The organism is Prevotella sp. E13-27, from assembly GCF_023217965.1.
In the GTDB taxonomy this organism is placed as follows: domain Bacteria; phylum Bacteroidota; class Bacteroidia; order Bacteroidales; family Bacteroidaceae; genus Prevotella.
Window position 1 is genome coordinate 55,815 of record NZ_JALPSC010000002.1, and the last position, 922,746, is coordinate 978,560.

A 922,746-nucleotide genomic window follows, 5' to 3' on the forward strand; every position below is an offset into this window, starting at 1 on the left:
TTTACTCAACAAGATATAGACTACAGCATACCATTTAGCATAACAAGGCAGTTTGAACTTAATCAATGGTACACAATATGCACACCTTTCGCTTTCCAACCTCGTGACTGGTTTAATCCAGAGTGCGTTTTTGCTGAATTTGTAGGTGCAGAAGATGGAACTCTAACATTCCAGACAGTAAATAAGATAGAAGCAGGAAAACCGTATTTGATAAAGTTTACAAAAGAAAGGACAGATAATGGTGCTTTTGGTGGCATTATTACTAATTCAAACAAAACTCCAAAGGTGGTTTATGGTGGCGATTACAATTTTGTCGGTTGTTATAATCCAGTCCAGCCCGCAGATGGTTCCTATTACTTGTCAGCAAACAATACCATCAGACCTCTTGCATCAGGTGGAACAATTAAAGGTTTCCGTGCTTATTTCGAGCCAGCCAGTCCTAATGCAGCAAAGGCAAGGGCTTTTTGTATCGACGGCGTGACTACTGCTATTGAGGATATTGTAGGTGGTGAGGAACTGTTAGGCATACCCCAGAAAGTCTATACCGTCAATGGTCTGTATGCCGGGGATGACCTTGAAGATCTTCCCAAGGGTGTCTATATCGTCAACGGAAAGAAAATCATTAAATAAGGGACTTATGAAGAAAGAATATCAAAAGCCAACAGTGCAAGTAGTTCAGTTGCAGCATCAATGTCAAATATTGGCTGGCAGCGCACGGGAAATGAGAGTATCAGGATTAAGCGATGAGTTCAACTATGACAGCACTGAGGGCGATGGATCCGATGCGTGGTAGGGCTGCGCAAAACATAACCAGAACAACAAGAGGCGCATAAGCTAGAATTAAAAAGGTGAACCTGTCCTAATGTGGCTGGTAGGAGGGTGGGCTACTTCTCAACAGTAATCTCAGCTCACCCTCCATTTATTATGCGCAGTAGAAAGTCAGTAGTAGAGGAGTTTGCACTCCTCCTCCATTATATATTAGAATGAGAAAATCCACCAAAATTTAACGATAGTATTGTGTCAGAGAGTGTCATGGAGAGTGTCAACCATAACACGAATTATCATAAGTCCCTGATATTCAACGATTGTAAATATGTTATAGCGTGTCAGATTCGTGTCAAGCAGCCTATAATGACACGCCCGTTAGACCCGCTTAGACATTGTTTTGACACGGTTTTTTGAGGAAATGACACGCTCCTGACACACAAAAAACGCACAACCATTGAGTGATTGCGCGTTCTAATAGGAGTGATGAATATATGCGGACTACTTGCCATTAAGTCTCTTTTTGTACCTCTGGATTTGAGCCTTCACAGCATCCTCACTAATGTTAAGATCGTCTGCTATTTTATTCCATTTCGTTCCCGCTTTATTCTTCATTATGAGTTCTGCACATAGTTCATCCGTAAAAACTGGTTTGGAACTTGAAGAGGATGTTGGCTGCACACTTTCTGCTTTACGATTCCTCAGTATGGACTCTTTTAATTCATCTGAGAACTTCTTTAGGTATCGTTCAATCAAGTAGTCTGCTAGGTACAACGTCAATTTCACGACTTTATCCCTGTCCTCATTACCTTCTTTTGGCTCACCCCAGAGCATGTGAAGAATTATTGCGCAATGAAAGGCCATTTCTCCGAATCTTCTCGCCACAGCATTTCTTTCAGGTTCGTTCTTTTTCTCCTGTTTGGAAAGCCACCTACTCAAAGCCTCGTTTACATAAGACAAATCTATCATTTGTTCTGGAACTGCGATGTCATTACCTTCTTCATCAGTAGTGAAGCAGTATTTCCCCCTCCATAAGTCGATTTGGTCTCTGTAATTCTCTATAAGTTCATCTTCGGGCAACTCTGGAGTTTCCTGACTTATGCAAACCATATCCATCGGTATTACCCCCCAACATATTCTGCCAGCAGTACCATCCGCTACTTTACCTTTAATAAAGCGTTCTACGCCTTCTGCCGTTCCCGTAAAGGTGTAGTTAAGATACAGCTTGAATCTTGTCTCACCATTCTTTGTGGTTCGGATAACGTCATCATTGTCAAAGGCTGGAAGAAAGTATGAAGCTGGGATGCCCTTCCTTTGCTTCTGTAATTCAACAACACGGATAATCTCAGATTCCTGTATATAAAGGTGAACGCCTTGATTGTCATCCAACAACTCACATAGTGACGCAGTAGAAGTATCGATGCCTTTAGTGGAGATTATCTTCTGTTCCGAAGTTTTTTCCTTTTCAGCATCAGAATCTTTTGAAGATTTCTCCTTTTCTGCATCGGATTCCTTTATTCGTCCAAAATACAAGTCATATATTCGCTTGAACAGGCCCTTCCCGCCACCGCTAATACCTTCAATGATGACCTGCAAATTAGGAGCTTTAGCCACTCCGTCAAGGTATTTTGCTCGAACTCTTGAAAAGCACATGGCACCAAGCATGGAAAGCATGTTGAGAAGGACTGCAATTTCATATCCTTCAGGGCAACCAAGAATGAATTTTATGAATGACGGTAATTGAGGCATAGGATGCTTCTTGCGGTAGTCATCAAGCCAAAGTTTATCATTTGGAGAATTGTCTGAGCCGTTATCATTACTATCTGGAGTGAAGCCATCAGCAAGTTTTATTCTGGCCTTTTCTTTCTCATAGTCCAAATCTATCAGTCTCTCTTCTTTATGTTTTCGTACATCTGACTGGTTATTGGCATCATGTAGTTTTGCCTCTGCCTCACATTCTCTTTCATGGAGTTTAGCCTTTTCTTCGCACTTTACTCGTTCCAAATCTTCTTTGGCAGAGTTGTTAGCCTTATTGATAGTCCACGTACCAATCTTGTCAACTATGATTCTGATAATGATACATAGCGTAGTTATAGCAACAAGCCACATGCCAACTTTTATGGCCCCCGATTCCGTTCTATCAGCAGCCCGATTGAACATCTTTTCTCCTTCTGGTCCAGTTGCTGCCACCATTGCAGCGGCATTATAATTCACCTGCGGAATAGTCATATTTATACGCGATACATTATTAAACACTTTTATTTGTGAGAATGCCCATGAAGATTTCCTGCACGTTTCCGAACTTTGAGTAGATCGACAGCTAAATCTGCATCAACAACAATGGTATTCCCAACTTGACTGATGGCTGCATCTATCACGCCACTTCTTTTAATACGTGAAGCAGTTGCCGTGCTACATCCAAACAAATCACAAAGACCCTGTAGCCCGTACACATAATGTTTCTTTACCTTAACGCCTTCATTGGGTTCTGGCGCGAACAATGCCTCTGCAAAACACTCCTTCAATCTCTCGAAGAATTCATCTTGACTCATGTTAATTAAAAATTGCTGTTCCATATTATTGTGAGTTTTGTTTCGTTTAACGAGTGCAAAGGAACGGCAAACTTATGGACTATGCAAAGCTCAATAAACTCAGTAAACAGGAAGTTGACTCTCAATAAATCTTTTTCGATCTCAATAAAAACTCAGTAAAATCTCAATATAAAAAGCACCATACCGATTAGGTACAGTGCTTTATTATACTTGTGGGTTGGAGGGGAGGCTATGTCTTGATGTGATAACGCGCAATATCATCGCAGCCCAGCCTCACCTCTTCAATGATTTCACGGCATCGCTGCTCGTTCATCTTAATCTTGGTGCCAACGGCTATAAAGTCTTTCAGGGTAGGATGCCCCGTACCATTGACGGATGTAGCGTGTTCACCGTTATAGCCTTCAGTACAAAGGGTGAGGTCGTAGGCAGGGGCAAGATGCCACTTCCATGAGCCGTTTCTGCCTTTCAGAACGATGAAACTGAAATTCTTGCAGTGATCGTCTTTGTTGTCGGTCAGGTAGTTGAACACCATGCGACGGTACATTTCCTCAACGTCATGGGGATTCTGCGTCAAGTAACCTGTCAGTGCAAGTAGGTTGCTATAGTCGAGCACAGGATTAGAGAGCGATATGCAGAGTAAACCTCCAGCCGTTGCCGTATGGATTCTGTTGCCCTCTGCTTCAATGTCAAACCGTCGAGAAGCAAAGTATCGATCATTGAACAACTTGAAGTCAGGCACGTTTATGCCGCACTGTCTTGCCACTTCATTGTAGTGATACTCCTGCTGTCCCATGTCCTTCGGGTCGTAGGTGTGACGGAACTTGACCAACCAATGTCCTTCTTCATCCTCAAAGATGGCTTTTGGCCTTGCACCGCCGCTGTTACCGCTGTTATAGAGTAGAAGTCCGGCATCATCGTCCTGCTTTTCCTTCAACACCTCCAGGGCTTTCTCTTGCAACAAATCAAAGTCTGTTACATCCGTTCCCTGTTTGATCGAGGTTTCTGGTTCAAAGGTCAACGCTCCCATACCACCACTGCCTACTATGCTCAGACGGTCAAGCGCAGAGAGTTTAAAGTCGTCTATACCTTCCTTCTGCAACAGTTTGTGGAGCAGATAGCGGCCATAGCCATCGGGCAAGCTGTCTTCAAAGATGCCGAAATTACCAAAGAAAGGGGAGGGCTTTGCCAAGAACAGACCTGGACGTAGCGGTAGTTCCAATGGGGAAATGCTAAAGCCATCGGCCAGCCAAGAGTGTGCATACTCGAAAGCACACAACTTGTTGTCGGGGGTCAGTGATAGGGTTCCCACCAGTTGATCGTGGTATTTCACTTGGAGCAGTTCTATCTTCATCATACTCTATGCGCTTTTTTCTTGTTCTGGTTTCTGCGTATTTGTGTTAGTTCTTCCATTGTGGAATATTTAGGTTGGGTGAACAGGCTTTTTATCTCCGACGTGTAGCCCAGTGCAGTAGCAATACCAATGAGGTTTTTAAGAGAAATCAGCCCTTTCTGTTCAAACCTGACGATATTGCTTACGGCGACTCCTGACTGCTCGGCCACCTGCTCGCGTGTAAGATTCTTCTCTATGCGCCGTTTGCGGAAAGCATCAGCAATTTCTTTGGCTATATCATCAGAATTATTGAGAGTATAGCTATCAAGAACAGATAATATATTGTTTGTTTCTGTCATATTTTACAGGATAAGAATAATATCTTATCAGTTGCAAAGTTACAAAAGAATATTGAAACTACCAAGAGTAATACGGTTTTTATTGCCTGTAATGTGTTGTTTTTAACATAACTTATCCGGTTTTGACCAGTTTCTGCTGAATGTCTGCGAGCAGTGACTTCAAAAAAGCCTCGTCCACATCATCTAGCAGATTGATGATTTTACTTCTGTATTGGTTCTTGTTCCACTTCTCCATTTCGAGAGCTGCTGTTTCGGTAGCAGTCTCTATGTAGGGCTTCATGGTGTTGTAAGACTTGTGTCCCGTACACTTCATCACGGTCTCAGGAGGTATGCCCATTGCGAGACTACATGAAACGAAAGTCCGTCGTGCGTCGTGGTTTGATATGATGTCGCAGAATTTATTTGAATCTTCTCTGCGTTCCGTTCCTATATAATATACCTCGGTAATGATGCGGTCTAATCCAGCAGCCTTGGCAGCATCCTTAACGGCATCGTTAAGCTTTTGTGAACTTTGAATGTCGAACACCAGTCCATCTGGAGTTGCTTCATCCTTATACTTCTCCAGAATCCGACGTGCCTCTTCGGTAAGTGGGATGGTAAGATGCTCGCCTGTCTTTTTTGCAAACATATCAATGCGGCTGTCGCTTACATGAACAACCTTCAGACGTTTGAGGTCTGAAACACGCAGGGAAGTGAATGCCATGAAACACCAAAAGTCACGAGCGCGCTCCAATCTACCGCTTTGATCGTTCTCAAATTTGAAGTGTGCAAAATGGAGTAACTCGTCATAATGAAGGAATGTGACGGTCTTGGGTAGGACTTTGAGGTTGGTTTCAAAATTCAGGACAGTCGCAGGCACCTCATACCCCTCATTGGTGTTCAACCATTTCAGGAATCCTTTCAGCATCGTCACCTGCTTATTGATGGTACGGTTGCGGTATTCGTTCTGTATGTACCAGTCACGCAGTTTATACATGTGCTCAACCGTAATCTTGTCTGGACGAATGCGTGGGTTAGCCTTTGTGATATGCTGAAACGCTTGTGTGTACTTCTCCTTCGCCTGGTCATCCCAGTTCTTTTCTCGACCACATTCTTTCAAGAACAAGTCAATCATTTCCTTGAAGGATTTTTTCTTCTGTACTACAGCAGGTTGTGTTGCTTGTGCATCCACTCTCCCCAAGGCATAGTTGACCATTGTCTTCAACTCGTCGATAGTAGGAACAGTGTTTTTGAGTGCGCATTTGTCGAACACACTCTCAATCTCCTGGCGGTACTCTGCAATGGCCTCGTTGATTTCCAGATAGGTGAACTTCATGCCACGCACATAATGAGTGGTTCCTTTCTTGGCTCTAAGCAAATCAGAATCCCACTTGTCAGGCTCTGCCCATACGTTAGTAAAGAATGAAACCTCAGATTTACTTTGGTTCCATCTTACCTTGATGCCAACCTGACCTGTACTCCCTTTTATATAGGGCCTCATTGAAAATTTAATCTGAATCATTTGCGTATCTCGACTTTAATTGTTTCTTTGTCTCAGAAAACATTGGGTTCCGCTGAGGTTCCAACTGATTTCGGAGGCGAAGGTACACTAAAAAATCGAGACCACCAAGAGGTTCCGCCAAAGGGATTAAGGATGATGAAATTTGATAAAAAATGATTTGTGGAGTATTTGTAACTCCTTGATAATAAAAGCAATTCTCATCAATCTTCATTATGGGTTCTTATCCTGAATCTCCCTCTCTCTCCGCAAAAAGGCAGCAACTTTTTGGTTGCTGCTTTTTTCGTGTTACATCATCGTCATGCAGCTCTGTCTTTTTGTGGTTCTTCTTCAATTTAGTTGAAAAGCAGAGGCTCCAGAAGAAGTTTCCTTTTAAGCAGTTCCAGACCGTACATGCCATACATGTCCCATTTGACCTCAGTACGAAGTAAAAATTATAAAAAATGTAAACTGCAATTGCGATGTTGTAACTTTGCCAATGTGTTTGAGATGCATCAGAAAGATACACACGAGCATTTAGTAAGAACGCACGCAGCGTTTGGTAAGAACGCCACAAGCAATTAGTAAGAACGCAAAGAAACAACATTTGTTAATTTCGATGAGTAGATAAGAGGTGATTGGGTTTAAATTCGTATATTTGCGCCAATTTTTCACATAATAAGGATATAAAGCGATATGATACATTTAGAAAGTGATTACAACAATGGTGCACACGAGGCTGTGCTGCGGAATTTTTTAGAGACTAACGCAGAGCGTACACAGAGCTACGGCGACGACCGCTTCAGTGAACAGGCGAGGACACTGATTCGTGAGGCTTGCAAGGCCCCCGATGCCCAGATATGGTTTCTCGCTGGTGGCACGCAGACCAACGCTACTATCATTGACTGTGTGCTGCAGCCTTACGAGGGTGTGCTATGTGCAGAAACGGCTCACATCAACGTACACGAGGCGGGAGCCGTGGAGTTCACAGGACATAAGGTAATCACTCTGCCAGCTCACGAGGGAAAGCTCGCTGTCAGGGACTTGCAAGAGTGGCTCAAGGCTTACTTCGCCGACGAGACAGCTGAGCACATGGTGCGCCCAGGAATGGTCTATATTACGTTTCCCACTGAGCTTGGCACGCTCTATACGGCTGATGAACTGAAAGCGCTGCACGATGTATGCAGGCAATATGGGCTTCTGCTTTATGTGGATGGTGCGCGCCTGGCTTACGGATTGGCTGCGAGCAAGGATGTGACGTTGCCACTGCTGGCACAGATAGCAGACATCTTCTACATAGGCGGCACAAAATGTGGTGCGCTGTGTGGTGAGGCGGTGGTGTTTCCCCACGGCGATGCTCCAGGCCACATGCTCAGCCGCATAAAGCGCCACGGGGCGCTATTGGCGAAGAGTAGGGTAGTGGGTGTGCAGTTCGAGGCTCTGTTCACGAAAGATGAAGGCGAACCATTGTATATGAGCATTGGCACCAAAGCTGTGGTGTTGGCTATGCGCTTGCGCCGTCTCTTCGTCGAGCAATTGGGTTATAAGCCTTTTATCGACTCGCCTACGAACCAACAGTTCTATATCATCCCTAATGATGACCTGACGCGTCTGCACCAACACATAGGGTTCGAGGTTTGGTGTCCTGTGGATGAACGTCACACCGCCTGTCGATTCGTTACCAGCTGGGCAACTACCGATGACGAGATTGATACATTGGAACAAGTACTTTCGGTATGAGAATGATTATTTAAATACCTACTTTAGTAGGATTTTACAGGTGCGCAATGCTTAAAACACCGCGTTTTAGGTATTGCGCACCTGATTTGTTTGCCGTACCTTTGCCGTCGAAAAATTAATCAACAATGGCAATGACAACAGCAATTCCCACAGAGATTAAGGTACTGATGAACCACATCTACGAGCTGGATAAAGGTGTGCGTCACATGGTGCTGTTCACCTGTAAGAAGAGATACAGTGAACAGGCTATACAAAGACTGGAGAGTCAGGGTATTCCATACTTGTTGCAGCCTGCAGGACAGCAGAACCTGAACGTGTATTTCGGACGTCGCGAATGTCTGGAGGCCATACGGCTCATCGTCACTCGTCCACTGAACCAGCTCACGCCAGAAGAGGATTTTATTCTTGGCACCATGCTCGGCTACGATCTCTGCGCTCAGTGCGAACGCTACTGCAAACGAAAGAACGGATGCAAGGGCGAGTGTCAAGGGAAGTGCGATAACTGTATAAATAAGAATTAATCATTAGATAAACCAAGTAATGAACGCAACAATTGTAATCTATGGTTCCTCTACAGGAACCTGTGAGGCCATCGCAGAGAAGATTGCCTCGAAACTGGGCTGTGAGGCCCTGAACGTGCAGGACCTGACAGCCGACCTCGTGGCTGCTAACCAGAACCTGATTCTCGGCACCTCGACATGGGGCGCAGGAGAACTGCAGGATGACTGGTACGATGGTCTGAAGACACTCAAAGATGCTGATTTGAGCGGCAAGACCATAGCCCTCTTCGGCTGTGGCGACTGTTCATGTTATAGCGACACGTTCGTAGGCGGCATGGGCGAACTCTACAACGGTATTAAAAATATCGGTGCGAAGTTCATTGGCAGTGTAGAGACTGATGACTATACCTTCGATGCTTCTGAGGCCGTTATTGACGGCAAGTTCATTGGTCTGCCCCTCGATGACATCAACGAGGACGACAAGACCGACACTCGCATCGAGGCCTGGATAGCCGCCATCTCTCCAAGTCTATAATTACAGGTGAAAATTCATAAGTAAAAAAGTATTTGTTTAGTTGTGAGATGGCTGGCTGTGATAGTCAGCCATCGTTTTTTAAAGATTAGGATTATGGGACTATTAAAAGGTGGTTGACAGCGATTCTAAGTGGACAAGCGTTGTTGAGGGTATGACAGCCTATTCGCCGGAGGAATTGAAGACTATGCTTGATGAAGCAGGCTTCGTCCAAACAGAGATTCATCGTATGAAGCCATCAAATGCCACCATCATTGGCGTGAAAAGATAAATCTCATATTACCTCATATCCTCTTGTTTTTAAAAACTTGGCACAAAGTAATGAATTATTCTTTATTAATTCGTACCTTTGCCCTCCGAATTAATAAGATTTGTGATAATTTTCAATCAATACAATGAGCCAGATTACAGAAAAAGAGGGCATCACAGATGCCAGAAAATTAGGGCTACCCAAGTATGTTGTCTTGGGTGTTCAACACTTGTTTGCCATGTTTGGTGCTACTGTCCTTGTGCCAGTGCTAACAGGTCTTTCCGTGTCGTCCACACTGCTGTTTGCAGGTATTGGCACACTAGTCTTCCATCTTGTCAGCAAGTTGAAAGTGCCTGCCTTTCTGGGCTCTTCGTTTGCCTTCCTGGGCGGCTACATGTCGGTGAAGACACTGGGCGTTGAGCAGGGCATGAGCGAGACACTGGCGTTGGACTATGCCTGCATAGGTGTGTTCTTTGCCGGACTGTGCTATTTCGTTATGGCGGGTCTCATCAAGTCGTTTGGCATTGAGAAGATGCTGCGTTTCTTCCCGCCATTGGTAACAGGACCTATGATTATCGCCATTGGATTGGTGCTCTCGGGTAGTGCCATTCAGAACTGCGCCACCAACTGGACACTGGCTATCGTGGCTTTGGCAACAGTAATCTTTGCCAGTGTGTGGGGCAAGGGTATCATCAAGATTATTCCTATACTGCTGGGCGTGGTGGTTAGTTATATAACAGCTGTGGCAATGGGTGAGGTGGATTTCTCGTCGCTAGGCGAGGCTGCATGGATTGGACTGCCATTCAGCCGTGAGCAGACCGCGCTGGCTGTGTTTGACAATATGGACACCACATTCCTCATCTCTACCATCATTGCCATCATGCCTATCGCCATTGCCACCATCATGGAGCATATCGGCGATATGTGCGCCATCTCTTCTACTGTGGGTAAGGACTTCCTGAAGGAGCCAGGTCTGCATCGCACGTTGATGGGCGACGGACTGGCTACAGCGCTGGCATCGCTCTTTGGTGCGCCTGCCAACACCACGTATGGTGAGAACACAGGTGTGCTGAACCTTACTAAGGTGTTCGACCCTGCCGTGATTCGTCTGGCTGCCTGCTTCGCCATTCTGCTGTCGTTCTGTCCTAAGTTCGCTTGTCTGATAGGCCTGATGCCTGCTGCCACGATAGGCGGCGTGAGTCTGATTCTCTATGGCATGATTTCGGCTGTGGGTGTGCGTAACCTTATTGAGGACAGCGTCGATTTCAACTCTTCACGCAACGTGTTTGTGGCTGCCCTGATTCTGGTCATTGCCATCGGCGTGAAATATGGTGCTGACGACAACGTAAGCTTTGGTCCTATACATTTCTCGGGTCTGGCACTATCGGCCATTGTTGGTGTAACCCTCAACGCTGTGCTGCCTGGCAAGTTGGGCATGAAGGTGAAGAGCGTTCACGGCAAAGACAAAAAAGAATATCAGTAAGAATAAAAAAAGAGCGTCAGTAAGAAAAAAGAGCATCAATCCTGATGCTCTTTTTTATTGACCTTGTATTTTTTTTACATGTTCCACTTAACAGCCAGGGTGGGGTTAACGAAGAACGTCTTTGTGCTTGTAGGATCAGCGTTATATACGAAGTTGTTTGAGAACTCCCACTCTGTGCCTATGCTGAAGTGCTTGTTGAAGTTGTACCACAGCTGTGGCTCAGAGAGCACTACGAGGCATCCGTGGCCATTGACTTTCTCACCACGCCAGAAGTCGATGAATCCTGCGAAAGACAGCTTGTTGGCGAGAAAGTTCAGTCCCCATACACCTGTGAGCTGAGCGCTGGCATAGGAGTGTGTGTTGGCGTAGCTCTTGAAGAAATGCTTGTACAGCAGCTGTACAGACCATGTCTTTGAGAAGTCGGCTGTGTGTCCGTTGTAGGCAGCACCTATGAGTCCTGCCTGCTGGAAGCTGCCGCCCTTAGAGAGTCCGCCATCATACTCCACGTGGGCAGCGAAAGGTGACTCATTGCTCAGGTTGAACTCGCGTGAAATCTCAGTGTAGGCGCTCTCTGTGAAATGGCGCGACATGTCCACATCAACGAAGTAGTACCACGAGCCCCACTGGTCGGCCTTGAACTGCTCGAGGGTTACTGTTACCTTCTGGCGACCAGCTTCCTCGCCAGTGTAGATGTTACGACCGAAGTCATAGTGCAACTGAATGTTTTGTGCGTTTGCGCTGATGGCTGCTACAGCCATCAGCGCAATTGTCATTAGCTTTTTCATATTCTAATTATTGTAATATAAGTTTTGATTGTTATTGTCTCGACCACGAATTTCTCGAATTACACGAATTTTTCCTGTTACAGATATTTGATTATGAACGAATTACTCGAACCGATGGAATCGCTAGCGATTCCTTTTCGTAAAATTCGGCATTAGAATAATATCCATGCGCAGCCATAATTACTGCGAGCACTCGTGAGTCTTCGACAAGTTTCGTTTAATTCGTGAAATTTGTGGTCGTTATCATACTCCTTAACTCCTACAAGAACGCGTAGCGACAGATGAAGAGAACGGCCAATATGATGGTGCCCCAGTTGATGTTGTTGCGAGCGTCGCGATCCTTCATGGTGAACGACAGCATGTGGATGAGCACATATGATATGACACCCATGAGGATACCGTCTGATATGCTGTAGCTCAGCGGCATCAGCACTATGCACACGAAACAGGGGATGGCTGTCACGTAGTCGGAGAAATCGACCTTGCGGATGTCGTACATCATCATCACACCTACCAGTACGAGGGCCGATGCTGTAGCCTGACCAGGGATGGCGAGGAACAGCGGAGCGAAGAGCAGGGCAACTGCAAAGCAGATGGCTGTGACGAGGCTGGTAAGACCAGAGCGTCCACCGGCATTCACACCCGATGCACTCTCTACATAAGTGGTCACGGTAGAGGTACCCAGCATGGCACCCACGGTGGTACCCACGGCGTCGGCCATGAAAGCCTTGTTCAGGTTCTTCACGTTACCATCATCATCCACCATGCCGGCACGGTTTGACACGCCGATGAGGGTGCCTATGGTGTCGAACATATCGATGAACAGGAAGGTGAGCACCACGATAATCATATCCACGGTGAAGATGTCGTGCCACTCAAACTGCCAGAGGATGGGCTCGATAGAGGGAGGAGTGGACAGTATGCCGTTGTAGTGGGTAACGCCCAAGGGGATGCCCACGATGGTGGTCACCAAGATGCCAATGAGCAGCGAGCCAGTGACGTTCTTGACCAGCAAGGCAGCTGTGAGCAGGATGCCGAAGATGCCCAGCAACACGGAAGGGTCGTGAAGGTTGCCCATCGTAACGAACGTAGCATCAGAAGAGCCCACGATACCTGCACTCTTCAATCCTACGAAGGCAATGAAGAGTCCGATGCCAGGACTGATGGCGCGACGCAATATCAGCGGAATGGCGTTGACGATGTAGTTGCGCAGACCTGTGATGGTGAGCAGGATGAAGATGAGACCCTCTATGAACACGGCTGTCAGCGCAAACTGCCAGCTATAGCCCATCGTCAGTACCACGGTGAAGGCGAAGAAAGCGTTGAGACCCATGCCGGGAGCCAGTGCAAAGGGCAGCTTCGCATAGAGTGCCATCACGATGGTGCCCACAACGGCGGAGATACATGTAGTGGTAAACACGGCACCTTTGTCCATGCCGGTAGCAGAGAGGATGTCTGGATTCACGGCCAAGATGTAGGCCATTGTCAGAAACGTGGTGATGCCGCCTATGACTTCCTTGCGGATGGTCATTGTGGCGGCATCAAATCCGAGAAAACTTAAAACAGATTTCATTGTGTTTATTGTTGATGTGATAAAATTTAGAGGTGAGAGGTAAGAGGTGAGAGGTGAGAAGTGAGAAGTGAGAGGTTAGATACTTTTCAATAGTGCCTCACATCCCTCCAGCACGTCGTTCCATGTTGCCACGAAATCGCCTGTGTACCAAGGGTCGGCCACATCGCCAGGCCGTTTGGTATAGTCCATCAGCATTACAATCTTCCCTTCCGGGTCGCCACCGCAGATGTTCCGCATATTGCGAATGTTCCACGAGTCCATGCCAATCAGCAGGTCGTAGCGATCGTAGTCTGAACGTGTCATCTGCCGTGCCGTTTTGCCTGCACAGCCTATGCCGTGCTTCGCCAGCTCTCGTCGCGCAGGGGGATATACGCTGTTGCCAATCTCTTCTGTCGAGGTTGCCGCTGACTCAATGTGGAACTCGTCCTCGCGTCCTGCTTTCATGACCAGGTCCTTCATCACAAATTCTGCCATCGGACTTCTACAAATGTTCCCATGACAGACAAAAAGTATTCTATGTTTTACTTTGTTATCCATATCGGGGTGCAAAGGTACTAATAAGCCAGAATAATACCAAAAATAGACACATACTTTTCTCAGTTTCATAAACTATGCTAATAATTAGCGTAAAAGTATAGAAAAACCACGTTTTTATTTACCTTTGCCAAAGATTATACATAAAACTAAAATTCTAAGACAATGAAAGATTTTAATTTCTATGCACCTACCGAGGTGGTGTTTGGCGAACATTCTGAAGAGCAGGTTGCTCAGCTTGTGAAGAAATATGGTGGCACTAAGGTGCTGGTTCACTATGGAGGACAGAGCGCTGTGCGTTCAGGCCTGTTGGACAAGATATGTGGTCTGCTCTCTGAGGGCGGAATTGACTATGTGAAGCTTGGCGGCGTGGTGCCCAACCCACGCCTGTCGCTTGCCAAGGAAGGCATAGAACTGTGTCGAAAGGAGAATATTGACTTCATACTCGCCATTGGTGGCGGAAGCGTTATAGACTCCTCAAAGTGCATCGCTTATGGCGTGTGCCTCGATGGTGATGTGTGGGATGTATATATTGGCAAGGCTACTCCTGAGAAGATGCTCCCCGTTGCCTGCGTGCTTACCATTCCTGCTGCTGGCAGTGAGATGAGTGAGGCCAGCGTGATAACAAATGAAGATGGCGATGTGAAGCTCGGCTATTCCAACAACATCTCTCGTCCTAAGTTTGCCATCATGAATCCTAAACGTACCTATACCTTGCCTCCTTATCAAACGGCAGCAGGCGTGACAGACATCATGATGCATACCATGGAGCGCTATTTCAATACCGAATGCGACATGACTCTGCAGGATGAGATTGCTGAGGCTCTTATGCGCACCATGAAGGAGAGCGTCTTTGAAGTGCTGAAGAATCCTGAGGACTATCGCAGTCGTGCACAGATAATGTGGGGTGGCAGTCTTGCTCACAACGATGTTACTGGCAACCGTGGCATTGGCGACTGGTCAACCCATCAGCTGGAGCATGAGCTGAGTGGCATGTTCGATGTTACCCACGGTGCAGGTCTTGCTGCCATATGGCCCAGCTGGGCACGCTATGTTATGCACGAGAACCTCTCGCGTTTCGTTCGCTTTGCCGTGAACGTTATGGGCGTTCCTAACGACTTCACCGACCCAGAGGGCACCGCCTTGCGTGGCATAGAGGCTATGGAGCGTTTCTATCATGCCATCGGCATGCCTATAAACATCAAGGAACTCATCGGCCGTGACATTACTGACGACGAGATTACTGAGATGACACGCAAGTGCAGTCGCGACTATAAGCGCGTCTGTGGTCAGTTCAAGCCGCTTGCAGCTGCCGACATGGAGGCAATCTACAAGATGGCGAGAGGGTAAGATGAGCTGCACGATGTCACCCATATCTTCTCTTCATAAGACAACAAACGAAGCGTATCAATAATAAAACGGCAGGCTCCCACTTTTGAAAGCCTGCCGTTATTATATACAGTATCTGTCCCTGAATTCTCCTAGAACTCAACTATTTTTCTATGTGATACTATTCTCATTTCTGGGGCAAAGATAAGTAGATATTTTGAAAAGCGCAAATATTTTGCTGTTTATTATTGTTTTTCAAAATAATGTACGATCCCGATTTTAGTTATGGCGAATTCTACAACTTTAGAAACCCCATCGAATTCGAGGGGTAACTTAACCAGATTGCTATCCTGCAGATGCAGGTGTTGGATGGGAACAGCGGAAGAAATATGTTGAAATAGTAAACAAGGTCTTTCAATGAACAGTATCTGTCCTAGGTGTCTTGTCACGTACCTGTAACTAAACGTATCAACCGACTTTCTTGAATAATGGTTTGGTGATTAGAAAATAATTGACTATCTTTGCACAAATAACAAGTAATCTCAAGACTATCCTTGTGATTCAACAGGTAAAACTATGGATATACAGAAAATACAAGAATATAAATCTGCCTTCGACTTGATAGCAAAGAATATCAAAGATGAAGAAGGAAATACTATCGAAGTATGGTATGCACGTGAGTTGCAACAAGTGTTAGGTTATGCCCGATGGGAGAATTTCGTAGTAGCCGTAGGGCGTGCTATTGAATCGTGTAAGACGTTGGGAATCATCATTGATGATCATTTTCGTGAGGTCACGAAAATGATAGCCTTAGCCAAAGGTGCTCAGCGCGAAGTACAAGACTTCATGCTCACGCGGTATGCCTGCTATTTAATAGCGCAGAATGGTGACCCAAAGAAGGAGGAAGTGGCTTTTGCACAAAGTTACTTTGCAGTTCAAACCCGTAGGGCAGAACTCATTGAAGAACGATTGAACGAAGTAGCGCGTCTGAATACCCGTGAACGCTTACGAGCCTCTGAAAAGCAGTTAAGCCGTAATATCTATCAGCGCGGAGTTGATGACCGTGGTTTTGGCCGTATTCGTTCAAAAGGGGATTATGCCCTGTTTGGTGGTCTGTCAACTGACCAAATGAAGCGCAGACTTGGTATAAAGAGCGGTGCTTTGGCCGATTATTTGCCCACATTGACGATTGCAGCCAAGAATCTTGCTACGGAGATGACCAATTACAATGTAGAGCAAAAAGACCTTTATGGTGAAGCAAACATAACAGCCGAGCATGTACAGAACAATCGTAGTGTTCGTGGCATGTTGGGCCAACGCGGAATCAAACCTGAGGAACTCCCACCTGCAGAAGACATTAAAAAGGTAGAACGGCGCGTTGCAAAAGATGAAAAGGATATGCTTAACGAATCTAAAAAACTACCAAAAGTGAGCAAATAATGAACAACAAATGATCTAGCTACATTTACATACTGACCAACCCCAGCTTTCGCGAATCCTCGCTGAAAATTGGCATAGAATTGAGCCGTAAGCTGAATATCGATTCTGCTGTGGTGTTGGGAGTGTAAAAAAGTGATTAGCAGAGTCCAAGTAATTCTCAAATGATATTCACGCCACCTAGTGACAATGGACCTACGTCACGCATAAGTATAAAGCAGGCTGAAGCATGTTGACTTCAGCCTGCAAAGTTATATGTCAGAATGAAACAGGGAGAAAACAAAAAATTGTGTTTCTATTGGACTAAAAGCCCAATCTTTTGTTAAATAATCATAAATCTTGGTTTTTAGGTTGAGAAGCCTCCAACACGCGCCCCGTAATACAGTTGGGTACGTGCGCACGCGACCCAATTTTGGCGGTTTCTTTTTTTTCTTTATATTTGCAGCGCGATTGACTTTAGAACGCTATAATGCAACGTAGAACTAAAAACGAGAATAACATGGAACAGAATGAGAAAGAAAAGACCGTCATTATAAGAGACGTAAAGGAGAATGCCCCTCGCTTTCACTATGACGGTTGGCATGTGTTGGACGAGGGAAAAACGGTGGAGATATTCGTAACCACATCAGACAATCAACTTGAAAAGATTGTCTTACCGTGGGAGAAGATAGACCGCATACGTAAGTGCGGATTGGAACAGCAGGAGGATGTAGCCAAAGAGGTAATGAAGGGCAAGCGTGTGCATTGTCGTCATCTGAAAAGCTGGCATAGATTATTCCCTGCCTGCTGTCAGATAGGCAAGGATGCAGGTCCCCAATATATAAACTGTATCACATGCAAGTATATTGACGGGTATATCGAAGAATATGATACTGACAAAGAATATGAGAAGGTTGTTATAGTTTCACCAAAAATGACTGACTAAATCAAACAATAGCTTTTCATATAGAGTTGTCATCGATATTATTAAACAAGCTCCAAAGCTGTAATATGCAATGTGAATTTATATCTATAATCTTATTTTGGTGATAAAATTCCAAATACGATGCCAAAAAACTTATTATTGTTATGGAATTTAGAAAATATGTTATATTTTTGGTAAAATATTTGTTGGTTTCCCAAAATTGTATTATTTTTGTCCCTAAATTATCATAATTCATATGAAAGAGAATATTCATCTTAATGTTAAACTTATCACTTCTTTGGGAAGTGTTCTTCACATGTCTACCCCCATGATGATTGAGGCGTCATTATCTAAGCGAAGCACATGGTACAGAATTATGGAAAAACCAAGCATTATTACAGTACAGCAGTTGCTTACAATTGCCAACGGCTTACATATTCCTGTTCGGCACTTCTTTTCCACTGGCTGTGACAACATTATTAGTCATCGTGATTATTATATTAAGGAGCCATATTTGCCTTGTCACTACGATGCAAACGCGCTTCAGGAAATCGTTAGTAAACGTCCAGACATCACATGGCAGAAGGCCGCTGATGCCACAGGTGTTACCCGTGACAATTTGCGCAAATCTCTTCTCGGTGATAGCCGCACTCCTATCACACGCTTTCTTGCTGCTTGCAATGCCCTTGACGTGGACCCATTTGCCATTATTGTCGACCCTAACATGGAAGAATCAAAAGAGCCGAACAGTTGTACGGATTTATCAAAAACAAGTTTAACTACACTTTCTAAAGAGCTATTGGCTATGCGTAAGGAAATGACCCGCCTGAAAGCACAACTCTTCAATACCAACATTGAACTTACCAACCTTCGTAGAAACCAAAATACTGAGAATGTTATTAAGAATAAGATTTTAGCACCTGTTACTTGGTTCTATGGCATTCACTTCCTATATAGCTACAACGATATGAGCGAACCAGTGCGTGCATGGTTTCAAATGCTTGTGGCCAAAGAACATCCACACTACGCTTTCTTCTTTGCTAAAAATGGCAGTGAGTTTAAGTCTGTACGCTTCTATACAGATAAAGGCATCATCTTTTTTGAAGCAGAATGTGAGTCCGGCCTAGCAAATTATCTTTACAGCGAGAAGATAATGGTAGGAAAAATCCTAGCCAATACTTTGGAGGACAACTCTGATATGGTTGAGTTCAAAGCAGATTTAGTTGCAAATCTAAGAGAGGATAGAGAAGATATGGTTGAATTGGCTAAGTTCAGAAAAGAAATGATACAGAAATTCGGATGAAGAAAGTGTACAATAGGTGCAATAATAGAAAACGCTTTTTTTATTGGACATCAATAGATGGAAATACATTAATATAGCAAGAAACTAAACCGTTACCAAAGAAATATGGAATTGCATGAACAAAAACAAAATAATATTGTGAATCAGCCTCAGATAGACAAGGCCGATAATTCTGATTTGAATGTTTTAAGTACAGTCAATGCTGACATTGTGCAACATTGGTGGCTAACTATTGACATTGGTACATGGGACATCGCAAAAGCTAGTATTGGCGACAAAAAAACAATTTCCTTTTTACCCCCAAAATTAGAAAAAGATGAGGATTTCGGATTACTGAAATGGCTTTATTCATATTTTGTTGATAGGGAAGACAACCCTCATTATGGCCAACCTATTCCACCAGATGAAATGGCAATTTCACTACTCGACTTTGAGGGTGATGTTGTCAACAAGGAAAACATTGAGAAGGCGAAGAGGCGCATCAGCAAAAATCGAAAAAAATATCTAGGCAGAATGGGAATTATCATGGATCCAGAAATAGTGTTAGATAAGCCCAGCTACAAAAAACGTGGTGGCCGTCAGACATGCGCTTGGCTCACTGTGCTCGATGCCAACGGCAAGCCCTTGGAGAAGACCGTCAAGAACCAGTACCGCCATGTGGTATCTACCGATGAGCGCGTGCCCCGTGAACTGAGTCAGCATGTCTTTGTGCATTACTTCTATCGCCTCAATAGCATTCCCCAAAAACCGTTCACCGAGGGAAAGGAGTATGAAGAGGAATATGTTCAAGCGGCATCTAAAACAGACCCTGAAATAGATTATCCGAAAATCAAAGAGATTGATCCATTTTCGCATCTCCATGTCGGAGACAAAGTATTTGCATGTACTTCGCTCGCACTGGAAAAGAAGATTGTTGCTTTTTTAGAAATTACATCAGTTAGAGCCTGGTCAATAGATTTAAAAATATTGGATTTCTTTTGTAATCCATGTCCTATTTCTGCATTGAAGAGTGAACAATCTAATTTCTATAATGCAAATAATTCTGGTATTATCCGTCTCACAAATAAGCAGAACAAAGAAATTACAAGGGGAATAGAAACGTGGATTGAAAGAAAAATCAAAAAATCCCTCAAAACATACTCTATGGAGGAACTAATGAACGATAAGGACGTTTTTATAGACGAAGAAACCCTTCGTGACATTTTTAGTGTAATAAAAGACAAAAAGAATATTATTTTGCAAGGTGCGCCTGGCGTTGGAAAAACATATTTGGCGAAAAAGATAGCTTACGCTTTAGTGGGTAAGAAAGATGACTCCAAGATATGCACTATACAATTTCATCCTAATTACACCTACGAAGACTTCATTATAGGATATAAGCCTGTTCCTGGAAATGACTCTTCAAGGAAATCAAGAGAAATAGAATTCAAACCAGTGGACGGCATTTTCAAAGAATTCTGCGATAAGGCTTCATCTGATTTGAAGAAGAACAAAGATGAGAGTAACAAATACTTCTTTATTATAGATGAAATCAACAGAGGAAACATTAGCAAGATTTTTGGAGAAGCTTTCACGTTGATAGATAAAGGTTATAGAGATGAATCTGTAAAATTATCTTATCCGAAAAAAGTTCTTAATATTCCAAAGAATCTATACCTCATTGGTTTAATGAACACAGCGGATAGGAGTCTTGCCATGCTTGATTTTGCCCTTCAACGACGTTTTGCGTTTTTCTCACTATCACCAGCGTTCGAGACAGAATCATTTAAAGCGTATAAAGACAACCTAAAAAGCGACATCTTTAATACAGTGATAGATAAAATTATTAAACTCAACACAATAATATCACAAGATCCTGCTTTAGGCGAAGGCTTTTGTATTGGTCACAGCTATTTCTGTAATCAAGAAAGGATAGATGAAGTATGGCTGAAGAATGTAATCAATTATGAAATCATTCCGATGCTGAGAGGATATTGGTTTGATAATGATTCGAGGTTCAAAGAATATAAAAAAGAATTACTTGATGTTTTCCTATGACAATAGACAAAACCATACCTATACATAATATCTATTATATGTTGGCCTATGCGTTTCGCTATTTCAGGTTCAACATATACGAAGAGATAAAGGGTGAGAAGTTCGAGAACAATCACGATTTGTTCTCCGAAATTCTCATACGTGGCGTGTCATATCAAATTAAGCAAGGATTGTATAAGACATACGTAAATAAGGAGGGAAATCTGTCTGTAATACGAGGGCGAATTGACATATTGAAGACTTACACAATACAAAGAACCAATCCTTTTTATGCATATTGCAACTATGATGAACTTTCGGAAAACAACCCATACAATCAAATTGTTAAGACCACACTTCAATTCTTGTTAAAATGCACAAATGTAGATGAGAGTCGCAAAAACTCAATAAGGAATCTATTGCATTTCTTTGACACTATTGACTTGGTTAATTTGAAAACAATAAATTTTGAACGTTTCAGTTTCGACCGTAATAATCAGAACTATCGGATGCTCCTAAATATATGCCGCCTTATCTTTGAAAACATGTTAATGACAACAGAAGGTGGCAATTATAAACTACGCTCTTTGTCTGATTTTCAAATGTCAAAACTATTTGAAAAATTTGTACTGGAATATTATAGAATGCATCATCCAGAAGCCAAACCTCGAGCTTCTCAAATTAGTTGGAGTATTAAGAACGAGAATTCTGCTCTTGGTATTTTACCAAGAATGCAAACAGATGTTATGTTGACTATTGGTGACAGAACTCTTATCATTGACACGAAATACTATAGTCAAACCCTACAGAGCAATTTCGACAAACAGAAAATTCATTCCAATAACCTTTATCAAATATATACTTATGTAACAGAGCAAGACAAAGAAAGAGTAGGGCGAGTGGACGGTATGTTGCTTTATGCTAAAACACAAGAAGATATTGTTCCAGATAACCACGTTACCATGGAATCTGGTAATAAATTATTCTTTCGCACATTGGACTTGAATCAAGATTTTTACAACATCAGTCAGCAATTAGATAACATTGTGAATAGTATTCCTAACATTTTGTGATAACAACTAATTCTTATTTTATCGATTATGAGTGTAAATTTTAAAGCATTGGGCTGTTTGTTCACGTTCAGATACATCAACGATGTTGAAGACATGGATGAAGAAGTGCTGCAAAAGATGTATGCAGAGTTGGAATAGGAGTATAAGGAACTGAAAAGTGAACTGGACAAATTAAAAGAAGTCGTCGACAGGAAGAACCCTGAAGAAAAGAAAGAGAAGATAAAAAAAGAAACTAAAGACCGCCAAGGAAGTATTGGGTGTTGAGGATGTCCCTTATGAGGTAAGGGTGAAATATATCATCGACGCATACAGGAAGGATCAGGTGAAATGGGGTAAGCTGGCTGATTATGCAAAACACTTAGAGGGAGAGGTGATAAGGCTGAAAGAAATCCTTATCTCTAATGGCTATACAGATAGCGGGGTTGTAGGTGATTCTAAGCCTGCTAAGGTAATCAATGATCTCAAAACGGAAATAAATCAACTGAAGTTAGAGCTGAAAGAAAAGAAGAAAAACGCCACGAATAAGAAGATAGAGAGGATGAAGAGCCTCATAGAGGAGGAATATCCGCTAAGGAAATACAAATTGAGGAAACTAAAGGTAACCATCAAAAGTATGCAGGCCTACATTGAGGAGCTTTAGGGATTACTCGACCAAAACAATATTGTCTATGGGCCAATGGATCTAGCTGGCAAAGAAGTGGTTGACAATATAGATAATTTTGATGAGACTGCGATAAGATTAATGAATGATTTGGAAAATATATAATTCATGGTACACTAAAGATACCATCAGGAACAGTGCCCAATGACACCATGCAGAAGTTCTATCTTGATTTCGTCATTAGCAATTCTGTTGCTCTTTCTGATTTTGAACCATAGCCTATTGTCCCGGAAATGGTCGATATTATAAAACCTAAAAGCGAGCCACTGATATCAGTAGCTCGTTTTGCGTTCTTGTTCTGGCAGTTCTATAATATAGTTTTGACATCCATGTATTCTTGTTCTTAATATCTTGAAAACCAAAATCGACGACTTTGGTGACCAAACTCGTCGACTTTGGTCACCAAACTCGACGAGTTTGTAAAATGGTATAGTCAGGACTATATCGCAGTTTGGACAGTCATACATTACAATTCTGTCTAAACAATGCACTGATAAGTTCCGAACAGTTCTTTGGGTATGAGAATGGTTATCGAAGACAGCAGGGACAGATACCGTCTCGCCTAACAGATGATGGGAGAGGGGAGATGGAAGATGTCTGAGGGAAGAGGTAAGAAGGAATATGTCAAGGGACAGTCCCCTAATATGTCAAGGGACAGTCCCCTGACATATCAGAATCATAAATCCTAAACTATCCTAATTCTTGGAGCAGTTTACAGATATCCTCCAAATACTTGCGGTCTATGTCATCGAACGTTCCCAAGTGTTCGCTGTCAATGTCAAGAACAGCAATCACCTTACCATCGCTGCCAAATACAGGCACGACGATTTCAGATTTCGACTCGCTGCTACAGGCTATATGACCAGGGAACTGTTCTACGTCTGGAACAATAACCGTCTCTGCTCTTTGCCAAGACGTTCCACAAACGCCTTTGCCGTATGGGATGTGCATACAAGCGACTGGACCTTGGAATGGGCCAAGCACCAACTCGTTGCCGATGACTCTATAGAATCCTGTCCACCAAAATCCGAAAGACTGATGAATAGCCGCCGCCACATTGCTCATTACGGCTATCGTTTCCTTCTCGCCATCTATGAGTGCTTCTATCTGGCTGACCAGTAGTTTATATTGCTCTTCTTTCATTCGTAATATCTAATTTTATCGGTTGCTTGGATGGCTGAGTCGTGACGAGACTCAACTTTTGTTAAATCAGCTGCAAAGGTAGCAAATATTATTCATTTTTTCTTACCTTTGCCCTTCGATTTAATAAGAATTGTGATATGGACTACCTGCCGAAAGATCCTGCTATATTGGTTTCGAGCGTAAACATGCTCCTACGTGACGAGGAGTTTGACACGCTGGAATCGCTGTGCTATAATTTTGGCACGGAGCCGAAAGATATTAAGAACTACTTGTTTGTGTACGGATTCGTGTACAGCGAGAAACAGAAACAATTCCGCCCGATAGGGTATGATGAAGTAACAAGATGATAACAAAGGATAGTATCGAAACCGCCTACAGTTTCCTGCATCAGAAGCAGAGGATTTATGTCCATTCCACGCTCGACTGGCAAAAGGATGACATCGAGATGGCCATTTCTAACTATGCCAATGATATGAGTCAGGAGCTGTATGATGCTATCAGTGGTGGTAGGGCAGACTTCCTCTGTGACCATAGGCGATTTAAGGAGGATATCACCAAGGCTGTGGAGATACTAGAAAAGATGCTAAACAGATGAATTGATATGAAAGAGATTAATTACAAGGACATGAAGTTTAATCCGTTCAACCTGATATATAAGCCGTTATATAGACATTGAATATGAACACGCTCACAACAGTTCTGGCAATCTTGGCGGCCTTGAAAAATCTGTATTGTGGGTAATCTGTAGTTTAATTTAAGAATTACTGTTTAAAAACTATGATCAGAAGAGCTGAAATTAAAGATATACCAGGTATCATAGAATTGCTGCATCAGGTTAATATGGTGCATCATGTGCTACGTCCCGATTTGTTCAAACCTTATACCACCAAGTATAACGAACAGGAACTGGAGGCCCTGATAAGCGATGACAGCAAACCTATTTTTGTTTTTGAAGATGGAGCGGTATTAGGTCATGCTTTCTGCAAGATAACTGAAGTTAAGAACGACAAATTGTTGCAGGACATTAAAACGCTGTATATAGATGACATCTGCGTGGATGAAAATGCTCGCGGCCAGCACGTCGGCAAGGCTTTGTATGAATATGTCCGCAATTACGCCCAATCAATTGGCTGTAACAACATCACCCTGAACGTATGGGATGGCAACGATGCGGCATTAAGCTTCTACAGGAACATGGGCATGAAAGTCCAGAAAACAACTATGGAAATTGTGCTGTAATATGTGTCAGGGACTGGCAACCCGCTTAAACTCTAATAAATCATAAAATCCCAAGGCATAGCGCATTGCTTTGGGATTTTTTATTTATATTTGCAAAAATAATTAATAACCCAAACAAATACAATTATGGAAATCAAAGCTGTAAAATTCCGTAAGGACGGATTCTATACCCAGCCCTTCGTATTCGGAGGCGAGGAGGGAATGGAAAAGTTTGACAAGAACATTCGCTATCGTGGCAGTCTGCAGAACTATCTGATTGATACGGGCAGCGAGGTGATTTTGGTAGATACCGGCATTCCTGCAGGGACTCCCGAGGAAGTTCCAAACGAAGATTCGCTCATCTTCACCGGCAAGGACATCTGCAGTTATATGGATGCTTTCAAGGCCCTCGGCTACAAGCCTGAGCAAGTGACGAAAATTCTGGTTACCCATCGCCATGCCGACCACACTGGCGAACTGAAGAGTTTCCCCAACGCGAAGATCTATGTGAACAAGGAAGAGACAGATGCCGCTGAATTGCAGGGATTGACGAACATCGTTCCTGTCAGCTATACCGATGGAGCCTACTACAACTTCCCTGAAAGTCAGAAGATAGCCGACGGCATCTACCTCATCAAGGCTAAGGGCCACACCAAGGGCAACAGCATCATTATTGTGGAGATGGATGGCCTGTTCTACATGATTCACGGCGACATCACTTATGTGGACGAAGCACTTCACGAGGATAAGTTGTCTGTAGTATTCGACGATCTGCCAGCAGCCCGCGAGACGCAGAATCGCATCCGCGAGTTCATCCGCAATCATCCCACCGTCTATTGTGGTACTCATACCCCGCAGGGCTATGAGAACCTGGAGGCCAGGCGCGTGATGGATCTGGATCATCCTGTACCAACCATTTTGGCCGAAGTCGATTTCTCCAAACAGAAAGCTTCAGGTAAGTATGTCTGCTCAATCTGCGGCTATGTCTATGACCCCGCAGAGCACGATGGAGTCGCCTTCGAAGACCTGCCCGATGACTGGCGCTGTCCCCGTTGCAAACAGCCGAAGGAGAAGTTTAATAAAGCGTAATAGAGGAGGGCTTCGGCTCTCCTCTCAGCACCATTGGCTTTGCCATCGGTTTCGTGTTGATGATGGTGCTCGACGTGGTAATGGGGTAAATTAAGGCGTTGCAACGGTACAAATAAGTAGGCAAAAGACCAAATAAAATAATTAATATTAAATCCCAAGGCATAATTAAATGCTTTAGGATTTTTTTTCGTATTTTCGCGGCAGATTTAAGTAGTATTCTATGGATCGCAGTCAAGAAATCATTCGTACCATTTGGATAGGTATTATTGCTAACGTGTTGTTAGCAGGCTTCAAGGCCGTTAGTACCAGGTACACAGGTCGTTATCGTAGTGGACCACAATTACAGCGAGTAGATAATTATGTATTTTAAAACTATAGACAAACTAATCTATAAAATGATGAAAAAACTAACACTAATTTCCCTTTTACTCCTGTCTGCATCATTCAGCATGACAGCTCAAGAGGCGTTTAAGTTTGGCACCAATGTCAATCCTGATGGCGTGCGTTTTGAAGTTGATAGTCGTGGCTTCATCATTGGCGGACAGCATGTGCTGCCAGTGATGGGCGAGATACACTATAGCCGCGTGCCGCAGACTGAGTGGCGCCGAGAGATTCAGAAGATGCGAGCCGGTGGCGTAACCATTGTTGCTACCTATGTGTTCTGGAACCACCATGAGACGGAGGAAGGCCAATGGAACTGGAGTGGCAATCGCAACCTGCGCCGTTTTCTTGAAATCTGTCGCGACGAGCAGATGCCTGTGGTGTTGCGCATCGGTCCGTTCTGTCACGGCGAGGTGTGGCAGGGAGGCTTCCCCGACTGGTTAGTCGCAAAGTTGGCTACTGACGGAAAAAACTATAAGCTGCGCTCTACTGCCAAAGGTTTTATGAATGCTACACGCAGCCTCTATAACAACATTTTTGCTCAGGTTAACGGTCTGTTGTGGAAACAGGGTGGAACGGTGGTTGGCGTACAGATAGAGAACGAGTGTCGCGGCCCCTGGGCTTACTACGACGCTTTGAAGAAAGCTGCTGTTGAGGCCGGTTTCGATACTCCATTCTACACGCGTACAGGATGGCCTAAGTTGAATGGCAAGGAGGTCTTTGGCGAGATGCTGCCCCTCTATGGCGACTATGCCGATGGGTTCTGGGACCGCTCCCTGAAAGATATGCCTGGCGACTATCCCAAGGCGTTCATTATGAAAGACACCCGCCTCTCAGCAGTTATTGCTACTGAGGCTCTTGGTGCTAATCAGGATACCAAGATGGAAAGTAAGGACTTGTCTTATCCCTATCTGACATGCGAGCTGGGTGGTGGCATGATGCCTGCCTATCACCGCCGTATCAACATGAGTGGCCGCGAGGTGAAGCCCTTGGCCGTATGTAAGCTTGGCTCCGGTTCCAATCTGCCAGGCTATTACATGTATCATGGTGGCACGAACCCCTACAATCCACGTCATACGATGGCTGAGACACAGGCCAGCTCTGTGACCAACTACAATGATATGCCTCACATGAGTTATGACTTTCAGACCATCCTCGGCGAAATGGGACAGCCTAACGCCGTCAGTTGGAATGAGAGCCGACTGCTCCATGAATTCCTGAAGCAGTGGGGTGGGGAACTCAGTCAGATGGATGTCGATTCCCTCTCCGACCATTATGCACGCCGTGGTGCCTTCGAGTTCCGCAACGACTATGTGCGCATACTCAATGAAGGAGGTAAGGCCATCATCACACCTCGTGACTGGCACATCGCCGACGGCGTGACCATCCAGTGGGCAACAGCCGAGCCATACTGTAAGGCCGATGACACCTACTATTTTATTGCTATCGATGGTCAGAAACCACGTTTCTCCATCAATGGCAAGACATATAATGCCAAACCCGACAAACCTTTCACTGTTGCCGGTGTTACCTTCTGTGTGCTGTCGAAGGCCAGGGCCAACAGTTCCTACAAGATTAACGACAAACTCTATTTCTCGGATGGTCTGTTGTATCAAGACGGAAACCAAATCATAGAAGAAAAATGGCAGACGTTGCCCACACAAGTTGCTTGCACCAAGAAACAAGACAGTAAGGGCCTGCGCCACGTAGCGATGGGTAGCCAGAAGGTTGCCGCAGCCCCTGTTGATAAGGATTTTGAGAATGCTGCCGTTTGGGAAATCACGGACTTGAAATCGTTGCAATCCTCTTCCGACCTCTATCTCCAGATCAACTACTGTGGCGATGTTGCCCGCGTTTATGCTGATGGCCAGCTAGTTGAGGATAACTACTGGAACGGAAAGCCTATGCTCGTCCGCGTTAGCGACCTTATTGGCAAGCGTGTGGAACTGCGCATCCTGCCTCTTGGCAAGGACTTCCCCATCTATCTTCAGCGCGAGCAGCGTGCTCTGTTAGATGCAGCTCCAAATGGGCAGCTCATTTCACTTGACAGCATCAAAGTTATAGAACGCACCACACAAGTAATACAATAACAATACAAGCATGATTAGGGGTAGGACGCATTAGAATGTCAGGGGGTGACCCTTGACATATTGGAGGAGGTTAAGGGTCGTGCTGACCTCGTGTAAGCGCTTCGCGCAATGTAAGAATGCAAAAATTATAAAATGTAAAACGGCGTAGCCAATTATTACATTCTTTAATTGATACATTTTTAATTTGAAATAACCCCTGCAAGGCAGTGTGCTTTGCAGGGGTTATTGTGATATAAGAACTTTCTTTCGGATGAGGGATTCGTTTTCTGGGAACAGAATGATGTTTAAGGGACAACAATTTCGGCTTTCTTCCCACTTTTTAATGGCTTTTTGAGGAAATAGAGATAACTTTGTTGTCAAATTACGATTTATGACAGGAAGTGCGCTATTGATTACAGCTGTTTTTTTTGCCTTTCTGGTAGCTGGTGCTATCAGTATTTTGTTGACGTATAGACAGACCAACAGGGTGGTGCAGGAAAACAGTCAGCTGGCAGACGAGGTGGAAAGTCAGAAGAAAAAACAAGAGAAACTGCAGGAACAATATAGTTTGCAGGCAAAAACGCTTCACATGCTGAGAGAGGAGAGCGAGGAGCAGCAAAAGACGCTGACCGAACTGAAGGAACGGTTGATGGGCAATGACAAGGTGACAGAACTGAAAGAGAAGACAGAATCGCTGCGTGAGAACATCAACGACATCAAAACCATGACTGATGAGGAACTTTGGACATGGATGGACCTGCAGATGACTGAAAGCCATATCTTCACCGACCCTGACCTCAACCTGAAAGGCATGGCGCAGCGGTTAGGACTGACACAGAAGAAAATCAAGCAATTGCTGAAAGACTCCCAGCGTTACGATCGTCTCTACGACTATCTTACGGAGAAGCGCGTGCTCTATTCCTGTGAACTTATCAAGCAGAATCCGCAGTACTCGATGGAAGCCATCGGCAAAGAAGCCGGCTTCGTGTCGCGCTCTACGTTCCAGACGGAGTTCAAGAAGCGTATTGGTATTACCCCCGCCCAATACCGGCAAAACAGTTTCAACGACGTGGTACGGATTAAATAAGCATCTTGCGTATTGTCCAGGCCAGTGCTGTCTGCGTGACGATAGCCAGGGCATCGGTAAATATGTAGGGTATGAAGTCGATGAGCATGATGGGGAGGATAATCATCGTTACCATGAAAGCCACCATCAGTATGCCCACCCACTGCAGACGGCCGCGATAGAAGTAGCCGATGGAGATACCTAACGGCAGGTAGGCCAGCGGCTGTGCTACGGCCACTGCCAGGTTGATGATGGATTCGGGTAATATGTAGGTTAGGTCGCCAGCCACGTTGAGCACGATCAGCAGCCACCACATCCACGTATAGGGATGTCGCAGAGGCTTCATGCCACGCATCATCGCATAGTACAGGATGATGTCGCCCAGCAGGAAGACGATGGAGCGGGGAATCACCATGCCGTTCGTCTCTATCCAGTTGCTGATGTCATACGCGGTGCTGACGGCCTGGATTGCCATCATGACAAATCCCACCTCTATCAGCCAGCGGGGCATTCCGCTCTCCACCTTATTAATAATAAGTGACCTGCGAGGCTCTTTGCTGATTTTCTGATATTCCATTATTACATGCTTTGATTAAACTGGATGCAAAGGTACAAACATATTTCCTTTTTTTGCCATTTTAAGAAAAAATCACTAATACGCAGTCTGTGAAATCCAATTTTGGGAACACAATCCCCGCTTGGGGACAACGACTTTGTGTTAAACTGAGGAGTTTTGATGCAATTATAAAGAAAAAACCTAACTTTGGGGGCATAAACATTAACAAAACTTAATGAATATGATAAACAAATCGAAATGGGTGCTTGCCGCCGTCCTGCTTTGCAGTCACTTGATGATGAGTTGTTCCAGCGACGACAATCCATCGGCACCCGATGGTGAGACCTACCAGATAGACCAGAAGGTGACGGAACGCCGCGAGTGTCACGCATTGAAAACGATTGCGAATGATGTGCTGAACTTGAAGTTCCGTCAAATCGTGTTCGAATATACCAGTGTCGGTCCCGACATGAAGACACCTGTGCGACTGACAGGCGTCATTTCAATGAATCCCGCCGTATATAATAAAGATGTGGCTCCACGTGGTCTGATGCTCTACAATGAGTTTACATGTGCCAAGCATGGTGAGCGTACTTCTCAGAACGAGATTGACGACATCGGTCTATACATGAACAAATACCAGAATCTCATTATGGTTTCTGCCGACCTCTATGGTTGGACACTCACGGAGGACAAGCCACAGGCCTACTGCTGTCCGGAGATTACCAGCGTTGAGACCATCGATGCTTGGGATGCCGCCATGCAGATTCTGAAAGACGAGGGCTATGCCATTAGCGGTCTTCCCACCTTCAATGTGGGCTATAGCAGTGGCGGTTTCTCGGCACTCGCCGTTCAGCGCTACTGCGACGAGAAACGTCCTGATATCCATTGGAACCTGACCTCGGGAGGTGCTGCTCCCTTCGACTTGCATAGCGTTTATATCAGCAACATTACCAGCCCCACCTCTGGTTATGCTTGTTCTTTCCCACTCGTGGTGGTGGCTTACAAGGAGACTTACCACATGGACTTTGACTACAAGGACGTGTTTGTAGAGCCTCTTGCCAGCAACATCCAGAATTGGATACTCTCCAAGGACTACGGCACCTGGGACATCAATAAGCTCATTGCCGGTGGTGATGAAGCAAAGGCCAAGGACTGCCCTGTCAACCTCATTCTGACGCCCGATGCGCTCAATCCTCAGTCGACCGTCGGCAAGAAACTGGCCCAGAAGCTCCGCGAGAACTCCCTTTGCGGCGAGGGACAGACCTGGCAGCCCAGCACGAAGACCAAGTACTATATTATGCACTCTGCTGGCGACAAATACATGGATTGGCATGTGGGCGAGGAGATGGCCAACTACCTGAAGGGCCACGGCTGCAACGTCGAAACCGAGTTTGGCGACTGGGGCAACCACGTGGACTACGGCCTCTTCCAGCACATCGGCAAGACCATTCTTCTGATGGAGGACTGTATGCCCGACAAAGATGCGGTCAGGGACCAGGCTATAAAGGACGCCATCGATAAGGCTAAAGAATACATCAAGGATAAGGTTTATGATATGACGGGTATCCCCCTATAATCTGCCAATAATAATAAAAATAAAACTATATGATTATGAATCCAAGAAAAGTACTTCTTTTATCCATGGCGTTTACAGCTATGGGCACGTGGGCACAGAGTGCTCTTGGTAACTTGGCTGAGGTAGACCTCAGCCAGGTGGAGATTATATCTGTCAAGGAGGTTGTATTCGGCTGCCGCGACAGTATTGTGGTGGACTCTGTTACAGGGCAAGCCGATACCATATACATTGACGAGGGCATCAAGTCAATAACCCCCGTAGAGGATGAAATAGGTCCTGCACTTTCGCGTCGCCGTGCTCCTGGTACTGACGACTATAACCAGTATGGAGGACTAAATTCTGAAGGTTTTCAAGATATGATTTCTGGTGCCGCTCTCGTTTCCTACAAATATCCGTCAATAGATGCTGACGGCAACAAGGTCATCCTATCATCGATGATGGCTTTGCCCCGAAATTTTATTAATTTAAGAAAGCCCAGCAACCTGCTTATAGCCTGTCACGAGACCATCACGAGCAACTTTGAGGCTCCGACTAACTATAACCACGAAGGCGGTAGTTTCCAGACGGGTGTCGGCATGATGCTCATGTACGCTCGCTATGATGCTATCCGCCAGCCGTGCTGTCTGGTCATTATGCCCGACTACGAGGGCTATGGCATCACTGCCGACCGTGCCCACCCCTACCTTTATCAGGAACTGACCGCACGCCAAGTCGTTGATGCCGTGCGCTATGGTCTGGCACTTTATAATAGTAATAATTTACCGCCTTTCGAAAACGACTGGCAGAGTGTGTCACTGGGCTATTCACAGGGTGGCAGCGTGGCACTTGCTGTTCATAAGTTCATCGAAGAGAACGGCCTTGCCGATCAGTTGCACTATGCAGGCTCCGTCTGTGGTGACGGTCCCTACGATCCTGTGGCCCACCTGCGTTATTATATTACGGACAATGGTGAGAACTATAATTCTGCAGATCCCACATCGACTGCCCACGATGCAGGCACGGTGACTATGCCTATCGTGATGCCGCTCATTCTGAAAGGCATGTGCGACAGCAATCCGCTGATGCGCCAGCACACGGTAGATGAATACCTGTCTCAGAAATTCCTTTCTACGGGGTCGCTGGATATGATTGCAGCCAAAAAGAATCCTAATAGAGATGACCAGTTCAGCACCGAAGACGTCACCAAACGCTATCAGTGGCAAATGAAGTATGGTTTGAATAATAGGGTTCATCTTGACGACCCTTATCATACCGGGACTGGCTCGTTTAGAGTTTACTATGATCCCACTGAGGTATGTAAGATGTTCTACAAGTCGACAAAGCCCTTCCTCTTGTTTGGTGATTACACAGTATTTGGTAAACTCGAGGAGATGCTGACCCCTGCTTGTTACGCATACTTCACAACCGAATCGAATTTTGAGGTCGACGGCAAGCGCGTAATACCTACTGAGCGTGGATTTATGCAGGATCTACACCGTGCCTTAGAGAGCAACAACCTCACTGTGGGCTGGACACCCAAGCATCGCATTGCTTTCTACCACTCATCTTACGACACGGTGGTGCCTTTTGTCAACCTGTGCTCGTTTGTCAAGAACCATCCCGAACTGAAGTATTACATTAAGAGCCCTTCTGCACGCTTAAGTGCTGCCAACGCCCATCCAACAAACTCGCAGGTATTTGATGAGACAAAGGCAGATGTCTATATCAACGACACCAATAGTACTAAGGACCATATAGATGCTGGTAAGAACTTCTTCTTGACGGGTAATTTATTTGGCACCTCGCCTGACTACGAGTTGTACAAGTGGGTGCTTAATAAGCAGTAATATAGATATAAGCGCAAATAAAGAAAACAGTTATGATTAAAAAATATATATCCCTAATCATGGTCGCTCTGCTGCCGTCACTGGCATTTGCAGAGAAAGTGCTGGGAACGTTGACACTGGCAACTCCAGACACAAAGGCTATCTGTATCTATGACACCGAAGCCAAGACTGCCACTTTGGGCAATGGCTATACCTCCTGTATCAATCACTACGAGGATGGTGAACTCGTCATTCCTGGTTCGGTGACCTATCAGGGCGAGTCCTATAAAGTTGTTATCGGACAGTTTGCTTTCCGTCTGTGCAACAAACTGACAAGAGTAACCATCGGAGAAGGTGTTGAGCACATTGGCGACTATGCCTTTGTAGGTTGCTCCTCAGTGACAGAGATCAGGCTGCCAGCCACGTTGCAAACCATCGGAGCCGGCGCCTTCTGTAACCTCACCAGTCTGACGACTATGCGTTGCATGGGAACCACCGCCCCCACATGGCAGTGGAACGATGTCTTCTCTGTGCTTGGCACCAAGGAGAGCATGCGAGAGAAATCCTTAGTGCGCAACCTCTTCGTTCCTGCAGGTTATTTGAACAACTATAAAAATAGTAAGTTTGACGGCACTTCTTCAGGCACACAGACTCGTGCCAACGAGAAAGTGGGTTGGGAGGAAGCTTTCGCCCGTATCTACGAGCTCAGCAACGAGCCCTTGGCTATCACCTCGAAAGCAGAGTTTATTGCTTTCCGTGATGCTGTGAACAACGGTACGATTAACGCTACCAGTTTTAAGTTGATGGCAGACATTGACCTGAGTGGTGAAAAATGGACTCCTATAGGATTGTATGGACATGCTTTCGATGGCATTTTTGATGGTGGAGGCCACATCATCAAAAATCTTAATGTTAATCATCCTTCAACTAATTATCAGGGATTGTTTGGCTATGCCACTAACGCTACCATCTACAATATGCATCTGCTGAATCCCAAGGTAGTTGGTCATGACTATGTAGGCTCTGTAGTAGGATATGCATATAATAGCAGCCATATTACCGACGTGCTGGTGACCAGCAATTTCCCTTCCGGGGGTGATTATACCGTTAATGCAAACAGTGGCAGTGGTGGCGGCATTGTAGGCTATGCCCAGGATGCCACCATAGAGCGCTGCATGTTCCAAGGACGGGTGACTTGTTCTGGTTGGACTGGCGGCATTGTCGGCAATGTCTATAACAATGTGACTATCTCCGATTGCTCGGCTTCTAACTTTCTCCATAGCTTCAATTCTGACGTTATTGGTGGTATCGTTGGTGGCGCTGGCGCTGTCAATGTCAATCGCTGTTTTGCGAGAAGCAGCTATCTCTGGGGAAGCGTGGCCACCGATAATCTGGGTAAAATAGTCGGAAAAACCAACAAGTCTATAGAAAGTACCATTACGAACTGCGCTTATTGGATAGCTAATGTAGATAGATCTGTATTAGGACATCAAGAAGGTGGTGGTACATTAAGCGCATCTGGCAATGAGGGGTATAATGCAGAGTCAGACATGAACCAGGCTAAGACCCAGACCGTTCTGGGTACAGACAACTGGTACTACTTCACTGAAAACTACGTAGATTATCCTGTGCCTGCCACGCTGAAGGACATGTATATTAACAACTGCGTAGACGTAGTTTCTGGCGATTTCGTTTATCGTCCGGCTGGTGATGCAAGTTACGAAATCGTGAAATATACGGGCAGTGACGCATCGGTTACCATTCCCAATACCTTCAATGAGAAACCTGTTACAGGCATCGCTTCAGAAGTCTTCATGGATAACCAGACGATGACTTCAGTAACTATTGGCAGTAACATCACGTCTATTGGTGACAGAGCTTTCTACAATTGTGACACTTTGACTAGCGTAAGTTTGCCCAATGCTGTGACTTATGTTGGTGAGGAAGCCTTCGTGGGATGCGATGAACTCACCGATTTCCATATCGGTACAGGTTTCGCGGATCATAAGGGCAACTTCCTGGCCCACTGTCCTAAACTGACTACGATTACCGTGGCAGACGGGAATGCCAATGGCTACATCAGTGTGGACAACGTGCTGATACACAATACAAATTACGGCAGTTATATTGTGGTTTGTGCTTCAGGCAAGACGGGCGACTATACAATACCTGCTGAAAGCCTCACAGAAAACTGCGTTTGGATTATGAACAACTGTTTCAGTTCTTGCAATGGACTGACCAGCATCACGTTCCCATCGGAAAAGTGGTTCAAACTGGACGCTGCCATCTTTGATGAAGCCTACAATCTTCGCTATGTGGATATAACGGCCATTAAAGGATTCATCAATAACGATAAATATATTATCAACGTGACGGTTGACCGTAGTGACCCCGACAATCCGTTCTATGGCATGAGCGACTACACCATGATTTATCTGCCTACTGGAAACACGGCAAATACTGGTGAGTTCAACGTCGTCATCGGTAGCACAGCAGACCGACTGTCGTTGACAGAGAATTGGAATTTCAATCCTCGTGTAACACCTCTTACGGTATCACATGGTGTAAACTTCAACCGAAGCCTCGAGGCTAATCTCGTTGAGAAAGTAACAGATACCGACGAGGATATTGTGATTGATAGTCTAACTGTGAAAAAGCAAGAAGGTACATTCGAATATGTCGCTACGGGATATACCAGCTATCTGCCTTACACGCTGACACTCACCAACGAAAACGCCAAGGTGTACTATCCCACCAGTAGCGAGGTCGTTACAGGCGTCACCACTATCACCTTCACCGAGGTTGTGAACAAGGAAATGGCAGCCTTTACACCTTATTATATTGTTGTTAGCGGCGAGAACGATGTGGATCTTAGCACAGATGAGAATATTACGATCGTCAGCGACACCAACGGCTCATGGACGGTGGGAGGCTATGAACTGAAGGGCACTACGACAACCATCCCCAATAGCACACTCTACGACGCAGATAAACCCACCTACATCTTGCAAAGCGACGGCAAGTGGCACAAGGTGCCTGAGAACCAGCCCAAGGCATACATTGGTCCCTTCCGTGCTTACTTCCAAGCTACTACAAATAGTGGCGCCCGCGCTCTTAACATGGTCATAGACGACGGTGAGGTGACTGACATCCAGCAGATTCGCACCATCGATGCCGACGGCACGGAGCACTACTACGACATGAACGGCAGACTGCTCAGCGGAAAACCCCAGAAGGGCACGTATATCCACAACGGTAAAAAGTACATTAACAAATAGGAGGACACAGCAATGAAGAAAAAATATGAAAAACCCGCCACGAGCGTGGTAATACTAAAGTATAAGTCCTATTTACTAACAGGCAGCCCTGTGGAAAGTCAGTTTGTTGACGATGAAGATTACAAAGATTGGGATTATGACGGCGGTCAATAAAAATTCCCATCACACTTCGAAATATAAGCGTGCTGTGTCACTATTATAAGAGAGACAAAGGGCACAAATAAAAGGGCAGTGAATCACTGCCCTTTTATTTGTGTTCAGCACCATCAGAGGTTGACCACCATCTGGTTGCCCTTATAGTTAACCACAGGAACATTCTGGGTGACGCAGGGACAGTGATGTCTCGACTAACGTAGGATGGGAGAGGGGAGATAACTTATGCTAATATGTCAAGGGAGTCCCCTGACATACTATAATCCAAGCGAGCCACTGATATCAGTAGCTCGTTTTGCGTTCTTGTTCTGGCAGTTCTATAATATAGTTTTGACATCCATGTATTCTTGTTCTTAATATCTTGAAAACCAAAATCGTCGACTTTGGTCACCAAACTCGTCGACTTTGGTCACCAAACTCGACGAGTTTGTAAAATAGTATAGTTAGGACTATATCGCAGTTTGGACTGTCATACATTACAATTCTGTCTAAACAATGCGGCGGATTAGTTCCGAACAGTTCTTTCGGTATGAAAACGATTATCGAACATAGAAGGGACAGTACATTGACACGCGATAGGTAAGCGAGTCAGGGTGCTGTCCTAGAAGACAGCAGGGACAGACCGTCTCGCCCAACGTAGGATTGGAGAGGGGAGATGTCCCCTGGCATAAGGTATCGCAAGAGTGAGCCCCTCTTATTTGCTCTTTAGCTTTAGACTGGCGGTGGGCAATGGGCTCTTGATGGTTACGTTGACGGAGCCTCCCTTTTGTGTGCTGCGAACAACGAGTAGGGCACGACCCTTCCATGTCTTTACACGAGGCGAGGTGTAGGGCTCTGTATCCTTGAGGTCGGCAGAGGCAAAGGCTAACAGCTTACCAGCTCCTTTGACAGTAGCTTCGCAGGGGATGGCGGCTTCAGGTACTGGTGTGCCTTGTTTGTCAAGAACCTCGACGGTGACAAAGGTAAGTGACTGTCCATCGGCTGTCATCACGGTACGGTCTGGGGTTAGACGCAGACGAGCTGGGGCGCCAGCGGTCTGAAGAGTGGCCTCACCCCCAGCCCCTCTCCCAAAGAGAGGGGAGCTATCAGATGCTACAGCGCGTAGAGTGCCTGGTTCGTAGTTTACAGTGAAGACGGCCTTGAACTCTGTAGAGCGGTTGACCTTCTTCGTGCCAATGAGCTGGTCGTTGAGATAGAGCTTTACCTCTGGTGCTTTGGTATTTACCTCCACTTCTATGGGTTTACCTTCCCAACCAGGCCATGTCCACGATTCCCATGTGGGCCATACGCTCCACATAGTGGTGTGAATCTCACCGTGGTAACCGTTTGGCTCCTTGACGGCCATATATAGTTGAGAGTGTAGAGTGTAGAGTGTAGAGTTTGCTTCCGCTGTTCCTCTCGCGAAAGAATTGGAAGCGGTAGCAAACTCTACACTCTCAGTTCTACACTCTACACTATTCCACAGCATCTCGCGATAATGGCTGATGGGTTTGCGCCAGCCGGTGATATCTACATCGCCACAGGGAGCACCGTGCCATTCAGGCTGTCCACCCTTAATCCACGACTCGCCCTCGCGCTCACCTTTGTAATAGTTACGACCTATGCCGCTCTCGCCCAGATAGTCGAGACCTGTCCAAACTATGTCACCCACAACGTAGGGGAAGTCGTTAGCTACAGACCAGTTGCGGAAGGCATCGCGCGGATAGCTCTCCGTCTGCCAGATGACGCGCTTGGGGTCGCGCTCGTGGTCGGTGGCGTGCTTGAAGATCATGTAGTTATAGCCAGCCACGTCGAGCACCTCAGCATGTGGATCGTAGATTTCCCAGTCACGGTCCCAGGCACAGAGGGCCTCAGTAACGGGGCGTGTAGTGTCGAGTTCGTGGATGGCCTTCTTCATCTGTCGGGCGGTATAGACCACGCGGATGTCCTTACGCTCGATGACCTCGTTGCCAATGCTCCACGAAATGACGCTGGGATGGTTGCGATCGCGCAGCACCATGGCATGGATGTCCTCGCGATAGCAGGAGTCGATGACTGTGGAGTAGTCGTAGGGATTCTTCTGTGTGCGCCAGCCATCGAAGGCCTCGTCGATGACGAGCATACCTAAAGAGTCGCAGGCGTCGAGGAAGGCGCGCGTAGTGGGATTATGTGAGGTGCGGATGAGGTTGAAGCCTGCCTCCTTCATCTGGCGCACCTTGCGGATCTCTGCATCGTCGAAGGCCATAGCACCCAGCACACCGTCGTCATGGTGAACGCAGGCACCATTGATGAGCACCTTCTTACCGTTGAGAACGAAGCCATTCTCGGCATCGAACGAGAACGTACGGATGCCGAATTTGACAGACTCACCCCCAGCCCCTCTCTGAGCAGAGAGGGGAGTAGATAGACTTACTTTAGCTGTATAAAGGTATGGCGACTCTGGCGACCAGAGCTTGGGATTGTTGATGGTGTAGGTAAAGGTGACAGCCTTGCTCTCGCCGGCTTTCAGCGATACTTCTTGCTGCTGACCTTCCACCTCAACGATGCCCTGCCGGTCATTGTTGCCTTCGTTCTGCAGAGTTACCTCAACCTGCACCTTTGCCTTGCCTGCTGACACCTCCGGCGTTGTGACGAACACGCCATTCTCGGCAATGTGCAGGGTGGGCATGGTCTCCAACCATACGTGGCGATAGATACCAGAACCTGAATACCAGCGACAGTTTGGCTGCTCAGAGTTATCGACTTTTACGACAACCTCATTTTCTCGTTTGTCCTTATAAATATAAGGCGTTACATCAACTGTGAATGGTGTGTATCCATAGTGATGCTGTCCAGCATGCTGTCCGTTTACATAGACCTCAGCCTTCTGATAGACGCCATCGAAGTGAAGCTTGACAAGTTTATCTATAATATCTTCACTCTCCAATCTAAACTGTTTCCGGTACTCGCCCTTGCCAGCCTCGAACCATCCGCCACCAGTGCCTGTAGCACCCTTACCCGAATTAGGACCTTCGAAGATGTCCCAGTCGTGAGGCAAGTCCACGGTCTGCGTCGTTACATTCTTGGACGAGCCAAGCGGCGAAGCCGAGCGATGTGTGAACTGCCAGCCGAAATCAAAGAGCTGGCGTGTTTGTGCTGATGCTGAAATCATTGCGATGAGCAGCATGGTTGTCATAAAAATCTTCTTCATGTCCTTGTAACTTATCTATTGCTTATCACAAAACATATTAAATCTGGGTGTAAAGATATGAAAAATAAACGAATATTAGCTATCTTTGAGCCCAATTATTAACAAAAGTTGACGCTACTCGGCATAATAGATGGAGCATGGGGTAGAGGAGATATATGTCAAGCCTGCCAAAGCCATGGGCCTGAAGGTGTGGAGTGGCACTCTGCTGCCCACAAGCTCATACGCCGCATGCCTCGCTATGACCACGAGGAGAATTTTTGAGATAACTATTTACGCTTAAGCGTCCTGATTTTTCCGTTGAAGTTGATGGTCAGCTTGTCTTTGTCGCTGTCATAGTTGAAGGGAACTACATAGTCCTGACCGCCACGGCCTGTTTCTTCACCTACTTCGAACTGTAGTTTGCTGGCATCTATGCATTTCATGAAGTGATCAAAATGGCAGTTGAAGGCCTGCTGTCCTTTCGTGTTCTTTACCAATGCTATTTCATAAGTACCAGTAACGCCGGCACCAACTAGTTCTTCGCTTAGATAATAAGTATAGACACGTGTAATAGAATTCTGGGTTATCTGCCACTGCTCCTTTACATTGACACCATCGTCATAGTCATACTCCCAAGTGCCCAGTACCTTATTGATATATACGTCATGCTTGGTTATAGTGATGGCCTCTGTATCGTTAGTAAAGGTTATCGAGTTATCAGTAGTGGTCACTCTGTACTGTACAGTATATGGCTGTACGTTGCCATGACTGGTCCACTTCTCCTCGTTCCAGTTCCAGAACTCAAACTTCTTGTAGTTGAGCGTCAGCTGATTGTTCTCAAAAGTATAAGTGCCTGTTGTGCGAGTGAACTGTTCAGCGGGATTTTCTTTTTCATAAATGGTAACGGAAGAGGTAGAGGACTCAAAGGTCATATCGCTCTTGAACTCGTAGCTGTTGGTGACAACAGCGTAGTACTTGCCTTGTGTCTGATTTTCGCCACCAGGAATAACTGTGCTTTTCGACCATTTGCCGAGTAAAATGTTTGTTGGAGGCGTTGGTGTAGGCGTAGGATTGTTGGAATTGTCATCGTCATCATCACCACACGCCACAAAGGCCAAAGAGCCGAATACTAAGCCTATCAGAAGGCTCCAGAATTTTAGGTTTTTCATTGATTTCATAATAATAGTTTTATTGTTAATATTGTTCATGCATTTGCAAATGAAATATTTCGCAAAGTTAGTAGTTCTTATCGAAGTGTCGTTTACATATTCATAAAAAAAGCATTCAGATTCACAACTATCGCCAATTTTTCAAAAAAATAATAACGCATGAGGAGATTTTTTGATGCAAAAAATGAGTGTGCAAAATATGAAAAAATTTGACAAAAGTGTGCGCAGGAAATGGCATTAGCAGGTTTGTGTATATGTTTATTTTGATTCTCGTTGAATGATTATTCTTTTTGAATTTCATGGTAAAAGTAAGATTTTTTTTGGGAATATTCAAAAATAATTCGTACTTTTGCGCCAACAAAAGAGCATACTTATGAAAAACTTTATTGTCAGAACTATTACTGCCGTATTCTTTGTTGCGGCTATCGTGACATGTTTCCTTGATCCGAAGGCAATGGTGCTGTTGTTCGCCCTTGTCACGGGAATGACCATCTGGGAGTTTTCGGGACTCGTCAATGAAACCCGCAAGGCAGTGACCATTAACCGTTTCATCACCACCGTGGCAGGCGTGTTCCTCTTCTTCGCCATGGCAGGCTATAACAGTGGACTGGCACCTTCGTCAGTTTTCATCCCTTATCTTGTAAGCATTATCTACCTCATGGTGGCAGAGCTTTATCTCAAGGCTGAAGACCCTATACATGACTGGGCTTATACCATGATGTCGCAGCTTTACATAGCGTTGCCATTCTCATTGCTCAACGTATTGGCGTTTCGCAGCGACGGCACAGGCATCTGCTATACCTATCTCACACCGCTTTGTGTGTTTGTTTTCCTGTGGATCAACGATGCCGGCGCGTATATCTGCGGCTCGCTGCTTGGTCGTCACAAGCTGTTTCCACGCATCTCTCCAGGAAAGAGCTGGGAGGGCAGCATAGGCGGAGCCATCTTGGTCATGGCGGCGGCAGTGCTCCTGTGGCACATCACTGAGCAACATGGTGTCAACGAGCTGGGCCTTTCGGCAGTGGAGTGGGCTGGCCTGGGCCTCGTCATCGTTGTCTTCGGCACATGGGGCGACCTTATTGAGAGCCTCTTTAAGCGTACTATAGGTATTAAGGATTCTGGTAATATTCTCCCTGGTCACGGTGGAATGCTCGACCGATTCGACTCTACGTTGATGGCTGTTCCTGCTGCAGTGGTCTATCTATACACTCTTCAGCTGTTCTGAATCGTTCTGTTGGCTTTGTTCTTGACGCTGTCAAGATAGTCTTTTGGCCCCATGCCTGTAAGTGACTTGAAATTACGGTAGAACGATGTGCTACTGCTGAATCCCGACTTCATGGCGACCTCGGCAAGAGTCATTTCAGGATTGCGCTCAATGAGGTTCTTGGCATAGTCTATGCGCATGCCGTTTACATATTCAGTGAACGATATGCCCTTGCCGCGATTAATAGCCCGGTAGATATAGTTGCGATTAGTGTTCAGCTGCTTCACAAGGTCAACAATCTTCAGGTTCGGACTCAGGTAGAGCCGTTCCTGTACCATCAGCTGTTCTATTCTCGTCCTTAGCTCTGAGATGTTTGTTGACTCGTCAACAACTTCATCGGCCATCTGCTCGTCACTCTCTATGTCTCGCATTGAGAAACGCTGTCGGTAGCCAGCATAGCCCAGTGTGAACAGAAGCATTGAGAACAGCATTGACGGAATGCTTATGAGCCAGCTCGTCTCGTTGAAGTATGCTCGTCCAATGATGTTTGCTACAAATGACAGCAGCGATATGGCTACGAACATTATTAGCATGTGGTGAAGCATGCCGAGCGACTTATCTTCAAGGTCGGCATAGGTTGCGCGTAGCAGGGCCTCATAGCGGTTTATGCGTCGTAGGCCGTTAACAAGTATAGGTACCAGGATAAGTGCAAACAATACCTTGCATGTGTCGTGAATAAACACCTGAAACCCTACAAGTGGGGTGGTGCTCGTGCGCACATTGTTGTAAAGGTAGCCGTTAATGAACATAGCACTCTCTTCTTTTGTCATCATGGAGTATAGCACTCCTACTGACAGTCCTGCTACGATGGCTGGCACAATGAACAGCCAGTATGTGCGTAGGTTCTCCTTTCGTGTTGTCAGTTCACATATATATATGTAATATAGGGGATATACCGACAGGTTGGCTGCGCAGTAGAGCGTGTCGGAGACTGGTATAAGCTCTGTGTTATGATTAAAGAACACACAATGGCCGAAATAAAGTACTGATGCTGATAGCATGAAAATTAGAAGGCAGGTCCGCTGGCGGCTTCTACCTTCGGTCAACATGTCGAGTGTGAGCATCACGCTCCAGAACAGACACACGAACATGGGCATTGCTGTGAATATCATTGCTGTCACGTCTGCAAAATTAGTAATTTTGAATTGATTTCATCGTGTTTTACCCTAAAAATGCGATTTTGTAATTAATTTTTGTGAATATGAACGTGTGGATTGTGATTTTGCAATACTATTCTCTTGGTTTGTTAATGGATAATCAAAGAAATTTCCCGAAATTTGCAATGTTCATTAGAAATTTAAATGTGTGAGAAAGAAATAGATTATTTTAAAAACTAAAACCTTACAAAAATTATGAAGAAACTCAATCTTTTATTCTTTGGTCTTGCCATGGTATTTGGCATGACTTTCGTCTCTTGCAGCGATGATGACAACAAGGGAGAAAACAAACCACAAGAGCAGCCTACCCCGACTCCTAATCCTCCTGGTGATCCCGATAATATGGTGTTTGCCAAGATTTCAGGTGTCGTTACCTTTTCTGATCCTAGTTCATATATGAGACCATCTCCTTTGGCAAATGTGAAAGTCACTTCTGGTTCTAATATTGCTACTACCGATGGCAACGGCTTCTATAAGCTCGATGAGGTAAAGGTGGAAAATGGGTATGCCGTAGTGAAGTTCGAGGCAGAAAACTGTCTGAGCATCGTACGTTCTATACCAGTTGAAGGCAATTCTCGTCTCAACGTTGTGATGAAAGCAGTTGATAAGGAAACAACGTTCACTGCTACTGGTGGAACAACAATTACTATGCAGACTGACTACTGGGGCAGTAATAATATGGTTGTTGAAGTTCCTGGCGGCTTCGTAACTGAAAGCAAAACCCCATACACAGGTACGGTTAATGCGAAAGCTGCATATCTGAATCCTGATGATGGGGATTTCTCAGAGCAGATGCCTGGCGACCTTGCAACAAATCAAGGCGAGCAGTTGGTTAGCTATGGTATGGTAGGTGTTGAGTTCACTGGCACTAATGGCGAGAAGCTGCAGATGGCTGAAGGCAACGAGGCAACACTTCGTTTCCCTGTACCTAATAGATTTGCTACAGATACAGAGAATCCACTTCCTGAAAAGATTGATCTCTGGAGCTTCAACGAAGAGACTGGCCTTTGGGAGAAAGAGGGTGAAGCTGAATTCCAAGGCAATGAGTATGTTGGTAAGGTGAAGCACTTCTCATGGCACAACCTCGATGCTCCAAGCCTTAAGGCTACACTGAATATAACTGTTAAGGATACAAATGACAAGCCAATTGCTAATGTGCCTGTCGATATCGATGGTCAGCGTACATTCTATACAGATAAAGACGGCAAAATCAAGTGCGAGGTTCCAAGCGATGTGAAGTTCTATGTGAGAGTGGCATCTGAGGCTTACGGTAACTATGCTGGATATGATACTTCTAAGGAAAAGAAGGTTACTGTTAATAAGCTTAATGGAGGAGATACTAAGAGCATCGAATTCAAACTGCCTGCTGCTCCAGCAATCTCTGGCGTTGTAACAAATTCTGGTTCTGGCTCAAATGTGTGCATGGTCTATATAGTTTATAATGGATATGAGCTAACAGATAAGGTAATGACCGACCTCAATGGCGCATACCGCATCTTCGGACCTGTAGGCTATAATGGTCCAGCTACTATCTATGCACGCTTCTCTAACGGTGACATTGTTTCCAAAGAATTCACTCTTGATGGCAATGACCAGCGTATAGACCTTCAGGCAAACACAACAAGCGGTTCAGGTACAGGTAGGTTCAACGTAAAGAACAGTAAACTTGGACTGAACATGAATTATCCTCTCCCTGGTCCAAAGGCTGGTGGTCTGTGGACTGCTGATGTTTCAGGTGGTATGTTTAGTGTTTCTGGCGATATACATGGTGATGGCGATAATGACGGAAGAGTGAGCATGCATTTCGGAATTCAGGGCTATGATGCCAGCCAGACTACGTTCAACAGCGCTTACTTCAACTATATGGAAGAAAAAGGACCTCACTTCGGCCTTAATATCAGTTATCAGAAAGCAGAGGTTACACGTGATGGCGATGTCTATCATATAAAGATGACTGACGTTGATGGTACTTATTATGATCAGATGAATGGTTTTGAAAGTGTTGACGTTAAGGCAACCGTTGAGTTTGATGCTAAGGCTGCTAACTAATAAAGGAAAATTGGATGATATTTATAGATTTGCCTCGCAGCAATTCCTTCATGGAGGAAAAGCTGCGAGGCTTTTTTATGTGCGATGTGGTCGCGGTTATTACATGATGCGTGAAATCTCTTTCAGGTCGTCCACCTCTTTCAGGCTGTCCATGATTTGCTTCAAATCGGCGCAGTCATGAACACGCAGGTCTATTGAGCCGTCGAAGATTCCATCCTCGGTAGTGAAAAGAATGCGGCGTATGTCAACAGACAGTTGCTGGGAGATGACGTTTGTCACCTCATGAACAAGTCCGCGACGGTCAATGCCGCTGAGACGGATAGTAGCATCGAAGAACAGCTTCTTGTGCATGTCCCACTTTGCGTCGAGTATGCGGTTGCCATAGCTGGTCTTCAGCTTGTTGGCAACAGGACAGGCACGCTTGTGAATCTCAATCTGGTTCTTATTGTCTATATATCCGAGCACGTCGTCGCCAGGGATAGGGTGACAGCATGAAGGGAACTTATATTGACGGATATTGTCGTCGGTGATATAGATGGGCTTTTTGCGATTGAACTTCTCGGGAACGACAAACAGTTCGGATTCTGCTGGTTCCTCCTTCTTCTTTGCCTTGACAAACGGCACGTAGCGACGCCAGCCGCCACTGCTCTCGCTCTTCTTGTTCTTGCCTTTCAGCTCGTCAAGATCTTTGTCACCAAGGAGAATGGTCTTATCGCCAAGTGCCTGGAAGAACTCTTCGCGACGTTTTGTGTCATGGAACTCTGCCAGTTGGTCTATCATGGCTGGAGTAAGCTCTATGGAGTTCTTCTTTGCCCACTCGTTAAGTATATCCTCGCCATTCTTCTGCGACTCGCGATTGTCGTGACGTAGTATGGACTGTATCTTCGCTTTTGCTTTTGCGGTATTGACGAAATTAATCCATGCCGGTGACACATGCTGTGACTTTGAGGTAAGAATCTCTACTTGGTCACCGCTCTGAAGACGGTGGCTCATGGGCACCAGCTTGTGGTTTACCTTTGCACCTATACAGTGAGAGCCAAGGAAGGTGTGTATGGAGAACGCGAAGTCAAGAGCTGTGCAGTTGGAAGGCATGGTTTTTATCTCACCTTTAGGCGTGAAGATGAATATCTCGCTCGCAAAGAGGTTCAGCTTTATGGCATCGAGGAAGTCCATGGCATCGGGCTGTGGGTCGTCGAGAATCTCCTTGATAGTGTGGAGCCATTCGTTGAGCTCGTTCTCGTCTTCCGAATATTCGCCACCCTCCTTGTATTTCCAGTGGGCTGCCAATCCCTGCTCGGCAATCTCGTCCATACGGTCACTGCGTATCTGCACCTCTATCCAGAGACCTTCTTTCGACATCAGCGTCACGTGAAGCGCCTGGTAGCCGTTGGATTTCGGGTGGTTTACCCAGTCTCGCAGACGGTCGGGATGGCTCTTGTATAGCTTGCTCAGAGAAACGTAGATGTTGAAGCATTCTTCGTCTTCCTTCTCTCGAGATGTGGGCGTGAAGATTATTCTTACAGCCAATATGTCATAGATCTCGTCGAAAGTGACATGCTTGTTCTGCATCTTTGTCCAGATGGAGTAGGGAGTCTTCACACGCTCACGAATCTCGTACTTCAGTCCCATTTTCTTCAGTGCATCCTCTATGGGAGCCGTGAAGTTGTCGAACAACTGATGGCGCGATGCCTGTGTGGCACTTAACTTCGATGCTATGTCGGCATATTCCTCGGGGTGTTCAAAGCGGAAGCTGAGGTTCTCAAGCTCCGACTTTATCTTGTAGAGACCCAAGCGATGGGCGAGGGGAGCATAAAGATACTGCGTCTCGCCAGCAATCTTATATTGTTTGTTGGCTGGCTGCGAGTCGAGCGTGCGCATGTTGTGCAGACGGTCGGCAATCTTTATGAGAATCACACGTATGTCCTCGCTCATGGTGAGGAGCAGCTTCTTGAAGTTCTCTGCCTGGGCAGATGCCTGTTCACCGAAGATGCCACCGCTGATCTTTGTCAGTCCGTCAACGATTTGTGCAATCTTCGGACCGAACATGTTTGATATGTCCTCAACGGTATATTCGGTATCCTCCACAACGTCGTGGAGCAGTGCTGCGCAGATGCTCGTTGACCCCAGCCCTATCTCTGAGCATACTATTTGTGCTACAGCGATTGGGTGCATGATATAGGGCTCGCCGGAGAGTCGGCGGACACCTTTGTGTGCCTGCTTGGCAAAGTTGAATGCCTTAGTGATGAGATCAACCTTCTTTCTGTGACGCGAGTTAAGGTAGTCGTTAAGCAACACCTCAAATGCATCATTGATCATCTTCTCATCAGCCGCTTCGCGTAATTTCAAATCTTCCTCCATAGTCATTATCCTTCCTTTATTTCCCTCTTTACTTTACTCTCAGCTTCTTTCCCGCACGAATGTTGTTACCGCGTATGCCGTTCAGCTTGCGCAACTTCTCCACGGTGGTGCCGTTGCGCTTGGCAATAGCTCCGAGAGTGTCGCCACTGCGCACGGTGACAGACTTTGCTCCTCTGCTACTGCGTGAGTTGCGGCCGCGGGCATTGCTGCGTCCACCCTTCACGGTGACATTGTGTACTTCAACCTCGTCACGCTTCTTGTATATCTCTGAGGATGTGTAGTTGTAGATAGAGTCCTGCATGTCAATGAAGCGCACGACGTCGTTAGGCATCATGCGTATCGCCATGGGGCGAGTCTCGTTGCCAGGCACTATGTCGCGACGGTAGCTGGGATTAAGAGAGCGCAGCATCTCAATGTCTATGCCCAGCACTGCAGAGATCTGGTTGAGGTTGATGTCGCGTGTTACGACAACAGTGTCAGTCTTCACTGGAAGCTCACACTTCATCGGGCAGATGTTGTGCTCGCAGTAGTAGTTCATAACATAGTTGGCTGCTATGAATGCTGGCACATAACCACGTGTTTCCTTTGGTAGGTAGGGATAGATCTTCCAGAAGTCTTTCTCGCCTCCGGCACGATGTATGGCCTTGTTTATGTTTGCCGGTCCGCAGTTATATGCTGCTATTACTAGGTTCCAGTCACCGAAAATCTTGTAGAGGTCCTTAAGGTAGTGGGCTGCAGCGTAGGATGCACGCTGAGGGTCGCGACGCTCATCGACCAGAGTATTTATCTCGAGACCATATTCCTTGCCAGTCGTTGGCATGAACTGCCACAGTCCTGCAGCCCCGACACGCGATACGGCATTGGGTTTCAGTGCCGACTCAATGATAGGCAGGTATTTCAGTTCGAGAGGCAGCTGGTACATCTCAAGTGCCTCCTCGAAGAGTGGCATAAAGAAGTTTGACGCACCAAGCATGAAGCTGACAGAGTGGCGCATGCGACCGGTGTAACGGTCAATGAATGCTTGTACCACCTCATTGTATGGCATCTCCATCTCTGTAGGCATACGTTTCAGACGCTTCATATATACTTCTTTGCCGAAAGTAGGGTTAGAGCTTGACATCTCACAGTCTGCATCGACAGAGAGATAGGCTTTCGCATGGTACTCGTTGAGAAGATTGTCAATATCATCTTCTTCCATTGACTCAGGGAAGTCTATTTCTTCGTCGTCGGCAGCATCCTGTGCTGTCGCCTGACTGACATACAGTGATGAGTGAACGGTGAATAGACCAATCACCATCAACCATCGCAAATGAGTTGTAATATCTATATGGATATGCTTATTCATCTTTCTTTACTTAAAAGTTCAAACTACAGTTTACACCTACCGAGGTGTTGTAGAATGTGTTGTGGGCGGTGTTGGCACTGGTGCCGAACACTGTAGGGCGCACCTTCATGCTGAGGTCCTTGCTTATGTCGAAATCTGAGAGCTCGGCATCAACGTAGGCATCAATCACCGACAGTGCGTATATGCCCACCATTGAGAAGAAGCTGAGGTCGCGCCAACGGCGGTAGCGGTCTTTGCGGCTTTTGAATATGTCCTTGTATCGCTCAATGTTCGACGAGTCGATGGTGCGACCCAAGTGCAGGAACTTGTTGTAGCTCGCCGTGTTGGGGTCATCGTCCATGATGTCGAGATAAGCCTGCTGATAGTCTTTGTACATCATGCTGTTCCAGCTGAGAGCATAGATACAGCCGATAAATCCACCATAGACGATGGGCAGCTTCCAGTATTTGCGGTTGTAGATCTGGCCACCGCCAGGGATGACGAGCGCGAGCCACAGTGCTCGCTTCGGGTCGGGTCGCCATTGACTCCAGTCGCGTTGCTGCTTTACTATCACCTCGCTCTTCTTTGCGTCAACGTTCATTAGCGACTCTTGAATGGCGCTGTCGGCCTCGTTGATGAACATGCTGTCAGCGAGCATCTCGTTATATAGCGAGTCGAGGGCATCAACGACGGAGTCTTTTTCTGCTGTGATGACAGAATCCTCTACAACAGCGATAACGGAATCAGTGACAACAGGCTTGCTCACAGTGTCCTGAGCAAAACCACTTGTTGCTGCCATTCCAAGGAACAACAGCAACAGGCACCATCGTGCGCGCGCGTTATATATTAAGGTGATTATACTCAATTTCTAAGTCTGTCTAATGCATTCATAATGCGTTCCAGCTCTTCTTCGTCAGCAAACGGAATGCTGATCTTTCCTTTTCCCTGAGCTGAGCATGTCATCTGTACCTTTGTCTGGAACAGGTCGGAGAGACGCTTCTTGAGAGTGTTGAATTCTGGTGGCAGCTGTGTCTTGGAGGCAACCTTCTTGTTTGCTGCGTGCATGTCTTCACCATCCTTTATCATTCTAACCATGTCTTCCACCTTGCGCACGGAGTACTGATTTTTCTGTACCTCTCTGAACAGCTTCAGCTGCATGGACGGTGAGTCGATAGAGAGAAGGGCACGTGCGTGACCCATGTCTATCTCGTGGTTCTTAAGTGCCATCTGTATCTGTGCAGGGAGCTTCAGCAGGCGCATGTAGTTGGTGACGGCAGTGCGGCTCTTGCCAACTCGCTCGGAGATTTTCTCCTGCGTCATTCCTGTTGTCTCAGCAAGATGCTCATAAGCCAACGCAATCTCTATGGCGTTGAGGTCCTCACGCTGAATGTTCTCGACGAGTGCCAGCTCCATGACATTCTCGTCTTCAACAGTGCGTATGTAGGCTGGCAGGGTCTTCAAACCGGCCATCTGCGATGCACGCCAACGGCGCTCACCGGCAATAATCTGATAGTGGTCGGGAGCTACCTGACGCAGTGTTATAGGCGCTATGATGCCCATGTTCTGAATGCTTAGTGCCAACTCGTTAAGAGCCGTCGGGTCAAACTCATGACGCGGCTGGTCGGGATTGGGTTCTATCTGGTCAATGGGTATCTCGTTGAGGTTTGAAGAACCTTGGGTTCTCACGTCGCTGGTATCGATGAGCGCGTCAAGTCCGCGACCGTTTCCTATATCGTCGAGTCCGCGTCCGAGGGCAGCAGAACCCTTTGCAAATTTCTTATGTACAGCCATACTATCTGTTCTTGTTGATTATTTCCTTTGCCAGTGCCAAGTGGTTCTTAGAACCAGTAGAGTCTGCGTCATAAAGGATGACAGGCAGACCGTGGCTTGGACTCTCTGAGAGCTTCACGTTACGCTGGATGACAGTCTTGAACACAAGTTCCTGGAAATGACGCTTCACCTCGTCATAAATCTGGTTGGCAAGGCGAAGACGCGAGTCGTACATGGTGAGGAGGAATCCTTCAATCTCCAAGCGGGTGTTGAGCTTGGACTTGATAATTCTGATGGTGTTGAGGAGTTTTGATATACCCTCAAGGGCAAAGTATTCACACTGAACGGGGATGATGACGGAGTCTGCAGCTGTCAGCGCGTTGACCGTAATGAGTCCCAGTGATGGTGAACAGTCTATGAGGATATAGTCGTATTCAGAACGTATAGGGGCGAGAATATCTTTCAGCACCCTCTCGCGATTGTCGAGGTTCAGCATCTCTATCTCTGCTCCAACGAGGTCGATATGACTTGGAATAATGTCCAGACCGTCAATATCGGTTGTGTAGATGGCATCGCGTATGTCGGCTTTGTCGATGATGCACTCATAGAGAGAGCAGTCAACTTCCTTGATGTCAACACCAAGTCCGCTGGAGGCGTTGGCCTGCGGGTCGGCATCGACCACTAAGACGGATTTTTCGAGAGTGGCTAATGAAGCTGCCAGGTTAATGGTCGTTGTGGTCTTACCCACACCGCCTTTCTGATTGGCTAATGCAATGATTTTTCCCATTTTCAATCTCTTTCCTTATGTTTATGAACTGCAAAGATACATATTTTCCTATATACTTTTTGCTTGTTTGGCTTATTATTTAGGTTTTTTAGTATTACTATTGTCGAAAAATTGATTATCTTTGCATGCAGTAAGAGCATAATAGAATAACAAAAACTGACTTATGATAGAATACATTAAGGGTGAGGTGGCAGAACTGACACCTGCACTCGCAATAATTGAAGCTGCAGGAGTGGGCTATGCACTGAATATTTCGCTTTATACTTACAGTGCCCTGCAGAGTAAGAAAGAGGCAAAACTCTATGTCTATGAGGCTATACGTGAAGACGCTCATCTGCTCTATGGCTTCTACAACAAGAAGGAGCGTGAGATGTTTGAGTTGCTCATCACTGTGTCGGGCGTTGGTGCAAACACGGCGCGTATGATGCTTTCGTCGATGAGTGTGACAGAACTTTGCAATGCTATATCCACAGGCAACTCAAAGCTCGTGCAGAGCATTAAAGGTATTGGAAAGATGACAGCACAACGCATCATCGTTGACCTGAAAGACAAAATCGTGGCTCTCGGCATAGCTGAAGAGATTCCTGCTGGCGGATCAATAGCTGCTCCTGTGAACAATGCCGTTCGCGATGAAGCAGTGGCAGCGCTTACCATGCTTGGTTTTGCGCCTGCTCCTACACAGAAGGTCGTTGTGGCAATACTGCAGCAGGAACCGTCGTTGCCAGTGGAACAGGTTGTTAAATTAGCCCTAAAACAGATTAAGTAAGAAATGAGAAGACTCTTTTTCTTTTTATTGTCTATGTGCTGTGGCATGATGAGTGCTGTGGCACAGAGTGAACTTCTACTTAATGACAGCGTCTATGAAGATAGCATTATAGTACTGCCTTGGCCAGAGAATGTGCAGATGAAGCTCGACTCCATGGTGGCCAACGACGAGATGCTCCAAACATCGCAGTTAGGACTGATGGTTTATGACCTTACGGCTGACTCTGCTCTTTATACATTTAATCACAGACAGACAATGCGTCCGGCATCGACGATGAAGGTCGTCACGGCGATAACAGCCCTCGATCGGCTGGGTGGAAATCATGTCCTGCGTACATCGCTCGCTTACTCTGGAGATATAAGCGGTAGGACTCTGACGGGAAATATCTATCTTGGAGGCGGGATGGACCCCATGTTCAGCGAAGAAGATATGCGCGAGTTTGCCATGCGTGTTCAGAACCTTGGCATAGACACGCTGCGCGGAGCGATAATGCTAGACCGTTCTATGAAAGATACAGTGAAGTGGGGTGAGGGATGGTGCTGGGATGACAAGAATCCTGAGCTTACTCCGCTGCTTGTTGACAGGAAGCCATGTTTCGTGGAGAATTTCCTCATAGAACTGTCACAGCTGGGAATAGTTGTTGACAGCATTTCACTGTTTGAAGAGCCTGCGCCTGAGGATGCTATTCCCCTTTATGTATGTGAGCACAACATTGACCAGTTGCTCATGAAGATGATGAAGGACAGCGACAACCTCTATGCCGAGTGTCTTTACTATCATCTGGCGGCAAGTCTCGGAAGGCATCCGGCACGTGCCCAGTATGCACAGTCGTTGGAGCGCAGTCTGGTGGGAACACTCGGACTGGACAGCAGCAAGTACAGGTTTGCCGATGGTAGCGGACTGTCACTATATAACTATGTGTCACCGGAATTGCTCTCAAGGCTCCTTCAATATGCCTGGCGCACTCCGCGAATAAAGAGCCATTTGTTGCCTTCGCTGCCAGTGGCCGGCGTTGACGGAACGTTGAAGAAACGCATGAAGAACACCGTTGCTGAGGGTAATGTGAGGGCGAAGACAGGAACGCTGACGGGTGTTATCTCACTTGCAGGATACTGCACCGCTGCCAACGGACATGACCTCTGCTTCGTCATTATGAATCAGGGCGTCCTCAAATGGCGTGATACACGCGACTTCCAAGACCGGCTGTGCGTGATACTATGTGAAGAATGATAAATAAAAAAAGCGATGGCCTTATGACCATCGCTTTTTTTATTGTTGTATTATTAGAGTTTTGCCATCTCTAAGACTTTATCTACAGCTGCACTCAGACCGTCGGCATTCTTACCGCCAGCCTGTGCGAAATGAGGCTGACCGCCGCCACCGCCCTGTATGAGTTTGGCAGCCTCGCGAACCATCTGACCGGCGTTGAGTCCGTGCTCGCTGACCATGTCGTCACTCAGCATGATGGTGAGCTGAGGCTTCTGGTTCTCGTGTGAACCGATAACGCAGAGCAGTGAGCCGTCAACTGCAGCGCGAACCTTGAATGCCAGATCCTTGGCTGCGGCAGGTGCCATTGGAATAACTTTGCTGATAACTGTTATACCATTGACGGTGCGAGCTGTCTCGACAAGCTTCTTGGCAGCTGTCTCGATGGCTTGCGCTTGGAATGACTCTATCTCCTTCTTCATATGGTCGTGCTCCTCAATATATTTTTGGATGACGCCCTGAAGATCCTTGGCGTTGTTGAAGAATGACTTCACAGCTTTCAGCGTGTCCTCAAGGGTGTAGAGCAGTTCCTCACACTCCTTGCCGGTCTTGGCTTCAATACGGCGGATGCCTGCGGCAACAGAGCTTTCGGAGATGATCTTGAAGAAGCCGATGCGACCTGTTGATGTGGCATGGATACCGCCGCAGAGCTCGCATGAAGGACCAAAGCGCATGACGCGCACCTTGTCACCATATTTCTCACCGAAGAGTGCTATGGCACCGAGCTTCTTTGCCTCTTCCATAGGCATGTCACGATGCTCGTCGCGTGGAAGGTCCTGACGAATCATGTCGTTGACCATGCGTTCCACCTCGCGTAGCTGCTCGTCAGTGACCTTCTCGAAGTGAGAAAAGTCGAAGCGCAGAGTGTCGGGGCTAACAAATGAGCCTTTCTGCTCCACATGATCGCCAAGCACCTGCTTCAAGGCATAGTCGAGCAGGTGGGTTGCTGTGTGGTTGGCAGCAGAAGCATCGCGCTTGTCTGTATCGACACATGCCATGAATGGAGCCGATGGATCCTTTGGCATCTGCTTAACGATGTGAACGGTCTGGCCGTTCTCACGCTTAGAGTCGATGACGTCGATAGTCTCTGTCTCAGAAACAAGAACACCCTGGTCGCCTACCTGACCACCCATCTCTCCGTAGAAAGGAGTGGCAGACAGTACTACTTCGTAGAACTCGTTCTTCTTCTGGGTTACCTTGCGGTAGCGAAGAATCTCACATTCGTATTCGGTATAGTCATAACCGACGAACTGCTGCTCGCCAGCCTTAAGCTCTACCCAGTCGCTGTTTTCAACAGCTGCTGCGTTGCGGGCACGCTCCTTCTGCTTCTGCATCTCGACATCGAACTGTTTCTCGTTGACAGTGAAGCCGTTCTCGCGACAGATAAGCTCGGTGAGGTCGAGAGGGAAGCCATAGGTGTCGAACAGACGGAATGCCTGAACGCCGTCAAGCTCTGTCTTACCCTCAGCTTTAAGCTGCTCCATTGCCTTGTCAAGAAGGGCGATACCCTTGTCGAGAGTGCGCAGGAACGAGTCTTCCTCTTCCTTCATCACCTTGGCGATGAGCTGCTGCTGTGCCTTCAGCTCTGGGAAAGCGTCGCCCATCTCCTCAACGAGGGTAGGCAGGAGCTTGAAGAGGAATGCCTCTTTCTGTCCAAGGAATGTGTAGGCATAGCGGACAGCACGGCGCAGTATGCGGCGGATTACATAGCCTGCCTTTGCGTTAGATGGCAGCTGACCGTCGGCAATAGAGAATGCTACTGCACGCAGGTGGTCGGCACAAACGCGCATGGCAACGTTTATCTGCTCCTGGCTGGAGTTGCTAGTTTCACTAGTTGTACTAGTTTGACTAGCTTCCTCCTCGAAGGTGGTATATTTCAGTCCTGTTATCTGCTGCTCAGCCTTGATGATGGGCTGGAATACGTCGGTATCGTAGTTTGAGTGCTTGCCCTGCATCATGCGAACAAGGCGCTCGAAGCCCATGCCGGTATCTATGACGTTCATTGAGAGCTTCTCAAGAGAACCGTCAGCCTTACGGTTGAACTGCATGAAAACGAGGTTCCATATCTCGATGACCTGTGGGTCGTCCTGGTTCACTAACTCACGACCGGTCTTGCCAGAAGCTGCCTTCTGCTCAGGTGTGCGAGAGTCAACATGAATCTCTGAGCAGGGACCGCAGGGACCTGTGTCGCCCATCTCCCAGAAGTTGTCGTGCTTGTTGCCGTTGATGATATGGTCTTCAGGAACATGCTTTGCCCAGTACTTCGCTGCCTCATCGTCGCGAGGAATGTTCTCTTCGGGAGAACCTTCGAATACTGTGACGTAAAGATCTTCGGGGTTCAGCTTCAGCACGTCAACAAGATACTCCCATGCCATGTCGATGGCTCCCTCCTTGAAGTAGTCGCCAAACGACCAGTTGCCGAGCATCTCGAACATAGTGTGGTGGTATGTGTCGTGACCTACCTCTTCCAGATCATTGTGTTTACCACTTACACGCAGACACTTCTGGGTGTCGGCGCGGCGGCGTGGCTCTGGGTCACGAGTGCCGAGGATAATATCTTTCCATTGGTTCATGCCTGCGTTGGTGAACATCAGCGTAGGGTCATCCTTGATTACCATTGGTGCAGAAGGCACAATGGCATGTCCTTTCGACTCGAAAAATTTCTTGTAAGAGTCGCGGATTTCTTTTGCGGTCATCATCTTTTATTATATTTTTTGTAAAAAACGCTGCAAAGTTACGATATTTTATGCAAAAAAGAACGTTTTTTCTACCTATTATTATTAACTTTGCACAAAATTCTTGTTATATGGCACTTAATCTGAATAAAAATCTGAAACTCTACTATTCCATAAAGGAAGTGGCAGAGATGTTTGGCGTTAATGAGAGTACGTTGCGCTATTGGGAAACAGAGTTTCCTTATCTGAAGCCAAAGACAATGAGCAGCAACAAGGTGCGTCAGTATTCTGAGAAGGATATTGAGCAGATTAAGTTGATATATAACCTTGTAAAGGTGCGTGGCTTCAAGCTTGCAGCAGCCAAGAAGATGATTAATGCCAACCGCGACGGCGCAGAGAAACGCGCAGAGGTTCTTGACCGTCTTATTGACGTGCGTGACGATCTGCAAGCCCTCAAGCGCGAGATAGATAGTCTGCAGTAGTTGTCAGACAAGGTGGGCTATCCTTTCTTATAAGTTTTTCTTAAAGAACTCCAATACTCGCTGTTGAGCCTTCAGCGGACATGCGTGAGAAATGTCCCATAGCTCAGTTTCCAGTTTTTCGTCAGCACCCTGACTCTTCCATGTATCGTGCATTATCCGGAAGGCTTTTTCCACACCAGCTACAGGGAAGAGCTTGTCCTGGCTGCCATTGATGAAGAGCATAGGCTTTGGACATGCTATCGATGCCACATGAGGATAGTCCATCCATCGCCGTAAGCCTGGCAGGCAGTTGGCAAAGCCTCCATTCTCCGTGCGCTTATACTTAAATGACATCTGCTCGTCTGTTGTTACCATCCAGCAGACGGCAGCACCTGCCTTTATGCGGCTGCTGAGAGCAGAGAGCATCCATGAACGATAGGCACCCATGGAGAGTCCCATGCAGCCAACGCGTTTTTCATCTACCTCAGGCATCATGGCGAGGAAGTCAGTGCCAGTAATGTCATCGTAGGTCATATAAGCGCTGAGGTCTATGCCATACATCATCATGTTTCCTGCAATCATGTCGTATTTGTCGCGGCGCGGTCCCTCCTGCTGTCCACGCTCACCCCACATCGGTGCGTCGGCAGAGAACACTACATAACCGTTTTTTGCCAAGAAGTCACCAACGAACTGTCCGTCGTATAGCGCCTCCACCCATTCTTGTGCGTCCTTCTTGACAAGAGAGTCCTCACACTCCAACGGACGAATCATCTTTTCCTTTCCAATGAACAGGTGAGCGCCGTGGTCGTGTAACAGGTTTATTGCAGGAAACGGACCTTTGCCATCAGGTATGAGCACATAGGCAGGCACGGTATAGTATCGTGACAGTTGTATCTCAATCTTCCTTGCCTTGTAACCATCGCGCTGCTCTTCGCATAAAATCTTACTGCTCATGCCGCCTTCCGCTGGGGCAGGGGGAGGTGTGAGCATGCAGTCAAACACTTTTTGTCTTGCAGCCTCTTTCCAGGCATTGAACGGAAGAGTGCTGTTCTCCCATGCCAGAGGATAAGTGAGATCTTTCAGAAGAGAATCGGCATATACCGGCAGATTCCGCTTGAACTCATATTTCGCTCGCTGCTGTGCGCTGACAGACATGAAAATGCTGGTGGCAAACAGTGTGGTAATCAGTGCTATTGCTCGTGCAGTCATCGTGATGGGAGGTGATGTGGTGATAAGTATCTTTTCTTAAAAAGGTTTCCAGCCATCGTTGCGCTGGAAGACGTTCTCTATGGTTATTGCTTTGGCCTCTTTCTTTGATAGCTGACGGCTCCAAGTAACGCGCTTCGATGTGTCGGAACCATCGCCTGTGTTCTCAAACTCAAGATAACGGGCGGTCTGCTCGCGATGCTTCTCCCAGTTGTGCCAGCCTTCAGGACGAATCTGTGCAGGAAGAGTGCAGCGCATGAAGAGGGTATAGCCGTAGTCGCGCCATGGACGTCCTAAGTAAAGCTTCGAGACATTGTCGGCAGCAGTAACTGTGCATTCGTTGAACACATAACCAAAGGCAACATCCTGTGGCGTTGAGGCAGCGGTGATGTATGAGTTTATCTTACAGTGGATGGTGCATTTCTCAAACCATGCTGTAGAAGGACCGAAGATGAAGTCGGTGGTGCCTTCTATGTAACAATGGTCGAACAGAAGGCGTGTGTTTGCCAAACCTGTATAGACTGTATCCTGATTGCCAAGGAAACGGCAGTTGATGAACTTCAGACGGTCGCCTTGTGTGTGCAGTGCCACTGCCTGACCCAGTCGGGCGGCATTATTTTCTATGGTGATGTTTTTCAGGGTGATGTCGTTAGCATCGATTCTTAATGTGAATGAGCGGAATGTTCCCAGTTTCGGACGATTGCCCATGGCTTTGAGCTGCTGGTTAAGCTCTGCAGGCCAGTTGCTGTCGTTCATCACAATGTTTGCGTGGTCATCCCATGTTATGATGGTCTCGTTGCAGTCTTCGCCGCATATCTCAATGTTTTGCAGCCATTGAGGAATGATGAGCTTTTCCTTATATGTGCCTTTCTTTACAAAGATAACCTTGTGGTAGTCCATGAAGGCACGACACACCTCAATGGCTTCGCCTACGGTTCGGAACTGTCCTGTGCCGTCGCGTGAAACGACAATTGTGTCTGGATTGTCAAATGGCGATGCGGCTTGTATCCGTGATAGCGGGAGGAAGGTGAACAGCAGAATGAAATATAAAATCTTCTTCATTTTTTTTATTGTTTTTGTTAAAGTCAATTGTTGTTTATACTAAAGTTAAGGAGCGTTTAGGCTAAACACCAAGAGCGTTTTTACTAAACACTAGGAGCGTTTAGCCTAAACGCAACAAGTGTTTATACTAAAGGTTCTTTTTCGGGTAGAGAGCGTCCCACCATGATGAGTCGCCTTTGAGCCATTTCTGGAACCAGGCCATCTGTGTGGCGAGCCATTTCTCGCGTTTGCGGTAGTCGAGAATGTGATGGTTTTCACCTTTAACCTCAACAAGAGCTACCTCGCGTCCGAGAAGCTTCAGAGCTGTGAACATCTGCAGACTCTCAATGATTGGCACGTTTGTATCATCTGTTCCGTGGAGGAGCAGTAGGGGAGTGTGAATCTTGTCGGCATTGAAGAGGGGTGACTGTTCAACATACAGCTTGCGATGGCTCCAGGGATAGCTCTCGGCCATTGAAACCTCACTATAGTTATATCCCCAATAGCCTTCGCCCCAGTAGCTGGTGTGATTGGCAATGCCTGCATGAGAGACTGCAGCAGCGAAGATGTCTGTCTGTGTCTGTAGGTACTGCGTCATGAAACCACCGTAAGAAGCTCCCATGCATCCAATCTTTGACGCGTCAATGAACTGATGTTCCTTGCATATCTGCTTTGTGCCTTCGATGATGTCCTCAGCTGGTCCGTGGCCTGCGGTATTGACATGGCGTGAAGCCCACTCCTGTCCGAAGCCCGTGGCACCACTCGGCTGGAGGATATATGCCACATAGCCCAGCGAGTTCCAGTACTGAGGTGCATAAGGCGACTCGAAATAGCGGGAAACGGGTGAGCATCCACCATAATAATATACTATCATGGGGTATTTCTTCGTAGCATCGAAGTCTTTAGGCAGATACAGACGACCATAGACGGTGTCGCCGCGTGAGTTGGTGAAGTTCCAGTCCTTGCATGTGCCCAGTTCAGCATCGCCAAGGGCTGTATGTCCGTCGAAAAGCCTTATCTGCTTCATGGCGCTCTTTCCTTTTGCTGTGTATGCCAGGTATGCCGAAGCAGGCGCCATGGTCTCGTAGCTGAGATAACAAATCTGGTTGGAATTGTTAGCTACATCAAAGCGATAGGCGTAGTCGCCGGCAATTTCAAGCTGTGTTATCTTTCCGTTTGATGGGTTCAGTTGGTAGAGTCTGACATAGTCGCGGTCCTCTGCGGAGAAGAAAATCATGTTACTCTCATTTGCCCATGTCACATTAGTTATAGATGGGTTGAAATCCTTTGTCAATGGGGTGACCGCTTTTGTGGCTATGTCAAAGAGAAACAGCTCTTTCTCAATCATGTTTGGTATGACGCTGGCAGGTAGCTGGCATCCAATCCTGTTGAATGCTTCAGGCGTGCCTGTGACTAACAGTTGCTTTCCATCGGGCGAGAAGTGGAACGAACCAAGAAAACCTTCGCCCTTAATGATTGTGTCGGCCTTTAGAGTGGTGAGGTCGAGGATGGTTACATCTACAACCTCTGTGGGACGGCGCGACAGACGCGAATAAGACGAGCCAATGAGTAGCTTCTTTCCGTCGGCAGAGATGTCGTGTAGATATTGGCTGTGCGAGCCAAAGGTTAGACGCTGACAGAGTCCTGATGCGAGATCATATCGCTGAAGGAAACTACGCTTGCGCCATCCTGGCTGACGATCGTCCATCTCAAGAACCTCGAAAACTTCTTCGTCTTCCTTCGGGCCGTCTTCCTCACCAGTGATGATGAGATAGTCTTCGGTTGGGCTTAATGCATAGTAGCCACTTGGCAGATCATAGGCCAAACGCGTGCGCTCGCCACTCAGCGCGTCAACCTTGTAGAGAACTCGTTTGTCGCCTTCCCATACCTCTTCTATATATGCACAGCTTTTCGGCATCCATGTCACATTTTGTGTCAGAGTGCGCACGAGCTGACCTTTCTTCGTGTCACGCAGCTCATATTCCCAACGACTCTTTCCGCCACGCTCAGTTGTCTGAAATGATAATGTTACAAACGCGCCGTCGGCCGATATGTTGATGCCGCGGACGCGACGCCCGTCGGTAAGGTCGTGGACCATATAGGGATGACGCTTGTCGAGAGTGTAGTTGATGGCGCTTGGTGCGTCGATGGTTACTTTTATAGAATCAGTGTCGCTCGGCTCGGCGAGAAACTTTATTGCAATAGTGTGATGTTCTGGTGCCAACTTTAGTTCTCCAGAACTCTCTGTTCCGTCAATAAACAACTTGTATTTCTTAGCACCATTCACAGACAGTTTTCCTTTCAGGTAGCTTGTATTGTTGATGTAGAACGATAGTATGCCGACGCCCTTCTGCTCGGGTAATGATGGGAGAAGCGCACCATTATAGGTTGTTGTAGAAGCTGATGTGAGACGGAGTCCATTTAGAATGGAAGTGTCATCGAAATGCTTTCCGTTAAGGTCGGCGGTATCGGCGCAGACAGGGGCGCTGACTGCAAACGGACCAGTAAGGTTGAATTCTTTTACTTCCGTTTCATGTTGGGAAATAGCCAACAGAGGAAGCATGGATAAGCATAAAAAAGCTGCCTTTTTCATATTTGATAAATTTGTTTTAGTTTTTCAGAATGCAAAGATAAAGAAAATTTATTCAGTGTTAAAAGCTTTTCGTGATGGGGTGATTTTTTTTATAAATTTTTTACAAACAGATTATGCAGAATTGTAAATAATATTGTACCTTTGCAAGCGAATAAGTTTTCCGAATCGGGAAACTTTTTAAATGCGGTAAAATGAAAAGTTGTCCAAAACGGAAAACTTTTTCAATAAGACGATAACTGAAAGCAATACATAACAACATGGAAATCAAGAACTTTACCATCACGAAGCGAGACGGTTCGAAAGACAAGTTCTCGCTCGACAAGATTATGAATGCCATAATTAAGGCATTTGAAAGCGTTGAAGAACCATCTGACCTGTCCACAATCTCCAAGATTCTGAGTCATCTTGACATTCATGACGATATCAAGGTCGAGGATATTCAGAATCAGGTGGAGGAGGCTCTTATGCGTGAGGGCTTCTACAAGGTGGCAAAATCGTTTATGCTCTATCGTCAGCAGCACACCGAAGATCGTGAGACGCTGGAGAAGATGCTGTTCTTGTCGGAGTATATGGAATCAGTGAATGCCGCAACAGGCTCTAAGTATGACGCAAATGCCAATGTGGAGCATAAGAATATTGCAACACTGATTGGCGAGCTGCCAAAGTCGAACTTCATCCGTCTTAACCGTCGTCTTCTTACTGACCGTATTAAGAAGATGTATGGTAAGCAGTTGGCTGATGAGTATATCGACAAGCTCACACACCACTTTATATATAAGAACGATGAGACATCGCTTGCCAACTACTGTGCGTCTATAACAATGTATCCTTGGCTCATAGGCGGAACGACAGCTATTGGAGGTAACTCCACTGCTCCCACAAACCTGAAGTCCTTTGCAGGAGGTTTCGTGAACATGGTGTTCATGGTGAGCTCAATGCTTAGTGGCGCTTGCGCAACACCAGAATTCTTTATGTACATGAACTATTTCATTGGTAAGGAGTATGGCAAGGACTACTGGCAGCATCCTGAGCAGCAGGCTGACCTGTCGCTGAAGAAGCGTACCATTGACAAGATTATTACTGATTACTTCGAACAGATTGTTTATACTCTTAACCAGCCAACAGGTGCACGCAACTATCAGGCCGTGTTCTGGAATGTGGCTTACTACGACAAGTACTATTTCAAGAGTATCTTCGGCGAGTTCTACTTCCCCGATGGTTCACAGCCTGACTGGGACGGTCTAAGCTGGTTGCAGAAACGCTTTATGAAGTGGTTTAACAAGGAGCGCACGAAGACTCTGCTCACATTCCCCGTAGAGACGATGGCACTGCTCACCGACAAGGATGGCAACTGTCTTGATGAAGAGTGGGGCGACTTCACTGCTGAGATGTACAGCGAGGGCCATTCATTCTTTACCTATATGAGCGACAACGCCGACTCTCTGTCTTCATGCTGCCGTCTGCGTAACGAGATTACTGACAACGGCTTCTCTTATACACTTGGTGCTGGTGGCGTATCGACAGGCTCTAAGTCTGTGCTCACCATCAACCTGAACCGATGCATACAGTACGCGGTGAACCATAAGATGGATTATCTGGAGTATCTCGGAAGTATCATCGATCTCTGCCATAAGGTACAGCTGGCCTACAACGAGAACTTGAAAGACCTGCAGGCTCATGGCATGTTGCCTCTCTTCGATGCCGGCTATATAAACATTGGTCGCCAGTATCTGACTATCGGTATCAACGGTCTTGTTGAGGCTGCTGAGTTCATGGGACTGAAGATTACTCCTAACGATGACTACCAAAAATTCGTTCAGGGCATTCTTGGACTCATCGAGAAGTATAACAAGCAGTACCGTACAAAGGATGTGATGTTCAACTGCGAGATGATTCCGGCTGAGAATGTGGGTGTGAAGCATGCGAAGTGGGATCGCGAGGACGGCTACTTCGTACCACGCGACTGCTACAACAGCTACTTCTATGTTGTGGAAGACGACTCTCTGTCAATCATCGACAAGTTCAAGCTTCATGGAGCACCATATATTGAACACCTCACAGGCGGTTCGGCTCTACACATGAATCTTGAGGAACACCTGTCTAAGGACCAGTATAAGCACCTTCTGAAGGTTGCAGCACAGGAGGGATGTAACTACTTCACGTTCAACATTCCAAACACCGTATGTAACGACTGTGGTCACATTGACAAGCGATACCTTAAGGAGTGTCCTCACTGCCATTCAAAGAACGTGGACTACATGACACGTATCATTGGCTATCTGAAGCGCGTGTCGAACTTCTCGCAGCCACGACAGGAGGAAGCAGCACGCAGGTTCTATGCAAAGAAATAATTTCTCATTAGTAATATGAGATTATGCTCAAGTACGTAAACACAGGAATTGTTTTTCAGGAGATACCCGACGAAGTGACACTGGCAATTAACATTTCTAATTGCCCGTGTCGCTGTCCAGGCTGCCACAGCCATTATCTGTGGGAAGACATAGGACTGCCATTAGACACTGACGCTATCGATGATTTTATTAACAGCTATGGTCGTGATATAACTTGCATAGCGTTCATGGGTGGTGATGGTGACCCGAAAGGCGTCAACCTTCTTGCACAATACATCCATGAGGAGCATCAACAGTTCAAGGTGGCATGGTATAGTGGTCGTCTGCGCATACCTGCTGGCATAAACAAAAATGACTTCGACTTCATAAAGATAGGTCCATATATTCGACATCTCGGACCTCTAAATAAGTCAACCACAAACCAGCGACTGTATCAGCAGAAACCTGATGGTAGTTTCGAGGATATCACCTATAAGTTCTGGCGCAAACAAATTGCGCAATAGACTATAGTTTTTTTGACTATAGACTATAGAGGTTTGACTATAGACTACAGACGACAAGTCTTTTGACTATAGACTACAGACTGTAGGGGAGGTTTGGGAATATAATAAAAAGCAGCGGCACGAGAAATCGCGCCGCTGCTTTTTGATATCTGATATGTGATGTTAGTCTTCTGCTGCATCAATAGCCTTGATCTTCTCTTTGACGAGCTGCATGTCATCCTTTAACTTCTGTATCTTGCGGTTCATCTCTTCGATAAGGCTGTTTCCCTTCTTAGAGCTTGCTGTAAGGAAGCCAAGGTTGTTCTCATATGTCTGAACATCCTGTTTGATGGCATCGTACTGGCGCATCAGACGGGCGCGCTCGTTGTCGAGAGCCTGCTCGCCACGCTCAGCAACCTGCTTCAGGTTGTCCTTAAACTTATTGAGACGTCGCTTTGCGACATTGACGTTGAGCTCCTTGTAGAGCTTGTCAAGTACTTCATGATACTGTTTGTAAATCTTGTCCTTCTCGCGGAAAGGCACATGACCAATAGAGTTGTATTCCTCAACGAGCTTCTGTACCTTTGCCTGCAAGTCGTCGCCACCTTCTTCAGCTACAGCCTTCAGACGCTCAATGACGTCAAGCTTCTTCTCCATGTTCTGACGTTCTTCGTTGCGCTGGTCGGCACCCTGGGCATTGCGAGCCTCAAAGAATTTGTTACATGCAGCGAGGAACTCCTCCCACAGCTGATCACCCAATTTCTTTGGAACAACACCGATGGTCTTCCATTCTTTCTGTAGGGCGATGAGCTTATCGCTAGTTGAACGCCAGTCGGTAGAATCCTGCAGAGCCTTTGCCTTCTCGATGAGGGCACGCTTCTTGTCTGCATTCTCCTTGAAAGAGTCTTTCAGCTCACGGAAGTGTTCAGCCTTGCTCGCAAAGAAAGCGTCGCATGCAGCACGGAAGCGCTCGAAGATCTTGACGTTCATCTTCTGTGGTGCGAAGCCAATGGTCTTCCATTCTGTCTGGATGTCAATAATCTCCTTGGTATGCTTCTCCCAGTCTGCAGTATTCTTATTTTCTTCGTTGCAGATAGCCTCTACGCGCTCACAGAGTGCAGTCTTCTTTGCGAGGTTCTCCTCTTCACGAGCACGCAGGTCGTCGAAATGCTGCTGATGGCGCTTGTTGATGACTGTTGATGCAGCCTTGAAGCGCTGCCAAATCTCTTCACGCAGCTCTTTTGCTACAGGACCAATCTCGCGATACTCCTGATGAAGCTTCTGCAGCTGGTGGAAAGCACTTATAACATCCTCTTCGTCTGCAAGTTTCTCTGCAGCCTCACACAGATGGGTCTTTGCTTCCAAGTTCTTTTTGAAGTCCAGTTCACGTGCCTCGCTGTTCAATTTCAGCAGGTCATAGAACTGCTCCACATAGAGCTGATAGTTGCGCCACAGTTCGTTGGCACGCTCAGCAGGAACGTTCTTTATCTCACGCCACTCCTGCTGCAGAGCCTTGAACTCCTGATATGTCTTACTTGCCTCCTCAGGTGAGGTGACCATTGCCTTGAGCTTTTCTATTAAATCGAGCTTCTTCTTGAGGTTCTCTTCCTTCTCAGCCTCCTGCTCACGGAATTGTTGCTGACGACGTTCTTTGATTATGCCCATCTCTGCCTTGAACGATTCCTCGTCTTCATCGGGCATTACCTGATAGGCCTCTGGAGCACCGCCAGCCTCGAGATAGGCTTTCTGCTGTGCCTCACGTTCTGCTATATGTAGTTTGTAGAAAGCTGTCTTAAGATACTCCACCTCATCTTTCTGTGGAATTTCTTCTGCATGAGCAATCTCCTTTACGCGGTCAAGTACCTCTTTCTTTGTCTGGTACACTTTGCGCTCTACGGCTTCTGCTGCAGCTTCTGTTGATTCTTCTACTTGAGAGGTCTCGTCAGCTACAATAATTTCTTCTTGCTGAGCTACAGCCTCTTCTTTCACTTCTTTGTTCTCGCCCTGAGTGAGGGCATTCTCTTGAGAGTCCATCATTTAACTTTGTTTAGTTACTGATATGGTTAGATTCACACAAATTTTGCGTCAAAATTACGAAAAAGTTGGGAGTTTAGACAAGTTAGGTGTATACAATACTAAAAAATTAACGTTTTTTGTCATACAAGGTCTTTCCTGTGTAGTGTCCACCATGCCAGCGCGGAGACACCAACGGAGATGGCGAGTGCCAATGGGAAGCCTAGAGGGTGGTCTTCCATACCGTTTATGAGGTTCATACCAAACAGTGATGCAATGAGTGTTGGGAACATCATAAGAATAGATACTGTGGTCAACGTTTTCATCACCGTGTTCATGTTATTGTTGATGATGCTGCTGTAGGTATCCATTGTCGATTCCAGGATGTCGGAATAGATGCTCGTTGTTTCTCGTGCCTGTGTCATCTCAATGCTTACGTCCTCTATAAGGTCTGCATCGAGTTCGTCAATCTGTAGTTTGAACTTCAGTTTCGACAGCAGTGTCTCGTTGCCGCGGATGGATGTCTGGAAATAGGTGAGTGAGTCTTGCAGACGGCTCAGTCCGATAAGGCTCTCATTGTTTACATCGCGGTCAAGATTGCGCTTCGCCTTGTCTATAAGTGAGTTTATCTGCTTAAGTCGCTTCAGATACCATACGGCGCTGGAGTAGAACAAACGGAAGATCATATCTACATAGTCGGTGAAGCCTACACCACGCTTCTGCTGATAGGAAACGAAGTCAAGCATCATGTTTGTCTCATAATAACAAACGGTGATGGTGATATCGCGCTTATGTATGATGCCGAGGGGAACGGTGGTGTAGGGAGTACGTGAGCGCACCTCCTTTACGTATGGGATACGCAGGATAATGAGCATCCATCCGTCGTCGTACTCATAACGTGCTCTCTCATCGGTATCGCTGATGTCTGAGATGAAGTAGTCGGGTATGCCAAACTTCTCTTCCAGCTCGTGCTGGTCTTCCTCTGTTGGGCATGTCACTTGTATCCAGCAATTAGGCTGCCACTCACTGAGCTGGCTTAGCCCACCTGTTGTGTTCCAGAATGTTTTCATTGTTGCTAATCCTTTCTGTTCATAATATGCGATGCGCTCTTTGTGAGTGCATCAAAAAAAAGAAAAAACTCAGTGGCAAAGGGATTAGCAGCCTTGCCACTTTTCCCCTGGCCTAACGTTTATTAGTTTCCGCCGGGTAATCGTCCATAATTCTTATTTTTTAATTAGTTGTTGTTTTCAGCGTGCAAAGGTAATATAAAAAACGAAAACAGCAAAACAGATTACATTTTTTTTGTGTGTTGTTCTTGTTGTTTATATTGTCTTAAATAAAAATAGCTTGATTAAGTGGTTTTTGAAAACAATATAAACAACAAGAACAACAATATAGTACTATTACAAGGTGATGCCTGTAAGTATGTCATCATCCACGAGGTTGGGCATGGTGACCTTTAGCCCGGGTGTGCGCTCCATCTCTCGGCGTATGGCATCCATTGAGCCTTTGTTGCGTGCCCATGAACGGCGCGCTATACCATTGTTTACGTCCCAGAAGAGCATGCTCTTTATTCGGCGCTCAGCCTCTTCGCTGCCATCGATGACCATTCCGAAGCCTCCGTTGATAACTTCGCCCCAACCAACACCGCCTCCATTGTGGATGCTTACCCATGTAGCTCCGCGGAACGAGTCGCCAATGACATTCTGTACTGCCATGTCGGCACAGAACTGTGATCCGTCGTAGATATTTGATGTCTCGCGGAAAGGTGAGTCGGTGCCGCTGACGTCGTGATGGTCGCGACCAAGGACTACTGGGCGGCTTATCTCTCCGCGGCGTATGGCATCGTTGAATGCCAATGCAATCTTCGTACGTCCTTCGGCATCGGCATAGAGTATGCGTGCCTGTGAGCCAACCACGAGATTGTTCTTTCCTGCTTCGCGAATCCAGTGCAGGTTGTCGAGGAGCTGGCCTTTGATGTCATCGGTGACATGGTGGCTCATCTCTTCAAGCACCTCTGCCGCCAAGCGGTCTGTTGTCTCCAGATCCTTTGGATTGCCAGATGAGCATACCCAACGGAACGGACCGAAGCCGTAGTCGAAGAACAGTGGACCCATGATATCCTGCACGTAGCTCGGATAACGGAACTTCTTCCCTTGTCCCATCACATCAGCTCCAGCGCGGCTTGCCTCCAAGAGAAAGGCGTTGCCGTAATCAAAGAAGTACATACCGCGGTCTGCCAAGCGGTTTATGGCTGCCACCTGTCGGCGCAGTGATGCCCTGACTGCTTCCTTGAAACGTTCAGGCTCTTCTGCCATCATCTTTTGTGACTCTTCAAGTGTATAGCCAACTGGATAGTAGCCACCAGCCCATGGGTTGTGAAGTGATGTCTGGTCGCTTCCGAGGTCAACATGTATGTCTTCGTTGGCCAGACGCTCCCATAGGTCAACAACATTGCCGACGTATGCCATGGACACGACCTTTTTCTCTACAACTGCTTTCTTTATGGCGGGTATCAGTTCATCAAGACTTTCATGCAGTTCGTCCACCCATCCCTGTTCAAAACGCTTTCGGGCTGCCTTTGGGTTAATCTCTGCTGTTACGCTTACCACACCCGCGATGTTGCCAGCTTTTGGCTGGGCACCGCTCATGCCACCAAGACCTGCTGTGACGAAGAGTGGAATCTTTTTCGTGGCTGTATCACAGCTAAATACACGACGTGCTGCATTAAGGACTGTTATTGTAGTGCCGTGGACAATGCCTTGCGGACCGATGTACATGTATGATCCGGCTGTCATCTGACCATACTGGCTGACGCCAAGAGCATTGTCGCGTTCCCAGTCATCGGGCTTTGAATAGTTCGGTATCACCATGCCATTGGTGACCACCACGCGTGGTGCCTCCTTGTGTGAGGGAAATAGTCCGAGTGGATGACCGGAGTACATGACGAGCGTCTGCTCATCGGTAATCTCCGACAGATATTTCATCACCAACCGATATTGTGCCCAGTTCTGGAACACCGCACCGTTACCTCCGTAGGTTATCAGCTCATGAGGATGCTGTGCCACGCGCGGGTCCAGATTGTTCTGGATCATCATCATTATTGCAGCAGCCTGCTGGCTCTTGTGAGGATATTCATCTATTGAACGCGCATACATAGGGTAGGTGGGGCGCAGACGGTACATGTAGATGCGTCCGTATTTCTTCAGTTCCTCAGCGAACTCTGGTGCGAGTTGTGCATGAAGGTGTTGTGGGAAGTAACGCAATGCATTGCGAAGTGCCAAACGTTTCTCTTCTGGTGAGAGAATGTCTTTGCGTTTTGGGGCGTGGTTGATACTCGTGTCATATGGCGGCATTTCCGGCAATACCTTTGGAATGCCTAACTGTAGTTCTTCTTGGAATGTCATAGTGATTTGAGGCTTTAGATTGTGTTATAGTTTGGATTCCACGATTTTGATAATCTCCTGTTCGGCGGCATTGGCTTTTTTTATAAGGTCGTTAGCCTTGGATATGAGCTCATCGGCAGTCGTGCGGTCTTTCAGTGAACCGGCGTTGATCTTCACGTTAAGACCAGCGCCAATAACAGCGGCACGTGCAGCCAATGCTCCCACGCCGGCATCGCTGACACTTGCTGGGTTGCCCTCTTGTGCCATGGCACGGCATATGTCAAATGTCCTGAAGCTGGCTTCCATGGTGTGGAGAGGCACTTGTGCAGCATAGAGCGTTGCCTCTTGAATAGCTTTGGAACGTGCAACTTTCTCCTCTTCGGTCTTCTTCGGCATGCCGAAAGCCTCCATGATGTGGTTGAAGGCAACGGTGTCCTCTTCCACCAGCGCGAGAAGCTCGTTCATAAGAACCTGTCCCTTTTCTGCCCATAGGCTGAACTCATGCCAACGATCATCCCATCCGACCTTATGTGACGACAGGTTTGCCACCATAGTGCCAAGAGCTGCGCCAAGCGCTCCCATGTAGGCGGCAATGGTGCCACCGCCAGGGGCCGGACTTTCGCGTGATGTCTCTTCGGCAAAAGCCTTGACAGTAAGAGAGTTTAGGCCTTTTTCTTTACTATCTTCCATCATGAACTCAATGACCTTCTCTTTCGGATTGAACGGCTTCAGGTCGTCGAGTCCCATGGACTTGATGGCTATCTTAATGATGTCGTCTTCGGGTATGCCCACGGAACGGTGCTGCTTCTCAAGAAAGTACTTGCCTGCATCAATAAGTGCACGTTTTGGCACCAAACCAACAATCTCAGTACCTGTGACACGTATGCCACGGTTCTGCGCGCAGCGGCACACCTCGTCGAATGCCACATGAAGAGGTGTCACGTTGATGTTTGTCATGTTCATTGATACCTGTGCAATGCCATATTCATCGATGTACCAACCGATGGCTTTGGTGCATTTCAGTGTACCGGGAATCATCACTGGCTTTCCGCTTTCGTCAACGACAGGCTTTCCTGTTATTGGGTTGCCCTCACGTTTTGGGCGACCTTTTTCGCGTACATCGAAAGCAATTGCGTTAGCGCGTCGTGTAGAAGTAGTGTTAAGATTCCAGTTCACGGCGATAAGGAAGTCGCGTGCGCCAACAGCGGTGCAGCCGGTTCTAAGCAGAGACTCTGGCAATTGCGAATTCTCAATTCTCAATTCTCCATTCTCACCTATAGGCATGAAGTCTGGCTGTTTCTCTGGGTCGGTAAGCTTCTCTAGTAGAGCTTCGTACTCTCCTGCACGGCATACGGCAAGGTTCTTGCGCTCGGGCTTTAGTGCTGCTGCCTCGTAGGCATAGCAGGGTATGCCTGCCTCGTGAGCCATGCGCTCTGCCAGTTTGCGGGCGAGCACAGCGCACTCCTCAAGGGTGATGCCTGCAACGGGAATGAGTGGTAGTACATCGGTGGCACCCATGCGTGGATGAGCTCCGTGATGCTTGCGCATGTCGATGAGCTCACCTGCTTTCTTCGCTCCGCGAAAGGCGGCCTCTACCACAGCTTCCGGGGCCCCAACGAATGTCACTACCGTGCGATTGGTGGCTTCGCCAGGGTCTATGTCCAGCATACGAACCCCATCAACGCTTTCAATGGCATTCGTTATTTGCTTGATGATACTCATGTCGCGCCCTTCGCTGAAGTTGGGCACGCACTCAATAATTTGTTTTTCGTTAGTCATAATAATATTAGGTCTTAGTATTGCTGAATTCAAATAATCACTTCTCTATGAGCAAAGTTAAACATCTCTCTGAGCAAAGTTAAACATCTCTTCGAGTAAAGTTAAACTTCTCTTCGAGCAAAGTTAAACTTCTCTTCGAGTAAAGTTAAACATCTCTCAGAGTGAAGTATAAAGCAGGTTATCCAATATCTACAACTGTAATACCTGCTCCGCCGAACTGAACGTGCTCATCACGGAAATGAGTTACGTTGGGTATTGTGGCGAGGTATTGGCGTATGAGTTGTCGAAGGATTCCTGAACCAGTGCCGTGGAGAATGCGCACACGGCTCATGCCAACCAAGATGGCATCGTCAATGAAATAGGTGATAGCGTTGATGGCTTCGTCGCCGCGCATGCCACGTACGTCAATGTCTTGACGGAAGTTTAACTTGCGTGAGTCGATGGCAGCACGCGTGCTGCTCGACACCTGTCCGTAGCTTCCCATAATCTCCGTGTGGCGTTGATCTTTGGTGGTTGTCTCTTCTTTTTTAGGTGCCTTCGCCGACTCCAAACGATCGATGCGCATCTTCGTGCGCATTCCACCGAAGATTATAGTTGCCATATTTCCGTCGATATTCTCTATCTCTCCAACGGACGTGAGACCTTTTATACGGACAGTACTACCAACCTTTAACTGCTCTTGAGGCGAGGATGGTTTTGGGGACTCCTGTGCTTGTGACTGACTAGCTTCTCCTCCCTTGGGGAGCTGTTGAGTATTGGCTTTTCTTTTCTCTTCCTTCCTCTTCTTTCGCTCCTGTATCTGCCGCATCTTGCGTTCAATCATTTCGTCATTGGCTTTCGTGTCAATGTCGCTGACTTCCTGTTTGAATGCTTCGAGCTCTTCGCGAATACGCTTAGCAGCTTCTTTCTCCGCCTGCTGCTCACGAATCTCGCGGATGGCGTTCTCTATCTTACGGTTGCTTTCGCGAAGCAGTTCTTCTGCCTGCTCCTTGGCACGGCGAAGAATCTTCTTTCGCTCCTGTTCTATCTCCTCAATGTCTGCCTCCAGTCTCTCTCCCTTTGCTTCGAGGTTCTTTTCGTGTTGATGAATGGTCTGACGCTTACCTTCCCAATAGCGTTTGTCGCGCACTATGTCTTGCAGATACTTGTCGCTCTGTATATAGTCACGACCAACAATGTCTGATGCATCGCTGATGACTTCTTCAGGAAGACCTGTTTTGCGTGCAATCTCGATGGCAAAGCTGGAGCCAGGCTGACCGATGGAGAGTTGGAACAGCGCTTTCATCTCATGACGGTCATAGAGCATGGCACCGTTGACAACACCTTCGTGATCATCGGCAAAGTGCTTCAAGTTTTGATAGTGGGTTGTGATGACGCCGAATGCTTTCTTCTTCCAGAACTGCTTCAGCACAGCCTCGGCAATGGCGCCGCCGATGGTAGGCTCAGTACCACCACCGAACTCGTCGATGAGAAGTAAAGTGTGGTTGTCGCAGTAACGCATCATCATCTTCATGTTCATCAGATGTGATGAATATGTTGAGAGGTCGTCTTCTATGCTCTGCTCGTCGCCTATGTCAATCATGATGTTATGGAATACTCCGCATGTGGAGCGCTCGCTCATGGGAACAGAGAGGCCGCATTGTAACATGTATTGCAGCAGACCGACGGTCTTCAGACAGACAGACTTACCACCGGCATTGGGACCGGAGATAATGAGGATTGACCCTTCTCTTTGCCTTTCACTTGAAGGTGTGGGGATATCCTTTAGCATTATCTCTAGTGGCACTACTTTCCTTCCTTGCTTCTCTAAAGAGAGCATAAGCAGTGGGTGAATGGCGTTAATCCAGTCTACGTGCGGATGACTCTCCACTTTTGGTTCAATGGCTTTTATCGTTTCTGCCAGTTCTGCTTTGGCATGTATGAGGTCTATGCGTGCCATGAACTGATATGATTCGAGGATTTCTTTTACGTAAGGCCGAACCTCATCACTGAACACGGTGAGTATGCGGACAATCTCGCGACGCTCTTCTGCCTCAAGCTCACGTACACGGTTATTGGCTTCAACAACCTCAGTAGGTTCAATGAACACTGTCTTTCCTGTGGCACTTTCATCGTGTACTATTCCGTTGATACGGCGTTTTACGCTTGGTGATACAGGTATCATAAGTCGTCCGTCGCGCATTGTAGGAGCTGCATCCTTATCTACGAGTCCGTCGCGTTGTGCGGCGTGAAGAATGGTATAAAGTGTTCGCGAGATGCTACCTTCTGTCTTCTGCAGTTCATGACGTATGCTGGCGAGTGTCATCGTGGCACCGTCTTTTATTCGTCCGAACTTATCAATGATTGAGTCTATGCGGCGTATGATGGCGGGAAAAGTCTGTACGCCATCTGTCAGCCGTGAGAGGGCAGGGTAGGCGGGTGCCTCTTCTTCATCGTCTCGCTTCAGATAAGTCACCATCTTCTGTATGGTGTCGAGAGAACGACGCAGATCGAACAGCTCATTCTCTTCGAAGTGGGTGCCAACAAGGCGTATGCGAGTCACTGATTCGCGTACATCGAAGAAATATTCAAGTGGAAAATCGTCGGTTGTGTTCTTCAGTAGGCGGAACTCTGTTACCTGTTGCAGCCATTCTCTTATCTCATCAGCATCAGTGGAGAGAGTCATCTCATCGACTTTCTCGCTGCCCAGCGTGCTGAGACAGCGTGCCTTCAGCAGTGAGCGAATCTCGCCAAATCCAATCTTATGTTCGTAGTTGTTAGGGTAAATCATGTTGCAAAAGTAAGAAAAAAAAACGAATTTGTGTGCTTTGTTACATATTTTTGTTTATATTTGCACCTTGTAAGCAAACTTTAATAACACAAAACTATGGCAAATTACAAAATGATTCCCACTTTAGGGTTTAGTGAAGCAGTAGAAAAGGCTTCAAAGAGATTATTGGATTTTAATGGCAGAAGCCGTCGTTCTGAATTCTGGTGGTGGATGCTCATTGTCTTGATTCTTAACATCGTTATGAGCCAATTGTTGAAATCTAATGTTTGGGCAAACATGTTAACTTCTACTGCAGTGATGTTTCTTGGCTTAAGTGTGACGGCTCGCCGCTTGCAGGATACTGGAAAAAGTGCATGGTTCGTTTATGTTAGCTATGGATTGGGTATATTGACAACTTTGTATATTCCATATTCAGGATACAACGAAATTCTTCAGGAGGTAGCACAGAAAAGTAGTAGCGCTGGTGAAAAGCTCTTGGAACAGTATATGGATGTGTTTGCCGTAGTGGGAACATTGACAATACTATGGATGATTTCTTGCCTTGTTGTGGTAATCTTCTGCTGTATGGATGGAACAAAAGAGCCAAATAAATATGGTAAATCACCTAAATATATAATGGAAGAATCTGTCGCAGGCGATTTTGAGGAGGTAATGTAATATAAATAAATACATAAATAAAGACTGCTCGGCTTTCAAAGTCGAGCAGTCTTTATTTATGTCATACTATTCAATTACGACATTACTTCTATAATCTCTCCATATTTCGCATATTTCCGCCAAAAATATTTTTCCTGAATTTCGCGCGAGTTTTGGAGCTGTTCCCCAACTATCGCTGTTCAATAATTCTACTAAAAGGCGGTAAATTGTTAATGCTAAAATCAACCTGTGTGAAAACAGTAATATTACCTTTTAAACTATTTTTTTCCATTTTTTCTTTTAAAACTTTAAATAGTAAAAATATTTTTTGTAATTTTGCAAATGCATCTGCCTGTTGAGGCTATGAAGCACATAGTGACGTGTTGAGCTACGAGATGGAGCACTTCATATTGAAAGGCGTTACTGACGCTTTGTTTTTGGTCGTTCAAAACTTCCACAATGTTTGTTGGATTGTATCAGTTATGACATTCTATTCTAAACACCATTCCCTGTCTATCCCGAAAGGTTCGAACAGAACCCGCCGGAAGGCTTTGCTCGCGGTATGTATGCTGCTGTGCATACAGCCGGCGGCCACTGCCAAGGAAACCGCCGACAGCGTGGAAGCGGACGGGAAGATGTCAGGGGTCATCAAGCAGGTGCTCGACAGGTTTAACCGCCCCCCACGCTACCTCGACGACCGCTATGTGCGAAAGCCACCGACCAAGTTCATCATCACCCTGAGGGGCAGAGTGCAGCAGACCGGTGTGCGCATCAACGACTATTCGGAGTTGGATACCGACTGGGGGCTTGCCAACAGAACACAGACCGACTTGCGTATGCAAGAGCGCCTCCATTACAAGATAGGAGGCTATATCACCTATTCAGGCATCCGTGCCGGACTGGGCATGAGCGTAGGGCGCAAGAGCGCCGAGAAGAGCACCTCCTTGTACCTCAGCTGCATCAACTCATACTACGGGCTTACAGCCCAATATAACAATATCAAGGAGAAGGTGTCATCTGACGTGCATTCCACAGTGGACTATCATGGTGAGAACTACGAAAACGACTCCATGGAGGACGACACTTACATGGAGTCGGACTATCCTGCCGACATGCGCGAGATACAACTCGACGGCTACTATGCCTTCAACCGCCGCCGCTTCGCCTATACAGCCGTATATGGCGGCAGTGTCGTGCAGCGACGTTCTGCCGGCTCGTGGATGCTGGGAATGAAGTACCTCTATGGGCAGGTGAAGTTCGACTCCAGGGAATCCATTTTCCCCATCTACGTCGGCGGCATCACACGGTTTACCACCCAACAGTTGTCCGTAGGCGGAGGCTACAGTTACAACCTCGTACTCCTGAACCGTGACGAAAGCGGTCCACTCCTGCGCGGTCTCCGCAACCTCACTTTCAACGCCACCTTCATGCCGATGATCACCATGTTCAATCCGCTCACCATCTATTACGACAAAAACCTCGTGGAATGGTTCGGCTATGAAACCGACCATCGCACTCGCAAGTCACATCCGGAACTCAACTACACTGCCACGACGGGCATGGCACTGAGCATCGACCGCTTCAGTTTCGTCGTCAAAGTCCACTACGACAACTTCCGCTTCAACACAGGCTTACGGAATGAGAACCAGAACAAACTGGGCGATGAGTATGCCATGCAGAAGAACCGCATGAAAGGGCGCTTCTTCAACTGGGGCGTGAGGGCAGATTTTCAAATGAAGTTTTAACCAATGTAATAAAGACAATGAAAAGAATCATGCAATGGGTGCTCGCCGCCACCCTCATCAGCGGCGCAAGCGTATTCACATCGTGTTCGTCGGACAACGATGACAATTCTTCTCCTAAATCAGGAGCGAACAGCCAACTCGTAGGCCAATGGTATTCCGACGTATCGGGGGCTACATACGCCGCCTGGACATACGGCAAGGCATGGCAGCAGACGGAACTGAAGGCCGACGGCACAGGCGTCACCAACATCTATTACCTCAACAACGACGATGCCGTGGGCCGTGAGCGCTATTCGTTCACCTATACAGCCAGGGAGGGCGTGCTGACGATGGACATCGCGGAGAGGAACACCAAGACCACCGCCAGATATACCGTGAGCGACGGCAAGCTGACCTTGACGGAGGGTGACCACCAACTGGCCATGCAGAAGATGGACGAAGCGAAGGCTAAGGACTTTGATGCGTGGAGCCGCAAGGACAACCTGGTCAATGTACCGCAACCCGCCCGCTACACCGTCTTTGTCTATGGCAATGCGGGAGGCACCATGGATAAGATTATTGAGTATGGCTTCTGGGAGAAGATACAGCCGCTGCTCACGGATCACAACAACGTCCGTGTGGTCTGCTTCTACAAATATGGCAAGGAAAAGTCCGAGGATGGCAAAGACTTTACAGGTAAGTATGCCGACCCGGGTGACATCGTATGGTTCGATCTGAACGACACGACTAAACTGGAGAATATTCGTAACGGAGGACTTCGGGCGCTGGGGTATGAAAAGAAGGCCCAGGAACTGAAACTGTGCGACCCCACGACCGTCAGCGCGTTCATCCAGATCAGCAGTCTGGTGTGTCCTGCCGAGCAGTATGTGTTCAGCATCTGGGGACATGGCAGCGGACTAAGCCCCATGGCCGATGTCCCCGGCAAATACGAAGACCCCGCCGCTGCACCTGCTACCCGAGGGGTCATCGGCGATGAGTGGAATAAGGGTGAAGAACTGGATATGTATGAACTGAGTGCCGCCATCCGTTCCGCAGGCTTGAACCGGCTGAACACAATTTTCTTCCACAACTGCCTGATGGGCAACATGGAGACGCTGACCGAGCTGCGCGGCCTGTCCGACTACATCGTGGCCTCGGCTCACCTGCTTGTGAGCGAGGGCGAACTGCTCACGGAATACGTCCGAGGACTGCTGGAGAAGGGGAATACCGAGGATGCCATCGCACAGATGTTTGAGCGCGTGCATCCGAAATGGGAAAATTCATATCATGAGTCTGAAGAGCAGGAAAATGGGCAAATAGTGGAGTCCTGGAGAAATGGCGACTACAAGCTCATCCGTACTGCCAAGCTCGATGCCATCATCAGTGCCACCAAGCGCCTCGCCGACAGACTCGTCGCTCTCTACCCCACGCAAAGGGAAGCCATCGACAAAGCCACCAAGGAGGTGTATCGGTTCCATACCCTCATTCTAAATAACGTGTCCCCCGAGCAGCGTCACCTGTTAACCTACGTGAATCCCTTTGTCGATCTGGCAGACTATGCACATTGGTTGGCAAAAGAGACTGGCGACACAGAAATGGCTGCCATCTCTGCCGATCTGGACAAAGCCTTCAGCGAAGCCTTCGTCCACTATGCCGACGTCAACACGAACGAACAGCATCTGGACCACTACACACTGAGCATCTGCCTGACCAACAACAAATTCTACACGGCAGATGCCGCCAAATTGCCTCTTGTTGATTATTTTGTTCCTAATCATCTGTGCAATTTCGACCAAGGCTACGAGCAGACCACCTTCCACAAACTGACGGGATGGGGCAACTGGCTGCGCACCAACCAGCAACTGCTTTGGGGCAATCCCACAAGCGACGGCGGTGGCCCGCTCAAGTGAATAAAGAACAAGTATTAAATTCTCAAAAATATGAATCAAAGGAAACTGTGGGTGCTCGCCGCCATTCTCATCATTATATGCGGCGCATGTGTGATAACCTGCTGCGGCAGTGAGGACGACAATCCTGTGGTCAGCCCGACTGACGACAGCAGTCAGTTTGTAACCCTCAGCGAAGCCGTGCCCGATGTGATTCTGGAGATACGCTATTACGGCACGTACAACTTCGTAGGAACCCGCATTGACGGCTACGAGGAGCCGACAGCGCTACTCACACGCCAGGCTGCTGACAGTCTGAAGGCTGTAAACGAAGATGTGAAAGCACAGGGGTATAGACTGAAGATATACGATGCTTATCGTCCGCAGAAAGGCGTTGACCACTTCGTGCGCTGGGCAGAAGACATCAGCGACACGCTTATGAAGCCATACTTCTATCCCGACCTTGACAAGAAAGTGCTCTTTCCTCAGGAATACATCTGTCTGAAAAGTGGTCATACGCGGGGTAGCACTGTTGACCTGACTCTCTTCGATATGAAAACCGAAAAGGAACTTGACATGGGTGGCACTTTCGACTGGTTTGGTCCCGAGAGTCATCCCGACTTCTGTGGTAATCCTGAGACGGGAGAATATACAGGTGATAACAGCAAGAGTCCTGCCAATCCGAAACGTAGCATCACCCCAGAGCAGTTTAAGAACCGTATGATTCTGCGTCAGGCAATGCTTCGTCACGGTTTCAAGCCTTTCGACACAGAGTGGTGGCACTTCACACTCCGTGACGAACCCTTCCCCAATACCTATTTCACCTTCCCAGTCAAACAACTGAGCAACAGCTTAGCTGAATAGGCTCTGAGTGAATAATAAAATAAAGGGATGTATCGTCGGATACATCCCTTTATTGCAAATATAAATATGTTTATAAGTTGAATTTCAATAATTATTGAGACTTATTCAATGACAACTGTTGTCCAACCGTGCTTATCCTCGATCTCTCCATACTGAATGCCACGGAGAGTGTCGTAAAGTTTCTTTGATATAGGACCGGGCTTCTCACCGAATGAATAGCGCTTGCCAGTATCGAGGTCATCAATATATGAGATAGGTGAAATTACGGCTGCTGTACCGCATGCACCTGCCTCTTCGAATGTCTCGAGTTCTTCTTCAGGAATCTGACGACGCTCAACCTTCATGCCGAGATCCTCAGCTACCTGCATAAGGCTTTTGTTTGTAATAGAAGGCAGAATAGATGTTGATTTCGGAGTGATGTAGGTGTTGTTCTTAATGCCAAAGAAGTTGGCAGCACCACACTCGTCCATGTATTTCTTTTCTTTAGCATCGAGATAGAACTCGCAGGCATAACCTTTCTCGTGAGCCAGGTTGTTGGCGAAAAGAGAAGCTGCATAGTTGCCGCCCACCTTATACTTACCTGTGCCAAGAGGTGCCGAACGGTCGTAGTCACGAATGATTACATAGGGGTTGGTAGAGAAACCACCCTTGAAATATGGACCTACTGGTGTGACGAAGATGAGAAAGCAATATTCCTTTGATGGATGAACGCCTACCTGTGCGCTGGTGCCGATGAGCAGCGGACGGATATAGAGTGTTGCTCCGCTCTCATAAGTAGGAATCCACTCCTGGTTCAGGCGTACAACCTTCTTTACCATTTCCTCGAACAGCTCTGTCGGTACTTCCGGCATGAGAATTCCGCGGCATGTTGACTGAAGGCGCTCTGCATTGTCCTTAACACGGAATACACGCACTTTGCCGTCCTTGCAGCGATATGCCTTAAGGCCTTCGAAAGCCTCCTGACCATAGTGCAGACAGGTTGCAGCCATGTGAAGTTTCAAATACTCGTCGGACGAAACTTCAATCTCGCCCCACTTGCCATCGCGGTAGTAGCACCGCACATTGTAGTCTGTCTTCATGTATCCGAAAGACAGGCTTCCCCAATCTAAGTTCTTCATATTTTTGATGTTGGATGATAAATCATTTCCGCAAAGATAGACTATTTCGCCGAAACAAGCAAATTTTTAGCCTGTTTATTCGCTTTTATCCAGTATCTTCTTGATTTCGGCATCGGTATTAGTCAGTTTGTCGCGGCAGAATTTGATAAGTTCCTGCGCAGTCTTTAGCTGTTCAGTAAGCTCATCAATGCCGTATTCGCCAGCTTCCATCTTTTGTACGATGGCCTCCAGTTTCTGTATTGCTTCTTCGTATTTCATTTTACTGTTGATTTTATTGTTCCTTGTTCAAATTGGGTCTCTATCTCGTCGCCTTGTTTCAGTAAAGCTGCATCGTGTATGGCTTTGCCGTTTAGGGTTGTTATGCTGTAGCCTCGTTTGAGCATCAGCTGCGGGTCGAGTGATGTCGCTCGTTGTTGTAGCATCTCCAAACGGTGGTTGGCAGATGCTATGTTATGAGATGTTATAGGTGGTATGTGAGATGTCAACAGGGCTATTCGGTTCTGCTCTTTATCTATGATACGCCTGATGCTGTTGGCAAGCCTTTGGCTTGTCTGCTCCATACGAGCTTCATGTTGTGTCTTCACCAAAGAGAATAAGGCAGGGATACGAATGGCAAGAGTTGAGAGTTGGGAGTTGAGAGTTGAGAGCTTGGCCTCCGCTGTGTAACTAATCCTTTGCTCGCATTGCTCAATACGGTCAAGCACTCTTTGTGCATGCTCTATGAGAAAAGCTGCTGCTGCCGTGGGGGTCTTTACACGCAGATGTGACACCATGTCGAGTACACACTCGTCACGGTCATGTCCTATGCCTGTGATAATGGGCATGGGAAACTGTGCCACGTTTTCTGCAAGTGCTAAAGTGTCGAATCCGGACATGTCGGCAGTACCTCCACCACCACGGATTATTACGACACAGTCGAATGACGAATCTTCTCCTACTGCCAAGGAGTGGGCTTCATATATCTGGTTTAGCGCATTGATGATGCTCTGTTCCACTTGTTCACCTTGCATTATTGCTGGAAAAAGAGTGGTGTGGAAAGCAAAGCCGCTTTCACTGAGCTGTTGGCAGAAGTCACCATAGCCAGCAGCAGTGACACTGGAAATGACAGCGATGTTTAGACAGAAAGTGGGGAGCTGAAGGTCGCGTTGCATGTCGAAGATGCCTTCTTGTTTCAGCTTGAGTACTATCTCCTGACGTCGGCGCGCCATGTCGCCAAGTGTGTGGTTAGGATCGATATCGGTTATTATCCATGAAAAACCGAAAGCTTCGTGGAACTGTGCATAGACTTTCAGACGTACTTTCATTCCTGCGCATAGCCTTTGTCCTGTGATGCGTTCAAAGTGGGGCTGAATCATTGTCCATGACGAACGCCAGCACTTTGCCGAGGCACGTGCAATAGGGGTGTTAGAAAGCTCTTCCTTTTGGATAAGCTCCATATAACAATGGCCTCTTGACTCACGTACTTCTGAAAGTTCTGCCTCTACCCAGTACTCGTGTGACAGTTCTGCCTCTAGTGTCAAACGTACGAGCGAGTTCAGCTCAAATAATGATAGAGTTTCGTTCATGGCTTCTCGTTCAACAGCTTTCATTCCTCTCCCTTGGTCCTTCCAATCATGTATGCCTGCCAGAAATCTGGTATTCCGTATCCCAGAATATTGTCAGGCTCGTCAGCTTGTGAGCTGCATTGCCTTACAAGATCAATAATCTCTATGGCAGACAGCTTTGGTAATCCTTGCCATAAACATGCTACAAGGCCGCTGATAAGTGGCGTTGAGAACGATGTGCCCATGTCGCGAATAAGAGAGCCTCTGCCAGAGATAAGTGCTGTGCCGCTACCCATTGCTACTATGTCGGGCTTGATACGTCCGTCCTGCGTGGGACCAACGCTTGCGAAAGGTGCATTACGCATCTCGCTGTTCACGGCACCTACGGTGATGATATCTTCTGCATCGGCTGGTGCTGTGATCTTCTTCCAGTGTCCCATCCCTGAGTTGCCTGCTGAGTTGCAAAGTACTATTCCTTTATGGGAAAGCATCGAGGCAGTGTGGGAGATGAGGGCTTTGTGTCCGTCGAGATCTCTCAGGTGGTAGTTGCCTTCGTTGTTGTCAAACTCGTTGTAGCCAAGTGAAGAATTTATGATGTCAACGCCTACTGAGTCTGCAAACTCTGCAGCCATTGCCCAATAGTCTTCTTCAATGGGCATCTCCGTGAGAGGGTCTTCACAGCGCAGCAGCCAGTAATCAGCATCAGGTGCTGTGCCCATGATAACCTCAGGTGCTACGGCAGCCATAACGGAGAGGACTTTAGTGCCATGGTCTATGCCACCAAAGAAATCACCGTCATCGTAATCCTCCGCTACAGAAACGAAGTTGTGTGTACCCTTTAACTTCATCTGTGAGAAGCATCCCAGCCTGTCAACATTCTGGAAGCCTCCGTCGAGCACAGCTATAGTCATGCCTTTGCCGTATAGCTCTATCTCGTGGAGACGGTTGCCGCCAAGCATCTCTATCTGTGTACGTGATACACCGAGAGGATCGTTGCGAACGGAGTCCCAACGATTGAAATGATCTTGTATAATCCTCTTCTGTTGTGATAGCGGACCGTTGATACTGTCAGGTGACTGGAATACTTTACGCGCTTCTCTCACATTCGGCAATTGTGCCAGCAGGTTGAGTAGCGTTGTGTCGGCTGAACCAACGAGCACGGTGTTGTTCCATTTGCTTACGCCAAGTATACGAGCACCCTTTACACGGAAACGCATCAGTTGCGATTCGGGTATTGGCAAATCGGTAGAATCGACCTTTAATTTTTGCCTTTTGCGTCTTTCTATGCTCTTTTGCGAAAGATATTTTCCAGGACGGTCGAGTGTGTGCTTACCGCCTTTCTTGTCATTGAGATAGTAACGGTAAACAAACAACTTCGGGCCTGGATATTTCACCTTGCCTTCCATCGTTATTGGTGTTAGCAGAAGAGCAAATATAAAGAATAATATGCGATACGTCATCTTAGATTTTTGTACTAAGGGAAGACAAAGGTACGTTTTTTTTTCTTAACTACCAAATTTTGCTGTTTTTGATTGTCAATTGTTTGTTTTTTGCGCTACTTTTGGTGGTGTCAGAAAAAAAATGTACCTTTGCGCATGAATATGAACGATAACAAACAAGCTGCACTTGAGTTGGGATCGAAGCCAGTAGGGGCATTGCTGTGGCAATATGCTCTGCCTGCAATGGTGGCAATGGTGGCTTCGAGCTTATATAATATAATAGACCGCTCTGTCATAGGTCAGGTGGTCGGGCCTGAGGCTATTGCTGGTCTCGGTATCACTTTCCCGTTTATGAACCTTGGCGCTGCCTTTGGCGCAGCTGTTGGAGTAGGAGCTTCAACATGCATATCTGTGAAACTCGGACAGCGTGACTATGCCACGGCGCAGCATCTGTTGGGAAATACCGTTACCCTTAATCTTATAATAGGTCTCGCCTTCATGGCTGTCAGCCTGATTTTTCTTGACCCAATATTACGTTTTTTTGGTGCTTCAGATGCCACTCTGCCTTATGCTAGGGAGTTTATGGAGATAATACTTGCTGGTAACGTCGTTACCCATATGTATTTTGGCATGAATGCTGTGCTGAGGGCAGCGGGTAAGCCTCGACACGCAATGTATGCAACATTGTTTACAGTGGCATGTAATATAATCTTGGTAATAGCCTTCGTTTGGTGGTTCAGATGGGGTATACGTGGAGCTGCTTTGGCTACTGTTACGTCACAATCGTTGGCTCTCTGCTGGCAGATGAGGCTGTTTAGCAATAAGCATGAGCTGCTGCATCTGAAAAAAGGTATATATAAGCTGAAATCCGTTCTGGTAAGGAATATCGTATCAATAGGCATTTCGCCGTTCCTTATGCAGACAACATCTTGTGTCATCGTTATCTTCATGAACAATCAGTTTGTTCGATATGGTGGTGACATGGCTGTGGGCGCATATTCCATTGCAAACTCAATGGTAATGGTGTTCTTCATGTTCGTGATGGGTGTCACTCAGGGAATGCAGCCTATCGTGGGTTATAACTATGGCGCTCAGAAATTTGACAGGATGATGCGTTGCGTTTGGATGGCTATAGCAGTGGCAACGACTATACTGCTTGCAGGATGGGCTGTGTCAATGCTTTTTCCACGACAGATAGCAAGGATGTTTACCACGGATCCTACATTGCTTGAAATGTCGGCACGAGGTATCATGCTTGATATGCTGGTGTTCTTTGTTGTTGGCTCGCAGGCTGTGATAACGAACTACTTCCAGTGTATTGGCAAGGTGCGCATAAGCATATTTCTCTCGCTGACGCGACAGCTCATTCTTTTATTGCCTATGGCTTACGTGTTCCCATTCTTCTGGGGACTCGATGGCGTTTGGTATTCAATGCCTGTGAGCGACTTCCTCGCTTTTGCTTTCACAATACCCATATTTATGTTGCACATCAGAAAATTCAAGTCTTATGGACAAACGGGTAATAATTAACATTGGCAGACAACTGGGTTCTGGCGGACACGATATAGGACGCATGTTGGCATTGGACTTCAATGCTAAATATTATGATCGCGAACTGCTGAATCTTGCAGCAAAAGAGAGCGGATTCTCAGCAGAGTTCTTCGAACAGAACGATGAGAAGAAGGGCTTCTTGCGTTCATTCCTGCAGTTGCCGTTCAGCATAATACATAATGGAGCGAACTTCTATCAGAACAATTTTTCACAAGAAGGACTATTTAAGTTTCAGAGTGATGCTATCCGCAAGGCTGCCAGCGAGGGCTCATGTGTGTTCCTTGGGCGTTGTGCTGACTATGTGTTGCGCGATTTCCCTAATGTCGTCAATGTGTTCGTAACTGCTTCTATAGATTTTCGAATACGTCAGGTGATGGATAAGCAGAACGTTTCGAAGGAAGAGGCACAGAGGATTATTGAAGAAGGGGAGAGCGAACGTGCTGCATATTATGACTACTACACGGGAAAGAAGTGGGGACATGCAACATCCTATGACTTGTGTGTTGACTCAAGCATACTCGGACTTGTGGAGACAGAGAAGTTTATTGCTGAGTTTGTAAGAGCAAAACTAAATGTCAAATCAAATAATCATGTGCTTTGAAAAAGATAGGAATCATCAGCGATACGCATGGCTACTGGGACGAGAAGTACCTGCATTACTTCGAACCATGTGATGAGATTTGGCATGCAGGAGATATCGGCTCAGTAGAAGTGGCAGAGAAACTTGCTGCCTTCCGCCCTCTGCGTGCTGTCTGTGGCAACTGCGACGGTGGTGACCTTAGACTGATGTATCGTGAACTGAACCGATTCAAATGTGAGGATGTTGATGTGCTTATAAAACATATTGGTGGCTATCCTGGACGCTATGATCCGTCAGTACGTTCAACGCTCTTTGCTCGTCCGCCACAGCTGTTCATCGCAGGGCACTCCCACATACTTAAGGTTCAATATGATAAAACCCTCGGACTGCTGCATATCAACCCTGGTGCTGCAGGCATGCAGGGGTGGCATAAGGAACGAACATTAATAAGATTGACAATTGAAGGCAATAAATTTGCTGATTGTGAAGTTATAACATTAAGAGACTGATTATTTTTGCAGTTCTTATTACGGAGATAATGAAAATAATATCAAATAAAAACAAATAGTTATGAAGAATATTGTTATTACTGGTGGTGCAGGCTTTATTGGAAGTCATGTAGTGCGCCTTTTTGTGAACAAGTATCCTGAGTATCACATCATTAACCTCGACAAACTGACCTATGCTGGAAACCTCGCTAATCTGAAGGACATCGAGAACAAGCCCAACTATGAGTTTGTGAAGATGGACATCTGTGACTTCGACGCTTTCTACAAGCTCATGCAGGACAAAAAGGTTGATGGTATTATCCATCTGGCTGCTGAGAGCCATGTTGACCGTTCTATCAAGGATCCCTTTACATTCGCAAAGACCAACGTTATGGGTACACTTTCTCTGCTTCAGGCTGCCAAGCTCTATTGGGAGTCGCTGCCAGAGAAATATGAGGGTAAACGCTTCTATCATATCTCTACCGACGAGGTGTATGGAGCACTTGAGCTTACTCACCCAGAAGGCATAGAGCCTCCTTTCACCACGACAGCTTCTTCAGCTGAACACCATCTCGCTTATGGTGACAAGTTCTTCCTTGAGACAACAAAATATAATCCTCATTCGCCTTATTCGGCTTCGAAGGCTTCTTCAGACCACTTCGTGCGTGCTTTCCACGATACCTATGGAATGCCTGTTGTAGTAACAAACTGCTCAAACAACTATGGTCCTTACCAGTTCCCTGAGAAGCTTATACCTCTTTTTATTAATAATATACGTCATCGCAAGCCATTGCCAGTATATGGAAAGGGTGAGAACGTCCGCGACTGGCTCTTCGTTGAGGATCATGCTCGTGCCATTGACCTTATCTTTCATAAAGGAAAGATTGCCGATACATATAATATTGGTGGTTTCAACGAGTGGAAGAATATCGATATTATCAAGGTGGTGATTAAGACTGTTGATCGTCTCCTTGGTCGTAAGGAGGGCGAGGACATGGATCTCATTACCTATGTCACCGATCGTGCAGGTCATGATCTGCGCTATGCCATCGACTCGTCAAAGTTGCAGCGTGAACTCGGATGGGAGCCTTCTCTCCAGTTCGAGGAGGGCATTGAGCGTACCGTCCGCTGGTATCTCGATAACCAGGAGTGGCTCGACAATGTAACCTCTGGCGACTATCAGAAGTACTACGACAACATGTATCAGAATCGATAAAGTCGGTTGATAATAAAGCATTGTTTTTTAGTGGATGCGTTAAGTAAATCTTTTCATTCTTATCTCGTAAAGGTGGCCTATGAAGGTGCAACTCACGAGCGGGAACATCAGTTAGAACATCTGCTGGCTCTTCTCTATCCAGAGGATGAGCAGATGATAATTAGCTATTATGGACTATTTGGCGAGCCTCGTCTGTCCCTTGATGAGATTTCGGCTAAACGCAACGAGAGTTCTTACCAAACGCTCGAAGCGATTGATAAGAACATTCGTAAACTTGCTGTTACCCCAGAGTGGCAAATGATAGAAGAAAAGCTATGAAGAAAATATTACTGTTAGGCTCAGGCGAACTGGGCAAAGAGTTTGTTATTGCGGCAAAATGTGCAGGACAGTATGTTGTCGCTTGTGACCGTTATGATAACGCTCCTGCCATGCAGGTGGCTGACGAGCGCGAAGTGTTCTCTATGCTCGATGGTGATGCACTCGAAGCCGTGGTGAAGAAGCATCATCCTGATATCATCGTGCCAGAGATTGAGGCCATTCGCACAGAGCGTCTCTTTAAGTTCGAGGAAGAAGGCATACAGGTTGTTCCTTCGGCTCGCGCCGTGAACTATACTATGAATCGTCGTGCTATCCGCGACCTTGCTTCAAAGGAACTGGGGCTGCGTACGGCAAAGTATTTCTATGCCAAGACTTTCGACGAGTTTAAGAAAGCTGCTGACGAGATAGGCTTCCCCTGCGTGGTGAAGCCACTAATGTCGAGTAGTGGTCATGGTCAGAGCTATGTTCATAACGATGATGAACTGGAACAGGCTTTCCGTGAAGCAATGGAAGGCTCGCGTGGTGATGTGAAAGAAGTAATCATTGAGGAGTTCATTGATTTCGACTCAGAGTTCACTCTGCTCACAGTAACACAGCAGCATGGCTGGCCCACATTGTTCTGCCCACCAATTGGACATGTACAGAAGGGTGGTGACTACCGTGAATCATGGCAGCCATATAAGATAAGTGATGAGGCTCTGAAACAGGCACAGATAATGGCCGATAAAGTGACGAAGGCACTTACGGGTGCAGGCATCTGGGGCGTAGAGTTCTTCCTTACAAAGCAGGGAGAGGTAATCTTCAGCGAACTGTCGCCACGTCCACATGATACGGGTATGGTGACACTTGGACATACAACAAACCTGTCGGAGTTTGAGCTGCATTTCCGTGCTGTCATGGGCCTGCCTATTGCTGACATACGCCTTGAGCATGCAGGAGCTTCTGCTGTGATACTCTCACCATCGGATTGCTCTATAGATTCTCCTCTCAGCTATAATCTTGATGATGCACTGAAAGAGCCTTGCACACGTGTTCGTATTTTTGGAAAACACGATGCCCACCGTGGTCGTCGCATGGGAGTCACCCTTTGTTATGGCGACGTGAACGATGATGTCAATGTTCTGCGAGACAAAGCAAAGCGACTGGCTGCAACAGTGCTTGGTACTGACCCTTATATGAAGAAATGAAGATAACCCTGATTGACCTTCCTAAAATCACCGACCCTCGTGGCAACTTAACCGTTGCCGAGGGTTTGGATAAGGTTCCGTTTGACATCAAGCGAGCCTATTGGGTATATGATGTTCCTGCTGGCGAGAGCCGTGGAGGCCATGCACATAAGCGTCTTTATCAGCTAGTGGTAGCACTTAGTGGTTCGTTCACAGTTACACTTGACGATGGACATGAGCGACAGACGGTGCTCCTGAACCATCCGTGGCAGGGACTGCTCATAGAGACAAACACATGGCGTACGCTCGATGATTTCTCGAGTGGTGCCGTTTGTCTCGTCTTGGCATCGGAGCATTTCGAGGAGGAAGACTATATTTACGACTACGACGAATTTCTAAGATACGTGGGATGCTCGAAGTAAGACGATATACAGCAGAACAACAGGGGGAATGGAATAGTTTCATTGCCACAGCGAAGAATGGTACATTCCTGTTTGATAGGAATTATATGGACTATCATTCCGACCGTTTCAGCGACCACTCTCTGATGTTCTATCGTGACGATTCTCTTTATGCAGTGCTGCCTGCAAATGAGAAAGAGCATACACTCTACACACATCAGGGTCTCACATATGGAGGCTTGGTGATGGGAACTGACGCAACAACTGTTCATGTGATAGAGATTTTCAAAATGATGAATAGCTACTTGCGTGAACATTCCATACAGCGTGTGGTATATAAGGCTATACCGTGGATCTACCACATCGTTCCAGCTGAGGAACCACTTTATGCCATGCACCTCACATGTCGCTACCATCTGTTGGAGCGTGATGCCTCTTCTACGGTAGTGCTATCCAAACAGCTGAAATGGAAAAAGGATCGCAGACACGGACTGCGAGTGGCAAGAGACAACGGAGTACGAGTCGATTTTTCTGATGATTATACTTCGTTCTGGCCTATATTAATAGAGAATTTGCGCGTTAACCATAATGTGTCACCTGTTCATTCTCTGGACGAGATATTGTTGTTGAACCGCAGATTTCCGAAAAACATCCTTTTTGTGGGAGCATGGAAGGACGAAGAACTTCTTGGGGGATGTGTTGTCTATGTAACGCCACAGGTTGTTCATACACAATATATTGCTGCAACGCCAATGGGTAAGCAACTCGGTGTCGTGAATGCTATCATTGATAAGATCCTCTCATCGTTTCCTGAACATTTGTATATGGACTTCGGAAAATCTACCGAGGCTCATAGCGATATTCTCAATGAAAACCTCATTTATCAGAAAGAGGGCTTCGGGGCGAGAACCTTGTGTTACGATACTTACGAATGGACAATATGAAGGTAGACTATTTGCCATTGAAGAGAATCACGGCTATGCATGCTGATGAAATCCATGAAGCCATCGACCATGTCGTTGATGGAGGATGGTATCTGAAAGGTAACGCTACAGAGACTTTCGAACATGATTATGCCGAATATATTGGCACCCGTCATTGCATAGGAGTTGCCAATGGCTTGGATGCACTTACCCTTATACTGCGTGCTTATATAGAGGAGGGCATCATGAGAGAGGGCGACGAAGTGATAGTACCGGCAAATACATATATAGCATCAATCCTTTCGATAACTGAGAATAGGCTCGTTCCTGTGCTCGTGGAACCTCGTGTTGACACGTTCCTTATCGATGACTCTCTCATCGAACAGCACATAACGCCTCGCACACGTGCTATAATGATTGTCCATCTTTATGGACGTTGTGCATATACTGAAAAGATTAGTGAAATCTGTCGTCGCCACGTTCTGAAACTTATTGAGGACAACGCCCAAGCCCATGGCACCATGTGCTATGCGGTTACCCCGTATAGAAAGACGGGTTCTCTAGGAGATGCGGCAGCCCATAGCTTCTATCCAGGCAAGAATCTTGGAGCATTGGGCGATGCTGGTGCTGTTACTACCGATGATGACCATCTAGCTGCGACAATACGGTCAATAGCAAACTATGGATCTTCTCGCAAGTACGTCTTTGACTATGTAGGTCGTAACTCGCGTATTGATGAGCTACAGGCCGCAGTATTAAGCGTCAAACTAAGATATCTTGATGAAGATAATCTTCGCCGCAAGGAGATAGCAACTCGTTATATTGACAACATCATTAATCCGTTGATTCGTCTTCCGGAAAAGACTGAAAGTGTTTGGCATATCTTTCCTATTCTTTGCGAACAACGTGATCGGTTGCAACAATATCTTGCTGATAAAGGCATAGGTACAGTGATTCACTATCCCATACCTCCTCATAAACAGTCCTGTTATAGCGAATGGAATGAGCAGTCATATCCCATAACTGAAATAATACATTCTCAGGAACTTAGTATACCATGCCATCAGGCTATGAGTGACTCCGAAGTGGACTATGTCATACAGCAGATTAATAACTTCGCATAGCTCATGTCGTTTGTCTCAATAGCATTCCTGTTTTTTCTTCCAATAGTTTTTTCTTTCTATTGGCTCTTGCAGAGACAATTGCGATTGCAGAACCTCTGTGTGCTGCTTGCAAGCTACGTGTTCTATGGATGGTGGAATTGGCGTTTCCTCGTCCTTATAATAATAACATCTGCGTCGAGCTATGTCAGTGGATTGTTGTTAACAAAGGATTCTAAGCATCTGCCATTTTCATCAAGAGCGTTTCGCCGTTGGGTAGTCTTTGGCAATATATGCCTTAACATAGGTATATTGGGCTTCTTCAAGTATTACGGATTCTTTGCTGAAAACTTAGTGGCATTGTTCTCACTGGTCGACTGCTCGCTTGATGCTCCTACGCTTAACATCATATTGCCTGTCGGCATCAGCTTCTATACCTTCCAGTCATTAAGCTATACGTTCGATGTGTATCGTGAAAAGATACCTGCCACCCGCGATGTGATAGCCTTCTTCGCATTCATCGCTTTTTTCCCGCAGTTGGTTGCAGGACCTATTGAACGTGCAGCAAACCTTCTGCCACAGATGCTTCAGAAACGTGTCTTCGTATATTCAGATGCTGTTGATGGATTAAAACGTATATTGTGGGGCTTCTTCAAAAAGATGGTTGTAGCAGACAATTGCGCCATTGCCGTTAATGCTATATGGGCAGATTATACAGATGCCGGCGCTGCCACACTTCTTGTAGGTATGGTGCTTTTCACGTTCCAGATATATTGCGACTTTTCTGGCTATTCTGACATTGCCATCGGTACAGCAAAGCTCTTCGGCATAAGGCTTATGGAGAACTTCTGCCTTCCTTACTTTTCGCGTTCTATGGGAGAGTTTTGGCGAAGGTGGCACATCTCATTGATGACTTGGCTGCGTGACTATGTGTATATTCCTCTTGGTGGAAGCAGAGTGGGAAAGTGGCGTACCGCAGTGAATATCATAGTCGTTTTCCTGTTGAGCGGTCTGTGGCATGGCGCTAACTGGACTTTTGTGGCATGGGGCGGATATAATGCGTTGTTTCTTGTAGTAAGCAGGCTTCTGCTGTCTTCACGGAGCACAGATGTGAAGAATTGTGCCACTTGGCGTGATATTCCTTCAGTATTGATGACATTTATCCTTGTAGCATTAGGTTGGGTAGTGTTCCGTTCTGTAAGCATAACCGAAGCCTGTGACTATCTGTCGTGTATGTTTGTCGCGTTGGCTCAATTCAATATAGGTTCTCTGGCTGTGGGCAAAGTGGCTCTTTTCTATTGTGCTTTGCTTGTAACATTAGAGTGGATACAACGTCATGAGCCGTGTCCGCTATGTCTTGAAAAATATCGCTGGGGCAGGTACAGTCTGGCGAGATGGGTTGTATATTACGTTGTCTTTTTCCTGACATTCTTCTGTAGGGGTGAGGAGCAGACATTCATCTATTTCCAGTTTTAGAGCCTATGAGAAAGTTCCTCTTCCGATTGTGCCTCTTCGTCATACCGGCATTGATACTATTGATGGCTGCTGAACTGTTTATGCGTTCTCTTCCTAATACATATAAATATAAGGATGAGTGGATGAAAGCAAATGCCCATAGCGTGTCAACACTTCTTCTTGGTAACTCTCATGGCTATTTCGCGTTAAGACCTTCAATTATTGGAGACAGCACGTTCAGTTTGTGTAATGTGTCACAGAGATTAGAACATGACTTCTTCCTGTTGAAAAAATATTCAGCACTTTGTACAAACTTGAGGCGAGTGGTTGTCGTGGCAGACAATTCTAATCTTTTTGATGTGCCCATGGAAGAAGAGGAACCGTATAGAGTGACTTATTACCAGCTTTATATGGGATACGATGCCCATCCTCAGCTGTCAGAATATGCCTTTGAGTTGGCGAATACACCATCTGCTATTCAAAAAATAAAGTCCTTCATTGCTGATGGAGGCATCACCTGTGATAGTTTAGGGTGGGGGAGAAACTATAGGGCAGAAGGTCGCGATCCAAGAAACTTCCTTCCTGAAAATGTGCGAGAACATCGTTTTGTAAATTGGCAATATACCATGCGTAATCGTTGTTATATGGACTCTATCGCTCATTGGTGTCAGAAAAAAAACATTGATTTGTTCTTTATACAAACACCGGTTTCGTCTGCTTATACCCAAAAGGCTAATCCTCGTCAACTGCGTCTTGTTAATCATATGGTCGATAGTTGTTGTAATGCTTATGGCGCATGTCATTTTAACTTCTCGTGTGATGAGCGTTTCAGCGATTCTGACTTCTATGACACAGATCATCTGACGGACATTGGAGCAAGTAACTTTTCTAAACTTTTGAGGCAATCGATAGATTCATTATCACATTAGTACTATTATTTTTACCCTTTTGTTCGTTTTTTCTACTCCTTGTTCAACATAAAGGGCTTTATGTCCATATACTTATATGTAACGGGTTTTGTCCGTTGGTCGTTTGTTTGTAACTTTGCATGCAAATAAACCCGTTATGGAAAAAATAGGTGAACATATTAAAGAAGTACTTCTCTCACAGCATCATTCTGCTAAATGGCTTGCAGATCAAATACCCTGTGAACGCACAAATGTATATGACATTTTCAAAAGAACAGACATTAATGTGAATCTGTTGCAGAGATTGTGTGTAATTCTCGATTTCGACTTCTTTAAGGAACTATCTAAAGAAACATTTCCTAAGGGAAGATAGTAATTCAGTTCGTTTTTGTTTAAAAAAACTTATTTTTTTTGCAACATATATCCTTTTGTTCTTATCTTTGTAAAGTTTTTTATTTATAAAGATAATTATATTAATTATGGATTACGAAGAAATTAAGTATGGCGCTATGTCGCGCGAACAACAGCTGGAGTCATCATTGGCATTCCCTATACTAATGCGTAAGGTGTATCTTTGGATGACTTTCGCGCTCGTTATTACAGGCTTTACAGCCTATTATGTAGCAACAAATCCAGCTCTTACGGGGTTGGTCTTTGGAAATTCTGCAGTGATGTGGGGACTGCTTATTGCAGAAGTCCTGCTTGTCGTGGCTATCAGTGGAGCCATTAACAAACTGTCTCTTGTTACTGCTGCTTTATTGTTTGTGCTTTATTCTGTCATGATCGGAGCAACATTGTCTGCAATATTCTTCGTATATGAGCTGGGAACTATTGCGCAAGTGTTCTTTATTACGGCTGCCACTTTCGGGGCAATGGCTGCTTATGGCTATTTTACAAAGAAAGACCTGACTTCTATAGGTCGTTTGGCATTTATGGCGCTTTTGGGTATTATCATTGCTTCGATAGTAAATATCTTTGTCGGAATAACTGCACAAAATTTGATATTTAGCTACTTCGTCGTGCTCATTTTCGTGGGACTAACCGCGTATGATTCTCAGAAGATAAAGGAAATGATGCTTCGAGCTCCTGATGCAGGTGAGAAAATGCAAAAACTAGCTCTATTAGGTGCGCTCAGTCTCTATCTCGACTTCATAAATCTTTTTATTTATCTCCTTCGGATTTTTGGATCGAGTAGAGATTAATAAAACTATATGTTTGAAAAAAAGTCGGCAAGTTAAAAATGCCGACTTTTTTGCTTTTTGGGGATACTCTTTCTATATATAATAATGTGTAGTAGTTGTTGCGTGCCGCAAGACGAATTTTTCTTTGCTTTTTTGCGAAAAAAAGCTTGAATTGTTTTGGCGGTTCTGAAAAAGTGCTTACCTTTGCATCCGCTTTCGCTCAAAAACGAGTGACAAGCGCTAAAGAAAGAGTTCTTTGAAAGATTTACATAGACAGTGAAGTAGTACAAGAAGCGCGGTGCTTTTATTATTTTATAGTATAGCACCGTGGGTAATATGAAGTCAACCGTCAATGCTGTCCTTCGGGACGGTTTTTGAGAATGAGAAGCTTTACCAGAGATACTATTCGGATATGGCGTCCTTGAGTACAGAATAATCAGCATGGTTCGCTGCGTTTTTTTTTTGCAGTGTCCTTGCTATTAAAGAAATAACTTTTACAGTGAAGAGTTTGATCCTGGCTCAGGATGAACGCTAGCTACAGGCTTAACACATGCAAGTCGAGGGGCAGCATGATCTTAGCTTGCTAAGATTGATGGCGACCGGCGCACGGGTGAGTAACGCGTATCCAACCTTCCCCTTAGTAGGGCATAGCCCGGCGAAAGTCGAATTAATACCCTATGTTTTCCTTGGATGGCATCTGATGAGGAACAAAGATTTATCGCTAAGGGATGGGGATGCGTCTGATTAGGCAGTCGGCGGGGTAACGGCCCACCGAGCCAGCGATCAGTAGGGGTTCTGAGAGGAAGGTCCCCCACATTGGAACTGAGACACGGTCCAAACTCCTACGGGAGGCAGCAGTGAGGAATATTGGTCAATGGACGAGAGTCTGAACCAGCCAAGTAGCGTGCAGGATGACGGCCCTATGGGTTGTAAACTGCTTTTGTCGGGGAATAAAGTTCACTACGTGTAGTGTTTTGTATGTACCCGAAGAATAAGGACCGGCTAATTCCGTGCCAGCAGCCGCGGTAATACGGAAGGTCCGGGCGTTATCCGGATTTATTGGGTTTAAAGGGAGCGCAGGCTGTTTTTTAAGCGTGACGTGAAATGTAGGGGCTCAACCTGTGCAGTGCGTCGCGAACTGGAGAACTTGAGTGCACTCGAGGAAGGCGGAATTTGTGGTGTAGCGGTGAAATGCTTAGATATCACGAAGAACTCCGATTGCGAAGGCAGCCTTCCAGCGTGTAACTGACGCTAAAGCTCGAAAGTGCGGGTATCGAACAGGATTAGATACCCTGGTAGTCCGCACGGTAAACGATGGATGCCCGCTGTTGGCGATACAATGTCAGCGGCCAAGCGAAAGCGTTAAGCATCCCACCTGGGGAGTACGCCGGCAACGGTGAAACTCAAAGGAATTGACGGGGGCCCGCACAAGCGGAGGAACATGTGGTTTAATTCGATGATACGCGAGGAACCTTACCCGGGCTTGAACTGCAGGAGAACGATTCAGAGATGATGAGGTCCTTCGGGACTCCTGTGGAGGTGCTGCATGGTTGTCGTCAGCTCGTGCCGTGAGGTGTCGGCTTAAGTGCCATAACGAGCGCAACCCTTTCTGGTAGTTGCCATCAGGTAATGCTGGGCACTCTGCCAGTACTGCCACCGTAAGGTGTGAGGAAGGTGGGGATGACGTCAAATCAGCACGGCCCTTACGTCCGGGGCTACACACGTGTTACAATGGGTGGTACAGAGAGTTGGTTGCAGGCAATTGCGATCTAATCCTTAAAGCCATCCTCAGTTCGGATTGGGGTCTGCAACCCGACCCCATGAAGCTGGATTCGCTAGTAATCGCGCATCAGCCATGGCGCGGTGAATACGTTCCCGGGCCTTGTACACACCGCCCGTCAAGCCATGAAAGCCGGGGGCACCTGAAGTCCGTGACCGCAAGGGTCGGCCTAGGGTGAAACTGGTAATTGGGGCTAAGTCGTAACAAGGTAGCCGTACCGGAAGGTGCGGCTGGAACACCTCCTTTCTGGAGTGTGTGGACGAGACGCAAGTCAAGTCAACACGCTAATAAAGAGGACGCTGAATAGTAGGTAAGCAAGGTTGATTGTCAACCCTTCAGCTTTCTTGTATACTTCTTCTGTTTATCTAGAGAATAGTTGAGGCCGGGCAGGGGTACCCCCTCTGACCACTAAGAGTCCTATAGCTCAGTTGGTTAGAGCGCCACACTGATAATGTGGAGGTCGGCAGTTCAAGTCTGCCTGGGACTACGGTGTGAGTCGGTTCTTACCTCTCACCTCTTACCTCTCACCTCTTTCACGGGGGATTAGCTCAGCTGGCTAGAGCACCTGCTTTGCAAGCAGGGGGTCAACGGTTCGAATCCGTTATTCTCCACCAAGTGGTGCGAACAGGACAGACGCAGTCAATCCTAAGCCCGACACAAGGAGGGCGTTCGCGACACAGCGATCTTTGACATATTGAGACACAAGACTGTAAGTAAAGACTTTTTATTAAGTCAGACTGAAGATTAGATAATGAATCTCAACAATTTACAGCTGAAAGTATGAGCATTCTCTCTGTGGTAGCTATGGTTTATATAGTTACTATAGATTAAAAGAGAAGTTATGGCGAAAGAAAGTTAGGGCGTCTGGTGGATGCCTTGGCTCTCGGAGGCGATGAAGGACGTGATAAGCTGCGATAAGCCGCGTGTAGGTGCAAATGACCTTTGATGCGCGGATTTCCGAATGGGACAACCCAGCTGTCTGAAGGACAGTTATCACCATCTCTGATATGGTGAGGCGAACGCGGGGAACTGAAACATCTTAGTACCCGCAGGAAGAGAAAATAACAATGATTCCCCCAGTAGTGGCGAGCGACCGGGGAAGAGCCTAAACCGCCTGTGTAGCAATGCACAGCCGGGGTTGTAGGACCACGCCGTGGATTACTTGTTGTGAGGAGAACGTTCTGGAAAGAACGATCGTAGAAGGTGACAATCCTGTATCCGAAGCGACATTAGTCCTAGTGGTATCCTGAGTAACGCGGAGCACGAGTAATTCTGCGCGAATCCGCCGGGCCCATCCGGCAAGGCTAAATACTCCCGAGAGACCGATAGCGTACCAGTACCGTGAGGGAAAGGTGAAAAGCACCCCTAGGAGGGGAGTGAAATAGTACCTGAAACCAGTCGCCTACAAGCGGTCGGAGCTGCTTTTGCAGTGACGGCGTGCCTTTTGCATAATGAACCTACGAGTTACCATCACCGGCGAGGTTAAGTCACTCTGTGACGCAACCGCAGTGAAAGCGAGGCTGAAGAGGCCGTTTAGTCGGTGGGGGTAGACGCGAAACCGAGTGATCTACACATGTCCAGGATGAAGTCCCGGTAACACGGGATGGAGGTCCGCACTGATAAGCGTTGAAAAGCTTCCGGATGAGGTGTGTGTAGGAGTGAAAGGCCAATCAAACTCGGAGATAGCTCGTACTCCCCGAAAGGCATTTAGGTGCCGCGTGTGGTTATCAGCATGAGAGGTAGAGCGACCGATAGGTCAAGAGGGCTTCACCGCCTATCGAGACCTGACGAACTCCGAATGCTCATGCTCCGCAGCCATGCAGTAAGGGGGCGGGTGCTAAGGTCCGTCCCCGAGAGGAGAAGAATCCAGACCGCCGTCTAAGGTCCCGGAATCCTGTCTGAGTTAGTCTAACGAAGTCTGGCCTCGATGACAGCTAGGATGTTGGCTTGGAAGCAGCCATTCATTCAAAGAGTGCGTAACAGCTCACTAGTCGAGAGGCCGGGCGTGGATAATAATCGGGTATAAGACAGGTACCGAAGGCGCGGGATAGCAATTTTAAAAGTATCGGTAGGGGAGCATTCCAGTTGCCTTGAAGGCGTGTTGACGATGCACGCTGGAGCGTCTGGAAAAGCAAATGTAGGTATAAGTAACGATAAGAGGGGTGAGATTCCCCTCCGCCGTAAGACTAAGGTTTCCCGGGCTATGTCATTCAGCCCGGGGTTAGTCGGGTCCTAAGTCTCAGCCGAACGGCGATGGCGATGGCCGACACGGTTAATATTCCGTGACTTCCCTTTGGAGCGATTGTGGAGACGGAGGAGTGACACTGCCGCGCACCGACGGATGTGTGCGTTGACGGCATTAGGCAATGAGGCTGGCAGGCAAATCCACCAGTTGAGCTGAGTGCCTATAGTACGGCAGCCCTTTCGGGGGCAGCCGAGTGCAGGTAACCCTACTCCCTAGAAAATCCGCTAAGCTTATCCACTGGGAACCCGTACCGCAAACGGACACACGTAGTCGGGTAGAACATACTAAGGCGTTGAGAGAGTCGTGGCTAAGGAACTAGGCAAACTGACCCTGTAACTTCGGGATAAAGGGTCCTCACTTTAAGTGAGGCGCAGAGAATAGGTCCAGGCAACTGTTTAACAAAAACACAGGGCTGTGCAAACTCGCAAGATGAGGTATACAGCCTGACACCTGCCCGGTGCTGGAAGGTTAAGAGGAGAAGTCAACCATTTTGGCGAAGCTTTGAATTGAAGCCCCAGTAAACGGCGGCCGTAACTATAACGGTCCTAAGGTAGCGAAATTCCTTGTCGGGTAAGTTCCGACCTGCACGAATGGTGTAATGATCCGGACGCTGTCTCGGCCACGATCTCAGTGAAATTGTAGTATCGGTGAAGATGCCGATTACCCGCGATGGGACGAAAAGACCCCGTGAACCTTTACTACAGCTTAGCACTGACCTTGGTCATCGGATGTGTAGGATAGGCCGGAGGCTTTGAATCGGGTGCGCCAGCATTCGTGGAGCCATCCTTGAAATACGGCCCTTCTGCTGCCTGAGGTCTAACGGGTTGATATCCGGACACTGCTTGGTGGGTAGTTTGACTGGGGTGGTCGCCTCCAAAAGCGTAACGGAGGCTTCCAAAGGTGCCCTCGGGCCGATTGGTAACCGGCCTTACAGAGTGCAATGGCATAAGGGCGCTTGACTGGGAGGCAGACATGCCGAGCAGGCAGGAAACTGGGGCATAGTGATCCGGCGGAGCCGTGTGGAAGGTCCGTCGCTCAAAGGATAAAAGGTACTCCGGGGATAACAGGCTGATCCCCCCCAAGAGCTCATATCGACGGGGTGGTTTGGCACCTCGATGTCGGCTCGTCACATCCTGGGGCTGGAGAAGGTCCCAAGGGTTGGGCTGTTCGCCCATTAAAGTGGCACGCGAGCTGGGTTCAGAACGTCGTGAGACAGTTCGGTCTCTATCTATCGTGGGCGCAGGAGTCTTGAGTGGATCGGTCACTAGTACGAGAGGACCGTGATTGACCGACCTCCGGTCTGCCAGTTGTACCGCCAGGTGCACCGCTGGGTATCCGCGTCGGGTTCGGATAAGCGCTGAAAGCATCTAAGTGCGAAGCCGGCCACAAGATTAGGGCTCCATTGAGGGTCGTCGTAGACTACGACGTTGATAGGGTGCAGGTGTAAAGACAGTGATGTCAAAGCCGAGCACTACTAATTGCCCGATATCTTTCGCCTCTGGCGCATATTTTCTGCTGTAAGTCAGTCGCGCTTTCGCGCTGCTTATTGTTCTTGTGTTGATATGTCAACCCCTATTTTCAGGTGGTTATTGCGGCGGGGTCCCACCTCTTCCCATTCCGAACAGAGAAGTTAAGCCCGCTTGCGCCGATGGTACTGCAATGCAATGCGGGAGAGTAGGAAGCCGCCATCTTTTCATGAGAGACTATAGTCACAGCGACTGTAGTCTCTCTTTTTATTATTTCTACATATTTTTCTTCACATTAACTTTGCTTTTTACCCTCAAAATCATCTTAAGAAGGTGTAAATTCTTTTGATATAATGTTTCATTGAAGTACCTTTGTATTCATGAAACAATTCATTGTAATTATTATCTTGTTATTTTTTGATATGGCTTCATTTGCACAGTTGAAGGCTGTTGTAGCTAATATTGAGACATTAGTCCCTGTGCGTGACGCTGTTATATATTCTACTGATGGCATTGATACCGTAAGTTGTTGGGATGGTACCTTTTGTCTGAAGGATTCTTTCAAACAGTTTTCAGTATCTCATCCTCATTATATTACTCGCGTTATATTTATTGGAGAGTTTCATAATGGCGATACTATTCTGCTCATTCCGAAAGAAGGTTATATTTCTGAAGTTGAAGTCTGGGGAACAAGTAAAGGTAAGAATAAGCAATTCTTGCTTAAGAAAACCGATGCTCAATTGTTGAGTGCACGTTTGGATGGAGGCAATCTTTTGGGACTTTTTGGTTTGATAGGCAGCTTCTTTTCTAATAAGAAGGAATCAACAGAAAATAAACTTAAACGAATTCTTGAAGATTATTAACTTAAAAATCCCGTTCAGTCCGAAGACTTTCGCGGGATTCATAATGAAAGGAGGAGTGGTACCTCCAGGAATCCAAGTCGGATTAGTCTTCAACAATTTAAAGCCCCTGTGTGCCTACTTTGTGACTACTTTTGACGTTCTAAGAGAATCTTTATAGTACGTTCTTTTTCTGCCAGGAGTTCCTTTAGATGAAGGATCTCCTTTTCTTTGTCCGTAACATCTACTGGTTCCCAAAAGATGGCCGGTGATACATCCAAGGCTTTTGCTATGGCCTCCAGGGTGGCTGTGTTGGTTGAACCAGTATTGATCAAATTGTGTATGCTTCCATCTTTCATATCTACCATGTCAGCAAGCTTGCGAATAGATATTTTTTTCTTTTCGCACAAATCCCTTATAATCTGAAAGTTAGCCATAGCGGTAAAAGGTGTTTAATAATATTTAACTCGATTTATAATCGACATTATCGATTTTAATTGTATATTTGCAGCGTAAATTTAATAATTAAACTTAAATACACAAAATTTATGAAGACAAAAAACATTAAAAAGCAGGAAAATTTAGAAAACAGCGCAAAACTGCGTAATTATTTCCGAAGCCTTCCTATAGAGGAATCACAGCGGAAAGCTCAGGAAATGACTGAGGCCTGCAAGGTTCCACGTTCTACTTTCAATAACTGGAGGGCTGGCGCTTGCAGTATTCCTGAATTAGCAAAGGATAAGATAAACGAAGTATCAGGGCGAATCATATTCTAAACATAAATAAATCATGCTATGAACATAAAGATAGATGCACCAAACGGAATGGGGTGGATTCAGATCCAGGGAGAGAAGAGGCACTATAAACTCGAAACATCATTTGTCCCCTTTGGTAATATCTCCTTCATTGAGGAACTGGAGAAAAGAGTACACGTTCTTAAGGTTGAGAAAGCGAAACAGGGTACTGGCTTATATGAGATTCGAGTTGAGCCAGAGAATTATCCAAATGCAAAAGACCTGACACTGGCAGAACTGATAGAAGAAACCGCTATAGAAAGCGGAGTGTTTGGAAGTGAAGTATGAGCAGTAAGAGGAACACAGATCATGACACGGAAATTATCCAGATGTTCCATGATGGCAGAACCTATGAGGAAATAGGGATGGCTGTAGGATACGCTCCTGGCTGGGTATTTACTATCTGCAAGAGACACGGACTGTCAAGGAAAGGCCCACGATACTATCCTGGTACCGGACGCGTTGAGGAGGCACCTAACGGATCCAGGCGCATATCATGGAGCCGCCAGATGGTAGATGACTTACGCCGCCTTTTCCCTAAGACACTAAACAAGGAAATAGCAGAATATCTGGGTGTGTCTCTGCGTACCATGATCAGAAAGGCCCGCGAACTGGGACTACAGAAAGATCCGGACTGGCTTACTGGTGTATGGGAAGAAAGAAGACGACAGGCACACATCGTAGCACGTATTAAAGGATACCCTGGAGCTATCAAGCCTGGCGAGCATAGAAGCCCCGATACTGAGTTTAAGAAAAGAACGAACCTAATACAACAGCTAACATGAAGATAGAAGTACCACTTTATACAGTTACCGGTATCCGACATGGGGGGGGTAGAGAATCGTTAAGCCTGCCCTGCAGCAGATTAAAGGCTATAGAGCTGAGAGACTGGACCCGTAAGATGTTCGCTAACGTGACTGTGTACCACGATATCCAAATAAGAGAAGTGAAAAGACTATGAAAGAATGGAAAGAGTGCCTGAACCCGAAATGTAAGAAGGTATCAGAAGAAACGGAAAAAAGACTGGCAGCTGTTACAGGCAATGCCGACGAGATACAGCATAACCTATGGTTCCTGAAAGAGAGCCTGTATAAAGACTTCCTGATGGACTATGATGGCTACCTGCGCCTGCAGACGCTTTCAGCTTTAGCCAACAAAATACATAATGAAGTATGCGACCTGTATAACTTGATTTACGAAAAAGACCTGTTATGAGAGTATATATAAGTGGAAAAATAGGCGAGGAGGTTATCAGTGACGAAACCCGCCAGAAGTTTGCAAAAGCTCAGAAAATGCTGGAGGATCGACTATCTGATATGTCAACAGTCATAAACCCTGCCAGCGAGGAGTTCCAGGAAACCATGGAACAGGCCTTCAAGTGGAGAGAGATACCCATGAATTATGACGATATCCTACTCTATGATCTGCAATGGCTGAGAACGTGCAGCGCTATCTACATGCTGGAAGACTGGGGACGCTCACCAGGAGCAGCTACAGAGTTCGATTTTGCGGAAACTACGGGAAAGAAAATCTTTTTTCAGGACTATAGTCAGGCTCAGACATATATCCACAGGTGTTACGAAAAATGTCCGGAAGGATTCGAGTATAATGAGTGGTGCAATGATAAGGCCCGTGAAATCTGGATACCAATAGAGGAGGAAAGATGAAGACACCAATTACCTATTATGGAGGGAAACAGCAGATGGCTGGTATTATCCTGGGTATGCTGCCTAAGCATAAGATATACTGCGAGCCGTTCTTTGGTGGCGGTGCAGTGTTCTTTGCCAAGGGACCGTCGTTCCTGGAGGTGATCAATGACAAAAACGATTTGATCATCACCTTCTATAAGCAGTGTATGGTCAACTTTGAGGCGCTGCAGATGAAAATACATACCACCCTACACAGTGAGAGTGAATACAACAGGGCCAAGAGAATATACAACAATCCCAAACACCACAATAAGACCGATATCGCCTGGGCGGTATGGATGGTTACCAACCTGTCAGTAATGGCAACACCACGAGGAGGATGGAAACGCGACAACGGTACAGGTGGCAGCCATATCGGTATATCGATGGATGGGTATAGGAACAGCTTCACAAAAAAGATACATGAACGCCTGAGACATGTGCAGATATCATGCAGGGACGCACTGGATGTTATCCGTGAGAGGGATACAGAAGATACTGTTTTCTATCTGGATCCGCCTTACATCAACTGCGATCAGAAACACTATAAGGGCTACGAAAAGAAAGACTTCCGCGAGCTGCTGGAAATGCTTACGGAGATAAAGGGCCGATTTATATTGAGCTGCTTCTGGTCTGACCTGCTAGCTGACTATGTGGAAAGAATGGCCTGGAACTATCAGGTGTTCGACAAAAAGTGTATGATACCTGCTCTGAAAGGGAAACCACGACGTAAGCAGGAAGTTCTGGTGTATAACTTCGATATCGAGCCGAGCTTATTCCCGATAGAAAACCTATAAAACACGATAAATTATGAAAACAGAAAACACCTTTTACGTGTGCCACGCCGTAATCGTGGTGGCTTATATGGTACTGGTTGGTACTGTCGTTTTTGTTTCTGGAAATTATAGTTACCTTTGGCTCCTGGCTGCTATATTTGTATATCAGCCCTGGTACAAACTCACTGAGACTAAGAAGCCAGACGTGGGGGAGGTAAATGACAGCCAGATAAATTCGTAACTTTCATTTTTTTGTAACTATGGCACAACTTATAGAGGATCTGATGGCAGCCACTGACGGGGGCCTGCAGATAATTCTTGACTACTACCCGCAGGCGAAAGACTGTGCAGGGACTAATAAGAAATTCAAGCTGAGGAGTGACGAACGTACTGCCAGCGCGTCGATCCGCAAGAAAGGCGACCGGTGGAAGGTTACGGATTTTGGTGGCACAGGCCACGAAATGGACGCTATCGACATTTGTAAGTACGAGGAACATATAGAATACAATTCTGAGGCGATAGCGTTGCTCGCACAGCGATATGGAGTGGAATCCGAATTGAAGCCTGACATCAACAAGCCGGATTTCAAGACAAGACCAGCAAAACCGGATGAACAGGATGGTAAGACGTATCTGGAGATAGCCGAGAGTTTCACAGCTGATCAGCTGAGGGTGCTGGGGCCACTGGTGAAGGAAGAGCACTGCCAGGCGCTGCACTGGCATCCCGTCAAATTCATTCGCTACGTAAAGAACAGACAGGTGACAGAGATATGGGCAAACGATAAATACCCGATCTTTGCCCGTCAGTGTGCTTTCACGAAGGATGGCCAGGAAGACAGTTTCTATAAGGTGTACCAGCCTTACTATATCGGAGAGAATGGTGACAAGTCCAGGCGCTTCACTTATACGCCTGCAGGCAAGAAGCCACAGCGATATACAAACGGCCTGGCTGAACTGAAAAGAGCACACCATATCTATAATGAAGATGAACGTAAGGCATGGGAAAGCACACATGGTGAGGGACAGCCATACAAGGAGAAAAAACTTAAGGAGGCCTTCATCTGCAGTGGAGAACGTGACGCACTCTGTATCCGGTCCCTGGGATATTGCCCGATATGGTTCAACTCAGAGACGTACCAGATATCTGTCGAGGAATATAAGGAGATTATGAAATATGTTGAGACCCTCTATAACATTCCTGATCTGGATGCAACTGGTAAAAAGAAGGGAAAGGAACTGGCACTACGCTTCATTGACATACATACGATATGGCTACCGGAACGACTGTCAAATTTCAAGGATCATCGAGGCCATTCGCGTAAGGATTTCAGAGACTATATCGAGATATACAAGGATAAGGGAAATATCAGGGATCTTATGACACTGGCCATGCCTGCTAAGTTCTGGACTTCAAAGCCTAATAGCAAAGGAACTGGCTTTACACATGATATCGATACTGAGTGCCTGCATTATTTCCTGGGATTGAATGGATTCTGTACCCTTCACGATGAGAACAGCGCAACAGTCAGGTATATAAGAGTGGAAGGTAATGTCGTGAGGTCTGTCACTCCAAAGGATATAGCCGAGTTCCTGCGTCGATGGGGTAAGGAGAGAGCGCTTCCAAGGGAAATCCGTAACCTGATTCTGAACAGTCAGCGCCTGAGCACATCGAGCCTGGACCGTCTGCAGGAGGTTGATCTGGACTTCACTGACTACACAGCGTCAAAGCAGATCTTTTTCTTCCCAAACAGTTGCCTGGAAATAACAGGATCCGGAATCATAGAGCATAAGGGGACCAGCAGCGCCCTGGCTAACTACGTATGGGAGGAAAACGTAATCAAGTATCCTTATAAGAAACTCGATGATTTCTTCAAGATTACATTGGGACGCGATGATGAAGGGAATATGACTTACGACATCAAACTGCATGATGTGGAACGCTCACCTTTCTTCTGTTTCCTGATCAACACTTCACGCGTTCACTGGAGAAAGGAACTGGAGGATAACCTGGAGTTCCTGGAGGTGAAAGACCGTGAGCAGTATAAGGCTGAACACAAGTTCGATATTGCAGGCCCCGGACTGGAGCAGCAGGAAATAAAGGAACAGATGCAGAACCTCATTAACAAGATCTTTGTAGTAGGGTATATGATGCACAGGTATAAGTCACCATCACGCCCATGGGCACCTATGGCGATGGATAACAAGATCGGTGAGGACAACCAGTGTAACGGACGTTCGGGTAAGTCATTCATGTTCAAGGCACTTTCATATTTCCGTAAGACAGTGAAACTGTCTGGGCGAAATGTGGAACTGACAAAGAATCCACACTGGCTCGATCAGGTAAACAAGCATACCGATATGCTGATAGTGGACGATTGCGACAGATACCTGCAGCTAGGGCCGTTCTATGACATTATTACGTCGGATATGACCATCAACCCGAAGAATAACCAGAGTTTCACAATTCCATTCGAGGATAGCCCCAAACTGGTATTCACAACGAATTATGTACCGGACAACTTCGATCCTTCAACGGAAGCCCGTCTGTTATATACCATCAACTCTGACTATTACCATGAGAAGACGGAGGATAATGACTACAAGGAATCCAGGAGCATACGCGATGATTTCGGATTCGACCTCTTTAGCAAGACCTATGGCGATAGCAGGTGGAACGCTGACATCAACTTCATCCTGCAGGCCACACAGTTCTACCTGTCACTTTGCGGCCAGTCCGTCAAGATACAGCCGCCTATGGGTAATATCATCAAGCGTAAGTACTTGCAGGATATGGGCGGCCTGTTTGCAGAGTGGGCAGCGTCTTATTTCGCGCCAGAGAGCGATCATCTGGACCGGTTCCTTATCCGTGAGAAGGTATTCGAAGATTACAAGCGCTTCACTGGAGCCAATAAAGCGACAGTCCAGAGCTTTACCAGGAGGCTTAAGAGCTTCGCACTGTCTGCAGAGAATATAGAGTACAATCCCAAAGAGTTCCAGAACAAGCAGGGACGTATCATCCGTAAACCGGAAGAGGATTCTCCAATGTATCCGAAGACAAAATCCTTCGAAATGATTTACCTTCGCTATAATGGTAAAACAGCTAGTGAGAGCCAGGGGCCTGTTGAGGGCGATCTGGCCAGCCAGTCCGAAGAGTGGGAAGACGGTAGGCCGTTCTAGATATTAACTTTATAACTTTGTCGATATGAAGAAGATTATACTGTTTATAGGCGCTATAGCACCCCCACAGGATGATATCGTAATCATTTCAGCACCGGTACTATCGATGGAACCCTACAGAACTGTCGTAAAGAAAACGGTAGAAGTGATCCAGGATCTGCAGATAACCCACAACGAAATAGCCAGACACATGGCGGACGTATCTATCCAGCTTCAAGCTGTAAACTTAGCGGAACTAAAACGCGTATTTGAAGATCTGCAGCGGAAAGCTGAACTGGCCGCCATAGAGATAAAGGAAGCTATCGAGCAGTACACCCATCCGGAATACAGGCCCAACTACGACCAGCGCAGACAGCGCCTGATGGCCGGACACCCACATAAGACCTACTGGCACAGGATCCGTAGCAATCCTGGCTAAGACTATTCTTTTTTTTCGCACATAGTTATGAAGGGGCGCGACTGCTGGTACTAGCCAGTGGCCGCGCTTTATTATTGCGGAGCTACCGGCGACAGCCGGATAAAAAAGCCTGTATCTCGCAGAGAGATACAGACACCTATTTATTACACCACCGGCACCCATGGAGCGACAGGGATGGATCTTAACCGCTAAATTCTGTGTTTAACCAGGTATTCTATATACACAGCCGCGTATGGTAACTTTCCTCCTTTATCCCTTATTTTAAGGGGTAGAATACCCTAATTTAATTATATTGCAAAGGTACGAAAAAGTACTGAATCCTGCAAATTTTGGCGCAGTTTTCTTATGTCTTAAGACTAATTTTTTCTAGTGCCTCCCTGGGACTATCCAGAGGCCCCGGACACGCTGTTACAGAGATTGCTTTCCGCTTCCTCATACAATTACTTCGACTGCCTTACCGCTCGTTTCTGCATATTCATTCACGCCCGCTGCTTTTCGTTCCCCTTCCCCCTTTTATATTTTACCGAAAAATTTTGTAACTTTGTTACATGCCTTTATTTAAAGAACGAGAAAAGTTAAAAAACGTAGTAAATAAAAGGGTTTCGCTAAATCGCAGAAAGTTACAAAACATGGTTACAAAGTAGATACGAAAAATACAAGTTTGTTACAAAATCGAGGTTTTTGTATCCTTCTCAGGTGCCTGGCTTGGTGCTAGAAGCATCAGTTACAAAAGATACAATCTGTTTTTGAATGAACAGAGGTTTGTTACAGGTTTGTAGCGGATACAAAGTTACTGAGTTACAGAGTGTTAGTCTCTGATTTTGGCAAAGTTACGAAAATACAAATTTTTTCGGTCAAATTAAATCAGATGGAAGAGAGAAAACAGGAAGAGCAAAGAAAGACTGATGGTAAAACATACAGGAAAATGCATATTTTTTTGACAAAATGTAGTAAATATACAAGAAAATGAATATTTGTGCCTACAATTTTTTTTAAGCAGCTGATAATTAATATAATAAAATTTACTATCTTTGCACTGAATTTCAGATTTACTATATGATTACTACTAAGATTCTGGTCGATCCATACCTGGCGCAATGGCTTAACGCTAAGTATTATGACAGGACGGTAGGGGCTGTGAGGTTCCCGCCTCACACTGACTTGTACGAGAAGGTCTATGACGTAATGACTGTCAGGCCACTTCTCGTATCGCCTGTGGATGAGGGTAATCTTTGTATCGCACTTCCGGATAAACGGGACGGTAACTTCGCTTTCGGCAAGAATCCGGAGAAATACAACTATATATCGGCTCATGGTGCCAGGATCCTGAACAAGCGGTTTAAGTGTATGTTCTGGGCAGAGGTTCATGAACTGATGGATGAGAACAAGCACCTTCACGGCATCGACTATCAGGACACTGCATATCTTCTGGTAAAACGCTATGACCTGACGGGAATATCTGACGAGGGTTTGCTGAAAAACTACCAGCGATGGAAGGATAAAATGCGCAGATCCAAGAAACGTGACTATAAAAAGCGTAAATAAAGTTAAAATCGAGGATTTATTTTACCGACACACCCCATCGTTTTGTCGGTTATCTGAGGTAATTTTGTCGGAATGAGAATAAGGCTATGAAACAGAAAGTGGTATCGGTTGCACACAGTATCAAACTGTGGCCAGTGGAGAATGTATTGCAGTATGCCGTGGTATCTGCTAAGGCTGTGTTTCAGACTAAGGGGACACCGCATATCCTGGAACTGGTTCCGGGAAGTCTTAAGGTGACGGATGATCCAGATGCGGCTACTGGCGTGTATAACAAAAAATTGACATTCAAGGTTCAGCATCCGGATAATTCGCATACCTCTTTATTATATATGCTCACTTCTGGATGGTTCGTCGCTGAGTATGTCGATGAGAATGGAAATGGAAGAATCGCAGGATCGCCAGGTTATCCGCTTGCATTTTCGTTCAAGTATATTGGAGGCCTCTATGAGTGTACGATGCAGGGGAAAGGCCAGATCGCCGATCCTTATACCTTATAATATATAGGTCTTTCATTATAAGGATATAATTTGCTTTCTTTGCCTAAAATTTTAGGCAAGGTGGATAAGATTTATAATTTTCTGACTGAAAAGTGGCTGATAGCAGACGAGAGTTTTGCTCGTTTGCTGGCTACTGTGTTGCCTGCAATAAAAGCCGGTAACACGAACGACGTGGAGAAACGCCTTACAAACGAGATCACTGCATACGCCACCACACCATATCTGGCAGACAGATGGGAGCTGGATGATGGCAGCCTGCCTGCAAACAGCGTGGCTGTGATCAATCTGGAAGGCCCGCTCTACTCATGGGAGACGTTCCGACTGGAGAGACTGCTGATCCAGGCGCTCAATAACGACAAGATAGCCGGTGTAGTGCTGTGGATAAACGGACCTGGTGGCATGGCGCTTCATGTGGATATCGCTGCAGCACTTATCGAGAAGGCAGAGAAACCAATAGCGGCATATATCGCCGGTACGATGGCCAGTGCTCATTTCTGGATAGGTACGGCTGCAGCCAGGACGTTCATTGCTTCACCGCTCTGTACGGTAGGCAGCGTGGGAACGATGGGGACTTACATGAACTTCAAGGAGTTCTACAAGTTGAACGGGATAGACTATCGGGACATCTATCCGGATTCCTCGGATCTCAAAAACAGATGGTTCCGCGATATTGCTGAGAAGAACGACGAGACCAGGGTAAAAAAAGAACTGGAGGATCTTCATTCTCACTTCGCTAAGGACGTGGCAAAATACCTGGGTATCGAGTATAATCCGGAGGAACCTGTGTTCCGTGGAGAGATATTCAACGGTGATGAAGCCGTGAATGCCGGTTATGTGGACCAGTTCGGATCATTCCAGGATGCCGTGACATGGGTACTGGCTCAGGCTACTATCAGGGAAACAAGTTTAATTGTTCCATAATTTTCTAATTTTTAATAACTCACAGTTTATGAAGTTCAAGACTTTTACAGCAGCCATTCTGGCGATCCTGGGGATCACAGAGTGGACAAAATCGGAAGAGAAGAAGAATACTCTGACCGATGATCAGGCCGCTAAGCTCAAAGCTATGGGCTTTTCTGAACAGTTCCTTGCTGGCTTCAAAGAAGCGCTTGAGAATGATTTCAAGAACGAGGAGGGTGCAGGCGAACAGAACCGTGATGCCCGTGCCGCCGTCTTACAGGGACTGCTGCAGGATGCCACTACTAAGCTGGCAACGGCAACAGAGCAGCTGGAGACGATGAGAGCACAGGCTACGACCGATGCCAACACCATCAAGGCCAAGGAAAACCAGATCACCTCGCTTAACGAGAAGATCCAGGCACTCACCAAGGCTGCAGAGAATGATCCTGGCAAGGGTGCCGGTACCGGTGATAGCCAGGCTACGACATTCAACCTGCAGGATGAACAGCAGCTTGCAGGCATCGAGGGTGTCATGTATGCTATGGACCGCCCCTATAACGTGCGAGCACGTGCCGCCCTCATGGAGCGTCAGGGTATCACGATGCTGGCAGTCCCCAAGGCTGCAAGTATCGACTACACACGCCTGCAGGAAGACCTGGGCGCGTTCTATCGTGTGCGCTGGCAGGACCGTCTCCAGTCATTCCTCGTACAACTGCCTACCATCGAGAGCATCTTCCCGCTGGAATCGGGCTATCAGGATCTCGCTACTTTGGCCAATATCTGGCTGGGTGAGTTCTCTCAGGCCGACAACACGGAGAGCGACTTCGATAACGTGGTGAAGGGACAGTACGAGTTCGACGATGAGACCCTTCGCATGTTCGACGTGATGTTTGCACACCGCTTCAAGAACCTGAAACAGCTGGAGAAGACCTGGATCGGCTCACTGAACCTGGAAGGCTCGAACCCCATCAAGTGGTCGTTCATCGAGTATATCCTGGCAGAGACCGCCAAGAAACTCCACAACGAGCGCGAACAGCGCCGTATCAACGGTGTACGAAAGAACCCGAAGCTCAACGAGCCTGGTAAGGCTATGGCAGCAGCCGACGGCCTGTACGAGTTCCTGCGTAAGAAGATCGACGGCCATGTGGATATCAACAACGGTAAGACGGTGTACCAGATCAAGCCCTTCGTTCTGGGTGAGATCACTCCCGCCAATATCGGTGAGAAGTTCTACCTGGGTACATCGATGATTCCTTCTGAGATCCGCGACAGCGGCAGCCTCGCTCTGTACATCCCTTCGTACATGCTCGTATGGTATCACAAGTACAATGAGCTGCACTATGGTACGAACCAGGACTACAAGGCGAACATCCAGTACGTCAAGGAGTATCCTAGCGTGAAGATCATCACCATCCCCAACGCAGACAACCATGCCCGCGTGTTCTGGACGATGGAGGGTAATATCCATACCTATGAGCACCTGGCAGGAGAAATGTATAACTTCTCACTGGAGCAGGAAGACTGGAGCCTTAAGGTTTGGAGCAACTGGAAGGAATCAATCTGGGCAATTGCCGTGGGCTTCAAGTACACCAAGAAGAGTGATATGGACGGCAGCCGCCAGATGATCTGGGCCAACGAGTACGACCGTCCTGCTACCTACTTCGTGGACGCTGAGAAGGACAAGAACCCCGATGCTATCCTGCATACCTCTATCAAGACGGTGGCTAACACCTCGAAGCTCGCTATCACCGATATCGACAATGCCGAGGTGGGACAGGTGATCACTCTTAAGTGTGGCAGTACCGACCGTGGCGTGGAAATCGCCAAGTCTGGCAAATTCAGCCTGATTTCGGCAAAGTGGGAGCCTGCTGAGGGCGATACCATTAAGCTGATGAAGCGCTCTGACGGCAAGTTTATCGAGATCGCACGCGCTACTGCAGCTCTCGACGCGCTGGAGTTCACCGCTGATGATACCACACCTTCGGTGGCTGATGGTGAGGTGTTCGTAACCAATCAGAATACCGAGGCTACCGCCATCACCTCGCTCGATGATGCCGTAGCAGGTAAGATCTACACCATCTATGGTGCTGGCTCTACCTACGCTTCCACGATCGCCAACGCTGGCAGCTTCGTTCTGACGGCAGCCATGACGCTCAGTGAAGGTCACTTCATCAAGCTCGTGAAGGCCGAGGATAACAAGTTCTACGAGGTGGCTCGTGGCTGATCCTCTCATAGGGAAGGGCGCTGGCCCTTCCCTCTATCGCTAACAACAGTATAAAAATTTTAAATTCAAACTGAAAATGGGTGCTTATGTAAAAGCTAACGTGGGAAAGCCTGGTGGTATGCCTGGTAAGGGTATCACACCGAAGGATAAGATCGTCGTGATCGATGTCGATGATATCGACACCTTCCCTTCAAGAGACGAGGCAGGTGTGGTGATCGCTGAGGATATCACCATGAAGCAGGGCAAGTTCGGAGTGTCTGTCTATCTGACACCTGGAACGGCTGCACTGTCTTCAAACAGTGAGGGTGATCCTGATGCTCAGGGATTCCGTCCCTCTGTACAGTTCTCACATCCAGGCAACAAAAAGGAGGTCCGCGAGTTCAAGACGAACTGGCTGGGAAAGAACTGTATCGTGATTATCCAGTATTGTAACGGTGAGGATGCCGATATTATCGGTACACCCTGCAACCCCTGTCAGATGACTGTGGAGTACACTGGTAACAACGAATCCAATGCCAACAGCTTCACTTTCCAGCAGGTGGCAAAGGGCGAGGATATCGGTATCTACAAGGGTGCCGTGACACTCAACGACGGTGTAGGACAATAAGCGTACTACTATTTAATGTCTATATGATTTTTTCAAAGGAGCCTGCGCCTCATACGGGACGCGGGCTTTTTCGTGTCCTTCTTTCGGTAATTACTTTTGTCTTACTTTGTAGCGTCTTAAAATATTATATGGTATGAACATGAAGAAATCTGAGATCCTGAACTATCTCCAAGGACCGCGACGCTACATCGAGGGTGTGGAACTGTACGCAAAATATGGAGAGAACAAGAACCTGGTACAGACATTCAAGCGTATCGGTGTAACACAGTCGTCAAAGGCTATGCTCATGGAAGAGCTGAGAAAGACAGCCGGTATTTCGGAAAGTGAGTTCAAGGGCATACGCCAGAAGGCTGAAAAGCCGGTCATGGCGGTTACTGTCATTAAGGCTGAGACAAAAGCAAAGCCTGAGACTGAGAAGGTGCTGATGGAACTGGCAGAAATGTTCGGTGTGACGGTGGATGAGCTGGTGAAGCCTGAGAAACGACAGGAAATCATCGAGTATTACCGGAACGAGCGCGAAGACAGTGAGGTGACGGCTGAGAAACTGCAGGAACTGGAGCAGTATCTGGATGATCTGGGTATGGATGCCGAGGAACTGGCTGACGTGCTCGATGATAAGGACCGTACCATCCAGAAGCTCACAAAGGCACTGGAGGCAGCTGAGAAAAAATACCAGGATGCACCGGCTACGACGGTAAAGGTGATCCGGTTCCGTGAAAAGTTCACGTTCCTGAATGATGCCGACTGTCCGGATATTCTTAAGATCCTGGTGGCAGACATGTTCACGGCCTATGCGAAATATAAGGAGGCTCACGCACGGCTGGCCGCCATGCCTGATGATGCCGACACCATCGAGACGGCAAGGCTGAGTGAGGAGGTCGTGGAGAATTTCGTTACTGACCGTGAGATATGGGAGGAACTGGAATACTACCAGGAACACCATGAGATACTGGGTAAGTACGAGAAGGTGAAGGCGCTGCAGGCACGACAGGAACTGACGGCCATGAGCGACGTGGACCTGATGAAGAAGAGACAGAGCGCTTCCGCTCAGATCTCCAAACAGAAGAAGATCATTGATGATCCGAAGGCTGACAGGGAGAAAAAGGCCAACGCTGAGAAGGTCATGGAAGAGTGGACTGCGAAAAAGACGGCCATCGAGGATGAGATTGAGGCCAGGAAAAAAAAATAACTGAACAACTGACTGCCGACAGGGGGACGCTCAGGCGCTTCGAGAAAATGCTGACTGGTACGCGCCACCCCTGCGACAGGTCTGAGCTGGGACACCAAATCAGGGAGTGCCGGTATAGGACGGACCAGGCAGAGGAAAGGCTAAGGATACTGAAAAATGGCTACTGAGATTTCTATGGACCTGTTCTATGTGGACCTGGAACAGAGGGATGATGTGAAAAGGCTGGCTTCACTGGGATACAGGCCCGTGGAGATAGCCGTGTCGCTGGGACTGGACCAACAGAAGACTGATGCCTTTATCCGTGATGCCGACACGCCAGGGACAACGGTATCGACGCTGATACGGGAAGGTCTGCTGGTGACGAAGGCCGCACCGGAGGTGAAACTGCACGAGGCCGCAGAAGCTGGTAACGTGGATGCCATCAAGGAACTGAATATCGTGAATTTCAGACACGCATACGCACGGACACTGGAAGAAATGGACGAAGACGAATATAAGGGCTATGAATGAGATAACGAAACCTTCACGCATAGACTTCGATAATCTGGACCTGAACCAGATCCAGAAAATATATACGACAGGATCGCTGCAGGATCTGACGGCTGCTGAACAGGTGTACTACAGTCTGATGGAGAAAGTACGCGGACTGAGAGCCAGGATGAGGATCAACGGAAGACTGGTGACAAAGGCCGGTATCATCCGTAACTTGAAAGAGGCCGACGGCCTCACTGACTACCAGGCACGCCGCGTCTATGCCGATGCCGTGAATTTCTTCTATGACAACGAGGAGGTAAGGCCGAAGGCATGGGCGAACCTGTATGCCGAGAAATGCGAGAACTTTGGTAACATGCTTTTCTCCATGGGAAAGCCGAAAGAGGCCCTGAGATACCTGAAAATGGCCGCTGAACTGAGGGGATGCTTCCGCGATCAGGAGAACGAGATACCGAAGGAACTGCTTGACCAGACACCGACGGTCATTTACACTACTTCTGCGAAAGACCTGGGATCGCCTGACACCGACCGTAAGCGCGTGGAGGAGTTTATCGACAGCATACCTGAGATACCGGTGATCGTCAAGGAAAATGTGAAGGAAGATGCCCGTATCAACGGCTTCAACCTTAAGAAGCGAATGTTATACGACAAATCTGAGTTTACGGATGCTGAGGAAGTTGAATGACACGCTGAGCGACGTATCTGTAAGGTATGGCCATATTCTACAGGTGATATGTGACTGGGTGGATGCTACCGTCATGGTGATGGTGTGCGGACGCGGTACGGCAAAATCTACCGTCATTCAGGCCCGTAGGATATTCCGCTGTGTGATGGATATGCCTGGCGCTCCACTGGCTATAGTGGCAAATACATATTCCAACCTGGATAACAACATCATGCCTGCAGTCTATAAGGGCTGGCAGCTCATGGGATGGATAGAGGGTGTTCACTACATCAAGGGAAAACGACCGGCTGAGTCATGGAGACGGCGCTGTTCTATCATCGTAGATGAATATGAGCACGTCATATCGTTCTGGAACGGATCGGTGCTGTTCCTGGGATCGCTCGACAATCCTTCACTGCTGGCTGGTAAGTCGGTGTGTCACCTGTTCTTTGATGAAGCGAAATACGCAAAGGAGGCCAAGGCTAACAGGGCACTGCCTATCCTTCGAGGGGATGCTATCACCTACGGTCATAGCCACCTGTTCCTGGGGCTGACCATAACAACGGATATGCCGGATATCGACGAGAACGAAGACGACTGGTATTTCCGCTACTTTGCTGAAATGGATCCTGACCTGATAGAGTATATCGTGATGGCCGCCAGTATCCGAAACGACATACTGATTAAGCGGGAAAAGGAAAACAGGAGACAGAAGCCTAGTCCTAGGAAGATCAGAAGTCTGGAGAGACAGCTGGAATACTATGACCGTGGACTGCATAAGATGCGTAAGGGTGCTACCTTTGCCATCAACACATCGAGCCTGATCAACATCGACATACTGACACCTGAGTATATCGAGCGACTGTATAACGGTACGTTGGAACTTCATGAGTTCCTAAAGAGCGTGTTCGGTATGCGGCCCGGACTGAGGCGTGACCTGCGCTTCTATGTGGCATTCTCTGAGCAGCATAAGTATGTAGGCACTCTGTCCGGACTGCCTGCATTCTCCAGCAGGGAGCTGATATACCTGGATCATAATAAACTGATCGAGGCCGGTATGGACTTCGGTAACATGCTGTCAATGGTGATAGGACAGGAAGACGGTACTAAATACAGGATACACAAGAACTTCCATGAGTTGCCGCCTGGATGGATGCGCGAGCTGGCCGACCAGTTCCTGGCATTCTTCGAGCAGCATCAGGCAAAGGAACTGAACCTGTACTACGACCGTGCAGGTAACAACTACCAGAAGCAGGGACAGGACCAGGCCACTCAGATCAAGTATGCAATAGAACATGATGCAGCAGGAAGACGGACGGGATGGACGGTGAACCTGATGAGCCGTAAGCAGGCTACCATCAAGCAGAATGCAGAGTATAACTTCATGCAGGAGTTCATGGCCGGTAACGTGCCAGGACTTCCGGAACTGGCCATCGATGAGGTGAACTGCAAGGAACTGGTATCCTCTATCGAGAAGGCAAAGGCTGACATACGATATACAGGCAGTGTGAAGGTGGTGCATAAGGTTAAGAAGACAGAGAAGCTGGCACCGAAGAAACTGCCTATGCTGTCAACGAACTACAGTGATGCCTTCAAGTACCTGGCCATGCGCCGCGACTGGGTGAGACTGGTGCAGCGCAACAGCCGCAGTGTGGCTGACAGTGCAGTGGAGCAGTTCATGGAGGATAGGAAGAAGTAACCACATAATATGTCAATGATCGGGAGCGTCTGGGCCGTGAGGTTCGGGCGCTTTTTCGTGTGTCACGGAATCGGCAAAGTTACCGGCTGAATGTCATATTTCACCTTCCTGACCAACGGTAATGACCACACGAGTTCTGGGCGGCCCGACCTGCAGAGCGTGTCACGATGGCGCTTGCTTGTGTCTCTGTAACACAAAATGCTGGAAATCAGGTGTTTTTCTTTCGGATGCTCAAAATTTTGGCTTCAAAAGTGCAAGTTTTAGGCTGTTTTTTGCCGTTTTTCGCAAAATTACCATACAAAAAGTATCGATTTTAAATCGATATTCTGCTATTTTATGTACCTTTGCACCTGCATCTTATTGCGTTCAGCATGAAGCCCTGGGAATACAAGCCTCGCCCTGAATCCTCAATCTGTAACTGGATTGGGGATTCTTGTTAAATGATATTAATATTAATAACGTTTTTACCTAAATGTTTGGTGTTTGATATTAATTTTCGTATCTTTGCATCGTAATTAGTTTTCATATTAATAATGAAATACAATGAGTTAGAAAAGAAAATTAAAAAGGCCGGATGCTTCGACACAGGTAAACAGATGAGCGGCCACCCCATCTGGCACAGCCCGAAGACAGGCATGGACTTCAAGATGAGCAATCATGGAAGTGAGGAAGTGGCAACAGGAACACTAAACGCAATCCTAAAGGCAGCGGGTCTGAAATAACACCCGCCACCTTTCCCCTTATAATAATTGTCATAATAGTATCAGACTTAGAAAGCAGTATCAAGTTATGAAGAAAGTGAAGGCTATCATCGAGCGTGCCGGCGATGGTAATTACAGTGTGTATATGGATGCTGATAATATCAGCTATCTCATAACCGGCACAGGAACAACAGCAGCAGAAGCCATAGCATCCTTCAAGGATAATTATGAGGACATGAAACGCTACTACGCTGAGGAGGGTAAGGAGTTCGAGGAATTGGACTTCGATTACCAATACGACATGGCTTCATTCCTCTCTTATTTTTCGAAGGCATTCTCTTTGGCAGGTCTTTCAAGAATCACCGGTATCAATCAGGGACAGTTAAGTCACTATGTTACCGGCCATCGTGTACCGTCTGCCAGGACAAAGGAGAAAATCCAAAAGTCGATACATTCCTTTGCCTCTGATTTAAGTCAGGTGAGTTTTGTGTAAGTGAAGCACAAATAATATGGGGCGGGATCTGTAAAAGGATCCCGCTTTTTCTTGTTTACAAAGTTAAGAAAGATATTCGTAGATTTAATTTTCGTTATTAAATTTAATTAACTTTTTTTTTTGTTCGTTCACTTTATTTGCCGTACCTTTGCCGACGGTTACAAACGAACAAGAGTTCCGTAGGGGCTACGTTACAGCCTGGCCGACCCGCTGGGTTATTTTTGTGGAAAACAAGCTGTACAGTATAACGGCTGTGTCTCGTAAAGATAAATGTCCTATACGGAAATTGTTCTTTGTAACCAACGGGATGCAGCCGTTTCTGCATGAATATAAAGAGGTTACAAAGAACATGGAAGCAGTACAACTGAGAGCAGGCGCAACAACGCGCACACTGGAGGCCATCACAGCATGGCTGCAGGGAGAGAGCAGCACCGCCAGGACACTGATGGGCGGTGAGAGTGTTTCACGTATGCAGGTGATTCGCCTTTACCTGACATTCATCTTTATCATCATGGCAGCAGCGGCAGCCGACGTGCTGGCACTGTGCGGCATGTTCGTGGCACTGGCCGCATGGATGGGAAAGGCATTCGTGGAGAATACACCGGAGGGAAAGGAGGTGAGGAAATGAGACGATTGCTGACCGTACATTCCCACGGGAGCCGTAACAGGAAACATCAGGCACTCCTGGATATTGCCTGGAAGCAGTGGGATAAGATCATACTGGAGGATCCTACAACGGAAATGGCCTTCAAAGATCTTGTGAAGGCTACCTGTGACAGGCTTAACAGGGAGTATCCGCGTAGTAAGACGATAGGTGTATATAACTATCAGAAAGGTTCCTATATCTCTATAGCCGATATGCCTTATACCTCTGAGAACTGTGATATACTGTCTGTCAGTATCACACCTGCTGAAAAAGAATACGGATATCTGGATATTGTAAAGAAGGTGAAGGAGGCTGAACATGGAGAATAGGTATCTGATACATGCGCTGACTGAAAGGGACCTGGGCGATGAAGTGAAGATCTGCGTGGAGATCCAGGCTGTGGATGAAAACGGGAATACCGTAACGCTGACGGAGATAAATGCCGATATCGACAGCATATCACATGGGGGATGGCCCATCATCATAAGGGCTTCTGCCATTGCAAAGCTAAGGATCTCTCAGGAATGATACAGCACGTGCCTGAGATCTGCCAGGACTGCAAGGGCAGGAGGCGGACAGTGAACTACGACTGCTACTGTGTGCCGCGTAACACACCCGTATTCTCAGACCCTGGGGAATGCAGCGAAAAGACTACCGACGTGCAGAGGCAGGAACAAAATAGTAACATTTAATTCAAGACTAATCAGATGGATAGAATAGAAGTAAAGGGTGCCGTGATCAGCGAAAAGGTGGCCGACACCATAGCAAAACTACAGGAGAAAGGCGATACCATCATGGGAACATATCGCCGCGTGATAGACGAGCTGCTGGATGAAGCACTCCAGGGAGACAGACAGCTGGACTGGGAACATGCCGGTGCGCTGAACATGCTCAGGAAAGACCTGGAGGCGATAGCAACCGTGTAAGGCTCTACAGGTTCTACCACATATAGCCAGGGGACGGGACATTTATCTGTTGTGCTTTCTTCCCGTCTCCACACCGGCCCGCAGCCAGAAACAGGCAGCGGGCCTTTTTCGTGTCCTTTTCGCATACGCGCGAAGTGATTATCTTTGCCGTAGATAAATCATTTGAGAATATGGAAAAGAGTACAAAAGACTGGGTGAAATACTTGTCGGCAGTGGCATTGATCGCCTCGGCTATCGCGATGGGATTCCTGTCGTTCATCATCACACTGGATATCGGCCCCGGACCGTTGACCTATATCGGTGAGGCATTGTCGGCAGCGCTGGTTATATTCGGACTGGGCGTGTATGTGTCGGGAAAGGTAGATGATAAGTTCAACGACCTTAAGGCACAGATCCATAGGGAAGTTCAGAATGTAGTGGAAAAGAAAATGACAGATTCGGAAACAAATTGAGAAAAAAGACAATAAAATGAACGGAAGGCATGTTTTTGTGTGTTGTTTTTTGCTTTTCCTGCTTGCTGCTTGCAGGACTAGCCGTGTATCTGTTAAGACAACAGAAAAGACAAATGAAGAGTCTGTTATTGCAGATTCAGGGAGTACGAAGCGAACTTACGTCTATGATGGAGAGCGACAGTCTCAGTCTTTCTGCGATGAATGGGAGAATATGGAGCTTACACAGGTCCACGAACGAGATTCTGCAGGAAATGAGAAGACTACAACGGCCATCAGCATCAACAGGAACAGAAGGCAAGGCGCAGCGGCCAGCAAAAAAGAAAGCACCGCTCAACAGACCGACAGTAGCGCAGTCCGCAAGGAAGAGACATCCAGGAACCGGCAGGCCGACAGCGACAGGAACGAGGTGAAGGAACCTCCACCGGCTGTGTCGGGATACGGATTCTGGATAAAGTGCCTGACGGCGCTTTTTATCATCATAGGTATATTCACCATCATCTGGCCTGAGCCTGTCAGACAACTGGGACGGCTCGTGTGGAAGATGATTAAGACAGTTCTGAACGTATGGCTAAGACAATAGACCTGTACCAGGCCGTCGCTGAAATGAAGGCGATATCGGTAGCAGGCGGTACGTTCTCAATGAAGTTCAGGAAATGGAACCGCCAGACGAACGACGGCGGGGACCTGGCATATATCAAGGCTGCAAGAGTAAGGCCGAAGCCAAGTGACCGTACTGTGAGTAACGCCTCGTACAAGGTGTTCTTCCTGGATGTGGAGACAGGACGGGAACTGAACTGCTGGGAATGCCTGATAGTGGAGTTTAACGGAATGAAAACTATTTTAGTATAACAATATGGATATAAGACGATCGGGAAATTTCGGTTTCATAGATACCGGTGAGGGACTGTACTCATTCACCATGGGAGCCAAGGGCAAGGGCTGGGAGCCTACCAGTGTGATGCTTACGCCTAACCACTGGACCACACGCCGCAAGATGGCTGTAAACGGAAAGTTCATCATTCCGAAAGGTGAACATAACGACCTGCCACAGCAGGTGGCACGGCTGCTGGACCGCTTCTATGCCGGTGAGGGAATCATGGGAAAGATTGCAGGCCTGCAGTGGGGCGAAGGGCCTAGGCTCTATGAGGATGCAGTAGATGAAAGCTCAAACAGGTTCTACCGTCACTGGGTGGTCGATGATCAGGTGCTGAAAGAACTGGAGGCATGGGACTGGCTTAAGTTCATGCACAGATGCCTGGTAGATCTCACACACATGCAGGGATTCTTCGTGAAGTTCATTCGTAACAGGGGGCCAAGGGTGGGCGCACCTGGCCAGATCGTGCGACTGGAGCATGTGCCGTATCACCGTGCCTGCCTGTGCTACCCGCCAGACGGCGAGGATGAGCCGCAGGAGATCATGGTGGGGGACTTTCCGTATCCGGATCCGAAGTACACCTACACCTATCCGGTGTTCGATCCTACGGACCCGTTCCGCTACAAGGTGTCGATGCGATACTATAACATCTATTCCTTCTGTAAGGACTTCATGAGCGCACCGCGTTTTCTGGGAGCCTTCGAGTGGCTGGAGCTGGCAGGAAACCTCGCACCGCTGCTTAAGACTTACAACGAGAACGCCAGTGCCATAAGCCTGCATATCGAGAGCCCTCAGAAATACTGGGACGATGCAGAGGCAAGGATCAAGTCTATCTGTGAACGGACAGGAGAGACATACAGCCCGAAGATGCTGGAGGAGTTCAAGGATGCCGCCATGGAGAAATTCGCCGGTAATATAGCTGGCCGCGAGAACGTGGGCAAGTACATGCACACCACCAAATACTGGAACGAGGAGGCAAACCAGTTCGAGGGATGGAAGGTGGAACCGGTTGACAAGAAAGTGAAGGACTATATCGAGGCGCAGATCAAGATAAGCAACAAGGCTGATGCCGCCGCTACGTCTGGATTCGGACTGGATCCTGTACTGTCGAACCTGATCATCGAGAACAAGCTGTCGAGCGGATCGGAGAAACTGTACAGCCTAAAGGTGTATAACGCCTCAGAGACGGCCATTCCTGACATGATACTGTGCAGCCCGCTACAGCAGTACCTGGCCGCGAACCATCCTGGGACACGCCTGAAAGTGGGAATGTACCGTAACATCGTGGAAGCTGAGAGCAGTGTGTCACCTTCTAAGAGAGTAGAGGCAAATGCGTAGTCTGTTCGGAACACAGCCAGAGGAAAGCAGCCAGGAACCTAAGCCTGAGCAGGCGCAGAAGACGGAACCGCCACAGGAGGGGGTGAATCCTGCTGATTTAGTCACAAAGAAGGTGAAGGCTTCAAGGACAAAAGGCCGCCACTTCACGAAGCGCATACTGTCGGAAATGAACCTGGAGCAGGTACTTCCCTGGCACTTCGAGAAGGGAGCGGCCTACCACTGTATAAGCTGGGGAGACGTGGACAGCCTGACATACCTTCGCGTGATCGTGAAACAGCAGCGTCTGGAATATGTCATACTCTCTACATGGTGCATGGCCATCACGGACGTGAAGGAAATAGAGAAATGGCTGGAACGCGGGGACGTGGGACGCATGGACTTCTATGTGGGCGAGATCTTCCAGGCTTCTTTCTTCGAGGTGTACCTGGCACTGAAAGAACTGGCTGACAGATACGGCGCTCGTGTATGCGTGTTCAAGAACCACGCGAAGGTGATGGCAGGATTCGGTGAGGACTTCGACTTCGTGATAGAGGGATCGGCAAATGTGAACACGAATCCGAGAACGGAACAGACCTGTATAACGGTGGATACCTCACTGGCCTACTTCTACAAGGATTTCTTCGATGATATTAATAACTTTACCAAGGACTTCGACAACTGGAAGCCCTACATACTAAAAAGAGACGAACAACATGCAACTGTTTAACAAGAACAATCAGGGAGCCGACGAGCTTGTGAACGTACTGGGACTGATAGACAAGGACCTTACTTTCGACAAATGGGCTCCTATCGTGCCGCTGGGTGTAAGAGACCTTAAGGCCGTGATAGGTGAGGAGGTGGTGAACGCACTGGATAGTTTCTATCAGGAAGACGGCGTGACAGAAGAGGAACCGGAACCCGTGGAGACTGAACCAGGAAATCAGGAAGAGCCTGCAGAACCGGAACCTGTGCAGGAACCTGAGCAGGATCCAGAGAGCCAGGAAACACAGAATGATACGGAGGCTATGCGTGAGGCCGTCAGGCTGGCACAGCAGGCTGCCGGTATGTTCACATGGCTAAAGGTGATACCTACACTGGAGGCACAGCACGGAAACTCAGGACGCGGCAAGCGTCTGGGTGAGAATGAACACGGGCTGACCGGCGCACAGGAGTTCAAGGATGAAGAGAACATCCGGAACATGGCATACGAGGCCATCGATGCCCTGGTGGAGATCATGGATGCCAACAGCTTTGACTTCTGGGTGAACAGCCCGAAGAAAAAGGCAATGGCACGGCTGCTGATCCAGGATAAGGAGACCTTCGACGAATACTATACTACCGGAAGCCACCGCCTGTTTCTCTCACTGGTACCGATGATACGTGAGGCACAGGAAGACCAGATTATTCCCATCTTGACTAGGAAGAGATATGAGGATCTGCTGGAAGGGACAGACAAGGCACTGGCAGATAAGCTGATGGATGCAGTACGAAGACCGCTTGCACTGCTGGCCATCAAGAAGGCAGTGGAGAGACTGCCTATCGAGGTGCTGCCTACTGGTATTGTGCAGGTTCAGCAGACGGCGACGGTACGCGATAAGGTAAGGGCAGAGAAAGAGGCACGGGAGGCCGTAGCCGCCTCACTCAGGAGCGATGCCGCCGCCATGCTTGACAGACTGGTAGATCTGGTGGCTGAACTGGACGCTCAGGAAACGGAACCTGACTATTATGTGCCAGGGCCTACCGTACAATCCAAAGGAATGACATTCTGATATGATGGAGTTTACTTTCAAGGGAGAGAAAAAACAGATACCGGCTATGCTGGAGGAACTGGATACGAAGCAGTATATCGAGTTCCTGAAACTCTCATCGATCATGTCAAAGGGGTATCTGACTCCTGGCGTATTCCGCGTGAAATGGATATCGGTACTGCTGGGGCTGAAAACGGACTACACACAGTACGTGCCGGAGATCGTGGCAGAGGTGGACGCTCAGCTGGATAAGCTGGACGGATTCTTCGACTATGAGCCTATGCCTGATGGGGACGGAAGGGTGGTGACACCAAGACTTAAAACTGGCAGGCAGATGATGAAGGAATATGCCGGATGGGTGGGGCCTGGTGATATGCTTGACGGTATGACCTTCGGGAACTTTACTGACTGCCTGACCATCATGACCATGATTAAGACGGCGATAGACGAGGGAGAGGAGGAAGAGACAATCGCTGAAATGTACCAGGAAATGACAAGGAAGATCTACAGACCTGCAGTGCCTGTTCCTGAGACCGAGAAACTGGTACCGCCGCCGCTGCTCGTGCTCCATGCCGTGAACCTGTTTTCTTCGGTGTGGATGCAGATAGTCAGTGAGCCGGTGTATATCAACGGACAGACAGTCAATTTCTCTATATTGTTTTCCGGAATGCAGAACAATGGACGCGCTGGCCTCGATGATAAGACGGGATGGCAGGGCATTACGTTTGAGGTGGCTGGTTCGGGCGTGTTCGGAAGAGTGCAGGATGTAAACGCTACTCCATTCTGGGACGTGCTGCTGTATCTGTATAAATGCAAGTTCGAATATATGCACAACTTGAACACTGCTTCAAGGAAATCACATTAAAGCGTTACTTTAACAAGAATCGTAACAATCTGAAAACGTGTAATATATATGGTTGATATTAAAGACTATCGGGAATACTGGGAACAGTATAAGGAGAGGATCCAGGGAATCTCTGATGTCGTGCCTCTGACTGTTGATCAGGATATCAGCAAGACGGTGCAGAATATCAGGAAGGATAAGATGGTGCTCTTCATGCTCGTGCCAGAGACGAAAGGATCAGGCGTGAACGTGGATGCCTACGAGGAGAAAAATGAGGGCGTGGTATTCCTGGGAAAGAAGTATGATCCTCAGAGAGGTGGAGCCTATGCCTGTATAGAGAGTGTGCAGCCGGTGATCAGTGAGATACGCGATATGATGATGGAGGATATGGCCTCTGGATGTCCGGTACTGGGTACACTGGATATAGACAGTATCAGGATCGTACCGGTGTCTGCCTGGTATAACGTGCTGGCAGGATGGATGATTGACTTCACGTTCACAATATAAAATATAGGGTATGTCTGAACTGGGTGAACTGATGCGCCAGCAAATGACAAGGGGCGCGGAAAAGGTGTTCAGGACACAGGCCGCCATCGCTCAGGAAAAACCGCTGAGGAAGACGGGACGGCTGATAGAGGCCCTGACCACTCCATCGTTCATGGTGAACATGGAGGGGCAGAGCGTCGTGACTACAGCCGACATTCCTCTGTATATCCGTTTCCTGGATATGAAGTCGAAAGGGAACAACAAAATCTATAACCGTGTAGTGTTCGGTGTGATGGGAGAGGCAAGGCGAAGGATAGAATACGGATACACCGACGAGATAGCGGCACAGGTAAGGAAAGAACTGATAGATGCCGGTGCTACCTTAAAATAATTGCCGAAATATTTGGATATGTCGGAAATTATATGTATATTTGCAGTGTAATAATAAACATCACAGATATGGCAGACGTTTTGTTTCTTATAGGATTCGTCGTAACGCTGATATGGTTCTGGAAGTCGAAATATACACCGGTAACCATGTGGGGATTGGCCGTGTTTGTCGTTTCCAGTATGATATTCACGCCAGTCATAACGATTCCCGTACAGTGGGCGTATGCCAAATACATAAGGTAACAACCCTTTTAGAATAGAGGCCCGTAGCGATTCTACGGGCTTTTTCATGTCCTTTCCTGTTACCGGAATAGGCTTTATCTTTGCCGTAAAAACAAAGTTTTTATATTATGGCAAAGTTAAAATCAGACTATATTTCCTGGACCCTTACGCTGAAAGCAGAGGGCGTACAGAAGGAAATACACAACATCACTGAGGCAAACCAGGAACTGAAAGAGTCGAACCAGGCCCTGAGAAAGGAAATGAGGAACCTGGAGAAACAGGGAAAGGTGGGTACGGCTGAATATAAGAACCTGAACGCTCAGGTGAAGAAAAACTCCGACCTCATGAAGGAGAACACCGAGAAGGTGAAACTCCTGGAATCACGTCTGGATAAGACGAACATGAGCGCCGCCCAACTGGAGAAAATGGCGAAACGCCTGCGTACCGAACTAAGGAACACGGCAAAGAGCCTGGAACCTGAGAAATACAGACAGCTCCAGAAGGAACTGAACGAGGTGGAGAAAGCCATGGGAAAAGCCTCGAAGGGCAGTACCGGATTCGGTGCTTCGCTGAGATCCCTGGATAAGATAACGGAGATTATCAGGGGAACACTTTGGAGCCTGGGACTGATCATCACAGGCAAGATCGTGGATACCTTCCGGAATGCTATACAGGTGATCATCGACTTCGAGGCTGAGAACTCGAAACTGGCCGCTATCCTGGGAACGACGAAAGACGGTGTGAAGGAACTCACAGACCAGGCACGGCAGCTGGGAGCAACAACATCGTACACAGCCAGTGAGGTAACGAAACTACAGATAGAACTGGCTAAGCTGGGATTCGCGAAAGAACAGATCATGGCAATGACACCGGAGGTGCTGAAATTCGCGAAAGCCGTAGATGCTGACCTGGGGAGTGCTGCAGCTCTCACGGGTGCAGCGCTTCGTATGTTCGGACTGGAGGCTGAGGATGCAGGACGGGTGGTATCGACATTGGCCGTGGGTACTACAAAATCGGCATTGTCATTTTCCTATCTGGAAAGCGCACTGTCAACAGTAGGACCGGTGGCAAAGTCTTTCGGATTCACTATCGAGGAGACAACGGCACTGCTGGGTGCTCTGGCTAACAGCGGATTCGATGCCTCTTCTGCGGCAACGGCTACCCGAAACATTATGCTGAATATGGCTGACGGTTCAGGAAAACTGGCTATCGCACTAGGCAAGCCGGTGAAAAGCCTGGATGATCTGGTGGACGGACTGGAGAAACTGCAGGCCGAGGGCGTGGACCTGAATAAGGCACTGGAACTGACTGACAAGAGAAGTGTGGCAGCCTTCCAGACATTCCTGAGTGGAGCACAGAGCCTGAGAGAGCTGAAAGATGGCGTGACCGACAGCACGGAGGCCTTCGATGCCATGGTGGAAGAAATGGGGGATAACGTGAAGGGAGCACTGACCATACTATCCTCTACACTGGAAGGCCTGGTACTGAGATTCTATGAATCACGTGGAATCATGAAACTGCTGATACAGACGGTAACGCTTCTGCTGGAAGGTATAGGATGGTGTATCGATAAGTTCAATGAATATTCGGTAGTCACCTATACGATAACTACTTATGTGGTGGCATACACGGCAGCAGTAAAACTGAACATCGCTGAACGGTTGAAATCACTGGCATTGTTGGTCAAGGAGAAAGCAGCCAAGATTGCACAGACGGCAGTCACACTGTCACAGACGGCAGCGACAGGGGGGCTGACTGCTGCATCGAAGGCCTTACGCGTGGAACTGCTTAAGAATCCGTACATGGCGATTGCTGCAGCTGTACTGGCACTGGCCGTCGCTATCTGGCAGCTGACACAGAGAACAAAGGAACTGACCATCGCTGAGAAGACGGAACGGGAACTGAGCAAGACAATTCAGGAACGGGAGAACGAGAGGCTGAACAGTATAAGGATGCATACGAAGGCCATCAATGACCAGAATACTTCCATCAAGGAAAAGAACCGTCTGCTGGCGATCCTGAAAAAGGAGACTGGCGATAACAACCTGGCACTGGATAAAAATAACCGCCTGACAAAAGATAGCGTGGAACGAATCAACAAACGATGCCAGGCCATACGAAAGGAAATAGCCATCGAAGCATACAGGGAGAAACTGCTGGATCTGCAGAAGAAACAGATTGAGGCTGAGGAACAGAAGGAAAAGGCAAAGAAAGAGGCAAACAGTGCAAGTAATATGGCAGCCGCCAATGCCACTAACTCGTCTTCGGCTGGATGGGCGCTTGTCACATGGTTTAAAGGCAACAGTGCCAAAAGTGCAACAAAAGAGATTCAGGACTATTCGGCTGAGATCGATAAGATAGAGCGGAAGATCATCGCATTTGAAAATGATTTGGCTGACCTGGGTAGTGCCAGTGGTGACGCTCAGAGCTCTTCACTGATCAAGAAACTGGAGGCTGAGAAAGCTCAGGTGGAACAGTGGGATGAATCAACGGAGGATGCCATCGCCAAGAAAAACAAAGAGATACAACGTATCGAGGAAGAGATAAAGCGTCTGAAGAAACTGGGCCGTACAGACGGAAAACCGGAGGCTGGAGAATATGGCAAGGACGGCGAGACGGCCAAGGTGCTGAAACCACTCGAAAATGAGCATAAGGAGAGAATGCTGCAGATAGAGAAAAACGGACGTGAAGAGGGGAAACGGGAAATAGACATAGCCATCGAGCAGACGAATGAACTCATGGCATATTACCAGAAGCGTATCGATGCACTGGCAGCACTGGAGGCAAAGACACCTGCCAACAAAAAGAAACTGCTGGATGAGATTCACAGCCTTACCATCGAGGCACAGACAAAACTGTATGCGGCCAGTGACACGCTGAGCCAGGCACAGGTGACAAAGGAACAGCAGGACCGGGATAAGCGTATCGAGATAGAGAATGCCTACTACCAGCAGCAGAAGAACAGCATGGAAAAGGCTTATCAGGAGGGTAAGATCACTAAGGGTGCATACGATGCCTATATGATGGAGGTGGAACAGGCTCACTGCATGGAGATGGAAGAGATTGCCAGAACATACCAGGAAAGGATAACCGCCCTGGAAATTGCCAACAGTGAGACAAAGGAAAAAGTCGTCAAGGAGGCAAACGATGCCGTGAAAGCCTCTGAGATGGATACGCTCAGGGCAAGGGCCGCCATTGCTCAGAAGATGAAGGAACTGGGAGCCTCTAACCCCGTAGGACTGGCTGGGATGCAGTCTCAACGGGATCGTATGATAGCTGATACGGAAGCGACCTATAATGCCATCATTCAGATTGCTAAGAATGCGGGACTGTCAACAGTGGAACTGGAAAGGCAGAAGCAGGCTGAGATCAACCAGATAAACTATGAATATGAACAAGGACAGTACCAGCTGCAGCAGGAACTGGGCGTTACCTGGGCACAGGAATACAATAATGAACTGGATAAATATAAGCACCTCCTGGATCAGGAGCTTATCAGCGAAAAGCAGTTCCAGAAAAAGAAACTACAGCTGCAGGTACAGAACGCCAAGAAGTATTTCGACTACTATAGCGGCCTGAGCTCTTCAATGATCGACAATATGCAGCAGTACGAAATGGATGCCGTCGATGCAAAATACGATGTACTGATCCGTGAGGCTGAGAACAATGGCGAGGATACGGCAGAACTGGAAGAGAAGAAAGAAAATGAGAAACTGGAAATCCAGAAGAAATATGCGGACGTGAACTTCGCCATCAAATGCTCACAGATCATCGCAGATACAGCAGTGTCTATCATGATGGCATACTCACAGCTGGGACCTATCGCCGGATCTATTGCCGCCGCTCTGATGACAGTGACGGGAGCTATGCAGCTGGCCAGCGCCAAGGCTGAACGTGACAAGATCAAGAACATGAAGCCTGGAAAGACATCTGGAAGCAAGGGAGAATCGGCCGTTACAGCTGAGCGTGTGGTGAACGGATATGCGGAAGGTGGTTATACAGGTGACGGTGGCCGCTATGAGGTGGCCGGATATGTGCATAAAGGTGAGTATGTAGTACCACAGCCTATCATGGATGATCCGCGTGTCATTGATGCGGTAGGAACAATCGAGGCCATCAGGAGACATCAGGATAAGACGGGAACAATGCCAGGATATGCGGAGGGTGGACCGGTGGCAGGTTCAGCACCTTCTGGTACGTCGAAGGAAGATCCGTCTATTATCAGAGAGGCCGCCAGGGATATCAGGGAGGCCGCTGAAAGCATCAGGAAAGTGAAGGCATATATCGTCTATCAGGATCTGGAAAAGGCTAAGGATACCATAGACAATGCCAGGGGACATTTCAAACGCAATAACGGATAAGAAGATATGAAGATACTTACAGAGAAGGGAGCACTCGATCTGACTGAGGATTTCAGCATCCAGATCGACAACAAAAGCCCGATCAGTAACGATCTGGCATCACAGAGCGTGCCAGTGACAGTACCGGCTACGCCGAATAATGCGAAGATAACGGGATTCCCGTTCAGGCCTGACCTGGCAGATGAACCTATGGGAGGGGATGCACCGTGTGTCGTACAGGATGGATCATACAGAAGGACGGGACAGATGCATGTGGTATCCGCTTCAAGGAAAGAAGGTATCACCATAAACATAGGATTCGACAACGCGGAGGCATATGCGAAGTGGAAGAACTCATACATGCAGGATCTTCCGAACCTGCCTGTTATCGACTATGGCATGGCGAGCAGTGCCGCTGCTACACTGGAGAGGCTGATGGCTGATCCTGGAAGTTCTCAGGATATGGCCGTATTCCCCGTACAGGTGTCGGAAAAGAGCAAGGATAACGTGTATTATCGGGAGTTCTTGAATCAGATAGAAGAGAATAACGGAAGCTATCACCTGGTATATCAGTCGAGAACGGTAAGTGTGCTCTATAACGATACGCCGGTGAACACTACACTGCCAGTGGGATACGGATGTACGGCTTTCCTGTTCGTCGGCAGGGTGTTGGAGGTTCTGTTTGAGAACCTGGGATACCAGATCTCTAAGAATCCGTTCAGGGACGATCCTGAACTGGCACGCATAGTGGTGCTAAACAACACGGCTGATGCCATCGTGACAGGGAAACTGCATTATGCCGACATGCTGCCTTCTATCTCTGTAGAGGAGTTCCTGAATGCTCTGTATGTAAGGTTCGGCATGATATACCAGCTGGATAATGATACGAAAACAGTGAGGATAGACCTGATACGCGACATACTAAACTCAGAGCCTCAGATAAATATATCGGACTTTAAGACGGCATTCCCTATGGTGACATTCACTGAGAAAAAGCAGATAAAGCTGACACAGGGTAATACCTTTGCTAGTGATGTTAAGGCAGAGAGATATGAGGATTTTAGGAAAGGCCAGGGAACGCTGAACTCATGCAAGGTAAACGACAACTCCTTTATACCTACCTCCATGTTTATTGAGCTGAGAACGGGAAGGATAAGCAAATGGGATGCTGATAATCAATTCTATAACGGACAGTCTGCCAGCTTTTTCCGGTGGGACCGCCAGACGAAAGGTGTGACGGCTGAGGATCTGGTAAGCGTGGATGAAGCAGTGGAAATGAGGGTGTGGGACGGCGCACCGATGCCGAAATATATGGCTGGATATGCACACAGGCATACGTATATCAGATCGTCAAACGACAGTGTGAAGGATAAGGAGGATACGGATACACCCCTGGTATTCCTGCTTGCACTGCCTGTAACCAGCAGGCAGATGGCCGTAGCCAATGGCAGTGTGCCGGTACTGGCTGGAACGATCATGCCATACGATGCTTCTGGAAACAGAATACAGATAAACGGTAAGGACTTTTCTTTCACACTGCTGATGACTTTTGCTGACGGCATCTTTGCCACATTCTGGCAGAAATATGACGCGATACTGAGACATTCGGCAAACGAGATCGAGACTGAGGTAAGAATGCCCGCCCATAGGCTCATGAACATAAACATGCTGGATCCGTTCATGTATGAAGGACAGAGACTGCTACCTGATACTGTGTCATTCTCATTGCCAGGTAAAGGGGATATAAAGGCCGATGTGAAGATGCGGACAATGAACCTGGTGGGACAGTTCAACCTGGGAGAGGAACAGGGACTGATCAGTGCTGAGGACGGTGGCGGCGGTGGCGAGGTTATACCGGAAACGTCATACGCATGGCGACAGGTAAGCAGCGATCTCTATGAGCAGTATGCTGCACTCATTGATGATTACCAGAGCCTTTATCCTAGACAGTGGAAGATGGGAAAGGACAGATTCGGAAATGATTGTTGGATAAAGTATGATGTCGAGGTACAGCACCAAGGAATAGATACGTACAATTATGAGAATCCGAGTACGGATGTATGGCTAAAAGATAACCCGCCTACATCCCTGGAACAGCAACATCTCTTTGTACCATATGATGCAGGGTGCTATTTCGGCTTTTATGGAAAGAGATATAAGAGCTATAACTTGATGGTCGAGCCTCCTTCTTCAGACTATGGATTAGAATATGATGATGTGACAGACAGCTATTGGGACGAAATCCACTATACAGTGGAATTTGAGCCGGTGGAGGTGTAGTGTCTTTTGAGAAGTTGTATAAATTGACGATTTTTGTAGTATGAAACAGAATAATGTGATCATAGCACCGCAGATAGCGGATACTGCTACGCTGTTCGCGGCATGGGCTGAGGAGAACTTCGGTACGGAAGAGCGCTTCTACGAGTTCATGACAACGCCAAGCGCAGAGAGAACGGCTTTTCTTGCAAAACACAGTGTGGACCTGTCGCATGATGGGAACTTCGTAACTCAAAACTATTCGGTATGAGCCTGATAACAAACATATATCCGCAAGACTACGCTTTTACGAGGAATCCCATCCTCGTATCTGTGTCGGCACCGACGCTGGCGACATACAAGGTGTATGCGAATAACAGCCTGGTATTCACAGGGAAAGGTTCGGGAAACTTCACGGTGAATATCTCTGAGATACTGGAGACAGTATTCGGGGAGACAAACCCGCCGGTAGGAAACGGGATGCTGCTGATGTTCGTACAGTTCAATAACTATGTATATGCTACCTTCGAGGTGACTACGGACGGTGAGGATACGGAGACGGTGAGTGTCATGGCATGGAAGGGCGGTATCAACAAGAATGATTACAGAAGCCTTCGAAATCAGGGACTGAGCATCTTCGGGGTGAAGTTCAGGAACTATTCCGGTAACTTCTTCTTTACAACACGTACCTACGGATGGACTGTCAGCATGAAGGAAACGGAACTGGAACCACTGGCATTTATCATGCCCGTTATACCTGGAGAGGAAAACGGATACATCAGAATCAGGGAGACGGTGACGGCCAGATGGATACAGGTGAGTGGAGCTGCTGGCGCGTTGGTAGCCCTGAACATGGAGGCAGTGAGAAAAGAGTTCTTTACGCGCTATGGCATACTGGCAAATCTGTTCGATGTCATGGATCCTTACCATTCGGGAAGAGTGGCCTGCAGGATTGCCATCGAGGAGGCAGACAATGCTGCTGAGAGGTGTGCAGTGAGGTTCCTGAACTCTTTCGGGGTCTATGAGCGTATAGACCTGGTGGGAAAGACTACGGTAAGCACCATTCAGGATGATGATGAGGATGGTACTTTCAAGAAATACGACGAAGTGACGGACAGCTTCGTGAAGAGCAGGACAAGGACGGCCATAGGACAGGTATATAAGGTGAAGACCGGCCCAAAGAGAACGGAAGAACTGAACTTCATCATGGACATGCTGGCTTCTGACAGCGTATATCTCGTTTTGCCTGACAGTGAGATAAAGGTGATACCGTCGGTAGAGAGCAATACTCACGCCTACAGACAGACGGAGCCTGAGAGTATGGAGATCACCTTCACACCGGTAGAGGAGGAAAGTAACTTCTCAGCAGCGGCAACGAAGTTCGGAAGCACACGCCCAAGAATCTTCACAAGTAAATTCAGCGAACAATTTAATTAATTATATTATGTCAGATACTAGAAACTTTATTGTCGGGCTCGTGTCGCAGATAAACACGGCCACGGAACCGGAGAGCGTCACTAACCAGATGGTGGCCAGGGTGATGCAGTATTTCCTTGATGAACTGGCAAAGCAGATTCAGGGATCGCAGATCGCGAACTCTTCTATCAACACGAATCATCTTGTCCCAAGCTCAGTAGATGAGACGATAATCGCTGACGGAAGTATCCTTACAGGGAAAATCGGAGATAGGCAGGTAACAGCCTCCAAGATTGCCGTGGATGCTGTTTCTGGTGATCATATACAGGACGGTGCTGTCGATACTGTTCACATAGCTGATAATGCTATAGTTGCAGAAAAAATCCTTAATGGTGCAGTAGCGTGGGATAAGCTGGATCAGGCAGTGAAGACCAGGATAACGAACATCGAGAGGAATATCACTTCTCTTCTGGGAGATGGAGCTTCTGAGGCGATAGAGAACTTCAATGAGATACTGGAATTTCTGTCAGGAGTTACGGATGAACAGCACCTGGCCGAACTCCTGGATAGTTTGGGACAGAGGATAACGGCTTTGGAAAATGGTACTCCTTCACTGGATAACGATGGAAAGATATTACCGGAATATCTGCCTGATGATGTCTATGATGTGGTGATGTGTGACCAGTGGGATGAGAATGTTTCACTGGGTAATACTTCACCTAATACGGCAGAAGAAACCTCGTATGGATACAATCCGCATACGGATAGACTGTATAAGACACAAAGAGAGTGGGTGAATGCACCGAGAGGAGGGTACTGGATTTCTGTCTATTCAGAAGAGGTTGACCTAAGCCATGGGAAAATTTATATCGATAGGACAAAGAATATTCCGTACAGATGGGATTTAAGAATGATACCGCTGGCACCTGAAAACGTACCGGCCTCTATCTTCAATGCCACGGTGGAAGTTCCTGTGAACGGATACTATACACTCGTGGATCCGAACAACGTGGTATTGAGCGCAGTACATGCGGTGTGGAATGCTGGGAAGGCGGTGTCTGGCCTGATCCTTTCCTTCGAGATTTCAGCAGGTATCTGGAAGACATACCAGTATATCGGCAGGACGGTGACGGAACAGAACTGGCTCAACGCTGATAACTGGAAGGACTTCGGTAGCCTGGCTGCAGGATCGGAGCCGTATATCATCATAGACAGTCTGATAGGCCGCCCGTCTGTGGGTGAGTACTATACGCTGGAGACAGCCGTGCAGGAACTGCTGAGATACCAGCAGTCAAGCGGCGTGACATACGCGAAGGTGGGACTGATAATCTCTTATTCGACAGGGGAGAATACCATGGAATCGAAACAGTTCCAGGGTACGACGGTGAACGACTTCGGAGAGACCGGACTGTGGAAGGACTTCGGAGGCGGTGGCTCTTCTCAGGTAGAGACAAAGGATGAGCCGGAAGAGAACGGTACCGACGCACTGAGTACGGGAGGCGCTTACGAATGTATCCCTACCGGCATACACCTGGATACAGAGACGGCTGGCGTGGTGAAGATGCAGCTGGTGAACGCCAAGGGTGAGGGCGTAGGCGATGAACAGCAGTTCCCTGTAGGAACGGGAACAGGGGGCAGCGCTACGATCTTGGCTATAGTGTGCGAGAAATCACCTCTGTATGTGGCAGCTGGAGGAACAGTGGAGCTTAAGGCGGCCATCAAGTCAACTACATCACAGGGAGGAACGGAGACACTGAACGATATCGAGACGGTGGAGATATGGGACCGAGACACGAACCAGGTACTGGAGACACTGGCCATGAACAGGGCTTCATCTGCTGACCTGGAGACCTTCGACTTCATCTTCAATATTACTTCGTACTTCACAACGGCAGGAACGAAACGCCTGAAACTGGTGGCTTATGACAATGCCGGAAACTCAGGACAGAGAACGGTCAACGTGATTGCAGTGGATGTGACGGTGACATCGGCACAGACAACGCTGAACTACACAGCGGCAACGGCACTGAGCGTCGGAGGGGCACAGAAATCTCTGCCTATGTATAAGTTCGCGAACAATGCCAGCGACAAGGGTATCTTCGTGACCACGGAGATATTCATAGGCAACGCCTGGAGAACACTGGGAACGGCAACGGTGATGGATACCTATAGCCACAGCATCACCATCAATCCAGCCGATTGTCTGGGATATACCCTGACACATGGGGCATACCCGATCCGCATACACGGTGAGGACGTGGGCAGCCGTAGGAACGATATCGCCGGTACCGGTGTGCAGGGTAACTACCTTCATACGGCTGTCATGGTAATCGATGAGGGGGAAACGACACCGATAATCATTTCACGCTGGTATAGCGAACAGGAAACGGCCAGGGTGAAACTGTATGAGACGATATCCGTTGATTTTGCTGTCTATGATCCTGCTTCAACAGCACCGACGGCAGCTATCCTGGTAAACGACGTGCAGCAGACAACAAGAACGGCATACCGTTCACAGACATATACATACCTTCACAGGGTGCAGGATGTGGAGACGGACGGCAGCGTGACACTCAATGTCATGGTGGCATCGGGAACGGCTTCAAGCCAGGCAGCACCGTTCATAGTATCTGGAACGATGCTGAATATCGAAGAGGTAAGGACACAGCTGCAGTTCGACATGGATTTCTCTACCAGGTCGAACAGCGAGGCTGACCACACAATCAGCAATAACGGTGTGACACTGGAACTGCAGGGCGTGAACTGGGATACCACTGGATTCGTCAGGGATTCATTCGGTACGGACCAGTTCGGAACGGAACAGGATACTGGCGTGACGGCACTGAGAATAGCAGAGGATGTGACAGGTGTACTGAACTACAAGCCGTTTGATGATGATGCCATAGAACAGAACGGCCTGGCTATACAGTTCGCATTCAGGAAGAAGAATATCGCGGATGATTCGGCTCGTATGCTGTCATGTATAGCCAACGGATTCGGATTCTACGTCGATGGAAAGAATGTGGTGTTTACAAGCGACAACGGCGAGACGGTGGCTAAGACGATCACGGCTGCAGTACAGAACGATGAGCCGGTACATGTGGCTATCGTCATAGAACCGGTGGCAGTGGCTCCCTATGGTGGCATCGGCGTGGTGAAGATGTTCTTTGATGGTGAAGAGATTGGAGCATGTGAATATTCGGCTGGATCACTGACCAGACACGACACGCCCGTTTCGTTCAATGGCACAGAAGGAGATTTCTACCTCTATAGCATAAAGGCATGGAAGACGTACTATTCGTTTGAACAGGCCTTCGATAACTACCTGCTGAAAATGTACGACACGGATAAGATGGTGACGGAATATCAGTTCAATGATGTGATGGCCTCAGTGACAGCTGAGAACACGACAAAGAACAGACCGCAAGCTATGGCACTCTATAATATGGGAATGCCTTACTTCGTGGTGTGTAAGCATCCTGAGACGGCTGACAACGACGCGAAGGATAACTATCCGGAATACCTGGAGACACTGGATGGCGATAAGAAGACGAAGAGACTGCTCGTGTGGTATGCCTACTTCCCTGATCGCCCATGGCAGGACTGTAAGCTGGTGATGCAGACAACGAACCAGGGAACGACATCGGCAAAGCGACCGATCAAGAATATCAAGGGTAAGATACAGAGCGTGGAGCTGCTGCATCAGGCAAGTGAGTTCACAGGCGCAGACCTGGAGAAATACAACGCTTGTCTGGCAAATGCCAATGCAGGACGAATACAGATAAAGGCGGATTCACTGCCTACGAAGATCGTAACGGTGAAGGTGGACTATTCGGAATCCGGAGGATCGAATAACGGTGGATCGACGCAGCTGTTCAACGACCTGCAGAGAGCACTGGGTGACCGGTATGTGACACCGGCACAGAAAGTATACAACAGGGCAGGCCATCCCTATGTCCTGAACACGTCTATAGCATCAATGCCTATAGCTTTCTTCCGGACAGACCGTTTCAGTCCGGATGCCACAAGTCCGTCATACGGATATTTTCACGCGAAAGGCAACTGGAACGAGGATAAGGGTGATGCCAAGGTGTTCGGATTCGAAGACGTAGAAGGGTATAACAGGGGATGCCTGAACTATGGGGATTTCGTAGAACTGGTGGCAGACCGCAACGAGACACTGGACGCATTCGCGCAGCGCGTGGATAAGTCACAGTGGGTGGCAGATAACATTTATGTGCTGTCTGAGTTCTGCGGACCGCTGCATAAGGTGTACAGATACCGGAATAACGCATGGACTGATACAACAGGAAACATGACATTCACTAATGGGCACTGGGTGATTACAGGTGATGTGGTGAATCCGGTAGAGAACTATGAACTGCGAAAGTATGACGGATTCTGCTGGTTCCAGGGTGTTGACAGCCCCGACGATCTGCTGACACTAGACAGCGAGGGCAAACCGATATGGCTGCAGTATTATGAAAGCCGCTATCCGGACAATGACGATTTGAATGACCTGTATGAGAGTGGACGGAAACTGCCTTACCAGCTGTACAGATGGCTGAGATTCTGCCAGGAGTGTAACCAGAACCTGAACGAGGATGACGGACGTATCACCATCAATGGCGCATCGGTGAACGGTACGGTGGCACGAAGACTGGAGAAATGGCAGAAGGAACTGCATCTGTATGCTAACGTGTATTCAATACTGTGCTACCATGTGTTTACGGACTATATCGCTGCTGTGGACCAGCGAGCCAAGAACATGATGGTGGGATTCTACCTGGATGAGGATGGCGTGGTGAGAATGTACCTGAACCACCTCTATGACGGTGATACGATCCTGGGCAGTGATAATGACTGTGGACTGACCATACCGGCACTGCTGGATCCGAACAATGATCCTGGAGGTGTGTACCAGGGACACGACAGCGTTCTTTTTACACAGAATGCAGCCTTGCAGAATAACGGTATCTGGCTCGATAACCAGGGAACGGAAACAGTGACGGTAAGACAGGTGGCACAGGCCATGAGAGACGTGACGCTGGCTGATGGACTGCACCCGTTCAGCTATGCGGGACTGGTGAAGTATTTCGTGACTGACCGACTGCAGAAATGGCCGAAACTGGTGAGTTCGTTCGACGGTGAGCGTAAGTATATCGAGCACTCGAAGGCTACGGCGAACTACTTCTATGCACTCCACGGACTGAGCATCCAGAGACTGAAAGACTTCATACATACGCGATTCTTGTACCGTGACGGATTCTATCAGACGGGTGATATGTTCGCGTCAAAGGTGTCACTGAGAGCAACTGGCACGAATATCACCATCGGGATAAAGGCTGCAAAGACTGGCTATTTCGGTATCGGAGTGGACCGTCTGAACGTGGCTACAGACAGCTGCTATCTGGAAGCCGGTGAGAGCTATACGCTGAGAACAGGCGTGACGAACACTGGCTCTGGAACGGCACTCTATGTGTTCGGAGCGGAGAACCTGGCAGAACTGGACCTGTCAGACTGCACACCGTCACCCTTCTCATGGGATATATCGGAACTGGTATTAATCAAGAAACTGATACTGGGCGGTCCGGACTACTCCAAGGCGAACAATAACGAGGGCTATCTTACTACGCTGAACCTGGGTAACCTGCCGTTCCTGGAGGAACTGGAGATAAGGAAGACGGAGGTGACAACAGTGAACGCCCGCTACTGTCCGAGACTAAAGACAGTAAGGGCTGCAGGATCGAAGCTGCAGCGTATCGACGTGGCACCGGCCTCGAAGATAGAATATCTGCAGATACCGACGACATACAAGACGCTGATACTTCGACACCTGCCTGTGCTTACCATCAACGGTATAGTGTTTGAGAACGCTGCGGCAACGCCCATCGAGAGGGTGGTGGTGGAAAGCTGTGCTAATATCGACGGTCTGGAACTGCTGAGTACTATAGTGACAAACAACAGTAACGGACTGAGATATGTGAGGGTGACACCGATCAATGCCAGGGGTAGAGGTGAGATCCTGGAGACACTGAGTAACATCACTGGGCTGCAGGGTGTGGACGCTACATTGGCAGACGGTGGCGCACCGGCGCTTGTCGGTACTTACCGGCTGACAAAATATACAGAGGATGAGTATCTGGATAAGTGGAGAAACACCTTCCCTGAGCTGACCATCAAGCAGCAGGCATATACGGCTTTCAAGGAGAATGACCTGGAGACGGATTCTGAGAATATTACCAACCTGGATAACCAGACGGGATATGACTATGGATCGACATTCGTACCGTCAGGACATATCCTTAAGATCAGGCAGAAATGCCTGCCTGTTGCAGGTACGTATGACCAGAACCAGGGTGGTATGCACATGGATCTGCTGAGTAAGCACGACTACACGAAGTACTACGATGGCAGTGCCTTTGATAATACGGATCAGCTGGGACGTGGCACGGATTCATTCATCAGGGTACCAAAACACTGGTATAAGGGCATCAACGACTTCAAGAACCAGGAGAAATATACGCTGGTATCCTATAATAGCGAAATGCCTGAAAACACCTGGACGCGGAGAAATGTCGCTACACTGGCAGAAGCTATGTTCCGCGAGAGTGTGGGCCTGGCTATGGGCAGTGTGGTGGAAGGTGAGGCCTTCAATATCGACACGGCAACAAACATGCTGTCTTCATGCTCTGTGTACCGTCTCGATGTGGAGGGAATGAAGCAGGTACGGTACGTGGGTATGAATAATGCCACATACGGTGCAGTGTTCGTGGACGCAGACGGTGATGTAATCAGTAAGGTGGCACTGTCTATCGCTGGTACTACAGACAGCCCACTGGACTTCTCGAATGAACAGGGTGACTATATTTTCAGAGACGTACCGACAGGGGCTAAATACCTGTACTTCACTGCATTGAAGGTGGTGCCTCAGACTACGGAGGTGTTCGCAGTGGATAGTGAAGACATCGAGGCCATCGAACCAGGATGGGAACTGTTCCCTGCAGGACTGCTGGCTGTCTATGCGGCAACAATCGACGATCTGGGACTGCTGAGGTCTATAGCTGGCAGAACAACGAAGAGAGGTAACGGAACGGCTGTTACATCTTCTGAATGGGTATATGATGCAGAAGGCACACCAACAGCCATGCCCGTAAGCACGATGAACTACACATACCAGGATTTCCTGAACCTCTGTGCATTCCGAGGAGAGGGGTACATGGGAACACCTTACGAGGCAAGTAAGCAGATCGCCTTGATATCCAGGTTTATCTGTGGAAACAGGGATGATCAGCGTGTATATGGATTCGGACAGCAGTCGGAATACAGGACGGGTGTACGTGACAGCATCGGTGCAGGCAGTACAGTGTACGGAGTACATTCAGGAGTGACAAAGGTGCTGGGACTGGAAGGATTCGTAGGCTGTATCTGGGAGGTGATGGACTGCGTAGGCGTGAACATATCTGACTTCCGGACATGGAGAAAGAACCACAGGCCGGATTCTGGTACGGCTAACGGGAAATGGCACATAGTCGATCCTGTTACGAAGACTGAGCGCGTGGTGCAGGGCCTCACTTCTGGCAGTGGTAATAATATCGCACGCCTGAAACATGGCCGACACTGTGATTACATACCGGCTGCAGTATCTTCGGATACGTCACAGTATAGCAAGAGTTACGGAGCTGGATGGTGGATCAATAATACAGGCGGGCGCTGCGTGGGCCGGTCGAATAACAGCGCGAACGCGAGCGGCGGTCTCGTGTGTGCGAGCGCGTACTACGCTGCGTCGTACTCGAGCGCGAGCAACGCGGTGCGCCTCGCCTTCTTTGGAAGGCTGCTGAACGAGAGCGAGATCGATGCGCTCGACGATCTGACGAACGAACAGCTCCCGGACACGGGAGTATAACGAGAACGAGGGCGGCGGCCTGATGAGGGCCGTCCCCTTCCAAAGGTAGACGATCTCAACGGGCGCTGCGTGGGCCGGTCGAATAACAACGCGAACGCGAACGGCGGTCTCGTGTATGCGAACGCGAACAACGCTTCGTCGAACTCGAACACGAACAACGCGGTGCGCCTCGCCAACTAGAACCCCTTCAAAGAATCGTCTCTACGGCACTCTGTACGTGTACGGAAAAGCAGTGGGCGAGAGATCGGAGCCTCGGCAACAGCAGCCGGTAACGGCTGGAAAGCGGAAAAATCACAGGGTGGGGACTATAACTGGCAAGTAGACGGAATAACGGCTGAAAGTCACAACGTCCCCGGAATCAAAGAAGAAAGATGGGAAGCAACAGACTTCATCATGTTATCCCTGAGATTATCGAGCGTGATAATATGAAGCAGTCTTTCAGGGAAGTGACAGAAGACCTGGAGGATGAAATCAGGGAAAGATACGAGCGAAAGAAGGAAAGCATAGTCAGGAGCCTGCAGAAGAAAATCGGTAACGGGACATTCAGAGTGACCAGGTATCACGAGTTCTGGACTAAGGACGGACCGAAGATGAGAAAGATACAGGCACCGCCAGTCATACAGAGGATAGGGTGTAATGCTATCATGCGAGTGGTGGAAAGACACCTGTATCCAACGGTGATAAGAACTTCGGCTGCAAGCATCAAGGGAAGAGGGATGCACAGGCTCTACAGAAAGGTAAGAACGGACATAAGGCATGACAGGGAAGGAACGGCCTTCTTCTATATGTGCGATATCAGGAAGTTCTACGAGAGCATAGACCAGGACAGGATGTTTGAATATATCTGTACCAGGATAAAGGACCCGCTACTGCTGCCAATGCTGGAGAACTTTATAAGGCTGATGGCAAAGGGACTGTCTATAGGACTGAGATCATCACAGTTCTTTGGGAATATTCTTCTTTCAAGACTGGACCACAGGCTTAAGGAGGTCGAAAGGGTACGGTATTATTACAGGTACTGCGACGATTTCAGAGTGCTGGCAGGGAACAAAAGGTATCTGTGGAGAATACGGGACATCATACACGAAGAGGTGGAAAGCCTGGGACTGGCGATAAAGACAAACGAGGCAGTGAAACCTATCGGTGAAGGAAATGACTTCCTGGGATTCGTGGATGATGGGGAACACTCCAGGATACGGAAGAGAACGAAACAGAACGCCGCAAGGAAACTGCACAAGGTGAAAAGCAGGAAAAGGAGGCAGAAGATTATTGGATCCTTTAAAGGTATGGCCAAGTGGGGAGACTGCGGACATTTATACAAGACTTTAACAGGAAAGAATATGGAAGATCTGGGGGAGGTCAATATCAGAATGGCCTACAAGGATGGAAAGAAACACTTCAAGGGAAAGGATGTGGGACCGCGTGAACTTGAACGACGGCCCTTCGTGGTCGTTGACTTTGAGAGGGACGTGACTCCAAGACGCGAACGGGTGGAATATGAGAGGAACATCGAGGAGGCAAAAGCTCAGGGAAAAGATCCTGGTATGGTAAGGGAACCGGTGAAGAAATGGGTAATAAGCCTGCTGTTCGATGGAAAGCCACGGAAGATGTGGACTGGAATACAGGAAAACAAGATTATCCTGGAACAGATGGAGAAAGCTGGAAAAATTCCGTTCTTTGCTTCTATAGTGGCTGACTACGAGAGCGGAAAGTATCCGTTCTATACGCTGACATCGGCAACGGCACTGGGATTCAGTAAGCCGGACGATAAGGAGGTGGAAAGACTGATTAAACAATTTAATATGAGCACTAGTGTCCGGTTAAATTTTTCCGAACGTTAATTAAATGTTTAAATTTCAATGAGATACAGCGATTTAAAAATTTTCCGATTTGATTTTTTATCTTTGTACTGTCTCATATATAAGATAGCACAGGATATGAATGCCGGAAATACTGTATTCTCGCAACTGATGTCTCTCATCCCTGACTACGAGCTCAGGAAATGTATTGACAGATATAGAGGGGATTTTCATGCAAGACGATTCACTTGCCGTGACCAGTTCCTTGTCATGAGTTATGCTCAGCTGACCAGCAGCGCAAGCCTTCGTAGCATAGAGGCTCAGTTGACTGCTTTCAACTCCAAGTTGTATCATGCCGGTCTGAAGGTGATGCCCAAGTCCACTCTCGCCGACATGAACGAGAAGAAGGACTGGCGTATCTATCAGGACTACGCAATGGTACTTGTCGAGAGGGCTAAAGTCCTGTATAAAGATGAATACTATCGGTTGGGAATTGACAATATGGTGTATGCCTTTGACAGCAGTACCATCAACCTGTGTCTGCATCTCTGTCCATGGGCGAAGTTCCATCATGACAAAGGTGCTTTCAAGATGCACACTTTGATTGATGTAAAGAACAACATACCCAACTTCATCATGCTTACTCCTGGCAATGTGCATGATACTCAGGCTATGGACAGCTTGCCTGTAGAAGCAGGGGCTTACTATCTGATGGATAAAGGCTATGTGGACTTTGACCGTCTGTTCCGTCTCTTCCAACAGCAGAAGGCTTACTTTGTAACCAGAGCAAAGGACAACATGAAATATTCCGTATTCGAGGCAAGAGAGGTTGACAGGCAGACTGGCGTCATCTCTGACGAGTCCATCAGTCTTACTGGTCTCTTTACAGCCAAGAAGTACCCTGATTTGTTGCGTCTGGTCGTCTATGAGGACTTTGCGCAGAACGTAGTGTATCGATTCCTGACGAATGACTTCACCCTTGAAGCAATTACCATTGCGGAACTGTACCGAGAGCGCTGGACTATCGAAACGTTCTTCAAATGGATCAAGCAGCACCTGCACATCAAGACGTTCTATGGGACGTCCCAAAACGCAGTCTTCACACAGATATGGATTGCCATCTGTGACTACCTGCTGCTTATTATTGCTCTGAAGATGTATCATATCGAACAAAATCTTTACATATTCTCTAATGTCATCGGCCAAGTTCTCTTTGAGAGGACTCCGCTGAATGAACTTTTTGACAAACCAATTATTAATCAAAATCCGGAAGATGACCGCCAACTTTCGCTTTGGTGAAATTTAACCGGACAGTAGTGTAATATGAGGTAACTATGGAAAAAATCTATGGCGCTAAAGGCGAACAGAACGGCCTCTATCGTATAGGCCGCTTCAAATGGGAGGTTATCTACGGCTTCGGCAAGGATAACGAGAATGATGAGACTGGCTATAACTATCGCCTGCAGTATTCATACAGGCCACGCCTGGAGAATATCAAGAAGGATATCATCGAGACAGTGAACGAGATCGTCAGGGACAGGATCCTGCAGGGAATGAGGTTCAGGGGACACCTGGTGTGGCTCAATGCTGAGAACCAGCGGAACTATGCAGATTGGTATGGCCTGGCGGTAATTAGCGACAGTAACCTGCCTGTCACGGTGAAGCTGGGACAGGATGAGGAACCGGTAGAGGTGACTTTCAACACTCTGGAAGAGATTACCGAGTTCTACGAGGCTGTAGCTAACCATATCCGTGAAACTGTGACCACTGGCTGGCAAATGAAGAAAAATATCAACTGGGAGGAATACGAGCATGAGAAAGATTAAGAGAATATTCGTTCACTGTACGGCTAGCTGGCAGAAAACGACTACGGAGGCCTCACTGAGGGCTGAGTTCAAAAAAAACGGATGGAAGAATCCTGGATACCATTATGTGATAATGCCTGATGGCAGCGTGATCAACATGCTCGATGAAAGCCTGGTGGCTAATGGAGTGAAAGGCTATAATGCTACCAGTGTTCATGTGGCATGGGTAGGAGGTATCGACAAGCAGCACCCTAACGGTATCGACAATAGGACACAGGAACAGAAACAGACGCTGATAGGGATACTGACGGTGCTGAGGAAAAGGTATCCGGATGCTCAGATCATGGGACATCGTGATATTTCGCCGGACAAGAACGGGAACGGTATCGTGGATCCATGGGAAAGGATCAAGGAATGTCCGTGCTTTGACGCAATGATCGAGTATGCTGATCTATAGGAAACTGTCAAAGGCATGAACGCCTTCTGAACGTACTTCATCGACTACATGGGCGTAGATAAGCGTCATGCGTAACGAGGAATGACCGAGAATATTCTGCAATGTCAGGATATCTCGGTTTTTCTGGTAAAAAAGGGTGGCAAAGGTATGGCGGCCAGCCTTGCAGCTTATAGGCTTGTCAATCTTGGCATCGGTACAGATGGATCTGATCTTCCTGTTTATGGTCTGGCTCTTCGCAAAACGCTCTATCAGGAGACCTTTTGACCGGCCTCCTTTATAATACTCTACAAGTTTCAATGCAGGAGCGGAAAGGGGTACACAGACATTCAGACGTGTCTTCCCGCGCGTATAGTGGATCTCGTTGTTACGGATGTCGTCAATCTTCAAGCGTAGGGCATCACCTATATGAAGGGAGGTGAAACACATGAAAAGGAAAAACCTGAGACATTGGAGATCCAGTCCGGAATATTGATTCGAGTTGTACAGGTCGATAAGGCGTTTAAGCTCTGGTTCTGTCAGGTAAATGATCTTGCTCTTCGGGTGGCGGATCTTGATGGACTTGAAAGGATTGTCCTGGATATAACCGGCACGATCGGCAGCGTTCACATACGTCTTAAGACATGAGATATTCTTCCATACGGTTGCTTCCTGATTACCGATCTTACGGAGCCAGGAGGCAAAGCCATGTATCATTTGTGGCGTGATCTCATGGAAGGCAAGACCGGCACGGTAGGAACGGAGCTTCGCTAGGACGGCAGAATGCTGACGGCAGGTATTCAGGGCTAGTGTACGGCTCTCGATCTTCTGTAGGGCTTCTATGAAGTCATAGAAATCTTTGTAGTCCCTGGGACTGTTGTACTGCCTGAAAAAACTTTCTTTCGTGAGTTTCTGATGCCTGAGCCTTGCAGTAACCAGAACATCACTTATACGTGCGCGCGTGTCTTCTATTATTAAATTACGGTCTTTAACGTCCTGACTACGGCCACGGATCTTCTCTGACTGAGGATCCCACTCTGAGGAACTGACACTGAGTTTGATGGGGACACGGACCTTTTCACGGCTGCAATAGAAAACAGCATATAAGGGTGACTTACCATTCTTACCTTCCTCTGGACGCTTGATGATTCGAATAACTGCCATATCTTGTGCCTATTTTGTGACGATTTTAACTTCCAAGAATTGCCTTGTGCCTACAAAAATTACAAAATCTTATTGAGAAGGCAAACAGGCGAAAATTCTCAGAACCCCCTAAAACAGGAAAATCCCGCTCGGTCCGAAGACTTTCGCGGGATTCATAATGAAAGGAGGAGTGGTACCTCCAGGAATCGAACCGGGGACACACGGATTTTCAGTCCGATGCTCTACCAACTGAGCTAAGGCACCATTATTTTCAATACAATCCTTTCGTTTGCGGGTGCAAAGGTACTAATAAAAAAATAATCAGCCAAATTTTTGACTGATTATTTTGTTTTACAATTAAAAATATGTTATGCTATTTGACATTATACGATATCTTTTTATCGTGTACTGTATTCTTGGTATGACGATGTCCAAATTCTTGTGACGGTGTTTGTACCGCATGTAACGTTCAAGTAGTTTGAATGGATGGGACTGCCTCCACCACGAGGGTAGATTACAAACCATCGGCTGTAGCTTGACATTAGATGACTCCAAAAATTGAAGTTGTATGAATAGCTGTACTCTCTGTCGCTTGGATGCCATGCATTCAGACTGGATAGATTCCATGCACTAATGGAAGAATCATGAACTACTTTTTCCATCCAGAAACTGCCATTTACGTCTTCATCGAATGTAACTTTGGCGTTGTACTGTGTATGTGTTTCCTGTTCGTTATTATCGTTTGTTACCGTCTCCGTCTTGTTGACCTTTACATTCTCTACTCGTGGGTTACTGATTGTAACTGATGGTGGGGTGTCATAGCGAATGGTATATTTGGCAGATTCTCCATAGAATAATTCTAATTCATTTGTTTTTTTGTTGCGTTTCTTTGCATACAATCCAATTGTGGCATCGAGTTCGGCAACAAAGTTATTATAGTCCTTCCTCATTGCAGCCTCACTGCTCCTCAAATAATATGTTGCATTCTGGGGAGTAGTGTTGATGCTATTGAATTTCCCGATTATATCAATATAACCATCAGCCAATACTCTGAATAGTCCCCATTCCTCGATGTCCTCTGTATTGTTAAGTTTTGCTTTAATACCGATGTACATGCGGTTTGGTTCTTGTGGATAGCTGTCATTTGTGACGTATTTTGCACCGTTACTAGTAACGCTCTGTAACAGGGCTGGACAGTAGCCCAGTGGAATGGCTGGCGTAGCACGCATGGTAACACCGGCTATTTTGACAATGGGATAGGCTGTCAGTTGCTGGGACTTTGGTATATTGCTGAATGTATATTCAAAAGTGCTGTTTGCCTTGTTGTGCTCACCAGTATAGTCTGCAGTCTGTATTATGTTGTCATCGGAGTCATAGAGTGCCATGCCGATGATAGGTGAAAACAGCGTATTGCGCTCTACATTTAGTGTCACCTTCATGTCTGTGAAAAGATCTTTCTGGCTACCTGGTTGGAACGTAGGTAGTAAATAATCCTTTCTGATGGACGTTTTAAAACGTTTGGGAGTAGTTGAACCTTTAGCATTCTTGCCAAGCAGGCTGAGTTTTGCAAAGGTGGAAACTTCGCTTGTACGGAATGTCTCTGCCTGTGTGTCTTTGATAGCATCGTAAATGCCCGTGTCAAACAAACTGATAGCGTCAAAACTAAATGTGGCTTCCTCCCTTACACCGAATACTGGTGTGATTCCGATGCCTGTTGACGAACCGTTCACCGATAGCATCACTTCAGGCACAAGCCCTACTTCCACAGCTCCCTCCAATGAAAGTGAGGCTAAGTTAAGTTCGGCATCGCTTGAATGTGTCGGTACAAGGCGTAAGCTTTCGTTCTCATAGACAATGGCAAGTCTGTCGGTACGCTCATAGCTGGCATTAAAGCCAAATCCTACCTTGCCCTCAGCTTCGGCATAGCCGTAGAGCGTTAACTGCGGCTCGAACCATAGTATCTTGCTCAATATGGGATTGGGGAACGATAATTTCCCTATTTTTACAGTGTGTCCTATCTGGCGTCGTCCTGTGCTCACCTCTTTTTCCACTTCTGCCTGAAAGGATAGTTCAGCTTCCGTGTTCATTCTGAACTCTAGTTTCAAATAGATGGGGTCTTTCCATGAAGTCTTGCGTATGGTTGCTTGTAGATGTGCATTGTTCTTTACAGAGGCACTAGCTTTCAACTTGCCCTTTTCCCATTCTCCTTCCAGTTTTTTGTCCCAAAGCTCTTTGTTGATGTTTGCTTCAGCGCGTCTAATTGCATTTGTGTTGTTTGGTATTGAAGTTTCATCACCATTGACTGTGCCATAGTAGAGTATTTGATCGAAAATTTCGTCCAGAGTAGCACCCTCGCACTCATACTGTATTCCGTTGCTGTTGGCAGTAATGGCTGTCACGCGTGCCATGATTCCATTGGCAAATGCTGTACATTCAGGCGTGGCGACTACTACATTGCCTTTTTGGGGGCGTAGGCTTTCTGGTGTTGATAGCAGCATGGTGAAGTGCAGCGTGTCAGCTTTCATTATATAAGGCAAATGCTCTTCAGTGAGCATGAAGACATCTTTGTTGATGATTGTTTCGAGAGCAGTAAATCCGACACTGTCCACAGCTTCGATGGGGATACGGTATACACTGTCTTGAGTCCAGATGAGTTGTGCTACGATGTGGTCGCAAAAGACACTATCTTGTCCGACAACTTTCACGTCGGTATAGGTTATGCTGTCAACGTCGTGGAAATGAAATGCATTGAAGTCGCCGTCATTGCGATAGATGAAAAATGCGTCTTGTTGTCCTTGGGCGACAACGTTCGTCACTGTGCTGAGCAAAGCAACAAACATAAGAATAAAATGCCTTGCTTTCATCGTTTCGCTATTTTGTGGGTGATACCATTTACAGTGACAAGATATACTCCTATGGGGAGACTACCCAAGTTGAAAGCGTATTCACCGTCGGTGGCTATCTGACGAATCAGAACAGGTGTGCTGTTAGCGGTGTGTAGTTCTACGATGCTTCCAGCATGGAGTTTTGGGAACATCAGTACATTACCGTCGAATTGAAAGTTGACTTCTTTTTTTGAACTGTCGGTGCTAATGTCGAATATACTGTTGACTTCCTGTATTTCATGGGTAAGACGTAGGATGTCGGAACGCTTGTATGATACTTGAAGCGTTGCCGTTGTTACCAATAGCTCAGTGTCGTTGAATTGCAGACGCGGTTTCTCAGCCAAGGCATAAGCCACTTTAGTACCGTCTTTTGCTTGAATAACAAGACACATCATTTGTTTTGCTGTAGATGGTATGGCCACCAAGCAAAGCAACGATAGAAAAATTAGGATTCTTCGTTTCATTGTCATAGGTTTTTATTGATTGTTTTATACAACAATATACTAATGGAGCGGCTCCGTATCAATGTCAATAATCTAAACCGCATTTGTAAAACAGACTGGGCAGACGCCCAGCCTGTTTATAGTGGATTCCAACCTTGAGCCTTTAACTCAAACTCATGATTATCACGACTTACAAGAATGTGACCGAACTTCTGTTCGGTGATATGTCCTATTAGATGTACATCTTCTAGCTGTTCAATTTTCTCATGATCGCCAATGGGAACTGTGAATACCAGCTCGTAGTCTTCGCCACCGTTGAGAGCACATGTCGTAACATTCATGTTCATCTCTTCAGCCATTACTGCAGTCTGGTAGTCAATGGGAAGGTTTTTCTCAAAGATGCGGCAACCAACTCCGGACTGTTTGCATATATGCATGAGCTCAGATGAGAGACCGTCGCTGATGTCCATCATTGCAGTGGGGTGAATGCCGACTTCGCGAAGTTTGCGGATAATGTCACCGCGTGCTTCTGTCTGCAGCTGTCGTTGCAACAAGTACTCCTTTCCTGAGAAGTCTGGCTGGGATAGAGTTGAGAGTTGAGAGTTGAGAGTTGAGAGTTTTGCACTATCACCGGCAGCGCTGGCTTCCTTCATTTTCTTTTGTAGGTCTTCCACCTGAGAATAATAAACGCTTTTCTCGCGTTCCAGGAGCTGTAGTCCCATGTAGGCAGCACCAAGATCTCCGCTGACGCAGATAAGATCTGTGTCGTGTGCTCCATTGCGATAGACGATATCTTCTTTACGAGCCTCACCTATGCACGTGATTGATATTGCCAAACCCGTATATGATGATGTTGTGTCACCACCAACGATATCCACATTCCACTTTTCACAAGCGAGACGTACACCTTCATAGAAAAGCTCAATGTCCTCCACTTTGAAACGTTTACTAATGGCGAGTGATATGGTTATCTGACGTGGCGTGCCATTCATGGCAAAGATATCACTAATGTTGACCATTGCCGACTTATAACCGAGATGCTTCAGGTCTATGTAGGTGAGGTCGAAATGTACACCCTCCATTAGCATATCGGTGGTGACGAGTACTTCTGTATCAGGATAGCTGAGTACGGCGCAGTCATCGCCTACGCCGTACTTCGTTGATTCGTTTTTCTTTTCTAAGTCTTTTGTTAGTCTGTCAATCAGACCAAATTCTCCTAATTCTTTTATTTCCATTATTATATTAAAGAGGTGAGGGGACAAAATCTACTTTTTCCAGTTCTCTGTTGGGTGACTGGTGTCAAACTTTTCTTTTTTGTCGCTATTTACTTTTTCAGAGCGGATAATCATCTCGCGCATGATTTCTGTCATGATGGGTTGTGCCTTGTCAGCAGATTCCTGTACCTCTTCGTGGCTTACCTCGACAGGATTGTCGAAGCCACCAAGATCTGTTACAACAGAAATGCCGAATGTGCGAATGCCGCAATGGTGTGCAACGATTACCTCAGGAACTGTTGACATGCCTACTGTGTCGCCTCCGAGAGTGCGATACATGCGGTATTCGGCAGGAGTCTCAAAGGTAGGTCCCTGTACACCCATATATACACCGTATTGCAGGCGAATCTTCTTTTCGCGTGCAATCTGACTTGCTAACTTGATGAGTGATGTGTCGTAGGTCTCGTGCATGTCAGGAAAACGTGGACCTGTTGGGAAGTTCTTTCCGCGCAGAGGATGCTCTGGGAAGAAGTTGATGTGATCGGTGATAACCATTAGGTCACCAATCTTAAAGCCAGGGTTCATGCCACCGGCAGCATTGCTGACAAAGAGTGTCTTGATGCCCAGCTCATACATTACTCGAACAGGAAATGTCACTTCCTTCATTGAGTAACCCTCATAGTAGTGGAAGCGTCCTTTCATGGCCATTATGTCTATACCGCCTAACTTTCCAAAGATGAGCATTCCGCTATGACCTTCAACTGTAGATACAGGGAAGTTCGGAATTTCTGCATATGGAATTTCTAATTTGTCGGTTATCTCAGAAGCTAATTGTCCGAGACCCGTTCCCAGAATTATGGCTGTCTTTGGATTTGTCGTCATCCTTTGTTTTAGCCAGGATGCTGTTTCTTGAATTTTTTCGTACATAGCTGATAATCTTTTCGTTAAACACTTCTTCTTGCTCCAGCAAGAACTTTATTTTCACAGGTAAAGAGTATATGTTGTCTTTTATCTCTTTGCTCAATCCCTTGGTATCGTTTATTCTGACAGCATCTTTTTCCGTCGTTATAACAATCTTTGGGGATGGCATGTTTGCAAAAGTTTCATTGATGAGCTGAACGTCATCGTCATTGAACTCATGATGATCAGGGAACCTGAGTGGCGTTAAGTTTTTAACGTATGGCTTCAGGTCTTCCCTCAATTGCCGTGGTGATGCTATTCCTGTCAGCAGTAAGACGTGTTCGTCGCTGCCAATGCTGTTAAGTTCGCGTGTGCTACCATTATATAAGTGCTTAAGGTCATCGTATGCAAGCTTTGTGAAAAAGAGGTCCTGATAGGGGAAAAGGTCCATTGCTTTCGTTACCACTCTGAACTCCATAGGGCGCAGAGCGTCAGGACACTTTGTGATGATGACTATGTCTGCACGGTTCTTGCCGCTCAGTGGTTCGCGTAGACGACCGGCAGGCAATAGCTTGTCATAGATGATGAGACGATGATAGTCAACGAGTAGGATGTTTATGCCAGGCTTTACATAACGGTGCTGAAAGGCATCGTCGAGAAGAATGACATCTATCTTCTTATCGCTATCCATGAGTGTCTCAATACCATGAACCCTTTTCGCATCAACAGCAACTGTCACTTTGGGGAACTTTTGCTTCATTTGGAAAGGCTCGTCACCAATATCGGTCATGATGGTGTTCGCATCAGCAACAATATAGCCTTTTGTTCTACGTTTATAGCCACGACTGAGCACTGCCACATTAAATCTATCTTTCAGAAGACGTATGAGGTATTCCACATGAGGCGTTTTTCCTGTTCCTCCAACAGTAATGTTGCCTACTGAGATGACAGGTATGTCGAAGGCGCGACTTTTGAGAACTCCCACATCGAAAAGAAAGTTCCTAAAGCCTATAATACATCCATAGAGCCAGCTTAATGGCTTTAGCCATTCGTTGATCTTGATGAAATCGCCTTCCATTTTAGTTGCCTATTTCGAGTCGTTGTTATGATGAGGTAACAATACTATAGTTTATCGAATGGTTGTCGTAAATGGCAATCTTGCCTGCAGACGGTTGCGCTGTTGGTCGAGACGCATCTCCATGATTGGCTCGTAGAAGTCGCCAAGGATTGTGCGCAACTGGCTGTCAAGATAAGAGCCTTTTTCGTCTTTCTTGAAGAGGTTGTCCATCCAGTCTTCCTGACCAGGATAAGCAGTGGTGTAGTATTTCTCACTCTTTGCGAGTTCAGCAGCCTTCTTGATAGCGTCATCGAGTGAACCAAGCTGATCAACAAGCTTTATGTTGATGGCATCAGATGCCAGCCATACGCGACCTTGAGCAATAGTATGAACCTCATCGCGGCTCATCTTGCGTCCCTGTGCAACAATGCTGAGGAATTTTTCGTAGCCACGGTCCACATAATGTTGCATGTGGAGTAGCTCAGCCTCATTTTCCTTGCTGAAAACGAGATTGTCCTCATAGTCTGTGAAGCGGTTAGTCTTCACACCGTCGAAGGTTATTCCTAACTTGTCTGTTGCAAGTCCTGTGAGATTTGGAATAAGACCGAATATACCTATAGAGCCTGTAAGTGTGGTTGGCTCAGCTACGATGTAGTTAGCACCAGCACTAATCATGTAGCCACCAGAAGCAGCCAAACCGCCCATAGATACCACCACTGGCTTCTTCGCTTTAAGGAGTTCTATTGCATGCCATATCTGTTCAGATGCAATTGCACTTCCGCCAGGAGAATTGACTCTTAAAACAACTGCCTTGATGTCGTCATCGTCAGCAAGTTCTGCAATATCTTCAACGGTCTTGTTGCCAACGATAGAATGGCTTGGGAAAAGTCCGCCGGCATTAGAGTCTATTATTTCGCCGTAAGCATAATAGATGGCAATCTCATCACCTTTCTCTTTCTTTTTCGCATCAACGCCAGCCATGTCTGAAAGCAGCAACTGGTTAATATCGTCATCATCGTCAATACCAAGTTTAGCTTTCACTACAGTCTTTATTTCTTCTGGATACATGAGCTTGTCCACAAGGTGAGCCTTAATGTAGTCATTTGCATCAGCAAAGGCGATTATGCTGTCGCTGGCAAGCTGGTTTAGTTGCTCAGTGCTAACCTTACGACTGTCTGCTATGTCTTTCAGCATGTGTTTCCACACGCCCTGAAGGTAAGCTGTTCGCTGCTCGCGGTCATCGTCGCTCATGTCCTTACGTGTCACGCTCTCAATGGCACTCTTGTATTTTCCTACACGTGTTGCCTGCATTTTAATGCCAAGCTTTTCATATAGACCAGTCATATACTGACTTTTACCTCCAAGACCCTTGAAGTCAATCATGCCAGTAGTGTTGAGGAATACAGAGTCAGCTACAGATGCTACATAATAGCTCATTTGCATGTATTGGTCGGCATATGCAATAATCCATTTGCCACTCTTCTTGAACTCTACCAAGGCGTCACGAAGCTGCTGTGCTGACGCAGGAGCATCGAACGACAAGAGACCTCCTTCAAGATAGATACCTTTAATATCTTCATTGTCTTTTGCCTTGTTTATAGCGCAGATAAGTTCGTCAAGTCCCATCTGCTCTGTGTTATCGTTTCCTAATAATGAGGAGAAAGGATTGTTATCCTCTGAACGTTCCTGCAGAATGCCACTCAGTTTGATAACGAATACCGAGTTGTCTTTAACTTGAGTAGAAGCAGATTCACTAGCAATCATACCTACAATGGAAATCATAAACATGATTCCTGAAATCACCGATAGAAGAACGATACCACAGATTGTGGCAAGCGTGTATTTGAAAAATTCTTTCATGGGTTAATAATAATTGTGTTATTTCGTGGCAAAGTTAATATAAATATGTAATAAAAGCAAGAAAACAATCTATTTTATTGTGTTTTTTTACACTATACAACGAAAGAACAACAAAAGGAGCCGAACTTCTCAGCCCAGCTCATTTCTTTTTACCATAAAAAATTACTAACTAAAACTATTTCATTAAAACGCTTTCCATGTTACGTCATTGAACAATTCAAATTGAGTTATTTGTGAAAATGTGATGCAAAGGTAGGACGTTAGCTAAAGAAAAAGATTATAATGGTGTACATTTTGTTGTAAAATCGTACGGATTATGTCTTTTTTGAGATTTTTTTTCTACTTTTGTAGGCTGAAAACCTTGACGTCTTTCTTTCAAAGACGATAATGCTAATCGTAAACGAATATATAAATTTTGAATAAAACTAATGAACAAACGAATCATTTTGGGAGTCTTGGTAGCTATGATTGCTATTGTGACATTTGCTAAAGGAAAGAAAGTGCAACCTGAACTATGGCCAGATGGAACACCTATACCAGCATGGTTTAGTGATACCTCTCGTGTAGATGTATCTACTCTTGGCAAGAAATATGTAGTTACTAACTACGGAGTAAAGAATTATTCTGAGCAGGTGCAGACAGAAAAGCTACAGGCTGTTATTGACCTGGCTGCAAGTCAGGGTGGGGGAGTAATTGTCATCCCTCGCGGCTTTGTGGTAAGTGGCTCACTGTTCTTTAAAAAAGGTACACATCTTTTAATAGAAGAGAATGGCGAGTTGAGAGGTTCTGACCGTATACGTGATTTTAAGCTTGTTAAGACTCGTATGGAAGGACAGACGTTGAATTATTTTGCAGCATTGGTCAATGCAGATGATAATGATGGATTCACCATTACAGGTCCTGGCACCATAAATGGAAACGGACAGGCATATTGGGAGGAATTCTGGATTCGTAGGCAGTATAATAAAAACTGTACCAATCTCGAAGCAATGCGTCCTCGCAACGTGTATATCTCTAATAGTAAGAATGTCACCGTTCAGGATGTGCGTATAATAAACTCTCCTTTCTGGACAAACCATCTCTATAAGTGTGAGAACGTGCGCTATCTTGGTTGCTACATCTTCGCTCCTTTTGACAATGTGACACCTGTTGATCCGAAAAGAGGCGCTCCTTCGAGTGATGCAATTGATATTGATGTATGTAAGAATGTGCTAATTAGTGGTTGCTACATGAGTGTCAATGATGATGCTGTAGTACTGAAAGGAGGAAAAGGAACATGGGCTGATAAGGATCCAAACAATGGCCCATGTGAGAATATCATCGTGACAGACTGTACATATGGCAAAGTTCATGGATGTATGACCCTCGGATCGGAATCGCTTCATGACAAAAACGTTATCATGCGACGCTGTACAGTTAAGGATGCCACTCGTGTGTTGTGGCTGAAGATGCGTCCTGACACTCCCCAGCATTATGAGTATGTGAGGGTTGAGAATTTTAAGGGTAATTGTGGCTCGTTCCTCGTCGTGCGTCCATGGACTCAGTTCTTTAAGCCTGAAAATCGTGAAGATATGCCTTTGTCGCAATGTAACAACATTTATTTCCGTAACATCAATATGGACTGCAAAAATTTCTTTGATGTAGGCACTTCTGATAAGTATCGTCTGAAAGATTTTACTTTTGAGAATATCAATGTTACAGATCAAAAGAAAGCATTCAATCCTGAGATAATTGAAAACTGTACAGTCAAGAATGTTCAGATAAAATAGTAAAAATGTCATTCTGTTGAACGCTTTTACAAGAAAACGGACGATTAGTATTGTCCGTTTTCTTCTTGTCAGCTTACTTTTGCAAAAACAAAACAAACTACTATAATTATATGCGTAAGAACCTCATTTGTGTGTTGTTGATGCTGTTCGCAGTGGTGGCATCGGCAACGGAGAGAAAAAAGCTTAACTTTAACGCCGATTGGAAATTGAAGGTAGGTGATTTGTCAGAAGCAATTATGCCAGATTTCGATGACAGTCATTGGCAAAAGGTTACTTTACCCTATGCTTTCAATGGTGACGAGGCATTCCGTAAAGATATAGTTGACCATACTGATACTGTCTGCTGGTATCGCAAGTCTTTTTCTTTGTCAGATGAAGATCTTAAAGGAAAGGTGTTCATTGAGTTTGAAGGAGCACGTCAGGGAGCTGATGTGTGGTTGAATGGACAAAAGGTTGGCTTTAGCGATAATGGAGTTATGGCATTTGGCTTCGACCTAACTCCTTATGCACAGGTGGGACTTAACGTCATTGCTGTACGTTGCGACAATAGTTGGAACTATCGTGATCGCGTGCTTAACAGTCGTTATCAGTGGAACGATAAGAACTTTAACGCAAACTACGGTGGTCTTCCAAAAAATGTATTCCTGCATCTGACCGATCGCCTTTATCAGACACTTCCTCTTTATTCAAACCTTTCTACAACAGGAACATATATTTTTGCAACTGATTATGATATATCTGGTCGCAAGGCTGTTATACATGTTGAGTCTCAGGTAAAGAATGAAGCTTCTTCTGAGCGTTCTTTCACTCTGGAAACACGAATATTTGATGTTGAAGGAAAAGAAATAACACGTTTCTCAGGAAAGCGTGTGACATTACAGTCTGGCAAGCTCTGTACTGTGTCGGCATCCAAGGAGGTCGAAGGACTTCATTTCTGGTCATGGGGATATGGCTATCTCTACACAGTGAAGACTATGCTTAAGGCTGATGATGGCTCAGCGAGTGATTGCGTCGTTACACGTACTGGATTTCGCAAGACGGAGTTCAAAGATGGTAAGTTCTATCTCAATGATCGTGTTATGATGGTTCATGGCTATGCCCAGCGCACGAGTAACGAGTGGCCAGGTGTGGGCATTAGTGTTCCTGCATGGCTTAGTGACTACAGCAACGACCTTGTGGTTAAGTCTGGAGGAAATGTTGTGCGCTGGATGCATGTGTGTCCATGGAAGCAAGATATAGAGTCGTGTGACCGTGTTGGACTTATTCAGGCGATGCCTGCTGGTGATGCAGAGAAAGATGTTGAAGGCCCACGCTGGCAGCAGCGCACTCAGGTTATGCGTGATGCCATCATCTATAATCGTAATAATCCTTCGATTATCTTCTATGAGTGTGGCAATTTCCGTATCTCCCAAAAACACATGGAAGAGATGAAGAAGATACGTGATGATTTTGACCCAAAGGGTGGGCGAGCTATCGGTTCACGCGAGATGCTTGACAGACCCGAGGCTGAGTATGGAGGCGAGATGCTCTATATCAACAAGAGTGCTTCTAAACCTATGTGGTCAATGGAGTATTATCGTGATGAGGGCTTGCGGAAATATTGGGATGAATATAGCTATCCATATCATAAAGAAGGTGACGGCCCTCTATACAGAGGTGCACCTGCCCTTGACTATAACCACAATATGGATGCCCTGGCATGTGGCATGGTAGAGCGTTGGCATGAGTATTGGCTTGAGCGTCCAGGCACAGGAAAACGAGTAAATTCTGGTGGAGTGAAGATCGTGTTCTCTGACACAAATACTCATCATCGTGGAGAGTCTAACTATCGTACAAGTGGAGTCACTGACGCCATGCGTATACCTAAAGATGCATTCTTTGCCCATCAGGTTATGTGGGATGGATGGGTGTCACCAGAGAATGAACGTACATATATTATAGGTCATTGGAACTATGAAAGTACAAAGCAAGTTGTTAAGCCTGTCTATGTTGTTTCTACTGCCGATGAGGTAAAACTGTTCGTTAATGGTAAACTAGTAGAACGCGGTGAGCGTTCTTACCAATGGCTGTTTACGTTTAAGCCAATCGCATTTGAACCAGGAAAGATAGAGGCTGTTGGCTACACAAATGGTAAGGAGACATCTCGCCATGCCATAGAGACAGCAGGCAAACCATATCAGCTAAAGCTTACTGCCATCCAAAATCCAGAAGGATTCAAGGCTGATGGTGCTGATATGGCACTCGTTCAGGTTGAGGTTCTTGACAGACAAGGACGTCGTTGTCCACTTGATGACAGCATGATTCATTTCACTCTTTATGGTGAAGGACAGTGGATTGGAGGTATTGGTACACGAAACAACAACGAGTATCTGAAAGATAACGAGAAGAAGGATCCAAATCTTTTGGATTCTGCAAACAAGAAGAATCTGAGCGATAATTATGTAGGAGCAATGTCGTTGCCAGTAGAATGTGGCGTTAATCGCGTGCTCGTTCGCAGTACAGTCAACCCTGGTGAGATACACCTGTCTGTCACTGCCGATGGTCTTCGTCCTGCTTATCTCACTCTAAATACAACAAAGGCACCTGCTGCTGATGTGCTGCCATCGTTAACATTAGCTCCTGTTCTGGACCGTGGTGAAACGCCATCAACACCTTCTTATGATGATGTGTTCAAGAGTGTAGATATCGCTTCAGTGAAAGCTGGCTCAAATCAGGCCGATGTGGAAAAGGCGTTTGATGACAACGAATTGACGGAATGGAAGAGCGATGGCCAGCGCGAGAATGCGTGGCTTACATTTAAGCTTTCTCGCAAGGCTGCTATCAGCGAAATAACAATGAAGCTTACTGGTTGGCGCCAGAAGTGCTATCCGTTGGAGGTCTATGCTGGTAAGAAAAAAGTTTGGGAAGGTGTTACACCAGCATCATTGGGTTATGTCCATATGTCAATTGCTGAACCAGTTGATGCTAAAGAATTGACTATAAAGATGATAGCTCCGTCTCAAGATAGTAAAAAGTTCGGCCTTGTGAAAGAACTGGCAGGCGGTGTGGCTAACGAAATGGATCGCATGAAGTCATCAAAAGGAAAGACTGAATTGAGAATTGTAGAGGTTGATTTGCTTGAACGAGTAAAAAAATAATTACAGACAGTTCTTTTTTAAGAAAATATTCTTATCTTTGTCCCCATAAAACAAGATAAGAATATTTTTTTATTAACCAATGATTAAGCTTTTTGTTCCAGGACGTCTGTGCCTTTTCGGTGAGCATACCGACTGGGCAGGTCACTATCGTACAATGAATGCTGACATCGCCCCAGGTGCAGCCATTGTTACAGGTATAGAGCAGGGTATCTATGCCGAAGTTGAGAAATCGACACTTTTTGAGGTTCAGAGTATTGCTCCTACAATGCATGGACAGTGGCATGATTTCGCATGTCGTATGGATGAGCAGGAACTTAAACGTATAGCACGTTCTGGCGATTTCTTCTGTTATTGTGCAGGAGTGGCATCTTATATGCTCGAATGGTATAAGGTCGGTGGCGTACGCATAAAGATTACTGACATGACACTTCCCATGAAGAGCGGACTGAGCTCATCTGCTGCCATCTGTGTCCTCGTTGCGCGTGCATTTAACCTTATATATAATCTCAACCTTAATACAATGGGCGAGATGAACATCGCCTATGTGGGAGAGCTGCGAACGTCGAGCCGTTGTGGACGTCTTGACCAAGCCTGCGCCTTTGGTGTTAAGCCAAACCTTATGACCTTCGATGGCGATGAGGTTGAGGTGCAACAGTTGACTGTGAAGAAACAGTTGTATTGGGTTTTTGCAGACCTCTGTGGAGAAAAAGATACTATCAAGATTCTTGCTGACTTGAACAAAGCCTATCCTTTCGCTTCCAATGAGCAGGAGCGTTTGGAACATGATGCCTTGGGAAAGCAAAATCTTGAGTTTATTGAGAGAGCTGTGAAATACATGGCTGAAGGTAACCGTGAGGCGTTGGGAAAACTTATGACTGAGACAGAAGAGGTGTTCGACAGGCAAGTGGCACCTATGTGTCCTTCAGAGTTGACATCGCCGAAGCTTAAGTCTGTGCTTGCCGATGAACATATAAAAACTCTTACTTATGGAGGAAAGGGCGTGGGATCACATGGTGATGGTTCGGTACAGTTCCTTGCACGCGACGCGGAATCACAGCAGAAGTTGATTGACTATCTTATATCAAAGGGAATGCCGGCTTATCCGCTTACTATTAAGCCTGTTCATACTGTCCGTCGTGCTATCATACCTGTTGCTGGATTTGGTACGCGCCTTTACCCGGCAACGCGTGGACTGAAGAAAGATTTCTTCCCCATTCCATGTCCCGATGGCATGGTACGTCCTGTCATACTTATTCTTCTTGAAGAGCTAATTCATAGTGGCATCGAAGAGATTTGTCTTGTTCTTGGCAGCGAGGAAGAGCGTCAGATGTATTCAGACTTCTTTGAGCGTCCGCTATCACAGGAGCACATGCGGAAACTGAATACTGAGAGTCAGGAGTACGAGAACCGCATACTCAATATAGGAAAGCACTTGCATTATGTTTATCAGACAGAGAAACGCGGTTTTGGACATGCTGTTTATCAGGCAGCCCAGTTCGCACACGAAGAGCCGGTTCTTCTTATGCTTGGCGACACTCTTTATCGTTCCAATACGAATAAGCCTTGTGCATTGCAGCTGATAGAAGCCTACGAGAAATATAACACTCTCATGGCAGGACTTTATCCCGTACCTGTTAGTACGGTGAGCCATTTCGGAATAATGAGTGGTGTATGGGAAGACAAGCATTGCAACGTGCTTCATGTATCTGCTTTGAATGAGAAGCCAAAGGCAAGCTACGCTGAAGAATTCCTTGGCGTTCGTAACTCTGAAGGTGAAAAGGAGTATTGCTCTGTATTAGGACAGTACATTCTGACACCAGAAGTGTTCCATCAGCTTGAGGCTGACATCCGTTTAGCCGATGAGCAGGGTGACACCCAGCGTGAGATAGAACTTACTTCAGCTCTCGATGCAGTGCGTAAGCGCGAAGGCATGTATGGCATTCGTCTTAAAGGCGAGCGCTTTGATATGGGTAATCCTGCAGCTCTTGTTGACACAGTGTCAAAATTCAGTAAGGCGGAAGGGTGATTTCCAAGCCTTCACCATAGGTGCTTGTCGTTTTAGGACATATGCTTTTGGTGAAGGTTTAGGCTTCTCTTGATGATATTGTTTAATAGGAAAACTTTTGTTCCATTTTTTACGTATCAGTGTTAAAATTGAAAAAGTAACATCGCTATTTCTTAACTAATTTGTACCTTTGCATTACGTAAAAAAGGTAAAAAAAGAGCAAAGCGCTAATAATGCAATTCTTATCAATGCAGAGCGCAAGTAAATTTAATAATTGTTTTACTATGTCAAAGATTAAGACAATAGGTATTTTAACTTCCGGAGGAGACTCTCCAGGTATGAATGCTGCTATTCGTGCAGTGACTCGTGCAGGCATTTACAATGGTTTTAATATTAAAGGAATCTATCGCGGTTACGATGGACTTATAAATGATGAAGTTAAAACCTTTACTACAGAAGATGTTAGTGGTATCATAACCCGTGGTGGTACTATTCTTAAGACGGCACGTTCTAAGGAGTTTACTACCGAAGAGGGTAGAAACAAGGCTTATGAGACTTGTGTCAACGAAGGTATAGATGCTCTCGTTGTCATAGGTGGTAATGGCTCTCTTACCGGTGCTCGTGCTTTTGCTATGGAGCACGATTTCCCTGTTATCGGACTGCCTGGTACTATTGATAACGACCTCTATGGTACCGATGCAACAATAGGCTATGACACTACTATGAACACCATCATGGAGTGTGTTGACCGCATTCGCGATACTGCCAACTCACATGAGCGTATATTCTTCATTGAGGTGATGGGACGTGAAGCTGGCTATCTGGCTCAGAACTGTGCTATTGCCTGTGGTGCTGAGGCTGCTATTATTCCTGAAGATATGACCGATGTGGATCAGTTGGCTGAGTTTATGCACCGTGGTATTCGTAAGTCAAAGAAATCGTGCATCGTTATAGTGTCGGAAAGTCAGAAGTGCGGCGCTCTTTATTATGCCGACCGTGTGAAGAATGAGTTCCCAGGGTTCGACGTCCGTGTGTCTATACTTGGTCATCTGCAGCGTGGTGGAAGTCCGTCTGCTCGTGATCGTGTACTTGCAAGTTGTATGGGTGTCGGAGCTATTAAGGCAATATTGCAGGGACAGCGCAATGTCATGATAGGCTATCGCTTCAATGAAGTTGTATATGTTCCTTTCTCAGAGTGCATACGTACTGACAAACCTTTCGACAAACGACTGATAAAAGTACTTGATGAATTAAGTATATAACACAATGCAAAAAACTTAAAACTATCTACTATGAAAAGACTCCTTTCTTTGGCAGTTATCGTAATGATGACTACTTTTGGTGTTCTGGCACATGAGATAGATGAGAATGAGAAGTCAACTGTAACGAAAAGTAGTAATAAGTCCTCAAAAAGCTATGGCGCAAGCGTAGGGTTGGGGCTTATTACTATTTCCGATACGGTGAAAGGCATACAGATTTCGCCTGTGTCTATCCTTGGCTCAAATGTGACAGGTGTACAGATGTCTGTGTTTAGCAATGTGGCATACGATGGTATGACTGGAGTGCAGTTGTCGGGACTCAATAATATCGTTATTGGTGAAGCAAACGGACTTCAGCTTAGCGGTTTTACGAACCAGAATATCGGAACCCTGAAGGGTGTGCAGATGGCATTCCGTAATGGAACAGATACTCTGCGAGGCGTACAGTTTGGCATGTTTAATATTCTTCGTGAATACGAGAAAGGAGTGCAGATAGGTATTGTAAACTATTCCCACGATACAATCTCTAAGCGCTATGGACTCGTCAATGTCAATCCTAAGACTAAGATAGCCTTAATGGGTTTTGCAGGTACCAATTCTAAAATAAACTTTGCATTGCGCTTTCGCAATAGGAGTACTTATAACATCTTCGGTGCCGGTACCCATTATATGGGACTTAACGATAAATTCTCTGGTACCATATTCTATCGTATAGGACAGTACTTTAATCTTACTCCGCGGTTGTCGGTGAGTGGCGACTTGGGCTTTTTTCATATAGAGACATTCCAAGAACACTCTACTGAAGCTCCTGAGCGTCTATACTCTCTGGAAGCACGCTTGAACTTGGATTACCAGCTTAGCAAACACTGGGGCATATTTGGTTCTGTGGGCTATGGAGATACTCGTTACTATAATCATAACAAGAGTTTCAGACACCGTATGATTGGTGAGGTTGGTCTCACTTATCAATATGCTGGTTATAATAGTCAGAAATCACGTGAACTACATCTTCACTCTGAAGAAGATATGATGGAAGGCAATGATAATCGTTTTGCACTTCCTGAGAAACGCAATATGGTTCGCACCATTTCCATGATTACTGCATTGAACGCCTTTGTGAACCGATGGGACACATGGGTACTCAACGAGGAATTCTCTAGAATAAACTTTCATAGCATAGGTCACAACTTCGAACATGCTTTCGTGTGGGATAACGATAATTTCAACACGAACCTGTTCGCTCACCCATACCATGGAAATCTTTATTTTAACTCTGCTCGAACTAATGGCTATAACTTCTGGCAGTCATATCCTTGTGCACTTGGTGGCTCGTTGATGTGGGAGTTCTTTGGCGAGATTACACCGCCAGCCATCAATGACATGATTGCTACCTCTGTTGGTGGCTCGTGCATTGGTGAAATCACTTTCCGCATAAGTGATCTGTTCTACGATGATCGTGAAGTCGGCTTCAGCCGATTCTTGCGCGAGCTTGGAGGCGCTGCCGTTTCGCCAATGAAAGGCTTGAAACGAATACTGACAGGTCAGGCATGGAAGCGTAAGAGTCGCAACTACCTCTATCACGATTATAAACGTATTCCTGTGAAGTATAGCATCTCAGTAGGTTCGCGTTATTTGGCCGATGATCATGCACTGTTCCGTGGTGAACACAATCCTTACATGGAACTTGTAATGGTATATGGCGATGCATACAACAATGATGAGAATAAGCCATACGACTATTTCCGTTCCAGTGTCACTATGGGATTCTCAAGCAACCAGCCTCTCATAAACCGACTGAACTTGTTAGGACGTCTCTGGGGTACTCCTATTAGCGATACTGATAAGTTTGAGGCAGACCTTGGTATTTTCCAGCATTTTAACTTCTATAACTCTGAAGCAGTGAAAGATGGTACCGACCTCATTCCTTATCGTATCAGCGAAGCTGCCTCAGTAGGTCCTGGCCTCATCTATCGCTTCCCGCATCTTGAGCAGCGCATGGAACTTGAGCAGCGCATCTTCGTCAGCGGAATCTTACTTGGTGGTTCTCTCAGCGACTACCTTTACATTCAGGAGCGTGACTACAATATGGGAAGCGGCTTCTCAGCCAAGATCCAGACGCGAATGGATATCAAGAAGGTGGGCTATATGGATATTGATGCCAACTATTTCCACATCTTCACATGGAAAGGCTATGATCGTTCTCAATGGGTTGGCAAAACTGGATTTGATCTGGACTATACAAATGCACAGGGTGATCCAGGTAACACTCGTATGATGGCTTTCAATGCCAATTTCGGCGTGTATCTTAGTCGTCATATGTCACTAGATATCCGTACCAGCTATTTCTGGCGTCATGCTCATTATAAAGCTGCTGAATTTAAAAACGTTGATGCGAAAACCTTCGAACTACGTGCTGGTCTGACATATAAACTGTAATATGTTGACAGTGGGTTAGAAAAGTTTAACTTTACTCCGAGAGATGTTTAACTTTACTCCGAGAGATGTTTAACTTTACTCGAAGGGATGTTTATTTAGTTCATTCCTCGCATGGTAAGTGAGATGCGCTTGCGACGATAATCGACTTCTAAAACCTTGACCCTGACATGCTGGTGTAGCTTCACCACATCGTTAGGGTCTTTCACATATTTGTCTGCAAGCTGTGATATGTGTACAAGGCCGTCTTGATGGACACCTATATCAACAAACGCACCAAAATTAGTGATATTGGTAATAATGCCAGGTAGCTCCATGCCTACCGTTAGGTCGTCCATATTCTCAATCCCTTTTGCAAACTCAAACTCTTCAATCTGTTCACGCGGATCGCGACCTGGTTTTTCCAGTTCGTTCATTATGTCGTTGAGCGTTGGCAGACCGACCTCGGCGCTTACATACTTATTAATGTCAATTTTTTCTCGAAGCTCCTTCTTTGCGATGAGGTCGCTTATGCTACAACGTAAGTCCTTAGCCATTTGTTCCACGAGGGCATAGCGCTCTGGATGTACGGCACTGTTGTCAAGTGGGTTCTTAGCATTAGGTATGCGTAGGAAACCTGCACACTGTTCAAAGGCATTTGGCCCCAGTCGCGGAACTTTCTTCAGTTGGGCACGGCTGGTGAAGGCACCGTTTTCTTTCCTATATTCAATGATGTTCTTTGCAATAGTTGGACCAAGTCCGCTGACATATTGTAACAGATGGCTTGAGGCTGTGTTCAGGTTCACTCCTACTGAGTTAACGCAACTCTCTACTGTCAGGTCGAGCTGTCGCTTTAGCTTTGTCTGGTCAACATCATGCTGATATTGTCCAACTCCAATGCTTTTCGGGTCAATCTTTACAAGTTCAGCCAATGGATCCATGAGTCTTCTGCCTATTGATACTGCACCGCGAACGGTGACATCTTCGTCAGGAAACTCATCGCGTGCTGTTTTCGATGCAGAATAAACAGAAGCTCCGTCTTCGCTTACAATAAAAATCTTAACTTTCGACCCGTTCTCTGTTTGAGCTGATAGTTCATTTATGAGATCTTCCACGAAGGCTCGTGTCTCGCGACTCGCTGTACCGTTGCCAATTGCTATTGCTTCGATGTGATAGTCCTTTATCATCTGCTGCATGTGGACTGTAGCCTGCATTCTTCGATTTACAGGAGGGTGGGGGAATATAGCCTCGTGGTGAAGGAGGTTGCCTTGCTCGTCAAGACACACAACCTTGCATCCTGTGCGGAAACCTGGGTCAACTCCCATTACTCGCTTCTGACCGAGTGGCGCTGCAAGAAGCAACTGACGGAGGTTCTCAGCAAATACACGTATCGCCTCTTCGTCAGCTTTCTCTTTGCTGAGCGTGCTGAACTCTGTCTCTATTGATGGCTCCAGCAGGCGCTTATAGCCATCGGCAATGGCTTCCTCTACTAGACTGCCACATGCAGAACGTCCATGGACTATGTGCCTACATAAGTTGGAGATGCATGTCTCGTCGTCAATAGTAATGGATACTCGTAATATTCCTTCTTCTTCGCCACGTCGCATAGCTAACAGACGATGGCTTGAACAGCGCTTTAGTGGCTCTTGCCAGTCAAAATAGTCGCTGAACTTTGCTGCTTCATCGCTGTCGGCTTTGCTTTTTACCACTTTTGACGTGATGGTGGCTTCGCGGCGAAAAGATAAGCGAACTGACTGACGGTTACGCTCATCCTCGCTAATAATCTCTGCTACAATGTCCTGAGCACCTTTGATGGCTTGCTCTGTGTCTTTAACATCACCATGAACGTACTTCTCAGCAGCCTTCTTCGGATTTGGCTCACGCTGCATGAGCAAAAGCATAGCCAGTGGTTCGAGCCCCTGCTCTCTGGCAACTTGTGCGCGTGTGCGTCTCTTGGGCTTAAACGGAAGATACAGGTCTTCAAGTTCTGTCGCATCCCAACAGTCTGCTATACGCTTCTCCAATTCAGACGTCATCTTGTTCTGTTCATTGATGGTTTTTACGATAGTGCCTTTTCGCTTTGCTATCTCCTGCAATTTTTCGTATTGCTCGCTGATAGCAGCTATTTGCACTTCGTTAAGACCTCCTGTGCGCTCTTTTCTGTAGCGCGATATGAACGGTATCGTACACCCCTCATCAAGGAGTGTCAGCGTGTTTCCCACAGCGTCGGACTGAAGTGACAACGCTTTGGCAATGATGACGATGAATTTCTTCTTGTCCATGAAGCGTTTCAGTTGAGATTATTCTTCGTCGTCTTTTAAGGTCAGCTCAGCTATCGGCAACTGTCTGTCTATTGCTGAATGGAAAGATATGATACTCTCACTACGAGCAAGACCAAGGGGTTGAAGCTTGTCGTGAATGATGGTAAGAAGATGGTGGTTGTTTATTGCGTAAAGCTTAATGAACAAATCGTAGTCACCTGTAGTGTAGTGACATTCAACAACCTCAGGAATCTCTTTCAGTTTCTCTACTACCTCATCAAACGATTCGGGGTTCTTCAGGTTCAGACCAATGTAAGCACAAGTCTCAAATCCCATCCTTTCGGGATCAATAATAAATTGTGAACCACGTAATATTCCCATATTCGTCAGCTTCTGAATGCGCTGGTGAATAGCAGCACCACTTACATTACATGCTCTGGCTACTTCCAGAAATGGAATGCGGGCATCCTCCGATATCAGGCGAAGGATCTGCTTGTCTAATGTGTCAAGTTTCTGATTTGCCATAATTAATTATTAACTCTGTCTATTGTTAGAACATGCAAAGTTAATGATAATTTTTCTTATAAACAACAGATTGATAATAAAAAAGCCCAAAAAGTAACGAATTGTTATTTTTCAGTAGCAGAATAGTTGATTTTTAGCGAAGATGAAAGCTGAAGCTCTTTCTTGATGTCTGCTATGATACCCATTGGCACGTCCCTGTCAGCCTTAATGCTTACAGTCATACGTTGGCGGTCTTCGGCATTCATCTTCTCTCGCTCCTGCTCTATAAACTCCTTTATATCTGCAATGGTAGCAATCTCATTGTTTAGCTGTATGAAGAACTCACTATCTTCTTTGGCACTAATCTTCTTGCCTACATATATGTATATAATAGAACCTTTATGACCTTGCTTTTTAAGTTCGGTACCTTGGGGAACCTGATATCTGACTTTTAAGTCTACGTCCCTCATATGGGTGACAATCATAAAGAAAAACAGAACGGTGAAGATCAGATCGGGTAGGGACGAGGTGTTCAAGCCTGGCACCTCGTGTTCTCTGTGTCTAAAAAAAAGTCTCATTGCTCCCCTCCTTTCCCAGTCGTTGTAACAGATGTAGGCTCGTCTTCGCTTATGCGTTGAGGATATACCATTGCTATGGCATCTTTCTGATCCTTGTTGCATCTAGCAAGTGGTTTGCCAAACTTCTCTTCTGCCAGTTCATTTCTAAGCTGAGAGTATGCCCTGACTATTGCATCTTGAATCTGAAAATAAGCATCGTAGCTCGTCTCTCTGTCAACTCTTATATAGATGACATGACGGTCACTCACTTCGCAAAGACCGAAGTAGTTCACTTCTCTCTTGCTCTTTTCTGGCAGGGAAGAGTCATTAGTCTTGTTTGCAACGAACGTCTTTACGCGTTCCACTAAGTCATCGGTTATGATGGCTTCGTTATTACATGTTAGTTTGTCCTCTCCGTCAATGACAATCTCCAGTATGTTCCGCTGTTTTATCTTCTGCTCTACAACTTCTTCTTCATTTTGGATTGGGGGAAGCTGTCGCGGAAGGCCTTTATCGGTAGCCATTGATGAAGTCACCAAGAAGAATATCAACAGCATGAACGATATGTCTGCAGTTGAAGTGGTGTTTAATATGGGTACTCTACGTTTCGGACGTTCAAACATCTTCTTCTTTTTATTTTCGTCTGCCAGGAGCTGCCATACTTACAATGACGCATGCTGCTGCTATGAGAATCATAGCTATGGAGCTATTGATAAGCATGTCACTAATGCATAGCCATGTGCGGTCTTCAAATGCTTTGCCGTTGATGTTCAGTGGAGTACTGTCGGCAGAAAACCATGATATGCCAAGCGTCAGTATCAGGAGCACCATAACGCAAATAGAGATATATCGCGTTGCCTTGCTCTCATCTTTTTCTGTTCCGTGCTGACGTATGGAGTTAACCATCGACCACACTGCTAATGCTACAGTCGCAAACAGTAGCACATACATGGTGATGAGCAGTATGTCAACAAATAGCGGATATTCGTAGAAACTCATGACTGGCGCAGCTTGTGTTTCATTATTATGTCAAGAAGAGATATTGCAGACTCTTCCATCTGAGATGTCAGATGCTCTATCTTTGACAATATGTAGTTGTAGAATATTTGTAGAATGATTGCTACAACGATACCGAAGATAGTAGTGATGAGGGCTACTTTCATACCAGATGCTACAATCGTTGGGCTGATATCGCCTGCTTCTTGAATCTGGTCGAACGACATCACCATACCTATAACCGTTCCAAGAAATCCAAGTGATGGAGCTATAGCAATGAATAGCGTTATCCATGAGCAGCCTTTTTCCAGCTTAGCTGACTGTACGGATCCATAACTGACGATAGAACGCTCCACTACATCCATGGCTTCTTCTATATGCATCAAACCCTGATAACAGATGGATGCAACAGGGCCTCGAGTGTCACGGCACAGAGTCTTTGCTCCCTCAATATCGTTCGCCTCCACTTTCTTCTCTATGTCAACAAGCAGTTTCTTCGCGTTTATCTCTGAGAGAGTGAGATATATGATTCTTTCAATACAGAAAGCGAGACCGAGAATAAGCGTTATTGCGACAAGTGACATAAAGCCTACTGATCCTTCTACAAACTTCGTCTTCAGTTGTGAGTGGAAACCATCGCTCTGAGCCACTTCTTCCATTGTAGAGTTGATCAGTGAATCAACTTGTGCCAATGTAGGTAGAATAAACAGCGCAAGCAGAATGCTGGTTAAGACAAATATCTTCGTCTTCATAAATATCTCCTATATTATTAAATATGTGTTTGCTATTTGGTGCACAAAGTTACTAAGAAGCGACTATCTACTCCGCTTTTTTTGTGTTAAATTACTTGAATTGTTTGGTAAAACGCAATTATTTTCTGAAATTTGTAGAATAATAACTGAAACCGAGGAAAAAGATGGCATTACAAATGACTCTTTCGTGTGCATCGTCATCTGTAGCAGATGGAACGAGCTATTTCTGGGATGCGCCACAGCTGCCCGCAGGCACTGACCTTTATCCATATTATCTTAACGAAGATAATGAGGAACAGCCATTGCAGTTTATCTGTCAACTGAACCTTGCTAAGTTGCCGAAAAGCGAGTTGCCATCAAAAGGCATGCTCTATTTCTTTGGGCTGATAGACTACTATCTTGGTTATGACGTACCATATGAGTTTGGAACTGGTTGGTGGGGCGAAGGCAGCGTAAGAGCTGTATATGTGGAGAATACTGATGTGCCACTTGAGCGTCAGAACCCTTACACAGAGGATGATATGATTCCACCACATCTTATCACTTTTCAAGAAACACTGCAGAGAAGTGACGGCATGCGTCTTCTTGGCGAGCCCTTTGAGGATGAGGTCCGTATGGAGATTCCTGATGGATGGACTCTGCTTCTTCAACTTGATTCCGATGAGAATGAACACTTCTCGCTGATGTTCCACGACATGGGACTCCTATATATAATTATTGAGGAGGAACGGCTGAAGAAAGGTGACTTCTCCAACCTGCGTGCCTATATGACATCTATGTAAGAAACAACTTTACTAAACCTTTTAATTTTTCAAAACCATTATGGAAGAACAATTGTATTATTTGATTGGAGCAGGCGTAGTCCTGGTCGCAGTGATTCTTTTCATTTCCTATGTCAAGGCACCGCCTTCATTCGCGTTTATCATTTCAGGTCTGTCTAAGCAACCACGTGTGCTCATTGGTAAGGGCGGATTCCGCATCCCTTTCTTTGAGCGACTAGACCGTGTATATCTCGGTCAGATTACCGTAGATATCAAGACGGAGGAGAGCGTTCCTACCAACGACTTCATCAATGTCGATGTTGATGCCGTTGCGAAGATTCGTGTTACTCCCGACAGCGAGGGTACCCGCCTTGCAGCGAAGAACTTCCTGAACATGACTCCCGATGAGATTGCTGCTCAGTTGCAGGATTCACTTCAGGGTAACATGCGTGAAATCATTGGTACTCTCGACCTGCGTTCACTTAACACCGATCGTGATGGATTCTCTGATCAGGTGATGGCAAAGGCTTCTCCCGATATGGCTAAGTTGGGTATTGACATTATATCTTGTAATATTCAGAACGTTACCGACCGTGAAGGACTTATCAAGGACCTCGGTGCTGATAACACTGCTAAGATTAAGAAAGATGCCGCAATCAACCGTGCCGTTGCTGAGCGTGACGTAAAGATTGAGGTTTCAAAGGCTGACAAGGAGTCTAACGATGCACGTGTAGATGCTGATACAGCTATCGCAATCAAGAACAATGAGCTGGCTCTTAAGCGTGCTGCGCTGAAGAAAGAGGCTGATACTGCTCAGGCTGATGCCGATGCCGCATATGCTATCCAGCAGCAGGAGCAGCAGAAGACCATCAATATTAAGACTGTTGAGGCTGAGATCGAGAAGACTAAGCGTGAGCAAGTGCTTTCTCGTGAGCAGATTGAAATCAAGCAGAACCAGCTGGCGGCAGAAGTGGAGAAAAAGGCTGATGCTGATAAGTATAAGGTGGAGATTGATGCTCAGGCTGATCTCGAGCAGCGCAAGCGTGTTGCTGAGGCTCAGAAGTATGAGGCAGAGCAGAAGGCTCTCGCTCAGAATGCAGAGTCTGATGCTACTCGTTATCGCTTAGAGCAGGAAGCAGCAGGTATAAAGGCTAAGGGTGAGGCTGAGGCTTACGCCATCCAGAAGAAGGGTGAGGCTGAGGCTCTTGCCATGGATAAGAAGGCCGAGGCTTATAAGAAGTATAACAATGCTGCTGTGATTCAGATGATGATTGAGGTTCTGCCTCAGGTCGTTGAAAACGTTGCTAAGCCAATATCTTCTATCAAGGATGTCCATGTTTACAGTGGCGGTCAGGATTCAGGTGCCGGTGTTGCTTCAATGAGCGGTGGAGTGCCTGTTGCTATAAAGCAGGCTTTCGATGTGTTGAAGACTGCTACTGGTGTTGATATGGCTGACATCATGCGTGCTGGTACTCTTGAGGCGAAGACAACTCGTAACATCAACCTCAACGACGAAGCTGCTGATGCTGTCAATAACATCATCGGAAAAGATAAGAAGTAAGAATGAAATGATTATTTGGCTAAATCATGGTAGAGCGATAACAGTTGTTCTGCCGTGTGACGCCAAGAGAATAATTGAGCGCGCTGTAGTCCTACGGCGCGTTTTTCGTTGTAGAAGACCTCATCAGTCTCTAAGCGTAACAGCATCTCTGCTATCTCGTCTGACTTTTCCGGATTAATGAGTATGGCATCTTTACCGCCAATCTCTGGCATCGATGATGTGTTGCTCGTGATAACAGGAGTGCCGCATGCCATGCCTTCCAAAAGGGGAATGCCGAAACTTTCACGTAGCGAAGTGTATAAAAACGCAAAGGCGTCATTATAGATGTATGGCAGGTCGCTGTTGGGAATATATCCTGGCAGATGAAGGTATTCGCGAATAATCTCTATGTCGTTGCGCTTGATGATGTCCTCTAGGAACTGGCGGTCAAGGTCTGCCATGAGTAATGGGCGCTTCACCTTTGACTGTTTCAGATATTTGGCGTATGCCACGAGTGTGCGCTCAGTGTTCTTCTTCGGGTCTGTATTGCCTAAGAAGAATATGAAGCCTTTCTCCTTGATATATTTTTTGTAGATGTCCTTCGTGTCTTCAATAGGGCGGAACCATTCGTTATAGCCATTATAGATCATCGCCATGCGGCTTTCCGGTATCTGTAGCTTGTCAACGATGTTCTTTAACTCGAAGTTCGAAACTGTAATTATACGTTGGCACTTATGCAGTATGCGTGGAACTACAAGGCGACGGTAGAGCCATCCCATGTTTTGATATAGTGACTTGTTGTTTTTATCACGTGGCTCAAGAAAAATAATGTCGTGAAGAGTGAGAACAAGTGGTATGTCGCACCATATTGGGGCTGTGTTACTCGTGCAATGGAGTAATTCTACTCCAGCTTTCTTCGCAGCTCTCGGTAGCGCCCACTGTTCCCAAAGGGGATAGCTGGGCGTGCTGAGTTCCACGATATGTACATTGGCAGAATCTTTCACACAGCGGTCGGGACCAGGCTTAACGAAGATGAAATACTCGTTCTCGCAATCAATCTGCTGCAGCTGTAGAATCTCCTGCAGCACCACATAATCCATTCCGTGTTTGTTTGCGCGGAATATACGCTGTGCTTCAATGCCAATTTTCATAGTATGGAGTCATTTAGTCTGCTGCCTCAAACTCACGCAGGAACTGTGTGTCGTTCTCTGAGAACAGGCGCAGGTCGTTAACCTTGTACTTTAGGTTAGTGATACGCTCCACACCCATACCGAAGGCATAACCGCTGTAGATGCTTGAATCAATGCCACACTGTTCGAGTACATTGGGATCGACCATGCCGCAACCCAAAATCTCAACCCATCCAGTATGCTTGCAGAAACCACAGCCTTCACCGCCACAGATGAAACATGAGATATCCATCTCTGCTGATGGTTCTGTGAATGGGAAGTAGCTTGGGCGAAGACGAATCTTCGTGTCAGCTCCAAACATCTCCTTTGCAAAGCTCAGAAGCACCTGCTTCAGGTCGGTGAACGACACGTTCTTGTCAATATAAAGGCCTTCCACCTGATGGAAGAAACAGTGAGCGCGAGCTGTAATGGCCTCGTTACGATACACACGTCCAGGGCAGATGACGCGGATGGGAGCTGTAAGTTTGCCGTCCTCGGTATGCATCTGCTCCATCACACGTGCCTGAACACTTGATGTGTGTGAACGGAGCAAAATGTTCTTTGTCACGTCGTTAGGATGCTGTGAAACAAAGAAGGTGTCCTGCATGTCGCGTGCTGGGTGATCAGCAGCAAAGTTCATCTTTGTAAAGATATGCAGGTCATCCTCTACCTCTGGGCCATCAGCCAGAACAAAGCCCATGCGAGAGAAGATGTCGATAATCTCGTTGGTGACGATTGTTAGCGGATGGCGTGTGCCCAACTGAATAGGGTAGGGCGTACGTGTAAGGTCTATTGCCTCTTCACCAGTGTCCTGTGTCTGTACGTCTTCGCGCAACTGGTTGATGCGTTCCGTTGCCAGTGTCTTAAGTTCGTTGATTTTCATGCCAACGGTTTTCTTCTCGTCGGCTGCTACGTTGCGGAAATCATTCATAAGGGCTGTTATCTCACCCTTCTTGCTGAGATACTTCAGGCGAAGCTGTTCCACATCCTCTGCATTTTTTGCACTCAGTGTTTCCACTTCTTTTAGAAGTTCGTCTATTTTGTCAAGTAATGCCATTGTACTTACTTTAAGTATATATAGTGTTTAATTTGCGTGCAAAGGTACTAATAAGCAATTAAAAAGCCAAAAGATTTTGGGCTTTTTCGAGTAAGAGTATCTTCGATAGTCCTTCAAATGTGAATAAAAAAAACGAAAACGGTGAAAAAGCCACCGTTTTCGTTTCTGTTCTGATAATTTATGCCTTTATTATTATCTCCACATTGGCTGATACTTTATGTATGCTCCGATAATGCCGTTGTTGGTGGCTGCGTTCATCCAACTAACCACATAGACACGTGCATAGCATACATAGTCGTTATAGTATTCGTGATCTTTGTACTCATACTTGATGACATAACCATTGCCTGGAACTACGATTGCCTTGTCACTCCAGCCAGACGTTGGTATTGAGTTAATATCAGAAAGCCTTTTCACACTGCCTACAGAGGCAATTTTTGCATTGTCGTTCCTGTCGAAATTGTATGACCAGCCTCTCAGAATAAAGTTGTTGCCTCGGTCCATGTCTAAGAGTATTTGTAATGAATACTCACCACCGTTTTTCTTGTAAGTGGCCTTTCCAAATGGGATTGTTGCATAAACATCGCCATCGTCATTTCTTATGCTACTTGCAACAGCTCCTGCAGGATCTTCTCCTGTCACAGATTTGTTTACATCTCTTTCATCATCATCGCTACAAGAAACGAAACTGATACTAACCATTGCTGTCAATATCAATGTCGTTAATGTGACTAATAGATTTTTCTTCATAGTTTTGCGTTGATATTAGGTGAATATTACTTTTTAAAATTATTGAATTATCAATTCGCTTGCAAAGATAAGTGATAATAATTGTTCTTCCAAATAAAACGTACAAATTTATTTCTTCTTTGCCAAATTATAGTTGTAGTACTTCGTGCTGCAGGTGATATCCTCCTTTACTTGGATGAATGGTGGAAATTTCACCGATTTGTGTTCGGTGATGCCCTTCGTCTCGAGGATGACAAGTCCGTCAAGTTGGTCTTTATAGAAGTCGAGCTCGAAATACTGTCCTTTCCAGATAAAACTCTTACGCAGTTTGTGGATAGGCATGCGCTCAGGGTCTGCAAGAGCGAGCATCATCTCATAGAGACTGTTGTTTATCTGACGTTCAGTGACAATTTCTTCAGTCTCTGATATGCGTTTGCGTGTTGTGTGTATGTTTACAACCTTGCCCTGCCAGATACGACGACGCAGACGAACCTCAGCACCAGACTCACCAACAAGATAGCATTGTGTGATTTCACTCGTAGCGCAGTCTTCGGGTATCTCGCCTATGACTTCAACGATGTATTTGCGTTCATCTACAATGGGTTGTGGCAGACTGAGCACGTCGGAGATCTCCTTCAGAACGCGTGTCATCTTCTTGTCAAAGTCCTCGTCATTGTTTATGACACGTAGGTGTGGGTGTCCTGTCCATGCTTTGATGACTTTCTTGTCAAGACCACGGGCAATGCGCAGGCCCTCCTCGTCGTTAGACTCATTGCGCGATGCATTGTTGGCAGTGGTGTAGAACTGCTCTGCACCATCGGCAGCCGATACAAGATGAAGGACGGCATCATAGCGCTGACGCAGTTCTGGGCTTGAGGTGCCAACGGCGCGTGTTATCTCTTCCCATGTCTCAGGTGTCATGTAAGCTGAGATATCCATCGTACCGCGGTCACAGATGATGAGACAATCCTCGGCACACTCTTGTGCCATGCGTGTGAACTTCTCTTCAAGTGCCAGCTGTATCTCAAGAGTGGCTTTCTCACCTTCATAGAAGAAACCTCGGTTTTTAGTCAGATAGTCCATGCCTGCCTGAGTGAAAATTGTGGGCACTTCAGGAATAGTGAAAACCTTGAATCCAAGGCTTGAGAAATGTTCAATAACGCGCACTAATGCCGATGTTTTGCCAGCGCAAGGACCGCCGGTAAGTACAATTTTTGTTATGTTACCCATGTCGTTTGGTTGTTGTCGGGTGCAAAATTAATAAAAAAACTCCAACGATTATGTTATGTCATGGAAAAAGTGTACCTTTGCGGCATTATTTTTAAAAGTGAACAATAGTGTTTGCGCAAGAAATGAAAAATTGCCTATTTTGTTCGTGCTTGTTGTGCATGATTCTTTTTTCGTGTGACAAGCAGAAAGGTGGTTCGGCTGTCGTGAGTGAGACAGCCATTGCTGACAGCGTATCAGCTGACAGCATAAAATCTGTGGCAGAAGAGGCCTCAATGCCTGTCGGTGCCGATGAACTGTTTGACGATTTCTTTTTTAATTTCGCTTCTAATCAGATGCAACAAAGGGAACGTGTGGTTTTTCCATTGCCTGTAGATGATGGTAAAAACACTCGTGTGATACAGCGTCGTCAATGGAAACTAGAGCCATTCTTCATGAATCAGGATTGCTACACGCTGTTCTTCGATTCGCCATCACAGATGGAACTTGTTCGTGACACTACTGTCTCTGATGTTGTGGTTGAGCGATTCTACTTTGACAAGAGTATCGTGGAGCAGTTTCTGTTCAGTCGCAAGAGTGGTCGCTGGATGCTACATAAAATAATTTGGCAGGCGATGGCACATAATGCTAATGCTCAGTTCATGAAGTTCTATCAGCAGTTTGTCAGCGATTCGTTGTTCCAGCACAAGAGCCTTGCAAGTCAGATAGAGTTCTCTGGTCCTGATCCCGAGGATGACTTCTCGACTATTGACGGTGTTATTACTCCTGATTTCTGGGATGCGTTCCGTCCTGATCTTCCTAAAGACAGATTATACAATATTGTATATGGTCATCAGAATCCTGGTTCAACTCAGAAAATCATTCTGCTTCGTGGCATTGCCAACGGACTGGAGGTGGAGATGACGTTCCGCCTACAGAAAGGACACTGGAAACTGACTAAACTGTTGACATAATAGTGAGCTATGAAAGAGATAGAGAACTATAGCCTTTTGGCCCATAACACTTTTGCCATTGATGCTAGTTGTAGCCGTTATGTAGAATACTCGTCAATAGAGGAAGCACGACAGGTGGCTATGCAACTTGTTGAGCCGTTCTTGATTATTGGTGGTGGCAGTAATCTGTTGCTGACTCGCGACTATGAAGGAACTGTAGTTCGTTCTGCTATAAAGGGTTGTGAGATTGTTAGTCAGACCGATAGCGAAGTTCTCGTTCGCGTGGGTAGCGGAGAAGAATGGGATGCTATTGTGGCAAAGTTTGTTGAACACGGTTGGCATGGTGCCGAGAACCTATCACTTATTCCAGGTGACGTGGGCGCTACTGCTGTACAGAACATCGGAGCGTATGGTGCCGAAGCATGTGATATCATAAAAGAGGTGGAGATGGTGCGCATCAGCACTGGCGAGGTCGTAACCGTCGCTGCTGCCGACTGCCATTACGGCTATCGTCAGAGCCGATTCAAGAAGGAATGGAAAAACAGCTTCTTAATCACTCATGTCACTTATTGCCTGCAGCGCTCTTTCCACCCTCAGCTTGATTACGGAAATATTCTCTCTGAGCTTCAGCGACGTGGCATCGCTCACCCCACGGCAGCACAGCTGCGCGAGGTGATAATTTCTATACGTCGCGAAAAACTTCCTGACCCAAAAGTTGAAGGCAACGCTGGCAGCTTCTTTATGAATCCTGTGGTTAGTCGCGAAAAGTTTGAGTCGTTGTTGGAACTATATCCTCAGATGCCTCATTATCATGTTGACGAACAGCATGAGAAGATTCCTGCCGGTTGGATGATTGACCAGTGTGGTTGGAAAGGTCGTACAGTAGGACGCGCAGGAGTACATGTTCGTCAGGCATTAGTCCTTGTTAACCGTGGCGGTGCCACAGGCCGTGAGATTGTTGACCTCTGTGATGCTATCCGTAAGGATGTCTTCGACCGCTTCGGCATTGATATCCAGCCCGAAGTAAACATCATATAATCACTTGATTTATGAAAATATCTTTTCTCGGAACCGGAACCTCTTGTGGAGTGCCAGTCATAGGCTGTCAGTGTAAGGTTTGTACGAGCCATGATCCACGTGATAGGCGTCTGCGCTGTTCCATTGTCGTAGAGACTGAGCAGACACGTCTGCTCGTTGATATAGGTCCCGATTTCCGCGAACAGATACTTCCCATGCCATTCCGCCGAATAGACGGCATCCTCATCACACATGCTCATTATGACCATGTGGGTGGCATGGACGATATACGTCCCTATTGTCAGTTTGGCGAGATAAATGTATATGGCGATGCATTGGCATGTAAGGGTATGCTTCAGATGCTACCATATTGTTTTGCTGAGCATCGCTACCCAGGAGTGCCTGCCATCGGCCTACATGAGATTACTCCTGGTGAGCCACTTCATTTTGGCGATATTCCCGTTATGCCTTTCGAGGTGATGCATGGCAAGCTGCCCATCCTTGGCTATCGTTTCGGCTGTAATTTCGCATATATCACCGACATGAAGACGATTGATGATAGTCAGATGCCTTTGCTTGAAGGTGTTGATACTCTTGTTGTCAACGCTTTACGTTTTGACAAGCCTCATCACTCCCACCAGCTTGTAGATGATGCCGTGTCATTTGCCAGAAGGGTAGGGGCACGTCGTACGCTGCTCACACACATGTGCCACGATGTCGGTCTTCATGAAGAAGTAAACCGTCTCCTTCCTGAAGGCGTTGAGCTCGCATACGACGGTCAGGTGTTAGAGGTTTGACTTTTGGCTTGAAATACACATAAGAATTGCTTGATGTGTAAAAAAATGTCATAATCGCTTCCGTTTTACAAGAAAAGTGGTATCTTTGCAAAACCTAATTTGCAATAACTGAAGATTTATGACAATCTATGTGTTGATTTTTGTTACCGTGGTGACTGTTGGCTTATTTGTCGTTATGTACTTTCAAGGACGAAAAAACGTTCGTGATGTACAGCAGATGCGTGCTATCATTGACCATCAAGATGACTATACCTTTCTTTTGGATGATGGCTTCCATGTGAAGCAGACAAACTATTATGCGCGTGGCAATGTTAAGGACGAAGGAGCACCAGATCTTTTGGGTAATGTGTTGCATTGTAAAAATGCTCATAAGGCAGGAAGGTGCGGCGAGTCTGAAGAGTGTCATAGCTGTCCAGTAAGGTTTGTTGTGGGGAAAGCATTTGAACGCCATAAGGGCTTTGATGGAATGGAGGCTTGTATGGAGATTATGGGCACTGAAGATCAAGCCGTTGACGTTGATGTGGAAGTGGCTGGACATTATGTAGAACTCGATAAGGAGAGCCACATGGTGATAAATGTAAGGGATATTACCATTGCAAAGGAACTGAAGCCAAAGATCCTCTTCGTATCGGATAGAATTGCTTTGTTAGATAAGGTGGCTCGTGCACTTGGCGACGACTATAGAGTCCTTGCAGCTGATAACCTGCATCAAGTTATGCTTCGATTAATGAATCTTGATACTTATCAGTTCAGCGCGCTAATTACTGACGATTCCTTCTATAATAAAAACGCTTCTGTGTTAAAAATGCTGGTAAAGGACGGACAGCTTCCTGTCTATGTCTTTACCAGCAATGATAGTGTTTCTGATGACGATTTTGCTCGCTATCTGCCAATGAATATAGGCATGGATGAGCTTATTCAGCGTGTCAGCGCTTTTTCTTCTTGCTCCGACTGAAAATTCTGGATAGGCCACCATATGTGTTCAGCAACTTGCGCACAAGCAGGAAAGCGTCAATGGCTGTAATGCTGTTGGTTATGAGTGAGGCTATGAATTCCCCTTTAGTTGGGTTCTCATTTGTCTTAAACAACTCACCCCACTTGTCGGCTATCAGGTCGCGGTCGTGCTCGATGGCTTCGCTCAGCTGATTGCGGCGCAACTGTATTTCTTCGAGCGTGTTATATGTTTCAGTATTAGTAGGCATGGTCGTTTTAACTCATAAGTATGTTGGCAAGGAACTTGACGAGCGGACGCTCTATCCAAGACTTGCGGAACACGAAAAACATTGTTAGTAGGAGCAGATGTGCTCCTGATACAGCAAAGAATGATGCTGTCAGACCGATAAAACCTGACAGCCAATATGCTGTTCCGAGCCAGAAGAACATTAACACAGCTACAATGAGGATGACGAACAATATGGCAAGGGCGAGTGCCGTCAGCAGACGTACCACCTTGTCTATTATCGTGAGCTTTCCGTATTCGGTTTGTAGCTCAAGAAAATGTCTCAGCACCTCAATGAGTTGTGCTATGTTCTCAACGTTCTTGTCGCTCGACAACATTTCTTCTCTCCTTTGATTTATTCTTCTGTTGCGTCTGCAATATCGTCAACCAAATCACCGACGTCCCTGCGGTTAAGCTTAATGTTGTGCTTACGCATGAAATCATCAATGGCATCGGTAATTTTTTCTCTTGTATCACTGCCCTTTTCAGGAGCCATCAATACACCAAGTGCAGCACCGGCGATAGCACCGCCCAAGAATGCGCCAATGTAACCTAGACTTTTCATAGCTAATTGTTGTTTTAAATTGAGTTATACTTATAAGATTTCTAAAAGATTGCGGGTAATTGTTGTCTTACCCTTTTCGATAGCAAATTTAATAAATAATCTCATATTTCAAAACATTTTGGCTGTCATTTTTTGTTAAAATGGTTGTATTTTCCCAAATTAACAAAGTTTATGCGCAATAATTGCCTGTTTTAGAGCGATTTTTCGTAATTTCGCCAGCAAATTGCGAAAGAATTATTTTTTATTAAACATAAAACATTGAATAAAAGAATGATTATGAAAAAGTACATGTTGTTGAGTGCAGGTCTTTGCCTTGCATTGGTTCTCACAGGTTGTAAGTCAAAGGAGAGTGCATATAAGCAGGCTTATGAGAAAGCCAAGGCTGCTGAGAGCGCTCAGGCTCATGAGGCTGCTATCGAGGAAACTCCTACAGTTGTTGCAACAGAGACTCCAGTGGTTACCCCTGTTCAGACACGTCCTGTTACTCAGACAAAGGTTGTGGATAACGCTGACAATGTTCGTGTTACAGAGGAGCGCGTTTCTGTAGTAAGTGGTAATGGACTGCGCAACTTCAGCGTTGTAGTAGGTTCTTTCTCTATCATCGCAAATGCCGAAGGTCTTCAGCAGAAACTTAAGAATCAGGGCTATGATGCACAGATTGTAAAGAACGAGCAGAAGAACATGTATCGTGTCGTTGCAACAACATTTGACGACAAGGCATCAGCAGCACAGAGCCGTGACGAGCTCATCGGTACCTATGCTGGCGCATGGTTGCTTTATAATGTAAAATAATAACAGCTTGGCCCGAATCCTTTCTATAGACTACGGACGTAAGCGTACAGGACTGGCAGTCACCGATCCGCTACAGATTATTGCTGGCGGATTGGCGACTGTTTCTACTTCTGAACTCTTTGATTGGCTGAAGGCATACGTTGCGAAAGAGACTGTTGAGCGTATCGTTATTGGCGAACCACGCCAGCTCGATGGCTCGCCCAGTGAGAATCTTGCTCGTGTGCAGCAGTTTGTGAACCGTTGGCGCAAGGCAATGCCTGAAGTACCCATTGAGTTCTACGACGAGAGATTTACATCGGCTTTGGCCCATCAGGCCATGCTCGATGGAGGGCTAAAAAAGAAAGCCCGACAGAACAAGGCGCTAGTTGATGAGATTAGTGCAACAATTATTCTTGAGGACTACATGCGTAGTCGAAAATAAATCGAAAAAGATGATATTACCTATTTATATATATGGACAGCCTGTCCTGAGAAAAGTAGCTGAAGATATTCCTGCCGACTATCCCGACTTGGCGAAGTTTCTTGACGATATGCGTGAGACACTTGCTGCATCGGAAGGTATAGGATTGGCAGCACCGCAGGTGGGACGCGATGTGCGCGTGGTCATCATTGACCTCGATGTTCTTAGCGATGACATGCCTGAATATAAAGGTTTCAAACGTGCTTTCATCAATCCTCATATCATTGAATATGATGAGACCAACATGGAGTCGATGGAAGAGGGATGTCTCTCTTTGCCGGCAATTCATGAGAAGGTGAAGCGCCCTACACGTATTCGTGTCCAGTGGCTTGATGAGGAGATGAATGCTCACGATGAGTGGATAGAAGGCTATCTGGCTCGAGTCATGCAACATGAGTTTGACCACCTCGATGGTAAGATGTTTATTGATCGTGTGTCGCCACTTCGCCGACAGCTCATCAGTAGCAAACTGAAGGCACTTGTCAATGGACGCTATCGTTGTGGCTATAAGACAAAGCCTGTAAGAAGGTAATTGAGAACACCCATACCAGGTCCCTCTCTTACGAAGGGAATTTTTCATAGTTTTGAGTTATGAGTTTTTTATTTGAATTTAATAACAGAAACTATTTTGTCGCCTCTCCCTTGGTGAGGGGATTGGTATGGGCTTCCCTTTTCCTTTTCCCATTGTTATGTGAAGCCCAGTACAATGTGGACCGCCTTATAACGATAGGACGCTCTGCTCTCTACTACGAGGACTATGTGCTGTCAATGCAGTATTTCAATCAGGCAATAGATGCCAAACCTTATCTTTATGAGCCGTGGTTCTTTCGTGGAGTGGCAAAATACAGCCTTGACGACTTTGCAGGCGCTGAGGCTGACTGCAGCGAAGCCATTCAGCGCAACCCCTATGTTGTTAGTGGATATGAGTTGCGAGGAATAGCACGCATACAGCAGAAGAAATACAAAGAGGCAATCGATGACTATAATGTTGCGCTGAAGTATGATCCTGAGAACAGGTCACTATGGCATAACCGTGTGTTGTGTCACATACGCCACGAGGATTATGATGCGGCTCTACTCGAGATAGACTCCATGCTCACACGATGGAGCCGTTATGCACCGGCATATATGATGAGGGCTGATGCCTACATGCAGCAGAAAGATACAGCATCGGCAATCGTGGCACTTGACAAAAGCCTTGAGATAGATCCTTACGATGGACAGATATGGGCGGCTCGCAGTATTATAAGCTTGTCAAGGGAAGAATGGAAGGAGTCGGAAGAATATCTTGACAAAGCCATTCATCTTCAGCCCAAACATGCGGGTAACTATATCAATCGTGCTATGGCGCGATACAACCGTAACAACCTGCGTGGAGCAATGGCAGATTATGATACTGCCCTTGACTTAGAACCCAACAACTTCCTTGGACACTATAACCGTGGATTGCTGCGCGCACAGGTGGGCGATGATAACCGCGCTATCACTGACTTTGACTTTGTGTTGCGCCTTGAGCCTGATAATATAATGGCTCTGTTTAATCGTGCTGTACTGCTTGACCGTACTGGTGATCTCCGAGGTGCAATTCGTGACTATTCAAAAGTTATCGATGAATATCCGAATTTCTGGACAGGACTTGAATTCCGCGCAAGTTGCTACAGACGTTTGGGCATGACTCGTCAGGCAGAACAGGATGAGTTTACGGTTTATAAGGCGCGGCTTGAGAAACATCTCTATGGAAAACAGCCTCGACTGAACAAACGCCAGATGCGTAAGCGAAGCGACGAAGATCCTGAAAAGTACAACCAGCTTGTCATGGAAGATGAGCAGGAAATGGAGCATGAGTATCAGAACGACTATCGTGGCAGGGTACAGAACCGTCGTGTAGAGATGGAGTTTCAGCCTATGTTTGCCCTCTCGTTTGTTCCCATGAAGAGTGATGTGAGGTCATACATGCCTTTCGACCGTCATGTTGATGCTATCAATCATAGAAAGTCTGTTCGCCATATATATATTAATAATGTGTTGCCATCATTCTCGGAAGAAGAGACACATGAGTATTTTGCTTACATAGATTCGCTCTCTTCCCAGATAGCACGTAGTCGTGTGACCAGCGAGACTATGGACTTGCTGCTTCTTAGGGCAGTGGCATTTGCCTCGCTGCAGAATTTTGAATCGGCTATCGATGACTTCTCTACCTACCTGCAGGAAGATTCTGTCTGTGTACCTGCTCTTTGGATGAGAGCCGTGTGTCAGGCTCGCATAAACCAGTTTATGTCGGCCACTGGTAACAATTCCGATAACAGCGCTTCACTTGGCTCGAATGCTGAGCTGAAGAATGCTAATGTGCTGGCAGACCTGAACCATGCCTTAGCGTTAGACCCACAGAACGCTTATATCTATTATAACCGTGCGACGCTCTATGCGCAGCGTCAGGACTACGGAAGGGCAATAGAAGACTATACCCGTGCCATTACCATTGACGCAAACATGGCTGAGGCTTATTTCAACCGAGGTCTCTGTGCAGTTTATCGCAAACAGCTTGAAGCTGGATTGTCAGATTTGAGTAAGGCTGGAGAACTGGGACTTTATTCAGCATATAGTATAATAAAAAAATACCGCAAATAACTATGAGTAGTGAGACATTAGTTTGGAACAAAATCCTGACAGCTGTTCTTAACATGCCAGGAGTAAAGGTTGACCGTGTGGCATTTCTGCGTAAGTCATTGAAGGACTATTGCAACGATCAGCGCCTTGATATGCTCGAGAATGTTCGCCCTTATACGATTACAACGGAAAAGGTCATTGACAGTATTGCTGCTTCATGCATCAATTTTCATACCGCTATGGCAACGACAGGCTCAACAATAGCCGGACTGCCAGGCGGACTGGCTATGGCGGCCACTATCCCAGGTGATATAACACAGTATTATTTTCATGTCGTCGTCTTGTCACAGAAACTGGCCTACCTCTATGGCTTCCCTGATTTCTGCGATGAGAATGGCGAACTGAGCGATGTGGCAAGTGACCTGCTGACAATCTTTATGGGGTCAATGATGGGCGTGAAGGTTGCCGACCAGGGCATAAATGAGTTTGCTGTTGGTTTGGCAAAGTCAGCAGTAGGACGTCTGCCACGCCTTGTCATTACCAAGACGGCCATCTATCCAATAGCTTTGCAGGTGGCTAAGCTCGTTGGCGCCAAACTTACTAAGGAAGGCTTTGCAAAGAGTATTGGTAAGTTGCTTCCAATAGCCGGTGGCGTGTTCTCTGGCACTCTTACCCTGCTCACCTTCAAACCAGGTGCCCGTCGTTTGCAGCGTCGTCTGCAAGCTCAGAGAGTTCATTTCAATGATGGCGATATCGATGCATTGGAGTTCAGTAACATTCGTGCGTCGTTCGTAAAGGCTGAGCAGTCACAGGATAATCCTCAGTCTTGTCAGCTCGCCATTGCGCAGGCAATGGTAAACATGGCAAATATCTCCGATAATATTTCTTCCGACGTTCAGGACCTCATTGAGGAACGCATTGCAAAGACAGAACTGCCAGACAAGGAGCAGATTGAACTGCTCGAATATCTTGGAACGCAGTATAGCTTTGAAGTTGATTACGACCTTCTCGCATGTGATCATGATGTTTCTCTCGAAGCTCTTCGTGGCATGTATGACGTGATGTGTGCTGCCGGTCGTAAGACAATGGCCGAGAAGATGTATCTGTCAATGGCAGCTAAAACTCTTGGTGTGTCGAAGGAAGAACTTGACGAGATAACTGAAATTTAAGTGTTTCTTTTGAAAATACTTTTGTTGTATAAAAAAAATATGTAACTTTGCAAACTGTTTTAAATAATAATGATAAAATGAAGAAGTCTTTCATTAAACAAATCAGCTTTTTTGCTCTGATTGTCACAACCGCTTTTTTGTTGGGTAGCTGCGGTAGCACAAAGAATGTAGCATATTTCCAGAATAGTGATACTGTTGACCTGTCTCAGTCTCAGTTCCTCTATGATGCGAAGATTATGCCTAAGGATCAGCTGACGATAACAGTTAGTACTACAAACGATGAGGCAGCAGTTCCATTCAACCTGACGGTACCCACTCCTCAGTCTGTAAATAGTCGTTCGTCTTATTCTCAGGCAATGCTGCAGACATATCTCGTTGACAATAGTGGAAATATCACTTACCCTATTATAGGCGAGATTCATGTTGGCGGACTGACAAAGTCGGAAGCCGAGAATATGATTCGTGAAAAGATAAAGGTCTATATGGCAGAGACTGAGAATCCTATCGTAACTGTGAGAATGACAGGTTATCAGATATCTGTTATTGGTGAAGTGGCGCGTCCTGGTACATTTACAGTAAGCAGAGAGAAGATTACCGTTCTCGAAGCGTTGGCACAGGCTGGCGACCTGACCATCTATGGCATGCGTAACAATGTGCAGCTTATACGTGAGGATGCTGATGGTAAGAAAGCCATATATTTCCTCAATCTCAACGATGCCAATCTGATTAATTCGCCATATTACTATTTGCAGCAGAATGATGTCATTTATGTGACACCTAATAAAGTGAAGGCCCAGAACTCAAGTGTTGGTAGCATGACATCATTGTGGTTCTCAGCAACATCAATATTAATCTCACTGACATCGCTGCTCTACAATATCTTGAGCAGATAAAAACAGGTGTTGTTATTGTCGGATTAAGTTAATTGATAATTATGAAACGATTATTCCCAATAGCAGCTGTCATTTGTCTGTTGGCTCTAGGCACTTGGTCGTGCAAGGAAAAGAAGAAGAGCGATGACATCATTGTGGCAAAGTATGTGCCTGATGGTCCTAAGGAGCCGATAAGGATGACCATTGACAAGCGCGTCACCCCTGTTGAGTGGCTTGGCAAGAACTATACCATCACCATTAATCGTGCGCCTGCAGACTCGCTGCCTATGTTGAAAGACGAGACTGGACAGGAGTATGTTGACAATAGCGTGTCTGTTGTTATTCAGCGTAGTGACAATACTATGTTCTTCCGTCGTCTGTTCACCAAGAACTCGTTCTCTTCTTATGTTGATGCCAGCTTCCGTAGCGAGGGCTGTCTGGAGAATATCGTCTTTCATGGTATAGAGGATGATAATCTGAAGTTCGGAGCAGTTGTAAGTCGTCCAGGCAATGAAGATGAGTTCGTGCCTATCGACGTTAAGATTGACCGTAATGGTAGCATTTCCATTAGTCAGGGCAAGCTCTTCGACCGCGATGAGGATGCTGATAGCTTAGGAGTTTAGAATTGTAAAGCACTCTTTCGGGTGTGTCAAAATAAAAAACGGCTGCGATTTCGTAGCCGTTTTTGTTTTGTTCTATTCCGTATGCTGCTGGTCCTTTGGTATCTGAAGTTCCAGGTCGTTGCGATGAGCGTAGATATGTGGCGACATAATCTCTACACCTGAAGTGTGGAACTTATCAAGGATATTCTGGCGCAACTCAGAATAGACTATTGACAGAGTCTCTGCCTTGTGGGTATAGGCGTTTATCTCGTATTCCACGTAGAAATCGTCCAACGCTGTTATCACTACAAATGGCTTTGGATTATGTACTATGCCGTGGGTAGCTTCTGCAGCTTCAATGAGCAGCTGTCTTATGAACTGCCAGTTCATGTCGTAGCCTATTGTAACCTTTGTGTGAACTATGATTCCGTAGTCGTGGGCAGCCACCGTGTAGTTAGATGTCTGCGATGTGAGCAGGTTCGAGTTGGGAATAGTTATCACGTCGTTCTTGCGTGTCCTTATGCGAGTCACGAGTACTGTCTTCTCTATGACAAATCCCTCCGTATCGCCGTATTTTATGAAGTCGCCTATGCGGAACGGGCGCATATAGGTCATTACCATTCCTGCCATCACGTTGCCAATGATTGAAGATGAGCCGAGCGACACGATGATACCTATGAATACCGACACTCCTTGGAACACCTCTGAGTTGGAACTGGGCAGCAAAGGCCATATCATCACAAACATGAACGAATAGCAGAGCACCCTGACAATGACAAAAGTTGGGTGGGCCCAGTCAGCATAGAAACCGTTTATCTTCAGCTTGCCGGCAGCAATCTCGTTGGTGAAATACTTTATGCCCTTTACCAGATAGTGGAAGCACACCACTATTATTATAATCTTGATGAGGTTGGGCAGGAAGCCTACTATGGCATCGAATATGTCTTTTATCGGGTCAACTATATAGCCGTAGATGGTGTAAGCGAAATCCTTTGTCTCTGGGAATGCAGAGAAGAGTAGGGGAATGCTGACCAGCAACTGGAGTATTATGATGAAGATGAAGATGATGCGGAACGTGACGAGCGATGCTACACCTATCTGATGCATGTTCAGGAATTCGTAGTCTTTTATGCTTATCGGCTTTGCTTTCTTAAGAAGCAGTCGTGTCAGCCTTAGTCGCCAGCGCATGTAGAGCCATTTTGTCAGTCGGTATGCGAACCACTGTCCTGCAAGGATGAGTACTATGAAAAGTATTCCGAGAATCTTCTGTTGCAATCCATAGTCTGCATGCAGCTCCTTTACTTTCGCTTCAATTATCTTGCAGTATTTGTTGGCTAACTCCTGGCGGGTGGTGTTTTCCCAAAGAGCATCCTCTAAGCTGATGCTTAGTATTACATCTTCGCCAATCATGATGTCGCTAAAGTACTCACCTTCAAACACATAGCAGCTGTCTGAGAAGAATGTGAGGCTCTTGCCGCGCTCGTTGATAATCTTCTCGGCGCTCTCTATGCGCAGGTCGGGCGTCATGCCGCCTTTCCTGGCATAGAGCTTCAGCAGCGTGTCGCCGTCGATAACAAGCGGAGCTCCAGCCGTTATGCTGCGCAGAGAGTCTATGCTTGCCTTTCGTCGCGCAAGTTGCAGCGAGTCGCGCCTGTTGTTAGCGTCTGTGCGCGACAGTTGCTCGCGCATCATTATCTCGCGCAACTGATGTTCATGTAACTGACTCTGCAGGTCTTTGATTATCGAATCGCTGTCAGCTCTCTCTTGTGCAGCCGAAGGGAGAAGCAGTAAAAAACAAAGGGTGAAAAGTAAGGTTAGTCTATGTTTCATGTCTGTTTTTAGTATAGATTGCTTTGCAAATTTACGTAATTGAATCTAAACGAGCAAGTTTTGAAGCGATTTTTAATCAGATTACTTTTATTATTTGGGAGGAAAGTTGTATCTTTGCACTCGAAACATGTTTTTATTGCGCATAATTATGAAAAAGATTCTATTACTCATATCCGTTTCTATACTGTCGCTCGTGGCTAATGGTCAGACCCGTGACCCAAACAACAAGTATCTGGTATGGACGAACAATATAGTCTTCTCGCAGGAAAAGGTTGATACCGTCAAGGAGGAAGTGCCTGAGGAAGAGAAAGCTAAGTCTTTCATCGAGAAGTATTTCCGTTATGAGAGCATGTGCGACTGGCGTGAAGGCATGCGCTTCATGGTCATTCCCGACAAGAAGGACATGGTCATTCGCACATTTGTTGACAGCATCACGGGCAGACTTGTCAGCAGCATGTCGCTGCGCCATAAGATTATGGTCTATAAAGGCCATTCTGGCGAAGGTGATCTTCACGAGAGGGTGAACTTCGTGTGCGAAGACGATGGCAAGGCCTACTATTACGAGTTGCCCACGGCAAGCTTCATGGACTATTGCTACACCAAGACTGGTGTGCCCACACTGGCTTACCTCGGCGATGTGGATACGGCTGTTGAGCAGCTTGTGGGAAAGCGCCTGGTAACAAAGTTTCCTAAATACAATGTCGATGTGAGTACCACAAGCTATGGCTACGAGAAAATCGATGTGCCAGTGGGCACTGAGGTTACTGTTGTGGCAGCCGGCGTGGGAACACGTAACTATCCTGTTAAGCTTATCGTTGCCGACGATACAGGCCGTGAGTTCTTCCAGACGGTAGCCATCAGCTTCACCAATAGTGGCATGCGCGACGATGAGTTCCTTGAGGAGGATAACCTCAAGCACACCTTCGACGGCTCTTTCGAACTGTTGGGCGATGTTGCCCATGATGAGCAGAAATATCAGAAGTTCGTTGGCAACAACGTTATGACGCTCTATGAGACCACAATGGATAAGGGTGGTCAGCGTGTTACCGTGCCTCGCATGACCAGCTTCACCATCAGCGCTATGCATATTGTACGTGGCACTGAGAATAAAGTTAAGGTCGTTCTTGAGGCTAATGGCGAGAAATATGCCAAGGTCGTTACCTTCGCACGCGAGAATGTTGCTGGCGACATAGCCGGCATGCGTGAAGACTATTATTATGATCTCTTTGCAAGCGGCAATGTGGGTAACATCAAAGGCGTGAGAAAAGAGAACCTCCCCGATATACGCCGTTCTATAATACGTGTGGGCTTCAACGAGGCCGAGGTTAAGCTGGCACTTGGTGAGCCTAACGGTAAGGGAAAGGCCAAGAAAGGCATGTACACCTGGGTGTATAACTCAAATATGAATAGAAAGAACTGTATCGTGTTCTTCAGCAGCAATACCAAGAAGGTTAAGTATGTGAGGAAGTAGCCTCATTCACCCCGTAGCCGAAGAGCGCAAAGTCACCTTTCAAAGGATCATCTGGGAAAATCTTAGCGAGTTCTGCTGTCAGTCTGATGGCAGAACTCATGCTTGTTGTACGGCTTTTGAGCAGTCCCATGCGCATCGACTGGTTCAGCACGTGGGTGTCCATAGGCATTATTATCGTGCGGCGGTCTATGAAGTCTGCCCATAGTCCGATGTCAACGGGCGAGTCGCTTCTCACCATCCATCTAAGGAACATGCACACCCGTTTGCATGCCGACTGCGTGTCCTTGGGCACAACCACGCTTATGCCTTGTTGTGCGAAATAGTCGCATATGGCCTTTACTACCGACAGCCCGTCAGAGGCATGCTGGCGAACATAGCTGCCCAGTGTGCCGTGTTCTTTAAGCAGATGCTGGTAGGCGGTGAGAAAACTGTTCATCGTGTCGTTGTTGTATAGCCGGTAGAAGCATCTCGTGTCGCCCTCCTTGAACTGTTGGGCGAAGGCGCCTTTTAGAACCCACTCGTGAACGTTGCCTTCCGACCACTGTCTTATCAGCTCAATCTTTTTCATGAACTGCTGTCGGCTGCCGTAGCTCAGACATGAAGCAATGAAAGCCATAGCCTCTTGGTTCTCAGCACCGTTTACCTGATGCATGAACCATGAAGGGTCGCCGTCAAGAAAGTCTTTCGTTTCGTAACGGTTGGCGTGGCTTATAAGCACTTCTCTGATGTTCTGTTCCATTTCTTCTGTGGCTTTTTTTATTCTTTCCTCACATTTACCGTGAGCCCTTCGCGGTCAAATTCTATTCCGCTGCGCTCAACAAACTGGCTTAGCACACCCTCTGCGGCAAGCTCTTTGGCGGTGCCCACGTTCAGCCCATCCTTGTGCATCAGCCAGATGGTGTCAGCCACCTGCAATGCCAGCTCCAGATCGTGGGTTGACATGAAGATGGTCTTCTCCATCTCTCGTGCCAGCCTGCGCAACAGCTGCATCACCTCCACCTTCGATGGGAAGTCGAGAAATGCCGTCGGCTCGTCTAAAAATATAATAGGTGTCTGCTGTGCCAGCGCCTTTGCTATCATCACCTTCTGGCGCTCGCCGTCGCTTAGCGTGTCAATATATCGGCTGCTAAGCTCGCTGATGCCCACCTTCTCTATGCTGTCATCCACTATAGCGTAGTCCTCTGCCGAGAGCGTGCCCCAGAAGCCTGTGTAGGGCGAGCGTCCCAGCCCCACGAGCTCTCTTACGGTCATGTTTCTCACGTCGGGCTTCTCCGTGAGCACCACGCCTATTGTCTGGCTCAGCTGTTTGTCGTTATAGCTGTCTATCGGCTTTCCTAAGATGTCTATCCTGCCTTCTATTCTGGGCTGGAAAGCCGACAGCGTGCGCAGAAGTGTCGATTTGCCTATACCGTTGCTGCCTAACAGACATGTCAGCTCACCCTGCATGATGCTCGCCGACAGGTTCCGCTGCACTATGCGGGTGTTGCGCTTCGTGTCGTAGCCTATTGACAGACCGTCAATTTTTATTGATGGAGTAGTCATGTTCCACATAGTTTGTCAGCTCCACGAACTGCTCTATTGTCAGCTGTTCAGGTCGCAGTGTGAGCATGTCCGCATGTTCTGTGAAGATGGCTGCGTCGGCAGGCAGCATCTGTTTCAGCGATACGCGTAGCATCTTCCTTCGCTGGTTGAACGTGGTCTTCACCACCTGTTTGAACAGCTGCTCGTTGCAGTCCAGCTTCTGCACCTTGTTGCGTGTCATGCGTATCACCGCGCTCTGCACCTTTGGCGGTGGATTGAACACGTCGGGTTCCACGGTGAAGAGATACTCCACGTCGTACCACGCCTGTATCAGTACCGACAGAATGCCATACTGCTTGTTGCCTGGCTTGCTCGCCATTCTCAGCGCCACCTCGCGTTGTATCATGCCCGTGCAGCAGGGAATGAGGTCGCGGTTGTCAAGCATCTTGAAGAATATCTGCGATGATATGTCGTATGGGTAGTTGCCTGTTAGAACGAACTGTCCTCCGTCGAACAGCGTGCGCAGATCCATTCGCAGGAAGTCGTCGCCTATGATATTGTCGCGCAGTCGTGGGAAGTTCTCGTTCAGATAGTCCACCGACTCGCGGTCTATCTCCACCACTCGCAGTGGTCGTGGCTTCTCCACCAGATATTGTGTCATCACGCCCATGCCTGGACCAACCTCCAGCACCGGTATGTCGGGGCAAGCGTCCACTGTGTCCGCTATTCTCTTCGCTATTGACAGGTCGGTCAGAAAGTGCTGACCGAGGTTCTTCTTTGGTCTAACTTGTTTCATGGGTACAAAGTTACATAAAAACGAGAGAAGAGCGAAAGAAAAGTTTATTTTTCTTTCCTATTCCGAGTGCTAAGTAACTTCGACGGAGTCAAAGTTACATAAAGTCGAGCGAATTACAAAAGGAAAGCGAGCTTTTCTTTTTATTTCCGAGACAAAGCACTTCTTGCGTCCCTTTGGTAGCAAGCATCACCCTTCTGGATGCCGAGCGCATCGGAGCTATGGGCACTGGAGAGCCTTATAGAGGAAGTGTGATTCATCGAATTATTCCAATTCCAATTATTCCAATTAAAAAAAGAGGGGCATGTATTCTGTGTTATATTATATAACTAATTGATATATAGATATTTATATATATAATAAAGAAAAAGCATACCCTCAAAATAAAACTGGAATAACTGGAATTGGAATAGATAGTAACATTAACAACATTATTATTTCATCTAAAAAGCTTATAATCAATGAGATACAACATAACAACAAACAAGGCACCCGAGATGCCTAACCTCGGAAAAGGTACAGAATGTATCAAATAATTGCTCTCACAGGCCTCAAAAGATATGTACGAACCCCTAGTTCTGATGTTTTTCCCTCATTTGTCGCACATAACTTCGACACAAAATTTCAGCATCATAACCTCATTCGGTAGGAAAAGTGCGCGATAATGGGTAATCTGATATTAAAAAGTGGAGATAACAAGGGTCAATTGACCGATTTGGCTAAGGCTATCTGTCATTATTACAGAAGCGTTTGGCTTAAACACTCGGAGCGTTCTTACCAAACGCTTCGGGAGATTGGTAAGAAGTGAGAGGTAAGAGAAAAGCCTGAAGTCAAAAAGTCTATAAAGAGTTTCAAAAAAATGGAAGATATTTGTGGGAAAGGGGATTTCTTCGTACCTTCGCGAAAAACTTGTTGGCAACGAAGAAGAATGACTGTTTCGAATATGATAAAAAGACTGGTGTTGCTGGTGTTGCTGGTGCTGGCCGTTAGCACTACTATGCAGGCGCAGACCGCCAGCGAGTGGCGCGACTCACTGGCAGAGCTTAACCGACAGATAAGGCAATGGCCTACGTCGGTTGACCTGCGACTGAAGAAGGCGGCGGTGAACATTGAGCTGGGGCAGTGGGAGTATGCCATCGATGAGTATAGCAAGGTGCTGGAAATGGACTCCCGCAATCTGGCGGCACTTTATTTCAGGGCTTATGCCAACAGTAACCTGAGGCATTATGACCTGTCGATGCGTGACTATGAGGCTTTCCTGGCTGTGGTGCCGAAGCATTTCGAGGCACAGCTGGGACTGGCAATGGTGAAGAGGAAGATGGGACGCAGGAACGACGCGCTCGACGAGCTGAACAGGCTGGTGCAGCTGTTTCCTGACTCTACTATGGCTTATGCCTCACGCGCCAGCTATGAGGCTGAACTGCAGCAATGGGAGGTGGCGCTGTATGACTGGGACGAGGCTATGAAGCGAGATCCGAAGAACGTGGACTTCCTGGTGTCGAAGGTTGACATACTGCTGCGACTGAAACGATATGACGAGGCATGGGCGTTGCTGCAGGACGCAATGAAGAGGGGAGTGCCACGATCGGCGCTGAAAGAATGGATTGACAGGTGTAAATGATAAAAACAGTCAAGGAGTTAGAGGAAGAGGAATAAAAAAGCATAAAAAAAGTTAATAGTGGGAGAAAACTACTGGCTTGCAGGTGCAAACTCACTTCTTTTTAGTACCTTTGCAGCCCGAAATGAGTCCGTGGAGGCTGGGTGAAGTGTGTACGGACGTACGCCGCCTTACGGAAAAAACCCTATTTACAAACAAAACAAACAATGTACGCAATTGTAGAAATTCAGGGTCAGCAGTTCAAGGCTGAAGAGGGCAAGAAGCTCTTCGTGCACCACATGAAAGACGTGGAGGCAGGCAAGACTGTTGAGTTTGACAAGGTGCTGCTCGTAGATGCCGACGGCGCTGTCAAGGTTGGCGCACCCACCGTAGCTGGTGCAAAAGTAGTAGTAGAAGTAGTGAACCCAATGGTTAAGGGCGACAAGGTCATCGTCTTCAAGATGAAGCGTCGTAAGGACTCACGCAAGCGCAATGGTCACCGTGAGCAGTTCACTCAGGTAGAAGTTAAACAGGTAATCGCTTAAAACGTAGGAGGAACAAGAAATGGCACATAAAAAAGGTGTAGGTAGTTCTAAGAACGGCCGCGAGAGTGCAGCTCAGCGACTCGGCGTGAAGATCTGGGGTGGACAGAAGGTACAGGCTGGTAACATTATCGTTCGTCAGCGCGGTACACATCACAATCCAGGCAACGGCGTAGGTATAGGTAAGGACGACACTCTGTTTGCCCTCATTGACGGCACAGTGAACTTCCATAAGGGAAAGTTCAATAAGAGCGTTGTTTCAGTAATTCCTGAAGCCGAAGCTTAAACTTACAAACAAACAACTTATTCCAAACAAACAACAGAAATAACCCTGACTTCTCAATGAGGAGTCAGGGCTTCTGCTTTTTTTGACTATAGAGGTTTTGACTATAGAGGTTTTGACTATAGACTTTAGACTTTATGCTTTTCTCTCACCTCTTACCTCTTACCTCTCACCTCTCACCTCTAACTAAGCAGTATTCCGAGGGTGACGGTGAGGCCGTAGATGAAGATGTTGCGGGCTGTGGCACCAAGGCACTCGTTGAGCTGACGACCCTTCCAGATGCGCTTCATCTTACGCCAGGTGAAGACATGAAGTACGAGGTAGAGTAGGGGAAGTACCGATGCCAGCCAGTGACCATAGGCGATAAAGATGGTGCCCATGAAACAGGGCACTATGCCCACGGCGAGATAGAGGCGGATGGTGGCCTTCTCGCCAATCTTAAGGACGAGTGTCTGCTTGCCTGCCACACGGTCTGTGTCGCGGTCGCGGAAGTTGTTGACCAGCAGCAGCGCATCGATGACAATGCCACAGGCTACTGACGCGATGAGCACCTCTGGCGTGAATGTGTGAAGCTGTACGTAGTAGGTGATGCTCACTGGCACTATGCCGAAGAATACTAACACGAGGACATCGCCCATGCCGATATAGGACAGATGGGTGGTGTAGAGAAAGCAGAACAGCACACAGAGAATGCCGATGAGTATCATCTCCAGTCCGCCATAGACGATGAGCGGCAGGCCGATGAAACACGACGCGCAGGTGGTGATGGCAATTGCATGCTTCATGGCGTTGGGCGTTACCCATCCCTGGGTGCAGGCTCGCTCAGGACCTAAGCGCGTCTCTCTGTCGTCGGTACCTTTTACGTAGTCGAAGAAATCGTTGATGAAGTTGGCATCAATCTGCATGGCCATGGCGAAAAGAAGACACAGACAGGCGGCTGTCCAGTCGAACGGAGCTCCGAAATAGTGCTGTGCATCGCGATAGGCAAGGGCCAGACCAATCATCACGGGAACGGCTGCGCCCGTGAGTGTCTTAGGGCGTGCTGCCAGTATCCATGCCTTTAGGGAGTTGAGCTTCACATCGCTGGTGGACGTGGAGCTGTTGTTGCTGTCGTTCATAGAAGAAAAGCTGATCTTTTGCTGTTACTCAATGACGGTCATGCGCATCTCGATATCGTCAAGGGGACGGTCGGCGCGTCCTGTGGCTGTGCCCTGAATCATCTCGACAACATCGAGACCTTCTTCCACTTCGCCAAAAACGGTATATTGGCCGTCGAGATGTGGAGTGCCGCCAACGGTGGAGTAGAGCTTTAGTTGAGCCTCGCTCATGCCGTCGTTGCCAGCCTGCTTCTCTGCCTCGGCTACAAGCTTGTCCTGAAGCTCCTGCAGACCGGCACGGTTGCGGTCGCGGCGCATCTGCATGATCTCGTCACGATGTTGGGCGGCCAGCTGATTGAATATGCCCTGGACACGCTGCATCCTAAGTTGCTTAGAGAACTGGCGCAGCTGACCTTCGTTATAGACCTGTCCCCAGACGATGTAGAACTGTGAGCCGCTGCTTCTGCGCTCAGGGTTCACCTCGTCGCCCTGGCGTGCTGCTGCCAAGGCGCCACGCTTGTGGTAAAGGCCGTCCTTAATCTCGGCCTCAAGGGTATAGTCTGGGCCGCCTACGCCAAGCATCTTGCCTGCTGGTGCTTCTTTTGAGTCGGGGTCGCCGCCCTGAATCATGAAGTCTTTTATAACACGGTGGAAGAGCGTGCCGTCGTAATAGCCTTCTTTTGCAAGTTTGAGGAAATTATCGCGATGGATGGGTGTCTCATCGTAGAGGCGCACAACGATGTCGCCAAGCATGGTTTGTATCTTTACTCTCATGTCTTATTATATTAATGTGTAAATGTTTGGTGCAAAAGTACTAATTATCGGGCAAATTCGTGTAGGATTATGTGTGGAATTGAAAATAATTAGTTAATTTTGCAGGCATAACCTCATAAATAATAGCCATTGCCATGCTACAGAATACCCCAAGCCTTGATTTAGTGGAGTTCATAGAGACCCAGATATTGCCACAGTATGCAAACTTTGATAAGGCGCACTCGCTGGAACACGTCACTCGTGTGATAAGACGCTCGCTTGAGCTGGTGCGCTCAACGGGCGTGGATGTCAACATGGCATATACCATTGCTGCTTATCACGACGTGGGAATGTCGGGTCCAAGGGCTGTTCATCACATCACGGGAGGTAAGATACTTGCTTCTGATGCACGTTTGAAGCGCTGGTTCTCGGCAGAGCAGATAAAGGTTATGAAGGAGGCTATAGAGGACCATCGCGCATCGGCATCGCATGCTCCAAGAACCATTTATGGCAAGGTGATAGCCGAAGCCGACAGAGACCTGTCGTCGGAAGTGGTGTTCCGTCGCGCCGTGCAGTATGGGCTCGACAAGTATCCGGAGCTTGACGAGGAGGGACAATGGAAGCGCTTCCGCGAACACATGGAGAGCAAATACTCTGAACGCGGTTATATCAAACTGTGGATACAGAACTCACCCAACGAACAGCGTCTGCGTGAGCTGCGCACCATCATCGCCAACGACACTCTTCTACGTCAGCACTTCAATAAGTTCTATGCTGAAGAGGTGAGAGGTTAGTCTAAATGGAAAAGCTCTGGTAGGGGAATGGTTACCGGCGAGTTGTCAGGATTGACCTCCATGATGTCGGCCATCATGTCCCACCAGCGTTGAGTTATTGGGTCAACATTCTCTGTGTCCTGTGAGTTGCCCTCCTTGGTGCATTCCTGATAGGCAAAAAGGATGTTGGTGTCACGGTCCCAATAGATGCTGTAGTTCTGTACTCCCTGCTCCTTGATCATCTGTTTCAACTCTGGCCAGATGGCGGCGTGGCGTTTCTCGTACTCTTCCTCAAAGCCTGGCTTCAGGAACATTTTAAATGCGAATCTACGTGTCATAATGTCTTAATACTTAGGTTTTTGTTGTTGTTTGTTAATGGTTTTTATAGTAAGTTAGATAGTAGCCCAGCTTGTAGAGTTTGAAGATGCTGAGGTTAGGGTGCTTTCCGCACAGGTTGCGTCGCTCAAGAGAGCCGAACGCCCAGTGCCATAGCTTAATGGCCCAACATGTTGCTCCGCTGTGAAGACCTTCGATGAAGGTCAGCAATCGCGAGTAGCCACGTAGCTCCTTACGGAAGGTGTATAACGTGCGCAGCCCTTCCTCGGTCTTGCTTACGAAGTGGGCGTTGTCCTCAAAGTCATAAAAGCCTGTGGGGTTATCCAAATGGATGATAGTTATACCCGCCTTGTGCAGTTGCTTGCCCCAAAGAACATCCTCGTAGCCATAATGGCGGAAACGCTCGTCTAATGGGTGAGACAACATGATGTCGCGGCGAATCATGAAGTTGCTGGTGTGGAAATTCTGGAATGGCCGTTTTCTGCGCTCCTCTGCCCGATGCATGGGCTCGCAGGTCTTCTCGTAGATGAAACGCAGGCAAGATGCCTCGCCAGGTCCGACACAGTAACCACCATAGGCCACTTCTTTTATGTCTGCATCCAGATAACTCTTGATGAAACAATTGCTTACTATCGTCATGTCTCCATCAAGAAACAATGCCCATTCATATTTCGATTCGCGACAGAGGAAATTTCTTATGGCGGCACGTCCTACGTTCTGTTCTCGACGGATGAACCGCACATTGGGGAGAGTGGATATCTGTGAATTGGTGATAATGTATGATTCGTCAGACCCATCGTCGGCCACGATAATCTCATATTTGAGTCCGTCAATAGCCTCAGCCTGACACGACAATGCTTTTACCATTTCGCGACAGTCATCATTGTAGATGGGGATCAATATCGACAGTTCATGTTTCATTTCGAGTCCAAAATTACACAAAAAAAACTAAAAACGCGGGTGCGGATGCAATTTTTTCATTTTTCACTTTTCACTTTTCACTTTTTTTCGTAATTTTGCACCCGCTTTCACGAGATGAGAGCATGAAATTAAAGTTTTAATAATAAAAATCAAAATTTAAACATGGCAACAAAAATCAGATTGCAGCGCGGTGGTCGTAAGGGCTATGCTTTCTATAGCATCGTAATCGCTGACGCTCGTGCACCACGTGATGGTCGTTTCACTGAGAAGATTGGTACTTACAACCCTAACACCAATCCCGCCACGGTAGACTTGAATTTCGACCGTGCATTGTACTGGATTGAGACAGGTGCTCAGCCCACAGACACAGTGCGTAACATTCTTAGCCGCGAGGGCGTTATGCTGATGAAGCACCTCCGTGGTGGCGTTAAGAAGGGCGCATTCGACGAGGCTACTGCTCAGAAGAAGTTCGATGCATGGAAGGCTGACAAGCAGAAGGGTCTTGAGAAGATTGCTGCTGAAGAGGCAAAGGCAAAGAAGGACGCTGCTGCTAAGGCTCTCGATGAGGAGAAGAAGGTAAATGAGGCTATTGCTAAGAAGGTAGCTGACAAAAAGGCTGCTGCCGCTGCCGAGGCTGCAGAAGCTGCTGCCGCTGAGGAGGCTCCCGCAGAGGAGACAGCTGCTGAGGCACCAGCTGAAGCATAAGCTTGGCTTTCGACTTACAAGTAAACTATTTTGTTTGAGGTTTGAAACGTTAGGTTCTTTAGAGCCTGTGGTTTCAAACCTCAAATTTATTTTTGTCTGCTTATTATCGGATAGATAAAAATGCTTCCTATTTCAGACGAGAATAGAACTTCATGTATTGCATAGCGACGTTCTGGTAGTCGTGATGACGGCTTACATAGGAAATGCTCTGATGTTTCAGGTCGTCGATAATCTCTGGGTGGAGTATAAGTTTTTCAAGTTCCTCATAAACACTTTCGTAGGTGGGCTGAACATTGATGATAGGGTGTAGCGTCTTTTCTCCTATTATTTCGTAGTTCTCTGGTTCGCCACCACCCACGCAGACTATGCCTTTCGACATGGCCAGAAGTGTGTTCATGGAAGGTGTATAGCTGTATAGCTGGTCAAGAAGGATGTCAGCATCGTTGATCATCTGCTCGTATTCTGAGAACGGTACTCCTTCAGCCTTCATCAGTTCTATCTTGTCGGGATATTTCTCCTGTAGCGCCTCTGCTGCACGAAGCATGATGTCGGTACCTTTATACTGGCTGCGTCCCTTGCTTATGCCGATGAAGACCTTCAGTGGAGTGCGATGGGGGGTGATGGTGGTCATGTCGCCTGCTGGCAGACTGTCAATAGGCAGGGGAATGTATGACGTCTTTTCAGCGAAGTTGTTGTGATAGCACACATAGTATTCGTAGAGTCCGGCAACAATGCCGTCGCAGTCGTTGGCAATATACTGGTTTAGATGCTGCTTGTCAGTTCCAATCCAGTCTTCGCGTTCTTTTAGTGCGCACTCGTCTTCACGAAGTTCATCGCCAATATTGAAATCGCTGTAGCGCAGGGGCTTGTTTGTGACACATTCGTTGACCCAGTAGTAGTCCATGCCCATGGCGCATAGCACAACATGCTTGTTGTGACGGCGCAGATATCTGTAGATGGGGAACAGGCGTTTGGCGCGAAGTTCAAGGAAAAGAGGGTTGATAATCTGAACGATGTCGAAGCCACGCCAGAATGGCAACTGACAGTAAACTCTTGACAGCAGCGAAGCACCACCTAGCGGTCCAGGAGTTCGTGAGAGGTCTATGTCGCGTGGATAGTCCTTCCAGAAGTCACCGTTGGAAGCTACGGTTACCTTTTGTCCGAAGCGTCTCAGACCATTGGCAAGAGTGTTGTGAACATTGCTGTATTCTCCAAGGAGTAGTATCTTCATTGTAGCTTACGTGTTTTTGTTGTCACTTCTTTTTCATTAGAGGTATGGCTCGCATAAGCATTGATAGTCCCATGTCGCTGTTCATCAAGCGGCGAAGCCATATATACTTCTTTGTGTAGTCGCGCTTGGGCAGGGGATAGAGTCCCGCCTTGCTGAGTACAGCCAGTTGACGGTCCAGGTAGTGGCGGCTGTGAGTAAGGTGTATGACGTTATAGATATAATCCATGGTGAGCTGATGGACTCTGCGTATGAGTGCCTTGCTTGACTCAGTAGGCATCGAGTCTGCCATAACGTTTAGCCGTAGGATTATCTCTTTCGCATCATTCAGGCGCTTTATAATGTGACGCACATTTTTAGATGTCATGATAGAGTTCTCACGAGTCCTGTAGTAGTAGGCTGTAGCGTTGGTGCTGATAATGACATCTGCCCGCAGGAACAGCAGTGGGGTGAACTCCTCGTCTTCATGGTAGATGCCTGGAGTGAATCGAAGCTCGCTGAGCGTCTTCCTTCTGAACAGGTATCCACATGCTGAACCTCGTAGATTGTTTGTTCTCATGAATGTGGGGCCGCTCATCTGGTCACTATCCTCAAAAACCGATGACTGTTCTTCTACTTTGTCTGAGAGTTGGAAGAAGACGATATCCGGTTGTTTATAGCGTACAAGGTCAAGGCAATGCTCATAGCCCTTGCGTATGAGGCTGTCATCGGCATCGATAAACTGAAGGTAAGTGCCTGTGCTTATCTGTATGCCAGTGTTGCGCGCCTTGCTCAGACCACCGTTGGCCTGACGTATATATATAATGTCGTCTATATACTGTTCAAGTCCTGCTAAGGGCGATTTCTGAGAACCGTCGTCAACAAGTATTATTTCACGCTCGTCGGCTCTTAGCGAGAGCGAAAGAATGCTTTCTATGCATCTGCACAGAAGATCCACAGGCAAATCGTAGTAGGTTATTATGAAGCTTACGATTGGCTGTTTATCGTTTTTTGATGACTTGAAACTATTTTGCATAATCTGTTTATTCCTAATATGCGGAGTGCTATTGCTTTAAGACGCTGGTTGATGGTTAGGTTGGGAGCAAGAGGGTTTGCCTTTACATAAGGTAATGTGGGCATTTCTCCTGTTTGCTTGCATACGTCTATCTGGATATTCAACACGTGGAGGTAGTAACGGGTGTCGTTGAGTAGAGTGGAATCTTTCATTATTGACAGATGACTGTCAAGCAGCATCTTCAGCTCCTTGCCCGTTGCCATCGCCGTTATGCCCTTCGGGTTTGAACTATAGTGGTATATTCCTTCCGTAGTCGTGGCAATGAGTTTTGTCTTACGCAATAAAAGAGGGTAGGTGGCAGCATCTTCAAACACCCGGCCCTCAGGAAATCTAATGTCTTTGAAGAGCTCACGGCGATAAATCTTGTTCCATGCGTAGGTGTGCTCATAGGCCTTACACGATAGCCAGTAGTCGTTAGTGTTGCTGAACAGTCGGCTTCCGAAACTCATTACTCGCTGTTTCTTACTTCCATAGTGCCAATATACTGGATATTCAAGTATGTCGATGTCGGGACGTACTGAGAGTTTGTGCATCAGTTGTTTGTATGTTTCGAAGCCAACGAAGTCGTCGGAATCGACAAAAGTTATGTATTCGCCTTTAGCGACATCTATTCCAGCATTTCTTGCATCGCTCAGCCCTCCGTTTGGCTTGTGTATCACTTTTATGCGGCTATCGCGTTTTGCCCAATCGTCACACATCTGCGGACACTTGTCGGGTGAGCCGTCGTCAACAAGAATGATGTCCAAGTCGGCATAGGTCTGACTGACTATGCTTTTTAGACATTTGTCGAGCGTTTGCTCAACCTTATATACTGGTATGACGACGCTTAATATCATGACTTTCTGTTTGTGAAACGGCTTACTAATGAGTGGAAGTCTATTCGTTTATTAAGTTCAATAAAGCAGAGCGTGAAGCATGTTATGCTTGAAAGTGCCATTATTGAGTATCGCATGTATGAAGACTCTATGAATGTTGCAATAAAGCAGATACATGTCAGCGACAGCATGATGATAAGTATGCGTAAGGATAATGAAGACAGGGTAAAGTTATAGCGTAGCCTTACAAGACTGAGGCTCACCACTACGTCAATTATCGATGATGTCAATACACCATAGCCCAGTCCTTTGAGACCATAGACGTAATAGAATGCTGCTATAACACTGAATGTCTTTATGTTGCTCCAAACGGTTTCAACCCAGAAAATGAATTGCTTGTCTCCCTTGGCATAGGCAATATAGTCCATGGGGAAGCATAGGGCTTTGAGAAGCCCTGAAAGTCCCATGAAATAGATGATGCTTCTTATGGGTTGGAACTCTTCAGTCAGGAGGATGGTTATCAGTAACGGGGCCGTTAGTATGGTCAAGATGACGAGGGGAGCCGTTATGAGCAAGACAATCTCTATCTGTTGGTTGACGAGCTGATGAGCTTCTTCTTCTTTCGATTGTATGAGGGCTGCCAGGCGTGGGTAATAATCGGTTGCCATTGCCGTGAATATCATGTTTATGTATTGCATGGCAACGAAATTAGCTGCCTGATACAAGCCTACGTCTGACACGGAGCCCGTGTTGCTTATGAATGCCATCAGCGCATAGGTTGTTATGGCACCTACTATTGTGCTGATGGTCATGACAACGCCAAGTCGCAGTATGCCCTGACCTTCATGCCAGATAGTGCGGAGTGGGAGGCTCCTTCTTTCTGCACTTCCATTATGTTCGTGGAAAGAATATTTGCGTATGACTATCCAATAAATGATGCCAGAAACAATCATTGCAGGCACTATGCCGTCATTACCCCAAAAATAATATATTGGAACACTGATGAGAAGTCCGCAAAGAGGTGGCACTATGGAGCATAGGGCTAACTTTCTGTAGCGCCGCAGTCCTTGCATGACAGCCATCTCGCCTGCTCCCATGATGTTGAAGAAAATATAAATGCTAAGCAGCAGGAAGAATGCTACATACTCGTAGGAACCAAATGAGAACTGAGACATCAGCGGAGATATGGCGAGCGTGAACAATAGTGCTGCACATGAAGCCATGAGCACCAAAGCGCGTACGATGCGTATGGTAGTAGAAAGAGCCTGTGCCTTAACAGCTTTTTCTTCAGCAGATGCCTCTTCTTGTTCACTATCGGCTTTTGATATGAAGCGAACTGCCGACACGTTTATTCCGAGAAGTGCGAACTGCTGAATGGTGTTGGCGGCATTCTGAAGCAGCGACATGATACCCATACCAGCAGAGTGAAGAATGACTGCCACTAGCTTGCCTCGTAAAATGTTCATGAGCACATTGACAAATTGAGCACTTCCAAGGACGGCTGTGCTTGATACTATTTTGCGGTAGCTATTTGTTGATGGCTCAATGTTCTTCATGAATGCTGTTACGGATGAAAGATTGTTAGGACATCCTTAGGATTTGTCTGACTTGCCGATGTTCATGAACGACAGTTTCGACGCTTGTTCAAATATGAAGTCTGCCATGATTTCGTTGCTTTGTGATGTGCCGTTTATTTGCTCAAACAGTCGGCAAAGTCCTAACTTCCCGCCTCCGTTTTTCAGAATATGTACGATACAGAGATTCTGAAGCGCTATACTGCTTGAAAGAATGTCTATGTCTGTAGAGCCTAACTGATAGAGTGCCAGCTGGTATGCGTCGTTCTCGTTATCGTTAATCATGTTCTCTACATCCCTGAGCGTTTTCATTCCAAGTGACTTAAGTACTGGGAGATAATGAATGAGGCTTGTGGCATGAATCTCGGCAGCTGTAATGGCGGCAATCTTCTTGTTTAGCTTGTCAAATGGGGCCAGTTCTAAGTAGGTCTTGAATGTCTCACCGTCAAGAAGCACATCTTCAAGTTTTCCACTTTTGACAAGCTTAGTGGCGTGACGGCGATAGTCGGCTATAGCAGTTCTGATGCGGCTGAACTCATTGTCAGCCAACTCAAGCACTCCTGCCAAACGGCTGAGGTTGCGGTGGTACTCGTCGGGTATCTCAATGTCCGTCTTGTAGCCGATGTCATGCTGAATGGCAGACCATACATGCTGAAGGGCAGTACGTATCTGCAGCTCAAAGTAGATGTTGTTAATCTCTGGGAATTTCTGATTGTAGAAACTGGTATGTGGAATCTTGCAAACGTAATGAAGCGAATTGTATCCGAAACTATTCACTTCGTGGCTCTTGCGTTTGTCAACAGAGTTTGCCCAGTCGATATCAAAAATCTTTTCTGCAATGGATGCTATGCGGTCAACATCTTCATTGTAGAAAGCTATTACACGTACCCCTAAAATGTCGGTAATGTCGTAAATAGAATGGTATTTGTCACCTTTCCTCTCTAATTTACCTATTAACGACTGTTCTTTTTTGATACGTGATTCTATGGCATTAACCTCAATAGAACTTGATTTGATGTGCTCCCTCAGCATGTCGTTTACGGCATATTCTAGCCTTTCATAGGCCGGCATCAGCTTATGGTATTCGTCAAGGAGCAATGAATTCATGGCGTTTATGAGTTTGTTATTTCAAAAAGATTAAAGAAGCCTGTCATCATGAAGACCTTCTTTATCTCGTCGTTGATGTTTGAAATAATGACCTTTCCGCCTTTCGATGCAGCCTCTTTTCTGAGAGTGAGGAACAGACGCAGACCGCTTGAACTGATATAATCAAGATTCTTGCAGTTCAGGGTAATGGTTTTGTCGGCATTCTCCAAAAGAGGGATAATCTCTTGCTGAGCTTTTATTGCTGCAGGGGTGTCAAGGCGTCCTTCGATTGTAGCAACCATTCCGTCGTTTTGCTCAGTAATGGTTATTTTCATAGAGTTCTTTTCCATATGATGCTTATTTAGGTTGTTTTTTATCAACTGCAAAGATAATAAGTTTTTCTTAAACGAAGAAAAATGGTTGAAAAAGAAATCGTATTATGAAGAAAAAAGCGTAATTTTGCAGTCAAATAATAACAAAACGATGAAGATATTTGTTGTAGGTACTGAAAATTATAATAGTTCAGTGGGTTCTGAGAAAGCGGGGCAAGTGACTCCGATAATCTATACTAAGGCTGATTCGGCATTGTTGAAAGACCGCAAACCGTTTTTCATTCCCGACGATATGGGACGTATTGGCTATACAGGTGAACTTGTTGTTCGTATTTGCCGGCTCGGCAAGGAGGTTCCTGAACGTTTTGCTCATCGCTATTATGACGCGTTTACTGTTGGGCTTAACTTCAAGGCATCTGACATGTTGCGTGATTGTTCTGCTAATGGCATGCCCTGGACTGTAGCAACAGGCTTTGATGGTAGTGCAATAATAGGTGATTGGATGCCTGTAGAAAATCTTTACGGTAACGTGGAGTTTGGTCTTGATAGCAATGGCTCTACTCTATATACAGCAAATGCTTCCAATATGATTATAGGTATTGACCGCCTAATAAGCTATATCTCCCACTATTTTACTCTTAAAACAGGAGACCTCCTCTTTACTGGTGCTGTCAGTAAAGAGGAGGAACCTCACGTTAATGACTTTTTGGAAGGATACATTAATGGTGTGAAAGTCTTGGAATGCCGTTGTAAGTAACTACTTTTTTAGCCAGCGGTCAAGCCAATTGAAGTATGTTCGCTGCCAAAGTATTCCGTTCTGTGGCTTAAGTACCCAGTGGTTCTCGTCAGGGAAAATAAGTAACTGTGCCTCAATGCCTCTCATACGTGCAGCATTGAAGGCCGACATGCCTTGAGTTGCATTTATGCGATAGTCCTTCTCGCCGTGTATACAGAGTATAGGCGTGTCCCATTTGTCAACAAAGCGGTGTGGTGAGTTTGCGTATGTCTTCTTCGCACGCTCCGTTTGGTCTTTGTTCCAATATGCATCGTCATATTCCCAGTTTGAGAACCAGTTCTCTTCTGTCTCAGTGTACATCGCCTCTAGGTTAAAGGCACCATCGTGTGCAATGAAGCATTTGAAACGCTTGTCGTGATGGCCTGCAAGATAATATACTGAGAAGCCTCCAAATGATGCGCCAACGGCTCCCATGTGTTCTTTGTCAACATATGGCAAGTTCGTTGCAGCATCGTCAATAGCTGACAGATAGTCCTTCATGCACTGTCCCGTCCAGTCGCCGCTAATCTCTTCAAGCCATTCCTGACCGAAACCAGGCAGACCACGACGGTTAGGTGCTACGATAACGTACCCCTGAGATGCCATGATGAAGAAGTTCCAACGATAGCTCCAGAACTGAGAGACTGGGCTTTGTGGACCGCCTTCGCAGAAGAGCAGGGTGGGGTACTTCTTTGTCTTGTCGAAGTTTGGTGGCAGGATTATCCATGTGAGCATTTCTTTACCGTCGGTTGTCTTGACCCAGCGCTGTTCAACAGATGGTTTTGCCAATTGGTCGAGAATGTCCTTGTTCTCATTGGTAATCTGCTCAACTTTGGTGTTTGCGATGCTGTCGCCAGGTGTGACGACGTACAGGTCGGCTGGTGCCAGATAGCTGTGACGCTCTGCAAGAATCTTATTGTCATCCAACATCTGTAGTGCGCCGAAGTCTGCCCAGTCGTTAGTCAGCTGTACCACTTCACCTGTCAGATTTGTACGATAAAGATTCTCTGTGGCATGCCAAACACCGATAAAATATATTGATCTCGAATCAGGTGTCCAACAGAAATCATCGACATTTGAATCGAATGACTCAGTTAGGAATGATTTCTCGCCTGTCTGCAAGTCGTAGCAGCACAGACGCTGACGATCTGCCTCATAGCCATCGCGTTTCATGGAGAGCCAAGCAACGTAGCGACCATCGGGAGAGAACTTCGGGTTAAGGTCGTAGCCCACAAAGTACTCCTTGAGGTTCACGTTGACAAATTGGTTCTTGAGTGATTTTGTGGGATCCATCATGTTGTCGCACTCGTAGGGAACGGTTCCATCCGACACCACGCCCCACTCGCAGCCTTTGCAGAGGTTCTTGGTCTTATTCATGTCACCACTCTCAACGTCATAGAGGAAGATGTCTGAGTCGGTCGAGATGCTGTAGGACAATCCTGTCTTGCAGCGGCAGGTGAAGGCAATGCTCTTTGAATCTGGGCTCCAAGCCAGCTGCTCCATGCCGCCAAAAGGTTCCATTGGACATTCGTATGGCTCTCCCTCAAGGATGTCCTTGCCTTCGGGGGCGATGACGAAATCATCGTCCACAGAGAAAACGAAGGGATGCTGTATGCTCTCCACGTAGTGATCCCAATGGCGATACATGAGGTCTGTTACTAATCGTCCGGTTGCCTTAGGAAGATCATCGGGATTCTTCAGTATGATTTCGTTGAAGTCAATGCTCTGAAGTATGATGACTTTCTTGTGGTCTGGCGAGAACATGAAGCCTTCCACTTTGCCTTCTGTATTTGAAAGCTGCTTGCGACTACTACCATCGAGGTTCATCTTCCATATCTCGCCCCCTTTGACAAATGCAATCGTATTGTCGTCAAGCCATTGCGCATCGGTCTCGTTGCTAGCTTCTGTTGTAAGCTCCTTTATTTCTGAACCATCAGAATTCATTGATCTGAGAACTTGGTGACTCTTGTTCTCTTTTACGCTGTAATAGCCCACCTGATAGACGATGTGTTTCCCGTCAGGAGAAACGCTATGACCGCCAATGCGAGCCATAGCCCAAAGAGCTTCGGGTGTCATTTGGTCTGATTCCAACTGAACGGTCTGCTTTTCAATTATCACTTGATCAGTATCTTTCTGTGTGCTGCAGGCTGTCATCATTAATGCTGCTGCGGCTATTGTCATTGCTTTGTTCATGTCTAATAGGCTTGTTTATTTCTTCTTTACGGGATCACAGGTCAGTCCGCATCCCAATTTATTGAATATCTTGCGGTCTACTTCAGACAGCATAACGGTAGAGTGCACCTGACAACCCTTGAGTTTCGGCAACTGCTCCAGCGCACGTCGACAGAGTTCGTCATCTTTTGACAGCACGCTGAGAGCCACCAGCACCTCATCGGTATGTAGTCGGGGGTTCTTGCCGCCCAAGTACTCAATTTTGGTCTTTTGTACAGGCTCTATGAGGCTCTGCGGAATCAGTTTGGTCTGATGGCCTATGCCTGCCAGATGCTTAGTAGCGTTAAGCAACAGAGCTGCCGAGCATCCCAATAAAGGTGACGACTTGGCAGTGATGATGGTGCCATCTTCCATTTCCATTGCGGCCGAGGTTTGCTCGGTGAGTTCCTGTTTGGCTTGAGCTGCAACGGTGACGCGGCGATAGGCCGTGGAGATCTTGGCCTGGTTAAACAGCATGAGAATCTTGTTTACCTCGCGCTCGTTGTCTACGCCTTCCGCCATCTTGTTCGTTGCTGAATAGTAGCGACGGATTATCTCGTCGCGGCTTGCCTGACAGCATACCTCGTCGTCGCTGATGCAGAAGCCTACCATGTTGACGCCCATGTCAGTGGGACTCTTATATGGATTCTCACCATATATGCCCTCGAAGAGAGCGTTGAGCACAGGGAATATCTCGATGTCGCGGTTGTAGTTTACTGCAATCTTATCATATGCTTCCAGATGGAATGGGTCAATCATGTTCACATCGTTAAGATCGGCAGTAGCAGCCTCATAAGCGATGTTCACAGGATGTTTCAGAGGCAGGTTCCATACAGGGAATGTCTCAAACTTTGCATATCCGGCTCTAACACCACGCTTGTTCTCGTTGTAGAGCTGAGAGAGACATACTGCCATCTTGCCACTTCCTGGACCAGGAGCTGTGACAATTACCAACTCACGTGAAGTCTCAACATAGTCGTTCTTGCCAAAGCCTTCGTCTGAAGCGATCAACTCCACGTTGTGTGGGTAACCGTCAATTAAATAATGTACATATGATTTGATTCCCATTCGTTCCAGTCGATGGCGGAATTGGTCGGCAGCCTTCTGGCCATTGTAGTGGGTTATCACTACTGAACCGACCATGAATTCACGGCTCATGAACTCATCGCGCAGACGAAGAACATCTTCGTCATATGTGATGCCAAGGTCGGCACGAACTTTGTTCTTCTCGATATCCTCCGCACTAACAACGATGACAATCTCCATCTGTTCGCGTAACTGTGCAAACATACGTAGCTTTGAATCAGGCTTGAAGCCTGGCAATACTCTTGATGCATGGTGGTCATCGAAAAGCTTTCCGCCAAGTTCAAGATACAATTTTCCGTTGAACTTAGCAATACGCTCCTTAATGTGCTCTGACTGAATCTTCAAATACTTCTCGTTATCAAAACCAATTTTCATCTTTAAAACTTTTTCTCTTTTTACCAATCAGAGCGCAAAATTACGAAGAAATGACGAAACTACAAAGGAAAAACAGTCAAAATTTGGATGTATAAGATGTATAAATAATAATGTATATCTTTGTCGCCATGAATAGCATTAAGTTTCAAAATGGTTGTGTTTTTTTTATACTGATAGTAGGATGTTTTCATATTTTTTTAGACTAGCAACATTTGTAATCTAAAGAAAAGGTGCATTTTTTGATTCTTGAAGTTGAAATTTGTTAGAAAATTTGGCTGTTTCGTAACAAATGGATACCTTTGCAGTCTGAAAACTATTAATTAGCTCTCTTGACGTGCTTTCGTGCAAGGCATGTTCGGACTCACAAGACGACGGCTCTCGTGTAGGGCTGGCAGGGTGTCGAAGAGAAATGTTAAACCCTTTTTAAACAATCGCTTTATGGCAGAAATGAATTTTGGCGGTGTTATGGAAACCGTCGTAACGAGTAAGGAATTTTCACTTGAGAAGGCACGTGAAGTATTGAAGAACGAGACTATCGCAGTCATCGGTTATGGTATTCAGGGACCTGGACAGGCTTGTAACCTGCGTGACAATGGCTTCAACGTGATAGTAGGCCAGCGTGAAGGAAAGACCTACGACAAGGCTGTGGCTGATGGCTGGGTGCCAGGCAAGACTCTCTTCTCTATTGAGGAGGCTGCACAGAAAGGTACCATCCTCTGCATGCTGCTGTCAGATGCTGGTCAGATTCAGGTATGGCCAACAATTAAGAAACATCTCACTCCTGGCAAGACTTTATACTATTCTCATGGTTTTGCAATCAACTGGAGCGACCGTACTGGTGTAGTTCCTCCAAAGGATGTTGACGTAATTCTTGTGGCTCCTAAGGGTTCAGGCACATCTCTTCGCACAATGTTCTGTGAGGGACGCGGATTGAACTGTTCTTATGCTGTTTATCAGGATGCTTCTGGTAAGGCAGAGGAGAAGACCATCGCCTTCGGCATTGGTATTGGTGCAGGATATCTTTTCAAGACAACATTTGAGCGCGAGGCAACTTCTGACCTTACAGGTGAGCGTGGTTCGCTGATGGGTGCTATTCAGGGCTTGTTGCTGGCTCAGTATGAGGTACTTCGTGAGCACGGACACTCTCCTTCGGAGGCTTTCAACGAGACTGTAGAGGAACTGACTCAGAGCCTAGGTCCGCTCTTTGGTGCGAAGGGTATGGACTGGATGTATGCAAACTGCTCTACTACAGCCCAGCGCGGTGCTCTTGATTGGGCTCCACGTTTCCACGATGCCATCAAGCCTGTTATGGAATGGCTCTACTATTCTGTGCTGACAGGTAATGAGGCTCAGATTTCTATTGATGCAAACTCTAAGCCTGACTACCGTGCTGGTCTTGAGAAGGAACTCGAGGCTATGCGTAATCAGGAGATGTGGCAGGCAGGTGCTGTCGTTCGCAAGTTGCGTCCTGAGAACAACGAGCTGTAAAAGCTCATAAGAAGATTATAGACGTTTATATATCATAGGTTGTCTAAGTTGTCTGCGTTGTCTTAATAACATATAATCATGCTTGATTAAAGGACACGACAAACAACTTAGACAATTTTTTTATCCCCTCTTTTCTTTTATTATTCCGTGGCGGTAGGCGTAGAGTAGCTGTTTCAAGTCGTTTATCTGACTGCGTAGTTCGGCACCCTTGTCTGTGTCTGCCACGAGCATTCGGTGAGCTGACATTTCCACAATCTGTGTGGTAGATTTAATGTCGGTGCCTCGGCTTATAGCATCCTCAGTACATGTAAACGGCTCGTGCTGAACGAGTTGGAAACCGCGGCTGTGATATACGAGTGTATAGCCGGCGATACCTGTCTCTGAGTGATAGGCTTCAGAGAATCCTCCGTCGATGACCATTAGGCGTCCGCCTGCCTTGATGGGGTTCTCGCCCTTTAGGACATGGACGGGCACGTGGCCATTAATGATATGGCGATTAGCACCTTCAATGCCGAAGGCATCGAGTATTCGGTCGCACACTTCCTCAGAGTTACGAAGCTGGAAATAATATCCTTTCTCCTCTTTGAAGATTGTTTTGTCCTTTAAGAAATAACGCTCAAACGTTGCCATCTTTGACTTGTCGAAGAGAGGCGAGTCTTTGCCACACCACAGATAGAGGAAGTAGTCCTTGGCATACTGCTTTAAGTCGGCAGGCGTGTCGTTCTGAAATGCTGCACGTACTAGTTGACCAATATATTCCATGAGGTTCTTGCCTGAACGCTTCTCACCTAATATCTCTACCTCCTTCAATGTTCCGTCGGCATTGAGAGGAATGGAAGCATGGAAGAGAAGGTTCTTATTACAGATGTTGTACATACATCCGTGGCTTAGGATGGTTCGTATGTGTTTACGCAGCTTCTCACTGATGCGGAACGAGTGGTGCAGACGTTCTACAAGTATACGTTCCTCTTTGGTGAGCTGCGAAGGATGGTTCGGATCTATCGTGGGGAATGAGCATGATAGCATGGGGTAGGCAACACCTTCGATGGTGCACGTCTTCGCGTCAAAGTCTATGTTCTCCAGCAGACAACGGTCTTCCATTTGCCATTCTGGATGGCGGTGGAAGATTTCAGCCTCGAGCTTGAATTGTATGACAGAGATGGCTTTGTGCATCTTACCCGTAAGCATCTGTGTCTTCTCGTCCATAGTGGCGCCTTTAAGTAGCTTAGGCATGAACTCTGTGCAGGGATCATCGCCATAGGTGTCGAGGGCGAATGTAGCCAATGGCACGAGGTTAATGCCGTAGCCCTCTTCCAGTGTTGCAAGGTTGGCATAGCGAAGTGATAGGCGCAACACGTTGGCTATGCATGCGTCGTTGCCGGCAGCGGCGCCCATCCATAGCATGTCGTGATTTCCCCATTGTATATCCCATGAGTGATATTGGCGTAGCGTGTCCATGATGATATGTGCACCTGGGCCACGGTCATAGATATCGCCAAGGATGTGAAGTTGGTCTATGGCGAGACGGTGGATGACATTACAGATAGCAATAATGAAATCATCGGCACGTCCTGTGCTGATAATGGTGTCAACAATCACAGCCACATAAGCAGCCTTGTCCTGATCATCTGTACGTTCGTGCAGTAGCTCCTCGATGATGTAGCTGAATTCTTCCGGCAGCGATTTGCGCACCTTCGAACGGGTGTATTTCGATGATACTTCACGGCACACCTTTACAAGCTGGTGTATGGTGATGTGGTACCAGTCGTCGATGTCTCGTTCTACAGCTTTAATCAGCTCCAGTTTCTGTTCAGGGTAGTATATTAGTGTGCATAGCTCTTTCTTCTCCGACTCGCGTATGCTATTGCCGAAGATCTCAGACACTTTGCGCTTGATGTTGCCTGAAGCGTTTTTCAGTATATGGATGAATGCCTCGTGCTCACCGTGTATGTCGGCAAGAAAATGCTCAGTTCCTTTCGGAAGGTTCAGAATGGCTTCCAAGTTTATTATCTCTCCTGCTGCATCGGCAATGGTCGGAAAGGTGTTTGAAAGCAGATTTAGGTAGCGTTCGTCTATTGTGTTCATTTCTTTCAATGAAATAAAGGTAATTATTAGTGTTGTTATACTTTCAATTGATGTTTGCTGTTAAATTTTCAGATGTTCTTCTATCTGAGAGCGCAGGCGGCGTGTGGTTGCATCTTCTGAAGGCTCACAGGGCATGAATCCCTCGTCAAAAGCAGTTTGTTCGGTGAGTATTGTCAGTAGCGATGCAAAGAAATCATTAAGTTTAGCTGCTGCTAACTGCTGCATAAGATACTCGTCGTCAACGTCGTTTCTGCGCAGAGCTATGTCAAGTTCAACTAATGGCAACAGCGAGAGATGCTGTTCTTCAGATAGTTCTCTGATGCTTGCCACGATGTCAATGACAGACTGTCCTGACAGAGATAATGGCTTTTCGTAGTCATCGGGTAGATAGCCTCTCGGGGTGTTGAGAGATAATGCGTTTGTGACGTCAGCAATCTCGTTAAGGGCTTTTTCAGCAGCATCCTTCAACGAGAATCTCATGGAGTGTATGCCCTTCTCAACATAGTGGAATACACCCTCGTAAATGGAATAAATCTTCAGCAGATGCCAGTCAACGTTATCTGCGTTGCTGATAGGTGTTGCCCAGCGCTCGTCTTCTGTTATACCCACCTTCAAAAGTTTGTGAAGCGCCTCTTTTGTCGCATCGTTCATGAGCTCAAGAGGGTTTGACTCCATCACGCACTGATATATTCGCTTATAGCTTGCGCGAAGATTCTCCTCGGAAGTAGTGCGGGTGACGAGAGGGTTGCTCACAATCTCAATACGCTTGTTTACTCCCATAGCCTTCAGCTCGTCGGCTTCCATAGTGCTGCGTGCCACGAGCGCATAGGCATGGGCAAGAACTTCTTTGGCCATGTGGGTATGAGCAACTGACGATGTAGCATCAAGGCGTCCGTGAGTTGTTATGATAGTGCGTATGCCTTGTCGCTGAGACTTTGACGTAAGTTTAACAAGCTCAGCGCTGTCGCATCCGTGCAGATGGACAATGTCTGGACGGCTTTTTTTGCACCGGCTTATGAACACATCGACATTATTAGTGATGAATGGCTCTTCATAGCTGGCAAACATCATGCTTACATACTGCATGAGCTCAAAGTCTGTAGAAGGACAAAGGTGTATGATGTTCATTGCTGTTGTTTCTTCTTCTTTAGTAAAAGATCTTTGATATGATAGAAGTCTCTTTTTACGATGATGCCTATACCCTGAGTGTTTAGTGCTGAACGTGTGAAGTATCTGTCGTTGGTCTGATTGTACACTTTTAGTGCAAGGTTGCCATTTGGTTGAAGCAGATAACGCAGGTCGAAGTCTCCAATGAACGATGGCGTAGCTTGTGTGGCATTGTCACGGTAGCCAAACTGTCCGTTGATGAGCAGACGGTTGTTGAGCATGCGTCCGCTTACAATTCCCTCGTATTCTGCATTATGCCAACCCTCGTTTCCTGTTGAGATGTTTGCACCAAAGTTCCAGTTGTCATCTTTTATCACCTGTGATATGACCTCATTTATCTGTGTTGACAGAGTTCCAGAGAGGAACGACTGCATGGCAAGCTCCGTCTGACCGTATTCTTCGGTAGCCGATGCGTTGTTTATCCCCTGAGTGTAGAAACGTCCTATGCCGAGAAGATATAGCACCTGCTGGTTCATTTCCTGCTCGTTGGTTATGACAGAGCGTATCATCTGTTTCTCCTCGCTGTTCACGGTAGGCATGTCGAGATCGAATTCCACTCGTGGCGAACCTGCCTGACCATAGATGTTCATAAGACAGTTCACACGGATGGTGTTGCTAGAGAATGAATTTCCTATGTTTAGATCGGATAGCGATACGCCATTGACCGTATACGTGGCTTGCAACTGTAGATTTGCATCCATTGGGTTACCACCGAATATTATTGTACCTCCTTCGTTGAAGAGAAAGTTCTTTTTTATGATGTTTTGAATGGTAATTCCATAGGTTCCGTGGTCAACAGTGTATGTGCCAAAGAGGTGGAAAGCACCGTGGTTGTGATAAGTGGCATGAAGCGAACCATTGCCGTAGAGGTTTATATAATCGTTGGTCTTCTCGTCCATCAACAGGCGCATGCTGGCTTCAGGAGTGACATTGATGATGAAGTTCATGAATATGTTAGTGGAAATGTCTTTCCCCGCTTCATTACTGTTGTCTTTGTTACTTCCGCTTGTTGATCCATCCGCAGATTGTTCTTTGTCCTTCCATGTGATGAATTCCTGTTTGCTCACATTGCCTGTAGAGGCTGCATTGTAGTAGAAAGTGGTGCCACGCAATGGGGTAGCGTTGCTATTAATGACAATCTCGGTCGGACGACCATGAATGTCGGCTGTACCTGAGGCATAGACAGTACCACAGAATATCTCGTCACCATAGTCCTTAAAGTCATAGACGAGTAACTTGTCAGTAGCAAAGTCAATGTCGAATGTTAGTGACGACAGGTGGTCGTGATGTATGCCTCCACTGGCAGTACCCTTGTTTCCGTAGCAGTCGGCGAAGGTGGCATTCTCTATCAGAATGTCGTTGGGCACGAGTTTCACTATGTCGTGATTCAGTGTGTATGTCGTTCCTAATGGAATAACTTTCGCCTGAGCATCTACTGCAAGAGTACCCAGCAGATCCATCTCGCCGAGAGGACCTACAAGCCTCACGTTTCCGTAGGCATGGCCTGTGACACCGCTGAGGAAACTCTTGGTGTATTTCTGCAGGAAATCAATATATGTACCCTGTCCCTCGATGTTCAGGGAAATGTCTTCTCTGATAGGTGAAACGTAGCCATTGATGATTGTTTTTACGTCTGGACCATCTTCTGCTACGGCATCAATGTCTATCTGCTCGTCAATTTGGTTCCATAAAGCTTTGGCATGCAGCGTGCCCATGCGGCCCTTCTCAAAGAGAAAGTCTTCAACTGTTATATCTGCCCATCCTACAGGGGTGTCAAACACGCTCGTGATATAAGCCTTGCCAGTTGCCTTTCCGTCGAAGTCTACAGGATGGAAGTTTACGAGGTCAAGGACGTATCTTACGTCCACTCCCATAAGGTCAACAGTCAGCGTATCGTTAATAGAATTAGAGACAGTACCATTGATGGTGAGGTGTTGCAGGGCATGTTCTACGGAGAAATGTTCAATTACGATGTTTTTATCACTGTAGAAAATGTCCGACGGTACAATATTCCATGTGGCACCACCGATTGTTGTGTGTGAAGGCTCGAAATGAACATGTGCTTCAGCCTTTCCTTCGTCGTCGGTGTAGAGTTGCGCTATAGCATTAAGTCGTCCTCTCAATGCTTCTGTCTCGTCAGCGTGGTTATCCCATGTGAAGCATGTCTGTAGCTGATTGTCGTAGGCGTTGACCATTGCAGCTATGTCCATGTTGGTGCCATCGTCCATCGCCTTCACTACACTGATATTGCACTTCACACTATCTTGAGGCGACTGCAAGTTAATGAGAGCATCACTGTAGCTGTTTCCGTTATACACAAAGGCAGCGACGCCTCCTTCGGCTTTCATTTCGTGGTTTATGTCATTGATGCTCGCCTTTACTACGAGAGGCTTGTCGAGTTCAATTGGGATATTGAAAAGGCGCTGAAGCCACTTACTGTCAACAATGTTGAGCGCAATGTCGAAGTCGTTGGTGACATTTCGCGACAATTTTGGCAGCCCTGGAAGGGTAGGGAGCTTGTCGCCAATGGCATTGATGAAGCTCTGTGGCAGCGTGTCCCAGTCAAACTGACCTGTGAGGGCTATGCTGCCCATGTCACCATTGATGTTGAGGAAATGCTTCCCATCTTCAAAGCCTGATTTCAGCTTTACGCTTTCAATACGATAGACATCGGAAGAGTCGGCCATTGCGAAGTCGTATAGGTCTATGCTACCCTGGGCATCGTTAATGTTACTGGCAGATATATCGGTGGCAAAGCGACCACTGAAAACAGCATCGCCCCATTTATTTGAAAGATTCAGCTTTGCAGGAGATATGGTTCCCACGTTGCAAACGAGCTTCATGGTGGTCTGCTTGTTCTTCTGTTTCCATTCTCCATCAGTATCTATCTTAATAAATTCATCGTCAATTTTCAGTTTGCCCATTGCTGTGAAGTTACTATTGTTGCCTCTCAGAATGTCTTCGGCAGTGTAAGAACCGTTTAGCTCTATGTTGTTGTAGCTGAAGCTGTTATAGTCGAATTGATCGATGATTCCACGAGCCTTGAGCATGCGTCGGCTTCCTGATACATCAACAGACATTGCTATCATGCCAAGCTGTTCATTGTCAAATAGTTTCTTAAGGTCTATTCCGCTGGACTTCAGATGTCCCTCGTAGATGTCGTTCTTTGAGATTTGAAAGTTCAGATGCAGAGAGCCTACACCGCTTGTTATGAGACTGTTCGTCTTTACGACAAGTTGCTCGTCGCCAGCGAATGTGCCCATTATTCTTATTCCATCGGTGTTTTTCAGGAATTCTGGTATGTCGCCTATCTCACGTTGTGCTTCTGTTAACGCTCTTGCTGAGATATTGAGGTTTTCCACTTCTGCATTCCATCTGACAGGTTCATTCTGATTTTGACGCTTTAATCCGCTAATCCGTCCATTACCTAGAATAACTACATCTTTATTAGTCGATACAACGTCAAACGTCTCAACTTCTATGTCGTTGAGAGAACCATGTGCTTTTGTCGCTATCTTTAGATTATCGTCATATTTAGCAAGTGCAGGAAGTAGGAACTTCATGTCTTGAAGGGCGATGTCGGCTTGAATGCCTGTCGTCTTGAATGCTATGTCTTCAGTTGCCCTACGCCTTGCAACAATGCTGTCAAACTTCAGCTCGCTTTTCGGCAGTTGCAAACTGAAATCATGAAGGTTGGCCCCCTCGTTACCGTAGTTGAGAAGAAAAGATAGATGTTTGACATTCAGACCACTCTGCTCCATGAATGCTATTCGTTTGACTATGAGGTTTAGAGAGTCTTCGCTGTAGTGCTTAAGCCGCACGTGGGCACTGATGTTGCTGAATTTCATGTGCCGTGTGTCAAGCTTGTTGCTTGTTGGTGCGTCAAGCTGATTGTAGGTTACGCTTGAATGTCTAATGATGAGTGAGTTAACCCTTAGGTCTATAGGAGATTGGTTTGTTGTGTCTTTTGACGCGAGTGAGTCTATGGCAAACTGCGCGTTGAGCGGGGAATCCGCATTCTCGCGATAAAGACTCATTTGCGCACCAAATAGCTGTGCCGAGGCAATGGAGATGCGCCCTTGAACAAGAGCTGACCACTCTATTTTTACAGACAGTCTGCCAATCTTTGCAAGTTCCTTTGACTTCTGGTCGTAGATAAGAACGTCGTCAATGATCAGCCTATTCAGAAAGCCAAGATTAACGCTTCCCACTTCGACCTTGGTACCAAGCTTTTCGCCCAGGACTGATGCAACGCTATCGCCAATCTTTGTCTGAATGAAAGGTATGTGCGTAAGGCATATGACAATGACATATAAAGTCACAAGACTCCATATGACCGTTCCTATGATATGCTTTAATGTCTTCAATATGGCAGATAGACTTTACAAATGTTTTTACATTTGATTCTTTTGTTTTGCAAAAGTACGACAAATTCTCGTGACTGACTTATTTTTCAATCAAAATTTGTGAGGTTTCTATCAAAAATTACTAATTTTGCAGCCGTTATAGTGAGTAATAACGTTTTTTCTAATTTTTATATGGCAAATTTGATTAAGTTGCGTAAAGGCCTGGACATTAATCTTCAGGGATGCGCCTCGGAAACAAAGATCCGATTGAAATCGAACGGCAAGTATGCTTTGATGCCCGATGATTTTGAAGGAATCGTACCGAAGGTCGTAGTCAAGGAGGGTGATCATGTCAAGGCTGGGGATGCGCTTTTTGTCAACAAGCAGTATCCCACGGTTAGTTTTGCTTCGCCTGTCAGTGGAAAGGTCACTTCCGTAGAGCGGGGCGAACGTCGTAAAGTGCTCTGCGTGAGGGTAGATGCCGATGCCCAGCAGGAGTATGTTGATTTTGGTAAGAAAGATGTAACAAAGTTGGATGGCAAAGCTGTCTGTGAAGCACTCTTGGAGGCTGGTATCTTTGGCTACATCAATCAGTTGCCTTATGCCGTATCCACTAATCCGGAGACGATGCCTAAGGCAATTTTCGTATCGGCACTTCGTGACAAACCGCTGGCTTGCAGCTTCGATTATGAAGTGAAGGGGCAGGAAGATGACTTCGCAACAGGACTTATAGCCCTTTCAAAGATTGCTAAGACCTATCTCGGTATAGGCATTCAGCCCGATCTTCAGGCTGAGTTGCAGAAGCGCCAGATTGAAAACTATGTGGAGCTGAATGTGTTTGAAGGAAAGTGTCCTGCAGGCAACGTAGGCGTTCAGGTGAACAATGTAGCCCCTGTGAATAAGGGCGAAGTGGTATGGACGATAGGCGATCCCACAGTGGTGCTTTTCATCGGGCGTCTTTTCAACACCGGCAAAGTGGATTTGAGACGCACCGTCGCCCTCTGCGGAAGTGAAGTGTTAAAGCCCCTGCATGTTGACATGCTGGTGGGTGAGGAGCTTTCCACGCTGCTCAGCAACAGCTATGATGCCAGTCATCACGTGCGTATCATCAATGGTAATGTGCTCACAGGTCGTAAGACTACGAAAGACGGATTCCTTGGAGCTCATTCTTCTGAGATAACCGTCATACCCGAGGGTGACAATGCCGACGAGATGCTTGGATGGATCATGCCTCGCTTCAATCAGTTCTCAGTGAATCGCAGCTATTTCTCCTGGTTGCAGAATTGTTGGTTCTGTGGCAAGAAGAAGGCTTATGTAGCCGATGCCCGTATCAAGGGTGGCGAGCGCCACATGATTATGAGTGGTGAGTATGACAAGGTGCTGCCTATGGATATCTATGGCGAATACCTCATCAAGGCAATCATCACGGGCGATATTGATCGTCAGGAACAGCTTGGCATCTACGAGATTTCTCCTGAAGATTTTGCTTTGGCAGAGTTCGTGGATAGCTCGAAGCTGGAGCTGCAACGTATTGTACGTGAGGGACTTAATATTTTACGCAAAGAAAACGCATAATAGATATGAGCGCATTAAGAAATTATTTGAACAAGATAAAGCCGAACTTCGAGGAAGGTGGTAAGCTTCATGCTTTCCGTTCTCTTTTCGACGGCTTTGAGACGTTCCTCTATGTGCCTAACGACACAGCGAAGACGGGCGTCCATATTCACGACTCCATCGACTCAAAGCGCATTATGAGTATGGTGGTTATCGCCTTGATGCCTGCCATGCTGTTTGGCATGTACAATGTGGGCTATCAGAACTATCTGGCTGCAGGAACGCTGGCTTCGGCTTCATTCCTTGACATGTTCATCTTTGGATTCTTGGCAGTACTGCCCAAGATTCTCGTTTCATACATTGTTGGTCTGGGCATCGAGTTCGCATGGGCACAGTGGAAGGGTGAAGAGATTCAGGAAGGATTCCTCGTTTCAGGTATCCTCATCCCACTGATTGTTCCTGTCAACTGTCCGTTGTGGATTCTTGCCATCGCCGTTGCCTTCGCCGTGATTATCGGCAAAGAGATTTTTGGTGGCACAGGCATGAACATCTTCAATCCCGCATTGCTCTGTCGTGCATTCCTGTTCTTTGCTTATCCCACTAAGATGAGTGGTGACCAGGTATGGGTGGCTAATGAGTCTATCTTCGGCTTTGGTAACACACTGCCCGATGGCTTCACAATGGCTACGCCTCTTGGACAGATTGGTGCAGGCAACGACGTTACGGCTTCGCTTAACGACATGATTCTTGGTTTCATCCCAGGTTCTATTGGTGAGACAAGTGTCATCGCTATTGCCCTTGGCGCTATCCTGCTGCTTTGGACAGGCATCGCTTCATGGAAGACCATGCTGAGCGTGTTTGTTGGTGGTGGTCTCACAGCTTGTCTGTTCGAGAGCCTCGGCATGACTCCTATCACCTGGTATGAGCACCTGGTATTGGGTGGCTTCTGCTTTGGTGCTGTGTTCATGGCTACCGATCCTGTTACTTCTTGCCGTACTGAGTGTGGCAAGTGGTTCTATGGCTTCATCATTGGTGCAATGGCTGTTATCATCCGTGTGATGAATCCAGGCTATCCCGAAGGTATGATGCTGGCTATCCTGCTCATGAACATGTTTGCTCCTACCATTGACCACTTCGTAGTGGAGCGTAATATCTCAAAACGTATGAAGAGAGGAGGCAACTCTTAATTGAAAATTGAAAATTGATAATTGAAAATTATGAGCAAGCTAAATACAAATTCGAATACGTACATTATTATATATAGTACGATTCTTGTCATTATCGTAGCCTTCCTGCTGGCTTTCGTCTTCAAGGCGCTGAAGCCCATGCAGGATGCCAATGTGGCTCTCGATGTGAAGAAGCAGATTCTCTATTCACTCAACATCCGTAACCTTGATGGTGCTGAGGCTGAGGCTAAGTATGCTGAGGTTGTGAAGAACGAAGGTGAGGTTGATGGTCAGAAGTACTACGCCTGTGAGATTGATGGTGAGGACATCCTCGTGGTCTCGCTGAAAGGCATGGGACTTTGGGGCGGCATCAGTGGCTACATCTCTATTCATGGTGATGAGGTGCCTGTTGTCTATGGTGCTTATTTCAACCACGAAGGCGAGACAGCAGGTCTGGGTGCTGAGATCAAGGATTCTCAGGCATGGCAGGAGAAGTTCATTGGTAAGAAGGTCTTCGTTGATCCTGCCGATGGCAGCGAGGTGGCCCTTGGCGTAGTGAAGAAGGTGGATGATCCTGAGACACAGGTTGACTGTGTGACAGGTGCCACACTGACCTCTAATGGTGTGAACGATATGATTAAGGCAGGTCTGAAGGATGCTGGCAAGCGCTATGTAGAGCTGTTCGTTAAGATGGAATGCTGCAAAGACGAGCCTACCGATTCAGCTGCTGTTGAAGAACCTAAAGTAGAGGAGGAATAAACTATGGCATTATTTAGTAAACAGAATAAAGAGGCATTCACCAATCCGTTGAACCTCGACCACCCGATACTCGTTCAGGTGTTGGGTATCTGCTCGGCACTTGCTGTGACTTCTCAGTTGAAGCCCGCCATCGTGATGGGCTTGGCAGTTACAGTCATCACGGCTTTTGCCAATGTGATTATCTCTATCATCCGCAACACCATCCCTAATCGCATCCGCATCGTGGTACAGCTGGTAGTTGTGGCTGCGCTTGTGACTATTGTAAGTCAGGTGCTCAAGGCCTACGTCTATGATGTCAGCGTCGAGCTGAGCGTATATGTGGGACTTATCATCACCAACTGTATTCTGATGGGACGTCTTGAGGCTTTCGCTATGCAGAACAACCCTTGGCCTTCATTCCTCGATGGTGTGGGCAATGGTCTTGGCTATGCCATGATTCTTGTCATTGTCGGTGGCGTTCGTGAGTTCTTGGGACGTGGCTCATTGCTGGGCTTCCAGATTATTCCTGACGGAGCCTATGAAGCAGGCTACATCAACAACGGTATGATGACGATGCCCGCTATGGCACTCATCCTCGTGGGTATTGTGATTTGGGTACATCGTGCATATTTTTATAAGGAGAAGTAATTATGGAACATGCAATAAGTCTATTCTTTAGGTCGATTTTCGTCGACAACATGATATTCGCCTTTTTCCTCGGCATGTGCTCTTATCTGGCAGTGTCGAAGACGGTGAAGACCTCATTGGGACTGGGTATGGCTGTGACCTTCGTGCTCACAGTGACAGTACCTGTAAACTATCTTTTGCAGACTAAGGTGCTGGGCGATGGCTGTCTGGTAGAAGGCGTTGACCTCAGCTACCTGTCATTCATCCTCTTCATCGGCGTTATTGCAGGCATGGTGCAGCTCGTTGAGATGACTGTAGAGAAATACTCACCCTCGCTCTATGCTGCTCTGGGCATCTTCCTGCCTTTGATTGCTGTTAACTGCGCCATCATGGGTGCTTCGCTCTTCATGCAGCAGCGCATTCTGATGGAGCCGACAAGCACTCAGGCTATAACCTCTGTGTGGGATGCCATTGTCTATGGCTTCGGCTCAGGCATAGGCTGGACGCTCGCCATTGTCTCTCTGGGTGCTATCCGTGAGAAGATGCAGTATGGCGACGTTCCCCGTCCGCTTCAGGGCCTTGGCATTACGTTTATTGTGGTAGGCCTCATGGCTATGGCTATGATGTGCTTTAGTGGACTAAATATCTAAAAACCCACCCCCAACCCCTCCCGAGGGGAGGGGAGCCTGTATAGACTTGGAGACGTCAAAAAGTCTAATGGGTTTGGTGGTAGAAATAGTAATTTAAGTTTACAAATGTATAACATTTAATAAAAGGAGACCCCAAAAGTAACTCATCACCCCTCCCCTTGGGAGGGGAAGGAGTTGGGTTAAAGGGGTGGGTTCTATGATACAATTTATTTCTTATAGCATTGGAGTATTCCTCATTGTAATACTTCTTTTGGTAACCATCCTGCTGGTGGCAAAGAAATATCTCAGCCCCAGTGGAAATGTGAATATTGAGATTAATGGCGAGAACACCATCAACGTGCCTCAGGGCAGCAGCCTCATGGCTACGCTCAACGAGAACGGCATCTTCCTGCCTTCAGCTTGTGGTGGTAAGGCATCATGCGGACAGTGTAAGGTTCAGGTTCTCGAAGGCGGTGGTGAGATTCTCGACTCTGAGCGTCCTCACTTCTCTCGTAAGGAGATAAAGGCTGGCTGGCGCTTAGGCTGTCAGTGCAAGGTGAAGGGCGATTTGAAGATTCATGTTGATGAGTCTATACTTGGCGTTAAGGAGTACGAGTGTACTGTTATCTCCAACAAGAACGTGGCTACGTTCATCAAGGAGTTCAAGGTACAGCTTCCTGCAGGCGCTCACATGGATTTCCTGCCAGGCTCTTACGCTCAGATAAAGATTCCTGCATTTGACTGCATCGACTATGACAAGGACTTCGACAAGTCACTCATTGGCGAAGAGTATCTGCCATCATGGGAGAAGTTCGGACTGTTCCCACTTAAGTGTAAGAACCCCGAGCCAACCATCCGTGCTTACTCTATGGCTAACTATCCTGCTGAGGGTGATGTGTTCATGCTCACCGTTCGTATTGCTACACCACCGTTCAAGCCCGATCGCAGTGGCTTCATGGAGGTTAACCCAGGTATCGCATCGTCATACATCTTCTCTCTGAAGCCAGGCGATAAGGTAATAATGAGTGGCCCTTATGGTGATTTCCACCCACACTTCGATTCGAAGAAGGAGATGATTTGGGTAGGCGGTGGCGCTGGTATGGCTCCTCTCCGCGCTCAGATCATGCACATGACGAAGACCTTGCACACCACCGATCGCGAGATGCACTACTTCTATGGTGCACGTGCGCTGAACGAGGTGTTCTATCTCGACGACTTCCTCGGACTGGAGAAGGAGTTTCCCAACTTCCACTTTCATCTGGCTCTCGACCGTCCCGATCCCGCAGCCGATGCCGCAGGCGTGAAATATACTCCAGGCTTCGTTCATCAGGTGATGCTGAACACCTACCTGAAGGACCACGAGGCTCCAGAGGATATTGAGTACTACATGTGCGGACCTGGCCCAATGTCAAAGGCTGTCGTCTCAATGCTCGATAGCCTTGGTGTAGAACCGGAGTCTATCATGTACGATAACTTCGGAGGATAATACATTCCTTTCGTAACACATATTTTCGCCGATGCAACCTTCAAATAGGATTGTTTCGGCGATTTTCTTTGTGAAATGTTCCTTGTCAGCGTTAATTTTTTCTGTATTTTTGCCACTATGTACCCATAATTAATAATTTTTACTTACATTTGCAATCAAATTATGCAACTGAATAGTAAAGACTATGATGAAAACGTTTAAATATGTAGTCTGTATAGCCATTTTGTTAGGCTTTGTAACATCGGCACAGGCACAGCAAGTCCATAAGGTAAAGAAGCAGGAAACCATCTACGGCATAAGCCGCGACTATAACATCACGATAGACGAGCTTATGTCGGCAAACCCTGAGATGAAGAATGCTGATTTCAAGCTCAAGAAGGGCATGAAGATAAACATACCTGCGAAGGCTAAGGAAGAGGCTGTAAAAGAGCAGAAACTCACTAATAGTTCTGTTAGTGCTGCTCCAAAGCAGGTGGGCGATGTTCGTAATCGTGCCATTCGTTTGGGAGTTATGCTTCCCCTTCACGATGAGAATGGCGATGGCAAGCGCATGACAGAGTACTATCGTGGCGTCCTCATGGCTTGCGACAGTCTTCGTGAGCTTGGCATCTCTACCGATGTCTATGCGTGGAACCTCGCAGAGTATAGTGATGTGAGTTCTGTTCTGAGTGATCCCAATGCAGCCCGTTGTGACATTATCATTGGCCCTCTCTATTCCAAGCAGGTGCCTGAGCTGTCTAAATTCGTTGAGAAAAACGATATCATGATGGTTATTCCATTTTCCATCAATGCCCCCGATGTTCACACTAACCACAAGATTTTCCAGGTCTATCAGAACCAGAACGAGCAGAACGAATCTACTGTTCGTCGTTTCTGTGAGTGGTTCCGTGACTATCATTCAGTAATTATTGACTGTGGAGACACTACAAGCACCAAGGGCTCGTTCACGTCAATGCTTCGTCGTACGCTTGAGCAGCATGGCATGAAGTATAGCATCACAAATCTGAAACAATCGTCAGACAAAGCATTCAAGGCCTCCTTCGACGTGAATAAGAAGAACATCGTTGTTCTTAACACAGGTCGCTCTCCAGAGCTGCTTGCCACCTTTGGACGTCTGAGCAGCATAGCTACCGAGAATCCTGACATTCACATCGCCTTGTTCGGCTATACTGAGTGGATGATGTATGTGCAGCATCAGTTGGAGAACTTCTATAAGTATAATGTCTATCTTCCAACACCTTTCTACACCAACCTGCTTTCTTCTGCCACAGAACGCATCATGCAGAAATATCGCTGGAACTTCCATCAGGACATGATGGTGTCGCTGCCCCGTTTCGCCATTACAGGCTTTGACCATGCATATTTCTTCCTTATGGGTCTTCATAAGTATGGCAAGAACTTCGATGGCGCTGCAGGTCGTTTCGGCTATCAGCCGGTGCAGACACCGCTGAAGTTTGAGCGCGTAGGCAATGGTGGCTATAAGAATAAGGCATACATGTTTGTCCACTATATGCCTGAGCATAAGATTGAGGCTGTTAACTATTGATTGTTCTTTGATGAAGCGCTTACTATTATTTTTCTTCATAGCATTAGCATCAGCACAGCAGCTCTTTGCCCAGATTGGTGAATATCGTAATGAGTTCGCTATTGGTGGTGGAGCCGGTGTGGTGTTAAGCAATGTCGGCTTCATGCCCGAGGTGCCTCAGAAGTGGCATGAGGGTAGGATAGGGGGACTATCGTTCCGTTACACCTCTGAGAAATATTTTAACAGCGTCTGTGCTGTCGTGGCAGAGCTGAACTACGCCCAAGTGGGTTGGAAAGAAAAGATCCTCACTCGCGATGATGTCCCAGTGATAAACACTGTCACAGGTCAGGCTGAGAAATTCCAGCGCACACTTAGCTATATCCAGCTGCCTGTCCTTGCACGCTTAGGGTGGGGACGTGAGCGCAGTGGCTTCCAAGCATTCATTAACTTGGGCCCTCAGTTCGGCTATTATCTCAACAGCAAGACCGAGATGAACTTTAACCTTGCCCAGCGCAACGCTACCGATCGCACTTCGAAGATTGTAGCTCAGGACACCATGGCTGTCCAGCGTCCTTTCGACTACGGTATCGCTGTCGGCTTAGGACTTGAATACTCCCATCCCAAGGTGGGCCACTTCCTCATTGAGGGACGCTATTACTATGGCCTTGGCGATATATATAAAAACTCAAAGCGCGATTATTTCGGACGTTCAAACCTTAATAATATTGTCATCAAGGTGTCCTATCTGTTCGATATCAAGAAAACTAATAACCCAAAAATAAAATAAAACATGTTCAAAAATCATCCTAAAGGCCTGTTACAGGCTGCACTGAGCAACATGGGTGAACGCTTCGGCTACTACATCATGAATGCAGTGCTTGTGTTGTTCCTATGCTCAAAGTTCGGACTGTCTGACGTAACGAGTGGTTACATCTATTCTGCTTTCTATGCAGGCATCTATGTACTGAGCTTGGTTGGTGGTATTATTGCTGACCGCACCCAGAATTACAAGGGTACCATCATGACAGGTCTTATCATCATGGCTTCGGGCTATGTAATCCTGTCTGTTCCCATCTTGGCAACATCAGGCAACATCGTCTGGCTTCTGCCTCTTACCTGTCTGGCTTTGTTCCTTATAGCTTTTGGCAATGGCTTGTTCAAAGGCAATCTTCAGGCCATCGTTGGTCAGATGTATGACAATTTCGAGGCTGAGGCTGCAAAGAAAGGCGAGGAAGAGTTGCGCATGGCAAAGGAAAAGCGTGACTCTGGCTTCCAGATTTTCTATGTGTTCATCAATATTGGCGGACTCATTGCTCCATTCGTGGCACCTTTGCTCCGCTCATGGTGGCTTCAGGTTAACAACCTTACCTATGACTCATCGCTTCCAGCCCTTTGCCATCAGTACATCAACGAAGGCGCAGCTATGTCGGCCGACGCATTGAGCAATCTTAACGAGCTTGCAGTGAAGGCAGGCGGCTCTACTGCCGACCTTGGCGCATTCTGCTCACAGTATCTCGATGTCTTCAACACCGGCATTCACTATTCGTTCATTGCCTCTGTAGTGGCAATGGCCATCTCGTTGACCATCTTTGTTCTCTCACGTGGCATGTTCCCCACACCAGGCAAGAAAGCAGCCGTGGTGTCTGAGTCTTACACTGAGGAGGAGAAGAAGGCTATGGCAACTGAGATCAAGCAGCGCATGTATGCCCTGTTCGCTGTATTGGGTATTGCTGTGTTCTTCTGGTGGTCATTCCATCAGAATGGTACTTCTATGTCGCTCTTCGCACGTGACTTCAGCAACACCTCTATTTTCCCGCCTGAGATATGGCAGGCTGTTAACCCATTCTTCGTTATCGTGCTTACTCCAATCATCATGTGGCTCTTCGGCACTATGGCACGCAATGGACAGGAGATTTCTACTCCACGTAAGATTGCCTATGGCATGGGTATCGCCGGTGTGGCCTATCTCTTCATGACGGTGTTCTGCTATGCACAGTCTTATCCTTCAGCAGAAGTGTTCACTTCTATGGATACCAATGTTGCTTCAGGCATGAAGGCTGGCGCATGGGTGCTCATAGTTTACTATTTCTTCATGACAGTTGCCGAGTTGTTCATCTCTCCGCTGGGTCTCTCTTTCGTTTCCAAGGTTGCTCCTAAGCATCTGCAGGGACTCTGTCAGGGTCTGTGGCTTGGTGCTACTGCTGTAGGCAATGGCCTGCTGTGGATAGGTCCTCTCATGTATAACAAATGGCCCATCTGGCAGTGCTGGGCAGTGTTCCTCGCTGTCTGCCTCATCTCTATGGGTGTCATGTTTGGCATGGTGAAGTGGCTTGAGCGTGTTACGAAGTAATTCTTTATTATGACAGACAACACTCTGAACATTTATCTTGACGAAATAGGACAGGTGTCGCTTCTCTCTGAAGACGAGGAGCGGCGCCTGTCTGCTCGTATAAAGGCTGGCGATGAGCGTTCACTTAACAAGCTTGTTGAGGCCAACCTGCGCTTTGTGGTTTCCATAGCCCGTCAGTATCAGGGTAAGGGCCTGACCATGGACGACCTCATCAGCGAGGGTAACATCGGACTGGTTAAAGCAGCTGGTAAGTTCGATGCCACCCGTGGCTTGCGCTTCGTAAACTATGCTGTGGTGTTCATCCGTGAGCAGATAGAGAAGGCCCTGAAGATGGAGAGCAAGGAGATGCGCCTTGAGAATGTGAAGGATGGTGAGACTCGTTCCATCGATGCTCCTCTTGGCGGACGCACGGAGATGAATCTTCTCTCCGTTCTTGTCAACCAGAACTCGCCCCTTGCCGACGAGCGCACCTATAGCAATGCTGTCGCAAGGAATATTGAGCGTGTGCTCATGCTTCTCAATGAACGTGAATACAAGGTTATCTCTGCATACTACGGTATAGAGCGTGACCACATGACAATGGCCGAGATAGCCTCAGAGCTTAATCTCAAGCGCGAACGTGTCCGTCAGATACGAGACCGTGCCGTTCGTCGCATGAAGAAGAATTTCAAGCAGCTCTAACCTCTCACCTCTAACCTCTTAAAACTCCACAATCACCTTTCCGTTAAGCTGTCTTCCTGTCAGGTAGTTAGGCACAGCCCACTGCATGTTGCTTACATCGGTCACCCAGTAATAGGAGTTTACGTTAGAAATTCCGAAGAGGTTAAGACAGTCCAGTCCCACCCACAGACGCTTGAATCCCCATCTGCTGTTTTGCGCTTTCTGACTATTGTCAGTCTCGCCAAGCAGCAGATAGTTTATTCCTATGTCTGCACGCTTATAGGCAGGCGCACGGAAGTTCTGTCCTTCCAGTCCGCGGTGAGGTGCTCCAAAGGGCAGTCCGTCGGCATAGGCCAGTCTTAGCGTCATCTTGCAGCGCTCTGTGCCAGGGAAATAGTCAGTGAAATGCAGGTTCACGGCATAGCGCTGGTCTGTAGGCATGGGCACCCACTGTCCGTTGAACTTCTGTTGTGTGCGCATGAGTGAGAATGTGAGCCACGAGTCGGTGCCAGGCACAAACTCGCCATAGAGCTTCATGTCCAGACCTGTGGCATAGCCTGATGTGAGGTTCTCGCCGTAGTATGTCACCTTCACGTTCTGCACGTTGTAGGGTATGAGGTTCGACAGCGCCTTGTAGTAAGCCTCGGCAGTGAACTTAAACGGACGGTTCAGCATCTTGAACCTGTAGTCGAAGGCAGCTATGAACTGTATCGAGCGCTGGCTCTTTATCTTCTCGTTGAGTGTTGCCACGGTTATGTTGTTCTGTAGCATCGTGGTGTCGCGAATCTCCTTGTAGAACGGTGCCTGGTAATATATGCCTGTGGCGAGGCGCAGCGTCACGTCGTTGTTCCATGAAGGCACCACTGCCAGCGACAGTCTTGGCGAAACTATCGTCTCACGGTTGAAGCTCCAGTTGGCGAAACGCACACCATAGGTCAGCGTGTAGAACGTCATCGCCGCCTCCTCGTCGCCAGTCTTCGTTGCATCTTCTGTCGTCCCTCCAGTGTTCCATTTGTATATGTCCTGCAGGTAGCCCTCCACTCGGCGTGACGACACCTCGTTCTTCGCTGCGAGGGTATATATCAGGTCCAATCTGTTTTCTTTGTGGGGCACAGAGTATCCGCTTGAGTCGCGCATCTCCCATTCGCGGTTCTGCTCGCTTATTTTCTCCCATTTCATAGTCAGCGCACCCTCAATGTCGTGGCGCTTCAGCTTCTTCTCCACCATCAGTTTCAGGCTCTGCACTCGCGCTGTGAGATAGTTGCGTGCATGCTCCATGTATGTTCCCACGCCGAGGTTCTCCGACGACTGCGACTCGTCCAGCCAGTACTGTCCTTGAATGTCGTAGCGCTCCTGCTCCTTGGTGTGGAATGCCGACCATAGCAGTCTCACGTTCGTTGAGTCACCTATGTGTCGTGTCAGGCTTGCTGCTCCGAAGAATGTGCGGAACACGTCCTTCTCCTGTCCGTCGAAATAAACCTTGAATGACTTCACGTCTCTCATCGTGCCAAACGATGTCTCTCTGTCCGAAGGCTTGAAGTTATAGTGGTTCTCCGAAATGTTGCCCAGCACGTCTAAGGTCCATCTCCTGTTAGGCTGATAAATGAAATAAGCCTGATAGTCCAGGAAGCTCGGACGATATTCGCCATGCTCGTCCAGCGAGCCCAGCAGGTATCTGTTGGTCTTGTAGCGCACACCCTGGCTCAGCGCCATCTTCTTGTTGCTCAGACCCACATAGGCGCTTGCTCCCAGCAGCGATGCCATTGCCGTGGCCTCAAACGCCTTCGGACGCTTATATGTTATGTCGAGTGCCGATGACATCTTGTCGCCATATTTCGCAGAATATCCGCCACTTGAGAAGCCCACCTTCTCCACCATGTCAGGGTTTATTACCGACAGGCCCTCCTGCTGTCCGCTGCGTATGAGCAACGGGCGATACACCTCCACATTGTTTATATATACCGAGTTCTCGTCAAACGAGCCTCCGCGCACGTTGTATTGCGATGACAGCTCGTTGTGCGTCGATACTCCTGCCTGCTGCTGTATCAGCTCCTCCACGGCGTTGCCACTTGCCGATGGCGCTGTCTTCATGTCTTTTATGTCTATCTGCTCCGTCTGCGATGTCTGGCGTCGCTTCTGTTCCACCACCACCTCGCTCAGGTCGTCTATGGGCATCATCGTTATGTTCAGCGTCTGTGTGGTGCGAGGCTTGCGCAGGGTGCGCGTGCGTGCCTTGTATCCCACCATTGAGAACTTCACCACCACCGAGTCTTCCGTGTGCAGCTTCATCGAGAACTCACCCTTCAGGTTCGTCATCGTCACCTTGCCCTGTGACAGACAGCTCACCGTGGCCAGCTCCAGCGCGTTGCCCTCGCTGTCGCTCACCTTGCCTTTCAGCGTGAACGTCTGTGCCACACAGCAAAAGCTCACCATTATCATGGCGAGTGTCATCAGTTGGCGTAAGACAATTGTTCTCATCTTCTTTACTAAACGCAGGAATCCTTCAATTATTATATTGATTATTTTGTTTTGTGTGCTTTTTCCACTACCTTTGCACCCAATTAAGAAAAAAAACACTATGGCACAGAACAAGAAACGCAGATGGCACTGCCTCCCTGGGCAGGAGCCAACAGAGATGGACAAGCAGATAATGTATTGGGAGAACAAGGGAAAGCTCGTTCCCACTCGCGACCTCATCAAAACGCCTGAACAGATAGAAGGCATCCGCAAGGCAGGCATCGTCAACACCGGCGTGCTCGACGAGGTGGCAAAGACCATCCATGCCGGCATGTCAACCCTCGAGATTGACCAGATATGCCGCAAATACTGTGAAGATCATGGCGCCATTCCAGCATGTCTCAACTACGAAGGCTTCCCCATGAGCGTCTGCACCAGCATCAACGAGGTTGTCTGTCACGGCATCCCCAAGGAGGAAGACATCCTTGAGGAGGGCGACATCATCAATGTTGACTTCACCACCATCCTCGATGGCTATTATGCCGATGCCTCACGCATGTTCATCATCGGCAAGACCACCCCTGAGAAGGAGCAGCTCGTCAAAGTTGCCAAGGAGTGTCTTGAGATAGGCATGGAGGCCGCCAAGCCCTACGGCTTCGTTGGCGACATTGGTCATGCCATCGAGAAGCACTGTAAGAAATACGGCTATGGCATCGTGCGCGACCTTGCCGGTCATGGCGTGGGCTTGAAGTTCCACGAGGAGCCTGATGTCGACCACTACGGTCATCGCGGCACAGGCATGCTGCTCGTTCCAGGCATGGTGTTCACCATTGAGCCAATGATCAACATGGGCACATGGAAGGTCTTCATCGATGCCGACGACCCTTACGGATGGGAGGTCATCACTGAAGACGAGCTTCCCTCCGCCCAGTGGGAGCACACCCTCGTCATGACAGACCACGGCGTAGAGGTGCTGACACACTAATCATTATTTATATATAGATAGCAAAAAACTTCCGATGATTACCCTTCTGGTAGTTATCGGAAGTTTTTCGTTTTATGGTAGAAATATCAACTTTTATCTTATAAAAATGGAAATAAAGGTAGATCTTTCTATCTTTGCACCATGTTTTGTGCATGACATGCATCATGTATTGTTATTGTATCGCCATCAATGGAATATGCGTAATACCAATTACCTGTATGTGCCATATGCCATTTCTGCCATCGCTCAATAATAGGTTTACGACGTGGAACGGATTGTTCAATACAATAGATAGCATCAACCGTTTGGTTGATATATCTCAGCATATCGTAATATGAATATATGTTTGGGTATTTAAGACAAACATTTCTGTAGAAAGACCTCACCTTTTTTACGGCAAGAGGTTTGATGTTGTAGTTATATTGCATCTTTAATACCGTATATAGAGTTGAGGTCGCTTATCAGCATTGCCCTAAGTTCCTCTGGTGTATAGCCTTCCTTCTCTTCAGGTAAAGCTATTGAATCATCCTCATAGAGTGATGGGTCTGAATAGTCTATATTCAGTTCTTTAGGAGTTTCATGCTGAATAAACAGTCCCGTAGCCAATAATGCTGCAAGTTTCTGGCTGGCCACGCTGTCATTCTCGTTATACGATAATGTTATAGTACACATCTTAGATGTAATTATGATATCGCTGCAAAGTTAGGAAGATTTTATGAAACTTCCAAGGAAAACTCGTTTCTTTTTCTAACTCACCCCCCTCCCTCGGGCGCTCGGCGTTTGCGAAGCTTCTAATTTAAACCCCTCCCCTCGGGAGGGAAGGGGTGGGTTCTACATACAACTCTGCACTCCGAGGCTTGTTGCTATCGCGGTGAGTATTGCCGCGAGTGTCTGCAAAATAAATTTCCACGTTTCGTTCTTCATAGCTTTTCTTTTTTTAACAACGGATTTCACGGATTTCACGGATTTTTTTCTCGCGTTCTTCTTTTTTAACAACGGATTTCACGGATTTCACGGATTTTTTTCTCGCGTTCTTTTCTAACTCATCCCCCTCCCCTCGGGAGGGGAAGGGGTGGGTTTTAGGTTTTAAGGCTCTTCCTCCACTGCCCCAGGGTTCGGCGTCTCATTGCCGTTGCCGCTTCCGCTTCCGTCGCCCAGATATCCGCCTTCGAGACCGATCTTTGTGGTGAGCGTGTTGCTCTGTCGCATCACCCTTGCGGTGTAGATGCTGTTCTTGCTCTGGTCGGCGAGGAACTTCACGCCTATGCGAGTGATGTTCTTCGAGATGTCGAAGTCTTCGGAGCTGTCCGCACCTGTGGAGCTGGCTCCCAGGTAGAGCGTGCCTATGCCGTCGAGCTTCACCTTGTAGCCCTCTGCCAGCTGCTCTGCTATGCAGTGCATCAGCTTGCGGGTCACGCCCAGCACCACGTCGTCGGTGTACACGGAGCCGTGCTTCATGATGTGGTTGGCCAGCTCATCGGTGCCCATTGTGCCGCGGTGGAGCACCTTGCCATACCACTTGCCGTAACACTTCGTCAGCTTCTCGTTTGTGTTCTGATACTTCTTAATTGTAATTGTTCCCATAGTTTTTAATAGTTTAACGGTTTAAGTTGTTTAAGTAGTTTAATGGTTTAAAAGTTTAAGTTGTTTAAGTAGTTTGAGTTCTCTCGTGAGCGTTCTTCCTGATTGCTGGCGGTGTTTTTTCTAAACGCCGCGTGCGTTCTTTCTAAACGCTCGTTGTGTGTCATTCGAATGATGTTGCAAAGGTACTAAGATTTTGACGCGCTCGCAAATTATCGCGCTAAAAACAGCCATTTTTGAGGGGTATTTTTCGCCCTTATTTTGCAAAAAAATTATGTGCGCTGTGAGACTCTTTAAACACAGTTAAAACGGACTTTCGGACTCGGACGTTCGGACGTTATGGTGTTTTCAAAAAACAAGGACGAAAAACCATATTAATATATAATTATATATTAATATGAATAAATTATTATATAATTATGGTTTTTGGCTATTCTTTCCCTTCTTATCCCTAAAATTTTAGCTAAACGTCCGAACGTCCGAGTCCGAAAGTCTGTTTTCTAATTTTGCTGTAGAAATATTTGGTAGAGCTAGATTTTATGTTTATCTTTGCATCACATAAACACTAAAGACCAAATATGAGGAATCTGAATATTATTCATAACGCATTGATACACAGGGAATTACCCCCCCCTATAACCTCATGTAGTGTAAAATCCTCAGCACATTTTCATACAATACATAACCTGCTGCATAGGGCTACTGCCTCGTGCGGCAGTCTTGCTGTGTGCCTGTCTTTCCTGCTGTTGGCTTCACCCTTACTGTTGACACAGCTTGGGCGGGCACCATTCATCTAACATATTGAGATTTTAGCGAAAATCTATATACATTTCCCCTTTTTGGGGAGTTATGTTTTTCAATGTTATATTACCCCTCGCGGTTCGCGAGAATAGCGAGGTTTTTAAAGAGAAAAAAGTGATTGGAGGTTAGCCCCCTGTCACTCTCGAGAAGATTTTTGTTCATAAACAATATTAATTGTTAAGGTTTAGCCCGCTGGGCTGTGAAGCTCGGCGGGATTTTTAAAGAAGAAAATACTATGTTCAATATAAACAACAAATATAAGCAACAGGACATCATAGCCATGAAGATAGCTCAGCGCTATGGTCTCACCAGCGAGTACAAGGCTGCTCGCAGTCATGGTCTGTCGCCCATCGAGGCGCTGGAAGACTGGGATATGATGACCCCTGAAGACTATAAGTTGTTTGAAGAATAAAACAAGATATATGGCAACAATAAATAAAGAAGATTTAAAGAGAGAACTGGGTAACCTAATATGGAAGATGGCTACCAACTTGGTGCATGGAGGCAAAGTGTCTTCTGTGCAGTTTATGGATTACACTTTGGGAACCCTGTTCTATCGTTTTATTAGCGAGAATATCACTGACTATTGTAATAAACTGATGACTGACGCAGGAGTGCCGAATGCCGACTATCTCCACATGGATGATGCGATGGCTGAGAATGCACGTGCTCAGATTGTCAAAGCAAAAGGATTTTTTATCCTGCCATCACAGCTATTCAAGCGTGTGGCTGATGGGGCAAAGAGTAATGATGAGTTGAATACCACTCTTGCCAATAACTTCAGGGCTATAGAAGAGAGTGCAATCGGCACGCCATCGGAAGATGATGTGAGAGGCCTATTCAATAACTTCAACACTAATGACCAAGGACTGGGGACCACCGTTGCAGAACGCAATGAACTTCTAACCACACTATTGGAGAGTGTCAGAGACCTTGATTTCTCTACCTATATAGAAAGTGGACTGGATGTGTTTGGCATCTGCTACGAACACCTTATCAAGATGTATGCGCTGAACAGCGGTACTAAGGGAGGCGAGTTCTATACTCCAGCAGAGGTGAGTTACCTGTTGGCGCAGATAGCAGCAGCAGGTCGAAAGACTGTCAACAAAGTTTATGACCCTGCTTGTGGTTCTGGTTCATTGTTGCTGAACTTCAATCTTGTGTTAGGCGCGAAGAATGTGCGAGAGGGATTCTTTGGACAGGAGATAAACCTAAAAACCTATAACCTCTGTCGAATGAACATGTTTCTGCACAACGTGAACTATGATCATTTCGACATCCAGCTTGGTGACACCTTGCTCGATCCCAAACACGAGATGGATGAGCCCTTCGATGCCATTGTGTCGAATCCACCTTACTCTGTGCCTTGGCCTGGCGATAGCGATATCACTTTGATTAACGATCCTCGCTATTCTCCTGCAGGTGTGTTGGCACCCAAGTCAAAGGCTGACTTTGCTTTTACGATGCACATGCTTTCGTGGCTATCCACAGAGGGTACGGCTGCCATCGTAGAGTTCCCTGGCATTCTCTATCGTGGAGGTGCAGAGCAGAAAATCAGAAAGTATCTGGTGCAGAACAACTATATTGACACCATAATCCAGCTACCCAGCAACCTTTTCTTTGGAGCCTCTATCGCTACTTGTATCATTGTGTTGAAGAAGAACAAGAGCGACAACCGAGTTTGCTTTATTGATGCCTCACAGGAGTTTGTTCACGAAGGCAATAAGAACAAACTTTCGCCAGCCAATCAAGAGCGAATCTATAAGGCTTGTATGGCGAAGGAAGAAGAAAAACACTTCTGTCATGTAGTGACAACAAAGGATATTGAGGCAGAGGATTACAATCTGAGTGTCAGCACCTATGTAGAGCAGGAAGATACTCGTGAGGCAGTTGACATTGAGAAACTGAATGCAGAGATAGCTGAAATTGTAGCTCGTCAAAGCACGCTACGCACTCAGCTGGATGCCATCATCAAGGAATTAGAGGAGGATGCAGCATGAGTGAGATAAAGAAACTTATCGAAAGACTTTGCCCAGATGGGGTTGAGTATAAGAAGTTGGGGGAAGTTTGCGTTATGCAACGCGGAACTTCAATGACTAAAAAGAATGCAGTTGAAGGCGATATTCCTGTTATATCAGGAGGAAAAGAACCTGCTTTCTATATTAATAAGTCTAATCGTGAAGGCGAAACAATAACAGTAGCAGGAAGTGGTGCAGGAGCAGGTTATGTGCAATACTGGAACAAACCAATATTTGTCAATGATGCATTTTCGGTTAAAGGTTCTGAAGAATTGCTTACAAAATATGTGTACTATTGCATGAAAAATATGCAAGAGCAGATTACTGGTACTCAAAAAGGTGGTGGTGTTCCTCATGTACACATTTCCAGCATTGATAACTTCGAAATCCCTGTACCTCCCATCGAGGTGCAGAGTAAAATTGTCGAGTATCTCGACAATTTTACGGAGCTAGAAGCGGAGCTAGAAATAAAGTTAGAAGCGGAGCTAGAAGCAAGGCGAAAGCAATACGAATATTACAGGAATCAACTCCTGACATTCGACAAAGATAAAGGGGCAAGATTTGATGTAAAGTGGATGAAGATGAGTGAGGTTGGAACATTTACAAGAGGAAAACGTTTTGTGAGGACTGATATCGTTGAAGATGGAGTTCCCTGCATCCACTATGGGGATATGTACACCTATTATGGCTTGAAAGCATACAAAGCGAAAACTCACCTTACACCTGAAAAAGCGCAGAAAATGCGTTTTGCAAAAAAGAATGATGTAGTAATTGTTGGAGCTGGTGAAAACAAAAATGATATAGGTGTAGGTGTCGCATGGTTGGGAGAAGAAGATGTTGCAGTGCATGATGCCTGTTATATTTTCTCAAGCGATTTATACCCACAATACGTATCACATTTCTTAAGAACAGAATCATATCATAAACAAATTTATCCTCTTGTTTCTGAGGGAAAGATTTGTTCTATCTCAGCGCAGAGTATAGGTAGGGCAATTATTCCTATCCCCCCATTGGAAGAGCAACAAAGAATCGTCTCCATCCTTGACCGCTTTGAGACACTGACTACCGACCTGCAGAGTGGTTTGCCAGCAGAGATTGAAGCAAGGCGCAAACAATACGAATATTATAGAGAGAAACTATTGACATTTAAGCGATATGGCAAATTACAATAGCTACCCTTATTCTCGCATGTTTTCTTTTATTGAGAGAAAATGCGATATACTTAATGACAAAAAGAATTACATTAAGTATATTCTTTCAATGGAGTATGCTAATTCATTAGATGAACTCATCAAAATATACAATAACAGTTATAAGATATTAGCTTATTTGTTTTTTGAAAACAAAAGACTTCCTAAGAATTGGTATGTGACTGAAACCTGGGGACATGACAATAACTGGCTTTTAGACGATTTAAACTTCTGCCTAAATGAAAATATTCTAAACTGGATAAGAAAGCAAAATATGCCAACGGAAAGTCAGGCTCTTGCCTGTCTTGCAAATTTGCACGATTCCAAAAATACAAATTATGTCCAAAATCAAATTCTTTCAATAGTTGCTCCGAAAGTATATAAGGGAATAGAACATTTATCAAGGGTCAGATCTAACTTAACAAATATTCGTAAGCTTATTGAGAAAGGCGCAAGAGACTTAAGGGTTAAATCTCAATACATATCAAATTGTCGATATATGTCTGGCAATGGGCGGATATTCGACATTGCGGAAATATCTGTTGGTAATGATATCGGAATTAATTTTGAAAATCTAAAAGAAGAATACGAAAATGAAATCATTAGAATTAAAAAAGAGGAGGAAGAAAAGCAGAGAATAGAAAAAGAAAAAGGAATAAAACTAAAAGAGATTGGTATTATACTATCTATCATTTATATCGTTATTATTGTTATCTGGTATATAAACAATCTTTCTATATTTGAGGATGGTTGGAAATATTATCTTTTTTTTGTTTTTGTAGGAATAATATGCTTATTAATGAGCTACGGAATTACACGAGAACGAAAAAGAAAGAAAAAATTATCAGAATTAGAACTTAAATCTGAAAGGGAATTTAAGAAAGCTGCTATTGTTTTATTTTCATTGCCATTATGGTTACCAATAATTGCTTTTATCAATTTTATAGCGCATGGCATTTTTAAGGCTATATTTTTTATACTGGTAATATTAGCACTTATATCATTACTATAAAAATCTTTTAGCAAACAATTGATTATATGAAAATAATATTTATTTTATTTATCGTAGTCTTAATTAGCGGGATTTCGAATGCCCAAAGTATGTTATGCATTTACAAGGGCGGCTATAGGCAAGGCGCAAACAATACGAATACTATAGAGAACAACTATTGACATTTAAGCGTAAGACAGCATAATGGCAGAAATATTAGATATCATTTCACAGAATACTCAGAGTACGGTTGTTGCTGAGTATGTGCGCGAGGAACGCGAGAGGGAAACAGGTTACCAAAGTGAGAGTGACTTGGAAAATGAACTGATTGCCCAGCTTCAGCGACAGGGATATGAGTATTTTCCTATCCACAACGAAACGGAGCTGATTGCCAATTTGCGCCATCAGCTGGAGGTGTTGAATGACCTCAAGTTTACGGATGGCGAGTGGCAACGTTTCTTTAAAGGCGAGATTGCCAACGAAAGTAAAGGCATCAAAGAAAAAGCCTTTACCATTCAGCGCGACTCAAAGAAGAGTTTTGTGCGTGATGATGGTTCTCAAATCAATATCAATCTGATAGACAAAAAAGACATTCACCATAACTCTACACAGGTAATAAATCAATATGCGGTGAAAAGTGGCAGTCAGGACAATCGCTATGATGTAACTATCTTGGTAAATGGCTTGCCATTGGTGCATATAGAACTGAAGCGCAGGGGCGTGTTGCTCAAAGAGGCTTTCAATCAGATAAACCGATATGGAAGAGAGTCGTTTTGGGCTGACAATGCTTTGTTTGAGTTTGTGCAGATATTTATAATAAGCAATGGTACCACAACAAAGTATTATAGCAACACTACTCGCGACAACCACATAAAAGAACAGACGAGCAAGGCAAAGGCAGGAAGACAAAGAACCTGCAATAGCTATGAATTCACTTCGTATTGGAGTGATGCAAAGAACAAGTTGCTGAATGATTTGGAGGACTTTACTGCCACCTTTCTGAGTCGTCACTCTTTGCTAAGCATCTTGACCCGATTCTGTGTGCTGACAGAGCAACAGGTTCTGATGGCGATGCGCCCCTATCAGATAGCAGCCACAGAACGAGTGCTGAACCGTATCGAGGTGGCGCACAATGCCAAAATCTATGGCACTGTGAAGGCTGGTGGCTATGTATGGCACACAACAGGAAGTGGCAAGACACTCACCTCGTTCAAGACAGCGCAGCTCGCTACACAACTGCCATATATAGAAAAGGTGTTCTTCGTGGTGGATAGAAAAGACTTGGACTATCAGACCATGCGCGAGTATGATCGATTCCAGAAGGGTGCTGCAAACGGAAATACCTCTACTAAAGTATTGGAGGGACAGATAGCCAGTGCTAAGAGCAAAATCATAATCACTACCATACAGAAACTGACAAGCTATATCAAGAAAAACCCTGACAGCGATGTGTACCAAAAAGAGGTTGTGATGATTTTCGACGAGTGTCATCGCTCGCAGTTTGGAGACATGCACCAACTAATAACTAAGCGTTTCAAGAAATATTATCTCTTTGGATTCACAGGTACACCTATCTTTATGGAGAACATGCCTACAGGTGTAGGTGTCATCAAGACAACGGAAGACGCTTTTGGCGAAAGACTGCATACATATACTATTGTCAATGCCATAAGTGACCACAACGTGTTGCCTTTCCGTGTGGAATATATCCGCACGATGAAGGAAAAGGAAGAGATGGAGAACAGCATGGTTTGGGACATTGAGCGCGAGAAAGCCCTAAGTGACCCACGTCGAATAGCCAACGTAACACAATATATTTTGGACCACTATGCCCAGCAGACCTTGCAGGGCAAGAACTATAAGATGAGCGTGGTGACCAACGTGGAGAAATTAGCTAAGGACAAGAAGAAAAGGGTAGAAGAGAAAAGGGGCAAGTCGTTGCTAAGTGGTTTCAATAGCATCCTTGCTGTACAGAACATCCCAATGGCGAAGCTGTATTATCTTGAACTGAAGCGCCAGTTGGAAGAGCTGCCTGTCAACAAGAGACTGAAGGTGGCAACCATTTTCAGCTATGGAGCGAATGAGGCAGACCCGAATGATGAGGACGATGAGTGTAATGACGATACTGAAGGGCTGGATACTTCAAGTCGTGAGTTTCTGGAGCAGGCCATCGAAGACTATAACGAGATGTTTGGCACAACTTATGATACCAGTGCCGACAAATTCCCCAACTACTACAAGGATGTGTCTCTGAGAATGAAGAACAGAGAAATAGATATTCTTCTGGTAGTAAATATGTTCCTCACAGGCTTTGATGCCACAACACTCAATACGCTATGGGTTGACAAGAACCTTAGATATCATGGGCTGTTGCAGTCATATAGTCGCACCAATCGTATTCTGAACAGCATAAAGACGTTTGGCAACATCATTTGTTTCCGCAATTTGGAGAATGCAACGAACAAGGCACTATCGCTGTTTGGCGACCCTGAAGCAAGAGGTGTGTCAATTCTCAGGCCTTTCGAAGACTATTTTAATGGATATGACGATAATGAGGGAAAGCATCAGAAGGGTTACAAAGAACTTGTCGAAGAACTTCTGAAAAGCTTGAAACCTGGTGAAATGCCTTTTGGAGAGAAAGCAGAAAAAGAGTTCATCAAATTGTTCGGTAATATACTGAAGATGAGAAACCTGCTCAGCGTGTTTGATCAGTTCGAAGCTGTTGACATGTTGAGTGAGCGAGACGTACAGGACTATACTAGTATTTATCTTGACCTGAGAGATAAAATCATCAATAGCCCCAAGGATAAGGAAGACATCTGTGATGATATTGTGTTTGAGATGGAACTGGTGAAGCAGGTTGAGGTTAATATTGATTTTATCCTATTCCTTGTGGAGCAGTATCGAAAGACTCATCAGCAAGATGGAGAGATAAGAGCAAAAATCAGTAAGGCAATAGATAGCAGCCCAGACTTGAGAGACAAGAAAGAGCTGATAGATAAGTTCATAGAGCAATTGACTCCTAATAGTGAAGTTGATGCCGAATGGCGTGTCTATGTGAATAAGGAAAAAATAAAGCAGTTTGAAACTATCGTGGAAGAAGAAAACCTTAAGCGAGAACAAGCTGTGGAGTTTATTGAGAATGCTTACGAGCGTGGTTATGTGCCAGAGGGTGGAATGGAACTGGATGGAATAATGCCAGCCATCAACCCATTCGACCCATCGGCTGATAGACAGGGTAAGATACAAAAAGTGGTAGAACGTCTGAAAGAATTCTTCAAACGTTTTGCCGGAATTAGTGATGGTGACTTCAGCAATGGAGATAGAATAAATATAAAAATAGAAGTTCACAACCATTTTGAAGGAGAAATCAACCAACTCACCATAAACGAAGAATAATTATAATAGATTTTTATTGGAATTTTGCAGAGAAGTTGTTACCTTTGCAATCCAAAAAATAAGAGCTTAGACAGCTTTCTCGTAGCTTCAAGAACCGCCTAAATTCTAGAAAGTCATAAACGAGTGGATTGTCTGCCTGCTCACGTCTTGGAGACGTGGGCATTCGGCAGTTTCAGCATTCGTTAATGACTTTAGGCGGTTAATGAAGCGATGTTGTTTCTAAAGGTGCCTGCTCTCCCTTTTTAGTGAACCTTTTTAACCACAATAATTAAAAACATGGAATTAGCAGACTTGCCCATAGGGCAGCATTTAGGTGGCATCTACAACTATTTTCAAGGTGCTACCATCCACAACATCGTAATAAATGGTAATATGTCGAAAAGTGGCGAGGAACACTACGACAAGAATAAAGAGAGTGACTTGCAGAGCAAGCAGAACTACACAGAAATTATAAGAAACACGCAACAGTATTTTTGGGGACAGGCTTCCTACGCAGTGTTGTACTGCGTGATGAGGGACTACTTCCAGTATTCAGGCAGTATGTCGCAGTTTGAAAGGGAAGTGGAAAACAGTACATACGACTTTGAGCGTAACTATCATTGTCCTGCAGGAACATTGAAAATGGCTTTCAAGAATAACAAGTACTACAATCTGCCTATAAACCGATGGAAAGAAAATGGAGCATTGGACAGAACGATGACTTTAGTAGATAAACTTAAAGAGAGCATAGAAGAGTTGTAATTGATAGGCAAATCTTTACCAAGACCTTTACAAAAACCTTTACTTCTTTACAAATACATTTACCGATGGCTGGAACTGTTTCAGCCATCTTTTTTTTGCCCATACCTTTGCACCGTCAACAAGGACAAGCGCCTTGATTGACGGTGCTTTTTTCGTTCTTTGAGGTTACACCTCGAAAACATTAGGCGCTCGGAAGAGCTCAAACAAGTTTGGTTCTTCACTCGCTGTTGCGGTCTTTGACTTATTGATACAGGTATAAATGTTATGCGAGTAAAAACTTTAACTAATTAAAGGTCGCATTAAAGGGTGCGATGTAAAACAAAAACATGTGATGAATAATAATGTTAGAACATTTGCGCAGGGTGTTTGCGATGTGAGCAACACCATGCGACTGGGCACAAGAAAAGGTGCTCAAACGGTGAAAGAGGCTGAAATTATGGCAAGCGCCATGATGGACCTGATCTACGAACAGGAGCCTGGCATCAACGCCTTAGTGGTGGCACAGGTGGCGCTGGCTATGGTGAGACGCTATGTGAGGTGTGGCACGCTATGGGCTGTAGGGTCAGAATGTCGTGAGTACATGAACAAGCTGGAAGAGCTGTTCGAGGGCGATGCCTGGATGCAGCCACGTCATGACCTGAGACTGATAAACATGATGCGCTTCGCAAGGAATATTGGTTAGGAAAGAAAACAAAACTTTTACATTACACATTATGGAAACAAAGATTTTAAGAGTTGTGCGCCAGGGCGAGGCCTTCAGCGTACAGAACAAGAACAGCGAGCAGGGAACCATTCAGAAGTGCAACATTGTGCTGAAGGAGATGGGCGGCTCAAGGTTTGAAAATGAGTATGTGTGCGCCATGCTGGGTAATCTGGCGGCGTGCAGGTTCTACGAGGGTGACATTGTTATTGCCACGCTTCGTTTCTCTACACACGAGTATCAGGGACAGACGTTCCAAGAAATTCTGGCTACTGATGTCGTGAAGATTAATCTTTAAGAAACGAATTGGAATAATTAAAATAATTTTATCCACGAATTATCCTAATTATCATTTAAAATTTAATTAATATAATTTGTGGACCAAATTAGATATAATTAGGAAAATTCGTTTCCAGAAAAAGAAACAAAACATTTGAGTTGAAGCCGAAGAGGATATTCTCGAGTAAATGGCCAAAGAATCTGAATGCTTCTTCTCGCTAAAACCAACTCAAAAAATGGAAGCAATAATTAAAATTAAAGTTGACGAGAGTGTTGTTGCCCGCATGCGTAAGGGCGAGTTTGTGCAGGGTTCGCTGCACTTTGATAAATGGACAGGCGAGAAATCGTTTACGGCCTATAGTAGGAAATCGAAGGAGCCAGGCTATGTGCCTACATACAAGACCATAGCCGAGCTGGACAATGGATGGTTGAAGGAGACGAAGACGCTCATCATTCGCCGCGAGGCATTCCAGAAGCGACTGGGTGCGGCTCGCATCATGGCACAGATGGACTGTGGCAACAAGCAGGCGAAAGATGCGATGATAGACCGAGAGTTTGACATGATAGAATTCCTCTAATTCAGAATTATGTTTTGCTATCAGGACAATCAATATTTTTCTCCCGCCGTGGTATGCTCGCGGGAGAAATTTCATGAGCTGCTGGATTCGGCAGTCGTGAAATGGAAGATAGAGACGATAAGGAGTGTCAGACAGCCAGGGGCTATAGAGAAATGGGGAAGTAATTCGGAATATCAGAAGTTCTGCCTGAAGGAGTCGGCAAAGAAAAAGGGCGGCGAGGCTTTTAAGGAGCTGAATGATGAGGAGAAACTTTGCCGATGGGCTAACTCGCTGAAGAATAATCTTCCCTGTCTGATATTCGGTGGCAGGGAGTTTGACGAGCTGCCTACGAGCAAGGACGCGAAAAAACTGATGCGACGCAGGGTGCTGGCTGGTGTTCACCTATCGGGTCTCTTCATGTTTGATGCCGACCATATAGATAATCCGCGAGAGGTGTATGAAAAGACGCTGGTGGATGGATTTCCGTGGCAGGTGGTGTTTGCTCATAATACTTCGTCGGGAAAGGGGCTGAGACTGGTGTGTAAGGCTCGACCGGAAATAGGCAATATAGCCGATAACCAGATAGAGCTGGCTCGGGCGCTGGGTGTTAAGGCAGATGCCAGTTGCATAGATGCTTCACGAATATCGTATGTGCCAAGGCGTGAGGACGTGTTTTTCCTCGATGAGGAAGAGCTGTTTAACTATAATGGTGAGGCCTTTGCTCAGAAATATGAAGAGGCCTACCGACAAGGACACACGGAGCCTACCGACCCAAGCCACAAGTTTGATGAACTAAACGAAAAACAAAATCAAGATGAAAAAAGTAACGAATCAGGGAAACCCCTCCCTTCGGGGGGGAAAGGTGGAGACCTTTATCATGGCGTCGAGTATTCAAAAATTTGCGAAGCGTGGCAGGCCGCACAAGGTGGAGCGCCCGCCTCTGGAGATCGCCATAGAACAATGCTGCAAATGGCTCTCGACCTCAGGTATATCTGCGACAACCAGCCGGAAATGGTCGATAGGGTGCTTAGAATGTGCGGATTTGTGCAGGACGTCATCCGCGAACGAGGCGACAAGGAAGTCACCGACATTGCTAATACGGCTTGTGAGCGAAAGCTTTACAAGGACATCCCGAAAAGGATGCAAGGGGTGCTTGAAAGTGTGGGTGTTCATGCCAGCAAGCCCTCAGGAGCTGCAAAGTCTGTGGGAGCAGTTGAAGTGCCTTACGAACAGTTCGCTGAAAGGCTGGAACCTCTGCTTTGCGCCCCTTATGCCGAAGCCTGCAGGGGAGTGAGCCGGCACAACTGGCTGGGGGCTGTGATGGCCTCAGGAGCTATGTACTGCACGCTGATGACACGCTGCTGGTATAAACACTTCAACGGTGCGCGACAGAGGATGAACCCACAGGTGCTGATAATCGGCGATCCTGCCAGCGGAAAGAGCTTTGCCAAGGACTTGGACGACCAGATAATGTGCTCGATGAGGGCGCAGGATGAAGAGGTGCGCGCTCAGGAGACACGCTACAAGCAGGAGCAGAAGAAACGCGGCACAAGCTCGAAAGCACAGAAGCAGGACGCGCTGGTGGAGCCAGAGGGCATGATTCGCTATCTGCCCACAAAGACCTCGAACAACATCTTCTTCCGAAGGCTGAAAAGGGCGAAAGAGGTGGTGGATGGAGAGGTGCTGCCAATGCATCTGTATATGTTTGACTCGGAGCTGGACTCTTCTATCTCGGCACAGAGTGGGGGATCGTGGATAGGCAAGCACGACCTGGAGCTGAAGGCTTTCCACAACGAGCTGAGTGGTGTGGACTATGCCAATGGCGACAGTATCAACGACATCCTGCCCGTGTATTGGAACAGCGTGACCACAGGCACGCAGATTTCGCTCTACAAGAAGTTTACACCAAGGAACATCAACGATGGATTGTGCTCTCGCGTGGCAATATTCCAGATGGAGGTGGCACGCTATCAGATGGTGAAGAAAAAGATGGTGGACTGGCAGGCCAACGAGGCTCTGAAGCAATGGGGCTTCAGGTTCGAGGAACTGCACGGAGAGCTGCCACTGGAGAGACTGACAGACCATGTCTATGACCTCTGCGAGCTAAGCGCACAGGAGGCAGAGGCTGCCGATGACCACGTGCTGGACTACCTGAGAAAGCGTGCTGTGTTCTATGCCACATGGCTCACGGTGCCGCGAATCATTGGGCGACAGTATGAGGAGTTTAAGAAGACAGGAAAGCTCGATATCAACGATGACGACCTGAAGTTTTCGACGCTCATATACGACAGCGTGATATACTTCCAAGACCATTTCTTCGGACAGATGCTGCAAGACTCGTGGGACAACGCCGCGCGTGAGTATGTGCCGCGTCGCAAGAACTCGAAGAATGCCGATGCCTATCGCGACCTGCCAGAGACCTTTACAGCCAAAGAGGTGATGGCGATACTTGGCATAGAAAGTGATGCATCGAATAAACAATGTCAGCGCTGGCTAAAGCATGGCTTTGTGGAGCGTGTGAAGCAAGGGAAGTACAGGAAAATTATTAAGGATATAATGTTATAAAAACCACCCCTAAAACCCACCCCTAAAACCCACCCTTCCCTCCCGAGGGGAGGGGGATGAGTTAGAAAGCGTCGCAAGCGCCGAGTGCCCGAGGGGAGGGGGTGGATTAGAAAGGCAATACAATGATTGCAAGAGGAATAAGAAATAACAATCCGCTGAACATTCGCAGAAGTAAGGATCAGTGGAAGGGAATGAGATTTTCGCAGACGGACGCATCGTTCTGCCAGTTTGAAACAATGGAGTATGGGTGGCGAGCAGCGTTCTACCTGCTAACACGAACCTATTACCACAAGTACAGGCTCTACACCATAAGGAGCATAGTGACGAAATGGGCGCCAGCTGTGGAGAACAACACAAAGGCGTATATAGAAAACGTGTCACGGCTCACAGGCATGCTGCCCGACGAGCCACTGGGCATACCCTCGGAACAGCCCTCACGCTGGATGATGCTCGGCGCAGCAATGGCGCTGCAGGAGTGCGGCTGGGAAGGCTTCGACCTCTTCGCCATGCTCAGAGGGCGGGAGATGTGCAGAAGTGAGAGGTGAAAGATAAGAACTGAAACGTTATTTTATCTGAAAAAAGTTGTAGAAAAGAAGTTTTATTGTATATTTGCAGACAAAATGTGTATTAACCAATAAAAAAGTTAGAATTATGGAAGTGCAAATTACAAGCGAGAATTTCCCAAAACTGTTGATTGGCGAACTGCCATTGGTCGTTGATTTCTGGGCACCTTGGTGCGGCCCCTGCCGACTGGTGGGACCAATAATGTCGGAACTGGCTGAGAAATATGATGGTAAACTCATAGTAGGCAAGTGCGACGTGGAGGAGAACGATGAGCTGGCTGCTGAATTCGGAATCCGCAACATTCCTACTGTGCTGTTCTTCAAGGACGGAAAGCAGGTGGACAAGCTCGTGGGAGCTGTGTCGAAGCAGACGTTCGAGGAGAAGTTCCAGTCAATAATCTAAGCTATGGCTACGCTGGAAGAGGAGCTCCGCATGGACGAAGAGGAGGGACGCCGCGAGATAGCGTTTATCCGCTCACAGCTGTCTTCAGAGCTGAAGGAGAAGTTCACTGACGATGAACTGCTCTTCATGATTGATGCCATCTGTACCTATTTCTATACCAGTGGGGTGCTGGAGAGCAATGATGAGGAGGTGGACATAGACCTGGAGACGGTGGCTGACTTCGTGTGCAACGAGGCAAAGGAGGAGGGCGAAGGCCCGTTCGACCCGCAGGATGTGTTCTTCGTAGTGCAGGCTGACCTCGATTTTCAAGAGGAGAATGCATAAAAACGAAAAGAATCTTAAAAAAAATGTGTGCCAATTTGTCAGTCGTGACGAGTTGGCACACTTTTCGCTAATAGATAGGACAGAAAGACTTGTCGTAATGATGAGCGTTGTAAAAACAATTAAATATCAAAATAACTAATAAAAAACATTTCAATTATGACAATCAAACCATTAGCTGACCGCGTGCTGGTAGTTCCTGCACCGGCAGAAGAGAAAATCGGTGGAATAATCATTCCTGACACTGCAAAGGAGAAGCCACTGCGTGGCGTAGTGAAGGCTGTGGGCCAGGGCACAAAGGATGAGGCAATGATTCTGAAGACTGGCGACCAGGTGCTCTACGGAAAGTACAGCGGCACAGAGATTGAGCTGGACGGAGAGAAGTTCCTCATGATGCGTCAGAGCGACGTGCTGGGAATCATTGAGTAAAATTTTTATAATCTCGATATTTCGATTAATCGATTAATCGGTATAACGAAAAAACGAAAGAAATAATTATGGCTAAGGAAATTAAATTCAATATCGATGCCCGCGAATCAATGAAGCAGGGCGTGGACCAGTTGGCAAACGCAGTAAAGGTGACTCTTGGTCCTAAGGGTCGTAACGTTGTTATAGAGAAGAAGTTCGGCGCTCCTCAGATTACTAAGGACGGTGTTACCGTGGCAAAGGAGATTGAGCTGGAGGACCACTTCGAGAACACTGGCGCACAGCTGGTTAAGAGTGTGGCTTCAAAGACTGGCGACGACGCTGGTGACGGAACAACAACAGCTACAATCCTGGCACAGGCTATCGTGAGCGAGGGTCTGAAGAACGTTACTGCAGGTGCAAACCCAATGGACCTGAAGCGTGGTATAGACAAGGCTGTGAAGGCTGTGACAGAGTTCATTGCAAAGAACGCTGAGCAGGTGGGCGACAACTACGACAAGATAGAGCAGGTGGCTACCGTTTCTGCCAACAACGACAAGGAGATTGGCGAGCTGCTGGCCGAGGCTATGCGCAAGGTGTCGAAGGACGGCGTGATAACCATCGAGGAGAGCAAGAGCCGCGACACACACATTGGTGTGGTAGAGGGCATGCAGTTCGACCGTGGCTATCTGTCAGCTTACTTCGTGACTGACTCTGAGAAGATGGAGTGTGCTATGGAGAACCCATACATCCTCATCTACGACAAGAAGATTTCTAACATCAAGGAGTTCCTGCCAATTCTGCAGCCTGCTGCTGAGAGCGGACGTCCATTGCTCATCATTGCAGAGGATGTGGACTCAGAGGCTCTGACAACACTTGTTGTGAACCGTCTGCGTGGCGGACTGAAGATCTGCGCTGTGAAGGCTCCTGGATTCGGTGATCGTCGTAAGGCTATGCTTGAGGATATAGCAGTGCTGACTGGTGGCACAGTGATCAGCGAGGAGAAGGGTCTGAAGCTGGAGCAGGCTACAATAGAGATGCTTGGCACATGTGACAAACTGACAGTGACAAAGGACAACACTACAATAGTGAACGGTGCCGGCGACTCACAGGCTATCAAGGACCGTATCAACCAGATCAAGGCTGAGATTGAGAACACCACATCTTCTTATGACAAGGAGAAACTGCAGGAGCGTCTGGCTAAGCTCTCTGGCGGTGTGGCTGTGCTCTATGTAGGTGCTAACTCTGAGGTGGAGATGAAGGAGAAGAAGGACCGTGTGGACGATGCTCTCTGCGCTACTCGCGCTGCAATAGAGGAGGGTGTTGTTGCAGGTGGCGGTACTACATATATCCGCGCTCAGGAGGCTCTGAAGGATGTGAAGGGCGACAATGCCGACGAGCAGACTGGTATCAACATCATCTGCCGTGCCATTGAGGAGCCTCTGCGCCAGATTGTCACCAACGCAGGTGAAGAGGGCGCAGTAGTAGTGCAGAAGGTGCGCGAGGGCAAGGGTGACTTCGGTTACAATGCTCGCACAGAGGTTTACGAGGATATGCGCAAGGCTGGCGTGATTGACCCAGCAAAGGTGGCTCGCGTGGCTCTTGAGAACGCAGCATCAATAGCTGGCATGTTCCTCACCACTGAGTGCCTGATCTGCGACAAGCCTGAGAAGGAGCCTGCAATGCCAATGGGCGGCGCTCCAGGCATGGGTGGAATGATGTAATAGAGTAATTACATAGGTTTATAGTTAGATTATTGATGTCCTGTCTCAGTGATGAGGCAGGGCATTTTTTAATGACACCTCTCCTGACCTCCCCGAAGGCGAGGAACTTTTATCCATGCCGCGATTATACTTTATGTTTAGTTTTTACAAAAACGGTTCTTCTTCAATTTAGTTGAAAAAGCAGCAATAGTTCGATGCATTGAAAATCATGTTTCTTTAAGTGTTTAAGAGGAGACAGAATGAAATGTATTGTCGGCTTCCATATTAAACTTAATTAACTGACTATCAAGTATTTATAGCAAATAAAATTAGGATATTTGACATATTTTTTGTACCTTTATGTCGCCAAACAAGTGGTTCAAAATCATGTCAAAACATCCTAATAGCGACAAAAGTACTAATAATAATTGTCATAACCAAACTTTAGAGGCATCAAATAACGACAACCTCAAAATTTCTTCCCTGTATCCGAATGCAGAACTCAGCATAGAGGATGTGGAGGTGCTTCCAGATACCATCCATATATATGCTCGTAGTTCTCTCTCCTATGGTATCTGCCCATATTGCGGCAGTCACAGTAAAAAGATACACAGCAGATATATGCGTCACGTTACAGACCTTCCCATACTCGGCAGGCGCACTGTTCTTCATCTAGAGATGCGTAAGTTCTTCTGCCACGATGAAGATTGCAGCCACAAGACTTTTGCGGAGCAGCCTGGGACGGAGGTATTCCGATACCGTAGAAGAAGCAGGCGCTGTGAGGTTTTGGTGTCAAAACTGTCACTTGACTCATCGGCAGGCAAGAGCAGCAGCCATCTTCGTATAATGGGAATACCTATTAGCAGGGCAACTGTCCTTCGCGACATTCACCGCATGCCTCTTCCCGTATATCCGGATATCGATCGGATAGGTGTTGACGACTGGGCTTTCCGTAAGGGCGTATCCTATGGTAGCGTGATTGTCAATCTGCGGACGGGTATGATCATAGACCTGTTAGGTAATCGTGAGGAGGAAACTTTCAGGGAGTGGCTGGACAGACACATAAAGGTGCAGATTGTCAGTCGTGACAGATCCACCGACTACTCTGCTGCCGTCGCAAGTACCAAGCGCCTGATCAAGGAGGTTGCCGACCACTTTCATCTAGTAAAGAATGCCTCCGATATGATAGCACGTGTTGTCAGTGAAAACTACGAGGATTACAGGATGTTAGTCACAGGAGAACGCAAGACCAACGATATCAGTAATGGCACCAACGTGCAACGGCAGGCAAAATTCAATCAGGTCAAGATTCTACAGGCCAAGGGTATGAGCAAGGGTGAGATAGTCAAAGCTACCGGCATATTCTATACAACTGTACAGTCGTATATGGACATCACATCATTACCTGCCCGTAAGAGCAATGCCCAAGTTGACTTCTCAATGCACGAGGCCTATGTGGAGACGGAATACGCCAAAGGCAGGCCTCTGTCCAAGATATTCAAGGATATCAACAAAGATGGTAGCTACAAGTCAATGGGGCCTTATTACCGCCATTTCCATTATTTGTCAGATGGCCATCGGGGACCGCGTAAGACTGAAGAGCAACACGTGCAGGCAAAGCGTGTCGCTGAGGTGTCACACAAAGAACCGCTTTTGCCTATTCACATGATGGCCAATATCATAAATAGGTCTGTAAGAGGCATGAAACTCAATGGGCAAGAGGACACGCTTATCAGAAAATTGCTCTCACTGAAGTGGTTCTCAACTCTGTATTATGCAGTTTCTGAATTCAATGAACTTCTCAAGTCTAATAATCCTAGACGACTTACCAAATGGATAGAAGAATACAGACATACCTCCATTGAAAGGCTTAGACGCTTCGTTGATGGTGTGAACAGAGACCTCAAAGCCGTTATGAACTGCATCGTCTTACCTATATCCAATGGCATTGTCGAAGGATTTGTCAACAAGATAAAGGAGGTCAAACGGTGCATGTATGGCAGGGCTGGACTGGAACTGCTTAAGAGAAAACTTATTCTGGAGCCTCTGCTTTTCAACTAAATTGAAGAAGAACCACAAAAACATAAAAAAACTAACTTAACGAACACAAAAAAATCAGCTGTCTCACGACAGCCGATTCTCAAAAACAAACTACTTAAAAACTAATCTACTAAAACAAATCAAAAAAAATTTTCTTTTCTGACTGCAAAATTAGATTTTTTCCTATTATAAATGAAATTTTTTTGTGCTTTTCTTCTACAAAATTGATATTCGTCAACGAGTATTAGATGATTAGGTGTAGAAATGATACTATTTGCTATTTCGAAATAGCAGTTTGGACAAAATTTTGAATAAAAATGCGGTGTGTAGCATGAATGGTCATTGCTACACACCGCACTATGGTGTGACTGTGTGTCAGGCGATTACTCGGCGATGGTCTTGCGAGCAGCAACAATCTGCTCGTTAGCCTCAGCGAGCTGAGCCTTCAGCTGGTCAACAGAGATGGCGTTGAGCACCTTGAGTGGCTCGAGAGCCTCTGCTACTGGCTTGATGTCCTCATCGTAGTTAACGAGGTTTGTGATAGCGTCAGTAACGAGGACAATGCGGAAGGTGATGTTAGAAGCTGACTCGTCGTCGAAAGCTGCAAGGAACTTCTCTGTGTTCTGGCTTGCAATGTAGAGCTCTTCAACGAGTGAAGTAGCTGCCATCTGCCAGAAGTAGTTGATGCGGCCGTTCTCGTTCATAGCGTTGTAGAGAGCCTCGGTGGTCTCGTAGAAAGTGCTCTGGTCTTCAACAGCCTTGAAAGAAGGGTCGTTGATGTCGGCGATGAGCTTTGTGATAGCCTCGTCGTAGGCCTCAGTAGGCATCTCGTAGAGAGCAGCAACCTTCTTGTCGATGCCGAGAAGGCTGATCATGCGATATTTCTCAGCGAGGGTAGCAGCGTTCTCAGCAGCTGCTGGGTCGATGAGATACTCTGGCTTAACCTGCTTCTCTTCCTTAGAAAGGTCGATGGTGCCGTTGTTGTCAGTAAGGAAAGGAACCTTCTTCAGGGTAGATACAGATGCTGCAAGGCTGTCAAGGTGCATCTTGATGCTTGCTTCAACCTGCTCCTGCTCGAAGCTCTTCTCTGCTACTTCTTCCTCTGATGGCTGAGTAGCCTTGTTGCCACCGCATGCAGCGAAAAGTGTTGCTGCAAGTGCTACGGTAAGAAATGATAGTTTTTTCATTTTGTTTTTGTTTTTTTTGTTGTTAATGAATAAATTATGTTTGTTGTATTTTAATTATTGTATTGTTGTCTATGATTGCTGTTCCTTGCGGATGTATCTGCCTGGACAGTCGGTATATAGCATGATGGCTGCTATGATGCTCATAAGCAGCAGCATCACGAGATTGTACCAGAGGGTCTTAATGTGCCACTGGCCTATGATCTTCTCACTGCTGTAGAACGGAGCACGGCCAATGGTGCTGTGGGGGGTGAGGTAGATGATGCCTGTGCGTGGAACGATGTAGCCATCGATGATATCGAGCATCTTACGGTTGTTGGCTCCTGTCACCCAGTCTTTCAGCGAGAGGTTGTAGTTGTCGCGCTTCAGCTTCATGACTGCTTCCTTGCCCTGGCTCTTCACTATCTGGCTCATCAGCTTGTCGGCTTTCAGCGTGATGGCGTTGCCATCCTTGCTGAGCTTCTGCTCTGTCTGGTGAAGATAGTCTTTCAGCGAGGCATAAGAGTAGTCGCCATCGTAGGCAGGCATCTTACTGTATTCCGTCAACGTGGGCAGATTCTTGCGCAGCACATCGAGATGGAGAGGATTAACGGTCTTACCCTTGCGCTGCTCATCGTTCATGGTCTCCAGTTGCGACTGAAGCTCGTAGAGCAAGCCGGCATTGTAGAACTCGTTCTCATATTTCTTCTTGTCGAGCTCAAACAGCGGTGCCTCGTAATAGTTGTCAGTGAAGGATGTGACAGCAAGCGCCTCGTAGGCCCAGCGTGATGGGATGACATCGCCATAGAGGGGCACGTTGCCTGTGGTGCTCTTTGGCGACAGGTCGGTGAAGCTTACTACCAGTCCGCAAAGGAGTATCTGCGGAATGAGCAGCATGGGGATGCTGATGTAGATGGCTACGATAGAGTTGAGACACTGGGATAGCAGCAGGCCGGTGAGGTTGGCGAGGAACGAGGTGGCGAAGAGAATGATCCACCACACTCCGAAGAGTCCTTGCAGTCCCATGATGGCATTGCCGATGGCTACGAACAGCAGGGTCTGCAAGAGCGAGGCCATAGCCATATAGACAATCTTGGAAGTGATGTAGCTGCCATAGGACAGATGGAGGAAGCGCTCGCGCTTCAGCAGGGCGCGGTCTTTTATTATCTCCTCGGCACTTCCGCTCATGCCAGTGAATGTTGCCACGATCACTGCCATGAAGAAGTAGCTTACCAGATTCTTGTTGTCCATCACCGTATAGCCTTCAGCCGGTGCATAGCGTGTGAGCATGGCGCAGACGATGGCAAGCAGAGGTGCTTCGAGCAGAGTGATGCAGATGTATTGAAGATTGGTTATCTTCGTCTTAATGTTGCGATGCAGGAAGATGGCAAACTGCTTGAACACGTTGGGCTTCTTCTGGTCTGAACGTGGCACGGCAGTTGTTGATACCTCAGGCTGTTTCTCACGGTTCTTCAGATAGAGCTCGTGCCACTCCTGTGGTGTCATCTTGCGCTCCTCAGACATCTCACCACTATTGTTGAGTGCTTTCTCGTCGATGATGTTAAGCACTATCTCTGGATTCACGTTGCCGCATGTGGGGCAGGCGCTGGTCTCAGCGTCGGCATAGTTGGCTGCTTCCTTGAAATAGGTGATGGCGTCAATGGGATTGCCATCGAAGACGGGGTAGCCGCCTCTATCGAGAATCCACAGACGATCGAAGAGCTTATACACATCGCTGGATGGCTGATGGATATTGGTAACTATCAGCTTGCCCTTCTGTGTCTGCTCTTTCAGCAGGTTCACCACTTTCTCTGTGTCGGCAGAAGACAGTCCGGATGTTGGCTCGTCAAGGAACAGAACTGCCGGCTCGCGTATAAGCTCGAGGGCAATGTTAAGACGCTTGCGCTGTCCGCCAGAGATGAACTTGTTGATAGGAGAGCCTACCTTTAAGTCTTTTGCCGCCTCAAGACCAAGGTCTTTAAGGGTCTTCATAACCCTACGGTCAATCTCGGCATCGGCCATGCCTTCGAAGCATAGCTTGGCTGTGAACCACAGGTTCTGATAGACAGTGAGCTCCTCGATGAGCAGGTCGTCCTGAGGAACATAGCCTATAAGTGCCTTCGCCTCGGGCTCTGAAATGGAGTGACCATTGATGGTGATGCTTCCCTCCTGTGGAGTGAGGGTTCCGTTGAGTATGGACAGCAGTGTTGACTTGCCTGTGCCTGAACCACCCATGATGGCGAGAAGCTCTCCACTGCGGAGGGTGAAACTCATGTTGTGGAGTCCGTTGTCGCTGTTGGGGAAACGGAAGTTGATGTCTCTGCCACAGAACTCAATCTTGTCGATAGACTTCCCTGACTTGCCTGTTGCCTTCTGGTGGGCATCGACAATGGTAGAGTAGTAGAGTGGGGAACCGCTCTTCAGCTTCAGCACACTACTCTGAAGCCACACCTGATAGCTGCCTGAGAGAACAGGCACATCATTAAGCAGTACGTTTTCGCTGCCTGTGTAGGTGAAGATGAGCAGTCCTGTCACAGGGTCGAGAAGGGTTTTAAGCTCGCCATTGATGCCATCGACATGATGAATCATCACGTTCTTGTTGGGCTTCCCAGTGACGTAGTCGTTGAAGTCCTTGAACTGGCTCGCTGCAATGTGCAGATTCTTTGCCATTGTGGCAAAGACGGTGTTCGACAGTATTTTCTCGGCGCTGTTGTTTGGGTTCTCGCTCAAGGCTCCGCTAACTGAAAACTCCATGACACGCAGCAGAAGAAGTGACTCTTCGTTACTGCGAATGCTGCCGTGAAGAGTGCTGCAGATGGATGCTACTATCTCGCTGGTGTTGAGGTCGGGAGTCATCTCGTAGGCGCCACGCATGTCGCTGTAAAAATCAAGGTAGGCATCGATGTTTCTTATTCCGAAATGGTGACGAAGATAGCTCACAAGCATGTCTCTTGCTCGTGATTCATCAACTCTCTCCTCTTTGCCAAAAAGGGCAAAAAGACTTAGAAAACTAGAAAGTATGATGTCTGTCATTTGCCTATGTGTACACTTATAGGTGTCCAAATCGGACGTTTAAACATGCAAATATATGAAAAAATTGATTGCGTGAAGTGTAATAAGATTTCTTTTTAGTAATTATTAACGACTATAGTGCAGATAGCTGTTTTTTCTGTGGATGTTTTTCTGTACTTTTGCAAAGGATTTAATCGATAATATGGAGAAACTTTTAGAATTATATAGAGAGTGGCATGGTAGTGAGCCGGCAAAAACAGAGCAGTTGCCTGGTGCTGGTAGTAACCGTGCTTACTACAGGCTGACGGACGAAGAAGGGAAAAGTGTTATAGGCTGTGTGGGTACGAGCCGTGACGAGAACCATGCCTTCGTCTATCTGGCAAATCATTTTACAAAACGCAAGCTGCCTGTTCCTCAGGTGCTGGCAGTAAGTAGCGACGAGCTGCGCTATCTTCAGACCGACCTTGGCTCAGTGTCGCTGTTTGATGCTATACGAGGAGGTAGAGAGGCAGGCGGACGATATACTGTGAAGGAGCAGGAACTGCTGAAGCGTACTATTAGGGAATTGCCAAACATGCAGTTCCGTGGAGCACGTGAGCTGGATTTCACAAACTGTTATCCTCAGCCAGAGTTTGATACAGAGGGTGTGCTCTTCGACTTGAACTATTTCAAGTATTGCTTCTTAAAGGCTACTGAGGTTGATTTCCATGAACTGAAGCTTGAGGCAGACTTCCGTCTGCTGGCAAAAGACCTTACGGCAGAGAATAGCGACAGCTTCCTGTATCGTGACTTTCAGGCTCGCAATGTGATGATTGACGATGAAGGCAATCCTTATTTCATTGATTTCCAGGGCGGTCGCCGCGGTCCTTACTATTACGATCTGGCATCGTTTCTATGGCAGGCATCGGCTAAATATCCAGATAAGTTGAGAAGTGATCTCGTTGACGAGTATTATAATGCAGCGCTACAGTTCTCCGAGATGCCTAAGCGCGATGTCTTCGATCGTCGTTTGCGTCTGTTTGTATTCTTCCGCACGCTGCAGGTACTTGGCGCTTATGGCTTCCGTGGCTATTTTGAGCGAAAACAGCATTTCATTGAGAGCATACCGCCTGCAATACAGAACCTGCGTGAGTTGCTAAGTCTGGATCAAGAGAAGGAACTCCTGCCTTATCCTTATCTTACTGATGTGCTTCGTAGACTATGTGAACTACCTAAGTATCAGCAGATTGAAGTGGTTTCGCAGACACGTGCTGACGGATATAAGATAACAGACAATAACCCATATAAGGCTCACCCTAAGGATGGTCCTGCAACGTTCTCTAAGTATGACGGCAAGGGCCCGCTTGTGGTTAAGGTGTTCAGCTTCTCATTCCTTAAAGGCATTCCTGAAGATGAGAGCGGAAATGGTGGTGGCTATGTGTTTGACTGCCGTTCTACACATAACCCTGGACGTTATGAGCCTTATAAGCAGTTGACAGGACTGGATGAGCCTGTTATCCGATTCCTTGAGGATGATGGTGAGATACTGACTTTCCTCGATTCGGTTTATAAGTTGGCTGACGCTCATGTGGCTCGTTACATTCAGCGTGGTTTCACTTCGCTTATGTTCTGCTTTGGCTGTACTGGTGGTCAGCACCGTTCGGTATATAGCGCTCAGCATCTGGCAGAGCATATTCACGAGAAGTTCGGAGTAGAGGTGCGCATTTGTCATCGCGAACAGAACATCAAACAAGTGCTGCCAAAAGTATGACAATATTATAATGGACGTGCGCGTACATTATTTATATATAAATAAAAGAGCAAATATATTTTAAAGAGCTATTATAAAGAAAGAGTCTGCCACCCATAAGGATAGCAGGCTCTTAGCATATTGTTCAGCTAAGGATTACTCAGCTTTCTTTTCTTCAGCAGCAGCCTTTGGAGCTTTCTTTGCAGTTGCTTTCTTTGCTGGCTTCTCAGTAGCCTTCTTTGCTGGCTTCTCAGTAGCCTTCTTTGCTGGCTTCTCAGTAGCCTCGAGCTTCTCAAGCTTTGCCTTCAGACGTGTGATCTCCTTGTCCTTCATCTCAATTTCATCACCCTGGTTACGGATGGTGGTGAGGAGAGAGTTGAGCTGCTCGTTGTCAATCTCTTCTGGATAGAGAGCGTTGACTCTGTTGATGAAGTCGCCAAGGATGTTCATGTAGTTAGTGAAAGCATCGAACGGACCACTATAGATACCACGGTCGAGACCAACATTGCTTGGCTTTGTGGTCATGAAGCGGAAGTTGTTTGATGCCTGCAGATAGTCCCAGTCCTGATTGATGCGTGGATCGTTGGCGATGAGCAGACGATCGGCAACAGAGTAGAGCTTGTTGAAAGCCTCACGCTGCATGGCATTACCCAGCCAGCAAGAGCAGTCGCGCTCCTCGTCAACCCATGACAATGTGTCGGGCACGTCGATAGCACCAACACTCTTTGTCTTCATGCAGATCTCTGTTGGGGTAGAGAAGGTGATGCCTTTCTCCTTAGCACATGCAGGAAGAGCATGGATGAAGTCGAGAATGTTTGAAGACAGTGGTTGTGCGATGCCGAGAGCAGAAAGCTCCATGAAGATGTTGATGACCTGCTCCTCTTCTGGCAGACGAGCGATGCGGTCGATATATGCGTCGGCAAAGAGGGGATAGCCATCCCACTCAGAGTTGTTGAAGCGCAGAGAGATATCGTCAGACAGCTCAACGTCGCGAAGCAACAGCTTCAGGTTTGGAGCAATGTTACAGTTATAAACATAGTGTGGTGACTTCCATCCGAGCACGTGCTTGGCACCCTCAGTGAGCATTCCCTTGAATCCAAGAGCTGCTATCTGTGCACCAATATCGTCGCTATAGATGAGTGATGAGTTGCGAGCCACCTTTGGCTCCTGTCCGAAGTATTCCTTAATCTTGGCAACCTGCTTCTTCATGTCGCGAGCGAAGCTCTGCTCGTTGGCAAGTGAAGAAAGACCGTGGCTGTAGGGCTCAGCAAGGAACTCCACACAACCTGTCTCGTTAAGCTCCTGCAGCTTCTCGATAACCTGAGGAGCGTGATACTCCAACTGCTCGATGCCTGTACCAGAGAGTGAGAAAGCAACCTTGAAGTAGTTGCCATTCTCCTTAATCATCTGGAGAAGGGTGTTGAGTGCTGGCATGTAGCTGCGCTCAGCGATGTCACTGATGCTACGCTCGTTTTCGTAGTCATCGTAATAGTAATGGTCGGTACCGATGTCAAAGAAACGGTAGCGCTTCAGATGGATAATCTGATGTATCTCAAAATATAAACAAATGGTTTTCATAAGAACCTCCCCCGACCCCTCCGAAGGAGGGGAGTGCCTGGCGGTTTCAGAGGGAGTGCCAAGGCTTTCTAATTAATTTGTTATTTATTTTCTATTTATAGAAATAGATGAGTTGAGTGCGCCAGCCCCTCCTCCCCTTTGGGGAGGTCGGAAGAGGTTTTATTGCTCCCACCCAAGAGTTCTTCTGTAGAGCGTGCGTATCCAGCGACCGACCTTCTCCCAGGTGATCTGGTCAACCTCGTTCTTTCCTTCCTCCTTGAGGTAGTTGAAGAGCGACTCGTTGGCGCAGATGCTGTAGATGGCATCAGCCAGAGCGTGGATGTCCCAGTAGTCAACCTTTATACAGTTGGTCAGAATCTCGGCGCAGCCAGACTGCTTGGAGATGATGGATGGTGTGCCGCACTGCATTGCTTCAAGTGGCGAGATGCCGAAAGGCTCTGATACTGACGGCATTACATATACGTCACTTGCCTTCAAGCACTCATATACCTGCTTGCCTCGCATGAATCCTGGGAAGTGGAAGCGATCGGCTATGCCGCGCTCTGCTGCCAGATAGATCATGGCATCCATCATGTCGCCTGAGCCTGCCATACAGAAACGAACGTTGCGTGTGCGATGGAGCACCATGTTGGCAGCTTCAACGAAATACTCAGGTCCCTTCTGCATGGTGATACGTCCGAGGAACGTAACGACCTTCTCCTTGCCAGTGTGGTCAGGACGAGGAATGTCCTGATATTCCTGTGGCAGAGGATAAACGGCATTGTGGACTGTGAAACACTTGCGTGGGTCCTGATGATACTGGTTGATGACAGTCTGACGTGTCAGCTCAGATACACACATGATACAGTCGGCATTGTCCATACCATTCTTCTCAATAGAGTAAACCGTTGGGTTCACCTTGCCGCGTGAGCGATCGAAGTCAGTAGCATGAACGTGTATGCAGAGTGGCTTGCCTGAAACCTGCTTTGCGTGTATGCCTGCAGGGAAGGTCAGCCAGTCATGTGCATGAATGATATCGAACTCTTCTGTACGTGCCACCTGACCTGCTATAATAGAGTAGTTGTTAATCTCCTCGTGCAGATTGCCTGGATAGCCTCCTGCAAACTCCATACATCCGAGGTCATTGACATTCATATAGTTGAAGTCGGCATAGATGTTGTCACGCAACTTGAAGTAGTAGTCTGGGTCCATAATGTTTCCCACACGCTGCTTGACATAGTCGTAGTCAACATCGCGCCATGCTATGGGCACTGCATTCATGGCAATGATGCGTGCTGCATGCTGGCTCTCGTCGCCGAAAGGATGAGGCAGACAGAGTGCTATTTCCATATCTCCCTGAGCCTTAAGACCCTCAGAGATACCATAGTTAGCTGTGGCGAGTCCACCAAATACGTGAGGAGGATACTCCCATCCAAACATTAATACTTTCATAGTCGTTCCTCCTTATTTTTGATATGAATACTTTTCGAGCAACTTCATCGTGCGCAGAATCTCGGCTACGTTCATTGCAAAAGACATTGCGCCACGACCATGGAATGGTGGGTTGCCATCGAAGAGCTCAGAAATAGTGCCGATAGCATGATAGTCAATCTCGTCTTCATAGCCCACCATCTGGCGCTCAACGAACGACAGGCGTGTGCGCTTGTAGAGTTTCAGACAGGCCTCCATGTAGAAGCCTCCGAGCCAAGGCCATGCTGTCCCCTGATGGTATGCATAGTCGCGCTGTGTCTGTGGTCCTACATACATTGGGTTGTAGCCACCGCTCTTTGGAGACAGTGAGCGAAGACCCTTAGGAGTGAGCAACTCGCGCGTACATATATCTACTACGCTCTTCATCTGCTGCTGTGACAGTGGAGAGTAGTCGAGAGCTACAGCGAAGATCATGTTAGGACGTACGCTCCAGTCCATCATGTTGCCATCAACATAGTCAAGGAGATATCCGTATTCGTTGACGAATGTGTCAACAAATGACTTCTTCGTGTCCTGTGCCAGCTCTTCCAACTTCTCAGCGCCCTTTGTGTCGCCCTTGTCTATTGCCATGGCTGCACCGAACTTCAGTGCGTTATACCACAGAGCGTTGAACTCTACGATATAACCTGAACGTGGCACTACTGGACGTCCATTTGCTGTTGAGTTCATCCATGTGATAGCCTTGTCGCGTCCGTTACAATAGATAAGTCCGTTCTCGTCAAGGTGTATGTTCGGATGCTTTCCGCTAAGGATGAATGTTATTATGTCTTGAATCAGCTTGCCATACATCTCATACGCCTTGTCGCGTCCGGCATATTTGGCATACTGCTGTATGGACCATATAGCCCAGAGGGGAACATCGGGCTGTTCCATCTCGTAAATCTTTACTGTGCGTGGCTTGCCTTCCATGAACTCGCGAAGTCCGCGCTCGGCAGTCTGCATAACCAGTTCGAAGTAGTCCTGCTCGTCAATGGCGAGGGTCAAACCAGGCAGAGCAATAAATGTGTCGCGTGCACGTGACTTGAACCAAGGATAGCCTGCAAGCAGATAGCGCTCGTCCTCGCTGTTGGCATCCTTTGCCTTCTGACGATTGTGGAACTGGTGGGCAGCTGTGACCAGACAGTGATAGAAGTTGTCGCGTGGTACGCGCACGTCTATCTCTTTCTGGAAGAGTGTCTTCAGAGTGCTTGACTTGATGCTTGATGTAGAAGCAGCGAAGATGATGCTCTCGCCCTTCTTGATAGGCATCTCGAAGTAACCAGGAACATAAAGATCTTCGTTTGAGGCATAGCCGCGCTCCTGTTCCTTCGGATATTCAATTCCGCGATACCAGTCAGGCTGGAAGATGAACTCGTTCTTCTTCGAGAACTGCATGTAGAGGTCTGGATAGCCGGCATACATGCAAGTCTTAATGCCGTTGTCGATGGTCTGATACTCACGGCTTGCCACTGAGTTCTCATGGGTAAAGGCACGCACGCTTCTGAATGCCAGGAATGGACGGAAACGAAGCGTTGTGGCTGAGTGAGCCTCCTCCAAGGTATAGCGTATGAGGATTCGATCCTCATATGCCTGGAAGATTGCTTCCTTTTTAAGTACTACGCCTCCAACTCTGTAGATGGTTGTTGGTACGAGGCTTGCGTCAAACTCACGGATGTACTTGTGTCCCTTAGGACTGTAGTTGTTGCCTTGATACTTGTGGAGGCCTAAGTTGAATTCTGCTCCATGCTGGATAACCGTACAGTCGAGCGACGACAAGAGCACATGGTTCTCATCGTCAATCTCAGGTACAGGTACAACCAACAGACCGTGGTATTTGCGCGTGTTGCAGTCAACGAGTGTTGACGAGCTGTAGGCGCCAGAACGGTTAGTACGGAGCAATTCGCGGCGTAGTGACTCCTCAAGATTTGTCATCACGGCTTTTTCAAATCGCAAATAACTCATAGTTCCTATTTTAAGGTTTTTATTGTTTTATAGGTTTTAGATTTCCAAAAGTACACATTTTCCTTTGTTTGGCAAAATAAAAGACAATTATTTTTTCCTTTTTCTGCAAAAATACACAAAAATGGTTGTTTTTTTTGCAATTTGCTACTATTTTAGTACCTTTGCGTGCATCAAATATAGGTTGTATGTTGGAAAAAGAAATTGATAAGACTGAAGTAGCGAAATCTGTGTCAATGTTATGGGATCCGCTGTCTGATGAGCAGCGTGAGCTCTTTGTTGAAAAATTATCTGTGTTACAGTTGTCACGTGACGAGGTGTTGTTTCGTCAGAATGATGTTCCCGACTATTTCTATTATCTGTTAAAAGGTAAGGTTGCTTTTCATAAGACGGGAGTTGCCAACCAGACTCATATAGTCCGTATGGTGGAGCCAGGTGCCATCTTTGGCTATGCTGCTGCTATAGAAGGATGTAATCGCCACTCTACTGCTGTTGCTGGTGACGATACGGAAGTGCTTCGCATTCCAGTGAATCTTATGTTCCATTTCATTTGGGAGAATAGCAACTTTGCAATGCTTTTCCTGAAAGAACTCTCAACTCTCATTGGCTTGTCAATTAATCGCACTATAAGTCTCACTCAGAAGCATATTCGTGGCAGACTTGCTGAGACTCTTCTGTCAATGAAAGATAAATATGGTGTTGAGGATGATGGTTGCACTCTTGCTGTCTATCTCAGTCGAGATGACATAGCTCACATGTCGAACATGACTACCAGCAATGCCATTCGTACACTCTCATCTTTTGCTCAAGAGGGTCTCATTGTCATAGATGGCAGAAAAATCAAGTTCGTTGACTGCGACGCATTAAAGGTTATATCAGACAGGGGCTAATCCTTTCCAGTTTATCTGAAGATATATAGGCTTGATATTGCTTTTGGGGAATGGACTTTTGAATACACAGTCCCTTTCATTCGTAGGAGCTCTTTGGATACATATAGAACTTGGAAACTTGAATGACCGTTTATATTACATCCTTTTAGATGTAGAAGTCGTTCTGAATGTATATATTCAAATGTCCCTATGTCTGTGAAAGTTTGATTAAAGCCAGTGGTTGATATGAAAATACTGTCTTCTTTGCAATGAAAGAAAGGTTTACCACCGCCAATCTGTGCTGATAAAATGTCATGACCAATAGAATCATTTCCTAATTGGTCTTTATAAATATCATGTATCTGAGTTAGCTGCCATACGCTATTTGTGAGCACAGTTATAAAATCTGAGCGTTCAAAATTGTTTTTTTGCAAAAGATTATTTGATACTTTAGCTTTCCACTTATTAAACTCCTCTGTTGTTAATTTGTTAAAGATGTATTCACAATGACTGGCATCGTGGCATTTATCCTTTAGGAGTAATGGGCCGTTACAAAACATCTTTGTATCTGAAAACTTTGTTACGTTGAGACTACGGAATTGTGTAAAAGGTTCACAAACATTTGTACCATAAAAACTGAAACGGATTAGATTCTTATTAGGGTATATCATTCCTGCATTTTGACATAATGAGTAATATGGCTTATTTGTATAAATGTGAGCTTGTTGTTCGCCAGCATTACCAGAGATGACAAAATCCGCTTTCTCGCCCTTTATTTCATTAAGAATATTATTTCCTTTTGATCCGTCTGAATAGACATAATGTATGTTCGTTAGAAGCCATCCGTTATTACAGAAGTGTTTTAATGACTCTTCTGGCTTTGAAAATACTATTTCTTTTTCAGAAAGTTCTCTGTTGTTGTCTTGATTATTTTTAGTTCTTGATGTATGTCCAAAAAGCCCACATGACTCAATAATAATTATTATTATGGAGCCAATAAATAAATTACTTTTCATTAATTATCTGTGCTTTATAATAATTAGTCTGGAATCAGGAAATTCACGACCTCTTGTTCCACTTGTATGCGATAATCGCCGACGGGGTGGGGAATAAGTCTTCCATCGACACCAACAAGAGCCTTGCCTGCTTCTTCAACAACAACTTCGCGAGTACGGAACGGATGTACTGAACGGTGGTTGAGGAAACGACCTGTAATGAGTAGCCAGAGACCTTCGAACATTTGCATTACCTCAGGAGTGTAAACCACTGATACATCGAGCATTCCGTTGTAGGGCACAGCACTTGGAGTCTGACCATAGCCTGTACCATTGCCTACACATACCGTCATTACTTTCCTGTCAATGGTGTCGCTGTTGATGTGAAGGCACATCTTGTATTCCATGCGGTGGAAAAGCATCACTAATAGCGACGAGATAAATGAAAGGGTTCGTGAGCCAAACATCTTTCGCGTCTGTCGGCGCAGATTCATGATGTCTGCTGTCATACCAATATTTACGCAGTTCAGGAAGTAGCGATGACTTTTCTCGCCTTCCTTTGTTGTATAGCGTATACAGCCGATATCCACCTTGCGAGTTCTCTTTTTCAGTAGCCAGTCAATGGTTTGTTCGTCGTTGTCCTCATTGAAGTTCCAGAAGCGGGCGAAGTCGTTCATCACACCATTAGGTATTACTCCGAGTACTATTTCATCGCGCACTTTTTTCTCTTCATTCATCAGACAGTTCACGGCATCGTTGAGAGCAGAGTCGCCACCAATGATGATGATGGTCTTATATCCGTTTGATATAAGCATAGTAACCAGTCGGCTCACGCTGTCTGACTGCTCGCTATGCACAACATCGTAAGACACTTTCTTGGAATCAAGGATTGACTTAATCTTTTCCCAGCGTTTAAGCTTTTTTGTTGTTCCGGTTTTCGGGCAATATAGAATGCCCCATCGTGTAGTATCTACTGCCATTGGTCTGTCTGTAAAAGGTCTTTCTGGATTGCAAAGGTAAGAACTTTATTTTATTATCCAATAAAAATTGTTCCGAAATATGCTATTTTTGTGTTGCCATAAGTTGTTGTATAGCCTGCACTTTCTCTTCCATAGGTAGTGTGGCATCAATCCAGTTGATGGTAAAGCCGCGACGCTCCATGCCTCGGAACCAGGTCATCTGGCGCTTGGCAAACTGGTGGATAGCTATCTCAAGCTGACGGAACATCTCGTCATAGGTGAGGTTGCCAACAACATACTCCGTCAAGTATTTATATTCTAATCCGTAATAGATAAGGTCTTCTGCTGGGATGCCGCTGTCGAGTAGGGCGCGAATCTCATCGAGCATCCCCTCGTCAAGGCGGGCTTTAAGACGGCGTGTGATTTTCTCGCGTCGTAACTCGCGATCAATGTTAACGCCTATGATGAGTGAATCGATTGCTGGCAATTCGCGAAGAGGCATAGGATGCTCAATGTTGTAGGTCTCAATCTCTATAGCACGAATGGCTCTCTGACAAGAATCAACGTCAGTAGTGTTATGCATTATTGAGCCGTTTTTCGCCTTCAGCTCTTTCAGCGTCTCTGTCAGCTCTTCGAGGCTTTTGCCTTCGAGACTGGCGCGTAACTCAGGGTTCTGTGGCACGGGCGAAAGATGATAGCCTTTCAGTACAGCCTCAATATACAGACCTGTGCCTCCACAGAGTATAGGCTGCTTTCCACGCTTGACGATGTCTTCATAAGCATCGAAGAAGTCCTGCTGATACTGAAAAAGATTGTACTTCGTGCCAGGCTCGCAGATGTCAATGAGGTGATAGGGTATGGTTACTGTTCCTTGAGCATCTGTTATGGTATAGTCAGCAAGGTCCTTGCCTGTACCTAAGTCCATGCGTCGATAGACTTGACGAGAGTCGGCAGAAAGAATCTCGCCATCTACCTCTCGTGCTAACGCAGCAGCTAACGGAGTCTTTCCACTTGCTGTAGGACCAAGTATTGTTATAAGTTTGTTCATATCTTATAGCCATTAGTAATACATCGTTGAGAGATGTTTAACTTCTCTTCGAGTAAAGTTTAACTTCTCTTCGAGTAAAGTTTAACTTCTCTCAGAGCGTTCTTATTAAATGCTTTGAGTGTTCTTATTAAACGCTTTGAGTGTTCTTATTAAACGCTCTGAGTGTTTTGATTGCAAAGATAGCATTCTTTTGTGAAAAAACAAATCATTTGTTGGAGTTGTTGTTGAAAAAGTAGGGTGTAGTACACAAAAAAGCCGCCTGACTTGCGTCAAGCGGCTTAGTGAATATCGCGAAAGCGGTATTATTTGAGCTCTGCGAGGTACTTGATAGTACGAACCATCTGAGAAGTGTAAGTATTCCATTGGTGGCCTCGGCTCCAATTGATAGTAATAATGAAAATTATCAGGACTCAGAAAAAGAACAATTCGACTGGACTCCCATCATGGAGGCCATTATTAAAGTTGAAAGCGAAGGAAATCCAAACGCTGTGAGTGGCAACTCAGTAGGCGTTAGATGCCCGGAACGACAAATATACTTTTTTAGCTGACAAAAAATGATTACATTCAGAAAAAAATGCATATCTTTGCACGCAAAACAATAACTATGAACCAGGCATTCACTAATCATAGGATATGGATCTCCCTCGTACTGCTGTTTGCAACGGTAACTGGAATGGCCTCAGACGATACATTCTGTCTGTTGGGACAGAAACAGGGATTGGCCAACGACACCGTACTGCAGATGACGCAGTTGGCCGACGGCCGTATGCTGATAGTGACAAAACACACCATAGATATTTATAATGGTGGGCGTTTTGAACATATCAAAAGAACGGAAGAGCACTGGCAGCAGCTACCTGGATACTACGGAGCCACCAACCTGATAGTGGACAGTCTGGACCGTCTATGGGTGAAATACTGGCAACGAGTGGCCTGTTACGACTTGAAACAACGGAAACACATCAAGTCAGGAATACCTCATGGGGCCGATGACTTTTTCTATGATTCAACTGGAAGGCTATGGACACTAAAAGAAAGAATACTATACTGCGGAAAACATCGCCTCGAACTGCCCAAGGACAAGAGTATAGTCCAGAACATTGATGTGTGGAAAGACCGTCTCTATGCCTTCTTCAACAACGGACAAGTGATCGTGTACGGTTTGAAAGAGGACAAACAATTGATGCAGGTAGCAGCCTATGATGGCAACTACATTTCTCAATATGCAAACACATCGACAGTACAGCATTCAAAAGACCGTTTCTATCAGGTTAGAACAGGAGGAAAAGGAAAATCCATCTTCCTTTGTTTCGACCCTGCCGGCAACCAGTGGAAGACGCTGCTGAAAACTGATTTCTACCTGCACACACTCATCGTAACTCCTAACGACATGGCCTATATTTCTACCGCCGAGGGATATCTGCGAATGAATCTAAACACCAATGAGTGGGAATTGATCACAACCCTGACGCTGCCCGACGGCTCGACCATTTCAACAGGAGCGAACACCATCTACCAGGACCGCGAAGGCGGAATATGGCTGGGCACGTATCACGACGGTCTGCTATACAGTTCGCCTCAGAGCGGCATGTTCGACAATCCGACCGACGATGAAAAGGCCCCATTCGCCCAACCTGATACTGAGACAGAACAACCCTGGTGGAACTCTATATGGACAAAGACAGGCCTACTCCTCATTGTGATTGGTATAGGATTGATGACGATAGTGATCAGAACCAGACGCAAACAGGTTCGGATTCCAACGAGCGAAGATTCCGCCGGGCAGACCATTGAGCATCATGCCGACAATGAACCTTCACCACAAGAGAACGAATTTATTGAAAGGGCTACGCTATTGGTGGAACAACATCTGTCAAAGCCAAACTATGGAGTGGAACAACTGGCTGCCGACCTTTGCATGGAGCGTACAGGATTGTACAGGAAACTGACGGTACTCACCCAGCAATCGCCAGTATCATTCATTCGCAACATACGCCTAAAACACGCAGCCGACATGATTCTAACTGGCGACAGAAGTATCACTGAGATTGCCGAGCAAACGGGATTCGGTTCGACCAGCTATTTCAGCAAATGTTTCCAAAAAGAATACGGATGCAAACCATCTGACTACAAAGGATAACTTTTGTTGAACAGGCTTATAATAGGCGTTGAATTCATCATTTCTACTATCTGAATCAACATTTGTGTTGCGATGGAACGGGGAATTTCGGCTAATTTTGCAGTCGGAATGTTTAACCAACCGATAACAACACCATCAATGAAAACAACTATTTTTCTTAAAACATGCCTGTTGACCTTCACCATGTGGGCCGGCAGCACCGTGATGGCTCAAACTCATTATGAGTTCCATCCAAACGAGTACACCTCAACCGACAACAATCGAGCTCCTCAGTCTGTGTTCAGTTACACGGATGAGACTTTCACCGTGAATGCCAGCGGTCAGAACAACGTGGCTTTCAAAATGGGCGGCGAGTGTGACAACAAGTATTTCATCACCAGCGATGACAAATGGTTCACCGTGGTGGGTTCAGGACTCAAAACAGGAACTGCCGACAGCTACGTGTGGTGGATCAACGGATGGAATTGCGGATCGCAGGTACCAGCCGACTTCGTGGTCAGCGACAATGGCAAGCAGATATTCATTTGGAACATTCGCGGCCAGGAACCGCTCTTTGCGGGGTTCAACACTGGAGCCGAACAGATGGTCCTGAAGAGTGAGGGAACCGGATTCATACTGGCTATGGGACTGACAGCCACCGGCAATAGCGGAACCATCAGCGATGTGGGTTACTACAGCGATGTGGCCATCGCTACTAAATACCCTGCCGTGAAGACCACATTGGGACTGACCGACGAGGCATTAGTGGGCAAAGCTGTGGCAGAACTTAACGCCCTTATCAAAGAAGCAGAAGAGGCGCTCACCCATCGCATAGCCACAGAGACCGTACAGAACGACCTGAAAACAGCTATTACTCATGCAAAGTCGGTTGCCGAGACGCTGACCATCAACAACTTGGGCGATGCCGCTACTGAGATGAAAGCCTTGCAACAGGCACTCGACAACTATATACGCGCTACGCGTGCGTTCTCTTATGTAAAGAACGGGGATGGCATCACAGCCCTGCTCGACAATCAATCAGTGCGCATTTGCTTCGTGAACGATTCTGTGGTACGTGTCAGCAAGTGGCTCGACAATGTAGTAGTTCCCCAGAGTCTGGTTGTAAAAGCCGATAACGACGCTAATGTGCAGTTGGATATTAAAGAGCAAGACGGTAAGGTTGTAGTAAACAGTCTGAAAGCCCGTGTAGAGTACAATCTGCGTGAGGGACAGGTATGCATCTATCGTACGAACGGCCAGCAACTGCTGACTGAGACTGCTACCATTATCAAGCCAACAAAGGATGGACCGAACGACAGTTTCGAACTGGTACAGACGTTCCGTCTGGCCGATGACGAACAGATATACGGACTGGGCCAAATTCAGAACGGACAACTGAATATGCGCGGCACCCAACTTTCCATGATTCAGGACAACCGTAGTATTTACATCCCCTATTTTTACTCATCACGCCGCTACGGTTTCTACTGGGACAATTACTCACCAACACAATTTTCAGATAATCAGGAAGCGACCATGCTGAAATCAACTGGTGATGCCATTGACTACTATGTACTGGTGGGCAATGGATCGGCAGAGGTGCTCCGCTCACTGCGCCACCTCACAGGCGAAACTCAGTTGCCTCCACTGTGGAACTTCGGTCTTTATCAGAGCAAACAGCGCTATATGAGTGCTCAGGAGGTAATCAACGTGGTAAAGCGCTATCGCGAAGAACAGGTACCACTGGACTGTGTGGTACAGGACTGGCAGTACTGGGGCGGCGACAACATGTGGAACGCCATGGAGTTTCTGAATCCCAACTACAGCGAATACCAGCGTATGATAGATGAGGTGCACCAGATGAATGCCAAACTGATGATCAGTGTATGGGCCAACTTCGGTCCTGACACCAAACAGTATAAGGAATTCGGAGATGCTGGCCGACTGATTCCTATTCAGAGCTATCCTACAGGACAGGCCACAAGACCCTATGACGTGTATAGCAAGAACACGCGTGACCGTTTTTGGAATTATCTGTACAACGGACTGATGAACAAAGACATCGATGCCTTGTGGCTTGATTCGTCAGAGCCCGACGACTTCAGTAATAAGACCACCGACTACGACTATGTGACTGATTTGGACGGACGCACATTCCGCTCGCTTCGCAATGCTTTCCCCTTGGCTCATGTAGAGGGCGTGTACGATCATCATTTGAATCAGACTGAACTCAGCAACAAGCGTGTAAGCATCCTTACCCGTTCAGCCTTCCTCGGCATGCAACGTACTGGTGCATTTATTTGGAGTGCCGACATCACATCAAGTTGGGAAACACTGGCCCGACAGATTCCTGCCGCTTGCAATCTATCAGTATCAGGTCTGCCCTATTGGAACAGTGATACAGGTGCTTTCTTCATTGGCGGCTATAACGGCGGTGTGAACAATGCCGCATGGCGTCACCTCTACACCCGATGGACACAGTTCTCAGCCTTCTGCCCGATGATGCGTTTCCACGGCGACCAGACTCCACGCGAGATATGGCAGTTTGGTGCAAAGGACGATGCACAAGGGGACTACAACAATATTCTGCGCTACATCCGTCTGCGCTACCGTCTGCTTCCTTATCTCTACAGCACCGCCCATCAGGTGGTGAACAACGGCGAGACATTTATGATGTCAATGCCTGTAGCTTTTGAGGACGATGCCCAATGCTGTGACGTAAAAGATCAGTACATGTTAGGACATGCCTTCCTTGTGGCACCGGTGGTTACTGAGCAATCAGCCAGTCGCAACGTTTACCTGCCAACAGAGGATTCGGTGTGGTACGACTTCTGGACAGGTGAGGCTAACAAAGGCGGTCAGAACATCAAGCGAATGACTCCTGCCGACATCATGCCCCTTTACATCCCTGCCGGAACTATCCTACCTTGGGGACCTGAGGTACAATACAGTTCAGAGAAGCAGTGGGACAATCTGGAAATTCGCGTATATCCTGGTGCCAATGGTTCGTTCACTCTCTATGAAGACGCACTTGACGGATATGGCTATAAACAGGGTGAATACACAGAAATTCCCTTTACCTGGGACGAGAAGTCGCAGACACTTACCATTGGCGAACGCAAGGGCGCGTTCCCCGGTATGCTGCAACAGCGTATATTCCGTATAGTACGTGTATGCACGGAAAAGGGATTCGGTGACGGTGAATCCACTGCATTTGACGCTACCATCAACTATGACGGCACTCAACAGAAAGTACAGCTGAAGGGTAGAATCAAAACCACAGCAATGATTGATGTGACCAACCAGTATATTACCAACCCCAGTTTTGAAGCAGATTGTCGCACTCTTACCCAACAGGCGCCAACCGGTTGGACAGTGAATAGCAATACCGCATGGTGGGGTGTGAACCAAGGCGGTGGAAACGGTGATCCTGCCGCTACCGACGGACAGTTCATCTTTGGTGTATGGGATGGTTCCACAACACTAAAGCCAGTAATCAGCCAAACGATAAGTTCTCTCCCAGAGGGAACTTATCGGTTAACGGTTGACATGCAAGCCAGTAATCGCAGCACTACAACCCTGCGACTGGGCAAGCAATGTCTCTTTGCTGGTGAGAAAGAGGTGTTGTTCCGCGACCAATTACCCACTGCCGGTGTGAGCGACACCTACCCTATGCAGCCACTGGTACTGGATTTCGAGATACTGGAGCCCCAAAGCCTCAACATCGGTGTGAGCACCTGCGATGCGCCCACAGAGACATGGTTTAAAATAGACAACTTCCGCCTATACAAACGTGCAGAGGAGGAAGCCACTACAACCAGCATACGCGAGTATTCTTCTAAACCCCACATGAGTCAGAATACTATTTACGACATGACGGGCAGAAAACTCTCCGCACATGCAGCACGTCCAGGATTATACATCATAGACGGACGAAAAGAAGTTTTGAAATAAACTAAACAATTACCATATTCCCTATCACTTCTACAAAGGAAGTGACATAACGAAACGGGCACCAGTCTGATAAGTGGTATCCAAGACAATTTCACCGCCAATGCGACGAACGGAATTGCGAGCCACAGTAAGACCGATGCCCGTTCCATCGTAATAATTGTTCAGTTGGACGAACTCATCAAAAATGTGTTCAGCTTCTTGTGAAGGAACGCCAATACCAGTATCTTCAACAATAAATTGAACAACAGAGGCCTGGTGGCTCAACTCTATACGAAGCTCAACAGTTCCTGATGCCTTGGCATGTGGCTTTCCAAGGAATTTCTGAGCGTTGTTAAGCAACATGGTTAAAGAGCGAACAGCTGAACGAGAATGGGTAAGAATCACCTGTTCGTCAACTTCAGGATTTTCGGGAAAGCTAAACTTTACAGACGGATTGTTAAGTGTCTCGGAATCGATAATTGCCTGTTCGCCAATTCGGCGTGCAGAGACTTTATCGGTTCGTTCGACAACAGAACGGCTGGAGATATCTCTCCATCAACCTCTCGTGCTAATGCAGTAGCCAACGGAGTCTTTCCACTTGCTGTAGGACCAAGTATGGTTATAAGTTTGTTCATATCTTATAGCCATTAGTAATACATCGTTGAGAGATGTTTAACTTCTCTTCGAGCAAAGTTTAACTTCTCTTCGAGCAAAGTTTAACTTCTCTCAGAGCGTTCTTATTAAATGCTTTGAGTGTTCTTATTAAACGCTTCGAGCGTTCTTATTAAACGCTCTGAGTGTTTTGATTGCAAAGATAGCATTCTTTTGTGAAAAAACAAATCATTTGTTGGAGTTGTTGTTGAAAAAGTAGGGCGTAGTACACAAAAAAGCCGCCTGACTTGCGTCAAGCGGCTTAGTGAATATCGCGAAAGCGGTATTATTTGAGCTCTGCGAGGTACTTGATAGTACGAACCATCTGAGAAGTGTAAGAGTTCTCATTGTCGTACCAAGCAACAACCTGTACGAGAGAGTTGCCATCGCCGATCTTGCTTACCATTGTCTGGTTAGCGTCGAACAGAGAACCGAACTTCATACCGATGATGTCGCTAGAAACGAGCTTCTCCTCAGTGTAACCGAAGCTCTCGTTGGTAGCAGCCTTCATGGCAGCGTTGATACCCTCAACAGTTACCTCACCCTTAACAACAGCGTGCAGGATAGTGGTAGAACCTGTAGGAGTTGGAACGCGCTGAGCAGCACCGATCAGCTTACCATTCAGCTCTGGGATAACGAGACCGATAGCCTTAGCAGCACCAGTTGAGTTAGGAACGATGTTCTGAGCACCAGCACGAGCGCGCTGAACATCACCCTTGCGCTGAGGACCGTCGAGAATCATCTGGTCGCCAGTGTAAGCGTGAACGGTGGTCATGATACCGCTCTGGATAGGAGCGAAATCGTTCAGAGCCTTGGTCATAGGAGCAAGGCAGTTTGTTGTACAAGAAGCAGCTGAGATAACAGTGTCAGCAGGAGTCAGAGTCTTGTGGTTAACGTTGTAAACGATGGTGGGCAGATCGTTGCCAGCAGGAGCAGAGATAACAACCTTCTTTGCACCAGCTGTCAGGTGAGCAGAAGCCTTCTCCTTAGAAGTATAGAAACCTGTGCACTCCAGAACAACGTCTACGTCCAGCTTGCCCCAAGGCAGCTCAGCAGCGTTAGGAATAGCGTAGATAGTGATCTTCTTGCCATCAACTACGATGTAGTCCTCACCAGCCTCTACAGTGTGCTTGTTCTCACCGAACTTGCCACAGAAACCACCCTGAGCGGTGTCATACTTCAGCAGATGAGCCAGCATCTTTGGGCTGGTCAAGTCGTTGATTGCTACTACTTCATAACCTTCAGCCTCGAACATCTGACGGAATGCGAGGCGACCAATACGGCCGAAACCGTTAATTGCAACTTTTGTCATTTTGCTTTTCTTTTAATTAAAAGGGTTATTGTAATAAAAACTATTTACCTATCTCTTTACCTCTTTATTGAGTATCAAGCGGAATTTTCTCTTATTGCGACTGCAAAAGTACTAAAAAATTATGTTATTCTGCCTAAATTGCAGTATTAATAAAAATAAAAAATCACTTTTTTCTGCTTTTTTGTGTCTCGTATTGAAAAAATGACTATATTTGCGCACTGAACCTAACAAAATAAACCTTTTAAATAATTATTAACTATGGGATTTGTAAAAGAATTTAAGGAATTTGCCATGCGTGGCAACGTTATGGACATGGCTGTCGGTGTTATCATTGGCGGTGCATTCGGCAAGATTGTGAGTTCATTGGTAAATGATGTTATCATGCCTCCTATCGGATGGCTCATTGGTGGTGTTGACTTCACAGACCTAAGCGTGAAGCTGCCTGTTAATCCGCTCACACCTGATAAGGATCCTGTTACCATTAACTACGGACAGTTCCTGCAGACCACGCTTGACTTCATCATCGTGGCTTTCTGTATTTTCCTGCTCATCAAGGGTGTTAACAAGCTGACGAACCTTAAGAAGAAGGAGGAAGAGGCTGCTGCTCCTGCTCCAGAGGAGCCAAAGGGACCCACTCAGGAGGAATTGCTCACTGAGATTCGCGACCTGCTGAAGCAGAAGTAATCCAAGTTACATAATGCCACCTTGCTCATACCTTATTATATATAGGAGGGCAGGGTGGCATTTAATACAATAAAGCTTATGACAGCAGAAGACTATCGCAGAGATGCCCTTGAGCAGTATGAACAGGGCAACATGAAGCAATTTCTCGAACTCATCAAGAAGGCTATCGAGGGTGATGACCTTATGGCAATTGTGGCACTTGGCATCTACTATTATGAGCAGACCGATGAGTTTGGTGAGGCAAAGAAATGGTTAACAAAAGCAATCGAAAAATACGACGATGATGATGGTATTCCAGAGAACGAGCGTCAAACGATAGGATTGGCCAACTGTGTCATGGGATTTATCTTGTATAACGAACCTATCAATGACTTTGGTGAAGAGAGCGTATTGGCAAGCGAGGCAGATGGTCAGCACTTCCCTGCGCGTTATGCCGCATTTTCGCATTTCTGTGCAGCATTGAACCTTGAAATCACCAACGGACTCTATGAGATGGGCTATCTTGCCTATGTGGGCTACGATACTCCAGACGGTTCACCTGAAGTGGAATATGCATTGGATTTATGGAAAATAGGCATGGATGAAGGTGACGAGCGTTGCAAGGAGGCTTTCGACGAACATTGCCATGAAGTTTACGACGACCCTGAATATCTGGAAAACGATGAAGAGGACGATGAAGAGAATATAGACGATGAGAAAAACGATGAGGAAAACGATGAGGTAGAGGGTTCTACTGACCCGATGAAATGTATCATCATTGTCAATACCTCCGGTGAATTTGAAGTCGTTGAGGCTGACGCTTCAGACTGGAGTAGTCTGCCGCCACTTATCAATGCGGAACGCACCGATGACATGCGATGTCAGAAGTTCCGCGATGTTTCTAAAAAGCTTTGTCTGAAAGGCACATTGCTCGGATTGCTCGACCGCAACGGCTTTCAGAAGGAGGATATAGAACCCAACTGGCACGCCTCGCAATGGTATGACGGCTATGCCGACCTTATGGGCGACATGATTGTCTGCATGGAGGACAGCAGCTACAATCCTATCAGCTTCGAGAACGAACTGGAGGCCAACAGGGTTATTGCTGCTCTCAGGAAGCCCTGATAATCATAGAGATAAATCAAGAAAGCAGCCGTTTGCAAAAAAAGCGGTTGCTTTTTTTTCGTATATATAAAAATATGTGTACCTTTGCGCTTCCTTTTTCAATAGGTAGAAAAACAGTATGAAGACATTAGATTTTAAGCCGAAGATGGTTTCGGCTCTAAAGAACTACAACAGGCAGACGTTCATGGCTGACCTGATGGCAGGTGTCATCGTGGGTATCGTGGCATTGCCTTTGGCTATTGCCTTCGGTATTGCCAGTGGCGTGTCGCCAGAGAAGGGTATCATCACAGCCATCGTAGCAGGCTTCGCCATCTCGGCACTGGGCGGAAGTAAGGTGCAGATAGGCGGACCTACAGGCGCTTTCATCGTCATAGTGGCAGGCATCATCAGCCAGTATGGCATTCAGGGACTAACCATTGCCACTCTTATGGCAGGCGTGTTCCTCATAGGTTTCGGACTGCTGCGACTGGGCACCATCATCAAGTATATTCCTTATCCTATCATCGTAGGATTCACTAGTGGTATTGCTGTAACCATCTTCACCACGCAAATAAAGGATTTGTTTGGCATGCAGATGGGTAATGTGCCTAGCGATTTCATTGAGAAGTGGATTGCCTATTTCCAGAATCTTGGCAATATAGACCCTTGGAGCACACTGGTAGGATTGGTAAGCGTGGTGATTATTGGCATAACCCCAAAGTTCAGCAAGCGAGTACCTGGCTCATTGGTAGCTATCATTGTAATGACTGTGGCTGTGCTGTTGCTAAAGCAGTATGCAGGCGTTACATCGATTGAGACTATTGGCGATCGTTTCAGCATCAACTCTCAGCTGCCCGATGCCGTTGTTCCTGAACTTTCATGGGAAGTGATCAAGGGACTTGTAGGTCCAGCAATGACCATTGCTATTCTTGGCGCTATTGAGTCGCTGCTCTCGGCAACTGTTGCCGATGGTGTTATTGGTGACCATCATAACTCAAACACAGAGCTTATAGGTCAAGGCGTAGCAAATATCGTGTCACCTCTCTTCGGAGGTATTCCTGCTACAGGTGCCATAGCACGTACGATGACCAACATCAATAATGGTGGTCGCACTCCAATAGCTGGCATCATCCATGCTGTCGTGCTGCTGCTCATCTTCCTGTTCCTCATGCCTCTGGCACAATATATCCCAATGGCATGTTTGGCTGGTGTGCTTGTCGTAGTGAGCTATGGCATGAGCGGATGGCGATCGTTCCTTGCCTTGACACGTAATCCAAAGAGCGATGTTACCGTTCTCCTGCTTACATTCTTCCTTACCATCATCTTCGACCTCACCATTGCTATTGAGGTGGGACTCATCTGCGCTTGTCTGCTCTTCATGCGCCGCATGTCTGAGACTACCGATGTGAAGGCTGTCTATGACGAGATTGACCTGAATGAGGATGCTGATATGGAGCGTGGCAACCTTGAGCACCTCACCATTCCTCAGGGTGTTGAGGTCTATGAGATAAATGGCCCTTACTTCTTTGGAGCAGGTAACCGTTTCGAGGATATCATGAGTCGTTATGGAGATCGTCCTAAGGTTCGTATCATCCGCATGCGTAAGGTTCCGTTCATTGACTCTACTGGTCTGCATAATCTTGAGAATATGTGTCTGATGAGTCAGAAAGAAGGTATTACCGTAGTCCTCTCGGGTGTCGTTTCTAAGGTTGAGGAAGTGCTGAAACGCAATCATTTCGACCAGCTGCTTGGTGAAGAGAATATATGTAATCATATTGACCTCGCACTTGCAAGAGCCAAAGAGATTGTAAGCAAATAATCTTAAGTTTGCATATTGATAATAGCATTGAAGGCTTGACCATGCGGTCAAGCCTTCAGTGTTCTCATTGCATTTAATACTGCCAGTACTGTTACGCCTACATCAGCAAAGACAGCCATCCACATTGTTGCCATTCCGAAGGTGGCAAGGATGAGTACCGCAATCTTTATTCCAATAGCCATACCCACGTTCTGGCGTGCTATTGCCAGCGTGCGTCGTGCAATAGCTATGGCAGTAGCAATCTTCGATGGTTTGTCGTCCATGAGTACCACATCGGCAGCTTCTATTGCAGCATCGCTACCCAAAGCGCCCATAGCAATGCCCACATCAGCACGAGCCAATACTGGCGCATCGTTTATGCCATCGCCAACGAAGGCGAGGTAGCTGTCGGCAGGTTTCTCTTGTATGAGACGCTCTACATGTGCGACCTTGTCGGCAGGCAGTAACTCGCTGTGCGCCTCAGTCACTCCTAAATGCTGAGCTACGTCATCGCCCACGGCTTTACGATCGCCTGTGAGCATCACCGTCTTTGCAACGCCAAGTTCTTTCAGTCTGGAGATAGCTTCAGCGCTGTCTTCCTTAACTTGGTCATTAATGACTATATGACCAGCATACTCTCCGTCGATAGCAACATGGATTATGGTGCCCACATGATGACATTGGTGCCATCGCGCACCTATGCTGTCCATCATTCGAGTGTTGCCTACACAGACAACTTTGCCCTCTACGCATGCACGGATGCCATGACCGGCAATCTCTTCGACATCTGTAACCTTGCATCCATCACTGGCTTCATCGGGAAAGGCTGCTCGTAGCGCAGCACCTATGGGGTTGGTGGAGTAGTGCTCCACATGGGCGGCAAGATGTAACAGTTGAGAAGCGAGTGGTGACAGACGTGATGTTTCTGTCTTCGGCTCCCCGTTATCGTGCGGGTGAACAGCACTTACGGCGAATACTCCGCGTGTTAGCGTTCCTGTCTTGTCGAATACGACAGTATGGATTTTGGCCAGCACATCCATGTACTGTGATCCTTTGATAAGTATGCCTTTTTTTGAGGCACCGCCTATGCCGCCGAAGAATGTAAGGGGCACGCTGATAACAAGTGCACAAGGGCATGATACTACAAGGAACAACAGGGCGCGATAGACCCAAGTGTAGAGTGCTTCGCTAAATGATGAATGATAAATGGTAAATGATACCAACGGTGGTACTATTGCTAATGCCAATGCAGCGAACACCACGATTGGGGTATAGATACGGGCAAAGCGAGTTATGAATGCTTCGCTCTTGGACTTCTGTCCTGTAGCGTTCTCTACAAGATTGAGAATCTTTGATACGGTACTGTCACCAAAGGTCTTTGTCGTTCTTACTTTTAACAGTCCGCTTGTGTTGACACAGCCCGAAATAACTTCATCGTCAGCCATTACCTCGCGTGGCAGACTCTCGCCGGTCAGTGCCACAGTGTTGAGCGACGATTGTCCTTCGATAATGATTCCGTCAAGAGGCACTTTCTCGCCAGGCTTAATAATAATGGTACTGCCAAGAGCCACTTTCTCTGGTGCTACATCGTTCTGCTCGTTACCGTTCATTACGTGAGCAATGTCTGGACGCAGGTCCATCAGGTGGGCAATGCTGTCGCGACTCTTGCCTTCAGCATAACCTTCAAACAATTCTCCAATCTGGAAGAACAGCATTACAAAGACTGCTTCTAAGTATTCTGTCTCAGCGCCAGGCAGAAAACCTATGAAAAGTGCGCCGAGTGTTGCAATTGACATGAGGAAATGTTCGTTGAAAGCGTCGCCGTGGAGCAGTCCTTCGCCTCCTTCCTTCAGAGTGTCATGACCTATCAGTAGGTATGGCACAAGATAAACAAACAACAACTGCCAATTGTTCAGTTCCAGATAGTTCTCTACTGCCCAAGCTGCTACGAGTAGCACTATAGTCGCCGCAATTATGATTAGCTGACTTTTCTGATTGTGCTCATGATGATGTTCATGCTCATGATGATGTTCATGACAGCAGCATTCATGTTCATTGTTGTGTTGATGTTCGTGTGACATTTCTTCTTTTGCTTTAGTTCTTTATACTGCTGCAAAAGTAGAACAAAAAGAATGCAACTCAGTTGCAAAAGACTACAAAGTGTGAATCTTTGCAACTGAGTTGCACAAATATACTATTCCCACTCAATTGTTGCAGGTGGTTTTGACGAGATGTCATAGCAAACGCGATTCACTCCGCGTACCTTATTTATTATCTCGTTAGACACTTTTGCCATGAAGTCATAGGGTAGGTGAGCCCAGTCGGCTGTCATAGCATCGGTTGATGTTACGGCACGCAAAGCAACAGGATGTTCGTATGTGCGCTCATCGCCCATAACACCTACGGAACGGACGGTAGAAAGCAGTACCGTGCCAGCCTGCCATATCTGGTCGTAGAGTGAAACCTCTATCTCGCCATCCTCCATCTGTGCAGGTACTCCAGCTGCCAATACCTTACGTGCTTCCTCACCGCTCAGTTTAACTTTATACTCGCGAAGTCCTCGGATATAAATGTCATCGGCATCTTGCAGAATGCGAACTTTCTCTGGCGTGATATCACCAAGTATACGCACAGCAAGACCTGGACCAGGGAAGGGGTGACGTGTGATGAGGTGCTCTGGCATACCTAACTGGCGACCTACGCGGCGTACCTCGTCTTTGAACAGCCACTTCAGTGGCTCACATAGCTGGAGATTCATCTCCTTTGGCAGTCCGCCTACGTTGTGGTGGCTCTTGATGACCTTACCTGTTATGTTGAGGCTCTCAATGCGGTCTGGATAGATGGTTCCCTGAGCCAGCCACTTAGCATCGGTAATCTTTTTTGCTTCAGCATTGAACACCTCTACGAAGTCGCGACCAATAATCTTGCGCTTCTGCTCTGGATCGGTGATGCCGGCAAGATCACCGAAGAATTTCTCGCTTGCATCAACGCCGATAACGTTCAGACCAAGAACCTTGTAGTCTTCCATGACCTGCGTGAACTCGTTCTTGCGTAGCATACCGTGGTCAACGAAGATACATGTCAGACGGTCGCCGATGGCTTCGTTCAGAAGTACGGCAGCCACGCTTGAGTCAACACCGCCAGAGAGTCCGAGGATTACACGGTCTTGTCCAAGTTGACCTTTAAGTTCTGCCACCGTTGTGTCAACAAACGATGCAGCGCTCCACTCTTGCTTACTTCCGCAGATGTCAACAACAAAGTTCTTCAGGAGCTGTGTACCCTGAATAGTGTGGAAAACCTCCGGATGGAACTGTACAGCCCAAATGCCAGTTGAGAGTTGAGAGTTGAGAGTTGAGAGTTTTGTGTCAGGAGCACACCAGAATGCAGCGTTCTTTACATCTTTTGTAGAACCAATAACCTCAAAGTCATTTGGGATTGAGGTGATGGTGTCACCATGACTCATCCATACCTGTGAGTTTGGTTCAAAGCCCTTGAACAGAGGGTTGGTAGTGTCAACGGTCTGCAGGTGGGCACGACCATACTCGCGGCTGTCAGCCTTTTCAACCTTGCCGCCAAGTGTGTGCGAGATGAACTGTGCTCCGTAGCAGATACCCAATACAGGAAGGCGACCTACGAACTGGCTCAAGTCAACCTTGAACGCCTCGGGGTCGTGAACCGAGTAGGGAGAACCGCTCAGTATGACTCCAATCACTGTTGGGTCATCTTTGGGGAACTTGTTGTACGGAAGAATCTCGCAGAAGGTGTCCAGTTCGCGCACGCGACGACCAATGAGCTGCGTGGTCTGCGAACCGAAATCAAGAATGATAATCTTCTGTTGCATGAATATGAATTGTGGTTTAATTGTATGCACTCCAATAAAACGCCGCGAAATTACAAATAAAAAACGACACTACCAAAGGTAATGCCATTTTTTTCATTCATGTATTGTAGTGAAATATGTCCTTGTCATTATTTCCCAACAGCACGCACGCTCATACCGTAATATCTTGACTCTGATCTCATAACCGTGTTGTCTTTCGATACATAGAAATGACTTTTTGCTAAGTCTGAACTGTAGCTATCAACTGACGATGACCAATAGAACCCTACTTCTCCTTTGCTGTATTCCTTCTCACCGCAATAACCTGAGGCGGGAAGGAAAATTGAATTGCCGTTGAGTTTGCTCTTAAAGATGGCGCCTTTTACACCATTTCCAACAATCCATCTCAGTGTAGTGTTGTCAAGAAGTTCCTTTATATTAGCTGATGTTGGCATACAATAGTTGTTGTTGCTTGCGTAGGCTGCATCATCATCTAAGTCGAGTTCTGTCTTGTTATCTGGAGTTGTGCCTGAAGCCAAATATCGGCTGTCGCTGCAGTATTTCGTAAGTGTGTATTGAGTTCCATTGCACCATTTGTAATTCGACCATGTGAATTTTTTGTTAGCTTTATCTCCTTCTGTTTCCCCCCAGGCAAAATATTTGCCGTAGCCTTCAGGATTATTAGCACCAATGTTGCAACAACACCATTTTTTGCCGCTGGGAAGTCCAAGATCTATCAAGTGTGGATGATTTCCGTCAGGGCAGACGTTCAGCGATTCGGATTCGACGGTCGGATCATTGTTAGTAACATCATCCTTGTCATCACTGCTACATGCGATAAAGCCGTTAGTTAACGAGAACATGGCTATCATGCTCATTACTTTTGAAAAAGACATTTTCTTCATAGTTTTAAATCTTTAATATATCATTTTGTTTGGTTGTACCTTCTTTTCGAAAACATACAAAAAGAAAACGTGAGCAATTACTTCGCTTACGTTCTTGAGGTATCGCCAAACACCTAACCCACTTATACGAGTAAAAGCCCACGCCAAAGGCGTGAGCATCTCAACTTTTACTCTTGTGGGTTCTTTTAAATTGGCGATTTTCAAGAACAAGAATTAAAGCGGACGCTTCTTAGTTAATATGTCTTTCTTTTTTCGTTATGTCATATTGTCAATGTTTATAATGCTGCAAATATAGCGTTTTTTTTATTTGTGTCCAAATATCTGTATAAAAAAATGTTCCTCAAATTACAATCAGCTTTTTATAAAGCCTGTATGAACTGTTCCGCTTCTGACAGCGTGTCAATTTTTCCGACATCCATTAGTCGGAGGTCTTTCATCTCTTTGCCCATGAAGGCGCATTGGTGACAGTACTTCAGATAGAAGTCTATGATGCCGAAACGCACGGGCATCTCTTGAAACAATGGAAATACATGTGGCGAGATGATGTGTATGCCAGAGAATGCCAACTGTTTCAGTTCCGATGGATTGAGGGCAGGGTAAGGACTGCGTATCTCGCCTGTCTCAATGTTCGTCCATCCGTCGAGAATCATCTCTTCATCGAAGAGCAGGTAACGCTTTGTCTTACGCCAACTGACCATCAGCAATGCATCGACATTAAACTGCTGAGCCTCGTCGTAAATTGCTGTAAGGTCTATGTTACTCAGTATATCGACATTATGAATGAGAATGGGACTCTGAGAATCGAAAAGCGGCAAGGCCTTCTTGATGCCTCCACCTGTCTCCAGTAGCATCTCTGTTTCGTCACTTATGCGTATGTCTATATCGAAATTGTTGTTTGCTTTCAGGTAGTCAACTATTTGCTGTGCAAAGTGATGCACGTTGATGACTATGCGCTCGAATCCTGCAGTCTTTAGCTTTTGTATAACATGCCACAGCAAGGGCTGTCCTCCTACAGGTACCAATGCCTTTGGCATAGTGTCTGTGAGCGGCTTCAGACGAGTGCCAAGCCCAGCTGCAAAAATCATTGCCTGCTTCATTCGTTACTCTTTTTGCGGTAGATAATAATGCCGAGTATCACAAGGATGATTACGGCAGCGATTTCAAGCCATTGATTATTCATAAGCGTAGCTATGTTAGGTTTTGCCTTGCAAAGGTACGATTAAGTGAGCACAAAACAAAGAAATACTTTCTTTTTTTGTCGAATGTTAGTACTTTCGACGAAGTCAAAGGTATAAATAAGTGAGCGAAATTGCAAATTTCTTTGGCTTTTTGCTTGGTTAATCGTACCTTTGCACCCATGTTTGTAGTAATGATGACACTTTTTGCCATAGTAGTAGTGGGCTATTTGGCTGGAAAACTGGAATATATGGGCGGCAGCTTTGATAAGCGACTGTCGAAACTTGTTATTGATATTACTTGTCCTGCATTGATTCTTTCTTCTGCAATGACAGGCGACCTGCCAGACCGCAGGCTGATTCTTCCTTTACTGCTTATCAGCACCATAACATATATAATACTTGCAGTTGTGGCAATATTCTTGCCTCGCTACATAACGAAGAAAAAGACTGACGAAGGAGTCATAGGCTTTGCACTGATGTTTGGCAATGTTGGCTTCATGGGCTATCCTGTTGTAGCTTCCATCTTCGGCCACGAAGCAATATTCTATGCCGCTGTACTCAATGTTGTCAACACCTTTGCCGTTTTCACTATTGGTACTATGCTTGTTGTTGGCGACAATGGCGAGTCGCTACAGACGGAAGAGCACCGCTCGCGCTTTCAGAAGAAGGTCCTTTACAGCACTCCTATGCTTGCAGCCTATATCACTATGCTTATCGTAGCGTTGGGAATAGATAATATTCCGTCAGCTATCAGTCAGCCATTGACTATGATTGGCAACATCACAGTGCCTGCTGCCCTGCTCATCATTGGTTCGTCTATGTCGAACCTTCCGCTGCGTGCATTGTTGGGCAATGCCACTGTTTTTATTACATCACTCCTGCGTTTAGCAATTCTTCCTGTAGGCATTCACTATTTGTTCGTGGAATTAGGCTGGTTCTCTCCTTTGGTAGTGAACATAAACACGTTAGTAATTGCAATGCCTGTGGCAACCTATGGAACTATCCTCTGTTTGCGTCACGGCAAAGACACATCGCTTATCACGGAGGTGACGTTCGTTACTACCATTCTCTCCATGATAACAATACCATTGCTGGTGACGCTGTTGTTTTAGTTATCTTACTATTACCTTTCGTCCTTCCTTTATATAAAGTCCTTTGTGCGTAGGCATGCTGCTATAACGACAGCCGCATAGATCATAAATAAAGGGAGATGAAATATTGTAGCTTTCGAGTTGCTTGATGTCCGTTTCGTCTGAATAGATGTCTTGGTTTGATAGCTGTATGCCCCCCATGAGTTGTGCTTCGGTGATGTCGGCAACCAAAGAGTTTAGGTAGTGTTCCAAGTTACTATATCCGTCACTGGTTATCGCCTGACCATCTGATGCATTGTTTTTGTTCAGTCCATTGGCTTCTTCCCACTCATCGGGCATGCCGTCTTGATCAGTATCGTTAGGGGTGGGGAGCGATGTAAGTGTAGGCCATGCCTGCCAGTCGGCAGGAGCATTGGCAGGACGATTGTCTTCCTGTGAATCAATGATACCAGGACAATCTCCGCTTGCATTTCCTGTGTATGATGCTACACCATTTCGTGTATCACTGACCATCAGTTCGTCTAACCAGTCGCGGTGAAGTGATGCGCCAGCATAAGCTAACACACGCTCGTAGGCTTGTTCAGCAGAATGAGTGGTAACGCTTTGGAAATGAATTGGCAGATTAACACGCATTGTGTCCTTTGTGGCTTGCGTATAAGTTCCATCATTGCCGTTTGCATCTATTTGGTTATACATACCGTAGGTCCAGTTGTCATTCGTTACAGAATTGTATTTTGAGTTTACGTTGCCATTGACATAGTATTTTCCCCAGACATGCCACATGACATCCCACTGATTGGGTGAGCTGGTGTCATGCTTGGTGTATTCCGATGTGCGGATGTTGATGCTGGCAATGCGCTGTTGAATGGTTGTGCTGCGCTTGGCGGTACCAGGCCCTGGTTTATAATAATTGTTTACAATGTTCACTTTCATGCCTTCACCACCATAGCACCCATTGCCGCACCAGTTATATATAACATTGTTGCGCATATCCATCTGTTCGCGCGTCTGGGTACTCGGACGTGGCCCAAGTCTTGGCGTGCGTGAATCATGATGGACTAACAGGTTGTGATGGTAAGATGCGCCTGCGCCTCCCCAGTTTCCTCCATAACCATGATTGCCTTTCGAATGGCCTGATGCTCTAAGACTTTGTGAGGCGATACACCATTGTACAGTAAGGTTCTCCATGCCATAGACTGATAGACATTCATCAATGCTCCAACTTACTGAACAGTGGTCTATGATTACATTCTTTTTGTCCATACCTCCAAGTCCATCACCTTCATGGGCTGAAGCGTTGTCTTTAAGTGCCTTGTTGCCTAAACGAAAGCGCAGGAAGCGGATAATAACATTGTTGGCAGAAACCACGAAAGGATAGTCGGCAATACAGATACCGTCACCAGGTGCTGACTGACCAGCAATTGTCACATTGTCTTTACTGAGCTTTAGTTCTGATGTAAGGTGAATTGTTCCGCTTACATCAAAAACGATGGTACGTTTCTTGTTTTGATTACAGGCATAGCGGAAGGTTCCTTTCTGTGTCCCGTCTTCCAAAGTTGTGACGTGAATGACTTCACCTCCACGTCCACCTGTTGTGAACATGCCAAAGCCTTCGGCACCAGGGAAAGCTGGCGTTTGGGCAGCTATACTGTTAGACAGAAAAGCGAAAAGAATAGAGAATAGACTCTTCAGAATGCACTTCATGATGACATCATTGTTTTAATTGTTCGGCAAAGATACGGATTTTGTTATATATAATAGGTGTAATTATTGATAAATCATGTGGTAAACATTGCTTAGCGTGTAATGATTTAAAAAACAGGCACACTATCTTTGTGTCGATAGTGTGCCTGTAGAAAGAGAATTCTATATCTTAACCGTTATTTCCACCATTTTTTTGCGCCCAAATCATCTTCAGCTAAGGTAGCCTTAATTTTGAAGTTGCCTTTTGCAGGGTCTTGCCAAAGGTCGGTCTCACTCATGCCAAGTGACTCGATACCACTGATACCGTAAGTCTTGGCGGCCTCACCTTCACCTATAGAAGTCCAGTCAAAGTTGGTGCGGAAAGCACTGGATACGTTTGGCGTAACATCCTGTGGATTCAGGAAAATAGAACCATTTGTACCAGCCTTAAAGGTCTGTACAGTCTCGCCGTCGCAATCCTTCGTCATCATTGATGGTCCAAACAAGCTCTTTTCAATATTGATTGTAACTTCGTTGGAATTGCCGTTGAAGCGGAGAAGTGGAGTGTTGGCATTAGCTTTTGTCTCAATAGGAGCGTAGCAGAACGTACAGTTGCGTATATTGAACGAAATGGCGCTTGCTGTTGCACGAAGGTCGCAAGCCATCACAACGTTTGTTACAGTACAGTTCTTCATCGTTACGCTGCGGAAGTCGGCAGCCTTGTTTGAGGTAGTAACAATACCCTGATCGCCAATACCGTTGATGGTACATCCGTCAAAATATACGTGATGAATAGCATCGTTGGCATTCTGGGCGCGTACTACAGCACGGTAGCCTTCGATGAGGCAGTTCTTGAAGACGATAGAATCAAGAGTTGAGTTCGTGCCGTTCTCGTTGAATACCTGACGTCCGCCGAATCCTTTCTCCGTACATGTCTCAACGGGAAGGTCGGCAATTGCCTTGTCGCTGTAGAAATCTATGTCGATAAACTGCAACTTTGCCACGTTTGCATCCTTTCCCTTTACAAGAGTCATACCTCCACTGCTGATGAAACGAGCATTTCCGCCAAGGGTAGGACCTGTTACAAAGGTAACCGACTTGTCGAAGGTCAGCGTGTTATTTACTTTGTAATCCTGTTCACCGCGCAGAATAACGGTAATACCTTCTTTCAGCATAGCCTGGAAATCAGCACTCTTCAATGTATCTTTAGCTTGGTCTTCATCCCAGTCGCGTATATCAATGTAGTTACCTGCACCGTATTTTGTGTCAAAATCGGTGGGCTCCTTCGTTGTAGCCGTCATCTTTCCCTTATAGGTGTCATTGTTGAACGTCGTTGTGCTGTTGTATGTCTTGAACACATATGATGTTGAGTTCTTCAAACCATAAATGTCCATCTGTCCTGCAGCATAGTCGGTCTTACTTACCTTAATTGTCTGAACAGCATCGGCAACACCGTCTTCAAATACAAGAATACATTTGATGGTGTCATTACTGGTAGCATCCCAAGTCAGTCTTGCAGCAGCGTCGATGGTCTTAACATTTGACAGAATAGAAGGGTAGGTTATTGACACATCGCTCGTCTGGTAGTACATGGAGGATTTGTCGCCAGCTATTCCTTTAATCTTTACCATATACTTCTCATCCCATGCAAGTGATTTGAAAGTATAGGTAGTTGACGATGTGCGTGCTTCCTGAACCTGTGTGTAGTTAGGATTGCCGTTTTCGTCTGTAGAAGTGACAGAGTAAAGTTCCAACACATATTCGCTAGTGCCAGTAATTGACTTCCAAGTGACAAGCAGGTCATTGCCAGTAGCACTTACTGAAGCGATAGGACGGAACAGACGCGAAGCGGTGTTGTTGTCATCGTCGTCCTTACAACTGGTTACCGCAAAAGTTGTGGCAGCCAGTAGCGTCATTGCTATGATTTTATTCAGTTTCATAAATGGATTGTTCTTTATTGTGATTACTTGTTACGAATAGCATAACCATCGTTTGACAGTACACCGCCTGAAGAAGCAATACGTGTCTTGGGGATGGGGAATACGTAAGGAGTTACTTTTGCACGAAGCTCAGCAGGTTTGAAGTTGAATGTCTTTCCGTTGACATACTCGCTTGTTAGACCGAAGAAACTTGCAGCGACTTTCTCGCTCAATCCAAACTTCTTTGGAGTAAAGCTTGTTCCGTCGGCTTGCTTTTCTTCACTGATGAACTTATCGGTCAGTGTAACATAATAAGTTCCAGGAATTGATGCACCAACGCCGGCAGCTTTAATAACATCGTCAGACAGTGTTGTGGCTTCCTTGTAAGGAGATATGCTACGATCTATGTATGTGTTGTAATCGTTCTCGAAGACAACCTTTCCTGCTGTGTAGCTGTAGTACAAACGTGGAGCAATTCCCATGTCAACGATAGGCAATGTCTTGTCCTGCAGCAGGTCATCGTCGAGCTGGTTGTAGTTCTTGGCAACCTTCAGCGTCCATTCAATCAAATCAACGATAGCATCACTATAGTAGTTCCAGCGTATGAGGTCGAACTTACGAATATTCTCGCCACCAAACTCCCAAGCACGCTCGTTACGAATAGCCTTCATGAAGTCAGCTGTTGTCAGTCCGTCAACATAGGTGTCAACCTTGGCTGTCTTGTTGGCTGAGTTGGTGAACGCACGCTCACGAATCTTCTTCAGATAAGTCTTGGCATTAGCCATGTCGCCAATCTGGAAGTAAGCTTCTGACATGAGTAGAAGAGCGTCGGCATAGCGCATCACAGGCCAGTTGATACCTGTTCCCTTGCTGGCAACGTTGGTCACTGAGAGATCCATGCGGCACCACTTAGCTGGCTGAATGCCCTCACCATCCTGTGCTGCCTGTGTGTCGTCTGTGATGTACTTGTAGTTCGTGCAAGTAACATCGCGGCGCTGGTCATCCTTGTCGAATGAGCAAGCATAGTATGGAGTCAGGTTGGTGTAGGTTTTGCCAGCACCACGACTGCCACCATCAACGCTCAGACCATGACACCAGCCAATGTCGCCACCTGAATTAGGCGTGAATCCCATCTCGAAGAGCACATCACCATCACCGGGGTTGCAACCATTGATTTCGTTGTCGAATATAGCCTTGAAGTTGGTGTCCAGTGTATGAGATGTCTGTGCCTCAAGTACCTTTCCGAAATTGATGGCCAACTGATAGTAGTCGGCAGGTGTTGTAGCTGTCACGCTGTTACCATTGATGTCGGTATAGGTAACCTGATATTCCTCTGATGTCTTGTCGCAAAGCTTCATTGTGCCGTCAGCCTGCATGGAATAGCCGGCGCGGAACATGGCCAGACGCATAATCATACCCAGAGCAAAGTCTTTATTCATGCGCTCTACAGATACATCCTTTGCAGTCTGCATTTCTGGATATACTTTAATCAAATCCTTAATCAGATGGGTGTAGATGATGTTCTTGTCTGTACGTGGGTCATTGTGCATGTCATCCTTCGTGGTTGGTGTAGTAGCGAATGGCACGTCAGCCCAGAAGTTACAGAACAGCCAGTACCAATATGCACGCAGGCAGTATGCCTCGCCGTGCAGCTGTTTCATGTCTTTATTGCCGCTCTTGTACATATCGGCAGCTTCGATACCTACTATGCACTGGTTTGCGAAATCGATAGCTTTCAATGTGTTGTCCCAGCAGGTCTGAATATCAGAAAACTCTATCATGTTCAGTCCCCAAACGCTTCGACGGTCGCCCTTCTCTGCATTTTCTGTGTCAATCCATCCTATTTCGACATCGGTGTTCTGCATCCAGTTGGTGCTCATACGTGAGGTGTATGAGTCTTCGCAGAAGTAAGAATAGACGTGGTCTATCATTTTTCGTGCATCCGTTGGGTTGGAGCACAGATAGTCGAGGTTGTCGGTTGAAAGGTCTTCTGTGTCAAGCGCATCTTCGCAGGCAGTGAATCCCAGTCCGGCAACGAAAGTAAGAATATATATTAATTTCTTTTTCATAAGATTCGTTGTTTTTTAGAATGAAACGTTTACACCAGCAGTCCAAGAGAACGATCTTGGGTAAGCAGAGAAGTCTGCACCAGGTGTCATGCCATTTGCCTTGCTGCCACGTAGTGAAGAGTTTACTTCTGGGTCGTAGCCGCTGTAGTTGGTCAGGCAGAACACGTTGTTCAGTGTGCAGTAGAGGCGCAGTTGGTTGCAAGCAAACTTCTGTATCCAAGCCTTCGGGAATGTGAATCCGAGTGTCAGGGTTTGCAGGCGCAGGAACGAACCGTCCTCAATAGCATAGTCAGTAGCAACGGGGTTGTTGTCAGATATTGTCAGAGGTGACCACATCGTTGCGTTAGCATTCATGGTCTTCAGGGTGTTGTAGTCTGTAACAATCTCTCCTGTTGACTGATCCATATATGTGAATGCCTTACCACCCATTGTGACTGGAGTCATGTCAGTACGCAGAGCGGCACCCTTTTGTGAACGATAGAACTGTGAAGCCAGCATCTTGTCCACATTGTAAACGTCGTTGCCTACAACATAGGTGAAGTTGGCTGAGAGGTCAAACCACTTGTATGTAGCGTTCAGACCGAAGCCACCTTGGAATTTAGGCTGTGTGCGACCAATGATGGTGCGGTCCTTGTTTGTGATTTCACCGTCACCGTCCAAGTCCTTCAGTTTCATAGCACCCGGACGCAGGCCAGCGTTTGAACCTGCGGTAGAGTAGGTGTTCTTCACTACGCCGTCTTTCAGCACATAGTTGCTACCTTCCATAACGAACTGTGTGTTACCGCTTGCGTCAGTAGTTGTCTTGAAGTCATCAACGGTATAGAAACCGTCTGTCTGGAAGCCCCAAACCAGTCCGAGAGGCTCGCCTACGATTACGCGATAGTCATCGCGGTCTTTCATGTCTGTACCGACAGCGTTTGAGAATGCCTGCATATAGGTCTGTCCGTCAGCCAGATTGTCAACTTTGTTCTTGTTGAAGCCGATGTTGAAGTTCACGTTCAGCGAGTAGTCTTTGTGCTGCAGGATTACTCCGTTCAGTGTCAACTCAATACCACGGTTAGAGGTTTGGCCAATGTTCTGCTGCATCTCGGTATAGCCGATAGCGGTGATAGGAGCTGTTACGAGCAGGTCTTTTACAGTGTTCCAGTAGAAGTCCAAGCTACCAGAGAGGCGCTCCTTAAAGAAGCCGAAGTCAATACCCACGTTACGTGTAATAGTGGTCTCCCACTTCAGGTCTGGGTTAGCCAACTGGCTGTTGTTCAGTGTGTAGTGTGCGTTCTGCTGATTGCCTGCACCATAGTATTTTGTGCTTGAATAAGCCTTATATGTGGTCTCATACATAGCATCGCCGATACGGTTGTTACCAGCAGTACCATAAGATACGCGGAACTTCAGGTTACTCATCACGTTCTGCAAAGGAGCAGCAAATGGCTCTTCCAGAACACGCCATGCAAGAGCGGCTGCAGGGAAGTAGCCCCAGCGGTTGCCTTCTGAGAATTTCGAGCTACCGTCGGCACGCATAGTTAATGTGAGCAGGTAGCGGTCCATGAGTGTGTAGTTCACTCGTCCGAAGTAAGAGATTGTGCGGTCTTCCTTGCCGAGTGATGATGAAATGGTCTGTGAGCCCTGGGCATGCGAGTTCGACTGCATGCTGGCAAACATCTTCTCAGGCTTAATATCCTCTTGGAAGTACATACCTACCATTTTGTTCTCTTCTTTGTTGGTAGCAACATACTCCTGACCTGCCATTACGGTGAAGTCATGAATCTTGTTTATTTTCTGCTTCCATGTCAAGGTCTGTGTCTCACGCCCCTTCCAAGTATCTCTCTTTGTCCATTCGCCAACAGGCAGCTCACCGCCATCTTTGAATGCCTTGCTGCTGTACTTGCTGTACCAGTCTTTCTGCTGGAAGAATGCCTGGTCATAACCACCTTCTAAGCGATAGGTGAAGTGCTTGTTGATATTCCAAGTAATGCCGGCATTGAAGTTGTAACGGCGTTCGTTCTTACGGCGCCAGTAGTCGTTTACCTGGTCTTTCATTGTACGTGTGGCTTTCAGCCATTCCTGATAGTCCTCATCGCTCATCATGCTGGTATCTACATCGTCATCGCCAGCATAGAGCACGTTGATAGGAGCCTTCATTATGGCATCGTATGAACGAATCTTATATGTGCCGCCGCCAGTACCCATTCCTTGTGTCTCTGTGTCAGAGATACGTGCTCCGAAGTCTAGTTTCAGGCCTTTGTAGAGCTCATGGTTCAATTTGAAGTTAAGGTTATAGCGGTCATATCCGTTGCCTTCCATCAGGCTCTTGTCTGATGCATAGGTTCCACTCAGTGTGAACTTTGTTTTGTCTGTACCGCCTGCAACGCTTACGTTGTGAGAGTGTGACAGTTCGTTGTTGTTAAACATCTCTTTCTGCCAGTCAATACCATCGTATTGCTTGTATAGCTCCAGGTCTTCGAATGCACCATAGCGAGACTCGAAGTCATTAATCTGAGAAGTTCCGCGAATAGCTGCTTTCTCATAGTTCAGCATAGCAAACTCGTAAGGTGACATTGTGTCAATCTTCTTTCTGATGCTCTTCTGCTGTATGTAGCCGTTATAGTTGACTGTCGTCTTGCCGCTCTTGGCACCCTTGGTAGTAATAAGGATAACACCGTTAGCACCCTGAGAACCGTAGATGGCTGTTGAAGCAGCGTCCTTCAGTACTGTGATGTCCTCAATGTCGCTTGGAGAGATGTCGCTCATTGTTGATGCGGGGAATCCGTCGATAATGTACAGAGGCGTGTTGTCACCTGTGATAGAACCGCCGCCACGCACCTTGATAACCATTTCTGCGTCAGGAGAACCGTCAGTAGCTGTGATTTGCACACCTGCAAGCTTACCTGTCAGTGCTTCAGCAACATTGGTTACAGGAACTTTTGCAATATCTGCGCCTTTCACTGTGTTTACAGCTCCCGTCAAGTCCTTCTTGCGTACTGTGCCGTAACCGATTACCACCACGTCGTTAAGTGTGGTGTTATCTTCTTCAAGTACCACGCTGATTGATGCTTTTCCTTTTGGGTCAACGGTCTTCGTCTTCATTCCCAGATAGGAGATGACGATAGGGTTCTTTCCAGTCAGCTTGATTGTAAAGTTACCATCGAAGTCGGTGACACCACCGTTGCGTGTGCCTTTCTCCAGCACACTTGCGCCGATGACTCCTTCACCGCTTGAGTCTTTCACGTTGACCTTTACGGTCTGCGCTGTTATGCTGCCCACAAAAAGGAGAAGGGCAAGCACAAGCGCCGTTCGCATACTCTTTAGTTTTAGTGACATAAATTAAAGTTTTGAGTTAATAATATTATTAGTTTCTTTTAGCTTGTTTTGGTAAAACTGCGCAAATTTACGAAAAAGTATTTAAATAATTGCTCATTTTTAATGAAAAAGTAAACGGAATCTTAAAAAATGGACAAAAAAATGGCAGACACGACTTTGTGCCCGCCATTTTGAACAATTCTATCAGTCAGTTTTTATCTGATGACTTTCTTTCCGTTAATGATGTTGATACCCTTTTGAGGTGCGTTGATGCGCTGTCCGCTGATGTTGTAGATGTTTCCATCCTTAGCTTTCAGAGCCTCAGGGTTGATTAAGTGGATAATAGTGGTCTCCTCTTTTACAGCAGCTGCCTTGCCGAATCCACCACGCTGGTTAGCAGAACGGATGGTGAATGTGTCGCCATCTTCCTTTGTGCCTACCTCAACAGAAGTGCCCTCGGTTATTGCTACCAGCACGTCGTTCTTGAATACTGCGTAAGCTGTTGCGCCGTTTACTGCTGTCCACTGAATCTTGCCAGTAGCCAGCTCTGCGTCGCTTGGAGCAGCCACCTGTGTAGCTTCTGCCTTGGCTGTTGCAGCCCAGTCGCCGAGCACGTTCTCGATAGAGTAGGTCTCCAGTGCTGTCGCATCGAGGATGGTGTTTATTGTGGTATTCTCCTTTGTGAAGGTCACTGTGTTCGAAGCAGGCGTGATGTTCTCACCAGCAGCATTCTTTGTGCCATATTCGCCAGCAACGCTGTAGTCGCAGTTGATACCTGAGAGGTTCCAACGTGTAGAAACCAGACGGTCTGGGTCGAGCAGGGTAGTGTTCAGATATACGCATACTGGATGGTCGCTCCATGCACGGCCGAGGTTATAGGTGTTGGCATTGTTCTCGATGGTGCAGTTGTTGAACACATACAACTCTGAGTTTGCTGTTACGGTGGCGCTGCCGCGAACCTCGTTCACCAGCTTCACGCTGTCGTAGTAAACCTTACCGTTACCGCAGAGGTAGTCAACTGTTCCGTGGAGCTCGCCGCCCTCGAAGTAGTAGAGGCCGCCCACCTTGTGAGAATAGTAGGTGTCCTGATATGACAGCAGGAACACGTTCTTGCATACGGTCTTTGTGCCAGTATCGTGGAGCGATGCTGCACGTCCGTCATTACCACCGTAAGAGAAGTTGTTCTTCAGCGAGATGTCCTGCATGTAGAGGCCTTCGCCAGTGTTCTTCAGCAGGTCGGCCTTGTCGAGTCCTTCTTCTACAGGCTTGGTTGTGATGATGGTGTTCTCTGCGCTCTGGCCAATGAGTGACACGTTCTTACCAGAGATGATGGTCTTAACTGTGTTGCCCAGGTCGTAAGTGCCGTTTGGCAGGAATACCTTTGCACCTTCAATGCCCTTTGCCACCTCGATAGCGTCGAGCAGACTGCTGGCGTCGCTGTTCTTCACAATGATCCAGTCGCCCTGCTTGATGAAGTTAGGCTCGCTGGTGTTGAATACGGTGATGCCGTGCATATAGACTGCGCCTGTAGAGTTGATGGTCAGCGTAAGTGTGCCTTCCTCACCTTCGTAGTCGAATGAACCTGAGCCGCCGTCGTTCTGAGCCACTGCGCTGATTTCTGCGCCGTTGCTTGCAGAGATGGTAGCTCCTTCCTTAGAATACTGGCAGAGCGTGAAGTTGATGGTAGCCTTCTTGCCTACGAGCAGCTCAATCTTGTCGCCGTTGTTGAATGCCCATCCGTGGTTGTTGTGGTAGTGACCGCTGCCTACAGAGTTGAAGCCTTCGTGGTCTTCATCGAAGAAGTTGGCGTTAGTCAGGTCATACACATACTTGCGGCTGTTGCTTGGCACCTCAATCTCGGTCTCTACTGCATAGAGGGTAGCATTGGCAGTAACTACGTCTGTGGTAGCATACTTCGCTCCAACATAGTTCTGCTTGAACCATCCGCGAGCCTTGTAGCCGTCTTTCGTAGCCTGGACGTTGGCAATGTCGTAAGCGAACTCGCCGATAGCTGCGTCTTCCTCAACAGTCTGCTTTGTCAGCTCGCTGCCGTCAACAGCCAGATAGGTCAGTGTGTAGTCGGGCTTCTGAATGATGTTCAGCACGTAGTCCTGGCTTACCTCTCCTGCAGTCATCGGGATGGTGACCTTGCAGCTTGTCTCCGTTCCTTCGTAGGTGATGGTTCCAATTTCGCCGCTGGCAGCCGTTACGTCGGTGAGCGGATTCTCGGCGCTTACCATTGCAACGCTCTTCGACAGCTTCAGCGTGGCTTCGAAGTCGTCGGCAAAGAAGTCGTCGGCAGCATACTCATAGCCGTTGATCTTGAACGATGCGAGGATAGGAAGTGCTTTCTCTTCTCCGCTCAACGTACCGTTGATGATGATCTCAGAGAAGCCTACGTGCTTGTCTGGGTCGAGGCTGTACAGGTTGATCTGCAGTCCGCATGCGCCGTCGCTGGCCTTTGCACCAACTTCATAGCTGAACTCGCTCACGTTTGGCGTTGCATTGTCGCGTAGAGGCTGCTCGGCTGTAGCAAGCGATACGAGTGTGCCGTCGCTGTTCTTCCAAGCAATGTCGAGCTTACCGCCATTTGTTCCGTAACGGGTACTCTTGAACGATACGTTTGTGGGAGTAAACGTCAGGCCGGGCTTCGGCGTGATGATGAAGTTGATGGCGTTGCCGTCGTTAGCCTTGCTGTCTTTTGCTGCAACGTTGAACCAAGTCTGGTTCAGCCCCTTGTTGTCCTTGCCTTCGAGGATGACACCCTCGCCGTGGGTCACCTTGCTGTTCAGGAAGTAGTCGCCATTAGTGAATGTGGCTGTCTGTCCCTCAGTACCCAGATTGAATGGGAATGTAGCTGTAACAGGCTCGTTGTCGAGCACTACAGCACCCTGAGGAGCCTTCTGCAGCACCTTAATGGCATAGAGATATGCTGTCGAAGTAGGTATGATTTCTACGTATCCCTTTGTGGCATCGTTTGCCTTTGCGGTATATTCGAATTCGTTCTTGCCTGTTGCGTCCTCACCGCCTACGGTGTAGTTCGACTGTCCTGGATAGCTTACTACTGCAACAATGTCGCCAGCGTTCTTCACAGGAATCTGTAGCGTGGTGTTCACATTGAACTGTGCATAGCCGCTGGCGTTGTACTGCAGCTTGCCGCCTTCAGAGATGACGGTCATCTCAATGCCTTCCACATCGGAAGCAACCTTCTCGGTCTTTGTGCCCTGAATGTTCACGTCAACGATTGTAGCTGGCACTTTGTTCTGGAAGTCCCATGTAGCCACTACATCTTTTGCTATTTCAGGCTCTTCGTCCTCGTTCTGCGTCACAGAAATCGAGATGAGATACTGTCCCTTGTTCACAATCTCCACATAGCCCTGAGCCACGTCGGCTGCTTTTGCTGTGTAGCTGGTTGTTGCAGTTTCAGCATCAACGCCTGCGATAGAGTAGGCGAAGTAGCCAGGGAAGCCTTCCACGGTCACAACGTCTTTCTTGCCCTGTACGGGAACCTTGAACACAACGCCGTCGCCGGTCTGTATGCTGTTGCCATTGTCGCGGATAGTCTGTCCGTTGGCTTCAACGGTCATTTTCAGTCCGTTGCTGGTGATGTCAATGCTGTTGTTCGTTCCGCTGATGGAAACAGCGGCAGTGGCTGCTTCAGAACTGCCTGAGAAATCCCATTTTGCCGTCTTGGGGAAGGTAGGAGCTTCTATTTCCTCATTGAACTGTGTGGGATAGATCTGATAAGCGTTGTTATATACAGCGCCGAAGCCTGTGATTTCGTACTTCGTGCCTGCGGTAAGAGTCTCTGTGCTGAGGTTGAAGTTGTTGCGTGCAGTAAACTCTGTGTCGCCCACCTTGAAGGTGAGGTTCTTTCCGTCTGCTGAAACAAACTCGGCATTCTGGATGGTACACATCTTGTTGAGGTGGCTGGACAGCTGGTCAACGGTGATAGTAGCGATGTCAATCGTCATTGTTCCTTCCTGTTTCACGGCATTGACGTCGGCTGCGTTGACAGCAATCTCAGGAAGTCCGTTGTAGGTATAGAGCTTACCAGCGAGTGAGCCGTTGTAGATAGCTCCCTGCTCCAGTCCCAGGCTACTGCCGTAGAGCAGCATGTCGCCGTCGCGTGGGCTGTGGATATAGGTGTAGCTGCCGTTCACGTAGGTCACGCAGATTCCTGTGAAGGTGTACTCAATGTCAGTCTTTGTGGCTGTGATCTCTTCCAGCATCTTCGCAATGCTGGTATAGCTCTTGACATCCTTCACTGTCAGCGTGTAGCTGGCGCTGCTGGGCTTGTAGGTGTCGTTGCCTGCAAATTCCACCTTGATGGTGGTGGTGCCGGCTGCCAGCAGACTGATGGTATTCGTCTCTGTATTGATGGTGGCTACGGTCTTATCGCTGCTGTCCCAGGTGAGTGTGGCATCGGTAATCACGTTACCTTCGCCAGCAACCAGTGCTGCTGAGGGAAGAGAGAGCGATGCACCAACGTTACCAGTGGTGGCATGGTCGCCCAGCGAAATGTTGGTAGCGGTACGTGTGTCGCTGGCATCACCATAGTTAATGACAATCTGTGTGATTTGAACCTGTACGCTTGAGGTGTTGGCATTGCCAATGACGAATGCCCTGCCATTGATGGCATAGACACCGTCTTCTCCTTCCACTGTGTTACCGTCTACGGCTACATAGGCGTTGCTGTAGCTTGAGCTTACGTAGGTGATAGCAATGCTGCTGATCGTCTTTCCTGACAGGTTCTGCACGGTAATGGTGTTACCTCCATCTTTATGTCCGTAAAGGCGGATATTACCAGCTTTGTTCAGGCCTGGCATATTGCTTGCCGCACCTTTGTCGGCAATGACGTTCCATTCTGTTGCGTCAAGGCCTAATAGTGCTGCGTCGTTTTCACCAGTCATGTTAGTAGTCGAGCCACTGTACATCATGGTGACTTCATCTGCAAACGCGCTCCCACAGAGCATCATAAGGAGGCTCATGAGGGTTAACCTTAGTAATTTGTACTTCATAATGTTTTAGTTTTTTAATTGTTGTATATTTGAAAAATAGTTTTAGCAGTATTTGGGGGCAAAGGTAATAAAAGATTTTCTTTCCACCTATTTATTCTTGGAAAAAAGTTGGGGTAGGGGTCTCGTTTTTTTAATTGTGAATTGTGAAACTGTGAAAGACCCAGGGAACTCGGTGGGAGTCTCTGGGCCATTCTGTGCTGTCGGCATGATTGCTGCCAGTGGGTTGTTATGCCGCCTGCTTGCGCTTGAGGTATTCCTTGGTCTTGTGGTAGATGCCGAGCTCGTCGCGAGTGATGTAGCCACGCAGCTCCCACATGCAGAGCATCTGGGTGGGGTTGGGACTCTTCTTGTGCTCGCGGATGCGCTGGTTCTGGGCATCCTCGAAGGTGAAGGTGTCGTGAAGCTGGTCGAGCATGTTCTTCGGACCGCGTGTGCGAACTACCTCGCCTTCCATCTGCTTGCGCATGGTTTCGCCAAAGAAGTGCATCTTGCACCACATGTCGTACTTCAGCGACCACATGGCGAAGTTTTCTATCTCTTTCGACCACTTGCCCTCGGCTATGTAGAGCACCATTGCGCGAAGCCAGGCGCTGACCACAGCACGATAGGACAGCTTCTCGTATTCCTCGTCGTCGCAGAGCCATGCTATGTCCTTTACTTCTCTGTCCATACATGTGATAAGTCGCTGAGCCTGAGGTGTATCGATAACGCCTGTTGCAGCGTTTAATCGGTCTATGTATGGCTTTAGATTGGCTGCATGCTGGTCGTCGTAGATGCCGTGAATGGGCATAGCCATTCCTCGATAGGTGATGATGGTTGAGAACGACAATCGCGACAGAGTGCCGTCGGCAATCATGGGATGGAAGAACTGCTGACCTCGCTGAATGGTGGTTGAGGCATTGTAGTTCATGCGCAGTTGAGGGCATCCTGTCACGCTCTGAATACCTACTCGTGCCTGACCGTAGGGAGCACAGTCGTAGGCCAGTCGGAACAGCTTGCCAACGTTCTTCTTGCCGTTAACGCTAATCTGGTCGAACAGCTCAACCTCGTCCAGCTGGTAGTAGAGGAAGTGGCCCTGTGCATCCTGCAGCTTCTGAACCAATGCGGCATTTGTTATGTCGCTGGGCAGAATCTGTACGATGAGACCTTCAGGACGCTGGGGCTTCTGCTTGTTTGCACCCAGCGAACGGCACTCTTCCTTCCACTCTTCCTCGCGACGCATGTTCTCTTCGTCACGCGCCTTGATGTCGGCCATGATTGGCTCGCAGACACGGTTCACACACGACTTGCCGCTCGACATAGGGGCCATGCAGTTCTGCATGAATGTGGCCTCGTGCAGGGTGTGGTCGGCATAGGGAAACTGAACCTTGAACAGGTGGACGCCAAGGGCAGGGAAGAGTCCCATGGCTGAGGCTGGCTTATATACATCGGGCTCCTTACTTATCATCAGCTTGATTGACTTGGGCAGACGGCGAGGCATCTGTGGTGGCACATCGCCCAGCACTTCCTCTGTGGTCAGCGTCTTGTCCTTCTCGCCAGTCATGCTCTCTGCATAGATGGCACGCAGGCGCTGGTTCATGGGCGCGTTCATCTTGGTATAGCTGTTGTAGAAGTCGCTCACCAGTCGCTGGCAGTCCTGCTCCTTGGCATAGTTGGGCATTTTCTCGCTCAGTACGGCCATCAGCTCGCCTTGCGACATCAGTCGGCAGATGCCCACGCTCAGTATGCTTACCAGCGTGTTGTGCCAGTTATACACGCCTATCTGGTCTATGTCCTTCAGCTTCAGTCCAGCCTCCTCAAGACAGAGGTCGAATATGCGCAGATTGCGCTCAGAGGGCGCTGATACTTCTGAGTAATCAGAATTTTCTGAATACTGTGTATTAGCTGGTTCTGACACAATCTTCACTTCCCGCTGCTTGCAGAGCTCCTCTTCATCAATATAGAGAAGGTACGCTCGAGGGGCGAGAAACGAACAGCGGGCATAGTCCTTCACAGAGCCGTCGTAGCTGCTGTCGCCCAGCTGCTCTGACATCCACTTCTGAGCCTGTGCAAGGTTCATGCCTTGGGGCATCTCGAAGATGAGACGCAGGCCCTCGGTAGAGGGTGTTACGTGGGCCATGACGATGCCCAGCTCGCTGCAGCGTTCCTTCACAATGGCGTTGAAATAGCCGCGAGGGTCGGACATATGGTCTATGTCATACATTGACAGTCCTGAGGGCACAGCCGACTTGTTCTGTCGCTGGCCGTCGGTGAAGGTGGCGTGGGGAGTGATGACTGGCAACAGCTTCTTCTTGTCGCGCTTGTAGGCTTCGAAGTCGTTGCGGCTCATCTCGCCACGTTTCACCTGCTCGAGGGCATCTTCTATGTCAGCGCAAATTTGAGCTGTGATGTCAGAGTCCATAGCAGCATAGAGGTTCTCAAGTGTGCAGGGCGTTACGCTGCTCTTAACGCTTGGGGCAAAGCCCATCATGGTAGTGTGTTTCTCCATTTCCATTGTAATTTCTGTTTCGTTTTTCATTGAGTTTAAATTTAAGTTGTTAATAAATTTTTTGTTTTCTTGCAGCCTTCTGCGAGGGCGCCTTCTCGCTCGGTTTGCTCTGCAAAGTTACTATAATAAAATAAGGTATAGGCTTGAATATCAAAGAAATGCATCTTCGGAAGAATTTCGGAAGATGCATGGAAGATGTCGGAAAACGATTGGAAATGTATGGAAAATTGTTGGCAGTTTTTTGGGTCTTAGTGCTATATTACTGAGGTGACTGAGCGTGTAAGAATGGGTGCCAAGTGCTGTGCTATCTGGTGGCAGAGCTCGCGGTTAGTGGCCTCCGTAGGATTGATGTTCGATTGCGATGTCCACAGGCGATAAGAGTTGCTGCGGTCTGCCACAACGGAGTAGTCGCCGTTCTTGCGCACGGTGTCGCGTCCCTTGCCAGGAACCATGGAGCAGATTATGACGTCGAAGCGGTTTACTGAGATGTTCGACAGCAGTATGTTCTCGTCTATCATGACACGCATCACGAGGGCCCACGTCCAGTTCTCCTCGTTGTTTACTATCTTCTCGTTTATGTCCTGTATGAGCTGAATGAGCAGCTCGGCCTTCTCGCCCTTGCGATAGAGCTGGTAGAGCTCCTTCGGCATGTGGTTGGGGTCAATGAGCTGATTGCCGGCTATGCGGCGCACGCTGTCGCGTCCCTCTGCCTCCATGCCCTCATGCTCAGCCCACGCGCTTACAAGCTCTGCATAGGGCTTGCGCTGGCCTTCAGTGGTCTTCGTCTGGGCGTGGCCAATAATGAACTCCACAGGTATTGCTGGCAGTTTAGAAATCGTAGTCGTCATCATGCTTAAATCCCTCAATGCGTTGGTCAGCGTTTAGTCTGTTGGCCACCTTGTCCAATTGTCCGTCGCTACTATTGAAGCGTATGCTGATTATATTGTCATAGAAGTAGTTCTGAAAGACGCTCAGCTGAAAACTCAGCTCTGTGTAAACCTCGTGGACTGTTCCTTGTGCCTGGAAATAGAAGCCCTCGAAGCAGTTGCTGCGCACGCGGTAGATATCGTCATCAGAGTCGCCAAAGCCTGTCAGACAGATGACATCGAGCGTGGCATTGTACTCCATCCTCTCCACCATCTCGCCCGTCTCCTCGTCTTTCTCCTTGGGCAACACTATCTTGCAGCCCAGCAGCTTCATGCGGTCCAATATATAATCAGGACCGGCAGGGTCTATCTGCTGGAAGTCATACTCAATTATTTTCATAACCCATATAAGATTGGTGCCGTTGGGCGGACACAGCACGCGGCAGTCGTCAAGGTCGGTCATAACCATCTTGCCGGCAGGGAACTCCTCGCCTTGGTCTATAATGGGGTAGGACACGGTGTCCACCATCTCGCCCGACTCATCCTCAGTCCATGTCACCATGGTGGCAATGTGGAGTCCCACCAAGCCCCCAGCATAGATCACCTGATAGGGGGCATCGAGTTTCAGAAGTTGTGATTTCATTTGTGTTTTCTCTTGTTTTTCAATCTGAGCACAAAGGTACTAACTTTTTCCCACACCGCAAAGCTCACACTTTCACAGTTTCACAATTCACAGTTTTTTTTCTAAGGGGTACCCCCTGTAGATAGAGTATTATTACTATATCTATTTATATTATTATATATATATTAATATATATTAACATTCTTAATGCAAGTCTTAGCGCCACCCCCCACGTTTTTTTAATTGTGAATTGTGAATCTGTGAATGAGAGGGTGGCTCATGGTGTTCAGATACATCGCCTTCTGTGTTCTTATAAATCACTTAAAGCGTTTAGATAAAACGCTTTACGCGTTTGGTAAGATTGCTTTTCGCCTCGTTTTTGCTGCTTCTGACGCGCTGTTTTCTGCGTTTTACATTTTTTTACATTTAGAAAAATGGTGTTGTTTTTGCATGAAAAAGTGGCTTAAAATAATAATATGTTTGCGCATGTGAATAAAAACTATTACTTTTGTGGTCGATTTTGAAGTCTCCACAACGAGACTCGCTTTTCATTTGAACAGAAACAAACTACCGATTATGAAGAAAATCATTGCCGTTATTGCCGCTTTTTTGCCAATAATGATGTCAGCACAGTATATTTCGAAGGTGTGGAGCCCAGATAATGGTGACGGAACCTACACTAATCCTGTGATAAATGCCGACTACTCAGACCCCGATGTCTGCGTGGGAGCAAGTGGCGAGGACTACTACATGACGGCCTCGTCGTTCCACTGCACCCCTGGTCTGCCCATCCTGCATTCAAATGACTTGGTGAACTGGGAGATAATCAACTATGCCATTGGCAACCTCTATGAAGGCAACGAGGAGCTGCTGGAGCATTTCAGCAGCAAGCCACAGCACGGCAACGGCGTGTGGGCACCGTCTATACGCTACCACGATGGGTGGTACTACATCTACTGGGGCGACCCTGACTTTGGCGTGATGATGGTGAAGACACAAGACCCTGCAGGCGAGTGGACAAAGCCCCTCTGCGTAATCAAAGGGCAGGGCTACATAGACACTTGTCCGCTGTGGGATGAGGACGGACGCTGCTACTTGGTCAACGGATGGGCAAACTCGCGCTCTAAGTTCGCCAGCGTGCTCACCGTTCGCGAGATGAGTGCCGACGGCACACGAGCCATAGGACAGCCTGTGATAGTGTTCGACGGCAACGGCACAGAGAACCGCACCTGCGAAGGACCTAAGTTCTACAAGCACGACGGATGGTACTGGATAATGTGTCCTGCTGGCGGAGTGCCTGAAGGCTTCCAGCTCGCCATGCGCAGCAAGAGCCCCTATGGTCCCTATGAGCACAAGATTGTGCTGGCGCAAGGCAAGAGCAAGATTAACGGTCCTCACCAAGGCGGATGGGTGCACACGAAGTATGGCGAGGACTGGTTCCTTCATTTCCAAGACAAGGAGGCTTACGGACGCGTGGTGCATCTGAATCCTGTGGATTGGACTAGCGGATGGCCTGTGATGGGAAAAAAGGGTGAACCTGTGGCTACTTACAAGAAGCCCATTCACAATTCACAATTCACAATTAAAAATCCGTGCGAGAGTGATGAGTTCAACAGCCCTCGCTTAGGACTGCAATGGCAATGGCACGGCAACTACGACGAGAAGCTCGGCACAGCAACAGCGTTTGGAACATATCGTATCTATAACAATAAACTGTCGGATGGTTGGAAAAACTTCTGGGAAGTCCCCAATATGCTTTTGCAGAAGACACCTGCCGACGAGTTCACCGTTATAACAAAGGTGCGCTTCACTTCTAAGGCTGAAGGACAGATGGGCGGACTCATAATGATGGGCCTCGACTATTCGGCACTCGTGGTGAAGCGCGTGGGGAAGGAGTTCCAACTGGTGCAGCTTACCTGCAAGGATGCCGACAAAGGCAAGCCACAGACTGAGACCGTGCTGGTAACGCTGAAGCCAACGGCTGTGGATAAGATAGACTACAAGCCAGGCATACACGAGGACATCTACCTGCGACTGCGCGTAACCAATGCAGAGGCTGGCGCTCCCCACGGAGGCAAGCCTGTGGTGAAGTTCTCATACAGTCTGAACGGAAAGAAGTTTACAGATTGTGGACAGGAGTTCAACATGCGTCAGGGCAAATGGATTGGCGCTAAGTTCGGATATGTGTCTGTGGAAACAAACGCTAAAGCCGACCGCGGCTGGCTCGATGTGGACTGGATTCACGTGGAGAAATAGCATTTATGAGCGAAAAGGTAGGGAAATGTTTGGCATTCTCCTTGCTTTTTCGTAGTTTTGTGGCCGAAATATCAACTTTTCACATTATTAATAATAACTAAAACAAAGTTTTTATGAAAAAAATCTTTACTCTAATTGCAGTTGCCATGATGGCGCTGGGTGCACAGGCACAAGACTGGAATGCTACAGATGCAAGCCAATTACCTGTAGGAACGGTACTTCTTGACAACGACTATGCCAAGATAGTGACAGCTGTTCAGGACACAGAGGCTGCTCTTATCAAAGATACGCTTGATCAGCCTGATCCCAAGACCATCGCTGGCTACACATTCACCAAGTATGTCAACATCCGTGTGGCAAGCGCTCCTGCTCAGGATAACAACTGGGATGGTACGGCATATACTGATGCAACCCCATTGGGCATCTCGCTTGTAGTCACCACCAAAAAGAACACCGACATGACTCTCTACTACAGACATGGCGATGGAAAGGTTCTGTCTTGCTTTGACCAAACTACCAGACAGAATGTTGCCAACGTAGAGACCGCTGTTGATAACCTTCCCTCGTACTACACTGGAACATTCAAGCTTATTGGTGAACACACTTACACCATCTATGCAACGGGCGGCACAACGAGCCTTTGCGGCCTCTCTACAGCAGAAGGAACTTACGTGGAGCCTTCAGCATTCGTTTATGCTTACAACGGTGAGAAAGTGAATCTTACAACCTATGGCGACGGAGCTAAGATGCAGATTTCTGGTAACACCAGTAAGAACTTTGCTAATGGAGCCAGCATCACAGTGGATGGTGCAAAATACACTGGCATCAAGAACTCTAATGGCGCTCAGAACACCTTTACTGCTCCTGAAGGTAAGAAAATCTACCGCATGTCATTCTATGCTATTCCTAACAATGATGGCGACGAGCCCAAATTTACAGAGTTCAACGGCGTAACATTTGAAACCCCCATTCTTGTTACTACTACAAAGGACGGCAACAACCCCACTGAGACCATCATGTGTGGCAATGGACTGGAGTCAGTTACCTTTACTTATGGCGGCAAGCAGGTGAACTTCGTTGTAAAGGTAGATTACGCTGAATCAAGCTATGATGCTCAGTATGATCCAAATGGCGAAAATGCAATCAAGGCTGTAAAGACTTCTAACGCCAAGACAGCTGTGGTTTACAACCTCGCTGGTCAGAAGGTTGAAGCACAGAAGGGCGTTGTAATCGAGAACGGAAAGAAAGTCGTTAAGAAGTAAGCGACAGAAAACGGAATGAAAATAAAATAGGCAGGGCTGCGCGTTGCGGCTCTGCCTATCTTTTTTCTGCCTAAATCTTCAATTAGTTAATTCAAGTTTCTCAAATTGTTTTTTAACCACGAATTACACGAATTGAACGAATTTATTGCTGCACACAATAACCGAATTTATAACAAATCACACGAATAGGAATCGCTGGCGATTCCTTGCTGAGCCAGCCAATTCGTTTAATTCGTTGCATCTACAATGCATAGTTTTCAAGTCGTTCTGCATAGAAATATTCGTGAAATTCGTGAAATTCGTGGTCGTTATATACATGCGAAAGTTGTATTAGTTAATCATGAACACCTTCTTCTGTCCCTTGTAGGTGGCAGTAACAGTGGCGCGACCCTCAACGATAGGACTGATTTCCACCTTCACCTCGCTGTTGTTGGCCTTAGCCTCAATCTTTGTCTTTGCGCACAGCGGAGCATATACCTGATAGTGGTTGTCCATCATGTAGCCATTCTCGTTGGTAGCCTTGATGGGTTCCGCAGGAATGTTCAGCTTCTTGCCGTTGGCTGTGATAGTAAGCTCTGGCACAACAGGAACCTTGTAGTCGCCTGCTGAGAAGCCTATGCCGTGGAGAGTGAAGAGACCCTTCGGACGCTGGGGCTGCTGTGGGCGAGGGCCGAACTGGCGTCCCTGAGGCTGCTCAGGCTGATTGACAACAGCTCCTTCCACCACGAGATAGATGGCGTGCTTGCCAGTGAGACTTGCCAGCAGCTCGTTGGTCTCCTTTGACAGCAATACTCCTGTATCGCGAGTAACCTTCTTGTCAGTCACAAAGTCCTCGATGACTGCTATCTCGCGTCCCTTGTAGGGGTCGTCAAGAATAACGTGAATCTTGAACTTGCCAGAGCCGCCCTCAGTGGTCATGTTAACATGGAACGTGTTGGGATAGTCCTTGTTGAAGCCCTTGAAAGCCTTGATGCCCTTGGAGTCCTGAGCCAGACCAGCAAAGCTGAAATACTTGAAGCCGATGATGCTTCCACCCATCAAGCCTGCGAGGTCCATTGAGTTGTTCCACACATCGTGGTTGTCCTGCATGTAGTTGTTGGCGTTAGGACCAGCCATGTAGCATGCTATGCCGGCAGAGTAGTAGCCGTAGGGAGGCAGACCGAAGATGTGGAAACCCTCGCTGGTAACCTCGGCACCAGTATATTCGTTGCCATCAGAGGCCTTAGCTGTCCACTCATTGTCCTTAGCAAATGGGTCATAGCCCACGATGCGCACCTTGCCACCCTTTGCCACAGGCTTCTTGTCCCAAGTAATCTTCACTGGAGCAACCATTGCCTGACGGGCATTGCCGAAGCCACGTGGAGGACGGTGATAGAACACGTACCACTGACCGTTGATTTCCTGCAGAGAGCCGTGGGTGTTGTGGCCTGCGTTGGTGGTGATGAGCTTTGAGCCGTCTTCGTTGAGCACCACGCCGCGTGAGTCAACCAGCACGCCGCCTGAGCGCCAAGGGCCGAGTGGAGAGTCACCATAGGCATAGCGCAGGGCAGAGTTTGTGTTGCCAAGACCATACTCTTTGCCAGAGTAGCCAGAGAACACCATCACATACTTGTTGCCAACCTGGCGTATTGACGATGCCTCGAAGAAATTGAAGTCGAGAGGATTCTGACCCTTGTAGAGAGCCTTGTACTCGCTGCCTTCCTTGTCAAGAAGCTTGCCGTCGCGGCTGCTGGCAGGAATGAATGGGTCAATGAGCTCTGTGCCTTCGCGCTTGCAGTACATTTTGTCCTGGTCGAGCTCACAGGCTGTTGAGTGCTGGAATCCGTAGAACACATAGGCGCGATAGCCCTTGTCGTAGTCCTTGTCTTTCTTGTTGTTGACAGGCTCGATGAACACCGATGGGTCGAAGTCTATGAGTGAACCAGGCAGACACTGGGTGCCGTCTTCTGTCAGGTTAACAGGAGTGAAAGGTCCGTCAGGACGGTCGCCCTTACACACCATTGCCACACGGCGCCATCCGCGAGAGTGGGGGTAGAGCCAGTAGGTCTTCTTGCCAGTAGTGCGGTCAACGGTTTCAACGAGGTCGGGAGCATACATGGTGTCCCACTGTCCGTTGACAAACCACTTGAAGATAGGGCCTTCGTCGCGCCACTGGGTGAGGTCTTCCACAGGTGCCGACCACATGCGGACATCGTTGCCACAGTACTTGTTGTAGTGGGTGTCGTGAGAGCCAATGATGTAGGCACGCTTCTTACCAGGATTGTCTGGGTCGTCAAATACACGAGGCTCGCCGTCGGGCAGATGCTCCCACAGAGGCAGGTAAGGGTTCTGAGCGTTTGCTGTCATGCCTGCAAACAGCATCAGAGAGAATAGAATTAGTTTTTTCATGTTAATTTTATATGATTAGTGGTTTCTGAAATTCCATTTTGAGTTGTCGCTGTTGAAGTCCCACTTCGCAAGCGTAGGAGTGCTGTCGCCAGCGCTGTAGAGCACATATTCAGTGTTAAGCTCATCCTGACCGAGTATGCGCTTAGGCATGATGCGGAAGGTGCCGTCGATGGCCTGCTCTATGCGCCACAACTGCGAATCATTGCCAGTGAATGAGGTGGTGGTCAGCTCGTTACCTGGTACAGCACACAAGGCTCGCTCTGTGCCTTCTATCACAATCTTGTAATAGGGACCACCAAGATAGCCGCCTGCTTCAGCTACAGGGGTGATGGTCCAGCGCTGGTGGGGACGGAACATGTAGTCGCCGCAGCGAACGCCAATATCGCCTTTGGGCCATGTGTCTATGACATCTGCCAGCTTCTGATTCTCTATAGGCTTCGTAGGCTCGTTAGGGTCTATGCGCCAGAAAGCCTGTCGGTCCTGTTTCATACGCACGAAATCTACTGCCAGCTCAAGCGAGTAGCCACGACGCACCGACTCAATCTCGAAGCTGCCACCCTTGAATCGGTCGCCTGCTACTGGCCATCCGTTCTTCCACAACAGCGGACGGATGCCAAGAACGCTTCTGCCGCTGCGGTCAAAGTCGGCCTCGTAGTGACACGACATAATTTCTATGCCTTCGTCAATAACAGTACGTCCGAAATGTCCAGGGCCACAAACACGGTCGCCAGCAGCAATGACCATCTTGCCGCCTCCGTGATACATGTCGCGACCTACATTGTCGAGATAAGGACCTGTAACACTCTTCGCGCGTCCCACCACTATATTATATGTGGAGTTCACACCGTCGCAGCAAGTGCCGTGGGTGCCCAGCAGGTAGTACCATCCGTCGCGATAGAGCAGGTCGGTGGCTTCGCAGTCAATGGCAATGTCCTGCTCCTTGTTGCCTTTCACACGCTCTCCGGTCTTGGGGTCAAGCTCAATGAGGCGTATGGTGCCGAAGTATGTGCCGTAGCTTACCCACAGACGACCTGTAGTGGGGTCGAGAAGTAGGCTTGGGTCAATGGCATCGTTGTCCTCCATACCGTCTGACGCAGCCACCTCAACAGGAGTGGTGAACTTAAAGTCGGGCGACTTGGGGTCGAGCGTCTTGTTCCACATGGTGAGAATCCTGCCGTTGTGGCCTCCGCCAAGACCACCGCCTGTGGCACCATATATAATAAGGTAGCGGTCGCCAATCTTCATCACGTCAGGAGCAGCACCTCCACCAGGGCGCTCAGCACCACTGTGCCAAGACCAGCCATCGTCAGAGATTAGTCCGCCTCCACCTGTTCCGAAGGTATAGTACTTGCCTTCACACTCGGCTATCGTTGAGGGGTCGTGAATATAGGGAGCACCTGTCTGTGCTGCAACATTGCTTATGAATAGTGAGCTTTGAATAGCACACAGTGTCAATAGTATCTTTTTCATGATTTATCTTATTACAAAGTTGGTTACAGGTTGGTTTTTCTCATCGAGGAAGCGCACGCACATGTCGCTAAGACCAGGACCGTTTACCACGGCACAGCGAAGCACGTTGCGACCTTTCTTCAGATTAATGCGACGTGATGTGCCATCGTCTTCCACCATGCGGCGGTCGCCTTCGAGAAGAAGCACCTCATCATCGTTGAGCCACCACATGGAAGCACCATTGGAACCGGCTGCCAGGCGAACATTGTTTATCGCTTCGTCGCAGTCGATGATGGTCTCGCACCAGAAGAACGAACCGTAGGTCTGTTTGCCATATCTCTCGGCAAAGCGGAAAAGCTTCATGTTGTAGTTCTCGCTTTCGAGGGTGTACCACTTGGCTTTCTTCTGCTTTGGCAGTTTTGCCAGTTCGGTAGCAAACTTGTCGCGAAGCCATGTGTTAGTAAAGACAACATTTGAACGCACGTCAACTGCTATAGGTTCCATGAGGCGCCAACGGCGGATAAATCCATTTTCATCGGGTCGAGAAGTAGGCTCGTTGCTGCCAACAAGTGAGAAATACTTGGGGCGGTTCTTGAACTGCAACCAGTCAATAGACACTCCTTCGCCCTCAGCTGTGATGCAGAGGTTGGCTATACCTTTAGGTACAAAGTTGAGATCTGAGGTGAGTGTCATCCACTGGCCTCTATGGTCGCGACGGAATGGCGTAGGCACGCCTGGTCTTGTGGTCTCACTGAGAACGGTCATCTTCAGACGAGCAATAATCTTTCCCTTCGCATTCTTCTCGCGAACGCAGAACTCGGTGTTTGCATTTGCCTTAGCACTCAAAACAAGATAGCCGTTGTCAATACAGCTGAAGTCAATGTCGTTGTAGATTACCCAACTGCCTTTCTTCATGAGGTTGACGCATGCTCCATTGGTGTAGTTCGTGGTATCTGTATATTCCGTTGTAACATCCTTTGATGCTGTGCTGTAGCGGTCTATGTCAATCTTCTCTGTGGCTTTGTTTATGCCAACACCACGCATGGTCTCTTTCACTTCCTTGATAGTTCCGTCAGCATTGAACTGAACTCGCTCTATACATACAGAGCGACGCTTGTCATCGCGGGGAGAGAAGAAGTTTGTGTGGTAGAACAGATACCACTGTCCCTTATATTCCACAAAGCTATGATGATTGGTCCAGCATCCGTTGGGGTGCTCAGCCATGATGATGCCTTTGAAGTCCCAAGGACCAAGGGGCGATTTCGACATAGCATAGGCAAGGGTTTCAGTGGGGTTGTCGCCATCAACGCCTTTCTTTCCTCGAACCCAAGGAAATGTGAGGTAGTACCAGTCGCCACGCTTGAAGGCAAAAGGACCTTCCTTGAAACCTTCAGGCAGACCTTCCATCATCTTCGCCTCGCCGTCAAGCTCTTTCATGTTGCCTTTCAATTTGGCACCACGGATGCCCATGCCACTCCAGTAGAGATAGGCTTGGTCGCCATCAGTCAAGCAGCAGGGGTCTATGCCCATGACACCCTTTATGGCTTCCGGCTCACAACGGAACGGACCTTCAGGACGCTCAGCTGTAGCAACGCCGATGGCAAAGCCGCGACCTTCTTTTGGCGCATTGGGGAAATAGAAATAGTATTTACCGTTCTTCTCCACACAGTCAGGAGCCCACATGGAGTAGGCGTTAGGTTTTCCCCAGGGAACAGAGTTCTGGTCAATAATCATACCGTGGTCTGTCCACTCCGTGAGGTTCTCTGACGAGAAGACGTGGTAGTCTGCCATGCAGAACCAGTCCTTACGCTGACCTTCAGGAGGAGTGATGTCGTGGGAGGGATAGAGATATACCTTGCCGTTGAACACACGTGCTGTGGGGTCGGCAGTAAATTGGTTTTTGATAATTGGGTTTTGTGCAGCAGCAAACAGCGGAATGGCAAGCAGCGCACAGGTTAGTTCTTTTTTCATACTAATGGTTATAGTAGGTTGTTATTGATTGCAAAATTAATAATAATAAGTTGTATTACAATAATATAAAAGGCGGTTGTTTCCGCAATGTAACGTAGTCAAAAGCATATGCAACAAATTTACAACAACGAGTTCTGTTAAAATCGTAACTTTGCAGCAAAATACCAATTAATATAAAAACAACCTATGAAGCGTTTCTTATTTAGTTTGATTCTTGCAGGAGGATGCTGCGCTGTCAGCATGGCTCAGATGCTGCCTTATCAGAACCCTTCACTCTCAGCAAGAGAGCGTGCTAAGGATTTATGTTCACGCCTGACATTAGAGGAGAAAGCAAAGTTGATGCTCGACGAGAGTCCTGCTATTCCACGCATGGGAATAAAGAAATTCTTCTGGTGGAGCGAAGCATTGCATGGAGCTGCCAACATGGGCAACGTGACTGTATTCCCAGAGCCTGTTGCAATGGCGGCATCGTTCGATCCAGACTTGCTCTACAAGTGTTTCGATGTGGCATCAACAGAGTTCCGCGCACAGTATAATCATCGCATGTATGACCTTAAGGGTGAGGACGAAAAGTTCCACAGCCTCTCTGTATGGACTCCTAATGTGAATATATTCCGTGACCCGCGATGGGGCAGGGGACAGGAGACTTATGGTGAAGACCCCTATCTGACAAGTGTTATGGGACTACAGGTGGTTCGTGGATTGCAGGGACCAGAAGATGCAAAGTATCGCAAGCTCTGGGCTTGTGCTAAGCACTATGCCGTTCACAGCGGACCAGAATATACTCGCCATACTGCAAACCTCAACAATGTGTCGCCACGAGATATGTGGGAGACTTACATGCCTGCGTTTAAGGAACTGGTGCAGAAAGGCAAGGTGCGCGAGGTTATGTGTGCCTATCAGCGTCTTGACGATGACCCATGCTGTGGCTCCCAGCGACTGCTTCAGACTATCCTTCGCGATGAATGGGGATTTGACTACCTTGTAGTTAGTGACTGTGGTGCTGTGAGTGATTTCTACGAGTCTCACAAGTCATCATCAAGTCCTGTACATGCTTCAGCTAAGGCAACCATCGCTGGTACAGATGTTGAGTGCGGATATGGCTATGCTTACAAGAGCATACCTGAGGCTGTTAAGCGTGGACTGATGACAGAGGCAGAGGTTGACAAGCATGTCATCCGTTTGCTTGAGGGACGTTTCGACTTGGGCGAGATGGACGATCCTTCGCTTGTGGAATGGTCTAAGATTCCTTATTCAGCTATGTCAACAAAAGAGTCGGCACAGTTGTCGCTTAACATGGCGCGCAAAACAATTGTGCTGTTACAGAACAAGAACAATGTGCTTCCTCTGAAGAAGAACAAGGAGAAGATTGCAGTCATTGGACCTAATGCCGATAACACTCCAATGATGTGGGGTAACTATAACGGTCAGCCGAACCATACCATTACCATCCTCGATGGCATAAAGGCAAAGCAAAAGAAGCTGCTCTATACAAAAGGATGTGACCTTACTTACGACAAGGTGAAGGACTGTCTGATGGCAACTCAGTGCAGCTTCGAGGGAAAGAAAGGCATGAAGGGCACGTTCTGGAACAACCGTAAGATGGAGGGCAAGCCTGTCACAACACAGTATTATACTCAGCCATTGGCTGTCACCACCTTCGGCATGCATAACTTTGCACCTGGCGTACAGCTTGAAGACTTTTCCGCAAAATACGAGACCGTCTTTACACCTCAGGAACCAGGCGAATATGTGGTGGATGTAGAAGGTTGTGGACAATTCGAACTTTATATTGACGGAGAGCGTAAGTGCCGTCATCGCATATGGCGCACAACACCTAACCATATCGTTATTAATGCAGAAAAGGGCAAGAGCTATAACATAGAAGTACGCTTCGCGCATGTACATACTTATAATGCTAACCTTGCTATCAACATAGCTAAGGAATATCCTATTGATTACAATACAACAATCAATCAGCTGAAAGGCATAGATAAGGTAATCTTCGTAGGTGGCATATCGCCAGCTCTTGAGGGAGAAGAGATGCCTGTGAATATTGACGGATTCAAAGGAGGCGACCGCACACATATTGAGTTGCCAAAGGTGCAGCGCGAATTACTCAAAGCTTTGAAAGATGCAGGTAAGACCGTTATCTTTGTCAACTGTTCAGGCTCATGCATAGCTTTGCAGCCTGAGACAGAGACTTGCGATGCAATCCTTCAGGCTTGGTATCCCGGACAGGAAGGTGGTACTGCTGTGGCCGACGTGCTCTTTGGTGATGTGAACCCAAGTGGAAAGCTGCCTGTAACATTCTATAAGAACAGCAATCAGCTGCCTGACTATGAGGACTACTCTATGAAGGGACGCACCTATCGCTATTTCAACGATGCTCTGTTTCCCTTCGGCTACGGACTCAGCTACACTAACTTTGAAATAACGAAAGCCAAAGTAGAGAAGAATGGTACTATTCCTACTGACTGGACATTGACAGCAGAAGTGGCTAATAATGGCAAGCGTGACGGAGCAGAGGTAGTACAGATGTATATACGCAATCTTCAGGATGCCGAAGGTCCATTGAAATCGCTTCGTGGTTTCGAGCGTGTCAACGTTAAGGCAGGACAGACTGCTACTGCTACGATAAAGCTCAATAGTCAGTCTTTTGAGTTCTGGGATGCAGAGACCAACACCATGCGAGTGAAGCCTGGCAAATATGAGATTCTTGTCGGCAACAGCTCCAGCGACAGCAACATGAAGAAACTAATGATAACCATACAATAACCAAACAAAGATGATAAAGAAACTATTCGCCCTGTGTTTCGCACTGGCTACTGTAACCTTTACACAGGCCGCCGAGCAATTCGTGAAGTTCACTCCTGTTGAGGGTGCGCTACCACTCAGCAATGCCACAATCACCTATAGTGCCAACGAGTATGAGGGTGTCAAGATTGCCATCAACAACCTCCAATCCGACATGGAGAAAGTACTGGGAAAGGCTCCAGCCGTCAGTGTGCTCGGCAGTTCTACTGCCGAGATAAATATACTCATTGGCACCATTGGCAAAAACAAGGACATTGATAAACTAAAACTCGCTGACTTGAAAGGCAAACGTGAGAAGTTCATCATCACCACTATCGACAATCAGATTGTCATAGCAGGTAGTGACCGTCGTGGCACCATCTATGGTATCTATGAGTTGAGCCAGCAGCTGGGCGTCTCCCCATGGTACTACTGGGCTGATGTACCCATCGCCAAGCATGATGAGGCCTATATCTTAAAGGGTACATATACTGATGGCGAACCTGCTGTAGAGTTTCGTGGCATCTTCCTTAACGACGAGGCTCCCTGTCTTACATCGTGGGTGGCTAACACCTTCGGCACAAAATATGGCGACCATCGCTTTTACGAGAAAGTCTTCGAACTCATCCTCCGTCTGCGTGGTAACATGATGTGGCCTGCCATGTGGGGATGGGCTTTCTATGCCGATGACCCAGAGAATGGTAAGACTGCCGACCGCATGGGCGTTATCATGGGCACCAGTCACCATGAGCCTATGGCACGCAATCATCAGGAGTATGCTCGTCACAGAAAAGACTGGGGCGCTTGGAACTATCAGACCAATCAGGCAAATCTCGATCGTTTCTTCCGTGAGGGCATTGAGCGCATGAAAGGAACAGAAGACATGGTTACCATCGGTATGCGTGGCGATGGCGATGAGGCAATGAGCGAAACAGCCGATACTAAACTCATGGAGCGCATCGTATCAAACCAGCGTAAGATTATCAAGCAGGTAACAGGTAAGCCGGCCAACAGGACCACTCAGGTGTGGGCGTTATATAAAGAGGTACAGGACTACTATGATGCCGGCTTCCGTGTACCCGACGATGTCATCATGCTCGTCTGCGATGACAACTGGGGCAACATTCGCCGTGTGCCTATCGATGACAAAGAGCGTGCCCACAAAGGCGGGTGGGGCATCTATTATCATGTTGATTATGTAGGCGCACCACGTAACACGAAGTGGATAAACGTCACTCAGACACAGCAGATGTTCGAGCAGCTCTCACTTGCTTACGACTTTGGCATACAACGCATGTGGATTCTTAATGTTGGCGACCTCAAGCCAATGGAGTATCCCATACAGTTGTTCATGGATATGGCATGGAACCCAAAGGAATATACACTCCAGCAGACTAATAATCCGTCACAACCAAACATCACCGAACACACCCTCAACTTCTTCCGCTCGGTATGTGGCGATGACGTTGCTGCAGAAACTGCTTCCATCTACAACCTCAACTGCAAGTACATGGCGCGCGTAACACCAGAGATGCTTGATGCAAAGACCTATAACGTTGAGACAGGCGAGTGGCGTCAGGTGGCCGATGACTATCAGCGTCTTGAGCTGCGTGCTCTTCGCCTCTTCGAACAAGTTCCTCAGGAGGCTCGTGATGCCTATCGTCAGCTGCTCCTGTTCCCTGTTCAGGCAATGGCAAACCTCTACGACATGTACTATTCTCAAGCCATGAACCACTATCTTGCTGAGCGCAACGATGCCGATGCCAATGAGTGGGCAAAGCGCGTTGAGACATGCTTCAATCGTGATGCAGAGCTTTGTCGCTATTATAACAAGGTGATGAGCGAAGGAAAGTGGGACGGCATGATGACCCAGAAACATATTGGCTACCGTTCGTGGAATGATAACTTCCGTGCAGATATTATGCCAAAGGTAATCAATCTGAAACCCACCCCCAACCCCTCCCGAGGGAAGGGAAGCTTAGTTAGTGAGTTGGGTTTTGCCTTTACCCATAGTAATGGTTACATAGCTATGGAAGCAGAACACTTCTTCAGCGCAACATCAGGTGAGAAGACTTCTTGGACCGTCTATCCCTACTATGGTCGCACGCGTAGTGCTGTAGCCCTTACTCCTTACACAGAGGCTGTCGATGGTGCTAAACTCACATATCAGTTCACCATGCCTAAGGATGTGAAGACTGTTAAAGTGCATGTAGTAGTGAAATCAACACTCGACTTCCTCAATGTCGGTGGTCATGAATATGGTGTTAGCCTTGATGGTGATGAGCCTCAGATTGTCAACTTCAATAAGACGCTCGTTGACCGTCAGCCATACATGTACTCAGATTTCTATCCAACGATAGCCCGCCGTGTTGTCGAGAAGACAGTAGAATTGCCTGTCCATAGTTCAAGTGACATTCATCAGTTGACGCTCACTCCTCGTCATCCAGGAATAGTCTTCGAGAAGATTGTTGTTGACTTCGGTGGTTATAAGCCTTCTTATCTCTTCATGAACGAGAGTCCTTATACAAATAATAGGAAGTAAGTATTTGAGCTATATGCCAGATGTTTCGTAAAGGCTCAATGAAAAACAATATAAAAGCTGCGTTACAAATGTGACGCAGCTTTTACTTTACTCCTCGATGGTACAATTGTTGATTCCTATTCCGCGAACCCTCTGAAATAGCTTGTGCAAACTTGTTGCCATTCACGGGCATCGGCAAGCTGCTTCTGTAGTTTTGCGTTTACTTCGTTCCAGCGCTGTTCATCTATTTCTGACTTCATGCTGTTCCAAATGTTGATGAAGTCCTCAACCTCCTTCACACCACGGTCATAACGATAAACCATCTCCTCCCACAGAGTGCGCCCGCTGTTCATGCGGCGTGTCCAGGGCACATGATGGAACCACAACAGATATTTCTCAGGACAAGTGTTCACATCATCATATAGTGAGCAGTAAGGCTCCCTGTACTGAGCTGTGGCGTTAGTCCCTGCGCTGCTGCGGTCGAAGCCCACACCGTTTTTGTCGGCCTTGTGGTAATACACAGGACACCACTCCAAAGGATATGAAGCAATGAAACCGTCTGGCTCAGGACCCATGTGGTGGTCGAACTTGAAGATATGATGCAGTCCAAGAGGCATCATGTAGTCAACGACAGCCTCGCGAGAGCGAAGCATCATGCCTGTTAGTTTAGAGTTTAGAGTGTAGAGTGTAGAGTTTGCTACCGCTCCGCAGGACGTCTCTATTGCGGTAGCAAACTCTCCACTCTCCACTCTCCACTCTCCACTAAGGAACGTTTGTCCAATCCATTCCTCTGCTATCTGGCGAGACGATATTGATGGGTTCCACGCCAGACGACCGAAGGCATACCAGTTTGCCTGTGCAAAGTGATGGCCACACCAATTCTTGTCCAGTCCAATGTTTGCAACACCCGCTATGCCCTGAAGCTTGGAAGGCGACACAAAAGAGAAGAACTCCTTCCACATAGGTGCGAGGAAAGCGAGGTGGTCGCCCTGACCAAGATACTCTTGGGTTATCTGGAGCTCTGCCATCTGAGGAGTCTTCCTCATCTGGTCGAAGATAGGAGCGTAGGGCTCGCGAGGCTGGAAGTCAAGAGGGCCATTCTTCGACTGAAGTATCACGTTGTCAATGAACTTTCCATCGAGCTCGCCAAATTCTGATACAGCCTGTTTCACGCGATCCTCACCCTTATGCTTCGCGCCATAGACAAACGAGCGCCACATCACAATACCGCCAAAAGGCTTAAGAGCCTCGCCCAGCATGTTTGCACCGTCGGCATGAGTGCGGCCATAGTCGAAAGGACCAGGCTGACCTTCAGAGTTTGCCTTTACAAGAAAACCTCCGAAGTCGGGTATGAGCTTATATATCTCTTCCACCTTCTTCTTCCACCAGCGGCGAACCTTTGGGTCGAGAGGGTCGGCAGTCTTCAGCTCGCCTAAAGCCTTCGGAGAGCCGAAGTTCACAGATATATATACGCGAATGCCCCATGGACGAAGAATGTCGGCCACTTCCTTCACCTTATTTATATATGTCTTCGTCAGCATCTTTGGTGATGCATTCACGTTGTTAAGCACAGAGCCGTTGATGCCTATGGAAGCATTTGCTATTGCATATTGCTCTATAAGTGAGCGGTTTAGCTTTAGTTCATTGTTCCAGAAGATGCTCTTTCCTGCATAGCCGCGCTCTATCGAGCCGTCTATGTTGTCCCAGTGGTTCAATATTCTCAGACGGAAAAAAGGATGAGATTCGCCCTGCTCACCTCTGAGCCATGCAAACTTACCATAGAGCAGACCCTGCTGCGTGCGTGCTGTTATCACATTGCCGTTGATGCGATAGCCATCATCGGCAGGCATGCTGGCATCAATCTTCAGGGTGAGCTTGTTGAAAGCAGCTGTGTCTTGTCGAAGCCATAGCTTGCTGCCGTCCTCTGCTTTGGCGGAAAGAAGCGCCAGAAGACATAAGATAGATATAAGATGTCGTTTCATGAAATGTGTCTTAGATAATTGCGTACATGTTTGCGCGCTATGCCGAGCTGATACTCAACATGCTTGTATCTCTCGCCTGTGGCGTCGCAGATGTCGCGAGCCTTCATGCCTCCATAGACATGCAAGCGGTAGATATCCTGACACTCTGGAGCGAGACGCGCCAGGCTGCGCTCCAACTGCTCCGTGAGGTCTCTCATTGAGAGTATGTGCTCAGCAGAGTCGCTGCCCATCGTTGAGCGTGCCAGTTCGTGAGCAACGTCTGTCCGAGTGGCGTGACGGCGATAATAGTCAATTATCAGGTGTCGGCACAGAGTATAGGCTAGATTGCCTATAGTGTTCTCACAGATGGGACGTTGTTCGGAGAGCAGCTTTAAGAACGCTTCCTGCACAATGTCAGCTGCCTCCTCGTTGTTGTGGAGACGTATCGTGGCAAAGACGAGAAGCTCGCTGTGATGCTCGCGATAGTAGCGTTCTATGATTTCTCTGTTGCTCATTCGTTAATCACTTTCTGTATTGTTCCGTCCTCGTTGTAGAACAAGCGCTGCACCTTCAGCGAACGCAGGTGAGTGACATCGTTTGAAGGCACGCAGTCGTGATAGAAGAGATACCACTGTCCCTTGTATTCTACTATGCTGTGGTGTGTGGTCCATCCCACCACTGGGTCGAGTATCACGCCCTGATACTTGAATGGTCCGTAAGGGTTGTCGCCTATGGCGTAACACAGCATGTGGCTGTCGCCAGTAGAATATGAGAAATAGTACTTGCCGTTATATTTGTGCATCCATGATGCCTCGAAGAAACGGTGTGGGTTGCCAGCCTTCATAGGCTCGCCGTTGGCATCGAGAACCACGAGGGCGCGAGGAGCCTCTGCAAACTGAAGAACATCATCGCTCATGCGTACCACAGCGCTGTTTATGGCTGGAGAGTCGGCTGTGGTGAAGAGCTCTCCCTTGTGGTCAGGAGCAGCACCGAGGTCAACGAGTCCGTTCTCTTCTCCATATTTGCCCAACACTGGAGCCTTGCCGTTAGGCAGCGGGCGCCACCACTGGAGCTGTCCGCCCCATAGTCCTCCGAAGTAGCAGTACACCTGTCCGTCATCATCTTTGAATACGCTTGGGTCAATAGAGAACGAACCGCGTATGGGCTGGTCCTGTGGCACGAACGGTCCTTCTGGCTTGTCGGCTACTGCCACACCAAGATGGAACACTCCGTCATAGCCTTTTGCAGAGAAGATGAGGTAGTACTTACCGTCTTTCTCCACCACGTCGTTGTCCCACATCTGTTTCTCAGCCCATTTCACCTGGTCAACATCGAGAATCACTCCATGGTCTGTAGCTTCATCCTTCTCTACGTCGCCAAAGCTGAGCACGTGGTAGTCGCGCATCTGGAAGTGTCCGCCGTCATCGTCGAAGCATTCTCCGGCATCCCAGTCATGTGAGGGATAGATATAAAGACGTCCGTTAAACACATTGGCAGAGGGGTCTGCCATATAGTCGCTTGGGAAAAGATAGCGTGGTTTCATAATTCTGATTGTTTTGTCGTTATTGTTTTGTTATTTGTAAATCTTGATAATCTCATCTACCACAGGCTTAGCCTTATACTGTCGGTCGAACAGCAGAGGGTAGTTGGTGCGTCCCTTGATGGGCCATCCGTTGAGCCATGAGCCACCGTCGCTCACTCCCCAGATATTTATGCGGCTTATCTGTGAGCGGTGCTTGTAGTAGAGGTTAAACAATGCCAGCCATCGGGCGTCAAGCTCCTTCTGTTTTGCAGCCGGCAGTCCGTTGGGGTAGGGGTTGTACTTCTGCTGAAGCTCGAAGTTCTGTGCTATGTCTGCACCGCCGAATCCCTGTGGGTTTGGCAGCACGTTGACGTCGAGCTCAGTAATCATAACCTTTACTCCGCAGGCTGCGAAGGCGTCGATGGACTTCTCATATTCCTTCAGGTCAGGATAGTCCAGTCCGTTGTGGCTCTGCATGCCCACACCGTCTATGCGCAGTCCCTTTGCCTTCAGGTTCTTCACAAGTCGGCATACAGCCTCTCGCTTCTTTGGCTGGGCCATTGAGTAGTCGTTGTAGTACAGCTCTGCATCAGGATCTGCTTCGTGGGCAGTACGGAAGGCAATCTCTATGAACTCCTCGCCTAAGAGATTGTAATAGTGTGACTTGCGGAACGAGCCGTCGTCCATGATAGCCTCGTTCACCACGTCCCATCCGTGAACCTGTCCCTTATAGTGACCCACCACGGTCTTGATGTGCTTTATCAGTCGCTCTTTCAATACTTCCTTTGAAGCGGGGCTTGCTGCATAGCCATTGGTGAACCACCAGTCAGGAGCCTGCGAATGCCATACCAGACAGTGTCCCAGCACCTTAAGGTTGTGCTGCTGACAGTAGCTCACGAACTTGTCTGCCACACGGAAGTCGAAGAGTCCTTCTGCAGGTGCCAGCGTCTCTGGCTTCATGCAGTTCTCAGCCACTGCGCAGTTGAAGTGCTTGTCCATCACGGCATCGGCCTCAGGCACCTGTCCGTCGCTCTGCCACTGATTGATGGCAGCACCAATCAAACAATATTTTCCGATAGCATCCTTCAGCCCCTGCTGAGCCATGCCTGCCATTGGCATCATGGTCAAGCAGAGTGCCAAAACCTTGATTGTCTTATTCTTCATGACTGCGTGCTTCGATTTCCTTGTTTATCTGGTCTATCTTGTCGTCAGTAAGCTCATAGCGTGAGATGATGAACATCGCGAGGAGGAGCAGGGCTGCAGGTATTACGCATACCAGCCAGAGGATGCCCTCTTCAGCCTCGGGAGTCTGCTCTATGACTTCTGGGTTGTATGCCACATAGGCAAGGATGGCAGGAGCGACAACGCTTCCGAGCGTCATGCCGGCCTTGAAGAAGATGCCTGTAAGTGCATTTACGATACCTGCGATGCGCTTGCCGCTGACATATTCGCCATAAGAGATGACCTCAGGCACCAGTGCCCACATGTAGCCTGTAGCCACTATGACGCCAGTCGATTTCACAAACTGGGCGATATATACCAGAGTCATGCTGGGCTGCTCCATCTTTGCTACAAAATAGAGGAATGCCATGCCGATGATTGCTATGGACAGGAAGATGTAGAACATGTTCTTCTTGCCTACCATCTTTTTTATCATTGGAACGAGCGGCATGAATATGAACGACGGAGCCGAGCCGAGACCCATGAATATTGAAAGCTGGTCGGCTGAGCCTCTCATGTTGCTGTTTATGAAGTATGCGCCAGCAGCATTGCCGATAGACATCATGGCGAAAGCTGTGATGAAGAAGAATGCTATGACTCTTAGCGGACGGTTATGGAAGAACTCCATCCACAGGTCGCTTATCTTCACGTTGGCTGCCTCGCTTGCGTCCATTACCACGCGCTCCTTACACTGGCTGAAGCAGAAGAACAGCAGAGCCAGACCTATTGATGCATATATCGTCATCGTGGTGAACCATGCAGCAGGATCCTTTGGCAGTCCCTCGTGCTCCTCGTTGGTGAAGTAGGCGATGAGCAGTGGCAGACCAGAGCCCACGGCCAGTCCGCCGCAGTTGGCCATGAACATTCGTACTGATGTGAGGATTGTAATCTCGTCTGTATCGCGAGTGAGCGATGAGTTCAGTGCGCCATAAGGCACGTTTATGAATGTATAGAGTAGCGTCATTGCTATGTATGTCACATAAGCGTAGAGCAGTGATGGCGCGAATCCGTTCCAGAAGCAGAGGATGGCAAATCCTGTCAGAGGAATACCTACATAAACAAGATATGCACGATATTTGCCTAACTTTGGCGAGTGCTTGTCTATTAGGGCACCAACGATAGGGTCCCATATCACGTTTGCCACGTTGCCTACTGTGAACATCACAGAGACGTCAACTGCGTCGAGTCCGTAGATGTCGGTGTAGAAGAACAGCAGATACATGCATGTAGTCTGGAAAATCAAGTTTTGGGCTAGGTCGCCCGAGCCGAAGCCTATGCGCTGCAGCCATGAAAGTTTGTAAAATCCTTTTGTTTCAGTTGTTGACATATTTGTTTGTGTTTTTGGTTTTTCCGTATTTGATTGCAAAAGTAATGCTTTTCCTGGTAATTGAGCGCTTTTTATGTTGCAGATGCTTACCGATATGTTTCATTTTGAAACAAATAACAAAATAGCCCTTGTTTTGTACCAAAAAATGCACTAAATTTGCCGATGTTATGAAAAAGCTACTTATCCTATCTTTCGCGCTCTTATGCGCTATGGTGGCAGACGCCAAGGTGCAGCTGCCCCAGTTGTTTCAGTCGAATATGGTGTTGCAGCGAGGCAAGCCCATCCCTGTTTGGGGTACTGCCGATGCTGGCGAGACTATCCGTGTTACCTTTAAGAAAAAGACCTACGAGACCACTGCCGATGCCAACGGCAAATGGAAGGTTGTGCTTCCCCAGCAGAAGGCAGGAGGTCCCTTCGAATTGAGAATTGAGAGTGGAGCGCTCGACCTTAGGTCGCTTGCTACCGAAGGGACGCAAGAATTTAGAAACAATTCTGACAATTATTCTCAAATCACTCTCGAGAATGTGCTCATTGGCGATGTGTGGCTGTGCTCTGGCCAGTCAAATATCGACGTGACTATTGAGCGCGTTTATCCTCAGTATGGCAAGGTTATCGATGACTATAGTAATGATCGCGTCCGCATGTTCCGCGTGCAGACTGACTTCGATACCCACGGACCAAAGGGCGACGTTAGGCCTACGCCCATCAACTGGAAGCCTGTCACCAAGGACAACGCGTGGCTTTTCTCTGCTGTAGGCTATTTCCTCGGACGCGAGATGTTTGAGAAGACCGGTGTTCCTCAGGGCATCATCGTCAACTCTCTTGGCGGAACGCCCATTCAGGCGTGGCTTGCTGCTGACACCATCCGTCAGCATTTCCCTGAACTCTACCAGCAGACCGAGTTCTTCCAGGACGATGACATGGTGCGCGCTCTTCAGCGTGGCAATGCAGCAGCACAGAATCGTTGGCAGAAGATGCTCACAGACACAGATCCTGGCTTCTCACAGCACTTTTCTGCGCGTGAATATAATGATTCTAAGTGGGAGAAGAAGCGCGTGTTCAGCGTGAATAATGGTCTCATGAACAGCGTCAACCTCTCTTCCGATTATCGCTATACAGGCTCTTTCTGGGCTCGCCAGCACGTTACCATCGATGCTGCCCATGCAGGAAAGCCCTGCCGACTGCTTGTAGGCACGCTCTTCGATGCCGACCAGACCTATGTCAATGGCAAGCAGGTAGGCTCTACTGGCTATCAGTATCCTCCACGTCGCTACACCATACCCGCAGACCTGCTCGTTGAGGGCGACAACGCTCTATCGGTACGCTTCGTTACCAAGGGTGGCTCTCCTCACTTCATTCCTGAGAAGCCCTATAAGCTTATTTTCGACGATGGCAAGGAGGTGCTCCTCTCTGACGAGTGGCTCATCCACGAGGGCGCACGAATGCCTCAGACACCTTCGGCAAACGCAGGCGGACAGAACCTCCCGTCTGTGCTCTACAACGCTATGCTCTATCCCTTGGCACCTTACGCCCTCTCTGGAGTGGTGTGGTATCAGGGCGAGTCAAACAGCGGTGGCGACAGTCGTAACTATGAGCAGTGGCTCACCCAGTTGGTAAGTGGCTGGCGACAGCTGTGGCAGATGAACGACCTGCCTTTTGTGGTGGTTCAGTTGGCCAACTACATGGCGCCAAGCGACACCCCGCAGGAGACTGGTTGGACTACTGTCCGTGCTGCCCAGAGCAAGGTGGCAGCTACTGTTCCAGGTGTTGGTCTTGCTGTTGCCATTGACCTTGGCGAGACTGTAGATATTCATCCTCTGCGCAAGCGTGAGGTGGCTCAACGTGTTGCTATGAGTTTTGATAAGATGTTGTGGAACAAGAAATTACAGCTTTATCCTACAGTAATTTCTAATTCTGTTAATGGCGATGCTGTAGAGCTGAAACTGGACCAGAAATTGAAGAATGAGGGTGCTCTCTATGAGTTTGAGATAGCAGGTGCCGATGGTCGTTTTGTCAATGCCGAGGCTACTGGCAGTGGCAACACCATCGTTGTTCGTTCGTCTGTTAAGGAGCCTCGTCGTCTGCGCTATGCGTGGAAGAATAATCCTCTGAAAGCAAACGTCTTTGGTGTCAACAATCTTCCCATGGCTCCATTAGAAATTAACCTCTAATCTCTCACCTCTCACCTCTCACCTCTTACCTCTTACCTCTCACTTCTCATTTCTCACCTCTCCCTATGGACATAGCAATCTTCACGCTCACTTCAGCTCTCCACGACGCACAGTCGGTTAAGGCATCAACCCAGCAGTTTCTTGGTGCAATAGGCATTGATCATGTATTTTGCGATGCCGACTATACCGAATACGGTCACCACGACCTCAATATAATATATGTGCGCACAGGAGGCACTGAGGGCATCTTTCTTGAGAAGTTGCCTGTCCTGAAGGCTCAGGGTGGCGACAGCCCCATCTATCTTCTCACGTCAGGGCTCAGCAATTCCCTTGCCGCCTCGCTGGAGATACTGTCTTATCTGCGCCAGCAAGGCCTTCGTGGCGAGGTTATTCATGGCAGCAACGAGTATATAGCAGAGCGAATCAGGTCATTGGCAGCTGTTGAGAAGGCTCGCCGTCAGCTTCGTGAGTGTCGCCTTGGTGTAGTGGGGGAGCCGTCCGACTGGCTCATCTCCAGTCATGTCGATGCTGCTGTTGTGAAGAAGCGCCTTGGCATCTCTCTTGAGAGCATAGCCATCAGCGAGCTTCTTTCCATCATGGATACCACGCCAGAGACGATGCCTCAGGAGACCTCCAGCGTGGAGTGTATAAAGCAGGCCCTGCCAGGCGCCAATCGTATCTATCTCGCTCTGAGGCAGTTGGCTCAGCAGCACAGACTCAACGGACTGACCATCCGTTGCTTCGACCTTCTCACGGCTGTTCACAACACAGGCTGTCTGGCTCTTGCAAAGCTGTCGTCAGAAGGCGTTGTTGCTGGCTGCGAGGGCGACGTGCCCGCCCTGCTTACAATGGTCATTGGCAAGGCTCTCACAGGCATCACTGGCTTCCAGGCCAACCCAGCGCGAGTGGATATTGCCACAGGCGAGCTTGTTTTTGCCCATTGCACCATACCTTTCAGTCTTGTTGAGCGCTATGAGCTCGACACCCATTTCGAGTCGGGCATAGGCGTTGGCATTCGTGGTTTCATGAAGGAGGGGCCTGTCACGGTGTTCAAGGTCTCTGCCGACCTCTCGCGCTATTATGCCGAGGAGGGCTTCCTTGTTAAGAACATGTCGCAGCCCAATATGTGTCGCACTCAGCAGCTCATTCGTCTGTGCAATCCCGAGCAGGCCCGATATTTCCTCACCTCGCCCATAGGCAATCATCACGTCATCATTCCTGGCCATCATAAGCGTCTCATCGATGATTTCATGTCCTTTTAGAAGAAAAACTTCAAGTTTTTATACAAGCTAATGTAGTATTAGTGTTGCGTTTTGTGGAAAATCATCCCACAAATTTGAAAATTATGGATAATTTCTTTGGCAGAATGGTTAACAATGTTTATCTTTGCATCATAAAAGTAAAAAATATTAACCTGAATATACATCTGACCAATGAAAAAAGTGTTTCTTACCCTCATGGGGCTGTTGGCAGTAGTAGTTGCCAACGCCTACACTTGTGTTAACTTCAACTCCGGCGATCCCAACATTTTGATGCAGAGAGTGAACATCTCTTACGAGATACTTTGGGACGAAGCCCGCGTCTCCAACCACGAGAACCTGCTTTGGAAAGACTATCTTAACAAGCGTGGTGCTGACTTCGTGCGCGACTGGCCCAGCGATCGTGAGAAAGCAGAGAATTATTTCGTTAACCGTTTCAACAAGAAGAGCGACTTCTTGCGCATCCAGGATGGTTCTCCCGTCTATAAGATGATTGTCCGTCCCCGCACTATCGACGTTGGTGGCGCGGGAGCAGCTTTCACCCCGTTCTCATCGGCTAAGGCTGGTGGTTGCATCATGGATGGCACTATAGAGTTTGTCGATTTGAGCAAGAATCAGGTTGTCTGCATTCTTAACGTTGTTGAGGGCAAAGGCCTAGGCCACATGTCAGAGACTATCCGTCTCGGCTTGATGCTTCACGAGATAGCAGGCGACATCCACGACTTCATTAACGATAATGTTAAGAAGGGTAAGGTTATGGCTACTCCAATAGCTGGCGCTGCAGCCGTTCCAGTTGTTTCTGCCCCAGCCGTATCAACACCTGTTGCTACTGCTCCTACAGCAGCCACTTCTGCTCCTGCTGCCCCTGCTGCTGCGAGCGCAGGCGATGTGCGCATAGTTCTGAAGAATGGCAGCGTGCTCATCGGCAAGATGAAGGCTTTCGACCCCACCAAGGCAATAACCATTGAGATGGCAGGCATGTCTACCTCTATCCCAATGACTGAGGTGCAGAATGTAGAGTCTGTAGGAAATGCTGCTCCAGTGGCTCAGCCAGCAGCTGTTCAGACAGCTCCTGTTCAGTCTGCTCCTGTTCAGGCAGCCCCAGCCAATGTGTCTCTTGGCAGTCAGAAGCTCCTTGTTACTGACAACAACCCCTATCCTGAGTCATTCCGCGTCACCATCGATGGCCATGTGATGAACATGATTCTCGTTCGTGGCGGCCACATGAACATGGGCTACAATGGCGATGGCAGCCGCAGAATGCACAGCGAGCCTGTCCATGAGGTCATCGTCACCTCTTTTTATATGAGCGACCAGCCCCTTCCCGCATCGCTTGTGCTGCCCCTCGTTGGCGACAAGAACGTTGATGGTCAGGGCAGCGAGCCTGCTCAGGTGCGCGGCTTCGACGATGTGGAGCGTGTCATTGCCAACGTTCAGCGTAAGACAGGCCTGCCTTATCGTCTGCCTACAGAGGCCGAGTGGGAGTATGCCGCTTGCAGTCAGCAGCAGAACGCCATCTTCAGCATCGCTTCGGGCCGTTACACAGCCTATGAGTGGTGCAGCGACTGGCTCGACTGGTATCCTGAAGACCGTGTGGTCATCACCGACCCTACAGGTCCTATGCGTGGCGAGCAGCATGCCATCCGCTCTATCAACAGCCGCGGTGGTAAGTTCGACCGCAGCAATGACATTGACGAACGTGGCTCCTACCTCGGACTCGTCCGTCTTGTCATCAAGGCAAAAGATGTAAAATAAGAACAAAAAACTAAAATACAATCATTATGAAAAAAGCATTCAAACTTTTCGTTGCAGCGCTGATGCTCTTCACAGCTACCAGTGCCAATGCACAGTTCTCACGCAAGGAGAACAACCGTGTTCCCGATCGTTTCCATATGGGCCTGCGTGGTGGCGTTACCGTTAGCTCATTTAGTGAAAGTGGATTAGAGCCTCTCACCATGCCTTATGGCGGTTTTGGCCTTGACTTCCAGATTGCACCCATCCCTCTCTTCCTGGGAACAGGAGCTTACTACATGGACCGTGGCTATACTTACGACAAATATACTTATGGAGGCTATTATGAAAAAGACCAGCACGACCGTCACTCTGTTGTGCTGCCATGGACTTTGAGCTATCACATCAATGTCGCTCCTAACTTCTTTATTAATCCATTCTTAGGCGCTGTCGTGTCTTTTGATGTGGAAGAGGATGAAGAAGAGCTTGTGGACTACAGCCTTCGCATTGGCACCAGCTTGAACTTTGGCCGCCTCTATGTTGACTTGGGCTATGACTACGGTCTGAAGGAGTGGGAGAAAGAATCCAGGTATTATTCTACCGGTAAGTACTATACTAGCAAGGTTAAGTATGGCACTTGTGGCGTGTTCTTCATGACCCTTGGCTTCAACTGGGCAGGCAGCCGCTAAATAATTAGAAAACATTAATCATTTATAAATAAACTCTTATGAAAAAGACATTCAAACTTTTCGTAGCAGCACTGATGCTTCTCGGCGCTACAAGTGCTAATGCACAGTTCTCACAGAAAGAGAACAACCGTGTTCCCGACCGTTTCCACATGGGTTTGCGCTTTGCTTATACTGCAAACACCTCAACATGGGAAAACGTATATTCGAAGAAGGGAAGCACTCTTGACACCAAAGCGCTTTCATTCGGTTCGTTCGGTATCGGCATGGACTTCCAGGTAGCACCCGTTCCCCTGTTCCTGGAGACTGGTTTCTACTATGTCAACAAGGGTTTCTCGCTGGATACCGACAAGTGGAAGTATGATGAGATACAGCATCTCCACATGCTTGAAATACCTTTTGTAATAAGCTATCACATCAATGTTGCTCCAAACCTGTTCATCAACCCATTCCTCGGCGCTTATTATGCTGCTGGTGGACCTGATGGTGACTTGTGGAAAGATATTGATGCAGATGATGCACTTAGCGATTACGGTCTGCGCTTTGGCTGTGGTCTGAACTTCGGTCGTTTGGTTGTCAATATGGGTTATGACTATGGTCTTGCAGATATCGAGCCAAACAAAAAGTTCATCTCTACCTACAGCTCTAAGACACCAACCTTCAAGACAGGCATGTTCTTCATGACTCTCGGCTTCAACTGGGCAGGTAGCCGCTAATCATAGATAATCAAAAAACAAGAATGAGAGGAAGCGCGTGTGTGCTTCCTCTCATTGTTTTTACACCTAAAGTTCTTTCTAACTCATCCCCCTCCCCTCTGGCGCTCGGCGCTTGCGACGCTTGGCTCGTCCAAGAATGGAAGGGGTGGCTCTACATGCAGCTCTGCACTCCGAGGCTTGTTGCTATCGCGGTAAGTATTGCCGCAATTGTCTGCAACACAAATTTCCACGTTTCGTTCTTCATAATCACTAGTTTTTTTCTTTGTTTGTCAAGAATCGAATTGTTGTCTTTTTTCTTAGAAACGAATTCCCATAATTAACATAATTTGTTCCACGAATTTTATTAATAATATTTGTCAAGAATTTGAGAATTTTCCTTTCTTAGAATTTTTTGCTACGCAAAGGAATTAGAGATGGCTGCGCATGAAAAGCAAACTATTATTTCGACCGTAGGTCGAGTCTCAAATTCAAATAATTCTTTATCTCGCGGAAATGAAAATTCTCTAATTACTGCGAGCACTCGTGGGTCTTCGACAAATCTCTCTAATTCTTGACAAATAAATTAATCATTGACTTTTCTAACTCATCCCCTTCCCCTCGGGCGCTCGGCGCTTGCGACGCTTGGCTCGTCCAAGAATGGAAGGGGTGGGTTTTAGGTTTTAAGGCTCTTCCTCCACTGCCCCTGGGTTCGGCGTCTCATTGCTGTTGCCACTTGCGCTTCCGTCGACCGGATATCCGCCCTCGAGACCAATCTTCGTGGTGAGCGTGTTGCTCTGTCGCATCACCCTTGCGGTGTAGATGCTGTTCTTGCTCTGGTCGGCGAGGAACTTCACGCCTATGCGTGTGATGTTCTTCGAGATGTCGAAGTCTTCGGAGCTGTCCGCGCCTGTGGAGCTGGCGCCGAGGTAGAGCGTGCCTATTCCGTCGAGCTTCACCTTGTAGCCCTCTGCCAGCTGCTCTGCTATGCAGTGCATCAGCTTGCGGGTCACGCCCAGCACCACATCGTCGGTATAGACGGAGCCGTGCTTCATGATGTGGTTGGCCAGCTCATCGGTGCCCATCGTGCCGCGGTGGAGCACCTTGCCATACCACTTGCCGTAACACTTTGTCAGCTTCTCGTTTGTGTTCTGATACTTCTTAATTGTAATTGTTCCCATAGTTTTTAATAGTTTAAAGGTTTAAGTTGTTTAAGTAGTTTGAGTTCTCTCGTGAGCGTTCTTCCTGATTGCTGGCGGTGTTTTTTCTGTTCGCCGCGTGCGTTCTTTCTAAACGCTGTTGTGTGTCATTGTGGTGCATCCTAAACACAGTACAAAGGTACTAAATTTTGAGGTGCCACGCAAGGATTCCTTTCATTTATCTCAGATTTATTTCAAATGTTAAAATTGACGTAGCTACGCAGCTACACAGCTACATTTGCTTTCGTAGAAAGTGTCATTTACTAATGGGTGCTACTTTTATATATAATATAAAAAATTTTCACTTAAATAGTCACTACATGAATTTACCTTATGTAGCTGTGTAGCTGTGTAGCTGCGTCATGTCTTTTAGACATTTCCTGATTTCCTATTTCAGTACAAGACAACATTTCGAAATGAGAAGAAAATCATCAAAAAAGTGCCGTAAAGTGGAAAATGTAATTAGGGGGAGAAGAGGGGCGGCTTTTCTGTAGCTCACGCTACAGACACGGTGGCGCGGTTTGCTACAGGCAATGTGGAGCTCACGCTACAGACACGGTGGTGGCAATGAGGGCGGTTTGATGTAGGGACGGTGGCAGCACCAATGATTTTATGGTATTGAATCAGTGGAAGCTTCTATGGTAAACTAAAAGCTCAGAGAAGGAAATCTCAGCGAAGTCCTTGCGTGGAAACTCTCGTGGTGTGGCTGATGGCACAGACGCTCTCGGTAAGACGGTTGAGGTAATGGAAACGGTCATAATCGCTTTTGAAGGAAGGCATGTCCTCTGGCCACGGCGCGAGAATGAGCAGCGTACCGGCGGCACAAGCATCGAAACGGCTACGCTCGGGTTTCCAATACTGGCCGATAGGCTCAGATTGTACGTGTATCAGGCGCAGCCCTTGATGCAAGGCGATGTTCTTTATGCGCTTTTCACATTCGGAGATGCCTGGGGTGACCAGTACGTCGCCACTCTCGGCTGCTGATAGTAGCCTATGGCGTTCAGTCTCCCAGAAGTTTGTCTGTTCCGTAGGGATGCCGTCTGTCTTGCGATGGAAGAACACTTGGTGTTTTTCTGGTTGTCGCAACAGCAGAAGATTGCCGAAGGCGCTGTAGCGCGTGCCTCCAATGGTTATACAAAGTGCACGCTGGAACAGGTCAGGATATTCGCGGCGCATCATCAGGCGGCGGGGGTTGTCGCGCAGGTAGCGTTTCCAGTTGTCCAGCTGGCCGTCGCGCATGAGGATGTGGTCATTGTAGTTGGGGGCGAAGAGGGGAGGACGGTTTGCTGTAGCTGACGCTACAGGCACGGTGGCAGAGCAAGGCTGGCTTTTTACGACAGGCACGGTGGCAGAGCAAGACTGGGTTTTTACGACAGGCACGGTGGAAGAGGCGTTAGCCTTGGCTTCCTCCAGCAAGCGCCACCAAGCACGGCTGACGCCGCCCTTGAATGCACCGATGATGATGCCGAGATGCTTGCCTTCAGGTAGCGGTGCGTTGATGCGAACTATCATGTGAATATGGTCGGGCATGAGGCACACTTGCCAGACGTCAACCATTCGATAGTAGTGGTGAATCTTAGGAATCTCGTCGGTGAGCACGGCTTCTCCAAGGGGAGAAGGGTGAAGATGGGGAGCTTCGCCACCTGATTTTGTGGTGCCGACTATCTTGCCAAAGACCGGCCGTCGGTCGGCAACGGCCATCGTAACCTCGTATGTCCCAGGTATGGCGTAGTTGTGGCCAAACATGCGGCGGGTCTGATTAGACTTATTTGCGCAATTATTGGAGGACTGTTGATCCATGGCTTTCGTTCTATCTGCTGCAAAGATACATCAACATTTCGAAAATGAGAAGAAAAGTATCAAAAAAGTGCCGTAAAGTGGAAAATGTAATTTCTATGGTTTTACTTTTTGAACAGGTGAGGAATGAACTCGTTGAGTCCACGACGCCATGTGAGCCACTCGTGACCGGTGCCGGCAGACTCGTTGGAATCGACCTTTACGCCCAGCTCGCGAAGCTGCTTGACAATATCGCCACTCTTGATGAAGTCGTCAGAGCCCCAGTTCATGTAGAAGTAGTGAATCTTCTTGTTGAACTCGTCGGACTTGGCAAACACGCCGTCATAGGCGGTCTTGACGTCGAGACCGAAGATGGCTCCGCTGAAGGTGCCCATCCACGCGAACTTGTCGAGGTTGGTGAGCACGATGTCGAATGTCTGATGACCACCCCATGACAGACCGGCCATGGCACGGTTCTCGCGATCGGCCTTAGTGCGGAAGGTCTTGTCGATATAAGGAATGAGGTCGTTGAGCAGAACAGGATAGAACGAAGCACCATACTGACTGCGTCCGGCACGGTTGTCACCACCACGGAACGGAGCCTTGATGTCGCCGCTCTCCATGACAACAATCATTGGCACAGCCTTGCCAGAAGCGATGGCGTTGTCCATGATGTGCTGCATGTGACCCTGCTTGCTCCAGCCTGTCTCATCCTCGCCCATGCCGTGCTGGAGATAGAGCACAGGGTAGCGTTTCTTTGCATTTGCCTTCAGCTCGTATTCGGCTGGAGTATAGACCATTACGTGACGCCAAGCGTTCTGTGACTGTGACCAGTAATAGAGGCTGCGCACCTGTCCGGCGGCAACGTTTTGCTGTGGACGATAGTAGTTGCCTTCGTCGCCCTCGGGAATCTCTATGCCGCCTGCTTCGCGGTTGCAACCGAAGTAGGTCTCAGTAGCTGGGTCGATGAAGTTAACACCGCCGATGTTCATGAAATAATAGTGGAAGCCAACGGGCAGAGGATCGGTCTTGACCATCCAAGAGCCCTTGCCGTCAGACAGCATGTCGTATTTCTTGCCGCAGATGTCGAGGACTACCTTGCGGGCCTCGGGAGCATTGATGCGGAAATAGGCGCAGCGCTGCTTGTCAACCTTGGGGAACTCGTTGCCAGGAACGGTGGTCTCGGCAATAAAGGCATCGGCAGGAACCTCAACCTTCTTTGGCATCTCGATGAACGGACGCTTGGGCTCGTAGCCAAGGAAACGGGCTACGGCCTCACCATAGCGACAGCCCAGCTCGCGATAGCCTGCAGCATCGAAGTGAAGACGGTCGGGACCGTTGGTGCAGTCGTCGGAAGAGATGACCTGAGAGGTGTGAAGGGTGTTGGGCAGCTCGTCAATCTGCTTCTTACAGCCTATGCACACGCCCTTGCCGCCAGCCTGAACGATGTTGCCTGCATAGAGGTTCACATCCTCGGGCTTCAGCTGAAGGTCGCCACACAAGCGGTCATAGACCTGCTGAACAAGTCCTGCCCATTTGGGGTCGCCGGTATTGGTCTCGCCCTGATGCATCAGGATGCCCTTGATGACACCATCCTTCTGGGCCTTCTTTGCCAAGGTTACAAGACGCTCGTAAGGGTTGTTGTTATAGGCTTCGAGCATGCCTTTCATCCAGCTCGGAGCACGCTTCACATAGCTCTGGATGCTGTCGGGGAGGAAGCCTCTGATGTCAATACCGCCGATAGCCACGTGGATGACACCAATCTTGATGTTCTCAGGAAGTGACTCTACGAGGGTGCGACCAAACCAGTCGGCAGGTGTCAAGCCGGTATTAGGACGGCAGAGTGGGGGAACGGCCTCACACCATTCGCCCATCTTGCGACCACGCTGGGGGTCATCGACGGCAGGCATCAGCAGGAAGCGTGGGCCGGGACTCTTGAGGTCTTGAGCCTCAGGACGTGCGGCACCCTCCATGTTTGACTGTCCGAAACAGAGGAAAATGTAGAAGTTCTCGTCGGGTTGCGACTTCTTCTTGTCAGCCGTCGTGCTGACGGAACTTGCCATGATGCTACCCGAAGAGAGCAGCGCGATGGCAGCAATGGTTAGGTTTTTTAAAATTTTCATAAGTTTAGAAAGTGGTTTTTGTTATGACATTTGGTTGCAAATTTAATAATTAATTGGAATTCTTTTATGCTAAAATACGTGTTTTTACGGCTGTTGAGACAAATGCAAAACAATGAGACACAAAGAACGATGGAAACATGGAAAGAAAGTCATAACTTTGCACACATAAAACTATAAACTCTAACAAATAGCTTAAGAATGAAACATCTAAAGAAGATTGCCCTGGCAGCAATGCTCGTGATGAGCGGAAGCACTACAACATGGGCACAGGGGCTGAAAGATGCCTACAAGGACTATTTCACTATCGGCGTGGCGCTGAACCAGCGCAACATTTCCAATGAGGACCAGATGGCTCTGGTGCGTAAGGAGTTCAACAGCATTACTGCTGAGAACGACATGAAGCCAGGAGAGCAGCATCCGAAGGAGGGAGTGTGGAACTTCGAGAAGGCTGACCGTATAGCCGACTTCTGCCGCAAGAACGGCATCAAGCTGCGTGGACATTGCCTCTGCTGGCATGCTCAGTTTGCCGACTGGATGTTCGTAAACAAGAAAGGCAAGGAGGTGAAGAAGGAAGTGTTCTACGAGCGTCTGCGTGAGCACATCCACACCGTTGTGAACCGTTATAAGGACATAGTATATTGCTGGGACGTGGTAAACGAGGCAATGGCCGATGATGGCGGCTTCCGCGGACCACGACGTGGCGGACAGGAGCCCAGCCCATATCGTCAGAGCCGTCACTTCAAGCTCTGTGGCGACGAGTTCATAGCAAAGGCATTCCAGTTCGCACGTGAGGCCGATCCAAACGCTCTGCTGTTCTACAACGACTATAGCTGTGTGGACGAGGGCAAGCGCGAGCGTATATATAATATGGTAAAGAAGATGAAGGACGCTGGTGTGCCCATCGACGGTATCGGCATGCAGGGCCACTACAACATCTATTTCCCTGACGAGGCACAGCTGGACAAGGCTATCAGCCGCTTCAAGGAGATTGTAAACCATATTCACATCACAGAGCTCGACCTGCGCATGAACAACGAGAGCGGTGGCCAGCTGATGTTCAGCCGTGGCGAGGCAAAGCCAATGCCGGCATACATGAACACTCTGCAGACTGACCAGTATGCCCGCCTGTTCAAAGTGTTCCGCAAGCATGCCGACGTGATAGACAACGTAACGTTCTGGAACCTCGGCGACCGCGACTCATGGCTTGGTGTGAACAACCATCCGCTGCCGTTCGACGAGAACTATAAGCCAAAGGCATGCTATCGCGCCATTCGCGACTTCAACCCTGAACTGGACAAGCGCATTCCAAAGGAAGACTTCCGTCCAAACGCCCTGAACCAGCCCGGACAGGAGTATCCACAGGTGAACAGCGAGGGCTATGCTCGCTTCCGCATCGTGGCTCCAGAGGCAAAGTCGGTAATCGTTAGCCTGGGTCTCGGAGGACGTGGAGGCACAGTTCTTCGCAAGAATAAGGACGGAGTATGGGAAGGCACGACAGAAGGGCCGATGGACGAGGGCTTCCACTACTATCACCTGACCATCGACGGCGCTACTGTCAACGACCCCGGAACACACAACTACTTCGGCTCATGCCGTTGGGAGAGCGGAATAGAGATTCCTGCTCACGACGAGGACTTCTATCAGGTGAAGAACGTGGCCCACGGCAACGTGCAGCAGGTGTTGTTCTGGAGCGAGAGCACAAAGCAATGCCGTCGCGCATTTGTTTATACTCCTCCTACTTACGGCAAGACCATTAAGGACAAGAAAGGCAAGGCCACGCAGGAGCGCTTCCCTGTGCTCTACCTGCAGCATGGATGGGGTGAGAACGAGACAAGCTGGCCTAACCAGGGCTGTGCAGGAATTATTATGGACAACCTCATCGCAGAAGGAAAGATAAAGCCATTTATCATCGTGATGACCTATGGCATGACAAACGACGTGAAGTTCGGAACCATTGGCTCGTTCACAGCCAAGGAGTTTGAGACTGTACTCGTTGACGAGCTTGTGCCTTATATCGATGCAAACTTCCTCACTATAGCAAACAAGGAAAAACGCGCTATGGCAGGTCTGTCAATGGGTGGCATAGAGACAAAGCTCATCACGCTCCGTCGTCCCGAGGTCTTCGGCTACTGGGGTCTGCTCAGCGGCGGACAGTATGCTCCCGAGGACATCAAGGATGCTAAACAGGTGAAGATGATTTTCGAGAGCTGTGGAGGCAGAGAGAATCCTGACGGCATAAAGAAGAGCATAGATGCTCTGAAAGCTGCCGGCATCAATGCCCATGGCTATGTGTCGCCTGCAACAGGACATGAGTTCCTGACATGGCGTCGCAGCCTGAAGGAGATGGCTCCGCTGTTGTTTAAGTAAAGACAGGGAAATGAGAAAAACTATATTGTTATCATTAATGTTTGTCGCGCTGGGCTGCATTGCTGTGCATGCTCAGCGCGCAACGCTGCGTATAGATGCCCAGAAGAAGTATCAACGCATAACGGGTTTCGGAGGCTTCGTCTGCTCACCACAGTTCCAGTATAACCACATGTCAACTGCTGATATAAAGAAAGTGTGGGGCCCGACGAGTACGGTGGGATGTAACATCATGCGTCTCTACATTCCTGTGGGTAGAAACTCATGGAGCCAGTCGCTGCAGACGGCTAAGACCGCCAAGCAGTTGGGACTCATAGTTTTCGCTTCGCCTTGGGGACAGCCTGCGGAGTGGAAGACTAACAACTCCATTAATGCAAAGAACAAAGGCGAGGATGCAGGCTCGCTGAAAAAAGAAAACTGGGCCGACTATGCTCAATATCTGGAGGATTATGTCCAGTATCTGCGCGACAACGGTGTGGAGCTCGATGCCATCTCCATTCAGAACGAGCCCGACTGGCCTTGCTCTTATGCAGGATGCATCTGGTCGGCATCGGAAATAGCTGAGTTCGTAAAGACCTATGGCAAGAACATCAGCTGTAAGGTCATAGCGCCTGAGACTCTTGCCGTGAGAGACGACTATGTCAACGCCCTGAACAACATGCAGACGCTCGAAGGTTTCGATATCTACGGCGGACACCAGTACGGCGGCATCCAGTCGGCATACAAGAACCTTGGCAAGAAGGGTAAGGAGATATGGATGACGGAGTATCTCATCAACTGGAACGAGGCAGAGAACAATACTCGTAACTTCGACTTCTCAAAGGATTTCTTCGACTTCTTCCGTGCCATCAACGTTTGCATGCTTGGCGACTTCAACGCATGGATTCACTATGCAGCAAAGCGCTACTACGGCATGTTGGGCGATGGACAGCGTGGCACGACGACAAGCGTGGTGACAAAGCGTGGATATATTATGGCACACTTCGCAAAGTCGGTAACAGGCATGACACGCGTAGAGGGAATATTCAGCGACGATGCAGAGACAGCTCTTGAGGGCTCAGCCTATCTGTCGCAGACAGGCGACACGGTGGTGGCTGTGATAGCCAACCCATCGGACAACGAGCGCACGCTGCTGATGGATCTGCCGTTCTATACACAAAGCGGAATGACTTATACTACAACGAAGACGAAGAACTATTATAAGAAGGCGCTTTCTTATGACGCAGAAACTTGCCGTCCAGAGGTGCAGGTGGCGGCACAGAGTGTGTTTACGGCGATGTTCGTTCGCAGTCGTGACCGTCAGGTGTCAAACATGAAGGGTTCAATAGCTCGTTTCGACATGATAGAGAACCAGACGACAACAAAGTCGACATTTGGAACAACATATAAACTGTCGAACAAGACAAAGACCTTCGACCATTCAAATCCACTTTTCTCTTCTAAGACAAATGCTGCCAGCGGATATGTTAAGCTGAGCAACCGTTTCGACAAGTTGGTGATGCATGTTAATTCAATCAGCTCAACGATGAACCTCAGTTCGGCTAAGACAACGCTCATCTATGTGAACAAAAAAGGTGAGGTGGCTTCTCATGATTATGGCGATTTAGACCTGAACAGAGGCAGCAACTTAAATCTTGTCTTCGACCTCTCGCCGGCAACACTCGCCGACGGTTGTATAGGCATCATCTCTATGACAAATAACAACTGGAGCTCTACACTTACATTAAAGTTCGGCGATGTGTATCTGTCAAACGGAGGCAACTATTCAGCTACGCTCAGCGGCGCTTATGTTGAAGACGACAGCAATGTGTATGACTATACCACCGACCCTTCGTGCACAAGCATTGACATGTCGGCTGTGACAGAACTGCCTTCATCGCTGCCCTGGCTAAATAATAATAAGGTGGTGTTTGCTGCTGCAGAGACTCCTTTCAATGAGGGTCAGACCAACGTGGTAAAGGGCACGTCATGCTCTTTGCTCTCGCTGAGCGACGCTGGAGGCGACTTCCGTCCAAAGACATCGTTCACAGCAGAGAAGGCAGAGATAAGTCTTAATGTGGAAGGAATGAGACTCGTGGCTCTTCCCTTTGCTGCCGTGGTGCCTGAGAACGTCAAGGCATACAAGGTGAACAACAACTACGAACTGCTGCCAACAGAAAATATTGAGGCAAACCAGCCAGTGGTGATAGTTGCCAATGGCGAGGTGGTGATAGAGGGTAGCGGAAGCGTAAATGCTGTTACTGCAGAACAGAGCGACATGATGCTTGGAACATCAGTTGAGGTGCCTCTCTATGCCGGCGACTATGTGCTTGGCAATGTTGATGGACAATGGGGATTTGTGAAGCTTACAGCAGCCTCAAAACTTGTTCCGTTTGGCGTGTATGCACAGCTCAACTCAGCCAGCGATTTCGTGGCATTCGACCTCTCGGCTACAGGAGTTAATAATATTGCAAATGAACTGCGCACCCATTATAATCGTGCATTTAACGTGATGGGACAACGCGTCAGCTTAACAAATAAAGGCTTAGTAATTGTTAACGGTAGAAAGCAATTTCATAGAAAATGATTGCAAAAATTAAGAAATATCGGATATATGTTATAAAACATATACTAATATTTGCTTCGTTGATGTAAATCAATTACTTTTGCAATCGTTATCCTGAATACAATCTTTTTACCTTAAAAAGACTAATACCTATTAATAAAGTGCTCTACGCTGTGAAGCGTGGAGCACTTAAACGTTTTTAAGCATTACGCATCTGCATGAGCAGCTCTTTCTGACGCTCAGACAAATTTGTTGGCAGAGTAACGTTATATGTCAGAATGACATTGGCTCCACCTTGTCCTTTGTTGGGAAGTCTTACCTTAGAGCCAGGCTGTGTGCCAGGCTTTACCTTCAAGCGCAGCTTCTTGCCATTGAGACTGACGATAATCTCTCCACCAAGTAGGGCGGTGTAGAGGTCTATGTTTACTGAGACCTGCTGTTCTTGTGGGTTGCAACCAAACGGATTGCCACATCCATGGGCAGAGTTGCTGTCAAATGGATTGCCTCCACGGAAGCCGCCACCACCAAACAGATTCTCAAAGAACGAGCTAAAATGACCATTGCCGTCGCCAGAGAACTGAGAGAAGTCAAAACCTCCAAACGGAGAACCGCTGCCATCACCACCAAAGGGAGAACCATTGCCGCCAAAAGCATCGGCCTGCTTCCAGTTCTCACCATATTGGTCATACTTGCGACGCTTCTCTTCGTCGCCTATAACAGCATAAGCCTCGTTAAGCGCCTGGAACTTTGCCTTAGCCTTAGGATCATCAGGATGAAGATCGGGATGAAACTGCTTGGCACGCTTCAGGTATGCCTTCTTTACTTCTGCCTGTGGGATGGTCTTATCGACCCCTAGAATCTTGTAATAATCTACAAATGCCATAGTCTGTTTCTCCTTTCTTTTTAAAAATCTTACTGCAAAAAATATGCCAAAATACAAAGAATTAATAAAAGCATGCTTTCTTTTTGTTCTTCTCTCGTTTTTTTGTAACTCTGGCTTCGCCGAAGTTACAGGCACTCGGAAGAAAAAGAAAATGTGATTTTCTTTGTTCTTCTCTCGTTTTTTTGTAACTTTGCGACAAAGTCGCGATGTTACTCCGTCTCGGAAGAAAAAACAAACGCGTTTGTTTTGTTCTTCTCTCGACTTTTCGTAACTTTGCCATCTGATATGAAGATAGTTCGTAACATCATAAATGTTTTGATGCCGCTGGTTCTCGGTGGAGGCATCCTCTATTGGATGTATCGTGGTGAGAACCTTGACCATATTATATATATGATACAGCATGAGATGAACTGGACATGGATGCTGTTGTCGTTGCCGTTTGGAGTGCTGGCACAGGCTTTTCGCGGATGGCGCTGGCGACAGACGCTGGAACCGACAGGGGAAAAGGTGCGCAGTAGCGTGGCAGTCTCTTCAATATTCATGTCATATGCCTCATCGCTCGTTATTCCTCGTATCGGCGAGTTTATGCGTTGCGCCATACTCAAGCGATGGGATGGGGTGTCGTTCTCAAAAGCCATTGGTACCGTTGTGACAGAGCGTGCCGTTGACTCCATCGTTGTATTGTTGGTCACAGGCTCAACGCTTCTCTTCCAGATGAGCGTGTTTGGCACCTTCTTCGAGCGTACTGGCACATCGGTAAGCGGAATATTCCAGTCGTTCTCTGTTACAGGCTATCTCGTAACATTCCTCTGCGGTATTGCGGCGATGATTTTGCTATACATGCTGTTGAGACGCTTATCTATATATAATAAGGTGAAGGCAACACTTAGCGGAATACTTGAAGGAGTGCTGTCGCTTCGCAAGGTGAAGAACCTGCCTTTGTTCCTTTTCTTCACCATTGGTATATGGCTGAGCTATTTCCTTCACTATTATCTCACTTTCTTCTGCTTCGACTTTACTTCAGACCTCGGACTGGCATGTGGACTCGTCTCTTTCGTCGTGGGGTCTATAGCAGTAATCGTACCGACTCCCAATGGCGCAGGGCCTTGGCATTTCGCTGTAAAGACCATGCTCATCCTTTATGGCGTTCAGGACGAGAAAGCACTTGCCTTTGTTCTCGTGGTACATACTTTGCAGACAATTCTTGTTATAATTATAGGCATGTGGGCATGGGCTCGGCTGAGCTTCATCCCTCATATCACTAAAACAGTAAAACTATGAACAACGAAATTCAAAACCTTAAGCCAGAATGCATCTGGCGCAACTTCTATTCTTTGACACAGGTTCCACGTCCATCAGGTCATCTGGAGAAAATTCAGCAGTTCCTGCTCGACTTTGGTAAGAAAGCTGGCGTGGAAGCATTCAAGGATCCTGCTGGAAACATAGTGTTCCGCAAGCCTGCAACTCCAGGTATGGAGAACCGCAAGGGAATAATCCTTCAGGCTCACATGGACATGGTTCCACAGAAGACACCTGAGTCTAAGCACAATTTCGAGACCGACCCTATAGAGCCATGGATTGATGGCGAATGGGTGAAGGCAAAAGGTACTACTCTTGGTGCCGACAATGGACTGGGTGTAGCTGCCATAATGTCTGTCATGGAAGATAAGACGCTGGTTCACGGACCTATTGATGCTCTTATTACAGCCGACGAGGAGACAGGCATGTATGGTGCCAACGACCTGCCAGAAGGTGAGCTACATGGTGATATTCTGTTGAATCTTGACTCAGAGACCTGGGGAAAATTCGTTATTGGCTCTGCAGGAGGCATTGATGTAACTGCTACTCTTGATTATAAAGAGGTGGAGACCGATAGTGAGGATGCTGCTGTGCGTGTTACTGTAAAGGGACTGCGTGGAGGACACTCTGGTTTGGAGATTCATGAAGGTCGTGGCAATGCCAATAAGCTTATGGTACAGATGGTTCGTGAGTTCATTGAGGAGTGTGAGGCTCGTCTGGCCAGCTGGCATGGAGGTAACATGCGAAATGCTATTCCTTTCAAGGCAGAGACTGTGCTCACTCTTCCTAAGGAGAATGTTGCAGCGTTGAAGGAACTTGCTGCTGAATGGCAGGAAGACTTCCGCGACCAGTATAAGACTATTGAGACTCTGGGTATTGAGATAACGGTGGAAGATGTGGAGACACCAAAGACTGAGGTACCTGTTGAGATACAGGACAATCTGGTGAACGCTATCTATGGTTGCCACAATGGAGTTATCCGCATGATTCCAAGCTATCCTGACGTAGTGGAGACTTCTTCTAATCTTGCCATCATCGATATAGAGGGTGGAAGCGCTGCCCTGAAGATTCTCGCTCGCTCTAGTCGTGAGGATATGAAGGACTATGTTGTCAAGACTCTTGAAAGCTGCTTCTCTATGGCAGGCATGAAGGTAAAGACCGCAGGTTCTTATGGCGGATGGGATCCAAACCCAAATTCAGAGATTCTGCACCTCTTGCTGAAAGAGTATAAGGAGCTGTTCGGACAGGAAGGCATCATACAGGTTGACCATGCTGGTCTTGAGTGCTCAGTAATCCTTGGCAAGTATCCTCATCTCGATGTTGTAAGCCTTGGTCCTACTATGCGCTCACCTCATACTACAACAGAACGTGCTCTTATTGAAACGGTTGAGCCATTCTGGAAACTTCTGAAGAAAACTTTGGCAGATGTTCCTGCTAAATAAGAAGTGAAGTGTGACAATAATCATAATAAGACTATAATAGTCGTGTGTGCGGGCACAATTTTGTTGTGTTCGCACACAATTATATTGATTTGTGTCAATAATAAGCAAATTTTTTCGAGAAAAGCAATGAAATGTTATGCATGGGTGTGGAAAACTTCTTACCTTTGCATCGTCAAACAAAAAGAATGACAAGTGATCTTCAATAGAGAATTTAGTTTTAGGTGAAAGATTGGTAAAGGTATTAGAAACTTCATAGGTAAGAAAGATTTTTGAATAGAGAAAGTTTTAGAAAGTTAGTATTAAGGATTAGTTTTGAAAAGTTTTGATAGGTAAAGTTGGTTTTTGATTAGGTAAAGATTGTTATTAGATTCAGGATTAAGGTGTTAGTTACTGAAAGGTAGAAAAGAAAGATTGGATTAAGGATAACAGAAGATGTAGCAGGGGCGTCGAGACGACGCGTACTGCAATGCCGAGGGGGGACGTCCCGAGAAAGATAGGGAACCGAAAACCCTCAAGGCTTAATAAAATGAAAGTTTTTAGTTATTAATATCGAATAGAGCAGCACTTAAGGTTTTTACCTTGGTGTTGCTTCTTTCGTTATAGGTGCTTTCGAGGATTATTCGTTATATATGTTTTCGAGTTTTTTATTCTACTAAAGCAGAGATATCATCGTTTCTCTTTTATCCATTTGCCCTGAAACAGTCGGGTGAGGAAGGCGATTCCTCGACATGTTAGGTCGATGGCCATGGCTATCCACACACCTTTCAGTCCGAAGCGTGGAGCCATCCATGCAGCAAGTGTAAGACGCACTCCCCACATTGACGAGAGACTCATTATTGCAGGGATGAGAGTATCGCCAGCACCAATGAATACACCATTAGCTACAATCATGGCAGCGAACATTGGTTCTGCGAAGGCTTCTATGCGCAGAGCAACAGCTCCTTGGCTAATGATTTCTCCTACTGGCGTCATTATTGACATCAGCTCTGGAGCGAAGATAAACATCAGGGCACCCATTATGGTCATGACAACCATGCCCAGTCCAACTGACATATAAGCAAAAGAACGCGTCAGCACTTTCTGTCCAGCGCCGATGCTTTGGCCTATAAGTGTCGTTGCTGCTTCAGCTATGCCGTAGCCAGGCATGTAGCAAAGACTCTCAACGGTGATGGCGAGTGAGTTGGCAGCAATGGCTATTGTCCCTAAAGGAGCGACGATAGTTGTGCTAACTATTTGAGCGCCACCCATCAGCAGATGCTGGAATCCCATAGGTGCGCCAATCTTTATGGCGGTCTTCACCGTTTGGGCTTCAGGACGGAATGAACCTGGGCGACCTTTGAGGCTGAGCATATCGCTGCGTATAAGCAGGAAATAGAGCATCAGCGCTGCTGTGATAAGCTCTGCCAAAGCTGTTCCAAGTGCTGCACCTGCAACGCCCATATTCAGGATATAGATGAAGCAATAGTTGAACACTACGTCGAGCACGCACATCATTATGTTCAATGCCGACGGAATCTTCATGTTACCAGAACATTTGAGCATTGAGCCAGCCAGTCCTTCCATTTGGAAGAACATTCCTGCGATTCCGATTATTAGGAAGTAGAGAGAAGCATCAGACGCAATATCATCATTACCACCAAGCCAAAATGGTAGTCGTGTGTGGATGGCTATGCAGATAAATGAGAGCATGGCGCTCCAAATGAGACAGCAGATGAGACTCTGTCGCAACACTCGCCGTGCACTCTCGAAGTCGTTGGCACCAATAAAGTGTGCTACCTGTACAGAGAATCCAAGTGATGCTGCCGATGCCAATCCGCCCATGAGCCATGTCGTTGTCTCGACAATGCCTATGGCAGCTGTAGCACGCTCTCCAAGATGTCCCACCATTGCTGCATCGATGAAGAACATCACCGTGGCGGAGATCTGTGCCAGTATGCTGGGGATACTCAGATTGACAATCAACCGCAGTTTCTCGCTGCGAGTCATTGGCCGTCCCTCGCGAATATATGATAACAGGTCGCTTTTCACTTCTCGTTTCTTAATTCAAAATGCTGATAGTCTTTGCAAGTGCGCCATTCGCCGCCCCATGTGAATCCCTGTTCCTTGAAGAGACGATAACAGAGGTCGCCTTTCGTTATCTTGTAGCGGAAAGAACGGGAACGGTCACAGAAAACGGCCGATGTCGATGGCTGTACGTGGAGGCTTCCATCGCGTCGTTTCTTTATGTATGGGTTGTAGCGGGTGTTGACGTCAACGGCTAACCCTTGTGCATGCTTTGATAGCTGGCTGCTCTTTGCCACAGAACGATAGCAAAAGCATGATGTGTTGTTTGCTCTCATCTGTTGTTCATCATTGGCATCATAGACATCGGGCAGCACCATGCGTTCTATTGGGTAGTGGTTGTCATAGAGCTTCCTAAAAATGTAGAGCAGTTTGTCGGCTATAGCCTTGTTGCAAACCATTTCTCCAAGATGTGTGCGCCTGTCGTAGTCCCAATGGAGTACACGAAGGTATCTCAAATCGTCACGCCCTATGTATGGATTGGCCTTATAACTCTTGCCTTGCATTTTCTCCCAGATAGTGTCTGGTATCGGCTCGCTGACGAAACATTTGTCCACTCCGCCATAAGCCGTGATAGCCTCTGTTGTCACGGTCTGTCCTGCACGCCATTCCTTAAGTATTGAACTGTCGGGTGGGGTGGCACTCGTCGTGATTATGGTAATGAGAAAACAAATGAATAATTGTTTCATCGAAATCATTTTTATCAATATTGGGACAAAGGTAATAAAAACTGAGAAACTTACTGCATTATTTGAATAATTTCATAGCTCTTTGACGAAGAATAGATAAATAATGTTTAACTTTGTGGCCAATAAACTAAAATATGACGTGTAAACCTAAATAGATATTCCTTATGAGACATTTTTTCTTATCTGGTCTTTTAGCCGTGGCATCCGTCGTGTTTGCCCAGACAAACAGAACGTTTACCTTTAACATTACTCCTGATGGTAAGGCAAACATGGTAGCCTACCTGCCCGATAATCCTACTGGTCGTGCAATTGTTGACTGCCCAGGAGGTGGATATAGTCATTTGTCAATGCAGAACGAAGGTCATGATTGGGCATCGTTCTTCAATAAGCGAGGCATTGCCTACTTCGTGCTTACCTATCGCATGCCCAATGGAGATAGAAACATTCCGATGAGCGATGCTCGCATGGCTATCCGTACTGTTCGTGACTCTGCTGATGCATGGAAGATTAATCCTCGTGATGTGGGTATCATGGGATTCTCGGCCGGAGGTCATCTTGCTTCTACCATGTCCACGCATAATGAATGGGCTGAGCGTCCAGACTTCTCAATACTGTTCTATCCTGTTGTGTCTATGAACGAGCGCGAGACTCATCGTGGCTCTGTCATGGGATTCCTAGGTGATAATCGTAATGACAAGGACCTCGTGAAGAGTTTCTCAAACTTCAACGCCGTTCGTCGTCACCTCACTCCTCCTGCCCTCATCATTCTGGCAAATGACGATCGTGCTGTTCCACCTGTTACCAATGGTATCGCTTACTATTCAGCTATGCGTCGCGCTGGCAATGATTGTACGCTACATGTTTATACCTCTGGTGGTCATGGTTTTGGCTTCCGTTCTAACTTCAAGTATCATAATCAGATGCTTGCTGACTTAGACCAGTGGCTTCGCGACCTGAAAGCACCAAAGACTGATGCTATCAGAGTGGCTTGCATTGGCAACAGCATCACCGATGGCATGGGTATCGACATGTCAGAGCGTCTTGGCTATCCTGCTCAGTTGCAGCGCATCCTCGGTAGTGGTTACGACGTAAAGAACTTTGGCGTCAGCGCACGCACCATGCTGAATAAAGGTGACTATCCATATATGAATGAACAGGCGTGGAAGGATGCTCTTGGCTTCCTCGCGCCAGGTAAGAAAGATGGTTCTTCTGATATTGTCATCATAAAGCTTGGTACCAATGACTCTAAAGATTATAACTGGAAGTATGGCAGCGAGTTTGAGGCTAACATGCAGCAGATGATTGACTCACTCTGTCCTATGGTGCCTGTGCTGAACAAGAAAGGCAAAGCTACTAAGAAAATGAAGCGTGTCGACAGTCCCCGCATATTCCTTTGCACACCCATTAAGCCTGTGAGCGATAGGTGGGGCATCTCTGGCAATTGTATCACCAATGAAGTAATACCCGCTATTCGTCGTGTGGCAGAAAAGAATGGTCTAACCATTATTGACCTCAACAGCCTCTTCTCCATTGACGACGGAAATATGCAGGGTGACGGCATTCATCCCACAGACAAGGGTGCTCGCCGCATGGCAGAGATTATTGCCGATGCAATAAAGAAATAGAAACTTCGTTATTACAAGACAAACTACATAATTTTATACCATAACTATCTACAAAATGACAATCAATCGAAATTTCATCATTTCTTTAGCAGTAATGCTATTGATTCCGCTGACATCTTCTGCCCAACGACTGATGCAGAAGACTGGTCGTGCGGTAGTTGCAGTAAACCGCACAGGCGGACGAAGTGTTACATCTCAGGGTGGACAGGGGTCACTCATCTCTTGGCGAAAACTCGCTGAGGAGCCCGAGGGCACTACTTATAATGTGTATAAGAGAGCTAAAGGCGCTTCTTCCTACACAAAGATCAACGCTTCGCCACTGAAGGTGACCTGCCTTTCTACGACACTTACCAACAACACAGAATATGCAGTCTCTGCTATCACTCCCGATGGCGTGGAGGGAGAGATTAGTAAGCCATTCCTATATACCACTAGGTCTTGGCCTAACGTGTGGTTCAATTTCGACTTTGACAACACAGTCCTTCAGCGTAATGACTATCGAACGAAATACGTATGGCCAATGGATCTCGATGGTGATGGCGAATTTGATGCTGTCGTTGCTGATCGTCTGTATGCTGGTTCCAGTGATAGTGAAGAGGGCGGTGAGAATACCTCTACCACCTCGCATAAGATTCAGGCATATCGTCTTGATGGCACGTTGCTATGGACTGTCGATATGGGACCAAACGTTAACATCTGTAGTGGTCAGAACGATATGGTCCTTGCCTACGACATCAACTGTGACGGACGTTGCGAGGTTATTATCCGTTCCAGCGATGGCACTCGCTTTTGGGACAAGCAGAACAATACTTGGGGAAAATATGTTGGAGGCAGCACTACTGCCGATATCGATAATGACGGAATAGTTGATTATCGCACTCAGACGAAGCGCAACCCACCGTTCTACATATCTGTCATAGATGGTGAGACAGGTGCTGAACTGGCTTATAACGAATTGAAGTACACAGAGTTGACTGAACCTAATGGTGACGCTTATCGTCGAGACAATCGTGCCGACTACATGAATTTTGGCTATGGCGCAATGGAAGGCCATTATGGCATTGCCTATCTCGATGGAATACATCCTTCGCTTGTAATGGAATGTGAGAACCGTGATAACAGTGGACAGCATCATGGATATATCTTGTCATGGGACTATGATTGGAATGATGGAACGGCAACCAACTGGCATCACAGCTCTACGTGGGTAAGAAATCCAAAGCGACCAGGATGTGCTGAGTTCCATCAGATTCGTATCCTTGACAGCGATGGTGATGGCTGTGACGAGATGTGGGCTGGAGGCTATGGCGTTAATCCGCGTCAAGATCGTTTCGTGTCAACAGGATTGGCTCATGGAGACCGTTTCATAATCAGCGATATTGATCCAGATCGTCCAGGTCTTGAGGGCTTTGCCATTCAGCAAAGTGCTCTCCTCGGACAGTGCCTCTATGATGCTCGTACTGCAGAGCGCATAAAAGAGTGGTATCTTCCTTCAGTCTATGATGTTGGTCGTGGCGCATGTCTCGATATTGATGCTTCGCACAAAGGCTATGAGATTCTGAGCTATGCTGATGAGTTCGTCTATGACTGCAAGGGCGAGAAAACCGGTCAGACACGTACAGGCTCAATGTTTGAAGGCATCTGGTGGGACGGACGTCTTCAGCGTGAATGGATCAACTCCCCAGGTGGTTCTGGCTGGGACACCAACATCATGATTACTCGCGTTTTGGGTGATCGCCTTGTTGAGTTCTCACAAGAGAGTAGCTGGGCTACTCATGGAGGCACAGGCACTCGTCCTGCCTTCATGGGTGACCTCGTAGGTGACTGGCGTGAAGAGATTATCCTTGCCAAACAGAATGGAAGCAGCTCTACTGGTCTCACAGGCTACACCACTAATATCCCCACATCTTATAGTATATACTGTCTGCAACAGGATCCTCACTATCGTGGCGACTGTACCACTCGTGGCTATTATCAGCATCCTAACACAGGCTACTATCTTGGCGGAGGCATGCCTATGCCACCATTGCCACCTGTCTTTACAGCTGACGAGCGAAACACAATGGTAAGTGGTAAGAGTGTCATGTTTGATATTCAAGGTGATAACGACCAGCCTGTTGCTGTCAATGGAGAAGCTCCAACAGTAATCTACTTAATGAATCCTCGTGGTCATGACTATTCCTTTGAAGGAACTGGCACAACAGGCAATGGTCAGCTTATAAAGTCATTGCAGGGCACGGCTACATGGTCTTGCGACTTAGGCCATACAGGTCTTAACCTCATCAGCGAGGGTACACTTTGTGTTAATGGAACAATTAGTGGTCCTGTTGAGTTGCGTGCTCGTGGTACGTTGGCAGGCAACGCAACACTTCTTGATACTATCAACTTTGAAGGTGCCCTTAACTATGAGGGATGCCGCTTGAAGCCAGGCAATGACAATGATCCAGAGGGAGTTATCGTATCGAAGAAGAGCATGACTCTTCCTGGAGAGGTCTATTTGGAAATCACAGCAGGCTTCATTGGTAATTCTTTAGAAACGATCCCTGTGTCTTCTTACATTTCTGTTGAAGGCGACCTCACTTTCAAGGGGACAAACTATGTTACTGTCAATCTTCTTAATGGCGATGCAGCAACATACAAATTGGCAGAATGTACAGGCACGTTGACATGCGACCCTTCAAAATTGAAAGTTCGTGGACTTGGAGGCATCAACTACGATCTCGCAGTAGAAGGGAAACAGTTACTCCTTATTATAAATGGTTCGCGTAAGCCGGCTGACAATGTCGTGTGGACTGGAGCCGAGAGCAGCGTGTGGGACTTCAAGGCAAAGAACTTCTCTCTGCTGTCGTCTGCCACACCTTTCGTATCAGGCGATACTGTGGTGTTCAATGCCCAGGGTGCTAACAAAAATATCACTATTAATGAGTCATTACCTGTTGGCGGAGTATCGTTCGATGCTGGAAAATATGTCCTTTCCGGCGATGGAGGCATATCGGGTAATGGTGGCATAACAGTCAACGCTATGGCCGATGTGACGCTCAACATGAAGTATAGTGACTATACAGGTGCTACCATCGTAAATGGAGGTAAGCTCACCGTTCCCAATTTCTATGATGGAGGACAGAAGAGTGCCATTGGCGCCTCTACAGCATCTGAAGGTAACCTCGTTCTCAATGGAGGCACACTCGTTCTTAGCAAAGATAATCAGGCAACAAATCACATTATTACCATTACAGATACTGCCACAATCACTATTTCCTCGTCAAATAGTTCTCTGTCTCTTAAAGGACAGGTTAAAGGTAGTGGCTATCTTGTGAAGGATGGTCCAGGACAGCTGAACTTCACTTATGGAGGTGCTAACAATTTTGCAGGCGTCATAGTAAAGAAAGGTGTTATTGCTCAGGGCGCATGGAACTCTACCTTCGGACGCTCTGGCTCGCCCATGGTTCTTGCTGGTGGTGAGGTTCATCAGATTAGCAACAACAGCACAAGCACCATTCCTGTTTTCAATCATGTTACAACAGTTATTGAAGGCACTACGAATACTATTAATGGCTCACGTCGCAGCAAGATTAACGGCTCGTTCCTTGGCAAAGGCTCTCTTACTATTCTTACTCACTATGTGCGTTGTGACATTGGTGCCGACTTCAGTAAGTTCGAAGGTCAGCTTACATTAATGAATAGCGACTCTGACAATGATGCTGTGCGCCTGATGCAAAATGTTACCGATATGAGCAAGACCGCACTCACCATTGGTGCAGGCAGCTATGTTGCTCATTTCGCCAGTGGTGGTGGAAGCGAGGTCGCAGCAACGACAAAGATTGGTTCTCTTTCTTCTACTGCTACCGATGCTGTCCTTGGTGGCTCTTCAAGCATTTTCAAGGTGGGCTACCTTGGTGCTGATACAGAGTTTGTAGGACTTCTGAAGGCACAGCGAGTGGAGAAAGTAGGCGAGGGTAGACTTACTCTTAAGACGAGTGGCCACACATCACCTATGACAGTCAGCGGAGGCACACTCGAGATGCGTAGTGCCGATACTGCTCCCATGACCTCAGCTCTCATTACTGTTGGCAATGGTGGCACGCTGCTTGGCACAGGCATGCTCTCATCAGTAACAGTACAGAAGGGTGGCATCGTCCGTGGTGGTTTGGCATCGGTTACCACAGGTCAGCTTCGCATAAAGAATAACCTCACTCTAAGCAGTGGCTCAACTGTTCTTGTCGAACTGGGCAAGACAACAGGCAACACACGGCTCGCTGTTACTGGCAGCATCACCCATAATGGTGACACCATTCTTGTGCATGTGCCATCAGGACGCGAACTCAGCGAAGGTGATGAGCTTCAGGTCTTCACTTCAGGTTACTCTTCAGCAACAGGTGAGGTCGTGGTGAAATGTCTTTCTGATGATGGCAGGCTATACGGCTTCGATACCTCGCTTCTCAATAGCGATGGCAAGTTGGTGGTGAACAACCAGTATGTTGGTGTTGACAACATGATGTTCAGTGACGACGCCATAGTTGATGTATTCACTACTGACGGACGCAAGGTGCGTAGTGGTGTGCGTAGGACTAATGCTCTTAACGCCCTTCCTGCAGGTGTCTATGTCGTAGGCCGCATGGTCAATGGCCGCATTGTAGGATGTAAGGAAATAAAATAAAACTATATAGATATGGAATCGAAGAAGATAACTTTTGACGCCGTTGTGCGTGGAGTCTTGGGAGTGTTAGTCGTTGTTGGTATAGTAATGTTGCTCAATAGGCTGAGCAGTGTGCTGTTACCATTCTTTGTGGCGTGGCTGATAGCTTATCTGCTTTTTCCGCTTGTGAGATTCTTCCAATACACCTGTCGTCTTCGATTCCGTATCGTAGGCATCATCTGTGCCTTCCTTGTGGTGTCTGCATTCTTCACAGGCCTATTCTTTCTCATTGTTCCGCCTATGATAGAAGAGGGTGGCCGTATAAAGGACATCATCATCGAGTATATTGAAGGTAGTAGCATGCTAAGCAGCATACCGTTGAAGATACAGGAGTTTATTCGCGAGAATACTGATGCCGAACAGCTGAAAGCCATCGTGACGCATGATGGCTTCATGGACAGCGTTAAGGAGACCATGCCAAAGATATGGTCAATCATAGCTCAGTCAATAAGTTTGCTGGGTAGCATCCTTTCCCTCACCATGATTTTCCTATATACGCTTTTCATTCTCATTGACTATGAAGAGCTTTCTGATGGATGGCCCAACCTGTTGCCTGCACGCTATCGTCCTTTCGCAGTCCAGCTTCTGAATGATGTTGAGGAAGGCATGAACAAATATTTCCGTGGTCAGGGTCTCATAGCCTTCATCGTGGGTGTACTGTTCTCCATTGGCTTTCTCATCATCGACTTCCCCATGGCTATTGCTCTCGGCCTGTTCATTGGCTTGCTCAACATGGTGCCCTATCTGCAGACCCTTGGTTTCATTCCGTGCATAATCCTTGCTCTTGTCAAGAGTGCCGACACAGGTCAGAATTTCTGGCTCATCATGCTCTCTGTGCTTATAGTTTTTGCTGTGGTGCAACTCATTCAGGATGGCTTCCTCACTCCAAAGATTATGGGACATGTCACAGGTCTCAATGCTGCCATAATCCTCCTGTCGCTGTCTATCTGGGGCTCGCTCCTTGGCATGCTTGGCATGATTATCGCCTTGCCACTTACCACACTTCTCCTGAACTATTACCAGCGCTATTTCATTAAGCACGAGAAGAGTAGTTGGAGGTGAGAGGTTAGAGGTTAGAGGTAAGAGGTTAGAGGTAAGAGGTTAGAGGCTAGAGGTAAGAGGTTAGAAGTGAGAGGTTAGAGGTGAGAAGATAAAAAATAGGACATCGATTGATGCCCTATTTTTGTATGGTTTTATGATGTTTAGAACATCACTATGCCACCGTTAGGCTGCATGGTGAATTTAACCAGTCCTTTCTTGTTTGACTTCAGTGGCAGAATCTCTGCGTTCTTCACCTCCTTGGTCTTCTTGTCCACCTGGTCTGTGAGCTGCTGTGTCAGTCCGAGTTCCTTGGTGTCGATGGTTAGCTGCACTGGCTCCTTTGTTGCGTTGAGGCCTGCAACATACCACTTGTCACCATGACGGCGAGCCATCACGACATACTTGCCAGGATAGCCATCAATGAAGCGTGTCTCTTCCCATGTGGTCGGCAACTGCTTCAGGAAGTCTATCTCCTGCTGTGGCAACTCGTTGAGGTTGTTGGGCTGAATGGCAACACACTGCACGGCAGCCTGGTTAGTGAATGCTGTGGCAATCTCAAAGGCATCGGTAGTGTAGCGCTTGTGACGACTCTTATTGTCGCGGCTCAGGAACTTGTTCATTATCACGCCGCCCCAGTCCATTGAAGCCACAGCATTGCGACAGAAGGGATGCATGGTCAGCTCGAAGCCTTCCTGCTTGGCGTGGTGCTCTGAGAAGAACACGTTCTCGCTGGCGAGCACAGCCTCTGACGATACGAAGTTAGGATACATCTTCTCCCATCCGCGAGGAAGTGTGCAGCCGTGGAAGATAACCTGTATGCCATAACGGTTTGCGTCGAAAAGAATGTCCTCATAAAGCTTTATGGTCTCCTGCTTGTCGCCTCCGAAGAAGTCAACCTTGATGCCCTTCACGCCGAGGCTCTTCATCCATGCCATCTCGCGATCACGTGCTATGCTGTTGTCCATGCAGTTGCGTGGTCCCTGAGGAGCATCGTTCCACTTACCGTTAGAGTTATACCAGAGGAGCAGCGACACGCCCTTGCTCTGAGCATACTTTGAGAGAGCAGGCATGCGGTCGCGACCTACCTGAGTGTCCCAGAGAGCATCCACGAGAATATACTCGTAACCCATCTCTGCAGCGAGGTCTATGAACTTTATCTGGTCATTCCAGTTCATAGAGTTGTCCTGCCAGATGAGCCAGCTCCAAGTGTAGCGTCCTGCCTTGTAGTCCTCTGTTGGCTTGTATAGTGGGTTAACCACGTCGTAAGGAATGGTGGTCTCCACGATGGGCTTCAGCGAAGAGCCGATGGTGATGGTGCGCCAAGGGGTGTTTCCTGGCAGAGAGAACGATGCTGTGGTAGAGCCGAATCCATTGTTCTCGCCCTGCTGTGGGAAAGCGATGGTGTAGCCCTGTCCAGCCTTGAAGTCGCTGATGTGAGAGCCGCAGTATTCGCCTGTGACACCTGTCTCAGAGATGAGCACCCAGTAGGGGGCGTTGTCTATGGTCTCCTTGAACAGACATGGGAAGGTATAGCCCTGATGGAAGCGCGATGGCTTGTTCATTGCGTCATCGGGCACATATTCCTCCTCGTAGCTTGGCTTTGTGCGCTCGAAGCCTGTTCCTGGGTGTATCTGTGGGCAGATGAATGTTGTTGTTCCGTCAGGAAGGAGGAAGCTTGTTGTCTCGCTTTCAATTACTATGCACTTTGCGTGCGATCTCTTCTGTTCTGGTATGAAGTATCGGAAGGCAATGTCGTTGTCTTTCACGAAGAACTCCACATCCATGCGCTGTTCTTTCTTGTTCTCCACGCTAATGATAGCAGAGCTTCCATTGGCAACGATGTCCGATGCCTTTGTCTGGCGCAGTGAGTACTTCATTGTCTTTGCCTTCTGTCCGCTGTTGTCGTTCAGAATGTTGATGTCTTTCGTGAAGTCGGCGATGTTTGACTTGAATCCGAGGGCTGATGACAGCACTACCTGTTTGCCTTCGTAGGTGGCAGAGTAGGTCAGCTTGCCTCCGTCGTCATTGACTGTCACTACAAGTTTCTCGTTGGGTGAAGTAATCTTCACGTCCTTGGCAACCATGAAGACTGGCGCAAGGAGCATCATTGATAGAACTAGTTTTTTCATGTTTTTTATCTAATAGTTTTAATTAGGTAATATAATGGTTCTTGTTATTTCAGATAGTCGGTTCTGTCTGGACCAATATAATAGCCTGCCTCTGATGGCTGGTTGTAGCCTACGTTCTGTGTTGCCACAGAGAGACGGTAGGGTATGTCCTGCATCAGACAGTCTATGCGATAGTCCGTGGGGTGGGGAGTAATGTATATGCGCAGCTCTGTAGATTCACGATTGCGCATGATTACCTCTTCGCGCCAGTCGCCCAAGATGTCGGCAGACAGACATGGGTTTGACTTTGTCCAGTTGTTGAACGAGCCTTCAAACTTCTGCAAGCGGGCTATCGACTTCTCCTGCCAGTTGTATTTCCACACCGTCTCGTGGTCGAGTAGCTCGCGTAGCAGGTCGCCGTCCCACCAGATGCCGAAGTTTACAGGCAGGTATTTTCCGTTGATAATCAGGGTGTTATCGTGTTGTGGGTCTTTGGGGTCTTTAGCTGTGCTCACCACCTCTCCTTTCATGTTCCTTACTCCGTGACTGTCTGTTGACCACATCTCCACGCCGTAGTTCGTTGGGTCTATGTCGGCAGCCATTGCGCGTCCCACGTCTGTGCGACTCTTTATCTGGAACACCACCTTTCCTGTGGCAGCGTCGCGCAGGTCTGATCCGTCGCGTTTGTTCTCGTGGCAGTCCCATATATACAGACGGTTAGTCTTTGGGTCTGCCAGCAGATGTATCGCGTCGCCATGTCCGAAGCCAGTGTTGTATAGTCCTTTGCCATCGTGGTCTATTGCCATTGAGCCATAGGTCAGCTCGTCCATCCCGTCTCCATCAACATCAGCCACGCGTAGGTTGTGGTTGCCCTGTCCTGCGTAGGCTGCCCATTGGGGCTCGTGGGTATCAAATGTCCATCTGTTCCTTAGCTCCTTTCCGTCCCAGTCCCATGCTGCGATGACTGTGCGTGTGTAGTAGCCTCTGCAGAACATGGCGCTGGCAGTCATCTTCCCGTTGGCGTCTTTTGCTCCCAGATAGCCCACTGCTGCAAGATAGCGCTCCGACCTGTTGCCTTTGCTGTCGCCCCATGCTGCTAAGCGTCCGCGCTCTGGTATATATGGCTTTGTGTCGAGGGCTCGTCCTGTCAGTCCGTCGAACACGGTGATGAACTCTGGTCCGCTTAATATGCGTCCTTTCTGGTTACGATAGTCGACAGATGCGTCGCCAATAACGTTTCCTTGTCCGTCTGTGGTTCCGTCGGCAGTCTTCACCATCATCTCTGCGCGTCCGTCGCCATCGAAGTCATAGACCATGAACGGCACATAGTGTGCACCACTGCGTATATTGCGCCCCATGTTTATTCGCCACAGCCTCTCACCATTGAGACGGTAGCAGTCGAAGATGGTTGGCGATGTCATTCCGTCGTGAGCATTGTCGTGAGCGTCTGTTGGCTCCCATTTCAGGAATATCTCGTATTGTCCGTCACCATCCACATCACCCACGCTGGCATCGTTGGCCGTATATCGCGTCCTGCCTTCGCCCTGTGGCGTTGACAGTGGTATAGTGAAGTAGCCTATTGGTGCGTCGGAACAAAGAGAGAACGAGCCCACGGGTGCCACCGTGCCATGCTTCGCATTTGTCACCCTTACCTCATAGGTGGCATCCTCGTTCTTCAGAGGTTTTTCGTCAATGAAAAACGCGCCGCCCTTAGTCATTGGCTGTGCTGTGAGCCTTTCACCGTTTCTGTACACATCGAAAGCCTCGTGCTTGTGGTCATCGCTCAATATTCGCCAGCTCACAGCCACCTTGTCGTCAGGCAGTCTTACAGCCACGACCCCTCTGTCAAGGGCCTCGGTCTTCATCTTCTTCAGGTTGTACTTTGTCTGTGCGCATGCCATTGAGCTTGCGAGTAGCAGTGTGGAAAGTAGTACTAATGGTTTCATTTCTTTGGTCTTAGTTATAGTTTAGTTTGTTTTTGATTGTCAGAATTTCACGCTTCGCGAACCGTCTGTACATTCCTCTATGGTTACCTTGACGGCATCCTCTGGCAGCACGTCCTCTATCAGCTCCGGCCACTCTATGAAGCAGAGTGCTCCACTGTAGAAATAGTCCTCGTAGCCCATGTCATAGACCTCCTCGAGCTTCTTTATGCGGTAGAAGTCGAAATGGTAGATGGTCTTCTGTGGCGCTTCATACTCGTTCACAATGGCAAACGTGGGCGAGGTTATTACATCCTCTACTCCCAGCTCTTCGCAGATGGCTTTGACAAAGGTTGTCTTGCCTGCCCCCATCTTTCCGTAGAAAGCAAAGACGGTGTTTTCTCCAATGTTGTCTATGAATTCGCGCGCAGCCTCGCGTATATTGTCTAAGTTCTGAATCTTTATTTCCATATTCTTTATTATTATGGTGCAAAAGTACTATTTTTTTTTAGACATAGTGGCAGTTTTGGCGTTTTTCTTCATCTTTATTTGCTAATACTTTTGGTAGAAAACGTTTTTTTTAGTATTTTTGTCGAGGAAATGAATAATAATAACTAAAACCCTATTACGATTATGGTTGATGCATTGATAGATAAGACTAATGAGTATGCACTCATGCACGTTGCCGATGAGGCGAAGATAGAAGCTGAGAAGCAAAAGTTCGTGGGCCGTGTTGACTTTGAACAGGAGCTGTTCCAGCGTGTTGACGAGCACCAGTGTCCCCAGCTTGTTTATGCTCATGCAGGCTTCGGAAAGACAGCTTTCCTGTGCGACTGCTATTCCATGTTTGACGCCCCCGATGAAGATAGCTTCGTTCCTTTCATCCATTTCACTCGCTGTGGTGACACTCCTGAGCTGATGGTGAAGAAATGGCTTGCCGATCCTCGCATAGATGGTGGCAAGTACTACGCCTTTGATGAAAAGGTTGACTTCGAAGAGCTCATTGGCGAGCTGAAGACTACTGTTGCTGCCATGAACAAACAACCCATACTGTTTATCGATGACCTCCATCTCATGACCGATGTCTATAAGATTATTGGCAGCAGCCTCTGGCATCAAGGCGTGATGGTTGTGGCTACATGTGAGCGCGAGCTGATGAACCTCTTCGACGGATGGAGCGTTGCCGATGTTGTTCAGCTGCCTGGCGTTACTGATGATGAGGCTCGCGAGATAATGGAAAATCTGCTCGACAATGCTGATGCGTCACTTCCTGACAGCGTCATCGACCAGCTCCTTGCTGTCGAGCGCAATGACTATAAGAGTTGTTGTTCGCCTCTGTGGGATGCGCTTGTAGTCCGTCGCCTCACTAACCTAAGCGCTGACGATAATCAGCAGGCTTTGGCTGACGAGATTACACAAAGTGTGTTCTATCCAGAGCAGGCCTTCGGAATGATTATCGAGAGCGGAGTGTGTGAACTCCATTCAGGCTTCTTCTGGACCATGCTTAAGATTATGGCTGCCTCAGAACATGGTGTGCGCCAGCAGGATCTGCAGCACATGGCAGGCAACGCGTGGAACCAGCAAGTGTTCGACGAGTGCATAGAGTGGTTGGGCGAACTCCTCACCATAGACGAGACCACGGGCGTCATCGACTTCTCTTACTGGAGCTTCCGCGATGCCATGCGCCGTGTTGAGCGCGATGATAACGACAAGATGGGCGAATACTATTCCACATTCTTCTATCATCTTGCCGAGACGCTTCAGAAAGATGCTGCCGATGAATATGCATGCCGTGAGATGGCGTCGCTCGCCATGAAGATGCCTGACGAGAAAATCCTTAAAGGAGCGCTCAACTCCGTGTGGGCACCCATCTGGAGCTACCTCGTGAGGGCTTCCGTTGACATGTCTGTCGTCAATCCGAAAATGTTCTCACAGTGGCTTGGCGAGGCCCACAAGGTGAACCAGCGCAACACCATGACGCTGCTCCTCGATGTCGCTATGACCCTTGCCTATGGTGGCAATCGTAAGCTGGCAGCAGCTTATGTGGGGCTGTTCGATAAGGACTTTGCCAACGATATTACTGAGGCACGCCGCTTCGTCTATAATCAGGACTCGTGGCTGTCTGAGAAGTCTGAGCATACCATTGAACTGCTCAAGTGGGCAGGCTTCATGGGCTATGCCTCTGACGACTATCTCAGCAGCATTATCCTTGAGATGGCGGGCGACAATGCTGCCACGCTTATCGACCATGATGAGGAGAACCAGCGCTATCTCGCCATAGCCCAGATGGTGGGCATAGCCATGCAGCGCAGCAGTGGCGAGGATGTCCAGCTTCAAGGCGAAGACCTCACGCGCTATAATGTCAATGAGCTCGTTGACTATGCCGAGGTGATGCTCTATAGTCGTCGTGCTCCAGAGCTGGCACAGGAGGCGCTCGACGCGTTTGCCATGAGGAAAGAGTCAGAGGAAACCACTCTTGACTCTGAGATACGTGCCAACACCATGCGCTGCATCTTGGCGTTACAGCAGGGCGATGCTGAAACCGTCATAGGCTATTACGACGAGCTCCAGCCCCTGTTGAAGCAGATGCCCGACGAGAAGACAGCCCTCTCTGCCAATGCCTATCTGCTGCTGTGGAACATCGTGCGTCGCAAGCTTACCACTGACAAATTGCATCTGCGTGCTGAAGAGGCGCGCCAGACGTTCTACTCCGTGCTGAGAATCTATCGCCACCATGAGGTGGAGTGCAGTCAGCTGCTCCAGCTCTGTTTCTACAACCTCTGTAGCGTGGCTGACCATGTGATGGACAATATCCTCTATCGTGGTGAGTTCGACATTGCGAAGAAACTTGTCGATGACCTGCAGAAAGCCATCATCGATATGAAGCGCTGCGACTGCAACAGCGCCATCTCCATCACAGGCTTCTCGCTGGCCTACGGTGTGCTGTCTAACTACTATGAGCAGGGTGGGGACGTGGAGACAGCGTTCTCATATCGCAAGCAGCATGAGTTCATGGCCTATTTCTGTTACCTGCGTTATGGAGGCTGTCATAGAGAGGTGGTGCGTCGATATGCTGTGGCTCTCGACGAGTCAGGACGCATGGCCTATCGCTTCTTCCAGCGCCCAGACCATGCGCAGGTGGGCATCAAGGCAGCAAGGATGGTCTTCGAAGACCTGTTCAATGGTGAGCCCACACGCGAGAGCGCCAAAGACCTTCTTGCCTGCACCTATAACTACATGCAGACACTCAGGGCGTCAAAGCTCTATGAAGACGAGATAAAGGCAGCCGAACAAGCCTTTGACCTGTTGGCTGCCCATCCTGATGTGGAGCCCGATCGCCGCATGCTTTGCATCATGAAAGACGACATTGCCGATGTGTGCGACCTTCAGGGCGACACTGAGCGTGCCCTTGCCTTGTTTGAAGAGATAGCCTACGACTTCCAGGACATGCTCGACCGTGACCCTCGCAACGAGAACCTCATGCGCTCTTTGGTCATCAATCGTGTGCGCTGGGCCCGTGTGCTCACCATGAAGTGTGGCAAGGCAGCAATGGCGCGCGACATGCTCCTCGACTGTGAGGACATCCTCAAGCGTGCTCAGCGTCTCGCTCCCGACTCCGTGAAGCTTCGCGACATCCTCTTCCACTACTACGATGCCCGCCTCCATGTGGCCAAGGCCCTTGGCGACGAAGAGGAGGCTGCCGACATGCAGTCCAGACTCCAGGCTCTTTGACTAAAGACTACAGACTTTAGACTATAGACTACAGACTTTAGACTTCAGATAATTTTTCTAATGCTCTTCTAACTCATCCCCCTTCCCTCGAGAGGGGAAGGGGTGGGTCTTACATGCAGCTCTGCACTCCGAGACTTGTTGCTATCGCGGTAAGTATCGCCGCAATTGTCTGCAACACAAATTTCCACGTTTCGTTCTTCATAGCTTTCAAGATTATTAGATTAAAAATTTTTAGTTTCTGTAGTTTTTTTCGACCACAGATTTCAGATTACACTGATTTTGTTGTCTATTACAGCGGCTAAGCCGCGATTATTTTTGATTTCACAGATTGCTTGCGCAGCTAATCACAACTTTAGTTGCTGTAATCGAAATCAAATCCCATCATAGTGCGCAGCTAAAATCTGTGAAATCTGTGGTGAATGAACCATTGTTTTCTAACGCTCTTTCTAACTCATCCCCCTCCCCTCGGGCGCTCGGCGCTTGCGACGCTTGGCTCGTCCAAGAATGGAAGGGGGTGGTTTTTAGGTTTTAAGGCTCTTCCTCCACTGCCCCTGGGTTCGGTGTCTCATTGCTGTTGCCACTTGCGCTTCCGTCGACCAGATATCCGCCCTCGAGACCGATCTTCGTGGTGAGCGTGTTGCTCTGTCGCATCACCCTTGCGGTGTAGATGCTGTTCTTGCTCTGGTCGGCGAGGAACTTCACGCCAATGCGGGTGATGTTCTTCGAGATGTCGAAGTCTTCGGAGCTGTCCGCGCCTGTGGAGCTGGCGCCGAGGTAGAGCGTGCCTATGCCGTCGAGCTTCACCTTGTAGCCCTCTGCCAGCTGCTCTGCTATGCAGTGCATCAGCTTGCGGGTCACGCCCAGCACCACGTCGTCGGTGTACACAGAGCCGTGCTTCATGATGTGGTTTGCCAGCTCATCGGTGCCCATTATGCCGCGGTGGAGCACCTTGCCATACCACTTGCCGTAACACTTTGTCAGCTTCTCGTTTGTGTTCTGATACTTCTTAATTGTAATTGTTCCCATAGTTTTTAATAGTTTAAAAGTTTAAGTTGTTTAATGGTTTAAAGGTTTAAAGGTTTAAGTTGTTTAAGTAGTTTGAGTTCTCTCGTGAGCGTTCTTCCTGATTGCTGGCGGTGTTTTTCCTGTTCGCCGCGTGCGTTCTTTCTAAACGCTCTTGTGTGTCATTGTGATGCATCCTAAACACAGTACAAAGGTACGACATTTTTCTTGGGGCACCTAATTTCGGTATAGCGTAACCTGTAAAAATCTGTTAAAGGGAGACGTAGCTCGCGAATAGTGACAATGACATCGTGACAACGTGACATTAAGGAATATCATGATACGCAAAACTATGGTTAGTAATAATATATAATATTTATATTATATATTATTACTATATATTCTTTCTTTCAATTTATCACTCTTAACCCTACTACATATTGAATATCCTTAATGTCACGATGTCATCTTGTCATCATGTCATTCAATTGTATTTGTACTCCCCTAGAAAAAGTTGAATGGTTGTGCAAAGACTATGGCGAATGGCTAATTCAGTGATTTTATTAATTAATGTGTATTTTCTGAATTAAATCATTTTATTCTCAAGAAATCTTCGTATCTTTGCAAACTAAAGAATTGAGCATATGCACGCCATTGATATAAAAGAGGATTATCTGCTCGGGTTGGGAAACGGCATACTTGACATGCTGCTTCTTGACCGCACCACAGGTGAGAACATCATCTGGGCAACGGATGACTATGCCTCGATGGGCGATGCCTATACATTCTTCCAGCATATAACGCCTGAGTTAATTACAGGAGAACACAAGAATTTAATTCAGCCACGTAAAAAGAGTATTCATGAGTATGACAAAATACAGTGATTTTATAAAACAAGGGAATGATGTCTGCTATAATGGGGTGAAGGTTATGGTAGATGAGGTGCTTGACTGTACTTTTGAAGAAATACCTACAAAAGAAGAGTTGGACGAAACCCCTAATCTCTTTTATGCTGGTATAGTTTATGAAGATCAGAGTGTAGAAACGGTATCCATAACAAAACTCGTTCCACTAAGGCACGTCACAGAATTAACAGAAAAGGAATTGATAAAACTGAAAAAGCAAATACATCCTGGCAGTTTCTTCTTTGGGGATTACGAGAACACTCTTGGTATTGAAAGAAAAGAAATCTCCGATGTATGCGATTGTTACATTGAGGCTCTTGAAAGTGAAAGCCAATATGAATGGCTAACAAAGGATACACCAGAGAATTTTGCAGAATATTGCAAGGATTATTATTGTTGTTCGTAGAAAAGATGTAATTTTGTAGCCAAGATGTCAATTGCAAGAAAGAATATAAAGCAACAACCTCAACAATTGGACCTATTCCAACTGCAACAGGAATATCCTAAGGAGATAGTCCAGAATCTGAGTCAAGAAATTGATTTGGAAGACTTGGATGTTTCTAAGAACGTACTTATTTGCAACGTCAAAAAGGACAATACCAGACATTTTCTAAATGGTACAGCCAAGATTTACTATACAGGCAAGAAGTTTCCATCGACAATAGCTCTTAACAAGCTATATTATTTCATGCCGTATTTTGGTGAGAAATGCGGTCTTGGATTTACAGGTATTCGCGATTTGTATTTGATTAAAATTGCTCGTATTGGGACTCGAAAAGAGGGCGAGCCCGAGAACGACCCAAGCGATTTGCGAATAGTTTTTGAATTACAGTTTGTAAAACGTCTGTATAACCAATATCAACCGCACCGCCTAAATATCTGGGAAACCTTTACAGATACAACTCTGGCAGCTCTGAATGCGGCCAACAACCATCAAGACGCAGAAACTAATGACCCTATTGTGTTTAACGAGGGTGATGTGAGGCTTCAGGAAGGCAAATTAACACATATTGACTGTTTTGCCGGACCTGGGGGTATTTGTACAGGATTGCATGCTGCAGGTTTGCAGACGTTAGTCGCTATTGAATATATAAAGAGCTGTTGCGAAACTTACTCTGCCAATCACCCCGAAGTGCATGTTATCCATTCTGATATACGAGAAGTAACAGAAAAACAAATTCTACCGTTTATTCCTGCTAATGGTGTGGATTTGGTTACATCGGGCATGCCGTGTGAAACCTTCTCAACGGCAGGCAACACTTCACGTTCCTTCTATGACGATCGACAGTTTTTGTACCGTGAAGGTATTAGGGTTGCACAAATCGCCAACGCTAAAATGATTCTTTTCGAAAATGTTCCTGCTATTACCTCAAAACGAGAAGCAAAACAATCAGGAGAATTGATTGTTGACATTTTGAAAAGAGAATTAAGGGAAGCTGGATATGGCAATTATATTGAAGTGGTTTTGGATTCCACAAAATACGGAGTTCCACCACTACTGTCCGGTTAAATTTCACCAAAGCGAAAGTTGGCGGTCATCTTCCGGATTTTGATTAATAATTGGTTTGTCAAAAAGTTCATTCAGCGGAGTCCTCTCAAAGAGAACTTGGCCGATGACATTAGAGAATATGTAAAGATTTTGTTCGATATGATACATCTTCAGAGCAATAATAAGCAGCAGGTAGTCACAGATGGCAATCCATATCTGTGTGAAGACTGCGTTTTGGGACGTCCCATAGAACGTCTTGATGTGCAGGTGCTGCTTGATCCATTTGAAGAACGTTTCGATAGTCCAGCGCTCTCGGTACAGTTCCGCAATGGTAATTGCTTCAAGGGTGAAGTCATTCGTCAGGAATCGATACACTACGTTCTGCGCAAAGTCCTCATAGACGACCAGACGCAACAAATCAGGGTACTTCTTGGCTGTAAAGAGACCAGTAAGACTGATGGACTCGTCAGAGATGACGCCAGTCTGCCTGTCAACCTCTCTTGCCTCGAATACGGAATATTTCATGTTGTCCTTTGCTCTGGTTACAAAGTAAGCCTTCTGCTGTTGGAAGAGACGGAACAGACGGTCAAAGTCCACATAGCCTTTATCCATCAGATAGTAAGCCCCTGCTTCTACAGGCAAGCTGTCCATAGCCTGAGTATCATGCACATTGCCAGGAGTAAGCATGATGAAGTTGGGTATGTTGTTCTTTACATCAATCAAAGTGTGCATCTTGAAAGCACCTTTGTCATGATGGAACTTCGCCCATGGACAGAGATGCAGACACAGGTTGATGGTACTGCTGTCAAAGGCATACACCATATTGTCAATTCCCAACCGATAGTATTCATCTTTATACAGGACTTTAGCCCTCTCGACAAGTACCATTGCGTAGTCCTGATAGATACGCCAGTCCTTCTTCTCGTTCATGTCGGCGAGAGTGGACTTGGGCATCACCTTCAGACCGGCATGATACAACTTGGAGTTGAAAGCAGTCAACTGAGCCTCTATGCTACGAAGGCTTGCGCTGCTGGTCAGCTGAGCATAACTCATGACAAGGAACTGGTCACGGCAAGTGAATCGTCTTGCATGAAAATCCCCTCTATATCTGTCAATACATTTCCTGAGCTCGTAGTCAGGGATGAGAGACATCAGTTGCGAGAATACAGTATTTCCGGCATTCATATCCTGTGCTATCTTATATATGAGACAGTACAAAGATAAAAAATCAAATCGGAAAATTTTTAAATCGCTGTATCTCATTGAAATTTAAACATTTAATTAACGTTCGGAAAAATTTAACCGGACACTAGTGGAGTTCCACAGAAAAGAAATCGCTTTTTTATCCTTGCCTGTCGTTTCCCAGAATGGAGGCTTCAGCCACCAACTCCAACATTAGGTTCTGTTGTAACAGTAAAAGACGCTTTAGCCGGGTTACCCAATGTAATCGCCAATAGCAACCAAGAAGGTAAAAAATACACAGACGAGCATTCTGATTATGAGCAGTTGATGCGTGATGATGCTTTCTGGGATAGAGAGACTATGACATCGCAGGACATATTGAACCACATGCCAATGAAACATCGTGCATGCACCTTGCAACGTTTTGCTTTACTCAATCAGGGAGAGAGCCTGAAAAACTTGTTCGACCGCTATAAGGGCGAAGAGCGTGAACGATTACAGAAAGAACGCATCTTGCCTAAGAAAATGTTTATCAAGCGTAACTATCGCTTAATACCAAATGAACCATCTCCTACAGTCACCAGTCATTGCCTGGACGAATTTGTGCATCCAGACTACGATCGTGCTTTGACGGTTCGTGAATGTGCTCGACTGCAATCTTTCCCCGACTCTTATAATTTCGCAGGTGGGCCATATATCGTTCCTCACATTGATAGAACTGTGCAGGACAAGTATGAGCAAATCGGCGATGCTGTCCCCCCATTGCTGGCCTATGCTTGGGGGAGAAAAATAAAGGAACTTTTTGAAACAAATGATTAAACAAGTATGGAGAATAAGTATTACAATTATTGTCTGACTACATATCAGAACGAATACTCACGATGTTTTGACGAGTTGAAGGCGAACCATAAAAATGGTTCAATATCCGAAAAGCTATCTGAAGAGTTTGATCGCGAAGCTCAAAAATCGGCTATTCGCATTTCAATCACCAAAGCTTTGCGTAAATATCCAGACGAACCCGTTGCAGAATTGTGGAGTGCTATTTACCGAGCGCACTTGTTCCGTAAATCTGGCATATCTGATCTTGAAACAATCAGTAAAGTCATTAGTGCAGATCAGAGCTGGAAGAAATCAAGCGGCCATGCTTTCGAGGAAATGGTCAAGGAACTTGCATCGCTTGCTTTGTATGGCACTGGGGTTGAAATCATCTTGCAGCGTGACTTGAACACGCTCATTAAAGCTAACGAGCTGGCTAATGAGCCGCGTGATATCAGTTGGCTTAAGGAGCAGATAAAAGCCAACATCTTTGATTTGTATGGCATACTCACAATAGAGGATAAAAAGTACTGTTTCGGCTGTGTACAGGCTAAGACAAGTATCCGTGACCGTGTAACACGCGACCGTGAGCCTTCTATTCATGCCATGCAGTCATTCTTTTGGAGTGTAGCACTACTGTCCGGTTAAATTTCACCAAAGCGAAAGTTGGCGGTCATCTTCCGGATTTTGATTAATAATTGGTTTGTCAAAAAGTTCATTCAGCGGAGTCCTCTCAAAGAGAACTTGGCCGATGACATTAGAGAATATGTAAAGATTTTGTTCGATATGATACATCTTCAGAGCAATAATAAGCAGCAGGTAGTCACAGATGGCAATCCATATCTGTGTGAAGACTGCGTTTTGGGACGTCCCATAGAACGTCTTGATGTGCAGGTGCTGCTTGATCCATTTGAAGAACGTTTCGATAGTCCAGCGCTCTCGGTACAGTTCCGCAATGGTAATTGCTTCAAGGGTGAAGTCATTCGTCAGGAATCGATACACTACGTTCTGCGCAAAGTCCTCATAGACGACCAGACGCAACAAATCAGGGTACTTCTTGGCTGTAAAGAGACCAGTAAGACTGATGGACTCGTCAGAGATGACGCCAGTCTGCCTGTCAACCTCTCTTGCCTCGAATACGGAATATTTCATGTTGTCCTTTGCTCTGGTTACAAAGTAAGCCTTCTGCTGTTGGAAGAGACGGAACAGACGGTCAAAGTCCACATAGCCTTTATCCATCAGATAGTAAGCCCCTGCTTCTACAGGCAAGCTGTCCATAGCCTGAGTATCATGCACATTGCCAGGAGTAAGCATGATGAAGTTGGGTATGTTGTTCTTTACATCAATCAAAGTGTGCATCTTGAAAGCACCTTTGTCATGATGGAACTTCGCCCATGGACAGAGATGCAGACACAGGTTGATGGTACTGCTGTCAAAGGCATACACCATATTGTCAATTCCCAACCGATAGTATTCATCTTTATACAGGACTTTAGCCCTCTCGACAAGTACCATTGCGTAGTCCTGATAGATACGCCAGTCCTTCTTCTCGTTCATGTCGGCGAGAGTGGACTTGGGCATCACCTTCAGACCGGCATGATACAACTTGGAGTTGAAAGCAGTCAACTGAGCCTCTATGCTACGAAGGCTTGCGCTGCTGGTCAGCTGAGCATAACTCATGACAAGGAACTGGTCACGGCAAGTGAATCGTCTTGCATGAAAATCCCCTCTATATCTGTCAATACATTTCCTGAGCTCGTAGTCAGGGATGAGAGACATCAGTTGCGAGAATACAGTATTTCCGGCATTCATATCCTGTGCTATCTTATATATGAGACAGTACAAAGATAAAAAATCAAATCGGAAAATTTTTAAATCGCTGTATCTCATTGAAATTTAAACATTTAATTAACGTTCGGAAAAATTTAACCGGACACTAGTGGGAGTGTAGTATTTGTTCTTGACGGTGATTTCCTACGTCTGCCCAAGTTCGTAAGCATGATTAACGGTGGCTCTGAGGAGTTCCGTGAAAATGGTTGGCACGGCATGTATGTATTATCAGTCAAAGAAACCAACCAGCGTATTTATCCGCTCGGTATGGACTTTGAGATATTTAAGAATCACGCTTTACAAGCAGCTGAACAATGGCAGAAACGCCGCCAGTGGTTTGATAGCAAATGGATAGCTACGGAAGTATAAGGAAACAACATTATGGCATCATTTGCATTATTCAATTTCGAGTTTGAACCCATTCAGAATAAACTCCGTCAGGCAGAACTGAAAGGGATGGAGTCGGTGCTGATGTCGGCAAGCGAGGCATTCCCACGAAAACAGGAGATATTCGGCAACATTCTGCTGAAGGACTTTAAGAAGGAGAAGATAGAAGACATAATCCATTTTAAAAATGGGGAAGGACCCAAAGAATATATTCATCGCCATCTAATGCCGCCTACGGATGATATCGTCATTATGCGCGTAGCCAACCGCAAGCATCTTCAGATTGTTGACGAGAACTTGAAACCAAAGCATGTGGATGACTATCAGAACTGCATTGTAATGATTGACAATCGTGACGGTGTCCAGCGTATTCTGATAGAGAATAAGAAAGCGGCTTTCCGTGACGTAAAACAGGTGTCTGGTATTCTGGAATATACGTTCAATAAGCTACTGGCAAGATATAGTCTGATGATTAAACTCAACCATCTGAAAAACCCGCAAACGTTCTGGCATGTTGCCAACGATAAGCGTTCTTATCCCAAGGGTTTTTACAGGATGTTGTTCAAGTTGCCATACCCAAACCTTGAACGTCTTCGTAAGGTTTATGACCGTTTGTTTTCACAGGCTCAACAGAGTTTCAACTGCCGTCTTGACATGAACTTTACCAGTCCTAACGGTGAAGTGCGCCTCGATGAGAATGACCCATATCAGAAGGAGGCCATCGATTGGTTCTTGAAGGATGCGGGTGGTGATGTTGTCCTTTATTCAAACGTGGCAAAGAAACACCCCATTCCTGTTGGAAAGGATTCTTTCCGAGCCATCACAGTCAGTTCAACCACTATTCAGCGTGTTACAGAAGATGCGGTGAACAATGACCTTTTTGGCAGTGCAGCTTTTGATGAGGTGAAAGAAAAACTGAAAACCGGCATAGAACCCTAATGGTAAAGATTCTCACAACTGAAGAGCAGCGTAGCTTACACCATCGTTACAAACAGAACGACTTATACCGACAATGGGCACCTATATTGGCTCTACTGCAACGTAAAAATGGTGAAATGGATGCTGCTACTATCTGGTTCTTAGCAGAGAAGCAGGTTGTGAGGCTGCGCGAAGAACTAAGTTATCGCGAGCAGGAAATATCACCAATATTCAATGAATTGATAGAAGATTGCAGGATGCTTACAGCAAAGGACTCAAAGGTTATCCAGCGCTCAGATGCTGAAGCTCAGCGTTCTGCGATTACGGTGATGTGTGTTGTACTGACCATGTTGATGAACGCCGTAGAGAAAGGGCACGAAGAAGAAAGTTTTGACAACGAGCCAATGTGTATGGCTATCATGGATATATTGGCTGAAAATGTTTTCTTTCAACAGTTGATGAATTTATTCTTTTCCCGCAATACTGGTTACGATGGAAAGAAAGTAATAATTACACCCTCTGACCCAATGGTAAATGATGACCCGATGGTCAATATGGACGAAATTGCCAAAGAAGAAGTTGAGCAAATAGTCAATCGGGTAAGCCAATTGACGAGCGGGTTAAAAGCAATTCTTAAATCAGGCCATTGGGAGCACTGGATATCAGTATGGCGAGACATCTGTAATAACTCAGAATTAATAACGATTCTCAAACAGACCAACAGACCTCGTGGTAGTGAATGGCCTGTGAATGAGAAGATGGTTTTCAATGTTTTGGGTATCTTTATTGAGGCTTTTGAATATAAGAACTTCGTGAGTACGGCCAGCAAAGCATTAACGAACAAGAGTAGCGGAAGAGATTATATTGCGAATCATGGTCATAAATATGGCAACTCTACTGAGCTGAGTACACAAGAGATTCACGAAAGAGTCGAAAGAATTGTAAAGAGTAAGGTTAAAAGCTGATTTTATCTACTGAACCTGTTTTTCATCTAACGCTGATAGAACCAAAAGGTTTTGTCAGCGTTTTCTAATTGTTTGATTTTCAGCTGCTAAAATGCTGACAAAGAATTGCCAAAAAGGACATCCTTAGAACATCTTAGCTATCCTCTTAAATGCTTTCCCATATCAGGAGAAGGCAGTAATTTCGCGTCCATAAAAGCGTGCCCTTGAAATTTTTGAGCGGCAGCTGTAAATTGCAGATGATAAAAATCGAGTCGGTAAACCTCATGAGGTATTTCCCTCGATATATAAGATAACAATTTAAATGGTCGCATAAGGAGGCGACCCGTTGAGTGAACGAGCGAAGGAAGTCTTGCAAGTGAAATAGGTACCATTCTGGAACTTCTTCCTAACAAACTCAACAAAATGAAGATTTTATTAGAGAAAGGTGACAGCGAAGAACAAATAAAGATGGCTGAGGCTCTGCTGGCTAACAAGTTGGTAAGTGCCATTGAGACCGTGACCTACAAGTGTCAGAAGGTGTATAAGAGCGACGATGAGGTGGCTAAGGCAGTCATCGATGTTGCCGGCAGCTTCGGAGTATGCACTCAATGGGCTGCTGTATACAGAATATTGGTGGACTTTTGCGGATGGGACAGCGACGTGGCAAAGTTTACGAAGCAAATGAACACATTATTAAAAGAGGTACGTATGAGTCATTGTTGTACTTATCAGTCGATTCAGAAGCCGCTGGCTCAAAACAGCATCTTGAGAAAGAACTTTCAGGAGTGGAAAAAGTATCGTGTACCGCAAGGCGACCGCGTATTTCCGAGACAGATGTTCATTGCAGAAAATCTACTGAAACGACTTTCAATTAGTGCCTAAATATACGATTGCGAGGTGAAACATACTATCTCAAAGTCATGAAATACAAAGTATTGACATTATATATACTTTTGCATCGTCACTCGACCACTAAAGGCGTTGACAACGATTATTATGACTACAAAGTTATTAAAAGTAGTGGCCCAGACCGAACCGGTCTACGTGCCAAGTAAGAAATCCGACAACGGCCAGCTGGCCAAGTCGATGATCAGGCTCAAGGAGCTTGGTGGTGACTACGAGGACGAATACATCTGTGCGATGTTCGGAAACCTCGCTCTCTGTAAGTTTGCTGTGGGTAAGACCGTTATTGCTTCGCTGCGCTTTCAGACGCACGAACTCAACGGCTCGGTATTCCAAGATGTAGTGGCAAACGATATTCAAAACATCTAATTATTAACCAGGGTTGAAGTCGAGAGGATCAATTGAGCATCACTCTTTTCCGAAGGATGATGTAGGCGCCTTTCTCAAACACTTCTTCTCGCAACACTCAACCCAACAATGACAAAGAAGAATCTTCATTTTCAGCAAATTCTTGCTAACGAAGTAAGTATGGACACTCAGACAAAGTTCCACGTAAACGGCGACGTCAACATCTTTCCTTGCGGATGGGTGGACGAACAGGTGACTAACGGCGGTGTACGCCTGACAAGAGGCCGCATGGCTATCGAGGAGGACGGTACAAGCCACTACAAGGCCTATCGCACGAATACGGGACCGAAGCGTGAACTGCTGTTTGAGACCCGCCACGCAGCTGTGGAGATGACGCGCCCAATCTATCGCACCGACAACCACAAGCGCAGACTCGACATGGAGTATGTCTATGTGACGTTCAAGTTCCCCAAGAAACTCGGACTGGCGCTGATGAAGTCGCTCTATGCGGAGGAAGCCGACGAGGTGATGGCATATCTTAAGACAAGGAAGGAGGAAACTTTATGGGAAGATTAATAGCACTCAATCACCGTAGAAACAAGGAGCAGAACAGGGCATTCATCATGGAATGCCCGCTACCTGACTACGATGCCTTGACACGTGAGGAGCGTCTCGTCAACCTGGCCAAGCGCATCAGCGATGCCACCAACGATGAGGAGCAGCGCCGACTGAAAGGCTATCTGCCATTCCGCTGTCCTCACTACACGAAGTTCAAAGAGAACTATCGCGACCGCGAACATATAGATCCTGAGAGTTTCACTTGGCAGACATGTGTGGATATTGATGACCCTGCGTTGGTGGAGCACGCCAACATGATGTCTGAGAAGCTGGACGTGCAGATTGGCGGTGAGTGGCAGGGCATGATGCTACATAAGGACTATTCGGCTCGCCGAAAGTTGCACATCGATATTCGTCTGCCGATGGGTATGACGGTGCCTGAGGCGCAACGTGCCTATTGCAAGGCGCTGAGTACGGACAGCATGACTATCGTGGCCGACACATCATGCTTTACGCCTGAGAGGTTCATCTATATTACCCCTGCCGACTATGAGATTTATCGTGCTGACGGGTGGTATGAGCAGCTTTCTGAAGAAGAGATTGCTATGCGTAGGAAGGCTTATACGGATAGAGGTTTGAGCATTGACGGGCGTACCGAGGATGGTTCATATTTTGACCCAGGCGATGACACACCGACACCTTCGCCTGTGGCACCAACTATTATTCCGTTGGCTCCTGCCGAGAATGCTGTGGTCAATGAAAGGAAGTATCCGCAGGACTTCAAAGGGGTGACCTATACCGACATTATCCGCGAGTACTGGCGCAGGACAGGCGGCGAACCCAGCGAGGGTGAACGCAACAAGCGCCTGCATCAGTTGGCGGCTAATCTGAGGGCTATCACCGACAATAACGAGGAGTGGCTGCTGGAGGTGATGCCTCGATACGGATTGTCTGCTCAGGAAATGAGAGGCATTATCCACTCAGCCTGCAAAGAGCCAACGAAAGGCTCGCGACTGATAGATCAGATTGTTGAGAGTGAAGAGTTAAGAATGAAGAATGAAGAATTTCTTGCCGAGCAAGCGTCCAAAGGCCGAGCGGCTACCGCCATTGATGAATCCGATGATGGGAGCGCGGAAGCAAACTCTAAACTCTACACTCTCCGTTCTAAACTTCCGATAGGATTAAAAGAGAGTCTTGTGGGTGTGCCCGTGGCAATGCACATGCCTGTGCTGTGTTCGTTGATGCCGTTGGCGGCTGCATATGCCGACCAGGTGGAGGTGCGCTATTGCGACGGCGAGATGCAGAAGTTGGGTATGATGTCGATTATCTACGGCGAACAGGCATCAGGTAAGTCGGTCTGTAAACATGCCGTTAACATCTGGAAACGTCAGTTGGACGATGAGGATGCCTTGGCTCGTAAGCGTGAAGACGAGTGGAAGGAGCGCAAGAAGAGTCGCAAGGCCAACGAGAAGGCTCCTGAAGACCCGAAGGTGCTGATTCGTGTGGTGCCAGTGACGGTGAGCTGTTCTACGCTGTTGAAGCGACTGAAGAATGCCAACGGTCATACACTCTTCTCGTTTGGCGAGGAGCTGGACACGCTGCGCAAGACTAATGGTGCTGGCTCGTGGTCGTCGAAATACGACATCTATCGCCTGGCATTTGACCCTATAGACTCTGAATGGGGGCAGGACTACAATAGCGACCAGGCTGAGTCGGGAGTGGTAAAAGTGGCGTATAACTGGTCGATGCTGGGTACCAGTGGGGCTGTCAGAAAGTGCTTTAAGTCAGACAACGTAGAAAATGGTCTTTCCAGCCGTATCCTGCTGGCTGAGATGCCCGACACCTCGTTTGCCAAGATGCCTCGCTATGGACGTCGTACGATGGACGATGAATCGAAGATTCAGGAGGCCGTCACCAGATTGCGCTCGTACAGCGGCTATGTGGACACACCACGTCTCCGTAAGGCCATCGACCAATGGGTGGAAGAGCAGCGCGTAGTGGCTTTGAAAGACATTGACCACGTAAAGGATACCTATCGCCGTCGTGCCGCTGTCATCGGCTTTCGCTGTGGGGTTATCTTCCACCTGCTGACGGGTCGCGTGAAGGAAAGCAACGCTTGCTTGGAATTTGCCACCATGATGGCCGACTACTGCCTGAATCAGCAAATCAAGGTGTTTGGCGCCAGCCTGCAAAATCAGTATGTGGATGCCCAGCAAGAGTGTCAGCGCTATGGTGCCAACAACAGCATCTTCGACCAACTGCCGCCTACGTTTACGGCTGATGATTTGGCAGCGCTGAAGCCTGGCAACGTACCACGAAACTCCATCATCAAGATTATCTCGCGTTGGAACCGCGACGGCTGGGTGGTGAAAGTGGACACGAAGCGCTGGAGTAAAACAAAAAGTGACAATGACAAAATGACATCGTGACATTAAGGTATTTAAATCATCATGGAATTAGTATTAACTAGAATAGCAAAGCGCAAGACCTACACGATAGGCAGGCTTGCCATCATCAAAGAGGTGAGCGAGGAATACAAAACCTACGAAGAGGAGGAGTATTTCTGCGACACGCTGGAACCCACGTGGCGCAACTACAAGCACGGCGGTCGCAAAATAAAGGGCTGCTCTGCCATACCCGAAGGGCGTTACGCAGTGGTCATCTCTTATTCGCCAAAGTTTGAGCAGTGGTTGCCCATTCTGCTGGGAGTGCCCAACTTCAGTGGCATACGCATCCACGCAGGCAACGCCTCTGCCGACACCGAGGGCTGCATCCTCGTTGGCAAGAATAAGATTGTGGGTCAGCTGGTAGATTCGCGCATCTGGCTACACCGTCTGAAAAAGAAAATCGTAGAGGCCAAAGACCGCGGCGAGGCTGTATGGATTACAGTGAAGTAAAAAGATTATACAAAGTCACTTCTGTGTAGAGGTAATAAAACAAAGAAAAGGAAGCACTTTTTGCTTCCTTTTTCTTTGAGCCTCTTGTCGGATTCGAACCAACGACCCCGAGATTACAAATCACGTGCTCTGGCCAACTGAGCTAAAGAGGCGAGTGGGCAAGGATTGTAGAGAAAGTTGAGTGTTTTGCCTAACAGATGACAGAATAGGAAATTGGGCTGATGAAAGTAGGAAATGTGATTGTTGGGGATTAAAATAATGCTGAAAATGTAATTTTTGGCTTATATTTTGCGAATTGTTTGGTTGTTTTGATTGAAAAGTGTAATTTTGCAGCACTAAATTTTATTGAAAAGTGTAGTTTCTTGCTACAAAAAGTTATTGAAAAGTGTAAATTGCCATGCTGTACAGAAAGATTACATCGTACATCGAGGACTATCTGAAGTCCGATAATGACAAGATTCTGATACTGGAGGGAGCCCGCCAGATAGGTAAGTCGTTCAGTATTCGTGAGGTGGGTACACGTCTGTACCCGAACTTCGTGGAAATCAACTTCGTGGAGGATGACGAGGGCGAGCAATTGTTCAAGAACATCCATAAAAAGGAAGACTTCTACCTGACTCTCAGTATGGTCGCTGGTGACAAACTTAATATTCGCGATGATACGCTGGTTTTCCTCGACGAGATTCAGCACTACCCTCAGTACCTCACTATGCTGAAGTTCCTGCGCGAGGATAACCGCTATCGTTATATAGCCAGTGGTAGTCTGTTGGGTATCACCCTGAAAGACACCACCTCCATCCCTGTAGGCAGTATCACCATCAAAGACATGTTCCAACTCGATTTTGAGGAGTTCCTGATTGCCAATGGTTTCGGCACTGAGGCTATTGACATGCTGCGCAAGGCATACGATAACCGCCAGAGTCTTTCGGAAGAGCATCACAACCATGTGCTCGACCTGTTCCGTCGCTATCTGCTGGTGGGTGGATTGCCCGATGCCGTCAATACTTACCTCGAAACGCATAACATTGTGAGGGTGCGCGAGGTGCAGGATGGCATCCGTAGCCTTTATGCCAGTGACGCTTCCAAGTATGAGAAAGAGCACAACAAGAAGTTGCTCATACGCCGTATCTACGAGATGATCCCCTCGCAGATGGAAAACAAGAAGAAGCGTGTGGTGGCTCAAAACATTCGTGACAAGAAGGGCGACCGTTTCGACCAGTACAAGGAAGAGTTCGAGTACATGATGTCATCAGGTATTTCCTTGGCAGTCAACGCCATATCCAATCCTCATTTCCCGTTGAGTGAGTCACTCCAAAAGAATCTATTGAAGCTCTATCTGAACGATGTGGGCCTCCTTACTGGCATACTCTATCGAAACAACATCCGTCCCATTCTCGACGATGTTCGCAGTATCAATCTCGGTTCTGTCTATGAGAATGTGGTAGCTCAGGAACTTCGAGCACATGGTCATAAGCTCTACTATTACGACAACCGCAAGCAGGGCGAGGTTGACTATCTGGTTGACAACCACACCACAATGAGCGCCCACCCGATAGAGGTTAAGTCGGGTAAGGACTACACAGAGCATAGTGCCCTCAACAATCTGCTGAAGAATCCTGAGTACAATGTCCTTGCGGCCACTGTTGTTTCCAACGAGCGTAAGGTCTATCAAGAAGGCAAGATTACATATATGCCCGTCTATTTCGTTATGTTTATGGAAGCCGATGCACCTCAGACTGATGAAGAAGCATATATTTTTTAGGTGGTTCGAGAAGCGGAAAGTGAGAGGTTAGAGGTTAGAAAACAAAGAAAAGGAAGCACTTGCTGCTTCCTTTTTTCTTGAGCCTCTTGTCGGATTCGAACCAACGACCCCGAGATTACAAATCACGTGCTCTGGCCAACTGAGCTAAAGAGGCGGGTGGGCAAGCTGTCTGTATCGCGCCGCTACAACCAAGTACCTTTGCTACGTTCCCGTCCTGGAGGATTCCGAGGGAGCTGGCCGTACAGGACTTGCCCATGTGGTTTTGTTTTTTTGCGGCTGCAAAGGTACAACAATAAATTCAGAAATCGCAAATAGTGGTTCGAAAAATGTGGAATTTAACTTATTTTTGTAGCTGTTGCGGCCTTATATGGTAGAAAATGAGTAATTTTGCAGCGGAAATTAATATATTAAGACCATTTGATGACAGCTGATGAGTATATACAACTGAAGGCTTTCGCACGTCTTGACGGCGTGTGGCTGGCGTTGTTGTGGACTTTTTGCTTTGCCAGCTACCTGCTGGGAATGGAGAATGCGCTGATGGGGTGGATGGCTATGCTTCTGCTGGTATGGGTGCCTTTCTTCGTGGCAAAGAGGGTGAGACTGTTTCGTGACAATGCGCGCGATGGGGCGATATCGTTCCTGAGAGGGTGGGGCTATGTGGCACTGATGTTCTTCTATGCCAGCGTGCTCTTCGCCATAGTGCAGTATGCCTATTTCGCATATATAGACCAGGGATATTTCGTTTCGATGATGCAGAAGGCTGTCAACGCGCCTGAGATGGCGAGTCAGATGGCGCAGTATGAGGGAATGAAGGAGATGCTGGACGAGGCGCTGCAGGAGTATGCACAGACGCGTCCCATTGACCTTGCCATAAACTTCCTCACGATGAACCTGATGATAGGTTTCCTGCTAGGAATGCCAATTGCTGCTGTGGTGAGGCGCAGCGAGGCTGTGAATAATGTGGATAAAAAATAAAATAAATAATTGATATAATGGATATTTCTGTAATCATACCTCTTTATAATGAGGAGGAGTCTATAGGTGAACTCTATAAGTGGATAGAGCGGGTGATGGATGAGAATCATTTCAGCTATGAGGTGATATTCGTCAGCGATGGCTCTACTGACCGTTCATGGCAGATAATAACGGAGCTGAAGAACGAGTCGGAGCATGTTCACGGCATTAAGTTCCGCCGTAATTATGGTAAGAGTCCGGCTCTGTACTGTGGCTTTGCGCAGGCACAGGGCGACGTGGTGATAACCATGGATGCCGACCTGCAGGACTCGCCCGACGAGATACCTGAGCTCTTCCGCATGATAAAGGAGGATGGCTACGATCTTGTGAGCGGATATAAGCAGAAGCGCTATGACCCACTGTCGAAGACGCTGCCCACAAAGCTTTTCAATGCTACGGCACGCAAGGTGAGCGGCATTAAGAACCTGCATGACTTCAACTGTGGTCTGAAGGCTTATCGCAAGGATGTGGTGAAGAATATTGAGGTTTATGGCGAGATGCACCGCTATATTCCATATCTGGCAAAGAATGCAGGCTTCGACAAGATAGGCGAGAAGGTGGTGCACCATCAGGCACGCAAGTATGGCGAGTCGAAGTTCATGGGATGGAACCGTTTCGTGAATGGCTATCTGGACCTGATAACGCTGTGGTTCCTGAGCACCTTCGGCAAAAAGCCTATGCATGTGTTCGGATTCCTGGGCTCGCTGGTGTTCTTCATTGGTTTCATATCGGCATTCATCATTGGTGCTGACAAGCTGTGGTGTCTGGCCAACGGTATTCCTCAGCGACTGGTGACCGACTCTCCTTATTTCTACATCGCGCTGACGATGATGATTATTGGCACGCAGATGTTCCTTACTGGCTTCGTGGCTGACTTGGTGAGCCGCTCGTCTTCTAATCGCAATGATTACCAGATTGAACAGACCATATAATTAAGGGAGTTAAAGAAGTTAATGAAGTTAAAGAAGTTAAAGAAGTTAATGAAGTTAAAGGGCTTGGCTGTTCTGCTTGTCATCTGTGCTGTGGCATGCACTTCGATAGAGTGTCCTGTGCAGAACAGGGTGCTTAGTGTGTATGCCGTGGAGGACACGCTGAAGGACACGCTGACCATACTGACCACTCGCAAGAATAGAAAAGATACGATACTCTTAAACTCGAGCCAAAACACCACAAAGTTCTCGTTGCCAATGAGTTATCAGAATAGTGTCGATACGCTGATATTCAAGACTACACGCCTCGTGGCTACTGACACTGTGTGGGTGGAGAAGACAAACATGGCGCACTTTGAGTCAGTGGATTGTGGCATGTCCTATTTCCACGACATCAAGTCGGTGCGCTCCACACATGTGGGTATTGACACTATAACAATCACTAAATCGTTTGTCGATTATGACAATAAGACCTCGCATCTCAGCATCCGTTTCAAGAGCCGCAATTAGTCTGCTGCTCATGGCTGCCAGCTGTGTGGGAGTTAGTGCACAGAGCGTGTGGCGGCTGGAAAAGGACACCATACCATTGTTCCGTGGCTTCGCCGTGTCGTTTGACCTGGCAGGCTTCGCTCAGATGCAGCTGGGCACCTACGGACAGTATGAGGGTGCCCTCAGGCTGAACCTTCATGACCAGTATTTCCCCATTGTGGAGCTGGGTCTTGGCAGGGCTAACCATGAGGATGACGAGGTGACGGGCATATCATATAAGACCAGTGCGCCTTATTTCCGTGTGGGTGCCGATGTTAATATTATGAACAACAAGCACACAGGCAACCGTGTGTTCGTGGGTCTGCGCTATGGCTACACCAACTATAAGGTGGACATACACCATGCAACGTTTGCTGACCCCACATGGGGATGGGACACCACCTACGACGTAAGCGGGGCGAAGTGCAACCAGCACTGGGGAGAGATTCTCTTCGGACTCGACGCGAAGGTCTATGGTCCGCTGCATATAGGATGGAGTGGGCGCTACAGGTTCCGTCTCTCGCACAAGGATGGCGAAATGGGCAAGACATGGTATGTGCCTGGCTATGGCATACAAGACTCATCAGTATTAGGTTATTCATTCTATGTTTCGTTTGACATATAAGCATATAGCATTCCTGCTGTTTCTGATAGCTGGTACGATATACATTGCGTATCAGCAGCACTCCATGCCTTATCAGAAAGACAGTGGCTTCATCTTTGGTACCGTTTACAACATTAGCTATCAGAGTGACAAGAGCCTGAAAGCAGAGATAGAGGCAGAGATGAAGCGTGTGGATGCTGAGTTCTCGATGTTTAACGACTCTTCCACAGTGAGTCGCTTCAATCGTGGCGAGCGCCCACGGCTGTCGAAGATGTTCCTTGAGGTATATAAGCTGGCTTTTGCTGTGAACAAAGAGACAGAGGGCGCTTTCGACATCACCGTTGCACCGCTGGTGAACGCATGGGGCTTCGGCTTCAAGAGCAAGATAATGCCTGACGGACGTCAGGTGGACAGCCTTCGCGCCATGGTAGGCATGAAGAAGCTGACACTCGTTGAGAACGATTCCATACTGACAAAACCCGATGTGCGCATGATGCTCGATTTCAGCGCCATTGCCAAGGGCTACGGCTCCGACTGTGTGGCGCGTCTGTTGAGAGAGCATGGCGTGAAGAACTTTATGGTGGAGATAGGCGGCGAGGTGGTCACTCAGGGCATAAGTCCGAAACGACTGCCATGGCGCATAGGCGTTACCAAGCCAATAGAAGACTCTCTCCAGACCAGTCAGGAGCTGCAGACAGTGCTCAATGTTACTGACAGGGCTATGGCCACCAGTGGCAACTATCGTAACTTCTATTACCAGGGTGGGCGCAAATATGCGCATACCATTGACCCCAGAACAGGCTATCCTGTGCAGCACAGCCTGTTGTCATCGACTGTGCTCGCTGATAACTGTGCCGTGGCCGATGCCTATGCCACAGCCTTTATGGTTCTTGGTTTCGAGAAGACAAAGGAGATTCTTGAGCGTCACAAAGAGCTGATGGCATATCTCATATATACTGACAATGACGGCAATTATGACGTGTGGTTCTCGCCATCGCTGAAAGACAAGATTAATGAGTAATCCATCAACGACGTCGCCAGTATCTGCCAGTCCCTCTCCGTTCTACGAGAAGCTGTTGCAGTTTCCCTTGTTTCAGGGCATGAGTCGAGGTGAAATGCTTCAGATGACAGGAAGCACGCGCTTCGACTTCCGTAAGATTGCTGCGGGCAAGACTGTCGTTGACAGTGGCTCAGCTTGTGCAGAGCTTTTCTTCCTTGTCAGCGGGTCAGTCACTGTGGTCACTAAGCCTGATGACAACAGCTACAGCGTCACAGAGCAGTTGCGTGCCCCATGGATAACTCAGCCAGAATCGCTCTTTGGACTCACCACTCGTTACACATCGCGCGTGACAACAGCCATCGACTGTCAGTTCATCATCCTGTCAAAGGACGAGGTGCTTCGTCTCTTCGATGACTTCCTTACCTTCCGACTGAACATGCTAAACCTCTTGTCCATGCGCTTGCAGCAGAGCTCACACAGGGCGTGGCGCAGGGCTCCTAAGACTCTTGTTGAGCGCTTGTCGCGATTCTTTGCGGACCATTGCCTTTATCCTGCAGGTCACAAGGAGTTTGGCATACTGATGAAGCTGCTTGCACAGGAGGTTAACGACAGCCGACTTGATGTAAGCGGGGCTCTCAACGAGATGCAGCGCAACGGCCTCCTTGAGCTTCATCGTGGACGCATAGTCATCCCTTCGCTTGAGCGCCTGTTTATGTAGGATTCAATAATAAAAATAATGGAGTGGGGGATTATCCCCTGCATAATTAGGGAAAACTCTATCGTGTTTTAGGGTTTTCCTCTTTTTTTCTTGTTATTATCATCGTATCTTTGCATCGTGAACTAAAGCGAAAGGCGTTTCGATGTTAATAGTTCCATAGTTAGATTTTGTTTTTTAGGTTATTGTTTGCTTTTAGTACATGATTGTAAGGGGCATCTTCGATGAGAATCGGGGATGCCCGTTTTTTTGTTCTCCATATTTCTGGAGAAATAAGAAATTACTTTTGGTTAGCTGTGATGAACTGTGTGGGAGTCATGCCCACCTCTTTGCGGAACACATTCTGGAAATAGCTGCGACTGCTGAAACCGCATGACTGGGCAATGTTCTCGTTGGACCAGTTAGGATGCTCCCTCAACAGACGCTTAGCTTCCTCTATGCGCAGATGAGTAAGCCAGGGGTTGAACAGCTCCTGTTCAGTAGTCTTGAGCCATGCTGAGAGATGATAGCGACTGATGTTCATTTCAGTAGCAGCAGTCTGTATGGTGATGCCGCTTTTCAGGTGACCACCCTCGCTCATCCATTTTGCAACAATATGTTCCATGCGCTCACGGTCTGCACTATCCATGGTGTGCTCTTTGTCTTCCTGAGAAACTTCCTGCTCTTCCATTTCTTCGGCATCCTTGACCTGTTGCGGATCGTTGCTCACACCATAGCAGATGAAGCTGAAGATGCAATAGTACATGCTCAAGAAGATGAACAATGAGTAGCAAAGCAGTGGCAAACCCGATGCGAAGATGGTGAATGGTGCAAAAAGGGCACTCAGCGACAGCAGGCTGACGCTACGCTCCATCCATCGCAACAGCTCACTCTTGTCGTGGTCGTAGAAGTTGTCCATCATGCGATGCATCCTACGGAATTCGCGGAAGTTCAACCAGCAGAAATAGAACTGCATCAAAGAATAGATGCATGCGGCGATATGTTCTGCCGTGCGCATCTGGGGCGTGTCGTCGAGCACTGAGTGACCATCCTGCAAACCTCCGATAAGCAGTACTGCCACTATTATTAAATAGCCCAAGAGACCTGAAAGCCACTCATGAAGCTGAATCTTTCCGCTTCGCTGCAGATAGAGTACTGCCAACGCCATCTGCCAGGCGCATGGTACGAAGAACAGCATGTTGACAAACACACCCTGAGTGACACCCATGGCGCGGAAATGAAGCGTGTATTGAAGCAGGAACTGTATGAAAAGCAGACTTGTGGCACCTGCCATAAGCCAGCGAGCACGACTGAAAATATTGCCCAAAGCTGTTCGTATGGGCAGCAGGAATGCCAAGGTCAGCGTGAGCAGAGCCATGGTAAGCATTCCACCAAACTGCATCTCTTCTATCCTCATTAGTGGTGCAAAGTTACTAAGAAGCATGTAAAAAATACAAAAATGGTGTGTAAAATTTACAATTACTCGATTTTTTACACATATATCAACTTGTTTTTATACATCATTTGTGTGATTTATACACCATAGAAACATTATCTGAAGTAATTTTGCACTGTCAAAAAAAGTGACAGCTAAATTAATCAACCATAAATTTTTAAATTTATCAATCATGAAACAAAGATCTACATTTCTGTTGTGGGGAGTAATGGTAGCATTACTTCTTACTGTCTTCACCTCGTCATGGGCATTGAGAGGTGTAAGCGAAGAAGAAGGTTCAAGCACTAACCCAATAGTCATTGCCGACTCGGCCGACTGGGTGATGTTTGCCACCAACGTTAATGCAGGTGTCAATGCCGATAAGTACTATCGTCTTGATGCCGACATCAATGTCACTATGATGGTGGGTACATCGGAGCATAAGTTCAGCGGATTTTTCAATGGTAATGGCCATACACTGAATGTTAACCTGTCATCTACCAGCAAGACGTGTGCTCCTTTCCGTTTTGTTGAAAATGCAACAATCTCCATGCTTCACATTACAGGTGTATTGACAGCCGGTTCGTCAACTTCTAACGAAATGAACATGTGCCGTAGCGGTCTCATTGGCTCAGGTTATGGCACTGTCAATATTATTAACTGCTGGAGCAGTGTAACAATTAACAGTGAACTTAATGGTGACGGCACCCATGGCGGATTTGTAGGAATAGCCGAAAATGGTAGAATGAATATTATCAACAGCCTCTTCGATGGTAAGCTACTTGGCAGCAATACTAATAGCTGGGGTGGCTTTGTTGGCTGGCGCAGAGCTGATATCAGCATCGTTAACAGTGTGTTTGCTCCTGCAGAGGTGACAGTAAACACTGCCAATTGTGCAACCTTCAGTCGTAATGGCGTGACACCTGTTAATAGCTATTACACTCAGGCTCTTGGCGATGCTCAGGGCACAGCCATTGGTGAAATGACTAATGAGCAACTGCTTGACACCCTGGGGGCAAGCTGGCAGATAGTTAACGAGAAGCTCGTTCCCAATATGAATGCCAAGACCATGTCATCAGCGCTCGTCTCAGGAATAAAACATTATTATTTATATACAGGTGAGCCTATAGATATTGATTATACCATTACAGCTGCTGATGGTAAAACGCTGGTCAGGGATGTTGACTATACTGTAATTACTACTCCTAACGACACTGTTAAGGAGGCTGCCGACTATACCATGGTCTTCAAGGGCATGGGAGAATACACTGACAGCATTGTTTGGACTTTCACCGTTGGTGAAGGCATTGAGGTTACCTCTTCTACTACCAACTTGGAGGGCAACATGATATATAAGGTTAAAAACAATGTCACAGTGAACAATCGAATAAGTATTAGTGGCAGCGTGATGCTAATCCTTGGCGAGAATGCTACACTCAATGCTACAAAAGGTATCGAAGTGGGAAGTGAAAGAACTCTGACAATTGATGGCACTGGTACACTTAACGCTACAGGAGGCTCAGATAATGCTGGTATCGGTGCTTACGAAGTGGGCACTATTATAATAAATGGTGGTACTATCAACGCTAAGGGTGGAAGTAATGGTGCTGGAATAGGTGGATCACTTCACAATATCTATGGAGGTACAATCATTATAAACGGTGGCGTGGTAAATGCAACAGGTGGCTATGAAGGCGCAGGTATTGGTGGCGGACGTGACAACTGGGCTGGAAACTACGGACGCTGTGGTAATATTACTATCAACGGTGGACAGGTCACAGCTATAGGCGGAACATACGCTTCAGGATTCGGCCCTGGATATAACGCAGATTATAAGTCAGGTAACATCGTCATTGGATGGACTGATGCAGAAAACGATTTTGTATACGCAAGCAGCATTAGCGGCAAGACCAACTCTATAGCATTTGCTGAGGACAAGAAGTTCTTCAACGTTGATTCAAGAACTGTGGCTTCAGTAAAAGATATTGCTGGTAAAAAGCTCGTTCCTTTCACTACTGAGGCTGAACTGCGTTATGCAACTATCTTTGACTTTAAGAAATCAATTGCAAAGACAGGAAGCATTATTGACAGTGTTGAGTATGTGCTTAAAGATGTCTACGGAAAAGTACTTATTAAGGATTCAGACTTTGTAGAGACAATATCACCTGACACAATTAAGGAAGTAGGCGACTACACACTCACTATCACAGGTAAAGGATTCTATACAGGTACAATAACTGAAACCTTCAGGGTGGTTGAAGTGCTTGAAGGAAACGGTACTGCTGAAGAGCCTTATACAATAGCCACTACTGATGACTGGAACAAGTTTGCTGAGAGCGTGGCTAAAGGATACAGCTATAAGGGCGAGACAGTGAAGCTTACTGCCGACATCAACATCTCTACTATGGTGGGCGTTCGTGACAGCTTCCCATTCAGTGGAACATTTGATGGTGCTGGACATACAATAACAGCCGACATTGTGAGCACAGAATCTACGACAGACATGAATGTTCAGGGCGTGGCACCATTCCATTATATATATAGCGCAACCATCAAGAACCTTACCGTGGCAGGCTCAATCTCTTCTAACAGCTACCACACAGCAGGTATCGTGGGCTTCATTGGCGGACCAAATGCCGAGGAGGGACGTAACATAATAGACAGCTGCGTAGTAACAGCCACACTCATCATCGGTTCAGACTATGCAGGTGGTATCGTGGGTCACGGAATGGCTGATGACAAGGTAAATACACGCACAGATATTAGCAACACAGTCTTTGCTGGAACCATACAGAGCAACAACACCTCCAAACGTAGCAATGTAGGCGGCATTTGGGGATGGGGCACCACAAACGTGGTTATCAAGAACTGTCTTGAGAACGGAAAATACACCAATATCAACTCATTTAACCCAAGAGGACTTTGCGGTTCTAATAATGGCTCTGCAACATCCTTCTATTATATGAACAATGGTGTGAACTCGCCTAGCAACAACTCGACTGTTGACGATGCTCGTGGATGCCATAAAGTGTTCTCAGCTCCTCAGGATGACAATATCTACTTGCCTATCAATATCATGGGTTATGATTTCTACCAGAACGCCACTGTTAACGGTATGAAAGAAGCCTACGAATACAACAATGGCAATCCAATAAATCTCGGATATACGCTCAAGCTAGGCGCAAATAACATTACTGAGAATATTGACTATACCACCGTCATTAGAGATACTGCAGGTGTAGAAGTTCTTCCTGAGAATGTGAAGATTCCTGGAACATCGTTTACCATTACATTTGCTGCTAAAGAGGGTAATGAGGCAGGATTCCTTGGTTCAACAACACGCTCGTTTACCATTCTCCCTGCTGTTGTCATTCTCGATGCTTATGAAAACAACTCAAATGTCATTGCAGCACACAACGGATTGCTCTCTAACGTAAATCTTTATGGCTGCGACATTGCAAAGAACTATGAGTGGCACACCATCTGTCTGCCATTCAACGTAGAGCTTGCTTCTTCTCCTCTCGCAGGAGCAAAGGTGAAGACACTCACTGATGTCAAGATGCTTGGCAAGAACGTTTACCTCACACTGGGTAAAGATGTTGACACACTTAAGGCTGGAACACCTTATGCCATCATGTGGGATGAGCCTGCCGACCTCGTCATCAACTCTGCCGATGATTGGAATGCCTTTGCCGAAGCAGTGGCTGGTGGCAATAGCTTCGAAGGCAAAACAGTGAGACTGAACAGCGACATTACCATCTCTACAATGGTGGGAACTGCCCAAAACATGTTCATGGGATACTTCGCAGGCGAAGGTCACACCATTACTCTCGACAGCCTTAGCGCCACAACAGAGTTCTGTGCTCCATTCCGCTATGTAAAGGATGCAACAATTAACAGCGTCCATACCAAGGGAGTTGTTGTAGCTGGCACACATACCTCAAACGACAAGTATCGTTCAGGACTCGTTGGCTGCACTAATGGAAATACCACAATCTCTAATTGCTGGAGCAGCGTGGTTATCGACAGCAAGATTAATGGCGATGGCACTCATGGAGGTCTCGTTGGCGTGGCAAATGACAATACTCAACTCGTAGATTGTCGTTTCGATGGAACCATCACAGGTGAAACAACCTATTCATGCGGAGGACTGATTGGATGGAACAATTCAAAGACAAAACTCACCAATTGTCTCTTCATGCCCGATAGCATATCACTCAAAGACCAGAGCAACGCAACATTCGGACGTAATACCGGCAATGTGACAACTGTTAATTGCTACTACTCCGAAAAACTTGGAGATGTACAGGGTACTGCCATTGACACACTGACAGTAGCACAGCTTGCTGAAAAGCTTGGCGATGAATGGCTGATTAAGGGCGGAAAGGTAGTACCTGTTATGAAACGTTATACAGCAAATGTCAGCGACCTTACATTCAACAATGTCGTTGTTGACAGCACCATTAACACAATCTCTATGCTTGATGGTCAGGTGAAGTTTGTTGCAAACTACGACGCATTCACTGTAGTAGATTCTTCAGATGTTGACATCTTTACAGTTGTCGATGGCCCAGTGATGCAGCATGCTACTGATGACACGACCATCAATGCCTTCACCCCATACTTCCAGTTCACAGGAAAAGCGCGCCTCGCTAATATCATAGAGATTAACTTCGGTGGTGGAGTAGTGACATCTGTAGAGAATAATCACAACTCACATTTCACCTATAACCTCTCACCTCTCACTTCTCAATTCTACACCCTCGAGGGTGTTAAGCTCAATGGAAAGCCCACAAAACGCGGTTTGTACATCCGTCAGGGATCCAAAGTAGTAATTAAGTAAGAAACAACAGCGGATTTCTTGGCCTCCAAGAAATCCGCTCTTACTTCTCACATCTTATTTCTCACCTCTCACATCTATTAAATGCTCGAACACCAATTATATCACACAGTACTCATCCTGGCAGGAATAGCAAACATGTCAATGGCATTGGTGCTGCTCCACGGCAACCTTGCTTACGGCGACTATCCGGTCTATCGTAATGCACGTCGCTTTGTAGCACTGTGTTTCACACTGTTTGCCATAGGGTTCTTTCTTCACGCCCATTTCAATTGGCGCAACTCGTGGCATGAGGCTGCATCGGCACTGTCTGTCAGCTACTTCCACTGCGGAGCTGTACTCTTCGGATGGAGCCAGATATCGCTCCTCAATCCGAACTATCTGTCAAGGAAAATCGTCGTGCGTGACCTTCTTCTTCTGACAGTCGGACTCATGGCTTACTGGAGTGTTGTGCTTCTGCCTTCAGTAGCAAGGGTGGGCGAGAGTGTGTTTGTCATTTTCTTCATACATGCCATTATCGTCACCTATACATTCTATAGAACTTACTATAGGGTGAGAAAGCGACTACAGCAGCTGTCCCATGGAACCATAGAGCAGTTCGTGCGATGGATGCTGCTCTCCTGTCATCTTATCATAGTATTCGGCATAGGAAGCATAGTCGTTACGGCATGCCTGCCCACTGCAGTGTGGCCATACACGCTTCTTATGGCTATAGGCATACTGGTCTTCGTCTATATATTCTTCTCTATCAACGACTATGGCTACGTGATAGACAGCACCACCAATGCCACGGAGGATGTGGCAGGCTACTACTGAGACGGAACCACTTATACAACACAATTATACAACTCAATATAATTTATTCAACCATTAAACCAACCATTTTTTCAATGGAAATTAAACATTGTTATTCTGACATGCGGCGTGTTCCGATAGGTTCGCGCCTGCTAAACAGCATTAAGACGATTGGGCAGCCACTACGCTACTGTCCTTTTCGTCTTCAATTTGCATTTCAAAAGGAAACTTCTATACTCTACATAAAAAAAAGAATAAAATCTTTTGTTCGGCATTCGTTTTTTCGTATCTTTGTGCCGTTAATATCTAAAAACTGCTATGAGAAAGTTATTTATGTTAATGGCGCTGTTCCTTATAGGAACTGTTGCTGTACAAGCACAAGGCAAGAAATACAATGTCTATGCCGTAGGATTCTATAACCTTGAGAACCTTTTTGACACATGTCACGATGCAGGGAAAAACGACTATGAGTATCTGCCGGAAGGACGCAACCGCTGGAACGGACTGAAATATTCCCACAAACTGAAGAATATGTCGAAAGTGCTCTCAGAAATGGGGACCAGTTTCCTTCCAAATGTAGGATGTGCTATCATTGGAGTCAGCGAAGTAGAGAATGCCCGCTGTCTTCAAGACCTTGTGAAACAGCCTGCGTTGAAAGACAGAAACTTCTCATTCGTTCACATCGAAGGACCAGACAAGCGTGGCGTTGACTGTGCGTTGCTTTATAACCCGAAATTCTTCAAGGTGAGAAACTCAAAGCTTGTGCCATACGTATATGATTTGGAGAAGGACAAAGACCGCGCAACACGTGGATTCCTGACTGTAAGCGGAACATTGGCTGGCGAGCATGTCACTATTGTAGTATGTCACTGGCCCAGTCGTGGAGCAACATCATATTATCGTGAACTTGCTGGAAAACAAGTCAAGGTGCTCAAGGACTCACTCATCAAGGACGACCCTAACGTTAAGGTTATCATTATGGGCGATATGAATGATGACCCTACAAACAAAAGTATGACAACATGTCTCGGATGTAAGGCAGAGATAAATGATGTAGGCCCTGGCGACCTGTATAATCCATGGTATAACATCTTGACCAAAAAACGAACAGGTACCTTGCAGTATCAGGGCGGATGGAATCTCTTTGACCAGATTGTTATGACGCCAAACATGCTTGCTAAAGGTTCGAAGCCTGACTATACCACGTTGAAGTTAAGGCAGCATGAGATATTCAGAAAGGATTATCTTTTCCAGAAAGAAGGTAAGTATAAGGGAGGCATGAAGAGAACACATGCCGGAGGAGCATGGCTCGATGGCTACAGCGACCACCTTCCGACAATTATCTATCTCATGAAAGAAGCAAAGTAAACCATTCAAATTAATCATAACTGATACAATTATGACCATCATTGGAATAGCAGGAGGAACAGGGTCGGGCAAGACTACCGTTGTGAAGAAAATAGCAAGTGCATTGCCACCTCATTGCGCAGCTGTAGTGCCTCTCGATTCTTATTATAACGATACTACAGGAATGACGGATGAAGAAAGAAAGGCAATAAATTTCGACCATCCAGATGCGTTCGACTGGAAACTGCTGACAGAGCATATAAAGAAGCTGAAAAACGGTGAGGCAGTGGAACAGCCCACTTATTCTTACATTCTCTCAAACCGTCTGCCAGAGACAATACACGTTGAGCCCAAGCCTGTAATCATTCTTGAGGGAATCATGACGCTACACTACAAGAAGCTTCGTGACATGATGGACCTAAAGATATTTGTTGATACCGATGCCGACGTGAGACTTATACGTAACATCAGACGTGACGTGGTAGAGCGCGGAAGAACTGTGGAAATGGTGCTCGACCGTTATGAGAAGGTGTTGAAGCCCATGCACGAGCAGTTCATAGAGCCAACAAAAAAGTTTGCCGATCTCATCATCCCCTCAGGAGGAGAAAACAGGACCGGCATACATATCGTAAAAACCTATATCGAAGGTATCGTTACTGGGGTGTGATTGTTGTTTCTGATGGCACTTCTGTGGCAAAGGTCTTAGCCTTGTATTCCTGCTCTTTCTCCCAACGGCGTTTATGGCTATAGAACAGAATAGAGTGAACTGCTTCAACTAAGCCATAGAACAACGTTAACCATCCAAACAGGTACATTGTGGTGCTAAGCAGCGACATTGGGTAAACAATGAGATATACGCCTGCAAGAAGAATGAGCGTTGGAGAAAGCCAATAGAAAAGCGATAATGCTCCGTAACGACGGGCACTGATGACTGCAAAGTACTGACCGATGGCGCCGATAATGAGCATGGCACCGATGACATACATTAGAGCATTGATAAATGTTTCTGGCATTATGCTGAGTATGGCTCCTAAAATCATGCTGCCTATTCCAACAATGGGAAACATCGGAGTTTGACCAGCAATCTGGCGGCCTTGAGCGTCATAGATTACATAATCGCTGACATGGCGACGGGCGTTAAGATAGCTGAGTACAGAGACAATGCCCGACAGAAGGAATATGACACCAATGGTAATGACAATGCCTGTCACAGTGTTGTCGGGGTATCTTACTAATAATATGCCAACAGCAATAGCTGCAAGGGCACGGAAAAATGTACTTTGTAGTATTTTCATGACTTATATTGTTATTTCTTTGATGCAAAAGTACGAATAATTGTTTGAAATGTATTACTTTTGCAATAAAAAATAATTAGCAATGACGATTTTGTATTTAGTCCGTCATGGAGAAACGAAGGACAATGCACGCAATATAATGCAGGGACAAACACATGGCGAACTTAATGAAGAGGGGATCCGACAGGCTCATGCTCTGTCTCAGCAGCTGGAGCACGAATCTATAGATGTCTTCGTGGCAAGTGACCTGAAACGTTCCATAGATACCTGCCGCATTCTCGCAGAACCTCACAATAAGCAGATCGTTACTACCAAACTGCTACGTGAGCGCGACTGGGGCAGTTTCACTGGACGCTATATCCCTGACTTGAAAAATGAAGTGTGGCCCGATGATATTGAGTCGATTGACGTATTGTTTAATCGTGCGCGTGCGTTCCTTAAATATATAACTGACAACTATCCTGACAAACGGGTTCTGGCTGTTGGACATGGGATTGTGAACAAAGCCATACAAGCCGTGTACTATGGAAAGAGAATGCAAGATGTGGAAAGGATGGGTAATTGTGAGGTGAGAAAACTAACTTTAGAATAAATCTAATAAAACTAATACAATTATGAAAATTATCACTATCGAAAAACAGTTTGTTAAGCTTGTTCTTTTTGTTGCTACAGTATTACTGATGACGGCTTGCGAGAAGGCTGTCGTGGAAGAGGAAAATGCCACTTCAACAACATCTAAGACTTCAACAAAGTCAGGCAAGGTCAATGTCACGCTACGTGTTGCGGAATTCAATTTTATTCCATACACATCGTCCTACTTAGAGACTTCAAAGAATACACGTTCCGTGGTTAACATAACGGACTATTGCACACATTTGAACTTTGTTCTATATAAGGAAGGAAAAAAGGTTGAAAGCCGTAGCCAGATGAAGGAGAACCCTGGGTTCGGAGAAACTACGATGACGCTTGATGCCGGAGACTATCAGCTTCTTGTTCTTGCGCATAGTAGCATTGGAGGTAATCCAACACTCACCAATCCTGAGAGCATACAGTTTACAAATCAGCTGGGCTATTCCGACACCTTCTACTATTATGGTAATCTGACTGTCACTAATGAAGCTCAGACTCACGATATCCTCCTTACACGTGCTTCTTCACTTTTGCAATTTGTCATTACCGACGAGTTCCCGTCTGAGGTAACACACATATATTTTAAGTACACTGGTGGAAGCGGTGTGTTTAATGCCGTTACTGGTTATGGAGCTAATGTTAATTCTCAACAAGAAAAAAAAGTATCAATCAAAGGTTTCACAGCTCCAATACTATTCAAAGTTTGGACTTTCCTAAAAGAGGATGATGGATGGCTAAACGTAACTGTTGAAGCGCATAATTCAAAATCAGAAGTTGTTCTTTCACGTCAGTTTGCTGATATTCCAATGCATCGAAATACTATAACTGAATATAAGGGCTCGTTCTTTGCAAAGGATCAAACACTTAACTTTACTGCCGAAACTGAGTGGGCAGACACGCTACACCTAACATATTAATCTAGTATTCCTCACCACGGAGGAATACTCGTTTGATAGTAGGTGAAGTATAGGAGTAGGGGAGGAAGCTTAGGTCCTTCATCTTTGTGGTAATGAAGAAGTTTGCCACTTTTCCTCGTGCTATTGAGCCATAGTCTTTGCTTATGTCCATGGCTGCAGCAGAATTTATTGTTGCAGCGTTGATAGCTTCTTCAGGTAACAGACGCATCTTTATACATGCTAAAGACACAATAAACTTCATGTCGCCAGAAGGTGTTGAGCCTGGGTTGTAGTCGCTGGCAAGAGCAAGCGGAAGACCTGCGTCAATTATCTTTCTTGCAGGGGCAAATGGCATATTAAGGAAAAACGATGTGCCAGGAAGGGCTGTCGGTATGGTTATCGTTTGCGTTTTAAGCAAAGAGATGTCATTATCGGTCATGCTCTCCAAATGGTCAACGCTCAATGCTCCATGTCTTACTGCAACTTCTACACCACCTGAGTCAGCCAATTCCTGTCCGTGAATCTTTCCACGCATGCCCCATTTGGCGCCGGCTTCAAGTATTCGGCTCGTCTCGTCGGGCGTGAAAAAGCCTCTGTCGCAGAATACATCAATGAACTCTGCAAGATGTTGTTTGCCGACTTCGGGAATCATCTCATTGATTATGAGGTCCACATATTCATCCTGTCTTCCTTGGTATTCACGACCAACAGCATGAGCTCCAAGAAATGTGGCTACGACCTTTATGCGTGTTGACTCTTTTATGCGCTTTATGACACGCAGCATCTTCAGCTCGTCGGAAGTGTTTAGACCATAACCGCTCTTTATCTCTACTGCTCCAGTACCTTTACGAGTTATCTCGTCTATTCTGCCCATCGCTTGCTCAAAGAGTTCTTCTTCGCTCATCTCATGAAGACGGTCGGCAGAGTTTAGAATACCACCTCCACGGCGTGCTATCTCTTCATAGCTCAGTCCGCGAATCTTGTCAACAAACTCGCCTTCGCGGCTGTCGGCATATACAAGATGAGTGTGAGAGTCGCAGAACGATGGTAATACGGCACCTCCCTCAGCGTCGACTGACAATGTTTCCATCTCTCTCATGTTGTCACCATTGACTATGTCATCTAGGTGGTCATCGTCCATGGAACCCCATTCTTTGAAGCGTCCGTCTTCCACCAAGAGCCATGCGTCTTTCACAATGTCAATGTGTGACATGTCTTGACCGCAAAGACAATGCTGACCGTGGTTGTCCACAGCCAGCATTCCTATGTTTTTGATGAGAGTCTTTTTCATTTTAATCAATTTCCTCGTCAGCCTCATATCCGCCCATCTCGCGGATAGCATTCTTTAGCATAGTATGTTGACGATAGAGGTGGTTTACTGCTTCCTCACCAACGGTATAGTCGTGCATAGGCGACTTGAGGAAGAAACTAAGGAAACGCTGTGTGCCATAGCGACCGGCACGGGCAGCAAGGTCAATGAGTAGACAGAGATCGAGACATACAGGAGCAGCAAGAATGCTGTCGCGGCAGAGGAAGTTAATCTTTATCTGCATGGGATAGCCCATCCATCCGAAGATGTCGATATTGTCCCATGACTCTTTGTTGTCGTTTCGAGGCGGATAGTAGTTTATACGCACCTTGTGATAATAGTCCGTGTAGAGGTCTGGCTGGTCTTCGGGCTTGAGTATTGTCTCAAGTGTAGAGAGCTTTGATACCTCTTTCGTGCGGAAGTTCTGTGGCTCGTCAAGTACCAAACCGTCACGGTTACCGAGTATGTTTGTTGAGAACCATCCGTCAAGGCCAAGGCAGCGAGTACCTATGATTGGTGCGAAACCACTCTTGACAAGAGTCTGGCCAGTCTTGAAGTCCTTTCCTGCAATAGGCATCTTTGTCTTCTCTGCCAGTTCCCACATAGCCGGAATGTCAACGGTGGTATTGGGAGCTCCCATAACGAAAGGTGCCCCTTCTGTAAGTGCTGCGTAGGCATAGCACATTGATGGCGCAACGTGTTCGCGGTCGTCAGCTTTCATTGCTGTCTCAAGTGCAGCCAATGTGCTATGTACAGGTTCAAAGACAGGTACATATATCTCTGTTGAGGCTGCCCATAGCACAACTATGCGGTCACAATTATTATTGCGCTTAAAGGTTCGAATGTCTTCGCGTAGCATTTCTACCATCTGCCAACGGGTAGGCATAGCCCCATCGTCGGCTCTCTTGACATTGTCACCATCAAGGCGTTTTGCATAGTTCTTGTCGAAAGCAGCTTTCATTGGTACAATCTTCTCAAGCTCTTCGCGTACAGGTTCAATATCCTTTGGCTTGAGAACTTCAGCATACATGGCTGCCTGATAGGCATTCTGTGGATATACGTCCCATGTGCCGAATACTATATCGTTAAGGCTGGCGATGGGCACAATATCTTCGTACTTCATGTATTTCTTGTCAGCACCTTTTCCTACACGAATCTTATCATATTGTGTCATCGCTCCAACAGGTTTTGCGAGTCCTTTACGAGCCATGAGAACACCAGTCATGAAAGTTGTGGCTACGGCACCATTGCCGACAATCATAATTCCAAGTCGGCCAGAGGCTGGCTTGACGTTTGTTTTTTTCATCGTATTGAGTTGTTTTTCTTGTTTTTTATTATTTCAACGTGCAAATTTACTTATTTGTTGTAAATTAAAGCACATTTACCGATACTTTTTTGTCTTGTTAAAATAAAAATAACTAATTTTGCATGCCGTGAAGAAGAAATCAATCTTTGCCATTGTTATAGCTACAGGCTTTGGCGCAGGCTATTGGCCGTGGGGACCTGGCACTGCTGGTGCTGTGGTTGCCACAGCATTATGGTTCGTGCTGAGAGAAGTGGCACTTCTCTCAGAGCAATGTTTAACTTCTCTCGCAGTAATCTTATGCTTTACTATTTTGGGCACATGGGCAACTAGTAAGGTTCAGCCCTTTTGGGGCGATGATCCGAGTAAAGTTGTTATTGATGAGATGGTTGGCGTTTGGGTGCCGCTACTCTTTGCCACTTCATGGCAGGAGGCATTGGTGGCATTGGTTTTGTTTCGTTTCTTTGATATTGTGAAGCCGCTTGGGATACGCCAGCTCGATCGTAGGAAAGGCGCCTTCTGGGTCATGGCAGATGATCTGTTGGCTGGCGTCTATTCAGCAATAGTACTGTGTCTGATAAAATGGTGTGTATGGGGAAGCTGAAGCATGAACTGTGGCTATTCAGTAAAGCACAGCTGTCAGCACTTGTCGCCACAGTTATAGACTTCGGCATGACGGTAATCCTTGCTGAACTGGTAGGTGTCTGGTATGTGTGGGCAACTGCTATTGGTGCTATCAGCGGGGGTGTTGTGAACTGTTCAGTAAATTTCCTTTGGGTGTTTGACAATACTGACGAGTTGCGTAAACGCTATATGGTGTTAAGATATTTCTTCGTATGGATAGGAAGTATAGCTCTTAACATTGTTGGCACATACATATTGACGGAATGGTCTGGACAGTATTTTGTTTTGATGAAAATTGTAGTAGCTGTTTGCGTAGGCGTGTTGTGGAACTATCAGTTGCAGCGCAGGTTTGTATATAAATGAGTTGTTATAATTGCAGAGTTGATTAGTATATAATTATTTTAAAATGAATTATAGAGATTTCTTACAGAAGGTAATATATTATGTCATTGACCCTTTGATACGGTTGATGCTTAAGGTGGGACTGACTCCAAATATTGTTACTGCCATAGGTTTTATTGGTAATCTTGTGGCGATGTGGCTGTTCATTGAGGCTGCCCTGTGCTTTGCTGACGATAGCTCTCGTTCCTTTAATCTCGTGGGGTGGGGAGGCGTGACTATCCTTGCGGCAGGACTGTTCGACATGATGGACGGCAGACTTGCTCGTACAGGTGGACTGTCTTCTGTGTTTGGTGCATTATGGGATTCCACGCTCGATCGCTATAGCGAGTTGGTAACGCTGTTTGGAATATGTCTTGTGTTTGTTAAAGCTGACTGGTTTTGGCTTAGTGTAGTGACTTTCGCTGCAATGGTAGGCTCAGTAATGGTAAGCTATGTCAGAGCACGTGCGGAAGGTCTCCAAATAGAGTGCAAAGTGGGACTTATGCAGCGTCCTGAACGTGTTGTGGTAACAGCTCTAGCTGCAATTGTGGCAGGTTTCTCTGTTGAACTGTGGTGGCTTGCTGGCGGCATGATAATGATAGCTGTTCTCGCCAATATAACAGCCTTTTGGCGTATTTGGCATTGCTATAAGATAATGTGCCATAAGAAGTAATAATTGAATACTGCTGAATAGTGAAGAAGGATACAATCATAGTGTTGATAGGTACGGCAGCGTTCTTGCTGTTCCAATGGCTTGTTGTGGGACTCATCCCAGGGCATGTCATAATGGCGGCATTGTTCAATATACTGTTTTTCGCTCATCCCATTACTCGTAAGCTGGCAATGACATTATTGCCGTTCGTTTTCTTTGAGATGTTCTACGACTGGATGCGACTCTATCCGAACTACCTTGTCAATCCTATTGATATTCAGCCTATTTATGATGCTGAGACAGCATTGTTCGGCATCACGGTAGAAGGCGTCAAGATGACTCCATGCGAATATTTCTGCCAGCACAATAATGCCGTAGCCGACCTTTTTGCCGGACTGTTTTATCTTTGCTGGGTACCAGGTCCTATGGCATTGGCGTTTTGGCTGTTCTCCACAGGTAAGCGCAATTATGCCCTTCGGTTGACATGGGCATTTCTTTTCGTAAATGTCATAGGTTTTATAGGCTATTATATTCATCCCACAGCTCCGCCTTGGTACGCCATAAATTTCGGATTTGAGCCAGATTTTAGCACCCCTGGTAATGTGGCTGGACTCGGACGGTTTGACAACCTTATTGGCGTGCCAGTATTCAGTAGCATATATGTGAATAACTCCAATATTTTTGCAGCCATGCCATCTTTGCATGCTGCTTATATGCTCGTTGCCACCATTTATGCAATAATAAGCCGTCAGTCAAAGTGGATCATCGCATTATGTGCATTTGTGACGGTAGGTATATGGTGGACAGCCATCTATACTGCCCACCATTATATTATTGATGTCATCTTTGGTATATTGACTGCAATAGTGGGCGTGTCGCTGTTTGAAACTTTGGTTAGGTGTTGTCAGCCAATAAAGCGCGTATATGAACGTTATGTGAAATATATAGAATAATGAGATAAATCTTATATAAACAGATATGAAACGATTATTGTTTATGATGTGTCTGGGGACTATTGCCACAGCTTCTCAGGCACAAGTGGAGGTAAGAACAGAGGCTCAGGTGTCTGTTGCTTCTGGCGAGCACACTCCACTATGGCTCAATGCCAACAAATATGGTCTTAGCTCGCTTGAGAAGAGCAATGGCTATTTGCGTGCTGGAGCATTCCATCATTTGGATGATGCTGACAAGAAATGGGACTATGCCTATGGTCTTGACTTTGTTGGTGCTGGTGGCTACACAAGTAAGGCTATCGTTCAGCAGGCTTATGGAGAGGTGCGTTGGCTGAAAGGATTGCTCACCGTAGGAAGCAAGGAGCAGCCTCTGGAACTGAAGAATCAGGAGCTTAGCAGTGGCTCTCAGACGCTTGGCATCAATGCCCATCCTGTGCCAGCTGTTCGTCTCGCTTTGCCTGATTACTGGACTGTTCCTTTGACAAAGGGATGGGTTGGCTTGAAGGGCCACTTGTCATATGGCATGATGACCGATGACAACTGGCAGCGCGATTTTGTTAATCCCCAAGCTAAACGTACCGAACATGCAAAGATTCATACCAAAGCAGGATATTTGCGCTTTGGTAAGGATGACAAGCCTCTTAGTGTGGAAGTGGGACTGGAGATGGCATGCCAGTATGGTGGAACGACCTATACCATCAATCCCTATCCAGCCGTTCCTGGAACTGTTGAATATGTAGCTATAAAGAATGAAGACGGTGTTAAGGGCATGATACATGCCTTGATACCAAGTGGTGGTGAGACGGGCGAAGGACTCTATGATAACGCCTCAGGCAACCACCTCGGCAGTTATGTTTTGCGAATAAACTATAATGCAGATAAATGGACAGCTGCACTCTATGCAGACCACTTCTTCGAAGATCATTCTCAGATGTTTTTCCTTGACTATGATGGCTATGGCCATGGACCAGAGTACAATGAGAGAAAAGAGAACCGCTATTTCGGTTATTCTATTAAAGACATGATGCTTGGCGCTGAGTTTAAACTGAAAGATGCTTCATGGCTCAATAGCATTTTGGTAGAATATCTGTACACGAAATATCAGAGCGGACCAGTCTATCATGACCGTACATTTAATATGGCTGATCATACTGCTGGACGCGATGATTACTACAATAACTACATGCAGACTGGTTGGCAGCATTGGGGACAGGTGATGGGCAACCCGCTCTATCGTTCACCACTTTATAATACAGATGGAACCATTGAGGTGAAGAACAACCGTTTCTGGGCTTGGCATTTCGGTATTAGTGGTGACCCTATGGAAGGCCTTCACTATCGTGTGCTCGCCACATGGCAGCGCGGATGGGGAAGCTACGGTAGCCCGTTTCCAGATCCACAGCGTAATATGAGTCTGCTTGCTGAGGCTGACTATCGTTTCGGTGCCGGCCATAAACTTGAAGGGTGGGGCGTTAAGGCAAGTTTCGGTCTTGATCATGGCCAACTGCTCGGCAACAATACAGGTGCACAGTTAACCGTTAGCAAACACTTTAATATCAAGAAGAAATGAAAAAGATAATATATATGTTGTTCGCTATGGTGTTGATGACATCATGCGACTTGGAGACATCAGACAATGGTGACCTTGACGGCTTCTGGCAGTTAGCACAGCTTGACTCTCTGACTACATCTGGTGACGTGAAGTCAACAACAGATATGCGGCACTCTGGATGGTATTGGTGTGTGCAGCATAAGTTACTGGAAATCAGAGATTGTAACGATGCTTCTCATAATATTTTCTTTAGGTTTGAGAAGACGTCAAACACGTTACGTCTTTATAGCCCGATAAGTGATAACAGGGCTATTTCAGATAGTATTGTTAGCAATCCTAATACACTCAAGCCACTTGGCATTCAGAGTCTCGACGAGACAATGACAATAGAGCAGATGACAAGCGAAAAAATGGTACTTAACAATCGTGTCTTGCGTTTCCATTTAAGGAAATATTGATATTCTTAGCTTTCAATAATAACGCATAAAAATCATTTTGCGAAAAAAAAAGAACGTCTTTTGTTGTACTGAGTTCAATTTAGTAGCACAATATTTGGACGTTCTTCTTTTTTTGCCTAAATTTGCGCAATAATTGTAACCAAATATTAACCGTAAAAACAAATTTTATGAAAAAACAGCTGAAACTACTGGTGATTGCGCTTGCTGCTTCGCCTGCAATAATGGCTCAGGAGATTGACTCTCTGGCTGTTGACGTGCAAGGCGAAGAGGCTTACACTTTCACAGAGTCGCAGTTGGGCGAAGATGATGGGTCTACACAGGGCTTCTCAATCATTTCCTCCAACCGTAATGTTTATGCCAGCGAAGTTGGTTATCGGTTCAGTGCTGCAAGGTTTAAATATCGTGCGTACAATTCGAAGTACAACGATATTTACATCAATGGCAATCCCGTTAACGACGTGGAGCGTGGCGAATTCCGCTATTCGTTCATTGGCGGATTGAACAATCAGACACGTGCCAAGGAAGCATCGTTGCCTTTTGAGGACAACAGCTACATGATGACAGGCATGGCTGGTTCAAACAACTACAACTTCCGTCCGTCAAGTTTTGCTACTGGACAGCGCATTTCGCTTGCTGGTGCCAACCGCAACTACAATGCACGTGCTATGTACACCTATAACTCTGGCGTTACAGAGAAAGGATGGGCGTTTACAGGTGCCCTTACATATCGTTGGGGTAATGGACTTGGAGCGGTAGATGGTACATTCTACAATTCATTGAGCTATTTCCTCGGTATTGAGAAGATTCTCAATGAAAACCACACCATCTCACTCGTTACATGGGGTAACCCAACTGAGCGCGGACAGCAGATTGCTGCTACAGACGAGATGTACTGGATTGCTAACGACAATCAGTATAACCCTGCATGGGGCTATCAGGACGGAAAGAAACGTAATTCGCGTACTGTTAAGGACTATGCTCCTGCTGCCCTGTTTACATGGGACTGGAAGATTAATGACAAGACGAACCTTGTCACCACACTTCTTGGCAAATATGCCATGTATAGCTCAACCCGTTTGAACTACAACAACTCTACCAACCCTGCTCCAGATTACTATTCTGGCATGCCAAGTGCATTCTATGACGTCTGGGCTCCCTTTGAAGGCGACCGTGATGCAGCAGCTTTGGCTAACTGGCAGACGGCATACGACTACCTGAGCATAAAGGAGAATCGTCAGGTGCAATGGGATCGCTTGTACTTCGCTAACCGTATGGTTTCATTACAGGGAGGCGACGCTATGTATTATCTGCAGCGCTATCATGACGACCAGTTGTCAATAAGTCTTGCTTCAAACCTTGAGAAGGTGCTTTCAGATGTTACCATATTGCATGGCGGAATCCACCTTTCAACAAACAAGGGCATGCACTATCAGACAATGGATGATTTGCTTGGAGCAAAATACTTCCACAATGTCAATACTTATGTTGTAAAGAACTATGGCGAGACTTCTCAGGAGGCTCAGTATGACCTGAATAATCCTAATAAGGTTGTTGGTAAGGGCGACCGTTTCGGCTATGATTACAATATCCTTGTAAACAAAGCGCAACTCTGGGGTGGCTTCTCTACAGATGTTGATGACACCCATGTATTCGTCAATGGTCGTATCGCCGGCTTAACAATGCAGAGAGATGGTAAGATGCGTAGCGGCTTGGCTCCCAATAACTCTTATGGAAAGAGCGGTACAGCCACTTTCCTCGAGGGTGGAGTGAAGTATGGTGCAATGACTAATCTTGGCAAAGGCCACTCATTCTCTATGGGTTTGAACTACGAAGTGAAAGCGCCCACGGCACGCACTTCTTTTCAGGCAGCACAGGTGAGCAACGACTTCGTGAAGGACCTTACCCACGAGAAGATCTTCTCAGCTGAGATGGGCTATCGTTGGCAGACATCTTGGATGAAGGCTAATCTGAATGCCTACTACAGCTATCTCACCGATGTTACTGAGCAGAACATGTACTACATGGACAACGCAAACTCATTTGTATATGTTACTGTTTCTGGCATTGAGAAAGTCTATTATGGATTGGAACTCGGCATAGACTTCAAACTTACTGATTGGCTTGACCTGAAGGCTCTCGGTACTATTAGTGATGCCAAATATGATAATAATGCCAAAATTACTTTCTGGGAGTCAACCAAGGGTACAACTGATAATGATGAGCTCTATAACAAGGGCATGCATGAGGGTTGTACTCCTCTGACGGCTGGTAGCCTTGACTTTAGCATTCACACTCGCGGCTGGTATATCGACCTTATTGGCAACTACTATGACCGCATCTATCTGTATTATACACCAGTGACACGTTTGGGCAGAAACTTCCCCATGAACAATAGCGGTACAGGAAAAGACCTTTCATTACTTCCTGACCAGGCTAAGGGTAAGGGTGGTTTCATGCTCGATGCATCTATCGGAAGAACTTTCTTCTTGAATAAAGGTCGTCGTCTCGGCTTCAACCTCATGCTTACCAACATCCTGAATAATCAGAAGCTTGTTTTTGGCGGACGTGAGCAGAGCCGTGTTGACCTCGATCAGGAAGGCAAGACTTTCCGCACCTACTCGTTCCAGAATAACCCCTACAAGTTCTATGCTCAGGGTATAAATGGTATGTTCATGATTAATTATCAATTCTAATCCCCCTAACGACTTATGAAGACTATCAAATATTTTGCAATGGCAATTGCCTGTGTGGCTTTCGCTGCCTGTCAGGGTGACTGGGATGAACCAACCACCTCTCCCTATGGCAACAGCAGCATCAATGATGAGAACATAATTACAATAGCTCAGTTGAAGGCCGACTATCCTAATGTCTTTGCTTCAAGTGATCAGAATGTGAAGATTGACAAGGATATTAAGATTAAGGGCCGAGTGACTGGCAATGATATTGGCAGCAACCTCTACAAGCAGTTTACCCTGCAGGATGAGACTGGAGCCATTATCGTGGCTGTCAACCAGAGCGGCATGCACGGATTCCTGGCCGAGGGGCAGGAGATTGTCATCGACCTGAAGGACCTTTACATCGGCGGCTATGGCAAGCAGCCCGAGATAGGACAGCCCTACAACGGCACCTCCATCGGTCGCATGAACAAGGAACTGTTCCAGCAGCACTTCAAGTACACAGGCAGCATCGATGCCAACGCCATCCAGCCCATAGACTTCGATGTTGACATGGACAAGGATGCCAACTGCGGCAAGCTGGTCACACTGAAGAACGTGTCCTTCGCACTGGTTGCCGGACTTGGAACCTTCGCCCCCGACTCCGCACTGGACAAGACCGTCACCATCAAGGCCGGTTGCGTGAACCGTGCCTTGAACGAGTATTCTGCCAGCGACCTCGTGGTTCGAACCAGCACCTACGCTAAGTTCGCTGCTAAGAAGTTGCCTATTGACGAAGCCACTGGCAAGCCGCTGAAGTGCAACATCACTGGCATTGCCACACGCTATGCCAGCGGCAATAAGGACACATGGCAGATTCTTATTCGTAAGGAGAGCGACATAGAGATTATTAAGTAATTATCAAGAAACTAAAAACAGATTAATAATATGAAGAAATTATTTAAAAGTTTGATGATTGTGGCTATGACAGCCATGACATTCACAGCCTGTCAGGATGTGCCAGCACCATATGAACTTCCTGGTACAGGTGCAAACAAGCCAGATGAAGGGGGAGTAGAAGTAGAAGGTGCTACTGGTGATGGCACATTGGCATCTCCTTTCAATGCAGCAGCTGCTACGAATGTAGCATTGAAGCTTGAATCGGGTGCTGTTAGTGAGCAGGCTTATTTTATTAAAGGAAAGGTTGTTTCTATTGCTACAGACAAGAACGATAACGTGCTGAATTTTGATCAGGGCACTTATGGTAATGCATCATTCTATATCTCTGATGATGGTTCAGCTACTAATCAGTTCTATTGCTATCGTGTCCTTTATCTCGGCAACAAGAAGTGGACAAGTGGCGATGGCGATATTCTGAAAGTAGGCGATGATGTTATCGTTTATGCAAAGCTGACTCTGTTTAATGGCAAGACACCTGAGACCGTTCAGAATGAGGGCTTCATTTATTCACTTAATGGTGTAAGCAAGGGTGGAGTTCCTGAGGAAGGTAATAAGCCATCTGACCATTCTACACTTGAGAAGCCTTATACTGTTTCCGAAGCAGTTGCTGCTGGTTCAGGTAACGAATATGTTAAGGGCTTCATCGTTGGTAGCGTTGAGGGACAGGTTCTTTCTTCAGGCGCTCATTTCTCAACTGAGAATGCGGTTGCAACAAACATCATGCTTGCTGCTTCTGCTGATGAGACTGATGTAACCAAGGTGATGGTCGTACAGCTTCCAAATGGAACTGATATTCGTACAAAACTCAACCTCAAGGATAATGCTGGAAACCTTGGCAAGGAGGTTGTCCTCTATGGTAGCATAGAGAATTATTTTGGCCAGATGGGTTTGAAGTCTGTCACCTTTGCTGTTCTCGATGGCGTTGAGATTGGAACGAAGCCAGGTAGTGATCCTGCTCCAAGTGGCGATGTACAGACTGTTACAGTTTCTCAGTTCAACGATGCTGCTGAGAGTACCTCTGTTTGGTATCAGCTTACAGGTACAATAAGCAACTTGAAAGCTGGTGACAAGTATGGAAACTTCGACCTTACCGACGCTACTGGTTCTGTTTATGTTTATGGTGTCCTTTCAACTAAGGGTGGTGCAAAGCAGAAGTTCCAGGAACTGGTTACTGCTCATAATATTCAGAATGGTACAACGATTACTATCATTGGTAACCGTGGCTCTTATAATGGGAAGATTGAAGTTGTGAACGCTTACTTCGTTAGTGCACAGAACTAAGCATCTGGCGTAAAAAATTATAAATAGCAATAAAAAAGGGTGGTTGACTAAATAGTAATGTCAATCATCCTTTTTTTGTGGAGTTTTACTATTGTTCAATCTCTTGAATATAGTTTCGCCGTAAGTGCACCGCTAATGTTATGCCAAACGCTGAATATGGCACCAGGAATGGTGGCAAGCGGATAGGCTGCGAAATGAAGAACAGCAAGTGATGAGGCGAGACCAGAGTTCTGCATGCCGACCTCTATGCTTACTGCCACGCATTTTGCGCGTTCAAGTTTCAGCAAGCGTCCTATAAGGAAGCCTATTGTAAGTCCTAAGACGTTGTGAAGCATCACCACAAGAATGACCAGCATGCCACCAACCAAGAGCCTTGTGGCATTGTGTGACACTATTATTCCTACAACCAGCGCTATGACTACTGATGAGAAGGCCGGCAGATAGGGAACGACGCTTCGCGTAAGACTTGGCAAGAAGCGCTGACAGAACAGTCCAGCTATGATGGGAGCTATGATGACATAGACTATGCTCATTAGCATGCCCATGGTATCTACATCAACCATTGTTCCTGCAAGCAGCCAGACGAGTAGGGGAGTCATCACTGGTGCTAACAGAGTTGACGTAGCTGTCATGCCAACGGATAGCGCCAAATCGCCTTTGGCAAGATAAGTGATGACGTTTGATGCTGTGCCTCCTGGACAACAGCCTACAAGTATCACGCCGAGAGCCAGCTCCTTTGGTAATGAGAATGCCCAAGCCAATGTCCATGCCAATAGCGGCATTACGGTAAACTGTGCCAGGCATCCGAAGAGAATGTCTTTCGGACGGCTGAGCACTATTTTGAAGTCTTGTGGGGCAAGGGTCAGTCCCATGCCGAACATTATAACACCAAGCATAGGATTTATAGCCCATGTGTCAACCCAAATAAAAGAAGAAGGTACTGCCAGCGAGACTACAGCTACTAACAGTACCATCACGCCCATCCATCGGGCTATGAAATCACATATTGTCTTCATTGAATCTTTGGATATTTGCGTGTCCATCCATCCCAGCGCAGACGCATGACGCCGAAGAAGGCTTCGCTGAATATGCCACCCGACATCTTTGACGTTCCTTCGCGTCGGTTGACGAAGATCACGGGCACCTCCTTAATCTTAAAGCCAATCTTATAGGCGGTGAACTTCATTTCTATCTGGAAGGCATAGCCCTTGAAGCGAATCTTGTCGAGCTCAATGGTCTGAAGCACGCGGCGCTTGTAGCACTTGAAGCCGGCAGTAGTGTCGTGGACGGTGAAGCCAGTCACTATGCGCACATATTTTGATGCGAAATATGACATGAGCACGCGACCTATAGGCCAGTTAACAACATTCACACCGCTAATGTAGCGTGAACCGATGGCTACGTCGTAACCCTCGTCGGCGCAGGCACTATAGAGGCGTGGCAGGTCGTTAGGATCGTGACTGAAGTCGGCATCCATCTCGAAGATGTATTCATAGTTGCGATCCAAGGCCCATTTGAAACCTGTGATATAGGCTGTGCCAAGACCTAGCTTTCCGCTACGTTCCACAATGAACAGACGGTCGGCAAACTCTGTCGCCATCAGTCCTTTCACAATCTGGGCTGTGCCGTCGGGAGAGCCGTCGTCAATGATAAGTATGTGAAAACACTTCTCCAATCCGAACACGGCACGGATTATTTTCTCTATGTTCTCCTTCTCATTATAAGTGGGAATGATTACGATGCTGTCGCTTGCGTTCATTTTTATATATCCTAATACTTGCTTGTTATTTTTATGTGTGTCCTATTTCGTTATCTCGGTTATAGCCTCTCCTACGCATGCATTAGGCTGCTGTATGTGTAGCAGTTGGCATACTGTTGGGGCTATATCGGTGATATGTACCTCGCGTGATGTTGCTCCATGAGGCACTTTCCATCCCATGAATAGCAGGGGGATATGCGAGTCATATGGGTTCCATGCGCCGTGGGTTGTGCCTACTGGCGACGACCATGAGCCGTAGTCGTAGTAACCAGGGTCCACAACAAAGTATATGTCTCCTGAGCGGCGAGGGTGATAGCCCTTTATTATTCTGTCGCGAACGGCAGGGTGCATGGTTGTCTTTGCCAACTCTTCATAGTCGGCTGCAAAGCTGATGTTTGGCGATGAAATGAGATGGTTTAATATGACTTTCTTCACATCCTCAAGTTCGAGTCCCTGTTCTTCTATTGCCTTGTGGTTAAGGAATACGCGGTAGTCGAGAATGTCGTTGATGACAGGCTTCAGCTCTTTGTGAGCTGCCTTGCTTACTACTTTTTCCAGCTCTGCTTTTATCTGTTCGGTCAGCGATTGACCGGCGTTGATTTTGTGGTCTTGCATGAACTTATAGTTATGTGCAGCTCCATGATCGGCTGTGAGGAATAGCAGATAGTTTTCTTTTCCCACTTGTGCGTCAAGAGCATTGAACAGTCTTGCCAGATCTTTGTCGAGTTGCAGATAAGCCTCGTCGGTATTTTCGCCGCGAGTACTCCATTTGTGACCAATGACGTCGGTCTGTGAGTAGCTCACGCAGAGCATATCGGTAGCCTCACCATTGCCGAGCTTCTCGTTCTGCAGGGCAGCTATGGCCATGTCGGTGGTAATGGTGCCACAAAGATATGACAGACCAATTTTATCGCCATGCTTAACCACCTCTTTGTTCTTTGCTATCTGTTTGTTTATGTCCTTTGCCCATTGTGGCAGTTCCTGCATGTAATATGTGCTTGAGATGAAGCAGATGGGGCTGGCTTTTGTGTCAAGCCAGTAGGCAGCATTAGCTGAGTGGCCGGCAGGCAGAATGGCGCCACGGTCCTTATAGGATACTCCTATGACTTTCGACTTGAAGTCTGTGTGCAGGCGCAGCTGGTCGCCAATAGTGGTTGCCAGGAGGTTGCGTGGCGACTCTTTGCCATTCTCTGTGTTGCTACCCACCGTCTCCACATTGTCGTCTTGTGTGCAGTATGTCTTCTTTCCGTCAATATAGAACGTGTTGCCGCAGATGCCGTGAAGGGCTGGGGTGGAGCCTGTGTAGGCTGATGAGTGGCCTATGGCTGTGATTGTAGGCACATAGTTTATGAGGCAGTTGTTACATGAATAGCCTTCGTTAATCAAACGGCGGAAGCCACCATCTGTGAACTGGTTGTAATAACGGTCCAGATAGTCCCAGCGCATCTGATCAACCACTATGCCTACTACTAACTTAGGCTTTTCACCAAAAAAGGCCTGCGCATAGGTGTTCATAGCACAGGCCAGTATTGTTGCAAAAACAAATAGTTTCTTCATGCAAAACGTTTTTTCTTTATTGGTAGGATAGACTCTGCAATCTTTCCTTATTTAGCTTCCTCCATGTCGCCTTCTATGTATAGGCGAGTCATCTCTATTGCACCATTGGTGCGCACGGTGATGCTCTTCTTGAAGTGACCGGGGAACTTGCCTGTACCATTGTAAGTCACCTTTATCTCGCCCTTTTCGCCTGGCTGGATAGGAGTCTTAGTGTATTCGGGCACGGTGCATCCGCAAGAAGCTACTGCCTGATTTACAACCAGTGGCTGTTCACCAACGTTTGTGAAACTGAAGACACAGCTCACTACAGGGTTCTTCTCTGAGAAAGTGCCGAAGTTATGTGTCACTTTGTCGAACTTTATCTCTGCTGGTTTCTGAGCCAAAGCCATGGTCATGCAACCAAGCAGCATCACGGTCATAAGTAAAATCTTCTTCATAATGGGGTAATGGTTTTAATTACTTCGAGCAAAGTTAGTCATTTTGATATTTATAATGTGGATTGCAAGGCATATTTTATACTTTTTTAATTTAAAAACACTTTAATCGCCATTGAAACAATCGTTTTGCTAACTACTTCTTTATCAGTTTATAGTATTCTGTAGCGCCCAAAAGGAAGCATCCTGTGCCGTAGTCTTCGAAGTCGGGAATCTTGTCGTAGCTTAATGGCTGACCTGCCGAGGGGTCTTTGCCTGTGCCCTGCATCCATCCCAAGAATCCGTCTGGGTGAACAGCGTCTTTCACCATAGCTGTCCAAGCGCGGTCGCAGACGGGCAGGTATACCTTCTCTTTTAGGAAGCCCTGTCGAATGCCCCATGCCATGCCGTAGAGGAAGAGGGCTGTGCCTGACGTTTCTTTCATCTCGTAGTTAGTAGAGACAAGACTTGGGTTCCAGAAGCCGTCTTCGCGCTGACATTTGCGAATACCCTCGCTCATGAGCAGGAAGTCTTTCTTCAGTTCCTTGAACTCTTTCGAGCCTCTGGGCAGATAGTCCATGCAGCGCACCAGTGCGGCATACACCCATCCGTTGCCTCGGCTCCAATAGCATTGCTTGCCATCGGGCTCCTTGTATGGAGGCACATAGTCGGCATCGCGCCACCAAAGACCGTCGTCGGTGTTGAACAGTCCCTTCTTCGGATTGCCTTCGCCTCGGCCACACTCGTTGCGACTCCAGCGGTACATCTGCATCGCGTGGTTCAGGTACTTCTTGTCGCCCGTTACTTTATATATCTGCATGTAGAGCGGCATTGCCATCTGGATTGCATCAATCCATGTCCACCAGCCGTAGAGTGAGTTGACAGTCGTCTTGGCCTTTGGCGTGGTGGTCTGTAACTTGGTATTTGGTGTCTGCATCTGGTGATCCAGATTGGCTATTACGTATTGCAGCCCCTTGATCCTCTCATCCCTCACTTTGCCGATGAGCAAATCGACATAGGTCTGTCCGCAGCACTGGTCGTCGGCATCGCAGGTGGTAACACCATTGCGTGGCATCCACTTGTGGAATTCGGCCCAGCGCAGGGCGTAGTTGTAGTAACGCGGTTGCGGGTCGATATATTGCAGCGCCATCAGTCCTTCGTAATAAACGGCACGTGTCCAGAGACTGCTCGGACGAATCTTCTTCACATTCGTAGGAACCGTGGGGTCTTCATATTTCTTCATGAAATAGTCGTTAGCCTTTCGGGCCACTGATAATACTTCGTCGGCTGTGGTCTGTGCATTTGTGCTTAGTGCCATAAGTGCCAGGCACCATGTGATTAGTTTCTTCATTTTGTGTTTGTTGCTTAATTGTTTTGCAAAGATACTCATTTTCCTCGAGATATACAAGCGATAACACAAAAATATAAGTATATTTTAACTCGAAAAGCGTTCTTATTAAACTCTGAGAGCGTTTAGTAAGAATGCTCCGAGCGTTTGGTAAGAACGCTTCTGGTTTTTTTCGACGACCGATTTTGCATCAAACGCATGTTTCTTCATCGAAAACTGCTGCTTTTGCATCGTTTTTTATGGTTTTTAGGGCCTAAAACTGTAATGATTTGTGCCTTTTAGAGGATTTGAAATCAATAGAGTGATGTGGCTGGTTTTTGTAAGTCGCTGATTATCTGTTCTTTAGGCATTTTGATCTATGCAAGCGTTTCAGCGTTTCAGTTGTTTCAGTTGGTATTTTGATGATGCATATTTTATTTATATAATATGTAACTTATTAATAATTAGTTAGTTATAAGCTTTAAAAGGTGATAATGCTGTATGTGTGACCCTTTGAAATCTCACTGAAACGCTGAAACGCGAAACGCTGACTTGTTTCTTCTTTTTCTCTACGAATGCACAGCGGAACCGACCCTATTGTGCACTTTTTCGGTCGTTTCTTTGTTTGACAATAATTATTTTGTATCTTTGCCTGCAGAAACAAGTATCTGTATGCCAAGAAAACAAAGAGAGAAGAGTGGAACAGGAATATATCATGTGATGATGCGCGGCATCAATCACCAAGATATTTTTGAGGACAAGGGAGACTATTGGAAGTTCCTGAAGCTACTGCGTATGCAGACGCATCCGGAGGACAATACAGGTAAGCCGCTGCCTGCCCATTGTATCGTATATGCCTACTGTTTAATGTCGAACCACGTGCACCTGTTGGTACGGGAACTGGAGGAAGGGCTAGTTCCACCCATTAAGAGTATCGCCATTTCCTATGCACAGTATTTCAACTACAAATACGAGCATTCTGGTCAGGTTTTCCAGGACCGTTTCAAGAGCGAGCCAGTCAACGATATGGCATATTTCCTGACGCTGATGAGGTATATCCACCAGAATCCTGTGGCAGCAGGCATCACCTCAACGGTTGGCAGCTATACGTGGAGTAGTTGGTGTGAGTATGACGAGACTAAGACCTGTGCCGTCCCTGTCTGCACCACTCAACACGTACTGGGTCGTATTACGGGGAAAGAACTTGCCGAGTTGGTTAACGATTTGTTACCCAAGGCACTCAACATCCTTGATTTCGACAACGAGATGGAACAGCGTGTAAGCGATGAGAAGTTGCGTCAGTATCTGTCTGAAATCATGGGCGGCGCCAGTGTCTCCACCCTTCAGCATTATGAGAAGGAAGAGCGCAATTGCATCATCAAGCAACTGAAAGACTATGGCGCTAGCATCCGTCAAATCAGTCGCTTGACGGGTGTTAGCTTCGGCATTATCCGCAATATCCAATAAAGTGCACAATAGGGTCGGTTCCGCTGTGCACTCAGCCGATGATGGTCAGCCGATTGTCGGCAATATCGTAACTGATGGGATAGAAGAAAGTACATAAAAAGGTACATAAATGTTTGGAGGTTTGAAATAAATAACGTATCTTTGCAGCCAAAGAATAAAAGATATCGAATTATGACTGCACTAACATTTAGCGATTTCAGAAAGAACATGGCCAGTTCGTTTGACCTTGTAGACGCTGGCGAACATGTATTCATCAACAGGGGTAGCAAGAAAATGTATGCTATCGTGGCTGTGGATGATGATGACCTGACTATTACTCCAGCTATGGCTGCAAAGATAGAGAAAGCCAGAAAGGAGTATAAGGAGGGAAAGGGCGTGTCACTAAAGAGTCACGATGATATTGATAAGTATTTCGAATCTCTGTAATTATGTACGAGGTCAAGGTTTTAGAAGAAGCAGAAAAAGTCATCAAGAAGTGGAAGAAGTCAAACCCACAACTCTTTAAGAAATACCAGAAGCTTTTTCATGAATTAGCAGATCACCCTCGTACAGGTATTGGTCATCCGGAGGCATTAAAAGGTGGCAATGATGTAACTTACTCTCGTCACATTACGGCACATGACCGTATTATCTACGATATCTATGACGAGACGCTAGTCGTATTAGTTATCGAAACAGAGGGACATTACAACGACAAGTAGTATCACAGTATAATCTCCACCCTTGCCAGGAGCAGACGGCAAGGGTGGAGCGTTTTATATAAGAGAGACTTTCAGCCGATGATGGTCAGCCGATTGTCGGCAATATCGTAAATAAACAGGGCGAGAGAAGGAAAATGAAGCCGTAAAAAACTTTGTGGTTAGAAGAAAAAACGATAAATATTTGGCAATTTCATGAATAATAGCTATCTTTGCCATCGAAATGACGGCATGTTGCTATCATGTTGTAGGTAAATATAAATAGTTATGGCACAATCGGCAGTTACGGTCAGAATGGATTCTGAAATGAAAACGCAGTTCGATGCTCTCTGCGAGCAGTTTGGTATGAGTGCTAATACGGCATTTAATATCTTCGTGAAAGCGGTGATAAGAAGTCGTAGCATTCCATTTGCTATCAAAGGTTCGCCTAGTGCGCTGGACTTGTTTATGCAGCAAAGAAATGCTGCGGAGTTGAGTAATGAGCCAGAACTCTCGCTTGATGAAATTAACGAGGAGATTCGTGCAGCAAGGACTGAAATGCGTAAAAAGAAAGGTGTAAAGGCATGATTTATGCAGTTATTGATACCAACGTGCTGGTATCGGCCCTTATTACTCACAATTCGCTGTCGGCAACAGCAAAGATTGTGAGAATGATGCTTGATGGTGAGTTTACACCATTGTATGAAAGCGGCATCATTGAAGAATATCAGGAGGTGCTGCATCGGGCGAAGTTCAAATTAGTGCCTGGCGTTGCTGATGCGCTAATTTCGTTTATTAAGGAACATGGAATTGAGACTTCACGGACAGCCTTTCTGGAGTCTATGCCTGATGAAGATGATCGTGTGTTCTATGAAGTGTCTTTGAGTGTTGATGAGTCTTTTCTTGTTACTGGCAATTTCAAACATTATCCTAAGACGCCTAAGGTCATAAGTCCAGCCGACTTCATAAAACTGATAACGGATTGAAGGAATAATTACACATTTCCCAGATACACATTAGTTATGCCTTCTTCCTCAGCAATACGCTTGGCTTCCTTGAGGGTGTGCAGAGGAGTGGGCGGTATGTCCTGCATCTTGTAGCGAGGGAAGAAACGGGTGAAGTGCAGGGGAGCATTGGCTAAGTGGTTTTCTTTCAGCCAGCGACACATCTGGCGTATCATGTCCATATCATCGTTCACTCCAGGAATAAGGAGGTTGGTGATTTCCAGCCAAACTCCAGCATCGCGCATAGCCACGATAGTGTCAAGGACAGGCTGCAGATAACCACCGCTGACATGCATGTAGATGTCGTCGCTGAATGATTTGAGATCTACATTGGCGGCATCGATATAGGGCAGCAGGTCTTGGAGGGGCTGCTGACAGACATAGCCCGCCGTTACGAGGATATTCCAAAGTCCTGCCTCATGAGCCAGCCGGGCACAGTCCGTGATATATTCTATATAGGTGAGTGGCTCTGTGTAGGTATAGGCAATGCCAGGACAATGGTGCTTTTGGCAGAGGGCTACGAGTGCCTCTGGCGACAGGTCGTAGTGGGGAACATCTGATGGTGATGCCTGGGAGATGTCGTGATTCTGACAGTTCAGACAACGGAAGTTACAGCCTGTGCAGGCAAGAGAAAGACACTCGGTGCCTGGATGGAAATGGTAGAGTGGCTTTTTCTCAATGGGGTCGATGGCCAGAGAACAGGGTAGGGCATAGACCTCACTAAAAAGCACGCCGCCCTCGTTGCGACGACTGCGACAGAGTCCTGTCTTGCCATCAGCAATATGGCAATGGTGCGGACAGAGCGTGCACTCCACCCGTCCGTTATCCAAACGCTTATAATACTTACACTCGAAATAATTCACCGCATCTATTTTTTTTACCACGAATTATACGAATTAAACGAATTAGGCTGCGCATCTATATCGTGGTCGTTAAAAAACTATTGCTTCGTAAACATATAGTTCCGCATCGCGCCAGCCTTCCCATCCAAGACCTGCCTTGTCCTGAGAACAATGCCCCACGAACTCCTCCTTGGTCCAGTTCACCTCATCTGCTACCTGTGGAAGGAACGTGCCGCTTCTATGTCCTTTCTTTATATAGATGCCGTGACGGTGAAGCTCGAACTCGTCAAGACTATTGATGCGACGCATGGGGGTGAGCACGGAAATCTCAATATCTATGTCGTCGAGCTCTTCCTTTGTCACAGGCATGAAACGTGGGTCTTCAAAGGCAGCAGCACGAGCCATCTCTGCCACTATCTCATGGAGGGGATAATCCTCGCCGAAGTGACCAATGCACCCACGAAGTCTGCCGTGTTTATGAAGAGAGACGAAGGCACCACACTTCTGATTTAGTGTAGAGTTCTTCGCAAGCGAAGCGTCGCTTCGCGCCGAGCGGAGAGTGTAGAGTTTAGAGTTTCTTGCCTTGCAAGCGTCCAAAGGCCGAGCGGCTACCGCTATCTGCTTACCATCGAGAGAATCCTTGATGCTTTGCAGGGCGATGTCTTTTAGGAGCTTCTTATCTGCATCAGAAAGGGTGAAACTTGTGCTGTCTTCTCGAAGAATGGCAAACGAATGATAGCCAACGACTCTGCTGTGATTATGGTCATCGATATCACCTGAGTTCTGATACATGATATGCTTAACGGAATAGTTGGCGTCGAGCATCATCATCAAAGTTATGATGGCAAACTCGCCACAGGCACTGGTTGCCAGGTTGGGTATGCCTCGATGGGCATTGGCCTCAATGGTCTTGATAAACTCTTCCACATCGCCCGTCTCAACGGCTTTGCCTGTTATGGCATCTACTTTGCAGGCATCATCATAAGCGGGATAGTGAGAGAAGTCGCTGCTGATGACAAAGAGGTTCTCATCCGTGAAATAGGGCTTAAGCACCTCGGCCATCCGCTTTAGCTTGTGATAGTCGTTAGTAGATATAATAATAGGTACGATGGGAGGCACATCTTTAGTTGAGAGCGAGGAGTAAAGTGTGAAGAATCTTTGCAGGAACGGCAACTGTACCTCTAAACAATGTTCGCGGTCATGGGCAGAGCGCTTGTATGTGAACACACTATCGGCATCCAAGAGCTGCTGAGCCATATCATGGTCCACCTTCACTTGTCCCAAGGGAGTGGCATAGTAGTCGGCCTCGATATTGACAGAGGCGCCGTCGAGCCACTCATGATGGCTGGGACCAAGCAGGAAGATGCGTTGATATTTCTTTTTGGCATCCAAAGTCATATAGGCTGACGCGGCCACATTGCCAGAGAAGTAATAGCCTGCATGGGGCACAATGAGTGCCGCAACATTCTGATTTGTTGCTTTATGGCTGTGAAGGGCTAAGAGACTGTCCACTTCTTCTCTCAGTTCCAAAGAATCTCCCGTATAGAAACGGTTTGCCTGAGTGGCAGGGCGCACCACAGGCTCGCGTGTTTGTCCTTTGCACGAAGTCATCATGATTAATATTGCTATAAGTGTTAGTAATTTCATGGGGCAAAAATACGAAAAATTGATTAAATACAGTACTTTTGCATGCAGATTTAATATGTTTTGTGATATAAGATGAAGTACTATACAGGTGCCTTTGTGCATTTCTATGTCAACAAGACAAGTGGCACAACCCCGCTTGGGGTTGAATACCCCATGACGCTGGCGCGAGCCATCGTACAAACAAAAAAAGACTCGAAGTTTGAAAGCAAGCTTTCACTTCAAGTCTCTTTCTTCGTGATCCGCTTGGGGTTCGAACCCAAGACCCCAACATTAAAAGTGTTGTGCTCTACCGACTGAGCTAGCGGATCAACCTTAGTGCTTTATCTGAAAAGCGGGTGCAAAGGTAATGCTTTTTTTTGAATAGACCAAATTTTAAAGCGACTTTTTTGCATTGTCCTCTTGAATGGCCTTCTGATAGCATTCGCGACAGAGAGGTTCGTATTCTGAAGTCTCGCCAAGAAGCACGCGACGCTCGTCTTGTATCTTTCTGTGGCTCACATATGCAAGGTTGCCACACTTCACACAGATGGCATGCACTTTCGTTACTTCGTCTGCAATGGCACAGAGGCCAGGCATCGGACCGAAAGGTATGCCTTTGTAGTCCATGTCGAGACCGGCTACTATGACGCGCACGCCTCGGTTTGCCAGTTCGTTGCATACATCGATGAGACCCATGTCAAGGAATTGAGCTTCGTCTATGCCTACAACATCTATGTCGCTTGCCAGTAGTAGGATGGATGCTGACGAGTCGATAGGAGTTGATAATATGTGGTTCTGGTCGTGGCTTACCACATCTTCTTCTGAGTAGCGTACGTCTATTGCAGGCTTGAATATCTCAACCCTTTGTTTCGCGAACTTTGCACGGCGCATGCGGCGTATCAGCTCTTCAGTCTTTCCTGAGAACATGGAGCCGCAAACTACCTCTATTCTTCCAGGGCGATGAGCCTCGCCCGTTAGGTTTGCTGTCATATTGTTTCGGTTTTGAGCACAAAATTACAAATACGTTTTAAAAATTGCAAAGAATTAGGCTGTTTTTTGACTATAATTAAATAATTAGTTACTTTTGCAGACTGTATGGGAATACTATATATAGTACCTACTCCTGTAGGAAATCTGGAAGACATGACCTTCCGCGCCGTGCGTATATTAAAAGAGGTGGATGTCGTTCTGGCTGAGGATACCCGGACATCGGGCATTCTGCTTAAACATTTCGATATTCACAATCATCTCCTTTCGCATCATAAGTTTAACGAGCATTCCACGAGCCAGGCCATTGTTGACCGTTTGCTGGCTGGTCAGAATGTAGCGTTGATAAGCGATGCCGGCACTCCAGGCATCAGCGATCCAGGCTTCTTTCTTGTCCGTGAGGCTGTGAGGGCTGGGGTAGAGGTGCAGACCCTTCCTGGAGCAACGGCTTTCGTTCCTGCTTTGGTGAGCAGCGGACTGCCTTGTGACCGTTTCGCCTTCGAGGGCTTCCTTCCACAGAAGAAGGGACGCCAGACCAAGCTTCAGTCGCTTGTGGCTGAGACTCGCACAATGATTTTCTACGAATCACCTTATCGTGTCGTGAAAACCCTGGAGCAGTTCTCTGAGGTCTTCGGCGCTAATCGTCAGGTTAGTGTGTGCCGCGAGATTTCCAAGATTCATGAAGAGAGCGTTCGTGGCACCCTTGAGGAGGTCATAGCTCATTTCAAGGAGCATGAACCAAAGGGCGAGATTGTCATCGTCCTGGCAGGCGCAGATGAAAAAGAATTACCTAAACAATAATTTAATAATGAGAAAGCTAATTATTTTTGCATTCGTGGCACTTGCCATGACTGCTTGCAAACAGAACAACAACAATGCTGATGAGCACCTTACTCAGCAGCTCGATTCATTGCGTCAGGTTATTGCGCAAAAGGATAATGAGATTAACGATGTCGTTGGCACGTTTAACGATATTGAGCAAGGCTTTCGCGAGATAAGTGAGGCTCAGGGACGTGTTACCGTTGCTCAGTCTGGTGAAGGCTCCATCTCAGCAGACCGTATCCGTGAGAACATGCAGTTCATCCAGAGCACTATGCAGCAGAACCGCGAGCTTATTAATAAATTGCGCTTACGGCTTCGTGAGAGCACTATTAATAGCGAACAGTTGAAGCGCACTATCGACAATCTCACCCGTCAGTTGGAAGAGAAGGATGCTCAGCTGCGTAGCCTCCGTGAAGAACTTCTCGCAAAAGAGATACATATCGTGGAGCTCGATGAGACCATAGCTGGCTTGAGTGAAGATGTGTCTTCGCTTCGTGAAGAGAGCAGCGCAAAGTCTGAGACTATAAACTCTCAGGACCAGAAGCTCAATCAGGCGTGGTTTGTCTTCGGAACAAAGAAGGAGCTGAAGGAACAGAAGATTCTTGTTGACGGTAAGGTGCTTCAGGACAACTTCAACAAGAGCTACTTTACACAGATTGACATCCGCGTGGATAAGGAGATAAAACTCTATTCTCGCGATGCTGAGATTCTTACGTCTCATCCGGCAGGCAGCTATTCTCTCACTCGCGATGCCAACAAGCAGTATGTGCTCCGCATCACTCGTCCTGAGACGTTTTGGAGCACCAGCAAGTACTTGGTTGTTCTTGTGAAGTAGTAATCCTTATACATTAATATATTATAAGAGGACGTGTCATAATTAACCACAACGGATTTCACGGATTAAACGGATTTTCTAAGTTACTGATTATCAGTAGGGCTTAAATCCGTAAAATCCGCGAAATCCGTTGTTTTTAATTAAATCTTGTGTTTTGACACACTCTCTTTTTTTCTGACTCTTTACGAATAATCGAGTTCTACTCGCTTTGCTCGTCGAAGAAATCTGACAAATAAAAACAAATCAAACAATATAGATTTGACAGATTTGGGAAGATTTGAAAGATTTCTGCCCCAAAGGGCACTAAAAAAGTTGCCTATAAGTAATATTAAACAATTGTAAAAAGTCGTGATTGGGGTTTAATGTGTAAATATACTTATAATTTGCAAGCGTTTTTTGATGTTTCGTAAAAAAATGATAGTAATTTTGCACGTTTTTTGCAAAAAATGTATTGAAATCCATGAAAAAGTATTAACTTTGCAAACTGATTGTGTGTTTCCGCACTAAAAATTGTTACGTTTAAGTAATTTTACAGAGGTATTGAACAAGTTATTGTATAAAATTGACAAAATAGTATTTATGGAGAAAAGACTAACAGCGTTTTTGGTCGGTTTGATCTTAACCATTGGAACTGTATTTGCTCAGGATAGCAGAATAACAGGTACAGTCATCTCACATGAAGATGGAGAGCCTGTTATCGGTGCTTCCGTACTTATCAGTGGAACCAAAAACAAAGGAACCGTCACAAACATTGATGGTAAGTTTACGCTAAGTGTTGCACCTGGCGCAAAGCTGAAGATTAGTGCAATAGGCATGAAAACACAGACCGTTGTAGCAAAGAACGGCATGAAAGTCGTATTGTCTGTTGATGAAGCAACAAGCCTCGACGAGGTCGTCGTTACTGGTATGCAGAAGATGGATAAACGTCTGTTTACCGGTTCTACAACAAAGATTGATGCTGAAAAGACAAAGCTCGATGGTGTTGCCGATATCTCTCGCTCTCTTGAGGGACGTGCTGCAGGTGTCAGCGTTCAGAACGTGTCTGGTACATTCGGTACAGCACCAAAGATTCGTGTCCGTGGTGCTACTTCTATCTATGGTTCATCAAAACCTCTGTGGGTTGTCGATGGTGTTATCATGGAAGATGTAACCGAAGTTGATGCCGACGCTCTTTCTTCTGGTGATGCTACCACGCTGATTTCCAGCGCTATTGCGGGCTTGAATGCAGACGATATTGAGTCGTTCCAGATTCTGAAGGACGGTTCTGCCACCTCTATATATGGTGCGCGCGCGATGGCAGGTGTGATTGTTGTTACCACAAAGCGTGGTAAGGCAGGTACCTCAAAGATTAGCTATACTGGTGAATACACCATGCGCTTGAAGCCAAGCTACTCTACGTTCAACATCATGAACTCTCAGGAGCAGATGAGTGTGTTCCGTGAGATGCAGAACAACGGCTTCCTGTCATTCATGAGCAGCTATCGTGCAAGCTCAAGCGGCGTATATGGTAAGATGTATCACCTCATGAACGAGTATGACCCTTCAACAGGTGACTTCAAGCTTGCCAACACTCAGGAGGCTATGAACAACTACCTGCGCGAGGCTGAGTATCGTAATACAGACTGGTTTGACGAGCTGTTTAAGAATAGCATCCAGCACAACCACTCTATATCTCTTACATCAGGTACAGACAAGGCTCAGTACTATGCATCGTTCTCTATGATGCAGGATCCAGGTTGGACTGAGCGCAGCAAGGTGGAGCGTTATACTGCTAACATCAATGCGAACTATAATCTGAACAAGAAGGTCTCTCTGAACCTTATCGGCAACACCGCTTATCGTAAGCAGGAGGCTCCTGGTACCGTAGGTCGTGAGACCGATGTGGTGTCGGGTGAGGTTAAGCGTGATTTCGATATCAACCCATACTCATACGCAATCAACAGTTCTCGTACTCTTGATCCAAATGAGTATTATATTCGTAACTATGCACCTTTCAACATTCATCACGAGCTTGAGAACAACTACATGCAGCTTGACGTTGTTGATATGAAGTTCCAGGCTGAACTGAAGTACAAGCCAGTTCGCACCGTTGAGCTGAGCGCCCTTGGTGCATATAAGTACTCTACAACTACTCAGCAGCACTTTATTACTGAGACTTCTAACCAGGCAATGGCTTTCCGCATGATGGACGATGCTACCATGCGTAATTCTAACCCTTGGCTCTATACAGACCCTGACGTTTTGAATGCACTCCCTGAGACTGTGTTGAGCAAGGGTGGCTTCCAGAAGGAAACAGTCTATAAGATGAATTCATGGGACTTCCGTGCTACCGTAAGCTACAATGACGTGTTCTTTGAGGATCACATTGTCAACGCATATGGCGGTATGGAAATAAATGATGTTGTCCGTAGCTCTTCTACCAATACTAAGGTTGGCGTGCTCTATGACATGGGTCAGCTTGGCAGCTATGACTACAAGTACTTCAAGCAGGCAAAAGAGGAGAACAATATCTATTATGCTCTGAGAAATGGCTATAGCCGTGAGGCTTCGTTCTTCGGTACTGCAACCTACTCATGGAAAGGACGCTATACTGTTAACGGAACAGTACGTTACGAAGGTAGTAACCGTCTTGGTAAGGCTACTAGCGCACGTTGGCTTCCCACATGGAACGTGTCAGCAGCATGGAACGCACATGAGGAGCCTTGGTTTGCCGATATGTTCAAGGATAAGCTGACCAACGCAACTTTCAAAGCCAGCTACTCTCTGACAGGTGACAAGCCTGCTATGACAAACTCGCTCGTCATCATCCAGGCATATAATGCATGGCGTGCTTACTCTACAGATGCAGAGTCGGGTCTTGGTATAGCTGAATTTGCCAACTCATCATTGACATACGAGAAGAAACACGAGCTCAATCTCGGTCTCGCTCTCGGCTTCCTTAACAACCGCATCAACTTCGAGTTTGATTGGTACACACGTAACAACTACGACCTTATCGGTCCTAAGCGTTCAACTGGTGTAGGCGGTGAGATTGTGAAGAAACCTAACGTTGCTTCAATGAAGTCACATGGTGAAGAGTTCTCGCTGACCACGAAGAACATTATGACCAAGGATTTCGACTGGACAACAGATATTATCTATTCTCATACATACTGTGAGGTGACCGAATTCGATTCTCGTAACCGTGTCATCGACCTCATCACTGGTAACGGCTTCACTGAGAAGGGCTATCCTTATCGTTCGTTGTTCTCAATGAACTTCCAGGGCTTGAATGCTAATGGTCTGCCTACATTTATCAATGAGAATGGTGAGAAGACTACCAGCGATATTGACTTCCAGTCTTACGATACACAGTATCTCGTTTATGAAGGTCCTACAGATCCAACTGTTACAGGTTCATTCGGTAACATGTTCCGTTATAAGAACTGGCACTTGAACGTCTTCATTACCTATTCTTTCGGAAATGTAGTTCGCCTTGATCCTCGATTTGCTGTGTCTTACTCAGACCTGACAGCAATGCCTCGTGAGTTCGCTAACCGCTGGGAGGTTCCTGGTGACGAGAAACTTACCAACGTTCCTGCAATGGCTGACCTTCGTCAGATTCAGAACGACTCTTATCTGGGTTATGCATACAATGCATATAACTATTCTACAGAGCGTATTGCAAAGGGTGACTTCATCCGCATGAAGGAGATCTCTCTTGCTTATGACTTCCCTAAGGACTGGGTACAGCCATTGGGCCTTTCAAACATGAGCATGAAGCTCCAGGCTACCAACCCATTCCTTATCTATGCTGATAAGAAACTCAACGGACAGGATCCTGAGTTCTTTAACTCTGGTGGTGTGGCAGTGCCTATGGCTAAGCAGTTTACTTTCACACTTCGCTTAGGAATCTAATTGACATTAACTGTTGAACATTGTAAAAAAAGAAATAAGAAAAATATGATAAAGTCATTAGTATATAAATTAGGTGTGTTAGGGGTAGGCCTGTTTGCATTGACATCCTGCAATGACTACCTTGACAAGCTGCCCGATGACCGCGCTGAGTTGAACTCTAAGGAGAAGATTACTCAGTTGCTTTTGGAGGCTTATCCATCGGTGACAAACAACCTTATTCACGAGATGTTGTCAGACAATGTCGATGACAATGGCCGCAGCTATTCGTCACCAATTCTTTGTGAGGAGCTCTACCGTTTCAAGGATCCTACTGAGGAGAGTTCTGATAGCCCTTACGATGTTTGGGAGGGATTCTATCGTTCTGTAGCTGTGTGCAACCAGGCACTCGATGCTATCAATGAACTTGGTAATCCTTCAAGCATGATTGGCGATGTTGCTGAAGCAAAGATCGTCCGTGCATACAGCATGTTCCAGCTTGCTAACACTTTCTGCATGGCATGGGATCCTACCAAGGCTGACGAATATCCTGGACTTCCTTATCCTTTGATTCCTGAGCAGGATATCAATACTCACTATGAGCGTGGCACTCTGCGTCAGCTCTACGAGGCAATCAACAAGGATATTGAAGAAGCCTTGGCAAACATTAATGAGGCAAATGCAAGATATAAGCAGCCCAAGTATCACTTCAACACTAAGGCCGCATACGCTTTTGCCGCACGCTTCAACCTCTATTACATGCAGTATGACAAGGCTGTGAAGTATGCTTCAGAAGTGCTGGGAGACAATCCTGCCGCAATGTTGCGCGACTATGAGCCATACCGTAACTTGGGTCGTCAGGACTTCGGTAATCAGTGGATACGTTCTGATCAGGACTGCAACCTGATTCTCATCAACTCATACACCCGTAGCTGCCGTTATCTGGCAAGCAGTGGTAGCAATGCCCGTTTCAACCATAATCAGACAATGGCAAGTTATGAGACATACTGGGTGGAAGGCCCTTGGGGTAATGGTTCAAGCAAAAACTCTATCATCTATGCAAACAAGCTCTATGGCACCGACCAGTGTGTTGCCTATCCATCATACGACGAGCAGTTTGAATATTCTGATAAAGTTGCCGGCATTGGCTATGCACATGCTGTTGATCCAGTGTTCACTGGCGACTTGACCATTCTTGAGCGTGCTGAGGCATACGCACTCTTAGGCCAGTTGAACAACGCCGTTAACGACATCAACACTTGGCTTAGCACCCACTGTAAGGACAAAGTAGAAGATGGTACAATCGTAGCTCCAGCTCCAGCACCTCTGACTGTTGCTTCTATTACATCTTTCATTGCCGATTCTAAGAATGGTCTTGACTATGCAAAGCGTACTCCCGACAGCTGGCGTGACCGTTCAATGAGAAAGCACATGCATCCACAGGGCTTCACTGTTGCTGCTGGCGATATGGAGAATGTGCTTCAGATGATTCTTCATCTTAAGCGTATTGAGAGCCAGTGCCACGGCCTCCGTTTCATGGACCTGAAGCGCTATGGTATTGAGTTCACCCACCTTGTAAAGGGTGAGGACCCACTGGTGTTCATTGCTGGTGACCTTCGCGGTGCTGTTCAGTTGCCAAATACTGTTATTACAGCAGGACTCCCTGGCAACGCCCGCATGACTAAGGAGCAGATTGATGCTTATATTGAGAGCACAAAGTCTGAATATATTAATCCAGATGATGATGAATAAACATTCATATTAAAAGAGAACATTTATGAAAATCAAAAATATAAGCATTTCGCTGTCGCTGGCTTTAACGCTGGGTCTGTGCAGCTGTTCCGATGAAGCTCTTGATTCAAAGAGCGTATTTGACAGTGTGTCATTGCCTGAGAAGACTGCGTTTGACAACTGGCTGGAGACTAACTATCGCCAGACTTACAACATATCGTTCAGATATAATTATATCGACAATGAGTCTGACCTTGCTTACAACGTCATTCCTGCCGATTTGGACAAGTCGAAGGCTCTTGCCATACTCGTAAAGCATGTGTGGCTCGATGCCTATGCAGAGGCAATCAGTCCTGAGTTCGTAAAGACTTACGTTCCACGTATCATTCAGCTCACAGGTTCCTACAAGTGGAACGCTAACGGTTCTCAGGTGCTGGGTACTGCCGAGGGTGGCTTGAAGGTTATGCTCTATGGCGTCAACGAGCTTGACATCGATAATCCTCGTATCAACACAACAAATCCATACGAGAGCCATCAGGTTAAGCCCATTGACATGAACTACTGGTTTTTCCACACCATGCACCATGAGTTCTGCCACATCCTCACACAGAAGAAGGAGTATGATACATCTTTCCGCTCCATCTCTGCAGCTACCTATCATGCTACTGACTGGATCAACCTTGAGGACAAGAAAGTTGCCAGGGAAGGTTTCGTTACCAGCTATGCTTCCAGTGAGTATAATGAGGATTTCGCAGAAATCTATGCTACCTATGTAACTAACACTGCTGCAGGTTGGCAGCTGATTCTCGATCAGGCTGGTACCTCTGGTACAGCAATCCTTAATCAGAAGCTGAGCCTGATGAAGAAATACTTCAAGGATAATTGGAATCTCGATCTCGACGACATGCGCGCTGTAGTGCTTCGTCGTTCTGCCGAGTCAATGACACTTGATTTGCGTACACTTAAATAATAAAACAGTTCTGCTATGATTAAGAAGATATATTATATTTTGGCTTCAGCTGTGGTACTGATGTCTTTTGCTGCCTGCTCCCTGAAGGAAGATCCTATTTTCAGCGAGACAGCATCGCAGCGTTCTGGCGAAAATCTGGAAAAGGTTCGTACTGTACTGACAGCTGCTCCTAACGGATGGCTCATGAGCTATTATGGCAACCTGAGCATTGGCGGTTATAATATCATGGTTAAGTTTGAAGGCGATTCAGCTACTGTTGCCAGCGAGAAATGGGGCGCAAACCACGTTGCTGGTCTTGATGCTTCAGGCAAGGCTGTCAAATCAACCAGTCACTTCAAGCTTGAGCTTAGCATGGGAACAGTTCTGTCGTTTGATTCATATAATCCAACGATCCACTACTTCTCTATGCCAAACAACCCCGACTATACCTATGATACAGCCGATGGTCTGTCAGGCGACATGGAGTTCCGTGTGATGCATGCATCTGCCGACTCTGTGGTAATGCGTGGAAAGAAGTCTAATAACAAGATTGTTATGACGCCGATACCTGTTGACCGTACATGGGAGAGCATTATCTCTGAAGCTTCTGCTACTGAGACCTATATGTCATCACGCTCATATACTCTCGCTGGTGCAGCACTGCCTGAGGGTAAGAAAATCACCGCAACGAGTAACGGCGGCTATCGCAGCTTGGTGTTCGAATATCGTGACCAGTATGGTCAGAAGCAGACCGTTGTTGCACCTTACATCGTTAAGGACGACGGCTTCGAGTTCTATCGTGAAGTTGATGTTGACGGAATTAAGCTTAACGGTCTCTTGAAGGGCACTACCGACGACTACTTCGTGTTCCGTAACAATCCTCAGCTCCAGTTGGACAGCTACATGCCTACTCTGGCTGAGAACATTCTTACCGGTACATGGTATCAGCGCTATGGCGACGTGGGTGCGTATGCTAAGCCTTTCTGGGATGCTATGCTTGAAAAGCTTAAGACCTATGGTAAGAATAAGGACGAAGTAAAGATCTATACTGCAACTGTAGGTATGACCACCGACAATAAGCTGGCTTGCAGCATGACAACATCTACCGATGCTCCATACTGGGGCTTCTCTGGTGATGTGTTGAATGAAGAAGGTACTCGCGTTAAGTTTACTCAGATGCCTTCTGTTAACAACAAGGCAGGTAAGGCCTATCGTAAGATTGGTTGGGACAAGGTGCTCGATTGCATCTATGGTCACACCTTTGATCTGACATGCGACTATCAGCGTCGTCCTTCATGGATTCGCATGACCGACGTGGATGATCCAACGAATGTCATTACCGTTTATTCTACTCCTTCTTATTTCATGGAGGATCAGAGCTATTATCAGGACAAGAATTAATTCAAACATTTTCAACACGCCAGCCAGGGGGCACATGTGTTTCCTGGCTGGTAATTAAAAACAATTTAAAACAACTAGATTATGAAAAAAGGTTTACTTATTTTCGCAGCTGCCATCATGGTGGCATTAGGTGCAAGCGCACAGTCGAAAATTTCTAAGGTTCGCATGATGAATGCTCCTGTAGAGTTGGAGTCTGCGATGGCTGTAGCTGCTACACCAAGCATGTCTTCTTCTGCTCTTAGCGCATCAAAGATTGCTAAGGTTGAAGCTTCTGAAGGTATTGCAGGTACCTACATCATGGATTACTACACTACTTACAAAAAGGAGTTTGTAACATCTTCTGAGTTCACTATCACAAACGAGACTGGTGTGATGACTCCATACTATGATGAAGGCGAAACACCAGTAGATTTTAATTACAACGTTAAGCTGACTGGTTTTACTTATGCTCCTGCTGTTGCCTATGGTTACTATGATGCTGAAGAACAGACTCTTACTATTCCTCAGCAGACTATTTATACTCACGATACCTATGGTCGCTTCGTGCTGTTTGGCATATCTGAGGCTGGAGGCAAGCTTGCACACTTAATGAATGGAATTGCGTTCGACGTTGAAGACGATGGTTCTTTGTCGTTGATAACTGATACTGAGACTGAAGGTGAGGAAGTCTGTGGCTTCTACAATTACTTGGTAGATTATGAAGATGGTGGCGCATGGAACTTTGGTTTCGATCTTGAAGTGTTTGTACCAAATGCCACAATGTATTACACTACCACAGGTGAGAGCCTTGGTGGTAACGGTTCTGACTGGGTAAAAGTTCAAAAGAGAGTACATGTTGAAGACTGGAATACAGCTCTTACAGTTCATAACTTCCTTGGCCTCTGCCCAATAAGCGTGGATGTTGAGGGTGATAATGTTGCTATCAAGTATGGCCAGCAGGTTGACGACTATGATTACACCAAAGATGAAGTCGCTTATGGTTATATGAAGCTTGTTGGCTGTGCTCTCGAAGGTACTAGTATTAGGCGTGATTACGAGGCTAAGGCTCTGAATGGTGTTGCTACTAAGACAGGCTATGAGTTCTTTAAGACTGAGCATAGAGAGGCTTGGACTGATGAAGAGGGTGACCATAAGGAAGGTGACTATTTTGTTGACGATGATCCAAACTTCATCCGTTACTTTGCTGTTGCTACAAATCCAAACGAACAGGGTGGCGCTTACTCGATGGGCTGGTGCTGCAACCTGTATATTGAAATTGATGAGAAGGCCGATGCTGCAGGCATCAACGAAGTTAACGCTGCTTCTAAGTCTTCTAAGATGACTTACAACCTCATGGGTCAGAAGGTTAACGGTGCTGTTAAGGGCCTCTTTATCCGCGACGGTAAGAAGTTCGTTGTAAAGTAATCAGACTTATAACTTATAATTCAAGAGGATATGTCGCTGAGGCATATCCTCTTTTTCGTATAACAATTTTAAAACAAAAACAACAATGGAAAAGAAACAATTCAAGTCGCAGTTGAACCTGCGCAGAGTGATGGCAGAAAAAAAACATTGATGACGTAGAACTAGGCCGCCGATTAGGTATCACTAAACAGGCAGTGTCTAATGTTGTCAATGGTGCAGGTATAACCGTTGAACGGCTTCATAAGTTCGCTGATGCGCTTGGTGTGCGTGTCCGCGACCTTTTTGATTAATCTAGGTAAACCTCTCAGGTTGTCATTTCACGTGTCAGCTTCAATTAGAAGCTTTTTTTCTTGCATTCGATTCTCATATTTAGTAACTTTGTAAGGTAAAAAATCGCTGAAAGATGAGGAACAAAGAGAAAAAGGCAAAACCTGAGAAGAATGGCAAACATGAAAAGAATTGGAAGGACTCCATTGCCACGGTGGATGATATTCAGGACTTTCTGATGGACAGAATCCTGTTACGGTATAATGTCATCACTGGCCGTGTGGAGTACAGGATACCGTCAAGCTATGAGCACGACAGTACTGACTGGATGCCCATCACCGACCGTGTCATCAACTCGCTGTGGGCTGAGATGTCTGCAAAGAAGACGGTGAGGGTGGTCGATATGTATAGGGTGATAGAGTCGGACTTTGTGCCCGACTTCCACCCATTCCGCTTCTATCTCAGTAGGCTGCCGCCGTGGAATGGTGAGGACTATATCCTGTCGATGTCAACGTCGGTTAATGTTAAGGGCGATGTGCGTGAGCAAATGCTCTTCGCCGAATATTTGAAAAAGTGGCTCGTGGCTATGGTTGCTGCATGGGTGGATGACAGTGTAGTAAACAATGTCATACTGGTGCTTATCGGTGAGCAGGGGTCTTATAAGACCACGTGGTTCAACTATCTGCTGCCGCCTGAGCTGTCGCGCTATTTCTATACTAAGACAAACGCCAGTCGCATGGGTCGCGATGAACTGCTGACATTGGCTCAGTATGGGTTGGTGTGTTGTGAGGAGCTGGATACTATGCGTCCTTCGGAGATGAACCAGCTTAAAGCTGCGGTTACAATGCCGTCGATAGATGAGCGTGCTGCCTATGCCCATTTCCATGAGCACCGTAAGCATATAGCCTCGTTTTGTGGCACTGGCAATAACCCGCAGTTTCTCAACGATCCTACTGGCAACCGACGGTGGCTGCCGTTCGAAATAGTGAACATCATGTCGCCACGCGACTTCCCCTTCGAGTATGAGGGCATCTACGCTCAGGCGTATGCCCTCTACCGACAGGGCTACCGCTACTGGTTCTCACAAGAGGAGATTCAGCGGCTTTCTTTGCATAACAGTGCCTTCGAGGCACCTCAGATAGAGACTGAACTGGTGGATGTGTTCTTCCGTAAACCTAAAGCAGGTGAAGCGGGAGAGTTCATGCCTGTGAGTCGTGCCATGCAGATTATCAGTGGCAACATCTCGCAGCATGTCTATGCCACACGTATCGGTCAGGCGTTTACTACTATGGGGTTTGAAAGCCGTCGTACCAATCACTCACGTGGTTACATCGTGGTGCAGCGCGATAGCGAGGAGATTAAAACACGATTACGTATGCTTGCAAGTGAAGATGAACCTTTCTAAGAAAACGGTGACAGTGACAGCGTGACAGCACGTTTTTCAAAACTCTACGCGTACCGTGCGCGTATACGCAGTACGCATAATACTTTTCAAAATTCTGCTGTCACGCTGTCACTGTCACTAGAGGTTAGAGGTGAGAGGTTAGAGGTGAGAGGTTAGTAAATTAAATAAAGATTCTATGAAAGCAATGTCGAAACAACAACTGGCAGATAGGGCAGGAGTGAGCGTCACCACGCTTATGAACTGGTGTAAGCCCTACTTGAAAGAACTGGAGGCCATGGGCATGACACCAAACATGAGGGTACTGCCGCCCAGAATAGTAGGCTTTATAGCAGAGATGTTCTGTATAGACGTGGAGTCATAGCCCCGATTATCGCAACAAACCCCGTTTATCTCCACAAGCCTTGTCTATAGCAGAAACGCGCCTCGCCAATGTAGTACCTTTGTATTGTCATCCAGAGGGAACGGCGACGGAGTCATGGACACAGCCATGGCGACCCTGGCAAGGCGCAACTCATAGTCAACGGTTGGCTTGCAACAACATCCAAAACACCGCCATGAGGCTTGTCTGGTCCGTCGCTTCCCTCGCTTTTTATTAACCATCAAACAAAGTGTAAAATGCGTATGCGAGAGATTGACATGATTATTATCCACTGCTCCGCATCGCGGTGCGACAGGGACTACACCTTCGAAGCACTCGACAACGATCACCGCTCAAGGGGATGGAATGGCTGCGGCTATCACTACTACGTGACCAAGGATGGAGAAATCCACATGGGACGGAAAGAGGAAACTGTCGGTGCACACGCCGGAAAGAAGTTCAATCCGCACTCTATTGGGATCTGCTATGAAGGCGGTCTCAACGCGAGAGGACAACCAGAGGATACGCGAACGGAAGCTCAGAAGCGAACATTGACAAAGCTCATCAGCAGTATGAAGAAACGTTATCCCATGGCTCAGGTGTTAGGACACCGCGACCTGCCAGGCGTACACAAAGACTGTCCCTGCTACGATGTTAGAAAAGAACTATCCGAGAGAAGTTAAACTTTACTTCAAGAGAAGTGCCACTTTACTCCGAGAGAAGTTAAACTTTGTTCCGAGAGAAGTTAAACATCTCTCTTAGTAAACAAATCAAATAAACCAACACAAAAACTAAACGACAATGGAAAAACTGTTTTACAAAGTCTATCAGTGCAACATTGAGAAATTGCCGAAGCGCTACAAGAAGTGGTACAGTAAGATTGCCTATATGGGTACCGTTGACACCGACGGATTGGCAAAGCACATCATGGAACATGGCACCATATATACCGACGATGTGGTGCTGGGCCTGACACGCAAGCTGATGCACTGTATAGGCGAACTGCTCCGCTCAGGCTATAAGGTGAAGCTCGACGACATAGGCACACTCTACATCTCCTGCCATTCTACCGGCGCAGATACTTATGAGGACTTCGATTCTGACAAGAACATCACGGCGCTAAGAGTGAAGTTCCGTGGTGCGCAGGACAAGGGTACGACATACAGTGGTCCCGCTATCCGCCGACAGGTGTCGCTGGCAAATATCACTACTTTCATCGGTAAGGATGCTGCTGCCGGCAATAGTAGTAGCGGTGGCAATGACACACCAGGCGGAGCCATTGAGGAGCAGCCGTAAAACCTAAAACCCACCCCTTCCATTCTTGGACGAGCCAAGCGTCGCAAGCGCCGAGCGCCCGAGGGGAGGGGGAATGAGTTAGATTAGAAATACTAATATTATAAACACAATTGAAAAATGAAGAATAGGGAAATCTGGAGAATGATACTAAACATTCTGTCGTCTATCATCACAGCTGCACTTACGGCTATCAGCACAACATCGTGCATGTGACATTTATGTGATGAGGACGTGTCATAATTAACCACAACGGATTTCACGGATTAAACGGATTTTCTAAGTTACTGATTATCAGTAGGGCTTAAATCCGTAAAATCCGCGAAATCCGTTGTTTTTAATTAAATCTTGTGTTTTGACACACCCTCATCACTTTTTTGTGCATTCGCTTGCTTTTTCAGAAATTAATGCCTAACTTTGCACAGAAATATAAACAGACATAAACGAATTGAAGAATATGAAGAAATTAGCTATAGTTATTTCAGCGATGATGCTTACTGCAACATCGATTATGGCACGTCCTGGCTATACTAAGCCTGTTGATGTGTTTCAGCCAGACGGAACAACTGTCACATTGCTGATGCATGGTGACGAGTTCCGTAGTTTTATGACAACAATAGACGGCTATACCGTAGTAAAGGGAAGTGACGGCTTCTACCGTTTTGCACAGAAGAATGCCGAGGGAATGCTCGAGGAAACAAGCGTAGTGGCGAAGAATCCTTCAGAGCGTACGCTCAGTGAGAACGTGTTCCTTGCTAACCAGAAGAAAATGCTGGCTCCTAAAGCTACAAAAGCTGAGCTTGAACTGAAGGAAAGCGCTAAGGGACTCTTGGAGAACCCGTTGTTCGGAAGAGCAGCTCAGAAGTCTGTCGTAGGAAAGAAGAATGTTATCTGGCAACCCATTGACTACAGCCAGTTCAAGGGACTTGTCATTCTCGTGGAGTGGAACGACAAGAAGTTCCTCAGCTCTGACCCAAAGAGCTTCTATCAGGATCTGACAAGCAAGAAAAACTATACGGACTCTACAAAGACGAACTATCCTGTTAATGTAGAGGGTAGCGTGAGAGACTATTTCTATCAGAACTCAATGGGAGTGTTTGACCCTACGTTTGACGTCGTAGGTCCTGTTACAATTAATTATTCTTGCGAATATCCCTGGCCAAAGCATAATAATCAGGAAAATCCCGGCTACATGAACAGACAGCTGAACATTATAAAGGCTGTCATGAATGCTGTAAACAGCTCTGTTGACTTCACAAAATATGACCTGGATAACAATGGATATATTGACATGGTCTATTTCATCTTCGCTGGTTACGGAAGCTATGTGCAGGGAAACAACGAGAAGTACCTATGGCCACATGCCAACGATCTCACCTCAGTAGCATCTGGTTACTCGCTGCGTTGGGACAACAGATTTATGGGACGTTATGCCTGCAGTGTGGAGATTCAAGACTATGAGGGATTTGCTGAGCAGCATAAGAATCTCGACGGTATAGGCACTATGTGCCATGAGTTCAGTCATGTGCTTGGCCTTGCCGATCATTATGATACTGACTATGAGGGCAGCGGCGGCGAGTCGCGCCATCCTGATGAGTGGGACGTTATGGCAGGCGGTGCTGACCATAACTATGGACTTACTCCTGCCGGCTACAGCTCATACGAGCGCTACAGCCTCGGATTCAGCGAGCTGCAGACTCTCGATGTTGCCGGCAACTACGAGCTTGAGCCATTTGATACTTCAAACAAGTTCTATCAGCTGAAGACTGGCACTAATAATGAGGTCTTCTACTTAGAGAACCGTCAGAACCAGGGCTGGGACCGCTTCCTGCCTGGTCATGGAATGCTCATCTGGCGTGTTGACGAGACAGATCCTACGGTATGGCAAACAAACGTTGTGAACACCACACCTTCACGCCTGTATCTCGAACTGCTTTCGTCAAAGCCTGATAGGGACATAAACTCTGAATATACGCCTTTCCCAGGTGAAGCAAACGTTATTGATGTGCTTAGTGACGGCACTCCTGCTCTGAAATCATATGCAGGAAAACCCGCAGTGCTTGACCTCTACGACATAACAGAGACAGAGGACGGAAAGATTACCTTTACTGCAGGAAAGAACCTATATGATAAGGAGACCGAGACATTCGAGACTATCGCTGAGACTACTGGCGACGCAACAGACCTCAATGGAACATTCTGCAAGTGGAATCTGACTAATGCTGTTATTGCTGCTCCAGCCAGCGGTAAGGGTAATGGCAATCGTGTGTTGAAGATTAACCGTAACGGTATTGCTGAGACTCAGGCAACAAGCTATGCAATCCGCAATTTCAGCTTTAAAGTGTGGAATGGTACTGCCAAGACGAAACTTTCCGTGAAGTACCGCGTGAGTGACCAGGACAACTGGACGGCTATTCCAACAACCGATGGTAAGACACAGGTTGATATTGCCAAGAACGGAAATGTTGAGCTGACTTATTCTCAGAAGATTCCTGCTGGCGCACAGATACAGATAAGTATGTTGAGTACTACCAATTCTGCAGCAACATATATCGATGATATCGTGTTCGGTGTTGACAAGAACGCTGCCAATGGCATTGATGATATCAAGATGTCGTCAGCAAAGGAGAAAGGCGTTTATAACCTTGCCGGCCAGAAGGTAGATGCCAATTACAAAGGCATTATCGTTCGTGATGGTAAGAAGGCTATTGTAAAGTAAAAACAGAAACTTAACAAAATAAATATTATTATGCAGAGTGATCCAAAACAGTGCCTTTATTGCACTAACAATCAGACACTTCACGACCTGATGATAGAGTTCGCACAGTTGTCAGTGTCACGTGCTTTCCTTTTCAAGGAGCAGACTTATCGCGGCCGCTGTCTCGTGGCATACAAAGACCATGTGAACGACCTTAACGAGCTGAGTGACGAAGACCGTAATGCCTTCATGGCCGACGTGGCACGCGTGACACGTGCAATGCAGAAGGCTTTTAATCCCGAAAAGATTAACTATGGCGCATATAGCGACAAGCTTTCTCATCTGCATTTCCATCTCGCTCCGAAGTATGTTGACGGACCAGACTATGGTGGCGTGTTCCAGATGAACCCGGGCAAGGTATATCTTTCTGATGCTGAGTATCAGGAGATGATTGAGAAAATCAAGGAGAATTTATAATTTCGATTAATCGATTAAACGGTTAAACGATTAAACGAGATAACGTCCAATAACGACCAAAAATATGGCAACAGTAAAACCATTTCGCGGCATACGCCCACCGAAAGAACTCGTTGAACAAGTAGAGAGCCGTCCTTACGACGTGCTTGACAGTGAAGAGGCCCGCGCCGAGGCTGGCGATAATGAGAAGAGCCTCTATCATATAATCAAACCTGAGATTGATTTCCCTGTCGGCACAAGCGAGTATGATCCTCGTGTCTATGAGAAAGCAGCTGAGAACTTCAAGAAGTTCCAGGATAATGGCTGGTTGGTTCAGGATGCTGACGACCACTATTATATCTATGCTCAGACTATGAATGGCAAAACACAGTACGGCCTTGTGGTTGGCGCCTTGGTCGATGACTACATGCAGGGACGCATTAAGAAACACGAGCTGACACGTCGCGACAAGGAAGAAGACCGCATGAAGCATGTGCGTGTAAATAATGCAAACATCGAGCCGGTGTTCTTCGCCTATCCTGACAATGCTGTTCTTGACAAGCTCATCATGCGCTATGCAGCAACAGAGCCTGAGTACGACTTTATAGCACCAATAGACGGCTTCCGTCATCAGTTCTGGGTGATCAGCGACAAGCAGGACATGGAGACCATCACTGCCGAGTTCGCAAAGATGCCGTCGCTCTATATCGCTGACGGTCACCACCGTTCGGCTGCAGCAGCACTCGTAGGCGCTGAAAAGCAGAAGCAGAACCCCAACCATACAGGTAAGGAGGAGTATAACTACTTCATGGCAGTGTGCTTCCAGGCATCACAGCTCACCATCCTCGACTATAACCGCGTGGTTAAAGACCTTAACGGTCTCTCTTCAGAGGAGTTCCTTGCTGCATTGCAGGTGAACTTCATCGTTGAGGATAAGGGTACTGAAATCTATAAGCCGCAGCAGCTGCATGAGTTCTCGCTCTATCTCGACCAGCATTGGTACAGCCTGAAGGCGAAAGAAGGCACTTACGACGAGACTGACTCTATCGGTGTGCTCGATGTTGACATCTCAAGCCGTCTCATTCTTGACGAGATACTTGGAATAAAGGATCTGCGCAGCGACAAGCGTATTGACTTCGTTGGCGGACTGCGTGGCCTTGGCGAGCTGAAGCGTCGTGTGGATAGTGGTGAAATGCGCATGGCACTGGCTCTCTATCCTGTTTCCATGCAGCAAATCATGAATATTGCTGACAGCGGAAAGATCATGCCTCCAAAGGCTACATGGTTCGAGCCGAAACTGCGCTCAGGACTCGTGATTCATAAACTGTCGTAATGACGTTATTTCGGAATGTCGATTTATCGAATAATCGTTTAATCGAAATATCGAATAATCGTTTAATCGAAATATCGAAAAATCGTTTAATCGAAATATCGAAAAATCGAGAAATCGTTATAACGACGAGAAAATAATAATGACCGACGAATTCAAGACGATATCAAATACAAGCGAGGGATTTTACTCTGAAAAGCGGAGTAAATTCCTCGCTTTTGCTCACCATGTAGAATCGCTAGACGAGATAAAGAACCTGCTGGCGGACTATAGGAAGAAATACTACGATGCCCGTCATGTATGCTATGCATATATGCTTGGTGCTGACCGCACAGACTTCCGTGCCAACGATGACGGAGAACCTTCGTCAACAGCAGGCAAACCCATTCTTGGGCAGATAAACAGCAATGAGCTGACTGACATTCTTATTGTCGTGGTGCGCTATTATGGAGGAGTGAATCTTGGAACGAGCGGTCTCATTGTGGCATATCGTGAGGCGGCTGCCGATGCCATAGCTCATGCTGACGTCATTACCAAGCAAGTGGAAGAGATTGTTACCTATGACTTCCCTTATGTGATGATGAACGACGTGATGCGAATAGTGAAGGAGATGCAGCCACGAATAATTGAACAGACATACGACAATAATTGTCAGATAAAATTAAGCATCAGACGCTCTGAGGCAGACCAGCTGCGCTCACGTCTGAAGAAACTAAGTTTTGGAGAATAATGGATAAGATAGGATCATATGAATTTATGGCAGAGCCGTTCCATTGCGACTTCTCTGGCCGACTGTTTATGGGACACATGGGCAACCACATGCTCAATGCCGCTGACTTCCATTCGTCAGCTCGTGGCTTCGGAATGAAGTATCTGATGACCATCAAGCGCTCGTGGGTGCTCTCACGACTGGCCATAGAGATGGAGGAGATGCCTGCACAGTACACAAAGTTCAATGTGGAGACATGGGTGGAGAGTGCCATGCGCTTCTTTACCAACAGAAACTTTAGGGTTGTAGGTGCTGACGAGAACGGCAACGAGAAGATATATGGCTATGGTCGCTCAGTATGGGCAATGATTGACACCGACACTCGACAGCCGACCGATATCTTCTCGATTGATGACGGTGCAATAAAGAACTGGATAGTTGACGACAAGGAGTGTCCGATAGAGAAGGGCGGACGCGTGAAGATGTCGGACACGGCTGAGTTCGTGAGTGCCATAGAGACGCATTATAATGACGTGGATATCAATGGCCATATCAACTCAGTGAAGTACATAGAGCATGTGCTCGACCTATGGTCGATAGACTGGTATAAGGAGCACCGTCTGAAGCGTTTTGAGATAGCATACGTTGCAGAGGCCCACGAGGGCGACAAACTGTCGTTCTATCGCGAGCAGACAGGAGAAGGTGAGTACTGCGTGCGCATAGTCCGTTCTGACGGCACTGAGACTTGCCGCAGTAAACTGCTCTTTGTATAATGACCTGATTCTTAGGAGGCTATGCATAGGAATGCATACCTCCTAAGAAATAGTTCACACCGAAATAGGTCATGAGGATGGTGAGGAACGAGAGAGCGATATAAAGATGAAAGGCAGTGGGCTTTTTCAACCATGATATTGACTGGTCGTGAAAAGCTACGCCATAGACCATAAAGGTGATGAGTGCCCAGGTCTCTTTCGGATCCCATGACCAATAGTTTCCCCAGGACACATTTGCCCATATAGCACCAATGAATATTCCTATTGCAAGCAGGAACACAGCGGGGTAGAGAAGTAGCTTTGAAAGTGCTGTTGTGCGCTCGACCTCATCCTTTTTGTCTTTTCTTATAAGTATTAAGGAGTGTATGCTCAGCAGGCATTGTAATGCAAACAAGGCATAGGCACACATTACTGTCATGACATGTACCGACAGTAGAGGCGACTGTAATACAGGCATTAATGTCGTCAGTTGGGCGTTGCTGCCTGATAGCATTGCAACAAGAAGACAGAATGCTGCGATAAGCGTACTGAAGCCGGATATAATGGTAACCTTACGGTCTATTACTATAGTGATGATTAGAATAGCCCACGCCATGAACAGCATGGTCTCGTGGCCATTGCTCACAGGGATATGTCCGCTTAGCCACCAGCGCAGACCAAGTATCAGCGTGACATAAAAAAGAATCAGCGATGTAAAAGAAAGAACTGAAATCTTGAACCATCGAAGGCTACTAATCCTTGATGACGATGATAGCAATATGCAAAGCAACAGGCTGAGTGTCACTATTGCGAAAATAGGACTCTTCCAGGTACTTATCGTGTTGTAGAATATTTCTGCTTGAGTTGCATTCTTGTTAGGCAGAAGTGAGCCGATCATCTCGCGTTGAAAAAGCTGTATCTTTGCTATGATTTCCTTTGAGCGCTCTTTTTGTCCAGTGACAATGCTTTCCGTGAGGAAGTCCATGGATTGCTTTATGAAGAACTGCTCCTTCACAGGTATAACGTCTGGCAGCGCCTGTGCACCCGGCATGAACCAGCTTACAGTACCATCAGACATCTTGAATGGAAACATTTTTAAAAGCTGTCCGTTATAGAACATTTCTACCACATGGAACTTCTCATCGGCTTCCATAAGTTCTTTCATGCTGATATGTCCTTCTCCTTTACGAGCATCGTCGATGGCCGAACGTAGTTTATATTCATGGTATGCGTCAACGAAATCGCTGTAGGAAGCCCACTTGCTGTCTATGCCAAGCAATTGCTGAACATCTCGGCTTTTAATGCGGATAATCTTCTGCTCCTCCCATGGAGAATAGTAAATCATCCAGCTCGTGAAGATTTCATCAGCAGAATAGCCATTCCATGAGGCGCTGCCTGTCAGCTTTATGACGAAGTCGGTGGCTACGGTGTTGAGAGGACAGATGCGATTGTTATGCAACACGTTTATGGTACCGAGTCTGTGGGCAATGTCCTTGTTTACAGTTGGTAGTTCATCGTTGGCATTGGCACTGAGACAAATCATCGTCATCGCTATGGCAACAGCTGGCTTCATGGCTTTACGGTAAAGACTGCGCATCTGTGTCTTCTTTGACAGAAGTGTTGCTATCACTCCGACGAAGAGCAATATGTAGCCAATATAGGTTATTGCAATGCCGTAAGGGTCATAGCTGACACCTAACGAAACTCCTGCGTTGTCACTGTCATAGCTTGACTGAAAGAGACGATAGCCGTCAATGTTTCCGATGTTGTTCATCGATACAATGACATCGCTGACAGCTTCGCCTTGTTTTACAGCAATGATGCTCTGGTAGTCGAGTGGGGCATCAGTACCAGGATAATTCACTATCTTGAAGTCTTTCAGCGTAAGACTGAAAGGGAATGACTGAACATGGTTGCCGTTATCCGCGTAGGTGTTTGTCGAAACATCAGACCTCAGGTGCACCGTGCCTCTTTTGGCAGTAAGAAATGTTGTTAGCGCGCCTAATAGTATGACTATGAACGACACATGGAGCAACATGACGGCAAATCGTCTGTAGAGTCGTTGGCGGAACATATAAACCACAGCAGACAAGGTGAGAAGTATCCATACAACGATGAACCACCAGGCACCATAGACATAGTCGTTGACGAAAGTTGTTCCATGGTATTTCTCAATGACAGTAGCAAACCCTATACACACTATGATTAGTGCGTATAGGGTGAATAGGAGTTTCTTAAGCATTAATGATGATATCAGATAGATTCAATGAAATAAATGACTTGATCACGTTCTTTCTTTGACAGATTGCGGAACTTCACTACAGCATTATATGCATCGCTCATGCCGCCTTCGTTCTTGCATCCATGCCACATGATGGCTTCCATGACATTGCGTGCGCGACAGTCGTGCATGCGCTCAACGCCACTGCCACACTTAGCTGCAAGACCTCGTCCCCAGAGCGGGGTAGTGCGACACCAACCGGTACGTATGTCGTTCTTCATCCACAGGCGATGCTGAACGAAGTCCGTATATGGCCAGATCTTCTGATGAGGATAGCGAGGCATGTCGCTGTCGGATTTAAAGAACTTAGCAGGATCCTGGATGTGGTCGTCGCCAGTCTCCCATGACGGACGGTGGCAGGCAGCGCAGCCAATCTGTGTGAACAGACGCTTGCCTTCCTTGAAGTCGCTGGTCGTGGTGTTGCGGGCTGCAGGAACGGCCAGGCCGCGATGCCATATCATAAGGTTCTTGTACTGAGCGTCGGTCATCTCAGCATTGAGCGACTTGCTTGTAAGATATGTATAGATGTCTTGCTGCAGATTGCCGGTATGCCATTCGGGATGCGCCTTCCCAGGGTCAATGGCATTAATATATTCAGTAAAGCCTGCCTGTACCTCAGCATCTTGCGATGACTTGGTTGCATAGTACTTTCCGGCAAGATCGAGATAGTGGTAGCGACGGTCAGAACGGGTTACGTTGGTGATGTTCCAGATGGCATTGGCACCGGCAGCATCGAGTATAGGACCGCGTGACAAAGCGTAGGTGTAGCGACGTACATACTTAGTGCCATCACCCTGCAGAGAGTTGGAATAGTAACTGTTCCAAGTGCCTGTTGACTGGTTCCACATGGCAGGATTCAAGGCGTCGGTCTTGCCAATCTTGTTGAAATAGTCGCTCTCTTTCTTCCACTGTGCGGTGATAGAGTCGTCGGGAATGGCATCGGTGATGCCTGTACCATAGATGCCGATAGTAGATTCAAGCAGCACGCCTACATCTGACAGGTATTGCTCCTCTGTCAGTTCAACGTCAACACCTCCACGGCTTACTACAACGGGAGCATAGTAGGCACTGTAGGGAATAGTCACTTCCGGATAGATGAGTGAATAGGTCTCACCGTCGGGGAACTGGTTGCCCCATTCGTCGGTGTAGTCTTTCCATGCTATGGTAATGTCTTTTTCATTGATAGGTGCCTTGAAGGGTTTTACTGCACCAGTCTGTGGCATGCCTGCTACGGAGCGGATATATTGATTTGTGGTCTTGTCATAAATGACAAGCAGGTAACCATTGCGATGGGTATCGGCCTTATAGCTGGTCTGACGTGCACCATGACCGTAGCCGGGATGACAGTAGAGACAGCCGCGGCGCACATAGACAGGTCCCAGTCCGTGGAAAGCACCTTCGGTATTGGTGTTATAGTCTTTCTCGAAAAGATATTCACCTTCGTTGAAGGCTGTCATCATGTCAGCATCTTCAACAGATTTTGTAGGCTGTTTAAATGCTGTAGAACTGTTGACGGTGGTTGTACCGAGAAGACCTCCCGTGTAGTAGTCTTCAGGGTAGTCGGTCTTTGTGGGATTGCCAATCTCCCATGTGGTTGGTGATACGGCATCATCACTATCGGAGCAGCCGATAGTGATGACGGTACCAAACAGGAATAGTCCTGATAAGGTTAATTTGTTCATTTATCTGATAATTATAATTTGTTTATTTTGAGATTTTTACTATTGACTGATACAGCTTTTGTGCGTTGTCTGCAAGCGTGCGATATGTAGCTACTACCACGTTGTCAACATAGTTGTCATTGATGATCTTGCACTGTGCTTCAACTGTTGCGTCACCATTAAAACCTCCAAGTGTTTCGTAAAGATCGGAAAGGGCACCGTCGAGTTCATCAAGTGCATCCATAGCCTCCTTGCTTGAAGCATGTGCATAGTTCACGGCGAAAGGATAATTCATGGACTTAATCTTGGCCAGTGAAGCATCAAGCTTTGCAACTACAGCATTTGCCTGGTTGATAAGTGTCTGATTGTTTGTGTGCTGGCAGAAGAAGATAAGTGACTTCTCCGAAGGTGTGGTTGCACCCATGCTTCCGTAGAGCGCATTCTTACAGCTTACAATATTGTCATAGAAGTCAGTGATGGAATTATAAGCGTAGGGTGACTCAATGTAATTGGCATCTTCGCCTGTGTAGGGAAGGCCAATCTTAGACTTGCTTACCTCTCCGATGATGTCCTGACAGCCGGAGATAATCTCGCGAGTTGCGTCCAGCGCCGTTTCCCACTCACCGGTACCGGGATTCTTGAATGCCTTACCGAAGTTCTTGAAACCTTCAAGTTTTCCTTCTGCATTTCCGTCGTCATCGATAGAGCTGTGGGTTGCCACGTAGTCGAGTGCTATCTGATGGCGCTCGGCATTGCTTTCGCTTGCATCCCAAGCGGCTTCAAGCGTGGCTGTCGCATTGTAGAGATCCTTGGCAACGGCACAGATATACTTGTATTCGAGGTTTGTAATCTGGTCAATCTTGCGTGGCTGACCCTGACGGAAAAGAACGTATTCCAGTCCATGATAGCCGAGGATGCCTGCGTTTGCTGTCTTGATGAAGTTGTCGATGTCGGCCATCACCTTTTCATCGCGCAAAGCATTTGCCAGGTCATTGGCTGCAACGGGCCATGTGTCAGTGTGTGGGTCGATGGAGTAAACATCGGCAGCGCCAAAGAGGAATGCCTCGGTGTTCTCCCAATTGGCACGGGCAGTCTTCCAGTCAACGCATGCCTGGTCAAGGGCTGCCTGGGTGCTTTCTACTACTGTTGTCTTTGCATCATCGTCACTTGAACATGAAGCGAATCCTGCTACGAGGATGGCAGCAGAGGCCATCATCTTGAAAATGTTTTTGTTTTTCATTTTTATTTATTTATAATGGTTTGGTTGTGTTATTTGTTCTTGTAATACGTCTGTTGCCTATCCGTTTAGAGAAACCATCCACAGTAGGTCACACCAATACTGACGCTTGGCTCGTTGTTGTAGGGCTGTGTGTAAAGAGGACTATCAGATGCCAGTCCGTTGTTGTTTGGCTTCTCAAAATAGCGGTATGAGTATTCGCCTTTGATTATGATCTGTTTTACAGGGCTGTAGTTTAGTCCGAAAGCGCAGCGGTATCTCTTCGTGTGTTTATACATGGACTTATGGGTACCCGATGCCATAGCGTTATAGTGCTCGAAACGTCCGAATAGATACAGCTTCTCGTTCTCTCTGCGCATCTTGCTTATCTGTGAGAAAATGTCATAACCGGCCTCTATGCCATAGGCGATGGCGTTGCTGCCAATGTTCGTGTAATGGTGGGGATTGCCGTCCTGATATTTGTGGTGTGTCCAGTTAGCCTGGTTGTAAGCTGAAATCTTGTCGGCATCATCAAGATGAGCATAGTCAATGTTACCGCGGACTATCCAGTTCCATCTCTTCAATGAGAAATCAGCAGCGATGATTCCCAATGCGCCAGTGACATCATCGTATTTCGTTCCGGGAGTGCGCAGGGTGTTGCGGAAAGTGTAGCCATAGTATCCGCTGACTCCAATCCTCAGTCCTTTGACTGAGTAGTTGTCTATGCGGAGAGCACCGGCATAGTTGTTCGCAACCTTGAACTCGTAAGGGCTTGTGGCTCCATAGTGTACGAAATTCTCGCCTGTAAAGCTCTCAGAATTTAGTCCTGACAGGAACTGTGCTTCATAGCGCCAGCCCTTGAGCTTGCCCCATACGGAAAGGCCTACCTGATGCCATGTGTTTGGCATGATGGTTGCTTCACCCTCGGGGCGATAGACTGTAAAGAAACTGTTGGGCTCGTGATGGGCATTGGTATAACCTATAGGAACGACAATCTCACCGGCTTTGATATTAAGCTTCCCGCCAAGCAGCTCCTTGTTGATCCAGAACTGTTCCAGGGCAACTTCACCGCCTTTCTCTACTTCTGCCTCGTACTCACCAGCTTCCTCGGCCTCTATCTCCACGGCAGTACCGTTGCCGCCATGCTCAAGCTCTATCTCGGTGCCAAAGGTCCATCCTTTTCCAAAGTCGTAGCCAATGTTAAGACAAACGTGGGGCAGGTCGAAACGTCCATGGCTCTTGTCATTGGAATAAAGCTCCGGCTGTTTGTATCTGTTGAAACTCTGACTATAGAAGTTACGTGTCATGACAGCCTCGCCATAACCGCCAATGCTCAGACGATTGGCTTTTGTCTGACTCTTGATGCTGTCTGAAGAAATCTTTTGAGACTCTGCCGTTTGTGTGTTCAGCAATAGGGCAGGGAATAATAGTGTGAAAACAATCTTGTTCATCCTTAAATAGAATCGTTTTATTTTGCGATGCAAAGGTAAGACGCTTCTGAAAAACTGACAATACCCATTATTAGTGAAATACTTTTACTGAATGTTCTGCTTTATCCCAAAAGATTGTTAATTAGAAGGCTCAATGATTGTATTATCATCTTTTTTCGCTAAATTTGCCATCAAATTACAATAATAACTAATAACTATGTTCAAAGTATTTCTATTATCGATGGCTTGCGTGGCATCAGTAGAGGTCATGGCAGCTCCGAAAGAAAAAACTCCAGTGTGGAAAGATCCACAAGTAAACCAAGTAAACCGTGAGGCACGCAGGGCTGCGTTCTTTGCATTTGAGAATGCTGATCTGGCAAAGGCAAATGACAAATCGAAGTCTGCTCGTTACATGTCAATGGAAGGCAAGTGGCGCTTCAATTTTGTGAAGGATCATGACAAGGCTCCTAAAGACTTTTTCTCTCTGAAGTTTGATGATTCCAATTGGGTGGATTTCCCTGTGCCAGGACTCTTCGAGATTGAGGGCTATGGTGATAAGATATATAGAAATGTAGGCTATTCTTGGTGTACAACTTTTGATAGTAATCCTCCATTCATTGGCGAGACAAACAATTATACTGGTTCTTATCGTCGTACATTTGACTTGCCTGCTGACTGGAATGGACAGGAAGTTTATTTCCATGTAGGCTCAGCTACAAGTAATCTTAGTGTATGGGTGAACGGCAAATATGTGGGCTACAGTGAGGACTCTAAAGTTGCAGCCGAATTTAATATCACTAAGTATCTGAAGAAGGGCAAGAACCTCATTGCAATGCAGGTGATGCGTTGGTGTGACGGTTCTTATCTTGAGGACCAGGATTTCTGGCGCTTTACTGGTATTGCACGCGAAGTGTATCTCTATGCACGTCCTAAGGCACATATCGAAGATTTGACAGTTACTCAGGATTATGTTGATGGAAAAGGCGTACTGAAGATTGATGCAAAAGCTCCAAAAGGTACAACCATCGAACAGCGTCTGGAAGACAAAAACGGTAATGAGGTAAGTCTTGAAAACGTGAAGCCATGGTCGGCAGAGATACCCAACCTATATAATGTCATTATTACTTTGAAGAAGGGTGACAAGGTGCTTGAGGTTATTCGTCAGCGTGTTGGCTTCCGTCATATCGAGATTAAGAATGCACAGTTGCTTGTCAACGGTCAGCCTATATTAATAAAAGGTGCCGACCGTCATGAGCTCGATCCTGATGGTGGCTACATAGTATCTGTGGAGCGCATGATTCAGGATATCAAGATTATGAAGCAGCTGAACATTAATGCTGTGCGTACCTGTCACTATCCTGATGATCCACGCTGGTATGACCTCTGCGATGAGTATGGACTGTATCTCACAGCTGAATCAAACCTTGAGAGTCACGGTATGGGCTATGGCGACCGTACACTGGCAAAGAACAAAGACTTCGAGCTGGCTCACATGGAACGTCAGTATGGTAATGTGCACTCATTCAAGAACCATCCGTCTATTATTGTGTGGTCACTTGGTAACGAGGCAGGCTATGGTCCAAACTTTGAGAAAGCATACGACTGGGTGAAGGCTACCGACAATACTCGTCCATGCCAGTTTGAACAGGCTGGACAGAACGGCAAGACAGACATCTTCTGTCCTATGTACTATGGCTATGAGGGTTGCGAGGCTTATTCGAAGAACGACAATCCTCGTCCGTTGATTCAGTGTGAGTATGCTCACGCCATGGGTAATTCAATGGGCGGCTTTAAGGAGTATTGGGATCTTATTCGTAAGTATCCAAAATATCAGGGAGGTTATATCTGGGACTTCGTTGACCAGGGCATGCGTGACAAGAGTCCTATCACAGGTCGCGAGATATTTACCTATGGTGGTGACTATGGTAAGTATCCTGCTTCTGACTATAACTTTAACTGTAATGGTATTATCGCGCCAGACCGTCGTCTGAATCCCCATGCCTATGAGGTTGGTTACTACTACCAGAATGTTTGGGTGAAGGATATAGACCTGAAGGCTGGTAAGTTCGAGATATACAATGAGAACTTCTTCAAGACTCTTGATGACCTGCAATTGGAGTGGTTTGTTGGAGGTGCAGGCCAGCATCATCATGAGAGTGCCAACCGTCCTAATGGCATGACATTTGGCCATGGCGGCGTTATTGATATCAACGGCATTCAGCCACAGCAGCGTAAGGTAATCACTGACGAGAAGATGGCAAAGACCATTGCAAAAGTCCTTGGTCACCATGGTGACAACGAGATATTCGTTTCGTTCTATTTCAAGTCAAAGAACGGTGCACCACTCGTGGATAAAGGACAGGTAATGGCTAAGCAACAGTTCTGTGTGAATGGGTATAAGTTCCCTGAGCTGAACGGACAGTCTGGAGAATCTGGCATCTCAAAGGAAGAAACCAACAGCTATGTTAAGTTCTCTGCCGCTGGCACCGACTTGTTTATTGGCAAGTGGACGGGCTTGATTGACTATCTGACAGTTGATGGTAAGGAAATGTTACACTTCCGTGAGAGCATAGAGCCTGAGTTCTGGCGCGCTCCAACCGATAACGACTATGGTGCAGGACTGCAGAACCGTTTCCGTACATGGCAGAACCCCAATCATAAGATTAAGGATTTCTCTACTGGCGACAACTTTGCTGTTGTTAAGTTTGAACTTCCCGACCAGAAGGCACAACTCACTATGACTTACACTCTGACTGCTGAAGGCGAGGTCATCGTGCGTGAGAATCTTGCCACTGAGAAGGACGCAAAAGTCAGCGAGCTGTTCCGCTTCGGTATGGCTCTGCAGATGCCTAAGCAATATAATATGGTGGAATACTACGGACGCGGACCTGCTGAGACCTATATAGACCGAAAGGATTCTGAGTTCCTGGGCGTATATAAGAATAAGGTGGCGAATGAGTACTTCGAGTATGTTCGTCCGCAGGAGAGTGGTAACCATGTTGATGTGCGCTGGTTCAATGTTATTGATAAGGACGGTAAGGGCTTGCGTTTCTATTCTAATGCACCAATGGAGGCATCGGCTCTGCCTTATACTACAGGACAGCTTGACGATGGTCCTCACAAAAACAAGGCATGGGGACGTCATAGCGGTGACCTCGTACCATCAGGTATGACAAGCGTTCACATCCAGCAGCGTCAGCTCGGTCTGGGTTGTGTTAACTCATGGGGAGCATGGCCACGCGGTGAGTATCGTCTGCCTTATAAGGATTATGACTTTACCTTCGCAATTAAACCTCTGAAGTGACAAAAAGCCACAAATAAAGATTAAAAACGTGCTGACAATGGCGAATTATTGCTATTGTCAGCATTTTCTTTTAAAAAAGTTTGGAAGATACAGATAAATTCTCTATTTTTGCAAAAAATAAATATGCTTATGCGCAAAAGTTTACTTATATTTTCTATTGTCTTTTCTCTTGCCACAGCACTGCAGGCAGCATCGCCAATGGTGATGTCAATGGAAATGGGCGTTGCAGAGCAAGTGGAACCAGAGCGTAATATCACAATAACGGTAGAGGGTAATGTTGCTTACATCACAGGCGCTAACGGTATGACACTCGAGGTTGTGTCACTGACAGGTCGTCAGGTCGCAACTTACAAGATTGACAGCCCTTCACAGCGCATTGAGCTTAACCACCCGAAAGGATGTTATATCCTGAAGATTGGTAAGGTGGTTAGAAAGGTGACCATCAGATAAACTCATCGTTCCGATGACTGCTACCGTTAGCGATCAGCAGCTTAAACAGATGCTTTCCGATCCGAAGACCATGAGAAAGGGCTTCGAATTAGTAGTGCGCCAATATAGTGAACAGCTTTATTGGCAGATTCGTCGTATTGTTGTGAGTCATGACGATGCTGATGATGTGCTTCAGAATACTTTCTTGAAGGCATGGAATGCACTGTCATCGTTTCATGGAGATTCAAAACTGCTCACCTGGCTCTCGCGCATTGCTATAAACGAAAGCCTGGATTTCGTGCGCAAACAGAAGAATGTGGTGATGACGAGTACTGATGATGGAGAACTCGGACTCGCAAACCAGCTCATGGCTGATGACTATTTCGATGGCAATGAGACTGAGGCACAACTACAGGAAGCCATCGCTGGACTGCCAGAGGTTCAGAGGGCCGTGTTCAATATGCGCTACTTCGAAGAGATGAAATATAGTGAGATGAGTAAGGTGCTCGGAACATCGGAAGGAGCGCTGAAGGCATCATATCATATAGCGGTGAAGAAAATAAGTGATTTTTTTCATCGAAAAGATTAAACCTTTTATATCTGGTCACGTCATAAAGAAAAAATATAATATGAACGAAGAGAAATATATAAAAGACCATGTAGGAAAGAGGACTCCGTTCACAGTGCCCGATGGCTATTTCGATAGCGTCGTTGACAATGTGATGAAGAATCTTTCACCTGAAGTAGCACCGATGAAGAAAATGCCGACAACTCTTCAGCGTGTGCGTCCTTATCTTTACATGGCTGCTTGTCTCATTGTGGCAGTTTTCACTATTACTATCTATTTCAACGATCATACGGAGAATGTGCAGATGCAGCAACTCGCTGTGCAAGAGTCTTCGGTAAGCACTGAATGGGAGGATGATGAAGACTATGCAATGGATTACGTGATGCTTGATAACTATGACATCTATGCATGTCTGACAAATGAATAAAAAACAGTGAAACTATGATGCTTAAACGTTTTTTCATACTCGTATCGTTTTTCGCCTGTATAATTGCTGTCAATGCTCAGCATGAAAAGAAAGAAGGATTCTCTCCAGAAAAGTTTGAAGAGGATCTCAAGAATTATATTGTCAAAGAGGCAGCTCTTTCTAAGACCGAGTGTGACAAGTTCTTTCCTATATATAAAGAGATGAGAAGCAAGCAGCTTAAACTGTTTGGGCGTCAGCGTAACTTGTTTAAAGCAAAGCCAAACGATGAGGAAGGCTTCAAGAAGCAGGTTCAGGAGCGCGATAATATTGAACTTGAACAGAAGCGTATTCAGCAAAAATATCACAATAAGTTCTTTGAAGTTCTGCCTGCCTCAAAGGTCTGTAAGGTCATCAGAGCAGAAGACACTTTCCATAGACGCATGCTTAGGCAGTGGGGACACCAGCAAAAGCCAGCAAGAAAGCGTGGAAAATAGTTAAAGAATGTTACCTGTCTAATAATTCTTCTGTCGTTATTTCGGCATTTCAAGAAAAATGCCTACCTTTGCATCCGCAATCGAAAAGGCATCCTTTGGTGCGTTAGTTCAGTAGGTTAGAATGCCTGCCTGTCACGCAGGAGGTCACGAGTTCGAATCTCGTACGCACCGCCCTCTTTCGATAAGCAAAACAACCTCTAAGGTGCGTTAGTTCAGTAGGTTAGAATGCCTGCCTGTCACGCAGGAGGTCACGAGTTCGAATCTCGTACGCACCGCAGAAAAGCTCATCGATAAGAAGTCGGTGAGCTTTTTTCGTAAATAGCTAAAACCGGCAGTAGTGAGATTTTATTTGATAAAAAGTATTTTATAAAAAGAAGATAATGAAAAGGTTTGTTTCTTTATTTGTTTTTTTATTGACCATAGGCATTAACGTTGTTCTTGCCCAGGAGGTAACAGAACAGTTTACTTTGTTTCGTGAATTTAAGCCGGCAAAGGTGTATATGTCTAATGGTAAGGTTGTGAAGACTTCTCATGCCAATATATTCTTAAAAAACGCATCATTGCTCTTCTTGCGTGGCGAGCTTACTATGGAGGCTAATATGGAAACGATAGACAGCGTGGATATTGAAAACCGTCGCTTCGTGAAGATTGACAAGATGCTCTATGAAGTTGTAGATAGTGTTGGAAAAAACAATAATAAGCTGTTCTGTGCTATTGAGATAGATATTCCGGCTTATAACACGATGCTGAAGAACAATCAGAACATAACCAGCTTGTCGGGTGCTTTCAGTGGTGGACAGTTGAGCTATAGCACCATTGATCTTTCAAAGTCGGAAGATATACAGATGCCTATCGTTCCTCACTACTATTATCTATACAATGGGGAGCTTATACGTGTACATGAGCGAGAGATATCACGTCGTCTTCCAAAGGATAAGGAAATACGCCGCATGTACAAGACTATTATTTCCATGAATGACTTCACATGGGTTGATAAAGAAAGTCTTATGAAGTTGCTGAAGGCAATATCTGAATAGTTTTGCTAACAAATAATTAAGAGGGTGTGTCAAAACACAAGATTTAATTAAAAACAACGGATTTCGCGGATTTTACGGATTTAAGCCCTAATGATAATCAGTAACTTATAAAATCCGTTTAATCCGAAATCCGTTGTGGTTAATTATGACACGTCCTCTTTAATTATTTATGACCGAAATAGTATTGTCCGCGCTTTCTTGTTATCGAGCCGTAGTTGATAGCATGTCGTGGGCAGTGGTGATAGCATGCCAGACAACATGTACAGCTGCCATCGTGTTGCCATGATGGCAGGCCGTCAACAAGTTTTACATCGCCAGTAGGACATGCGTTCTCACATTTTCCGCAATGGATACACTCTTCGGCATCGACGGTGAACTTCTTGTCGGTGACCATCCTGCCATTGAAGTAGTTGCCCACGATGTGGCTCATAGCCCAAGGCGCAATGCCCTTAACGGTATGTGTCTCACCTGCCTGTCTCTTTATGATTATCTCCTTAAATGATTGAAGCTGTTCTTTTGCACGCGAAATTTTTGCGTATTCTTTCTCAGGAGTGTCAGTGTACATGAATGGAAGACAAACATAGCTCTCTGGCATCACCAGCGTGAACACACTTATTGCAGTGGGAAGTCCGGCTTTCAAAAGGTCATCGTTAAGCATCTCCATTGTCTGACCAATGCTGTCACCGCATGTTGTAAGTGCATAGCAATAGTGTCCAGTAGCGTTATGCAGCTTCAGTCTGCTGATGAACTGTCTCACTATGCGTGGCGGTTGCCAACCATGAGTGGGGAAGATGAACCCTAAACGCTCATCATCCTTCAGCATATAATCACACTTACCTTTCAGCTCTTCTGGTATGAAGAGCAGTTGTTCGCCTGTCGCTTGGGCTATCTCTTCAGCTGCCCATCGCGTGTTGCCTGTACCTGAGAAATAGAATATCATGTTGCAAAGGTACGATTAATTAATGGAAATGCAAAATAAACTTTTAATGTTTAAATAAGAGCGTGTTTTTCATACTCAGAAAAACACGCTCTGTAGAATTAATCCATATCTCCACTATTTTGTAAGTGGTGAGTTCTATTTTCCGAAGAGAGAGTAACCAACGCCTATACTGAATCCAGTTGTTTCACCAAGATTTAGACCAGCGTTTATATACCAAGGTGATTTGAATTTCCATCCAGCAGTCAGGTATAAAGCGCCATCATACGCTGAGAGATATCCCGCTCCTAACAGAAGAGCTGAACCTTCATTGAATGATAACTTGGCTAGAGGACCTACCTTAACAATTGTTTCATCTCCTTTTCCATATCCAAGTCCAAATGTTCCGCCAATGGCAAACATGTCTGAAAGAGACCATGCTGCATCTAATCGAGCTAGAAAATATGCACAATTCTCATTTCCGTTATCTTCAGAAGGAGTATAACCAGATGAATAACTAGATGAATAACCAGATGAATAGCCAGAAGAATAATAACCAGAGGGAGAATAACCCGAAGGAGAATAACCCGAAGGAGAACTACTAGGAGATATATAATCATCTGCTTTAGATCCACCTACCAATCCTCCTTCAATTCCAATTCCTAACCAAAAATTGTGCTTCTTCTTTGGGCGCACATCAATGTGAATAGGCGTATTATTAACTTTTCGGCCAAATGTCCAGCATACACGACCGTTTTGGCCAGGAGCGATGTAGCATTGAATTATTTTCCAACTATCTATGAGGTTCTTTGCAATATCTTTAAACTTTGCTTCAAGTTGAGATGCATTATTGACACGGAAATAATTGTCGTCTTGTTTTGCAAGAGTTCTCAAGTCATTTTCGGCTTCGTTCTCGCGAGCTTTATCTTTTACGTCAGCACCACCAGGAAGAAAAATGGTATATGACTGGCATGGAACCCCTTTAATACTTTTCCTTAGGACATTGTTTTTTATATAATTGAAATAGTTCTTTTTGCTGCCAATTTCTTTACTCTCATTTATAGAACCATTGTCCAGACCGTCTGTAAATGTAACAATAGCGCTACCTGCAAATTTGTTGTTTTCAATATTATTAGAATAAGCACTCAGCATATCGAATGCTTCATCGTATGATCGGAATAGGGCTGTACCACCACCTTTAGTAAAGCCACTTATGAAATCTTTCATATATTTTGATGACGATGGTGTAAGTGACTCTATAGGACGCACTTTAGTTAGTTCCCATGATGAGAATCCAATAATGCCAATATGGATGTTTCCGGCGCTACTCTCACGTAACATTTCGTCAATGAATGATGCGGCACTATTCTTGGCTTGGACAAACGCGGCGTCACTTAATGAGGTGCTACAGTCCAAAACAAGCATCACTTCCATGTCCTTTGTCTCATTGTCGGATCCCTGTCTAGATTCCGTTTCGGAGTCTGCGTCCCATTTGTTGGTACTTTCGTTATATACAAATAGGCCAATGTTATCTAAATCAGGATTTCCTTTATAGGTGACATGGTCAAATGTAAAATAAACATCACCGTGCTTTGATTTGCCTCCGTAGTATGTTGGATCAATACTCTCGAAGGCAAATCCAATAGGATTAACTTCAGTCAGTTCATAAAATGCTTTTCCATTTCGGAACTTTGTTTCGAATCGACCATAGATTTTGTACTTAGCATCATCAGGATGGATTCGCCAATCGCTTTGTGAATAACACATTACGCTATATAATAGCGTAAATGCAAATAGAAATGCTTTCTTCATTTTGTTAATGATTTGTTAGGTTATTATTAAATATTAGGAAAAATGAAAAATCTACGTGTAATTAATAATCTATGCTTCACCATTGATATTGGAGTAGCTTAGGTTATAATTGAAAAGTACAAAAGACTTCTTGAATATGTATGCTGAGCTCATTATAATTAATACAAGTGCTTCCTAAGCTCCCCAATTTAGCGTTAATATTCAGTTTAGGTTTGGATACAAAAAAGACGTGGGAGTTTGTTTCTTCGTGCTTACCCCCAAGTTCAGGCCTTCGCATTGCCCCCAAGTAAGGATAAGCAACGCAAGCCAGCCCACGCCGAGTGGTATTATAGATACAACTTACCGTTACACCTTCTAATAGGAGCAACGAAACATTGGGATATAATACACCCACGCAGACGCTTCGTTGCATCACACCTGCACTTGGATTCAAGTTTGCGAAGTTTGAACTTGCAGATAGTAACGTTCGAAAACGTCCTTTCGAATTTCCGCCTTACAAATGGCAGGAATCTTCATTCCATCGATGTCTTGATCCGCCCTGCCACAATAAGTGACTGGCTTGATCATTTGCAAAAGTAAAGATTATTTCTGAAATAGCAAAGAAAAAATAGTTTTTTCTTAAACGGATAGGGTACTTTATAAGTTTTCTTTCTTTTTCTTGTACGTTTCGTTCTTTTTGCATACCTTTGCTGTGATTTCGCAAGATAAAGGAAAGCAGTGATGAGTAGTAAAGAGTGTATAAGTAAATTTTCTCCAAATCTTTTCTGGGATATTGATGAGTCCCAGTTAATGATGGATGACCATTCTTTGTACATTATCCAACGTGTGCTGGAGTATGGACAGATGGATGATTGGCGACTTATCAACAAGTATTACGGTTTAGAGCGAATCACTGAAGAATGCAAAAAAATGCGGACATTGGATCCTGTATGCCTTTCTTTTATTTGTACTATATCACATACTAAAGAAGAAGATTATCGATGCTATCATTTCAGACAGTCCTGCCCAACACCTTGGAACTCTTAAATAAACTAATGTGCTTGCCTGTGCTGGATCAAACTAGACTTGTGGGAGGTACCGCGCTTGCATTGCAATATGGTCATCGTCGTTCTGTTGACCTTGATTTCTTTGGTTATGCTACAGATGATGTTGATGAATTGACTGAGGCGTTGAAGGATTGTGTAGCAAAAATAGTACGTGGCAATTGTTCAAAGCGAATCAAAGCCTATATGCTTGATGATGTAAAGGTTGATATCGTTACCTATGATTATCCTTGGATAAATGAACCTGTTATTGTTGATGGGATTCGACTCGCATCTCCTAAAGATATAGCAGCCATGAAGGTAAATGCAGTAATGGGGCGTGGTACTAAGAAGGATTTTATAGATATTTATTTTTTGCTTAAGCATTTTACTTTTGAGGAGATAATAAAGTTCTACTTGAAAAAGTATTCTGATGGTTCGGAATACCGCGCATTATTAAGTATGACATATTTTGGAGATGCGGATTGCCAACCAATGCCTTTGATGTTTGATAACGTCTCGTGGGAGACAATGAAAGATACAATTAAAAAGGCTGTTGAGGATTATAACCAGAAGCATATGTAGATTATCATGCGATATTTCATTACACTAAGTTATGATGGTACACGCTATCATGGGTGGCAGGTGCAGCCCAATGGTGTGTCGGTACAGGGCGAACTTCAACGGTGTCTCTCGCTATTGTTGCGCGAAGAGGTCAGCGTCACAGGTGCAGGACGTACTGATGCTGGTGTTCATGCACGCATGATGACTGCCCATTTCGACATAGACCATGAGATTGAAGACACGAAACAGCTGGCATATAAGTTAAATCGTGTGTTACCATTCGATATTGCTGTACAAGAAGTGAAGAGGGTTAGTGATGATCTTCATGCACGTTTCTCTGCTATCGCGCGCACGTACCGTTATTATATATATACAGAGAAATCACCTTTCGAACGCCATTATGCATGCCATATTCACTATCCGCTCGACTTCGAGCTGATGAATAGTGCAGCACGTGTGCTGATGGAATATGATGACTTTGGCGCTTTCTGTAAGTCGCATACCGATGTAAAGACAACACTCTGCAAGGTGACCGTTGCCGAGTGGGTGCAGACATCGCCTTCAACATGGTATTTCGAGATAACTGCCAACCGATTCCTGCGGAACATGGTGCGTGCTGTAGTTGGAACGCTCATTGAAGTGGGACGAGGACGCCTGACGATTGACGATTTCCGTAAGGTTATAGAGGGGAAACGTCGCTCTGATGCTGGCGAGTCGATGCCTGGCAATGCACTGTTCCTTGAGAGAATAGATTATTAGCAATAAGATTACTGTAGATTATCATAGACGATAATGAATAAAAGATAAAAATGGCTTGGTTATTGTTAGCTTTTATGTCAGCCGCCTTTCTTGGCGTGTATGACTCATTGAAGAAAAAGGCATTGAAGAATAATGCAGTTATCCCGATTCTGTTTCTTAACACACTGTTCTCGTCGCTTATATTCCTTCCGTTCATAGTACTCAGCGGCTCTTCCCATGTACTCGATGATACAATATTTCATGTGGGTTCAGGTGGATGGGATATGCATAAGTACATTGTGCTGAAAGCATTGATTGTATTATCGTCGTGGGTGCTTGGCTATTTCGGCATGAAGCACCTGCCGCTAACCATTGTTGGACCGATTAATGCTACAAGACCTGTAATGGTGCTTGTGGGCGCACTGCTTGTGTTCGGTGAGCGACTGAACATTTGGCAGTGGATAGGTGTGTTGCTGGCAGTGGCATCATTCTTTCTTCTTAGCAGAAGTGGCAAGAAGGAAGGTATAGACTTCAAACACGACCACTGGATATACATGATTGTCGGTGCTGCAGTACTTGGCGCAGTGAGCGGACTCTATGACAAATACCTTATGGCACCTGTAGAGTCGGGTGGAGTTGGACTTGACAGGATGATGGTACAGTCATGGTATAATATCTATCAGTGTGTGATGATGCTGGCAATGCTGATGCTGCTTTGGTGGCCGAAACATCAGCAGACGACACCCTTCCACTGGGACTGGGCCATCATCGGTGTGAGCATTTTTCTTTCAACAGCCGACTTCGTTTATTTCTATTCACTATCGCTTCCCGATGCCATGATAAGTATTGTGTCAATGGTGCGTCGCGGTTCAGTAATAGTGTCGTTCCTGTGTGGAGCGTTGTTCTTTCGTGAGAAGAATCTCAAGGCGAAGGCTTTTGACCTTGCATTGGTGCTGTTAGGCATGATTTTCCTCTATATAGGCAGCAATTAAAGGCTGTTTGAGAATTTTTGCGAACTGATAATTAAATTGCGAACTATTGCAAACGAAAAAGTTTGGATAGTTCGCAATTATCGTTTACCTTTGCGACATGAATCAGATGATGACAATACTCACACAGCGCGAACTGTTCCTATTGATAATAGGTGCAGTGACATACATAGCACTCTTCGTAGTGACCTGGCAGAATAGTCGTAGAAAGATGCTGTTGCTACAAGAGCGTTTAGATAAGGTACGCGCAATGCAAGAAGTGGCAGACATAGAAGAAAACCGGAAGAAAATAGAAGAGCTGGAGCATCTGATATCAAAGTTAGGCTCTGAGAACTCGATGCTTCGTTTGGAGCTTGAAGAGAAGAAGGCAAAGCTCGACTATGCAAACACCATGGCGCGAATAGAAAGTGAGAAACGCGAGCGTGCTGAGGGCGACATATTCAGTTCAGATATATATCTGAAGATACAACAACTACTCAATGATGGTCGCCCGATGAGTGACGAAGACTGGCAGCAGCTGGCGGTGATGGTAGATAGCATCTACACAGGTTTCACCGATAAACTATATAGCCTGTATAAGATGTCGGCAAACGACTATCACGTGTGTCTGCTCATCAAGGTGCGTATTAGTCCAAAGGATATTGCGCTTCTTACCTCTCATTCAAAGGAGAGCGTGGCAACGACCCGCAGCCGACTGTATCAGAAGATATTTGGAAAGAAAGGCTCTACGAAGGACTGGGATGATTTCGTACTATCATTATAAACATTATATAATTAAAACTAATTAGCTTATGATTGAGTATCTGTTAGCCAATATGTGGCAAGTGTGGGCGGTATTAGCCGTCTTGGGACTGATCCTCGAACTAACCTCTGGCGATTTCTTCATCATGTGTTTAGCTATAGGAGCGGCAGGCGCAGCCATAACGGCACCTTTCGCTAACCTCTACTGGCAGATTGGTGTCTTCGCCATTGTATCGTTGTTCAGTCTGTTTCAGGTACGTCCTTTCGTGTTGCGTTATCTGCACAACAATGAAGAAAAACGTGTTAGTAATGCTGATGCTCTGTTGGGACGTAAGGGACGCGTCAGCGAGACCATCCCTGCTGGAGGCTTCGGCTATGTAGCAATAGATGGTGACCAATGGAGAGCAGTAGCTGCTAACGATGAGGAAATAGCTGAAGGCACACGTGTCAAGATTGTGAGTCGTGAGAGCACTATTGTCACCGTAGAACAATTAGTAGATTAACAACTTTATTATTAACATTTAAATAACTAAAACTTATGGATCTATTTCTTTATTTCTTAATTGCCATCGCTATTGTGGCTGTTATCATTGTGAAGAAGACGCTGGTTATCATTCCTCAGTCAGAAACAAAGATTGTAGAGCGTCTTGGTAAGTATCATGCTACTTTGGAAGCAGGTATCAACTTCATCATTCCTTTCATTGATAGTGCAAAGAACATTGTCGTGCTGAACCACGGTCGCTATTCTTATTCATCTACGATTGATCTTCGTGAGCAGGTTTACGACTTCCCTTCTCAGAACGTTATCACAAAGGATAATATCCAGATGGAGATTAACGCATTGCTTTATTTCCAGATCATGGATCCTTACAAGGCTGCCTATGAGATTAGCAATCTGCCGAACGCTATTGAGAAACTGACTCAGACCACACTGCGTAACATTATCGGTGAGATGGAACTTGACGAGACCCTTACTTCTCGTGATACCATTAACCAGAAGCTGCGCCTCGTTCTTGATGATGCTACTGACAAGTGGGGTGTAAAGGTTAACCGAGTAGAGCTTCAGGACATCACTCCTCCATCATCAGTGTTGAGCGCCATGGAGAAGCAGATGCAGGCAGAGCGTAACAAGCGTGCACAGATTCTTACATCAGAAGGTGAGAAGGCTGCAGAGATCCTGGCATCTGAGGGTGAGAAGACCGCTATGATTAACCGTGCAGAGGCAGCTAAGCAGCAGGCTATTCTTACTGCTGAAGGTGAGGCTCAGGCTCGCATACGTAAGGCTGAAGCTGAGGCACAAGCTATTGAACTGATTACTCAGGCTGTTGGTAAGAGCAGCAATCCAGCAAACTACCTGTTGGCACAGAAGTACATCCAAATGTTGCAGGAACTGGCTACTGGTGACAAAACTAAGACTGTTTATCTGCCTTACGAAGCAACAAACCTGATGGGCTCTATTGGCGGTATCAAGGATTTGTTCAAGAGTGAATAATATCAGTCAAAACAAAAAGTGAAGAGTTACTGCTCTTCACTTTTTTGTTTTAATTTCTTAAGTTGGGTTGCGACTGCAATATATGCTTTTGGCCAGTCTGTATCAAGAGAAAAGCGAGTAAGACATTCGCTGTTTGCGAAATAGCTTAGCACTAGTTCACCGTCAGGGTCGTTAAACAGCGGATTAGAGAAACTCGCATCCATGAAAAGCTTTATTATCTCTATTTGGTCTTTTTGAATAGCGTCTCGGTAATCGAGCAGTGTACTTATGTAGAGGCTTACGAAGTTGTTGAGTGAGTATGCTTGTCGGTCAAGAAGAAAAGCCGAGGAGTCAGGCATCTCTTCACGCATCTTCATTGCCATGTAAGTTAGAGCATCGACCTTGAACTGGCTGCATCTCTTCTGCATCTCAGTTGAGGTGGGGCTTTCAACTATTGCCTTTGACTTCTTCAGCATCTCGCTGAATACCTCTTGTGCTGCTGCATTAGTGGAAATAATGCAGAATAACAGCATTACATATATTATCTTTTTCATAGATGTAACAGAATTATACTGTTGGTTCTTTTATTTTTTCTAACGTTTTACGTTTGGTAATACATTCTGGAAGTTCCTCCTCGTAGTGGGTTACCATGATGAGTGTCTTTGATTTGTCCTGACAGTAAGCCTCGATAATGTTTTTAACCAATTGACGGTTGTTATTGTCGAGTCCATGCAGAGGCTCATCGAGGATAAGCAACTCGGGACACTTTACGAAGGCACGAGCAACAAGAGCGAGGCGCTGCTCACCACTTGAGAGTGTGAGGAAAGAACGCTGAGCCAGATGTTCTATTCCGAAGAGCCGCATCCATTTTAGACATTGATTCTTTTCAGATTCATTTGCTCTTATGTATAGACCGACGGTATCTTTCAGTCCGCTTGCAACTACGTTAATGGTTGGTATATTGCGCATGTAAGAGCGGTGCATTTCTGGCGATACATAGCCTATGCGACGCTTGATCTCCCAGATGCTCTCTCCATGCCCACGCTGATTGCCGAATAGTTTAATGTCGCAGGCATAGCTCTGTGGATTGTCGGCACATATCAGTGACAGAAGAGTTGACTTGCCGCTACCATTTTGCCCGCAAAGTGCCCACCGTTCACCTTTGCGAATAACCCAGTCAAGGCCGCGCAGTATTGTTCGTTCTCCATAGCGTATGCTTACCTTGTTCATTTCTACAACGACATCACTCTGCGAAGGATTATGATTTTCCGTCATTTCGGCCTCTATTGAAGCCATCTCCTTTGCATAGTATTCCGTAGGCTGAACATTCGTTTGTTTATCGTTGCTATCGCCTAAATATATTATTTCGTCGGCATAATCTGGCACATCTTCTCGTTTCGATAGAAGTAAATATAGGTTGATGCCCTGCTGTCTGTTGAGCTGAAAGAGAAGAGTATTAAGTAACTGGCGCGTCTCAGCGTCAAGTCCTATGAAAGGATTGTCGAGAATGAGTGTCGTGGGGTGGGAGAGAAGAGCTTTTACCAGTTGGAACTTGCGTAGCTCGCCACTTGAGAGGAGTATGACATATTTGTCTAAGAATGGCTCTATGTCAAAGATCTCATAAAGCTGCTGACGTAATAAGGAACGTTCAGGCGTATCGTTTCCGGCATTAAGGTAAGCCTTTTCAAGAAGTTTACCTACGCGTGGTGTCTCTTCGTCAATGTCGTGTTGGTTCCAGCGTAGCTGCAAGTAATAGGCTTTGTCGGTAGCAGCACCATAGGCATCGCTGAAAGCAATGTATCGCAGGCTATCGCTTGCCATCTTTCGGCGCATATCCTCGGCATATCTTGTTTTTCCGCTGCCGTTAGGTCCGAATATTACTGTTATCTTAGATTCTTTTGTCATAATGTTCAATCTCATTCTGTCTTCGTAGGTTTGCGTCCTTCAGACGAGCGCTCTTTGTTCTTCGTGACAAAATCCTTCCATCCTTTATAGTGTGGAGCATCGGTCTCCGGGCGTCCCATCTGAAGAAAGTGACAGTATGCGGCTGCCAGTGCATCGGTGGCATCCATAAACTGTCCCATATCGTCGTCTTTTATCTTCAGCAATCGCTGAAGCATTCCTGCCACCTGCTCTTTCGAAGCTGTTCCGTTACCAGTCAATGCCATCTTTATTTTCATTGGGGCATACTCGTGGATGGGAACACTATGGCGTATTGCTGCAGCTATGGCGACACCTTGTGCACGTCCGAGCTTCAGCATTGACTGCACATTCTTACCAAAGAACGGAGCCTCGATGGCAAGTTCGTCGGGCAAGAATGAGTCAATGATTCCTGTAACGCGTTCAAAGATATGTCCCAGCTTTAGGTAGCCGTCGCCAAACTTGCGCAGGTCGATGACTCCCATAGTAATCATCTGTGCCTTCGTATCAACCACACGTAACACACCATAACCCATGATGTTTGTTCCAGGGTCAATGCCAAGTATTATTTTTTCGCCTTTGTTCTTCATTCTCTGATAATATGGGTCTTAACCATTATTATAATACAGGTCTTAGCAGGTGAGCGAACCATCCTCGGAACTTCTGCCACGGTGTGCGGAGCTTGTCCCATTCCTCTTCAGTGAGCATAATGCTCTTTGTCTTATCACGGTCGAACATGTTGTCAAGTTCCTTTGTTGTAAAAGGGTCAATGATGAGAGCATTCTCCTCATAGTCGAAGCGCAGACTTCGTGCATCAAGGTTCGTTGAACCAACTGTGCAGAAACGTCCATCTACCATCATTATTTTTGAGTGGTGGAAGCCAGGTTGATAAAGCCATACAGTAGCTCCTCGCTTCATCAGTTTGTGAACATTATAGAATACACAGTCTGGAGTCAAAGGAATGTCGCTCTTTGCCGATACCATTATTTCTACCTTAACACCTCTGCCTATGGCTCTTTTCAAGGCTTTGTTAACTGAAGGTATCAGGGTGAAGTAGGGGTTTATGATGCGAATTGAATCTTGTGCATGGTCTATTGCCGACAGATACATTCGTCTTACGGCATCGTTTGTGGTATGAGGCTCTCGGTTTACTATGCCTACAATCTTGTGTCCTGCTGTAGTTGTGGTATCTGGTTTCAGATTATTGTACTTTTCTGGTTTATATGCATTGAAGTACTTTTGCTGCCAGATGTCTTCGCCAGTAACTCTTTCCCATATTCGTGAGAAGATTAGTTGCAGCTCGTTGACAGCCCCACCTTCTATGCGGCAATGCATGTCGCGCCATTCTCCCACCTGCTCCGTACCTTTTATATAATAGTCTGCCACGTTCATTCCGCCAGTATAGGCTATGGAACCGTCGATGACTACAATCTTTCTATGGTCGCGTGGCCAGATGTGGTTTACCCATGGGAAACGTATTGGGTCGTACTCCCATATATCTATGCTGTCGTTGCGAAGTGCTTTGATGTGTCGTTTCAGCAGTGGCTGGTTGTTTGAGTCGTTTCCAAAACCATCGAAGAGTGCCCTTACCTCGACACCCTCCTTTCGTTTCTCGCGCAGGATGTCGAATAGTAGCGATGCTATTGAATCGTTGCGGAAGTTGAAATATTCAAGGTGGATGCTTTGGCGCGCCTGACGAATAGCCTTGAACATGTCGTCGAACTTTTCCTGTCCAGACATGAGCAATGTGACACGGTTGTTATGAGAGAAGTTTATGCCATAGTCGAGCATGTCTCTCATTACCATTGAGTCAGATGTTTCTTGAGCGTTTGTCGTTTGGCAGAAGCATGCGAGGATGGAAAAAGCCACCCCCGCTACTTTGCTGTGTATCCTGAATTTCATTTGCGATATCTCAATCTGTATTCTGATGGCGAAATGCCAAATTTCTCCTTGAAGATGTTGATGAAGTGCTCACCTGTAGCAAAGCCGATGTTTGTGGCAAGCTCGCTCATGTTGATGTTTGTGCGCTTCAGCAACAGACAGGCGTTCTTCAGACGCATGTCGCGTACCAGCTCCGAAGGTGTCTTGCCTGTGATGTCACGTACCTTCAAGAAGAACGGTCTCATGCCCATGCCCATTGCCTGTGCCATCTCTTCCAGGTTTATCTGACCACGGCTCATGTTCTGCTGAACGTATTGCTCAATGTTCTTTATGAGCTGACGGTCTATGGCGCTGTTCATTGAGAAGTCGTTGAAGTCATCGTCATCATCCTGAGGAACTTCCTCCTGTTTGATATATTGCACCTCGACAGCGTGCATCTCGTCGTTGGCGTCGTTAGTGTCTTGATCTGGATTGTATGATCCGTAGTCGATGCTTTCTGTTGCTGTGGTCATACTTGAGTTATGACCTTCCAACAGTCGTGTCTCTGCACCTTCAATAAGGTCGCTTGTTATCTCAACGGCTCCTATGCCTAAAAGCTTATTGAAGCGTAATGCTGCATCCTGAAGATTGAACGGCTTGCTGAGATAATCATCGGCAGATACCGATATGTTCTGGTCGAGCATCTCCTGTGCGGTCAACTTGCCTTCAGTCATCAGCACGAACTTAATCTTGTCAAATAATGGGTTCAGCTTGACGTTGTTACACAGCTCGCTACCAGTCATAGGCTTCATGTCCTGCTTGCAGACGATGAGGTCAGGCATAGTGGTCTCTATGTCTGTCGATGCATTGACAATGTTGTTATAGGAGTGGAAGTCGTAAACATAGCGGAAGCGTGCATCGACAAACTTTATGAATTCCTCGTTGTCATCTATGAACATTACTCTCAGACGTGATGTTGGCGACTCGCGCAGCTGTGACTTAATCTCGTAAGTAAGCTCTTCGTTAACCTCATCTGGCAGTATCATTTCTCCGTGGCTATTCAGCTCATAGTGCTTGTTCACCTGTTTGCGTGCATTAGCCTCTGGGTGCTCAAGTGAAGACTGCATGTCGCTGATGCGAGTGATGATTTGTAGCATCTGTGAGTGCAGGGCGTTGAGCTGTTCGCGCTCCTCAAGACTGCTGTCACGTTCTGCCAGGTTCATGATGATAGATGTCATGCGTGCCATAGGCTGGCGCAGGTCGTCGCTCGCCGTTTTAATCTCCTCTCTCTGTATGGCGAGCTCTTCCAGAAGTGCGTGCTTTTTCTTCCATAGACGCTTTATCTGGTCAATGCCCATACGCCATAGATAAATGGCGATGATGACTATCACGATGTAGAACAGAATCATCCACCATTGGAGATACCATGGAGCAAGAACTACGATTTCAATCACTCGTTCCTGTTTGCTTATGACGCCTTCGGCACTAATGGCTTTGACATGGAGCTTGTATGTTCCACTTGGCAGGTCGGTGAATGTTACGCCGTGCTTTAGTGCATCACCATTGTGCCAGTCGTCGTCGAGCCCTTCCATCCAGTATTTGAACTGCAGACGCTCGCTCTGGTTGTAGTTGCCTGCTGCGAAGCGTATGGTGAATGTGTTCTGTATGTTGAGCAGTTCAAGGCGTGTTGTCTCATTTAACGCCTGTGGCAGAGGTACATGCTCATTGTAGGAGTGACCTGTTAGAATCTCCTCTTCGCCTATGAGCAGTTCTGTCAGCATAACTTTTGGCAGAGCTTCCGTCTCGTCAACAGACTGCTGGCGTGCCCAGTTCACGCCGTATAGTCCACCAAGTATAACGGTGCCGTCTTTCTTTGTGAAAACTGCGCCAAGGTTGAACTCGTTGCTTTGCAGACCATCACTAATGGTATAGTTGTAGAGGCCGAAGTTGTATGTTCCGTCTTCGTGGTTGCGCTGGGCCACTATGCGTGTAACGCCGTTACTTGTGGTTATCCAGATGTTGTGGTTCTTGTCTTCTACCACACCGCAGACATTATTGTTACACAGTCCTTGTTTCTCTGTGAGTATGGTCATGTCGTCAATCTCGCGATTCAGTACGTTTACTCCTTCACGCGTGCCAACCCATATTAATCCTCTTGAATCCTGGAATACGTAGGTGATATAGTTGTTGGTGAACTTCTTTACACCTGTGGAGTTGCCTATATAGTGAGTCGTCTCGGATGTTGAGATGTTCATAACGCTCAGTCCTTCGGATGTGCCTATAAGCATGTTGTTGTCCTTAGTGTAGTAAAGCGACGTGACGTTGTTGACTTTCAGCTTACGGTTCTCCTTCGTGTAGTTTGAGAATGTCTCCATGCGAGTGTTGAACATCTGAAGACCTCCGTCGGTGGCTATCCATAAGTTGCCAGTCTTGTCTGTACAGAGTGCGTTGACATGGTCATCAATAAGCGTACGCTTGACGCTGTCACCTATGGTTGAGTATATCCTCGAAGTGCCATCCTTATAGATGCGAGTTAGTCCATTTTGCTTTGAGCCTACCCACAGGCTGCCGTCTTTCGTAGCAGCCATTGTGGTAACCTTGAGGCTTGCGAGCTTGAAATCGTGGTTTAGTATGCCGTTGTCGCTTGTGGCATAGTACATCTCTCCATCGGCTCCTTCAGCTATTGCTGTGATGTCGCCTAAGAATTCTGCGCTGAACTTGTAGATGTTCTCACCCCAATATGATACGCCAGACTTTGCTGTTCCTACCCATAGCAGGTCTGTGTCGTCAACATAAATGCTCTGTATGCTGGACGTCGTCTGGAAGCGTGTTGGGTTCATTGTTGATAGTGGCGCATGCTCCATCTGCTGTGTGTTCACGTTGATGCGCATCATGCCTTGTCGGCTTGTGGCAACCCAGATGTTTCCACTACGGTCGCCTGCCATAGCGTTAATACCGTCGTCAACACCTACACCCGTTAGGTTGAGCTGGTCGCCAATGGTGGTGTTCCATGTCTTTGCCTTCTTGTTATACACAAAAAGTGTTCCCTGACCATAGAGCCATATATTATCCATCTGGTCTGAGAATACTTTCAGCGTTGATGTCTTGCGTAGCTTCTTTTGTGATATTTCGTTAGTCGTCCATAGTACATTCTGCTGATGCATGATGTCCAGGCAGACTATAAGGCCGTCGCTATAGACTATAAGTGCTCCATCCTTACATTCGCCTATGGAGCAGATGTCGCCTTGAGGCACACCGTGGCTTCCGTTGGCATTGCCTGTGAAGCCGAACTCATAGTCAGTCTGCTGCTGCATGTTGTAGCACATGATGCCTCGCTTGGGTATATAGCACCACAGGTTGTGATATCGGTCTATGTATGACAGCTTAGGAATGTCGTTGATACCCATTGACGTGAACACCTGGTGCATGTCGCGCTCGAAGGTCTCAGTCTGTGGGTGATAGATGCAGTAGCCTGCAGGTGTCTTAACCCAAAGACTTCCGTCGATAGCTTCCTGTATATCCTCAATATAGCTGTCGGGAAGTGACGAGCCGTCTTGTGAGTCGCACTGGAAATGACGGAACACGTATCCGTCATAGCGGTATAGACCTGCAGGAGTGCCAAACCACATAAAGCCTCTCGAGTCCTTTATTATGCAGTTTATCTGACTCGATGTCAAGCCCTGGCGAGCATTGAGTATCTTGAACAGATTCTCTGCAGGTAATGAAGAGGGTAGGAGCAATGCTGCTATTATGAGGATTAAGAATCTGAATCTCTTCATGGATGTTATCGTGTTGTATAAGAGAATTGGTTGTATTTGTTTTTGTGTTATGTTGTCAAATCATGCATGAGTAGCTGTCCACGACTCCCATCAGCTTGCGCTGAGCGTCAATGACAAGTACAGAGTGAATCTTATATTGGTGCATTATTCGCTGTATCTCTGTTATCTTCGTGTCAGGCTTAACAGTCTTTGGCGTTGTAGTCATGATGTCGCTTACTGTGCGATTGAAGAACTCTGCCTGCCACTTCTCCATTGCGCGGCGAATGTCGCCATCGGTGATGATACCCATGACCTGTCCGTCTTTCTCAGCTATGCCGAGTCCGAGTTTTCCCTTGCTTACAAGTATTACGGCATCGCCAAGACGCATCTCTGGTGTAAGCATTGGAAGGTCTTCGCTTCTCATCACGTCTTGAGCTGTGGTGAGCAGTCGTTTGCCAAGCTCGCCTCCAGGATGGAAGTGTGCAAAATCCTGTGGCTGGAAATGACGCTGCTCCATAAGAGCTACTGCCAGCGCGTCGCCCATAGCAAGAGTTGCCGTGGTGGAACTTGTTGGTGCCAGGTTCAGCGGACAAGCCTCATGTGCCACATGTACGTTAAGATGACATGTGGAGTATTTCGCCAGAAGTGATTTGGGGTTACCTGTCATTCCTATGATTGGTATCTCCATGTGAAGTACCATTGGTATGAATCGCAGAAGCTCGTCAGTAGCGCCTGAGTTTGATATTGCCAGTACCACGTCGTCGTGGGTCATCACGCCCAGGTCGCCGTGATAGACGTCAAGTGGGTTGATGAAAAACGATGGGGTGCCTGTTGATGCCAGCGTAGCAGCAATCTTGGCACCTATGTGTCCGCTCTTGCCTACGCCTGTAACTATCACCTTGCCTTTGCAGTTAAGCATTAGCTCTACTGCACGGTTGAATTCGTTGTCTATTAGTGGAATGAGGTCAAGCAACGCCTGCGCCTCGTCTTTTATGCATTGTATTCCGTATTCTCTTGGTGTCATGATAGGAGTTGCTTAATGAGTCCTTCCAGTTTTTCCAGTTCGAGCATGTTGGCAGCATCGCTAAGTCCTTTGTCAGGATCAGGATGAACCTCGAAGAAGTAGCCTGTGGCGCCAAATGCTTTTGCTGCCAGAGCCATCTGAGGAACAAAGCGACGATCACCGCCTGTCTTTCCGCCCTGAGCATCAGGACGCTGAACGCTGTGGGTACAGTCCATGATGACTGTTGGTACTATCTGCAGCATGTCAGGAATATTGCGGAAATCGACAACGAGGTTGCCATAGCCCATCATGTTGCCGCGCTCTGTCAGCCATACTTCTTTAGCCCCAGCATCGCGTGCTTTCTCTACAGGATAGCGCATGTCGCGTCCTGCCAGGAACTGAGCTTTCTTTATGTTGACAGTCTTGCCTGTACGTGCTGCAGCTACCAAGAGGTCGGTCTGTCTGCAAAGGAATGCTGGTATTTGTATTACGTCAACAACTTCTCCTACTGGCTTTGCCTGCCACGACTCATGAATATCTGTGAGAAGTCGTAATCCGTATTTCGATTTCACGTCGGCAAGCATCTGTAGTCCTTTTTCCAAACCAGGACCCCTGAAAGAAGATATGCTCGTGCGGTTAGCCTTGTCAAATGAGGCTTTGAATATAATATCGGTGCCGAGTTTGTTGTTTATTTCCATCAATTTGGCAGCCACGATGTCAAGAAGTTCTGCCGACTCTATGACGCATGGGCCTGCAATTAGTGTAGTGTTGTTCATATATTATATATAAAATATGTGTAAAACCCTGCAAAGATAGGCATTTCCGACCAAACGAGCAAATATTAATCAGTATTTTGCAATAAAAATGAAAAAAAAGTAAGAAAAATTTTGTTGGTTTCAAAGTTTTCTATACTTTTGCACCCGAAATAACAAACAAAACCCACATTTGTGTGGGCACACAGTAACATTTATTAATTAAATAAAACCGTAAAAATGAAAAAGATTGTATTGACAATGGTTGCTGCTTGTGCAGCTCTTACCATGAACGCTCAAATGTATGTTGGTGGTTCTTTGAACTTCAACGCAAACACTAAAACTACAGAGGCAACTGCTGCAGGCGTAACTGTTTCTTCTGACGACAAGACTACTTCTTTCGGCATTGCTCCTGAGGTAGGTTTCAAGCTGGCTGACAACATGGCTGTTGGTGTAGCTGTTGGTTTCAATATGTCTAACAATGAGCCTAGCTCAACAAAAACTGTTAAGGGTACTGACTTTAGCATCGCTCCTTACTTCCGTTACACAGCTCTGACATGGGGTAACCTGAGCCTCTTCGCTGATGCACAGGTAACTGTTTCAACTGGTAAGGAAACAACTGAGTTGACTACTACTACAGGTAAGGTGTCTTCTGATGACAAGACAAGTGGTTTCAGCGTAGCTGTTGTTCCTGGTATCTCTTATCAGCTGAACGATCAGATCAACTTCGTTGCTAAGCTTGGTCGTGGTCTTGGCTACTTCCAGACAAAGGAGGAGCCTGCAGCTGGTCCAACCGTTACAGATAAGAACTTTGGTCTTGACCTGAATACTCTGGGGCTTAGCTTCGGTATGTACTACAACTTCTAAGAATTAGAAAAACTTAAAGTTAACAATAGGCTCGCCTCGTTGAGGCGAGCTTTTTTTTGTTTCTTTGAGAGAAGTTTAACTTCTTTCAGAGTAAAGTTTAACTTCTCTTCGAGTAAAGTTTAACTTCTCTCAGAGTAAAGTTTAACTTCTCTCTTCATGTGTTTGGTAAGAACACTAAGAGCGTTTGGTAAGAACACTAAGAGCGTTTGGTAAGAATACTAAGAGCGTTTGGTAAGAACGCTTCGAGTGTTTGGTAAGAACGCTATTGTAAGGCAGTATTGCGGCTTGCTTGAACTTCTAATCTTAAAATTTTATTTATTATTTGTTGATTTGCCGATTTTTTCATACCTTTGCACATTCTTAAAAGAAAATGCTGTTAGCATATAACCGGTTATTGAAAAATATATAAGAAAAAATGGCAAAGAGATTCGCCGAACATAACGGCTTGAACCTGACACAGGTGAACAATGAGATTCTGGAAAAGTGGATGAAAGAAGACATCTTCCACCGTTCTATCGATGAGCGTGAGGGCTGTCCTCAGTTTGTGTTCTTTGAGGGACCTCCCTCTGCAAACGGTCATCCAGGCATTCATCATGTGTTGGCACGTTCAATCAAGGATACATTCAATCGCTATAAGACCATGCAGGGCTTCCAAGTGAAGCGTAAGGCAGGATGGGACACCCACGGTCTGCCTGTAGAGCTTGGCGTTGAGAAAGAGCTCGGCATTACTAAGGCCGATATTGACAATAAGGAGAGCGAGAAGTACATCTCTACTGAGGAATACAACAAAAAGTGCCGTGAGAACGTGATGAAGTTTACAGCCGAGTGGCGTGAGCTTACAGAGCGCATGGGCTATTTCGTTGACCTCGACCATCCTTACATTACATACGATAACAAGTATATTGAGACTCTGTGGTATCTGCTGAAGCAGTTCTATAACAAGGGGCTACTCTATAAAGGCTATACCATTCAGCCATATTCACCTGCAGCAGGTACTGGACTTTCTTCTCACGAGCTGAACCAGCCTGGCTGCTATCGTGATGTGAAGGATACCACTTGTACTGCTCTTTTCCGTATGAAGAATCCCAAGCCTGAAATGACAGGGTGGGGCACTCCATTCTTCATGGCCTGGACCACTACTCCTTGGACTCTCGCTGCAAACTCTGCACTTTGCGTAGGTCCGAAGATAGACTATGTGGCTCTTGAGACCTATAATCCCTATACAGCAGAGAAGATAACTGTCGTTATGGCTGAGGCCCGTGTGGCAGCTTACTTCGATACTGCTGCTGAGATTACCGATGGTGGCGAGATGCCTGAGTTCAAGAAAGGTGAAAAATTCCTGCCTTATCGTACTGTTGGCCACTACAAGGGTACTGACCTCGTAGGCATGGAGTACGAGCAGTTGCTTCCAATGATTAAGCCAATGGGCGATGCGTTCCGCGTTATTCCTGGTGATTATGTTACTACTGAGGATGGTGCAGGTATCGTTCATATCGCTCCTAACTTTGGTGCTGACGACGCATTCGTTGCTAAGAAAGCCGGCATCTGCCCAATTGTCCTCATAGACAAGAAGGGCGCTGAGCGTCCTGTGGTTGACCTTCAGGGTAAGTATTTCCTCATAGAGGATCTTGACGAGGAATTCGTTAAGCAGTATGTTGACGTAGAGAAATGGAGCAAGTATAGCGGACGCTATGTTAAGAATGCCTACGACGACACTCTGACTGATAAGGACGAGACCCTCGACATTTCTATCTGCATGGACCTGAAGGCCGATGGTAAGGCATTCCGCATTGAGAAACATGTGCATAACTATCCTCACTGCTGGCGTACAGACAAGCCCGTGCTCTACTATCCTCTCGACTCTTGGTTCATCAAGAGCTCATCAATGAAGGAGCGCATGAGTGAGCTTAACAAGACCATTAACTGGCAGCCTGAGTCAACAGGCTCAGGTCGTTTCGGCAACTGGCTTGACAACCTGAACGACTGGAACCTCTCTCGTTCACGCTTCTGGGGCACTCCGCTGCCTATCTGGCGTTCTGAGGATGGCGAAGAGATTTGCATTGGTTCGCTCGAAGAACTCTATAATGAGATTGAGAAGGCTGTGGCAGCAGGAGTGATGGCGTCGAACCCGTTAAAGGATAAAGGCTTCGTTCCTGGCGACTACTCTCAGGAGAATTATGACAAGATTGATGTCCATCGTCCTTACGTTGACTACATAATGCTTGTTTCACCCACAGGAAAGCCAATGAAGCGTGAGAGCGATCTCGTTGACGTGTGGTTCGATTCAGGCTCAATGCCTTATGCACAAATACATTATCCATTTGAGAATAAAGATCTGATTGATAAGAATTTAGCATTCCCAGCAGACTTTATTAACGAGGGCGTTGACCAGACTCGTGGATGGTTCTTTACACTCCACGCTATAGCAACAATGATCTTCGATTCTGTGGCTTTCAAGAATGTCATCTCTACTGGTCTTGTGCTTGATGCAAAGGGTAACAAGATGTCAAAACACGTAGGCAATGTTGTCAATCCGTTTGAGATGATTGAGAAGTACGGCACAGATGCCGTGCGCTTCTACATGATGACAAACTCAGAGCCTTGGGATAACCTGAAGTTCGACCCAGAGGGTGTTGACGAGGTGCGCCGTAAGTTCTTCGGCACTCTTTACAATACTTACTCTTTCTTTGCTCTCTATGCAAATGTAGATGATTATGTACCATCAGCAGAGGATGCTAAGATTAATCGTCCTGAGATAGACCGATGGATTCTCTCTTGCCTTAACACCCTCGTTAAGCGTGTAGAGGAGGAGATGAATGGCTTCGATCCTACTCGTGCTGGTCGTCTGATTGATGCGTTCGTAAATGACGATCTTTCTAACTGGTATGTGCGCCTTAATCGTAAACGTTTCTGGGGTAAGGATATGAGCGATGACAAGCGCTCAGCCTACGATACTCTCTATACCTGTCTTATCACAGTTGCAAAGCTTCTGGCTCCATTCGCTCCTTTCTATGCCGACCAGCTCTATCGTGACCTTGGTGGTGAGAAACAGAGCGTTCATCTCGACAGCTTCCCCAAGTGCAACGAGGCACTCATCGACAAGGAGCTCGAGGCTCGTATGGAGATGGCACAGAAGATTACTTCAATGGTTCTCGCCCTTCGCCGTAAGGTGAACATTAAGGTTCGCCAGCCACTGCAGAGCATCATGGTTCCTGCTAACGAAGAGCAGAAGCGACACATAGAAGCCGTTAAGGAACTTATCAAGAATGAAGTGAACGTCAAGGAATTGAAATTCGTTGATGGTCAGGGAGTTCTGGTTAAAAAGGTAAAGTGTAACTTCCGTACTATGGGTAAGAAGTTCGGCAAGCTGATGAAGGCTGTTGCTGCTGCTGTTGATGCTATGTCGCAAGAGCAGATTGCTGAGCTTGAGACCAACGGAACCATAGCCCTCAGCGTGGAAGGTCAGACACAGACCATTGAGGCAGTCGATGTTGACATCATCAGCGAAGACATCCCAGGATGGCTCGTCGCCAACGAAGGTAACCTTACTGTTGCCCTTGAGGTGGAACTCACCGATGAGCTCCGCAATGAGGGTATGGCACGTGAACTCATTAACCGTGTTCAGAACATGCGTAAGGAGAACGGCTATGAGATTACTGACCGTATAAAGATCTGTGTTGAGCCAAACGAGCAGATGGAGAAAGCCATAGCAGCCTTTGCAGACTATGTGAAGACACAGGTGCTGGCCGACGATATCCGCATTGAGGCAAATGACGGACAGGAAGTTGATTTCGATGACTTTAAATTACATATAACAATAACAAAATCTTAAGACTTATGACCGAGAAAACACGTTACACCGATGAGGAGCTCGAGGAGTTCCGCGAAATTATCAATGAGAAGCTGGCATTAGCAAAGCGTGACTATGACCAGATGATGCGCGTGTTGACAAACGAGGATTCTAACGATGTTGACGATACATCACCAACCTACAAGGCACTGGAGGAAGGTAGTGCTACACAGTCAAAGGAAGACCTCATCCAGTTCGCTGCACGTCAGCAGAAGTTTATTCAGGGTTTGAAAGCTGCTCTCGTGAGAATCGAGAACAAGACATACGGCATAGACCGTATTACTGGTAAGCTGATTCCTAAGGAGCGCCTTCGTGCTGTGCCTCACGCTACTCTCAGCGTTGAGTCAAAGCAGATGGAGAAACAGAGACATTGAGGAAAGGAAGTTGAGAATTGGGAATTGAAAAGTACATAACAAAAGGAAGAATGGCGACATTGATAGTGATCGTCATTCTTCTCATCGACCAGACGATAAAGCTGTGGGTGAAGACCCACATGGCTTTGCATGAGAGCATACATGTGACAGACTGGTTCTACATAGCGTTCATAGAGAACAATGGAATGGCCTACGGCATGCAGTTGGGCTCGAAGCTGATTCTTTCCCTCTTCCGGGTAGTCGCAATAAGTGCTTTGGCATATTATGTGTGGCTTCAGGTAAGGAAAAATGCACGAACAGGTTATGTCATCTGCCTCTCCATGATAGTCGCAGGGGCTATAGGCAATCTCATTGACTGTATGTTCTACGGGCTTATTTTTGAGCCTTCCACAAATTATGATGTGGCGCAGATGGTTACATTCGGAGAAGGCTATGCTCCCTTCCTCATGGGAAAAGTTGTGGACATGTTCTATTTCCCTCTCATCGTGACAACCTATCCAGAATGGTCGCCTGTCTATGCAGGTGAGGAATTCATCTTCTTCAGTCCTGTCTTCAACTTTGCCGATTCTGCAATCTCAGTAGGAGTGGTAGTGCTGTTGTTGTTCTTCAGAAAGGAAATTAGTGACATTTCGTTTAAGCGTGAATAGTTGTAAGTTCATAGCAGTAGGCGTTGCGTTGATGGCAAGCTTGGTGGGTTGTAAACCAACGACACCAAGTAAGTATATTCAGCCAGACGAGATAGAGGATATTCTCGTTGAGTATCATATTGCACGTGCAATGGCTGTTACTGAAGGCAACTATGACAAGCAAAACTATAACCAGGCTCTCTACTGGAACTCGGTATTAAAGAAACACGGCATAACACAGGCGGAGTTCGACTCTTCAATGGTCTATTACTATAGATATGCCGATCGCTTCGATAATATCTACAATAATGTTACGGCCCGTCTGGAAGATAATGCAATGATGCTTGGCGCATCGGAAGGCGAGATAGGACGCTTTGCCTCTCTTAATGCTAATGGTGATACAGCAAACATCTGGACTGATGCACCATCTCTGGTAATGATGCCGATGGCTCCATTGAACCACTACGAGTTTAACGTTAATACCGACTCAGTGTTCAGGGAAGGCGATACGTTCCTAATTCAGTTCATGACTGACTTCGTATATCAGTCAGGTGGTAAGGATGGTTTCCTCTATACTGCTGTGGAATATCCTGATACGACGATTGTTAAGTTCATGTCGTTCTCATATTCAGGTCTGTGCCAGTTGCGTCTGGAAAATAAGGTGAAGACGTGTCCCAAAGCTGTGAAAGGCTATTTGCACCTTGGTGGCGCAAGTGATCCTTCAACTACGATGAGACTGCTTTTGATTGATAACATTCAGCTAATTAGATTCCATAATAAGAGTGAAGAACCAAAACAGAGTGAGACGGATAGCAGCTCATCAGGTACAGCTGCCCAGCGGACAAGTGTTGAGGCAGACGGTAGTGGAGATACTTTCGGGCAAAGTGTTGAGGCACTACCCGTTACACGAGGAAATCGCCCACACAGAATGGTGGAGCGGATTGATTCTGTTAAAGCCAGAAACTGACGGGAGCATGACTGCATACTATAATGATAAGAAAATAGAGTAGTACGGCTTCTATAACAAAATAACTAAAAAACAAACGACCATATACAGAATACTATGAATCTGAAATCTCGCTTAGCGGTAATGAACTTCTTTGAGTTCGCCGTATGGGGTGCTTACCTCACATGTATGAGTAACTATCTTGGTTCAGCAGGACTGGGTGACATGATACCCTGGTTCTATGCCATTCAAGGTATAGTTTCAATATTTATGCCTACCATCATGGGCATTATTGCTGACAAGTATGTGCAGCCTCAGAGACTGTTGGGTATAAGCCATCTGTTGGCAGGTGCCGCAATGCTTTTCTGCTGGTGGATGGGTGTTGAGGCAGGTATAGGCAACGAACTGCCAAACAAGTCGCTGTTTGTCGCTATGTACACGGTTAGTGTGGCTTTCTTCATGCCTACTATCGCATTGTCAAATACGGTGGCTTTCTCAGCTCTGAAGAAAAACGGCTTTGACACAGTAAAGGATTTTCCACCAATAAGAGTGCTCGGAACAGTGGGATTCATTGCTACGATGTGGTTCGTAAACTGCGCTGTGTGGCAGGACGGCTCGTTCTTCTTCACTCTTCAGGAGAATTCGTACAAGTTCCAATACACCTACATGCAGTTCTTCGTTTCAGGCGTGCTCAGCATCTTATTGTGCGCATATTGCTTCACATTGCCTGAGTGTCGTCTGGAGGAAAAACGCGAAGTGTCTTTGCTGGAGAGCCTTGGACTTAGCGCTTTCAAGCTGTTTAAGACTAAGAAGATGGCTCTGTTCTTCATCTTCTCTGCATTATTGGGAATGTGTCTTCAGGTGACCAATGGCTATGCAGGACCTTTCATTACAAGCTTCAAGGGTAGTGCAGATGCTGCTGTGGCAACATCGTTTGCTGCAAACAATGCCACTCTGCTAACGTCTATATCTCAGGTTAGTGAGGCACTCTGCATACTTATGATTCCATTCTTCCTGAAGCGCTTTGGAATAAAGACCGTTATGCTGATGTCTATGTTCGCATGGGTGTTCCGCTTCGGATTCTTTGGAATAGGAAGTCCCACAATGCCTGGAGTGCTGATGTTCATTCTGTCATGTATAGTCTATGGTGTGGCGTTCGACTTCTTTAATGTGTCAGGAGGTATCTTTGTTGACCAGGAGTGTGAACCTTCAATTAAGGCATCGGCACAGGGACTGTTCATGATGATGACCAACGGTCTTGGTGCTACTATCGGAACACTTGCAGCAGGAGAGATAGTCAACAGCTATTGCTCTTGGCAGAATGTGATGATAAACGGTCAGAGCCAGAGCTTCCTCGTAGGTGACTGGCAGACTTGTTGGTTCATCTTCGCAGGCTTCGCGTTGGTGGTAGGAGTATCGTTCGCATTACTCTTCAATCCAGGCAAGAAATAGACAGCCTTGTTGAATGACAATATATATTAACTGACTCAATAACGGATATGAATCGCATACAGCTTAGGTTTGAAAACATACAGCAGGTCGTAGGCAGTGAAGACATCTCAGTCATATTGCTTACAGACGAAAGCCGTAAGCGTGCAATCTCTGTTGTATGCGATGAGATGTTGTCGCGTCAGTTGATGTTGCGTCTGCAGTCGCCAGACAATTGTCAGACGATGTTGCCTGAAGTGTTGGTACAGATGCTTGACGGATCGCACGAGATGATGATATATGGCGTTCATGACGGACAGTATCAAGTGGTGCTGGCTGATAGTAGTTTTAAGCGTAATGCTCGTATCCGTATAAGTGATGCCGTACTGCTGAATGTCATATCGGGCATACCTCTATTTATAGAGGAAACGCTAATGCAACAGCAGGCTGTTCCTTTTGAAGAGAATGCCAAAGGTGTGGCAATACCCATAAATACTATGGATGTAAAGAGACTGAACTTGGCCCTTCAGAATGCTATAGACAAAGAGAACTATGAACTTGCATCGCAGTTGCGCGATGAGATAAATAGAAGAAACCACGTGGAATGAAAGAGACTCGCTTTTTCTATGTTCCTGATGCAGACAGACTTCGTGAGTTGCCTGACGAAGAGTGTCAGCACGCCATAAGAGTGCTGCGCCTTAAAGAGGGCGACTCTATGATGCTCATGGATGGTAAGGGTACGTTCTATGAGGCTGAGGTGACGATGGCATCTTCTCATCATTGTGGTTACGAAATAGTAAAGACATTACCTCAGCAGCCAACCTGGAACGGACATTTGCATCTTGCCATTGCTCCTACGAAGATGATGGAGCGAATGGAGTGGCTCTATGAAAAGGCTGTAGAGGTGGGAGTAGATGAGCTGTCACTTCTCGACTGTCAGTTTTCCGAGAGACGTGTGGTGAAGTTGCCTCGTTTGGAAAAGATTGTCGTTTCAGCTGTTAAGCAGAGCAGAAAGGCATGGATGCCTGTACTCAACGAGATGCAGTCGTTTAAGAGTTTCATAGAGACTCATCAGACTGAACATCGCTATATTGCTCATTGCTATGAGGAGGTGGAACGTGTTAATCTGTTCAAGGAGTTATGTGAGAAATGCAGTCCAAATGAAGAGGTAACTGTTCTAGTAGGTCCTGAAGGCGACTTCTCTATCGATGAGGTTCGTATGGCTGTTGATGCAGGATTCGTGTCTGTTGACCTTGGCAAAAGCCGTCTGCGTACAGAGACGGCAGGATTGTCGGCAGTTATGATGATGCAGCTGACACATCAGGTGTAGAATAACGGAGGAAGAACAATGAAGAAATTAATATGTTTTGTTGCCCTGGCATTTATGATGACTATAAACATAAATGCTCAGAGAAAAATGGCAGCCCTTTTCAAGGAAATGCCAGACTCCATATTATCTGTGCTTACAAAGAACAACAGGCTTGACATGATTGATTTCATGGATGCTAAGATGAAGGCTCAGGTAACCAATTTGTTGGAAGGGAAAAGTGAGATGACTATGCTCTCTGATGACAGCTTGAAGATAAAGATGAGTGATGTGATGAGCATTAAGATGATGGTTGTTGATGCTAAGGAGGAATATGATAGCTGCAAGCAGGTGGTCTGTATGATATCAACTTATACTATTCCTTCTACAGGTGACTATGAGAGTATTGTGAACTATTATAGTGTTAAGTGGCATCCATTAGAGAATCCTAATCTTGTGGTGCCATTGGCTCCTGTTCCCACATCATTCAAGCACGATGAGAAGGTAATGTCAACAAAGCCAGTTTATTAAGACTGATTAAAGTTCACGTATTCGTTATGAAGAAATACATTGGATTATTCATAATGCTTTTAGGCTTAATTTGGCTGTTAGTTGATTATAAGATGGGGCTGGTACATTTTAATATCATGCTGATAATACCATTCCTATTCATATTGGCAGGACTGTTCCTCTATGTGTTCTTCAAGAAACGTGAAAGCATCTATTAATATCATAAACAGAAGAGACTATGATTACATTTCCGATAGCAAAGATAAATTTGGGACTAAATGTTGTAGAGCGCAGACCTGATGGTTATCACAACTTAGAGACAGTTTTCTATCCTGTACCTATTAAGGATGCGTTGGAAGTGCAAATGATGGATAGTGCTTTTCCTTCATCTGCGGATTGTGACTTGAAGGTCACAAACATTGCTATCGAAGGTGACGAACAGCAAAATCTTGTTGTCAAAGCTTATCGGATGCTGAAGAATGACTTCCCTTCAATGGGACGTGTTCATGCTCATCTGTATAAGAACATTCCCACACAGGCAGGAATGGGTGGTGGCTCGAGTGATTGTGCTGCAATGATTCTGTTGTTGAACAATATGTTTGGGCTAAACATGACAAAAGAACAGATGATTGACTATGCAGCGAAACTTGGTGCCGACTGTCCTTTCTTTATTATGAATACACCCGTATATGCAGAAGGAATTGGCGAAAAGATGCAGCCTGTTGATCTTAATCTTTCAGGATGGTATATCGGTGTGGTGCGTCCAAATATCCCAGTTCCTACCAAGGAGGCGTTTTCACTCATTACTCCACAGCGTCCAGCAAAGAACTGTCGTGATATAGTAGCACAGCCGATAGAGACATGGCGCGATGAACTGACAAATGATTTCGAGAAGAGCGTGTTCGCTCTTCATCCAGAGATAGGGGCAATAAAGGAACAACTTTATTCTCTTGGAGCTGTCTATGCTGCAATGAGTGGCAGCGGTAGCGCTGTCTTTGGTTTGTTCCGTGAGAACATTTGCCTTGAAGAAGAATTCAAGGGCATGTTTACTTCAGTGTTGTTGCTATAGTTGTAACTGTTATATAGAGTACAGCCTTTTAAACAATGATTCCGGCTTCGAGCCACTTCTCCACAAGCAGTTTTACATCTTCTTCTGCTGTGGCTTTATCTACTTCGTATTCATTTGTGAGCAAATCTGTGAGCATGGCCTCATCGAAGTCCTTGCCTTCAATGTTTTTCCATAGAAACGCTGATGACTCGTTCATGCTGATAATATGGCTGAAGTCAATGTTCTCGATGCCTTCAGTTACAATAATGTTCTCACCGCAGATGGTGCGAAGCTTGAATCCTTTCTTTGTTCTCATTTCTTAAATCTTGCAGGTATATGTGGATGTAATATGAACAGTAGATAGCGACGGATAGGGTAGAGACGTGTCCACCACCACGAATATATGCGCCATTTGAGTCCGCTGGTCATGTCGGCAGTCTTTCGTCCTTTTCTGTAGAACCCAATAGCTTTTGCCTTTATATCCTTGAGAGTGCAATGCTCTGGTGACAGATTGCCGTCGCCAAGAAGAGTAACCTTATTATCATCAATGGCAACAATCCTATGTAGAACAAATCTTTTCGGAGCAATTTCTGCTAAGACTGCATCGTTGACGTTTATATTCTTGTCGCATATAAGTAGCGCGTTGTCACGCCCGTCCTCAAGAAACGGCCTCATGCTTCGCCCACGAAGAGGAAGAGTGACAGTCTTGCCCTCGACAGATTCCAATTCGCTTATCACGAACGGAATGAACTCTTCGTTAGGTAGTTGTTTTGTGATCATGAGCGTTCTTACTGTTTGCCTTTAGCGTTCTTATTGTTTGCGTTCAGCGTTCTTACTGTTTGCTTTCGGTGTTCTTACTATTTGTTGTGAGTGATTGAGTTAAACAATTCCTTCTTTGCATACCATTGCTGCCTCTTCGTTTGGCAGGCAATACATGGCATAGATGGGTGTAGTCTCAATGATGGTTGTAAGCGTCTTGCATAGATGATCGAATATTGCTTCGTCCCATTTCATTGAAGAACATGCAGGCAGTAGTGATGCCAATGACTGTACAACGTTGAGGCGTTCAATGTGATTTGTAGTGTCACGTTTTATTTGGACTATGGCTCCTAATGGTAGCTTCATGTTCCTATAGCATGGCGTCTTGCCGCTCCAGGGCGAACCATAGAGTATGGGTTTTCCGTCAATGATGCGAATTATAGGGTTGTCATCGTTAACAAGCTCTGCTCCTTCTATGCATTTCATCCATAATGATGAGTGCGTGCTTTTTCCTGTTCCGCTGCTTGCCGTAAAAGGATAGGCTTTCCCATTGTAGCCTATGCATGATGCATGCATGAGAATCGTATCATGGAAAGCACCTGCAAAAGCATAGACGAGCATAAGCGCATCGTTTAGACCGAAGGAACGCATAGTCCAATCGCCGTTTAGGGCACACTCACATTCCGAAAAGTCCTTGTTGCAGATGAGCAGACAGCATTCTCTGTTTAATGTGTCCTTGATGATGTACTGATAACCACCGTCTGGCAACAGGTGAACAATCGTGTCACCATTACCTGTGTCGAATTTACGAATCAACGTCTTTTCTTTACGTGGTTTCAGAGTGTCGCTGACAGTAAGAGTGAAAAGAGACTTTTCTGTAGCAGACGATTGAGATAATTCATTGGAAGGAGAATTCTCAGCACGGAAGTTTGTAAATGAAGGCAAAAGGCTCATGTCATTATCTGAGCCTTTAAAAAGAATTTTAACTAGGTGGTCGCCAATGCGGAACTGTTTGCCTTCCATTATTTCGATTTCTTGCTTTTCTTCTTTTTCTCTTTTGGAGTTGCTGCTTCATCATTATTCTCAACTTCAAGCTCTCTCATATCAACAGTCTCGAAGTGGAATTCTCCGTCGTTGATATAGCGCACGTCGAAGTGTCCTTTGTTGCGCTTGTCCTCTGTGTAGAGTTTGCGAAGCTTTATCAGTTGTTTCTCAGCCTTTTCCTTAGTCTTTGCATACATTACTATACATGTGCGCTGTGGCAAGTCCTTTTCTTTTGCAAGATAGTTGCGCAACTGTCGTGAGTAAAGAGTCCTTCCAAGGAGAAAGTTGCCTTTCTTCACGACCCATGCAGAGTCAACTTCCATAACATTGGTGAAATGAACAATGGTGTCGTTGAATGATGCTGCAAAGCCAAACATGTAAATCTTTGGTAATACAATGCGCTTGGCTGAAGCTGTTCCCATTGATAAAGCGATAAACAGAGCTATCGCAAGTGTTCTATATAATAAATGTCTCATAAACTAATTACTGTTCTGCCTTTTTCAGGCTTCTGACTATTGTCCTAAATAGCTTTTCAGAATATCGTTCTTGGTATTCTCTCTAAGTCTTCTTATTGCTTTTTCCTTAATCTGTCTTACTCTTTCTCGTGTGAGTGAGTATTTTACGCCTATCTCCTCAAGAGTCAACTCTGGCTGGTCAATGCCGAAGAACGCCTTAATGATGTTTCTCTCTCTCTCGTTGAGAACCTTCAGCGCATCTTTTATCTCTGAACGAAGTGACTCTTTTACCAGCAGGTTGTCTGCCATAGGTGAGTCGCTGTTTATCATCACATCGAGTAATGAGCCCTCGTCGCTGTCGGAGAAAGGAGCGTCCATCGATACATGATGAGTATTATTTGCCAATATAGCTTCGTCAATCTTGTCTTGTGGCAGGTCAATCTGCTCTGATAGTTCCTCGACAGACGGACGTCGTTCGTTCTCCTGTTCGAACTTTGTCAATATGCGATTTATCTTTCCTGCTGCACCCACTTGGTTAAGTGGCAGTCGGACTAACCTGCTCTGTTCTGCCAATGCCTGAAGAATGCTCTGGCGAATCCACCACACAGCATATGAGATGAACTTGAAGCCTCTTGTCTCATCGAACTTCTCTGCTGCTTTGAGCAGGCCTAAGTTGCCTTCATTTATGAGGTCGGGCAGGCTGAGGCCTTGGTTCTGATACTGCTTTGCCACTGACACCACGAAGCGGAGATTTGCTTTTGTCAAGCGCTCAAGGGCTTTTCTGTCGCCTTTCTTTATGCGCTGGGCAAGTTCCACTTCTTCTTCCACGCTAATCATTTCTTCTTTGCTTATTTCCTGCAAATACTTCTCAAGGGATTCACTGTCCCTTTTCGTGATAGATCTCGTGATTTTAAGTTGTCTCATGGTCAGTATAGTTGAAGTCTTTGTGCAAAGTTAAGCCATTTATTTGAAACAGCCAAAAGAATGAGTGTGAAAATGTGCTGTTATCCAATAAAACGACCCAATAACCATTGTCGTTATGGCTATTGGGTCGCCTTAATTACTTTTTATTCACTATTTCTTAACCAGCAGTTATTCATTCTGCAACTGCACTACGAAGTAACCACGCTTGCCTGTTGGGAAGACACCCTTTACGATGAGCACCTGATCAGATGTTGACGATGCTTCCTTCACTGCTTCTTCAAGATCCTCTACTGTGCGCATTGCCGAATCGTTGACACGCAGAATGATGAATCCCTTAGGAATACCAGCTTCCTTCATCTTGCCACCTTTAATCTTGATAACCTCAAGACCGTAGTTTATGTCGAGTGAAGCCTTCGTAGCCTGGGTAACAGGACGGAAGTCTGCTCCAAGTACGTCAACATCGGCAGTCTTAACGACCTTGGTGTTGCCCTGCTCATTCTTCAGAGTGAGGGTAGCAGTCTTCTTTTTCTTGTCGCGCAGGTAGGTGATAGAAATCTTGTCGCCAGGACGCTTCTGTGCGATGATGCCTGTCAGCTCACCGAACTTCGTAACTTTCTGTCCATCGATATTTGTGATGACATCTCCCTTCTTAAGTCCTGCATCTTCAGCAGCGCCGTCTTCTACAACCTCGGCAATATAGATTCCTTCCATGGTGCCAAGATCAATCTCGTTGCCTTTCTCCTTCTCTGAGTCAACATACATGTTTACATCAGTACCACGGATGCCTATCATTGCACGCTGTACTGTGCCATATTTCTTCAGGTCTTCCACAACCTTATTCATGATGTTTGTTGGAATGGCAAAGCCGTAACCAATGTTTGAACCTGTCTGTGAATAAATCATGGCGTTGATGCCAATCAGGTCACCATTGGTGTTGACAAGAGCGCCACCAGAGTTTCCTTGGTTGATGGCTGCATCAGTCTGAATCATTGATGATACTCCTTCACCCATGGTGCGCGCCTTTGCAGATACTATACCAGCCGTAACGGTGTTGTTCAGGCCGAGTGGGTTTCCTACTGCGAGCACCCATTCGCCCACCTTTACGTTATCGCTGTTCGTGACCTTGATTGCAGGAAGATTCTTGCCGTCAATCTTTATGAGTGCCAGGTCGGTAGTCTTGTCGGCACCAATAATGCGTGCTGAATACTCTTTGTTGTCATTGAGCGTAACTGTCAGTTCGTCAGCTCCGTCAACAACATGATTATTGGTCACTATGTAACCATCTGAAGATATGATTACGCCTGAGCCAGCAGCCACGCGTTTAGGTGTCTGCACCTGTCGCTTCTGCTTGCCATTATTGTCTCCGCGGCCGAAGAAGCCTCCGAACGGATCATTGAAAAAGTCGGCAAACGGATCGCTATATTCCACAGTCTGCATTTTTGAATTCTGTGTATTCTTAATATATACAACTGTAGGTAAAGCCTTGTCTGCAGCGTATGTGAGGTCAACAGGCTGTCCTGCAGGAGCTGCTGACAACTCTGTTACTGAAGGCGAGTTCTTCGTTGCTGCACATGTCTGATTGAATGCTGCTACCGAGAAAACAATTGCTACCACGCTTAATGCTGGTGCGAAGTAATTTACAATCTTTTTCATATTCACTAAGTGTTTGTTAATATTCATTTTTTCGTCATAAACTGACATTGCAAATATATAGTCAAAAATATGAAATATGACAAAATGTCGGTCGTTTTTCTTGCATTTTAACACTTCGCTGAATCCCTTTAAGGTCTCTTTGCTTGATGTTTTTAGAAATTTACATTCGTTTAATGACTTAAATTAAATAAAAATTAGTACTTTTGCAGGCTGAAAGCACTGCCACGGTTTGCCGCTGGTCCTTCTGAAAGGAGGGACGGGAGGAAAGTCCGGGCAGCATAAGGCGCTCCACTTCTGAAAGTAGAAGCAGTTGGTGACAGCTGGATATGGAAGAAGAGAATGACCGCCCCAACAGCCTTCTTAGGCTCCGCGAGGAGAACCGAGCGGGTGGGGTAAGGGTGAGAAGGTGGTGTAAGAGACTACCAGCCACTGGGTGATCAGTGGGCTGTTCCATCTGGAGGCTGCAAGTTCATGTAAACCGTCGCTTTCGCATCTGCGGATGAAGGGTAGCCTGCCCAAACGAAAGTGCGATGGAGGGTAGAACGCTAGAGACGCATGGTGACGTGCGTAGTAGATAAATGGCAGACGCTGGCATTTGTCAGTACAGAACCCGGCTTATAGGGGCAGTGCTTTCTTTTTTATTTTGCCAAATCTTCCAGCTTTATTTCTTGTAGTGACTTCAGATAGTTTCCTCGCAGGTTGAGTGCTTTCTCCCATTTCTTGTCAACTAATTTACCAATTGGTAAGTCAATCTTCCATTTGCCTTGAGCCTCAAGTCTGTCTATAAGTACTCCAAGGTTTAGGTTTACAATACTCTCTGCAGGGAGGAACTGTGATGCTTCTCCTTTCTCATCTGACGAAATCTCTATAAGTAGACGTGCTTCCATCAGCTTGTAGAGCAGGTCGTTGACTATTCTCACAGGTATGCCTGTCTCTTGTTGAAGACTTTCAATCGTATGAGGCTGCTTGCCGTCGGCAAAGCGTCGGCAAATTCGTGACATTAGTATGGCTGACAGCATGAGCTGATAGCGATGGCTTATGTCATCTGTCTTTGTGTCATAGTCGTAGTAGTCAAGATTCTGACTGATGTATGTCAGCTCTGCTCCGAAGAGGCATATTGTCCACGATATCTGTGCCCACAGCATCAGCAACGGAAGTGCTGCAAACGATCCATAGATGGCGTTGTAGCTTGTCATCCAAATCTGCGAGTTGATATAGAAATACTGCAGCCATTGCATTGCGATACCTGAGAGTATGCCTGGTATAATAGCGTTCTTAAACTTCACGTGGGTGTTGGGCATGAAGACATAAAGGGCCATGAACAGCGCCGACATCAGTACATATGGAGCAAGTTTCACGGTTATCTTCATCATTGGTCCGAGCAAAAGGAAATCGGGCATTGAGTCAGCTATAGTGACCATGAAGATGCTAAGACCTGACGACAGCACTATAAGCATGGGGAATAGGAAGAACATTGCCAGATAGTCGGTAAATGTCCTGAAGATGCTTCTTGGTTTCTTTACCTGCCATATCTCGTTGAATGTTGCTTCTATATTGCTCACAAGCATCAGCACGGTGTAGAGCATGAACACCAGACCAATGCCGAGGAAGATGCCGCTCTTTGTATGCACAAGATAGCTGTTGACAAAGCCAATGATTATCTCTGCCGTCTGTGGCTGGCTTGAAAGGGCATCGCGGAACCACATCTCTATATATATGCTATATCCGAATCCTCTGGCTATGGCAAACACCACTGCCAGTATAGGAACTATGGCGAGAAGGGTGGAGTATGTCAGCGCTGATGCCTGTGACATCACACGTTTGGTTGTGAAGAAGCGTATGGCGAGAGATACTATCTGGAGTATCTGATAAAATATTCGTGATAGTGGCGACTGGCGGTCTGCGTCGATTTTCCACAGGTCAACTTGAAAGAATTCAATGATTCGTTTGATTGTCATATATCAGTTTTAGGTCTTGATAGCAGCAAGTCTGTTTCGCAGCTATTGTTGTTTAGTTGAAGAAGTTCCACGAAACACCCATCTTGAATACCTGACGGTTCAGCGGATAGTGTGGCGTAAGGAATGATTTCCTGTTGAATGATGAAGATGTGATGTTTGTCATCATCACAAAGAAGCGTGCATGCTTCAGGTGAAGGTTAGCATATACATCTATGATAGGGAAGTCGCCAAGCGTAACCTTGTTTGCGGCATTGCTGTGAATGGCATATTGTCCCAGCTGTGGCACATAGTCGGGTGCCTCATAGCTTGTGAAATATGTTGCCGTACCTCCAAGCTCAACGCTAAGCACCTTTGCATAGACAAACTTCAAATAGAGGTTTGAGAACAGGTTTAGCGTGGGAAGCGGCAACAGGTTTGAATTAGTCGTAGATTGATATGTGATGACGTTGTCCCAGTGGATAGGACCTAGGCTGAGCTTTTGGTCTATCTGTGCTGTTATGATGTTCAGTATCTCTGAGTCCTGTTTTACGCATGCTGATATTGACTTCACACCTGTTGAAGGAGTGTAGGTGTAGTCCATGCTGAAGTAAGTATAGTTCTGAATCTCCTCAATAGCCACGCGGAGTGTGGTGTTTGTCTTGTCAAATGCGAACACACCCTCAGCTTTCAGCCTGTGAGTCATGTCAAGTGAGTTGTCCCACCAGAAATGCTTGGAGTGGAATCTACGTTCAAAGAAGATCGGGTTCAAGCGATGTAGATAACCGTTTGCTGCCAGTCTTACAGTATCGCCGAATAATGGGAAGTTCAGGTCTGTAGAGAAGTCAACCTTCAGCTGTCCTGCATCTTCGCCCACTACCCATGTCTCTGCTTGAAGGTTGTAGTGGAGCGTCTTGCCCAGTGTCTTTGCCAAGCTGCCACCCACGCTGACGTTATGCTCTGTCCATCGCTCCATATATCCTATCTTGGCGGTTGTGTCGAACTGAGGCATGTCAAACTGTCTCAGTTCATGAGTGGCAAAGATGTTGATGCCTGCCTTTGCCCATTTGTTGAAACCCTCAAGCAGTCCAATGCCGAGCGTATTCTTCAGCATCATGTATTTCGTTACATCATAAATGGAGTCGCCTGTGTAGCTGTTGCCTGCGAAATTATTATAATAGGTGTTGGCATAGTAGCCTTTGGGCGACCTGTAAGCCTGATAGATATGTTCGTAGTTATCGTAGTCGAAGGTGTGTATGAAACTTGTCACTGGCACAAATTCCTTCTTCATGTACATCATAGCTGAGTCCTTCGCCGCATCTATAGCCAGCAGACTGTCCTCTATGGCTTTGTTGGCCACGTTTATGCGAGTTGTGTCAATGGTGTCGGCAATGCTGTCGATGGCTGCTATACTATCATTGACAGATGGTTTTGCTTGTCCAGGCTCGTCACCAGCTATGACAGCATCTTTGGGGCGTCCACCAGCAGGATTGTCGCCCACCTTTGCGTTCTTGTCGCGTCCTTTGGGCTTTTCTTCGCTCTTCTTTTTCTTGTCGTTCTCTTTCTTTGACTTCTCTGCAAACTTCCTTGCCTCAATCTCTTCGTCTGTCATCTTTACATCACGGTAGAAGCCTACATTGTAACGGTGTGACAGGAAGATGTGACGCGAGTCGTTTCTGTTCCAGTTGGAACTGAGGTTTACAGGAATCTCGTTGTCGTTGAACGACTCGCTGAACAGTTCAGGGTGGGTTATGTAGTCATCGTTGGTAATACCACCATTCTCCGTCGTCTTGCGATGATGCTGAGAATAGACCACATGCAGTTGGTATTTGTCGCCAATATATGAGCCGAAAAGCGTTGCGTTGAAGTGAGATACGCCCTGGTTCTGAAAATATCCGCGTGCATAGTCGTAGTCAATGTCGAAGCCTATGCCGATTCTCTTGCCTGCGTTTACTGCGAACTTTGCGTCTATATGGTCTTCGCCGTTCTGCTTGTCACCACAGTTGTCATAAGTGAGGTTGGTTATTGGTGAAAGGGTATTGGTGAAGTGAATCTCGTCAGGTGTCTTCATCACTTGACTGTATGGGTGCATGAACATGAATTGCATCATGTCTTTGCGTTCCAGAAAGATTCTTGACTGTCTTGGGGTGTAATTGGAACCGGTAGTGTTATATGTTCCGTATGTTCCGGTGGCAAGCGTGGTGTTTGGGAAAAGATGAGGAATCGTGTCAACTGTAGTAGGCGTGATGCTTCCGAGCTTACGGTCTATCTTCCACACGTGGAGTCCTTTGGGAACGGTTTTGCTCTTTCTGGTACTATCAGTTCTGTTCGGGTTGAAACTATTGTTTTCGCTACGCGGATTACCCATCTCATCGTACTGCTGGATGTTTCCATTGGCATCGGTTCCAGTTAATGACTGGGCTGTTAAGCCTTGCCATACACATAGCAATGAAAACGCAAATAATAGTTTCTTCATCTTCTCTGTTATCCTTTTCCTAAATATTCATCAAGCGCAGCGTCACCTCTGCAAACTTGAATACCACGGCTCCAATGAGTGTGTATGTCGCTATGTCACGCGACCATGTGTACCATATAAGTATTCCTGCCAGCGTGAGCAGAATAAATATGACGTTAAGCCATTGACGAATAGGGTAGGTGCGTCCTTTCTCTTCTTCTCCTATCAGCATGACGATGTGATTACTTGTTTAGAACTTTTGTCAGCCTGTTGAAGAGATAGTCTTTGCGATCAATGGTCTTGATGCGGAACTTGCCGCTTACGCGTGATGTCTTTGTCATCTTCTTGTTCAGACCATATTTGTCGTTAATCCATTCTTCAGCCTTGTAAGGTGTCGGCTCGCGCTCTTCATCATAGAGATAATGAATGCGTGTCATCTTTATTGTTGCCTCGCCGTCCTTTATTTCAGCAATGAGATGGTAGAACAGACGAGTGCGGTCAAGTACAAGAGGCTTGTTCTTGAACACGAGCCATTCCTGATAGCTGCCCACAATCTGTGAGTAGTCGTTGTTCTCTAATTGGACTATGGTGCTCTGCTCGAACTGGTTGTCTTCTTTTGTCAAGCGAGTCATGTCCTCGAGAAGCAGGTCGTATATCTGTTTCTTTGTCTTGCCTGGTGCCTCGATGGTTGTTTCAAACACCACCTTGCCGTCCACTTCGGGCACTGCGCCTGCAAGGTATTTTGGATTAACGTTTGCCTTGACGGCAGTAGTGTTTTGCTCCCATGAGTTGTCTTGTGCGACAGCTGCCATTGGCAGACACATCGCCATTGCTATGATAAGTCTTTTCATTGCTTTCTATTTGTTTTTTGTTGAATGTTGGTGCAAAGATAATACTTTTTTCAATAAAACATAGCTCATTTTCTGAAAAATAACTTACCTTTGCATAAAACTATGAAAACTTTGCATAAATTCGTAAATACAAACGACTATGTCAGCGACACTATTCGACGAAAGTGAACGTATATTACAACTGCGAAAAGAGCTCCATGAGCACAATTATCGTTACTATGTGCTCAATCAGCCCACGATAGGCGACCAGGAGTTCGATTTTCTCATGCATGAGCTTCAGGACCTTGAAGCTCGTCATCCGGATATGTTTGATGCCAATTCGCCTACTCAGCGAGTGGGTAGCGACCTTAATCCAGAGTTCCGTCAGGTAGAGCATCGTTACCCCATGCTTTCCTTGTCGAATACATACAGCGAGCAAGATGTTCGCGAGTGGTATGAGTCTGTAAACAAGGGACTTGCAGGAGAAGACTTTGAGGTTTGCTGCGAGATGAAATATGATGGTTTGTCCATCTCTTTAACCTATGTTGATGGCCGGCTTACTCAGGCTGTTACTCGTGGCGACGGTGTTCATGGCGACGATGTTACAGCCAATGTGCGCACCATTCGTGCCATCCCTCTTGTGCTCCCTGGCGAGGGCTATCCTCATGAGTTTGAGATTCGTGGCGAGATACTCATGCCTTGGGCTGTGTTCGAACGTCTGAATAAAGAGCGTGAGGCGGCTGAAGAGCCTTTGTTCGCTAACCCTCGCAATGCTGCCAGTGGCACCCTGAAGAGTCTTGACACTCGTGTTGTGGCCTCTCGTCAGCTTGACGCCTATCTTTACTATCTTCTTGGTAGTGAGCTGCCTGCTGAAGGCCACTATGAGAACCTTGAGGCTGCCAGACGATGGGGCTTCAAAATCAGCGAGGGAATGCGCAAGGTGAAGACTGTTGAAGAGATTCTTGAGTTCATAAATTATTGGGATGTTGAGCGTAAGAATCTTCCTGTTGCAACGGATGGTATTGTATTGAAGGTCAATAGTTTAAGACAACAGCGTTCACTTGGTTATACAGCTAAGAGTCCTCGTTGGGCCATAGCCTATAAGTTCAAGGCAGAGCGTGAGTGCACCCGTCTGCTTGAGGTGACTTATCAGGTGGGGCGTACAGGTGCCGTCACTCCTGTGGCAAACATGGAGCCTGTCCAGCTTGCAGGCACCACGGTGAAGCGTGCCACACTAAATAATGAGGACTTCATCCGCTCTTTTGACCTCCATATAGGCGACTATGTCTATGTGGAAAAAGGCGGTGAAATCATTCCAAAGATAGTTGGTGTGGATATAGACCAGCGTCCCATAATCGCTCAGCAGGTGCAGTTTATCAAGCGCTGTCCTGAGTGTGGTACTCCTCTCGTGCGCTATGACGGCGAGGCAGCCTGGTATTGTCCTAACGATGCTGGGTGTCCGCCTCAGATAAAGGGCCGCATAGAGCATTTCATTGCGCGAAAAGCCATGAACATCGACTCTTTAGGTCCTGAGACCGTAGATGAATACTTCCGCCGAGGGCTTATAAAGAACGTGGCCGACCTTTACGATATAGACGTTCAGCAGATAAACGGTGACGGAAGTCGTACTAAGTCGGCACAGAAGCTCGTCAATGCTATACAGGAATCGAAAAAAGTCCCATTTGAACGAGTTGTCTTTGCTCTTGGCATTCGTTTCGTGGGCGAGACATCGGCACGCCTCCTTGCACGTCATTTCAAGAATATCGATGCGTTGATGAATGCAGGGCTTGTCGAGCTTCAGGAGGTTGAAGGCATTGGCGAGGTGATGGCAAAGAGCATCATCAGCTATTTCCACGATGAGAAAAATCGCGCCATCGTAGAGCGTTTGCGTGGCTATGGCTTGCAGATGGCCCTTTCTGAGAGTCAGACAGCTGCTGCCTCCGATCGTCTGGCAGGCAAGAGCATCGTTATAAGTGGTGTGTTCGCTCATCATTCGCGCGATGAGTATAAGCTGCTCATTGAACAGCATGGCGGAAAAAATGTCGGTTCCATCAGTGGAAAGACATCATTCATCCTTGCTGGCGAGAACATGGGACCTTCTAAACTTGAGAAGGCTCAGAAGCTTGGTGTTGCCATCGTCTCTGAGGATGAATTCCTGAAAATGATTGAAAACTAAATAACGAGAGATATGAAGAATGTATGTATTTTGGCTGGTGCCCGTCCCAACTTTGTAAAGGTGGCACCGCTCATACGTGCCCTGCAGAAGGCTGATGGCGCATGTTTTGAACTTGTCTATGCAGGACCAGCTGATGACCCCACTCTTGAAGACAGCCTCTTCGACGATTTGCAGATGCCTCGTCCTACAACCTTCCTGGGTGTCGATAGCGTCAGTCTTAACGAGATAACGAGCAGTGTGATGGCAGAGTTCGATGCTTATCTTGAGCAGAAGCCTGCCGATGTGGTTATTGTCGTTGACGATCTCGCCTCCACGATGGCTGCTGCCATAGTGACGAAAAAGCGTGGAATAAAGCTTGCCCACCTTGTGGCTGGCACTCGCTCTTTCGACATAAACATGCCCAAGGAGATAAACCGTCTCGTTATCGATGCCCTTTCCGACTATCTGTTTACTGCCGGCGTTAAGAGCAATAGTGTTGCAACTCGCGAGCAGGGAGAGGCCTCTCAGACCTATATGGTGGGTAATATCCTCATGGATACCCTTCGTTTCAACCGCCCTCGTCTGCGCCGTCCTGAGCTGTCAGGCATCGCTCTTGACGAGCCCTACCTTGTTCTCACCCTCAATCGTCGTGCTCTGCTTGCCGATGAGGCCCGTCTCGGTGAGCTGTTGAACGCTCTCGTTGAGTCAGCAGGCGCTACTCCCGTCATCGCTCCGCTTCGTGCAAAGGCAGCCGAGGTCGTTGGCAGACTCTGCAGCAGCGTAAAGATCGTTCCCTCGCTGTCATATCTTGAGTTCGGCTGGCTCACGGCTCATGCCAAGGGCATCATCACCGATAGTGGCAATGTGGCTGAGGAGGCAACCTTCAACGGCGTGCCTTGCATCACTCTCAATAGCTATACCGAGCATCAGGAGACCGTCACCAAGGGCACCAACGTTCTTGTCGATGGAAGCGCCGAAAAGCTCTCAGAGGCTCTTCAGACTATGCTCCACGGAGAATGGAAGACCTCATCTTTGCCCGACCGCTGGGATGGTCGCACAGCTGAGCGCATCGTCCAGATTCTTTTGTCGGAATAGACTTCAGACTACAGTTTTAGACTTTAGACTACAGACTTTAGACTTTAGACTACAGACTTTAGGCTTAGACTACAGACTTTAGGCTTAGACTACAGACTACAGATAATTTTTCTAATGCTCTTACTAACTCATCCCCCCTCCCCTCGGGAGGGAAGGGGTGGGTTTTAGGTTTTAAGGCTGCTCTTCCACTGCCCCTGGACTTGGCGTCTCATTGCCGCCGCTTCCGCTTCCCTCCTGCTCTCCGAAGGTCACCTTCGAGTTGCCGATCTTCGTGGTGAGGTTGGTGTTCTTGCGCATCATGCGTGCGGTGTAGAGGCTGTCGTTGCTCTGGTCGGCGGTGAACTTCACGCCTATGCGGGTGATGTTCTTCGAAATCTCGAAGTCCTCGTAGGTGTCAGAGCCGGTGGAGGTGGCAGCGAGATAGAGCGTGCCTATGCCGTCGAGCTTCACCTTGTAGCCCTCTGTGAGCAGCTCTGCTATGCAGTGCATCAGCTTGCGTGTCACGCCCAGCACCACGTCGTCGGTGTACAGCGTGCCGTGACTCATGATGTGGTTGGCCAGATCATCGGTGTCGAGTGTCTCGCGGTGGAGCACCTTGCCATAGAATTTGCCGTAGCATTTTGGCAGCTTCTCGTTAGTGTTCTTGTAAACTTTAATCGTTACTTGTCCCATAATTGTGTGTTTTTAATTGTATTAGATTACCCTTGCGACCAGCTTCTTCGGGTGGCCGCTTCCCGTGTGTTTTAACGATACAAAGATACGAAATAATTTTCATTCCACCAAATATTTACGCAAATATTTTTAAAGAAAAAGTTTAAGAGGTAAGAGGTTAGAGGTAAGAGGTTAGAGGTAAGAGGTTAGAGGATAGCTTTGCTAATCAATTTTTCCATATTTTTTTGCGTTAATCCAACTATCCTCTCACCTCTCACCTCTCACCAATCGCTCCTGGCGTTTAGTAAGAACGCTCCGAGCGTTTAGGCCTAACGCTTCTGGCAGAGATAGCGCAGGTAGTAGTCGCTGTAGTTGTTGCAACAAAGCACTTTTTTCACTCCCTACTTTCTCCTGTTTTGTTTGCTGTTTCTGAAATAACTTTGTATCTTTGCAATCAATAACTATAAGCAGACATGGAGACATCGTCCTATCGTCCACGTAATGCTGGCCACGACTACTACGGTCGAGGCACATACCTCATAACCCTTGTGGTGAGCGGCCGCGAACAGTTACTCTCCCATTTTGTGTCCGATATCGGACACAAAGCTGAAGACGGTCGCAAAGCGCCCGCCACCCTTGCCCTCACTCCCCTTGGCGAGGCGGTGCAAGAGGCATGGCAGCAGACACCCGCCCGCTCACAGGCCCATGGTAACAAGGTTGTGATGCATGCTTGCGTCTGCATGCCCGACCATTTCCATGGCGTCATTGAAGTGCTGGAACCCATGCAGTGGAGCCTGGGAGATATCATCCAGGCCTTCAAGGCTACCTGTACCAGTAGCTGGCAGCAGCAACAGGGCCTTCCTCCCTCCACCAATCGGCCGGTCTCGGCCGATTGCTTTAGCGAGTATGCCCCTGCTTGGCTGCGCGAGAAGGCAGCCCTCCACACTGATGAGGGTTCCCTTATTCGCAGCATGTCAAAGAAGCAGCGTCAGGAATACTACACCCTTGTGGGACGCCAGCAGCGCCCGCTCTTCGATGATAACTACGACGACACGGTGTGCCTTGACGAGCGCCATCGTCAGGCAATGATAGCCTATGTGCATGACAACCCTCGCCGTGCTCTGTTGAGACGACTCCTGCCTGACTTTATGCGCCGTTGCCTGCATGTGCAGATAGGCGGTCGCAGCTATGGCGCATTCGGCAACCTGTTTCTTCTTAGGTGGCCTCGTAAGGTGCAGATCATGTGTCACCGCAAGCATCTTGTCACCCATCAACCATACGAGGAGACAGCTGACTTTGCCCGTGAGCGAAGCCGCTGGGAGGCAGCCATCATGGAGGGTGCCACCGTCATCGTCACCCCAGGCATCTCTCGTGGTGAGCAACTAATGAAAAACGAGTGCATAGAGCGAGGCTACCCGCTGATACACCTGCAGGCTACGCCCATTGGCCAGTACTGGAAGCCCGAGAAAAAGCGCTTTGAAGCCTGTGCAAGTGGTGCGCTACTCATCTTGGCTCCTTGGGAGCTCGACACAATGGGTGCTGTCGGCAATGTGCCGTCTGATACGGACTACAGCCGTTTTCACAATCTCAACACACTGGCTGCCGAGATATGTGCTTTCAATGGTGAAGCAAAGATAAAGAGATAAAAATATATGCTGTTGAAAATCTCGACAGATAGCCTTCGTCAAATCGGTCAATTGGCCCTTGTTACACCCTGAATCGCCCACCAACTGTGCCATTTGGCCGCACATTTCCTTCCAACCGCGATCAGGATACTGAAATTCTGCATTGCTGATATGTGCGCCAAGTGAGGGGAAAAGCATCGGAACGAGGGGTTCGTGCATGTCTTTTGAGGCTTGTGAGAGCAGTAATTTGATACATTCTGTACCTTTTCCGAGGTTAGGCATCTCGGGTGCCTTGTTTGTTGTTATGTTGTATCTCATTGATTATAAGCTTTTTAGATGAAATAATAATGTTGTTAATGTTACTATCTATTCCAATTCCAGTTATTCCAGTTTGTTTTTTGAGGGTATGCTTTTCCTTTATTATATATATAAATATCTATATATCAATTAGTTATATAATATAACACAGAACACATACCCCTCTTTTTTTAATTGGAATAATTGGAATTGGAATAATTCGATGAATCACACTTCCTCTATAAGGCCCTCCAGTGCCCACATTAGTTCGTTGGCCACGGCGGTAGCGAATTGTGCCACGCTGAATCCAGGTTCTTCTATATGCACGTCGCGGAAGTTCAGTCCTGAAAATTGGGGGCGGTTCCGAATTATCAAAAAAATTCCCGTTCGCTATATCAACGAACGGGAAGATATTTTTGTTAATGATTGTTAGTTCTCAGATAGTCAGAGAGATAGAGGTTGATGTCAATCAGCCCATAGGCATCGCAGTTTTAAAGGTTATACATTATTATTTTCATTTTATCTGCTGCAAATATACAACAAGATTTCGAAAGCAAGAAGAAAAACAATAAAAAAGTGATGAAAAGCGGAAGAACTGAATATATGTGGTATTTCTGTATAAATAAGGTGCTATAATGAAAAAAGAAGAAGGTGGTGAATATGTAGAGGTGAGAGGTAAAGAAGAGAGGGTGCGCTCAAATGAGAACGCACCCTCTTTGGTATGTGAATAAAACAGGATTACTCACCCTTGATGGCTGCTACGCCTGGGAGGATCTTGCCCTCGATAGCCTCGAGAAGAGCACCACCACCAGTAGAGATGTAGCTAACCTGGTCAGCAAGACCGAACTTGTTGACACATGCTACAGAGTCACCACCACCGATGAGAGAGAATGCACCTTCCTTGGTTGCCTTTGCGATAGCTTCGCCAATAGCACGTGAGCCAGCGGTGAAAGCATCACACTCGAACACACCTGCAGGACCGTTCCACAGAATGGTCTTAGCGCCGTCGATAGCTGCAGCGAAAGCCTTCTGGCTCTCTACGCCTGCGTCAACGCCCTCGAAGCCAGCAGGAACCTTGTTAGCAGGGCATGTGATGATTTCTGCGCCAGCCTTAACGGTCATGGTGTCGAAGTCGAGACCATTGGTAGCTGTGCAGTCTGTGCCGAGAACGAGCTCTACGCCGTTCTTCTTAGCCAGCTCCTCAACGCCCAGAGCTACATCGAGCTTGTCCATCTCAACGATAGAGTCGCCAATCTCGCCACCGTGAGCCTTTGCGAAGGTGTAGGTCATACCACCGCAGAGGATGAGCTTGTCAACCTTGCCGAGCAGGTTCTCGATGATACCGATCTTAGAAGATACCTTTGAACCACCCATGATGGCTACGAAAGGACGCTTGATGTTAGAGAGAACGGCGTCAACAGCCTGAACCTCCTTCTCCATGAGCAGACCGAGCATCTTGTTGTTTGCGTCGAAGTAGTCGGCGATAACAGCTGTAGAAGCGTGCTTGCGGTGAGCTGTGCCGAAGGCGTCCATAACATAGCAGTCAGCGTAAGAAGCGAGAGTCTTAGCAAACTCCTTCTGGCTGGCCTTCATAGCCTTCTTAGCCTCGTCGTAAGCGGGATCAGCCTTGTCGATGCCAACGGGCTTGCCCTCTTCCTCAGGATAGAAACGCAGGTTCTCCAACAGCAGAGCCTCGCCCATCTTCAGAGCCTTGGCAGCGTCCTGAGCCTTAGCGCAGTCTGGAGCGAAAGCAACGGGAACACCGAGTGCCTTCTCTACAGCCTCGCGAATCTGACCGAGTGACTTCTTTGCGTCAACCTTTCCCTTTGGCTTACCCATGTGGCTCATGATGATGACAGCACCACCGTCAGCCAGGATCTTCTTCAGAGTGGGCAGAGCACCACGGATGCGGGTGTCGTCAGTGATCTTACCATTCTCGTCGAGGGGCACGTTGAAGTCAACGCGCACGATTGCCTTCTTACCGGCAAAATTGAATTCATTGATTGTCATAGCTTTTTCGCTTAAAATATTAAAAAGTAAAAATGTTTTCTGGACTGCAAAAATACAAATATTTATTATTAATCGGCACAGCAGCGCCCATTATTTATACTTTTTTCAGAAACTCTTCGGCTCGGGCAAGGTCATCGGGAGTGTCTATGCCCACTGTCTCTACATCGGTGAGTCCTACCTTGATGCGATAGCCGTTCTGCAACCATCGCAACTGTTCAAGGCTCTCTGCCAGCTCAAGCGGACTCTGTGGAAGCTTGGTTACTTCTCTGAGCACCTCGCGTCGATAAGCGTAGAGGCCTATGTGCTTCAGGAAGGGGAACTCCTTGAGCCACTCAGCTCGCTCTTTTCCGCGTATATAGGGTATGACGCTGCGGCTGAAATAAAGGGCATAGCCATTGATGTCGGTAACAATCTTTGGCGAGTTGGGATTCTCTACTGCCTCGATGGTTTCAAAGGGTTTGCCAAGGGTGGCAATCTGTGTGCCAGGGTCAGCAAAAAGGCTCTTCACGGTTTCAAGCTGTGATGCCTGTATGAAGGGCTCGTCGCCTTGTATATTGATGATTACGTCAGCATCGGTATTGAGTTTTGTGGCTGCCTCTTCTATTCGGTCGGTGCCGCTCTTATGGTTGGCTGAAGTCATGACGGCTTTTCCGCCGAAAGACTCTACAGCATTGAAGATACGCTCGTCGTCAGTGGCGACATAAGCTTCGCCAAGCACGCTTACAGCCTGCTGGTAAACACGCTCAATGACCATCTTTCCGCCAAGCATGGCAAGTGGCTTGCCAGGGAATCGCGTAGAGGCATAGCGTGCAGGAATAATTGCAATGAATTTCATGTTGCCTATAGTACTATTTGCTAAATTGAGCGCAAAGTTATGAATAATTTAGAAATAATCAGTTAAAAAAACTAATATTCTTTGCCCCTTGCCGTTTTTTTTGTACTTTTGGGCGTCAAACAAAAACTATAGCTATTTTGAAACGATATATATACACATTATTTTTACTGATTTTTTCTTTCAACCTCGTATATTCTCAGAAAGTTACCATTGGTACATGCAAGACGAAGGACGATGGTGACTATAACGGAGAGATGGCTTCAGGCAAGCCTCATGGCAAGGGACGTACGACATGGAAGGATGGCGATGTCTTTGAAGGCGAATATGTAAAGGGCAAGCGTCAGGGCTATGGCGTTTATACGTTTGCCGATGGCGAGAAATATGAAGGCGAGTGGTTGCAGGACCATCAGCACGGACTGGGAACCTATCATTTTTCTACAAACAACAAATATGTAGGTCTTTGGTATCGCGATGTTCAGCAGGGTCATGGCGTGATGTACTATTTCAATGGTGACCGCTATGACGGACAGTGGCATGACAACATGCGTTCAGGCAAGGGTACCTACACATACACCAGCGGCGCATACTATAAAGGCGAGTGGAAAGATGACAAGAAGGAAGGGCACGGCTCGTTCTTCTGGACTGACGGCAGCTCTTATGAAGGACAGTGGCTGAACGACCTTAAGTCAGGTAAGGGCACGTATAAGTACACCAATGGCGATATATATGTAGGCTCTTTCCAGAAAGACCTCATGCATGGCAAGGGAATCTATCGTTTTGCCAATGGCGACATATATGAGGGTGAGTATATCTCAGGCATGCGTAGTGGGGTGGGCATATTCCGCTATGCCAATGGCGACAGATATACAGGCCAGTTCTTCAATGGCGCAAAGCAGGGACAGGGCACGCTGGTATGGCAGAATGGCAATACCTATACCGGCCAGTGGGCAGGCGACCAGCCTAACGGCAAGGGGAAGCTGAAGACGAAACAGGGCGACGAAGTGGACGGACAGTTCAAGGACGGTCTGCCTCACGGTGAATGTATAGGCCATCTGGCTGACGGCTCAAAGTTCAAGGCTCAGTTCCGCAACGGCAAGCGTCATGGTGCAGCCATTGAGGAGTCGAAAGACGGCAAGCGCTTTGAAGGCAACTATATCAATGGCCGACGCGACGGAAAGTTTGTAGAGAAAGACCGCAACGGCAACATAACCGCCCAAGGCACCTACAGCTACGGACGGCGTCAGGCTGTGAAATGAAACAGATTATTAATAGTAAAACAAATAACAGACAACAATAACCCAATAAAAACTTAAGTCTATGGTAATTGACACTCTTGACAATCTCGCTAAGTACGAGTCAATGAATCCACTTTTCAAGGATGTGGTGGAGTTCCTGAAGAACAACAACCTCGATGCTCTTGAGGAAGGAAAACACGAAATCAAAGGCAAGGACCTTTTCGTAAACATTACTACTGCTAAATCAAAGGAACCAGATGCAGCTGTGATTGAAACCCACAAGAAGATGATTGACATCCAGATTCCTCTCGATGTACAGGAGACTTATGGCTACACACCTTTGTGCCGTCTGCCTGAAGCACCCTATAACGAAGAGAAAGACATTACGAAATATCCTGACCTCATGGCAGAGAGCTTCGTAGACTGTCAGCCAGGCATGTTTGCCATCTTCTTCCCACAGGACGGTCATGCACCTTGCATTTCCTTTGCCCCAGAAATCAAGAAGGCAATATTCAAGGTAAAGGCGTGAGAGAATAAACATTGTTATAGTTTGTAACACATAATTCTATATTATTATGGCTACCAAGAAAACTACGGCAAAAAAGGCTGCAACGGTAAAGAAGGCAGAAGAAGTGAAAGAGGCTCCAAAGCATATAGGCCTGGTTCAGAATGACGGATGGCTCGAGCCATTCGAGGATGCCATCCGCGGTCGTCACGACCATGCTGTATGGAAGCTTAACCAGCTGACAAAGAATGGCAAGAAGACATTGAGCGATTTTGCATCAGGTCATCTCTATTTCGGACTTCACAAGCTGACACGTGGCTGGGTGTTCCGTGAGTGGGCACCAAACGCTACTGACATATATCTCATAGGCGATTTCAATAACTGGACTGAGGACGAGAAGTATCGCTGCAAGCGCATTGAGGGCACAGGCAACTGGGAGCTGAAGCTGAAGGACAAGGATCTGCAGCACGGACAGCTCTATAAGATGAAGGTGAAGTGGAACGGCGGCGAAGGTGAACGCATTCCTGCATGGTGCCGTCGTGTGGTTCAGGACGACCAGACAAAGATTTTCTCTGCACAGGTGTGGAACCCCAAGGCTGCTTATGTGTGGAAGAAGGCTGGCTTCAAGCCAAAGAAGAATCCGCTGTTGATATACGAGTGCCATGTTGGAATGGCACAGGATGCCGAGAAGGTGGGATCATACAACGAGTTCCGCGAGAATGTGCTGCCACGCGTGGTGAAAGATGGATATAACTGCATTCAGGTGATGGCTATTCAGGAGCACCCTTACTATGGTTCCTTCGGCTATCATGTAAGCTCTTTCTTTGCACCATCAAGTCGCTTCGGCACTCCTGAGGAGCTGAAAGCCCTCATCGACGAGGCTCATAAGCAGGGTGTTGCTGTTATCATGGATATCGTTCACTCTCATGCCGTGAAGAATGAGGTGGAAGGTCTTGGCAATCTTGCAGGCGATCCAAACCAGTTCTTCTATCCTGGCGATCGTCATGAGCATCCGGCATGGGACTCTCTTTGCTTCGACTATGGCAAGGACGATGTGCTGCATTTCCTGCTCTCTAACTGTAAGTACTGGCTTGAGGAGTATCACTTCGACGGCTTCCGCTTCGACGGCGTCACCTCTATGCTCTACTATAGCCACGGTCTTGGCGAGGCATTCTGCGGATATGGCGACTACTTCAATGGACATCAGGATGATAACGCCATCTGCTACCTTACATTGGCAAACAAGCTCATACACGAAGTGAACCCAGAGGCAATAACCATTGCTGAGGAGGTGTCAGGAATGCCAGGTCTGGCTGCAAAGTTCGAAGATGGTGGCTATGGCTTTGACTATCGCATGGCAATGAACATTCCTGACTACTGGATTAAGACCATCAAGGAACAGCCTGACGAGAACTGGAAGCCATCAAGCATATTCTGGGAAGTGAAGAACCGCCGTCCTGACGAGAAGACCATCTCTTACTGCGAGAGCCACGACCAGGCACTCGTGGGCGACAAGACAATCATCTTCCGTCTCATAGATGCCGACATGTATTGGCACTTCGCAAAGAAGGATATAAACGGAGTGGCTGAGCGAGGCATTGCTCTTCACAAGATGATACGTCTCGTGACGGCAGCTGCCATCAACGGCGGCTATCTGAACTTCATGGGTAACGAGTTTGGACATCCCGAATGGATAGACTTCCCACGTGAGGGCAACGGATGGAGCTACAAGTATGCTCGACGTCAGTGGAACCTCGTTGACAACAAAGACTTGTGCTATCACTGGCTGGGTGACTTCGACCGTGAGATGCTGAAGGTCATCAAGTCTGTGCGTAACTTCCAAAATAAGCCTGTGGTAGAGATTTGGCATAACGATGGCGATCAGGTGCTGGCGTTCATGCGAGGCGACCTCATCTTCGTGTTCAACTTCTCTCCGACACAATCATTCACCGACTATGGCTTCCTCGTACCAACAGGCTCTTACGATGTGGTGCTCAATACCGATGCCACAAAGTTTGGTGGTCATGGCTTCGCAGATGATACGGTGACTCACTTCACCAACTACGACGAACTGTATGTGAAAGACCACAAAGAGTGGCTTAAACTCTATATTCCAGCACGTTCGGCTGTGGTACTGAAGAAAAACTGATAATAGCAGATGAACCGTAGGAATACAAATAACAACAATGGCACAATCGTCATCCAGGCGATGTGTGCCATTGTGTTTGCTGTCTTCTCTATTGCGTGGCTTTACTGGTTCCAAGCTGATGTCTTGGCTGTCACCCAACATGTATTCAGCAACGGAATGACAAGTTACAAAGACGGAATAGGAGCAATAGTTATCACCATCGTTCTGATGCTGTTGCAAATGCTTGTATTCTTTTTCGTCCGCTTGCGGAAACGCAGCCATGCGCTCACTTATCTGCCTTCAATGCTGCTGCTTGCTATCCTTGGCGATTTTCAGGAGTCAGCAGCTGGCTTCAACCATAAGTGGTTCTGGCTACTACCGCTAATCCTTGCTCTATGGGGAGTGGCTTTGTGGTTTGCAAAGCAGATGTTCCCCTATGGTTCCGCTAACGAACGCTATGGGCTGTTCTCGCGCTTCATGTGGTGTAACATACTCATCATGGTTCTTATGATGATAGGCGTAGGCGTAACGACAAATACTAATGCCGTGTTCCATTATAGAGCACATGTTGACCGCTGCATAGTGAAAGGCAATCTTGACGAAGCCCTTCGTACAGGAAAGCAGTCGCTTGAGACTGACGCAAGCCTCACCATGCTACGTGCCTATGCATTGTCGTTGCGCGAAGAGATGGGCGAACGTCTCTTCGAGTATCCTGTAGCAGGAACATCACAGGCATTACTGCCACTATGGGGCGAGTCAAGGACTTATTTCCTGAGACGCAGCACCATCTATCGACACATGGGAGCCGTTCCTGTAGGCATTTCAAATCTGTATCGTTATTGCGACCTGCTCGAACGCGACTCATTGGCAAAGCCTTGTGTGGCTCACTATCGTCTGTGCGGACTGCTCATTGACAAAAAGCTCGACGAGTTTGCAGAGCATGTAGCGAGATATTATCCAGAACTCACATCGCTGCCTAAACATTATCGTGAGGCGCTGACGCTTTATGTGCATCGCCGCTCTAACCCAATAGTTGAATTTCATGACCCAGTGATGGAGGAAGACTGGAAGAACTTTCAGGAGCTCGATGAAGCCTATCCAGACCCGATGGCTCGTAAGGGCATAAGGCAGGAACGATATGCAACATCTTACTGGTACTATTATTTATATAATAAATAGGTGATAAAAAGTATAAACTCAACCATCAATATAGTATGAAGAAACTACTTCTTGGCGATCAAGCCATAGCACAAGGTGCTATCGACGCCGGACTGAGCGGTGTTTATGCCTACCCTGGCACACCCTCGACAGAAATTACGGAGTATATACAAGACTCGAAGCTTGCTCGCGAGCGAGGCATCCACAGTCGCTGGTCAACAAACGAGAAGACTGCAATGGAGGCTGCACTCGGCATGTCGTTTATGGGTAAGCGTGCTCTCGTGTGCATGAAGCATGTTGGTCTGAACGTTTGTGCCGACCCATTCGTGAACAGCGGAATGACAGGTACTAACGGAGGACTGGTGGTTCTCGTTGCTGACGACCCCTCAATGCACTCATCACAGGATGAGCAAGACTCTCGTTTCTATGGCAAGTTCGCTATGGTGCCCACTTTTGAGCCTTCGAGCCAGCAAGAGGCTTACAATATGATGGCTGTAGCATTCGACTACTCTGAGCGCATAGGACTCCCTGTGCTGATGCGTGTTACAACTCGTATGGCTCATAGCCGTGCAGTAGTAGAGGTGGCAGACTCTCCTCGTCAGCAGAACGAGAAGAACTACAACGCCAAGGCAAGCAACTGGGTGTTGTTGCCTGCATTTGCCCGTAAGCGTAATGATATAGTTACTGCTCAGCAGCCAGAGCTTGAAAAGGAAGCTGTGGAGAGTCCGTTCAACAAATATATCGATGCAGCTGATCATAGCATGGGCATCATTGCCAGCGGCATAGCATACAACTATCTCATGGAGTGCTATCCTGACGGAACATGTCCTTATCCTGTGCTGAAGGTATCGCAGTATCCTCTTCCTAAAGAACTGGTGCGCAAGATGACAGCCGAGTGTGATTCTGTACTCGTGGCTGAGGAAGGCCAGCCGTTCATTGAAGACATGGTTCGTGGTGTTATGCCTGGCAACGCTATCGTCAAGGGACGTCTCTCTGGCGAACTGCCACGCACAGGCGAGCTGAACCCCGACTTGCTGAAGAAGGCTCTCGGATTGCCAAGTGACGAAGCTTACAAGACATGCGAGGATGTGGCTCCACGTCCACCTGCACTCTGTCAGGGATGTGGTCATCGTGACGTATATACTGCCCTCAACCAGGTGCTCCTTGACTATCCCAATGCCCGCGTGTTTGGTGATATCGGCTGTTATACACTTGGCTTCCTGCCACCATACAAGGCTATACACTCATGTGTAGATATGGGCGCATCGATAACTATGGCTAAGGGTGCTGCCGATGCCGGTCAGTGGCCTTCACTCGCTATCATAGGCGACTCTACCTTTACTCATTCTGGAATGACAGGACTTCTTGATGCTGCCAATGAGAACGCAAACATTGTTGTCATCATCAGCGATAACCTTACCACAGCTATGACTGGTGGTCAGGATTCTGCCGGCACAAACAAGTTCGAGGCTATCTGTCGTGCTCTTGGTGTTAGCGACGAGCATCTGCATGTCGTTAATCCAATACCAAAGAACATGCCTGAGATAACAGCTATACTGAAGCAGGAGATAGAATATCAGGGACTGTCAGTAATCATTCCTCGTCGCGAATGCATGCAGACACTCCAGCGTCACCTGAAGCAAAAGAAGGCTGCTGAGAAAAAATGATAACCAATGAACAGTTAATTGAAAAAGCCAAATTATGAAGACAGATATTATTCTTTGTGGAGTAGGAGGTCAAGGCATCCTCTCTATAGCAACTATTATTGGTGAAGCAGCACTGAAGGAGAACCTTTTCATCAAACAGGCAGAGGTTCACGGAATGAGTCAGCGTGGTGGCGACGTTCAGTCGAACCTGCGCATATCTTCTGAGCCTATACACAGTGACCTTATCCCCAAGGGTGCTGCCGATGTCATCATCTCTATGGAGCCAATGGAGGCACTTCGCTATCTGCCATTCCTGAAGAAGAACGGATGGATAATAACGTCAAGTACACCATTTGTCAACATTCCCAACTATCCTGACATCGAAGTAATCAAGGCTGACTTGAAGAAGCTGCAGAACGTTGTACTCATCGATATTGAGCAGTTGGCAAAAGATGCTGGCGTGGCTCGTTCAGCTAATGTAATTCTTCTTGGAGCAGCCCAGCGTGCTCTTGGCATTGAGTATGATAAGCTTGAAGAAGCCGTTCGCCGTGTCTTTGAGCGCAAAGGAGAAGCTGTGGTAGAGGCAAACATCAAAGCCCTCGCCATAGGCAAACAGCAATAACAAGTCTGTAGTCTGTAGTCTATAGTCAAAATTCTATAGTCAAAAACTCTAAAGTCAAAAAATGGAAACACCGATAAAGAAAGAAATCGTCGATGGTCTGATAGCCAAGATGGGCATTCAAGACTTTGCCAAGGCAACCATTCGTGAGGTAAAGCAAGTGGCAGCCATGGCAGAGAAAGAGAGTGGGGTGGAGTATATCAAGATGGAGATGGGCATTCCTGGTTTGCCTGCTGCTCAGGTTGGTGTTGATGCTCAGATAGAAGCCTTGAAGGCAGGAATAGCCCATAGCTATCCCGATATTCAGGGCTATCCAGAGCTGAAGAAACAAGCATCACGCTTCGTCAAGGCATTCATCAATCTTGATGTTGCTGCTGAAGGATGTGTGCCTGTCTGTGGCTCAATGCAGGGCACCTTTGCATCTTTCCTCACCTGTTCGCAGAGCGATCCAAAGAAGGATACCGTTCTTTTCATCGACCCAGGCTTTCCGGTCCAGAAGATGCAGCTTCAGGTTCAGGGTGTGAAGTATGAGACCTTCGATGTCTATGACTATCGTGGCTCAAAGCTTGGCCCAAAACTTGAATCTTATCTGTCGAAGGAGAATATCTGTGCTATAGTCTATTCTAATCCCAACAACCCTGCATGGATATGTCTTAACGAAGATGAGTTGAAGACCATTGGTACGCTTGCTACAAAGTATGACTGCGTGGTGATGGAAGACCTCGCTTACTTCGCCATGGACTTCCGCAAGGATCTCTCTACGCCGTTCCAGGCTCCTTATCAGCCCAGCGTTGGTCACTATACCGACAACTACATGCTTCTCATCAGTGGTTCAAAGGCATTCAGCTATGCTGGTGAGCGCATTGGCGTGGTTTGTATTAGCGATAAACTGTTCCATCGCCATTATCCTGCTCTGTCGGCACGCTACGAAGGCCTACCCTTCGGCTTGGTATTCTCCACGCGCATGCTCTATGCTCTGTCGTCAGGTACCAGCCATAGTGCCCAGTATGCTATGGCAGCCTTGTTGCGCTCAGCATGCGACGGCACATACAACTTCCGTAACGATATAATTGTCTATGGTCAGCGTGCCCACAAGCTAAAGGAGATATTCACTCGTCACGGATTCCACATAGTCTATGACCGTGATCTCGACCAGCCAATTGCTGACGGATTCTATTTCACCATTGGATATAAGAAGATGACGAGTGGCGAACTTGCCAAAGAGTTGATGTATTATGGCGTCTCTGCTATTTGTCTCATAACAACAGGCTCACATCAGGAGGGACTTCGCGTCTGCACATCGTTCATTGAGGACCATCAGTATGCACAGCTCGATGAGCGAATGGCTATCTTCGAAGCAAATAATCCATGAGCGTATTCGAGCAAATAATCCGTGACTATCATTTTCCCAAAGATTTCAATCACCCATAATAACGAAAAAAGAGCAGCCGATTTGGTTGCTCTTTTTTGCGGAGAGTGAGGGATTCAAACCCCCGATACCCATAAGGGTATACCGGATTTCGAGTCCAGCGCGATCGATCACTCTGCCAACTCTCCAGTGGCTCTAGCGAATCATGGACTTCTCCTTCGCTTTTTGCGGATGCAAAGGTAATACATTTTTCTATACTCACAAAAAAAATGTCATGTTTTTTGAGGCTTTTTCCCTAAGTTGTAGTAATTTTGTAGCGTGAAACAGATTAATTATTTTTTATCTTTGTCATTGGTGCTACTCTCCGTATCATGCGGACAGCAGCAGCCTTCATCACTTGACAATCAAGAGCAGAAATGCGACACATCACAGCTTCGTATAGCCGTGATGCCTACTGTTGACTGCCTGCCTCTTTATGTGGCCTCTGAGCGTGGGTTCTTCAAGAAGGAAGGACTTGACGTCAGTCTTCTGTGCTACCAGGCTCAGATGGACTGCGACACGTCATTCCTGCGCGGACATGCAAACGCTATTGTCACAGACTTGGTAAGAGCTCAGCGAATGGTTCGTGTTGACAGCGCGAAACTGACATATATAACTGCTACAAACGCTTCATGGCAATTGCTTTATGACACTCTGAGGGTGAAGCCCTCATTAAGCAACCTCGATGACAAGATGATTGCTATGACACGTTTCTCGGCAACTCATCTGTTGAGCGACACTATCGTTGAGAAGGCAAAGCTGATGCAAGACAGAGTATATAGGGTTCAGTTCAATGATTTGAATGTCAGACTTAGCATGTTCTTTACAGGCACTATGGATGCTATGCTTCTCCCTGAGCCTCATGCAACTGCTGCCCGTAACAGAGGCGCAAAAGTGTTTTACAATAGTGCCGATGCCGATTTGTGGCTTGGAGTGATTGCTATTGATACTGATGCATTAAAAACTGTAGATACTGGCGCTTTCAACAAAGCCTATGACGAGGCTTGCGACTCGCTGAATGAATATGGCGTGAAGGGCTATGCTTCGATAGCTGAGAAATACTGCGCTGTAAACAGGGCTGTCGTTGACTCGCTTCCTGCCATACAATTTAAACATTCAGATGCTCCAAGACAGAAGGATGTGAACATCGCTTCACAATGGCTTATGAAAAAAATGTAGAGTGTTATGGGACTTACTGAGATAAAACTGGCGTTACAGAAGAGAGACCTGGGCTCAGCCATCAATGCAATGGAAAACCACCTCGCCACAAAAGTTAACATGTGGGGTGGGGAGCAGTTGGCATTGGTGAAAAACGACTATCAGCTGATGGTGGACTTCTGGCTTCGTGGCTTTGATGACCCTCAGCGTTCTGCTCTCTATGACAAGCTGCTTAAACGCCTGGATGCAATCACCATGGAGATGGAGAGCCGTGAATGGATGGAACGGGCTGCGCTTGTAGATGTCATTCGTCGAAACTTGGAGAAAGATGGTCGTGACTGGTCGGTGGAAAACATTGAGCGCCAGTTGGAATCGTTTGTTAGTGATGTGGCAATGCTTGAGCTAGAAAAGCCACAAATCAAGGAGCGCAAGAGTGAGGCTCTCTATGATGGGCACAAGAATCTGATGAACACCCTGTTCAATTACGTTTGGACATCAGGACCTTGGAACGATGCTCAGGCAGAGGCCTTCAAGTCGATGCTCCTTTCTCCAACTATCGACAGCCTGGACCAACAGTTGCTCGTCAGCGCCATAACCTTGTCGCTGATGAACATTTTCTGCTTCAACAAGTTCCGCCTGCTCACAGATGTCTATCTAAACTCACCCGACGATCAATTACGTCAGCGTGCTTTAGTGGGTTGGGTCTTTGGCCTCGACGACTCAAAAGTTGCCGTCTATCCTGAGATGTTACAGATTGTCAAGGATATCTGTTCTGACGGCAAATGCCGACAGGAGCTCTCCGAACTTCAGATGCAGCTGGTCTTTTGCATGCAGGCCGACAGCGATTCGCAGACCGTAAGTCGTGAGATAGTGCCTGACATAATGAAGGGCAACCGTTTAGAGATGACCCGTCGTGGAATAGTTGAGATGGATGAGGGTACTCTTGACGATATACTTCACCCTGAGAAATCAGAGGAGGAAATTGAAAAGATGGAGAAGAGCATCAAGCGTATAGCTGATATGCAGAAGCAGGGCTCTGACATCTATTATGCTGGCTTCTCACAGATGAAACGCTTCAGTTTCTTTAATTCTATATCAAACTGGTTCGTGCCGTTCTATTCTAATCATCCTGAGATAAGCAAGATATGGAACGACTCCAAGAACACTCGCTTCCTACAGCTTATTACGAAGACAGGTGCGTTCTGCGACAGCGATAAGTACTCGTTTGTTCTCGCCTTCGACCAGATTCTCCGCCAGTTGCCTGAGTCGATGCTCAAGGCTATACGCGAAGGCGATGGCATTCCTATGCCTGTCGGTGGCGATTTTGCTGTTGAGGAACAGAATCAGCCGGCATTCATCCGAAGAGTTTATCTTCAGAACCTTTATCGCTTCTTTATGCTGTATCCACAGCGTAGCGTGTTTGTAAACCCATTCTCTGTTGATAAGGTTGTGTTCTTCAGCAATCGGCTGTTCCATGACACCCAGCTTGGCGAAAAGATGGTCCACATGTCGAAGTTTCTTGCTCAGCATTCAATGTCGAAGAGCATACCTCGCATTTTGAGTAATGTTGCCGAGGAGTATCAAGACACAGAGTATCACATAGCGTGTGGCAACTACAAGGAGGCCTTGCTTCTGGAACCGAGTAATCTGCGAGCAAAGCGAGGCTATGCACGTCAGCTGTTTGAACAGAAGCGTTTCGAGGAAGCGTTGAAGATGTTTGTTGAGATTAGCGAGTCTTTGCCCGATAATGTGAGCGTTAGCCTTAACGTCGCAGTATGCTTGTCGCGTCTTGGTCGTTATGACGAAGCTCTTAAGATACTCTTCCGTCTGAACTATGAGGATGCTTCAAACGTTAAGGTGAATCGTGTCCTGGCTTGGACTCTTTTGCTGTCAGGCAAGAATGAGCAGGCTCGTAAGATGTATGAGGATATTGTCAGTGGTGACTCTGTTGCCGAAGACTTCCTTAACTATGGCTATTGTCTGTGGATAATGAAGGATGTAGCCTCTGCTGCAGGGGCGTTCAGTCGTTTCGTTAAGGACAGCAATGTAGGCATTGGCTTGCTGGAAGACGAATTCAACGAAACCTTCAACGAGATGCTGGCTCCTCACGGACTATCGTTTGTCGATGTTCAGCTGATGCTCTATCAGGTATCAAACAATCTCTGATTCCAATAGCATTTTGATATAGGGACGCTGCCAGTCTTCGAGATGATAGCGCACACCGTCATGTTCCATGAGGTCGAGGTCTATCGTCACTATTCCCTTTTCACGCTGTTGAGCCGTGCGTCCCATCGACGTCTCAATGGCTTTCATGACGCTTATCAGCTCTTCTGCGTTAAGCGTTGTCTTTGCATAAACCAACTGGTTTATATATTTCGCAGAAAGCTTGCTCTTGTATGGCTCAGTCCAGATGGCATTAGTATAGCGGGCTTCAAAGAGAATCTGCCTAAGACGCTCGTGCGCCTCAGACAGATTCCGTTCTTGCTCGAAGTTCGTTGCTAACGAAATCGTAACGTCGTAGTATCCGTTATTTTTCAATTTACGTTAGTCTTAACTCGTTAGTACTTAAAAAACTATGTTAGTCTTCAATTCTTGACTTAATCTTCTCAACGTAGGCATCGATTACAGCTACTGCCACGATGTTAACCACGTCGCGTACTGAAGCGCCGAAGTCAATGAAGTGGATAGGCTTGTTCAGACCCATCTGTATCGGACCTATGATTTCCACGTCAGCATCAAGCATCTGCAGCATCTTATAGCTTGAGCGTGCTGATGTGAGGTTGGGGAACACCAATGTGTTTACGTCCTTGCCCTTCAGTCGTGTGAATTCATATGACTGGTCTCTCAGCTCGCGGCTTAGTGCGAAGCCAATCTGCATCTCGCCGTCGATAGGCAGGTCTGGATAAAGCATCTGCATCTTTTCCACTGCACGCTTCACCTTCAGTGCGCCGTCGCTCTGTGAAGAGCCGAAGTTTGAGTGCGAAATCATAGAAATGACAGGCTCCTCGTTGAAGAAGTGAACCACCATTGCCGACAGCTTTGCTATGTCAACGAGTGCGTCTGTATCAGGGTTCTCGTTCACCAGCGTATCGCCCACGAACAGCGTTCCCTTTGGCGAGTTAATGATGTGCATCGTTCCGAAGTGGTTGTACTCAGGACGTATGCCTATTACCTCGTTGGCAACCTTTATAGTGTTTGAATACTTGGTGTAGAGTCCAGTGATGAATGCGTCGGCATCGCCTGTCTCTACCATCATCATACCGAAATAGTTGCGCTCAAACATTTTGTCGTTGGCCTCCTGGAAGGTGTAGCCTTCGCGCTTGCGCTTCTCGGAAAGAATCTGTGCATAGCGTTCGCGGCGAGCCTGCTCGTTGGGGTGACGCAGGTTTACTATCTCAATGCCCTCGAGGCTCAGGTCCATCTCTTTTGCCATTCGCTCAATGACCTCGTCGTTGCCCAGCAGAATGGGTTCGCAGATGCCTTCCTGCTTAGCCTGTACTGCTGCCCTGAGCATTGTGGGGTGAACAGCCTCGGCAAACACTACGCGCTGTGGGTGAGAAGCTGCGGTTGCATAGAGCTTCTGTGTGAGTTTCGTCTCTTGTCCGAGCAGCACGCTGAGCGAGTTCTTGTACTCGTCCCAGTTTTCAATGTTTCTTCTTGCAACGCCGCTTTCTATTGCTGCCTTTGCTACTGCTGCCGACACCTCGCTGATGAGTCGTGGGTCAACAGGCTTCGGAATGAAGTATTGGCGACCGAAGTGCAGGTTGTTTACCTTATATACATCGTTCACAACATCGGGTACAGGCTGCTTGGCTAGATCGGCAATTGCGTGAACGGCAGCCATCTTCATGTCCTCGTTGATGGCTGTGGCGTGAACGTCGAGCGCTCCGCGGAAGATGTATGGGAAGCCAATGACGTTGTTTATCTGGTTCGGATAGTCTGTACGTCCAGTTGACATGAGCACGTCAGGACGAGCCTCCATAGCATCCTCGTATGATATTTCAGGAACAGGGTTGGCCAGTGCGAAGATGATGGGGTCTTTGGCCATGCTCTTCACCATGTCCTTCGACAGCACGTTACCCTTTGACAAACCAACGAACACGTCGGCACCGTTTACAGCTTCAGCCAGTGTGTGCACGTCCTTACGGTCGGTGGCGAAGAAGCGTTTCTGGTCGTTCAGTCCCTCGCGGTCGCTTGTTATCACGCCTTTCGAGTCGAGCATCAGTATGTTCTCCTTCTGTGCTCCCAGTGCCATGTAGAGCTTTGTGCATGAGATGGCAGCTGCGCCAGCACCGTTGACAACTATGCGTACCTTCTTTATATCTTTGCCGACAACCTCGAGTGCGTTCTTCAGACCTGCGGCAGAGATAATAGCTGTGCCATGCTGGTCATCGTGCATCACGGGTATGTCGAGTGTCTTCTTCAGACGCTCCTCTATGTAGAAGCACTCAGGAGCCTTGATGTCCTCGAGGTTTATTCCTCCGAATGTGGGAGCTATGCGCTCTACTGCCTCGCAGAATTTCTCAGGGTCTTTTTCGTTTACCTCAATATCGAATACGTCTATGCCACCATATATCTTGAACAACAATCCTTTACCTTCCATTACAGGCTTACCACTCATGGCGCCTATGTCGCCTAAACCAAGTACCGCAGTACCGTTGGAAATTACTGCTACCAGGTTACCCTTGTCTGTGTAGCGATAAGCATTGTCTGGATTCTCCTGAATCTCCAAGCAGGGATAAGCCACGCCAGGCGAGTATGCCAATGACAGGTCTGTTTGCGTACGATAGGCCTTTGTCGGCTTTACTTCAATCTTGCCAGGGCGTCCACTCTCGTGATAGGCCAATGCTGCTTCTTTTGAAATTTTTACCATAGATGAACTAATACTATTGTGAATAAAATTTTTCAAGTTGCAAAATTAATAAAAAAAATGGCAGTGCCGAAACTTTTATAATCTTTTTTTCGTAACTTCGCACACACTTTTATACACCTAATTATTATATAATAAAGAAATGACAGCATCAAACAAGCAAAACACGCCGTTAGAGAAGGATAGCATTTTGATACTTAGCGGAGGCGTTGACTCCGTCACCATGCTCTATGATTTTCAGGAGCGCATAGCTCTTGCCATATCGTTCGACTATGGCAGCAACCATAATAGCCGCGAGATTCCCTTTGCGCGCCTGCATTGCGAGCGTCTCGGTATTCGCCACATCGTCATTCCCCTGGCTTTCATGGGCGAATATTTCAAGAGCTCGCTGCTCTCCGGTGCCGATGACATACCTGAAGGCAACTATGCCGACGAGAACATGAAGTCAACCGTAGTGCCTTTCCGCAACGGCATCATGCTCAGTGTGGCTGTAGGAATGGCAGAGTCGGCAGGACTGAAACATGTCATGATGGCTAATCACGGTGGCGACCACACAATCTACCCCGACTGCCGTCCTGAGTTCGTAAGCGCCTTCAGCGCAGCAGCAGAGGCAGGCACCTATGAGGGAGTGACCCTGCTCGCACCCTACACCTCGTGGACTAAGGCCGACATAGCCCGTCGCGGCAAGGAGCTCGGCATAGACTACAGCGAGACATGGAGCTGCTACAAGGGTGGGGAAGTGCATTGCGGCAAGTGCGGCACATGCGTTGAGCGACGCGAAGCGTTTGCAGAAGCAGGCATCACAGACACTACAGTCTATGAGTAGAAACAGCCCGAATAACCCTCGTGGCTGAACATAAATTGAGAAATTGCACGTTTTTGCGATTTTGTGCCAAATTTATTTGTCCATATCACGGAAATATTGTAATTTCGCGGCGAAAATTTCATAAGTTTTCATTTAAACCGCATATAAACTGAATAGAATATACTATAACCCCAATAAATATTCAAAATTATGAAGAAGTACAACTTTAATGCAGGTCCTTCAATGCTTCCACGCGAGGTCATTGAGGCCACCGCTCAACAGTGTTTAGACTTCAATGGTTCTGGTCTCTCACTTATGGAGATCAGCCATCGTGCAAAGGACTTCCAGCCCGTTGTTGACGAGGCTGTTGCTCTTGTCAAGGAATTGCTTCAGGTGCCCGAGGGCTACTCAGTAATCTTCCTTGGTGGCGGCGCATCGCTTGAGTTCTGCATGATTCCCTACAACTTCCTTATTAAGAAGGCTGCCTACCTGAACACAGGTGTATGGGCAAAGAAGGCCATGAAGGAAGCTAAGCTCTTCGGTGAGGTCGTTGAAGTGGCTTCTTCTGCTGACGCAAACTACACCTTCATTCCAAAGGGATGGACTGTTCCTGCTGATGCCGACTATCTGCATATCACAACAAACAATACCATCTACGGTACAGAGATTCGCAAGGACCTCGACGTTCCCGTGCGCCTCATTGCCGACATGTCTTCAGACATCTTCTCTCGTCCTATCGACGTGGCTAAGTATGACGCCATCTATGCAGGCGCTCAGAAGAACCTCGCTATGGCTGGCGTGACCATCGCTATCCTGAAGGACGACGCACTGGGCAAGGCTCCACGCGAGATTCCTACAATGCTCGACTATCGCACACACGTTGACAAGGGCTCAATGTTCAACACACCTCCTGTGGTACCCATCTACAGCGCACTCGAGACACTCCGCTGGATCAAGAAGAATGGTGGCGTAGAGGCAATGGACAAGCTCGCTCAGCAGCGCGCAGAAATCGTGTATGGCGAGATTGACCGCAACAAGATGTTCCGTGGCACTGCCGTTGAGGAAGATCGCTCACTCATGAACATCTGCTTCGTGATGGCCGACGAGTACAAGGAGCTCGAGAAAGACTTCCTCGACTTCGCTGTCAGCAAGGGTATGGTCGGTGTCAAGGGTCACCGCTCTGTTGGTGGCTTCCGCGCATCTTGCTACAATGCCCAGACCATCGAGGGCTGCAACGCTCTCGTAGCATGCATGAAGGAGTTCGAAGCAAATCACTAATCATTGATAATTATGAAAGTATTAGTTGCAACAGAGAAGCCTTTCGCAGCAGCTGCTGTAGAAGGCATTCGCAAAGAGATAGAAGGAGCAGGCAATGAGTTGGCTCTGCTCGAGAAATATACTGAGAAGGCACAGCTGCTCGACGCTGTCAAGGATGCTGACGCACTCATCATCCGTTCCGACAAGGTCGATGCCGAGGTACTCGATGCTGCCAAACAGCTGAAGATTGTCGTTCGTGCCGGTGCAGGCTACGACAACATCGACCTCGCAGCAGCTACAGCCCATAATGTTGTGGCTGAGAACACTCCTGGCCAGAACGCCAACGCTGTGGCTGAGCTCGTGTTTGGTTTGCTCGTCTTCGCTGTACGTCAGTTCTACAATGGTAAGGCAGGCACAGAGCTCATGGGTAAGAAGCTCGGCATCCTTGCCTTCGGCAACGTAGGCCGCAACGTGGCTCGCATAGCCAAGGGCTTCGGAATGGACGTTTATGCCTACGACGCTTTCTGCCCAGCAGAGGTCATCGAGAAGGCTGGCGTTCATGCTGTTGCCAATCAGGAGGCTCTCTTCGAGCAGTGTGACGTCGTTTCACTCCACATCCCTGCTACTCCTGAGACCAAGCAGAGCATTAACTACGCTCTTGTTGGCAAGATGAAGAAAGGGGGCATCCTCGTTAACACCGCTCGCAAAGAGGTTATCAACGAGCCTGAGCTTCTCAAGCTCATGGAGGAGCGTCAGGATCTGAAGTTCGTCACCGACATTATGCCCGATGCCAACGACGAGTTCGCTAAGTTCGAGGGTCGTTACTTCTCAACACCTAAGAAGATGGGTGCTCAGACAGCCGAGGCAAACACCAATGCAGGTATCGCAGCAGCTTGTCAGATTAACGCTTTCTTCAAGAGCGGTGACACGAAGTTTCAAGTTAACAAATAAACGTTAACTTCTGGATTGTAAAAATAAAAAAGTTACACAGATGAGGTCATCCTTTTCTGTGTAACTTTTTTTAAAAAATAATAAGTAGTTTTTTAGCGTTCTTACTAATTACTTGTGGCGTTCTTACTAAACGCTGTATGTGTTCTTACTAAACGCTGTATGTGTTCTTACTAAACGCTGTACGTATTCTTTCTAAACACTGCGTTTATTGTTTTGCTATCTTCTTGACAATGCAAAGTCTTCTATATGATTGATTTGTGGATTCGTACAACCAGGCTGTCCTATAACGGTGATGACATCGAAGCGCCAGAGACAGCCTTCACTGCAATAATGTAAGTAGTGATTGATAGCGTATCGCAGGTTGCGCTGTTTCTTGTAGTCAACTGCCTGTTCTGGCTCCATGAGGTCGTTGTTGCGGCGCGCTTTCACTTCAACGAACACGATGCAGTCACGCTGTTGGGCAATGATGTCAATGTCACGATGGGATGAGTGCCAGTCGCGCTCAAGGATTACATAGCCCTTTTCTCTCAGATAAGCGACAGCCATTTCTTCGCCCCAGACGCCTGTCTGATGGTGAGTTGGGGTAGAGAAGTTGTTCTTCGAGTCTGCATTTTGCCTTTCTTTGTGAAGCATGGTACCACATCTTTTTATGGCATCAGTCATGTTGTCGTCTGGGCTACCAATATTTATCAGTAGTCGTTCAATTGCCTTGAAGATTTTCTCTGCTTCTGTGATGTTTCTTTTGCTAACTTCTTGTCTCAGCATGTCAACAGCAGCCCAGAACATCGCCTTTGAGGCTTGAGGCCTTTTGTCGTGGGCATAGACTTCGCGAGCAGCATTGTAGGCGTCCTCTATGACTCCTTGACGACGTAGTTCGTAAACATCATTTAATGTCATTGTGCAGCTTAGGTTTTCTTTTTTAAAAAAGCCCCGCAAGTTGTTACTTACAGGACTTTTTGTGACTACTCACAAAAAAAGACATTGCCTTTCGGCGATGTCTCCTGTTGGGGTGCCCGGACGGACTCGAACCGTCGACATTCAGAACCACAATCTGACGCTCTAACCAACTGAACTACGGGCACCATTTTAAATGGTCAATTGCATCCCCTTTCGGTTTTGCGAGTGCAAAGGTAAGTATTAATTTCGGAATCGCCAAATGTTTTCAAGCTTTTTTTAAACAATCTGCAAAAAGTAATGTGATTTATGAAAAAAAGTATGTCTATTTGAAATAATCTTCTTATATTTGCAGATGAAAGTGAGCGAATACTAAAGTATGTCAGTAGAAAAGAAATATAAGATTGTTTATTGCACACCTGCCCTCTATATGGCTGGTGGCGTTGAGCGTGTGCTGACGCTTAAGGCCAATTATTTTGCTGAACACTTTGGTTATGATATTACAATCATTCTGACAGAAGGTAAAGATAAACCTCTTTTTTATCCATTATCGAATAAGATTAAGGTGGTGAATCTTAATATAGGTTTCGAGGAGCTTTGGACTTGCTCATTTATTAAGAAGGTTTTTGTGTATCTTAAAAAGCAACGCCAATTCAAAAAAGCGCTGACCAAAGAGCTGATGAGTATTCGTCCTGATATTACCGTTAGCCTTTTGCGCCGCGAAATCAATTTCATTAATGATATCCCCGATGGTAGTCGCAAAATTGGAGAGTTGCACATAAACCGTGCCAACTATCGTAATTTCAGCACTCAGAATGTGGGATTAGTCAAACGTCTTTTTGCCAAATATTGGTCACATAATCTAGTCGCTCATTTGTGCCGTCTAGATAAGCTTGTCGTCCTGACGGAGAAAGATCGCGAAGCATGGGTTGAACTAGACAATGTTGTAGCTATTCCTGATCCGTTGTCGCTATATCCTAAGACGGTTAGTCCTCTTACGGAAAAACGTGTTGTAGCAGTTGCTCGCTATTCTCATGAAAAAGGTATTGACCTGCTTCTGCAGGCGTGGGCATTGGTGGAGAAACAAACTGACGGATGGCGATTGGATGTTTATGGTGATGGTGACCGCATACCCTACAATCAGCTGATTGAGGATTTGCGCATAGATAGGTCGCGCTGTGAGTTGCACGGACGTACAGATAATGTAGAGACCGAGTATATTAATAGCGGTATTTTTGTACTCAGTTCACGTTTCGAAGGTTTTGGTATGGTGCTTACTGAGGCTATGGCCTGCGGATTGCCTGTCGTTTCCTTTGATTGTCCATGGGGACCTCGTTCCATTCTCTCCGATGGCAATGACGGTTCGTTGGTAGAAAATGGTAATGTGGAAGCTTTATCTGACAGCTTGATTCGACTGATGGGGGACGAAGACCTTCGTCACAGAATGGCTGCTAACGGAATTAAAAACGTACAGCGATTTAGTATAGGTTCTATTGCAGAATGTTGGAAACAGTTATTTGAAAGTACAGTACGATGAAGATATTATTTTTGGTATATCACGGATTCTCTGAACATAGTGGTATCTCGAAGAAGATACACTATCAGGTGAAAGGTCTGAAAGAAAATGGGCATGATGTGCGTTTATGTTATTATGACTTTAATAACGATGGGCACCGTTGTCGCTTTGTCGATGGTGAGATAATCAAAGACTATGGAAAAGGGAAATGGGCAGGATTTCGCCAGCGAATGGACTATGGTTGCATTTTTGACTATTGTCTTCGAGAAAAGATAGAATTTGTCTATGCCCGTTGCTTTATGAATGCCAATCCTTGGCTTGTCCGTTTCTTCAAGCAACTGAAACGGGCTGGCATTAAGACGGTGACAGAGATACCTACCTATCCTTATGACCAAGAATTCACAGGAAGTAGTGATTGGAATATGAAACTCGACCTGTGGCTGGACAAACATTATCGTTGCAAACTATACCGTCAGCAGGATGCTGTAGTGACTTTTTCCGATGCAGAAGAGATTTTTGGTAAACGTACAATCCGCATCAGCAATGGTGTTGATTTCGATAGTATTCCGCTCTATCAGCCATCAACTATCAGCCATCAATCATCAGAACTCCATCTCATTGGAGTAGCCGAGGTACATTTCTGGCACGGCTTTGATCGTCTGGTAGCAGGCATCGGCGAATATTACAAGCAAGGTGGAAAGCGTGAAGTCTTTTTCCATATCGTGGGAGGAGTACATCCTGACTATATGCACGACCTTCCACAGGCTCCTGGCTTCCAAACACTTATCGACAAGTACAATATCTCAAACAGGATTATTTTTCACGGAACACTCTTTGGCAACGAATTGGATGAAGTGTTTAATCAATGTCAGTTTGCCATTGGTTCACTAGGACGTCATCGTAGTGGTATTACAGTCATCAAAACCCTGAAGAATAGAGAATATGCCACTCGAGGTATTCCTTTCATCTATAGCGAGCAAGATAGCGACTTTGACCAGCAGCCTTACGTTTTGAAGGCTCCTGCTGACGAGTCACCCATTGACATCCAACAGATTATTGACTTCATAGACCACTTTAGTAAGAAGCCCGAAGAGATTCGTAAAACGGTTGAACATCTTACATGGAAAATACAGATGCAGAAAGTCGTGGGTGCCATTGACATTAAATAAGACATAATTAATATGGAATATTACGTAACGATTGGAATACCAGTTTACAATGTAGAAAAATACATTTCCAAGACGTTGGAGTCTGCATTGGCTCAGACATTTCCTAGTATAGAATTCCTTGTGCTTGATGATTGCGGAACAGACGCTTCTATGGATATCGTTCGAGATCTGCAGTCAAGGCATCCTCGTGGTTGTGATATTCGTATTGTATCTCAGCCTCAAAATATGGGGATAGGCGAAGCGCGAAACAAAATACTTGATACTGCCAGTGGAAAGTATCTTTATTTTATGGATGCTGACGATACAATAGAAGCGAATACTATTGAATTGCTTTATGATAATGCTAAACGATATAATGCAGACATCGTATATGGATCTTATGAGCGAATAGAAACCTTTGGCGATGAAGTGAAGCATGTGTCGTTTCGATTTGAATCAAAAAAATTCTTGCAGGAGGATGAGTTTGCCTCTTGGGCTTATGATTCTTATGGTAATCTGCCGGCTATGGTTTGGAATATGCTTATTGATATAGACATATTTCGAAAGAATGCGTTACGTTTCCCATCGGTTAGTTATTGGGAAGATTTTGCTATGACTACTGATCTGCCTACATATATTAATCGTGCCGTACTTCTTCCAGACATTACCTATCATTACTATTGTCGCGTCAATTCTGCGTCAAATTTTCAGAAACGCAGTCGTATAGAAAAGAAGGAAATAGAGGATGTTATCAGTGCGATGGCTATAGTGAAGCGCAATAGTAACAGGATTGCTAACAAACCTTACTTTCATAAGCGAATGCTAAAGGTGATGAAGACCCATTTCTTTATGTGTCAGTCAATCTTGCGCAACAGGTCATTGATTTCACCTTCTTTCACAGCTCGTGAGATTCGTGATGTAATGAAATCACCGCTCTCCTTCGCTGAAACTCTTATGCTGAAAGGATTGAGGACTAAGAATTTGATTTTCTATTCTCTTGGTATATTACCTTCATCAATTTCGGTGACTTTGATGAAAATGACATTACACCATAATAAGGGGTAATTTGTTTTTTTACTATTGAAATTTGTAGAATTCAAAATAACAATAAATGATTTCGATATTAATTTTTCCTTGATGTTAATCGCACCTTTTAACTATCTGACTAATATTTCATATGTCAGACATAACTACTTTAATATGGAACGTATTGTAAGTAAATTGTCCCATATATTTGATTCTCTTCATCGTATTCATTCATAAGATTTTTAAAGGTCTATTTCATGTACAGAATAGTATATGTTATTGAATCTATTGCCATTACTGGTGGCTTAGAACGTGTTATTATTGATAAATTGAATGCCCTTTCCAACGCTGACTACGATGTCATTTTGCTGACCACTAGCCAAGGGACTCACCCCTTTGCTTATCCCTTAAATACTTGTGTTCGCCACATTGACTTAGCCACTCCTTTTCACCATTGTTATCGTTATAGTATTTTGCGTCGTAGCTGGAATCTTTATAAGATGCACTGTTTGTTCCGTCAACGCTTAGTCAGCCAACTTGCTTCGTTAAAGCCTGATGTCATCGTTTGTGTTCAGCCTTCTTCGTTGTATAATTTGGTTCGAAAAGTTGTGAAGAAACGTATACCAATTGTCGTTGAGTCTCATATATCTTACTGTGGTCATAACTTCGAAAAAGAATCAATTATGAAAAGACTCAACACAAATAGGATTAACCGTCAGCTATGCAAGGCCGATACCATAGTGTCGCTTACACATGGCGATGCAAAAGAGTGGGGACGTTTTACTCAAAAAGTGGTTGTTATCCCCAATATCGTTCATCTTAATAATACGGGACGCCTAAGTACGCTTACAGCTAAAAAGGCTATTTATCCTTGTCGATTAGAGTGGCAGAAGGGACTCTTCGAACTTCTCGACGTATGGGCTATGGTTCAAAAACGCTTTCCTGATTGGCAGCTCGACATCTATGGAGAGGGTAGTCTGCACGATGAGCTTTCGTCAATAATTGTTCGTCGCCAGCTTAATATAGTCCTTCATCCTGCCGAGGCTGATATATTTAGTCGCTATCTCGACAGTTCTATGCTCTTGCTTACCTCTGTCTATGAACCTTTTGGGCTCATCATGCCTGAGGCAATGTCATGTGGGTTGCCCGTGGTTGCTTTCGACTGCCTATATGGTCCATCAGAAATTATAACAGATGGTGAGGATGGCTTCTTGGTGAAAGATCGGGATATAGAGGCTTTTGCTCAGCGTGTTTGTCAGTTGATAGAGAATGTAGAACTACGCCAACAGATGGGTAAGAAAGCTGTCCAAAATGCCCAGCGCTATTCTGCTGACAACATTATGCCTAAATGGCACGAACTATTTGAAAGCCTGATGAAGCAGAGTAATAAACAGTAATGAGGATGCCTCGAACGCATCTCAATTGCAGGGAGGGCTTTTCATTTAAGCTTCCTCAAAAGCATTTGCTTGCTGTAGATGATGAATGCAAAAACGGTGAGAGGTAGTTGATTGTACATGTACGCCCACATCCGTTGTCTTTTGTCGTGGTTGAATGTTAGATGCGGTATTTGTTCCTTCAAAAAGTTTATAGCCTGACAGACTTCGGAAAAATTTCGCAGATGTCCGCATGCTATGGCGCAAATATGTGTATAGAAGATAGAAAAAAGTAAATCGTCTTGCTGATAGGCTGTTTCTGGCGACAAAGATAATGACCTCGATAGCTCCCATGATTTTCGGATGGCTATGGAGGTATCGTTAGATCTTTTTAGACTATATTTGGAGGCTGCAGATTCATGCCCTCTTCGGTAAATATTTAAAAGCCATGAAGTCCTAAGACATTTTTTTACTTTTAGAAAACACTCGTTGGTAAATGGCACGTCTTGCGCATATATGCCAGGAACAAACGAAATGTTGTTTTCATGCAAGAATTTTCTCCGATAGACGGAGCGCCAGTACCAGCGGCAATATTTCTCGTACAGTATGTCTTTTCCAGAAATCTCTGTTGTCTTGAATGCCTCTTGTTGTTTGATGGGATGCTGTGGTATGTTGTTTATTTCTTCATCGTTCATTTGTACAAAGTCTGCCATGATGATATCTGCTTTCTCGGCTAATACCTTCTCTAGAAGTGGCTTCACACTATAATCAATCAGCATGTCGTCTGAGTCAGGCATCAAAATATATTCTCCTTTGGCTATGGCAATCCCATTGTTACGGGCTACTGAAAGACCTTGATTCTCTTGATTGATAACAGTAATATTGCTATGGGCTGGAATGATATCTGCAATCATTTCCATGCTCTTGTCCTTGGTACCGTCATTAACAATGATTACTTCAAATTGGTTTTCGTTAAGTCCTTGCCGATAAATACTTTCAATACATGGGCGAATGTATTTCTCTACATTGTAAATGGGAATGATAATGCTTAAGTCAATCATTTTTGTTAATCGATTAGTAATAATAGCAATTTTGCTTTGCAAATATATCGTTTTTGAGGGAATATGCCAAATTTTACGCTTGAAAAATAATTGTTTCGCTTTTTTTTATTATCTTTGCGATGTCTATGATATAATGACTATGGAAAAATGGTATGAAAAATACTTGACAATCTATGGGAAACCTTTTGGTGAGGTTCCTCAAAATACTATTGAAATTATTCGTAAACAACTCCAAAGGCTGCAAAGCACAGAGCCGTTGGTTTCCGTTGTAGTTATTGCGTACAACGAAGAGTGTCGATTGGCTGCATGTTTGTGGTCATTAAGTGAGTTGCAAACAAAATATCCTATTGAGATACTAGGTGTTAATAATAACTCAAATGATAGGACAGAAGAAATATATCAATCATTATGTTTGCCTTATTATAACGAGACAAAACAAAGTCCTGGTTACGCACGTCAATGTGGATTATTGCATGCTAAAGGCAAATACCATTTTTTTATTGATGCCGATACTTTCTATCCTTCATGCTATGTTGATAAGATGATGTGTAAATTGACGAAAACGGATGTTTCTTGTGTGGGTACTTTTTGGAGTTTTTATCCTGATGAAAGTCATTCTCCTTTCAGCCTGTTTTTGTTTGAGTTTATACGTGATACTTTCTTTTGGGTACAACATTTCAAACGTCCTGAATTAAATATTCGTGGTATGACCTTCGCGTTCAATGCGGACTATGCTCGCCAATGTACAATTCGCACAGATATTCGTCGTGGTGAGGATGGATCGTTGGCACTTGAATTAAAAAGATTCGGGAAGATAGCATTTCTCTATAATCGTAAGGCTCGTCCTGTTACAGGTTATGGAACAATTGGCAACCAGTCGATGTGGCAAAGTTTCATAGACCATGTTAAGGTTCAGATGAAGGGTATTACTCGTATCTTCCATTCCACTAATCATTATGAAGATTCAGAAGATAATCTTATATAACATAGAGCTTTTCATCTGAAAATAATTAGTATTATAGTACTCTATGTTAATTTGCATGGCCGATTGTTAATATACTGATTCGTAGATTTGGAATCTGAGACAACTGTTTCGCACAGGCAGTCATAGTGCTTCCAGTAGTTAATACATCATCTACGAGAAGAATGTGTTTGCCGTTAATGTCGGCATGATGATTGGTTAAGGTAAATGCATGTTCAACATTATCACGTCGTTCATAATAGTTCAGATGAGTCTGGCTATCTGTGAATGACGTTCGTTGTACTATATCGGTGATAATCTTTATTCCAGTCCTTTCTGATAATCCGTTAGCAAACTCTTCACTTTGGTTGTATCCTCGCTCATGCAACCTTTCCTTTGTTAGTGGTATTGGAACAATAGCGTCAATGCCTTCAAAGAACCCGTGGGGGGCGAAGTCTCTTGCAATGATGACACCAAGAGAATAGGCAATATCAGGTCGATTCTGATATTTCATGGAGTGAATCATCTTTGCAAACTCTGTGTCTGGTTTGTAGAATGCCCATGCAGCGCATCGCTCAATAGGGAATTGTCCCCAAAGTAAACGAGCCATTTTGTTATCAGTAGCATTGAGTTCATATCCTGTGCGACTAATGTGAAGCAAGCAGGTGGAACAGAGTACTGATTCGTTAAGAGAAAGACGGCATGAGCAACCAGCACATATACGTGGTGACAATAGGTCGATAATCCAAGTAAAGAGACTAGACTTCATGACTCAATTTGACGTGTTCTTAGTTGTCAATGCTAATGTCTCTTGAACCAAAATACCAATGTGGATTTTAGTCCGATGTATTTCAAATAACCTGAAGTGAGGGCTCGCCAGAAGACAGCAGGCTTTTGTTTAAAAGGTATCAAATGGCCAGTATAGAATACCTTACTGAGTGTGTAACGCAGGAACTTGTGTATGATGGGGGCTTTGCTGAAATGAAGTAATTGATCAGCAACGGTGAGATAGCAGTTAAGATTTCGCTTTGAGAAACTGATACCCATCGTTGAGGCTGTCCTGATGCGATGCCCTACAAGGTTCTGTCTTAAACAGAAAATATTGTCGCTACTTAATGTTAGAATTGTAGTGAACAACTCATCTTCATGGATGATGCCATCATGGAAGCGAAGACCAATACGTTTGATGAAGTCTCTTCTGATAAAGAGTAGCCACACAACACAATTGTGTGCTTGAGTGTCGAGCATAAGATTTAGCATATAGTTTCCGTCATATCTTGTATTTTCTTCAACAAGATGAGTCCGTTTCGTATTCCATGAAGTACGATGTTTTTTTGCCTCCGAGAATGATTCGCCATCAAAGAAGATAAAATCTGCTTGGTTCTTTTCAGCATAGTCGTAACAAATCTGTAAAGCATTAGGATTACTCAGAATATCATCGGAATCCATCATATAGATGTATTTCCCTCGAGCGTGGCGCAGTGCTAGGTTTCTGGCAGCCGACTGTCCTTGATTGTTTTGGGAGAAAAATATAACCCTTGCGTCTTGTTGCTGATACTTTTTGATAATCTCTTCACTATGGTCTGTTGAACCATCATTAACAGCAATAATTTCGAAATCGCTTAACGATTGGTGGATAAGCGATTCGAATGTTTCTTCAAGATATGGAGCTACATTATAAATTGGTAATATTACACTGACCTTGACCATTTCTATACTTTTTGTTGCAAAAATATATAAAAAAAAGGATAATGCATAACGATTGAAAAAAAATATCGTATCTTTGCAAATAAAAAAATAGAATTATGAATCTTTCTTATAAAACCAAAATGCGCCTTTGGTCGCTATTGCATCCCATCAGGACATACAAGGCATGGCATTTTGATCGTTATATACAGTTCACGGAGCAGTGGCGTAAGCTGGTTGCACAGGACCCAAAGAAGGCCTTTGATATGAAGTGGAATAGATTCTACAGGAGAAAGTTCCCTTGGAAGAATCCTCGTACACTGAATGAGAAGTTGACATGGATGGAAGTATATACGGATACTTCGAAGTGGTCTGAGTTTACTGATAAATATGAGGTTAGAAAGCACATTGAAGAACTTGGTCTGAAGGACATCCTAACGGACTGTTATGGAGTTTGGAATAAAGCAGAAGAGATTGATTTTGACCTTTTGCCAGAGAAATTTGTGTTGAAATGTACTCACGATTGTGGCAGCACGGTCATTGTCAGAGATAAGAGCAAGATGGACCGGCAGAAAGTCATTGACTTCCTTAACAAGCATGTAGCAATTTGGTATGGCTATGATTCTTGCGAGCCTCACTATACATCTATCAAACCACGCATTATGGCTGAGAGTTTGATAGAAATGGACAATAGTGAGGAGTTTTCTTCAGAAACGACTGTAGACCATAAGATACGGTGTATCGATGGCAAGGCTCAATATGATATGGTGTGCTACGATCGCAGTTTGGAAAGTGGTAGCGGTGGTACGAAGACTATTTACGACCTCTATGATATTCATGTCTGGCAACCAATGCGGCAGTATCTGGCCGATAGTGGCGTGAACTATCGCGATGTTCCTCGTCCACAGAACTTAGAACGGATGATAGAAATTGCAGAGATTATTGCAAAAGGATTTCCACAGGTACGTGTCGATCTCTATAATGTTAAGGGGAAAATCTATTTTGGCGAAATGACCTTCTTTGCCTTCTCAGGCATGAACAATCACTTCACCAAGAAGTTCCAACGCATGGTAGGTGACAAGATTCGACTGCCAAAGGCTGTCAAATGAGAGTCGTTATAGATCTTCAATCGCAGCAAAATAATCTTTAGCATATTTCTCTTTGTCAAAGAGCTTAGCTCGCTCAAGTCCTGCGTTGGACATTTGTTGTCGCTTCTCAGGGTGCTTATAGAGGTCGAGAATGGCTATGGAAAGGTTGTTGACGATGTTGCTCTTTTCCACTATAGTAGCAATCCCTTTGCATATTTCTGGTATTCCACCGCTACGTGTGGTAATGAGTGGAAGCCCCATAGCCATCGCCTCAACTACCGTAAGTCCAAAGGGCTCTTCCCACATGGATGGAAGTACGGCAATGTCTGCCAACTGCAAGTAATAGGGTACATTGTTATATGGTATGAATCCCGTAAATACGATTTTCTCATCAATACTCTTAGCCTTTTCTTTCAACGAACAGATAAAAGTGTCCTCATTATTTGCATTGTCAAAGAATGAGCTACCCATGACCATTAGTTTTATTTTTGGGAGAGCTTTGAGTTGCAGTAAGGCATCGATTAATTCAGAAATACCTTTGTCTTTATTGATGCGTCCACTATAAACCACAATAAAGTCTTCTTTCGTGAACCCTATTTTTTCGCGACTGATGAGTGAGCTGTTTTGGGGAGAGAATAGTGTTAAGTCAATGCCATTAAGGACTGTTTTAATCTTGTCGTCAGGCTGAATGGTAGAGACTCTTTCTTTGACAAAGTCTGAGACTGTTATTATTCTGGACAGACTGCGAAATACTATTTCATGATATTTGGATGTTGAATTGAGTAAGTCATTATGAAGGTGCAATATTAGATTCCTATATCCTCTTTGTGAGAGCTTATAAGCATAACCAGGACAGTTCTCTAATAGAAGATAGTCATAATTCTTTTTCTTTAAGTCGGAATAAACTCTCTCAAAATAATATTCTATAAAATAGTTGTAATAGTCTTTGGACGAATGGAAAAACTTAAAGATTCTTCGTTCTATTCTTGCCTTCAGATTATCGACATTTATATAATGATAGTGATTAACATCTGAAGAAAGGGCTGGGTGCATCTCTACTTTGCTGTTCCATGGACTATAAATTGTTATGTCATGAAGTTTCATTCTGTTATTATACTCCAGATAAAAATCAATCAGGTTTTCTACAGCACCTCCTTGAACAGCGGGGATAGGGAGCATTCCGCAGGTTAAAATAGCAATCTTCATAACATTATGATTGGAATGTAAGTTTGCAAATAGTATTGTAAATACTTGGCTTGCGTGCTACGAAGTATTTCATGCCTTGAGTACATGTGAATAGTGACAAGAAGTAAAAAGATAGCATTGGCAATAACAATATAAGTCCATAGATAATAAGTGAAGACCATGAATTAACATGATTGTCAACGAAAAGGGTCTTGAGAACAATGGCAAGGATGGTAAATAGTCCAAATATACCATAATATACCATCATGGGACGCCAAAAAAGCCAAACACTTTTGTGAAAGCCTTCTGAAAAAAGGTAATAGGGCTTCCAAAAGACATTGAATATGGAGAGACTGATGATTTTGCCAAGCAAAATGCCTACAATCCCGAAGAAGGGCGCTAAAGCGAGTGTAACAGCCAAGTTGATAATTAATTCTGCCCATGATGCCCACACATCGCCATAGAGACCAGATGCACCAATGAAAATGTAAACAGTTGAGTATTGGAGCTTTAAGAACAAGTTGAAAACAAGCAAGTAGGCAATGAGTGAACTAAGCTTATATTCAGGACCTACCCAACAAGCAATGAGAGGCTGTATAAATAGTATTAATGGAAAAATTACCATACCCATTATGAAGAAACGTGTAGCAGTCATCTCCCAAAACACTTTCATCGTGTTTCTTTCATTATTCTCGGCAAGCAGATTGCCTACACCAGCACTCAAGCCGTTCTCCAAAATATTAACCAAAAAGACTAGCTTGCTGATGATGATGTAATAGTTTCCGTAGAATGCAACCTTTGTTACCGAAACGAATGCTCCAACAAGTAATTCATCGCTACGATTCAGAATAAAGTCCTTTATCCTTAGAATGAAAATTTGACGGGTTTTCTTAAGGACTTCAGGATACTGTTTCAAATTCTTACGCCCATTAGACAGATTGATGTTGAGCCAGGGGTAGAGTTGTCTGATACGTATGTTGAAAACCATGATGCCAACAATAGTGAAAACCAATCCGGTAACTACCCATAACCATAGGTTGCGGTAGTAATAGGCCAGCAATATTTGTACTATACTTTGCACAATACCAATGGTCTGGAAATAGGATTGTGTAAGATATTGCTTCTGGTTTGCATTAACAAGTAATTGCTTGTAGTTGAATATGTAACCTGAGATGCTCGATGCAAGAAAAGAGTAGAAAGCAAAATAGACCAGTGGCAGGCCAGTCGTAAGGTTGCCAAACCACCAAGGGAAAAACAAACTGACTATGAAACCGCAAGTGCCGATGATAAAGCCAATGCATCGGTATAGGTAGGCTAACATTGACATTACCTCGTTGATTTTCTGATGGTTGTCTTCTTGCAGAGGCTTATAGAGGAAGTAGATGATGCTGGTTCCTATGCCCAACTCTGCAACGCTGAGGAATGACATTATGTTCATCAACATACCTGTCAGACCTATGAACTCAGCACCAAGGCAATCGAGGAATATCTTGCGGGAAAAGAAAGCAAGAATTAAGGAGAGCATGTAGAAAACCATGCCCACCTTAATATTCAAGATACTTCTGTGTACTCGTTCTCCCATATGGTTTCGTATTACAATGTCCTATTTCTCGTGGGATGTATGGATGAAATCCGTATTCTTATGGTCCATATGTGCTATGTTCTTTAACAGGCGCCATACTAAGCTAGGGAACGACAACAACTTTCTAAACATTGCTGTTGTGCGGAGTCTGGATGGAATGGCAATAAGAAGTGATATGCATAAGCACAGAAGCATAGCCCACCACTTAATGCTCCAGAGAGGATGTACTATTGTCATAATCAGCGCCATAAAAGGTATTGTAGCCAACAAAATGCTACGAGGAATAAGTGCTTGCTGAATGGTCTTGTCTATATAGTTGATATTACCTTTGATTAATGCGGTAAAGAGGTAAGGCAACATTTGCAGAAGTGCTTGAATTTGGCCGGTCATCCAACGCATTCTCTGACTTTGGAAGTTGTCTTTGTTGCTCACCTTCTCATCATATACCAGAATATCTTCTACGTATTTTACATAGATGTTCTGTTTCGCAAGGAATGTCTCTAACTCACGGTCTTCAACAGCTGTAGACAGCATGTTGACATGTGTGGCAAACCATTGGTAGTCAAAACACATACCAGAACCAATAAGGGCTGAAGATAGACCAATATTGTTGTGGGCGCGGCGGAATATGGTGTTATTTATCTCTTCGCTTAATCCGTCAAGAGCTGAAACGTCATTATCAGAATTCTTGGCTGTGCGATGGCATTGGATAGCGTTATAACCCTGTTGGCAAACGGAGTCAAGTTTGGTAAGGAAGTTAGAATCAACAACGTTGTCTGCATCAAGGATGACTATATGTGAAAAATCTAAGCCTTCAAGTTGTTTGATAGCATATTGTAGCGCTTTCGCTTTGGAACTCTTTTCAAAGACTGGCTTTAAAAGTTGCAGCGGTTGTGATGCAAGCCATTCGTTGGTAGATGGTTGCATATGGTCGGAAACTACTACAAGATGAAAAAGTGAAATGGGGTAGTCCTGATGAAGAAAAAACTCTATTGAATTACGAATTACGCTGTCTTCATTGTAGGCAGGATAGATGACTGCAAAACGACTATGTGCAGAGTGAGTATTTTCGTATGTTTTTAATTGCTTCTTTCTAAAGAGGGACATTAACGCGAATAACATAACATAACCCACAGAGCCTGCTGTTATTATCCAAAGGATTATATCGATGATATGTATAATGTGCCAAGTCATATTTAGCTCTTACGCGGAATAACACTATTAATAGAATCCTTTGCAGACTTAACTCGAGTCCTTGTTTCAATGATCATAACTCGAAGTATATTGAACAACCCCCAAAGAATAAGCAATGGAGCATAAAGAAAGTCACGATTCCACTTTTCGTCAACAAGTTGATCTGGTGTTGCTAAAGAGAATGCAAACATGAGTATGGCACCTATAATCCACCATTTTATTGCAAGTGAGAAATATATGAGTGGTAGTATACTACTCATTATTAAGAGGATGCCGATTAGAATGGTTCTTGGAGGTAACCACCATTGGAGTATTTTAAGCGCAAAGTCATATCGACGGCTAAGAAGTGAAGGGAAAAAGTAGCGTGAATTGCTTATTGCAGCATGTAGTTGTGTAGCAGCCCAACGACCACGCTGATAATTGAAACTACTTATTTCGCGAGTCTTCTCGTCGTATAAATGAATGTTGTCGAAATAGTCAATATAAATGCCGTCTCTTAACAGCATTGCTTCAAGCTCCTTATCTTCACCCGCTGTACGACATTTCATAACATTGATCTTAAACCATTCAAAGTCGTAAACCATTCCCGAACCATTAAGTGCCGCTGACAGTCCAAGTGCATTGTGCCCACGCCGGAAAATGGAATTGTTTATTTCCTCAAAAATGGTATCAAGGCGCGCTACTGATGTATCACGGTTCTTTGACAAACGGTGAGTTTGAATTACCTTTGTTCCGGCAGTCTCAAATGCGTCATTAACTTGTTCCAGATATTCAGGTTCAATAATGTTTCCAGCATCGAGTACAAGAACTGCATCATAGATTTTAAACTGAGGAAGGTTCAGAATAGCAAATTGCATGGATTTTGCCTTTGAACTCTCTTCAAAGTCGGGCGTAAGAAGTGTTACAGGTGCCTGTGCGATACGCATATTGGTCATCTCTTCTTCGTGGTCTGATATGACAACAATATCGAATAGGCGTTGTGGGTAAGTTTGACCAAGAACAGAATTAATGGTCTGCATTACGACTTTGTCTTGTTTGTATGCAGGAATTAAGATAATGAATCTGTTCTGCTTTTTTGCCTTAGTTATCTCGCTATGCTGATTAAAAAGTGATGCTATAGATAGTATAAGTATATATATCACTTCTATTCCTAAAGTGACAAATAGAAAACCGTCAATCAAATATAGTATCCACCAATAATTCATAGTTTATTGATTATCTTGTGCAAAAGTAACGAAAATATTTTAAACAGCAAATGCATTGTGCTTCTTTTTTTTGTTCAAATTTACATGCGGCAGAAGTCCCAAATTGCAGAGAAGATAGCTTTACATAAATCTGTACGCTTATTGAGCGCATGTTTTATCAGGTCGCGAAATGTAACAATAAACAGCAAATAGGCATAGGAGAGATAACGATAGCGGATTGGTTGATTGCGTTTGGCATAAAGCAGACGGTTGCGAGTGATGTAATATGTCTTGAGTGGACTGTTCTGACCGGTAGCCTGACTTTCCTTATGATAAACGGTACAGGCGGGCTCGTACCAAATCTCATAGCCGGCGCGTCTAATCATCATTGACCAGTCCATTTCCTCGTAGTATAGGAAATAGCAATCAGGCATTAGACCAACATTCTCAATAATCTCTCGCTTGATCATCATTGCTGCACCATGGGCATATGGAGTGGGGTGGGCTGTATTGTATTGGCCTCGCTCTTCCTCATTATAACCAATACCCTTGTTGCGCATGGTGATACGCGACAAGGGCGTGAAACCTGCAAATTGTATAGGACATGAGCCCCATGCAAAACGGATCTTAGGACAGACCATACCAATATGTTCGTTTGATTGCAATCGCTGAATCAGAGCATTGGTGTTCCAGTCCTCCTTGAGTTCGGTGTCGTTGTTGAGAAATAACAAGTAGTCGCCCTTAGCAACTTTTATTCCAATGTTGTTACCGCCAGCGAATCCTAGGTTCTTCTCGCTGCGAACAACCGTCACCATTGGAAAGCGCTGTTTAATTAGCGTGGCTTCATCTGTTTTGGAGGCATTATCTACTACAATTACCTCTAAAGCCTCATCTTCTAAAGGTAATGTTTCAATTAATTCACAGGTGTCCTTGAACCCATTATAATTGATGGTAATAATTGAAATCTTTGCCTTGGTGATTTGTTGCATATCTTTTTTTCTTCGTTGTACTTGTTCTTGTTGCCTTTTTATTTGGAATAATTAATCTGTTTTAACAAACATAACCCTATCTGTCTGTCAAAGACTGAGTAACCCATGGCATTAAGATGAAGACCGTCTTTTTGATAAAAATGATCTAAGTCTTCTGCATAATGGTTGTTCCATACTTTGTAATTCAGGATAACAACCTTTTCCTTGTAATCAGAAAGAATGCTGTCTAAGGCTTCGCGGAATATCTGCTTACAGTCTATTGGTGTGTTGTTAACTAACATAGAAAACTGTCGGAGCACTTTTCGAGTTAAAGTTTGTCGCTGGTAGCATTTTTCAATATCGTAGTCTGGAATTTCAATAAGTAAGGGTGTCACGTTGTTATAAAGGAAAAAATTAATTATTGCCTCCATACTTTTTACATAGTAATCTTTACTCATTTTTTTATATGTGTCATTAATACCTGCCGAAATGACACAATAGTGACAACCTTTTTGAAGGAAATGCTTAAGACTATCATTATAAAACAATTGTTCATAGATTTCCTTACTAGTTAGTCCGCATATACCGAAGGATCGGAAAATTACTGGATGTTTTAGTATGTCCGAAAGCATTTCAGATGCCTCTATGTCGCGGGGTTCGTGAAAGAATGCCCAACTATCGCCAATGAAAACTATCTGTAATGTATCTTTGTTTGCTGTAGAAAGCTGATAGGGGGGTATTGTTTTGCAGGGTGTATAGTAGCCGTTAAATATTAAGCTGATTATAAAGATGCAAATGAGAAATGTTGAAAAAAGAATGATGCGATATTTCATCGGTTTCCAGATAATATAGATTTTACTTTTGGGAAATAGTTTTCAAGCATCTTATATATAATTAAACATACTATAGTTGTTGCTAACACACAAAGAATGTATAGTATAGCATGAAACGAAGCTGAACTATTGCTAAAGAACAATATACATGTCTTGCGCAGAACAATGGCAATTGGATAGTGGGTACAAAACACAATAAATGCTGCTTTGGGAAGAAGCGTATTTGTTAGCCCGCGACATGAACAATAGTCAGCAAGAAGAAAAAGTGCTGGTATGTTAAAAAGTAGAGCAAATCTATGAATCTGAAGATTGAATGGTGTAGGATAGAAAACATGTGATGCGATGTCTGCAATAGCAAAGATTATTGTCAGCGTAATCAATACTTTTTTATAGTGACTAAAACAATAGAGGGCATTCTTTTCCATAAGGGGGAAATAGGCCCCTAAACAGAAAAATAATATTGTTTGGGGGATAAAAGCATTATCATATGTTGTCATCCACCATCCGATAACTACAAATAGGAATATCTCACGTCCGTATTTGACAAGATAATAAAAAATAGGTGATAAAACAGACATAATTAACAGATTCCTGATATACCATAATGGACAAAGGATTGGAGTAAAGTTTCCATTGTCAAATGATCCCCTATCCCAAAAGAGCCTTAGATAGTCGGATAAGTAATAGTCTTCAATATTTTTACCATTAATATCTTGAGGATAACCTATAGAATAGGCTATTAGGTAGATAACTAAAAGAAGTGCGTTCCAAACTAAGTAGGGAACAAGTAGCGTCTTTATACGTGAATGTAGTTTTTGCAGATAACTTTTCTTGCTTGAGTAAAAGAGGATACCGGAAATGAAGAAAAAACCAGGGACACCAGTCTCACCTAACCAAAGGGCAGGTAGATATATTATGTTAAAGAAATTGTTAGATGATATACCTTCAATTTTAACGACAGAATAGCAGTGGAGAAGGATAATAAAAAAGATAAGCGGAAAACGTAACCAAGAAATTGTATCGGAAAGACGTTGCTCGTTAATATTATGATACATATCATTTTTCATATTCCCACTAATTTGCTTTTCTTCTTTTCTATCTTTAATTTTTGTTCTTCTTCAATAATTTTTAAACGCTTTTCTTCAAATTCATTCCAAGATGATTCTAACTCGGGAAAGTTGTATACGACGGCAAGCATTCCGAAAAAGATCAAACCATTGGGATATTGTAATAGCACCTGATTACCATAGCCGCCTAACTGCATAGCAGCGAAAGCTCCGCAGATACCAGCTCCTACGCCCATTAGGGAACGGGATTTGACTTTGAAGAAAACAACCCAGGAGGCTCCTATAAACATGATTGCCATTGCTGCTAAGAAAACCGTAATACCAATGGCACCTGTTCGTATCCATATAAACACATATTCTGAATCAGGAGGTAGGGTTGAGAGCTTTCGAAATTTGTTATTTGATGGGACATTATCCATGCCAGTTCCAATGCCTATTCCCCAAGGTGCATCAGCTAAATATTTCTTCATAACAGCCTGATTAATGTCACGAGCTTCCGTTGAAGCATCTTCCTTGTTGAAAGCAGATCTCATTCGGCGTATCTGCTGATTGCCATTACCAATTTTAGTGAATATTAAGATAAATGCAAGAAGACCGAAAACAATAGCTGAAGGTACTGCTATTTTAAAAGATTTTGAAAGTACTATAAACACTACCAAACCAAAACCTAGACAGAAAATCGCAGTTCGAGTTCCTGACTGAAACATACCCCAAATGACAGCGAAACTTGTTAGTAAAAAGAATATCTTGTCTTTTTTGATTCGTGATGTGATTCCTATCACCATGAATGTAACAGCAGTAGCTGCAGCATTACACCCATAATTTGCTGCATCAGAGAATGTGGAAAAGTATCTAACGAGCGTTCCACCTTGAATTATATGGGTTCTTCCAGCAGTCTGCAACCAAATGTTTTCTGATAAAGTAAAACCAAAAAATTTCTGATTGAAGGTCCAATACACGGAAAAAAGTGAAAGAAATGCCCATACTTTTAAAAGCTTATAAAGCTTTTCAGGAGTGTCTATGTAAATAGTGAATATTAGAAAAGTCCATAATAGAGATATACATAATAAACGAAATCCTGCAAACCATGCACCGATATTAATGCCTAATCCACATGTGTCATTGAATATTTCAATAAAACCAAGCCCACACCATAACAAAATAGCCAAAAGCATTATATTGAGTGTACGGCTGAATTTTGATTCGCCAGAAGAAACTATAATGGCCGAAATAACTAGTATGATTTCAAATCCCTCATTATATAGGGACATAGGAATACCATTTGGCAAAAAACGATGCCGTCCTGCAAAATGCAAGAAATAGTTAATAATGAACAACGCCCAAAAACAAGTCATTTGGTGACGAAACGTACCAATTACCACCAAGACAAAGACTGGTATCATGCAGATTATTGCAAAGGGGGCAAAACCAGCTGTGATGAACTCGTATATGGCTAGCAAAAACAGGAGAAAGAGTATGGATACTCTTCCTCCATTTTTACTTGTATATGATTTAAACGTAGTTGAAGCCATTGTTACTTAGCATGTTCGTTTTCGGTTGCCGTTAGACCTAACTGCGAGATGCGATAAACGAAGTTATTAAAACGAGTGTATGGTGGCAGCTGTCCAACAAACTCTTCTACTGCATAGCGGCTCGCTTCGGTAAGATACATGAAAAGGCTCTTCTTGTCTTCGAGACGTGACTGAAGTTCTTTGAGTGCCTTTTGGTCAACATCTTTCCAGGTTCGATTTGCACGTGTAACCATAAGATTAATTGTTCCAAGATTAAGCAGAGCTGAAGGAACAGCATTATCATCGAGGTTAGGATATTCTACTATTGCAATCTCGTTTGGCTGAATATCTGGGCACAAGTCTTTAATATCTTTTGCCATAATATAGCGGCTGTCTTCAGCTAAGAAGTCTTCATCGTAAGTTAGACGACGTACCTGAAGACCTATGGATACCCAGTAGTTTTCCAGCTCTTGTGCGAGGTAACTCTTTCCATTTGCTGCATCAGTAGAGAGCAGGTTAAGTACATTCTGCTTTCCTTCAGAGAAGTATGGTAGTATAGCCTTACTAAGCTGTCGCAAAGCCATATCGGAGATGGTCTTGTTGAAACGGCGGTAGCGCAAAGAACTTTCTTTGGGGAAACAGCCGATAACAGGAATATTCGTGATTCGCTCAGAACGCATGCGGTCACGAAGTGTACGGTCGAGCAGTTCAATGATTAAGAAGCTAAGTGCTATCATAAAGAATGTCAGCATGAATGCACCAATCAGTATCATCATTCGATTCGTTGACTGTGCGTTAAGTGGGAACATAGGAGGGTTTAGGATACTCAGAGTCGCAGTTGACATCTGTAGGTTGCGCTGACGCAGACGAGCTGCATTAAGAGCACGCAACATCTCGATATAGTTGCCCTCAATGAAACTTATGTGACGTTCCTTGCGGTCAAGAGTAGCACCGATAGGAGAGTATTTCTGATACTGTTTGTCGATACTCTCGCGCATAATGTCTTGTGCCTGAATCTCAGCCTTGGTTTTCTCAAGGAGAAGTATTTGTTCAAGCCACTTGTCAATAAGCTCACTCGCTTTTACACCAGTATCTGTGCTATAGTTGTTTGCTTCAATAGTCCTGGTGAGTTCCTTTACTTTGTCTGTGGCTTCGCGCAGCTGGCGTTCTGCTTTCGCCAATTCTATCTGTGCTTCAGACTCAGTTCCGCCAACTTCGCTATTCATAAGACGCAGATTTGAAATACGAGACTGGAGACGAGATATATCACGAACGAGAGAGGTGAATTCTTTGTTTGATGTAATAATTTGCTGACGGTTTCCAAGTTGACGCTCAAGATATGAAATCAGTGCTTGAGTTGTTACCATGTTCATTCGCAACTCGTTTACAGTAACTTGTTGCTGTTGCTCAAGAACAGTAAGCTGTTTTGTCTGCTCGGGGTAATTAATGATACCATGCTTCATATTATACCGTATGAGATCATTCTCAGCATGGGTTAATTGCTTGTAAAGTCTTGCTACCTCGCGCTCGAAGAACTTGATTACATTATGTGTTTCACCATATCGGAGATTCTGATATTGACGAGCAAAGACATCGTTGAGAATATCAATGGTATTATAGCAAATACCAGGATCATTGGATGAATATGCTATGTCGATGAGGTCTGTGTTTCCAAGCTGCATTACCTTAAGTTTAGCAGTTATGTTATTTATTCCAAAGTAAGGATGATAGTTTAAAATTCCAAAAAGGTAATTGCCTTGCGATGCTTTTTCATATGCACGTAAGTTGGCATAGCTGGCGTTTTCACTATTATGATTTATAAGTGCTTTGACATCTGCAGGTACACTGGCATCAAGCTGACGGAAGTGTTCAGCTGTAATATAGTTATTGTCTTTGTTCGGGTTGCCATACATCATACAACGAGCAAATAGACGGAGAGAAACTTCATGTATGGTGTTATCTGTAGTAATAATCAGAATAAGGTTTTGAAGGTTCGTTTGAGCATTACCACCAGCAATACCACTACCACCCTCAATGTTATAACCTGTAAGCATACCTGTATAGATTGTGGTGTTGGCATCATATACTCGCTCAAGGTTACGTGTAAGAAACCATGCAATTATAAGGGATATGAGAGGCAGTATAACAAGATACCACCTTATTTTATATAAGAATCTGACTATATATCTGAAAATATCCATATTCTTTCTTGTTATTTGATTTCTTTTTTAGATTTCTCAGCTTTTTCTTTCTTCTCACGCTCTGCTTTTTCCATAGCAGCAATTTTCTTTTCTTCTTTCTCTGTCTCTTCTTTAATACGCTTTTCAATAGCTTTGTTTTCTTTGCGTATCTGCTTTTCAGACTTCCTGACTGTGCTATCTAAGGTAATTTCTGTGGTGGTGTTTGTCAAAATAGGCGTGTGGCTGAGAATCTCAAGTGTAACTATGTCTGTGGTTATTTGAGTAAGTAAACCTTGATAGGTGTTCACTGCATTTTGTCCACGAAGACTACTATAGGCATAGTCACCAATCTGCATGTTGCCTTGATGGAAATCCTCTTCTTCCAATTGGTTCGCACCTTGATATATGGCAGCGCTTATACCAGCAGTCTTCAAGGCTGACAGGTTATTCGTAATACGAATGTAGAGCGTTACTATTTGAAGTTTGAGATCATCGAATGCTGCATCTTTTTTCAATTTTGCTTCTTCGACCAATAGACGTTTACGCCTTACCGACTGAGTGATGTCAAGAAGATCTTCAAGTGGTACGTTTACGCTAACACCAATGTTCCAATAATTCTGCTCTGACCCCTGAAACTGATAAATCATTGTGCTGTATGTTGACGAGTTGTTTCCCCACATGTCTGTCTTTCCATAACTGTAACTACCGTGTCCATTGACATATGAGAAAATATGTTTCTTCTGTTTAGTTACATCAGCCTGAAGTATTTCCTGCTGTTTGGCAAACTGAAGGATGTTTGGATTTGATTTTGCATTCTCGAAGAGTACGCCAAGTGGTGGCAAATGGAAATCAGAGAAATTGATATCCTTACTAAAGCTAGAATCAAAGAAACCAGCACTAATACCACTGTCATCGAGCGTTTGTGACATTGCTGATGAGCCTATGGCACAAAAAGATACTATAAACAAAAGTCGTTTCAACATTTTCATTGTCAGTCTTTATTTCAGACATTTTCGTCTTGAATGAATGCGAAAAGTGTGCGCCAGATAATCTTCATGTCAAGAGCAAAGTTATATGTCTGACCATAGAGAATGTCGAGCTGTTTTCTCTCTTCGGCGGACATATTACCTCCTTTTCCCCGTTCTTCAACCTGCCATAGGCCAGTAAGTCCTGCAGGAGCCATGAAGCGATCGATACTTGAGTCGGCAGTTAACTTCTCAGCTTCGTAGAGTGGGAGAGGACGGTTACCAACTATAGACATGTCGCCTTTGAGGATATTGAATAGCTGTGGCAATTCGTCAATACTTGTCTTGCGGATGAAACGGCCTACCTTTGTTATGCGTGGATCATTTTCAATTTTGACGAATGCATTATTTATGTCTTCTTCTTTCTGTTTAGAGAAATCGCTTTCTGATACGACAAAGTCGTCTCCAACAAGCATTACCTCATCGTCGCTAATCATCATCTCAGACTCCATACCCAAGTCGAACATGTTCTGCTCTGCTTCTTCGCCTAAGGGTGATGTTATAACGGTCTTTGGCTCTTTTTCGTCTTCTTTATGCTCGGCATATTGGTTGTTACTCTTGCTCAGTTCTTTAAGACGCTTGTCTGCATCGTTATACATTGAACGGAACTTGAGAAAATCAAAGATGGTATAGTTAGTTCCTACACGTTTTGATTTGTAAAGCACAGGACCTTTAGGATCTTCAATCTTTATTGCTATTGCTGTGATAATCATCGGAATTGCAGCAATAATCAGACCAATAAGCGAGAAAACGATATCGAAAGTACGTTTCCAAAGAGGAATTTTAAAACTGAGGATCTTCTGCTTTGTTGTTTGGCGAGTGAAGAGAACGTCTTCTCTGTTACATATAAACATCAACTTCTTGTTCATATCAGTAACAGAAGCGTTAATGTCTAATGTATCGTTGATACCGCACTGTTGATATGTCTGTCGCTCTTCTTCGTCCATGGCAGCCGTTAGCAGAATGATATACACATCTTTATTGTTCTTGCGGAGATATGTAATTGCTGTTATATCTTCAGCTCTCACGTTTTTCTCGTAGAACAATATGAAATGCTCGTTACCTTTGCTTGATGAGCAAACAGTAGCAGCCTCTTTATATGTTTTTGTGAAGATGACTTGTCTGCCTGGCAGATACTTCAGTCGTTCCTCTGTTTGTGGATTGTTTCCTAAATAGATGATACCTATCATGGCATAATGACGTATCAATAATATGGCGTTTTCTGATTACTTAATTTGGCAGAATCTTTTTTACCCTAATCTTAAGCTCCATTGGGTTGAATGGCTTTACAATATAGTCTTCTGCACCGATCTCAAGCAGACGAATGCGCTCGCTAGTTGAGTCTTCGCTTGAAAGCATTATAACTGGAATATGACGGAAAAGCTCGTTCTGCTTAATCCACTCAAGGAAATCATCTCCGCGCATTCCTGGCATACGGATGTCTGAAATAATGAGGTCTGGAGTGTTACCAGCTTGCAGCCATTTAACACCCTGAAGTCCGTCAGGTAACCATTGCACGTCATAATCGCTCATAAGATAAATTGAGAGAACTTTTGCAATGGTTTCTTTGTCGTCAAGAATCAAAATTTTCTTTTTCATATATGAAATATTTTTCCTAAATTAACCAAGGTTGATTGTTTATAAAGTGCAAAGTTAAGAAAAAACTTGGAAAGGTCGTAAAAAAATAAGCAAAAATTAAAGAAAAAGTGATTATTTTTGTTGGTAAGGAAAAGTTTTTAGGGAAAATCATCGTTCATTCGTATAATTATACAGACTGTAATTTTTAAACTTTATATTCAATGACACAGAGATATCTTTTAGGTTTCGACGTAGGCAGCTCTTCTGTAAAGGCTTCGCTCGTCAATGCAGACAATGGTAAGTGTGTTTCATCTGCTTTCTTCCCAGAAAAGGAAGCCCCAATAATGGCTGCTAAGGCTGGATGGGCAGAACAGGAACCCGAATCTTGGTGGAAGTATGCTAAGCAGTCTCTTCAGAAAATAATGGCAGACGCTCAAGTTAAAGGAGATGAAATCGTTGCAATAGGTATTTCATACCAAATGCACGGATTAGTTTGTGTGGACAATAATCTTAAGCCTTTGCGTCCAGCCATTATTTGGTGCGATTCACGTGCTGTTCCTTATGGTGAACGTGCTTTCAGCGAGCTCGGAAGCAATCAGTGCTTGGCTCATCTGCTTAACTCGCCTGGTAACTTTACAGCAGCTAAACTTGCGTGGGTTAAAGAAAATGAGCCAGAACTGTTCGAGAAGATATATAAGATTATGCTTCCTGGCGATTATCTTGCAATGCGTCTAAGCGGCACAGTTAATACTACGGTTAGTGGCTTGAGTGAAGGAATGTTTTGGGATTTCAAAGAGAATAGTATTGCAAAGTTCCTTCTTGATTATTATGGTATTTCTGAATCACTCATTCCTGATATTAAACCTACGTTTTCAGAACAATGTGTTGTAAGCAAGGAGGCTGCTGAGGAATTGGGACTGAAAGCTGGTACGCCTATTACATATCGTGGTGGAGACCAGCCAAATAACGCTCTGTCATTAAATGTTTTTGAACCAGGTGAAATTGCTGCTACAGCAGGAACTAGTGGAGTTGTTTATGGCGTTCTTGGTGAGGTCGGTTACGACACGAAATCTCGTGTTAACACATTCGCTCATGTAAACCATAGTGCTGATGCGACCCGCTTAGGAGTACTTCTTTGTATTAATGGTACAGGTATTCTTAATGCTTGGATGCATCGCAATGTAACTTTTGATATGGGATATGCTGAGATGAATGATTTGGCAGCTCAGGCTACAATCGGTTCTGATGGCGTTTGTATCATGCCTTTTGGCAATGGTGCAGAAAGAGTTCTTGAGAACAAGGAACTTGGTTGTTCGATTCATGGACTCAACTTCAATAAACATACTCGTGCACATATTGTACGTGCTGCTCAGGAAGGAATTGTTTTCTCGTTCTGTTACGGTATGGAAATAATGCGTGAGATGGGTATGGATATCAAGAAGATTCATGCTGGCAAGGCAAACATGTTCCTCTCACCACTTTTCCGCAACACCTTAGCAGGAGTGAGTGGAGCAACAATTGAACTATATGAGACAGATGGTTCGGTAGGTGCTGCTAAGGGTGCTGGTATGGGCGCTGGAATATATAGTGACCATAATGATGCTTTCTCAACACTTGAGAAATTACAGGTTATTGAACCAGATTCAGCTCATCGTGATGAGTATTTGGCAGCTTACACACATTGGAAGCAGGTAATGGAGAAACAACTCTAATGCTATTGTGCTAAGTCTGAAAGTTAGCGGCTGCTTCATTAATGAGGCAGCCGCTATTAAGTTTATTGTAATTGTTTAATGACTTTTGCAGGAACGCCAGCAACTATTGTATAAGGTGGCACGTCTTTAGATACAACAGCTCCGGCTGCTACTACTGAGTGTGTTCCTATAGTTACTCCTGGCAACACAACAGCATTTGCGCCTATCCATACATCATCGTTAATAGTAACTGCTTTTGTACTTACACCTTGCTGGTCGATGCGTTTCGTCGTATCATCGAAATTGTGGTTTAGCGCAGTAACGGTAATGCCTTGGGCAAGATTCACATTGTTTCCAATTCTTACAGGGCCAATAATGGTGTTGTGGAGCCCTACACGCGTATAATCTCCGATAATCACATCGCCGACGGCATTGTTGATGCACGAGAACGACTCTATTACACTTTTCCTTCCGAGCGAGAAAAGTCGATATGGAGGCGTGTCCATGCGTACAGAGCTGTGAATGACACTACCTTTGCCGCGATGTTGGTAAAGTGGAGCGAGAAGGCGTATATACCAGCGCGGACGGGTCTCCGTCTGGTTCATAACTAAGAAGTCCACGAACTTTTTAAGCCGTGGACTATTCTTTAGATTTGCGCGTATTGAATCTGCGTTCATAGTTATAAATATATGAAACAGATGATCATTCCGAATGTTTATCCCAGATACTTCATAAGTATCTTGGCGTTGCCTGAATCGCGAAGCTTAGCAATACTCTTCTCTCTAATCTGGCGTACACGCTCTCGAGTTAGTCCCAACTGGTCACCAATCTCTTCAAGACCTTTCTCGTGACAGCCAATGCCGAAACATTCGCGGATGATGGTTATCTCACGCTCTTTAAGCACCTTACTGAGTACGGAGTTGAGCTCCTGTGCCATAGATTCGTGGTCAACATGACGATCGGTTCGTGAATCGTCTCCAGAAGCCATCACGTCAAGCATGCAGTTGTCTTCACCATCTTGGAAAGGGGCGTCTATTGATACGTGATGACCATCAGCCATCATTGATTGTCCAATCTTCTCCTCGTCAATGTCAGTAAGCTCTGCAAGTTCGCTGACTGATGGATGACGCTGGTTCTGCTGCTCAAACTTGTTTATTTCGTGGCTTATCTTGTTAAGTGAGCCTACTTGGTTCAGTGGCAGTCGAACAATGCGACTTTGCTCTGCAATAGCCTGCAGTATGCTTTGGCGAATCCACCACACGGCGTATGATATGAACTTGAATCCGCGTGTCTCGTCAAACTTCTGTGCAGCCTTAATTAGTCCTATGTTACCCTCGTCGATAAGATCGGTAAGAGTGAGTCCTTGGTGCTGATATTGCTTTGCAACAGACACGACAAAGCGCAAGTTTGCTGTAACCAACTTGTCCTTTGCACGCTCACCTTCTAAACCGCCCTTACGAATCTTCTGAGCCAACTCAATCTCTTCATCGATACTGATGAGTGGTGCACGGCCTATTTCAACAAGATACTTGTCAAGCGCTTCACTCGAACGATTGGTTATGCTCTTCTGAATTTTTAGTTGTCTCATCCTAATCCTTTGTATACCTTAATGTTAGCTAACTCTCTGCAATTCAGCAGAATATCCGTAATTTTCAAGAAAATCGGATGCAAAGTTAGTAAATTATTCTGAAACTTCCAATTTTTTTACGAACTTTATTTCATCTTTTTCTGAATCTTTCGTAACGAGGATGGTTGAGCCGAGGGGCAGATCATCGTTGACAATCATCTCTGCAATACCATCTTCAATGTAGTTCTGTATTGCGCGTTTCAGTGGGCGTGCGCCAAACTGTACGTCATATCCTCGTTGTGCCACGAATTCCTTGGCATCTTCGCTGAGCTCTACATTGTAGCCCATGTTTTTGATGCGTTTGAACAGACTGCTAATCTCTATGTCAACAATTTTCTTAATTGCATTCAAATCGAGTTGGTCGAAAGTGATAATTTCGTCAAGACGGTTAAGGAACTCTGGAGAGAACTGCTTTGACAATGCTTTCTGCACTATGCTGCGTGCGTGCTCCTTGTCTTTGTCGTTCATGTTAGTTCCTAAATTTGTTGCATTGAAGCCCACGCCACGACCGAAATCCTTCAGTTGGCGAGTTCCTGCGTTAGATGTCATGATTATCACCGTGTTACGGAAATCTATGAACCTTCCGTTTCCGTCTGTAAGACGACCTTCGTCCAATACTTGGAGTAAGAGGTTGAATACATTTCCGTGTGCCTTTTCTATCTCATCGAGAAGAACGATGGAGTAGGGATGGCGGCGTACTCGCTCTGTAAGTTGTCCTCCTTCCTCATAGCCGACATATCCTGGAGGCGCACCAATTAAGCGCGATACATTGAACGATTCGGTGTATTCGCTCATGTCTATGCGTATGAGTGAGTCTGTCGAGCCAAACATAAACTCTGCCAGCTTCTTGGCCAAATAGGTTTTACCTACGCCAGTAGGCCCAAGGAACATGAATACGCCAATAGGATGGTTGGGATCTTTAAGGCCGACACGATTTCGTTGTATGGCTTTTACCATCTTGTCTATTGCTCCATCTTGGGCTATTACGGCAGCTTTCAGTTCCTGAGCCATTCCTTTGAGACGTATGCCTTCTTCGTTAGCAAGTTTCTGTACTGGTACGCCAGTCATCATTGACACTACATTGGCAATAGTTTCCTCGTCAACCACTTGGCGTTCATCAAGCGAGCCGTTACTCCAGTCGTTTCTCATCATGGCCAGATTTGCCTCAAGTTCCGTCTGTCTGTCGCGGTAGCTTGCTGCAAGTTCGAAGTTCTGGTTGTGTACAGCCTGCTTCTTCTTTTCAAGAACTTTTGCGAGCTCTTTTTCTTTTTCTATTATTGAAGGTGGAATGTGCGCGTGCGAGAGATGAATTCTTGAGCCGGCTTCATCCATCGCATCTATTGCTTTATCTGGGAAAGCACGGTCTGTGACATAGCGCTCTGTCAATTTGACACACGCCTCAAGAGCCTTGTCTGTGTATTCCACGTGATGATGGCGCTCGTAGCGATCCTTTATGTTATGCAGAATCTGAATGGTCTCGTCGCGTGTTGTCTGTTCAATGATCACCTTTTGGAAGCGTCTTTCCAACGCGCCGTCCTTTTCTATAGAGTTACGATATTCGTCTAACGTTGTTGCGCCTATGCATTGAATGGTACCACGTGCCAAAGCAGGCTTCATGATGTTAGCTGCATCCATAGAACCAGGAGACGAACCAGCACCAATGAGGGTGTGAATCTCGTCGATAAAGACTATGATGTCAGGATCGCTTTCAAGTTCTTTCAAAAGTGCTCTTATACGCTCTTCAAACTGTCCGCGATATTTAGTACCTGCCACAATGGCAGTCATGTCTAATGACACGAGACGCTTTCCGAAGAACATTGGTGATGTTTTGCGCTGGGCAATCATCTGTGCCAATCCTTCCACTATTGCACTTTTTCCTACACCAGGCTCGCCAATGAGTATTGGATTGTTTTTCTTTCTTCTGCCAAGTATTTCTATAACTCGCTGTATCTCGCGTTCTCTTCCAACTACAGGGTCAAGTTTGCCATCGGCTGCGGCCTTTGTTAGGTCTGTAGAGAAATTGTCAATAACAGGAGTATTGGTTTCTTTCTTTTGCTGCTGAGCCGTAGTACTGCCAGGCGTTGAATTGCGGCTGCTACTTGCTCCTGCGGTCTCAAATTCTTCGTCGTCCTCTTCGTCAGAAAGGCCAATGCCATTTGTTGTACTGGCATTGCCTGACGACTGTTGTGAGTTTATTAGACTCAACACATCTTCGTAATTCATATTGTAAAACTCTAGTATTTGTTTTGCTCCATTTGTGGTCTGGTCGTGTAGTATTGCCAAAAGCAGATGCTGCTCGTCAACTTTTGTCATATGCTGTATGCGTGCCTCAAGAACAGCCAGTTTTAGAATGTTCGATGCTCTTTCGTTGAGCACGAGTTCCTGCGTGTTTATTGGGGCACCAATCTCGTCTTGTCGCACTTTCATTTCAAGCTCAGTCTTTACTGACTGAAGATTAAGACGCAGACGATGAAATACGTCAATGACAGGACCGTCTTTCATGCGCATCATGCCCAGTAGCAAATGCTCCGGTCCTACCGAAGAACTTGCCAGTCTTGCAGCTTCTTCTCGGCTGTAAGACAATATTTCTGATACTTTGGGTGAAAACTGACTTGCCATCTATTTCTTTCTTTCAAAATGGATATACATTTATAATAACGTATTTATCGTCTTGCAAATTGTGTGCCAAAAAACTAATTCATGCAAAAAATGTGTTGTTGCCAAATGCTATGAGAGTTTAGTAAGAACGCTATGAGTGTTTAGTAAGAACGCTGCGAGTGTTTAGTAAGAACGCTACGAGAGTTCTTATAGAACGATACTCTTCCATGAATCAGAGAGATTCTGCATGTTTGGGAAGAGTAAGTCTGCGCCTTTGTCAAGAAGACACTCGTCAGGCAGCGGACCTGTATTTACGGCTATAGTAAAGATGCGTGCAGCCACACCTGCCTCTACTCCTAGTGGGGCGTTCTCCACTACGATTGCCTCCCATGGGTTAAGTCCGCCAAACTTTTTCAGTCCTGAGAGATATGGGTCAGGAGCGGGCTTTCCTCTGCTTACGTCGTAGGCTGTTGTTATGTGCTCCACGTCAAGATAGTTGCCGAAATCTTTCAGAAGTCGGTTGATGAGCGGACGCTGACCACTTCCTGTCACCACTCCTATACCTATTCCCTGTGCAGCTATCTGTGACATGAGTTCTTTTATGCCAGGCATGACGGGCGCTTCCTTCATCTCGTGGAAAATGCGCGACTTTTCATCGTACATTCTTTGTGATTCTTCTTCGCTTATTATTCGTCCCTGTTGCTGACGAACCATTGTTCGAATTGTATCTATGCCTCGTGCTCCTTCTGTGGCATAGGCATCGTGAGCTGTCATCTTGATGCCAAATTTCTCCATCGACTTCTGCCACGCTATGGAATGGTTGGGCATAGAGTCATAGAGGACGCCGTCCATATCAAAGAGTACGGCTTTAGGCGAAAAAGCCTTAAAGCCGTACTTCTTTAAATATCTGTCTATTGCTTCAGGCATGTTACTCATTGTTGAGTCTCTCCTTAATGGCTTTTGACTCTGCTTCGTAACCCGGCTTTTCAAGAAGTGCGAACATGTTCTTCTTGTATGCCTCAACGCCTGGCTGGTTAAATGGGTTTACACCAAGAATATTGCCACTTATGCCACAGGCAATCTCGAAGAAGTAGATAACCTGACCAATATAGAACTCATTGAGCTTTGGCATTACGAGACGGATGTTGGGCACGCCACCATCAACATGGGCCAGACGTGTGCCAAGCTCAGCCATCTTGTTTACTTCGTCTACTCGCTTGCCTGCAAGGAAGTTCAAACCATCCAGATTCTCCTCGTCCTCTGGGAAGAGAAGCTTGCGCTCTGGCTCTTCTACAGAGATGACTGTTTCGAAGATGGTACGCTCGCCGTCCTGAATCCACTGTCCCATTGAGTGAAGGTCAGTGGTGAAGTCAACGCTAGCAGGGAATATACCCTTCTTGTCCTTACCCTCAGACTCTCCGTAGAGCTGCTTCCACCATTCTGAAACATAGTGCAGCTTTGGCTGGTAGTTGACCATTATCTCAATCTTCTTGCCGTTCTGATAGAGTGCGTTGCGGACAGCTGCATACTGTGCTGCGATGTTCTCTGCGAAGGGAACGTCCTTGCCACAAGCCTTCTCCATAGTCTGAGCACCCTCTACAAGAGCCTTGATGTCAAAGCCTGCACATGCTATTGGCAGCAATCCTACTGGAGTGAGGACAGAGAAGCGGCCACCAACATTGTCAGGAATGATAAAACTCTTATAGCCTTCCTTGTCGGCACAAGTGCGTGCTGCGCCTCGTTTAGCGTCAGTTACGGCAACAATCACTTTGCGTGCCTCTTCCTTACCACGCTGTGCCTCACACTGTTTCTTAAGCAGACGGAAGGTGAGAGCCGTCTCAGTTGTTGTGCCACTCTTCGAAATGTTTATAACGCCAAACTTCTTACCCTTGAGATACTCTGTGAGTTCTGAGAGATAGTCCTCGCCAATGTTGTTTCCTGCAAAAAGAATTATTGGGTTCTTCTTGTCTTGAATGAGCCATCCGAATGAGTTGCTAAGTGATTCGATGACTGCACGTGCGCCAAGATAGCTGCCACCAATACCTGCTACGACTACTGCCTCGCAGTTCTCGCGCAGAGTTTTTGCACACTCCTGAATCTCGTTTATGAATTCTGGCGTGATTTCTGATGGGAGATGAAGCCATCCCAGGAAGTCGTTACCAGGACAAGTGCCGTTTTCCAAAGACTCTTGAGCTGCTTTTACTTTAGGCTCAAATGCAGCAACTGCACCCTCTTTAAGGAAGCAAGAAGCTTTTGTAATGTCTAAACAAATGTTCTTCATTGTGTTTGTTTTTAGAGTAAGTAAATTATTAATTTGTTTTGCTTGCAAAATTACACAAAATTATTTATGTTTGCAACAAAAACATAAAAACATTTCTTTTACCCTTGAAAAAATGCTTTTTATTTGGCGAATAAAAAAAAACACATTACTTTTGCAAGACAAATGAAAAAACGTTTAATCTATTAAGCAAAACATTACAACAATGGCAAAAATCGTAACACTTGGCGAGATCATGCTCCGCCTGTCGCCTCAGGGCAACGATCGTTTTATTCAGAGTGAGTCATTCCGCATCATCCCCGGTGGTGGCGAGGCAAACGTAGCTATCTCAGTAGCCAACTATGGTCACGAGGCTTATTTTGTTTCAAAGCTTCCTAAGCATGAGATTGGTCAGATTGCCGTAAATGCAATGCGCCGTTATGGTGTCAACACACAGTTCATTGCTCGTGGTGGTGATCGCGTTGGTCTTTATTATGCTGAGACTGGTGCTTCTATGCGTCCTTCTAAGGTTATCTATGACCGTGCTCACAGTTCTATTGCTGAAGCAAATCCTGAGGATTTCGACTTCGATGCAATCATGGAGGGAGCTGCTTGGTTCCACTGGAGCGGCATCACACCAGCTATTAGCGACAAGGCAGCTGAACTCACTCGTCTGGCTTGTGAGGCAGCAAAGCGTCATGGAGTGACAGTGTCTGTTGACCTCAACTTCCGCAAGAAGCTGTGGACTTCAGAGAAGGCTATCTCTATCATGCGTCCTCTTATGAAGTATGTTGATGTTTGCATAGGCAATGAGGAAGATGCTGAGCTCTGTCTTGGCTTCAAGCCCGATGCTGACGTAGAGGGCGGACAGACCGATGCTTCTGGCTACGAGGGAATCTTCAAGCAGATGATGCAGGAGTTTGGCTTCAAATATGTTGTTTCTACTCTTCGTGAGTCGTTCTCTGCAACATTCAATGGTTGGAAGGCTCTCATCTATGATGGTAAGGAGTTCTATCAGTCAAAGCGCTATGAGATCAATCCTATCATTGACCGTGTAGGTGGTGGTGACTCTTTCTCTGGTGGACTCATTCATGGTCTGCTTACAAAGAAGACTCAGGGCGAGGCTCTTGAGTTTGCAGTTGCTGCTTCAGCACTTAAGCATACCATCAATGGTGACTTCAACCTCGTTTCTGTTGATGAGGTAGAGGCTCTCGCAGGTGGTAATGCCAACGGACGCGTTCAAAGATAAAAAAGTAAAAGCCAAACAATATGAAACAGTTCGAATATAAGGTAATTTCCTCCATAGTAGGAACTGAGAAGAAACTTAACAAGTTGGGAGCCGAAGGTTGGGAATTAGTGGCTGTCTTTGATTGCCGCCTGTATTTGAAACGTGAATATAAAGGATAAGAAACAATGGCAAAGTTTGATAAAATAGCCGTACTGAAGAAAATCGGCGATACAGGCATGGTTCCTGTATTCTATCACAAAGACTTGGAAGTATGTAAGAATGTGGTGAAGGCTTGCTACGAGGGTGGCGTTCGCGCATTCGAGTTTACTAATCGCGGCGACTTCGCTCACGAGATATTCGGCGAGCTGGTTAAGTGGGCCGATAAGGAGTGCCCTGAGTTGGCTCTTGGCATTGGCTCAGTTGTCGATGCTCCTACAGCAGCGCTCTATCTGCAGCTTGGCGCCAACTTCGTAGTTGGTCCTCTGTTCAATCCTGAGATTGCTCCCATCTGCAATCGTCGTCTTGTTCCTTACTGCCCAGGCTGCATGACTGTCAGCGAGATTGGTAAGGCTCAGGAACTGGGTTGCGACCTCACTAAGGTATTCCCAGGCGATGTTGTTGGTCCAAACATGATTAAGGGCTTGAAGGCTCCAATGCCTTGGTCAAAGATTATGGTTACTGGCGGCGTAGCTCCTGAAGAAGAGAACCTTAAGTCTTGGTTCAAGGCTGGAGTCTTCTGCGTTGGCATGGGCTCTAAGCTTTTCCCATCAGACAAAGTTAAGGCAGGTGACTGGCAGTATGTGACTGACAAGTGCCGTGAAGCGCTTGGCTATGTGGCTAAGGCTCGCGCATAAACTTAATAATGAGTGAAGAGTGAAAAGTGAAAAATTTGCTTCCGCTGAATAGTCTTGTTGGCAAACATGTTGTGCAGCATCCTCGAAAGATGTATGCACGTACCAACAACTGCGGTAGTAGTTCTTTCACTTCTCACTCTTCCTGTTTTGTTTCTTTTTTTCTATCCATATTTATAGTAATTCTTTCTTCCTGCAGCTCAGCTAATAGGGAGACTGTTGATAGGCTCAATGACATTTCTTATGCCTATCATTATCGTAACATCGACTCTACTGAATACTATGCTCGCAAGGCTTTGGCATTAGCTACAGCCGAGGGTAATAGCATGTTCAATAATCTTAATGATGCCAAAGCAGAAGCCTATAATAATCTTGCTTTTGTTAGCATCATGCGCATGAACTATGACTTAGCGTCACTACAGCTCGATAGTGCAATAGCTCTGACAGACAACCAGTTGGAAATACTTATTGCCAACGTACAGCACATGCGTCTCTGTCAGCGCCGTTCCCACAATCGCGATTTCTACGATTTTCGAGAACACGCCATGAAAGCTCTTCAGCGAATTAATGAGGAGCGCATGTCTCTCGACGAGCGTCAATCGTTGCGTCTTAGTTATGCAGAGTCTGAGATGGCTATTGTCACTTCCACCTATTATTATTATGTAGGACTGGAACAACAATCCATTGACGAACTACGTCGTATTGATGAGATAGCTGTTTTGGATACTGCCCAGTGGATGAACTATCTCTATAACGCAGGTGCAGGCGGAATGTTCACAGACGGTAGTCCTGAACAGATAGAGCAACGGGAACTCGACTGCCTCTACAAGTGTCAGTCATTGGCTGAGGAGTATGGCTCACCTTTTTTCTTAGCCAACTCTCTTGAGGCTCTTGCCGATCATGTCGATGCTTCCGAAAGTATTCTACTTGCTGACGAAGCCTTGTCACTGTTCTCTTCCTACGGCGATGTCTATCAGATAGCAGGTGCCCATCGTACACTTGCCTCATGTTATTGGCGACTTGACAATTATGAGGATGCCCTCGCAAATCTTGAACTTGCACTTTCTGACTCTTCCATTTATCAAGCCCCTGACCTGGTTGCCAGCATTCGCGAGCAACTAAGTGTCGTATATTCTGCTATGAATGATAAGACGAATAGCGACTACAACCGTAATATCTATCTTGACCTTCAGGAACAGACTCGCCAAGACCGTTCGCTTGAGGCGCGTGCAGCCCAGCTTGACCATGTTCTTGGTCAGCTCAACCTGTTACTTGTCATTGCTGCAGCTGTTATGGCGTTGCTCATTGTTACGCTTGTCGTAATCTATGTTATCCATAAGCGCCAGTCCAGCCGTAGCGCTATTGACGATGAGATGTCGGAAGAGCGCGATGAAGCTGAGGAGCGTCTTGCACTTACGAAGCTGAATAAGCGTGAGGGAGAACGACGTAATCTTGAGGAGCGTGCCAAGGTGTCCCTTGTTAACAGCATTACTCCGCTTATTGACCGCATGCTTCATGAGGTACAAAAGATTGACAATAACCACGCTGACAGCGACACTCTATCAGCTTCTGACAAGGCATTACGTTCTGAACGTCTGAACTATATTCGAGAGCTTACCGATACTATCAATGAGCAGAATGGCGTGCTTACACAGTGGATTCAACTTCGACAGGGCGAGTTGAGTCTTCGTATAGAGTCGTTCCCCCTCCAGTCCTTGTTTGATATTATTGAGAAAGGTCATCGTAGCTTTGCACTTAAAGGAATAGAACTGTCTGTTGAGCCAACCACATCAGTCGTAAAGGCCGATCGTGTGTTGACGCTTTTCATGATAAATACTCTTGCCGATAATGCGCGTAAGTTTACCGATAAGGGCGGAAGTGTCAACGTTAGCTCTACTGAAACAGACAACTATGTGGAAATATCCATCTCGGATACAGGTTGTGGTATCGACGCAGATAGTCTTTCCCATATCTTCGAACACAAGATATTTGGCGGACATGGTTTCGGACTCCAAAACTGTAAAGGCATCATTGAGAAATACAGGAAGACGAGTCAGCTCTTCTCTGTTTGCCATATTGGTGCCGAGAGCGTTGTGGGGCAGGGTAGTCGTTTCTTCTTCCGTCTGCCTAAAGGAATTGTCCATACTCTTATATTATTTTTGATGATGGCTCTCAGTCCATTTGTCAGTTCTCGTGCTGCTAGTGTTGACAGCCTTTCTGTTGCTTTGATACATCAGGCAAGCAACTGTTCTGACTCTGCCTATCATTCCAATATTAATGGCAACTACGAGCAGACCTTGTTCTTTGCCGACTCTTGTTTGCGCTGTCTGAACAAAGCCTATCTTCGTCAGTATGTAGCGAGCTCTCAAAGTCAGTCGCTTCCTACTGGAAACTACTATTCTGCTGCTGACACACTTGCACTATATGCAAATACTACAACCTTTATTCCTGAGATAACTTGGTTACATAAAGGCGTGAAGCTTAACTACAACATACTCCTCGTAGTGCGCAATGAGAGTGCTGTGGCAGCTCTTGCCCTGCATGACTGGCAACTTTACCATTACAATAATCGCATATACACTCTTCTCTTCAAGGAGCTGTCGGCTGATTTGAATCTTGAAGAATACTATCGTCAGCTACAGAAGACTCAGACCGACCGTACCATTGCTGTTGTGCTTATTGTTATAATGGTTATTCTTCTTCTGTCTGCCCTTGCTTGGCAGATGGCAAATGTTATGAAGAACCGTGCAGCTCGGCGTCAGGCTAAAGAGAATAGTCTTGAGATGTTGAACGACGAGTTGCGTCGCTATGAGATTGAGGTTGCCCGTTTGCATGTAAGTAATCAGGTGCTTGAGAACTGCCTTTCAGCTTTGAAGCATGAGACGATGTACTATCCCAGCCGCATTCGTGTGCTTATCGATTCCGATGATACTTCCGCTTTGTCAGACGTAGTGACCTATTATCGCGAGCTCTACGGCATACTTAGTCAGCAGGCTGCCAGTCAAGTGGAGAGCGCTCGTCTGTCTTTGCGCAAACTTGACCATGATATTTTTGGCGATGAGAATCTCATCAGCTATCTTTTCGAGATACTGCGCAAACAGTCTTCTTCAAAGACACTTTCCGTTGATTATCAGCCTAAGGATGAACTCTATATCACTTGTGTGGTCAGCTTGCCAGGCGTTCCGCCTACAAACTTCAGTCCGTCAGTAAGCAACATTCCGTTCCTGTTGTGTCGTCAGATTGTTCGCGAACATGGTGAGGCTACAGGACGTCGTGCTTGCGGCATCATCTCCGAGTCCACTGCTGATGGAAGTCAAATGATAATTACCCTGCCACGAGCAAAATAGAAAGAACGAATACAAGTAGGCAGGAAGAGCGAGAAAAAAATAATGATGAAAAATATATATAAGAGCATATGCAGAACTTTAAAGTTATAATCGTTGAAGACGTGCCCCTGGAATTGAAGGGTACTGAGGGAATAATCCGCAATGAGATACCAGAGGCGGAAGTTATTGGAACAGCCGACAATGAGGCAGCTTATTGGAAACTGTTGAAACAAGGAGTACCCGACCTTGTACTTCTCGACCTTGGTCTTGGAGGTTCTACGACTGTTGGGGTGGAGTTGTGTCGTCAGACGAAAGAACTCCATAATCAGGTTAAGGTGCTCATCTTCACTGGCGAAATCCTCAATGAGAAGCTGTGGGTTGATGTGCTCGATGCAGGTGCCGACGGCATAATTCTCAAGACAGGCGAACTTCTCACCCGTCGTGACGTCAGCGCCGTTATGGATGGCAAGCAACTGGTGTTCAATGAGCCTATTCTGCGTAAGATTGTTGAGCGCTTCAAGCGTAGCGTCAATGCTCAACTGGCAAAGCACGAAGCACTTATTAACTACGAGATTGATGAGTATGACGAGCGTTTCCTTCGCCATCTGGCCCTTGGCTATACGAAAGACCAGATAACCCAGTTGCGAGGTATGCCATTTGGCGTGAAGAGTCTTGAGAAACGTCAGAATGAGCTTGTTCAGAAACTGTTCCCTGATGGCTGCAATGGCGGCGTCAACGCCACTCGTCTTGTTGTTCGTGCTCTTGAGCTTCGTATCATCGACATTGACAATATCGTTGCCGACGAAGAATAAAGCTCTTTTTAAAAGAGCCTGTTCAAGTGATTTCGTAAATTAAACTTGCATAAATAGAAAACCGATGAGGAAATATGTCGCATATTTTGTCCTTGCTATGATTTTGGCAGAGCTGGCGCTTATGCTGTTGTCGTGGATACTGTCAGCCATGATGGTTGAAGGCGTAAGGTCTATGCTTTCTAGCGAGGGCATGCGCTGGTATCTGGGGCATTTCAGCTATATTCTCATGTCGCCTCTTCTCATTGATTTGCTTCTTCTCTCCATCGCTGTTGGCTGTCTTCTGAGAAGCAAAGTGTTCTCTCGCTCAAAGACCTATCACGAGCGTCTTGGCCATAAGGTTTCAATAGCGATGTCAATAGTTTACATCGCTGTTGTCAGTCTCATAACCCTTATGCCTCACTCCATGCTTCTCTCGGCCACAGGACGTCTGTTCCCATCGCCTTTCAGTAATGCTCTGATGCCAATGATAGCCTTCTGGGGAGTGCTTATAGCTGTGAACTACGGACTTATCGTACGCTCTTTCACTTCTTTTTCGTCAATAGTCAATGCCGCATGTGACGGTATCGGTATCGGCGCTCCAGTCATCTTATGCTACCTTGCTTTTATCCAGTTCTATAATTCTGTTATGTTTGTTTTCAGCTGAAATAGTCTAACCTTTATTAGCTGATTATTTTTGTATTATAGACTAATTATAGCTTTAGTGTCAAGCAAGCCCAATTGTTCTCTTCTTTCTGCGCAACTATTCTTAGTCCAAGTTCAGTAGCACGTTGGACGAGTAGGGGAATGTCTTCCTTGTAGAATCCGCTTAGTAGCAGCGTGCCTTCTTCTGCCATTTTGCTTCTGAAGGTCTGCATGTCAGTCAACAGTATGTTGCGATTAATGTTTGCCATCACAAGATTAAACGTGCCTTCCACATCATTGAGTACAGAAGCGTCGCCAAGCATTGAAGTGAAGCTCTCGCTCACTCCGTTAATTACTGCGTTATGTTGTGCGTTATCTGCACTCCATTCGTCTATGTCGTAAGCCACGCAGCGCTGTGCACCGTCTTTAAGTGCCACTATCCCCAGAATCCCCGTTCCGCATCCGCAGTCGAGCACGCTATCTTTTTTTTCTTGCTCCAATATTGCAGCCACCATCATTCGTGTTGTCTCGTGGTTGCCGGTTCCGAAAGCTAGGTGAGCGTCTATTTCTACTGAGATGTCGCATGTAGTATCTTCGGGTAGATGACGTCCGTCGTGAATGATTACTGTCTTTTCCTGATAGTTTTCACTTGTGTTTATCCGAGACTTGACAACAATTGGTTCGAAACCTTCCTGTTCCCATTGCTCGTTCCAGTTGCGGTCATCGGCTTCCTTAACTTCGTAGTTGATTGTCACACCTTCTATTGGAAATGAAATGATGAGTTTATTTAGCAAGTCTTCATCAAACAATACCTGCTGTACATAGCCGCTGATGCCCTGCGGAGTATCTTCAAATGTCTCGAAACCAGCCTCGCCAGCAAGTGCCGACAATATGTCACGCGCATCCTGAATCAGTTCTTCAGGAGCATTGTTAATGATGAAATGAACTTCGAAATACTTCATGATGCTGTTATTTTTACTTGCAAAAGTATAAAAAATAGGGAAAATCCTATCACCATTTAGGGTTTTTCCGTACATTTGCATATAATTTAGTTATATTTTTGCATCGTGAATAATTGAATAAACACTAAGAATATGAAAAAGCTAGTACTATTAACAGCGTTGTTCGTCGGTTTGCCAGCCTCTCTTCTGGCTCAAGACGATGACATGTATTTCGTCCCGACGAAGAAGAATGTTCAGAAGGCGCGTGCAAGATACGGCTTGCCTGAAGACACTTATTATTCTGGTTCAAACCGAAGTGTAGATGAGTACAACCGTCGCACATCAGGAAGTTCCTACGAGATTGTTTCCAGCGATAGCACCACGAATGACATTATCGATTTTCAGGGTGTTGAGGGCGTCTATCCAGACTCTACAGCCGACTTCTCTTTGACTCGCAAGATGTCGCGCTGGGATGGTTACACCCCTTCCGACGCTTATTGGCAAGGCTATGACCAAGGACGTACCGATGAGTGGCGCAACAGCACATGGCATTCGCCCTGGTACTATTCTTCTTACTATTATCCTTGGTATGACTCATGGTATGACCCCTGGTATTATGACTATGGATGGGGCTGGCGCTACGATCCCTGGTACTATCGTCATCACTGGTATGGCGCTTGGGGATGGGGAGCCTACTATAATGGCTACTATGGCTACTATGGCGGTCATCACTATACTCATAGCGGATATTACCGTAGCGGAGGTAAAACAATTGCTGGTTCTCGCAACCATTCAATATATGGCGGTCGTACAGGTTCTTCCTGGGCAGGTCGTTCATCTATAGGATCTTCTGCGGGGCGCTCTTCTTTGGGTACTTCAAGTCGTTCTTCATCTTATGGACGCAACTCATCCTACTCAAGCGGTACTTCGCGTTCCAGCATTTACAGCAGCTCGCCTAGTCGTGGCACTTCTCGCTCAATAGGTAGCAGCAGTAGCGGCTCGCGTAGCTATAGCGGTGGCAGTAGCAGCTACAGCAATAGCAGCAGCGTATCTCGTAGCGGCGGCGGTGGCTCCTATGGTGGTGGCGGACGCTCAGGTGGAAGTAGCAGTGGACGTTCAGGCGGACGACGTTAATAACTAATACTAATTAATCACTATTCATTAATCATTACTCGTATGAAAAAACTTGTTTCACTCGCAATAACGGCATCGCTATCCCTTTCGGCTATGGCACAGGATGCCTATGATGCTGCAAATCTTGCATCTCAGGATCTAAACGGTACAGCCCGCTATGTTGGTATGGGTGGCGCTCTCGATGCTCTTGGAGCCGATATCAGCACCATCAGTTCTAACCCAGCAGGCATAGGATTGTTCCGTAGCAGCATGGGTAGCTTCACGCTAAGTGTTGTCAATCAGGAAGATGCCGTAAAGTTCCAGTCGGCTAATCCAACTAATCTGTCTTTCGACCAGATTGGCTTTGTGTGGGCAAACGAGGGCTATGATTCTTATCTGAACTTCGGCTTCAACTTCCATAAGAGTCGTAATTTCAATCATATTCTCACGGCTGCCAACGCTTTCCGTCCGTCTGATATCAAGACCGATGGTACTGGCAATATTACCAGTCTCGTAGGCGGTGGTCAGAACATAGCTACCGACATTAAGCGCAATTCGGGTCTTTTCGATTCTGACAATCAGGATGCCAACGGTGTGAACTACTATGAGTCACAAGTTGACAATCTCTATTTCAACTTATTGTGGTTCGACAATGGCGACGGTACCTCTTCATACTATCCTCTGACGGCTTCTGATTTCAACTTCCGCAAGGGTAATACGGGCTATATAGGTGTCTATGACCTCAATATCAGCGGCAATTCACACAATCGCGTCTATTGGGGACTTACGGTAGGAATACATGACGTTCACTATGAGTCTGCTACACGCTATACTGAGACTCTTGAGCCAGGTCAGAAGCTTCCTAACGGAATCATACCATCGGAGGCAGGCATCATAGACGAACGCACCATCAAGGGACAGGGAGTTGACCTCAAGGCAGGCATCATCTTCCGTCCTATAGCAGAGTCGCCCTTCCGCATTGGTATTTCTATTGCTACTCCTACATGGTACGACCTGAAGACTCGTAATTTTACCACTTGCTTCGTTGACGAGCGTCGTAACAACGGCGAGGAATACAACTTTAAATACTACACCCCTTGGAAGTTTGGTCTGAGTCTCGGTCACACTATTGGCAACATGCTCGCCCTTGGTGCAGGCTACGAGTTCCAAGACTTCAGCTCTGCCGATATGCGCTACATTACCGAGAAGCACTATGACGGCGACGATTCTCGCAGCGACGAGGATATGAACTCTGAGATAGGCTATTGTCTGAAGGGCACTCATACTCTTCGTCTTGGTGCCGAACTGAAGCCCGATCCTGCTCTTGCCGTTCGTTTGGGCTACAATTTCGTCAGCTCTCAGTATGGCGACAATAACGATGCCTACCGCAATCAGGAAGTGTATTCACCAGGCGTCTATTATGCTTCCACGAGCGACTATACCAACTGGAAAGCCACCCATCGCATTACTGCCGGCTTAGGTACACGCATTGGCGACCTCAGCCTTGACCTTGCCTATCAGTACAGCGTCACCAACGGCGACTTCTTCCCCTATGCTGACGGTCAGTACTATAAGAACAACACGTTCTATGAAGAGGTAACCTGTCCTTCAACGCCCGTAAGCCTCAAGCGTCATCAGGTGCTCTTCACTATGGGATATAGGTTCTGATAGAGGTGAGAGGTGATAGGTAAGAGGTGAGAGGTAAGAAGTTACTTCTCACCTCTTTTATAGCATGAAAAAACGTCATTCTGTCATTTATTTTGGTAAATTGTTGGCAATTCGTTAGAAAAGAAGTATTTTTGCACTTTTAAACGCAAAAACATAATAAGAATATAACGAAAGTTGTCAGCGACATGAAACATCAGTTGAGAAGCAGTGTCTGCACAGAAGGCAGACGAATGGCGGGAGCCCGTGCCCTATGGGTAGCCACCGGTATGAAGCATGAGCAGTTTGGCAAACCAATTATTGCCATCGTTAACTCATTCACACAGTTTGTGCCTGGTCATACCCATCTTCATGAGATAGGTCAGTTAGTGCGTAAGAAGATTGAAGAGCTTGGCTGCTATGCTGCCGAGTTCAATACCATTGCCATTGACGACGGCATAGCTATGGGGCACGACGGCATGCTTTACTCGCTGCCTTCGCGCGACATCATTGCCGACTCTGTGGAGTATATGGTCAATGCTCACAAGGCTGACGCCATGATATGTATCTCCAACTGCGACAAGGTTACTCCAGGCATGCTTATGGCTGCCATGCGTCTTAACATTCCTGCTGTATTCGTAAGCGGTGGTCCTATGGAAGCTGGACGTTGGCGTGGCGAAAATGCTGACCTTATCACTGCAATGGTGAAAGGTGCAGACCCGTCGGTGAGCGACGAAGAGATGAAGGAGATAGAGCAGTGTGCCTGTCCGGGCTGTGGCTCTTGCTCAGGCATGTTTACTGCCAACTCAATGAACTCGCTTACTGAGGCCATTGGTCTCTCGTTGCCAGGCAACGGCACTCTGCTTGCAACTCATAAGGAGCGCAAAGACTTGTTCATGAAGGCAGCGTGTCAGATAGTCAAGAACACTCTTGCTTACTATGAAGACGGCGACGAGTCGGTCCTTCCTCGCAGTATTGCCACCCGCCAGGCATTCCTCAATGCTATGACACTTGACATCGCTATGGGCGGCTCAACCAACACCGTGCTCCACCTGCTTGCTGTGGCACAGGAGGCTGGCGTTGACTTCACAATGAAAGATATCGACGAACTGAGCCGCAAGACACCCTGTCTCTGCAAGCTGGCTCCAAATACCCAGAAATACAGCGTTCAGGAGTGTAACCGCGCAGGTGGCATTCTAGGCATTCTCCGTGAGCTCGACAAGGGCGCTCTTGTTGATGGATCGGCAATGCGCGTTGACGGCATGACCTTGAGCGAGGCGATGGAGAAGTTTGATATAACTAGCTCAACTAGTCTGACTAGTTTAACTAGTCCAACTAGCATTTACACAGCTGCTCCTGCCCACCGCTTTAGCACTGAGATGGGCAGTCAGGACGAGCGCTATGACACTCTCGATACCGATCGCGCTGATGGCTGCATTCGCGATATAGAGCATGCTTACACCAAGGATGGTGGACTGGCAGTGCTCTTTGGCAACATTGCTCAGGATGGCTGCGTGGTAAAGACGGCTGGCGTAGACGAAGCCCTGTGGCACTTTGAAGGCCCTGCTGTAGTGTTCGACTCTCAGGAAGATGCCTGTGATGGAATCCTCGGCGGACGCGTCAAGAGCGGCGACTGCGTTGTCATAACCCATGAAGGACCTAAGGGCGGACCGGGCATGCAGGAGATGCTTTATCCAACATCTTATATAAAGAGCATGCATTTGGGCAAGGAGTGTGCCTTGATTACCGACGGACGCTTCTCAGGTGGTACCAGCGGACTCTCCATCGGTCACATATCGCCCGAGGCAGCTTCAGGCGGCAACATTGGTAAGATAAAGGATGGCGACATCATCGTCATCGATATTCCTTCTCGCTCCATCAATGTTAAGCTAAGCGACGAGGAACTTGCAGCGCGCCCACAGCAGCCGCTTAAGCGCAACCGCGTGGTGAGCAAGGCTTTGCGTGCCTATGCCCAGAGTGTGAGCAGTGCCGATAAAGGTGGCGTGAGAATTATTGATTAGAAGAATAAAAACACTAGTAAGAACTAGTCTTCCTGGCTTCAACTAGAAATATAAAGCATATGAGAGACAGAATAACTGGCGCGAAGGCGCTGATGCGAGCCCTGCAGGCTGAAGGTGTGAAGACCATCTTCGGCTATCCCGGTGGAAGCATTATGCCCGTCTATGATGCGCTGTTCGACTATACACGTGGCGAGAAAAAATGCTTCGACCACATACTTGTGCGCCACGAGCAAGGCGCTACCCACGCTGCTGAGGGCTATGCCCGCGTCAGTGGCGATGTAGGTGTGGCGCTCGTCACCAGCGGCCCTGGCGTTACAAACACGTTGACAGGCATTGCCGACGCCATGCTTGACTCAACGCCTATCGTCGTCATTGCCGGCCAGGTGGCAATATCCGCCCTTGGTACTGATGCCTTCCAGGAGGTGGATCTTGTGGGTGTGGCACAGCCTATATCTAAGTGGTCCTATCAGATACGTCATGCTGAAGACGTGGCGTGGGCTGTGAGCCGTGCGTTCTATATAGCTCGCACAGGCCGTCCGGGTCCAGTGGTGCTTGACTTCCCCCGCAACGCGCAGGTTGAAGAGATTGACTGGGAGCCCCGTAAGGTTGACTTCGTACGCTCCTATGTGCCTTATCCAAAGCTCGATGCTGCTGCCGTTAGTCAGGCTGCTGAGCTCATTAATAAAGCTAAGCGTCCGCTGGCGCTGGTGGGGCAGGGCGTAGAACTTGGCAACGCACAGGAAGAGCTGAAAGCATTCCTTGAGAAAGCCGACATTCCTGCCGGTCGCACCATGTTAGGACTGTCAGCGCTTCCTTCTAACCATCCGCTCAACGTGGGCATGCTTGGCATGCATGGCAACTATGCCGTGAATCTCAAGGAGCAGGAATGCGATGTGCTCATAGCCATAGGCATGCGCTTCAGCGACCGAGTTACGGGCAACCTTAAGACCTATGCCAAGCAGGCAAAGATTATTCATCTCGACATTGACCGCTCTGAGATTGACAAGAATGTGAAGACCGATGTGGCTATCGTGGCCGACTGCAAAGAGTCGCTCCCTGCACTCACAGCTCTCATCAATCCTAATAAGCATAAGGAGTGGCGCGAGTCATTCAAGGAACTTGACGAGAAGGAGCGCGTGAAAGTAATCGAGCCCGCCATACATCCCAAGGACGGTCCGCTGCTCATGGGTGAGATAGTCAATGCTGTGGCAGAGCAGTCGCCCGACGATGCCGTCCTTGTTACCGATGTTGGCCAGAACCAGTTGTTCGCTACACGCTATTTCAAATATCATCACAAGCGTAGTATCTGTACCAGTGGTGGTCTTGGCACTATGGGCTATGGTCTTCCAGCTGCCATTGGAGCAACCTTTGGCGCTCCTCAGCGCACCGTCTGCTGCTTCATGGGCGATGGTGGCTTCCAGATGTGCATCCAGGAGTTGGGCACCATTATGGAGCAGAAGTCGCCAGTGAAGATGATTCTGATGAATAACCACTATCTTGGCAATGTGCGCCAATGGCAGGACATGTTCTGGATGCGTCGCAAGTCGTTTACTAAGATGATGAACCCCTGCTATGAGCTCGTGGCTCAGGCCTACGGCATACCCTACGAGGCTGTCACCGACCGTAAGGACCTTGCTGCCGCTGTAGCAAAGATGCTCTCCACCGACGGACCCTACCTTCTCGAGTGCGCCATCCGCGAAGACGACAATGTGCTTCCCATGACTCCTCCGGGTATGAATGTTAACGAGATGATGCTGGAAATATAATTATGGAAGAGAAAAATAAACTGTACACCCTGCTGGTCTATTCAGAGAACGTGGCGGGTATTTTGAATCAGATAACGGCAGTTTTCACTCGCCGTCAGGTTAACATCGAGAGTCTTAATGTGTCGGCTTCAAGCATACCTGGTGTCCACAAGTACACCATCACCGCGTGGAGCGACGAAGACCAGATAGTGAAGATAACCAAACAGATTGAGAAGAAAATCGATGTGGTGAAGGCAAACTACTTTACCGACGACCAGCTGTTCATCCGTGAGACTGGACTCTACAAGCTCTCTACCGACATAGTGATTCAGAATCCTGACATTTCGCGCACCATTCGTCGTCACGACGCAAGCATCACGGAGGTCAATCCCACTTATGTCATAGTGATGAAGAACGGCAAGACCGACGATATAATCTCTCTCTACCGTGCTCTCGACGAGTATGGGTGTGTGCTGCAATACACTCGCTCGGGTCGAATAGCTGTGACTCGGGGCACTCAAGAGCAGGTCAGCGAGTTTCTTGAACAACGAGAGAGAAGTGCTCAATAGCACTTCTCTTTCATTTTGTCTTTAATAATAACGCCCGTAGCGTTTAGTAAGATTGCTCCTAGCGTTTAGTAAGATTGCTCCTAGCGTTTAGGCCAAACGCATTCTGATTTATAATTATACTCACAATTGGCACTTGTTGTTGCCAAAATCTGCAACGAAACGTGCCATTTTCCGCACATTTCCATCAAAATAAGTCAATAAGCTGAATTTCTGCGTCACAGGTATAATGCGCTAAGTGAGTGGAAATCATCAAAAAACGAAGGGAAAAAAGTCTTTTGAGGCCTATTAGAGCAGTAATTTAACATTCTGTGCCCTTGTCAAGGTTAGGCATTTGGGGTGATGTTGACTTCATGATATCGTATATCATATTGATAATCAATTGCTTACATTAATATTGTTATGACTGGGCGTTTCGTGTTTCAGCGTTTCAGTAGGGGTAATGAGGGGTGTATAAACTCTTATTATATATATAACTACTTTATTATTAGATAGTTATGAATTTTTGAAGAGAGAATGTAATGCCCTTTCTCAGGTGAAACGGCTGAAACGCTGAAACGCTGAAACGCTTCAGCCTGTTGAAATAACTCTTCCTCTATAATGCCATCAAGTGCCCACGTGACACAAACGAAAAAGGGGCACGCTATTTATGGCGTGTCCCTCTTATGGAATTATGATGCTGAAGGATTAGAGGTTGAGACTCTTCTTAATGGCCTCAATCTTTGCTTCGGCAGCCTTTGTGCAGCGCTCGTAGTCGGCAGCACCAGAGAAAGAAGGATCCTTCACCTCAGTGTAGAACTTGATCTTTGGCTCGGTGCCTGAAGGACGCACGCTGACCTTGGTGCCGTCTTCGCAGAACCACTGGAGCACGTTAGAGGTGTCAGGCATCTCGAGCTTGGTAACGTTACCCTGAGCGTCGCGTGCCTCGAGGGTCTTGTAGTCTTTCCACAGGCAAACCTTAGAACCACCGAGCTCCTTTGGAGGATTAGCACGGAAGTCGGTCATCATCTGCTTGATCTCATCGGCACCGCTCTTGCCTGGACGAACCACGTTGATGGTAACCTCCTTAGAGAAGCCATACTCTTTATAGATGTTCATCAGCAGGTCGTAGAGGGTCATGCCGTTGTCGCGTGCCCAAGAGGCAATCTCACAGATGAGACAGATAGATGCTGGTGAATCCTTGTCGCGCACCTTGTCGAATGGCAGGAAGCCGAACGACTCCTCGCCGCCGCCTATGTATTTCTTAACGCCCTCGTTGATGCGAATCTCATTGGCAATCCACTTGAACCCTGTGTAGCAGTCCTTGAGCTCTACATTGTTCTTCTTGGCAATCTCAGCGATGACTTCTGTGGTAACGATGGTCTTCACGAGGAATTCGTTGCCCTTGAGCTGGCCGAGCTTCTTCTTGTTGGCTATGATGTACCAGCAGAACATCATGCAGGTCTGGTTGCCGTTGAGAATCTCCCATTCGCCCTTAGCGTTGCGGCAGACGATGGCGAGACGGTCAGCATCAGGGTCGGAAGCTATCACGAGATCGGCGTTGAGCTTTGTGCCGAGCTTCATGCCAAGGGTCATAGCTTCAGCGTTCTCTGGATTAGGAGATACAACTGTTGGGAAGTTGCCGTCGATGACCATCTGCTCTGGAACGACGTGGATGTTCTGGAAACCCCATGAGCGGAGAGCCATAGGAATGATGACGCGACCTGTGCCGTGCATTGGAGAATAAACGATGTTGAGGTCTTTCTGACGAAGGATGACATCCTGATCAACCATTGCCTCCTTGACAGCCTGGATATAGTCCCAGTCCATCTCACCACCGATGGGGATGATAAGGTCTTTGTTGCCCTCGAACTTCACATCCTCAATCTTTACCTTATTCACCTCGTCGATGATGCCCTTGTCGTGGGGAGCAAGCACCTGAGCACCGTCGTCCCAGTAAGCCTTGTAGCCGTTGTACTCGCGTGGATTGTGAGAAGCGGTGACGTTGACACCTGCCTGACACTTCAGCTGACGGATGGCGAATGAAATCTCTGGGGTGGGGCGGAGGCTCTCGAAGAGATAGACCTTAATGCCGTTAGCAGAGAAGATGTCGGCTACGGTCTCAGCGAACATGCGTCCGTTATTGCGGCAATCGTGGCCTACAACAACGCTGGGCTGCATGTTGGGGAATGCCTTGTTGATGTAGTTGGCGAAGCCCTGTGTGGCCATGCCTACGATGTATTTGTTCATGCGGTTGGTGCCTGCACCCATGATGCCGCGCAGACCACCTGTACCGAACTCAAGATTCTGGTAGAAAGCGTCGATGAGGGCTGTCTTGTCCTCGTTGTCGAGCATTGCCTGTACTTCTTTGCGTGTCTCCTCGTCGAAGGCTGGAGTGAGCCATTGCTTAGCCAGTGCCTCGCACTGCTGAATAAGCTGAGCGCTGTTTCCCATAATTTTTTATTGATTTAAAAAGTTGATAGAATTTGTATTCATAGTTATTGAATAGCAAAGATACAAATAATTATTTAACAACACTAAGCCAAGCTTAGATTTTTTGATTTTTTAGCAAAGAAAAAGGTGAGAGAACCTCTCACCTCAATAGTTTGTCTATTTCGTCGAACTGGCGCCCCATGTTCAGATTAAGGTAGATGCGGTAGAGCGCTGGTCCCCATTTCTGCTTCTCAGCAGGAGCCAGTTGGCGATAACGTTCCATATAGGGACGCGCCTTTTGATAGAGCTGGCGCAGCTGTTTCTTGTCGTTACGCTCGTCGAGCTTCAGTGCAATATTCATGTAGGCTGAACCTGCGTTGAAGTGGGCTTCTGCAAGATTAGGATTCATGGCTATGACTTGGTCGCTAAGCTTGATGCACTCTTCATAGCGGCCCAATCGGGTAAGTAGCGTTGACTTTGCGAAGAGGTAGAGTTGGCAGGTGTCGCAGGCAGCAATAGCTGCATCTACGGCAGCGAGAGCCTTGTCATATTCCTCCTTCTGACTATACTCGTCGATGAGTCGTGGGAAGAAATAGCTGAAGGTGGGGTAGCGGCGGAAGCCCTCTTCGAGGGTCTGAAGATAGAGCTCTGTGTCGTTGAGCCAGTGGCGTGCCTCGGCAATGTACTGGAGGGTGAAGCTGGCCTTCGGCTCGTCTTTCAAAGCCAAGTCGCGATAGCGCAGAGTACGCACGGCATCCTTAAGACGATAGCTGCTGTAGGTAGCCCAGTAAGCAGCCTCTGGCATCTTCACGTCAGTAGAGTCGTAGCGATAAGCTGAGAATAGCGGCTGGCGTTGACAGTCAATGTAGAACTCGAAATAGTCAAAGGCATGTTCGTAGTCGCCCTTGCGCAGGAAGAACGTGCCTGCGTTGAAAAGGTTTGGACGATAATTATTGAGTATCTCGGAGTGTTTCTCGCGATACTCTATGTCAACCTTACCCTTTGCGTTGGGAGTCATATCTACTGAGTCAAGCGATTCGAGTATGGTGAACATCTTGCGGTTAAGGTTGAAGAATGCCGCTGTGTCCTGCTTCTGTTTCAGGTACATGCGCTCGTTGGCCTGGTTGTAGAGTCCGCGAACAGCATCGAACCAAGCGATGTATATTTTCTTGTTGTTTTTGTTATCCTTGTTCTTAAGAAGGTCTTCCATCATCTGCGCGGCCTTTTCGAGGTCTTTCTCTTTGTTGCCCTTGATGAGGGTGCGTGCCTGGTTTAGCTCTTTCTTCTGAGCATAGGATGACATCGCATAGCAAGAGAGAATTGCCGTAAACAGAAGTCCAGTAAGTAGTCGTTGCGTCATAAGCATGTTGTTTTAAAGAAAAGGCAAGCTGCTATTGTGTGTTTGGATAGCAGCTTGCTCTTGTTTTCGATTTTGTGTTTCAGACAGAGTCTTATTCAGACTTGAGTGATGGATCGATAGCTTCAAGCTCTGCCATCTTGGCCGTGTCTTTCAGTGCGTAATAGACCTGATACAGACGATATGGCCACTGGTGAATCTTCTCGTGCTCAGGGTCATGCTTGCGCACGTTCTCAAGAGGCTCCACGGCATTTCTAATCATGTCCTGAACCTTCTTTGCATTCTGAACAGAGATGTTGCCGGTCTTCTTGTCGGTAAGCTCTTCGTTCAGCTTGCTTGCCTTCTGCCAGTAGCAGATGCCGATGTTGAACTGAGCCATGAGGTAGTTCTTGTTGTTCTCAGGAATCTTTGAGAAAGCCTCGATTGATTCGTCATACTTGTCCTGACCCATGAGGATTGAACCCTTGTAAGCATAAGGCAGAACTGAGTCGGGATAAGCAGCGATGCGCTCTTCGGTGAGCTTCAATGCCTTGTCATAGTTCTCCTTATTGATGTAGAGCTCAGTGAGTGAAGCGTAAACAGGCTCTTTCTCAGGCATCTCCTTCAGCAGGGCGATGAGGTTGTTCTCGTAGCGTGCTGTGTCAGCAGGTGTTGCCAGAGTACCCTTCAGCGATTCCATCAGATAGCGGAATGCGAAGTCGGCAATCTGAGCATTTTCGCTGTTCATGGCGATGCGTGCGAACTTGCCTGTGAGCTCCATGTCCTTCTGGTTGTAAGCACTCACGAAAGCATAGTAGGCAGCAATGTCCATGTTCTGCTGAATATTGTAGGCGCCTGGCTTGAAGGTCTTGAACAGCTCTTCGTCGATACAAGTAATGAAGAATCCTGCATACTTCAGGGCCTTCTCATAGTTGTTAGCGTTGAACTCACGCTGTGAAGCAATCAGAATCTCCTGACGAACCTCGGGAATGTAAGACTGGTTCTTCTCGCGGAACTGAATCTTCACCTTGCCTTTTTCGTTAGGCTGTGGATCATATTTCTCACACTCGATAGAGTTCTTCAGTGCGGTGTATGCTGCCTCGGCCTTCAGAGCCTCGTCAACTTCTTCCTTAGTGCCATTGGTGGCATTCAGCTGAGGAATGTCAACCTGGTGCTTGAATGTCTCATAGGCAAGCTTCGTTACGTGGTTGTAAGCCTTGGCTTTCTCCTGTGCATTTGCCAACTGGTCAACTGTTGAGTTCACCAACTGCTCGGCCTCTGCAAAAGTTTTTGTCTTCATGATAGCTTTCAAAGCATCGCTATCACCTGCAAATGTAGTAGCACTAGCTACCAACATCATGGCCATCAAAACTAATTTTTTCATGTTCGTATAAGTTTTGGTTTAACAATTATTGTTCGTTATCGGTTGTCTCTGTTTCATTTACAGCACCCTCGGCAAGTGGAGCTTCCTGATCCACTACCTCTGCCTGCTCAATGTCTTCTTCCTCCTCGGTAGAGTGAAGCACCTTGCATACAGATGCGATGGTGTCGTTCTTCTTAGCGAGGTTGATGAGACGCACGCCCTGAGTAGCACGACCCATGACGCGAACATCGGCCACACTCATGCGGATAAGGATGCCGCTCTTGTTAATAATCATAAGGTCGTTCTCGTCGGTCACAACCTTGATGGCTACCAATCGGCCTGTCTTCTCAGTAATGGCGAGAGTCTTAACACCCTTGGTGCCACGTGCTGTCTTGCGGTAGTCCTCAATGTCGGTGCGCTTGCCGTAGCCGTTCTCAGAAACCACCATGATTGTCTCAGTCTGAGGATCGTTGACGCATACCATACCTACAACCTCGTCGTCGCCACCATCTACACGCATACCAATGACACCTGTAGAAACACGTCCCATGGTACGAATCTGGTCTTCGTTGAAGCGAACGGCACGTCCGTTGCGGTTGGCAAGCAGCAGCTCGTTGCTACCATTGGTGAGGCGAACGCCTACTACCTCGTCGCCCTCATTGATGTTGATGGCGATGACGCCTGCCGCACGTACATTCTTATACTGGTTCAGACAAGTCTTCTTCACGATACCCTGCTTGGTAGCGAATACCACGTAGTGGGAGTTGAGGAACTCTTCGTCGTTGAAGTTCTTAATGCGCAGAACGGCGTTGATGGCGTCGTCGGGCTCAATGTTCAGCATGTTCTGGATAGCACGACCCTTAGAGTTCTTGTCACCTTCAGGAATCTCGTAGCACTTCTGCCAGTAGCAGCGACCCTTCTGAGTGAAGAAAAGCAGCGTGTTGTGCATAGTAGCAGGATAGATGTATTCGGTGAAGTCGTTGTCACGATGACGGGCAGCCTTTGCACCAACACCGCCACGTGCCTGCTCGTGGAACTCGCTGAGCGGAGTACGCTTGATGTAACCCATGTGGCTTATGGTGATAACAACGGGATCATCAGGATAGAAGTCCTCAGCATTGAACTCGTGGTCGAACGGTATGATCTCGGTCTTGCGCTCGTCGCCATACTTCTCCTTAACCTCATTGAGATCATCCTTCATTACCTGCTTGCAGCGCTCTGGGTTGTTGAGAATCTCTTCCAGGTCAGCAATGAGCTTCATCAGGTCGTCGTACTCCTGATGCAGCTGGTCAACACGCAGACCTGTCAGCTGACTGAGACGCATATCTACGATAGCCTTTGACTGTGGCTCATCGAGATTGAAGCGTGCCTCAAGGTTACGCTGAGCGTCGGTAGGAGTCTTACTGTTGCGGATGATGTGAACCACCTCGTCGATGTTGTTCACTGCGATGATCAATCCTTCCAGAATGTGAGCACGCTCCTGAGCTTTCTTTAGGTCGTACTTAGTGCGGCGGATGGTCACCTCATGACGATGCTCAATGAAGTAGCGTATGCAGTCGCGAAGCGAGAGAAGCTTCGGACGCATCTTTCCGTGTGTTCCTGGAATAGGAACAAGGGCAATGTTATTAACTGAGAATGAGCTCTGTAGAGCTGTCATCTTAAAGAGCTTATTCAAGATGATATTGGCATTGGCATCGCGCTTAACATCAACCACGATACGCATGCCCTGACGGCCAGACTCATCGTTTACATTTGATATGCCCTCAATCTTGTGCTGGGTAGCAAGGTCAGCAATGTAAGCCACAAGGTCTGCCTTGTTTACGCCATAGGGTATCTCGGTCACAACAATCTTATCGTGCTGTTCGCCAGCCTCAATCTCTGCCTTGGCACGCATGACAATGCGACCGCGACCTGTCTCATAGGCATCCTTAACACCCTGAAGACCATAAATGTAGGCACCTGTTGGGAAGTCAGGACCTGGGATATATTGCATCAGCCCCTCGGTGTCGATGTCTGGGTTGTCAATAAAGGCACAGCAGCCGTCGATGACCTCCGAGAGGTTGTGAGTAGGCATGTTGGTAGCCATACCCACAGCGATACCATTGCCACCATTGACCAGCAGGTTAGGTACCTTGGTAGGCATAACGCTTGGCTCGACAAGGGTATTGTCGAAGTTTGGGTCCATATCTACAGTATCCTTGTCAAGGTCGTCCATGATGTGCTCGCCCATCTTTGATAGACGGCACTCCGTGTAACGCATGGCAGCAGGCGAGTCGCCGTCTACGGAGCCGAAGTTACCCTGTCCGTCGACAAGTGTGTAGCGCATGTTCCACTCTTGACCCATGCGAACAAGGGCGCCATATACTGAAGAGTCGCCGTGGGGGTGGTACTTACCGAGCACCTCACCTACGACACGTGCACACTTCTTGTGGGGCTTGTCGCTGGTATTTCCAATGCCCATCATACCGTAGAGAATACGGCGATGAACAGGCTTAAATCCATCACGAACATCGGGAAGGGCACGAGCCACAATGACTGACATTGAATAGTCAATGTAGGAAGACTTCATCTCCTCCTCGATGTTAATCTTTAAAATTCTGTCGTTGTCAAACGTCTGATCCATTACTTTATTTTACAATTTTACTAATTTTTCAATTTTACGTTTTAACGATTAAACAATTATTCGGTTAAACGATTTCACTACTTGATTTTTGCAAATTTTGCGTTTAAGGCCATTTTTAAGCCCGCTGACGCGTTTTTGCGTTTATTTTCAGCGCACAAAATTACGAAAAAAATATGAAACGCGAAAGGATTATACCTTTTATTTCACGTTAATTGCCCTTTCTTGTTAGACTTAAAAGCACAAATAGGGTTTAATCGTTACATTACTCCCTGGTCACCCAGATAGGAGTCCTTGAAACCGAGGAAGTAGAGCACACCGTCGAGACCAATGGTGTTGATGCTCTGCTTGGCGTTGGCAACGACACGTGGCTTTGCGTGGAAGGCTATTCCAAGGCCAGCCTCACTAATCATTGGCAGGTCGTTGGCACCATCACCTACGGCAATGGTCTGTGCGAGGTTCACCTTCTCTACCTGAGCGATGAGCTTCAGCAGCTCTGCCTTGCGGTGACCATCTACAATCTCGCCGACATAGCGTCCTGTAAGCTTACCGTTTTCATCAACCTCAAGCTCATTGGCATAGACATAGTCGATGCCGTATTTGCGCTGAAGATACTCGCCGAAATAGGTGAATCCACCTGAGAGGATGGCAATCTTGTAGCCACAGCGCTTCAGAATGGTCATCAAACGGTCAACGCCTTCTGTGATGGGAAGATGTTCGGCAATGTCCTGCATGACGCTTACGTCGAGGCCTTTGAGCAGCGACACGCGACGTGTAAAGCTCTCCTTGAAGTCTATCTCGCCACGCATGGCGCTCTCAGTTATGGCTTTCACTTCTGCACCAACGCCAGCACGCTCAGCCAGCTCGTCAATACACTCTGTCTGGATGAGCGTAGAGTCCATATCGAAGCAGATGAGACGGCGCATGCGGCGGAACATATCATCACGCTGGAACGAGAAGTCAATCTCCATCTCTGAAGAAAGTTTCAGGAACTGGCGCTGCATCTCCTGACGATTGCTTGGCTCACCACGAAGTGAAAACTCTATGCACGCACGTACATGCTTGCCTGGGTTCTTTATACTCTTGCGACCAGTAAGACGTATGATGGAGTCGATGTTCAGGCCTTGGTCGGCAATGACTCGTGTGGCAGCCTCAATCTGCTTTGCCTCAAGCTGACGGCCCATAACCATAAGGATATAGCGGTTCTTACCCTGATGGCCTACCCAGTCTTCATACTCATCGTCGCTGATTGGCGAGAATCCAATGTTCACGTTTAGCTCCGTGGCTTTGAACAGCAGCTCTTTCATCACCTGTCCTGAGTTCATGGCATCCATGCGGATAAGTATGCCAAGCGACAGAGTGGAGTGTATGTCTGCCTGACCGATGTCAAGAATCTTGGCATCATATTTTGCAAGGATAGCCATTACCGAGGCTGTCAGTCCAGGACGGTCTTGGCCTGTAATCCTGACTAGTATCTGTTCTTCATTCTGTGTGCCAGCTATCTCTGCTGCTTCATTCAGATTCTGTTCCATGTTTTTCAATAATAAAGTAGGTTGTTCAATCTACGAATTAATTCTCGCGAAATTAATCAAAGAGTCTGTCTATCTCTGAAATCTCATCGTCATCGAACCATTCGTTCAGCTTAGCCTTTGCCTTTTTCTGAATCTCAGGATCTATGTCAGACCAAACTGCTTTCAATACATAAATGAGCACGGCAAGGTCGTCGCTGAGACCAACGATTGGAATGGCATCAGGCATCACATCGATTGGGCTGATGAGATAGCCTAATGCGCCTACAATCATAGCTTTGTCCTTGAGGCTAGTCTTGTCGCTCTGAAGAGTATAGTACAGTATGAGTGCTGCATAGACAAGCTTAGAACCTGCACGCTTTGCTACTCTTGAGATTTTTTCAACGAAGTCACTCTGAGAGAACTTGTTGCCATAATTCATAAAATCGGGTAATTCCATATCAACTTTAGTTTTTGTTTATTCTTATTATTCTTATTCCTGTATGTGAGGGATGTTTTGAGAGATACTGTCCAAGAGTCATTGGTTCAAGAACAACCTTCTTGTGCAGTTGTGACGCGTTGAGCAGGTGAAGACCATCACTCTTCCAGACGGCAAATCCAAGATGGGCAATGTCAAGACCAGGCTTCGAACAGGTGATGGCAATGATGTCGCCATCCTTTACTGCGTCGCGCATCACCTTCGTGTTGCTAACCTGCGATTTGGGAATATATCGTGCTGTGATGCCTGACAGTGCTTTCTCCTGACTTGCGATGACTTTCACCAGCTCAGGATTGGCTTTCAGAGCCTTATAGCTGTCGGGATGATTGCTCATGTAGCTCACTTTCACCGTCTGTAGAGCTGTAAACGGAGGATTAGGCATCTGTATCTCTGTCGTTATGCCCATTACCTGCTTGTCTCTTATCCAGTCGCTGAAATAGTGAAGACGACTTGTATATCCATCGCGCTTTCCATTGCGATACCTCAGTCTGGTCAGAGCTCTTTTGTAGTTGTTGAAGGTCGTGTCGCCTTTCATTTGGCAAAGGGTGAGTGCAGTAACGGTCTCCACAAGCGTGGTGCAGTCGAGCTGTCGTGTGTTGACAACTAAGCGCTCCTCGTCGTTGACCTCTAACGTGTGGGCAACATAAGGTATGCCGATAAACTTATTTGCGAAATGGAGCGTGATGTTTGTTTTCTTGTCGAGTGAACGCGCTTCTTTCAAAAGCCTCACAATCAGGGTGCTGTCAGCCTTTGTATAGGTTGCTGATTCAGCACGGCAAGCACATGCGCAGGCTTTCGTCTGTGCATCAGCCCCAAACATAACGAGCTGCATCAGCAATACTATTATAAGCGTTCTATTCATTTTGTTTCTTATATCTCTTCTTCAGTCCGAAGTTATAGCCCACGTAGATATTCGTGTTACCAAACGTATTATTGGTTGTGAATCGTGAGTCGAAGTAGTAGTTCGACTTGACTATAGCACTCGCTCCTGCATACCAGACGGTATTGTTATAGACAATGCCGACGCGTGCTATGACATTGGGATTGAGCTTCGAAAACGAGAAGTGGTTATCGTCAGTAAGACCTGCCGTTCGTCCTACGCTCCTCTTGTAGGCTAATGCCATCTGTCCGCTGACGCAGAACAGGAAGTTCTTGGCAAAGACCCTGTTGTAGGCATAGCCGGCAGAGATGTTGATGTCGTAGTATTGTGCTGACTTGAACTTCAGTCCTGAGTCGAGCTTTACAACATTCTCGCCAAGACGCTGGTCAATGAGCGTCTGAAGCTTGTCGTAGTCCAGGTCTAGTGAGTTACGGGTGTAGCCAATACCTGCGAGCCACGTGCCACAGCTTATTTTCTGACATGTGCTCTGCGAGAAGGCAGCAGGGTAGGAGAAACGGCGGTGGTTGAAAATGTAATAGAGATTAAAGCCCGAAATGCCTGCACTAATGCCGTCGAATGGCACTCTGTCAAGTGCTTGGGTGTTAATGTTCTTTCCGAGATTAGCATCGCGCAGTTTGTAGTCACTTCCAGTTCTGCGATAGAAAAGGTCTATGCCCAAACGCGAAGTATAGAAACTGAAGTCAAACTCTGTCTTGGTCTTGTCGTAGCTCGAATGACCTATCGTAAACGTATATCCGCCAAAGATGAACTTCCATCCAACGTAAGGACCGACCTTGAACATTCCGTCGGGTGCAAAGTTCATGGACTGGCCATTAGTATCGTTGCTCTTGATGGTGAAAAAGTCGTAGGTATGGGTGCCCTGCAGCATCACGGTGAAGAGATAGTGGTTGGGCTCGATATATCTCTCGTCAATATCGTCGAAGCTGTTCACGAGTCGTGCTGCCCAGTCAAGAACGCTACATTTCTTATGTGTAGTGGTGTCGGCACTTTCGTTGCTCAGCTCCTGAGTCGCTATGTCGGCAGAAACAGCATTCTCGCCTTGCAATTCATCCGCCATCGCCTTTGTCGAGAATAGCAGCATGAATGCAAATATGAACGATATGTTGATTGAGAGTTTCTTCATTGTGTGCTGTGGCTGTCCTGTTTATGATTGATTAGAACTTACCTAAGATTCTGTCCATTGCCCAGTTTACAGGTGTTGCTGACACGCTGGTGCAGTCGCACACTCCGCGTCCCTGCAGATGTTCAACGACCTTCTTGATTAGTGGGAACTGAACATGCGGAGGATTTGGCACTTCGATATGTTCTGTGCCTTCGCTGGTGTGAAGTACTATTGGGGCATAGTCAAAGACAGAGAAACGAACCGACCCTTTGTCGCCAATGAGCTGAACACTGTCTTCCCTTGCTGAGTCGTGGGCAACGAAGCACCACGAGCCTGAGCCTGGCAGCCCGTTCTCGAATCTGAATATAGCGCTGACGGAGTCCTCGGCAGAATAGATATGTCCTCGGTTGGCATAGATGCCGTGAGCATCGAGTATGACACCAAACATCTCCTGAAGAAGGTCAAGCTGATGGGGAGCAAGGTCATAGAAATAACCTCCGCCTGCAATATCTGGCTGCAGGCGCCAGGGGAGATTCTCTGAGTTTGAATAGTCAAGTTCGCGTGGTGGAACAGCAAAACGTATCTGTACGTTTATCACCTGTCCTATCGTTCCCTGATTAACAATCTGCTTGACGCGCTGGAAATAGGGCAGATAGCGTCTGTAGTATGCCACGAAGCAGGGTACTCCCGTCTGTTCGCTTATGCGGTTCACTCGTGAGCAGTCATCATAGCTGGCGGCGAGCGGTTTCTCCACATATACTGGCTTGCCAGCCTTCATTGACATTATTGCAAATGTGGCATGACTCGAAGGAGGGGTTGCTACATAAACGGCATTTACTTCAGGATCGTCAATGAGCATCTGGGCATCAGTGTACCAGCGAGATATGCCGTGACGTTCAGCATAGGAGCGTGCCTTCTCTTCCGAACGGCTCATTACAGCAACAACGGTAGAACCTTCTACTTCGCTGAATGCAGGACCGCTCTTCTTCTCTGTGACTTCACCACAGCCAATGAATCCCCATTTTATTATCTTCATACAAACAAATACCTTTGCAATTGTTCCAATTTGAAATAATTGCAAAGGTACAAAAGAGTTAGGAGTTATGGGGTAGGAGTTAAGAGTTAGGAATCTTTATTATACTTTGTTAACGTTAATTCTTCACTCTTCTTGCGTTCCTACGGTAGCAAGCGTCTCCTATCGTCGCCGAGCGCACTTTTCACTTATAAAGATATCTCTTGATACTCTTCTTCGGTGTCTTGGCAAACTCCTCCTTGTAGATTTCAACCTCTGAAATCTTCTCATAGGCAGGAAGCTGCTGGTTTAGCTCGTTGCGGTTCTGCTCCATTATGTTTTCGAGGTCCTTATCTGAGAAGTTCAGGTTGTGAGCCTCGTCGAAGTCGGGATGTACAAGAGCCACGAGCTTGTTCTCACGCTGCACGATGATGCTTTCCACAATCATTGGCATAGAGTTGAGCTTGTCCTCTATCTCCTCTGGATAGATGTTCTGGCCATTGGCTCCCAGAAGCATGTTCTTCGAACGTCCGTTGATGAACACATTTCCGTAGGCATCCATTGTTCCGAGGTCGCCAGTGTGGTACCATCCGTCCTTGTCTATGGTCTGAGCTGTTGCCTCTTCGTTCTTGTAATAGCCAAGCATAACGTTGAGACCACGTGCAAGAATCTCGCCTGGAATATTCTCCGGATCTGTGGAGTCAATCTTAACCTCCATGTGCTTAACGGCGCGTCCGCATGAGCCAGGCATGAAGTCGTGATAGTCAGAATAGCAGATGATAGGTGCACATTCCGTTGCGCCATAGCCTACGGTGTATGGGAAGTTTATCTTCTTCAGGAACTGCTCAACTTCCTGATTGAAGGCTGCACCTCCTATGATTACCTCGTACATCTCGCCACCGAAAGCTTTTACCACCTCCTGACAAATCATCTCACGCACTTTCTTTGAGATAACTGGCATACCGAGGAGAAGGCGCATGCGGTTGTTCTGCACTTTGGGGAATACCTTCTTGCGTATAATCTTCTCTATCACCAATGGAACGGCGATGATGATTCGTGGCTTAATATCGGCGAATGCCTGAGCTATGATGGCAGGCGACGGTGTGCGGTTGAGGTAGAATGTATGGCATCCGTGAAGGAACTCATACATAAACTCGAAAGCCATTCCGTACATGTGAGCCATCGGGAGAATGGAAATGACATTATCGCCTTTATTGATAATCTTTCCAAGAACAGAACATGCGAAATCGTAGTTTGACCACAACGCGCGATAGGGTAGCATTACACCCTTAGAGAAGCCCGTGGTGCCGCTGGTATAGTTGATGAGAGCCAGCTCGTCGGGACTCTGCTCATGATAGTAGCTTACATGCTCCTTGCGGAAATATTTTGGGAATTTCTTTCCGTAGAGCTCATTCAGATGCTCTCTTGCGTATGTGAGCTTCTCAGAACGTGAAACCATGAGAGAGTAGTCTGTGTTGTTGACAATACCCTCCAGCTTTGGCATCTGCAGTGGGTCAATAATCGTTGCTACATGGTCGCCTACGAATAGCAGTTTCGCATCGGAATGGTTTACTATGTTGTGTATCTGCTCTGGCATAAACTCATGAAGTATGGGCACAGCTATTGCTCCGAATGTGAGCGTTGCCAGGAATGCAGCTGCCCACTGGCTGGAGTTGCGTCCGCAGAGCGCTATCTTGTCACCCTTCTCAATGCCAGAGTTCTCAAAGAGAATATGAAGCTTTTCTATCTTTCTTGCCACATCATGGAACTGAAGCGTCTGTCCCTTATAGTCGGTAAGCGCGTCAGCGTCCCAGTTGTCAATTATCGATTTCTCAATAAGCTCATTAAAACTTGGTATTTGTTCCATAGTATATCTTATGCTTGATAAAGGTATCTTTTTATGCTTTTCTTAGGAGTCTTGGCAAATTCCTCGTTATGCAGACGAATAGCCGACAGTCTGCTGTACTGTGGCAACTGTTCGTTCAGATCTTTCCTGTTCTGCTCCATGATGTTTTCCATCTCTTCCTCAGAGAAGTTCATCAGCTCGTCCTGATCAGGATAAACGAGTGCCACCAGCTTCTCACCTTCTTGTATTACGAGGCTCTCTGAAGCCATTGGCATTGAGTTGAGCTTGTCTTCAATCTCCTCTGGATAGATGTTCTGTCCACTGGCACCAAGAAGCATGTTCTTTATTCGTCCTCTGATGAAGATGTTACCATCGGCATCCATTGTTCCCAGGTCGCCAGTGTGATACCATCCGTCAGCATCGAGCGTCTCGCGTGTTGCCTCTTCGTTCTTGTAGTAGCCAAGCATCACGTTTGTTCCTCGTGCAAGAATCTCGCCTGGTATGTTGCGTGGATCATTGCTTGCTATGCATACTTCCATGTTGTCAATAGCCTTGCCACATGAGCCAGCCACAAACTCCTTGTAGTCGCGATAGCTTATGAGCGGAGAGCACTCTGTGGCACCATATCCAACGGTGATGGGGAAGCCAATAGACATAAGGAACTGCTCCACCTCCTTAGACAGTGCAGCGCCGCCTACTATTACCTCGTAAGCCCTTCCGCCAAATGCCTCATAAACCTGCTCGCATATCTTCTCCTTCACCTTCTTTGAAACTACAGGCATAGCCAACAGCAGTTTCATGCGGTTGCTCTGAATCATGGGGAACACTTTCTTACGAATAATCTTCTCGATAATCAGAGGTACTGATATTACTATTGCCGGCTTTATGTCGGTAAAGGCTTTAGCGATGAGGGTAGGAGAGGGCAGACGGTTTAGGAAGAACAGGTGACTGCCGTTGCAGAATCCGAACAGGAACTCAATGCTCAGACCATACATGTGTGCCATTGGAAGAATGTCGAGCACAGGAGAGCCTGGCTTAACGTGCTTTCCAAGACGTCGTATGCAGAAATCAACATTGCCCCACAGTCCGCGATAGGGCAGCATTACTCCCTTTGAGAATCCTGTGGTACCGCTTGTATAATTGATGAGTGCCATCTCGTTCGGCTGGTCTTCATGATAGTTCACATGCTCCTTGCGGAAAGCCTTGGGGAATTTCGAACCGAACATCAGGTTCAGGTGCTCACGGGCATAGGTGAGCTTCTCTGAGCGAGATACCATCAACGAAAAATCGGGAAGGTTAATAATTCCCTCAAGATTCGGCATTTCATCAGGTGTAATCTCTTTTGCTACGAAGTCACCAACAAACAGCAGGCGTGATTCCGAGTGGTTCACGATATTATGTATCTGCTCTGCGTTGAACTCATGAAGTATCGGCACTGCTACTGCTCCATAAGTCAGCGTAGCTAAGAAAGTAACAGCCCAGTGTGCTGAGTTGCGTCCACAAATAGCAATCTTGTCACCTTTCTTGATACCGCAATTGTCAAACATGATGTGCAGCTTCTCTATTTTGCGAGCCACATCGTGATACTGAAGTGTCTGACCCTGATAGTCAGTCAATGCGTCGGCATCCCAGTATTGAAGGATAGCCCTTTGGATATATTGGTTGAAACTTGAACCGGTTTCCATTGCACATTAATCAAAAATTTGTGCAAAGGTAATTATTTTGCTGCACATTGACAAATTTTTTGTGCAATATTTTGTTGTTTTCTGTTATATTTATTCTGATAATAATTATTTGTGGAATATCAGAACATATTATCCGAATAATGTAATTGCCCAGTCAAACTTTCATCAATTCGCTCATTATCATGTTGCTCACAAACAATCCTTTTCTGGTAAGCACAAGGCGGTTGTCAAGGTTGATCAAAATTCCGTCATTGATGAATCGTTCAGCCTGTTTGATGCAGTAATTTCTTTGTTCATCGGTTAGCTTGTTCAGCGCCAGTCCTTCGCACGTACGAAGTGAAGTCATTACAAGTTCGTTGTAGAGAGTGTCATCGTCAAGGTGTTCTTCCTCGAACTGCGGACAGCCTTTCTCTATACCTTCTATATATTGTTTTACGCTGTCCACGTTCCATCGTCTCGCCCTGTCTCCGTCGTAGCTGTGAGCAGCGGCACCCAGTCCTATATATGGGGTCTTGTTCCAGTAGCTGCTGTTATGTTTTGAGCGAAACGATTGTCCGTTGCTGTCAGCCTTCTTTGCAAAATTGCTAATCTCGTAGTGTTCGTAGCCAGCTGCTGAGAGACGGTCTATGAGGTCGTTATACATCTGCAGACTCGTCTCTTCGCTAATCTCTTCCACCAATCCTCGCTGCAGTTGGTTGTAGAGCGATGTTCCTTCTTCGTACATTAGAGAATAGGCAGAGATGTGTTCCACATCGAGAGCTATCGCTGCGTCAACATCATTGTGCCAGTCGCTGAGCGTCTCTTTTGGAAAGCCATACATCAAGTCTATGCTTATGTTGCCAATGCCCGCTTTCCTAAGCCTTTCTACGGCAATGGCTATCTGTTCATCCGAGTGACGGCGATGCAGAAACTTCAGTCTTTCGTTGCTGAATGTCTGAACACCCATTGACACACGGTTCACAGGCAGTTGTGACAACAGCTCTGCAAAGTCATCAGTCACGTCATCAGGATTACATTCCATGGTGATTTCGTGAGAGGTTCTTTGCAAGCAAAGCGTCGCTTCGCGCCGAGCGAGAGGCGAGAGGTGAGAGGTGAGAGGATTTGTTGGAAACCACACCTTATTTATATATAAAAAGAGCTGGCGCAGCTGTTCTCCTGTGAGCTGACTGGGAGTGCCGCCTCCCAGATAGACGGTATCCAACCTCATATTCTCGTTGGTGCACCTTGTTTCCATCTCCTTACACAAGGCGTCAACATACCTCTGTCGCAGCTCCAGCGACGTTGTGGAGTAGAAGCCGCAATAGATGCATCGGCTCTTACAAAATGGTATGTGAATGTATAATCCTGCCATAGATGGCTACAAAAGTACTAATTTTGTTTAATATTTCCAAGTTATTTTTGGCGATTACACGGAAAATGTCTAATTTTAGTGCCGTTTACGAAACCAAGTAAATAATACCTATAACTTAAAACCATAAAGATTATGAAAGTTTATCAGACAAACGAGATCAAAAACATTGCATTGCTTGGCAGTGCGGGTAGCGGCAAGACTACACTTGCCGAGGCAATGGTTTACGAGGCTGGCATCATCAAGCGCCGTGGCACCGTAGAAGCCAAAAATACCATGAGTGACTACTTCCCTGTAGAACAGGAATACGGTTACAGCGTTTTCTCAACCGTTTTCCATGTGGAGTGGAACAACAAGAAATTGAACATCATAGACTGTCCGGGTTCTGACGACTTCGTGGGTGGTGCCATCACCGCTCTCAACGTTACCGACCAGGCAGTCATCTTGATTAATGGCCAGTATGGTCCAGAGGTAGGCACACAGAACGCCTTCCGTTATACCGACAAGCTGCAGAAGCCTGTCATCTTCCTTGTCAACCAGCTCGACCGCGACAACTGCGACTTCGATGCCCTTCTGAACAATATGAAGGAAATCTATGGTGACAAGTGCGTTCCTGTTCAGTATCCTATCGCTACTGGTGCTGGCTTCAATGCAGTCATCGACGTGCTGCTGATGAAGAAGTACTCTTGGAAACCTGAGGGTGGCGCTCCAATCATCGAGGAGATTCCTGCAGAGGAGATGGACAAGGCTAAGGAGTTGCATGCTGCCCTCGTGGAAGCTGCTGCTGCCAACGACGATACCCTGATGGAGAAGTTCTTCGAGAGCGAGAGCCTCACTGAGGACGAGATGCGTGAAGGCATCCGCAAGGGCTTGGTTACACGTAGCATCTTCCCTGTATTCTGCGTCTGCGCAGGCAAGGACATGGGCGTTCGTCGTCTTATGGAGTTCCTTGGCAACGTGGTTCCTTTCGTTAGCGAGATGCCAAAGATTCGCAATACTCGTGGCGAAGAGATTACTCCCGATGCTGCAGGTCCCACATCGCTCTATTTCTTCAAGACAGGCGTTGAGCCACACATTGGTGAGGTTCAGTACTTCAAGGTTATGAGCGGCTCTGTTAAGCCTGGCGATGACCTCACAAATGCTGACCGCGGCTCTAAGGAGCGTCTGGGCACTATCTATGCTTGCGCAGGTGCCAACCGTATTCCTGTTGACGAGCTGAAGGCAGGCGACATTGGCTGTACCGTTAAGCTGAAGGATGTGAAGACAGGCAATGCCCTCAATGGCAAGGACTGCGAGTGGCGCTATGACTTCATCAAGTATCCTAACTCTAAGTATTCTCGTGCCATCAAGGCTCAGAACGAGGCTGAGACTGAGAAGATGATGGTTGCTCTGACCAAGATGCGTCAGGAAGACCCCACATGGGTTGTTGAGCAGTCTAAGGAGCTCCGTCAGATCATCGTTCACGGTCAGGGAGAGTTCCACCTCCGCACCCTGAAGTGGCGCATGGAGAACAACGAGAAGATCAAGATTGACTATCTCGAGCCAAAGATTCCTTATCGTGAGACCATCACAAAGATGGCACGTGCCGACTATCGTCACAAGAAGCAGTCGGGTGGTGCAGGTCAGTTTGGCGAGGTACATCTCATTGTTGAGCCTTATGCCGACGGAATGCCCGATCCCACATCGTTCACCATCAATGGTCAGGAGTTCAAGATGAACATCAAGTCTAAGGAAGAGAAAGACCTTGAGTGGGGCGGCAAGCTCGTGTTCATCAACTCTGTTGTAGGCGGTGCTATCGATATGCGCTTCATGCCAGCTATCCTGAAGGGTATCATGGAACGCATGGAGCAGGGCCCACTCACCGGCTCTTATGCTCGCGACGTTCGCGTCATCGTCTATGACGGTAAGATGCACCCAGTTGACTCTAACGAGCTCTCGTTCATGCTCGCAGCACGTAATGCCTTCTCAGCAGCCTTTCGCGAGGCAGGTCCAAAGGTTCTCGAGCCTATCTACGACCTCGAGGTATATGTTCCTGCCGACTACATGGGCGACGTGATGTCTGACCTTCAGGGCCGTCGTGCCATCATCATGGGCATGGACAGCGAGGCTGGCTATCAGAAGCTCTCTGCAAAGATTCCTTTGAAGGAACTCTCTAACTACTCTATAGCCCTCAGCTCTATCACTGGCGGTCGTGCATCGTTCACCACGAAGTTCGCTTCTTACGAGCTCGTTCCTAACGACATCCAGCAGCAGCTCATCAAGGAGCACGAGGCTGAGCTCAAGGATGAAGACTAATCTTCCATCTTCAATCTATAATCAAAGCGGCGCGTCCATCATGGATGCGCCGCTTTCTTTGACTATAGGCTTTAGTTTTCTTTCTAACTCATCCCCCTCCCTTCGGGCGCTCGGCGCTTGCGACGCTTGGCTCGTCCAAGAATGGAAGGGTGGGGCTACATGCAACTCTGCACTCCGAGGCTTGTTGCTATCGCGGTAAGTATTGCCGCAAGTGTCTGCAAAATAAATTTCCACGTTTCTTTCTTCATAGCTTTTCTTCTTTAACAACGGATTTCACGGATTTTTTTCTCGCGTTCTTCTTTTTTAACAACGGATTTCACGGATTTTTTTCTCGCGTTCTTTTCTAACTCATCCCCCTCCCCTCGGGAGGGAAGGGGTGGGTTTTAGGTTTTAAGGCTCTTCTTCCACTGCCCCTGGGTTCGGCGTCTCATTGCTGTTGCCGCTTCCGCTTCCGTCGACCAGATATCCGCCCTCGAGACCAATCTTCGTGGTGAGCGTGTTGCTCTGTCGCATCACCCTTGCGGTGTAGATGCTGTTCTTGCTCTGGTCGGCGAGGAACTTCACGCCTATGCGGGTGATGTTCTTCGAGATGTCGAAGTCTTCGGAGCTGTCCGCACCTGTGGAGCTGGCGCCGAGGTAGAGCGTGCCTATTCCGTCGAGCTTCACCTTGTAGCCCTCTGCCAGCTGCTCTGCTATGCAGTGCATCAGCTTGCGTGTCACGCCCAGCACCACGTCGTCGGTATACACAGAGCCGTGCTTCATGATGTGGTTGGCCAGCTCATCGGTGCCCATCGTGCCGCGGTGGAGCACCTTGCCATACCACTTGCCGTAACACTTTGTCAGCTTCTCGTTTGTGTTCTGATACTTCTTAATTGTAATTGTTCCCATAGTTTTTAATAGTTTAAAGGTTTAAGTTGTTTAAGTAGTTTGAGTTCTCTCGTGAGCGTTCTTCCTGATTGCTGGCGGTGTTTTTTCTAAACGCCGCGTGCGTTCTTTCTAAACACTCTTGTGTGTCTTTGTGATGCATCCTAAACACAGTACAAAGGTACTAAATTCTTGGGCGCCAAACAAGGATTCTTTTCATTTATCTCAAATTTATTTCAAATGTTAAAATGGGGATGTTGCCTGCTGTATTAGAGTAAAAAGTAAACCTATTCAGGAAAGTAGTCAAACTTTTCCAGACGAGCGAGTCAACTTTTTCAGTATGGGTGTGACGCAGTGACGCAGTTGCATTTGGGTTCGGAGAAGTGTCAAAATAAACGGTAATAATTTTTTATATTATATATTATATAATTTATTATTATATAATATATAATATAATTTTTTTTCTTCTCTTTTAGTCGCTATCTAAATATACCAAATGCAACTGCGTCACTGCGTCACTGCGTCACAGCGTGTAGATTTTGCATTAGAAATATTTGGTAGAGCTGGATTTTATGTTTATCTTTGCATCACATAAACACTAAAGACCAAATATGAGGAATCTGAATATGACAGGTACCAGTCCCTTGTCAACCCTTGTCAACCCCCTTGTCAACCCGGAAATAAAAAACCGCTGAACTGATTTGCTAACCCGATTACGGTGCTACTCTATCATTTCAGCGGGAGGAAATCGTTTCCTTTCACGCTTCAAAGATAGACATTATTTCTGATAGTAGCAAGTATTTTAGCGATTATTTTAAGTTTATCATTATTCCATTTTTTTCATAAACTCGAAGAACGCCAATTGTCTCGCTGGTGAAACTATCTGTGTGCTTGGCTATTTGTAAAGGTTGGGGAACAGCTATTAATTAAATAATATGTAATTTCAGATTTTAATCACTTTTTTCTCAGTAATTGTTTGTATCTTTGCAGGTCGAAGTATACAATGAAAAATGGCAACAACAGAAGTTAAAATATCAGAACTACCTGAAGAGGTAACAGATGTATGAATGGCGAATAATGAGTTCAGGTTCGCCCTATAAAAAAACACTAACCCCGAAGTATGCGAAAGCAGGGACAACGGGGTCTTACGCTGCAAATATAGGTAGAAAAAATGAAACTTGCAAGAAAAACGACAAAAAATTAAGATAAATTATTGAGAAATGGACTCTAAAACGAGTCAAAAGCTTTATTCGGTGCCCAGAATGTGCAAATATCAGAATGCTTGCGCTGGCGACAAGCGGAAGACCATGCAGCTGTATCGCTACAATCTCAGACTTTGTCAGCGGTTCTATGGTGTTTTGAATTTGTTCGAGGTTATGCTGAGGAACGCTATCAATGAACACTATGCAACCTATTATTCCGACCCGGATTGGATTGTCAATCAAGCCGATGCAGGAAAATTGTTGGCTGACGATAAGGATATGATACGAGAAAATGAGGTCGGCTTCAGAAAACATAGCATCTATAGTAATGATAAAATGGTGGCATCGTTTACGATGGGGTTCTGGACATTCCTTTTTACAAAGAAGAATTACAAGCGAGGCGGTAAAACGCTCCTACAAATATTCCCAAACAAGCGTAAAGGCAAGAACCAGGCTGATGTTTACAAAGACCTCACTCATATCCGCGAGTTTCGTAACCGCATTGCTCATCATGAACCAATATGCTTCGATGGTTATGGCAACATCAGTACGGACTTTGCTCGTAGGCACTATCAATTAATCTGTGAGTACATTGACTCGATGGGCCAGCATCCTGACGATGTGATTCAGTGGGTAGAGAAACCTGATGAAATTTTGGACAAAATAGATAGCATCAGGTGAATAAGAAAACACAAATCTTTTTCGCTTAAACGTAATAAAACCCTACAAATACAATGGCAAGAAGTGATCTGTGGACACGCGAGCAGCTGATTATGGCTTTGAATGTGTATTTCAAGATACCATTCAAGGACGTGAAGGAGAAACATCCCCTAATCCAGAAATATGCTCCACTGATAGGCAGGACACCTACTGCGTTGAAAATGAAAATAGGCAACTTCGGACGCCTTGATCCTTCTTTGAAGGCAAATTACATTACAGGTTTGGAGCATGGTAGTTCTGCAGAGAAACCAATATGGCAAGAGTTTTGGGGCAACCTTGATAAATTGGCATTTGAAAGTGAACGACTATTTGCAGAAAGGGCAGGAAAGAAAGTTGAAGATACACTGGATGTTGACATACAAAAACTTCCTCAAGGACGTGAGAGAGAAGTTATAGTTAGACAGAGGGTAAACCAGCAATTCTTCCGCGATGCAGTGCTGACGGCATATCTTAACCAGTGTTGCATCACAGGAATCACAAACACACCGTTGTTGGAGGCTTGCCATATATCAGGTTGGGCCGACGATGAGAATAATCGCACTAACCCTAAGAACGGGCTTTGCATGACTCCCACTTTTCATCGAGCCTACGATAAGTTTCTGATAGCTATTACACCTGACTACGAGATTATACTGTCAGATGAGATGCTAAGCGGTACCAAGGACGAAACGACGTTAGAGTATCTTCGTGACTTGCAAGGACGGCATATTATTATGCCCGAAAAGTTTGCGCCAGAACAAGATTTTCTGGCCCAACACTTCGAGGCATACAGGCAAAGAAAATAATCACTTCCAGCTATCAGGTTCATGGCTCTCAAGCCAGTTCAGAAGAGCCTCGTGAGCCAATTCCATATCGAGACGTTCTAATGCTTCTTGCACCTTGGTTTTATCGGAACCAAATTCTTGATATATCCATTGCAAATCGCTCTCGTCAACGTCCTCGTTGTTTAAGTATCTGCATAAAATATCCGAACGCAACACATCATCTCGATGATAATAATCTGGTAAATATTCTCCAATGAATTGCCATAGATTGTTTTCGCTACTTGAATCTTTTTTCAAAGGGCCAATGTTAATGTTTGCATCGCCATCCTTTGTAAAACGAATGCTGATACGACGACTTAATTCTGCAAGGTGGGGTTAGATTACGGATACTTCGACTCGTTCTCTTTGTTCAGCGGCTTTCTCAATACATTTGTTTGTAACCACAGAGACAAAACTCTGGCACATTTCTACGGATTGTTCTTTTTTGATATTGTACTCCATTTTTTTTCCGCAAAGATACTCCGGCGTGGTGAATTATCAAAAAAATCCGGCATTCTTTAAGATTTTACCGGCTTTGTTAAGAAATCCAGATTAAATTCATAACTTTGCATAAAACTTTAGATTATGGACCACCTCACTCCACAACAGCGACACAAGAACATGGCGGCGATTCACAATAAGGATACGAAGCCGGAAATGATTGTGCGACGTGGATTGTGGAAACGTGGTTTTAGATATCGCTTAAATCATAAACGGCTGCCTGGACATCCAGACTTGGTACTAAGGAAGTACAGGACTTGCATCTTCATCAATGGTTGTTTCTGGCATGGGCACAATGTGGATTCAAAGAAAATGGAGAGTTCTGTTTGCTGCAAGATTCCAAGTACTAACCATGAATTCTGGGTGGCGAAGATTCGAAGAAATAAGGAGCGTGATAAGGAGGAGCAACGTAAACTGGCTGAAATGGGCTGGCATTGTATCACCATTTGGGAATGCGAATTGAAGCCTAAACAGAGAGAGCAGATGTTGGACTCCATCGCCTTTACGTTGAACCATATATGGTTGCAGGATCATGGTGCCAAGAGGGTTCCATATCTCCAACATGAGGAAGAGAATATGCAGATGCCGATGGCGGCAGAAGAGTGAAGCACAGCAGGGACAATCGTTTCAGGGTGTCCCCTGACATAACGAATGAAAGTTTCGTGTTCACAAATATCGTGGTATTAAAATACTCAATATTCAAACGTATAAAACTATTTATAGGAAAAATCAATCAGCGAATAAAAAATAAAGTAACAAAAGGAATAAGAAAAGTTGGTAACAAGCAAAGAAGTTACTACCTTTGCAATCCATAAAAAAAGAGCTTAGACAGCTTTCTCGAAGATTCTAGAACCGCCTAAATTCTAAAAGTCAAATCACGAGTAGATTGTCTGCCTGCTCACGTCTTGGAGACGTGGGCATTCGGCAGTTACGGCATTCGTGTAATGACTTTAGGCGGTTAATGAATCGATGTTGTTTCTAAAGGTGCCTGCTCTCCTTTTTTAGTGAACCTTCTTAACCACAATAATTAAAAACTTGGAATTAGCAGACTTGCCCATAGGGCAGCATTTAGGTGGTATCTACTACAACTTACAGGGTGCCACCATCCACAACATCGTAATAAATGGTAATATGTCGAAAAGTGGCGAGGAACACTACGACAAGAATAAAGAGAATGACTTGCAGAGCAAGCAGAACTACACAGAGATAATAAGAAACACGCAACAGTATTTTTGGGGACAGGCTTCCTACGCGGTGTTGTACTGCGTGATGAGGGACTACTTCCAGTATTCAGGCAGTATGTCGCAGTTTGAAAGGGAAGTTGAAAACAGTACATACGACTTTGAGCGTAACTATCATTGTCCTGCAGGAACATTGAAGATGGCTTTCAAGAATAACAAGTACTACAATCTGCCTATAAACCGATGGAAAGAAAATGGAGCATTGGACAGAACGATGACTTTAGTAGATAAACTTAAAGAGAGCATAGAAGAGTTGTCATAGATAGGCAAATCTTTACCAAGACCTTTACAAAAACCTTTACTTCTTTACAAATACATTTACCGATGGCTGGAACTGTTTCAGCCATCTTTTTTTTGCCCATACCTTTGCATCGTCAACAAGGACAAGCGCCTTGATTGACGGTGCTTTTTTCGTTCTTTGAGGTTACACCTCGAAAACATTAGGCGCTCGGAAGAGCTCAAACAAGTTTGGTTCTTCACTCGCTGTTGCGGTCTTTGACTTATTGATACAGGTATAAATGTTATGCGAGTAAAAACTTTAACTAATTAAAGGTCGCATTACAGGGTGCGACGTAAAACAAAAACATGTAATGAATAATAATGTTAGAACATTTGCGCAAGGTGTATGCGATGTGAGCAACACCATGCGACTGGGCACAAGAAAAGGTGCTCAAACGGTGAAAGAGGCTGAAATTATGGCAAGCGCCATTATGGACCTGATCTACGAACAGGAGCCTGGCATCAACGCCTTAGTGGTGGCACAGGTGGCGCTGGCTATGGTGAGACGCTATGTGAGGTGTGGCACGCTATGGGCTGTAGGGTCAGAATGTCGTGAGTACATGAACAAGCTGGAAGAGCTGTTCGAGGGCGATGCCTGGATGCAGCCACGTCATGACCTGAGACTGATAAACATGATGCGCTACGCAAGGAATATTGGTTAGGAAAGAAAAACAAAACTTTTAAATTAAAACGTAAAATGAAAATGGTGTTTAATGCTTATTATATCAAGGTGAAGAAGATTTGTGCTTCGTGCCAGCACAGGTGTGTCAAGAAAGATGGTACGAGGGTCTGCGCCTTGATGATGCTAAAGGTTCAGCAGATGTTCAAGTGCAGGCAGTGGCAGATGAGCGACGGGCTGAGAAACGCTGGAAAAGGAGATGGGGTGGTGCGCCTCAGAGAAACTAAAGAGATAGTGATTTACTAAAAACGAATAAGTGATTTTTAAGAAACGAATTTATATAATTAAAACGAATTTTATCCACGAATTTATTTTAATAAAAATTCCAAGTAAAATACTAATTAGAATAATTTGTGGACCAAATTAAAATCAATTAGGATAATTTGTTTCTATGTAAAAAAGTAAATAACCGAGTCGGAGGATGAGCGAGTGGGAAAGTATCCGGATAGAAATTGAGCTCAACTGAAAAACACATCGCTTTCCAAAGCTCACAAATTCGAATCGATTATGAAAAAGTATATTTTTGTTTTAAACGCCATTGAGTTGTTGAACCAACTGGTGAATGGCAAGCGAGTGGAAGGTGTTCTGTATGTAGATGAGAACACAGGTAAACTAACCTTTAAGGCATACAATCGAAAGCCATATGTTCGTAAAAAAGACCTACTGGTGAAGAAGTTGCCTTGGGGCTGGGTGAAGGAGTCAATGGAGCGCATAAAGGTGTTCGGCAGTTTCCCCAAGGAATATAGTACGCCTAAAGTAATGGGGTTGCTGGAGGAGCATACGAAAGATGCTAAGAGTGCTCTGATAGACAGAGAACTGGACTTAATAGAGTTTTGTTAACCGAGTTAATGCTGATTCATTATGATATACAAAATCTATTACGAGGGCAAGCGCAAGTTTGCCCTCCCAGTAAAGAACCGCGAGGAGCTGATGGCGCTGCGTAACTCGAAGGCGAACGTTGACACGCTGGCAAAGGTGCGACAGGGTGACGCATCGGCCAAGCCTGGCTTGTTGCAGCTGGCATACAATATAGGACATGTAGAGGGTGCCCTGGCTGGCTGTAAGAGCATAGGCAGCTACTTCTTCCACGATGTGGACTGCTATGGAAGTGAACATTCGCAACAGACCAAAGAGTTGATCCTGAGCAAAAAGGATGAGATAGGTCTGAAGATGCTGGAACGAAGCGCCAGTGGCGGTTGGCACTTGGTGTGCGAGCGACACAGGGGCACAACGATACTGGAGAATCAGGTGCGCGTGGCAACGATTCTGCAACTGGAGATGGACACCTCGGCGAAGGACTTGCAGAGGGTGGTGTTCTCGACCAGCGGCAGCGAGGAAGACCTGCCTTATCTGGATGATTGTCTCTTTGAAGAGCCCATGACGGCTGAAGAGTGCGAGAAAGAGTTTAACATGCTGAAGGTGCGCGTGATGCGAGGACAGGAGCAGGTGCCTGCTGGAGCGAAGAAAGCAAATAAGCACTATAAGCCGTGGGAGGAAGATGAGATGTCTGATGTGAGAAGTAAGAAGGCGCTTGCTACTAGAGGGACACAAGAAGATGTGAAGTTTGAACCTTCTGGAAATACCTATCCGGACAACTATCACGGCATTCCGTTTACTGCTATATTAAAGAAGTACTGGGAGGTGAACAACAGCGGTTATGAGCCTACGCAAGGTGATAGGGACACGTTGACCTATCAGTTGGCGTGCGACTTGAGGCATATCTGCGGCAGAAATTTCGAGTGGCTCGACCAGGTGATTCCATGCTACGACGGTTTTCCATTGGAAGAGAAGCGGGCGAAGATAAAGAGCGCACTGAGTTCGGAGTTCAACGGATTTCCAGCGCGTCTGCGCAACACCCTCAATGCGCTGGATATTAAGTGCACAGTAGGGTCGGTTCTTGGCAAGCCAAGCGAGCAAGCTCGAGCGCCGCTGTGCAATTCTGAGGGGGACATGAATCAGCGCTTGTGGGAATGGGGCGCTGAGATTGAGGAACTGAGCAAGGACTTTCCGCTATTGAAGGACATTTGCAAGGGGCTGAAGAAAAACCAATATCCTGCGGCGCTGTTCGTGGCTGGCGGACTGATGATGACGCTGATGACACGCTGTACCTACAGGTTCTATCATCGCCCTGAGGAGCTGCGCAGGCTGAATAACTCGACGCTGATTATTGGCGACCCTGCAAGTGGTAAGAGCTTTGCAACTCGCTTGTTCAAGCTGTTGGCTTCACCTATCGTGGCTGCTGATAAAGTGGGTAAGGATGCCATAAATGCTTATCGTGAACAGATGCGCACAAAGGGCGCTAACAAGGAGAAGCCTAAGAAGCCAAAGGTGGTGGTAAGGATTCACCCAGCGCGAACCTCTAATGCCCAGTTCATTCAGGACATGGTGAACGCTGTAGAAGAGGTGAACGGTGAGCCGATGCAGCTGCACATGCTGACATTTGACACAGAGCTGGACAACACGCTGTCGCTTCAGAAGGGTGGTGCCTACATAGACAAGCAGGCGCTACAGTTGAAGGCTTTCCATAACGAGGAAGATGGTCAGGCTTACTCGAATGTGGATAGCGTGTTCCAGGAGTTCTATGTGATATGGAACTTCATCTATACAGGCACACCTATCGCTCTGAAGAAGATGGTGAACGAGCAGAACTTTGGTTCTGGTTTGGCTACTCGCCTGACGTGCATCCCTCTGCCAGCTACAAACTTCCAGATGATGAGTCGCGAGAGTACCGTTGACTATGACAGCGACAATCGCCTGAAGGAATGGGCAGAGAAGCTGGACAGGATGAAGGGTGAGCTCTCAGTTCAGAAGATTGTAGATGAACTCTACGATTGGACGGCACGAAGGATGGCTGATGCAGCAGAGAATGACTCAAAGGCTGACGAGATGCTGCTAAAGCGCTGTGCATATCATGGCCTGAATTTCGCTGCTCCATTCATCGTGATGCGCCATTGGGACAAGATGAAGCAGGACGGCCAGTACTGGTGTGGCGAGTTCGAGACAGACGAGGTGGACTGGAAGTTGGCTGAGCTGATAGTGAACATCCAGTATGCCTGTCAGCGCCACTACTTTGGAGCTATGGCAGAGGCCTATTTTGACAACAAGCTGAAGGATGCAAGCGTGAACGTGCAGCGAAGGCAGAAGACCTACGAGGCCTTCAGCCGATTGCCAGAAGAGTTTACCATCGATGATGTGATGCGCTGCTTTGGACTGGCGCAGAACAACTCGGCTCGCGCCAGGGTGTTCCGTCTGATAAAAGATGGATTAATAGAAAAGGTGGATGAGTTTGTGGAGAACGGCACCACCAAAGCTAAGTACAAAAAGACTGGAACTGTGATGATTTGATGTGACTGCGGGCAGGGCATCGTCCCTGCCAACGCAGTTACGCAGTTACGCAGTTGCATTTGTAAAAATCAATAACCCACCCCTTCCCATTCTTTGCAAGCAAAGCGTCGCAAGCGCCGAGCGCCCGAGGGGAGGGGAGATTTTAAAAATTCGATAGATGATAAAATGATTGTAAGAGGAATAAGAAATAATAATCCGCTGAACATTCGCAGAAGTAAGGATCAGTGGAAGGGCCTCAGAGCCCAACAGACAGACGCAAGCTTTGCGCAGTTTGAAACAATGGAATATGGGTGGCGAGCAGCCTTCTACCTGCTCACACGAACCTATTACCACAAGTACAGGCTCTACACCATAAGGAGCATAGTGACGAAATGGGCGCCAGCAGTGGAGAACAACACAAAGGCGTATATAGAGAACGTCAGTAGGCTCACAGGCATGCTGCCAGACGAGCCACTGGGCATACCCTCGGAACAGCCCTCACGCTGGATGATGCTCGGCGCAGCAATGGCCCTGCAGGAGTGCGGCTGGGAAGGCTTCGACCTCTTCGCCATGCTCAGAGGATGGGAGATGTGCAGAGGTGAGAGGTAAGAAGTGAGAGGTGAGAGGTAAGAGGTGAGAAGTGAGAAGTAAGAGGTAAGAGGTAAGAGGTGCCCATTGTTGTATATGTGAAGACGAATGTCTTTTTTTTGTGTGTTTTTATTTTGTCAGTCGGCGGAAAAGTAGTACCTTTGCACACCATTTTATGAGCACATTGTCTAATGTGACATCTCGACGAGGCGAGAAAATGATAAATCCTCCAAGCGTTGGAACGTCTTCCGATGCCATCCCCGAAGCAGATAGCTTACAAATAGGGGTGTCGGTAGAATATGCTCATGACCCAAGTAAGAAATGGTTCGTCTTTCGTGCTTCCTACGGACGTGAAGACCGTGCACGAGAGTATATGGAAAATGATGGCTCGTTTGTATATATTGCTAAGCGCAATGCCGTGAAGTTCGTTAAGGGAAAGAGGAAGAGGGTGCTGGAAAACCTTATTCCTAACATTCTTTTTGCATATATCACGGAGGAGAAAGCCCACGAATATGTGAAGATGACGCCAGAGCTGAGCTTTATCACCTATTATTACAATCACTTCGAGCTGGATGACAGACAGAAGAACCCGCCGCTGACGGTGACCACGAGTGAGATGGACAACTTCATACGTGCCACATGCAGCATGAACGAGCATCTGCTGTTCGTACAGCCGTCGCAGTGCCACTACAAGAGCGGCGAGATGGTGAGGGTGATAGATGGCGTGTTCAAAGGCGTGGAAGGCAAGGTGGCGCGCGTGTCGGGTCAGCAGCGAGTAATAGTCACGCTGTCGCAGGTGGGACTCGTCTCCACGGCCTACATACCCACAGCTTTCATAGAGAAACTCGAACCATAAAGAAAACTTAATCAAAACCTAAACTAAAATAAACTATTGAATATGAAGTACGCTCTTGTAACAGGCGGTTCGCGAGGACTTGGCAGAGCTATCTGTCTGGAGATAGCACAGATGGGAATACCCGTGATTGTTAACTACCAGTCGAACGAGAATGCTGCCCTCGAGGTGAAAGCCGAGATAGAGGCTCGTGGCGGACAGGCTGAGCTGATGCGTTTCGATGTGAGTAAGGTGGACGAGGTGGAGGCTGCCCTTGGCAATTGGGAAGACCAGCACCCCGACGACTATATTGCCTATCTGGTGAACAATGCGGGCATACGTCGCGACAACGTGATGTTCATGATGCCTGAGGAGGACTGGCACGCGGTGATAAACACCTCGCTCGACGGCTTCTTCTACGTGACGCGCAAGCTGCTGCCGAAGATGATGCAGCGCAAGCATGGCGGACGAATAGTGAACATGTCGTCGCTCTCAGGACTGAAGGGCATGCAGGGGCAGGCGAACTATAGTGCTGCAAAGGCGGCACTCATAGGAGCAACGAAGGCGCTGGCGCTGGAGACGGCTCCGCGCGGAGTGACGGTGAACGCCGTGGCACCTGGATTCATAGAGACTGACATGACGAAGGAACTGCCACAGGACGAACTGAAGCAGCTCGTGCCAATGAAGCGCTTCGGACGTCCGGAAGAGGTGGCCGCGCTGGTGAAGTTTCTCATATCTGACAGCGCCGCATATATCACGGGAGAGGTCATCTCGATAAACGGAGGACTGTATACGTGAGAGGTAGGAAAAATAAAATAATAGACAGATAAACATGAGTAAGAGAGTTGTTATTACTGGCGCAGGCATCTGGTCATGCCTCGGCACAAACATGGAAGCGGTGAAAGAGTCGCTTTATAATGGAAAGTCGGGCATTGGCCTCGACCAAGACCGTCTGGACTATGGCTACCGTTCAGGACTGACAGGCATCGTGGAGCGCCCACAGCTGAAGGGACTCCTTGACCGCAGAACACGCACAGGTCTCTCAGAGGAGGCCGAGTATGCGTTCATGGCAAGCCGCGAAGCATTCCAGATGGCAGGAATTGATGACCAGTATCTGTTGGACAACGAGGTGGGTGTCATCTTCGGCAACGACTCGTCGGCAAGCGCCGTGGTAGAGTCGGCACGCATCATGGCAGAGAAGCACGACTCGGCGATGATAGGCTCAGGTCTTATCTTCCAGGGCATGAATTCGACGGTGAACATGAACATGAACACCATCTTCCACCTGCGTGGAGTGAACTTCTCAGTAAGCTCGGCATGTGCCAGCGGCTCTCACTCAATAGGTCTGGCCTATATGTTCATAAAGCAGGGCCTGCAGGACATGATACTCTGCGGCGGTGCACAGGAAGTGAACAAATACGCCATGTCGTCGTTTGACGCGCTCAACGCCTTCTCAGTACGCATGGATGACCCAACGAAGGCCTCGCGCCCATTCGACAAGTCACGCGACGGACTGGTGCCCAGCGGTGGTGCTGCTGCCCTTGTGCTCGAAGAGTATGAGCATGCCGTGAAGCGTGGAGCAACAATCCTGGCAGAGGTGTGCGGATATGGCTTCTCAAGCAATGGAGGTGGCATCAGTCAGCCAAGCGACGTGGGCAGCTTCGTGGCAATGACACGCGCCATGGGGGATGCAGGAGTGACGCCCGACGATATAGACTATATCAACGCCCACGCCACTTCCACACAGCAGGGCGACATGTATGAGGCAATGGCGCTGGATCGCCTGTTCACAGGCAAGCACGCCCTCATATCGAGCACCAAGTCTATGACTGGACACGAGTGCTGGATGGCAGGCGCAAGCGAGATTGTCTATTCGCTGATAATGATGCAGAACAACTTCGTGGCACCAAACATCAACTTCGTGGAGCCCGACGAGTATTCGGCAAACCTTAACCTCGCCACAAAGACTGTGGACACAGAGATAAAGACTGTGTTGAGCAACTCCTTCGGATTCGGAGGCACAAACTCGGCCCTCGTGATAAAGAGACTATAGAGCTTGACTTTAGACTACAGACTTTAGACTTCTAATCCTACCTCTCAGTTCTCACCTCTCAGTAATGTCTCACGCCGGAATGACATATGGCAACGCCAGACTGTACAGGATGCTCATCTTCATGTTGAGAATCCTGAACATAAAGGTGTTCTATGTGTTCATGGCTGTGTGCGTGATTCCTGTTACAATGGTGTTCAGCAGCGGGGCACGGCTCACGTTCAGCTATTTCCGCAAGCGGAGAGGCTACGGATGGTGGAAAGCCCTGCGCGCCACTTATGGCAACCACTATGTATTCGGACAGACCGTCATAGACAAGTTTGCCATGTATGCAGGACATAAGTTCACCATTAACTATAAGGGGCTGGAGCAATATGAGGCGCTGGTAGAAGGCAAGGACTCGTTCCTGCAGCTGAGCGCCCACATAGGCTGTAGCGAGATACTCGGCTATTCGCTTCATGTAAATAAGACGTGCAACGTGCTCGTCTATGGCGGAGAGAAACAGTCGCTCATGGGCTATCGCCAGGCATCGTTTGGCGACATGAATATAAAGATGATTCCTGTGGGAACGGAAGATTCGCATAGCGACGACATAGTGCGCGCTCTTGACAACGGAGAGATAGTGAGCGCCTTTGCCGACAGGTTCATCAACGAGCACAAGATGCTCACGGCAACGCTCCACGGCAGTCAGGTGAAGCTGGCAAAGGGACCGTTCTCGCTGGCTACGACATGCGGCATAAGCGTCATCATGGCAAGCGCAATGAAAGAGCGCGACGGGTCATACACAGCCTATTTTACTCCGCTGCACTATGACTCCTCGCTGCCAAAAGCACAGCAGCGACAGCAAATTGCCGATGCTTATATGGCTGAGATAGAAAGACTTTTGGAAATATATCCTTTACAATGGTTCAACTATTCTGACCTTTTTATAAAAAAATAAATGAACTTATCTTCTGATCTGAAAAAGCGATACACCAAGGAGCCGTTCAACGCGCGAGAGGCACAGCGAATGGCGGAGTTTATCGCATGGGGACCAATAGCGTTTCAGGCTTCGCGCCTGATGGTGAAGTATGGAATCCTCGACATGATTCGCGACTCAAACAACGGACTCACACAGGAGGAAATCGTGGAAGCAACAGGACTGTCGGAATATGCAGTGAAATGCCTGTTGGAGGCATCGCTCTGCATAGGCACCATCCTTGTGGACGTGGATACTGACAGGTTCACGATTTCAAAGACAGGATGGTTCCTGCTGAACGACCCTGCCACACGCGTGAACATTGACTTCAATCACGATGTGAACTACGAGGGAATGTTCCGTCTTGAGGAGTCGCTGCTCAACGGAAAGCCTGAGGGACTGCGCCATTTCGGCGACTGGCCCACTGTCTATGAGGGCTTGTCGCAGCTGCCGCCTCATGTGCAGAAAAGCTGGTTCGGCTTCGACCATTTCTATAGCGACTCATCGTTCCCAGAGGCTCTGAAGGTAATCTTCGATGAGCATAAGGTGAGAACACTCTACGACGTGGGCGGCAATACCGGCAAGTGGGCTAAGCAATGCGTGGCCTACAGCAAGGACGTGAAAGTGACAATACTCGACCTCCCTCAGCAGATAAAGATGATGGAGGAGAACATAAAGGGGCATGAGGGTGCCGACCGCATCAGCGGATATGGAATAAACCTGCTGGACAAGGAGGCCTATTTCCCGAAGTACGACGGACAGCTAGACGCGATATGGATGAGCCAGTTCCTCGACTGCTTCAGCATGGAGGAGATTGTAAGCATACTGACACGCGCCAAGGCGGCAATGACTGACAATACGCGTATATATATTATGGAGACGCTGTGGGATCGCCAGCGCTTTGAGCCAGCAGCATTCTGTCTGACGATGACAAGCCTGTATTTCACAGCCATAGCCAATGGTAACAGTAAGATGTATAATACCAAGGACCTGGAACAATGTATAAATGACGCTGGGCTCAAGGTGGAGAAGATACACGACAACTTAGGACAGGGACACTCCATCGTGGTTGTGAAGAAAGCGTAGGAGAGGGGACAGCAAGCTATGGCAGAGAAGGAATGGAAGGGAACGACCTACGGCAACGGACTAATGCACCGTTGGCTCATAGGACTGCTTCGTGTCATTGACATGAGGATCATCTATGCCATCACCTTCCTGTTCATTGTTCCGCCTACGATGTTCAAGCCTGGCTTCGGACATGCCTACCGTTTCTTCCGTCAGCGTTTTGGCTATTCTAAGGTGCGCTCTTTTTACATGGCATACAAGAACCACTGCCTCTTCTCGCAGGCGGTGATAGACAAGTTCGCAATGTTTGCAGGACATAATTTCGACATTGAACTTGAAGGATATGACAACTTCCTTAGCCTAGCTGCAAAGCCTGAAGGTTTCGTGCAGCTGAGTTCTCACATAGGCAACTACGAGATAGCAGGCTACTCGTTGGTAGCAGAAAGTAAGCCTTTTAATGCTCTGGTGTATTTTGGTGAGAAACAGGAGGTTATGGATAACAGAAATAAGATGTTTTCGCACGCGAACATTAAGATGATTCCCATAATGAGCGACATGAGTCACCTGTTTGCCATCAACAGCGCATTGGAGAATGGAGAGACGGTGAGCATACCTGCCGACCGCATCTGGGGTTCACAGAAGTTCGTTTCGAAAAACGTGTTGGGCAAGGAAGCACATCTGCCTATGGGACCGTTTCAGGTGGCAGCGCTGAGAGGCGTTGACGTGCTGGCTGTGAACGTGATGAAAGAGTCGTTCACACGCTACAAGATATATGTAACCCCTCTTAACTACGACAAGGAGGCTTCGAGGAAAGCGCAGATAGACCAGCTGGCCGATGCCTATGTGGCAGAACTCGAGCGTATGGTGAAGCGCTATCCGGCTCAGTGGTACAACTATTTTGACTTCTGGGCACAATAGGAAACATAATTATAAACTAAATAAATTTTTAAGTCATGACAAGAACAGAAATTGAAGAGAAAGTAAAGGCATTCCTTATTGATGATCTCGAGATTGAGGAAGAAAACATCTTCCCTGAGGCACTGCTTAAGGAGGACATGGGTATTGACAGCCTCGACTATGTAGATATCGTGGTAATCGTGGAGAAAAACTTCGGCTTCAAGATTAAGGCACAGGACATGGCAAAGGTTAAGACCCTGGCACAGTTCTACGACTATATCGAGACACAGATAGCATAACAGCAGGATGGACTGGAAAGATACACCTATAACCAATCTTATACCCCAGCGCCCGCCATTCGTAATGGTGGACAGGGTGTTGAGTTGCGATGAGGTGGATGCCGTAGCGGAGTTTACCATACGTGAGGACAACATCTTCCTTGACGACATGAAGCTGGCGCCTGCTGGAATAATAGAGAACATGGCACAGTCGTGTGCTGCACGAATGGGCTGTATCAACCAGATGCGCAAGGAGTCAGTGAAGATTGGATTCATTGGTGACATACGCGACTGTAACATCTTGCGCCAGCCACGCTGCGGAGAGGTTATGCTCACTACGGTACACATCGTTGAGGAAGTGTTTCATCTTACTCTTGCCGATGTGTCGTCGAAAGTTGGTGACGAGACTGTTGCCACCGCCAGAATAAAGATTGCTCTGACAGACATAGAGTCGAAAGAATAAGACCGTATTGTTAATTACCATGCGCAGAAAGGAAGCTCAGCAGGAAAGCACACTTAAGGCGTCGCTGGATTTCAAAATAAGGTTCAGTGAGATTGATGCCATGAGAGTGGTGTGGCATGGGGCTTACGCAAAGTATTTCGAGGATGCGCGTGAATTCTTCGGCAAGAAGTTTGACTTGGGCTACGAGCTCATAGAGACAAACGGCTTCTTCGCACCTATAGTGGAACTGAACTTTCAGTACAAGCAGCCTCTGCGCTATGGCATGACACCAACGATAGACATCATTTACAGGCCTACAGAGGCCGCGAAGATAGTGTTCGACTATGAGATTCGCGACTCGGCCAACGGAGAGCTTATGGTGACAGGTCACAGCGTTCAGGTGTTCATGGACAAAGACTACCAGCTCGTTTGGGAGTCGCCAGAGTTCTATCAAAATTGGAAAAAACGCTGGAATATCTAACCTCTCACCTCTCACCTCTCAGTTCTCACCTCTAACCTCTAACCTCTGAAATGATTCTCTGTCTTTCAAATAATGTGATTACCCCCTTGGGCGGTACTACTGAGGAGAACTACCGTGCCGTGAATGCAGGCAGGTCTGCCCTGTGCCGTTATGAGAAGAAGTGGGGCATACCAGAACCGTTCACGGCTTCGCTCTTTACTGACGAACAGCTGAAAGAGTATGCTGTGGAGGGGCTCACACGTTTTGAGTCGCTGGTCTATACCTCAGCAACGAGAGCTTTGGAGAGCGTGGATATCAATATTTCCGACGAGAGGACGCTGTTCGTGCTCAGCACCACTAAGGCGAACGTGGAACTGCTCAAGGGCAACGCTGATGAAGACCTGTTGTGCGGACCTGCTACTGCAGCAAAGCGAATAGCTGAACGATTAGGAGTAAAGACAGAGCCTATAGTGGTGTGCAACGCCTGTATCTCTGGTGTTGCAGCCATGGTGACAGCCATGCGAATGATAGATGCTGGCTACTACGACAAGGCAATAATCTGCGGAGCCGATGTGCAGAACAAGTTCACGGTCTCGGGCTTCCAGTCGTTGAAAGCCGTGTCTGAAGACGAGTGTCGTCCGTTTGACATAGAGCGTCTCGGACTGAACCTTGGAGAGGCAGCAGCAACGATGATTGTGAAGCGTGCCGACAGCACCACACCGTCAGAGGCATGGGTCATAGAGAGTGGGGCAGTGAGGAATGATGCGTTCCACATAAGCTCACCATCGAAGAATGGCGAGGGCGCACGACTCACACTTGAGGCAACAGTTGGCCAAAGGAACATTGACGACGTGGCGTTCATCAACGCCCATGGTACTGCCACCATGTTCAACGACCAGATGGAGTCGGTAGCCATAGAGCGTGCCGGACTGAACTCCATACCAGTGAATGGGCTGAAGGGAGTGTTCGGACACACACTCGGAGCAGCGGGCCTGTTGGAGACAATCGTCTCTATGGCTGCTGTCGATGACCATACTATCGTGGGCACAAGAGGATTTGAAGAGCGAGGCGTGTCAGGAAAGGTTCTCCTTTCTGCTGAGAACAAGCCTACTGACAAGCATAGCTTCATAAAAATGATTTCCGGCTTCGGAGGATGTAACGGAGCTGTGTTCGTAAGTCGTGGAGCAACAGAGCCCTCAACAACAGCAAGGAATATCTCGACTGGCTTGGTGAAGACACATTCCGTGCATCTTACACCAACACATCTGACTGTTGACGGAGTGACAGAACAGCTTCCCTGTGATGAACCAAGAAAGCTCACCGCTTTATATAAGAAATATGTGGGCGACTATCCTAAGTTCTACAAGATGGACGGGCTATGTAAGCTTGGCTTCATGGCAACGGAACTGTTGCTGAACAAGGAAGGCGCCAGAACGCAAGAGCCACGCGACGACAGAGCCGTGGTACTAATAAACAACTCATCGTCGATAGATGCTGACGACAAATATCTGGAGTCAATAGTCAATGATGATGACTATTTCCCCAGCCCTTCAGTCTTCGTATATACACTGCCCAATATAGTTACGGGCGAGATAGCCATGCGTAACCAGTATCGTGGCGAGACATCGTTCTATATCACTGACAGACGTGATGACGAGCAGACAGAGAAGGTTATGAAAGCAACATTTGGCGACGGAAAGACAAAGAGTATTGTTGGCGGCTGGATTGACTATCAGGACGACAGCCATTTCGAAGCCGACATCTTTATATTGGAAAACAAGAATTGATTCATCTTTTTGAATAATAAAAACTAAGATAATATGGAAGAATTAGTATTAGAGTTAAAGAAAGAGATTATTGAGGCACTCAACCTTGAGGATGTTACCCCAGAAGATATCGATGCTGACGAGCCACTGTTCGGAAGCGGTCTTGGCCTCGATTCCATTGATGCCCTTGAGCTGATTGTGCTCATCGAGAAGAAATACGGCATCAAGCTGAAGGATCCCAGCAAGGGCAAGGAAGTGTTTAAGTCTGTCAATGTGATGGCTAAGTTCATTTCAGAGAACCGTACGAAATAACTGCAAACACCACCGATGATGATTGAGCCGATATATATCACTGGTGCAGGCGTCGTTTCAGCCATTGGCATCGGAAAAGATGAGACAATGGCTTCGCTCAAGGCTGGTGTCACAGGCGTGAGGAAGATGACTTACCTGTCGTCGAAACACGACGATATACCAGTAGGAGAGGTGCAGCGCAGTAATGCTGAGATGATGGAGATGCTTGGCGTTGACAATGACGTGCGCCTTACACGAACGGCCCTCATCGGACGACTTGCCCTGCGCGAGGCTCTTGAGCAGGCAGAACTTAACAGAGCCGACCTGCCAAACGTGCATTTTATCTCTGCTACTACTGTAGGAGGTATGGATCGTCGCGAGGAGTTCCGTAATCAGGAGCCGGAGTGCGATGCCCTGCATGCAGAGATAGCTGTTCACAGTTGTGCTTCTTGTACGGAGATGATTGCAGAGCAGTTTGGCGACTTCGCTTCGCTGTCAACACTATCTACAGCCTGCTCATCGGCTACTAATGCCATTGAGACTGGCGCAAACATGCTGCGTTGTGGACTGGCTGACATCGTGGTAGTGGGAGGTTCAGAGTGTCTGTCGAAGTTCCATCTTAATGGCTTCAATACGCTGATGATTCTTGATCGCGAACAGTGTAAGCCTTTCGACCGCGACCGTGCTGGACTGAACCTCGGCGAGGGTGCTGCCTATCTCGTGATGGAGTCGGAACGTTCTATACGCCAGCGTGGCGTGAAGGCTCTGTGCAGGCTTAGCGGCTATGGTAATGCGTGCGACGCATTCCACCAGACAGCCTCGTCGGCTGACGGCGAAGGAGCATTCCTTGCTATGACAGAAGCTCTTGAGATGGCTGGACTGAAGCCTGCTGACATACAGTATATCAATGCTCACGGCACAGGAACTCCGAACAACGACGAGAGTGAGAGCCAAGCTATCATGCGCGTCTTCGGCAACGATGTACCTCCAGTATCATCAACAAAGTCTTTTACTGGTCATACCACGAGCGCATCGGGCAGCATTGAGGCAGTTATCTGCATGCTCGCTATGGAACATCAGTTCCTGCCTAAGAACATCAACTGGCGTACTCCAATGGAGAACGGCATCGTTCCTGTGACTGAGGATGTAAACATGGAACTGAAGCATGTGCTCAGCAATGCTTTCGGCTTTGGAGGAAATGATTCCTCGCTGATATTATCTAAATGCGATGCTTAACATGAAACAGAAGAATATTTACATACAGGCAGCGCAGCAGATTTCAATGCAGCAGCCAATGTCTGAGCAATGGATGGAAGAGCCCATGGCTTATGACGAGGTGTTTGTGAAAGCCGTCAATCCGTCGTTCCGCGACTATATGGCAGCCAATGAGGCCCGACGCATGGGAAACCTCATGAAGCGTGCCCTCGTGACAACGCTGAAGGTCCTCAAGGATACAGGCATAGAGCATCCAGATGCTATTATTACTGGCACAAGCCTCGGCAGTCTTGACTATACGGAGCGCTTCCTCACAGACATGGTGGAGAACGACGAGGAGACTCTCAGTCCTACACATTTCATGCAGTCAACACATAATACTGTTGGTTCGGCACTCGGCATCTACACTAAGTCGCACGGATATAATACAACCTATTCGCATGGAAGCATGAGCTTCGACCTGGCATTGCTTGACGCATGGATGCAGATGCAGCTGGGAAAGATAACCACGTCTCTTGTGGGAGGCCATGAGGAAATGGTCGAATCCTACGTTGAGTTGCTTAAGAAGACTGGCTACGTTTCGGCAGAACGCATGGTGCCTTGTAGTGAGGTGGCTGTGGCGATGATGCTGAACACAGAGAAACATGACGAGAGCCTGTGTGAGTTCGCTGGCGTAAGGGTTTGCAATGTTACGTCAGTAGAGACGCTTAAGACTCAGATAGACCGCCTGCTCGCTGATAATGGTCTTACGATGGATGATGTTAGTGCTGTGATGACGGGTATCAATGGTAATCCGAAGAACGATGATTGTTATGCGGATGTTCTTGAAGATGTGTTTGCGAAGAAGTCACAACTACAGTTCAAGAATGTCTTTGGCGAGAACTTCACAGCATCAGCCTTCGGCGTCTATGCTGCTGCAAACTGCCTGAAGAAGAACGTCGTGCCAGCGTTTATGTATTCAGAGAAGAGTCCGTGTAAGTGTGATGACTTGGAGACGGTTCTCATACTCAACCAGATGAATGGACGTGAGTATTCGGTTGTATTATTGAAGAGAATTAAATAGACATATATATATATCGTGATACTGAAACTGTTACCCATATCAATTCTCCAGTGCATGCTCCTCTCTGGCGGACAGGTGTTGATGAAGTATGGACTGATGAAGGCTGGCGATTTCTCCATGTCATGGGGATATTTCGGACGCCTGCTTTTCAACTGGCAGTTCTTCAGTTGCGGACTATGCTACGGAGCCGGATCGGTGCTGTGGATGTATATCGTTAAGAACTTTCCTCTCAGCATGGCTTATCCTATGATTAGCCTGAGTTATGTCTTTGGTATGTTTGCCGCAATCATATTCTTCCACGAGCAGATACCAATGACACGATGGATAGGAGTGTTCCTCGTCATGAGCGGATGTGTGCTGATAGCTAAATAACGATGCTCCTGTCTTGTCTATAATCAAGAAAACTAAATTACGACTAAAATGAAAAGAATGGTGATAGCCTCTCTGGCATTTCTCTTCTCTCTGGGCATTATTGCTCAGACGAAGCTGAATGCAGAACAGCAGAAACAGCTCATTGAGAAGATGGACAAGTCTGCTTCAAGCGTCAAGGCAATGCAGTGTGAGTTCTCACAGACAAAGAGCATGAAGATGCTGAAGCGCGAGATGAAGTCGCAGGGCGTTATGTATTTCAAGCAGCCAGACAAGCTGCGCTGGCAATATACTGCTCCTTATGATTACACGTTCCTCATGAATGGTGACAAGGTGAGCATGAAGTCAACAAAGACGACACAGAAGATTGATGTGCAGAAGAACAAGATGTTCCGTCAGATAACGAGCATTATCCTGAATAGCATAACAGGCGGCGGTCTGAAAAGTGCTGCCGACTTTACGGTTGAGGTTTACAAGGACAATCAGACATACTTCGCAAGGCTCTATCCAAAGAAGAAGGAACTGAAACAGGTCTATGAGGTCATAGAAATATATTTCAATGAGTCGCTGACAATGGTTAGCGGTGTGAAGATGAAGGAGAAGACGGGCGATGTTACTACCGTCAAGCTCAATAACGTGAAGATTAATCCTGCAATCAATGACAGCACGTTTAGCATTGATTAGCCTGCTGGCGCTCATCTCATTCCTTCCATGCATGGCAGCTGACGACAGCACGGAGAGTGCTGAGTATAACATGCTGATGCTGGTAAGAGGAATGGAGATTACCAGTATCTGTGTGATGGAGACTGCTGCTGACGGCAGCATTGTCGGCACTGTGGTCAATGAGTTCGGAATAAAGGCATTTGATTTCACTTTTGCCAACGGAAAGGCCAAGGTGTTCAATGTCATAGGCCCACTGAACAAATGGTATATACGCAAGGTGTTGAAAGGCGACTTCACTTTCCTGCTTTCGAACATGAAGAAGAGTGGGGACGTGAAGAAAAAGAAAAGACGTCTCACGGTGACACCTGATGGCGACATAGTGATGAGAAACGACAGGTTTAAGATAAGCTATACGCTTACCCCAATGGATAGCAAATAATGAAACTGATAAACGACTTTTTCAATATTGTTGATGCCAAGACAGAGGAAGGCGTCTATAGATGTAAGGTTAAGCTCAATGCTGACCATGCGCTTTACAAGGTACACTTCCCAGGCAACCCCATAACCCCAGGCGTGTGTCTGGTGCAGATGGCATCAGAGATTCTTTCACAGCAGTATGGCAAAGATCTGCTGTTGTGCAAGGCAGGAAGCATAAAGTTCAAGAAGCCCGTTGTTCCTAACGACGAGCCTACATTCGTGTTCTCAAAGATGATAAATGACGAGGGACGACTGAAGGCTCAGATTTTCGTGGAAGACGAGGAGAACCAGTTTGCAAAGATGTCGTTGACGTTTTGTGAGGTTGTGAGGTAAGATGTGAGAAGTTAGAGGTGAGAGGTTAGAGATAATTAGATTATCCACCAATGAGCATACAAAAGAAAGAAATACGACTCTGTGTTATCATTCCGACATATAACAATGCCGGAACGATAGGTAAAGTCGTGGAAGATGTATGCTCACATTGTCAGCATGTTATTGTGGTCAATGATGGCTGTACTGACAATACCTCAGCAGTTCTTGAGGGCTTTAAGTCAAGGATTGACGTCGTCTCTTACGGTAAGAATAAAGGCAAGGGCGGAGCTCTCGTAGCAGGCTTCAGAAGGGCAATGGAGAAAGGCTATACTCATGCCGTGACCATTGATGCCGACGGACAGCACTTTGCCGATGACATACCTGTGCTAATAAAGGAGCTGGAGAATAATCCTGAAGGGATAATCGTCGGGGCACGCAATCTTAATGAGGAGAATATGCCAAAAGGTAATACCTTTGCAAACCGCTTCTCAAACTTCTGGTTCAGACTGCAGACAGGTATAAACCTTTCTGACACTCAGAGCGGATATAGGCTGTATGCCTTAAACGCGCTGCATGGGTTAAGCCTCATAACATCGCGCTATGAGTCGGAACTTGAGCTGATGGTCTATGCAGCATGGGCTGGAGTAAAGATAACGTCTGTTCCAGTAAGAGTATATTATCCTCCTGTAGAGGAACGTGTGAGCCATTTCCGTCCAGGATACGACTTCGCAAGGATAAGTGTGCTCAATACTGTGCTGTGCATCCTAGCATTGGTTTACGGCTATCCACGCATCATCTTCCGATGGCTGAAGAGAGTGGCTTATACCATTTTCTCTTTCTGCTATTTTCTGTTCATGGCATTAGAGCTGACCATCGTAGGATTCTTCCTTATTACTGTTGGCGGCGCTACTGACGAGCATAAGAGAAAGTATCACAAGATATTGCAGAAAAGAGCTCGGTTCGTTATCAACCGTGTGCCTGGAACAACATTTGAATATATCAACGAAACAGGGGAAACGTTCGAGAAGCCTGCTGTCATAGTGAGCAATCATCAGTCACACCTTGACCTCATGGCAATAATGATGCTTGCGCCAAACCTTATTATTCTTACTAAGAACTGGGTGTGGCACAATCCGTTTTACGGACTTATCATCAGATATGCCGATTTCTTCCCTGTAAGCGAGGCGGAAGAGATGACTGAAAACATTGCCGGAATGGTGAAGAAAGGTTATTCAGTAATGATATTCCCTGAGGGAACACGCTCTGCCGACTGCCGCATATTGCGCTTCCATCGCGGAGCATTCTATCTTGCAGAACAATTGGGCTTGGACATCATACCTGTTTTCATAAAAGGCTTTGGCGACGTGCTCCCAAAGAAAGGCTTCAGCCTGCATCCTGGCAACATGTCTGTGGAAGTGATGCCACGCATAAGCCGTGATGATTGTGGCGGATATCGCGAGATGACGAAGAAGCTGCATGCTATGTATGTCGATAAGTATAATGAAGCCAAGAGCGTCAATGTAATAATGTAATGAAGTTAAAAGGTTCAATGTGATAAAGTAGAATGAAGAAGTGTGTTATCATAGGTAGCGGATTAGGCGGCTTGTCATGTGGCGCTATACTTGCAAAGAACGGTTTCGAAGTGACTGTTCTTGAGCAGGGCAGCCAGATTGGCGGTTGCCTGCAATGTTTCCGTCGTGGCGATGCTGTGTTTGACACAGGAATGCACTATATCGGAAGCGGCGACAAAGGTCAGACGCTACACACCATTCTGCATTACTTGGACGTTGACAAAGACATAAAGCTCTCGCGTCTGGATCCCCAAGGTTATGACATCATCTCGTTTAAGGGAGAGCACTATCGCATGGCTAACGGACGTGAGGAGTTTGTCAAGGCTCTTACTGAGCACTTCCCAAAGAGTGCCGACGAGCTGAACAGATATTATGACCTTGTGAAACTCGTTTCTGCATCGTCGCCCATGCACTCGTTGAATAAAGACGCAGACCTCAACGTCTATTCGGAGTATCTCTCGAAGAGTGTTAACGAGATTATTGACAGCATTATCAGCGACCCTCTGCTAAGGGAGGTGCTTGTCGGAGTTTCGCCGCTTTATGCTGGCGAGAAGAACTGTACTCCGTTCAGCAATCATGCGCTGATTGTTGACTTCTACGACCAAAGCGCATTCCGTATCGTGGGTGGAAGCAGCGTCGTTGCCGATTCACTTGCAGACAATATACGAAAACATGGAGGCAAGGTGCTCCTTAGAACCCGCGTGGAGAAAATAGAGTGCGATGCTACTGAGGCTAAGGCCGTAATCACCTCTGAGGGCGAACGCATTCCTGCTGATGTTGTTGTCAGCGCTATTCATCCTGCCAGCACGCTGGCACTTGTTGATAGCCATCTCATTCGACCTGCTTCGCGACACAGAATCGAGAGCTATCGTAACACCACGTCGGCATTTACCGTTTATCTGAAATTCCGTGAGAATAGTGTTAAGTATATGGACAGTAACCTGTATTACTATCGTGAAGGTTCTACCTGGGGCTGTCAGGACTATGACAGTAAGTCGTGGCCTAAGAGCATGCTTTACATGCACTTCTGTCATAAGCAGAATCCTGTGTTTGCAAGGGCAGGCGAGATTCTGACATACATGAACTTCGATGACACCCGCCAGTGGCTTGGTACTCATGTAGGCAACAGGGGTGCAGACTATGAAGCGTTCAAGCGTGAGAAGGCCGAGCAGCTCATTGATGCCTTGAACGAAGAGGTGCCTGGAATAAAAGACAATATCGAGAAATATTACACGTCAACACCACTTACATATCTTGACTATACAGGAATACCTGGAGGCGCCATGTATGGAGTAGTGAAAGATGTGAACATCATTGGCTCGGGAAACGTTTCTTGTCGTACACGCATTCCTAATTTGCTGCTTACTGGTCAGTGCATAACTCTTCACGGTATGCTTGGCGTTCTTGCAGGCAGTTTGCTGACATGTTCTGAGCTTCTTACGCGTGATGAAATCTTCAGGCAGTTGGACGAGGCAAAGAAATGAGAGGTAAGAGGTAAGAAGTGAGAGGTTCTTTGCAAGCAAAACGTCGCTACGCGCCGAGCGAGAGGTAAGATGAAGATAGCAGTTTTCTATTATTCACAGACGGGACAGGCACTTGAAGTGGCTCGCTCTATCTGTGCCCCAATAATAGAGAGTGCTGACGGGACGGGAAACAATAGCGTGGTGTTTAAGCCTATCGTATCCGTGCGCAAATATCCGTATCCATGGAGTAGGTCAGAGTTCTTCTCTGTGTTCCCAGAGACGCGCCTCGGAATAGTGATTTCTGACATAGCGGAAATGGATTTCTCTGACGTTCTAGATGCCGACTTGGTGATGATAGTCGGACAGTCTTGGTTCCTTTCCCCATCAATGCCCCTGCAGTCGTTTTTGGCTGATAAAAATGTCAAAAGCTACCTTAGCGGACGCAAAGTTGTCTTTGTCAATGCCTGCAGAAACATGTGGCTGATGACAAGTCGCAAGATTAAAGCCTTACTTGAAGATATTGGAGCTATTTTTGTGGGACACATCGTTTTGCAAGATAAGGTTCAGAACTTGATTAGTGCTCTTACAATTACGAGATGGCTTTTGAACGGTAAGAAAGAAGCAACACGTTTCTTCCCACAAGCAGGCATCACTCAGAACGACATAAATGAAGCATCACGTTTCGGCGATGTGATATTGAACGAGTGGAAAAATGATTCAACGCTTTCGCATCTTCAGGATAAGCTGTTGGCTAGTGGCGCAATAGACTATAAGCCGTCAGTATTGTTCCTTGAGAAAGCCGGACACAGGATGTTTGGACTATGGGCGAAGTTTATAATAAAAAAGGGTGATATTGATGATAATCGCAGACGCCTGCGTGAGACTCTTTTCTTCTATTATCTTATCTTTGTCCTTTTGTGGTGTCTCCCTTCGGACAGCTTCTGTTCTACGCGACTTATCCGTTGCATAGAGTTAAATACAACAAGCGTAGAGATTGTAGCATAGAAATAACTGATTAGAACATAATCAATATAAGATAAATGAACGTATATATAACAAAGGTAGCCAAGTTCTTTCCAAATGAGCCGGTAGAGAATGACGATATGGAAAGCTATCTTGGCATGGTTGACGGAAAACCATCTAAAGCCCGACGAATTGTCCTCAGGCGCAATGGTATCAAGCAGCGATACTATGCATTCGACAAGCAGGGAAATGTTACCCATACAAATGTCCAGATGGCGGCAAATGCTGTTCGCGGACTCTTTGATGAGCATTTCTCTCTTGACGATGTTGACCTGTTGTCATGTGGCACTGCATCGCCTGAACAGATTGTTCCTTCACATGGTGTGATGGTTCATGGCGAGCTTGGTGGCAGCAAGAATATCGAGGTGGTGTCGTTTGCAGGCTCATGCTGTACTGGCGTTGACGCATTGAAGTATGCTTGTATGGCAGTAGAGCTCGGCATGTCGAAGAATGCCGTGGTGTCAGCTTCTGAGCGCGCGTCGGCTTGGATGCATGCATCTTATTTCCAGAAAGAGTCGGAGCAGCTGGCTCAGTTGGAGCAGCAGCCCATGCTCGCTTTCCAGAAGGAGTTCCTTCGCTGGATGCTTTCCGATGGTGCTCTCGCCCTTCATCTGGAGGGTAAGCCCAACGAGACAGGTCTGTCGCTGAAGGTTGACTGGATTGAGATAACATCATTTGCCGGCAAGATGGAGACCTGTATGTATGCTGGAGCGGAGAAAGAGCCAGACGGCAAACTGAAGGGATGGACGCTGTTCCCTGAGCAGGAGTGGCTTGACAAGTCGGTCTTCGCCGTTAAGCAGGACACGCGTCTGCTTTCAGAGTATATCGTGCCACTTGGCATTGACTTTCTTATCCAGCTGGGCGAGAAGCACAACCTGAAGCCAGAGGATGTTGACTGGTTCCTGCCTCATCTGTCGTCGATGATGTTCAAGGATGTCATCCTGCAACAGTCTAAGGAGCGCGGATACTACATTCCTGAGGAGAAATGGTTCGTTAACCTGCCTCATGTGGGCAACATCGCATCAGCATCGGCTTTTGCCATGATTGAAGAGCTGTTGTACTCTGGCAAACTGGAGAAGGGACAGAAGATTCTTCTCATGGTACCCGAGAGTGCCCGCTTCTCTTATTGCTACTGCCTGTTGACAGTATGCTAATAGCCATATCGGCAAACCTATAGATAAATACTATGAAAGTAGAAGACGTTCCCCAAGACAGAAAATACCTGAAGGAAAGTGATGTGGTTCGCAATGTCGATTATGCCATTGACAGCGAAGGCCACTATCGTGCTGTCAGCAGCGTAGGGTGGGAGGTTAAGAACGACGCTCTTGAACTGGCTCTTGACGAGGTTGATGAGCGATGTCAAGAGATACTCGAGAAGATACGCCGTGGCGAGAGCAGTCCGCTGGAATATCATGCTGAGAAGAACCTCATGCCAATAGACCTGCTGTCAGACTATTCCGGTTACTCGAAGCGCACCATCCGTAAGCATTTCGACCCCAAAGTATTTGCAAAGCTCGATGAACAGACGCTCGGCGTTTATGCTGAGGTGTTGCGCATCTCTGTTGAGGAACTGAAAAGCATACCCGATTAGAATGGAACTGAACTTAACTCATCAGTCGGCGGCACATTGCGAGAATGGTGCCATCTCTACACTCTTGAGATACTATGGAATCCACTTGTCAGAGCCAATGATCTTTGGTTTGGCAAGTGGACTGTTTTTCACACACATGCCCTTCGTTAAGATGTCGGGCATGCCTGTGACAGCCTTCCGCACTTTCCCTGGCGTGTTGTTCAATCGCATAACGAAGATGCTAGGCATAAAGACTGCCACTCGCCGCTATTTTAGTAAGCTTCATGCCATGCGCGACCTTGACCGTCTTATCCTTGAGAAAAATACTCCTGTCGGATGTGTCGTGGGCATGTACTATCTGCCCTACATGCCAATAGAATACCGTTTCCATTTCAATGGCCACAATATCTGTGTCATTGGCAGGGACGAGACCACTGGCGACTATACCGTGCTTGATTCTAACGCTACACAGAAGGTTACGATAGGCGCCCGGGACCTGTTGAGAGTGCGTTTCGCCAAAGGTGGCACCTATCCACTCATGGGACAGATGTACTGGATAAATTCAGTACCTGAGAAGTTGCCCGACATGAAGCCGCTTATCCTGAAGTCGATAAAGAAGACATGCCGTAACATGACCTCGCAGCCAAAGTTCATCAAGTTTGCGGGTACTAATGGCATCATATATCTCTCCCAGAGAATACGCACATGGGAGAAGACCATGGGCAAGCGTCGTGCACAGCTTAACCTTGCACAGATAATAAGAATGCTCGAAGAGATAGGCACAGGTGGCGCAGGCTTCCGCTTCATCTATGGCGCTTTCCTTCAGGAGGCTTCTGAGATTACGGGGATACGCAGATTTAACGACTACTCTAAGCGCATAACAGAGATTGGCGACCTGTGGCGTGATTTCGCCTACAAGGCATCAAGAATATTCAAGAAGCGTGAGGGAGAGAAATATACCTATGATGACCTTGGCGACGTGCTTCAGAAGATAGGAGAAATGGAACGTGAGTTTTTCTTGGATCTTGAGAAATATGTTGACAGTTTTGAAAAGTGAATAGATTATTATTAACATTCTTGCTGGCGATTTGTTGGTTAAGCGGCTATTCGGCAAAGCTGACACCCTACATACCGAAGGAGAATCCATTGGGCATAGGAGTAATCGTTTGCCCGGGCGGAAGCTACTTCTGGCTCGACAAGGAGATTGAAGGCTTTTATGTTGCCGAATGGCTCTGCCAGAACGGCATAGCGGCTTTCGTCCTTGAGTACAGTCATGGTGGATGGGGAGCCTTTGCCTATCACCTGAGGACTAAAGGCCGTACTTTCCCCGCAGGATTCAACGATTTGTCAAACACCCTTGACAGCGTGAGGGCTCATGCTGCCGACTATGGCATTCGTCCTGAGAGGGTAGGGTGCATGGGTTTCTCGGCTGGCGGACATCTTGTAATGCATGCAGCAGAGCAGCTGGCAGGAACGTCGAAGAGTCCCTCGTTTGTTGCGCCCATGTATCCTGTGGTGTCCATGACCCATCCCTGCACCCATAAGCGTTCGCGCCGCGGACTCCTTGGCGAGTTTCCCAAGCGCAGCATGAAAGACTCGCTCTCGCTTGAAAACCATGTGCCAGACAACTGTGCGCCTGTTTTCCTTATGAACTGCGATGACGACCCTGTGGTTAACTACTACAATTCAGTACTTCTCGACTCAGCACTTACAGCTCATGGCGTTCCTCATCAGTATGAGCACTATCGCACAGGCGGTCATGGCTTCGGCTCTTCGGCAGAGATGACTACTCCTGAGGCTATACAGTGGAAGGAGCGGTTCCTTGATTGGATAAAGAGACTGTTTGAAAAATAAGTAATAAATGATGATAATGGCATAACAGAGATGCATAAATTCTTCCTTGGCATATTTGACTATCTTCAGAAACGTCGTCGCCTCTGCATGGGACTCATGACCCTGTTCATAGGACTACTTGTAGTGATGATGTCCACTCTGAAGTATAATGAGAATATCTATGACTTCCTGCCTGTCAGCGGCAATGAACAGAAAGCCATAACACTCTATCAGGACATCACAGGTGGTCAGCGCATCGTGGCCATGTTCTCTATGGCCGACAGCGCTTCTGCCGACGTGGACTTGATGACAGCCGCTGTCGATACCTTTGCCAATAAGATTGAGACTGGCTATGGCAAGCGCCACATCAGCGAGATAACCACACAGGTGGATTTCGAGAAGATTGCCGGCATAACCGATTTTATCTATCAGAACATGCCGTTCATGCTCACCGATTCCGACTATGTGCGCATGGAACAGCAGCTTGTATCTCCAGAATTTGTTGACCAGCAGCTGTCTCACGATGTTGAGATGATTATGATGCCTGCCACGGGCTTCTTCTCGTCGAGCATCACCAATGACCCTCTGGGACTTTTCTCTCCTGTCATGCAGCGTCTGCAGTCCAAGCAGTCGTCAATGCCGTTTGAGATAGAGAATGGTTATATCTTCACTCCTGGGCGCAAGTATGCCATAGTCATGCTTACCTCGCCTTATGGCTCAATGGAGTCGGCCAACAACAGCCAGCTCGTGGAATATGTTGACAGCTGTGCTGCGCTCACCATGCAGGCTGTGCCAGGCGTTGCTGTAGCTACAACAGGCTCGCCAGTCATTGCCGTGGGCAATGCCGTTCAGATTAAGAGCGACAGCCAGTGGGCTATCTCCATTGCTGTCACCCTCATCCTTACTCTCCTTGTCTTCTCGTTCCGCAGGGTGAAGAACCTCCTGCTGATAGGCTTCGCCATCATTTTCGGTTGGCTCTTCGCCATGGGCTTCATTGCTGTTATGCGTAGCGATGTGTCGCTCATAGTTCTTGGCATAGGCTCAATCATCATAGGCATTGCCGTTAACTATCCGCTTCACTTCATTGCCCACACCGATCATGGCGGCACCATTCGCGATGTGCTCAAGGAAATGATAGCTCCGCTGCTCATAGGAAACATTACCACCGTGGGCGCTTTCGCCAGCTTGATGCCGCTAAATGCGCCAGCCTTGCGCGACCTTGGTCTCTTCGCAGCCTTCATGCTCGTGGGCACCATTCTGTTCGTGCTCATCTTCTTGCCCCATCTGGTAAAGCAACGCTCTGAAGCAGTAGAGGAGCGTCTCACGTTTGGCAAGCTCTCTACAGCCTCGCCTGAGCGTCATCGTTGGCTGTTGTGGATAATCTTTGCGTTGACCATCGTCTTGGGTTATTTCAGCCTCGGCATCTCCTTCGATACCAACATGCATCACATCAATTACATGACTGATGAGCAGAAGGCGTTGTTGTCTGATTTGCAGGCATCGGCAGGGCTCAACGATACTTCGAATGTGTATATCGTTACCGAGGGCGATACGTGGGATGAGGCTTTGAGTCGTCGCGCTCAGCTGTCGGCCGTTCTTGACAGTCTGAAGCAACAGCAGCAGCTGAACAAGTTTACCGATGTCACCACCTATGTCTGTTCCATGGACGAACAGCAGCACAGGCTCCAGCTCTGGAACAATTTCTGGGCTAAACATCGCCAGCAGGTGCTGTCGTCAATAAGCAGCCGTGCTCCTGAGTATGGCTTCAGCGACGATGCTTTCACGGGCTTTGCCGAGATAGTATCTGCCGATTACAGTCCTCAGCCTTTTGAACATTTCGACATAGTGCGTTCTGTACTTCTCACCAGTTCGTTCAGCAATAGCACGGGTGCTTGTTCTGTTGTCGATGTCATTGACGCGAGCAACAAAGACCGCGAGCATCTTGAGGCTGTGCTTAACAGCTCTGCTGAAGAGAAAGTCTATGCCTTCGACTTCATGGGAATGAACGGCGCTGTAGCCAAGTCGCTTTCCGACGACTTCAACTACATCGGCTTCGCCTGCGGATTCATAGTATTCCTGTTCCTCTGGCTGTCATTCGGCCGACTGGAGCTTAGCCTTCTGGCGTTCCTGCCAATGGCCATGGGCTGGCTGTGGATATTGGGACTGATGTATCTCTTTGGCATGCAGTTCAATATCGTTAATGTCATCCTTGCCACCTTTATCTTCGGTCAGGGCGATGACTATACAATATTCATTACCGACGGACTCCTCAACGAGTATGCCTACAAGAAGAAACTCCTGCCGTCGTTCAAAAACAGCATCATTATCTCTGCCCTTATCATGTTCATAGGCATTGGCTCGCTCATAGTGGCTAAGCATCCTGCTCTCCACTCGCTGGCCGAGGTAACCATCGTGGGCATGCTCACCGTTGTGCTGATGGCATGGATAGTGCCTCCGTTCATCTTCGGATGGCTTGTAAGGAACCAGGGCAAGACTCGTCCTGAACCTGTGACCATTGAACATATAGTCCGCACATTCTATAGCGCTGTGGTCTATCTGTTCGAGCTTAGTTATGGCTGTGTTCTCGGCCTTCTGTCAAGGCTTGTGCCTATGAATGCAGCCAAGCGTGAGGCATGGTTCCATCGTGTAATTGAGAAATCAATGCGTGCCGATGTCAATAACATCTGGGGCGTCAAGTTCCATGTGCGCAACGATGTAGGCGAGGACTTCAGCCGTGGCAGCGTGATGATTTGCAACCACCAGTCCATGCTTGACCCTATCTACGTGCTGTCGCTTAACCCTAAGATTATCGTTATGGTGGGTGGAAAGGTGTGGCGCAACCCTATAGTGAACACCATGTTCCGCCTGTCGCGCTTCATTAATGCCGACGCTCCTATCGAGGTGCTGCAGGAGAAGGTAAGCCGTGCCGTTGCCGACGGATATAATGTGCTGATATTCCCTGAAGGCCGTCGTACCGACGATCATGTGGCTCGTTTCCACCGTGGAGCCTTCCATCTGGCTCAGTTGGCAGATGCCGACCTTCTGCCGCTCTATCTCCACGGCGCAGGCCATGTGATGCCGAAGGGTAGTGGCATCGCCTCGCGTGGTGTGGTAACCATTGAGATAGGCAAGCGCATACCAGCCTCTGAATTGAGCCGTTATGGTGCAACGCCTATGGATATGGCCCACAACTTCCATGAGATTTATGTGGAACGCTACGCGCAGATGAAGCGTGAGATAGAGACAACCCACTATTTCCATCATTACCTCATCTCGAAATACACCTACAAGGGTATTGGCGTAGAGAAGGAGACACGCCGATTGCTCAAGCGTTTCGACGATTTCAGTAGGTGGATTGACGGTAGCTGTGATGCTGAAGAGGTGAGCATAGTCAATGCCGGTAGAGGCCAGTTCTCGCTAATGTTTGCCCTTGTCCATCCTGATGTGACAGTCCATTCCTATGCTACCGATGCCGACGATGCCGCCATTCTCGATGCCTGTGAACCTAAGCCCTCGAACCTTCGCGTATATTGTGTGGATAGCGTTGAGACTGCGCTGAAGAGCGCTGGCAATAGCAAGGTGATAGATGTGGAAGAGGTGAGAGGTTAGATTGATAAACCAAAAACATAAATATATATGAACAACGATTTCGAAGACATTCGCCCATATACCGATGCGGAGATACCTGCAGCGATGGAGCGCATAGCTGAGAGCCAGGTATTGCCCCTGTTGGCATCCTATGTTTGTCCTGAGCTTCCGCTCGATGATGTGAAGAAGCTGCTTCTCAGCTTTAAGACGGTCAATGATTTCCAGTATGGACTGATGCATCGTGTCAACGAACAGATTATTCGTCAGAGCATCAGCGAGTTTACCTTCGGTGGTGGCGAGGACCTGAAGAAGGATGTGCCTTATCTCTTCGTGAGCAACCATCGTGACATCATGCTCGATGCCTCTCTGCTTCAGAACGTGCTTGCCGACATGGGCTTGCGAACCTCTCAGATAACCTTTGGCGCCAACCTGATGATGAACCCGCTGGTCATCGATATTGGCAAGTCAAACAAGATGTTCCGAGTGGAGCGTCCCGGAGGCAGCATCAAGGACTTCTACAAGAGTTCCATGCACCTGTCTGAATATATCCGCCACGTCATCAGCGACCAGAACGAGTCTGTGTGGATAGCTCAGCGCAACGGCCGCACCAAGGATGGCAACGATCTCACCGACCAGGGCATCATCAAGATGTTCTGCATGAGTCTGGCTGAGGACAAGATAGCTGCACTCGACAATCTCCACATTGCTCCTGTGTCTGTGTCCTATGAATGGGAGTCGTGCGACATCCTGAAAGCCATCGAGCTTTACGAGAGCCAGAACGTGAAGTACATCAAGAAGCCTGGCGAGGACCTTAACAGCATTCTCACCGGCATACTGCAGCCCAAGGGGCGTGTTCACTTCCAGTTCTGTCCTGTACTGCGTCGTGAGGAGCTCCTCCAGTTCAACGACAGCACCAACAACGACTATCACAAGCAGGTGGCACAGCTCATTGACGAGCGCATTCAGAGTGCCTACCGTCTGTGGCCCAACAACTTTATTGCTCACGACATGCTCTACGGTCAGCAGCGCTTCGTTGACCGTTATACAAAGGAAGAGAAGGCAGCCTTCGAACAGCATCTCACCAAGCTCGACCATTACGACAGCGATCTTGGCGTGCTGAAAGACATTCTCCTCGGCATTTATGCCAACCCCGTTAAGAACAAGCTGAAGTATCTCACCCCTGACCTCTCACCTCTCATCCCTCACCTCTAACCTCTAACCACTAAAAGAATATGAAAGAAAAGATAAAGACCCTCCTTGAGGATGTTTTACCATTAGTAGATTTCGATTCCGATTTCCTCTTCTCCGAGTTAGACTCGCTTGGCGTGACAACCATCCTCATGACCCTTGCCGCCGAATACAACATTGAGCTCGAGGCCGTAGATGCTACGCCAAAGAACCTCAAGTCGCTCGACAGCATAGTAAAAATGGTAGAGACTAAGCTTGCAGAAAAGAAATAACTGTAGCTGTAGTACGCTCTTAACAAATGATACTATAGCGGTAGCAAACTCTAAACTCTAAACTCTACACTATACACTCTAAACTCTCAAGAGATGATTCTCGAAGATTATCTGCGTCGCGATGCCGAGCTCTATGCCGACAAGACGGCAGTCGTTTGCAATGGTGAGGAACTGTCCTATGCCGCCCTTTATCAGAGGGTGGGGCAGCACGTCGAGACGTTGCGTGCCAATGGCGTTCAGGCTGGTCAGGCCGTAGTGTTCCGTGCCTCTCAGGACATAGACTTCCTCGTACATTATTTCGCCATACATATTCTCGGTGCAGTAGCCGTGCCTTTGGAGTGCGATGTGCCCGAGGAGCGTTTCCATGACATCTGCCGGCTCGTTGACGGCGCCACCATTCCTGAAGGTACTGCCGACATTCTCTTCACTACGGGCACTACAGGCCGCTCCAAGGGTGTCATGATTAGCCATCGCACTATCGTTGCCGATGCTGAAAATCTCATTGACGGACAGCTGTTCTCCCACGACCTTGTGTTCATCATCTGTGGCCCCCTTAACCATATCGGCAGCCTGTCAAAGATATATCCCATCATCCTCCTTGGCGGCACGCTCTATCTGCTTGAGGGCATGAAGAACATGGAGGAGCTGTTTCGTGCCTTCGACTATCCCTGCCAGAAGATTGCTACGTTCATGGTGCCTGCCAGCGTGCGCATGCTCTTACAGTTTGGCGAGAAGCGCCTGCGTCAGTATGTCGATAAGATTGATTTTGTTGAGATGGGTGGAGCACCGCTGCCTCCGTCTGACCAGCGCCTGCTCTGCGACACCCTGCCCAAGAGCCGTCTCTATAACACCTACGCCTCTACTGAGACAGGCATCATCTGTACCTATAACTTCAACGATGGCGTGTGCACTCCTGGCTGCTTAGGCCGTCCCATGCGCCATTCGCGCGTGTTCATCAGCGATGACGGACGCGTGGCTTGTCAGGGCCCTACACTCATGACTGGCTATGTAGGCGATGAGGAGAAGACACGCGAAGTGCTCCACGACGACACCGTCTTTACTGCCGACAATGGCGAGATAAGTGCCGAGGGCATGCTCTTTCTTTCTGGTCGCAAGGATGATGTCATAAATATTGGTGGCTACAAGGTTGCTCCGACAGAGGTTGAAGATGTGGCTCTGTCGTTCCCTGGCATCAAAGACTGTATATGTATCTGTGTTAGCAACCCCATGTTTGGCAACGCTTTAAAGCTTCTTTATCAGGTAGCTCCTGATACTACGGTTGCCAAGCGCGAGCTTGCTCAGTATATCAACACTCATTTAGAGAGTTACAAGGTGCCACGGCTTTACGAGCAGGTCACCGAGGTCAAGCGCACCTATAACGGAAAGCTCGACCGCAAAGCCTATCACCTGTAAATCTTGAATCACTCCATCGGGAAGAGACCGAAGAGTTTGGCGTCAATCATGTCGGTGACCTGCATGAAGTCCTCTGCATTGTCGCCAAACTTACAGTGGTCGCCGTCAATCACGATTAGCTGTCCCTTGTAGGTGCTAATCCAGTCCTCGTATCTTTGTTCCAAGCCTTTCAGGTAGTCCAGTCTCATGGTCTGCTCATACTCGCGTCCGCGCTTCTGAATCTGTGCCACCAGCGTGGGTATGCTCGAGCGTATATATATCATGAGGTCGGGCAGCTTCACCAGCGATATCATCAGGTCGAACAGGTCGCTGTAGTTCTGGAAGTCGCGGTCGCTCATCAGTCCCTGTCCGTGCAGGTTTGGCGCAAAGATACGCGCATCCTCGAAGATTGTCCTGTCCTGGATAATCGTCTCCTCTGAACGTGAAATCTCCACCACCTCCTTGAATCGCTTGTTCAGGAAGTATATCTGCAGGTTAAACGACCAGCGCTTCATGTCGGCATAGAAGTCACTCAGGTAGGGGTTGTTGTCAACGGGTTCGAAACGCGGCGTCCATCCATATCGGTGGGCCAGCATCTTTGTCAGCGTGGTCTTTCCGCTGCCAATGTTTCCTGCTACGGCTATATGCATAATTCTTAGTTGTTTTGTCAGTTAGTAAATAGTCCGAAGAGCCTCTGGTCTATGCTGTCTATTATCTTTGCGAAGTCTTTCGGGTTGTGTTCGAAGTCCAGCTCGTCCTTGTCCACCACTACGACCGGTCCCTTGTACTTGTTGAATATAAAGTCGTCGTAGCGCTTGTTCAGGTTCTCCAGATAGTCCAGCTGCATCTGCTGTTCATAGTCGCGTCCGCGCTTCTGAATGTTTCCCACGAGGTGTGGCACCGATGCCCTTAGATAAATCATGAGGTCGGGCAGCGTCACCACCTCCATCATCTGTTCAAACAGCTCCATGTATGTCTCGTAGTCGCGGTCGCTGAGGTTGCCCATCGCCTTGTTGTTCTCCATGAACACATAGACGCCCTCGTATATCGTGCGGTCCTGAACAATGGTGTGGTCGGCATTGTGAATGTCTATAAGGTCGCGGAACCGCTCTTTCAGGAAGAACACCTCGAGGTTGAACGACCATCGGTGTATATCCTTATAGTAGTCGTCGAGATAGGGGTTCTGTTCCACAGCCTCGAAGCGTGCCTCCCATCCGTAGTGTTTGGCAAGCATCCGCGTGAGTGTCGATTTCCCGCTTCCTATATTTCCTGCTATCGCTATATGTTGCATAGTGTTGCAAAATTACAAACATTCTTTCATTCTGGCAAATTATTTCCGCTTAATGTTAGAGGGCGCATGAAAAAAGATAGAGAGACGGTAACCGTTTAATAAGAACGCTCGGAGCGTTTAGTAAGATTGCTTGGAGCGTTTAGACCAAACGCTTTTGTATTTTTACTCATATTTAGCCCTTGTTGTTAGCCAAATTTGATACGAGATGTGTCATTTTGCCATATTTTTCCTTCCAAATGTGTCATGGTGTTGAAATTTTGTGTCGCAGTTGTGTGCGCAAAATGAGGGGAAAAGCATCGGAACGAGGGGTTCGTGCATGTCTTTTGACACCTGTGAGAGTCGTAATTTTACTATTTCTGTACCTTTTCCAGGCTTTGGCATCGCTGGAGAGTTGTGACTATAAATATCGTAATTCATTGATTATTAGCTTTTTAGATGAAGTGTTATGTGATTGCGGTTACAGTTACAGTAGTTACAGTTGTTTTTTGAGTGGGTGTCATTTCCTTTATATTATATATATAATATATATAACTATATATATATCAATAAGTTACAAGCGTTTGCAAATGTCTCAAAGGAGATGTACACCCCTTTTATTTTAACTGTAACTTCTGTAACTGTAACCGCAGACTGTTCTCATTCCTCTACCAGGCCTTCTAATGCCCATAGCAGTTCGTTGACCATGCTGTTGGCATAGTTGCTGACGTGGTAGCTAGAACCTGTGTGGATGTAGGAATTACTCTTCTATCTGAGAGAGCGAACGGGCGAAGGATGAAAGGAAGTTTGTGATGCTCTCAGAGGGATAGTAGCGGAAATACTTGCCTGACTGACGTACATGCCACATCATGGCCGACGTGTTGTTGGCATGTACGAAGATGTCCTTGCCCTGCTTGAAATACCAGCTGTTCTTGTCGGCACCCTGGAAGTTGAACAGCTCGCTGAGTATCGGCTTTACATTAGTTGTGGTTGAGGTTACGAAGGGCAGCTCGTCGTAGCTGAAGTCGAACAGATTGACAAGAAGGGCGCCTGCAATGTTGGCTATGGACTTGAGCTGAAGAGTGTATAGCCAGCCTTGCAGCTTCACATAATCTACATCGTTGCCTGCCACGCGAAGGAAGATGCCGAGATCGCACAGATGCTTCAGCGAGATGCCGTTGTTGAGCATGTGGAAGGAGAATCGCAGGAAGATGAGAAGCATGGACAGGCTCTTAGATATGGTCTCTGTGCCGTCGTTGAGAAGGGTGGGCTTGTTCTCGCGCGGAACTCACGCTCAACGATGTTATTGAGTCTGTAGTTCAGATATTTGTTGGTGAGTACATGAAGACGGTGGTGGTGCTCAACACGAAGGTCGTTATACTCGTAGGCGAAGGCTCCGTTGGCAAGGGTTGTGGCGTTCTGACCATTAGCCTTTGCCCATTCTATTGACTTGTCGAACTGTGTCTGAAAGGGGAAGAACAACTCTATCTTCATGTTTTGTCTGTGTGACGAAGCGGGATAGTTCTCTGCCCAGAGACGATTGCCAAACAGCACCGGACGCAGCTGCTGGCGGCTAAAGAGCTGATACAGGTTCTGCATGGTGGCTTCCTCACCTGCGTTTTCTTCTTCGAGCGTGGCTACGCTCTCTTCCCATATGGCAATGAGGTCATCGGGCAGCTGCATGAAGAACTGGCTGCGACACTTCTCAATGCCGTCGTACATTACGCCATGAATGCCATGAAGGCACGCATATTGGTAAAGCCGCTTCCACTTCCAGAAGGACATGGGCTCTATTTCAACATCTTCATTGAATGCTCCTGAGCGTAACAGGCGGAAATAATTGCGTGCGATGATGTTCATGGGTGTAATGGGCTTTGTTTATGAATAACGTTTGGGATAGCGCAGGAATATGGAAAGGAGTGCTGCCATGCCTGTGGCAAACGGATAGTAGAGATAGGGTATGATGGCAATGGGGTCTATAGATGCGAGGCCTGCTGCCATGAGTATCTGGGCTCCATAGGGCAGGAGTCCCTGGGTGAAGCACGACGAGGTGTCGAGAAGCGACGCACACTTTCGCGGGTCGAGCTGGAAACGCTCGCCAATGTTCTTGGCTATGCTTCCTACGGTAATGATGGCAACGGTGTTGTTAGCAGTACAGACATTGACAACGCTTACGAGTGCCGCGATGCTTAGTTCGGCACCGCGCTTGCCGTGGATGTGGCGTGTCATAAGCGAGATGATGTACTCTATTCCGCCGTTATGCTTGATAACCTCAAGAAGTCCGCCTGCAAGGAGCGTTATGATGATGAGCTCGCCCATGCTGATGATTCCCTTGCCCATGGCATCGAACCATCCGTAGAGGTCGAAGGCTCCTGTCATCATGCCGATGATGCCTGTCAACGCTATGCCTAAGGTGAGCACCGCCATAACGTTAAGGCTCATGATGGCTGTCAGGAGTACAACGATATATGGGAGCACCTTCCAGAAATCCACGTCGCCGATGGCGGTAGGTATGGAGATGTCGCGGCCTAAGAAGACATAGACAAAGAGTATGAGTATGGCTGCGGGGAAGACTATGAACGAGTTAACGCGGAACTTGTCGCTGGTCTTGCAGCCCTGCGTCTGTGTGGCAATGATGGTGGTGTCGCTGATGAACGACAGGTTGTCGCCAAAGAACGAGCCGCCCACTACGACAGCAGCGAGCATGGCCGACGAATAGCCTGTCTGGGTGGCCACGCCAGCAGCTATGGGCATGAGGGCAACGATGGTGCCCACGCTCGTGCCTATGCTGAGAGAGATGAAACAGGCGGCAAGGAACAGTCCTGCAAGAAGCATCTGTGAGGGTAGGAGAGAGAGCGTGAGGCTGACGGTGGCGTCGATGGCTCCCATGGCTTTGGCTGAGGAGGCGAAGGCTCCTGCAAGCACGAATATCCACACCATGAGCATCATCTCGGGTGTGCCTGCTCCGCGGCTGAAGACATTTAGTCGGCGACGGAGCTTGCCACGGGTGATGGCTATAGCATAGATGCTCGAGGAAAGGAAAGCGACAGTGATAGGCACCTTATAGAAGTCACGAGCTATGATGCTCGTGACTAAATAGATGGTTACGAAAACTATCAATGGCGATATGGCCAATAGTCCGCTTTTCAGTTTCATTTCACTAACCTCTCACTTCTCACCTCTAACCTCTCACCTCTAACCTCTCACCTCTCACCTCTCACCTCTAAAGCGTCACACCATTCTTGAAGATAGAGATCTCGCGATAGTCGTTCTCCTCGTTGCGGGCTTTCTCGCCACTGGCAACGGCGAGCACCTTGTCTATGAACTCAGGAACGAGCTCCTCCATAGTCCTGCCCTCGATAAGCTGACCAGCTGAGAAGTCCACCCAGTTGGGCTTGCGTGCTGCAAGCGATGGGTTGGTGGCAATCTTCATCGTTGGAACGAAGGTTCCGAAAGGTGTGCCACGACCAGTTGTGAAGAGCACGATGTGGCATCCGCATGAAGCGAGTGCTGTGGATGCTACGAGGTCATTGCCTGGAGCAGAGAGGAGGTTCAGTCCTGTGTTCTCAAGACGGACGCCATATTCCATGACGCCACTTACAGGAGCACGGCCGCACTTCTGGGTGCAGCCAAGAGCCTTGTCCTCTAGTGTAGAGATGCCGCCAGCCTTGTTGCCTGGCGACGGATTCTCGCCTACAGGCTCGCCGTGGGACAGGAAATACTCCTTGAAGTTATTGATGAGCGAGACTGTCTTCTGGAAGAGCTCAGGTGTCTCACAACGGTTCATGAGTATGGTCTCAGCGCCAAACATCTCGGGCACCTCGGTGAGCACGCTTGTGCCGCCCTGAGCCACGAGCCAGTCGCTGAACTCGCCAACGAGTGGGTTGGCGGTGATGCCGCTGAAGCCGTCGCTACCGCCACATTTCAAGCCTACACGCAGCTTGGAAACAGGCACATCGGTACGCTTGTCTTCCTTGGCTATGGCGTAGAGCTCGCGAAGAATAGCCATTCCTGCTTCTACCTCGTCGCCATCAACCTTCTGTGTAACGAGCAGACGGATGCGGCTCTTGTCGTAGTCGCCAAGCATCTCCATGAACTGGTCGGGCTGGTTGTTCTCGCAACCTAAGCTTAGCACGAGCACAGCACCAGCGTTGGGATGAAGGACTATGTCGCGCAGAATCTTACGGGTGTTCTCGTGGTCGCCGGAAAGCTGTGAACAGCCGTAGTTGTGATGCCAGGCATAGATGCTGTCTATTCCCTTGCAGCCAGTCTCCTGGCGCAGCTGTGTGGCAAGGCGCTCGGCAATGCCGTTGACACAGCCCACGGTAGGCACAATCCATATCTCGTTGCGAACGCCAACATCACCGTTCTTACGAGTGTAGCCCTTGAAGGTTCTATTCTCAAATTTGATGCTAAGTTTCTCGTTTACAGGGTTGTATGTGTATTCGAGTGTACCTGACAGATTGGTCTTTAGGTTGTTCTCGTTTATCCATTCTCCTGCTTTGATGTCGCGACGGGCATGGCCGATGGGGTAACCGTATTTGATGATGTCTTCGCCTTCCTTAACGTCTTTAAGTAGCACTTTATGACCAGAAGGCACATCCTCGGCAAGTATTATTTTATTGCCGTCAACGATGATGACATCTCCCTTTTTCTTGTCTGCCAGACATACTACAACCGAGTCGGCAGGATTGATTTTCAAAAATGTTGTCTCCATTTTATTATGTATTTGTTTTAGTTTGTTAGTCTGATGAATATAACTGTGCTCAACTATCAGTTCGTTCTTCTGTAGAACTGTATGTTCTCCTTGGTGAGGAGCTCGATGGGCATGTAGTTCACAGGTGAAATCTCTTTCTTCATGACTATGCAGTCGAAAAGCGTCCAGACGCAGGCGAAGCCCTGTAGGAAAGCGTGCTGAGCCAGAAGGAAGGAGATGCTTCCGTTGCGCACACACTCGGCATTCTTCGGCACCATGTCATAGCCCATGATCTGCACGTCGCGGCGGTTGCTTCGCTGAAGGAACTCGCCCACGATATGAGCCTTTGAGTTGAAGGTGATGCAGTGATGCACCTGAGGATGATGCTTGAAGAAGTGCTCCAGCAGTCCGTCATAGGTCTCGGGCTTGTCCCAGGGCAGGTCCACTTCTACTATCTTGACATCAGGGAAGTGGTCAATCATGTAGTGGCGGAAGCCTGTCTCGCGGTTCATCTGCTGTTTCGAACCCACCTTGCCGTCCTTGAGCAGCTTCATGAGCATTATCTCTTTCTCTTTCGAGGCAATGAGCATGAGCATGCGGGCTGCGAAATAGCCACTTTGGAAAGAGTCCTGACCATAGAACGCAAGCGGCTTCAGGTCGGGCATGTAGGAGTCGAGAAGAATGAAGGGAATGCCTTTCTCGTGGAGCTTGTCAGTGAACTGGCGTGTGGCTTCAAGAGTAGATGGCACCACGATGATGCCATCGGGCTTTTCCTTCAGGCAGTCCTTGGCGCACTTGGCGAAGCTGGCGGTGTCGAAACGCTCGTAATAGAGTTTGTGAAGCGACACTCCGAAGTCGCGACGACGCTCTGTGGCATCTTTGGCCCCGTCTTCCACCTCGTCCCAGTAAGCCACGTTCTCGTGGCTTGGGAGAATCATATAAAAATCGTAATTCTTGTTGTAGGCTAAGGCTGAAGCATACATATTGGGCTGATAGTCCATCTCCTCAAGTGCCTTTTCAACCTTCTCGCGTGCCACTTTCGAAACGTTAGGACGCTCGTGGAGCACACGGTCAACGGTGCCTACGCTGACTCCGGCACGCTCTGCAATGTCTTTAATACGAATTTTATCTGTTGCCATATAGTTTTATCTGAATGAATCAGTCAATAGCTTTATCTCCACCTTGGGAGCGATGCGCTCGTATAGGATGTTATACACAGCGTCGAGTATTGGCATGTTCACATGATGATGCTTGTTGATGTCTTTCATGCATTTCGTTCCGAAGTAGCCCTCGGCTATCATCTCCATCTCCATCTGTGCAGACTTGACAGAGTAGCCTTTGCCAATCATCGTGCCGAAAACGCGGTTGCGCGAGAAATTGGAATAGCCCGTCACAAGCAGGTCGCCAAGATATACGGAGTCATAGACGTTGCGCTCGATGGGATAGACGGTACGCAGGAAGCGGTCCATCTCCTGAACGGCGTTGGCCATGAGGACAGCCTGGAAGTTGTCTCCGAACTTAAGGCCGGAGCAGATGCCTGCCGCGATGGCATAAACATTTTTCAGGACGGAAGAGTATTCTATTCCGATAACGTCGGTAGATGTCTTTGTCTTGATGAAGTTGCTTGTGAGCACATCGGCAAAAGCCTGGGCTTTCTCCTGATCGGCACAGCCTACAGTGAGATAGCTGAGACGCTCGAGTGCCACCTCCTCAGCATGGGAGGGACCGCCAAGACAGGCAAGGTTCTCGTAGGGGATGTCGAACATCTGGTGGAAATACTCCGAGCAGACCAGGTTCTCGTCAGGAACGATGCCCTTGATGGCTGTTATGACGAACTTGTCCTTTAGACGGCTCTTCAGACGCTTGAGATGATTCTTCAGATAGGGCGACGGCACTACGAACACCAGAGTGTCATAGATCTGTACTATCCTGTTCAGGTCGCTGTCAAAGAATATCTCGTCGGTGTTGAAGTGAACGCTCGTCAAATAGCTCGGATTGTGACCCATGCGACGAAACTCTTCTATCTGGTCATCTCGCCTCATATACCATCCTATGTGGTGGGTGTGTCCCACCACAATCTTGGCAATGGCTGTAGCCCAGCTACCTCCGCCAATGATGGCTATCTTTCCGCAATTATACATTATTGTGCTTTGTCAATCCAATTCTGAACTTCCTCTACTGAAGGCTTCTGTAGCTCGAGCTTGAATTTCTTTACTATCTCACCAATCTTCTGCTGAAGACCCTGAGCCTTTTCATCCTTTATGTCCTGAATGAGGTGGAAGCCTGCCTTGCGCAACACATAGACCCAGTCTTCGGCTACTCCCACTTCGGCCCACTCCTGAACAGAGCTCTGAGGAGCTTTCTTCTCGGGCTTCATCTGTGGGAAGAAGAGTACTTCCTGAATATATGTCTTGCCTGTCATGAGCATGACCAGACGGTCTATGCCGATGCCTATGCCTGATGTTGGAGGCATGCCGTACTGAAGTGCGCGCAGGAAGTCCTGGTCGATAATCATTGCTTCGTCGTCGCCCTTGTCGGCAAGTCGCATCTGCTCCTTGAAGCGCTCTTCCTGATCAATAGGGTCGTTGAGCTCTGAGTAAGCGTTGGCAAGCTCCTTGCCGTTTACCATCAGCTCGAAACGCTCTGTCAGTCCGGGCTTCGAACGGTGCATCTTTGTCAGTGGCGACATCTCTACAGGATAGTCGGTGATGAATGTAGGCTGTATGAATGTGCCTTCGCAGAACTCTCCGAACAGCTCGTCGATGAGCTTACCCTTGCCCATGGTCTCGTCAACCTCCATGCCCTTCTCCTTGCAGAACGCACGAATCTCTTCCTCGCTCTTGCCGTTGCAGTCGAAGCCGGTCTTCTCCTTGATGGCGTCGAGGATAGGCAGACGGCGATAGGGAGCCTTGAACGACACTATCTTTCCGTCAATCTCGCGCTCGGGCTTGCCGTTGACAGCAATACAGATGGTCTCAAGAAGCTTCTCGGTGAACGACATCATCCAGTTGTAGTCCTTGTACTGAACGTAAAGCTCCATACAGGTGAACTCTGGGTTGTGGTTGCGGTCCATGCCTTCGTTGCGGAAGTTCTTGCCAATCTCATAGACACCCTCGAATCCGCCTACGATAAGACGCTTCAGATACAGCTCTGTTGCTATGCGCATGAACATATCTTGATTAAGGGCATTGAAGTGGGTCATAAACGGACGCGCACTTGCACCGCCGGCGATAGACTGAAGGGTAGGGGTCTCCACCTCTGTGTAGCCAGCCTCGTCGAGCACACGGCGAAGTGTGCGAATTACTGTTGCACGCTGCAGGAAGGTGTCTTTCACACCATCGTTAACCACAAGGTCAACATAGCGCTGGCGGTAACGCAGCTCAGGATCGTCGAACTTGTCGTAGGCAACACCATCCTTGTATTTCACGATAGGCAGTGGCTTCAGCGATTTGGAAAGAAGTGAGAGCTCCTTTGCATGAACGGAAATCTCGCCAGTCTGAGTGCGGAACACGAAACCTTTCACGCCAATGAAGTCGCCAATGTCCATCAGCTTCTTGAATACTACATTATAAAGGTCCTTGTTCTCTTCAGGACAGATATCGTCGCGAGTGATGTAAACCTGAATACGACCCTTTGAGTCCTGCAACTCAACGAATGAAGCCTTACCCATGACACGGCGGCTCATCATACGGCCTGCAATGCATACCTCACGTGGCTCTGCATCGTCCTGGAAGTTATCTCTTATTTCAGTAGAAAATGCATTCGTGGGATATTCTGCTGCAGGATATGGGTCAATGCCCATATTGCGCAACTCGTCAAGTGATTGTCTGCGTAAAATCTCTTGTTCGCTTAATTCTAATACGTTCATGTTCCTTTTTAATAATAAATATATGTAATTTGTTTGCAAAGTTAGTTTAATTATGGTAAAATGCCAAATTTTTTTCAAATTTTTGAATTAAACATACCTCCTAAGTACTTTAAAGAGGTTAAAAAACGAAAAATGCATATTTTCTGTGATAAATTTTTCACATTTTTCTTGTAAATGTGCCGAAAACAAACTAACTTTGCAACATTTGAAATTAAGAACTAAAATTATAACTAATTTATTGTTAATCGTAAATACTATTTTTTTATGAGTCAAAAGAGAGTTTACCTGTTCGGCAACGGTAAGGCTGAAGGTAATGCAAAAATGCGTGAGGAACTCGGTGGCAAGGGTGCTAACCTTGCGGAAATGAATCACATCGGTGTTCCCGTTCCTCCAGGTTTCACAATCACAACAGATTGCTGTAATGAATACTATCAGGTAGGTCAGCAGAAGATTATGGAGCTGCTGAACGACGACGTGATGGCAGCTGTAAAGCACATCGAGGGTCTGATGAACTGCAAGTTTGGCGATGCTGCCAATCCTCTGCTCGTCAGCGTACGTTCAGGTGCCCGCGCTTCTATGCCTGGTATGATGGATACCATTCTGAACCTTGGTCTTAACGACGAGGTTGCAGAGGGAATGGCAAAGAAGACCAACAATCCTCACTTCGTTTACGACTCTTACCGTCGTTTCGTTCAGATGTACGGTGACGTGGTTCTCGAAATGAAGCCCGTTAACAAGACCGACATCGACCCATTTGAGGAGATTATCGAGAAGGTTAAGGCTGAGCGCGGCGTTAAGCTGGATAAGGACCTCAGCGTTGATGAGTTGAAGAAGCTCGTTGTTCTGTTCAAGGCTGCCATCAAGGAGCGCACAGGCAAGGACTTCCCCAACGATCCAATCGAGCAGCTGTGGGGCGCTATCTGCGCTGTGTTCCGTTCTTGGATGAACGAGCGCGCTATCCTCTATCGTAAGATGGAAGGAATACCTGACGAGTGGGGTACAGCCGTATCAGTTATGGCAATGGTATTCGGTAACATGGGTGACACCTCTGCTACTGGCGTATGCTTCAGCCGTGATGCTGCTAATGGTGAGAACCTCTTCAACGGTGAGTACCTTGTAAATGCACAGGGTGAGGACGTTGTTGCAGGTATCCGCACACCTCAGCAGATTACAAAGATCGGTTCTCAGCGTTGGGCTGAGCGTGCCGGCATCAGCGAGGAAGAGCGCGTTGCTAAGTATCCTTCTATGGAAGAGGCAATGCCTGAGATCTATGCTCAGCTGAACGGCATTCAGGAGAAGCTCGAGGAGCACTATCGTGACATGCAGGATATGGAGTTCACCGTTCAGGAGGGCAAGCTCTGGTTCCTCCAGACACGTAACGGTAAGCGCACAGGTGCTGCTATGGTTAAGATTGCCATCGACCTGCTCCACGAGGGTAAGATTGATGAGAAGACTGCTATCCTGCGCTGCGAGCCCAACAAGCTCGACGAGTTGCTGCACCCCGTATTCGACAAGAAGGCCCTGTCAAAGGCCAAGGTCATCGCTCAGGGTCTGCCCGCATCTCCCGGTGCTGCCTGTGGTCAGATCGTGTTCCACGCTGACGACGCAGAGGCTTGGCACAACGATGGTCACAAGGTGGTGCTCGTTCGTATTGAAACCTCACCTGAGGACCTCGCTGGTATGGCTTCTGCAGAAGGCATCCTCACAGCACGTGGCGGTATGACTTCTCACGCTGCCGTTGTTGCTCGTGGTATGGGTAAGTGCTGCGTTTCTGGCGTAGGCTCACTCAACGTTAGCTACAAGGACAAGACTGTTGAGATTGACGGCGTTGTATATAAGGAGGGTGACTACATCTCTCTGAACGGTACAACAGGTCAGGTTTATGCAGGCGAAGTTCCAACAAAGGCTGCTGAGCTTTCAGGCGACTTCAAGGAGCTCATGGACCTCTGCGACAAGTACACCAAGCTGCAGGTTCGCACCAATGCTGATACTCCACACGATGCACAGGTAGCTCGCGCTTTCGGTGCTAAGGGTATCGGTCTGACACGTACTGAGCACATGTTCTTCGAGGATAAGAAGATTATTGCTATGCGTGAGATGATTCTCTCTGACAGCCTCGCTGGACGTGAGAAGGCTCTTGCTAAGCTGCTGCCTTATCAGAAGGCCGACTTCAAGGGCATCCTCGAGGCTATGGACGGTCTGCCCGTGAACATCCGTCTGCTCGATCCCCCTCTCCACGAGTTCGTTCCCCACGATCTGGCTGGTCAGGAGACCATGGCCAAGGAGATGGGCGTCAGCCTGGAGACCATCCAGCGCCGCGTAGCTTCTCTTGCTGAGAACAACCCAATGCTTGGTCACCGCGGTTGCCGTCTGGGCATCACCTTCCCTGAGATCACAGCTATGCAGACACGCGCCATCCTCGGTGCTGCTTGCGAACTGAAGAAGGAAGGCAAGAACCCAATGCCAGAAATCATGGTTCCTCTGATTGGTACTCTCTATGAGCTGAAGCAGCAGAAGGAAGTTATCCAGAGCACAGCTAAGGAGGTATTCGCAGCTGAGGGCATCGAGGTAGAGTTCGAGATTGGTACAATGATTGAGATTCCACGTGCTGCCCTGACTGCTGACCGCATCGCTACAGAGGCTCAGTACTTCTCATTCGGTACTAACGACCTGACACAGATGACATTCGGTTACAGCCGTGACGATATCGCATCGTTCCTGCCTGTATATCTCGACAAGAAGATCCTGAAGGTTGACCCATTCCAGGTACTCGACCAGAAGGGTGTTGGTAAGCTCATTAAGTACGCCGTTAAGGCCGGTCGCGAGGTTCGTCCAGAGCTGCGTTGCGGTATCTGCGGTGAGCACGGTGGTGAGCCCAGCTCAGTTAAGTTCTGCGCTAAGATTGGCATGAACTACGCTTCTTGTTCTCCATTCCGCGTGCCCATCGCACGTCTGGCTGCCGCACAGGCTGCTGTTGAGGAGTAAGAAGATTATTCCATATGAATGAAATAGTGAGCGTAACTCTATGCGTAATAGTAAGTTACGCTCACTTTTTGGATTTTACCATAAAGAATTCATTTTAAACAATAATTAGACAACCATGAACATTAAGTATCTAGGTATCTTGGTAGCAGCGGCATTGCTTACTACAAGCCCCGCTGGAGCAAAAGAGAAAAAAGAGAAGAAAGAGAAAGCAAAGACTGAACAGAAGGCTGAAAAGAAGTCTGACAAGAAAGACGAGAAGAAGGCTGAGAAGAAAAAGGAGCCGAAGTATTTCAGCCTTTTCAAGAAGAAAAAGGCACAGCCCAAAGCTGCTCCAAAGGTTGAGAAGCCAGATGTTGACCGCAAGGGTCTCTTCCATGTGACCAAGGTTAAAAACGACTGGTTCTTCCAGATTCCCGACAGTCTTATCGGACGTCAGTTCCTCACAACCACACGATTCACCAGCACACCGGCTCAGAGCGGCATTTTCGGTGGTGAGCAGGTGAACGAACAGACTGTTTATTTCCAGAAGGGTGTTGACGACCAGCTCCTCCTGCGTGCAAACCTTATTATTAATGTAGCCGACAGCGTAGATAAGATTAGTCGTGCCATCACCATCAGCAATGAGAATCCTATCATTGCCTCATTCAAGATTGAGAGTCATAAAGACAGCATATATAAGATTAAGGTAAACTCGTTCTTCAATCAGGACAATCCTGCTATCGCTCTGCCTCAGTATGTGAAGAGACAGTTTGAACTGCAGGGAATGCTGGGCGACATGAGCTATATCGAGGATATCAAGTCGTTCCCAATGAACACCGAGGTGCGCACTGTTAAGACCTATGCCTCAAACAGTCGTTCGCTGCCTTCATCGTCATATACAGGTAAGGTGACCTTCGGACTCAACGTTAGCTTTGTGCTGCTGCCTGAGAAGCCAATGATGCGCAGATATTATGACCCTCGCGTAGGCTTCTTCGTGGACCGTTTCAACAGCTATACTGACGACCAGCAGCGCGTAGAGAGCAAGACGTTCATCACTCGCTGGCGTCTGGAGCCACGTCCAGAGGATGTGGAGAAGATGCGCAACGGCGAGCTCGTTGAGCCACAGAAGCCAATTGTCTATTACATTGACCCTGCAACACCAAAGCAGTGGCGCAAATATCTCATCATGGGTGTGGAAGACTGGCAGAAGGCTTTCGAGAAGGCTGGCTTCAAGAACGCCATCCAGGCTCGCGAATGGCCTGAGAACGACAGCACCATGAGCATGGAGGATGCACGCTTCAGCTGTATTCGCTATCTGGCAAGCCCAATAGCTAACGCCTATGGACCAAATGTTCACGACCCTCGTACAGGTGAGATTATCGAGAGCCACATCTGCTGGTACCACAACGTTATGTCGCTGGTTCACGACTGGTATATGGTTCAGGCAAGCTCTATCGACGAGGCAGCACAGAAGATGAACTACGATGAGGAACTTATGGGACAGCTCATCCGTTTCGTTAGCTCTCACGAGGTGGGCCATACTCTCGGTCTGCGTCACAACTTCGGAAGCTCAAGCACCGTGCCTGTTGACAGCCTTCGTAACAAGGCATGGGTAGAGGCCCACGGTCACACACCAAGTATCATGGACTATGCCCGTTTCAACTATGTGGCTCAGCCTGAGGACAACATCAGTCGCGACGGCATCTTCCCACGCATAGGCGACTATGACATGTGGGCTATCACATGGGGCTACAAGCCAATGTTCGATGCTAAGGACGAGCTGCAAGACCACAAGATGCTCGAGCCAATGGTGCTCGAGTCTCTGAAGAACCGCCGTCTGTGGTGGGGCGATGGAGAAGGGGAGCGCAGAGATCCTCGTCGTCAGACTGAAGACCTTGGCGACGACCCTGTTAAGGCCAGCTATTATGGCATTGAGAACCTTAAGCGTCTGATAAAGAAGCTGCCTGAATATACTAAGGATGACGAGAAGGACATCTACGGCAATGACGTAGCTTCAATGTACAGTGAGGTTCTCAATCAGTTTTATCGCTACTGCGGACACGTGGCTCGCAACATCGGTGGCTATCTGGTAGATGTCAAGACTCAGGGCATGGAAGGCAACGTCTATGAGCCACAGCCTGTGGCCAAGCAGAAGGCAGCCATAAAGTTCCTTGACGAGCAGCTGTTGCACGAGCCCATGTGGCTTCGTGATGTGAACTATGCAAAGCGCATCACTACCGATCCTCAGACCATGACGAAATCTATTGGCGAGGCTGCTGTCTCAACAATGATGAGCCGTCTGCTGGAGCTCAATGAACTCTATACTCCGCAGCAGTATCTTAATGACCTCAGCAAGCTGGTGTTCAGCGAGCTTGACAGCAACAGCAAGGTGACACCTTACCGCATGGCTCTGCATAACAGCATGCTTTCTTATCTGAAACGCTTCTTTAACTATGGCAATGATAAGATTCAGCCTGCCGTGCTCTACACTCTTCAGCAGCTGCAGAAGAAGGCAAAGACAGCGTCAACAGCTGCTCCCGATGCCGACAGCCGTGCTCACTATGCAAATATCTACGACCAGATAGGTCGTCAGCTTGTGTGGAAATAAGATAGTAATACATCCCATTAGAACAATAAAAGGTTGGCGCTTCCTTGTGAGGTGCCAATCTTTTTTATTTATATTGCCATTTGTTTTGTTTGTTCAAATTAAATGATTATCTTTGCCGAATTATTGGTAAAGTCATAACGACGATGCAACGCTACTAAATAATTAAAATTACGATAAATGAAGAAAACTATCCTGCTGTCAACAGCATTCGCTTTGTTCTTGGCGCTGTCGCCAAACAAGGCTTATTCGAGCAACAACAACGATGCCCTTATGGAAGTAAACAACACCGAACAGGCTCCTCAGTCTGAGGCGAAAGCCATAGGCAAGATGTTTACCGACCTTGTGATTAATGGCTCCGATGGGCGCAAACACCGACTGAGCGAGTGGTGTGGCAAGGGCAACTATGTGCTCATAGACTTCTGGGCAAGCTGGTGCGGACCCTGTCGCAGGGAGATGCCCAACGTGGTGAGATGCTACGAGGCATATCACAAGAAAGGCTTCGAGGTTATAGGCATCTCTTTCGATAACAACAAGGCAGCGTGGCTTGAGGCTATAAAGGAACTTAACATGCCGTGGATTCATCTTAGCGACCTGGCAGGGTGGAAGAGTGTAGGGGCTTCAACCTACGGCATCAGGAGCATTCCCTCAAACATACTTCTCGACAAGAATGGAAAAATCATTGCTGTTGACCTTCGCGGCTATGCTCTTGACGAACAATTAGAAAAAATATTCAATAAATAACTAATTCTCTCCTATATCGACAAAAAAATGCAAACGTTTTAGCAAGATTTTGCAATCTCTGCTTTGCAATTCGAAAAATTGTTATTACTTTTGCAGCGTTTTAAAACAAATCACTATTTCTAGGTATATATAGGTTTTTCATTTTATACATTTATTTAACAAAATGGCTAAAGAAAAGAAATTTATCACCTGTGATGGTAACGAGGCTGCGGCTCACGTGAGTTACATGTTCTCGGAGGTAGCTGCTATCTACCCCATCACCCCGTCTTCGCCTATGGCGGAGCATGTTGACGAGTGGGCCGCCCGTGGTCGTAAGAACCTCTGGGGCCAGACCGTCAGTGTTCAGGAAATGCAGTCAGAGGCTGGTGCAGCCGGTGCTGTTCACGGTTCTCTGCAGGCTGGTGCCCTCACCACTACATTCACCGCTTCTCAGGGTCTGCTCCTGATGATTCCTAACATGTACAAGATTGCCGGTGAGCTGATTCCTTGCGTATTCGACGTTTCTGCCCGTACGCTGGCTTCACACTCTCTCTGTATCTTCGGTGACCACCAGGACGTGATGGCTTGCCGTCAGACTGGTTTCGCTATGCTCTGCGAGGGCTCTGTACAGGAGGTAATGGATATGACCGCCGCCGCTCACCTGGCTTCTCTCGAGACCTGTGTACCTTTCGTTAACTTCTTCGACGGTTTCCGCACCTCTCACGAGTATCACAAGATTGAACTGCTCGACCAGGAGGATGTTCGTCCTCTTGTTAAGGAAGAGTACATCAAGCGTTTCCGCGATCGTGCTATGAGCCCTGAGCGTCCTATCACTCGTGGTACCGCTGAGAACCCCGAGACTTTCTTCACACACCGTGAGGCTTGCAATCCTTACTACGATGCAGTGCCCGAGGTTGTTGAGAAGTATCTGGGCGAGCTCTCTAAGATCACAGGTCGTGAGTATCACCTCTTCTCTTACTACGGAGCTGAGGATGCTGACCGCATGATTATCCTGATGGGTTCTGCTACCGATGCTGCCCGTGAGGCTATCGACTATCTGAACGCTAACGGTCAGAAGGTTGGTATGATTTCTGTTCACTTGTATCGTCCGTTCTCTGTGAAGCACCTGCTGGCAGCCGTTCCTAAGACTGTTAAGAAGATTGCCGTATTGGATCGTACCAAGGAGCCCGGTGCTAACGGCGAGCCTCTGTATCTCGACGTGAAGGATGCCTTCTTCGATGTTCAGGATCGTCCTGTTATCGTTGGTGGCCGCTACGGTCTTGGTTCTCACGACACCACTCCCGCTCAGATCATCAGCGTGTTCAACAACCTCGCTATGCCCGAGCCCAAGAACCACTTCACTATCGGTATCGTAGACGATGTGACCTTTACCTCTCTGCCTGAGGTTGAGGAGATTGCTCTCGGTGGTAAGGGTATGTTCCAGGCTAAGTTCTATGGTCTGGGTGCCGATGGTACCGTTGGTGCTAACAAGAACAGCGTAAAAATTATTGGTGACAACACCGACAAGTACTGCCAGGCTTACTTCTCTTACGACTCTAAGAAGTCGGGAGGTTTCACCTGCTCTCACCTGCGTTTCGGTGATACACCTATCCGCTCTACCTATCTGGTAACTACACCTAACTTCGTAGCTTGCCACGTTCAGGCTTACCTCCACATGTACGACGTTACACGTGGTTTGCAGAAGAACGGTCAGTTCCTGCTGAACACCATCTTCGACGCCGACGAGCTCGAGAAGTTCATGCCTAACAAGGTAAAGCGCTACTTCGCACAGAACAACATCACTGTTTATACCATCAACGCTACTAAGATTGCACAGGAGATTGGTCTGGGTAACCGTACCAACACCATCCTCCAGTCTGCATTCTTCCGTATCACCGGCGTTATCCCCGTAGAGCTCGCTGTTGAGAAGATGAAGGCTGCTGCCTTGAAGTCTTACGGAGCTAAGGGTCAGGACGTTGTTGATAAGAACTATGCCGCTATCGATCGTGGTGGTGAGTATGTTCAGCTGACTGTTAAGCCTGAGTGGGCAAACCTGGCTGACGACGCAGAGAAGCAGGACGATGCACCCGCATTCGTTAAGGAGCTCGTTCGTCCTATCAACGCTCAGGCCGGTGACCTGCTGAAGGTTTCTGACTTCGTGAAGCACGGCACCGTCGACGGTTCTTGGGAGGTTGGTACAGCCGCTTACGAGAAGCGTGGTGTTGAGGCCTTCGTTCCCGTTTGGAACAAGGAGAACTGTATCCAGTGTAACCAGTGTGCTTACATCTGTCCTCACGCTGCTATCCGTCCATTCGTCCTCGACGAGAACGAGCTGAAGGGCTTCGCAGCTGCTGCGGATACTCTCGAGATGAAGGCTCCTGCCGCTATGAAGGGCATGCACTTCCGCATCGAGACTTCAGTACTCGACTGTCTGGGTTGCGGTAACTGTGCTGATATCTGCCCAGGCAATCCTAAGACTGGCAAGGCTCTTACCATGGCTCCATTCAATCCTGATGCTGCCGATATGGTTCAGGAGGCTAAGAACTGGGAGTACCTGGTTAAGAATGTTAAGTCTAAGCAGAACCTCGTTGACATCAAGAGCAATGTTAAGAACTCACAGTTCGCTCAGCCTCTGTTCGAGTTCTCTGGCGCTTGCTCTGGTTGCGGTGAGACTCCTTATGTGAAGCTGATCAGCCAGCTGTTCGGTGATCGTCAGATGATTGCCAACGCTACCGGTTGTTCTTCTATCTACTCTGCTTCTATTCCTTCTACACCTTATACTAAGAACGAGAAGGGTCAGGGTCCTGTATTCAACAACTCACTGTTCGAGGACTTCTGCGAGTTCGGTCTCGGTATGGCTCTTGGTAACAAGAAGATGAAGGAGCGCGTAGCTAAGCTGCTCGCTGAGGCTTGCGAGAAGTGCGATGTTACTCCCGAATACAAGGCTCTCGCAGAGGAGTGGATTGCCAACAAGGACGATGCCGACAAGACCAAGGAGATTGCTCCGAAGCTGCGTGCTGAAATCGCTGCTTGCGCTGCCAAGGGTTGCGAAATCTGCAAGGAACTGCAGACCCTCGACCACTACCTCGTCAAGCGCAGCCAGTGGATTATCGGTGGCGACGGTGCTTCTTATGATATCGGTTACGGCGGTCTCGACCACGTCATCGCTTCTGGTGAGGACGTCAACATCCTCGTGCTCGATACTGAGGTTTATTCTAACACCGGTGGTCAGGCCTCTAAGGCTACTCCTCTTGGTGCTATCGCTCAGTTCGCTGCTCAGGGTAAGCGCATCCGCAAGAAGGATCTGGGTATGATTGCTACCACCTACGGTTATGTATACGTAGCTCAGATCGCTATGGGCGCCGACCACGCACAGACCCTCAAGGCTATCCGCGAGGCTGAGGCTTGGCACGGACCTTCCATCATCATCGCCTACGCTCCCTGTATCAACCACGGCTTGAAGGCCAAGGGCGGTATGGGTAAGAGCCAGGCTGAGGAGAAGAAGGCTGTTGAGTGCGGTTACTGGCACCTGTGGCGCTACAACCCCGCTCTGGCCGAGGAAGGCAAGAATCCGTTCAGCCTCGACTCTAAGGAGCCGAACTGGGCTAACTTCCACGACTTCCTGCTGGGCGAGGTTCGCTACCTGTCAGTGAAGAAGGCTTATCCTAACGAGGCCGAGGAGCTGTTCGCTGAGGCACAGAAGATGGCTCAGATTCGCTACAAGAGCTATATCCGTAAGGCAGCTGAAGATTGGTCTGAGTGAGCGTAATGCCAAGCTTGCTTGAGCATTACCGAACGTACGAGCAGTCATGATGTAGTCATAACTGGGAAGATTAAGAAAAAAGTGTGGTCAGGAGTTTTGCTCCTGACACACCTGCCATACAAGAAAAGAGCGGCGCGTCCATTATGGATGCGCCGCTTTTCTTTACATCATAGTCATGCAACTCTGCACTCCCAAGCTTGTCGCTATCGCGGTAAGTATCGCCGCAATTGTCTGCAAAATAAATTTCCACGTTTCGTTCTTCATATTTTTTTATTTGTCAAGAATTAGAGAGTCTGCCACGAGGTGAGAAGTAATATTATAAAAGTATGGTCAAGGTTTCAAAGCCTTGACCATACTTATATGAGTATAGTTGATTGGAATCAGAGTTCGTCGCTGGTTATACCTTTGGGCAACTGACGGCAGTTGTAGCCAGAGGCCATGATTTCGCCGTAGGCACCCGCAGAACGTATAGCTATTAGGTCGCCACGATGGGTCTCGTTAAGGTCGATCTGCTTGGCAAATACATCGGTTGACTCACAGATTGGACCAACAACATCGTAAGACTCAGTGGCGCTATCACTTGACAGGTTTTCAATCTTGTGATAAGCCTGATAGAGAGCAGGACGGATGAGGTCAGTAAAGCCAGCATCAACAATACAGAACTTCTTAAACGCACCTTCCTTTATATATAATGTTCGCGTGATGAGAGAACCACATTGAGCAACGACGGCGCGACCAAGCTCGAAGTGAAGGCTTTGACCTGTACGCAGCTTTAATGTGCGGGCAAAGGTGTCGAAATAGGACTTGAAATCGGCTATGGGCAAACGGTTGGGGTGCTCGTAATCTACACCAAGACCTCCGCCTACGTTTATGTGCTCAACTGTGATGCGATGACGCTCGAGCTCATCCTGAAGCTCGTTGACACGGTTGCAGAGTGCCTTGAAGTCATTCATGTCGAGTATCTGGCTACCAATATGGAAATGGAGTCCAACGACTTGAATGTTCTGAAGACAGGTGGCGTGTTCTATGACAGGAACCATATCACGCATGGCAATGCCAAACTTATTCTCAGCCAAGCCCGTGGTTATATTGGCATGGGTATGAGCACCGACATTGGGATTCAGACGGAAGGCTACGCGAGCAGTCTTACCTTTCTGATGTGCCAGTTGGTTGATGACTTCCAGTTCGGGAATGCTCTCAACATTGAAGCAGAAGATGTTATTGTCAAGTCCAAGGTTTATCTCCCAATCGCTTTTGCCGACACCAGCATATACTATCTTCGAGGCGGGAAAGCCAGCACGAATGCATGCTTCAATCTCACCTCCGCTGACACAGTCGGCACCAAAACCTGCATTGCGGATGATGCGCAGCAGCGAGGGATTTGCATTGGCCTTGACAGCATAGTGAACATGCCAGTTTTCATGACGTTCCACCTCGTCGTTGATGGTCTGCAGAGTCTTGCGAAGCAAATCTGCATCATAGTAGTAGAACGGTGTCCTGATGCTCTGGAATCGCTCTAAAGGAAACTGTCCTTTCATATCTATTTGGGTTTTTAACTAATTTAGTTTTGTGTGTTGTTATAATACGAATATCGTATTCAAAGTTTGTTTTACGACCACGAATTAAATGAATTCTACGAATACTCGTATGGTTATTAATTCGTGGTCGCTAAACTATTTTTATCTTATACTATTTGAACAGCGTGTCGCTGAGTGACTGTAGGGCGCGACGCTTATCTTCCTCACGGATGAGGAATGAGATGTTGTAGTTCGAACCTCCGTAGGAAATCATTCTCACGGGGATGTTCTTCATTGCCTCGAGCACTTTTGTTTCGAAACCGATGTTTGACCAGTCGAGGTCACCAACAACACAGATTACGCACATGCCGGTATCTACTGTTACAGTACCGTATTTCTTCAGTTCATCAACAATCTCGCCAAGATGAGCAGAGTTGTCGATAGACATAGATACGCCAACCTCTGATGTGCAGACCATGTCAATGGGTGTCTGATAGCTCTCGAAAATCTCGAACACTTTTCTGAGGAAACCTGTGGCGAGAAGCATGCGAGATGACTTGATCTTGATGGCGATGATGTTGTCCTTAGCAGCAACAGCCTTAATCTTTCCATACTCAGTGGTATTGGAGATTGTGGTTCCCTCAGCCTCTGGATCCATGGTGTTAAGCAAACGTACTGGTATGCCTGCATACTTTGCTGGCTGAACACAGGTTGGGTGGAGGATCTTTGCTCCGAAGTAAGCGAGCTCAGCAGCCTCTTCGAAGTGGAGCTGATGGACAGGCTCTGTCTTGTCAACAACGCGTGGGTCGTTGTTGTGCATGCCGTCGATGTCGGTCCATATCTGAATCTCCTCTGCGCTGATAGCTGCGCCGATGAGTGATGCTGTGTAGTCGCTACCTCCACGCTGCAGGTTATCTACCTCGCCATAGGCATTGCGGCAGATGAAGCCCTGAGTGATATATACCTGGTGCTGGCCAATCTGATCCATGATAGCACCAAGTTTCTCCTTGATATAGATAGGATCGGGCTCGGCATTCTTGTCAGTACGCATAAAGTCAAGGGCATTGACAAGTACAGCATCGATGCCCTGCTCGCGCATATAGTTGACAACCATGTTTGTTGATATCATTTCGCCCTGTGCCACGATGCTCTTCTCTTCGAACGAGGTGAAGAGCTCCTTGGTGAATGAGCGCAGATACTGGAATTCCTCGCGCAGGAAATCGGCTGTCTGCTGCTTTAACTCAGCGTTAGCATAGAGCTCATCCAGATGGCGCAGATATTTCTGCTCCAGACGGTTGATAACCTCGTTGGCACCATCGGGATTCTTCTTGTAGAGATAGTCGGAAATCTCGACAAGAGAGTTAGTAGTGCCTGACATGGCTGAAAGTACTACAAAAACGGGCTCACCTGACTTGGTGACCAGTGAGGTCACTTCTTTCATTCTTTGTGGCGATCCTACAGAGGTACCACCAAACTTCATCACTTTCATAGTCGTACTATTATTATATTTGTTGTTTTCTTTATTGACAGTTAATATTAAGACTCGAGAATCATAATTGGTTCGTCGTTGCTTTCCTGAACAGGTTCTTCTTCAAGATTTTCTTCAATCTGCATCTTGTTATAGTCGCTGGTCATTTCCTCTATGCGACCATCAACACAGCGATACACGATGCCTGGGAACTCTTCGAGCAGAGGCATGTTGTGGGTTGACATGATGACAGCCGTACCTGTTTGAGCTATGTGACGCAGAATCTCCATGATGGTGTGTGCTGTCTCAGGGTCGAGGTTGCCCATGGGTTCGTCGGCCACAATCATTTTTGGACTATTGAGGAGGGCACGGGCAATGGCTACACGCTGCTGCTCACCTCCAGACAGCTCATGAGGCATGCAATTCATCTTTGACTTCATACCTACGAGTTCAAGCACTTCAGTAATGCGCGCATCGACATCAGCTTTCTTCCAGCCTGTGGCACGAAGCACGAATCGCAGATTCTTATAGATTGTTCTATCGGTAAGAAGCTGAAAGTCCTGAAAGATGATACCCATCTGTCGACGCAAGGCAGGTATATGCTTGCGACGTAGGGTAGTGAGGTCTGTGTCTAGCACCATTGCTGTATCAGCTTCTTTGACATCGAGCTCGAAGTAGAGTGTCTTCAAGAGTGAGCTCTTGCCTGAACCAACACGTCCTATGAGATAGACGAACTCGCCTTCATCAACCTTGAAGTCAACATCGGAGAGTATTTTTGAACCGTCCTGCTGATATATGTTTACGTTTTTATATTCAACTAACATGTCATTATTGCCTTTTAAAGATAATGATTAATCCATTGTGCCAGCAGCCTTTGCCTTGCGACGTTGGGCATCCCAGTTAGGGTCGTGGCGGCGATGAAGCTCTTCTGCCAGTTGCTCTATGCGAAGACCTTTACTTGTAAGAAGCACCATGAGATGATAGAGCATGTCGGCACCTTCGTAGATGAGATGCTCGTTGTCGCCATTTGTGGCTTCTATGACGGTCTCAAGGGCTTCTTCGCCCAATTTCTGAGCCATCTTGTTAACACCATCGCGGAACAGTTTTGTGGTATAGCTGCCCTCGGGCATCTCAGTGTGACGCTTGTCAATGAAGTCCTGAAGCTCGGAAAGGAATGAAATGGCACTCAAGCCATTGTTCTCCTCACCCCAGCAGGTGTCTGTGCCTGTGTGACAGGTAGGTCCGTCAGGAGTAGCGCGTACAAGTAATGTGTCGTGGTCGCAGTCGGACTTTATACTTACAAGATGAAGGAAGTTACACGAGGTCTCGCCCTTAGTCCAAAGGCAGTTCCTTGAGCGGCTCCAGAATGTCACTTTGCCTGTGGCGAGGGTCTTCTGATAAGCCTCTTCATTCATATAGCCAAGCATCAGCACGTTGCGTGTGTTGGCATCTTGTATTATTGCCGGCACGAGTCCGTCACATTTTTTGAAATCTATTTCCATAGTTGTATTTTGACTGTTTCGCTATTTACTATTTCATATGTTTACAATCTCACATTTATGCCTTCATCAAGCAGGTATTGCTTTAGCTCTGGGATGAGTATCTCTCCGAAATGGAAGACGCTTGCTGCCAGTGCTGCGTCGGCTTTTCCTTTAATGAACGTGTCGCGGAAGTGCTCTTTACTCCCTGCGCCGCCACTTGCAATAATTGGTATAGAGAGCTTGTCGGCTAACTTGCTTATGGCTTCGTTTGCATAGCCAGTCTTAACGCCATCGTGATTCATGCTCGTGAAGAGTATCTCGCCAGCACCTCGCTCCTGTGCTTCATAAGCCCACTGGAACAGGTCGAGTTCAGTACGTTCGCGTCCGCCTTTCAGATAGCAATGCCATGGGGTATGGAGTGGATCGTTTTCGTCATCCATCCTTGCGTCGATGGCGCATACACATACTTGTGAGCCGAAATGCTTGGCAATCTCGTCGATAAGTTCCGGATGACGTATGGCAGCGCTGTTGATGCTCACCTTGTCGGCTCCAGCATATAGGAGTCGCTCAACATCGCTCAGCTCGTTGATGCCACCGCCCACGGTGAATGGTATGTTAATAGCTTTTGCCACACGTGACACCATGTCGGTGAACGTCTTGCGCTCCTCAAACGATGCTGTGATGTCAAGGAACACCAGCTCGTCGGCACCAGCATCGCTGTAGGCTTTACCCAGTTCAACAGGGTCGCCAGCTCTACGCAGGTTGACGAAGTTTGTTCCTTTAACTGTTTCTCCGTTTTTTACGTCCAGACAAGGTATGATTCGCTTTGCTAAACTCATGGTTATATGTTGTGTTCAGATGCTTTAATATTTTGCTCAGATACGTTCAATTGTCTCTTTAAGCTCTATCAGGTCAATCTTTCCTTCATAGATGGCTTTGCCAAAGACTACTGCAGGAATGCCATCTTGCTGAAGAGCAACGATATCTGATATGGAGCTGACACCGCCGCTTGCTATCAGGTGAAGGTCGGGATATGCCGCCATCACTTCCTTGTATAACTGGTTAGCTGGTCCGGCAAGTGTTCCGTCTTTGGAAATCTCTGTACAGAGAACATTCTTCACACCCATATCGACATACTGTTTAAGGAATGGGAGTAATGACATCTTTGAATCCTCAAGCCATCCGTTAATGCTTATGAACCCGTTTCTTACGTCTGCTCCAAGAATAATCCTGTCTGAGCCATATTTCTTCAGCCAAGATTCAAAAAGCGAAGGATTGCTCACGGCTATTGAACCCACGGTAACCATAGAAGCACCACAATTGAACGCCTGTTCTATATCTTCGTCAGTCTTAATGCCACCGCCGAAATCGACTATTAGACTGGTCTCTGTCGTTATGGCTTTGAGTGCATCGCTGTTAACTATATGCTTTGACTTAGCTCCATCAAGGTCAACGACATGAAGACGGGTATAGCCTAAACGCTCGAAGTTCTTTGCTATCTCGACAGGCGAGTCACTATAGACCGTCTTTGCGTCATAGTCGCCCTTGATCAAGCGCACGCACTGGCCGTTTATTATGTCAATAGCGGGTATAAGTTCTATCTTCGTAGTCATTTCCTTTTCTCCTTTATCAGCTTGTTCTTTTCTCCTTTGATAGCTTATTCTTGAGTTATCAACTATTCGTTACTGAGCTATTGATAAGAAGTTCTTCAGTATCTGCTCTCCAACACTTCCGCTCTTCTCTGGATGGAACTGCGTTGCAAAGAAATTATCTTTATGAATAGCTGCGGAATAGGGCGTGATATAGTCTGCTGTTGCGATGGTCTCCTTGCAGAGTGGCACATAATAGCTGTGTACGAAATAGACATACTTGTCTTCTATGCCATTCATCAAAGCTGATTTCGTGTCATATAGCTTGTTCCAGCCCATGCATGGCACTTTGTCTTCATGACGAGTAGGGCAGAAACGCTTCACCTCAGTATCAAAGATACCGATGCAGGCAACATCGCCTTCTTCAGAATGTTTGCATAGTAGTTGCTGACCTACACAAATGCCTAAGACTGGCTGACATAGTGAACGTATTACCTCGTCAAGATTTCTTGCGCGAAGATACTCCATGGCACTACGAGCTTCGCCCTGACCAGGGAAAATCACACAGTCTGCGCTTTTCAGTTGTTCTGCATCATCAGTAAGCAATGGCTCCACACCTAAACGGTTGAATGCGTTGATGACTGAGCAGATGTTGCCAGCATTATATTTGACTATTGCAATATTCATTTTAGCTGAAGATGATGGTCTTATTCTTGTAAGTGAGAATCTTTCTTTGTATGTGCTTTGAGACAGCTCGTGAGAGCACAATCTTTTCCAGATCCTTACCTTTAAGCACGAGACTCTCAGGCGTGTCCTTATGTGTTATGCGTGCCACGTCTTGCTCTATGATTGGACCTGCGTCGAGTTCTGCTGTTACATAGTGACTCGTGGCACCGATAATCTTCACTCCGCGTTCCCATGCCTGATGGTAGGGCTTTGCTCCAACGAAAGCTGGAAGGAACGAGTGGTGAATGTTGATGATATGGTGTGGATAGGCAGCTATCATGTCGTCACTTATTATCTGCATGTATCTTGCAAGTACGATGAATGTTACTTTCTCCTTCTTCAGAAGGTCCATCTCTGCCTGTTCCACTTCAGCCTTATTTGAATGGTCTTTCTTTATGCTCCATACATGATATGGAATGCCGAACTGCTCAGCTACATAACGCAAGTCCTCGTGGTTAGAGACAATGCAGGGTATGTCAACATCGTACTCTCCGGCTTTCCATCTTGCAAGCAGATCATAAAGACAGTGGCTCATCTTGCTGACGAAGATTGCCATACGAGGACGCTGGTCGCTGAAATAAAGGTTGAACTCCATCTGATAACGCTGTGCATAGAGCGTCTTTATGTATTCGTTAATCTTTTCTCGTGGAATAAGAAAACCATCAAGTTCCCATTGTATACGCATGAAAAACATACCATCCTGATGGTCAACATATTGGTCAAGGTCAACGATGTTACCTTGGTTATCCGTGATAAATTTTGTAACTTCTGATATAATGCCTTGCTGATCTGGGCAATGCAGAAGAAGAATAGCTGTTGGCTTCATTCCTTATATGTTATTTTATTAAGTCTATTTCAACGTGCAAAATTACATAAATAATTCGAGTTTATTGTCCTTTATAGTGAAAAATGCATTTTTTTTTCGATAAAAGAAACAAAAACGTATAAACAACACGTTTAAATACACTAAGAAACAAGTTTCACGAGTTTTACGTCTTTTTCTAATACTTGTACCAAGTATAGCCAGATAGCGTAAAACCCGTGAAAATTGTTTTGAATGAAATGGTTATCAGTTGTTTACCGTTCCACCAACAATATCAAGAAGCTCGCTCGTGATTGCCTGTTGACGGCTCTTGTTGTATTGCAGGTTCAGCTGACGCAACAACTCATCAGCATTATCTGTAGCAGTCTGCATGGCCACCATGCGTGCTGCATGCTCAGAAGCCACGTTGTCGAGTAGGGCCGTGTAGAGCATCAGATGTCCCATCTTCGGTATGAGCTGCGACAGAACAGTATGCATGTCTGGCTCAACTATGAAGTTGTCGTTCAGAGGCTTAACCTCATTTTCGTTCACCTCGCGTTTGCGACCGTGTTGCTTCAGATAGTCCATTGCCTTCTTCGTGACAACGTTCGAACTAAGGTCGCGCTCATGATCGCTGTTCAGTTCGCTCTCGATGTCAATGGGAAGGAAAGTCTTGTGTGTAAGAACCTGTGAACCAGCACTTTTGAAGTGGTGATAAATAAGCTCTACTTTGTCAATCTCTCCTTTAGCGAAACGCTCTCCCAGTTCCATGGCCAGGTCGATGCATTGCTTCACATTGGGATGGTCAACCAGATCGGCCAAGTCGCACTTTACGATGCAGCCCATTTTGCGAGCTTTCTCAGCCACCTTGCGCCCTATAGGATAGACCTCAACATTGTCCTTGCCTAACTCAGCGGAAAGAGCCTCTGTTGCTTTGGTCATAGTCTTGATGACATTCGCATTAAAGCCGCCGCAGAGTGAAGAATTGCTGGAGAAAACAACTAACGCAACTCGCTTGACAGGACGCTCCTGATCATAGATGGTCTGTGCCTCAGCCTCTGCTGCCAAGAACGATTTCAAGATGTGCTCCAGCATCGTCTCATATGGCAGCATATTCTGTATAGCCACCTGAGCATGATGTAGCTTAGAGCTTGCCACCATTTTCATCGCGCTCGTAATCTTGCGCGTTGAATTTACAGAGGCTATACGTCCTTTAATCTCTTTCAGACTTGGCATAGGCTATTAAGCTTTGTAGGTCCCAGCGATATCAGCCATTACAGCTTCTATCTTCTTAGTTGTCTCGTCGTCAATCTTACCTGCGGTGAGTGTCTCTATTACCTCAGGATTCTGAGTGCGCAACTTGTCGAGAAACTGATCCTGGCATTGGCGAACCTTGTCAATAGGTACCTGACGCATCAGACCATGAACGCCACAGTAGAGGATAGCAATCTGTTCACCAACTGGCATTGGGCTGTACTGCGGCTGAATGAGCAACTGGTTGTTCTTACGTCCACGGTCAAGTGTCATAGCTGTAACGGCATCCATATCAGAAGAGAACTTCGAGAATGCTTCAAGCTCACGATACTGTGCCTGGTCAATCTTCAGAGTACCTGCCACCTTCTTCATAGACTTAATCTGAGCAGAGCCGCCTACACGTGACACAGAGATACCTACGTTGATTGCCGGACGGAAGCCCTGGTTGAAGAGGTCGCTCTCAAGGAATATCTGTCCATCGGTGATTGAGATAACGTTTGTCGGGATGTATGCCGACACGTCACCTGCCTGTGTCTCGATAATTGGAAGAGCTGTCAGGGAACCGCCACCACGAACATGTCCTTTCATGCAATCGGGCAGGTCGTTCATCTTTTCAGCCACCTCCTGCTGTTCGTTAATCTTTGCAGCACGCTCCAACAGACGGCTATGCAAATAGAACACGTCTCCAGGGTATGCCTCACGTCCTGAAGGACGGCGCAAGATAAGCGATACCTCACGATAGGCTACAGCCTGCTTCGACAGGTCGTCATAGACAACGAGTGCAGGATAGCCTCGGTCACGGAAATATTCACCTATGGCAGCACCGGCAAATGGTGCGTAGTACTGCATGGCAGCAGGGTCAGAGGCTGTAGCTGCAACAACGATGGTGTAGGGCAGGGCACCGTGGTCCTTGAGCGTCTGCACAAGGGCAGCTACGGTAGATGCTTTCTGACCTATTGCTACGTAGATGCAATATACAGGTTTTCCTGCTTCATAAAAACTCTTCTGGTTGATGATGGTATCGACAGCTATAGCAGTCTTACCTGTCTGGCGGTCACCAATAATGAGCTCACGCTGTCCACGGCCAATGGGAATCATTGAGTCAACAGCTTTCAGACCAGTCTGAAGCGGCTCTTTAACTGGCTGACGATAGATAACGCCAGGAGCCTTGCGGTCCAGAGGCATCTCGAACGCTCCAGTGAGATCTATATCTCCCTTGCCGTCAATAGCCTTACCCAGTGGGTTGATGACACGGCCAAGCATGTTGTCGTTAACAAGGATAGATGCAATTCGGCGTGTACGCTTTACTGTCATTCCTTCCTTGATGCCCGATGTTGTTCCAAGAAGCACACAACCTACGTTGTCTTCCTCCAGGTTCATCACGATAGCCATGGTGCCGTTCTCAAACTCCAGCAGTTCGTTAGCTTCAGCATTACGAAGACCATAGATGCGCGCAACACCATCGGAAACCTGCAATACTGTGCCAATCTCGTCGAATTGCGCATTATCGCTGATTCCTTTTAGCTGGTCAAGAAGTACCTGACTGACTTCGCTTGGTTTAATTTTATCTGACATTGTTTTTTATTTCTTTAGTGTATTAAGAATTGAGTTGAGTTTCGATTTGACACTTGCGTCCATGCGATATGTGTCGTATTCGAGGACGAATCCTCCGATTATCTCGGGGTCAACCTCTGTTTCAAACTCCACAATACCTTTAGTGCGGCTCTCCACCATGTGTCGCATCTTCTGTTCCGTTTCTGGAGCTACAGCAACAGCGGTGGTGAGTTTACCACGGATGACGTTCTTCTGCTTACGATAGAGCGTGATGTACGAATTTGCCATGAACTGAATCATGTTCTCGCGGTCTTCCTTAAGCACAAGTGCTATGAAGGCTTTGGTAAGAGGAGAGGCACTATCACCACCTACGGCAGTTTCAAGCAACATCAGCTTCTTCTCCTTTGCGAGCATCGGATTGTCTATCGTATGGCGAAGAGCTGGAACTTCTATGTAGCTCTTAGCCAAGAGCTGCATGTTAGCATACACAGTATCTTCGATGTTCGTATCAGTAGCACTCTTTAGAAGAGCGCGTGCGTATCGAACCGATATGACTCCTATATCCATACGCAAAAACGTTTAGTTTTTAGCAGAGACATCATCCAGCATACGGTTGATGAGATCCATCTGTGAGGCATTATCTTTCAAATTGGCACGAAGCACTTTCTCTGCAATCTCCACACTCAGGGCAGCTACCTGACTACGAATGTCGGCGATGGCAGCTTTCTTCTCCTGTTCTATGGCTACACGGGCATCATCAAGCAGACGTGCTCCTTCCTGACGTGCTTTTTCCTGTGCTTGTTCTACGATAGCCTCACGAGTCTCGGCAGCCTCTTTCAATATCTGAGCCTGTTTTTCACGAGCCTCCTGTAAGATGGATTCACCTTCTTTCTGTATATTGGCCAAGCGTTCGTTTGCCTCATGAGCTTTGCGTAATGATTCATCAATGAAAGCTTTGCGTTCGCTCACCATCGAGGTGATGACGGGAAACCCGAACTTCCACAGGATGAACAGCACCACGAAAAACGTCAGTGACATCCAAAACAGCAGACCAGTACTCGGAATCAATAAATCCATACGCTGAATATTCCTTTATTATGGTTTAGCTTTTCACTATTGTTTAGAGGCACATGAATGCGATCACGGCAGCGAACAGAGCAACACCCTCAATAAGAGCTGCTGCGATAATCATGTTAGTCATCAACTTACCGATAACCTCTGGCTGGCGAGCCATTGCATCCATGGCAGAACCACCAATCTTACCGATACCAATACCTGCGCCAATAGCTGCGAGACCTGCGCCAACAGCAGCGCCAAACTTTGCAACACCTTCGATTGCTAATAATGTTGTAATCATAATTGTAATGTTTTTTAGTTATTATTTTATGTTTATTGTTTAATATCGAATATCGAATCGATTAATGCTCATGTCCTTCGGGAACGGCTTTGGCCATGCCGATGAACACGGATGAGAGAAGGGTGAACACCATGGCCTGAATGAAGCAGACCAAGCATTCCAGACACATCATGAAGATAGCCATGATAACGCTCACGGCACTCATGCTATAGAACACGCCTACTGACATTGATGCCACCAGGAATATGATACATGGCATAGCTACTGCTATGGCATGACCAGCCATCATGTTGGCAAAGAGTCGGATCATCAGGGCAAAAGGTTTCGTGAATATTCCCACGAACTCGATTACTGGCATCAATGGTACGGGACACTTTAGAAGGAAGGGCACCTCAGGCCAGAATATTTCTTTCCAATAGTGTTTGCTGCCCGAGAACTGTACAACGACAAAAGTACACAAAGCCAGAATAAATGTCACGGCTATGTTACCAGTCACATTGCCAGAACCAGGAGGGAATGGAATAAGACCCATCACGTTGCAGGTGAAGATAAAGAAGAAGCAAGTAAGCAGATAGGGCGTGTATTTCTCGTAGCCCTTACCTATTCCAGGCTTGATGATATCATCAACTACATACATGACCATCATTTCGATGAGTCCCACAAAACCACTCGGAGCCTCGTCGGAAGCCTGATGACGCTTATACCAGCGGGCACTGAACAGAATGCAGCACAGCAGTAAAGCCGCATTGATAAACATCACGGCAACTGTCTTCGTGATAGATAGGTCAAGTACAGGCTCACCATTCTCAACAATCTGTCCCTCATGATCACCCTCAGCAGCAATCTCAGTCCATAAGGCTTAGGTGCATGACCATGCGCAGCCTCTTCAAAACGAGTCGAACTGAAGACATGCCATCCTGTGGAGCTCTTCACGATGACAGGCAGTGGGATAACAATGCTGTTCTCACCTTCACCATACACATGCCATTCGTGCGAATCCTTGATATGCTCAAGCACCACCTCCTTGGCACTAAAGTCTGCTGCTGTGGCAACAGGCGTCAGCGCTAATAGCAGTAATGCTGTGATAATCAGTCGTTTGATGTGATACATTGATAAATGTTTGTCTTTAATATTAATGTCTTAGCCAGAGGGAAATAACAACCGTTGTCGCGTACATTATTAAATATATTATAGCGAACATCATGGCATCTTCCCTGTTCTCCTTGAGTAGGATTACTATTCCCGCCAGTGTGCCTACAAGCACCAATCTGATGACTGTCATTGCCAAACAGAACTGAGCCAGATATGTAGGCGAATGCTTCTTGACAAAGTCAAAGCCCATCACGTGGGCTGTACCCAACAGGGATAGAAGCAGCACAGCGAGGATATACTCCATGAGGGTTAGACAGCCTTTTCTATACAGATAGATACTTCGTTTTTCTGTACTTCTACAAAACCGCCAAGCACCTCAAGCTGTTGACCGTCATATTCCACGATGCCTTTCTGCAACGTAGAAATAATGGGCGCGTGGTCTTTGAGAATCTCAAACTGTCCTCTTGTGCCAGGCACTTTGACACGCTCCACTTCACCGGTGAATTCTATTCTCTCAGGAGATACTATCTTTAGTTTCAGCATAATTCTTCTTTCCTTTTTCTAGATTGACTAGACTGACTAGATTAACTAGGTTGACTAGACTGACTAGATTCTCTAGAATTATCCTTTTGCAGCTTCCAGCAGTTTCTTTGCCTTTTCCTTGGCGTCCTCGATGGTTCCCACGTTGAGGAATGCCTGTTCTGGCAGGTCGTCCACTTCACCGTTAAGAATAGCATTGAAGCCCTTGATGGTCTCTTCGATGGGCACCATAACGCCTGGCAGACCTGTGAACTGTGATGCCACAGCAAACGGCTGACTGAGGAAACGCTGTACGCGGCGTGCGCGGTTCACGGTCAGCTTGTCCTCGTCTGAGAGCTCGTCCATACCGAGAATAGCGATGATGTCCTGCAACTCCTTGTAGCGCTGCAGTATCTCCTTCACGCGCTGTGCACAATCATAGTGGTCTTTGCCTACAATCAGTGGGTCAAGGATACGTGATGTTGAGCCCAGTGGGTCCACAGCGGGATAGATGCCCAGCTCGGCAATCTTACGGTCGAGCACGGTGGTAGCATCAAGGTGGGTAAAGGTTGTAGCAGGAGCAGGGTCTGTCAAGTCGTCGGCAGGCACATATACTGCCTGTACTGATGTGATAGAGCCTTTCTTCGTAGAGGTGATTCGCTCCTGCATGGCACCCATCTCCGATGCCAGCGTCGGCTGATAACCTACGGCTGACGGCATACGTCCGAGCAGAGCTGATACCTCTGAGCCTGCCTGTGTGAAACGGAAGATGTTGTCAATGAAGAACAGAATGTCGGCAGCGCCACCATCCTTACCTCCGTTGTCGCGGAATCCCTCGGCAACGGTCAGTCCTGACAGGGCTACTGATGCACGTGCGCCTGGTGGCTCGTTCATCTGTCCATAGACAAGTGTTGCCTGACTTTTCTTAAGCTCTTCAGGGTCAACGAGAGAGAGGTCCCATTTGCCCTGTTCCATTGCCTCGCGGAACTTTTCTCCATAGCGTATAACGCCAGACTCAATCATCTCTCGAATGAGGTCGTTACCCTCACGTGTGCGCTCACCCACACCTGCGAACACAGAGAAACCATTGTGTCCCTTAGCGATGTTGTTGATGAGCTCCATGATGAGCACGGTCTTACCTACACCGGCACCTCCGAAGAGTCCAATCTTACCACCTTTCATGTAAGGCTCCAGCAGGTCGATGACTTTGATACCTGTGGCAAGAATCTCTTTCTTCGTTGACAGCTCCTCGAACTCTGGAGCTTCGCGGTGAATAGGATAGGCGCCCTTCATGTCGAGCTGTTTCATACCGTCAATAGGCTGACCTATTACGTTCAGCATACGACCCTTGATCTGGTCTCCCGCAGGCATTACGATTGGCGAGCCCATTGGTTCTGCCTCCAGTCCGCGCTGCAGACCGTCGGTGTTGTCCATTGCCACGCAACGTACAGTATCTTCGCCGATGTGCTGCTGCACTTCGACGATAAGTTCCTTGCCTTGTCCTCTGTCGATGCGTAATGCCTCGTGAATTTTGGGTAACACTTTCTCGGCATCAAGTCCTTTTGTGTCGAAATAAACGTCGATGACAGGACCGATAATCTGAGAAATACGTCCTTTGATTTGTGACATAAGCGAATTTAAGTGTTATAATATTAGTCTTTTAGGTTTATTTTTCTGCAAAGGTAAGAAAAAGTTTTCATTTCCAACTAATATTTTGAGAAAAAAAACATAAAAAAAAGCTCCGCATTAGCAGAGCTTATTAATATTGTGGAAATCACAGGTAATACTATGTTTCTCTTATAGACCTATTCGTTTGTTGTGGCTGTAGTATTTTCGGCTTTTGCTTCCGCAGGCTTGATGTTTGGAAGCTCCAGTCCTATGCCTTTCTTCTTGTCAACAACCTTCAGTATAAGACCGAGCACAAGTGCAGCTACGCCGAGTCCGGCAAACATTACCAATGGTACTGTATGGTCGAGTTCTGTTGCTGCCGTGCCCTCTGGGTTAGTAGCATCGAGAATCTTTCCGTAGAGGGTGGGGAAGAGCCACAGTCCTATGTTCTGCACCCAGAATATCATAGCATAAGCCGAACCGATAATCTTGGCGTCAACAAGCTTGGGCACGCTTGGCCAGAGTGATGCAGGCACGAGCGAGAACGAGCTGCCGAGCACAAGAATTGTCACATAAGCAATGATGACGCCTCCTACTGTTGAGTCCTTGAACAGAGGCAGGATGAATGCGAATGTGAGGTGGCAGGCGATGAGAAGCAGCGAGCCGAGCACGAGCATCGAAGCTGCTTTACCCTTGTGGTCAACATAGCTGCCGAGAATTGGGGTGATGAGTACGGCCAGAAGTGGGAACACGGCGAAGATAGAGCCAGCCGACTGAGTCATGTAGCCTATGAAGCAATAAACAACGAGCGATACTACCGAGATGCCCAGCAGAGTGTACTTCATGTTTGCCTTCTTCTGGAAGTTGCTTGCGAAACCTGTGGCTGCTACGAACAGCGAGATGACATACTGTATCATGGTTATGCTTCCGCTTGCCCAGAACGAGTCTGGATCGGGAGCCACGAGCGTCAGGTTACACTGGAGCATGTTTGTGGCATACTTCTGGAATGGGAATATCGCGCTGTAGTAAAGCACACAGAGCAGAGCCACGAGCCAGAATCCGCTTGATGTGATAATCTGCCACAGGTCGCTAATCTTGAATGGGTCGTCCTTCTCCTCTGCCTCGCCAGTCTGTGAGTCAAGCTTGCGGTCCATGAAGAAATAAACGATGGTCATGATAAGTGCGATACACATCAGTACCACGCCGAATGCAACTGAACGGCTCACGCTTATCTCTCCGCCCAGACGAGCGAAATATGGTGAGAAAATCATACATGTGGCCACGCCCAGACGAGCGAGTGCCATCTCTGAGCCCATTGCCATAGCCATCTCACGACCCTTAAACCACTTCACGATACCGCGGCTCACGGTGATGCCGGCCATCTCACAGCCGCATCCAAAAATCATGAATCCGCTGGCAGCCAGCTTTGCTGAAGCGGGCATGTCGGCAGCAAATGGAAGCACGTCGAGCCATTCCAAACCGAATGGTGCCGACCAGTTAAGGTGATTGGTAAACCAAGCCTCGAGTCCGCTTCCTACGAATGCGTCGCTAACTGCATACCATTTGATGCATGCACCAACGAGCATCACGGCAGCAGAGAGGATGGCTGTGAAGCGTACGCCCATCTTGTCGAGGATGATGCCTGCGAAGATGAGGAAGAATGCAAACACGTTAAGGAATACCTCAGCGCCCTGCATGCGTCCGAAAGCGCCCGATGACCAACCGAGCTCTGTCTGCATCAAGTCTTTGATAGGCGAGAGAATGTCCATAAAGATATATGAACAGAACATGGCAAGTGCCAGCAGCAGAAGGGCTGTCCAGCGTATGCCTGCTGAGTCTCTCAGCGTTTTTTGTAATGTTTGTGCCATTTTTTCTTTTTTTTCTTTTTGTTTATTTGTTTGTTATCGTAATTGTTATCATTGTTTTCGTGTCTTTGTCTATGGCGCACTGGTTGGATGTTCTCAGTCCCACGAGCCATATAATATTATTGTCGGCATCGGTAACCACCAACTGTCTCATCTTGTCGCTCACAGGCATCTTTATGTCTGTCAGGTAGTCGCTCACGAGCTTCGAGCCTTTCATGCCGAAGGGAATGAAGCGGTCGCCATTGGCTATGTGGCGCAGAGTTAGTGGAAACCTTACTTTTGCTGCATCAAGCGTAGCCAGACTGCTGTCGCGGCTTATCTCCACCTTGTCGCTTATTTTTACGCGTAGCTTCCTGCCGTCTGCCAGCGCATAGGTGCCGTCTTCTGGTACAACAAACGGCTTCATTTCTTCTTTCTTCTCTGATAGCACCAGACTGTCGCGGTCCTTGAACAGCGTGTGGCCTTCCGACTCCCAGCATTTTCCTGATGGTCTGTCGAGGCGTGTGGCTATCTGCCTAATTGTTGCGGGCGAGAAACCATAGTTCTTAAGCCATTCGTAGAGAGTGCATTGTGGCGAAGGCGTCGTAAGCAGATCGTCAATATTAATTGATGTGCCGCCGTCCTTCAGCATCCTGTCTAAGTCTTCGCTAATCTTGGCGTCATATACAGCCTCTGCCTCCGTCATCTGCTGCTGCATGGTGAGTATGTTCTCCACGGCGTTTGGCGCAATCTCCTTGAGCATTGGCAGAACGATGTTGCGAACCTTGTTCCTCATCACATCGTTCACCATGTTCGTGCTGTCCGTGACATAGTCCTGTCCTTCAGCCTTGAGCCATGATTCTATCTCGTCTCTGCTCACACAGAGTAGCGGACGGATAATCTTTCCGCGAACAGGATGGATGCCTGTCATTCCATGAATGCCTGTGCCTCTCAGCAGGTTTATGAGCACCGTCTCCACGTTGTCGTTCTTGTGGTGGGCCACGCATATTCCCTCGGCATTCAAGTCCCTGCGCAGCTGTTCGAAGTAGTTGTAGCGCAGGTCGCGTGCAGCCATCTCTATGCTTACCTTATGCAGCTCGGCATAGGCCTTAGTGTCGAAATGAGCCAGATGGCATTCCACGCCCATCTTCTTGCAAAGGTCGGTCACAAAACGCTCGTCGCGGTCGGACTCTTCGCCTCTGAGATGGAAGTTGCAATGAGCCACACAGACGCTGTAGCCCAGCCTTGTCATTGCCATGAGCAACGCCACGCTGTCAGCACCTCCGCTCACCGCCAGGATATAAAGTCGTTCCTTGTTGAGCAGCCCGTTTCTTTTGATGTATTCTTCTACCTTATTCAACATAGAGGACAAGACCTTTCAAGTACTCTCCTTCTGGGTGATAGATGTTTATGGGATGGTCTGCCGGCTGGTGCAACTGGTGCAAAATGCGCACCTTGCGGTGGGCCAGGGCTGCCGCGGTGAAGACTGCGTTGCGGAAGTTGTCTTTCGTTACCACTTGGGAACAAGAGAATGTGAAGAGTATTCCGCCTTTCTGAATCTTCTCGAAAGCCTTCATGTTCAGACGGGTGTAGCCCTTCAGGGCGTTGTGCAAAGCTCCACGGTGCTTGGCGAATGCAGGCGGGTCGAGAATTATCAGGTCGTAGTTGCTGCCTGCCTCGTCAAGATATTTGAACGCATCCTCGCAGAAAGCATCATGACGCTTGTCGCCAGGGAAGTTCAGCTCAATATTGCTGCGAGTGAGCTCTATGGCTTTCGCTGAGCTGTCCACGGAGTGTACGAGGTTTGCTCCGCCTCTCATGGCATAGACCGAGAAGCCGCCTGTGTAGCAGAACATGTTCAGCACGTCTTTTCCGTGGCTATAGGTCTCCAGCAGCGAACGGTTGTCGCGCTGGTCAACGAAGAATCCAGTCTTCTGACCTCTGAGCCAGTCCACTCGGAACTTCAATCCGTTCTCTATGCCAATGTTCTCGTCGCTCTGACCAATGAGGAATCCGTTCTCAGGCTCCATGAACGGCAGCGTGGTCTCACTCTTATAGTAGATGTTGTCCACCTGCTTGTCCATCACCTTTATCAGCTGCTGTGCTATCTCCTTGCGACACAGGTGCATGCCAACGCTGTGGGCCTGCATCACGGCCGTACGGCCATAGATGTCGATGATGAGTCCTGGCAGCAGGTCGCCCTCGCCATGCACCAGTCTATAGGTGTCGTTGTTCGGGTTGCCGGCCAGACCTATGGCTGTTCTCATGTTGAGAGCCGACTTCAGGCGTGAGAACCAGAACTCGTTGTCAATGGCCACGTTGTTGAATGTGAGCACTCTCACAGCTATCGAGCCCATCTGGAAGTGTCCGGTGGCAATATAATCGCCGTTGCTGTCTATCACTCTCACCGTGTCACCATCCACTATGCCTTCGTCGGCATGGTGTATGGCTCCTGAGAATATCCATGGGTGAAAGCGTCTGAGGCTTTCCTCCTTACCTCGTTTAAGGTATATCTGTTTCATTCGTTTGATGATGTTGTTTCCTGTTGTGTCGTGTCGTCTTCGCTTACCGTCCTTAGCTCATAGTCGTTGGTTTCCTCCAGTCTTATAAGCTCTTTATACAGTTGCAGACAGGCCCATGCGTCGGTAGCGGCATATAGCTTCTGTTTGTCGTCGAGAATGTCGCGCTCCCAGTTGCTCAGCTGTTGCCGCTTGCTAATCTTCTGGCTGAACATGTTGGCATAAAGCTTCTGCAGACTGAGGTCTTCTATACCAATCTCTTTCACGTGGTTCTGCAGGTCTATGAAGTTGCCTGCATTGAAGCTGCCCAGCTTGTGAAGTCCCAACAGGTCGTCGTGCCAGGAAAGACCAATCTTCGGAGTCGTGGTGTCTTCGAGAAGTCTTATTATCGATGGCGACAGCCCCAGATGGTTCAGTCGGAAGAGGAAGCAGTAGTCCTCTGCCGATACCTGAAGCAGCGACACCTTGTACTGCCACCCGCGCTTGAACGACGGACGTGTCTCCGTATCTACGCCAAGCATGGGCTGTGACAGAAGGTAGCTAACGGCTTTCTGTGCCTCTGCTTCAGACACCACAACCATTATCTTTCCTTCGAAAGCCACTGTCGGCAGCGTGGAAATAAGCTTCTTGTCGAACTTGTTATATAGAATCTTCGTCATTGTCTTTCTCAAATCAAGCTGCAAAATTACAAAAAATACGACAAACAGCTTAAAAAACGTGTCATAAAAATTTATAAAGGTCTTCATTTAGAAAGAACGCCTATAGTGTTTAGTAAGAATGCTCCGAGCATTTAGGCCAAACGCTTTTTGGCACTTTCCAATATCACTTTTGCCACTAGATTAGCCATTTTGCGGCATATTTCCTTTCAAATTACGTCCATATGTTGAATTTCTTCGTCGCTGATTTGTGCGCCAAGTGAGGGGAAAAACATCGGAACGAGGGGTTCGTACATGTCTTTTGAGGCCTATGAGAGCAGTAATTTGATACATTCTGTACCCTTTCCGAGGTTAGGCATCTCGGGTGCCTTCTGTTTACTGATATCGTATCTCATTGATTATTAGCTTTTTAGATGAATTAATAATGAATTAATATTGGTCCAACCATTACATTACAGTCATTACAGTCGTTTTTTTGAGGGTATGCATTTCCTCTATATTCTATATATAATATATATAACTAATTATATATCAATAAGTTATAAATAAATTTAAGGGATTAGAAGAAGATGTATACCCCCCTTTTTTTAACTGTAATGACTGTAATGTAATGATTTTGGCTTTTTACTTTTTTACCTTTTCCCTTCCAGGCCCTCCAGCGCCCATAGCAGTTCGTTGGCCACGGCGGTAGCGAATTGTGCCCTCATTGCCTTTTTCTTTATTTGAGGGTTTGAATCATACCTAATATTATTCTTTTCAATTATAGTCGGTTCTTTTCTGCATTACCAGCACCTGTACCCTTATACTTCGACGGGGTGACGTTAAAGCGGTAACGCAATGAGAGTGTAACGCAACGGGAATCGTTGTCCTCCATCTTGCGGAACATCATGCGGTTGCTATAGAGCGTGATGCGGTTGATGCCGCTGTTGAAGAGGTCGTTACCTGAGAGTTTGATGTTAAGACGGCGATTGAAGAAATCCCTGCTTACACTGAGTGAGAGCATTGGGTTGGTGCTATTGACATAAGTGTTCGCTCCTGGATGACCGTGGGTGTGAATGCTGAAGTCGGCCTGTAGCAGCCAGTCATGGGGCAGCGTGATGATATTGCCCAATTGCAAGGTTAGCATAGGATGGTTGAATTTCATCTGTTTATCCAAGAAGCCCGCCTTGAACCATGGTTTCATTAATGAGACATTATACTGTGGCATCCATATGACATTACTACCCAGCTTTACGTTTTTCTGTGCCCCCAGCATAATAATCAGCCAGTCGGCATGGTCGTAGTTCTTATAGGTCACAAGGTTTACCTTACTGTCGTTTTTCATACTTTCTGCTGTGTAGAGGATGGGGTTGACACAATGGCTAAAATTAACGTTGAGATAAAGCCACTTCCACATAGCCATCGCGTTCAGATTATTATATTTAATGGGTTTCAGATATGGATTACCCGTCTGCATGTTCAGGCGGTTCTCATAGATGACATCGCTACTTAACTGCCAGTAAGAGGGACGCATAGTGCGCTTGGTATAACTGAAGGACAGTTGCACCTTCTTCACAGAGGTAGATAAGGAAATTGATGGAAATAAGTCATTATAGGTGCGGCTTTGGTCATCACGACGTATGCCACCCACGAAATATTCCGACATCACATGCTCATAGCGAAGACCGGCCGAGAGTTGGAGGCGGCCAAGTTGCTGTCGCAGTTCCATGAAGGGCGCGATGGCTTGCTCGTGTTGTTCGTTGTTACTATTGGCGATGTAGCCCTCCACGTTCTCAAAACTGCTATTCCAGCGGGTATTGGTATACTCTTCTCCAATTTCTATTTGTCCTTTCCAAATCGGATGTGTCACGAAGAGTTTCTCTGCCATCAGTCGGCTACGCGTCAGGGCATAAGTGTTTACATCGCGGTCATCATACTCATTGCTCAGTTCCAGCTGTTGGTTACGGTTGCGCTGGTCACGATAGGTATAGTCGGCATTGAAGTCAATGCTGAGCTGTCCTATCTTACCCGTGTAGTATAAATTCGCTTGGTGTTTGGGCGCTCCTTCGGCTCTGCTGATACTGTTGTTCTGTAGGTGGTCATATATGATGCCGTTGGCTTGCAAGTCATCGTCATATTCGCTACAAGTCTTTACGTAGTCATAAGTATTTTGGTAAAATCCGCCAAAAGAGTTGTTATCATCCAATTGGTAGTTGAAGCCGAAACGGCCTTCAAGGAATGGATTGCGAACCTTGTCCTTCTGCTTGTTGGTAATTACCCACAGCGTGTCGGCAAAGACGGTCTGTTCGAACTCGCCCTTCTTCCAACGTTTGTTGTAAGCTCCAAAGAGATTTGCAAACAGTTCCAACTTTCCTGTGCGGAAGGTTAGGTTAATACGCTCGTTATTCGCGAAACCATGTCCCTTACGACTCCATGAGGTCAGTTCTACGCCAAGGCCTTCGCCCGCCGTACGTTTGGTGTGGATGATGATGACCGCATTCACAGTCGCATCGTAGCGGGCACCTGGATTCTGAATCACTTCTATGCTCTTAATGTTGTCCGACTGGATATTCTTCAGTTCCTGTAAGTCGGTCAGCTTTCGGTTGTTCAGGTAAATTAATGGCATGCCTTTTCCTAGAATTTCATATACATCTCCTTTCTTTGAAATGGTCGGTACACGTGAAAGCACATCTTCAGCGGTGCCCATTCGTTCCATCACAGTCCCCTCCACATTCATGACCAGAGAATTGCCCTGTAGTTGTACCTTGGGCCGCTCGCCAGTTACAACAACACCTTTGATGGTCATCGTTTCGGGCTTCATTTGAATGGTACCCACTTGTTCATTATTGCATAGGCGATAGACGGTCTTGTAGCCCACATAAGAGATACGGGCAAGAATGGTAGGGTGCTCGTAGGGGATGACAAAAACGCCAGCCTCGTTGCTCACGCCTCCACCGATTACTGTTGAGTCTGATGGATAAAGCAGGTAAATATTGGCGTAGGGCACAGGCTGGCGGTTCTCGTCAATAATGGTGCCAGTCAGATGGCGTTCAGTCTTATGGGTACATTCCACAAAGATTTCGTTTTCGCCACGCTTCATGACTCTGATGGGATAGAAGCCAATAATCTGCATGATAGCATCTGTGATTGATTTGTGCTTGATGCTAGTAGTCACGCGGAAGTCTTCCAAATCGTTGTAAAGGAAGCTGATGTAATAATCGCGAGACAGCTCGTTGAGGTCACGCAGAGCCTCCGACATAGATACGTTGTCGTAACTGCGCGTAATCTTTTGCGCCTGAACGTTAATGAAACAGAACAGGGCAATAAGGGTAATCATGAAGTGCTTCATCATCGGATAATCAGTTTACCGTCCTCCACAGCCATATTGACACGCTCGAACATATTCAACTTTTCGACTACCTCTTGCAGACTGTCGTTCCGTTTCCAAACGAAATAGAAACGGAGTTGCTTAGCCTGATCGTTCTGCAAGTCCATACCGATGTGATGATAGGCTGCAATGTCCTTGGCAATGCTATCAAGTGTAACATTGTCGAAAATAACTGGTGTTGCCATGACAATGGTGTCGCTCTTGATGGTATCAGCCGATATGACAGGTTGGTGAGAATCTGAAATCTTTGTTTCTTGAACAGGGGCTTTTGTATCTTTTTCTACAAAATTACGAACAATGTGGATTGTAGCAAAAGCCATGCCTGTAATAAAGAGTACACCAATGAATGTTGCGGCGATCTTCAGCCATCCGCGACGGAGTTTACTTTCGTTGTAATGGGTCTTTGAAAAATGCTGCCACTCGGCATCTATATTTGCAGTATTCTTGCCAGTGTTTTCCCAAGTCATGGCCTGCTTCAACTGCGCCGTAGCCTCCATGAGTTCGCGCACTTCGGGGGCTTTCAGCATTGTCTCCAATGTCTGTTCCGAGTAGTTTTCGGGATGCTCCTGCATATCGAGCAGCATCTGGATTTTTTCGTTAATTTCCATAGTCCTATCTATTTTTCTGTTTATACTCCTTGATCGTTGTCATCGCTTTCGTCAGGTGCTTGTAAACCATTACCTTACTGATACCCAGTTCGTTGGCAATATCCTGATACTTCATGCCTTTCAGGTGTCGCATTTGAAAAACCATTAGCGTCTGACATGTCATGTTTCGTCTGGCATACTCCAGCAGTCGCTCCCACCGCTCTGCGTAGGCAGGTTCTGTTTCGCCGTAAGTCAATGGCTCTTGGTTAGAAGAATTGGAGGCTCTCTCTGCGGTATAAGCCTGTTCAAACCTCGCCCTCACCTCCTTGTGCTCCAACAGGTTCAGGCAACGATTCTTTACGCTCGTTATTAGATAGCTCTCAATATTCTTTGGCATAATGTCCGTCTTTACTAGCGTAGCAAAAACCTCGCTTACCACGTCGCGCGATTCCTCGTCGTCGTAGAGCATCGTCCTCGCCAACCGTATCATCTGGTCGTAGTGTTGACGGAAAAGCCGTTCTATCTCTATTTCTTTCATCTACTATAATAGACAGGAAAAGGTATCCAAAAGCTAACCAGAATTCTAAAATTTTACAGAAAAAAAAATCTGCACCAGTTCCACTGTGCAAATATAGTTATTTCTACCTAATTTATATAGTAGGCAGAAAGCGGAAATGTTACAGTTCTCTATGCTCGTTTCAGACGCTCGTTTAAAATCTTGAGCAACTCTTCTGTTTTTATGTTAGTGCCTTCAGTTGTCAGATTTTCTTGCGCACCTGTAAGATTTGTATTTAACCTACGAGCGAGGCGTCCAAAGAAACTGGCATCCTCGAATTTCTGAATTTCTACATTCGGTTTATAATGAATGGCCACAAAATCATGTTTTCCCATTTTCGCAATATCAAAGGACATAACATCTGAGAAATTTATTATAAACGATGTTGAAGCACGTACAATAATACTCTTGTCTGTTATGGTGATATAAGCCTTACCGGTTATTCGCTCTCTTATCGTCATAAAGGGTATGACAAAGAAGCCTAATCCGAAGAATAGAAGACCTACAATTCCTACTACTTGCATAAAACGACTTGACTGTGAATCTACTATAATCGTGAATGCCATTACTACAAATGCGGCACAGCCCAGAGTAGGGAGGAGAGTCCTCCAAATAGAATGATAAATTCTGATTTCTTGCATGTTCTTTTATATTATTATATTATCCGAAAAGCACTCTTAGGGCTTCTTCTACTTTTCTGACGGGATGTATCTCTATGGAGAAGCGTTTGCGGTCTAAGCCCTGAATGTTGTATTTGGGAACGATGATGTGGCTGAAGCCAAGCTTCTCTGCCTCGGCTATGCGCTGGTCTATACGGCCGACGGGACGCACCTCACCGCTCAGTCCTACCTCGCCAGCCATACACCATCCCTGCTCAATGGGAGTATCGACATTACTTGACAGAACAGCTGCTATGACCGAGAGGTCCATGGCAAGATCTGTGACTCGCAGTCCGCCGGCAATGTTCAGGAACACGTCTTTCTGCATGAGCTTGAAGCCTACACGCTTCTCGAGGACTGCCAACAGCATGTTCAACCGTCGCTGGTCGAAGCCTGTTGCTGAGCGCTGTGGAGTGCCGTAGGCTGCACTTGACACGAGTGCCTGAGTCTCCACGAGGAACGGTCTCACGCCCTCTATGGCGCTGGTTATGGCTACTCCAGAGAGGCCGTCCTGACTCTCGCTGAGCAACAGCTCGGAAGGGTTGCTCACTTGTCGCAGTCCGTTCTGCTCCATCTCATAGATGCCAAGCTCCGACGTGCTTCCAAATCGGTTCTTTATGCTGCGAAGTATGCGATACATATAGTGCTGGTCGCCTTCGAACTGGATGACTGTGTCAACGATATGCTCGAGGATTTTCGGACCTGCGAGTGTGCCTTCTTTGGTGATGTGGCCTATGAGGATGACGGGCACGCCGCTCGTCTTGGCAAAACGGAGTAGGGCGGAGGCGCACTCACGCACCTGAGATATGGATCCTGCCGACGACTCCACTTCGTCTGTGGCAATGGTCTGTATGGAGTCTATGACCACCAGCTCGGGCTGCTGTACCTTGATGTGCTCAAAGATGTTCTCCAGCGAGTTTTCACATAAGAGCAGGAAATTCTCGGGCTCTACAGCCGACAATCGCTGTGCCCTCATCTTCAGCTGATGGGCGCTCTCCTCACCGCTGACATAGAGTATGCGCTTGTCAGTAAGTCTGAGCATGGTCTGAAGCGACAGGGTGGATTTGCCAATGCCAGGCTCGCCACCGAGGAGCACTATGCTGCCAGGGACGAGACCTCCGCCAAGCACGCGATTCAACTCTTCGTCGTGCATGTCTATGCGAGGGTCGTCGTGGGCGTTTATATCCTTGAGCTTCAGTACTTTATTAGTACGCAAGGCGTGGCCTGCCTGTGCGGCGGCACTTGATGCCTTGACGTGGGTGGGCGTTGGTGCGATTGTTATCTCCTTGAAAGTGTTCCACTGTCCGCAGGCAGGACATTTGCCAATCCATTTTGGCGACTCCTGTCCGCAGTTCGAACAAACGTATGCAGTCTTTTCCTTTGCCATGTTTTTGATAGTTTCGGGCAAAGGTAGCGCTTTTATTTCTAACAGCCAAATTTTGCGCTTAAAGAAAAATGTATTACCTTTGCAAACCATTATATAATACAACTCAACTTTTGGATGTAAAATAACGACCACGAATTAAACTAATTAAACGAATTTTAGCTTCGCATGGATTACAATCATAATATCAAATTTCTCGAATGTAGGAATCACGGGTGATTCCTTTTCGTTCAATTCGTTATAATCTAAACGTGAACTATGTAGAAAATTCGTGAAATTCGTAAAATTCGTGGTATAAAAAAATAAGCGACACATCATAATATAATTTATAATAAGAGAAATAAAAAGAATGATTTCAGTAGAAGGATTGAAAGTGGAGTTTGGCGTGAAGCCGCTATTCAGTGATGCCACCTTCGTTATCAACGACCGCGACCGCATAGCCCTTGTTGGAAAGAACGGCGCAGGCAAATCTACGATGCTCAAGATACTCTGCGGCATGGAGCAACCCACTGACGGTAAGGTGAACGTCTCCAACGACACCACCATAGGCTATCTGCCCCAGGTGATGAAGCTTCAGGATGACACTACTGTTAAGGATGAAGCGCAGAAGGCTTTTGCCGATATAAAAAAGGTGGAAGAGCGTATCCGCAGGATGGAACAACAGCTCAATGAACGTACTGATTATGAGAGTGATGAGTATATGTCGCTCGTGGAAAAGTTTACCACCGAGCATGAGCGCTATCAGATGTTGGGTACAGATGGCTACGAGGCGGAGATAGAGCGCACGCTCATGGGACTTGGCTTCAAACGTACGGACTTGGATCGCCCTACACGAGAGTTCTCAGGAGGTTGGCGTATGCGTATCGAGCTGGCAAAGATTCTTCTCTTACATCCTGACGTGCTGCTTCTCGACGAGCCCACCAACCACCTTGACATAGACTCTATACAGTGGCTTGAACAGTTTCTGGCTCAGTCAACGAGTGCCGTGGTGCTGGTTAGTCACGACCGTGCTTTCATAAACAACGTGTCGAACCGCACGCTCGAGATTTCATGTGGAAAGGTTATTGACTACAGGGTGAAGTACGACGAATATGTCACTCTGCGCAAAGAGCGCCGCGAACAGCAGTTGCGCGCCTACGAGAACCAGCAGAAAGAGATGGAGGATATACGCGATTTCGTGGAGCGTTTCCGTTACAAGCCCACAAAGGCCGTACAGGTGCAGCAACGCCTGCGCCAGCTTGAGAAGATGGTTCCCATAGAGATTGACGAGGTGGACCGCTCAGCCATGCATTTCAGGTTCCCGCCTTGCCTGCGCTCAGGCGATTTCCCTGTAATCTGCGACGATGTTAAGAAAGAGTATGACCACGTGGTGTTTGACAAGGTTAACCTCACCATAAAGCGTGGCGAGAAAGTGGCTTTCGTAGGCAAGAACGGCGAGGGAAAATCTACGCTCGTGAAATGCATAATGGGCGAGATACCTTTTGAAGGCAATCTGAAGATAGGCCATAACGTTCAGATAGGCTATTTCGCACAGAACCAGGCACAGCTCTTGGATGAGACGCTTACAGTCTATCAGACCATAGACTATGTGGCCAAGGGTGATGTGCGCCTTCGCATAAACGACATTCTGGGAGCATTCATGTTCGGAGGCGAGGCTTCCGACAAGTACGTGAAGGTTCTCAGCGGTGGTGAGCGTAGCCGTCTGGCTATGATAAAACTGCTTCTCGAGCCTGTCAACCTGCTCATCCTCGACGAGCCTACGAACCATCTGGACATGGCTTCGAAAGACGTGCTGAAAGAGGCTATAATGGCGTTTGACGGTACGGCGATAATAGTAAGCCACGACCGAGAATTTCTTGACGGACTTGTAAGCAAGGTCTATGAGTTCGGAGGTGGACAGGTGCGCGAGCATATCGGCGGCATCTACGACTTCCTGCGTACAAGGAAGATATCGGAACTCAACGAGCTTAACGTGTCGTTGGCACAGCCGTCGAAGGACGTTCAGCAGGCTCGTCAGTCTCAGGCGGCTACATCAGCACAGACTGCCCAGCCCTCGCAGTCGTCGGTTAGCTATGCTGAACACAAGGAGCAACAGAAGCGTAAGCGCAAACTGGAGCGACAGGTGGAGGAATGTGAGCGCAAGATAGCATCTATGGAGGCTCGCCTGAAAGAGCTTGACGAACTGCTCTGTGACCCGAAGAACGCCTCTGACATGACGCTCGTGAGTGAATATACAGACACGAAGCGACAGCTCGACGAAGAGGTGGAAAGATGGGAAAAAGTCTCAGAAGAACTTCTTGATGACTGATTTTCTATACAACGAATTAAAATGAATTTCACTAATGAATACCAAAATATCAAACTGTTAAAATGAAAACAAAAATGATTATTGCAATGGCTGGTCTTGCCACTATGATGGCATGTACGAGCGAAAAGAAAATGGGGTCGGGAATGGACCTCAGCAATTTTGATAAGACTGTCAAAGCCGGCGACGACTTCTATCAGTATGCCTGTGGCGGATGGATGAAGAACAACCCGCTGCCTCCAGCATATCCGCGTTATGGCTCGTTTGACGTGTTAGCTGAAGAGAACAACAAGCGCGTCAACGGAATACTCGACGAGCTGCTCAAGGGAAGCTATGAGAAAGGCTCTGTAGAGCAGAAACTCAGCGACCTCTACAAGCTCGCTATGGACTCTGTGAAAAGGGAACAGGATGGCGTTAAGCCTCTGATGCCTATCATAGAGCGCATGGAGAACGCAAAGACCGTAGAAGAGCTCTTTAGCATACAAATGGAGATCGCGCCAATAGGTGATGTGGAGTTCTGGTCTGTCTATCTTGGTGCCGATGACAAGAACGCCAAGGAGAATATCGTGACCGTTTACCAGGGCGGATTGATGCTCGGTCAGAAGGATTATTATCTGGAGAATGATACCGCCACGGCCAAGATTCGCGAGGAGTACAAGAAGCATATCGTACGCATGTTCCAGCTGTTCGGATTTACTGAAAACGAAGCTGCTCAGAAGCGTGATAACATTCTGAAAACTGAAACCGCTCTCGCTCGCGTATCTCGCTCAAACACAGAGCTTCGCGACCCTCAGTTAAACTATAACAAAACCACTCTTGGCGAGTTCCAGAAGCAGTATCCTCACCTGCAGTTGGAGACCGTTCTCAACGCCCGTGGAATAGACAGCAAATATCTGCAGGAGCTGGTTGTCGGTCAGCCGGAATTCTTGGCTGGAGCAGACAAGGTTGTTGCTTCGCTTACCCCCGCAGAATATCGCGACTATATGGAGTGGGGACAGATACTCAACGCAGCATCCATGTTGGACGAGGAAGTTCAGAAGACTAACTTTGAGTTCTTTGGCAAGGTGCTGTCAGGACGCAAGGAGGACCATCCTCTATGGCGCCGTTCTACACGTCAGCTTGAAAGCGTGATGGGTGAAGCTCTCGGACAGATATACGTGAAGAAGTATTTCCCCGCTGAAGCAAAGGAACGCATGGTGAAGCTCGTGAAGAATCTGCAGGTTGCACTTTCTGAGCGTATTAACGCACAGGACTGGATGAGCGATTCCACTAAGCAGAATGCACAGGAAAAGCTTAATGCCTTCTATGTAAAAGTGGGCTATCCAGACAAGTGGACAGACATATCGGCTCTTACGATAGATCCTGAGAAATCGTTCTACGAGAACATGGTTGAGTGTAACCGATTCTGGACGAAGTGGGATATTGAGCACAAGGCAGGAAAGCCCGTTGATCGCGATGACTGGCACATGTATCCGCAGACCGTTAATGCCTACTACAACCCAACGACCAATGAGATATGCTTCCCCGCAGGCATACTGCAGAAGCCTTTCTTTGACATGGAGGCTGACGATGCTTTTAACTATGGCGCTATAGGCGTTGTGATTGGCCATGAGATGACCCACGGCTTTGACGATTCTGGTCGTCAGTATGACAAGAACGGCAATATGTGTGACTGGTGGACACAGCAGGATGCCGACAACTTCAAGGAACGTACAGGCCGCTATGCTGACTTCTTCTCAGCTATCGAGGTGTTACCCGGACTTAATGCTAATGGCCAGCTTACACTTGGCGAGAATCTTGCCGACCACGGCGGTCTCCAGGTGGCGTGGACAGCATTCCAGAATGCCATAAAGGATAATCCGCTGACTGATGCCGACGGATTCACTCCTGCACAGCGTTTCTTTATCGCTTATGCCGGAGTTTGGGCAGGAAACATTACCGAAGAAGAGATTCGTAACAGAACCAAGAACGACCCTCACTCACTGGGACGTTGGCGCGTAAATGGTGCTTTGCCACACATAGACGCTTGGTATGAGGCATTCGGGATTACTCCTGACGATAAAATGTACATTCCAAAGGGACAGAGGCTTTCTCTCTGGTAATATTAGACAAAAAACTATGTTTTTTAATGACCGTCGCAATTTTTTGCGGCGGTTTTTCTTTTATTTCTTTTTATTTGCCTATCTTTGCACAAGATTTTAGCTAAAACACTTTTTTTATGATTGATGAGAATACATCAAATGTTGCTGCGGAACAGCAGGAAGAGATGCAGATGACATTTCAGAGAAGTCAAGTAGGCAACGTTGACGAACAGCAGTTCCAGCAATCGGCAGTTAGAAACCAGTCAGCTGAGCAATATCAGACTGTTGACCAGTACCAGATGGCTGCAATGGCACAGGTGACTTGTCCGTATTGTGGCAGTCCTATGGATATAGATGCAGACTTCTGTGAGGTTTGCCATCACTATGCTCGTCCTGACATATGCTCCTTCTGTGGCGCAGGCCTGTCTATGCAAGACGCTTTCTGTCCTGAGTGCGGTTCTCCGCGTGGCGGCATCGTTTGTCCTACATGTCACACGCTTAATGACTTTGCCTTTTGCAAACAGTGTGGCCAGCCACTTACCGATAACGCCAGGATGATAATGGCTGAGCTCAGAAGTGCTCCAGAGTATCAGGAGTTGGTTGCGCTGGCAAAGGAATACGACGAGCTGTCGCTTGAGCGTCCTATCGTTTCTGAGCGCGAAAAGGCCCGTGAGACGGCTTCACAACAGCTGCGCGAGAGAGTGCTGAGACTTCTGGCACAAGACAACGGACAGTCAGACCCCGAGATACCTGCACAGGAGAAGAAACGCTTGACGAAGGAAGAGCTTCAGAAAAAGAAAGAAGAAACGCTGAACCGACTGGCTGAGATTCTCGACCGCATGGAACTGCCGCCAAGTCCATCGCCAGCTATAGTGCGCAATTACGCCATGGCTCAGAAACCTTCTGGCGTGAGACTTGCCTGGGTGTGCAACTGGAAACATGCCATGCATAGCAGCCCTTGCGGATGCGCCAAGCCACAGCTGGGCGGAAAATGGATTGTGCTGGGCAGGGGAAGCAAACAGGAAATTAAAGATGACAAATAGTCAAAGGAAATTCTTTTTGGATTAGAATTTTATGAGCGATAATTTTGATCAGACAATACGCATAAACTCAACTACGGGAAACAACAGTCAGGGGAATCCTGCTGATGACCTTGATCGTACCATCGTTGCTAACCGTGACATGCCTTCCTACGATGCCGGACCTATGAACGACGGCATGGGCGGTTTCGGTCAGACGCTACGTACTGCCCCAAGGCCTACTCAGAATATTTCTCAAGAACAGATAAACACAGACGCTACCTGCTTCATTCTAAAGGGAGAGCCGTACTATCTGGTACGTTCGCTTAGTGAGAATTCTGGTGAGGCTCAGGTGTTCCTTGTCACCCATAACGGGCAGGAGATGGTGCTGAAAATCTATTATCCGAATTATGATGTCAACAAGAACCTCATGCAGGTTATTCACGGCTTTAACTTCGAGATGATAGTAAGGCTTTATGATTTCGGAAAGACCTATGTTGACGGAAAGCATCGCTTCTATGAATTGATGGAGTACCTCAAAGGCGGCACCTTGCAGGACTACAATCTCAATGGCGACTTAAACAAGTTCCGACGCATTGTGCTGCAGGCTGCAGGAGCTCTGGCGTATTGTCATCAGAACAACATACTGCATAAGGACATTAAGCCGGCAAACTTCTTCTTCAGGGATGAAGCACAGACAGAAGTCGTTCTTGGCGACTTCGGTATATCTTCGATGCTGGAGAGCGACGGAAAGACTTATCGCACCACACAGGCGAGAACGCCTATCTTTGCTGCACCTGAGATGTATGCAGACGTTATAGACGGCGAGGTTGAGGTTACGCCGGCTGCCGACTACTACTCACTTGGCATAACACTCTTTGCTCTTTGGCTTGGCGAGAACCCCATGAGTTCCAACGAGCGAGTGATGATGCGACAGAAGAACGAAGGACGTCTGCCAAGACTCGAAGAACTGCCACCACGTGTAAAACTTCTTATACAAGGACTTACGGCTGTTAACCCACAGAGCCGATGGAAGTATGATGAGGTAGAGCGCTGGTTCCTTGGTGAGGACGTGCCCATAGACCAGTCGTCGCCATTCCTTCGCTACAAGACCTTCATTGTAGATCCAGACAGGAACCTCGTAGCAGATAACATTCACGAGCTTGTTCCTCTGCTGCTTGCCAACGAACAGCTTGCAATAAACTATCTCTATAACGGAAGAATAACAACATGGCTTGAGACATGTGGTAACACAAAGCTGTCGGCTTTGGTTAAGGACATTATAGTAAACCGCTATCCTGTGGACCAATACGCAGGACTTATGGCTGCTGTATATGTGATGGAGCCTACTTATCCATACCATGATGTACAGGATGAGATTTGTGATGACATACACAGCATAGCTCTTTCACTCATAAGCTACAAGGAAAGATATGCCCTGGAACTGCAGAATCCTAACAACCGGCTGTTCCTGTGGCTTGAGAGTCACACGAAGCTTAATGTCAACCAGCTGAGGTCATATTTCACAACGGGAGCCCAGGCACACGTGGCAATAATGAGACTCATCTATGAGATAGACCCGGACATACCGTTCTTGTCGCGTCAGGCATCTTCTACAAAGGAAGAGATAGTACGCTCGTTTGGTACTGATGGTATGACAGAAGACGACTGGACTTCACTTGTTGACGGACGACTCCTGTCTTGGATGCACAGTCACGAGGATGTTATAGCTTGCGAGGCTTTGCGAATAATGACAGAAGGTCAGCCGTTCTCAATGACGCTTGCATATAAGGTTCTATATAATCTTGACCGCGAAGCGGCCTACGACTTGAGGGACGCAACGACGCCACCACAGGTTGGTCAGCTGCTGGCACGCTCGCTTCAGCTGCATCAGCACACGCCGAACAATGAGCTTGAGACATTGATGCAGGACTTCATAGATCCTGAAGGACGCTTCTTCTATTATGCACAGCTGCACGGATGGTATGAACTGATGGCCGAGGCAAAACGCTGCTTCGATTTGCAGTCGGAAGAGAACAGAGAACGTCTGAGCGCATACGACATGCACACAGCCCTGTATAGATTCTGTCGCATACTTGGTTTTATTCCTCCTTACAAGATGCCAGACGGCACAATGTTGACAGACATGAAAGCGCTTGGCAATGAAAGACTGCGCAACAGCTTGAGAAACGAAATACGTACCGGCTCGCTAATGCAGTGGACATCGATATTCTTCCATGAAGACCCGTCACGCGACTTCGCTGAGGAATACAGCTATGAGAATGAAATGGTGAACTGGCTTAAGGCCATAGGCACCATAGACCCTCAGCAGCTGTACTATAAGCGTTTCATGAAAGCACAGGAAGACACTACTGAAAGAATTGCTACTGTGAGAAGAGACTGGAACATGGCTCGTCTGAGAGAAATCACATGGAGATATCTGTTCTACGGATTGTCTGCTGTATGGATAGCTCTTCTGCTGATATATGGTATTGACAACAGAGAATACTTGTTTGTTCATCCATTCATGAGCATAATGCTTCCATTGGGATTTTTTACCTGTGTGATAGTATCGACAAAGATGTTCTTCAATGGTCTGGGACCGTTTATATCCTTCATCATAGGACTCGTAAGTTCAGTCACGGCATACGGACCATACTGGCTAATGAAATATGTAAACAACAACTACCCAAGTTTCTTCATAGCTACTATGATTCTTCTTACTTTAGTATATATTGCTATCAGTCATTTTACAGACTATAGGCATAATGACAGTACTAATGCTAAGGCGATAAAGGAAATGCTTGCGGCAACGGATATAAACACGTCACTTATGGAGCCGCTTTACTATACCTTCAAGACAAAGTCGTACAGGTATAATAGCTCTAAATTCGGACTGCTTGACGACATCTCGAATCAGGTAGGAAGTATTTCAGGTGAAACAGTCATTCATTATATTCAATGGGGATTGCTGATGCTTGCATTGATTGCGGAGTTCTGCGTGTTCAGTCCGAAACTGATGAATGTTGAGAATCCGCAATTCGGTCAGGAAGACGTGAACAATGTAATAGAAAACGTTCAAAAGAAGGTTGTTCAATGATTTGTGAACATTGTCATAAAGAAAACAGAGGTATAGCGAAGTTCTGCAAATGGTGCGGAAAACCGCTTGTGTCCCAGAACGTGTTAGATACGCTCGTGGGACTCAATGACCTTAAGCTACAATTGAAAACTATTGTAGATACTTATACATATCTTAGAACGAGAAAGGATGTTTCTACAATACGACTGTCGGTAAATGCAATAGTAATTGGCGAGACAGGAACAGGTAAGACAGCTCTGTCAGAGGTATTCAAGAATTTCTTCTATCAGCACAGGATTATTGGTAAGCCGAAGCTGACAGTAGTAGATGCTGTTGACTATTCGCGATTTGTAGATAACTGGGCTGAGAATATCGAAAAGGCGAAAGACGGAATATTGTTCTTCGATAATGTGCAGAAGCTGTTGCCTGACAGATATTCCAATCAGGTAAATCCGCTCGACAAACTGTTTGTTGAGATGGATAAGTGGGAGGACAATCCCATCGTCATCATAGCAGGTCTGCCAAAGGGTCTTGACGATTTCCTTGAAAGCAACCCTGCCGTAAAGAATCGTTTTAAATACACATTCCATCTGCCAACACCCAACTATCAAGAGCTGAAAGACATCACGAAGATGGAGCTCAGGATGAAGTACGGCATAACGAACTTCTCACCTGAAGCTGATAATCTGTTGACACGATTCTTCAAATATCAGATAAAGATAAAGGATGAGACATTTGGAAATGCTCATCTCGCCATGAAGACAGCAGAGGACATCTTCACCTCTTATATAAGTCGGGGTACACGTGCTGTGCAAGTTGAGACAGAGGATATCAAAGGCTATGTTCCAGAGGAACGCTCACTCGACAGCATACTGTCTGACCTTGACAAGTATATTGGTATGGACGAGGTTAAGCAGGCTGTTAGGGAGATTGCCTATACGGTACAGAACAGCATACAGCGTGCACAACGTGGACTCGGAGAACAGGAGAAGATGGGCATGCATATTGTGCTCACAGGTAATCCCGGTACAGGTAAGACGACAATAGCTCGTAAGCTTGGAGAAATATTGTCATCGATAGGATATCTCGATTCAGGTCATGTGGTAGAGGTGGACCGCTCTCAAATGGTCAGCCCTTATCAGAACGAGACACCGAAGGTTGTGAACAGACTATGCGACAAAGCTATGGGTGGCATATTGTTTGTTGACGAGGCATACACTTTGGCACCTGTCAATCAGTCAGGAGACCGCGACAGTCAGGGCGCTCAAGCTCTGGAAACCCTGATGAAAAGGATGGAGGACGACCGCGACAAGTTCGTGGTCATAGCAGCAGGCTATCGCACGGAGATGGATAATCTCTTCCGGATTAACCCTGGCATGCACAGCCGCTTCAACTATTTCCTTAATATTGAGGACTACACTCCTGATGAGCTATTCCAGATTATGCTTGTTTTTGCGAAAGACAAGAAATACATGTTCTCTCCTGAAGCAGAATCTCTCACGCGCAAACTTATTACAAATATGTATGAGAGCCGTGACAAGGACTTTGCTAACGGACGTTCGATGCGTAGCCTCTTTGATCAGATAATGAAGAATCAGGCTAAGCGACTACAGCAAAATGACTTGACGAAGATGAGCAACGAAGAGCTCATGACCATTACGGAAAGTGATATTCCTTATGAAGAGCCTAAGGAAGTCAATCTTGATGACTGTCTTAAGAAGCTTGACGGAATGGTGGGTCTCGAAAACGTCAAGAAGGAGATTGCCAATCTGGCTTCGTTCCTCACCCTGCAGGTAAAGCGCGGAGAGTCAAACACGTTCCAAGGAAAGCATTATGTGTTTACTGGTAACCCGGGTACCGGTAAAACTACTGTTGCACGTATTATGGCTGAGGTGTTCAAGACTCTTGGCATCGTAAGTCGCGGACAACTGGTAGAGGCAGACCGCTCAAAGCTCGTTGCAGGAGTGCTGGGACAAACAGCCATAAAGACCAACCAGCTCATAGATAGCGCTATGGGTGGCGTGTTGTTCATAGACGAAGCTTATACCTTGAATCCAAGTAATGGCGACTCGTTCGGCAAAGAAGCAATAGACACGCTCTTGAAGCGTTTGGAAGACGACCGTGGAAAGTTCGTTTGTATCGTTGCCGGCTATACCGACGAGATGCATGACTTCATTGATAGTAACCCTGGCCTGAAGAGTCGTTTTACTCAGACCATTCATTTCGATGACTATAATGCCGACGAGCTGACTCAGATATTCCTCAACATGGCATCTGCGAAGAAGTTGGTAGTCAACGATGAGACAGAGTCTGCTATTCACAGACAGTTCGAACAGATGTGTCTGCGTCGTGACAAGAACTTCGGTAATGCTCGTGAAGCACGCCGTGTGTTCGATGAGACAATGGAGAAACAGAGCCAGAGACTCATCACGATGATGGGAAATCCGAACTTCAAGGAAGAAGACATGTATGCCATCATCACCGACGATCTTCCATTTGCTCACAATGAGGCAGCACGTCCGCTTGATGAAGTCCTAAATGAACTTGACGAGTTCATTGGCATGCGCTCCGTTAAGAATGCTATACGCAGGCTCGCCGTCCAGAGCATGTTTATGAAGCAGAGAGCAGCCATTGGTGCAGGAAAAGTTCAGCAAATGGCTATGAACTTCATACTTACAGGTAATCCAGGTACTGGTAAGACTACTATAGCACGAAAAATGGGCGAGATACTCCAGGCTATGGAGATACTCCCGACAAGCCATGTAATCGAAGCCAGCAGGGCTACGCTTGTAAGCAAGTTTATGGGCGAGACTCCTAAGTTGGTTAACAACATCTGCGACAAGGCAATGGGCGGAATACTCTTTATCGACGAGGCATATACGTTATCTGAACAGAACGACCAGTATGGTAAGGAGGCTATTGATACTCTGATGAAGAGAATGGAGGACGATAGAGGTAAGTTTGTAGTTATTGCGGCAGGATATAGAGATCAGATGGAAGAGTTCTTGATGATGAACTCTGGATTAGCAAGCCGCTTTACATACAAGCTACATATTGATGATTATAATGAAGATGAGCTGTTGGGTATCTACAAGAAGATGGCACAGAAGGAGCTTTACACTCTGTCACCAGAAGCAGAGTTCAAGGTGCTTGACGTCATCTACAAGATGGTACTGACGAAAAATAGTGGATTCGGCAATGCTCGTGAGATGCGCAACTTGCTTGATGACACCATTCAGCGCTTGTCTGTGAGAGTATCTCAGATTCCACAAGACAAGGTTACAAAAGAAACCTATCAGCTTATTCTCCCTGAAGATATTAAAGACTTATGATAATTTGTCCGAATTGCAAAGAAGAAATAGATGACAACTCACGGTACTGTGACCAGTGTGGACAGGAGCTGCACTATTGTAACAGATGTGGAAGAGTGGGGTTAGGCCGCCGTTGTACAAACTGTGGCGGACTGATGGTCAGTCCAGATGAGCTGGTAAGCAACTCCATGTCGCAGACATCATTCTCATACTCCAACCCTTCGCTGATACGAGACCCAATATCAATATCACACGTCTCACAGCCGAGCTTTAGGGGCGTACAGCAACAGTTCCCACAACAGCAGATGGCTGGGCTGCCATCATTGTCCCTGATAAACACCTCTTTAGGCATGCGCATAGAAGCAATAAATGGTGCTGTGATAGGCAGAAAACAAGGACCATACGCAAACTTTTTCCAAGAGAACAGGTATGTGTCTGGCGTTCATGCTCAGCTCCGTTTCAAGCCCACAATAGGTTGGTGTATCATTGATATGCATTCATCCAATGGTACTAAACTTAATGATCGTGTAATCCAACCAGATGTTGAAATGTCGCTGAAGGATGGAGACATAGTTACAATTGCAAACGTTAATCTACAGGTAAAAATTAATAATTAAAGATATTCATGTTAAAGTGTAATGTTACAGCCGCCAGTCGTGTTGGCTGTATTAGGGATAACAATGAAGATATGATTTTGGTGGGTGACATGTTCATCAGGGATGATTCACTTAGTGAGACCTATGAGATAGACCCGTCAAAGCGTTTCTTGATGGCACTCGCTGACGGCATGGGTGGCCATAATTCAGGTGAGGTGGCAAGTAGTGACGTGCTACATAACCTACAGTTCTTTTATAGTGACATACCTTCCGGATTATGCGCATGTGACTTCAATGAAGTTATATATGAATGGCTCACAAGCATGAATAATATTTTAGAAGCCAAGGGACGTGTGGAGCCAGCGTTGAAAGATATGGGAACAACTCTTGTAGCATTGGCACTCTACGAGAATAACTTTTACTGGATGAACTGTGGCGACAGTCGCCTGTACAGGTTCCGTAATGGTAAACTAGAACAGCTGTCTATAGACCACTCACTGAGTAATCTCCTTGGAGAAAAAGGCCATTCAAATGTCATAACAAACTGTATTGGAGGCGGATGCGACAATAGTTATATTGACATAGTCAAATGTACAAGTGATGTGAAGGTTGGTGATATGTTCCTGCTTTGTAGCGATGGACTATCAGACATGGTGTCTGACAGAATGATAGAAAACCTTCTAAATGACGGCGCTGATGCCTCTCAACTATGTGACGAAGCAGAAAATGCTGGTGGACTTGACAACGTTTCAGTAGCCTTGATAACCATCGGTTTTTAATTTGTTTATACATTATATTTATATATAGAGATGCCTTTAAGACTTCCAGACAGACTTCCCGCTATTGACATACTAAAGCGTGAGAATATCTTTGTGATGGATGACACTCGTGCTCATTCTCAGGATATTCGACCATTGAAAATTGTCATACTAAACTTAATGCCGCTTAAGATAACGACAGAGACTGATCTTATCAGACTGTTGTCGAATACCCCTCTTCAGCTTGATATCAATTTCATGAAGTTGAAGAGTCATACCCCCAAGAACACTCCAATAGAGCACATGATGATGTTTTATCGTGACTTCTATTCTATGAAGGATGAGAAGTTCGACGGTATGATTATCACCGGTGCACCTGTAGAGACTCTGGACTATGAAGATGTGAGCTATTGGGACGAGATAACGACAATTTTCGATTGGGCTCGAACACATGTGACCAGTACGCTATATATATGCTGGGCTGCTCAGGCAGGATTATATTATAATTATGGTATAAAAAAATTTCCTCTTAAAAAGAAGATGTTTGGCATATTCCCACAGAGAACATTAGAGGGTCAGCTGCCTATATTCAGAGGATTCGACGATGTGTTTATGATGCCACATAGCCGTCATTCAGAGATTCATAGGGAAGATGTCATAGCTTGCAAGGAACTACAGCTGATAGCCGACTCTGAAGAGAGTGGAGCAAGTATTGTTATGGCTCGCAACGGACGTGAGTTCTATATAACAGGACACATGGAATATGCTCCTAACACCCTTGACAAAGAATATCGTAGGGATGCAGGAATACGTGATGATGTAGAACTGCCAAAGAACTATTATAAAAATGACAATCCTGACGATAAGCCTGTCGTTTCATGGCGAGCACATGCTAATCTGTTCTATAACAACTGGGTGAACTATTACGTTTACCAGGAGACTCCATATGACATAACGAAGATTGGATGAGAAAGTTAGAGCTACTGGCACCTGCTAAGAATCTTACATGCGGAATCGCTGCTATTAATCATGGAGCTGATGCTGTGTACATAGGTGCTCAGCGTTTTGGCGCACGTGCAGCTGCCGGCAATAGTGTTGAGGATATAGAGAAACTCTGTAACTATGCTCACCAGTATGGTGCGAAGGTATATGTTACAGTCAATACTATTGTTTTTGACAACGAGACAGATGCCACTCGCGAACTCCTTCTTGAACTTAGCAGAATAAATGTTGATGCAATACTGATACAGGACATGGCTGTATTGGAAATGGCAAGAGGACTTTTTGCTTTACATGCTTCAACGCAGACCGACAATCGAACTTCTGAGAAAGTTCGTTGGTTGGCATCTCAAGGTTTTTCGAGAGTGGTATTAGCACGTGAACTTTCTATTGATGAGATTTCGGCTATTCACAACGACAATCCTGAATTAGAATTGGAAGCATTCGTTCATGGAGCATTGTGCGTAAGCTATTCCGGCTTGTGCTATGCTTCACAGTATTGCTTTGAACGTAGTGCCAATAGGGGAGAGTGTGCTCAGTTCTGCCGCATGAAGTTTGATCTCCTGGATGATGATGGTAATGAAATTATACATCAGAGTCATCTGCTTTCATTAAAAGACATGTGCCAAATAGATAATCTCGAAGCACTTGCAAAGGCAGGCGTATGCTCCTTTAAGATTGAAGGCAGGCTTAAGGATATTGAATATGTGAAGAATGTTACTGCTGCATATAGCGAAAAGCTAAACCATCTGGTGAGAAAGCATCCCGATAAGTATCAGCGTGCATCTTATGGAAAGGTGTATTATGAATTCGAACCCAACCTCCAAAAGACATTTAATCGCGGATATACTACATATTTTGCCAACGGACGCCAACCAAACATAGCATCTTTTGATACTCCGAAAGCTATGGGTGAGTTTGTTGGAACAGTAAAAAATATTAAGAGTGACCAATGTATAGTTGTGTCAAGTACTCATGGCTTCTCTAATGGTGATGGTCTTTGTTTTCTCAATACATCAAGGGAGTTGTGTGGTTTCCGTGTAAACAGAGCAGAAGGGAATCATCTGTATCTTCAGGTTGTTCCCAGCGCCTTACAGAAAGGTATGCGGCTCTATCGCAATAATGATCAGGCTTTTGAGCGTCAACTATTGAGTAATGACAGCGCAAAAAGGAAGATTCCATTAAAGATGATTGTCGGAATGACTACCGATGGAGTTTCCCTCCGCGTGTCTTCATTGTCATCATCAGACTGTTGGACGGAAGCGACAATCGTCGTTGAACATCAGATAGCTGAGAAATCTCAGCGTGAGAACATAATAAGACAATTGTCGAAATTAGGTGATACATCATTTGAATGCTCGGATATTGTTATTCCTGAGTCATTCAATCTCTTTGTACCAAGTAGCAGATGGACCGAATTGCGAAGAAAAGCTTTAGACGAACTGATTAGTAAGAGTAATAATGCTAAAGCCCCAAACGACACAATTGAGGCTGACGCTACTTCCAAACCTGGATGTATTGATGCAGTTATCAAGATTCCTGAATATAAGTATCAGTATTGTTATAATGTCTCAAACAACATTTCAAAGCATTTCTATGCCAAACGCGGACTCAATAATGTTGACGATGCGTTTGAGATAAATGTTCCTCGCCCTGCATTGTTAATGCAATGCAGACACTGTCTGCGCTTCGCGTTAGGTCATTGTGTTAAGAATGGAGGAATAAAGCCAAATTGGAAAGAGCCTCTTTGTCTTAGACTATCTGACGGACGACGCTTCAGACTTGAATTTGATTGTAAGAATTGTCAAATGAATGTTTATGCAAACAGATAGAGAATCATTTCAGATTGCCTGGTCAATGCCAAAAGTGTTAATCAAAAGACTGATGTTTATCATTATGTCAGTACTCGTGTCTTCATGTTTCTATCAAGGGCCATATACTTCAGATGCATGGAGCATGACAGAAGAGCAATTAGATTCGATATCTTTTTATACGACACATCATTATACCCGTAACTTCAATTTCTCTGTCCGTAGTGATTCGCTTCTTCTGATTGCCCAACACCCTACAGAGTTTATAAACGGTCTTCAAGTAGATTCTCTATATATTCGTAATTCTGACAAGATAGTAGTAGCAGACTTTGCAACTATATCAAATGACTCAATAGACACCTTGTGGGTTCGTGTAGCCCGTGATGAAGAGACAATAGGTTGGATTCACGAGAATGACCTTCTCAATGGTGTATCGCCAGACACACCGATAGCACAGTTTATAGATATATTCTCCAATACCCATTTGCTGGTGTTCGTATGTATTCTTATTCTTGCATTGGCTCTATTTATGTTCAGAAGGATAAAAAGACTTGGTTCGAAGATTGTCTATTTTAATGACATCGATTCTTTCTATCCCACATTCCTTTGCTTGCTCATAGCTACATCAGCTGTGTTCTACAGCTCTATTCAAATGTTCGCCCCTGAGACTTGGCGCCATTTCTATTATCATCCAACACTTAATCCATTCTCAGTTCCATTGCATATTGGCTTGTTCCTTACATCGGTCTGGGGACTTTTAATCTCCCTAATTGCGACTTTGGACGATGTTCGAAGACATCTTGCAGGATGGGAGTTGATATCATATCTGCTCGGACTGGCAGCGGTTTGTGGTTTACTATACATCATCTTCAGCATCACGACACTTTATTACATAGGGTATCTTCTTTATTTGGCATTGCTTACTGTATGTTTGCGAAAATACTTATTTCACACTCAGGTGAAATACTTATGTGGTAATTGTGGAAAATGTATGCCTTCTAAAGGCATCTGTCCTCATTGCGGAGCGATGAACGACTAGCGTTTTTTAGAAAAATATAAATATTTTTGGCAGTTATGTCAAATTTGTGTACTTTTGCATATTAACTAATAATAACCAAATTTATTATGGCTGTTAAGATATTAAGCGTTGATGACGAGATGGATCTCGAGTTGTTGTTAACGCAATATTTTAGAAGGAAGATACGCAAGGGCGAATATGAGTTCGTTTTTGCACATAATGGTCTTGAAGCATTGACAATGATGCTGAAGCATCCAGATATTGAGATAATACTCTCTGATATCAATATGCCTGAAATGGACGGACTCACTCTGTTGGCGAAAATCAATGAGATGCGCAATCCTGCTCTGAAGGTTATTATGGTAAGTGCCTATGGTGACATGGGTAATATTCGTCAGGCTATGAACAATGGTGCCTTCGATTTCGCTACCAAACCAATTGACCTTGATGACTTGAGCATAACTATTGAGAAGGCCATAGAACAGATTGAATATGTTCATTCCATGCAAGCAGAGCATCAGCAGCTTGAGTCTCTTAAGACTGATTTAGCAGTTGCCAGCGAGATACAGCAAGCCATACTCCCACGAGTATTTCCTCCCTTTGAGGATTTAACACAACAGATTGATATTGCTGCATCTATGGTACCTGCAAAGGATGTTGGTGGCGATTTTTACGATTTCTTCCGTATAGATGATGAACATATAGGCTTCACCATTGCCGATGTTAGTGGTAAAGGTGTTCCTGCAGCTATTTTTATGGCTGTAAGTCGAACATTGATACGAGCAACGGGACTTCGCGGCATTACTCCATCTGAATGTATGACATACGTTAATCGCCTGTTATCAGCAGAATCCGTTGACTGTATGTTTGTTACAGTATTCTATGGAATCTTGAATATCCATACTGGTGAAATAGTATATTGTAATGCTGGTCATAATCCGCCATATGTTCTGAAGAATAACGGAAAGGTTGAAGCCTTACCAATGTCAACGAATCCTATGGTTGGAGCTGTTGATGGAATAGATTTTCAGCAGGAGCAACTTCAATTAGATAAAGGTGACGCTTTGGTCATGTTTACTGATGGCGTTACTGAAGCCATGAATGTGACATTTGAAGAGTTTAGCGAGAATAGGCTTGAAGAAACTCTCTCTACTGTCGTGATGCATAGTGGTCAGGAAATTATTGATACAGTTAAAAACAATGTCTCTACATTTACTGACGGTGCTGAACAAAGTGATGATATTACGTTGTTGACAATTAGAAGACTGTGACTAAGAAAAGGTTTTTGCTATTCATCTCCGTTGCAGTTTTTGCAGTTCTTGCTGCTATTGGCTTCGGTGGCTGGTATTTGGAACACAACCGAGTATCAGTCCTCGAGCAGCGTGTGGCTGAAATGCAGAAGAAGGAGCAACGCTCAGCAATAGATAAGAGCATTAGTGAACAGCTTGGTGTAATTGCTGCTCAACAGAAAGAGATTGCCGAAGAGAAGACTGAAGAAGCCATGCAACAGAAACAACGTGCTGATGAAGCATTCAGTCGTTCTGAATTGGAACGTCAAAAGGCTGAAGAAGCAGAGCATGAGGCCCGACAGGAAAAAGAAAAGGCTGATCTTGAAAGACAAAAAGCTGTCATCGCACGTAGTGAGGCTGAGAAGTCAGAACAAATAGCAAGAAATGAGCGTAATACCGCCGATACACTTCGATTTACAGCACTTGGTCGATCGCTTGGTGCAGCCTCTCGTCATGAGTTTTCTAACAATCAGGTCGATCTGGCTCAAGTGTTAGCATATTATTCCTATTATTACACAAAGAAATACAAGGGCGAAGTCTATGTGCCTGATATCTTCCAATCCATGCTTTCTGCCAGTCATCGTATTCAGAACTGGCATAAACATAGGGGAATGATTAGAGGTATTGATTTTATGCCCAAAGGCGATAACCGTATTGTTTCAATATGCGATAATGGAATGCTTCTTATTCATACTAAAGAAGGAAATCATCTGAGAACAGAGGTCCTCTTTGATGGTAAGCAAACAGATATTTTCAAGACCAATAGCTGTGACTTGCGTTATCTCTTTATATCTAATAAAGGTATAATTAGCTCTATCAGTAGAAGCGGTCATCTGCTTATTAATGAAGGTGGCGTAAAAGGCAAGACACGCATAATACCTGTTCTCGAGAAAGATTATCCAACTATATCGTGGATGAACGATGATGGCAAGTCGGTTATTGTTATTGGTGAACATAACATGGCATTGGTCGATTTGACAAAATCCGATGAATCAGCTGTCGTAGAAACGAAGAAGCTTACATCTCGTATCGTTTCCTTTGGTAAATTGCATGGAAAACTAATACTCTTTGACAATAAAGGTAAGCAGTATCTGGTTAAATCTTTTAATGACATAGAGGTTTCTGATATTCCCATACCAGAAGGACTGGTAACTGTTTTTCATGCAACAAATAATATGAACGTCTATGGAATGGACAACGGCACTATCTATCTCAAGAAACGAGATAGTAACGACTACGTAGCTCTTAAGGGGCACAAGTCTTTTATTTCTCATCTTAAGATTATTGGAGATCGACTTTATTCTTCCAGTTATGATGGTAAAGTGAATTTCTGGTATGTTAATAACGAGAAGATTATTCCTATAGAGATTCTTTCTAAATCCAGCTGGATTATGGATTTTACTATCAGTAATGACGGTCAATCGCTATGGGTTGGTGATATGAATGGATATCTTACTGAAGAATTGCTTGATGTTGAAGCTATAAACGGCATTATTGAGAACGAGTTGAAACAGAAGAAACGCGACTTCACCCAAGAAGAATGGAATTACTATATTGGTAAGACGACTCCCTATGAGCCTCTTATTATTAAGAACGGAAAGGAGGTTGTACGATGAAACGCATTCTCCTATTTAGCTTAGTATTAGTTTTTATTCTGCCATTCTCCTTTGGTCAGACACGACAACTAGGCGTACCTTATTTCCGCAACTATACTGCTTCTGATTATGATGCGAATAATCGTAACAGTGATATTGTTGCCGATAATGAAGGTCGTGTGTTTATTGCTAATTTCGAAGGACTGCTTTATTACGATCAGGCTACCTGGCGCATGTTGCATCTTCGAAGTCTGACACGTCCTACGTCTTTGTATCTCGATTCAAAGAACACACTATGGGTAGGTGGCTATAACTACTTCGGACATGTTGTTGTTGCCGACAATGGTACAATAGGATTGAAAGATTCTGAAAACATGTCTTCACTTAAAGGCGAGGTACTTAAGATATGGGAAGAAGATGGACATATCGTTTTCTTGGCCAATAATGACAGAGTCTATAGAGTCAATGATAATCATTTGTCTTTACTTCGCAGGCATACTTCTAATAATGAAGACAGTGTTGACTTGAATGACACACAGACCATAACTATTGACAATGGTTTGAAAGCCGTAGCAAAGACTGGTAGTGGACTCTTCTTCTACACCGACTCAGGAGAACTCTTGTGTAACATAACGGAGAAAAACGGATTGTGTTCTAACAACATAAACCGTATGGTCTATAATGGCAAGGGATTACTCTGGGGTGTTACCGACAACGGTGTTTTCTCAATGTCAATGCCAACTGCATACACATATTTCTCACATAATGAAGGTGTTCAGGGAGAAGTGTATAGTATGCATATCTATAATGGCTTGACATATGTGGGCACTACCAATGGTCTTTATCGGCAGAATGGTATGAGCTTTGAGCATATTGAAGGCATCAATCACTTGTGCTGGGCTTTGACAGAAAAAGATGGTATTTTGCTGGTTGCCAGTGAAGGCGGTCTTTATAGTGTTGACAAGAATGAACACATTCGTCAGATAAACGAATACGACACAAAGTCTATTTTAGTAAATGACGATGTCTTTATCACCGGTGAAGGAAAGGGAGTCTTTCTTAACAAGCTGTCAGGTGAGCGCTACAAAATAAGTCCACAAAAGAATGTGACTCAAATTCTTAAAGACGGTCATGATTGCATGTGGCTCAAGACTATTTATGGCGAAATATGGTATCGCACCAAGAATCAGTCTTTGTTTTCAAAATATACCAAGAATATAAACAAAGATGGTAGCAACAGTTTGATGCAGGCCACATTAGTAAAAATTGGGAACGATGTAGTTGTCGTTGATGCCATCGATACAGAGCCTTTCTTATATCCTCAGTTCTCATATACTGATTTTTCAGGCAACACGTGGCTTACTGACAAGGAAAACAATAATCTATATGTGTGGAAGAACGGTCAAAGACAAGAATCTTTTGACGCTTTTCTATATCCTTTACGTGACGTTGTTATCCGTACAATGTTTATTTATAAAAGTCAGATATGGCTTGGTGGAGAATCGGGGGTTACTGTGATTGACCGTTCTGTTAAAGACCCTGCAATTAATAATGTTCCCAAGGTACGTATCTGTTCTGTAATAGCAAATGGCGACAGCGTTGTTTGGGGAGGATTCGGAGAATGTCCTAAGAAATTGCCAACGCTTGAAAGTAACCAAAGAAACATTTATTTTACTTTCGCAATAGATAATCCTACAATGTTGGGACGTGCCCAATATAAGTACAGGATGGATGATCACGAATGGAGTGCTGCCACGGACCAACATTTTGCTCTCTTCAATGACCAGCGTCCAGGAGAGCACGTTTTTCAGGTTAAGGCCGTCGATGCTATGGGACGAGAGATTGATGCTGTATCAATCAAGTTTGAGATTCTTGCACCATTCTATATAAAGTGGTATATGAATGTGCTATATTTGATAGTTATTGCCTTCTTCATATACCTTCTCGTTCGTTATCGTATTTCACATCTGGAGAGAGAAAAATTACGACTGGAGTCTGTCGTTAATGAGCGAACAGCTGAGATTGTGAAGCAGCGCGATGAAATCGTCAAACAGAAAGACGAGATTGAGGAGAAATCACGTAGTCTGGAGTCAGCACTTGATGAGCTTGGACAAGCTCAGAACGAGTTGATTCGTCAGGAAAAGATGGCTATGGTGGGTAAATTGACCCAAGGCCTTATTGACCGTATTCTCAATCCGTTGAATTACATAAATAACTTTGCCAAGCTCTCTATAGGTCTTGTGAAAGATGTTAAGACAAACATTGAGGATGAGAAGGAACACATGAGCGAGGATAACTATGAGGATACTGTCGATGTGCTTGGTATGCTATCTTCCAATCTTGAGAAAGTTGGTGAGCATGGTCAGAACACAACACGAACCCTTAAAGCTATGGAAGAGATGCTTAAAGACCGTTCAGGAGGCATAGTCCCAATGAACCTGGCTATAGTTCTTCGTCAGAATGAAGAGATGTTCAGCAACTATTATGCCAAGGAGATTGCAGCTGAAGGTATAAAGGTAACTTTCAACTATCCTTCAGTCGAATTACCTATCAATGGCAATGCTGAGATGTTGAGCAAGTGTTTTATGAGCATGTTGGCAAATTCAGTTTACGCTATCCTGAAAAAGTCACAGCGTGAGAAATATAAGCCTGAGATAACTTTCAGCGTGACTGATGATAACATCAATCTGATTGTTACATTACGTGATAACGGTATAGGTATTGAAGAAACGATTCTAAACAAAGTCTTCGATCCATTCTTCACTACAAAGCCTACAGGCGAAGCTTCTGGCGTAGGTCTTTATCTGAGTCGTGAAATCATACAGAATCATCAAGGCGATATTTCTGTGAAATCCGTCAAGAATGAATATACAGAATTTACCATTGTGTTACCTAAAAACAAGTAAACTATGGAGCAGGAACTGGAACAATTAAAAGAGCAACTGAAGAAGCAGGAGAAACTTGCCTCGTTAGGTCTGTTAAGTGCAGGTATTGCTCATGAGATACAGAATCCTTTGAATTTTGTCATCAACTTCAGCAAGATGTCAGACAAGCTGTTGAGTGATCTGACTGAGATAATGGAAGACAATAAAGATAGTCTTTCAGATGACGATCGCGAAGAAGTTGATGACATCTTAGCTGACTTGCATGAGAATATGGCTAAGATTGTAGAACACGGAGAAAGAGCAATCAGCATCATCCGTGGAATACTGCTAGTTTCAAGAGGTAAGGATGGTGAGTTCATACCAACAGATGTATGTCATATTGTCCATGAATATGTGTGGCTCTCTTATCATGCCATGAGAGCAAACTATAAGAATTTCAATGTCAGCATCCACGAATCCTATGAGGAGAATCTCCAGCCCATAATGGTTATTCCACAGGATATAAGCCGTGCTGTTCTTAACGTCATGAACAATGCCTGTTATGCTGTTTGGAAGAAACAGCAGGAGCAACCCGACTTCATGCCTCAGATTGACGTGACCGTGAAGACAGAGGATAGCTCCCTGAAGATTATCATTGCCGACAATGGTGAAGGCATGACCGATGAGGTTAAGCAACGCCTTTACGAGAATTTCTTTACAACAAAGCCCATTGGGCAGGGTACAGGATTAGGCATGAACATCACTCGTGACATTATTGAAAACAAACATAGCGGCAAACTTCTTTTTGAGTCAACACTCGGAGAAGGTGCTTGCTTTACATTCATACTACCAATTAAGAAATAGTTTCATTGAATAATGCAATATTCATAAAATGGTTGTTGGATTCTGTTGAGAATTATCCTCAACGAGTCGCAGTCATTGACCAGCGAGGAAATCGAAAGACGACCTATAAAGAGCTTTACGAGATGGCTTGCAGGGTTGTTGGCTATGTCAACAGCCTTCATCTGCCAGCTCACTCTTTTATTGGCATCTGCCTTCCTACAAGCATGGAATATATTGCAGCTGAAATTGGTATCTGGCTATCTGGCAATGCCATTCTTCCATTGGGTATAGAATTTCCAGAGTCTCGCATCCAGCAGATTATGGAGCATAGTGAGTCCCCATTGCTGATAGACGAGTCTGTAATGAACGAAATTATCTCTTTTGAACCCCAAGAGCCTCTATCTCTTCCTGAAGAAGACGATATCAACTCGCTTTTCTATACTTCAGGCAGTACTGGTAGTCCCAAGGGGGTATTACATTCCTTCCGTTCATTTGGAATTCCTCTATTTCCAGACGATATGTTCAAGGAGCTTAATGTCTCTTTAATGGCTGTCACAGCTCCTATGTTCTTTGTCGCATGTAAACTGATATACGATTTCCTTACTCGTGGAGGAACAGTCAACATTGTACCATCCGACGTAAGGATTGACATAAGGAAGCTTGAAACGTTTATTGCCGAACAGAATATTGAATTCGTCTTTATTCCGCCTTCAGTTTTGCCTCACTTTCAGAACAAGTCACACACATTGAAAGTAGTGTTTACTGCCTCTGAACGTGTGTCTGGTGTAGGTCCTAAAGGCTATAAGCTTATAAATTATTGCGGACAGACTGAGACTGCCGGTATTGGCGCAACATTCGTTGTTGACAAACCCTACGACAACACCCCAATAGGCATTCCCGTAAAACCTTACATTTATAGCGTTCGTGACGAGGATGGTAACGAAGTAGCACCAGGAGAAGAAGGCGAACTGTGCTATCAGGGCGACTTGACACCTGGCTATTTCAAAGACCCAAAGCGTACTACGGAACTCTATCGTGGCGGATGGCTTCATACTGGAGATATTGTCCGTGCACGTCCTGATGGAAACCTTATCCTTATCAATCGCAAGGACTGGATGCTGAAGATAAACGGCCAGCGTGTAGAGCCCAGCGAGGTTGAGACTGTTTTGAAGAAGATGCCAGGCATTGACAACGCCATTGTTAAAGGCTTTACCGCAGGTAACAGTCGTCAGTATCTGTGTGCCTATTACATATCCGAAGAAGGTGTTGAAGAGGAAAGTATTCTCGACTATCTGTCTTCAAAGCTTCCAAGCTACATGGTTCCTGTCTATTTCGTAAAGATGGACAGCTTCCCTGTAAACATGAATGGCAAACTTGACCGCAACAGTTTAGTATCTCCAGCTTCTGATGATGAGATTATTGACAGGGAACCTTACGAGGCGCCTAAAGATGATATCGAGAAGCAGCTGTGTAAGGCTTTTGAGAGTACATTGGGCTATCGTCACATAGGCGTGAATGAAGATTTCTTCTTACTTGGTGGCGACAGCATCCGCGTTATGAAGCTCCAGACTCTTTGTCCAGATCTGCCTTTATCAGCGCGAAAGATTTATGTCCACCGCACCCCAAGGAATATTGCTAAGGCATGCCGTGAGAGCATTGAGATTAATAGAGAGCAGCGCTCAACCTATCCTTTGAGTAAGACTCAGATGGGTATCTATGCTGAATCCATGCTTCATCAAGGAGAAACCATCTATAACAATGCTGTACTATATCGATTAGGTAAGCATGTTGACACAGACCAACTTGCTCGTGCCTTTGAACAGCTGATAGAGGTTCATCCGTTCCTTAAAATGCGTCTTTTCATTGACGATAACGGTAGTCCCTGTCAGTCTCAAAACAGCTCTTCTATTTATCATCAGCAGATAGAGCACGTAAGTGAAGAGCAGTTCCTTTCATTGAAATCCGAACTAGTTCGTCCCTTCGACATATTGTCAGAACCGTTGTTCCGAATACGCATTATCGTAACTCCCAGTGATGCTTATCTCTTCATGGATTTTCATCACATCATTTTCGATGGCTATTCCTACAACATTCTGACAGAAGACTTGAATACCCTCTATGATGGAAACGCCGTCGATGTTGAATCATTCAGCGGATATGGTGTTGCCGAGGAAGAACAGCATTTGCGAACTACTGAAGCCTTTGACGACGCTCGTTCATGGAATCGCATGACTTTTGGCGATGTTGAAGTAGATTCACTTCCAGAAGGCGATATGGATGAGGGGTCTGAACAGGAGTGGGGTAGCATGCAAATACCGCTTTCTGTTGAATACCAGCAGTTGTCGTCAGCATGCCAGAGACTTGATGTCACCCCCAATGTGCTGATGACCTCAGCCTTTGGCTATCTCCTTGGAGAATATTCTTTCTTAGAGGAATCGCTATTTGCCACCATCTATAATGGTCGCAAGGATTTGCGAACCATCAGGACTATTGGCATGATGGTAAAGACTCTGGCTGTTCATGCCAAATGGGATGAGCATACAACCATCTGTGAATATCTGCATAATATGAAGCATCAGCTCTTGGCCAGCATGAACAACGATTTGTTCTCGTTTGCAGAGCTGAGTGAAATGAATCATCATGTTAACAGTCATGTGCTCTTTGCCTATCAAGGCGATTTCGGATTCCCCGATGTCCTTTGTGGTGAGAAGTATGAGCAGTTACCTGTTAAGCTCAACGCTACTGGAGAGGATCTTGCTGTAGAGGTGCTCCGTAATGGAAACCAGTTGCTTTCTCATATAGAATATGCCGGCAATCGTTATTCCCAGCAGTTCATCCGTGCTTTCATTGAGACCTTTGACTCTATAGTCTGTGGCTTTGCTGCTGAGAACAGCAAGAAGATTAACTTGCGTGATATTCCTCTTCTTAAGACAGATGCTCTGAACCGCATAGTCTCATTAGGCAGAGGCGATGTGTTGAATTATGACACATCAGAGACCTTCGTGAGTCTTTTCCGACGTCAGGCTCGTCTTCATCCAGATTCTGTCGCCGTCGTTGATAGCGAAAGCTCCATATCCTATTCTGAATTAGACAGACAGTCAGACCTGCTGGCACACAAACTTATTGAAGCAGGAGTCGTTCCCGATTCATTTGTTGCCCTCATTCTTCCTCGAAGCAAGGAGTTCGTGATAGCCATGATTGCTGTTATGAAGTGTAGTGCAGCTTTTATCCCATTGGATAGTGAATACCCTGATTCACGAATCAGATATATTCTTGACGATGCGCATATTGTCGCCATTATAACTAAGGGTGAACATCTAAATCATTGCTCGTTTGACATTGTTCCAACCACAATCAGACTCGATGATATTGACTTCTCAGCTTACTGTTCTCCAGTATGCCGTTGTATTCCGTCATCGCTGGCTTATATGATTTACACCTCTGGCTCCACAGGGTCTCCTAAAGGTGTTGTTGTTGCCCATTCGGCATTACTTAACTTTATAACATGGCTGTCTGATGTTGAAGAATTAAAGCCTGTCGACCAGTGTGCCCTTCATACGAGCTTCTGTTTCGATGGCTCTATGTTCGACCTGTTCCCTCCGCTTGTTAACGGAGCAACACTTCACATTCTGTCCAGCTCTCTACGCCACGACATGAACGGTTTGTATCAGTACATCTGCGATAACCATATAGTAGGCATGTTGCTAACCACACAGTTCGGAATGGCTATGCTCGAACAGTATGATTTGCCCATGCGCTTCCTCATGCTTGGTGGTGAGAAGCTAACAGCTTTCAGGCCGTCGGTTGTAAAGCTGTATAACTGTTATGGTCCTACTGAGTTTACTGTCTGTGCCACATACCATAAGGTGAATCAAGGCAGGACTTACAGGAATATTCCCATTGGGCGAACGGTTCCTAACTGCACGTCTTATGTTGTTGACAAAGCAGGCAGGCTGTTGCCTCAGGGAGCAATAGGCGAACTCTGTCTTTCAGGGCGTCAGCTGTCAAATGGCTACTGGAACCGTCATCAGCTTACTGACAAGAAGTTTACTGTCAGTCCCTCATGCAGCAATAAGAAAACATATCATACTGGCGACCTTGTCCGATGGAACGCCTTTGGCGAGTTAGAATATCAAGGCCGCATGGATAATCTTGTGAAGTTGAGAGGCTATCGCATCGAACTTGGCGAGATAGAGAACAAGATTAAGAGCTACGATGATGTTATTTCATCTGTTGTCATGGTACATCATGAAGGCAATCGTGAACTGCTTGTCGGCTTCTATTGTGCTTCACGTGCCATAGACCGAGCAGCCCTTTTGGATTATCTCATTTCTCAACTGCCCAGCTACATGGTGCCTCAGATTCTGATTCAACTTGACAACATACCTGTAACCCTCAACGGAAAGACTGATTACAAAGCTCTACAGAGCAAAGTGAGTGAGTCTGACGTAATTCAGTCAATGAAGGTTATGCCTTCTAACGACAGCGAACAGAAACTTTACACTATTGCAAAGGAATTGTTAGGAACTGATAATTTCGGAGTTACTGACGATCTTACCCTCTTGGGGCTCTCGTCGCTTCTTGCCATCAAGATGTGCTTCCTGGCAGAAAAAGCAGGTCTTACGCTGAATGTCAATTCTGTGCTGAAATACAAGTCCATACGCCTCATTCTCTCTCAGGAGACATCCATTGGCAGCTGGGAGAACGAATACGATTCCACAAAGCCTGTAGCTGTTCTGATTCAGGGTCTGACGTCTTACAGCCAGTTAGAGGCGCTTAAGGATTCTCTCTGCACACGTTACTCCGTGATGTTCATCGGGCCAATAGAAGAACATATCAAGATGTTCAGTAGCGACAGGATGGTTATGACATCAGAACTTGTTGATCTCTATGTCGGATATCTGTCCTCACATTTGCATCATGAAGCATCAGTTTCACTTTTCATCGGACATAGCTTTGGTGGCGAGCTGGCTTATAGGTGTGCTGTCCGTTATCATTCTATGACTGGACAGTCTCCGTTGGTCTGCATGCTTGACACCTACAGCAATTTGCAGTCAATGACCGATGCCTCCATTGAGCACCTTTCTGTACCAGTAGAACTGGATGCCGACATGCCCGCCTATCAGGGCAGCGCCATCTTGTTCAAAGCTACTCGTCAGGCAGAAAACATGCTTGTTGAGAATCACGAAAAGCTAAGTCGTGAAAGCGACGAGAAATGGCGTTCTCTTGTTCCGCAGCTGAAGACCCACATGATAGAAGCTGACCATTTCAGCATGTTGGAAAAGCGATTCGCTACAGACTATTTAGAATTGATTGACAAAGAAGTAACCACAATTACCAAACCATAGAAATATGATGAAAATGACTTCACAACTCATCAGCAGCTGTTTAGGACGCATCGTGTTGCTCGTCCTTATGCTCTTTCCCCATGTGGTGTCAGCTCAGGTTGACAGCGAGCTGAGCCATGTCTATGCGGAAGCTGAAGATGCATATAAGATAGGCCGTTTTGACCATGCCATAACTCTCCTGAAGGACAACATTAATCTCTTTGATGGTAATATGAGGAAGAATGCTCTTCGTCTTATCTCCATCTGCTATATGGTACAGGATAATAACGTGGAATCTGAGAAATATGCTCAGCAGCTGTTGAACATGAATCCATATTACACCTCTGTCAACGACCCTATTCGTTTTGAGGAGATGATCACCTTGTTGAAGTCTGGCCGCAATTCCACCATTACCACCGCTTCAAGCCAAAGCGAGAGTGTCATGGAGGCTCCTGTGCCAGTCACCATCATCACTCGTGAGATGATTGACATGCTTAGCAACAACAAGAGTATAGGACAGATATTAGCTGCCTATGTTCCTGGCATGAGCGAGGTCTGTTCTTATGCCTTTTCCAATGTTACCATGCATGGTGTCTATACCAACGGACAGGAGAAGATTCTCGTTATGGAAAACGGCCACCGCCTGAACGCCCGCTCTACCAACAATGGCAAACTCGACTATGCTATCAGTACCGAGAAGATAGACCATATAGAGGTGCTTCGTGGTCCGGCTTCTTCACTCTATGGCAATGTGGCTCTTACTGCTGTGGTAAATATTATCACCAAGCGAGGTAACGAGATAAATGGTGTGACAGGCAAATATGGCTATGGCTCCAATGGCACCCATCGCGCAGACCTTGTTGCAGGCACCTCTTTTGTTGGCTCCGACATTTTTGCGTGGGCATCCATCTATTCTTCTGATGGCAATCGCCAGACCGTTCCTCAGAACACAGGTTTCACCCAGACCCAGCACGATGGCTATACCTATCTGGGAAGATATACAGGAAAGCCGTCCTACGATATTGGATGTAATCTTCATTTCAAAGATTTCTCGTTAATGCTGAATCGCAAATACGGCAAGAAGGTTCCTCAGTATTCGTGGTATGGTGAGACCTACGACTACGACCGTTTCCGCCGTTTCTGTGGCGTTACCCCAGGCTATTCTATCGATGAGACACACATGGAGTTTGGCTATGGTAGAAACTTGGGGAACTCAAATATTGACGTTTCCGTTTACGGCGACTTCTATAAGTTCAAGGACTACCAGCCTGTTTCCGACTCAATCATCACCTACGAGTTCAAGCCCGATGGTAGCGGAACACCTGTCATAGGTCCTGATGGCAAGCCCCAGACACGCCTGTATCATGGTGTCTATCAAGATGACAATTGGGAGGAGTTCACCATCGGCGCTATGGCCAAGTTCTCTCACGACTACCGTATTGGTCACACCCGTGGTAATTTCCTTGTCGGTGCCCAGTTCGAGTATTACGAGATTCCCATCAACGAGTTTTTCTTTGGCGAGGAATACCAGAAGATAATCATCGTAACTACGCCCGAGTCTAAGAACCAGTTGAAGGTGGGCAATGAGCGTATCCTCTCCGGTTTTGTTCAGGGCAAGCACTATCTGCTTTCCGACAAGCTTATTCTTAATGCAGGACTGCGCTTTGACAATAAGTACCGCCGTAACAAGGTCAATGTCAACGCCCTCTCTCCCCGTGTTGCATTCATCTACCTTCCTTCAGGTCAGTTCAGTGCCAAGTTAAGCTATTCGCGCTCGTTTGTCGATGCACCTTATTTCTATCGTCAGAACACTCAGAACACCTATCGTGGCAGTGAGGATCTGATGCCTGAATACATGAATGCGTTTCAGTTGAACTTCATGGGTACGGTTAATAGTAATCTGTCCTATGACCTTAACTTGTATTACAACCATCTTACCGACCTTATCTGTAACAACCAGAGCAAGGACATCAATGCTCCTAAGTATATCAACTCAGGCCGACTGAAGATTGTCGGAGCTGAAGGCGAACTGTCCTACAAACTTCCTACGTTCTATTCGAGGGTGAACGCATCATGGCAGCGTGTGATAAGCTCTGAGCAATATTATTCCAATGGCAATGCCATCTACAGCGTGCCGTCGTTTAGTGCCAATCTCACATGCGAGAAGGTGCTGCTTAGACGTATGGGCCACTCTGTACGCCTTGGAGGCAATGTGAGTTACACCTCACGCACCATCAACAAGGCCGACTCACGTTTCACTGGTAGCCAGGATTTCCATCTTGGCGAGAAGGCTCTTTTCGACCTGCAACTGAAGTATGACTGCAAGGAGCTTCTCACTCTGTCATTGGATTGTGAGAACGTGTTCAACACCACTTACTATATAGGAGGAACTTCTTATTTCCCATACCAGTATCCTGGTCGCACGATGATGGGAACCGTAACGTTCCGCCTGTAATTCTATACGCTATTTGAATAACAATCAACATTATTATATAATGACAAAGAAACTCACCTTGCACAATGACGTGCAACAAATATCTAAACTGGCAGACTTCGTCGATGCTATTGCCGAAGAGGCATCCATCGACCCTTCGCTGGCCATGAGCCTCAATCTGGCTCTTGAGGAAGCTGTGACCAATGTTGTCATGTATGCTTACCCCGCTGGTGAGGAGGGCGATGTTGATATAGTGGCCGCGTTGTCCGACGGATCGCTTCTGTTCACCATAAGCGACAAAGGCATTCCCTTCGATCCTACAAAGAAAGAAGATGCCGACATCACTCTTGGTGTTGAGGAGCGCCAGATAGGCGGGCTGGGAATATTTCTTGTCCGTCAGCTGATGGATACTGTGGAATATGAACGTAAGGATGGCTACAACATTCTTACTATGAAGAAGAAACTATAACTAAGCGAGCAAACATGTCACAACCATTAGCAGAGCGCCTTCGTCCGCGCACTCTTGACGAATACATTGGTCAGCAGCATCTTGTTGGCGAGGGTGCTGTCCTCAGGAAGATGCTCGATGCAGGCCGCATCTCTTCGTTTATATTGTGGGGCCCTCCAGGCGTGGGCAAGACCACCCTTGCACAGATCATAGCCAACAAACTCCAGACTCAGTTCTTCACACTCTCGGCTGTTACCAGCGGTGTGAAGGATGTACGCGACGTTATTGAGAAAGCCCAGAAAGGACGCTTCTTCAACGAGATGTCGCCCATACTCTTCATTGACGAGATTCACCGTTTCTCCAAGTCGCAGCAGGACTCTCTGCTTGGCGCTGTGGAGAGGGGAGTGGTGACGCTCATCGGAGCCACCACCGAGAATCCCTCGTTCGAAGTTATCCGTCCGCTGCTCTCGCGCTGTCAGCTCTACATTCTTAAGCCTCTTGGCAAGGAAGAGCTCCTACAGCTTCTTCATCGTGCCATAACGACTGATGTTATATTGCGTGAGCGCCACATCGAGCTTCAGGAGACAGGTGCCATGCTTCGCTATAGCGGAGGCGATGCCCGCAAGCTGCTGAATATTCTGGAGCTTGTGGTGGAGTCGGAGAGTGGCGATGTCGTCATCACCGACAAGCTCGTAGAAGAGCGTCTGCAACAGAACCCGCTGGCCTACGACAAAGACGGCGAGATGCACTATGACATCATCTCGGCATTCATAAAGAGCATTCGTGGCAGCGATCCTGACGGTGCTCTCTACTGGATGGCTCGCATGATAGAGGGTGGGGAAGACCCTCAGTTCATTGCACGCCGCCTGGTCATCTCGGCTGCCGAGGATATTGGTCTGGCTAATCCTAACGCCCTGCTTCTGGCTAATGCTGCCTTCGATACCGTGATGAAGATAGGCTGGCCTGAGGCTCGCATAGCGCTGGCAGAGGCAGCTGTCTATCTCGCCACTTCGCCAAAGAGCAACTCCGCCTATCTGGCCATCGACAGCGCTCTGGCCACCGTTCGAGAGACAGGCAACCAGCCCGTTCCGCTACATCTGCGCAACGCTCCCACCAAGCTGATGAAGGACATTGGCTACAGCGATGGCTATAAGTATCCCCACGACTACGAGGGACACTTCTGTCCTCAGCAGTATCTGCCCGACAGTCTCGTCAGCGAGCGCTTCTGGCACGGACAGCACAACCCAGCTGAAGAGAAACTCTACCAGCGCATGGTAAATTACTGGGGAGAAAGATATGAGAAGTAACCTCTTACCTCTCACCTCTAAATAAATTATGAATCAAGATCTGATTATAAGCATCATTGAGATGCTGGGAACATTTGCATTTGCCATATCTGGCATACGCCACGCAGCAGCTAAGCACTTCGACTGGTTTGGAGGCTATGTCTGTGGCATAGCTGTGGCTATAGGCGGCGGAACCATTCGTGACGTGATGCTGTCAACGACACCATTCTGGATGACCACACCTATTTATATTATCTGTACGGCTGTGGCGCTGCTCACCGTGGCGTTCTTCGAACGATGGATGGAGCCACTGAAGAACGCATGGTTCGTGTTCGACACCTTCGGACTGGCACTCTTCACCGTAGCCGGCATACAGAAGAGCCTCGCTTTCGGACAGCCTTTCTGGGTAGCCATCATCATGGGCTGCATAACAGGCTCGGCAGGCGGAGTCATCCGCGACGTGCTTCTCAACAACGAGCCCGTCATCTTCCACAAGGAGATCTATGCCATGGCTTGCGTACTTGGCGGACTGGTCTATTGGGCTTGCATCACTCTCAACTGTCCTGTTGAACTTACAGCAATAGTAACATTCCTCGTGGTCTGCGTCTGTCGTCTCCTTGCCGTGCGCTACCACATCTCGCTGCCCATATTGAAGTCATACGAAGAAAATAATAAACAAGAATAATACACTATGAGAATAAATACAGGAATAAAACGTGGCGACGACTACGACCGTTTCGTTGTCAGCCAGGAGCAACCACTGCTGGAGTTTCTCCTTGAGAACGTCAAGCAGAGCCGCACAAAGATAAAAGCCACCCTTCAGGGCCGTGGCATCAAGGTAGATGGAAAGACCGTCACACAGTTCGACTTCACACTCCGTCCAGGCATGAAGGTTGCCGTGAGCCGTTCTAAGCGCAACCAGCAGGAATTCAAGAACCGCTATGTGAAGATTGTCTATGAAGACCGCTGGATCATCGTCATTGAGAAAAACATCGGCATACTGTCTATGGCAGCAGGTCATTCATCGCTCAACGTGAAGAGCGTGCTCGATGACTACTTCAAGAAGTCGCGACAGAAGTGCACGGCCCATGTCGTACACCGTCTGGACCGTGACACCAGCGGACTCATGATCTACGCCAAGGACATAGATACCGAGCAGGCACTTGAGCACGACTGGCACAACATTGTCTATGACCGACGCTATGTGGCTGTGCTCAGCGGAGAGATGGAAGAAGACCAGGGAACCATACAGAGCTGGCTGAAAGACAATAAAGCCTATATCACCTATTCCTCGCCTGTGGATAATGGTGGCAAGCTCGCCATCTCTCACTTCAGCGTCCTTGACCGCACAACTGAGCACTCGCTTGTGGAGTTCAAGCTTGAGACAGGACGTAAGAACCAGATTCGTGTCCATGCAGCCGATATGGGACATCCCGTCTGCGGCGACCCTAAATACGGCAATGGCGATGACCCCATACACCGTCTCTGCCTACATGCATGGCTGCTCTGCTTCTACCATCCAGTGACAGGCGAGCCCATGGAGTTTGAGACACCTGTGCCAACAGCCTTCCGTCAACTTTTCAAATAATAAACATACCGATGAACAATCTCGTTTACTACATCTTTGTTCTCGCAGTCATCATCGTGGCTGTCACCATAATTAAGAAAGTGGCAAGCTGCATAGTCAAGGCCATCATGCTGCTAATCATCCTTGCGGCACTTTCATTGGCCTATTTCTACCTATTTTGAATATTTTGAAAAAAAGTACATACAAAAATTTGGTCGTGTCAAAAATAATGCGTACCTTTGCACCGCATTTGAGAGAAAGTGTTTTTCGGTAGCATATTTTGCACAACCGAGGAAGTTTGGGTGAGTGGCTGAAACCAGTAGTTTGCTAAACTGCCGTACGGGTGACTGTACCGGGGGTTCGAATCCCCCAGCTTCCGCAACTCTCTCTGGTCGGTTCATCTAACGGTTAGGATACAAGATTCTCAATCTTGGCATAAGGGTTCGATTCCCTTACCGACTACTCACAGTATCTTTATGGTTAAAGTTAATACCGGTCGGTTCATCTAACGGTTAGGATACAAGATTCTCAATCTTGGCATAAGGGTTCGATTCCCTTACCGACTACAGAAAATCCCCTGTTTGCTCAAGCATTCAGGGGATTTTTTTGTTACATCATCGTCATGCAGCTCTGCACTCCGAGGCTTGTTGCTATCGCGGTAAGTATCGCCGCGAGCGTCTGCAAAATAAATTTCCACGTTTCTTTCTTCATAGCTTTCAAGATTATTAGATTAAAAATTTTTAGTTTCTGTAGTTTTTTTCGACCACAGATTACACTGATTTTGTTGTCTATTACAGCGGCTAAGCCGCGATTATTTTTGATTTCACAGATTGCTTGCGCAGCTAATCGCAACTTTAGTTGCTGTAATCGAAATCAAATCCCATCATAGTGCGCAGCTAAAATCTGTGAAATCTGTGAAATCTGTGGTGAATGAACCATTGTTTTCTAACGCTCTTTCTAACTCATCCCCCTCCCCTCGGGCGCTCGGCGCTTGCGACGCTTGGCTCGTCCAAGAATGGAAGGGGTGGGTTTTAGGTTTTAAGGTTCCTCTTCCACTGCCCCTGGGTTCGGCGTGTCATTGCCACCACCGTTGCCGCTTGCGCTTCCGTCGACCAGATATCCACCCTCGAGACCTATCTTCGTGGTGAGCGTGTTGCTCTGGCGCATCACCCTTGCGGTGTAGATGCTGTTCTTGCTCTGGTCGGCGAGGAACTTCACGCCTATGCGAGTGATGTTCTTCGAGATGTCGAAGTCTTCGGAGCTGTCCGCACCTGTGGAGCTGGCACCGAGGTAGAGCGTGCCTATTCCGTCGAGCTTCACCTTGTAGCCCTCTGCCAGCTGCTCTGCTATGCAGTGCATCAGCTTGCGGGTCACGCCCAGCACCACGTCGTCGGTATACACAGAGCCGTGCTTCATGATGTGGTTGGCCAGCTCATCGGTGCCCATTGTGCCGCGGTGGAGCACCTTGCCATACCACTTGCCGTAACACTTCGTCAGCTTCTCGTTTGTGTTCTGATACTTCTTAATTGTAATTGTTCCCATAGTTTTTAATAGTTTAAAGGTTTAAAAGGTTTAAGTTGTTTAATGGTTTAAAAGTTTAAGTTGTTTAAAGGTTTAAGTTGTTTAAGTAGTTTGAGCTCTCTCGTGAGCGTTCTTCCTGATTGCTGGCGGTGTTTTTTCTAAACGCCGCGTGCGTTCTTTCTAAACGCTCTTGTGTGTCATTCGAATGCATTGCAAAGGTACAACATCGCCATTGCGGTTTACGAATACTTTGCTGATTTTTTTTCGAATTTTTTTATGCATAAAAAACAGAAGTAAATAATATCCGTATAAAAGTCAACGTTCTTAGGAAAAAAGTCAACAACCTCAGGGGAGGTTGTCAACATTTCTCAGTTGAGCGAGTAAACTTTTTCCGTATGAATGGGGTAGGTTATTCACTTATTCAGTTATTCACTTTGGACATCTGTGTTTTGAGTATTTCTTGAAGCGAAAATTTTATATTATATATATTATATATAATATATATAATATAAATTAATATTTCAATATTTTTTCTCCACCATCTCTTCTCATCCACTTTCCTCATCCCCTCCATCCCATTCGGTTTTTGAAAAACCTAAATGTCCAAAGTGAATAACTGAATAAGTGAATAACTCGATTAAGTGAGAGCAATGTGAACTTGCTCAAATATTGCCAAACCGAGTAAGCAGTGAGAGCCATGAGAGCTAGCTCTCTAATGGCCGAGGCGCGTTCGAGGTCGGTGAAGTCAACGTGAGAGTTATCGACGAAGTCAATAAGTGAATAACTCGATTACGAGGTGGTGATTCGAGAGAGAAAGTTGAGCAATAAGCTTGTGTCTCTTACGAGAACACGCTGCAAATATACACAAAAATCTTCAAATTCGATGCCCGAAAATGCAAAATCACATAAAATGAAGCGAATTTGTTCACTTTTTCGCTCAATCGTGTACTCAATTAATGACACATGGGGTCTGTCCCTCTGTGCGTCTATCGGTGCTGTGACGCTAAAATGTATGAGATAACACGAAGCGTAGCGGGACGCATTTTTGTATGAGTTTGAGCCGCTATTCATTAAATAATGTGTAATTTCTTAATAAAACACTATTATCTCAGAAATTATTCGTATCTTTGTAGGCTAAAGAGAATAAAGAATTGTAATGGCACAATTAGATAAATTCACAAAAGGGCGCAAGCCCGTGACGTTTGTAGACCTGTTTGCTGGTGCTGGCGGCATCAGCAAGGGATTCATGCAAGCGTATACTGATCACAACTATTACGACTTTGTGTTGGCAAGCGACATCAATGATAATTGCGAGCTGACACACGGGTAAGGTACAATGAGCTAAAATCGACATAACTTATGACGAGTCACGAGAAGAATCAAAATAGGTGGCGTGAGTTCTGCTATGACTTAATAGAGGCGGCAAAGGAAGACATCCTTGAAGATCCATATCAGGATATGATAGAGCAAGGACTACGACTACTGAACTGGAGCAAACCCAAAGGAGAAATCTGCCCTAAGGAACGCATCAAGATTGGTTCGCATAATCAGCTGGAGCCAGACATTACGTTGAAAATTAACGAACGTCCAGTGCTCGTTATTGAGGTGAAGAGACCAAGGAATAAACTCAATGAAGACCAGATATTGCAGTTAGTATCTTACATGCGCCAATGTCGTGTGCCATTCGGTTTGTATATTGGCGATAGGATTGCTTTGTTCTATGACGACTCTGTGAATGAGCCTACTGAGGTGTGGGGTGTAAGTCTTGATTCTGAGGCTGATGAAGGTTGGCGTTTTGTAGACTTCTTCGCACGTAGTTCGTTTAGTGAGGAACGGCTTGAAATCTTCTGCAAAGAGCGTATGAACGAAATTCACACATCGATGGGATTACGTGACATTACAGGAAAACTTGCAGAAGATGGTGGCGATGCTATTTTAAAGGAAATGGTTGAGCATTATCTTGTTGGAATGAAACGATACGATAACGGACTTGTTACAAAGTTGCTGAACCGCTACAAGTTCATTGCCCAGCCATTAGGACAAAAGGAAGATGAGGATGATAATGCGGACATGGAGAATGAAATAGGCCAACAGTCACATTATGTCCTCGTTAAGCAGCCCCGTTCCAAGAATGGCAGCAATGGACGTGACAACACGAAGTATTCCATTGATGGCGGCACGAACTATTTTGGCAAGAACAGAATAGTCCGTGAGATTATCATCCGCTATTTAGAACTTCATCCCAAACTAACATTTCGCCAGCTGGAGCAGATATTCCCTGACGAGATGCAAGGTTCATACGGCGTAGTCAGAAGCCTTGATGAACTGCATGAAATGGAGCATGACCGCAAAGATTTGGAGACTCGCTATCTGATGAAGGAAGAAGAATTGTTGAAGACGGCAGACGGCGTTCGATTTGCTGTTTGTAACCAATGGGGAGCCTATAACATCCCCAATATTTTCCGTGTGATGGAGAAATGGGGTTGGAACGTAATAAAAGACAAAGAATGAAGAACAAGTTTTTTAAGGATTTCGACAAATACTACATCGGAATAGAAACTGCTGATGGTAAAAAGCATTGTATTCGTGGTTGGTATCTTGACCAAAGATTTGCTCATAAGGAATGCCCCAAGGGATATAACATGTATGAATTCCGTGAAGATGATAAAGATGAGTGGGGGTATATTGCTTTTATAGAGCCGTATGTATGGGTAAATCATTCAGGAACTTTCATCACTCGTACTAAGATTCCTTTTGGCGAGAATGGTAATAGAAATTTCTTTGAAATCAGATACGGTCACTATTATTAGATGACGATACCCTTATAAAAAACACTAACCCCGAAGTATGCGTAAGCAGGGACAACGGGGTGTTACGCTACAAAGGTAGGAGGAAAAACTGAAACTTGCAAGAAAAGTGACAGAAAATTTAGAAAAATTAATGAGAAATGGACTTTAAGACGAGTCAAAAGCTATATTCGGTGCCCAGAATGCGCAAATATCAGAACGCTTGCGCTGGCGACAAGCGGAAGACGATGCAATTGTATCGCTACAATCTCAGACTATGCCAGCGGTTCTATGGTACATTGAATCTATTGGAGGTTATGTTGAGGAATGCTATTAACGAACACTATATAGCATATTACTCTGATCCTGATTGGATAGTTAACCAAGCAGACAGTGGTAAGTTGCTCGAATATAATAAGGATGAGATAAGACAGACGGAAGCAGGATATAGAAGGCGTGGTATATACAACAACGACAAAATGGTTGCTTCGCTGACGATGGGATTCTGGACAAAACTCTTTTCAAAGAAAAGATACAAGCGAGGTGGCAAGACTCTCCTGCAAATCTTCCCAAACAAACGGAAAGGTAAAAACCAGGCAGATATCTACAAAGACCTCACCCATATCCGCGAGTTCCGCAACCGCATTGCCCACCACGAGCCGATTTGCTTCGATGGTATTGGTAACATCAGCACTGCCTTTGCCCGTGATCATTATCAGCTGATTTGTGAGTATATTGGATATATGGGTCAGCAACCAGATAATGTAATTCAGTGGGCAGAGAAACCTGATGAGGTGTTGAATAAGATTGATAGCATCAGATGAAAAGGAATAGATTAGATACAAAGAGAATAATGATAAAGAATGAGAGTTGGGACTGACATTTCAGACTGGATAATCACGCCAATAGAGAATTATTTGAGTGGTAGAAGTCAAGATGCAGTCTTTGACCTCTATTATCAGGGACTTACTTTCCAAAATATAGCCAGAGACCATAGAGAGGATGAATTGGCTATGGCGATAAGGCCATACGTCATGGAGTATATTCTTTACCCAGAGAACAGAATTTATAGGCTTGGAAAGGCTTATATGGTGACCAGCCTAATATCCAAATCTATGGAGATATGTGACAACTGGGCTCGGATGACTGGCAGAATTAATTGGATAGAATTCATAGATAAACATGCATCTCTCATTCATCAGGAATTATGCTATGAGAATAAATGCATGGTCATCCTATCCCATCTTTCGAGAAAGGGTTATCAAGAGGACTGGGATAGTCTTTATGTTGTAGTAAAAAAGAAGCTAAAGGACAAGGAGGTTCGTAAAGATAGCGAGCGGCTTGAACTGTATGCTTTCTTTATGGCAGTTATTATGATTGAGCGTAGCAAAATGACTATTCCAGATAAAAACAAACAATTGGTTTTGTTGGAGAGGAAATGGAGTGTCATTAGTTACCTGTACTCACTTGTTTTAAACAGAATTGTCGGTACCAAATATACAAAGTATGTCCAATTGGCGGCACAAACACGTAGCAACAAGTCCAGAACAGAATATGGTCATTTGTTTCTTAAGGTTGCTGATTGGATTATTCTTCGAAGCCCTCAATACTTCGCGTCAGAGAATAAATTTAAGTTTCAGCTTGAACAACTGAGGAAGATTGTTGAAGGTGAATATATTAATCATGAACTTGATATTATAGCAGAGACCCTGTTTCCTGAGATATTTGGGAAAAAGACTATAAAGCCGCAAACATCAGAGGAGTTGTCGTCTGAGGCGATTGTTCTTATTGATAGCATAGACGCTTCTCTACACCCTGAAGTTCATAAAAAACTATACGAGAGTTACCTCAAAGCTCACCCAGAGGAAGGGAAACCCGTTATTCAAATAAACCACAATGTAACCATGACAGGAGATCATGCGCAATATATAGAAAATTCAGATAAAGAAGATAAGGAATAACGATATGGGTAGAAAGATAACAATGACTGGCAAGAATGCCCAGTATATAGAGCATCGTGGAGCAAATACTACTCCTGACAACGATAGGGAGATACTGATGAAGGGCGATGAAGCCGTTTATCAGGAATTCGTCACAGACAATCTCCCTGTAAAAAAGAAAGAACCTAAAAAAGTTGTTCAAGAAGAGTGTTATCAAGATAAGGTCGTAGATGCAATTCATGAACTTACTGATGTTGTAAAGGAATCGTTGAAAGAGCCAAAGATCAATCTTCATCTTGAACTTGTCAACAAAAAGGAAACAAACATCGACAAGAACTTTGGCCCCAACATTGAGCATAATGGTGGAACACTGACGCTGCCGGATAACAATAAAGAGCAATAAAGAGTAACGGAAGTGACGTTGTTGTAATATGGACATATTCCTATATATAATTTTTGCCGTAGTTGTTGGAGGCGCTATCATCCTCAGATGGTGGTATAATTCTCCTAAATATAAAGGTAAGGAAGGTGAAAACAGAGTCCACAATATCCTCATGCAATTGCCAGACGATTATGTAATACTGGATGATATCGTTCTACAGACGAATAGAGGTACGACTCAAATAGATCATATCGTTGTTTCAAAATATGGCGTATTCGCCATTGAGACCAAAAACTATCGAGGCGAGATATATGGAGATGACAATCGCAAAGAGTGGACTCAGATGATCATTACTGATGTGACTTACACGAAGAAATGGTGGAAGACCTATACTTATGTCACAAAGAACCATTTCTATAATCCAGTAAAGCAGTCACTGGCGCATTCTATTGCCATAAAGAGTCTGCTTTCAGAATGGTCAGTTTTGAAGGTCGTCCCAATAATTGTATTTACTGGTAGCGCTGTTTTGAAGGATGTTACCTCTAACTATCATGTTGTTTATGATTTCAATCTTTTGGAAACGATTCTTAGTTTCAGGACCATTTATCTGACGGACAATGATGTCCATAGAGTAGTGGATATCCTACTTCATAACAATATCAGGGAATTCGTAGATGATAGGTCGCACGTCAACAACATCTATGCATCAAAAGCAGAGGAAAATAGTAAAGTAGCTTTGGGGATTTGTCCCCAATGTGGTGGCAATCTCGTTATGCGTACTGGCAAGTATGGCACCTTTTATGGATGCTCCAATTATCCTAAGTGCAAGTTCACGACTCACTAAACGGCATGAGCCGCTATATGGAGAATAATGACGAAGAGGGATTCTTTTAGTCGCTTTGCTTAGTAAAAGCGGCAGAGCCGAGCGGGGACTGACGATGTCTGATGCTTGATGTAATATGTAATAGATAAGACGTAGCAAGATCTAGTATCGGCTCAAAAATAATACTGCGAAATGTAATTTTTAGCTCAAAATGAGCCGATAATTAAAAAATTATCCATATCTTTGCGCCGATTAAAGAACGTAAAGATATGGATATATCAAGAGAAATATTGCAGTTTCTGCATTATCATCCGCTTTCGTCGCGCGATGAAATAGCCCGTGGTACAGCTTTCGAGGGAAGCGATGCCACTATGAAACGTCTGCTTGCTACGGCAGTGGCCAAGGGCGATGTAGTGGTGGAAGGTAAGGCGCGTGCCACAAGGTATAAGCTGTCGGACCAGGCTCATCTGCTGATGCCGCTAAATCTGGACACGTACTTTGCGCAGGATGTGGACGAGCGCGAGGTGCAGACGTCTTTCAACTTCGACTTGATACGCTATCAGTTGCCAGCCGTGCACTTGTTTACCGACGAGGAGATGGAACACCTGAATGCGCTACAGGCGGAATTTCGCCAGCATGTGAGCGAGATGACGGAAAACGAGTATCGCAAGGAAATGGAGCGGCTGGGCATTGACCTGAGCTGGAAATCGTCGCAGATTGAGGGCAATACCTATTCGCTGCTGGAGACGGAGCGACTGCTGCGCGAGAGCAAGACGGCCGACGGCAAGACGAAGGAGGAGGCTGTGATGCTGCTGAATCATAAGGATGCGCTACGATTCGTGCTGGATAATCCTGACTACCTGCAGCAGTTGACGGTGAGCCATATAGAGGATATCCACCAGCTGCTGACTAAGGAGCTTTCGGTGGACAGGGGTATCCGACATCGCCGTGTGGGTATCACAGGCACCAACTATCATCCGCTGGACAACGAGTTCCAGATTCGCGAGGCTATGCATGATACCTGCGACCTGATAAACAGCAAGGAGGACGTGTTCGAGAAGGCGCTGCTGACGCTGGTGCTTCTGTCGTATATCCAGGCTTTTTCTGACGGTAACAAGCGCACGGCTCGCATCACCAGCAATGCCATTCTGATAGCCAACGGCTACTGTCCGTTGAGTTTCCGTTCTGTTGACTCCATCGACTACAAGAAGGCGATGCTCATCTTCTACGAGCAGAACAATCTGTATGCCTTCAAGCAGATATTCATCGACCAGTTTGACTTTGCCGTGAGAGAGTATTTTTAATTGAAAACAACAAGATAATAACGATAAAGCTGACAAGGTTGTGGTTGAACGCTTGTAAGAATTATATAGAGAATAAGATGATGGAATTTAAAAAGACAGCAGCAGAAATGCTGGAGTATTACAAGACAGAGGTGTTCGGCAAGATGGGCATCGAGATAGAGGGTCTGCAAAACAAATTTCCACGTTTCGTTCTTCATAGCTTTCTTCTTTAACAACGGATTTCACGGATTTCACGGATTTTTTTCTCGCGTTCTTTTCTAACTCATCCCCCTCCCCTCGGGCGCTCGGCGCTTGCGACGCTTGGCTCGTCCAAGAATGGAAGGGGTGGGTTTTAGGTTTTAAGGCTCTTCCTCGATAGCCCCTCCGCCTGGCGTCTCATTGCCGCCGCTTCCGCTTCCCTCCTGCTCTCCGAAGGTCACCTTCGAGTTGCCTATCTTCGTGGTGAGGTTGGTGTTCTTGCGCATCATGCGTGCGGTGTAGAGGCTGTCGTTGCTCTGGTCGGCTGTGAACTTCACGCCTATGCGTGTGATGTTCTTCGAGATATCGAAGTCCTCGTAGGTGTCAGAGCCTGTGGAGGTGGCTGCGAGATAGAGCGTGCCTATTCCGTCGAGCTTCACCTTGTAGCCCTCTGTGAGCAGCTCTGCTATGCAGCGCATCAGCTTGCGTGTCACGCCCAGCACCACGTCGTCGGTGTACAGCGTGCCGTGGCTCATGATGTGGTTGGCCAGATCATCGGTGTCGAGTGTCTCGCGGTGGAGCACCTTGCCATAGTACTTGCCGTAGCATTTTGGCAGCTTCTCGTTAGTGTTCTTGTAAACTTTAATTGTTACTTGTCCCATAATTGTGTGTTTTTAATTGTATTAGATTACCCTTGCGACCAGCTTCATCGGGTGGCCGCTTCCCGTGTGTTTTAACGATACAAAGATACGAAATAATTTCCATTCCACCAAATATTTACGCAAATATTTTTAAAGAAAAAGTTTAAGAGGTGAGACCACTAACCTCTAACTAAACGCCCGGAGCGTTTAGTAAGAACTCTCCGAGCGTTTAGGCCTATCGCTTCTTAGCATGAGAAATACAGAAAGTAGGAAAGTAGGAAAGTGGACATAAAGCATTTTCTGACCTACCAGAAGCGCTAATGAATACAGAAAAGAGACATTTATAGTAGAAGTTTTTTTAAAATATTATTATTACCATTATTCTTTTTTATTATTGCTATTATAATGGTGTTTTATATTATTATTCTTAATTATCTTCCTTACAAAAATACCTTAATGTCCACTTTCCTACTTTCTTACTTTCCTACTTTCTCGTGAATAACTCACATAAAGATTTGTCGTTCCAAAAATAATCACTATCTTTGCAAAAAAGAAAAATGTAGACATTGTCCTATCGTCCACGTAATGCTGGCATTCAATGGTGAAGCAAAGATTATGAGATAATAAATATATGCTACTACAAAAGAATATTGTCAAGAAGAACCTTAATCTGCTTAGTGAAGAGCAGATAGCAAAACCTTGGGCTCAATACTCAAGCTATTTCCTGAACGAGGAAATACAAGCCAACATCCATAAAATAAAGGAAGAGCAGTTCCAAGAGGGGTTCTTGCGCGAGCTGTTTGTGAAGGTGCTGGGCTATACCATCAATCCTTCGCCCAACTATAATCTGACGACGGAACTGAAGAACGAAGTCGGTTCAAAAAAGGCCGACGGGGCCATACTGCTCGACGGCGAGGTGATTGGCGTGATAGAACTGAAAGACCACAAGACGCCAGATTTGGCAAGCATAGAAAATCAGGCTTTCGGTTATAAGAGCAAGCACAAGGATACTCGTCTGGTCATCATATCCAACTTTGAGAAGCTACGCCTATACATAGACAATGCGGTGGAGTATCGTGAGTGGGACATCTTTCACATGACCTACGACGACTTCCGCGAGCTATACCTTTGTCTGGCTTGGACGCAGGTGGAGCGAGGCGTTGCCCTGCAGATGAAGAATGAGTCTGTATCTTCTGAAGACCAGATTACAAACGCACTATATAAAGACTATTCGCAGTTTAAGCGCGTGCTCTTTGCCGACATCGTGGCACAGAATCCTACACCTGAGTGTAGGGATGAGAAGGAGTGGCAACTGCTCTTGTTCAAGAAGACGCAGAAGCTGCTGGACCGTCTGCTCTTCATCTTCTTTGCCGAGGACTGCGGGCTGCTGCCGCCCAATATGATAGTACAAATTGTGGACGAATGGGAACAGCTGAAAGACCTTGACATGGATGTGTCTCTCTACGAGCGCATCAAGAAACATTTTGGCTATCTTGATACGGGCTATCAGGGTAAGAAATACGAGATATTTGCCTACAATGGTGGTCTCTTCAAACCAGATGATGTGCTCAATAGTCTCACAATTAGCGACGATATTCTTGCTGAACACACGCGTAAACTCTCTGCCTACGACTTCGAGAGCGATGTAGATGTAAACATCTTGGGCCATATTTTCGAGAACTCACTTTCGGAAATTGAGGAAGTGACGCAGCAAATCAACAACGGCGAAGCGCCCCAGACCTCCAAACGCAAGCAGGACGGAGTGTTCTACACCCCTCAGTATATCACGAAGTATATTGTGGAGAACACCGTTGGCCGACTCTGTGCTGAGAAGAAGCAGGAGTTGAACATCGTTGAGGATGAGTATTTCTCAGACCAACGCCGCCAACTGAAAACCAAACAACGCTTGCTGGAGCAATTGCACCAGTATCGTAACTGGTTGCTCCAGATTAAAATCCTTGACCCTGCTTGCGGCAGTGGTGCTTTCCTAAATGCTGCTCTTCAATTCCTGATGACTGAACACAAGCACTTGGACGAGATGGAAGCCAAGGTGGCAGGTGCTGCCATCGTCTTCCAAGACGTGGAGAACAGCATTCTGGAGCATAACCTTTATGGTGTTGACATCAACGAAGAGAGCGTCGAGATAGCCCAGCTTGCCCTTTGGCTGCGCACCGCTAAACCTCACCGTAAGCTAAACTCGCTGAATGAAAACATAAAGTGTGGCAACTCGCTTATCAGCGACCCAGCTATTGCTGGCGAAAAGGCATTCAATTGGCAAGAGCAGTTCCCCAAAGTATTCGAGAAAGGAGGCTTCGATGTGGTGATTGGTAATCCGCCGTATGTAAGAGCAGATAGCCCAGGCAATTCCTTGGATTTCCGCAATTATATGACATCCTGTGGTAAATGGGAAACGTTGTCAGGAAAATGGGATTTATACATTCCCTTCCTTGAATTATCTATCAAATTGTCTAAACCAAACAGTCTTTGTTCATTCATTATTCCTGATGCCTATTGCCATGCAGAATATGGCAAGCGGAGTCTTGAGTATATGAAGGAACATCACTTCCTTTCAATGATAGATTATTTCCCCAATATTGAGGTGTTTGAAAATGTTGGCGTTAAGAGTGTCATTGTTAATTTCGATAAATGTGGTGTCAAATGTTTTAAGCAAAGAATACATGATGCCAACCATCAATATGTTGAAAACACATTAGACCGTTATCCTGATAACCTGAGAATTGATGCCAAGCAAAGCCTTCTTGAAGGAAGGATAGACATGATTCCTTTAGGGAATGTTTGTTATATTACAAAAGGCATTGTAGGTAATAGCGATGAAAAACAATATAAAGGAGAGTTCCTTGTTGGTGATCTCCTTTCTGACATAAAAGATAAAGAGCATCCCAAACTTTATTATGAAGGGAAGGATATAAGTAGTTGGAAACTATTACGCGGGCGCTATATAGAGTATGGTACAGACCGTTCACCAAGCAAGTGGAGCCGTAAGGGTTTTACGGAAATGTTTGAAGGCTCTCCCAAGTTGGTTACGATGCGAAGTCCGGGAGCTTTTCCTCGTACATTCCTTGACATTGAAAATGGATATTTCAACGAAAGTGCCATTGGTTTTAAGCGTTGGATTGACTTAAAGGGTATTGAGAACAATAGTGTGTCAAAAGCATACAAAGACAAAGAGGAAAGAAGTAAGTTTGAAGAAGACTCAGCTAACTATTCTTATAATGCTTTGCTTGCAATCTTTAATTCATCGCTTATTAGATATGAACTTAATACGGAACGTCGTAGTAACATTCATATCTATCCAGATGATTGGAAACGTCTTGTGCTACCAAGAGTAAAGCAAGAGCAGCTGATATCTCTTGAATCTCTTGCAGAAACTATGCTCTCTCTTATATCCAAACTTCAGGACAAACGCAGTCGATTCCAGCGCAGACTAATTGATAACTTGGAAGGTGTGAAAATAACGACAGCCTTGCAGCAGTTTGACCAGATGACATTTGCTGATTTTCTGAAAGAGTTGAAGAAACAGAAGATAAACATCCCCATCAAGCAGCAAGACGAGTGGGAAGATGCCTTCAATGAGCGTGTGGCAGAATGCCAAGGGCTCTCGGCGCAGATAAAAGCCACAGATGAAGAGATAGATAATAAAGTGTTCGACCTCTATGGACTGACCGAGGAAGAACGCAGAATAGTGATGGATGCATAACGTAATTTTACCAAGATTATAATGGACTACATAAATATACCCCGCACACTAATATACAAAGAACGCACTGATTTGAAAGATTTTGGTGTGAAAGAACCAGGGACAATGAATCATCTGCTCTTTTCAAATCTGAAAGATTTATTCAAGTCTACAGATAGGTTAAAAGAGTTAATACTTCGATGCTTTAACAATGCCTATTATATATGTACAATAATACCTTTTGAGGACTTCCCTGAGACGCAGGTTGCAGAATATGAAAAACTGCTACTAAAAGATGACCCTTACGATTGCGAAGAGGTTTGTGCTGTATCAATGGCAATGGTATGTAAGTTGCTCCCAGCTAGTGATACTAGATGGATGCCAGAGAATAGCGATTTGATAGAACAAATACGCTATAGATTCACTCACTATCAGTGGATGAATAGTGGTGCTCGCAATAGTTTTGAATTTATGGAGGAAAAACATAATACAGATGTACTAATCATTCCTCCAAGCGAATTTGCTCCGCGTGATATTGTTGAAGCCATAGAGGAGTTTGGAAATGACCAACCGCATCTATTAGTGCAGGGTATAGAGTATATTTGTGAGAGACTTGCCTGTATAGATGACTTACGAAGAAGAATGTATGGGACAGATTTGGCTATAGCTCATTTAAAAGGTTTCCTTCAAGAAACATACGCAGACTATTGCTACGACCCTAAAAAAAAGAAGTTCATGTCATTAGGGCCAGGAGAAGGTTACGACATAAATTATATAGATAGTATGTTGAATGAAATCAATCCTATCAAAGAGGCCATTAAATACATTACAGAACACTACCCGACTAAGGAAGAGAATACATCTCAGGAGGAAACTGTTGAAACTCCTCAGACACTAGAAACTGAGGTTCTTCAGAAAACAATAGGGAAACTGGAGTCGAAACATCAAGAGCGATCAACTTCCGAGACAACACAACTACAAGCTAGCATCAAAGAATTGCAAAATGCACTGAATGAAGAGAAGGCAAAGAATGCAAGGCTTGAAGAGGAAAAGGCAATACTTTGCGAACCTGTAAAAGAGCTGACTGCCACACAGAACATACGATTGGCATTCGCTCTACAACTGTTACATGCAGCGGGATTAGCAGACTTTAAATCACTCAAAGCCAACCGTCAACTAACAAAAGTGGCTCAACTATTGAGCCTTTTGCTTGACATACGCAGTACCAATAAAAAGAATGGTCCGGCGCACACCTGTATGAAGTGGCTCACTTTTAGAGAGTATGTAACAAGCACGAATACGGAACAAATTATAGAGCTCAATAAACTGTTTGCAGAATTGGATTTGAGCATTGCCCTGAGCTTAGAAAACCCTGCAGTATAAAGGTGTGACAAGGTGTCACAGGGGAGAATTGTCAGGGAGAACTTGACAATTTGTCGGGGAGTATAAATAATTTTTGAGGGGAGATTTTTCTCCCCCTAGTTTGTTTATGGGGGAGAATATTAGATTGGTATAAATTGCATGCCATTTGCACTTTTGCACTGTGAACGTTAGGTCTCGCAGTGCATTTTGTGTTTGTGCTGATCTGGAGGCAAATCTTCATATATAAAACATACATATGTAAAGGGAAAATATCTGAGCACAGGTCCCGACAGCTGCTGAAAATCGCCTATGGTGGCTGGAGTGCAAGGCATTAACAACGTAAACCGCAAATTAAATATGAAAAAGCGAGATTTACAAAAGCGCTGCAAAAATGCAAAATGCAGCGAAAGTAGTGAACTGAAGATGATAATCTTCGACCACAGCTGGGAGATGAGTAAGTTTGCTCCCGATTCGTTTGCCACATCAATATTGTCGATGTGCGTACCGGATTGGATTCCCTCTACGTTGTATTTCGAAATGATTGACAGCCTGCGCGGGTTCACCGAAGACATGGCTCTAATCATTGTCGATAATTTGATAGACTGTATGAGCGGTCTTGGACTCCACGTCACTGGCTTTGCCCATGTTGACGACCTCTTGGGACATTTTTATGCCAAAATTCTGATGTGCGCTTTCAAACAGGGTATTCATCTTAAATATCCTATCTAAGCGAACGTGGGGCACGAAGTGCCTACTTGGTGCCCCACATTAATAAAATACAAAACAACAATGGTTACTGATAGTAAAAAGAAAATCAGGGTTCGCGGCACAGGATGCTTCGACCCTTCGGATAACTCGTTTGGATTTACGCCGTTCAACGAGGCACCATCGAGTCAACAAAATGTTAAGACTTGCGCTGGCGGTGGCAAGCGCTGGGTGACAACAGGCTCTGACCCTTCGAAGATGATAACTCTGAAAAGCAAAGAGAGCTCTGCCGACCAGTATGCTGACTTCGTTAGTCAGTTTAAAGCACTCACCAAAGACCTGAAACCCAAGAAGCCCCAACAGCTGCCCGACAGTCTGCGCGTGGTAAACGAGCAGGGGCTGGAGTGCTGGCTCGACGAGGAGAAGACTGAAATGACCTTCACAGGCAAAATAGACCTCTCACGTCACAGCCGCGACTGGCAGGCTGAAGTACTCAAGCAGGTGCAGCTGATAGTAAGAAGACTGCCTGCAAGCGAACGTTTCAATAAAGTAATAAACAGTATTAAAAATAGGAGTTTAGAAAAATGATTGTATTCCAACCTAACATTAACCAACCTACACAAGAGTTGGTGGCAGAGGCTCTCAAAACTATGATGGAGCATCCTGCAAACAATGAGCTCATTGACAGCTACCGTGACAACAAGCGCCGCATGGCTATGGCCGAGGCACATCAAGCAGTAGAGGAGTTCGTGAAAGAAGCGGTGGCTACCGACGACTACAAACGTTGGCTGGCAGCTGAACTGAAGAAGGACGAGCGACGCGCTAAAAAGCAGATTCCAGGCTCTGACAAGGACAGAGTGAAGCTCTACATCACGCAGAAGAAATCATCGCTGCCTGCCATAATTCCCACCATTACTCACTTTGTCGAGAGCAAGGACCGATGGGGGCGCACAGCGCTGTGGCGCATTCAGAAGTATGGCTATTTGTCGGGACTGGCTGTGGTCGATGGTGACCATGTGCCTAACCCTGAAGAGTGCATAGCAGAGTGGCTCCAGCGCGAAGACTTCAACAACCTGGGCATCGTCTGTGTTTTCATCACTCCTTCAGGCGAGGGCGTGAAGGTGATTTTCAAAGCCCGCGAGGAGTGGGGCAACCTTCAGGACAATGCCTACCAGATGGCAGAAAAGCTTGGCATTCTGGACTATGCTGACGGACAGACAAAGAACTCAGACCACGCCCACTTCATTCCGAAGATGAGCGATGTGAAGTACATAGACTGGGACGCATTGCTAACCTACGAGAACCAAGCCTATGAGCAGAAGTATGGCGAGGCCTACCGTCGTGGCGAGTCAGAACCTACCCAACCACGATGGCAGGAGCTGGAACGTCAGCGCAAGGAGTCGAGAAAGTGCACAACAGGGTCGGTTCCGGTGTGCACTCAGGCAGAAACACCAGTTGAGTTTTCGCAGGAAGACGAAGCCTTTATCAAGGTGCTTAACGAGTACTATGGGCCAAGCCTGCCTCCTCACACGAAGCACGACCGCATGCAGACAGAGACATCTCACTGGCTGTGCTACTACAACGATAACGATGCACAGAAAGCCATTGCTATGGCCAAACGCCTTGACTGGGTGAAGGAGTGGAATCCTGTCCCAGGCGAGGTGGAAGACCTGTGCCAGTCGGCTGCCAAGAAGAAGCTGCTGACACGTTATCCCAAGGCGCTGAAAGAGCTGATGGATAAGGCTGGCATCAACTTGGGACAGTTTGCAGTAGCTGACAAGAATATTAATCCGCAGTCTGTTCTGCCTTTCGACCGTTGGTGTGACCAGATAGAGAGCTTCTTCGATGTGTTTCCCTGTCTGCGCGAGGTCTGCGAACCTCATCCACGCCGTCTGTGGCCTTTCCTTCTCTTTGCCTCGGCAGCCATGATGGGCACGTGCATGGATTTAACCTACTATTATTTCTATGCCTCTGAAAGCGAGCGCACACGCCTGAACTACATTATATGGGGCGTGGGTGACCCCACGTCGGGCAAACACTCGCTGGAGCGACTAATGAACCTACTGCTGGCTCCCATTATTGCCGAGGGCGAGATAGCAGACGAGAGCACCAACACCTGGAAAGAGAGTACTGATGCCAAGGGTGCCAACAAAGAGAAGGACATAAGACCTGCTATTTATAACCGCATGTTTGGATACCGCTCTTCAAATTCTGAGTTCATACGCTCGATGATAAACAGTAAGGAGGAGGTTGATGGTGAGATGATGGGACGCCACATGGTAACCGTGTCATCAGAGAAAGACCTCGAGATAGGCAAGGCTGGCAGCTGGATTTCGCGAAGTAACATGCTACTTCTTTCTTTTCATGGAGAGTATGACGACCAGCACTATTCCAATAAGCAATCGGTGAGCGGCCGTTATCGCGTGTTTTGGAATTTGGTGGAAACCTTTACGCCTCCCACGTTAGCGAAGTTGGTGAATGAAAGGTCTGTGAATTCAGGTCTTGACACACGTACTGCGACTATCCCAATGGGCGAGGATGACTTCAAGATGATGCCGTTGCGCCGCAAGGAGGACTCGAAGACTGCAGAGTATAACGAGACGCTCAAGCAGTGGGCGTACCGTTTGGATCAGCGTCGTGGCGAATTGCCAATCTGGCCTTTGGTAGAGCACGTCCATCAGTGGTGTGATGACCGCCGTGCCATTGCTGAGTTCAACGATAAAGACAAGGCGGATTGGTTGCTCATAAAGCGTGTGCCATACTATGGAATTTCAATCAGCGCCCCCTACAGCGATATGCGACATTGGGAAGAGCGTGAGCAGACTGGCACTTATACCATTGATGCTCAAGACCTTGCTCTTTGTGACTTGGTGCTTGACATCCAGTACCGCACACAGCATTATTGGTATTACGAACTGCATCGCCAGTATTATGAAAACCAATTGCGTGATGCAGCACAGCAGCGTCGTCGTACGAGTAAGTTCCAGGAGTGTTTCCGCCTGTTGCCGGATGAGTTTACTACTGAACAACTTTCTAAGACCTTCGGCTATGCCAATAATCGTTCTGCCCAAAAGACTATGCAGCGTCTGGAGGCAGATAAAGCCATCGAGCGCACCATGCGCGGCCACTACAAGAAACTGGTTTCCGAACTTCCGATAATATAAATGCAGAAAGTAAGAAAGTAGGAAAGTGGACATTAAGCACTTTCAAGATTAGTGTCATAAATAACAAGAGAGAGGGTGCGGTTCAAATGAAACGCACCCTCGTAACTATAGCTCGATTAGAGAATTAGTAGTTGAATTCTCCGAACTCGCTCTTAATGGTGAGTGAGCGCTTGCCTTCTTCAATGTGTCCAACAACCTGGGCATTGATGTTGAAGCTCTTCGAGATTTCAATGACCTTTTCTGCGAACTCAGGACAAACGTAGATCTCCATTCTGTGACCCATGTTGAAGACCTGATACATCTCTTTCCAGTCGGTGCCAGAGCAGTCGTGAATGGCGCGGAAGAGTGGGGGCACAGGGAACATGTTGTCTTTTACCACGCGGCAGTTTTCGCCTACGAAGTGAAGGACTTTGGTCTGTGCGCCACCTGTACAATGAACCATTCCGTGGATCTCAGGACGCAGTTCGTCGAGGAGCTTCTTGATGACAGGTGCATAGGTGCGGGTGGGAGAGAGAACGAGCTTTCCCATGTCGGGCAGTTCTGTTTTCTCTGACTCAGTGGCAGGATAGGGCACCGCGTCTGTAAGCTGGTACTTACCGCTATAGACGAGCTCGTTGGGTACTGCGTGGTCGAAGCTTTCAGGGAACTTCTCTGCGAGATATTTAGCGAAGACATCATGACGTGCAGAGGTCAGGCCATTGCTTCCCATTCCGCCGTTGTAGTTCTTCTCGTAAGTGGCCTGACCTGTTGATGACAAGCCAACGATGACGTCGCCTGGACAGATGTTTGCATTGTCAATGACATCGCTGCGCTTCATGCGGCATGTTACTGTTGAGTCAACGATGATGGTGCGAACGAGGTCGCCTACATCGGCAGTCTCACCGCCAGTGGGATAGATGCCAATGCCCATCTCGCGAAGCTCCTTCAGAAGATCGTCGGTGCCGTTGATGATGGCTGAGATGACTTCTCCTGGTATGAGCATCTTGTTGCGGCCGATGGTACTTGACACGAGAATGTTATCTACAGCACCAACACAGAGGAGATCGTCGGTATTCATAACGATAGCATCCTGCGCAATGCCTTTCCAAACGGACATGTCGCCTGTCTCTTTCCAGTACATATAGGCGAGTGATGACTTTGTGCCAGCGCCGTCGGCATGCATGATGTTACAATAGTCGGGGTCACCGCCAAGAACGTCAGGAATAATCTTGCAGAACGCCTGTGGATAAAGACCTTTGTCTATATTCTTGATGGCAGCATGCACATCTTCTTTTGCGGCACTCACGCCACGCATCATATATCTGTTGTCAATCATTGTTATATTTGTTTTTAATGTTATTTCTTAATCCATGGACTGAAACCGAGTTTCACGTTGCTCCAATCGGGATTGGAAACGCGCTTAAGTGTGAACGGTTCAAAAACATTTGTTTTTACAAACATCTCGCCTTTCATCTCGGTGTCAGTAAACTTAATGTACATTAGCTCATAGTCTTTATTGTAAGAATCGTAGCCTTCGCTTCTATAGAGATTAAGCCTTTTGTCGTCTGATATATCATAAGAATCCCAGAACTTTATCTCGTCAGCAAGATAGCTTCCCCAGGGAGCATTATCATATTCCTCTTTGATATAGGCTTTATCGGCACCCATAGATCCACTATTATATGCAGGGTCAACGTCGAAGGTTATAATGACGTTCTTTGGATAGTATTTCTGTCCCTGATATTCGCGCTCCAAGTATATCTTTCCAGAGAATGTTACCTGATGCCAAGTGGGAATCAGTTCGTTATAATCCCAATATTTCACATTGCTAACCTCAGGTGCTGTAACACGATTGAGCGAGAAGGCAATGGTCTGACCATTGATCTCATATTCGCCTTTGAAGAGTTTATCATCGAAGGCATATTTGAGAATATGGATTTTGGTATCCTTGATTTCCTTGTTTTCAGTCTCGCTGAATCTGATCTCAATACCTACATCGCCGTTCTGTCGAGTCCATGTCTCCCAGCTCAGACGAGTATATACGACTCCAAGCTCAGTGTGGTTGGTGGTGAAGTATTCCACGATATAGCCATCGCCTGTTCTGCGACTGGGGCTCTCCTGATTGAAAATATATATGGTTCTGTCGGCCTTGATTGTTTCGCCATGATATATATGGGTCAATCCGAGGTCGCCTTCCCATGCGCCACTTATGCCTTGTGCCACTTCTTCTTCCTTCTCACATGATGTGAGAACAACTCCTGTCAGCAGGAGAAGCAATAAGCTGATAATAGAATATTTTTTCATATTATTAAATCTATTGGGTTATAAATCACACGATTAATTGAATTTCACCTGTGGTGCTTTTTCTGCTCCAGCTTCAGCTTCGAACTTTACCATCTTTTCGAATCCGAACATGCCTGCAAACAAAGTGTTGGGGAATCGGCGAATCATCACGTTGTAGTCCTGCACCTTCTTGTTATAGGTGTTGCGTGCCTCGTTTATGCGGTTCTCCGTCCCCTCAAGCTGTACCTGCAGGTCGCGGAAATTCTCGTTGGCTTTCAGGTCGGGATAGTTTTCCTGAATGGCGATAAGACGTCCAAGGGCCATTGACAGTTCACCCTGGGCATCCTGGAACTGCTTCATCTTCTCAGGTGTCATGTTATCTGGGTCGATGTTTACGCTTGTAGCCTTAGAACGGGCTGCCACAACTCCTTCAAGAGTCTCTTTCTCATGCGCAGCATATCCCTTTACAGTCTCAACCAAATTGGGTATAAGATCTGCACGGCGCTGATAGGTTGACTGTAGGTTGGCAAAGGCTGTTGTTGCCTCTTCCTCTGAACTAACCATTCCGTTGTAAGCACTTATTGCCCATCCACCGATTAATACAATTGCAACAACGATTCCGATAATTACTTTCTTGTTCATAATATTATATGTTTTAATTTAGTTTTGTATCACCAACTTGAAGTGGCTCCACCTCCGCCTGAGCTACCTCCGCTGAATCCGCCGCCGAAACCGCCACCTCCGCCAAATCCACCTGGGCGACCGCCACTGAGTCTATCCACGGCGACAATGACTGACGTCTTGATAAATGGGTTAGGACGAAGGAACTGTCTTCCTATGTTCTCATTATAGCGACTGTAGAGATAGCCTATCAGGATGAGCCACATTCCGAAAACAAACATGAAGGCGGCCAGTATTCCAGCCAGCTCGTCATCTCTTTCCTCTTGTTGTTGGATGTAAGTCTTTGGAAGCTCTTTCTTTTGTAGAGTGTTGTAAATTGCTTCTGTAAGATAGAGTATTCCGCTGTCGGGTTGCTCTGCTTTCATACAAGGTATAGCGTAGTCTTGCTGCAAGCGAAAACATTCTATGTCAGTAAGGTCGGCTTCCAGAGATCTTCCTGTGTGGGTGCGAATCTGGTGATCCTCATATGCCAGCACAATAACCATTCCTCTGTCGTTCTTTCCGACCTTATAACGGTCGAAAATGTCCTGTGCTATTCTGAACGGGTCTTCATTCTCCACGTGGTTAACGATAATCATGGCTGACTCTATTTGTAGTGAGTCATCAAAACGCTTAAGCCAAGTGTTAAGCAAACGTTCTGTGTTTTCAGAGACCACGTTATCAGGATTAGAGACATAGCGAGAGCCATCGGTAAGGTGGGGCATGGGTATGTTTTCAGCGTTCCAAGCTACAGGTTCGCTATCTTTTTTGCTTACCACAGGCTTTGGTAGTGGCTGCTCAGTCTCCGTTGAAATAGATCCAAAGGTGTAGCCGCACGCCATCAGTTGTGTAAGGAAGCTTATTACGATAAAAGCTTTCCAATACTCTTTGAATTTCCTTGAAGAAGAAGTCGATGCTTTAGTAGAGTTGAGGAATTGCAGACGCTCATTCTCATACGCTCTACGATTCTCCTCATATTTCTGTTCAAAGGATTTGCGTAGTTCGTCTCTTTCATCTTCGTCGAACAGCCCCAGCGATTTTTTTTCAAGACTATAATTAGTTTTGAGCAATTCGATAACATTATTATATTTTACTGCTATCCTTGACAGCTGGTTCTTTCTTTCAAGTTGTCGCTTGTCAAAATCTTTGTTCTGCTTAAGGTCAATGACAAGTCCTCCGATAGCTACCGGAATGAAAATCAAGCAAAAAGTCTGTAACAGGAAAGCAGCTGTCTCCACCGTGCCACCGCTGGCACCAGCTGTTACTGCTGCTCCTCCTCCGATGATGCATGCCAACGCACATATCATCAACTTCGATGCCGATATGTTATTCTTCTGTTTAGCCAACTATTCAGTTCTACTAATTACTCTTTACCATTCCAGTACTCCCATGAAGCAAATGCCTGCAGGAGCAACATCTCGAGACCGTTCTTTGTCTGTGCTCCAAACTTTGCTCCATTCTTCATGAAGAGAGTCTCGTCAGGATTATAGATGAGGTCATAGAGTATGTTGTGCTCGTCCATAGCCTCGTAGGGTAGTTTGGGGCATTCCTTTACTTTGGGATACATGCCAAGAGGTGTGCAGTTTACTATGACGTTGTATTCCTTAACCACCTCAGGCGTTATGCTCTCATATTGAATTGTTCCAGGACGCTCATAGCGACTCACGAATACTGTCTCCAGTCCAAGTGAGCGCAATCCGAAGTCAACGGCTTTCGATGCGCCTCCTGTGCCAAGTATCAGAGCTTTCTTGTTATAGTCTTCCAGCATTGGCTCGATGCTCTGCGTGAATCCAATGACATCGCTGTTATAGCCTTTGAGTTTGATGTTCTTTCCCTCGTGAACAACTCGTATTACGTTTACAGCACCAATGGAGCGTGCCTCTGGACTTATGTAGTCAAGGAACTCCATAACCTTCTCCTTGTAGGGGATGGTCACATTCAGGCCTTTCAGCTCTGGATTGGAATTGAGAACCTCTTGCAGCTCATCAATAGATGCTATTTCAAAGTTGAAATACTTTGCGTTGATCCCCTCGTCAGCAAATCTCTGGTTGTGATAGCTGATGGAGAACGAGTGTCCTAACGGGTAACCAATGAGTCCATACTTATCCATAATACTAATACCTTTTAGTTAATACCTATTTAGTTGCGAAATACATTGTGCAGATTCCGAATGTAAGCCTTTTGAAAGAAGCTTCCCTGAAGCCGGCCTGTTTTAGAATATCAACCATCTTTTCACCTTGCGGAAAGGCTTCAATGGTCTTTGTGAGATAGGAGTAGGCACTTGTGTCCTTGGAGATAAGTCGGCCGTAGAACGGCAGTACTGTATGGCTGTATATCTTGAAGAGCTGTCGCATTGGGAACCTCACTGGTGTGGTAAGTTCTACTATGCTTAGATGACCGCCTTTCTTTAGCACTCTGCACATTTCCTTGAGTCCTTTGTCAAGGTCGGCAAAGTTGCGTATTCCGAAAGCTGCTGTCACAGCGTCGAAGGTCTCGTCAGAGTATGACAACGACAGGCAGTCTTCCTTGTCAAAAGATATAATGTCGCTCATGCCGAGCTTGGCGACCTTCTCCCTTCCTACAGCCATCATTCCCTCGCTGATATCTGCTCCAATGAGTTTCTTAGGATGCAGCATCTGTGCAGAGAGTATGGCGAAGTCGCCTGTTCCAGTGGCGATGTCGAGCATAACCTGTGGCTTGTGCGGAGCCAGTTGTTTTATTGCTTTCTTTCGCCAGTAGCGGTCTATATCCCATGACAATCGGTGGTTCAGCTTGTCGTAGGTGGGAGCAATGTTATCAAACATCGCCTCCACCTGCTCAGCTTTCTCACCTTCGTGATAGGGTTTTATCTCTTCTTGCTTATACATGCCTTTGCGTTTGGTTTGTCGCTATTTGCGACAACTTACTTAGCGTGTCTTTAGCCACTCGCTGACATTCTTCTCTATACGGGCAGCAATGTCGCCTTCTTCTGTAGCCTTGTCAAAGCGCTCGCCAACGATGTTCTCGTAGAGCTCAATATAGCGGTCGCTTACGCTCTCAGCATATTCGTCGGTAATCTCTGGCATAACCTGTCCAGGCTCGTTCATGAAGTTGTGCTCAATGAGCCACTGGCGTACAAACTCCTTTGAGAGCTGCTTCTGAGGCTCGCCTTTTGCCAACTTTTCCTCATAGCCTTCAGCATAGAAGTAACGGCTGCTGTCAGGAGTGTGTATCTCGTCGATGAGATAAACCTTGCCATCGCGCTTTCCGAACTCATACTTCGTGTCAACGAGAATGAGTCCACGCTTTGCAGCAATCTCCTGACCACGAGCGAAAATCTTGCGAGTGTAATCCTCCATGATGGCGTAGTCTTCAGCAGAAACGATGCCCTGTGCAATAATCTCTTCCTTAGAGATGTTCATGTCGTGACCTTCGTCAGCCTTTGTAGTAGGAGTGATGATGGGCTCTGGGAAGCGCTCGTTCTCCTTCATTCCGTCAGGCAGCTTCACTCCGCAGAGCTCTCTGCATCCATTCTTATACTCTCGCCATGCTGAGCCAGTGAGGATTGAGCGGATAATCATCTCCACACGGAATCCCTCACACTTCAGTCCTACTGTCACCATTGGGTCTGGTGTAGCCAGTTTCCAGTTCGGACAGATGTCGGTAGTAGCATCAAGGAACTTTGCTGCTATCTGGTTAAGCACTTGTCCTTTGAATGGGATGCCCTTTGGCAGTACCACGTCGAACGCAGATATGCGGTCAGTGGCAACCATCACCATCAGGTCGTCGTTAATGTTGTACACATCGCGCACCTTTCCGTGGTACACGCTCTTCTGTCCTTCGAAATGGAAGTCGGTCTTGGTTAAAGCTTTCACTGTCGTATTGAGTTTAAAAATTACTGTTGTTCTCTTTCCTTGTCATAGTCCTCGTAGGCGTTGACTATTCGTGTCACGAGTTTATGTCTCACAATATCCTTCTGGTTCAGGTTCACCACGCCTATTCCTTCTACCGTGCTCAGTATGTGGAGGGCTTCTATGAGTCCGCTCTTCTGAGTCTTTGGCAGGTCAATCTGTGAAGTATCTCCTGTGATGATCATCTTTGTGTTCCATCCCATACGTGTGAGAAACATTCTCAGCTGTGCCGGAGTAGTGTTCTGAGCTTCGTCGAGAATCACGACGGCATCGCTAAGTGTTCGTCCGCGCATGAATGCCAGAGGCGCAATCTGAATGATGTGTTTCTCCATCATGTCTTGCAGCTTCACCTGTGGTATCATGTCCTCCAGCGCATCGTAGAGAGGCTGCAGGTAGGGGTCTATCTTGTCCTTCATGTCGCCTGGCAGGAAACCAAGTTTCTCACCAGCTTCAACAGCAGGTCGCGAGAGTATTATTTTCTTTGCTGTCTTCTCCTTTAACGCTCTGACAGCCAATGCAATAGATAGGTATGTTTTACCTGTTCCTGCAGGGCCCACAGCAAACACCATGTCATTGTCGTTGTAGGCGTCAATGAGCTTTTGCTGGTTCTCCGTGCGAGCCTTTATGGGTCGTCCCGATGTAGAGTAGCACACCACTCCGTCAGGCACTTCGTCGTGGGTTCTCTTACCCTTTATTATGTCGAGTATATCTTCTTCTGTTAGCGAGTTGAACTTCAGTACATGCTGACGCATTTTCTCTGCGCTCTCCTCGAATGCTGCCATCTGCTCTTCATCGCCCAGCACGCGTATCACATTGTCTCGTGCCACTATGCGCAGTTTTGGGAAAAGAGCCTTCACCATCTGCATGTGTGCGTTGCCTACTCCGTAGAAAACAACGGGGTCTATATCTTCCAGAACTATATGTTTCTCTATCAAAATATGTATGAGTGTTTATTTTGCGTGCAAAGTTACTATTATACGAGCAAAAAGCCAAAAAATTTTGTACTTTTCATTATTTATTTGATAGTGCTTCCTGGCTTATCGCATGTGCCACTGTGTAAGCCGTGCTCCATGCTGCCTGAAAGTTGAAGCCGCCTGTCACTCCATCAATGTCAAGAACCTCGCCAGCGAAGTATAGATGTGGGCGCTGACGACTCTCAAGTGTCGATGGATTTACGGCTGAAAGCGATATGCCACCGCAGGTGACAAACTCATCCTTGAAGGGTGCTCTGCCAGCTATGGCGTATTCATCGTTGACCAGACGATTTACAAGTCTGTTGAAGTCTTTCTTTGAAAGGTCACACCATCGGCGAGTCATGTAGTTTTCTTTATTTTGCGAAGATTTGCTCTGTTCAGCGCCTGGAGCGAGGCTCTTCTCTACGAGATATGTCCACAGACGCGAGGGTAGGGCAAAGACACTCTGCGAAGCTACTTGTTTCTGAGGATGTTTAGTGGCTATGGCTGTTAGTTCTTCGTTGATTGAAGCTTCAGTTTCGTTGGTCCAGTTTATGCTTAGTGGCATCTTGTATGCGTTTTCAGCCAACAGACGTGCTGCATAACTAGACAGGCGCAGAATGGCTGGACCACTCATGCCCCAATGGGTGATGAGCAGCGGACCGCTTGCTCGCAGTTTCGTGCCAGGCATGAAGGCTGTAGCATTCTCTACCACCGTTCCCATGAGATCGTGAAGAGCTTTGTCTTCTATCTGGAAGGTGAAGAGCGATGGTACTGGCTGAACAATCTCGTGACCAAGCCATTGCAGACCTTCCTTTTTTGGAGAGCCGCCTGTCGTTACCACCACAAAGTCGTAGTCTCTGAATAATGCGTCGAGAGAATCTGTATCCTGACTATCTTTCTGAATATTTGTCGAGATGGCGCAACCTGTCTTTATCTCTATGCCCAGTCGTCGTGCTTCTGAGAGGAAAAGGTTTATGATGGAGTGGGAGTCCTGCGACTGCGGAAACACACATTCGTCGTCTTGTGTGACAAGGGCTACGCCTCGTTCTTCAAACCAACGGTATGCATCTTCTGGCCCAAAGCTCTTGAAGAGTCTCTTTAGCAGACGGTGTCCACGCGGATAGACCTGCGACAGGTCGCTGACGAGACGAAACGAATTGGTGCAGTTGCATCGTCCACCGCCCGATATTTCTACCTTCTGTAGAACTCGATGTGCACGTTCAAAGATGGTGACCTCCATTGGGGCCACCATCTCCTTAAGGTTTATTGCTGTGAAGAAACCAGCAGCTCCTCCACCAATAATCGCAGTCTTCATTACTCAATAACAACGAGAGCGTCGTCTTCCATAACACTCTCACCAATCTTTACACAGATGGCTGTCACCTTGCCGGCCTTCTCAGCCTGAAGGTTGTTTGCCATCTTCATGGCTTCGAGCACAACAACGGTGTCGCCCACCTGAACCTCGTCGCCAACGGCAACCTTGATGTCTGTGATGACACCTGGCAGTGGAGCCTTGATGGCATTATTCTTGTTGACAGCAGCTTTTTCAGCGACTGTCTCCCCTCCTTCGGAGGGGCTGGGGGAGGTCGTAGGCTTGCCCAATACAGGCTTCTTCTTCTCAGGTTCAGCCTCTATTTCCATCTCTACCTTGTAGTCTTCACCATTGACTGTTACGTTGGCGATGTTCTCTTCGATATCACCAATGGCTACTACATATTTTGTGCCATTGATAGTATATTTGTATTCTTTCATGTTTTGTACTTAACAACTAATAAAACGTTATGGATGAGCAGTCATTGTCTGTGCATATCCGTTCCACTGTGTGGGATGCTCGACAATGGTAATGATACCTGTCTCCACGTCGTGGACGTTGTTGCCCAGATGCTCATGCAATGCCATAGCAATGGCAGCATATACTTCGTTTTGTTTCATATACTAATTTCTCAATTACATAGGAATGTTACCATGCTTCTTAGCAGGCAGAGCATCGCGCTTTGTAGCGAGCTGAGCCAGAGCGCGGCAGATGCGGAAACGAGTGTTGCGTGGCTCGATTACATCATCAATATAGCCATACTTGGCTGCCTGGTAAGGATTAGCGAAGAGTTCGTTGTACTCTTCCTCCTTCTCAGCAATGAATGCCTTTACGTCCTCGCCAGCTTCCTTCTTAGCCTTTGCCTCCTTAGCATATAGCACAGCAGCAGCACCTGATGCACCCATAACGGCGATCTCAGCTGATGGCCATGCGTAGTTCAGGTCGGTGTGGAGCTGCTTAGAACCCATAACGATGTGAGAACCACCATAAGACTTACGCAGAGTAACGGTAATCTTGGGCACAGTAGCCTCGCCGTAAGCGTAGAGCAGCTGAGCACCATGCAGGATTACTGCGTTGTACTCCTGACCAGTACCAGGCAGGAAGCCAGGAACGTCAACGAAGCTTACGATAGGAATATTGAATGCATCGCAGAAGCGTACGAAACGTGCACCCTTACGAGAAGCGTTCACGTCGAGCACACCAGCATAGCAAGAAGGCTGGTTAGCAACGATACCTACGCTCTGGCCGTTGAAACGAGCGAAGCCAACGATGATGTTCTTTGCGAACTTAGGCTGTACTTCAAAGAACTCGCCCTCGTCAACCACAGCACCGATAACCTTGTACATGTCGTATGCCTCGTTAGGATTCTCAGGAATAATCTCGTTGAGCATATCCTCCATACGGTTGATTGGGTCGTTGCACTTCTTGCGAGGAGCTGTCTCCATGTTGTTAGAAGGAATATAAGAGAGCAGAGTCTTGATCATCTGCAGACCCTCTTCCTCAGTCTTAGCTGTGAAGTGAGTAACACCCGACTTGGTAGCGTGAACGCTTGCACCACCCAGGTGCTCCTGGTCGATGTCCTCGCCAGTAACGGTCTTTACAACCTTTGGACCTGTAAGGAACATGTATGATGTGCCTTCCATCATCAGGGTGAAGTCAGTCAGAGCAGGGCTATACACAGAGCCGCCTGCGCAAGGACCGAAGATACCTGAAATCTGTGGAATAACGCCTGAAGCCAGAATATTGCGCTCGAAGATTTCTGCGAAGCCAGCCAGTGAGTTGATACCCTCCTGAATACGTGCGCCACCCGAGTCATTGATGCCGATGACAGGTGCACCCATCTTCATGGCCATATCCATCACCTTACAGATCTTCTGGCTCATGGTCTCAGACAGAGAACCAGCATGAACGGTGAAGTCCTGTGCGAAGATGAATACCAGGCGTCCGTCGATAGTACCGCTACCTGCTACAACGCCGTCGCCAAGGAACTGCTTCTTCTCCATGCCGAAGTTGTGGCAACGGTGTTCCTTGAACATATCATATTCCTCGAACGAACCTGGATCGAGAATCATGTCAATACGCTCACGAGCGGTGTACTTGCCACGCTCATGCTGCTTCTGGATAGCTTTCTCACCACCACCGAGACGTGCCTGTTCGCGCTTCTCGATGAGTTGCTTAATCTTTTCTAATTGCTTACTCATTTTTTTGTTTGACTATTTGACAATTTATTATTTGACAATTTATTCAGGATGTTCGCAAAGTTCTGTGAGCACTCCTGCTGTTGACTTTGGATGCAGGAAGGCAATGTTAAGACCCTCAGCACCCTTGCGAGGAGCCTGGTCAATGAGACGAACGCCCTTTTCAGACACTTCTGCCAAAGCATTTGCAACACCATCCTCTATGCAGAACGCAACATGGTGTACGCCTTTGTTGCCTTTGTCCAGCCACTTCTGAATGGTGCTCTCTGGCGATGTGGGCTCAAGAAGTTCCAACTTCACCTCTCCACACTTCAGGAAGGCAGTCTTTACCTTCTGGTCTTCTACAACTTCAGTTGCATAGCACTCTAAACCAAGCACTTCCGTAAAGAAAGGAAGGCTCTCTTCAATGCTCTGGACCGCGATGCCCAGATGTTCAATGTGTGAAATCTTCATAAGGATTAAATTTAGATTAAGTGATTATTGTTAGATGATTTCTGTCTCATTGTCTTAATGAACCTTGCAAAAGTACGAAATCAAACCGATACAGCAAAATCTTTTTAAGATTATTAGTAATCGAGTCTGAAGTCCTGAGGATGTTATTCCTCCATGAGCTTGCGGTAACGTGCTCTCTTAGGCTCTTCTATTCCCAGACGCATAGCCTTGTTTGCCTCATACTCTGAGTAGTTGCCCTGGAAGAAGAACACGCTTCCCTTGTCGGCCTCTTCGCCAGTCATGGCGCCCTCGAAGGCAAGGATATGGGTGCATATTCTGTCGAGGAACCATCTGTCGTGGCTAATGATGACTGCACATCCTGCGAATGCCTCAAGACCTTCCTCAAGTGCTCGCAGGGTGTTCACGTCTATGTCGTTGGTCGGCTCGTCGAGGAGCAGCACGTTGCCTTCTTGTTTCAGCGCAATGGCAAGATGGAGTCTGTTTCGCTCACCGCCTGACAACACGCCGCATTTCTTCTCCTGGTCGGCACCGCTGAAGTTGAATCGTGACAGATAGGCGCGAACATTTACGTCGCGTCCACCCATGCGGATGGTCTCGTTGCCCTGCGACACCACTTCATAGACACTCTTCGACGGGTCTATGTCCTTGTGCTGCTGGTCCACATAGCTCAGCTTTACCGTCTCGCCCACAGAGAACGAGCCTGCATCGGCCTGTTCCAGTCCCATGATAAGTCGGAATAGGGTAGTCTTGCCCGCTCCGTTAGGGCCAATGATGCCCACGATGCCGTTGGGAGGAAGCGAGAAGTTAAGGTCGCTGAAGAGCACCTTCTCGCCATAGGCTTTTGCCACATGCTCAGCATCAATGACCTTGTTGCCAAGGCGTGGGCCGTTGGGTATGAATATCTCCAGCTTTTCTTCCTTCTGTTTCTGTTCCTCGTTAAGCATCGTCTCATAGCTGTTCAGACGAGCCTTACCCTTTGCCTGACGCGCCTTTGGTGCCATGCGCACCCATTCCAGCTCGCGCTCCAGTGTCTTGCGGCGCTTTGAAGCAGCCTTTTCTTCCTGAGCCAGTCGCTGCGACTTCTGTTCGAGCCATGATGAGTAGTTGCCCTTCCAGGGTATGCCCTCACCACGGTCGAGTTCGAGAATCCATTCTGCCACATCGTCGAGGAAGTAGCGGTCGTGGGTTACGGCTATGACCGTACCCTCATACTGCTGCAGATGCTGTTCGAGCCAGTCTATTGACTCTGCATCGAGATGGTTGGTAGGCTCGTCGAGCAGAAGCACATCGGGCTTCTGTAGCAACAGGCGGCACAGGGCCACACGACGACGCTCACCACCAGAGAGATTCTTTACGCTCCAGTCGCCAGGAGGACAGCGTAGTGCTGCCATTGCACGATCGAGCTTGGAATCCATGTTCCAGGCATCTGTTGAGTCGATGATGTCCTGCAGCTCTGCCTGTCGGGTCATGAGCTTGTCCATCTTCTCTGGGTCTTCGTAGTATTCGGGCAGTCCGAACTTAACGTTTATCTCGTCATATTCGGCAAGAGCGTCATAGACGTGCTGCACGCCCTCCATGACGTTTTCCTTCACCGTCTTGCTCTCATCGAGAGGCGGCTCCTGTGGCAGGTAGCCCACGGTGTATCCGGGGCTCCATACCACTTCGCCTTGATATTGCTGCTCTATTCCTGCGATAATCTTCATGAGCGTTGACTTACCAGCACCATTGAGGCCTATGATACCTATCTTTGCTCCGTAGAAGAAGCTTAGATAGATGTTCTTCAGCACCTGCTTCTGGTTCTGCTGGATGGTCTTGCTCACGCCGACCATCGAGAAGATTACTTTCTTATCATCGACTGTTGCCATATATACCTTTTATATATTAATAAGCGAAAAGGGGATATTCCTTCATCTTTTCGTTCACGCGGGCACGAACGCTTGCAATGACCTCCTCGTTTGTTGGGTCGTTGAGCACTTCCTCAATCCATGCTGCAATCTGAACCATGAGGTCTTCCTTCGCACCACGAGTGGTGATGGCAGGAGTACCGAGACGAATGCCGCTGGTTTGGAATGCCGAGCGAGAGTCAAATGGCACCATGTTCTTGTTCACGGTGATGTCGGCAGCAACGAGTGCGTTCTCAGCCACCTTACCTGTGAGCTCTGGATATTTTGAGCGCAGGTCAACGAGCATAGAGTGGTTGTCTGTGCCACCGCTGACGATTGTGAATCCACGCTTGATGAGCTCGTCGGCCAAAACGGCAGCGTTCTTCTTCACCTGCTTTGCCCACTCCTTGAACTCTGGCTGCAGAGCCTCGCCGAATGCCACAGCCTTAGCTGCGATGACGTGCTCCAGCGGACCGCCCTGCTGTCCAGGGAATACGGCGCTGTTGATGAGAGCCGACATCTTCTTTATCTCTCCCTTTGGAGTGGTGTAGCCCCAAGGATTGTCGAAGTCCTTACCCAGCAGGATGATACCTCCGCGAGGGCCGCGAAGTGTCTTGTGGGTTGTAGATGTTACGATGTGAGCATACTTAACAGGGTTCTCGAGCAGACCAGCTGCTATGAGACCTGCTGGGTGAGCCATATCTATCATGAGCAGAGCGCCTACCTTGTCGGCAATCTCGCGCATGCGCTTGTAGTCCCACTCGCGGCTATATGCTGAGCCACCACCAATGATGAGCTTAGGCTTGTGCTCCAGAGCAAGGCGCTCCATCTCGTCGTAGTCCACGCGACCTGTTTCCTTGTTGAGGTTGTAGCCCACGGGCTTGTAGAGGATACCGCTGGTGTTTACGCGTGAGCCGTGAGAGAGGTGGCCACCGTGGTCAAGGTTAAGACCCATGAATGTGTCGCCTGGCTTCAGCACAGCAAGCAGCACGGCAGCATTAGCCTGTGCACCTGAGTGTGGCTGAACATTGGCATACTCTGCGTCGAAGAGCTTGCATACACGCTCAATGGCAAGCTTCTCCACTTCGTCAACAACCTGACATCCGCCATAGTAGCGCTTACCAGGATAGCCCTCAGCATACTTGTTGGTGAGGTAGGAGCCCATAGCCTCCATAACCTGGTCGCTAACGAAGTTCTCACTTGCAATCAGCTCAATGCCTTTCAGCTGGCGCTGATGCTCTTTCTCAATCAACTCAAAAATGGTGTTGTCTCTTTTCATTTTTTGTTTTGTTTATTGGGTTGGTTATAATTCTCTATTATCAATTCACACAAGCTCCACCTTGTTTATGTCCTGCTCTTTCTCGCAGTAGTGACATGTAAGGATGCCGTTCTCTACATGGAAGTGTGTAGCCATCGGCTCGTTATTCGTTATACACTTCGGGTTGTTGCAGCGCACTATGCCTCTTATCTCGCTGGGAGTCTCTACTGATTTCTTCTCCACCACCTCATAGTCGCGAATAACGCTCAGTATCACGTTTGGGGCAACTACCGATAGGCGTGACACCTCGTCGTCGGTAAAGAACTTGTCGCTTACCTTGATGATGCCTTTCGACCCCACCTTTTTCGAGGGGTAGTTAAAGCCTATTGTGACAGGTGTCTTAAGGTCGAAGAGTCCCAGCAGGCTTGCCACCTGATAGGTTTTGTCTGTTGGAATATGATCAATCACAGTACCGTTTTCAATGGCGGCAACCAAGCGTTCTTTCTTATTCATAGTCTTTCTTTTTTCGATATTCCGATGTATCGATATTCCGATATTCTGATGTTCCGAAAAATCGAGAAATCGAGATTACCCGATAATCGTTTTGTCCTTTTTCACTTCGTCGAGACTTATTCCCAGCACATCGCAGAAGATGGCTTCACGTGCGAAGAGGCCGTTGCCTGCCTGCTGTATATAGTATGCGTGTGGGTTGTCGTCCACCTCGTAGGCTATCTCGTTCACGCGTGGCAGCGGATGCAGTATCTTCATGTTTGGCTTAGCCAGACGCAGCATGTCGTTGTTGAGCACATAGACATTCTTCACGCGCTCATATTCCATGAGGTCGCTGAATCTCTCCTTCTGCACGCGCGTCATATAAAGAATGTCGGCATCGGCAATGACCTTCTCGTTGAAGGCTGTGTGCTCCTGATACTTTATTCCGTGCTCGTCGCAGTAGAGCTTATATTCCTTCGGCATGGCCAATTCTTTAGGAGCAACGAAGTGGAACGTGGGGTTGAAATGGCGCATAGCCATGATTAATGAATGAACTGTTCGGCCATATTTCAGGTCGCCCACGAGATATATGTTCAGATTCTCAAGCGTGCCCTGAGTCTTGTATATGCTGTACAGGTCGAGCATGCATTGTGATGGGTGCTGATGGGCTCCGTCGCCAGCGTTGACAATGGGCACTGGACTAACTTCCGATGCATACTGGGCGGCACCTTCTATATAATGGCGCATCACTATCACGTCGGCATAGTTGGCTACCATCAGGATGGTGTCTTTCAGCGTCTCGCCTTTGGTTCCGCTTGTAACCTTCGGGTCAGCAAAGCCAATGACGCGGGCGCCAAGACGGTTGGCTGCTGTTTCAAAAGAAAGACGTGTACGGGTGGAGGGCTCGAAGAAAAGCGTGGCAACGACCTTGCCTTTCAGAATCTCCCTGTTAGGATGCTTTTCAAATTCTTGTGCCATCTCAATCATGTATAAAATCTTCTCACGAGTGAGGTCGGCAATGGTGACGAAGTTATGCTTGTCCATATATGAATTTTTAAATCACGCGCAAAAGTACAAAAATTAATGCAGAAAAGGATTGTTTTAGCAGTTTTTTTATTCGATAACAAAAAATTATATGTAAAATCGTCAAAAAGTGACTCGAAAAGTGTAATTTTGCACTTTGTATCATTTTGAAAATAGAAAGATGAAGAAAATATTCGTATATTCTCTGTGGTCTATTCTGGTCATCAGCATATTGACGGTTGCCATCAGCTTCTGGGCTATTGCTAATGGCATGATAGGCTACATGCCTCCCATTGAAGACCTCCATAACCCCATAAGCCGTTTCGCCACTCAGGTCTATTCCAGCGACGGTAAGCTCATTGGCACATGGAGCCGCAGCAAGGAGAACCGCGTGATGGTTGACTACTCCAAGCTGTCGCCAACGCTCGTCCAGGCTCTCGTGGCCACAGAGGATGCGCGATTCTACGACCATTCAGGCATAGACTTCTATGCGCTGATGAGAGCCATAGTGAAGCGAGGCATCTTAGGACAGAAGTCGGCAGGCGGTGGCTCCACCATCACCCAGCAGCTGGCTAAGCAGCTCTATAGCGATGTGGCTTCATCAACCATGGAGCGACTGCTTCAGAAGCCGATAGAGTGGGTGATAGCCGTCCAGTTGGAACGCACCTATACCAAGGATGAGATTATCACTCTCTACCTCAACTATTTCGACTTCCTTCACAATGCTGTGGGCATAAAGACGGCTGCCAACACCTATTTCTCAAAGGAACCGTCTGAGCTGACCATCAACGAGTGTGCCACACTTGTAGGACTCTGTAAGAACCCCAGCTACTTCAATCCTGTGCGATTCCCTGAGCGTTCCAAGTCACGTCGCAATGTGGTTCTCGGACAGATGTATAAGGAGGGCTATATTACTAAAGAGGTGTTCGACAGCTGTGCCAACGAGCCTCTGGAGCTCCACTTCCGTGTCAACGACCACAAGGAAGGTCTCGCCACCTATTTCCGCGAGTTCCTGCGCAGCTATATGACGGCGAAGAAGCCCGACCACAAGGCCTATACACGCCGGGGCAGAAGCTATGTAGAGTTCTTCATCGACTCCCTCGCATGGGAAGAAGACCCTCTCTATGGCTGGTGCAACAAGAACAAGAAGCGCGATGGCGAGTACTACAACCTCTATACCGACGGACTGAAGGTCTATACAACCATCGATTCGCGCATGCAGCGATATGCCGAGCAGGCCTGCTACGACCACGTGGTGAAATATCTCCAGCCGGCATTCAACCAAGGCAAGCAGTCGAAGCCTAACTTCCCATACAGCGAACTGACCAAGGAGAAGGTTGACGACATGATTCTTTCATCCCACGTCACCTACCAGATGAAGCGCGACGGTGCTTCTGAAGAGGAGATAGAAGAGGCAAAGCGACGCTTCTGCACGAAGAAGGAGATGACGGTATTCACCTATCATGGCGACATAGACACCATCATGTCGTCGCTCGACTCGGTGAGATACATGAAGTCGTTCCTGCGAACAGGATTCTTCAGCATGTGTCCGCAGAACGGACAGGTGAAGGCCTATGTGGGTGGTCTCGACCTCCTGCACTTCAACTATGACATGGCTACCCACGGTCGCCGACAGGTGGGCTCCACCATCAAGCCATTCCTCTATTCACTTGCTATGGAAGATGGCATGACACCATGCGACGAGGCACCTAACGTGCAGCAGACCTATATCGTGGCAGGCAAGCCCTGGACACCACGTAACGGCAGCCGCAAACGCTATGGAGAGATGGTAACGCTGAAATGGGGTCTGCAGCAGTCAAACAACTGGATATCGGCCTACCTCATGTCGCGTCTCAACCCACAGGCGTTCGTAACTCTTCTCAATGCCTATGGCATTCGCAACCCAGAGATTCATCCCTCAATGGCTCTCTGTCTCGGACCGTGCGACATAACCGTGTCTGAGATGGTCAGCGCCTATACAGCCTTTGTCAACCACGGCATTCGCATGGCTCCGCTATATGTCACACGCATCGTTGACAACGAAGGCAACGAGGTGGCAAAGTTCGAGCCACGCATGAACGAGGTTATCAGCGAGAACAGCGCCCACAAGATGCTCTACATGCTGCGTGCCGTCGTCGATGGCGGTACTGCTGGCCGTCTGCGCTTCCGCTATAACCTTAAGGCACAGATGGGCGGAAAGACCGGTACCACGAACAACAACTCCGACGCGTGGTTCATGGGCGTAACTCCACGTCTCGTCACAGGATGCTGGGTAGGTGGCGACGATCGTGACATCCACTTCAACTCAATGACCATGGGTCAGGGTGCAACAATGTCATTGCCCATCTTCGCATACTACATGCAGAAAGTATATGCCGACGAACAGCTTGGCTATTCACAGGATGAGAAATTCGACATTCCTGAAGGCTTCGACCCATGTGCCATCAACGATAACATGGAACTCATCGATGGGGAAGAGGAGGACGAGATAATAGATGAAATACCCGACGAACAGCAGGAAAAAATCTATCAATAGCCTCCGTTTTTGCTGTAAGAGTACAAAAAACACTCTTTAATGTAAAAAAAACGAGTAAAAATTTTGCGGATTGCGAAAAAATGCATACCTTTGCACCCGCAAAAAAGAAAAGGATGCACCCGTAGCTCAGTTGGTAGAGCACCTGACTCTTAATCAGGGTGTCCAGGGTTCGAGCCCCTGCGGGTGTACAAAATCACTTTTCAAACTTTTCTTTTTCGCACCCGTAGCTCAGTTGGTAGAGCACCTGACTCTTAATCAGGGTGTCCAGGGTTCGAGCCCCTGCGGGTGTACAGCAAGAGAAGCAAGTCATCAAGGCTTGCTTCTCTTCTTTTTTATATTAACTTTTTACATCATCGTCATGCAGCTCTGCACTCCGAGGCTTGTTGCTATCGCGGTAAGTATCGCCGCGAGCGTCTGCAAAATAAATTTCCACGTTTCGTTCTTCATAGCTTTTCTTATTTAACAACGGATTTCACGGATTTCACTCTAAGTTTGCAGCGTCTAAGAAAAATATTGTATAAATCTTGCTTAGTAAGGTCAGGTTCCCTACCTTTGTTGTAAGAAGGAGGAACCGGCCTGCTGGAGAGGGAAACTCTGGATTTCACAGGGACAAGCCCATGATCTGTATCAGTCCTCCCAGCCACGTTGCAAGCTCTGATAGAATGATAACGGCTTCGAGCCTATTTAGAGTGTAGAGTCAATGCAACTATGCCGATTCCTATAAAACGATACAAAGGTATGAAAAAAATCTTTATCGGCATCGATTTCTCCAAAGAAAAGTTTGATGCAACGGTCATAAAGGCCGAGGGAGTCGAGGAACGTGCAGAGAGACAGCACGAGGTGTTTGACAATAAGGTGAGTGGTTTCCGTCGCCTGCTTAGATGGGTGAAGTCCGTTGTGGACGAGCAGGACACTGGACTCTGGCTGTTCTGCGGAGAGAACACTGGCGGTTACAGCAGGGCACTATGCAACTATCTCTACGGAAGTGGTTATGACATGTGGTTGGAAAATGCCCTGAGCATCAAGCGCAGCTCTGCCCTGCAGCGTACGAAAAGCGACAAGGCCGATGCAGGCATTATTGCAGAGTATGCCATGCGCAACTACGACCAGATGCGCCTGTACAAGCCTCTGGACAAGAATCTGGAGCGTCTTCGTGAAGTATTTCTCTATAGGCATAATCTGGTCAAACTAAAGGCGAGCATGACAGTGCGCAAGGGTGAGAAGAAACAGACACAGGAGAAGTCCGACATCAGCCGTTTCATGGCTATGAGCAGCAAACATCTCATCAGTGAGTTTAACAAGAAAATAGCAGAATGCGATATGAGAATAGAAAAGATTATAAGTGAGGATGAGGAGCTGCGCAGGAACTTCGAGATCATCACTTCTGTTCCTGGAGTAGGCACACAGAACGCCGTTTGCCTGATGGTCTATACAGACAACTTCAGCCGCTTTGACTTCGATTCTCGAAAGATAGCCTGCTACTACGGAGTAGCACCCTTTGGCCGACAGTCTGGCACAAGTGTAAACACGCCGCCACATGTAAGCCCATTTGCAAACAAGCTCATCAAGGCACTGCTCACACAGGCTGCATTGGCATCCATCCACTTTTGTCCTCAGATGGCCATATACTACCATAGGCTTGTCGAAGTTGGCAAGAAGAAGCCCGTTGCCGTGAATAACGTAAAGAACAAACTATTACATGTCATTACGGCTATGGTAAGGAATGGAGAAAAATACAACCCAGATTATGACTATCATGCAGCGCTTGAGGCTGCATGAAGTCGGGAGTGTTAAAAATATAGTTAAAACAGAAAAAATATTAGGAATTTAACATAGAATGCGGATTTTTATTCTCGCGTTCTTTTCTAACTCATCCCCCTCCCCTCGGGCGCTCGGCGCTTGCGACGCTTGGCTCGTCCAAGAATGGAAGGGGTGGGTTTTAGGTTCTTAAGGCTCTTCCTCGATAGCCCCTCCGCCTGGCGTCTCATTGCCGCCGCTTCCGCTTCCTTCCTGCTCTCCGAAGCTGACCTTCGAGTTGCCTATCTTCGTGGTGAGGTTGGTGTTCTTGCGCATCATGCGTGCGGTGTAGAGGCTGTCGTTGCTCTGGTCGGCGGTGAACTTCACGCCTATGCGGGTGATGTTCTTGCTGATCTCGAAGTCCTCGTAGGTGTCAGAGCCGGTGGAGGTGGCAGCGAGATAGAGCGTGCCTATTCCGTCGAGCTTCACCTTGTAGCCCTCTGTGAGCAGCTCTGCTATGCAGTGCATCAGCTTGCGTGTCACGCCCAGCACCACGTCGTCGGTGTACAGCGTGCCGTGGCTCATGATGTGGTTGGCCAGATCATCGGTGTCGAGTGTCTCGCGGTGGAGCACCTTGCCATAGTACTTGCCATAGCATTTTGGCAGCTTCTCGTTAGTGTTCTTGTAAACTTTAATCGTTACTTGTCCCATAATTTTGTGTTTTTAATTGTATTAGATTACCCTTGCGACCAGCTTCTTCGGGTGGCCGCTTCCCGTGTGTTTTAACGATACAAAGATACGAAATAATTTCCATTCCGCCAAATATTTACGCAAATTTTTTTAAAGAAAAAGTTTAAGAGGTGAGACCTCTCACCTCTAACCAATCGCTCCTGGCGTTTAGTAAGAACGCTCCGAGCGTTTAGGCCTAATGCTTCTGGCAGAGATAGCGCAGGTAGTAGTCGCTGTAGTCCTTGCAGTCGGGAGGCAGCTGATGGTGCACCAGCGAGGGCAATACCTCCTTCAGCTGGAGGAACAGGCGCTCGCCAGGGGCGTCATTATCTGGCCACATGGAAAACCCACCCCCTGCCCCTCCCGAGGGGAGGGGAGATGGATTAGTGATATTCGAAGTAGAGGTTGTCCATTGGTTTGTAGCACCCCTCTCCTTCGGGGCGCTCGGCGCTTGCGACGCTTTGCTTGCAAAGAATGGGCTGGGGGTGGGGTTTAGCGTTAAGAGTTGTTCTTTATCCTTCTTTGTTAACAGGGTTGCTGACGGTATTGCGATGGCTTTGTGACCGGCTGAAAGGAGACTCCAGCAGTCGGAGCAGCCCTCGGCTATGTAGAGCTCGTCGCCAGGCTTCAGAAGGTTCAACACTGGCAGGTTATATATGCCGCATTGAGAGCCTTGAGGAAAGCGGAAACGAGGCAGAGCGCCGCACACCAAATTGCGGTTCTGCACACCCACCAGCTTCCCTTCGCGGTCGTAGTAAGGTATCTGTAACCACGGCACGCCTTGCTTGTCACGCCACGATGTCAAACGGCACCAGCGAACTACGCGCTCATCAAGCCTGCGCTCTTCGAAGAGAAAGTGTCTTGCCTCAGGAGAAAGCCAAGGGCGCTCGAAATACCTTTCATAGCGAGAAGCGTCAAAAGTGCACAGCGGAACCGACCCTATTGTGCACTTTTCAAGGATGATGTTATGCTCATCCGCCAGCCAACGGCAGGCTGCTTTGAAATCGAGATTCAAGTGTCGCATCACCAAGTCAATGGTTCCGCCGCTGGCTCCGCACACGAAGCAGCGGTAGGTGTTTTTTCTCACGCTGAACGAGAGGCTGGGGTGGTGGTCCTCGTGGAAAGGACAGAGGCATTTGTGTCTCGTGACTTGCAGTCCGAGTCGCTCTGCGACCCCCTCTATGGGGAGGTCGCGGAGCTTTTGAAGTTCAAATTTATCCATAAGACTCACCCCCAGCCCCTCCCTGTGAGGGAGGGGAGTAGAATGTATGTTGGGGGTATTCTACTATGATTATCCATTGTTATTTTATTGATACTGTAGGTGACCACCCCCTCCCTCACAGGGAGGGTGAGGGGAGAGTCTGTTTCAGGTATTCTTCTGTTTTGCTGTACAGTCCTGTCTGCGCAGAGTAGGTGATGAACTTGCGGAACACCCATACGCGCAACTGGTTCTTCGTGCCTTCCTTGCTCTTTCCAGACTCCAAGCGTAGCGCCTCCAGCTGTGCCTCGTTGAAGCTGTTGGGCAGCGAGTCGAGCATGTTCTTCGGACCGCCTTTGGCGGCTTCTTGGATGCTGGCATCGCCCCCCTTGAGCAGGTCTGAGAAGATTCTGAGTTTGCTCCAGATATCTCGGTATAGCAGCCATTCCACCATATCTCCCATGGCCTTCGTCCACGTCTGGTTATTGAGCGCCCAGAGAATGCATCCAGCCTTCCATGCCGAGACCAATGCTCGCTTCGACATGTCCCACAGCACGTCATCGTCGGTCAGATCGGCTATCGATGCCATATCCTCGGCCAGCTTGTCCGTCAGCTTGTTTAGCGGTCTTATGACGTAGCGTCCCTTACAGATATCAAGGCGTTTCAAATATTCGTCGAGCTTCTGGTAGAAGTCTTCACTGTACTGTCCTTGTCGCGGTATGCGTCCGCTGCGATTGCCGCGCGCCTTGTAGGAGAAGACCATTCGTCCAAAAGTGCCGTTGAACAGTTCTTTCTTGTAGAAACTACGTGCTGCAACCGGTGTCGATGATATGGTCATGCACACACGCAGTATTGGGTCGCCTGTTATGCCGTCGGCCGTGGCGCGCATGGCGCCTGCATGCATTCTATCATAAACATTGCGCAGAAGGTGGGAGACCTGCTTGTGTCCGCCACATAGTTCGTCAGCCATTTCCACTTCAGGCAGGTTGAAGTACTGAGTTCTTCCCCCCAACTTCTCACAGCCCATGGCGTTCTGTAGGAAGCCTGCACGCGTGGTGTCGGTTGGTGGGAAGAGTATGGCCACATCCGGTCTGGCAGGCTTCTCTTTGTTTGACCCACGAGTCTTTGTCTGCCTTGACCATTCCACTAGTTTATCCAATTCCTCCTTGTCGTGCTGACGGAAATCGCGGCAAATAGCTTCCACCAAGTTGCCCAATTGGCCCTTGTTGTTGCCCGAATCAGCAACGAGATGTGCCATTTGGCCACACATTTCCTTCCAAGTGAGGTCGGGATATTGAAATTCTGCGCCGCTGATGTGTGCGCCAAGAACGGGGAAAAACATCGGAACGAGGGGTTCATACATGTCTTTTGAGGCCTGTGAAAGCAGTATTTTGATGCATTCTGTGCCTTTTCCGAGGTTAGGCATCTCTGGTGCCTTCTGTTTACTGATATCGTATCTCATTGATTATTAGCTTTTTAGATGAATTAATAATGAATTAATATTGGTCCAACCATTACATTACAGTCATTACAGTCGTTTTTTTGAGGGTATGCATTTCCTCTATATTCTATATATAATATATATAACTAATTATATATCAATAAGTTATAAATAAATTTAAGGGATTAGAAGAAGATGTATACCCCCCTTTTTTTAACTGTAATGACTGTAATGTAATGATTTTGGCTTTTTACTTTTTACCTTTTCCCTACCAGGCCCTCCAATGCCCACATTAGTTCGTTGGCCACGGAGGTAGCGAATTGTGCCACACTGAATCCAGGTTCTTCTATATGCACGTCGCGGAAATTAAGGCCGTAGGTACCGTTGTCGCGCTGGGTGACTGTGATGTGCTCTCCCTTGAAGATGTGTGGGTTGCGCTTCACACGCTTCTCACTACAGGTCTCTATGAAGGTCATCGTCTCGTTGTAGCGGTACTCGTCGGCCTCCACATCGCGGCGCAGCACGCCCTGATAGCTCTTGCCGGCCTTCATGCGGCGGTCGCTCCGCAGATAGGTTGTCACGTCCATACACAGTTCTTTGTTCTTGTTCAGTCGTTTAGATATCTTTTTCATAATCGTTGTTTTTAAAAGAAATTGTTGTTTGTTGTTTTTCAGAAACGAATTTCCCTAATTAGAATTAATTCTATCCACGAATTTCTCTAATCTAAATCTTTGCCTAAGACAATTATTTCCATAATTCGTGAGAAAAATTAGAGTCAATTAGGATCATTCGTTTCAAAAGAAATTGTTTTTATATCACGTTAATGAGATGAATTTTCCTGCGGTTGTTTTTAGGTCTCACGGCGAAGTGTAACCAGTATTCGCGGGCGTTACGCTCCAGGAGTATCTCGTCGAAGTCCTGACCTGTCTCGTCGCTAATGTCGAGCAGCTTCACCGCATAACGCAGCAGCTGTTCCTTGCTGTTGACGCGAATGTCGGCAGCACATCCCGTTAGGTGGTTCGACGTGGGGCATCCTCCCACCAACCTGTTCAGCTCCTTGCACCTGTAGCCACTGTTGATGATGATAGGCACCTCCCTCACTTTCTCCAACCACTGGCACACCCTTGTCAGGTTATCTATCACCTTTGCGTCGGGCTGTGTCTGTCGCTGCTGGTCGAGGTATCCCAGCTTCACGTTGGTGCGTGTCATCTCCTCGAGAGTGAAGTGTGGCGTCAATCGAACGCCTTCAAGCTTATTTGTTTTATTGTTTTCCTTTGTCATAATAGTAAAGTTTTTTATATGAATAATGTTACTTTCGAAATCGTCTGCAGACTTGTGATTTCGCTGGCAAAGGTATGAGTATTGGCAAAGAAAAAGGTCTTATATAAGACTTACTATAAGACTTATATAAGACCGTAAACGCCCTGTTTATGGGCTATTTCAAGAGGTCGTCTATTCGGCGTGCATCGGGCGGCAACTTACCTGTCTGTTGCCACGAGCCAGCTAGCTGTGCCATGTTTGGAATGCCCCACAGCTGCTGAAACAGTTTCCACTTCTTTTTTATCTGCAATCTTTCAGCCATCGCCGTCGCTAAGTAGGCAGCCTGATTGGCCGACACGCCCTCGGCCAGAGCATAGCCGTCGGGCACTATGAACCCAGCATTCCTCAGACGTTGCCACAACACTTGCGCCTCGTCTGTAAACAGTTCGCTCATATCATCGGTTACGCTACCGCCAGCGCCCACTTGCGCCGTCTCCACAATCTGTTCATCGTCGAAATGGTTCAGCAGTTCCATTATCTCCTCAGACAACTCCAGCTTGGCAGCTGTTATCAGCTCCAGGAACACCGTCTTGGCAGCCTCGCGCTTGCTTAGTGTTTTGCGCTTCGATGTGTTCAGATATATGCGCAAGGCCTTCGACACATCATCCTGTGACGACTTCTTAGCGACTCCAGCCGATAGTTTGCCCAACTCTTTCAGTTGCATGTCCTTTTCCTTCAGTTGCATATCCTTCTCCTGCAGTTGGTCATCTTTCTCCTGTAATTGCCTTTGCAGCCCTTCGTTCTCTTCGCGTAGTGCCTCGTTGTCATTCCTCAGCTGGCTAATCTCGTCCAGCAGGTCTTCGGTAGCCGACAGCGTCAGCAACAGTCCCTGCAACCGACGAGCCTCTTCTGCTATTCTCTCCTCATCACGTTCAAGCAAGCGACGGCCATCCTGTGCTGCCTCTTTCAATTCTTCAATATTCAAGCTTTTATTCATAGATTCGTAGTATAGATTACTTTAGTGAAAAATGAGGCGCAAAGGTACAAAAAATTCCCGCTCGCCATATCAACGAACGGGAATATAATTATGTTAATGATTGTTAGTTCTCAGATAGTCAGAGAGATAGACGTAGGCGGATATAACTGAGTCATTTTGTGCTCAATTTGGCCTCTATCTCTTCTATAGTATTTGAGTTATATCTTTCTCAGCCCATAGGCATCGCGGTTTTAAAGGCTATACATTATTATTTAAAGAGACTCTATCTCCGCTACAGTCAGTCCTGTATAACGGGAGATTAGCTTAGAGTCCATACCATCGCGCTTCATGCGTTGTGCGGTCTGTATCATATTTTTGTGGACAGCAGTCTCCTTCACCACCGAAAAGTTCTTCTCCCACTCATCCCAGTCGGTCTCAGCCAAATAGCGAGCCACTTGCTCGCGCAGAGGCGGCAGGTCGTCGCGGATGACCGACCAGACAATGTCGGGATCTACTTGATAGTAGCCATGTGCAAGGTTATGGCGCATCTTGGTTATCATTATCCACGGTGTTTCAGGATGTGCCTCGCAGAAAGCTTTGGTGAGGTTATAGGCTGCCTCGCCGATAATCATCGTGTGATAAGCGATGCCGCCAAACAACACCTTGTCAACAGTCAGTTCCTCACGCGTCATTTTCTCACAGCGATTGAGGATAGTGTCGATGGCATCAAGTATGTGCGCCAAGCGTTCACGGTCTTTAGGCTGCTCTCTCATAAATCAGGATTTTATCTCGTTCAACACTCTCGCGGGCAAAGTCGGCCAAAGAATTTTCTGTCACCAAATCTACTGGGCGGTCGAGCAACTTCTCAAGATCGTTCCACATGCCGAAGAATTTTAGACCGATGGGCTGTGAATGATCAAGGACAACGAGGATGTCGACATCGCTCAACGGTGTCTCCTCACCTCTGGAGAAGGAACCGAAAATCCATGCCCTCAGGACGGGTTGCGTCTTGAAGTATTCAGCTATCTGTTGTGTTATCGCTTGTGTACTCATAGCAGTCTGTTTGATGTATCAATAGCCGTTTTGTCAATAATTAACCTTCAACTTAAATTCAAAGTTTTTCGTTATTCTGCTGCAAATATACAACAAGATTTCGAAAACAAGAATAAAAACATCAAAAAAAGTGCGGAAAAGAAACAGCCAATACAGACTAAGAGTAATTTCTTCATGTAATTAATCATTAATATAGGATTTAGTGGTCATGTCATAATACAGGGCCTCCAACTCGGCCAGAGTCAGTTTCTCAACACTGTGCTCGATGATGCGGATGAGTTCATCGCGCCGTCCTTCGTCGGACTGATTATAACGATTAATATATGCCATAAATATCTGAAATCATTAAAGAATCGTAATAATTGGGCACAAAGGTAGCAAATATTCATGGATTTTTCTTATATTTGCCCATTGATTTAATATGTTTTGTGATATGATAGACCAGATTATTGAATACTGATATGAAAAAATTAATTGTATGCCTTATGGCAATGATGGGCGTGCTGACCATTTCAGCCCAGCAGAAAGTAGAGAACAAGGATGCACAGGTTGCCATCAACAACATCATGACGCGCACCAGCATCCGACAGTACACCAATGAGCCAGTTTCAAAGGCTGACATTGAGACAATGCTTCGTGCAGGCATGGCTGCTCCCACAGCCGTCAACAAGCAACCCTGGCATTTCGTAGCAGTTACCAACAAGGACAAACTGGCAGAGCTTGCTGGTCGCAGAGGCATGATTAAGCAGGCAGGTGTGGCCATTGTGGTTTGTGGCAATCTGGACAAGGCTTTGCAGGGAAAGGCACAAGATTATTGGATTCAGGACTGCTCGGCAGCTACAGAGAACATCCTCCTTGCTGCCCATGCCCTAGGACTCGGAGCTGTATGGACAGGCTGTTATCCTATGGAAGACCGCGTTGCCGAGGTTTCCAAGGTATTGAAATTGCCAAAGAACATCGTTCCTCTGTGCGTCATCGCCATTGGCCATCCTGCAGAACAGCCTAAACCAAAGGATAAATGGAAGCCTGAGAACGTGTCATATAACGAGTTTGGTGGTAAGGCGGAGTAAGTAACTATGAATGCAGCAAAACCGACGGCGTCGCTCTTTCAGCGACCTGCGTGGGTGGCTCTGTTTGCGTTTACGGCTGCCTTCGCATGGGGATGGGCATATCCGCTGATAAAGCTCGGATTTGCTGAGTTCGGCATCGGACGGGATATGACGGGGAGCAAGATGCTCTTTGCCGGAATACGCTTCTGCTTGTCGGGCCTCATCATACTGACTATAGCCAGACTGACAGGGAGGTCGTTTTCACTCAAGGAGGATGGCAGAAAGAGTGTGGTGGGCAGTTGTTTGTTCCTGCTGCTCTTTGCGCTACTTAACACCACGCTTCACTATGCGGCATTCTACATAGGACTGTCGTATAGTTTAGGTTCCAGAGCGTCGATACTTAACTCATTGAGTGTCTTCGCTTTAGTTCTGTTGGCCTGTGCTTTTTACAAGAGCGACAAATTGATCTTCAGAAAGGTTCTGGGCTGTGTGACGGGCTTCCTCGGCATAATGGCCCTAAACCTTGGAGGGGAGGAGAGTGGGGCGTTCACGCTGATGGGCGACGGACTGATAATAGCGAATGCTCTTTGTGGAGCCTTTGCGGGACTGATGACGCGAGGTGTGAACAAGCGTGTTGATGTGTTCGTGGGTACTGGCTACAGCCTCAGCGTGGGAGGAGCGCTACTCGTCATTCCAGGACTCATGATGGGTGGCACTTTGCATAATGTGACGCCTTGGGGTATAGTGATACTGGCGCTACTCATTGGCATATCTACCATAGGCTTCACGCTCTATAACAAGCTGCTGACTTGCAACCCAATGGGAAAGGTGGCCATTTGGAACTCGCTAATACCTGTAGTAGGCGCAGTAACATCGTGCATGTGTCTTGGAGAAACGTTTTATTCGAAATACGCTCTCGCCGCTGTTTTGGCAGCAACAGGTATATACATCATAAACAAAGGGAAGAAATAGATATTTTTTCACAATTATTCTTTTGTATCAATAATATTGTGTACCTTTGCAATATAGAAAGACTACAGATTTAAAACAAGACAATACAATCCATAGGCACATGCTTCAAATCCGCTGTACTAACAACAACGTAACAAAGAGTTTCCCGGAAGGCGCATCGCTCCTCGATGTCTATCAAGAGTTTGCCGACGAGATAAAACTGCCATATCCGGTGGTGTCGGCAAAGGTGAACAACACACCTCAGGGACTGAAATTCCGACTGTACCAGAATCGCGATGTGGAGTTCCTCGACGCACGAGAGGGAAGTGGCCACCGCGTATATGTACGCTCGCTGAGCTTCGTGCTTTACAAGGCCACACAAGACCTGTTCCCCGGATCAAAGCTGTTCATAGAGCACTCGCTGTGCAGAGGCTATTACTGCAACTTCAAGAAGAAGAGCAACGAGCCACTCACTGACGAGAATGTTGAACAGCTCTGCCAGCGCATACAGGAGATAATAGACCTGGACATGCCGTTCCGACGCACAGAGGCAACTACAGAAGAGGCGCTGAGGGTCTTCTCAGAGCGCGGATTCTCAGACAAGGTGAAGCTGATAGAGACGAGCGGACAGATTTATACAGACTACTACACGCTGGGCGATACCGTGGACTACTACTACGGACCATTGGTGCCTTCGGCAGGCTATCTGAAGGTGTGGGGGCTGGAGCGTTATCAGGACGGATTGCTGCTTCGTGTGCCCGACTGGAACAACCCCATGAAGCTGGCGGAGAAGGTGGACCAGCCAAAGACCTTCGAGATGTTTGCAGAGAAGACGAAGTGGGACATCATAATGCGACTTTCGAATGCGGGCGATGTGAACAAGGCTGTCCTGAAGGGACATGCTTCGGAGCTCATACAGGTGAGCGAGGCTTTGCAGGAGAAAAAGATTGTGAAGATAGCAGAAGAGATAGCCGACAGGGTGGAGAACGGCAAGGTGAAGATAGTGCTCATCACAGGACCATCGAGCTCAGGAAAGACCACGTTCTGCAAGCGACTGTCAGTACAGCTGCTGGCATGCGGACTGAGACCGCTGTCGTTCTCAACAGACGATTACTTCGTGAACAGAGTGGACACGCCGAAGCTACCTAATGGTGACTATGACTTCGACAACATAGAGACTGTGGACTACCACCTGCTGGAAGAACATCTGACAAGACTCATGCAGGGCGAACGCGTGGAGGTGCCAGAATATAACTTCACCACAGGCAGGCGCGAGTGGAACGGCAAGAAGCTCAAACTGCAGTCGGACACCGTGCTGATAATTGAGGGAATACATGCGCTGAACCCTCTGCTGACGAAAACTATTGGCGACGAGATGAAATACAAGATATACATCTCGGCACTGACAAGCATTTCACTCGACGACCACAACTGGATACCAGTGCGCGACAACCGCCTGCTTAGACGCATCATACGCGACTATAACAAAGGCGCATTCACAGCTAGAGAGACGATAGCCCAGTGGAAAAACGTGTGCGACGCAGAAGACCAGTGGATATTCCCATATCAGGAGACAGCCGACGTGATGTTTAACTCGGCGCTGAACATTGAGTTTGCCGTGCTGCGCACTCACGCAGAGATAATACTCACATCGGTGCCAAAGAACTGTCCTGAATATGCAGAAGCTCACCGACTGCTGAAGTTTATACGCTACTTCATCCCGGTGAGCGACAAGGAGATACCTCCAACATCAATCATGCGTGAGTTTGTGGGAGGCAGCAGCTTTAAATACTAATAAAACTACGAAACATAATGGAACAGTACCAGTATCATATCTTCGCTCCATATCGCGTTTGTCCCTTAGGAGCACACGTGGACCATCAGCATGGACTCGTGACGGGATTTGCAATAGACAAAGGCGTTGACCTGTGGTTCAACGTGCGTGATGACGGACAGGTAAAGCTGAAATCGCTCACTTTCGAGGGCGATGTGGACTTTGCTATTAACGCTCCGTCGCAGGTGAGAGAGCATCACTGGGGTGACTATGCTCGCGGCGCCAAGTATGCGCTTCGCAAGCGTTTCGAGCTGGAGAAAGGCATAGAAGGCGTGATAAAAGGCTCGCTGCCAGTGGGCGGACTGTCGTCAAGTGCTGCTGTGCTTACGGCTTATGTGATGGCGTTTGCCAAAGCCAACGGCATAAAGCTACAGCCATTTGAGGTGGTCCAGATAGCTTCGGAAGCTGAGCGCGAGTACATTGGACTGAACAACGGTCTGCTTGATCAGGCGTGTATAACCCTGGGAAAGAAAGACGGACTGCTCTTCCTGGACTGTGACACCAACGAGTATCGCATAATAAAGCGCAACCCCGATATGCCCACGTTTGAGATAGGCATATTCTTCTCAGGACTGACACGCTCGCTGGTGAACAGCGACTATAATCTGCGTGTGTATGAATGTAAGACAGCTGCATGGAACATGCTTGCATATACAGACCAGCCTCTGAAAACATTTGACAAGACATTCCTGCGCGACATTCCCAAGGCAACATTTGAGAAGACACGCATAGCAATGCCTGCTCGTTTCGCACGCCGTGCTGAGCACTTCTACAGCGAGTACCGACGTGTGCGTCAGGGCGTTACTGCATGGGAGACGGGCAACATGAAGCTGTTTGGCAAACTGTCGTTCGACTCCTGTGAGAGCTCAATAAACAACTACGAATGCGGATCGCCAGAGCTGATAGCCATCTACGAGATAATGAGGTCGCTGCCAGGAATATATGGCGGACGATTCTCGGGAGCAGGATTCAAGGGAGCTTGCATAGCACTTGTTAACCCTGAGCATAAAGAGACAATAGAAAAGGAACTGACAAAGCGCTATCTGGAACAGTTCCCAGAATACGAGAAGACATTCCATGTGTATTGGGTGAAGCCCGATGATGGCGCACGATTCGTATAAGGAAGCAAAAACAAAAAAATAGACATGAAGAATATAGTTATAGCAGCAGGCTATGCCACACGTCTTGGAGAGCTGACGAAGAATTTTCCCAAGCCTCTGTTGAAAATTGGGTCGAATACCATCCTTGGACGAATGCTCGACGATATTGACAACATTGATGAGATAGACGAACATGTGATAATAACTAATCATAAGTTCGCTCCCATCTTTGACCAGTGGGCAAAAGAGACTCACTACAAGAAGCCAATAACCATCATTGACGATGGAACAGAGACCAACGAGACACGTCTTGGCGCTGTGTGCGACCTCCTGTTTGCTATGGAGAAGCTCAAGGTTGATGACGACATGCTTGTTGTGGCAGCTGACAACCTGCTGTTTTTCTCGTTTAAGGAGTTTGTTGACTTTGCCAACGAGAAAGGCACATCATGCATCATGTGTCACGAACAGCCTTCAATAGAAAAACTGCAGAGGACTGGTGTTGTGGTGCTCGACGACAACATGAGAGTATTAAATATGGAAGAGAAACCACAAGAGCCGAAGAGCCATTGGGCCGTACCACCTTTTTATATATATAAGAAGAAAGACCTGGAACTGATACGTCACTCTGTTGAGAACGGCTGTGGTAAGGATGCGCCAGGCAACTTGGCTCACTATATGGTGGACAACACGGAGATGCATGCCTGGCAGATGACTGCAGGACGATTCGACATAGGCAGTCTGGACACATATTACGAGGCTGTGGAGAAATACGGAAAGGAATAGATTGAAAAGAATTACAGAAATATAAATTGTAGGAAAACAAAAATGGAAAAGATTACATTAGACAACAAATGTATATTGGTCACAGGTTCAGCTGGATTCATAGGAAGTAATCTGGTAAAGCGACTCTTTCATGATGTGAAAGGGGCTACCATCGTTGGAATAGACAATATGAACGACTATTACGATGTTACGCTGAAGGAAGCACGCCTGAAAGAATTAGAGCAACTGGTGCCAGAGGGTACGAAATATGTATTCGTAAAGGGCGACATAGCCGATAAGACAACGATAGACGGCCTCTTTGCAGAATATAAGCCGGCTGTCGTGGTGAATCTCGCCGCTCAGGCAGGAGTGCGCTACTCAATAACAAATCCTGACGCATATATACAGTCAAACCTCATTGGATTTTACAACATCCTTGAAGCATGCAGACATTCCTACGACAATGGTCAGAGTGGGGTAGAGCATCTGGTTTATGCAAGCTCATCGAGCGTCTATGGTTCAAACAAGAAGGTGCCTTATTCTACTGACGACAAGGTGGACAACCCTGTGTCACTCTATGCTGCTACGAAGAAGAGCAATGAGCTGCTGGCACATTCATATTCCAAGCTCTACAATATACCTTCTACAGGACTGCGCTTCTTCACGGTCTATGGTCCTGCAGGACGTCCCGACATGGCGTATTTCGGATTCACAAACAAGCTGCTGAAAGGTGAGACAATCCAGATATTCAACTACGGAAACTGTAAGCGTGACTTCACTTACGTGGATGATATTGTCGAGGGTGTAGTGCGCATCATGCAAGGCGCTCCGTCGCGCAACATAGGAGAAGACGGACTACCTCTTCCTCCATATGCAGTTTATAATATTGGCAATAGCAATCCAGAGAACCTGCTCGAATTTGTGAACATTCTTCAGCAGGAACTTATAAGGGCAGAAGTGCTTCCTGCCGACTATGACTTCGAGGCACACAAGCAACTGGTACCAATGCAGCCAGGCGACGTGCCCGTAACATTTGCTGACACATCGGCACTGGAACGTGACTACGGATTCAAACCATCGACAACGCTTAGAGAAGGACTGAGAAATTTCGCAGAATGGTATAAGAAATACTATATGAATTAATATCTATATTGTTAATATATAGATAATTATAGTAACGACTGCGAAGTAAAACTTTAATCGCAGCCGTTACTTTTTTTATTATGAGTTTAGTGCTGCTTTCAGGAATTTTCCTGTGATGCTCTGAGGGCAGTCGGCCACCTGTTCGGGAGTGCCGCAGACAACAAGTCCGCCTCCGCGATCACCACCTTCAGGACCTAAGTCGATAACCCAGTCGGCCTGTCGAATGACATCGAGGTTATGCTCTATTATTATTATCGTGTGTCCACGCTCAATCAGGGCGTTGAACGACGACATAAGACGATGGATGTCGTGAAAATGAAGACCTGTTGTTGGCTCGTCGAAGATGAACATTGTTGGTTCCTGTCGCTCCTGACCAATGAAGTAAGCGAGTTTTACGCGCTGGTTCTCACCACCTGAAAGGGTAGAAGAGCTCTGACCAAGTTTTATGTAGCCAAGGCCAACATCGGCAAGTGGCTTTAGTCGAGAAACAATCTGTTTCTGGTTGTGATCGCCAAAGAATTTCAGAGCCTCATCAATAGTGAGGTTAAGCACATCGTCAATGTTCAGTCCCTCGAATCTCACGTCGAGTATGTCGTGCTTGAACCTGTGTCCGTGACATGCCTCACACTCAAGGACGATGTCGGCCATGAACTGCATCTCAACAGTAATAGTGCCTGCACCCTTGCACTCGTCACAACGGCCACCATCGGTATTGAACGAGAAGAACTGTGGTGTGAAGCCCATCTGTTTGGCAAGTGGTTGGCTGGCATATAACTCACGAATGGCGTCGTATGCCTTGAGGTAAGTGGCAGGGTTAGAACGCGACGATTTGCCAATAGGGTTCTGATCGACAAACTCTATGTGTTTAATAGAGCTGATGTCACCATCGAGACGGATAAATTCGCCTGGGGCATCACAGACTTCACCCATGAGGCGTTTTAACGACGGATAGAGGATGCCTTTTATAAGCGACGACTTACCACTGCCCGACACACCTGTTACAACAGTCATCACGTTAAGCGGAATCTGCACGTCGATGCCGCGAAGATTGTTCATGCGGGCACCTATAATGTCAACATGCTGATTCCATGGACGACGGGAAAATGGGGTGGGGAGAGTAAGCTTATGAAGCAGATACTGAACTGTATAGCTCTTAGGATTCTGTTTCAAGGAATCATCGTTTATTTCATTTGGATTGCCAGTAAAGACAATCTCACCACCAAGGCGACCTGCATCGGGGCCTACATCAATGAGATAGTCGGCAGCACGTATCATCTCTTCGTCGTGCTCTACAACGACAACAGTATTGCCTAATGCCTGCAACTGGCGAAGCACGTGGATAAGTCTCTCGGTATCGCGAGAATGAAGTCCTATGGATGGCTCGTCGAGGATATATAGCGAGCCGACAAGACTGCTTCCAAGCGATGTGCAGAGATTAATGCGCTGGCTCTCACCACCACTGAGCGTGTTTGATTGGCGGTTTAGTGTTAGATAGCCAAGACCAACGTCAACAAGGAATTGCAGACGGGATGTTATCTCCCTGATAAGGCGCTTACCAACCTCGCTGTCATGCTCATTGAGTTCCAACTGTCGGAACCATTCTGCCAGTCGTGTAACAGGCATCTGAACAATATCGCTGATGCTTCTGCCCGCAATCTTAACATAATTGGCTTCAGGCTTCAGACGTGTGCCGTGACATTTCGGACAGACAGTCTTTCCACGATAGCGACTGAGCATGACACGATACTGAATCTTGTACTGGTTGTCCTTAACCATCTGGAAGAACGAGTCGATACAAGGTTTTTCCTCCAAGGACTTGTGGCTGTCGCTTGGAAGACCATGCCAAAGCTGGTCTTTCTGCTGCTGAGTAAGCGAATAATATGGCTCGAATATGGGGAAATCGTCGGCAGCAGCATTTCGGCAGAACCAATTCTTCCACTCGGCCATCTTCTCTCCATGCCAGCATACCACACAGCCATCATATACTGACAAAGAAGTATTTGGAACAACAAGGTGTTCATCGATGCCTATAATACTGCCAAACCCCTGACACTCAGGGCAAGCCCCGATAGGGGAGTTGAAAGAGAAAAGTTGGTCGGTAGGCTCGTCGAATGCCATTCCGTCGGCCTCGAAACGCATTGAGAAGTCGTAGCTGATGTTTGAAGGAAGGAACATAAGACGAAGCTCGCCCTTTCCTTCATAGAATGCTGTCTCTGCAGAGTCAACCAAACGGGAAATATTGTCGCTGGCATCATCTACAGACAATCGATCGACAACAATATAAATTGGTGAAGTGTTGTTTTCGTTGATGTTTTCGAGATAGTCATCAATCCTAATAAAGTCATTGCCAGCAAAGATTCTTGAGAATCCCTGAAGTTGAATGGCTTTTAACTGTTGCTCGGCAGTTCTTCCTTCAGGAACAATAAGCGGAGCCATTACGGCAAACTTAGTGCCTTTGGAGAACTCTAACATCTTTGCAACGACATCGTCAGTAGAATGCTTCTTTACTTCTTCACCGCTTATTGGTGAATAGGTGTGGCCTATGCGTGCAAAGAGAAGACGCAGATATTCATATATCTCAGTAGAAGTGCCTACTGTGCTTCGAGGATTGCGAGATATTACCTTCTGCTCGATGGCAATTGCTGGCGGAATGCCACGAATGAAGTCGCATTCAGGCTTGTTCATACGACCAAGGAACTGGCGGGCATAGCTGGAGAGACTTTCCACGTAACGGCGCTGTCCTTCAGCATAGAGCGTGTCGAAGGCGAGTGACGATTTGCCACTTCCTGATACACCCGCTATTACCACAAGTTTGTTACGCGGAATGCTCACGTCAACATTTTTCAGATTGTTGACGCGAGCTCCCTTTATCTTTATTATACCGTTATCCTTGTCGCTTGCTTTCATGGTCTATTTGAATGATACGATGTGTTGCATTGACTCGTCAATATAGAACGTCTTGCTAAGCGTGTCGCCCTTGTAAGCATAGTGCATCCTTATGAAATAGAGCATTCTGCCTGATTGCTTAACGGAATAGTCAATATCATTCTTGAACAATTCGTCAGTTTTGCTCTGCATCGCATTGACGATAGAATCATTAATGTTTTTCGTAGAGTCGAGCTTGTTGAATTCTATCACGTCAATTTGTGTTGGGTCAACAGCATAATCTGTTATGAACTGCTCTACAAGTTGCTCAGCGTCGCTCTGCTGGCCACAAGAAGACAACAACGCAAACGAAGCGCAAACTAGGAAGAAATGCTTTATATTCATAATGATATCAAATGCATTAATTATTTGGGTATTTAATAGCCACTATTTTCATTACATATTATATAGGATTAGATGCGCTTCAGGACAAGCAACAGATGATCCCATACCATCTGGACTGTAGGAATGAGCAATCGCTCGTCAGGAGTATGGACATAGCGGAGTGTAGGTCCGAAGCTTACCATATCGAGATTTGGATAGCGCTCAGAGAACAAACCGCACTCAAGACCAGCATGAATACCTCTTACAACAGGCTCCTTTCCGAACAGGTCAACGTATGACTGACGAACAATCTCAGTGAGTTTGCTGTCTGGACGCATCTTCCATGCTGGATAGCCATCGCTGCTCCAGGCTTTGGCTCCTGCGAGCTCGAAAGTTGCAACGATAGTGGCACACATATTGTCAAGGTTCGACATCACATTGCTTCGCTGAGAAGAAAGGATATTTATCACAGTCTCTTCAGTATGTACACTTGCAATGTTGGATGATGTCTCAACCATACCACCAAGTGCTTCATCTTGACAGATGGCATAAATGCCGTTGTCAACTGCCTGTAAGGCTCTGATAAAATTCTTTGCGACTGTGTCTTCGATAACAGGCTCAGCATCAGTAGATTCCATATTCCACACCATCTGAGTGTCAGTAACATGGAATTCATCTTCAACCTCTGAGTTGAACACATTCCAATCTACCATTACATTTTCTTTCAGTTCGAATGGAACGGCAATAACAAAAGACCCGTCACGAGGAATGGCATTATGAAGTTTACCAGAATGGAACTGTGCCAGACGAATGCCTTCGTACTTATTGATCATCTTATACAGGAAACGTCCAAGAATCTTTATTGCATTAGCACGTTTCTTGTTGATATCATCGCCTGAATGTCCGCCTACAAGTCCCTTCAGCTGACCACGCATGAAGAAAAGAGTGGGAGAGGGCGCTTCGCGATTGAAAGTGAACGTGGCTGTAGTGTTACGTCCACCAGCACATGAAACGAATACTTCACCTTCATCCTCAGAGTCAAGGTTTATAAGATAGTCGCCAGTCATGAAACCAGGCTTCATTCCTTCAGCTCCACTGAGTCCTGTCTCCTCATCGCGAGTGAAAACACACTCAAGAGGTCCATGCTCAATATCGTTGCTCTCAAGGATAGCAAGCTCTATAGCGCATCCGATGCCATCGTCAGCTCCCAGCGTAGTGCCTTCAGCAGTAAGCCATTCGCCATCGATATAAGTCTTAATAGGATCATTGTCGAAGTCGAAATCAACATCAACGAGCTTATCGCATACCATATCCATATGGCTCTGGAGAATAACTGTCTTACGTCCTTCCATGCCTTTCGTTGCTGGCTTACGAATAATGACATTTCCTGTCTCATCAACCTTAGTATCGAGGCCGTGGCTTTCACCCCAAGACTTCAAATACTCAATCATTTTCTCTTCACGTTTTGATGAACGTGGTATTGCGTTAATCTTTGCAAACTGTTCAAATACCACAGCGGGTTTTAACTCACTTTTATTCATTATTAATCCTTTTTATTATTACTATTCTAAATTAATTGATTAACTTTGCACCGCAAAATTAGCAAAAATGATTGAAACTCTTATATTAACCACGTTAATAATTGCTATAGCAATGGCATTTTTATGTGTCAAAGTGCTTTTAAAGAAAAACGGAACATTTTCTTCTCAGCATATTCATGACTCAGAAGCTATGCGTGAACGCGGTATTCATTGTGTGATGGACCAAGACAAGGAAGCTCGTCAGAAAAAGCCATTATTACGATAGGGGAGTGCTCAATCCAAATAACAACCAATAACTAAGATGTTAAATCAACAATATCTATTAAACATTACACATTAAAGAAACAATATACATTATTATATATATGAAGAAACTATTTTTACTCGCAACAACATTTGCTATCGTTCTGACAGCATGTAACAATCAAAGTCCAAAAATTGACGAGAATCCAGCTTCAAGTGCTTCTTCCGAGGCTCAGACAGATTTGCGTATTGCATACGTTGAAGTTGACTCAATCATGACACAGTTTGAGTATGCTAAGGAAAAAAGCAAAGAACTCGAAAAGAAGAGCCTTAACGCACGTAATACACTTACCCAGAAAGGTAATCAGTTTCAGGCTGCAGCCAACAATTTCCAGCAGAAACTACAGAATAATGGCTTTACAAGTCGTGAACAGGCTGAATCTGCACAGGCTGCACTCCAGCGTCAACAGAACGACTTGGCTGCTCTTCAGGCACGTCTTGAGAACGAACTCGCTAACGAACAGCAAAAATTTCTTCAGTCATTACAGGACAGCCTGAATAATTTCCTTGAAGTATATAATAAGGAAAAGAAATATGACATGATTATTAATAAGAGTGCAATCTTGTATGCAGGCAAAAAGTTTGATATAACTCAGGATGTTATCAATGGTCTTAACAAACGCTACAAGAAAACATCAAATAAAACTGAAGGAACAAAGAAATCAGACGAAAAGAAATCTGAGAAATAATCTTTCTGAGTAAATTTATTATAAAGTAATTTTATTAGAAGTAAATTTATTAGAAACACATATTTATTAATTCAATAAATAATTGGAACCGATATAAGGATAGAAGAGGTTCCAATTATTCTTATACAAAATCTATTTATCATAATGGTGATTCTAGAAATAACTTGGCGTTTAATAATAACTATGTAATAACACTAGAAAATGTATCAAATAAAATGATTTAAATCAAATAATCTAACAAAAAGTAAGTAAAAACCTATTTTTAGTGATAAAATGTTTGTTATTTGTAAATTTTGATATACCTTTGCAACAGGAAACAAAAACCTATTATCAATAGTTTAGTTTAATTTAAAAGTAAAAAGATTATGAATGCAGCAAAAGTTGTAGAGGATCTTAAAGTTAGATTCCCCAATGAGCCTGAATACATTCAGGCAGTTAGTCAGGTTCTTCCAACAATCGAAGAAGAATACAACAAGCATCCCGAGTTTGAAAAGTACAATCTTATTGAGCGTCTTTGCATTCCCGATCGTGTCATTGAGTTCCGTGTTACATGGGTTGATGACAAAGGAAATGTTCAGACAAACATGGGATACCGCATTCAACACAATAATGCTATTGGCCCGTACAAAGGTGGTATTCGCTATCACAAGAGCGTAAACCTTGGTATCCTGAAATTCTTGGCATTTGAGCAGACATTTAAGAACTCTCTGACTACCCTTCCTATGGGTGGCGCAAAGGGTGGTTCAGACTTCTCTCCACGTGGTAAGAGCGAGGCTGAAGTAATGCGTTTCTGTCAGGCTTTCATGAACGAGTTGTATCGTCACATCGGTCCTGATGAGGACGTTCCCGCAGGCGACATTGGCGTAGGTGGACGTGAGGTTGGCTATATGTTCGGCCAGTACAAGAAGCTCACTCATCAGTTCCAGGGCGTTCTTACTGGTAAGGGAATCCAGTTCGGCGGCTCACTGATTCGTCCTGAGGCTACTGGTTATGGTACTGTTTACTTCCTCACTTCTATGCTTGCTACACGTGGTATTGAGCTTGCTGGTAAGAAAGTACTTATCTCTGGTGCTGGTAACGTTGCCCAGTATGCAGCTGAGAAGTGCCTGCAGTTGGGTGCTATCCCTATGACCATGTCTGATTCTGACGGTTATATCTATGATCCAGATGGCATCGATCGTGCTAAGCTCGACTACATCATGGAGCTGAAGAACGTTGAGCGCGGACGTATTAAGGAATATGTTGAGGAATATCCAACAGCTAAGTACTATGAGGGCAAGCGTCCTTGGTATGAGAAGGCTGACATCGCCCTGCCCTGCGCAACTCAGAACGAGATCAACGGCGACGAGGCTGCTGCTCTGGTGAAGAATGGTGTAATCGCTGTTGCTGAGGGTGCCAACATGCCTTCACTTCCAGAGGCCATCAAGATCTTCCAGGATGCCAAGATCCTCTACGCTCCTGGTAAGGCTTCTAACGCTGGTGGTGTATCAGTAAGTGGTCTTGAGATGTCACAGAACTCTGAGCGTCTGAGTTGGACTGCTAAGGAGGTTGACGATTATCTGAAGCGCATCATGAACGATATTCACGAGAACTGTGTTAAGTATGGTACTCAGGCAGATGGCTATATCAATTATGTGAAGGGTGCTAACGTAGCCGGCTTCATGAAGGTTGCTAAAGCTATGATGGCTCAGGGTCTTGTATAAAAACTTCCCTACTCCATTTAAGCACAAAACTAAACAATTTATAAGAAACAGGCGCATCGGATTATTTCTGATGTGCCCGTTTTAATTGACAGAAAAAACAACTGCCGCATATATTACTCATTAGTTTACGAGTGATAAATGCGGCAGTTACTATTAATCTTCCTCAGGAGTTATTAGTTTATAACCTTTACCGTGGATATTGATAATCTCAATCTGCTCATCGTCCTTTAAATGCTTACGAAGTTTTGTAATATATACATCCATTGAACGTGCATTGAAATAGTTGTCATCAATCCATATTGTCTTAAGAGCAAAGTCACGCTGGAGAATCTCGTTAGCATGAGAGCAAAGCAGAGCAAGAAGCTCGTTCTCCTTTGTTGTAAGCTTGGTTTGACGGTCTCCGAAAGTTAGAAGCTGCTTCTGAGTGTCGAATGTGAACTTTCCTATATGATACAGAGTTGACTCCTTACTCTTCTTACCACGAACACGACGCAGAATTGCCTCTATACGGAATACGAGTTCCTCCATTGAGAAAGGTTTTGTGATATAGTCGTCAGCTCCAAGTTTGAAGCCTTCAAGAATGTCTTCCTTGAGGATTTTTGCTGTCAGGAATATGATAGGAATATCGGCATTAGCCGCTCTGATTTCTTGTGCCAGTGTAAAACCGTCTTTCTTTGGCATCATTACATCAAGTACACAGATGTCGAACTTTGTCTTTAGAAAGGCTTTGAAACCTGCTTCACCATCAGGGCAGAGTTCAGCTTCATAACCTTTAGCTGCCAAATATTCACGTAACAACATTCCGAGGTTCTCATCGTCCTCGCAAAGTAAAATCTTAAGTTTGTCCTCCATAATTGTAAGTTTTAAAAAGTTTATAATATAAATTTGTTTATCTCTTATGTTTGTTGAATTCTTATTATTTGTCAGTCTCGTCCAAGATTGGCAGGCTTACTGTGAACTTCGTTCCTTTGCCAAGCTCACTCTCGCAACGAATGTCTCCATCATGTAGATTTATTATCTTCTTCACATAAGCAAGACCTAGTCCGAATCCTTTTACATCATGTACGTTACCTGTATGAACCCTATAGAACTTGTCAAATATCTTTTTCACATTTTCTCGCTTTATTCCCAAGCCATTGTCTGAGATTGAGAAAAGTAATCGTCCATCTTCATTCCATGTACGTATATGAATATTTATTGGCTCATCAGGCTTTCTGTATTTTACGGCGTTGTCCATAAGGTTTGTTATGGCATTTTGGAAATGAACTTCATCGACATATATTGCTGAATCGATGGCTTCTACCTCAAGAGTTATCTTGCCACCAGTGTGGCTGACACGCAGATTGAATGACGAAGCAACAAGTTCCAATAGCTCGTTGAGATCCAATTCTTTTTTCTTGAATGATGCAGTCTTGCGATCGAACATTGACATCTGCAATACTTTCTCTACAAGGAAGCGCAGTCTCTTTGATTCGTCATTGATAACACCTCCCAGATGTTTCATCATTTCAGGACTTTTTCCCACGCTATCATCATTAAGCATCTGTGCTGCAAGCGAAATGCTTGATATGGGAGTCTTCAGTTCGTGGGTCATATTGTTTATGAAGTCGTTCTTTATCTCTGTGTAGCGCTTCTGTCTAAATATCACTACTATTGTAAATACAAACGTGATTATTAGCACAAGAGTGAATACTACGGCAGGAATAAGAAATTTTATACTTGAGAAGATATACGAGCTCATATCAGGAAAGTGTATCTTGACAATACCCATTTTCGAGGTAGGATCGTTATGAAATAGAGTCTGCGTATAGCTTAGCTCTTCACCTTCCGAAGAATACTCTGGACAACGGAAAACTTCACGACCATCTGATGTTGAGACGGTGAGGTGATAAGGAAGGTTTATTCCGTTGTTAAGCAATTCGGTCCTTATGTCTTGATCAAGAAGCTTGAAATTGACTCTTTCGCTGAGTGGTTTGTCGCTTGCTGTATATAATATGTTATACACTACCTCGTCAAGCAGAGCCTTCTGATATACATAACGATTTCTTACTATTTCCTGTAGGGTTTTTGTCGCATCAGCCATAGAGCCTTTATCACGTGACATTATCATCGCTTTAGGTACAGAAGCTGGTTTGGTGGTAAAGGTCTTTAACTCAAATGCAGAATAGACAGTACCATCGTCGGCTGAGACAGAAAACTGGTGAGAGTGACGTATCGATCCGTCAAGACCGTCAACCATCAAGGAATCCTGATTGTATGCACGTCGTTCCACATCGTTAATGTCTTTTTCCAAATAACGAAGTGTTTCGTTTAATTCAAGATTACGTGCTGCCCGATAAAGGCTTCGATTGACGCTTTCGTCAAACTGCTCCTTTTTCATCTTTGCCATATCTTCTATGTAAGAGATCTGTAAAAGAAGCAGCCCAAGAAAGGCGACACCCATCACTATAGATATTATCCAGATTGTACTCTTTTTCATGTTTTATAGTTTTAAAGCTTTTTTGCCACTTATAAACAACGGCATTTGTGCTTTGTCTGTTTTTGTTTGCAAATATAATGCTAAAGATTTGGATTCATATTTATTACGTTAAATAATTACGTTAAATTTAACTATTTTAATTATGTATAGTTGTTTAAGTTTTAAATAAGCAACTAACTTACACAGAAAAATCTTTACTTAAAGAATAATTGATTGGATAATAACAAAACATTTTTTATTTATTTCGAAGGGCGTGTCCCAAAATACTATTCATTAATTTGGTTGGTATAAAATAATTGATTATTTTTGTCACCATAAAACAGATAATAACCCAAAACAAATTTATTAGTTTTAAAGTACCATTATGATACATCTTACAATACTAGCTATCGCATTGCTGCCTGTGGCTTTGCTTTTGATGTTTATTTACAAGCGTGATCCCCTACCCGAGCCTACTTCTTTTTTGCTCAAAGCGCTTTTTTACGGTGTGTTAACAGTCCTTCCTGCATCAATTATTGAAGGTATTATTGTTGCAGTATTATATGGTGGTGGAGACATTGCTGAGAATTCCGTTAGTGTGTTGAATGCTTTAACTAACGGTTTCGTTGTTGCTGCCATTCCAGAAGAAGGGTTTAAATTACTGGCTTTATGGCTAATATTACGAAAGAATGCCTATTTTGATGAACATTATGATGGAATAGTCTATGCTGTATTCGTAAGCCTCGGTTTTGCAGCAATTGAAAATGTATTCTATCTATACGGCAACATAGACTCATTCTATCAAGTAGGAGCCGTAAGAGCTTTGATGGCTGTGCCAGGCCATTATGCTTTTGGTGTTCTTATGGGATTCTTCTATTCACTATATTATTTTGTGAATCGCTCAAAGCGTAATAAGTATTTGATTCTTATTGCTCCCATCTTAGCACATGGAACTTACGACTCCCTTCTCATGCTTTCTGGTGTAAATCCTGTTTTAGGAGGCATTGGCTTTGTGGCTTGCATAATATTCTGCATATGGCTGCATCGCTTCTGTATACGAAGAATAAAAAGTCACATACACAGGGACAAAAAGTTCTTTGGGGAAAACTATGGAAATAGCAAAAAGAGTGTATTTGATTAATTATAGAATGTATTTGTTTAATGATGAAGTTAATTTGTTAATGATGAAATAATACTATTTCATTATTGAAAGGCAGAACAGCTCTCCTTGGCTGAATCCCTCTTCGTAAAGACGCTCAAGCTTGTTGACATCTCGGCATAGTCTGTCCACCTCCATTGGACGTTGTGGCCGTATGACAATTATTTCGCCCCAATCTTCCATGCGCTCTACTAGGTCAAGTTGTTCATTATATGACTCTGACAACTGGCTGAGGGCAACTCTCAAACGAGGATATTCCTTGTATATGAACTTTGGAACCTTTACGTCAGGTTCATTTGATCGATAACCTCTGTTTCTTGTTAGCACCACGACATTCATCTGATGACCCATGTTTATTGCTCGCTGTATAGGAATGGAGTCTGTGATACCTCCGTCAAGCATTGGAACTCCATCTATTTCTGTGATTTTAGCAACATAAGGCAACGAGCTTGAGGCTTTGACAATGGCTGTTAGTCTCTTCTTATCATGTTTTTCTGTCAAATATTCAGCTCTTCCTGTCAGACAATTAGTCGTCACTACTTCGAATGTAGCAGGATTATTCATATAGGTATCATAATCAAATGGTACTATTTCATTAGGAAAACGCTCATATAGTATCTCAGGATCAAAGATTGAGCCCTTGGTCAGCAGACTTTTCAGAGATATGTAGTCATATTTCTGAAGCATGTCGATATTTGAATATCTGGCTCGTCTTGGCTGATGGCTCATATACGACAATCCATTACACGCACCTGCAGAGACAGCAACTACGTATGGAAAATAGCAGTTGTATTTCATCATTGCGTCGAGCACGCCACTAGTGAAGACGCCTCTCATGCCTCCTCCTTCCAACACCAAACCAGTATTTCGTTCAAGTTTCATTCAAATAGTCTTTGTTAAGTGTTAATAACAGCCTGTGGGATAAGTATATAAACCTTTCCTCCACATAACGAAAGAAGGGTTACCTTCTCAGGCTACCCTTCTGTGAGATTTAGCTTGCAAATAATCTTATAAATTTCTTAAAGCAAGCTTTGCGGAATTCTTTTCATGTCTCGCGACACATTGAATTCCAAAACCTTAATAATCTAATACCATGAAAAACACACATGCAAAAGTAATATTATTTTTCATATCGCGAAAATAATATTATCATTTTATGCAGAAATTTAACTTTTTTATATATTTATTAGGTGTCTTTGTGTTATTTATCAACCAATTTACAAGAAATCTGCACCAATATGTCTTATGGCTGACTTTGCTATTCTTTCATAAACGAGGCCTAAATCAGCAAAGTGAACTATGCTTTGCATTGCTGCCTTTTTTAATATTGGAGAGTCTGACTGAAGAGCTGTTAGTGCCTGGTCGATAAATTCGTTGATGTCGCGTTCTGAGGGTGTTGCTTTCGACATGAACAGTCTTGAAAGGATGTGGTATCCGCATGTCTGCGTCAGTATGTTTTCTGATGACAACCAAACAAAGGCCTTTGTCGATGCGAAATTAAGATATTGGTAGAGGTTGAATACCGCCTGTTCTGCTATTTCCACGTTTGGCGTCTGTTCCATCCAAAGCTCCATGAGATCTGGTGTCATCTCGCTATGTGGCATAAGCATCGTGGCAAGTATCTTACATTCTCGAGTGTTTTCTTTCCAGAGTTCTACAGCAAGTGTATAGTCCTGCCCTATCTCGTCTGCCATTTCCCTAAGTCTTGGTAGCGTTGCTCCCCAGTTAACTTTGTAGTTCAGTCCTCTGTCTCTCATCTGGGAAGCCGTCGCACCATCCATTATCTGGCGAAAGTCTTTCTTTATTTCTTTTATGCGTTGTCTAACCTCTTCGTTTGTCATATTATTTATATTAACGTTCCGTATTCTGAACTATAACGAAGCATCTGTGCTGAGTAGCTCTCGCCATAATAAGGAATAATGTCAACAATATTTCCATCTCCATCGTATTCAGGCTGGAGCACGGGATTTATGAATCCCTTATATGGCGCAAGATTTAGTTGACTGTAGCGCTTCAGTATCTCATCATGTAATTCTTGATCAATCGTGATGGCATAGCTCTCTACAAGGTCACGTGCACTTTCAAAGTCTCCTTCGCTCTTTATTCGTTGTATCTCAGCTAAGAGTGATGCTATTAACTGTCTCAGTTGCTCATAGTCATCAATCTTGAGGTATGTTTTCCCATTGCTTTTTACAAGACACATCGCGTTGCCATGTGCCAAGCACCATCTTGCTATAAGCGCCCTATTGCGCATGTGAGCCTCTTCTATCTGGTTTCCACGTTCAATCCTAACGAGCTGTGTAAGCAGTCCGTTCATCATGTATGTGTAGTATTGTGCTTTATACGCTTCGTCATCAGGTGTCAGTCCCAGTTCCACCATCTTTCTGTCGGCTATGTAGTATAGTCCGAACAGGTCTGCCCTAGCCTCTTCAATAGTGTTGCCATAAGCTTTCAGGGCATCTGGATCAACATTTGGAAGCAGCTGACCACTTCCGTGACCCAAGCATTCGTGCAGGTCAGTATGTAAGCAGTCCAAAGCATCAGAATAATTGTCAATAAGCTTAAGTGTCTGCTCATCTATGACGAATTCTTCCTTAAAGCCACTACCTTTAGATGCTTTGTTGTATGCATCAGTAATGTTTGATATAGTGATGCTCTTTGAACCATATTCAGCCCTTATCCAGTCTGCATTAGGAAGGTTTATGCCTATAGCAGTTGAGGGATACTCATCGCCTCCAAGCATGGCTGCGCAGATGGCTTTTGCTGTAACGCCCTTTACTTCCTTCTTCTTGAATCGAGGATCTACTGGCGAATTATCTTCGAACCATTGTGCGTTGTCGCTTATCAGCTTTGTGCGTCTTGTTGCTTCCTTGTCAACATATTCTACAAGACCTTCCCATGATCCCTTCAGTCCTAACGGATCGCCATATACTTCTATGAACCCATTAATGTAGTCAACCTGTCCTTCTGTACATTTAACCCATAGCTTGCAATACTCATTGAAGTCCTTGAGATTGCCAGTCTCGTAATAAGCCAGAAGTGCATTAGTATATTTTTTCTGTTGCTCGTTTTCGGCCACCTCATTGGCTTTTTTCAGCCAATACATTATCTTTCGTATAGCTTTAGCATACTTCCCATTGGCACTCCAAACTACTTCCTGCAATTTGCCATCCGAGTTCTTCACAAGTGTAGAATTCAGTCCGAACGAAGGTGGCTCACTGTCATTAAGATGTGCTTCTTTCTGAGTGCCATAGAAATCTTCGGCCTCTTTTTGAGTTACATCCTTGTAGAAATTGCATGCTGAGGAGGCTACAATATCCTCACCATCAGATTTGTTTACACGTTTAGCCTTATATGATGGGTTGAAGATAACAGCTGACAGTTCATCAAATAGTTCATCTACAGTCTGTCCACTTTCCAATGGAAGTCTCTTGCTGTCAACAGCATGCATACAGTCCTTTAAGAATCCTTCGGAAAAGCCAGGAACGAACTTCTCGCATCCATAGTGATGGTAAATGCCATTAGAGAACCACACCTTTTTAAGATATACTTCCAGACTTTTGAACTCATCACATTCATGGTCTATGGTTTCGTCTGTATATATCACCTCAAGTGTCTTTCTAATACGCAGGTTATATTCTCCAAACTGGTCAAATGTTATGTCTCGTCCATAGAGCGTTGCTTTTGCCAGACAATAAACATATTTCTTCTGTTGCAAAGAAAGCATCTCAAACCCGTTCAGGCGATAACGCAACATCTGCAAGTCAGCAAAACGTTCGTCGGAATAATTGAAATTATCGTTCATTTTTTGTTTTTCTTCGATGGTGGTATTCGTTTTGACTTGTACTTCTCACGATAAGCGCGTGGAGTCATTCCTGTAAATTTTACGAAAGCAGTATGGAATGTCTGGCGATGGGCAAATCCCACCATATCTCCAATCTCCTCTACGTTCAGCTCCTCATAACGTGTATTCGTGAGAAGAATCTTCGCCTCGTCAATTCTGTATTTATTTACTAGAGTTGTATAGTTTGTGTGAAACTCTACGTGTAAGACAGCAGAGATATAGCGCACATTTGTCCCCAGTTCTTCAGCCATCTGTTTGGCAGTATAGCTGAGGTCCTTGTACTTTTTCTTAACAAGCAGGTGCTCAATGATTCTCTTCTTCAAGTCGAACATCATTTTCGGCCTTACCAGCTTTCGGTATATGGCTTCCTTGTCTTCTTGATTATCTGTCATATTTCATTTAACATTGAGTAGTCTTGTCGTGCATTAGATTGATTATTTCAGAATCTCATTCATTGCCTTGCGCTTCTTCTCCGTTGTCTCGTCGGCAGCATAGCCAATAGGAATGAGTACTGCAGGTTCTTCGTTTTCTTCGAAGTCAAACAGTTCCTTGCATTGAGCAGCGTTGAAGTTGCATACCCAGCAAGTGGCAAGTCCTTGCTCTGTGGCAGCAAGGCAGATGTGCTCAACAGCAATGGCAATATCTATATCACCATGATGTTTCCCGTCAATCTTTCTAACCCACTCTTCGTCGTGCATTATTGATGCAACGATAATAGCAGGAGCTGTAACTATCCAGTCACGGTTATAACACTGGCAAAGCTTTTTCCTACCCTCTTCGTCAGTAACAACTCGGAATCTCCAAGGCTGTCTGTTTACTGCTGATGGTGCCAGTCGCGCACACTCCATGATATAGTCCAACTTCTCCTGTTCAGGAACGTCGGCCTTGTAGTTCCTGCAACTATAGCGATTTTTTACGAGTTCTAAAAAGTTCATATGTGGTTTATTTTTGAATGTCTTTTTTGTGTTCAGTTTACATTTCTTTCTCTATGCGTTCCAGATGCTTCAGTCCTTTCTGTGTGCAAAAGCCGCGAAGAGATACGAAAATCAAATCCTTGAAGAGTTTATTCATCTCGTAAGTCAGATATAGTTTGTTAGATGTGATGTATGCTCCTATAGCAGAGAACATTACAGAAATCAGTTCAAGGTCAACGTCGTCTTTAAACATACCCTCGTCAACACCCCTGCGCAAGAAGCCAATAAAACGTTCGTACGACTGTTCCCTGTCTTCACTAAACAACACCTGTACTGTAGGATAATGTGTTATCTCCGTCAAGAAATCAGAGCTAGTCTGACGGAACTCTTCAACATTTAGCCGATAGACGTAAAGAATGACATCCATCACGGTATCGCTTGTCTTCATTACCTCCTCCACCTTTTCGCGTCTTCTCTGCATAAATCGTCTAAGACCTTCGTAAAGGAGTTCCTCTTTACCATCATATATCTGATAAAGAGTGCGTTTTGATATCCCAAGACTCTTGGCGATATCGTCCATGCGAACAACCTTTACACCTTTCTCAACAAATTCTTTCATTGCAGTTTCCAGTATGCGTGTCTTCAAAGACTGCATATAGGGTGTTTGATTATCATTATTCTTCATATCGCTAATTTGTTTGGTTTTTCTGCTGCAAAGATAAAAAAAAATTTTGAGATATAATCAGTTTCCTGATTTTTTTGTAATTTTGCAGAAAATATAATCTAATTCAATAAATAGCTACAAGTTCATGGAGTATACAAAAATCATACTTTCGGCGATGTTCGTCTCATGTGCAATTACTATGCAGGCCTCAGGTATTAACGATAAGAAGAATGACAAGTCCAGTCATTCCATAACTCTTAAGATTGTGGAGACAAGCGATGTTCACGGCTATTTCTTTCCTTACGATTTCATTTCCAAGGCCCCACTTAAGGGAACCCTTTCACGCGTAAATACTTATGTGAACAGTTTGCGCCAGGAATATGGCAATGATGGCGTAGTGCTTATAGATAATGGTGACATACTCCAAGGTCAGCCCACTTGCTATTGGTCAAACTTTGTGATGACATCTTCGCCTAATGTTGCAGCACAGGTTATTAACTACATGAACTATGATGCAGAGACTGTAGGCAATCACGACATAGAGCCTGGACACGCAGTCTATGACAAATGGATTAGAGAAGTGAGATGCCCTCTGCTTGGAGCAAACATCGTAAATAAGTCAACAGGCAATCCTTATGTTAAGCCCTATGCCGTTATTGAGCGCCAAGGAGTAAAGATAGTCGTCTTAGGCATGCTTACCCCAACTATTCCATGTTGGCTTAATGAGCGAATCTATGAAGGTCTGGAGTTTCAGGAAATGGTTTCGTGTGCTAAGAAATGGATAAAAATCATCAAGGAGCGCGAGAATCCTGACCTTATTTTTGGCTTGTTCCATAGCGGAAAGGTCGGAGGCATCACTATGCCCAATGGCGTTGAGGAGAATGCTTCTGCACGAGTAGCTCGCGAGGTCCCTGGATTTGATGCTATTTTCTTTGGCCACGATCATCAGGTTCATAATGAAATGATAACGAATGTTGATGGTAAGCAAGTGCTTTGTATAGACCCTTCATGCTATGCAATGAATGTTGCAGAAGCTGAGATAACTCTTATTACCGATAAACGTGGTAAGGTTGTCAACAAACAAATTAAGGGAAATATTGTTAGTGTGGCAGATATGGAGGTGGATAAAAACTTCGTAAACCACTTTAAACAACAGACATATCAAATCAGCAACTATGTGAACAGAAAGATTGGTCGATTCGAGTCCACAGTTTCCACTCGCGATTCATATTTTGGAAACTCTGCATTTACAGACCTTATACAGAACATGCAGTTAAAGATTACTGGTGCAGACATCTCGTTCAACGCCCCATTGTCGTTTGATGCCAGCATTAATGCAGGAGACATAACAGTAAGCGACATGTTCAAGCTCTATAGATTTGAAAACAAGCTTAACGTTCTCATGATGACTGGCGAGGAGATTCGCAAACATCTTGAAATGAGCTATGACCAGTGGGCAAACACAATGACATCGCCAAGCGACCATCTGTTCCTTCTAAACAATGAGGCCAAAGGTGACCAGCAGCGCATGGGCTTCCTGTTCTATACCTTCAATTTCGATTCAGCAACAGGTATTGACTATGAGGTTGATGTCACAAAACCTAATGGAAAGAAAGTAAAGATTCTAAGAATGTCTGATGGCACGCCTTTCTCTGAAAACAAGTGGTATAAAGTAGCAATGAACAGTTACAGGGCTTGCGGAGGTGGCGAGCTGCTTACGCGAGGTGCAGGCATACCTAAAGACTCTATTGACGGACGCATAGTTTACGAGTCAGAACTTGATCTTCGCCATTATCTCATGAAAGAGATAGAATCTCAGAAAGTTGTTTCACCAAAAGCCAACAGCAACTGGCGCTTTGTTCCAGAGGAATGGGTAAAAGAGGCTGCAAAGCGTGACAGGAAAATATTGTTTGGTGATTAAAACAATTAGCGCGTTTAGTAAGAACGCCAAGAGCGTTTGGTAAGAATACTAAGAGTGTTTAGTAAGAACGCTGCTTGCGTTTAGTAAGAATGCTCGTAGAGAAGTGTTATATCAGAAATAAGAAAGACATAAAGAATGAAGACATATTATTTCGTATTCTGTAAAGAATCAATCCTTCTTGAGCGAACAAGCAAAGAAGGATTATTCACAATTCCCCTCTGTGAAGAGCCGCCTATAGAACTAAAACCTTGGACAACAGTCCTTAAGACGGGTCAGCTTAATGGGATTGAAACAAGAAGTTACAGAATAGATTCTCCTGAAGTTGACGAGAGCCGCTATGAACTTTGCCCCCTGCGCCAGAGCTATTATAAGCTTCCTGAAGATTTATACTTGAAAGCAGGAAAATGCCAGGAACTGAATTACTGGGACCAAAATACAAAATTCTGTGGAATATGTGGCGGACCCATGGCTTTCCATACTGATATTTCAAAACGTTGTACAGAATGCGGAAAGGAAGTGTGGCCACAACTTGCAACAGCCATTATTGTGCTAATCAGGCGTGGTAATGACGAAGTGCTGCTCGCTCAGGGACGAAATTTCAAGAGCGATTTCTTTGGACTTATAGCAGGCTTCGTTGAGACAGGAGAAACACTTGAAGATGCTGTAAGACGCGAAGTTTGGGAAGAAACGGGCTTAAAAGTAAAAAATATCCGATATTTTGATTCGCAGCCTTGGCCCTACCCTTGCGGATTAATGGTGGGTTTTAATGCCGAATACGAAAGTGGAGAGCTGAAGATGCAGCGCGAAGAGCTTAAGAGAGTAGCGTGGTTTAATCGTTCCTCATTGCCTAAACTACCAGAAAAACTGTCTATTGCTCGCAGACTCATAGATAATTGGCTGGAATGTGGCTTATCTGACTAACTAATCAAATGGCTACGTCAACACTTTCTTCGTAGCACGAAGCTCCATTAGGTATGCATATCGTTGCCAGAAAGTGCAGTCCTTTCTCATCAGCATAATCGTATTTAAGATTTCCAAGTACCGACTGTTCAAGAAAATCCATAGGAATAGTCTTGGTGAACTGCTGTTTTTTAATGTCGCTGGAGAACAGACAATCAGCTCCTTTATACACACTAAGGTGGATGATGTTGTCGTAATAAACTTGTTCTACTTCTACACCATCTTCATTAAATGAAGAACTCTTTATGCGATAACGTGTAGGGTTGATGGCTATATACCAATGATAGCGCTCACCATTATAAGTCACAACTGAATCGCTCTTCAATACTTCAGTATATTGAGTCTGCACTTCTGGAGTCTTGCGCTCGAAGCTTAGCTCATGAATAGGATCGTCGCTCTTCTCAAGCTTTATCACATCACCCACCTGGTTTACAAACCAAAATGTGTTCTCTGATTGCTTAACAATTTCATAACGATTAGAACCAAGAGCTATGGAGTCACCAACAATTCTGAAGTATGAAGGCTGGTTGACTGAATCAGGGAAATAAATAGTGTCGCCTTTAGCACGAAAACTCACTTCTTCTGTTTCTGAGTCAATCCATATTCCTTGTAGCAAAGCCTTTGCTTCAACGCTCTCGCTTACGGTATCAATGTCTTGTTTTTTCCATTGACACGACATAAGCAATAGAATAAATGCTAAGGAACAGATTGTACGATTCATCATGTAACTGAAAAAGTGAAATGCTTAAATAAATACCTAAATTATTTGTTTTTCAATTTGCAAAAGTACAAATTAAATTTTTTATAAATGATGTTTTCTGAAAAATAAATTGAATTTTAAGCTTCTTAACATATTAAATCGTGTCTAAAATCAAAATTTTCCTTGTTTAATTCAAGAAAAAGATGTAATTTTGCGGCATGATTGAACTCAATAAACATATCGAGATATTATTGCTTGGCAATGATTGTGTCATAATCCCCAATTTTGGTGGCTTTATGGCACACTATGTTGATGCTTCTTTTGATGAGAAAACGTCAACCTTTCTTCCTCCAATGAGATCGCTTGGCTTCAATCCGCAGGTAAAGGTGAACGATCACCTCTTGGTGCAGAGCTACATAGAAGCTTACGATATCAGCTATCCGGAAGCACTACGTCGCATAGAGAGCGAAGTAGAAGAGGTTAGACAGCATCTTCAGAGCGAAGGAGAGTATGAGCTTTCTGACCTTGGAACTTTAAAGGTCAATGAAGAAGGCAACTACGAATTCTGCCCTTGCGAAGCAGGAGTGCTAACACCATCCATGTACGGTCTTGGTACTTTTGAAATGAAGACACTTGCTGTACTTGCTGCTGAAAATGTAAAACATGAGAAAGAGCAAAAGATTGCTATCGAATCAGGCGTTACAAGCAATTCTGTTGAAGAGTTGAAAGAAACCATAACAGACGACGGACAGGAAGCTGTAGTCATCAAGATGAGATGGATTCGCAATGTAGCCGCCGTTGCAGCTGCAATTGTTGCATTCTTCTTTATGGGAACTCCTGTGGCAAATGATCAGCCACAGCCTCAGATTCAACAGAGCAGCATCTTCTCTATCTCTCAGGAGACTGTTGTACCTGAGCCAGAAACACTCGATTGCATAACAGAAGAGCCCGTGGCAAACGAGACTCCTTCAACTCCTGTAGATGAGCCAAAGGCAGAGTCTGTTGCAAAGGTTGAAGAAAAAGCTGTTGTGGAAAAGCCCGTTGCGGAAAAGCCCGTACAAGTACAAAAGGCTGCTAAAAAGCGCTATGCCATTGTTCTTGCAAGCCAGACTATGCGCAAGAATGCTGAGAACTTCCTTACTGTTCTTAAGGAACAAGGTGTTGATGCACAGATAATAGACATGGAAGGCACAACTAAAGTAAGAGTTGTCTATGGAGCATTCGAAACCAATGAGGAGGCTCATGAACAGCTCCAGAAAATGCGTGCTGAGAACAGTAGCGTGTTCAAAGAAGCATGGGTGTTGAAAGCCTTCAAATAATTAAGTAGCAAATTTCCCATAACAATATAGGAATGAAACGAGTACGTTGCCCTAAGTGTAGCACAAGCATAACATTCGACGAGACTCAATATGACTTAACTAGGAAGTTGGTCTTTAAGTGCAATTCATGTGGCAATCAGTTTGCTGTGCGTATGAAACAGCCTGTTGTTGAAGAAAAGAATGACGAAGAACAAACATCATCTGACGAGACAACAGAAATCACTTGCGGACACATTATTGTCATAGAGAACGTATTCCACTACAAACAAGTTCTTCCACTTAGGATGGGTGAAAACCAGATAGGTCGTAACCAGAGAGGTAACCCCATCAGCACCCCTATTGCTACTGATGATCCCAGCATGGACCTGCTTCATTGCACCATAACTGTGTCACGTGACAAGAGAGGTAATCTGAAATATGAATTAAAGGACGGACCAAGTAACACAGGAACATTCGTTGACAATGAGATACTGGGCGACCGTGAGCGTCGCATCATAACAAATAACCAGATGTTCACAATCGGAGCCACAAGCATTTTGCTTAAAACTGGCGAAGACGAAGATTAAACAAGAAACCAAACACAAAAGATAATATGCCTGAAATATCAGTACGAGGACTGGAAATGCCTGAAAGCCCTATCAGAAAGCTTGCACCTTTGGCAGCTGCTGCTAAGAAGAGAGGTACTAAAGTCTATCATCTTAATATTGGACAGCCAGACCTGCCAACTCCAGAGGTTGCACTTGATGCGCTGAAACATATTGATCGCGAGATACTAGAATACTCTCCATCACAAGGTTATCAAAGCTATAGGGAAAAGCTCGTTGGCTATTATGCCAAATACAACATCAATGTTACTGCCGATGATATTATTATCACATCAGGTGGTTCAGAGGCTGTACTCTTTGCTTTCATGTCGTGTCTCAATCCTGGAGACGAGATAATCGTTCCTGAGCCAGCCTATGCCAATTACATGGCTTTTGCCATCTCAGCAGGCGCAAAGATTCGTACCATTGCAACAACTATCGAAGAGGGCTTTTCGCTACCTAAGGTAGAGAAGTTCGAAGAACTTATCAATGAGCGTACACGTGCTATCATGATATGCAATCCGAATAACCCTACAGGCTATCTCTACACACGTCGTGAGATGAACCAGATACGTGATCTCGTTAAGAAATACGATCTTTATCTGTTCTCTGACGAGGTCTATCGAGAATACATCTATACAGGTTCACCTTATATATCTGCTTGTCACCTCGAAGGCATTGAACAGAACGTAATACTTATTGACTCTGTTTCGAAACGATATAGCGAATGTGGCATCCGTATAGGTGCACTCATCACAAAGAATCCTGAGGTAAGAGCAGCTGTGATGAAGTTCTGTCAAGCACGTCTCTCTCCCCCACTCATAGGTCAGATTGTCGCAGAGGCGTCTCTCGATGCACCAGAGGAATACTATCGTGACGTTTACGATGAATATGTTGAGCGTCGTAAGTGTCTCATTGACGGTCTGAACCGCATTCCAGGAGTTTACTCTCCAATACCAATGGGAGCATTCTATACTGTAGCAAAGTTGCCAGTTGACGATGCAGAAAAATTCTGCAGATGGTGTCTCTCTGAGTTTGAATATGAAGGAGCAACAGTTATGATGGCTCCTGCTGCTGGTTTCTACACCACTCCTGGAGCTGGACGAGATCAGGTTCGTATAGCTTATGTGCTAAAGAAAGAAGATTTGAACAAGGCTCTCATAGTACTGAGAAAGGCCCTTGAGTCTTATCCTGGCAGAACACTTAACGAAGAATGAACCTTCCACTTTTCTTTTCACGAAGAATATTTGGTGAGAACGACGATACTGACGTGCAGTTGCCTGGCTCAACAAAACAGCGCAAAAGCGTCAGTAAGCCTGCCATACATATTGCTACAATTGGAGTAGCCATAGGTTTGGCTGTAATGATTATTGCTGTTAGCGTTGTTCTTGGATTCAAACATACCATTCGTGATAAGGTAACTGGCTTTGGAAGCCATATTCAAGTGGAGAACATTCTCAATTATAGTTCAGCCTCTTCAAATCCTGTATGTATTGACGATAGTATGCTCAACGTTCTCTCTTCCATTGAAGGAGTGCGTCACGCAGAGCGATATGCCATCTCACAGGGTATATTAAAGACTGATGAAGACTTCCTTGGCATAGCACTTAAAGGTATAGGGCAAGAATATGATCTGGATTTCATAAGCAAGAATATTGTTTCAGGCGAACTGCCACAATTCAGCGACACAGCACAATCATATAATATAGTGGTGTCGCAGACAATAGCTCGCAAACTTGGATTGAACATAAACGATCGTGTGTTTGCCTATTTCATTGATGAGGATGGAGTGAGAACTCGCAGATTCACCATTGCAGCTATCTATCAGACAAACATGAAGCGATTTGATGACAGCTTCTGTTTCACAGACATCATCACTACGACTAAACTAAACGGATGGTTTGACGGACAATGCTCAGGTGCAGAACTTCTTGTCGACGATTTCGATAATCTTGAGGCAACCAACAGAGAGGTTATTAAAACAGTAAACAGAACTCTCGACCGATACAATAACACATTCTCTTCACGAACTATTTATGAACTATATCCTCAAGTGTTCTCATGGCTTAATCTGCTTGATATTAATGTCTGGATTATACTTGGACTCATGATTATCCTTGCAGGATTCACTATGACCAGTGGACTTCTCATCATCATACTTGAACGTACTCAGATGATTGGCTTACTAAAGGCACTTGGAGCGAGGAACATACTGATTAGAAAGATTTTTCTCTGGTTTGCAACTTTCATCATTGGTCGTGGACTAATCTTTGGTAACATCATTGGTCTTGGACTTATATTTCTTCAAAAAGCCACTGGCATAATAAAGCTTGATCCACAAGCCTACTATGTTAGTGAGATTCCTTTAGAGCTTAACTTCTGGCTGATACTTTTACTGAATGTTGCCACACTATTGATTAGCGTCATCGTACTTATTGGTCCGTCATACCTTATTTCTACTATCCGTCCAGCACGTTCTATGCGCTATGAATAGTAAAAATTTGTGGCATTGTGTGAAAAACAATGATAATGTGCATTTATTTCGATATTATTATTTAACTTTGTAGCAGAAAAAAACGAAATATATAAAATGCATTTTAAATGGAATTACGACCAACCTACACCAGAACAAGAGAAGATCGCCGCGGAATTGGCTGAGAAAGTAGGCATGAGTCCGATTATCGGTCATCTGCTTCTGCGTCGTGGCATAAAGACGGAGTCTGCTGCGAAACGGTTCTTCCGTCCTATGCTCAACGAACTCATTGATCCATTCCTCATGAATGATATGGATGTTGCTGTTGACAGGCTTAACGATGCAATGGGACGCAAAGAGCGGATAATGATTTATGGCGACTATGATGTTGATGGTTGTACGGCTGTTTCTTTGGTCTATAAGTTTCTTTTGCAGTTCTATTCCAATTTGGAATATTACATTCCAGACCGATATGAAGAAGGCTATGGAATAAGCAAGAAAGCACTTGACTATGCTGCAGAGCAGGACGTTAAACTTATTATTGTCCTCGATTGCGGCATTAAGGCTATTAGTGAGATAGCCTATGCAAAGTCACTTGGTATAGACTTTATCATATGTGATCATCATGTTCCTGATGATGTTCTCCCTTGCGCTGTGGCAATACTCAATCCAAAGCGTGTAGATTCAACATATCCTTTCAAGGACTTGTGTGGATGTGGAGTAGGATTCAAGTTCATGCAGGCATTTGCCAAGAACAACGGCATACCTTTCTCACAGCTCATTCCCCTACTCGACTTCTGTGCTGTCAGCATAGCTGCTGACATCGTTCCTGTTGTAGGCGAGAACAGAATACTTGCATATCATGGTCTTAAGCAGCTTAACCAGAATCCAAGCGTTGGCTTGAAGTCTATTATTGAGATATGCGGGTTAACAGGAAGAGAGATAACCATGAGCGATATCATCTTCAGGATTGGTCCTCGCATAAACGCTTCTGGTCGCGTGCAAAATGGAATCGAAACTGTTGACCTGCTTGTTGAGAAAGACTTTAAAAAGGCTTTGTCAGAAGCTATTCATATCAATGAATACAACGAGCAACGCAAAGATATAGACAAACAGATGACTGAAGAGGCAAACCAAATTGTTGAACGCCTTGAAAGTCAGGAGCATCAGCCTGCTATTGTCCTTTATGGAGAAGGATGGAAGAAAGGTGTTGTGGGCATTGTTGCATCACGTCTTACTGAAATGTACTATCGTCCTACTGTAGTACTTTCATGTCAAGATGGTATTGCCAGCGGCTCTGCACGAAGTGTTGCCGGATATGACATCTATGATGCCATAAAGAGTTGCCGCGATTTGCTCGAGAACTTCGGTGGTCATACTTATGCCGTAGGATTGTCACTTAAAGTGGAGAATATCCAAGAGTTCCGCCGCCGTTTCCAAGAATATGTAAGCAATCATATTCTGCCTGAACAGACTGAGGCACTCCTGGAAATTGAGGCTGTAATTGATTTCAAGGATATAACAAAGAAGTTACAGAATGACTTGAAGAAGATGGCTCCTCACGGACCTGACAACCCCAAGCCATTGTTCTGCACGAACCGTGTTTATGACTATGGCACCTCAAAAGTTGTAGGCAGACAGCAAGAGCATATAAAACTTGAACTTGTCGATTCTCGCTCCAGCAACGTTATGAATGGCATAGCCTTTGGTCAAAGTGCCGCAGCCCATTACATTAAGTCGAGATCATCATTTGACATCATCTACACCATTGAGGAAAATATCTATAAGCGTGGTGAGGTGCAGTTGCAGATTGAAGATATCAAACCAAGCGACAGCTTATAGTTGTTATTACAGACTTGGACTCTTTTGAATCAATTCTAAAAAAATATTGGGGATATGACTCTTTTCGCGGAATACAGCGTGATATAATTGAGTCTATATCCAGTGGACATGATACTCTTGGACTCATGCCCACAGGCGGAGGCAAGTCTGTAACATTCCAAGTGCCTGCACTTGCAATGGAAGGAGTATGCATAGTCATCACTCCATTGGTGGCACTTATGAAAGATCAGGTTGCTCATCTCCGCAAGCAATATATTACTGCAGCTGCTATACATTCAGACATGCAGCACTCTGATGTTGTAAGAGTACTGGAAAATGCTGTATTAGGCGGTCTTAAGATTCTGTATATTTCTCCTGAGCGCCTTTCTTCTGAGCTATTCTTTGCAAAAATACGCCACATGAAAGTTAGCTTCATCTGTGTAGATGAGGCCCACTGCATCTCACAATGGGGATATGACTTTCGTCCAAGCTATCTGCAGATTGCCGAGATACGCAAGATGGTACCAGACATTCCTGTTCTCGCACTCACAGCAACAGCTACGCCTGAAGTTGTTGACGATATTCAAGAGCGCCTTCAGTTTAAGGAGAAGAATGTCTTCAGCATGAGCTTTGAACGAAAGAACCTTGCTTATATCGTCAGATATGCCACCGACAAAGAAGACCAGCTTATACATATTCTGAAGAATGTTAAAGGTTCAGCCATTGTCTATGCCCGTAGTCGTCAGCGAACCAAAGATGTTGCTGACATACTGAATAAGGCAGGTCTTCAGGCAACCTATTTTCATGCAGGACTTGATGGTAGCGAAAAAGATAAGCGTCAGGAAGAGTGGCAGAGTGATAATGTAAGAATAATTGTCGCGACAAACGCATTCGGAATGGGTATCGATAAGCCTGATGTACGCATTGTGATACACATAGATTGTCCTGACAGTATTGAGGCATATTTCCAAGAGGCAGGACGAGCAGGTCGTGACGGCAATAAATCCTATGCCGTATTGCTGTATAATAACCACGATGCCACTAAACTTAAAAAGAGAATTACTGACACTTTCCCACCAAAAGAGTATGTTAGAAAAGTCTATGACTGTCTCTCATATTTCTATCAGATAGCTGTTGGTTCTGGCTATAATGCTGCTTTCGAGTTTAATCCGCTTAAATTCTGTAAAGCATATGGCCTGTTCCCTATTCAAGTAGAGTCGGCGCTTAAAATTCTTGATCGTGCAGGATATATACAGTATTCCGATGAACAAGACAATCAAGCTCGAGTGATGTTTACTCTCGAACGCGATGAACTATACAGGCTTCGTGGTAACAGTCTCGAAGAAGATTCTGTTATAGTTGCTTTGTTGCGTACATATAGTGGAATGTTCAATGATTATGTCTACATCGACGAAGCTTATCTTGCCCAAGAAACAGGACTATCCATGCCTTCAGTCTATTCAATATTGAAAGGATTATGCGAGAAACACATTCTGTCATTCATTCCTCAGAAGAAGGCATCATATGTAAAATATACGCAACGACGAGAAAATTCGGAACATATCAGTATTCCATATGGTATATATGACGACCTGCGCAATCGAATGAGTAAGCGTATTGATGCCATGATAAACTATTTCATGACTGACAATATTTGTCGTTCTAGTCAGTTGTTACACTATTTTGGTGAGGAGCGTCAAGACACCTGTGGCCAGTGCGATGTTTGTTTAAGTAGAAAAAAGCAAAGCAATGAAGATATAGAAATAGCAGCCGAAGAGATTCTTCAGCTGCTAAGTGATTGTCAACCCCATGATATAAAAGAGATATATAACTGCGAGTCTCCTATTGATATTCTCGAATATGTTTTACACGATTTAATCAGTCAGGGACGTATTATTCATGATGACGGACTAATATCTATAAAGTCTTGAGAACTCTTTCAAATATTGTTATTAGAATTAACTATGCGACACAGACACACTTCAGTCCGATATAATCAATCATCTCTTTTATCCACGAACTTCCATCCTGATTTATAACGAGCAGCAGGAAACTCGAAAACATCATCAGTAATTCCCCCTGAACGGAAATCAGAGATATGTATGGTAGTCCAGAAGAAAGCTACCTTTATTCTTAGTCTAATAGGTGCATAAGTTCCTTGAGCCACAAGTGCACGTACCTCCTTAATCGTACCTTTCGCCTTTTTCTTCTGTTTTAATGTCAGCATTAATCCTTCTGGGTCTTTTGCTACGCTATAAGTGAAGTCATCAAGCGAAAATTTGAAGCGTCCGCTATATTTGTCTTTCTTATCTGAATTTGCATCATGTATTTCTATAGTCTTTTTCTTCCTATAGACCATGTATGCTGTTTTTCCGTTATTCCATGTGTCAACTCGCTCGTCTGTGAAGCGTTGCTTCTTCTCTTTCATGAAGATTGTTCCTTCAGTCTTGTACAGACCGATTATGTTGACCTTATAGTGTAACGTAGAACCTTGAGGACCAAACACCCGTTCATAGGCAGTATTCATGATTCTTCTTGCCTGCTTGGCATTAGGAGTCTCCTCTTGTGCAGAACCATGATTTACAGCTATGAATAAGGCTATGATGATATGTGCTATTCTCACTTGTTTGGTCGTTTGAATTTGTTACCAGTCATTTTTATCAATTCACGAGAATAAGCATCTGGGTATCCTGGTCTCACAACTTTGCTTCCCATTCCCTGTGCATTGCGAGTGAAGACTCCGTTCTTCTCAGGCTTTTCAATCATGTCGTTATACTTCACAATAAGCTTAATTGCAAGTTTGTTCCATGAAGCAAGCATCTCATTGGCTTTATCTGACGAATAGCGTGTCAAATATTCCACTCGTTCAGACTCATTCATTGCCAGTGCTGCATCTTCTATCTCTTTCTGCAGTTTGAAATATGACTTGTCCAATGAGTCTCGTACCTGCTCCAATGTCTTAAACATAAGACTGTAGCGAGGATACACCATGTTTGAAACCCAGTTCTGCACCCAGTATGCATTGTCGAATGAGAAATTCAGCTCATCTGCACCTGGTGTATGGAAAGGTTTTGGCACAGAGGTAATGCAACAATAATTGGGAGTATATGGAGCCATGTTTCCGTCATCATTGGCGAACCAGATTATTCCACCAATCTCACGAGGCATCCATGAGCGCATCTGAGTGACGAAGCTAAACGAAGCCTGTTGTGTTGAGATGGGGCGCTCGTTAAAATAGCTCTCACCATCAACCTTAAAATATAGAGGTGTTGGTCTGTATGGCATCTGCCATATACCACCGCCTATGTCGCTGTCGAGAGAGAATGGTGTGCCTTCAAAGTGGTCACGCATTGCACGTTCCACGTCTTCAATACCCAGTTTGCGGATTGGCTTGACCCACAGAGGCATTGGTTCTGCATCAGCAGCTCTTCCTTCTGCCCAAGGTAAGTATTTTTCCATCCCTTCGGCATAGCGATTGAAGAAACTCCAAACACGTGCATCACATATTCTACGACCAGAGAAATCAGGGAAAGCGTAGGCGTTGCAGAAAGAGAAGTCTTCATCCTTACCGCTATACCATCCCATCTTACGGGCATAGCTCACAACATTCTTTGAAAAGAGCACGTTACCACTTTTGTCCTTCATGTTGAAACGTGATATACGGCTCTGATTAGCGTGTCCGCAAATCATGTCATCAGGTATGCGAAGAGCAACCCAAACTGTGCGCTCCTTTGATAACTTTCTGTCGCTTGCACATCCCATCATCTCCATTATCCATGCTTCGTTAGGGTCACAAATACTGAAAGTCTCTCCCTCAGAATTATAACCATACTTCTCAACGAGTGTTGTCATAATCTTTATTGCCTCACGAGCATTACGTGCACGCTGAAGAGTGACATAGATAAGCGAGCCATAGTCCAAAATACCTGTCGTGTCAACCATCTCCTCACGACCACCAAATGTTGTCTCTGCTATTGTTAATTGCCACTCGTTTATGTTTCCAACGACATTATAGGTCTCAGGAGCTTCTTCTATTTCACCATGATAGACATTGGTGTCCCAGTCATAAATCTTACGCATAGTTCCTGCTGCATGTTTCGCTCTAGGGTAATGAGCAAGTCCTTGGAACATGCCGTAGTCATCGGCGCTATAAGTACAGAAAACGGAGCCGTCCTTTGAGGCACCTTTAGGAACTATAAGGTTAGTACATGCAAAAGCGACAGTAGTGCCTAAGCATAATACCAATGACAAGAAAAAACGTTTGTTCATAATTATCTGTTATTGTTATCTGTTTTATTTGTAGTTCTTATGTTTAGTTTCATTTCTTTTTTCTAAGCAGTTCTATCATAATTGATGCTGCTTCCACTGGAGCATTCTTTTCACCAAGGATACGTGAAAGGTCTTCATAGCCCTCAAGCATTGTTTCCCTTCCTTTGCCATCAACTATAGTTGAAAGTTCATTGATAATGTTTCCGACTGTGAAAGAGTCTGCTACAAGTTCCTTTACTATCTCTCTATTGACAATCAGATTAACAAGCGATACATATTTCACTTTCAGTACCACTTTCCTCAGGAGTCCAATAAGTTTTGGAAAAACAGTTGCATAGCACACTACTTGAGGTACTTTGAATAATGCAGTCTCAAGAGTAGCCGTTCCACTCGTCACCTGTGCGACATGAGCATGAGTCAGCAGAGCATACGTCTGGTCTCTAACTATCCTAACATCACAGTCGTCCACATATTTATTATAATAGCTGTCGTCTATTCCTGGTGCTGCAGCTATAACAATTTGATAGTTACTAAAATGTTTAGCTGCTTGAAGCATTGTTGGCAAGTTGCCATCAATCTCTTGTTTTCGTGAACCAGCCAACACAGCCATAATCGGTTTATCTATATTAAGACCATTATTCTTACTAAACGCTTCCAGCGTTTCGGTATATCGCTTTCTGAATTCTGCCACTTCTATAGCAGTAGGGTTGCCAACGTAATGAATTGGATAGTTGTGTTTCTTTTCAAAGAAATCCACTTCAAACGGCAGGATAGAAAAGAGTTCAGCAATATCCCTTCTGATATTCTTTATACGATACTCTTTCCATGCCCATATCTTTGGAGATATATAGTAATAGGCTGGTATGTTGGTCTTCGCTTTAAGGAACTTCGCTATATCAAGATTAAATCCTGGATAATCTACTAATATGACTACATCAGGCTTCCATCTTACGATGTCAGCTTTACATAAACGCATATTTCTGAGTATTGTCCGCAAGTGCATGACCACAGCCACGACACCCATGTATGCCAGTTCCCTGTAATGCTTGACAAGCGTGCCACCCACTTCAGCCATCATATCACCTCCAAAGAAGCGAAATTCAGCATCTTTGTCCTGAGCTTTCAATGCTCTCATTAGGTGAGATGCATGTAAGTCGCCTGAGGCTTCGCCAGCTATAAGATAATACCTCATAGTAGAAATGTTCTTAAACCGTTATGTTCGTATAGTCTTTCAGAGCCTCAAAACTCTCGTATGCTGTTACGTCAATGCGTGTTGGCGTTATGGCAACGTATCCATTATCCAACGCCCAACGGTCTGTATCTACAGCCTCTGGCGCATCATTTTGATAGTGCCCTACCATCCAATAGTAATCATACCCACGCGGATGATGGCAGACTGTTATCTCATTATCCCATGTTCCTGGTGACATTCTGCAAACTCTAACACCTTTGAAAGATGCCTGTTTTGGGAAGTTTACATTTAAGCAAACCCCTACAGGCAAACCTTCACTAAGTATTTTCTTTGTTATCTCAATAATATATTGACGAAGTGGTGTGAAATCAGCATCAGCCCTATAATCACAAAGTGAGAATGCTACCGAAGGGATATACTTCATACAACCTTCAAGCGTTACTCCCATGGTTCCACTGTAGTGAGTATTAACTGAAGCGTTGTCACCATGATTGATGCCACCTATCACAATGTCCGGTTTTGCGCCATTCATTATCTGATTCAGAGCTAACTTCACACAGTCTGTAGGCGTACCGTTACACGACCATATTTGCAGTCCATCTTCATCATGATGCTTAGTTAGTCGCAAAGGTGTTGTTGCTGAGAAAGCACAGGAAAAACCAGAACGTGCTGAGTCAGGTGCACATACAATGATGTCTCCAAGAGGTCTAAGCATTTCTACGAGTTCGTTAATGCCCTTTGCCTCATAGCCGTCATCGTTTGATATAAGTATTGTCGGTCTTTTGTTCATCTGTTACTGATGTTGACTATTTTTCCAATAGGTCAGGACGCAATGCTTTAGTACGCTCTAATGCTTGATCCAGTTCCCATGCCCTAATTTTTGCTTCATTTCCGCTTAAGAGTATCTCTGGCACCTTCCATCCTTTATATTCTGCCGGACGGGTATATATCGGTGCTGCCAGCAAATCATCCTGAAAGCAGTCTGACAAAGCACTTTGCTCATCTCCGATAACCCCTGGCACCACTCTTACAATTGCATCGGCAATCATAGCAGCAACGAGCTCACCACCAGTAAGCACGAAGTCGCCAATTGATATTTCCTTTGTAATGAGATGGTCTCTCACTCGCTGATCAATACCTTTATAGTGACCAGCGAGAATTATCAGGTTTCCTTTCAGCGAAAGTTCGTTTGCCATATGTTGGTCAAACCGTTCACCATCAGGAGAAGTAAAGATTACTTCGTCATAGTCACGTTCTGCCTTTAGTGCCGTGATACATCTGTCAATAGGCTCACACTGCATGACCATTCCTGCCGAACCTCCATAAGGGTAGTCATCTACCCTTCTCCACTTGTCTAATGTATAGTCACGAAGATTGTGAAGACGAATCTCTGCAAGCCCTTTCTTCTCAGCACGTGCTAATATTGACTCGTGGACGAATCCCTCCAGCATCTCTGGTAAAACAGATATAATGTCTATTCGCATTCCTTCTTTCTATATATAATGTGAATAACGTTGAGGAGCTTTAGTCATTTATTTCGCTTTAAACATCTCTGCTTGCTGACGGATAAGCTCAGCATCGTTGAAATAGTCAATTCTCATTGCCTTTCTCACTTCATCCATAGTGCAACTTGCTACCGCGCGAGCCTGTTCAGTACCCTTCTTCAGGATATTGTATATCTCAGGGATATCCTGTTCGAACTCATGACGACGCTGACGCATAGGCTCCAAATGCTGATTAAGCACCTGATTGAGGAACTTCTTGCACTTCATGTCGCCCAGTCCTCCGCGACGATAATGGTCTTTCATCTCGTCAAGATTCTGATAATCAGGGAAGAAATTAGCAAAGTCTGCGTCTGTAGAGAATGCGTCAAGATATGTGAACACAGCGTTTCCTTCAACATGTCCTGGGTCAGATACATTCAGGTGAGTTGGGTCTGTATACATTGAACGTACCTTCTGCCACACCTCATCGGCAGAATCGCTTAGGTAAATACAGTTACCAAGACTCTTCGACATCTTTTCCTTTCCATCAGTTCCAGGCAGTCTGCGTGCTGTTACGTTTTCTGGCAGCATGATGTATGGTTCAACGAGTACAGGTCCATATGTGTTGTTAAAGCGATTCACCAGCTCACGCGTTACCTCAAGCATTGGTTCTTGATCTTCGCCAGCAGGCACCGTTGTAGCCTTAAAAAGAGTAATGTCGGCAGCCTGAGATACAGGATAGCAGAAGAATCCCAATGGAATGTTTGCCTCAAAGTTACGCATCTTTATCTCTGTCTTTACCGTTGGGTTACGCTGAACACGCGATACAGTGATGAGGTTCATTAGATATGTTGTCAGTTCAGCCAGTTCTGGAATCTGACTCTGAATGAATAGTATGCATTTGTCAGGATCAAGTCCTGCTGCCAAATAATCAAGTGCAACGTTTATGATGTTCTGTCTTATCTTCTCAGGATTATCTGCATTGTCTGTCAGCGCCTGTACGTCAGCCATAAACACAAACATGCGGTCATAATCACCAGCATTCTGAAGCTCTACGCGACGACGCAGAGAACCAACATAGTGACCTAAATGAAGTTTTCCTGTAGGACGGTCGCCCGTCAAAATTACTTTTCCCATTTTAATATAATAATATGTGTTGTTATTTAATTTCAATTCTTATCCTAATACAATTAGCTATCTATGAGTTATGAATTCTGGATAATATGCACATCTCTCTGTGGGAATGGAATCTCTATGCCATTCTCATTAAGAGTCTCGTAGATGCAACGTGTCACATCGCTGATGACAACCCCTTTCATTACAGCATCAGCCCACACAAACAGTTTAAAGTCAACACTTGAATCGTTCATTGCTGTTATAACCGAGCCAGCCTTCTTTGTTGGATCTATCCATTCGTTATGTAGCTTGTTGACAGCGTCTTCCACGAGTTGCTGCACCTGTCGCAGGTTTGAGCCGTATGCCACTCCAAATGGTATTGATGCAAGCACATATCCGTGGTTTTTAGTAAGATTCTTGTAGTTCTTATCAAAAAGCTGCGAATTCTGGAATGTTATAACCTCACCCGATTTTGCCTCGACTATTGTAGAGGTATAGCTTATCTGCTGTACCTTACCCATTATACCATCTACCTCAATCCAATCACCAACTTTTAGTCTACCGGCCATCAGAGATGCGCCATAGAAGATATTCTCAATGATGTTTTTCGATGCGAAACCGATACCTGTTGACAGACCGCCTGAGATTGCCAATAACCATGCTAGCGAAATGTGCAGCAGTCCGAGTGACAATAGAAGCCAGATGCTCCACACAAGAACTTGAATGATGTTCTTACTCATTACTGAGCGTGATGCAGCTGTTGACGGGTCCTGATTCTCGAAATGCAGCGACATGAAAGCCAACATGGTGAAAGCTATATAGCGGAAGCAGAACCACAGACAGATTACGAACGATAGCTTCAGTATTGACAGCTTCAGGTTCTCCATATCTATGAAGTTCTGTCGGAACAGTTGCCAGCAAAGGTCGCTCAGGTTAAACACGTCAGCAGCCCAGTATATACTCAGCATGAGCGACAGTACTCCCATGACGGGCATTACCACATCTGACATTAAATGGAAATGCCAGCTCTTTGTGATGGGGTTGTCCTTCATGTTGTGTCGCTCTCCGAATATTGTCATCCATCTTGACAGACATGTGATTGTGAGAATACATGTAAGCTGCATTATCCACCAGATGAGTATCTGTACTGCCAAGAGTGTGTATCCGCTCCATGAACAAACAGTAGATGTGATGAATACCAGAAGCGACAGGTATGTGTAGAACATGTCCTGCTGTGGCACATTCTTATTATGTCGTGATATCACGTTCCATTGCCAGAATGCGGCTAGCAATAGTATTGGTGGAAATATAAGGTTTACCAGTTCCTTCGGTATAAGTATTATTCGGAATGCTATGACAAGGAATCCCACTACTATCAATGGTGAGTATATTCTGAATGCACTCGCAATCTGGTCACCACTTACTCTCAATAGCAACGAAACGAGAATCACGCCAAGCAGCCATGCATATTCCACGAGCAGGTTTGAAGCCATTATAATGAAGTTCTGATCACCAATGTTTCTTCCTATGATTAAAATCAATGCAAAGGTGATAGTTGTCGTAGCCATTATAATGCTGCTACGCTTCTTTTTGAATTCTTCTGTTCTTAGTTTCTTGGGCAACAGTACTCTGATTGCCAGCTGATTGATGATGGTTGCAATGATTATATAGAAGAGAATCACTAAGAACAATCCAAATATGATCTTGCTGTCCCATTGTGAGTTAGGCGCCGACTTATATTTGTCATTCATCGTGACTAACATATCATTGAACTTCTCCTGTATGTTATGCAGTACGTTGAAATAGTTGTCGCCGCCATTCATGAATATGCCACGCTGAATCTCGTTGTATCTCACCTGGGCATAGTCGTTCATGTTGCGTAACTTCTGCTCACTCATCTCATAATAATGTATGTAGTCAACAGTCTGCAATCTGTTCTCTGCTAACGAGTTTCTGATGCTTATAGCCAGTGTCAGACAAATATTCCTGTCAGTATTGGCTCTCTGTCCAAGCATAGCTGTAGGCATGTTTTTCAAGCTAACAATCAGACTATCATACTTTGCTATCTCAGCATCGTGTCTTTGTAGAAATTCTTGGAACGGCACTCTTCTGCTTTGGAACTGCTGATACAGTTCTGTTGCCTCATGACATGCATAAGTGAGATCAAACACATAGTCTGAGTTCTGTGAATAAAGCATCAAAGAGTTCTGGTTTGAGCGCTTCATTATGTCTATTAGCTCATTAAGAGTCTGCGTATTATATCGTCTGCGCTCAACTACTTGACTTGTTTGCTCAATATGTCTAAGCACCAGTTCATGACGAAGTACTGACAATGTTTGTTCTAGGTTTTTCTCTTTCAATACTGCGCTAACATCGCCGCATACTGAAATAAAAACGACCAACAATAGAATGATTCTTTTTATGTTCATCTGTGTAAATATGTTGATTTCTTTTTTGTATAAATCGGCTTATATCGTCACCACGAAACGGGCTCCATCACTATAGCTAGTATCAAGCGTTATGTCGCCACCAAGACGTCGGGCGAGGCTTCGTGCTACAGTTAGTCCTATGCCAGTTCCGTCATAGTACTCATCGAGCTGTACGAATTCATCGAATATACGCTCCTGTTCCTCTGCAGGTATACCTATTCCAGTATCCTCTATTATGAATCGACCTTCAGAGACGATAAGTCTTGCATGCTCATTTGCTGTTTTTTCTTTGGCAGACTGAGCCATGAGCGCTTCAGCAGGATGCGTGAACTTCATTGCGTTGTCAAGCAACAGTTCTACTATGCGTACAGCCGATCGAAGATTTGTCTTAATGACAGCATCTGAACCTTCTTCAAGTTTCAATTCAAAGTCGAGATGTGACGCTTCGCCTATACCCGACATGAGTATTGCCTGATGTGCTATTTGGGCCGATGTTACCTCGTCATTACGCTCAAGTACAATATTGCTGCTCACTTCTGAGAGTTCAAGCATCTTGTTTACGAGTCCTGTTATACGGTCAGTACTGTCAATAATCTGCTTCGATGCGTCGGAACGTTCCTTTTCCGAAAGAGTCGCACCTGGTGTCGTTATGAGCTGTGTAAAACCGCTAAGGATGTTGAGCGGGGTGCGTATCTCGTGAGAAATCTGTTTAATGAACGCACTTTTCATTCGTGTTGATTCTTCGGCACGAGCATTTGCCACGACAAGCTGTTCATTTTTCTCAGCCATTTGGTCGTAGGCTTTCTGCAGGCTCTGGTGTGCCAGCTCAAGACGCTTGCTGAGAAGATAACGGTTTACGCTGAAGACAACAAGGAATACGAATGTCAGGACAACCAACAACACCCATACCCATACAGGAATCTTTATTTCTCCGAACTGCGACACCACGTCTTCGCCATAGATGTCGTCAATTATGCCCTCAGCTTCCATCCTGCGCATCTCTGCATTAATGCTGTCTATGAGCTCAGCGTTGTGGCTGGCATAGCAGTACTCACGTGGCTCAAGAGATAGCTCTTCAGTCTTCATCACATTCTGTAGATGGAACTTATCAATGTTATAGGCTGCCTGGAAACGATAGCAGATAACGCCATCATATTTTCCGTTGTTCAGATCTTCGAAAGCTTCACTCAGGTCTGTAACGGCATAGTCTTCTGCTCCTGCACTCTTCAGCATCACTCCTATGGGACGCGAACGCATATATGCAATCTTCTTGCCGCTTAAATGACGAAAGTCAAACTCACTATAGTCTTTCTTGCGATAGACAATCTGATAATAGAGACGGAATACGGCATTTGAATAGTTCGTAAGTTCTTTGCGATATGAACTATAGACGAGCAACCCCAGGTCGTATTTTCCTTCTATGATTCCAGGCGACATCTTTTCCCAACGGTTTGGCGAGAATGTGAACGGTATGCCCATTCGTTTTAGAAGTATCGACGTGAACTTCACATCGTAACCCGACGGCCGTCCCTGATCATCAACATACTGAAGTGGCGCATAGCTGGTGTTCATGCCCACCACGAGCGGGCTTTCTTTCGTGAATCCAAAGTGCTTGGCCATCTGGCTTACGCTTGTGTCGTCCTTGCGTGCCTTGAAGTATTTCTCAGAAGAAGTGTCACACGAAGCCATCAACGACAGAATGACCACTGTCGCCAGTATGTTACAGAAAAGCCTGTTTATATTATTGATTGTAATCATTATGGTTGCACTTGTTTGCATTGAGGATGCAAATTTACGAAAAACTTTTTATTTTTAAACATTGTAATACTAAAAAGAAGTTTCCATTAGAAAAATACATGACATATTTCATTTTTGTTTTCAGATTTTTATTTATCTTTGCACACATTAAAGGCCAAACACTATGCCCAACGAACAGTCATCAGTAAAGGAGCGGCAACGCACCGACCTTCGAGAGCCGCGACGCTACAAGGTCATTATCTACAACGACGACTTCACTACAATGGAGTTTGTTGTAATGATACTTACAAACGTTTTCTTTAAGAGTCAGGCAGAAGCCGAGGCACTAATGCTTCAGGTGCACCACAGTGACAAAGCCGTGGTGGGAATCTACACTTACGACATCGCTCTGTCAAAAGTGCACAAGGCTACCCGCATGGCACGTGAGAGCGGCTATCCGCTTCGATTGGCTTGTGAACCAGAATAACAATCAAGAATGGCAAATATAGACTATACACCAAGAGCAAAAGCCCTTATCAATAAGGCTGCCGACCGTTGCGAGGCGTTCAGACATGAGTTCATTATGCCTGAGCATCTTCTTTTCGCCATGCTCGAAGATGGCACTTTTAGCACCGTTATCAGCATCTATGCTTCTATTCAGCTGTTGGAAGACAATGTTGAGAGCCATCTTCGCAACACACCTCCCCTGCCCGATGACGTTGAGGTGGAGCCCGAGTTGTCGGCACAAATGACCCAACTCATTGAGTCTGCCTACAGGCAAGTCATATATAGCAGCGCAGAGTCTATTGATGTTCCTCACCTCGTTGTGTCCATGATGGAGCTTGAAGATTCTTGGGCGAGCTATACGCTTAAGAACCTCCTAGGCAATGAAGCTGAGAACTTCGTCAGCGACCTTATCTCCGTCTATGAAGATGAAGACTTCGAGAACTCCCTTGACAGCGATGACGATGATGACGACAATGCTGATGAACAGGAGGCTCAGAAGCCTGAGTCGTGGCGCAAGCTTGTTGAGTGCATGAATGATACTGTGGCAAACCACAATCCGCTCATAGGTCGTGAAGCTGAACTGGAGCGCACCATTCAGGTACTCTGCCGCAAGGATAAAAACAATCCGCTTCATATTGGCGAGCCAGGCGTTGGCAAGACGGCTCTCGTCTATGGTCTTGTTAGCCGTATTGTCGATGGCAATGTTCCTGAGCGTCTGAAGAACTGCGTGGTCTATCAGCTAGACCTCGGCACCCTGCTTGCCGGCACCCAGTATCGTGGTGACTTCGAGAACCGCCTGAAGATGATTCTCGAGGGAATGAAAGCCGAAGGCGATGCTATCGTCTATATGGATGAGATACATAACATCGTGGGTGCTGGAGCCATTGGCGAGAGTTCAATGGATGCAGGAAATATGCTTAAACCTTATCTTGAAGCTGGTGATATACGCTTCATTGGTTCAACTACTTACGAAGAGTTTAACAAGTATTTCTTGAAGTCTAAGGGACTTGTTCGTCGCTTCCAACAGATTGATATCTCAGAGCCGAGCATTGACGAGACGATAAACATTCTGAAGCAACTGAAAGGCAAGTATGAGGAGTTCCATAATGTGGTCTATACCGATGAGGCTATAGAGTTCGCTGTCAAAGGAACGGCGAAGCATATAGCCGACCGTTTCCTGCCCGACAAAGCCATAGACCTCATTGATGAGGCAGGCGCTAAGATGGAGCTTGAACCTGTCAAGCGCGAGATTACTGATGACTTCCTTGCAGAGATTCTTGCCAAGATGTGTAAGACTGAAGCAATGACAGTCAAGGAGAACGATGCCGAGCAGCTTGCAACCCTCTCCGATAACCTTCTCGCTCAGATCTACGGACAGGACAATGCCATCAAACATGTTGTTGAGGCTGTACAGATGGCGAAGGCAGGACTTACCGATGAAGACAAACCTTTAGCATCGCTTCTCTTCGTTGGACCTACGGGTGTTGGTAAGACGGAAGTCGCCCGTGTCCTGGCACGAGAGCTCGGCATTGAGCTCGTGCGTTTCGATATGAGTGAATATACTGAGAAACATACCGTTGCCAAGCTCATTGGCTCTCCTGCTGGCTATGTGGGCTATGAAGACGGTGGCCAGCTTACCGACGCTATCCGAAAGACCCCTAACTGCGTTTTGCTTCTCGACGAGATTGAGAAGGCCCACAGCGACATCTATAACATTCTGCTTCAAGTGATGGACTATGCTCGCTTGACTGATAACAAAGGTCGTAAGTCAGACTTCCGCAATGTCATTCTCATCATGACCTCCAACGCTGGTGCCCAATATGCCACTCAGGCGTCTATAGGCTTCGGCAGTCATGTGTCGCGAGGCGAAGCCATGTTGCGTCAGGTCAAGAAGACGTTCAAGCCCGAATTCATCAACCGTTTGTCAGGAACGGTTGTGTTCAACGATATGGATAATGCTATGGCCTCTCTCATACTAAAGAAGAAGCTCTCTCAGCTTCAGGAGAAGCTCACGGCAAAGAATGTCACGATGACCCTTTCTGACGAGGCTTTTGCCCTGTTGCTTAAGAAAGGCTTCACCAATGATTATGGTGCACGCGAGATAGACCGAGTCATTGCCCACGATCTGAAGCCTGTCCTTATGAGAGAGATTCTCTTTGGAAAGTTGAAGAACGGAGGCGAAGCTAACATCGGCGTTAGCGACGATAAGCTTGCCATAGAATGATAACTGGCACTATAAAGGAAAATTACGAATATGGTATTCAGACTCGACGACGAACTGTGGTTCCCCGACCCTCATCTGGCTGACGATGACGGCTGCCTTGCCGTGGGTGGAGACCTAAGCATCGACCGCCTTTTGCTGGCTTATCAGCACGGAATCTTCCCTTGGTATGCTTTCCGCCACGACGAGCCTATATGGTATTGCCCCAAGAAGCGTTTCGTCATCTTCCCTGATGAGATACACATTTCTCATTCCATGCGCACGCTCATGCGCAAGAACATATATACAGTTACGTTCAACAAAGATTTCGAAGGCGTGATAGCCAACTGTGGAGGTCTGCGCATTGATGAAGAATATGCGTGGCTGGGGCCCGATATGACAGCTGCCTATACTGAGCTTCACAATCAAGGCTTTGCCCTGAGTGTTGAGGTATGGGAGAAAGAGCGTCTCGTAGGCGGTCTCTATGGTGTAAACATCGGCAGCGCTTTCTTTGGCGAGAGCATGTTCTCGCTTGTGCCGAGTGCATCGAAGCTTGCCCTCATCAGTTTGGCTCAGATAATGCAAGAATGCGGCGGCTCGCTGATTGACTGTCAGTTCGAGACACCGCATCTTAAATCTATGGGCGGACGCTACATCGACTACGACGAATACATGAAAATCATCAGTAGAGAGTAGTAATCGTCAAGCTTCTTATCCTATTTCTTCTTGCTTGAAATCTTAATGGTCTTTGTCGTGTTCACCGTTCCAGGAGTCGTTGTTGCTGCAGACTTTTTATAGTATTTCAAAGCTTCAGGCAACCACTTCTGTATGTCCTGCACACGCTTTGCGTCCGATGGGTGGTCGCTGAACAGTCCTCCGCTGCCACTACCCTGTGCCGCCATTCTCTGCCAGAAGCTCACAGCCACATTGGGGTCATAGCCAGCCATTGCTGCAAAAATCAGTCCCATGTGGTCAGCCTCGCTCTCCTGTTTTCTCGAGAAGCCCGATGTCCACAGGCTCGAACCAAGCTGTGTGCCCAGCGAGAGCAGCGCCTGCGTTCCTTCGCCCAGCTTTGCACCTTGAGCCACAGCTCCCAGTATAGACACTCCGTATTGCTGTTTGTAGGCGTTGCTCAATCTTTCTGCCGAATGCTTAGCCACAGCATGAGCGATCTCGTGACCAAGCACAATGGCAAGCGAAGCCTCGTCGCGCGTCACGGGCAATATTCCCTCATATACCACAATCTTTCCGCCAGGCATGCAGAACGCGTTCACCTGCTGGTTCTGTACGAGGTTAAACTCCCATGCATATTTCTTTGCATCGTCAGCCAGTCCCACCTTGTTAAGATAGCTCACCACCGCATTGGCAAGCCTTTGCCCCACCCTGCGCACCATCTCTGTATTAGCTGCGTTGGTTGACGGTTTTGCCGACTGCATGTATTGCTGATACTGCTGATAGGAAAGCGTCAGCACCTCTTCGTCGCTGACTATTAGACTCTGACTGCGCCCTGTGATGGGAACATAGTTTGTTGTGCCACATCCCACGAGGATTGTGGTCAGAATTGACAGGAAAAATAGTTTCAAGTGTTTCATAATAGTACTTTGAATCGTGCAAAAGTAATAAAAATATTTGTATTGTAGCAAAAAATACGTAATTTTGCGAGCAAATTCAAAAACATATCTATTCATTAACGTAAAGTAATATCATTTATGGATTATAAGAGAGTGTTTGAGACTATGGTTAGCGAGACCGCTAAGTATCTCAAAGAGAGCAATCTTAAGACTATGGTGCTCGGTCTGTCAGGTGGTATCGACTCCACCGTCACATCTGCCATCTGCTACGAGGTAGTTAAGCGCAATCCCGAGTGCGGGTTCAAGTTCATTGGCGTTAGTCTGCCATGTTCTACCAACAGTCGCGAAGAAAATGATTCTGCCTACGCGTCTATGCAGGCATTCTGTTCAGAGGGATGGGTTGAGAATCTTCAGAAGGAATATCTGCTGATGAAGGCTACTTGTGAGCAGCGTTACCCTTCTACTCACATCTCACAGGGCAACATCAAGGCTCGCCTGCGCATGATCTATCTCTATAACCTGGCTTCAGTAACTGGTGGTCTGGTCATGGATACCGACAATCTCACTGAGCACTATCTCGGTTTCTGGACCATTCATGGCGACGTGGCCGACTACAATCCCATTGGCGGTCTGTGGAAACACGAGGTCTATGAGCTCTGCAAGTATCTCTTCACTGAGGTCTATACCGATGTCGATGACTGGAAATACAAGGCCCTGCGAGCAGGCTATGGCATCACTCCTACCGATGGCAACGGTGTAGCTGCCGGTGGCGACATGGCTCAGATAGCTCCTGGCCACACCTACGAGGAGGTTGACGATATTCTAAACACCTACCTTCAGACAAAAGACCAGCCAGAGCAGCTTAAAAAAGAACTTGACCGAATGAATGCCGCCTATGGTGCCGACACCGTTGAGCGCGTGCTCAAGCGCCATCACGGCTCAGAGTTCAAGCGCCGTCGCATGCCACTCCTTATCGAACGTTCACTATACGAATAATTTTTTTGGGGAAAAAATGGTTATCACATTAAACCTTTATTCTTGACAAGCGTCATAAAGACATAAAGTGTAAATTTGATAACCATTTTCCATATTTTATGAAACGACTATTTCTGCTTATGACTGTCTTGCTTGTGGCAGTAGTTTCTATTCAGGCACAACACACCGTCACTGGTAATGTTATTGACAGCGACGAGAAACAACCCGTAATACAAGCCACCGTTTCGCTGTTGAAGACCGACAGCACCCTTGTTGCCAATGCTGTTACCAACGTCAATGGCGTGTTCACCGTTACGGCAAAGGAAAATGGAAATCACCTTCTTCGTGTTACCTATGTCGGCTACAAGACCGTTTACAAGAAAGTGGTTGTAGGCGACAAGCCAGTTCATGTTGGCACCATGACCATAGCTCCCGATGCTGTGATGCTTAAGGGTGCCGAGGTTGTTAAGCACCTGGCCAAGGTTACCACTAAGGACGATACCATCATCTTCAATGCTGCCGCCTATCGCACACCCGAAGGCTCCGTTGTAGAGGAACTTGTGAAGAAGCTCCCTGGTGCTGAGATTGGCGACGACGGAAGCATCAAGATCAACGGCAAGACCGTTCAGAAGATTAAGGTCGATGGACGCGAGTTCATGACCGGCGACACCAAGACCGCCATCAAGAACCTGCCAACATCCATTGTTGACCGCATCAAGACCTACGATGAGAAGAGCGACCTGAGCCGTGTGACAGGTATCGACGATGGCAATGAGCAGCTCGTGCTCGACTTCGGACTGAAGCGTGGCATGAACCGTGGCATGTTTGCCAACATCGATGTTGCCGCAGGCACCAAGGACCGCTATTCAGCTCGCGGCATGGCAGCCATGATGAAAGACGAGTGGCGCGTCATGGGCTTTGGCAATATGAATAACACCAACGACATGGGCTTCGGCGGTGGCGGCGGTGGCGGACGCTTTGGCGGAGGCGGTCGCAACGGTCTGCAGGCCTCTAAGATGGGAGCTGTGAACTTTAACTACGAAGACCCGAAGAAGCTGAAATGGGACGGCTCCGTGCGCTGGAACCATAGCGACGGCGATGTGTGGAGCCGCCGTTCATCAGAGAACTTCGTTGCCAAGACCGGATCGTTTTCAGAGTCTTTGAACCAGAACTTCTCTCGCTCTAACTCATGGAATGCCCAGATGCGCGTTGAGTGGACGCCCGACACCCTGTGGAACTTCAGCCTCCGTCCTACATGGAGCTACTCCACAAACGACGGCTCTTCTACCAGCGGCTCTGCCACATTCAGCAGCGATCCCTACACATACACCACTTCCACTAACGACATTGCCTCCATCGTGTCAACGATGCTTGGCCTTGACTCCACCTTCGTGGTCAACCAGCGTCAGAACGGAAGTCTCTCCTACAGCGACTCAAAGCGCTTCGGAGGAACTCTCCAGATAAACCGCAAGCTGGGCAGCACTGGTCGTAACATCACCTTCCAGTCAGGCTTGAACTACAGCGAAGGTGCCTCAGAGTCGTTCTCGCGCAGCCTCGTGAACCTGTACCAGTTGGCCACAGGCGACTCTACCTACCAGCGCAATCGCTACAACGTTACACCTCAGAAGAACTACAACTATAACGTTCGCCTCACTTATAGCGAGCCCATCTTCAAGGCCACGTTCCTGCAGTTCAGCTATAACTTCCAGTACAGCTTCACTAAGAGCGACCGCTCTACTTATGACTTCTGGAACGAGAGCGACCCCACCCGCCGCTATGACATGTCGGCCATTTCACCCGACTACCGCCAGTGGGGCATGGTGTTCAACGCTCTCGGAGGCCACACCTACGACGAGTTCCTCGACACGAGCCTGAGCCGATTCTCACAGTATAAGAACTATACTCATACAGCCGAGATCATGCTCCGTGTCATTCGCGAGAAATATAACTTCAACGTTGGCGTTCAGGTAGTGCCACAGGCATCAGAGTTCACCTACCGCTACCTCTCTACCGACACCGTCACCAATCGCACCGTTGTCAACTGGAGTCCAACAGCCAACTTCCGCTGGAAGCTCAGCGAGCGCGGCAACATGCGCTTCGAGTATCGCGGAAATACCAGTCAGCCGTCTATGAGCGACCTGCTGCCTATCACCGACAACAGCGACCCTCTCCACATCACAAGTGGTAACCCGGGGTTGAAGCCATCGTTCACCCAGCGTTTGTCTTGGCGCTACAACGACTTCTTTGAGCGTCATCAGCAGTTCATCTTCGCCAACATCAATTTCTCTACCACGAGCAACGCTGTTGCCAATATGGTCAAATATGATCCCACTACCGGTGGAAGCACGTCGCGTCCTGAGAACATCAACGGCAACTGGAACATTGGCAGCAATCTCACCTTCAATACTGCCCTCGACACCATTGGCCGCTATAACATCAACACCTCTACCGATGCCAGCTATGCCAACCGTGCAGGCTATATCGACATCAATCGCGATGGCAACATAAGCAAGATGACCACCCAGACCACCACCCTCGCTGAACGTCTTGGTGCCAGCTACCGCAACGACTGGTTCGAGTTCGAGGTCAACGGCCGCGTGCAGTACAACTACTCTTACAACGCTCTGCAGCCCAACTCTAACCTCAACACGTGGAACTTCAACTACGGCTTCAATACCACTCTTCAGGCACCTTGGGGCATGCAGTTCACCACTTCGCTCAACATGTCGTCACGTCGTGGATTCAGCGATGCTGCTGCCAACACCAACGAGCTCATCTGGAACGCCCAGATCTCACAGAGCTTCCTCACGGGTAAGCCGCTCTCTATTCGTCTTGAGTTCTACGACATCCTGCGTCAGCAGTCTAACTTCTCGCGCGCCATCGATGCCATGTCGCGTACCGATAACTGGTACAACTCTATCAATAGCTACGTCATGCTCCACGCCACCTATCGTCTGAACCTCTTCGGTACAAAGGAGATGCGTCAGTCCATGCGCATGGGTCCTGGCGGTCCTGACGGAGGTCGTGGTGGTAATCGTGGTGGTAATCGCGGAGGCAACCGTGGCGGCACTCGTGGAGGAGGCTTCCCTGGCGGTGGCTTCGGAGGTCCTGGCCGTTTCTAAACGATAATTCCCATTTAATCATAAAACAATCAACGGGCTGAACTCATGTTTCAGCCCGTTGTTTTTGTTTCCAGTCTAACCTCTCACTTCTTACCTCTACTTAATCACCACCTTCTTGCCTTCGTGGATATAGATGCCCTTCTGTGTAGGCTTGTCGTCTCGAGGGCGGATATCTGGTCGACGGAAGCGGAAGCGGCAATGGTGGCGGCAACGACACGCCAGGCGGAGCTATTGAGGAAGAGCCGTAAAACCTAAAACCCACCCCTTCCATTCTTGGACGAGCCAAGCGTCGCAAGCGCCGAGCGCCCGAGGGGAGGGGGATGAGTTAGAAAAGAACGCGAGAAAAAAATCCGTGAAATTCGTGAAATCCGTTGTTAAAGAAGATAGCTATGAAGAACGAAACGTGGAAATTTATTTTGCAGATGCTCGCGGCGATACTTACCGCGATAGCAACAAGCCTCGGAGTGCAAAGCTGCATGACGATGATGTAAACATAAAAAACGTCCATTCGGTTTGAATGGACGTTTTTTTATGGATGATAATAATACTTACTCCTTGTCAAGGAGAATCTTCATCATTGTCACGGCACTATAGGCAACACTTGTGCCAGGACCGAAGATGGCAGCAACACCAGCCTTGTAGAGGAAATCGTAGTCTTGCGCAGGAATAACGCCTCCGGCAATAACCATGATATCCTCGCGACCGAGCTTCTTCAACTCTTCAATGAGCTGAGGAATGAGTGTTTTATGTCCAGCTGCAAGCGATGAAGCGCCTACAATATGAACATCGTTCTCTACTGCCTCACGTGCGGCTTCCTCTGGTGTCTGGAACAATGGTCCCATGTCAACATCAAAGCCACAGTCAGCATAGCCAGTAGCTACAACCTTTGCACCGCGGTCGTGACCGTCCTGTCCCATCTTTGCAACAAAGATACGCGGACGGCGACCTTCCTTCTTAGCGAACTCTTCCGTGAGCTGACAAGCCAACTCAAATTCGCTGTCGTTCTTACTTTCTGATGAATACACGCCTGAAATAGTTCTAATTACTGCTTTATAACGACCTACGATCTCTTCGCAGGCATCTGAAATCTCACCCAGAGTACAACGCAGCTGAGCGGCCTTGACAGCAAGGTCGAGAAGGTTATTCTCTGACTTGCGACCTTCCTTGAAATCGCGGACACAATCCGTGATTGCCTTGAGTGCAGCCTGACAAGCGGCCTCGTCGCGAGTAGAGCGAACCTGCTTAAGGCTCTCTTCCTGCTGCTTGCGTACAGCGGTGTTATCTACCTCGAGGATATCGATAGGATCCTCGTGCTCCAAGCGATACTTGTTGGTACCAACGATGGTCTGGACGCCACTATCAATACGAGCCTGAGTACGGGCTGCAGCCTCCTCGATACGCATCTTTGGCAGACCAGTCTCAATGGCCTTAGCCATACCGCCCAGTTTCTCAATCTCCTGGATATGCTCCCAAGCCTTGTGAACCAGTTCGTTGGTCAGAGTCTCAACATAATAAGAACCTGCCCATGGGTCAATCTGCTTGCACACCTTAGTCTCGTTCTGAATATAGATCTGGGTGTTACGAGCGATACGAGCCGAGAAGTCGGTAGGCAGAGCGATAGCCTCGTCGAGGGCGTTGGTATGGAGCGACTGAGTATGACCCAGCACAGCTGCCATAGCCTCGATACAGGTACGGCCCACGTTGTTGAAGGGGTCCTGCTCTGTCAATGACCAACCTGATGTCTGTGAGTGGGTACGCAGGGCCAGCGACTTAGGATTCTTAGCACCGAAGCTCTTCACAATCTTAGCCCACAACAGTCGGCCAGCACGCATCTTGGCAATCTCCATGAAGTGGTTCATACCAATAGCCCAGAAGAACGAGAGACGAGGTGCGAAAGCATCCACATCGATACCAGCATTAACACCAGTACGCAGGTAGTCCATACCATCGGCCAAGGTGTAAGCCAACTCGATATCGGCAGTAGCACCAGCCTCCTGCATGTGATAACCTGAGATAGAGATGCTGTTGAACTTAGGCATCTTCTGCGAGGTATATTCGAAGATATCGGCGATAATCTTCATTGAGAATGCAGGGGGATAGATATAGGTGTTACGCACCATGAACTCCTTCAGAATATCGTTCTGAATGGTACCTGCCATTTCTTCTAATTGAGCGCCCTGCTCCAGACCTGCTACGATGTAGAATGCCAGGATAGGCAGCACGGCACCGTTCATGGTCATAGAAACCGACATCTTGTTCAAGGGGATACCGCTGAAGAGCACCTTCATGTTCTCCTCGTTACAGATTGATACGCCAGCCTTACCTACATCGCCCACAACACGTGGGTTGTCAGGGTCGTAACCGCGATGAGTAGGCAGGTCGAATGCTACAGACAGACCTTTCTGACCAGAAGCCAAATTACGGCGATAGAATGCATTTGACTCTTCAGCTGTAGAGAATCCGGCATACTGACGGATGGTCCAGGGCTTGAAGGGGTACATCATCGAATACGGACCACGCAGATATGGAGGGATACCAGCTGTAAAGTCGAGGTGCTCCATACCCTCAAGATCTTCCTTTGTATAAACTGGGCGAACCTCGATGTGCTCTGGGGTTTTCCAGTTGGCCTCAATATTATTGTCTTTAATCCACTTGGCACCATCCTGAGTCTTGATGCCTGCATAGATATCAATATCTTTAAATTGTTTTCTCATAATTAGACCCCCTCCCCGCTCCCCCTACAGGGGGAGAGTAGAATGTTAGTGGGGAGGATTCTACATTTTGTTTTTTGTTAATGTTTATCCCTGTAACCACTCCCTCCCTATAGGGAGGGTTGGGGAGGGTCTTTAGATACCTAATTTTTTATTATACTCTTTGAGAGTGTCAAGCACGTTACACTTAACATGAATGTAGTTCTCGATGCCAGCGGCCTTCAGGTCTTCCATGCAAGCAGGGGCACCAGCCACAACGAACATGGCACGTCCATTCAAGTATTTAAAGGCAGGGATAGCGTACTCGGCATATTCATCGTCAGAAGAACAGATGACAATGATATCAGCCTTTGCCTCGAGAGCAGCATCAACGCCCTCTTCTACTGTCTTGAAGCCAAGGTTGTCGATAACCTTATATCCAGCGCAAGCCAGGAAGTTGCACGAGAACTGTGCACGAGCCTGACGCATGGCCAGATTACCAATGGTAAGCATGAAGGCTACGGGCACCTTTGTTTCCTCAGTATGAATGCGCAAATCCTCGAAGTCGGCAGCCAAACGGGTGCTTTCGATACCCTTGAAAGCAACTGTCTCCTCGCCCTGATGATGCACACCGCCACAGCTGCAATGGTGCTTGTAGGCACGCTTACCTTCGCTCTTCTCAGTGAAGTTAGGGAACTGGTTGGTACCAAGGATAAACTCCTTACGCTTTGCAGCATCTCCATGACGCTTAACATTGGTAGCATTGATATCGTCTTGCACAGTACCTGCCTTAATAGCTGCAAGGAAACCTCCTTCTTCTTCAACTTTGAGGAAAATCTTCCAAGCCTCCTGAGCCAAAGCATTGGTGAGGTGCTCAATATAATAAGAACCTGCACCTGGATCGACGATACGGTCGAAATGGCTCTCCTCCTTGATGATGAGCTGCTGGTTGCGGGCGATACGCTCTGAGAAGTCGGTGGCCTCCTCGTAAGGAGCATCAAATGGTGTTACCACCATCGAGTGAACACTACCCAGGGCAGCACTCATAGCCTCGGTCTGCGAACGGAGAAGGTTGACGTAGGAATCAAACAATGTTTGATTGTACGTTGAGGTGGTAGCATTGATAATCATCTTGCAAGCACAGTCGCACTTAGGCTCGTACTGCTTCACAATCTGAGCCCAGAGCAGGCGGGCAGCGCGGAACTTAGCAATCTCCATGAAATAGTTCTCGCTGACGCCCATGTTAAACTTGATGCTCTTTGCTGCAAGGTCAGCATCTACGCCTGCATCGGTAAGCTGCTGCAGATACTCGTTACCCCAAGCCAACGCATAGCCTAACTCCTGAACGATGTAGGCACCTGCATTGTTAAGTGCATCGCTATGAACGCTAATACTGCGGAAGTTGGGATACTCCTTGAGCGACTCAGCCAGCTTAGGACCAAAGGCGAGCACAGGCGTTACATCCTTACCTGTCATCACAATCTTCCTCATGGGATCCCACTCTATCGAGCCAACAATCTTTTCCTTGTCGTAACCCTTCTTTGTCCAATAGGTCTTGAGGATTTCAGCAAGCTCAAGCGAATGGCGCTGACAGGTAGAGAAGTTTACCTCTATGCACTCGCAATAGATGCCATCGAGCAGCGTCTCAACGGTATCCATGGAAACCAGCTTGCCTGGAATGTGGAAGCCAAGAGAGTCTATACCCTTGTTCAGGATGTCGAGTGCCTTGGCATTAGCAGCCTTCGGGTCATCAACCTCGATATTCTGACGTATATACCACTCGTTAGAGTCCTTCTTGTTTCCACGAACAAATGGAAACTCACCTGGCAGAGCGTCAGGTGTTTTCAAGCCTTCCAAGTCTTCACGACGATAGAAAGGCTGAACATTGAATCCTTCGTTAGTTCTCCACACCAAGCGTTTCTGAAAGTCGGCTCCCTTCAAGTCAACCTCAATCTTGTCAAGCCATTCCTGGCGAGTCGGTGCAGCAAACTCTGTAAAAAGTTTTTCTCTGTTTGCCATAATTTTAGGTTTAAGAAAATTGGTTTATTATTAAGTATTGTATTAGCAAGCTTTGAAGCTCATATCCAGACCCTTGACACTATGTGTCAGCGCTCCTACGGATATGAAGTCAACGCCCTGTTCAGCATAATCGCGAATGGTGTCAAAGGTGATTCCCCCACTCGACTCTGTCTCAAAGCGATGATTTATGATGTCAACAGCCTTCTTTGTGTCAGCCACGGAGAAGTTGTCAAGCATGATACGATCCACGCCACCATGTTCGAGAACCTGATTGAGCTCGTCGAAAGAACGCACCTCAATCTCAATCTTAAGGTTCAGTCCCTTCTCTTCGAGATACTTGTGGCAACGGTCTATGGCGTTAGTTATGCCACCTGCAAAGTCAACATGGTTGTCTTTCAACAGGATCATGTCGAAAAGACCAATGCGATGGTTGCAGCCACCACCAATCTTTACTGCCTGTTTCTCAAGCATACGCATGCCTGGAGTAGTCTTGCGAGTATCAAGCACTCGTGTGCCAGTACCTTTCAGGCGCTCTACATAGCGTGCTGTCATGGTGGCAATACCACTCATGCGCTGCATGATGTTAAGCATGAGACGTTCTGTCTGAAGAAGTGAACGAATGCGTCCGCTAACAATCATAGCAATGTCGCCCTTCTTAACATGAGAGCCATCGCCCATGAGTACCTCGACCTTCATCTCAGGGTCAAATCTGCGGAACACTTCCTTGGCAATCTCAACGCCTGCGAGAATACCATCTTCCTTTATGAGCAAGTGGGATTTGCCCATTGCATCTTCAGGAATACAACATAGCGTGGTGTGGTCGCCATCGCCAATATCTTCTGCAAACGACAGGTCAATAAGTCTGTCAACTAATTCTTCTACTGAAAGCATAATTCAAATAGTATTGATTTTTAAGATTAATAGATACTTATTCAGTTACACCTCTTTATATATAGGGGGGGCATCATTTAGAATCCGAAGATTTCATCAAGATACAAGCCAAGGCCAATGCGAATGCCTACGTCGCTGAAGTTGCTGTGGTCCTTAAGGCTCTGGTTATAGTAGAACTCAGGCTCTATGGTAACCGTCTTGTTAATGAAAAAGGCATAGCCAATGTGGACAGTAGGAATGAAGTCGTCAATAGGAGCGCCTACCACGCCACGATGACAATAGTTTGCACCTGCGCCAAGGAACAGTCCGTTCTCAACGATATAGTAACGTGCTCCAACACCCATCATGAGAGTGTTTGGCTCATACTTACGATAGCCATATTCCAATTGTGCCAGCGCCATCCAGTTGTCTTCTATCATATAACCTACCTTGGCGTTTAAGTCGAACTTCCATTTCTCAGCACCTGTGAAATGAAGATTGGCGCCTGAAAGGCTGGTACTAACATATTTCTTACCCTGTTCAAACTGAGCGAACGATGTGGCTGACATAGTCAAAGCCAAAAGCATCATTAAAAATTTCTTTTTCATGACTTTATGTGAATTCTATTTATTTAGTCTTTTCATTTCTGCTCTGTGCCATAAGAGGAACCACACCACAGCAACAGCTAAGGCAGAGGCACCAACGATATATCCAATGTTCATTTCAAAGTTGAAGGCATTTGGCGACACCATGAGGAACGATGAGCAAACCACCGTCATGAACAGCGCAGGAAGAAGGGTTATCCAGAAACATTTCTTCTCCCTAACGAGATATACTGTTATAGCCCATAGCGTGAACACAGCCAATGTCTGGTTGCTCCATCCGAAATAGCTCCAGATGACGTTGAATCCGTCAGGATTCTCAATATTGAAATAGAGAAGCAGGAAAGTAATGCCAAATAATGGTATGCAAATCCAAATGCGGTTCATGAAAGATTTCTGCTCCAAGTGAATGAACTCTGCTATGATGAGACGAGCAGAGCGAAGAGCTGTGTCACCACTTGTTATAGGAGCTGCTACAACACCAAGCATAGCGAGGATTCCTCCGAATGTGCCAAGCCAGCCCTTGCTTACCTCAGTCACCACCTCTGGTGCCTGAAGGGTTGTCGGCAAGCCCAATTCCTGAGCTGCGCCACCATAGAAGAAATACATGGACACCGTTGCCCAGATAAGGGCTACGAGTCCTTCAGTAATCATTGCTCCATAGAACATGGGGCGTCCCATCTTCTCATTTTTCACGCAACGAGCCATCAGCGGAGTCTGAGTAGCATGGAAGCCACTTATGGCGCCACAGGCAATGGTTATGAAGAGTGCTGGGAATATAGGAGTGGTAAAGCCTTCTCCATAGATGCCGTCATAGAGTTCTGGAAGCGATGGCCACTTAATGAAGAGCACAGCCATCAGCGCTACAGCCATGAACAGCATTGATATTGCAAAGAGAGGATAGATGCGACCAATAATCTTGTCAATAGGCAGCATCGTTGCAATGATGTAATAGACAAAGATTATGCCACACCATATATATACCCACATAAGGTCATCGCTACAGAGCTTTCCCATAATCAGGGCAGGACTATAGACAAACACCGCTGCCACCATCATCAATAGGAATACTGAGAAGACGAGCATTATCCTCTTTGTCGTTAATCCAAGATATTTGCCCACGAGCTCTGGCTGGCCAGCACCTCCGTTACGCATGGAGAGCATGCCTGAAAGATAGTCATGGGTGGCTCCTGCAAAGATGCAACCAAGGACAATCCACAAATAGGCAGCAGGACCAAACTTAGCACCCATGATGGCACCAAAGATGGGACCTGTTCCAGCGATATTCAGAAACTGAATCATGAAAATCTTCCATGAAGGAAGAACAATAAAGTCCACTCCGTCTGCCTTTGCCACAGCAGGAGTCTCACGGTCGTCAGGTGCGAAAACGCGCTCTACGATACGTCCATAAATCATGTAGCCCACGATCAAAGCGACAAGACTTAATACAAAAGTAATCATTTAGCTATACCTTATTATATATTTTCAATAGATTTGTCATGCAAAAGTAATTAAATATTTTGAAATTATGAGCAGAGAATTATGAAATAATTGCATTTTAACGATAAAATAAGTAATTTTGCATGCAAATTCATGTTATGAAAAAGTTTTTCACTCTTTTTATGTTTCTGCTTGCTCTTTCTCTAAGCCAGAAAGTCAAGGCAGACAATTTCCTCAATCAGGTTTCACCAAAGCACGAGATAAGAGCCGTATGGCTTACTACCATAGGAGGCATAGACTGGCCCCACAGCTATAACGAGACGAGCCAGAAGGCTGAACTATGCAGGATTCTTGACGATCTTCAGAGAGCAGGAATAAACCTTGTCTTCCTACAGTCACGAGTAAGAGGCACCACAATTTACCCCTCAGCACTTGAACCTTGGGACGGATGCATAACAGGACATCCAGGCAAGGCGCCAAATTACGACCCTCTGAAGTTTGCTATAGATGAGTGCCACAAGCGAGGCATGCAGCTACATGCGTGGGTGGTGACCATCCCCATTGGCAAATGGCAAAAGCTGGGATGCGCCACATTAAGGAAGAAGCATCCGAAGATGGTCATAAAGATTGGCGAAGACGGATACATGAATCCTGAGCGCCCTGAGACAGCCGACTATCTTGTGAGCTGTTGCAGGGAGATTGTAAGGAACTACGATGTTGACGGCATACACCTCGACTATATCCGCTATCCAGAGACGTGGAAGGGCAAGCCCAGCAAGGATATTGCAAGAGCGAACATCACTCGTATAGTTAGAGAAATACGCAAAGACATAAACATCTACAAGCCTTGGCTGATGTTCAGTTGCTCACCAATAGGCAAGCATGACGACCTGACACGCTACAGCTCAAACGGATGGAATGCTCGCAAAAGGGTCTTTCAGGATGCACAGCAATGGCTGAAGGACGGACTCATGGATGCTGTCTTCCCCATGATGTACTTCCGTGATAATAATTTCTTTCCATTTGTCTTAGATTGGAAAGAGCGTTCCTATGGACGTATAGTCGTACCTGGTCTTGGAATATATTTCCTCGACCCAAGGGAAGGAAAATGGGAAGCCATAGATGTGGAACGCCAGATGAACATGATAAGAGAGAACGGGCTGGGACATTGCTTCTTCCGTTCGAAGTTCCTCACAGACAATTGCAAAGGTATCTACGACTTCACAAGGGGCTTCAACTCTACCCCATCGCTGATACCACCCATGTGGTGGAAATCGTCAAAGAAGCCTTCTTCACCACTTTGGCTTGAAGTGGAAAATGACTCTCTGCTGAGATGGGCTAAGGCAGATGGCGACATAGTATATAATGTGTATGCGTCAAAGGAATTTCCTGTTGATGTGAACAAAGCATCGAACTTGGTTAAGACTCGCTTCACTTCCAACTCTATTCTTATAGACAGAAGAACAAGCCTGAACTATGCTGTAACAGTACAAGACAGATACGGAATGGAGAGCGAGCCAGTACAGCTTAGCGCATCGAGAGTGAAGAAGGATGTTGAAGAGAAAGGAAAAGCTGCTGTCACTATGGTTAGTAATGAATTTGTTCTCCCCATAAAGCCATCGACCATAGATGCCGACTTCATAATAATCGAGACCCTACAGGGGGCTGCCGTAAAGGTGGTGTCATATAAGAAGAACAAGATTTCTGTTTCCGATCTGCCAGAAGGCATGTATCAATGGAGAACACTCGGACGCAAGGGGCGCAACCACAGAATGGGATTCTTCACTATTGACAGACGACACAGAATCTAACAACGAGAAGCGTTTGGTAAGAACGCTCGAAGTATTTAGTAAGAACACCCTGAGAGATTAGTAAGAACAGATTATGAACTTGATTGAAATAGAATCGCTCGACCAAAAGGAGCTTCTTCCGTATAGCCAGTTGACTGAAGCCCAGCTTCGCAACGGAAGCGAGCACTTTGAAGGAGGCGTATTCATTGTTGAGAGTCCCAAAGTCATAAAAGTGGCAATAGATGCAGGTTATGAGCCTTTGTCTATGCTTTGCGAAAGGAAGCACATTACTGGCGATGCAGCCGACATCATTGCGCGTTTTCCAGACATGAATGTTTATACTGGCAGTCGCGAACTGCTGAAGAACCTTACTGGCTACACGCTGACACGTGGGGTCCTGTGCGCCATGAGAAGAAAGCCAAGTCCTGAAGTAAAAGAAATCTGCAAGGACTCTCGACGAGTGGTAGTAATCCAGGGCGTTGTCGATACTACAAATATAGGTGCAATATTCCGTTCGGCAGCTGCATTGGGCATTGATGCTGTGCTATTGACCAAGGACTCTTGCGACCCACTCAACAGAAGGTCTGTCAGAGTGTCGATGGGTTCCGTCTTTCTAGTGCCCTGGACATGGATTGACACATCGCTTGAAGAATTAAAGAATCTCGGCTTCAAGACAGCAGCAATGGCTCTTTCAAACAACTCGATAAGCTTAGACAATCCTGTGCTTGCCGATGAGCAACGCCTTGCAATAATCATGGGGACAGAAGGCGACGGACTGACAAAAGAATCAATAGCTGCAGCCGATTATGTGGTTCGCATTCCGATGGCACATAACGTGGATTCGCTGAATGTTGCAGCTGCTGCAGCAGTAGCTTTTTGGCAATTACGTGTTAAGTAATAAAAAAAACTTGGTCGTTTGAAATCTATTTTGTACCTTTGCACCGCAATTTCAAAAATGCACTTTTAAGGATATGTTTTCAAGAAGTACATATGTTAATAGAAGGAAGCAACTTCGCGAGTTAGTAGGCGAAGGCTTAGTATTGCTTTTCGGAAACAACGAGTCACCAGCCAACTATCCCGCCAACAGCTATTCGCCAATGAGGCAGGACTCTTCATTCCTTTATTTCTTCGGTCAGCACAGAGACGGTCTGATTGGAGTAATAGACATTGACAAGAATGTTGAAATGCTCATAGGCGATGACATCAGCGTTGAGGATATAGTATGGATGGGATATACTCCTTCTGTAGCAGACCTTGCAGCAGAAGTTGGTGTAGAAAAGACTGCTCCGCTTCGTGAGATAAAGACAATATGCAACGAAGCTCTTCGACAGAAGCGTAAGATTCATTTCCTGCCACCATATCGTTATGACACAAAGATAATGATTATGGATCTTCTGGGCATACATCCTAATCAGCAGAAAGAGTCAGCATCGTTAGAACTGATAAAGGCTGTTGTAAAGATGCGCTCAACAAAGGAGCAGCAGGAGATTGACGCAATAGAGCGTGCATGTGATGTAGGCTATGCCATGCACACCACAGCACAGCTACTGATAAAGCCAGGAGTCACAGAAAGATTCATTGGCGGACAGGTGGACGGAATAGCACGTTCGCTGGCACAAGGGGTAAGCTTTGCAACAATCTTCACCCAGCATGGCGAGATAATGCATGGATGCCCCTCAGACAAAGAGCTTGAAAGCGGACGTCTGGCTCTGTGCGATGCAGGATGCGAGCTTGACGATTATTGCTCTGACAACACTCGAACGATGCCTGTAAACGGAAAGTTTGACCAGCGTCAGTTAGAGATATACTCTATCGTGGAAGCTTGTCACGACTACGTTCTCGAGGTAGCAAAGCCAGGCGTAAAATATGCCGATGTTCACTTCGCTGTGTGCCGACTGATGACAGAACGGCTCAAGGAGCTGGGACTCATGAAGGGCGACACAGAAGAAGCCGTTCGTGCAGGAGCACACGCTATGTTCCTCCCTCACGGATTAGGACACATGATGGGTATGGACGTTCACGACATGGAAGGCTTAGGACAAATCTATGTTGGCTTCGATGAAGAGACAAGACCCAATCTCGAACAGTTTGGCACAAATTGTCTGCGCATGGGCCGACGTCTGGAAGAAGGCTTCGTAGTGACTGACGAGCCAGGCATATACTTCATACCAGCACTTATTGACGACTGGAAAGCAAGCAGACATTGCGAAGAGTTCCTTAACTTTGACAAGCTCGAGACCTACAAGGACTTCGGAGGCATAAGAATAGAGGACGACCTGCTCATAACAAAGGACGGATGCCGCTTCATGGGCAGCAAGCGCATACCTTACAAAGCGAAGGAACTTGAGGAGTTCATGAGCAAAAACAAATAGACAAACAGGACAACGATTCAGATAACACAACAAAGTATTATAAATAAATTGTAATGAAGAAAATTTTCACTTTCGCGCTATTGGCAGTATTTGCCTTGTGCGCACAGGCTGAAGAAAAAGACTCTACGAAGTCTAACAAGCCTGTGTTCACCACGATTAAGGAGAATCCCATTACAAGCATTAAAGACCAGAACCGTTCTGGAACATGCTGGGACTACTCTACCCTTTCATTCTTTGAAGCAGAGATACTGAAGGCAACAGGTAAGACATACGACCTCTGTGAGTCTTTTGTAGCAAACAAGACTTACATGGAAAGAGCTATTCAGGTGGTACGCTACCACGGTGACTGCCAGTTCTCACAAGGAGGCTCGGCAGAAGACGTGCTCGCAACACTCAAGACTCACGGCATCTGTCCTGAAGGCGCAATGCCTTTCCCAGGCTCACTCTATGGAGACTCGCTTAACAACTTCAACGAGTTCTTCTCACTTCTTGAGCCATATGTTGCAGCTATCGCAAAAAGCTCTGCAAAGAAAATCTCAAACCAGTGGAAGGTGGGACTTCAGGGAATACTTGACGCATACTTAGGCAAGTGCCCAGAAGAGTTCGTTTACGAAGGCAAGAAATACACTCCGAAGTCATTCGTAAAGAGTCTTGGCATCAACCTCGATGACTACGTAAGCATCACAAGCTACACACACCACCCATTCTACACAGCTTTTGCTGTAGAGGTGCAGGACAACTGGCGATTCCCACTCAGCTATAACCTTCCAATGGATGAGATGATGAGAGTTATTGACAACGCCGTTGAAAAAGGATATACCATTGCTTGGGGCGGCGACGTTAGCGAAGATGGTTTTACACGTCAAGGACTAGCTTACGCAGTAGATGGCAAGGCTGCACAGAGCCTTCGCGGTAGCGACATGGCACGCTGGCTTAAGCTTGCTGCAGCAAAGAAGCGCGACATCATCGATTCACTCGGATGCAATGTTCCAGAAATTGTTCCAACACAGGAACTCCGTCAGGAACGTTTCGACAACTGGGAACTCACCGATGACCACGGAATGCTCATCTATGGTGTAGCAAAAGACCAGAACGGTAAAGAATACTACATGGTCAAGAACTCATGGGGAGAAGCTGGCGAGTATAAAGGAATATGGTATATGACAAAGGCTTTCATTGCTGCAAACACAATGGACTTCCTTGTTAACAAGAATGCCATTCCCAAGGATATTCGTAAGAAGTTAGGACTTTAATTTTTAGAGATATGAAGATATATAGAGGTGTCATTTCCTACAATTTGTGAGGATGGCACCTCTATTTTTTGACATAACATTTGTTGCAACGATAAATTTTACGTACCTTTGCATCAACAAACAACCACACTTTAAATTCAAACACAACAATGACCAAAGCGAATTTCAAAAAGGTATTGGTTTTGGGCTCAGGAGCCCTCAAAATCGGACAGGCTGGTGAATTTGACTATTCAGGCTCACAGGCGCTGAAAGCACTGCGTGAAGAAGGAATCAAGAGCGTTCTGATAAATCCGAACATCGCTACGATTCAGACTTCAGAAGGTATTGCAGACAAGGTTTATTTCCAGCCTGTAACTACTCATTTCGTTACCGAAGTTATTAAGAAGGAGCGCCCAGACGGCATATTGCTGGCATTCGGCGGACAGACTGCTCTTAACTGCGGTACAGAGCTTTATCAGAAAGGTATTCTTAAGGAGTATGGTGTTGAGGTACTGGGCACAAGTGTTGAAGCCATAATGAATACTGAAGACCGTGACTTGTTTGTTAAGAAACTTGACGAAATCAGCCTGAAGACTCCAGTAAGCCATGCAGTAGAGAACATGGACGATGCTATGAAGGCAGCACGTGAGATAGGCTTCCCAATCATGATTCGTTCAGCCTATGCACTTGGTGGTCTCGGCAGTGGTATCTGTCCAGACGAGGCAGCATTCAAGGAGCTTGCTGAGAGCGCCTTCACCTTTGCACCACAGATTCTTGTAGAAGAGTCTCTGAAAGGTTGGAAAGAGATTGAGTTCGAGTGTATCAGAGATGCTAACGACCATTGCTTCACAGTTGCATCAATGGAGAACTTCGACCCTCTGGGCATACACACTGGCGAGTCTATCGTTGTTGCTCCAACATGCTCACTTACTGAAGAGCAGGTCAAGATGCTACAAGAAATCACAATTCGCTGCGTACGCCACCTCGGCATCGTAGGCGAATGTAACATCCAGTTCGCTTTCAACGCTAAGACAAACGACTATCGCATTATAGAGATTAACGCTCGCCTTTCACGCTCATCAGCTCTCGCATCAAAGGCTACTGGCTATCCCCTCGCCTTCGTTGCAGCAAAGATTGCACTCGGATACACTCTCGACCAGATTGGTGAGATGGGCACTCCAAACTCTGCATACGTAGCTCCTTCACTCGACTACATGATTTGTAAGATTCCTCGTTGGGACCTTACAAAGTTTGCTGGAGTAAGCCGCAAGATCGGCTCTTCCATGAAATCTGTAGGCGAAATCATGAGCATTGGCCGCTCTTTCGAAGAAATGATTCAGAAAGGTCTGCGCATGATTGGACAAGGCATGCACGGTTTCGTTGGAAACGACCATACTAAATTCGACAACCTTGACGATGCTCTCGCTAACCCAACTGACCTTCGCATCTTTGCTATAGCACAGGCTCTTGAGGAGGGTTATACAGTAGAGAGAATTGAAGAACTGACAAAGATTGACGTATGGTTCCTTGAGCGTCTGAAGCGCATCGTTGACCTGAAGCATCAGCTTCAGTCATACAACAAGCTTGAAGACCTGCCCGATGAACTTCTGCTTGAGGTGAAGCGTGCCGGATTCAGCGACTTCCAGATTGCCCGCTTCGTATTGAAGCCAACTTCAGGAAACATGGAGAAGGAGAACCTGGAAGTACGTCGCTATCGCAAGCAGCGCGGAATACTGCCAAGCGTGAAGCGCATTGAGACTGTGGCTTCAGAGCATCCAGAGCTGACAAACTACCTGTACTTCACATATACACATACACCAGCATTCGGCACAGAGACTAACAAGCCTTATGTTCCCACACACGACATCAACTACTATAACAACGAGAAAGCTGTGGTAGTTCTTGGTTCAGGTGCATACCGAATCGGCTCTTCAGTAGAGTTTGACTGGTGCTCTGTAAATGCCATACAGACCGCAAGGAAACAGGGTTATAAGAGTATCATGATCAACTACAACCCTGAGACGGTTTCTACTGACTATGACATGTGTGACCGTCTGTACTTCGACGAACTGTCACTTGAGCGTGTACTCGATGTTATTGACCTTGAGTCTCCACGCGGAGTCATCGTCTCTGTGGGTGGACAGATACCTAACAACCTTGCAATGAAGCTTTATCGTCAGGGTGTTCCTGTACTTGGCACAAGCCCTGTAGATATAGACCGTGCTGAAAACCGCGACAAGTTCTCAGCTATGCTTGACAAACTTGGCATTGACCAGCCAGCATGGCGTGCGCTCACCTCTTTCGAAGACATCAAGGAGTTTGTTGACGAGGTAGGCTATCCTGTACTTGTTCGTCCAAGCTACGTACTCTCTGGTGCAGCAATGAACGTCTGCTACGATGATGAGGAACTGCATCGCTTCCTCAACATGGCTACCGAGGTATCTAAGGAATTCCCTGTCGTAGTTTCACAGTTCATGCAGGAGACAAAGGAGATTGAGTTTGACGCTGTTGCCGACAAGGGCGATGTTGTGGAATATGCTATTTCAGAGCACATTGAATATGCAGGCGTTCACTCGGGTGATGCTACAATGGTATTCCCTGCACAGCACATCTACTTCTCTACTGTTCGACAGATAAAGAAGATTGCACGCAAGATTGCTGCTGAGCTCAACATCAGTGGTCCATTCAACATCCAGTTCCTTGCAAAGAACCGTGAGGTAAAGGTTATTGAATGTAACCTTCGCGCAAGCCGCTCATTCCCATTCGTATCAAAGATTCTGAAGCGCAACTTCATTGAGACTGCCACAAAGATTATGCTTGATGTTCCATACGCTCGTCCTGACAAGAGCGAGTTCGACATTGACCGCATAGGCGTAAAGGCATCACAGTTCTCATTCGCACGTCTTCAGAATGCAGACCCAGTCCTTGGCGTGGACATGAGCTCTACAGGTGAGGTAGGCTGTCTTGGCGACGACCTCAACGAGGCTCTTCTTAACGCACTCATTGCAACAGGCTATCGTTTGCCAAAGAAGTCAGTACTCATCAGTTCAGGTGCAGCAAAAGGCAAGGTATCATTGCTTGAGCCTGCAAAGGAACTTGTAAAGAAAGGATATGAGGTTTACGCAACAGGTGGTACTGCCAAGTTCTTCAACGAGAACGGTGTGAAGGCTACAGCAGTAAGCTGGCCAGATGAGAATGGTGAGAATAACGTTATGGACATGATTGCTGCCCACAAGTTCGACCTCATCATCAACGTGCCGAAGAACCACACTAAGCGTGAATTAACTAACGGCTATCGTATTCGTCGTGGCGCTATTGACCATAACATTCCTCTTATGACCAACGTGCGTCTGGCAAAAGCATTTATCGAAGCATTCACAGCAATGTCTGAGAATGACATAAAGATAAAGAGCTGGCAGGAATACGATGCATAGAGTATTTGCTTTATCGATGAACATTAGACAACTTTTAATAAGTACAGTCATAACTCTTTTACCTGTCACCATGACAGGACAGAAAGTATCCCCCCTTGCCTATTATACAGACAAGGAGGGAACTTCTGTTGAAACGACATCAATAAACGATGGCGAAGCACCATTGAGTGTAAGTTTTCGCGCAAACCCTGAAGACATGGGTACTTGGACTCCATCATACGAATGGCATTTCAAAGTAACACGCAAAAACGAAAACAATGGCAAGCCAAAGGAATTGTTTGTTCGCTATGAGGAGAATACTGACTATACTTTCATGGAGTCTGGTACATACACCATAGTATTGAAGACGAGCCTCAAAGATGGAATAAACGAGGATCAGCTCGACTCCGTAGAAATTACAGTTGTCATATCTGAAAGCAAATTAGAGTTCCCCAATGCTTTTTCTCCTAATGGCGATGGCAAAAACGACATCTATAGGGCAAAGCCTGATTATAAAAGCATTGTATCGTTTAGGGCGATAATACTTAATCGTTGGGGACAAAAGCTCTATGAATGGGACAATCCAGCAGGAGGCTGGGATGGAAAGTACCATGGAAACGATGTAAAACAAGGTGTCTATTTTGTCTTGGTAGAGGCAAAAGGTGCCGATGGAAAAGAGTATAAAATAAAAAAGGACGTTAATCTACTAAGAGGATATATCGAAAAAAGTAATAGCTCATCAGGCAGTGGACAATGAAAGCCATGCTAAATGAAAAGCGACAGCATACATGACGAGAAATGAGTAACATTGTAGAAGAAAACAATATCAACGTCTTTGGTGCGAGAGTTCATAACTTAAAAAACATTGACGTTACTATACCACGCAACTCGCTTACCGTTATCACTGGACTCAGTGGTAGCGGCAAATCGTCATTAGCGTTCGACACAATCTTTGCTGAAGGTCAGCGAAGGTATATCGAAACATTCTCTGCCTATGCACGCAACTTCCTTGGCGGGCTGGAAAGACCTGACGTAGATAAGATTACTGGTCTGTCGCCTGTAATAAGCATTGAACAAAAGACGACAAACAAAAACCCTCGCTCGACTGTAGGAACAACAACTGAGATATATGACTATATGCGACTGCTATATGCAAGGGCAGGAAAAGCATATAGTTACAACACAGGAGAGCCTATGGTGAAATATACTGAGGAGAAAATTCTGGAAATGATTTCCGAAGATTACTCAGGAAAAAAGATTTATATACTTGCCCCACTTGTTCGCTCACGTAAGGGTCACTATCGTGAATTATTTGAAGCAATGAGACGCAAAGGTTATCTCACAATGCGTGTGGATGGAGAAATTATGGAGATAACCCGTGGCATGAAGGTTGACAGATATAAGAACCACAACATTGAAGTTGTAATAGATAAGCTGAACCTTCCTGCAACTACAGACAAAGAGAAAGCCGATTTAAATTATTCTGAACGACTGAAGAAGACCGTTCAGATTGCCATGAAGCAAGGTGAAGGTCTTATACTAATATTAGACCACGAGACAGGAGAAGTGAAATATTTCTCAAAGAGGCTGATGTGCCCTACGACAGGCATCAGCTATAACGACCCTGCGCCAAACAACTTCTCTTTCAATTCTCCACAAGGTGCTTGTCCTGTATGTAAAGGTCTTGGAAAGATTAGTGAGATTGACCTTGATAAAGTCATACCCGACAAGAAGCAAAGCATATATAACGGAGCAATCGTTCCACTCGGTAAATACAAGAACCAGCTCATCTTCTGGCAGCTCGAATCAATTCTCAGCAAATATGACTGTGATTTAAAATCACCTGTTGAGGATATTCCAGAAGAAGCCATGACAGAAATCCTGTATGGATGCTTAGAGGATGTAAGGATAGACAAGGACATCGTCCACACATCAAGCGATTATTTTGTTGCATTTGATGGAATCATTAAATATCTGCGCGACGTTCTGGAAAACGATGAGTCAGCCAGTGGCGCGAAATGGGCTGACCAGTTCATGGCTGATTGCGAGTGCCCAGAATGTCATGGGCAACGCCTTAACAAGGAAGCTCTGTCATATAAGATATGGGACAAGAACATTGCCGAACTGTCTGCAATGGACATATCAGAATTGCGTCAATGGTTAGAGCATGTTGAAGAGCATTTAGATAATCAACAAAAGCAGATTGCCTCAGAAATATTAAAGGAAATACGTACTCGAATTGACTTTCTGCTACAGGTTGGGCTCGATTATCTCTCACTCAACAGACAATCAGCGTCACTATCAGGCGGTGAGAGTCAGCGTATAAGACTTGCTACACAAATAGGATCACAGCTCGTAAACGTACTATATATTCTTGATGAGCCAAGCATTGGACTACATCAACGCGACAATGAGAGACTTATAAAGTCGCTCAAGGAACTACGCGATATCGGCAATACGGTGATTGTTGTGGAACATGACCAAGACATGATGCTTGCTGCCGACTATATTGTTGATATTGGGCCCAAAGCAGGAAGAAAGGGAGGTAATGTTGTGTTCCAAGGTACTCCTAATCAAATGCTTAAAGAGCATACTATAACTGCCGACTATCTTAATGGAAATCTGAAGATAGAAACTCCGTCTGTTAGGCGCGAAGGAAATGGTAAGTCAATAATAATACATGGGGCTTCAGGAAACAATCTGAAGCATGTGGATGTCAGTTTCCCATTAGGAAAACTAATTGTAGTTACAGGAGTGAGTGGCAGCGGGAAATCTACACTCATAAACGAAACACTACAGCCAATATTATCAAAACACTTCTATCACTCACAGAAGATGCCGATGCCTTACGACTCGATAGAAGGTATAGAAAATATTGATAAAATAGTTAATGTTGACCAGTCTCCACTTGGGCGTACACCACGCTCAAATCCAGCAACATATACTGGTGTTTTCTCTGATATACGCTCGCTGTTCGTCAACCTACCTGAAGCAAAGATTCGCGGATATAAACCAGGGCGTTTCTCATTCAATGTAAAAGGAGGACGATGTGAAACGTGTGGTGGCAATGGATACAAAACTATAGAGATGAATTTCTTGCCAGACATTCAAGTTCCATGTGAAGATTGTCATGGAAAGAGATATAATCGCGAAACACTTGAGGTAAGGTTTAAAGGCAAGTCTATTGCCGATGTTCTTGACATGACCATTAATCAGGCAGTGGAATTCTTTGAAAACACTCCCGACATTTTACGTAAGATAAAAACTCTACAAGATGTCGGACTCGGATATATAAAACTCGGACAACCATCAACAACGCTCTCAGGAGGAGAAAGCCAGCGTGTCAAACTTGCAACAGAACTGTCAAAGAAAGACACTGGAAAAACGCTATATATACTTGACGAACCAACGACAGGTCTTCACTTCGAAGATATAAACATACTTATGAAGGTGTTACAACGTCTTGTTGACAAGGGTAATACCGTAATTGTCATCGAACATAATCTTGACGTTATAAAAATGGCAGATTATATAATTGACATGGGACCTGAAGGAGGAAGGAATGGAGGATTAGTTCTCACAACGGGAACTCCTGAACATGTTGCAAACAGCGACAAGGGATATACGTCAAAATTCCTAAAAGCGGTTTTAGATAATAATACAAACAACTAACAAACTAAAATACTATTACAATGAAAAAAAACATTATTTCTTTAATTGCATTATTGCCCACCATACTTTGGGCACAGTCATTCGACTTTGACTTGACAAAGCCTCAACCCATTTACAACGACCAAGATGGATTTGGCTACGACATTCTTCCTGCACCTAACAAAAAGGCACCTGCAGAACCATTTTATTTCTCTGTAAAAGTTCCTGATGGCAACTACACAGTAAAAGTTGTGCTCGGAGGAAAGAAAAACAGTAATACAACTGTAAGAGCTGAAGGAAGAAGACTGCTTATTGACAACGTGAATACGAAGAAAGCAAAGGAAACTATTGAATACTCTTTCACCGTCAACAAGCGTTCGCCAATGATTGATAGTAAGACAAAGGTTAAAATCAAAGAACGTGAAAAGACATATCTTGCATGGGATGACAAACTTACACTTGAGTTCAATGGTGATATGCCTGCAGTAAAAAGTATTCATATTGAGAAAGCCGACGTTCCAACAATCTACTTGTGCGGAAACTCAACTGTAGTTGACCAAAACAATGAGCCTTGGGCTTCATGGGGACAGATGATTACACGTTGGTTTGGACCAGAGGTGGCTATCTCTAATCATGCAGAGAGTGGATTGACAGCACGCACTTTCATTGGTTCATACCGTCTTGATAAAATTCTAACTACACTTAAGAAAGGTGACTATGTCTTTGTCGAGTTTGGTCATAATGATGAGAAAGAGCATCGTCCAGGCGACGGAGCATGGTATCATTATCAATATCAATTAAAGATCTTTATCGATCAAGTACGTGCGAAGGGTGCTGAGATAGTCTTCTGTACTCCTACACAGCGTCGTCAGTTCAATGCAGACGGCAAAAGCATCAGAAATACCCATGGCGACTTTCCTGCTGCAATGAAGATGGTTGCAGAGAAAGAGAATGTTCCGCTTATTGATTTGAATAAAATGACAACAGATTTGTACATCGCAGTAGGACCAGAAGACTCTAAGCGCATGCTTGTTCACTATCCGAAAGAGATGTATGGCAGAGAACTTGCTGACAATACTCATTTTAACCCATTTGGAGCATACGAAGTGGCAAAATGCGTTGTTATGGGAATGAAACAACTTAATCTTCCTATTATCAAGTATCTACGCAACGATTGGGTTGACTTCAATCCTTCTGCACCTGATGATTGGAAAACATTTAAATGGGCACCTTCAAGAATTGTAGAGATAGTAAAGCCTGACGGCAACTAAAACGACAAGTCTAGCATATCCATTCTAAATGACCACTACTGTCCGGTTAAATTTCACCAAAGCGAAAGTTGGCGGTCATCTTCCGGATTTTGATTAATAATTGGTTTGTCAAAAAGTTCATTCAGCGGAGTCCTCTCAAAGAGAACTTGGCCGATGACATTAGAGAATATGTAAAGATTTTGTTCGATATGATACATCTTCAGAGCAATAATAAGCAGCAGGTAGTCACAGATGGCAATCCATATCTGTGTGAAGACTGCGTTTTGGGACGTCCCATAGAACGTCTTGATGTGCAGGTGCTGCTTGATCCATTTGAAGAACGTTTCGATAGTCCAGCGCTCTCGGTACAGTTCCGCAATGGTAATTGCTTCAAGGGTGAAGTCATTCGTCAGGAATCGATACACTACGTTCTGCGCAAAGTCCTCATAGACGACCAGACGCAACAAATCAGGGTACTTCTTGGCTGTAAAGAGACCAGTAAGACTGATGGACTCGTCAGAGATGACGCCAGTCTGCCTGTCAACCTCTCTTGCCTCGAATACGGAATATTTCATGTTGTCCTTTGCTCTGGTTACAAAGTAAGCCTTCTGCTGTTGGAAGAGACGGAACAGACGGTCAAAGTCCACATAGCCTTTATCCATCAGATAGTAAGCCCCTGCTTCTACAGGCAAGCTGTCCATAGCCTGAGTATCATGCACATTGCCAGGAGTAAGCATGATGAAGTTGGGTATGTTGTTCTTTACATCAATCAAAGTGTGCATCTTGAAAGCACCTTTGTCATGATGGAACTTCGCCCATGGACAGAGATGCAGACACAGGTTGATGGTACTGCTGTCAAAGGCATACACCATATTGTCAATTCCCAACCGATAGTATTCATCTTTATACAGGACTTTAGCCCTCTCGACAAGTACCATTGCGTAGTCCTGATAGATACGCCAGTCCTTCTTCTCGTTCATGTCGGCGAGAGTGGACTTGGGCATCACCTTCAGACCGGCATGATACAACTTGGAGTTGAAAGCAGTCAACTGAGCCTCTATGCTACGAAGGCTTGCGCTGCTGGTCAGCTGAGCATAACTCATGACAAGGAACTGGTCACGGCAAGTGAATCGTCTTGCATGAAAATCCCCTCTATATCTGTCAATACATTTCCTGAGCTCGTAGTCAGGGATGAGAGACATCAGTTGCGAGAATACAGTATTTCCGGCATTCATATCCTGTGCTATCTTATATATGAGACAGTACAAAGATAAAAAATCAAATCGGAAAATTTTTAAATCGCTGTATCTCATTGAAATTTAAACATTTAATTAACGTTCGGAAAAATTTAACCGGACACTAGTGCTAAATGACAATTGTTTAACAACAAAAACAAACGCTACGAATAGAATCATGAAAAAAATATGGCACACCATAGTACTCTCAGTAGCTTTCTGCCAACTGTCAACTAACCAAGCCTTGTCACAGTCTTGGCCTACTCCTACCGAAGAGAGTAAACCAGGCACACGTTGGTGGTGGTTAGGCTCTGCTGTAGATAAAGAGAACCTAAAGTGGAATCTTAATGAATATGCAAATCATAACATAGGTGCTGTTGAGATTACTCCATTATACGGAGTACAGGGAAATCAGAAGAACAACATTGATTTCCTGTCTGACAAGTGGTTTGAAATGCTACGTTTCACACAGGAACAATGTAAAAAGAACGGCATTGAGATTGATATGGCTACTGGTACAGGTTGGCCATTTGGAGGTCCATGGGTACCACTAAAAGAGAGTGCATGCCGTGTTATATTCGTAGAAAAGACCATTGACAAAGATGGTGTTTGGACTACCGTGAATGGCTACAAGGGATTACAGCCAGATAAAGCAAGTACAGAAGTCATTGACATTTCTCTGTCTGCGAAAGATGCGAAGAATGCTGAACTTGACAAGGTCATGCTCTATGCAGACGGTAAAGCCATAGATGTAACATCATACGTAAAGGACAACAAACTGACTGTTGATAAAAGTAATCCACTTTTTTCCAACATCTCGCCATCAAATTCAATTAAGATAATAGCAGTATATATTAAATATGGTGTGATGAAGGTTAAACGAGCTGCTCCTGGAGGAGAGGGCTTGGTTATCGATCATTTCAACCATAATGCAGTAGCTAATTACCTTCACCACATAGAAGAAGCATTTGAACGTACACATACTCCCTACCCTCATACTTTCTTCAATGATAGCTATGAGGTAAGCGAAGGAAACTGGACACCACTCCTTTTTAAAGAGTTTGAAAACAGACGTGGTTATAAACTTGAGGAACATCTTCCAGAACTAATTAGTCATGACGCTAAGATTCTATCCGACTATCGTGAGACTCTTGGAGATCTTGTCCTCGAAAATTTTACCGAACAATGGACAGCATGGGCTCACGCACATGGAGCTATAACACGCAATCAGGCTCATGGGTCACCAGCAAACCTTATAGACTGTTACGCTGCTGTTGATATACCTGAGATTGAAGGATTCGGGCTCTCAGACTTTGGGATAAAAGGACTACGACAGGATCCTGGCAAGACGAGAAAGAACGACAGCGACTTCTCAATGCTGAAATATGCCCCTTCTGCAGCACATATCACAGGCAAGCCATACACCTCAAGCGAGACCTTCACATGGCTTACTGAGCATTTTCGTACTTCGTTATCACAACTGAAGCCAGACATTGACCTAATGTTCTGTGCTGGCGTAAACCACATGTTTTTTCATGGTACATGTTATTCACCAAAGAATGACACATGGCCAGGTTGGAAATTCTATGCTTCCATAGACATGAGTCCCACAAATTCAATCTGGAGAGACGCTCCATTCTTCATGGAGTATGTTGAGCGCTGCCAGAGTTTTCTACAAATGGGTCAGCCGGATAACGATTTCTTGGTCTATCTGCCTATCAGAGACATGTGGAAACAAAAGACAGGAAAATTGCTTATGCAATTCTCTATCCATGCAATGGGTAAGCTTGCTCCAGACTTTATAAAAACAATCCTTGATATTGATAAAGCAGGCTTTGACTGCGACTATATATCGGAGAAATACATTCTATCAACGACCTATGTCAACGGTATGCTTCAAGCAGAAGCTGGAACTCGCTACAAAGGACTTATTATTCCTGGTAGCGGAGAGATGCCAGAGAATGTAAAACGTCACATAGACGAACTCATTGCAAAGGGTGCTAAGATAATTTATGGCACAGATAAGAAGGATATGGCTAAAGTAGCCAAACCAGAAGAGATGCGCACTAATTGCAGTCTTAAAACCATTCGCCGAAGCAATAATAATGGCTATCACTATTTCATTGCCAACTTATCACCAAATGATGTTCATCAGCGTGTTAAATTAGCTGTACCATATAAATCTGCTTTATGGTTCAATCCTCTCAATGGCAACATATACCAAGCAGATATCAACAGCGATGGCATAGACATATGCTTGCGAAGCGGTGAGTCAATAATACTTCAGACATTCAACGAAAGGATATTTCAGACACAAGATTCAGAGAAGAATGAAACAATTAGCCATAAAGAAATAAAACTGAATGGTCCATGGACGCTATCGTTTGTAGACGAGAAGCCTGAAGTTAATGAATCATTTAAACTGAAGAAGACACAAACATGGGAAACACTAAGTGAAAGAGCTGGTATTACCATGGGTACAGGCGTTTATTCGACTAAGTTCAAGATGACAAAGAAAGACCTCAATAATGGAAAATGGAAGATTGATCTTGGCGATGTTCGCGAAAGTGCCCGTGTCTATATTAACGACAAGTTCATCGGATGCGCTTGGGCTGTACCATTCATCCTCGAAATTAATGATGAATTAAAAGCTGGCGAAAACGCCATACGTATAGAAGTAACCAATCTTCCTGCAAATCGCATAGCCGATCTTGACCGCAAAGGAATAAAATGGCGCAAAATGGAGGAAATCAATGTTGTAGATATAAACTACAAGAAAACTCTGTACGACACCTGGGAGCCAGTACCAAGTGGACTTGCCTCTGAAGTAAGGCTATTTAACGAATAATACTTTTATAAGAAATACTAATTAAAACCACAAAAATGTCAGAATCTCACACACATCACCACCATCATCACCATAAGATGGATGGAGCAAGCAAATTCAAATGGAACAGTCTTAGAGCAATTGAACGAAAAAAGACAATTGCGAAATGGGCTTTCCGAATACTCGCAACCATTGCCATAATAATGGTTTTAGCAGTAATCATGGTATATACGATAGGATAAGCTGTTGATTTTCGCATTATACGGAAATGCAATCAACTAACTTATCTCTATCGTCAAGTACTTTGAACTTTGCTCGCATTTTATTAAGTTCGTCAATGCAGAGTGTCTTTTCCACAAGGCACTCCGCATTGCTTTTTGCGAGTTCATTACCTAAAGGATCAATAATCACACTACCACCGCAATACGAACAATTAGGGTCTTTACCCACCCTATTTGCAGCAATCACATAACATTGGTTTTCTATAGCTCTGGCTTTAGTAAGTACATCCCATGCTTGCTGACGAGAAGTCGGCCAGTTAGCGACATAGATTATTGCATCATAAGCACCTGAAATGCCAAATCTCGACCAAACTGGGAAACGTAAATCATAACATGTAAGCAGAAGGATACGAAATCCATTCCATTCGACGATAGTGTGAGACTGTCCTGCAGAGAAACTACGATGTTCACCTCCATGAGTAAACAAATGACGCTTGTCGTAATACTGTATTGTCTCTGAAGTAATAAAATAGTTACGATTATAGAATTTAGAGTCAGCTGTTTTAACTGCAAGACTACCACAAATGGCACACTTATTATCTCGAGTAAAAGATTTCATCCAGTCCAACGAAACTGAAGTTTGTTCGTTCTCCGCCATCGTCTGTGGAGTTGAAATGAATCCTGTTGACCACATTTCAGGGAGTATATATAAATCGGCTTTGGGATTCTGAGCCACCAATTTCTCGACCTTATTGATATTATCAAGTGGTTTTCCCCACTCAATATCAAACTGAACAATTGCAACTTTCATAATAATCAAAGATAGAATTCACTAGTTAGTCCACTATACCATTCGGATCTCTTGCCTGGATAATCTTCTATAACCTGTTCTGTAAAACTTGTATCTGAAGACGGATGCTTTCTAAATGCCATAAGCACGCGCTTTGGTTGTTTATGAGGTAATGTTTTCACTAAACACTCCCTAATTTTGAAGAAACCAACAACCACCGCTTCAGCATCAATTTTCGACTTGCTCTCCATCGATATAATGATTGAGAATTCTCCATCATCACTAAGAAGTCGCCAAGCATTTCTGAACAACGAACTGAAACTAAGCGTGTCTGTATGCCGCGCTGTATTCCGTTGTTTATCAGGACATTTTAGGGAGGCATCAAAATATGGAGGATTAGATACAATGGAATCAAATTGTCCTATAGTTTCTTCTACACTCTGTAGTCGAACCTCTATTCTATGTTCACTTCCATTATTTCCAATAAAAGGTGAATCTTCAACATTTGCCTTTGCCTGTTTTATTGCTCCCTCGTCAATGTCAATACCTAATACTTTGGCAGATGGATAACGTTGAGCCATCATGAGCGCTATAATGCCTGTCCCTGTGCCTATATCAAGCACATGATTCCCTCCACGCGCCCAAGCGCCTAAGAGAGTACCGTCAGTTCCAACCTTCATCGCACATAATGATTGATGAATAGTAAAACGCTTAAACTGGAAATAATCTTTTGCCATAAAACATTGCAAAGATAATAATTAATTTTATATTTTTTCCAAAATGAGAATAATTTCGTGACTTTGTATTTTTCGATATTACTTTTTGTTATGAAATCAAAAGAAAAAGAGTTTTCTTTTTTATTTCTCTCACTTATTTAGTAACTTTGCACCCAATTATGCATATAGAATTTGAAATGAGTGATAATCAGAATAACAAAGCCTTCTCGATGATAGCTGATATAGAAGGTGATTTCAAGGATTTGGTCGAAATAGACATACCCAATGAGCTACCCATTCTTCCTGTTAGGAACCTGGTGTTGTTCCCTGGTGTTGTCGCACCTATCCTTATTGGTAGAGAGTCAAGTTTGAATCTCATTAAGCGCGCTGAGAAGAAAGGATTGATAATAGGCATAGTATGTCAACGCGACCCTGAGATTGAAATTCCGACAATAGACGATTTATACAAATACGGTGTATATGCCAAGATTATTAAGCAGTTGACCCTACCCAACGGAAATGTAACAGCCATTGTGCAAGGTTTCGGTCGTCTTGAACTTCTTGACATAATATCTACTAACCCATATTTGAAAGGCTCAGTTGTGCAGTCGCCAGAGATTCATCCTGAAAAGAATGATAGAGAATGGATAACTGCTGTTGATGATTTACGCCACATAGCTGACCAATATATAACTGCTGCCGACGATATACCTGACGAGGCAACATTCGCCATTCATAACATTCAAAACAATGAAATGGCGCTGAACTTCGTATGCTCTAATATGCCTTTCACCATTAAGGAAAAGATGAAACTCTTGAGTTGCGATAGCATCAAGGAGCGTCTATTCAGTACGATGAAGGCTATCAACAGAGAGATTAATCTCCAGAACCTGAAAGCAGACATTCGTAATAAAACTCGCGAAGACATAGACGAGCAACAGAAGAACTATTTCCTTCAGCAGCAAATAAAGAATCTTCAGGCAGAGATGGGCAATGAAACAACGCCTGAAAAAGCTGAACTGCTGAAGAAAGCTGCTACCAAGAAATGGTCAAAGGAGATTAACGATGTCTTTATGAAGGAACTCAACAAACTTGACAATGTTCCTTCTCAGTCACCAGACTTCAACGTACAGCTGAACTACCTTCAGACATTCGTATCACTACCATGGAATGAATATACCAAAGACGATCTGAACCTCATGCGTGCCCAAAAGATTCTTGACAAAGAACACTATGGTATGGAGAAGGTGAAAGAACGCATATTGGAATATATTGCAGTACTTTCTCTGCGTGGTGACATGAAGAGTCCTATTCTTTGTCTTTACGGTCCTCCAGGAGTTGGTAAAACATCGCTTGGAAAGTCTATTGCTGAAGCATTGAAGCGTAAATATGTAAGAATGTCGCTTGGCGGACTGCATGACGAAGCTGAGATACGCGGACACCGTCGTACATATATTGGTGCTATGCCTGGACGTATAATTAAAAACATACAAAAGGCAGGCTCAAGCAACCCTGTTTTTATTCTTGATGAGATTGACAAGGTGACCCAGAATACTGTAAATGGTGATCCTGCTTCTGCCCTGCTCGAAGTTCTTGACCCTGAGCAAAACACAGCTTTCCACGACAACTATCTTGACGTGGACTATGACCTGTCAAAAGTACTCTTCATTGCCACAGCTAACAACATTGGCTCTATACCTCGTCCATTACTCGACAGAATGGAAATTATTGAGGTAAGTGGTTATATCACTGAAGAGAAAATCGAGATAGCCAAACGTCATCTCATACCAAGAGAGATGGAGAACACAGGACTTAACTTGCAAAAGCCAAAGCCAACGTTCAACAAATCGGCAATAGAGCAAATTATCGAGCATTACACACGCGAAAGCGGTGTTCGCCAGCTTGAAAAGCAGATAAACAAAGCACTCCGCAAATTGGCATTCAACCAAAAGATGAACCTTCTTGAGGATGTCAAAGACCCGATGAAGATAACAGAAGACAAGCTTGCAGGCCTTTTGGGAAATCCTCCATTCAATCGTGACATCTATCAAGGCAACAAATATGCAGGTGTTGTTACTGGATTAGCTTGGACTAGCGTTGGTGGCGAAATACTATTTATAGAAACATCACTAAGTAAAGGTAAAGGTTCTAAGCTGACACTTACAGGCAATCTTGGTGATGTTATGAAAGAAAGTGCAGTTCTGGCCTTGGAATACGTAAAGGCACATGCTGACCATCTTAACATCGATTACAGGATATTTGACAACTACAATATCCACATACATGTTCCTGAGGGTGCCACCCCTAAAGACGGTCCTTCAGCAGGTATAACCATAGCCACAAGCATTGCCTCTGCACTTACACAACGCAAAGTGAGGAAGAACACCGCCATGACAGGTGAGATAACCCTTCGCGGAAAAGTACTTCCTGTTGGAGGTATTAAGGAAAAAATACTTGCTGCTAAACGTGCAGGCATTACAGATATTATAATGTGTAATGAAAACGAAAAGGACATAAACGACATTCCTGAGATTTACCTTAAAGGAGTTTCGTTCCACTACGTGGAGAATGTTCAGGATGTGTGGGATTTTGCCCTTACAGATGAATTCGTAGAGAATCGCATGAACTTTGAAATTGAAGAAAAAGAGCCAACGAAATGACATTTGAACTCCAACATACAGACTCAGCCAGCGATGCGCGTACTGGTATTATAACAACTGACCACGGACAAATAAAGACTCCAATCTTTATGCCTGTGGGCACGTGTGGTAGTGTGAAAGGAGTTCACTTCGAGGAATTACGACAACAAGTGAAAGCCCAGATTATACTTGGTAACACCTATCATTTGTACCTTCGCCCTGGACTTGACACGATAAAGAAAGCTGGTGGTCTTCACCGTTTCAATACATGGGACCGTCCGATACTAACTGACTCAGGCGGTTTTCAGGTCTTTTCACTTACGGGAATACGTAAACTCCGCGAGGAAGGATGTGAGTTTCGAAGCCACATTGATGGTTCTAAGCACATTTTCACACCTGAGAACGTAATGGATACTGAACGAATAATCGGTGCTGACATAATGATGGCATTCGATGAATGTCCTCCTGGTCAGAGTGATTATCAGTATGCAAAGGACTCTCTCGCGCTGACTCAACGCTGGCTTGATCGCTGTATAAAACGCTTCAACGAGACAGAGCCACTTTATGGACACCATCAGGCTCTCTTCCCTATCGTTCAGGGATGCACATATAAAGATTTGCGTCGTGAAGCTGCAAAATTTGTTGCTGACAAAGGTGCTGAAGGAAATGCCATTGGTGGTCTTGCTGTTGGTGAACCTACAGAAGTTATGTATGAAATGATTGAGGTAGTGAACGAGATTCTTCCAAAGGATCGTCCCCGTTACCTCATGGGTGTCGGAACGCCTCAAAACATTCTCGAAGCCATTGAGAGAGGTGTTGATATGTTCGATTGCGTTATGCCTACAAGAAATGGACGCAATGCCATGCTATTCACTTATCATGGAACTATGAACATGCGTAACAAGAAGTGGGAACAAGACTTCTCTCCTATCGATCCAGAAGGTTGCGACATTGACCGTCTGCACACTAAGGCATATCTTCATCATTTGTTCAAAGCCCAGGAACTTCTTGCTTTGCAGATAGCATCCATTCATAATCTGGCATTCTATCTGCGACTTGTAAGTGATGCGCGTGAACATATTGAAAATGGCGACTTCGTCGTATGGAAGAAAAAGGTGATAGAAGACCTCGAACGAAGACTTTAATTGTCAGAAAATAGCAATAGAGAGTAACAGAAAGATGCTACAATGAAAGAAATAGCGCAAAGGATATTATCAATAATAAAAGGTGTTAAGTGGAATGATGCCAATTTCCTTAAACACATAAAGCTTCTTGATTGGTATATCATCAAGAAGTTTATTGGCACATATTTCTATGCCATTGCCCTTATTATATCAATATCCATCGTTTTCGATTTCAATGAGCACATGTCAAAGTTTGCCACTAACCATGCACCTTGGCAGGCAATCGTGTTTGACTATTATGCAAACTTTATACCCTATTTCGCAAATCTATTCTCTCCCCTGTTTGTATTTATTGCTGTAATCTTCTTTACTTCGAAACTTGCAGGCAACTCCGAAATAATTGCTATGCTCGCATGCGGTACCAGTTTTCGAAGATTGATACGTCCATACATGATATCAGCAGCAATTATTGCGTTATTAAACTACTACTTGGGAGCTTATGTTATACCTCATGGAAACATAATACGTCAGAACTTTGAAGTGCTCTATAAAAACAACACAAAGAATACTACTGCTCAGAATGTTCAGCTTCAAGTAGCACCAGGAGTAATTGCCTACATACAGACTTATGACAACATAACCAAACGAGGTTATGGATTCTCACTCGACAAGTTTGAAGACAAGAAGCTGATAAGCCACATGACAGCTAGTACTATTCAGTACGACACAATAGCTGAGGAACACAACCATTGGCGTGCGATAAACTATAAGATACGCACTTTAAAGGGATTGCGTGAGCATATTGAGTCTGGCTATGATTTGGATACACTTATAATGATGGAACCAATGGACCTTGTATTCTCCAAAGGCCAGCAGGAAACATTCACATCACCAGAACTATTGCGTTACATATCCAAGCAGAAGGACCGTGGCTCATCCAATGTGGTACAATATGAGGTTGAATATCATAAGCGTATAGCTACTTCGTTTGCATCATTTATTCTTACTATAATCGGAGCATCGCTGTCTTCAAGAAAGCGCAAAGGAGGCATGGGAGTATATTTAGGAATAGGACTTGCACTTTCATTCACTTATATTCTTCTACAGACCGTTAGTGCCACTTTTGCAATAAATGCAGGAACTCCATCAATGCTGGCAGCATGGATACCAAACATACTCTATGCTTTCATCGCTTATTTCTGTTATAGGCAAGCACCAAATTAATTATCGATTGACTATCAAATGACGTTTGAAGAAACATATTTAAATGACAACATTCTCGATGCACTCTATGATATGCATTTCGAGGACATGACACCTATTCAGGAAAAATGTATACCAGAGATTCTTGATGGTCAGGATGTTTTAGGCATAGCGCAGACAGGCACGGGAAAGACAGCAGCTTATCTTTTACCCATACTATCATTGCTCGACGATGGCGGATTTCCTGAAGATGCAATAAACTGTGTGATAATGTCTCCTACTCGTGAGCTTGCACAGCAGATTGACCATGCGATGGAAGGATTCAGCTATTATCTTGACAATGTCTCATCCATTGCTGTTTATGGTGGTAATGATGGGTCTCGCTTTGATCAAGAGCTGAAAAGCCTGCGTCGCGGTGCGCCAGTAGTTATCGCTACCCCTGGACGCCTGCTCAGCCACATGAAGGTGGGAAATCTGGACCTCTCACGCACATCTTTCTTCGTACTTGATGAAGCCGACCGCATGCTTGACATGGGATTTTCTGATGACATAATGCAGATAAACAAACTGCTTCCAAAGGAATGTCAGAAAATTATGTTCTCTGCCACTATGCCTGCAAAGATACGTGAATTGGCAATAACACTACTACATGATCCAGTAGAAGTAAAGATTGCCGTCAGCCGTCCTGCAGAAAAGATTCACCAATCAGCCTACGTCTGCTATGACCCTCAAAAGATTGGTATCATACAGCACCTGTTCAGCAACGGAGACTTAAAAAGAGTCATCATTTTCTGTGGCAAGAAAGAACGAGTAAAGGAGATTACTCGAGAACTAAAGCGAAAAAACATAAACTGTGCAGCCATGCACTCTGACCTTAGTCAGGCGGAACGCGATACAGTTATGTATGATTTCAAAGGTGGCCGTACTGATGTCTTGGTGGCAACAGACATCGTGGCACGCGGTATAGACATCGATGACATTCGTTTGGTAATCAACTATGATGTTCCACACGACTCTGAAGATTACGTACACCGAATTGGTCGTACGGCACGCGCTGATCGCGATGGTGAGGCCATCACGTTCATTAACGAGAAAGACATAAGCCGCTTCATGCAGATAGAGCATTTCCTACAAAAGGACATTGAAAAGAATCCTCTTCCTAAAGGTCTCGGCGATGGTCCAGAGTATATTGGACGCAGCGGAAGAAAGCCTGGTAATGGTGGAAGAAGACACTCTCACAGGTCTTTTAGCAAAAAAAATGGTAAAAGTAAGCAAAAAAATAGTAGAAGTTCAAAATAAATACGTACATTTGCAACAGTATTTATAAGAACTTATTTCTAAAACAAACAAAATCATGTTGAAACCACTAAACAAACACTTCGCTCCTAAGAGCGTGATGCCCGAAAAAGTCATCCAGTTTGGCGAGGGCAACTTCCTTCGTGCATTTGTAGATTGGATTATCTGGAACATGGACCAGAAGACAAATTTCAATGGTTCAGTTGTAGTTGTTCAGCCACTTAACGGAGGTATGGTTGATTGGCTCAATGGTCAGGACTGTCTCTACCACGTTAACCTGCAGGGACGCGAAAATGGTAAGCCTGTAAACACTCTTGAGCGCATCGACGTTATCAGCCGCTGTCTCAACCCTTACGCACAGTTTGATGCTTATCTCGCACTTGCTGAGCAGCCTGAGATTCGTTTTGTAATATCTAATACTACTGAGGCTGGTATCGCTTTCGATCCTAATTGCAAACTCGAGGATAAGCCTGCATCAAGCTACCCAGGCAAGCTCGTACAGCTGCTCTATCATCGTTATCAGGCTTTCAATGGCGACCCAACTAAGGGACTTATCATATTCCCATGTGAGCTGATTTTCCTCAATGGTCACGTATTGAAGGACTGCATCCGCAAGTATATTGACCTGTGGCAGTTGCCCGATGGCTTCCGTCAGTGGTTCGAGGAATCTTGTGGCGTTTATGCAACACTCGTTGACCGCATCGTTCCAGGTTTCCCACGCAAGGAGATTGCACAGATTCAGGAAAAGATTGGCTATCGCGACAATCTCGTTGTTCAAGCCGAGAACTTCCATCTTTGGGTTATCGAAGCTCCAAAGGAGGTTGCACAGGAGTTCCCAGCAGACAAGGCAGGACTGCATGTTCTGTTCGTTCCATCAGAGGAGCCTTACCACAAGCGCAAGGTTACCCTGCTCAATGGTCCTCACACCGTTCTTTCTCCTGTTGCATTCCTTAGCGGAGTAAATATCGTTCGCGATGCATGCAACCACGAGGTTATTGGTAAATACATACACAAAGTTCAGTTTGATGAGCTCATGCAAACCCTCGACCTCCCAATGGAGGAGCTTGAGAAGTTTGCAGGTGACGTTCTTGAGCGTTTCGACAACCCATTTGTTGATCATCAGGTAACAAGCATCATGCTTAACTCGTTCCCCAAGTTTCAGGCTCGCGACCTTCCAGGCGTAAAGACATTCCTAGAGCGCAGAGGCGAACTGCCAAAGGGACTCGTATTCGGTCTTGCTGCTATCATTACCTACTACAAGGGTGGCAAGCGTGAGGATGGCGTAGAGATTACTCCAAACGACGATCCAAAGATTATCGAACTGCTTCAACAGCTTTGGGCTACTGGTGACACTCAGAAGGTTGCAGACGGTGTTCTTGCTGCAGAGTTCATCTGGCATGAGAACCTCAACAATGTTGAAGGTCTGAATGCTATGGTTAAGCAGTTCCTTGACCTCATCCAGCAGAAGGGTATGCTCGAGGCTGTTAAGACTATTCTCTAAAAGCATTGAGTATCTTTCAATAAAGATTTAATCGTGACCTCACATGAGTATTCTGTCATGTGAGGTCATTTTATCACTATCATAGCGCAACATTATTCATGACAATTCACATCTTCAATCCAGAACACGATCTTGCTCTTGCATCAAACCTAAGAAACTTCACATCACCACATGCAGGTCGTCAGCTACGTCACGATCTCAGCTGGTTGCCTGCTCTATGGGCAAGCGAGGGAGACAAGGTTCTCGTAGATGACTGCGAAAACGCTATGAATGGTTATCGGATATTGTTACGTGAAGTGAACCGCCTAAACGCTAAAAGCGTTCTTACCAAACACTCAGAGCGTTCTAACCAAACGCTCAGAGCAAATGAATCAATCTTTGTTGCAAAGCCATACGACTTTAATGATACTACTTCTATATCACCATGGGGATGGAACCAAGCCTTACGTTTCCAATTGAAAAACGCTGGTGCTCCCCTATCTGTTTTACCAACAGAAGAAGCAATAGATATAATTAGGAATCTATCACACAGGAGGAGCTCAAGCATTTTGCTAAACAGCATTCACGAAAGTATTAAGGACAAAAGCATTATAGGTAAATCAACGGAATGCTATTCAATAGATGAAATCACTTCACTATTAAAAGAGCACAAGTCAATTGTAATAAAGGCTCCTTGGTCATCCAGCGGACGAGGAGTAAGGTTCATTGACAACGAGATTAATGCATCTACTGAAGGATGGCTTAGAAACACTCTTCAAAGACAGGGAAGCGTAATGGTTGAGCCACACTATTCAAGAATAAAAGACTTCGCTATGGAGTTCACAGCTAATGCCGACAAGACTATCAGTTATTGCGGTCTGTCACTATTCGACACAACGAATGGAGCATATACAGGCAACCTTCTTGCCACAGAAAGCCAAAAAGAAGTAATAATTAGCAGATTTATTTCTCCATCGTTACTTGCCGATATCCGCAACGCCATTTGTTTGAAAATGGAAAGCATTATCGATGGGCATTATGTTGGACCATTTGGCATTGACATGATGATTATTGGTAATTCAGAAGCCGATTGTGAGCAAAAACATTTTTATGTAAATCCCTGCATAGAGATTAATCTTCGAAGGACAATGGGACATGTTGCATTAGCACTAACAAAAGCCATTAATCCTTTGAACGACAATGATTTCACACGAATCATGCGGATAACATTCGAAGACAATCAATACAAATTAAAGATTCAAAGATAACAATTTAGCTTATATACTTTTTACAACAGTCAATCCTTAGCGAAGGAGTTACATAGCAACAAAGTATATAATTTAGACTTTTTTAAAGTAAAAGCACGCAAATTTACGCAAAAAAAGTAGTAATTTTGTGCGGTTTATGAAGACAACAGACAAAAAGGAAGGTGTGCGCCAAGCTGTAGAGCGCATACTTACTAATTATCTTGAGATTAACAATCATCGCAAAACGCCTGAACGTTACGCGATATTAAAGGGCGTCTACAGCATGAATGGGCACTTTACGCTCGACGAATTGGGCGAAAAGATGAGCGAAGTATACAAGTTCCCTGTATCAAGGGCAACTCTGTATAACACTCTTAACCTGTTCATGGAGATTCGTCTCGTAATAAGACATCGTTTTCAAGGCGCTACAAAATATGAAGCATGCTACGAAGACGAAAGCCATTGTCACCAAATATGCACCATGTGTGGCAAAGTGACTGAAGTTAAAGCCCCAGAAATAGCCGATGCAATAGACCAGTTGCGCCTTAAGCGATTCCGCAAAGACGGTTTCTCACTGTATATCTACGGAATCTGTTCTAATTGTCAGTCGGCAATAACTCGTAAAAAGAAGAACAATTTATATAAACACAAAGACAATGAATAAAGGTAAGGTTGACGTTCTGCTGGGACTCCAGTGGGGCGATGAAGGTAAAGGAAAGGTAGTTGACGTGCTCACTCCACGCTACGACGTAGTAGCACGTTTTCAGGGAGGACCTAACGCTGGCCACACTCTTGAGTTTGAAGGTCAGAAATACGTACTTCGTTCCATTCCATCAGGAATATTTCAGGGCGAAAAGACCAACATCATCGGCAATGGTGTAGTACTCGCTCCAGATTTGTTCATGGAAGAGGCAAAAGCCCTTGAGCAGAGTGGTCATGAGCTAAAGTCAAGACTGCACATCTCCAAGAAAGCCCATCTCATCATGCCAACCCACCGCGTACTTGATGCTGTCTATGAACTGCAGAAAGGCAAGAATAAAGTAGGCACAACAGGAAAAGGCATTGGCCCAACATATACTGACAAAGTGAGCCGTGTAGGTCTTCGTGTAGGCGATATCCTTGAGAACTTCGAAGAGAAATACAACAAGGCCAAAGCGCGTCACGAGTCTATCATTAAATCTGTTTTGTCAACTCTTCCTGCAGAAGAGGCAAACAGTTTTGTATATGATATTACTGAGGTTGAGAAGAAATGGCTTGAAGGTGTTGAATACCTCCGTCAGTTCCCCATCGTCGATTCAGAGCATGAGATTAACAACCTGCTCCGTTCAGGCAAGAGCATTCTTTGTGAAGGCGCTCAGGGTACTATGCTCGATATTGATTTCGGCTCTTACCCCTTCGTTACATCATCCAACACCATCTGTGCAGGTGCATGCACAGGCTTGGGCATTGGTCCTAATAAAATAGGTGATGTCTATGGCATCATGAAAGCCTATTGCACTCGTGTTGGCGCAGGCCCATTCCCTACAGAACTCTTCGATGAGACAGGCAAGAAGATTCGCGACCTTGGTCACGAGTATGGCGCTGTCACAGGACGTGAGCGCCGCTGTGGATGGATAGACCTTGTAGCTCTGAAATACTCCATCATGGTTAATGGTGTGACAAAGCTCATAATGATGAAGAGCGACGTTCTCGATGGTTTCGACACTATCAAGGCTTGCGTGGCTTACAAGCAGAACGGCAACGAGATTGACTATTTCCCATACAATATTGAAGACAACATTGAGCCGGTTTACAAAGAGCTCCCAGGATGGAAGCAGGACATGACAAAGCTTACTAGCGAAGATCAGTTCCCAAAAGCATTCAAGGACTATGTTGACTTCCTCGAGAAAGAACTTGAAACACCAATTGCAATTATCAGTATAGGTCCAGACCGCGACCAGACAATAGAAAGAAATGGCAAATAAACCAAGCATTCCAAAGGGAACACGCGACTTCGGTCCCATAGAGATGGCGAAGCGCAACTACATATTCAACACTATACGCTCAGTTTATGAGCTTTATGGATTCCAGCAGATAGAGACACCTGCTCAGGAGACCCTGCAGACCCTCATGGGTAAATATGGTGAAGAGGGTGACAAGCTTCTCTTCAAGATTCTCAACAGCGGTGACTATCTTTCAAAAGTTTCTGACGAGGAGTTCAGCGAGCGCAATTCGTTACGCCTTGCCGCAAAGCTCTGCGAGAAAGGTTTGCGTTATGATCTGACTGTTCCTTTCGCACGCTATGTCGTTATGCATCGCGACGAGCTTCAACTACCTTTCAAGCGCTATCAGGTTCAGCCAGTATGGCGTGCAGACCGTCCTCAGAAAGGTCGCTATCGCGAATTCTATCAGTTCGACGGCGACGTTGTTGGCAGCGACTCATTAATTAATGAGGTTGAACTGATGCAGATTGTTGATACTGTATTCACCCGTTTTGGTGTTAGAGTTCAGATTCACATCAACAACCGCAAGATTCTCACAGGTATTGCAGAGGTAATTGGTGCTGCAGACAAGATTGTTGACATTACTGTTGCAATAGACAAACTGGACAAGATAGGCATTGACAACGTGAATGCTGAACTGAGAGAAGATGGTCTCAGCGAAGAGCAAATAGCAAAGTTACAACCAATCATCTTGCTGGAAGGCACAAACGAAGAAAAGCTTAACACCATAGCCGAAGTGCTTAAAGACAGCGAGACGGGACTAAAAGGCGTAGAGGAAACACGCTATATTCTTAGCATGCTCGGTTCTGCTAATTGCGGTGCAACTGATTCTGTTCCAGCACTTAACAACGAGTTGGTACTCGACCTGACCCTTGCCCGTGGTCTTAGCTATTACACAGGAGCCATCTTCGAGGTAAAGGCATTGGACACACCAATGGGAAGCATCTCTGGAGGCGGACGCTATGACAACCTCACAGGAATCTTCGGTATGCCAGGCTTGTCTGGTGTAGGTATATCTTTCGGCGTTGACCGTATTTACGACGTACTCAACGCCCTCGACCTCTATCCTAAAGATTCTCTCCAGACCTCACAGATTCTCTTCATCAACTTTGGTGAGAAAGAGACTGCATATTGCATGCCTATCGTTGCAAAAGTTCGTGCAGCAGGCATACGCGCTGAGTTGTATCCCGACGCAGCAAAGATGAAGAAGCAGATGTCATACGCTAACGCCAAACAGATTCCATTTGTTGCATTGGCAGGTGACAACGAGATTGCCGAGAATAAGATAACTCTCAAGAACATGGCAACTGGAGAGCAACAGCTTGTAACTTCAGAAGAACTTATAGACAAATTAAAATGAAGAAAATTGCTTTTGCGCTACTCATACTGCTAATGTTGACTGCCGCTGATAAAGAGCGTACTACTACCATCTTTATGATTGGCGACTCAACGATGGCAAACAAAGACATCTCCAAAGGAAAGAAGGAACGCGGATGGGGAATGGCTTTACAATGTTTCTTTGATGATAATATTGTAATTGACAATCATGCCGTCAACGGACGTTCCAGCCTGTCGTTCATCAACGAAGGGCGCTGGGATGCTGTCTTAAAGAAGATGAAACCAGGCGATTATGTCATAATACAGTTCGGCCATAACGATGAGAAGCCGAAGGCAGACCGTCACACCGATCCTGGTTCTACATTCGATTATAACCTTGCGAAGTTTGTACGAGAGACACGCGAACATGGTGGAACACCAATTCTCATGAACTGTGTAGTGCGTCGCAACTTTGCAAAGGTAGCGCCTAAAAACGATGATGACGAAGCCCTTCGCAATCAGACCTTTGCCGATGCGCCAAAGCTTGTTGAAAGCGACTCACTTGTTGACACTCACGGACTATACCGCGTGGCACCACGCGATGTGGCAAAACGCATGAACGTGCATTTCGTTGATGCAAACAAGATAACTCACGATCTTGAGCAAGGGCTTGGCAAAGAAGCATCAAAGAAGTTGCACATGTGGTTCCTTCCTGGTGAAGAGCCAAGCGTGCCAGCAGGAAAGCAGGACAACACACATTATAATATATATGGTGCACACGTTGTCGCTGGATTACTGGCTGATGCATTGTGCGAGGAAATTCCCATCCTTAAGAAATATCGTACTGACGCAGACATGACTGTTGATAGTCACGGACGTGGAGAATACATGAAGCTGAGTGATGCTGTGGAAGAGGCTCTCAAAGACCCTAAGAAAGCAACTACGATTCAGATTCTTGGAGGCACTTGGGAGAAACCGAAGTTACCTAAGAAACACCACATAAGTTTCATCATGCGTGAAGGAGCTGAATGGAAATAGAAAATCGTTGATAATAATTTACTGGACAACATATAGATAAACATAAAACCCACCCTTGAAAAAAAATGGAAGAAAAGGTCAATGAAGTAATACTTCGAAATGTAGCTTTACTCTCTAAACAAGAGACTGCAGAAGAAGCAATGATGCCTGCCGGAGCGGCTCCTCTTCCCTCAGTTGAAGAGGTTCGCCGTATTGTAAGCTTGATTAAGAGCATCATCTTCACCGACTATTTCTACAAGCGACAGCCGGAGCAGCAAATAAAGTCATATTATATAGGTGTCAACATGGAAGAACTCTACGAGCTTCTATGCCGACAGATAGCACGCGGACTTCAGTTCTGCGACGACTGTTCAGACAATGATGTCATTGCTTGTTCAAAGGACATCGCCCTGAAGTTCATAGACCAACTGCCTGAAATAAAACGCTTGCTCTATACCGATGTGGAGGCGATGTTTGTCAATGACCCTGCTGCCACTAACTATGGAGAAGTAATCTATTGCTATCCCGTTGTCAACACCATGACCCACTATCGAGTGGCCCACGCCCTACACAAGATGCAGGTGCCTGTCATCCCAAGAATCATTACTGAACAGGCGCACTCTAAGACAGGTATTGACATACATCCTGGAGCAACGATAGGCGAATACTTTGCCATTGACCACGGCACAGGTGTCGTCATAGGAGAGACATGTATAATTGGCAACCATGTTACTCTGTATCAAGGTGTTACGCTTGGTGCTAAGAGCTTCAAATATGATGCAAATGGAAACATGCTAAACGTTCCTCGCCATCCTATTATTGAGGATAATGTAACCATCTATTCCAATGCATCAATATTGGGTCGCATAACTATAGGTCACCACTCTATCGTTGGCGGTAACATCTGGGTAACAAATGACATTCCACCCTACTCTCGCATTCAGCAGAGTAAAGCCATCGACCTCTCATTCCAAGGAGGACTGGGTATTTAACATTATAGTTTGAACAAAGAAAAAACATAAAATAATTAATTCATATGCTTACACTTAAACTCATAACAGAGGAAACCGACCGCGTCATTCGTGGTCTTGAGAAGAAACATTTCAAAGGAGCTAAAGAAGCTATCGAGCAGGTCTTGGCAGTTGACAAGAAGCGTCGTGAGTCTCAGCAGGAACTGGACAAGAACTTGGCTGATGCAAAGAAGATGGCAGCCCAGATTGGTAGCCTCATGAAGGAAGGCAAAAAAGCTGAAGCCGAAGCCATCAAGAATCAGGTATCGGCAATGAAGGAGACCAACAAGCAGTTAGAAACCACTATGAGCGAGGCTCAGGAAGAGATGACCCGCCTGCTTTGCCAGATACCAAACATCCCCTACGACGAGGTGCCAGAGGGAGCTGCAGCTGAGGACAACCGTGTTGTAAAGAGCAACCTGAAAGAGTGCACAGCCAATGATACTGTTGGCAACTGGGACGTTAATCCTAAGCTGGGCATCGACAATCCCCTGCCCCATTGGGAACTGGCAAAGAAATACAATCTCATTGACTTCGACCTCGGAGTAAAGATTACCGGTGCAGGCTTCCCTGTTTATATTGGTAAGGGTGCTCGTCTTCAGCGTGCCCTCATCAACTTCTTCCTTGACGAGGCTCGTGCATCAGGCTATACCGAGATTATGCCACCGACAGTAGTTAATGCTGCTTCTGGTTACGGTACTGGTCAGCTGCCTGACAAGGAAGGCCAGATGTATCATTGCGAGGTTGATGATTTCTATCTCATTCCAACAGCCGAGGTTCCTGTAACCAACATCTATCGCGACGTTATTCTTGACGAGAAGGACCTCCCAATAAAGAATTGCGCTTATACAGAGTGTTTCCGTCGTGAGGCAGGCTCTTATGGTAAGGATGTTCGTGGTTTGAACCGTCTGCACGAGTTCTCAAAGATTGAGATTGTACGCATCGACAAGCCCGAGCACTCAAAGGAGAGCCACAAGGAGATGCTGGCCCATGTTGAGGGACTGCTTAAGAAGTTGGAGCTTCCCTATCGCATTCTTCTTCTCTGCGGTGGCGACCAGTCATTCACTTCAAGCATCTGCTATGACTTCGAGGTTTATTCTGAAGCACAGGGTCGTTGGCTCGAGGTATCAAGCGTTTCAAACTTCGACACCTATCAGGCAAATCGTCTGAAGTGCCGCTATCGTAACGCTGAGACAAAGAAGACAGAACTCTGCCACACGTTGAATGGTTCTGCTCTTGCCCTGCCTCGCATCGTTGCAGCTCTTCTTGAGAACAACCAGACAGCTGAAGGCATTCGCATTCCAAAGGCTCTCGTACCTTACACAGGATTTGAGCTGATAGACTAATCAAGTTCAAAAACAACAACTTAATATCTAAAAAGGGAAGTTTATACAAAAAAACTTCCCTTTTTATTTGTTTCTATTGCTTATTTTCATACATTTGCAAAAATATTCAATTTATTAACTCTTTAATTTGACTTACCATTATGAAACACTTTAAATTTCTTTCATTGATGCTCATGGTAGCAGTTGCTATGTTTGCATTTATCGCTTGTGGCGATGACGATAAAGACGACAATGGAGGTAAGAACACTAATCCCTCTGAACAGCAAGTCAATCCCAGCGATGTTATAGGTTCATGGACAGCCTTTGCTTTCACGCCTGAAGGCAAAAGCAGAATTGTGCTTGACCGTAGTAATGAATCTCATTGGGAGTATTGCTTGAGATTCGTTCTTACAGCCAACGAGATTACTCAGTATGCCATCAATTACAAGGGTAGTGAGGGCTATCGCGGTCGTGAGGAGAAAACTCTAATCGGCAAATACCGCATTGAAGGAAACACCTTCATCATCTATGATTTCTACGAAGGCTACAATAATGTGAAGGAATACGAGGAAAGCGGTAGCGGCAACAAGTCAACTAAGCCACGCCAAGCTACAATCAGCCTCTCAAACTCTATCTTCACCGTCACCGTGGAAGGCTATGGCACTTATGAGTTGAAGAAGAATGAAGAAGTCAGCATTCTTGGCACTTGGGGTACGACACGCATCGTTGGAAGTGCTAAAGACCCAAATACGCAGCAAGATGTTGAAAACTGGGATAACTATCCTTCAATTAACGATGCTAAGAACGGTAAGGAGAGCCTGAAATACATGGAGTTCACCTTTGATAAAAAATTCTTTAAGTTGCAGGAGTTTAACAAGGAAACACGTGAATTTACGAATATCATGGAGGGAACTTGGCAGCAGAACGGAAATACGTTGTCAGTTGACTTTGGCAACGACAAGAAGAAAACTGTTGAATTAGTATCGCTGACAAAAGACCAACTTGTCATCCATACGAACTACATCGACTACGATTTCAAAGTTAAGGGATCAAAGGAAAAGATTACCGTTATCTACGACGAGACGCTTTATTTCTCTCGCAAATAACGCCCTTCCTTATTCCTCTTATATATAGATGCAGGCAAACTGATTTGCTTGCATCTATTTTTGTTAGAAAACTATGGCTAATTAAAAACAATTTGCTAACTTTGCACCCTAAATAGAAACAAATTGAAATTTTCAAGCAAAGATTATGAACAAAATCGTCAGAAAAGAGCAATTTTCAGAGAAAGTCTTTCTTTTTGAGATTGAAGCTCCGCTTATTGCCAATAGCAGGAAAGCAGGAAACTTTGTCATCGTACGTGTAGGACAGAACGGTGAGCGCATGCCGCTTACCATTGCTGGTGCCGATATTGAGAAGGGAACCATTACCCTCGTTGTACAGCAGGTCGGTCTCTCTTCAAAGAAGCTGTGCATGCTTAACGTTGGCGATTATGTCACCGACGTTGTAGGCCCACTGGGCAATCCCACAAAGATTGAGAAGTTCGGCACAGTGGTGTGTGCTGGTGGCGGTCTTGGCGTTGCTCCCATGCTTCCCATCATCCAGGCATTGAAAGCAGCCGGCAACCGTGTTCTTTCAGTAATGGCAGGTCGCAGCAAAGACCTTATCATTCTTGAAGACAAGGTTCGCGAGAGCTCTGACGAAGTCATCATCATGACCGACGATGGTTCTTATGGTGAGAAAGGTGTTGTAACGGTAGGTATTGAGAAATTTGTCGAGCAGGAGCATGTCGATAAGGTGTTTGCCATCGGTCCTCCAATAATGATGAAGTTCTCTAACCTCACCGCTCAGAAGCACAACATTCCATGCGAGGTCAGCCTTAACACCATCATGGTTGACGGTACCGGCATGTGCGGTGCCTGTCGTCTCACCATCGGAGGCAAGACAAAGTTCGTCTGCATCGATGGTCCTGAGTTCGACGGTGCTCTGGTCGATTGGGACGAGATGTTCAAGCGCATGGGCACATTCAAGCGCGAGGAACAGGAAGAGCTGGCTCACTTTGAGGAGCACTTAACCTCTTCCGACCTCCCCAAAGGGGAGGAGTGCCATGCGGAATCCGGAAGCGACAGCCCCTCCTCTCCTTTGGAGAGGTCGGGTGAGGTATCGGAGTCTCTCACCGACCGTAATGCCGATTGGCGCAAGGCTCTCCAGCAGTCAATGAAGCCAAAGGAGCGTACTCAGATAGAGCGTGTCGTCATGCCAGAGCTCGACCCTGTTTATCGTGCCACTACCCGCACAGAAGAGGTAAACATCGGTCTTACAAAAGAAATGGCCATGACCGAGGCCAAGCGCTGTCTTGACTGCGCTAAGCCATCGTGTGTAGAGGGCTGTCCTGTTAACATCAACATACCTTCATTTATTAAGAACATTGAGCGTGGTGAGTTCCTCGCTGCTGCCAAGGTTCTTAAGCAGACCTCTGCCCTACCCGCTGTCTGCGGTCGTGTATGTCCACAGGAGAAGCAATGCGAGAGCAAGTGCATACATCTGAAGATGAACTCAAAGCCCGTAGCCATTGGCTATCTGGAGCGTTTCGCTGCCGACTACGAGCGCGAGAGCGGCAACATTTCACTCCCTGAGATAGCACCTTCTAACGGCATTAAGATTGCTGTCGTTGGTTCAGGTCCTGCAGGTCTGTCGTTTGCCGGCGATATGGTTAAGAAGGGTTATGATGTCTATGTCTTCGAGGCTCTCCATGAAATTGGCGGCGTGCTGAAATATGGTATCCCTGAGTTCCGTCTGCCTAACAAGATTGTTGACGTTGAGATTCAGAACCTTGCGAAGATGGGAGTACACTTCCAGACTGACGTAATCGTTGGTAAAACCATCACCGTCGAACAGCTTGAGAAACAAGGTTTTAAGGGCATCTTTGTTGGCTCTGGAGCAGGTCTTCCCAACTTCATGGGTATACCTGGTGAGAACTCTATCAACATCATGTCGTCTAACGAATATCTGACACGCGTCAACCTCATGGATGCAGCCAACCCAACCACCGACACTCCTCTTAATCCAGCCAAGAAAGTGCTTGTCGTTGGTGGCGGTAACACAGCTATGGACTCTTGCCGTACGGCTAAGCGCTTAGGCGCCGAGGTGACACTTGTCTATCGCCGTTCAGAGGCTGAGATGCCAGCGCGTCTTGAGGAGGTCAAGCATGCTAAGGAAGAAGGGATCAACTTCCTCACATTGCACAACCCGATAGAGTATCTAGCCGACGAGAACGGTGCTGTTAAAGCCGCCGTGCTTCAGGTAATGGAACTTGGCGAACCTGATGCCAGCGGACGCCGCAGTCCTGTTCCTGTAGAAGGAAAGACCGTCACCCTTGACATTGACCAAGTCATTGTGGCTGTCGGCGTAAGTCCTAACCCACTCGTGCCGAAGAGCATCGAGGGACTTGAGCTCGGTCGCAAGAACACCATCGTTGTCAATGAAGGCATGCAGTCATCGCGCACAGACATCTTCGCTGGTGGCGACATCGTTCGCGGTGGTGCCACAGTCATCCTTGCCATGGGCGATGGTCGTCGCGCAGCAGCAAACATGGACGAATATCTTCAGAACAAATAGTTTAGAGTGTTGTGATTCAGTCGCAACAAGCAACAAATTATGAACGGACTTTATACAATCATACTGCTCATACTAAGTAATGTCTTCATGACGCTTGCTTGGTATGGGCATTTGAAATTATCAGAGACAGGAGTAAGCAGTCATTGGCCGCTCATCGGCATTATAGCTTTCTCGTGGGGCATTGCATTCTTAGAATATTGCTGTCAGGTGCCGGCTAACCGTCTTGGCTTCATCGGCAATGGCGGCCCATTCACGCTTGTTCAGCTGAAAGTTGTTCAGGAATGCATCTCCCTTGCAGTATTTGCAGTCATTGCCAACATCATGTTTCAGGGGCAGAACCTCCACTGGAACCACATCCTGGCATTTCTGCTCATCATCTGCGCCGTCTATCTGGTCTTCATGAAATGAACAGTCAGGACAACGAACTCAAGCAATTAGAACACAAACTCAAGACACTTTTTGTCAAGACCTTTGCCACCTATCACCTACTCGAAGACAACGACAAGATTCTCGTAGGGCTGTCAGGTGGTAAGGATTCGTTGTTTCTTCTTGAGATGCTGGCCAAGCGCAGCAAAATAGACTTTCCTCATTTCAGCGTAGAAGCCATCCATGTGAGAATGGATAACATTCACTATGAGACATCTACCGGCTATCTGAAACAATTCTGCCAGTCACTCGGCGTTCCCCTTCACATTGTCAATACCCGCTTTGATGTTGGCGGCGACAGCTGTCATAGCGGTAGGGATGCCCGCCGCCAGAAGTCGCCATGCTTCCTCTGTTCCTGGAACCGCCGCAAACAGATGTTCAACCTTGCCCAAGAACTCGGTTGCAACAAGATTGCCTTGGGCCATCATCAAGACGACATCATCAACACCGCGCTGATGAACCTCACGTTTCAGGGACGCTTTGACACTATGCCTGCATTGCTGAAGATGAGAAAGATGCCTATCAGCATCATCCGTCCGCTCTGTGCCATGTGCGAAGCCGACATCAAGCGCTATGCCGAACTTAGCCACTATGAGAAGCAGACAAAGCTCTGTCCCTATGAGACCGACAGCCAGCGAACAGGCGTTAAAGAGTTGTTCTCAACGGCCGAAGGACTCAATCCACAAGCCCGCCAATCCATCTGGAATGCCTTGAATAGAGACGGCAAACTCGTAGAATCTGCTTAAAATATTTTAATTATTTCATTTTTATTCTATCTTTCTGCAAGGATTATTGTATCTTTGCGTCTTAGTCATGAAGATACTCTGTATCTTTGCAAACGAAAATTTATCAAGAATACAGAAAGAAACATGAAAAAACTATTCATATTCATCACTTGCCTGCTGCTCGTTTCTCCCGTAAGCATCAGCGCCCAGCGTAAGGCAGTTAAAAAGCAGGGCAAGAATGTTGTTGCCGATGACCCCAAGTTCCTTAGCATGCTCAATTCCACGGCACAGCTAACCGTTATCGACAGCATCGTTGTTGACAGTGCCTCCTATCTTGACGCCATACTTGCCAACCCTGAAGAAGGACGCGTAACCACCTATGACCGTTTCTTTGAAGGTGAAGGCAAGGAGATTGTCTATCTCAATGAGATAGGCAACAAATGCATCTATTCTGGCTATGACGAGGATCTTGAGACCAAGGTGCTCTACCAGCGCACACTCCTTGGCGACGGATGGACCTATGGTGAAGAGCTACAGGGACTCAACGAGGACGGTCGTCTCTACGACTTCGACTATCCCTACCTCATGCCCGACGGCGTAACGCTCTACTTCTCTGCCAAGAGCGTCGATGGCCTTGGCGGCTACGATATCTACCGCACACGCTTCGATGCCGACAAGGGCACCTTCCTGCGCCCTGAGAACCTTGGACTGCCGTTCAACTCATCAGCCGATGACTATATGTTCGTTATCGACGAGGAAAACCAGCTGGGCTATTTCGCCACCAACCGTCGTCAGCCTCAGGGAAAGACCTGCGTCTATACATTCATTCCCCTTGACACACGCAAGACTGTTTCTACAGACAATCCCAACCTTCGTTCTCTGGCTAATCTTGAGAAGATTTCCGACACATGGAATGATGCCAACCTCATCAAAACATCATTACGCCGCAAAGAACAAGTAGAAAAGCTGGCCATAGCCAAAAGGACATCCGTAAAGCCAGAGTCCTTCCAGTTCGTCATCAACGACAGCACCGTTTATACCAAAATGAACGACTTCAAGATGCCCGCCAGCCGCCAGCTGATGAGAGACATCATTGACCACAAGAAACAGCTGTCGTTACTCGAAGTGTCGCTACAGAAAGCTCGCAACTACTATGCCACAGCTTCTGCCGACGAGAAGAAGAAGCTTGCTCCCGAGATTCTTGAGAGCGAGAAGCAGGAAGAATTGCTTCGCAACGCTATAATCCGTAAGGAAAAGACTATCCGAAATACTGAAAACTTAAAACAATAACTATTCTTAATGCTATGGAAAGAAAAACATTTGCACCATCAGAACTCATCATCAACGAAGATGGCTCCTGCTTCCATCTTCATCTGCGTCCAGAACAACTTGCCGACCGAGTAGTCCTCGTTGGTGACCCAGCGCGAGTAAACACCGTTGCAGCCCATTTCGACACAATAGAATGCGATGTTCAGAGTCGTGAGTTCCACACCATCACCGGCACCTACAAAGGCAAGCGCATCACCTGCCAAAGCCACGGCATAGGCTGCGACAACATAGACATAGTGATGAACGAGCTCGACACTCTGGCCAACATCGACTATAACACCCGCACCGAGAAAGACAGCCATCGCACGCTCACCTGCGTTAGAATAGGCACCTGCGGCGGTCTGCAGCCATTCACACCTACAGGCTGCTTCGTTGCATCAGTAAAGAGCATCGGTTTCGACGGTCTTCTCAACTACTATGCAGGTCGCAACCAAGTGTGCGATCTGGCTTTGGAAGAAGCGTTCAAGAAGCACATGCAGTGGGATCCCATCAAAGGCGCTCCCTACGTGGCAGTAGCCGATGCCCAGCTCATCGACAAGATAGCCCAGGACGATATGGTACGCGGCTACACCGTTGCCTGCGGCGGCTTCTATGGTCCACAGGGCCGCGAGCTTCGCGCACCTATTGCCGACCCGAAGCAGAACGAGAAGATTGAGGCGTTCGAATACGACGGCATGCGCATCTGCAACTTCGAGATGGAGTCCAGCGCCCTTGCCGGTCTGGCTTCACTCCTCGGCCATCGCGCCATGACCTGCTGCATGGTCATCGCCAACCGCTATGCCAAAGAGATGAACACCCAGTACAAGAACTCCATCGACACACTCATTCAGAAAGTACTCGACCGCATTTAATGAATCTCACATCTCACCCCTCACCTCTCACCTCTGGAGTGGATACCATATGTGCGCTAGCCACCGCCCCGGGTGGTGCCATCGGAATAATAAGAATCTCAGGTGCCCGGTCGCTTGAGATTCTTTCTCGTATATTCACCAAAGACCTCACAACGGCCCAGCCAAACACCATCCACTACGGCCACATCGTCGAGCGTGTGGCGGCACCGTCGCCACAAATCATCGACGAGGTCTTGGTCTCCGTCTTCCGTGCGCCCCACTCCTACACTGGCGAAGAGAGCGCAGAGGTGTCCTGTCATGGCTCGCGCTATATCCTTAACAAGGTCCTTGAGCTGCTCATCCAAAACGGCTGCCGCATGGCCCAGTCAGGCGAGTTCACCCAGCGTGCCTACCTCAATGGGAAGATGGACCTCTCGCAGGCCGAAGCCGTGGCCGACCTCATTGCTTCGAGCAACAGAACAACCCATCAGATGGCTATGAGCCAGCTGCGTGGACAGTTTTCATCAGAACTTTCACAACTGCGTGATAAATTACTGAAACTCACCTCATTATTAGAGTTAGAACTCGACTTCTCTGACCACGAAGACCTGGTGTTTGCCGACCGCAGCGAATTGCTGCAAATAGCCCTCGACACAGATGCTCGCATCTCCCGCTTGGCACAGTCGTTCGAGACTGGCAATGCTCTGAAGAACGGCATTCCCGTGGCCATCGTTGGTGCGCCCAACGTTGGTAAGAGCACTCTCCTCAACGCCCTCGTTGGCGAGGAGCGCGCCATCGTGAGCGACATTCAAGGCACCACGCGCGACGCCATTGAAGACACCATCCAGCTGGGAGGCATCACCTTCCGCTTCATTGACACCGCAGGCATACGCCACACCGACGACAAGATAGAAAATCTCGGCATAGAGCGCTCCAAGGCTGCTGCTCAGCGTGCACGCATCATCCTGCTGATGACCCAACCAGGAGTGCCCTACCCCGATGTGCCCATCCGTGACGACCAGACCGTCATTCGCATTGAAAACAAGACCGAGGCCTTCCAGGCCAAATATGGTGTCGGTCTCGACCAGTTACGCCAACAGCTCATCGAGGCAGCGCCAAAGGCCGACGACAGCGACATCATCGTCACCTCTGCCCGTCAGTATGAAGCGCTTACCAGAGCCCACGAGAACCTGCAGCGCGTCATCGACGGTCTGCAGACGCAGCTCAGCGGCGACCTCATATCCGAAGACCTCAACCTTGTCCTTGATGACCTCTCCGACATCACCGGCCAAGGTCGCATAGTCCCCACCGAAGTGTTAGGCAACATCTTCAAGCATTTCTGCGTGGGAAAGTAGATTTTGCGTTGGAAAATAGATTTTGCGTTGGAAAATAGATTTCAATTAATTGACACACAGGTTATTACATCGTTTAATTAGAGTATTTTAACAAGTAAGCAAGGATTAATCAAGATTAAATGTAATTACCTATAGGTCAGCAGATTAACGAATTTGTTAATCAAGTTTTATTATTACATTCTGCATAAGATTTCGTCAGAAGTGATGGAAAAAACATTCAAAAATCTGCAAATATCTGAGACTCATTTTCAGAGTTGTTTACACCCCAAATTTGCAGATGTTTGCAGATTCTAAAATCGCATCAATTCATAGATTGCTCTTAGCGATATTTGTCAAACAATTTAACAAGCCAGTACATCCGTGCCATTTTTTTCTAATTTCTGCGCACAAGCCGTGAGGCTGAATGCCATTAATGCCGTGCAAATAACTGTAATCAGTTTCATATTGTCTTCTATTTACTTGTTCTTTGCTACCTTGACCCATACAGGCTCCTCGCTCATGGCAGGCTTGTTGACTGCCATCACACCTGAGAGGTTGTGGGGCACGTATGGCTCTTCTAGATAGCGGATGTCATCGGCGGTCAGATGGACATCAAGCGACTTTACGGCACCTTCGATATGGTGCAGCTTGGTGGCTCCCACAATGGGTGAATCCACCTTGGTCAGCAACCAGGCAAGGGAAATCTGAGTCATCTCCACATCATAGCGATTGGCCAGTTCCACTACGCGATTCACGATGCGGTTGTCCTGCTCAGCGGTGGCATCGTATTTGAAGTGCATGAACGAGTCTTCAGTCTGTCGCTTCGAAGTCTCGCCCGGACGCTTGGCCAGCTTGCCAGAAGCCAGTGCGCTGTATAAAGAGTTCAAGACCCGTATCGACGTGCTGGAACTGGAAGAAACATTGGCTGTTCTCCGTGTGCTGGAAGAAGGCTGGGGCGGCAGCATCGATTTCACAGACGTATTGCTTCTGCTGAAGATTGACGGACAGTGGAAGTGCGTGGCAAAAGCTTACAACCAGAACTCTAACACTATTTCCAAGTAAATACTTCTTTGGTCTGCAAGATTTTCACTAATTTTGCAGAACATATTGTTTGTATGGATAAGACAACAAAATTCCCATCAGCTCTGATTAGCGGCGACTGTACCATGCCGTCGCTACGGCTCGACGGTGGCAGCATCATAGACCAGTGCATCGTAACTGCTGGCGAAAGCGGGACTTTTTTTCTGGAACAGCATCTGCTCTATGTGGTGCTGGGAGGCAGCGTGAAGCTGACCTGCGGACGGCAGTCGTGGACGGTGGGCAAAAACGAGATGATTCTGCTACGCAAGGCGCACAGCGTCAGCTACGAGAAGAAAGGCTCGACGGAGACGGGACTCTTCGAGAGTCAGCTATTTGCTATCAACGACGAACTGTTGAAGGACTTCCTCACCACACAGCAAGTCAACGTGCCTCCAATGACCGAAGAATTTGGAGCGCAGGTGTCGCCCATGAGCGATCGCCTCGTGGCCTATTGTTGGTCGTTGGCACCATACTTTAACGACTCGTTGCAGGTCAGCCCAGGACTGCTACGTCTGAAGGTGATGGAACTGCTTTACAATGTGATGGACTGCTCGAAGAACATCTTCCGCCAGATGCTCCAGTTGCGCCAGCCTGTAAAAGTGGACGTTCATCGCGTGGTGGAAGAGAACTACACATCGCCCATCTCCATCGAAGAACTGGCTTATCTCTCAGGTCGTTCACTCTCCAGTTTCAAGCGCGACTTCCAGAGCATCTATGGTGTGTCCCCAGCCAAATGGATTCGTGAAAAACGACTGTCGAAAGCCCGTCAGATGCTTCTGTCCTCTCAGATGTCCGTAGCTGATGTCGCATATAGTCTTGGTTTTGAGAATCCGACACATTTCAGCCGAATCTTCAAGCAGCAATATGGTGCATCGCCATCCACGTTTGGCAATCGCCAATAGCTATCAGTAAACCTAACATGAAAACTACAGCCCTTGTGCTGACAATTACAATATATATATGAGAAAGACAATATTTACCATTCTGCTCCTGTCAATATCAGCGATGTCAGCATGGGCCTATCAGAAAGAAAAAATCTACATTAACTCCGGCGGCAAGCAGCGCAACATACTTGTCTATACACCCGACGAACTGCCAGCAGGCAGTCCGCTCTTCATCACCACTCATGGCATGGGCGGCAATTCAGAGAATCAGGCAGAGCACGACAGGATGTACGAACTTGTTGACACAGCCAAGTTCGTCATGGTCTATCCTCGCGCAGATGGCGACTACTGGGATATTAGCGGCACTACAGACCAGAACTTCATCATCAAGGTTATCGACGAGATGGCAACACGCTACAAGATTGACCGTAAGCGCGTCTATTGGTCTGGCTTCTCCATGGGTTCAATGCTGTTGTTCCACTGCATGCCCAACATGCTTGACAAGATTGCTGCCTTTGCCCCCACCAGCGGAATACAGTTCAGTGAGGAGCCTTGGAAGAAATGTGCAAAGAAGGTGAATGTCATGGAGTGCATTGCCTATAACGACAATGCTTTCACATACAACAAATACAACATTCGCGGCTATATGGAGAATATGGCAAATATGAATCGCTATACTAAATACAAGAAGCAGTCGGGCTATCGCACCAAGAACGGCACGTCATGGTTCGACGGCGACCGCGAACTGTGGCTCAATGAAAAGACTGGTCACGAGGTGGTGCTCTACTCCTACAATTATAGCGGTAAGGGGTCGCACACACCAGTTGCTGAGAACTCCTACGAAATATGGAACTGGTGCAAGCGGTTTACACTGAATCCTGATGCTCCAGGAAACTCCACACAAGAAGAGGCAGAGGTGGTTCATTACGACGCAACTGCCAAGAATGCATGGGTTGCCACTCCAACCAGTGGTATTCTGAGCGGGTCTGATATTACCTTCAATGGTGCAACAGTAACTATTGGAGCACCAGACGACGCTGTCACTTGGGCTTGGCATGCGGGCAACCAGGGGCTACTACCGTCGCAGATGCCCTCAACCGGCGGAACCATTGAGACACTCATCACATCGTTCTCCGACACTGAACCATACGGCGAACTACCCACTCATGGTGCTTTTCTGAAGATAGAACCTTCTACAGCCAGTAAAATTACCATCAGCGGCAAGGCTTCGGCAAACGCTGCACAGCCACTGGTATTCGTTGCTTGCCTGAATAACAACCCGCTATCCCCCGAGTCAGTAAAGATAACACCATGGGATAACGACGTGACACAATGGACGTATGAGGTCGATGCAAACCATGTCTATTACTTCTTCCAACAGGCATACCCCGGACAACTCACAGCCTACCGCTTCACACTCCGGAGCATTTCGTTTGAGTGTAATGTGGAGGCATCGGTCACAGATTTGCATTATTCAAGAAATCAGCAGAATGTCATCTACGAACTTGACGGCATTCACCGTAACGACGTTCAACGTGGATTGAATATCGTGGTAACAGCCGGCGGCAGCATCAAGAAAATTCTCAGCAGATAGCAGATTATATATAAAAGAAAGAACTATGAAAAAAAGACTGTTTATAGCAGCAACATGCCTGACGGCGACAGTTAGCCTGATGGCACAGGGCGGTCCCACGATGGGCTGGAGTTCGTGGAATACCTACGGCGTGAACATCAGCGACGCGCTCATCCGTCGGCAGGCAGACGCGATGGTATCAAAAGGATTGAAAGATGTGGGCTACAATCACATCAATATCGACGATGGCTTTTTGGGTGGACGCAATACGGAAACTGGCGAACTTATCATCCATCCCACACGTTTCCCCAACGGACTCAAACCCGTAGCCGACTACATCCATTCAAAGGGTCTTAAAGCAGGAATCTACAGCGATGCCGGTGCAAACACATGCGGTAATATGTACAATGGCGATGTGCTCAGCGTGAATGTCGGACTCTACAACTACGACCAGCACGATGCCGACTTCTACTTCAAGGAGTGCGGTTTCGACTTCATCAAGGTGGACTTCTGCGGCGGTGACGCTCCACAGAACACACAGCATCTGGCTCTCGACCCGCAAAAACGCTACACCGCCATCAGCAACGCCATCAAAGATACCGGTCGAAACGATGTGCGACTGAACGTATGCCGCTGGGACTATCCCGGCACATGGGTTCACGACGTGGCATTCTCCTGGCGCACCACCCACGACATCTGGGACGGCTGGCCATCAGTGAAGGGTATTCTTGCTGAAAACCTATACATGAGTGCCTACAGCTACGACGGCCGCTTCAACGACATGGACATGCTCGAGGTGGGACGCTCCATGACTACCGAGGAAGACAAGACCCACTTCGGCATGTGGTGTATCATGAATTCTCCACTGCTCATAGGCTGCGACCTCGAAAACATCAAGACCACAACACTCAATCTGCTGAAAAACGAAGAACTGATAGCCCTCAATCAGGATCCGCTCTATCAGCAGGCATACATCGTAGCACTTTCCAACAGCTGTTACATTCTGGTGCGAGACATTGAAGAACTGAACGTCACCAAACGCGCCTTCGCCATCTACAATCCCGACGATGCTTCCAAACAGGCAACCGTACGATTTGCCGACCTGTGCCTCGGCGGAAAGGTGAAGCTCCGCGACCTGTTCCAGAAGAAAGACCTGGGCGAGTTTTCCGACAGTTACAACTTAACCATCCCTGCCCACGGCACCCGTATCTACACCGCTGAAGGCGAGCAGCGGCTGGAGCGCACCCGCTACGAAGCCGAGACTGCCTACATCAGCAACTATCAGGAACTGAAAAACAATCAGGCAGAACATACAGGCATATATGAATATGCCGACTACTGCTCATCAGGACTGAAGGCAGGGTGGCTTGGCTACAACGAAAAGAACGACCTTGTTTGGCGCGATGTATATAGCAACGACGGAGGTGACTACAAACTTACCATCGCATATATCTCAGGTGAGAACCGAAACATCCGCATTGACATCAATGGGAAGCGCGTCAATACAGTCAATGTCAACTCTGGCGGTTGGAGTACAGTGGCAAGAAAAACCATCACCATACACCTGGAGAAAGGGCGCAACACCATCCGCCTATCAAACAGCACCAACTGGATGCCCGACATCGACTACATCGACCTTGTGCCTGTGGCAACACCCGACGACATCGGAGCGGTCAACGCAGACAAGCACCAGGATTCATACGCGTTCGACACAGCTGGCCGTCCCGCCACACAGGCAACACGACTCCGCATTATGAACGGAAAGAAAATGCTTGTACAATGAAGGGATGGCTGGAAAAGCATAATCTATAATTGTAACGAAAGATATTTAGCGGGTTGAAGTGACGATTTGCAACACTTCCGCCCGTCTTTTTGCACTTTTAACGCACAAAGAGGAAATACTTGGATAGCTATTCCAATTAAGGAAGCCAGGGAAACCATGCATGCCTCGCTGGTCTATGTCAAGGGTATGTATCAGCGCAATGCCGTAAAGGAATTCTTCAAGCGTATGCAGATAGGGAAAATCTGAATCAGTTGAGGAAACGATTAATTATTTAGAAATATTTATCCATTTCGATATTCGGCTGGTGTCATCCCCGTCTCGCGCTTGAAGAACTTGGAGAAGAACGAGGGATTAGGGAAGTTCAGCGACTCAGCGATCTGCCAGATGGGCAGGTCGCTGTATTTCAGTTGTAGTTTGGCCTGCTGGATGATGTGGCGATGAATCCATTGCATGACTGTCTGTCCGCTGACTTCCCGGATGACGGATCCAAGATGGTTGGGTGTCAGGCAGAGATGGTCGGCATAGAAGGCGATGGCATGTTCACGAGCGGCATGCTCGTTGACGAGAATGGTAAAGCGATGAAAAATATCCTCCTGACGGCTGACGGGATGACGCTTCCTTTCTGCGTTTTCTTTATTATATATAAGGCGGAGTTCGGAGAGGAGCGCCGTTTGCAAGGCACGGACAGAGGAATGTGACAGGGGCTGGCGCTTGACGGTATGCCAGAGCAGACGGAAATACTCGTCAGTAAGCTGCCAGTCGTCATCGTTCAAATGAAAAGTCGTACACTCCTTGAAAAGTGTCTCTTTTGGTAACTCCCGATAGGAGAAGGTCTGGATGTCGAACTCATCGTCCATCTCTTCAATTTCGAATACGGAGTCGGCTGACACAACAAGCAGCATACCTGTCTGTAAGTCATGCGGTTCCATATTGATAATGCTGTGAGCTTTAGTTTTTTTTGTTAAAATCAAACTCATTCTGCACGATAAATAAGAAAAATGGGTCTGTATTCAAGATTATTTTGTATTTTTGCAACAAGAATGGGCTTTTTTATCTTTGCCTTGTCGTGAAGATTTTTGCCTCTTTTGCGGATTGTAAAACAAATGATAATATGATGAAACGACACCTAACAATTTTCTGCCTACTGGTCATGGCACTGAATCTGCAGGCTCGACAAGGGAATAATATGAACAAGGACCTGCCTTTCAATCCCTTTGGCCATCCGCTGATTCCCGATATGGTGGCCGACCCCAGCGTTGTTGAGATTAATGGAATGTTCTATTGCTATGTCACCACCGACGGCTACGGACAAGGGCTGGAAACGTCGGGTCCACCGGTGGTGTGGAAGTCTCGGGATTTCGTTAATTGGAGCTTCGATGGAACCTATTTCCCACAGGCTGTGGGCGAGAAATACTGGGCACCTAGCAAACCCGTCTACAAGAACGGACATTGGTATATCTACCCTACGGTTAACGGCTATATGTATCCTGCCGTGAGCGATAGTCACGAAGGACCGTTTCACTTAGCAAAGGGCAATCGCTTTACGATAGAGAACCGTCTGCTGGAAAAAGACAGTGTCTGTGCCATCGACACCGAGATGTTCATCGACGATGACGGCACACCCTATGCCATCTGGGGACTCCGCAATGTGGCAAGGCTCAAGGACGACATGACAACCATCGACACGCTTGTCACCATCGACACCCGCAAAAAGCAATATACCGAGGGGCCCATCTTCTTCAAACGAAAGGGCATCTACTACTATCTCTACACTCAGATGGCGCTGGAACGCTATGAATACTACTATCAGATGAGCCGTGAGAGTCCATTCGGTCCATACGAGACACCTCGGCAGGATGTGGTCTGCACCACCGACGCTGATACAGGTGTGTTCGGGCCTGGACATGGTTGCGTATTCCATCCTGAGGGCACTGACGACTACTATCTGGTGTTCTTGGAGTTCAGTCGCAACAGTACCAACAGGCAAATCTATGCCAACAAGTTGGAATTCAACGACGATGGTACCATCCGTCAGGTAAGGGTGACGCTCAACGGCGTTGGCGCTTTGCGACAGACGATGCGCACAAGACATTTGTTGCAGCCCGTACAGATGAGTGTTTCGTCGGTTGCAGAACCAGAAAGGGTTCCCTACAAATTGGACAAGCGCTGCCAGCGTACGGAGTATTTTGTGCCAGAGTTTGCTGTCGATGGCTCCAATGGGTCGCGATGGATGGCATCTTCTGCCGACACCACCGATTGCTGGCTGATGGCAGACTTAGGCATGGTGCGCCGCATAGGTAACAGCAGTCTCGCCTTTGTCCGTCCCACAGCTGGTCATGCCTACAGGTTGGAAGGCTCTGTCGATGGAATCACATGGCAGACATGTGGCGGACACGATGACCTGCGCATCATGTCACCACACATTGACAGTATCAACCAGTCGTTCCGCTATCTGAGGGTACACATCACTCATGGTATTCGAGGCGTATGGGAATGGAAGATAGAGGAAGCGCAGACCGATGACTTTGCCCATGCCAAGTGGATTGCGTTGGAAGCTGACTCCACCATTCTGTTTCCCTACATTCATCTGCTTAAAGCAAACAGTCCCGAAGGGCAATCGCTGAAAAGCTACCGTATGCCTGTCCTCAGCAAGACTTACCGAGTGAAAGGTCAGGTGAAGAGAGCATGGGTGGACATCTGTGGACTGGGACAATACGAGCTGTTTATCAACGGAGAGAAGATGGGCAATCATTTTCTGTCACCTGGCTGGACGATGTACAACCGTGAACTGCTCTATAACGAGCTGGATGTCACACAAGCCTTGCAGCAAGCCAAGCACGGCAAGGTGGCCATTGAGGTGATGTTGGGAGGTGGCATGTACGACATCAGCACCCGTGGTTATCACAAGATGGCTGGCTCCAGCGGTGCGCCGAAGCTGCTTTTCTGTCTGCATGTTGACTTTAAAGATGGTCAGCACAAGGACTTTGTCAGCGATGCTACATGGAAGGCCCGTGAGAGTGGCATTCGTCATACAAGCATCTATAGCGGTGAGTGGCGCGATGCAACGCTCTTGGCCAAGCCGCATCCTGCCATCATTACCCATCCTCACTGGGATGTACAACTGGTTAAGCAACAGGCTGGCACCCATGTCAAGATACATCAAGAACTGCCAACGACTGAGATAGCCCCTGGCATATACGACACACGACAGAACTGCTCAGGGATTGTCCGAATCAAAGTGAAGGGGAAACGGGGACAGACCATCCGTTTGCGTCCTGCCGAGATACTGAAAAACGGAGCCATATCACAAAAGAGCATGCCTGGCTATGAGTGGCAGTACACCCTCAGTGGCGATACCAAGGGCGAGACATGGCAGCCGCAGTTCTCCTACACGGGGTTCCGCTATGTGGAGGTAAGAGCCGACGAGGGTGTGGAACTACTGGAACTAACAGGACTGCACACGACGACCGATGCAGCGGAAGTAGGCAGCTTCGAGTGTAGCGATACGCTTTTCAACCGCATCCATACGCTCATCGACTGGGCCATACGCAGTAATCTTGTCAGCATCACCACAGACTGTCCAACCCGAGAGAAGCTGGGTTGGCAGGAGCAGAACCATCTGATGGCGCTCTCGATGATGTACCGTTATGACATACGCTCGCTGATGAACAAGATTGCCGACGATCTGGCCGACTCTCAGCACGGTGACGGAGCCATCCCAACCATAGCGCCCGAGTACACGCAGTTTGAACTGGGCAGCGGCTTTGAGGACACACCCGAATGGGGGGCATCGTTCATTCTCTGTCCTTGGTACACCTATCAGTGGTATGGCGACGACAGTGCCATGCAAAAGCACTATGAGGCCATGAAGCGCTATATCGCCTATCTTGGCTCTCGTGCCGAAGGTGGCATTCTCAACTACGGACTCGGCGACTGGTTTGACATAGGTCCGAAACGACCAGGCAAGGCGCAACTCACCAGTGTGGCACTCTCAGCAACTGCCATGTACTATTATGAGCTGACCGTGATGCAGCAGATAGCTCGTCATCTGGGGCGAAATGGCGATGCAGAAGCATTTGCCCGTACAGCTGAAAAGGTGAAGGAGGCCTTTGCCCGTCAGTTCTACAATGGCAGTGACAAGGTCTATGAGAATGGCAGCCAGACAGGACTGGCAATGGCTCTCTATACCGGCATCGCCGCCGATAGCCTGCGTCAGCGCACACTGGATGCCCTTGTGCACGATATTGAGCAGCGAAGCTATGCGCTGACAGCTGGCGATGTGGGCTTCCGCTACGTGGTGCAGGCTTTGCAGCAGAATGGGCGCAGCGATATCGTCTATCGGATGAACCGCAGTGACAGCATACCTGGCTACGCCTACCAATTGAAGCAGGGAGCTACCGCCCTCACCGAAAGTTGGCAAGCCTACGACGACGTGTCGAACAACCACCTGATGTTGGGTCATCTGATGGAATGGCTCTATAGCGCAGTGGGAGGCATACGGCAAACCGACAACGCTTGGCGTCACATTGTCATTGCTCCGCAGATGGTGGGTGAAGTGACATGGGCAAAGACCTCTCTCTCCACACACCGAGGAAAGGTATCCTGCCACTGGACGCGCGACATGGCGAGTGGGGAATGGACCATCAGCGTCTCTATCCCCGAAGGCTCTGACGCAGAACTGCACCTGCCTGACGGCAGAACGGCAACTGTCGGTGCGGGCGAGCACAGCATTTCATCTCAACCTGTCCGCGAACGAGAACTGTGGATCAAGAATGGGCAACGAAACATCTATGGCGTGCTGAGCAGTCCGAACAATGGACAGGCAAAGCATCCCGTGGCCATCATTGCCCACGGATTCAATGGTACCCACGACTGGGGCCGGAATTATTTCAAGACCATGAGTGAGTTGGGCTATATGTGCTACACCTTCGACTTCCCCTGTGGTAGTACAGGAAGCCGAAGTGACAATAACACGATGAACATGTCCATATTTGACGAGCAGAGCGATCTGGAAGCTATTGTCCGCCATTTCTGTTCACGTCCAGACGTGGATACGACCGATATCGTACTGATTGGAGAGAGTCAGGGAGGACTGGTTTCGGCATTGACGGCAACTGCCATGAGTCAGCAGACAAGCAAGCTGGTATTGGTTTTCCCTGCCCTGTGCATCCCCGACAATTGGAACAGTCGCTATCCTCACACCACCGACATCCCCGACACCACCCGCGTCTGGCAAGTACCCCTTGGCCGCCGATTCTTTATGGAGTTGCGCGACATGGACCCCTATAAGGCAGTGGAATCATACACCCGTCCCGTTCTCATCATTCATGGAGATGCCGACAACGTGGTACCGATAGACTACTCCCGCCGTGCCGTCAAACTTTACAAGGATGCCCGACTGAAAGTCATTCCCAAGGCTGGTCATGGTTTCAATCCACAGGACTTCCAAAAGTCGCTGGAGTGGATCCGGCAATTCCTAACAGATGAGTAGCAAGATAACAATTTCAGAAGAGGACGATAGAACTGTCCATTTACAATCTTGCATTATCTTTGACGAAAGGGGATTTGGTTGTGAAGCTATTTCATTTGTATGGCAATATGTCGGTTCAGATGTATTGCCATATAATTATGACCTTAACTTTGATTATTCTTTCAGTAAAAAGAGAATTTTCCGAAGTCAAACAAATAATGACATTCAACCAAGTTTGGGTTTACTTTACCTTTTATATATATAAGATCATCTAAACTTAAACCTAAACTTACAAGGTTGAAATCCGGCTCTTTTCTTTTGATTGAAATAATAAAGATTAGATTCCAGTTTGACCTTGTTTTTTGTTAAAAGATTCTTATTCTGCACGATAAATGAGAATAATGGGTCTGAATTCAAAGATTTATTTGTATATTTGCAACACTAGTGTCCGGTTAAATTTTTCCGAACGTTAATTAAATGTTTAAATTTCAATGAGATACAGCGATTTAAAAATTTTCCGATTTGATTTTTTATCTTTGTACTGTCTCATATATAAGATAGCACAGGATATGAATGCCGGAAATACTGTATTCTCGCAACTGATGTCTCTCATCCCTGACTACGAGCTCAGGAAATGTATTGACAGATATAGAGGGGATTTTCATGCAAGACGATTCACTTGCCGTGACCAGTTCCTTGTCATGAGTTATGCTCAGCTGACCAGCAGCGCAAGCCTTCGTAGCATAGAGGCTCAGTTGACTGCTTTCAACTCCAAGTTGTATCATGCCGGTCTGAAGGTGATGCCCAAGTCCACTCTCGCCGACATGAACGAGAAGAAGGACTGGCGTATCTATCAGGACTACGCAATGGTACTTGTCGAGAGGGCTAAAGTCCTGTATAAAGATGAATACTATCGGTTGGGAATTGACAATATGGTGTATGCCTTTGACAGCAGTACCATCAACCTGTGTCTGCATCTCTGTCCATGGGCGAAGTTCCATCATGACAAAGGTGCTTTCAAGATGCACACTTTGATTGATGTAAAGAACAACATACCCAACTTCATCATGCTTACTCCTGGCAATGTGCATGATACTCAGGCTATGGACAGCTTGCCTGTAGAAGCAGGGGCTTACTATCTGATGGATAAAGGCTATGTGGACTTTGACCGTCTGTTCCGTCTCTTCCAACAGCAGAAGGCTTACTTTGTAACCAGAGCAAAGGACAACATGAAATATTCCGTATTCGAGGCAAGAGAGGTTGACAGGCAGACTGGCGTCATCTCTGACGAGTCCATCAGTCTTACTGGTCTCTTTACAGCCAAGAAGTACCCTGATTTGTTGCGTCTGGTCGTCTATGAGGACTTTGCGCAGAACGTAGTGTATCGATTCCTGACGAATGACTTCACCCTTGAAGCAATTACCATTGCGGAACTGTACCGAGAGCGCTGGACTATCGAAACGTTCTTCAAATGGATCAAGCAGCACCTGCACATCAAGACGTTCTATGGGACGTCCCAAAACGCAGTCTTCACACAGATATGGATTGCCATCTGTGACTACCTGCTGCTTATTATTGCTCTGAAGATGTATCATATCGAACAAAATCTTTACATATTCTCTAATGTCATCGGCCAAGTTCTCTTTGAGAGGACTCCGCTGAATGAACTTTTTGACAAACCAATTATTAATCAAAATCCGGAAGATGACCGCCAACTTTCGCTTTGGTGAAATTTAACCGGACAGTAGTGTATTTGCAAAGCAAATGAGCCAAATGGGCAGAATGAGTCTAAAAAGAGATGCCAGTACTTTACACCAACTCTATAAGTAGCTGATAATCAGCATTGTCTAGTCGCCGCGCAGGCAGCCGTCGAGGAGTAATTATCACTCTGATATAATTAACAAAGGGACCTGTCCGCTCGGGCAGGTCCCTTTTTAGTATCTTATTTGAGAAAATGTCGAAGTATAATCTTATTCGCGGAGAGGCGTTCATCTGCGGTGAATGTATATTTGTAATTGAGGACTCAGAATTTACAAACGTCGAACAGGTTATAACGAGACTCCTTTCGTCTTTACATGAAGACGTGCCACGCCCAACCAAGGTTCAGATAAAGATATCGAATCTTGACAAGAAGCAAACGCGATTATATCAGAGAATATTAAAGTGACTGACATATTAATCCTATCTCAAATACGTTTTGAAAAACTCCTCCAGTTTATCCCAAGGAATCATATTCTTGGGTTCGCCCTTACCTACGAGTTCAGTATATCCACCATCGTAGAGGTCGCAATGTGAGGCTCCTGGGATGATGAGCAGCTGCTTGTTCTCTGGGTTGGGATTGGGTTCGCCAACAAACTTGTACCCCTCTGCCTTACCATCAACCATATAGTGATAAGCTGCCTCACCAAAGTAGCGGGAGTGGGCCTTCTCGCCATGCATCACGAGGACGGCAGAGCGAATCTCGTTGATATAATATAGGAAGCGGCTATTGGCGTAGGCCTGGGTGCCGATGACACGCCAGCCATCGTTGGAGTTGCCGCTGCGTGCATGATAGCCTCTTTCTGTTTTATAATAATCATAGTAGTCCTTAACAAATTGTGGCGCATCATCAGGCAGTGGGTCGATGACTCCACCTGCCATTTCCTTCGGATCTGAAAGGCGCTGTTTGGAAAGTGCCTCGCGTGCGGCATGACGGTCAGGCTCGTTGTCGTTGGCATCATAATAGCCGTTGCCGCTCACACGTGTCATGTCGTACATCGTACTCGCAACGGTTGCCTTGATACGGGTATCGGCAGCGGCTGCATTCAGTGCGATGCCACCCCAACCGCAGATACCGATAATGCCAATACGTTCGGCATCCACATTGTCCTGTTTCGACAGAAAATCGACAGCAGCCATAAAGTCCTCAGTATTGATGTCGGGCGAAGCTGTACGACGCGGTTCACCGCTGCTCTCACCCGTATATGAAGGGTCGAAAGCCAGTGCCACGAAACCACGCTCTGCCATCTTCATGGCATAAAGACCACTGCACTGCTCCTTGACGGCTCCGAAAGGACCCGAGACGGCGATTGCTGCCATCTTACCTTTGCTATCCTTCGGAGTATAAAGGTCGGCAGCTAAAGTCAGCCCATACTGTGTTTTAAACGTCACCTTTTGGTGGTTCACCTTTTCGCTCAGCGGGAACACCTTGTCCCACTCCTGAGTCAATTCTAACTTCTGTTCCATATCGTTATTAGTGGTTTGTTTGTTGTTACATGCTACGAGGATACTGCATATCAGTATCGTGGCGAAAAAAGACCTTTTCATTTTTCTCTACTTTCTATGTTATACCTTTTCTCCTAATTCAAATGCCTCTTGGAGTTTGGGATTACCCATTATCTCACGAGCTTCGTTCACACCTCCGCAGAAAAGTGTTCCTGCCAGGCGACTCTTGGGATAGCAGTCAATCCATCCCGTCAGTCCTATCTCAGCACGCTTCGGAGTCTCTTCCTCTTCCTCGGCAGCTGTTGTCAGCAGATAGACATCACGGAACTTGTAGTCCTGCGAGTACATGGCGTTCATGCGGTCAATGAGAGTCTTCATCTGTCCGCTCATCTCATAATAATAGATGGGAGTAGCCCAAGCTACCACATCGGCCTCCAGCACCTTTGCCATAATGTCGTTCACATCATCCTTGATAACGCACTTGCCCAGCTTTTGACAGCCAAAGCAACCCTTACAGAACTGGATTTCCTTACCAACGAGAGAAATCTTTTCTACCTCGTTTCCGGTACTCTTTGCACCTTCCACGAACTTGTCTGCTAACATGTCGCTGTTTGAGCCGTGACGAAGACTAGTCGATATAACAATTACTTTTTTCATTTTTATCTGATTATCTTTTTGAACTTCATTCGAGCTTGCTCACGCTCGGAAATGAAATCAAGTTTTCATTTCACTCGCTTAATTGCAACCTTGCCATTTTTGATTATTATTCCTTTATGTCCGACTTGAGCCAAAGTTCCACTAAGTGTATATGCCCTCGACTTGCTACCGTCAGCTTTAACCTGACTAATGCCTGTGGTATTGCTCAGCGATAATGTGACGCTAATGTTGCTCTCGCCGGCCTTTAAGAACGTACGCAGCTCACTTTCCGACAATCCGTCAATTTTACCCAGAAGTGTGTAGTTCCATGAGTTTGTGCCGTAGAACATGCAGATATTGCTACCGTTGTAAAGGACGATGTCGCCAGGTTGTGCATTGATCTGTTCGTTGCTTGTTGGCAGCGAGAATCCCAGTGCCCCCCATATCTCAAAACCGCCACTGGAGTTAAGCGTTACCGTGACAGATGCCTCTTGCAATTTGGCGACCAATGCCTGCGTGGCACTATTATTGGTCAGCGTGACGGCCTCAGTCCTTCCATCGATAGTGATGTACATCTTTGTTGTCATTGTCTCGTAGTTCGTTGTCTGTGCTTGAATCTCGTCTCTGCTGCATGACATGACAAGCAACGCAGCTAAAATCATAAAAATCTGTTTCATCGCAATTCTCAAATTTCAATTATGAATTCACGACCTGGTATCTCATCCACACGATTCCGTCCTGCTCCTCCACGCTCTTGAAGGCCAGCCGGACGGGGTTCCGCTCCCTCGTTCTACCGTCGAAGGCAGCAGCCATGCCCTCGCGCCCGTCAATGCCGTAGCCGTACATTATGCTCACCTCGTCGATCAAACCCTGGTCGAGCAGCGATCCATTGATATGTCCGCCACCCACTACGGCCAGACGGTTCACGCCGAACACCGTGCGCAACGTCTCTAAAGCCGATGCTAGGTCGATGCCATCGCGCCCCGTGGTAATATAAGATATGTGTTTCTGCTTCAGATAGTTCAGATACTCCTGACTGGCCTGCTCCGATAGTATCATCAGCAGCGGACGCCCGAACAGCTCCGTGGTGTCGTCGTCCCATAGTAGCGTGCCGCGAGTATCAACGCCGATGGCATAACCGTTGGCCTCTGTGACCCGATAAATCTGTTGCCCGGCATTCTCATGCGCTTTCTGCGGTTGGAATTCGCCAGTCTGTGCATAGTGCATCGCCAGCGTTGTCTTGCCCTCCAGCGTCGAAGGGCAATCGAATTGTTTTAGTGCCTCGTAGTAGTGGTTCGTGTCGTCAATCTGCTCTGTCATTGCACAGTCTATCCTGCCGTCGAGCGAAGCCATCATGTGGCAAATTACGTATGGTCTCATTCTTGTTTGTTTTAAAATTCGCTGCAAAGGTACGACGATTTAGCCATACTCCGCTTAGACGGATTACGGATAAATCTACCAAAAATGATGATTGTTTATTTTTCGCGCTGTTCGGCGAAAAATTGTGAGGGAGTCTGCCCTGTTAGCTGTTTGAAAAGGCGGGTGAAATGGTTAGGATACTCGAAACCAAGCGCATCGGACACTTGCGTGATACTCATGCCGCCAAGCATCAGACTTTTGGCACGCATGATAATGAAACCTCTGATGTAGTCTTTCGGACTCTCTCCCAAAGCACCACGCACGATGTCGCCGAAATAGCCAGGCGACAGACACAGCTCGCTGGCACAGTATTTCACGCTGGGGAGCCCCCCGGTGCGCTGACGGCCTTTGTCGTAGTAGTCGATAAGCACCTGTTGGAATCGGGCTAGGATGTCGCTGCTGCCAGCTGTCATCTCCTTAAATTGGCGGACATAGAAACGGTTACAGTAGTCCAGAATAAGCAGGATGTAGTCTCGCACGATGTCGTTCTGTACATTATCGTCATCAGTTGTTTGCAGCTCCCTTCGAATGTTCGCCATCAAACCCGATAACGTGTCCTTCTCTTCGGTATTCAGAAAGAGTGCCTCGTTGTTGTTGTACGAGAAGAAATGGTAGTCCTTCATGCGTCGTTCAATCTCCGTACCGTGGATGAATACAGGGTCGAACAGCAGCACCCAACCGTGATACTGCCGCTTGCTGCCGTCATCGCGTTTGCCCCCAATTTGTCCCGGAGCAAAAGCAATTAGCGAGCCGTCGCCCTCGTGGTAGATGCCTATGCCGTAGGTCAGGTTCTCAGGGAACTCGCGTTGCAGGAAGATGCCGTAGCAGTCGATGCGGTTCAGCGAATGGCGTATCTCGCCCACCTCGTCGTAATGGATAATGGCGACGTGGGGATGTAGGATTGGCACACGAATGTCACGTGCATAGTCGTTAGCCTCGTTGATATACAGATCCAACTTCATTGCGGGTACAAAGTTACTAATTTTCTTCGAATTAACTGCAGAATAACATAAATGAGTCTTACAAATCAAGCTTTGGTTGCAAACTCAGACGGTATTCGCTTGGCGACTGGCCAAGATGCTTGGTGCAGTAGCGGCTGAAGTAAGAGAGTGACGTGAAGTTCATCAGGTCGGCTATTTGGGTGAGGGACAGGCGTTCATCATTCAAATAGTCTTTCAATATAGGTACGGTGTGTCGGTCGATGTATGAGGTGACACTATGTCCCGTCACGCGCTTCACGGTATCGGAGAGGTACTTGGGCGAGACGTTCAGGCGCTCGGCGTAATAAGTGACCTCACGCTCCGTCCGGCTGATGCCTGTAGCAAGCAGAGCCATCAGTTGTTTCACGATGTAGGCTGTGCGGTCGGTGTGGATATCTGTAGAATCTCGTTGGGCATGGGCCTCGAAGATATCGTACATCATCGTCAGACAGAGACTGCCCATCAGTTCGCGATAGAACTGTACATGTCTGTCGTCCATGCGGTCACGAAGACGATGGAAATCATCCAGCAGGTGTTGTGCCTGTTCGTCAGAGAGTTTGATGACGGGGTCTTGGTTCAGCGAGATACTGCCACCGATGCTGTAGTTGTTCGACGGCAGCAGGTTCTGCAGGAACTTGTAGTCGGCGGCGAACCACTCCACCCGCATATCATCATGCGCCGCGAGGTTGCTGACACGGGCAGGCATCGGTATCACCACCAGGTCGTTCTTCGTGATATGGTAGCACCGCTCGTTGAACACAAAACTGCCCTCGCCCGCCGTACACAACAGGTGCATGCAAGTGTCGCTCAACTCACGGGAATTCATCCCGTAGAAGTCTGTTGAATATTGAAAATCTGCCTTCATGGCTGCGAAATTACACATTATTTTGTATATAAAAGAACATTTTCTGCAAAAAGTGAAAATTGTGAAGTAATTTGTGAAACAAAAGTATCAGGAAATCGTCGTAACTTTGCACCCAAATCCAAAAGTATATTTAAAATGAATATCAAAAGTATCATCACAGCCGCCATAGCATTGCTGATTTCCACAGCTTGCAGCGGTGGCGCAAAACAGGAGAAAGTTATGAACAAGGATGGTAAAAGTTTGGTAGTATTCTTCTCGCATGCGGGAGACAACTACGCAGTAGGAAACATTGAGGTAGGCAACACGAAGATTGTGGCCGACTACATCACAGAATTGACGGGCGCTGAGCAGTTTGAAATCGTTACCCACAAGTATGACGGCATGGCCTACAACCCGCTCATCAAACTGGCGCAGGAAGAAGCAAGGAACGGCGAGCTGCCCGAGTATGAGGGCGACATTGATTTGTCAAAGTACGATACGGTGTTCATTGGTGGACCTGTATGGTGGGGCACTTATCCTCAAGTAATGTTTACTTTCTTCAAGAAACACGCTAATGACCTGAAGGGCAAGACCGTCATCCCTTTCACCACCCACGAAGGTTCTGGATTGGCCAACTGTGTAGAGGATGTGGAGGATGCATTCCCTGGTGCAAATGTTACAAAGGGCTTCAGTATCTATGGTCACGAAGTGCGTACGGAAAAGAAAAAGGTCGAGAAGTGGTTGAAAAGCCTCACCCCCAACCCCTCTCCGAATGGCGAGGGGAGTAAATAGCCAAATCATTAAATCAATTGTAAATGGTAAATCGTCAAATTGTAAATCATTAATATGGAATACATTACATTATCAAACGGTGTCAAGATGCCGACATTGGGCTACGGTGTGTTTCTTGTAAGCCCTGAAGAGTGTGAGCGTTGCGTGAGTGATGCATTAAGTGTAGGCTATCGCCTGATTGATACGGCACAGGCCTACCAGAATGAGGATGGCGTTGGCAATGCCTGGCGCAAGAGTGGCATCAAGCGCGAAGATTTGTTCCTTGTAACAAAGGTCTGGATATCTAATGCTGGTGAAGAACAGGCTGCTAAGAGCATCGATGAGAGCCTGCGCAAGTTGCAGACGGAGTACATCGACCTGCTGCTCATCCATCAGGCCTATGGCGATGTGTTCGGCACATGGCGGGCGATGGAGAAAGCCTATCGTGCAGGCAAGGTTCGTGCTATCGGTGTGTCAAACTTTCAGGCAGGACGTTTCTTCGACTTCGCCCACTATGTAGAGCTGAAGCCGATGGTGAACCAGTTGCAGTGCAACACGCTCATCCAGCAGACAGACATCGAACCGATTCATGCTGAGTTTGGCACGAAGATGATGGCGTGGGGACCGCTTGGCGGACAGGGTGTTGACGGCATCGTGAAGAGCGAGGCGCTGACTGCCATCGGAGCGAAATATGGTAAGAGTGCTGCTCAGGTTGCCCTCCGCTGGCTCACCCAGCGCGGTGTCGTGGCTATTCCGAAGTCGAGCCACAAGGAGCGTATGGCGCAAAACTTTGACATCTTCGACTTCACGCTGAGCGATGACGAGATGGCTCAGATTGCCCAGCTGAACCAGCACGACACGGGCATCATCAACTTCGGCGACCCACAGTTTGTGAAATACTTAATTCAGAATTACGGATAATAAAAAATACAACTATGCTTGGAAACTTTTCTTATTACAACCCCACCAAACTGTATTTTGGTGATGAGTCTTTGAACTTCCTCAAGGACGAACTGAAGGGCTACGGCCCAGTGGTGCTGCTCAACTACGGCAGTGGCAGTGTAAAGCGTAACGGCATCTATGACCAGGTGGTGGCTATCCTCAAAGAGGCAGGCAAGACTATCGTTGAGAACCCAGGCGTGATGACCAATCCCACCTTAGAGAAACTGCATGAGGGCGTCAAGATTGCCCGCGAGAACGAGGTAGACTTGATCCTTGCCCTTGGCGGCGGCAGCGTTTGCGACTACTCAAAGGCCGTGGCTGCATCTGTCTATTATGAAGGCGACTACTGGGACAAGTTCTGGCTGAAGCAGGAAAATCCCGCTAAGGACCAGAGACTGCTGCCTGTGGGCTGTATCCTGACGATGGCTGGCACAGGCTCTGAGATGAACGCCGGCACTGTGATTACAGATGCAGAGCATACTTTCAAGGTGGGGCATGTGTTCGACAGTCGTCTGATGCCTAAGTTCTCTATCCTCAATCCGAAGTTCACGATGACCGTACCCGAGAACCAGATGAAGGCGGGTATCTACGACATCATGAACCACATCATGGAGCAGTACTTCTCGGACTTCGATGACAACACCAGCGACTACCTCTCTGAAGGACTGATGCGTTCTGTCATCCACAGCAGCCGCATCGCTGTAAAGAATCCTCAGGACTACGAGGCACGCTCGAACATCATGTGGACAGCCACATGGGCACTGAACACCCTTATCGGGCTGGGCAAGCAGCAGGACTGGATGGTTCACATGATTGGTCACAGCGTGGGGGCTTGGACACATGCCCCACACGGCTATGCGCTGGCATCTGTCTCAATGGCCTACTATCGCCGCGCCATGCAGAACGGTCTGTCTAAGTTTGTGCGCTTCGCCAAAAACGTATGGGATATCCAGAGCAACGGAATGACCGACGAACAGATAGCCGAAGCTGGTCTGCAGGCCCTGAAAGCCTGGATGCAGGAGATTGGTCTGCCCTTGACCATCACTCAACTGGGTGCCACTGAAGATATGATTCCCGGCATCACCGAGGGCACCATCTGCTATCCCGCCGGTTATCTGAATCTGACGAAGTCAGACGTGACAGAGATTCTTAAGGAGAGCATGTAATATGAAACGAATCGTCTATTTATTTGTAGCATTATTGATGATGGCAACAGCAGATGCACAGACGCTGACGGAGCGTCAAAAGGGATTGGCAGCGTGTGCCTGCCTCATGGCACAGGGTGATATGAATCGTTTGGAGCCTACCGTGCGTATGGCTCTCAACAAGGGCGTAACCATCAACGAACTGAAGGAGGCCTTCTCGCAACTCTACTATCAGTGATACTTTAGTACTCCTGACTTGTCTGATCCATTCGTCTATGAAAGATTCTGCATGAGTTTTAGTGACTTGCATCCATATTTCCCTCATGCTCTCCTTTAAATAGGCAAGTACTTGGCAAACAGGTACTTGCATCGGTTCTTTTTTTATTCATTCTGCTCATAAAATAGGCAGTCTGTAACGGAGTGTTTTACAAATGCTGAGACTGAAAAGAGTTGACAAAAACTGAAGGAGGCCGTGTCAGTTGGTTTTGACACAGCCTCCTTTTTGTTATGTCCCAGTTGGGGACATGGTTGACATTCCTACTTCAGCACCACCTTCTTGGTGTCGATGATGTAGGTACCCTTCTTCAGGCTCTTCGTGTTGCTCATCGTGCCGATGTATTTGCCGTCGAGCGAGTAGACACGTACGGACTTGCCGGTAGCCATGAGCTGATCGATGCCAGTGGTCAGGCTGATGGTGACGCTCACGGGCTTCGACTCCACCTCACCGGGATAGACAGCGGTCACACTGAACTTGTACTCCTTGGTCTGAGTGAACTCAACCGTAGCCGTGGTCTCGGTAGCAGTCTTCACGAACTCCTCATCCACATAGACGTTGTAGCCCACAGGCTCGCTGCCGCCGGCCAGATAGCTGATGTTATCGATGGCCAGGACGAAGCCGTTGTCACCGTTGGTGACGTTGCGGATGGCGAAGTACTTCGTGCCCTCGGGCAGCTCGTAACTCACCGTGCTCCAAGCACCGCCGTTGTCGGGCACTTCCTGAATGAGCTGGAAGTCGGCAGTCTCCTTACCCGTGGTAGAGTAGAGCACCTGATAGGTCTGAGCGCCATAGTCGTTGAATGCCTTCACGTCGAACGTCAGGGTCTGTGCCACGCCCGGCAGTTCAGGTGAGATGAGCCAGTCGTCGCAATCGACATATCCCTCCGACGTAGCGTTGTAGAGCGAGATGAGGTAGTTGTTGTCCACATTGCCGTCGGCACCGGCGAAGGCTTCCGAGTTGCCGCCGTAGGTAGCGAGGTTGAACACCTCCCAAGCAGTTGCCTTTCCGTGGCTGGGCAACTCCAGGTCCTCGAAGAGGCTGCCCTTCGTGCCGCCATTGGCGTTGACGACGGTCCAGTTGCCGATAGCGCCCGTAGCGTTAGCACCATTTGCATAGCTGCTGAAGTCGTCGGCCTGCTGAGATGCGCTCGTGTTGGGAGCCACCCAGGTCAGGGTCACCACGTTGCTCTCCTCGCTCTGCGTTGCAGCCAGGTTGGTGGGCTGAGCAGCCTTTGAAGTCTTCACGCTGATGGTAGCCGTGCTCAGGTCGTTGTCCTCCACTTGGTCGCTAGCGAAGCTCACCTTGGCAACGATGTCCACGTCGCCCTCCTCAGTGAAGATGGTGGTGGGCAGTTCGGTCTCGAACTCAGTGCTCTTGAAGGGCTGCAGTGCCTCGTCCACGGTCTGGTTCATCAGTTCCTTCTCGCCAGCCTTCACAATGACGGTATAGCCGTTGGCGGCATTCTCACCTTTGTTGGTCACCTTGACCACAATATTAGCATTGCTGCCAGCCTGCACGGTGGTGTCGGCCTTCATGTCGATGGCCAGGTCGTACTGGTAGAGATCCACGATACGAATGTTGTCGATGATGAGCGTGTCCTCATATTGATTGACGCTCTGTGTCTCGATGTTAGCCAAGAGACCCACTGTAGAATAGCGCTCTGCATCGCTGATTGTGCTCAGAGGCACCTTCACCGTAGTGTATTCGGCAGTCACGTCTGCCTCAGCCAGGGTGATGATCTCGCCACCGTCCTTTGCTCCGATGCCATATACCTTGTCGGTGCTCTCACTGCGCACGTCGAACAGCAGTGTAGGGTTGGCAGCGGTCATCAGGTTCACCTTGTCAAGTATGAAGTACACCTGCTCACTATTGCCATTGTTGTAGAGCTTCAGAGCCACGCCGTCCTCGTCGGATGAGTTGGTGCTCACGCCCAGTCCGCCGTTGCAGCTCCATGCATAGTGCAGGCTTGTGCCCTCGAAGCTCTCGAAGAGAGGAATGTCCAGAGGAGCGCCCACTAACACCTCGCTGTAGGCCAGTGTTGCGTCGGTAGCTGCCTTGCCGTCGTTGGCCGAAATGCCGAAGTACTGAGAAGCCTGTTCACCCTCGTCAACGGGGAAGTCGATCGTGAGTTCGGTCTTGCCGGTTACGTCGGCAATGGTCTGGTCAACCACGAGATAGCTTCCGAAGATGCTCTGCTCCAGTTTCAACGTGCTAACCTCATACTTCATGGTAGCGGGGTCCACATAACCACCGTGAGCGCCTGTTGCTGCATCCCATGCAAAGGTGATGCTCGTAGCAGTGGTGCTCTTAACGTGGAAGTTCTTCACGTCGGCAGGTGAGTCAACACCCACATATACGGTCACCTTCTCCGACTTCTTGCCTGCGTTGCCGTCTTTATCGTAAGGAATGGCCTGATAGGTGTGCAGGGTGTCGGGAACATCCGTGTCTGTATATTCGGCAACATTTCCGGGGAGCACGTTCAGTGTGGTGAGCAGTTCGTTGTCGCGCAGGATCTCAATCTTGCTCAGGTTTTCAGCTGTCAGCTCGTCGCTGCCAATGGTCATAGAAGGAGCGGTCACCTCAATCTTTGCCGACTTAGCGCCTTCGGCAGCAGGAGTAACGGTCAGCTCAGGAGCAGCGGGAGCCGTGGGATCCAGACCCTTCTCCACAGTCAGCGAGTTGACAACTAAGCGCCAGTTTTCTGGCTCAGAGATGGCGTGGATGGCAATGAAGTACTCGCCAGCTTCGTCAACGGTGAACTCACCCTCGAAGTCATCGGCCTCAGTAGAGCTCACCTCGGTAGGACTGATGGCAGTGATGTTCAGACCTTCGGCAGTGGCCTCCTTGCCCACCTTCACCTCGAAGCGCTCAGTGTAGTTGGCGTTGTAAGACTTGGCGTTCACGGTCACCTTATAGCTCTTGCCGGCTTCCAGATTGAAGGCGGGGCTCACGAGATAGTCGTCGCCTGGGTTGGTAGAGTCGTAGCTGTACATAGTACCAATCGACGAGTTGAACGACCATGTCTTTCCGTCCTCGTTGTTGTCGATGATGGTGAACAGGCCCGTCTGGTCCACAGTCAGGTCGAAGGTATAAGGCACTGAGAGTGCTGCAGTGACCAGAACGCTCACTTCCTCGCTCTTCTGTCCGATGCCGTTAGCGTTGTAGGGAATGACCTGATACTTGTGTGTACCGATGGTCAGACCTTTTTCCTCGTTATCCAAGATGGTACGCTCCGAACCGGGAGCCACGTCGGCCACGCTCTCAATCACAACGCCGTCGCGCAGCACGTCGATCTTGGTCAGGTTTTCGGTCATCTCGTTACCGTCAATGGTCGTAGTGGGTGCCTCGAAGACGATGGTAGCCTCCACCTTGTTGGGAGTGGGCGTCACCATCAGGTTGTTCACGGCTGCTGGAGCATTGCCGGCAGCACCGACCTCTATGGTCAGGGTCTTCACCTTCAGGCGCCACTGGTTGGCATTCGAAGTGGCATGGATGGCCACGTAGTAGGTGCCAGCCTCGTCAGTCGAGAACGAGCCGCTGAAGTCGGTAAAGTCAGCAGAGGTCACCTCTGTCTCGGCAATCGCCACGGTCGAGAGACCCTCAACAGTAGCTTCCTTACCCACCTTCACCTCGAACTTCTCAGGATAGCCACTGTTGGCAGCGTTCACAATCACGTTGTAGCCCTTGCCGGCTTCGAGTTTGATGGGCAGCACCAAGTAGTCGTCGGCAGCTAAAGAGTTGCTATAAGAATAGTTGGCAAAGTTCGATGCGCTCCAGGTCCAGGTCTTGCCGTCCTCATTGTTGTCGATGACGAAGAAGTCGCCAAACGGAGCCTCAGTGGTGAAGTCGGCCACGTAGGGAGCCGTGATGGGAGCTGCGTCGAGCACGAAGTCATCCACATAGAGATAATACTGATTTTTATCTGAGATGGCATGCACGCCAATGAAGTATTCGCCACTCTCGGCTACCGTCAGCTCATTGTTCGACAGGGTAATGAAGCTGGCACTGGTAACAACGGTCGTATCAATCACCTGCGCGCCGGCAGCCAGGCCTTCGGCCTCTTTGCTCTTGGCAATCTTCACCTCTAAGCGCTCAGGATAGCTGGCCGACTGGGCATGGGCAGCGATGCTGAAGGCATACTTCTTGCCAGCCACAAGCTTGATGGCGGGCGAGACGAGCCAGTCGTCGCCCTGGTTGGTCGAGCTGTATGTGTAGCGTGCCATGCCGCTGTAGAAGGCCCATGTCTTGCCGTCGGCATTGGCATCGATGATCTTGAAGTGCTTCTGCTCAGCAGCGTCGTCGAAGGTGTTGACGTAGGGCAGCGTCTCTATGACGGAAGGAGCGGGCTCCTCGGCATAGATGGTGAGCGACTCAATGTAGCTGAGATAGTACATGCGGTCCTCGGCAGCGTTGAACACGATGAGCTGGTTTGCATCGAGTGTCAGCGTCTTGGCCTCGCTGTCGTAGGTCATGGTGAAGTCCTGCAGGTTGCCGGTCTCTGAATCGGCACCTACTGCCCAGATAGGCATGGTGCCGCTATACATGCCGACGAACTGGAACTTGCTGAAGGTGACGGTAGTGCCGTCGAGGGTACCCTTGATCCAGGCGTCGGGGAAGTTGGACGTCAGTCCGCTGATATATACCTCGTTCCCTACGAATGCAACCATCACGTCGGTAGGAACGGCTGCTGAGCCAGTGCCCTCGGCATACCAGTCTAAGACCTCGGCGCCGTCGGGCAGCACGATGGGATCGGTAGAAGCAGGCTGATAATTAGGATCAACTGTCCACACGGTACCATAGTCGCCATAGCCAGACCATGAGTTGTCATCGTCCCAGTAAACGCCGATGATTTTGTCAGTGCTGCTGCCATCGAGCGTGATGGTGCCGGCCTCGTCGTCAACGGTGAAGGTGATGTCGCCCTCGCCCTTTATATAGGTGTTGCCGGTGGAAGTGCTCTGGACGTTACCCCAGTATAAGGCCAGCGTAGTAGAATAGTTGGTATTCCACAACAGCGGCTGGCCACCAGCCACGGTGATGGTGTTGCCATCCTTGGTGCCTTCTACCCAGGAACCCTGGCTATAGTGCGACACGGGGTTCTTGATATACACCTTGCCGCCTTCGGCCTCAAGAATCGTCACGATACCGCTCTGGTCTTCACTATAGACCGAATTGTTGCTCACATAGAAGGCCGTACCGGTACGGTTGTAGTACTTTGTCACGCCCTCACCCGGATCGGTGATGATGCCGTGATCGTCCTTGGTGGGAGCCTTGCGCTGCGCCTTGGCACGTGCCGACAGGGCGGTGGTGCCCACCTGCTGGAACTGCTCCACCTTGCGCGCATTTGGCAGTGTGCCACAAGGGGTCTTGCCATTGCCAATGATGCCGCTGCGCGACACGTAAGCCGGAGTCTTGGGAGCCGTCGGCCAGTTATAAACTGCCTCCTCCAGGTGAGCGTCGCTCTTCGAGGGACGCACCTGTGCGGCCTGAGCGGCTACTGCCGAAGCAAACTGCTTGCCTTCAGCCACAACCAGCTTCTCGTTGGCCTTAGCTACAGCAGCACGTGCTAAAGCAGCCTCTTTGGCCTGAAGGACCTTCGGTGCCTTCATCGCAGCACTATACGCGGTTTTCTTTGCCACCACGGTCTGTGCTTCGGCGGGAATTGCGAGCAGCACTGCTGCCACAACTAAAAGAAAATAAACAATTCTTTTACCCATAATTAAATTGATTTTAGTGAATAATAAAAACGAATAAAAATAACAAATCGATTAGTTTTTGTAAAAAATAATAACAAATTTAAATTATTTATAGTGCAAAAGTATAAAATTATTTTGTATTTAACAAATTTATAGACTCGTTACAACATAAATTAACACTAAAACCTATCCACGCTTTTTTATAACGACCACGGATTATTTTTTTATAACGACCACGGATGAAACGGATTTAACGGATTCTGAACTGCGCATGGCTGATTCATCAGCTATCAATGGACCTGTCCGCTTGTGACTGGTCCATTTTTTCTGCAATTGATTTTTACTATCACATCCTGCAATTACCTATAAGTTGTTTGCCCAGCTCATAGGCATTCTGCAGGTCGGTAGCGAAATGCTCGTCACGAAACCTTCGTTTCTACCTAAATTCCGTAGCTCTTTAGTTTAACTTTGTTATAAGTTCCTGAGCACAGGGCAGCTCATGGCAGGAGCGTCGTACGACCTTGACTTCGACCATCAGTTCATAGAGACAGAGCAGTCGCAGGTGCCGTTGCCGCGATGACTGCGGTCTCGCTGGCTAAGGCTGCCGCCACATTCTGCACCTTCAGGGCTGCACGCTGGAAGTCGGCAAAGCCGAAGGGCTTCAGCAGATAGTCAACGGCATCGACCTTATGAATTCTTCTTATAGCTCTGCACAGCCCAACAGCCCATCAGCGTACCGATGCCAGCAAGGGCTAAGACCTGATGGGCAGTTTCGTGCAGTCCACCTCCACGGATAAAGACGGTGCGGATGGCATCAATGAAGTAGTGCATGGGGTTGATATAGGTGGTCAGATAAGCCCACTGGGGCATGGAGCGCGTGGGGGTGAATAGTCCCGAGAGCAACATGATGCTCACCACAAAGAACCACATCACGAACATGGCCTGCTGCATGGTGTCGGAGTAGTTGGACACGATGAGTCCGAAAGAAGAGAAGAACAGCGCCAGCAACATGGCAAGCACGTAGATGAGCCACACGGGACCAGCAGGCGTGATGCCATAGACGAGCCACGCCAGCAGCAAGCACACGGTGATGACAAACAGCGCGATGAGCCAGTAAGGAATGAGTTTGGCAAGGATGAACGACCACTTGGAGACGGGTGTGACATTGATCTGTTCGATGGTGCCAGCCTCTTTTTCGCCGACGATGTTAAGTGTGGGCAGGAAGCCCGTCATCAGCATCATCACAATGGCAAAGAGGGCCGGAATCATGAAGAGTTTGTAGTTCTGTTGCTTATTGTAGAGGGTAAGCACGGAAGCGGCTGAGAGCGTTGAGACAGGAGCACTGACTATCTGCGAGAGATAGGCGCTGCCCATTGAGCCCTTGGTGCCGTTGACGGCATTGGCAGCAATGAGATACTTGCCATTGCGAATCTCGAGGATAACGTCGGCCCTACCCTTTTCAATGTCCTTTACCGCTTCAGCATAGGTAGCCTTCTGTCCACCGAAAATGAAATAGTTGGAGGCAGCAATCTGCTGTATCAATCGCTGCGACTCCACGGTGTGGTCGATGTCAACCACATCTACCACGATGTTCTTCACCTCCATCTGCATCACCCACGGCATCACACACATGATCACGATGGGGAACATGATGATGAGTTTGGGCAGAAACGCATTACGACGTATCTGCAGGAACTCCTTTTGTATGAGATATTTCAGTGTCATATCAGTTACTCCAATCTTACATTAAACTTCTTCAGCGCGATGGCGAGCAGCACCACCGTCATAACTGCCAGCACAGCTACCTCGTGAGCCACTTCGCCAATGCCCACACCCATAATCATCAACTTGCGCATAGTCTCGATATAATAGCGTGGCGGCACGATAGCCGATATCCATTGCAGGATAGTTGGCATCGATTCAACAGGAAACAGCATGCCCGACAGCATCACCACAGGCATCAACAGCACCATAGCTGACAGCAGCAGGGCCACAAGTTGCGTCTGTGCCACGTTGGAAATGAGCAGTCCCAGCGAGAGTGCTAGCAGGATATAGAGGGTACTCACAGCCAGAATCCAGAACAGCGAACCAGCAAGGGGCACACCCAGCACGAAACGCGCCATCAGCAGGATGGTGATGAGGATGGCGAAGGCCAGTACCAGATAGGGCACTGCCTTAGCGATGATTACCATCAAGGGGCGCACAGGCGATACGAGCAGTACCTCCATCGTTCCTTTCTCTTTCTCGCGGACAATCGATATCGAGGTCATCATGGCACAGATGAGCATCAGCAGCATACCCATGATGGCAGGCACGAAATTATAGGCTGACTTCATCTGAGGGTTGTAGAGGAGCCTCACCCCCAGCCCCGGCCTCACCCCTAACCCCTCTCCAAGGGGCGAGGGGAACTTGAAGGGCGAGGGGAGTGAATAGTGTTTGCCGTCAACTGGCTGAGACAGTATGCTTTGGGCGTATGTAGTCCATTGCTGAGCCATATTGGGGTCGCTACCGTCAACCATGATTTGCCACTGAAGGTTACTACTCCCCTCGCCCTTCAAGTTCCCCTCGCCCCTTGGAGAGGGGTTAGGGGTGAGGCCGGGGCTGGGGGTGAGGCTCATATCGGCCTTCTGACTGCGGATGAGTTGTTCGGCTTCCCGTGGGGTGTTCACAGTCTGCGTGATGACAAAATATTCCGATTGTGCCAATCGTTCTACGGCCTGCTGCGTACGGGGCGACATCTCTGACGTGACCACCACCGTGCGCACATTTTTCACATCGGTGGTGATGGCAAAGCCGAAGAGCAACATCATCACCACAGGCATGCCGAAGAGTATCAGCATCGTACGCTTGTCGCGCAGAATATGCTTGGTTTCCTTGATTACAAATGCTATAAATTGTTTCATTTCTCTAAACACTAAACTCTAAACACTCAACTATCACTACGGCTAGCCTGGCGGGCCAGATAGGTAAACACGTGATCCATATCGGGTTGGTGGAAACGTTGTTTCAGTTCGTCTGGTGTACCCAGTGCACTGATCTTGCCGTCCACCATGATTGAGATGCGGTCACAATACTCCGCCTCGTCCATATAATGGGTGGTCACAAAGACCGTGATGCCACGATGGGCTGCGTCGTAGATGAGCTCCCAGAACTGGCGGCGCGTAGCGGGATCGACACCACCTGTGGGTTCGTCGAGGAACACCACACCTGGGTCATGGAAGATAGAGACTGAGAAGGCCAGCTTCTGCTTCCAACCTAAGGGCAACGAACCCACCAAGTCATCGCGATGGTCTTCAAACTTCAACTGCCGCAGCACCTCGTTCATCTTACGCTTCACCTCGTCGGGTTTCATGCCGTAGATACCAGCAAAGAGACGAATATTCTCGGCAACAGTCAAGTCTTCGTAGAGCGAGAACCGCTGCGACATATAACCGATATGCTTCTTTATCTGCTCATATTCCGTGCGGATGTCAAAGCCTACCACCCTACCCGTTCCGCTGGTGGGCTGGTTCAGGCCTGTCAGCATGTGCATAGCCGTCGTCTTGCCGGCACCGTTGGCACCCAGGAATCCGAATATCTCGCCCCTCTTAACGCTGAATGAAATATCGTCGACGGCATGGAAATCGCCAAAGGCTTTAACCAGATGTTCTACTTCGATGACGTTATCTTCTTTCACTTCTGCAATCTTCTCGTGTTCAATGCCTGACGGATTGAAGATACTGGCAAACTGGGTGAGGATATCATCGGGAGTGCCAATACCGCGCACCTTCCCTTGGTCCAGAAAAGCGACGCGCTCGCAACAACGCACCTCGTCGAGATAAGGCGTTGAAGCCACAATGGTGATACCACTTTCCTTCAGCATCAGCAGCATCTCCCACAGCTCCTTACGGCTCACGGGGTCAACACCCGTGGTGGGCTCGTCGAGGAAGAGCACACTGGGTTGGTGTACCAATGCACACGAGAGCGCCAGCTTCTGCTTCATACCTCCCGAGAGAGCCCCTGCCTTACGGTCTTTGAAGCGTTCTATCTGCGAGTATATGGCTTTGATGGAGTCGTAGCCTTCATCAACAGTCGTTCCGAAAAGCGTGGCAAAGAAGTTCAAGTTCTCCTCGATAGTGAGATCCTGATAGAGCGAGAACTTGCCTGGCATATACCCCACCCTGCTACGCACCTCACGCATCTGCTTCACCACATCGTGGCCATCTACCGCCGCCGTACCAGCATCAGGCAGTAATAGTGAACAGAGGATGCGAAACATCGATGTCTTGCCGGCTCCATCGGGGCCTATCAGTCCGAAGACCTCACCCTGGCCGACAGAAAACGACACATCGTCGAGTGCCTGAATAGGAGCCTCACCCCCAGCCCCTCTCCAAAGGGCGAGGGGAGTTGTTGCTTCTTTACCGTAGCTTTTGCTGACGTTTTTAACAATGATTGCTTCATTCATCGCTATCTATTTTCGAAGGAATTGTCTATTTACTCCCCTCGCCCTTTGGAGAGGGGTCGGGGGTGAGGCCCTTCAACTCGCCGTACATACCAATCTTCACGAATCCGTCGTTACGGATAGCTACCTTGACGGCATACACTAGATCGGCACGTTCATCGTCAGTGAGGATAGTCTTGGGTGTAAACTCCGAACGAGACGATATCCAACTGATGGTGCCTGCATACTCTTTGCGTTGACCATCACCGTAGTCGGCAAACACCTTTACCTGTTGACCAATCTTGATGTTCTGCAACTGGGCAGAAGTGACGTAGGCACGCAGGTGCATTGACTCGGTATCGGCTATCTTAAACAGCGGTTTACCCACACTCACAAACTCACCTCGCTCCACATATTTCTCGAGCACAGTACCCTTTGTGGGAGTCATGATGTGACACTTTCGTAACATATCCTGCAACTGTGCCTTCTGCACATCGGCAGCAGCCGTCTGCTTGTCGAGGGCTTGCGTGCTGGTGTTCAGCGATGATATCTGCGCATCCAGTTGCTTCTGCAGCACCTTCACCTGACTCGTGGCATCGTCGAGCATCTTCGAGGGCGCTGCCCCGTCAGCCACTAACTCACGGTAGCGCTGCTCGTCCTGCCGGGCCTTAGCCAACTGCTGGCGTGTGGCAGCTATCTGGCGTTCCATATCGGGTTTCTGACTCTGATACACCGCTTTGGTAGCGTCCATCTGCTGAATCTTCAGCCACGTCTGCGTGGTGTCAATAAGTCCCACCTCTCGGGCTGCCTCCATCTTGTCGCCCTCGTTCACGTCAAACGACAGCAATGCCCCACTCTGTTCGGCAAACACGGTCGTCTCGGTAGCCTCGAACGTGCCCGTTGCATCGTATTCTTTCTCGTTGTTTCCGCAGGCTGTCATCATCAGCGCCACACCTGCCAATACATATATCTTTTTCATATGCTTAATTATTTGTCGTGTATTTGTTGTCGTATATCTCTTTCAGCATCTCAATCTCGTGTACCGACTGTTGCACGCAAGCCGCATTCTCCTGATTAATCTCGCGCACCAGATCGTTCACGTCGATGATGCCATGTGCCAGCTTCGATTCTGCCGCCTTTCTCACAGCCTGTCGCAGCGAGATAATCTCCCCGTCATGGGCCATCAGTTTCTGGTAGCGCTCTATATTCTCGTTCTGTTGAATCTGTTCCAGATTGTTATTGAAGAGGAACACCTCTCGGCTGTTCTCCGTCATATGACGCTGCAACCGCAGTTTTGCCTTATCGTTCTTGCGGGTATAGAGGGCACCGATGTTCCATGTAACGCGGGCACCAATAATGCCATTCAGACTCCATTTGTGGCGCATCATGTCCTCAAACATATTCAACCCTGGATAACCATAGAAGCCCTGTGCAAACACACCCACCTTCGGCATCAGTGCTGCGTTGAGTGCCTTCTCCTGAGCATTCAGCACACTGATCTGTGCATCCAGCACCTTCAGCTCCGGACGATGGTTTTCAGCTGTCAGCCCTCCGCCTTCTGCCTTCACTTGCGGTTTTTGTATGTTATTTATCTCTATGCCGCAGAATGTACTCAGCATGCGTTGCAGCATCTGTTTCTGTGATGCCAGCTCAGTGCCCTTCTGCACCGCATTCAGTCGCTCTGCCTTCACACTCTGCAGGTCGCTCTCGGCTGCTGTTCCGCGCTTGGTCATCGACTCCAGTTTGCGTTCGTTGCCTGCCAACAATGTCTGCAGGTCAGTGTTCAATTTGATTTGTTCGTCAATCAGCAACAGCCCGAAATACATCTCATTCACACGCTTGTGAACATTATAAATATTGACTTCATTCTGTGCCGCCTGCACCTTACCCTGTTCACGGGCTATACGCTTCTGACTGCCTATGACACCACCGTCGTAGATAGTCTGCTGCACATCGATACCCACTCGGTACTGATCCTTCGTCAGTCCCTTCATGTCAATGCCCATACCGCCCATCATCGTCTTCATCTCGTCAGGCCAAGCCGTCACCTCACTCTGATACGTGGCTTGTGCGGATGCCGACACCTGCGGCAGCCAACCCTTCTGGATATTGGCAACAGTCAGCTGTGTGGTCTTCTCGATGAGTCCATACTGCTGTATCAGCGGATAATTCTTCTCTGCTGCCTGCTGACACCCTTCCAGCGTCTGCCCCTGTACCAGCATGGGCAACATCGTCAAAGCTAAAAACAATTTCTTCATATCATCTTTTGTCATTGAATTCCAGATGCAAAAGTACGATGTTTTTTTCATCGTGGTGTTATCTGTAAGAATGAGGAAATGTTCTTTTTGTTCGATTTATACATAAACAGAGCATTGTTTCGCGTAAAATGATTATCTTTGCCAACAAAAAAGGACGTATTATGAACAGACAACCGCAACTGATGGATGCCACACGAATGCGCGACATCCTGACACCACACCTCTCGCAAATGCGCGAGCATATATTCATGAATAGCGAACTGGCAATGGTTCGCGGCGACAGCACCGTGTTTAGTCTGCTGATGCGCCAAAAGCCACCTTTTACCATCAATGATCACCGTTTGGGCATCATCATGAACGGCGAGGCTGAAATTACCATCAACCTGCAAGACCGCCACCTTACGAGCGGCACACTCGTCTATATCGGTCCTGGTACCATCATCCATCCCAAGCGTCTGTCGGCCGACCTTCGCATCTTCGGCATGGGACTATTTTCCAACTTCCCCATGCCCTTTGCGCAGGGACAGATGCCATCGGCTTTCAACGGGCAGGTGCGCGACTTCCAGTTACTCGTCAGCGAAGAGAATATCGCTACTGCCAGACATATTCTGGACACCATCTGGCAAATGGTTCATGCCTCCGACGACTATCATCGTCCCACCGTCACAGCCCTCGTAGCAGCCCAGATGCACCACTACGACCAGCTGTTCCATCGGCAGACTGACCAGCTGGCCAGCAGTCGTTCACGCGAACAGACTATCTTCGACCGTTTCCTTCAACTGGTCACCCAGCATTGTGCCGAACAACACCAGATAGGCTACTATGCTGACCGTATGTGCCTCACCGAGCGCTACCTGACCACCGTCATCCGCCAAACCAGTGGCACCACCGCCAAAGACTGGATAGACTGTGCCCTCATCACTCGCATCAAAATAGAACTGCGCCACACGGACAAATCTTCGGCACAGATAGCTGAGGAGATGCACTTTGCCAACCCCTCGTTCTTCTCCAAGTATTTCCGCCGCCTCACGGGGATGACACCTGGAGAGTATAAAAACTACAGTTGATTTTTCCCTAAGAACTCGCTGGGAGTAAGTCCCGTGATGCGCTTGAAGAGACGAGTGAAATGGTGGGGGAAATCGAATCCGAGCAGGCGAGAGGTCTCGCTGATGTTGTGACCCTGCATCAACAGACTTTTCGCCTGATTGATAACGTAGTTGTGGATGTAGCCAATAGCTGTGCCACCAGTTGCCTTGTGGACAATATCGCCAAAATAACGAGGCGAATAGGCCAGTTCTGAGGCGCACCACGAGACGGTGGGCAAGCCTTGCGACAATTGGCGATTCTCGCGGAAATAGGTTTGAAGCAAGTTGTGAAAGCGCTTCAGCAGGTCAGCCTCTCCCTTGTCCTCTTCGAAAAGCTGGCGCTGATAGATACGATTACAGTATTCCAGTATCAGGTGCAGATAGCCAAGCAGCACATTTCTCAAAGACGGGGAGTCCGCGTGTGTCTGCAACTCTTGTCGCATCTGGGTCACCAGTTGCGTGATACAGAGCCATTCGTCGGGCTCCATGCGCAGCGAACCATCAAAGAAATACGAGAAGAACTGATAGCGGTCTATCTGGCGTTCCAGCTCGCTGCCGTGCAACAGTTCAGGCGACCACAGCAATACCCAACCACATAACGAGATACGTTCGCCGTTGTCCTCCAGTCCACCGATCTGTCCTGGTTCTACAGCTATGATGGAGGCATCGCTTACCTGCAGCGTCTTCATACCGTAAGAGAGCGTATTGGGAAACTGTCGCTGGATAAACAGTCCATACACGCCATAGTTGTTCAGGCTATGACGGAAGGGCGCCAGCTCGTCATAATGAATGATGCTGACCAATGGGTGCAACACTGGTGCATCCACAAAACGAGCATAGTCGTTAGGAGTTTCAACCTTCAGAATATTCTTCATATCGGTGGCAAAGGTACGCAAAATAGTCTAATAATGGTATGAAATTAATGCTTTTTTTGCACTTTCTGCGAAATTGGTATGTCATCAGCCAATTTATGTAATACCTCTATAAAATAATATGCGTAATTTTGCACCCAGAAACTTAAAAACGATAAATTATGTTAGGCAATTTCACATTCCACAATCCCACGAAGCTGCACTTCGGTGAGGATTCTTTAAGCAAACTGAGTGAAGAACTGAAAAACTATGGCAAGAAGGTGATGCTCTGCTATGGTGGCGGAAGCATTAAGCGCAACGGCATCTACGATCAGGTGATGGCTGAGCTGAAGAAGGCTGGCTGCGAGGTGGTAGAGATTGCTGGTGTGATGCCCAACCCTACTATTGAAAAAGTGCTGGAAGGTGCCCATACAGCTCGTAAGGAGAATGTTGATTTCATCCTTGGCGTGGGTGGTGGCTCTACCATTGACTACTGCAAGGCCGTAGCAGGAAGTGCCTGGTACGATGGTGATCCTTGGGAGTACTACTTCAAGAACTGGCAGCCGATGACCTGCCGCTGGATTCCCGTAGGCTGTGTACTCACAATGGCCGGCACAGGCTCTGAGATGGATAGCTGTTCGGTCATCTCCAGCCACTCGGAGAATCGCAAGTTGTTCTATAACTTCCGCAACCCAGATTTCTCCATTCTCAACCCTCGCTTCACCTTCACCGTTCCCAAGTATCAGATGGTGGCTGGTATCTACGACATCATGAGTCATATTCTGGAGCAGTATCTCTCGGGCACAGACGACAACACCAGCGACTATATCGCCGAAGGACTGATGCGTTCACTTATCGTCAGCAGCCGCAAGGCTAACGTGAATCCTGAGGACTACGAGGCTCGCTCGAACATCATGTGGACTGCCACTTGGGCACTCAACACGCTCATCGACCGTGCTAAGGCTACCGACTGGATGGTGCACATGCTTGGTCAGGCTGTGGCCGCCTATACCGACGCTACGCACGGACATACACTCGCTGCCGTCAGCGGAGCCTACTACCGTCTGCTCATCAGCAAGTCCGAGGATGCAGTCGCCAAGTTCAAGCGCCTGGCTATAAATGTCTGGGGCGTTTCTGCCGAGGTTAAGACCGACGAGCAGGTTGCGATGGAAGGTCTTGAGACAATGGAGCAATGGATGCGCGAACTGGGACTGGCAATGAACATCACCGACTGTGGTGCCAAGCCAGAGCTGATTGAGGGAATGGCTGATGCCTGCCCCATCTGTCAAGGTGGCTACTACATTCTGAATCGCGACGAAGTAGTACAAGTACTTAAGGAAAGTCTGTAATTAATTGAAAATTGAAAATTGAGAATTAAAGCTTTATTGCTGAGTCTTATGATAACAGCAAACAGTTTCGCTCAGGGCGTGATTGATGTGCACAGCCACATCATCACTCCTGAGTTTGTGTCGGCTCTTGAAACAGAGGGACGTGTGATGGACGAGGGATTCCCCTTGCCGAAGTACAATGTGGAGAATCATCTCAGATGGATGGACGAGGCTGGTGTGGAGACATCGGTGTTGACGTTGGCTGCACCACAACCTTCATCAGCAAAAGTGGTGAGGCAAACCAACGAGACAGCCGCTCGCATCAAGAAGGAACACCTAGGCAGATTCATGTTCTGTGCTGCCCTACCCCTGCCCGATGTCTCGAAAGCCATCGAAGAAGCGAAGTATGCGCTCGACGTACTGAAGGCTGATGGCATTAAGTTGGCAACAAATGTCGATGGACAGTATCTTGGTGCACCCGAACTCGACACGCTTTTCTCTGTGCTGAATGAGCGCAAGGCTATTGTCATCCTGCATCCCCATCGCCCTGAACCTGTCAATCGTCAGGTAATGCAGCAGACACCGCTCGCTATGCAGGAATATCTCTCAGAGACCACCCGCGCCGTGTCGAACATGATTTCACGCAATGTACTGGCTCGCTACAATAACATCAAGGTGGTGGTTCCCCATTGCGGCGCCTATCTGCCGCTGGCTATTCCCCGCATGAAATCGCTGACACCTGTGATGCAGGCCAACAAGATGGTGGGCGAGATTGACTATGAAGTCAACCTCCGCACCCTCTATTACGACCTTGCCGGGGCACACTCTCCAGAGTTCATCCGCATGCTGCTCACCATCACCACACCTGACCATCTGCTTTATGGTTCCGACTATCCCTACGTGGCCCCACAGGTGCTCACGCAGAGTCTGGCGAGGATGAAGGACTATCTCTCGAAAGAGTCCGACCTTGCACCGTTCAAGGAGATGATTCTATGGAAGAATGCGAAATGGCTGTTAGAACAGACAGGAGAAAAGCCATCAGCAGCCATCGCCACAGCAAACATGATTGTCCGCATTGCTGAGATTGAGGTCTATCCGCAGTATCTGGAGGAATACTTAACCTTTGCCAACGAGGTGGATCGCCTGAGTATAGAGCGTGAGCCTGGTGTCATCTGCCTGTATCCCATGCAGAGTGCCGAAGACTCATGCCAGATTCGCATCCTTGAAATCTATGCCTCTGAGGAAACCTATCAGCAGCATCTCAAGACCGACCACTTTCAGAAGTACAAGCAGGGTACACTCCACATGGTGAAAGACCTGAAACTGCCTACCATGAAGCCGCTCGACCCAGAGACGATGAAACTGATATTCAAAAAACAAAGATAACGATGAAAAAGATTTTATCATTCTTAGCAGCAATGTTGTTCTGCTGCTGTTCCGCAGATAACGAAGTGAAGGCTGAAGAGCCCACAAATACCGGCAAGACGCTGGTGGTATATTACAGCTATACAGGCAACTGCCGCGAGATAGTGAACACGTTGACCAGTCAGATTGAGGCTGATGTCCTCGAAATTCAGCCTGCTGAGAAGGGACTGAAGTACGAGGCGAACAATTATGCCTTGGGTACACAGTTGCTGAATGCCATCAAGGCCAATCCTAACGATGCCAGCAGTTACCCTGCTATTGACCCTGTAACTACATTGCTCAGCGGCTACCAGAACATCATCATAGTCACCCCGCTTTGGTGGAGTCAGATGGCTGCCATCATGCAGACATACCTCTTTCAGAGTGCTTCTCAGATGGTAGGAAAGCATGTCGGAATGATTGTGTCGAGCCATTCGAGCGGCATCAGTGGTGTAGTAAGTGACGCCAAGCGACTATTGCCTAATGTCACATGGATGGGAGATGCATTGTGGATTAACGCCAGCAACCACAGCAATCGTGCCACACTGATAGAAAACTGGCTCAAGACACTGACTTTTGCAGAAGAGAATATGGATAAAATGTATATCACTATCGGTGGACAGACGCAAAGCGTGACACTGGTCGATAATGACGCAACGCGCGAGTTGGTTGCTGCACTACAGAGCGCACCCATAACGGTAACTCTCAACGACAACAATTTCGAAATATGGGGTTCTTTAGGCAAATCGCTGACAACGAAAAACGAGCAGATGACAGCCCTACCCGGAGACATCGTTCTTTATAACGGCAGCAACATATGCATCTTCTACGAGTCAAACTCTTGGAGCTATACTCGTTTAGGACATATCGACGGACTGTCAGAAAATGAGCTTCGCACATTCCTCAAAGCAGGCGAAAGCAACATCAGTGTGACACTTTCGCTTACTTCAGGTACGACCGCAATCAAGAGCGTCAATGGTAATCGTATGGAAGATAGAGCATATTACTCTCTGAATGGTGTAAAAGTTGATAATCCATCCAAGGGATTATATATAAAAAATGGTAAAAAAGTAATATTATAATGCAAAGAATCGTTTTATTATTAATCACGATGATGACTATGGTAACAGCAAATGCACAAAGGCTACGGGTAGGCGACGGCACGTCGGGAATGATGCTGACTGAGCGTCAGCAAGGATTGGCAGCATGTGCCTGCCTGATGGCACAGGGGGACTTGGTACGACTGGAACCTGCCGTGCGCATGGCTCTCGACAAGGGTGTAACCATCAACGAACTGAAGGAGGCTTTCTCGCAGCTCTATGCCTATACAGGATTTCCACGAAGCCTGAATGCCCTTGGAGTGCTGAGTAAGGTATTGGAAAGCAAGCAGCCTAACTGGCAGGAGGGCAAGCCTTGGACACGCCCCGCAGAATGGGACGATGCCAAGAAGGCCTACGAACTGGGTACCAAGAACCAGACGCAGCTCTCAGGAAAGCCCTTCAACTACGAGTTCTGCCCGCAGGATGACTACTACCTGAAGTCCCACCTCTTTGGTGACATCTTCGCTGGCGACCAGCTCTCAGCTGCCGACCGCGAGATAGTCACCGTAGCAGCCCTGAGCGGTCTCGAAGGTGTAGCCCCACAACTGGCTGCCCACAAGCAGGGTGCCGTAAATATGGGCAACTCAAAGCAACTGGTAGATGAACTCTGCACATGGCTTGGTAACGAGGGCTACACCCTGGACACCAAATGGCCCAAGGGCGATCCTAATCCTTACGGCAAGTACTTCATAGGCCAGAGCTATCTGGCTGATGTTGGTGGTGGTGTGATAAATGTCACGTTTGAACCTCGCTGCCGTAACAACTGGCACATCCACCACAAGCAGGTGCAGGTGTTGATTTGTGTTGCAGGTCGTGGCTGGTATCAGGAATGGGGAAAGGCTCCTATCCCAATGACTCCCGGCACCGTCATCGCCATCCCTGCCGAGGTGAAGCACTGGCACGGAGCACAGAAAGACTCATGGTTCCAGCACCTTACCTATCATAAGGATGTTCAAGAAGGTGCTTCAAACGAGTGGTGTGAGCCTGTAGATGATGCTACCTATAATGCACTGAAATGATAATCAAACAACAATGAAACAAGTATCAGTATTAGTAGGTACTGGCAGTATCGGACAGGCTATTATCCGTCGTGTGTCGGCTGGTAAGCACATTGTGTTGGCAGACTACTCCATAGAGAATGCTCAGCGAGCAGCAAGGACATTGGAAGATGCAGGATTTGAGTGCTCAACTATCCAATGCGACCTTGGTTCAAAAGAGAACATCCTGAAGTTGGTGGAGTTTGCAACGAGCAAGGGCGATGTGACGAACCTTGTGAACGCTGCTGGCGTGTCACCTTCACAGGCTCCCGTAGCTGAGATCCTTCGCGTTGACCTCTACGGAACAAGTGTTCTGTTGGAAGAGTTTGGCAAGGTAATTGCCGAGGGTGGTTCAGGTGTGATTATTTCATCACAAAGCGGTCATCGTCTGCCAGCCTTATCGCAGGAACAGAACGAGGCTTTAGCCACAACATCTGTAGAAGAATTGCTAGAACTGCCGTTCTTGAAGGAAATCGATGATACCCTAAAAGCCTATCAATACTCGAAGCGTTGCAATGTGCTCCGCGTGATGTTCGAGGCTACTCGCTGGGGCCGTCGTGGAGCTACCATTAACTCTATCTCACCAGGTATCATCATCACGCCATTGGCAAACGATGAATTGCATGGCCCCCGCAAGGAAGGCTATCTGAAGATGATAGAGGGCATGCCAGCCCGGCGTGCAGGAACACCTGACGAAGTGGGCAATATGGCAGAGTTCCTGATGTCCTCCCGAGGACGTTTCATCAGCGGTGCCGACTTTCTGATTGACGGTGGCTGTACAGCTTCTTATTGGTATGGTGATTTGCAATACCTCAAGGCTACGCATTAGCGAGAGCAGAGTGAAACTCGTTTCAACTCTGCCGAGCGTGAGTAGGTTCGAACGAAGTTCAAGGCGACACACTAAACAGCCACCCACTTCCGTTATTTTGAAAAACAAATAAAAGTTATGGAAGATACTTACGGTTGTAATCTGAAATGGATATTTTCGAGCAATTAAGATCAGGGGCTGATGTCGATATGGCAACACCCGAGTATGCGAAGGCCATCAAGCACATGACCGACTGCGCCAACATTTGTTTTAAAATCAATACAACGGCTCCACAGCCTGAGCAGATTCGGCCATTGGAAGAGCAGTTGTTTGGTGGTAACCTCGACAAGACGAGCTATCTGATGCCTCCGTTACAGATTGACTTTGCCTGTCAGATGAAGATTGGCAAAGGCGTGTTCGTGAATCACTCGCTGACCTGCATGGCTGCTGGCGGCATTACCATCGACGACGGTGTGATGATTGGCCCTAATGTACGCATTGTTACAGATAACCACGACTTTGCGAACCGCATGGTGCTGCGCTGCAAACCCGTCCACATCGGACATAATGCCTGGATTGGTGTAGGAGCGATTATCTTGCCAGGTGTAACTATTGGCGAGAATGCCGTTGTGGCCGCCGGTGCGGTTGTTACCAAGGATGTAGCACCTAATTCTATCGTTGGTGGCAATCCTGCAAAATTCATTAAGAACATATAAACAACAGGAGGATATAATATGATTTTCGACAGAAGCGAACAGAAACAGGTAGTGGCACTATTGGGTGCCGGTAGTATGGGAACAGCCATTGTGCGCCGTATTGGTGCCGGTAAGAAGATTCTGTTGGGCGACATCAGCGAGAATGCATTGGAACGTGTCGGTGACGATTTCCGCCGCTGTGGCTATGATGTAGAGACTTTGCAGGTAAATGCTTTGCAGAAGGAAAGCGTGGAGGTATTCGCAAGGAAGGCAGCAGAACTGGGGCCCGTGATGTACTTCATTGATACAGCAGGTGCATCGCCCAATCAGGCCAATCCTGAACACATCGTTAACCTCGATATGCTGGGCACTGGCTATGCTGTAGACGCCTTCGGAGAGGTGATGGCCGAGGGTGGTGCAGGACTAATCATTTCGAGTCAGGCAGCCTATATGTACCCCATCCCCAACGACATCGAACTGCAACTGGTGAACACTCCGACCGCTCAGCTGAAGGACGTGAAGTTCGTTCAGGAGGTGGCCATGCAGAACTCAGGCTTTGCCTACATGATTGCCAAGCGCATGAACCATCTGCAGGCACAGCGTGCTGCTGCCACCTCATGGCGCAAGCGTCGTGCCCGTATCAACACCATCAGCCCTGGTGTCATCGTTACCCCGCTGGCTTACGATGAGTTCAATGCCAATGGTGAGGGCTATCAGCGCATGATTGATGCCTCTGCCGCCCAGCGCACAGGCACCAGCGACGAGATTGCCGAGGCAGCAGCCTTCCTGCTGGGAGAGCATGCCAAGTTTATTACAGGTACCGACCTGCTCATCGACGGTGGTGTCATCGCTGCTATCCGCACGGGTGAATATCAATTAGGATAAAAAACAAAGACAACAATGAAAAAGGTAATAATCCGTAATTTGGGTATAACCAGATTGCGGATTTCTTTGTAATTTTACCATATAGTAATCTTTACAAACTAATTTCATCGACTCACTGAAGCAGGAACGGCAGATGTAATAATTTTCTTTTCGTCGAAGATTGATTTATCAGTAAAAGAAAAGGTGAACGACAGGGGAGGAAGCAACGGTGATTGCTACTTTCTCAGTAAAAAGAGAAATTATGATCCAGGAAGCTTATACCGCAAGATTCCGTCCGTTTTTCGTTCCTGCTACATTACAACCTATACACTGGTGCCATTCATCGTAGTCAGTACAAAGACATGCTTACCAAACTAACAGGTATGCCATTTACAGATATTTTCGGCGAAGATACGAAAAAAATCTCATTCACGCTTAATATTTTCCAAGCTTGTCGGTGATGCCGCCATAGCTCTTGGCGGCACGCTGCAAGGCTTCGTCGGTCATGTACAGTTGGTAGAGCGTGCAGCGGGTCTGGATAGTCTGCGGCGAGCAGCGGTCGCCAATGACGCGTACCAGTGCCCAGCCTTTCGTAGAGTCGGCAAACTCGTCGCTCACCAGCGCAAGTCGTCCGTCTACTGCGGTCATCTCCTGTCTCGACACCATGTGACGAGTGAAGCGCACGCGGGGAATGACGTCTTCTCCGCGCTGCTCTGCCGTGTAGAGCCATAACTGTTCGCCCCATTGACGATTGCCTACACCGAGGTCGGTCAGCAGGGCTGGCTTGCCGTCCACCGTGCCAAGGTGCTGCTCGACGGTGGGCAGTTTTCCGTTGCTCACTGGTATACCGGGCATCAAAAACGAGGCTTCCGTCATCTGTATTTTCTCGACATACACCGGCGGCAGGCTGTTGGCCAGCGACGCAAAGTCCTGGTAGGCATTGGCCCGCTCGGTGAACATCGGTTCAGCGTAGCGCAGCATCTTCCACAGTGCCGTAGTATGGCGCATCTTCTGCCGCTGGATAAACTGCGCCAGCGTGTTGCTGCGCTTCTCCTGCGACTCTGACACGCGTCCAATCACCTGACCACCACGCTGATAGAATGTCACGCCCCCGATGCGGAGCGTTTTGGGAATCACCAGTCCCAAGCCTGATTTCTTCATTTTCACCATCTTCGTATCCTATTTGTTTCGTCGTTTCTTTGTTACTGCTTCGGTGCTCCTTCGTTACTGCTTCGATATAGCCTCGATACACCTTCGGTCGTTCTTCGGTATTTGTCCGCTACTTGGTCGCTATTTGTCCGCTACTTGTCCGGTTCTGAACCGGACATATACCGCAGAAGTATCGCAGTACTACCGCACATCAATGCCGACTAATTGCTTACTAATTGCCGACTGTTCGCTGAGTGCAGCAAGGCTATGCTGGGCAAAATTACGAATTTTCCCCTAAATCTGAGCGTATGAAAGAAGAATAATAAACTTATTCATCCCTTTTTGTGTGATTTTTGTTGTTTTGTGTTACTAAATTGAAGATTAAAGCGGTATCTCCGATGGACGCATATTCTTTGCTCTTTTTCCTTGGGAGGACTACGGACGGCTTGGGAAAATAGGGAGGCCATTTCAAAGAGACTATAGGCTATAAGATATAAAATCTACACTATGAAACATCAGCCCGGCATGGCTAATCGAGAGAGGTAGCGGTGTCGGGCATTATTCTTTTCCCTCGCAGTCCGTCGGCTGCTCCCGTCGTTGGTCGCAGCCTCGCGGGACGAGCCTCCTGTCAGAGTCTCGCCCCGTTACAAGGTATCTCCGATGGCCGAAGTGTTTATTGATAAAACACGAATTTGGTTCCCTTTGAGCCTACACCATCATAATCAGCAGGCACGGGAAACTGGCTGCAAAGGTTATCTATCGCATCATCGTCGACTGTGGCAGTCAGTTCCAGTTCGATAGCCATCCGACGCTCATTGTAGCTCAGATTCCAGATGCATTCACCAAGGACGGCATTGACTACAGTCCTTATCTCATCCTGAGTGCGCCAGATGGTATCAAAATCAGTCATAATATTCTATCGATAGTTCCTGGCTTACGTCATACTCGCGGCCATCATCGTAATAATAGACCAACCGCAGGCCACGATAGACCGACGGAACTTTCAGCTCATCGAGCAGATGCCATTTGGGTTTGCCGAAGTCATACGATGAACGGTCGAGGATGATGCGGTTGCTGGTATAGTCGAAGTGGTAATACCCACCGCCGATACATTGATCGCCTGGCTTCAGCAGGTCTTTATGCTGGTTCACCATGCCAATTCGGAAATGGCCATCCATAGTGATGATGAATTTCGGGAGGCTCATGTCAGTTTGGTAAATTGGAATCTACTTTATTGCATAGCCAGCGGATTGAAGCAATCCGATAGCACGTTCAAAGTTCTCTGATTTTGTCAGGATGTAATCCATGTTGAACGTGGAAATGGCGAAAATGCCTATATTCAAAAATCGTCACTCTGTGAACTCTACAATCGCACTGACATTATCGCCGATGGACAGCGAGAGGATGATGCCACCTTCTACTTGATAGAGCGTCGGAATGAGCACATCGCCGAGCTTTGCCGCCACACGATACTCTACCCTCAGACCGCGCACAGTGAAGTCCTCCGACAGCAGTTCCATGGCCACACGGACATAGTTGGCATTGTTCATGTGCCTGTTGTAGTCGATGTCGGCACGGAGCACCTTGTAGTAGATGCCCTTGGGCAAAGCCTTTACGCCATCTTCCTTTGCTTTTGCCTCCAGCCAATCCTTGTTGGCCTGTATGTATTCTCGCTTTGCCATAATCTATGCTATTGGTTCTAGATAGTTTACCTTCTTTCCCGTTTGCTGTGCGTATGCGATTTCCCGCCGTGTGCTCTCGCCGATATAGCCACCCACGTTAATGACAAATATCTCATCTGCCATGTCGATCTTCCGCAGGTGCATGTCATCAAGCATTTCCTTAGTGCCTGTTTGCCAAACCTCTTCGTCGCCGGAGTGTCCGAACAAGCCCACGCTGATGACAATGCAGCCTTCAAGTGTCAGTCGTTTCTGGGTTTCCAGGAACTGATCCTTGAAACGGGTGCTACCACATAGGGTAACTATCTTATAATTCTGTATCATACACTTTCAGGATTGTATTTCAGTGCATCCGAAGGCCAGCCTGTTACATTCCTGCCTGTATCAAGCAGGCGGATTTCACGGAGATCCTCATCTGACAGCGTAAAGTCAAAGAGATCGATATTCTCAACCATTCTTTCCCTATGTGTGGTCTTGGGAATGATGATAATGCCGTTCTGAATTAGGAATTTCAATGCTACCTGTGCAGATGTCTTGCCATATTTTTTGCCAATACTAACCAGTGCTTTGTTCTTGAAAATGCTATTTCTGCCTTCTGCCAGCGGACTCCAGGCTTCAAGAGTTACATTGTAAGGCTTCAGGTATTCCAGCATCTTCCGTTGCTGATAGAGAACATGGGTCTCGCACTGGTTCACGACAGGCATCACCTTTGCATCATCCACAATCTTCGGAAAGGTGTTTGGATAGAAGTTTGACACACCAATGGCTCTGAACATACCTTGTTCATAGAGTTCTTCGAGCGTGTGCCACATGACGGTAGGATTTCCGACAGGCCAGTGAATCAGCATCAAGTCCACATAGTCAAGCCCCAACTGCTTCATGGAATGGTCAACTGTACGCAAGGTTTCCTCCTTCGTATAGCACGAATCGCATATCTTTGTCGTGATGAACAGTTCTTCACGAGGAACGCCACATGCCCGAACAGCATTCCCCACACCTTTCTCGTTGTAGTACATAGCAGCCGTGTCAATGCTTCTATAGCCTACCGATATGGCATCTTCCACTACTCTCTGGGTTTCCCTCTCAGAGATATTATAGACACCCAGACCAACCATCGGCATCCGCAGGCCATTATTCAAAACTTTGTATTCCATAGCGATTTCTTTTCTATCAATGGTTTTAACTCTCGTTCGAAGATACCACGTTCTACTATCCTATAGTTGTGGAGGGTATGCCTCACGATACTCTGGAGAATGGCTGATGGATGCCGTTGAGCGTACCGTAATTCTCCCACTGAGCAGCAAGAGCAGTATAGGCGTTTTCTTCGTCAAACAGTTCCATCATCTTATATTCTTTGCCTTTCGTAAGTCCATCATGTCATCCCAGAAGTCATCAGCGTCCGTCTCTGTGAATCCCTCATGTGAAATTTCTTTAAGAATCGCATCCAGCAACTGCATCTTCGTAACCTGAAGGTCTGGAGCCACATCAATAGGACATGCCACGATGTCGCCCAACAAACCGACATGCAGGTTGAAAACGGCAATCTCTCCATTCAAGACTTTTACCTCAATCCGATTACTTGAACCGTATTCAGGCTTAGTCTTCAACAGTTCTTCGTAGAGAGGAATGCTGGCGTATGCTTCTGCATCAACAGACTGTAATAGTTCCCTGAGTGTCATAGTTTCATAAACTATCATAAATTCAGGCACAAAATTACTCATAAAACCTCAGAATTTATCAGAATTGACTAATTTTGCAACATTATTTAGGAGAATAGCCATGCCAAAGGAGCGTAACAAGGCAGACTCGTATCGCGAGAAGGCTTACGAAGGTGACACCAAGGCAATGAACAACCTTGGGGTCTGTTATGAGCGTGGCACTGGCGTAAAAGTCAATCTGGAGATTGCTTTTGAGTGGTACATGAAAGCCGCTGAGCAGGGCGATGTCTATGGATGCTTCAACGTTGGTGAGTGCTACTATCACGGCAAAGGCGTGGATCAGGATGTGGTGAAGGCATTCGAGTGGTACATGAAAGCTGCCGATAAAGGTGATATGCAGTCACAGGTCAATGTGGCCAATGCCTTCTATCTCGGCAATGGCACAGAGCAGGATCACCACAAAGCCTTCCTCTGGTATCGTGAGGCCGCTTTCCAAGGACATATACTTAGCCAAAAAAACGTCGGAGCCGCCTACTGGAATGGCGACGGTGTGGAGAAGAACTTGGAGGAATGCGGGTACCCTCCACGATGTTATCAACATCGCGGATTCCTCCCTTCTGGTATGAACTTGCCGCCAACGGCGGTGATGCCCAGGCACAATTCGCCACGGGCTGGTTTCTGATGACTGGCACAGGCGTTCCCAAGGATGAGCGCAAGGGGCTGAAGTGGATTCACAAGGCCACCTTTCAGGGATTCCAACCTGCTATTGACTACTGTAAGGAGCATGGGTATAAGTGGTATTAAATACAAAGAGAAATCAAAATGACAATACAAGAATTTCGTGATTACATGGCATCGGGCAAACCCGTCGTTGGCGGTGGTGATGTCCACATGATGTTCCATCAGCTGTCGCAGGAGGCACTGAAGATAACAGCAGAGATTAACGGCAAGTATCATACTCCAGAGCAGCTGCACGATTTGCTGGAACAGCTTTGGGGACGTGAAGTGCCCAAGACGGTAGGCATGTTTCCTCCGTTTCATACCGACTGCGGCAAGAACACCATCGTTGGTGAACGGGTCTTCATCAACATGGGTTGTAAGTTCCAGGATCAGGGCGGTATCACCATCGACGAGGGCGCTCTCATCGGTCACAACGTCGTGCTGGCAACCATCAATCACGACCTTGACCCGGCCAAGCGCCAGAGCATGAGCTATGCACCTATCCACATTGGCAAAAACGTATGGATTGGAGCCAATGCCACAGTTCTTGCAGGTGTGACTATTGGCGATGGAGCCGTAGTAGCAGCTGGTGCAGTAGTAACAAAGGACGTTGAACCGAATACGATTGTTGGTGGCGTTCCAGCCAAGGTGATAAAAAAGATAGAGATAAAAGACAGATAAATTTATGGAAAATAGCAAAATACAATTTTTGAAGAAAAACTACCTGCTGTTTATGGCTATGCTCGCTTTCACTCTGATAGTCCATGCACAGACAGCAAATGATAACCCTCGCGAACGTCTATGGCAAGCGTTTCTCACACCGCCCGACAGCATCCGCGTAGGATGCTACTATTATTGGGTGAACGAGCAGGTGGATCCTAAAGGTGTTGTGGCCGACTTGGAGTGGATGAAGGAGAACGGCATTACCTTGGCATTCCTTGCCACCGACATTCGCGACCGAACGACATGGGATAATCCTTGGGAGGGGCAGGCTTTCGGCAAGAACAAATTTCAGAGCCGCCTGTGGTGGAAGAATCTGCGTACGGCACTGAAAACAGCCGGTCGGCTGGGCATCGAGATGGGCTTGTTCAACTGTCCAGGATGGAGTCAGTCGGGTGGGCCATGGGTGAAGCCCGAGGAAGCTATGCGCAACTGGACGTCCCATGGCATAGAAGTCTGTAAGACCAAAGAGGGCACCGACGTAATGTGCTCTCCCTGTTCGCCCGATGCACAGGGGCTGGAGGTCGATAAGCTGTCGAAGCACCACGTGCAGAAACACTTCGAGGCATTCATTGGTGAGATTCTGCGCCGTATTCCTCAGAAGGACCGCCCCACGCTGACCACCGTTGTTGTGGACAGTTGGGAACGTGGGAAGCAAAACTACACCGATTCTATCTTTTCAAAGTTCCGTCAGCGTTTCGGCTATGAGCTTGACTACACCAACCCCGCTTGTCAGAAGGATCTCGATCGGCTCATTGCCGACCTGGTAGCTTCAGAGTATATGGGCGGACTGACTGAGAAAGCCCATGAATATGGTCTGCGCACTTGGTGTGAGCCCTACGCTCACAGCCCCTTCCCTGCCAACAGCATCACCTACGGCAGTGCAGCCGACGAGGTTGCTGCGGAATTTTGGGTGGACGATCGCAAATTCCGCCAGAAAGAGGTAGATGCAGCTCTCGGTTCCGCACGTCGCAGTGGCAAGAACAGAGTATGGGCTGAGAGTTTCACCGATGGTTGGCCTGAACTGGCAAAGGATGACTGGAGCTTTGAGAAGCTAAAGCCCATAGCCGACCGCTACTTCCATGCAGGCATCAATGCAAGCATCCTTCATGTCATGATTTCGCAGCCAGGCAACGACCGCAAACCCGCTGTCCGCCCTTGGTTCGGCACCTACTTCGACCGTCGCAGCCAGCATGCATCCGACCTGAAGCCACTTGTTACCTATCTTCGCCGCTGCAACTTCATGCTGCAGTTGGGCAAGCCGTTGGATGGTGCTAACGACCGTCGAATCCTGAACGATGGCACCAAGATTCGTTTCACCGAAGAATCATTCTTTGAAGTTACTTTCCCAGATGGTCGACAAGAATACTGGAATCCTGCCCAACCACAACCATCAGCCACAGCCATGCCTGAGCAATTGCAGTTTTCAAAGGCTATCGTGAGCGGTGTGAGTTGGTATGACCAGCATGGCGAGACTGTTTCGGCTCATGGTGCCAACATCATCCGAGACGGCGGGAAGTATTATTTGTTTGGTGAATACAAAACTGACTCGGCCAATGTATTTAAAGGTTTCAGCTGCTATTCGTCAGATAATCTGACAGACTGGCATTTTGAGGGTATCGTCTTTGATCAACAACCCGATGGACGCATGGGACCCGATCGCGTGGGCGAACGTCCGAAAGTACTCCGTTGCCCTGCAACAGGCGAATATGTAATGCTCATGCATACTGATAATCTGCAGTACAAAGACCCCTGTACCTGTTATGCTACGAGCCAAACTATTACTGGCCCTTATGAATTCCAGGGGCCGTTGCTCTACAAAGGAGAGCCTGTCAGGAAATGGGATATTGGCTCGTTTGCTGATGATGATGGGCATGCGTATCTCTTGGTGCATCATGGCATCATCTACCGTCTTGCCACTGACTTTCATTCGCTTGACTCATGTTTGATGAACGGTCTGAAAGGTGCTGGCGAGAGTCCCGCCATGCTGAAGAAAGATGGAACATACTACTGGCTTTCGAGTCACACCACATCGTGGGAACGCAACGACAATATGTACTGGACTTCCAACTCTCTTTCCGGACCATGGGAGTATCGCGGTGAATTCTGTCCCAAGGGCTCGCTTACATGGAATAGTCAATGCTCGTTCGTCCTGCCTCTGGAGAACGGTTCCTTTATGTATATGGGTGACCGCTGGTCCTTCCCCCGTCAGCGTAGTGCTGCTACTTATGTTTGGCAACCTCTTACTATTGCTGACGGTAAATTGACTATTCCGCATTATTATGAAGCTTGGGACCCGTTGACAATGCAACAGGAAATTGTAAATAGCAAAAAGCTACATGAGAAAAAATGGCAGTCGCAGGTCATTGGTGACAGTCTATCTATTCCTTACACGGGGCGTCGTATAGCACTCTATGGAACTACTGACAATATGAGTGGCTATGCAGATATCACTATCCGCGACCAAAGAGGACACAAGGTGTTTGGTGGCATCGTCGATTTTTACAGTCTTGTTCCTGCCACCGGTATCCGTTTTCTGTCTCCCATGTTGGCTAAAGGTAAATATACGCTGGAACTTCGTATTGCATCAATGAAGCCCAACTGGACTGACAAGCGTCGCAATCAGTACGGCAGTACAGGTCACAAGGTAGAGATTACCCATGTGATGATTGAGTGATTAATGGAAGAGATAAATTTAGCGGTATGATTACAATCAGGAAATACAGGGTACAAGACATAGTTCCTGCTATGGAAATCTGGAATGAAGTGGTACGTGACGGTATTGCCTTCCCTCAGGATGAAGAACTGGCGGGGCAAACGGTAACAGAATATAAGAGAAGATGAAGCGAAAGATGATATACAGCATTCTATTGGTAGTGGCTTTGCTGCTATGCTGGCAGGGTTACGAGTTCTGGGTGGCGGTTGGCCGTCAGCCGCGTGGAGAACGGTTGGAGCGGTGCAAACAGTCGCCGCAGTGGCGCGATGGTGAGTTTGTCAACGTGCATGAGACACCAACGCTGACGGGTGATGAGGGGTTCTTCGGTCAGATGTATAAGTTTCTGTTTGGCAAGGTGAAGAATCTGAGTCCTGACAGCAACGTACCAACGGCAAAGTCGTCGCTGAAGGACATTCCCCGCTCTGAAGAGGTTTGCGTCTGGCTCGGTCACTCCACGATCTTTATTCAGACAGGTGGCGTGCGCTTCCTCTTCGACCCTGTACTGACCAACCGATTGCCTGTTTGGTGGTTCATGCGCCCGTTCAAAGGGGCTGATGTCTATACCGTCAATGACATTCCCGAAGTCGATTACCTCGTCATCACCCACGACCACTGGGACCATCTCGACTGGAAAACCGTTACAGCTCTGAAAGATCGCGTCGGCCAGGTAGTCTGCGCCCTCGGCATCGGTGAGCACTTCGAGTATTGGGGCTACGACCCGCAGCGGATTCATGACCTCGACTGGCAGGACAGCATTGCCATCAACGATTCCATCACCCTCCGCTGTCTGCCTACCCGCCATTTCTCTGGCCGCATGGGACAGCACAAGACGCTCTGGGCTTCGTACCTCATTGACGGCCCGCGCCGCATCTTTGTCTCTGGTGACGGTGGCTACGATGAACGATTCAAGACGTTTGGCAAGCAATATCCAGACATCGACCTCGCCATCCTTGAAAACGGACAGTACGATGAGGGGTGGCGCCATATCCACACACTTCCCCGCGAACTGCCAACGGTCATCAGCGAACTCGGTGCCCGCCGGGTGCTGACCTACCACAACTCCAAATATGCCCTTGCCAACCACTCCTGGACGGAACCGCTCGACAGCATCTATGCCCATGCACAGGGCAAGTCATGGCAGTTGCTCACCCCTCGGATCGGTGAACAGGTAAGACTAAATGAACAGCAGACATTCAGTAATTGGTGGAGGTGAGCGCTGGTGAATATCCGACTGGTCATATAAAAAAGCCTTCCCGCCAACATTATGGCAAGGAAGGCATTCCCTATGTATTCGGTCATGACTTCGCTTTCCTATATTCCATGACAAGAGAGTTGAAACGTTCAGAAAACTCATCATGTTCACGGCACATCAGGTCAAACATCTCAGCACCGTCAAAGTGGCTGAGAGGTAGTCGTGGGGACAGTTTTGTCCCCTTCGAGCCCGCTCCGTCATAGTCTGCCGGAACGGGGAACTGACAGATGAGTGCATCGGCATCTTCCTCCTCCAGATACTCGGTCAGCTCCAATTCAATGCCCATCCGTCGCTCATTATAACTCAGGTTCCAGATACATTCTCCCAGAACAGCATTAACCACCGTTCTGATTTCGTCCTGTGTGCGCCAGATGGAATCAAAGTCTTTCATTGTTCTGAGAGCTTTTGAAATCGGTTAATGTTGTATTTCAATTCCTCCAAGTCAATGAACTGAGATCCACGATATACTTCCTTGCCATCCATCAGAAGCAATACCGTAGGGCCTGAATAGACTAGGAATCTACCTGCAATCAAAGGTTCTTCGGTGATATCTGTATAGAAAGAAGTCAGAGACGGGTACTGACCTGCCAACCTCGCCACTTTGTCAAGCATGACATTGCAGACTCCGCAATCTGGAGCCTTGATGTAGAACAGACATATGCCGTTATCCGTTATGGTCTGCTCTATATCTATTATGTTAGTCAGGTGCTTCATCAATTCTTACCGTAAATTCGGATTTATCTAATGCGTCTCCATTTTTGAGAACAGGTTGATTATTATAACGCCAGCTTTCATTTGCTCTCTGATGATATGCCCTTCTTATAGATATACGTGGTATAGCCAGGAGCGTAGGAGTCATAGACCTCGCTGAGGAACTGACCTACCAGTGTGAAACCATGTTGTGGGTAGTATTCGTGGGTGCAACTGGTGTCGGTCCAAAGGTATAGATGCCTCAGGTCTCTGTGCAGGAACTCATCCATCATTTCCTGCAGCAACAGTTTCCCACAGCCTTTCTGATTGCTGATGAAGAGCGATAGTTTCACTTCGCCGTCACTCATGCACTGCACCGTTTTTCCGTCAACCTCCAGCATATAGTCGGCCAATAGACGGAAACGTTCAAGCTCATGGTCGGTCATCTGTGCCTCAATGTTCTCGCGCCATTGGCTGACATCTGCCTTGTCGTCATGGAAGTTGGCAAACAGCACCCCATGAATCACGCCATCATCGCCCACGGCCTTCAAGGCAAGCGAGGGATTGCTATAGTTATAGCGAAGGATATACTCTGCCACTGCATCGATAAACCACTGCCGTTCGTCGGCATAAAAATCGCCCCATGCACCAGCAGCCAGTGGTGCTGCTTTAGCAAAGTCATCATTCGTGAATTTCTCTATTTCCATTTCTATTATTGCCTCATGCTTTATTAAGTTATGTAATACTCTGAAAATTGGAATTTACTTGATTGAAATCCCCTTTAGACATGAACATTATCTGACAAACCTGAATCCCCAGTGCATCGTATTCAGCTGTCCAAACACAGGAACCCAGAATGCGCCTAACATTTCCGTGTAGCGAGACATGGAAATATCGCCCATGTCGAAAGTGTCTGTCCATCCAAAATCATGAAGGATTTCCATATTTCATTTAAACGAATTTATTTATCTCATTAAAATCTTTATTTGAATCTTTTGAAATCAGATATCTCCATATCGATGACAAAAGTCATTAATGGTTCCAATGTTAATCTGTTACCACTTCAGAGAAATGCTCCTTTCCCCAGGCTATCAGAGCCGTAAGTGCAGGCATCAGCGATTTGCCTGTGTCTGTCAGGGAATACTCCACTCGGGGTGGAACCTCCGGATAGACCTCACGATGAACAAGGTGACTCTGCTCCAGGTTCTTCAGTGTCTGCGAGAGCATCTTCTGAGAACAATCCGTCATCAGACGGCGGATCTCATTGAAGCGCAATACACCCGTCTCGCTAGTGTGAAGCATATAGAGCACCAGCATGGACCACTTGTCACCAAAACGGCTCACTACTTGCCTGATAGGACAGGCTAAATACTCTGCTTTGATATCTGCCATAATATACTTATTAGAGTGCAAAGGTAACCAATAGTTACTGAATTACCAAATTATACTTAGTTAATCTAAGTTAATGTCACCTTCGCAGAAGCCCGATAACATCACAATTCCTACTTTTTGGTAACTATCTCACCAAAAAGTGCCTTCTTGTGGGAATGATTTTTTCGCTGTACCTTTGCGGTGCAATTCGAGATAATTGCACCGCGAGGACAGGCTGCACCTCAGCATAAAGCAAGCTTTCTGCATTCGGTTTGCACTGTCCTTGCACCTAGTAAATAATATTTTAAACGAATAAGAATTATGAAACAGATTGAGACAATTAAGAGTGGTAAGAATTTCAGCGCAGTAAGCGTAGGTAAGATGAGTGAGATTATCGAGCACGTGCTTCCGATGGGACCTAACGTAACCATTCAAGGTAAGGTTTTCGCAGGTCAGGCCGTTGGCGCAACGGGTAGCGAACTGAGTTTCCAGACGCTCGTTCCTGGTCAGGACAGCGGTTTCCTGCACACTCACAAGACTCATGAGGAGCTGTACATTATCCTGAAGGGCGAAGGCCAGTATCAGGTGGATGGTGAGATCTTCCCTGTCAGCGAAGGCACTATTATCCGCGTTGCTCCCGATGGCAAGCGTGCGCTGAAGAACACAGGCAGCGAGAACCTGACCATGCTCTGCATCCAGTACAAAGCCAATGCCTTCACTGAGGCTGACAGTCCCATGACTGATGGTGTCATCCTGCAGGAAGAACTGAAATGGTAAGCGAGATGTTTGACAAAGCAATTCAGTTTCTGAAAGACCATAAAGAAATCGCCTTCGCTACCAGCGAGGGCGATTGTCCTAAGTTGCGCATCTTCCAGATTATGAAACAGGAAGGGCATGTGCTCTACTTTGCCACTTCTGCCCAGAAGGCAGTCTATCGGGAGTTACATCAGAATCCCAATGTTGAGATACTGGCCTACGCAGATAATATATCCGTCAGATGCTCAGGCATGGTGAACTTCAATGTCGAAGACGATGTGAAACGATGGATATATGATAATAATCCCGTGCTGCCCCGCCTTTATACAAGTTATGACCAGATGGAATACTTCTGCCTGCCAATAGCAGAGATGGACTATTACGACCTGTCTCCAACACCGCCGGTATTTCAACATTTCGATCTGATGGCAGGCGAAGTGGCAAATGGTTTTGTAGGAGAACGCTTCTACAAATAATCCATTCGGGTGTTTTTCCTATTCAGGTTTAGCCTGAACGATTTCTTCTCTTGCGTATGAACATGGTGCAAAGGTACTAAAAAAAGAGCCGATTCACCCTGATTCACCCAAATATTTCTGTAACTATCTGATTTTCAGTAACCGCTATTTGATGGCGCAAAAAGTAATGAAGTCAGGCGATGCGAAGATTATCAAGAACGCTGGAGGCTTGGTGATTTCTGCCTTTGACTCTGCCATGCGTAGCCTTATCGTAGCTATTTACGAGTTAGGTGTAGAGGAAATCATGGTTGTGGCACACTCACATTGCGGAGCCTGCCACATGAGCTATGACCACTTCCACCATGAGATGATTGCCCGTGGCGTGACGGATGAAACGCTCGACACCATCCGTAAGTGTGGCATCGACCTCGACCAGTGGCTGGAGGGATTTAAGGACACACCGACCTCCGTCCGTAAGACCGTTGAGACCATCAAGCCCCATCCACTTGTTCCCAAGGACATCGTGGTTCGTGGGTTTATCATTGATTCAGAGACAGGAGCATTGGAGGAGATTAAAGCATAGCCCCCAATAATATTATTAATGTGGAAATGCAAGGGCGGGAAGCCGAGGCCGAAGATGTCGGCGCGGCTCCCCGCCCTTGCATATACAATTGAACTTTAAGCCCCCTGTCTATAAATCCACGTCGTACAATTAAGTACTCCGCCTTCAAGTGCAACGTCGTTATAGTTGATAGTCTCGATAATCTTGTCGGGAAATATCTGCTTAAATGCAGCGATAGCCTCAGCATCCTTATTCCCCTCAACCTCAAATATTGGAAGGACAATCAGATTGCTTACAGCAAGGTAATTAACGTAAACTCCGATGGCATGATACGGATGTTTCAAATCTTTATAATCATAGAAGAACGGCACATCAACATATTTGAGGTTATAATCCTTCAGAACTTTTTCTATGCCATTCGCCCAATACTTGTATTCATCAGAGCGGTTGTTTCCCAATATAGTGTCATGGTCTATAAAGCGAACCATACCGTCTGCGTGTCCCGTCATGTCACTGTTTTGGGCCGGAATTATGATTACCTCTGCCTCAAGCAATTCGGAAAGGTCTTTGACCAACTGGTCTTTGTCTGTATATTCATAATTCTCCGTGAAGATTCTATCTGAAACGATTGCTCTGCCAGAGCAAAGCAAAACATTTCCACCGTCAAGGTTGATATTCGAGAATACAGGCTCAAATCCATTCAGCCGACACACTTCTCTCACGTCAGAGCGCGAATCTTCCCATTCCTTATTGCCTTTCAAATAAGACGGCTCGTAGCGGAACTGTATTAGTTTGCCGGATTCAGTTTGGATTGGCATATAATCCCTGCACCAAATATCCTTCGTGCCTTTTAACAAACGATAATCTACACCATGCTTTTTCAAGATAGAAGTCAACCGATTAAAGCACTCAGGGAAATGTTCTTCCAGAAGTCCCGACAAATATACAATCTCCTTGCCCTTTGGCTGTGCTGGGACTGCATCTGCTTTCTTGGCATTCTTTGGAGTTGATTCGTCTTTCTTTTGATGCTCATTTTTCATATCCCAATATGTCTTTCTGATTGACGGATAATCGCCATTCATAAACATCTCACAAAGTTCTTTCGTTGGCTCCCAGTCATGCTTCAGGCACAAATCTGTAAAGACCGCCTCCTTGCCTCTTTTTTTCAAAACGAAATTGTTGATATATTCAGATGATATATGCTTTCCAGAACGCAGGAGTATCAGGTTCATCCTCATAAGGACTTTCCTGTGAGCCTTTGTTGACAATCTGTTATCAACCAGCCTTTTCATCAACTCGTTAAGTTTGGGCTTCTTGACCCATTTGACAACTTGGATAATGACAGGAATGATACCAATTAATCCAATAATTGTTCCGATGATAAATTCCGTACTCATAGGGCTATTTCTTCATTTTATTGTATTCTTCTTCGGATATTTCTTGAATATAATCTAAAACATCCAACTTGGAGGAGGCTTTTTTCGTGCCATCCCAATCTACAAAAGTAATAAGGCGACCATAATTACTTACCCAATAACTTGTTTCTTTAATTCTATGTTTCTTATTTCCAACAATATAACTATTTTCTCTTGTTATTTTAATCGATTTCAGGAATAACGAATTATGATCTATGGAAGCATTAATATACACATATTCGGATGTGCATTGATACTTATCACCTCTATCTGTCTCAGTCCACTTAAAAGGCTTGTCCTTCTCAGGAAAAGCAAACAGAATTAGTCTGTCTTGATACTTCGTACTCCCCGTTAATCTGTTTTGTCGAAGTTGAACATCTGAAATTACAGCATTTTCTTCTGTATGGTATCTATAAGTAGTTTTGGCCGACATCATCCCTTGACCAATATAGACTTCTTCTACAAGATAATTGTCATAGGCCTGAGATTGAAAGCTATACTGAGTCATAGAAGAGAGATTTCCTTGACTATCTGGCGAAGCGTATGTACGGCAGCCGAAAGGATAAACATAATCCTCAAAATTATATTTCTGTGCTTGAGCTGACACAACAAGTAGCATAATTGCCCCTAAAAGAAGAAATGATTTTTTCATGTGCTTTTATGTCCGTTTTACCCTGTTAACTCTTCAGTTTTAAAATACAAGAGGCGCAGACTTTCGCCATACGCCACACGGTTCACCACAAACCACAAATGTATACGGGAAATCTGCGCCCTATAGGTGCAGCTCCAATAACATTTGTTTTGCTCGTATTCATATGGTGGTGATTGTGTGGCTATCGAGCAATATGTCTTGCACTCCTTGCGGATTGCGGGTGCAAATATACGAAATATATTCCAATGTTGGATGAAAAAGACGAAAAAAAGCAAGAAAAAGGATTCCTTTATCGAAGATATACGTAAGGAACAGGGGAAAAGGTACGGGCAAACAGGGAGCGAGACGGCATGTAACAGGGAGCGAGACGGTGTGTCTCTCAATTCGAACGCCCGCCCACATGAATTAGGGCGGGCGCCCTTATATCTTGGAGCACCCGCCCTGATATGCTGGAGCGGTCGGTCGAAACCGAGTTTTATTCCTTGGAAGTATCTTGCTTTAGGAAGTAGAGCCAGCGGCGGCTTTCGCGTACCTTCCACAGACGTGGATGTTCGCCCTTGCAGAGACTGTCGAGATAGGCTTTGGCAGAGTCGCGCTTCAGCCCGCTGAATATCATAAACTCTGGAATCGTTGCATAGCCCAGCCGCATGCAGCGACGCAAAGCCTCGTCCATTGCCTTCTCGTCGTACATCTGGCTATTTCCCACCTGAGCCTCACTCTTGCGGTAGCCTTCGCGGTTCTTGCCACCTTCCTTGATGAATTCCTTGGAAGGGATGAACTCAATGCCCGCATACTCAATGTCTCTGCCATGAATGGTCTTGGGGTCGGTATGCTCGCCCAGTAGTTTCAATTTGGGGGCAAACGAGCCGATGGGTGTTTCCACACGGTAGCCGTCTGACAGCCAGAGGCCAACAACGTCTATCACTACGTCGAACACCATCTGCAACTCTCCTGTACGCAGGTTGCGATACTTGTTGCAGAAATCTTCCAGTTGCTTGAAACTCTTCTTACGGCCTTTTGCCGGGCGCACATAGAGCAGCGGCTTGCCGTCCTCACCCTTCGTTGGGCGCGGATGAATCTCAAATTCTATTCCGTCAGTCTTACGTGGCATAATAATTCTATTTTAGATGGCAAAGTTACTAAAAAATGATGAGAAATCCAAATATTTTTGTAACTTTGCGCCATTATTTCAAACATATATTAGTATGAAGATTTTTAGATTAAAACCGTGGATTCTTTCAATTGTATTGATAACGTTGCTTTTGTGTTCATGCGGTTCCAAAGGCACAAATGGTTCACAGAGCAAGATAACAGCAGATATGGCATACGAGGGCGTGAACAACTATTGCCATAAGGAATATGACTGGAGCGTAGCAAAGGACAATCCCGACATCATGTATGTGCAAATGGGCGAAGAGACGGACTCTGCGTATCAAGTGGTATTCCGCAGCTATACGGGTGCCTTTGTGCATTTCTATGTCAATAAGACAAGTGGCACAACAAAAATGGTGGAGAAAGTGCCAAACCTCAATGTCGAGGAGGAAGCTGGAACCATCAACTTATTTGATTACTTAGAGAAGAGATGAAGAAGATAATAAATCCTTGGCGCAACCATGATGGATATAACTGTTTCGGTTGCAGTCCTGACAATCCCATTGGGCTTCACTTGGAGTTCTATGAGGATGGTGACTATATTGTGAGGTAGAAGATGAACAGTAAGATGGATCCGATGGGCAGAGCCATTGCCGACTACTGCAAAAACAAGAAGGCAGATAGGCTCAGAGTGTTTTCCCCAATGTTTGAGGAGGACGAGATACCCTTGACTACACTTTTCCGTAAATACAAAGCTATGCCAGAGATTGAAAGGAAAGCTCTCGACATGGCTACTGGAAAGACGCTTGATGTGGGGGCTGGCTCTGGTTGTCATTCACTTGTCTTACAAGAAAAGGACATCGACGTGACAGCCATTGACATTTCCCCACTATCCGTTGAGACAATGAAAGAGCGTGGGGTTAAGAAGGTACTTGAACAGAATTTCTTCACTCTGGAGGGACAATACGATACCATCCTCATGCTAATGAATGGTATAGGCATCGTTGGAACATTGGAACGTCTGCCTGAGTTCTTCCGTCAACTTGATAAAATACTGGCTCCAGGAGGCCAAGTGCTTTGTGATTCATCTGATATATCCTATGTGTTCGAGGCCGAAGATGGCATGATTGATATTCCCGATGAAATGGCGTATTACGGTGAACATAGTTTCCAGATGCAGTATAAGGACACCATTAGCGAACCCTTTGACTGGCTCTATATCGACGCTGACACCCTGAGAGAGCAAGCAGCAAAGAATGGATATGCCGTTGAAGTGGTTGCAGAAGGTGAGCATTACGATTACTTAGCGAGAATAACAAAGTCAAAATAAGAACAATATGAAGAGTTTTAAGTCAACAGCGTGGATTCTTCCACAACCCGTGCTGATTATCGGCACTTATGATAAGAACGGTAAGCCCAATGCAATGAACGCAGCTTGGGGAGGTCAATGGGATATGCACGAAATCATTATCTCGCTCGGCTCTCATGCTACAACTGACAACCTTGCTGAAAACCCTGAATTTACGGTTGCTTTCGCTACTAAAGATACCATGATAGCTTCTGACTATGTGGGTATCGTTAGCGGCAGGAACACACCAGATAAGATGGAAAAAGCTGGCTTGACTGTAGAGAAGGCTCCTAATGTGAATGCCCCTGTATTCAAAGAGTTCCCTATGACGTTGGAATGTCGGGTGAAACAGAAGATTGACGAGAGCGAGACAGGCTATTATCTCGTTGCTGAAATTGTCAACATCCTCTGTGATGAAAAGTACCTGGCAGAAGATGGCAAGCCTGATGTGGAGAAAATGGAGCTTATCACCTTCGACCCGGTACATCACACTTACATTCAGTTAGGAAAGACTGTTGGTAATGCTTTCTCTGATGGCAAACAGTTCTTGGACGAGCCAAGCGGCAAAGCCGAGTGGAAATGAGCTTCATCAAGTACATAGCAGACGAGAGCCACTACAAGGAAGTCTTGTCCCTGGTAGGTAAAGCCAAACAAACTGTGTGGATTGGAACGGCAGACATCAAGGATCTGTACGTTGATGATAAGCCATTCCTTTCCCTGATAGCCTCTTTACTCAAAAAGGGCGTTGAGGTCAGGCTGATTCATGCAAAGGAACCAGGAACGGCATGGAGAGAGGATCACGAGAAGCATCCGATTCTCTATGACGGTATGGAGCGTGTGCTATGTCCGCGAGTCCATTTCAAGCTCATTATCATAGACAGTTCAATAGCCTACGTCGGTTCCGCAAACTTGACAGGCGCAGGTATGGGCATGAAATCACCCAAGAAAAGGAACTTCGAGGCCGGAATTCTGACCGATGACCCAGAAATGCTTGATGCAGCCATCGAACAGTTCGATAATGTTTGGATTGGCAAGTTCTGCAAGGAATGTGGCCGCAGAGAATATTGTTCAGACCCGATAAAATGAGTAGGATAGAGCGAGAAAAGCAGATTGTCCGAAAGATGATTGAGCTGTATTGCCGTCATCGTCTGAAAGAGGAAGCTATGCCAGAGGAATATATACTTTTGGCAGAATACGCTTGTCGCCGTTTGGATCATTGCAGATATGGTGAGAAAAAGACAGTTTGCAAGGACTGTCCCACTCATTGCTATTCGCCGAAAGATCGCGAGGCCATCCGTGAAGTGATGCGCTGGGCAGGGCCAAGAATGATATGGTATGCCCCAAAGGATGCCCTCATTCATTTTTTTCATAAAGTGAAATACTGGCTCCAGTCGCTCTCTTTCAGAACTGGTGTTATAGTTCTTTTGTGCTGCATACCCTTCTATATCCTTTCCTTCGCCCAGATGCTGCTACCAATAAGTGTTGCTGCAAAGGGAATCTTATGGACTATACTATTCGGATTGGCTAAGACCTGTCAATATGGAGGTCTTACAATTCTTGGTGTTGAGGGCTACAAGCGGTTAAAAAATAAATTCAAAAAGTAAAAAGAATAAATGGAAACAAGAAAACATATAGCTGCTGAGAAGAAGAGGTGCGGAAGTCATAATTGCGCCCAGGCTATTCTTCATACCTATGCCGATATAGCCGGAATTGATGAAGAACTATCCATGAACATTGCCGGAGCTTTTGGTGGAGGTATGGGTAATATGGAAGGTACATGTGGCGCACTTGTTGGATCTGGTCTCGTTTTGGGATTGGTAAATAAAGACAAGGCAAAGTCAATGAAACAGATGCGCCAGATAATGACTAAATTCCAAGAAAGAAACGGGGCTACACAATGCAAGTTGCTGAAAGGTATAGGAACAAAGGTGGTACTTAGAGAATGTCCTGACTGTGTAGCCGATGCAGCAGAATTTCTTGAAGAACAATTAAATGAGTAGGAGTAAAATATGCAGATAATACTCGCTTCCGCAAAAATAATGAACGTTTCGATTAAGCGAGAACAGAGCAAACTCGTTTGTTCTGTCGAGCGTATAGTCATGGATGCTGCGATTAGCCTCTCTTTTTTGTTTTTAGGTGCCTGCTAATGTCCTGGCCTTAATCTTCCTGTCGTCCTTGCCCCAGGTGAAAATCCCAGAATCCCGTACCAGTCTCAGGGTCGAACTTCCTTCCGATAGCACCGCCGACTGTAGGACGTAACTCTATCTCTGCTGTATAAAGAACCGTTGTAGCTTTGAGGTGTCCACCTGCCATGCCATGCTTTCCCTCTTGTTTAAAAGAGAATAGTGCATGAGTATGATGGAAGAGTTGGGCATCACTGTCTATTACCACATTACCATTGAGAGATACCAGTTCCAGCATCCCCTCTAGCCGCTCCGTCTCAAAGCTGCCAGTTTCAGGGATGAACACCTGCAGCTCTGCACTCTGACAGCCGCCGATTCCAGAGAATACGGCAGACGGTACGGATTCTTTCTCACATATTGAGAGGAGGTTACTGATAATCTCGTCCCCTCGATCCATACGGATGTAGTAATTATCTCCTATTTTCTTGTAGTCCATCTTAATAATTCGTAAAGTTGGGTGCAAAGATACGAATAATATATTATGTATGCCATATTTCTTAATTTATTTTATTCCTTAACTGGTTTCCAGGGTGTAAAACGGGGAATGTATCGCGGTACATTCTTGCAATACTCTTCATATTCCTTTCCAAAACGCTTACGCAGGCCAGGCTCTTCTGACAATGGGAAATAGAACATGTTGATAATGAGAAATACGATTGCCCAAATGCCGATAGCCCATGTGGACAATATCAAAGCCTCGCCTATGAGTATCAGAAAAACCCCTGTAATCATCGGGTTACGCACATAGGCATAAGGGCCGGAAATAACCAGCTTGCTGGTTGGATTCCATGGCGCAAGAGTTCCTTTGCCTATTTTGTAGAATAGCCTGACCGTGGACACCGCTAACAGTACGCCAGCCAAGAAACACACGACACCTATCAGGCATCTCCATAGTACAATATCACTGGGTTGCCAACCAGAAAAATACAACAACAGTGATGGTATAATGATGGACACTGTTACTGGCAATGCCATGATTGCCTTGAATACGCTGAATGATAAAGATTGGTTCATATTTTCATTCGTAATGTCTTATTCTTACGTCAATATCGTCACCTTTGAGCTGTCCAGGTATTCTGCTTACATCTGTCTGACCGTAGTGATATGGGAACAACACCTTGGGCTTGATGATTTTCGCAGCCTTAATCAATTGGTCGGGTGTCATCGTGTAGGGCTGGTTGCAGGGAAGGAAAGCGATGTCGATGTCCTTGACAGCTGACATTTCTGGAATGTCCTCCGTGTCACCAGCGATATAGATTCTCAGTCCGTCGATAGTTAGGATGAAGCCGTTGTCACGTCCTTTGGGGTGGAACTGTGTGCGTCCCTCGGTATAGTTATAGGCTGGAACGGCTTCAATGGTGAAATCATCAGCTATCTTCAGTTTATCGCCATTCTTCATCACCTCGCCAGAACCATATATGTCGGCACAACGCTGGCTGGTGATGAATCGTGTCTTATCACCTGTCAGCAGCTTGATGGCATCTTGGTTGAAGTGGTCAAAGTGCTCATGAGTCACCAAGAGATAGTCGGCCTTGGGCATGGAGGCATAGTCAATTGTCTTGTCGCCCAACTTCGTCACGGGATCAACCTGAATCTCTTTGCCGTCATACTGAATGCGGATGCTAGCATGTATCAGGGCATGGAACTTCGCGGTCTTGCCGCTTTTCGTCTTGAATACGTCCACCTCGTAGGTGTCTGTTGTGACAGGCATTCCTGCTTCTTTCCACGCAATAATGCCACCTTTGAGGTTCACACACTTATAACCGATGTCAGCCAGTTTATCTGCTGCATTGGCTGAGCGGCGACCACTTCGACAGTAAACAGCAATGGTCTTATCGATTGGTAATGTATCTTTCGCTTTCTCCATGAAATCGGATTGCTTCTGGTCTATCAGGATAGCACCTTCGATGTGGCCCTCCGCATATTCGTCAGCAGTCCGCACGTCGAGCAGTATGACGTCAGGATTGGTTATTAACTCTGAGAATCCCTGTACATCGATATTCTCAAAATTCTGTTGACCACAAGCGGAAGTCAGCCCAAGCGTAGCCAGTAGGCATGTAAGAATCTTCTTCATATCTTCGATAATCTAATTATTCATTCTTTTTCTTGTCATTTGTGTTGAGACGAATCACGTCCGAGTCGTCACGAGACTCAACTTTTGTTAAATCTTGGCACAAAGATAGCAATAATTTTTCATTTTTTCGTATCTTTACACCCAGATTTAATATGTTTTGTGAAATGACCCTAGAAGAAGCCATTGAAGCCCGTCACAGTGTAAGGGCATATAAGGAACAGCCGTTGGCAGAGAATGTAGTCAAGGTGCTAGAAGAGAAAATCGCGGTACTGAACCGTGAGGGTAAGTTGCATATACAGCTTATTCAGAACGAGCCGAA

770 protein-coding genes, 15 tRNA genes, 3 rRNA genes, 1 other RNA gene and 9 pseudogenes (2 of these 798 running past the window's edge) are annotated in these 922,746 nt (G+C 46.6%); 464 read left to right on the forward strand and 334 right to left on the reverse strand.

Annotated elements, in window-relative coordinates:
• Positions 1 to 630 carry the final stretch of a hypothetical protein gene (locus tag M1L52_RS09120; RefSeq protein WP_248614664.1) on the forward strand. It extends 1,137 nt beyond the left edge of the window, so only the last 630 of its 1,767 coding nucleotides appear in the window; its start codon lies off the left edge, out of view; the stop codon is at positions 628 to 630.
• Positions 631 to 1,266: 636 nt separating this feature from the next.
• On the opposite strand, the gene M1L52_RS09125 is transcribed toward M1L52_RS09120, so the two are convergent.
• The 5 genes from M1L52_RS09125 to M1L52_RS09145 all read right to left on the reverse strand — a co-directional run bounded on the left by M1L52_RS09125 (position 1,267) and on the right by M1L52_RS09145 (position 6,507).
• Entirely contained in the window at positions 1,267 to 2,994 is a 1,728-nt protein-coding gene (locus M1L52_RS09125) for a YfjI family protein (protein ID WP_248614665.1), read from the reverse strand.
• 29 nt (positions 2,995 to 3,023) lie between these two features.
• Positions 3,024 to 3,341 carry a DUF3853 family protein gene (locus M1L52_RS09130; protein ID WP_248614666.1) on the reverse strand — a complete coding sequence of 106 codons (318 nt, stop codon included), beginning with the start codon at positions 3,339 to 3,341 and terminating at the stop codon, positions 3,024 to 3,026.
• 205 nt (positions 3,342 to 3,546) lie between these two features.
• Positions 3,547 to 4,671, reverse strand: coding sequence for a type II toxin-antitoxin system HipA family toxin (locus M1L52_RS09135; RefSeq protein ID WP_248614667.1), 1,125 nt, complete (start codon positions 4,669 to 4,671; stop codon positions 3,547 to 3,549).
• Positions 4,668 to 5,006, reverse strand: coding sequence for a helix-turn-helix domain-containing protein (locus M1L52_RS09140; RefSeq protein ID WP_248614668.1), 339 nt, complete (start codon positions 5,004 to 5,006; stop codon positions 4,668 to 4,670). Before M1L52_RS09140 ends, M1L52_RS09135 begins: the two co-directional genes overlap by 4 nt.
• Before the next feature lie 112 nt (positions 5,007 to 5,118).
• Positions 5,119 to 6,507: a tyrosine-type recombinase/integrase gene (locus M1L52_RS09145; RefSeq protein ID WP_248614669.1), complete on the reverse strand. Its 1,389-nt coding sequence runs from the start codon at positions 6,505 to 6,507 to the stop codon at positions 5,119 to 5,121.
• Between the two features lie 672 nt (positions 6,508 to 7,179).
• Here M1L52_RS09145 and M1L52_RS09150 point away from each other — a divergent pair.
• From M1L52_RS09150 to M1L52_RS09170, 5 genes are all read left to right on the forward strand, one after another.
• The gene (locus tag M1L52_RS09150; protein WP_248614670.1) at positions 7,180 to 8,223 is read left to right on the forward strand and encodes a threonine aldolase family protein; all 1,044 of its coding nucleotides are present in this window, start codon (positions 7,180 to 7,182) and stop codon (positions 8,221 to 8,223) included.
• Positions 8,224 to 8,348: 125 nt separating this feature from the next.
• On the forward strand, positions 8,349 to 8,744 hold the full coding sequence (locus tag M1L52_RS09155) for a DUF2023 family protein (protein ID WP_410896780.1): 396 nt from the start codon (positions 8,349 to 8,351) through the stop codon (positions 8,742 to 8,744).
• Between the two features lie 19 nt (positions 8,745 to 8,763).
• Positions 8,764 to 9,258, forward strand: a complete 495-nt coding sequence (gene fldA, locus M1L52_RS09160; RefSeq protein WP_248614671.1) for a flavodoxin FldA — start codon at positions 8,764 to 8,766, stop codon at positions 9,256 to 9,258.
• Between the two features lie 109 nt (positions 9,259 to 9,367).
• Positions 9,368 to 9,526, forward strand: coding sequence for a hypothetical protein (locus M1L52_RS09165; RefSeq protein WP_248614672.1), 159 nt, complete (start codon positions 9,368 to 9,370; stop codon positions 9,524 to 9,526).
• Between the two features lie 124 nt (positions 9,527 to 9,650).
• Complete coding sequence (locus M1L52_RS09170) at positions 9,651 to 10,988, forward strand: uracil-xanthine permease family protein (RefSeq protein ID WP_248614673.1); 1,338 nt, start codon at positions 9,651 to 9,653, stop codon at positions 10,986 to 10,988.
• A gap of 74 nt (positions 10,989 to 11,062) precedes the next feature.
• Here M1L52_RS09170 and M1L52_RS09175 read toward each other — a convergent pair whose 3' ends face one another.
• The 3 genes from M1L52_RS09175 to M1L52_RS09185 all read right to left on the reverse strand — a co-directional run bounded on the left by M1L52_RS09175 (position 11,063) and on the right by M1L52_RS09185 (position 13,820).
• Positions 11,063 to 11,773: a DUF5020 family protein gene (locus tag M1L52_RS09175; protein WP_248614674.1), complete on the reverse strand. Its 711-nt coding sequence runs from the start codon at positions 11,771 to 11,773 to the stop codon at positions 11,063 to 11,065.
• Positions 11,774 to 12,032: 259 nt separating this feature from the next.
• Positions 12,033 to 13,346, reverse strand: coding sequence for an NCS2 family permease (locus tag M1L52_RS09180; protein WP_248614675.1), 1,314 nt, complete (start codon positions 13,344 to 13,346; stop codon positions 12,033 to 12,035).
• A 75-nt stretch (positions 13,347 to 13,421) separates the two neighbouring features.
• Entirely contained in the window at positions 13,422 to 13,820 is a 399-nt protein-coding gene (locus tag M1L52_RS09185; RefSeq protein WP_248614676.1) for a low molecular weight protein-tyrosine-phosphatase, read from the reverse strand.
• Positions 13,821 to 14,045: 225 nt separating this feature from the next.
• Here M1L52_RS09185 and M1L52_RS09190 point away from each other — a divergent pair, with 225 nt between their 5' ends.
• The 7 genes from M1L52_RS09190 (at position 14,046) to M1L52_RS09220 (ending at position 22,582) form a co-directional block, all read left to right on the forward strand.
• Positions 14,046 to 15,230, forward strand: a complete 1,185-nt coding sequence (locus M1L52_RS09190; protein WP_248614677.1) for an iron-containing alcohol dehydrogenase — start codon at positions 14,046 to 14,048, stop codon at positions 15,228 to 15,230.
• Between the two features lie 555 nt (positions 15,231 to 15,785).
• Positions 15,786 to 16,649: a DNA damage-inducible protein D gene (gene dinD / locus M1L52_RS09195; RefSeq protein WP_248614678.1), complete on the forward strand. Its 864-nt coding sequence runs from the start codon at positions 15,786 to 15,788 to the stop codon at positions 16,647 to 16,649.
• A gap of 496 nt (positions 16,650 to 17,145) precedes the next feature.
• The gene (locus M1L52_RS09200) at positions 17,146 to 17,571 is read left to right on the forward strand and encodes a hypothetical protein (protein ID WP_248614679.1); all 426 of its coding nucleotides are present in this window, start codon (positions 17,146 to 17,148) and stop codon (positions 17,569 to 17,571) included.
• Positions 17,572 to 17,926: 355 nt separating this feature from the next.
• On the forward strand, positions 17,927 to 18,853 hold the full coding sequence (locus M1L52_RS09205) for a hypothetical protein (RefSeq protein WP_248614680.1): 927 nt from the start codon (positions 17,927 to 17,929) through the stop codon (positions 18,851 to 18,853).
• A gap of 105 nt (positions 18,854 to 18,958) precedes the next feature.
• A complete protein-coding gene (locus M1L52_RS09210) occupies positions 18,959 to 20,890 on the forward strand; it encodes an AAA family ATPase (RefSeq protein ID WP_248614681.1) in 1,932 nt (643 codons plus the stop codon).
• Complete coding sequence (mcrC, locus tag M1L52_RS09215) at positions 20,887 to 21,942, forward strand: 5-methylcytosine-specific restriction endonuclease system specificity protein McrC (RefSeq protein ID WP_262917990.1); 1,056 nt, start codon at positions 20,887 to 20,889, stop codon at positions 21,940 to 21,942. The genes M1L52_RS09210 and mcrC overlap by 4 nt, the downstream gene beginning before the upstream one ends.
• A gap of 253 nt (positions 21,943 to 22,195) precedes the next feature.
• The gene (locus M1L52_RS09220; RefSeq protein WP_248614682.1) at positions 22,196 to 22,582 is read left to right on the forward strand and encodes a hypothetical protein; all 387 of its coding nucleotides are present in this window, start codon (positions 22,196 to 22,198) and stop codon (positions 22,580 to 22,582) included.
• 711 nt (positions 22,583 to 23,293) lie between these two features.
• On the opposite strand, the gene M1L52_RS09225 is transcribed toward M1L52_RS09220, so the two are convergent.
• Positions 23,294 to 23,746, reverse strand: coding sequence for a GAF domain-containing protein (locus M1L52_RS09225; RefSeq protein ID WP_248614683.1), 453 nt, complete (start codon positions 23,744 to 23,746; stop codon positions 23,294 to 23,296).
• A gap of 137 nt (positions 23,747 to 23,883) precedes the next feature.
• Between M1L52_RS09225 and M1L52_RS09230 the strand changes: the two genes are divergently transcribed.
• The 7 genes and pseudogenes from M1L52_RS09230 (at position 23,884) to M1L52_RS09265 (ending at position 29,590) form a co-directional block, all read left to right on the forward strand.
• On the forward strand, positions 23,884 to 24,093 hold the full coding sequence (locus tag M1L52_RS09230) for a DUF4250 domain-containing protein (protein ID WP_248614684.1): 210 nt from the start codon (positions 23,884 to 23,886) through the stop codon (positions 24,091 to 24,093).
• A complete protein-coding gene (locus M1L52_RS09235; protein WP_248614685.1) occupies positions 24,090 to 24,341 on the forward strand; it encodes a hypothetical protein in 252 nt (83 codons plus the stop codon). Before M1L52_RS09230 ends, M1L52_RS09235 begins: the two co-directional genes overlap by 4 nt.
• A 182-nt stretch (positions 24,342 to 24,523) precedes the next feature.
• Entirely contained in the window at positions 24,524 to 24,985 is a 462-nt protein-coding gene (locus M1L52_RS09240; protein WP_248614686.1) for a GNAT family N-acetyltransferase, read from the forward strand.
• Positions 24,986 to 25,111: 126 nt separating this feature from the next.
• The gene (locus M1L52_RS16550) at positions 25,112 to 26,053 is read left to right on the forward strand and encodes an MBL fold metallo-hydrolase (protein WP_410896781.1); all 942 of its coding nucleotides are present in this window, start codon (positions 25,112 to 25,114) and stop codon (positions 26,051 to 26,053) included.
• 5 nt (positions 26,054 to 26,058) lie between these two features.
• A pseudogene (locus M1L52_RS09255) lies at positions 26,059 to 26,142 on the forward strand (ZIP family metal transporter); the annotation flags it as partial.
• Between the two features lie 306 nt (positions 26,143 to 26,448).
• Positions 26,449 to 28,524, forward strand: a complete 2,076-nt coding sequence (locus tag M1L52_RS09260) for a beta-galactosidase (protein WP_248614687.1) — start codon at positions 26,449 to 26,451, stop codon at positions 28,522 to 28,524.
• Positions 28,525 to 28,963: 439 nt separating this feature from the next.
• On the forward strand, positions 28,964 to 29,590 hold the full coding sequence (locus tag M1L52_RS09265) for a helix-turn-helix domain-containing protein (protein ID WP_248614688.1): 627 nt from the start codon (positions 28,964 to 28,966) through the stop codon (positions 29,588 to 29,590).
• Here M1L52_RS09265 and M1L52_RS09270 read toward each other — a convergent pair.
• Positions 29,583 to 30,146, reverse strand: a complete 564-nt coding sequence (locus M1L52_RS09270) for a hypothetical protein (protein ID WP_248614689.1) — start codon at positions 30,144 to 30,146, stop codon at positions 29,583 to 29,585. The genes M1L52_RS09265 and M1L52_RS09270 overlap by 8 nt on opposite strands.
• Positions 30,147 to 30,366: 220 nt before the next feature.
• Here M1L52_RS09270 and M1L52_RS09275 point away from each other — a divergent pair, with 220 nt between their 5' ends.
• From M1L52_RS09275 to M1L52_RS09290, 4 genes are read left to right on the forward strand one after another with little or no spacing between them, the layout of a single operon-like run.
• The gene (locus tag M1L52_RS09275) at positions 30,367 to 31,704 is read left to right on the forward strand and encodes a hypothetical protein (RefSeq protein WP_248614690.1); all 1,338 of its coding nucleotides are present in this window, start codon (positions 30,367 to 30,369) and stop codon (positions 31,702 to 31,704) included.
• Between the two features lie 35 nt (positions 31,705 to 31,739).
• Positions 31,740 to 33,530, forward strand: a complete 1,791-nt coding sequence (locus tag M1L52_RS09280) for a hypothetical protein (protein ID WP_248614691.1) — start codon at positions 31,740 to 31,742, stop codon at positions 33,528 to 33,530.
• Positions 33,531 to 33,562: 32 nt separating this feature from the next.
• Positions 33,563 to 36,787, forward strand: a complete 3,225-nt coding sequence (locus M1L52_RS09285; RefSeq protein WP_248614692.1) for a leucine-rich repeat domain-containing protein — start codon at positions 33,563 to 33,565, stop codon at positions 36,785 to 36,787.
• A gap of 12 nt (positions 36,788 to 36,799) precedes the next feature.
• Positions 36,800 to 36,940 carry a hypothetical protein gene (locus tag M1L52_RS09290; protein ID WP_248614693.1) on the forward strand — a complete coding sequence of 47 codons (141 nt, stop codon included), beginning with the start codon at positions 36,800 to 36,802 and terminating at the stop codon, positions 36,938 to 36,940.
• A 694-nt stretch (positions 36,941 to 37,634) separates the two neighbouring features.
• Here M1L52_RS09290 and M1L52_RS09295 read toward each other — a convergent pair.
• Positions 37,635 to 40,109, reverse strand: a complete 2,475-nt coding sequence (locus M1L52_RS09295) for a glycoside hydrolase family 2 TIM barrel-domain containing protein (protein ID WP_248614694.1) — start codon at positions 40,107 to 40,109, stop codon at positions 37,635 to 37,637.
• A gap of 130 nt (positions 40,110 to 40,239) precedes the next feature.
• On the opposite strand from M1L52_RS09295, the gene M1L52_RS09300 reads away from it, so the two are divergent.
• On the forward strand, positions 40,240 to 40,389 hold the full coding sequence (locus M1L52_RS09300; protein WP_248614695.1) for a hypothetical protein: 150 nt from the start codon (positions 40,240 to 40,242) through the stop codon (positions 40,387 to 40,389).
• Here the strand turns inward: M1L52_RS09300 and M1L52_RS09305 are convergent.
• A complete protein-coding gene (locus tag M1L52_RS09305; protein WP_248614696.1) occupies positions 40,376 to 41,266 on the reverse strand; it encodes a hypothetical protein in 891 nt (296 codons plus the stop codon). The genes M1L52_RS09300 and M1L52_RS09305 overlap by 14 nt on opposite strands.
• Positions 41,267 to 41,630: 364 nt before the next feature.
• On the opposite strand from M1L52_RS09305, the gene M1L52_RS09310 reads away from it, so the two are divergent.
• A complete protein-coding gene (locus tag M1L52_RS09310) occupies positions 41,631 to 42,482 on the forward strand; it encodes a phosphatidate cytidylyltransferase (protein ID WP_248614697.1) in 852 nt (283 codons plus the stop codon).
• On the opposite strand, the gene M1L52_RS09315 is transcribed toward M1L52_RS09310, so the two are convergent.
• Entirely contained in the window at positions 42,470 to 43,633 is a 1,164-nt protein-coding gene (locus M1L52_RS09315) for a helix-turn-helix domain-containing protein (protein ID WP_248614698.1), read from the reverse strand. The two genes, M1L52_RS09310 and M1L52_RS09315, sit on opposite strands and share 13 nt — an antisense overlap.
• Before the next feature lie 240 nt (positions 43,634 to 43,873).
• On the opposite strand from M1L52_RS09315, the gene M1L52_RS09320 reads away from it, so the two are divergent.
• A complete protein-coding gene (locus tag M1L52_RS09320; protein ID WP_248614699.1) occupies positions 43,874 to 45,727 on the forward strand; it encodes a carboxypeptidase-like regulatory domain-containing protein in 1,854 nt (617 codons plus the stop codon).
• Positions 45,728 to 45,826: 99 nt separating this feature from the next.
• Here the strand turns inward: M1L52_RS09320 and M1L52_RS09325 are convergent, their stop codons facing one another.
• The 5 genes from M1L52_RS09325 to M1L52_RS09345 form a co-directional block, all read right to left on the reverse strand.
• Positions 45,827 to 48,091 carry a RelA/SpoT family protein gene (locus M1L52_RS09325; protein WP_248614700.1) on the reverse strand — a complete coding sequence of 755 codons (2,265 nt, stop codon included), beginning with the start codon at positions 48,089 to 48,091 and terminating at the stop codon, positions 45,827 to 45,829.
• 22 nt (positions 48,092 to 48,113) lie between these two features.
• On the reverse strand, positions 48,114 to 49,382 hold the full coding sequence (locus M1L52_RS09330; protein WP_410896794.1) for a transglycosylase SLT domain-containing protein: 1,269 nt from the start codon (positions 49,380 to 49,382) through the stop codon (positions 48,114 to 48,116).
• A 58-nt stretch (positions 49,383 to 49,440) separates the two neighbouring features.
• Positions 49,441 to 50,208 carry a DUF5683 domain-containing protein gene (locus M1L52_RS09335; protein WP_248614702.1) on the reverse strand — a complete coding sequence of 256 codons (768 nt, stop codon included), beginning with the start codon at positions 50,206 to 50,208 and terminating at the stop codon, positions 49,441 to 49,443.
• Between the two features lie 62 nt (positions 50,209 to 50,270).
• Positions 50,271 to 51,200, reverse strand: coding sequence for a ParB/RepB/Spo0J family partition protein (locus M1L52_RS09340; protein ID WP_248614703.1), 930 nt, complete (start codon positions 51,198 to 51,200; stop codon positions 50,271 to 50,273).
• Between the two features lies 1 nt (position 51,201).
• The gene (locus M1L52_RS09345; protein ID WP_248614704.1) at positions 51,202 to 51,966 is read right to left on the reverse strand and encodes a ParA family protein; all 765 of its coding nucleotides are present in this window, start codon (positions 51,964 to 51,966) and stop codon (positions 51,202 to 51,204) included.
• A 163-nt stretch (positions 51,967 to 52,129) separates the two neighbouring features.
• On the opposite strand from M1L52_RS09345, the gene ruvA reads away from it, so the two are divergent.
• Both ruvA and dacB read left to right on the forward strand, forming a co-directional pair.
• On the forward strand, positions 52,130 to 52,732 hold the full coding sequence (gene ruvA / locus M1L52_RS09350) for a Holliday junction branch migration protein RuvA (RefSeq protein WP_248614705.1): 603 nt from the start codon (positions 52,130 to 52,132) through the stop codon (positions 52,730 to 52,732).
• Positions 52,733 to 52,735: 3 nt separating this feature from the next.
• Positions 52,736 to 53,962 (forward strand): D-alanyl-D-alanine carboxypeptidase/D-alanyl-D-alanine-endopeptidase, encoded by a 1,227-nt coding sequence (gene dacB / locus M1L52_RS09355; protein WP_248614706.1) that lies wholly within the window; start codon positions 52,736 to 52,738, stop codon positions 53,960 to 53,962.
• 53 nt (positions 53,963 to 54,015) lie between these two features.
• Here the strand turns inward: dacB and alaS are convergent, their stop codons facing one another.
• On the reverse strand, positions 54,016 to 56,697 hold the full coding sequence (gene alaS, locus M1L52_RS09360; protein ID WP_248614707.1) for an alanine--tRNA ligase: 2,682 nt from the start codon (positions 56,695 to 56,697) through the stop codon (positions 54,016 to 54,018).
• 107 nt (positions 56,698 to 56,804) lie between these two features.
• On the opposite strand from alaS, the gene M1L52_RS09365 reads away from it, so the two are divergent.
• The gene (locus M1L52_RS09365) at positions 56,805 to 57,155 is read left to right on the forward strand and encodes a MerR family transcriptional regulator (RefSeq protein ID WP_248614708.1); all 351 of its coding nucleotides are present in this window, start codon (positions 56,805 to 56,807) and stop codon (positions 57,153 to 57,155) included.
• 27 nt (positions 57,156 to 57,182) lie between these two features.
• On the opposite strand, the gene M1L52_RS09370 is transcribed toward M1L52_RS09365, so the two are convergent.
• The 3 genes from M1L52_RS09370 to M1L52_RS09380 form a co-directional block, all read right to left on the reverse strand.
• Positions 57,183 to 58,343, reverse strand: coding sequence for a dienelactone hydrolase family protein (locus M1L52_RS09370; protein ID WP_248614709.1), 1,161 nt, complete (start codon positions 58,341 to 58,343; stop codon positions 57,183 to 57,185).
• Positions 58,344 to 58,379: 36 nt separating this feature from the next.
• Positions 58,380 to 59,402: a pectinesterase family protein gene (locus tag M1L52_RS09375; protein ID WP_248614710.1), complete on the reverse strand. Its 1,023-nt coding sequence runs from the start codon at positions 59,400 to 59,402 to the stop codon at positions 58,380 to 58,382.
• Between the two features lie 127 nt (positions 59,403 to 59,529).
• A complete protein-coding gene (locus tag M1L52_RS09380) occupies positions 59,530 to 61,974 on the reverse strand; it encodes an alpha/beta hydrolase family protein (protein WP_248614711.1) in 2,445 nt (814 codons plus the stop codon).
• Between the two features lie 257 nt (positions 61,975 to 62,231).
• Here M1L52_RS09380 and nrdD point away from each other — a divergent pair, with 257 nt between their 5' ends.
• On the forward strand, positions 62,232 to 64,325 hold the full coding sequence (gene nrdD / locus M1L52_RS09385; protein ID WP_248614712.1) for an anaerobic ribonucleoside-triphosphate reductase: 2,094 nt from the start codon (positions 62,232 to 62,234) through the stop codon (positions 64,323 to 64,325).
• Positions 64,326 to 64,348: 23 nt separating this feature from the next.
• Entirely contained in the window at positions 64,349 to 64,828 is a 480-nt protein-coding gene (gene nrdG, locus M1L52_RS09390; protein ID WP_248614713.1) for an anaerobic ribonucleoside-triphosphate reductase activating protein, read from the forward strand.
• A gap of 162 nt (positions 64,829 to 64,990) precedes the next feature.
• On the opposite strand, the gene M1L52_RS09395 is transcribed toward nrdG, so the two are convergent.
• The 5 genes from M1L52_RS09395 to M1L52_RS09415 form a co-directional block, all read right to left on the reverse strand.
• On the reverse strand, positions 64,991 to 66,844 hold the full coding sequence (locus tag M1L52_RS09395) for a DUF349 domain-containing protein (RefSeq protein ID WP_248614714.1): 1,854 nt from the start codon (positions 66,842 to 66,844) through the stop codon (positions 64,991 to 64,993).
• Positions 66,845 to 66,963: 119 nt separating this feature from the next.
• Positions 66,964 to 67,890, reverse strand: a complete 927-nt coding sequence (locus M1L52_RS09400; protein ID WP_248614715.1) for a magnesium transporter CorA family protein — start codon at positions 67,888 to 67,890, stop codon at positions 66,964 to 66,966.
• Positions 67,891 to 68,223: 333 nt separating this feature from the next.
• A complete protein-coding gene (locus M1L52_RS09405; protein ID WP_248614716.1) occupies positions 68,224 to 70,227 on the reverse strand; it encodes a urocanate hydratase in 2,004 nt (667 codons plus the stop codon).
• Positions 70,228 to 70,251: 24 nt separating this feature from the next.
• On the reverse strand, positions 70,252 to 71,985 hold the full coding sequence (ftcD, locus tag M1L52_RS09410; RefSeq protein ID WP_248614717.1) for a glutamate formimidoyltransferase: 1,734 nt from the start codon (positions 71,983 to 71,985) through the stop codon (positions 70,252 to 70,254).
• Positions 71,986 to 72,163: 178 nt separating this feature from the next.
• Positions 72,164 to 74,755 (reverse strand): endonuclease MutS2, encoded by a 2,592-nt coding sequence (locus tag M1L52_RS09415; RefSeq protein WP_248614718.1) that lies wholly within the window; start codon positions 74,753 to 74,755, stop codon positions 72,164 to 72,166.
• A 96-nt stretch (positions 74,756 to 74,851) separates the two neighbouring features.
• On the opposite strand from M1L52_RS09415, the gene M1L52_RS09420 reads away from it, so the two are divergent.
• From M1L52_RS09420 to M1L52_RS09435, 4 genes are all read left to right on the forward strand, one after another.
• The gene (locus M1L52_RS09420) at positions 74,852 to 75,412 is read left to right on the forward strand and encodes a DUF805 domain-containing protein (RefSeq protein ID WP_248614719.1); all 561 of its coding nucleotides are present in this window, start codon (positions 74,852 to 74,854) and stop codon (positions 75,410 to 75,412) included.
• A 461-nt stretch (positions 75,413 to 75,873) separates the two neighbouring features.
• Positions 75,874 to 77,136, forward strand: a complete 1,263-nt coding sequence (locus M1L52_RS09425; RefSeq protein ID WP_248614720.1) for a DUF4421 family protein — start codon at positions 75,874 to 75,876, stop codon at positions 77,134 to 77,136.
• Between the two features lie 17 nt (positions 77,137 to 77,153).
• Positions 77,154 to 79,025: a clostripain-related cysteine peptidase gene (locus tag M1L52_RS09430; protein WP_248614721.1), complete on the forward strand. Its 1,872-nt coding sequence runs from the start codon at positions 77,154 to 77,156 to the stop codon at positions 79,023 to 79,025.
• Between the two features lie 30 nt (positions 79,026 to 79,055).
• Positions 79,056 to 79,865, forward strand: coding sequence for a M15 family metallopeptidase (locus M1L52_RS09435; RefSeq protein WP_248614722.1), 810 nt, complete (start codon positions 79,056 to 79,058; stop codon positions 79,863 to 79,865).
• 101 nt (positions 79,866 to 79,966) lie between these two features.
• Here the strand turns inward: M1L52_RS09435 and M1L52_RS09440 are convergent, their stop codons facing one another.
• The 4 genes from M1L52_RS09440 to M1L52_RS09455 form a co-directional block, all read right to left on the reverse strand.
• Positions 79,967 to 80,983: a branched-chain amino acid aminotransferase gene (locus tag M1L52_RS09440; RefSeq protein WP_248614723.1), complete on the reverse strand. Its 1,017-nt coding sequence runs from the start codon at positions 80,981 to 80,983 to the stop codon at positions 79,967 to 79,969.
• A 75-nt stretch (positions 80,984 to 81,058) separates the two neighbouring features.
• The gene (xseB, locus tag M1L52_RS09445) at positions 81,059 to 81,241 is read right to left on the reverse strand and encodes an exodeoxyribonuclease VII small subunit (protein WP_248614724.1); all 183 of its coding nucleotides are present in this window, start codon (positions 81,239 to 81,241) and stop codon (positions 81,059 to 81,061) included.
• Positions 81,238 to 82,548, reverse strand: a complete 1,311-nt coding sequence (gene xseA / locus M1L52_RS09450; protein WP_248614725.1) for an exodeoxyribonuclease VII large subunit — start codon at positions 82,546 to 82,548, stop codon at positions 81,238 to 81,240. The genes xseB and xseA overlap by 4 nt, the downstream gene beginning before the upstream one ends.
• A gap of 20 nt (positions 82,549 to 82,568) precedes the next feature.
• Positions 82,569 to 83,933 carry a S8 family serine peptidase gene (locus tag M1L52_RS09455; protein ID WP_248614726.1) on the reverse strand — a complete coding sequence of 455 codons (1,365 nt, stop codon included), beginning with the start codon at positions 83,931 to 83,933 and terminating at the stop codon, positions 82,569 to 82,571.
• A gap of 195 nt (positions 83,934 to 84,128) precedes the next feature.
• Between M1L52_RS09455 and M1L52_RS09460 the strand changes: the two genes are divergently transcribed.
• From M1L52_RS09460 to M1L52_RS09545, 18 genes are all read left to right on the forward strand, one after another.
• Entirely contained in the window at positions 84,129 to 85,496 is a 1,368-nt protein-coding gene (locus tag M1L52_RS09460) for an MATE family efflux transporter (protein ID WP_248614727.1), read from the forward strand.
• Positions 85,474 to 86,118, forward strand: coding sequence for an AAA family ATPase (locus tag M1L52_RS09465; RefSeq protein WP_248614728.1), 645 nt, complete (start codon positions 85,474 to 85,476; stop codon positions 86,116 to 86,118). The genes M1L52_RS09460 and M1L52_RS09465 overlap by 23 nt, the downstream gene beginning before the upstream one ends.
• A complete protein-coding gene (locus M1L52_RS09470; RefSeq protein WP_248614729.1) occupies positions 86,115 to 86,606 on the forward strand; it encodes a metallophosphoesterase family protein in 492 nt (163 codons plus the stop codon). Before M1L52_RS09465 ends, M1L52_RS09470 begins: the two co-directional genes overlap by 4 nt.
• Positions 86,607 to 86,667: 61 nt before the next feature.
• On the forward strand, positions 86,668 to 87,801 hold the full coding sequence (gene rfbB / locus M1L52_RS09475) for a dTDP-glucose 4,6-dehydratase (RefSeq protein ID WP_248614730.1): 1,134 nt from the start codon (positions 86,668 to 86,670) through the stop codon (positions 87,799 to 87,801).
• Between the two features lie 30 nt (positions 87,802 to 87,831).
• Positions 87,832 to 88,119 (forward strand): histidinol dehydrogenase, encoded by a 288-nt coding sequence (locus M1L52_RS09480; protein WP_248614731.1) that lies wholly within the window; start codon positions 87,832 to 87,834, stop codon positions 88,117 to 88,119.
• Positions 88,116 to 89,306, forward strand: a complete 1,191-nt coding sequence (gene purT / locus M1L52_RS09485) for a formate-dependent phosphoribosylglycinamide formyltransferase (protein WP_248614732.1) — start codon at positions 88,116 to 88,118, stop codon at positions 89,304 to 89,306. The genes M1L52_RS09480 and purT overlap by 4 nt, the downstream gene beginning before the upstream one ends.
• Positions 89,303 to 89,707, forward strand: a complete 405-nt coding sequence (locus M1L52_RS09490; RefSeq protein ID WP_248614733.1) for a sugar 3,4-ketoisomerase — start codon at positions 89,303 to 89,305, stop codon at positions 89,705 to 89,707. The genes purT and M1L52_RS09490 overlap by 4 nt, the downstream gene beginning before the upstream one ends.
• Positions 89,695 to 90,630, forward strand: a complete 936-nt coding sequence (locus M1L52_RS09495) for a GNAT family N-acetyltransferase (RefSeq protein WP_248614734.1) — start codon at positions 89,695 to 89,697, stop codon at positions 90,628 to 90,630. The genes M1L52_RS09490 and M1L52_RS09495 overlap by 13 nt, the downstream gene beginning before the upstream one ends.
• On the forward strand, positions 90,618 to 91,733 hold the full coding sequence (locus M1L52_RS09500) for a DegT/DnrJ/EryC1/StrS family aminotransferase (RefSeq protein WP_248614735.1): 1,116 nt from the start codon (positions 90,618 to 90,620) through the stop codon (positions 91,731 to 91,733). The genes M1L52_RS09495 and M1L52_RS09500 overlap by 13 nt, the downstream gene beginning before the upstream one ends.
• Positions 91,734 to 91,736: 3 nt before the next feature.
• On the forward strand, positions 91,737 to 93,185 hold the full coding sequence (locus M1L52_RS09505; protein ID WP_248614736.1) for an MBOAT family O-acyltransferase: 1,449 nt from the start codon (positions 91,737 to 91,739) through the stop codon (positions 93,183 to 93,185).
• A 62-nt stretch (positions 93,186 to 93,247) separates the two neighbouring features.
• Positions 93,248 to 94,093, forward strand: a complete 846-nt coding sequence (locus tag M1L52_RS09510; protein ID WP_248614737.1) for a hypothetical protein — start codon at positions 93,248 to 93,250, stop codon at positions 94,091 to 94,093.
• Between the two features lie 458 nt (positions 94,094 to 94,551).
• Positions 94,552 to 95,274 (forward strand): Bax inhibitor-1 family protein, encoded by a 723-nt coding sequence (locus tag M1L52_RS09515; RefSeq protein ID WP_248614738.1) that lies wholly within the window; start codon positions 94,552 to 94,554, stop codon positions 95,272 to 95,274.
• A 475-nt stretch (positions 95,275 to 95,749) separates the two neighbouring features.
• Positions 95,750 to 97,279: ribosomal RNA gene (locus M1L52_RS09520) — 16S ribosomal RNA — on the forward strand.
• Positions 97,280 to 97,446: 167 nt separating this feature from the next.
• Positions 97,447 to 97,520, forward strand: a tRNA-Ile gene (locus M1L52_RS09525).
• Between the two features lie 50 nt (positions 97,521 to 97,570).
• Positions 97,571 to 97,647 (forward strand) — tRNA-Ala (locus M1L52_RS09530).
• 229 nt (positions 97,648 to 97,876) lie between these two features.
• Positions 97,877 to 100,777, forward strand: a 23S ribosomal RNA gene (locus M1L52_RS09535).
• Between the two features lie 79 nt (positions 100,778 to 100,856).
• Positions 100,857 to 100,969: ribosomal RNA gene (rrf, locus tag M1L52_RS09540) — 5S ribosomal RNA — on the forward strand.
• The 16S, 23S and 5S rRNA genes sit together here with 2 tRNA genes alongside, the layout of an rRNA operon.
• A 155-nt stretch (positions 100,970 to 101,124) precedes the next feature.
• Complete coding sequence (locus M1L52_RS09545; protein WP_248614739.1) at positions 101,125 to 101,607, forward strand: hypothetical protein; 483 nt, start codon at positions 101,125 to 101,127, stop codon at positions 101,605 to 101,607.
• 125 nt (positions 101,608 to 101,732) lie between these two features.
• Here the strand turns inward: M1L52_RS09545 and M1L52_RS09550 are convergent, their stop codons facing one another.
• Entirely contained in the window at positions 101,733 to 102,020 is a 288-nt protein-coding gene (locus M1L52_RS09550; RefSeq protein ID WP_248614740.1) for a helix-turn-helix domain-containing protein, read from the reverse strand.
• A gap of 111 nt (positions 102,021 to 102,131) precedes the next feature.
• Here M1L52_RS09550 and M1L52_RS09555 point away from each other — a divergent pair, with 111 nt between their 5' ends.
• The 34 genes from M1L52_RS09555 (at position 102,132) to M1L52_RS09720 (ending at position 127,130) form a co-directional block, all read left to right on the forward strand.
• A complete protein-coding gene (locus M1L52_RS09555) occupies positions 102,132 to 102,359 on the forward strand; it encodes a hypothetical protein (RefSeq protein ID WP_248614741.1) in 228 nt (75 codons plus the stop codon).
• An 18-nt stretch (positions 102,360 to 102,377) separates the two neighbouring features.
• Entirely contained in the window at positions 102,378 to 102,665 is a 288-nt protein-coding gene (locus tag M1L52_RS09560; protein WP_248614742.1) for a hypothetical protein, read from the forward strand.
• Positions 102,662 to 103,162, forward strand: coding sequence for a hypothetical protein (locus M1L52_RS09565; RefSeq protein ID WP_248614743.1), 501 nt, complete (start codon positions 102,662 to 102,664; stop codon positions 103,160 to 103,162). The genes M1L52_RS09560 and M1L52_RS09565 overlap by 4 nt, the downstream gene beginning before the upstream one ends.
• A 172-nt stretch (positions 103,163 to 103,334) precedes the next feature.
• Positions 103,335 to 103,592 (forward strand): hypothetical protein, encoded by a 258-nt coding sequence (locus M1L52_RS09570; protein WP_248614744.1) that lies wholly within the window; start codon positions 103,335 to 103,337, stop codon positions 103,590 to 103,592.
• Entirely contained in the window at positions 103,589 to 104,044 is a 456-nt protein-coding gene (locus M1L52_RS09575; protein ID WP_248614745.1) for a DUF4406 domain-containing protein, read from the forward strand. The genes M1L52_RS09570 and M1L52_RS09575 overlap by 4 nt, the downstream gene beginning before the upstream one ends.
• Positions 104,041 to 104,862, forward strand: coding sequence for a DNA adenine methylase (locus M1L52_RS09580; RefSeq protein WP_248614746.1), 822 nt, complete (start codon positions 104,041 to 104,043; stop codon positions 104,860 to 104,862). Before M1L52_RS09575 ends, M1L52_RS09580 begins: the two co-directional genes overlap by 4 nt.
• Positions 104,863 to 104,875: 13 nt before the next feature.
• Complete coding sequence (locus tag M1L52_RS09585) at positions 104,876 to 105,082, forward strand: hypothetical protein (protein WP_248614747.1); 207 nt, start codon at positions 104,876 to 104,878, stop codon at positions 105,080 to 105,082.
• Between the two features lie 19 nt (positions 105,083 to 105,101).
• Complete coding sequence (locus M1L52_RS09590; protein ID WP_248614748.1) at positions 105,102 to 108,017, forward strand: hypothetical protein; 2,916 nt, start codon at positions 105,102 to 105,104, stop codon at positions 108,015 to 108,017.
• A gap of 25 nt (positions 108,018 to 108,042) precedes the next feature.
• On the forward strand, positions 108,043 to 108,435 hold the full coding sequence (locus tag M1L52_RS09595) for a hypothetical protein (RefSeq protein ID WP_248614749.1): 393 nt from the start codon (positions 108,043 to 108,045) through the stop codon (positions 108,433 to 108,435).
• 1,056 nt (positions 108,436 to 109,491) lie between these two features.
• Entirely contained in the window at positions 109,492 to 109,980 is a 489-nt protein-coding gene (locus M1L52_RS09600; protein WP_248614750.1) for a hypothetical protein, read from the forward strand.
• Between the two features lie 86 nt (positions 109,981 to 110,066).
• Positions 110,067 to 110,477, forward strand: coding sequence for a hypothetical protein (locus tag M1L52_RS09605; RefSeq protein WP_248614751.1), 411 nt, complete (start codon positions 110,067 to 110,069; stop codon positions 110,475 to 110,477).
• Between the two features lie 60 nt (positions 110,478 to 110,537).
• On the forward strand, positions 110,538 to 111,398 hold the full coding sequence (locus tag M1L52_RS09610; RefSeq protein WP_248614752.1) for a S49 family peptidase: 861 nt from the start codon (positions 110,538 to 110,540) through the stop codon (positions 111,396 to 111,398).
• Positions 111,399 to 111,426: 28 nt separating this feature from the next.
• On the forward strand, positions 111,427 to 113,601 hold the full coding sequence (locus tag M1L52_RS09615) for a hypothetical protein (protein ID WP_248614753.1): 2,175 nt from the start codon (positions 111,427 to 111,429) through the stop codon (positions 113,599 to 113,601).
• A gap of 76 nt (positions 113,602 to 113,677) precedes the next feature.
• Positions 113,678 to 114,208, forward strand: a complete 531-nt coding sequence (locus M1L52_RS09620) for a hypothetical protein (RefSeq protein WP_248614754.1) — start codon at positions 113,678 to 113,680, stop codon at positions 114,206 to 114,208.
• 139 nt (positions 114,209 to 114,347) lie between these two features.
• The gene (locus tag M1L52_RS09625) at positions 114,348 to 115,397 is read left to right on the forward strand and encodes a hypothetical protein (protein WP_248614755.1); all 1,050 of its coding nucleotides are present in this window, start codon (positions 114,348 to 114,350) and stop codon (positions 115,395 to 115,397) included.
• Positions 115,398 to 115,553: 156 nt separating this feature from the next.
• A complete protein-coding gene (locus tag M1L52_RS09630; protein ID WP_248614756.1) occupies positions 115,554 to 115,907 on the forward strand; it encodes a helix-turn-helix domain containing protein in 354 nt (117 codons plus the stop codon).
• Positions 115,900 to 116,574 carry a hypothetical protein gene (locus M1L52_RS09635; RefSeq protein ID WP_248614757.1) on the forward strand — a complete coding sequence of 225 codons (675 nt, stop codon included), beginning with the start codon at positions 115,900 to 115,902 and terminating at the stop codon, positions 116,572 to 116,574. The genes M1L52_RS09630 and M1L52_RS09635 overlap by 8 nt, the downstream gene beginning before the upstream one ends.
• Positions 116,555 to 118,252 carry a hypothetical protein gene (locus M1L52_RS09640; protein WP_248614758.1) on the forward strand — a complete coding sequence of 566 codons (1,698 nt, stop codon included), beginning with the start codon at positions 116,555 to 116,557 and terminating at the stop codon, positions 118,250 to 118,252. The genes M1L52_RS09635 and M1L52_RS09640 overlap by 20 nt, the downstream gene beginning before the upstream one ends.
• Positions 118,253 to 118,785: 533 nt before the next feature.
• Entirely contained in the window at positions 118,786 to 118,974 is a 189-nt protein-coding gene (locus tag M1L52_RS09645; protein ID WP_248614759.1) for a type II toxin-antitoxin system HicA family toxin, read from the forward strand.
• 67 nt (positions 118,975 to 119,041) lie between these two features.
• Positions 119,042 to 119,446: a DNA-binding protein gene (locus M1L52_RS09650; protein WP_248614760.1), complete on the forward strand. Its 405-nt coding sequence runs from the start codon at positions 119,042 to 119,044 to the stop codon at positions 119,444 to 119,446.
• Positions 119,447 to 119,795: 349 nt separating this feature from the next.
• Positions 119,796 to 120,074, forward strand: coding sequence for a hypothetical protein (locus tag M1L52_RS09655; RefSeq protein ID WP_248614761.1), 279 nt, complete (start codon positions 119,796 to 119,798; stop codon positions 120,072 to 120,074).
• The gene (locus tag M1L52_RS09660) at positions 120,071 to 120,421 is read left to right on the forward strand and encodes a hypothetical protein (RefSeq protein ID WP_248614762.1); all 351 of its coding nucleotides are present in this window, start codon (positions 120,071 to 120,073) and stop codon (positions 120,419 to 120,421) included. The genes M1L52_RS09655 and M1L52_RS09660 overlap by 4 nt, the downstream gene beginning before the upstream one ends.
• Positions 120,411 to 120,620 carry a hypothetical protein gene (locus M1L52_RS09665; RefSeq protein WP_248614763.1) on the forward strand — a complete coding sequence of 70 codons (210 nt, stop codon included), beginning with the start codon at positions 120,411 to 120,413 and terminating at the stop codon, positions 120,618 to 120,620. Before M1L52_RS09660 ends, M1L52_RS09665 begins: the two co-directional genes overlap by 11 nt.
• Entirely contained in the window at positions 120,617 to 120,784 is a 168-nt protein-coding gene (locus M1L52_RS09670) for a hypothetical protein (RefSeq protein ID WP_248614764.1), read from the forward strand. Before M1L52_RS09665 ends, M1L52_RS09670 begins: the two co-directional genes overlap by 4 nt.
• 15 nt (positions 120,785 to 120,799) lie before the next feature.
• Complete coding sequence (locus tag M1L52_RS09675) at positions 120,800 to 121,018, forward strand: hypothetical protein (protein WP_248614765.1); 219 nt, start codon at positions 120,800 to 120,802, stop codon at positions 121,016 to 121,018.
• Positions 121,019 to 121,188: 170 nt separating this feature from the next.
• Entirely contained in the window at positions 121,189 to 121,470 is a 282-nt protein-coding gene (locus tag M1L52_RS09680) for a hypothetical protein (RefSeq protein WP_248614766.1), read from the forward strand.
• 16 nt (positions 121,471 to 121,486) lie between these two features.
• A complete protein-coding gene (locus M1L52_RS09685; RefSeq protein ID WP_248614767.1) occupies positions 121,487 to 122,050 on the forward strand; it encodes a hypothetical protein in 564 nt (187 codons plus the stop codon).
• Positions 122,051 to 122,073: 23 nt separating this feature from the next.
• Positions 122,074 to 122,319 carry a hypothetical protein gene (locus tag M1L52_RS09690; protein WP_248614768.1) on the forward strand — a complete coding sequence of 82 codons (246 nt, stop codon included), beginning with the start codon at positions 122,074 to 122,076 and terminating at the stop codon, positions 122,317 to 122,319.
• 4 nt (positions 122,320 to 122,323) lie between these two features.
• Entirely contained in the window at positions 122,324 to 123,682 is a 1,359-nt protein-coding gene (locus tag M1L52_RS09695) for a hypothetical protein (RefSeq protein ID WP_248614769.1), read from the forward strand.
• Positions 123,675 to 124,388 (forward strand): hypothetical protein, encoded by a 714-nt coding sequence (locus M1L52_RS09700; protein ID WP_248614770.1) that lies wholly within the window; start codon positions 123,675 to 123,677, stop codon positions 124,386 to 124,388. Before M1L52_RS09695 ends, M1L52_RS09700 begins: the two co-directional genes overlap by 8 nt.
• Positions 124,375 to 125,430: a DUF6712 family protein gene (locus M1L52_RS09705; RefSeq protein WP_248614771.1), complete on the forward strand. Its 1,056-nt coding sequence runs from the start codon at positions 124,375 to 124,377 to the stop codon at positions 125,428 to 125,430. The genes M1L52_RS09700 and M1L52_RS09705 overlap by 14 nt, the downstream gene beginning before the upstream one ends.
• Before the next feature lies 1 nt (position 125,431).
• Positions 125,432 to 126,274, forward strand: coding sequence for a hypothetical protein (locus M1L52_RS09710; RefSeq protein WP_248614772.1), 843 nt, complete (start codon positions 125,432 to 125,434; stop codon positions 126,272 to 126,274).
• 48 nt (positions 126,275 to 126,322) lie between these two features.
• Positions 126,323 to 126,760: a hypothetical protein gene (locus tag M1L52_RS09715; RefSeq protein WP_248614773.1), complete on the forward strand. Its 438-nt coding sequence runs from the start codon at positions 126,323 to 126,325 to the stop codon at positions 126,758 to 126,760.
• Between the two features lie 10 nt (positions 126,761 to 126,770).
• Positions 126,771 to 127,130, forward strand: coding sequence for a hypothetical protein (locus M1L52_RS09720; RefSeq protein ID WP_248614774.1), 360 nt, complete (start codon positions 126,771 to 126,773; stop codon positions 127,128 to 127,130).
• Between the two features lie 28 nt (positions 127,131 to 127,158).
• On the opposite strand, the gene M1L52_RS09725 is transcribed toward M1L52_RS09720, so the two are convergent.
• Complete coding sequence (locus tag M1L52_RS09725) at positions 127,159 to 127,365, reverse strand: hypothetical protein (RefSeq protein WP_248614775.1); 207 nt, start codon at positions 127,363 to 127,365, stop codon at positions 127,159 to 127,161.
• Positions 127,366 to 127,479: 114 nt separating this feature from the next.
• On the opposite strand from M1L52_RS09725, the gene M1L52_RS09730 reads away from it, so the two are divergent.
• From M1L52_RS09730 to M1L52_RS09770, 9 genes are all read left to right on the forward strand, one after another.
• Entirely contained in the window at positions 127,480 to 131,712 is a 4,233-nt protein-coding gene (locus M1L52_RS09730) for a phage tail tape measure protein (protein WP_248614776.1), read from the forward strand.
• A 6-nt stretch (positions 131,713 to 131,718) separates the two neighbouring features.
• Positions 131,719 to 133,971, forward strand: a complete 2,253-nt coding sequence (locus M1L52_RS09735; RefSeq protein ID WP_248614777.1) for a hypothetical protein — start codon at positions 131,719 to 131,721, stop codon at positions 133,969 to 133,971.
• Between the two features lie 40 nt (positions 133,972 to 134,011).
• The gene (locus tag M1L52_RS09740) at positions 134,012 to 134,218 is read left to right on the forward strand and encodes a hypothetical protein (protein ID WP_248614778.1); all 207 of its coding nucleotides are present in this window, start codon (positions 134,012 to 134,014) and stop codon (positions 134,216 to 134,218) included.
• A complete protein-coding gene (locus M1L52_RS09745) occupies positions 134,215 to 135,384 on the forward strand; it encodes a hypothetical protein (protein ID WP_248614779.1) in 1,170 nt (389 codons plus the stop codon). The genes M1L52_RS09740 and M1L52_RS09745 overlap by 4 nt, the downstream gene beginning before the upstream one ends.
• Before the next feature lie 7 nt (positions 135,385 to 135,391).
• Positions 135,392 to 143,269 (forward strand): hypothetical protein, encoded by a 7,878-nt coding sequence (locus M1L52_RS09750; RefSeq protein WP_248614780.1) that lies wholly within the window; start codon positions 135,392 to 135,394, stop codon positions 143,267 to 143,269.
• A gap of 371 nt (positions 143,270 to 143,640) precedes the next feature.
• A complete protein-coding gene (locus tag M1L52_RS09755; protein ID WP_248614781.1) occupies positions 143,641 to 145,110 on the forward strand; it encodes an RNA-directed DNA polymerase in 1,470 nt (489 codons plus the stop codon).
• Positions 145,111 to 145,206: 96 nt separating this feature from the next.
• Positions 145,207 to 146,367 carry an IS4 family transposase gene (locus M1L52_RS09760; protein ID WP_317231464.1) on the forward strand — a complete coding sequence of 387 codons (1,161 nt, stop codon included), beginning with the start codon at positions 145,207 to 145,209 and terminating at the stop codon, positions 146,365 to 146,367.
• Positions 146,368 to 146,402: 35 nt separating this feature from the next.
• On the forward strand, positions 146,403 to 146,894 hold the full coding sequence (locus M1L52_RS09765; RefSeq protein WP_248614782.1) for a hypothetical protein: 492 nt from the start codon (positions 146,403 to 146,405) through the stop codon (positions 146,892 to 146,894).
• Positions 146,881 to 147,330 carry an N-acetylmuramoyl-L-alanine amidase gene (locus M1L52_RS09770; RefSeq protein WP_248614783.1) on the forward strand — a complete coding sequence of 150 codons (450 nt, stop codon included), beginning with the start codon at positions 146,881 to 146,883 and terminating at the stop codon, positions 147,328 to 147,330. The genes M1L52_RS09765 and M1L52_RS09770 overlap by 14 nt, the downstream gene beginning before the upstream one ends.
• On the opposite strand, the gene M1L52_RS09775 is transcribed toward M1L52_RS09770, so the two are convergent.
• The 8 genes from M1L52_RS09775 to sppA all read right to left on the reverse strand — a co-directional run bounded on the left by M1L52_RS09775 (position 147,325) and on the right by sppA (position 156,808).
• Positions 147,325 to 148,470, reverse strand: a complete 1,146-nt coding sequence (locus tag M1L52_RS09775; protein WP_248614784.1) for a site-specific integrase — start codon at positions 148,468 to 148,470, stop codon at positions 147,325 to 147,327. The genes M1L52_RS09770 and M1L52_RS09775 overlap by 6 nt on opposite strands.
• A gap of 170 nt (positions 148,471 to 148,640) precedes the next feature.
• A tRNA-Phe gene (locus M1L52_RS09780) sits at positions 148,641 to 148,713 on the reverse strand.
• Between the two features lie 134 nt (positions 148,714 to 148,847).
• Complete coding sequence (locus M1L52_RS09785; RefSeq protein WP_248614785.1) at positions 148,848 to 151,313, reverse strand: hypothetical protein; 2,466 nt, start codon at positions 151,311 to 151,313, stop codon at positions 148,848 to 148,850.
• Positions 151,310 to 151,798, reverse strand: coding sequence for a hypothetical protein (locus M1L52_RS09790; protein WP_248614786.1), 489 nt, complete (start codon positions 151,796 to 151,798; stop codon positions 151,310 to 151,312). The genes M1L52_RS09785 and M1L52_RS09790 overlap by 4 nt, the downstream gene beginning before the upstream one ends.
• A gap of 116 nt (positions 151,799 to 151,914) precedes the next feature.
• Positions 151,915 to 153,012, reverse strand: coding sequence for a thiamine-phosphate kinase (gene thiL, locus M1L52_RS09795; protein WP_248614787.1), 1,098 nt, complete (start codon positions 153,010 to 153,012; stop codon positions 151,915 to 151,917).
• Positions 153,013 to 153,042: 30 nt separating this feature from the next.
• On the reverse strand, positions 153,043 to 153,918 hold the full coding sequence (locus M1L52_RS09800; protein ID WP_248614788.1) for a purine-nucleoside phosphorylase: 876 nt from the start codon (positions 153,916 to 153,918) through the stop codon (positions 153,043 to 153,045).
• On the reverse strand, positions 153,812 to 154,969 hold the full coding sequence (gene lpxK, locus M1L52_RS09805) for a tetraacyldisaccharide 4'-kinase (RefSeq protein WP_248614789.1): 1,158 nt from the start codon (positions 154,967 to 154,969) through the stop codon (positions 153,812 to 153,814). Before lpxK ends, M1L52_RS09800 begins: the two co-directional genes overlap by 107 nt.
• Before the next feature lie 51 nt (positions 154,970 to 155,020).
• Positions 155,021 to 156,808, reverse strand: a complete 1,788-nt coding sequence (gene sppA / locus M1L52_RS09810) for a signal peptide peptidase SppA (protein ID WP_248614790.1) — start codon at positions 156,806 to 156,808, stop codon at positions 155,021 to 155,023.
• Positions 156,809 to 157,236: 428 nt separating this feature from the next.
• Here sppA and M1L52_RS09815 point away from each other — a divergent pair, with 428 nt between their 5' ends.
• The 5 genes from M1L52_RS09815 (at position 157,237) to M1L52_RS09835 (ending at position 167,414) form a co-directional block, all read left to right on the forward strand.
• Positions 157,237 to 158,577 carry a glycoside hydrolase family 28 protein gene (locus tag M1L52_RS09815; RefSeq protein WP_248614791.1) on the forward strand — a complete coding sequence of 447 codons (1,341 nt, stop codon included), beginning with the start codon at positions 157,237 to 157,239 and terminating at the stop codon, positions 158,575 to 158,577.
• A 110-nt stretch (positions 158,578 to 158,687) separates the two neighbouring features.
• Positions 158,688 to 161,714: a glycoside hydrolase family 2 protein gene (locus M1L52_RS09820; protein ID WP_248614794.1), complete on the forward strand. Its 3,027-nt coding sequence runs from the start codon at positions 158,688 to 158,690 to the stop codon at positions 161,712 to 161,714.
• A 79-nt stretch (positions 161,715 to 161,793) separates the two neighbouring features.
• Complete coding sequence (locus M1L52_RS09825; RefSeq protein ID WP_248614796.1) at positions 161,794 to 163,740, forward strand: sugar phosphate nucleotidyltransferase; 1,947 nt, start codon at positions 161,794 to 161,796, stop codon at positions 163,738 to 163,740.
• Between the two features lie 263 nt (positions 163,741 to 164,003).
• Positions 164,004 to 164,981 (forward strand): 6-phosphofructokinase, encoded by a 978-nt coding sequence (gene pfkA / locus M1L52_RS09830; protein ID WP_248614799.1) that lies wholly within the window; start codon positions 164,004 to 164,006, stop codon positions 164,979 to 164,981.
• Between the two features lie 30 nt (positions 164,982 to 165,011).
• Positions 165,012 to 167,414: a DUF3943 domain-containing protein gene (locus tag M1L52_RS09835; RefSeq protein ID WP_248614801.1), complete on the forward strand. Its 2,403-nt coding sequence runs from the start codon at positions 165,012 to 165,014 to the stop codon at positions 167,412 to 167,414.
• A gap of 95 nt (positions 167,415 to 167,509) precedes the next feature.
• On the opposite strand, the gene M1L52_RS09840 is transcribed toward M1L52_RS09835, so the two are convergent.
• The 6 genes from M1L52_RS09840 to M1L52_RS09865 all read right to left on the reverse strand — a co-directional run bounded on the left by M1L52_RS09840 (position 167,510) and on the right by M1L52_RS09865 (position 172,460).
• Positions 167,510 to 169,672, reverse strand: coding sequence for a Tex family protein (locus tag M1L52_RS09840; RefSeq protein ID WP_248614802.1), 2,163 nt, complete (start codon positions 169,670 to 169,672; stop codon positions 167,510 to 167,512).
• An 18-nt stretch (positions 169,673 to 169,690) separates the two neighbouring features.
• Positions 169,691 to 170,176 (reverse strand): Lrp/AsnC family transcriptional regulator, encoded by a 486-nt coding sequence (locus M1L52_RS09845; RefSeq protein ID WP_248614804.1) that lies wholly within the window; start codon positions 170,174 to 170,176, stop codon positions 169,691 to 169,693.
• Positions 170,177 to 170,280: 104 nt separating this feature from the next.
• Positions 170,281 to 170,733, reverse strand: a complete 453-nt coding sequence (locus M1L52_RS09850) for an ExbD/TolR family protein (RefSeq protein ID WP_248614806.1) — start codon at positions 170,731 to 170,733, stop codon at positions 170,281 to 170,283.
• Positions 170,730 to 171,335 (reverse strand): ExbD/TolR family protein, encoded by a 606-nt coding sequence (locus M1L52_RS09855; RefSeq protein ID WP_248614808.1) that lies wholly within the window; start codon positions 171,333 to 171,335, stop codon positions 170,730 to 170,732. The genes M1L52_RS09850 and M1L52_RS09855 overlap by 4 nt, the downstream gene beginning before the upstream one ends.
• Before the next feature lie 10 nt (positions 171,336 to 171,345).
• Positions 171,346 to 171,711, reverse strand: coding sequence for a hypothetical protein (locus M1L52_RS09860; RefSeq protein ID WP_248614810.1), 366 nt, complete (start codon positions 171,709 to 171,711; stop codon positions 171,346 to 171,348).
• Positions 171,708 to 172,460: a MotA/TolQ/ExbB proton channel family protein gene (locus tag M1L52_RS09865; RefSeq protein ID WP_248614812.1), complete on the reverse strand. Its 753-nt coding sequence runs from the start codon at positions 172,458 to 172,460 to the stop codon at positions 171,708 to 171,710. The genes M1L52_RS09860 and M1L52_RS09865 overlap by 4 nt, the downstream gene beginning before the upstream one ends.
• Before the next feature lie 164 nt (positions 172,461 to 172,624).
• Between M1L52_RS09865 and M1L52_RS09870 the strand changes: the two genes are divergently transcribed.
• Both M1L52_RS09870 and M1L52_RS09875 read left to right on the forward strand, forming a co-directional pair.
• Complete coding sequence (locus M1L52_RS09870; RefSeq protein ID WP_248614813.1) at positions 172,625 to 173,242, forward strand: DUF1963 domain-containing protein; 618 nt, start codon at positions 172,625 to 172,627, stop codon at positions 173,240 to 173,242.
• Positions 173,243 to 173,282: 40 nt separating this feature from the next.
• Complete coding sequence (locus M1L52_RS09875) at positions 173,283 to 174,782, forward strand: flotillin family protein (RefSeq protein WP_248614815.1); 1,500 nt, start codon at positions 173,283 to 173,285, stop codon at positions 174,780 to 174,782.
• Between the two features lie 11 nt (positions 174,783 to 174,793).
• Here the strand turns inward: M1L52_RS09875 and M1L52_RS09880 are convergent, their stop codons facing one another.
• The 4 genes from M1L52_RS09880 to M1L52_RS09895 form a co-directional block, all read right to left on the reverse strand.
• Complete coding sequence (locus M1L52_RS09880) at positions 174,794 to 175,912, reverse strand: glycosyltransferase family 4 protein (RefSeq protein ID WP_248614816.1); 1,119 nt, start codon at positions 175,910 to 175,912, stop codon at positions 174,794 to 174,796.
• A 13-nt stretch (positions 175,913 to 175,925) separates the two neighbouring features.
• Entirely contained in the window at positions 175,926 to 176,987 is a 1,062-nt protein-coding gene (pheS, locus tag M1L52_RS09885) for a phenylalanine--tRNA ligase subunit alpha (RefSeq protein ID WP_248614817.1), read from the reverse strand.
• Positions 176,988 to 177,179: 192 nt separating this feature from the next.
• Positions 177,180 to 177,737, reverse strand: a complete 558-nt coding sequence (locus tag M1L52_RS09890) for a hypothetical protein (protein ID WP_248614818.1) — start codon at positions 177,735 to 177,737, stop codon at positions 177,180 to 177,182.
• A 108-nt stretch (positions 177,738 to 177,845) separates the two neighbouring features.
• Positions 177,846 to 178,946 carry an AAA family ATPase gene (locus M1L52_RS09895; RefSeq protein ID WP_248614819.1) on the reverse strand — a complete coding sequence of 367 codons (1,101 nt, stop codon included), beginning with the start codon at positions 178,944 to 178,946 and terminating at the stop codon, positions 177,846 to 177,848.
• A 158-nt stretch (positions 178,947 to 179,104) separates the two neighbouring features.
• Here M1L52_RS09895 and M1L52_RS09900 point away from each other — a divergent pair, with 158 nt between their 5' ends.
• The 4 genes from M1L52_RS09900 (at position 179,105) to M1L52_RS09915 (ending at position 182,644) form a co-directional block, all read left to right on the forward strand.
• Positions 179,105 to 179,896: a DUF4348 domain-containing protein gene (locus tag M1L52_RS09900; RefSeq protein WP_248614820.1), complete on the forward strand. Its 792-nt coding sequence runs from the start codon at positions 179,105 to 179,107 to the stop codon at positions 179,894 to 179,896.
• A gap of 9 nt (positions 179,897 to 179,905) precedes the next feature.
• Positions 179,906 to 180,913, forward strand: a complete 1,008-nt coding sequence (gene murB / locus M1L52_RS09905; protein WP_248614821.1) for a UDP-N-acetylmuramate dehydrogenase — start codon at positions 179,906 to 179,908, stop codon at positions 180,911 to 180,913.
• Positions 180,914 to 180,924: 11 nt separating this feature from the next.
• The gene (locus M1L52_RS09910) at positions 180,925 to 181,689 is read left to right on the forward strand and encodes an MBL fold metallo-hydrolase (protein ID WP_248614822.1); all 765 of its coding nucleotides are present in this window, start codon (positions 180,925 to 180,927) and stop codon (positions 181,687 to 181,689) included.
• Positions 181,690 to 181,807: 118 nt separating this feature from the next.
• Complete coding sequence (locus M1L52_RS09915) at positions 181,808 to 182,644, forward strand: hypothetical protein (RefSeq protein WP_248614824.1); 837 nt, start codon at positions 181,808 to 181,810, stop codon at positions 182,642 to 182,644.
• Here the strand turns inward: M1L52_RS09915 and M1L52_RS09920 are convergent.
• From M1L52_RS09920 to M1L52_RS09930, 3 genes are read right to left on the reverse strand one after another with little or no spacing between them, the layout of a single operon-like run.
• Positions 182,616 to 182,891 (reverse strand): hypothetical protein, encoded by a 276-nt coding sequence (locus M1L52_RS09920; RefSeq protein WP_248614825.1) that lies wholly within the window; start codon positions 182,889 to 182,891, stop codon positions 182,616 to 182,618. The genes M1L52_RS09915 and M1L52_RS09920 overlap by 29 nt on opposite strands.
• A gap of 7 nt (positions 182,892 to 182,898) precedes the next feature.
• Positions 182,899 to 183,246, reverse strand: a complete 348-nt coding sequence (locus tag M1L52_RS09925) for a phage holin family protein (RefSeq protein WP_248614827.1) — start codon at positions 183,244 to 183,246, stop codon at positions 182,899 to 182,901.
• Between the two features lie 17 nt (positions 183,247 to 183,263).
• Entirely contained in the window at positions 183,264 to 183,473 is a 210-nt protein-coding gene (locus tag M1L52_RS09930) for a YtxH domain-containing protein (protein ID WP_248614830.1), read from the reverse strand.
• A 276-nt stretch (positions 183,474 to 183,749) separates the two neighbouring features.
• Here M1L52_RS09930 and M1L52_RS09935 point away from each other — a divergent pair, with 276 nt between their 5' ends.
• From M1L52_RS09935 to M1L52_RS09965, 7 genes are all read left to right on the forward strand, one after another.
• Positions 183,750 to 184,265, forward strand: coding sequence for an SPOR domain-containing protein (locus M1L52_RS09935; RefSeq protein WP_248614831.1), 516 nt, complete (start codon positions 183,750 to 183,752; stop codon positions 184,263 to 184,265).
• Between the two features lie 7 nt (positions 184,266 to 184,272).
• On the forward strand, positions 184,273 to 184,686 hold the full coding sequence (ruvX, locus tag M1L52_RS09940) for a Holliday junction resolvase RuvX (RefSeq protein WP_248614834.1): 414 nt from the start codon (positions 184,273 to 184,275) through the stop codon (positions 184,684 to 184,686).
• Positions 184,687 to 184,696: 10 nt separating this feature from the next.
• Positions 184,697 to 185,257: a peptide deformylase gene (def, locus tag M1L52_RS09945; protein ID WP_248614836.1), complete on the forward strand. Its 561-nt coding sequence runs from the start codon at positions 184,697 to 184,699 to the stop codon at positions 185,255 to 185,257.
• A 59-nt stretch (positions 185,258 to 185,316) separates the two neighbouring features.
• Positions 185,317 to 187,353, forward strand: a complete 2,037-nt coding sequence (locus M1L52_RS09950; RefSeq protein WP_248614838.1) for a tetratricopeptide repeat protein — start codon at positions 185,317 to 185,319, stop codon at positions 187,351 to 187,353.
• Positions 187,354 to 187,355: 2 nt separating this feature from the next.
• Positions 187,356 to 188,501, forward strand: a complete 1,146-nt coding sequence (locus M1L52_RS09955; RefSeq protein WP_248614841.1) for a hypothetical protein — start codon at positions 187,356 to 187,358, stop codon at positions 188,499 to 188,501.
• Positions 188,502 to 188,578: 77 nt separating this feature from the next.
• On the forward strand, positions 188,579 to 189,394 hold the full coding sequence (locus tag M1L52_RS09960) for a polysaccharide biosynthesis/export family protein (protein WP_248614843.1): 816 nt from the start codon (positions 188,579 to 188,581) through the stop codon (positions 189,392 to 189,394).
• Between the two features lie 41 nt (positions 189,395 to 189,435).
• The gene (locus tag M1L52_RS09965) at positions 189,436 to 189,996 is read left to right on the forward strand and encodes a DUF4738 domain-containing protein (protein WP_248614844.1); all 561 of its coding nucleotides are present in this window, start codon (positions 189,436 to 189,438) and stop codon (positions 189,994 to 189,996) included.
• A gap of 72 nt (positions 189,997 to 190,068) precedes the next feature.
• Here M1L52_RS09965 and M1L52_RS09970 read toward each other — a convergent pair whose 3' ends face one another.
• Positions 190,069 to 191,805 carry a mechanosensitive ion channel family protein gene (locus M1L52_RS09970; protein ID WP_248614845.1) on the reverse strand — a complete coding sequence of 579 codons (1,737 nt, stop codon included), beginning with the start codon at positions 191,803 to 191,805 and terminating at the stop codon, positions 190,069 to 190,071.
• Between the two features lie 148 nt (positions 191,806 to 191,953).
• On the opposite strand from M1L52_RS09970, the gene M1L52_RS09975 reads away from it, so the two are divergent.
• Positions 191,954 to 193,276 (forward strand): hypothetical protein, encoded by a 1,323-nt coding sequence (locus tag M1L52_RS09975; RefSeq protein WP_248614846.1) that lies wholly within the window; start codon positions 191,954 to 191,956, stop codon positions 193,274 to 193,276.
• Here the strand turns inward: M1L52_RS09975 and M1L52_RS09980 are convergent.
• The 3 genes and pseudogenes from M1L52_RS09980 to rsmA form a co-directional block, all read right to left on the reverse strand.
• Positions 193,257 to 194,015 carry a TIGR02757 family protein gene (locus tag M1L52_RS09980; protein ID WP_248614847.1) on the reverse strand — a complete coding sequence of 253 codons (759 nt, stop codon included), beginning with the start codon at positions 194,013 to 194,015 and terminating at the stop codon, positions 193,257 to 193,259. The genes M1L52_RS09975 and M1L52_RS09980 overlap by 20 nt on opposite strands.
• 47 nt (positions 194,016 to 194,062) lie before the next feature.
• Positions 194,063 to 194,818 (reverse strand): annotated as a pseudogene (locus M1L52_RS09985) (ABC transporter ATP-binding protein); the annotation flags it as partial.
• Positions 194,793 to 195,593 carry a 16S rRNA (adenine(1518)-N(6)/adenine(1519)-N(6))-dimethyltransferase RsmA gene (gene rsmA / locus M1L52_RS09990; protein WP_248614851.1) on the reverse strand — a complete coding sequence of 267 codons (801 nt, stop codon included), beginning with the start codon at positions 195,591 to 195,593 and terminating at the stop codon, positions 194,793 to 194,795. The pseudogene M1L52_RS09985 and the gene rsmA, both read right to left, overlap by 26 nt.
• Before the next feature lie 940 nt (positions 195,594 to 196,533).
• Here rsmA and M1L52_RS09995 point away from each other — a divergent pair.
• From M1L52_RS09995 to rpmA, 3 genes are all read left to right on the forward strand, one after another.
• Positions 196,534 to 197,211 carry a tetratricopeptide repeat protein gene (locus tag M1L52_RS09995; protein ID WP_248614852.1) on the forward strand — a complete coding sequence of 226 codons (678 nt, stop codon included), beginning with the start codon at positions 196,534 to 196,536 and terminating at the stop codon, positions 197,209 to 197,211.
• A 203-nt stretch (positions 197,212 to 197,414) separates the two neighbouring features.
• The gene (gene rplU / locus M1L52_RS10000) at positions 197,415 to 197,732 is read left to right on the forward strand and encodes a 50S ribosomal protein L21 (RefSeq protein WP_248614854.1); all 318 of its coding nucleotides are present in this window, start codon (positions 197,415 to 197,417) and stop codon (positions 197,730 to 197,732) included.
• 19 nt (positions 197,733 to 197,751) lie between these two features.
• Positions 197,752 to 198,015: a 50S ribosomal protein L27 gene (rpmA, locus tag M1L52_RS10005; RefSeq protein ID WP_248614855.1), complete on the forward strand. Its 264-nt coding sequence runs from the start codon at positions 197,752 to 197,754 to the stop codon at positions 198,013 to 198,015.
• 179 nt (positions 198,016 to 198,194) lie between these two features.
• Here the strand turns inward: rpmA and menA are convergent, their stop codons facing one another.
• Both menA and M1L52_RS10015 read right to left on the reverse strand, forming a co-directional pair.
• Entirely contained in the window at positions 198,195 to 199,130 is a 936-nt protein-coding gene (gene menA / locus M1L52_RS10010) for a 1,4-dihydroxy-2-naphthoate octaprenyltransferase (RefSeq protein WP_248614856.1), read from the reverse strand.
• 24 nt (positions 199,131 to 199,154) lie between these two features.
• Positions 199,155 to 199,883, reverse strand: coding sequence for a peptidylprolyl isomerase (locus M1L52_RS10015; RefSeq protein ID WP_248614857.1), 729 nt, complete (start codon positions 199,881 to 199,883; stop codon positions 199,155 to 199,157).
• A gap of 134 nt (positions 199,884 to 200,017) precedes the next feature.
• On the opposite strand from M1L52_RS10015, the gene M1L52_RS10020 reads away from it, so the two are divergent.
• Complete coding sequence (locus tag M1L52_RS10020; protein WP_248614858.1) at positions 200,018 to 200,656, forward strand: HD domain-containing protein; 639 nt, start codon at positions 200,018 to 200,020, stop codon at positions 200,654 to 200,656.
• On the opposite strand, the gene rhaM is transcribed toward M1L52_RS10020, so the two are convergent.
• Positions 200,653 to 200,973, reverse strand: a complete 321-nt coding sequence (rhaM, locus tag M1L52_RS10025) for an L-rhamnose mutarotase (RefSeq protein ID WP_248614859.1) — start codon at positions 200,971 to 200,973, stop codon at positions 200,653 to 200,655. The two genes, M1L52_RS10020 and rhaM, sit on opposite strands and share 4 nt — an antisense overlap.
• Before the next feature lie 34 nt (positions 200,974 to 201,007).
• Positions 201,008 to 201,892 carry a glycosyltransferase family 2 protein gene (locus M1L52_RS10030; protein WP_248614860.1) on the reverse strand — a complete coding sequence of 295 codons (885 nt, stop codon included), beginning with the start codon at positions 201,890 to 201,892 and terminating at the stop codon, positions 201,008 to 201,010.
• Positions 201,893 to 202,054: 162 nt separating this feature from the next.
• Here M1L52_RS10030 and M1L52_RS10035 point away from each other — a divergent pair, with 162 nt between their 5' ends.
• Positions 202,055 to 202,597: a 30S ribosomal protein S16 gene (locus M1L52_RS10035; protein ID WP_248614861.1), complete on the forward strand. Its 543-nt coding sequence runs from the start codon at positions 202,055 to 202,057 to the stop codon at positions 202,595 to 202,597.
• A 127-nt stretch (positions 202,598 to 202,724) separates the two neighbouring features.
• Here M1L52_RS10035 and M1L52_RS10040 read toward each other — a convergent pair whose 3' ends face one another.
• The 6 genes from M1L52_RS10040 to M1L52_RS10065 are packed head-to-tail and all read right to left on the reverse strand — an operon-like array spanning position 202,725 to position 208,704.
• Positions 202,725 to 203,828: a glycosyltransferase family 1 protein gene (locus tag M1L52_RS10040; protein ID WP_248614862.1), complete on the reverse strand. Its 1,104-nt coding sequence runs from the start codon at positions 203,826 to 203,828 to the stop codon at positions 202,725 to 202,727.
• 22 nt (positions 203,829 to 203,850) lie between these two features.
• Positions 203,851 to 204,840 carry a glycosyltransferase family 2 protein gene (locus M1L52_RS10045; RefSeq protein ID WP_248614863.1) on the reverse strand — a complete coding sequence of 330 codons (990 nt, stop codon included), beginning with the start codon at positions 204,838 to 204,840 and terminating at the stop codon, positions 203,851 to 203,853.
• Complete coding sequence (locus tag M1L52_RS10050) at positions 204,792 to 205,715, reverse strand: glycosyltransferase family 2 protein (protein ID WP_248614864.1); 924 nt, start codon at positions 205,713 to 205,715, stop codon at positions 204,792 to 204,794. The genes M1L52_RS10045 and M1L52_RS10050 overlap by 49 nt, the downstream gene beginning before the upstream one ends.
• On the reverse strand, positions 205,712 to 207,250 hold the full coding sequence (locus tag M1L52_RS10055) for an oligosaccharide flippase family protein (RefSeq protein ID WP_248614865.1): 1,539 nt from the start codon (positions 207,248 to 207,250) through the stop codon (positions 205,712 to 205,714). The genes M1L52_RS10050 and M1L52_RS10055 overlap by 4 nt, the downstream gene beginning before the upstream one ends.
• 36 nt (positions 207,251 to 207,286) lie before the next feature.
• Positions 207,287 to 208,375, reverse strand: coding sequence for a GTP pyrophosphokinase family protein (locus M1L52_RS10060; RefSeq protein ID WP_248614866.1), 1,089 nt, complete (start codon positions 208,373 to 208,375; stop codon positions 207,287 to 207,289).
• 5 nt (positions 208,376 to 208,380) lie between these two features.
• Positions 208,381 to 208,704: an STAS domain-containing protein gene (locus tag M1L52_RS10065; protein WP_248614867.1), complete on the reverse strand. Its 324-nt coding sequence runs from the start codon at positions 208,702 to 208,704 to the stop codon at positions 208,381 to 208,383.
• A 133-nt stretch (positions 208,705 to 208,837) separates the two neighbouring features.
• Here M1L52_RS10065 and M1L52_RS10070 point away from each other — a divergent pair, with 133 nt between their 5' ends.
• Positions 208,838 to 209,443 carry a fumarylacetoacetate hydrolase family protein gene (locus M1L52_RS10070; RefSeq protein ID WP_248614868.1) on the forward strand — a complete coding sequence of 202 codons (606 nt, stop codon included), beginning with the start codon at positions 208,838 to 208,840 and terminating at the stop codon, positions 209,441 to 209,443.
• On the opposite strand, the gene M1L52_RS10075 is transcribed toward M1L52_RS10070, so the two are convergent.
• Positions 209,444 to 211,654 (reverse strand): prolyl oligopeptidase family serine peptidase, encoded by a 2,211-nt coding sequence (locus tag M1L52_RS10075; RefSeq protein WP_248614869.1) that lies wholly within the window; start codon positions 211,652 to 211,654, stop codon positions 209,444 to 209,446.
• A gap of 15 nt (positions 211,655 to 211,669) precedes the next feature.
• Positions 211,670 to 213,133: a DUF1846 domain-containing protein gene (locus M1L52_RS10080; RefSeq protein WP_248614870.1), complete on the reverse strand. Its 1,464-nt coding sequence runs from the start codon at positions 213,131 to 213,133 to the stop codon at positions 211,670 to 211,672.
• A gap of 438 nt (positions 213,134 to 213,571) precedes the next feature.
• Between M1L52_RS10080 and ilvC the strand changes: the two genes are divergently transcribed.
• On the forward strand, positions 213,572 to 214,621 hold the full coding sequence (gene ilvC, locus M1L52_RS10085) for a ketol-acid reductoisomerase (RefSeq protein WP_248614871.1): 1,050 nt from the start codon (positions 213,572 to 213,574) through the stop codon (positions 214,619 to 214,621).
• 120 nt (positions 214,622 to 214,741) lie between these two features.
• On the opposite strand, the gene M1L52_RS10090 is transcribed toward ilvC, so the two are convergent.
• The 3 genes from M1L52_RS10090 to M1L52_RS10100 are packed head-to-tail and all read right to left on the reverse strand — an operon-like array spanning position 214,742 to position 222,240.
• Positions 214,742 to 216,706, reverse strand: a complete 1,965-nt coding sequence (locus tag M1L52_RS10090; RefSeq protein WP_248614872.1) for a fructose-1,6-bisphosphatase — start codon at positions 216,704 to 216,706, stop codon at positions 214,742 to 214,744.
• A gap of 60 nt (positions 216,707 to 216,766) precedes the next feature.
• Positions 216,767 to 217,834, reverse strand: coding sequence for a glycosyltransferase (locus M1L52_RS10095; RefSeq protein WP_248614873.1), 1,068 nt, complete (start codon positions 217,832 to 217,834; stop codon positions 216,767 to 216,769).
• The gene (locus tag M1L52_RS10100) at positions 217,831 to 222,240 is read right to left on the reverse strand and encodes a translocation/assembly module TamB (RefSeq protein ID WP_248614874.1); all 4,410 of its coding nucleotides are present in this window, start codon (positions 222,238 to 222,240) and stop codon (positions 217,831 to 217,833) included. The genes M1L52_RS10095 and M1L52_RS10100 overlap by 4 nt, the downstream gene beginning before the upstream one ends.
• Before the next feature lie 171 nt (positions 222,241 to 222,411).
• Here M1L52_RS10100 and M1L52_RS10105 point away from each other — a divergent pair, with 171 nt between their 5' ends.
• The 10 genes from M1L52_RS10105 to M1L52_RS10150 all read left to right on the forward strand — a co-directional run bounded on the left by M1L52_RS10105 (position 222,412) and on the right by M1L52_RS10150 (position 232,975).
• Entirely contained in the window at positions 222,412 to 223,794 is a 1,383-nt protein-coding gene (locus M1L52_RS10105) for a Na(+)-translocating NADH-quinone reductase subunit A (RefSeq protein ID WP_248614875.1), read from the forward strand.
• 5 nt (positions 223,795 to 223,799) lie between these two features.
• Positions 223,800 to 224,960 (forward strand): NADH:ubiquinone reductase (Na(+)-transporting) subunit B, encoded by a 1,161-nt coding sequence (locus M1L52_RS10110; RefSeq protein WP_248614876.1) that lies wholly within the window; start codon positions 223,800 to 223,802, stop codon positions 224,958 to 224,960.
• A 30-nt stretch (positions 224,961 to 224,990) separates the two neighbouring features.
• On the forward strand, positions 224,991 to 225,698 hold the full coding sequence (locus tag M1L52_RS10115) for an FMN-binding protein (RefSeq protein ID WP_248614877.1): 708 nt from the start codon (positions 224,991 to 224,993) through the stop codon (positions 225,696 to 225,698).
• A 3-nt stretch (positions 225,699 to 225,701) separates the two neighbouring features.
• Complete coding sequence (locus tag M1L52_RS10120; protein WP_248614878.1) at positions 225,702 to 226,325, forward strand: NADH:ubiquinone reductase (Na(+)-transporting) subunit D; 624 nt, start codon at positions 225,702 to 225,704, stop codon at positions 226,323 to 226,325.
• Positions 226,326 to 226,327: 2 nt separating this feature from the next.
• The gene (gene nqrE, locus M1L52_RS10125; RefSeq protein ID WP_248614879.1) at positions 226,328 to 226,954 is read left to right on the forward strand and encodes an NADH:ubiquinone reductase (Na(+)-transporting) subunit E; all 627 of its coding nucleotides are present in this window, start codon (positions 226,328 to 226,330) and stop codon (positions 226,952 to 226,954) included.
• Positions 226,955 to 227,150: 196 nt separating this feature from the next.
• Complete coding sequence (gene nqrF / locus M1L52_RS10130) at positions 227,151 to 228,419, forward strand: NADH:ubiquinone reductase (Na(+)-transporting) subunit F (protein ID WP_248614880.1); 1,269 nt, start codon at positions 227,151 to 227,153, stop codon at positions 228,417 to 228,419.
• A gap of 184 nt (positions 228,420 to 228,603) precedes the next feature.
• On the forward strand, positions 228,604 to 229,965 hold the full coding sequence (locus M1L52_RS10135; protein WP_248614881.1) for a LysM peptidoglycan-binding domain-containing protein: 1,362 nt from the start codon (positions 228,604 to 228,606) through the stop codon (positions 229,963 to 229,965).
• A 10-nt stretch (positions 229,966 to 229,975) separates the two neighbouring features.
• Positions 229,976 to 230,731, forward strand: coding sequence for a porin family protein (locus tag M1L52_RS10140; protein ID WP_248614882.1), 756 nt, complete (start codon positions 229,976 to 229,978; stop codon positions 230,729 to 230,731).
• A gap of 3 nt (positions 230,732 to 230,734) precedes the next feature.
• Positions 230,735 to 232,294 (forward strand): peptide MFS transporter, encoded by a 1,560-nt coding sequence (locus M1L52_RS10145; protein ID WP_248614883.1) that lies wholly within the window; start codon positions 230,735 to 230,737, stop codon positions 232,292 to 232,294.
• A gap of 9 nt (positions 232,295 to 232,303) precedes the next feature.
• Positions 232,304 to 232,975, forward strand: a complete 672-nt coding sequence (locus M1L52_RS10150) for a sigma-70 family RNA polymerase sigma factor (protein WP_248614884.1) — start codon at positions 232,304 to 232,306, stop codon at positions 232,973 to 232,975.
• Between the two features lie 18 nt (positions 232,976 to 232,993).
• Here M1L52_RS10150 and M1L52_RS10155 read toward each other — a convergent pair whose 3' ends face one another.
• Positions 232,994 to 235,432, reverse strand: a complete 2,439-nt coding sequence (locus M1L52_RS10155; protein WP_248614885.1) for a carboxypeptidase-like regulatory domain-containing protein — start codon at positions 235,430 to 235,432, stop codon at positions 232,994 to 232,996.
• Positions 235,433 to 235,532: 100 nt separating this feature from the next.
• Here M1L52_RS10155 and map point away from each other — a divergent pair, with 100 nt between their 5' ends.
• Positions 235,533 to 236,396, forward strand: a complete 864-nt coding sequence (map, locus tag M1L52_RS10160; protein ID WP_248614886.1) for a type I methionyl aminopeptidase — start codon at positions 235,533 to 235,535, stop codon at positions 236,394 to 236,396.
• 417 nt (positions 236,397 to 236,813) lie between these two features.
• Here the strand turns inward: map and M1L52_RS10165 are convergent, their stop codons facing one another.
• The 3 genes from M1L52_RS10165 to M1L52_RS10175 form a co-directional block, all read right to left on the reverse strand.
• Positions 236,814 to 237,068: a hypothetical protein gene (locus M1L52_RS10165; RefSeq protein ID WP_248614887.1), complete on the reverse strand. Its 255-nt coding sequence runs from the start codon at positions 237,066 to 237,068 to the stop codon at positions 236,814 to 236,816.
• Positions 237,069 to 237,227: 159 nt separating this feature from the next.
• On the reverse strand, positions 237,228 to 237,320 hold the full coding sequence (locus M1L52_RS10170; protein ID WP_248614888.1) for a smalltalk protein: 93 nt from the start codon (positions 237,318 to 237,320) through the stop codon (positions 237,228 to 237,230).
• 162 nt (positions 237,321 to 237,482) lie between these two features.
• Positions 237,483 to 237,980, reverse strand: coding sequence for a hypothetical protein (locus M1L52_RS10175; protein ID WP_248614889.1), 498 nt, complete (start codon positions 237,978 to 237,980; stop codon positions 237,483 to 237,485).
• A 1,033-nt stretch (positions 237,981 to 239,013) separates the two neighbouring features.
• On the opposite strand from M1L52_RS10175, the gene M1L52_RS10180 reads away from it, so the two are divergent.
• The 16 genes from M1L52_RS10180 to M1L52_RS10255 all read left to right on the forward strand — a co-directional run bounded on the left by M1L52_RS10180 (position 239,014) and on the right by M1L52_RS10255 (position 256,674).
• Positions 239,014 to 239,190, forward strand: a complete 177-nt coding sequence (locus M1L52_RS10180; RefSeq protein ID WP_248614890.1) for a hypothetical protein — start codon at positions 239,014 to 239,016, stop codon at positions 239,188 to 239,190.
• Positions 239,191 to 239,200: 10 nt separating this feature from the next.
• Positions 239,201 to 240,778, forward strand: a complete 1,578-nt coding sequence (locus tag M1L52_RS10185; RefSeq protein WP_248614891.1) for a type I restriction-modification system subunit M — start codon at positions 239,201 to 239,203, stop codon at positions 240,776 to 240,778.
• The gene (locus tag M1L52_RS10190; protein ID WP_248614892.1) at positions 240,775 to 241,968 is read left to right on the forward strand and encodes a restriction endonuclease subunit S; all 1,194 of its coding nucleotides are present in this window, start codon (positions 240,775 to 240,777) and stop codon (positions 241,966 to 241,968) included. The genes M1L52_RS10185 and M1L52_RS10190 overlap by 4 nt, the downstream gene beginning before the upstream one ends.
• On the forward strand, positions 241,952 to 242,998 hold the full coding sequence (locus tag M1L52_RS10195; protein WP_248614893.1) for a hypothetical protein: 1,047 nt from the start codon (positions 241,952 to 241,954) through the stop codon (positions 242,996 to 242,998). The genes M1L52_RS10190 and M1L52_RS10195 overlap by 17 nt, the downstream gene beginning before the upstream one ends.
• Positions 242,999 to 243,181: 183 nt before the next feature.
• Positions 243,182 to 246,376, forward strand: coding sequence for a type I restriction endonuclease subunit R (locus tag M1L52_RS10200; RefSeq protein WP_248614894.1), 3,195 nt, complete (start codon positions 243,182 to 243,184; stop codon positions 246,374 to 246,376).
• Between the two features lie 276 nt (positions 246,377 to 246,652).
• Positions 246,653 to 247,117, forward strand: a complete 465-nt coding sequence (locus M1L52_RS10205) for a hypothetical protein (RefSeq protein ID WP_248614895.1) — start codon at positions 246,653 to 246,655, stop codon at positions 247,115 to 247,117.
• Between the two features lie 331 nt (positions 247,118 to 247,448).
• Entirely contained in the window at positions 247,449 to 247,799 is a 351-nt protein-coding gene (locus M1L52_RS10210) for a hypothetical protein (RefSeq protein ID WP_248614896.1), read from the forward strand.
• A 31-nt stretch (positions 247,800 to 247,830) separates the two neighbouring features.
• The gene (locus tag M1L52_RS10215) at positions 247,831 to 248,115 is read left to right on the forward strand and encodes a hypothetical protein (protein ID WP_248614897.1); all 285 of its coding nucleotides are present in this window, start codon (positions 247,831 to 247,833) and stop codon (positions 248,113 to 248,115) included.
• Positions 248,116 to 248,332: 217 nt separating this feature from the next.
• Positions 248,333 to 248,674 carry a hypothetical protein gene (locus M1L52_RS10220; RefSeq protein ID WP_248614898.1) on the forward strand — a complete coding sequence of 114 codons (342 nt, stop codon included), beginning with the start codon at positions 248,333 to 248,335 and terminating at the stop codon, positions 248,672 to 248,674.
• 9 nt (positions 248,675 to 248,683) lie between these two features.
• A complete protein-coding gene (locus M1L52_RS10225; protein WP_248614899.1) occupies positions 248,684 to 251,218 on the forward strand; it encodes a BT4734/BF3469 family protein in 2,535 nt (844 codons plus the stop codon).
• A gap of 122 nt (positions 251,219 to 251,340) precedes the next feature.
• Positions 251,341 to 251,763 (forward strand): hypothetical protein, encoded by a 423-nt coding sequence (locus M1L52_RS10230; RefSeq protein ID WP_248614900.1) that lies wholly within the window; start codon positions 251,341 to 251,343, stop codon positions 251,761 to 251,763.
• A gap of 106 nt (positions 251,764 to 251,869) precedes the next feature.
• Positions 251,870 to 252,184, forward strand: coding sequence for a thioredoxin (gene trxA, locus M1L52_RS10235; RefSeq protein WP_248614901.1), 315 nt, complete (start codon positions 251,870 to 251,872; stop codon positions 252,182 to 252,184).
• Between the two features lie 3 nt (positions 252,185 to 252,187).
• Complete coding sequence (locus M1L52_RS10240; RefSeq protein ID WP_248614902.1) at positions 252,188 to 252,508, forward strand: hypothetical protein; 321 nt, start codon at positions 252,188 to 252,190, stop codon at positions 252,506 to 252,508.
• A gap of 156 nt (positions 252,509 to 252,664) precedes the next feature.
• The gene (locus tag M1L52_RS10245; protein ID WP_248614903.1) at positions 252,665 to 252,934 is read left to right on the forward strand and encodes a co-chaperone GroES; all 270 of its coding nucleotides are present in this window, start codon (positions 252,665 to 252,667) and stop codon (positions 252,932 to 252,934) included.
• Between the two features lie 68 nt (positions 252,935 to 253,002).
• Positions 253,003 to 254,634: a chaperonin GroEL gene (groL, locus tag M1L52_RS10250; RefSeq protein ID WP_248614904.1), complete on the forward strand. Its 1,632-nt coding sequence runs from the start codon at positions 253,003 to 253,005 to the stop codon at positions 254,632 to 254,634.
• A gap of 366 nt (positions 254,635 to 255,000) precedes the next feature.
• Positions 255,001 to 256,674, forward strand: coding sequence for an ISL3 family transposase (locus tag M1L52_RS10255; RefSeq protein ID WP_248614905.1), 1,674 nt, complete (start codon positions 255,001 to 255,003; stop codon positions 256,672 to 256,674).
• 362 nt (positions 256,675 to 257,036) lie between these two features.
• Here M1L52_RS10255 and M1L52_RS10260 read toward each other — a convergent pair whose 3' ends face one another.
• Positions 257,037 to 257,840 (reverse strand): hypothetical protein, encoded by an 804-nt coding sequence (locus M1L52_RS10260; RefSeq protein ID WP_248614906.1) that lies wholly within the window; start codon positions 257,838 to 257,840, stop codon positions 257,037 to 257,039.
• A 69-nt stretch (positions 257,841 to 257,909) separates the two neighbouring features.
• Complete coding sequence (locus M1L52_RS10265) at positions 257,910 to 260,849, reverse strand: ATP-binding cassette domain-containing protein (RefSeq protein ID WP_248614907.1); 2,940 nt, start codon at positions 260,847 to 260,849, stop codon at positions 257,910 to 257,912.
• A 181-nt stretch (positions 260,850 to 261,030) separates the two neighbouring features.
• On the opposite strand from M1L52_RS10265, the gene M1L52_RS10270 reads away from it, so the two are divergent.
• On the forward strand, positions 261,031 to 262,578 hold the full coding sequence (locus M1L52_RS10270; RefSeq protein ID WP_248614908.1) for a phosphotransferase: 1,548 nt from the start codon (positions 261,031 to 261,033) through the stop codon (positions 262,576 to 262,578).
• A 135-nt stretch (positions 262,579 to 262,713) separates the two neighbouring features.
• Here M1L52_RS10270 and M1L52_RS10275 read toward each other — a convergent pair whose 3' ends face one another.
• From M1L52_RS10275 to M1L52_RS10285, 3 genes are all read right to left on the reverse strand, one after another.
• Positions 262,714 to 264,135 carry a glycoside hydrolase family 57 protein gene (locus M1L52_RS10275; protein ID WP_248614909.1) on the reverse strand — a complete coding sequence of 474 codons (1,422 nt, stop codon included), beginning with the start codon at positions 264,133 to 264,135 and terminating at the stop codon, positions 262,714 to 262,716.
• A gap of 159 nt (positions 264,136 to 264,294) precedes the next feature.
• Positions 264,295 to 265,566, reverse strand: coding sequence for a glycosyltransferase family 4 protein (locus M1L52_RS10280; RefSeq protein ID WP_248614910.1), 1,272 nt, complete (start codon positions 265,564 to 265,566; stop codon positions 264,295 to 264,297).
• Between the two features lie 12 nt (positions 265,567 to 265,578).
• Positions 265,579 to 267,546 carry a glycogen debranching enzyme N-terminal domain-containing protein gene (locus M1L52_RS10285; RefSeq protein WP_248614911.1) on the reverse strand — a complete coding sequence of 656 codons (1,968 nt, stop codon included), beginning with the start codon at positions 267,544 to 267,546 and terminating at the stop codon, positions 265,579 to 265,581.
• Positions 267,547 to 267,731: 185 nt separating this feature from the next.
• Between M1L52_RS10285 and M1L52_RS10290 the strand changes: the two genes are divergently transcribed.
• Positions 267,732 to 268,433, forward strand: coding sequence for a Crp/Fnr family transcriptional regulator (locus M1L52_RS10290; protein WP_248614912.1), 702 nt, complete (start codon positions 267,732 to 267,734; stop codon positions 268,431 to 268,433).
• A gap of 11 nt (positions 268,434 to 268,444) precedes the next feature.
• Here M1L52_RS10290 and M1L52_RS10295 read toward each other — a convergent pair whose 3' ends face one another.
• The 3 genes from M1L52_RS10295 to miaA form a co-directional block, all read right to left on the reverse strand.
• Entirely contained in the window at positions 268,445 to 269,428 is a 984-nt protein-coding gene (locus M1L52_RS10295; protein ID WP_248614913.1) for a hypothetical protein, read from the reverse strand.
• A gap of 23 nt (positions 269,429 to 269,451) precedes the next feature.
• Positions 269,452 to 270,387: a diacylglycerol/lipid kinase family protein gene (locus M1L52_RS10300; RefSeq protein ID WP_248614914.1), complete on the reverse strand. Its 936-nt coding sequence runs from the start codon at positions 270,385 to 270,387 to the stop codon at positions 269,452 to 269,454.
• Positions 270,388 to 270,469: 82 nt separating this feature from the next.
• The gene (gene miaA / locus M1L52_RS10305; RefSeq protein ID WP_248614915.1) at positions 270,470 to 271,414 is read right to left on the reverse strand and encodes a tRNA (adenosine(37)-N6)-dimethylallyltransferase MiaA; all 945 of its coding nucleotides are present in this window, start codon (positions 271,412 to 271,414) and stop codon (positions 270,470 to 270,472) included.
• A gap of 604 nt (positions 271,415 to 272,018) precedes the next feature.
• Between miaA and M1L52_RS16555 the strand changes: the two genes are divergently transcribed.
• A complete protein-coding gene (locus M1L52_RS16555) occupies positions 272,019 to 273,554 on the forward strand; it encodes a helix-turn-helix domain-containing protein (protein WP_410896782.1) in 1,536 nt (511 codons plus the stop codon).
• Between the two features lie 138 nt (positions 273,555 to 273,692).
• Positions 273,693 to 277,487 (forward strand): TIM-barrel domain-containing protein, encoded by a 3,795-nt coding sequence (locus M1L52_RS10320; protein WP_248614916.1) that lies wholly within the window; start codon positions 273,693 to 273,695, stop codon positions 277,485 to 277,487.
• A 30-nt stretch (positions 277,488 to 277,517) separates the two neighbouring features.
• Here the strand turns inward: M1L52_RS10320 and M1L52_RS10325 are convergent, their stop codons facing one another.
• The 3 genes from M1L52_RS10325 to gap form a co-directional block, all read right to left on the reverse strand.
• Entirely contained in the window at positions 277,518 to 277,871 is a 354-nt protein-coding gene (locus M1L52_RS10325) for a sensor histidine kinase (protein WP_410896783.1), read from the reverse strand.
• A 38-nt stretch (positions 277,872 to 277,909) separates the two neighbouring features.
• The gene (locus M1L52_RS10330; RefSeq protein WP_248616106.1) at positions 277,910 to 278,101 is read right to left on the reverse strand and encodes a hypothetical protein; all 192 of its coding nucleotides are present in this window, start codon (positions 278,099 to 278,101) and stop codon (positions 277,910 to 277,912) included.
• A gap of 302 nt (positions 278,102 to 278,403) precedes the next feature.
• Positions 278,404 to 279,429 (reverse strand): type I glyceraldehyde-3-phosphate dehydrogenase, encoded by a 1,026-nt coding sequence (gene gap, locus M1L52_RS10335; protein ID WP_091958588.1) that lies wholly within the window; start codon positions 279,427 to 279,429, stop codon positions 278,404 to 278,406.
• 258 nt (positions 279,430 to 279,687) lie between these two features.
• Between gap and mscL the strand changes: the two genes are divergently transcribed.
• The 3 genes from mscL (at position 279,688) to M1L52_RS10350 (ending at position 283,015) form a co-directional block, all read left to right on the forward strand.
• A complete protein-coding gene (gene mscL / locus M1L52_RS10340; RefSeq protein ID WP_248614918.1) occupies positions 279,688 to 280,113 on the forward strand; it encodes a large-conductance mechanosensitive channel protein MscL in 426 nt (141 codons plus the stop codon).
• 78 nt (positions 280,114 to 280,191) lie between these two features.
• On the forward strand, positions 280,192 to 281,217 hold the full coding sequence (locus M1L52_RS10345) for a hypothetical protein (protein WP_248614919.1): 1,026 nt from the start codon (positions 280,192 to 280,194) through the stop codon (positions 281,215 to 281,217).
• Positions 281,218 to 281,335: 118 nt separating this feature from the next.
• Entirely contained in the window at positions 281,336 to 283,015 is a 1,680-nt protein-coding gene (locus M1L52_RS10350) for a SulP family inorganic anion transporter (protein ID WP_248614920.1), read from the forward strand.
• A gap of 47 nt (positions 283,016 to 283,062) precedes the next feature.
• On the opposite strand, the gene M1L52_RS10355 is transcribed toward M1L52_RS10350, so the two are convergent.
• From M1L52_RS10355 to M1L52_RS10370, 4 genes are all read right to left on the reverse strand, one after another.
• A complete protein-coding gene (locus M1L52_RS10355; RefSeq protein ID WP_248614921.1) occupies positions 283,063 to 285,075 on the reverse strand; it encodes a heavy metal translocating P-type ATPase in 2,013 nt (670 codons plus the stop codon).
• Positions 285,076 to 285,188: 113 nt separating this feature from the next.
• Positions 285,189 to 286,835, reverse strand: coding sequence for a glutamine-hydrolyzing GMP synthase (gene guaA / locus M1L52_RS10360; protein ID WP_248614922.1), 1,647 nt, complete (start codon positions 286,833 to 286,835; stop codon positions 285,189 to 285,191).
• 128 nt (positions 286,836 to 286,963) lie between these two features.
• Entirely contained in the window at positions 286,964 to 287,719 is a 756-nt protein-coding gene (locus M1L52_RS10365; protein WP_248614923.1) for a hypothetical protein, read from the reverse strand.
• A gap of 359 nt (positions 287,720 to 288,078) precedes the next feature.
• Positions 288,079 to 288,816 (reverse strand): nucleotidyltransferase family protein, encoded by a 738-nt coding sequence (locus M1L52_RS10370; protein WP_248614924.1) that lies wholly within the window; start codon positions 288,814 to 288,816, stop codon positions 288,079 to 288,081.
• A gap of 272 nt (positions 288,817 to 289,088) precedes the next feature.
• Between M1L52_RS10370 and M1L52_RS10375 the strand changes: the two genes are divergently transcribed.
• Positions 289,089 to 290,009, forward strand: a complete 921-nt coding sequence (locus M1L52_RS10375; protein WP_248614925.1) for an AEC family transporter — start codon at positions 289,089 to 289,091, stop codon at positions 290,007 to 290,009.
• Here the strand turns inward: M1L52_RS10375 and M1L52_RS10380 are convergent, their stop codons facing one another.
• The 8 genes from M1L52_RS10380 to M1L52_RS10415 form a co-directional block, all read right to left on the reverse strand.
• Positions 290,010 to 291,692, reverse strand: a complete 1,683-nt coding sequence (locus tag M1L52_RS10380) for a polysaccharide lyase family 1 protein (RefSeq protein ID WP_248614926.1) — start codon at positions 291,690 to 291,692, stop codon at positions 290,010 to 290,012.
• 176 nt (positions 291,693 to 291,868) lie between these two features.
• Entirely contained in the window at positions 291,869 to 293,611 is a 1,743-nt protein-coding gene (locus M1L52_RS10385) for a DUF5123 domain-containing protein (protein ID WP_248614927.1), read from the reverse strand.
• 23 nt (positions 293,612 to 293,634) lie between these two features.
• Positions 293,635 to 295,659 carry a RagB/SusD family nutrient uptake outer membrane protein gene (locus M1L52_RS10390; RefSeq protein ID WP_248614928.1) on the reverse strand — a complete coding sequence of 675 codons (2,025 nt, stop codon included), beginning with the start codon at positions 295,657 to 295,659 and terminating at the stop codon, positions 293,635 to 293,637.
• 15 nt (positions 295,660 to 295,674) lie between these two features.
• Positions 295,675 to 298,980, reverse strand: coding sequence for a SusC/RagA family TonB-linked outer membrane protein (locus M1L52_RS10395; protein WP_248614929.1), 3,306 nt, complete (start codon positions 298,978 to 298,980; stop codon positions 295,675 to 295,677).
• Between the two features lie 194 nt (positions 298,981 to 299,174).
• Positions 299,175 to 303,980, reverse strand: a complete 4,806-nt coding sequence (locus M1L52_RS10400) for an InlB B-repeat-containing protein (RefSeq protein ID WP_248614930.1) — start codon at positions 303,978 to 303,980, stop codon at positions 299,175 to 299,177.
• 226 nt (positions 303,981 to 304,206) lie between these two features.
• A complete protein-coding gene (locus tag M1L52_RS10405) occupies positions 304,207 to 306,498 on the reverse strand; it encodes a BT4734/BF3469 family protein (RefSeq protein WP_248614931.1) in 2,292 nt (763 codons plus the stop codon).
• 224 nt (positions 306,499 to 306,722) lie between these two features.
• On the reverse strand, positions 306,723 to 307,319 hold the full coding sequence (locus M1L52_RS10410; RefSeq protein ID WP_248614932.1) for a hypothetical protein: 597 nt from the start codon (positions 307,317 to 307,319) through the stop codon (positions 306,723 to 306,725).
• Positions 307,297 to 307,977: a hypothetical protein gene (locus tag M1L52_RS10415; RefSeq protein ID WP_248614933.1), complete on the reverse strand. Its 681-nt coding sequence runs from the start codon at positions 307,975 to 307,977 to the stop codon at positions 307,297 to 307,299. Before M1L52_RS10415 ends, M1L52_RS10410 begins: the two co-directional genes overlap by 23 nt.
• Before the next feature lie 555 nt (positions 307,978 to 308,532).
• Between M1L52_RS10415 and M1L52_RS10420 the strand changes: the two genes are divergently transcribed.
• Together M1L52_RS10420 and M1L52_RS10425 are read left to right on the forward strand one after the other, a co-directional pair.
• Positions 308,533 to 310,212, forward strand: a complete 1,680-nt coding sequence (locus M1L52_RS10420) for a glycoside hydrolase 43 family protein (protein WP_248614934.1) — start codon at positions 308,533 to 308,535, stop codon at positions 310,210 to 310,212.
• Positions 310,213 to 310,325: 113 nt separating this feature from the next.
• Positions 310,326 to 311,474, forward strand: coding sequence for a hypothetical protein (locus M1L52_RS10425; protein ID WP_248614935.1), 1,149 nt, complete (start codon positions 310,326 to 310,328; stop codon positions 311,472 to 311,474).
• A gap of 330 nt (positions 311,475 to 311,804) precedes the next feature.
• Here the strand turns inward: M1L52_RS10425 and M1L52_RS10430 are convergent, their stop codons facing one another.
• Genes M1L52_RS10430 through M1L52_RS10440 form a run of 3 tightly spaced genes read right to left on the reverse strand, consistent with a single transcriptional unit; the run spans position 311,805 to position 317,282 of the window.
• A complete protein-coding gene (locus M1L52_RS10430; RefSeq protein ID WP_248614936.1) occupies positions 311,805 to 313,862 on the reverse strand; it encodes a hypothetical protein in 2,058 nt (685 codons plus the stop codon).
• 15 nt (positions 313,863 to 313,877) lie between these two features.
• Entirely contained in the window at positions 313,878 to 315,332 is a 1,455-nt protein-coding gene (locus M1L52_RS10435; RefSeq protein ID WP_248614937.1) for a family 43 glycosylhydrolase, read from the reverse strand.
• Positions 315,333 to 315,335: 3 nt separating this feature from the next.
• On the reverse strand, positions 315,336 to 317,282 hold the full coding sequence (locus M1L52_RS10440; protein ID WP_248614938.1) for a family 43 glycosylhydrolase: 1,947 nt from the start codon (positions 317,280 to 317,282) through the stop codon (positions 315,336 to 315,338).
• Between the two features lie 186 nt (positions 317,283 to 317,468).
• On the opposite strand from M1L52_RS10440, the gene xyl3A reads away from it, so the two are divergent.
• Both xyl3A and M1L52_RS10450 read left to right on the forward strand, forming a co-directional pair.
• A complete protein-coding gene (gene xyl3A, locus M1L52_RS10445; protein ID WP_248614939.1) occupies positions 317,469 to 320,060 on the forward strand; it encodes a xylan 1,4-beta-xylosidase in 2,592 nt (863 codons plus the stop codon).
• Positions 320,061 to 320,070: 10 nt separating this feature from the next.
• Positions 320,071 to 322,620 carry a glycosyl hydrolase 115 family protein gene (locus tag M1L52_RS10450; protein ID WP_248614940.1) on the forward strand — a complete coding sequence of 850 codons (2,550 nt, stop codon included), beginning with the start codon at positions 320,071 to 320,073 and terminating at the stop codon, positions 322,618 to 322,620.
• 116 nt (positions 322,621 to 322,736) lie between these two features.
• Here M1L52_RS10450 and M1L52_RS10455 read toward each other — a convergent pair whose 3' ends face one another.
• From M1L52_RS10455 to M1L52_RS10475, 5 genes are read right to left on the reverse strand one after another with little or no spacing between them, the layout of a single operon-like run.
• The gene (locus tag M1L52_RS10455; protein ID WP_248614941.1) at positions 322,737 to 324,581 is read right to left on the reverse strand and encodes an alpha-glucuronidase; all 1,845 of its coding nucleotides are present in this window, start codon (positions 324,579 to 324,581) and stop codon (positions 322,737 to 322,739) included.
• Positions 324,578 to 325,075, reverse strand: a complete 498-nt coding sequence (locus M1L52_RS10460; protein WP_248614942.1) for an RNA polymerase sigma factor — start codon at positions 325,073 to 325,075, stop codon at positions 324,578 to 324,580. The genes M1L52_RS10455 and M1L52_RS10460 overlap by 4 nt, the downstream gene beginning before the upstream one ends.
• Entirely contained in the window at positions 325,072 to 326,103 is a 1,032-nt protein-coding gene (locus M1L52_RS10465) for a glycoside hydrolase family 43 protein (RefSeq protein WP_248614943.1), read from the reverse strand. Before M1L52_RS10465 ends, M1L52_RS10460 begins: the two co-directional genes overlap by 4 nt.
• Before the next feature lie 30 nt (positions 326,104 to 326,133).
• On the reverse strand, positions 326,134 to 327,246 hold the full coding sequence (locus M1L52_RS10470; RefSeq protein ID WP_248614944.1) for an endo-1,4-beta-xylanase: 1,113 nt from the start codon (positions 327,244 to 327,246) through the stop codon (positions 326,134 to 326,136).
• A complete protein-coding gene (locus M1L52_RS10475; protein ID WP_248614945.1) occupies positions 327,236 to 328,630 on the reverse strand; it encodes an MFS transporter in 1,395 nt (464 codons plus the stop codon). Before M1L52_RS10475 ends, M1L52_RS10470 begins: the two co-directional genes overlap by 11 nt.
• Before the next feature lie 167 nt (positions 328,631 to 328,797).
• Here M1L52_RS10475 and M1L52_RS10480 point away from each other — a divergent pair, with 167 nt between their 5' ends.
• From M1L52_RS10480 to M1L52_RS10500, 5 genes are all read left to right on the forward strand, one after another.
• Positions 328,798 to 330,801 (forward strand): sialate O-acetylesterase, encoded by a 2,004-nt coding sequence (locus M1L52_RS10480; RefSeq protein ID WP_248614946.1) that lies wholly within the window; start codon positions 328,798 to 328,800, stop codon positions 330,799 to 330,801.
• Between the two features lie 65 nt (positions 330,802 to 330,866).
• On the forward strand, positions 330,867 to 332,063 hold the full coding sequence (locus M1L52_RS10485; RefSeq protein WP_248614947.1) for a hypothetical protein: 1,197 nt from the start codon (positions 330,867 to 330,869) through the stop codon (positions 332,061 to 332,063).
• A 171-nt stretch (positions 332,064 to 332,234) separates the two neighbouring features.
• Positions 332,235 to 333,815, forward strand: a complete 1,581-nt coding sequence (locus M1L52_RS10490) for a formylglycine-generating enzyme family protein (RefSeq protein ID WP_248614948.1) — start codon at positions 332,235 to 332,237, stop codon at positions 333,813 to 333,815.
• A 26-nt stretch (positions 333,816 to 333,841) separates the two neighbouring features.
• Positions 333,842 to 334,480, forward strand: a complete 639-nt coding sequence (locus M1L52_RS10495; protein ID WP_248614949.1) for an outer membrane beta-barrel protein — start codon at positions 333,842 to 333,844, stop codon at positions 334,478 to 334,480.
• 38 nt (positions 334,481 to 334,518) lie between these two features.
• Positions 334,519 to 335,193 (forward strand): outer membrane beta-barrel protein, encoded by a 675-nt coding sequence (locus tag M1L52_RS10500; RefSeq protein WP_248614950.1) that lies wholly within the window; start codon positions 334,519 to 334,521, stop codon positions 335,191 to 335,193.
• Positions 335,194 to 335,344: 151 nt separating this feature from the next.
• Here the strand turns inward: M1L52_RS10500 and M1L52_RS10505 are convergent, their stop codons facing one another.
• From M1L52_RS10505 to M1L52_RS10520, 4 genes are all read right to left on the reverse strand, one after another.
• Positions 335,345 to 335,437 (reverse strand): smalltalk protein, encoded by a 93-nt coding sequence (locus tag M1L52_RS10505; protein WP_248614951.1) that lies wholly within the window; start codon positions 335,435 to 335,437, stop codon positions 335,345 to 335,347.
• A gap of 415 nt (positions 335,438 to 335,852) precedes the next feature.
• Positions 335,853 to 336,350: a hypothetical protein gene (locus M1L52_RS10510; protein WP_248614952.1), complete on the reverse strand. Its 498-nt coding sequence runs from the start codon at positions 336,348 to 336,350 to the stop codon at positions 335,853 to 335,855.
• 687 nt (positions 336,351 to 337,037) lie between these two features.
• Entirely contained in the window at positions 337,038 to 338,168 is a 1,131-nt protein-coding gene (locus M1L52_RS10515) for a transposase (RefSeq protein WP_248614953.1), read from the reverse strand.
• A 101-nt stretch (positions 338,169 to 338,269) separates the two neighbouring features.
• The gene (locus tag M1L52_RS10520; RefSeq protein WP_248616072.1) at positions 338,270 to 340,207 is read right to left on the reverse strand and encodes a bifunctional carbohydrate acetyl esterase/feruloyl esterase; all 1,938 of its coding nucleotides are present in this window, start codon (positions 340,205 to 340,207) and stop codon (positions 338,270 to 338,272) included.
• A gap of 258 nt (positions 340,208 to 340,465) precedes the next feature.
• On the opposite strand from M1L52_RS10520, the gene xyn10D/fae1 reads away from it, so the two are divergent.
• Both xyn10D/fae1 and M1L52_RS10530 read left to right on the forward strand, forming a co-directional pair.
• Positions 340,466 to 342,634, forward strand: a complete 2,169-nt coding sequence (xyn10D/fae1, locus tag M1L52_RS10525; protein WP_248614954.1) for a bifunctional endo-1,4-beta-xylanase/feruloyl esterase — start codon at positions 340,466 to 340,468, stop codon at positions 342,632 to 342,634.
• Between the two features lie 10 nt (positions 342,635 to 342,644).
• Positions 342,645 to 345,197, forward strand: a complete 2,553-nt coding sequence (locus tag M1L52_RS10530) for a glycoside hydrolase (RefSeq protein WP_248614955.1) — start codon at positions 342,645 to 342,647, stop codon at positions 345,195 to 345,197.
• Between the two features lie 178 nt (positions 345,198 to 345,375).
• Here M1L52_RS10530 and M1L52_RS10535 read toward each other — a convergent pair whose 3' ends face one another.
• Complete coding sequence (locus M1L52_RS10535) at positions 345,376 to 346,059, reverse strand: DnaJ domain-containing protein (protein WP_248614956.1); 684 nt, start codon at positions 346,057 to 346,059, stop codon at positions 345,376 to 345,378.
• Between the two features lie 285 nt (positions 346,060 to 346,344).
• Here M1L52_RS10535 and M1L52_RS10540 point away from each other — a divergent pair, with 285 nt between their 5' ends.
• Together M1L52_RS10540 and M1L52_RS10545 are read left to right on the forward strand one after the other, a co-directional pair.
• Positions 346,345 to 347,340 carry a lysylphosphatidylglycerol synthase transmembrane domain-containing protein gene (locus M1L52_RS10540; RefSeq protein ID WP_248614957.1) on the forward strand — a complete coding sequence of 332 codons (996 nt, stop codon included), beginning with the start codon at positions 346,345 to 346,347 and terminating at the stop codon, positions 347,338 to 347,340.
• Positions 347,337 to 348,800 carry an aminoacyl-histidine dipeptidase gene (locus M1L52_RS10545; RefSeq protein ID WP_248614958.1) on the forward strand — a complete coding sequence of 488 codons (1,464 nt, stop codon included), beginning with the start codon at positions 347,337 to 347,339 and terminating at the stop codon, positions 348,798 to 348,800. The genes M1L52_RS10540 and M1L52_RS10545 overlap by 4 nt, the downstream gene beginning before the upstream one ends.
• Before the next feature lie 666 nt (positions 348,801 to 349,466).
• Here M1L52_RS10545 and M1L52_RS10550 read toward each other — a convergent pair.
• Together M1L52_RS10550 and M1L52_RS10555 are read right to left on the reverse strand one after the other, a co-directional pair.
• A complete protein-coding gene (locus M1L52_RS10550) occupies positions 349,467 to 350,786 on the reverse strand; it encodes an MATE family efflux transporter (protein WP_248616073.1) in 1,320 nt (439 codons plus the stop codon).
• Positions 350,787 to 350,824: 38 nt separating this feature from the next.
• A complete protein-coding gene (locus M1L52_RS10555) occupies positions 350,825 to 351,550 on the reverse strand; it encodes a M15 family metallopeptidase (protein ID WP_248614959.1) in 726 nt (241 codons plus the stop codon).
• Between the two features lie 164 nt (positions 351,551 to 351,714).
• Between M1L52_RS10555 and axeA1 the strand changes: the two genes are divergently transcribed.
• The 3 genes from axeA1 to M1L52_RS10570 are packed head-to-tail and all read left to right on the forward strand — an operon-like array spanning position 351,715 to position 358,933.
• Entirely contained in the window at positions 351,715 to 353,175 is a 1,461-nt protein-coding gene (gene axeA1 / locus M1L52_RS10560) for an acetylxylan esterase AxeA1 (RefSeq protein WP_248614960.1), read from the forward strand.
• Between the two features lie 55 nt (positions 353,176 to 353,230).
• Positions 353,231 to 357,832: a cellulosome protein gene (locus M1L52_RS10565; protein WP_248614961.1), complete on the forward strand. Its 4,602-nt coding sequence runs from the start codon at positions 353,231 to 353,233 to the stop codon at positions 357,830 to 357,832.
• Positions 357,833 to 357,844: 12 nt separating this feature from the next.
• Positions 357,845 to 358,933, forward strand: a complete 1,089-nt coding sequence (locus M1L52_RS10570; protein ID WP_248614962.1) for an AI-2E family transporter — start codon at positions 357,845 to 357,847, stop codon at positions 358,931 to 358,933.
• Positions 358,934 to 359,073: 140 nt separating this feature from the next.
• On the opposite strand, the gene M1L52_RS10575 is transcribed toward M1L52_RS10570, so the two are convergent.
• The 3 genes from M1L52_RS10575 to tsaE are packed head-to-tail and all read right to left on the reverse strand — an operon-like array spanning position 359,074 to position 363,413.
• Positions 359,074 to 361,041 (reverse strand): glycoside hydrolase family 97 protein, encoded by a 1,968-nt coding sequence (locus M1L52_RS10575; RefSeq protein ID WP_248614963.1) that lies wholly within the window; start codon positions 361,039 to 361,041, stop codon positions 359,074 to 359,076.
• Between the two features lie 44 nt (positions 361,042 to 361,085).
• Positions 361,086 to 362,966: a rhamnogalacturonan lyase gene (locus M1L52_RS10580; RefSeq protein ID WP_248614964.1), complete on the reverse strand. Its 1,881-nt coding sequence runs from the start codon at positions 362,964 to 362,966 to the stop codon at positions 361,086 to 361,088.
• A 39-nt stretch (positions 362,967 to 363,005) separates the two neighbouring features.
• Entirely contained in the window at positions 363,006 to 363,413 is a 408-nt protein-coding gene (tsaE, locus tag M1L52_RS10585; protein ID WP_248614965.1) for a tRNA (adenosine(37)-N6)-threonylcarbamoyltransferase complex ATPase subunit type 1 TsaE, read from the reverse strand.
• A gap of 162 nt (positions 363,414 to 363,575) precedes the next feature.
• On the opposite strand from tsaE, the gene M1L52_RS10590 reads away from it, so the two are divergent.
• Positions 363,576 to 366,674 (forward strand): hypothetical protein, encoded by a 3,099-nt coding sequence (locus M1L52_RS10590; protein ID WP_248614966.1) that lies wholly within the window; start codon positions 363,576 to 363,578, stop codon positions 366,672 to 366,674.
• A 109-nt stretch (positions 366,675 to 366,783) separates the two neighbouring features.
• Here M1L52_RS10590 and M1L52_RS10595 read toward each other — a convergent pair whose 3' ends face one another.
• Together M1L52_RS10595 and M1L52_RS10600 are read right to left on the reverse strand one after the other, a co-directional pair.
• A complete protein-coding gene (locus tag M1L52_RS10595; protein ID WP_248614951.1) occupies positions 366,784 to 366,876 on the reverse strand; it encodes a smalltalk protein in 93 nt (30 codons plus the stop codon).
• Between the two features lie 326 nt (positions 366,877 to 367,202).
• Positions 367,203 to 367,700 (reverse strand): hypothetical protein, encoded by a 498-nt coding sequence (locus M1L52_RS10600; protein WP_248614967.1) that lies wholly within the window; start codon positions 367,698 to 367,700, stop codon positions 367,203 to 367,205.
• Positions 367,701 to 368,320: 620 nt separating this feature from the next.
• Here M1L52_RS10600 and M1L52_RS10605 point away from each other — a divergent pair.
• From M1L52_RS10605 to M1L52_RS10615, 3 genes are read left to right on the forward strand one after another with little or no spacing between them, the layout of a single operon-like run.
• Positions 368,321 to 368,560 carry a hypothetical protein gene (locus M1L52_RS10605; RefSeq protein WP_248614968.1) on the forward strand — a complete coding sequence of 80 codons (240 nt, stop codon included), beginning with the start codon at positions 368,321 to 368,323 and terminating at the stop codon, positions 368,558 to 368,560.
• Positions 368,544 to 368,987, forward strand: coding sequence for a hypothetical protein (locus tag M1L52_RS10610; RefSeq protein WP_248614969.1), 444 nt, complete (start codon positions 368,544 to 368,546; stop codon positions 368,985 to 368,987). Before M1L52_RS10605 ends, M1L52_RS10610 begins: the two co-directional genes overlap by 17 nt.
• 24 nt (positions 368,988 to 369,011) lie before the next feature.
• Positions 369,012 to 370,091: a DNA cytosine methyltransferase gene (locus M1L52_RS10615; protein WP_248614970.1), complete on the forward strand. Its 1,080-nt coding sequence runs from the start codon at positions 369,012 to 369,014 to the stop codon at positions 370,089 to 370,091.
• 3 nt (positions 370,092 to 370,094) lie between these two features.
• On the opposite strand, the gene M1L52_RS10620 is transcribed toward M1L52_RS10615, so the two are convergent.
• Positions 370,095 to 371,255 carry an IS4 family transposase gene (locus M1L52_RS10620; protein ID WP_317231464.1) on the reverse strand — a complete coding sequence of 387 codons (1,161 nt, stop codon included), beginning with the start codon at positions 371,253 to 371,255 and terminating at the stop codon, positions 370,095 to 370,097.
• Between the two features lie 141 nt (positions 371,256 to 371,396).
• Here M1L52_RS10620 and M1L52_RS10625 point away from each other — a divergent pair.
• Positions 371,397 to 372,071, forward strand: a pseudogene (locus M1L52_RS10625) (DNA cytosine methyltransferase); the annotation flags it as partial.
• Positions 372,072 to 372,407: 336 nt separating this feature from the next.
• A complete protein-coding gene (locus M1L52_RS10630; RefSeq protein ID WP_248614971.1) occupies positions 372,408 to 372,716 on the forward strand; it encodes a BsaWI family type II restriction enzyme in 309 nt (102 codons plus the stop codon).
• 3 nt (positions 372,717 to 372,719) lie between these two features.
• Here M1L52_RS10630 and M1L52_RS10635 read toward each other — a convergent pair whose 3' ends face one another.
• Positions 372,720 to 373,880, reverse strand: a complete 1,161-nt coding sequence (locus M1L52_RS10635) for an IS4 family transposase (protein WP_317231464.1) — start codon at positions 373,878 to 373,880, stop codon at positions 372,720 to 372,722.
• A gap of 186 nt (positions 373,881 to 374,066) precedes the next feature.
• On the opposite strand from M1L52_RS10635, the gene M1L52_RS10640 reads away from it, so the two are divergent.
• The 8 genes from M1L52_RS10640 to M1L52_RS10675 all read left to right on the forward strand — a co-directional run bounded on the left by M1L52_RS10640 (position 374,067) and on the right by M1L52_RS10675 (position 380,853).
• Positions 374,067 to 374,267, forward strand: a complete 201-nt coding sequence (locus tag M1L52_RS10640) for a hypothetical protein (protein WP_248614972.1) — start codon at positions 374,067 to 374,069, stop codon at positions 374,265 to 374,267.
• A 12-nt stretch (positions 374,268 to 374,279) separates the two neighbouring features.
• Complete coding sequence (locus M1L52_RS10645; protein ID WP_248614973.1) at positions 374,280 to 375,224, forward strand: hypothetical protein; 945 nt, start codon at positions 374,280 to 374,282, stop codon at positions 375,222 to 375,224.
• Positions 375,224 to 376,168, forward strand: coding sequence for a hypothetical protein (locus tag M1L52_RS10650; RefSeq protein ID WP_248614974.1), 945 nt, complete (start codon positions 375,224 to 375,226; stop codon positions 376,166 to 376,168). The genes M1L52_RS10645 and M1L52_RS10650 overlap by 1 nt, the downstream gene beginning before the upstream one ends.
• A gap of 402 nt (positions 376,169 to 376,570) precedes the next feature.
• The gene (locus M1L52_RS10655; RefSeq protein ID WP_248614975.1) at positions 376,571 to 377,029 is read left to right on the forward strand and encodes a hypothetical protein; all 459 of its coding nucleotides are present in this window, start codon (positions 376,571 to 376,573) and stop codon (positions 377,027 to 377,029) included.
• Positions 377,030 to 377,191: 162 nt separating this feature from the next.
• Entirely contained in the window at positions 377,192 to 377,419 is a 228-nt protein-coding gene (locus tag M1L52_RS10660; protein ID WP_248614976.1) for a hypothetical protein, read from the forward strand.
• A 108-nt stretch (positions 377,420 to 377,527) separates the two neighbouring features.
• The gene (locus M1L52_RS10665) at positions 377,528 to 377,974 is read left to right on the forward strand and encodes a hypothetical protein (RefSeq protein ID WP_248614977.1); all 447 of its coding nucleotides are present in this window, start codon (positions 377,528 to 377,530) and stop codon (positions 377,972 to 377,974) included.
• Positions 377,962 to 380,385 (forward strand): YfjI family protein, encoded by a 2,424-nt coding sequence (locus tag M1L52_RS10670; RefSeq protein ID WP_248614978.1) that lies wholly within the window; start codon positions 377,962 to 377,964, stop codon positions 380,383 to 380,385. Before M1L52_RS10665 ends, M1L52_RS10670 begins: the two co-directional genes overlap by 13 nt.
• Positions 380,386 to 380,406: 21 nt before the next feature.
• Positions 380,407 to 380,853, forward strand: coding sequence for a DUF5675 family protein (locus M1L52_RS10675; protein WP_248614979.1), 447 nt, complete (start codon positions 380,407 to 380,409; stop codon positions 380,851 to 380,853).
• Positions 380,854 to 380,931: 78 nt separating this feature from the next.
• On the opposite strand, the gene M1L52_RS10680 is transcribed toward M1L52_RS10675, so the two are convergent.
• Positions 380,932 to 381,005: transfer RNA gene (locus M1L52_RS10680), tRNA-Thr, on the reverse strand.
• A 245-nt stretch (positions 381,006 to 381,250) separates the two neighbouring features.
• Here M1L52_RS10680 and M1L52_RS10685 point away from each other — a divergent pair.
• Positions 381,251 to 382,615 (forward strand): ATP-binding protein, encoded by a 1,365-nt coding sequence (locus tag M1L52_RS10685; RefSeq protein ID WP_248614980.1) that lies wholly within the window; start codon positions 381,251 to 381,253, stop codon positions 382,613 to 382,615.
• A gap of 80 nt (positions 382,616 to 382,695) precedes the next feature.
• Here M1L52_RS10685 and M1L52_RS10690 read toward each other — a convergent pair.
• A tRNA-Thr gene (locus M1L52_RS10690) sits at positions 382,696 to 382,769 on the reverse strand.
• A 266-nt stretch (positions 382,770 to 383,035) separates the two neighbouring features.
• Between M1L52_RS10690 and M1L52_RS10695 the strand changes: the two genes are divergently transcribed.
• The 6 genes from M1L52_RS10695 to M1L52_RS10720 are packed head-to-tail and all read left to right on the forward strand — an operon-like array spanning position 383,036 to position 387,408.
• Positions 383,036 to 383,590 carry a DUF4199 domain-containing protein gene (locus M1L52_RS10695; protein WP_248614981.1) on the forward strand — a complete coding sequence of 185 codons (555 nt, stop codon included), beginning with the start codon at positions 383,036 to 383,038 and terminating at the stop codon, positions 383,588 to 383,590.
• Positions 383,591 to 383,607: 17 nt separating this feature from the next.
• Positions 383,608 to 384,561, forward strand: a complete 954-nt coding sequence (locus M1L52_RS10700; RefSeq protein ID WP_248614982.1) for a glycosyltransferase family 2 protein — start codon at positions 383,608 to 383,610, stop codon at positions 384,559 to 384,561.
• Between the two features lie 21 nt (positions 384,562 to 384,582).
• Entirely contained in the window at positions 384,583 to 385,068 is a 486-nt protein-coding gene (locus tag M1L52_RS10705; protein ID WP_248614983.1) for a DUF6452 family protein, read from the forward strand.
• Entirely contained in the window at positions 385,019 to 385,711 is a 693-nt protein-coding gene (locus M1L52_RS10710) for a DUF6048 family protein (protein ID WP_248614984.1), read from the forward strand. The genes M1L52_RS10705 and M1L52_RS10710 overlap by 50 nt, the downstream gene beginning before the upstream one ends.
• Positions 385,692 to 386,711, forward strand: coding sequence for an FAD:protein FMN transferase (locus M1L52_RS10715; RefSeq protein ID WP_248614985.1), 1,020 nt, complete (start codon positions 385,692 to 385,694; stop codon positions 386,709 to 386,711). Before M1L52_RS10710 ends, M1L52_RS10715 begins: the two co-directional genes overlap by 20 nt.
• Complete coding sequence (locus tag M1L52_RS10720; protein WP_248614986.1) at positions 386,704 to 387,408, forward strand: Crp/Fnr family transcriptional regulator; 705 nt, start codon at positions 386,704 to 386,706, stop codon at positions 387,406 to 387,408. Before M1L52_RS10715 ends, M1L52_RS10720 begins: the two co-directional genes overlap by 8 nt.
• A gap of 277 nt (positions 387,409 to 387,685) precedes the next feature.
• Here the strand turns inward: M1L52_RS10720 and M1L52_RS10725 are convergent, their stop codons facing one another.
• Positions 387,686 to 388,801, reverse strand: coding sequence for a helix-turn-helix transcriptional regulator (locus M1L52_RS10725; protein WP_248614987.1), 1,116 nt, complete (start codon positions 388,799 to 388,801; stop codon positions 387,686 to 387,688).
• Between the two features lie 211 nt (positions 388,802 to 389,012).
• Between M1L52_RS10725 and M1L52_RS10730 the strand changes: the two genes are divergently transcribed.
• From M1L52_RS10730 to udk, 4 genes are all read left to right on the forward strand, one after another.
• Positions 389,013 to 393,662, forward strand: coding sequence for a hypothetical protein (locus tag M1L52_RS10730; RefSeq protein ID WP_248614988.1), 4,650 nt, complete (start codon positions 389,013 to 389,015; stop codon positions 393,660 to 393,662).
• Positions 393,663 to 393,743: 81 nt separating this feature from the next.
• On the forward strand, positions 393,744 to 394,475 hold the full coding sequence (locus tag M1L52_RS10735) for a hypothetical protein (RefSeq protein ID WP_248614989.1): 732 nt from the start codon (positions 393,744 to 393,746) through the stop codon (positions 394,473 to 394,475).
• A 297-nt stretch (positions 394,476 to 394,772) separates the two neighbouring features.
• Positions 394,773 to 395,822 (forward strand): endonuclease/exonuclease/phosphatase family protein, encoded by a 1,050-nt coding sequence (locus M1L52_RS10740; RefSeq protein WP_248614990.1) that lies wholly within the window; start codon positions 394,773 to 394,775, stop codon positions 395,820 to 395,822.
• 31 nt (positions 395,823 to 395,853) lie between these two features.
• On the forward strand, positions 395,854 to 396,468 hold the full coding sequence (gene udk / locus M1L52_RS10745) for a uridine kinase (RefSeq protein WP_248614991.1): 615 nt from the start codon (positions 395,854 to 395,856) through the stop codon (positions 396,466 to 396,468).
• Here the strand turns inward: udk and M1L52_RS10750 are convergent.
• Positions 396,455 to 397,096 (reverse strand): HdeD family acid-resistance protein, encoded by a 642-nt coding sequence (locus M1L52_RS10750; protein ID WP_248614992.1) that lies wholly within the window; start codon positions 397,094 to 397,096, stop codon positions 396,455 to 396,457. The genes udk and M1L52_RS10750 overlap by 14 nt on opposite strands.
• 82 nt (positions 397,097 to 397,178) lie before the next feature.
• On the opposite strand from M1L52_RS10750, the gene M1L52_RS10755 reads away from it, so the two are divergent.
• Complete coding sequence (locus tag M1L52_RS10755) at positions 397,179 to 397,688, forward strand: histidine phosphatase family protein (RefSeq protein ID WP_248614993.1); 510 nt, start codon at positions 397,179 to 397,181, stop codon at positions 397,686 to 397,688.
• A gap of 22 nt (positions 397,689 to 397,710) precedes the next feature.
• Positions 397,711 to 398,643, forward strand: coding sequence for a hypothetical protein (locus tag M1L52_RS10760; RefSeq protein WP_248614994.1), 933 nt, complete (start codon positions 397,711 to 397,713; stop codon positions 398,641 to 398,643).
• A gap of 1 nt (position 398,644) precedes the next feature.
• On the opposite strand, the gene hutI is transcribed toward M1L52_RS10760, so the two are convergent.
• Positions 398,645 to 399,913: an imidazolonepropionase gene (gene hutI / locus M1L52_RS10765; protein WP_248614995.1), complete on the reverse strand. Its 1,269-nt coding sequence runs from the start codon at positions 399,911 to 399,913 to the stop codon at positions 398,645 to 398,647.
• A gap of 1 nt (position 399,914) precedes the next feature.
• Positions 399,915 to 401,237 (reverse strand): inositol-3-phosphate synthase, encoded by a 1,323-nt coding sequence (locus M1L52_RS10770; protein ID WP_248614996.1) that lies wholly within the window; start codon positions 401,235 to 401,237, stop codon positions 399,915 to 399,917.
• Positions 401,238 to 401,364: 127 nt separating this feature from the next.
• On the opposite strand from M1L52_RS10770, the gene M1L52_RS10775 reads away from it, so the two are divergent.
• The 9 genes from M1L52_RS10775 to M1L52_RS10815 all read left to right on the forward strand — a co-directional run bounded on the left by M1L52_RS10775 (position 401,365) and on the right by M1L52_RS10815 (position 410,749).
• On the forward strand, positions 401,365 to 401,838 hold the full coding sequence (locus M1L52_RS10775; protein ID WP_248614997.1) for a phosphatidylglycerophosphatase A: 474 nt from the start codon (positions 401,365 to 401,367) through the stop codon (positions 401,836 to 401,838).
• Positions 401,826 to 402,221 carry a GtrA family protein gene (locus tag M1L52_RS10780; RefSeq protein WP_248614998.1) on the forward strand — a complete coding sequence of 132 codons (396 nt, stop codon included), beginning with the start codon at positions 401,826 to 401,828 and terminating at the stop codon, positions 402,219 to 402,221. The genes M1L52_RS10775 and M1L52_RS10780 overlap by 13 nt, the downstream gene beginning before the upstream one ends.
• 43 nt (positions 402,222 to 402,264) lie before the next feature.
• Entirely contained in the window at positions 402,265 to 402,912 is a 648-nt protein-coding gene (locus M1L52_RS10785; protein WP_248614999.1) for a CDP-alcohol phosphatidyltransferase family protein, read from the forward strand.
• Between the two features lie 20 nt (positions 402,913 to 402,932).
• Complete coding sequence (locus M1L52_RS10790) at positions 402,933 to 403,844, forward strand: phosphatase PAP2 family protein (protein ID WP_248615000.1); 912 nt, start codon at positions 402,933 to 402,935, stop codon at positions 403,842 to 403,844.
• 25 nt (positions 403,845 to 403,869) lie between these two features.
• Positions 403,870 to 405,414 (forward strand): capsule assembly Wzi family protein, encoded by a 1,545-nt coding sequence (locus tag M1L52_RS10795; protein WP_248615001.1) that lies wholly within the window; start codon positions 403,870 to 403,872, stop codon positions 405,412 to 405,414.
• Complete coding sequence (locus tag M1L52_RS10800) at positions 405,411 to 405,854, forward strand: lipocalin-like domain-containing protein (RefSeq protein ID WP_248615002.1); 444 nt, start codon at positions 405,411 to 405,413, stop codon at positions 405,852 to 405,854. The genes M1L52_RS10795 and M1L52_RS10800 overlap by 4 nt, the downstream gene beginning before the upstream one ends.
• Before the next feature lie 167 nt (positions 405,855 to 406,021).
• Positions 406,022 to 408,547, forward strand: coding sequence for an outer membrane beta-barrel family protein (locus M1L52_RS10805; RefSeq protein ID WP_248615003.1), 2,526 nt, complete (start codon positions 406,022 to 406,024; stop codon positions 408,545 to 408,547).
• A gap of 15 nt (positions 408,548 to 408,562) precedes the next feature.
• On the forward strand, positions 408,563 to 409,426 hold the full coding sequence (locus tag M1L52_RS10810) for a DUF5689 domain-containing protein (RefSeq protein WP_248615004.1): 864 nt from the start codon (positions 408,563 to 408,565) through the stop codon (positions 409,424 to 409,426).
• Between the two features lie 30 nt (positions 409,427 to 409,456).
• Entirely contained in the window at positions 409,457 to 410,749 is a 1,293-nt protein-coding gene (locus tag M1L52_RS10815; protein ID WP_248615005.1) for a DUF6359 domain-containing protein, read from the forward strand.
• Between the two features lie 95 nt (positions 410,750 to 410,844).
• On the opposite strand, the gene M1L52_RS10820 is transcribed toward M1L52_RS10815, so the two are convergent.
• The 5 genes from M1L52_RS10820 to M1L52_RS10840 all read right to left on the reverse strand — a co-directional run bounded on the left by M1L52_RS10820 (position 410,845) and on the right by M1L52_RS10840 (position 415,829).
• Positions 410,845 to 411,765, reverse strand: a complete 921-nt coding sequence (locus tag M1L52_RS10820; RefSeq protein WP_248615006.1) for a bile acid:sodium symporter family protein — start codon at positions 411,763 to 411,765, stop codon at positions 410,845 to 410,847.
• Positions 411,762 to 412,508 (reverse strand): polyprenol monophosphomannose synthase, encoded by a 747-nt coding sequence (locus M1L52_RS10825; protein WP_248615007.1) that lies wholly within the window; start codon positions 412,506 to 412,508, stop codon positions 411,762 to 411,764. Before M1L52_RS10825 ends, M1L52_RS10820 begins: the two co-directional genes overlap by 4 nt.
• 42 nt (positions 412,509 to 412,550) lie before the next feature.
• Complete coding sequence (locus tag M1L52_RS10830; protein ID WP_248615009.1) at positions 412,551 to 414,065, reverse strand: alkaline phosphatase family protein; 1,515 nt, start codon at positions 414,063 to 414,065, stop codon at positions 412,551 to 412,553.
• Between the two features lie 47 nt (positions 414,066 to 414,112).
• Entirely contained in the window at positions 414,113 to 414,502 is a 390-nt protein-coding gene (locus M1L52_RS10835; RefSeq protein ID WP_248615010.1) for a DUF1573 domain-containing protein, read from the reverse strand.
• A 133-nt stretch (positions 414,503 to 414,635) separates the two neighbouring features.
• Complete coding sequence (locus M1L52_RS10840) at positions 414,636 to 415,829, reverse strand: glycoside hydrolase family 88 protein (RefSeq protein ID WP_248615012.1); 1,194 nt, start codon at positions 415,827 to 415,829, stop codon at positions 414,636 to 414,638.
• 648 nt (positions 415,830 to 416,477) lie between these two features.
• On the opposite strand from M1L52_RS10840, the gene M1L52_RS10845 reads away from it, so the two are divergent.
• The 5 genes from M1L52_RS10845 to M1L52_RS10865 all read left to right on the forward strand — a co-directional run bounded on the left by M1L52_RS10845 (position 416,478) and on the right by M1L52_RS10865 (position 418,935).
• Positions 416,478 to 417,272, forward strand: a complete 795-nt coding sequence (locus M1L52_RS10845) for a transposase (RefSeq protein WP_248615014.1) — start codon at positions 416,478 to 416,480, stop codon at positions 417,270 to 417,272.
• A gap of 171 nt (positions 417,273 to 417,443) precedes the next feature.
• Positions 417,444 to 417,698, forward strand: a complete 255-nt coding sequence (locus M1L52_RS10850) for a type II toxin-antitoxin system Phd/YefM family antitoxin (protein ID WP_248615015.1) — start codon at positions 417,444 to 417,446, stop codon at positions 417,696 to 417,698.
• Positions 417,698 to 417,973 carry a Txe/YoeB family addiction module toxin gene (locus M1L52_RS10855; RefSeq protein ID WP_317231500.1) on the forward strand — a complete coding sequence of 92 codons (276 nt, stop codon included), beginning with the start codon at positions 417,698 to 417,700 and terminating at the stop codon, positions 417,971 to 417,973. The genes M1L52_RS10850 and M1L52_RS10855 overlap by 1 nt, the downstream gene beginning before the upstream one ends.
• 264 nt (positions 417,974 to 418,237) lie before the next feature.
• Positions 418,238 to 418,537, forward strand: a complete 300-nt coding sequence (locus M1L52_RS10860; RefSeq protein ID WP_248615017.1) for a type II toxin-antitoxin system RelB/DinJ family antitoxin — start codon at positions 418,238 to 418,240, stop codon at positions 418,535 to 418,537.
• Positions 418,534 to 418,935, forward strand: a complete 402-nt coding sequence (locus M1L52_RS10865) for a putative toxin-antitoxin system toxin component, PIN family (RefSeq protein WP_248615019.1) — start codon at positions 418,534 to 418,536, stop codon at positions 418,933 to 418,935. Before M1L52_RS10860 ends, M1L52_RS10865 begins: the two co-directional genes overlap by 4 nt.
• Before the next feature lie 8 nt (positions 418,936 to 418,943).
• Here M1L52_RS10865 and amrS read toward each other — a convergent pair whose 3' ends face one another.
• The 4 genes from amrS to M1L52_RS10885 form a co-directional block, all read right to left on the reverse strand.
• Positions 418,944 to 419,816, reverse strand: coding sequence for an AmmeMemoRadiSam system radical SAM enzyme (gene amrS, locus M1L52_RS10870; RefSeq protein WP_248615020.1), 873 nt, complete (start codon positions 419,814 to 419,816; stop codon positions 418,944 to 418,946).
• A gap of 69 nt (positions 419,817 to 419,885) precedes the next feature.
• Positions 419,886 to 421,442 (reverse strand): AmmeMemoRadiSam system protein B, encoded by a 1,557-nt coding sequence (gene amrB, locus M1L52_RS10875; RefSeq protein ID WP_248615022.1) that lies wholly within the window; start codon positions 421,440 to 421,442, stop codon positions 419,886 to 419,888.
• Positions 421,443 to 421,677: 235 nt separating this feature from the next.
• A tRNA-Lys gene (locus M1L52_RS10880) sits at positions 421,678 to 421,750 on the reverse strand.
• 64 nt (positions 421,751 to 421,814) lie between these two features.
• On the reverse strand, positions 421,815 to 422,411 hold the full coding sequence (locus M1L52_RS10885) for a thymidine kinase (RefSeq protein WP_248615023.1): 597 nt from the start codon (positions 422,409 to 422,411) through the stop codon (positions 421,815 to 421,817).
• Positions 422,412 to 422,516: 105 nt separating this feature from the next.
• Between M1L52_RS10885 and rsmI the strand changes: the two genes are divergently transcribed.
• From rsmI to M1L52_RS10975, 18 genes are all read left to right on the forward strand, one after another.
• Complete coding sequence (rsmI, locus tag M1L52_RS10890) at positions 422,517 to 423,209, forward strand: 16S rRNA (cytidine(1402)-2'-O)-methyltransferase (RefSeq protein ID WP_248615024.1); 693 nt, start codon at positions 422,517 to 422,519, stop codon at positions 423,207 to 423,209.
• Positions 423,210 to 423,216: 7 nt separating this feature from the next.
• Positions 423,217 to 424,065 carry a hypothetical protein gene (locus M1L52_RS10895; RefSeq protein ID WP_248615025.1) on the forward strand — a complete coding sequence of 283 codons (849 nt, stop codon included), beginning with the start codon at positions 423,217 to 423,219 and terminating at the stop codon, positions 424,063 to 424,065.
• A 579-nt stretch (positions 424,066 to 424,644) separates the two neighbouring features.
• Positions 424,645 to 427,962 carry a SusC/RagA family TonB-linked outer membrane protein gene (locus M1L52_RS10900; RefSeq protein ID WP_248615026.1) on the forward strand — a complete coding sequence of 1,106 codons (3,318 nt, stop codon included), beginning with the start codon at positions 424,645 to 424,647 and terminating at the stop codon, positions 427,960 to 427,962.
• Positions 427,963 to 428,007: 45 nt separating this feature from the next.
• Positions 428,008 to 429,690 (forward strand): RagB/SusD family nutrient uptake outer membrane protein, encoded by a 1,683-nt coding sequence (locus M1L52_RS10905; RefSeq protein ID WP_248615028.1) that lies wholly within the window; start codon positions 428,008 to 428,010, stop codon positions 429,688 to 429,690.
• Positions 429,691 to 429,715: 25 nt separating this feature from the next.
• Positions 429,716 to 430,639, forward strand: coding sequence for a putative zinc-binding metallopeptidase (locus tag M1L52_RS10910; protein ID WP_248615029.1), 924 nt, complete (start codon positions 429,716 to 429,718; stop codon positions 430,637 to 430,639).
• A 15-nt stretch (positions 430,640 to 430,654) separates the two neighbouring features.
• On the forward strand, positions 430,655 to 432,019 hold the full coding sequence (locus M1L52_RS10915) for a DUF4302 domain-containing protein (protein ID WP_248615031.1): 1,365 nt from the start codon (positions 430,655 to 430,657) through the stop codon (positions 432,017 to 432,019).
• 81 nt (positions 432,020 to 432,100) lie between these two features.
• A complete protein-coding gene (locus M1L52_RS10920) occupies positions 432,101 to 433,423 on the forward strand; it encodes a hypothetical protein (RefSeq protein ID WP_248615032.1) in 1,323 nt (440 codons plus the stop codon).
• 146 nt (positions 433,424 to 433,569) lie between these two features.
• Entirely contained in the window at positions 433,570 to 433,713 is a 144-nt protein-coding gene (locus tag M1L52_RS10925) for a helix-turn-helix transcriptional regulator (RefSeq protein WP_317231501.1), read from the forward strand.
• A gap of 113 nt (positions 433,714 to 433,826) precedes the next feature.
• The gene (locus M1L52_RS10930) at positions 433,827 to 435,095 is read left to right on the forward strand and encodes a virulence-associated E family protein (protein WP_248615035.1); all 1,269 of its coding nucleotides are present in this window, start codon (positions 433,827 to 433,829) and stop codon (positions 435,093 to 435,095) included.
• A gap of 184 nt (positions 435,096 to 435,279) precedes the next feature.
• A complete protein-coding gene (locus M1L52_RS10935; protein ID WP_248615037.1) occupies positions 435,280 to 435,456 on the forward strand; it encodes a hypothetical protein in 177 nt (58 codons plus the stop codon).
• A gap of 260 nt (positions 435,457 to 435,716) precedes the next feature.
• Positions 435,717 to 436,136, forward strand: coding sequence for an N-acetylmuramoyl-L-alanine amidase (locus tag M1L52_RS10940; protein ID WP_248615038.1), 420 nt, complete (start codon positions 435,717 to 435,719; stop codon positions 436,134 to 436,136).
• A 118-nt stretch (positions 436,137 to 436,254) separates the two neighbouring features.
• Positions 436,255 to 436,749, forward strand: coding sequence for a hypothetical protein (locus M1L52_RS10945; protein WP_248615040.1), 495 nt, complete (start codon positions 436,255 to 436,257; stop codon positions 436,747 to 436,749).
• A gap of 117 nt (positions 436,750 to 436,866) precedes the next feature.
• The gene (locus tag M1L52_RS10950; protein WP_248615042.1) at positions 436,867 to 436,962 is read left to right on the forward strand and encodes a smalltalk protein; all 96 of its coding nucleotides are present in this window, start codon (positions 436,867 to 436,869) and stop codon (positions 436,960 to 436,962) included.
• A gap of 241 nt (positions 436,963 to 437,203) precedes the next feature.
• A complete protein-coding gene (locus tag M1L52_RS10955) occupies positions 437,204 to 439,465 on the forward strand; it encodes a M6 family metalloprotease domain-containing protein (protein ID WP_248615043.1) in 2,262 nt (753 codons plus the stop codon).
• A gap of 30 nt (positions 439,466 to 439,495) precedes the next feature.
• Positions 439,496 to 439,921 carry an HIT family protein gene (locus M1L52_RS10960; protein ID WP_248615045.1) on the forward strand — a complete coding sequence of 142 codons (426 nt, stop codon included), beginning with the start codon at positions 439,496 to 439,498 and terminating at the stop codon, positions 439,919 to 439,921.
• A gap of 64 nt (positions 439,922 to 439,985) precedes the next feature.
• Positions 439,986 to 441,233 carry a DUF1015 domain-containing protein gene (locus M1L52_RS10965; protein WP_248615047.1) on the forward strand — a complete coding sequence of 416 codons (1,248 nt, stop codon included), beginning with the start codon at positions 439,986 to 439,988 and terminating at the stop codon, positions 441,231 to 441,233.
• A 139-nt stretch (positions 441,234 to 441,372) separates the two neighbouring features.
• Positions 441,373 to 441,960, forward strand: a complete 588-nt coding sequence (locus tag M1L52_RS10970) for an IMPACT family protein (protein ID WP_248615048.1) — start codon at positions 441,373 to 441,375, stop codon at positions 441,958 to 441,960.
• Entirely contained in the window at positions 441,960 to 442,712 is a 753-nt protein-coding gene (locus M1L52_RS10975; RefSeq protein WP_248615049.1) for an acyl-[acyl-carrier-protein] thioesterase, read from the forward strand. Before M1L52_RS10970 ends, M1L52_RS10975 begins: the two co-directional genes overlap by 1 nt.
• A 19-nt stretch (positions 442,713 to 442,731) precedes the next feature.
• Here the strand turns inward: M1L52_RS10975 and ccsA are convergent, their stop codons facing one another.
• The 4 genes from ccsA to M1L52_RS10995 all read right to left on the reverse strand — a co-directional run bounded on the left by ccsA (position 442,732) and on the right by M1L52_RS10995 (position 449,300).
• The gene (gene ccsA / locus M1L52_RS10980) at positions 442,732 to 444,933 is read right to left on the reverse strand and encodes a cytochrome c biogenesis protein CcsA (RefSeq protein ID WP_248615050.1); all 2,202 of its coding nucleotides are present in this window, start codon (positions 444,931 to 444,933) and stop codon (positions 442,732 to 442,734) included.
• An 11-nt stretch (positions 444,934 to 444,944) separates the two neighbouring features.
• Positions 444,945 to 446,654, reverse strand: a complete 1,710-nt coding sequence (locus tag M1L52_RS10985) for a di-heme oxidoredictase family protein (protein ID WP_248615051.1) — start codon at positions 446,652 to 446,654, stop codon at positions 444,945 to 444,947.
• Positions 446,655 to 446,676: 22 nt separating this feature from the next.
• Positions 446,677 to 447,873, reverse strand: a complete 1,197-nt coding sequence (locus tag M1L52_RS10990; protein WP_248615052.1) for an imelysin family protein — start codon at positions 447,871 to 447,873, stop codon at positions 446,677 to 446,679.
• 65 nt (positions 447,874 to 447,938) lie between these two features.
• Entirely contained in the window at positions 447,939 to 449,300 is a 1,362-nt protein-coding gene (locus M1L52_RS10995) for a hypothetical protein (protein WP_248615053.1), read from the reverse strand.
• Positions 449,301 to 449,496: 196 nt separating this feature from the next.
• Here M1L52_RS10995 and M1L52_RS11000 point away from each other — a divergent pair, with 196 nt between their 5' ends.
• The 8 genes from M1L52_RS11000 (at position 449,497) to M1L52_RS11035 (ending at position 455,517) form a co-directional block, all read left to right on the forward strand.
• The gene (locus M1L52_RS11000) at positions 449,497 to 452,583 is read left to right on the forward strand and encodes a glycoside hydrolase family 2 TIM barrel-domain containing protein (protein WP_248615055.1); all 3,087 of its coding nucleotides are present in this window, start codon (positions 449,497 to 449,499) and stop codon (positions 452,581 to 452,583) included.
• Between the two features lie 129 nt (positions 452,584 to 452,712).
• Positions 452,713 to 453,033: a T9SS type A sorting domain-containing protein gene (locus M1L52_RS11005; protein ID WP_248615056.1), complete on the forward strand. Its 321-nt coding sequence runs from the start codon at positions 452,713 to 452,715 to the stop codon at positions 453,031 to 453,033.
• Between the two features lie 13 nt (positions 453,034 to 453,046).
• Positions 453,047 to 453,601 carry an RNA polymerase sigma factor gene (locus tag M1L52_RS11010; protein ID WP_248615057.1) on the forward strand — a complete coding sequence of 185 codons (555 nt, stop codon included), beginning with the start codon at positions 453,047 to 453,049 and terminating at the stop codon, positions 453,599 to 453,601.
• A gap of 40 nt (positions 453,602 to 453,641) precedes the next feature.
• Positions 453,642 to 454,007, forward strand: coding sequence for a hypothetical protein (locus tag M1L52_RS11015; protein WP_248615058.1), 366 nt, complete (start codon positions 453,642 to 453,644; stop codon positions 454,005 to 454,007).
• 14 nt (positions 454,008 to 454,021) lie between these two features.
• Positions 454,022 to 454,480, forward strand: coding sequence for a hypothetical protein (locus M1L52_RS11020; RefSeq protein ID WP_248615059.1), 459 nt, complete (start codon positions 454,022 to 454,024; stop codon positions 454,478 to 454,480).
• Between the two features lie 97 nt (positions 454,481 to 454,577).
• Positions 454,578 to 454,651 (forward strand) — tRNA-Asp (locus M1L52_RS11025).
• Positions 454,652 to 454,681: 30 nt separating this feature from the next.
• Positions 454,682 to 454,755 (forward strand) — tRNA-Asp (locus M1L52_RS11030).
• Positions 454,756 to 454,947: 192 nt separating this feature from the next.
• Positions 454,948 to 455,517 (forward strand): hypothetical protein, encoded by a 570-nt coding sequence (locus M1L52_RS11035; RefSeq protein WP_248615060.1) that lies wholly within the window; start codon positions 454,948 to 454,950, stop codon positions 455,515 to 455,517.
• Between the two features lie 163 nt (positions 455,518 to 455,680).
• Here the strand turns inward: M1L52_RS11035 and M1L52_RS11040 are convergent, their stop codons facing one another.
• Entirely contained in the window at positions 455,681 to 456,457 is a 777-nt protein-coding gene (locus M1L52_RS11040) for an EFR1 family ferrodoxin (protein WP_248615061.1), read from the reverse strand.
• Between the two features lie 135 nt (positions 456,458 to 456,592).
• On the reverse strand, positions 456,593 to 458,245 hold the full coding sequence (locus tag M1L52_RS11045) for a vWA domain-containing protein (RefSeq protein WP_248615062.1): 1,653 nt from the start codon (positions 458,243 to 458,245) through the stop codon (positions 456,593 to 456,595).
• A 720-nt stretch (positions 458,246 to 458,965) separates the two neighbouring features.
• Between M1L52_RS11045 and M1L52_RS16560 the strand changes: the two genes are divergently transcribed.
• The 7 genes from M1L52_RS16560 to M1L52_RS11080 all read left to right on the forward strand — a co-directional run bounded on the left by M1L52_RS16560 (position 458,966) and on the right by M1L52_RS11080 (position 463,791).
• Complete coding sequence (locus tag M1L52_RS16560) at positions 458,966 to 459,271, forward strand: DUF6922 domain-containing protein (RefSeq protein WP_248615063.1); 306 nt, start codon at positions 458,966 to 458,968, stop codon at positions 459,269 to 459,271.
• Entirely contained in the window at positions 459,259 to 459,852 is a 594-nt protein-coding gene (locus M1L52_RS11055) for a nucleotidyl transferase AbiEii/AbiGii toxin family protein (protein WP_317231487.1), read from the forward strand. The genes M1L52_RS16560 and M1L52_RS11055 overlap by 13 nt, the downstream gene beginning before the upstream one ends.
• Positions 459,853 to 459,858: 6 nt before the next feature.
• A complete protein-coding gene (gene truA, locus M1L52_RS11060; RefSeq protein ID WP_248615065.1) occupies positions 459,859 to 460,590 on the forward strand; it encodes a tRNA pseudouridine(38-40) synthase TruA in 732 nt (243 codons plus the stop codon).
• A gap of 50 nt (positions 460,591 to 460,640) precedes the next feature.
• Entirely contained in the window at positions 460,641 to 461,561 is a 921-nt protein-coding gene (locus M1L52_RS11065; protein ID WP_248615066.1) for a DMT family transporter, read from the forward strand.
• A 106-nt stretch (positions 461,562 to 461,667) separates the two neighbouring features.
• On the forward strand, positions 461,668 to 462,321 hold the full coding sequence (locus M1L52_RS11070; protein ID WP_248615067.1) for a hypothetical protein: 654 nt from the start codon (positions 461,668 to 461,670) through the stop codon (positions 462,319 to 462,321).
• A 28-nt stretch (positions 462,322 to 462,349) separates the two neighbouring features.
• On the forward strand, positions 462,350 to 462,802 hold the full coding sequence (locus tag M1L52_RS11075; RefSeq protein ID WP_248615068.1) for an NfeD family protein: 453 nt from the start codon (positions 462,350 to 462,352) through the stop codon (positions 462,800 to 462,802).
• Positions 462,803 to 462,837: 35 nt separating this feature from the next.
• Entirely contained in the window at positions 462,838 to 463,791 is a 954-nt protein-coding gene (locus tag M1L52_RS11080) for an SPFH domain-containing protein (protein ID WP_248615069.1), read from the forward strand.
• A gap of 26 nt (positions 463,792 to 463,817) precedes the next feature.
• Here the strand turns inward: M1L52_RS11080 and M1L52_RS11085 are convergent, their stop codons facing one another.
• The 7 genes from M1L52_RS11085 to kdsA are packed head-to-tail and all read right to left on the reverse strand — an operon-like array spanning position 463,818 to position 473,087.
• The gene (locus M1L52_RS11085) at positions 463,818 to 464,324 is read right to left on the reverse strand and encodes a hypothetical protein (RefSeq protein WP_248615070.1); all 507 of its coding nucleotides are present in this window, start codon (positions 464,322 to 464,324) and stop codon (positions 463,818 to 463,820) included.
• Between the two features lie 13 nt (positions 464,325 to 464,337).
• Complete coding sequence (locus tag M1L52_RS11090) at positions 464,338 to 465,675, reverse strand: ATP-binding cassette domain-containing protein (protein ID WP_248615071.1); 1,338 nt, start codon at positions 465,673 to 465,675, stop codon at positions 464,338 to 464,340.
• A gap of 11 nt (positions 465,676 to 465,686) precedes the next feature.
• The gene (ruvC, locus tag M1L52_RS11095; protein WP_248615072.1) at positions 465,687 to 466,280 is read right to left on the reverse strand and encodes a crossover junction endodeoxyribonuclease RuvC; all 594 of its coding nucleotides are present in this window, start codon (positions 466,278 to 466,280) and stop codon (positions 465,687 to 465,689) included.
• A 28-nt stretch (positions 466,281 to 466,308) separates the two neighbouring features.
• Positions 466,309 to 467,592 (reverse strand): phospholipase D-like domain-containing protein, encoded by a 1,284-nt coding sequence (locus M1L52_RS11100; RefSeq protein ID WP_248615073.1) that lies wholly within the window; start codon positions 467,590 to 467,592, stop codon positions 466,309 to 466,311.
• Positions 467,589 to 471,329, reverse strand: a complete 3,741-nt coding sequence (locus tag M1L52_RS11105; protein ID WP_248615074.1) for an AraC family transcriptional regulator — start codon at positions 471,327 to 471,329, stop codon at positions 467,589 to 467,591. The genes M1L52_RS11100 and M1L52_RS11105 overlap by 4 nt, the downstream gene beginning before the upstream one ends.
• Positions 471,330 to 471,384: 55 nt before the next feature.
• Positions 471,385 to 472,332: an SIS domain-containing protein gene (locus M1L52_RS11110; RefSeq protein ID WP_248615075.1), complete on the reverse strand. Its 948-nt coding sequence runs from the start codon at positions 472,330 to 472,332 to the stop codon at positions 471,385 to 471,387.
• Positions 472,329 to 473,087, reverse strand: a complete 759-nt coding sequence (kdsA, locus tag M1L52_RS11115) for a 3-deoxy-8-phosphooctulonate synthase (protein WP_248615076.1) — start codon at positions 473,085 to 473,087, stop codon at positions 472,329 to 472,331. Before kdsA ends, M1L52_RS11110 begins: the two co-directional genes overlap by 4 nt.
• Before the next feature lie 216 nt (positions 473,088 to 473,303).
• Here kdsA and M1L52_RS11120 point away from each other — a divergent pair, with 216 nt between their 5' ends.
• From M1L52_RS11120 to ispE, 11 genes are all read left to right on the forward strand, one after another.
• Positions 473,304 to 473,930 carry an outer membrane beta-barrel protein gene (locus M1L52_RS11120; RefSeq protein ID WP_248615077.1) on the forward strand — a complete coding sequence of 209 codons (627 nt, stop codon included), beginning with the start codon at positions 473,304 to 473,306 and terminating at the stop codon, positions 473,928 to 473,930.
• A gap of 415 nt (positions 473,931 to 474,345) precedes the next feature.
• On the forward strand, positions 474,346 to 477,762 hold the full coding sequence (gene ileS, locus M1L52_RS11125; protein ID WP_248615078.1) for an isoleucine--tRNA ligase: 3,417 nt from the start codon (positions 474,346 to 474,348) through the stop codon (positions 477,760 to 477,762).
• Between the two features lie 5 nt (positions 477,763 to 477,767).
• Complete coding sequence (locus M1L52_RS11130; protein ID WP_248615079.1) at positions 477,768 to 478,154, forward strand: TraR/DksA family transcriptional regulator; 387 nt, start codon at positions 477,768 to 477,770, stop codon at positions 478,152 to 478,154.
• A gap of 50 nt (positions 478,155 to 478,204) precedes the next feature.
• On the forward strand, positions 478,205 to 478,801 hold the full coding sequence (locus M1L52_RS11135; RefSeq protein ID WP_248615080.1) for a lipoprotein signal peptidase: 597 nt from the start codon (positions 478,205 to 478,207) through the stop codon (positions 478,799 to 478,801).
• Complete coding sequence (locus M1L52_RS11140) at positions 478,794 to 479,747, forward strand: DUF4296 domain-containing protein (protein WP_248615081.1); 954 nt, start codon at positions 478,794 to 478,796, stop codon at positions 479,745 to 479,747. The genes M1L52_RS11135 and M1L52_RS11140 overlap by 8 nt, the downstream gene beginning before the upstream one ends.
• A gap of 96 nt (positions 479,748 to 479,843) precedes the next feature.
• Complete coding sequence (locus tag M1L52_RS11145; RefSeq protein ID WP_248615082.1) at positions 479,844 to 481,178, forward strand: MFS transporter; 1,335 nt, start codon at positions 479,844 to 479,846, stop codon at positions 481,176 to 481,178.
• Positions 481,179 to 481,225: 47 nt separating this feature from the next.
• Entirely contained in the window at positions 481,226 to 481,762 is a 537-nt protein-coding gene (locus M1L52_RS11150; RefSeq protein ID WP_248615083.1) for a UvrB/UvrC motif-containing protein, read from the forward strand.
• Positions 481,759 to 482,484 carry a 16S rRNA (uracil(1498)-N(3))-methyltransferase gene (locus M1L52_RS11155; protein WP_248615084.1) on the forward strand — a complete coding sequence of 242 codons (726 nt, stop codon included), beginning with the start codon at positions 481,759 to 481,761 and terminating at the stop codon, positions 482,482 to 482,484. Before M1L52_RS11150 ends, M1L52_RS11155 begins: the two co-directional genes overlap by 4 nt.
• A gap of 18 nt (positions 482,485 to 482,502) precedes the next feature.
• Complete coding sequence (locus M1L52_RS11160) at positions 482,503 to 482,991, forward strand: DUF3256 family protein (RefSeq protein WP_248615085.1); 489 nt, start codon at positions 482,503 to 482,505, stop codon at positions 482,989 to 482,991.
• Between the two features lie 26 nt (positions 482,992 to 483,017).
• Positions 483,018 to 483,188: a hypothetical protein gene (locus M1L52_RS11165; RefSeq protein ID WP_248615086.1), complete on the forward strand. Its 171-nt coding sequence runs from the start codon at positions 483,018 to 483,020 to the stop codon at positions 483,186 to 483,188.
• 20 nt (positions 483,189 to 483,208) lie between these two features.
• The gene (gene ispE / locus M1L52_RS11170) at positions 483,209 to 484,039 is read left to right on the forward strand and encodes a 4-(cytidine 5'-diphospho)-2-C-methyl-D-erythritol kinase (RefSeq protein WP_248615087.1); all 831 of its coding nucleotides are present in this window, start codon (positions 483,209 to 483,211) and stop codon (positions 484,037 to 484,039) included.
• 28 nt (positions 484,040 to 484,067) lie between these two features.
• Here the strand turns inward: ispE and M1L52_RS11175 are convergent, their stop codons facing one another.
• The 6 genes from M1L52_RS11175 to M1L52_RS11200 form a co-directional block, all read right to left on the reverse strand.
• A complete protein-coding gene (locus tag M1L52_RS11175) occupies positions 484,068 to 484,334 on the reverse strand; it encodes a PqqD family protein (RefSeq protein WP_248615088.1) in 267 nt (88 codons plus the stop codon).
• Positions 484,331 to 484,798: a peptidase S41 gene (locus M1L52_RS11180; protein ID WP_248615089.1), complete on the reverse strand. Its 468-nt coding sequence runs from the start codon at positions 484,796 to 484,798 to the stop codon at positions 484,331 to 484,333. Before M1L52_RS11180 ends, M1L52_RS11175 begins: the two co-directional genes overlap by 4 nt.
• 99 nt (positions 484,799 to 484,897) lie before the next feature.
• The gene (locus tag M1L52_RS11185; RefSeq protein ID WP_248615090.1) at positions 484,898 to 485,800 is read right to left on the reverse strand and encodes a hypothetical protein; all 903 of its coding nucleotides are present in this window, start codon (positions 485,798 to 485,800) and stop codon (positions 484,898 to 484,900) included.
• Positions 485,800 to 486,297 (reverse strand): hypothetical protein, encoded by a 498-nt coding sequence (locus M1L52_RS11190; RefSeq protein WP_248615091.1) that lies wholly within the window; start codon positions 486,295 to 486,297, stop codon positions 485,800 to 485,802. The genes M1L52_RS11185 and M1L52_RS11190 overlap by 1 nt, the downstream gene beginning before the upstream one ends.
• Before the next feature lie 36 nt (positions 486,298 to 486,333).
• On the reverse strand, positions 486,334 to 487,200 hold the full coding sequence (locus M1L52_RS11195; RefSeq protein ID WP_248615092.1) for an RNA polymerase sigma factor RpoD/SigA: 867 nt from the start codon (positions 487,198 to 487,200) through the stop codon (positions 486,334 to 486,336).
• 168 nt (positions 487,201 to 487,368) lie between these two features.
• A complete protein-coding gene (locus tag M1L52_RS11200) occupies positions 487,369 to 488,853 on the reverse strand; it encodes a Do family serine endopeptidase (RefSeq protein ID WP_248615093.1) in 1,485 nt (494 codons plus the stop codon).
• Positions 488,854 to 489,069: 216 nt separating this feature from the next.
• On the opposite strand from M1L52_RS11200, the gene rnpB reads away from it, so the two are divergent.
• Positions 489,070 to 489,487, forward strand: an RNA gene (gene rnpB, locus M1L52_RS11205) — RNase P RNA component class A.
• 4 nt (positions 489,488 to 489,491) lie between these two features.
• Here rnpB and M1L52_RS11210 read toward each other — a convergent pair.
• Genes M1L52_RS11210 through M1L52_RS11225 form a run of 4 tightly spaced genes read right to left on the reverse strand, consistent with a single transcriptional unit; the run spans position 489,492 to position 494,093 of the window.
• Positions 489,492 to 490,811, reverse strand: coding sequence for a YihY/virulence factor BrkB family protein (locus M1L52_RS11210; protein WP_248615094.1), 1,320 nt, complete (start codon positions 490,809 to 490,811; stop codon positions 489,492 to 489,494).
• Between the two features lie 52 nt (positions 490,812 to 490,863).
• Positions 490,864 to 493,263 (reverse strand): putative porin, encoded by a 2,400-nt coding sequence (locus M1L52_RS11215; RefSeq protein WP_248615095.1) that lies wholly within the window; start codon positions 493,261 to 493,263, stop codon positions 490,864 to 490,866.
• Positions 493,264 to 493,282: 19 nt separating this feature from the next.
• Positions 493,283 to 493,474 carry a hypothetical protein gene (locus M1L52_RS11220; protein WP_248615096.1) on the reverse strand — a complete coding sequence of 64 codons (192 nt, stop codon included), beginning with the start codon at positions 493,472 to 493,474 and terminating at the stop codon, positions 493,283 to 493,285.
• A gap of 10 nt (positions 493,475 to 493,484) precedes the next feature.
• Positions 493,485 to 494,093, reverse strand: coding sequence for a DUF4468 domain-containing protein (locus tag M1L52_RS11225; protein WP_248615097.1), 609 nt, complete (start codon positions 494,091 to 494,093; stop codon positions 493,485 to 493,487).
• A gap of 139 nt (positions 494,094 to 494,232) precedes the next feature.
• Here M1L52_RS11225 and ligA point away from each other — a divergent pair, with 139 nt between their 5' ends.
• Together ligA and M1L52_RS11235 are read left to right on the forward strand one after the other, a co-directional pair.
• On the forward strand, positions 494,233 to 496,248 hold the full coding sequence (gene ligA / locus M1L52_RS11230; protein WP_248615098.1) for an NAD-dependent DNA ligase LigA: 2,016 nt from the start codon (positions 494,233 to 494,235) through the stop codon (positions 496,246 to 496,248).
• Positions 496,249 to 496,260: 12 nt separating this feature from the next.
• Positions 496,261 to 497,322: a UDP-N-acetyl glucosamine 2-epimerase gene (locus M1L52_RS11235; protein ID WP_248615099.1), complete on the forward strand. Its 1,062-nt coding sequence runs from the start codon at positions 496,261 to 496,263 to the stop codon at positions 497,320 to 497,322.
• A gap of 171 nt (positions 497,323 to 497,493) precedes the next feature.
• On the opposite strand, the gene M1L52_RS11240 is transcribed toward M1L52_RS11235, so the two are convergent.
• Positions 497,494 to 497,994 carry a hypothetical protein gene (locus M1L52_RS11240; RefSeq protein WP_248615100.1) on the reverse strand — a complete coding sequence of 167 codons (501 nt, stop codon included), beginning with the start codon at positions 497,992 to 497,994 and terminating at the stop codon, positions 497,494 to 497,496.
• A gap of 452 nt (positions 497,995 to 498,446) precedes the next feature.
• Between M1L52_RS11240 and M1L52_RS11245 the strand changes: the two genes are divergently transcribed.
• Positions 498,447 to 499,619, forward strand: a complete 1,173-nt coding sequence (locus tag M1L52_RS11245) for a hypothetical protein (protein ID WP_248615101.1) — start codon at positions 498,447 to 498,449, stop codon at positions 499,617 to 499,619.
• 504 nt (positions 499,620 to 500,123) lie between these two features.
• Here M1L52_RS11245 and M1L52_RS11250 read toward each other — a convergent pair.
• The 3 genes from M1L52_RS11250 to kdsB all read right to left on the reverse strand — a co-directional run bounded on the left by M1L52_RS11250 (position 500,124) and on the right by kdsB (position 502,740).
• Positions 500,124 to 500,270, reverse strand: a complete 147-nt coding sequence (locus tag M1L52_RS11250; protein ID WP_248615102.1) for a hypothetical protein — start codon at positions 500,268 to 500,270, stop codon at positions 500,124 to 500,126.
• Positions 500,271 to 500,633: 363 nt separating this feature from the next.
• Entirely contained in the window at positions 500,634 to 501,905 is a 1,272-nt protein-coding gene (locus M1L52_RS11255) for a phosphoglycerate kinase (protein WP_248615103.1), read from the reverse strand.
• 94 nt (positions 501,906 to 501,999) lie between these two features.
• Positions 502,000 to 502,740 carry a 3-deoxy-manno-octulosonate cytidylyltransferase gene (gene kdsB, locus M1L52_RS11260; protein WP_248615104.1) on the reverse strand — a complete coding sequence of 247 codons (741 nt, stop codon included), beginning with the start codon at positions 502,738 to 502,740 and terminating at the stop codon, positions 502,000 to 502,002.
• 137 nt (positions 502,741 to 502,877) lie between these two features.
• Between kdsB and M1L52_RS11265 the strand changes: the two genes are divergently transcribed.
• From M1L52_RS11265 to M1L52_RS11295, 7 genes are all read left to right on the forward strand, one after another.
• The gene (locus M1L52_RS11265; RefSeq protein WP_248615105.1) at positions 502,878 to 503,996 is read left to right on the forward strand and encodes a phosphatidylinositol-4-phosphate 5-kinase; all 1,119 of its coding nucleotides are present in this window, start codon (positions 502,878 to 502,880) and stop codon (positions 503,994 to 503,996) included.
• 61 nt (positions 503,997 to 504,057) lie between these two features.
• Positions 504,058 to 504,504: a YhcH/YjgK/YiaL family protein gene (locus tag M1L52_RS11270; protein ID WP_248615106.1), complete on the forward strand. Its 447-nt coding sequence runs from the start codon at positions 504,058 to 504,060 to the stop codon at positions 504,502 to 504,504.
• Between the two features lie 46 nt (positions 504,505 to 504,550).
• On the forward strand, positions 504,551 to 506,629 hold the full coding sequence (locus tag M1L52_RS11275) for an alpha amylase C-terminal domain-containing protein (protein ID WP_248615107.1): 2,079 nt from the start codon (positions 504,551 to 504,553) through the stop codon (positions 506,627 to 506,629).
• A gap of 9 nt (positions 506,630 to 506,638) precedes the next feature.
• Positions 506,639 to 507,787 (forward strand): DUF6057 family protein, encoded by a 1,149-nt coding sequence (locus M1L52_RS11280; protein WP_248615108.1) that lies wholly within the window; start codon positions 506,639 to 506,641, stop codon positions 507,785 to 507,787.
• Positions 507,788 to 507,822: 35 nt separating this feature from the next.
• Positions 507,823 to 509,433 (forward strand): thiamine pyrophosphate-dependent enzyme, encoded by a 1,611-nt coding sequence (locus tag M1L52_RS11285; RefSeq protein WP_248615109.1) that lies wholly within the window; start codon positions 507,823 to 507,825, stop codon positions 509,431 to 509,433.
• 34 nt (positions 509,434 to 509,467) lie between these two features.
• Positions 509,468 to 510,034: an indolepyruvate oxidoreductase subunit beta gene (locus M1L52_RS11290; RefSeq protein ID WP_248615110.1), complete on the forward strand. Its 567-nt coding sequence runs from the start codon at positions 509,468 to 509,470 to the stop codon at positions 510,032 to 510,034.
• A gap of 61 nt (positions 510,035 to 510,095) precedes the next feature.
• Positions 510,096 to 511,403, forward strand: coding sequence for an aminotransferase class I/II-fold pyridoxal phosphate-dependent enzyme (locus M1L52_RS11295; protein WP_248615111.1), 1,308 nt, complete (start codon positions 510,096 to 510,098; stop codon positions 511,401 to 511,403).
• 98 nt (positions 511,404 to 511,501) lie between these two features.
• On the opposite strand, the gene M1L52_RS11300 is transcribed toward M1L52_RS11295, so the two are convergent.
• Positions 511,502 to 511,588: transfer RNA gene (locus M1L52_RS11300), tRNA-Ser, on the reverse strand.
• Between the two features lie 130 nt (positions 511,589 to 511,718).
• Here M1L52_RS11300 and M1L52_RS11305 point away from each other — a divergent pair.
• Together M1L52_RS11305 and M1L52_RS11310 are read left to right on the forward strand one after the other, a co-directional pair.
• Positions 511,719 to 512,618 (forward strand): ABC transporter substrate-binding protein, encoded by a 900-nt coding sequence (locus M1L52_RS11305; protein ID WP_248615112.1) that lies wholly within the window; start codon positions 511,719 to 511,721, stop codon positions 512,616 to 512,618.
• 6 nt (positions 512,619 to 512,624) lie between these two features.
• A complete protein-coding gene (locus tag M1L52_RS11310) occupies positions 512,625 to 514,763 on the forward strand; it encodes a tetratricopeptide repeat protein (protein WP_248615113.1) in 2,139 nt (712 codons plus the stop codon).
• Here the strand turns inward: M1L52_RS11310 and M1L52_RS11315 are convergent.
• On the reverse strand, positions 514,749 to 515,135 hold the full coding sequence (locus tag M1L52_RS11315) for a 2-amino-4-hydroxy-6-hydroxymethyldihydropteridine diphosphokinase (protein ID WP_248615114.1): 387 nt from the start codon (positions 515,133 to 515,135) through the stop codon (positions 514,749 to 514,751). The genes M1L52_RS11310 and M1L52_RS11315 overlap by 15 nt on opposite strands.
• Before the next feature lie 40 nt (positions 515,136 to 515,175).
• On the reverse strand, positions 515,176 to 517,470 hold the full coding sequence (locus M1L52_RS11320) for an NADP-dependent malic enzyme (RefSeq protein WP_248615115.1): 2,295 nt from the start codon (positions 517,468 to 517,470) through the stop codon (positions 515,176 to 515,178).
• 139 nt (positions 517,471 to 517,609) lie between these two features.
• Here M1L52_RS11320 and queC point away from each other — a divergent pair, with 139 nt between their 5' ends.
• The 3 genes from queC (at position 517,610) to M1L52_RS11335 (ending at position 520,480) form a co-directional block, all read left to right on the forward strand.
• Positions 517,610 to 518,293, forward strand: a complete 684-nt coding sequence (queC, locus tag M1L52_RS11325; protein ID WP_248615116.1) for a 7-cyano-7-deazaguanine synthase QueC — start codon at positions 517,610 to 517,612, stop codon at positions 518,291 to 518,293.
• A 189-nt stretch (positions 518,294 to 518,482) separates the two neighbouring features.
• A complete protein-coding gene (serC, locus tag M1L52_RS11330) occupies positions 518,483 to 519,550 on the forward strand; it encodes a 3-phosphoserine/phosphohydroxythreonine transaminase (RefSeq protein ID WP_248615117.1) in 1,068 nt (355 codons plus the stop codon).
• Positions 519,551 to 519,562: 12 nt separating this feature from the next.
• Entirely contained in the window at positions 519,563 to 520,480 is a 918-nt protein-coding gene (locus M1L52_RS11335; protein ID WP_248615118.1) for a 3-phosphoglycerate dehydrogenase, read from the forward strand.
• 216 nt (positions 520,481 to 520,696) lie between these two features.
• Here M1L52_RS11335 and M1L52_RS11340 read toward each other — a convergent pair whose 3' ends face one another.
• Both M1L52_RS11340 and M1L52_RS11345 read right to left on the reverse strand, forming a co-directional pair.
• On the reverse strand, positions 520,697 to 521,377 hold the full coding sequence (locus M1L52_RS11340) for a YraN family protein (RefSeq protein WP_248615119.1): 681 nt from the start codon (positions 521,375 to 521,377) through the stop codon (positions 520,697 to 520,699).
• A gap of 108 nt (positions 521,378 to 521,485) precedes the next feature.
• Positions 521,486 to 521,562 (reverse strand) — tRNA-His (locus M1L52_RS11345).
• A gap of 191 nt (positions 521,563 to 521,753) precedes the next feature.
• Between M1L52_RS11345 and M1L52_RS11350 the strand changes: the two genes are divergently transcribed.
• The 4 genes from M1L52_RS11350 (at position 521,754) to M1L52_RS11365 (ending at position 526,461) form a co-directional block, all read left to right on the forward strand.
• Positions 521,754 to 522,911: a glycosyltransferase family 4 protein gene (locus tag M1L52_RS11350; protein WP_248615120.1), complete on the forward strand. Its 1,158-nt coding sequence runs from the start codon at positions 521,754 to 521,756 to the stop codon at positions 522,909 to 522,911.
• On the forward strand, positions 522,908 to 524,059 hold the full coding sequence (locus M1L52_RS11355) for a glycosyltransferase family 1 protein (protein ID WP_248615121.1): 1,152 nt from the start codon (positions 522,908 to 522,910) through the stop codon (positions 524,057 to 524,059). The genes M1L52_RS11350 and M1L52_RS11355 overlap by 4 nt, the downstream gene beginning before the upstream one ends.
• A gap of 12 nt (positions 524,060 to 524,071) precedes the next feature.
• A complete protein-coding gene (locus M1L52_RS11360; protein WP_248615122.1) occupies positions 524,072 to 525,103 on the forward strand; it encodes a glycosyltransferase family 2 protein in 1,032 nt (343 codons plus the stop codon).
• A gap of 218 nt (positions 525,104 to 525,321) precedes the next feature.
• Positions 525,322 to 526,461: a glycosyltransferase family 4 protein gene (locus M1L52_RS11365; RefSeq protein WP_248615123.1), complete on the forward strand. Its 1,140-nt coding sequence runs from the start codon at positions 525,322 to 525,324 to the stop codon at positions 526,459 to 526,461.
• Positions 526,462 to 526,502: 41 nt separating this feature from the next.
• Here the strand turns inward: M1L52_RS11365 and M1L52_RS11370 are convergent, their stop codons facing one another.
• Entirely contained in the window at positions 526,503 to 527,498 is a 996-nt protein-coding gene (locus M1L52_RS11370; protein WP_248615124.1) for a glycosyltransferase, read from the reverse strand.
• Between the two features lie 139 nt (positions 527,499 to 527,637).
• Between M1L52_RS11370 and M1L52_RS11375 the strand changes: the two genes are divergently transcribed.
• Positions 527,638 to 528,483 carry a glycosyltransferase family 2 protein gene (locus M1L52_RS11375; protein WP_248615125.1) on the forward strand — a complete coding sequence of 282 codons (846 nt, stop codon included), beginning with the start codon at positions 527,638 to 527,640 and terminating at the stop codon, positions 528,481 to 528,483.
• Between the two features lie 46 nt (positions 528,484 to 528,529).
• Here the strand turns inward: M1L52_RS11375 and M1L52_RS11380 are convergent, their stop codons facing one another.
• Together M1L52_RS11380 and M1L52_RS11385 are read right to left on the reverse strand one after the other, a co-directional pair.
• Positions 528,530 to 529,228: a ComF family protein gene (locus tag M1L52_RS11380; protein WP_248615126.1), complete on the reverse strand. Its 699-nt coding sequence runs from the start codon at positions 529,226 to 529,228 to the stop codon at positions 528,530 to 528,532.
• A gap of 32 nt (positions 529,229 to 529,260) precedes the next feature.
• A complete protein-coding gene (locus M1L52_RS11385) occupies positions 529,261 to 530,169 on the reverse strand; it encodes a glycosyltransferase family 2 protein (RefSeq protein ID WP_248615127.1) in 909 nt (302 codons plus the stop codon).
• A 119-nt stretch (positions 530,170 to 530,288) separates the two neighbouring features.
• Between M1L52_RS11385 and M1L52_RS11390 the strand changes: the two genes are divergently transcribed.
• A complete protein-coding gene (locus M1L52_RS11390) occupies positions 530,289 to 531,254 on the forward strand; it encodes an ATP-grasp fold amidoligase family protein (protein ID WP_248615128.1) in 966 nt (321 codons plus the stop codon).
• Positions 531,255 to 531,260: 6 nt separating this feature from the next.
• On the opposite strand, the gene M1L52_RS11395 is transcribed toward M1L52_RS11390, so the two are convergent.
• The 12 genes from M1L52_RS11395 to M1L52_RS11450 form a co-directional block, all read right to left on the reverse strand.
• On the reverse strand, positions 531,261 to 532,439 hold the full coding sequence (locus tag M1L52_RS11395) for a glycosyltransferase family 4 protein (protein WP_248615129.1): 1,179 nt from the start codon (positions 532,437 to 532,439) through the stop codon (positions 531,261 to 531,263).
• Between the two features lie 4 nt (positions 532,440 to 532,443).
• A complete protein-coding gene (locus M1L52_RS11400; protein ID WP_248615130.1) occupies positions 532,444 to 534,000 on the reverse strand; it encodes a lipopolysaccharide biosynthesis protein in 1,557 nt (518 codons plus the stop codon).
• Positions 534,001 to 534,021: 21 nt separating this feature from the next.
• Positions 534,022 to 535,194, reverse strand: a complete 1,173-nt coding sequence (locus tag M1L52_RS11405) for a glycosyltransferase (RefSeq protein WP_248615131.1) — start codon at positions 535,192 to 535,194, stop codon at positions 534,022 to 534,024.
• A gap of 2 nt (positions 535,195 to 535,196) precedes the next feature.
• Positions 535,197 to 536,399 carry a glycosyltransferase family 2 protein gene (locus M1L52_RS11410; RefSeq protein ID WP_248615132.1) on the reverse strand — a complete coding sequence of 401 codons (1,203 nt, stop codon included), beginning with the start codon at positions 536,397 to 536,399 and terminating at the stop codon, positions 535,197 to 535,199.
• Between the two features lie 80 nt (positions 536,400 to 536,479).
• Positions 536,480 to 537,367 carry a glycosyltransferase family 2 protein gene (locus M1L52_RS11415; protein ID WP_248615133.1) on the reverse strand — a complete coding sequence of 296 codons (888 nt, stop codon included), beginning with the start codon at positions 537,365 to 537,367 and terminating at the stop codon, positions 536,480 to 536,482.
• 38 nt (positions 537,368 to 537,405) lie between these two features.
• Positions 537,406 to 538,179, reverse strand: coding sequence for an SGNH/GDSL hydrolase family protein (locus M1L52_RS11420; RefSeq protein WP_248615134.1), 774 nt, complete (start codon positions 538,177 to 538,179; stop codon positions 537,406 to 537,408).
• Entirely contained in the window at positions 538,176 to 539,246 is a 1,071-nt protein-coding gene (locus M1L52_RS11425; protein ID WP_248615135.1) for an acyltransferase family protein, read from the reverse strand. Before M1L52_RS11425 ends, M1L52_RS11420 begins: the two co-directional genes overlap by 4 nt.
• Entirely contained in the window at positions 539,243 to 540,778 is a 1,536-nt protein-coding gene (locus M1L52_RS11430; protein ID WP_248615136.1) for an O-antigen ligase family protein, read from the reverse strand. The genes M1L52_RS11425 and M1L52_RS11430 overlap by 4 nt, the downstream gene beginning before the upstream one ends.
• A gap of 2 nt (positions 540,779 to 540,780) precedes the next feature.
• Positions 540,781 to 542,958 carry a GumC family protein gene (locus M1L52_RS11435; protein ID WP_248615137.1) on the reverse strand — a complete coding sequence of 726 codons (2,178 nt, stop codon included), beginning with the start codon at positions 542,956 to 542,958 and terminating at the stop codon, positions 540,781 to 540,783.
• Between the two features lie 11 nt (positions 542,959 to 542,969).
• Positions 542,970 to 543,920 carry a TolC family protein gene (locus M1L52_RS11440; protein WP_248615138.1) on the reverse strand — a complete coding sequence of 317 codons (951 nt, stop codon included), beginning with the start codon at positions 543,918 to 543,920 and terminating at the stop codon, positions 542,970 to 542,972.
• Positions 543,921 to 543,940: 20 nt separating this feature from the next.
• Complete coding sequence (locus M1L52_RS11445; RefSeq protein ID WP_410896795.1) at positions 543,941 to 545,152, reverse strand: sugar transferase; 1,212 nt, start codon at positions 545,150 to 545,152, stop codon at positions 543,941 to 543,943.
• 40 nt (positions 545,153 to 545,192) lie between these two features.
• Complete coding sequence (locus tag M1L52_RS11450) at positions 545,193 to 545,561, reverse strand: response regulator transcription factor (protein WP_027449457.1); 369 nt, start codon at positions 545,559 to 545,561, stop codon at positions 545,193 to 545,195.
• A 200-nt stretch (positions 545,562 to 545,761) separates the two neighbouring features.
• Here M1L52_RS11450 and M1L52_RS11455 point away from each other — a divergent pair, with 200 nt between their 5' ends.
• Positions 545,762 to 547,252 carry a xylulokinase gene (locus M1L52_RS11455; protein ID WP_248615139.1) on the forward strand — a complete coding sequence of 497 codons (1,491 nt, stop codon included), beginning with the start codon at positions 545,762 to 545,764 and terminating at the stop codon, positions 547,250 to 547,252.
• 62 nt (positions 547,253 to 547,314) lie between these two features.
• On the opposite strand, the gene M1L52_RS11460 is transcribed toward M1L52_RS11455, so the two are convergent.
• From M1L52_RS11460 to M1L52_RS11480, 5 genes are all read right to left on the reverse strand, one after another.
• A complete protein-coding gene (locus M1L52_RS11460; RefSeq protein WP_248615140.1) occupies positions 547,315 to 547,908 on the reverse strand; it encodes an acyltransferase in 594 nt (197 codons plus the stop codon).
• 38 nt (positions 547,909 to 547,946) lie between these two features.
• A complete protein-coding gene (locus M1L52_RS11465) occupies positions 547,947 to 548,819 on the reverse strand; it encodes an RNA polymerase sigma factor RpoD/SigA (protein ID WP_248615141.1) in 873 nt (290 codons plus the stop codon).
• 93 nt (positions 548,820 to 548,912) lie between these two features.
• On the reverse strand, positions 548,913 to 551,477 hold the full coding sequence (locus M1L52_RS11470) for an ATP-dependent Clp protease ATP-binding subunit (protein ID WP_248615142.1): 2,565 nt from the start codon (positions 551,475 to 551,477) through the stop codon (positions 548,913 to 548,915).
• Between the two features lie 186 nt (positions 551,478 to 551,663).
• On the reverse strand, positions 551,664 to 552,383 hold the full coding sequence (locus M1L52_RS11475; RefSeq protein ID WP_248616076.1) for an HAD family hydrolase: 720 nt from the start codon (positions 552,381 to 552,383) through the stop codon (positions 551,664 to 551,666).
• A 1-nt stretch (position 552,384) separates the two neighbouring features.
• The gene (locus M1L52_RS11480) at positions 552,385 to 553,737 is read right to left on the reverse strand and encodes a glucose-6-phosphate isomerase (RefSeq protein ID WP_248615143.1); all 1,353 of its coding nucleotides are present in this window, start codon (positions 553,735 to 553,737) and stop codon (positions 552,385 to 552,387) included.
• A gap of 202 nt (positions 553,738 to 553,939) precedes the next feature.
• Between M1L52_RS11480 and M1L52_RS11485 the strand changes: the two genes are divergently transcribed.
• The 6 genes from M1L52_RS11485 (at position 553,940) to M1L52_RS11510 (ending at position 560,573) form a co-directional block, all read left to right on the forward strand.
• Positions 553,940 to 554,962, forward strand: a complete 1,023-nt coding sequence (locus tag M1L52_RS11485; RefSeq protein ID WP_248615144.1) for a sugar kinase — start codon at positions 553,940 to 553,942, stop codon at positions 554,960 to 554,962.
• 20 nt (positions 554,963 to 554,982) lie between these two features.
• Positions 554,983 to 555,120, forward strand: a complete 138-nt coding sequence (locus M1L52_RS11490; RefSeq protein WP_248615145.1) for a DUF4177 domain-containing protein — start codon at positions 554,983 to 554,985, stop codon at positions 555,118 to 555,120.
• Positions 555,121 to 555,126: 6 nt separating this feature from the next.
• The gene (locus tag M1L52_RS11495) at positions 555,127 to 555,795 is read left to right on the forward strand and encodes a bifunctional 4-hydroxy-2-oxoglutarate aldolase/2-dehydro-3-deoxy-phosphogluconate aldolase (RefSeq protein WP_248615146.1); all 669 of its coding nucleotides are present in this window, start codon (positions 555,127 to 555,129) and stop codon (positions 555,793 to 555,795) included.
• 35 nt (positions 555,796 to 555,830) lie between these two features.
• The gene (locus M1L52_RS11500; RefSeq protein ID WP_317231489.1) at positions 555,831 to 559,139 is read left to right on the forward strand and encodes a DUF5112 domain-containing protein; all 3,309 of its coding nucleotides are present in this window, start codon (positions 555,831 to 555,833) and stop codon (positions 559,137 to 559,139) included.
• A 68-nt stretch (positions 559,140 to 559,207) separates the two neighbouring features.
• Positions 559,208 to 559,930, forward strand: coding sequence for a DUF5932 domain-containing protein (locus M1L52_RS11505; RefSeq protein ID WP_248615147.1), 723 nt, complete (start codon positions 559,208 to 559,210; stop codon positions 559,928 to 559,930).
• Between the two features lie 64 nt (positions 559,931 to 559,994).
• Positions 559,995 to 560,573: an AbgT family transporter gene (locus M1L52_RS11510; protein ID WP_248615148.1), complete on the forward strand. Its 579-nt coding sequence runs from the start codon at positions 559,995 to 559,997 to the stop codon at positions 560,571 to 560,573.
• A gap of 46 nt (positions 560,574 to 560,619) precedes the next feature.
• On the opposite strand, the gene prmA is transcribed toward M1L52_RS11510, so the two are convergent.
• Positions 560,620 to 561,513 (reverse strand): 50S ribosomal protein L11 methyltransferase, encoded by an 894-nt coding sequence (gene prmA / locus M1L52_RS11515; RefSeq protein WP_248615149.1) that lies wholly within the window; start codon positions 561,511 to 561,513, stop codon positions 560,620 to 560,622.
• Between the two features lie 132 nt (positions 561,514 to 561,645).
• Here prmA and M1L52_RS11520 point away from each other — a divergent pair, with 132 nt between their 5' ends.
• The 5 genes from M1L52_RS11520 to ilvN all read left to right on the forward strand — a co-directional run bounded on the left by M1L52_RS11520 (position 561,646) and on the right by ilvN (position 568,584).
• Positions 561,646 to 562,626, forward strand: coding sequence for a hypothetical protein (locus M1L52_RS11520; RefSeq protein ID WP_248616107.1), 981 nt, complete (start codon positions 561,646 to 561,648; stop codon positions 562,624 to 562,626).
• Positions 562,627 to 562,668: 42 nt separating this feature from the next.
• The gene (locus M1L52_RS11525) at positions 562,669 to 564,273 is read left to right on the forward strand and encodes a hemin receptor (protein ID WP_248615150.1); all 1,605 of its coding nucleotides are present in this window, start codon (positions 562,669 to 562,671) and stop codon (positions 564,271 to 564,273) included.
• Positions 564,274 to 564,458: 185 nt separating this feature from the next.
• The gene (gene ilvD / locus M1L52_RS11530) at positions 564,459 to 566,270 is read left to right on the forward strand and encodes a dihydroxy-acid dehydratase (protein WP_248615151.1); all 1,812 of its coding nucleotides are present in this window, start codon (positions 564,459 to 564,461) and stop codon (positions 566,268 to 566,270) included.
• Positions 566,271 to 566,329: 59 nt separating this feature from the next.
• Entirely contained in the window at positions 566,330 to 568,036 is a 1,707-nt protein-coding gene (gene ilvB / locus M1L52_RS11535; RefSeq protein WP_248615152.1) for a biosynthetic-type acetolactate synthase large subunit, read from the forward strand.
• A 2-nt stretch (positions 568,037 to 568,038) separates the two neighbouring features.
• Positions 568,039 to 568,584 (forward strand): acetolactate synthase small subunit, encoded by a 546-nt coding sequence (ilvN, locus tag M1L52_RS11540; protein ID WP_248615153.1) that lies wholly within the window; start codon positions 568,039 to 568,041, stop codon positions 568,582 to 568,584.
• A 684-nt stretch (positions 568,585 to 569,268) separates the two neighbouring features.
• Here the strand turns inward: ilvN and M1L52_RS11545 are convergent.
• From M1L52_RS11545 to M1L52_RS11600, 12 genes are all read right to left on the reverse strand, one after another.
• Complete coding sequence (locus M1L52_RS11545; RefSeq protein WP_248615154.1) at positions 569,269 to 571,014, reverse strand: phospho-sugar mutase; 1,746 nt, start codon at positions 571,012 to 571,014, stop codon at positions 569,269 to 569,271.
• Between the two features lie 139 nt (positions 571,015 to 571,153).
• A complete protein-coding gene (locus tag M1L52_RS11550; protein WP_248615155.1) occupies positions 571,154 to 572,353 on the reverse strand; it encodes a hypothetical protein in 1,200 nt (399 codons plus the stop codon).
• Positions 572,354 to 572,444: 91 nt separating this feature from the next.
• Positions 572,445 to 573,713: a tetratricopeptide repeat protein gene (locus M1L52_RS11555; protein ID WP_248615156.1), complete on the reverse strand. Its 1,269-nt coding sequence runs from the start codon at positions 573,711 to 573,713 to the stop codon at positions 572,445 to 572,447.
• 25 nt (positions 573,714 to 573,738) lie between these two features.
• A complete protein-coding gene (gene gyrA / locus M1L52_RS11560) occupies positions 573,739 to 576,315 on the reverse strand; it encodes a DNA gyrase subunit A (RefSeq protein ID WP_248615157.1) in 2,577 nt (858 codons plus the stop codon).
• A 257-nt stretch (positions 576,316 to 576,572) separates the two neighbouring features.
• Complete coding sequence (serB, locus tag M1L52_RS11565; RefSeq protein WP_248615158.1) at positions 576,573 to 577,844, reverse strand: phosphoserine phosphatase SerB; 1,272 nt, start codon at positions 577,842 to 577,844, stop codon at positions 576,573 to 576,575.
• A 52-nt stretch (positions 577,845 to 577,896) separates the two neighbouring features.
• Positions 577,897 to 578,280: a YkvA family protein gene (locus tag M1L52_RS11570; RefSeq protein ID WP_248615159.1), complete on the reverse strand. Its 384-nt coding sequence runs from the start codon at positions 578,278 to 578,280 to the stop codon at positions 577,897 to 577,899.
• Between the two features lie 7 nt (positions 578,281 to 578,287).
• Positions 578,288 to 579,181 carry an N-acetylmuramoyl-L-alanine amidase-like domain-containing protein gene (locus M1L52_RS11575; RefSeq protein ID WP_248615160.1) on the reverse strand — a complete coding sequence of 298 codons (894 nt, stop codon included), beginning with the start codon at positions 579,179 to 579,181 and terminating at the stop codon, positions 578,288 to 578,290.
• On the reverse strand, positions 579,174 to 580,343 hold the full coding sequence (locus M1L52_RS11580; protein ID WP_248615161.1) for a DUF4421 domain-containing protein: 1,170 nt from the start codon (positions 580,341 to 580,343) through the stop codon (positions 579,174 to 579,176). Before M1L52_RS11580 ends, M1L52_RS11575 begins: the two co-directional genes overlap by 8 nt.
• A 31-nt stretch (positions 580,344 to 580,374) precedes the next feature.
• Positions 580,375 to 581,358 (reverse strand): Gfo/Idh/MocA family protein, encoded by a 984-nt coding sequence (locus tag M1L52_RS11585; RefSeq protein WP_248615162.1) that lies wholly within the window; start codon positions 581,356 to 581,358, stop codon positions 580,375 to 580,377.
• Between the two features lie 181 nt (positions 581,359 to 581,539).
• A complete protein-coding gene (locus M1L52_RS11590; protein WP_248615163.1) occupies positions 581,540 to 583,201 on the reverse strand; it encodes an AMP-binding protein in 1,662 nt (553 codons plus the stop codon).
• Between the two features lie 8 nt (positions 583,202 to 583,209).
• Positions 583,210 to 584,865: an AMP-binding protein gene (locus M1L52_RS11595; RefSeq protein ID WP_248615164.1), complete on the reverse strand. Its 1,656-nt coding sequence runs from the start codon at positions 584,863 to 584,865 to the stop codon at positions 583,210 to 583,212.
• A gap of 154 nt (positions 584,866 to 585,019) precedes the next feature.
• On the reverse strand, positions 585,020 to 586,216 hold the full coding sequence (locus M1L52_RS11600; RefSeq protein ID WP_248615165.1) for a coproporphyrinogen-III oxidase family protein: 1,197 nt from the start codon (positions 586,214 to 586,216) through the stop codon (positions 585,020 to 585,022).
• Between the two features lie 132 nt (positions 586,217 to 586,348).
• On the opposite strand from M1L52_RS11600, the gene M1L52_RS11605 reads away from it, so the two are divergent.
• The gene (locus M1L52_RS11605; RefSeq protein WP_248615166.1) at positions 586,349 to 588,508 is read left to right on the forward strand and encodes an elongation factor G; all 2,160 of its coding nucleotides are present in this window, start codon (positions 586,349 to 586,351) and stop codon (positions 588,506 to 588,508) included.
• 155 nt (positions 588,509 to 588,663) lie between these two features.
• On the opposite strand, the gene M1L52_RS11610 is transcribed toward M1L52_RS11605, so the two are convergent.
• Both M1L52_RS11610 and M1L52_RS11615 read right to left on the reverse strand, forming a co-directional pair.
• Positions 588,664 to 588,756, reverse strand: a complete 93-nt coding sequence (locus M1L52_RS11610; RefSeq protein WP_248615167.1) for a smalltalk protein — start codon at positions 588,754 to 588,756, stop codon at positions 588,664 to 588,666.
• Positions 588,757 to 588,898: 142 nt separating this feature from the next.
• Positions 588,899 to 589,396 (reverse strand): hypothetical protein, encoded by a 498-nt coding sequence (locus tag M1L52_RS11615; protein WP_248615168.1) that lies wholly within the window; start codon positions 589,394 to 589,396, stop codon positions 588,899 to 588,901.
• A gap of 1,238 nt (positions 589,397 to 590,634) precedes the next feature.
• Between M1L52_RS11615 and M1L52_RS11620 the strand changes: the two genes are divergently transcribed.
• Entirely contained in the window at positions 590,635 to 591,255 is a 621-nt protein-coding gene (locus M1L52_RS11620; RefSeq protein ID WP_248615169.1) for an Abi family protein, read from the forward strand.
• A gap of 53 nt (positions 591,256 to 591,308) precedes the next feature.
• The gene (locus M1L52_RS11625; RefSeq protein WP_248615170.1) at positions 591,309 to 592,079 is read left to right on the forward strand and encodes an HNH endonuclease; all 771 of its coding nucleotides are present in this window, start codon (positions 591,309 to 591,311) and stop codon (positions 592,077 to 592,079) included.
• Here M1L52_RS11625 and M1L52_RS11630 read toward each other — a convergent pair whose 3' ends face one another.
• A complete protein-coding gene (locus M1L52_RS11630) occupies positions 592,080 to 592,355 on the reverse strand; it encodes a 6-phospho-beta-glucosidase (protein WP_248615171.1) in 276 nt (91 codons plus the stop codon).
• Positions 592,356 to 592,682: 327 nt separating this feature from the next.
• On the opposite strand from M1L52_RS11630, the gene M1L52_RS11635 reads away from it, so the two are divergent.
• The 35 genes from M1L52_RS11635 to M1L52_RS11805 all read left to right on the forward strand — a co-directional run bounded on the left by M1L52_RS11635 (position 592,683) and on the right by M1L52_RS11805 (position 625,768).
• Complete coding sequence (locus M1L52_RS11635; protein ID WP_248615172.1) at positions 592,683 to 593,204, forward strand: very short patch repair endonuclease; 522 nt, start codon at positions 592,683 to 592,685, stop codon at positions 593,202 to 593,204.
• Between the two features lie 429 nt (positions 593,205 to 593,633).
• Positions 593,634 to 594,101 (forward strand): hypothetical protein, encoded by a 468-nt coding sequence (locus M1L52_RS11640; RefSeq protein WP_248615173.1) that lies wholly within the window; start codon positions 593,634 to 593,636, stop codon positions 594,099 to 594,101.
• Positions 594,102 to 594,429: 328 nt separating this feature from the next.
• Positions 594,430 to 594,780: a hypothetical protein gene (locus tag M1L52_RS11645; protein WP_248615174.1), complete on the forward strand. Its 351-nt coding sequence runs from the start codon at positions 594,430 to 594,432 to the stop codon at positions 594,778 to 594,780.
• Positions 594,781 to 594,815: 35 nt separating this feature from the next.
• Positions 594,816 to 595,043 carry a hypothetical protein gene (locus tag M1L52_RS11650; RefSeq protein ID WP_248615175.1) on the forward strand — a complete coding sequence of 76 codons (228 nt, stop codon included), beginning with the start codon at positions 594,816 to 594,818 and terminating at the stop codon, positions 595,041 to 595,043.
• A 261-nt stretch (positions 595,044 to 595,304) separates the two neighbouring features.
• Positions 595,305 to 595,637 carry a hypothetical protein gene (locus M1L52_RS11655; protein ID WP_248615176.1) on the forward strand — a complete coding sequence of 111 codons (333 nt, stop codon included), beginning with the start codon at positions 595,305 to 595,307 and terminating at the stop codon, positions 595,635 to 595,637.
• Positions 595,638 to 595,658: 21 nt separating this feature from the next.
• Positions 595,659 to 598,142 carry a hypothetical protein gene (locus M1L52_RS11660; protein WP_248615177.1) on the forward strand — a complete coding sequence of 828 codons (2,484 nt, stop codon included), beginning with the start codon at positions 595,659 to 595,661 and terminating at the stop codon, positions 598,140 to 598,142.
• A 165-nt stretch (positions 598,143 to 598,307) separates the two neighbouring features.
• Entirely contained in the window at positions 598,308 to 598,730 is a 423-nt protein-coding gene (locus M1L52_RS11665) for a hypothetical protein (protein ID WP_248615178.1), read from the forward strand.
• Between the two features lie 196 nt (positions 598,731 to 598,926).
• Positions 598,927 to 599,565 carry a UpxY family transcription antiterminator gene (locus M1L52_RS11670; RefSeq protein ID WP_248615179.1) on the forward strand — a complete coding sequence of 213 codons (639 nt, stop codon included), beginning with the start codon at positions 598,927 to 598,929 and terminating at the stop codon, positions 599,563 to 599,565.
• 42 nt (positions 599,566 to 599,607) lie between these two features.
• Positions 599,608 to 600,339: a 3-oxoacyl-ACP reductase FabG gene (gene fabG, locus M1L52_RS11675; RefSeq protein ID WP_248615180.1), complete on the forward strand. Its 732-nt coding sequence runs from the start codon at positions 599,608 to 599,610 to the stop codon at positions 600,337 to 600,339.
• Positions 600,340 to 600,373: 34 nt separating this feature from the next.
• Positions 600,374 to 601,594 carry a beta-ketoacyl-[acyl-carrier-protein] synthase family protein gene (locus M1L52_RS11680; protein WP_248615181.1) on the forward strand — a complete coding sequence of 407 codons (1,221 nt, stop codon included), beginning with the start codon at positions 600,374 to 600,376 and terminating at the stop codon, positions 601,592 to 601,594.
• 79 nt (positions 601,595 to 601,673) lie between these two features.
• Entirely contained in the window at positions 601,674 to 602,531 is an 858-nt protein-coding gene (locus M1L52_RS11685) for a lipid A biosynthesis acyltransferase (RefSeq protein WP_248615182.1), read from the forward strand.
• Positions 602,532 to 603,635 carry a methyltransferase gene (locus tag M1L52_RS11690; protein WP_248615183.1) on the forward strand — a complete coding sequence of 368 codons (1,104 nt, stop codon included), beginning with the start codon at positions 602,532 to 602,534 and terminating at the stop codon, positions 603,633 to 603,635.
• A gap of 18 nt (positions 603,636 to 603,653) precedes the next feature.
• Entirely contained in the window at positions 603,654 to 604,532 is an 879-nt protein-coding gene (locus tag M1L52_RS11695; RefSeq protein WP_248615184.1) for a lysophospholipid acyltransferase family protein, read from the forward strand.
• A 35-nt stretch (positions 604,533 to 604,567) separates the two neighbouring features.
• On the forward strand, positions 604,568 to 604,810 hold the full coding sequence (locus tag M1L52_RS11700) for an acyl carrier protein (protein ID WP_248615185.1): 243 nt from the start codon (positions 604,568 to 604,570) through the stop codon (positions 604,808 to 604,810).
• Positions 604,811 to 604,817: 7 nt separating this feature from the next.
• On the forward strand, positions 604,818 to 605,252 hold the full coding sequence (locus tag M1L52_RS11705) for a pseudouridylate synthase (RefSeq protein ID WP_248615186.1): 435 nt from the start codon (positions 604,818 to 604,820) through the stop codon (positions 605,250 to 605,252).
• A gap of 19 nt (positions 605,253 to 605,271) precedes the next feature.
• Entirely contained in the window at positions 605,272 to 605,712 is a 441-nt protein-coding gene (locus tag M1L52_RS11710) for an acyl-CoA thioesterase (protein WP_248615187.1), read from the forward strand.
• A gap of 74 nt (positions 605,713 to 605,786) precedes the next feature.
• Positions 605,787 to 607,478: a beta-ketoacyl synthase N-terminal-like domain-containing protein gene (locus tag M1L52_RS11715; RefSeq protein ID WP_317231490.1), complete on the forward strand. Its 1,692-nt coding sequence runs from the start codon at positions 605,787 to 605,789 to the stop codon at positions 607,476 to 607,478.
• 33 nt (positions 607,479 to 607,511) lie between these two features.
• Entirely contained in the window at positions 607,512 to 607,769 is a 258-nt protein-coding gene (locus M1L52_RS11720; protein ID WP_248615189.1) for a phosphopantetheine-binding protein, read from the forward strand.
• A gap of 15 nt (positions 607,770 to 607,784) precedes the next feature.
• Positions 607,785 to 608,984 carry a beta-ketoacyl-[acyl-carrier-protein] synthase family protein gene (locus M1L52_RS11725; protein ID WP_248615190.1) on the forward strand — a complete coding sequence of 400 codons (1,200 nt, stop codon included), beginning with the start codon at positions 607,785 to 607,787 and terminating at the stop codon, positions 608,982 to 608,984.
• Position 608,985: 1 nt separating this feature from the next.
• Positions 608,986 to 610,026, forward strand: a complete 1,041-nt coding sequence (locus tag M1L52_RS11730) for a beta-ketoacyl synthase chain length factor (protein WP_248615191.1) — start codon at positions 608,986 to 608,988, stop codon at positions 610,024 to 610,026.
• Positions 610,027 to 610,044: 18 nt separating this feature from the next.
• Complete coding sequence (locus tag M1L52_RS11735) at positions 610,045 to 610,398, forward strand: EamA family transporter (RefSeq protein WP_248616078.1); 354 nt, start codon at positions 610,045 to 610,047, stop codon at positions 610,396 to 610,398.
• A gap of 48 nt (positions 610,399 to 610,446) precedes the next feature.
• A complete protein-coding gene (locus M1L52_RS11740; protein ID WP_248615192.1) occupies positions 610,447 to 611,079 on the forward strand; it encodes a LolA family protein in 633 nt (210 codons plus the stop codon).
• Positions 611,054 to 611,497, forward strand: coding sequence for a hypothetical protein (locus M1L52_RS11745; protein ID WP_248615193.1), 444 nt, complete (start codon positions 611,054 to 611,056; stop codon positions 611,495 to 611,497). The genes M1L52_RS11740 and M1L52_RS11745 overlap by 26 nt, the downstream gene beginning before the upstream one ends.
• Positions 611,497 to 611,868 carry a hypothetical protein gene (locus tag M1L52_RS11750; RefSeq protein WP_248615194.1) on the forward strand — a complete coding sequence of 124 codons (372 nt, stop codon included), beginning with the start codon at positions 611,497 to 611,499 and terminating at the stop codon, positions 611,866 to 611,868. The genes M1L52_RS11745 and M1L52_RS11750 overlap by 1 nt, the downstream gene beginning before the upstream one ends.
• A 50-nt stretch (positions 611,869 to 611,918) precedes the next feature.
• Positions 611,919 to 613,379, forward strand: coding sequence for a glycosyltransferase (locus M1L52_RS11755; protein ID WP_248615195.1), 1,461 nt, complete (start codon positions 611,919 to 611,921; stop codon positions 613,377 to 613,379).
• A gap of 32 nt (positions 613,380 to 613,411) precedes the next feature.
• On the forward strand, positions 613,412 to 614,902 hold the full coding sequence (locus M1L52_RS11760) for a phytoene desaturase family protein (protein WP_248615196.1): 1,491 nt from the start codon (positions 613,412 to 613,414) through the stop codon (positions 614,900 to 614,902).
• A 69-nt stretch (positions 614,903 to 614,971) separates the two neighbouring features.
• On the forward strand, positions 614,972 to 615,886 hold the full coding sequence (locus M1L52_RS11765; RefSeq protein ID WP_248615197.1) for a flavodoxin family protein: 915 nt from the start codon (positions 614,972 to 614,974) through the stop codon (positions 615,884 to 615,886).
• 35 nt (positions 615,887 to 615,921) lie between these two features.
• On the forward strand, positions 615,922 to 617,058 hold the full coding sequence (locus tag M1L52_RS11770) for a beta-ketoacyl-ACP synthase III (protein WP_248615198.1): 1,137 nt from the start codon (positions 615,922 to 615,924) through the stop codon (positions 617,056 to 617,058).
• Between the two features lie 32 nt (positions 617,059 to 617,090).
• Positions 617,091 to 617,495, forward strand: coding sequence for a hypothetical protein (locus M1L52_RS11775; protein WP_248615199.1), 405 nt, complete (start codon positions 617,091 to 617,093; stop codon positions 617,493 to 617,495).
• Position 617,496: 1 nt separating this feature from the next.
• Entirely contained in the window at positions 617,497 to 618,531 is a 1,035-nt protein-coding gene (locus M1L52_RS11780) for a BtrH N-terminal domain-containing protein (protein ID WP_248615200.1), read from the forward strand.
• Entirely contained in the window at positions 618,528 to 619,328 is an 801-nt protein-coding gene (locus M1L52_RS11785) for an alpha/beta hydrolase (RefSeq protein WP_248615201.1), read from the forward strand. The genes M1L52_RS11780 and M1L52_RS11785 overlap by 4 nt, the downstream gene beginning before the upstream one ends.
• Positions 619,329 to 619,358: 30 nt before the next feature.
• On the forward strand, positions 619,359 to 622,916 hold the full coding sequence (locus M1L52_RS11790) for a 1-acyl-sn-glycerol-3-phosphate acyltransferase (RefSeq protein ID WP_248615202.1): 3,558 nt from the start codon (positions 619,359 to 619,361) through the stop codon (positions 622,914 to 622,916).
• 27 nt (positions 622,917 to 622,943) lie between these two features.
• A complete protein-coding gene (locus M1L52_RS11795; RefSeq protein WP_248615203.1) occupies positions 622,944 to 624,107 on the forward strand; it encodes a 1-acyl-sn-glycerol-3-phosphate acyltransferase in 1,164 nt (387 codons plus the stop codon).
• Between the two features lie 20 nt (positions 624,108 to 624,127).
• Positions 624,128 to 624,355, forward strand: coding sequence for an acyl carrier protein (locus M1L52_RS11800; protein ID WP_248615204.1), 228 nt, complete (start codon positions 624,128 to 624,130; stop codon positions 624,353 to 624,355).
• A gap of 93 nt (positions 624,356 to 624,448) precedes the next feature.
• Positions 624,449 to 625,768, forward strand: coding sequence for a class I adenylate-forming enzyme family protein (locus M1L52_RS11805; RefSeq protein ID WP_248615205.1), 1,320 nt, complete (start codon positions 624,449 to 624,451; stop codon positions 625,766 to 625,768).
• A gap of 8 nt (positions 625,769 to 625,776) precedes the next feature.
• On the opposite strand, the gene M1L52_RS11810 is transcribed toward M1L52_RS11805, so the two are convergent.
• The 9 genes from M1L52_RS11810 to lysS form a co-directional block, all read right to left on the reverse strand.
• On the reverse strand, positions 625,777 to 626,397 hold the full coding sequence (locus tag M1L52_RS11810; protein WP_248615206.1) for a deoxynucleoside kinase: 621 nt from the start codon (positions 626,395 to 626,397) through the stop codon (positions 625,777 to 625,779).
• Between the two features lie 17 nt (positions 626,398 to 626,414).
• A complete protein-coding gene (locus M1L52_RS11815) occupies positions 626,415 to 627,038 on the reverse strand; it encodes a deoxynucleoside kinase (RefSeq protein ID WP_248615207.1) in 624 nt (207 codons plus the stop codon).
• Between the two features lie 736 nt (positions 627,039 to 627,774).
• Positions 627,775 to 628,236, reverse strand: coding sequence for a hypothetical protein (locus tag M1L52_RS11820; protein WP_248615208.1), 462 nt, complete (start codon positions 628,234 to 628,236; stop codon positions 627,775 to 627,777).
• Positions 628,179 to 628,874 carry a nucleotidyltransferase family protein gene (locus M1L52_RS11825; RefSeq protein ID WP_248615209.1) on the reverse strand — a complete coding sequence of 232 codons (696 nt, stop codon included), beginning with the start codon at positions 628,872 to 628,874 and terminating at the stop codon, positions 628,179 to 628,181. The genes M1L52_RS11820 and M1L52_RS11825 overlap by 58 nt, the downstream gene beginning before the upstream one ends.
• 18 nt (positions 628,875 to 628,892) lie before the next feature.
• Entirely contained in the window at positions 628,893 to 630,170 is a 1,278-nt protein-coding gene (locus tag M1L52_RS11830) for a Na+/H+ antiporter NhaC family protein (RefSeq protein WP_248615210.1), read from the reverse strand.
• Between the two features lie 67 nt (positions 630,171 to 630,237).
• Positions 630,238 to 631,731: a UxaA family hydrolase gene (locus M1L52_RS11835; RefSeq protein ID WP_248615211.1), complete on the reverse strand. Its 1,494-nt coding sequence runs from the start codon at positions 631,729 to 631,731 to the stop codon at positions 630,238 to 630,240.
• A gap of 56 nt (positions 631,732 to 631,787) precedes the next feature.
• Complete coding sequence (locus M1L52_RS11840; RefSeq protein WP_248615212.1) at positions 631,788 to 632,849, reverse strand: LacI family DNA-binding transcriptional regulator; 1,062 nt, start codon at positions 632,847 to 632,849, stop codon at positions 631,788 to 631,790.
• Between the two features lie 6 nt (positions 632,850 to 632,855).
• On the reverse strand, positions 632,856 to 633,851 hold the full coding sequence (locus tag M1L52_RS11845; RefSeq protein WP_248615213.1) for an NAD(P)H-dependent glycerol-3-phosphate dehydrogenase: 996 nt from the start codon (positions 633,849 to 633,851) through the stop codon (positions 632,856 to 632,858).
• Positions 633,851 to 635,578: a lysine--tRNA ligase gene (lysS, locus tag M1L52_RS11850; protein WP_248615214.1), complete on the reverse strand. Its 1,728-nt coding sequence runs from the start codon at positions 635,576 to 635,578 to the stop codon at positions 633,851 to 633,853. The genes M1L52_RS11845 and lysS overlap by 1 nt, the downstream gene beginning before the upstream one ends.
• 264 nt (positions 635,579 to 635,842) lie before the next feature.
• Between lysS and ppdK the strand changes: the two genes are divergently transcribed.
• The 4 genes from ppdK to nifJ all read left to right on the forward strand — a co-directional run bounded on the left by ppdK (position 635,843) and on the right by nifJ (position 645,633).
• Positions 635,843 to 638,563, forward strand: a complete 2,721-nt coding sequence (gene ppdK, locus M1L52_RS11855; protein ID WP_248615215.1) for a pyruvate, phosphate dikinase — start codon at positions 635,843 to 635,845, stop codon at positions 638,561 to 638,563.
• Between the two features lie 115 nt (positions 638,564 to 638,678).
• Positions 638,679 to 641,150: a zinc-dependent metalloprotease gene (locus tag M1L52_RS11860; protein WP_248615216.1), complete on the forward strand. Its 2,472-nt coding sequence runs from the start codon at positions 638,679 to 638,681 to the stop codon at positions 641,148 to 641,150.
• 177 nt (positions 641,151 to 641,327) lie between these two features.
• Complete coding sequence (locus tag M1L52_RS11865) at positions 641,328 to 641,891, forward strand: TlpA family protein disulfide reductase (RefSeq protein ID WP_248615217.1); 564 nt, start codon at positions 641,328 to 641,330, stop codon at positions 641,889 to 641,891.
• 163 nt (positions 641,892 to 642,054) lie between these two features.
• Positions 642,055 to 645,633, forward strand: a complete 3,579-nt coding sequence (nifJ, locus tag M1L52_RS11870) for a pyruvate:ferredoxin (flavodoxin) oxidoreductase (protein WP_248615218.1) — start codon at positions 642,055 to 642,057, stop codon at positions 645,631 to 645,633.
• A 162-nt stretch (positions 645,634 to 645,795) separates the two neighbouring features.
• Here the strand turns inward: nifJ and M1L52_RS11875 are convergent, their stop codons facing one another.
• The 27 genes and pseudogenes from M1L52_RS11875 to radA form a co-directional block, all read right to left on the reverse strand.
• Positions 645,796 to 645,897: a smalltalk protein gene (locus tag M1L52_RS11875; RefSeq protein WP_248615219.1), complete on the reverse strand. Its 102-nt coding sequence runs from the start codon at positions 645,895 to 645,897 to the stop codon at positions 645,796 to 645,798.
• Positions 645,898 to 646,013: 116 nt separating this feature from the next.
• The gene (lysA, locus tag M1L52_RS11880; RefSeq protein WP_248615220.1) at positions 646,014 to 647,171 is read right to left on the reverse strand and encodes a diaminopimelate decarboxylase; all 1,158 of its coding nucleotides are present in this window, start codon (positions 647,169 to 647,171) and stop codon (positions 646,014 to 646,016) included.
• 151 nt (positions 647,172 to 647,322) lie between these two features.
• Entirely contained in the window at positions 647,323 to 648,639 is a 1,317-nt protein-coding gene (locus tag M1L52_RS11885; RefSeq protein ID WP_248615221.1) for an aspartate kinase, read from the reverse strand.
• 47 nt (positions 648,640 to 648,686) lie between these two features.
• Positions 648,687 to 649,442 carry a cell division ATP-binding protein FtsE gene (locus tag M1L52_RS11890; protein ID WP_248615222.1) on the reverse strand — a complete coding sequence of 252 codons (756 nt, stop codon included), beginning with the start codon at positions 649,440 to 649,442 and terminating at the stop codon, positions 648,687 to 648,689.
• 27 nt (positions 649,443 to 649,469) lie between these two features.
• A pseudogene (hisIE, locus tag M1L52_RS11895) lies at positions 649,470 to 650,123 on the reverse strand (bifunctional phosphoribosyl-AMP cyclohydrolase/phosphoribosyl-ATP diphosphatase HisIE); the annotation flags it as partial.
• 38 nt (positions 650,124 to 650,161) lie between these two features.
• Positions 650,162 to 650,938 carry an imidazole glycerol phosphate synthase subunit HisF gene (hisF, locus tag M1L52_RS11900; RefSeq protein WP_248615224.1) on the reverse strand — a complete coding sequence of 259 codons (777 nt, stop codon included), beginning with the start codon at positions 650,936 to 650,938 and terminating at the stop codon, positions 650,162 to 650,164.
• A gap of 36 nt (positions 650,939 to 650,974) precedes the next feature.
• Entirely contained in the window at positions 650,975 to 651,712 is a 738-nt protein-coding gene (gene hisA / locus M1L52_RS11905) for a 1-(5-phosphoribosyl)-5-[(5-phosphoribosylamino)methylideneamino]imidazole-4-carboxamide isomerase (protein ID WP_248615225.1), read from the reverse strand.
• Positions 651,713 to 651,781: 69 nt separating this feature from the next.
• Positions 651,782 to 652,375 (reverse strand): imidazole glycerol phosphate synthase subunit HisH, encoded by a 594-nt coding sequence (hisH, locus tag M1L52_RS11910; RefSeq protein WP_248615226.1) that lies wholly within the window; start codon positions 652,373 to 652,375, stop codon positions 651,782 to 651,784.
• Position 652,376: 1 nt separating this feature from the next.
• Positions 652,377 to 653,240 (reverse strand): formyltetrahydrofolate deformylase, encoded by an 864-nt coding sequence (gene purU / locus M1L52_RS11915; protein WP_248615227.1) that lies wholly within the window; start codon positions 653,238 to 653,240, stop codon positions 652,377 to 652,379.
• 243 nt (positions 653,241 to 653,483) lie between these two features.
• A complete protein-coding gene (locus M1L52_RS11920; RefSeq protein WP_248615228.1) occupies positions 653,484 to 654,452 on the reverse strand; it encodes a F0F1 ATP synthase subunit gamma in 969 nt (322 codons plus the stop codon).
• A gap of 6 nt (positions 654,453 to 654,458) precedes the next feature.
• The gene (gene atpA / locus M1L52_RS11925; protein WP_248615229.1) at positions 654,459 to 656,045 is read right to left on the reverse strand and encodes a F0F1 ATP synthase subunit alpha; all 1,587 of its coding nucleotides are present in this window, start codon (positions 656,043 to 656,045) and stop codon (positions 654,459 to 654,461) included.
• A gap of 6 nt (positions 656,046 to 656,051) precedes the next feature.
• Positions 656,052 to 656,591 (reverse strand): F0F1 ATP synthase subunit delta, encoded by a 540-nt coding sequence (locus M1L52_RS11930; protein ID WP_248615230.1) that lies wholly within the window; start codon positions 656,589 to 656,591, stop codon positions 656,052 to 656,054.
• A 12-nt stretch (positions 656,592 to 656,603) separates the two neighbouring features.
• A complete protein-coding gene (atpF, locus tag M1L52_RS11935; protein WP_248615231.1) occupies positions 656,604 to 657,101 on the reverse strand; it encodes a F0F1 ATP synthase subunit B in 498 nt (165 codons plus the stop codon).
• A gap of 43 nt (positions 657,102 to 657,144) precedes the next feature.
• On the reverse strand, positions 657,145 to 657,381 hold the full coding sequence (gene atpE / locus M1L52_RS11940; protein WP_248615232.1) for an ATP synthase F0 subunit C: 237 nt from the start codon (positions 657,379 to 657,381) through the stop codon (positions 657,145 to 657,147).
• Between the two features lie 61 nt (positions 657,382 to 657,442).
• A pseudogene (gene atpB / locus M1L52_RS11945) lies at positions 657,443 to 658,491 on the reverse strand (F0F1 ATP synthase subunit A).
• Positions 658,492 to 658,513: 22 nt separating this feature from the next.
• Positions 658,514 to 658,777: a hypothetical protein gene (locus M1L52_RS11950; protein WP_248615233.1), complete on the reverse strand. Its 264-nt coding sequence runs from the start codon at positions 658,775 to 658,777 to the stop codon at positions 658,514 to 658,516.
• Between the two features lie 5 nt (positions 658,778 to 658,782).
• Complete coding sequence (gene atpC, locus M1L52_RS11955; RefSeq protein ID WP_248615234.1) at positions 658,783 to 659,016, reverse strand: ATP synthase F1 subunit epsilon; 234 nt, start codon at positions 659,014 to 659,016, stop codon at positions 658,783 to 658,785.
• A gap of 78 nt (positions 659,017 to 659,094) precedes the next feature.
• On the reverse strand, positions 659,095 to 660,621 hold the full coding sequence (atpD, locus tag M1L52_RS11960) for a F0F1 ATP synthase subunit beta (protein WP_248615235.1): 1,527 nt from the start codon (positions 660,619 to 660,621) through the stop codon (positions 659,095 to 659,097).
• Between the two features lie 176 nt (positions 660,622 to 660,797).
• Entirely contained in the window at positions 660,798 to 662,468 is a 1,671-nt protein-coding gene (locus M1L52_RS11965) for an MFS transporter (RefSeq protein ID WP_248615236.1), read from the reverse strand.
• Positions 662,469 to 662,490: 22 nt separating this feature from the next.
• On the reverse strand, positions 662,491 to 663,807 hold the full coding sequence (gene tilS / locus M1L52_RS11970) for a tRNA lysidine(34) synthetase TilS (protein WP_248615237.1): 1,317 nt from the start codon (positions 663,805 to 663,807) through the stop codon (positions 662,491 to 662,493).
• On the reverse strand, positions 663,797 to 664,966 hold the full coding sequence (locus M1L52_RS11975; protein ID WP_248615238.1) for a class I SAM-dependent rRNA methyltransferase: 1,170 nt from the start codon (positions 664,964 to 664,966) through the stop codon (positions 663,797 to 663,799). Before M1L52_RS11975 ends, tilS begins: the two co-directional genes overlap by 11 nt.
• Positions 664,963 to 665,622, reverse strand: a complete 660-nt coding sequence (locus tag M1L52_RS11980) for a 3'-5' exonuclease (RefSeq protein WP_248615239.1) — start codon at positions 665,620 to 665,622, stop codon at positions 664,963 to 664,965. The genes M1L52_RS11975 and M1L52_RS11980 overlap by 4 nt, the downstream gene beginning before the upstream one ends.
• Before the next feature lie 757 nt (positions 665,623 to 666,379).
• The gene (locus M1L52_RS11985; RefSeq protein WP_248615240.1) at positions 666,380 to 668,950 is read right to left on the reverse strand and encodes a TonB-dependent receptor domain-containing protein; all 2,571 of its coding nucleotides are present in this window, start codon (positions 668,948 to 668,950) and stop codon (positions 666,380 to 666,382) included.
• On the reverse strand, positions 668,947 to 669,594 hold the full coding sequence (locus M1L52_RS11990; RefSeq protein WP_248615241.1) for a DUF4974 domain-containing protein: 648 nt from the start codon (positions 669,592 to 669,594) through the stop codon (positions 668,947 to 668,949). Before M1L52_RS11990 ends, M1L52_RS11985 begins: the two co-directional genes overlap by 4 nt.
• Positions 669,595 to 669,598: 4 nt before the next feature.
• Positions 669,599 to 670,111, reverse strand: coding sequence for a sigma-70 family RNA polymerase sigma factor (locus M1L52_RS11995; protein ID WP_248615242.1), 513 nt, complete (start codon positions 670,109 to 670,111; stop codon positions 669,599 to 669,601).
• 149 nt (positions 670,112 to 670,260) lie between these two features.
• Positions 670,261 to 670,770, reverse strand: a complete 510-nt coding sequence (locus M1L52_RS12000; RefSeq protein ID WP_248615243.1) for an STM3941 family protein — start codon at positions 670,768 to 670,770, stop codon at positions 670,261 to 670,263.
• A 19-nt stretch (positions 670,771 to 670,789) separates the two neighbouring features.
• Positions 670,790 to 672,175: a DNA repair protein RadA gene (gene radA / locus M1L52_RS12005; protein ID WP_248615244.1), complete on the reverse strand. Its 1,386-nt coding sequence runs from the start codon at positions 672,173 to 672,175 to the stop codon at positions 670,790 to 670,792.
• A gap of 346 nt (positions 672,176 to 672,521) precedes the next feature.
• On the opposite strand from radA, the gene M1L52_RS12010 reads away from it, so the two are divergent.
• From M1L52_RS12010 to M1L52_RS12125, 24 genes are all read left to right on the forward strand, one after another.
• Positions 672,522 to 674,480, forward strand: a complete 1,959-nt coding sequence (locus M1L52_RS12010) for an ABC-F family ATP-binding cassette domain-containing protein (protein WP_248615245.1) — start codon at positions 672,522 to 672,524, stop codon at positions 674,478 to 674,480.
• A 62-nt stretch (positions 674,481 to 674,542) separates the two neighbouring features.
• The gene (locus M1L52_RS12015) at positions 674,543 to 676,579 is read left to right on the forward strand and encodes a M13 family metallopeptidase (RefSeq protein WP_410896784.1); all 2,037 of its coding nucleotides are present in this window, start codon (positions 674,543 to 674,545) and stop codon (positions 676,577 to 676,579) included.
• Positions 676,580 to 676,695: 116 nt separating this feature from the next.
• The gene (locus tag M1L52_RS12020; RefSeq protein WP_248615246.1) at positions 676,696 to 677,601 is read left to right on the forward strand and encodes a zinc ribbon domain-containing protein; all 906 of its coding nucleotides are present in this window, start codon (positions 676,696 to 676,698) and stop codon (positions 677,599 to 677,601) included.
• A 31-nt stretch (positions 677,602 to 677,632) separates the two neighbouring features.
• The gene (locus tag M1L52_RS12025; RefSeq protein WP_248615247.1) at positions 677,633 to 680,677 is read left to right on the forward strand and encodes a protein kinase domain-containing protein; all 3,045 of its coding nucleotides are present in this window, start codon (positions 677,633 to 677,635) and stop codon (positions 680,675 to 680,677) included.
• A complete protein-coding gene (locus M1L52_RS12030) occupies positions 680,674 to 683,988 on the forward strand; it encodes an AAA family ATPase (protein WP_248615248.1) in 3,315 nt (1,104 codons plus the stop codon). Before M1L52_RS12025 ends, M1L52_RS12030 begins: the two co-directional genes overlap by 4 nt.
• On the forward strand, positions 683,985 to 684,584 hold the full coding sequence (locus M1L52_RS12035) for an FHA domain-containing protein (RefSeq protein WP_248615249.1): 600 nt from the start codon (positions 683,985 to 683,987) through the stop codon (positions 684,582 to 684,584). Before M1L52_RS12030 ends, M1L52_RS12035 begins: the two co-directional genes overlap by 4 nt.
• An 8-nt stretch (positions 684,585 to 684,592) precedes the next feature.
• Complete coding sequence (locus M1L52_RS12040) at positions 684,593 to 685,342, forward strand: PP2C family protein-serine/threonine phosphatase (protein WP_248615250.1); 750 nt, start codon at positions 684,593 to 684,595, stop codon at positions 685,340 to 685,342.
• A 30-nt stretch (positions 685,343 to 685,372) separates the two neighbouring features.
• Complete coding sequence (gene metA, locus M1L52_RS12045; protein ID WP_248615251.1) at positions 685,373 to 686,290, forward strand: homoserine O-succinyltransferase; 918 nt, start codon at positions 685,373 to 685,375, stop codon at positions 686,288 to 686,290.
• On the forward strand, positions 686,287 to 688,152 hold the full coding sequence (locus M1L52_RS12050; RefSeq protein WP_248615252.1) for a peptidase U32 family protein: 1,866 nt from the start codon (positions 686,287 to 686,289) through the stop codon (positions 688,150 to 688,152). Before metA ends, M1L52_RS12050 begins: the two co-directional genes overlap by 4 nt.
• A 64-nt stretch (positions 688,153 to 688,216) precedes the next feature.
• Positions 688,217 to 689,170, forward strand: a complete 954-nt coding sequence (locus tag M1L52_RS12055; protein WP_248615253.1) for a zinc ribbon domain-containing protein — start codon at positions 688,217 to 688,219, stop codon at positions 689,168 to 689,170.
• A gap of 86 nt (positions 689,171 to 689,256) precedes the next feature.
• The gene (locus M1L52_RS12060; protein WP_248615254.1) at positions 689,257 to 690,420 is read left to right on the forward strand and encodes a PP2C family protein-serine/threonine phosphatase; all 1,164 of its coding nucleotides are present in this window, start codon (positions 689,257 to 689,259) and stop codon (positions 690,418 to 690,420) included.
• A complete protein-coding gene (locus tag M1L52_RS12065) occupies positions 690,417 to 692,054 on the forward strand; it encodes a hypothetical protein (protein ID WP_248615255.1) in 1,638 nt (545 codons plus the stop codon). The genes M1L52_RS12060 and M1L52_RS12065 overlap by 4 nt, the downstream gene beginning before the upstream one ends.
• Positions 692,051 to 694,939: an ATP-binding protein gene (locus M1L52_RS16565; RefSeq protein WP_248615256.1), complete on the forward strand. Its 2,889-nt coding sequence runs from the start codon at positions 692,051 to 692,053 to the stop codon at positions 694,937 to 694,939. The genes M1L52_RS12065 and M1L52_RS16565 overlap by 4 nt, the downstream gene beginning before the upstream one ends.
• A 3-nt stretch (positions 694,940 to 694,942) precedes the next feature.
• Positions 694,943 to 695,761, forward strand: a complete 819-nt coding sequence (locus M1L52_RS12075) for an ATP-binding protein (RefSeq protein WP_248615257.1) — start codon at positions 694,943 to 694,945, stop codon at positions 695,759 to 695,761.
• 5 nt (positions 695,762 to 695,766) lie between these two features.
• On the forward strand, positions 695,767 to 701,088 hold the full coding sequence (locus tag M1L52_RS12080; RefSeq protein WP_248615258.1) for a non-ribosomal peptide synthetase: 5,322 nt from the start codon (positions 695,767 to 695,769) through the stop codon (positions 701,086 to 701,088).
• A 4-nt stretch (positions 701,089 to 701,092) separates the two neighbouring features.
• A complete protein-coding gene (locus M1L52_RS12085) occupies positions 701,093 to 703,522 on the forward strand; it encodes a TonB-dependent receptor (RefSeq protein WP_248615259.1) in 2,430 nt (809 codons plus the stop codon).
• A 40-nt stretch (positions 703,523 to 703,562) separates the two neighbouring features.
• Positions 703,563 to 703,970, forward strand: a complete 408-nt coding sequence (locus M1L52_RS12090) for an ATP-binding protein (RefSeq protein ID WP_248615260.1) — start codon at positions 703,563 to 703,565, stop codon at positions 703,968 to 703,970.
• A 14-nt stretch (positions 703,971 to 703,984) separates the two neighbouring features.
• Positions 703,985 to 705,256 carry a replication-associated recombination protein A gene (locus tag M1L52_RS12095; RefSeq protein ID WP_248615261.1) on the forward strand — a complete coding sequence of 424 codons (1,272 nt, stop codon included), beginning with the start codon at positions 703,985 to 703,987 and terminating at the stop codon, positions 705,254 to 705,256.
• A gap of 28 nt (positions 705,257 to 705,284) precedes the next feature.
• The gene (locus M1L52_RS12100) at positions 705,285 to 705,920 is read left to right on the forward strand and encodes a trimeric intracellular cation channel family protein (protein ID WP_248615262.1); all 636 of its coding nucleotides are present in this window, start codon (positions 705,285 to 705,287) and stop codon (positions 705,918 to 705,920) included.
• Between the two features lie 6 nt (positions 705,921 to 705,926).
• Complete coding sequence (locus M1L52_RS12105) at positions 705,927 to 706,823, forward strand: RluA family pseudouridine synthase (protein ID WP_248615263.1); 897 nt, start codon at positions 705,927 to 705,929, stop codon at positions 706,821 to 706,823.
• Between the two features lie 11 nt (positions 706,824 to 706,834).
• Positions 706,835 to 706,984, forward strand: coding sequence for a hypothetical protein (locus tag M1L52_RS12110; protein ID WP_248615264.1), 150 nt, complete (start codon positions 706,835 to 706,837; stop codon positions 706,982 to 706,984).
• 110 nt (positions 706,985 to 707,094) lie between these two features.
• Positions 707,095 to 707,181: transfer RNA gene (locus M1L52_RS12115), tRNA-Ser, on the forward strand.
• Positions 707,182 to 707,192: 11 nt separating this feature from the next.
• Positions 707,193 to 707,264: transfer RNA gene (locus M1L52_RS12120), tRNA-Glu, on the forward strand.
• Between the two features lie 32 nt (positions 707,265 to 707,296).
• Positions 707,297 to 707,368: transfer RNA gene (locus M1L52_RS12125), tRNA-Glu, on the forward strand.
• A 43-nt stretch (positions 707,369 to 707,411) separates the two neighbouring features.
• Here the strand turns inward: M1L52_RS12125 and M1L52_RS12130 are convergent.
• Together M1L52_RS12130 and M1L52_RS12135 are read right to left on the reverse strand one after the other, a co-directional pair.
• A complete protein-coding gene (locus M1L52_RS12130) occupies positions 707,412 to 707,513 on the reverse strand; it encodes a smalltalk protein (protein ID WP_248613829.1) in 102 nt (33 codons plus the stop codon).
• Between the two features lie 327 nt (positions 707,514 to 707,840).
• The gene (locus tag M1L52_RS12135; RefSeq protein WP_248615265.1) at positions 707,841 to 708,344 is read right to left on the reverse strand and encodes a hypothetical protein; all 504 of its coding nucleotides are present in this window, start codon (positions 708,342 to 708,344) and stop codon (positions 707,841 to 707,843) included.
• Positions 708,345 to 709,479: 1,135 nt separating this feature from the next.
• On the opposite strand from M1L52_RS12135, the gene M1L52_RS12140 reads away from it, so the two are divergent.
• From M1L52_RS12140 to M1L52_RS16410, 9 genes are all read left to right on the forward strand, one after another.
• Positions 709,480 to 709,653, forward strand: coding sequence for a DNA cytosine methyltransferase (locus M1L52_RS12140; RefSeq protein WP_248615266.1), 174 nt, complete (start codon positions 709,480 to 709,482; stop codon positions 709,651 to 709,653).
• Between the two features lie 29 nt (positions 709,654 to 709,682).
• Positions 709,683 to 710,834, forward strand: coding sequence for a type I restriction enzyme HsdR N-terminal domain-containing protein (locus M1L52_RS12145; RefSeq protein ID WP_248615267.1), 1,152 nt, complete (start codon positions 709,683 to 709,685; stop codon positions 710,832 to 710,834).
• Positions 710,831 to 711,133, forward strand: coding sequence for an LPD28 domain-containing protein (locus M1L52_RS12150; RefSeq protein ID WP_248615268.1), 303 nt, complete (start codon positions 710,831 to 710,833; stop codon positions 711,131 to 711,133). Before M1L52_RS12145 ends, M1L52_RS12150 begins: the two co-directional genes overlap by 4 nt.
• A gap of 179 nt (positions 711,134 to 711,312) precedes the next feature.
• A complete protein-coding gene (locus M1L52_RS12155; protein WP_248615269.1) occupies positions 711,313 to 711,933 on the forward strand; it encodes an Abi family protein in 621 nt (206 codons plus the stop codon).
• A gap of 39 nt (positions 711,934 to 711,972) precedes the next feature.
• On the forward strand, positions 711,973 to 713,070 hold the full coding sequence (locus M1L52_RS12160) for a hypothetical protein (protein ID WP_248615270.1): 1,098 nt from the start codon (positions 711,973 to 711,975) through the stop codon (positions 713,068 to 713,070).
• A 4-nt stretch (positions 713,071 to 713,074) separates the two neighbouring features.
• Positions 713,075 to 713,452, forward strand: coding sequence for a hypothetical protein (locus tag M1L52_RS12165; RefSeq protein WP_248615271.1), 378 nt, complete (start codon positions 713,075 to 713,077; stop codon positions 713,450 to 713,452).
• 28 nt (positions 713,453 to 713,480) lie between these two features.
• A complete protein-coding gene (locus tag M1L52_RS12170) occupies positions 713,481 to 714,275 on the forward strand; it encodes an NERD domain-containing protein (protein WP_248615272.1) in 795 nt (264 codons plus the stop codon).
• A 248-nt stretch (positions 714,276 to 714,523) separates the two neighbouring features.
• On the forward strand, positions 714,524 to 715,558 hold the full coding sequence (locus tag M1L52_RS12175) for a Fic family protein (RefSeq protein WP_248615273.1): 1,035 nt from the start codon (positions 714,524 to 714,526) through the stop codon (positions 715,556 to 715,558).
• A gap of 77 nt (positions 715,559 to 715,635) precedes the next feature.
• Positions 715,636 to 715,770, forward strand: a complete 135-nt coding sequence (locus M1L52_RS16410) for a hypothetical protein (RefSeq protein ID WP_262917995.1) — start codon at positions 715,636 to 715,638, stop codon at positions 715,768 to 715,770.
• A 126-nt stretch (positions 715,771 to 715,896) separates the two neighbouring features.
• Here the strand turns inward: M1L52_RS16410 and M1L52_RS12180 are convergent, their stop codons facing one another.
• Complete coding sequence (locus tag M1L52_RS12180) at positions 715,897 to 716,397, reverse strand: hypothetical protein (protein ID WP_248615274.1); 501 nt, start codon at positions 716,395 to 716,397, stop codon at positions 715,897 to 715,899.
• 610 nt (positions 716,398 to 717,007) lie between these two features.
• Between M1L52_RS12180 and M1L52_RS12185 the strand changes: the two genes are divergently transcribed.
• From M1L52_RS12185 to M1L52_RS12205, 5 genes are all read left to right on the forward strand, one after another.
• Positions 717,008 to 720,094, forward strand: coding sequence for an Eco57I restriction-modification methylase domain-containing protein (locus M1L52_RS12185; protein WP_248615275.1), 3,087 nt, complete (start codon positions 717,008 to 717,010; stop codon positions 720,092 to 720,094).
• Positions 720,095 to 720,166: 72 nt separating this feature from the next.
• Positions 720,167 to 721,456, forward strand: a complete 1,290-nt coding sequence (locus M1L52_RS12190) for a hypothetical protein (protein WP_248615276.1) — start codon at positions 720,167 to 720,169, stop codon at positions 721,454 to 721,456.
• 336 nt (positions 721,457 to 721,792) lie between these two features.
• Positions 721,793 to 722,164, forward strand: coding sequence for a hypothetical protein (locus tag M1L52_RS12195; protein WP_248615277.1), 372 nt, complete (start codon positions 721,793 to 721,795; stop codon positions 722,162 to 722,164).
• 60 nt (positions 722,165 to 722,224) lie between these two features.
• Positions 722,225 to 722,728 carry a hypothetical protein gene (locus M1L52_RS12200; protein ID WP_248615278.1) on the forward strand — a complete coding sequence of 168 codons (504 nt, stop codon included), beginning with the start codon at positions 722,225 to 722,227 and terminating at the stop codon, positions 722,726 to 722,728.
• On the forward strand, positions 722,725 to 725,304 hold the full coding sequence (locus M1L52_RS12205; RefSeq protein ID WP_248615279.1) for a BT4734/BF3469 family protein: 2,580 nt from the start codon (positions 722,725 to 722,727) through the stop codon (positions 725,302 to 725,304). The genes M1L52_RS12200 and M1L52_RS12205 overlap by 4 nt, the downstream gene beginning before the upstream one ends.
• A gap of 124 nt (positions 725,305 to 725,428) precedes the next feature.
• Here M1L52_RS12205 and M1L52_RS12210 read toward each other — a convergent pair whose 3' ends face one another.
• The 17 genes from M1L52_RS12210 to pyrB all read right to left on the reverse strand — a co-directional run bounded on the left by M1L52_RS12210 (position 725,429) and on the right by pyrB (position 741,712).
• Positions 725,429 to 726,616: an AIR synthase related protein gene (locus M1L52_RS12210; RefSeq protein ID WP_248616080.1), complete on the reverse strand. Its 1,188-nt coding sequence runs from the start codon at positions 726,614 to 726,616 to the stop codon at positions 725,429 to 725,431.
• Positions 726,617 to 726,639: 23 nt separating this feature from the next.
• Positions 726,640 to 727,587, reverse strand: a complete 948-nt coding sequence (locus M1L52_RS12215) for a hypothetical protein (RefSeq protein WP_248615280.1) — start codon at positions 727,585 to 727,587, stop codon at positions 726,640 to 726,642.
• Positions 727,588 to 727,620: 33 nt separating this feature from the next.
• Positions 727,621 to 728,208, reverse strand: coding sequence for a LemA family protein (locus tag M1L52_RS12220; RefSeq protein WP_248615281.1), 588 nt, complete (start codon positions 728,206 to 728,208; stop codon positions 727,621 to 727,623).
• 29 nt (positions 728,209 to 728,237) lie between these two features.
• On the reverse strand, positions 728,238 to 729,572 hold the full coding sequence (locus M1L52_RS12225; protein WP_248615282.1) for a TPM domain-containing protein: 1,335 nt from the start codon (positions 729,570 to 729,572) through the stop codon (positions 728,238 to 728,240).
• A gap of 17 nt (positions 729,573 to 729,589) precedes the next feature.
• The gene (locus M1L52_RS12230; protein WP_248615283.1) at positions 729,590 to 730,336 is read right to left on the reverse strand and encodes a shikimate dehydrogenase family protein; all 747 of its coding nucleotides are present in this window, start codon (positions 730,334 to 730,336) and stop codon (positions 729,590 to 729,592) included.
• Between the two features lie 25 nt (positions 730,337 to 730,361).
• Complete coding sequence (gene ubiE / locus M1L52_RS12235) at positions 730,362 to 731,093, reverse strand: bifunctional demethylmenaquinone methyltransferase/2-methoxy-6-polyprenyl-1,4-benzoquinol methylase UbiE (RefSeq protein ID WP_248615284.1); 732 nt, start codon at positions 731,091 to 731,093, stop codon at positions 730,362 to 730,364.
• A 39-nt stretch (positions 731,094 to 731,132) separates the two neighbouring features.
• Positions 731,133 to 732,080: a phosphoribosylaminoimidazolesuccinocarboxamide synthase gene (locus M1L52_RS12240; protein ID WP_248615285.1), complete on the reverse strand. Its 948-nt coding sequence runs from the start codon at positions 732,078 to 732,080 to the stop codon at positions 731,133 to 731,135.
• Between the two features lie 20 nt (positions 732,081 to 732,100).
• Positions 732,101 to 733,051 (reverse strand): PhoH family protein, encoded by a 951-nt coding sequence (locus tag M1L52_RS12245; RefSeq protein WP_248615286.1) that lies wholly within the window; start codon positions 733,049 to 733,051, stop codon positions 732,101 to 732,103.
• Between the two features lie 76 nt (positions 733,052 to 733,127).
• Complete coding sequence (locus M1L52_RS12250; RefSeq protein ID WP_248615287.1) at positions 733,128 to 734,387, reverse strand: NAD(P)/FAD-dependent oxidoreductase; 1,260 nt, start codon at positions 734,385 to 734,387, stop codon at positions 733,128 to 733,130.
• Positions 734,387 to 734,824 carry a biotin/lipoyl-containing protein gene (locus M1L52_RS12255; RefSeq protein ID WP_248615288.1) on the reverse strand — a complete coding sequence of 146 codons (438 nt, stop codon included), beginning with the start codon at positions 734,822 to 734,824 and terminating at the stop codon, positions 734,387 to 734,389. The genes M1L52_RS12250 and M1L52_RS12255 overlap by 1 nt, the downstream gene beginning before the upstream one ends.
• Before the next feature lie 27 nt (positions 734,825 to 734,851).
• Positions 734,852 to 735,004 (reverse strand): hypothetical protein, encoded by a 153-nt coding sequence (locus M1L52_RS12260; protein WP_248615289.1) that lies wholly within the window; start codon positions 735,002 to 735,004, stop codon positions 734,852 to 734,854.
• A 15-nt stretch (positions 735,005 to 735,019) separates the two neighbouring features.
• Positions 735,020 to 736,585 (reverse strand): acyl-CoA carboxylase subunit beta, encoded by a 1,566-nt coding sequence (locus M1L52_RS12265; RefSeq protein WP_248615290.1) that lies wholly within the window; start codon positions 736,583 to 736,585, stop codon positions 735,020 to 735,022.
• Positions 736,586 to 736,624: 39 nt separating this feature from the next.
• Positions 736,625 to 737,035, reverse strand: coding sequence for a methylmalonyl-CoA epimerase (mce, locus tag M1L52_RS12270; protein ID WP_248615291.1), 411 nt, complete (start codon positions 737,033 to 737,035; stop codon positions 736,625 to 736,627).
• A 143-nt stretch (positions 737,036 to 737,178) separates the two neighbouring features.
• Positions 737,179 to 738,900 carry an energy-dependent translational throttle protein EttA gene (ettA, locus tag M1L52_RS12275; protein WP_248615292.1) on the reverse strand — a complete coding sequence of 574 codons (1,722 nt, stop codon included), beginning with the start codon at positions 738,898 to 738,900 and terminating at the stop codon, positions 737,179 to 737,181.
• A 16-nt stretch (positions 738,901 to 738,916) separates the two neighbouring features.
• Positions 738,917 to 740,197 carry a serine hydroxymethyltransferase gene (gene glyA / locus M1L52_RS12280; RefSeq protein WP_248615293.1) on the reverse strand — a complete coding sequence of 427 codons (1,281 nt, stop codon included), beginning with the start codon at positions 740,195 to 740,197 and terminating at the stop codon, positions 738,917 to 738,919.
• 45 nt (positions 740,198 to 740,242) lie between these two features.
• Positions 740,243 to 740,689, reverse strand: a complete 447-nt coding sequence (locus M1L52_RS12285; RefSeq protein WP_248615294.1) for an aspartate carbamoyltransferase regulatory subunit — start codon at positions 740,687 to 740,689, stop codon at positions 740,243 to 740,245.
• 75 nt (positions 740,690 to 740,764) lie between these two features.
• Complete coding sequence (gene pyrB, locus M1L52_RS12290; RefSeq protein WP_248615295.1) at positions 740,765 to 741,712, reverse strand: aspartate carbamoyltransferase; 948 nt, start codon at positions 741,710 to 741,712, stop codon at positions 740,765 to 740,767.
• Positions 741,713 to 741,872: 160 nt separating this feature from the next.
• On the opposite strand from pyrB, the gene M1L52_RS12295 reads away from it, so the two are divergent.
• From M1L52_RS12295 to M1L52_RS12305, 3 genes are all read left to right on the forward strand, one after another.
• On the forward strand, positions 741,873 to 744,227 hold the full coding sequence (locus M1L52_RS12295; RefSeq protein ID WP_248615296.1) for a transglycosylase domain-containing protein: 2,355 nt from the start codon (positions 741,873 to 741,875) through the stop codon (positions 744,225 to 744,227).
• Between the two features lie 115 nt (positions 744,228 to 744,342).
• Positions 744,343 to 744,415, forward strand: a tRNA-Lys gene (locus M1L52_RS12300).
• A 29-nt stretch (positions 744,416 to 744,444) separates the two neighbouring features.
• A tRNA-Lys gene (locus M1L52_RS12305) sits at positions 744,445 to 744,517 on the forward strand.
• A gap of 55 nt (positions 744,518 to 744,572) precedes the next feature.
• Here M1L52_RS12305 and M1L52_RS12310 read toward each other — a convergent pair.
• Complete coding sequence (locus M1L52_RS12310) at positions 744,573 to 744,674, reverse strand: smalltalk protein (RefSeq protein WP_248615297.1); 102 nt, start codon at positions 744,672 to 744,674, stop codon at positions 744,573 to 744,575.
• A gap of 291 nt (positions 744,675 to 744,965) precedes the next feature.
• Between M1L52_RS12310 and M1L52_RS12315 the strand changes: the two genes are divergently transcribed.
• On the forward strand, positions 744,966 to 746,006 hold the full coding sequence (locus tag M1L52_RS12315) for an IS110 family transposase (RefSeq protein ID WP_248613034.1): 1,041 nt from the start codon (positions 744,966 to 744,968) through the stop codon (positions 746,004 to 746,006).
• A gap of 168 nt (positions 746,007 to 746,174) precedes the next feature.
• Here the strand turns inward: M1L52_RS12315 and M1L52_RS12320 are convergent, their stop codons facing one another.
• From M1L52_RS12320 to M1L52_RS12360, 9 genes are all read right to left on the reverse strand, one after another.
• Positions 746,175 to 746,675 carry a hypothetical protein gene (locus tag M1L52_RS12320; protein WP_248615298.1) on the reverse strand — a complete coding sequence of 167 codons (501 nt, stop codon included), beginning with the start codon at positions 746,673 to 746,675 and terminating at the stop codon, positions 746,175 to 746,177.
• 214 nt (positions 746,676 to 746,889) lie between these two features.
• Positions 746,890 to 747,915 (reverse strand): CHC2 zinc finger domain-containing protein, encoded by a 1,026-nt coding sequence (locus M1L52_RS12325; RefSeq protein WP_248615299.1) that lies wholly within the window; start codon positions 747,913 to 747,915, stop codon positions 746,890 to 746,892.
• Positions 747,916 to 748,030: 115 nt separating this feature from the next.
• Positions 748,031 to 749,353, reverse strand: a complete 1,323-nt coding sequence (locus M1L52_RS12330) for a hypothetical protein (protein WP_248615300.1) — start codon at positions 749,351 to 749,353, stop codon at positions 748,031 to 748,033.
• 236 nt (positions 749,354 to 749,589) lie between these two features.
• Positions 749,590 to 749,964, reverse strand: coding sequence for a hypothetical protein (locus tag M1L52_RS12335; RefSeq protein ID WP_248615301.1), 375 nt, complete (start codon positions 749,962 to 749,964; stop codon positions 749,590 to 749,592).
• Between the two features lie 178 nt (positions 749,965 to 750,142).
• On the reverse strand, positions 750,143 to 750,613 hold the full coding sequence (locus tag M1L52_RS12340; protein ID WP_248615302.1) for a D-Ala-D-Ala carboxypeptidase family metallohydrolase: 471 nt from the start codon (positions 750,611 to 750,613) through the stop codon (positions 750,143 to 750,145).
• 154 nt (positions 750,614 to 750,767) lie between these two features.
• Positions 750,768 to 751,577 carry a hypothetical protein gene (locus M1L52_RS12345; RefSeq protein WP_248615303.1) on the reverse strand — a complete coding sequence of 270 codons (810 nt, stop codon included), beginning with the start codon at positions 751,575 to 751,577 and terminating at the stop codon, positions 750,768 to 750,770.
• Positions 751,578 to 751,840: 263 nt separating this feature from the next.
• Positions 751,841 to 752,341, reverse strand: a complete 501-nt coding sequence (locus M1L52_RS12350) for a DUF86 domain-containing protein (protein ID WP_248615304.1) — start codon at positions 752,339 to 752,341, stop codon at positions 751,841 to 751,843.
• On the reverse strand, positions 752,325 to 752,621 hold the full coding sequence (locus M1L52_RS12355; protein ID WP_248615305.1) for a nucleotidyltransferase family protein: 297 nt from the start codon (positions 752,619 to 752,621) through the stop codon (positions 752,325 to 752,327). Before M1L52_RS12355 ends, M1L52_RS12350 begins: the two co-directional genes overlap by 17 nt.
• A 180-nt stretch (positions 752,622 to 752,801) precedes the next feature.
• Positions 752,802 to 752,951 carry a hypothetical protein gene (locus M1L52_RS12360; protein WP_248615306.1) on the reverse strand — a complete coding sequence of 50 codons (150 nt, stop codon included), beginning with the start codon at positions 752,949 to 752,951 and terminating at the stop codon, positions 752,802 to 752,804.
• A gap of 131 nt (positions 752,952 to 753,082) precedes the next feature.
• On the opposite strand from M1L52_RS12360, the gene M1L52_RS12365 reads away from it, so the two are divergent.
• The 6 genes from M1L52_RS12365 (at position 753,083) to M1L52_RS12390 (ending at position 759,460) form a co-directional block, all read left to right on the forward strand.
• On the forward strand, positions 753,083 to 753,691 hold the full coding sequence (locus M1L52_RS12365) for a nitroreductase family protein (RefSeq protein WP_248615307.1): 609 nt from the start codon (positions 753,083 to 753,085) through the stop codon (positions 753,689 to 753,691).
• A 6-nt stretch (positions 753,692 to 753,697) separates the two neighbouring features.
• The gene (locus tag M1L52_RS12370; protein ID WP_248615308.1) at positions 753,698 to 754,642 is read left to right on the forward strand and encodes a DMT family transporter; all 945 of its coding nucleotides are present in this window, start codon (positions 753,698 to 753,700) and stop codon (positions 754,640 to 754,642) included.
• A 100-nt stretch (positions 754,643 to 754,742) separates the two neighbouring features.
• Positions 754,743 to 756,416, forward strand: a complete 1,674-nt coding sequence (locus M1L52_RS12375) for a nucleoside kinase (RefSeq protein ID WP_248615309.1) — start codon at positions 754,743 to 754,745, stop codon at positions 756,414 to 756,416.
• A gap of 17 nt (positions 756,417 to 756,433) precedes the next feature.
• Positions 756,434 to 757,576, forward strand: coding sequence for a galactokinase (locus M1L52_RS12380; RefSeq protein WP_248615312.1), 1,143 nt, complete (start codon positions 756,434 to 756,436; stop codon positions 757,574 to 757,576).
• 24 nt (positions 757,577 to 757,600) lie between these two features.
• The gene (locus M1L52_RS12385) at positions 757,601 to 758,338 is read left to right on the forward strand and encodes a nucleotidyltransferase family protein (protein ID WP_248615314.1); all 738 of its coding nucleotides are present in this window, start codon (positions 757,601 to 757,603) and stop codon (positions 758,336 to 758,338) included.
• Positions 758,339 to 758,380: 42 nt separating this feature from the next.
• On the forward strand, positions 758,381 to 759,460 hold the full coding sequence (locus tag M1L52_RS12390; protein WP_248615315.1) for an NAD-dependent epimerase/dehydratase family protein: 1,080 nt from the start codon (positions 758,381 to 758,383) through the stop codon (positions 759,458 to 759,460).
• Positions 759,461 to 759,538: 78 nt separating this feature from the next.
• Here M1L52_RS12390 and uvrA (M1L52_RS12395) read toward each other — a convergent pair whose 3' ends face one another.
• The 3 genes from uvrA (M1L52_RS12395) to M1L52_RS12405 all read right to left on the reverse strand — a co-directional run bounded on the left by uvrA (M1L52_RS12395) (position 759,539) and on the right by M1L52_RS12405 (position 764,250).
• Positions 759,539 to 762,367, reverse strand: a complete 2,829-nt coding sequence (gene uvrA, locus M1L52_RS12395; RefSeq protein WP_248615316.1) for an excinuclease ABC subunit UvrA — start codon at positions 762,365 to 762,367, stop codon at positions 759,539 to 759,541.
• A 3-nt stretch (positions 762,368 to 762,370) separates the two neighbouring features.
• Positions 762,371 to 762,730: a hypothetical protein gene (locus M1L52_RS12400; protein WP_248615317.1), complete on the reverse strand. Its 360-nt coding sequence runs from the start codon at positions 762,728 to 762,730 to the stop codon at positions 762,371 to 762,373.
• A 68-nt stretch (positions 762,731 to 762,798) separates the two neighbouring features.
• Positions 762,799 to 764,250, reverse strand: coding sequence for an aminoacyl-histidine dipeptidase (locus M1L52_RS12405; protein WP_248615319.1), 1,452 nt, complete (start codon positions 764,248 to 764,250; stop codon positions 762,799 to 762,801).
• 67 nt (positions 764,251 to 764,317) lie between these two features.
• On the opposite strand from M1L52_RS12405, the gene M1L52_RS12410 reads away from it, so the two are divergent.
• From M1L52_RS12410 to M1L52_RS12420, 3 genes are all read left to right on the forward strand, one after another.
• A complete protein-coding gene (locus M1L52_RS12410) occupies positions 764,318 to 764,515 on the forward strand; it encodes a hypothetical protein (RefSeq protein WP_248615320.1) in 198 nt (65 codons plus the stop codon).
• A 100-nt stretch (positions 764,516 to 764,615) separates the two neighbouring features.
• Positions 764,616 to 765,242 (forward strand): OmpH family outer membrane protein, encoded by a 627-nt coding sequence (locus M1L52_RS12415; protein WP_248615321.1) that lies wholly within the window; start codon positions 764,616 to 764,618, stop codon positions 765,240 to 765,242.
• A 365-nt stretch (positions 765,243 to 765,607) separates the two neighbouring features.
• Positions 765,608 to 766,945: an NADP-specific glutamate dehydrogenase gene (locus M1L52_RS12420; protein WP_248615323.1), complete on the forward strand. Its 1,338-nt coding sequence runs from the start codon at positions 765,608 to 765,610 to the stop codon at positions 766,943 to 766,945.
• 153 nt (positions 766,946 to 767,098) lie between these two features.
• Here M1L52_RS12420 and M1L52_RS12425 read toward each other — a convergent pair whose 3' ends face one another.
• Together M1L52_RS12425 and M1L52_RS12430 are read right to left on the reverse strand one after the other, a co-directional pair.
• Complete coding sequence (locus M1L52_RS12425) at positions 767,099 to 767,797, reverse strand: response regulator transcription factor (protein ID WP_248615324.1); 699 nt, start codon at positions 767,795 to 767,797, stop codon at positions 767,099 to 767,101.
• A 64-nt stretch (positions 767,798 to 767,861) separates the two neighbouring features.
• Positions 767,862 to 769,424, reverse strand: coding sequence for a sensor histidine kinase (locus M1L52_RS12430; protein WP_248615326.1), 1,563 nt, complete (start codon positions 769,422 to 769,424; stop codon positions 767,862 to 767,864).
• Positions 769,425 to 769,788: 364 nt separating this feature from the next.
• On the opposite strand from M1L52_RS12430, the gene M1L52_RS12435 reads away from it, so the two are divergent.
• Positions 769,789 to 770,544: a PrsW family intramembrane metalloprotease gene (locus tag M1L52_RS12435; RefSeq protein ID WP_248615328.1), complete on the forward strand. Its 756-nt coding sequence runs from the start codon at positions 769,789 to 769,791 to the stop codon at positions 770,542 to 770,544.
• A 54-nt stretch (positions 770,545 to 770,598) separates the two neighbouring features.
• Here the strand turns inward: M1L52_RS12435 and M1L52_RS12440 are convergent, their stop codons facing one another.
• The 6 genes from M1L52_RS12440 to M1L52_RS12465 form a co-directional block, all read right to left on the reverse strand.
• A complete protein-coding gene (locus M1L52_RS12440; RefSeq protein WP_248615330.1) occupies positions 770,599 to 771,444 on the reverse strand; it encodes a patatin family protein in 846 nt (281 codons plus the stop codon).
• A gap of 335 nt (positions 771,445 to 771,779) precedes the next feature.
• Positions 771,780 to 772,403 carry a DNA alkylation repair protein gene (locus M1L52_RS12445; protein WP_248615331.1) on the reverse strand — a complete coding sequence of 208 codons (624 nt, stop codon included), beginning with the start codon at positions 772,401 to 772,403 and terminating at the stop codon, positions 771,780 to 771,782.
• Positions 772,404 to 772,408: 5 nt separating this feature from the next.
• A complete protein-coding gene (locus tag M1L52_RS12450; protein WP_248615333.1) occupies positions 772,409 to 774,367 on the reverse strand; it encodes a dipeptidyl peptidase 3 in 1,959 nt (652 codons plus the stop codon).
• Positions 774,364 to 774,798, reverse strand: coding sequence for a helix-turn-helix domain-containing protein (locus tag M1L52_RS12455; RefSeq protein ID WP_248615335.1), 435 nt, complete (start codon positions 774,796 to 774,798; stop codon positions 774,364 to 774,366). The genes M1L52_RS12450 and M1L52_RS12455 overlap by 4 nt, the downstream gene beginning before the upstream one ends.
• A 42-nt stretch (positions 774,799 to 774,840) precedes the next feature.
• Positions 774,841 to 775,341, reverse strand: a complete 501-nt coding sequence (locus tag M1L52_RS12460; RefSeq protein ID WP_248615337.1) for a nitroreductase family protein — start codon at positions 775,339 to 775,341, stop codon at positions 774,841 to 774,843.
• Between the two features lie 37 nt (positions 775,342 to 775,378).
• Positions 775,379 to 776,005 (reverse strand): TetR/AcrR family transcriptional regulator, encoded by a 627-nt coding sequence (locus M1L52_RS12465; protein WP_248615338.1) that lies wholly within the window; start codon positions 776,003 to 776,005, stop codon positions 775,379 to 775,381.
• A 124-nt stretch (positions 776,006 to 776,129) separates the two neighbouring features.
• Between M1L52_RS12465 and M1L52_RS12470 the strand changes: the two genes are divergently transcribed.
• Positions 776,130 to 777,905, forward strand: a complete 1,776-nt coding sequence (locus M1L52_RS12470; RefSeq protein WP_410896785.1) for a bifunctional metallophosphatase/5'-nucleotidase — start codon at positions 776,130 to 776,132, stop codon at positions 777,903 to 777,905.
• A 135-nt stretch (positions 777,906 to 778,040) separates the two neighbouring features.
• Positions 778,041 to 778,826 carry an NAD(+) diphosphatase gene (gene nudC / locus M1L52_RS12475; RefSeq protein WP_248615340.1) on the forward strand — a complete coding sequence of 262 codons (786 nt, stop codon included), beginning with the start codon at positions 778,041 to 778,043 and terminating at the stop codon, positions 778,824 to 778,826.
• A 4-nt stretch (positions 778,827 to 778,830) separates the two neighbouring features.
• Here the strand turns inward: nudC and M1L52_RS12480 are convergent, their stop codons facing one another.
• Positions 778,831 to 779,544 carry a DUF4738 domain-containing protein gene (locus M1L52_RS12480; protein ID WP_248615342.1) on the reverse strand — a complete coding sequence of 238 codons (714 nt, stop codon included), beginning with the start codon at positions 779,542 to 779,544 and terminating at the stop codon, positions 778,831 to 778,833.
• 239 nt (positions 779,545 to 779,783) lie between these two features.
• Between M1L52_RS12480 and M1L52_RS12485 the strand changes: the two genes are divergently transcribed.
• The 6 genes from M1L52_RS12485 (at position 779,784) to M1L52_RS12510 (ending at position 787,693) form a co-directional block, all read left to right on the forward strand.
• Positions 779,784 to 780,884 carry an SPOR domain-containing protein gene (locus M1L52_RS12485; RefSeq protein ID WP_248615349.1) on the forward strand — a complete coding sequence of 367 codons (1,101 nt, stop codon included), beginning with the start codon at positions 779,784 to 779,786 and terminating at the stop codon, positions 780,882 to 780,884.
• A 32-nt stretch (positions 780,885 to 780,916) separates the two neighbouring features.
• On the forward strand, positions 780,917 to 781,450 hold the full coding sequence (locus M1L52_RS12490) for an FHA domain-containing protein (RefSeq protein ID WP_248615351.1): 534 nt from the start codon (positions 780,917 to 780,919) through the stop codon (positions 781,448 to 781,450).
• A gap of 26 nt (positions 781,451 to 781,476) precedes the next feature.
• Positions 781,477 to 782,685 carry a pyridoxal phosphate-dependent aminotransferase gene (locus M1L52_RS12495; protein WP_248615354.1) on the forward strand — a complete coding sequence of 403 codons (1,209 nt, stop codon included), beginning with the start codon at positions 781,477 to 781,479 and terminating at the stop codon, positions 782,683 to 782,685.
• Positions 782,682 to 783,962: an ABC transporter permease gene (locus M1L52_RS12500; RefSeq protein ID WP_248615355.1), complete on the forward strand. Its 1,281-nt coding sequence runs from the start codon at positions 782,682 to 782,684 to the stop codon at positions 783,960 to 783,962. Before M1L52_RS12495 ends, M1L52_RS12500 begins: the two co-directional genes overlap by 4 nt.
• 96 nt (positions 783,963 to 784,058) lie before the next feature.
• Positions 784,059 to 785,783 carry a single-stranded-DNA-specific exonuclease RecJ gene (recJ, locus tag M1L52_RS12505; protein WP_248615357.1) on the forward strand — a complete coding sequence of 575 codons (1,725 nt, stop codon included), beginning with the start codon at positions 784,059 to 784,061 and terminating at the stop codon, positions 785,781 to 785,783.
• 14 nt (positions 785,784 to 785,797) lie between these two features.
• Complete coding sequence (locus tag M1L52_RS12510; RefSeq protein WP_248615359.1) at positions 785,798 to 787,693, forward strand: ATP-dependent DNA helicase RecQ; 1,896 nt, start codon at positions 785,798 to 785,800, stop codon at positions 787,691 to 787,693.
• A gap of 65 nt (positions 787,694 to 787,758) precedes the next feature.
• On the opposite strand, the gene M1L52_RS12515 is transcribed toward M1L52_RS12510, so the two are convergent.
• The 8 genes from M1L52_RS12515 to M1L52_RS12550 all read right to left on the reverse strand — a co-directional run bounded on the left by M1L52_RS12515 (position 787,759) and on the right by M1L52_RS12550 (position 798,010).
• Positions 787,759 to 788,385: a hypothetical protein gene (locus M1L52_RS12515; RefSeq protein ID WP_248615362.1), complete on the reverse strand. Its 627-nt coding sequence runs from the start codon at positions 788,383 to 788,385 to the stop codon at positions 787,759 to 787,761.
• A complete protein-coding gene (locus M1L52_RS12520; protein WP_248615364.1) occupies positions 788,382 to 790,031 on the reverse strand; it encodes a dipeptidase in 1,650 nt (549 codons plus the stop codon). Before M1L52_RS12520 ends, M1L52_RS12515 begins: the two co-directional genes overlap by 4 nt.
• Before the next feature lie 49 nt (positions 790,032 to 790,080).
• Positions 790,081 to 791,223, reverse strand: a complete 1,143-nt coding sequence (gene lpxB / locus M1L52_RS12525) for a lipid-A-disaccharide synthase (RefSeq protein WP_248615366.1) — start codon at positions 791,221 to 791,223, stop codon at positions 790,081 to 790,083.
• 13 nt (positions 791,224 to 791,236) lie between these two features.
• Positions 791,237 to 792,013 (reverse strand): 5'/3'-nucleotidase SurE, encoded by a 777-nt coding sequence (surE, locus tag M1L52_RS12530; protein ID WP_248615372.1) that lies wholly within the window; start codon positions 792,011 to 792,013, stop codon positions 791,237 to 791,239.
• A 16-nt stretch (positions 792,014 to 792,029) separates the two neighbouring features.
• Positions 792,030 to 792,707, reverse strand: a complete 678-nt coding sequence (gene trmD, locus M1L52_RS12535) for a tRNA (guanosine(37)-N1)-methyltransferase TrmD (RefSeq protein WP_248615374.1) — start codon at positions 792,705 to 792,707, stop codon at positions 792,030 to 792,032.
• A 48-nt stretch (positions 792,708 to 792,755) separates the two neighbouring features.
• Positions 792,756 to 793,844, reverse strand: a complete 1,089-nt coding sequence (trpS, locus tag M1L52_RS12540) for a tryptophan--tRNA ligase (protein ID WP_248615377.1) — start codon at positions 793,842 to 793,844, stop codon at positions 792,756 to 792,758.
• Between the two features lie 68 nt (positions 793,845 to 793,912).
• A complete protein-coding gene (locus M1L52_RS12545; protein WP_248615378.1) occupies positions 793,913 to 796,252 on the reverse strand; it encodes a mechanosensitive ion channel family protein in 2,340 nt (779 codons plus the stop codon).
• 39 nt (positions 796,253 to 796,291) lie between these two features.
• Entirely contained in the window at positions 796,292 to 798,010 is a 1,719-nt protein-coding gene (locus M1L52_RS12550; protein ID WP_248615379.1) for a transporter substrate-binding domain-containing protein, read from the reverse strand.
• A gap of 163 nt (positions 798,011 to 798,173) precedes the next feature.
• Here M1L52_RS12550 and M1L52_RS12555 point away from each other — a divergent pair, with 163 nt between their 5' ends.
• Genes M1L52_RS12555 through aat form a run of 3 tightly spaced genes read left to right on the forward strand, consistent with a single transcriptional unit; the run spans position 798,174 to position 801,392 of the window.
• Positions 798,174 to 798,476, forward strand: coding sequence for an ATP-dependent Clp protease adaptor ClpS (locus M1L52_RS12555; RefSeq protein WP_248615381.1), 303 nt, complete (start codon positions 798,174 to 798,176; stop codon positions 798,474 to 798,476).
• A 9-nt stretch (positions 798,477 to 798,485) separates the two neighbouring features.
• Positions 798,486 to 800,720: an AAA family ATPase gene (locus tag M1L52_RS12560; protein ID WP_248615383.1), complete on the forward strand. Its 2,235-nt coding sequence runs from the start codon at positions 798,486 to 798,488 to the stop codon at positions 800,718 to 800,720.
• A gap of 30 nt (positions 800,721 to 800,750) precedes the next feature.
• Entirely contained in the window at positions 800,751 to 801,392 is a 642-nt protein-coding gene (aat, locus tag M1L52_RS12565) for a leucyl/phenylalanyl-tRNA--protein transferase (protein ID WP_248615388.1), read from the forward strand.
• A 20-nt stretch (positions 801,393 to 801,412) separates the two neighbouring features.
• Here the strand turns inward: aat and M1L52_RS12570 are convergent, their stop codons facing one another.
• The gene (locus M1L52_RS12570; RefSeq protein ID WP_248615389.1) at positions 801,413 to 802,288 is read right to left on the reverse strand and encodes a M48 family metallopeptidase; all 876 of its coding nucleotides are present in this window, start codon (positions 802,286 to 802,288) and stop codon (positions 801,413 to 801,415) included.
• 117 nt (positions 802,289 to 802,405) lie between these two features.
• Here M1L52_RS12570 and nadE point away from each other — a divergent pair, with 117 nt between their 5' ends.
• The 3 genes from nadE to M1L52_RS12585 all read left to right on the forward strand — a co-directional run bounded on the left by nadE (position 802,406) and on the right by M1L52_RS12585 (position 806,855).
• Positions 802,406 to 803,263, forward strand: coding sequence for an NAD(+) synthase (gene nadE, locus M1L52_RS12575; RefSeq protein ID WP_248615390.1), 858 nt, complete (start codon positions 802,406 to 802,408; stop codon positions 803,261 to 803,263).
• 98 nt (positions 803,264 to 803,361) lie between these two features.
• On the forward strand, positions 803,362 to 806,364 hold the full coding sequence (locus tag M1L52_RS12580; protein WP_248615391.1) for a TonB-dependent receptor: 3,003 nt from the start codon (positions 803,362 to 803,364) through the stop codon (positions 806,362 to 806,364).
• Positions 806,365 to 806,753: 389 nt separating this feature from the next.
• The gene (locus M1L52_RS12585; protein ID WP_248615392.1) at positions 806,754 to 806,855 is read left to right on the forward strand and encodes a smalltalk protein; all 102 of its coding nucleotides are present in this window, start codon (positions 806,754 to 806,756) and stop codon (positions 806,853 to 806,855) included.
• A gap of 57 nt (positions 806,856 to 806,912) precedes the next feature.
• Here M1L52_RS12585 and scpA read toward each other — a convergent pair whose 3' ends face one another.
• The 5 genes from scpA to M1L52_RS12610 form a co-directional block, all read right to left on the reverse strand.
• Positions 806,913 to 809,078 carry a methylmalonyl-CoA mutase gene (gene scpA / locus M1L52_RS12590; protein WP_248615393.1) on the reverse strand — a complete coding sequence of 722 codons (2,166 nt, stop codon included), beginning with the start codon at positions 809,076 to 809,078 and terminating at the stop codon, positions 806,913 to 806,915.
• Positions 809,079 to 809,210: 132 nt separating this feature from the next.
• Positions 809,211 to 811,076, reverse strand: coding sequence for a methylmalonyl-CoA mutase small subunit (mutA, locus tag M1L52_RS12595; protein ID WP_248616082.1), 1,866 nt, complete (start codon positions 811,074 to 811,076; stop codon positions 809,211 to 809,213).
• Between the two features lie 39 nt (positions 811,077 to 811,115).
• Complete coding sequence (gene nadC, locus M1L52_RS12600) at positions 811,116 to 811,964, reverse strand: carboxylating nicotinate-nucleotide diphosphorylase (RefSeq protein ID WP_248615394.1); 849 nt, start codon at positions 811,962 to 811,964, stop codon at positions 811,116 to 811,118.
• 77 nt (positions 811,965 to 812,041) lie between these two features.
• Entirely contained in the window at positions 812,042 to 812,551 is a 510-nt protein-coding gene (locus M1L52_RS12605) for an outer membrane beta-barrel protein (RefSeq protein ID WP_248615396.1), read from the reverse strand.
• A 15-nt stretch (positions 812,552 to 812,566) separates the two neighbouring features.
• On the reverse strand, positions 812,567 to 814,006 hold the full coding sequence (locus M1L52_RS12610; protein ID WP_248615397.1) for a carbon starvation protein A: 1,440 nt from the start codon (positions 814,004 to 814,006) through the stop codon (positions 812,567 to 812,569).
• A gap of 137 nt (positions 814,007 to 814,143) precedes the next feature.
• On the opposite strand from M1L52_RS12610, the gene M1L52_RS12615 reads away from it, so the two are divergent.
• From M1L52_RS12615 to M1L52_RS12650, 8 genes are all read left to right on the forward strand, one after another.
• Entirely contained in the window at positions 814,144 to 815,796 is a 1,653-nt protein-coding gene (locus M1L52_RS12615) for a glycoside hydrolase family 10 protein (RefSeq protein ID WP_248615399.1), read from the forward strand.
• 73 nt (positions 815,797 to 815,869) lie between these two features.
• Positions 815,870 to 816,673, forward strand: coding sequence for a TrmH family RNA methyltransferase (locus M1L52_RS12620; RefSeq protein WP_248615401.1), 804 nt, complete (start codon positions 815,870 to 815,872; stop codon positions 816,671 to 816,673).
• A 73-nt stretch (positions 816,674 to 816,746) separates the two neighbouring features.
• A complete protein-coding gene (locus tag M1L52_RS12625; protein ID WP_248615402.1) occupies positions 816,747 to 818,147 on the forward strand; it encodes an aminopeptidase P family protein in 1,401 nt (466 codons plus the stop codon).
• Between the two features lie 53 nt (positions 818,148 to 818,200).
• Positions 818,201 to 819,400 (forward strand): aminopeptidase C, encoded by a 1,200-nt coding sequence (locus tag M1L52_RS12630; protein WP_248615403.1) that lies wholly within the window; start codon positions 818,201 to 818,203, stop codon positions 819,398 to 819,400.
• 149 nt (positions 819,401 to 819,549) lie between these two features.
• Complete coding sequence (gene carB / locus M1L52_RS12635) at positions 819,550 to 822,813, forward strand: carbamoyl-phosphate synthase (glutamine-hydrolyzing) large subunit (RefSeq protein ID WP_248615404.1); 3,264 nt, start codon at positions 819,550 to 819,552, stop codon at positions 822,811 to 822,813.
• 70 nt (positions 822,814 to 822,883) lie between these two features.
• Positions 822,884 to 823,549, forward strand: coding sequence for a gliding motility-associated C-terminal domain-containing protein (locus M1L52_RS12640; RefSeq protein WP_248615406.1), 666 nt, complete (start codon positions 822,884 to 822,886; stop codon positions 823,547 to 823,549).
• Between the two features lie 41 nt (positions 823,550 to 823,590).
• Complete coding sequence (gene uvrA, locus M1L52_RS12645) at positions 823,591 to 826,464, forward strand: excinuclease ABC subunit UvrA (protein WP_248615407.1); 2,874 nt, start codon at positions 823,591 to 823,593, stop codon at positions 826,462 to 826,464.
• A 20-nt stretch (positions 826,465 to 826,484) separates the two neighbouring features.
• The gene (locus M1L52_RS12650; protein ID WP_248615408.1) at positions 826,485 to 827,714 is read left to right on the forward strand and encodes a rhamnogalacturonan acetylesterase; all 1,230 of its coding nucleotides are present in this window, start codon (positions 826,485 to 826,487) and stop codon (positions 827,712 to 827,714) included.
• A 53-nt stretch (positions 827,715 to 827,767) separates the two neighbouring features.
• On the opposite strand, the gene M1L52_RS12655 is transcribed toward M1L52_RS12650, so the two are convergent.
• Positions 827,768 to 828,928, reverse strand: a complete 1,161-nt coding sequence (locus M1L52_RS12655; protein WP_317231464.1) for an IS4 family transposase — start codon at positions 828,926 to 828,928, stop codon at positions 827,768 to 827,770.
• Positions 828,929 to 829,106: 178 nt separating this feature from the next.
• Between M1L52_RS12655 and M1L52_RS12660 the strand changes: the two genes are divergently transcribed.
• Positions 829,107 to 831,776, forward strand: a complete 2,670-nt coding sequence (locus M1L52_RS12660; RefSeq protein WP_248615409.1) for a glycosyl hydrolase — start codon at positions 829,107 to 829,109, stop codon at positions 831,774 to 831,776.
• Between the two features lie 237 nt (positions 831,777 to 832,013).
• On the opposite strand, the gene M1L52_RS12665 is transcribed toward M1L52_RS12660, so the two are convergent.
• Together M1L52_RS12665 and M1L52_RS12670 are read right to left on the reverse strand one after the other, a co-directional pair.
• A complete protein-coding gene (locus M1L52_RS12665; protein ID WP_248615411.1) occupies positions 832,014 to 832,787 on the reverse strand; it encodes a nitrilase-related carbon-nitrogen hydrolase in 774 nt (257 codons plus the stop codon).
• A gap of 5 nt (positions 832,788 to 832,792) precedes the next feature.
• Positions 832,793 to 833,503 carry a tRNA1(Val) (adenine(37)-N6)-methyltransferase gene (locus tag M1L52_RS12670; RefSeq protein WP_248615413.1) on the reverse strand — a complete coding sequence of 237 codons (711 nt, stop codon included), beginning with the start codon at positions 833,501 to 833,503 and terminating at the stop codon, positions 832,793 to 832,795.
• A gap of 158 nt (positions 833,504 to 833,661) precedes the next feature.
• On the opposite strand from M1L52_RS12670, the gene lon reads away from it, so the two are divergent.
• The 19 genes and pseudogenes from lon to mnmE all read left to right on the forward strand — a co-directional run bounded on the left by lon (position 833,662) and on the right by mnmE (position 857,405).
• A complete protein-coding gene (gene lon, locus M1L52_RS12675; RefSeq protein ID WP_248615414.1) occupies positions 833,662 to 836,142 on the forward strand; it encodes an endopeptidase La in 2,481 nt (826 codons plus the stop codon).
• Positions 836,139 to 837,266 (forward strand): tRNA guanosine(34) transglycosylase Tgt, encoded by a 1,128-nt coding sequence (gene tgt, locus M1L52_RS12680; protein ID WP_248615415.1) that lies wholly within the window; start codon positions 836,139 to 836,141, stop codon positions 837,264 to 837,266. The genes lon and tgt overlap by 4 nt, the downstream gene beginning before the upstream one ends.
• Before the next feature lie 42 nt (positions 837,267 to 837,308).
• Positions 837,309 to 838,469 carry an LptF/LptG family permease gene (locus tag M1L52_RS12685; protein ID WP_248615416.1) on the forward strand — a complete coding sequence of 387 codons (1,161 nt, stop codon included), beginning with the start codon at positions 837,309 to 837,311 and terminating at the stop codon, positions 838,467 to 838,469.
• Positions 838,470 to 838,487: 18 nt separating this feature from the next.
• A pseudogene (locus tag M1L52_RS12690) lies at positions 838,488 to 839,639 on the forward strand (DEAD/DEAH box helicase); the annotation flags it as partial.
• Between the two features lie 166 nt (positions 839,640 to 839,805).
• Positions 839,806 to 841,245, forward strand: coding sequence for a tagaturonate reductase (locus M1L52_RS12695; RefSeq protein ID WP_248616083.1), 1,440 nt, complete (start codon positions 839,806 to 839,808; stop codon positions 841,243 to 841,245).
• Positions 841,246 to 841,343: 98 nt separating this feature from the next.
• Positions 841,344 to 842,492: a hypothetical protein gene (locus M1L52_RS12700; RefSeq protein WP_248615418.1), complete on the forward strand. Its 1,149-nt coding sequence runs from the start codon at positions 841,344 to 841,346 to the stop codon at positions 842,490 to 842,492.
• A gap of 136 nt (positions 842,493 to 842,628) precedes the next feature.
• Complete coding sequence (locus M1L52_RS12705) at positions 842,629 to 843,135, forward strand: Fur family transcriptional regulator (protein WP_248615419.1); 507 nt, start codon at positions 842,629 to 842,631, stop codon at positions 843,133 to 843,135.
• The gene (locus M1L52_RS12710) at positions 843,128 to 844,435 is read left to right on the forward strand and encodes an adenylosuccinate synthase (RefSeq protein ID WP_248615420.1); all 1,308 of its coding nucleotides are present in this window, start codon (positions 843,128 to 843,130) and stop codon (positions 844,433 to 844,435) included. Before M1L52_RS12705 ends, M1L52_RS12710 begins: the two co-directional genes overlap by 8 nt.
• Complete coding sequence (gene hisS, locus M1L52_RS12715) at positions 844,425 to 845,813, forward strand: histidine--tRNA ligase (protein WP_248615421.1); 1,389 nt, start codon at positions 844,425 to 844,427, stop codon at positions 845,811 to 845,813. Before M1L52_RS12710 ends, hisS begins: the two co-directional genes overlap by 11 nt.
• Entirely contained in the window at positions 845,810 to 846,808 is a 999-nt protein-coding gene (locus tag M1L52_RS12720; RefSeq protein ID WP_248615422.1) for a rhamnogalacturonan acetylesterase, read from the forward strand. The genes hisS and M1L52_RS12720 overlap by 4 nt, the downstream gene beginning before the upstream one ends.
• Before the next feature lie 65 nt (positions 846,809 to 846,873).
• Positions 846,874 to 847,779 carry a serine O-acetyltransferase gene (locus tag M1L52_RS12725; RefSeq protein ID WP_248615423.1) on the forward strand — a complete coding sequence of 302 codons (906 nt, stop codon included), beginning with the start codon at positions 846,874 to 846,876 and terminating at the stop codon, positions 847,777 to 847,779.
• Between the two features lie 44 nt (positions 847,780 to 847,823).
• Positions 847,824 to 849,143 (forward strand): serine--tRNA ligase, encoded by a 1,320-nt coding sequence (gene serS / locus M1L52_RS12730; RefSeq protein ID WP_248615424.1) that lies wholly within the window; start codon positions 847,824 to 847,826, stop codon positions 849,141 to 849,143.
• A gap of 140 nt (positions 849,144 to 849,283) precedes the next feature.
• Positions 849,284 to 850,228, forward strand: coding sequence for a lipocalin family protein (locus M1L52_RS12735; RefSeq protein ID WP_248615425.1), 945 nt, complete (start codon positions 849,284 to 849,286; stop codon positions 850,226 to 850,228).
• A gap of 145 nt (positions 850,229 to 850,373) precedes the next feature.
• Positions 850,374 to 852,740: a bifunctional dihydroorotate dehydrogenase B NAD binding subunit/NADPH-dependent glutamate synthase gene (locus tag M1L52_RS12740; RefSeq protein WP_248615426.1), complete on the forward strand. Its 2,367-nt coding sequence runs from the start codon at positions 850,374 to 850,376 to the stop codon at positions 852,738 to 852,740.
• Between the two features lie 39 nt (positions 852,741 to 852,779).
• A complete protein-coding gene (locus M1L52_RS12745) occupies positions 852,780 to 853,148 on the forward strand; it encodes a DMT family protein (RefSeq protein ID WP_248615427.1) in 369 nt (122 codons plus the stop codon).
• The gene (locus tag M1L52_RS12750) at positions 853,145 to 853,912 is read left to right on the forward strand and encodes a tRNA 2-thiocytidine biosynthesis TtcA family protein (protein ID WP_248615428.1); all 768 of its coding nucleotides are present in this window, start codon (positions 853,145 to 853,147) and stop codon (positions 853,910 to 853,912) included. The genes M1L52_RS12745 and M1L52_RS12750 overlap by 4 nt, the downstream gene beginning before the upstream one ends.
• Positions 853,913 to 854,035: 123 nt before the next feature.
• A complete protein-coding gene (locus M1L52_RS12755; RefSeq protein WP_248615429.1) occupies positions 854,036 to 855,181 on the forward strand; it encodes a hypothetical protein in 1,146 nt (381 codons plus the stop codon).
• A 14-nt stretch (positions 855,182 to 855,195) separates the two neighbouring features.
• Positions 855,196 to 856,071, forward strand: a complete 876-nt coding sequence (locus M1L52_RS12760) for a nucleoside phosphorylase (protein WP_248615430.1) — start codon at positions 855,196 to 855,198, stop codon at positions 856,069 to 856,071.
• Positions 856,071 to 857,405 (forward strand): tRNA uridine-5-carboxymethylaminomethyl(34) synthesis GTPase MnmE, encoded by a 1,335-nt coding sequence (gene mnmE / locus M1L52_RS12765; protein WP_248615431.1) that lies wholly within the window; start codon positions 856,071 to 856,073, stop codon positions 857,403 to 857,405. The genes M1L52_RS12760 and mnmE overlap by 1 nt, the downstream gene beginning before the upstream one ends.
• 455 nt (positions 857,406 to 857,860) lie before the next feature.
• Here the strand turns inward: mnmE and M1L52_RS12770 are convergent, their stop codons facing one another.
• Positions 857,861 to 858,271: an aldo/keto reductase gene (locus M1L52_RS12770; protein WP_248615432.1), complete on the reverse strand. Its 411-nt coding sequence runs from the start codon at positions 858,269 to 858,271 to the stop codon at positions 857,861 to 857,863.
• Here M1L52_RS12770 and M1L52_RS12775 point away from each other — a divergent pair.
• Genes M1L52_RS12775 through M1L52_RS12790 form a run of 4 tightly spaced genes read left to right on the forward strand, consistent with a single transcriptional unit; the run spans position 858,183 to position 862,704 of the window.
• Positions 858,183 to 858,446 carry a nuclear transport factor 2 family protein gene (locus tag M1L52_RS12775; protein WP_248615433.1) on the forward strand — a complete coding sequence of 88 codons (264 nt, stop codon included), beginning with the start codon at positions 858,183 to 858,185 and terminating at the stop codon, positions 858,444 to 858,446. The genes M1L52_RS12770 and M1L52_RS12775 overlap by 89 nt on opposite strands.
• A gap of 53 nt (positions 858,447 to 858,499) precedes the next feature.
• The gene (locus M1L52_RS12780; protein ID WP_248615434.1) at positions 858,500 to 859,366 is read left to right on the forward strand and encodes a helix-turn-helix domain-containing protein; all 867 of its coding nucleotides are present in this window, start codon (positions 858,500 to 858,502) and stop codon (positions 859,364 to 859,366) included.
• A 58-nt stretch (positions 859,367 to 859,424) separates the two neighbouring features.
• Positions 859,425 to 860,942: an alpha/beta hydrolase family esterase gene (locus tag M1L52_RS12785; RefSeq protein WP_248615435.1), complete on the forward strand. Its 1,518-nt coding sequence runs from the start codon at positions 859,425 to 859,427 to the stop codon at positions 860,940 to 860,942.
• A gap of 25 nt (positions 860,943 to 860,967) precedes the next feature.
• Entirely contained in the window at positions 860,968 to 862,704 is a 1,737-nt protein-coding gene (locus tag M1L52_RS12790; protein WP_248615436.1) for an alpha-galactosidase D, read from the forward strand.
• A gap of 281 nt (positions 862,705 to 862,985) precedes the next feature.
• Here the strand turns inward: M1L52_RS12790 and M1L52_RS12795 are convergent, their stop codons facing one another.
• A complete protein-coding gene (locus M1L52_RS12795; RefSeq protein ID WP_248615437.1) occupies positions 862,986 to 863,633 on the reverse strand; it encodes a helix-turn-helix domain-containing protein in 648 nt (215 codons plus the stop codon).
• A 182-nt stretch (positions 863,634 to 863,815) separates the two neighbouring features.
• Here M1L52_RS12795 and M1L52_RS12800 point away from each other — a divergent pair, with 182 nt between their 5' ends.
• The gene (locus M1L52_RS12800; RefSeq protein WP_248615438.1) at positions 863,816 to 868,195 is read left to right on the forward strand and encodes a family 78 glycoside hydrolase catalytic domain; all 4,380 of its coding nucleotides are present in this window, start codon (positions 863,816 to 863,818) and stop codon (positions 868,193 to 868,195) included.
• A 548-nt stretch (positions 868,196 to 868,743) separates the two neighbouring features.
• Entirely contained in the window at positions 868,744 to 869,904 is a 1,161-nt protein-coding gene (locus M1L52_RS12805; RefSeq protein ID WP_317231464.1) for an IS4 family transposase, read from the forward strand.
• A gap of 451 nt (positions 869,905 to 870,355) precedes the next feature.
• Here M1L52_RS12805 and M1L52_RS12810 read toward each other — a convergent pair whose 3' ends face one another.
• From M1L52_RS12810 to M1L52_RS12835, 6 genes are all read right to left on the reverse strand, one after another.
• Entirely contained in the window at positions 870,356 to 871,480 is a 1,125-nt protein-coding gene (locus tag M1L52_RS12810) for an alpha/beta hydrolase (RefSeq protein ID WP_248615439.1), read from the reverse strand.
• Positions 871,481 to 871,498: 18 nt separating this feature from the next.
• Positions 871,499 to 872,035 carry a flavodoxin family protein gene (locus M1L52_RS12815; RefSeq protein WP_248615440.1) on the reverse strand — a complete coding sequence of 179 codons (537 nt, stop codon included), beginning with the start codon at positions 872,033 to 872,035 and terminating at the stop codon, positions 871,499 to 871,501.
• A gap of 65 nt (positions 872,036 to 872,100) precedes the next feature.
• On the reverse strand, positions 872,101 to 872,691 hold the full coding sequence (locus M1L52_RS12820) for a cyclophilin-like fold protein (RefSeq protein WP_248615441.1): 591 nt from the start codon (positions 872,689 to 872,691) through the stop codon (positions 872,101 to 872,103).
• Between the two features lie 19 nt (positions 872,692 to 872,710).
• Complete coding sequence (locus M1L52_RS12825) at positions 872,711 to 873,394, reverse strand: RibD family protein (protein WP_248615442.1); 684 nt, start codon at positions 873,392 to 873,394, stop codon at positions 872,711 to 872,713.
• 95 nt (positions 873,395 to 873,489) lie between these two features.
• On the reverse strand, positions 873,490 to 874,395 hold the full coding sequence (locus tag M1L52_RS12830) for a helix-turn-helix domain-containing protein (protein ID WP_248615443.1): 906 nt from the start codon (positions 874,393 to 874,395) through the stop codon (positions 873,490 to 873,492).
• A 58-nt stretch (positions 874,396 to 874,453) separates the two neighbouring features.
• Positions 874,454 to 875,278, reverse strand: coding sequence for an AraC family transcriptional regulator (locus M1L52_RS12835; protein WP_248615444.1), 825 nt, complete (start codon positions 875,276 to 875,278; stop codon positions 874,454 to 874,456).
• A gap of 135 nt (positions 875,279 to 875,413) precedes the next feature.
• On the opposite strand from M1L52_RS12835, the gene M1L52_RS12840 reads away from it, so the two are divergent.
• Genes M1L52_RS12840 through M1L52_RS12855 form a run of 4 tightly spaced genes read left to right on the forward strand, consistent with a single transcriptional unit; the run spans position 875,414 to position 878,353 of the window.
• Positions 875,414 to 876,049 (forward strand): flavodoxin, encoded by a 636-nt coding sequence (locus M1L52_RS12840; RefSeq protein WP_248615445.1) that lies wholly within the window; start codon positions 875,414 to 875,416, stop codon positions 876,047 to 876,049.
• 54 nt (positions 876,050 to 876,103) lie between these two features.
• Positions 876,104 to 876,949, forward strand: a complete 846-nt coding sequence (locus M1L52_RS12845; RefSeq protein WP_248615446.1) for an aldo/keto reductase — start codon at positions 876,104 to 876,106, stop codon at positions 876,947 to 876,949.
• Between the two features lie 14 nt (positions 876,950 to 876,963).
• Complete coding sequence (locus tag M1L52_RS12850) at positions 876,964 to 878,136, forward strand: iron-containing alcohol dehydrogenase (protein WP_248615447.1); 1,173 nt, start codon at positions 876,964 to 876,966, stop codon at positions 878,134 to 878,136.
• 1 nt (position 878,137) lies between these two features.
• Entirely contained in the window at positions 878,138 to 878,353 is a 216-nt protein-coding gene (locus M1L52_RS12855; protein ID WP_248615448.1) for a carboxymuconolactone decarboxylase family protein, read from the forward strand.
• Positions 878,354 to 878,652: 299 nt separating this feature from the next.
• On the opposite strand, the gene M1L52_RS12860 is transcribed toward M1L52_RS12855, so the two are convergent.
• The 6 genes from M1L52_RS12860 to M1L52_RS12885 all read right to left on the reverse strand — a co-directional run bounded on the left by M1L52_RS12860 (position 878,653) and on the right by M1L52_RS12885 (position 890,763).
• On the reverse strand, positions 878,653 to 884,106 hold the full coding sequence (locus M1L52_RS12860; RefSeq protein WP_248615449.1) for a choice-of-anchor J domain-containing protein: 5,454 nt from the start codon (positions 884,104 to 884,106) through the stop codon (positions 878,653 to 878,655).
• Positions 884,107 to 884,772: 666 nt separating this feature from the next.
• Complete coding sequence (locus M1L52_RS12865; protein ID WP_248615450.1) at positions 884,773 to 885,810, reverse strand: ABC transporter permease; 1,038 nt, start codon at positions 885,808 to 885,810, stop codon at positions 884,773 to 884,775.
• Between the two features lie 5 nt (positions 885,811 to 885,815).
• On the reverse strand, positions 885,816 to 886,988 hold the full coding sequence (locus tag M1L52_RS12870; RefSeq protein ID WP_248615451.1) for an ABC transporter permease: 1,173 nt from the start codon (positions 886,986 to 886,988) through the stop codon (positions 885,816 to 885,818).
• A 26-nt stretch (positions 886,989 to 887,014) separates the two neighbouring features.
• Complete coding sequence (locus tag M1L52_RS12875) at positions 887,015 to 888,529, reverse strand: ATP-binding cassette domain-containing protein (RefSeq protein WP_248615452.1); 1,515 nt, start codon at positions 888,527 to 888,529, stop codon at positions 887,015 to 887,017.
• Between the two features lie 25 nt (positions 888,530 to 888,554).
• Positions 888,555 to 889,484, reverse strand: a complete 930-nt coding sequence (locus M1L52_RS12880) for an HlyD family secretion protein (protein ID WP_248615453.1) — start codon at positions 889,482 to 889,484, stop codon at positions 888,555 to 888,557.
• A gap of 4 nt (positions 889,485 to 889,488) precedes the next feature.
• Complete coding sequence (locus M1L52_RS12885) at positions 889,489 to 890,763, reverse strand: TolC family protein (protein ID WP_248615454.1); 1,275 nt, start codon at positions 890,761 to 890,763, stop codon at positions 889,489 to 889,491.
• Between the two features lie 161 nt (positions 890,764 to 890,924).
• Between M1L52_RS12885 and M1L52_RS12890 the strand changes: the two genes are divergently transcribed.
• On the forward strand, positions 890,925 to 891,830 hold the full coding sequence (locus M1L52_RS12890) for a helix-turn-helix domain-containing protein (RefSeq protein WP_248615455.1): 906 nt from the start codon (positions 890,925 to 890,927) through the stop codon (positions 891,828 to 891,830).
• Here M1L52_RS12890 and M1L52_RS12895 read toward each other — a convergent pair.
• Positions 891,821 to 892,723 (reverse strand): helix-turn-helix transcriptional regulator, encoded by a 903-nt coding sequence (locus tag M1L52_RS12895; RefSeq protein WP_248615456.1) that lies wholly within the window; start codon positions 892,721 to 892,723, stop codon positions 891,821 to 891,823. The two genes, M1L52_RS12890 and M1L52_RS12895, sit on opposite strands and share 10 nt — an antisense overlap.
• A gap of 158 nt (positions 892,724 to 892,881) precedes the next feature.
• On the opposite strand from M1L52_RS12895, the gene M1L52_RS12900 reads away from it, so the two are divergent.
• From M1L52_RS12900 to M1L52_RS12930, 7 genes and pseudogenes are all read left to right on the forward strand, one after another.
• The gene (locus tag M1L52_RS12900) at positions 892,882 to 894,048 is read left to right on the forward strand and encodes an iron-containing alcohol dehydrogenase (protein ID WP_248615457.1); all 1,167 of its coding nucleotides are present in this window, start codon (positions 892,882 to 892,884) and stop codon (positions 894,046 to 894,048) included.
• A gap of 48 nt (positions 894,049 to 894,096) precedes the next feature.
• Positions 894,097 to 895,413, forward strand: coding sequence for an amidohydrolase family protein (locus M1L52_RS12905; RefSeq protein WP_248615458.1), 1,317 nt, complete (start codon positions 894,097 to 894,099; stop codon positions 895,411 to 895,413).
• A 2-nt stretch (positions 895,414 to 895,415) separates the two neighbouring features.
• Positions 895,416 to 896,513, forward strand: coding sequence for a cyclophilin-like fold protein (locus M1L52_RS12910; protein WP_248615459.1), 1,098 nt, complete (start codon positions 895,416 to 895,418; stop codon positions 896,511 to 896,513).
• A gap of 38 nt (positions 896,514 to 896,551) precedes the next feature.
• Complete coding sequence (locus M1L52_RS12915; RefSeq protein WP_248615460.1) at positions 896,552 to 897,550, forward strand: carboxymuconolactone decarboxylase family protein; 999 nt, start codon at positions 896,552 to 896,554, stop codon at positions 897,548 to 897,550.
• A gap of 13 nt (positions 897,551 to 897,563) precedes the next feature.
• Entirely contained in the window at positions 897,564 to 898,397 is an 834-nt protein-coding gene (locus tag M1L52_RS12920) for an SDR family oxidoreductase (protein ID WP_248615461.1), read from the forward strand.
• A gap of 536 nt (positions 898,398 to 898,933) precedes the next feature.
• Positions 898,934 to 899,083: pseudogene (locus M1L52_RS16570) on the forward strand (DapH/DapD/GlmU-related protein); the annotation flags it as partial.
• A gap of 27 nt (positions 899,084 to 899,110) precedes the next feature.
• Entirely contained in the window at positions 899,111 to 899,956 is an 846-nt protein-coding gene (locus M1L52_RS12930; RefSeq protein WP_248615462.1) for an SDR family oxidoreductase, read from the forward strand.
• A 414-nt stretch (positions 899,957 to 900,370) separates the two neighbouring features.
• On the opposite strand, the gene M1L52_RS12935 is transcribed toward M1L52_RS12930, so the two are convergent.
• The 8 genes from M1L52_RS12935 to M1L52_RS12965 all read right to left on the reverse strand — a co-directional run bounded on the left by M1L52_RS12935 (position 900,371) and on the right by M1L52_RS12965 (position 904,442).
• Positions 900,371 to 900,790, reverse strand: coding sequence for a hypothetical protein (locus tag M1L52_RS12935; RefSeq protein WP_248615463.1), 420 nt, complete (start codon positions 900,788 to 900,790; stop codon positions 900,371 to 900,373).
• Between the two features lie 967 nt (positions 900,791 to 901,757).
• Complete coding sequence (locus M1L52_RS12940) at positions 901,758 to 901,994, reverse strand: hypothetical protein (protein WP_248615464.1); 237 nt, start codon at positions 901,992 to 901,994, stop codon at positions 901,758 to 901,760.
• Positions 901,987 to 902,289, reverse strand: a complete 303-nt coding sequence (locus tag M1L52_RS12945; protein ID WP_248615465.1) for a hypothetical protein — start codon at positions 902,287 to 902,289, stop codon at positions 901,987 to 901,989. Before M1L52_RS12945 ends, M1L52_RS12940 begins: the two co-directional genes overlap by 8 nt.
• A gap of 21 nt (positions 902,290 to 902,310) precedes the next feature.
• Positions 902,311 to 902,427, reverse strand: a complete 117-nt coding sequence (locus M1L52_RS16575) for an ACT domain-containing protein (RefSeq protein ID WP_410896786.1) — start codon at positions 902,425 to 902,427, stop codon at positions 902,311 to 902,313.
• 6 nt (positions 902,428 to 902,433) lie between these two features.
• The gene (locus M1L52_RS12950) at positions 902,434 to 902,766 is read right to left on the reverse strand and encodes a thioesterase family protein (protein WP_248615466.1); all 333 of its coding nucleotides are present in this window, start codon (positions 902,764 to 902,766) and stop codon (positions 902,434 to 902,436) included.
• A 3-nt stretch (positions 902,767 to 902,769) separates the two neighbouring features.
• Positions 902,770 to 903,087 carry a hypothetical protein gene (locus M1L52_RS12955; protein WP_248615467.1) on the reverse strand — a complete coding sequence of 106 codons (318 nt, stop codon included), beginning with the start codon at positions 903,085 to 903,087 and terminating at the stop codon, positions 902,770 to 902,772.
• Entirely contained in the window at positions 903,084 to 903,917 is an 834-nt protein-coding gene (locus M1L52_RS12960; RefSeq protein WP_248615468.1) for an aldo/keto reductase, read from the reverse strand. Before M1L52_RS12960 ends, M1L52_RS12955 begins: the two co-directional genes overlap by 4 nt.
• A 186-nt stretch (positions 903,918 to 904,103) precedes the next feature.
• On the reverse strand, positions 904,104 to 904,442 hold the full coding sequence (locus M1L52_RS12965; protein ID WP_248615469.1) for a hypothetical protein: 339 nt from the start codon (positions 904,440 to 904,442) through the stop codon (positions 904,104 to 904,106).
• Between the two features lie 100 nt (positions 904,443 to 904,542).
• Here M1L52_RS12965 and M1L52_RS12970 point away from each other — a divergent pair, with 100 nt between their 5' ends.
• The 6 genes from M1L52_RS12970 to M1L52_RS12995 are packed head-to-tail and all read left to right on the forward strand — an operon-like array spanning position 904,543 to position 909,790.
• The gene (locus M1L52_RS12970; RefSeq protein ID WP_248615470.1) at positions 904,543 to 905,103 is read left to right on the forward strand and encodes a tetratricopeptide repeat protein; all 561 of its coding nucleotides are present in this window, start codon (positions 904,543 to 904,545) and stop codon (positions 905,101 to 905,103) included.
• Complete coding sequence (locus M1L52_RS12975) at positions 905,103 to 905,225, forward strand: SEL1-like repeat protein (RefSeq protein ID WP_248615471.1); 123 nt, start codon at positions 905,103 to 905,105, stop codon at positions 905,223 to 905,225. Before M1L52_RS12970 ends, M1L52_RS12975 begins: the two co-directional genes overlap by 1 nt.
• An 18-nt stretch (positions 905,226 to 905,243) precedes the next feature.
• Positions 905,244 to 905,822 carry a DapH/DapD/GlmU-related protein gene (locus M1L52_RS12980; protein WP_073210112.1) on the forward strand — a complete coding sequence of 193 codons (579 nt, stop codon included), beginning with the start codon at positions 905,244 to 905,246 and terminating at the stop codon, positions 905,820 to 905,822.
• 28 nt (positions 905,823 to 905,850) lie between these two features.
• Complete coding sequence (locus tag M1L52_RS12985; RefSeq protein WP_248615472.1) at positions 905,851 to 908,538, forward strand: glycosyl hydrolase; 2,688 nt, start codon at positions 905,851 to 905,853, stop codon at positions 908,536 to 908,538.
• Positions 908,539 to 908,564: 26 nt separating this feature from the next.
• Positions 908,565 to 908,705 carry a hypothetical protein gene (locus M1L52_RS12990; RefSeq protein ID WP_248615473.1) on the forward strand — a complete coding sequence of 47 codons (141 nt, stop codon included), beginning with the start codon at positions 908,565 to 908,567 and terminating at the stop codon, positions 908,703 to 908,705.
• Entirely contained in the window at positions 908,702 to 909,790 is a 1,089-nt protein-coding gene (locus tag M1L52_RS12995; protein ID WP_248615474.1) for an MBL fold metallo-hydrolase, read from the forward strand. Before M1L52_RS12990 ends, M1L52_RS12995 begins: the two co-directional genes overlap by 4 nt.
• Positions 909,791 to 909,872: 82 nt before the next feature.
• Here M1L52_RS12995 and M1L52_RS13000 read toward each other — a convergent pair whose 3' ends face one another.
• The 5 genes from M1L52_RS13000 to M1L52_RS13020 all read right to left on the reverse strand — a co-directional run bounded on the left by M1L52_RS13000 (position 909,873) and on the right by M1L52_RS13020 (position 911,911).
• Positions 909,873 to 910,220 carry a hypothetical protein gene (locus M1L52_RS13000; RefSeq protein ID WP_248615475.1) on the reverse strand — a complete coding sequence of 116 codons (348 nt, stop codon included), beginning with the start codon at positions 910,218 to 910,220 and terminating at the stop codon, positions 909,873 to 909,875.
• On the reverse strand, positions 910,217 to 910,543 hold the full coding sequence (locus M1L52_RS13005) for a thioredoxin family protein (RefSeq protein WP_248615476.1): 327 nt from the start codon (positions 910,541 to 910,543) through the stop codon (positions 910,217 to 910,219). Before M1L52_RS13005 ends, M1L52_RS13000 begins: the two co-directional genes overlap by 4 nt.
• Positions 910,544 to 910,620: 77 nt before the next feature.
• Entirely contained in the window at positions 910,621 to 911,226 is a 606-nt protein-coding gene (locus M1L52_RS13010) for a hypothetical protein (protein WP_248615477.1), read from the reverse strand.
• A gap of 87 nt (positions 911,227 to 911,313) precedes the next feature.
• The gene (locus M1L52_RS13015; protein ID WP_248615478.1) at positions 911,314 to 911,463 is read right to left on the reverse strand and encodes a hypothetical protein; all 150 of its coding nucleotides are present in this window, start codon (positions 911,461 to 911,463) and stop codon (positions 911,314 to 911,316) included.
• A 103-nt stretch (positions 911,464 to 911,566) separates the two neighbouring features.
• A complete protein-coding gene (locus M1L52_RS13020) occupies positions 911,567 to 911,911 on the reverse strand; it encodes a winged helix-turn-helix transcriptional regulator (RefSeq protein WP_237819076.1) in 345 nt (114 codons plus the stop codon).
• 300 nt (positions 911,912 to 912,211) lie between these two features.
• On the opposite strand from M1L52_RS13020, the gene M1L52_RS13025 reads away from it, so the two are divergent.
• The 3 genes and pseudogenes from M1L52_RS13025 to M1L52_RS13035 form a co-directional block, all read left to right on the forward strand.
• Positions 912,212 to 912,667: a cupin domain-containing protein gene (locus M1L52_RS13025; RefSeq protein WP_237792827.1), complete on the forward strand. Its 456-nt coding sequence runs from the start codon at positions 912,212 to 912,214 to the stop codon at positions 912,665 to 912,667.
• Positions 912,668 to 912,672: 5 nt separating this feature from the next.
• The gene (locus M1L52_RS13030; protein ID WP_248615479.1) at positions 912,673 to 913,122 is read left to right on the forward strand and encodes a pyridoxamine 5'-phosphate oxidase family protein; all 450 of its coding nucleotides are present in this window, start codon (positions 912,673 to 912,675) and stop codon (positions 913,120 to 913,122) included.
• 166 nt (positions 913,123 to 913,288) lie between these two features.
• A pseudogene (locus tag M1L52_RS13035) lies at positions 913,289 to 913,684 on the forward strand (beta-class carbonic anhydrase); the annotation flags it as partial.
• Between the two features lie 95 nt (positions 913,685 to 913,779).
• On the opposite strand, the gene M1L52_RS13040 reads toward M1L52_RS13035, so the two are convergent.
• The 3 genes from M1L52_RS13040 to M1L52_RS13050 all read right to left on the reverse strand — a co-directional run bounded on the left by M1L52_RS13040 (position 913,780) and on the right by M1L52_RS13050 (position 916,841).
• Positions 913,780 to 915,060 carry an agmatine deiminase family protein gene (locus M1L52_RS13040; protein ID WP_248615480.1) on the reverse strand — a complete coding sequence of 427 codons (1,281 nt, stop codon included), beginning with the start codon at positions 915,058 to 915,060 and terminating at the stop codon, positions 913,780 to 913,782.
• A gap of 4 nt (positions 915,061 to 915,064) precedes the next feature.
• Positions 915,065 to 915,730, reverse strand: coding sequence for a hypothetical protein (locus tag M1L52_RS13045; RefSeq protein WP_248615481.1), 666 nt, complete (start codon positions 915,728 to 915,730; stop codon positions 915,065 to 915,067).
• 475 nt (positions 915,731 to 916,205) lie between these two features.
• The gene (locus M1L52_RS13050) at positions 916,206 to 916,841 is read right to left on the reverse strand and encodes a hypothetical protein (RefSeq protein ID WP_248615482.1); all 636 of its coding nucleotides are present in this window, start codon (positions 916,839 to 916,841) and stop codon (positions 916,206 to 916,208) included.
• 94 nt (positions 916,842 to 916,935) lie between these two features.
• Between M1L52_RS13050 and M1L52_RS13055 the strand changes: the two genes are divergently transcribed.
• The 7 genes and pseudogenes from M1L52_RS13055 (at position 916,936) to M1L52_RS13090 (ending at position 920,170) form a co-directional block, all read left to right on the forward strand.
• Positions 916,936 to 917,316, forward strand: a complete 381-nt coding sequence (locus tag M1L52_RS13055; protein WP_248615483.1) for a hypothetical protein — start codon at positions 916,936 to 916,938, stop codon at positions 917,314 to 917,316.
• Positions 917,313 to 917,429, forward strand: a pseudogene (locus tag M1L52_RS13060) (PaaI family thioesterase); the annotation flags it as partial. The gene M1L52_RS13055 and the pseudogene M1L52_RS13060, both read left to right, overlap by 4 nt.
• A 9-nt stretch (positions 917,430 to 917,438) precedes the next feature.
• Entirely contained in the window at positions 917,439 to 918,152 is a 714-nt protein-coding gene (locus tag M1L52_RS13065) for a class I SAM-dependent methyltransferase (RefSeq protein WP_248615484.1), read from the forward strand.
• 7 nt (positions 918,153 to 918,159) lie between these two features.
• Complete coding sequence (locus tag M1L52_RS13070) at positions 918,160 to 918,753, forward strand: flavin reductase family protein (protein ID WP_248615485.1); 594 nt, start codon at positions 918,160 to 918,162, stop codon at positions 918,751 to 918,753.
• The gene (locus tag M1L52_RS13075) at positions 918,750 to 919,256 is read left to right on the forward strand and encodes a phospholipase D-like domain-containing protein (protein WP_248615486.1); all 507 of its coding nucleotides are present in this window, start codon (positions 918,750 to 918,752) and stop codon (positions 919,254 to 919,256) included. The genes M1L52_RS13070 and M1L52_RS13075 overlap by 4 nt, the downstream gene beginning before the upstream one ends.
• Complete coding sequence (locus M1L52_RS16415) at positions 919,253 to 919,774, forward strand: nitrous oxide-stimulated promoter family protein (RefSeq protein ID WP_262917999.1); 522 nt, start codon at positions 919,253 to 919,255, stop codon at positions 919,772 to 919,774. Before M1L52_RS13075 ends, M1L52_RS16415 begins: the two co-directional genes overlap by 4 nt.
• Before the next feature lie 9 nt (positions 919,775 to 919,783).
• The gene (locus tag M1L52_RS13090; RefSeq protein WP_248615487.1) at positions 919,784 to 920,170 is read left to right on the forward strand and encodes a C-GCAxxG-C-C family protein; all 387 of its coding nucleotides are present in this window, start codon (positions 919,784 to 919,786) and stop codon (positions 920,168 to 920,170) included.
• Between the two features lie 157 nt (positions 920,171 to 920,327).
• Here the strand turns inward: M1L52_RS13090 and M1L52_RS13095 are convergent, their stop codons facing one another.
• The 3 genes from M1L52_RS13095 to M1L52_RS13105 all read right to left on the reverse strand — a co-directional run bounded on the left by M1L52_RS13095 (position 920,328) and on the right by M1L52_RS13105 (position 922,427).
• Positions 920,328 to 920,789: a PPC domain-containing DNA-binding protein gene (locus tag M1L52_RS13095; RefSeq protein WP_248615488.1), complete on the reverse strand. Its 462-nt coding sequence runs from the start codon at positions 920,787 to 920,789 to the stop codon at positions 920,328 to 920,330.
• Positions 920,790 to 920,860: 71 nt separating this feature from the next.
• Positions 920,861 to 921,367 carry a methyltransferase family protein gene (locus tag M1L52_RS13100; RefSeq protein ID WP_248615489.1) on the reverse strand — a complete coding sequence of 169 codons (507 nt, stop codon included), beginning with the start codon at positions 921,365 to 921,367 and terminating at the stop codon, positions 920,861 to 920,863.
• A 4-nt stretch (positions 921,368 to 921,371) separates the two neighbouring features.
• Complete coding sequence (locus M1L52_RS13105) at positions 921,372 to 922,427, reverse strand: MBL fold metallo-hydrolase (RefSeq protein ID WP_248615490.1); 1,056 nt, start codon at positions 922,425 to 922,427, stop codon at positions 921,372 to 921,374.
• 164 nt (positions 922,428 to 922,591) lie between these two features.
• Between M1L52_RS13105 and M1L52_RS13110 the strand changes: the two genes are divergently transcribed.
• On the forward strand, positions 922,592 to 922,746 hold the beginning of the coding sequence (locus M1L52_RS13110) for a nitroreductase family protein (protein WP_248615491.1). It continues 532 nt past the right edge of the window; the window shows 155 of its 687 coding nt (coding positions 1-155); the start codon lies at positions 922,592 to 922,594; its stop codon lies beyond the right edge, outside the window.

Coding starts and splice junctions, on each gene's coding strand:
- M1L52_RS13030 (WP_248615479.1), top strand. CDS start 912,673: ATGTTTGACAAAGCAATTCAGTTTCTGAAAGACCATAAAGAAATCGCC.
- M1L52_RS12725 (WP_248615423.1), top strand. CDS start 846,874: ATGGAAGAAAAGGTCAATGAAGTAATACTTCGAAATGTAGCTTTACTC.
- M1L52_RS09710 (WP_248614772.1), top strand. CDS start 125,432: ATGATGGAGTTTACTTTCAAGGGAGAGAAAAAACAGATACCGGCTATG.
- M1L52_RS10740 (WP_248614990.1), top strand. CDS start 394,773: ATGAGAAAGTTATTTATGTTAATGGCGCTGTTCCTTATAGGAACTGTT.
- M1L52_RS12945 (WP_248615465.1), bottom strand. CDS start 902,289: ATGAGCCTCCCGAAATTCATCATCACTATGGATGGCCATTTCCGAATT.
- ilvN (WP_248615153.1), top strand. CDS start 568,039: ATGGAAGAGAAAAATAAACTGTACACCCTGCTGGTCTATTCAGAGAAC.
- M1L52_RS09900 (WP_248614820.1), top strand. CDS start 179,105: ATGATTCTTTTTTCGTGTGACAAGCAGAAAGGTGGTTCGGCTGTCGTG.
- M1L52_RS11045 (WP_248615062.1), bottom strand. CDS start 458,245: ATGAAGAAAGCATTTCTATTTGCATTTACGCTATTATATAGCGTAATG.
- M1L52_RS12555 (WP_248615381.1), top strand. CDS start 798,174: ATGCCCAACGAACAGTCATCAGTAAAGGAGCGGCAACGCACCGACCTT.
- nudC (WP_248615340.1), top strand. CDS start 778,041: ATGAAGACATATTATTTCGTATTCTGTAAAGAATCAATCCTTCTTGAG.
- M1L52_RS12950 (WP_248615466.1), bottom strand. CDS start 902,766: ATGGCAAAGCGAGAATACATACAGGCCAACAAGGATTGGCTGGAGGCA.
- M1L52_RS09890 (WP_248614818.1), bottom strand. CDS start 177,737: ATGAAGAAAAATCTATTAGTCACATTAACGACATTGATATTGACAGCA.
- M1L52_RS11485 (WP_248615144.1), top strand. CDS start 553,940: ATGGCAAAAATCGTAACACTTGGCGAGATCATGCTCCGCCTGTCGCCT.
- M1L52_RS10950 (WP_248615042.1), top strand. CDS start 436,867: ATGAAGAATAGGGAAATCTGGAGAATGATACTAAACATTCTGTCGTCT.
- groL (WP_248614904.1), top strand. CDS start 253,003: ATGGCTAAGGAAATTAAATTCAATATCGATGCCCGCGAATCAATGAAG.
- M1L52_RS09760 (WP_317231464.1), top strand. CDS start 145,207: ATGAATGCCGGAAATACTGTATTCTCGCAACTGATGTCTCTCATCCCT.
- M1L52_RS11390 (WP_248615128.1), top strand. CDS start 530,289: ATGCGCCTTTGGTCGCTATTGCATCCCATCAGGACATACAAGGCATGG.
- M1L52_RS12000 (WP_248615243.1), bottom strand. CDS start 670,770: ATGCAAGAAATCAGAATTTATCATTCTATTTGGAGGACTCTCCTCCCT.
- M1L52_RS09640 (WP_248614758.1), top strand. CDS start 116,555: ATGCTGAGGAAGTTGAATGACACGCTGAGCGACGTATCTGTAAGGTAT.
- M1L52_RS09455 (WP_248614726.1), bottom strand. CDS start 83,933: ATGGAAGGCAAGGTGAAATATCCAGGCCCGAAGTTGTTTGTTTACCGT.
- M1L52_RS09700 (WP_248614770.1), top strand. CDS start 123,675: ATGCGTAGTCTGTTCGGAACACAGCCAGAGGAAAGCAGCCAGGAACCT.
- M1L52_RS10655 (WP_248614975.1), top strand. CDS start 376,571: ATGAAGATTTTATTAGAGAAAGGTGACAGCGAAGAACAAATAAAGATG.
- M1L52_RS10605 (WP_248614968.1), top strand. CDS start 368,321: ATGCACGCCATTGATATAAAAGAGGATTATCTGCTCGGGTTGGGAAAC.
- M1L52_RS11795 (WP_248615203.1), top strand. CDS start 622,944: ATGAACAACGATTTCGAAGACATTCGCCCATATACCGATGCGGAGATA.
- atpE (WP_248615232.1), bottom strand. CDS start 657,381: ATGATTACAACATTATTAGCAATCGAAGGTGTTGCAAAGTTTGGCGCT.
- M1L52_RS10120 (WP_248614878.1), top strand. CDS start 225,702: ATGGCATTATTTAGTAAACAGAATAAAGAGGCATTCACCAATCCGTTG.
- ruvC (WP_248615072.1), bottom strand. CDS start 466,280: ATGAAGAACAAAGGCGAAAAAATAATACTTGGCATTGACCCTGGAACA.
- M1L52_RS12015 (WP_410896784.1), top strand. CDS start 674,543: ATGAAAACAAAAATGATTATTGCAATGGCTGGTCTTGCCACTATGATG.
- M1L52_RS12200 (WP_248615278.1), top strand. CDS start 722,225: ATGGTTACTGATAGTAAAAAGAAAATCAGGGTTCGCGGCACAGGATGC.
- M1L52_RS11555 (WP_248615156.1), bottom strand. CDS start 573,713: ATGAAAAAATTAGTTTTGATGGCCATGATGTTGGTAGCTAGTGCTACT.
- udk (WP_248614991.1), top strand. CDS start 395,854: ATGACCATCATTGGAATAGCAGGAGGAACAGGGTCGGGCAAGACTACC.
- M1L52_RS09680 (WP_248614766.1), top strand. CDS start 121,189: ATGGAAAAGAGTACAAAAGACTGGGTGAAATACTTGTCGGCAGTGGCA.
- M1L52_RS11420 (WP_248615134.1), bottom strand. CDS start 538,179: ATGAAATATCGCATCATTCTTTTTTCAACATTTCTCATTTGCATCTTT.
- M1L52_RS10990 (WP_248615052.1), bottom strand. CDS start 447,873: ATGAAAAACAAAAACATTTTCAAGATGATGGCCTCTGCTGCCATCCTC.
- M1L52_RS12930 (WP_248615462.1), top strand. CDS start 899,111: ATGATTTTCGACAGAAGCGAACAGAAACAGGTAGTGGCACTATTGGGT.
- M1L52_RS12620 (WP_248615401.1), top strand. CDS start 815,870: ATGAACTTGATTGAAATAGAATCGCTCGACCAAAAGGAGCTTCTTCCG.
- M1L52_RS11160 (WP_248615085.1), top strand. CDS start 482,503: ATGAAGAAATTAATATGTTTTGTTGCCCTGGCATTTATGATGACTATA.
- M1L52_RS10650 (WP_248614974.1), top strand. CDS start 375,224: ATGGTAAAGATTCTCACAACTGAAGAGCAGCGTAGCTTACACCATCGT.
- M1L52_RS11370 (WP_248615124.1), bottom strand. CDS start 527,498: ATGATTGACTTAAGCATTATCATTCCCATTTACAATGTAGAGAAATAC.
- M1L52_RS12890 (WP_248615455.1), top strand. CDS start 890,925: ATGAACAGACAACCGCAACTGATGGATGCCACACGAATGCGCGACATC.
- M1L52_RS10920 (WP_248615032.1), top strand. CDS start 432,101: ATGAAAAAAGGTTTACTTATTTTCGCAGCTGCCATCATGGTGGCATTA.
- M1L52_RS11190 (WP_248615091.1), bottom strand. CDS start 486,297: ATGAGACATTTATTATATAGAACACTTGCGATAGCTCTGTTTATCGCT.
- M1L52_RS11340 (WP_248615119.1), bottom strand. CDS start 521,377: ATGACATTAAATGATGTTTACGAACTACGTCGTCAAGGAGTCATAGAG.
- M1L52_RS12400 (WP_248615317.1), bottom strand. CDS start 762,730: ATGAATATAAAGCATTTCTTCCTAGTTTGCGCTTCGTTTGCGTTGTTG.
- M1L52_RS11645 (WP_248615174.1), top strand. CDS start 594,430: ATGAATAATAATGTTAGAACATTTGCGCAAGGTGTATGCGATGTGAGC.
- M1L52_RS09860 (WP_248614810.1), bottom strand. CDS start 171,711: ATGAGTTTCTACGAATATCCGCTATTTGTTGACATACTGCTCATCACC.
- M1L52_RS12110 (WP_248615264.1), top strand. CDS start 706,835: ATGAACAATCTCGTTTACTACATCTTTGTTCTCGCAGTCATCATCGTG.
- M1L52_RS12810 (WP_248615439.1), bottom strand. CDS start 871,480: ATGAAAAGGTCTTTTTTCGCCACGATACTGATATGCAGTATCCTCGTA.
- M1L52_RS11440 (WP_248615138.1), bottom strand. CDS start 543,920: ATGTTGAAACGACTTTTGTTTATAGTATCTTTTTGTGCCATAGGCTCA.
- M1L52_RS10820 (WP_248615006.1), bottom strand. CDS start 411,765: ATGAAGACAATATGTGATTTCATAGCCCGATGGATGGGCGTGATGGTA.
- M1L52_RS12560 (WP_248615383.1), top strand. CDS start 798,486: ATGGCAAATATAGACTATACACCAAGAGCAAAAGCCCTTATCAATAAG.
- ileS (WP_248615078.1), top strand. CDS start 474,346: ATGGCAAAGAGATTCGCCGAACATAACGGCTTGAACCTGACACAGGTG.
- M1L52_RS09295 (WP_248614694.1), bottom strand. CDS start 40,109: ATGAAGAAGATTTTTATGACAACCATGCTGCTCATCGCAATGATTTCA.
- M1L52_RS12910 (WP_248615459.1), top strand. CDS start 895,416: ATGAAAAAGATTTTATCATTCTTAGCAGCAATGTTGTTCTGCTGCTGT.
- M1L52_RS10610 (WP_248614969.1), top strand. CDS start 368,544: ATGACAAAATACAGTGATTTTATAAAACAAGGGAATGATGTCTGCTAT.
- M1L52_RS11600 (WP_248615165.1), bottom strand. CDS start 586,216: ATGGCAGGATTATACATTCACATACCATTTTGTAAGAGCCGATGCATC.
- nqrF (WP_248614880.1), top strand. CDS start 227,151: ATGATACAATTTATTTCTTATAGCATTGGAGTATTCCTCATTGTAATA.
- M1L52_RS10840 (WP_248615012.1), bottom strand. CDS start 415,829: ATGAAGAAACTAATCACATGGTGCCTGGCACTTATGGCACTAAGCACA.
- M1L52_RS10350 (WP_248614920.1), top strand. CDS start 281,336: ATGAAGACATTAGATTTTAAGCCGAAGATGGTTTCGGCTCTAAAGAAC.
- M1L52_RS09150 (WP_248614670.1), top strand. CDS start 7,180: ATGATACATTTAGAAAGTGATTACAACAATGGTGCACACGAGGCTGTG.
- M1L52_RS12685 (WP_248615416.1), top strand. CDS start 837,309: ATGAAAGAAATAGCGCAAAGGATATTATCAATAATAAAAGGTGTTAAG.
- M1L52_RS09570 (WP_248614744.1), top strand. CDS start 103,335: ATGAAAGAATGGAAAGAGTGCCTGAACCCGAAATGTAAGAAGGTATCA.
- M1L52_RS10060 (WP_248614866.1), bottom strand. CDS start 208,375: ATGAATTCATTGCTCCTTGACGAATACCATAAGCTGATGCCGGCCTAT.
- M1L52_RS10755 (WP_248614993.1), top strand. CDS start 397,179: ATGACGATTTTGTATTTAGTCCGTCATGGAGAAACGAAGGACAATGCA.
- M1L52_RS11875 (WP_248615219.1), bottom strand. CDS start 645,897: ATGAAGAACGAAACGTGGAAATTTATTTTGCAGACAATTGCGGCGATA.
- M1L52_RS11080 (WP_248615069.1), top strand. CDS start 462,838: ATGGATCTATTTCTTTATTTCTTAATTGCCATCGCTATTGTGGCTGTT.
- M1L52_RS10995 (WP_248615053.1), bottom strand. CDS start 449,300: ATGAACAAGATTGTTTTCACACTATTATTCCCTGCCCTATTGCTGAAC.
- nadE (WP_248615390.1), top strand. CDS start 802,406: ATGGATTATAAGAGAGTGTTTGAGACTATGGTTAGCGAGACCGCTAAG.
- M1L52_RS11425 (WP_248615135.1), bottom strand. CDS start 539,246: ATGAAAAATGATATGTATCATAATATTAACGAGCAACGTCTTTCCGAT.
- M1L52_RS11475 (WP_248616076.1), bottom strand. CDS start 552,383: ATGCCTGAAGCAATAGACAGATATTTAAAGAAGTACGGCTTTAAGGCT.
- M1L52_RS12365 (WP_248615307.1), top strand. CDS start 753,083: ATGAAAAAATTAATTGTATGCCTTATGGCAATGATGGGCGTGCTGACC.
- M1L52_RS10075 (WP_248614869.1), bottom strand. CDS start 211,654: ATGAACAAAGCAATGACAATAGCCGCAGCAGCATTAATGATGACAGCC.
- M1L52_RS11105 (WP_248615074.1), bottom strand. CDS start 471,329: ATGAAGAGATTCAGATTCTTAATCCTCATAATAGCAGCATTGCTCCTA.
- purT (WP_248614732.1), top strand. CDS start 88,116: ATGAAGAAAATATTACTGTTAGGCTCAGGCGAACTGGGCAAAGAGTTT.
- M1L52_RS12405 (WP_248615319.1), bottom strand. CDS start 764,250: ATGAATAAAAGTGAGTTAAAACCCGCTGTGGTATTTGAACAGTTTGCA.
- M1L52_RS10495 (WP_248614949.1), top strand. CDS start 333,842: ATGAAAAAAGCATTCAAACTTTTCGTTGCAGCGCTGATGCTCTTCACA.
- M1L52_RS11820 (WP_248615208.1), bottom strand. CDS start 628,236: ATGCTTCTCATCTTCCTGCGATTCTCCTTCCACATGCTCAACAACGGC.
- ilvD (WP_248615151.1), top strand. CDS start 564,459: ATGAAACATCAGTTGAGAAGCAGTGTCTGCACAGAAGGCAGACGAATG.
- M1L52_RS12295 (WP_248615296.1), top strand. CDS start 741,873: ATGAAGAAAATATTCGTATATTCTCTGTGGTCTATTCTGGTCATCAGC.
- M1L52_RS12845 (WP_248615446.1), top strand. CDS start 876,104: ATGGAATACATTACATTATCAAACGGTGTCAAGATGCCGACATTGGGC.
- gyrA (WP_248615157.1), bottom strand. CDS start 576,315: ATGGATCAGACGTTTGACAACGACAGAATTTTAAAGATTAACATCGAG.
- M1L52_RS09870 (WP_248614813.1), top strand. CDS start 172,625: ATGGCATTACAAATGACTCTTTCGTGTGCATCGTCATCTGTAGCAGAT.
- ppdK (WP_248615215.1), top strand. CDS start 635,843: ATGAGTCAAAAGAGAGTTTACCTGTTCGGCAACGGTAAGGCTGAAGGT.
- carB (WP_248615404.1), top strand. CDS start 819,550: ATGACCAAAGCGAATTTCAAAAAGGTATTGGTTTTGGGCTCAGGAGCC.
- M1L52_RS09880 (WP_248614816.1), bottom strand. CDS start 175,912: ATGAAAATTGGCATTGAAGCACAGCGTATATTCCGCGCAAACAAACAC.
- M1L52_RS09820 (WP_248614794.1), top strand. CDS start 158,688: ATGCGTAAGAACCTCATTTGTGTGTTGTTGATGCTGTTCGCAGTGGTG.
- M1L52_RS12705 (WP_248615419.1), top strand. CDS start 842,629: ATGAAGACAACAGACAAAAAGGAAGGTGTGCGCCAAGCTGTAGAGCGC.
- M1L52_RS09170 (WP_248614673.1), top strand. CDS start 9,651: ATGAGCCAGATTACAGAAAAAGAGGGCATCACAGATGCCAGAAAATTA.
- M1L52_RS11490 (WP_248615145.1), top strand. CDS start 554,983: ATGAAACAGTTCGAATATAAGGTAATTTCCTCCATAGTAGGAACTGAG.
- M1L52_RS11245 (WP_248615101.1), top strand. CDS start 498,447: ATGGAGACATCGTCCTATCGTCCACGTAATGCTGGCCACGACTACTAC.
- M1L52_RS12825 (WP_248615442.1), bottom strand. CDS start 873,394: ATGAGACCATACGTAATTTGCCACATGATGGCTTCGCTCGACGGCAGG.
- M1L52_RS09290 (WP_248614693.1), top strand. CDS start 36,800: ATGAAGAAAAAATATGAAAAACCCGCCACGAGCGTGGTAATACTAAAG.
- M1L52_RS12650 (WP_248615408.1), top strand. CDS start 826,485: ATGAAAAAAAACATTATTTCTTTAATTGCATTATTGCCCACCATACTT.
- M1L52_RS12805 (WP_317231464.1), top strand. CDS start 868,744: ATGAATGCCGGAAATACTGTATTCTCGCAACTGATGTCTCTCATCCCT.
- M1L52_RS09130 (WP_248614666.1), bottom strand. CDS start 3,341: ATGGAACAGCAATTTTTAATTAACATGAGTCAAGATGAATTCTTCGAG.
- M1L52_RS12455 (WP_248615335.1), bottom strand. CDS start 774,798: ATGACAGATAATCAAGAAGACAAGGAAGCCATATACCGAAAGCTGGTA.
- M1L52_RS09630 (WP_248614756.1), top strand. CDS start 115,554: ATGGCTACTGAGATTTCTATGGACCTGTTCTATGTGGACCTGGAACAG.
- M1L52_RS09180 (WP_248614675.1), bottom strand. CDS start 13,346: ATGAAATCTGTTTTAAGTTTTCTCGGATTTGATGCCGCCACAATGACC.
- M1L52_RS11225 (WP_248615097.1), bottom strand. CDS start 494,093: ATGAAAAGACTTATCATAGCAATGGCGATGTGTCTGCCAATGGCAGCT.
- M1L52_RS11755 (WP_248615195.1), top strand. CDS start 611,919: ATGAGCATACAAAAGAAAGAAATACGACTCTGTGTTATCATTCCGACA.
- M1L52_RS09645 (WP_248614759.1), top strand. CDS start 118,786: ATGAAATACAATGAGTTAGAAAAGAAAATTAAAAAGGCCGGATGCTTC.
- hisS (WP_248615421.1), top strand. CDS start 844,425: ATGGCAAATAAACCAAGCATTCCAAAGGGAACACGCGACTTCGGTCCC.
- M1L52_RS11830 (WP_248615210.1), bottom strand. CDS start 630,170: ATGAAACTGAAAAGCGGACTATTGGCCATATCGCCATTGATAGTTTTC.
- M1L52_RS11215 (WP_248615095.1), bottom strand. CDS start 493,263: ATGAAGAAACTATTATTTGCGTTTTCATTGCTATGTGTATGGCAAGGC.
- M1L52_RS10115 (WP_248614877.1), top strand. CDS start 224,991: ATGAGCAAGCTAAATACAAATTCGAATACGTACATTATTATATATAGT.
- M1L52_RS10500 (WP_248614950.1), top strand. CDS start 334,519: ATGAAAAAGACATTCAAACTTTTCGTAGCAGCACTGATGCTTCTCGGC.
- M1L52_RS12870 (WP_248615451.1), bottom strand. CDS start 886,988: ATGAAACAATTTATAGCATTTGTAATCAAGGAAACCAAGCATATTCTG.
- M1L52_RS09275 (WP_248614690.1), top strand. CDS start 30,367: ATGATAAACAAATCGAAATGGGTGCTTGCCGCCGTCCTGCTTTGCAGT.
- M1L52_RS11175 (WP_248615088.1), bottom strand. CDS start 484,334: ATGAGAACAAAGAAAGGATTCAAGCTTCGCACCATCTGCGGTGAGAAC.
- M1L52_RS09140 (WP_248614668.1), bottom strand. CDS start 5,006: ATGACAGAAACAAACAATATATTATCTGTTCTTGATAGCTATACTCTC.
- M1L52_RS10530 (WP_248614955.1), top strand. CDS start 342,645: ATGAGAAAAACTATATTGTTATCATTAATGTTTGTCGCGCTGGGCTGC.
- hisA (WP_248615225.1), bottom strand. CDS start 651,712: ATGACTACGAAGATAGAACTTATACCCGCTATTGACATAATAAACGGC.
- M1L52_RS11235 (WP_248615099.1), top strand. CDS start 496,261: ATGAAGAATGTATGTATTTTGGCTGGTGCCCGTCCCAACTTTGTAAAG.
- M1L52_RS09660 (WP_248614762.1), top strand. CDS start 120,071: ATGAGACGATTGCTGACCGTACATTCCCACGGGAGCCGTAACAGGAAA.
- M1L52_RS10480 (WP_248614946.1), top strand. CDS start 328,798: ATGAAAAAGCTACTTATCCTATCTTTCGCGCTCTTATGCGCTATGGTG.
- ligA (WP_248615098.1), top strand. CDS start 494,233: ATGTCAGCGACACTATTCGACGAAAGTGAACGTATATTACAACTGCGA.
- M1L52_RS12150 (WP_248615268.1), top strand. CDS start 710,831: ATGAAGAACAAGTTTTTTAAGGATTTCGACAAATACTACATCGGAATA.
- atpF (WP_248615231.1), bottom strand. CDS start 657,101: ATGGATTTATTGATTCCGAGTACTGGTCTGCTGTTTTGGATGTCACTG.
- M1L52_RS11655 (WP_248615176.1), top strand. CDS start 595,305: ATGAAAAAGTATATTTTTGTTTTAAACGCCATTGAGTTGTTGAACCAA.
- M1L52_RS10395 (WP_248614929.1), bottom strand. CDS start 298,980: ATGTCACTAAAACTAAAGAGTATGCGAACGGCGCTTGTGCTTGCCCTT.
- M1L52_RS12550 (WP_248615379.1), bottom strand. CDS start 798,010: ATGATTACAATCAATAATATAAACAGGCTTTTCTGTAACATACTGGCG.
- fldA (WP_248614671.1), top strand. CDS start 8,764: ATGAACGCAACAATTGTAATCTATGGTTCCTCTACAGGAACCTGTGAG.
- M1L52_RS09895 (WP_248614819.1), bottom strand. CDS start 178,946: ATGGGTAACATAACAAAAATTGTACTTACCGGCGGTCCTTGCGCTGGC.
- M1L52_RS11775 (WP_248615199.1), top strand. CDS start 617,091: ATGAAAGTAGAAGACGTTCCCCAAGACAGAAAATACCTGAAGGAAAGT.
- M1L52_RS09430 (WP_248614721.1), top strand. CDS start 77,154: ATGAAAAGAATCATGCAATGGGTGCTCGCCGCCACCCTCATCAGCGGC.
- M1L52_RS10770 (WP_248614996.1), bottom strand. CDS start 401,237: ATGAAAAAAACAAACGTCAAGCCAGCCTCTGGCCGACTTGGAATTATG.
- M1L52_RS11355 (WP_248615121.1), top strand. CDS start 522,908: ATGAAGATATTATTTTTGGTATATCACGGATTCTCTGAACATAGTGGT.
- M1L52_RS11920 (WP_248615228.1), bottom strand. CDS start 654,452: ATGCCAAGTCTGAAAGAGATTAAAGGACGTATAGCCTCTGTAAATTCA.
- M1L52_RS09835 (WP_248614801.1), top strand. CDS start 165,012: ATGAAAAGACTCCTTTCTTTGGCAGTTATCGTAATGATGACTACTTTT.
- tsaE (WP_248614965.1), bottom strand. CDS start 363,413: ATGGAAATAAAGATTCAGAACTTAGACAATATACGCGAGGCTGCGCGC.
- M1L52_RS12710 (WP_248615420.1), top strand. CDS start 843,128: ATGAATAAAGGTAAGGTTGACGTTCTGCTGGGACTCCAGTGGGGCGAT.
- M1L52_RS11695 (WP_248615184.1), top strand. CDS start 603,654: ATGGCAGAGAAGGAATGGAAGGGAACGACCTACGGCAACGGACTAATG.
- M1L52_RS12375 (WP_248615309.1), top strand. CDS start 754,743: ATGCTTCAAATCCGCTGTACTAACAACAACGTAACAAAGAGTTTCCCG.
- M1L52_RS12835 (WP_248615444.1), bottom strand. CDS start 875,278: ATGAAGGCAGATTTTCAATATTCAACAGACTTCTACGGGATGAATTCC.
- M1L52_RS12720 (WP_248615422.1), top strand. CDS start 845,810: ATGAAGAAAATTGCTTTTGCGCTACTCATACTGCTAATGTTGACTGCC.
- M1L52_RS09225 (WP_248614683.1), bottom strand. CDS start 23,746: ATGAAAGAAGAGCAATATAAACTACTGGTCAGCCAGATAGAAGCACTC.
- M1L52_RS10265 (WP_248614907.1), bottom strand. CDS start 260,849: ATGACAGACATCATACTTTCTAGTTTTCTAAGTCTTTTTGCCCTTTTT.
- M1L52_RS11665 (WP_248615178.1), top strand. CDS start 598,308: ATGATTGTAAGAGGAATAAGAAATAATAATCCGCTGAACATTCGCAGA.
- lpxB (WP_248615366.1), bottom strand. CDS start 791,223: ATGAGGTATTATCTTATAGCTGGCGAAGCCTCAGGCGACTTACATGCA.
- nifJ (WP_248615218.1), top strand. CDS start 642,055: ATGGCTAAAGAAAAGAAATTTATCACCTGTGATGGTAACGAGGCTGCG.
- M1L52_RS12180 (WP_248615274.1), bottom strand. CDS start 716,397: ATGGGACAAGTAACAATTAAAGTTTACAAGAACACTAACGAGAAGCTG.
- M1L52_RS10535 (WP_248614956.1), bottom strand. CDS start 346,059: ATGGCATTTGTAGATTATTACAAGATTCTAGGGGTCGATAAGACCATC.
- M1L52_RS09765 (WP_248614782.1), top strand. CDS start 146,403: ATGGAAAAAATCTATGGCGCTAAAGGCGAACAGAACGGCCTCTATCGT.
- M1L52_RS10200 (WP_248614894.1), top strand. CDS start 243,182: ATGGCAGAAATATTAGATATCATTTCACAGAATACTCAGAGTACGGTT.
- M1L52_RS10715 (WP_248614985.1), top strand. CDS start 385,692: ATGTTTCGTTTGACATATAAGCATATAGCATTCCTGCTGTTTCTGATA.
- M1L52_RS10370 (WP_248614924.1), bottom strand. CDS start 288,816: ATGAAGCAGGCAATGATTTTTGCAGCTGGGCTTGGCACTCGTCTGAAG.
- M1L52_RS10860 (WP_248615017.1), top strand. CDS start 418,238: ATGGCACAATCGGCAGTTACGGTCAGAATGGATTCTGAAATGAAAACG.
- nrdG (WP_248614713.1), top strand. CDS start 64,349: ATGCTCAAGTACGTAAACACAGGAATTGTTTTTCAGGAGATACCCGAC.
- M1L52_RS10720 (WP_248614986.1), top strand. CDS start 386,704: ATGAGTAATCCATCAACGACGTCGCCAGTATCTGCCAGTCCCTCTCCG.
- M1L52_RS12050 (WP_248615252.1), top strand. CDS start 686,287: ATGAGAAAGTTAGAGCTACTGGCACCTGCTAAGAATCTTACATGCGGA.
- M1L52_RS11890 (WP_248615222.1), bottom strand. CDS start 649,442: ATGTTAGTTGAATATAAAAACGTAAACATATATCAGCAGGACGGTTCA.
- M1L52_RS10415 (WP_248614933.1), bottom strand. CDS start 307,977: ATGAAATCACAACTTCTGAAACTCGATGCCCCCTATCAGGTGATCTAT.
- M1L52_RS10035 (WP_248614861.1), top strand. CDS start 202,055: ATGGCAACAAAAATCAGATTGCAGCGCGGTGGTCGTAAGGGCTATGCT.
- M1L52_RS11700 (WP_248615185.1), top strand. CDS start 604,568: ATGACAAGAACAGAAATTGAAGAGAAAGTAAAGGCATTCCTTATTGAT.
- surE (WP_248615372.1), bottom strand. CDS start 792,013: ATGAACAAAAGACCGACAATACTTATATCAAACGATGACGGCTATGAG.
- M1L52_RS11155 (WP_248615084.1), top strand. CDS start 481,759: ATGAAAGAGACTCGCTTTTTCTATGTTCCTGATGCAGACAGACTTCGT.
- M1L52_RS12630 (WP_248615403.1), top strand. CDS start 818,201: ATGAAGAAAATTTTCACTTTCGCGCTATTGGCAGTATTTGCCTTGTGC.
- M1L52_RS10985 (WP_248615051.1), bottom strand. CDS start 446,654: ATGAACAAATTAACCTTATCAGGACTATTCCTGTTTGGTACCGTCATC.
- M1L52_RS11750 (WP_248615194.1), top strand. CDS start 611,497: ATGAAACTGATAAACGACTTTTTCAATATTGTTGATGCCAAGACAGAG.
- pheS (WP_248614817.1), bottom strand. CDS start 176,987: ATGGCATTACTTGACAAAATAGACGAACTTCTAAAAGAAGTGGAAACA.
- M1L52_RS13020 (WP_237819076.1), bottom strand. CDS start 911,911: ATGGCAGATATCAAAGCAGAGTATTTAGCCTGTCCTATCAGGCAAGTA.
- kdsA (WP_248615076.1), bottom strand. CDS start 473,087: ATGAACAACACTACACTAATTGCAGGCCCATGCGTCATAGAGTCGGCA.
- M1L52_RS11015 (WP_248615058.1), top strand. CDS start 453,642: ATGAACGAAGAGAAATATATAAAAGACCATGTAGGAAAGAGGACTCCG.
- M1L52_RS13015 (WP_248615478.1), bottom strand. CDS start 911,463: ATGGAAATCCTTCATGATTTTGGATGGACAGACACTTTCGACATGGGC.
- M1L52_RS11980 (WP_248615239.1), bottom strand. CDS start 665,622: ATGACGAAGATTCTATATAACAAGTTCGACAAGAAGCTTATTTCCACG.
- M1L52_RS09260 (WP_248614687.1), top strand. CDS start 26,449: ATGATGAAAAAACTAACACTAATTTCCCTTTTACTCCTGTCTGCATCA.
- M1L52_RS09665 (WP_248614763.1), top strand. CDS start 120,411: ATGGAGAATAGGTATCTGATACATGCGCTGACTGAAAGGGACCTGGGC.
- M1L52_RS13090 (WP_248615487.1), top strand. CDS start 919,784: ATGGAAACAAGAAAACATATAGCTGCTGAGAAGAAGAGGTGCGGAAGT.
- M1L52_RS09995 (WP_248614852.1), top strand. CDS start 196,534: ATGATAAAAAGACTGGTGTTGCTGGTGTTGCTGGTGCTGGCCGTTAGC.
- M1L52_RS10945 (WP_248615040.1), top strand. CDS start 436,255: ATGGAAAAACTGTTTTACAAAGTCTATCAGTGCAACATTGAGAAATTG.
- M1L52_RS12880 (WP_248615453.1), bottom strand. CDS start 889,484: ATGAAAAAGATATATGTATTGGCAGGTGTGGCGCTGATGATGACAGCC.
- M1L52_RS12020 (WP_248615246.1), top strand. CDS start 676,696: ATGATTGATGAGAATACATCAAATGTTGCTGCGGAACAGCAGGAAGAG.
- M1L52_RS13075 (WP_248615486.1), top strand. CDS start 918,750: ATGAGCTTCATCAAGTACATAGCAGACGAGAGCCACTACAAGGAAGTC.
- M1L52_RS12615 (WP_248615399.1), top strand. CDS start 814,144: ATGAAAAAGTTTTTCACTCTTTTTATGTTTCTGCTTGCTCTTTCTCTA.
- M1L52_RS11840 (WP_248615212.1), bottom strand. CDS start 632,849: ATGGCAACAGATAAAATTCGTATTAAAGACATTGCAGAGCGTGCCGGA.
- metA (WP_248615251.1), top strand. CDS start 685,373: ATGCCTTTAAGACTTCCAGACAGACTTCCCGCTATTGACATACTAAAG.
- M1L52_RS11400 (WP_248615130.1), bottom strand. CDS start 534,000: ATGGGAGAACGAGTACACAGAAGTATCTTGAATATTAAGGTGGGCATG.
- M1L52_RS11290 (WP_248615110.1), top strand. CDS start 509,468: ATGAAGACAGATATTATTCTTTGTGGAGTAGGAGGTCAAGGCATCCTC.
- M1L52_RS13055 (WP_248615483.1), top strand. CDS start 916,936: ATGAAGATTTTTAGATTAAAACCGTGGATTCTTTCAATTGTATTGATA.
- M1L52_RS10330 (WP_248616106.1), bottom strand. CDS start 278,101: ATGAACAAACTTATAACCATACTTGGTCCTACAGCAAGTGGAAAGACT.
- M1L52_RS10380 (WP_248614926.1), bottom strand. CDS start 291,692: ATGAAGTGCATTCTGAAGAGTCTATTCTCTATTCTTTTCGCTTTTCTG.
- M1L52_RS10420 (WP_248614934.1), top strand. CDS start 308,533: ATGAAGAAAATCATTGCCGTTATTGCCGCTTTTTTGCCAATAATGATG.
- M1L52_RS10400 (WP_248614930.1), bottom strand. CDS start 303,980: ATGAAGTACAAATTACTAAGGTTAACCCTCATGAGCCTCCTTATGATG.
- M1L52_RS12025 (WP_248615247.1), top strand. CDS start 677,633: ATGAGCGATAATTTTGATCAGACAATACGCATAAACTCAACTACGGGA.
- M1L52_RS10735 (WP_248614989.1), top strand. CDS start 393,744: ATGCTCGAACACCAATTATATCACACAGTACTCATCCTGGCAGGAATA.
- mcrC (WP_262917990.1), top strand. CDS start 20,887: ATGACAATAGACAAAACCATACCTATACATAATATCTATTATATGTTG.
- M1L52_RS10935 (WP_248615037.1), top strand. CDS start 435,280: ATGTCGAAACAACAACTGGCAGATAGGGCAGGAGTGAGCGTCACCACG.
- M1L52_RS12775 (WP_248615433.1), top strand. CDS start 858,183: ATGAACGAGTCTTCAGTCTGTCGCTTCGAAGTCTCGCCCGGACGCTTG.
- M1L52_RS12895 (WP_248615456.1), bottom strand. CDS start 892,723: ATGAAGAATATTCTGAAGGTTGAAACTCCTAACGACTATGCTCGTTTT.
- M1L52_RS09695 (WP_248614769.1), top strand. CDS start 122,324: ATGGATATAAGACGATCGGGAAATTTCGGTTTCATAGATACCGGTGAG.
- M1L52_RS11135 (WP_248615080.1), top strand. CDS start 478,205: ATGGCGACATTGATAGTGATCGTCATTCTTCTCATCGACCAGACGATA.
- M1L52_RS11740 (WP_248615192.1), top strand. CDS start 610,447: ATGAAAAGAATGGTGATAGCCTCTCTGGCATTTCTCTTCTCTCTGGGC.
- rpmA (WP_248614855.1), top strand. CDS start 197,752: ATGGCACATAAAAAAGGTGTAGGTAGTTCTAAGAACGGCCGCGAGAGT.
- M1L52_RS11575 (WP_248615160.1), bottom strand. CDS start 579,181: ATGAATAGAACGCTTATAATAGTATTGCTGATGCAGCTCGTTATGTTT.
- M1L52_RS11065 (WP_248615066.1), top strand. CDS start 460,641: ATGGCTTGGTTATTGTTAGCTTTTATGTCAGCCGCCTTTCTTGGCGTG.
- M1L52_RS12820 (WP_248615441.1), bottom strand. CDS start 872,691: ATGAAACAGATTTTTATGATTTTAGCTGCGTTGCTTGTCATGTCATGC.
- M1L52_RS12885 (WP_248615454.1), bottom strand. CDS start 890,763: ATGAAGAAATTGTTTTTAGCTTTGACGATGTTGCCCATGCTGGTACAG.
- M1L52_RS09580 (WP_248614746.1), top strand. CDS start 104,041: ATGAAGACACCAATTACCTATTATGGAGGGAAACAGCAGATGGCTGGT.
- M1L52_RS09125 (WP_248614665.1), bottom strand. CDS start 2,994: ATGACTATTCCGCAGGTGAATTATAATGCCGCTGCAATGGTGGCAGCA.
- M1L52_RS10295 (WP_248614913.1), bottom strand. CDS start 269,428: ATGAAAAGTAATTTATTTATTGGCTCCATAATAATAATTATTATTGAG.
- M1L52_RS12385 (WP_248615314.1), top strand. CDS start 757,601: ATGAAGAATATAGTTATAGCAGCAGGCTATGCCACACGTCTTGGAGAG.
- M1L52_RS12760 (WP_248615430.1), top strand. CDS start 855,196: ATGGAAAGAAAAACATTTGCACCATCAGAACTCATCATCAACGAAGAT.
- M1L52_RS11165 (WP_248615086.1), top strand. CDS start 483,018: ATGAAGAAATACATTGGATTATTCATAATGCTTTTAGGCTTAATTTGG.
- M1L52_RS10140 (WP_248614882.1), top strand. CDS start 229,976: ATGAAGCGCTTACTATTATTTTTCTTCATAGCATTAGCATCAGCACAG.
- M1L52_RS11120 (WP_248615077.1), top strand. CDS start 473,304: ATGAAAAAGATTGTATTGACAATGGTTGCTGCTTGTGCAGCTCTTACC.
- M1L52_RS10345 (WP_248614919.1), top strand. CDS start 280,192: ATGACAGCAGAAGACTATCGCAGAGATGCCCTTGAGCAGTATGAACAG.
- M1L52_RS12215 (WP_248615280.1), bottom strand. CDS start 727,587: ATGAAAAAATATTCTATTATCAGCTTATTGCTTCTCCTGCTGACAGGA.
- M1L52_RS09400 (WP_248614715.1), bottom strand. CDS start 67,890: ATGAAAACATTCTGGAACACAACAGGTGGGCTAAGCCAGCTCAGTGAG.
- M1L52_RS12520 (WP_248615364.1), bottom strand. CDS start 790,031: ATGAACAAACGTTTTTTCTTGTCATTGGTATTATGCTTAGGCACTACT.
- M1L52_RS12160 (WP_248615270.1), top strand. CDS start 711,973: ATGAGAGTTGGGACTGACATTTCAGACTGGATAATCACGCCAATAGAG.
- M1L52_RS10260 (WP_248614906.1), bottom strand. CDS start 257,840: ATGAAAAAACTATCATTTCTTACCGTAGCACTTGCAGCAACACTTTTC.
- M1L52_RS09270 (WP_248614689.1), bottom strand. CDS start 30,146: ATGGAATATCAGAAAATCAGCAAAGAGCCTCGCAGGTCACTTATTATT.
- M1L52_RS12580 (WP_248615391.1), top strand. CDS start 803,362: ATGAAACGACTATTTCTGCTTATGACTGTCTTGCTTGTGGCAGTAGTT.
- M1L52_RS10490 (WP_248614948.1), top strand. CDS start 332,235: ATGAAAAAAGTGTTTCTTACCCTCATGGGGCTGTTGGCAGTAGTAGTT.
- M1L52_RS12390 (WP_248615315.1), top strand. CDS start 758,381: ATGGAAAAGATTACATTAGACAACAAATGTATATTGGTCACAGGTTCA.
- M1L52_RS11610 (WP_248615167.1), bottom strand. CDS start 588,756: ATGAAGAAAGAAACGTGGAAATTTATTTTGCAGACACTTGCGGCAATA.
- ilvB (WP_248615152.1), top strand. CDS start 566,330: ATGAGAGACAGAATAACTGGCGCGAAGGCGCTGATGCGAGCCCTGCAG.
- M1L52_RS09730 (WP_248614776.1), top strand. CDS start 127,480: ATGGCAAAGTTAAAATCAGACTATATTTCCTGGACCCTTACGCTGAAA.
- M1L52_RS12420 (WP_248615323.1), top strand. CDS start 765,608: ATGAATGCAGCAAAAGTTGTAGAGGATCTTAAAGTTAGATTCCCCAAT.
- M1L52_RS12665 (WP_248615411.1), bottom strand. CDS start 832,787: ATGAAAGTTGCAATTGTTCAGTTTGATATTGAGTGGGGAAAACCACTT.
- M1L52_RS12145 (WP_248615267.1), top strand. CDS start 709,683: ATGACGAGTCACGAGAAGAATCAAAATAGGTGGCGTGAGTTCTGCTAT.
- M1L52_RS10965 (WP_248615047.1), top strand. CDS start 439,986: ATGGCAACAGTAAAACCATTTCGCGGCATACGCCCACCGAAAGAACTC.
- M1L52_RS11360 (WP_248615122.1), top strand. CDS start 524,072: ATGGAATATTACGTAACGATTGGAATACCAGTTTACAATGTAGAAAAA.
- M1L52_RS12250 (WP_248615287.1), bottom strand. CDS start 734,387: ATGAAGACTGCGATTATTGGTGGAGGAGCTGCTGGTTTCTTCACAGCA.
- M1L52_RS12915 (WP_248615460.1), top strand. CDS start 896,552: ATGGTAACAGCAAATGCACAAAGGCTACGGGTAGGCGACGGCACGTCG.
- M1L52_RS12155 (WP_248615269.1), top strand. CDS start 711,313: ATGCGCAAATATCAGAACGCTTGCGCTGGCGACAAGCGGAAGACGATG.
- M1L52_RS11185 (WP_248615090.1), bottom strand. CDS start 485,800: ATGGAAGGCAAACAGTTCCGCATTGGCGACCACCTAGTTAAAATTCTT.
- M1L52_RS12570 (WP_248615389.1), bottom strand. CDS start 802,288: ATGAAACACTTGAAACTATTTTTCCTGTCAATTCTGACCACAATCCTC.
- M1L52_RS11385 (WP_248615127.1), bottom strand. CDS start 530,169: ATGGTCAAGGTCAGTGTAATATTACCAATTTATAATGTAGCTCCATAT.
- M1L52_RS12935 (WP_248615463.1), bottom strand. CDS start 900,790: ATGCCCGGTATACCAGTGAGCAACGGAAAACTGCCCACCGTCGAGCAG.
- M1L52_RS11625 (WP_248615170.1), top strand. CDS start 591,309: ATGGCAAGAAGTGATCTGTGGACACGCGAGCAGCTGATTATGGCTTTG.
- M1L52_RS11285 (WP_248615109.1), top strand. CDS start 507,823: ATGAAGAAACTACTTCTTGGCGATCAAGCCATAGCACAAGGTGCTATC.
- M1L52_RS10355 (WP_248614921.1), bottom strand. CDS start 285,075: ATGTCACACGAACATCAACACAACAATGAACATGAATGCTGCTGTCAT.
- nadC (WP_248615394.1), bottom strand. CDS start 811,964: ATGCTTTCAGTAGAAGAATTAGTTGACAGACTTATTGACCTGTCGTTT.
- M1L52_RS13045 (WP_248615481.1), bottom strand. CDS start 915,730: ATGAAAAAATCATTTCTTCTTTTAGGGGCAATTATGCTACTTGTTGTG.
- M1L52_RS11650 (WP_248615175.1), top strand. CDS start 594,816: ATGAAAATGGTGTTTAATGCTTATTATATCAAGGTGAAGAAGATTTGT.
- M1L52_RS09775 (WP_248614784.1), bottom strand. CDS start 148,470: ATGGCAGTTATTCGAATCATCAAGCGTCCAGAGGAAGGTAAGAATGGT.
- M1L52_RS10940 (WP_248615038.1), top strand. CDS start 435,717: ATGCGAGAGATTGACATGATTATTATCCACTGCTCCGCATCGCGGTGC.
- M1L52_RS10150 (WP_248614884.1), top strand. CDS start 232,304: ATGACAGACAACACTCTGAACATTTATCTTGACGAAATAGGACAGGTG.
- M1L52_RS09605 (WP_248614751.1), top strand. CDS start 110,067: ATGAAACAGAAAGTGGTATCGGTTGCACACAGTATCAAACTGTGGCCA.
- M1L52_RS09495 (WP_248614734.1), top strand. CDS start 89,695: ATGCTCGAAGTAAGACGATATACAGCAGAACAACAGGGGGAATGGAAT.
- M1L52_RS09200 (WP_248614679.1), top strand. CDS start 17,146: ATGGAACAGAATGAGAAAGAAAAGACCGTCATTATAAGAGACGTAAAG.
- M1L52_RS10685 (WP_248614980.1), top strand. CDS start 381,251: ATGCTGTACAGAAAGATTACATCGTACATCGAGGACTATCTGAAGTCC.
- M1L52_RS13000 (WP_248615475.1), bottom strand. CDS start 910,220: ATGAAAGACTTTGATTCCATCTGGCGCACACAGGACGAAATCAGAACG.
- M1L52_RS12380 (WP_248615312.1), top strand. CDS start 756,434: ATGGAACAGTACCAGTATCATATCTTCGCTCCATATCGCGTTTGTCCC.
- M1L52_RS09435 (WP_248614722.1), top strand. CDS start 79,056: ATGAATCAAAGGAAACTGTGGGTGCTCGCCGCCATTCTCATCATTATA.
- fabG (WP_248615180.1), top strand. CDS start 599,608: ATGAAGTACGCTCTTGTAACAGGCGGTTCGCGAGGACTTGGCAGAGCT.
- M1L52_RS09980 (WP_248614847.1), bottom strand. CDS start 194,015: ATGGAACAGAACATCAGAGAAGTGCTTATAAGCCACGCCAACCGTTAC.
- M1L52_RS11085 (WP_248615070.1), bottom strand. CDS start 464,324: ATGAAAAAGATAATATATGTAATGCTGTTATTCTGCATTATTTCCACT.
- M1L52_RS09650 (WP_248614760.1), top strand. CDS start 119,042: ATGAAGAAAGTGAAGGCTATCATCGAGCGTGCCGGCGATGGTAATTAC.
- M1L52_RS12040 (WP_248615250.1), top strand. CDS start 684,593: ATGTTAAAGTGTAATGTTACAGCCGCCAGTCGTGTTGGCTGTATTAGG.
- M1L52_RS12230 (WP_248615283.1), bottom strand. CDS start 730,336: ATGGATAAGTATGGACTCATTGGTTACCCGTTAGGACACTCGTTCTCC.
- serC (WP_248615117.1), top strand. CDS start 518,483: ATGAAGAAGTACAACTTTAATGCAGGTCCTTCAATGCTTCCACGCGAG.
- M1L52_RS10580 (WP_248614964.1), bottom strand. CDS start 362,966: ATGAAACCATTAGTACTACTTTCCACACTGCTACTCGCAAGCTCAATG.
- M1L52_RS11000 (WP_248615055.1), top strand. CDS start 449,497: ATGTTCAAAGTATTTCTATTATCGATGGCTTGCGTGGCATCAGTAGAG.
- M1L52_RS10955 (WP_248615043.1), top strand. CDS start 437,204: ATGAAGAAATTAGCTATAGTTATTTCAGCGATGATGCTTACTGCAACA.
- purU (WP_248615227.1), bottom strand. CDS start 653,240: ATGAAGCCAACAGCTATTCTTCTTCTGCATTGCCCAGATCAGCAAGGC.
- M1L52_RS16410 (WP_262917995.1), top strand. CDS start 715,636: ATGATGGAATTTAAAAAGACAGCAGCAGAAATGCTGGAGTATTACAAG.
- M1L52_RS11930 (WP_248615230.1), bottom strand. CDS start 656,591: ATGGATATAGGAGTCATATCGGTTCGATACGCACGCGCTCTTCTAAAG.
- M1L52_RS12425 (WP_248615324.1), bottom strand. CDS start 767,797: ATGGAGGACAAACTTAAGATTTTACTTTGCGAGGACGATGAGAACCTC.
- M1L52_RS12325 (WP_248615299.1), bottom strand. CDS start 747,915: ATGGATAAATTTGAACTTCAAAAGCTCCGCGACCTCCCCATAGAGGGG.
- M1L52_RS09910 (WP_248614822.1), top strand. CDS start 180,925: ATGAAAATATCTTTTCTCGGAACCGGAACCTCTTGTGGAGTGCCAGTC.
- M1L52_RS10215 (WP_248614897.1), top strand. CDS start 247,831: ATGGAAACAAAGATTTTAAGAGTTGTGCGCCAGGGCGAGGCCTTCAGC.
- M1L52_RS10275 (WP_248614909.1), bottom strand. CDS start 264,135: ATGAAAACCATTTGTTTATATTTTGAGATACATCAGATTATCCATCTG.
- rsmA (WP_248614851.1), bottom strand. CDS start 195,593: ATGAAACAAGTTAGACCAAAGAAGAACCTCGGTCAGCACTTTCTGACC.
- M1L52_RS10915 (WP_248615031.1), top strand. CDS start 430,655: ATGATTAAGAAGATATATTATATTTTGGCTTCAGCTGTGGTACTGATG.
- M1L52_RS10600 (WP_248614967.1), bottom strand. CDS start 367,700: ATGGGAACAATTACAATTAAGAAGTATCAGAACACAAACGAGAAGCTG.
- M1L52_RS12785 (WP_248615435.1), top strand. CDS start 859,425: ATGAGAAAGACAATATTTACCATTCTGCTCCTGTCAATATCAGCGATG.
- M1L52_RS12315 (WP_248613034.1), top strand. CDS start 744,966: ATGAAAAAAATCTTTATCGGCATCGATTTCTCCAAAGAAAAGTTTGAT.
- M1L52_RS10795 (WP_248615001.1), top strand. CDS start 403,870: ATGAAACGATTATTGTTTATGATGTGTCTGGGGACTATTGCCACAGCT.
- M1L52_RS12790 (WP_248615436.1), top strand. CDS start 860,968: ATGAAAAAAAGACTGTTTATAGCAGCAACATGCCTGACGGCGACAGTT.
- M1L52_RS11270 (WP_248615106.1), top strand. CDS start 504,058: ATGGTAATTGACACTCTTGACAATCTCGCTAAGTACGAGTCAATGAAT.
- M1L52_RS11445 (WP_410896795.1), bottom strand. CDS start 545,152: ATGATAGGTATCATCTATTTAGGAAACAATCCACAAACAGAGGAACGA.
- M1L52_RS11090 (WP_248615071.1), bottom strand. CDS start 465,675: ATGACAAAAGAATCTAAGATAACAGTAATATTCGGACCTAACGGCAGC.
- M1L52_RS12960 (WP_248615468.1), bottom strand. CDS start 903,917: ATGGAATACAAAGTTTTGAATAATGGCCTGCGGATGCCGATGGTTGGT.
- M1L52_RS09190 (WP_248614677.1), top strand. CDS start 14,046: ATGAAAGATTTTAATTTCTATGCACCTACCGAGGTGGTGTTTGGCGAA.
- M1L52_RS11520 (WP_248616107.1), top strand. CDS start 561,646: ATGAAAAAGCTAGTACTATTAACAGCGTTGTTCGTCGGTTTGCCAGCC.
- ettA (WP_248615292.1), bottom strand. CDS start 738,900: ATGGCAACAGTCGATGATAAGAAAGTAATCTTCTCGATGGTCGGCGTG.
- M1L52_RS09345 (WP_248614704.1), bottom strand. CDS start 51,966: ATGGGAAAAATCATTGCATTAGCCAATCAGAAAGGCGGTGTGGGTAAG.
- M1L52_RS12140 (WP_248615266.1), top strand. CDS start 709,480: ATGGCACAATTAGATAAATTCACAAAAGGGCGCAAGCCCGTGACGTTT.
- M1L52_RS10695 (WP_248614981.1), top strand. CDS start 383,036: ATGACAGCTGATGAGTATATACAACTGAAGGCTTTCGCACGTCTTGAC.
- M1L52_RS12340 (WP_248615302.1), bottom strand. CDS start 750,613: ATGACAAAGGAAAACAATAAAACAAATAAGCTTGAAGGCGTTCGATTG.
- M1L52_RS09750 (WP_248614780.1), top strand. CDS start 135,392: ATGTCAGATACTAGAAACTTTATTGTCGGGCTCGTGTCGCAGATAAAC.
- M1L52_RS10800 (WP_248615002.1), top strand. CDS start 405,411: ATGAAAAAGATAATATATATGTTGTTCGCTATGGTGTTGATGACATCA.
- M1L52_RS10905 (WP_248615028.1), top strand. CDS start 428,008: ATGATAAAGTCATTAGTATATAAATTAGGTGTGTTAGGGGTAGGCCTG.
- M1L52_RS11110 (WP_248615075.1), bottom strand. CDS start 472,332: ATGACACCAAGAGAATACGGAATACAATGCATAAAAGACGAGGCGCAG.
- M1L52_RS09920 (WP_248614825.1), bottom strand. CDS start 182,891: ATGCCTACTAATACTGAAACATATAACACGCTCGAAGAAATACAGTTG.
- M1L52_RS10300 (WP_248614914.1), bottom strand. CDS start 270,387: ATGGCAGTAGATACTACACGATGGGGCATTCTATATTGCCCGAAAACC.
- M1L52_RS09460 (WP_248614727.1), top strand. CDS start 84,129: ATGAACGATAACAAACAAGCTGCACTTGAGTTGGGATCGAAGCCAGTA.
- M1L52_RS12090 (WP_248615260.1), top strand. CDS start 703,563: ATGACAAAGAAACTCACCTTGCACAATGACGTGCAACAAATATCTAAA.
- M1L52_RS12990 (WP_248615473.1), top strand. CDS start 908,565: ATGATTACAATCAGGAAATACAGGGTACAAGACATAGTTCCTGCTATG.
- M1L52_RS10845 (WP_248615014.1), top strand. CDS start 416,478: ATGCCAAGAAAACAAAGAGAGAAGAGTGGAACAGGAATATATCATGTG.
- M1L52_RS12605 (WP_248615396.1), bottom strand. CDS start 812,551: ATGAAAAAGAAATTTTTAATGATGCTTTTGGCTTTGACTATGTCAGCC.
- M1L52_RS11975 (WP_248615238.1), bottom strand. CDS start 664,966: ATGAAACAGATATACCTTAAACGAGGTAAGGAGGAAAGCCTCAGACGC.
- mce (WP_248615291.1), bottom strand. CDS start 737,035: ATGAAGATTTCACACATTGAACATCTGGGCATCGCGGTCCAGAGCATT.
- M1L52_RS12735 (WP_248615425.1), top strand. CDS start 849,284: ATGAAACACTTTAAATTTCTTTCATTGATGCTCATGGTAGCAGTTGCT.
- pyrB (WP_248615295.1), bottom strand. CDS start 741,712: ATGGACAAGCATAACTTCGTCACCATTGCCGACCTCACTCGTGAGAAG.
- atpC (WP_248615234.1), bottom strand. CDS start 659,016: ATGCTGAAACTAAAGATAGTATCTCCTGAGAGAATAGAATTCACCGGT.
- M1L52_RS09770 (WP_248614783.1), top strand. CDS start 146,881: ATGAGAAAGATTAAGAGAATATTCGTTCACTGTACGGCTAGCTGGCAG.
- M1L52_RS10465 (WP_248614943.1), bottom strand. CDS start 326,103: ATGAAACCACGCTATCTTTTCCCAAGCGACTATATGGCAGACCCCTCT.
- M1L52_RS12135 (WP_248615265.1), bottom strand. CDS start 708,344: ATGGGAACAATTACAATTAAGAAGTATCAGAACACAAACGAGAAGCTG.
- M1L52_RS09620 (WP_248614754.1), top strand. CDS start 113,678: ATGGGTGCTTATGTAAAAGCTAACGTGGGAAAGCCTGGTGGTATGCCT.
- M1L52_RS12085 (WP_248615259.1), top strand. CDS start 701,093: ATGATGAAAATGACTTCACAACTCATCAGCAGCTGTTTAGGACGCATC.
- M1L52_RS10475 (WP_248614945.1), bottom strand. CDS start 328,630: ATGTCAACAACTGAAACAAAAGGATTTTACAAACTTTCATGGCTGCAG.
- M1L52_RS12740 (WP_248615426.1), top strand. CDS start 850,374: ATGAACAAAATCGTCAGAAAAGAGCAATTTTCAGAGAAAGTCTTTCTT.
- M1L52_RS10135 (WP_248614881.1), top strand. CDS start 228,604: ATGATGAAAACGTTTAAATATGTAGTCTGTATAGCCATTTTGTTAGGC.
- M1L52_RS11040 (WP_248615061.1), bottom strand. CDS start 456,457: ATGATATTCTATTTCTCAGGTACAGGCAACACGCGATGGGCAGCTGAA.
- M1L52_RS11835 (WP_248615211.1), bottom strand. CDS start 631,731: ATGGAGACAACATTTTTGAAAATCAATCCTGCCGACTCGGTTGTAGTA.
- M1L52_RS13005 (WP_248615476.1), bottom strand. CDS start 910,543: ATGAAGCACCTGACTAACATAATAGATATAGAGCAGACCATAACGGAT.
- M1L52_RS10045 (WP_248614863.1), bottom strand. CDS start 204,840: ATGCAAAATAGTTTCAAGTCATCAAAAAACGATAAACAGCCAATCGTA.
- radA (WP_248615244.1), bottom strand. CDS start 672,175: ATGGCAAAGGAAAAGACTGCATACGTTTGTTCGAACTGCGGACAGGAG.
- M1L52_RS09440 (WP_248614723.1), bottom strand. CDS start 80,983: ATGAAGAACTTAGATTGGGGAAGCCTGTCTTTCGGATACATGAAGACA.
- M1L52_RS10440 (WP_248614938.1), bottom strand. CDS start 317,282: ATGAAAAAAGAACTAACCTGTGCGCTGCTTGCCATTCCGCTGTTTGCT.
- M1L52_RS10850 (WP_248615015.1), top strand. CDS start 417,444: ATGACTGCACTAACATTTAGCGATTTCAGAAAGAACATGGCCAGTTCG.
- M1L52_RS10865 (WP_248615019.1), top strand. CDS start 418,534: ATGATTTATGCAGTTATTGATACCAACGTGCTGGTATCGGCCCTTATT.
- M1L52_RS11725 (WP_248615190.1), top strand. CDS start 607,785: ATGATGATTGAGCCGATATATATCACTGGTGCAGGCGTCGTTTCAGCC.
- M1L52_RS12750 (WP_248615428.1), top strand. CDS start 853,145: ATGAACAGTCAGGACAACGAACTCAAGCAATTAGAACACAAACTCAAG.
- scpA (WP_248615393.1), bottom strand. CDS start 809,078: ATGAGAAAACAATTTAAAGATATTGATATCTATGCAGGCATCAAGACT.
- M1L52_RS12440 (WP_248615330.1), bottom strand. CDS start 771,444: ATGAAACTTGAACGAAATACTGGTTTGGTGTTGGAAGGAGGAGGCATG.
- ccsA (WP_248615050.1), bottom strand. CDS start 444,933: ATGCTTAAGAAACTCCTATTCACCCTATACGCACTAATCATAGTGTGT.
- M1L52_RS09415 (WP_248614718.1), bottom strand. CDS start 74,755: ATGATTTACCCTAACAACTACGAACATAAGATTGGATTTGGCGAGATT.
- M1L52_RS13105 (WP_248615490.1), bottom strand. CDS start 922,427: ATGAAGAAGATTCTTACATGCCTACTGGCTACGCTTGGGCTGACTTCC.
- M1L52_RS09635 (WP_248614757.1), top strand. CDS start 115,900: ATGAATGAGATAACGAAACCTTCACGCATAGACTTCGATAATCTGGAC.
- M1L52_RS10280 (WP_248614910.1), bottom strand. CDS start 265,566: ATGAAAGTATTAATGTTTGGATGGGAGTATCCTCCTCACGTATTTGGT.
- M1L52_RS10815 (WP_248615005.1), top strand. CDS start 409,457: ATGAAGAAATTATTTAAAAGTTTGATGATTGTGGCTATGACAGCCATG.
- M1L52_RS09330 (WP_410896794.1), bottom strand. CDS start 49,382: ATGGTGATTGGTCTATTCACCGTTCACTCATCACTGTATGTCAGTCAG.
- M1L52_RS11745 (WP_248615193.1), top strand. CDS start 611,054: ATGACAGCACGTTTAGCATTGATTAGCCTGCTGGCGCTCATCTCATTC.
- M1L52_RS10895 (WP_248615025.1), top strand. CDS start 423,217: ATGAGAAAGCTAATTATTTTTGCATTCGTGGCACTTGCCATGACTGCT.
- hisH (WP_248615226.1), bottom strand. CDS start 652,375: ATGAATATTGCAATAGTCAAATATAATGCTGGCAACATCTGCTCAGTC.
- M1L52_RS10050 (WP_248614864.1), bottom strand. CDS start 205,715: ATGATATTAAGCGTCGTCATACCAGTATATAAGGTTGAGCAAACGCTC.
- M1L52_RS10145 (WP_248614883.1), top strand. CDS start 230,735: ATGTTCAAAAATCATCCTAAAGGCCTGTTACAGGCTGCACTGAGCAAC.
- M1L52_RS10205 (WP_248614895.1), top strand. CDS start 246,653: ATGGAATTAGCAGACTTGCCCATAGGGCAGCATTTAGGTGGCATCTAC.
- M1L52_RS13070 (WP_248615485.1), top strand. CDS start 918,160: ATGAAGAGTTTTAAGTCAACAGCGTGGATTCTTCCACAACCCGTGCTG.
- M1L52_RS13100 (WP_248615489.1), bottom strand. CDS start 921,367: ATGAACCAATCTTTATCATTCAGCGTATTCAAGGCAATCATGGCATTG.
- M1L52_RS10110 (WP_248614876.1), top strand. CDS start 223,800: ATGAGCGCATTAAGAAATTATTTGAACAAGATAAAGCCGAACTTCGAG.
- tgt (WP_248615415.1), top strand. CDS start 836,139: ATGACATTTGAACTCCAACATACAGACTCAGCCAGCGATGCGCGTACT.
- M1L52_RS10615 (WP_248614970.1), top strand. CDS start 369,012: ATGTCAATTGCAAGAAAGAATATAAAGCAACAACCTCAACAATTGGAC.
- M1L52_RS10030 (WP_248614860.1), bottom strand. CDS start 201,892: ATGAAACATGAACTGTCGATATTGATCCCCATCTACAATGATGACTGT.
- M1L52_RS10910 (WP_248615029.1), top strand. CDS start 429,716: ATGAAAATCAAAAATATAAGCATTTCGCTGTCGCTGGCTTTAACGCTG.
- M1L52_RS09975 (WP_248614846.1), top strand. CDS start 191,954: ATGAAAAAGATTCTATTACTCATATCCGTTTCTATACTGTCGCTCGTG.
- M1L52_RS11240 (WP_248615100.1), bottom strand. CDS start 497,994: ATGGGACAAGTAACGATTAAAGTTTACAAGAACACTAACGAGAAGCTG.
- M1L52_RS11450 (WP_027449457.1), bottom strand. CDS start 545,561: ATGAAAAAGAAAATTTTGATTCTTGACGACAAAGAAACCATTGCAAAA.
- M1L52_RS12875 (WP_248615452.1), bottom strand. CDS start 888,529: ATGAATGAAGCAATCATTGTTAAAAACGTCAGCAAAAGCTACGGTAAA.
- M1L52_RS12220 (WP_248615281.1), bottom strand. CDS start 728,208: ATGAACAAGAAAGTAATTATCGGAATCGTTGTTGCAATTGTATTAATC.
- aat (WP_248615388.1), top strand. CDS start 800,751: ATGGTATTCAGACTCGACGACGAACTGTGGTTCCCCGACCCTCATCTG.
- M1L52_RS11195 (WP_248615092.1), bottom strand. CDS start 487,200: ATGAGACAACTTAAAATCACGAGATCTATCACGAAAAGGGACAGTGAA.
- M1L52_RS12485 (WP_248615349.1), top strand. CDS start 779,784: ATGATTGAACTCAATAAACATATCGAGATATTATTGCTTGGCAATGAT.
- M1L52_RS11760 (WP_248615196.1), top strand. CDS start 613,412: ATGAAGAAGTGTGTTATCATAGGTAGCGGATTAGGCGGCTTGTCATGT.
- M1L52_RS09790 (WP_248614786.1), bottom strand. CDS start 151,798: ATGAAACGAAGAATCCTAATTTTTCTATCGTTGCTTTGCTTGGTGGCC.
- M1L52_RS09465 (WP_248614728.1), top strand. CDS start 85,474: ATGGACAAACGGGTAATAATTAACATTGGCAGACAACTGGGTTCTGGC.
- M1L52_RS11075 (WP_248615068.1), top strand. CDS start 462,350: ATGATTGAGTATCTGTTAGCCAATATGTGGCAAGTGTGGGCGGTATTA.
- M1L52_RS09425 (WP_248614720.1), top strand. CDS start 75,874: ATGACATTCTATTCTAAACACCATTCCCTGTCTATCCCGAAAGGTTCG.
- M1L52_RS10240 (WP_248614902.1), top strand. CDS start 252,188: ATGGCTACGCTGGAAGAGGAGCTCCGCATGGACGAAGAGGAGGGACGC.
- trxA (WP_248614901.1), top strand. CDS start 251,870: ATGGAAGTGCAAATTACAAGCGAGAATTTCCCAAAACTGTTGATTGGC.
- M1L52_RS12355 (WP_248615305.1), bottom strand. CDS start 752,621: ATGAGTACACAAGCGATAACACAACAGATAGCTGAATACTTCAAGACG.
- M1L52_RS12095 (WP_248615261.1), top strand. CDS start 703,985: ATGTCACAACCATTAGCAGAGCGCCTTCGTCCGCGCACTCTTGACGAA.
- M1L52_RS09240 (WP_248614686.1), top strand. CDS start 24,524: ATGATCAGAAGAGCTGAAATTAAAGATATACCAGGTATCATAGAATTG.
- M1L52_RS09335 (WP_248614702.1), bottom strand. CDS start 50,208: ATGGCAGCAACAAGTGGTTTTGCTCAGGACACTGTGAGCAAGCCTGTT.
- M1L52_RS09280 (WP_248614691.1), top strand. CDS start 31,740: ATGAATCCAAGAAAAGTACTTCTTTTATCCATGGCGTTTACAGCTATG.
- M1L52_RS10410 (WP_248614932.1), bottom strand. CDS start 307,319: ATGATGACGACTACGATTTCTAAACTGCCAGCAATACCTGTGGAGTTC.
- M1L52_RS09855 (WP_248614808.1), bottom strand. CDS start 171,335: ATGTTTGAACGTCCGAAACGTAGAGTACCCATATTAAACACCACTTCA.
- M1L52_RS11815 (WP_248615207.1), bottom strand. CDS start 627,038: ATGCAACATATAGCGATAGCAGGAAATATAGGAAGCGGGAAATCGACA.
- ftcD (WP_248614717.1), bottom strand. CDS start 71,985: ATGACTAACGAAAAACAAATTATTGAGTGCGTGCCCAACTTCAGCGAA.
- axeA1 (WP_248614960.1), top strand. CDS start 351,715: ATGAGACATTTTTTCTTATCTGGTCTTTTAGCCGTGGCATCCGTCGTG.
- M1L52_RS12865 (WP_248615450.1), bottom strand. CDS start 885,810: ATGACACTGAAATATCTCATACAAAAGGAGTTCCTGCAGATACGTCGT.
- M1L52_RS10165 (WP_248614887.1), bottom strand. CDS start 237,068: ATGTGTACTATAACATTATCGTATAACGAGAATGACAGCGTGGCCAGC.
- M1L52_RS12975 (WP_248615471.1), top strand. CDS start 905,103: ATGACTGGCACAGGCGTTCCCAAGGATGAGCGCAAGGGGCTGAAGTGG.
- M1L52_RS11310 (WP_248615113.1), top strand. CDS start 512,625: ATGGGACTTACTGAGATAAAACTGGCGTTACAGAAGAGAGACCTGGGC.
- M1L52_RS10255 (WP_248614905.1), top strand. CDS start 255,001: ATGTCAAAACATCCTAATAGCGACAAAAGTACTAATAATAATTGTCAT.
- M1L52_RS10675 (WP_248614979.1), top strand. CDS start 380,407: ATGGAATTAGTATTAACTAGAATAGCAAAGCGCAAGACCTACACGATA.
- M1L52_RS10595 (WP_248614951.1), bottom strand. CDS start 366,876: ATGAAGAACGAAACGTGGAAATTTGTGTTGCAGACAATTGCGGCGATA.
- M1L52_RS11510 (WP_248615148.1), top strand. CDS start 559,995: ATGAGGAAATATGTCGCATATTTTGTCCTTGCTATGATTTTGGCAGAG.
- M1L52_RS11320 (WP_248615115.1), bottom strand. CDS start 517,470: ATGGTAAAAATTTCAAAAGAAGCAGCATTGGCCTATCACGAGAGTGGA.
- M1L52_RS09310 (WP_248614697.1), top strand. CDS start 41,631: ATGAAAAACTTTATTGTCAGAACTATTACTGCCGTATTCTTTGTTGCG.
- M1L52_RS09550 (WP_248614740.1), bottom strand. CDS start 102,020: ATGGCTAACTTTCAGATTATAAGGGATTTGTGCGAAAAGAAAAAAATA.
- M1L52_RS11580 (WP_248615161.1), bottom strand. CDS start 580,343: ATGAAGAAACTCTCAATCAACATATCGTTCATATTTGCATTCATGCTG.
- M1L52_RS10515 (WP_248614953.1), bottom strand. CDS start 338,168: ATGGATCAACAGTCCTCCAATAATTGCGCAAATAAGTCTAATCAGACC.
- M1L52_RS09500 (WP_248614735.1), top strand. CDS start 90,618: ATGGACAATATGAAGGTAGACTATTTGCCATTGAAGAGAATCACGGCT.
- M1L52_RS09720 (WP_248614774.1), top strand. CDS start 126,771: ATGTCTGAACTGGGTGAACTGATGCGCCAGCAAATGACAAGGGGCGCG.
- M1L52_RS12265 (WP_248615290.1), bottom strand. CDS start 736,585: ATGAGTAAGCAATTAGAAAAGATTAAGCAACTCATCGAGAAGCGCGAA.
- gap (WP_091958588.1), bottom strand. CDS start 279,429: ATGACAAAAGTTGCAATTAACGGTTTCGGCCGTATTGGTCGCCTCGCA.
- M1L52_RS09365 (WP_248614708.1), top strand. CDS start 56,805: ATGGCACTTAATCTGAATAAAAATCTGAAACTCTACTATTCCATAAAG.
- M1L52_RS12830 (WP_248615443.1), bottom strand. CDS start 874,395: ATGAAGTTGGATCTGTATATCAACGAGGCTAACGACTATGCACGTGAC.
- M1L52_RS09955 (WP_248614841.1), top strand. CDS start 187,356: ATGAGTAGTGAGACATTAGTTTGGAACAAAATCCTGACAGCTGTTCTT.
- M1L52_RS10885 (WP_248615023.1), bottom strand. CDS start 422,411: ATGACAGCAAACCTAACGGGCGAGGCTCATCGCCCTGGAAGAATAGAG.
- M1L52_RS09185 (WP_248614676.1), bottom strand. CDS start 13,820: ATGGCAGAATTTGTGATGAAGGACCTGGTCATGAAAGCAGGACGCGAG.
- ispE (WP_248615087.1), top strand. CDS start 483,209: ATGATTACATTTCCGATAGCAAAGATAAATTTGGGACTAAATGTTGTA.
- M1L52_RS10670 (WP_248614978.1), top strand. CDS start 377,962: ATGGGAAGATTAATAGCACTCAATCACCGTAGAAACAAGGAGCAGAAC.
- M1L52_RS09575 (WP_248614745.1), top strand. CDS start 103,589: ATGAGAGTATATATAAGTGGAAAAATAGGCGAGGAGGTTATCAGTGAC.
- M1L52_RS09845 (WP_248614804.1), bottom strand. CDS start 170,176: ATGGCAAATCAGAAACTTGACACATTAGACAAGCAGATCCTTCGCCTG.
- M1L52_RS12205 (WP_248615279.1), top strand. CDS start 722,725: ATGATTGTATTCCAACCTAACATTAACCAACCTACACAAGAGTTGGTG.
- M1L52_RS12445 (WP_248615331.1), bottom strand. CDS start 772,403: ATGACAAACGAAGAGGTTAGACAACGCATAAAAGAAATAAAGAAAGAC.
- M1L52_RS09655 (WP_248614761.1), top strand. CDS start 119,796: ATGGAAGCAGTACAACTGAGAGCAGGCGCAACAACGCGCACACTGGAG.
- menA (WP_248614856.1), bottom strand. CDS start 199,130: ATGAACGACAGCAACAACAGCTCCACGTCCACCAGCGATGTGAAGCTC.
- M1L52_RS10830 (WP_248615009.1), bottom strand. CDS start 414,065: ATGAAGAAACTATTTGTTTTTGCAACAATACTGGCCTGTGCTATGAAC.
- M1L52_RS09505 (WP_248614736.1), top strand. CDS start 91,737: ATGTCGTTTGTCTCAATAGCATTCCTGTTTTTTCTTCCAATAGTTTTT.
- M1L52_RS12625 (WP_248615402.1), top strand. CDS start 816,747: ATGTTTTCAAGAAGTACATATGTTAATAGAAGGAAGCAACTTCGCGAG.
- M1L52_RS09565 (WP_248614743.1), top strand. CDS start 102,662: ATGAGCAGTAAGAGGAACACAGATCATGACACGGAAATTATCCAGATG.
- M1L52_RS12855 (WP_248615448.1), top strand. CDS start 878,138: ATGAAACGAATCGTCTATTTATTTGTAGCATTATTGATGATGGCAACA.
- M1L52_RS09490 (WP_248614733.1), top strand. CDS start 89,303: ATGAAGATAACCCTGATTGACCTTCCTAAAATCACCGACCCTCGTGGC.
- murB (WP_248614821.1), top strand. CDS start 179,906: ATGAAAGAGATAGAGAACTATAGCCTTTTGGCCCATAACACTTTTGCC.
- M1L52_RS09340 (WP_248614703.1), bottom strand. CDS start 51,200: ATGGCTGTACATAAGAAATTTGCAAAGGGTTCTGCTGCCCTCGGACGC.
- M1L52_RS10210 (WP_248614896.1), top strand. CDS start 247,449: ATGAATAATAATGTTAGAACATTTGCGCAGGGTGTTTGCGATGTGAGC.
- M1L52_RS10090 (WP_248614872.1), bottom strand. CDS start 216,706: ATGAACACAATAGACGAACGCTACCTAAATCTGCTTTCAAACACCTTT.
- M1L52_RS11660 (WP_248615177.1), top strand. CDS start 595,659: ATGATATACAAAATCTATTACGAGGGCAAGCGCAAGTTTGCCCTCCCA.
- M1L52_RS10975 (WP_248615049.1), top strand. CDS start 441,960: ATGGATAAGATAGGATCATATGAATTTATGGCAGAGCCGTTCCATTGC.
- map (WP_248614886.1), top strand. CDS start 235,533: ATGGCACAGAACAAGAAACGCAGATGGCACTGCCTCCCTGGGCAGGAG.
- M1L52_RS09145 (WP_248614669.1), bottom strand. CDS start 6,507: ATGATTCAGATTAAATTTTCAATGAGGCCCTATATAAAAGGGAGTACA.
- M1L52_RS09715 (WP_248614773.1), top strand. CDS start 126,323: ATGGTTGATATTAAAGACTATCGGGAATACTGGGAACAGTATAAGGAG.
- xyn10D/fae1 (WP_248614954.1), top strand. CDS start 340,466: ATGAAACATCTAAAGAAGATTGCCCTGGCAGCAATGCTCGTGATGAGC.
- xseB (WP_248614724.1), bottom strand. CDS start 81,241: ATGAAATACGAAGAAGCAATACAGAAACTGGAGGCCATCGTACAAAAG.
- M1L52_RS10710 (WP_248614984.1), top strand. CDS start 385,019: ATGACAATAAGACCTCGCATCTCAGCATCCGTTTCAAGAGCCGCAATT.
- M1L52_RS09670 (WP_248614764.1), top strand. CDS start 120,617: ATGATACAGCACGTGCCTGAGATCTGCCAGGACTGCAAGGGCAGGAGG.
- hutI (WP_248614995.1), bottom strand. CDS start 399,913: ATGAAAAAGACTCTCATCAAAAACATAGGAATGCTGGCTGTGGACAAC.
- M1L52_RS13025 (WP_237792827.1), top strand. CDS start 912,212: ATGAAACAGATTGAGACAATTAAGAGTGGTAAGAATTTCAGCGCAGTA.
- trpS (WP_248615377.1), bottom strand. CDS start 793,844: ATGGGAAAAGTAATTTTGACGGGCGACCGTCCTACAGGAAAACTTCAT.
- M1L52_RS10460 (WP_248614942.1), bottom strand. CDS start 325,075: ATGAGCAACAGAGAAATCATAGAACGCTACTATCGCGAGCATCACAGC.
- M1L52_RS11800 (WP_248615204.1), top strand. CDS start 624,128: ATGAAAGAAAAGATAAAGACCCTCCTTGAGGATGTTTTACCATTAGTA.
- rplU (WP_248614854.1), top strand. CDS start 197,415: ATGTACGCAATTGTAGAAATTCAGGGTCAGCAGTTCAAGGCTGAAGAG.
- M1L52_RS11350 (WP_248615120.1), top strand. CDS start 521,754: ATGTCAGTAGAAAAGAAATATAAGATTGTTTATTGCACACCTGCCCTC.
- M1L52_RS16550 (WP_410896781.1), top strand. CDS start 25,112: ATGGAAATCAAAGCTGTAAAATTCCGTAAGGACGGATTCTATACCCAG.
- M1L52_RS16555 (WP_410896782.1), top strand. CDS start 272,019: ATGAACCAGGCATTCACTAATCATAGGATATGGATCTCCCTCGTACTG.
- M1L52_RS09935 (WP_248614831.1), top strand. CDS start 183,750: ATGAAAAAGTACATGTTGTTGAGTGCAGGTCTTTGCCTTGCATTGGTT.
- M1L52_RS11620 (WP_248615169.1), top strand. CDS start 590,635: ATGTGCAAATATCAGAATGCTTGCGCTGGCGACAAGCGGAAGACCATG.
- M1L52_RS11885 (WP_248615221.1), bottom strand. CDS start 648,639: ATGAAAGTGATGAAGTTTGGTGGTACCTCTGTAGGATCGCCACAAAGA.
- M1L52_RS11180 (WP_248615089.1), bottom strand. CDS start 484,798: ATGATCACAAAACAACTACCTAACGAAGAGTTCATTCCGTTCGTGATA.
- M1L52_RS11635 (WP_248615172.1), top strand. CDS start 592,683: ATGGACCACCTCACTCCACAACAGCGACACAAGAACATGGCGGCGATT.
- M1L52_RS12370 (WP_248615308.1), top strand. CDS start 753,698: ATGAATGCAGCAAAACCGACGGCGTCGCTCTTTCAGCGACCTGCGTGG.
- M1L52_RS09740 (WP_248614778.1), top strand. CDS start 134,012: ATGAAACAGAATAATGTGATCATAGCACCGCAGATAGCGGATACTGCT.
- M1L52_RS12360 (WP_248615306.1), bottom strand. CDS start 752,951: ATGGCATATATTAATCGTTATAATCAGTCCGACGAAGGACGGCGCGAT.
- M1L52_RS11710 (WP_248615187.1), top strand. CDS start 605,272: ATGCGCAGAAAGGAAGCTCAGCAGGAAAGCACACTTAAGGCGTCGCTG.
- pfkA (WP_248614799.1), top strand. CDS start 164,004: ATGTCAAAGATTAAGACAATAGGTATTTTAACTTCCGGAGGAGACTCT.
- M1L52_RS12285 (WP_248615294.1), bottom strand. CDS start 740,689: ATGAATAAGAAAGAACGCTTGGTTGCCGCCATTGAAAACGGTACTGTG.
- M1L52_RS11130 (WP_248615079.1), top strand. CDS start 477,768: ATGACCGAGAAAACACGTTACACCGATGAGGAGCTCGAGGAGTTCCGC.
- M1L52_RS09325 (WP_248614700.1), bottom strand. CDS start 48,091: ATGACTATGGAGGAAGATTTGAAATTACGCGAAGCGGCTGATGAGAAG.
- M1L52_RS11430 (WP_248615136.1), bottom strand. CDS start 540,778: ATGGCTTCAACTACGTTTAAATCATATACAAGTAAAAATGGAGGAAGA.
- M1L52_RS09785 (WP_248614785.1), bottom strand. CDS start 151,313: ATGAAAGCAAGGCATTTTATTCTTATGTTTGTTGCTTTGCTCAGCACA.
- M1L52_RS12170 (WP_248615272.1), top strand. CDS start 713,481: ATGGACATATTCCTATATATAATTTTTGCCGTAGTTGTTGGAGGCGCT.
- M1L52_RS12460 (WP_248615337.1), bottom strand. CDS start 775,341: ATGAACTTTTTAGAACTCGTAAAAAATCGCTATAGTTGCAGGAACTAC.
- M1L52_RS10425 (WP_248614935.1), top strand. CDS start 310,326: ATGAAAAAAATCTTTACTCTAATTGCAGTTGCCATGATGGCGCTGGGT.
- M1L52_RS11805 (WP_248615205.1), top strand. CDS start 624,449: ATGATTCTCGAAGATTATCTGCGTCGCGATGCCGAGCTCTATGCCGAC.
- M1L52_RS10430 (WP_248614936.1), bottom strand. CDS start 313,862: ATGAAAAAACTAATTCTATTCTCTCTGATGCTGTTTGCAGGCATGACA.
- M1L52_RS10195 (WP_248614893.1), top strand. CDS start 241,952: ATGGCAAATTACAATAGCTACCCTTATTCTCGCATGTTTTCTTTTATT.
- lon (WP_248615414.1), top strand. CDS start 833,662: ATGCATATAGAATTTGAAATGAGTGATAATCAGAATAACAAAGCCTTC.
- M1L52_RS09915 (WP_248614824.1), top strand. CDS start 181,808: ATGACAATCTATGTGTTGATTTTTGTTACCGTGGTGACTGTTGGCTTA.
- M1L52_RS11705 (WP_248615186.1), top strand. CDS start 604,818: ATGGACTGGAAAGATACACCTATAACCAATCTTATACCCCAGCGCCCG.
- M1L52_RS11790 (WP_248615202.1), top strand. CDS start 619,359: ATGCATAAATTCTTCCTTGGCATATTTGACTATCTTCAGAAACGTCGT.
- M1L52_RS11690 (WP_248615183.1), top strand. CDS start 602,532: ATGAACTTATCTTCTGATCTGAAAAAGCGATACACCAAGGAGCCGTTC.
- M1L52_RS13065 (WP_248615484.1), top strand. CDS start 917,439: ATGAACAGTAAGATGGATCCGATGGGCAGAGCCATTGCCGACTACTGC.
- M1L52_RS10055 (WP_248614865.1), bottom strand. CDS start 207,250: ATGAAGAACATTGAGCCATCAACAAATAGCTACCGCAAAATAGTATCA.
- guaA (WP_248614922.1), bottom strand. CDS start 286,835: ATGCAACAGAAGATTATCATTCTTGATTTCGGTTCGCAGACCACGCAG.
- M1L52_RS11995 (WP_248615242.1), bottom strand. CDS start 670,111: ATGAAAGAAATAGAGATAGAACGGCTTTTCCGTCAACACTACGACCAG.
- M1L52_RS11415 (WP_248615133.1), bottom strand. CDS start 537,367: ATGCAACAAATCACCAAGGCAAAGATTTCAATTATTACCATCAATTAT.
- M1L52_RS10545 (WP_248614958.1), top strand. CDS start 347,337: ATGAACAACGAAATTCAAAACCTTAAGCCAGAATGCATCTGGCGCAAC.
- M1L52_RS12955 (WP_248615467.1), bottom strand. CDS start 903,087: ATGATACAGAATTATAAGATAGTTACCCTATGTGGTAGCACCCGTTTC.
- M1L52_RS12310 (WP_248615297.1), bottom strand. CDS start 744,674: ATGAAGAACGAAACGTGGAAATTTATTTTGCAGACGCTCGCGGCGATA.
- M1L52_RS11070 (WP_248615067.1), top strand. CDS start 461,668: ATGATGACAATACTCACACAGCGCGAACTGTTCCTATTGATAATAGGT.
- M1L52_RS10900 (WP_248615026.1), top strand. CDS start 424,645: ATGGAGAAAAGACTAACAGCGTTTTTGGTCGGTTTGATCTTAACCATT.
- M1L52_RS10435 (WP_248614937.1), bottom strand. CDS start 315,332: ATGAAAAAGATACTATTGACACTGTGTGCTATTCAAAGCTCACTATTC.
- M1L52_RS09615 (WP_248614753.1), top strand. CDS start 111,427: ATGAAGTTCAAGACTTTTACAGCAGCCATTCTGGCGATCCTGGGGATC.
- M1L52_RS12185 (WP_248615275.1), top strand. CDS start 717,008: ATGCTACTACAAAAGAATATTGTCAAGAAGAACCTTAATCTGCTTAGT.
- M1L52_RS11005 (WP_248615056.1), top strand. CDS start 452,713: ATGCGCAAAAGTTTACTTATATTTTCTATTGTCTTTTCTCTTGCCACA.
- M1L52_RS11495 (WP_248615146.1), top strand. CDS start 555,127: ATGGCAAAGTTTGATAAAATAGCCGTACTGAAGAAAATCGGCGATACA.
- mnmE (WP_248615431.1), top strand. CDS start 856,071: ATGAATCTCACATCTCACCCCTCACCTCTCACCTCTGGAGTGGATACC.
- M1L52_RS09300 (WP_248614695.1), top strand. CDS start 40,240: ATGGAGCATGGGGTAGAGGAGATATATGTCAAGCCTGCCAAAGCCATG.
- M1L52_RS10810 (WP_248615004.1), top strand. CDS start 408,563: ATGAAGACTATCAAATATTTTGCAATGGCAATTGCCTGTGTGGCTTTC.
- M1L52_RS09875 (WP_248614815.1), top strand. CDS start 173,283: ATGGAAGAACAATTGTATTATTTGATTGGAGCAGGCGTAGTCCTGGTC.
- M1L52_RS10520 (WP_248616072.1), bottom strand. CDS start 340,207: ATGGCAAGTTCCGTCAGCACGACGGCTGACAAGAAGAAGTCGCAACCC.
- M1L52_RS11825 (WP_248615209.1), bottom strand. CDS start 628,874: ATGAACATCATCGCACGCAATTATTTCCGCCTGTTACGCTCAGGAGCA.
- M1L52_RS11810 (WP_248615206.1), bottom strand. CDS start 626,397: ATGCATATAGCCGTAGCAGGAAACATTGGCAGCGGAAAGACCACGCTG.
- queC (WP_248615116.1), top strand. CDS start 517,610: ATGACAGCATCAAACAAGCAAAACACGCCGTTAGAGAAGGATAGCATT.
- M1L52_RS12850 (WP_248615447.1), top strand. CDS start 876,964: ATGCTTGGAAACTTTTCTTATTACAACCCCACCAAACTGTATTTTGGT.
- M1L52_RS10155 (WP_248614885.1), bottom strand. CDS start 235,432: ATGAGAACAATTGTCTTACGCCAACTGATGACACTCGCCATGATAATG.
- M1L52_RS12815 (WP_248615440.1), bottom strand. CDS start 872,035: ATGAAAAAAGTAATTGTTATATCGACTAGTCTTCGTCACGGCTCAAAC.
- M1L52_RS10760 (WP_248614994.1), top strand. CDS start 397,711: ATGAAAATTATCACTATCGAAAAACAGTTTGTTAAGCTTGTTCTTTTT.
- M1L52_RS09930 (WP_248614830.1), bottom strand. CDS start 183,473: ATGAAAAGTCTAGGTTACATTGGCGCATTCTTGGGCGGTGCTATCGCC.
- M1L52_RS12500 (WP_248615355.1), top strand. CDS start 782,682: ATGAACCTTCCACTTTTCTTTTCACGAAGAATATTTGGTGAGAACGAC.
- M1L52_RS11280 (WP_248615108.1), top strand. CDS start 506,639: ATGAACCGTAGGAATACAAATAACAACAATGGCACAATCGTCATCCAG.
- M1L52_RS10270 (WP_248614908.1), top strand. CDS start 261,031: ATGGAGAAACTTTTAGAATTATATAGAGAGTGGCATGGTAGTGAGCCG.
- M1L52_RS11950 (WP_248615233.1), bottom strand. CDS start 658,777: ATGGAGTATATCCTCGCTGTGCTGCTTCTATCCCTGTTGGGTACAGCC.
- M1L52_RS11545 (WP_248615154.1), bottom strand. CDS start 571,014: ATGGGAAACAGCGCTCAGCTTATTCAGCAGTGCGAGGCACTGGCTAAG.
- M1L52_RS09380 (WP_248614711.1), bottom strand. CDS start 61,974: ATGAAAAAGGCAGCTTTTTTATGCTTATCCATGCTTCCTCTGTTGGCT.
- M1L52_RS11380 (WP_248615126.1), bottom strand. CDS start 529,228: ATGAAGTCTAGTCTCTTTACTTGGATTATCGACCTATTGTCACCACGT.
- M1L52_RS10290 (WP_248614912.1), top strand. CDS start 267,732: ATGTTGGAAAAAGAAATTGATAAGACTGAAGTAGCGAAATCTGTGTCA.
- M1L52_RS10700 (WP_248614982.1), top strand. CDS start 383,608: ATGGATATTTCTGTAATCATACCTCTTTATAATGAGGAGGAGTCTATA.
- M1L52_RS11765 (WP_248615197.1), top strand. CDS start 614,972: ATGAAGATAGCAGTTTTCTATTATTCACAGACGGGACAGGCACTTGAA.
- M1L52_RS12260 (WP_248615289.1), bottom strand. CDS start 735,004: ATGAAACAAAACGAAGTATATGCTGCCATTGCTATGGCATTGCATGAG.
- M1L52_RS11460 (WP_248615140.1), bottom strand. CDS start 547,908: ATGAACGCAGATTCAATACGCGCAAATCTAAAGAATAGTCCACGGCTT.
- M1L52_RS12130 (WP_248613829.1), bottom strand. CDS start 707,513: ATGAAGAAAGAAACGTGGAAATTTATTTTGCAGACGCTCGCGGCGATA.
- M1L52_RS10635 (WP_317231464.1), bottom strand. CDS start 373,880: ATGAATGCCGGAAATACTGTATTCTCGCAACTGATGTCTCTCATCCCT.
- M1L52_RS09840 (WP_248614802.1), bottom strand. CDS start 169,672: ATGGACAAGAAGAAATTCATCGTCATCATTGCCAAAGCGTTGTCACTT.
- nqrE (WP_248614879.1), top strand. CDS start 226,328: ATGGAACATGCAATAAGTCTATTCTTTAGGTCGATTTTCGTCGACAAC.
- M1L52_RS12965 (WP_248615469.1), bottom strand. CDS start 904,442: ATGACACTCAGGGAACTATTACAGTCTGTTGATGCAGAAGCATACGCC.
- M1L52_RS13050 (WP_248615482.1), bottom strand. CDS start 916,841: ATGCCACGTAAGACTGACGGAATAGAATTTGAGATTCATCCGCGCCCA.
- M1L52_RS12470 (WP_410896785.1), top strand. CDS start 776,130: ATGGAGTATACAAAAATCATACTTTCGGCGATGTTCGTCTCATGTGCA.
- M1L52_RS10225 (WP_248614899.1), top strand. CDS start 248,684: ATGTTTTGCTATCAGGACAATCAATATTTTTCTCCCGCCGTGGTATGC.
- M1L52_RS11525 (WP_248615150.1), top strand. CDS start 562,669: ATGAAAAAACTTGTTTCACTCGCAATAACGGCATCGCTATCCCTTTCG.
- M1L52_RS10805 (WP_248615003.1), top strand. CDS start 406,022: ATGAAAAAACAGCTGAAACTACTGGTGATTGCGCTTGCTGCTTCGCCT.
- M1L52_RS09950 (WP_248614838.1), top strand. CDS start 185,317: ATGAGTTTTTTATTTGAATTTAATAACAGAAACTATTTTGTCGCCTCT.
- ubiE (WP_248615284.1), bottom strand. CDS start 731,093: ATGTATAAGCAAGAAGAGATAAAACCCTATCACGAAGGTGAGAAAGCT.
- M1L52_RS10245 (WP_248614903.1), top strand. CDS start 252,665: ATGACAATCAAACCATTAGCTGACCGCGTGCTGGTAGTTCCTGCACCG.
- recJ (WP_248615357.1), top strand. CDS start 784,059: ATGCATTTTAAATGGAATTACGACCAACCTACACCAGAACAAGAGAAG.
- rsmI (WP_248615024.1), top strand. CDS start 422,517: ATGGGAATACTATATATAGTACCTACTCCTGTAGGAAATCTGGAAGAC.
- M1L52_RS12900 (WP_248615457.1), top strand. CDS start 892,882: ATGTTAGGCAATTTCACATTCCACAATCCCACGAAGCTGCACTTCGGT.
- M1L52_RS10565 (WP_248614961.1), top strand. CDS start 353,231: ATGACAATCAATCGAAATTTCATCATTTCTTTAGCAGTAATGCTATTG.
- M1L52_RS12335 (WP_248615301.1), bottom strand. CDS start 749,964: ATGAAAAAGATATCTAAACGACTGAACAAGAACAAAGAACTGTGTATG.
- M1L52_RS10070 (WP_248614868.1), top strand. CDS start 208,838: ATGAAGATATTTGTTGTAGGTACTGAAAATTATAATAGTTCAGTGGGT.
- M1L52_RS11670 (WP_248615179.1), top strand. CDS start 598,927: ATGATAAATCCTCCAAGCGTTGGAACGTCTTCCGATGCCATCCCCGAA.
- M1L52_RS11200 (WP_248615093.1), bottom strand. CDS start 488,853: ATGAAAAAGATTGTAAATTACTTCGCACCAGCATTAAGCGTGGTAGCA.
- M1L52_RS11780 (WP_248615200.1), top strand. CDS start 617,497: ATGGAACTGAACTTAACTCATCAGTCGGCGGCACATTGCGAGAATGGT.
- miaA (WP_248614915.1), bottom strand. CDS start 271,414: ATGAACAAACTTATAACAATACTTGGTCCTACAGCAAGTGGAAAGACT.
- M1L52_RS12755 (WP_248615429.1), top strand. CDS start 854,036: ATGAAAAAACTATTCATATTCATCACTTGCCTGCTGCTCGTTTCTCCC.
- lysA (WP_248615220.1), bottom strand. CDS start 647,171: ATGAAAGGACAGTTTCCTTTAGAGCGATTCCAGAGCATCAGGACACCG.
- thiL (WP_248614787.1), bottom strand. CDS start 153,012: ATGGAAATAAAAGAATTAGGAGAATTTGGTCTGATTGACAGACTAACA.
- M1L52_RS12800 (WP_248615438.1), top strand. CDS start 863,816: ATGATGAAACGACACCTAACAATTTTCTGCCTACTGGTCATGGCACTG.
- M1L52_RS10555 (WP_248614959.1), bottom strand. CDS start 351,550: ATGAAACAATTATTCATTTGTTTTCTCATTACCATAATCACGACGAGT.
- M1L52_RS09205 (WP_248614680.1), top strand. CDS start 17,927: ATGGAAAAACCAAGCATTATTACAGTACAGCAGTTGCTTACAATTGCC.
- M1L52_RS10450 (WP_248614940.1), top strand. CDS start 320,071: ATGATAAAGAAACTATTCGCCCTGTGTTTCGCACTGGCTACTGTAACC.
- M1L52_RS12840 (WP_248615445.1), top strand. CDS start 875,414: ATGAATATCAAAAGTATCATCACAGCCGCCATAGCATTGCTGATTTCC.
- M1L52_RS12940 (WP_248615464.1), bottom strand. CDS start 901,994: ATGACTGATTTTGATACCATCTGGCGCACTCAGGATGAGATAAGGACT.
- M1L52_RS11720 (WP_248615189.1), top strand. CDS start 607,512: ATGGAAGAATTAGTATTAGAGTTAAAGAAAGAGATTATTGAGGCACTC.
- M1L52_RS09800 (WP_248614788.1), bottom strand. CDS start 153,918: ATGTACGAAAAAATTCAAGAAACAGCATCCTGGCTAAAACAAAGGATG.
- serB (WP_248615158.1), bottom strand. CDS start 577,844: ATGGAACAGAATCTGAATGAAGCAGCAGAGATAGCTGGCACACAGAAT.
- M1L52_RS10590 (WP_248614966.1), top strand. CDS start 363,576: ATGGTTGATGCATTGATAGATAAGACTAATGAGTATGCACTCATGCAC.
- mscL (WP_248614918.1), top strand. CDS start 279,688: ATGGGATTTGTAAAAGAATTTAAGGAATTTGCCATGCGTGGCAACGTT.
- M1L52_RS10730 (WP_248614988.1), top strand. CDS start 389,013: ATGAAACAAAGATCTACATTTCTGTTGTGGGGAGTAATGGTAGCATTA.
- M1L52_RS09970 (WP_248614845.1), bottom strand. CDS start 191,805: ATGAAACATAGACTAACCTTACTTTTCACCCTTTGTTTTTTACTGCTT.
- M1L52_RS12175 (WP_248615273.1), top strand. CDS start 714,524: ATGGATATATCAAGAGAAATATTGCAGTTTCTGCATTATCATCCGCTT.
- M1L52_RS11590 (WP_248615163.1), bottom strand. CDS start 583,201: ATGGAACAAATACCAAGTTTTAATGAGCTTATTGAGAAATCGATAATT.
- M1L52_RS10505 (WP_248614951.1), bottom strand. CDS start 335,437: ATGAAGAACGAAACGTGGAAATTTGTGTTGCAGACAATTGCGGCAATA.
- M1L52_RS12030 (WP_248615248.1), top strand. CDS start 680,674: ATGATTTGTGAACATTGTCATAAAGAAAACAGAGGTATAGCGAAGTTC.
- xseA (WP_248614725.1), bottom strand. CDS start 82,548: ATGAACGAAACTCTATCATTATTTGAGCTGAACTCGCTCGTACGTTTG.
- alaS (WP_248614707.1), bottom strand. CDS start 56,697: ATGATGACCGCAAAAGAAATCCGCGACTCTTACAAGAAATTTTTCGAG.
- M1L52_RS09420 (WP_248614719.1), top strand. CDS start 74,852: ATGGCAAATTACAAAATGATTCCCACTTTAGGGTTTAGTGAAGCAGTA.
- M1L52_RS12860 (WP_248615449.1), bottom strand. CDS start 884,106: ATGGGTAAAAGAATTGTTTATTTTCTTTTAGTTGTGGCAGCAGTGCTG.
- M1L52_RS10645 (WP_248614973.1), top strand. CDS start 374,280: ATGGCATCATTTGCATTATTCAATTTCGAGTTTGAACCCATTCAGAAT.
- M1L52_RS12105 (WP_248615263.1), top strand. CDS start 705,927: ATGAGAATAAATACAGGAATAAAACGTGGCGACGACTACGACCGTTTC.
- M1L52_RS12450 (WP_248615333.1), bottom strand. CDS start 774,367: ATGAACGATAATTTCAATTATTCCGACGAACGTTTTGCTGACTTGCAG.
- M1L52_RS12655 (WP_317231464.1), bottom strand. CDS start 828,928: ATGAATGCCGGAAATACTGTATTCTCGCAACTGATGTCTCTCATCCCT.
- M1L52_RS10665 (WP_248614977.1), top strand. CDS start 377,528: ATGACAAAGAAGAATCTTCATTTTCAGCAAATTCTTGCTAACGAAGTA.
- M1L52_RS10705 (WP_248614983.1), top strand. CDS start 384,583: ATGAAGTTAAAGAAGTTAAAGAAGTTAATGAAGTTAAAGGGCTTGGCT.
- M1L52_RS09705 (WP_248614771.1), top strand. CDS start 124,375: ATGCAACTGTTTAACAAGAACAATCAGGGAGCCGACGAGCTTGTGAAC.
- nrdD (WP_248614712.1), top strand. CDS start 62,232: ATGGAAATCAAGAACTTTACCATCACGAAGCGAGACGGTTCGAAAGAC.
- M1L52_RS12410 (WP_248615320.1), top strand. CDS start 764,318: ATGATTGAAACTCTTATATTAACCACGTTAATAATTGCTATAGCAATG.
- M1L52_RS10365 (WP_248614923.1), bottom strand. CDS start 287,719: ATGAAGAAAATGTCTTTTTCAAAAGTAATGAGCATGATAGCCATGTTC.
- M1L52_RS12435 (WP_248615328.1), top strand. CDS start 769,789: ATGATACATCTTACAATACTAGCTATCGCATTGCTGCCTGTGGCTTTG.
- M1L52_RS10185 (WP_248614891.1), top strand. CDS start 239,201: ATGGCAACAATAAATAAAGAAGATTTAAAGAGAGAACTGGGTAACCTA.
- M1L52_RS12780 (WP_248615434.1), top strand. CDS start 858,500: ATGGATAAGACAACAAAATTCCCATCAGCTCTGATTAGCGGCGACTGT.
- M1L52_RS10095 (WP_248614873.1), bottom strand. CDS start 217,834: ATGAACATCATACACCTTTGTCCTTCTACAGACTTTGAGCTCATGCAG.
- M1L52_RS09685 (WP_248614767.1), top strand. CDS start 121,487: ATGAACGGAAGGCATGTTTTTGTGTGTTGTTTTTTGCTTTTCCTGCTT.
- M1L52_RS10220 (WP_248614898.1), top strand. CDS start 248,333: ATGGAAGCAATAATTAAAATTAAAGTTGACGAGAGTGTTGTTGCCCGC.
- M1L52_RS12415 (WP_248615321.1), top strand. CDS start 764,616: ATGAAGAAACTATTTTTACTCGCAACAACATTTGCTATCGTTCTGACA.
- M1L52_RS16415 (WP_262917999.1), top strand. CDS start 919,253: ATGAGTAGGATAGAGCGAGAAAAGCAGATTGTCCGAAAGATGATTGAG.
- M1L52_RS12670 (WP_248615413.1), bottom strand. CDS start 833,503: ATGGCAAAAGATTATTTCCAGTTTAAGCGTTTTACTATTCATCAATCA.
- M1L52_RS09590 (WP_248614748.1), top strand. CDS start 105,102: ATGGCACAACTTATAGAGGATCTGATGGCAGCCACTGACGGGGGCCTG.
- M1L52_RS11410 (WP_248615132.1), bottom strand. CDS start 536,399: ATGAATTATTGGTGGATACTATATTTGATTGACGGTTTTCTATTTGTC.
- M1L52_RS11375 (WP_248615125.1), top strand. CDS start 527,638: ATGGAAAAATGGTATGAAAAATACTTGACAATCTATGGGAAACCTTTT.
- lysS (WP_248615214.1), bottom strand. CDS start 635,578: ATGAACGTATTAGAATTAAGCGAACAAGAGATTTTACGCAGACAATCA.
- M1L52_RS09555 (WP_248614741.1), top strand. CDS start 102,132: ATGAAGACAAAAAACATTAAAAAGCAGGAAAATTTAGAAAACAGCGCA.
- M1L52_RS09135 (WP_248614667.1), bottom strand. CDS start 4,671: ATGATGAAGATAGAACTGCTCCAAGTGAAATACCACGATCAACTGGTG.
- M1L52_RS09560 (WP_248614742.1), top strand. CDS start 102,378: ATGAACATAAAGATAGATGCACCAAACGGAATGGGGTGGATTCAGATC.
- M1L52_RS12430 (WP_248615326.1), bottom strand. CDS start 769,424: ATGAAAAAGAGTACAATCTGGATAATATCTATAGTGATGGGTGTCGCC.
- M1L52_RS11570 (WP_248615159.1), bottom strand. CDS start 578,280: ATGGAATTACCCGATTTTATGAATTATGGCAACAAGTTCTCTCAGAGT.
- M1L52_RS12610 (WP_248615397.1), bottom strand. CDS start 814,006: ATGATTACTTTTGTATTAAGTCTTGTCGCTTTGATCGTGGGCTACATG.
- M1L52_RS09320 (WP_248614699.1), top strand. CDS start 43,874: ATGAAGAAACTCAATCTTTTATTCTTTGGTCTTGCCATGGTATTTGGC.
- sppA (WP_248614790.1), bottom strand. CDS start 156,808: ATGAAAGAATTTTTCAAATACACGCTTGCCACAATCTGTGGTATCGTT.
- M1L52_RS10640 (WP_248614972.1), top strand. CDS start 374,067: ATGATTAACGGTGGCTCTGAGGAGTTCCGTGAAAATGGTTGGCACGGC.
- M1L52_RS09815 (WP_248614791.1), top strand. CDS start 157,237: ATGAACAAACGAATCATTTTGGGAGTCTTGGTAGCTATGATTGCTATT.
- M1L52_RS09375 (WP_248614710.1), bottom strand. CDS start 59,402: ATGAAGAAGATTTTATATTTCATTCTGCTGTTCACCTTCCTCCCGCTA.
- M1L52_RS10510 (WP_248614952.1), bottom strand. CDS start 336,350: ATGGGAACAATTACAATTAAGAAGTATCAGAACACAAACGAGAAGCTG.
- M1L52_RS09510 (WP_248614737.1), top strand. CDS start 93,248: ATGGCTGCTGAACTGTTTATGCGTTCTCTTCCTAATACATATAAATAT.
- M1L52_RS09745 (WP_248614779.1), top strand. CDS start 134,215: ATGAGCCTGATAACAAACATATATCCGCAAGACTACGCTTTTACGAGG.
- M1L52_RS09515 (WP_248614738.1), top strand. CDS start 94,552: ATGGATTACGAAGAAATTAAGTATGGCGCTATGTCGCGCGAACAACAG.
- serS (WP_248615424.1), top strand. CDS start 847,824: ATGCTTACACTTAAACTCATAACAGAGGAAACCGACCGCGTCATTCGT.
- M1L52_RS11470 (WP_248615142.1), bottom strand. CDS start 551,477: ATGGCAAGTCAGTTTTCACCCAAAGTATCAGAAATATTGTCTTACAGC.
- M1L52_RS10630 (WP_248614971.1), top strand. CDS start 372,408: ATGGTCAAGGAACTTGCATCGCTTGCTTTGTATGGCACTGGGGTTGAA.
- M1L52_RS10455 (WP_248614941.1), bottom strand. CDS start 324,581: ATGAAACGACATCTTATATCTATCTTATGTCTTCTGGCGCTTCTTTCC.
- M1L52_RS11220 (WP_248615096.1), bottom strand. CDS start 493,474: ATGCTGATAGGAGAAGAAGAGAAAGGACGCACCTACCCTATTCGTCAA.
- M1L52_RS10835 (WP_248615010.1), bottom strand. CDS start 414,502: ATGAAGAAGATTTTACTTATGACCGTGATGCTGCTTGGTTGCATGACC.
- M1L52_RS12700 (WP_248615418.1), top strand. CDS start 841,344: ATGACAATTCACATCTTCAATCCAGAACACGATCTTGCTCTTGCATCA.
- M1L52_RS13010 (WP_248615477.1), bottom strand. CDS start 911,226: ATGGAAATAGAGAAATTCACGAATGATGACTTTGCTAAAGCAGCACCA.
- M1L52_RS10620 (WP_317231464.1), bottom strand. CDS start 371,255: ATGAATGCCGGAAATACTGTATTCTCGCAACTGATGTCTCTCATCCCT.
- M1L52_RS11020 (WP_248615059.1), top strand. CDS start 454,022: ATGATGCTTAAACGTTTTTTCATACTCGTATCGTTTTTCGCCTGTATA.
- M1L52_RS11275 (WP_248615107.1), top strand. CDS start 504,551: ATGGCTACCAAGAAAACTACGGCAAAAAAGGCTGCAACGGTAAAGAAG.
- M1L52_RS11585 (WP_248615162.1), bottom strand. CDS start 581,358: ATGAAGATAATAAAATGGGGATTCATTGGCTGTGGTGAAGTCACAGAG.
- M1L52_RS09725 (WP_248614775.1), bottom strand. CDS start 127,365: ATGTATTTGGCATACGCCCACTGTACGGGAATCGTTATGACTGGCGTG.
- M1L52_RS10105 (WP_248614875.1), top strand. CDS start 222,412: ATGGCAAATTTGATTAAGTTGCGTAAAGGCCTGGACATTAATCTTCAG.
- M1L52_RS11210 (WP_248615094.1), bottom strand. CDS start 490,811: ATGACAATCAAACGAATCATTGAATTCTTTCAAGTTGACCTGTGGAAA.
- uvrA (WP_248615407.1), top strand. CDS start 823,591: ATGAGTAACATTGTAGAAGAAAACAATATCAACGTCTTTGGTGCGAGA.
- M1L52_RS10285 (WP_248614911.1), bottom strand. CDS start 267,546: ATGAGTTATTTGCGATTTGAAAAAGCCGTGATGACAAATCTTGAGGAG.
- M1L52_RS12495 (WP_248615354.1), top strand. CDS start 781,477: ATGCCTGAAATATCAGTACGAGGACTGGAAATGCCTGAAAGCCCTATC.
- M1L52_RS09315 (WP_248614698.1), bottom strand. CDS start 43,633: ATGATATTCACAGCAATGCCCATGTTCGTGTGTCTGTTCTGGAGCGTG.
- M1L52_RS09925 (WP_248614827.1), bottom strand. CDS start 183,246: ATGTTGTCGAGCGACAAGAACGTTGAGAACATAGCACAACTCATTGAG.
- M1L52_RS10180 (WP_248614890.1), top strand. CDS start 239,014: ATGTTCAATATAAACAACAAATATAAGCAACAGGACATCATAGCCATG.
- M1L52_RS09545 (WP_248614739.1), top strand. CDS start 101,125: ATGAAACAATTCATTGTAATTATTATCTTGTTATTTTTTGATATGGCT.
- M1L52_RS12640 (WP_248615406.1), top strand. CDS start 822,884: ATGACAGGACAGAAAGTATCCCCCCTTGCCTATTATACAGACAAGGAG.
- M1L52_RS12075 (WP_248615257.1), top strand. CDS start 694,943: ATGGAGCAGGAACTGGAACAATTAAAAGAGCAACTGAAGAAGCAGGAG.
- truA (WP_248615065.1), top strand. CDS start 459,859: ATGCGATATTTCATTACACTAAGTTATGATGGTACACGCTATCATGGG.
- M1L52_RS09405 (WP_248614716.1), bottom strand. CDS start 70,227: ATGACATTCCAAGAAGAACTACAGTTAGGCATTCCAAAGGTATTGCCG.
- M1L52_RS10080 (WP_248614870.1), bottom strand. CDS start 213,133: ATGAAAATTGGTTTTGATAACGAGAAGTATTTGAAGATTCAGTCAGAG.
- M1L52_RS11605 (WP_248615166.1), top strand. CDS start 586,349: ATGAAAGTTTATCAGACAAACGAGATCAAAAACATTGCATTGCTTGGC.
- M1L52_RS11550 (WP_248615155.1), bottom strand. CDS start 572,353: ATGACGCAACGACTACTTACTGGACTTCTGTTTACGGCAATTCTCTCT.
- M1L52_RS10750 (WP_248614992.1), bottom strand. CDS start 397,096: ATGAAAATACTACAAAGTACATTTTTCCGTGCCCTTGCAGCTATTGCT.
- dacB (WP_248614706.1), top strand. CDS start 52,736: ATGAGAAGACTCTTTTTCTTTTTATTGTCTATGTGCTGTGGCATGATG.
- ruvA (WP_248614705.1), top strand. CDS start 52,130: ATGATAGAATACATTAAGGGTGAGGTGGCAGAACTGACACCTGCACTC.
- M1L52_RS11145 (WP_248615082.1), top strand. CDS start 479,844: ATGAATCTGAAATCTCGCTTAGCGGTAATGAACTTCTTTGAGTTCGCC.
- M1L52_RS10375 (WP_248614925.1), top strand. CDS start 289,089: ATGATGACACTTTTTGCCATAGTAGTAGTGGGCTATTTGGCTGGAAAA.
- M1L52_RS12350 (WP_248615304.1), bottom strand. CDS start 752,341: ATGAGAGAGCAGCCTAAAGACCGTGAACGCTTGGCGCACATACTTGAT.
- M1L52_RS09625 (WP_248614755.1), top strand. CDS start 114,348: ATGAAGAAATCTGAGATCCTGAACTATCTCCAAGGACCGCGACGCTAC.
- M1L52_RS11365 (WP_248615123.1), top strand. CDS start 525,322: ATGTACAGAATAGTATATGTTATTGAATCTATTGCCATTACTGGTGGC.
- M1L52_RS11255 (WP_248615103.1), bottom strand. CDS start 501,905: ATGACAATCAATGAATTCAATTTTGCCGGTAAGAAGGCAATCGTGCGC.
- M1L52_RS10320 (WP_248614916.1), top strand. CDS start 273,693: ATGAAAACAACTATTTTTCTTAAAACATGCCTGTTGACCTTCACCATG.
- rfbB (WP_248614730.1), top strand. CDS start 86,668: ATGAAGAATATTGTTATTACTGGTGGTGCAGGCTTTATTGGAAGTCAT.
- M1L52_RS11505 (WP_248615147.1), top strand. CDS start 559,208: ATGCAGAACTTTAAAGTTATAATCGTTGAAGACGTGCCCCTGGAATTG.
- uvrA (WP_248615316.1), bottom strand. CDS start 762,367: ATGAAAGCAAGCGACAAGGATAACGGTATAATAAAGATAAAGGGAGCT.
- M1L52_RS09395 (WP_248614714.1), bottom strand. CDS start 66,844: ATGATGGACTCTCAAGAGAATGCCCTCACTCAGGGCGAGAACAAAGAA.
- amrB (WP_248615022.1), bottom strand. CDS start 421,442: ATGAAATTACTAACACTTATAGCAATATTAATCATGATGACTTCGTGC.
- M1L52_RS11595 (WP_248615164.1), bottom strand. CDS start 584,865: ATGGAAACCGGTTCAAGTTTCAACCAATATATCCAAAGGGCTATCCTT.
- M1L52_RS09600 (WP_248614750.1), top strand. CDS start 109,492: ATGATTACTACTAAGATTCTGGTCGATCCATACCTGGCGCAATGGCTT.
- M1L52_RS12545 (WP_248615378.1), bottom strand. CDS start 796,252: ATGAACATAAAAAGAATCATTCTATTGTTGGTCGTTTTTATTTCAGTA.
- tilS (WP_248615237.1), bottom strand. CDS start 663,807: ATGTTGAATAAGGTAGAAGAATACATCAAAAGAAACGGGCTGCTCAAC.
- M1L52_RS11770 (WP_248615198.1), top strand. CDS start 615,922: ATGAACGTATATATAACAAAGGTAGCCAAGTTCTTTCCAAATGAGCCG.
- M1L52_RS10960 (WP_248615045.1), top strand. CDS start 439,496: ATGCAGAGTGATCCAAAACAGTGCCTTTATTGCACTAACAATCAGACA.
- M1L52_RS12585 (WP_248615392.1), top strand. CDS start 806,754: ATGAAGAACGAAACGTGGAAATTTATTTTGCAGATGCTCGCGGCGATA.
- M1L52_RS11730 (WP_248615191.1), top strand. CDS start 608,986: ATGAAACAGAAGAATATTTACATACAGGCAGCGCAGCAGATTTCAATG.
- M1L52_RS09595 (WP_248614749.1), top strand. CDS start 108,043: ATGAAGAAGATTATACTGTTTATAGGCGCTATAGCACCCCCACAGGAT.
- M1L52_RS10175 (WP_248614889.1), bottom strand. CDS start 237,980: ATGGGAACAATTACAATTAAGAAGTATCAGAACACAAACGAGAAGCTG.
- M1L52_RS12980 (WP_073210112.1), top strand. CDS start 905,244: ATGACAATACAAGAATTTCGTGATTACATGGCATCGGGCAAACCCGTC.
- hisF (WP_248615224.1), bottom strand. CDS start 650,938: ATGAGTTTAGCAAAGCGAATCATACCTTGTCTGGACGTAAAAAACGGA.
- M1L52_RS12255 (WP_248615288.1), bottom strand. CDS start 734,824: ATGAAAGAATACAAATATACTATCAATGGCACAAAATATGTAGTAGCC.
- M1L52_RS11860 (WP_248615216.1), top strand. CDS start 638,679: ATGAACATTAAGTATCTAGGTATCTTGGTAGCAGCGGCATTGCTTACT.
- M1L52_RS09305 (WP_248614696.1), bottom strand. CDS start 41,266: ATGAAATCAATGAAAAACCTAAAATTCTGGAGCCTTCTGATAGGCTTA.
- M1L52_RS11990 (WP_248615241.1), bottom strand. CDS start 669,594: ATGGAAATTAACGAAAAAATCCAGATGCTGCTCGATATGCAGGAGCAT.
- M1L52_RS11335 (WP_248615118.1), top strand. CDS start 519,563: ATGAAAGTATTAGTTGCAACAGAGAAGCCTTTCGCAGCAGCTGCTGTA.
- M1L52_RS12745 (WP_248615427.1), top strand. CDS start 852,780: ATGAACGGACTTTATACAATCATACTGCTCATACTAAGTAATGTCTTC.
- M1L52_RS09235 (WP_248614685.1), top strand. CDS start 24,090: ATGATAACAAAGGATAGTATCGAAACCGCCTACAGTTTCCTGCATCAG.
- M1L52_RS10970 (WP_248615048.1), top strand. CDS start 441,373: ATGACCGACGAATTCAAGACGATATCAAATACAAGCGAGGGATTTTAC.
- M1L52_RS09370 (WP_248614709.1), bottom strand. CDS start 58,343: ATGACTGCACGAGCAATAGCACTGATTACCACACTGTTTGCCACCAGC.
- lpxK (WP_248614789.1), bottom strand. CDS start 154,969: ATGGAAGGCGATTTCATCAAGATCAACGAATGGCTAAAGCCATTAAGC.
- kdsB (WP_248615104.1), bottom strand. CDS start 502,740: ATGAAATTCATTGCAATTATTCCTGCACGCTATGCCTCTACGCGATTC.
- M1L52_RS10785 (WP_248614999.1), top strand. CDS start 402,265: ATGAATTATAGAGATTTCTTACAGAAGGTAATATATTATGTCATTGAC.
- M1L52_RS11405 (WP_248615131.1), bottom strand. CDS start 535,194: ATGACTTGGCACATTATACATATCATCGATATAATCCTTTGGATAATA.
- dinD (WP_248614678.1), top strand. CDS start 15,786: ATGGATATACAGAAAATACAAGAATATAAATCTGCCTTCGACTTGATA.
- M1L52_RS10570 (WP_248614962.1), top strand. CDS start 357,845: ATGGAATCGAAGAAGATAACTTTTGACGCCGTTGTGCGTGGAGTCTTG.
- M1L52_RS10485 (WP_248614947.1), top strand. CDS start 330,867: ATGGACATAGCAATCTTCACGCTCACTTCAGCTCTCCACGACGCACAG.
- M1L52_RS09965 (WP_248614844.1), top strand. CDS start 189,436: ATGAAACGATTATTCCCAATAGCAGCTGTCATTTGTCTGTTGGCTCTA.
- M1L52_RS11685 (WP_248615182.1), top strand. CDS start 601,674: ATGACATATGGCAACGCCAGACTGTACAGGATGCTCATCTTCATGTTG.
- M1L52_RS09210 (WP_248614681.1), top strand. CDS start 18,959: ATGGAATTGCATGAACAAAAACAAAATAATATTGTGAATCAGCCTCAG.
- rhaM (WP_248614859.1), bottom strand. CDS start 200,973: ATGACACGTAGATTCGCATTTAAAATGTTCCTGAAGCCAGGCTTTGAG.
- trmD (WP_248615374.1), bottom strand. CDS start 792,707: ATGCGAATAGACATTATATCTGTTTTACCAGAGATGCTGGAGGGATTC.
- M1L52_RS09155 (WP_410896780.1), top strand. CDS start 8,349: ATGGCAATGACAACAGCAATTCCCACAGAGATTAAGGTACTGATGAAC.
- M1L52_RS12320 (WP_248615298.1), bottom strand. CDS start 746,675: ATGGGACAAGTAACGATTAAAGTTTACAAGAACACTAACGAGAAGCTG.
- M1L52_RS12100 (WP_248615262.1), top strand. CDS start 705,285: ATGAATCAAGATCTGATTATAAGCATCATTGAGATGCTGGGAACATTT.
- M1L52_RS12060 (WP_248615254.1), top strand. CDS start 689,257: ATGGCTGTTAAGATATTAAGCGTTGATGACGAGATGGATCTCGAGTTG.
- M1L52_RS12795 (WP_248615437.1), bottom strand. CDS start 863,633: ATGGAACCGCATGACTTACAGACAGGTATGCTGCTTGTTGTGTCAGCC.
- M1L52_RS11680 (WP_248615181.1), top strand. CDS start 600,374: ATGAGTAAGAGAGTTGTTATTACTGGCGCAGGCATCTGGTCATGCCTC.
- M1L52_RS11465 (WP_248615141.1), bottom strand. CDS start 548,819: ATGAGACAACTAAAAATTCAGAAGAGCATAACCAATCGTTCGAGTGAA.
- M1L52_RS13095 (WP_248615488.1), bottom strand. CDS start 920,789: ATGGACTACAAGAAAATAGGAGATAATTACTACATCCGTATGGATCGA.
- M1L52_RS09825 (WP_248614796.1), top strand. CDS start 161,794: ATGATTAAGCTTTTTGTTCCAGGACGTCTGTGCCTTTTCGGTGAGCAT.
- M1L52_RS11435 (WP_248615137.1), bottom strand. CDS start 542,958: ATGGATATTTTCAGATATATAGTCAGATTCTTATATAAAATAAGGTGG.
- M1L52_RS10015 (WP_248614857.1), bottom strand. CDS start 199,883: ATGAGAGTAAAGATACAAACCATGCTTGGCGACATCGTTGTGCGCCTC.
- M1L52_RS16565 (WP_248615256.1), top strand. CDS start 692,051: ATGAAACGCATTCTCCTATTTAGCTTAGTATTAGTTTTTATTCTGCCA.
- M1L52_RS11615 (WP_248615168.1), bottom strand. CDS start 589,396: ATGGGAACAATTACAATTAAGAAGTATCAGAACACAAACGAGAAGCTG.
- M1L52_RS12480 (WP_248615342.1), bottom strand. CDS start 779,544: ATGTCGTGTCAATGGAAAAAACAAGACATTGATACCGTAAGCGAGAGC.
- M1L52_RS10540 (WP_248614957.1), top strand. CDS start 346,345: ATGAAGATAGTTCGTAACATCATAAATGTTTTGATGCCGCTGGTTCTC.
- M1L52_RS10170 (WP_248614888.1), bottom strand. CDS start 237,320: ATGAAGAACGAAACGTGGAAATTTATTTTGCAGACACTCGCGGCAATA.
- M1L52_RS10405 (WP_248614931.1), bottom strand. CDS start 306,498: ATGAAAAACGAAACAGAAATTACAATGGAAATGGAGAAACACACTACC.
- M1L52_RS11455 (WP_248615139.1), top strand. CDS start 545,762: ATGACACAGAGATATCTTTTAGGTTTCGACGTAGGCAGCTCTTCTGTA.
- M1L52_RS12995 (WP_248615474.1), top strand. CDS start 908,702: ATGAAGCGAAAGATGATATACAGCATTCTATTGGTAGTGGCTTTGCTG.
- M1L52_RS10780 (WP_248614998.1), top strand. CDS start 401,826: ATGGGGAAGCTGAAGCATGAACTGTGGCTATTCAGTAAAGCACAGCTG.
- M1L52_RS11865 (WP_248615217.1), top strand. CDS start 641,328: ATGAAGAAAACTATCCTGCTGTCAACAGCATTCGCTTTGTTCTTGGCG.
- M1L52_RS16560 (WP_248615063.1), top strand. CDS start 458,966: ATGAGTAGTAAAGAGTGTATAAGTAAATTTTCTCCAAATCTTTTCTGG.
- M1L52_RS11965 (WP_248615236.1), bottom strand. CDS start 662,468: ATGGCACAAACATTACAAAAAACGCTGAGAGACTCAGCAGGCATACGC.
- M1L52_RS09755 (WP_248614781.1), top strand. CDS start 143,641: ATGGGAAGCAACAGACTTCATCATGTTATCCCTGAGATTATCGAGCGT.
- M1L52_RS12010 (WP_248615245.1), top strand. CDS start 672,522: ATGATTTCAGTAGAAGGATTGAAAGTGGAGTTTGGCGTGAAGCCGCTA.
- M1L52_RS09865 (WP_248614812.1), bottom strand. CDS start 172,460: ATGAAGACGAAGATATTTGTCTTAACCAGCATTCTGCTTGCGCTGTTT.
- def (WP_248614836.1), top strand. CDS start 184,697: ATGATATTACCTATTTATATATATGGACAGCCTGTCCTGAGAAAAGTA.
- M1L52_RS10190 (WP_248614892.1), top strand. CDS start 240,775: ATGAGTGAGATAAAGAAACTTATCGAAAGACTTTGCCCAGATGGGGTT.
- M1L52_RS11100 (WP_248615073.1), bottom strand. CDS start 467,592: ATGAAATTCAGGATACACAGCAAAGTAGCGGGGGTGGCTTTTTCCATC.
- M1L52_RS10470 (WP_248614944.1), bottom strand. CDS start 327,246: ATGAAGAATAAGACAATCAAGGTTTTGGCACTCTGCTTGACCATGATG.
- M1L52_RS12465 (WP_248615338.1), bottom strand. CDS start 776,005: ATGAAGAATAATGATAATCAAACACCCTATATGCAGTCTTTGAAGACA.
- M1L52_RS11985 (WP_248615240.1), bottom strand. CDS start 668,950: ATGATGAAGCACTTCATGATTACCCTTATTGCCCTGTTCTGTTTCATT.
- M1L52_RS10040 (WP_248614862.1), bottom strand. CDS start 203,828: ATGAAGATACTACTCCTTGGAGAATACAGCAATGTTCACAACACTCTT.
- M1L52_RS09960 (WP_248614843.1), top strand. CDS start 188,579: ATGAAGAAGTCTTTCATTAAACAAATCAGCTTTTTTGCTCTGATTGTC.
- M1L52_RS10065 (WP_248614867.1), bottom strand. CDS start 208,704: ATGGAAAAGAACTCTATGAAAATAACCATTACTGAGCAAAACGACGGA.
- M1L52_RS09285 (WP_248614692.1), top strand. CDS start 33,563: ATGATTAAAAAATATATATCCCTAATCATGGTCGCTCTGCTGCCGTCA.
- atpA (WP_248615229.1), bottom strand. CDS start 656,045: ATGTCAGATAAAATTAAACCAAGCGAAGTCAGTCAGGTACTTCTTGAC.
- M1L52_RS10725 (WP_248614987.1), bottom strand. CDS start 388,801: ATGAGGATAGAAGAGATGCAGTTTGGTGGAATGCTTACCATGGCTCTG.
- M1L52_RS10825 (WP_248615007.1), bottom strand. CDS start 412,508: ATGAACGCAAGCGACAGCATCGTAATCATTCCCACTTATAATGAGAAG.
- M1L52_RS12055 (WP_248615253.1), top strand. CDS start 688,217: ATGTCAGTACTCGTGTCTTCATGTTTCTATCAAGGGCCATATACTTCA.
- M1L52_RS12330 (WP_248615300.1), bottom strand. CDS start 749,353: ATGAGATACGATATCAGTAAACAGAAGGCACCAGAGATGCCTAACCTC.
- M1L52_RS12035 (WP_248615249.1), top strand. CDS start 683,985: ATGATAATTTGTCCGAATTGCAAAGAAGAAATAGATGACAACTCACGG.
- atpD (WP_248615235.1), bottom strand. CDS start 660,621: ATGTCACAAATCAAAGGACGTATTTCTCAGATTATCGGTCCTGTCATC.
- glyA (WP_248615293.1), bottom strand. CDS start 740,197: ATGAAAAGAGACAACACCATTTTTGAGTTGATTGAGAAAGAGCATCAG.
- M1L52_RS10575 (WP_248614963.1), bottom strand. CDS start 361,041: ATGAAAAAACTAGTTCTATCAATGATGCTCCTTGCGCCAGTCTTCATG.
- M1L52_RS12195 (WP_248615277.1), top strand. CDS start 721,793: ATGAAAAAGCGAGATTTACAAAAGCGCTGCAAAAATGCAAAATGCAGC.
- M1L52_RS12920 (WP_248615461.1), top strand. CDS start 897,564: ATGAAACAAGTATCAGTATTAGTAGGTACTGGCAGTATCGGACAGGCT.
- ilvC (WP_248614871.1), top strand. CDS start 213,572: ATGGCAGAAATGAATTTTGGCGGTGTTATGGAAACCGTCGTAACGAGT.
- M1L52_RS11295 (WP_248615111.1), top strand. CDS start 510,096: ATGGAAACACCGATAAAGAAAGAAATCGTCGATGGTCTGATAGCCAAG.
- M1L52_RS09735 (WP_248614777.1), top strand. CDS start 131,719: ATGAAGATACTTACAGAGAAGGGAGCACTCGATCTGACTGAGGATTTC.
- prmA (WP_248615149.1), bottom strand. CDS start 561,513: ATGAAGTATTTCGAAGTTCATTTCATCATTAACAATGCTCCTGAAGAA.
- M1L52_RS09850 (WP_248614806.1), bottom strand. CDS start 170,733: ATGAGACTTTTTTTTAGACACAGAGAACACGAGGTGCCAGGCTTGAAC.
- M1L52_RS11480 (WP_248615143.1), bottom strand. CDS start 553,737: ATGAAGAACATTTGTTTAGACATTACAAAAGCTTCTTGCTTCCTTAAA.
- M1L52_RS10390 (WP_248614928.1), bottom strand. CDS start 295,659: ATGAAAAAGAAATTAATATATATTCTTACTTTCGTTGCCGGACTGGGA.
- M1L52_RS11845 (WP_248615213.1), bottom strand. CDS start 633,851: ATGTATAATTGCGGAAAGATAGCCATCATTGGCGGAGGTAGCTGGGCT.
- M1L52_RS12660 (WP_248615409.1), top strand. CDS start 829,107: ATGAAAAAAATATGGCACACCATAGTACTCTCAGTAGCTTTCTGCCAA.
- M1L52_RS09690 (WP_248614768.1), top strand. CDS start 122,074: ATGAAGGCGATATCGGTAGCAGGCGGTACGTTCTCAATGAAGTTCAGG.
- M1L52_RS12905 (WP_248615458.1), top strand. CDS start 894,097: ATGATAACAGCAAACAGTTTCGCTCAGGGCGTGATTGATGTGCACAGC.
- M1L52_RS09175 (WP_248614674.1), bottom strand. CDS start 11,773: ATGAAAAAGCTAATGACAATTGCGCTGATGGCTGTAGCAGCCATCAGC.
- M1L52_RS11010 (WP_248615057.1), top strand. CDS start 453,047: ATGACTGCTACCGTTAGCGATCAGCAGCTTAAACAGATGCTTTCCGAT.
- M1L52_RS11395 (WP_248615129.1), bottom strand. CDS start 532,439: ATGAAGATTGCTATTTTAACCTGCGGAATGCTCCCTATCCCCGCTGTT.
- M1L52_RS11150 (WP_248615083.1), top strand. CDS start 481,226: ATGAATCGCATACAGCTTAGGTTTGAAAACATACAGCAGGTCGTAGGC.
- M1L52_RS10385 (WP_248614927.1), bottom strand. CDS start 293,611: ATGAAACTGAATAAAATCATAGCAATGACGCTACTGGCTGCCACAACT.
- M1L52_RS09675 (WP_248614765.1), top strand. CDS start 120,800: ATGGATAGAATAGAAGTAAAGGGTGCCGTGATCAGCGAAAAGGTGGCC.
- M1L52_RS12970 (WP_248615470.1), top strand. CDS start 904,543: ATGCCAAAGGAGCGTAACAAGGCAGACTCGTATCGCGAGAAGGCTTAC.
- M1L52_RS09230 (WP_248614684.1), top strand. CDS start 23,884: ATGGACTACCTGCCGAAAGATCCTGCTATATTGGTTTCGAGCGTAAAC.
- M1L52_RS10550 (WP_248616073.1), bottom strand. CDS start 350,786: ATGACTCGCAGCGAGAAACTGCGGTTGATTGTCAATCTGAGTATCCCC.
- M1L52_RS12490 (WP_248615351.1), top strand. CDS start 780,917: ATGAAACGAGTACGTTGCCCTAAGTGTAGCACAAGCATAACATTCGAC.
- xyl3A (WP_248614939.1), top strand. CDS start 317,469: ATGAAGCGTTTCTTATTTAGTTTGATTCTTGCAGGAGGATGCTGCGCT.
- M1L52_RS13040 (WP_248615480.1), bottom strand. CDS start 915,060: ATGAGTACGGAATTTATCATCGGAACAATTATTGGATTAATTGGTATC.
- M1L52_RS12165 (WP_248615271.1), top strand. CDS start 713,075: ATGGGTAGAAAGATAACAATGACTGGCAAGAATGCCCAGTATATAGAG.
- M1L52_RS10020 (WP_248614858.1), top strand. CDS start 200,018: ATGCTACAGAATACCCCAAGCCTTGATTTAGTGGAGTTCATAGAGACC.
- M1L52_RS10230 (WP_248614900.1), top strand. CDS start 251,341: ATGATTGCAAGAGGAATAAGAAATAACAATCCGCTGAACATTCGCAGA.
- M1L52_RS10930 (WP_248615035.1), top strand. CDS start 433,827: ATGAGGAACAAAGAGAAAAAGGCAAAACCTGAGAAGAATGGCAAACAT.
- M1L52_RS09585 (WP_248614747.1), top strand. CDS start 104,876: ATGAAAACAGAAAACACCTTTTACGTGTGCCACGCCGTAATCGTGGTG.